This window comes from Mesorhizobium ciceri biovar biserrulae (assembly GCF_001618845.1).
Taxonomy (GTDB): domain Bacteria; phylum Pseudomonadota; class Alphaproteobacteria; order Rhizobiales; family Rhizobiaceae; genus Mesorhizobium; species Mesorhizobium ciceri.
On record NZ_CP015064.1, the window covers coordinates 1,430,062 to 2,334,018 of the forward strand.

851 protein-coding genes, 5 tRNA genes, 8 pseudogenes and 3 riboswitches (2 of these 867 cut by a window edge) are annotated in these 903,957 nt (G+C 62.7%); of the genes and pseudogenes, 467 read left to right on the forward strand and 397 right to left on the reverse strand.

Going from position 1 to position 903,957, the window contains the following annotated elements; genetic code table 11:
- The 9 genes from A4R29_RS06325 to A4R29_RS06365 form a co-directional block, all read right to left on the reverse strand.
- Positions 1–748: the 5' portion of a LysR family transcriptional regulator gene (locus tag A4R29_RS06325; protein WP_013533142.1), read on the reverse strand. Its footprint begins 149 nt before the window's first position; the window shows 748 of its 897 coding nt (coding positions 1–748); it begins with the start codon at positions 746–748; the stop codon falls past the left edge of the window.
- A gap of 124 nt (positions 749–872) precedes the next feature.
- Positions 873–2,372, reverse strand: coding sequence for a sugar ABC transporter ATP-binding protein (locus A4R29_RS06330; protein ID WP_063171498.1), 1,500 nt, complete (start codon positions 2,370–2,372; stop codon positions 873–875).
- A 3-nt stretch (positions 2,373–2,375) separates the two neighbouring features.
- On the reverse strand, positions 2,376–3,470 hold the full coding sequence (locus A4R29_RS06335) for an NHL repeat-containing protein (RefSeq protein ID WP_063171499.1): 1,095 nt from the start codon (positions 3,468–3,470) through the stop codon (positions 2,376–2,378).
- On the reverse strand, positions 3,467–5,584 hold the full coding sequence (locus A4R29_RS06340; RefSeq protein ID WP_063171500.1) for an ABC transporter permease: 2,118 nt from the start codon (positions 5,582–5,584) through the stop codon (positions 3,467–3,469). Before A4R29_RS06340 ends, A4R29_RS06335 begins: the two co-directional genes overlap by 4 nt.
- A 12-nt stretch (positions 5,585–5,596) precedes the next feature.
- Positions 5,597–6,613 carry a sugar ABC transporter substrate-binding protein gene (locus tag A4R29_RS06345; RefSeq protein WP_063171501.1) on the reverse strand — a complete coding sequence of 339 codons (1,017 nt, stop codon included), beginning with the start codon at positions 6,611–6,613 and terminating at the stop codon, positions 5,597–5,599.
- 34 nt (positions 6,614–6,647) lie between these two features.
- A complete protein-coding gene (locus A4R29_RS06350; RefSeq protein WP_244506919.1) occupies positions 6,648–7,601 on the reverse strand; it encodes an ABC transporter permease in 954 nt (317 codons plus the stop codon).
- Positions 7,602–7,995: 394 nt separating this feature from the next.
- Entirely contained in the window at positions 7,996–8,820 is an 825-nt protein-coding gene (locus A4R29_RS06355; RefSeq protein ID WP_063173599.1) for an alpha/beta hydrolase, read from the reverse strand.
- Between the two features lie 10 nt (positions 8,821–8,830).
- Positions 8,831–10,312 carry an NAD-dependent succinate-semialdehyde dehydrogenase gene (locus A4R29_RS06360; RefSeq protein WP_063171503.1) on the reverse strand — a complete coding sequence of 494 codons (1,482 nt, stop codon included), beginning with the start codon at positions 10,310–10,312 and terminating at the stop codon, positions 8,831–8,833.
- A gap of 16 nt (positions 10,313–10,328) precedes the next feature.
- On the reverse strand, positions 10,329–11,555 hold the full coding sequence (locus A4R29_RS06365) for an iron-containing alcohol dehydrogenase (RefSeq protein WP_013533134.1): 1,227 nt from the start codon (positions 11,553–11,555) through the stop codon (positions 10,329–10,331).
- Between the two features lie 176 nt (positions 11,556–11,731).
- Here A4R29_RS06365 and A4R29_RS06370 point away from each other — a divergent pair, with 176 nt between their 5' ends.
- The 10 genes from A4R29_RS06370 (at position 11,732) to A4R29_RS06425 (ending at position 25,585) form a co-directional block, all read left to right on the forward strand.
- Entirely contained in the window at positions 11,732–12,433 is a 702-nt protein-coding gene (locus A4R29_RS06370) for a GntR family transcriptional regulator (protein ID WP_013533133.1), read from the forward strand.
- An 11-nt stretch (positions 12,434–12,444) separates the two neighbouring features.
- Positions 12,445–14,037 (forward strand): sugar ABC transporter ATP-binding protein, encoded by a 1,593-nt coding sequence (locus A4R29_RS06375; RefSeq protein ID WP_013533132.1) that lies wholly within the window; start codon positions 12,445–12,447, stop codon positions 14,035–14,037.
- The gene (locus A4R29_RS06380; RefSeq protein WP_013533131.1) at positions 14,025–15,023 is read left to right on the forward strand and encodes an ABC transporter permease; all 999 of its coding nucleotides are present in this window, start codon (positions 14,025–14,027) and stop codon (positions 15,021–15,023) included. The genes A4R29_RS06375 and A4R29_RS06380 overlap by 13 nt, the downstream gene beginning before the upstream one ends.
- A gap of 54 nt (positions 15,024–15,077) precedes the next feature.
- Positions 15,078–16,028 carry a substrate-binding domain-containing protein gene (locus tag A4R29_RS06385; protein ID WP_013533130.1) on the forward strand — a complete coding sequence of 317 codons (951 nt, stop codon included), beginning with the start codon at positions 15,078–15,080 and terminating at the stop codon, positions 16,026–16,028.
- Between the two features lie 72 nt (positions 16,029–16,100).
- Positions 16,101–16,694 carry a DJ-1/PfpI family protein gene (locus A4R29_RS06390; RefSeq protein ID WP_013533129.1) on the forward strand — a complete coding sequence of 198 codons (594 nt, stop codon included), beginning with the start codon at positions 16,101–16,103 and terminating at the stop codon, positions 16,692–16,694.
- A gap of 1,435 nt (positions 16,695–18,129) precedes the next feature.
- Positions 18,130–20,724: a non-ribosomal peptide synthetase gene (locus tag A4R29_RS06405; protein WP_013533126.1), complete on the forward strand. Its 2,595-nt coding sequence runs from the start codon at positions 18,130–18,132 to the stop codon at positions 20,722–20,724.
- The gene (gene nadE / locus A4R29_RS06410; RefSeq protein WP_063171505.1) at positions 20,721–21,704 is read left to right on the forward strand and encodes an NAD(+) synthase; all 984 of its coding nucleotides are present in this window, start codon (positions 20,721–20,723) and stop codon (positions 21,702–21,704) included. The genes A4R29_RS06405 and nadE overlap by 4 nt, the downstream gene beginning before the upstream one ends.
- Before the next feature lie 3 nt (positions 21,705–21,707).
- Positions 21,708–23,729, forward strand: coding sequence for an asparagine synthase (glutamine-hydrolyzing) (gene asnB / locus A4R29_RS06415; RefSeq protein ID WP_063171506.1), 2,022 nt, complete (start codon positions 21,708–21,710; stop codon positions 23,727–23,729).
- The gene (locus tag A4R29_RS06420) at positions 23,726–25,279 is read left to right on the forward strand and encodes a class I adenylate-forming enzyme family protein (RefSeq protein WP_063171507.1); all 1,554 of its coding nucleotides are present in this window, start codon (positions 23,726–23,728) and stop codon (positions 25,277–25,279) included. Before asnB (A4R29_RS06415) ends, A4R29_RS06420 begins: the two co-directional genes overlap by 4 nt.
- A 39-nt stretch (positions 25,280–25,318) precedes the next feature.
- Positions 25,319–25,585: an acyl carrier protein gene (locus A4R29_RS06425; protein ID WP_063171508.1), complete on the forward strand. Its 267-nt coding sequence runs from the start codon at positions 25,319–25,321 to the stop codon at positions 25,583–25,585.
- A 64-nt stretch (positions 25,586–25,649) separates the two neighbouring features.
- Here A4R29_RS06425 and A4R29_RS06430 read toward each other — a convergent pair whose 3' ends face one another.
- From A4R29_RS06430 to A4R29_RS06460, 7 genes are all read right to left on the reverse strand, one after another.
- A complete protein-coding gene (locus A4R29_RS06430) occupies positions 25,650–26,342 on the reverse strand; it encodes a N5-glutamine methyltransferase family protein (protein WP_164745784.1) in 693 nt (230 codons plus the stop codon).
- A gap of 110 nt (positions 26,343–26,452) precedes the next feature.
- Positions 26,453–27,634, reverse strand: a complete 1,182-nt coding sequence (locus tag A4R29_RS06435) for a polysaccharide biosynthesis/export family protein (protein ID WP_244506920.1) — start codon at positions 27,632–27,634, stop codon at positions 26,453–26,455.
- 97 nt (positions 27,635–27,731) lie between these two features.
- On the reverse strand, positions 27,732–28,961 hold the full coding sequence (locus tag A4R29_RS06440) for a hypothetical protein (protein WP_027163967.1): 1,230 nt from the start codon (positions 28,959–28,961) through the stop codon (positions 27,732–27,734).
- Positions 28,958–29,962: an SDR family NAD(P)-dependent oxidoreductase gene (locus A4R29_RS06445; RefSeq protein WP_024502427.1), complete on the reverse strand. Its 1,005-nt coding sequence runs from the start codon at positions 29,960–29,962 to the stop codon at positions 28,958–28,960. Before A4R29_RS06445 ends, A4R29_RS06440 begins: the two co-directional genes overlap by 4 nt.
- Positions 29,963–30,049: 87 nt before the next feature.
- Positions 30,050–30,724, reverse strand: a complete 675-nt coding sequence (locus A4R29_RS06450) for a sugar transferase (protein ID WP_013533117.1) — start codon at positions 30,722–30,724, stop codon at positions 30,050–30,052.
- Entirely contained in the window at positions 30,721–31,857 is a 1,137-nt protein-coding gene (locus tag A4R29_RS06455) for a DegT/DnrJ/EryC1/StrS family aminotransferase (RefSeq protein WP_013533116.1), read from the reverse strand. Before A4R29_RS06455 ends, A4R29_RS06450 begins: the two co-directional genes overlap by 4 nt.
- A gap of 39 nt (positions 31,858–31,896) precedes the next feature.
- Positions 31,897–32,619 (reverse strand): nucleotidyltransferase family protein, encoded by a 723-nt coding sequence (locus A4R29_RS06460; RefSeq protein WP_013533115.1) that lies wholly within the window; start codon positions 32,617–32,619, stop codon positions 31,897–31,899.
- A gap of 480 nt (positions 32,620–33,099) precedes the next feature.
- On the opposite strand from A4R29_RS06460, the gene A4R29_RS06465 reads away from it, so the two are divergent.
- The gene (locus tag A4R29_RS06465; protein ID WP_013533114.1) at positions 33,100–33,774 is read left to right on the forward strand and encodes a LuxR C-terminal-related transcriptional regulator; all 675 of its coding nucleotides are present in this window, start codon (positions 33,100–33,102) and stop codon (positions 33,772–33,774) included.
- Here A4R29_RS06465 and A4R29_RS06470 read toward each other — a convergent pair.
- The gene (locus tag A4R29_RS06470) at positions 33,767–35,509 is read right to left on the reverse strand and encodes a PAS domain-containing protein (protein WP_063171510.1); all 1,743 of its coding nucleotides are present in this window, start codon (positions 35,507–35,509) and stop codon (positions 33,767–33,769) included. The two genes, A4R29_RS06465 and A4R29_RS06470, sit on opposite strands and share 8 nt — an antisense overlap.
- Positions 35,510–35,722: 213 nt before the next feature.
- Here A4R29_RS06470 and A4R29_RS06475 point away from each other — a divergent pair, with 213 nt between their 5' ends.
- Positions 35,723–36,430 carry a helix-turn-helix transcriptional regulator gene (locus A4R29_RS06475; protein ID WP_024502429.1) on the forward strand — a complete coding sequence of 236 codons (708 nt, stop codon included), beginning with the start codon at positions 35,723–35,725 and terminating at the stop codon, positions 36,428–36,430.
- An 81-nt stretch (positions 36,431–36,511) separates the two neighbouring features.
- Here A4R29_RS06475 and A4R29_RS06480 read toward each other — a convergent pair whose 3' ends face one another.
- The 8 genes from A4R29_RS06480 to A4R29_RS06515 all read right to left on the reverse strand — a co-directional run bounded on the left by A4R29_RS06480 (position 36,512) and on the right by A4R29_RS06515 (position 49,291).
- Positions 36,512–37,552 carry a glycosyltransferase family 2 protein gene (locus A4R29_RS06480; RefSeq protein ID WP_063171511.1) on the reverse strand — a complete coding sequence of 347 codons (1,041 nt, stop codon included), beginning with the start codon at positions 37,550–37,552 and terminating at the stop codon, positions 36,512–36,514.
- Positions 37,549–38,916 (reverse strand): oligosaccharide flippase family protein, encoded by a 1,368-nt coding sequence (locus tag A4R29_RS06485; protein WP_013533110.1) that lies wholly within the window; start codon positions 38,914–38,916, stop codon positions 37,549–37,551. The genes A4R29_RS06480 and A4R29_RS06485 overlap by 4 nt, the downstream gene beginning before the upstream one ends.
- Before the next feature lie 184 nt (positions 38,917–39,100).
- Positions 39,101–41,332: a GumC family protein gene (locus A4R29_RS06490; protein ID WP_063171512.1), complete on the reverse strand. Its 2,232-nt coding sequence runs from the start codon at positions 41,330–41,332 to the stop codon at positions 39,101–39,103.
- Position 41,333: 1 nt separating this feature from the next.
- The gene (asnB, locus tag A4R29_RS06495; protein ID WP_063171513.1) at positions 41,334–43,331 is read right to left on the reverse strand and encodes an asparagine synthase (glutamine-hydrolyzing); all 1,998 of its coding nucleotides are present in this window, start codon (positions 43,329–43,331) and stop codon (positions 41,334–41,336) included.
- Positions 43,332–44,591, reverse strand: coding sequence for an O-antigen ligase family protein (locus A4R29_RS06500; RefSeq protein ID WP_013533107.1), 1,260 nt, complete (start codon positions 44,589–44,591; stop codon positions 43,332–43,334).
- Positions 44,588–45,796 carry a glycosyltransferase family 4 protein gene (locus tag A4R29_RS06505; protein WP_063173600.1) on the reverse strand — a complete coding sequence of 403 codons (1,209 nt, stop codon included), beginning with the start codon at positions 45,794–45,796 and terminating at the stop codon, positions 44,588–44,590. The genes A4R29_RS06500 and A4R29_RS06505 overlap by 4 nt, the downstream gene beginning before the upstream one ends.
- Positions 45,797–46,211: 415 nt before the next feature.
- Complete coding sequence (locus tag A4R29_RS06510; RefSeq protein ID WP_063171514.1) at positions 46,212–47,981, reverse strand: calcium-binding protein; 1,770 nt, start codon at positions 47,979–47,981, stop codon at positions 46,212–46,214.
- Positions 47,982–48,307: 326 nt separating this feature from the next.
- Entirely contained in the window at positions 48,308–49,291 is a 984-nt protein-coding gene (locus A4R29_RS06515) for an ATP-grasp fold amidoligase family protein (protein WP_167355170.1), read from the reverse strand.
- Positions 49,292–50,004: 713 nt separating this feature from the next.
- Between A4R29_RS06515 and A4R29_RS06520 the strand changes: the two genes are divergently transcribed.
- Together A4R29_RS06520 and A4R29_RS06525 are read left to right on the forward strand one after the other, a co-directional pair.
- A complete protein-coding gene (locus A4R29_RS06520) occupies positions 50,005–51,756 on the forward strand; it encodes a type I secretion system permease/ATPase (protein ID WP_063167497.1) in 1,752 nt (583 codons plus the stop codon).
- Positions 51,749–53,125 carry an HlyD family type I secretion periplasmic adaptor subunit gene (locus A4R29_RS06525; RefSeq protein WP_013533102.1) on the forward strand — a complete coding sequence of 459 codons (1,377 nt, stop codon included), beginning with the start codon at positions 51,749–51,751 and terminating at the stop codon, positions 53,123–53,125. Before A4R29_RS06520 ends, A4R29_RS06525 begins: the two co-directional genes overlap by 8 nt.
- A gap of 175 nt (positions 53,126–53,300) precedes the next feature.
- On the opposite strand, the gene A4R29_RS06530 is transcribed toward A4R29_RS06525, so the two are convergent.
- Positions 53,301–54,251 carry a LysR family transcriptional regulator gene (locus A4R29_RS06530; RefSeq protein ID WP_013533101.1) on the reverse strand — a complete coding sequence of 317 codons (951 nt, stop codon included), beginning with the start codon at positions 54,249–54,251 and terminating at the stop codon, positions 53,301–53,303.
- Positions 54,252–54,344: 93 nt separating this feature from the next.
- Between A4R29_RS06530 and A4R29_RS06535 the strand changes: the two genes are divergently transcribed.
- The 34 genes from A4R29_RS06535 (at position 54,345) to derI (ending at position 90,223) form a co-directional block, all read left to right on the forward strand.
- The gene (locus tag A4R29_RS06535; protein ID WP_063167498.1) at positions 54,345–55,250 is read left to right on the forward strand and encodes a dioxygenase family protein; all 906 of its coding nucleotides are present in this window, start codon (positions 54,345–54,347) and stop codon (positions 55,248–55,250) included.
- A gap of 3 nt (positions 55,251–55,253) precedes the next feature.
- Positions 55,254–56,213, forward strand: a complete 960-nt coding sequence (locus tag A4R29_RS06540; RefSeq protein ID WP_013533099.1) for a VOC family protein — start codon at positions 55,254–55,256, stop codon at positions 56,211–56,213.
- A complete protein-coding gene (locus tag A4R29_RS06545) occupies positions 56,210–56,869 on the forward strand; it encodes an alpha/beta hydrolase (RefSeq protein WP_013533098.1) in 660 nt (219 codons plus the stop codon). Before A4R29_RS06540 ends, A4R29_RS06545 begins: the two co-directional genes overlap by 4 nt.
- Complete coding sequence (locus A4R29_RS06550; RefSeq protein ID WP_082827339.1) at positions 56,866–57,930, forward strand: maleylacetate reductase; 1,065 nt, start codon at positions 56,866–56,868, stop codon at positions 57,928–57,930. The genes A4R29_RS06545 and A4R29_RS06550 overlap by 4 nt, the downstream gene beginning before the upstream one ends.
- 27 nt (positions 57,931–57,957) lie before the next feature.
- On the forward strand, positions 57,958–59,232 hold the full coding sequence (locus A4R29_RS06555) for an ABC transporter substrate-binding protein (RefSeq protein ID WP_063171517.1): 1,275 nt from the start codon (positions 57,958–57,960) through the stop codon (positions 59,230–59,232).
- A gap of 58 nt (positions 59,233–59,290) precedes the next feature.
- Positions 59,291–60,007, forward strand: coding sequence for an ABC transporter ATP-binding protein (locus A4R29_RS06560; protein ID WP_063171518.1), 717 nt, complete (start codon positions 59,291–59,293; stop codon positions 60,005–60,007).
- The gene (locus A4R29_RS06565; protein ID WP_063171519.1) at positions 60,007–60,708 is read left to right on the forward strand and encodes an ABC transporter ATP-binding protein; all 702 of its coding nucleotides are present in this window, start codon (positions 60,007–60,009) and stop codon (positions 60,706–60,708) included. Before A4R29_RS06560 ends, A4R29_RS06565 begins: the two co-directional genes overlap by 1 nt.
- Positions 60,709–60,775: 67 nt before the next feature.
- Positions 60,776–61,639, forward strand: coding sequence for a branched-chain amino acid ABC transporter permease (locus tag A4R29_RS06570; RefSeq protein ID WP_013533093.1), 864 nt, complete (start codon positions 60,776–60,778; stop codon positions 61,637–61,639).
- 10 nt (positions 61,640–61,649) lie between these two features.
- Positions 61,650–62,699, forward strand: a complete 1,050-nt coding sequence (locus A4R29_RS06575) for a branched-chain amino acid ABC transporter permease (protein ID WP_063171520.1) — start codon at positions 61,650–61,652, stop codon at positions 62,697–62,699.
- Entirely contained in the window at positions 62,699–64,453 is a 1,755-nt protein-coding gene (locus tag A4R29_RS06580; RefSeq protein ID WP_063171521.1) for an FAD-dependent oxidoreductase, read from the forward strand. The genes A4R29_RS06575 and A4R29_RS06580 overlap by 1 nt, the downstream gene beginning before the upstream one ends.
- A 10-nt stretch (positions 64,454–64,463) precedes the next feature.
- Positions 64,464–65,354: an intradiol ring-cleavage dioxygenase gene (locus A4R29_RS06585; RefSeq protein WP_013533090.1), complete on the forward strand. Its 891-nt coding sequence runs from the start codon at positions 64,464–64,466 to the stop codon at positions 65,352–65,354.
- On the forward strand, positions 65,354–66,172 hold the full coding sequence (locus A4R29_RS06590) for an SDR family NAD(P)-dependent oxidoreductase (protein ID WP_013533089.1): 819 nt from the start codon (positions 65,354–65,356) through the stop codon (positions 66,170–66,172). Before A4R29_RS06585 ends, A4R29_RS06590 begins: the two co-directional genes overlap by 1 nt.
- Before the next feature lie 63 nt (positions 66,173–66,235).
- The gene (locus A4R29_RS06595) at positions 66,236–67,543 is read left to right on the forward strand and encodes an ABC transporter substrate-binding protein (protein WP_063171522.1); all 1,308 of its coding nucleotides are present in this window, start codon (positions 66,236–66,238) and stop codon (positions 67,541–67,543) included.
- Between the two features lie 25 nt (positions 67,544–67,568).
- Positions 67,569–68,297, forward strand: coding sequence for an ABC transporter ATP-binding protein (locus A4R29_RS06600; RefSeq protein ID WP_063171523.1), 729 nt, complete (start codon positions 67,569–67,571; stop codon positions 68,295–68,297).
- Positions 68,294–69,022, forward strand: coding sequence for an ABC transporter ATP-binding protein (locus A4R29_RS06605; RefSeq protein WP_063171524.1), 729 nt, complete (start codon positions 68,294–68,296; stop codon positions 69,020–69,022). Before A4R29_RS06600 ends, A4R29_RS06605 begins: the two co-directional genes overlap by 4 nt.
- Positions 69,009–69,872, forward strand: coding sequence for a branched-chain amino acid ABC transporter permease (locus tag A4R29_RS06610; RefSeq protein WP_063173601.1), 864 nt, complete (start codon positions 69,009–69,011; stop codon positions 69,870–69,872). The genes A4R29_RS06605 and A4R29_RS06610 overlap by 14 nt, the downstream gene beginning before the upstream one ends.
- Positions 69,869–70,915, forward strand: coding sequence for a branched-chain amino acid ABC transporter permease (locus A4R29_RS06615; RefSeq protein ID WP_063167506.1), 1,047 nt, complete (start codon positions 69,869–69,871; stop codon positions 70,913–70,915). Before A4R29_RS06610 ends, A4R29_RS06615 begins: the two co-directional genes overlap by 4 nt.
- The gene (locus A4R29_RS06620; RefSeq protein WP_013533083.1) at positions 70,912–71,928 is read left to right on the forward strand and encodes a zinc-dependent alcohol dehydrogenase; all 1,017 of its coding nucleotides are present in this window, start codon (positions 70,912–70,914) and stop codon (positions 71,926–71,928) included. Before A4R29_RS06615 ends, A4R29_RS06620 begins: the two co-directional genes overlap by 4 nt.
- A gap of 12 nt (positions 71,929–71,940) precedes the next feature.
- Entirely contained in the window at positions 71,941–72,729 is a 789-nt protein-coding gene (locus A4R29_RS06625) for an alpha/beta fold hydrolase (RefSeq protein ID WP_063167508.1), read from the forward strand.
- Between the two features lie 29 nt (positions 72,730–72,758).
- Positions 72,759–73,979, forward strand: a complete 1,221-nt coding sequence (locus tag A4R29_RS06630; RefSeq protein WP_063171525.1) for an acyl-CoA dehydrogenase family protein — start codon at positions 72,759–72,761, stop codon at positions 73,977–73,979.
- 61 nt (positions 73,980–74,040) lie between these two features.
- On the forward strand, positions 74,041–74,589 hold the full coding sequence (locus A4R29_RS06635) for a flavin reductase family protein (RefSeq protein ID WP_013533080.1): 549 nt from the start codon (positions 74,041–74,043) through the stop codon (positions 74,587–74,589).
- A gap of 354 nt (positions 74,590–74,943) precedes the next feature.
- Complete coding sequence (locus tag A4R29_RS06640) at positions 74,944–76,479, forward strand: FGGY-family carbohydrate kinase (RefSeq protein ID WP_063173602.1); 1,536 nt, start codon at positions 74,944–74,946, stop codon at positions 76,477–76,479.
- Positions 76,476–77,252, forward strand: coding sequence for a DeoR/GlpR family DNA-binding transcription regulator (locus A4R29_RS06645; protein WP_063171526.1), 777 nt, complete (start codon positions 76,476–76,478; stop codon positions 77,250–77,252). Before A4R29_RS06640 ends, A4R29_RS06645 begins: the two co-directional genes overlap by 4 nt.
- Positions 77,249–78,961, forward strand: a complete 1,713-nt coding sequence (locus tag A4R29_RS06650; protein ID WP_063171527.1) for a glycerol-3-phosphate dehydrogenase/oxidase — start codon at positions 77,249–77,251, stop codon at positions 78,959–78,961. The genes A4R29_RS06645 and A4R29_RS06650 overlap by 4 nt, the downstream gene beginning before the upstream one ends.
- Positions 78,962–79,382: 421 nt before the next feature.
- Positions 79,383–80,393: a sugar-binding transcriptional regulator gene (locus A4R29_RS06655; protein WP_027163951.1), complete on the forward strand. Its 1,011-nt coding sequence runs from the start codon at positions 79,383–79,385 to the stop codon at positions 80,391–80,393.
- A 33-nt stretch (positions 80,394–80,426) separates the two neighbouring features.
- The gene (locus A4R29_RS06660) at positions 80,427–81,083 is read left to right on the forward strand and encodes a DUF2291 family protein (RefSeq protein ID WP_024502445.1); all 657 of its coding nucleotides are present in this window, start codon (positions 80,427–80,429) and stop codon (positions 81,081–81,083) included.
- The gene (locus A4R29_RS06665; protein WP_063171528.1) at positions 81,080–82,621 is read left to right on the forward strand and encodes a sugar ABC transporter ATP-binding protein; all 1,542 of its coding nucleotides are present in this window, start codon (positions 81,080–81,082) and stop codon (positions 82,619–82,621) included. Before A4R29_RS06660 ends, A4R29_RS06665 begins: the two co-directional genes overlap by 4 nt.
- Positions 82,622–82,647: 26 nt before the next feature.
- Positions 82,648–83,778 (forward strand): ABC transporter permease, encoded by a 1,131-nt coding sequence (locus A4R29_RS06670; RefSeq protein WP_063171529.1) that lies wholly within the window; start codon positions 82,648–82,650, stop codon positions 83,776–83,778.
- Between the two features lie 37 nt (positions 83,779–83,815).
- The gene (locus A4R29_RS06675; protein ID WP_013533072.1) at positions 83,816–84,757 is read left to right on the forward strand and encodes a D-ribose ABC transporter substrate-binding protein; all 942 of its coding nucleotides are present in this window, start codon (positions 83,816–83,818) and stop codon (positions 84,755–84,757) included.
- 96 nt (positions 84,758–84,853) lie between these two features.
- Positions 84,854–86,413 carry an FGGY-family carbohydrate kinase gene (locus A4R29_RS06680; RefSeq protein ID WP_063171530.1) on the forward strand — a complete coding sequence of 520 codons (1,560 nt, stop codon included), beginning with the start codon at positions 84,854–84,856 and terminating at the stop codon, positions 86,411–86,413.
- Positions 86,410–87,927 carry a glycerol-3-phosphate dehydrogenase gene (locus A4R29_RS06685; RefSeq protein WP_024502448.1) on the forward strand — a complete coding sequence of 506 codons (1,518 nt, stop codon included), beginning with the start codon at positions 86,410–86,412 and terminating at the stop codon, positions 87,925–87,927. The genes A4R29_RS06680 and A4R29_RS06685 overlap by 4 nt, the downstream gene beginning before the upstream one ends.
- Positions 87,927–88,865 (forward strand): sugar phosphate isomerase/epimerase family protein, encoded by a 939-nt coding sequence (locus A4R29_RS06690; RefSeq protein WP_013533069.1) that lies wholly within the window; start codon positions 87,927–87,929, stop codon positions 88,863–88,865. The genes A4R29_RS06685 and A4R29_RS06690 overlap by 1 nt, the downstream gene beginning before the upstream one ends.
- 57 nt (positions 88,866–88,922) lie before the next feature.
- Positions 88,923–89,690, forward strand: coding sequence for a triose-phosphate isomerase (locus A4R29_RS06695; RefSeq protein WP_013533068.1), 768 nt, complete (start codon positions 88,923–88,925; stop codon positions 89,688–89,690).
- Between the two features lie 95 nt (positions 89,691–89,785).
- The gene (gene derI, locus A4R29_RS06700) at positions 89,786–90,223 is read left to right on the forward strand and encodes a D-erythrulose-4-phosphate isomerase (RefSeq protein ID WP_063173603.1); all 438 of its coding nucleotides are present in this window, start codon (positions 89,786–89,788) and stop codon (positions 90,221–90,223) included.
- Between the two features lie 24 nt (positions 90,224–90,247).
- Here the strand turns inward: derI and dhaL are convergent, their stop codons facing one another.
- The 4 genes from dhaL to oiaX form a co-directional block, all read right to left on the reverse strand.
- Entirely contained in the window at positions 90,248–90,889 is a 642-nt protein-coding gene (gene dhaL, locus A4R29_RS06705) for a dihydroxyacetone kinase subunit DhaL (protein ID WP_063171531.1), read from the reverse strand.
- A gap of 26 nt (positions 90,890–90,915) precedes the next feature.
- The gene (locus A4R29_RS06710; RefSeq protein WP_027163947.1) at positions 90,916–91,923 is read right to left on the reverse strand and encodes a dihydroxyacetone kinase subunit DhaK; all 1,008 of its coding nucleotides are present in this window, start codon (positions 91,921–91,923) and stop codon (positions 90,916–90,918) included.
- Positions 91,924–92,052: 129 nt separating this feature from the next.
- Entirely contained in the window at positions 92,053–93,387 is a 1,335-nt protein-coding gene (locus A4R29_RS06715) for a four-carbon acid sugar kinase family protein (protein WP_063171532.1), read from the reverse strand.
- Positions 93,388–93,391: 4 nt separating this feature from the next.
- Complete coding sequence (oiaX, locus tag A4R29_RS06720) at positions 93,392–94,642, reverse strand: 3-oxo-isoapionate-4-phosphate decarboxylase OiaX (protein ID WP_063171533.1); 1,251 nt, start codon at positions 94,640–94,642, stop codon at positions 93,392–93,394.
- A 174-nt stretch (positions 94,643–94,816) separates the two neighbouring features.
- Between oiaX and A4R29_RS06725 the strand changes: the two genes are divergently transcribed.
- Positions 94,817–95,530, forward strand: coding sequence for a transcriptional regulator NanR (locus A4R29_RS06725; RefSeq protein ID WP_063167520.1), 714 nt, complete (start codon positions 94,817–94,819; stop codon positions 95,528–95,530).
- Between the two features lie 2 nt (positions 95,531–95,532).
- Here the strand turns inward: A4R29_RS06725 and apnL are convergent, their stop codons facing one another.
- The 8 genes from apnL to A4R29_RS06765 all read right to left on the reverse strand — a co-directional run bounded on the left by apnL (position 95,533) and on the right by A4R29_RS06765 (position 104,810).
- Positions 95,533–97,371: a D-apionate lactonase gene (apnL, locus tag A4R29_RS06730; protein WP_063171534.1), complete on the reverse strand. Its 1,839-nt coding sequence runs from the start codon at positions 97,369–97,371 to the stop codon at positions 95,533–95,535.
- Positions 97,368–98,402 (reverse strand): Gfo/Idh/MocA family protein, encoded by a 1,035-nt coding sequence (locus A4R29_RS06735; RefSeq protein WP_063171535.1) that lies wholly within the window; start codon positions 98,400–98,402, stop codon positions 97,368–97,370. The genes apnL and A4R29_RS06735 overlap by 4 nt, the downstream gene beginning before the upstream one ends.
- 2 nt (positions 98,403–98,404) lie before the next feature.
- Complete coding sequence (locus A4R29_RS06740; RefSeq protein ID WP_063171536.1) at positions 98,405–99,469, reverse strand: ABC transporter permease; 1,065 nt, start codon at positions 99,467–99,469, stop codon at positions 98,405–98,407.
- Positions 99,462–101,018: a sugar ABC transporter ATP-binding protein gene (locus tag A4R29_RS06745; RefSeq protein ID WP_063171537.1), complete on the reverse strand. Its 1,557-nt coding sequence runs from the start codon at positions 101,016–101,018 to the stop codon at positions 99,462–99,464. The genes A4R29_RS06740 and A4R29_RS06745 overlap by 8 nt, the downstream gene beginning before the upstream one ends.
- Positions 101,015–101,659, reverse strand: a complete 645-nt coding sequence (locus A4R29_RS06750) for a DUF2291 family protein (protein ID WP_027163941.1) — start codon at positions 101,657–101,659, stop codon at positions 101,015–101,017. The genes A4R29_RS06745 and A4R29_RS06750 overlap by 4 nt, the downstream gene beginning before the upstream one ends.
- Positions 101,660–101,752: 93 nt before the next feature.
- Positions 101,753–102,694 (reverse strand): D-ribose ABC transporter substrate-binding protein, encoded by a 942-nt coding sequence (locus tag A4R29_RS06755; RefSeq protein WP_024502459.1) that lies wholly within the window; start codon positions 102,692–102,694, stop codon positions 101,753–101,755.
- 321 nt (positions 102,695–103,015) lie between these two features.
- Positions 103,016–103,843, reverse strand: a complete 828-nt coding sequence (locus tag A4R29_RS06760) for a phosphogluconate dehydrogenase C-terminal domain-containing protein (protein ID WP_063171538.1) — start codon at positions 103,841–103,843, stop codon at positions 103,016–103,018.
- Positions 103,844–104,135: 292 nt separating this feature from the next.
- Complete coding sequence (locus A4R29_RS06765; protein WP_063171539.1) at positions 104,136–104,810, reverse strand: GntR family transcriptional regulator; 675 nt, start codon at positions 104,808–104,810, stop codon at positions 104,136–104,138.
- 226 nt (positions 104,811–105,036) lie between these two features.
- Between A4R29_RS06765 and A4R29_RS06770 the strand changes: the two genes are divergently transcribed.
- From A4R29_RS06770 to A4R29_RS06815, 10 genes are all read left to right on the forward strand, one after another.
- Positions 105,037–106,164, forward strand: coding sequence for a sugar ABC transporter substrate-binding protein (locus A4R29_RS06770; RefSeq protein ID WP_013533052.1), 1,128 nt, complete (start codon positions 105,037–105,039; stop codon positions 106,162–106,164).
- 79 nt (positions 106,165–106,243) lie between these two features.
- A complete protein-coding gene (locus A4R29_RS06775) occupies positions 106,244–107,776 on the forward strand; it encodes a sugar ABC transporter ATP-binding protein (RefSeq protein ID WP_063171540.1) in 1,533 nt (510 codons plus the stop codon).
- Positions 107,773–109,857, forward strand: coding sequence for an ABC transporter permease subunit (locus A4R29_RS06780; RefSeq protein WP_063171541.1), 2,085 nt, complete (start codon positions 107,773–107,775; stop codon positions 109,855–109,857). The genes A4R29_RS06775 and A4R29_RS06780 overlap by 4 nt, the downstream gene beginning before the upstream one ends.
- A gap of 13 nt (positions 109,858–109,870) precedes the next feature.
- On the forward strand, positions 109,871–110,677 hold the full coding sequence (locus tag A4R29_RS06785) for an SDR family oxidoreductase (protein ID WP_024502463.1): 807 nt from the start codon (positions 109,871–109,873) through the stop codon (positions 110,675–110,677).
- Between the two features lie 10 nt (positions 110,678–110,687).
- Positions 110,688–111,635, forward strand: a complete 948-nt coding sequence (locus A4R29_RS06790) for a 3-hydroxyacyl-CoA dehydrogenase (RefSeq protein ID WP_063171542.1) — start codon at positions 110,688–110,690, stop codon at positions 111,633–111,635.
- Positions 111,632–112,594, forward strand: coding sequence for a 3,5-dioxohexanoate:acetyl-CoA acetone transferase (gene kce / locus A4R29_RS06795; protein ID WP_063171543.1), 963 nt, complete (start codon positions 111,632–111,634; stop codon positions 112,592–112,594). Before A4R29_RS06790 ends, kce begins: the two co-directional genes overlap by 4 nt.
- Positions 112,595–112,640: 46 nt before the next feature.
- Positions 112,641–113,519, forward strand: a complete 879-nt coding sequence (locus A4R29_RS06800; protein ID WP_013533046.1) for an SMP-30/gluconolactonase/LRE family protein — start codon at positions 112,641–112,643, stop codon at positions 113,517–113,519.
- Positions 113,520–113,708: 189 nt separating this feature from the next.
- Positions 113,709–114,365 (forward strand): GntR family transcriptional regulator, encoded by a 657-nt coding sequence (locus tag A4R29_RS06805; RefSeq protein ID WP_063171544.1) that lies wholly within the window; start codon positions 113,709–113,711, stop codon positions 114,363–114,365.
- Between the two features lie 75 nt (positions 114,366–114,440).
- Positions 114,441–115,235 carry a DeoR/GlpR family DNA-binding transcription regulator gene (locus A4R29_RS06810; RefSeq protein WP_063171545.1) on the forward strand — a complete coding sequence of 265 codons (795 nt, stop codon included), beginning with the start codon at positions 114,441–114,443 and terminating at the stop codon, positions 115,233–115,235.
- A 77-nt stretch (positions 115,236–115,312) separates the two neighbouring features.
- Complete coding sequence (locus tag A4R29_RS06815) at positions 115,313–117,790, forward strand: GcvT family protein (RefSeq protein ID WP_063171546.1); 2,478 nt, start codon at positions 115,313–115,315, stop codon at positions 117,788–117,790.
- Here the strand turns inward: A4R29_RS06815 and A4R29_RS06820 are convergent.
- Positions 117,787–118,656: a LysR substrate-binding domain-containing protein gene (locus A4R29_RS06820; protein ID WP_013533042.1), complete on the reverse strand. Its 870-nt coding sequence runs from the start codon at positions 118,654–118,656 to the stop codon at positions 117,787–117,789. The two genes, A4R29_RS06815 and A4R29_RS06820, sit on opposite strands and share 4 nt — an antisense overlap.
- 155 nt (positions 118,657–118,811) lie before the next feature.
- Between A4R29_RS06820 and A4R29_RS06825 the strand changes: the two genes are divergently transcribed.
- The 10 genes from A4R29_RS06825 to A4R29_RS06870 all read left to right on the forward strand — a co-directional run bounded on the left by A4R29_RS06825 (position 118,812) and on the right by A4R29_RS06870 (position 131,356).
- A complete protein-coding gene (locus A4R29_RS06825; RefSeq protein WP_027163933.1) occupies positions 118,812–120,512 on the forward strand; it encodes a Na/Pi cotransporter family protein in 1,701 nt (566 codons plus the stop codon).
- A gap of 125 nt (positions 120,513–120,637) precedes the next feature.
- On the forward strand, positions 120,638–121,837 hold the full coding sequence (locus tag A4R29_RS06830; RefSeq protein ID WP_027163932.1) for a 2-aminoethylphosphonate--pyruvate transaminase: 1,200 nt from the start codon (positions 120,638–120,640) through the stop codon (positions 121,835–121,837).
- A gap of 24 nt (positions 121,838–121,861) precedes the next feature.
- On the forward strand, positions 121,862–123,121 hold the full coding sequence (gene phnA, locus A4R29_RS06835) for a phosphonoacetate hydrolase (RefSeq protein WP_027163931.1): 1,260 nt from the start codon (positions 121,862–121,864) through the stop codon (positions 123,119–123,121).
- Positions 123,122–123,341: 220 nt separating this feature from the next.
- The gene (gene phnY / locus A4R29_RS06840) at positions 123,342–124,799 is read left to right on the forward strand and encodes a phosphonoacetaldehyde dehydrogenase (RefSeq protein ID WP_027163930.1); all 1,458 of its coding nucleotides are present in this window, start codon (positions 123,342–123,344) and stop codon (positions 124,797–124,799) included.
- A gap of 72 nt (positions 124,800–124,871) precedes the next feature.
- Complete coding sequence (gene pbfA, locus A4R29_RS06845) at positions 124,872–126,230, forward strand: (R)-1-hydroxy-2-aminoethylphosphonate ammonia-lyase (protein ID WP_027163929.1); 1,359 nt, start codon at positions 124,872–124,874, stop codon at positions 126,228–126,230.
- Positions 126,231–126,232: 2 nt separating this feature from the next.
- The gene (locus tag A4R29_RS06850) at positions 126,233–127,243 is read left to right on the forward strand and encodes a C-terminal binding protein (RefSeq protein WP_013533036.1); all 1,011 of its coding nucleotides are present in this window, start codon (positions 126,233–126,235) and stop codon (positions 127,241–127,243) included.
- Positions 127,244–127,498: 255 nt separating this feature from the next.
- Positions 127,499–128,530 carry a 2-aminoethylphosphonate ABC transporter substrate-binding protein gene (locus A4R29_RS06855; protein ID WP_013533035.1) on the forward strand — a complete coding sequence of 344 codons (1,032 nt, stop codon included), beginning with the start codon at positions 127,499–127,501 and terminating at the stop codon, positions 128,528–128,530.
- Positions 128,531–128,559: 29 nt separating this feature from the next.
- The gene (locus tag A4R29_RS06860) at positions 128,560–129,705 is read left to right on the forward strand and encodes an ABC transporter ATP-binding protein (protein ID WP_013533034.1); all 1,146 of its coding nucleotides are present in this window, start codon (positions 128,560–128,562) and stop codon (positions 129,703–129,705) included.
- Positions 129,698–130,555: a 2-aminoethylphosphonate ABC transporter permease subunit gene (locus tag A4R29_RS06865; protein ID WP_063167537.1), complete on the forward strand. Its 858-nt coding sequence runs from the start codon at positions 129,698–129,700 to the stop codon at positions 130,553–130,555. Before A4R29_RS06860 ends, A4R29_RS06865 begins: the two co-directional genes overlap by 8 nt.
- 3 nt (positions 130,556–130,558) lie before the next feature.
- Positions 130,559–131,356 carry an ABC transporter permease subunit gene (locus A4R29_RS06870; protein WP_013533032.1) on the forward strand — a complete coding sequence of 266 codons (798 nt, stop codon included), beginning with the start codon at positions 130,559–130,561 and terminating at the stop codon, positions 131,354–131,356.
- 14 nt (positions 131,357–131,370) lie between these two features.
- Here the strand turns inward: A4R29_RS06870 and A4R29_RS06875 are convergent, their stop codons facing one another.
- The 8 genes from A4R29_RS06875 to A4R29_RS06910 all read right to left on the reverse strand — a co-directional run bounded on the left by A4R29_RS06875 (position 131,371) and on the right by A4R29_RS06910 (position 138,671).
- Positions 131,371–131,826: a MaoC/PaaZ C-terminal domain-containing protein gene (locus A4R29_RS06875; RefSeq protein ID WP_027163926.1), complete on the reverse strand. Its 456-nt coding sequence runs from the start codon at positions 131,824–131,826 to the stop codon at positions 131,371–131,373.
- Positions 131,823–132,899 carry a Gfo/Idh/MocA family protein gene (locus tag A4R29_RS06880; protein WP_063171548.1) on the reverse strand — a complete coding sequence of 359 codons (1,077 nt, stop codon included), beginning with the start codon at positions 132,897–132,899 and terminating at the stop codon, positions 131,823–131,825. Before A4R29_RS06880 ends, A4R29_RS06875 begins: the two co-directional genes overlap by 4 nt.
- Positions 132,892–133,221 carry an L-rhamnose mutarotase gene (locus tag A4R29_RS06885; protein WP_063171549.1) on the reverse strand — a complete coding sequence of 110 codons (330 nt, stop codon included), beginning with the start codon at positions 133,219–133,221 and terminating at the stop codon, positions 132,892–132,894. Before A4R29_RS06885 ends, A4R29_RS06880 begins: the two co-directional genes overlap by 8 nt.
- Positions 133,222–133,230: 9 nt before the next feature.
- Positions 133,231–134,343, reverse strand: coding sequence for a mandelate racemase/muconate lactonizing enzyme family protein (locus tag A4R29_RS06890; protein WP_063167541.1), 1,113 nt, complete (start codon positions 134,341–134,343; stop codon positions 133,231–133,233).
- Between the two features lie 5 nt (positions 134,344–134,348).
- On the reverse strand, positions 134,349–135,446 hold the full coding sequence (locus tag A4R29_RS06895; protein ID WP_063171550.1) for an ABC transporter ATP-binding protein: 1,098 nt from the start codon (positions 135,444–135,446) through the stop codon (positions 134,349–134,351).
- Between the two features lie 4 nt (positions 135,447–135,450).
- Complete coding sequence (locus A4R29_RS06900) at positions 135,451–136,317, reverse strand: carbohydrate ABC transporter permease (protein ID WP_063171551.1); 867 nt, start codon at positions 136,315–136,317, stop codon at positions 135,451–135,453.
- Between the two features lie 2 nt (positions 136,318–136,319).
- On the reverse strand, positions 136,320–137,216 hold the full coding sequence (locus A4R29_RS06905) for a carbohydrate ABC transporter permease (RefSeq protein ID WP_013533025.1): 897 nt from the start codon (positions 137,214–137,216) through the stop codon (positions 136,320–136,322).
- Positions 137,217–137,351: 135 nt separating this feature from the next.
- On the reverse strand, positions 137,352–138,671 hold the full coding sequence (locus A4R29_RS06910) for an ABC transporter substrate-binding protein (protein WP_063171552.1): 1,320 nt from the start codon (positions 138,669–138,671) through the stop codon (positions 137,352–137,354).
- Between the two features lie 169 nt (positions 138,672–138,840).
- On the opposite strand from A4R29_RS06910, the gene A4R29_RS06915 reads away from it, so the two are divergent.
- On the forward strand, positions 138,841–139,626 hold the full coding sequence (locus A4R29_RS06915; protein WP_013533023.1) for an IclR family transcriptional regulator: 786 nt from the start codon (positions 138,841–138,843) through the stop codon (positions 139,624–139,626).
- A gap of 65 nt (positions 139,627–139,691) precedes the next feature.
- Positions 139,692–140,531 carry an amidohydrolase family protein gene (locus A4R29_RS06920; RefSeq protein ID WP_063171553.1) on the forward strand — a complete coding sequence of 280 codons (840 nt, stop codon included), beginning with the start codon at positions 139,692–139,694 and terminating at the stop codon, positions 140,529–140,531.
- Positions 140,532–140,540: 9 nt separating this feature from the next.
- Here the strand turns inward: A4R29_RS06920 and A4R29_RS06925 are convergent, their stop codons facing one another.
- The 8 genes from A4R29_RS06925 to A4R29_RS06960 form a co-directional block, all read right to left on the reverse strand.
- Complete coding sequence (locus A4R29_RS06925) at positions 140,541–141,512, reverse strand: ABC transporter permease (RefSeq protein WP_013533021.1); 972 nt, start codon at positions 141,510–141,512, stop codon at positions 140,541–140,543.
- A gap of 1 nt (position 141,513) precedes the next feature.
- A complete protein-coding gene (locus tag A4R29_RS06930; RefSeq protein WP_063171554.1) occupies positions 141,514–142,464 on the reverse strand; it encodes an ABC transporter permease in 951 nt (316 codons plus the stop codon).
- Positions 142,461–143,219, reverse strand: coding sequence for an ATP-binding cassette domain-containing protein (locus A4R29_RS06935; RefSeq protein WP_063171555.1), 759 nt, complete (start codon positions 143,217–143,219; stop codon positions 142,461–142,463). The genes A4R29_RS06930 and A4R29_RS06935 overlap by 4 nt, the downstream gene beginning before the upstream one ends.
- Positions 143,212–143,949: an ATP-binding cassette domain-containing protein gene (locus tag A4R29_RS06940; RefSeq protein WP_063171556.1), complete on the reverse strand. Its 738-nt coding sequence runs from the start codon at positions 143,947–143,949 to the stop codon at positions 143,212–143,214. Before A4R29_RS06940 ends, A4R29_RS06935 begins: the two co-directional genes overlap by 8 nt.
- A 66-nt stretch (positions 143,950–144,015) precedes the next feature.
- A complete protein-coding gene (locus A4R29_RS06945) occupies positions 144,016–145,194 on the reverse strand; it encodes an ABC transporter substrate-binding protein (RefSeq protein WP_063173604.1) in 1,179 nt (392 codons plus the stop codon).
- 25 nt (positions 145,195–145,219) lie between these two features.
- Positions 145,220–146,389, reverse strand: coding sequence for an extracellular solute-binding protein (locus A4R29_RS06950; protein ID WP_063171557.1), 1,170 nt, complete (start codon positions 146,387–146,389; stop codon positions 145,220–145,222).
- Positions 146,386–147,546 carry a CaiB/BaiF CoA transferase family protein gene (locus A4R29_RS06955; protein ID WP_063171558.1) on the reverse strand — a complete coding sequence of 387 codons (1,161 nt, stop codon included), beginning with the start codon at positions 147,544–147,546 and terminating at the stop codon, positions 146,386–146,388. Before A4R29_RS06955 ends, A4R29_RS06950 begins: the two co-directional genes overlap by 4 nt.
- A gap of 1 nt (position 147,547) precedes the next feature.
- Positions 147,548–148,099, reverse strand: a complete 552-nt coding sequence (locus tag A4R29_RS06960) for a MaoC family dehydratase (protein ID WP_063173605.1) — start codon at positions 148,097–148,099, stop codon at positions 147,548–147,550.
- 199 nt (positions 148,100–148,298) lie between these two features.
- Here A4R29_RS06960 and A4R29_RS06965 point away from each other — a divergent pair, with 199 nt between their 5' ends.
- Positions 148,299–149,396 (forward strand): lactonase family protein, encoded by a 1,098-nt coding sequence (locus A4R29_RS06965; RefSeq protein WP_063167548.1) that lies wholly within the window; start codon positions 148,299–148,301, stop codon positions 149,394–149,396.
- A 41-nt stretch (positions 149,397–149,437) separates the two neighbouring features.
- On the opposite strand, the gene A4R29_RS06970 is transcribed toward A4R29_RS06965, so the two are convergent.
- The 3 genes from A4R29_RS06970 to A4R29_RS06980 all read right to left on the reverse strand — a co-directional run bounded on the left by A4R29_RS06970 (position 149,438) and on the right by A4R29_RS06980 (position 152,078).
- Positions 149,438–150,424, reverse strand: coding sequence for a Tim44 domain-containing protein (locus A4R29_RS06970; RefSeq protein WP_063171559.1), 987 nt, complete (start codon positions 150,422–150,424; stop codon positions 149,438–149,440).
- A 73-nt stretch (positions 150,425–150,497) separates the two neighbouring features.
- On the reverse strand, positions 150,498–150,800 hold the full coding sequence (locus A4R29_RS06975; protein ID WP_024502504.1) for a TFIIB-type zinc ribbon-containing protein: 303 nt from the start codon (positions 150,798–150,800) through the stop codon (positions 150,498–150,500).
- 288 nt (positions 150,801–151,088) lie between these two features.
- Positions 151,089–152,078 carry a zinc-dependent alcohol dehydrogenase family protein gene (locus A4R29_RS06980; RefSeq protein ID WP_063171560.1) on the reverse strand — a complete coding sequence of 330 codons (990 nt, stop codon included), beginning with the start codon at positions 152,076–152,078 and terminating at the stop codon, positions 151,089–151,091.
- Positions 152,079–152,180: 102 nt separating this feature from the next.
- Here A4R29_RS06980 and A4R29_RS06985 point away from each other — a divergent pair, with 102 nt between their 5' ends.
- Complete coding sequence (locus A4R29_RS06985; RefSeq protein WP_063171561.1) at positions 152,181–153,083, forward strand: LysR family transcriptional regulator; 903 nt, start codon at positions 152,181–152,183, stop codon at positions 153,081–153,083.
- Positions 153,084–153,100: 17 nt separating this feature from the next.
- Here A4R29_RS06985 and A4R29_RS06990 read toward each other — a convergent pair whose 3' ends face one another.
- The 7 genes from A4R29_RS06990 to A4R29_RS07025 form a co-directional block, all read right to left on the reverse strand.
- Entirely contained in the window at positions 153,101–155,128 is a 2,028-nt protein-coding gene (locus A4R29_RS06990) for a CocE/NonD family hydrolase (protein WP_063171562.1), read from the reverse strand.
- Positions 155,129–155,176: 48 nt separating this feature from the next.
- On the reverse strand, positions 155,177–156,151 hold the full coding sequence (locus A4R29_RS06995; protein WP_013533007.1) for an ABC transporter ATP-binding protein: 975 nt from the start codon (positions 156,149–156,151) through the stop codon (positions 155,177–155,179).
- Positions 156,148–157,131, reverse strand: coding sequence for an ABC transporter ATP-binding protein (locus tag A4R29_RS07000; protein ID WP_032809696.1), 984 nt, complete (start codon positions 157,129–157,131; stop codon positions 156,148–156,150). The genes A4R29_RS06995 and A4R29_RS07000 overlap by 4 nt, the downstream gene beginning before the upstream one ends.
- Positions 157,128–157,973, reverse strand: coding sequence for an ABC transporter permease (locus A4R29_RS07005; RefSeq protein WP_082826413.1), 846 nt, complete (start codon positions 157,971–157,973; stop codon positions 157,128–157,130). Before A4R29_RS07005 ends, A4R29_RS07000 begins: the two co-directional genes overlap by 4 nt.
- A gap of 22 nt (positions 157,974–157,995) precedes the next feature.
- Complete coding sequence (locus A4R29_RS07010) at positions 157,996–158,943, reverse strand: ABC transporter permease (RefSeq protein ID WP_063171563.1); 948 nt, start codon at positions 158,941–158,943, stop codon at positions 157,996–157,998.
- 52 nt (positions 158,944–158,995) lie between these two features.
- Entirely contained in the window at positions 158,996–160,555 is a 1,560-nt protein-coding gene (locus tag A4R29_RS07015; protein ID WP_063171564.1) for an ABC transporter substrate-binding protein, read from the reverse strand.
- A 312-nt stretch (positions 160,556–160,867) separates the two neighbouring features.
- Positions 160,868–161,860, reverse strand: a complete 993-nt coding sequence (locus A4R29_RS07025) for a dipeptidase (protein ID WP_082827341.1) — start codon at positions 161,858–161,860, stop codon at positions 160,868–160,870.
- 195 nt (positions 161,861–162,055) lie between these two features.
- Here A4R29_RS07025 and A4R29_RS07030 point away from each other — a divergent pair, with 195 nt between their 5' ends.
- Positions 162,056–163,327 (forward strand): NAD(P)/FAD-dependent oxidoreductase, encoded by a 1,272-nt coding sequence (locus A4R29_RS07030; RefSeq protein WP_063171566.1) that lies wholly within the window; start codon positions 162,056–162,058, stop codon positions 163,325–163,327.
- Between the two features lie 3 nt (positions 163,328–163,330).
- Here A4R29_RS07030 and A4R29_RS07035 read toward each other — a convergent pair whose 3' ends face one another.
- On the reverse strand, positions 163,331–164,248 hold the full coding sequence (locus A4R29_RS07035; protein ID WP_024502515.1) for a LysR family transcriptional regulator: 918 nt from the start codon (positions 164,246–164,248) through the stop codon (positions 163,331–163,333).
- A gap of 128 nt (positions 164,249–164,376) precedes the next feature.
- Between A4R29_RS07035 and A4R29_RS07040 the strand changes: the two genes are divergently transcribed.
- Both A4R29_RS07040 and A4R29_RS07045 read left to right on the forward strand, forming a co-directional pair.
- The gene (locus tag A4R29_RS07040) at positions 164,377–165,714 is read left to right on the forward strand and encodes an aromatic ring-hydroxylating oxygenase subunit alpha (protein WP_167355171.1); all 1,338 of its coding nucleotides are present in this window, start codon (positions 164,377–164,379) and stop codon (positions 165,712–165,714) included.
- Between the two features lie 84 nt (positions 165,715–165,798).
- Complete coding sequence (locus tag A4R29_RS07045) at positions 165,799–167,445, forward strand: acetolactate synthase large subunit (protein WP_063171568.1); 1,647 nt, start codon at positions 165,799–165,801, stop codon at positions 167,443–167,445.
- Positions 167,446–167,493: 48 nt separating this feature from the next.
- Here the strand turns inward: A4R29_RS07045 and A4R29_RS07050 are convergent, their stop codons facing one another.
- The 8 genes from A4R29_RS07050 to A4R29_RS07085 form a co-directional block, all read right to left on the reverse strand.
- Complete coding sequence (locus A4R29_RS07050) at positions 167,494–168,642, reverse strand: substrate-binding protein (RefSeq protein WP_244506922.1); 1,149 nt, start codon at positions 168,640–168,642, stop codon at positions 167,494–167,496.
- Positions 168,643–168,745: 103 nt separating this feature from the next.
- Positions 168,746–169,447, reverse strand: a complete 702-nt coding sequence (locus tag A4R29_RS07055; RefSeq protein WP_063171570.1) for an ABC transporter ATP-binding protein — start codon at positions 169,445–169,447, stop codon at positions 168,746–168,748.
- 2 nt (positions 169,448–169,449) lie between these two features.
- On the reverse strand, positions 169,450–170,154 hold the full coding sequence (locus tag A4R29_RS07060; RefSeq protein ID WP_013532995.1) for an ATP-binding cassette domain-containing protein: 705 nt from the start codon (positions 170,152–170,154) through the stop codon (positions 169,450–169,452).
- Positions 170,151–171,137: a branched-chain amino acid ABC transporter permease gene (locus A4R29_RS07065; protein ID WP_024502520.1), complete on the reverse strand. Its 987-nt coding sequence runs from the start codon at positions 171,135–171,137 to the stop codon at positions 170,151–170,153. The genes A4R29_RS07060 and A4R29_RS07065 overlap by 4 nt, the downstream gene beginning before the upstream one ends.
- Positions 171,134–171,991 (reverse strand): urea ABC transporter permease subunit UrtB, encoded by an 858-nt coding sequence (gene urtB / locus A4R29_RS07070; RefSeq protein WP_013532993.1) that lies wholly within the window; start codon positions 171,989–171,991, stop codon positions 171,134–171,136. Before urtB ends, A4R29_RS07065 begins: the two co-directional genes overlap by 4 nt.
- A 4-nt stretch (positions 171,992–171,995) precedes the next feature.
- Positions 171,996–173,117, reverse strand: a complete 1,122-nt coding sequence (locus A4R29_RS07075; protein ID WP_013532992.1) for a class II histone deacetylase — start codon at positions 173,115–173,117, stop codon at positions 171,996–171,998.
- Positions 173,118–173,200: 83 nt separating this feature from the next.
- Entirely contained in the window at positions 173,201–175,927 is a 2,727-nt protein-coding gene (locus tag A4R29_RS07080; RefSeq protein ID WP_063171571.1) for a winged helix-turn-helix domain-containing protein, read from the reverse strand.
- Entirely contained in the window at positions 175,924–176,589 is a 666-nt protein-coding gene (locus A4R29_RS07085; protein WP_244506923.1) for a GNAT family N-acetyltransferase, read from the reverse strand. Before A4R29_RS07085 ends, A4R29_RS07080 begins: the two co-directional genes overlap by 4 nt.
- A 203-nt stretch (positions 176,590–176,792) precedes the next feature.
- Between A4R29_RS07085 and A4R29_RS07090 the strand changes: the two genes are divergently transcribed.
- From A4R29_RS07090 to A4R29_RS07105, 4 genes are read left to right on the forward strand one after another with little or no spacing between them, the layout of a single operon-like run.
- Complete coding sequence (locus A4R29_RS07090; protein ID WP_063173608.1) at positions 176,793–178,088, forward strand: ArgE/DapE family deacylase; 1,296 nt, start codon at positions 176,793–176,795, stop codon at positions 178,086–178,088.
- On the forward strand, positions 178,085–179,143 hold the full coding sequence (locus A4R29_RS07095; protein WP_063171572.1) for a phosphotransferase: 1,059 nt from the start codon (positions 178,085–178,087) through the stop codon (positions 179,141–179,143). Before A4R29_RS07090 ends, A4R29_RS07095 begins: the two co-directional genes overlap by 4 nt.
- Positions 179,144–179,149: 6 nt before the next feature.
- Entirely contained in the window at positions 179,150–180,454 is a 1,305-nt protein-coding gene (locus tag A4R29_RS07100; protein WP_063171573.1) for an aspartate aminotransferase family protein, read from the forward strand.
- Positions 180,455–180,470: 16 nt separating this feature from the next.
- The gene (locus A4R29_RS07105; RefSeq protein WP_024502527.1) at positions 180,471–181,139 is read left to right on the forward strand and encodes a GntR family transcriptional regulator; all 669 of its coding nucleotides are present in this window, start codon (positions 180,471–180,473) and stop codon (positions 181,137–181,139) included.
- Here the strand turns inward: A4R29_RS07105 and A4R29_RS07110 are convergent.
- From A4R29_RS07110 to A4R29_RS07130, 5 genes are read right to left on the reverse strand one after another with little or no spacing between them, the layout of a single operon-like run.
- Entirely contained in the window at positions 181,136–182,440 is a 1,305-nt protein-coding gene (locus A4R29_RS07110) for an NAD(P)/FAD-dependent oxidoreductase (RefSeq protein WP_063171574.1), read from the reverse strand. The genes A4R29_RS07105 and A4R29_RS07110 overlap by 4 nt on opposite strands.
- Entirely contained in the window at positions 182,437–183,420 is a 984-nt protein-coding gene (locus tag A4R29_RS07115) for a branched-chain amino acid ABC transporter permease (RefSeq protein WP_063173609.1), read from the reverse strand. Before A4R29_RS07115 ends, A4R29_RS07110 begins: the two co-directional genes overlap by 4 nt.
- A complete protein-coding gene (locus A4R29_RS07120; protein WP_013532983.1) occupies positions 183,417–184,325 on the reverse strand; it encodes a branched-chain amino acid ABC transporter permease in 909 nt (302 codons plus the stop codon). Before A4R29_RS07120 ends, A4R29_RS07115 begins: the two co-directional genes overlap by 4 nt.
- The gene (locus A4R29_RS07125; RefSeq protein ID WP_063171575.1) at positions 184,322–185,071 is read right to left on the reverse strand and encodes a branched-chain amino acid ABC transporter ATP-binding protein; all 750 of its coding nucleotides are present in this window, start codon (positions 185,069–185,071) and stop codon (positions 184,322–184,324) included. Before A4R29_RS07125 ends, A4R29_RS07120 begins: the two co-directional genes overlap by 4 nt.
- Positions 185,068–185,865 carry an ABC transporter ATP-binding protein gene (locus A4R29_RS07130; RefSeq protein WP_013532981.1) on the reverse strand — a complete coding sequence of 266 codons (798 nt, stop codon included), beginning with the start codon at positions 185,863–185,865 and terminating at the stop codon, positions 185,068–185,070. Before A4R29_RS07130 ends, A4R29_RS07125 begins: the two co-directional genes overlap by 4 nt.
- Before the next feature lie 126 nt (positions 185,866–185,991).
- Here A4R29_RS07130 and A4R29_RS07135 point away from each other — a divergent pair, with 126 nt between their 5' ends.
- From A4R29_RS07135 to A4R29_RS07160, 6 genes are read left to right on the forward strand one after another with little or no spacing between them, the layout of a single operon-like run.
- Complete coding sequence (locus A4R29_RS07135; protein ID WP_024502532.1) at positions 185,992–186,726, forward strand: GntR family transcriptional regulator; 735 nt, start codon at positions 185,992–185,994, stop codon at positions 186,724–186,726.
- The gene (locus A4R29_RS07140) at positions 186,723–187,205 is read left to right on the forward strand and encodes a DUF3830 family protein (protein WP_063171576.1); all 483 of its coding nucleotides are present in this window, start codon (positions 186,723–186,725) and stop codon (positions 187,203–187,205) included. Before A4R29_RS07135 ends, A4R29_RS07140 begins: the two co-directional genes overlap by 4 nt.
- A 1-nt stretch (position 187,206) precedes the next feature.
- Complete coding sequence (locus tag A4R29_RS07145; protein WP_063171577.1) at positions 187,207–187,560, forward strand: TIGR04076 family protein; 354 nt, start codon at positions 187,207–187,209, stop codon at positions 187,558–187,560.
- Complete coding sequence (locus A4R29_RS07150; protein ID WP_063171578.1) at positions 187,557–188,612, forward strand: aldo/keto reductase; 1,056 nt, start codon at positions 187,557–187,559, stop codon at positions 188,610–188,612. The genes A4R29_RS07145 and A4R29_RS07150 overlap by 4 nt, the downstream gene beginning before the upstream one ends.
- A complete protein-coding gene (locus A4R29_RS07155; protein WP_063171579.1) occupies positions 188,609–189,037 on the forward strand; it encodes a DUF4440 domain-containing protein in 429 nt (142 codons plus the stop codon). Before A4R29_RS07150 ends, A4R29_RS07155 begins: the two co-directional genes overlap by 4 nt.
- A 48-nt stretch (positions 189,038–189,085) precedes the next feature.
- Positions 189,086–190,345, forward strand: a complete 1,260-nt coding sequence (locus tag A4R29_RS07160) for an ABC transporter substrate-binding protein (protein ID WP_013532975.1) — start codon at positions 189,086–189,088, stop codon at positions 190,343–190,345.
- 91 nt (positions 190,346–190,436) lie between these two features.
- Here A4R29_RS07160 and A4R29_RS07165 read toward each other — a convergent pair whose 3' ends face one another.
- The 8 genes from A4R29_RS07165 to A4R29_RS07200 all read right to left on the reverse strand — a co-directional run bounded on the left by A4R29_RS07165 (position 190,437) and on the right by A4R29_RS07200 (position 198,647).
- Positions 190,437–191,237, reverse strand: a complete 801-nt coding sequence (locus tag A4R29_RS07165) for an ABC transporter permease (protein ID WP_063171580.1) — start codon at positions 191,235–191,237, stop codon at positions 190,437–190,439.
- Positions 191,234–192,106 carry an ABC transporter permease gene (locus A4R29_RS07170; RefSeq protein ID WP_063171581.1) on the reverse strand — a complete coding sequence of 291 codons (873 nt, stop codon included), beginning with the start codon at positions 192,104–192,106 and terminating at the stop codon, positions 191,234–191,236. Before A4R29_RS07170 ends, A4R29_RS07165 begins: the two co-directional genes overlap by 4 nt.
- Positions 192,103–193,206 carry an ABC transporter ATP-binding protein gene (locus A4R29_RS07175; protein WP_027163891.1) on the reverse strand — a complete coding sequence of 368 codons (1,104 nt, stop codon included), beginning with the start codon at positions 193,204–193,206 and terminating at the stop codon, positions 192,103–192,105. The genes A4R29_RS07170 and A4R29_RS07175 overlap by 4 nt, the downstream gene beginning before the upstream one ends.
- A 76-nt stretch (positions 193,207–193,282) precedes the next feature.
- On the reverse strand, positions 193,283–194,308 hold the full coding sequence (locus A4R29_RS07180; RefSeq protein WP_063171582.1) for an ABC transporter substrate-binding protein: 1,026 nt from the start codon (positions 194,306–194,308) through the stop codon (positions 193,283–193,285).
- Positions 194,309–194,360: 52 nt separating this feature from the next.
- Positions 194,361–195,359, reverse strand: coding sequence for an AraD1 family protein (gene araD1 / locus A4R29_RS07185; protein WP_063171583.1), 999 nt, complete (start codon positions 195,357–195,359; stop codon positions 194,361–194,363).
- A 32-nt stretch (positions 195,360–195,391) separates the two neighbouring features.
- Positions 195,392–196,168, reverse strand: coding sequence for an SDR family NAD(P)-dependent oxidoreductase (locus A4R29_RS07190; RefSeq protein ID WP_063171584.1), 777 nt, complete (start codon positions 196,166–196,168; stop codon positions 195,392–195,394).
- An 11-nt stretch (positions 196,169–196,179) separates the two neighbouring features.
- The gene (locus tag A4R29_RS07195) at positions 196,180–197,907 is read right to left on the reverse strand and encodes an IlvD/Edd family dehydratase (protein ID WP_063171585.1); all 1,728 of its coding nucleotides are present in this window, start codon (positions 197,905–197,907) and stop codon (positions 196,180–196,182) included.
- Complete coding sequence (locus A4R29_RS07200; protein ID WP_013532967.1) at positions 197,904–198,647, reverse strand: FadR/GntR family transcriptional regulator; 744 nt, start codon at positions 198,645–198,647, stop codon at positions 197,904–197,906. Before A4R29_RS07200 ends, A4R29_RS07195 begins: the two co-directional genes overlap by 4 nt.
- Positions 198,648–198,756: 109 nt before the next feature.
- On the opposite strand from A4R29_RS07200, the gene A4R29_RS07205 reads away from it, so the two are divergent.
- Positions 198,757–199,686: an aldose 1-epimerase gene (locus A4R29_RS07205; protein ID WP_063171587.1), complete on the forward strand. Its 930-nt coding sequence runs from the start codon at positions 198,757–198,759 to the stop codon at positions 199,684–199,686.
- Between the two features lie 18 nt (positions 199,687–199,704).
- Here the strand turns inward: A4R29_RS07205 and pcaQ are convergent, their stop codons facing one another.
- A complete protein-coding gene (gene pcaQ, locus A4R29_RS07210) occupies positions 199,705–200,622 on the reverse strand; it encodes a pca operon transcription factor PcaQ (protein WP_063171588.1) in 918 nt (305 codons plus the stop codon).
- 93 nt (positions 200,623–200,715) lie between these two features.
- Between pcaQ and pcaD the strand changes: the two genes are divergently transcribed.
- The 6 genes from pcaD to pobA are packed head-to-tail and all read left to right on the forward strand — an operon-like array spanning position 200,716 to position 205,528.
- The gene (pcaD, locus tag A4R29_RS07215; RefSeq protein WP_063171589.1) at positions 200,716–201,525 is read left to right on the forward strand and encodes a 3-oxoadipate enol-lactonase; all 810 of its coding nucleotides are present in this window, start codon (positions 200,716–200,718) and stop codon (positions 201,523–201,525) included.
- The gene (pcaC, locus tag A4R29_RS07220; protein ID WP_063171590.1) at positions 201,518–201,925 is read left to right on the forward strand and encodes a 4-carboxymuconolactone decarboxylase; all 408 of its coding nucleotides are present in this window, start codon (positions 201,518–201,520) and stop codon (positions 201,923–201,925) included. The genes pcaD and pcaC overlap by 8 nt, the downstream gene beginning before the upstream one ends.
- Positions 201,915–202,670, forward strand: a complete 756-nt coding sequence (gene pcaH, locus A4R29_RS07225) for a protocatechuate 3,4-dioxygenase subunit beta (protein WP_063171591.1) — start codon at positions 201,915–201,917, stop codon at positions 202,668–202,670. Before pcaC ends, pcaH begins: the two co-directional genes overlap by 11 nt.
- Positions 202,670–203,284, forward strand: a complete 615-nt coding sequence (gene pcaG, locus A4R29_RS07230; protein WP_013532961.1) for a protocatechuate 3,4-dioxygenase subunit alpha — start codon at positions 202,670–202,672, stop codon at positions 203,282–203,284. The genes pcaH and pcaG overlap by 1 nt, the downstream gene beginning before the upstream one ends.
- A 19-nt stretch (positions 203,285–203,303) precedes the next feature.
- A complete protein-coding gene (locus A4R29_RS07235; RefSeq protein ID WP_063171592.1) occupies positions 203,304–204,356 on the forward strand; it encodes a 3-carboxy-cis,cis-muconate cycloisomerase in 1,053 nt (350 codons plus the stop codon).
- Positions 204,356–205,528, forward strand: coding sequence for a 4-hydroxybenzoate 3-monooxygenase (gene pobA / locus A4R29_RS07240; RefSeq protein ID WP_063171593.1), 1,173 nt, complete (start codon positions 204,356–204,358; stop codon positions 205,526–205,528). The genes A4R29_RS07235 and pobA overlap by 1 nt, the downstream gene beginning before the upstream one ends.
- 9 nt (positions 205,529–205,537) lie before the next feature.
- On the opposite strand, the gene A4R29_RS07245 is transcribed toward pobA, so the two are convergent.
- Positions 205,538–206,008 (reverse strand): NUDIX hydrolase, encoded by a 471-nt coding sequence (locus A4R29_RS07245; RefSeq protein WP_063171594.1) that lies wholly within the window; start codon positions 206,006–206,008, stop codon positions 205,538–205,540.
- 173 nt (positions 206,009–206,181) lie between these two features.
- Here A4R29_RS07245 and A4R29_RS07250 point away from each other — a divergent pair, with 173 nt between their 5' ends.
- Positions 206,182–206,715 carry a sterol desaturase family protein gene (locus tag A4R29_RS07250; RefSeq protein ID WP_063171595.1) on the forward strand — a complete coding sequence of 178 codons (534 nt, stop codon included), beginning with the start codon at positions 206,182–206,184 and terminating at the stop codon, positions 206,713–206,715.
- A 19-nt stretch (positions 206,716–206,734) separates the two neighbouring features.
- On the opposite strand, the gene rsgA is transcribed toward A4R29_RS07250, so the two are convergent.
- A complete protein-coding gene (gene rsgA, locus A4R29_RS07255) occupies positions 206,735–207,775 on the reverse strand; it encodes a ribosome small subunit-dependent GTPase A (RefSeq protein ID WP_024502554.1) in 1,041 nt (346 codons plus the stop codon).
- Positions 207,776–208,101: 326 nt separating this feature from the next.
- Here rsgA and A4R29_RS07260 point away from each other — a divergent pair, with 326 nt between their 5' ends.
- A complete protein-coding gene (locus A4R29_RS07260) occupies positions 208,102–209,136 on the forward strand; it encodes a LacI family DNA-binding transcriptional regulator (protein WP_063173610.1) in 1,035 nt (344 codons plus the stop codon).
- Here A4R29_RS07260 and A4R29_RS07265 read toward each other — a convergent pair.
- From A4R29_RS07265 to A4R29_RS07275, 3 genes are all read right to left on the reverse strand, one after another.
- The gene (locus A4R29_RS07265; RefSeq protein WP_082827543.1) at positions 209,133–210,086 is read right to left on the reverse strand and encodes an alpha/beta hydrolase; all 954 of its coding nucleotides are present in this window, start codon (positions 210,084–210,086) and stop codon (positions 209,133–209,135) included. The genes A4R29_RS07260 and A4R29_RS07265 overlap by 4 nt on opposite strands.
- A 10-nt stretch (positions 210,087–210,096) precedes the next feature.
- A complete protein-coding gene (locus A4R29_RS07270; protein ID WP_063173611.1) occupies positions 210,097–211,245 on the reverse strand; it encodes a Gfo/Idh/MocA family protein in 1,149 nt (382 codons plus the stop codon).
- A 268-nt stretch (positions 211,246–211,513) separates the two neighbouring features.
- The gene (locus A4R29_RS07275; protein WP_013532952.1) at positions 211,514–212,275 is read right to left on the reverse strand and encodes a DeoR/GlpR family DNA-binding transcription regulator; all 762 of its coding nucleotides are present in this window, start codon (positions 212,273–212,275) and stop codon (positions 211,514–211,516) included.
- Between the two features lie 162 nt (positions 212,276–212,437).
- Here A4R29_RS07275 and A4R29_RS07280 point away from each other — a divergent pair, with 162 nt between their 5' ends.
- The 12 genes from A4R29_RS07280 (at position 212,438) to A4R29_RS07335 (ending at position 224,032) form a co-directional block, all read left to right on the forward strand.
- Positions 212,438–213,238, forward strand: a complete 801-nt coding sequence (locus A4R29_RS07280) for a beta/alpha barrel domain-containing protein (protein WP_063171597.1) — start codon at positions 212,438–212,440, stop codon at positions 213,236–213,238.
- A 3-nt stretch (positions 213,239–213,241) separates the two neighbouring features.
- On the forward strand, positions 213,242–214,192 hold the full coding sequence (locus A4R29_RS07285; RefSeq protein ID WP_063171598.1) for a PfkB family carbohydrate kinase: 951 nt from the start codon (positions 213,242–213,244) through the stop codon (positions 214,190–214,192).
- Positions 214,193–214,280: 88 nt separating this feature from the next.
- Positions 214,281–215,426 (forward strand): ABC transporter ATP-binding protein, encoded by a 1,146-nt coding sequence (locus tag A4R29_RS07290; RefSeq protein WP_063171599.1) that lies wholly within the window; start codon positions 214,281–214,283, stop codon positions 215,424–215,426.
- A 110-nt stretch (positions 215,427–215,536) separates the two neighbouring features.
- Positions 215,537–216,784 (forward strand): ABC transporter substrate-binding protein, encoded by a 1,248-nt coding sequence (locus A4R29_RS07295; protein ID WP_024502559.1) that lies wholly within the window; start codon positions 215,537–215,539, stop codon positions 216,782–216,784.
- Between the two features lie 135 nt (positions 216,785–216,919).
- Positions 216,920–217,816 carry a carbohydrate ABC transporter permease gene (locus A4R29_RS07300; RefSeq protein WP_023764771.1) on the forward strand — a complete coding sequence of 299 codons (897 nt, stop codon included), beginning with the start codon at positions 216,920–216,922 and terminating at the stop codon, positions 217,814–217,816.
- Between the two features lie 5 nt (positions 217,817–217,821).
- Positions 217,822–218,664: a carbohydrate ABC transporter permease gene (locus A4R29_RS07305; RefSeq protein WP_013532946.1), complete on the forward strand. Its 843-nt coding sequence runs from the start codon at positions 217,822–217,824 to the stop codon at positions 218,662–218,664.
- A gap of 63 nt (positions 218,665–218,727) precedes the next feature.
- Positions 218,728–219,549 carry a sugar phosphate isomerase/epimerase family protein gene (locus A4R29_RS07310; protein ID WP_063171600.1) on the forward strand — a complete coding sequence of 274 codons (822 nt, stop codon included), beginning with the start codon at positions 218,728–218,730 and terminating at the stop codon, positions 219,547–219,549.
- 11 nt (positions 219,550–219,560) lie between these two features.
- Positions 219,561–220,637: a Gfo/Idh/MocA family protein gene (locus A4R29_RS07315; protein ID WP_063171601.1), complete on the forward strand. Its 1,077-nt coding sequence runs from the start codon at positions 219,561–219,563 to the stop codon at positions 220,635–220,637.
- A complete protein-coding gene (locus A4R29_RS07320; protein ID WP_024502562.1) occupies positions 220,637–221,455 on the forward strand; it encodes a sugar phosphate isomerase/epimerase family protein in 819 nt (272 codons plus the stop codon). Before A4R29_RS07315 ends, A4R29_RS07320 begins: the two co-directional genes overlap by 1 nt.
- A complete protein-coding gene (locus A4R29_RS07325) occupies positions 221,455–222,288 on the forward strand; it encodes an alpha/beta fold hydrolase (RefSeq protein WP_063167593.1) in 834 nt (277 codons plus the stop codon). The genes A4R29_RS07320 and A4R29_RS07325 overlap by 1 nt, the downstream gene beginning before the upstream one ends.
- On the forward strand, positions 222,285–223,007 hold the full coding sequence (locus A4R29_RS07330; protein ID WP_013532941.1) for a ribulose-phosphate 3-epimerase: 723 nt from the start codon (positions 222,285–222,287) through the stop codon (positions 223,005–223,007). The genes A4R29_RS07325 and A4R29_RS07330 overlap by 4 nt, the downstream gene beginning before the upstream one ends.
- On the forward strand, positions 223,004–224,032 hold the full coding sequence (locus A4R29_RS07335) for an ROK family protein (protein ID WP_024502565.1): 1,029 nt from the start codon (positions 223,004–223,006) through the stop codon (positions 224,030–224,032). The genes A4R29_RS07330 and A4R29_RS07335 overlap by 4 nt, the downstream gene beginning before the upstream one ends.
- A gap of 67 nt (positions 224,033–224,099) precedes the next feature.
- Here the strand turns inward: A4R29_RS07335 and A4R29_RS07340 are convergent, their stop codons facing one another.
- Positions 224,100–225,428, reverse strand: a complete 1,329-nt coding sequence (locus A4R29_RS07340; RefSeq protein ID WP_063171602.1) for a dicarboxylate/amino acid:cation symporter — start codon at positions 225,426–225,428, stop codon at positions 224,100–224,102.
- Positions 225,429–225,597: 169 nt separating this feature from the next.
- On the opposite strand from A4R29_RS07340, the gene A4R29_RS07345 reads away from it, so the two are divergent.
- Genes A4R29_RS07345 through A4R29_RS07355 form a run of 3 tightly spaced genes read left to right on the forward strand, consistent with a single transcriptional unit; the run spans position 225,598 to position 229,363 of the window.
- Positions 225,598–227,556, forward strand: a complete 1,959-nt coding sequence (locus A4R29_RS07345) for a sensor histidine kinase (RefSeq protein ID WP_063171603.1) — start codon at positions 225,598–225,600, stop codon at positions 227,554–227,556.
- Complete coding sequence (locus tag A4R29_RS07350) at positions 227,553–228,944, forward strand: sigma-54-dependent transcriptional regulator (protein WP_063171604.1); 1,392 nt, start codon at positions 227,553–227,555, stop codon at positions 228,942–228,944. Before A4R29_RS07345 ends, A4R29_RS07350 begins: the two co-directional genes overlap by 4 nt.
- On the forward strand, positions 228,941–229,363 hold the full coding sequence (locus A4R29_RS07355) for a GNAT family N-acetyltransferase (protein WP_024502569.1): 423 nt from the start codon (positions 228,941–228,943) through the stop codon (positions 229,361–229,363). Before A4R29_RS07350 ends, A4R29_RS07355 begins: the two co-directional genes overlap by 4 nt.
- Here the strand turns inward: A4R29_RS07355 and A4R29_RS07360 are convergent.
- On the reverse strand, positions 229,360–230,475 hold the full coding sequence (locus A4R29_RS07360) for an anhydro-N-acetylmuramic acid kinase (RefSeq protein WP_063173612.1): 1,116 nt from the start codon (positions 230,473–230,475) through the stop codon (positions 229,360–229,362). The genes A4R29_RS07355 and A4R29_RS07360 overlap by 4 nt on opposite strands.
- Before the next feature lie 355 nt (positions 230,476–230,830).
- Here A4R29_RS07360 and A4R29_RS07365 point away from each other — a divergent pair, with 355 nt between their 5' ends.
- The 4 genes from A4R29_RS07365 to cuyB all read left to right on the forward strand — a co-directional run bounded on the left by A4R29_RS07365 (position 230,831) and on the right by cuyB (position 234,720).
- Positions 230,831–231,520: an SDR family NAD(P)-dependent oxidoreductase gene (locus tag A4R29_RS07365; protein ID WP_013532934.1), complete on the forward strand. Its 690-nt coding sequence runs from the start codon at positions 230,831–230,833 to the stop codon at positions 231,518–231,520.
- Positions 231,521–231,725: 205 nt separating this feature from the next.
- Positions 231,726–232,565, forward strand: a complete 840-nt coding sequence (locus A4R29_RS07370) for a substrate-binding periplasmic protein (RefSeq protein WP_063171605.1) — start codon at positions 231,726–231,728, stop codon at positions 232,563–232,565.
- A gap of 2 nt (positions 232,566–232,567) precedes the next feature.
- A complete protein-coding gene (locus A4R29_RS07375) occupies positions 232,568–233,929 on the forward strand; it encodes a dicarboxylate/amino acid:cation symporter (RefSeq protein ID WP_063171606.1) in 1,362 nt (453 codons plus the stop codon).
- Positions 233,926–234,720, forward strand: a complete 795-nt coding sequence (gene cuyB, locus A4R29_RS07380; protein ID WP_063171607.1) for a cysteate racemase — start codon at positions 233,926–233,928, stop codon at positions 234,718–234,720. The genes A4R29_RS07375 and cuyB overlap by 4 nt, the downstream gene beginning before the upstream one ends.
- A gap of 6 nt (positions 234,721–234,726) precedes the next feature.
- On the opposite strand, the gene A4R29_RS07385 is transcribed toward cuyB, so the two are convergent.
- Positions 234,727–236,082 carry a glutamine synthetase family protein gene (locus tag A4R29_RS07385; protein WP_063171608.1) on the reverse strand — a complete coding sequence of 452 codons (1,356 nt, stop codon included), beginning with the start codon at positions 236,080–236,082 and terminating at the stop codon, positions 234,727–234,729.
- A gap of 483 nt (positions 236,083–236,565) precedes the next feature.
- Here A4R29_RS07385 and ftsZ point away from each other — a divergent pair, with 483 nt between their 5' ends.
- Complete coding sequence (gene ftsZ, locus A4R29_RS07390; protein WP_013532929.1) at positions 236,566–237,600, forward strand: cell division protein FtsZ; 1,035 nt, start codon at positions 236,566–236,568, stop codon at positions 237,598–237,600.
- Between the two features lie 57 nt (positions 237,601–237,657).
- Here ftsZ and fba read toward each other — a convergent pair whose 3' ends face one another.
- The 3 genes from fba to A4R29_RS07405 form a co-directional block, all read right to left on the reverse strand.
- Positions 237,658–238,722 carry a class II fructose-bisphosphate aldolase gene (gene fba, locus A4R29_RS07395; protein ID WP_013532928.1) on the reverse strand — a complete coding sequence of 355 codons (1,065 nt, stop codon included), beginning with the start codon at positions 238,720–238,722 and terminating at the stop codon, positions 237,658–237,660.
- Positions 238,723–238,886: 164 nt separating this feature from the next.
- The gene (locus A4R29_RS07400; RefSeq protein WP_063167604.1) at positions 238,887–239,360 is read right to left on the reverse strand and encodes a 6,7-dimethyl-8-ribityllumazine synthase; all 474 of its coding nucleotides are present in this window, start codon (positions 239,358–239,360) and stop codon (positions 238,887–238,889) included.
- A 77-nt stretch (positions 239,361–239,437) separates the two neighbouring features.
- Positions 239,438–239,652: riboswitch (FMN riboswitch) on the reverse strand.
- Positions 239,653–239,718: 66 nt separating this feature from the next.
- Positions 239,719–240,888, reverse strand: a complete 1,170-nt coding sequence (locus A4R29_RS07405) for an MFS transporter (RefSeq protein ID WP_063171609.1) — start codon at positions 240,886–240,888, stop codon at positions 239,719–239,721.
- A 49-nt stretch (positions 240,889–240,937) separates the two neighbouring features.
- Here A4R29_RS07405 and A4R29_RS07410 point away from each other — a divergent pair, with 49 nt between their 5' ends.
- Complete coding sequence (locus A4R29_RS07410; protein WP_013532925.1) at positions 240,938–241,477, forward strand: Lrp/AsnC family transcriptional regulator; 540 nt, start codon at positions 240,938–240,940, stop codon at positions 241,475–241,477.
- A 10-nt stretch (positions 241,478–241,487) separates the two neighbouring features.
- On the opposite strand, the gene mtnA is transcribed toward A4R29_RS07410, so the two are convergent.
- Complete coding sequence (gene mtnA / locus A4R29_RS07415; protein WP_063171610.1) at positions 241,488–242,582, reverse strand: S-methyl-5-thioribose-1-phosphate isomerase; 1,095 nt, start codon at positions 242,580–242,582, stop codon at positions 241,488–241,490.
- Complete coding sequence (gene mtnK, locus A4R29_RS07420) at positions 242,579–243,853, reverse strand: S-methyl-5-thioribose kinase (RefSeq protein WP_063171611.1); 1,275 nt, start codon at positions 243,851–243,853, stop codon at positions 242,579–242,581. The genes mtnA and mtnK overlap by 4 nt, the downstream gene beginning before the upstream one ends.
- A 135-nt stretch (positions 243,854–243,988) precedes the next feature.
- Between mtnK and A4R29_RS07425 the strand changes: the two genes are divergently transcribed.
- The 4 genes and pseudogenes from A4R29_RS07425 to A4R29_RS07440 all read left to right on the forward strand — a co-directional run bounded on the left by A4R29_RS07425 (position 243,989) and on the right by A4R29_RS07440 (position 248,626).
- Positions 243,989–245,500 (forward strand): sugar ABC transporter ATP-binding protein, encoded by a 1,512-nt coding sequence (locus tag A4R29_RS07425; protein ID WP_063171612.1) that lies wholly within the window; start codon positions 243,989–243,991, stop codon positions 245,498–245,500.
- Between the two features lie 79 nt (positions 245,501–245,579).
- Entirely contained in the window at positions 245,580–246,575 is a 996-nt protein-coding gene (locus A4R29_RS07430) for an ABC transporter permease (protein WP_013532921.1), read from the forward strand.
- 51 nt (positions 246,576–246,626) lie between these two features.
- Positions 246,627–247,679, forward strand: a complete 1,053-nt coding sequence (locus A4R29_RS07435; RefSeq protein ID WP_063173613.1) for a substrate-binding domain-containing protein — start codon at positions 246,627–246,629, stop codon at positions 247,677–247,679.
- 101 nt (positions 247,680–247,780) lie between these two features.
- Positions 247,781–248,626 (forward strand): annotated as a pseudogene (locus A4R29_RS07440) (acyl-CoA thioester hydrolase/BAAT C-terminal domain-containing protein).
- Between the two features lie 53 nt (positions 248,627–248,679).
- On the opposite strand, the gene A4R29_RS07445 reads toward A4R29_RS07440, so the two are convergent.
- Both A4R29_RS07445 and A4R29_RS07450 read right to left on the reverse strand, forming a co-directional pair.
- Entirely contained in the window at positions 248,680–250,734 is a 2,055-nt protein-coding gene (locus tag A4R29_RS07445; RefSeq protein ID WP_024502581.1) for a bifunctional aldolase/short-chain dehydrogenase, read from the reverse strand.
- 91 nt (positions 250,735–250,825) lie between these two features.
- On the reverse strand, positions 250,826–251,791 hold the full coding sequence (locus A4R29_RS07450; protein WP_063171613.1) for a sugar-binding transcriptional regulator: 966 nt from the start codon (positions 251,789–251,791) through the stop codon (positions 250,826–250,828).
- Positions 251,792–251,981: 190 nt separating this feature from the next.
- On the opposite strand from A4R29_RS07450, the gene A4R29_RS07455 reads away from it, so the two are divergent.
- From A4R29_RS07455 to A4R29_RS07470, 4 genes are all read left to right on the forward strand, one after another.
- The gene (locus A4R29_RS07455; protein ID WP_063171614.1) at positions 251,982–253,622 is read left to right on the forward strand and encodes an acyl-CoA synthetase; all 1,641 of its coding nucleotides are present in this window, start codon (positions 251,982–251,984) and stop codon (positions 253,620–253,622) included.
- Positions 253,623–254,074: 452 nt separating this feature from the next.
- A complete protein-coding gene (locus A4R29_RS07460; protein WP_013532915.1) occupies positions 254,075–254,680 on the forward strand; it encodes a TetR/AcrR family transcriptional regulator in 606 nt (201 codons plus the stop codon).
- Between the two features lie 56 nt (positions 254,681–254,736).
- The gene (locus A4R29_RS07465; protein WP_013532914.1) at positions 254,737–255,888 is read left to right on the forward strand and encodes an efflux RND transporter periplasmic adaptor subunit; all 1,152 of its coding nucleotides are present in this window, start codon (positions 254,737–254,739) and stop codon (positions 255,886–255,888) included.
- A gap of 199 nt (positions 255,889–256,087) precedes the next feature.
- Complete coding sequence (locus A4R29_RS07470) at positions 256,088–259,234, forward strand: efflux RND transporter permease subunit (protein ID WP_063171615.1); 3,147 nt, start codon at positions 256,088–256,090, stop codon at positions 259,232–259,234.
- A 68-nt stretch (positions 259,235–259,302) separates the two neighbouring features.
- Here A4R29_RS07470 and A4R29_RS07475 read toward each other — a convergent pair whose 3' ends face one another.
- The 16 genes from A4R29_RS07475 to A4R29_RS07545 all read right to left on the reverse strand — a co-directional run bounded on the left by A4R29_RS07475 (position 259,303) and on the right by A4R29_RS07545 (position 276,880).
- Complete coding sequence (locus tag A4R29_RS07475; protein WP_024502584.1) at positions 259,303–261,012, reverse strand: trimethylamine N-oxide permease; 1,710 nt, start codon at positions 261,010–261,012, stop codon at positions 259,303–259,305.
- 390 nt (positions 261,013–261,402) lie between these two features.
- Positions 261,403–263,772 (reverse strand): trimethylamine N-oxide demethylase, encoded by a 2,370-nt coding sequence (locus A4R29_RS07480; protein ID WP_063171616.1) that lies wholly within the window; start codon positions 263,770–263,772, stop codon positions 261,403–261,405.
- A 146-nt stretch (positions 263,773–263,918) separates the two neighbouring features.
- Positions 263,919–264,542, reverse strand: a complete 624-nt coding sequence (locus tag A4R29_RS07485; protein WP_063173614.1) for a sarcosine oxidase subunit gamma — start codon at positions 264,540–264,542, stop codon at positions 263,919–263,921.
- Entirely contained in the window at positions 264,535–267,516 is a 2,982-nt protein-coding gene (locus A4R29_RS07490; protein ID WP_063171617.1) for a sarcosine oxidase subunit alpha, read from the reverse strand. Before A4R29_RS07490 ends, A4R29_RS07485 begins: the two co-directional genes overlap by 8 nt.
- The gene (locus A4R29_RS07495) at positions 267,516–267,791 is read right to left on the reverse strand and encodes a sarcosine oxidase subunit delta (protein WP_024502588.1); all 276 of its coding nucleotides are present in this window, start codon (positions 267,789–267,791) and stop codon (positions 267,516–267,518) included. Before A4R29_RS07495 ends, A4R29_RS07490 begins: the two co-directional genes overlap by 1 nt.
- Before the next feature lie 16 nt (positions 267,792–267,807).
- Positions 267,808–269,061: a sarcosine oxidase subunit beta family protein gene (locus A4R29_RS07500; protein ID WP_013532907.1), complete on the reverse strand. Its 1,254-nt coding sequence runs from the start codon at positions 269,059–269,061 to the stop codon at positions 267,808–267,810.
- A gap of 36 nt (positions 269,062–269,097) precedes the next feature.
- Entirely contained in the window at positions 269,098–270,405 is a 1,308-nt protein-coding gene (glnT, locus tag A4R29_RS07505; RefSeq protein ID WP_024502590.1) for a type III glutamate--ammonia ligase, read from the reverse strand.
- Between the two features lie 60 nt (positions 270,406–270,465).
- A complete protein-coding gene (locus A4R29_RS07510; protein ID WP_010914750.1) occupies positions 270,466–271,794 on the reverse strand; it encodes an FMN-binding glutamate synthase family protein in 1,329 nt (442 codons plus the stop codon).
- 6 nt (positions 271,795–271,800) lie between these two features.
- Positions 271,801–272,526, reverse strand: coding sequence for a GltB/FmdC/FwdC-like GXGXG domain-containing protein (locus A4R29_RS07515; RefSeq protein WP_013532905.1), 726 nt, complete (start codon positions 272,524–272,526; stop codon positions 271,801–271,803).
- Between the two features lie 4 nt (positions 272,527–272,530).
- Positions 272,531–273,427, reverse strand: a complete 897-nt coding sequence (locus A4R29_RS07520) for a class II glutamine amidotransferase (RefSeq protein WP_063171619.1) — start codon at positions 273,425–273,427, stop codon at positions 272,531–272,533.
- Positions 273,428–273,531: 104 nt separating this feature from the next.
- Positions 273,532–273,855: a hypothetical protein gene (locus A4R29_RS07525; RefSeq protein WP_013532903.1), complete on the reverse strand. Its 324-nt coding sequence runs from the start codon at positions 273,853–273,855 to the stop codon at positions 273,532–273,534.
- Positions 273,852–274,541 carry a hypothetical protein gene (locus tag A4R29_RS07530; RefSeq protein WP_063171620.1) on the reverse strand — a complete coding sequence of 230 codons (690 nt, stop codon included), beginning with the start codon at positions 274,539–274,541 and terminating at the stop codon, positions 273,852–273,854. Before A4R29_RS07530 ends, A4R29_RS07525 begins: the two co-directional genes overlap by 4 nt.
- Positions 274,542–274,586: 45 nt before the next feature.
- Complete coding sequence (locus A4R29_RS07535; RefSeq protein WP_024502594.1) at positions 274,587–275,990, reverse strand: APC family permease; 1,404 nt, start codon at positions 275,988–275,990, stop codon at positions 274,587–274,589.
- 14 nt (positions 275,991–276,004) lie between these two features.
- A complete protein-coding gene (locus tag A4R29_RS32870; RefSeq protein WP_013532900.1) occupies positions 276,005–276,166 on the reverse strand; it encodes a hypothetical protein in 162 nt (53 codons plus the stop codon).
- A 15-nt stretch (positions 276,167–276,181) separates the two neighbouring features.
- Positions 276,182–276,580, reverse strand: coding sequence for a hypothetical protein (locus tag A4R29_RS07540; RefSeq protein ID WP_063171621.1), 399 nt, complete (start codon positions 276,578–276,580; stop codon positions 276,182–276,184).
- Between the two features lie 12 nt (positions 276,581–276,592).
- Positions 276,593–276,880, reverse strand: a complete 288-nt coding sequence (locus tag A4R29_RS07545; RefSeq protein WP_013532898.1) for a hypothetical protein — start codon at positions 276,878–276,880, stop codon at positions 276,593–276,595.
- Between the two features lie 286 nt (positions 276,881–277,166).
- Here A4R29_RS07545 and A4R29_RS07550 point away from each other — a divergent pair, with 286 nt between their 5' ends.
- From A4R29_RS07550 to A4R29_RS07565, 4 genes are all read left to right on the forward strand, one after another.
- Positions 277,167–278,300, forward strand: coding sequence for an aminomethyl transferase family protein (locus A4R29_RS07550; protein WP_063171622.1), 1,134 nt, complete (start codon positions 277,167–277,169; stop codon positions 278,298–278,300).
- A 142-nt stretch (positions 278,301–278,442) separates the two neighbouring features.
- Positions 278,443–279,039 (forward strand): dimethylamine monooxygenase subunit DmmA family protein, encoded by a 597-nt coding sequence (locus A4R29_RS07555; protein WP_063171623.1) that lies wholly within the window; start codon positions 278,443–278,445, stop codon positions 279,037–279,039.
- A complete protein-coding gene (locus tag A4R29_RS07560) occupies positions 279,036–280,001 on the forward strand; it encodes a PDR/VanB family oxidoreductase (RefSeq protein ID WP_027163837.1) in 966 nt (321 codons plus the stop codon). Before A4R29_RS07555 ends, A4R29_RS07560 begins: the two co-directional genes overlap by 4 nt.
- Positions 280,002–280,010: 9 nt before the next feature.
- On the forward strand, positions 280,011–281,051 hold the full coding sequence (locus tag A4R29_RS07565) for a heme-dependent oxidative N-demethylase family protein (RefSeq protein WP_024502597.1): 1,041 nt from the start codon (positions 280,011–280,013) through the stop codon (positions 281,049–281,051).
- Between the two features lie 54 nt (positions 281,052–281,105).
- On the opposite strand, the gene A4R29_RS07570 is transcribed toward A4R29_RS07565, so the two are convergent.
- Positions 281,106–281,822 (reverse strand): helix-turn-helix domain-containing protein, encoded by a 717-nt coding sequence (locus tag A4R29_RS07570; RefSeq protein WP_013532893.1) that lies wholly within the window; start codon positions 281,820–281,822, stop codon positions 281,106–281,108.
- Between the two features lie 317 nt (positions 281,823–282,139).
- Between A4R29_RS07570 and A4R29_RS07575 the strand changes: the two genes are divergently transcribed.
- Complete coding sequence (locus A4R29_RS07575; protein WP_013532892.1) at positions 282,140–283,498, forward strand: NAD(P)-binding domain-containing protein; 1,359 nt, start codon at positions 282,140–282,142, stop codon at positions 283,496–283,498.
- A gap of 13 nt (positions 283,499–283,511) precedes the next feature.
- Here the strand turns inward: A4R29_RS07575 and A4R29_RS07580 are convergent, their stop codons facing one another.
- From A4R29_RS07580 to A4R29_RS07610, 7 genes are all read right to left on the reverse strand, one after another.
- Complete coding sequence (locus A4R29_RS07580; protein ID WP_013532891.1) at positions 283,512–283,889, reverse strand: GFA family protein; 378 nt, start codon at positions 283,887–283,889, stop codon at positions 283,512–283,514.
- A gap of 29 nt (positions 283,890–283,918) precedes the next feature.
- Positions 283,919–285,901, reverse strand: a complete 1,983-nt coding sequence (locus tag A4R29_RS07585) for an ABC transporter permease (protein WP_027163834.1) — start codon at positions 285,899–285,901, stop codon at positions 283,919–283,921.
- A complete protein-coding gene (locus A4R29_RS07590; protein ID WP_013532889.1) occupies positions 285,898–286,983 on the reverse strand; it encodes a quaternary amine ABC transporter ATP-binding protein in 1,086 nt (361 codons plus the stop codon). Before A4R29_RS07590 ends, A4R29_RS07585 begins: the two co-directional genes overlap by 4 nt.
- Before the next feature lie 77 nt (positions 286,984–287,060).
- The gene (locus A4R29_RS07595; protein WP_027163833.1) at positions 287,061–288,035 is read right to left on the reverse strand and encodes an ABC transporter substrate-binding protein; all 975 of its coding nucleotides are present in this window, start codon (positions 288,033–288,035) and stop codon (positions 287,061–287,063) included.
- Between the two features lie 419 nt (positions 288,036–288,454).
- Positions 288,455–289,219 carry an SDR family oxidoreductase gene (locus A4R29_RS07600; RefSeq protein WP_013532887.1) on the reverse strand — a complete coding sequence of 255 codons (765 nt, stop codon included), beginning with the start codon at positions 289,217–289,219 and terminating at the stop codon, positions 288,455–288,457.
- Between the two features lie 80 nt (positions 289,220–289,299).
- Positions 289,300–290,169: a DUF427 domain-containing protein gene (locus A4R29_RS07605; RefSeq protein WP_063167625.1), complete on the reverse strand. Its 870-nt coding sequence runs from the start codon at positions 290,167–290,169 to the stop codon at positions 289,300–289,302.
- A gap of 17 nt (positions 290,170–290,186) precedes the next feature.
- Entirely contained in the window at positions 290,187–291,842 is a 1,656-nt protein-coding gene (locus A4R29_RS07610; protein WP_027163831.1) for an ABC transporter substrate-binding protein, read from the reverse strand.
- Positions 291,843–291,954: 112 nt separating this feature from the next.
- Here A4R29_RS07610 and A4R29_RS07615 point away from each other — a divergent pair, with 112 nt between their 5' ends.
- Positions 291,955–292,857: a LysR family transcriptional regulator gene (locus A4R29_RS07615; protein WP_063173615.1), complete on the forward strand. Its 903-nt coding sequence runs from the start codon at positions 291,955–291,957 to the stop codon at positions 292,855–292,857.
- 25 nt (positions 292,858–292,882) lie between these two features.
- On the opposite strand, the gene A4R29_RS07620 is transcribed toward A4R29_RS07615, so the two are convergent.
- The 7 genes from A4R29_RS07620 to A4R29_RS07650 form a co-directional block, all read right to left on the reverse strand.
- Positions 292,883–294,913: a dipeptide ABC transporter ATP-binding protein gene (locus A4R29_RS07620; RefSeq protein ID WP_063171624.1), complete on the reverse strand. Its 2,031-nt coding sequence runs from the start codon at positions 294,911–294,913 to the stop codon at positions 292,883–292,885.
- Positions 294,906–295,784, reverse strand: a complete 879-nt coding sequence (locus A4R29_RS07625) for an ABC transporter permease (RefSeq protein ID WP_082827345.1) — start codon at positions 295,782–295,784, stop codon at positions 294,906–294,908. The genes A4R29_RS07620 and A4R29_RS07625 overlap by 8 nt, the downstream gene beginning before the upstream one ends.
- Positions 295,781–296,764, reverse strand: a complete 984-nt coding sequence (locus tag A4R29_RS07630; protein ID WP_174564964.1) for an ABC transporter permease — start codon at positions 296,762–296,764, stop codon at positions 295,781–295,783. Before A4R29_RS07630 ends, A4R29_RS07625 begins: the two co-directional genes overlap by 4 nt.
- Before the next feature lie 100 nt (positions 296,765–296,864).
- Positions 296,865–298,529 (reverse strand): ABC transporter substrate-binding protein, encoded by a 1,665-nt coding sequence (locus A4R29_RS07635; protein WP_013532880.1) that lies wholly within the window; start codon positions 298,527–298,529, stop codon positions 296,865–296,867.
- 247 nt (positions 298,530–298,776) lie between these two features.
- Complete coding sequence (locus A4R29_RS07640; RefSeq protein ID WP_063171625.1) at positions 298,777–299,961, reverse strand: mandelate racemase/muconate lactonizing enzyme family protein; 1,185 nt, start codon at positions 299,959–299,961, stop codon at positions 298,777–298,779.
- Between the two features lies 1 nt (position 299,962).
- A complete protein-coding gene (locus A4R29_RS07645) occupies positions 299,963–301,069 on the reverse strand; it encodes a mandelate racemase/muconate lactonizing enzyme family protein (RefSeq protein ID WP_024502610.1) in 1,107 nt (368 codons plus the stop codon).
- A 35-nt stretch (positions 301,070–301,104) separates the two neighbouring features.
- On the reverse strand, positions 301,105–301,797 hold the full coding sequence (locus A4R29_RS07650) for a GntR family transcriptional regulator (RefSeq protein ID WP_013532877.1): 693 nt from the start codon (positions 301,795–301,797) through the stop codon (positions 301,105–301,107).
- 132 nt (positions 301,798–301,929) lie between these two features.
- Between A4R29_RS07650 and A4R29_RS35355 the strand changes: the two genes are divergently transcribed.
- Complete coding sequence (locus A4R29_RS35355; RefSeq protein ID WP_063171626.1) at positions 301,930–302,355, forward strand: LysR family transcriptional regulator; 426 nt, start codon at positions 301,930–301,932, stop codon at positions 302,353–302,355.
- Positions 302,356–302,377: 22 nt separating this feature from the next.
- Here A4R29_RS35355 and A4R29_RS07660 read toward each other — a convergent pair whose 3' ends face one another.
- The 3 genes from A4R29_RS07660 to A4R29_RS07670 are packed head-to-tail and all read right to left on the reverse strand — an operon-like array spanning position 302,378 to position 306,969.
- Positions 302,378–303,529: an efflux RND transporter periplasmic adaptor subunit gene (locus A4R29_RS07660; RefSeq protein WP_013532876.1), complete on the reverse strand. Its 1,152-nt coding sequence runs from the start codon at positions 303,527–303,529 to the stop codon at positions 302,378–302,380.
- A gap of 15 nt (positions 303,530–303,544) precedes the next feature.
- Entirely contained in the window at positions 303,545–306,721 is a 3,177-nt protein-coding gene (locus tag A4R29_RS07665; RefSeq protein WP_063173617.1) for an efflux RND transporter permease subunit, read from the reverse strand.
- On the reverse strand, positions 306,715–306,969 hold the full coding sequence (locus A4R29_RS07670; RefSeq protein ID WP_024502614.1) for a hypothetical protein: 255 nt from the start codon (positions 306,967–306,969) through the stop codon (positions 306,715–306,717). The genes A4R29_RS07665 and A4R29_RS07670 overlap by 7 nt, the downstream gene beginning before the upstream one ends.
- A 241-nt stretch (positions 306,970–307,210) precedes the next feature.
- Between A4R29_RS07670 and A4R29_RS07675 the strand changes: the two genes are divergently transcribed.
- Positions 307,211–307,801 (forward strand): TetR/AcrR family transcriptional regulator, encoded by a 591-nt coding sequence (locus A4R29_RS07675; RefSeq protein ID WP_013532873.1) that lies wholly within the window; start codon positions 307,211–307,213, stop codon positions 307,799–307,801.
- A 330-nt stretch (positions 307,802–308,131) separates the two neighbouring features.
- Here A4R29_RS07675 and A4R29_RS07680 read toward each other — a convergent pair whose 3' ends face one another.
- The 5 genes from A4R29_RS07680 to A4R29_RS07700 all read right to left on the reverse strand — a co-directional run bounded on the left by A4R29_RS07680 (position 308,132) and on the right by A4R29_RS07700 (position 313,622).
- Entirely contained in the window at positions 308,132–309,154 is a 1,023-nt protein-coding gene (locus tag A4R29_RS07680; protein ID WP_063171627.1) for a LacI family DNA-binding transcriptional regulator, read from the reverse strand.
- A gap of 135 nt (positions 309,155–309,289) precedes the next feature.
- Positions 309,290–310,081, reverse strand: coding sequence for an ATP-binding cassette domain-containing protein (locus tag A4R29_RS07685; protein ID WP_013532870.1), 792 nt, complete (start codon positions 310,079–310,081; stop codon positions 309,290–309,292).
- 3 nt (positions 310,082–310,084) lie between these two features.
- Positions 310,085–311,071 carry an ABC transporter permease gene (locus A4R29_RS07690; RefSeq protein WP_013532869.1) on the reverse strand — a complete coding sequence of 329 codons (987 nt, stop codon included), beginning with the start codon at positions 311,069–311,071 and terminating at the stop codon, positions 310,085–310,087.
- 114 nt (positions 311,072–311,185) lie between these two features.
- Entirely contained in the window at positions 311,186–312,121 is a 936-nt protein-coding gene (locus A4R29_RS07695; RefSeq protein WP_013532868.1) for a substrate-binding domain-containing protein, read from the reverse strand.
- A 343-nt stretch (positions 312,122–312,464) separates the two neighbouring features.
- Positions 312,465–313,622 carry a fumarylacetoacetate hydrolase family protein gene (locus A4R29_RS07700; protein WP_063171628.1) on the reverse strand — a complete coding sequence of 386 codons (1,158 nt, stop codon included), beginning with the start codon at positions 313,620–313,622 and terminating at the stop codon, positions 312,465–312,467.
- Between the two features lie 237 nt (positions 313,623–313,859).
- On the opposite strand from A4R29_RS07700, the gene A4R29_RS07705 reads away from it, so the two are divergent.
- The 9 genes from A4R29_RS07705 (at position 313,860) to A4R29_RS07745 (ending at position 321,702) form a co-directional block, all read left to right on the forward strand.
- The gene (locus A4R29_RS07705; RefSeq protein ID WP_063171629.1) at positions 313,860–315,140 is read left to right on the forward strand and encodes an NAD(P)/FAD-dependent oxidoreductase; all 1,281 of its coding nucleotides are present in this window, start codon (positions 313,860–313,862) and stop codon (positions 315,138–315,140) included.
- A 104-nt stretch (positions 315,141–315,244) separates the two neighbouring features.
- Complete coding sequence (locus A4R29_RS07710; protein ID WP_027163815.1) at positions 315,245–316,129, forward strand: ABC transporter permease; 885 nt, start codon at positions 315,245–315,247, stop codon at positions 316,127–316,129.
- Positions 316,126–316,995, forward strand: coding sequence for an ABC transporter permease (locus A4R29_RS07715; protein ID WP_027163814.1), 870 nt, complete (start codon positions 316,126–316,128; stop codon positions 316,993–316,995). Before A4R29_RS07710 ends, A4R29_RS07715 begins: the two co-directional genes overlap by 4 nt.
- The gene (locus A4R29_RS07720) at positions 316,980–318,050 is read left to right on the forward strand and encodes an ABC transporter substrate-binding protein (RefSeq protein WP_027163813.1); all 1,071 of its coding nucleotides are present in this window, start codon (positions 316,980–316,982) and stop codon (positions 318,048–318,050) included. The genes A4R29_RS07715 and A4R29_RS07720 overlap by 16 nt, the downstream gene beginning before the upstream one ends.
- Before the next feature lie 173 nt (positions 318,051–318,223).
- Positions 318,224–318,832, forward strand: coding sequence for a cupin domain-containing protein (locus A4R29_RS07725; protein ID WP_063171630.1), 609 nt, complete (start codon positions 318,224–318,226; stop codon positions 318,830–318,832).
- Entirely contained in the window at positions 318,822–319,907 is a 1,086-nt protein-coding gene (locus A4R29_RS07730; protein WP_027164193.1) for an ABC transporter ATP-binding protein, read from the forward strand. Before A4R29_RS07725 ends, A4R29_RS07730 begins: the two co-directional genes overlap by 11 nt.
- Before the next feature lie 566 nt (positions 319,908–320,473).
- Entirely contained in the window at positions 320,474–320,689 is a 216-nt protein-coding gene (locus A4R29_RS34990) for a 2'-5' RNA ligase family protein (protein ID WP_244506924.1), read from the forward strand.
- Positions 320,690–320,825: 136 nt separating this feature from the next.
- A complete protein-coding gene (locus tag A4R29_RS07740; protein ID WP_013532858.1) occupies positions 320,826–321,179 on the forward strand; it encodes a nuclear transport factor 2 family protein in 354 nt (117 codons plus the stop codon).
- A 172-nt stretch (positions 321,180–321,351) separates the two neighbouring features.
- Positions 321,352–321,702, forward strand: a complete 351-nt coding sequence (locus A4R29_RS07745) for an ArsC family reductase (RefSeq protein WP_013532857.1) — start codon at positions 321,352–321,354, stop codon at positions 321,700–321,702.
- 113 nt (positions 321,703–321,815) lie between these two features.
- Here the strand turns inward: A4R29_RS07745 and A4R29_RS07750 are convergent, their stop codons facing one another.
- From A4R29_RS07750 to A4R29_RS07760, 3 genes are read right to left on the reverse strand one after another with little or no spacing between them, the layout of a single operon-like run.
- A complete protein-coding gene (locus tag A4R29_RS07750) occupies positions 321,816–322,169 on the reverse strand; it encodes a DUF488 domain-containing protein (RefSeq protein ID WP_063171631.1) in 354 nt (117 codons plus the stop codon).
- Positions 322,170–322,190: 21 nt separating this feature from the next.
- On the reverse strand, positions 322,191–323,447 hold the full coding sequence (locus tag A4R29_RS07755; protein WP_027164189.1) for an aminopeptidase: 1,257 nt from the start codon (positions 323,445–323,447) through the stop codon (positions 322,191–322,193).
- The gene (locus A4R29_RS07760) at positions 323,444–324,436 is read right to left on the reverse strand and encodes a LysR substrate-binding domain-containing protein (protein ID WP_027164188.1); all 993 of its coding nucleotides are present in this window, start codon (positions 324,434–324,436) and stop codon (positions 323,444–323,446) included. Before A4R29_RS07760 ends, A4R29_RS07755 begins: the two co-directional genes overlap by 4 nt.
- Positions 324,437–324,530: 94 nt before the next feature.
- Here A4R29_RS07760 and A4R29_RS07765 point away from each other — a divergent pair, with 94 nt between their 5' ends.
- From A4R29_RS07765 to sbmA, 3 genes are all read left to right on the forward strand, one after another.
- A complete protein-coding gene (locus A4R29_RS07765; protein WP_013532853.1) occupies positions 324,531–324,752 on the forward strand; it encodes a hypothetical protein in 222 nt (73 codons plus the stop codon).
- Positions 324,753–324,868: 116 nt separating this feature from the next.
- Complete coding sequence (locus A4R29_RS07770; RefSeq protein ID WP_032809871.1) at positions 324,869–326,029, forward strand: YbfB/YjiJ family MFS transporter; 1,161 nt, start codon at positions 324,869–324,871, stop codon at positions 326,027–326,029.
- Between the two features lie 113 nt (positions 326,030–326,142).
- The gene (gene sbmA, locus A4R29_RS07775) at positions 326,143–327,402 is read left to right on the forward strand and encodes a peptide antibiotic transporter SbmA (RefSeq protein ID WP_013532851.1); all 1,260 of its coding nucleotides are present in this window, start codon (positions 326,143–326,145) and stop codon (positions 327,400–327,402) included.
- Positions 327,403–327,434: 32 nt separating this feature from the next.
- Here sbmA and A4R29_RS07780 read toward each other — a convergent pair whose 3' ends face one another.
- Complete coding sequence (locus tag A4R29_RS07780; RefSeq protein ID WP_082827347.1) at positions 327,435–328,442, reverse strand: polysaccharide deacetylase family protein; 1,008 nt, start codon at positions 328,440–328,442, stop codon at positions 327,435–327,437.
- A gap of 212 nt (positions 328,443–328,654) precedes the next feature.
- Between A4R29_RS07780 and A4R29_RS07785 the strand changes: the two genes are divergently transcribed.
- Together A4R29_RS07785 and der are read left to right on the forward strand one after the other, a co-directional pair.
- Complete coding sequence (locus A4R29_RS07785; RefSeq protein WP_013532849.1) at positions 328,655–329,320, forward strand: tetratricopeptide repeat protein; 666 nt, start codon at positions 328,655–328,657, stop codon at positions 329,318–329,320.
- Complete coding sequence (gene der, locus A4R29_RS07790) at positions 329,317–330,750, forward strand: ribosome biogenesis GTPase Der (RefSeq protein ID WP_063171633.1); 1,434 nt, start codon at positions 329,317–329,319, stop codon at positions 330,748–330,750. Before A4R29_RS07785 ends, der begins: the two co-directional genes overlap by 4 nt.
- A 32-nt stretch (positions 330,751–330,782) precedes the next feature.
- Here der and A4R29_RS07795 read toward each other — a convergent pair whose 3' ends face one another.
- Positions 330,783–331,691 carry a LysR substrate-binding domain-containing protein gene (locus A4R29_RS07795; protein ID WP_013532847.1) on the reverse strand — a complete coding sequence of 303 codons (909 nt, stop codon included), beginning with the start codon at positions 331,689–331,691 and terminating at the stop codon, positions 330,783–330,785.
- Between the two features lie 119 nt (positions 331,692–331,810).
- Between A4R29_RS07795 and A4R29_RS07800 the strand changes: the two genes are divergently transcribed.
- From A4R29_RS07800 to A4R29_RS07830, 7 genes are all read left to right on the forward strand, one after another.
- Complete coding sequence (locus A4R29_RS07800; protein WP_063171634.1) at positions 331,811–333,100, forward strand: MFS transporter; 1,290 nt, start codon at positions 331,811–331,813, stop codon at positions 333,098–333,100.
- 144 nt (positions 333,101–333,244) lie between these two features.
- Positions 333,245–334,429: a cell wall hydrolase gene (locus tag A4R29_RS07805; RefSeq protein ID WP_063171635.1), complete on the forward strand. Its 1,185-nt coding sequence runs from the start codon at positions 333,245–333,247 to the stop codon at positions 334,427–334,429.
- Between the two features lie 253 nt (positions 334,430–334,682).
- Positions 334,683–335,090 (forward strand): AtpZ/AtpI family protein, encoded by a 408-nt coding sequence (locus tag A4R29_RS07810; RefSeq protein WP_013532844.1) that lies wholly within the window; start codon positions 334,683–334,685, stop codon positions 335,088–335,090.
- A 59-nt stretch (positions 335,091–335,149) separates the two neighbouring features.
- Positions 335,150–335,908, forward strand: a complete 759-nt coding sequence (locus A4R29_RS07815; protein WP_013532843.1) for a F0F1 ATP synthase subunit A — start codon at positions 335,150–335,152, stop codon at positions 335,906–335,908.
- Positions 335,909–335,993: 85 nt separating this feature from the next.
- Entirely contained in the window at positions 335,994–336,218 is a 225-nt protein-coding gene (locus tag A4R29_RS07820) for a F0F1 ATP synthase subunit C (protein WP_006206606.1), read from the forward strand.
- A gap of 63 nt (positions 336,219–336,281) precedes the next feature.
- Entirely contained in the window at positions 336,282–336,881 is a 600-nt protein-coding gene (locus A4R29_RS07825; RefSeq protein ID WP_013532842.1) for a F0F1 ATP synthase subunit B, read from the forward strand.
- Between the two features lie 10 nt (positions 336,882–336,891).
- Positions 336,892–337,383 carry a F0F1 ATP synthase subunit B gene (locus tag A4R29_RS07830; protein WP_013532841.1) on the forward strand — a complete coding sequence of 164 codons (492 nt, stop codon included), beginning with the start codon at positions 336,892–336,894 and terminating at the stop codon, positions 337,381–337,383.
- Positions 337,384–337,657: 274 nt separating this feature from the next.
- On the opposite strand, the gene A4R29_RS07835 is transcribed toward A4R29_RS07830, so the two are convergent.
- A complete protein-coding gene (locus A4R29_RS07835; protein ID WP_027164182.1) occupies positions 337,658–338,359 on the reverse strand; it encodes a ribonuclease HII in 702 nt (233 codons plus the stop codon).
- 152 nt (positions 338,360–338,511) lie between these two features.
- The gene (locus A4R29_RS07840) at positions 338,512–339,666 is read right to left on the reverse strand and encodes a PA0069 family radical SAM protein (RefSeq protein ID WP_023808673.1); all 1,155 of its coding nucleotides are present in this window, start codon (positions 339,664–339,666) and stop codon (positions 338,512–338,514) included.
- Between the two features lie 149 nt (positions 339,667–339,815).
- Between A4R29_RS07840 and A4R29_RS07845 the strand changes: the two genes are divergently transcribed.
- Both A4R29_RS07845 and A4R29_RS07850 read left to right on the forward strand, forming a co-directional pair.
- On the forward strand, positions 339,816–340,340 hold the full coding sequence (locus tag A4R29_RS07845) for a glycosyltransferase (protein WP_013532838.1): 525 nt from the start codon (positions 339,816–339,818) through the stop codon (positions 340,338–340,340).
- Between the two features lie 143 nt (positions 340,341–340,483).
- Positions 340,484–341,458: a hypothetical protein gene (locus A4R29_RS07850; RefSeq protein ID WP_013532837.1), complete on the forward strand. Its 975-nt coding sequence runs from the start codon at positions 340,484–340,486 to the stop codon at positions 341,456–341,458.
- Positions 341,459–341,478: 20 nt separating this feature from the next.
- Here A4R29_RS07850 and moaB read toward each other — a convergent pair whose 3' ends face one another.
- The 6 genes from moaB to A4R29_RS07880 form a co-directional block, all read right to left on the reverse strand.
- On the reverse strand, positions 341,479–342,033 hold the full coding sequence (gene moaB, locus A4R29_RS07855; RefSeq protein ID WP_024502637.1) for a molybdenum cofactor biosynthesis protein B: 555 nt from the start codon (positions 342,031–342,033) through the stop codon (positions 341,479–341,481).
- On the reverse strand, positions 342,020–342,919 hold the full coding sequence (locus A4R29_RS07860) for a 4-(cytidine 5'-diphospho)-2-C-methyl-D-erythritol kinase (protein WP_063171636.1): 900 nt from the start codon (positions 342,917–342,919) through the stop codon (positions 342,020–342,022). Before A4R29_RS07860 ends, moaB begins: the two co-directional genes overlap by 14 nt.
- A gap of 20 nt (positions 342,920–342,939) precedes the next feature.
- Positions 342,940–343,125, reverse strand: a complete 186-nt coding sequence (locus tag A4R29_RS07865) for a membrane protein (protein ID WP_013532834.1) — start codon at positions 343,123–343,125, stop codon at positions 342,940–342,942.
- 83 nt (positions 343,126–343,208) lie between these two features.
- Complete coding sequence (locus A4R29_RS07870; RefSeq protein ID WP_063171637.1) at positions 343,209–344,072, reverse strand: S49 family peptidase; 864 nt, start codon at positions 344,070–344,072, stop codon at positions 343,209–343,211.
- Positions 344,073–344,151: 79 nt separating this feature from the next.
- Positions 344,152–344,952, reverse strand: a complete 801-nt coding sequence (locus A4R29_RS07875; RefSeq protein WP_024502640.1) for a tRNA1(Val) (adenine(37)-N6)-methyltransferase — start codon at positions 344,950–344,952, stop codon at positions 344,152–344,154.
- Positions 344,952–345,176, reverse strand: coding sequence for a putative signal transducing protein (locus A4R29_RS07880; protein WP_063167652.1), 225 nt, complete (start codon positions 345,174–345,176; stop codon positions 344,952–344,954). Before A4R29_RS07880 ends, A4R29_RS07875 begins: the two co-directional genes overlap by 1 nt.
- Positions 345,177–345,376: 200 nt before the next feature.
- Here A4R29_RS07880 and A4R29_RS07885 point away from each other — a divergent pair, with 200 nt between their 5' ends.
- The 5 genes from A4R29_RS07885 (at position 345,377) to A4R29_RS07905 (ending at position 350,340) form a co-directional block, all read left to right on the forward strand.
- Entirely contained in the window at positions 345,377–346,393 is a 1,017-nt protein-coding gene (locus tag A4R29_RS07885; protein WP_063171638.1) for a polyprenyl synthetase family protein, read from the forward strand.
- A gap of 104 nt (positions 346,394–346,497) precedes the next feature.
- Positions 346,498–347,166 (forward strand): GntR family transcriptional regulator, encoded by a 669-nt coding sequence (locus A4R29_RS07890; protein WP_027164176.1) that lies wholly within the window; start codon positions 346,498–346,500, stop codon positions 347,164–347,166.
- Positions 347,167–347,273: 107 nt separating this feature from the next.
- Positions 347,274–347,867, forward strand: coding sequence for a biotin transporter BioY (locus A4R29_RS07895; protein WP_063171639.1), 594 nt, complete (start codon positions 347,274–347,276; stop codon positions 347,865–347,867).
- A complete protein-coding gene (locus A4R29_RS07900) occupies positions 347,864–348,307 on the forward strand; it encodes a DUF1284 domain-containing protein (protein ID WP_063171640.1) in 444 nt (147 codons plus the stop codon). The genes A4R29_RS07895 and A4R29_RS07900 overlap by 4 nt, the downstream gene beginning before the upstream one ends.
- A 257-nt stretch (positions 348,308–348,564) precedes the next feature.
- Positions 348,565–350,340 carry a tetratricopeptide repeat protein gene (locus A4R29_RS07905; protein WP_013532826.1) on the forward strand — a complete coding sequence of 592 codons (1,776 nt, stop codon included), beginning with the start codon at positions 348,565–348,567 and terminating at the stop codon, positions 350,338–350,340.
- 81 nt (positions 350,341–350,421) lie between these two features.
- Here the strand turns inward: A4R29_RS07905 and A4R29_RS07910 are convergent, their stop codons facing one another.
- Positions 350,422–350,883: a GNAT family N-acetyltransferase gene (locus tag A4R29_RS07910; protein ID WP_013532825.1), complete on the reverse strand. Its 462-nt coding sequence runs from the start codon at positions 350,881–350,883 to the stop codon at positions 350,422–350,424.
- A gap of 218 nt (positions 350,884–351,101) precedes the next feature.
- On the opposite strand from A4R29_RS07910, the gene A4R29_RS07915 reads away from it, so the two are divergent.
- Positions 351,102–352,022 carry a glycine--tRNA ligase subunit alpha gene (locus A4R29_RS07915; protein ID WP_174299093.1) on the forward strand — a complete coding sequence of 307 codons (921 nt, stop codon included), beginning with the start codon at positions 351,102–351,104 and terminating at the stop codon, positions 352,020–352,022.
- 3 nt (positions 352,023–352,025) lie between these two features.
- On the opposite strand, the gene A4R29_RS34070 is transcribed toward A4R29_RS07915, so the two are convergent.
- Positions 352,026–352,340, reverse strand: a complete 315-nt coding sequence (locus A4R29_RS34070; protein ID WP_145923741.1) for a hypothetical protein — start codon at positions 352,338–352,340, stop codon at positions 352,026–352,028.
- Between the two features lie 88 nt (positions 352,341–352,428).
- Here A4R29_RS34070 and glyS point away from each other — a divergent pair, with 88 nt between their 5' ends.
- Entirely contained in the window at positions 352,429–354,549 is a 2,121-nt protein-coding gene (glyS, locus tag A4R29_RS07920; RefSeq protein ID WP_063171641.1) for a glycine--tRNA ligase subunit beta, read from the forward strand.
- A 109-nt stretch (positions 354,550–354,658) separates the two neighbouring features.
- Positions 354,659–354,952 carry a hypothetical protein gene (locus tag A4R29_RS07925; protein ID WP_063171642.1) on the forward strand — a complete coding sequence of 98 codons (294 nt, stop codon included), beginning with the start codon at positions 354,659–354,661 and terminating at the stop codon, positions 354,950–354,952.
- A gap of 105 nt (positions 354,953–355,057) precedes the next feature.
- Here A4R29_RS07925 and A4R29_RS07930 read toward each other — a convergent pair whose 3' ends face one another.
- Both A4R29_RS07930 and A4R29_RS07935 read right to left on the reverse strand, forming a co-directional pair.
- Positions 355,058–355,447, reverse strand: a complete 390-nt coding sequence (locus A4R29_RS07930) for a hypothetical protein (RefSeq protein ID WP_024502648.1) — start codon at positions 355,445–355,447, stop codon at positions 355,058–355,060.
- A gap of 135 nt (positions 355,448–355,582) precedes the next feature.
- Positions 355,583–356,065, reverse strand: coding sequence for a hypothetical protein (locus A4R29_RS07935; RefSeq protein ID WP_063173618.1), 483 nt, complete (start codon positions 356,063–356,065; stop codon positions 355,583–355,585).
- Positions 356,066–356,255: 190 nt separating this feature from the next.
- Between A4R29_RS07935 and A4R29_RS07940 the strand changes: the two genes are divergently transcribed.
- The 3 genes from A4R29_RS07940 to A4R29_RS07950 all read left to right on the forward strand — a co-directional run bounded on the left by A4R29_RS07940 (position 356,256) and on the right by A4R29_RS07950 (position 359,422).
- Positions 356,256–357,230 (forward strand): L-threonylcarbamoyladenylate synthase, encoded by a 975-nt coding sequence (locus A4R29_RS07940; RefSeq protein ID WP_063171643.1) that lies wholly within the window; start codon positions 356,256–356,258, stop codon positions 357,228–357,230.
- Between the two features lie 8 nt (positions 357,231–357,238).
- Positions 357,239–358,669 (forward strand): FAD-binding oxidoreductase, encoded by a 1,431-nt coding sequence (locus tag A4R29_RS07945; protein ID WP_063171644.1) that lies wholly within the window; start codon positions 357,239–357,241, stop codon positions 358,667–358,669.
- 186 nt (positions 358,670–358,855) lie between these two features.
- On the forward strand, positions 358,856–359,422 hold the full coding sequence (locus A4R29_RS07950; RefSeq protein WP_024502652.1) for a DUF6101 family protein: 567 nt from the start codon (positions 358,856–358,858) through the stop codon (positions 359,420–359,422).
- A gap of 167 nt (positions 359,423–359,589) precedes the next feature.
- Here the strand turns inward: A4R29_RS07950 and ubiA are convergent, their stop codons facing one another.
- On the reverse strand, positions 359,590–360,573 hold the full coding sequence (gene ubiA / locus A4R29_RS07955; RefSeq protein WP_063173619.1) for a 4-hydroxybenzoate octaprenyltransferase: 984 nt from the start codon (positions 360,571–360,573) through the stop codon (positions 359,590–359,592).
- 68 nt (positions 360,574–360,641) lie between these two features.
- The gene (locus tag A4R29_RS07960; RefSeq protein WP_063171645.1) at positions 360,642–361,553 is read right to left on the reverse strand and encodes a LysR family transcriptional regulator; all 912 of its coding nucleotides are present in this window, start codon (positions 361,551–361,553) and stop codon (positions 360,642–360,644) included.
- 89 nt (positions 361,554–361,642) lie between these two features.
- Between A4R29_RS07960 and A4R29_RS07965 the strand changes: the two genes are divergently transcribed.
- A complete protein-coding gene (locus A4R29_RS07965) occupies positions 361,643–362,458 on the forward strand; it encodes a phytanoyl-CoA dioxygenase family protein (protein ID WP_013532814.1) in 816 nt (271 codons plus the stop codon).
- A gap of 278 nt (positions 362,459–362,736) precedes the next feature.
- The gene (gene purD / locus A4R29_RS07970) at positions 362,737–364,014 is read left to right on the forward strand and encodes a phosphoribosylamine--glycine ligase (protein WP_063171646.1); all 1,278 of its coding nucleotides are present in this window, start codon (positions 362,737–362,739) and stop codon (positions 364,012–364,014) included.
- A gap of 13 nt (positions 364,015–364,027) precedes the next feature.
- Here purD and A4R29_RS07975 read toward each other — a convergent pair whose 3' ends face one another.
- Positions 364,028–365,137 carry a glycoside hydrolase family 25 protein gene (locus A4R29_RS07975; protein ID WP_063173620.1) on the reverse strand — a complete coding sequence of 370 codons (1,110 nt, stop codon included), beginning with the start codon at positions 365,135–365,137 and terminating at the stop codon, positions 364,028–364,030.
- Between the two features lie 243 nt (positions 365,138–365,380).
- Positions 365,381–365,599, reverse strand: a complete 219-nt coding sequence (locus A4R29_RS32880) for a hypothetical protein (RefSeq protein ID WP_082827546.1) — start codon at positions 365,597–365,599, stop codon at positions 365,381–365,383.
- 214 nt (positions 365,600–365,813) lie between these two features.
- Here A4R29_RS32880 and A4R29_RS07980 point away from each other — a divergent pair, with 214 nt between their 5' ends.
- Together A4R29_RS07980 and A4R29_RS07985 are read left to right on the forward strand one after the other, a co-directional pair.
- On the forward strand, positions 365,814–367,583 hold the full coding sequence (locus tag A4R29_RS07980) for an acyl-CoA dehydrogenase family protein (protein ID WP_063171647.1): 1,770 nt from the start codon (positions 365,814–365,816) through the stop codon (positions 367,581–367,583).
- 19 nt (positions 367,584–367,602) lie between these two features.
- Positions 367,603–368,355: a crotonase/enoyl-CoA hydratase family protein gene (locus A4R29_RS07985; protein ID WP_024503596.1), complete on the forward strand. Its 753-nt coding sequence runs from the start codon at positions 367,603–367,605 to the stop codon at positions 368,353–368,355.
- Between the two features lie 9 nt (positions 368,356–368,364).
- On the opposite strand, the gene pdxH is transcribed toward A4R29_RS07985, so the two are convergent.
- Positions 368,365–368,982 (reverse strand): pyridoxamine 5'-phosphate oxidase, encoded by a 618-nt coding sequence (pdxH, locus tag A4R29_RS07990; RefSeq protein ID WP_063171648.1) that lies wholly within the window; start codon positions 368,980–368,982, stop codon positions 368,365–368,367.
- A 72-nt stretch (positions 368,983–369,054) separates the two neighbouring features.
- On the opposite strand from pdxH, the gene A4R29_RS07995 reads away from it, so the two are divergent.
- From A4R29_RS07995 to A4R29_RS08010, 4 genes are all read left to right on the forward strand, one after another.
- Positions 369,055–369,516, forward strand: a complete 462-nt coding sequence (locus A4R29_RS07995) for an RT0821/Lpp0805 family surface protein (RefSeq protein ID WP_013532805.1) — start codon at positions 369,055–369,057, stop codon at positions 369,514–369,516.
- A gap of 99 nt (positions 369,517–369,615) precedes the next feature.
- Positions 369,616–370,545 carry a DnaJ C-terminal domain-containing protein gene (locus A4R29_RS08000; RefSeq protein WP_063171649.1) on the forward strand — a complete coding sequence of 310 codons (930 nt, stop codon included), beginning with the start codon at positions 369,616–369,618 and terminating at the stop codon, positions 370,543–370,545.
- A 106-nt stretch (positions 370,546–370,651) separates the two neighbouring features.
- Positions 370,652–371,470: an enoyl-ACP reductase FabI gene (gene fabI / locus A4R29_RS08005; RefSeq protein ID WP_013532803.1), complete on the forward strand. Its 819-nt coding sequence runs from the start codon at positions 370,652–370,654 to the stop codon at positions 371,468–371,470.
- Positions 371,471–371,514: 44 nt separating this feature from the next.
- Complete coding sequence (locus tag A4R29_RS08010; RefSeq protein ID WP_027164160.1) at positions 371,515–372,102, forward strand: histidine phosphatase family protein; 588 nt, start codon at positions 371,515–371,517, stop codon at positions 372,100–372,102.
- Positions 372,103–372,271: 169 nt separating this feature from the next.
- Here the strand turns inward: A4R29_RS08010 and A4R29_RS08015 are convergent, their stop codons facing one another.
- A complete protein-coding gene (locus A4R29_RS08015; RefSeq protein ID WP_013532801.1) occupies positions 372,272–372,532 on the reverse strand; it encodes a DUF1344 domain-containing protein in 261 nt (86 codons plus the stop codon).
- Positions 372,533–372,710: 178 nt separating this feature from the next.
- Here A4R29_RS08015 and aroC point away from each other — a divergent pair, with 178 nt between their 5' ends.
- The 3 genes from aroC (at position 372,711) to A4R29_RS08030 (ending at position 375,608) form a co-directional block, all read left to right on the forward strand.
- Positions 372,711–373,820, forward strand: a complete 1,110-nt coding sequence (aroC, locus tag A4R29_RS08020; protein ID WP_013532800.1) for a chorismate synthase — start codon at positions 372,711–372,713, stop codon at positions 373,818–373,820.
- 111 nt (positions 373,821–373,931) lie between these two features.
- Positions 373,932–375,032, forward strand: coding sequence for a 3,4-dihydroxy-2-butanone-4-phosphate synthase (gene ribB / locus A4R29_RS08025; protein WP_027164159.1), 1,101 nt, complete (start codon positions 373,932–373,934; stop codon positions 375,030–375,032).
- 33 nt (positions 375,033–375,065) lie between these two features.
- Positions 375,066–375,608: a GNAT family N-acetyltransferase gene (locus A4R29_RS08030; protein WP_027164158.1), complete on the forward strand. Its 543-nt coding sequence runs from the start codon at positions 375,066–375,068 to the stop codon at positions 375,606–375,608.
- 37 nt (positions 375,609–375,645) lie between these two features.
- Here the strand turns inward: A4R29_RS08030 and A4R29_RS08035 are convergent, their stop codons facing one another.
- Positions 375,646–376,869 (reverse strand): MFS transporter, encoded by a 1,224-nt coding sequence (locus A4R29_RS08035; RefSeq protein WP_027164157.1) that lies wholly within the window; start codon positions 376,867–376,869, stop codon positions 375,646–375,648.
- 120 nt (positions 376,870–376,989) lie between these two features.
- On the opposite strand from A4R29_RS08035, the gene A4R29_RS08040 reads away from it, so the two are divergent.
- Positions 376,990–377,598 (forward strand): TetR/AcrR family transcriptional regulator, encoded by a 609-nt coding sequence (locus A4R29_RS08040; RefSeq protein WP_013532796.1) that lies wholly within the window; start codon positions 376,990–376,992, stop codon positions 377,596–377,598.
- Between the two features lie 288 nt (positions 377,599–377,886).
- Positions 377,887–378,870, forward strand: a complete 984-nt coding sequence (locus A4R29_RS08045; RefSeq protein WP_063171650.1) for a hypothetical protein — start codon at positions 377,887–377,889, stop codon at positions 378,868–378,870.
- Between the two features lie 122 nt (positions 378,871–378,992).
- Here the strand turns inward: A4R29_RS08045 and bluB are convergent.
- Positions 378,993–379,718, reverse strand: a pseudogene (bluB, locus tag A4R29_RS34995) (5,6-dimethylbenzimidazole synthase); the annotation flags it as partial.
- Between the two features lie 3 nt (positions 379,719–379,721).
- A riboswitch (cobalamin riboswitch) is annotated at positions 379,722–379,901 on the reverse strand.
- A 121-nt stretch (positions 379,902–380,022) separates the two neighbouring features.
- On the opposite strand from bluB, the gene A4R29_RS08055 reads away from it, so the two are divergent.
- The 6 genes from A4R29_RS08055 (at position 380,023) to A4R29_RS08080 (ending at position 385,039) form a co-directional block, all read left to right on the forward strand.
- Complete coding sequence (locus A4R29_RS08055) at positions 380,023–380,949, forward strand: histone deacetylase family protein (protein ID WP_063167671.1); 927 nt, start codon at positions 380,023–380,025, stop codon at positions 380,947–380,949.
- Positions 380,950–380,952: 3 nt separating this feature from the next.
- A complete protein-coding gene (locus A4R29_RS08060) occupies positions 380,953–381,204 on the forward strand; it encodes an exodeoxyribonuclease VII small subunit (RefSeq protein WP_013532792.1) in 252 nt (83 codons plus the stop codon).
- 110 nt (positions 381,205–381,314) lie between these two features.
- The gene (locus A4R29_RS08065; protein ID WP_013532791.1) at positions 381,315–381,581 is read left to right on the forward strand and encodes a DUF2277 domain-containing protein; all 267 of its coding nucleotides are present in this window, start codon (positions 381,315–381,317) and stop codon (positions 381,579–381,581) included.
- A 39-nt stretch (positions 381,582–381,620) separates the two neighbouring features.
- A complete protein-coding gene (locus tag A4R29_RS08070; RefSeq protein WP_063171652.1) occupies positions 381,621–382,541 on the forward strand; it encodes a pirin family protein in 921 nt (306 codons plus the stop codon).
- 142 nt (positions 382,542–382,683) lie between these two features.
- Positions 382,684–384,597 (forward strand): 1-deoxy-D-xylulose-5-phosphate synthase, encoded by a 1,914-nt coding sequence (gene dxs / locus A4R29_RS08075; RefSeq protein ID WP_013532789.1) that lies wholly within the window; start codon positions 382,684–382,686, stop codon positions 384,595–384,597.
- 148 nt (positions 384,598–384,745) lie between these two features.
- A complete protein-coding gene (locus A4R29_RS08080) occupies positions 384,746–385,039 on the forward strand; it encodes a hypothetical protein (protein ID WP_063171653.1) in 294 nt (97 codons plus the stop codon).
- Between the two features lie 88 nt (positions 385,040–385,127).
- Here A4R29_RS08080 and A4R29_RS08085 read toward each other — a convergent pair whose 3' ends face one another.
- Both A4R29_RS08085 and A4R29_RS08090 read right to left on the reverse strand, forming a co-directional pair.
- Positions 385,128–386,279, reverse strand: coding sequence for a GNAT family N-acetyltransferase (locus A4R29_RS08085; RefSeq protein ID WP_013532787.1), 1,152 nt, complete (start codon positions 386,277–386,279; stop codon positions 385,128–385,130).
- Entirely contained in the window at positions 386,276–387,271 is a 996-nt protein-coding gene (locus A4R29_RS08090) for a sterol desaturase family protein (RefSeq protein WP_063171654.1), read from the reverse strand. Before A4R29_RS08090 ends, A4R29_RS08085 begins: the two co-directional genes overlap by 4 nt.
- 326 nt (positions 387,272–387,597) lie before the next feature.
- On the opposite strand from A4R29_RS08090, the gene A4R29_RS08095 reads away from it, so the two are divergent.
- Complete coding sequence (locus A4R29_RS08095) at positions 387,598–388,362, forward strand: TlyA family RNA methyltransferase (RefSeq protein WP_013532785.1); 765 nt, start codon at positions 387,598–387,600, stop codon at positions 388,360–388,362.
- Entirely contained in the window at positions 388,359–389,600 is a 1,242-nt protein-coding gene (locus A4R29_RS08100) for a class I SAM-dependent RNA methyltransferase (RefSeq protein WP_063171655.1), read from the forward strand. Before A4R29_RS08095 ends, A4R29_RS08100 begins: the two co-directional genes overlap by 4 nt.
- Positions 389,601–389,616: 16 nt before the next feature.
- On the opposite strand, the gene A4R29_RS08105 is transcribed toward A4R29_RS08100, so the two are convergent.
- Positions 389,617–390,291, reverse strand: coding sequence for a transglutaminase-like cysteine peptidase (locus A4R29_RS08105; protein WP_063171656.1), 675 nt, complete (start codon positions 390,289–390,291; stop codon positions 389,617–389,619).
- A 450-nt stretch (positions 390,292–390,741) separates the two neighbouring features.
- Here A4R29_RS08105 and A4R29_RS08110 point away from each other — a divergent pair, with 450 nt between their 5' ends.
- Positions 390,742–390,981, forward strand: a complete 240-nt coding sequence (locus A4R29_RS08110; RefSeq protein WP_063173621.1) for a hypothetical protein — start codon at positions 390,742–390,744, stop codon at positions 390,979–390,981.
- A gap of 24 nt (positions 390,982–391,005) precedes the next feature.
- Here the strand turns inward: A4R29_RS08110 and tldD are convergent, their stop codons facing one another.
- Both tldD and A4R29_RS08120 read right to left on the reverse strand, forming a co-directional pair.
- Positions 391,006–392,418, reverse strand: a complete 1,413-nt coding sequence (gene tldD, locus A4R29_RS08115) for a metalloprotease TldD (protein WP_063171657.1) — start codon at positions 392,416–392,418, stop codon at positions 391,006–391,008.
- Positions 392,419–392,575: 157 nt separating this feature from the next.
- Positions 392,576–393,130 carry an invasion associated locus B family protein gene (locus A4R29_RS08120; protein WP_013532781.1) on the reverse strand — a complete coding sequence of 185 codons (555 nt, stop codon included), beginning with the start codon at positions 393,128–393,130 and terminating at the stop codon, positions 392,576–392,578.
- Positions 393,131–393,506: 376 nt separating this feature from the next.
- Here A4R29_RS08120 and coxB point away from each other — a divergent pair, with 376 nt between their 5' ends.
- From coxB to rnhA, 12 genes are all read left to right on the forward strand, one after another.
- Positions 393,507–394,406, forward strand: a complete 900-nt coding sequence (coxB, locus tag A4R29_RS08125; protein ID WP_013532780.1) for a cytochrome c oxidase subunit II — start codon at positions 393,507–393,509, stop codon at positions 394,404–394,406.
- A gap of 38 nt (positions 394,407–394,444) precedes the next feature.
- Positions 394,445–396,097 (forward strand): cytochrome c oxidase subunit I, encoded by a 1,653-nt coding sequence (gene ctaD, locus A4R29_RS08130; protein ID WP_013532779.1) that lies wholly within the window; start codon positions 394,445–394,447, stop codon positions 396,095–396,097.
- Positions 396,098–396,172: 75 nt separating this feature from the next.
- Positions 396,173–397,117: a heme o synthase gene (locus tag A4R29_RS08135; RefSeq protein ID WP_024503612.1), complete on the forward strand. Its 945-nt coding sequence runs from the start codon at positions 396,173–396,175 to the stop codon at positions 397,115–397,117.
- Between the two features lie 2 nt (positions 397,118–397,119).
- Positions 397,120–397,278 (forward strand): hypothetical protein, encoded by a 159-nt coding sequence (locus A4R29_RS32895; RefSeq protein ID WP_013532777.1) that lies wholly within the window; start codon positions 397,120–397,122, stop codon positions 397,276–397,278.
- Positions 397,278–397,910, forward strand: a complete 633-nt coding sequence (locus tag A4R29_RS08140; protein ID WP_063171658.1) for a cytochrome c oxidase assembly protein — start codon at positions 397,278–397,280, stop codon at positions 397,908–397,910. The genes A4R29_RS32895 and A4R29_RS08140 overlap by 1 nt, the downstream gene beginning before the upstream one ends.
- Before the next feature lies 1 nt (position 397,911).
- Entirely contained in the window at positions 397,912–398,793 is an 882-nt protein-coding gene (locus A4R29_RS08145; RefSeq protein WP_013532775.1) for a cytochrome c oxidase subunit 3, read from the forward strand.
- 91 nt (positions 398,794–398,884) lie between these two features.
- Complete coding sequence (locus A4R29_RS08150; protein ID WP_063171659.1) at positions 398,885–399,376, forward strand: L,D-transpeptidase family protein; 492 nt, start codon at positions 398,885–398,887, stop codon at positions 399,374–399,376.
- A gap of 21 nt (positions 399,377–399,397) precedes the next feature.
- Positions 399,398–399,784, forward strand: coding sequence for a DUF983 domain-containing protein (locus tag A4R29_RS08155; RefSeq protein WP_024503617.1), 387 nt, complete (start codon positions 399,398–399,400; stop codon positions 399,782–399,784).
- The gene (locus A4R29_RS08160) at positions 399,781–400,536 is read left to right on the forward strand and encodes an SURF1 family protein (protein WP_063171660.1); all 756 of its coding nucleotides are present in this window, start codon (positions 399,781–399,783) and stop codon (positions 400,534–400,536) included. Before A4R29_RS08155 ends, A4R29_RS08160 begins: the two co-directional genes overlap by 4 nt.
- An 88-nt stretch (positions 400,537–400,624) precedes the next feature.
- Complete coding sequence (ispH, locus tag A4R29_RS08165) at positions 400,625–401,635, forward strand: 4-hydroxy-3-methylbut-2-enyl diphosphate reductase (protein ID WP_013532771.1); 1,011 nt, start codon at positions 400,625–400,627, stop codon at positions 401,633–401,635.
- Positions 401,636–401,640: 5 nt separating this feature from the next.
- Positions 401,641–402,603: a homoserine kinase gene (locus A4R29_RS08170; protein WP_027164144.1), complete on the forward strand. Its 963-nt coding sequence runs from the start codon at positions 401,641–401,643 to the stop codon at positions 402,601–402,603.
- 4 nt (positions 402,604–402,607) lie between these two features.
- Positions 402,608–403,126 (forward strand): ribonuclease HI, encoded by a 519-nt coding sequence (rnhA, locus tag A4R29_RS08175; protein WP_063173622.1) that lies wholly within the window; start codon positions 402,608–402,610, stop codon positions 403,124–403,126.
- Positions 403,127–403,259: 133 nt separating this feature from the next.
- Here rnhA and A4R29_RS08180 read toward each other — a convergent pair whose 3' ends face one another.
- The 3 genes from A4R29_RS08180 to A4R29_RS08190 form a co-directional block, all read right to left on the reverse strand.
- On the reverse strand, positions 403,260–403,736 hold the full coding sequence (locus A4R29_RS08180; RefSeq protein ID WP_063171661.1) for a DUF2938 domain-containing protein: 477 nt from the start codon (positions 403,734–403,736) through the stop codon (positions 403,260–403,262).
- Positions 403,737–403,808: 72 nt separating this feature from the next.
- Positions 403,809–404,291 (reverse strand): peroxiredoxin, encoded by a 483-nt coding sequence (locus A4R29_RS08185; protein WP_063171662.1) that lies wholly within the window; start codon positions 404,289–404,291, stop codon positions 403,809–403,811.
- 84 nt (positions 404,292–404,375) lie between these two features.
- Complete coding sequence (locus A4R29_RS08190; protein ID WP_063171663.1) at positions 404,376–405,182, reverse strand: protein-disulfide reductase DsbD domain-containing protein; 807 nt, start codon at positions 405,180–405,182, stop codon at positions 404,376–404,378.
- Positions 405,183–405,352: 170 nt separating this feature from the next.
- On the opposite strand from A4R29_RS08190, the gene A4R29_RS08195 reads away from it, so the two are divergent.
- Positions 405,353–405,961, forward strand: coding sequence for a YqgE/AlgH family protein (locus A4R29_RS08195; RefSeq protein ID WP_013532765.1), 609 nt, complete (start codon positions 405,353–405,355; stop codon positions 405,959–405,961).
- 5 nt (positions 405,962–405,966) lie between these two features.
- Here the strand turns inward: A4R29_RS08195 and A4R29_RS08200 are convergent, their stop codons facing one another.
- Genes A4R29_RS08200 through A4R29_RS35360 form a run of 5 tightly spaced genes read right to left on the reverse strand, consistent with a single transcriptional unit; the run spans position 405,967 to position 412,305 of the window.
- Positions 405,967–408,855 (reverse strand): EAL domain-containing protein, encoded by a 2,889-nt coding sequence (locus tag A4R29_RS08200; RefSeq protein WP_013532764.1) that lies wholly within the window; start codon positions 408,853–408,855, stop codon positions 405,967–405,969.
- 3 nt (positions 408,856–408,858) lie between these two features.
- Positions 408,859–409,455 carry a GNAT family N-acetyltransferase gene (locus A4R29_RS08205; protein ID WP_013532763.1) on the reverse strand — a complete coding sequence of 199 codons (597 nt, stop codon included), beginning with the start codon at positions 409,453–409,455 and terminating at the stop codon, positions 408,859–408,861.
- A gap of 15 nt (positions 409,456–409,470) precedes the next feature.
- Positions 409,471–410,763 carry a M16 family metallopeptidase gene (locus tag A4R29_RS08210; RefSeq protein WP_013532762.1) on the reverse strand — a complete coding sequence of 431 codons (1,293 nt, stop codon included), beginning with the start codon at positions 410,761–410,763 and terminating at the stop codon, positions 409,471–409,473.
- Positions 410,764–410,777: 14 nt separating this feature from the next.
- Entirely contained in the window at positions 410,778–412,175 is a 1,398-nt protein-coding gene (gene thrC, locus A4R29_RS08215; protein WP_063171664.1) for a threonine synthase, read from the reverse strand.
- A 1-nt stretch (position 412,176) separates the two neighbouring features.
- The gene (locus A4R29_RS35360) at positions 412,177–412,305 is read right to left on the reverse strand and encodes a hypothetical protein (protein WP_255337193.1); all 129 of its coding nucleotides are present in this window, start codon (positions 412,303–412,305) and stop codon (positions 412,177–412,179) included.
- Here A4R29_RS35360 and A4R29_RS08220 point away from each other — a divergent pair.
- Complete coding sequence (locus tag A4R29_RS08220; RefSeq protein WP_063171665.1) at positions 412,304–413,035, forward strand: hypothetical protein; 732 nt, start codon at positions 412,304–412,306, stop codon at positions 413,033–413,035. The two genes, A4R29_RS35360 and A4R29_RS08220, sit on opposite strands and share 2 nt — an antisense overlap.
- Positions 413,036–413,077: 42 nt before the next feature.
- On the opposite strand, the gene A4R29_RS08225 is transcribed toward A4R29_RS08220, so the two are convergent.
- Entirely contained in the window at positions 413,078–413,764 is a 687-nt protein-coding gene (locus tag A4R29_RS08225; RefSeq protein WP_063171666.1) for an HAD family hydrolase, read from the reverse strand.
- A gap of 174 nt (positions 413,765–413,938) precedes the next feature.
- Here A4R29_RS08225 and A4R29_RS08230 point away from each other — a divergent pair, with 174 nt between their 5' ends.
- Positions 413,939–415,072, forward strand: coding sequence for a site-specific DNA-methyltransferase (locus tag A4R29_RS08230; RefSeq protein WP_027035923.1), 1,134 nt, complete (start codon positions 413,939–413,941; stop codon positions 415,070–415,072).
- Between the two features lie 66 nt (positions 415,073–415,138).
- Here the strand turns inward: A4R29_RS08230 and A4R29_RS08235 are convergent, their stop codons facing one another.
- Positions 415,139–415,750 (reverse strand): HAD family hydrolase, encoded by a 612-nt coding sequence (locus A4R29_RS08235; protein ID WP_013532757.1) that lies wholly within the window; start codon positions 415,748–415,750, stop codon positions 415,139–415,141.
- Positions 415,743–416,948, reverse strand: coding sequence for an A/G-specific adenine glycosylase (gene mutY / locus A4R29_RS08240; protein ID WP_063171667.1), 1,206 nt, complete (start codon positions 416,946–416,948; stop codon positions 415,743–415,745). Before mutY ends, A4R29_RS08235 begins: the two co-directional genes overlap by 8 nt.
- Positions 416,949–417,002: 54 nt before the next feature.
- On the opposite strand from mutY, the gene A4R29_RS08245 reads away from it, so the two are divergent.
- From A4R29_RS08245 to smc, 3 genes are all read left to right on the forward strand, one after another.
- Positions 417,003–417,503, forward strand: coding sequence for a DUF721 domain-containing protein (locus A4R29_RS08245; RefSeq protein WP_013532755.1), 501 nt, complete (start codon positions 417,003–417,005; stop codon positions 417,501–417,503).
- Between the two features lie 163 nt (positions 417,504–417,666).
- A complete protein-coding gene (locus tag A4R29_RS08250) occupies positions 417,667–418,410 on the forward strand; it encodes a DsbA family protein (RefSeq protein ID WP_063171668.1) in 744 nt (247 codons plus the stop codon).
- 105 nt (positions 418,411–418,515) lie between these two features.
- Positions 418,516–421,977, forward strand: coding sequence for a chromosome segregation protein SMC (smc, locus tag A4R29_RS08255; RefSeq protein WP_063171669.1), 3,462 nt, complete (start codon positions 418,516–418,518; stop codon positions 421,975–421,977).
- Positions 421,978–422,239: 262 nt separating this feature from the next.
- On the opposite strand, the gene A4R29_RS32905 is transcribed toward smc, so the two are convergent.
- From A4R29_RS32905 to A4R29_RS08275, 5 genes are all read right to left on the reverse strand, one after another.
- The gene (locus tag A4R29_RS32905; RefSeq protein ID WP_082827353.1) at positions 422,240–422,455 is read right to left on the reverse strand and encodes a hypothetical protein; all 216 of its coding nucleotides are present in this window, start codon (positions 422,453–422,455) and stop codon (positions 422,240–422,242) included.
- Positions 422,456–422,635: 180 nt separating this feature from the next.
- The gene (locus A4R29_RS08260; RefSeq protein WP_063171670.1) at positions 422,636–423,004 is read right to left on the reverse strand and encodes a VanZ family protein; all 369 of its coding nucleotides are present in this window, start codon (positions 423,002–423,004) and stop codon (positions 422,636–422,638) included.
- Positions 423,005–423,096: 92 nt separating this feature from the next.
- Complete coding sequence (locus tag A4R29_RS08265) at positions 423,097–423,978, reverse strand: hypothetical protein (RefSeq protein ID WP_063171671.1); 882 nt, start codon at positions 423,976–423,978, stop codon at positions 423,097–423,099.
- Positions 423,979–424,053: 75 nt separating this feature from the next.
- On the reverse strand, positions 424,054–425,256 hold the full coding sequence (locus A4R29_RS08270; protein WP_244506925.1) for an alpha-2,8-polysialyltransferase family protein: 1,203 nt from the start codon (positions 425,254–425,256) through the stop codon (positions 424,054–424,056).
- Positions 425,257–426,016: 760 nt separating this feature from the next.
- Positions 426,017–427,654: an ABC transporter substrate-binding protein gene (locus A4R29_RS08275; protein WP_063171673.1), complete on the reverse strand. Its 1,638-nt coding sequence runs from the start codon at positions 427,652–427,654 to the stop codon at positions 426,017–426,019.
- Positions 427,655–427,782: 128 nt separating this feature from the next.
- Here A4R29_RS08275 and A4R29_RS08280 point away from each other — a divergent pair, with 128 nt between their 5' ends.
- Positions 427,783–428,682 carry a LysR family transcriptional regulator gene (locus A4R29_RS08280; RefSeq protein WP_013532748.1) on the forward strand — a complete coding sequence of 300 codons (900 nt, stop codon included), beginning with the start codon at positions 427,783–427,785 and terminating at the stop codon, positions 428,680–428,682.
- Between the two features lie 86 nt (positions 428,683–428,768).
- Here A4R29_RS08280 and A4R29_RS08285 read toward each other — a convergent pair whose 3' ends face one another.
- The 3 genes from A4R29_RS08285 to A4R29_RS08295 all read right to left on the reverse strand — a co-directional run bounded on the left by A4R29_RS08285 (position 428,769) and on the right by A4R29_RS08295 (position 432,798).
- Positions 428,769–429,641: a phytanoyl-CoA dioxygenase family protein gene (locus A4R29_RS08285; protein WP_024503632.1), complete on the reverse strand. Its 873-nt coding sequence runs from the start codon at positions 429,639–429,641 to the stop codon at positions 428,769–428,771.
- A 168-nt stretch (positions 429,642–429,809) separates the two neighbouring features.
- Positions 429,810–431,900: an O-antigen ligase family protein gene (locus A4R29_RS08290; RefSeq protein ID WP_063171674.1), complete on the reverse strand. Its 2,091-nt coding sequence runs from the start codon at positions 431,898–431,900 to the stop codon at positions 429,810–429,812.
- A gap of 202 nt (positions 431,901–432,102) precedes the next feature.
- The gene (locus tag A4R29_RS08295; protein WP_063171675.1) at positions 432,103–432,798 is read right to left on the reverse strand and encodes an NADPH-dependent F420 reductase; all 696 of its coding nucleotides are present in this window, start codon (positions 432,796–432,798) and stop codon (positions 432,103–432,105) included.
- A 112-nt stretch (positions 432,799–432,910) separates the two neighbouring features.
- On the opposite strand from A4R29_RS08295, the gene A4R29_RS08300 reads away from it, so the two are divergent.
- A complete protein-coding gene (locus A4R29_RS08300; protein ID WP_063173623.1) occupies positions 432,911–433,819 on the forward strand; it encodes a LysR family transcriptional regulator in 909 nt (302 codons plus the stop codon).
- 53 nt (positions 433,820–433,872) lie between these two features.
- On the opposite strand, the gene A4R29_RS08305 is transcribed toward A4R29_RS08300, so the two are convergent.
- From A4R29_RS08305 to A4R29_RS08315, 3 genes are read right to left on the reverse strand one after another with little or no spacing between them, the layout of a single operon-like run.
- Entirely contained in the window at positions 433,873–434,502 is a 630-nt protein-coding gene (locus A4R29_RS08305) for an SDR family oxidoreductase (protein ID WP_063171676.1), read from the reverse strand.
- A gap of 1 nt (position 434,503) precedes the next feature.
- Positions 434,504–435,508 carry an alpha/beta hydrolase gene (locus tag A4R29_RS08310; protein WP_244506926.1) on the reverse strand — a complete coding sequence of 335 codons (1,005 nt, stop codon included), beginning with the start codon at positions 435,506–435,508 and terminating at the stop codon, positions 434,504–434,506.
- Positions 435,493–436,371 carry an NmrA/HSCARG family protein gene (locus A4R29_RS08315; protein WP_063171678.1) on the reverse strand — a complete coding sequence of 293 codons (879 nt, stop codon included), beginning with the start codon at positions 436,369–436,371 and terminating at the stop codon, positions 435,493–435,495. Before A4R29_RS08315 ends, A4R29_RS08310 begins: the two co-directional genes overlap by 16 nt.
- Before the next feature lie 113 nt (positions 436,372–436,484).
- Here A4R29_RS08315 and A4R29_RS08320 point away from each other — a divergent pair, with 113 nt between their 5' ends.
- Positions 436,485–437,381 (forward strand): LysR family transcriptional regulator, encoded by an 897-nt coding sequence (locus A4R29_RS08320; protein WP_063171679.1) that lies wholly within the window; start codon positions 436,485–436,487, stop codon positions 437,379–437,381.
- A gap of 302 nt (positions 437,382–437,683) precedes the next feature.
- On the opposite strand, the gene A4R29_RS08325 is transcribed toward A4R29_RS08320, so the two are convergent.
- A tRNA-Gln gene (locus A4R29_RS08325) sits at positions 437,684–437,758 on the reverse strand.
- 127 nt (positions 437,759–437,885) lie between these two features.
- Positions 437,886–438,230 carry a VOC family protein gene (locus A4R29_RS08330; protein ID WP_013532745.1) on the reverse strand — a complete coding sequence of 115 codons (345 nt, stop codon included), beginning with the start codon at positions 438,228–438,230 and terminating at the stop codon, positions 437,886–437,888.
- A gap of 222 nt (positions 438,231–438,452) precedes the next feature.
- Between A4R29_RS08330 and ppdK the strand changes: the two genes are divergently transcribed.
- From ppdK to A4R29_RS08345, 3 genes are all read left to right on the forward strand, one after another.
- A complete protein-coding gene (gene ppdK, locus A4R29_RS08335) occupies positions 438,453–441,131 on the forward strand; it encodes a pyruvate, phosphate dikinase (RefSeq protein WP_063171680.1) in 2,679 nt (892 codons plus the stop codon).
- A gap of 118 nt (positions 441,132–441,249) precedes the next feature.
- Positions 441,250–442,353 (forward strand): glycosyltransferase family 9 protein, encoded by a 1,104-nt coding sequence (locus A4R29_RS08340; protein WP_063171681.1) that lies wholly within the window; start codon positions 441,250–441,252, stop codon positions 442,351–442,353.
- Between the two features lie 167 nt (positions 442,354–442,520).
- Positions 442,521–443,261, forward strand: a complete 741-nt coding sequence (locus A4R29_RS08345; protein WP_013532742.1) for a polysaccharide deacetylase family protein — start codon at positions 442,521–442,523, stop codon at positions 443,259–443,261.
- A 35-nt stretch (positions 443,262–443,296) separates the two neighbouring features.
- Here A4R29_RS08345 and A4R29_RS08350 read toward each other — a convergent pair whose 3' ends face one another.
- Together A4R29_RS08350 and A4R29_RS08355 are read right to left on the reverse strand one after the other, a co-directional pair.
- Positions 443,297–443,686, reverse strand: coding sequence for a DUF427 domain-containing protein (locus A4R29_RS08350; protein ID WP_013532741.1), 390 nt, complete (start codon positions 443,684–443,686; stop codon positions 443,297–443,299).
- A 147-nt stretch (positions 443,687–443,833) separates the two neighbouring features.
- Positions 443,834–444,190: a hypothetical protein gene (locus tag A4R29_RS08355; RefSeq protein ID WP_013532740.1), complete on the reverse strand. Its 357-nt coding sequence runs from the start codon at positions 444,188–444,190 to the stop codon at positions 443,834–443,836.
- A 182-nt stretch (positions 444,191–444,372) separates the two neighbouring features.
- Between A4R29_RS08355 and A4R29_RS08360 the strand changes: the two genes are divergently transcribed.
- Positions 444,373–446,001 carry a fatty-acid--CoA ligase gene (locus tag A4R29_RS08360; protein ID WP_063171682.1) on the forward strand — a complete coding sequence of 543 codons (1,629 nt, stop codon included), beginning with the start codon at positions 444,373–444,375 and terminating at the stop codon, positions 445,999–446,001.
- A gap of 80 nt (positions 446,002–446,081) precedes the next feature.
- Positions 446,082–446,867: a DUF1499 domain-containing protein gene (locus A4R29_RS08365; protein WP_024503644.1), complete on the forward strand. Its 786-nt coding sequence runs from the start codon at positions 446,082–446,084 to the stop codon at positions 446,865–446,867.
- A gap of 31 nt (positions 446,868–446,898) precedes the next feature.
- Here A4R29_RS08365 and A4R29_RS08370 read toward each other — a convergent pair whose 3' ends face one another.
- Positions 446,899–447,807 carry an MBL fold metallo-hydrolase gene (locus tag A4R29_RS08370; RefSeq protein ID WP_063171683.1) on the reverse strand — a complete coding sequence of 303 codons (909 nt, stop codon included), beginning with the start codon at positions 447,805–447,807 and terminating at the stop codon, positions 446,899–446,901.
- A gap of 117 nt (positions 447,808–447,924) precedes the next feature.
- Here A4R29_RS08370 and A4R29_RS08375 point away from each other — a divergent pair, with 117 nt between their 5' ends.
- Positions 447,925–448,515 (forward strand): biotin transporter BioY, encoded by a 591-nt coding sequence (locus tag A4R29_RS08375; RefSeq protein ID WP_027164125.1) that lies wholly within the window; start codon positions 447,925–447,927, stop codon positions 448,513–448,515.
- Between the two features lie 152 nt (positions 448,516–448,667).
- Here A4R29_RS08375 and A4R29_RS35000 read toward each other — a convergent pair whose 3' ends face one another.
- Entirely contained in the window at positions 448,668–449,015 is a 348-nt protein-coding gene (locus A4R29_RS35000) for a sunset domain-containing protein (RefSeq protein ID WP_063171684.1), read from the reverse strand.
- Positions 449,016–449,197: 182 nt separating this feature from the next.
- Between A4R29_RS35000 and A4R29_RS08385 the strand changes: the two genes are divergently transcribed.
- Entirely contained in the window at positions 449,198–450,928 is a 1,731-nt protein-coding gene (locus tag A4R29_RS08385) for a DNA methyltransferase (protein WP_244506927.1), read from the forward strand.
- A 133-nt stretch (positions 450,929–451,061) separates the two neighbouring features.
- A complete protein-coding gene (locus A4R29_RS08390; protein WP_063171685.1) occupies positions 451,062–452,087 on the forward strand; it encodes an NAD-dependent epimerase in 1,026 nt (341 codons plus the stop codon).
- Between the two features lie 207 nt (positions 452,088–452,294).
- Here the strand turns inward: A4R29_RS08390 and A4R29_RS34080 are convergent, their stop codons facing one another.
- The 6 genes from A4R29_RS34080 to A4R29_RS08415 form a co-directional block, all read right to left on the reverse strand.
- Positions 452,295–452,942, reverse strand: a complete 648-nt coding sequence (locus A4R29_RS34080) for a hypothetical protein (protein ID WP_145923742.1) — start codon at positions 452,940–452,942, stop codon at positions 452,295–452,297.
- Positions 452,943–452,965: 23 nt separating this feature from the next.
- Positions 452,966–453,724 carry a DNA-processing protein DprA gene (locus A4R29_RS08395; protein ID WP_244506928.1) on the reverse strand — a complete coding sequence of 253 codons (759 nt, stop codon included), beginning with the start codon at positions 453,722–453,724 and terminating at the stop codon, positions 452,966–452,968.
- Between the two features lie 79 nt (positions 453,725–453,803).
- Positions 453,804–454,097, reverse strand: coding sequence for a hypothetical protein (locus tag A4R29_RS08400; protein WP_063171686.1), 294 nt, complete (start codon positions 454,095–454,097; stop codon positions 453,804–453,806).
- Positions 454,098–454,253: 156 nt separating this feature from the next.
- The gene (locus A4R29_RS08405) at positions 454,254–454,439 is read right to left on the reverse strand and encodes a hypothetical protein (RefSeq protein ID WP_063171687.1); all 186 of its coding nucleotides are present in this window, start codon (positions 454,437–454,439) and stop codon (positions 454,254–454,256) included.
- 18 nt (positions 454,440–454,457) lie between these two features.
- Complete coding sequence (locus A4R29_RS08410; protein ID WP_063171688.1) at positions 454,458–455,162, reverse strand: SOS response-associated peptidase; 705 nt, start codon at positions 455,160–455,162, stop codon at positions 454,458–454,460.
- 9 nt (positions 455,163–455,171) lie between these two features.
- Entirely contained in the window at positions 455,172–455,552 is a 381-nt protein-coding gene (locus A4R29_RS08415) for a hypothetical protein (RefSeq protein WP_145923743.1), read from the reverse strand.
- A gap of 189 nt (positions 455,553–455,741) precedes the next feature.
- Between A4R29_RS08415 and A4R29_RS32910 the strand changes: the two genes are divergently transcribed.
- The 14 genes from A4R29_RS32910 (at position 455,742) to A4R29_RS08480 (ending at position 471,840) form a co-directional block, all read left to right on the forward strand.
- Complete coding sequence (locus tag A4R29_RS32910; RefSeq protein WP_082827355.1) at positions 455,742–456,011, forward strand: hypothetical protein; 270 nt, start codon at positions 455,742–455,744, stop codon at positions 456,009–456,011.
- A 120-nt stretch (positions 456,012–456,131) separates the two neighbouring features.
- On the forward strand, positions 456,132–456,620 hold the full coding sequence (locus A4R29_RS32915) for a P-loop NTPase family protein (RefSeq protein ID WP_244506929.1): 489 nt from the start codon (positions 456,132–456,134) through the stop codon (positions 456,618–456,620).
- Complete coding sequence (locus tag A4R29_RS08425; RefSeq protein ID WP_063171691.1) at positions 456,508–457,767, forward strand: tetratricopeptide repeat protein; 1,260 nt, start codon at positions 456,508–456,510, stop codon at positions 457,765–457,767. Before A4R29_RS32915 ends, A4R29_RS08425 begins: the two co-directional genes overlap by 113 nt.
- The gene (locus A4R29_RS08430) at positions 457,764–459,095 is read left to right on the forward strand and encodes an O-antigen ligase family protein (protein WP_063171692.1); all 1,332 of its coding nucleotides are present in this window, start codon (positions 457,764–457,766) and stop codon (positions 459,093–459,095) included. Before A4R29_RS08425 ends, A4R29_RS08430 begins: the two co-directional genes overlap by 4 nt.
- 143 nt (positions 459,096–459,238) lie before the next feature.
- Complete coding sequence (gene rfbA / locus A4R29_RS08435) at positions 459,239–460,120, forward strand: glucose-1-phosphate thymidylyltransferase RfbA (RefSeq protein WP_063171693.1); 882 nt, start codon at positions 459,239–459,241, stop codon at positions 460,118–460,120.
- Positions 460,121–460,675 (forward strand): dTDP-4-dehydrorhamnose 3,5-epimerase, encoded by a 555-nt coding sequence (gene rfbC, locus A4R29_RS08440; RefSeq protein WP_013532726.1) that lies wholly within the window; start codon positions 460,121–460,123, stop codon positions 460,673–460,675.
- Positions 460,676–460,697: 22 nt separating this feature from the next.
- Positions 460,698–461,768: a dTDP-glucose 4,6-dehydratase gene (gene rfbB / locus A4R29_RS08445; RefSeq protein ID WP_024503667.1), complete on the forward strand. Its 1,071-nt coding sequence runs from the start codon at positions 460,698–460,700 to the stop codon at positions 461,766–461,768.
- A complete protein-coding gene (gene rfbD, locus A4R29_RS08450; RefSeq protein ID WP_063171694.1) occupies positions 461,765–462,640 on the forward strand; it encodes a dTDP-4-dehydrorhamnose reductase in 876 nt (291 codons plus the stop codon). Before rfbB ends, rfbD begins: the two co-directional genes overlap by 4 nt.
- Before the next feature lie 223 nt (positions 462,641–462,863).
- On the forward strand, positions 462,864–464,273 hold the full coding sequence (locus A4R29_RS08455; RefSeq protein WP_063171695.1) for an MBOAT family O-acyltransferase: 1,410 nt from the start codon (positions 462,864–462,866) through the stop codon (positions 464,271–464,273).
- Between the two features lie 199 nt (positions 464,274–464,472).
- Positions 464,473–466,029, forward strand: a complete 1,557-nt coding sequence (locus tag A4R29_RS08460) for an alginate O-acetyltransferase AlgX-related protein (protein ID WP_063171696.1) — start codon at positions 464,473–464,475, stop codon at positions 466,027–466,029.
- Positions 466,030–466,160: 131 nt separating this feature from the next.
- Complete coding sequence (locus tag A4R29_RS08465) at positions 466,161–467,177, forward strand: hypothetical protein (RefSeq protein ID WP_063171697.1); 1,017 nt, start codon at positions 466,161–466,163, stop codon at positions 467,175–467,177.
- A 150-nt stretch (positions 467,178–467,327) separates the two neighbouring features.
- Entirely contained in the window at positions 467,328–468,383 is a 1,056-nt protein-coding gene (locus A4R29_RS08470; RefSeq protein ID WP_063171698.1) for an NAD-dependent epimerase/dehydratase family protein, read from the forward strand.
- 384 nt (positions 468,384–468,767) lie between these two features.
- The gene (locus tag A4R29_RS08475; RefSeq protein WP_082827356.1) at positions 468,768–469,865 is read left to right on the forward strand and encodes a hypothetical protein; all 1,098 of its coding nucleotides are present in this window, start codon (positions 468,768–468,770) and stop codon (positions 469,863–469,865) included.
- Positions 469,866–469,899: 34 nt separating this feature from the next.
- On the forward strand, positions 469,900–471,840 hold the full coding sequence (locus A4R29_RS08480) for a rhamnan synthesis F family protein (RefSeq protein WP_082827357.1): 1,941 nt from the start codon (positions 469,900–469,902) through the stop codon (positions 471,838–471,840).
- A 31-nt stretch (positions 471,841–471,871) separates the two neighbouring features.
- On the opposite strand, the gene A4R29_RS08485 is transcribed toward A4R29_RS08480, so the two are convergent.
- Both A4R29_RS08485 and A4R29_RS08490 read right to left on the reverse strand, forming a co-directional pair.
- Complete coding sequence (locus A4R29_RS08485) at positions 471,872–472,444, reverse strand: ABC transporter ATP-binding protein (protein WP_244506930.1); 573 nt, start codon at positions 472,442–472,444, stop codon at positions 471,872–471,874.
- A 134-nt stretch (positions 472,445–472,578) separates the two neighbouring features.
- Positions 472,579–473,370, reverse strand: coding sequence for an ABC transporter permease (locus A4R29_RS08490; protein WP_063171702.1), 792 nt, complete (start codon positions 473,368–473,370; stop codon positions 472,579–472,581).
- 412 nt (positions 473,371–473,782) lie between these two features.
- Here A4R29_RS08490 and A4R29_RS08495 point away from each other — a divergent pair, with 412 nt between their 5' ends.
- The 3 genes from A4R29_RS08495 to A4R29_RS08505 all read left to right on the forward strand — a co-directional run bounded on the left by A4R29_RS08495 (position 473,783) and on the right by A4R29_RS08505 (position 477,453).
- Positions 473,783–475,771: a nucleoside-diphosphate sugar epimerase/dehydratase gene (locus A4R29_RS08495; RefSeq protein ID WP_063171703.1), complete on the forward strand. Its 1,989-nt coding sequence runs from the start codon at positions 473,783–473,785 to the stop codon at positions 475,769–475,771.
- An 87-nt stretch (positions 475,772–475,858) separates the two neighbouring features.
- Positions 475,859–476,794 carry a glycosyltransferase family 2 protein gene (locus A4R29_RS08500; protein ID WP_063171704.1) on the forward strand — a complete coding sequence of 312 codons (936 nt, stop codon included), beginning with the start codon at positions 475,859–475,861 and terminating at the stop codon, positions 476,792–476,794.
- 122 nt (positions 476,795–476,916) lie between these two features.
- Positions 476,917–477,453 carry a sugar transferase gene (locus tag A4R29_RS08505; RefSeq protein ID WP_013532714.1) on the forward strand — a complete coding sequence of 179 codons (537 nt, stop codon included), beginning with the start codon at positions 476,917–476,919 and terminating at the stop codon, positions 477,451–477,453.
- A 35-nt stretch (positions 477,454–477,488) separates the two neighbouring features.
- Here the strand turns inward: A4R29_RS08505 and A4R29_RS08510 are convergent, their stop codons facing one another.
- The 3 genes from A4R29_RS08510 to A4R29_RS34085 are packed head-to-tail and all read right to left on the reverse strand — an operon-like array spanning position 477,489 to position 480,210.
- Positions 477,489–478,424: an NAD-dependent epimerase/dehydratase family protein gene (locus A4R29_RS08510; protein ID WP_063171705.1), complete on the reverse strand. Its 936-nt coding sequence runs from the start codon at positions 478,422–478,424 to the stop codon at positions 477,489–477,491.
- Positions 478,421–479,719, reverse strand: a complete 1,299-nt coding sequence (locus tag A4R29_RS08515) for an O-antigen ligase family protein (protein ID WP_063171706.1) — start codon at positions 479,717–479,719, stop codon at positions 478,421–478,423. Before A4R29_RS08515 ends, A4R29_RS08510 begins: the two co-directional genes overlap by 4 nt.
- On the reverse strand, positions 479,716–480,210 hold the full coding sequence (locus A4R29_RS34085; protein WP_145923744.1) for a hypothetical protein: 495 nt from the start codon (positions 480,208–480,210) through the stop codon (positions 479,716–479,718). Before A4R29_RS34085 ends, A4R29_RS08515 begins: the two co-directional genes overlap by 4 nt.
- Here A4R29_RS34085 and cysD point away from each other — a divergent pair.
- Genes cysD through cysQ form a run of 3 tightly spaced genes read left to right on the forward strand, consistent with a single transcriptional unit; the run spans position 480,204 to position 483,851 of the window.
- The gene (gene cysD / locus A4R29_RS08525; RefSeq protein WP_024503687.1) at positions 480,204–481,109 is read left to right on the forward strand and encodes a sulfate adenylyltransferase subunit CysD; all 906 of its coding nucleotides are present in this window, start codon (positions 480,204–480,206) and stop codon (positions 481,107–481,109) included. The genes A4R29_RS34085 and cysD overlap by 7 nt on opposite strands.
- Positions 481,110–481,111: 2 nt before the next feature.
- Entirely contained in the window at positions 481,112–483,049 is a 1,938-nt protein-coding gene (cysN, locus tag A4R29_RS08530) for a sulfate adenylyltransferase subunit CysN (protein ID WP_024503688.1), read from the forward strand.
- Positions 483,050–483,059: 10 nt separating this feature from the next.
- Positions 483,060–483,851: a 3'(2'),5'-bisphosphate nucleotidase CysQ gene (gene cysQ, locus A4R29_RS08535; protein ID WP_024503689.1), complete on the forward strand. Its 792-nt coding sequence runs from the start codon at positions 483,060–483,062 to the stop codon at positions 483,849–483,851.
- Between the two features lie 14 nt (positions 483,852–483,865).
- On the opposite strand, the gene A4R29_RS08540 is transcribed toward cysQ, so the two are convergent.
- From A4R29_RS08540 to A4R29_RS08555, 4 genes are all read right to left on the reverse strand, one after another.
- Entirely contained in the window at positions 483,866–485,008 is a 1,143-nt protein-coding gene (locus A4R29_RS08540) for a DegT/DnrJ/EryC1/StrS family aminotransferase (protein WP_063171708.1), read from the reverse strand.
- Between the two features lie 247 nt (positions 485,009–485,255).
- The gene (locus tag A4R29_RS08545) at positions 485,256–486,179 is read right to left on the reverse strand and encodes a carbohydrate kinase family protein (protein WP_063171709.1); all 924 of its coding nucleotides are present in this window, start codon (positions 486,177–486,179) and stop codon (positions 485,256–485,258) included.
- Positions 486,176–486,622: an RbsD/FucU family protein gene (locus tag A4R29_RS08550; protein ID WP_063171710.1), complete on the reverse strand. Its 447-nt coding sequence runs from the start codon at positions 486,620–486,622 to the stop codon at positions 486,176–486,178. The genes A4R29_RS08545 and A4R29_RS08550 overlap by 4 nt, the downstream gene beginning before the upstream one ends.
- Positions 486,622–487,848: an ROK family transcriptional regulator gene (locus A4R29_RS08555; RefSeq protein WP_024503692.1), complete on the reverse strand. Its 1,227-nt coding sequence runs from the start codon at positions 487,846–487,848 to the stop codon at positions 486,622–486,624. Before A4R29_RS08555 ends, A4R29_RS08550 begins: the two co-directional genes overlap by 1 nt.
- Positions 487,849–488,117: 269 nt before the next feature.
- On the opposite strand from A4R29_RS08555, the gene A4R29_RS08560 reads away from it, so the two are divergent.
- From A4R29_RS08560 to bglA, 10 genes are all read left to right on the forward strand, one after another.
- Positions 488,118–489,095, forward strand: a complete 978-nt coding sequence (locus A4R29_RS08560; RefSeq protein ID WP_395316708.1) for a sugar ABC transporter substrate-binding protein — start codon at positions 488,118–488,120, stop codon at positions 489,093–489,095.
- Between the two features lie 159 nt (positions 489,096–489,254).
- Complete coding sequence (locus tag A4R29_RS08565; protein ID WP_013532703.1) at positions 489,255–490,316, forward strand: ABC transporter permease; 1,062 nt, start codon at positions 489,255–489,257, stop codon at positions 490,314–490,316.
- Positions 490,292–491,101, forward strand: a complete 810-nt coding sequence (locus tag A4R29_RS08570) for an ATP-binding cassette domain-containing protein (protein WP_224621066.1) — start codon at positions 490,292–490,294, stop codon at positions 491,099–491,101. Before A4R29_RS08565 ends, A4R29_RS08570 begins: the two co-directional genes overlap by 25 nt.
- A gap of 232 nt (positions 491,102–491,333) precedes the next feature.
- Positions 491,334–493,802, forward strand: coding sequence for a glycogen/starch/alpha-glucan phosphorylase (locus A4R29_RS08575; RefSeq protein WP_063171711.1), 2,469 nt, complete (start codon positions 491,334–491,336; stop codon positions 493,800–493,802).
- A 107-nt stretch (positions 493,803–493,909) separates the two neighbouring features.
- Positions 493,910–496,123, forward strand: coding sequence for a 1,4-alpha-glucan branching protein GlgB (glgB, locus tag A4R29_RS08580; protein WP_063171712.1), 2,214 nt, complete (start codon positions 493,910–493,912; stop codon positions 496,121–496,123).
- 52 nt (positions 496,124–496,175) lie between these two features.
- The gene (gene glgC / locus A4R29_RS08585; protein ID WP_013532699.1) at positions 496,176–497,441 is read left to right on the forward strand and encodes a glucose-1-phosphate adenylyltransferase; all 1,266 of its coding nucleotides are present in this window, start codon (positions 496,176–496,178) and stop codon (positions 497,439–497,441) included.
- 3 nt (positions 497,442–497,444) lie between these two features.
- Positions 497,445–498,890 (forward strand): glycogen synthase GlgA, encoded by a 1,446-nt coding sequence (glgA, locus tag A4R29_RS08590; RefSeq protein WP_063171713.1) that lies wholly within the window; start codon positions 497,445–497,447, stop codon positions 498,888–498,890.
- A 3-nt stretch (positions 498,891–498,893) separates the two neighbouring features.
- Positions 498,894–500,522, forward strand: coding sequence for an alpha-D-glucose phosphate-specific phosphoglucomutase (locus A4R29_RS08595; protein ID WP_063171714.1), 1,629 nt, complete (start codon positions 498,894–498,896; stop codon positions 500,520–500,522).
- Positions 500,523–500,721: 199 nt separating this feature from the next.
- A complete protein-coding gene (gene glgX / locus A4R29_RS08600) occupies positions 500,722–502,737 on the forward strand; it encodes a glycogen debranching protein GlgX (protein ID WP_027164089.1) in 2,016 nt (671 codons plus the stop codon).
- Positions 502,724–504,346, forward strand: coding sequence for a beta-galactosidase BglA (gene bglA, locus A4R29_RS08605; protein ID WP_063171715.1), 1,623 nt, complete (start codon positions 502,724–502,726; stop codon positions 504,344–504,346). The genes glgX and bglA overlap by 14 nt, the downstream gene beginning before the upstream one ends.
- 10 nt (positions 504,347–504,356) lie before the next feature.
- Here bglA and A4R29_RS08610 read toward each other — a convergent pair whose 3' ends face one another.
- Positions 504,357–506,138 carry a TadG family pilus assembly protein gene (locus A4R29_RS08610; RefSeq protein WP_013532694.1) on the reverse strand — a complete coding sequence of 594 codons (1,782 nt, stop codon included), beginning with the start codon at positions 506,136–506,138 and terminating at the stop codon, positions 504,357–504,359.
- Positions 506,139–506,552 (reverse strand): TadE family protein, encoded by a 414-nt coding sequence (locus tag A4R29_RS08615; protein ID WP_174564973.1) that lies wholly within the window; start codon positions 506,550–506,552, stop codon positions 506,139–506,141.
- 412 nt (positions 506,553–506,964) lie between these two features.
- Between A4R29_RS08615 and A4R29_RS08620 the strand changes: the two genes are divergently transcribed.
- The 4 genes from A4R29_RS08620 to A4R29_RS08635 all read left to right on the forward strand — a co-directional run bounded on the left by A4R29_RS08620 (position 506,965) and on the right by A4R29_RS08635 (position 512,429).
- The gene (locus A4R29_RS08620; protein ID WP_013532692.1) at positions 506,965–508,557 is read left to right on the forward strand and encodes a peptide ABC transporter substrate-binding protein; all 1,593 of its coding nucleotides are present in this window, start codon (positions 506,965–506,967) and stop codon (positions 508,555–508,557) included.
- 164 nt (positions 508,558–508,721) lie between these two features.
- The gene (locus tag A4R29_RS08625) at positions 508,722–509,645 is read left to right on the forward strand and encodes an ABC transporter permease subunit (RefSeq protein WP_063171716.1); all 924 of its coding nucleotides are present in this window, start codon (positions 508,722–508,724) and stop codon (positions 509,643–509,645) included.
- Entirely contained in the window at positions 509,638–510,762 is a 1,125-nt protein-coding gene (locus A4R29_RS08630; protein WP_013532690.1) for an ABC transporter permease, read from the forward strand. The genes A4R29_RS08625 and A4R29_RS08630 overlap by 8 nt, the downstream gene beginning before the upstream one ends.
- A 47-nt stretch (positions 510,763–510,809) precedes the next feature.
- Complete coding sequence (locus A4R29_RS08635; protein ID WP_013532689.1) at positions 510,810–512,429, forward strand: ABC transporter ATP-binding protein; 1,620 nt, start codon at positions 510,810–510,812, stop codon at positions 512,427–512,429.
- Positions 512,430–512,462: 33 nt separating this feature from the next.
- On the opposite strand, the gene A4R29_RS08640 is transcribed toward A4R29_RS08635, so the two are convergent.
- The 5 genes from A4R29_RS08640 to A4R29_RS08660 form a co-directional block, all read right to left on the reverse strand.
- A complete protein-coding gene (locus tag A4R29_RS08640) occupies positions 512,463–512,807 on the reverse strand; it encodes a hypothetical protein (RefSeq protein ID WP_063171717.1) in 345 nt (114 codons plus the stop codon).
- Between the two features lie 222 nt (positions 512,808–513,029).
- Positions 513,030–513,470 (reverse strand): hypothetical protein, encoded by a 441-nt coding sequence (locus A4R29_RS35005; protein WP_244506931.1) that lies wholly within the window; start codon positions 513,468–513,470, stop codon positions 513,030–513,032.
- 6 nt (positions 513,471–513,476) lie between these two features.
- Positions 513,477–513,692 (reverse strand): hypothetical protein, encoded by a 216-nt coding sequence (locus tag A4R29_RS08650; RefSeq protein WP_024503705.1) that lies wholly within the window; start codon positions 513,690–513,692, stop codon positions 513,477–513,479.
- Positions 513,693–513,899: 207 nt separating this feature from the next.
- Positions 513,900–514,190: a hypothetical protein gene (locus tag A4R29_RS32920; protein WP_024503706.1), complete on the reverse strand. Its 291-nt coding sequence runs from the start codon at positions 514,188–514,190 to the stop codon at positions 513,900–513,902.
- Positions 514,191–514,729: 539 nt separating this feature from the next.
- Positions 514,730–514,806: transfer RNA gene (locus A4R29_RS08660), tRNA-Pro, on the reverse strand.
- A 201-nt stretch (positions 514,807–515,007) separates the two neighbouring features.
- Here A4R29_RS08660 and A4R29_RS08665 point away from each other — a divergent pair.
- The gene (locus tag A4R29_RS08665; protein ID WP_063171720.1) at positions 515,008–516,528 is read left to right on the forward strand and encodes a phosphomannomutase/phosphoglucomutase; all 1,521 of its coding nucleotides are present in this window, start codon (positions 515,008–515,010) and stop codon (positions 516,526–516,528) included.
- An 11-nt stretch (positions 516,529–516,539) separates the two neighbouring features.
- A complete protein-coding gene (locus tag A4R29_RS08670; RefSeq protein WP_063171721.1) occupies positions 516,540–518,780 on the forward strand; it encodes a mannose-1-phosphate guanylyltransferase/mannose-6-phosphate isomerase in 2,241 nt (746 codons plus the stop codon).
- A 9-nt stretch (positions 518,781–518,789) separates the two neighbouring features.
- Here the strand turns inward: A4R29_RS08670 and betB are convergent, their stop codons facing one another.
- Genes betB through betI (A4R29_RS08695) form a run of 5 tightly spaced genes read right to left on the reverse strand, consistent with a single transcriptional unit; the run spans position 518,790 to position 525,073 of the window.
- Positions 518,790–520,253 (reverse strand): betaine-aldehyde dehydrogenase, encoded by a 1,464-nt coding sequence (gene betB, locus A4R29_RS08675; protein WP_063171722.1) that lies wholly within the window; start codon positions 520,251–520,253, stop codon positions 518,790–518,792.
- A gap of 57 nt (positions 520,254–520,310) precedes the next feature.
- The gene (gene betA / locus A4R29_RS08680; RefSeq protein WP_063171723.1) at positions 520,311–521,963 is read right to left on the reverse strand and encodes a choline dehydrogenase; all 1,653 of its coding nucleotides are present in this window, start codon (positions 521,961–521,963) and stop codon (positions 520,311–520,313) included.
- The gene (locus A4R29_RS08685) at positions 521,956–522,957 is read right to left on the reverse strand and encodes a threonine/serine dehydratase family protein (protein WP_027162996.1); all 1,002 of its coding nucleotides are present in this window, start codon (positions 522,955–522,957) and stop codon (positions 521,956–521,958) included. The genes betA and A4R29_RS08685 overlap by 8 nt, the downstream gene beginning before the upstream one ends.
- Positions 522,957–524,480 (reverse strand): choline-sulfatase, encoded by a 1,524-nt coding sequence (gene betC / locus A4R29_RS08690; protein WP_082827359.1) that lies wholly within the window; start codon positions 524,478–524,480, stop codon positions 522,957–522,959. Before betC ends, A4R29_RS08685 begins: the two co-directional genes overlap by 1 nt.
- A gap of 2 nt (positions 524,481–524,482) precedes the next feature.
- Entirely contained in the window at positions 524,483–525,073 is a 591-nt protein-coding gene (gene betI / locus A4R29_RS08695) for a choline-binding transcriptional repressor BetI (RefSeq protein ID WP_013532678.1), read from the reverse strand.
- A gap of 203 nt (positions 525,074–525,276) precedes the next feature.
- Between betI (A4R29_RS08695) and A4R29_RS08700 the strand changes: the two genes are divergently transcribed.
- Both A4R29_RS08700 and A4R29_RS08705 read left to right on the forward strand, forming a co-directional pair.
- Positions 525,277–526,443, forward strand: coding sequence for an acetyl-CoA acetyltransferase (locus tag A4R29_RS08700; RefSeq protein WP_027162994.1), 1,167 nt, complete (start codon positions 525,277–525,279; stop codon positions 526,441–526,443).
- A 25-nt stretch (positions 526,444–526,468) separates the two neighbouring features.
- Complete coding sequence (locus A4R29_RS08705) at positions 526,469–527,473, forward strand: asparaginase (RefSeq protein WP_063171725.1); 1,005 nt, start codon at positions 526,469–526,471, stop codon at positions 527,471–527,473.
- Here the strand turns inward: A4R29_RS08705 and A4R29_RS08710 are convergent.
- Positions 527,466–528,842 carry a TIGR03808 family TAT-translocated repetitive protein gene (locus A4R29_RS08710; RefSeq protein WP_013532675.1) on the reverse strand — a complete coding sequence of 459 codons (1,377 nt, stop codon included), beginning with the start codon at positions 528,840–528,842 and terminating at the stop codon, positions 527,466–527,468. The two genes, A4R29_RS08705 and A4R29_RS08710, sit on opposite strands and share 8 nt — an antisense overlap.
- A 121-nt stretch (positions 528,843–528,963) precedes the next feature.
- Here A4R29_RS08710 and greA point away from each other — a divergent pair, with 121 nt between their 5' ends.
- Positions 528,964–529,437, forward strand: coding sequence for a transcription elongation factor GreA (gene greA / locus A4R29_RS08715; RefSeq protein WP_013532674.1), 474 nt, complete (start codon positions 528,964–528,966; stop codon positions 529,435–529,437).
- Here the strand turns inward: greA and A4R29_RS08720 are convergent.
- The 4 genes from A4R29_RS08720 to A4R29_RS08735 are packed head-to-tail and all read right to left on the reverse strand — an operon-like array spanning position 529,434 to position 533,675.
- Complete coding sequence (locus A4R29_RS08720; RefSeq protein ID WP_063171726.1) at positions 529,434–529,820, reverse strand: type II toxin-antitoxin system death-on-curing family toxin; 387 nt, start codon at positions 529,818–529,820, stop codon at positions 529,434–529,436. The two genes, greA and A4R29_RS08720, sit on opposite strands and share 4 nt — an antisense overlap.
- Positions 529,817–530,047 carry an AbrB/MazE/SpoVT family DNA-binding domain-containing protein gene (locus A4R29_RS08725; protein ID WP_023760503.1) on the reverse strand — a complete coding sequence of 77 codons (231 nt, stop codon included), beginning with the start codon at positions 530,045–530,047 and terminating at the stop codon, positions 529,817–529,819. The genes A4R29_RS08720 and A4R29_RS08725 overlap by 4 nt, the downstream gene beginning before the upstream one ends.
- A gap of 59 nt (positions 530,048–530,106) precedes the next feature.
- Complete coding sequence (scpA, locus tag A4R29_RS08730; RefSeq protein ID WP_063171727.1) at positions 530,107–532,236, reverse strand: methylmalonyl-CoA mutase; 2,130 nt, start codon at positions 532,234–532,236, stop codon at positions 530,107–530,109.
- Positions 532,233–533,675, reverse strand: coding sequence for a methylmalonyl-CoA mutase subunit beta (locus tag A4R29_RS08735; RefSeq protein WP_013532672.1), 1,443 nt, complete (start codon positions 533,673–533,675; stop codon positions 532,233–532,235). Before A4R29_RS08735 ends, scpA begins: the two co-directional genes overlap by 4 nt.
- A 348-nt stretch (positions 533,676–534,023) precedes the next feature.
- On the opposite strand from A4R29_RS08735, the gene A4R29_RS08740 reads away from it, so the two are divergent.
- Entirely contained in the window at positions 534,024–535,571 is a 1,548-nt protein-coding gene (locus A4R29_RS08740; RefSeq protein ID WP_013532671.1) for a helicase HerA-like C-terminal domain-containing protein, read from the forward strand.
- Positions 535,572–535,603: 32 nt separating this feature from the next.
- On the opposite strand, the gene A4R29_RS08745 is transcribed toward A4R29_RS08740, so the two are convergent.
- Complete coding sequence (locus A4R29_RS08745; protein ID WP_013532670.1) at positions 535,604–536,428, reverse strand: L,D-transpeptidase; 825 nt, start codon at positions 536,426–536,428, stop codon at positions 535,604–535,606.
- A gap of 170 nt (positions 536,429–536,598) precedes the next feature.
- Positions 536,599–537,261 carry a haloacid dehalogenase type II gene (locus A4R29_RS08750; RefSeq protein WP_024505547.1) on the reverse strand — a complete coding sequence of 221 codons (663 nt, stop codon included), beginning with the start codon at positions 537,259–537,261 and terminating at the stop codon, positions 536,599–536,601.
- A gap of 157 nt (positions 537,262–537,418) precedes the next feature.
- Between A4R29_RS08750 and A4R29_RS08755 the strand changes: the two genes are divergently transcribed.
- From A4R29_RS08755 to A4R29_RS08770, 4 genes are all read left to right on the forward strand, one after another.
- Positions 537,419–538,297 (forward strand): branched-chain amino acid aminotransferase, encoded by an 879-nt coding sequence (locus A4R29_RS08755; RefSeq protein ID WP_024505546.1) that lies wholly within the window; start codon positions 537,419–537,421, stop codon positions 538,295–538,297.
- A 106-nt stretch (positions 538,298–538,403) separates the two neighbouring features.
- A complete protein-coding gene (locus tag A4R29_RS08760) occupies positions 538,404–539,003 on the forward strand; it encodes a superoxide dismutase (protein ID WP_013532667.1) in 600 nt (199 codons plus the stop codon).
- 156 nt (positions 539,004–539,159) lie between these two features.
- The gene (locus tag A4R29_RS08765; protein WP_013532666.1) at positions 539,160–539,600 is read left to right on the forward strand and encodes a c-type cytochrome; all 441 of its coding nucleotides are present in this window, start codon (positions 539,160–539,162) and stop codon (positions 539,598–539,600) included.
- A 9-nt stretch (positions 539,601–539,609) separates the two neighbouring features.
- Positions 539,610–540,557, forward strand: coding sequence for a cytochrome c (locus tag A4R29_RS08770; protein WP_063171728.1), 948 nt, complete (start codon positions 539,610–539,612; stop codon positions 540,555–540,557).
- Between the two features lies 1 nt (position 540,558).
- On the opposite strand, the gene A4R29_RS08775 is transcribed toward A4R29_RS08770, so the two are convergent.
- From A4R29_RS08775 to A4R29_RS08785, 3 genes are all read right to left on the reverse strand, one after another.
- A complete protein-coding gene (locus tag A4R29_RS08775; RefSeq protein ID WP_013532664.1) occupies positions 540,559–540,966 on the reverse strand; it encodes an SET domain-containing protein in 408 nt (135 codons plus the stop codon).
- Positions 540,967–541,122: 156 nt separating this feature from the next.
- Positions 541,123–541,749: a LysE family translocator gene (locus A4R29_RS08780; protein ID WP_063171729.1), complete on the reverse strand. Its 627-nt coding sequence runs from the start codon at positions 541,747–541,749 to the stop codon at positions 541,123–541,125.
- Positions 541,746–543,869 carry a S9 family peptidase gene (locus A4R29_RS08785; RefSeq protein WP_063171730.1) on the reverse strand — a complete coding sequence of 708 codons (2,124 nt, stop codon included), beginning with the start codon at positions 543,867–543,869 and terminating at the stop codon, positions 541,746–541,748. The genes A4R29_RS08780 and A4R29_RS08785 overlap by 4 nt, the downstream gene beginning before the upstream one ends.
- A 197-nt stretch (positions 543,870–544,066) precedes the next feature.
- Here A4R29_RS08785 and A4R29_RS08790 point away from each other — a divergent pair, with 197 nt between their 5' ends.
- Together A4R29_RS08790 and A4R29_RS08795 are read left to right on the forward strand one after the other, a co-directional pair.
- Positions 544,067–544,435 (forward strand): SH3 domain-containing protein, encoded by a 369-nt coding sequence (locus tag A4R29_RS08790; protein WP_013532661.1) that lies wholly within the window; start codon positions 544,067–544,069, stop codon positions 544,433–544,435.
- A 444-nt stretch (positions 544,436–544,879) separates the two neighbouring features.
- Positions 544,880–545,305, forward strand: a complete 426-nt coding sequence (locus A4R29_RS08795) for a Ros/MucR family transcriptional regulator (protein WP_013532660.1) — start codon at positions 544,880–544,882, stop codon at positions 545,303–545,305.
- A gap of 92 nt (positions 545,306–545,397) precedes the next feature.
- On the opposite strand, the gene A4R29_RS08800 is transcribed toward A4R29_RS08795, so the two are convergent.
- Together A4R29_RS08800 and A4R29_RS08805 are read right to left on the reverse strand one after the other, a co-directional pair.
- Positions 545,398–545,826 carry a SufE family protein gene (locus A4R29_RS08800; RefSeq protein WP_013532659.1) on the reverse strand — a complete coding sequence of 143 codons (429 nt, stop codon included), beginning with the start codon at positions 545,824–545,826 and terminating at the stop codon, positions 545,398–545,400.
- A gap of 100 nt (positions 545,827–545,926) precedes the next feature.
- Positions 545,927–546,280 carry a DUF5330 domain-containing protein gene (locus A4R29_RS08805; RefSeq protein WP_013532658.1) on the reverse strand — a complete coding sequence of 118 codons (354 nt, stop codon included), beginning with the start codon at positions 546,278–546,280 and terminating at the stop codon, positions 545,927–545,929.
- A gap of 535 nt (positions 546,281–546,815) precedes the next feature.
- On the opposite strand from A4R29_RS08805, the gene A4R29_RS08810 reads away from it, so the two are divergent.
- The 3 genes from A4R29_RS08810 to A4R29_RS08820 all read left to right on the forward strand — a co-directional run bounded on the left by A4R29_RS08810 (position 546,816) and on the right by A4R29_RS08820 (position 549,738).
- Positions 546,816–548,549 carry a sensor histidine kinase gene (locus A4R29_RS08810; RefSeq protein ID WP_063171731.1) on the forward strand — a complete coding sequence of 578 codons (1,734 nt, stop codon included), beginning with the start codon at positions 546,816–546,818 and terminating at the stop codon, positions 548,547–548,549.
- A complete protein-coding gene (locus A4R29_RS08815) occupies positions 548,524–549,321 on the forward strand; it encodes a peptidoglycan-binding domain-containing protein (protein WP_013532656.1) in 798 nt (265 codons plus the stop codon). Before A4R29_RS08810 ends, A4R29_RS08815 begins: the two co-directional genes overlap by 26 nt.
- 69 nt (positions 549,322–549,390) lie before the next feature.
- Positions 549,391–549,738 (forward strand): DUF1491 family protein, encoded by a 348-nt coding sequence (locus tag A4R29_RS08820; protein WP_013532655.1) that lies wholly within the window; start codon positions 549,391–549,393, stop codon positions 549,736–549,738.
- Here the strand turns inward: A4R29_RS08820 and A4R29_RS08825 are convergent.
- Positions 549,716–550,750, reverse strand: coding sequence for a hypothetical protein (locus A4R29_RS08825; RefSeq protein WP_063171732.1), 1,035 nt, complete (start codon positions 550,748–550,750; stop codon positions 549,716–549,718). The genes A4R29_RS08820 and A4R29_RS08825 overlap by 23 nt on opposite strands.
- 188 nt (positions 550,751–550,938) lie before the next feature.
- Between A4R29_RS08825 and A4R29_RS08830 the strand changes: the two genes are divergently transcribed.
- Positions 550,939–551,127 carry a hypothetical protein gene (locus A4R29_RS08830; protein ID WP_013532653.1) on the forward strand — a complete coding sequence of 63 codons (189 nt, stop codon included), beginning with the start codon at positions 550,939–550,941 and terminating at the stop codon, positions 551,125–551,127.
- Between the two features lie 136 nt (positions 551,128–551,263).
- Here the strand turns inward: A4R29_RS08830 and A4R29_RS08835 are convergent, their stop codons facing one another.
- From A4R29_RS08835 to A4R29_RS08855, 5 genes are all read right to left on the reverse strand, one after another.
- Complete coding sequence (locus A4R29_RS08835; protein ID WP_013532652.1) at positions 551,264–551,833, reverse strand: DUF1254 domain-containing protein; 570 nt, start codon at positions 551,831–551,833, stop codon at positions 551,264–551,266.
- Positions 551,826–552,410: a DUF1214 domain-containing protein gene (locus tag A4R29_RS08840; RefSeq protein WP_063171733.1), complete on the reverse strand. Its 585-nt coding sequence runs from the start codon at positions 552,408–552,410 to the stop codon at positions 551,826–551,828. The genes A4R29_RS08835 and A4R29_RS08840 overlap by 8 nt, the downstream gene beginning before the upstream one ends.
- Before the next feature lie 253 nt (positions 552,411–552,663).
- The gene (locus A4R29_RS08845; RefSeq protein WP_063171734.1) at positions 552,664–554,817 is read right to left on the reverse strand and encodes a transglycosylase domain-containing protein; all 2,154 of its coding nucleotides are present in this window, start codon (positions 554,815–554,817) and stop codon (positions 552,664–552,666) included.
- A 150-nt stretch (positions 554,818–554,967) separates the two neighbouring features.
- The gene (locus A4R29_RS08850) at positions 554,968–555,900 is read right to left on the reverse strand and encodes a dimethylarginine dimethylaminohydrolase family protein (RefSeq protein ID WP_013532649.1); all 933 of its coding nucleotides are present in this window, start codon (positions 555,898–555,900) and stop codon (positions 554,968–554,970) included.
- Positions 555,897–557,516, reverse strand: a complete 1,620-nt coding sequence (locus A4R29_RS08855) for a zinc-binding metallopeptidase family protein (protein WP_063171735.1) — start codon at positions 557,514–557,516, stop codon at positions 555,897–555,899. Before A4R29_RS08855 ends, A4R29_RS08850 begins: the two co-directional genes overlap by 4 nt.
- An 84-nt stretch (positions 557,517–557,600) precedes the next feature.
- Here A4R29_RS08855 and A4R29_RS08860 point away from each other — a divergent pair, with 84 nt between their 5' ends.
- The 5 genes from A4R29_RS08860 (at position 557,601) to A4R29_RS08880 (ending at position 562,558) form a co-directional block, all read left to right on the forward strand.
- On the forward strand, positions 557,601–558,497 hold the full coding sequence (locus A4R29_RS08860) for a LysR substrate-binding domain-containing protein (RefSeq protein ID WP_013532647.1): 897 nt from the start codon (positions 557,601–557,603) through the stop codon (positions 558,495–558,497).
- 120 nt (positions 558,498–558,617) lie between these two features.
- Positions 558,618–559,712, forward strand: a complete 1,095-nt coding sequence (locus tag A4R29_RS08865; RefSeq protein ID WP_024505297.1) for an ABC transporter ATP-binding protein — start codon at positions 558,618–558,620, stop codon at positions 559,710–559,712.
- A 67-nt stretch (positions 559,713–559,779) separates the two neighbouring features.
- Entirely contained in the window at positions 559,780–560,895 is a 1,116-nt protein-coding gene (locus A4R29_RS08870) for an ABC transporter substrate-binding protein (RefSeq protein WP_027162977.1), read from the forward strand.
- A gap of 23 nt (positions 560,896–560,918) precedes the next feature.
- Positions 560,919–561,752, forward strand: a complete 834-nt coding sequence (locus A4R29_RS08875) for an ABC transporter permease (protein ID WP_013532644.1) — start codon at positions 560,919–560,921, stop codon at positions 561,750–561,752.
- Positions 561,752–562,558 (forward strand): ABC transporter permease, encoded by an 807-nt coding sequence (locus A4R29_RS08880; protein WP_024505295.1) that lies wholly within the window; start codon positions 561,752–561,754, stop codon positions 562,556–562,558. Before A4R29_RS08875 ends, A4R29_RS08880 begins: the two co-directional genes overlap by 1 nt.
- A 97-nt stretch (positions 562,559–562,655) precedes the next feature.
- Here A4R29_RS08880 and A4R29_RS34090 read toward each other — a convergent pair.
- The 6 genes and pseudogenes from A4R29_RS34090 to A4R29_RS08910 form a co-directional block, all read right to left on the reverse strand.
- Positions 562,656–562,805 (reverse strand): annotated as a pseudogene (locus A4R29_RS34090) (glycosyltransferase family 2 protein); the annotation flags it as partial.
- A gap of 97 nt (positions 562,806–562,902) precedes the next feature.
- A pseudogene (locus tag A4R29_RS08890) lies at positions 562,903–564,359 on the reverse strand (aldehyde dehydrogenase family protein).
- A gap of 5 nt (positions 564,360–564,364) precedes the next feature.
- Positions 564,365–565,354, reverse strand: a complete 990-nt coding sequence (locus tag A4R29_RS08895; protein WP_024505293.1) for an ABC transporter permease — start codon at positions 565,352–565,354, stop codon at positions 564,365–564,367.
- A complete protein-coding gene (locus A4R29_RS08900; RefSeq protein ID WP_063171737.1) occupies positions 565,351–566,883 on the reverse strand; it encodes a sugar ABC transporter ATP-binding protein in 1,533 nt (510 codons plus the stop codon). Before A4R29_RS08900 ends, A4R29_RS08895 begins: the two co-directional genes overlap by 4 nt.
- A 58-nt stretch (positions 566,884–566,941) precedes the next feature.
- Positions 566,942–568,084 carry a substrate-binding domain-containing protein gene (locus A4R29_RS08905; RefSeq protein WP_145923745.1) on the reverse strand — a complete coding sequence of 381 codons (1,143 nt, stop codon included), beginning with the start codon at positions 568,082–568,084 and terminating at the stop codon, positions 566,942–566,944.
- A 49-nt stretch (positions 568,085–568,133) separates the two neighbouring features.
- Complete coding sequence (locus A4R29_RS08910) at positions 568,134–568,835, reverse strand: GntR family transcriptional regulator (RefSeq protein ID WP_024505290.1); 702 nt, start codon at positions 568,833–568,835, stop codon at positions 568,134–568,136.
- 326 nt (positions 568,836–569,161) lie between these two features.
- Between A4R29_RS08910 and A4R29_RS08915 the strand changes: the two genes are divergently transcribed.
- The 10 genes from A4R29_RS08915 to A4R29_RS08960 all read left to right on the forward strand — a co-directional run bounded on the left by A4R29_RS08915 (position 569,162) and on the right by A4R29_RS08960 (position 578,406).
- A complete protein-coding gene (locus A4R29_RS08915; RefSeq protein ID WP_244506933.1) occupies positions 569,162–570,328 on the forward strand; it encodes an amidase in 1,167 nt (388 codons plus the stop codon).
- Between the two features lie 198 nt (positions 570,329–570,526).
- Positions 570,527–570,934, forward strand: coding sequence for a DUF3168 domain-containing protein (locus A4R29_RS08920; protein ID WP_024505288.1), 408 nt, complete (start codon positions 570,527–570,529; stop codon positions 570,932–570,934).
- A 175-nt stretch (positions 570,935–571,109) separates the two neighbouring features.
- Positions 571,110–571,412 (forward strand): hypothetical protein, encoded by a 303-nt coding sequence (locus tag A4R29_RS08925; protein WP_013532640.1) that lies wholly within the window; start codon positions 571,110–571,112, stop codon positions 571,410–571,412.
- Positions 571,413–571,531: 119 nt separating this feature from the next.
- Complete coding sequence (locus tag A4R29_RS08930; protein ID WP_013532639.1) at positions 571,532–572,197, forward strand: response regulator transcription factor; 666 nt, start codon at positions 571,532–571,534, stop codon at positions 572,195–572,197.
- Entirely contained in the window at positions 572,181–573,614 is a 1,434-nt protein-coding gene (locus A4R29_RS08935) for an ATP-binding protein (protein ID WP_024505287.1), read from the forward strand. Before A4R29_RS08930 ends, A4R29_RS08935 begins: the two co-directional genes overlap by 17 nt.
- A 184-nt stretch (positions 573,615–573,798) precedes the next feature.
- Entirely contained in the window at positions 573,799–574,236 is a 438-nt protein-coding gene (locus A4R29_RS08940; RefSeq protein ID WP_013532637.1) for a hypothetical protein, read from the forward strand.
- A gap of 93 nt (positions 574,237–574,329) precedes the next feature.
- Positions 574,330–575,469, forward strand: coding sequence for a c-type cytochrome biogenesis protein CcmI (ccmI, locus tag A4R29_RS08945; RefSeq protein WP_063171739.1), 1,140 nt, complete (start codon positions 574,330–574,332; stop codon positions 575,467–575,469).
- Positions 575,470–575,477: 8 nt separating this feature from the next.
- On the forward strand, positions 575,478–575,921 hold the full coding sequence (gene ccmE, locus A4R29_RS08950) for a cytochrome c maturation protein CcmE (protein WP_013532635.1): 444 nt from the start codon (positions 575,478–575,480) through the stop codon (positions 575,919–575,921).
- 32 nt (positions 575,922–575,953) lie between these two features.
- A complete protein-coding gene (locus tag A4R29_RS08955; protein ID WP_024505285.1) occupies positions 575,954–577,945 on the forward strand; it encodes a heme lyase CcmF/NrfE family subunit in 1,992 nt (663 codons plus the stop codon).
- Positions 577,942–578,406 (forward strand): cytochrome c-type biogenesis protein, encoded by a 465-nt coding sequence (locus A4R29_RS08960; protein WP_013532633.1) that lies wholly within the window; start codon positions 577,942–577,944, stop codon positions 578,404–578,406. The genes A4R29_RS08955 and A4R29_RS08960 overlap by 4 nt, the downstream gene beginning before the upstream one ends.
- On the opposite strand, the pseudogene A4R29_RS35460 reads toward A4R29_RS08960, so the two are convergent.
- Positions 578,403–578,626: pseudogene (locus A4R29_RS35460) on the reverse strand (type II toxin-antitoxin system RelE/ParE family toxin); the annotation flags it as partial. The gene A4R29_RS08960 and the pseudogene A4R29_RS35460 sit on opposite strands and share 4 nt — an antisense overlap.
- Before the next feature lie 206 nt (positions 578,627–578,832).
- On the opposite strand from A4R29_RS35460, the gene A4R29_RS08965 reads away from it, so the two are divergent.
- The 4 genes from A4R29_RS08965 to A4R29_RS08980 all read left to right on the forward strand — a co-directional run bounded on the left by A4R29_RS08965 (position 578,833) and on the right by A4R29_RS08980 (position 585,845).
- Positions 578,833–580,386: a Do family serine endopeptidase gene (locus tag A4R29_RS08965; protein ID WP_063171740.1), complete on the forward strand. Its 1,554-nt coding sequence runs from the start codon at positions 578,833–578,835 to the stop codon at positions 580,384–580,386.
- 350 nt (positions 580,387–580,736) lie between these two features.
- Entirely contained in the window at positions 580,737–581,411 is a 675-nt protein-coding gene (locus A4R29_RS08970; RefSeq protein WP_023812818.1) for a response regulator transcription factor, read from the forward strand.
- Positions 581,412–581,418: 7 nt separating this feature from the next.
- Complete coding sequence (locus A4R29_RS08975; RefSeq protein WP_013532630.1) at positions 581,419–582,897, forward strand: sensor histidine kinase; 1,479 nt, start codon at positions 581,419–581,421, stop codon at positions 582,895–582,897.
- Positions 582,897–585,845 carry a bifunctional [glutamine synthetase] adenylyltransferase/[glutamine synthetase]-adenylyl-L-tyrosine phosphorylase gene (locus A4R29_RS08980; protein WP_063171741.1) on the forward strand — a complete coding sequence of 983 codons (2,949 nt, stop codon included), beginning with the start codon at positions 582,897–582,899 and terminating at the stop codon, positions 585,843–585,845. Before A4R29_RS08975 ends, A4R29_RS08980 begins: the two co-directional genes overlap by 1 nt.
- Positions 585,846–585,904: 59 nt before the next feature.
- On the opposite strand, the gene A4R29_RS08985 is transcribed toward A4R29_RS08980, so the two are convergent.
- The 4 genes from A4R29_RS08985 to pepN all read right to left on the reverse strand — a co-directional run bounded on the left by A4R29_RS08985 (position 585,905) and on the right by pepN (position 591,934).
- Complete coding sequence (locus A4R29_RS08985) at positions 585,905–586,270, reverse strand: hypothetical protein (RefSeq protein ID WP_244506934.1); 366 nt, start codon at positions 586,268–586,270, stop codon at positions 585,905–585,907.
- Positions 586,271–586,339: 69 nt separating this feature from the next.
- Positions 586,340–586,600, reverse strand: a complete 261-nt coding sequence (locus A4R29_RS08990; protein WP_013532628.1) for a type II toxin-antitoxin system prevent-host-death family antitoxin — start codon at positions 586,598–586,600, stop codon at positions 586,340–586,342.
- A 107-nt stretch (positions 586,601–586,707) separates the two neighbouring features.
- Entirely contained in the window at positions 586,708–589,029 is a 2,322-nt protein-coding gene (locus tag A4R29_RS08995; RefSeq protein WP_063171742.1) for a PAS domain-containing sensor histidine kinase, read from the reverse strand.
- A gap of 259 nt (positions 589,030–589,288) precedes the next feature.
- Complete coding sequence (pepN, locus tag A4R29_RS09000) at positions 589,289–591,934, reverse strand: aminopeptidase N (RefSeq protein WP_063171743.1); 2,646 nt, start codon at positions 591,932–591,934, stop codon at positions 589,289–589,291.
- Between the two features lie 156 nt (positions 591,935–592,090).
- On the opposite strand from pepN, the gene A4R29_RS09005 reads away from it, so the two are divergent.
- Positions 592,091–594,397 (forward strand): xanthine dehydrogenase family protein molybdopterin-binding subunit, encoded by a 2,307-nt coding sequence (locus tag A4R29_RS09005; protein WP_063171744.1) that lies wholly within the window; start codon positions 592,091–592,093, stop codon positions 594,395–594,397.
- A 71-nt stretch (positions 594,398–594,468) separates the two neighbouring features.
- Positions 594,469–595,371 (forward strand): DMT family transporter, encoded by a 903-nt coding sequence (locus A4R29_RS09010; RefSeq protein WP_244506971.1) that lies wholly within the window; start codon positions 594,469–594,471, stop codon positions 595,369–595,371.
- Here the strand turns inward: A4R29_RS09010 and A4R29_RS09015 are convergent, their stop codons facing one another.
- From A4R29_RS09015 to A4R29_RS09025, 3 genes are all read right to left on the reverse strand, one after another.
- A complete protein-coding gene (locus tag A4R29_RS09015) occupies positions 595,372–596,184 on the reverse strand; it encodes a helix-turn-helix domain-containing protein (protein ID WP_063171745.1) in 813 nt (270 codons plus the stop codon).
- 54 nt (positions 596,185–596,238) lie between these two features.
- A complete protein-coding gene (locus A4R29_RS09020) occupies positions 596,239–597,120 on the reverse strand; it encodes a uracil-DNA glycosylase (protein WP_063171746.1) in 882 nt (293 codons plus the stop codon).
- Positions 597,121–597,318: 198 nt separating this feature from the next.
- Entirely contained in the window at positions 597,319–597,963 is a 645-nt protein-coding gene (locus A4R29_RS09025; protein WP_063171747.1) for a hypothetical protein, read from the reverse strand.
- A gap of 10 nt (positions 597,964–597,973) precedes the next feature.
- On the opposite strand from A4R29_RS09025, the gene A4R29_RS34480 reads away from it, so the two are divergent.
- From A4R29_RS34480 to A4R29_RS09035, 3 genes are all read left to right on the forward strand, one after another.
- The gene (locus tag A4R29_RS34480) at positions 597,974–598,120 is read left to right on the forward strand and encodes a hypothetical protein (protein ID WP_155924989.1); all 147 of its coding nucleotides are present in this window, start codon (positions 597,974–597,976) and stop codon (positions 598,118–598,120) included.
- Positions 598,121–598,183: 63 nt separating this feature from the next.
- The gene (locus A4R29_RS09030) at positions 598,184–599,863 is read left to right on the forward strand and encodes an electron transfer flavoprotein-ubiquinone oxidoreductase (RefSeq protein ID WP_013532620.1); all 1,680 of its coding nucleotides are present in this window, start codon (positions 598,184–598,186) and stop codon (positions 599,861–599,863) included.
- A 129-nt stretch (positions 599,864–599,992) separates the two neighbouring features.
- Positions 599,993–600,592: a DUF922 domain-containing Zn-dependent protease gene (locus tag A4R29_RS09035; RefSeq protein ID WP_063171748.1), complete on the forward strand. Its 600-nt coding sequence runs from the start codon at positions 599,993–599,995 to the stop codon at positions 600,590–600,592.
- Between the two features lie 4 nt (positions 600,593–600,596).
- On the opposite strand, the gene A4R29_RS09040 is transcribed toward A4R29_RS09035, so the two are convergent.
- The 5 genes from A4R29_RS09040 to A4R29_RS09055 form a co-directional block, all read right to left on the reverse strand.
- Positions 600,597–601,643 carry an endonuclease/exonuclease/phosphatase family protein gene (locus A4R29_RS09040; RefSeq protein ID WP_063171749.1) on the reverse strand — a complete coding sequence of 349 codons (1,047 nt, stop codon included), beginning with the start codon at positions 601,641–601,643 and terminating at the stop codon, positions 600,597–600,599.
- Between the two features lie 71 nt (positions 601,644–601,714).
- On the reverse strand, positions 601,715–603,178 hold the full coding sequence (locus A4R29_RS09045; protein WP_224674137.1) for an AMP nucleosidase: 1,464 nt from the start codon (positions 603,176–603,178) through the stop codon (positions 601,715–601,717).
- Between the two features lie 116 nt (positions 603,179–603,294).
- Positions 603,295–603,489, reverse strand: coding sequence for a hypothetical protein (locus A4R29_RS09050; RefSeq protein WP_024505272.1), 195 nt, complete (start codon positions 603,487–603,489; stop codon positions 603,295–603,297).
- Between the two features lie 39 nt (positions 603,490–603,528).
- Positions 603,529–603,687, reverse strand: a complete 159-nt coding sequence (locus tag A4R29_RS34600) for a hypothetical protein (RefSeq protein ID WP_023812838.1) — start codon at positions 603,685–603,687, stop codon at positions 603,529–603,531.
- 224 nt (positions 603,688–603,911) lie between these two features.
- Positions 603,912–604,253: a DUF2147 domain-containing protein gene (locus tag A4R29_RS09055; RefSeq protein ID WP_013532615.1), complete on the reverse strand. Its 342-nt coding sequence runs from the start codon at positions 604,251–604,253 to the stop codon at positions 603,912–603,914.
- A gap of 446 nt (positions 604,254–604,699) precedes the next feature.
- Here A4R29_RS09055 and A4R29_RS09060 point away from each other — a divergent pair, with 446 nt between their 5' ends.
- Together A4R29_RS09060 and A4R29_RS09070 are read left to right on the forward strand one after the other, a co-directional pair.
- Entirely contained in the window at positions 604,700–604,966 is a 267-nt protein-coding gene (locus tag A4R29_RS09060; protein WP_013532614.1) for an SEL1-like repeat protein, read from the forward strand.
- 393 nt (positions 604,967–605,359) lie between these two features.
- The gene (locus A4R29_RS09070; RefSeq protein WP_013532613.1) at positions 605,360–606,481 is read left to right on the forward strand and encodes an ABC transporter substrate-binding protein; all 1,122 of its coding nucleotides are present in this window, start codon (positions 605,360–605,362) and stop codon (positions 606,479–606,481) included.
- A 90-nt stretch (positions 606,482–606,571) separates the two neighbouring features.
- Here the strand turns inward: A4R29_RS09070 and A4R29_RS09075 are convergent, their stop codons facing one another.
- The 8 genes from A4R29_RS09075 to A4R29_RS09110 all read right to left on the reverse strand — a co-directional run bounded on the left by A4R29_RS09075 (position 606,572) and on the right by A4R29_RS09110 (position 613,951).
- Positions 606,572–608,554 (reverse strand): acetyl/propionyl/methylcrotonyl-CoA carboxylase subunit alpha, encoded by a 1,983-nt coding sequence (locus A4R29_RS09075; RefSeq protein ID WP_063171750.1) that lies wholly within the window; start codon positions 608,552–608,554, stop codon positions 606,572–606,574.
- A gap of 163 nt (positions 608,555–608,717) precedes the next feature.
- Entirely contained in the window at positions 608,718–609,092 is a 375-nt protein-coding gene (locus tag A4R29_RS09080; protein ID WP_063171751.1) for a hypothetical protein, read from the reverse strand.
- Positions 609,093–609,131: 39 nt separating this feature from the next.
- Complete coding sequence (locus tag A4R29_RS09085; RefSeq protein ID WP_013532610.1) at positions 609,132–609,503, reverse strand: hypothetical protein; 372 nt, start codon at positions 609,501–609,503, stop codon at positions 609,132–609,134.
- Positions 609,504–609,542: 39 nt separating this feature from the next.
- Entirely contained in the window at positions 609,543–610,013 is a 471-nt protein-coding gene (locus A4R29_RS09090; protein WP_338039873.1) for a hypothetical protein, read from the reverse strand.
- Between the two features lie 93 nt (positions 610,014–610,106).
- Positions 610,107–611,714 (reverse strand): carboxyl transferase domain-containing protein, encoded by a 1,608-nt coding sequence (locus A4R29_RS09095; RefSeq protein WP_063171752.1) that lies wholly within the window; start codon positions 611,712–611,714, stop codon positions 610,107–610,109.
- 2 nt (positions 611,715–611,716) lie between these two features.
- Entirely contained in the window at positions 611,717–612,880 is a 1,164-nt protein-coding gene (locus A4R29_RS09100; protein ID WP_063171753.1) for an isovaleryl-CoA dehydrogenase, read from the reverse strand.
- Positions 612,881–612,944: 64 nt separating this feature from the next.
- A complete protein-coding gene (locus A4R29_RS09105) occupies positions 612,945–613,595 on the reverse strand; it encodes a TetR/AcrR family transcriptional regulator (protein WP_063171754.1) in 651 nt (216 codons plus the stop codon).
- Positions 613,596–613,666: 71 nt separating this feature from the next.
- Positions 613,667–613,951 (reverse strand): acylphosphatase, encoded by a 285-nt coding sequence (locus A4R29_RS09110; protein WP_063173625.1) that lies wholly within the window; start codon positions 613,949–613,951, stop codon positions 613,667–613,669.
- A 175-nt stretch (positions 613,952–614,126) separates the two neighbouring features.
- On the opposite strand from A4R29_RS09110, the gene A4R29_RS09115 reads away from it, so the two are divergent.
- Positions 614,127–615,119, forward strand: a complete 993-nt coding sequence (locus tag A4R29_RS09115; RefSeq protein WP_063171755.1) for a bifunctional helix-turn-helix transcriptional regulator/GNAT family N-acetyltransferase — start codon at positions 614,127–614,129, stop codon at positions 615,117–615,119.
- Positions 615,120–615,154: 35 nt separating this feature from the next.
- Here the strand turns inward: A4R29_RS09115 and A4R29_RS09120 are convergent, their stop codons facing one another.
- The gene (locus A4R29_RS09120; RefSeq protein WP_063171756.1) at positions 615,155–616,267 is read right to left on the reverse strand and encodes a pyridoxal phosphate-dependent aminotransferase; all 1,113 of its coding nucleotides are present in this window, start codon (positions 616,265–616,267) and stop codon (positions 615,155–615,157) included.
- Between the two features lie 117 nt (positions 616,268–616,384).
- Here A4R29_RS09120 and A4R29_RS09125 point away from each other — a divergent pair, with 117 nt between their 5' ends.
- A complete protein-coding gene (locus A4R29_RS09125) occupies positions 616,385–618,052 on the forward strand; it encodes a tetratricopeptide repeat-containing sulfotransferase family protein (RefSeq protein WP_063171757.1) in 1,668 nt (555 codons plus the stop codon).
- Positions 618,053–618,429: 377 nt separating this feature from the next.
- Here the strand turns inward: A4R29_RS09125 and A4R29_RS09130 are convergent, their stop codons facing one another.
- The 3 genes from A4R29_RS09130 to A4R29_RS09140 form a co-directional block, all read right to left on the reverse strand.
- Positions 618,430–619,575 (reverse strand): porin, encoded by a 1,146-nt coding sequence (locus A4R29_RS09130; RefSeq protein WP_063171758.1) that lies wholly within the window; start codon positions 619,573–619,575, stop codon positions 618,430–618,432.
- A 97-nt stretch (positions 619,576–619,672) separates the two neighbouring features.
- Positions 619,673–619,924, reverse strand: a complete 252-nt coding sequence (locus A4R29_RS09135) for a GIY-YIG nuclease family protein (protein WP_013532600.1) — start codon at positions 619,922–619,924, stop codon at positions 619,673–619,675.
- 91 nt (positions 619,925–620,015) lie between these two features.
- Positions 620,016–620,106: transfer RNA gene (locus tag A4R29_RS09140), tRNA-Ser, on the reverse strand.
- Between the two features lie 449 nt (positions 620,107–620,555).
- Here A4R29_RS09140 and A4R29_RS09145 point away from each other — a divergent pair.
- Positions 620,556–621,692: a porin gene (locus A4R29_RS09145; protein WP_013532599.1), complete on the forward strand. Its 1,137-nt coding sequence runs from the start codon at positions 620,556–620,558 to the stop codon at positions 621,690–621,692.
- A 238-nt stretch (positions 621,693–621,930) separates the two neighbouring features.
- Complete coding sequence (locus A4R29_RS09150; RefSeq protein ID WP_063171759.1) at positions 621,931–623,025, forward strand: tyrosine-type recombinase/integrase; 1,095 nt, start codon at positions 621,931–621,933, stop codon at positions 623,023–623,025.
- A gap of 59 nt (positions 623,026–623,084) precedes the next feature.
- On the opposite strand, the gene A4R29_RS09155 is transcribed toward A4R29_RS09150, so the two are convergent.
- Positions 623,085–623,984: an alpha/beta fold hydrolase gene (locus A4R29_RS09155; protein WP_063171760.1), complete on the reverse strand. Its 900-nt coding sequence runs from the start codon at positions 623,982–623,984 to the stop codon at positions 623,085–623,087.
- A 109-nt stretch (positions 623,985–624,093) separates the two neighbouring features.
- Positions 624,094–626,145: a lytic transglycosylase domain-containing protein gene (locus A4R29_RS09160; RefSeq protein ID WP_063171761.1), complete on the reverse strand. Its 2,052-nt coding sequence runs from the start codon at positions 626,143–626,145 to the stop codon at positions 624,094–624,096.
- Between the two features lie 247 nt (positions 626,146–626,392).
- Here A4R29_RS09160 and dapA point away from each other — a divergent pair, with 247 nt between their 5' ends.
- Genes dapA through A4R29_RS09175 form a run of 3 tightly spaced genes read left to right on the forward strand, consistent with a single transcriptional unit; the run spans position 626,393 to position 628,505 of the window.
- Positions 626,393–627,274 (forward strand): 4-hydroxy-tetrahydrodipicolinate synthase, encoded by an 882-nt coding sequence (gene dapA, locus A4R29_RS09165; RefSeq protein WP_013532595.1) that lies wholly within the window; start codon positions 626,393–626,395, stop codon positions 627,272–627,274.
- A 25-nt stretch (positions 627,275–627,299) separates the two neighbouring features.
- Complete coding sequence (gene smpB / locus A4R29_RS09170) at positions 627,300–627,779, forward strand: SsrA-binding protein SmpB (protein WP_013532594.1); 480 nt, start codon at positions 627,300–627,302, stop codon at positions 627,777–627,779.
- A gap of 15 nt (positions 627,780–627,794) precedes the next feature.
- Positions 627,795–628,505, forward strand: coding sequence for a glycoside hydrolase family 25 protein (locus A4R29_RS09175; RefSeq protein WP_024503073.1), 711 nt, complete (start codon positions 627,795–627,797; stop codon positions 628,503–628,505).
- 17 nt (positions 628,506–628,522) lie between these two features.
- Here A4R29_RS09175 and A4R29_RS09180 read toward each other — a convergent pair whose 3' ends face one another.
- The gene (locus tag A4R29_RS09180) at positions 628,523–629,179 is read right to left on the reverse strand and encodes a uracil-DNA glycosylase (protein WP_063173626.1); all 657 of its coding nucleotides are present in this window, start codon (positions 629,177–629,179) and stop codon (positions 628,523–628,525) included.
- Between the two features lie 11 nt (positions 629,180–629,190).
- Positions 629,191–629,772, reverse strand: a complete 582-nt coding sequence (locus tag A4R29_RS09185) for a LabA-like NYN domain-containing protein (RefSeq protein ID WP_063171762.1) — start codon at positions 629,770–629,772, stop codon at positions 629,191–629,193.
- Between the two features lie 454 nt (positions 629,773–630,226).
- Here A4R29_RS09185 and A4R29_RS09190 point away from each other — a divergent pair, with 454 nt between their 5' ends.
- From A4R29_RS09190 to A4R29_RS09290, 21 genes are all read left to right on the forward strand, one after another.
- Positions 630,227–630,496 (forward strand): hypothetical protein, encoded by a 270-nt coding sequence (locus tag A4R29_RS09190; protein ID WP_063171763.1) that lies wholly within the window; start codon positions 630,227–630,229, stop codon positions 630,494–630,496.
- 440 nt (positions 630,497–630,936) lie between these two features.
- Positions 630,937–632,016 carry a hypothetical protein gene (locus A4R29_RS09195; protein ID WP_145923746.1) on the forward strand — a complete coding sequence of 360 codons (1,080 nt, stop codon included), beginning with the start codon at positions 630,937–630,939 and terminating at the stop codon, positions 632,014–632,016.
- Between the two features lie 281 nt (positions 632,017–632,297).
- Positions 632,298–632,699, forward strand: a complete 402-nt coding sequence (rpoZ, locus tag A4R29_RS09200; RefSeq protein WP_013532591.1) for a DNA-directed RNA polymerase subunit omega — start codon at positions 632,298–632,300, stop codon at positions 632,697–632,699.
- Between the two features lie 128 nt (positions 632,700–632,827).
- Positions 632,828–635,056, forward strand: a complete 2,229-nt coding sequence (locus A4R29_RS09205) for a RelA/SpoT family protein (RefSeq protein WP_013532590.1) — start codon at positions 632,828–632,830, stop codon at positions 635,054–635,056.
- Between the two features lie 50 nt (positions 635,057–635,106).
- On the forward strand, positions 635,107–635,685 hold the full coding sequence (pyrE, locus tag A4R29_RS09210) for an orotate phosphoribosyltransferase (RefSeq protein ID WP_013532589.1): 579 nt from the start codon (positions 635,107–635,109) through the stop codon (positions 635,683–635,685).
- Positions 635,686–635,720: 35 nt separating this feature from the next.
- Positions 635,721–636,101 (forward strand): VOC family protein, encoded by a 381-nt coding sequence (locus tag A4R29_RS09215; RefSeq protein ID WP_024503070.1) that lies wholly within the window; start codon positions 635,721–635,723, stop codon positions 636,099–636,101.
- Positions 636,102–636,353: 252 nt separating this feature from the next.
- Positions 636,354–636,953: a DUF2062 domain-containing protein gene (locus A4R29_RS09220; RefSeq protein WP_013532587.1), complete on the forward strand. Its 600-nt coding sequence runs from the start codon at positions 636,354–636,356 to the stop codon at positions 636,951–636,953.
- Complete coding sequence (gene acpS / locus A4R29_RS09225) at positions 636,950–637,363, forward strand: holo-ACP synthase (RefSeq protein WP_024503069.1); 414 nt, start codon at positions 636,950–636,952, stop codon at positions 637,361–637,363. Before A4R29_RS09220 ends, acpS begins: the two co-directional genes overlap by 4 nt.
- 78 nt (positions 637,364–637,441) lie before the next feature.
- Positions 637,442–638,191, forward strand: a complete 750-nt coding sequence (gene lepB / locus A4R29_RS09230) for a signal peptidase I (RefSeq protein ID WP_063173627.1) — start codon at positions 637,442–637,444, stop codon at positions 638,189–638,191.
- Positions 638,191–638,946 carry a ribonuclease III gene (gene rnc, locus A4R29_RS09235; RefSeq protein WP_013532584.1) on the forward strand — a complete coding sequence of 252 codons (756 nt, stop codon included), beginning with the start codon at positions 638,191–638,193 and terminating at the stop codon, positions 638,944–638,946. The genes lepB and rnc overlap by 1 nt, the downstream gene beginning before the upstream one ends.
- Positions 638,943–639,869, forward strand: a complete 927-nt coding sequence (gene era, locus A4R29_RS09240; RefSeq protein ID WP_024503067.1) for a GTPase Era — start codon at positions 638,943–638,945, stop codon at positions 639,867–639,869. The genes rnc and era overlap by 4 nt, the downstream gene beginning before the upstream one ends.
- A 5-nt stretch (positions 639,870–639,874) precedes the next feature.
- Positions 639,875–640,792 carry an aminoglycoside phosphotransferase family protein gene (locus A4R29_RS09245; RefSeq protein ID WP_063171765.1) on the forward strand — a complete coding sequence of 306 codons (918 nt, stop codon included), beginning with the start codon at positions 639,875–639,877 and terminating at the stop codon, positions 640,790–640,792.
- A gap of 695 nt (positions 640,793–641,487) precedes the next feature.
- On the forward strand, positions 641,488–642,624 hold the full coding sequence (locus A4R29_RS09250) for a porin (protein ID WP_024503065.1): 1,137 nt from the start codon (positions 641,488–641,490) through the stop codon (positions 642,622–642,624).
- Between the two features lie 132 nt (positions 642,625–642,756).
- Positions 642,757–643,533, forward strand: coding sequence for a DNA repair protein RecO (recO, locus tag A4R29_RS09255; RefSeq protein ID WP_063171766.1), 777 nt, complete (start codon positions 642,757–642,759; stop codon positions 643,531–643,533).
- Positions 643,530–644,048 (forward strand): PaaI family thioesterase, encoded by a 519-nt coding sequence (locus A4R29_RS09260; protein WP_063171767.1) that lies wholly within the window; start codon positions 643,530–643,532, stop codon positions 644,046–644,048. Before recO ends, A4R29_RS09260 begins: the two co-directional genes overlap by 4 nt.
- An 82-nt stretch (positions 644,049–644,130) precedes the next feature.
- Complete coding sequence (locus A4R29_RS09265) at positions 644,131–646,881, forward strand: DUF2339 domain-containing protein (protein ID WP_063171768.1); 2,751 nt, start codon at positions 644,131–644,133, stop codon at positions 646,879–646,881.
- Positions 646,882–647,055: 174 nt separating this feature from the next.
- Positions 647,056–647,574 carry an RNA polymerase sigma factor gene (locus A4R29_RS09270; protein ID WP_013532577.1) on the forward strand — a complete coding sequence of 173 codons (519 nt, stop codon included), beginning with the start codon at positions 647,056–647,058 and terminating at the stop codon, positions 647,572–647,574.
- Entirely contained in the window at positions 647,571–648,359 is a 789-nt protein-coding gene (locus A4R29_RS09275) for an anti-sigma factor family protein (RefSeq protein ID WP_063171769.1), read from the forward strand. Before A4R29_RS09270 ends, A4R29_RS09275 begins: the two co-directional genes overlap by 4 nt.
- Positions 648,360–648,669: 310 nt before the next feature.
- Positions 648,670–649,776, forward strand: coding sequence for a peptidase C39 family protein (locus tag A4R29_RS09280; protein WP_063171770.1), 1,107 nt, complete (start codon positions 648,670–648,672; stop codon positions 649,774–649,776).
- On the forward strand, positions 649,773–651,236 hold the full coding sequence (locus tag A4R29_RS09285) for a RimK family alpha-L-glutamate ligase (protein WP_013532574.1): 1,464 nt from the start codon (positions 649,773–649,775) through the stop codon (positions 651,234–651,236). Before A4R29_RS09280 ends, A4R29_RS09285 begins: the two co-directional genes overlap by 4 nt.
- 30 nt (positions 651,237–651,266) lie before the next feature.
- Positions 651,267–651,527, forward strand: coding sequence for a DUF3303 domain-containing protein (locus tag A4R29_RS09290; protein WP_244506935.1), 261 nt, complete (start codon positions 651,267–651,269; stop codon positions 651,525–651,527).
- Positions 651,528–651,545: 18 nt separating this feature from the next.
- Here A4R29_RS09290 and A4R29_RS09295 read toward each other — a convergent pair whose 3' ends face one another.
- Positions 651,546–652,457 carry a LysR substrate-binding domain-containing protein gene (locus A4R29_RS09295; protein ID WP_013532572.1) on the reverse strand — a complete coding sequence of 304 codons (912 nt, stop codon included), beginning with the start codon at positions 652,455–652,457 and terminating at the stop codon, positions 651,546–651,548.
- A gap of 112 nt (positions 652,458–652,569) precedes the next feature.
- Here A4R29_RS09295 and A4R29_RS09300 point away from each other — a divergent pair, with 112 nt between their 5' ends.
- Positions 652,570–653,460, forward strand: coding sequence for a fatty acid desaturase family protein (locus tag A4R29_RS09300; protein ID WP_013532571.1), 891 nt, complete (start codon positions 652,570–652,572; stop codon positions 653,458–653,460).
- 11 nt (positions 653,461–653,471) lie between these two features.
- Here the strand turns inward: A4R29_RS09300 and A4R29_RS09305 are convergent, their stop codons facing one another.
- The 3 genes from A4R29_RS09305 to ygfZ all read right to left on the reverse strand — a co-directional run bounded on the left by A4R29_RS09305 (position 653,472) and on the right by ygfZ (position 657,274).
- The gene (locus A4R29_RS09305; RefSeq protein ID WP_063171772.1) at positions 653,472–655,613 is read right to left on the reverse strand and encodes a putative bifunctional diguanylate cyclase/phosphodiesterase; all 2,142 of its coding nucleotides are present in this window, start codon (positions 655,611–655,613) and stop codon (positions 653,472–653,474) included.
- Between the two features lie 165 nt (positions 655,614–655,778).
- Complete coding sequence (locus tag A4R29_RS09310) at positions 655,779–656,414, reverse strand: HD domain-containing protein (protein WP_013532569.1); 636 nt, start codon at positions 656,412–656,414, stop codon at positions 655,779–655,781.
- Positions 656,414–657,274, reverse strand: a complete 861-nt coding sequence (gene ygfZ / locus A4R29_RS09315) for a CAF17-like 4Fe-4S cluster assembly/insertion protein YgfZ (protein WP_063171773.1) — start codon at positions 657,272–657,274, stop codon at positions 656,414–656,416. Before ygfZ ends, A4R29_RS09310 begins: the two co-directional genes overlap by 1 nt.
- A gap of 75 nt (positions 657,275–657,349) precedes the next feature.
- Between ygfZ and A4R29_RS09320 the strand changes: the two genes are divergently transcribed.
- Positions 657,350–658,681 (forward strand): dihydroorotase, encoded by a 1,332-nt coding sequence (locus tag A4R29_RS09320; protein ID WP_063171774.1) that lies wholly within the window; start codon positions 657,350–657,352, stop codon positions 658,679–658,681.
- A gap of 33 nt (positions 658,682–658,714) precedes the next feature.
- On the opposite strand, the gene A4R29_RS09325 is transcribed toward A4R29_RS09320, so the two are convergent.
- The 4 genes from A4R29_RS09325 to A4R29_RS09340 all read right to left on the reverse strand — a co-directional run bounded on the left by A4R29_RS09325 (position 658,715) and on the right by A4R29_RS09340 (position 661,178).
- On the reverse strand, positions 658,715–659,488 hold the full coding sequence (locus A4R29_RS09325; RefSeq protein ID WP_082827361.1) for a hypothetical protein: 774 nt from the start codon (positions 659,486–659,488) through the stop codon (positions 658,715–658,717).
- 82 nt (positions 659,489–659,570) lie between these two features.
- Positions 659,571–659,828, reverse strand: a complete 258-nt coding sequence (locus tag A4R29_RS09330; RefSeq protein WP_008874920.1) for a hypothetical protein — start codon at positions 659,826–659,828, stop codon at positions 659,571–659,573.
- A gap of 456 nt (positions 659,829–660,284) precedes the next feature.
- Entirely contained in the window at positions 660,285–660,662 is a 378-nt protein-coding gene (locus tag A4R29_RS09335) for a TIGR02301 family protein (RefSeq protein WP_063171776.1), read from the reverse strand.
- An 81-nt stretch (positions 660,663–660,743) separates the two neighbouring features.
- Positions 660,744–661,178 carry an NUDIX hydrolase gene (locus tag A4R29_RS09340; protein ID WP_013532564.1) on the reverse strand — a complete coding sequence of 145 codons (435 nt, stop codon included), beginning with the start codon at positions 661,176–661,178 and terminating at the stop codon, positions 660,744–660,746.
- Positions 661,179–661,306: 128 nt separating this feature from the next.
- Between A4R29_RS09340 and A4R29_RS09345 the strand changes: the two genes are divergently transcribed.
- Positions 661,307–662,068, forward strand: a complete 762-nt coding sequence (locus tag A4R29_RS09345; RefSeq protein WP_063171777.1) for an SOS response-associated peptidase — start codon at positions 661,307–661,309, stop codon at positions 662,066–662,068.
- Between the two features lie 61 nt (positions 662,069–662,129).
- Here A4R29_RS09345 and A4R29_RS32935 read toward each other — a convergent pair whose 3' ends face one another.
- Positions 662,130–662,285, reverse strand: coding sequence for a hypothetical protein (locus A4R29_RS32935; RefSeq protein ID WP_013532562.1), 156 nt, complete (start codon positions 662,283–662,285; stop codon positions 662,130–662,132).
- 390 nt (positions 662,286–662,675) lie between these two features.
- Between A4R29_RS32935 and cysS the strand changes: the two genes are divergently transcribed.
- The 8 genes from cysS (at position 662,676) to A4R29_RS09385 (ending at position 669,744) form a co-directional block, all read left to right on the forward strand.
- Positions 662,676–664,112, forward strand: coding sequence for a cysteine--tRNA ligase (cysS, locus tag A4R29_RS09350; protein WP_063171778.1), 1,437 nt, complete (start codon positions 662,676–662,678; stop codon positions 664,110–664,112).
- Entirely contained in the window at positions 664,109–664,495 is a 387-nt protein-coding gene (locus A4R29_RS09355) for a VOC family protein (protein WP_013532560.1), read from the forward strand. Before cysS ends, A4R29_RS09355 begins: the two co-directional genes overlap by 4 nt.
- A gap of 6 nt (positions 664,496–664,501) precedes the next feature.
- Complete coding sequence (locus tag A4R29_RS09360) at positions 664,502–664,993, forward strand: GFA family protein (protein ID WP_013532559.1); 492 nt, start codon at positions 664,502–664,504, stop codon at positions 664,991–664,993.
- The gene (locus A4R29_RS09365; protein WP_013532558.1) at positions 664,990–665,466 is read left to right on the forward strand and encodes a GFA family protein; all 477 of its coding nucleotides are present in this window, start codon (positions 664,990–664,992) and stop codon (positions 665,464–665,466) included. Before A4R29_RS09360 ends, A4R29_RS09365 begins: the two co-directional genes overlap by 4 nt.
- Complete coding sequence (gene pip, locus A4R29_RS09370) at positions 665,463–666,419, forward strand: prolyl aminopeptidase (protein WP_063171779.1); 957 nt, start codon at positions 665,463–665,465, stop codon at positions 666,417–666,419. The genes A4R29_RS09365 and pip overlap by 4 nt, the downstream gene beginning before the upstream one ends.
- Positions 666,416–668,038 carry a citramalate synthase gene (cimA, locus tag A4R29_RS09375; RefSeq protein ID WP_174564965.1) on the forward strand — a complete coding sequence of 541 codons (1,623 nt, stop codon included), beginning with the start codon at positions 666,416–666,418 and terminating at the stop codon, positions 668,036–668,038. The genes pip and cimA overlap by 4 nt, the downstream gene beginning before the upstream one ends.
- 83 nt (positions 668,039–668,121) lie before the next feature.
- Entirely contained in the window at positions 668,122–669,048 is a 927-nt protein-coding gene (rarD, locus tag A4R29_RS09380) for an EamA family transporter RarD (RefSeq protein WP_013532555.1), read from the forward strand.
- Positions 669,049–669,057: 9 nt separating this feature from the next.
- Positions 669,058–669,744 carry a glutathione S-transferase family protein gene (locus tag A4R29_RS09385; RefSeq protein WP_063171780.1) on the forward strand — a complete coding sequence of 229 codons (687 nt, stop codon included), beginning with the start codon at positions 669,058–669,060 and terminating at the stop codon, positions 669,742–669,744.
- 16 nt (positions 669,745–669,760) lie between these two features.
- Here the strand turns inward: A4R29_RS09385 and A4R29_RS09390 are convergent, their stop codons facing one another.
- Positions 669,761–670,759, reverse strand: a complete 999-nt coding sequence (locus tag A4R29_RS09390) for a transporter (protein WP_063173629.1) — start codon at positions 670,757–670,759, stop codon at positions 669,761–669,763.
- A 174-nt stretch (positions 670,760–670,933) separates the two neighbouring features.
- Positions 670,934–671,224, reverse strand: a complete 291-nt coding sequence (locus A4R29_RS09395; RefSeq protein ID WP_013532552.1) for a muconolactone Delta-isomerase family protein — start codon at positions 671,222–671,224, stop codon at positions 670,934–670,936.
- Positions 671,225–671,334: 110 nt separating this feature from the next.
- Between A4R29_RS09395 and A4R29_RS09400 the strand changes: the two genes are divergently transcribed.
- Positions 671,335–672,243: a LysR substrate-binding domain-containing protein gene (locus A4R29_RS09400; RefSeq protein ID WP_063171781.1), complete on the forward strand. Its 909-nt coding sequence runs from the start codon at positions 671,335–671,337 to the stop codon at positions 672,241–672,243.
- A gap of 130 nt (positions 672,244–672,373) precedes the next feature.
- On the opposite strand, the gene A4R29_RS09405 is transcribed toward A4R29_RS09400, so the two are convergent.
- Positions 672,374–672,985: an LOG family protein gene (locus A4R29_RS09405; RefSeq protein ID WP_013532550.1), complete on the reverse strand. Its 612-nt coding sequence runs from the start codon at positions 672,983–672,985 to the stop codon at positions 672,374–672,376.
- 125 nt (positions 672,986–673,110) lie between these two features.
- Between A4R29_RS09405 and A4R29_RS09410 the strand changes: the two genes are divergently transcribed.
- The 4 genes from A4R29_RS09410 to A4R29_RS09425 all read left to right on the forward strand — a co-directional run bounded on the left by A4R29_RS09410 (position 673,111) and on the right by A4R29_RS09425 (position 677,529).
- A complete protein-coding gene (locus tag A4R29_RS09410) occupies positions 673,111–674,568 on the forward strand; it encodes a LysM peptidoglycan-binding domain-containing protein (RefSeq protein ID WP_024504337.1) in 1,458 nt (485 codons plus the stop codon).
- 271 nt (positions 674,569–674,839) lie between these two features.
- Positions 674,840–675,172: an ArsR/SmtB family transcription factor gene (locus tag A4R29_RS09415; protein WP_013532548.1), complete on the forward strand. Its 333-nt coding sequence runs from the start codon at positions 674,840–674,842 to the stop codon at positions 675,170–675,172.
- Positions 675,173–675,193: 21 nt separating this feature from the next.
- Positions 675,194–677,074 carry an ABCB family ABC transporter ATP-binding protein/permease gene (locus A4R29_RS09420; protein WP_013532547.1) on the forward strand — a complete coding sequence of 627 codons (1,881 nt, stop codon included), beginning with the start codon at positions 675,194–675,196 and terminating at the stop codon, positions 677,072–677,074.
- A 107-nt stretch (positions 677,075–677,181) separates the two neighbouring features.
- The gene (locus A4R29_RS09425; RefSeq protein ID WP_013532546.1) at positions 677,182–677,529 is read left to right on the forward strand and encodes an antibiotic biosynthesis monooxygenase; all 348 of its coding nucleotides are present in this window, start codon (positions 677,182–677,184) and stop codon (positions 677,527–677,529) included.
- 8 nt (positions 677,530–677,537) lie between these two features.
- Here A4R29_RS09425 and A4R29_RS09430 read toward each other — a convergent pair whose 3' ends face one another.
- On the reverse strand, positions 677,538–678,401 hold the full coding sequence (locus A4R29_RS09430) for an SMP-30/gluconolactonase/LRE family protein (RefSeq protein ID WP_024504336.1): 864 nt from the start codon (positions 678,399–678,401) through the stop codon (positions 677,538–677,540).
- 325 nt (positions 678,402–678,726) lie between these two features.
- On the opposite strand from A4R29_RS09430, the gene A4R29_RS09435 reads away from it, so the two are divergent.
- The 3 genes from A4R29_RS09435 (at position 678,727) to A4R29_RS09445 (ending at position 681,738) form a co-directional block, all read left to right on the forward strand.
- On the forward strand, positions 678,727–680,019 hold the full coding sequence (locus A4R29_RS09435; protein WP_063171782.1) for a DMP19 family protein: 1,293 nt from the start codon (positions 678,727–678,729) through the stop codon (positions 680,017–680,019).
- 198 nt (positions 680,020–680,217) lie between these two features.
- The gene (locus tag A4R29_RS09440) at positions 680,218–680,916 is read left to right on the forward strand and encodes a phosphatidylserine decarboxylase (protein ID WP_013532543.1); all 699 of its coding nucleotides are present in this window, start codon (positions 680,218–680,220) and stop codon (positions 680,914–680,916) included.
- Between the two features lie 3 nt (positions 680,917–680,919).
- Positions 680,920–681,738 carry a CDP-alcohol phosphatidyltransferase family protein gene (locus A4R29_RS09445; RefSeq protein ID WP_013532542.1) on the forward strand — a complete coding sequence of 273 codons (819 nt, stop codon included), beginning with the start codon at positions 680,920–680,922 and terminating at the stop codon, positions 681,736–681,738.
- 27 nt (positions 681,739–681,765) lie between these two features.
- Here the strand turns inward: A4R29_RS09445 and A4R29_RS09450 are convergent, their stop codons facing one another.
- Complete coding sequence (locus A4R29_RS09450) at positions 681,766–683,988, reverse strand: AMP-binding protein (RefSeq protein WP_063171783.1); 2,223 nt, start codon at positions 683,986–683,988, stop codon at positions 681,766–681,768.
- A 123-nt stretch (positions 683,989–684,111) separates the two neighbouring features.
- A complete protein-coding gene (locus A4R29_RS09455) occupies positions 684,112–684,519 on the reverse strand; it encodes a tautomerase family protein (protein ID WP_013532540.1) in 408 nt (135 codons plus the stop codon).
- 113 nt (positions 684,520–684,632) lie between these two features.
- Here A4R29_RS09455 and A4R29_RS09460 point away from each other — a divergent pair, with 113 nt between their 5' ends.
- The gene (locus tag A4R29_RS09460; RefSeq protein WP_013532539.1) at positions 684,633–685,487 is read left to right on the forward strand and encodes a LysR substrate-binding domain-containing protein; all 855 of its coding nucleotides are present in this window, start codon (positions 684,633–684,635) and stop codon (positions 685,485–685,487) included.
- 197 nt (positions 685,488–685,684) lie between these two features.
- Here the strand turns inward: A4R29_RS09460 and A4R29_RS09465 are convergent, their stop codons facing one another.
- From A4R29_RS09465 to A4R29_RS09475, 3 genes are all read right to left on the reverse strand, one after another.
- The gene (locus A4R29_RS09465; protein ID WP_063171784.1) at positions 685,685–686,593 is read right to left on the reverse strand and encodes a DMT family transporter; all 909 of its coding nucleotides are present in this window, start codon (positions 686,591–686,593) and stop codon (positions 685,685–685,687) included.
- 60 nt (positions 686,594–686,653) lie between these two features.
- The gene (locus A4R29_RS09470; RefSeq protein WP_063171785.1) at positions 686,654–687,541 is read right to left on the reverse strand and encodes a DMT family transporter; all 888 of its coding nucleotides are present in this window, start codon (positions 687,539–687,541) and stop codon (positions 686,654–686,656) included.
- 178 nt (positions 687,542–687,719) lie between these two features.
- Positions 687,720–689,237: a S10 family peptidase gene (locus tag A4R29_RS09475; protein ID WP_013532536.1), complete on the reverse strand. Its 1,518-nt coding sequence runs from the start codon at positions 689,235–689,237 to the stop codon at positions 687,720–687,722.
- 217 nt (positions 689,238–689,454) lie between these two features.
- On the opposite strand from A4R29_RS09475, the gene A4R29_RS09480 reads away from it, so the two are divergent.
- A complete protein-coding gene (locus tag A4R29_RS09480; protein ID WP_063171786.1) occupies positions 689,455–690,204 on the forward strand; it encodes a helix-turn-helix transcriptional regulator in 750 nt (249 codons plus the stop codon).
- 109 nt (positions 690,205–690,313) lie between these two features.
- Here A4R29_RS09480 and A4R29_RS09485 read toward each other — a convergent pair whose 3' ends face one another.
- Together A4R29_RS09485 and aguA are read right to left on the reverse strand one after the other, a co-directional pair.
- Positions 690,314–691,408 (reverse strand): polyamine ABC transporter substrate-binding protein, encoded by a 1,095-nt coding sequence (locus A4R29_RS09485; RefSeq protein ID WP_013532534.1) that lies wholly within the window; start codon positions 691,406–691,408, stop codon positions 690,314–690,316.
- Positions 691,409–691,453: 45 nt separating this feature from the next.
- Positions 691,454–692,560 (reverse strand): agmatine deiminase, encoded by a 1,107-nt coding sequence (gene aguA / locus A4R29_RS09490; protein WP_063171787.1) that lies wholly within the window; start codon positions 692,558–692,560, stop codon positions 691,454–691,456.
- A gap of 200 nt (positions 692,561–692,760) precedes the next feature.
- Between aguA and A4R29_RS09495 the strand changes: the two genes are divergently transcribed.
- Positions 692,761–693,267 carry an OsmC family protein gene (locus A4R29_RS09495; RefSeq protein ID WP_027162698.1) on the forward strand — a complete coding sequence of 169 codons (507 nt, stop codon included), beginning with the start codon at positions 692,761–692,763 and terminating at the stop codon, positions 693,265–693,267.
- A gap of 3 nt (positions 693,268–693,270) precedes the next feature.
- Here A4R29_RS09495 and A4R29_RS09500 read toward each other — a convergent pair whose 3' ends face one another.
- From A4R29_RS09500 to rpsF, 13 genes are all read right to left on the reverse strand, one after another.
- Positions 693,271–693,492 (reverse strand): hypothetical protein, encoded by a 222-nt coding sequence (locus tag A4R29_RS09500; RefSeq protein WP_013532531.1) that lies wholly within the window; start codon positions 693,490–693,492, stop codon positions 693,271–693,273.
- 168 nt (positions 693,493–693,660) lie between these two features.
- Entirely contained in the window at positions 693,661–694,290 is a 630-nt protein-coding gene (locus A4R29_RS09505) for a hypothetical protein (RefSeq protein WP_013532530.1), read from the reverse strand.
- Positions 694,291–694,423: 133 nt separating this feature from the next.
- The gene (locus tag A4R29_RS09510; RefSeq protein WP_063171788.1) at positions 694,424–695,164 is read right to left on the reverse strand and encodes an SDR family NAD(P)-dependent oxidoreductase; all 741 of its coding nucleotides are present in this window, start codon (positions 695,162–695,164) and stop codon (positions 694,424–694,426) included.
- 43 nt (positions 695,165–695,207) lie between these two features.
- Complete coding sequence (gene purF, locus A4R29_RS09515) at positions 695,208–696,677, reverse strand: amidophosphoribosyltransferase (RefSeq protein ID WP_013532528.1); 1,470 nt, start codon at positions 696,675–696,677, stop codon at positions 695,208–695,210.
- A gap of 105 nt (positions 696,678–696,782) precedes the next feature.
- On the reverse strand, positions 696,783–697,451 hold the full coding sequence (locus A4R29_RS09520) for a CvpA family protein (RefSeq protein ID WP_063171789.1): 669 nt from the start codon (positions 697,449–697,451) through the stop codon (positions 696,783–696,785).
- A gap of 63 nt (positions 697,452–697,514) precedes the next feature.
- The gene (radA, locus tag A4R29_RS09525; protein ID WP_013532526.1) at positions 697,515–698,918 is read right to left on the reverse strand and encodes a DNA repair protein RadA; all 1,404 of its coding nucleotides are present in this window, start codon (positions 698,916–698,918) and stop codon (positions 697,515–697,517) included.
- Positions 698,919–699,140: 222 nt separating this feature from the next.
- On the reverse strand, positions 699,141–700,631 hold the full coding sequence (locus A4R29_RS09530; protein WP_013532525.1) for a replicative DNA helicase: 1,491 nt from the start codon (positions 700,629–700,631) through the stop codon (positions 699,141–699,143).
- Between the two features lie 220 nt (positions 700,632–700,851).
- Positions 700,852–701,829: a small ribosomal subunit Rsm22 family protein gene (locus tag A4R29_RS09535; RefSeq protein ID WP_063171790.1), complete on the reverse strand. Its 978-nt coding sequence runs from the start codon at positions 701,827–701,829 to the stop codon at positions 700,852–700,854.
- A gap of 1 nt (position 701,830) precedes the next feature.
- A complete protein-coding gene (locus A4R29_RS09540; RefSeq protein WP_013532523.1) occupies positions 701,831–702,154 on the reverse strand; it encodes a YnfA family protein in 324 nt (107 codons plus the stop codon).
- Between the two features lie 67 nt (positions 702,155–702,221).
- A complete protein-coding gene (locus A4R29_RS09545; protein ID WP_024504321.1) occupies positions 702,222–703,526 on the reverse strand; it encodes an SAM-dependent methyltransferase in 1,305 nt (434 codons plus the stop codon).
- A gap of 300 nt (positions 703,527–703,826) precedes the next feature.
- Complete coding sequence (gene rplI, locus A4R29_RS09550) at positions 703,827–704,411, reverse strand: 50S ribosomal protein L9 (RefSeq protein WP_013532521.1); 585 nt, start codon at positions 704,409–704,411, stop codon at positions 703,827–703,829.
- Positions 704,412–704,629: 218 nt separating this feature from the next.
- Positions 704,630–704,878: a 30S ribosomal protein S18 gene (rpsR, locus tag A4R29_RS09555; RefSeq protein WP_006203718.1), complete on the reverse strand. Its 249-nt coding sequence runs from the start codon at positions 704,876–704,878 to the stop codon at positions 704,630–704,632.
- Positions 704,878–705,378 carry a 30S ribosomal protein S6 gene (rpsF, locus tag A4R29_RS09560; protein WP_013532520.1) on the reverse strand — a complete coding sequence of 167 codons (501 nt, stop codon included), beginning with the start codon at positions 705,376–705,378 and terminating at the stop codon, positions 704,878–704,880. Before rpsF ends, rpsR begins: the two co-directional genes overlap by 1 nt.
- Before the next feature lie 452 nt (positions 705,379–705,830).
- On the opposite strand from rpsF, the gene A4R29_RS09565 reads away from it, so the two are divergent.
- Positions 705,831–707,492, forward strand: coding sequence for a pilus assembly protein (locus A4R29_RS09565; protein ID WP_063171791.1), 1,662 nt, complete (start codon positions 705,831–705,833; stop codon positions 707,490–707,492).
- 47 nt (positions 707,493–707,539) lie between these two features.
- On the opposite strand, the gene A4R29_RS09570 is transcribed toward A4R29_RS09565, so the two are convergent.
- Positions 707,540–709,495, reverse strand: a complete 1,956-nt coding sequence (locus tag A4R29_RS09570; RefSeq protein ID WP_013532518.1) for an LTA synthase family protein — start codon at positions 709,493–709,495, stop codon at positions 707,540–707,542.
- Between the two features lie 253 nt (positions 709,496–709,748).
- Here A4R29_RS09570 and fabD point away from each other — a divergent pair, with 253 nt between their 5' ends.
- The 4 genes from fabD to fabF all read left to right on the forward strand — a co-directional run bounded on the left by fabD (position 709,749) and on the right by fabF (position 713,233).
- A complete protein-coding gene (gene fabD / locus A4R29_RS09575; RefSeq protein ID WP_013532517.1) occupies positions 709,749–710,690 on the forward strand; it encodes an ACP S-malonyltransferase in 942 nt (313 codons plus the stop codon).
- Between the two features lie 60 nt (positions 710,691–710,750).
- The gene (fabG, locus tag A4R29_RS09580) at positions 710,751–711,488 is read left to right on the forward strand and encodes a 3-oxoacyl-[acyl-carrier-protein] reductase (RefSeq protein WP_063171792.1); all 738 of its coding nucleotides are present in this window, start codon (positions 710,751–710,753) and stop codon (positions 711,486–711,488) included.
- A 211-nt stretch (positions 711,489–711,699) separates the two neighbouring features.
- Positions 711,700–711,936: an acyl carrier protein gene (locus A4R29_RS09585; RefSeq protein ID WP_006203723.1), complete on the forward strand. Its 237-nt coding sequence runs from the start codon at positions 711,700–711,702 to the stop codon at positions 711,934–711,936.
- Positions 711,937–711,970: 34 nt separating this feature from the next.
- Positions 711,971–713,233 (forward strand): beta-ketoacyl-ACP synthase II, encoded by a 1,263-nt coding sequence (gene fabF, locus A4R29_RS09590; RefSeq protein ID WP_013532515.1) that lies wholly within the window; start codon positions 711,971–711,973, stop codon positions 713,231–713,233.
- Here the strand turns inward: fabF and A4R29_RS35015 are convergent.
- Positions 713,221–713,493: a hypothetical protein gene (locus A4R29_RS35015; protein ID WP_224673079.1), complete on the reverse strand. Its 273-nt coding sequence runs from the start codon at positions 713,491–713,493 to the stop codon at positions 713,221–713,223. The two genes, fabF and A4R29_RS35015, sit on opposite strands and share 13 nt — an antisense overlap.
- On the opposite strand from A4R29_RS35015, the gene mltG reads away from it, so the two are divergent.
- From mltG to gmk, 3 genes are all read left to right on the forward strand, one after another.
- On the forward strand, positions 713,492–714,601 hold the full coding sequence (gene mltG, locus A4R29_RS09595; protein ID WP_244506936.1) for an endolytic transglycosylase MltG: 1,110 nt from the start codon (positions 713,492–713,494) through the stop codon (positions 714,599–714,601). The two genes, A4R29_RS35015 and mltG, sit on opposite strands and share 2 nt — an antisense overlap.
- 156 nt (positions 714,602–714,757) lie before the next feature.
- Positions 714,758–715,648: a YicC/YloC family endoribonuclease gene (locus A4R29_RS09600; RefSeq protein ID WP_013532513.1), complete on the forward strand. Its 891-nt coding sequence runs from the start codon at positions 714,758–714,760 to the stop codon at positions 715,646–715,648.
- A 3-nt stretch (positions 715,649–715,651) separates the two neighbouring features.
- Complete coding sequence (gmk, locus tag A4R29_RS09605) at positions 715,652–716,308, forward strand: guanylate kinase (protein ID WP_013532512.1); 657 nt, start codon at positions 715,652–715,654, stop codon at positions 716,306–716,308.
- Positions 716,309–716,356: 48 nt separating this feature from the next.
- On the opposite strand, the gene rsmA is transcribed toward gmk, so the two are convergent.
- The 7 genes from rsmA to A4R29_RS34095 form a co-directional block, all read right to left on the reverse strand.
- Positions 716,357–717,196, reverse strand: a complete 840-nt coding sequence (gene rsmA, locus A4R29_RS09610) for a 16S rRNA (adenine(1518)-N(6)/adenine(1519)-N(6))-dimethyltransferase RsmA (RefSeq protein WP_063173630.1) — start codon at positions 717,194–717,196, stop codon at positions 716,357–716,359.
- A gap of 10 nt (positions 717,197–717,206) precedes the next feature.
- Complete coding sequence (gene pdxA / locus A4R29_RS09615) at positions 717,207–718,235, reverse strand: 4-hydroxythreonine-4-phosphate dehydrogenase PdxA (RefSeq protein ID WP_063171794.1); 1,029 nt, start codon at positions 718,233–718,235, stop codon at positions 717,207–717,209.
- A gap of 1 nt (position 718,236) precedes the next feature.
- Positions 718,237–719,175, reverse strand: coding sequence for a peptidylprolyl isomerase (locus tag A4R29_RS09620; RefSeq protein ID WP_024504313.1), 939 nt, complete (start codon positions 719,173–719,175; stop codon positions 718,237–718,239).
- A gap of 90 nt (positions 719,176–719,265) precedes the next feature.
- Complete coding sequence (locus A4R29_RS09625) at positions 719,266–721,686, reverse strand: LPS-assembly protein LptD (RefSeq protein WP_063171795.1); 2,421 nt, start codon at positions 721,684–721,686, stop codon at positions 719,266–719,268.
- Positions 721,686–722,771, reverse strand: a complete 1,086-nt coding sequence (gene lptG, locus A4R29_RS09630; RefSeq protein WP_174299091.1) for an LPS export ABC transporter permease LptG — start codon at positions 722,769–722,771, stop codon at positions 721,686–721,688. The genes A4R29_RS09625 and lptG overlap by 1 nt, the downstream gene beginning before the upstream one ends.
- A complete protein-coding gene (lptF, locus tag A4R29_RS09635) occupies positions 722,768–723,970 on the reverse strand; it encodes an LPS export ABC transporter permease LptF (RefSeq protein WP_013532506.1) in 1,203 nt (400 codons plus the stop codon). The genes lptG and lptF overlap by 4 nt, the downstream gene beginning before the upstream one ends.
- Positions 723,971–724,081: 111 nt before the next feature.
- Positions 724,082–724,291 (reverse strand): hypothetical protein, encoded by a 210-nt coding sequence (locus tag A4R29_RS34095; protein WP_145923749.1) that lies wholly within the window; start codon positions 724,289–724,291, stop codon positions 724,082–724,084.
- Positions 724,292–724,321: 30 nt separating this feature from the next.
- On the opposite strand from A4R29_RS34095, the gene A4R29_RS09640 reads away from it, so the two are divergent.
- Both A4R29_RS09640 and A4R29_RS09645 read left to right on the forward strand, forming a co-directional pair.
- Positions 724,322–725,833, forward strand: coding sequence for a leucyl aminopeptidase (locus A4R29_RS09640; protein WP_027162710.1), 1,512 nt, complete (start codon positions 724,322–724,324; stop codon positions 725,831–725,833).
- Between the two features lie 28 nt (positions 725,834–725,861).
- Positions 725,862–726,311: a DNA polymerase III subunit chi gene (locus tag A4R29_RS09645; protein ID WP_013532504.1), complete on the forward strand. Its 450-nt coding sequence runs from the start codon at positions 725,862–725,864 to the stop codon at positions 726,309–726,311.
- A gap of 29 nt (positions 726,312–726,340) precedes the next feature.
- Here the strand turns inward: A4R29_RS09645 and A4R29_RS09650 are convergent, their stop codons facing one another.
- Positions 726,341–726,826 carry a DUF995 domain-containing protein gene (locus tag A4R29_RS09650; protein WP_013532503.1) on the reverse strand — a complete coding sequence of 162 codons (486 nt, stop codon included), beginning with the start codon at positions 726,824–726,826 and terminating at the stop codon, positions 726,341–726,343.
- Positions 726,827–726,959: 133 nt separating this feature from the next.
- Positions 726,960–727,883 (reverse strand): glycoside hydrolase family 26 protein, encoded by a 924-nt coding sequence (locus tag A4R29_RS09655; protein ID WP_013532502.1) that lies wholly within the window; start codon positions 727,881–727,883, stop codon positions 726,960–726,962.
- 601 nt (positions 727,884–728,484) lie between these two features.
- Here A4R29_RS09655 and A4R29_RS09660 point away from each other — a divergent pair.
- Entirely contained in the window at positions 728,485–730,365 is a 1,881-nt protein-coding gene (locus A4R29_RS09660; protein WP_082827363.1) for a glycosyltransferase family 2 protein, read from the forward strand.
- Between the two features lie 292 nt (positions 730,366–730,657).
- On the forward strand, positions 730,658–731,065 hold the full coding sequence (locus tag A4R29_RS09665) for a hypothetical protein (RefSeq protein ID WP_013532500.1): 408 nt from the start codon (positions 730,658–730,660) through the stop codon (positions 731,063–731,065).
- Positions 731,066–731,223: 158 nt separating this feature from the next.
- Here the strand turns inward: A4R29_RS09665 and A4R29_RS09670 are convergent, their stop codons facing one another.
- The 3 genes from A4R29_RS09670 to A4R29_RS09680 form a co-directional block, all read right to left on the reverse strand.
- A complete protein-coding gene (locus A4R29_RS09670; RefSeq protein ID WP_198327664.1) occupies positions 731,224–732,225 on the reverse strand; it encodes a glycosyltransferase family 2 protein in 1,002 nt (333 codons plus the stop codon).
- Positions 732,226–732,269: 44 nt separating this feature from the next.
- Positions 732,270–733,196: a lysylphosphatidylglycerol synthase transmembrane domain-containing protein gene (locus A4R29_RS09675; RefSeq protein ID WP_063171798.1), complete on the reverse strand. Its 927-nt coding sequence runs from the start codon at positions 733,194–733,196 to the stop codon at positions 732,270–732,272.
- Between the two features lie 184 nt (positions 733,197–733,380).
- Positions 733,381–735,009 (reverse strand): ArnT family glycosyltransferase, encoded by a 1,629-nt coding sequence (locus A4R29_RS09680; RefSeq protein WP_063171799.1) that lies wholly within the window; start codon positions 735,007–735,009, stop codon positions 733,381–733,383.
- A gap of 211 nt (positions 735,010–735,220) precedes the next feature.
- On the opposite strand from A4R29_RS09680, the gene A4R29_RS09685 reads away from it, so the two are divergent.
- Complete coding sequence (locus tag A4R29_RS09685) at positions 735,221–735,838, forward strand: DUF995 domain-containing protein (RefSeq protein ID WP_244506937.1); 618 nt, start codon at positions 735,221–735,223, stop codon at positions 735,836–735,838.
- Between the two features lie 678 nt (positions 735,839–736,516).
- Here A4R29_RS09685 and galE read toward each other — a convergent pair.
- Together galE and A4R29_RS09695 are read right to left on the reverse strand one after the other, a co-directional pair.
- Entirely contained in the window at positions 736,517–737,596 is a 1,080-nt protein-coding gene (gene galE / locus A4R29_RS09690; protein WP_063171800.1) for a UDP-glucose 4-epimerase GalE, read from the reverse strand.
- Positions 737,593–738,630, reverse strand: coding sequence for a UDP-glucuronic acid decarboxylase family protein (locus tag A4R29_RS09695; RefSeq protein WP_024504301.1), 1,038 nt, complete (start codon positions 738,628–738,630; stop codon positions 737,593–737,595). The genes galE and A4R29_RS09695 overlap by 4 nt, the downstream gene beginning before the upstream one ends.
- 705 nt (positions 738,631–739,335) lie before the next feature.
- On the opposite strand from A4R29_RS09695, the gene A4R29_RS09700 reads away from it, so the two are divergent.
- From A4R29_RS09700 to A4R29_RS09725, 6 genes are all read left to right on the forward strand, one after another.
- A complete protein-coding gene (locus tag A4R29_RS09700) occupies positions 739,336–739,941 on the forward strand; it encodes a hypothetical protein (protein ID WP_063171801.1) in 606 nt (201 codons plus the stop codon).
- Positions 739,942–740,003: 62 nt separating this feature from the next.
- Positions 740,004–740,858 carry a 23S rRNA (adenine(2030)-N(6))-methyltransferase RlmJ gene (locus A4R29_RS09705; RefSeq protein WP_063171802.1) on the forward strand — a complete coding sequence of 285 codons (855 nt, stop codon included), beginning with the start codon at positions 740,004–740,006 and terminating at the stop codon, positions 740,856–740,858.
- Positions 740,859–741,052: 194 nt separating this feature from the next.
- Entirely contained in the window at positions 741,053–741,505 is a 453-nt protein-coding gene (locus tag A4R29_RS09710) for a hypothetical protein (protein ID WP_063171803.1), read from the forward strand.
- Between the two features lie 134 nt (positions 741,506–741,639).
- Positions 741,640–742,221: a TetR/AcrR family transcriptional regulator gene (locus A4R29_RS09715; RefSeq protein WP_024504299.1), complete on the forward strand. Its 582-nt coding sequence runs from the start codon at positions 741,640–741,642 to the stop codon at positions 742,219–742,221.
- On the forward strand, positions 742,218–743,054 hold the full coding sequence (locus tag A4R29_RS09720; RefSeq protein WP_063171804.1) for a DMT family transporter: 837 nt from the start codon (positions 742,218–742,220) through the stop codon (positions 743,052–743,054). Before A4R29_RS09715 ends, A4R29_RS09720 begins: the two co-directional genes overlap by 4 nt.
- Before the next feature lie 101 nt (positions 743,055–743,155).
- Complete coding sequence (locus tag A4R29_RS09725) at positions 743,156–743,770, forward strand: LysE family translocator (protein ID WP_063171805.1); 615 nt, start codon at positions 743,156–743,158, stop codon at positions 743,768–743,770.
- Positions 743,771–743,791: 21 nt separating this feature from the next.
- Here A4R29_RS09725 and A4R29_RS09730 read toward each other — a convergent pair whose 3' ends face one another.
- Entirely contained in the window at positions 743,792–744,103 is a 312-nt protein-coding gene (locus A4R29_RS09730; protein WP_013532486.1) for a transcriptional regulator, read from the reverse strand.
- Positions 744,104–744,677: 574 nt separating this feature from the next.
- Between A4R29_RS09730 and A4R29_RS09735 the strand changes: the two genes are divergently transcribed.
- Together A4R29_RS09735 and A4R29_RS09740 are read left to right on the forward strand one after the other, a co-directional pair.
- On the forward strand, positions 744,678–745,145 hold the full coding sequence (locus A4R29_RS09735) for a hypothetical protein (RefSeq protein ID WP_063167706.1): 468 nt from the start codon (positions 744,678–744,680) through the stop codon (positions 745,143–745,145).
- A gap of 405 nt (positions 745,146–745,550) precedes the next feature.
- Complete coding sequence (locus A4R29_RS09740) at positions 745,551–746,147, forward strand: glutathione S-transferase family protein (protein WP_013532484.1); 597 nt, start codon at positions 745,551–745,553, stop codon at positions 746,145–746,147.
- Positions 746,148–746,242: 95 nt separating this feature from the next.
- Here the strand turns inward: A4R29_RS09740 and A4R29_RS09745 are convergent, their stop codons facing one another.
- On the reverse strand, positions 746,243–746,905 hold the full coding sequence (locus A4R29_RS09745; protein ID WP_013532483.1) for an outer membrane protein: 663 nt from the start codon (positions 746,903–746,905) through the stop codon (positions 746,243–746,245).
- Between the two features lie 413 nt (positions 746,906–747,318).
- Between A4R29_RS09745 and A4R29_RS09750 the strand changes: the two genes are divergently transcribed.
- The 6 genes from A4R29_RS09750 to A4R29_RS09775 all read left to right on the forward strand — a co-directional run bounded on the left by A4R29_RS09750 (position 747,319) and on the right by A4R29_RS09775 (position 752,432).
- Positions 747,319–748,083: an SDR family oxidoreductase gene (locus A4R29_RS09750; RefSeq protein WP_063171806.1), complete on the forward strand. Its 765-nt coding sequence runs from the start codon at positions 747,319–747,321 to the stop codon at positions 748,081–748,083.
- Entirely contained in the window at positions 748,080–750,143 is a 2,064-nt protein-coding gene (gene uvrC, locus A4R29_RS09755) for an excinuclease ABC subunit UvrC (protein WP_063171807.1), read from the forward strand. The genes A4R29_RS09750 and uvrC overlap by 4 nt, the downstream gene beginning before the upstream one ends.
- 97 nt (positions 750,144–750,240) lie before the next feature.
- Positions 750,241–750,837, forward strand: a complete 597-nt coding sequence (pgsA, locus tag A4R29_RS09760) for a CDP-diacylglycerol--glycerol-3-phosphate 3-phosphatidyltransferase (RefSeq protein ID WP_013532480.1) — start codon at positions 750,241–750,243, stop codon at positions 750,835–750,837.
- 1 nt (position 750,838) lies between these two features.
- Positions 750,839–751,096 (forward strand): molybdopterin converting factor subunit 1, encoded by a 258-nt coding sequence (moaD, locus tag A4R29_RS09765; protein ID WP_013532479.1) that lies wholly within the window; start codon positions 750,839–750,841, stop codon positions 751,094–751,096.
- Position 751,097: 1 nt separating this feature from the next.
- A complete protein-coding gene (locus A4R29_RS09770) occupies positions 751,098–751,574 on the forward strand; it encodes a molybdenum cofactor biosynthesis protein MoaE (RefSeq protein WP_063171808.1) in 477 nt (158 codons plus the stop codon).
- A gap of 93 nt (positions 751,575–751,667) precedes the next feature.
- Positions 751,668–752,432 carry a YbaY family lipoprotein gene (locus tag A4R29_RS09775; protein WP_013532477.1) on the forward strand — a complete coding sequence of 255 codons (765 nt, stop codon included), beginning with the start codon at positions 751,668–751,670 and terminating at the stop codon, positions 752,430–752,432.
- A 68-nt stretch (positions 752,433–752,500) separates the two neighbouring features.
- On the opposite strand, the gene ndk is transcribed toward A4R29_RS09775, so the two are convergent.
- Entirely contained in the window at positions 752,501–752,923 is a 423-nt protein-coding gene (gene ndk, locus A4R29_RS09780) for a nucleoside-diphosphate kinase (protein ID WP_013532476.1), read from the reverse strand.
- Between the two features lie 159 nt (positions 752,924–753,082).
- On the opposite strand from ndk, the gene A4R29_RS09785 reads away from it, so the two are divergent.
- Positions 753,083–753,340 (forward strand): DUF2934 domain-containing protein, encoded by a 258-nt coding sequence (locus tag A4R29_RS09785; protein ID WP_013532475.1) that lies wholly within the window; start codon positions 753,083–753,085, stop codon positions 753,338–753,340.
- 17 nt (positions 753,341–753,357) lie between these two features.
- Here the strand turns inward: A4R29_RS09785 and A4R29_RS09790 are convergent.
- Positions 753,358–754,052, reverse strand: a pseudogene (locus tag A4R29_RS09790) (glutathione S-transferase family protein).
- Positions 754,053–754,111: 59 nt separating this feature from the next.
- Here A4R29_RS09790 and A4R29_RS09795 point away from each other — a divergent pair.
- Positions 754,112–754,624 carry a DinB family protein gene (locus A4R29_RS09795; protein ID WP_063171809.1) on the forward strand — a complete coding sequence of 171 codons (513 nt, stop codon included), beginning with the start codon at positions 754,112–754,114 and terminating at the stop codon, positions 754,622–754,624.
- Positions 754,625–754,720: 96 nt separating this feature from the next.
- Here A4R29_RS09795 and A4R29_RS09800 read toward each other — a convergent pair whose 3' ends face one another.
- Positions 754,721–755,680, reverse strand: coding sequence for a LysR substrate-binding domain-containing protein (locus tag A4R29_RS09800; protein ID WP_024504291.1), 960 nt, complete (start codon positions 755,678–755,680; stop codon positions 754,721–754,723).
- A gap of 110 nt (positions 755,681–755,790) precedes the next feature.
- Here A4R29_RS09800 and A4R29_RS34605 point away from each other — a divergent pair, with 110 nt between their 5' ends.
- The 6 genes from A4R29_RS34605 (at position 755,791) to A4R29_RS09830 (ending at position 762,597) form a co-directional block, all read left to right on the forward strand.
- Positions 755,791–756,624 carry a hypothetical protein gene (locus A4R29_RS34605; RefSeq protein WP_024504290.1) on the forward strand — a complete coding sequence of 278 codons (834 nt, stop codon included), beginning with the start codon at positions 755,791–755,793 and terminating at the stop codon, positions 756,622–756,624.
- A gap of 45 nt (positions 756,625–756,669) precedes the next feature.
- Complete coding sequence (locus A4R29_RS09810) at positions 756,670–757,596, forward strand: DMT family transporter (RefSeq protein WP_063173631.1); 927 nt, start codon at positions 756,670–756,672, stop codon at positions 757,594–757,596.
- Positions 757,589–757,792: a hypothetical protein gene (locus tag A4R29_RS09815; protein WP_024504288.1), complete on the forward strand. Its 204-nt coding sequence runs from the start codon at positions 757,589–757,591 to the stop codon at positions 757,790–757,792. Before A4R29_RS09810 ends, A4R29_RS09815 begins: the two co-directional genes overlap by 8 nt.
- Before the next feature lie 162 nt (positions 757,793–757,954).
- Positions 757,955–758,404, forward strand: coding sequence for a Ros/MucR family transcriptional regulator (locus A4R29_RS09820; RefSeq protein WP_013532467.1), 450 nt, complete (start codon positions 757,955–757,957; stop codon positions 758,402–758,404).
- Positions 758,405–758,528: 124 nt separating this feature from the next.
- On the forward strand, positions 758,529–760,406 hold the full coding sequence (locus A4R29_RS09825) for an ABC-F family ATP-binding cassette domain-containing protein (protein WP_024504287.1): 1,878 nt from the start codon (positions 758,529–758,531) through the stop codon (positions 760,404–760,406).
- Positions 760,407–760,488: 82 nt separating this feature from the next.
- Positions 760,489–762,597 carry a molybdopterin-containing oxidoreductase family protein gene (locus A4R29_RS09830; protein ID WP_063171810.1) on the forward strand — a complete coding sequence of 703 codons (2,109 nt, stop codon included), beginning with the start codon at positions 760,489–760,491 and terminating at the stop codon, positions 762,595–762,597.
- 26 nt (positions 762,598–762,623) lie between these two features.
- Here the strand turns inward: A4R29_RS09830 and A4R29_RS09835 are convergent, their stop codons facing one another.
- The gene (locus A4R29_RS09835) at positions 762,624–763,766 is read right to left on the reverse strand and encodes a flavin-containing monooxygenase (RefSeq protein ID WP_063171811.1); all 1,143 of its coding nucleotides are present in this window, start codon (positions 763,764–763,766) and stop codon (positions 762,624–762,626) included.
- 81 nt (positions 763,767–763,847) lie between these two features.
- Positions 763,848–764,327 carry an Lrp/AsnC family transcriptional regulator gene (locus A4R29_RS09840; protein WP_082827364.1) on the reverse strand — a complete coding sequence of 160 codons (480 nt, stop codon included), beginning with the start codon at positions 764,325–764,327 and terminating at the stop codon, positions 763,848–763,850.
- 102 nt (positions 764,328–764,429) lie between these two features.
- Here A4R29_RS09840 and A4R29_RS09845 point away from each other — a divergent pair, with 102 nt between their 5' ends.
- The 9 genes from A4R29_RS09845 to A4R29_RS09880 all read left to right on the forward strand — a co-directional run bounded on the left by A4R29_RS09845 (position 764,430) and on the right by A4R29_RS09880 (position 774,687).
- Positions 764,430–765,638, forward strand: coding sequence for a diaminopropionate ammonia-lyase (locus tag A4R29_RS09845; protein WP_063171813.1), 1,209 nt, complete (start codon positions 764,430–764,432; stop codon positions 765,636–765,638).
- Positions 765,635–766,861: a Zn-dependent hydrolase gene (locus A4R29_RS09850; protein WP_063171814.1), complete on the forward strand. Its 1,227-nt coding sequence runs from the start codon at positions 765,635–765,637 to the stop codon at positions 766,859–766,861. Before A4R29_RS09845 ends, A4R29_RS09850 begins: the two co-directional genes overlap by 4 nt.
- Positions 766,862–766,894: 33 nt before the next feature.
- Entirely contained in the window at positions 766,895–768,061 is a 1,167-nt protein-coding gene (locus A4R29_RS09855) for a M20 aminoacylase family protein (RefSeq protein ID WP_063171815.1), read from the forward strand.
- Between the two features lie 394 nt (positions 768,062–768,455).
- Positions 768,456–768,629 carry a hypothetical protein gene (locus A4R29_RS32960; RefSeq protein WP_013532459.1) on the forward strand — a complete coding sequence of 58 codons (174 nt, stop codon included), beginning with the start codon at positions 768,456–768,458 and terminating at the stop codon, positions 768,627–768,629.
- 97 nt (positions 768,630–768,726) lie between these two features.
- Positions 768,727–770,820: an ATP-dependent helicase gene (locus tag A4R29_RS09860; protein ID WP_063171816.1), complete on the forward strand. Its 2,094-nt coding sequence runs from the start codon at positions 768,727–768,729 to the stop codon at positions 770,818–770,820.
- An 8-nt stretch (positions 770,821–770,828) separates the two neighbouring features.
- Entirely contained in the window at positions 770,829–771,608 is a 780-nt protein-coding gene (gene dapB, locus A4R29_RS09865) for a 4-hydroxy-tetrahydrodipicolinate reductase (RefSeq protein ID WP_063173632.1), read from the forward strand.
- 176 nt (positions 771,609–771,784) lie between these two features.
- Positions 771,785–772,798, forward strand: a complete 1,014-nt coding sequence (locus tag A4R29_RS09870) for an ABC transporter substrate-binding protein (protein ID WP_027163344.1) — start codon at positions 771,785–771,787, stop codon at positions 772,796–772,798.
- A gap of 142 nt (positions 772,799–772,940) precedes the next feature.
- Positions 772,941–773,795 carry an ABC transporter ATP-binding protein gene (locus A4R29_RS09875; RefSeq protein WP_013532455.1) on the forward strand — a complete coding sequence of 285 codons (855 nt, stop codon included), beginning with the start codon at positions 772,941–772,943 and terminating at the stop codon, positions 773,793–773,795.
- A gap of 13 nt (positions 773,796–773,808) precedes the next feature.
- Positions 773,809–774,687 (forward strand): ABC transporter permease, encoded by an 879-nt coding sequence (locus A4R29_RS09880; RefSeq protein ID WP_063171817.1) that lies wholly within the window; start codon positions 773,809–773,811, stop codon positions 774,685–774,687.
- Between the two features lie 28 nt (positions 774,688–774,715).
- On the opposite strand, the gene A4R29_RS09885 is transcribed toward A4R29_RS09880, so the two are convergent.
- Entirely contained in the window at positions 774,716–776,068 is a 1,353-nt protein-coding gene (locus A4R29_RS09885) for a sensor histidine kinase (protein WP_063171818.1), read from the reverse strand.
- 13 nt (positions 776,069–776,081) lie between these two features.
- On the reverse strand, positions 776,082–776,759 hold the full coding sequence (locus A4R29_RS09890) for a response regulator (RefSeq protein WP_024504276.1): 678 nt from the start codon (positions 776,757–776,759) through the stop codon (positions 776,082–776,084).
- 465 nt (positions 776,760–777,224) lie between these two features.
- On the opposite strand from A4R29_RS09890, the gene A4R29_RS09895 reads away from it, so the two are divergent.
- The 4 genes from A4R29_RS09895 to A4R29_RS09910 all read left to right on the forward strand — a co-directional run bounded on the left by A4R29_RS09895 (position 777,225) and on the right by A4R29_RS09910 (position 778,601).
- Positions 777,225–777,428 (forward strand): DUF680 domain-containing protein, encoded by a 204-nt coding sequence (locus tag A4R29_RS09895; RefSeq protein ID WP_013532451.1) that lies wholly within the window; start codon positions 777,225–777,227, stop codon positions 777,426–777,428.
- Positions 777,429–777,474: 46 nt separating this feature from the next.
- The gene (locus A4R29_RS09900) at positions 777,475–777,678 is read left to right on the forward strand and encodes a DUF680 domain-containing protein (RefSeq protein WP_013532450.1); all 204 of its coding nucleotides are present in this window, start codon (positions 777,475–777,477) and stop codon (positions 777,676–777,678) included.
- Positions 777,679–777,725: 47 nt separating this feature from the next.
- The gene (locus tag A4R29_RS09905; RefSeq protein ID WP_013532449.1) at positions 777,726–777,953 is read left to right on the forward strand and encodes a DUF680 domain-containing protein; all 228 of its coding nucleotides are present in this window, start codon (positions 777,726–777,728) and stop codon (positions 777,951–777,953) included.
- Between the two features lie 414 nt (positions 777,954–778,367).
- Positions 778,368–778,601: a DUF680 domain-containing protein gene (locus tag A4R29_RS09910; RefSeq protein WP_024504275.1), complete on the forward strand. Its 234-nt coding sequence runs from the start codon at positions 778,368–778,370 to the stop codon at positions 778,599–778,601.
- 51 nt (positions 778,602–778,652) lie between these two features.
- On the opposite strand, the gene A4R29_RS09915 is transcribed toward A4R29_RS09910, so the two are convergent.
- Genes A4R29_RS09915 through purM form a run of 3 tightly spaced genes read right to left on the reverse strand, consistent with a single transcriptional unit; the run spans position 778,653 to position 780,968 of the window.
- The gene (locus A4R29_RS09915; RefSeq protein ID WP_063171819.1) at positions 778,653–779,165 is read right to left on the reverse strand and encodes a SixA phosphatase family protein; all 513 of its coding nucleotides are present in this window, start codon (positions 779,163–779,165) and stop codon (positions 778,653–778,655) included.
- Positions 779,166–779,178: 13 nt separating this feature from the next.
- A complete protein-coding gene (gene purN, locus A4R29_RS09920; RefSeq protein ID WP_024505064.1) occupies positions 779,179–779,892 on the reverse strand; it encodes a phosphoribosylglycinamide formyltransferase in 714 nt (237 codons plus the stop codon).
- Positions 779,889–780,968 carry a phosphoribosylformylglycinamidine cyclo-ligase gene (gene purM, locus A4R29_RS09925; protein WP_013532445.1) on the reverse strand — a complete coding sequence of 360 codons (1,080 nt, stop codon included), beginning with the start codon at positions 780,966–780,968 and terminating at the stop codon, positions 779,889–779,891. Before purM ends, purN begins: the two co-directional genes overlap by 4 nt.
- Positions 780,969–781,206: 238 nt before the next feature.
- Between purM and A4R29_RS09930 the strand changes: the two genes are divergently transcribed.
- From A4R29_RS09930 to hdaA, 3 genes are read left to right on the forward strand one after another with little or no spacing between them, the layout of a single operon-like run.
- Positions 781,207–781,734, forward strand: a complete 528-nt coding sequence (locus tag A4R29_RS09930; protein ID WP_013532444.1) for a CDP-alcohol phosphatidyltransferase family protein — start codon at positions 781,207–781,209, stop codon at positions 781,732–781,734.
- Position 781,735: 1 nt separating this feature from the next.
- Positions 781,736–782,938 carry an AI-2E family transporter gene (locus A4R29_RS09935; protein ID WP_013532443.1) on the forward strand — a complete coding sequence of 401 codons (1,203 nt, stop codon included), beginning with the start codon at positions 781,736–781,738 and terminating at the stop codon, positions 782,936–782,938.
- A gap of 1 nt (position 782,939) precedes the next feature.
- Positions 782,940–783,644 (forward strand): DnaA regulatory inactivator HdaA, encoded by a 705-nt coding sequence (gene hdaA / locus A4R29_RS09940; RefSeq protein ID WP_013532442.1) that lies wholly within the window; start codon positions 782,940–782,942, stop codon positions 783,642–783,644.
- A gap of 15 nt (positions 783,645–783,659) precedes the next feature.
- Here hdaA and A4R29_RS09945 read toward each other — a convergent pair whose 3' ends face one another.
- Positions 783,660–783,941: a hypothetical protein gene (locus tag A4R29_RS09945; RefSeq protein ID WP_013532441.1), complete on the reverse strand. Its 282-nt coding sequence runs from the start codon at positions 783,939–783,941 to the stop codon at positions 783,660–783,662.
- A 96-nt stretch (positions 783,942–784,037) separates the two neighbouring features.
- Positions 784,038–784,114: transfer RNA gene (locus A4R29_RS09950), tRNA-Pro, on the reverse strand.
- A gap of 140 nt (positions 784,115–784,254) precedes the next feature.
- Here A4R29_RS09950 and A4R29_RS09955 point away from each other — a divergent pair.
- Together A4R29_RS09955 and A4R29_RS09960 are read left to right on the forward strand one after the other, a co-directional pair.
- Positions 784,255–784,560, forward strand: a complete 306-nt coding sequence (locus tag A4R29_RS09955; RefSeq protein ID WP_013532440.1) for an ETC complex I subunit — start codon at positions 784,255–784,257, stop codon at positions 784,558–784,560.
- Between the two features lie 47 nt (positions 784,561–784,607).
- Positions 784,608–784,684 (forward strand) — tRNA-Arg (locus A4R29_RS09960).
- Between the two features lie 86 nt (positions 784,685–784,770).
- Here A4R29_RS09960 and A4R29_RS09965 read toward each other — a convergent pair.
- From A4R29_RS09965 to A4R29_RS09970, 3 genes are read right to left on the reverse strand one after another with little or no spacing between them, the layout of a single operon-like run.
- Positions 784,771–785,055, reverse strand: a complete 285-nt coding sequence (locus tag A4R29_RS09965) for a hypothetical protein (RefSeq protein WP_063171820.1) — start codon at positions 785,053–785,055, stop codon at positions 784,771–784,773.
- A 39-nt stretch (positions 785,056–785,094) separates the two neighbouring features.
- Positions 785,095–785,376 (reverse strand): helix-turn-helix domain-containing protein, encoded by a 282-nt coding sequence (locus A4R29_RS32965; RefSeq protein ID WP_081714406.1) that lies wholly within the window; start codon positions 785,374–785,376, stop codon positions 785,095–785,097.
- Positions 785,373–785,621 (reverse strand): hypothetical protein, encoded by a 249-nt coding sequence (locus A4R29_RS09970; RefSeq protein WP_063173633.1) that lies wholly within the window; start codon positions 785,619–785,621, stop codon positions 785,373–785,375. Before A4R29_RS09970 ends, A4R29_RS32965 begins: the two co-directional genes overlap by 4 nt.
- A gap of 245 nt (positions 785,622–785,866) precedes the next feature.
- Here A4R29_RS09970 and A4R29_RS09975 point away from each other — a divergent pair, with 245 nt between their 5' ends.
- The 4 genes from A4R29_RS09975 to A4R29_RS09990 all read left to right on the forward strand — a co-directional run bounded on the left by A4R29_RS09975 (position 785,867) and on the right by A4R29_RS09990 (position 789,763).
- Positions 785,867–786,088 (forward strand): hypothetical protein, encoded by a 222-nt coding sequence (locus tag A4R29_RS09975; protein ID WP_024505020.1) that lies wholly within the window; start codon positions 785,867–785,869, stop codon positions 786,086–786,088.
- A gap of 257 nt (positions 786,089–786,345) precedes the next feature.
- Positions 786,346–787,134 carry a GGDEF domain-containing protein gene (locus A4R29_RS09980; RefSeq protein WP_013532435.1) on the forward strand — a complete coding sequence of 263 codons (789 nt, stop codon included), beginning with the start codon at positions 786,346–786,348 and terminating at the stop codon, positions 787,132–787,134.
- A 287-nt stretch (positions 787,135–787,421) separates the two neighbouring features.
- Positions 787,422–788,384, forward strand: coding sequence for a glycosyltransferase family 4 protein (locus A4R29_RS09985; protein ID WP_027163336.1), 963 nt, complete (start codon positions 787,422–787,424; stop codon positions 788,382–788,384).
- A gap of 152 nt (positions 788,385–788,536) precedes the next feature.
- Positions 788,537–789,763, forward strand: coding sequence for an anion transporter (locus A4R29_RS09990; RefSeq protein WP_027163335.1), 1,227 nt, complete (start codon positions 788,537–788,539; stop codon positions 789,761–789,763).
- Positions 789,764–789,843: 80 nt separating this feature from the next.
- Here the strand turns inward: A4R29_RS09990 and A4R29_RS09995 are convergent, their stop codons facing one another.
- A complete protein-coding gene (locus A4R29_RS09995; RefSeq protein ID WP_024505017.1) occupies positions 789,844–790,431 on the reverse strand; it encodes a TetR/AcrR family transcriptional regulator in 588 nt (195 codons plus the stop codon).
- An 88-nt stretch (positions 790,432–790,519) separates the two neighbouring features.
- Here A4R29_RS09995 and A4R29_RS10000 point away from each other — a divergent pair, with 88 nt between their 5' ends.
- The gene (locus A4R29_RS10000) at positions 790,520–791,350 is read left to right on the forward strand and encodes a crotonase/enoyl-CoA hydratase family protein (protein ID WP_032809389.1); all 831 of its coding nucleotides are present in this window, start codon (positions 790,520–790,522) and stop codon (positions 791,348–791,350) included.
- Positions 791,351–791,461: 111 nt separating this feature from the next.
- Here A4R29_RS10000 and A4R29_RS10005 read toward each other — a convergent pair whose 3' ends face one another.
- From A4R29_RS10005 to A4R29_RS10025, 5 genes are all read right to left on the reverse strand, one after another.
- Entirely contained in the window at positions 791,462–791,770 is a 309-nt protein-coding gene (locus tag A4R29_RS10005) for a cupredoxin domain-containing protein (RefSeq protein WP_027163334.1), read from the reverse strand.
- A gap of 11 nt (positions 791,771–791,781) precedes the next feature.
- Positions 791,782–792,306: a DUF4142 domain-containing protein gene (locus tag A4R29_RS10010; RefSeq protein ID WP_063171821.1), complete on the reverse strand. Its 525-nt coding sequence runs from the start codon at positions 792,304–792,306 to the stop codon at positions 791,782–791,784.
- Positions 792,307–792,423: 117 nt separating this feature from the next.
- Positions 792,424–793,098: an RNA polymerase sigma factor gene (locus tag A4R29_RS10015; protein WP_013532428.1), complete on the reverse strand. Its 675-nt coding sequence runs from the start codon at positions 793,096–793,098 to the stop codon at positions 792,424–792,426.
- Positions 793,099–793,230: 132 nt separating this feature from the next.
- Entirely contained in the window at positions 793,231–794,292 is a 1,062-nt protein-coding gene (locus A4R29_RS10020) for an HPP family protein (protein ID WP_013532427.1), read from the reverse strand.
- 130 nt (positions 794,293–794,422) lie between these two features.
- Entirely contained in the window at positions 794,423–795,604 is a 1,182-nt protein-coding gene (locus A4R29_RS10025) for a cystathionine beta-lyase (RefSeq protein WP_063171822.1), read from the reverse strand.
- Positions 795,605–796,059: 455 nt separating this feature from the next.
- On the opposite strand from A4R29_RS10025, the gene A4R29_RS10030 reads away from it, so the two are divergent.
- The 7 genes from A4R29_RS10030 to A4R29_RS10060 all read left to right on the forward strand — a co-directional run bounded on the left by A4R29_RS10030 (position 796,060) and on the right by A4R29_RS10060 (position 803,138).
- Positions 796,060–796,695, forward strand: a complete 636-nt coding sequence (locus A4R29_RS10030) for a DUF1326 domain-containing protein (RefSeq protein ID WP_013532425.1) — start codon at positions 796,060–796,062, stop codon at positions 796,693–796,695.
- A 9-nt stretch (positions 796,696–796,704) separates the two neighbouring features.
- Positions 796,705–797,580 carry a DUF2182 domain-containing protein gene (locus tag A4R29_RS10035; RefSeq protein ID WP_013532424.1) on the forward strand — a complete coding sequence of 292 codons (876 nt, stop codon included), beginning with the start codon at positions 796,705–796,707 and terminating at the stop codon, positions 797,578–797,580.
- A 443-nt stretch (positions 797,581–798,023) separates the two neighbouring features.
- Positions 798,024–799,052: an amino acid ABC transporter substrate-binding protein gene (locus tag A4R29_RS10040; RefSeq protein ID WP_024505009.1), complete on the forward strand. Its 1,029-nt coding sequence runs from the start codon at positions 798,024–798,026 to the stop codon at positions 799,050–799,052.
- A 63-nt stretch (positions 799,053–799,115) separates the two neighbouring features.
- Entirely contained in the window at positions 799,116–800,303 is a 1,188-nt protein-coding gene (locus A4R29_RS10045) for an amino acid ABC transporter permease (protein WP_063171823.1), read from the forward strand.
- Positions 800,304–800,312: 9 nt separating this feature from the next.
- The gene (locus A4R29_RS10050) at positions 800,313–801,470 is read left to right on the forward strand and encodes an amino acid ABC transporter permease (RefSeq protein WP_013532421.1); all 1,158 of its coding nucleotides are present in this window, start codon (positions 800,313–800,315) and stop codon (positions 801,468–801,470) included.
- Between the two features lie 138 nt (positions 801,471–801,608).
- Positions 801,609–802,358, forward strand: a complete 750-nt coding sequence (locus tag A4R29_RS10055; protein WP_031213892.1) for an amino acid ABC transporter ATP-binding protein — start codon at positions 801,609–801,611, stop codon at positions 802,356–802,358.
- 111 nt (positions 802,359–802,469) lie between these two features.
- A complete protein-coding gene (locus A4R29_RS10060) occupies positions 802,470–803,138 on the forward strand; it encodes a TIGR02117 family protein (protein WP_027163330.1) in 669 nt (222 codons plus the stop codon).
- A gap of 74 nt (positions 803,139–803,212) precedes the next feature.
- On the opposite strand, the gene A4R29_RS10065 is transcribed toward A4R29_RS10060, so the two are convergent.
- Positions 803,213–804,454: an FAD-dependent monooxygenase gene (locus tag A4R29_RS10065; protein ID WP_063171824.1), complete on the reverse strand. Its 1,242-nt coding sequence runs from the start codon at positions 804,452–804,454 to the stop codon at positions 803,213–803,215.
- A 19-nt stretch (positions 804,455–804,473) separates the two neighbouring features.
- The gene (locus A4R29_RS10070; RefSeq protein ID WP_013532417.1) at positions 804,474–804,719 is read right to left on the reverse strand and encodes a zinc-finger domain-containing protein; all 246 of its coding nucleotides are present in this window, start codon (positions 804,717–804,719) and stop codon (positions 804,474–804,476) included.
- A gap of 211 nt (positions 804,720–804,930) precedes the next feature.
- Between A4R29_RS10070 and A4R29_RS10075 the strand changes: the two genes are divergently transcribed.
- Both A4R29_RS10075 and ppx read left to right on the forward strand, forming a co-directional pair.
- Positions 804,931–807,132 (forward strand): RNA degradosome polyphosphate kinase, encoded by a 2,202-nt coding sequence (locus tag A4R29_RS10075; protein WP_024505006.1) that lies wholly within the window; start codon positions 804,931–804,933, stop codon positions 807,130–807,132.
- Positions 807,132–808,667 (forward strand): exopolyphosphatase, encoded by a 1,536-nt coding sequence (ppx, locus tag A4R29_RS10080; RefSeq protein WP_024505005.1) that lies wholly within the window; start codon positions 807,132–807,134, stop codon positions 808,665–808,667. Before A4R29_RS10075 ends, ppx begins: the two co-directional genes overlap by 1 nt.
- Positions 808,668–808,952: 285 nt before the next feature.
- Here ppx and A4R29_RS10085 read toward each other — a convergent pair whose 3' ends face one another.
- The 4 genes from A4R29_RS10085 to A4R29_RS10100 form a co-directional block, all read right to left on the reverse strand.
- Positions 808,953–809,357 (reverse strand): DoxX family protein, encoded by a 405-nt coding sequence (locus tag A4R29_RS10085; protein ID WP_063173634.1) that lies wholly within the window; start codon positions 809,355–809,357, stop codon positions 808,953–808,955.
- Positions 809,358–809,514: 157 nt separating this feature from the next.
- On the reverse strand, positions 809,515–809,934 hold the full coding sequence (locus A4R29_RS10090; protein ID WP_013532413.1) for a DoxX family protein: 420 nt from the start codon (positions 809,932–809,934) through the stop codon (positions 809,515–809,517).
- A 235-nt stretch (positions 809,935–810,169) separates the two neighbouring features.
- The gene (fumC, locus tag A4R29_RS10095) at positions 810,170–811,567 is read right to left on the reverse strand and encodes a class II fumarate hydratase (RefSeq protein ID WP_024505710.1); all 1,398 of its coding nucleotides are present in this window, start codon (positions 811,565–811,567) and stop codon (positions 810,170–810,172) included.
- 210 nt (positions 811,568–811,777) lie between these two features.
- A complete protein-coding gene (locus A4R29_RS10100) occupies positions 811,778–812,257 on the reverse strand; it encodes a cupin domain-containing protein (protein ID WP_063171825.1) in 480 nt (159 codons plus the stop codon).
- 88 nt (positions 812,258–812,345) lie between these two features.
- Here A4R29_RS10100 and A4R29_RS10105 point away from each other — a divergent pair, with 88 nt between their 5' ends.
- Positions 812,346–813,362: a LysR family transcriptional regulator gene (locus A4R29_RS10105; protein WP_224673043.1), complete on the forward strand. Its 1,017-nt coding sequence runs from the start codon at positions 812,346–812,348 to the stop codon at positions 813,360–813,362.
- Here A4R29_RS10105 and A4R29_RS10110 read toward each other — a convergent pair.
- Together A4R29_RS10110 and betI (A4R29_RS10115) are read right to left on the reverse strand one after the other, a co-directional pair.
- Entirely contained in the window at positions 813,347–814,105 is a 759-nt protein-coding gene (locus A4R29_RS10110) for an SDR family NAD(P)-dependent oxidoreductase (RefSeq protein WP_027163324.1), read from the reverse strand. The genes A4R29_RS10105 and A4R29_RS10110 overlap by 16 nt on opposite strands.
- 123 nt (positions 814,106–814,228) lie before the next feature.
- Positions 814,229–814,867, reverse strand: a complete 639-nt coding sequence (gene betI / locus A4R29_RS10115; RefSeq protein WP_024505714.1) for a choline-binding transcriptional repressor BetI — start codon at positions 814,865–814,867, stop codon at positions 814,229–814,231.
- Positions 814,868–814,948: 81 nt separating this feature from the next.
- Between betI (A4R29_RS10115) and choX the strand changes: the two genes are divergently transcribed.
- Entirely contained in the window at positions 814,949–815,887 is a 939-nt protein-coding gene (gene choX, locus A4R29_RS10120; RefSeq protein WP_063171826.1) for a choline ABC transporter substrate-binding protein, read from the forward strand.
- Between the two features lie 8 nt (positions 815,888–815,895).
- Positions 815,896–816,708, forward strand: coding sequence for an alpha/beta fold hydrolase (locus A4R29_RS10125; RefSeq protein ID WP_063173635.1), 813 nt, complete (start codon positions 815,896–815,898; stop codon positions 816,706–816,708).
- A gap of 83 nt (positions 816,709–816,791) precedes the next feature.
- On the opposite strand, the gene A4R29_RS10130 is transcribed toward A4R29_RS10125, so the two are convergent.
- Positions 816,792–817,577, reverse strand: coding sequence for an NIPSNAP family protein (locus tag A4R29_RS10130; protein WP_063171827.1), 786 nt, complete (start codon positions 817,575–817,577; stop codon positions 816,792–816,794).
- A gap of 149 nt (positions 817,578–817,726) precedes the next feature.
- Between A4R29_RS10130 and A4R29_RS10135 the strand changes: the two genes are divergently transcribed.
- The gene (locus A4R29_RS10135) at positions 817,727–818,353 is read left to right on the forward strand and encodes a TetR/AcrR family transcriptional regulator (RefSeq protein ID WP_244506939.1); all 627 of its coding nucleotides are present in this window, start codon (positions 817,727–817,729) and stop codon (positions 818,351–818,353) included.
- Between the two features lie 20 nt (positions 818,354–818,373).
- On the opposite strand, the gene A4R29_RS10140 is transcribed toward A4R29_RS10135, so the two are convergent.
- Positions 818,374–818,967: a hypothetical protein gene (locus tag A4R29_RS10140; protein WP_013532403.1), complete on the reverse strand. Its 594-nt coding sequence runs from the start codon at positions 818,965–818,967 to the stop codon at positions 818,374–818,376.
- 110 nt (positions 818,968–819,077) lie between these two features.
- On the opposite strand from A4R29_RS10140, the gene A4R29_RS10145 reads away from it, so the two are divergent.
- Positions 819,078–820,208 carry a metallophosphoesterase gene (locus A4R29_RS10145; RefSeq protein WP_063173636.1) on the forward strand — a complete coding sequence of 377 codons (1,131 nt, stop codon included), beginning with the start codon at positions 819,078–819,080 and terminating at the stop codon, positions 820,206–820,208.
- A gap of 57 nt (positions 820,209–820,265) precedes the next feature.
- Here A4R29_RS10145 and A4R29_RS10150 read toward each other — a convergent pair whose 3' ends face one another.
- The gene (locus tag A4R29_RS10150; RefSeq protein ID WP_063171829.1) at positions 820,266–820,445 is read right to left on the reverse strand and encodes a CsbD family protein; all 180 of its coding nucleotides are present in this window, start codon (positions 820,443–820,445) and stop codon (positions 820,266–820,268) included.
- A 197-nt stretch (positions 820,446–820,642) separates the two neighbouring features.
- Here A4R29_RS10150 and A4R29_RS10155 point away from each other — a divergent pair, with 197 nt between their 5' ends.
- The 7 genes from A4R29_RS10155 to A4R29_RS10180 all read left to right on the forward strand — a co-directional run bounded on the left by A4R29_RS10155 (position 820,643) and on the right by A4R29_RS10180 (position 824,165).
- The gene (locus A4R29_RS10155) at positions 820,643–821,296 is read left to right on the forward strand and encodes a glutathione S-transferase family protein (RefSeq protein ID WP_063171830.1); all 654 of its coding nucleotides are present in this window, start codon (positions 820,643–820,645) and stop codon (positions 821,294–821,296) included.
- A 427-nt stretch (positions 821,297–821,723) separates the two neighbouring features.
- On the forward strand, positions 821,724–821,933 hold the full coding sequence (locus tag A4R29_RS10160) for a cold-shock protein (RefSeq protein ID WP_010915421.1): 210 nt from the start codon (positions 821,724–821,726) through the stop codon (positions 821,931–821,933).
- A 359-nt stretch (positions 821,934–822,292) separates the two neighbouring features.
- Positions 822,293–822,520, forward strand: a complete 228-nt coding sequence (locus A4R29_RS10165; RefSeq protein ID WP_013532399.1) for a hypothetical protein — start codon at positions 822,293–822,295, stop codon at positions 822,518–822,520.
- Complete coding sequence (locus A4R29_RS10170; protein WP_063171831.1) at positions 822,520–822,927, forward strand: hypothetical protein; 408 nt, start codon at positions 822,520–822,522, stop codon at positions 822,925–822,927. The genes A4R29_RS10165 and A4R29_RS10170 overlap by 1 nt, the downstream gene beginning before the upstream one ends.
- Before the next feature lies 1 nt (position 822,928).
- Complete coding sequence (locus A4R29_RS32975) at positions 822,929–823,096, forward strand: hypothetical protein (protein WP_013532397.1); 168 nt, start codon at positions 822,929–822,931, stop codon at positions 823,094–823,096.
- Between the two features lie 55 nt (positions 823,097–823,151).
- A complete protein-coding gene (locus tag A4R29_RS10175) occupies positions 823,152–823,472 on the forward strand; it encodes a YkgJ family cysteine cluster protein (RefSeq protein ID WP_032809400.1) in 321 nt (106 codons plus the stop codon).
- 81 nt (positions 823,473–823,553) lie between these two features.
- Complete coding sequence (locus A4R29_RS10180) at positions 823,554–824,165, forward strand: LysE family translocator (protein ID WP_013532395.1); 612 nt, start codon at positions 823,554–823,556, stop codon at positions 824,163–824,165.
- 95 nt (positions 824,166–824,260) lie between these two features.
- Here the strand turns inward: A4R29_RS10180 and A4R29_RS10185 are convergent, their stop codons facing one another.
- From A4R29_RS10185 to A4R29_RS10195, 3 genes are read right to left on the reverse strand one after another with little or no spacing between them, the layout of a single operon-like run.
- Positions 824,261–824,647: a nuclear transport factor 2 family protein gene (locus A4R29_RS10185; RefSeq protein ID WP_063171832.1), complete on the reverse strand. Its 387-nt coding sequence runs from the start codon at positions 824,645–824,647 to the stop codon at positions 824,261–824,263.
- Positions 824,648–824,663: 16 nt separating this feature from the next.
- A complete protein-coding gene (locus tag A4R29_RS10190; protein ID WP_063171833.1) occupies positions 824,664–825,110 on the reverse strand; it encodes an OsmC family protein in 447 nt (148 codons plus the stop codon).
- 34 nt (positions 825,111–825,144) lie between these two features.
- Entirely contained in the window at positions 825,145–826,152 is a 1,008-nt protein-coding gene (locus A4R29_RS10195; RefSeq protein WP_063171834.1) for a zinc-dependent alcohol dehydrogenase family protein, read from the reverse strand.
- 102 nt (positions 826,153–826,254) lie between these two features.
- Between A4R29_RS10195 and A4R29_RS10200 the strand changes: the two genes are divergently transcribed.
- On the forward strand, positions 826,255–826,890 hold the full coding sequence (locus A4R29_RS10200; protein WP_063171835.1) for a TetR/AcrR family transcriptional regulator: 636 nt from the start codon (positions 826,255–826,257) through the stop codon (positions 826,888–826,890).
- An 87-nt stretch (positions 826,891–826,977) separates the two neighbouring features.
- On the opposite strand, the pseudogene A4R29_RS10205 reads toward A4R29_RS10200, so the two are convergent.
- The 4 genes and pseudogenes from A4R29_RS10205 to A4R29_RS10220 form a co-directional block, all read right to left on the reverse strand.
- Positions 826,978–827,349: pseudogene (locus tag A4R29_RS10205) on the reverse strand (type II toxin-antitoxin system HicB family antitoxin); the annotation flags it as partial.
- Between the two features lie 224 nt (positions 827,350–827,573).
- Complete coding sequence (gene groL / locus A4R29_RS10210) at positions 827,574–829,229, reverse strand: chaperonin GroEL (RefSeq protein WP_013532389.1); 1,656 nt, start codon at positions 829,227–829,229, stop codon at positions 827,574–827,576.
- A 62-nt stretch (positions 829,230–829,291) separates the two neighbouring features.
- Positions 829,292–829,588 (reverse strand): co-chaperone GroES, encoded by a 297-nt coding sequence (groES, locus tag A4R29_RS10215; protein WP_006203049.1) that lies wholly within the window; start codon positions 829,586–829,588, stop codon positions 829,292–829,294.
- Positions 829,589–829,752: 164 nt separating this feature from the next.
- Complete coding sequence (locus A4R29_RS10220; RefSeq protein ID WP_013532388.1) at positions 829,753–830,550, reverse strand: class I SAM-dependent methyltransferase; 798 nt, start codon at positions 830,548–830,550, stop codon at positions 829,753–829,755.
- Here A4R29_RS10220 and A4R29_RS10225 point away from each other — a divergent pair.
- Positions 830,549–831,517: an ATP-grasp domain-containing protein gene (locus A4R29_RS10225; protein WP_244506941.1), complete on the forward strand. Its 969-nt coding sequence runs from the start codon at positions 830,549–830,551 to the stop codon at positions 831,515–831,517. The two genes, A4R29_RS10220 and A4R29_RS10225, sit on opposite strands and share 2 nt — an antisense overlap.
- Before the next feature lie 8 nt (positions 831,518–831,525).
- Here the strand turns inward: A4R29_RS10225 and A4R29_RS10230 are convergent, their stop codons facing one another.
- Positions 831,526–832,152 (reverse strand): TetR/AcrR family transcriptional regulator, encoded by a 627-nt coding sequence (locus tag A4R29_RS10230; protein ID WP_063171837.1) that lies wholly within the window; start codon positions 832,150–832,152, stop codon positions 831,526–831,528.
- 124 nt (positions 832,153–832,276) lie between these two features.
- Here A4R29_RS10230 and A4R29_RS10235 point away from each other — a divergent pair, with 124 nt between their 5' ends.
- The 3 genes from A4R29_RS10235 to A4R29_RS10245 are packed head-to-tail and all read left to right on the forward strand — an operon-like array spanning position 832,277 to position 835,893.
- Positions 832,277–833,464 carry an MFS transporter gene (locus A4R29_RS10235; protein WP_063173637.1) on the forward strand — a complete coding sequence of 396 codons (1,188 nt, stop codon included), beginning with the start codon at positions 832,277–832,279 and terminating at the stop codon, positions 833,462–833,464.
- Positions 833,465–833,476: 12 nt separating this feature from the next.
- Positions 833,477–834,754, forward strand: a complete 1,278-nt coding sequence (locus A4R29_RS10240; RefSeq protein ID WP_024504859.1) for a D-arabinono-1,4-lactone oxidase — start codon at positions 833,477–833,479, stop codon at positions 834,752–834,754.
- Positions 834,754–835,893, forward strand: a complete 1,140-nt coding sequence (locus A4R29_RS10245; RefSeq protein WP_063171838.1) for an alanine racemase — start codon at positions 834,754–834,756, stop codon at positions 835,891–835,893. The genes A4R29_RS10240 and A4R29_RS10245 overlap by 1 nt, the downstream gene beginning before the upstream one ends.
- Positions 835,894–835,898: 5 nt before the next feature.
- On the opposite strand, the gene A4R29_RS10250 is transcribed toward A4R29_RS10245, so the two are convergent.
- Positions 835,899–836,732 (reverse strand): AraC family transcriptional regulator, encoded by an 834-nt coding sequence (locus A4R29_RS10250; RefSeq protein ID WP_063173638.1) that lies wholly within the window; start codon positions 836,730–836,732, stop codon positions 835,899–835,901.
- Positions 836,733–836,967: 235 nt separating this feature from the next.
- Positions 836,968–837,174: riboswitch (cobalamin riboswitch) on the forward strand.
- Between the two features lie 165 nt (positions 837,175–837,339).
- On the opposite strand from A4R29_RS10250, the pseudogene A4R29_RS10255 reads away from it, so the two are divergent.
- The 3 genes and pseudogenes from A4R29_RS10255 to A4R29_RS10265 all read left to right on the forward strand — a co-directional run bounded on the left by A4R29_RS10255 (position 837,340) and on the right by A4R29_RS10265 (position 840,139).
- A pseudogene (locus A4R29_RS10255) lies at positions 837,340–838,126 on the forward strand (ABC transporter ATP-binding protein).
- Between the two features lie 49 nt (positions 838,127–838,175).
- Positions 838,176–839,123 (forward strand): ABC transporter substrate-binding protein, encoded by a 948-nt coding sequence (locus tag A4R29_RS10260; RefSeq protein ID WP_063171839.1) that lies wholly within the window; start codon positions 838,176–838,178, stop codon positions 839,121–839,123.
- Between the two features lie 29 nt (positions 839,124–839,152).
- Positions 839,153–840,139: a FecCD family ABC transporter permease gene (locus tag A4R29_RS10265; RefSeq protein WP_081714386.1), complete on the forward strand. Its 987-nt coding sequence runs from the start codon at positions 839,153–839,155 to the stop codon at positions 840,137–840,139.
- Positions 840,140–840,164: 25 nt separating this feature from the next.
- Here the strand turns inward: A4R29_RS10265 and A4R29_RS10270 are convergent, their stop codons facing one another.
- Genes A4R29_RS10270 through A4R29_RS10295 form a run of 6 tightly spaced genes read right to left on the reverse strand, consistent with a single transcriptional unit; the run spans position 840,165 to position 845,974 of the window.
- Positions 840,165–841,100, reverse strand: a complete 936-nt coding sequence (locus tag A4R29_RS10270; protein ID WP_063171840.1) for a phosphatidate cytidylyltransferase — start codon at positions 841,098–841,100, stop codon at positions 840,165–840,167.
- On the reverse strand, positions 841,100–841,762 hold the full coding sequence (locus tag A4R29_RS10275) for a lysophospholipid acyltransferase family protein (RefSeq protein WP_013532377.1): 663 nt from the start codon (positions 841,760–841,762) through the stop codon (positions 841,100–841,102). Before A4R29_RS10275 ends, A4R29_RS10270 begins: the two co-directional genes overlap by 1 nt.
- On the reverse strand, positions 841,759–842,202 hold the full coding sequence (locus A4R29_RS10280; protein WP_013532376.1) for a hypothetical protein: 444 nt from the start codon (positions 842,200–842,202) through the stop codon (positions 841,759–841,761). The genes A4R29_RS10275 and A4R29_RS10280 overlap by 4 nt, the downstream gene beginning before the upstream one ends.
- A complete protein-coding gene (locus A4R29_RS10285) occupies positions 842,199–843,524 on the reverse strand; it encodes a phosphatase PAP2/dual specificity phosphatase family protein (RefSeq protein WP_063173640.1) in 1,326 nt (441 codons plus the stop codon). Before A4R29_RS10285 ends, A4R29_RS10280 begins: the two co-directional genes overlap by 4 nt.
- 5 nt (positions 843,525–843,529) lie before the next feature.
- Complete coding sequence (locus A4R29_RS10290) at positions 843,530–845,314, reverse strand: bifunctional alpha/beta hydrolase/class I SAM-dependent methyltransferase (protein WP_063173639.1); 1,785 nt, start codon at positions 845,312–845,314, stop codon at positions 843,530–843,532.
- Positions 845,315–845,365: 51 nt separating this feature from the next.
- Entirely contained in the window at positions 845,366–845,974 is a 609-nt protein-coding gene (locus A4R29_RS10295; RefSeq protein WP_063171841.1) for a CDP-alcohol phosphatidyltransferase family protein, read from the reverse strand.
- Positions 845,975–846,169: 195 nt separating this feature from the next.
- Here A4R29_RS10295 and A4R29_RS10300 point away from each other — a divergent pair, with 195 nt between their 5' ends.
- The 3 genes from A4R29_RS10300 to A4R29_RS10310 all read left to right on the forward strand — a co-directional run bounded on the left by A4R29_RS10300 (position 846,170) and on the right by A4R29_RS10310 (position 849,665).
- Positions 846,170–846,649 carry a MarR family winged helix-turn-helix transcriptional regulator gene (locus A4R29_RS10300; RefSeq protein WP_013532372.1) on the forward strand — a complete coding sequence of 160 codons (480 nt, stop codon included), beginning with the start codon at positions 846,170–846,172 and terminating at the stop codon, positions 846,647–846,649.
- Positions 846,646–847,827 (forward strand): HlyD family secretion protein, encoded by a 1,182-nt coding sequence (locus tag A4R29_RS10305; RefSeq protein ID WP_013532371.1) that lies wholly within the window; start codon positions 846,646–846,648, stop codon positions 847,825–847,827. The genes A4R29_RS10300 and A4R29_RS10305 overlap by 4 nt, the downstream gene beginning before the upstream one ends.
- Positions 847,828–848,132: 305 nt before the next feature.
- Entirely contained in the window at positions 848,133–849,665 is a 1,533-nt protein-coding gene (locus A4R29_RS10310) for a DHA2 family efflux MFS transporter permease subunit (protein WP_013532370.1), read from the forward strand.
- Between the two features lie 49 nt (positions 849,666–849,714).
- On the opposite strand, the gene A4R29_RS10315 is transcribed toward A4R29_RS10310, so the two are convergent.
- A complete protein-coding gene (locus tag A4R29_RS10315) occupies positions 849,715–850,224 on the reverse strand; it encodes a CAP domain-containing protein (protein WP_032899511.1) in 510 nt (169 codons plus the stop codon).
- A gap of 251 nt (positions 850,225–850,475) precedes the next feature.
- The gene (locus A4R29_RS10320; protein ID WP_027163217.1) at positions 850,476–851,699 is read right to left on the reverse strand and encodes a TadE/TadG family type IV pilus assembly protein; all 1,224 of its coding nucleotides are present in this window, start codon (positions 851,697–851,699) and stop codon (positions 850,476–850,478) included.
- 300 nt (positions 851,700–851,999) lie between these two features.
- On the opposite strand from A4R29_RS10320, the gene A4R29_RS10325 reads away from it, so the two are divergent.
- On the forward strand, positions 852,000–852,824 hold the full coding sequence (locus tag A4R29_RS10325) for a DUF2189 domain-containing protein (protein WP_063173641.1): 825 nt from the start codon (positions 852,000–852,002) through the stop codon (positions 852,822–852,824).
- A 14-nt stretch (positions 852,825–852,838) separates the two neighbouring features.
- Complete coding sequence (locus A4R29_RS10330; protein WP_063171842.1) at positions 852,839–853,690, forward strand: dienelactone hydrolase family protein; 852 nt, start codon at positions 852,839–852,841, stop codon at positions 853,688–853,690.
- Between the two features lie 25 nt (positions 853,691–853,715).
- Here A4R29_RS10330 and A4R29_RS10335 read toward each other — a convergent pair whose 3' ends face one another.
- Together A4R29_RS10335 and A4R29_RS10340 are read right to left on the reverse strand one after the other, a co-directional pair.
- Complete coding sequence (locus tag A4R29_RS10335; protein WP_063171843.1) at positions 853,716–854,348, reverse strand: LysE family translocator; 633 nt, start codon at positions 854,346–854,348, stop codon at positions 853,716–853,718.
- 131 nt (positions 854,349–854,479) lie between these two features.
- Positions 854,480–856,465 carry a TadE/TadG family type IV pilus assembly protein gene (locus A4R29_RS10340; RefSeq protein WP_174564967.1) on the reverse strand — a complete coding sequence of 662 codons (1,986 nt, stop codon included), beginning with the start codon at positions 856,463–856,465 and terminating at the stop codon, positions 854,480–854,482.
- 230 nt (positions 856,466–856,695) lie between these two features.
- Between A4R29_RS10340 and A4R29_RS10345 the strand changes: the two genes are divergently transcribed.
- On the forward strand, positions 856,696–857,556 hold the full coding sequence (locus A4R29_RS10345; RefSeq protein ID WP_063170199.1) for a TIGR01459 family HAD-type hydrolase: 861 nt from the start codon (positions 856,696–856,698) through the stop codon (positions 857,554–857,556).
- A 6-nt stretch (positions 857,557–857,562) separates the two neighbouring features.
- The gene (locus A4R29_RS10350) at positions 857,563–858,543 is read left to right on the forward strand and encodes a bifunctional riboflavin kinase/FAD synthetase (RefSeq protein ID WP_063171845.1); all 981 of its coding nucleotides are present in this window, start codon (positions 857,563–857,565) and stop codon (positions 858,541–858,543) included.
- Position 858,544: 1 nt separating this feature from the next.
- Here the strand turns inward: A4R29_RS10350 and A4R29_RS10355 are convergent, their stop codons facing one another.
- Positions 858,545–859,099 (reverse strand): HdeD family acid-resistance protein, encoded by a 555-nt coding sequence (locus tag A4R29_RS10355; RefSeq protein WP_013532362.1) that lies wholly within the window; start codon positions 859,097–859,099, stop codon positions 858,545–858,547.
- A gap of 194 nt (positions 859,100–859,293) precedes the next feature.
- Between A4R29_RS10355 and A4R29_RS10360 the strand changes: the two genes are divergently transcribed.
- The 3 genes from A4R29_RS10360 (at position 859,294) to A4R29_RS10370 (ending at position 864,177) form a co-directional block, all read left to right on the forward strand.
- Positions 859,294–860,100, forward strand: coding sequence for a MipA/OmpV family protein (locus tag A4R29_RS10360; RefSeq protein ID WP_063171846.1), 807 nt, complete (start codon positions 859,294–859,296; stop codon positions 860,098–860,100).
- Positions 860,101–860,334: 234 nt separating this feature from the next.
- On the forward strand, positions 860,335–863,298 hold the full coding sequence (gene ileS / locus A4R29_RS10365; RefSeq protein WP_063171847.1) for an isoleucine--tRNA ligase: 2,964 nt from the start codon (positions 860,335–860,337) through the stop codon (positions 863,296–863,298).
- 207 nt (positions 863,299–863,505) lie between these two features.
- A complete protein-coding gene (locus tag A4R29_RS10370; RefSeq protein WP_082827370.1) occupies positions 863,506–864,177 on the forward strand; it encodes a hypothetical protein in 672 nt (223 codons plus the stop codon).
- 36 nt (positions 864,178–864,213) lie between these two features.
- On the opposite strand, the gene A4R29_RS10375 is transcribed toward A4R29_RS10370, so the two are convergent.
- The gene (locus tag A4R29_RS10375; protein ID WP_063171849.1) at positions 864,214–864,663 is read right to left on the reverse strand and encodes a nucleoside deaminase; all 450 of its coding nucleotides are present in this window, start codon (positions 864,661–864,663) and stop codon (positions 864,214–864,216) included.
- A 182-nt stretch (positions 864,664–864,845) separates the two neighbouring features.
- Between A4R29_RS10375 and A4R29_RS10385 the strand changes: the two genes are divergently transcribed.
- From A4R29_RS10385 to A4R29_RS10405, 5 genes are all read left to right on the forward strand, one after another.
- The gene (locus A4R29_RS10385; protein ID WP_063171851.1) at positions 864,846–866,882 is read left to right on the forward strand and encodes a pseudouridine synthase; all 2,037 of its coding nucleotides are present in this window, start codon (positions 864,846–864,848) and stop codon (positions 866,880–866,882) included.
- Positions 866,879–867,433 carry a 16S rRNA (guanine(966)-N(2))-methyltransferase RsmD gene (gene rsmD, locus A4R29_RS10390; RefSeq protein ID WP_013532356.1) on the forward strand — a complete coding sequence of 185 codons (555 nt, stop codon included), beginning with the start codon at positions 866,879–866,881 and terminating at the stop codon, positions 867,431–867,433. Before A4R29_RS10385 ends, rsmD begins: the two co-directional genes overlap by 4 nt.
- Before the next feature lie 122 nt (positions 867,434–867,555).
- Positions 867,556–868,944 carry a M16 family metallopeptidase gene (locus tag A4R29_RS10395; protein WP_063171852.1) on the forward strand — a complete coding sequence of 463 codons (1,389 nt, stop codon included), beginning with the start codon at positions 867,556–867,558 and terminating at the stop codon, positions 868,942–868,944.
- Positions 868,944–870,461: a M16 family metallopeptidase gene (locus A4R29_RS10400; protein ID WP_244506942.1), complete on the forward strand. Its 1,518-nt coding sequence runs from the start codon at positions 868,944–868,946 to the stop codon at positions 870,459–870,461. Before A4R29_RS10395 ends, A4R29_RS10400 begins: the two co-directional genes overlap by 1 nt.
- Positions 870,458–871,327, forward strand: coding sequence for a patatin-like phospholipase family protein (locus A4R29_RS10405; RefSeq protein WP_063171854.1), 870 nt, complete (start codon positions 870,458–870,460; stop codon positions 871,325–871,327). The genes A4R29_RS10400 and A4R29_RS10405 overlap by 4 nt, the downstream gene beginning before the upstream one ends.
- Before the next feature lie 41 nt (positions 871,328–871,368).
- On the opposite strand, the gene A4R29_RS10410 is transcribed toward A4R29_RS10405, so the two are convergent.
- Entirely contained in the window at positions 871,369–871,911 is a 543-nt protein-coding gene (locus A4R29_RS10410; RefSeq protein ID WP_063171855.1) for a dihydrofolate reductase family protein, read from the reverse strand.
- A 179-nt stretch (positions 871,912–872,090) separates the two neighbouring features.
- Complete coding sequence (gene efp / locus A4R29_RS10415; protein ID WP_013532351.1) at positions 872,091–872,660, reverse strand: elongation factor P; 570 nt, start codon at positions 872,658–872,660, stop codon at positions 872,091–872,093.
- A gap of 117 nt (positions 872,661–872,777) precedes the next feature.
- Between efp and epmA the strand changes: the two genes are divergently transcribed.
- Together epmA and A4R29_RS10425 are read left to right on the forward strand one after the other, a co-directional pair.
- Positions 872,778–873,818 carry an EF-P lysine aminoacylase EpmA gene (gene epmA, locus A4R29_RS10420; RefSeq protein WP_063171856.1) on the forward strand — a complete coding sequence of 347 codons (1,041 nt, stop codon included), beginning with the start codon at positions 872,778–872,780 and terminating at the stop codon, positions 873,816–873,818.
- A gap of 113 nt (positions 873,819–873,931) precedes the next feature.
- Complete coding sequence (locus A4R29_RS10425) at positions 873,932–875,182, forward strand: NAD(P)/FAD-dependent oxidoreductase (protein WP_082827371.1); 1,251 nt, start codon at positions 873,932–873,934, stop codon at positions 875,180–875,182.
- A 23-nt stretch (positions 875,183–875,205) separates the two neighbouring features.
- Here the strand turns inward: A4R29_RS10425 and A4R29_RS10430 are convergent, their stop codons facing one another.
- Positions 875,206–875,622: a VOC family protein gene (locus tag A4R29_RS10430; protein ID WP_013532348.1), complete on the reverse strand. Its 417-nt coding sequence runs from the start codon at positions 875,620–875,622 to the stop codon at positions 875,206–875,208.
- Between the two features lie 166 nt (positions 875,623–875,788).
- On the opposite strand from A4R29_RS10430, the gene A4R29_RS10435 reads away from it, so the two are divergent.
- From A4R29_RS10435 to lpxK, 6 genes are all read left to right on the forward strand, one after another.
- Positions 875,789–877,132, forward strand: a complete 1,344-nt coding sequence (locus tag A4R29_RS10435; protein ID WP_063171858.1) for a TldD/PmbA family protein — start codon at positions 875,789–875,791, stop codon at positions 877,130–877,132.
- Positions 877,119–877,922 (forward strand): 3'(2'),5'-bisphosphate nucleotidase CysQ, encoded by an 804-nt coding sequence (locus A4R29_RS10440; RefSeq protein WP_013532346.1) that lies wholly within the window; start codon positions 877,119–877,121, stop codon positions 877,920–877,922. The genes A4R29_RS10435 and A4R29_RS10440 overlap by 14 nt, the downstream gene beginning before the upstream one ends.
- A 103-nt stretch (positions 877,923–878,025) precedes the next feature.
- Entirely contained in the window at positions 878,026–878,271 is a 246-nt protein-coding gene (locus A4R29_RS10445) for a DUF4170 domain-containing protein (protein WP_013532345.1), read from the forward strand.
- 5 nt (positions 878,272–878,276) lie between these two features.
- A complete protein-coding gene (locus A4R29_RS10450) occupies positions 878,277–879,068 on the forward strand; it encodes a lysophospholipid acyltransferase family protein (RefSeq protein WP_013532344.1) in 792 nt (263 codons plus the stop codon).
- Positions 879,065–880,381, forward strand: coding sequence for a lipid IV(A) 3-deoxy-D-manno-octulosonic acid transferase (gene waaA / locus A4R29_RS10455; RefSeq protein WP_063171859.1), 1,317 nt, complete (start codon positions 879,065–879,067; stop codon positions 880,379–880,381). Before A4R29_RS10450 ends, waaA begins: the two co-directional genes overlap by 4 nt.
- Before the next feature lies 1 nt (position 880,382).
- Positions 880,383–881,408, forward strand: a complete 1,026-nt coding sequence (lpxK, locus tag A4R29_RS10460; protein ID WP_013532342.1) for a tetraacyldisaccharide 4'-kinase — start codon at positions 880,383–880,385, stop codon at positions 881,406–881,408.
- Here the strand turns inward: lpxK and A4R29_RS10465 are convergent.
- Entirely contained in the window at positions 881,405–881,638 is a 234-nt protein-coding gene (locus A4R29_RS10465) for a DUF2093 domain-containing protein (protein WP_013532341.1), read from the reverse strand. The genes lpxK and A4R29_RS10465 overlap by 4 nt on opposite strands.
- A 125-nt stretch (positions 881,639–881,763) precedes the next feature.
- Between A4R29_RS10465 and A4R29_RS10470 the strand changes: the two genes are divergently transcribed.
- The gene (locus A4R29_RS10470) at positions 881,764–882,351 is read left to right on the forward strand and encodes a hypothetical protein (RefSeq protein ID WP_063171860.1); all 588 of its coding nucleotides are present in this window, start codon (positions 881,764–881,766) and stop codon (positions 882,349–882,351) included.
- Between the two features lie 39 nt (positions 882,352–882,390).
- Here A4R29_RS10470 and A4R29_RS10475 read toward each other — a convergent pair whose 3' ends face one another.
- On the reverse strand, positions 882,391–883,317 hold the full coding sequence (locus A4R29_RS10475) for a LysR family transcriptional regulator (protein WP_013532339.1): 927 nt from the start codon (positions 883,315–883,317) through the stop codon (positions 882,391–882,393).
- A 92-nt stretch (positions 883,318–883,409) separates the two neighbouring features.
- Here A4R29_RS10475 and A4R29_RS10480 point away from each other — a divergent pair, with 92 nt between their 5' ends.
- From A4R29_RS10480 to A4R29_RS10495, 4 genes are all read left to right on the forward strand, one after another.
- Positions 883,410–884,303, forward strand: coding sequence for a DMT family transporter (locus tag A4R29_RS10480; protein ID WP_063171861.1), 894 nt, complete (start codon positions 883,410–883,412; stop codon positions 884,301–884,303).
- 84 nt (positions 884,304–884,387) lie between these two features.
- The gene (locus A4R29_RS10485; protein WP_063171862.1) at positions 884,388–885,263 is read left to right on the forward strand and encodes an alpha/beta fold hydrolase; all 876 of its coding nucleotides are present in this window, start codon (positions 884,388–884,390) and stop codon (positions 885,261–885,263) included.
- 57 nt (positions 885,264–885,320) lie between these two features.
- Complete coding sequence (locus tag A4R29_RS10490) at positions 885,321–885,647, forward strand: antibiotic biosynthesis monooxygenase family protein (protein WP_027163236.1); 327 nt, start codon at positions 885,321–885,323, stop codon at positions 885,645–885,647.
- A 10-nt stretch (positions 885,648–885,657) separates the two neighbouring features.
- On the forward strand, positions 885,658–885,909 hold the full coding sequence (locus A4R29_RS10495) for a hypothetical protein (protein ID WP_082827555.1): 252 nt from the start codon (positions 885,658–885,660) through the stop codon (positions 885,907–885,909).
- A 73-nt stretch (positions 885,910–885,982) separates the two neighbouring features.
- Here A4R29_RS10495 and mutL read toward each other — a convergent pair whose 3' ends face one another.
- Together mutL and A4R29_RS10505 are read right to left on the reverse strand one after the other, a co-directional pair.
- Positions 885,983–887,857, reverse strand: a complete 1,875-nt coding sequence (gene mutL / locus A4R29_RS10500; RefSeq protein WP_063171864.1) for a DNA mismatch repair endonuclease MutL — start codon at positions 887,855–887,857, stop codon at positions 885,983–885,985.
- Positions 887,858–887,931: 74 nt separating this feature from the next.
- Positions 887,932–888,834, reverse strand: a complete 903-nt coding sequence (locus A4R29_RS10505; protein ID WP_013532333.1) for a LysR substrate-binding domain-containing protein — start codon at positions 888,832–888,834, stop codon at positions 887,932–887,934.
- A 90-nt stretch (positions 888,835–888,924) separates the two neighbouring features.
- On the opposite strand from A4R29_RS10505, the gene A4R29_RS10510 reads away from it, so the two are divergent.
- The 4 genes from A4R29_RS10510 to A4R29_RS10525 all read left to right on the forward strand — a co-directional run bounded on the left by A4R29_RS10510 (position 888,925) and on the right by A4R29_RS10525 (position 893,359).
- A complete protein-coding gene (locus A4R29_RS10510; protein WP_013532332.1) occupies positions 888,925–890,475 on the forward strand; it encodes a trimethylamine methyltransferase family protein in 1,551 nt (516 codons plus the stop codon).
- Between the two features lie 42 nt (positions 890,476–890,517).
- On the forward strand, positions 890,518–892,167 hold the full coding sequence (locus tag A4R29_RS10515; RefSeq protein WP_027163239.1) for an ABC transporter substrate-binding protein: 1,650 nt from the start codon (positions 890,518–890,520) through the stop codon (positions 892,165–892,167).
- Between the two features lie 96 nt (positions 892,168–892,263).
- Positions 892,264–892,743 carry a DUF3828 domain-containing protein gene (locus A4R29_RS10520; protein WP_027163240.1) on the forward strand — a complete coding sequence of 160 codons (480 nt, stop codon included), beginning with the start codon at positions 892,264–892,266 and terminating at the stop codon, positions 892,741–892,743.
- A 4-nt stretch (positions 892,744–892,747) separates the two neighbouring features.
- Positions 892,748–893,359 carry a YqhG/Tai3 family protein gene (locus A4R29_RS10525; RefSeq protein ID WP_013532329.1) on the forward strand — a complete coding sequence of 204 codons (612 nt, stop codon included), beginning with the start codon at positions 892,748–892,750 and terminating at the stop codon, positions 893,357–893,359.
- A 9-nt stretch (positions 893,360–893,368) separates the two neighbouring features.
- Here the strand turns inward: A4R29_RS10525 and queF are convergent, their stop codons facing one another.
- A complete protein-coding gene (gene queF, locus A4R29_RS10530; protein WP_063171865.1) occupies positions 893,369–893,830 on the reverse strand; it encodes a preQ(1) synthase in 462 nt (153 codons plus the stop codon).
- Positions 893,831–893,931: 101 nt separating this feature from the next.
- Here queF and A4R29_RS10535 point away from each other — a divergent pair, with 101 nt between their 5' ends.
- Positions 893,932–895,977, forward strand: a complete 2,046-nt coding sequence (locus A4R29_RS10535) for an NADH:flavin oxidoreductase (RefSeq protein WP_063171866.1) — start codon at positions 893,932–893,934, stop codon at positions 895,975–895,977.
- Positions 895,978–896,120: 143 nt separating this feature from the next.
- Here the strand turns inward: A4R29_RS10535 and A4R29_RS10540 are convergent, their stop codons facing one another.
- Positions 896,121–896,528, reverse strand: a complete 408-nt coding sequence (locus tag A4R29_RS10540) for a hypothetical protein (RefSeq protein WP_063171867.1) — start codon at positions 896,526–896,528, stop codon at positions 896,121–896,123.
- Positions 896,529–896,643: 115 nt separating this feature from the next.
- Here A4R29_RS10540 and A4R29_RS10545 point away from each other — a divergent pair, with 115 nt between their 5' ends.
- Both A4R29_RS10545 and A4R29_RS10550 read left to right on the forward strand, forming a co-directional pair.
- Positions 896,644–897,072, forward strand: coding sequence for a MarR family winged helix-turn-helix transcriptional regulator (locus tag A4R29_RS10545; RefSeq protein ID WP_063171868.1), 429 nt, complete (start codon positions 896,644–896,646; stop codon positions 897,070–897,072).
- 190 nt (positions 897,073–897,262) lie between these two features.
- Positions 897,263–898,000, forward strand: a complete 738-nt coding sequence (locus A4R29_RS10550) for an HD domain-containing protein (RefSeq protein ID WP_063171869.1) — start codon at positions 897,263–897,265, stop codon at positions 897,998–898,000.
- Between the two features lie 71 nt (positions 898,001–898,071).
- On the opposite strand, the gene A4R29_RS10555 is transcribed toward A4R29_RS10550, so the two are convergent.
- Entirely contained in the window at positions 898,072–898,812 is a 741-nt protein-coding gene (locus tag A4R29_RS10555) for a polysaccharide deacetylase family protein (RefSeq protein ID WP_081714379.1), read from the reverse strand.
- Positions 898,813–898,888: 76 nt separating this feature from the next.
- Positions 898,889–900,955 (reverse strand): putative bifunctional diguanylate cyclase/phosphodiesterase, encoded by a 2,067-nt coding sequence (locus A4R29_RS10560; protein WP_063171870.1) that lies wholly within the window; start codon positions 900,953–900,955, stop codon positions 898,889–898,891.
- Positions 900,956–901,300: 345 nt separating this feature from the next.
- Between A4R29_RS10560 and A4R29_RS10565 the strand changes: the two genes are divergently transcribed.
- Together A4R29_RS10565 and tdh are read left to right on the forward strand one after the other, a co-directional pair.
- The gene (locus A4R29_RS10565; protein WP_024504815.1) at positions 901,301–902,488 is read left to right on the forward strand and encodes a glycine C-acetyltransferase; all 1,188 of its coding nucleotides are present in this window, start codon (positions 901,301–901,303) and stop codon (positions 902,486–902,488) included.
- Between the two features lie 52 nt (positions 902,489–902,540).
- A complete protein-coding gene (tdh, locus tag A4R29_RS10570; protein ID WP_013532321.1) occupies positions 902,541–903,575 on the forward strand; it encodes an L-threonine 3-dehydrogenase in 1,035 nt (344 codons plus the stop codon).
- A gap of 8 nt (positions 903,576–903,583) precedes the next feature.
- Here the strand turns inward: tdh and A4R29_RS35620 are convergent, their stop codons facing one another.
- Positions 903,584–903,892 (reverse strand): DUF2380 domain-containing protein, encoded by a 309-nt coding sequence (locus A4R29_RS35620; protein ID WP_167355172.1) that lies wholly within the window; start codon positions 903,890–903,892, stop codon positions 903,584–903,586.
- On the reverse strand, positions 903,862–903,957 hold the 3' end of the coding sequence (locus A4R29_RS34615; RefSeq protein WP_063171871.1) for a hypothetical protein. It continues 132 nt past the right edge of the window; only the last 96 of its 228 coding nucleotides appear in the window; the start codon falls outside the window, past its right edge; the stop codon is at positions 903,862–903,864. Before A4R29_RS34615 ends, A4R29_RS35620 begins: the two co-directional genes overlap by 31 nt.

Genomic DNA, 903,957 nt, shown 5'->3' on the forward strand with positions numbered 1-903,957 from the left:
TGCGCGAAATGGCGATGCCGGGCACCACGCAGACGCCAAGTCCCGAACACACCAGCGCCACCGCCGTCTGTGCGCTTTCGACCTCGTATTGCGGCTTGAACTCGATGCCTTCCGCCGCCGTCAGCCGATCGACAAGGCCGCGCACGGCGGTCTTGCGGCTGAGCAGGATGAGCGGATAGCGCAGCAGGTCCGAGAGCAGCAGCTTCTTTTCGCCACCGTATATTTCCGTGGGGATGCAGGCCATCAGCGGATCGTCGAGGATGGACTCGAACTGGAAGTCCGTCAGGTTTGGCAGTTCGGGGCCGATGTAGAACTCGACCTCCTGCTGTTGCAAAAGGCCAAGCGCGGCCTGCGGCGGGCTCTCGATGACCTCGACGATGCTGCGTGGATAGCGCAACTTGAATGTCGCCAGGATATCGCCCAGCCGGCTTGCCGCGAGCGTCGGGGCGCAGGCGATCTGCACTTTGCCCTTGCGCCGAGCGGCGACCTCCGTCAGGCGGTCGAGGCTGGTCTGCACCTGTGACATCACGTTGGCGATCTCCTCGAACAGGATCTGGCCTTCCGGCGTCAGGCTGGCACGCTGTGCGGTGCGGATGAACAGCGAGATGCCGATCTGCTCCTCAAGGTCGCGAATCTGCATCGAGACCGCCGATGGCGAACGGTTGCTCTCCTCGGCAGCACGTCGGAAGCTGCCGTTTTCGGCGGCAAGCAGGAACGTCTGCAGAAGTTTGAGGTTGACGCTGGGCATATCCGCTCGGGCAGGGTGATCTGACCCCTGACCTATTCAGACGCGGAACCGATTGCAAGGCAATAGGGCAGGCCAGACATTGGTCCTGGCTTGGCCGGCAAAAGTGTCTCTCTTGTCGAGCCGCTCAATGAACCGCGGCGAACATGACGCGTTCCTCGGTGGCCTCCGAAAGCATCATCTCCTCGACCACGCGGCCGCGCTTGACCACCAGAATGCGATCCGAAACGGCGAGAATTTCAGGCAGGTAGGACGAGATGACAACGACGGCCATGCCTTGCTCGGCGAGATCGCTGATGAGCTGGTGGATCTCGACGATGGCGCCGACGTCGACCCCGCGTGTCGGCTCGTCGAAGATCACCAGCCTCGGCTTCTGAATCAGCGATTTGGCGATCACGACCTTTTGCTGGTTACCGCCGGAGAGCTCGATCATCCGGGCTCGGTCGCTGGTCTGCCGCAGGCTCAGACGTTCGCCCCATTCGCGGGCAAGTTGCCTGGCTCGCGCCAGCGACACCATGGAGACGGGATTGGCGCCCTCGGTCAGTTCACCCATTTGCAGGTTCTCGCCCGCGGTCATGGTTTCGAAGAAACCGTCGACCTTGCGATCCTCGGTGACATAGACGATGCCGTCGCGCACCGCAGGCCTGGGCACCCGATAGCGCACCGACTTGCCGAGCAGGCGGATCTCGCCGCCGTGGAAGATGTTGCGCTTCAACAGTCCGGCGACGACCTTGGCCATTTCGGTGCGGCCGGCGCCGACAAGGCCGAACATGCCGGTGACCTGGCCTGAAAACACCGAGAAGGAAGAGTTGCGCACCAGGCCGGCGCAGGACAGATTCTCGACCGAAAGCACCTTGTCGCCGTAGGGGCGCGCCGTGCGCTTGACCTCGCCATGCAGCGTTTCGGTGAGCGTGCGGCCGACCATGGCCTGCACGATCGAGGCGCGGGTGAAGCCCTTGGCCTCGCCGGACGCGACGATCTCGCCATCGCGCATGACCGTGATGCGGTTGGCGACGGCAAGCGCCTCTTCCAGCGCATGGGTGATGAAGATGACGGCGATGCCCTCCTTCACCAGCCGCTGCAAAAGTTTGAAGAAGTGGCTCTTCTCTTCAGGCGTCAGCGTCGCGGTCGGCTCGTCGAAGATGATGACGCGAGCCTTGTGGTGGACGGCGCGCGCGATCTCCACCATCTGCTTGTGCGCCGCGCCCAGCGTGCTGACCTGCGCGGACGGGTCGACCTGGAAGCCCATGCCGGCGAGGAACTGCCGCGCCCGAATGTAGAGGCCGCGCAACCGGTTGAACATCTTCTCTTCGCCGAGATAGAGATTCTGCGCTACCGTCATGGCCGGCACCAGGTTGGTTTCCTGGAACACCATGGCGATGCCGGCGCGCAGCGCTTCGGCGGGCGTGGCGAAGGACACATCCTTGCCGTCGAAGGTCATCTTGCCCTCGGTCAGCTTGAAGACACCGGCCATGACCTTGGTCAGCGTCGACTTGCCGGCGCCGTTTTCCCCGAGCAGCGCGTGGATTTCGCCTTTGCGCAGGTCGAAATTGACATTCTTGAAGGCCGGAATGCGCGCGAATGCCTTGGCGGCATCCCTGAGTTCAATGATGTTGGCGTCCGACATCGCTTAGCCTCGCTTGCCGCTGGCGGCGCTCGCCACGCGTACGATCCTCGATCCGCCGCGCGAGGCGACCAGCAGATCATCGCCCAGCTCGCAGGCGCTCAGCGTCCCGTGCACCTTGCCGTCTGCGCGCGAATGGAAACTCGACAGCGGCTTCATGTTCTGGTCGCAAAGAACCACCAGCCCGTAGGACCTTGTCACCGCGTATGGCTTCAGCACGTTCATCTGCTTCAACTGGCTGCCTTGCATGGGCTCGCGATAGTCGCGCCATGAGCCGAGCGACGGCGCCATCCAGTAGGCCTCCGGGACTTCCGCCAGCATGCGGGTGCGGTAGGTCTCCTCGCGCAGGATGAACTCCACCAGTTGGTTGCGCACGGAATAGAAGGTCAGCCAATAGCCGGCGTTGAAGGCCGGGGCGATGCGGGCGGGGTAGGCCGGCAGATGCTCCAGCACGGGCAGCGTCGCCTTGGTGGCAAGGTCGATCGCCAGCACGCGGTGGCGCCAGGCCTCCGAAACGTAGATGCGGTTGGAGCCGGTGGTGGCGATGCCGGCCGGCCAGGCCAAGCCGTCCCTGACAAGCTCCAGCCGGCCGTTTTTTAGATCGAGCCGCCAGACCGAACCGGACACGCTCTTCTGCATCAGGTCGCGACGCCAACCGCTCGCCGGCACTGAGGCCGAACCGTTGGCCACCAGCAAGGTGTTGCTGTCGAGGAAGGTGAGAGCGGTGATGCAGGAGAGGCGCCGAGCCTCCTCACCCGTCGCCTCGCGCCCGTCATGCAGGCCGCCGTGGACGACGACGCCCTTGCCGTCGATGGCCATCGCGGTCATGCCGCGGGCATGGGCGAGTGCGGTGATCTCGCCCGGAAATTCCTGCAAGGTTTCGGCATGGCCGTCGGCGCTAAAGCGCATCAGCCGGTTGGCGCTGCTTGCCAGAATGCCCTTTTCGGTGCGTACGAGATTGTCGGCCTCGGCGAGGCCGGCGAACGGCTCGGCTTCCTCCAGTCCTTGGTTGGGCAGCAACGGCCCGTCGAGCGTCGGCACGGTCACTGCCCACTCGCCACGGCCGAGAAAGCGGTCAAGAAGCTGGCTCAAACCGCTCATGGCTTTTTGCCCCAGTAGGAATCCGAGCTGAACCAGTCGGGATCGACGCCTTTCAAGGGCAAGGTGCCCATGCGGTTGTTGAAGATGCCGCAGAGATAGAGGATGCCCTTGTGCTCGCGCATCGAGGTGATCATCGGATGCTTCTCGCCGGTCTGGTCCCACAGGCTTTCGAGGATCTGGCCGTTCTCGTCGAAGCGCAGCACGCAGCCGGTGTTGAGATTGGGCATCAGCCACGCGTCTTCCGATACGCGCCGCGCCATGCGACGGCGGAAGCTCGGCATTTCAAGCGAGAGATCCAAGGCCGGCGTGCGCATGCCCATCAGGGCCAGCCAGTAGGTACCGTCGGAGGCGCGGTTGATGTTGTCGGGATAGCCGGGCAAGCCCTCGATGACGCGCTCGACTTGGCCCTTCTTCGGGCCATCGAAATAATAGCGGCTGATGCGGCAGGCCCAGCTTTCGGCGAACAGCACCGACTGGCCGTCGAAGGCCGTGCAAATGCCGTTGGGGAAGACGAGGTTCGACAGCAGTGTGCGTGTCGAACCGGATTTGGGATCATGGACGATGATGCGTCCGTTGCCGCGGCTTTCCAGCGCGTCGGCATACCAGTCATGCATTTCGAAGCGCACGGTGGCTTCCGAAAAGACGATGCGGCCGTCCGGAAGAATGTCGCAGTCGTCGGCGAGCTTCATGGTCGAGTCGTCGACCACCGAGGTCAGTGAGCGGTTGGTTTCGGCGGTCAGCAGCTTTACGTCGCCGGCCGGCGAGACCTGATAGAGGCCCATGCCGGCGACGCAGATGACGAGATTGTCGTCGCGGTCGAAAGCCATGCCGAGCGGCGAGCCGCCAATATGTGCGAACACTTCGCTATCGGTGTAATGGGGCGGCTGGAAGCGCAGGATCTCGCCCTGGCGGCTGCCGGTGTAGAGACGGTCCTGCCGGTCGAAGATCACATCCTCCGCGCCGTCGAGAACGCCGAGGCCGATGACGCCGACGTCCTTCAACCGGTCATTCACCGCCATTGGCGCGCCGGGCGCGGTCGAGATCGCCTGCGGCATCTTGGCGAAGGTTGGCGAGATGTAGACGCTGCGCAGGATCTTGTGGCGGTTCTTCACCCAGCGAACGTCGAGAAGCACCGACAAAAGCAGCACGATGCCGAGGATCAGGAAATTGACCGGGCCGGGCACGGCCAGCGCAAGCAGGCTGTTCGACAGGACAAGCACGAAGACGGTGCCCATCAGCGCCTTGGCGACCGAGCCGCGCCCGCCGCCTAGCGAGATGCCGCCGAGCACGGTCGCGGTCAACACCTGCAGTTCGAGACCGGTGCCGATGTCGGAAGCGGCACTGCCGATGCGGGCCGAGAAGAAGAAGCCGGAGAGCGCCACCAGTACCGAGCACAAGACATAGGCGCTGAACAAGATGAAGCGCACATTGATGCCGGCATTGTAGGCAGAGCGGCGCGCGCCGCCGACCGCGAACAGCCGCCAGCCATAGCGGGCGCGCGACAGCACGAGATGGATGATCAGCGCGATGACGACGAAGACCACAAAGGATGTCGGCACGCCCCAGATCGTACCGAAACCAAGAAAATCATAGGCTGGCGAGTCCGGACCGCTGGTGACGATCCGGGTCGAGACCTGGGGAAAGACGATGTCGAAGGTCGAGCGGTAGATGATGAGCGTCACCAGCGTGGTGAGAAACGCCCGCATGCGCAGGAAGCCAACCAGGAAGCCGTTGATGGCGCCGCAGACGACGCCGAGGCCCAGGCACGCCAACAGGCCGGTACCAAAGCTCCACTGCTCGACATTCATCCCATAGAGCGTGACCAGCACGGCGAGCGCGAAGGTCGACCCGACAGACAGATCGATGCCGCCTGACACCATGACGATGGTCATGCCGAGCACCACAAGGCCAAGCTCGGCGGTCTGGCCGCTGAGATTGGTCAGCGTCGCCAGATCGAAGAAGCCCGGCACGATCGAGCCGAAGATCGCGCACAAAATGACCAGCGCCATGAAGGGAATGACGCTGTCGATCCACTTCTTGGTCAGGATCTCCCCGACCACGTGGTCGGGGAGCAGGCGGTAGCGCCAGCGCACAAGGCTTTCAGCCATGCTCATCAAGGAAGTCCGTTACTTGAGCTCGTCCAGCTTCCAGCAATTCCTGCCGGTCGCATTGGCCTTGTCGACGCGGGTGATCGGACCGAAGAAGATGGTCTTCTCGCTGCCCGCCTGCCGGCCGGACTGCTGCAGCAGCTCGGAAATCTGTTGTGCTGCGATCTCGGCCTGGATCGGGGCATTAAAGTTGAAGATCACGTCGAGCAGCCCGTTCTTGATGCTCTCGCAGCCCGTGGCGCTGCCCGCGCCATTGGTGACGATCGTCACCTGGTCCTGCTTGCCGGCGGCCACGACGGCGGCACCGGCGCCGACCTCGGCATTATCCCAGATGCCCATGATGCCGCACAGGTCCGGATGCTGCTGGAGGACCGTCTCGGTGATCTGGCGGGCCTTTTCGCTCATGTAATCGGCCGGCTGGTCGGAGACGAGCTGCAGCTCGGGATTGGCCTTCAGCACCTCGTCGATGCCGGTGCGCATGTAGATGTTGGCGGCACCCGTCTGGACGCCGGCGAGCCAGACCACCTTGTGCGAGACGGCATTGGGCCCGGTGCAGTGCTTGACCAGTTCGCCCATTTCGAGACGGCCCATTTCGATCCAGTCGTTGCCGACATAACTGTCCGTCTGGGTGGCCGACTGCATGTTGACTTGCAGCACCTTGATGCCGGCCGCCTGCGCCTGTTTCAACAGGCGTGCGTAGGTCTGGACGTCGGGGTTCTGCACGATGATCAGGTCCGGCTTCTCGGCGATGGCGCCCTGCATGGCGCGAATGCCGGCATTGGTGTCGCCGGAGGGATCGCGCACTTCGAGGCTGAAGCCGTAGCGAGCGGCGTGACGCTGCCACACCACCACCCAGGCCTGGTTGAGGTCCATGCCCTGCGAGATTGGCACGAAGATGACCTTCTTGCCCTTGAGCGCCTCGAGATAGGTGGAGCGGCCGACCTGATCGGTTTCCTGCGCCGTGGCGATTTTCGCCGCGCCCAGCAGCGCCAGCGCTGTCATGCCCGCGAGCAGGCAGTTCTTGAACAACTTCATGGTATCCTCCCAGATTTATGTCTCGGTTCTTGTTTCAGATGTCGCCGCTTTGCGAGGTCTGCTCGTCGCGCGGATTGATGATGGCGTCGATCGCCAGCGCGCCCAGCAGGATCACGCTCTTGATCAGGTTCTGGCTGGTGTAGCTGAAGTTCAGGATCGTCATGCCGTTGGTCAGGATGCCGACCAGGATGGTGCCGACGATGACGTTGCGTACGCCGCCCTGGCCACCGGAGAGGCCGATGCCGCCCAGTACGACGACCAGCAGCACGTCATAGATCAGGCTGGAATTGTACAGGCGCGTGTCGATGCCGGTGACCAGCCCCAGCATGATGATGCCTGCGATATAGGCAATGAGGGCGCTGATGACATATTGCGTCACGATGATCGGGCGCGTCGGCAGCCCGGTCGTGCGGGCCGCGTTCGGGTTGTCGCCAGTAGCATAGACCAGCCGGCCGAAGCGGGTCTTCCTCAGGAAAAAGCCCATGAGCGCGGCCACCGCCGCGAAGATGATCACCGACATCGGGATGCCGAGGATGGTTCCGTTGCCGACGAATTTCAGCCAGCCGATATCGGAGGGGGCATAGAGCACGTCGGACGCAAAGACGATGCGGCCAGAGCCGTAGACCGAGGACGCGATGGCAAGGGTGGCGAAGATCGGCGGAATTTCGGCCACCGCCACCATGACGCCGGTGAACAGGCCGATGGCCGTGACCAGGATGGCGCCGAAGACGACGGCCAGCGTGAAGTCGACGCCCCAGGTGGAGATCCAAATGCTGAAGGCGACGCCGACGACCATCACCGCCACCATGGTCAGGTCGATGCCGCGCCCAACGACGATGAACCCCATGCCGACGGCCAGCGTGCCGAGGATCGAGACATTCTTGAGAATGGCAAGGATGTTGCCCTGGCTCAGGAAATTGTTGAGCGTCGCCGAGAACACCAGGAAGAGGACGGCCGAGATCGCGCCGACGACGAGTTCCTGGGACATTTTGATGCCCAAGCGCGCGGTGTCGGATTTGCCCGAACCAGCCAAGTCTGTTCCTCCCTCGCTGCCGGTTTGAACCGGCGGCGTGCCAAAGCGGCCTTGCCCCAGGGGCTTTGCCGCGACGACGTTCCTCCACAGCCCTAAGCCGGCTGCTTGCGTAAAGACCATCGCGGCTCAGGGCGGCAGGGGCAATTTCGATTTTCTGATGCGCTGTGCAGTTCGTCAGTGTGGAAAAAGAGGATGAGGAATCGTCGGTTGTGTGCTCTGCCGGATTTCACCTGTCGCAAAGCTCAGCCCGATGCCGGCAGCGTGCCGCGATCCCCGTGACGGTACTTTCCTGAGTGACGGGAGTGTCAAGTAAGGCACAAGCGGGCCCTGCTCTCCCTGGGTTTCCGTCCTACAGGCCGTTTCCATCGATCATCGCCATCAGGCAATCGCCAGCTTGTGTGCCGCTGATGCCCAGATCACGCACGCTGTTCATGTGGTTTCGGTCATTCAGGCGGAGGTCGCTGACAGGGTGCCCCTGCGCGCGCAAGCGCTTTCCGAAGTCGGCGGCCTGCTGGTGAAAAGGTGACGTTTCCTGATCTCCGACGAGAATGGTCGCTGCCGTCTCCGGGTCATGCCACCGCGTCATTGGGGTGAAGGCAGCTGCCTCCTCATCGGTGATGCCGATTAACGGCTGGAGGAAGGAGGTCTGAAGGGGCTTGAGGTCGTAAAGGCCGCCTAGCAGCAGCGCCGCACGTATGCGCGACGGCATTGGCGCCTTTTCGAACAGGAATGTGGCCAGGTGCGCACCCGCCGAATGACCACTTACGCTTAGCCGGGCAGGGTCGCCGCCATGGGCGGCTATATTGTCCAGCACCCATTGTTTGGCACGCCGGATCTGGTCGACGATTGCCGCCATCCTGAATTCGGGCATCAGCGCATAGTCGACGATGACCGCGATCGCCCCAGCTTTGGTGACTGTGTTCGCTACATAAGAATAGTCGCTCCTGGAGAACATGCGCCAGTAGCCACCATGGATGAAGATGTGCACGGGAAGATCCCTGCGCACACCGGGCGGAAAGAACAGGTCCAGCCTTTCGGCCTCGCCCTCGCCATAGGCGATACCAGCCGACATTGGCAGGGTCGCCCGGGTTTCGGCGCTGCGAGTCACTATGTCGGTCACGATATCGTCAAAATCGGCCACATGGTCGCGCGTGCGGAAAGGGTCCTTTGATATGACCGCCGGTTCAGAAGGTGACGGCAATATACTTAGCCTCCATGAACTCGGCGATGCCGTGGTGCTGGCCACCTTCGCGGCCAAGGCCGCTCTGCTTGACGCCTCCGAATGGTGCGGCCGGATCCGACATCAGTCCCCGGTTGAGGCCGATCATGCCGGCCTCGATCCCCGACGCCACCCGCATGCCGCGCCCAACATCGCGCGTATATATGTAAGCGGCCAGGCCATATTCCGTGTTGTTGGCATGGGCGATGGCCTCGGCCTCGGTGTCGAAGCGTGTGATAGGTGCCACCGGGCCGAAAATCTCCTCGTGCGCCATCTCCGCATCCGGCGGCACCTCGGACAGCACTGTTGGCGGATAGAAGAATCCTTCTTCCTCCGAAATCGCCCCGCCGCAAAGCACCTTGGCTCCCCGGCCCACCGCGTCCTTGACCAGGCGATCGATTTTGTCGACAGCCTTTCTGGTGATCATCGGCCCGCACTCGGTGTCGGCATTCGGGCCCGCCCCCACCTTAAGTGCCGCCATGCGCTTGCGGAGCCCGTCGGCAAAAGCATCATAGATTCCCGATTGCACATAGAGGCGATTGGCGGCGGTGCATGCTTCGCCGGCGTTGCGCATCTTGGCGATCATCGCGCCATCGAGGGCGGCGTCGAGATCGGCATCGTCGAAGACGACAAACGGGGCATTGCCGCCGAGTTCCATAGAACACGAAATGACATGCTTTGAAGCCTCGCCGAGCAAGGTTCGGCCGACACCCGTCGACCCCGTGAAGGACAGCTTCCTGACCCGCGGATCGGCAAGCATGGCCGAAGTCAGCGGCCCGGGACTGGTCGTGGTCAGCACGTTGACGACGCCGGCAGGCACGCCGGCTTCGCTGTAGAGTGCCGCCAGCGCATAGGCCGTCAGTGGTGTTTCGCTGGCCGGCTTCAGGACGACAGTGCAGCCTGCCGCCAGCGCCGGCGCGATCTTGCGGGTCGCCATCGCGGCCGGAAAATTCCACGGTGTGATCAGCACGCAAATTCCGATCGGCTCATAATCGACCACGATCCGGTTGGTGCCGGATGGCGCGGTGCCGAATTCACCGGTGATCCGGACCGCCTCTTCGGCATTCCAGCGGAAGAACTCGGCGGCATAAGCCACTTCGCCGCGCGCGTCGCGCAGCGCCTTGCCGTTCTCCAGCGAGATCAGCATGGCGAGCGTTTCGGAGCGTTCGACCATCAGTTCGAAACAGCGCCGAAGGATTTCCGAGCGTTTGCGCGGCGCAGTTTCCCGCCATCTCCTAGCTGCTTTGGCCGCCGCCTCGACGGCGGCGGTGGCGTCCTCGACCGTCGCATCGGGAACTGCCGCGATCACCGCCCCGGAGGAGGGATCGACGACATCGATGAGCCGACCGTCGGAGGACGACCGCCAAGTGCCGTCGATGTAGAGTCCGTGCGAAAAACCGCGCACGTCATAGCCATCCTGGTCGAGTTGCTGAGCGTTCAAATTCATCGCTTTGTTCCGTTTCTCACATAACGCAGGCGGCGAGGTCGCCGTCATGGGCAGCCTGGACGAGGCGTCGCATCGTGCCGAGATCGAACGCACGCGGATTGTTCTTGATCAGGCGGTCGATGCCGAGCGCTTGCTCAGCGGTCCAGTCAAGCTTATCGGCAGGGAGGCCTAGATCAGCCAGTGTCGGCGTAATACCGATCGCCGCGAACAATCGCCTGATCTCCTCGATCGTGGCGGCTGCCATCTCGTCGGCGGTTCGCGCCTTGGCCTCCAAGCCAAGTGCCGCGCCGATCTCTGCCATCTCGTGAGCGGCGACGCGGCTGTTATAGGTCATCACGTAAGGCATCATTGTGGCCACGCCCAAACCATGGGCGGTGTGGGTGAGGGCGCCTGCCGGGTATTGCACGGCATGCGCCGCCGCCGTGCCGGCGGTGCCGAACGCGCAGCCCGCCGCCAGAGCGCCCATCATGACATCGGCACGCGCGTCGGCATCCGTGCCGTCGCTGCAGGCTTTCTCCAGACTCCGGCCAAGCAGCTTTATCGCGAGCAACGCGAAATGGTCTGTCAGCGCAGTCTTGCCGATGAAGACATGCTGTTGCGGCAGATTGGGGTCTTCACCGCGCCGCATGGCGGTGAAGGCCTCAATCGCATGGGTCAAAGCGTCGGCGCCGGCGATCGCGGTCAGGCCAGGCGGACAGGTCATTGTCAGCTCGGGATCGCACAGAGCGACCGCGGCGATAAGGTGAGGGCTCGATATGCCGACCTTGAGCGTCCGGTCCGGGTCGGAAATCACCGCGACCGGCGTCACCTCGGAGCCGGTGCCGGCCGTGGTGGGTACGGCGATCAGCGGCAGTGTCTGACCCGGCACCTTGAACTCCCCGTAATAGTCCTGGAGCTTGCCGCCATGGCTGAGCAGCAGGGTGGCGCATTTGGCGAAATCGAGACAGCTGCCGCCGCCGATGCCGATCACCATATCCGGCCCGAACCCCTTCGCTTCCTCGACGCAGACGCCGACCGTATCGCGTGGCACGTCGGGCAGAACACGATCATGCACCAGGACCTCGATCGAGGCTGACTGAAGGGACTTGATGATGTCGGCGAATACCGTTGTGCCCGCGAAACGCTCGTCGGTGCAGACCAGCGCGCGTCGGCCGAACCGGGCGGCGACCGTCGGCAGCACATGGCGTTGCCCCTTCCCGAACAGGATTTCACGCGGCAACCGCAGGGCGGCGAAGAGGGTCATGATTGGTCCTTTGGCGGCTGCTGACTGGAAACGGAGGCATTGAACTCGGTCTGGATCGGACGGTTTAAGAGTGTGTCTCTCGCACTTAAAAGATATCCGCTTTAAAATCGTATAGGATATAGGATTGCATCCGCGGAACCATCGTGTTAGCAGTCCTCACTGTCAAGAGGCAAAATATGCAGACCGCAAACTTACCCGACCCAAGCGACGCCAGCATTGGAGCTGGTCGCATCCAGCGCGCCAACAGTCTCGTCGAAGATGTCTATGAAGCCATCTTCGCGCAGTTGATGGCGCTGAAGATCCCCCCCGGCTCGCGCATCACAGTCGACAGCTTGGTCAAGGAATTCAACGTCTCGCACACGCCGATCCGGGAAGCCCTCGGACGGCTCGAAGGCGAAGGCCTGGTGCTCAAGACGCATCTGATTGGTTATCGTGCCGCGCCCCAGATCACCCGGCGCCGTTTCGACGAATTATACGAGATGCGTCTGCTGCTCGAGCCGCATGGCGCCGCAAAGGCCGCCGCAACGATGGACGACGCCAAGCTCGATCTGTTGCTCGAAGCTGCCGGCGTGATGTCACGCCGCGAAGGCAAGGATGATCGCGTGCGCTATTCGAATTTCGCCAGGCAGGATGCGATCTTCCACGACAAGATCATGGAGTTTTCTCAAAACGAACTCATCCGCGAGACGTTGAGCCACCAGCACACGCACTTCCACATCTTCCGCCTGATGTTCCATGCACGCGTGACCGAGGAGGCGCTTGACGAACACGAGGCGATCCTTGCCGCGTTCGGCTCGGCCGATCCCGATGCCGCCGAAAAGGCGATGCGCATCCATATAGAGCACTCGCGCGATCGCCTGCTCCCGGCATTCGATTGAGGTCGGAACGGATGTCCATTGCCGCGAATATCGCCGGGGAGGGCGGGAGCACGTTGTCCAGCGAAGCGCCTGGTTCGCTTGAACCGGTGCTGCGCGCCCAGGAATTGTCCAAGCAATACGGCCCAGTGACGGTGCTGTCGGACGTCACCCTGGACGTCCTGCCGGGAGAGATCCACGCCATCATTGGCGAGAACGGTGCCGGCAAGTCGACGTTGATGCGGCTGCTGTCCGGCTATGTCGAGCCAAGCCACGGCACGTTGTCGATGAACGGACACGCGGTGAAATTTGCCAAGCCTGCCCAAGCACAGGATGCCGGTATCGCTTTGGTTCATCAGGAGATCCTGCTCGCTGAGGGGCTCACGGTCACCGACAATCTGTTTCTCGGGCGAGAGCTTTCGCGTGGCCATGTCGTGGATGACCGCACCATGCGCCGGCTGGCAACCGAGAAACTGGCGCAGATCGGCTGCGCGGTCTCGCCAAGGGCACTGGTGCGCGACGTTTCGCTGGCAGACCGGCAGATGGTGCAGATCGCTCGCGCCCTGCTTGACGACCACAAGGTGGTTATCTTCGACGAGCCGACCGCCGTTCTGACCGGTGGCGAGGTCGAGCGCCTGCTGGAGATCGTCCTGCAACTGAAGGCTCACGGCACCGCCGTGCTCTATATCAGCCACCGGTTGGATGAGGTGCAGCGGGTCGCAGACAAAGTGACCGTTCTGCGCGACGGCAAGATGGTCGGCACCTATCCCGGCAAGACGCTGAGCCAGATGGACATGGCGCGGCTGATGGTCGGGCGCGAACTGGCAGCGCTCTATCCTGAGAGAACCGCAGCGCCTTCGGATGTACCGATGCTGAGCGTGAGGAACGCCTCCGTTCCCGGCTATGTGGAGGACGTGTCGTTCACGGTCCACAAGGGCGAGATCCTGGGGTTCGCCGGTATGGTCGGCGCAGGCCGAACCGAACTCTTCGAGGGCATTATCGGCTTGCGCCCGGCAGTTGCCAAGATCGAACTTGAGGGCAAGTCGGTCCATTTCCAATCGCCGCGCGCGGCGATCGACGCCGGCGTCGGTTACCTGACCGAGGATCGCAAGGGCAAGGGACTGCTGCTGCAAGAGCACCTGGCGCCTAACCTGACGCTGTCGGCGCTCGATGTGTTTCATCCCGGCCTCTCGATGGGTCGGCGCCGCGAAGCGCAAGCCCTGGAACAGGCCGTGGAGACATATGACATCAGGCTGAAGAGCCTCGGCGCCAAAGCGGCCCAGCTTTCCGGGGGCAATCAGCAGAAGCTGCTGCTGGCGAAGGTGCTGCTGACCGATCCTTCGGTGGTCATTATCGACGAGCCCACGCGTGGCATCGACATCGCCAACAAGGCGCAGATCTATGCCTTCATCCAGGAGCTTGTGGCCAAGGGCAAGGCCTGCATCGTCATCTCTTCGGAGATGCAGGAATTGATCGGCATCTGCGACCGCATCCTGGTGATGCGCGAAGGCCGCATCACCGGCGAGGTCAGTGGCGCCGAAATGACCGAAAGCAATGTGGCGGTACTGGCGACCAGTGGCCCCAAGCAAGGGCCAAAAGCCAAGGGAGGCACAAAATGGCTGTCATGAGCGAATCCGCATCCAGGCGTCGCCCCCTCGATCTCAACATCAGTTGGACCGATATCGGGCCTTTTCTTGCGCTGGCAGCTCTGCTGGTGGTCGGTTACCTCATCAACCCCGATTTCCTGTCCGCCACCAACCTCGCCAACGTCATCACCCGCAGCGCCTTCATTGCTATTATCGCGGTCGGCGCGACATTTGTGATCTCGTCGGGGGGGCTCGATCTTTCCGTCGGCTCGATGGCCGCCTTCATCACCGGCATCACCATCATGTTCATGAACGCGGTGGCGCCGCATGCCGGCATCTGGGCTATTCCCGCCGGTATGGCGGTTGCGATCCTGGTCGGCCTGGTGTGCGGGCTTGCCAACGGGCTCATCGTCACGGTCGGCAGGATCGAACCGTTTATCGCCACGCTGGGCACGATGGGGATTTTCCGGGCGCTGATAACCTATCTGACCGATGGCGGCACGATACCGATCGACAGGTCGTTGCGCGAGGCCTACCGGCCTGTCTATTTCGGCACGGTCGGCGGGATCCCGGTTCCAATCCTCATATCCATCGCAGTCGCCGCGGTCGCATCCTTCATCCTTTACAAGATGAAATATGGGCGCAAATGTGCGGCGGTCGGCGCCAATGAGGATGTCGCCCGTTATTCCGGCATCTCGGTGATCAGGACACGGACCGTGGCCTATATCGTCCAGGGTGTCTGTGTGGCGATTGCCGCGATCTGCTACGTGCCGCGCCTGGGCGCCGCAACGCCGACAACCGGACAGCTTTGGGAACTGCAGGTCATCACCGCCGTGGTGATTGGCGGCACCGCATTGCGCGGCGGCAAGGGCCATGTGTGGGGGACAGTCGCCGGCGCCGTCATCCTGGAACTCATCGCCAATCTCATGGTGCTCTCGGACTTCGTCTCCGAATACCTCGTTGCCGCTGTTCAGGGCGTCATCATCATCATCGCCATGCTCATCCAGCGGTTTTCGAATTCGAAATAGCGCCGCGTCCGGACCACGCGGATTAACGTTCTTGTAGGTCCAAGGGAGAAGACAATGTTCAGTAGAAAATGGATTGCGGCAGCGACACTTGGCGCGCTGCTGCTGGCCGGCCAGGCCATGGCGCAAGACAAGAAGGTCATCGCGGTGTCGATACCGGCCGCTGACCACGGTTGGACAGCGGGCATCGTCTACCACGCACAAGCGGCGGCCAAGGAAATCAACGCCGCGTTCCCGAACGTCGAAGTGGTCGTGAAGACGTCGCCGTCCGCGGCGGAGCAGGTCAGCGCGCTTGAGGACCTGTCGGCCAGCCGCAAGCTGGATGCTCTGGTGATCCTGCCTTACAGCTCGGAAGAGCTGACCCAGCCGGTCAAGGCTATCAAGGACATGGGCACGTTCATCACCGTCGTCGATCGCGGTCTGACTGACGCCTCCGTCCAGGATCTCTACCTCGCCGGCGACAATATCGCGGTTGGCACCAACACCGCCAAGTTCATGATCGACAAGCTTGGCGGCAAGGGCGACGTCGTTGTGTTGCGCGGCATTCCGACCGTCATCGACGACGAGCGCATCAAGGGCTTCCAGGACACGATCAAAGGCACTGATCTGAAAGTCCTCGACATCCAGTACGCGCATTGGAACAGCGACGAAGCCTTCAAGCTGATGCAGGACTATCTGGCCAAGTACCCGCATATCGATGCGGTGTGGGCCAATGACGACGACATGCTGCTTGGCGTGCTCGAGGCGGTCAAGCAGTCGGGGCGGACCGACATCAAGCTTGCGCTCGGTGGCAACGGCATGAAGGACATCGTCAAGAAAGTGATCGACGGCGACGCCATGACGCCGGTCGAGACGCCATACCCGCCGTCGATGATCAAGACCGCGATCTACATGACAGTCGCCAACCTGATCGGCCAGGCACCCGTCCGTGGCACCGTCAAGCTCGACGCGCCGTTGATCACCCAGGCCAACGCCAAGGAATATTACTTTCCGGATTCGCCATTCTGACCCTATCCGATTTCACAGAAAGGCAGGCGCAGTCTGCGCCTTGCCTAGCTCAAAACACTGAGAGGAAGAGCCATGCCAGGCAAAAAGATACTGATGCTGACCGGTGAGTTCACCGAAGAATACGAAATCTTTGTCTATCAGCAAGCGATGGAAGCCGTCGGTCACACCATCCACGTGGTATGCCCGGACAAGAACGCCGGAGATCTGATCAAGACCTCGCTACACGACTTCGAGGGCGACCAGACCTACACCGAAAAGCTCGGCCATTATGCGCTGATCAACAAGACTTTCTCGGAAGCCGAGAGGCAACTCGATCAGTATCATGCCGTCTACTGCGCGGGCGGCCGCGGCCCGGAATACATCCGCACCGACAAGCGCGTGCAGGCGATCGTGCGCCATTTCCACGAGGCCAAGAAGCCAATCTTCACCATCTGCCACGGCGTGCAGATCCTGATCGCTGTCGACGGCGTGGTGCGCGGCAAGAAGGTCGCGGCACTCGGCGCCTGCGAGCCGGAGGTGACACTGGCGGGTGGCACCTATATCGACCTGTCGCCGACCGAGGCCTATGTGGACGGGACAATGGTTTCGGCCAAAGGTTGGACGGCGCTTGCTGCGTTCATCCGCGAATGTCTGAAGGTGCTGGGAACGGAAATCCGCCACGCATAAACTTCTGGAACCGACGCATTCGCCAAGGGATGCGTCGGTTCCCTTCAACAGCGCTTCCATATCCATCAATTCGGTCGGGATCGCGGCTCCCGAGCTACGATATAGGCGAGAGACTTAAGTATTGCCGCCTGTTGCGCCGCTTTTCGTCCTGCCTGTTCCACTGGTGCTGTTCGACAGGGTTGGCGCGCGGCGTTGTTTCAGCATCCGGATAGGCCGTGTCGTCGACCGTGCGGCCCCGTCGTCCCCCCGAGGCCACCTCGCTCCGGGCTTGCTCATTCGGATTGCAAGCTGCTGACATCAGTCAACGCCTGCAACGGCGCTACGCCAACGGAAATCGGGGTGCGCTTGAGTTCAGGCCCGCGTCAGTAAATCTGGCATCGCGGACAATCCAATAATCTCCCGGCGTCCGGGCTGGTCGTCGGCCTGACGAAAAGAACGGCGTCCAGGAACGATTTCGGCCGGCTGTCGTTGCCTAACATTAGGTATCCCTTATGGACTTTGCGAAATGCCGCTGTGTCAGAATCTATGCCCTCTTGAAATGACGTTCAAATGTCCGCGCTGCGGATTGGCTTTGCTCAAACCCGGGCGCTGGTTCCAGGTTGCGTCCAAATATCGCTGCGAGGGCTGTCACAGCGAAATCCGGATTACGTATCCCGACAAGATTGCACTTTTCCAGAAGTATGCGGATTCGCAGGGCGAGGTCCATCTCCCCCAAAGCATAGCTCAGTCCTGACCAGTCGTTCAGCGGCTAGGCCACGGTCCTGCCAGGAGGGCAGGCGATCTGAAGGCTGACTTCCGGCGGTAGGGTTGCCTGTAGCATGGAACGAAATCCGTTCCCTGCGGTTGGAGTTGTCCAGCTACACGCGATTGAACCGGCCTTGCCCCACAGTCAGGAGCAGTGATGCAAACATACCTGGTGGAACAAATGGAGGGGGATGACGTGGTCGCGGCGAGTAACGTCAATGCGTCCAGCCCGTTCACGGCGGCGACTATGTCAACGGGACGCCAGGTTACCCTGCGGACTTGGGAAAACAATTGGGTTCGTGTAACGGATGAGCTTGGAGGGGAAGTGTTCGCATACTGCTTCGTTTCAAGCACTGGCAAAGCGGATAGCAGCGCGCAGCCCGACACCTCTGTAAGGTAAGGTAGTCCCGCAGCCCGGGCGGGCGCAGGCTGGCCTCTTCATCTTCGAATAATTCAAGCGATTAAGACCGTCTCACGCATCATCCGAATGATTGATGAAAAGATCATGCCGCGGAGCGATAAGCGGCAACAATCCTAGCGTGGGGCCCTTATGTCTCTGGCGCATTTAGAATCTTCGAGGGCGATTCAAACGGTGCAGGCTGACTACCAAGCGGTGGTCCCTTGCCGATGGCTAAAAGCTCCCGATCATGCTCTTGACCATGGCGGGCCTGTTCTACGTCTGCATCAACGGATGGGAACTGGCTTCGCCGACGTTCCTGTCTTTGATCACCTGAGGGAGATCGCCGGGCGTTATTCCGAAAAATTAGCCGCCAGCGACGGCACCAATCGACTGACCTATTTCGAGCTTTTTCGGGCGGTCGAGGCATTGGCCGGCTGGATTGAAGCCGTCGTTCCCGACGGAAATGCGGTTGGAATACTTCAGGCCAACTCGGTCTGGTACACCGTTGCGATGCTGGCCAGCATGGCATCCGGTCGGCCGTCAGTGCCGCTTAACGTGCGAGATCCGGACTCGCGCATCAACGAAATCGTCGCCGACGCGAGGCTCTCCGCCATAATTGGCGACAAAGGCCTCCACGGCCTTGATCTGCCCCAGCACGTTGCCTGGATCGATATGGCGCAATCATTGCAGGCAACGCCCCATCCAGCCGCACACCGTGTGGTTTCTGTCGATGCACCGGCAATCGTGCTTTATACCTCCGGCAGCACGGGCCGCCCCAAGGGGATTGTCAACAGCCAGCGGAACTTGCTGTGCCGAGTGCAGCAATATGTCGATGCGTGCCACATCAATGCACAGGATGTATTCCTGCCTCTGACCGGCCCGGCAACCATCGCCGGCTGTCGGGAAATTCTTGCCGCTCTTCTCACGGGTGCCACGTTGCAGCTTGTGGAGGTTGAAGCCGTCGGCCTGCGCGCGGTTCGCGGCCGCATGCAATCCGAAGGCGTGACGATCACCTATCTGGTGCCGGCATTGCTTCGCGCTCTCTTGGCGGATGAACCCGCGGACGCCTTTGGTTCGCTCAGAGTTGCCCGAATTGGAGGCGAGAAGGTATCTTCGGCCGACATCCGCCTCGTGCGCAAGGCTGTCCCGCCAAATTGCCTGGTGCAGATCGGGTATTCATCGACGGAAACGACGGGATCGCAGTGGTTCTTGCCGCACGATTGGCCGGAATTCGATTCTTCGGCTCCCGTCGGCTGGCTGCTTCCGGGAATCAGCTTCGCAGTGGTCGATGAAGAGGGTTACCCGGTTCAGCCCGGCAAGATCGGAGAACTGTTGATCAGAAGCCCGTATGTCGCGCTTGGACATTGGGAAAACGGGGCCGTTGTTCCGTTTGAAGTAGACCCCGACGACCAGAAGCTTCGCATCTTTGCGACGGGCGATCTTGTGCAAATCGGGAGTGACGGCCTGCTGCGGGTCATAGGCCGCAAAGGGCGCCAGATAAAGGTCAATGGGCGGCGCGTTGAGCCGGCCGAACTCGAACGGGTTCTGCGTGGCGCGCCGTCGGTGAAGGATGCCGTGGTTATCGTCACCCCGGCGAATGAACTGGTTGCATTCGCCGTACCGCACAGCGGAGCAGGAGCCAGTTTTTGCGACGAGCTGCGCCAACTTGCCAGGACAAAATTGCCGCCGGCGCTTTGCCCGTTGCGACTCCATGCAAGCGCCGAGATACCGCGACTGCCCGGCGGAAAGATCGATATGACAACGCTGGCTGCAATTGACCTTTCGGTTCGGGAAACCACGCCCCCACCGCAAATACCCCATGCGGGACATGAAGTTCCTGCTCATCAGATCGTACGGCGTGCCTGGACCAAGGTCCTCAAGACGCGGGTCGCCCTGGGCTGTTGGGATGAAGCGGGGGGAGATTCGCTGAAGCTGCTGCACTGCGTCATGGAAATCGAAAGCGCGATCGGGCAGGAGCTCGGATTGGAAGCCTTCACGGTTGGAATGAGCTTCGATGAGATGGTTGCAGCGGTCATTTCTGCTCAAGGAGGCGGCGAGCACGCGCCCGCTTGGAAACACGAGCCTCCGCTGCTTTTCCTTTTCCCCGGGTCGGTCGGCTATGGTCCGAGCCTTGCTTCGTTCGCATCGGCGATAAGCAAGGTCGCCAGGGTGTCTCCCATCAGATATCCGGCCCTGGGCATGATCCTGCGAGGTCAGAACACCGTCGCCGCAATGGTCGAAGCTGCAATCGATCATATCAACCGCGTACAGCCGACCGGCTGTGTTCGCCTGCTTGGTCACTCGCTCGGAGGAGCGGTCGCTTTTGAGGTTGCCGCGCGTCTGCTTGATCAAGGGCGAGCTGTAGCGTTCACGGGCATTCTGGATACCAGCCTGGTTGGCGAACGCAGCAAGCGTTGGGAGACGATTACCCGGACATTTCACCGGATCCGAACCAATCGTATATCGGCTAGTCGAGTCGCATGCCGCGCGCTTGCCAAGGTCGCGGTCAAAATGCACTGCGAATCCCGGCTTGCCAGCTTCCTCGACCGCTATGCCGAGGGTCAGTTCAACCCGACGAGCTTCAGAACCAAACTGGAACTGCAGGAAGTTCTGCGCGCGCGCGCCTTCTTCCAGTGGCTCACAGAACCCAGGCCGATACTGCCGATCACCGGCACCTTGTTCCGTTGCGCGCGGCCCGGAATGCCGCTTGCACTTGGGTGGGATCGGGCATTCGTCCATCTGGACGTCATTCCGATCGCCGGCACTCACATCGACATGGTCGTGGAGCCCCATCTGACCATCAATCGCCCGCTCATCGAAAACGCTGTGACTGAGACCTACTCTTCAATCGAGTCACAGAAACGGGAGGCAGTGTCATCGACCTGATCGGGGAATTCAGCAGCGATGTGCTGGCGCTCGATGCCCGGCTGGAGATCGATCGCATCGTCGAGACCTTGCGCGAACAGGTTCTCGGCACACAACGGCGCCGCGGAGTGGTTGTCGGGCTCTCCGGAGGCATCGACAGTTCGGTCGTCGCAACGGTCTGCGCACGCGCGTTCGGCAGGGACAAGGTACTGGGCCTGTTCATGCCGGAGCGCGATTCATCCGGCGACTCGTTGAGGCTTGGCCGCAGCGTCGCCGGGCAGCTTGGCATCGACACAATCCTTGAGGATATCCAGCCGGCGCTCGAGGGCATCGGTGCCTACGCCCGACAGACGGAGGCCATCCGAACTGCCGTCCCTGGATATGGCGAAGGCTGGAAATGCAAGCTGGTCATGGCATCGGTGCTGGAGAGCAGCGGCCTTAATATCACGCGCCTCACCGTCGAGGATCCGGACGGAAAGATCGACACCGTGCGTCTTTCGCCGGCGGCTTACCTGCAGATCGTCGCTGCAACCAACTACAAGCAGCGGGTTCGCAAGATGACTGAATACTATCATGCGGACCGCCTCAACTATGCAGTGGCAGGCACGCCAAACCGGCTCGAATATGACCAAGGCTTCTTCGTCAAGCAGGGCGACGGCGTCGCCGACGTGATGCCGATCGTCCATCTCTACAAGACCCAGGTTTATCAGCTGGCGGAATATCTCGGGATTGACGAGGAGGTCCGAACGAGGCCGCCGACCACGGACACGTTTTCCATGGCGCAAACCCAGGAGGAGTTCTACTTCGCCTTGCCCTATCAGCTGATGGATTTGTGCCTCTACGGCATGAATCACGGAATTTCGGCCGGCGTGGTTGCCGCCGCCGCCGGCCTGACGGCCGAGCAGGTCGAGAAGGTCTATAAGGATATCGTCAGCAAACGCCGCGCCGCCCGCTACCTTCACGCACGGCCGCAGCTGTCCGCTGCGATGGACAGGGATTGACCCATGTGCGGCATCGCCGGAATTGTGGCGCTGAACGCGGCTGCGGAGCCTCCTTCACGAGCCGCGCTTCTACGAATGGCAGCCGCGCTCTCCCATCGAGGCCCGGATGAGAGCGGCGTTTACCGCGACAGGCGGGCGGGGCTGGCGCATACCCGTCTGTCGGTCATCGATCTCTCGACCGGACAGCAGCCCCTCGCGGACACCGGCGATACCACCTGGATCGTGTTCAACGGCGAGATCTTCAACTACGTCGAGCTGCGTGAACAACTCATGGCGCTGGGGCATCGTTTCCGCACCCGCAGCGATACCGAGGTCATCGTGCACGCCTACCGCGCCTGGGGCGTGGCCGCATTCGAGAGGCTAAACGGGCAGTGGGCACTCGCCATCTGGGATTCGCTGACAGGCCGTCTCGTCCTGTCGCGCGACCGGTTCGGCATCTGCCCGCTGCATTTGTGCGAACATGCTGGCCGCCTTCACTTCGCCAGCGAAGTGAAGGCCATTTTCGCAGCCGACCCGGCGATACTGCGGGCCTTTGATCCGGCGGGGATAGACCAGACTTTCACGCTGTGGACGGTCGTACCGCCGCAAGGCGTATTTCAGGGAGTGAAGGAACTTACCCCCGGCCATGTACGCATCTACGACAATGGCAGCGTTCGTGAGCACGCTTTCTGGAAACCTTGCTATCCCGAGATCGCGGACCAGGCCCATGGCACCTTCACCGGCTCACTGGACGATGCGGTGGACGAAGTGCGTAGCGCCTTGCAGGCCGCGACGGCGCTTAGAATGGTCAAGGCGGATGTGCCGGTTGGCTGCTACCTTTCCGGCGGGCTCGACAGCTCACTTGTCGCCATGCTCGGTAGGCGCTTCGCCGGCGCGCCATTCCAGACCTTCTCGTTGCGTTTTGCTGACGCCGAATATGATGAAACCCGTTACCAGCGGCTGGTTGCAAGTGCGAGCGGCGGCGAGCACCACGAGGTGATGGTTTCGCGCGGTGATATTGCCGAGGTTTTCCCAGATGTGATCCGTCACGCCGAGCGTCCGATTCTCAGGACCGCGCCGGCGCCGTTGTTCCTTCTCTCGAGGCTGGTGCGCGAACATGGCATCAAGGTCGTCCTGACCGGCGAGGGCGCCGACGAGATGTTTGCCGGCTACGACCTGTTCCGTGAAGGCAAGGTCCGCCGTTTCTGGGGGCGGCAGCCCGCATCCGCCCGACGCGCGCGACTGCTGGAACGGCTCTACCCCTATCTGAGCCGGTCGCCGGTCAAGCAGCAGGCGATGGCACGCCAGTTCTTTGGACACGGTATCCATGCATTTGGCGCGCCCGGCTTCGCGCATGACACCCGCTGGCGCACCACCAGCGCCATCAAACGGCTGTTCTCGGCCGACATGCATGCCGAAGCGGCGTGTCACGACGTGGTGGCAGACCTGCTTGGCCGCCTGCCCGAAGAGTTTCCACGATGGGGTCCTCTCGCGCAGGACCAGTATCTTGAGATCAGGACGCTGATGTCGGGCTACCTGCTCTCCTCGCAGGGTGACAGGATGCTGATGGCCCATTCTGTCGAGGGGCGCTTCCCGTTCCTGGACGACAGGCTCGTGGCCTTGGCGAATTCGCTTCCGCCCGACTACAAGCTGCGCATTCTGGATGAGAAACACGTGCTGAAGCGTGTGGCGAAATCGATCGTGCCCGCGGAAGTCGTGGCCCGCAAGAAGCAACCCTACCGGGCGCCCAACGCACTTTGCTTCACGGGCGATGGCGCACCCGCCTATGTCCGCGAAGCACTCTCCGAGACTGCCCTGCGCGCGGCGAATGTCTTTGATCCGAACTCGGTCGCGCGCCTGCTGGACAAATGCGCTGCCAAGACCGGCGATGGGGATCTGTCCAACTCGGACAACATGGCGTTGGTCGGCGTGCTGTCGACGCAGCTCCTCCATCAGCAGTTTGTCGCAAGCCGCCCATCGAGCGCGCATGCGGTCGACCTCAGGATAGATGTCGATCACCTGCACAGGGAAGAGGTGCTGGTATGATGCATGGCGCCGTACCTCTGCTGGACGATTACCTCAGTCATTCGGCCGAGCGGCTCGGTGGCAAGATAGCGCTGGTGTGCGGCGAGCACCGGCTCACCTATGACGAGCTTGAGACACGCTCCAGCGCGGTCGCCCGTCATCTCGTCACGTCCGGGGTCGCTCCCGGTGACCGCGTTATGATCTTCGCCGACAACACCGTCGAGACCGTGGTCAGCTTCTGGGCGGTTCTCAAGGCGAGCGCCGTTGTGTGCGTCGTCAATCCGCTCACCAAGAGCGACAAGCTGGGGTATTTGCTCAACGATTGCCTTCCGGCAGCATTGATCACCGACAAACATTTGCAGCCGGTCTTTGCTGAGCCGGCGCGTAACTGTCCGTCGCTGCGGCGGCTCATCGTCTCCGGTCAGGTGGACGACGCCGAGCTCCGGGGATTGCCACATGCCGTGCGCTGGGATGAGGCGGCTGCCGGCCACGGCAAAGCGCCGGCCCGCCGCCGCATCGATATCGATCTCGCAGCCATCATCTACACGTCGGGCTCGACCGGCGAACCCAAAGGCGTGATGCTGACACACAGGAACATGATGACAGCCTGCACGTCTATCGCCTCGTACCTTGAGCTTGGCGAAGACGACGTGATCCTCAATGTCTTGCCCCTGGCCTTCGACTACGGCCTCTATCAGATGATAATGGCATTCCGTACCGGGGCGCGGTTGGTCCTCGAGCGCTCGTTTGCCTTCCCCGCACAGATACTTGCGATCATCGAAAGGGAGAGAGTTACAGGCTTTCCCGGCGTGCCGACCATCTTTGCCGCGCTGTCGGATCTCAGGACGCTGAAGGCAAATGATTTTGCAAGCATAAGGTATGTCACGAACACGGCGGCAGCCCTGCCGCTTAAGCACATTCGCCTGCTCCAGGAACTGTTTGCCGCCGCCCGCATCTATTCGATGTACGGCCTGACCGAATGCAAACGCTGCACCTATCTTCCGCCGGACGATCTTGCCCGAAAACCGTTGAGCGTGGGGATCGCCATCCCGAACACCGAAATGTGGATTGTCGATGAGGATGACCGAAGGGTTGGTCCCAATGTCGTCGGCCAGTTGGTCATCCGCGGGGCAACGGTCATGAAGGGCTACTGGGGTAAGCCGGAGGCTACCGCGAAGAAGCTCAAGCCAGGTCCTTTGCCCGGCGAGCAGGTTCTGTACACCGGCGACTACTGCCGAATGGACGAGGAAGGCTACCTCTATTTTGTCGGCCGCAGCGATGAGATCATAAAATCGCGGGGAGAAAAGGTGGCGCCTAGGGAAGTCGAAAACGTGCTGATGGAAATCCCGGGAGTACGGGAAGCCGCGGTTGTCGGAGTACCTGACGACCTGCTGGGGCAAGCAGTGAAAGCGTTTGTCGTCATGGAGCAAGGAACGATCATGGGCGAAAAGCAGCTGCGGATGGAATGTCAGAAGCGATTGGAAAACTTCATGATTCCGAAGTCCATCCAAATTGTGTCCAGTCTGCCGATGACGGACACGGGCAAGCTCAAGAAAATGGCGCTGTCATAAAGCAATTTACGGAAATTATTTGGATCGGAGGCCAATTCAATGCTGAGCACGAACAACAGAATTGACACCTACAGCGATCAAATCCGCGCCTTTCTGGCGTCAAACTTCTACGTAGCCGACCCGCGTGCGCTGGAAGTTGAAACGTCGTTGCTCGACCAGGGCATCATAGACTCGACTGGAGTGCTTGAAGTTATCGGCTTCGTCGAGGAGACATTCGGCATCACTGTCGAGGACAGTGAACTTCTGCCTGAGAATTTCGATTCCATCCAGGGAATTGCACGTTACGTGGTCAGCAAGAAAAACTGATCGCCGGGCCACGGCTTGAGGGCGTCGTCCCAACCGAGCGCGCAAACCAAACCCATGGCGCGGCTCACGCTGGCGCTTTGGCCCGTGCACAAACCACCCTGGCTTCACCGGCTTTGTTCGCAACAGTGCGAATGCTCTCATAGGCTTTGGAACGCTCAACCAAACTCATGACCTGCCGGTCCTGGCCAAGCCCGACCTCGAAAAGTAGCATGCCACCTTGCCGCAGATAGTGCTGCGCCTCCTTGATCACCCGCATATGAATGCTCAGGCCGTAAGGCCCGGCAGCGAACGCCTCACGGGGTTCAAGTTCCATCAGATGCGCGCGGTCGTTTTCGAGCCGCTTCTCCGAGATGTAAGGCGGGTTGCAGACGACCAGATCGATCGTACCTTCGAGCTCCAGACCCGAGAAGGAATTGAAGAGGTCGCCCTGTAGCACCGAAATACGTCCGGCCAGGCCAAGATGGGCAACGTTCCGGCAGGTGGTTTCGACGCAGCTGTCAGTAAGATCGCTCGCCCAGACGCGCGCGGTGGGGACCTTGTATCCAATGGCGCAGGCGAGATTGCCCGCCCCGCAGCACATGTCCACGACACGCGGTACCGGCCTGTTAAGTTCACGAAGCACATTGAGGGCGGTGCTGCCGAGCAGTTCCGTCTCCGGGCGAGGGACGAGCACGCCGGGCGCGACAACCAACTTCAGCCCCATGAAGTCGGTACGGCCGGTGCTGTAGGCGCTGGCGACATCTATTTCACCAATCACGGCAAACCCGCTTTCTTGATTTCCCCATGTTGATTTCTCAGGCGCCCGGTCTTCATGCCGTGGGCGAGCCATCAGCAACGTCGTTCCCGGCTCGGTTCACGTCCGCGCAACTACTGGATCGCCGCGCTCTGCAGTTCGCTGCTGAACCTCACCTCGATGGTGTCTCCAGGCGCAACCTCGGTGTCCTGGTCGACCGGTCGACCTCTTGACGCGTCGCCGGCCCCGCCGGTTATTGTGATCCGCGCCTGAAAGGTTTCGCCGGCGACGGGCAGTGGAAGCGCGGACGCCCCTGATGGCTGAAGCTTCTGGCTGGCTGCGTGGAGCCTTGCAGTGGTCTCGGCGAGGCGAAGGTCGGTGTCCCTCAATTCGTTCAGAAGGCCGATCCTTCTTTGATTTTCATTGCGTCCCTGCTGCCTGACAGAGTCTTCCTGCTGGCGCCGCGTTCTCATCAGTTCGACCGAGGTCTCGAGCGCCCGGCTCGACGACATCAGCACGGCACGCCTGACGTCGGCGAGCCTGCTGTTGGTCAGGTTGCCTGATTCGAACGATTTGGTGACCCGCGCAAGATCGTCCTCATCCTGTTTCACCGCGGCCGCTTCCGTCTGCTCGCGCTTGAGCAGAACCTCGACCTGAGCCTCGGCATCCTTGGCGGTCTTGTCGAGATAGCTTTGCTCCTGCTGAAAATTGTTCAGCGAAATCTTGAGGCCCTCCGCTTCCGCCTGCGCGACCGCCGATATCAATGCATTCGACAGGGGCGAGCCTTGCGGCGGTTGCATGTCAAATTCTGCCTGGTTCTGAAGTTCGGCGCGGATGCGCGCGCCATGAAAGTAGTCTCTGATGTAGTCCCCCCAGATCGACTCGTAGTCGCGTCGCAGATCAACGGGATCAGGTCCGCTTTGGCTTGCCCGAGACCGCAGGAGACTAAAACCGCCGGCGACGGCAATTGCCTGTCGGACAGTCATGAGTGGCCGGTAAGTCTGCTGCCCTGGTGTCAGCACATCGCCAGTCACATAGATCGGACGGTACTCCGCGATCACGGCCGTGACGTCGCTCGGCTTGATGACGATCATTTGCTCCCGTCCATCAGGCAGGCGCTGATGGACTATCTTGGTTGGCAGCACCGCCTCCATGCGCGTCTGCAATTCGGCCGGCGTCAGCCCGCCAACCGGGATCATCCCGAACTCGGGCAGCGCGATCGAGCCATCCATTTGCACGATCGCGCGTTGCGTTCGCTCCGCTATGGAGGCTATTCCTATCTCCACCGTATCGCCGGGCGACAGCTTATAGGCCACCGGCGCTTCAGCCGCGGCTGCGATATCCAGGGCCAGGCAGCCGGCAAGGGCTGCAAAGAGAATTCGGCTAACGAAGGCCATCGATGGCAATCTCCCTTTAATTCAGGCCCGGCTGCTGCGGCCAATCGAGATGGGCGACGAATTCGTAGACCGGTCCACCAGGCACCCCCCAATTGCTCGACCAGATCACTTGCGACCCATCAGGGGAGGGTGAGGCATGTGTCTCGCTCCAATAGTCGAACGGAGCGTTTCGCGTCTGCACGATGCGTCGGACCTCCTGACGACCGTCGACACGCAGCGCGATCACTTCGCGCGTGTATGGCGCCCAGTCCGGGTGGCTCCGAACCTCATCGGGATTGCCCCCGTAACTTATAAATGCCCATTCGGGCCTGTCCAAAGCACGCAGCGACGTATGCTCGGCCTCACCGTACTTCGTGAGCGACGTGACCTTTCCATCGGACAGCCGACGCTTGATCACCTGATATTTGTCCGGAGCGGATTTGCTGGTTCCGACGTAAATTTCGCTGCCATCCGCATCGAGAGTCAAATCGCCATGGCCGGGCCGATGATGATCCTTCCACGTTTGGCGCAGGGTGCCGTCGACTGCGAAAATGGCTCGCTGTTCGGTGCCGTCGACCAGATTTTGGAAACACAGGATGTTCTCTCCGAGCGGAGAAATGGTGCAGGAACTGGTCGTTCCGGCAACCTGGGCGAGATCGATGTCCGGGTATTTCAGACGCCGGTCGATGTCGTATGCGAAGACGACAGCAGCTCCATCATTGCGGGTCGCGCGTACGGCAATGCGGTTGCCGTCACGACTAGGATTTCCCTTGGACGGGCCGAATTCGAGATCCCGATATTTCGTTGCGGCATACACTATGTCCTCACGATTGGTGCGGGGCGCCCAGGTCGATATCTTTTGACCATCGACACAGATCATCATCTCCGCGTTTCGAGGGCGCCATTCGCACTCACCCGACTTGTTGCGATGAAACAAAGGGAGGTAGGTTTTCCCGTCGAGGAAACACATGCCGTTGCAGCCGTTCATGAGGACGAGGAGGCTCTGATCCGCATTCCAGGCTTGCGCGCTCGAGTAGCGATGACTGCAATATATTTTGCCGCAGACAATTCCGCTGCCAAGCGCTCCGGGCTGAGTGATCCGAGTAAAGCGGATCCCTGTCGCCGGATCAGTTGCAGGTTTCAGATAAGCGGGCAGATCCATTGCCGGCTCCGTGCCTGCCGCACCGCTCGGCCGGTTTCCGGCTGTGTGCAGCGCCAGCAGCGCGGCCATCAACAGCAAAGCTGGTATGAGCCGCGGAAAGGTCATGTCATGTAGCTCATTTCGCGTCGGACGCGGCCTTCGCTGAGGCGCGAGCGCCACCACTCGATGGTCTTTTCCAGACCATCACGCAAGCTCGTATGTGCCCGCCATCCGACTTTACTTTCAAGGTTCGAGGAATCGGCGAGCAACGCGCGAACCTCGGAGTTTTGCGGCCGCATCCGGCTTTCATCTCGACGAACTGGTTTCCTGGTGCCACTCAACTCGAGCACCAACTCCAAAACGTCCGAGACACTGACGGCGCGCTGGCTGCCTGCATTGTAGGCATGGCCAAATTCAAGCTCGGCCGCCCCTGCCGCCACAAATGCCGCAGCAGTGTCCTCCACAAAGGTAAGGTCGCGGATAGGGCTGGTGTCGCCGACCATGATCGCCGGACAGTTCTCGTCCAGAGCCTGCCTTATGATGGTCGGCACGATGGCCCGCTCGCTCTGGCGCGGCCCGTATGTATTGAACGGTCGCAGGATGACCACCGGCACATCGAAGGACCTGGCATAGGACGCCGCCATCATGTCTGCGCCGATCTTGGACGCAGAGTAGGGGGACTGTCCCTGCAGTGGGTGGGATTCGTCGATCGGCATGGTCAGAGCGGTGCCATAAACCTCGCTCGTGGACGTATGCACAATGCGTTCGGTTTCCCAGTGGCGTGCCGCTTCGAGGACATTCACGGTGCCCAGCACATTGGTTTCCACATAGGATTGGGCAGCCGCGTAGGAGTAGGGAATCGCAATCAGCGCAGCCAGGTGAAACACCGCCGCCTGGCCGCGCACGATCCGGTTGATGAACGCGCTGTCACGAACATCCCCGCGAATGCATTGCAGCTGGCCTCGAACGTGGTCGGGTAAATCGTCCAGCCAGCCATGGCTGTCGAACGAGTTGTAGAGGGCCAGTGCCGTTACATCGGCGCCTTCGTGCACCAGCGCTTCCGTGAGGTGGGATCCGATAAATCCATCCGCACCCGTGACCAGGACCTTCCTGCCGTGATAGCTCACGACTGCGCACTCCTTTGATCGTGTGAGCTGTCAAACTGGCGAACGAACAACAATCCATTCATGCCAAACTCTCCTCACTTTCCAACTCTACCCACTTGCCGCGGGAGGCAGGGACACGCCGAAAACCGCCCTGAAGCCTCGCATTATCCAGACGAGGTCCGATGCAATCGTGCGCCGCGGATAGTAGGCGAGGTCGATCGTTGCCTTGGCCGGGAACAGGACCTCTCGATAAAACAGGAGCGGATCAAGGGAGGGCGGGTAAAAACAGGCTTCGTGACGGAATAGAACCTGGGTCGGGCCGAGCAGGCCGGGCTTCCACTGCAGGACGGCTTCATTGCCGCCGCGGAAACAATCGGCGAAGGCAAGGCTTTCCGGCCGCGGGCCGACAATTGCCATGTCTCCCGTAAAAACGTTCCACAGTTGCGGCAACTCATCAAGTTTCGTTGCCGCGAGAAAACGGCCTATCCGCGTCATCCGGCTGTCATCGTTCATGGTCAGCGCAAGGCCGAAAGGATCGGCTGTTGTCTTGAATTTGCGGAACTTGTACATGCGAAACGGTTTTGCGCCGGCACCCAGGCGCGTCTGTGCGAAAAGCACGGGCCAACCACCCTCGACAAAGAGTGCGACAGCAATCAGTAGCATCAGCGGAGCGAGTGCCATTCCCGCTGCTGCGGCGAGGATGATATCCATCGCGCGCCTGGCAATTCCGTGGCTGGTGCCAGCTACGGCGGGCCGATGCATAGTCACGTCGAGTGCGTTCATGCCGCGGCTCCCGCGCGCCCGCTGCTTTCAATCGCGGTGGCCAACGCAACAACCACCGACTCGATCGCACTTGCCGTAATTTGCGGATGTAGTGGAATCGTCAACTCCCGCTGCGCGAAATCCTCGGTCTTCGGCAGATGGATTTCAGTGAACATTTGGCGATAGAGCGTCATCTGGTGCACGGGCGTATAGTGGATTGTGGTCTGTATTCCCTTCGTTCGCAGATGGTCGATCACCGTTTGCCGGTCGACGTCATGTGGCAGGAGGACAGGCATGATGTGATAGGCCGAGGTCCGCGGTTTGCAGAACGGAACTGTCACAGCCGAGCAATAGTCTGCGATCAGACGTCGATAGAGGACGACCAATATGCGCCGGATTTCATTCCATTCCTGCAGGTTCTGAAGCTGGACCAAGCCAATAGCGGCGCGCAATTCATCCATGCGATAATTGAAACCGAGCATCGTCACATCGTATTGCGGCGTGCGGCTGTTCAGCCGCTGATGTGTGCCGCTGGTCATCCCATGTCCGCGAGCCTGGCGGATCGCTTCACGGAGCTGTGCATCCCGGGCGATTACGGCCCCACCTTCCGCGGTGGTCATGTTCTTGTTGCCGTAGAAGCTAAAGGCCGCGGCCGCACCGTAAGTCCCCACCTCCTTAAGGCCGGGAGCATGCGCGGCATCCTCGACGATATGCAGTCCTCGCACACGGGCAAATCTCTGCCATTCTTCCCGGTCGGCGAGGTAGCCGGCAAAGTGGACGAGAATGACGGCCTTGGTGCGTCCGGTGCACTTGGCTTCCGCGTCGCTTAGGGACATCAGTGGCACTTCGGCCGACTCTATGTCGACGAATACCGGTGTTGCTCCTACGTAGAGCACTGCATTCGCGGTCGCCACGAAGGTCAGCGAGGGAACCAGAACTTCGTCTCCGGGACCGATCCCAAGTGCATGGAGAATGAGATGCAGGGCGGCGGTGCAAGAGCTGACGGCAACGCAATCGACCGCATCATGCACGGCCGCGAAGGCCTCTTCAAAGGCTCGTACCTGGTCCCCCATCGTCAGCCACCCACTGTCGACAACTTTGGCCAAGGCCGCCTTTTCCGGAAAGCCAAGAATAGGAGCGCTGACCAAGAGCATTACGACCTCCTCATGTTGGCGTGGTCGAGCGTTCAGCCCTCAAGCGGCCGCTGCCGAGACCTCGATCGATGCGGACTGCTCTTCCCAGGCAATGGTTTGTGCGTTTTGAAAATCTTCAACGCGTCCGATATCCAGCCAAAGCCCGTCATGTTTGTAGACGTGCACATTCGTGCCGTTTTGCATCATCTGCAGCATGAGATCGTCGAATCCGAAGGCGATGCCGTCAGGTATAAAACGAAAAACGTCTGGATTCATGCAATATATTCCCATGCTTACCAGATGGGATAGCGTCGGTTTTTCACGAAATACTTGAACGGTATTGTCGACCTCGTCGATGACGCCGAAGTCCATCTTGATGACGCGGGATGCGGTGGCTATGGTGACTGGATCCGTGTGTGTGCGGTGTGATGCCACAAACCGGCTGAGACTGAGATCGGTAAGTACGTCCCCATTGAGAACAATGAACGGCTCGTCCAGTTCCTCCCTGATCAGGGAGAGTGGGCCAATGGTGCCGAGAGGTTCCAGTTCCTGGGTGTAGCGTATCCTTAGATTCCACTGGGATCCGTCCCCGCATACGGTGCGGATCAAGTGCCCCAGATAGCCGGTCGTGACGTAGACTTCCTGAATGCCGTTCCGCCGCAGCCACTTCAAAAGCAATTCAAGAACCGGTCGAGCACCGATCGGCATGAGAGGCTTGGGCAATATGGATGTGAAAGGCCGAAGGCGTGTTCCCATTCCACCGCACTGAATGACCGCTTTCATCTCGTCCTCCTATTGATACGACTGTCGCGGTGTGATGGGTCCAACCCACCCGGCCGGAAGGCACGCCAGTGTTGGTTTTGCCTCTCCGGAGTGCAGCGATGGTAAGTGGCGCTTGAGAAGGCGTCGTCGTGCATTTGAATGGCACTTTCCCGGCCTTTTGATTCAATATTCCAGTTGGCAGCGCATGGGCGCGGCAGGGCGATCAGAGCTGGGAACTGTTCACATGTCCGGCGCCGGCAACGACCTTCTCGGAAGGGCATCGCTACCGTTCGTACGAAAAAAACACTTCAACATCTGGCCCTGAAATGTGTGCGATTGTAAGCTATATTAGAAGGTTGAAATGTGCCGATGGGCGGCGGCGAGCGTCGACATACGGGGGATCAGCGGGCGGCTGATCTGTGTTGGGTCACCGCACAGTCCATCCAAAGGGAGGTTTCGGCAGCTAGGGACACATGCGGGCTGCCAAAAGGTGGGTGGTTCATGTATCGTATTATCATCGCCGATGATCACGGCTTGTATCGTCGTGGGCTGCGACTGGCTTTGATGGCCGGCATTCCAGACTTGGAAATATTCGAAGCGGCGTGTTTTGATACCGTCATAAGCCTGCTTGAAGATCAGGCGCCTGTTGATCTCGCCATCATCGACCTGAACATGCCGGGACTGTCCGGTCAGGACGACCTTCGCGACGTCTTACCGGCTCATCCCGACACACGGTTTGCAATTGTCTCAGGGACCGATTCACGCGCCGAGATTCTAACTGCCCTCTCGATTGGACTTCATGGCTATATCGTAAAGTCCCAAACGGACGAGGAGGTGGTCCTGGCGGTGAACGAAATCCTGGCTGGCCGCATTTACGTTCCGGCACTTCTTTCACAAAGGTCCAAGGAGTCGGTGCGCCTTCCATCCGAGGCTCCCACGCAAATGCCCCACAGGACCATCAGCGTCAACAATCTGGGCAGGCTTACGTCCAGACAGAAGGAAGTCCTCAGGTTGATGGCTGAAGGTTACTCGAACAAAGAGATTGCCCGCTCTCTTGAAATTGCAGAAGCGACGACGAAGATTCATGCGGCTGCCGTCCTGCGCGAACTTGGGGCACGAAACCGGACGGAAGCCGCGGTTTTGCTGAAGACATGGGCCGCCAGGGACATCAACTAGCGCCGATTGCTTTTGGCGGCAGCCGGACCGAATATTTCAGTCCGTGATCCAGCATCTCAAGCTTGGAAGAGTGGCCCACGATAGGCTCACCGTCGGCTCCGATAATCAACGACCCAAAGCCACGCCGAGCCGAGGTGGAGACCCGGCGCTCTCCCGATTCCGACCATTCAAACACTATGTCGGCGCCGGGCTCCTGGGCCACGAATTGCCACACCACCTCGATCCGTCCTGCCGGAGTGCCGAGAGCCCCATGCTTCACGGAATTGGTCGTAAGCTCGTGAACGATCATTGCGAAGCTCTCAGCCGAACCCTCAGCCATTTTTATTTCGGGTCCACTGATCGAAATGTCATGCGTCCCCATATAGGGCTGCAACTCCTGAACGATGAGGTCACGCAGGGAAGCCGACAGGCTGCCATCGCGTGAAAGAAGCAGATGCGTCGCCTGGAGTGCGCCGATCTTTTCGATCAGTGTCTGCTTATAGCTAGCGATATCATTGTCGGGGGCACCAACCATATTCACAAGCGCCGTGATCACCGGAAACAGATTGTTGAGCCTATGGCGCTGTTCAAGCATAGCCCGCTCTCGCTTCTTCGCCGCAGCCCGCAGCAGAATGGTTATGCGCCGATCGGTGAGATCCGCGGCGACTCCTATTCGCTGTGCACGACCGTCGCGCAATTCGTCCCGTCCCCGAAGAGCAATCCAGCGGATATGCCCGCCAGTTCGCCTGATGCGGATCTCAGCGTCATAGTCGGCGCCTGATGCAAGCTCTCCCGGGGCCATCAGATTAGGCAAGTCGGCCGGGTGAACGACCGCAGTCAATTCCTGCAATGGACGGCTCGGCGCGGGTGCCAGCCCCATCATTTCCCAGAACGCGGCTGAGCCCTTCACGGACCCGCTCTCGAAATCTATGCGCCATGTTCCCAACCGGCTTGACGATAGCGCCAGGTCCAACCATTCCTTCTGAGCCCGGAGTGCCTCGCGGGCGGTTCGCTCTCCCGATATGTCGTCCACCACTACAAAAATGCTTTGAGGGAGAGCATCGGCTGGCACGGCCAAAGACAGGGCCAATCTTGTCCACAAAATCGTGCCGTCTCTTCTCAGGAGACGGATCTCCGAGCCGAACGAAGTCGTGTCTTTCAGGCGAGTCAACGCTTCCGCCAAGGTGTGGTTGTCGTCGGGGTGGACGAGTGCGCTGAGCGGCAGACTTGAAAGCTCCTCCTCGACATACCCTGTCATCTCACAAAGACGCTTGTTGGACCGTTGCAACTCTCCGTTCTCATTCATGTTGGCAAAGCCAATGGCGGCACGTTCGAATGCCCAGCGATACCTGTTTTCGGTTGCTTCCAAGGCCGCGAGTCTAGCCTCCGCAACCTGCAAAAGGGCGCGGTAGTCCTGCCTCTGCCGGTGGAAAGTCAGGGCGATCATCCCCCCTGCAACCAGCAGCAGAATGGCTTGAACCCAAAGGCCGACATCGATTGGATGGTGCAGGACATCCCGCGTCAACAAGCCGACGGCAACCATCACAAATGTTGCCGCAAGAGCGATCATGCGATCTTCGAGATATGAGATGGCAATAATGGCGGGAACAAACTCAAAAAAGCCGATGTCGTATGCCACAGAGGTCGGCAGCGCTGTCTCGACTGCAAGTGTCGCTATCAGGAGCGACATCGAGGCAAGGCGGGTCAGCAACTTGCCTGAGCTGTTCGGATGCAAACTGAGCGAATGCAAACGCATGTGCCAGACTATAACCTTCTGACTAGTCCGTCGAGATTAGACCGAAAAGCGTACAGACTAGTCCGACCGCAGGATTGTTCCCCGGGATTGTAGCGCGCATTTTGTCCGATGTCGGGGGCGGATCGGACCGCTACTCTCCAAGCGACCTGACTGACATGTTTAAGGCACCTCCTTTTGACTGGGAGGCGTTGCCGTTTTGCGGGAGGTAAGAAAATGGCACTGGTTGGTAGGCAAGATGATGGAATCCTTGGTCGCCAATATGGAAGTTTCGGGGGAAAGCCTGTCTCCGCCTTGAGAACGCAAGGTGACCATGCTTCCGCTTGGCATCAAGCACCACAACGGTTCGACAGCGTTGCTGTCGAGCCACGGCAGAGCAGCCTTGCATCTGTTGTGAGAATGCTTGATCGCATCGGTTGTGGCTACCTGATCCTGAACAGCGACAGGAAGGTCATGGAGTGGAATTCAGCCGCTCAAAACACCTTGGAGCGCGAAGGCGAGGCAGCCGATACGGCCAGCAAGGTATTTGCTGCGCTGAGACGGCTGATCGCAAACGTGCCGGGCAATTTTTCTCCTGGCACGCTTTCATGGGTGGTGATCCGAGGCATGGGCGACAGGCCCCTGATATTGAACGAGAAGGGCATAGCAACGCCTGACGCGACAAGCATCGTGGCGCTGCTGGATCGTGAAAACAGGTCCGGGCCAAATCCCCAGACGCTGCAAAGAATGTTTGGTCTGACGAGTGCCGAAACGCAGCTCGCACTGCGCTTGGCGCAGGGCGATGCCCCTTTGGAAATAGCCCGCAAGCGGCGCTTGAGCCGGACCACGATAAGGTCGCAGCTGGCGTCGCTGTTCGCCAAGACCGAAACACGGCGACAGGCGGAACTGGTAGCTCTTCTTGGGCGCATATGCGTTTTGCCGTGAGGCAAACGCCTTTACCATGCGCGCGCACAACAGGCTTGTGCGCGCAATCTGTCGCTGATGTGCTTGTCGGCCAGCCTCACCTTACCGCCGTCGCGTGCGCACCCGGCCCAATCTTGGGCGGATTGCAAACACGTGATTAAGCACGTGCCAGCCCGCCACCTTCATGACCGAAGGCCGGAAGATCTGAATCCCATCCAGGAACGTAGTCAACCAGGACTGCTGGTGGAACCGCATGGGAATACGAGCAACCCGCAGCGCCCGCAGCAATGTCTCGGGAGGCGGGAGATGGTTGCGGTCTTTGATGAGATTCCAGTTAAGCTGCTTGACGGCGAGGGTCACTTCGTCGACCTCGCGGAAACTCTTTGACGTGGTAATGCTTGGATGGCTCGTTGCATCATAAAAGGTAAGCGGATCGCTTATCGCCACCATGTCCCCATGGCTGGCTAGATCGACGAAGAACAGTTGATCCACTCCGGCCGGAATCTCTTTGTGCGTGCGCATCAAGCAGCCGGCACGAATGACGTCGCTGTTGATCAGCAATGTGGATGGAATGATCCCCAGGCAGCGTGTCGCGCGCACCAGATAGAGGTCCATCAGGCACTGCTGGCTGGAATAAAGGGAGATCGCTTCCTGCTCCTTGGGGACTTGGCGAAATCTCACTCGCTTGTCCTCGATTATGTTTGCGGCAGACGTCATGAAGGCGACCGACGGGTGCTGTTTGGCAACTTCGGCGAATGTCCTGAGTGCACCTGGCGCAAGCCAGTCATCGTCGTGCAGCAACTTGATCCACCGTCCAGAGCAAGCCAGCATAGCGTTGTTGGTGTTCTCCACCTGACCGCGACCTCGGCTGTTCTCGATGATGCGGATGCGAGGTTCGCTTCGTGCATAGTCGGTCACGATAGCCCAGGTCTCGCCCTGCGCTCCCTCGTCGTCGCTCACGACCAACTCCCAGTCGGAGTAATCCTGGCCCAGGACGCTGTCGATCGCTCTGCGGATCGTATCGGGCCGGCGAAAGGTTGGTATCCCGACAGAGATAAAAGGGCGTGACCATGAGACATCGGCACGGTCATGCTGGGTGACCGCAACTGCCGCTTGAAGATTGTCAACCGACGACGAATTCATGGTGTTTTTTCCTCGAGACATTCATGTTGGATGCACGTTGCAGCGCCTGCTGGTTGAGGGTCGTGGGTCAACAAATACAGCGATGCTGCCATTTTCAGAGCGAAACCCGACGCGCCGCCGGCGGCCATGAAATAGATGACGGTGACTGGCTGCCAGCCCGCCTGGGCGCCGGCGAGCAGCGGGCCAAACACGAGAACCGCTCGTGCGAGGTCGATGACCAGTCTTGTTCCTTGCCGACGTAGCAGAGCGGGAACGTCGCTAAGCGGAGTAGACAACGCTTGTGCCGCGCCCATCAGCGCCAGTGCGGTCATGATTTCCGCGGTGGGCATCCAAGGCTCGCCCAGGAGCGGAACGACCACATAGGGCGCGGCGAGTCCAAGCAGCAATATCGGCACCGCGGTAAAGCCGGCGGCCAGCAGGAGAAGCCCGCGTGCCACGCCAAGCAGGTGTCCACGATTGTTGTTCTGGTTTGCTTCGGCGACAAAAACATTGCTGAGCGGTGAAGCGATCAGCGTCACTGGACCGGTAACCAGGCGCGTTGCCACGCCCAAATATCCCGCAAATGCGGTGCCGAACAGCCCACCGACAAGAACTGCCGGAAGATTGTTGATCGCTATGCTCGCGAGTGTTGCGGGGATATCGAACAGAGGAAATTTGTATTCCCGCCGGGCCTTTTCGAACACCGCACGCCAAGGTGCCCGGGCGATGCCGCGCAAATCCTCCCAGCTCGTCACCCGATAACCGATATACCCGATAAAGACGAACTGGCTCAAAATATGGGCATGGATCATCGCTTCGCCGCCGAGGTTGGCGATGCCGAAAACCAATTGCAGTGCAGCCATGCTCGCCGGCAGGATCAGCCGCCCAAGGGCAAAGTCGCGCAAAAGCCCAGCACGCAGGCTCCAGCAGTTCATGGCTTCGACCAGACCTGCGCCTCCCATTCCGATCGGAATGAGCCAGGCAAGCGAGCCGAGGCGGTTGGGAGCAAGGTTCGACAGCATCTGTCCGGCCGAAAAGGCCAGGACGGTGGTCACGAACACAGCCAAAAGGATAAGCTTGACCGTCACATAGGCCTGGGCGCTCCCCTTAACCCCATAGAGTGACGCCTCGAAGCGCAATGCTGCGACCCCGGCGAGTATGTTCACAATCGACAGATAAATCGTAAAGATGCCGAAATCCGCAGGCGAATAGAGCCGCGCCAAGACCGGAATCGCAGCAAGAAGGGTGAGTTGGCCGACAATTGCCATCGCCGACACTTCACCAGCTGCACGAATGATCGAACCGATCGTGCTCGGCCGAACAGCAATGATGGCTGTGTCGGCCGCGGGAACCATCTTGGGTCTCAGAAGGTCGCTCAGTGCCATCGGTTCGCGCTTCCGAGGGAGGCAAATATCGGGGATTGCCGCAGCCTACGATGCACACCGAACCTTGCCATCATTCACCTGAATGACGCGCTCTGCGGACAGGCTGCACCCTGAATCGTCCGGGCCGCTCCCTGGATGAACCGCCCCCGGATCGTCCGCGGCCCAAGGACGAGCCTGTGCTTGGTCATGCTATCTGCTCGCGCAAGAGGTCGGCGCTATCCTCGAGCCGATATCCGGCATGTTTTTTCAAGTTCACTTGCGTGAGGACGCTGCCGACGGGTACCCCAAGAGAACCGTTGCCCTGAAGGAGTTCCAGCACCCCGCGAGCGAGGGTACGTGGCGTTTTCCTCCATCGGACGGCAAAAAGCACCGCATCAGCCCATCCAGCCAGAAATTTGGCTTCCGGCCGCCCGAGCGCCGACGGCAGGTTTATGATGACGATGCGATAGGTCAAGTGCAGATCCGCCATCACTTTGCCCCCATCCTCGCAGGACAACACCGCCAGCAGATCGTCCGACGGAGCAGCGGTCATCACGTCGATGCCGATTTCATGCAGACTGGCCACGGCGTTTTCCAGGTTGCTGCGATTGCAGACATAGTCAGCGAAGGAATGGCGGCTCTTGCGCTCGCTGAACTGATGCAGGAACTCGAGCGTGAGTTGAACGCCCTTGCGTTCAAGATCGATCAAGAGAACACGACCGCCCATCCGCGTGCCGGCCAGCGCCAGACTCCATGCGAGCTCGGTCCCCCCATCCTCCGGGACGCTGGAGGTGACAAGCGCCGTGTACGACGAACGAGCCCTCAGCGCATTGGGCGCCGCAGCAATCAGCAACGACGTCACGGCGCGGCTATAGGCGGAGCTGCGCTCGCCCAGGACAAGGGTTCGCAGTCGTTTGGCATGCACCCTGCCTGCTTCGGGAATCTGCCCCATACATGGAACCTTGAGCACCGCTTCCGCCTCGGTCTCACCGCGGAAAGTCCGATCGAAGTGATTGCGCATCGTGACGAAAATCGCGCCCAGTATAGCGAACACAATCATCCCGGGCGGAACAAGGAAGATGGCGGGCAAGGTCTGCGGGATGGTCGGCGGCCATGCCGCCGATAGGATGGAAATTCCAGCCGAGGGAACTCCGATACGCCGCGTCAAATCCTGTTGCCGGCCAAGAAGTTCGTTGTATCGCTGGGTCAGCAAACTGACCTGCGGCTCGAGAACCCGCAACCCGGAAAGCCGGCTGGCGGTGTCGGCCATGACCGCATCCAAAATGGCCTTCCGGCTCTCAAGAGTGGCGATCTGGGCACGGAAAATGTTTGCGTCCGCAGCAATCTTGTCGATGCCTTGTTCGACCTTGCTTTCGGTCAGGTTTCTGAGTTCTTGGTCCGCAGGCGCGCGAGCCTGTCGAGCCGCGAGATCGGCAAGTTCAGGCCCGCCAATGGCTTCGGCCACGGAGACGAAAGAAGCCCCCTGCGCTCGAAGCTCCTGAACATGTCGCAGCCGAGTTTCCACAGCGGCGAGATCTGCGTTTGACATCGACAATTGCTGGCTGAGGTCGGCCCGTTCCCTGGCTGCATTGTCCGCCGAGCCTTGGTCGATGGCTCCGTGGCTCAACCGATATTTCTCAAGGCGGTCGGCCGCTGCCTGCAGATCGTTTTGCAGCCTGGGCAGGCTGGTGGTGATCGCATCGAGTTCTTGCTGGTCGGATGCCTGCCTTCTCCTTATCAGATTGTCGACATAGACCTGAGCGAATGTGTTGGCCACGAGCGCCGCCCGCGCGGGACTGTCATCGGCGAAAGCGACGGAGACTACTCTCGATCGCAGCTCCTGCCCGACCCGCATTCCTTGCCGCAAGGCTCTCAATTCGGAGGCATCCTCGGCCTGTGAATCGCTGATTGTTTTGTCCGCTCCTGGCCACAGTCGGTCCAGTAGACCACCGGCAAGCGAGCGTGTCCTCGGGGGAGGGATGGCAGACGGCTCAAGCCGGGAATTCCCGCTAGCGGAATTGTCCTGTCCGGTTTCAGCCGCACCTGTCTTGCGCAGTGCCGCCATGACGCGGCGCAGATGGTCTTGCGACGATAGCATCGTGATGTGGTCATCTATGCTTGAATCGACGAGGTCCTGCGAAGACGGGGCGCCGACGGGCAGTGAACCGCGCGATGGGGCGTCGATGATAAGCTGAGTAGTTGCTTCGTAGAGAACCGGGCGAAGACTTCCAAGCAACCCCGCCAGCAGCCCGCCCAACACAGCGAAGGCAACAATAGACCATTTTCGCCTTGCCAGAATCACGAAGAGTTGGTGCGACGCGGTGGCCGGCTCGACATATTCGCGCAATGACCGCACGTGCACTCTGCCTTCGAGAACCGGTGCTGGTGGTTGATTGATCCGTGGCAGCTGGATCGGGCTGATTGCGGAACCTACCATTTTATACTCCTGCCAGATCGGGTTCATGAATTGGGCCGGTTTGCTGTGCTTGCCGGTTGGCTCGGCTCCGCCAGGCCTGGAACATCAATGCGGACCACAATTCGCGCGAGCGGTTCTGGCCATCAATGTGATCGCGCCAGCAGGCGTCGATCTTCGCAGCGTCCAATACGTCACTGCTTTCTGCTCGCATGTCGGCGAGAAGATCGCTGGCCCAGTTGCGCAGCGGACCCCGCAGCCATGCTGCGATAGGGACATCGAAGCCCTGTTTCGGACGCTCGATCAGGTGCTGCGGGAGATAGCGGCGTAGCAATTGACGAAGAATCCATTTGCCGGCGCCATCACGAACTTTCATGTTGGATGGCAGCCGCCAGGAGAATTCGACAACGCGGTGGTCAAGCAGAGGACACCGGCCCTCAAGGCTGTTGGCCATAGTGGCACGGTCCAGCTTCACCAAGATATCGCCAGGCAAGTACCCCGCCATGTCATCGCACAGAAGACGGGAGAGCAGGTCGTCAAGCGGCGGACCGCCGTGGCCGTAGATTGGTTCGGTGGGCCGCTGACGTCCCAGGTTTTCAGCCTGTGGCCGCGCCAGCCGCTGAAACAATTCGTCTTCATTCGATGCCGCGAGCAGCCGGGCGAGACGTTCCATCCGGTCGCTCCGGATAAAATGCCTCGCGCTCGCAGAGAGTGGCAGTTTGCCGATGACATCGTCGCGTCCGGCGCGTGCGAAAAAACCTGCCCCTGCCGCCAAGGTTCGGCGCAGTTGTCGGGGCAGGCGCAGGTGTCGTTTCAACCGCTCCGCCATGAAGTGGCGGCCGTATCCTGCGAAGCATTCGTCACCGCCGTCGCCCGACAGCGCTACGGTGACGTGCTGACGAGCGAGCCTGGCAACGAGCAAGGTCGGTATCTGCGATTCATCGGCGAAGGGTTCATCCCAGACCTGCGGCAACTCGGGAATGACGTCACGTGCGGCGCTGGGCGAGAGGTGAAGTTCGGAGTGGTCGGTGCCCAGATGACGGGCAACGGCCGCTGCGTATGGAGCTTCATCAAAGCCGCCCTCTGCGAACGAGATCGTGAAGCTGCGAACCGGCTTGCAGGATTGAGCCTGCATCAGGGCGATCACGGCTGAGCTGTCGATCCCGCCCGACAGGAAGCCGCCCAGAGGGACGTCGGCGATCATGCGTTCCCGCACGGCCAGCCGAAGCCGGTTGTCCAGTTCGTCAACCAGATCTTCGTCGGTGCCGGTAGCGGGGTTCCGTCGCCCATCGGCTGCAACGTCAGCCAGTGACCACCAGCGGTGAATGCGTTGGGAAAGACGGTCCGCGCTGCGGTCTTCGGCAAAATTCGCCGCGGTGACGGAAAGGACGGAACCAGGCGGCAGTTTGAACACGCCTCGCCAGATACAGAGATGGTCCGGCACCCATCCCGTTGAAAGCATTGCCGCCGCGGCATCAAGATCAAGGTCGGGAGAAAAGCCCGGAAAGGTGTTGATCGCCTTCAGCTCAGAGGCGAAGACCAATGCGTCTCGGGTCGAAGCAACATAGAGGGGCTTTTTGCCCATCCTGTCACGGGCCAGATAAAGGCTTCTTGTCTTCAGATCCCACAATGCGAACACGAACATTCCGGCAAAGCGTTTGAGGGCGGTTTCAAGCCCCCAATGCTCGATTGCGCTGAGCATCACTTCGGTGTCGCTGGCGCCTTGAAAGGTTTGGCCCGCACCCTCGAGTTCGCGACGCAAATCGCGAAAATTGTATATCTCACCGTTGAAGGTGATCACGTACCGGCCGCTGGCAGAATGCATCGGCTGGTGCCCGGCGGCTGACAGGTCGACAATTGCCAATCGCCTGTGGCCCAATGCGATTCCAGCCTCGCGATCGGCCCAGAGCCCTTCGCCATCCGGGCCCCGGTGACGCAGCGATGCGGTCATCCGCCCGATCGCTTGGAGCGGCTTTATGTCTGTGGCATCGGAAGCCAATAGAATTCCGGCGATCCCACACATTTAGGGCACCCTGGGCTCGGCAAGTTGCCGCCGAAGTGCGGTCGGATTTCCGGCAACGAGGCAGAAAGCCAGCGAAAACCACACGATCGGATGGCGGATGATCAGGTGAGGCATGCTGAAGATTATCGTCGACGCACCGAGCACCAGCAGCGCGTCGAATCCCGCTCGCCAGGCAAGCGACATTGCGGCTCCCACGATCCAGACCAATGCCATCACCGCAAGCAATCCGCCCTGCAGGTAAAGGTCAAGAACGGTATTATGGGCCTCGAAAGGTCGCTGCAGAAATTGACGGTCGGCGACGGGCGGGCGCTCGAGGTGAGGCCCAGGGCCCAATCCCAGCGACCCGGATTTCAACCCCGTTTCCACCGCGTCCTGCCACAGATAGAGCCGGAGTTCGAACGTTTCGAGTGTCGCTTCCCCACCCTGGTCCTTGGTAAGGCTCTTGGCAAAATGGGCGACGCTGGCCTCTTCGGTGAGCGCGTAGGGCGTCATCGCCAGCGCTAAAGGCAAGGAACCCGCCAACAGCACAATTGCTGACAAGCGGGGCAGGCTGGCGCGACCGCTTGTTGCGATCCATGCACGAAGCCGCAATCCGAGAAAGACGAGGCAGCTCAGGATACTGGTGTAGAGATAGGTGTCGCTCTTCGTCAGCCGGCCGACATAAAAGGTCAGGATCAGGCTGGAGAATGCGAGCAAACGGCGCCATGGGTTGCGGGTGGTCGTGGCAAGGTGCAAAGCCAGGGGGCCAAAAAGCGCGCAATAGAGCGCAAGTTGGTTCGGGTTCTCGGACCAGCCACGGAATCTGTCCCAGAACCAGGGGTCGACGCCGGGCTGGTGGGCTACCCCAAATGCCAATCCCAGCTGAATTACGAAGCTTCCATTGGCGATGGCGATCACCCACCAGGCACTGCGGCGAAGGTGACGATCGGCGTCGGGCTCCGCGGCCGCCAGGCATGTGAAGCCGGCCAGCAGCATGTAGGCCATCAGGTCATGTACCAGCCCGGTCAAGTAAAGGACGGTGGTCAGGTAGCCGACGATCGTGCCGATTCCCAAAGCCAGCGACAAGATCAGCCAGAAGCTCGCCAGTTGGACAAAAGCGGGTGTGACCTGGAGACGACCCCCGGCGAATATTCGTCCAATCGCCAGAACGATCCAGATCGCGATGAACAATTCGCCATAGCCGAGCGGCAATCCCGGAACGGCCAGTTGCGTCGCGTAGGACATCGCAACTCCCAGGGCGAGCAAGGCGTCCCGGATCATTGACGTGCTCCGCCCCGGTGATCTGCGAGGCTGCCCTCAAGTGCGACAGCAGGGAGCGGTCGCGGAAGCCCCGCGCGGAGTGTGTTTTCGTACAGGTCGCAGTACTGATCGACCACCAACGGCAGGGCAAATCGCTCCCGCACAAGTTCAGCGGAACGGACGCCCATTGCCTTTGCCCCAGCGCGGTCGGACAGCAAGTCTATTGTTCGCGAGGCAAGGGCATCGGCGTCATGCGGTGCAACCAGGTAGCCATTCCACCCGTCTTCGACGACGTCTCTGCAGCCTGGCATCCTGGAAGCCACGATTGGCAGTCCCGAAAGCCCCGCTTCCAGCAACACACGCGGTACTCCTTCGCGATACTGGGTGGGAAAGGCGAATACATCGGCCATGCCGAGGAGATCAGCGACATCGCGTCGTGGACCCAAGGCCAGCACATGAGATGCGTGCCGGTCGATCTCGGACTTGTCGATTGCGAATGAGCCTTCGGATTCTCGCGGGCCGACAAGCACAAATCGTGCTGCTGGTCTTTCGGCCACGACGCGAGGAACCGCCTCGAGGAGGGTTCCCACACCCTTCTGACGGGTCAAGCGGCCGACAAAGATCACCACTTCGGCGGACTGGAGGCCGAGTTCCTTACGCATCTTCGTTGCCGAGGACCCGAGATGGCGCACCGTTGCGAACGCATCGACATCGATTCCGGAACTGCGTATCAGTCGCGAGCTTCCGCGACCGGTCAGCCGAAAGCGCTCGAAGAACAGTTGGTCATCACGATTTTGGAAAACGGTCGCCGCCGTCCACGAAGACGCGAGCCATTGCAGCGCGCAATAGACCGGACGCAGGGCCAAAGCGCGAGGCGCCAGAGATGAGAACGTCCAGCCCAGCCCGTTGATGGTGCGAATAACCGGAACTGTTCCCCGCATGGAAAGGGGCGTCAACAGATTTGGCTTGGTGTCGAAACTCTGGATGATGTCGGGCCGAAGCTCCCGCATCAATCGGCGCATCGTTCCGAGAGCACGCCATTCTCCGCCGCCAGATGCAAACCGGTCGAAGGAAAACCTGTGATGCGAAATGTCATGCCTTAAAAACGGTACGGGAGAACCGCTCGAGACCGCCGTAACGCGAAAGCCTTTCTCTCGCAGCGCGATGAGGAAGGGAACTCTCAAGGCGTGATCCTCGCCTCCCACGCAGACCAGATGTGGGTTCATCTGCCTCTCCCCAGCGCACACGGCGGGCAATCGAGTAACTGACGCTCTCGATGCTGCCACGGCCCGGTTTCATCACCTATGAGCGCATCCCGCCCGAGTGCACGCTATGGGGAGGCCGGGTTCCTGTCCTCGTCCGTTTGAATGACACCATGATGTTTGGAAAGGGGTAGGACCAGTGAGGCGAGATTCCCTCGCAGTGGGGAGCGCTAATGTCCCTCCTGTCTTGCCGACGCAGTCTCACCGGGACGCCCCCACGGCATTGCCTGAAGTGGGTACGATGAGTGGCTGGAGTAAGGCGTGGCGGACCTGAACTCCGCGGCTCGCTGATGGGCGCGAAGTTCGGACGCTCGGCCCAAACGACTGTCGGCGAGGCACCAAGACCTCGCCGACCTTTAAGGCATTCGTCGCTGGAGCGTCAGGTGACCAGGAAAGACGATGCGGTAATCGACAGATGCGGAGAGAGGCTCGCGAAATGGATCTGGTTTGCGCCTCCGACGCCGTCGCTGTCGAAAGAAAGAGCTCCGGTCGAACTGTTGTAGATAATGTGATCGGAACTGTCATGCGCCGCTTTGCCGGCAAAGAAAGCGTCCGACGAGAGGCCCCCCTGATCGAGACCGGCAAAGATGGAATGGTCGAGGTGGATCTTGTCCTGGGCTTTGTTGAAATCAGTGATCCTGTCGACGTTTCCAGAACCAAGGGCGGTACTGAACACGAAGGCATCTCTGCCCCCGTGCCCGGTCAACGTATCGGCCCCGCCGCCACCGTCGATCTTGTTGTTACCGGCATTGCCGTGAATGGTCTGTCCGAATTCGTTGCCGGTCAGATTGATGGCGGCCTTGCCGGACGTCTTGGTGGTTGCGAGTTGCTCGATGTGCGAGCCAGCCGAAAGAGCGAAGCTCACCGAGGCAAGAACCTTGTCGAGGCCGCTTCCTCTCTGCTCCACCACCTTGTCGTGGGCATTGTCGACGTAATAGGTGTCATTGCCGCCATAGCCGGTCATCTTGTCGGCGCCACCGCCGCCATTGATCTTGTTGGCACCGCCATTTCCATAGATGGCTTGACCGAATTCGTTGCCGGTCAGGTTGATGGACGCCCTGCCACCGGAATTGGCGGTGGAGAGCTGCTCGACATGTGATCCCGCCGTAAGAGCGTAACTCACCGAGGCCGCGACCTTGTCGAAGCCCCCGTTTGGCGCTTCCATGACCTTGTCATGAGCATTGTTGACGAGATATTTGTCATTGCCCCCGGTTGCGTGGAAAACGTCTGCGCCGCGCGTGCCATGGAAGACATGATCGCTGCCCGACGGGGCCGGCGCGGTGGGAGCAGGGGTGCCGACGTGAGTAGGAGGTGTGGTCGGTGTGCCGACCGGATCACTGACCGGGGGCGTGGCAGGATCACTAACCGGGGGCGAGACCGGGGCATGGGTGCCCTCGAGATTGTGCTGGAGGAAAAAGGCTTTCAGTTCCGAGGCGCTTTCAAGCGCGGTGTCGCCATTCTGCGTTCCCCATTTATAGGTATAGTCAAAGGCCGGCGACGGAACCAGTGCGGCCCAACGATCAATCATGGCCTGCTCCTGGGCAGCGGTGGGCATGACAAACTTGCCGCCAGCGCTGGTTTCCCAGTTGCCACCACCGAACGCCTGGTAAAGCGGGACGATCTTGTCAATCGGGATGCCTGCTTCACCGGCAGCCGCAACCATCTTGTCGATATGGGTGTAGTCGGGAGCCGAAGTGTTGTTGATGGGGTAATAGCCGATACCGTAGAAATCGATGCCCGTATTCGCCGGATTGTAAGCGGCGTGGGCCGGGTCGTTCGGGTTCATGTAGCTCGGGGAGCCATCCGTGCCCAAGTTCATCATCGTGATGAAGGTCTTGGCGCCGGGAACATGAGAATGAATCCAGTCGGATTCCGCCTTTAGGTTTGCAGCGGTTGCGTAGCTGCCCCACTTGCCTGTCGGATCAGGCTCGTCGCTAAGGTAAAACCCGAACACATTTGGATTACCTATGAAGGGAGTGACTTTATCAATGAAAGACGAAGTTACTCCGTCGTGCTCACCGAGATAAACCAAGCCTTTCATGCCATCCGGCAAGGCATTGACTTGCGAAACGTACTGAACATCAGCCAGATTGAATCCGGCGGTTGCGATCTCGGCGGCTGATCCACCGGACGCGTAGTGGAGTGTCATCCAAAAATCCTTTGGTTGATTCGGTTATGCCCCACGTCTGCTTAGTTGACGGCGCATATTAGGCCCAAATCAAATACGACACCCGCTGGATAGAATCTTTGATCGCCGACAGGATTGCTGCACAGCAGGAGATGTTCCGCTTCGGTCAACCGAAGTCTTTTAAAACAGTGCCGCAACAACAACATAAGCCCCTCTCATCCGGCTCATTGTTGAGCCGCGTGATTGGGAAATATCCGCCTTTCCCGACCGGGTTATCCCCAACTAGGGGAAAGCCATTGAGGATGCCTCGGCACATGAACCGAGGCTTGCGCTGACGCCCTCGCGGCTCACCCGCCAACTTGACGGTCGAAAGATCGTGCCGCTTGCGGCGTGAAGCGGCCACCTATCGCTGCTTTAGGAGCACTTTCTGCCTTGATCCTATTTAAAAAATCGATGGCCCAACTCTCATTTGAAATATGATCCGATCCAGCGCATGGAGAAAAAGTCATCTCTCCAAAATATATGTCACCATTAATGCTGTACAAATCGACCCTGACAAACTCAACATCCCTAGATATCGTTTCCGCGATCTCGATCATTTTTTCGAGATTTTCCGGCCTTTCTACGTTTTCTGGTAGGTCATAACCATACATGACATCAATCTGCTTAAAATCCGGAAGAGAAAATACAGCCCTTTTATGATCAACAAATCTACCGACGTCGACCTGAAGATAAATTGCCTTGCCGCGAACGCAAAAGAATTTGTAGTCACTTAATTCACCACCAGTAGAAATGTTGTCTTCGACAATTAATTTCTTTTCCATTTTATAATATTGTGTCTCTCGTCCGATATTAAAGTACGACCTCTTAGAGAAATTTAAGAATTCCTCTAGAGTTTTCCTATTGAGCGGTTTGTCGAGGAATATAATTTTTCCAGAGGAATGGGTCGGCTTCATCACGAAATGACGTCCGAGGAAAGGCTGGATCCAAAGTAAAATGTCATCTGCCGTCGTATTTCTATCTATCTTGAATACAGAGATCGTCTTTGGGGTTTTAAGGCCTGCGATTCCACTAGCTATGTACTTAGCATAATGCTTATCAACGCAAATCTTCTCCAGGTATCCCCATCTATTTCGTATCATTCTGTCAAATATAAAATCATTTATCGTAGCCGATTGACTGGAAACCCGTCTTGGGAACCTGTTGTTCCCGTTAAAGAATCCCGCTGCTGCTATGGGGTAGTTCAGAACGTAGAAATTCGGGGTTATCAAGCTGACCCTATATATCGTTTCCCAGACAGCTCTTCTTAATTTCCGATACTTCTTTTCCACGCAACACCCCACTACGCGGATAACGCACGGCTAACGCGGCGTCCGCTCTGATAACGACGATGGCGAAGGCGCGATCCGCCTCCTTGGGCAGGTTGGCAGCCGTCACAGATGGGGCCGGTCGAACCCGTCGGCCAGCGCCCCGAGGTGAACGAGCCCTCCAGTCGCCATCCCTGCGCATGCGTTAAACCACAATACGTCAGGCTCGATCACCGTCCTCCTCCGTTTGAATGACGATCCGGCGTGCCGGCCTGACGGTCGTCAATTTGCCGCCTCTGGAAGTCTGGGAGACTGATGGTCTGCTCGGGTGATTGGTGTATCGGGGCGAGATCAAATACAGAATACAGAACGACAAAAGGTTTGATTGATCTAAGTTGTTGCTCCGCATCAGGTATTTTGTGTCAACGACCGTGGCGTCTTTGAAAGTGTGTGGAAGCAAGGACATAAGCCCCTTTTGCGTGTTCCATTCTGGACTGCGTTACTAGCGTGAATTGCCGTTTTTTGGGGGAGTTATCCCCAGCCTGTGCACGCTGCGGGTCGCGTTTCGTTGGTCCTGCGCCACGAATCCGCTGCATTTTCCTCAAAGTCGACGTATGTAAGCAGAGCGTAATAAGGGGGGCGACGGATAGCGGCTGCTATGCGCACCAAGAAAGGTTTGAGCCATCACAATTTACGGAAGTAACGGCGCGGCAGTGTCGCGCGAACGACCGCTGGTCATGAAAACATCGGGGGCCGGTTCTCCCGAGCTGCGTTCCGCCATTCTCGCCTGCATGCCTGGGCTGCTTGGCGTGGCGCTGTTTTCGGCAGTGATAAACATTCTCGCCCTGACCGGTTCGGTTTATATGTTGCAGATCTACGATCGCGTTCTGCCGTCGCAGAGCGTTCCCACCCTGGTGGGGTTCACGATCGGCATGCTGGGCTTGTATGCGGTCTACGGGCTCCTGGATTTCGTGCGGCTTCGCGTGCTGGTCCGCATCGGCAGTCTTCTCTATAGAAATTTGCAGCAAAAGGTGTTCTCCATCTCCCTGTCCTTGCCGCTCAAGGCAGGACGTGATGCGGGCCGTCTGCAGCCTTTGCACGATCTTGACCGACTGCGCGGCTTTCTTTCCGGAACGGGACCGACGGTCATCTTCGACGCTCCGTGGATCCCTTTTTATCTGGTGATCATTTATTTGCTCCATCCTTTGCTCGGCTTGTTGGCAACCGTCGGCGCGATCGCCGTGGTCCTCCTGACGGCGGTTGCGGAAGTCTTTAGCCGTGGTCCGGCCGCGCGCGCCTCCGAAGACTTGTCGTCGCAACGGGCGCTTGCCGACTCCGCCCGGCGCAACGCCGAGGTTGTTCATGCTATGGGGCTTTCTGGTCGACTGGCTCGACGCTGGAGCGACGTCAGCCGCGCATATCTTGGTCAGCAGGAGCGCCTCTCGGATGTCGTCGGTGGCGCCAGTTCCTTCTCGAAGGCGCTTCGCATGGGTCTGCAATCCGGCGTTCTGGGGCTCGGTGCCTACCTGGTCATCGGCGGTGAAGCTTCTCCTGGGGTGATTATCGCATCTTCCATATTGCTCGGCCGGGCCTTGGCCCCAGTTGACGCGGCGATTGCAAACTGGAGAGGTTTTCTATCGACCCGGCGCAGCTATAGCGAGCTGGCAGCTGTCATGGCTGCATTTGGCAGTCAGGACGATCCGATGGAATTGCCTCGTCCACAGGCACGATTTGCCGTCGAGCAACTGACAGTCGCGCCGCCCGGCCTGACAAGACCGACCGTTGTAAATGTAAGTTTCCACCTGTCGAGGGGGGCTGGAATGGCCGTCGTCGGCCCGAGCGGCTCCGGCAAGACGACGCTGGCCCGTTCGTTGGTCGGGGTGTGGAAGCCGCTCCATGGCTCGGTGAGATTGGACGGCGCCTCTCTCGATCAATGGAACTCGGAACATCTCGGCGCCCATATCGGCTACATGCCGCAGGATGTGGAGTTGTTTGACGGCACGGTAGCAGACAACATTTCGAGGTTCCGAGGCAAGACGGATCCAAAAGGCGTCCTTGCGGCGGCAAGAGCCGCCGGCGTCGAGAAAATGATCATGCAACTCCCTCAGGGATTTCAGACCCGCATCGGGGAGGGGGGAGCAGCCCTGTCGGCAGGGCAGAGGCAACTCGTGGGTCTCGCCCGAGCACTTTATGGCGAGCCGTTCCTTGTCGTGCTCGACGAACCGAACTCGAACCTCGACGTGGATGGGGACGCTGCCCTGGCCGGCGCCATACGGGCAGTGCGTCAGCGCGGGGGCATCGTCATTGTCGTTGCGCATCGTCCCTCGGCACTCGCCAACATCGATCAGGTGCTGGTTATGTCGAACGGGACGGTTCATGCCTTTGGCTCGCGCGAGGAGGTCTTGGCGAACGTGCTCCGACCTTCACCGCCTGTTTCACCTCGGCCATCTTCTTTGGCGCCGATACCGGGGGTTGCCGGGCATGCATGAGGCTCTGCTCGAAACATTCGTCACCTTCTCGTCCTATGCCCGGACCCTTCGTGGCAGCAAAGGGCCTGCCGTGAGCTCGCCAGATCTGCCGGACGGTATTCGGGCCAACCTGATATTCGGCTTGGTGATTACAGGTCTGCTGGTCCTCGGCGGCGGCCTGTGGCTGGGATTGACCAAGATCGCCGGCGCCGTGGTTGCACCGGCCACCGTGGTGGTAGAAAGCAACGTCAAGAAGGTCCAGCATCAAACCGGAGGAACAGTGGGCGGGATCTTCGCGCAGGACGGAGATCATGTGCGAGCCGGCGACGTGCTGGTCAGGCTGGATGACACGCTGACACGCGCGAACCTGCAAATCATCAGCGAGGATCTCGATCGCGCGACCGTTCGCCTCGCCCGGCTGGAGGCCGAGCGCACGGGCTTGGCGGAAATGCAGCTGCCGGTCGGCCTGAAAGCGCGAATGAACCAACCGGAGCTGGCTGCGCTCGTCAACGGCGAACGCGCTCTCTTTGAAACGCGCTCTTCGGCTTTGGCTGGACAGAAGGCACAGCTGAGAAGCCAATCCCAGCAACTTGAACGTCAGATCGACGGTCTTAAAGCGCAACAGAGCGCGGTGGATGAATCGGTTGCCCTGCTGAGCAAGGATTTCGCCGACGTTGATTCCCTCTACGCCAAAAAACTCGTCTCCAAGGAGAGGGTAAGCAACATCAAGTTGGATGCCACCCGGGCCAGGGGAGAATCGGGTCGCCTCGCTGCAGCAGTAGCTGAAGCCCAGGCGCGCATCAGCGAAACGGGGTTGCAGATGCTGCAGCTGGATGACCAAAGGCGCACTGACGTGACGACCGAACTCCGCGAGACGGAAGCCAAGCAGACCGAACTCAACGAACGGAGGATTGTGGCGCAGGATGAACTGACCAAGACAACGATCCGCGCGCCACAGTCCGGAACGATACAGGAATCGGCTGTCCATACCGTCGGCGGCGTTATCGCGCCTGGCGAGATGCTTATGACCATCGTACCTGATACCGACGATCTTGTGGTGGACGCGCTGATCCCTCCGTCGCGGGTCGACGATGTCCGGCCTGGGCAGCCGGTGTCGATCCGTTTTCCGGCGTTCGACGTGGGAACCACTCCGGTCTGCCAAGGGTCAGTGAAACACATCTCGGCAGATCTGATTAAAGACCCGCAACGTCAGCTTTCCTATTTTTCGGCGCGTATCAAGGTTGAAAGCAAATCAAGCTGCCTGACCGAAGCGAAGGTGCTGAGGCCAGGTATGCCCGCCGAGGTTCATATCCGCACCGACGAACGCAATGTCTGGTCTTATCTGTTGAAACCCTTTGCGGATCAGATGTCCAAAGCGTTTACGCAGTGATGGCGAGGTGGAGGAGGGCGTGACCAATAGGATATCGGGATTTCTGGCGGCCCGACGGCTTTTGGGGGCGGGCGGCCGTCGAGCCTAACCGGCGACGCGGGGATGAAGCGCCTCCGGCTGGAGGAAACATGCGCGTTGTGTGACGCTACCGCATCATTCGAATAGCGAGGCTGGTTTACCGTCCCCAGACAACGGCATTCTCATGCCGTTTAATGATGTGCTTCAGGTTTTCGAAGGCGGTCGTGACGTGGCCCGCGAAGCGCTCTGCCGCCGGTGAGCGTGGTCCGCTGACCCGGCGAAGGATACCGAGTGAGCGGCTGGGCTGCGGGATTTCATAGGGCAGCACCGTAACCCGGCTCTCCTTGCGCTGCGCGAAGACTACGGAGAATGGCAGCACGGCCAACGCATCGGTTTCGGCAAGGAAGTTGATCACGCTCATCAGCGAGCCTCCCGAATAGCGGATGTTCAGGTCCGACATGCCGATGCTCATCAGGATCATCTGCAGGTCCGACATCAGCGGAGAGCCGGGCAGGGGAGCCACCCAGGGAAAGCTGGTCAGGTCATGCGCCCTGAGGCGGCGATTTCGCAGCAGGGGATGATCGGGCCGGCAAGCCACGACATTGCGTCCGGGCAGGATTTCGGTGAATTCGAAGCCGGGACCAAGGTCGAGAACGCCGATCGGCACGATGCCGAGGTCGATCTGGTTGCTGTCCAGCGCCGCGACCATCTCGGGCAGGTTCATATAGCTCTGCTGAACGGTGACCTCGGGTTCGAGCTTCTGGAATTCTCCGATCATCCGGCTGATCATCGCGTCCATGAAGAAAGGCACGCCGCCGACACGCACGACGCCCTTCGTTCCTTTCATGAAACCCTGCACCGCATCCGACGCCTTGCGGGACGCGGTGATGATCGTGCGGCCCTGCGCCGCCAGCTGGAAGCCGAGCGGCGTCGCCTGCAGCGGCCGGCGGCCCTTGAGGAACAGCGGCTCACCCACCCGCGCCTCCAGCATGGCCAGGGATCGGCTGACCGCCGGCTGGGTCAAGCCCAGCATGGCGGCTCCTTCCGACACGCCGCCGGCATCCAGCACCGCGGCGAGCTGCATGAGGTGGCGCTCGTTCAGCTTCATAGCAAAACGCTATACAAGGGACGTCACATCTCATCAAGCATCGCGTCGGGCCGTGCTATCCCGCTTGGCAAGGGGAAGGGAGGCCCCGGCGGAATGCACGGCCAGCACGACCCGAAGCGGGATGAGTCCCCCAAGGCGATATCGACGCAGGCCGAGGAATTCTCGCGGCGCCTGACGGCAATGGGCCAGTCCCGCTTGGCGGCGGCGGCGCAGGCAGCCGTGGATGGTTTGCACGCGCTGATCGTGGAGTTGCGGCCCTCCGGCGAGGAATTCCGCCAGGCGATCGATTTTCTGACCGAGGTTGGCCACTACGCCGATGCGCGGCGCCAGGAATGGGTGCTGTTCGCCGACGTCCTGGGCGTGTCTTCGCTGATCGAGGATCAGAACAGCCCGCGCCCCGCCGGAGCGACACCAAACACCCTGGCCGGGCCCTTCTACCGGGCCGACGTGCCGGAGATGCCACCCGGCGCGAACATCTCGCGCGATCACAAGGGCGAGCCGCTGGAGGTCGCGGGCCGCATCGTCGCGCTCGACGGCGCGGGGGTCGGCGATGCGACGGTCGAGATCTGGCAGGCCAATGCCGAGGGTCTCTACGAGAACCAGGAACCCGACCGCCAGCCGGAATTCAATCTGCGCGGACGCTTCCGTACCGATCCGCAGGGACGGTTCCGCTTCACGACGGTGAAGCCGAAGGGCTACACGCTGCCGTCGGACGGACCGGTCGGTCAATTGATGTCAGCGCTGGGCCTTGGCCTCGAGCGGCCGGCCCATATCCATTTTCGCGTCTCGGCGGAGGGCTTCGAGACGCTGACGACCCACATCTTCGACCGGTCGGACCCTGCGATCGGCCGGGATGCCATCTTCGGGGTCAAACCCGAACTCATGGCCGAGTTCCGCGCGCTGCCGCCCAATGGAGGAAAACGCAAGCACGCGCTCGACCTCAACCTCGTGCTCTGCCCGCAGCGGCGGAGCGATACCGAAACCTCTGGGAGGAGATGACCGATGGCACGTATCAGCGGCTACCACCATTTGACGCTCTCGACCGACAGCGCTCAGGAAGATTTTGATTTCTATACCAAGGCGCTCGGCCTGCATTCGGTGAAGCGCACCGTCTTGTTCGACGGCGTCATCCCGGTCTACCACCTCTATTACGGCTCGCCCAATGGCGATGCGTCGACGATCATCACCACCTTCCCGTTCCGCAAGCCGGGCGTCTATGGCCGCCGCGGGTCCAACCAATCGCGCACCATCATGCAGTCGATCCCCAGGGGCGCCGCGGATTTCTGGGTCGACCGGTTGAATGCGCGCGGCATCGAGGCCATCAAGATCACCCGTTTTGGCGCCGACCGTGCGGCTTTCGCACATCCCTGCGGCATCCCGCATGAGCTGGTGGAAAGCGACAGGGATCCCCGCGCGCCCATCACCAACGAGGCGCAGGGCATCGGCAAGGCCCACGGCATCAAGGGAATCTACGGCGCCGTGGTGGCGGTGATGGACCGCACCGCCATGGACGACTTCCTGACCATCGCATTGCCGATGGAGAAAGAGGCCGACGACCACGAGGGGCTCGTGTTCCGCGTGCCGGATGCGGCCGGCGTCGCACAGCGCGTGGAGGTCATTGTCGACCGCGACAGCCCGCAGGGCACCTGGACTCTGGCGGGAGGCACGATCCACCACCTCGCCCTCAACACCGGCGACGAAGAGAACCAGTTGAAGCTGCGCGCTCATATCGAGGGCCTCGGCTTCACGGACATATCGGAGCAGAAGGACCGCAACTACTTCAAGTCCTGTTATGTCCGCTCGCCCGGCGGCGCGCTGTTCGAAATTGCCTGGACCACGCCGGAAGGCTGGGCCAAGGACGAGCCTCCGGGCCAGATCGGCAAGACGCTGGTCTTCCCGCCTTGGTTCAAGGACCGCGAGAGCGAATTGCAGGCCGGCCTGGAACAGGCGGATTTCGCGTGAGTTCAGGCAGCGGTCCGCTCCGGCTTGGGCCAAGAGGCCCCGAGGCTAAGGCGATTTGCGTCTTCGTCCACGGCCGCGGCCAATCGCCCGAAGAGATGCAGTCCCATGTGCTGTCGCGGCTTTCCGCGTCGGCCGTGGCCTTCATCCTGCCGCGCGCGCCGCACGGCATGTGGTGGGAGGCGCGTGCCGTCGACCCGTTGACGTCGGTCGCCCGCGCGCAGCTCTCTGACGCGCTCGACCACCTTGCGGCCGCAATGGTTGCGGCGCGTGCCGAACTGCCCGGACTGCCGCTGCTTCTCGCGGGCTTCTCGCAAGGGGCGTGTCTCTCGATCGAATATCTCTGTGCGGGGCTGCCGCCGCCGGACGCTTTGGCGGCCTTCACGGGCTGCCGTGTCGGCGTTCCGGCGGACGAAAGATCCGAGGCGGCGCCGGCCGGAATGCCGATCTATCTTTCCGGTGGTGATGCCGATCCGTGGATACCGGTCTCGGCGTTTGCCGATGCCGCGCAATCGCTGGGCCGGATTGGCGCGAGCCTGCGGGCCGATCTGTTCCCGGGCCGCGGCCATGAGGTCTCGGACGCCGAGATTGCCATGCTGGGCACTATCCTCGACGACCTCGCGGCCGGGCGTGGCCCGCGCATGGAGGCGGCGCGATGATGGACAGCTTCACCTTTCCGGGCCTGACGACACGGGTGGTCTTCGGTGCCGGCACCATGGCTCGCGTCGAGGAGGAAGTCCGGCGGCTCGGCCATGAAAAGGTGATGGTGCTTTCGACGCCGCATCAGAAGGGCGATGCGGAAAGGCTGGCCGCAAGCCTTGGTGGCCTCGCCGCCGGGATCTTTGCCGGCGCGGTCATGCATACCCCTGTCGAGGTCACGGAAAAGGCCATCGATACCTTCCGAGGCAGTGGCGCTTCGGCGGTCGTCAGCCTCGGCGGCGGCTCGACCACTGGGCTCGGCAAGGCCATTGCCGTGCGGACGGGCGCCGACCAGGTGGTCATTCCCACCACCTATGCCGGCTCGGAAATGACCGACATACTCGGCGAGACGGCAGCCGGCGAGAAGACCACCCGCCGCTCGCCGGACATTCGCCCAGAGACGGTGATCTACGACGTCGATCTGACACTGAGCCTGCCGGTAAACCTCACCGTAACCTCGGCGATGAACGCGATCGCTCATGCGATGGAAGCCTTGTATGCCCCCGATCGCAATCCGGTCATCGTGCTGATGTGCAGGGATGCCATGGTTGCCTTCCGGGAAGGCATTCCAAGATTGATCGGCAATCCGCAGGATCGCGCGGCGCGGACGCAGGCGCTCTATGCGGCGTGGTGCTGCTCGACCGCGTTAGGCTATGTCTCGATGGCGCTGCATCACAAGCTGGCGCATGTCTTCGGCGGCTCGTTCGACACGCCGCACGCCGAAACCCACGCCATCCTGCTGCCCTACACGACCGCCTTCAACGATGCGGCGGTGCCCGATCTGCTGCGCCCGATCGCTGAGGCATTCGGTGGTGGTTCGGCGGGCGGCGGGCTCTGGGATTTCGCACAGTCGGTCGGCTCTCCGCTGAGCCTGAAGGCGATCGGCATCGAGGAGGCCGATCTCGACCGCGCGGCGGCAATCGCGGTGAAGAATGCCTATGCGAATCCAAGGCCGATTGATCCGGGATCGATAAGGGAACTCCTTCAGGCGGCGTGGGAGGGACGCCGTCCGGGGGACTGAGAACAAAACAAGAGGGAGGAACCAAACATGATCACAAGACGCAGCCTACTGAAAGCCTCGGCGGCGACAGGCCTGGCGCTCGCCGGTTCGCGCCTGGCGACGCCGGCCATCGCGCAAGGCGCCAAGATCCGCCTGGGCTATGTTTCGCCGCAGACGGGGCCGCTCGCCGGCTTCGCGGAAAGCGACGCCTACAACATCAAGGCCTTCCTCGCTTCCGAGGCGGGCAAGAACTTCGAGGTCATCGTCAAGGACAGCCAGTCGAACCCCAACCGCGCGGCCGAGGTAGCCAAGAGCCTGATCGTCGATGACGAGATCAACCTGATGCTCGTCGGCTCGACGCCCGAGAACACCAATCCGGTGGCCACCACCTGCGAGGCGGAGGGCGTGCCGGTGATCTCGACGATGGCGCCGTGGCAGCCCTGGTTCATCGGCCAGCAGGGCAATCCGGCCGATCCGTCCTCGTGGAAGCCTTTCAACTTTGCCTATCATTATTTCTGGGGTCTCGAAGACATCATCGCCGTCTACACCGGTATGTGGAAGCAGCTTTCCACCAACGGCAAGGTGGGCGGGCTGTTCCCGAACGATGCCGACGGCAATGCCTGGGGTGATCCGAAGAACGGCTTGAAGCCGGGCCTCGATGCCGCCGGTTTCAGCCTTGCCGATCCCGGCCGCTATCAGAACCTGTCGGACGATTTCACTGCGCAGGTCAACGCCTTCAAGGCAGCCAATGCCGAGATCGTCACCGGTGTGGTCATTCCGCCGGACTTCACCACCTTCTGGAACCAGGCCCGCCAGCAGGGCTTCAAGCCCAAGGCGATAACGGTGGCCAAAGCGATCCTCTTTCCGCAATCGGTCGAGACGCTGGGCGATGCTGGCCACAACCTCTCATCCGAGGTCTGGTGGTCGGCCTCGCATCCGTTCAAATCGTCCGTGACGGGCGAGAGCTCGGCGGAAATCGCGGCGGATTTCACCGCCAAGACCGGGCGCCCCTGGACGCAGCCAATCGGTTTTGTCCATTCGCTGTTCGAGGTGGCGGCCAATGTCATGGGGCGCGTTTCGGATCCGACCAATGCCGAGGCGATCGCGGCGGCCATAGCCGCCACCGACATGACGACGGTGGTGGGGAAAGTGGCATGGAGCGGTGCGGGACTGCCGCCTTTCGCCGCGAAGAACGTCTGCAAGACGCCGCTCGTTGGCGGCCAGTGGCGGAAGAAGGCCGGTGGCGGCTTCGATCTGGTGATCGTCGAGAACGCCGGCGCTACCGAGATTCCCACCGCTGGCAAGATGGAAGCCCTGGCCTGACGCTGCCGGGGGCGCTGATACCGCCGCCCTCGTTCGGCGCGACCCAAGGATGACTGTGATGATACTCAGGCTGGAAAACGTTTCGAAGTCCTTCGGCGCCCTGAAGGTTGCGGATTCCGTGACCGTCAGCGTGCCGCGCGGCGAAGCGCTGGGCATTATAGGCCCGAACGGCGCGGGAAAATCGACGCTCTTCAACCTGATCACCGGAAACTTGTTTGCAAATGAGGGCCGCATCGAATTCCTCGGCCGCGACGTGACCCGCGCTCCGGCCATGGAGCGGGTGCGCATGGGCGTCGGCCGCAGCTTCCAGATTCCGCAGCCTTTCGAGGGGCTGACCGTGTTCGAGAATCTCTTGACCGCCGCCGCCTTCGGCCGCGGCGGACGCGAGGCCGAGATGGTCGAGGATTGCGCTGGTATCCTCGAGGCGACGGAGCTTCTCAGGAAAGCCAATTTCGTGGCCGGCTCGTTGAGCCTTCTCGACCGCAAGCGCCTGGAACTCGCCCGCGCCCTGGCGACAGGCCCCGAACTTCTGCTTCTGGACGAGATCGCGGGCGGTCTGACGGAGGGCGAATGCAAGGCCCTGGTCGCGACGATCAGAGCCATCCACGCGGGGGGGACCACCATCATCTGGATCGAGCATGTGCTGCATGCCCTGAATTCGGTGGTCGAGCGGCTCCTTGTGCTGGATTTCGGGCGCGTGATCGGGATCGGCGCGCCTGATGAGATCATGGCCTCGAAGGCGGTTCGCGAAATCTATCTGGGGCTCGAGGTCTGATGTTGGAAACGCGCGGCCTCACCGCGAATTACGGCCAGTTCCGGGCGCTGTTCGGTGTGGATATCACCGTGGCCGCGGGCGAATGCGTGGCGATCATCGGCGCCAACGGCGCCGGCAAATCCACGCTGATGCGCTCGATCACCGGCGTGATCGGCAACGCGCCCGGCATGGTGCTGCACAGGGGCGAGCCGATCGGCGCGCTGTCTTCGGCCGAGATCATGAAGCGCGGCATCGCCATGGTGCCGGAGGGGCGCCGGCTGTTCCCTTCGCTGACCGTCGAGGAAAACCTGCTGGTCGGCGGGCAGGCGCGTAAGGTGCAGGGGCCGTGGAGCCTCGACGCGGTCTATGACCTTTTCCCGATCTTGGGCGAGCGGCGCAAGAGCCCCGGTACCGCGCTCTCGGGTGGCCAGCAGCAGATGGTGGCGATCGGCCGGGCGCTGATGTCGAACCCCGAATTGCTGCTTTGCGACGAGATCAGCCTTGGCCTCGCGCCCGTCGTCATCCGCGATATCTACGCAGCACTTCCCAGGATCCGCCAAGGCGGCGCCGCGATCGTGCTGGTGGAGCAAGATATCGGCAAGGCGCTGGCAGTGGCCGACCGCGTCTACTGCATGATGGAGGGTCGCGTCACGCTGGCCGCCAGGGCGGCCGAGGTCACGCGCGAAGATATCCACTCTGCCTATTTCGGAGTGGCGGCATGACGCGGGAACCAAGGCTCGGTCGTCTGCTCGCACAGCACCCTTGTGGCCTGATCGAGGTGGCGCGGCGATGATCTGGCTGGACACCCTCGTGCAAGGGATTCTGCTGGGCGGGCTCTATGCCCTGTTTGCAGCAGGGTTGAGCCTCGTCTTCGGCATCATGCGGCTGGTGAACCTAGCCCATGGCGACCTCATCATTCTTGCCGCCTATCTGGTGTTGATGGGCGTTACGCTGCTCGGCTTGTCGCCCTGGATCGCTGCCCTGATTGCCATGCCGGTGATGTTCGGGCTCGGCTGGCTGCTGCAGGCCGCCGTCCTGAACCGCGTGCTAGGCAAGGACATCCTGCCGCCGCTTCTGGTCACGTTCGGCCTGTCGGTCGCCTTGCAGAACGGCCTGCTCGAGGCCTTCTCCGCCGACAGCCGCCGCATTCCGGTGGGCGCGTTGGAAGGGGCATCGCTCGATCTAGGGCTGGTCACGGTTGGGATCATGCCGTTGATGACCTTTGCCTCGGCGATCGTGACGATCATTGCGCTCAACGCGCTCTTTTACCACACCGCCCTCGGCCGTGCCTTCCGCGCCACCTCGGACGACGCCGTGACGGCGGGGCTGATGGGGATAGAGCCGAAGCGGATTTTCGCGATCGCCACCGGGATCGCCATGGTCGTGGTGACGCTGGCGGCGCTCTATCTCGGCATGCGCGCGAACTTCGATCCTTCGATCGGACCGGCGCGGCTGATCTATGCCTTCGAGGCGGTGATCATAGGCGGCCTCGGCAGCCTGTGGGGGACGCTTGCCGGCGGGATCATCATCGGGGTGGCGCAAACGTTCGGCGCCGCGCTCAATCCGGAATGGCAGATCCTGGCCGGCCACATCGCCTTCCTGGCCGTGATGCTGCTCAGGCCGCGCGGACTTTTTCCGCGCGCAGTGGATTGAGGGGGGCGGCATGTATCGACTGACAACCCGCACCCGCGCCGGAACCGTGACCGCGATCATCGTGCCGCTCTTCCTCGTCGCCGCGCTCGCGCTGCCTGCCGTGGCCTCGCGTGGTGTCATACAGGATCTGTTCTTTATCCTCACCATGCTGACGCTGGCGCAGATCTGGAACCTGCTGGCGGGCTATGGCGGCCTGGTCTCGGTGGGCCAGCAGGCTTTCGTCGGCATCGGCGCCTACGCGATGTTCGCCGGCGTGATCCTGCTCGGCTGGAATCCGGTCCCAGCGATCCCGCTGGGCGCCCTTGCGGCGCTGGTGCTGGCAGTTCCGACGGCCTTTTTCGCGTTCCGCTTGCAGGGCGCGTATTTCGCCATCGGCACCTGGGTGATCGCCGAAGTGACGCGCCTGCTGGTTGCGCAGTGGAAGGCACTTGGCGGCGGCACCGGCACGTCGCTGCCGCGCGAGGCGACGAGCAGCATCCTGGGCACCGATGCGGTCCGGGCGCTGTTCGGCGTCCGCGAGGCCGCGGCACGCGATATCATGGCCTACTGGCTGGCTTTGGTGCTGGTCGTGGCCGTGACGGGCGGGATCTACTGGCTGCTGCGCAGCCGCCTCGGGCTGGCGCTGGCGGCCGTGCGCGACAATGTCGACGCGGCGCAATCGGTGGGCGTCGATACCGCCCGGCTCAGATGGGCGGTCTTTCTGATCGCCGCGGCCGCCACCGGGCTGACCGGCGCGCTGATTTTCCTGCAGACGGCCCGCATCTCGCCGAGCGCGGCCTTTGCCGTCACCGACTGGACCGCCAACGTCATCTTCATTGTCGTCATCGGCGGCATCGGCACCATCGAGGGGCCGATCCTCGGTGTGCTGGTCTTCTTTGCGCTGCGCTCGGCGCTGGCCGACTACGGCAGTTGGTACTTGATGACGCTCGGCCTCATCGCCGTTGTCGTGATGCTTTTTGCGCCAAAGGGGCTGTGGGGCCTGATCGCGTCCCGCAAGGGCCTGCACCTGTTTCCGGTCCGCCGCAGGCTGACCGGTCCGAAGATCGAGGGAGGAATTTGATGGCGGATATCGAAACCGACGTGCTGATCGTCGGCACTGGCCCGGCCGGCTCGGCCACCGCCGCGCTGCTGTCGAGCTACGGCGTGGCCAACATGATCGTCAATCGCTATCGCTGGTTGTCGAACACGCCGCGTGCCCACATCACCAACCAGCGCACCATGGAAGTGCTGCGCGACCTCGGTCCGGATGTCGAGGCAGAGGCCATGATGCACGCCTCGCCGCAGGAACTGATGGGCGAGAACGTGTTCTGCGAAAGCCTGGCCGGCGAGGAGATCGGCCGCATGAAGAGCTGGGGTACAGCGCCGCTCTCCAAGGCCGAACATCTGCTGTCGTCTCCCTGTTTCATGAACGATCTGCCCCAGACCTTCATGGAGCCGATCCTGTTCAAGTCGGCCTGCGCCCGCGGGACGCAGGCACGCATGAGCACGGAATATGTCGGCCATGTCCAGGATGAGGACGGCGTGACCACGACCTGCCGCGATCGGCTGTCGGGTAAGGATTTCACCGTGCGGTCGAAGTTCCTCGTCGGCGCCGACGGCGGCAACTCGCTGGTGGCCGAGCATCTGGGCCTGCCGCTCGACGGTAAGATGGGCGTCGGCGGCTCGATGAACATCTTGTTCAGGGCCGATCTGTCGAAATACGTCGCGCACCGGCCGAGCGTCCTCTACTGGGTCATGCAGCCCGGCGCCGACGTCGGCGGCATCGGCATGGGTCTGGTTCGCATGGTGCGGCCGTGGGATGAGTGGCTGATCGTCTGGGGCTACGACATCAACCAGCCGCCGCCGGAGGTAACGCCGGAACTGGCCACCGAGGTCGCGCGTCAATTGGTCGGAGATTCCGCGCTCGAGATCGAGCTCCTGGGCGCCAACACCTGGACGGTGAACAACTGCTTCGCCACGCACATGCAGAAGGGGCGGGTGTTCATCATGGGCGACGCCGCGCACCGGCATCCGCCCTCGAACGGGCTCGGCTCGAACACATCGATCCAGGATGGGTTCAATCTCGCCTGGAAGCTTGCCAAGGTCGTCAAGGGGCAGGCGGGCATCGGGCTTCTGGATAGCTACTCTGCCGAGCGCGCGCCGATCGCGCGCCAGATCGTGACGCGGGCGAACCAGTCCATCGCCGAATTCGGACCGATCTTCGAGGCGCTCGGCATGGATGGCGGCGTCGATCACGACAAGATCCAGAGGAACATGGAGGCCCGCGCCGACGCGACGCCCGCCGCCGAAGCGCAGCGCGAGGCGCTCCGCAAGGCTATCGCCTTCAAGAAGTACGAGTTCGACGCCCATGGCGTCGAGATGAACCAGCGCTATGCGTCCGGCGCGGTGGTGACCGACGGCCAGCGCGAGCCGGCATTCGAGAAGGATCGCGAGCTGCACTATGCGCCAACGACGTGGCCGGGCGCGCGCTTGCCGCATGTCTGGGTGTTCGAGCGCTCGGGCAGGAAGGTCTCGACGCTCGATCTTTGCGGGCATGGCGAGTTCACGCTTTTGACCGGTATTGGCGGCGAGGCGTGGGTCGCCGCGGCGGAGACGGTGGGCGCGGAGCTCGGTCTGCCGATCCGCAGCCATGTGATCGGCCCGCGCCGCACGATCGAGGATCATACCGGCGACTGGGCCGGCGCGCGGGAGATCCGCGACACCGGCTGCCTGGTCGTCCGTCCCGACCACCACGTCGCCTGGCGTTCCGAAACGCTCGCGGCCGATCCGGCGGCCGAACTGCGCCGGGTCTTCAAATCCGTTCTGGCGCGCTGAGGAGTATCCCATGATCGACGAACACGAATCCGGCTATTTCACCGAGGCGAACTCGGCCGAGGTCGTCGTGGCGCGCAACAGGAACGCCAAAGACGAGCGGCTCAAAGAGGTGATGGAGGTCATCACCCGCAAGCTGCACGAGGCGGTGAAGGAGATCGAGCCGACGCAGGAGGAATGGTTCGGCGCGATCATGTTCCTGACGCAGACGGGCCAGATCTGCAACGAGTGGCGGCAGGAGTACATCCTGCTGTCGGATGTTCTCGGCGTCTCGATGCTGGTCGATGCGATCAACAACCGCAAGCCGTCGGGTGCCTCGGAATCCACGGTGCTCGGGCCTTTCCACGTCGCCGACGCGCCCGAATTGCCAATGGGATCGAACATCTGCCTCGACCAGAAGGGCGAGCCGATGTTCGTGCATGGCCGCATCCTCAATACCGAGGGTAACCCGATCGCAGGCGCCAAGATCGACGTCTGGCAGGCCAATGACGAGGGTTTCTACGACGTGCAGCAGAAGGGCATCCAGCCCGACTTCAATCTGCGCGGGGTGTTCCGCACCGGTGCGGACGGACGTTACTGGTTCCGCGGCGTGAAGCCCAAATACTACCCGATCCCGGACGACGGTCCGGTCGGCAAGCTGCTGGGCGCGCTAGGCCGCCACCCCAATCGTCCGGCGCATCTCCACTACATTGTCGAGGCCGAGGGCTTCGACGCGCTGACCACGCACATCTTCGATCCGGACGATCCGTACATCGATTCAGATGCCGTCTTCGGCGTGAAGAAAAGCCTGCTCGCCGAATTCCGCAAGGTCGAGGACGCCGAAGCCGCGGCCAGGGTCGAGGTCGCGGCGCCGTTCTATGACGTAGAGTTCGATTTCGTGCTGTCGCGCAAGGGAGGAAACTGATGGCCGCACTTGAGAAGATGTTCGATGTCAGAGGCAAGTCGGTGATCGTCACCGGCGGCGCCAGCGGCATCGGGCAGGCCTATTCCGAGATCATGGCCGAGCACGGGGCGAAGGTCTGCATCTTCGACCTGAACCCTGCCGGGCTGGAGAAGACCGTGGCGGCGATCAGGGCGGCGGGTGGCGATGTCTGGGGCCAGGTCGTCGATGTCGGCGACCGTGCGGCCATGGCGGCCGCCTTCGACAAGGTGGCCGAGAAGGCCGGCTCGATCGACGTCGTGTTCGCCAATGCCGGGATCGACGCCGGGCCGGGCTTCAACACCCCGACGGGCGAAAGGAACCCCGAGGGCGCCATCGAGAACCTGCCCGACGAGCACTGGGACAAGGTGATCGAGATAAACCTGACCTCGGTCTACACCACGATCAAGCATGCCGTGCGGCACATGAAGCCGAATGGCGGCGGCCAGATCATCGTCACCTCGTCCATCGCCTCGCTGATCAACGAGAGCATCGTGGGTACACCCTACATGCCCGCCAAGGCCGCGGTGAACCATCTCGTTCGCCACATGGCGATGGAGCTCGGCGCCTACAACATCCGCATCAACGCAATCCTGCCCGGGCCGTTCATCACCAACATCGCCGGCGGCCGGCTGCGCAATCCGGCGGACCGCAAGGCCTTCGAGGCCCAGTCGCTCATCGGCCGGATCGGTGACCCTGAAGAGATCAAGGGCCTGGCGCTCTATCTGGCGTCGCCGGCCGCGTCCTACGTGACGGGCTCGCTGATCGTCATCGATGGCGGCTCGCTGCTGAGGATGACCTGAACAAGCTTTGAACTGAGACCGGTCCCGTGGGCCGGAGAAACTTAACCCAGGGAGGAACCGACAATGACCTACTACAACAAACTGGTGAAATCGGGCTTGCGGCCCAGCCGCCGAAGCGTCCTGAAGGGGATTGGAGCCGGCGTTGCCGCCAGCACGCTGGGCATGCCGACCTATCTGCGCGCCGCGACGGCGGGGAAGATCAAGCTCGGCTATCTCAGCCCCACGACCGGGCCGCTCGCCCTGTTTGGTGAAACGGATGGCTACACCTTGCAGAAAATCCGCGCCCTGCTCGGCGGCCAGCTGCAATGTGCCGACGGCAATACTTACGAGATCGAGATCCTCGATCGCGACAGCCAGTCCAATCCGAACAAGGCATCGGAAATCGCCGGCAACCTCATCCTGAACGACGAGGTGCATCTGCTCGTACCGGCCTCGACCACCGACACGATCCTGCCCGCGGCCGAGCAGGCCGAGCTTTATGAGACCCCCTGCATTTCCTCCGGCGCTCCCTGGCAAGCGGTGATCATGCCGCGCGGCGGCGGCAAGCAGACCTTCGACTGGACCTATCATTTCTTCTGGGGCCTCGACGAGGCGCTGAACACCTTCGTCGGACTCTGGAGCCATCTGGAGACCAACAAGAAGGTCGGCATGCTGTTTCCGCAGAACATCGACGGCGAGACCTGGGGCAACGACGAATATGGCTTGCCAGCGCCGACCCGCAAGGCCGGCTACGAGGTCGTGGTGCCCGGCTATTTCCAGCCCCGCACCAATGATTTTTCCGCACAGATCGCCGAGTTCAAGAAGCAGGGCTGCGAGATCATCGGCGGCATTACCTATCCGGACGATCTGAAGACCTTCGTCACCCAGTGCAACCAGCAGGGCTTCAAGCCGAAGGCGGTCACGGTGGCGGCGGCACTCCTGTTCCCGGGGGGTGTCGAGGCCATGGGTCCTCTAGGCAACGGCATGTCCTCGGAGGTCTGGTGGACACCGGCCTTCCCGTTCAAGTCGTCGCTGACCGGGCAGGTCAGCAGCGACATCGCCAGCCAATGGGAAGTCGATTCGAAGCGGCAGTGGACGCAGCCGCTGGGCTATTCGCATGCCTTGCTCGAGGTCGCGCTCGACATCCTGAAGCGCTCTTCCAATCCGCTCGATCGTACAGCCAACCGAGACGCCCTGGTCGCTACCGATCTGCAGACGCTGGTCGGTCATATCAAGTTCGACGGCTCGCCCCACAAGAACATCTGCAAGACGCCGATCTTCGGCGGCCAGTGGGTGAAGGGCGAGAAATGGCCTTATGACCTGAAGATCGTCGACAACACGGTCAATCAGCTCTTCGCGCCGCAGCAGGCTATTCAGCCGATCGCCTGGTGACATGAGCGGGGACGCGGGCAGAGTCATGGGTAGGGAAATCCTGCTGAAAGCGCACGGGGTGTCGAAGTCCTTCGGCGCTGTCCGCGTCCTGCATGACGTGACTTTCGACGTGCATCGGGGCGAGGTGCTGGGCATCCTCGGCCCGAATGGGGCGGGCAAAACGACGCTGTTCAACGTGATCAGCGGCGACTTGAAGACGTCCGGCGGCGAGATACAGCTCGGCGACACGGCACTCCGCGGCGAGCCGCCCTTCCGCCGCTGCCAGATGGGGATCGGGCGGACCTATCAGATCCCGCGTCCCTATTCCGGCATGACCACCTTCGAAAACCTGCTGGTCGCCGCCGCTTTCGGCGGCGGCCGGTCCGAGAAGCAGAGCTATGCTTTCTGCGCCCAGGTCCTGCGCGAGTGCGAACTCTCCGACAAGGCCAATGTCTCGGCCGGCGCTCTCACTCTGCTCGACCGCAAGCGGCTGGAGCTGGCGCGCGCGCTGGCGTCGGATCCGAAGCTGCTGCTGCTGGACGAGATCGCGGGCGGGCTGACCGACGATGAATCGAAGGCGCTGGTGGCGCTGGTGCGCCGCATCCGCGACCGCGGCATCACCATCGTGTGGATCGAGCATGTGCTGAACGCGCTGCTGGCGGTGGCCGACCGGCTGTTGGTGCTGAATTTCGGCGAGAAGATCGCCGAAGGCGTGCCCGCCGACGTGATCGCGCTGCCCGAGGTCCAGCGCGTCTACATGGGGATCGAGGGATGACGGCCGTTCTTTCCACCCACGGGCTGTTGGCCCGCTATGGCGACTTCCAGGCGCTCTACGGCGTCGACATCGAGCTGCACCAGGGTGAGGCCGTGGCCTTGATCGGCGCCAACGGGGCCGGAAAATCCACCCTCCTGCGTTCGATCATGGGCCTGCTTCCGGTCGGGCGCGAGATGGTGCTGCTGCACGGTGAGCCGGTCGGCGGCACCGCCACCGACCGCATGGTGCAGAAGGGCGTCGCCATCGTGCCGGAGGGCCGCCGCCTCTTCACCGGCATGTCGGTCGAGGACAATCTGCGCGTCGCCATCGACCAGGCCGCGCGCATGGGCGCCAAGGGCGGATGGACGCTGCCGCGTCTGCACCAGCTGTTCCCGATCCTCAAGGAGACGGCTCGCACCCAGGTGCAAAGCCTCTCGGGCGGGCAGCAGCAGATGGTGGCGATCGGCCGCGCGCTGCTCTGCCAGCCGCGCGTGCTGCTCTGCGATGAGATCAGCCTTGGTCTCGCGCCCAAGGTGATCCGCGAAATCTATGCCGCCTTGCCCGAAATCCGCGCCACCGGAACGGCGATGATCGTGGTCGAGCAGGATGTCGGCCTCGCCCGGACCGCCACGGACCGCCTCTACTGCATGCTGGAGGGCCGCGTGACCCTGACCGGCAGGTCCGCCGAAATCACGCGCGAGCAGATCGGCAAAGCCTATTTTGGAGCGGGCCATGGAGTGGTTTGACGCCTTGGTGCAGGGGGTCCTGCTGGGCGGCATGTATGCCCAGTATGCACTCGGCATGGCGCTGATGTTCGGCGTCATGCGGATCGTCAACATCAGCCATGGCGATCTGGTGATCCTTTTGTCGCTGATCGGCATCTCGATCGCCACGGCTTGGGGTCTGGGACCGCTGCCGGTGCTGATCGTGCTGGTGCCGCTCGCGGTGCTGATGGGCTGGGTGCTGCAGAAGGCCGTGCTGAACCGCGTGGTGGGCAGCGATCCGCTGCCCTCGCTGATCGCGACCTTCGGACTGTCGATCGCGCTGCAGAACCTGATGCTCCAGATATGGTCCGCGAACAGCCGATCGCTGCCCGGCCATGGGATCGAGAGCCAGTCCATCGAGATCGGCGGCATCTATGTCGGTCTCCTGCCGCTGATCGTGCTGGCCGTTGCCACGGGCCTGACAGGAGGCCTCGACCTGACGCTGAAGCGCACGCGCTTTGGTCGCGCGCTCCGCGCCGCGTCGGCCGATGTCGAGGCGGCGGCGATGACCGGCATCAACCCGCGCGCCGTCTATGCGATAGCGACAGCGGCGGCGGTCGGCATTCTCGGTTTTGCAGCCGTCTTCCAGGCGCTGCGGTCGACTGTTGCTCCGGCCGATGGGCCTGCCCAGCTGATCTACGCGTTCGAAGCGGTGATCATCGGCGGCATGGGGACGGTATGGGGCGCCTTCGTCGGCTCGATGGTGCTCGGCATCTCGCAGGCCATCGGCTTCCGCATCGATCCGGGCTTCGGCGTGCTTGCCGGACATATCGTCTTCCTGGTCGTGCTGGCGACCCGCCCACAGGGCCTGTTCGGAAAGGCATTGTCATGAGTGCGATTCCCTATGTGGCAACAACCGAGGTGCCCGAAGTCGTGGTCCAGCGCCAGACCCGGTCCGGTCGCATTGCGATGACGCTGGCGGTGCTGGCCATGATCGCTGTCGCTGTCATGCCGTGGTGGGCTTCGACCGGCACGATCCGGTCGGTTCTGGTGCTGTGCTGCTATATCGCCGTCGCGCAGATGTGGAACCTGCTCGCCGGCTATGCCGGCCTCGTCTCCGTGGGCCAGCACGCCTTCATGGGCGCCGCCGGCTATGCGCTTTTCGTGCTGGCGCAGACCTACGGCATCAATCCGTTTGTGGCGGTCTTCCTGTCGCTCCTGGTGCCGGCCGCGCTGGCCGTGCCGATCTACCTGCTGCTGCATCGCCTGGATGGCCCCTATTTTTCGATCGGCACATGGGTGGTGGCCGAGGTCTTCCGGCTGACCGCCTCGAACCTGCCGCTCGTCAATTCCGGCGCGGGCATGTCGCTTCGCGTGATGAAGGACTATTCGGCCTTCGAGCGGAATGTCGCTATGTCGCTGCTCTGCGCGGGGATGCTGCTCGTCACGCTGGGCGGCAGCTATTGGCTGCTTCGCTCGCGCTTCGGCCTTGCGCTGATCGCCATACGCGACAATCCGGTTGCAGCTGCCAGCCAGGGCGTGAATGTCGTGAAGCTACGCTTCCTGATCTATGTCGCGTCAGCGGTCGGCTGCGGTCTCGCGGGCGCGATCTATTTCATGGCGCAGCTGCGCATCACCCCCGGTTCGGCCTTTGACCCGATGTGGGCGAACGTCGCGATCTTCATCGTCATGGTCGGCGGGATCGGGTCCATCGAGGGCGTTCTGATCGGATCGCTGATCTTCTTCATCGCGGACCGCTGGTTCGGCGAATACGGCGCGACCTATTTCGTCGTCCTCGGCCTGATGACGCTTCTGGTGGCGCTCTACGCCCGGACGGGCATCTGGGGCCTGATCTCGAAGCGGTGGGATGCACCATGGTTCCCGATCCGACGCAAGCTCGTCGACCCCGAACCGCTGACGAGGAGGATTTCATGAAAGCCGCCATCTTCGATAAGGTCGGCGTCCCACTGCGGATCGGCACGGTGCCGGACCCGACGCCAGCACCGGACGAGGTCGTCTTGCGTGTCGCCGCTTGCGGCATCTGCGGCAGCGATCTGCACATCACCGAGGATCCGGTGCCTTTCGGCATCGAGGCAGGCTTTGTGCTCGGCCATGAATTCTCCGGTGACATCGTCGCGGTCGGATCGGAGGCAACGGGCCTTCGGATCGGTGACCGGGTCGCTGTCGTGCCGATGCGCGGTTGCGGACACTGCGAGGCCTGCGAGCGCGGCGATCCGGCGCGCTGTCACGAGATGGAGCTGATCGGCGGCGGCTATGCGCAATACGCAACCGTGGCCGCACGCCAATGTCATATCCTGTCCGACGATGTAGCACTCGAGGATGGTGCGTTGGCCGAGCCACTGTCGGTCGCCCTGCATTGCATCGTCCGTTCGGGCATGAAGCCGGGGGATCGGGTCGCCATACTGGGTGCCGGGCCGATCGGACTGCTCGTCGCCTTCTGGGCGCGGCGCATGGGGGCATCGCGTGTCGTGGTGGCCGACATCCACGGCCATCAGCGCGAGCGTGCGCTTGCTCTCGGCGCGACCGGCTTCGCGCTTTCCGGCGAAAAGCTGAGCGAGAACCTCACCGATCTCTGCGGCGGAGCGCCCGACATCGTCTTCGAATGCGTTGGCAAGCGTGGCCTCATCGGCGCGGCGGTCGAGGCGGTCCGGCTGCAGGGCACGGTGGTCGGGGTCGGCCTCTGCATTGGTGGAGACCAGTGGGACCCGTTCGTTGCGCTGACGAAGGAAGTGAACCTGCTGTTTTCGGTCTTCTTCCATCAGCGCAACGAATTCGGCGTCGCCCTCGATGCGCTTCGAGGCGGACCTTTCGCACCGCAAGCTCTGGTCACCGACCGGATCGACCTCTCGCCGGTTCCGCAGATATTCGAGAGCCTTCGCCGCCGCACCACGCAATGCAAAGTGCTGATCCAGCCGGACCTTGTTTGAGGAGAGTGAAAAATGGCCGTTCAATTCGAAACGCTCGAATACGATATCGATGGCACGAAAACGGTGGTGATGGCCATCGGTAGAGGCAAGCCCGTGCTGTTCCTGCACGGCGCCTCGACGCTTGAAGGCTTCGACTTTGCCGAGGGCCTCGCGGACCGTTTCCGCGTGCTCTGCCCGAGCCATCCGGGCTTCGGCTTTTCTGGCCCGGCGCCGCATGTCGCTACGATGTCCGACATGGTTTTACACTATCTGAATCTGCTCGATGTTCTCCGTCTGCCGGAGAAGCCTCATCTCATCGGCTTTTCCATGGGCGGCTGGATGGCGACCGAACTCGCTGGCCTTGCGCGCGAGCGTTTCGACAAGGTGGTGCTGATCGCGCCGGCAGGGCTCAACGACCCCGCATATCCGGCCACTGATCTCGGCGCGGTCGCGCCGCAGGAGTTGCCGGCCTATCTGGCGCAAGACGTCTCGGTGGCGCTGCGCTACTTCCCGGATGGTTCCGACGCCGCCTTTGCCGAGGCCTTCGGCGCCGATCGCGCCCGCGAAGGCGAGACGCTCGGCCGGCTGCTGGCGCCGTTCGGCATGGGGCATCCGAACCTGCGGCGCTTTCTGGCGCGCATCGCCAATCCGACACTGGTCGTCTGGGGCACCAGGGACCGTATGCTGCCGGCGGGACAGGCTCCGCTCTTCGTCGAGGCGCTGCCCGACGCACGCCTGATCCTCGTCGAGGACGCCGGCCATTTCGTCATGCAGGAGAAACCCGAAACGCTCAGGAAGATCGGCGATTTCTTCGCCGGCTGATCGCATTTGAAAAGGAGGAGGAGAACACGATGAACAAACCCATCAAGCACAGCTCGTGGGGGACGACCACCGACTATCGCGACTTGCTCAGGAAGATCGCGGAGATCGGACCGGCCCTGGAAGCCAACGCCACCGCCGATGAGGAGAATGGCGAACTGACTGCGGCCACGTTCGAGCTGCTGAAGCCGCTGCGCATGTCGCATATCTTTGCCGCGGAGAGCCTCGGCGGTGCGCAGTTGCGACCCACCGAGGGTCTCGAACTGCTGGCGGCGATCACCTGGCACTCCGGGGCGGCCGGCTGGGTTTCCATGGTGCATTGCTGCATCGGCGCGATGTCGGCTGCCTTTCTGCCGGACAGCGCGGTCGAGCGGCTGTTCGCGCCGGGCTCCGACAACCGTTTCTCGGGACAGGGGGCGCCGCTCGGCATGCTGAAGAAGGTCGACGGTGGCTACCGGCTGAACGGCAAGTGGAGCTATGGCAGCGGCTTCAGCCACGCCACCTATAGCCACAGTGCCGCCTTTGTCGACGACGGCACCGGCAAGCCCGCCAAGGACGATAGGGGCAATGTGATCATCATGTGCGCCCATGCGCCGATCTCCCAGCACAAGCAGCTCGGCAATTGGGACGTTCTGGGCCTCGGTGGAACCGGCAGCATCGACTATGCGGCCGAGGATGTCTTCATCGCCGACGATCTCGTCTTCCCGATCCTGACCGCGCCGCCACTGCGCCAGAAGGAGTTCTTCAGTCTCGGTGTCGTCGGCCTCGCCGCCATCGGTCATACCGGCTGGGCACTCGGCACCGGGCGGCGGATGCTGGACGAGATCGCCAAGTTCGCCCGCAGCAAGTCAGGCCGCGCCGGGTTGATCGGCGAGAGCGAGAAATTCTGGCACGACTATGGCCGCGCCGAAGCCCGCTATCGCGCTGCCCGCGCCTTTGTCTTCGAAGTCTGGCGCGACATCGAGGCGACGGTCGAAGCCGGCAACAGCATGTCGACGCGGCAGATCAGCCTTGTCCATCTGGCCAAATCCGAGATTCATGAGGTTGGCGTCGATATCTGCAACTTCGCCTATCGCGCGGGCGGCGGCGCGTCGCTGCGCGCCGGTGTGATCCAGCGCACCTTCCGCGAGATGATGGTGGCGGCCAACCATTTCACGATCGCGCCATCGATCGTCACCTCGGCCGGCCGCGACATCGGCGGGCTGTGGAGCGATCGCACCTGGCAGTTCTACGATCTGATCGAGAAGAAGTAGTCGCAAGGGCCGGACGGCGGACCCATCCGGCCCCATTTCATGCTGCAGAAGAGAGACGTCGATGAGCTTCCCGCATCCGATGACCAACGCCTTCCGCGAAGCCTTTCGCCACCACCCGGCCGGTGTTGCCGTGATCACGGCCGATCCCGGCGACAGACCGGTGGCAATGACCGTGTCCTCGCTGATCTCTGTAAGTGCTGCGCCACCGGTCGTCGCCTTCTCGCTGTCGATGAAATCGACCTCGTCCGAACCCTTGCTACGGGCGCAGACCATGGTGATCCACCTGCTGCGCTACACCGATATCGACCTGGCGCAGCTCTGCGCGTCGAGCGGCGCGGAACGCTTCCCGCCGGGAGGCGCCTGGGCTCGGCTGCCCACGGGCGAACCGCGCTATACCGGCGTCTCGACCTGGTTCCGCGCCCGCCGGCTCGGCGTCCTGCCGATCGAGGGCGCGACACTGGTGGCGGCCGAACTCCTTGACGGCGAGGTGCAGCCGGACGAGATCCCCCCTGAGGCGCATTCGCTGGTCTACCTCGACCGTCGCTGGCATCGCCTGCACAAGGAACTGGACGGCGTGGCTGAACTTCTTGAGTCGTCGCGTTTTCTTTGAACGGTGCCGGCGGTCCGGCCGCTGCGCACGGAATTCGCTAAGCCAGTCAAACGCGTTTCGAGCGTCAGTCGCACCGTCCCCCCACTGGCCCGCCGTGCAGGGTCCAGCCAGTTGGGCACTGGTCGGAGCTTCGTCCCGCATCGGATGCATGTCTCAGCTTACGTTAGACATTTCCACAAAATATATCACATGTTGACGTTAATTTAACAGGCTACTATGGTCTGTTTGCCGCGTCGGATGCGGCGCTTTGGTATCACCGTTGCTCGTTGATTGTCGTCATGTCCGTTATCCCTATCCCAACCTGCAGGATTGCCTTGCAGCGCCCTTCACCAGTTGCTGAAAACGGCGGCGCCCATGCCCAGTTTGCTCGGAATCGATAACGGTCTCACGGTCACCAAGGCGGTGATCTTCGATGCCGATGGCACGCAGTTGTCGGTGGCGCGTCGGCGGGTTCCGCAATCGATGCCCCATGCGCGCTGGGTGGAGCGCGACATGGCCGGCCTCTGGCAAGCGACCGCCGACGCAATCAAGGAGGCGATCGCGCTATGTGGCCGCCCGGCGGACGACATCAGGGCGGTGGCGGCAACCGCGCATGGCGACGGTCTCTATTTGCTCGACAAGGATCGTCGGCCGCTGGGGCCTGGAATCCTGTCGCTCGATAGCCGCGCCGGCAAGATTGTCGAGCGATGGTCGGCGGACCGGGTCTTCGAAGAGGCGCTAGCGCGAACAGGCCAGGCGCCCCACGTCTCGGCGCCGTCGGCGCTGCTCGCCTGGATCAGGGAGCACGAACCGGCCCGCTATGGGCGTATCGGGCATATACTGGCCTGCAAGGACTGGCTGCGCTTTTGCCTGACCGGCACGATCGGCACCGACCGTACCGAGGCCAGCACCTCATTCACGGATTTCCGCACGCAAGCCTTCGCGCCGGAAGCGATGCGAATCTTCGGATTGGACGATGTTTTCGACGCGCTGCCGCCGATGGCGCACTCCGCCGCGATCGTCGGCCATGTCACCGCCGAGGCAGCCGAAATGACCGGCCTTGCCAAGGGAACACCGGTCGCGTGCGGACTGCATGACGTGACTGCCTCCGCACTTGGCATGGGCGGCCATGAGGAGGGCGTGCTCGCCATCGTCGCCGGAACCTATTCCATCAACGAAGTCGTCTCTTCGCAACCACGCGTCGACCCGCGTTGGCTCTGTCGCAACGCCATCGACGCAGGCCGCTGGAACAACATGGCGATCTCGCCGGCGTCGACCGCGAACTACGACTGGTTTCTCGACACGTTCTGCCGCTCGGAGCAGGAAAAGGCATCGGTCGATGGTGGCTCGATCCACGAGCTTCTGGCAGCAGAGATCGACACGGCGCTGAAGAAGCCGTCGACCATCCTGTTTCACCCCTATCTATTCGGCTCCCCTTTTGGCGATGTCGCCAGCGGCAGCTTTGTCGGCCTGCACGGCTGGCATAATCGCGGCGATATACTCAAGGCGGTTCTGGAGGGCATTGCCTTCAATCATCGCACCCATGTGGAAGCCTTGCGCGACGGCTTTGCCGTCAGCGAGATCCGCCTGACCGGCGGCGGTTCGCGCAATCCGGCCTTCGTTCAGATGTTTGCCGACGTGCTGAACGCCCCGGTCATCGTCACCTCGACCGACGAGGCCGCGGCCTTTGGCGCTGCCCTTTGCGCGGGGGCGGCGGTTGGCATCTTCGCGACGCCGCAACAGGGCGCCAGGCAGGTCGGGATGACGGCGCGCCAATACGAGCCTGACCAAGCCTCGAGTGCTGTGTTCAACGAGCGCTTTTCCCTCTATGGCCGCATAGCCGGTGCGCTCGAACCGCATTGGCCCGACATCGAGAAGCTGGGCCGGCCAGACACTGGGGGAACCGCATGATCAAGGCCGACGAACGACGCGAAGAGATCGCCGACTATGTGATCAAGCTCGGCCAGGTGCGCATCGACGATCTGGTCGAGCATTTCGGCGTGTCGCGCATGACCGTCCACCGGCATATCGACCGGCTGGCGCAGCAGGGCGTGCTGCGCAAGCTGCACGGTGCGGTGACGGTTCAGCCTTCCGGCCTCTACGAAAGCGCCTTCCGCTACCGTGTGACGGTCAACCGGGCCGAGAAGGATGCGCTGGCGCGGGCAGCACTCGATTATGTCGAAGCCGGCCAGGTGGTGATGCTGGACGATTCCTCGACGGCAAACGCCGTCGCGGCACTGCTGCTCGACGTCAAGCCGCTGACCGTCATCACCAACTCCGTAGCGACGGCATCACTGCTGATCAATGTCGACGAACTCGACTTCATCTGTCTCGGCGGCCAGTACCACGGCACCTACAACGCCTATATCGGTATCGTCTGCGAGAACGCCGTGGCGCAGCTGCGCGCCAATGTGCTGATCTGTTCGGCTTCGGCCATCACCGGAACCACGGCCTTCATCCAGGATCCCAATGTCGTGCGGGTCAAGCAGGCGATGATGGCCGCATCGGTCAAGCGTATCCTTCTGATCGACCATGCCAAGTTCGACAGGATCGCGCTGCATGTCTTCGACGATCTGACCAACTTCGATGTCGTGCTGGCGACCGAAGGCCTGGGCGATGCGCGGGCGCAAGCCCTCGAACGGGCCGGCGTGAAGCTGCACATCGTCAAGACGAAAGCGTCATGAGCTCAAGCGAAGCAACATTTACGGAAAATCCCGCCGGGCGTTTGGCCGCCATGGCCGGAACCGGCGAGGTCGACGTCGTCATCCTTGGCGCCGGCATCAACGGGGCAGGGCTGTTTCGCGACCTGTGCGCGCAAGGCGTCAGCTGCCTGATCGTCGACAAGGCGGATTTCGGCTCGGGCACCAGTGCCGCGCCATCGCGGCTCATTCACGGTGGCCTGAAATATCTCGAAACCGGCGAGTTCGGTCTGGTGGCGCAGTCGACGCTGGAACGCAATCTGCTTTTGAAGAACGCGCCGCACTATGTCAGCCCGCTGCCGACCGTCATCCCGATCTTTTCCTGGAGCAAGGGCATGCTGGCGGCATTGCGGACGCTGTTCGGCTCGACCAGCGCACCGCGCAGCCGCGGCGCCATCCTGATCAAGATCGGCCTGATGATCTATGATTTCTACGGCTCGCGAAACCAGGTCATGCCGCGCCACCGCATGATCGGGCGGCGCCAGGCGCTCAGCGGGATGCCGGCGCTCAATCCTTCGATCGTCGCCACCGGCACCTATTACGACGCCAAGATAAGCCACCCCGAAAGGCTCGTGCTTGAACTGATCCTCGATGGGCGGCAGGCAAACGCGGCCTCGGCCAGCGCGAACTATACGGCGCTGGTCAAGTCCGCCGATGGGGTACTGACCTTCCAGCCGGAAAACGGCGCGGCGTTTTCGGTGCGGCCGAAGCTGGTGGTCAACGCCGCCGGTCCGTGGATCGACGATGTCAACGAATTGCTTGGCGCGCCGTCGAAGATGATCGGCGGCACCAAGGGCTCGCACGTCCTGCTCAAGCATGACGAACTGGTCAAAAGCCTGGCCGGGCGCATGCTCTATTTCGAAGCCGATGACGGCCGCATCTGCCTCGTCTACGATTATCTCGGCCTGGCGCTGGTCGGCTCCACCGACATCAAGGCCGACAATCCCGACGCGGTGCGCTGCGAGCCCGACGAAGTCGAGTACCTGCTCGACAGCGTGCGGACTCTGCTGCCGGGAATGGCGTTCGAGCGCGACCAGATCGTCTATGCCTATAGCGGCATCAGGCCGCTGCCGGCCTCCGATGCATCGCTGCCCGGGCTGATCAGCCGTGACCACTCCGCGCCGGTCGCCGACCCGGATCGGAACAGACCTTTCGCGGTCATCTCGCTGGTCGGCGGCAAGTGGACGACCTTTCGCGGCTTCGCCGAGGAAGTCGCCGACACCGTGCTCGGCCGCCTGCAGCGCAGCCGCAAGGTGACGACGCAAGCCATGCCGATCGGCGGCGGCAGGGATTTCCCGACCAATGCCGCAGCGCGAGCAGGTTGGCTGGCTCTGGCTCACTCGAACACGGGCGCTGAGGAACGGCGTCTCGATGCGCTGCTGTCGCGATACGGCACCAGAGCCACGCAGATCGCCACGCATGGGTCGGGCGATGAGGGTCGGCTGCCGGATTCAGAAAGCTACAGCAAATCGGAAATCGACTACATCGTCCGCAACGAGTTCGTCGAACATCTGGCCGATATCGTCATGCGCCGCAGCACCTTGGCGATATCAGGCTCCCTGACGGGCCGCGACCTGCAGGCGATTGCGGCGATTGCCGGACAGGCGCTGGGCTGGAGCGCCGGGCGCCTTGCAAGGGAAGTCGAGGCCGCAATTGTGGAACTCGAGGACCGGAACCTGATGCGGCTGGGCTGATCAGTCAGTCACCGATGCTCTTCACAAGGCAATCCGGTCGGTTTGCCCATGGATGCGCCGCATCCGCAAAACGCCCAACTCACAGGCAGGTTGGGATTTTGCCGATATTAGATATTATCATTGAAAAACAGCTAGTTAGAAAAAAATGGATAGCTGATGGCCGTGCAATTCTGCTGGCTTAAGCCAGAGATAACACAGATTGACGTTAAATTAACACAACTGTATGATCGAGTAACATGCTCACCTCCTAATAGGTCGATGTTGCCCGCCGAATGCCGGCAGACCGGCGTTTCGGGAAGGGCGAGACCTGTGAATTCCCCGTATGTGCATGCGCCCAACCCGGCGGGGGATTGACAGCAATGCAGGGATGTGAAAATTTTTGCATACAAAGATAATAATATCATCTCAGGGAGGAGATGGCTTGAAATCCGGCGGAACCGCTAACCGCGATCATGAGTCCAGCCTCGCCACCCGCGCGGCCTGGCTTCACTATGCCGGGGGTCTGACGCAGGCCCAGGTGGCCAAGCGGCTCGGCCTGACCAGCCTCAAGGCGCATCGGCTCATCACGCGGGCCACCCAGGATGGCCTGGTCAGGGTGATCATCGACGGCGACGTCGGCGAATGCATCGACCTCGAGCAGCAGCTGATCAATGCTTACGGGCTCGATTACTGCGAGGTCGTTCCGGATCTCGATCAGGACGAGCTGCCGCTGAAGGCGCTTGGCATCGCCGGCGCTCAGTTTCTGAAGCGGGAGATCGATCGCGGCGAGGACATGCTGATCGGCGTCGGCCACGGCCGTACCCTTGCCGCAAGCGTCGAGTATCTGACGCGCACCGCCGCCGCCCATATCCGTTTCGTCTCGCTGCTTGGCGGTGTGACGCGCAAGTTCGCGGCCAACCCGCACGACGTCATGCATCGGCTGGCCGAGCGGACCGGCGCGCAGGCCTATGTGATGCCGGTGCCTTTTGTCGCCAACACCGCGGAGGACCGTGAGGTGCTGCTTGGGCAGCGCGGCATCAGCGATGTCTTCGACCTCGCAAGCCGGTCCGACCTGATGTTCGTCGGCATAGGGACCGCCGAGCGGGAAGCTTCGCTGGTCGCCACCGGCATGATCGAACATTCCGAAATCGATGAGGTCAAACGCGATGGCGGCGTCGGCGAGCTGCTCGCCCACTTCTTCGACGACCAGGGACGCCCAGTGGAAACGGCGCTGTCGGAAAGAATCCTGGCACTCCCGCGGGACCAGTTGAAGGGCCGCCGGATCGTCGCCGTCGCCGGCGGCAAAGTGAAAATACGCGCTATCAAAGCGGTGCTCGAAAGCCGCTATCTGAGCGGCCTGATCACCGACGAATCCACCGCTCGTGCCCTTGTCGAACAGAACAAACCAAATGGTGCGAAGCGCCATATGAACGGAGGATCGCCAAATGCGTGACAAGCGCGGATCAGCCTTGCTGGCGGTTGCGTCATGAGCGCGAAAGCCGCCACCGCATCGACCAGGCCTGCCTCGCCCGCCCTGCGTCGGGCACTTGCCGGCGCCGCGGTTGTCGTCCTGCTCGGCGCCATGGCGCTCGATACCAAGGTGGTCAGGATAGGGTCGGCAGGCGACGTTCGCAGCGCCGTGTTTTCCGCCGCTGACTACGGCAAGTCGGAATTTCCCAAGGTGCAGGCCGATGTGGAGGCCCGCGCCGCCGACGCGGTGACGGTGGCGACGGCGATTGCCAAGGACAGGGCAACGGCGGAAAAGGAATACGGTGTGCCTGCGGGCGTCGGACCGGTCATTTCAGTCAAGTTCACCGGCGTCGTCGGCGAAGGAAAATCTGGCATCTACAAAGTCGCCGTCGACGGCGTACCCGATACGTTGATGATCCGCGTGCAGACGGGACCGGCGATCAACGGGACGGAACTGCGTGACGCCACGGGCAAGATCACATTCGGCCAGTTCACCAACCAGATTGAGTACCAGGACGCCGGTTCGGCGCTGAACAATGAGATGAAGAAGGAAGTCCTGGCCAAGGTCGATACGAGCACCTTGACCGGCAAGACCATATCGGTGGTCGGCGCATTCAAGCTGGTCAACCCGAAGAGCTGGCTCGTCACCCCCGTGAGGCTGGACGTCAAATGAAACCGGCTGCCGACACCGGACCCGCGACTGGCGACGCCGTGCTTTCGGCGCGCAACATCGTCATGTCGTATGGCGGCGTCCATGCGCTCAAGGGCGTCAATTTCGACATCCATCGCGGCAAGGTCACCACGCTGTTCGGAGAGAATGGCGCCGGCAAGTCGACGCTGATGAAGATCCTCTCCGGCGTGGTCACGCCGACATCCGGCGACATCGTGCTCGACGGCAATCTCGTCAGCTTTTCTTCGTCCTCGGACGCGCGCGATCGCGGCATCTCGATCATCCACCAGGAACTCAGCCTGGCGCCCAACCTCAGCGTTCGCGACAACATCTTCATGGGCCGCGAACTGCGCACCAGGACCGGCCTCGACTTCGCCGAGGAGCAACGCCAGGCGCGCGCTCTGATGGCTGATCTCGAAGAGGACATCGATCCGATGACCCTGGTCGAGGATCTGCGCCTCGGCCAACAGCAGATCGTCGAGATCGCCCGGGCCCTGTCGGTCGATTCGCGCATCCTCATCATGGACGAGCCGACCTCCGCGCTCAGCGCAACCGAGGTGGAAGTTCTGTTCAAGGTGATCCGCGATCTGACCAGCCGCGGCGTCTCCATCGTCTACATATCGCATCACCTCGAAGAGGCGCTGCAGATCACCGACTATGCCGTTGTCCTGCGCGATGGCGCGATTACCGCGACGGCCGAAGCCCGGGATATCGATCTCGAATGGATCGTGCGCAACATGGTCGGTGAGAATTTCGATCTCGGCTCGCCGCCGACCGGCCATGAATTCGGCGAAGTCGCCCTGTCGATCGAGGATGTCAGCGTCGTCGACACTTCGGGCTCAGGCTATTCCGTCGTCGATCACCTGTCGCTGGACGTGCGAGCAGGCGAGATCGTCTGCATCTACGGGCTGATGGGTGCCGGACGCACGGAATTGCTGGAGGCCGTCGCCGGACGAGTGCCGATGGCGGGCGGGCGGGCGCTGCTGGAAGGCGAGGACGTCTCGGGGCTGAGCATTGCCCAGCGTATCTCCAGAGGGCTTGTGCTGGTCCCCGAGGACCGGCAGCGCGACGGGCTGGTGCAAACGATGACCGTCGGTCGTAATCTTTCGCTCGCCAGCATCGAAGCGTTCGCCAGGGGCCTGTTTCTGTCTCGTTCCAGAGAGCGAGAGCTGGTCGAAGACTCGATCCGCAAGGTGACCGTCAAGACCGCTGGCGGCAATGCCATGATCGGATCGCTGTCGGGCGGCAATCAGCAGAAGGTCGTCATTGGCAAGATGCTGACGACCAATCCCAAGGTTATCCTTCTCGACGAGCCGAGCCGCGGCATCGATGTCGGCGCCAAGGCCGAAGTCTTCCGCTTGCTGAGCGAACGCGCTGCGCAGGGCCTTGCCGTCGTCTTCTCGACCTCTGAGGTCAACGAATGCCTCAGCATTGCCCACCGCATCGTCGTCATGCGCCGCGGCAGGATTTCAGCCGAATTCGGCGCCAATGCCACCAAAGAGCAGATCATGGCCGCCTCGGGCGAAGCCGTGGTCGGCTGATCACCAGGAATTTCGGAGCCCACACCATGACCGATGTCAGCCAGGCCAGAAAACAGTCCAGTCCAAGCGCGAGCGAAGGCTTCGATCTCGCCAAGCTGCTGCTCGAGGGCCGCGCTTTCTTTGCCCTGATCGTCATCATCGTCGTCTTTTCGATCCTGTCGCCCTACTACCTCTCGGTGGCGAACTTCCTGACCATGGCCTCGCATGTCGCCATCTTCGGAATCCTCGCGATCGGCATGCTGCTTGTCATCCTCAATGGCGGCATCGATCTGTCGGTGGGGTCGACGCTGGGCTTGGCCGGCGTCGTTGCCGGCTTCCTGATGCAAGGGGTGACGCTGACCTGGCTGGGCATCGTCCTCTATCCGCCGGTGTGGGTGGTCGCGGTGCTGGCCTGCATGCTCGGCGCCGTCGTCGGACTGATCAACGGCGTGCTCATCGCGCGCTTCAAGGTTCCAGCTTTCGTCGCCACCCTCGGCGTCATGTACATGGCGCGCGGCCTGGCGTTGCTGATGACCAGCGGCCTGACCTACAACAATCTCGGCGGCAAGCCGGAGCTCGGAAACACCGGCTTCGATGCGCTTGGCTTCAACCGCTTGTTCGGCGTGCCGACGGGCGTCGTGGTTCTCGTGGTCATCGCGCTCATTGGCAGCATCGTCCTGAACCGAACCGCTTTCGGGCGCTGGCTCTACGCCTCGGGCGGTAATGAACGCGCGGCCGAACTCTCCGGCGTTCCGGTCAAGACAGTGCAGATTTCCGTCTATGTGCTGTCGGGCATCTGCGCCGCCATTGCCGGCCTGATCCTGTCCTCGCAGCTTACATCGGCGGGACCGACCGCCGGCACCACCTACGAACTGACGGCCATTGCGGCCGTCGTCATCGGCGGCGCGGCACTGACCGGCGGCCGCGGCAACATCCGCGGAACCCTGCTCGGGGCCTTCGTCATCGGCTTCCTGTCCGACGGTCTGGTGATCATCGGCATCTCATCCTACTGGCAGACAGTGTTCACCGGCGCGGTCATCGTGCTCGCCGTGCTCCTCAATGCCGTTCAGTATCGCCGCCGCAGCAAGCTCCCAAGCGCGACAGGTGGCCAACCGACTTCTCAGAAACGGGGGAAGGCCGAACCGGCCAATCCTGCCCAAGGGAAGACTGCCAGGTGAACTGGCAGCAACACGCATAATCATTGGAGGAATGTACATGAAAACCATGCTGAAAAGTCTGCTCGCGGCCGCGATGGTCGTTGGGTTCACGGCCGCCGCGTCAGCCGCGGGCCTGATCTCGATCATCGTCAACGATCCGGCCAATCCCTACTGGCTGACCGAGGGCAACGTCGCCAAGGCCGAGGCCGAGAAGCTTGGCTATACGGCCAATGTCGGCGCCCACAAGGGCGATACCAATACGGAAAGCAATTTGATCGACACCGCCATCACCAACAAGTCGGTGGCGATCATTCTCGATCCGGCCAACGCCGACGGCTCTGTCGGTGCGGTGAAGAAGGCGATTGCAGCCAACATCCCGGTGTTCCTCGTCAATGCCGAGATCAACCAGGAAGGCCTCGCCAAGGGGCAGCTCGTTTCCAACAACGCGCAGGGCGCTGCTCTCGGTGCCCAGCAGTGGGTGCAGGCCGTCGGTGAAAAGGGCAAATATGTCGAACTGCTCGGCGCCCCGTCGGACAACAATGCCGCCACGCGCTCGAACGGTTACGCGACTGTGCTGAGCCAGTACCCGGATCTCGAAAAGGCTGCTTCGCAGGTCGCCAACTGGGATCGTACCCAGGGCCACGACAAGATGCAGAGCATGCTGCAAGCCAATCCCGACATCATCGCCGTGATCAGCGGCAATGACGAAATGGCTCTCGGCGCGGTTGCGGCGCTGAAGGAAGCTGGCAAGCTCGCCGGCATCAAGGTCGGTGGCTTCGACGGCTCCCCGGACGCGGTTGCGGCGATCAAGTCCGGTGAACTGCAGTACACCGTGCTTCAGCCGGTCGCCATCTTCTCGGCCAAGGCCGTGCAGCAGGCGGACTCGTTTATCAAGACGGGTGCCACCGGTGCGGCGACCGAGAAGCAGCTGTTCGATTGCCTTCTCATCACCAAGGACAATGTCGACAAGTACACCGCACCCTTCGTGCTGTCTGAGTAATACCTGTACAGGGGGTGTCCTTGCGGGCACTCCCTGCCTCTTCTACGAAATGACTGCCCTCGTGAACTGCCTTCGCAACCAATCGGAATTTGCGGCATGAAAGACCTGCTGATCGGCATCGACGCGGGAACGTCGGTGATCAAATCGATCGCTTTCGATCTGTCCGGGCGGCAGCTCGCCATGACGTCGGTGCCCAATAGCTTCGTCACGCTGGAAGGCGGCGGCGCCGAGCAGGACCTCGACCAGACCTGGCGCGACATGGCACGGACCGTTCGCGATCTCGCGGCCAAGATTCCCGACCTCGCGCAACGAACCGCGGCGGTGGCCATCACCGGGCAAGGCGACGGAACCTGGCTGATCGATAGCGACGGCTTGCCTGTCTCGCGCGCCTGGCTGTGGCTCGATGCCCGCGCCGGACATTTGGTGGACGAGATGCGCGCCGATCCCCGGGATCGCAGGCGGTTCGAACTGACCGGCACGGGGCTGAATTCCTGCCAGCAAGGCGCCCAGCTTGCCTTCATGAAAAAGAATCATCCCGACATGCTGGAGCGGGCGGCCACCGCACTGCATTGCAAGGATTGGCTCTACTTCAAGATGACGGGCGAGCGCGCCAGCGATCCCTCCGAGGGAACCTTCACCTTCGGCGATTTTCGGTCGCGCACCTATTCCGACGAAGCCCTCGACATCCTGGATCTGACGACGCATCGCCGCCTGTTGCCTCCCATGCTCGAAGGCACCACCGACCATCATCCGCTATCGCGATCGGCGGCGGCGGAGACCGGCCTGCTCGAAGGCACGCCGGTGGTGCTGGGCTACGTCGACATGGTCATGACGGCGCTCGGAGCCGGCCTCTATGATCCCTCGGGCAATGTCGGCTGCACGGTCATCGGCTCGACCGGCATACACACGCGCTTCGCAGCCACTCCCGACGATGTCGTGCTGAACGCAGATGGCTCCGGCTACACGATCGCCATGCCTATTCCGGGCGCCTTTGCACAATTGCAATCCAACATGGCGGCGACGCTCAACATAGACTGGGTGCTTGGCCTTGCGCGCGACGTGCTCGCCACGGCTGGCGGCAAACCTTCTCATGACGAGTTGCTGAAGGCGCTCGACGCTTGGATGGAAGCATCGGAGCCGGGATCGCTGATCTACCAGCCTTACATATCGCTAGCCGGCGAAAGAGGGCCGTTCGTCGACCCTGACGCACGCGCCGGCTTCATCGGCCTTTCGGTCAAGCATGGCTTTGGCGATCTGGCACGCGGCGTGCTCGAGGGATTGGCCTTCGCCGCTCGCGATTGCTACCAGGCGATGGGCGCCGTGCCGAGTGAGATCCGCCTGTCGGGCGGCGCAGCGCGCAGTCCGTCTCTACGTCGCATCATCGCGGCGGCGACAAGGGCGCAGGTGCGCACCAGCAGCCGCCAGGAAGCCGGCGCGGCGGGTGCCGCGATGATGGCCGCGGTCGGGCTCGGCGTCTACGGCTCCATGGAAGACTGCGCCGCCGAATGGGTGACGCCGCTTCTCGGCGACTGCGATGCCTATGACGAGGCGCTTTCGCAAACATACGATGCGCTCTTCCCTTCCTTCGTTGCGGCGCGCCAGGCGCTTCGGCCGGTGTGGAAGGGCATGGCGCACCGCACAGGAGCAAGATCTTGAGCAATACAACAGATGTCGTCGATCTCTTCGTGATCGGCGGCGGCGTCAATGGAGCCGGCATAGCGCGTGATGCTGCAGGTCGTGGCCTGTCCGTCATCCTGTGCGAAAAAGACGATCTCGCGCAAGGCACCAGTTCGCGTTCCGGCAAGCTGGTGCATGGCGGCCTGCGCTACCTCGAATATTATGAATTCAGGCTGGTTCGCGAAGCGCTGATCGAACGCGAGGTGCTGCTCGAGGCGGCGCCGCATATCATCTGGCCGATGCGCTTCGTTCTACCGCACAGCCCGCAGGATAGGCCGGCATGGCTGGTCCGGCTCGGGCTGTTTCTCTACGACCACCTTGGCGGCCGCAAACGGCTGCCTGGGACAAGAACGCTGAACCTGAGGACCTCGCCTGAAGGCGCGCCGATCAAGGACGAATTCAAGCGCGGTTTCGAATATTCCGACTGCTGGGTCGACGATGCGCGCCTGGTGCTGCTCAATGCGCTCGATGCAAGGCAGCGAGGCGCCAGAGTGCTCACGCGCACCGCCTGTGTCGCGGCGCGCCGTGAAGGCGGACTGTGGTCGATCGACATGCAGGATGGTCGCACGGGCGCCGTCACGAAAGTCCGCGCGCGCGCTCTGATCAACGCAGCAGGTCCCTGGGTCAACGACATTGTCAGCCGCGTCGCCGGGCAGAATTCGACGCGCAATGTCCGGCTTGTAAAAGGCAGCCATATCGTCGTGCCCAAATTCTGGGAGGGGCGGCAGGCCTATCTCATCCAGAACAACGACAAGCGGGTGATCTTCGTCAACCCGTACGAGAACGATCTGGCGCTGATCGGCACGACCGACATTCCCTACGAAGGCAGGCCCGAGGAAGTGGTCGCCGAGGCCAGCGAAGTCGACTACCTGATCAAGGTGGTCAATCGCTATTTCAAGCGGCAGCTGACGCCACAGGACGTGGTCTACAGCTTCTCCGGTGTGCGTCCGCTCTATGACGACAATGCCGACAATCCAAGCGCGGTGACGCGCGACTATATTTTCGAACTCGACGCCTCCAACGGCAACGCACCGCTGCTTTCGGTGTTCGGCGGCAAGATCACCACCTTCCGCAAGCTGTCGGAACACGCGCTGGAAAAGATCCAGCCATTCTTTCCGACGATGAAGAAAGCCTGGACGGCCAAAATTCCCTTGCCGGGGGGCGACCTGCCCAATGCGGACTTCGAGCAGTTTCTGAGCGATCTGCATGTCGAATTTCCATGGCTCAGCCCGTCGTTGGTGAAGCACTACGCTCGAAGCTACGGCACCCGCGCCAGGCAATTGCTCGCCGGCGCGCAAAGCGAGGCTGATCTCGGCCGACGCTTCGGTCCCGATCTGTATGAACGGGAGGCAAAGTTCCTGGTCGAGACCGAATGGGCTGGCACATCAGCCGATATACTGGAACGCCGCACAAAGCATGGCCTGCATATCAATGCGGCCGAGCGGAAAGCATTCGAAGATTGGTTCGGTAACATCATGGCGACGGCGGACTGATGGCCTTCACGCTTTCCCTCAACACCAATCCTCTGGTCAATCGCTTCGCCGATCCAGACGATTTGATCGACGCGATTGCTTATGGCATCGGCATTCGCGACGTGCAGTTGACGCATGAATTCGTCAATCCGGGCTGGCCGGCGGCCACGATTGCCAAATTCCTGCGCCTGTTCAACAGCGCGCTTTCGCGGACCGGTGTCAGGATCACCTCCGGCATGACCGGACCTTATGGCCGGCTCAACCATTTCGGCCACCCGGACGCCGACGTCCGGCGCTACTATGTCGACTGGTTCAAGACCTTCGCCGACATTTCCGCCGAACTCGGCGCGCCAGGCATGGGCACGCAGTTCGCCATCTTCACCTACAAGGACTTTGACGATCCGCAACGGCGGGCAGCACTTCTCGATATCGCGCTCGAATGCTGGCGCGAGGTTGCCGAACACGCCAGGGCGGCGGGGCTGACATACCTGTTCTGGGAGCCGATGTCGGTCGGCCGCGAGTTCGGCCACACGATCGAAAGCTGCGTCACGCTGCAAGGCGCCATCGACGCAGCGAAGCTGCCCATACCGATGAAGATGATGGTCGATATCGACCATGGCGACGTGACCTCACCCAACCCTGCCGACACCGATCCCTACGCCTGGGCGAAAGCGTTTCCATTGCAATCTCCGATCATCCACATCAAGCAGTCTTCCATGAACAAGGGCGGCCATTGGCCGTTCACGGCCGCCTACAACAAGGATGGCCGCATAGTGCCGCAGAAGTTGCTGGACGCGGTTCGGCAGGGTGGTGGAACCGACAATGAAATTTGCCTTGAACTTTCCTTCAGGGAGAGGGAACCAGTCGACCATCAGGTTATCGAGATGATCCGCGAGTCGGTGGATTTCTGGGCGCCTTACGTCGACAGTGGCCGGGACAGTCTCAAGCCTCGGACTTGAGCGAATACGTCGCCCGGAAGCCGGCTTCGGCCGCAAAAGTATCGAAGGAGAAAAACAATGGCCCCATATTGGGTCGGCACGAGCTGGAAGATGAACAAGACGCTTGCCGAGGCGTTGCTGTTCGCCGATGCGTTGGCCGCCTTCGTGCCTGGTTTCGATCAGGCGATACAGCCTTTCGTCATTCCGCCGTTCACCGCCGCGCGCCAGGTCAAGGCGGCACTGGCCAACACCCGCGTGAAGGTAGGTGCCCAGAACATGCATTGGGCCGATGCCGGTGCCTGGACGGGAGAGATTTCGCCAGTGATGTTGAAAGACTGCGGGCTGGATGTAATCGAACTTGGCCATAGCGAGCGCCGCGAGCATTTCGGCGAGACGGATGCGACTGTCGGACTGAAAACGGCGGCTGCTGTCAGGCACGGTTTTGTGCCACTGATCTGCGTCGGCGAGACGCTGGACGAGCGTGAATCAGGCCGCGCCGAGGCGGTGCTGACGGCACAGGTTCTCGGTGCGCTGCAGGAGCTGAGCGGCGATCAACCGAAGGCCGAAATCCTCTTTGCCTACGAGCCTGTCTGGGCGATCGGGGAGAAGGGCATTCCCGCAAGCGCCGACTATGCCGACAAGCAGCAAGCGCTGATCAAGCAGGTAGCCGCTGACCGGCTGCCGGCTGCCCCGCCTGTGCTTTACGGCGGCAGCGTCAACCCCGGCAACGCGGCCGAACTTATCGGCCAGCCGCATATTGATGGCCTGTTCATCGGCCGCTCGGCGTGGCAAGCGGAAGGCTATATCGACATTCTGAAAAAGGCGTCGGCCGCCATCGCGCGCTAACCGCGCGAGCAATTCCGGGAAAGTGTGAAGCGGTTTTCCGTCCGGAATTGCGTCAAATCAAAGAGACAGAGACAAAAGCAAAGGAGTTCATCATCATGAAGATCGCACTCGGAGCCGACAGCGCCGGCAAGCCGCTGCTCGATGTCATCGCCAAGCATCTCGCCACCAAGCCGGAGTTGCAGGTCGTCGACCTGAGCCAGGCCGGCTTCTACGCCGATATCGCCGCCTCGGTCGGCCACGAAATTCTCGACGGCAACTACGACCGGGCCATCCTGTTTTGTGGCACCGGCATCGGCGTCAGCATCTCTGCCAACAAGGTGCCGGGCATTCGCGCCGCGTTGACCCACGATACCTATTCCGCGGAGCGCGCCGCCAAGTCCAACAACGCCCAGATCATCACCATGGGCGCCCGCGTCATCGGTCCCGAACTGGCGAAATCGATCGCCGACGCATGGCTTGCCTCCGAGTTTGATCCGAATGGCCCATCTGCCGCGAACGTGCAGGCCGTCGACAAGCTCGACGCCAACCGCTGAAAGACGCGGCAAGTCCGCTGATGATCAGTCGGTCAAGGCGGTCCGCATCGCCTCGATCACGGTGACGGCGGACGCAGCGCCCGGATCCATATGGCCAAGCGAACGTTCGCCGAGGCGTGATGCCCGGCCCTTGGTGGCCACCATCGCTTTGGTCGCTTCCGCGCCTGTCTCTGCCGCCTGGGCGGCGGCCTTGAGACTGGCGGCCAGATCCTTGCCTGAGGCCAGCGCTTCGCCCGCCGCTTGCCCCGCCGGCGCCCATGCATCGATCATCGTCTTTTCGCCAGGTTCTGCCTTGCCGCGATCCTGAATGCCCTTGGCCATGGCCTGGAACAGGGCGACCACATCCGCGTCGTCGAGCGCCGTCTTGCCCTTGACGGCTGCCGCGGCGCGCATGAGCGCGGTCGCATAGAGCGGACCGGAGGAGGCGCCGACCGCATTCAGGAACGACTTTGCCGCCGTGTTCAGCAAGGTGGTCGGATCGGTCGCCGCGGTGTCCAGTCCGGCCACCGCATCGCGCGCAGCGGAAAATCCAAGCTCCATCGCGATGCCGTGGTCGGCGTCACCGATAACCCCGTCAAGCGCGCACAGCCTGTCCCTGTCTGCTGACATGGAGTTTGCGATCGCCGCGAACATCGTGACAAGGCGGGCAGTATCGATTGTCGTCATGTCTTAGTCCTTGCCACAGAGTGGGTTTAGCCGGCGCGAAACATGGCGCAGTCGCAGGGGTGGTCCAGCATCGTCTGCAACTCGCCGTCCAGCCGATGCAGCGTGATCGAGGCCCCGGCCATTTCGAGCGAGGTGCAGTAATTGCCGACCCAGCTTGCGTGGATGGACACACCGATCTCATCAAGCCTCTGCTTCACGCGCCGGTTCATGATGTAGAGTTCCATCAGCGGCGTTGAGCCCAGCGAATTGACGAGCACCGCGACCTTGTCGCCGCGCGCCGGCGCCATCTCGTCGAGGATCCTGTCCAGCATCTCGTCGGTGATCTCATCGGCTGTTTTCAACTTTTCGCGTGCGATGCCGGGCTCGCCGTGGATGCCCATGCCGATCTCCATCTCGTCCGGCCCGATCTCGAAATTTGGCCGGCGGGTCTGCGGCAGCGAACAGGGCGACAGCGCCACGCCCATGGTGAAGGTGTGGTCGTTGGCCTTGCCGGCGATGCGCTCGCATTCGTCGAACGACAACATCCGGTCGCAGGCGGCGCCGGCCGCCTTGAAGATGAAGAAATTGCCGGCGACGCCGCGCCTCTTGTGCCGCTGGTCGCGCGGTGCCGAGGCGACGTCGTCGGTGCTCAGCACCGTGCGCACCTCGATGTCGTCCATCGCCGCCATCTCGGCCGCCATGTCGAAATTCATCACGTCGCCGGCATAATTGCCGTACATGAACAGCACGCCGGCGCCGCCGCTGACCGCCTTGGCACATTCGAGGATCGGGTCCGGCGGCGGCGAGGCAAAGACATTGCCGATGGCCGCAGCGTCAGCCAAGCCCTTGCCGACAAAGCCGAGAAAGCTCGGCTCGTGGCCCGAGCCGCCGCCGATGACCAGGCCCACCTTGCCCTGGCGCGGCCCGTCGCGGGCGACGATGGAGCGTGGACTGCCGTCCACGCTTTTGAGATGGCGGGGATGCGCTGCCAGGATGCCTTCCAGCATCTCGTCGACGGCGCGGTTGCCATCGTTGATGATCTTCTTGGTCTGCACCCGGCATCCTCCCGACTTCGGCATTTTCGCAGATAATACCGGGTGTTACCGGGATTTCCACCCGGCAAGGCGTATTTCGCGCGCTGAGATGTTCCCACGGCCAACACCTGGACGCAGGCGCTGGCTGTTTCAACCGCCGAGGCCGTCGCGGATGGCTGAGAAATAGCGATCGGTCCCGACCTGGCCGCCCTTGAGCGCGACCTCCAGTCCGTCGATCGCCTTGACGCGCGAGTGGGCAACGCAAAGCGGGGAACCCGGCGAAGCGGGCAGCGGCATGCGAATTGTCAGGGCATCGACGCCCGTCTCGCCGAGTGCGTGGCTCGACGTGTCGCCGCCTGCAATGACCACGCGACGCAGGCTCTGTTCCACCGTCAGGTTGCGAAGGATTTCTCCGAGGCCGCGGCCAAGCCTGTGGCGGGCGCCTTCCTCCCGGTCGATTTCGGCGCCCCTGTCGGCAGTGGGGCCAAGCGCGGTGTAGAGGATGACGCTGCGCCCGGCTTGCAGACTGGCACGGCCGCTTGCCGTTGCGCGCGTGATCGCCTGCTGCGAGGCCTCCGAAACCAGTTCGACCGGATCGACCTCGATGCCGTCGAAACCGTCGGTCAGGGCATGCCGGATCTGTCGTTCGGTGGTCGGCGAGCAACTGCCCGACACGACGGCTATCCGCTCGGCAGCGCCCGGCGGTGTGAAGCCTGGCCCAGCGCTGACGACGCCATTCGACGTCCATTCGGCCAGCAGCGCATATTCGACACCGGACGAGCCGACGACAAAAGAACCGCCGGGCTTGCGAACTTGCCACAGTTCCTTGCCGGCCAAAACCTGCGTCTCCAGACTGTCGACATCGACAAGCACGATGGCGGTGCCGTTTCCGGTCAGGCGATCGAACGCCGCCGACCGCGATGCCGACTGCAGCGTCGCAAGATCGACCAGCCCGGAGCTCAGCGCCGTCTGCCGCGACAGATGGATCAGCAGATCGGACTCATCCATTGGCGTCGTCGGGTGACGGCTCATCACCGGGTGGCGATCAATGCGGAAATATTGGTCGCGATAGGCCGCGAACAGATGGCCGAAAGCGGTATAGCGCTTGAGCTGCGGCGCGCCGACCAGCAGCGGCACACTATCCTGCGCGAACACCGAGCGGCCGACCTCGATGGCTCGGCCGATGCTGCCGATCGTCGGGCTGGAATCGAAGGTCGAGCAGACCTTGTAGTGGCAAATCTCGGCGTTAAGCGTCTTCAGCCAGCCGAAGGCATCGCGCAGATGCGTGTCCATCCATTGCGGCGTCTCACTGCGGCTGGTGCCGGCCAGCCCTATCGCCCGGCAACGGCCAAACCGGGACAGCAGGGCCGCGTCCGGCTGGCGCATGAACAGCACGGTCGGCACGCCACCGAGCTCGAGCGCCTCCATGACATCGGTCGAGCCGGTCAGGTCGTCGCCATAATAGCTGAGAAGCAGGTCCTGCATCGTCTCAGGCTGCCTTGCCGTCGCCGAATTTTTCGATCGACCGCGCCAGTTCGGGATGGTTCAAGGCGAAGTCGGCCAGCGGAATGCCGTCGACCGCCGCTTGCCAGGCTTGCTGCACGGCACGTACGCCGGCGCCCGGTCCGTCCGGATGGCTGACGATGCCGCCGCCGCAGAGATAGAGAAGATCCACGGTCCGGCCGGTCCGTGCATATGTCTCGGGCGCCTGACCGCCCCACTGGCCGGAACCTGCCACCGGTAATGCGCAGTCCCCAGGCGAAAAGATCGGCGTCGTCACCGCCTTGAAGGATTCGACGAAAGAGTCATCCGGCTCCCAGTATTTCGAGGCGATGCCGTTGATCTGGAACTGGTCGACGCCGAGCAGTCGCCAGACTTGCTGCCAGACCTTGAAGTCCATGCCGAGGCCGGGGTGACGGGTGAGGATGTCCCAGCCGTTGCGATGAGCATGCAGCACCAGGCCGGAGCGTTTTCTCAGGAATGCCATGCCGCCAAAGCCGATCGAATTGATGTTGATAACAGCACAATTGCCGCCGGCCTTCGCCACCAGATCGTGGTTGCGCATCATCTCGTCCGGATCGGCGTGCGAAATGCCGAAGGCATACATGACCTTCTTGCCGGTCTTCTGCTCGTGATCGAGGATCAGCGGCATGATTGCCTTCACCCGTTCCGACAGGGGCGAATAGGCCGGGCTCATCAGCTTCTCGTCATCCTTGATGAAGTCGACGCCGGCGGCGATCAGTTCCGCCACCATTGCCGCCGTCTCGTGCGGCCGCAATCCTAGCGCCGGCTTGACGATCGTGCCGATGATCGGGCGGTCAGTCACATTGGTCAGCCGGCGGCTGCCGGCGACACCGAACTGTGGGCCGGGATGTGCCCCGCGATACTCCTCCGGCAATTTCATGTCGACGACGCGAATCCCGGTAAGGCCCTTGATCGAATAGGTGCCGCCGATGGCAATCGTCATCAGCGCCGAAAGGTCGGTGCCGATGGCATCGAACGGAAAGGCGATGTCGACATTGGCGCGCCTGAACGGCCCCTTACCGTCATTGGGAAGCGACGGCCGCTCGGCATCGGGCAGAGGCCGAATCGCCAGCACACGTGCCGCCACCCGGGCCTTCAGTTCCTCGGTCTCGCCGGGCAGCGCTACGAAGGTGCCGGTCGACTGATCGCTGGCGATCTTGGCCGCCAGCGCTTCGATGCTTCCAGGCGTTTCGATGCGGTAGGTGAGGGTGATCATGGTCCGCTGTCTCAAGCCGAGGCGTTCGAAAAAGGTTCACTGGTGTTTCAAATCTGGTATAATGAGTACATAAGTATTGCAAGTCATATCCGGCAGCGGGATCGACAGACGGCAATTCCGGGAATTGTGGCGGTAGTGTTAGATAGGGCCGGGTCAAGGGAGTGATTCGCGGCGATGAACCGTTCGGAACCGATTGTCCGGCGCAAGCTTTCCGATGAGGTCTTCTTGCGGCTGAAGCGCCTGATCACCAGCGGCGAGCTGATGCCAGGCGACGACATGCCCTCGGAGCGCGAGCTGATGGAGCGCTTCGAGGTCGGCCGCCCCGCGATCCGCGAGGCGATGCAGGCGCTGAGCAATATGGGGCTGGTTGCGATCTCGCATGGCGAACGCGCCAAGGTGCTGCAACTCACCGCCAAGTCGATCATCAAGCAGGTCGACGGCGCCGCCAAGATCATCCTGTCGTCATCGAAAGACACGCTGGAGCACCTGAAGACCGCGCGCATCTTCTTCGAGCGTGGCATGGTCAGGGAAGCCGCCGAAAAGGCCACCGCCGAGGATGTGCTGCGGCTGCGGGCCACCGTTGCCGAACAGCGCGGCTTTCGCGGCGATTCCGAAGCCTTCATCTCCGCCGACATGAAGTTCCATACACAGATCGCCGCGATCTCCGGCAACCCGATCTATGTCGCCGTCAGCGAGGCGATGCTCGGCTGGCTGAAGGAATACCACACCGAAATGCTGATCTGGACCGGCAAGGAAAAGTTCACGCTCACCGAGCACGAAGAGATCATCGGCCGCATCGAGAAGAAGGATGCCGATGGCGCCGAGAAGGCGATGATCAAGCATCTCGAACGCTCGCGCGCGCTCTATGTGATGAACTCCGAAAAATAACGTCAGTCGATCCGGACGATCTCGTAAGGCGTCATCACGAGATGGCCTCGGCCAAAAGCTGAAATGTCGACTTGCACGTCGTCCGCCGTCAGGTTCGCCAGCCACACGACAGTGTCGCCCGAGGCCGAGCGTCCAGCCAGCGCCAGCACCTTGGTCTCATCGCTCGTCCCTGCGGCCACATGCGCAAGGCCGGCCAGTTCGCAAAGCCCCTTGATGGCTCTGAAGAGCGGCCGGGGCGATCCTTCCGCGACGGGTTCTCCGGATGACGCCAGCACGCCGAACGGTCCGGTGAAGCTGGAGAGCGTGAGCTGTTCCAGCCCAGCGGCTGCGACGCGCGCGGCATAGCCGACCGTCCAAGCCGCCGCGAACTGGCCGGCATGGCGCGGATCGCTGTCGGCCATGGCAATGCGCTGTCCCCCGGGATTGGGTTTGGTCGCTCCGCCATAAGGGTTCTGGCGCATGGCAATCGTCGATGGTCCGATCCGGTAGGGTTTTGCCCCGAAGATCGCCCGTGCCGATTGGGTGATGAAAGGCAGCGCCTCCAGCGACTGCATGATGCTGAGATCGTCGGCGGCATGCACGATCGGGCAAGTGCAGTGGGTGACGAAATCGAGCTGGTCTGCCGGCACGCGCTTGCGGTTGAGTTCGGTGAAATAGCTGAACATGCCGCCGCCGAGGCGGATACCGGGGAATGCCCGCCGCGCTGCCGCATAAACGTCGTCGAGCGGCGGGCATTCCGGCCACGCGCTGCCCGGCGGCGTCGACTGCCGATCGACCGACGGCGACACGGCAATGGCCGAGAGTTTTAGCCCGGCCCGGCGAACCAGGTCGGCGACGCCGGACAGCTCGGCGTCAAGATCGCCAGCGCAGGCAACGACGCATTCGAGGGTTGTTTCGGCTGCGTAGGCAGTTGCGAGCCGGGCGAAAGCGCGCAAGGCATCGAGCCCGTGGCCGCGCGTCGGATCGTAGTGAAACAGCAGCTGTTGTGGGCCGAGTTCCGCCAGCGTGGAGAGGTTCGCCAGCGCCGTCTCGACATCCTCGGGATAGATGATCACGCCGATATCGGGCAGCCTTGCTCCCGCCTCGGCGAGTTTGACTCTGACCGGTTCGCTGGCCACTGCGGCAGCCGGCGCTTTGCCGTCACCTGCGATGCGCAGGCTGATCGTCTGGCGCAGGGGCTGGCCGGCAGGCAGCACATACGGCCACGGCAGCACCAGCGGCCGCACATAGGTCTTGTAGGAGGCGTCCGACCAGTTGCGCTGGTCCTCCATTTCGAAAGTATCGCCTTCCATCCGGCACTCAGCGGTGACACCAGGCCGAACCTGATGGGAGATGGCGCGGATATCCTTGAAAGGCTGCCAGGGGTCGATCAGTTCGGGAAGCTTTGTCGCCACCACGTTGCCGTCCGTATGCTCGACCGTGACCGGGCTGCCGGCGAGGCGGGCGATCGGGTGCAGGATGCAGAAACCGCAGCGGTTGGTTTCGAAATCGCTTTCGGGAAGGGCGCTGACGTCGAAGACCAGACGGCCGTCGGCAGAGCCTTTGATGGTGGCGCGGAAGCCGAGCCGGTTTCCATCGGGGGCCAGGCAGCTTGCCGAATAGCTGACCGAAAAAGCGTCGGCAGCCTGGTCGATGATCAGGTCCGTCAAATTTGGCTCATAGGTGCCCCAGTCGCGGTCACGCACGATATAGGCGATGGCGCGCAGCACTTCGGTGCCGCCATGGCGGATGGTGCGTAGATTGCCGTTGACGAAGTCGGCGCTGAGCGAGCCTGCGCTGAGCCTGACCGGCTCGGCCTCGACCACGCGCGTGCCGTAGAGCAGGAAAGTGTCGGCGGTCATTTCGGCAAGGCGTCGAGTTGCACCGATTGCCGGCTCGCGGCCCCAGCATAGGCGGCCTCGACCAGCGCGAACGTTTTGAGATTGTCCGCGCCCGAGGTCGCCGGCTCGGTCCCCTTTGCCAGGCAGTCGACCCAGTGCTGCTGGATGGCTACGACGCTTTCCTGGATGTTGTGCCAGGGCCGCGACGCCCAGGCCAGCAGCGGCGGCGAGACGTCGGTGACGGCCGTGCCGCTCTTGCCGGTGACGGTCAGCCGGTATCCCTGCGCCAGCCGGATCGTGCCGTCGCTGCCATCGATCTCGATCAGCGTTTCGGGAAACGGCTCGGTGGCGAGCTTGGTCGCGTAGCTGCAGTCGACCACGGAGGTTGCGCCGCTCTTGTGGTCCATCAGCATGGTCGCCACATCCTCGCCCGCAATGGCGGGATTGATGCGGGCGATTCGTGTCGTGATGGTCGAGACGTCGCCGAGCAGGAAACGGGCGATATCGAGGATATGGATACCGAGGTCCTCGATGATGAAGCGCTTTCCCGTCGCCAGATAGGGCTGACCGGAAAACACGTCATAGGCCGAGCGGAAGGAGATACGCCCGAAGAAGGGCGTGCCGATCTCGCCGCTATCGAGCACGGTCCGCACCGCCTGGATAGGTGACTGCCAGCGAAAATTCTCATGCACCATCAGCGGAACGCCGGCTTCCGCGCATGCCTTGACCATCGCCTTTGCGTCGGCAAGCGTCGGCGCGAACGGCTTTTGGCAGATCACCGGAACGCGATGGGCGGCCGCCATTTCGACCAGCGGACGATGGCTGGGCGCGGTGGTGGCGATATCGACGAAGTCCAGGCTTTCGCCGGCAAATAGTTCCGCCGCATCGGTATAGCGCTTCGCAATGCCGAACTGGTCACCGACGATCCGCAACCGTTCCGGGTCACGGTCGCAGATGGCGATGATCGAGGCGCCCGCTATGTCGCGCCAGGCATGCATCTGGTTGACGGCAAAGAAGCCGCAGCCGATCAGCGCTCCCCGCAGTTCCGCCATGCTCAGCCTGCCTTTGCCATCTGCATCAAGGTGACACGTTGCTGAAGCCGGCGCTGTGCCTGGTCGACGACGACGGCGACGATGATGACGAGGCCCTTGATCACCATCTGCCAGAACGAACTCACGCCCATCATCACCAACCCGTCCGAAAGAATGCCGATGACGAAGGCGCCGACGATGGTGCCGCCGATCGTGCCGCGGCCGCCCGACATCGAGGTGCCGCCGAGCACTGCCGCCGCAATGGCGTTGAGCTCGAAGCTTTCGCCCGTCGCCGGATGCGAGGCCATCAGCTCGGACGAGATGATCAGGCCGACGATCGCCGCGCAGAAACCGGAGAACATATAGACGAACATCTTGACCATGTTGACCCGGACGCCCGAAATCCGCGACGCCCGTTCATTGCCGCCGACGGCGAAGATATGGCGACCGAGTGGCGTGTACTTGGCGAGATAGGCGGCTCCCAGTGCAACGACGATGAGGATCCAGATCGCCACCGGCAGGCCAAGCAGCCGGCCCGCCCCGAGGAAGCCGAAGCCGGTGGTGCCAAGCTCCGGCTTGCCGACGAGGTTGGGAAAGGTGCGGCCATCCGACGACAGCAGCGCCAGGCCGCGCGCGACATAGAGCACGCCGAGCGTGGCGATGAACGGCGCGACGTTTAGCCTGGTGATCAGCAAGCCGTTGACGGCGCCGATCAATATGCCGACGGCAAGCGTGATCAGCGCGATCTCAAAGACGTTGAAATAGATGGTGTAGCCGATCTGCAGGTCGACGCCGTTGAGCACGAGATACCCGGCCACCATACCGCACAGGCCGACGATCGAACCGACCGAAAGGTCGATGCCACCGGTGATAATGACGAAGGTCATGCCCATCGCCAGGAACGCATTCAGCGCCACGTGCTTCGACATCAGGATCAGATTGGCGGTCGACAGGAAATTAGGCGCCGCGATCGAAAAGAAGATCAAGACGGCGATGAGCGCGATGAAGGTTCTCGCCTTCATCAGCGTCAGCAGCAGCGAGCCGCTCGAGACGGAGGGGACAGCCGCCTTGGCCGGGATGTCAGTCATGGGCGGTTTTCTCCGTGCGCGGGGTCGGCCCGTGGCCAAGTGCCGAGGCGGAGACAAGGGCTGCCTCCGTCGCCTCGGAGCGATCGAACATGCCCGTCAGTTTTCCGTTGCTCATCACCGCAATGCGGTCTGACAGCGCCATCACCTCATCGAGATCCGAGGTGGCGAAGAGAATGCCCAATCCATCGCGCGACAGTTTGCGCATGGTGCGGAAGACGTCGGCCTTGGCGCCGACATCGATGCCTCGGCTGGGCTCGTCCATCAGCAGCACCTTGGGCCCGGTGAGCAGCGCCTTGCCGATCACCACCTTCTGCTGGTTGCCGCCCGACAGCGACGACACCTCTTGCGCCGGGTCGGCGACCCTGATCGCCAACTCCCGCACCACCTGCGTCACCGCCTGCCTTTCGTCGGCGCCACGGATGTGGAACAGGCGGGCAAAGCGCGACAGGCTGGCCAGCGTCAAATTGCTGTCGACCGAAAGGATCGAGACAAGCCCTTCGCGCTGGCGATCCTCGGGGATCAGCGCCAGCCCGCGCCGGATGCGCCGCGTCGTATCGCGCTCCTTGACCTTTCTACCGCCAATGAAGATGTCGCCGGTCGAATGGCCGTGGCGGCCCATGATGCAGTCGAACAGTTCGCTGCGCCCGGCGCCCATCAAGCCGTATATGCCGAGGATCTCGCCGGCACGCAGCGACAACGAGACATGGTCGACGGCAAGTCCGCCGGTGGCACAAGGCAGGCAGATCTCCTCGGCACGAAAAATCTCTTCGCCCGGAAGATGGCCGTCGGCCTTGGCGAAGTCCTTGGCGTCGGAGCCGATCATCTGGCGAACGATCCACTGCGTGTCGACGTTCTTCATCTCTTCCTGGCCGGTGATGCGGCCGTCACGCAGCACGGTGATGTAGTCGCCGATGCGGATCAGCTCTTCGAGCCGGTGCGAGATGTAGACGATCGCCACGCCGCGCGCCTTGAGGTCGGCGATCACCTTAAACAGGATCTCGACTTCCGCAGCACTCAGCGCCGAGGTCGGTTCGTCCATAATCAGGATGCGCGCGTCGAGCGAAACCGCCTTGGCGATCTCGACCAGTTGCTGCTGGCCGATACGCAGATCCTCGACCAGCATGTCGGGCCGGATGCCGGCCTGCAGGCGTTCCAGAAATTCCGCAGCGCGGTTTTCCTGTTGCGCGTGGTCGATTTTGCCGAAGCGGTTGGTGATTTCCCGGGTGGCGAAAATATTCTCGGCGACGCTCATATTGCCGAACAGGTTCAGCTCCTGGAACACCATGCCGATGCCACGGTTCACCGCATCACCGGATGACGAGAAGGAAACCTCTTCGCCTTCCAGCAGGATGCGGCCGGCGGTCGGCCGTTCGACGCCGGCGATGATCTTCATCAGCGTCGACTTGCCGGCGCCGTTTTCGCCGACCAGCACGTTGACCGCGCCCTTGCGCACCTCGAAATTGGCGCGCTTGACCGCAACGGTGCCGGAATAGACCTTGGAGACGTCCTCCAGCTTCAGGATGATTTCGCGCTCCGCGATCGCGCTCATGGCTTCGGCCCGATCTCTGCTTCCGCCGGCGTCACCAGCGGCAGGTCCTGGCCGCTGCCCAGCGTGTAGGCGCCGAGCACCTTGGCGCTGCGGCCTTCCAGCGCCTCGCGCGGCAGCTTCGACAGCACCGTCTTGTCGGCATAAGCGTTGAAAGCCTTGCCGAACTGGGCGAAGTCGATCTGGTTGGTGAAGTCGTTGAACTGGATGAAGTCCAGGCTGTCGCGCAGCGCGGTACCGCGCACCGCCGGTCCGATCTGCACCCGTGCATCGGCTTTGCCGTCGCCGTCGACATCGACGTCGACCGTTGCCGCACGCGACTGTGTGTTGGCCGCGATAATCTTGCCTTCCAGCCGAACCGCGAAAGTCCAAGGCGAATTCGCCTGCTTGTTCGGATTGCCGTATTTGGCGCCGGCAGCCGCTGGGTCGGTTGTCGCCAGGGTGTGAACCTGCGCAAACGGTCCGGCTTTCTGCTGGAGATAGGGCACGACCTTTGCCGCCCATATCTCTTCGACCATCTTGTCTGGATTGAAGGTGGCAGCGTTGTTGCCGTCGTCCGATTTCGTCGGCAGGATCTTGCAGGCGGTCAGGCTGATGCCGACCATCACGGTAAGGATCGGCCAGTTCGGCTTGGTGTTCAGCATGGCGGCCTGTCGTTCAGCATCGTGGGCGGCCCACGGAAAATGGCGGCGAGGGGCGATCCTGGGTTCGCCCCTCGCTATTCAAATCACGCTGGCTCAGTTCGTCAGCGCGAAGGTCTCCAGCTTGGCGGCATTGTCGCCATTGACCAGAACGCAGTCCATCAATTGCTTTTCCTTGGCCGGCGACTTCTTGTTCTTGATGAAGTCGTTGGCCTGCTCGACCGCCATCTGCGCCTGCGCGAAGGCGGGCTGCAGCACCGTTGCCTTGATGCCGCCCGAGGTGATGGAGTCGCGAACATCGTTCGATCCGTCGAAGCCGACGACGATGACATCCTTGCGGTTCGCCGCGGCAAGTGCCGCATAGGCGCCCATCGCCATCGTATCGTTGCCGGAGATCACGCCCTTGATGTCGGGGTTGGCCTGCAGGATCGATTCCATCTTGGAATAGGCTTCCGTCTGGCTCCAGTTGGCCGACTGCTGGGCGACCATCTTCAGGTCCGGATAGTCGTCGATGACGTCGTGATAGCCCTTGGAACGAATGCCGGCATTGGTGTCGGATTCCTTGCCGACCAGCTCGACGAAATTGCCCTTCTCGCCCATCAGCTTGACGAATTCCTGCGCGCCGAGCTGGGCGCCCTGGTAGTTGTTGGAGACGATCTGCGCGACGGCGACGCCGGTGGCGTTGATCTCGCGGTCGATCAGGAAGGACGGAATGCCTGCGTCCTTGGCTTTCTGTACCGCGGCGACGGTGGCGTCGGCGCCGGCATTGTCGAGGATGATCGCCTTGGCGCCGCGGCCGATCGCGGTGTCGATCAGCTCGGACTGCTTGTTGGCGTCGTCGTCATGGACCAGCACCAGCGCCTCGTAGCCGAGTTCCTTGGCCTTGGCTTCGGCGCCGACGGCTTCCGCCTTGAAGAACGGATTGTCGTGCGAGGGCGTGATGATGGCGATGAGATCCGCCGCGTAGGCGGGCACGGCCGTGCCAAGCGCCAGCATGCCGGCGAAAGCCGCAAGCGTCATTCTGCGTGTAAGTTTCATGAAGTCCTCCCGTTTGAAAAATTGCCTTGGTTACCCAAAGCATCTGTCGGCATCCGAATTCGTCAGGCGGCGCGGGCGGCGGATCGCTTCCGGGCTAAAGAGCCGTTTGCCGGCTTCCCCTCCACGGATCGTTGCTCCCCAGCCATCCTCCACTCGCCCAGGCATCGTACTCCTGCGAAAACCCTGTCGATCCGAGCCATGAACAGCTAAGCCAACTGGTATGATGAGTCAACCACGAATTCAGGTGATATGTACCTGATGAGCTACGATGCCGAGCGTCGCAACGGTACGGCGACGTCGCGGCGGCAGCGCTTCTCCTCTTCAGGTGATACGCTGAATGCTGGCGGCGATCTCTTCCGGCTCGAACACGCGCTTCCAATCGTCCCGCATCAGCACCGGCTTGCCGAACTCGATCGCCTTGTTGCAGGCATCCGAGAAAACGCCCTTGGTCTCGCCGAAAATGACGGCGCCCAGCACGTTCATATGGCCGAGCAGGAAGTCGAGCGCCGCCTGCTGGTCGACGCCGCGTGCCACGACCTCGTCGACGGCTTCCTTCATGACCACCAGCAGCGAGGCGCACACCGTCTCCGAAAGCCCGGGTTCCAGCAGCGCCATCTGTTCGACGCTGACGCGGTGCGAACGCATGACCGGCGCCCAGATGATCTTCGCGATCGCCTCGCCCTTGGCGTAATCCTCTTCCGGCCCCTGCATCAAGGCGCTGACCATATGCTGCTTGGCCTTGACGCCGCCGAAATAGTCCTTCTTTGCCGCCATATCTGTTTCGTCGTTGAAGATCGGCGGATGGCAGGGGTGGGTGACGAAATAGGTGAGGTCCGGTCGATTCGGCAGGTGGCCGGCGAAGGGTGCCGCCGCGTCGAGCACCACCACCATGGTGCCCGGTGCCAGCTTGCTCTCGATGCTGGTCGCCACCTTGCCGATATGCGTGTCGGGAACGGCCAGGATCACCACATCGGCGCCCTTGAGCGCTTCGTCGGCGCTGACAGTATCGAAACCCAGCCCGGTCTTCAGCAGTTCGCGGCCGGCATCGCTGACCTCGACATGGCGTATTGTGTAGGGCGACCCGCGAAAATTGGTCGACAGGCGGTAGCCCATTTTCCCACCGGCACCGAACAGCGCAATCGTTGTCATTTGGTCACTACTCCTGATCTCAGCGGACGGTATCGCCCGTCGTCAACTGATCAACTGGTATAATCACGCTACCAGATTTTGGCAATCCGATAATGACCATGCGATGCGTTCGCCGCGTCATCGGCTGCCGCCCTCGCAAGCTCAAGCACGAGAACCATGGATGACGCGCTCGGGATATGATCTCTAGATCACCAGAAGAAGCCCGCGCTTGCCCGCCGAGTGCGCATGAGCGCTGCTCTGCCATCCCCAGAAATAGGAGGCATGTGATAGGGGTCGGAGGTCGGGCCGGGCGCTACTTCAAAAGATCGACCAGCATGTCGAAAGCCGCATCGATATCGCCGCGAACCGCCGCCTGAACTGCCTGCTCGTCCCGGTCGCGCAGGGCCGCAAACATCTGTTGATGGTATGTGTTCGCGGTCGAGTAGGATCCATGCAGCATATTGAAATAGGGGCTGATCTGCAGCCACAGATCCTTGATGATCTTGAGCAGGGTTTCGGATCCCGCTGCTCGGTAGATTGCGAAGTGGAAGGTATAATTCGCCCTGAGATAGGCCTTTACGTCGTCCGCGCCATTCGCGCGTTCCAGTGAGTCCAGATCGCGCGCGAAAATCGCAAGGTCCGCCTCGCTGCGGTTCTGTGAGGCCCAGCCGGCGGCGATGGCCTCTATCTCAAAACGTACATTGCGCAAATCGGTGAGCCGCTCGCGGCTGAGCGCCGGAATACCAATGGAGCGCCCGGATACTACCGTCAGCGCGTTGGCTGCCGTCAGGCGCCGCAGCGCTTCCCTGACCGGCATCGGACTGACGCCAAAGGCGTCGGCGAGGCTCTGAACCGTGACCATCTCGCCCGGCACGATGCTGCCGTCGAGGATCAACTCGGTGACCTGATTGTAGACCCGGTCCTGCAGAGTTTCCTTGGACAGTGGAATGATCTCGACACCAGGCTTCCTGAACGCCGATCCAGCCATCTCCTGTCAACCTTCCCGCCTGAGGGCGACACCTGCTTGTGTGCTCGTGTCGGAATGCAAGGTTCGTGGTGCCACGTCAAGCGGCTGACATGGCCGGTTTTGATATAAACGATTTCATCATTGATATTTGATCAAATCATGATACGGTCGCTGGCATCGAATGACAAGGGTTTACGTTTTGTGCCCTTGGGAGGCATTCGGTCGTTCTGTTTGGGAGGAGTTCCACATGGGTATCGGATCGAAAGTCCGGCGGCTCGCGCTGCTGGCCGGCATGGCTGCGTGCGCCTTCGGCCTGTCCGCCGCGCAGGCCGCCGAGAAGCACAAGATCTTTCTCAGCATGAGCTACATCGGCAATGATTGGCAGGCGGAGGCGGCCAACATGGTCAAGGCCATGGCCGCTCATAAGAGCCTGGCCGACAAGGTCGACCTGCAGGTCCAGGTCGCTGGCCCCAACGCGCAACGCCAGATTCAGCAGATCAACGCAATGGTGCAAAGCGGCGCCGAAGCCATCGTCGTGTATCCGATCTCGCCGACCGCGCTCAACCAGGTCGTCAAGAATGCCTGCGACAAGGGTGTGAAGGTCTTTGCGTACGACGCCGAGATCACCGAGCCTTGCGCCTACAACGTCCACATAGACCAGCTGGAAGCGGGCAGGGTGACCGCCGAATGGCTGGTCAAGAAGCTCAACGGCAAGGGCAACATCATCGCCATCACGGGCGTCCCGGGAACATCCGTTGACGATCAGCGGACAAAGGCCGCCAAGGAAGTCTTCGCCAAGTATCCTGATATCAAGATCGTCGGCGAGGCTGTCGGCATGTGGAGCCAGGCGGTCGCCCGCACCGAACTTTCGAAAATCCTGGCCACCCGCAATTGGGACGACATCAACGGACTGTGGATGCAGGTCGGCTGCTTCACCGCCAACTCGATGCAGCTCGAGGCTGGCAAGAAGACCAGCGAACTCCTGCCTTGCGCCGGCGAAGGTTCCAATGGCGGCCGCATCCAGATGCTGCCGGAGGGCACCGAAGTCGAAGGTGCCGCTCCTCCTTATGCACCGGCGGGCGCACAACGCATTTCCTATGCCTCGCCGCCTTATTCGGGTGCGCTGGCGCTGAAGCTTGCCGTCGAGGCGATCGAAGGCAAGGACGTGCCGAAGACCACCATCCTGCCGCTGCCGGTCGTTACCAATGAGACGATCAAGCTGTGCGACGAAGGCACATGGGCGGAGATGAAGGCCGGCTGCAACGCCTTCAAGCCGTCGCTGGTCTCCAATCCGGGCTGGTTTGCCTCGATCTTCTCGGACCAGACACCCGAGGTCGGCCTTAATGCTGCCCTCGTCGGACAACCGGAGAACTAAGCCTCCCAAGGCCCGTGTGACGATGCACGGACAACTGTCCGTGCGTCGTCAATCCATGCCAAGCCGGCGATCGAGGACAATGACAGAACACTCCGAGCTCCCCGCCATCGAGATCGATGGCATCGGCAAGGCGTTCGGCCCGACCGTCGCGCTGGACGGCGTGTCGTTTGCGATCGCGCCCGGCAGCGTCCATGCCCTGCTCGGTGAAAACGGAGCCGGCAAGTCGACACTGGTGAAGCTGCTGTCCGGGCTGGTCCGGCCGAGCCAAGGCCATGTCCGTGTCTTCGGCAAGGAGATCGCTTACGGCGCACCGCGCGCAGCACATGCGCTCGGCATGCAGACAGCATTCCAGGAGATGACCCTGGTGCGCGATCTCTCCGTGCTCGACAACATGCTGCTGCCTTACGCCCCCGTCGGCATCTCCGGCCTGATCCGCCGCGGTGCTGCCCGCAAGGCCGTCCGCCGCCATATCGAAGATCTCGGTTTTTCCGTCGATCTCGATGCCGAGGTGAGCGAGCTCGAGCTTTCGGTGCGCCAGAAGATCGAGATCGCGCGCGCCGTTTACCGCAAGCCGCGCATCCTTTTGCTCGACGAACCGACCTCGACGCTCGCCGGACGCGACGTCGACTGGCTGGGCGACATCATCGCCAGGCTGAAGACCGCGGGTACCACCATCGTCTTCATCACCCACCGCATGCGCGAGGTCCGCGCTTTTTGCGACACGCTGACGATCCTGAGAAACGGCCGCCACATCGTCACCGCGCCGGTCGCCGATGTCTCGGATGCCGACGTCATCGAAAAGATCATCGGCCGCAGCATCGAGCAGACCTTTCCGCCCAAGCCGGACAGCGCCCAGGCCTTCGGTCCGCCGGTTCTGGGCGTGCGCGACCTCAAGGTCGGACGCAAGCTCGACGGCGCCGGCTTCGATCTGCGCAAGGGCGAAATCCTCGGCGTCGCCGGGTTGCAAGGCATGGGCCAGCAGGACCTGTTCCTGGCCTGCTTTGGCATGGCCGAGATCGAGCGCGGCCACATCCTCGTCGACGGCCGCAAGGTCTGGCTCGGTTCGCCGGCCGATGCCTTGCGCCCCAACATGGCCATCGGCCTGGTGCCGGAAGACCGCAAATCCGAAGGCCTGTTCCTGAAATTGTCGGGCAGCCAGAACGCCACGCTGCCGGTGATATCGCGCTTCACACGGCTAGGCCTTGTCGACGCGCAAGCCGAGACCCGCTCCGTCGAGGCGGCATTCGCCACTGTCGAGGTCGACCGCCGAGCGCTGTGGACGCGGGCCGGTGCGTTTTCCGGCGGCAACCAGCAGAAGATAGCCATCGCCAAGTGGCTGGTGGCGCAGAGCCGCATCCTGCTGTTGTTCGATCCCACCCGAGGCATCGACGTCGGCACCAAGCACGAGCTTTATGTGATGATGCGAAACTACGTGGCTTCGGGCGGTTCGATCCTGCTGCACTCGACGGAGATCCCCGAACTCGTTCACCAATGCGACAGGGTGCTGGTCCTCTATGACGGGCGCATCGCCGCCGAACTCGAAGGCGACGCCATCACCGAACCGGCCATCATGCGCCCGGCGCTCGGCCATGCCGGGGAAGCCGCCGCATGAGCAGCGCAGCAGCCTCATCCCCTGTTCCCGGCGGCTTCGGACTGCGCCGTGCGCTGGTGCGCAATCGCGGCGCGCTGATCGCCGCGGCCGTCCTGGCGATCCTGCTCTTCGTCGTCGACTGGATCAGCGCCGGGCCGCTGACCTATTTCGATGTGTCGTTCCTGTCGAGCGGCGGCGCCACCTCGGCGCTCGCGGCGATCGGCCAGACGATCGTGATCCTGTCGGGCGGCTTCGACCTGTCCGCCGGCGCGGTGATATCGCTGGTCAATGCCGTGCTGGCATCGAGCATGGATCCGATGGCGCCAGGCGCAAGCATCCTCCTGTGGACCACCGTCGGCATCGGCGTCGGCATGGCGGTGGGCGCCTTCAACGGCTTCTTCATCGCGGTGCTGCGCATGCAGCCGATCGTGGTGACGCTGTCGACCATGTTCATCCTGCAAGGCGTCACGCTGCTGGTGATGGACAAGCCCGGCGGCTTCGTGTCGCCCGATCTCGGCACCTTCTATCTCGGCGACGCGATCGCCGGCTGGCTGCCGATGCCGCTGGTGGTGATCGGTGTCGTCCTGCTCGCCTGGTTCTGGCTGAAGGGAACCCGCTTCGGCACAGCACTCTACGCGCTTGGCAGCGATCCGGAGTCGGCCGCTTCCGTCGGCATCAATGTCGTTCTGGTGCGCTTTGCCGTCTATGTCATCGCCGGCGGCTGCTATGGCCTTGCCGGCGTGTTCATCAGCGCCCAGACCGGCAGCGGCGATCCGCTGGTCGGCAATCCGCTGCTCTTGTCGATGTTCGCGGCGGTCGTCGTCGGCGGCACGCGCCTCGGTGGCGGGCAGGGCGGCCCGGTGGGCTCTGTCTTCGGCGCCTACATCCTGATGATCGTGGTAAACATCCTGCTGGTGCTCAACGTATCGGCCTATTATTCGACCATTGCCGAAGGCACCATTCTGGTGCTGGCGGCACTTGCCGGCTCGATCTCGCATGCATCGGTGCTTGCCGTGCAATTGCGCGCCGCGCGTGCCCGGTTTGCCGCCTGGCGCGCCGGCATATTGCCCTCGCAACTCGAGCGCGTGGACCGGCGTCTCAAGATCGCCGAGCCAGCCCATGCCCAGCGCAGTCCGGCATCGCCGCGCCCTGCCTTCCATCTGCGCAATGCGGAAACGCTGCGCTATGCGCTGCCGGCCTATGTCTGCCTGCTGCTCATCGTGCTTGTCACCCAGATCTGGCTCGGCCGCGCGATCCTCAATCCGGGGTACTGGAATTCGCTGCTGGTGCTATCGTCCTTCCTAGCCGTCCTGGCGCTCGGGCAGGGAACCGTCATCCTGACCGGAGGCCTCGATCTCTCCGTGCCGTGGACGATCGGCATCTCCGGCATCATCCTGGCGGGCATGGTCAACGGCTCCGACGCCGCCCTTGTCTACGCCTTGCCGGTCGTCTTGGTGATGGCCTGCGCCATCGGCTTCGCCAATGGTTTCGGCATCGTCTATCTCGGCATCTCGCCGATCGTCATGACGCTCGCCACCAACGGCATTCTGCAAGGCTGTGCGCTGCTCTATTCGCAGGGAACGCCGGCCGGGTTTTCCTCGCCGATGCTGCGCTGGGTCATGACGGCCAAGCTCGCCGGCCTGCTGACTCCAATCGTGCTGCTGATGGTCGTCTTTGTCGTCGCAGCGGTACTCCTGCTTGGCCGCACCCCGTTCGGAAGGCGCGTCTACGGCATCGGCAACGGGCTGCGCGCGGCGCGCTTGTCGGGCATCGGCGTCGAGCGCACGCTGATCCTGGTCTACATGCTTTCGGCCGTCTGCGCGGCTGTTGTCGGCGTCATGCTGACCGGCTTTTCGGGTCAGGCGAGCCTCGGCATGGGCGACGACTATCTATTGCCGTCGATCGCCGTGGTGGTGGTCGGCGGCGCGCTGATCACCGGCGGGCGCGGCCACTATCTCGGCATGCTCGGCGGCGTGTTGTTGCTGACGGCACTGCAGATGCTGCTCGCCGGCACCACGCTTCCCTATGCCACGAGGGCAATTCTTTACGGACTGGTCGTTCTGGGCGCCGTCATGGCGCTGCGCGAACGGCGGCTGCAATGAGAAGGACATGACCATGAGCACAAGGGCGCCGGCATCGGCGGACGAATTTTTGACCGGGCTGAAAGGCCAGCGCGTGCTGGTGACGGCGGGCGCAGGCGGCATCGGGTTTGCCATAGCCGACACGCTGTCACGCCTCGGCGCCCGCATCGTCGTCTGCGACGTTTCCGATGAGGCGCTGGCCGCTGCTCCCAGCAAGATCGACCTGGTCGCGGCGGTCAAGGCCGACGTCTCGCGCGACGAGGACGTCGACCGTCTGTTCGAGGCGGTCGAGAAAAAACTCGGCGGGCTCGATGCGCTGATCAACAATGCCGGCATTGCCGGGCCGACCGGCGGTGTCGACGAGATCGATCCGGCGGACTGGCGGCGCTGCATCGACATCTGCCTGACCGGCCAGTTCCTGTGCGCCCGGCGCGCGGTGCCGCTGATCAAGGCGGCGGGCGGCGGTTCGATCGTCTCGATGTCGTCGGCCGCCGGCCGCCATGGCTACGCCTTCCGCACACCCTATTCGGCGGCCAAGTTCGGTGTCATCGGTTTCACGCAAAGCTTGGCCAAAGAGCTCGGGCCGCACGCCATCAGGGTCAACGCCATCCTGCCCGGCATCATCGAGGGCCCCCGCATCGAAGGGGTTATCTCGGCGCGCGCCAAGCAGGTCGGTATCAGCCACGAGGAGATGACCGGACGCTATCTCCAGAACATCTCGCTGCGTCGCATGACCAGCCCCTATGATGTCGCGTCGATGGTCGCCTTCCTGCTCTCCGATGCGGGGATCAACATTTCCGGCCAGTCGCTCGGCGTCGACGGCAACGTCGAAACACTTTGAGGAACAAACCATGGCCAATGTCGCGATCGTCGGAAGCGGGTTCATCGGACGGGCCTGGGCGATCAGCTTCGCCCGCGCCGGCCATGACGTGCGGATGTGGGACCAGTCGCCCACTGCCACAGGTGGAGCCCGCGACTACATTGCCGGCGTGCTCGGCGATCTCGCCCAGAACGATCTTCTGCGGGGACAGCAAGCCGGTGAGGTTCTTGACCGTATCTCCGTTGTCGCCGAGCTTGAAGAGGCGTTGGCAGGTGCCGTGCATATCCAGGAGAACACGCCCGAGAATCTCGAGGTGAAGCGCAAGGTGTTCTCCTTGATCGACACGCTTGCCGATCCCCAAACAGTCATCGCCAGTTCCACCTCGGCGCTGTTGCCGTCGAAATTCACCGACCATCTGCAAGGGCGGCAGCGCTGCCTGGTCGTGCATCCGATCAACCCGCCCTATCTCATTCCGGCGGCCGAAATCGTGCCGGCGCCGTGGACCTCGGCCGAGACGGTCGAGAGAACCCGCGCCTTCCTCGTCGACGCCGGCCACGCGCCACTGGTCATGCAGCACGAGCTTGACGGCTTCATCATGAATCGCCTGCAAGGCGCATTGCTTGAGGAAGCTTTCCGGCTTGTCGCCGATGGCTACGCCAGTGTCGAGGATGTCGACGTCGGCATCCGCGACGGGCTGGCGCTGCGCTGGTCGTTCATGGGGCCGTTCGAGACCATCGATCTCAATGCACCCGGCGGCGTGCGCGACTATGTCGAGCGCTATCAGGGCATCTATTCCAACATCTTTCCCCAGACGCAGCGGCGCGTCGACTGGGCCGGCAAGGTCATCGACACGGTCGAGGCTGATCGCCGCAAGCGACTGCCACAGCAAAGCCTAGGCGACCGGCAGGTGTGGCGTGACCGCCGGCTCATGGCGCTCGCCGCCCACAAGAGAAAATCGGATCAGGAGTTTGGAGAATGACGCAAACCAGTCGCAAGCCGGGACCTGCACAGACCAGGGGCAAGGTCATCATCACCTGCGCGGTGACGGGCGCCATCCACACGCCGACCATGTCGCCCTATCTGCCGATCACGCCCGACCAGATCGCTTCGGAGGCGATCGCGGCGGCGGAAGCCGGTGCCGCGATCCTGCATCTGCATGCCCGCGATCCGGAAACCGGCAAGCCCGACCAGACGCCGGAGGCCTTCGCCCGCTTCCTGCCGCGCGTCAAGCAAGGCACCAACGCCGCCATCAACATCACCACCGGTGGCAGCCCCTACATGAAGGTCGAGGAGCGCGTGCGCCCGGCCGCCCAGTTCAAGCCGGAAGTCGCCTCGCTCAACATGGGCTCGATCAATTTCGGGCTCTATCACCTGGCCGACAAATACGAGACCTTCAAGTTCGATTGGGAAAAGCCGCATCTGGAAGCGACGCGCGACCTCGTCTTCCGCAACTCATTCAAGGACATCGAGTACATTCTGGCGACCTGCTACGACAACGGCACGCGCTTCGAGTTCGAGTGCTACGACATCGCCCATCTGTACAACCTTTCCCACTTCGCCGACCGTGGGCTGGTGAAGCCGCCTTTCTTCGTGCAGTCGGTGTTCGGGCTGCTCGGCGGCATCGGCACGCATCCAGAAGACGTCGCCCATATGAAGCGCACTGCCGACCGGCTGTTTGGCGACCAGTTCCGGTGGTCGGTGCTGGGCGCCGGCGCCAGCCAACTGCGCATCGCCGCGCAATCGGCGGCCCTTGGCGGCAACATCCGCGTCGGGCTGGAGGACAGTCTGTGGGCGGGCAAGGGAAAGCTTGCCAAATCGAACGCCGAGCAGGTCTTGCTGGCCCGCAAGATCATCGAAGGGCTCGGCATGGAGGTGGCGACGCCCGACGAGGCACGCGAAATCCTGTCATTGAAAGGCGGGGACAAGGTCGATTTCTGAGGCGGCCCGAGCAATCGCCGCGAGACGCAAAACGGAGGAGGACGGCATGAAGATCGAAGTCGTGGTGGACGTGAAGACCACACTGGGCGAAGGACCGCTGTGGGACGTCGAACAGGAACGACTCTACTGGATCGACAGCTTCGACGGGCGCGTGTTTCGGGCGACCGCCGACGGGCGCGAGATCCGGTCATGGGACGTGCCGATGAAGATCGGCTCAATGGCGCTGCGCAAGGACGGCGGCGGCGCTGTCGTCTCGCTGCAGCGCGGCTTCCATCTGCTCGATTTCGCCACCGGCGAGGTGACACTGATCCACGATCCCGAGCCGGACAAGCCGATGAACCGGCTCAACGACGGCAAGGTCGACCGGCGCGGCCGTTTCTTCGCCGGCTCCATGGATACGATGGAAGAGGGGCCGTCCGGCGGTCTCTACAGGCTCGATCCGGATTTCTCCGTCACCCGGATCGATTCCGGCATCATCTGCTCCAACGGTCCATGCTGGAGCCCCGACGACCGCACCTTCTATTTCGCCGATACCTGGACCGGCGAGATATGGGCCTACGACTACGATATCGCCACCGGTGCCGCCACCAACAGGCGTACCTTCGTGCGCGTCGACACCAGCCGAGGCGGTGCGGCGGACGGCTCGACCGTCGATGCCGAGGGCTATCTCTGGAATGCGCTGGTCTATGACGGAAGGCTGGTGCGCTACGCGCCCGATGGCAGCATCGATCGCATCATCGACATGCCGGTCAAGAAGATCACCAGCGTCATGTTCGGCGGACCGAAGCTCGACACCCTCTACGTCACCTCGATGGCCAAGCCGCCGCTGCCGCGTTTTCCCGGCGACGGCGTTTTGCGCGGCAGCCTGTTCGCCATATCAGGCCTTGGCGTTAGGGGCGTCGCGGAACCGCGCTTCGGCGGCTGACGCCAGGCAAGCGAAGCGCCGGTAAAATACGCAGATCAGGCCTTGGCGCAGGAATTCGCGCAAGTCTGGCAATTGATGCCGAACGTGTGCATATACAGGCATACATATATCCATGCAGAGGGGTTTCCGTTAGGCTGAGCGCCCCGCATCAAACGGGAGCATCGATTGCCAGGATTTGCGGAAAGCGTGATGCAGGGGCCGCGAACCGTGGCCGAACAGGTCGCCAATGTCCTGCGCGAAGCGATTGCCAGTGGGACCATCAAGGCGGGCACTCCGCTGCGCCAGGACGAATTGGCCGAGCAGTTTGGCTTCAGCCGCATGCCAATTCGTGACGCCCTTCGCCAATTGGAAGCCGAAGGTATTGTTTCCATTCATCCGACAAAAGGCGCGCAGGTCGCCCGGATGGACAGCGCCGAGATCAGTGAAATCTATGCACTGCGCGAATTGCTCGAATGCGAGGCGTTGCGGCTTTCGCTTCCCAATCTCGCCGGTGACAGGCTCGACGAGGCGGAACAGGTTCTCGATCAGATCGACGCGGAGCGCAATGTCGGCCGATGGGGCGCGCTGAACCGTGCCTTTCATCTGGCTCTCTACGATGCCTGCGGCAACAATCGATTGCTGGCCTTAATCGAGGCGCACCACAATGCCGCCGATCGCTACGTCCGCATCCTGCGGTCGAACCTGGACTATCGCAGCCGCTCGCAGACGGAGCACCGCGATCTGCTGGCCGCCTGCCGGTGGCGCGACGGCGACAGGGCCATAGGCATTCTGAGGCAGCATCTTCGCGAGGGAAGCGAGACGCTGGTCAGCGCGATCAGGGAAGATGGCCTGTCGCGAAAATCCTGACGACATGGCTTGATTTGCCTCTGCGCACGATCACTGCCACATATTGCAACATCGCTACTCGATCCGAGGATCATCATGTCCCCCGACAGCAGCCTGCCGGCGCGCGCCCTTGCTCCACGTCGCCACGAAGAGATCCTGCGGCGGCTGGGCGCCCAGGGGTCTGTCAGTGTCGCCGAACTGGCCGGGTTCTTCGATGTCTCGCGCGAAACCATCCGCCGTGATTTGAAGCTGCTGTCGGATAAGGGACGGCTCGGCATCGTCCATGGCGGCGCCGCCCGCTTCGAGCCGAGCGAACCGGCAATGAGCTTGCGCAGCCACGAAAATGCCGGAGGCAAGGCCGCGATCGGCAGGCTGGCTGCCGGTCTTGTAAAGGACGGCATGGTGGTGTTCCTCGATTCCGGCACCACCACATTGGCCGTCGCACAAGCCATGGCCGACCTGCGCGATCTCACCATCTGCACGGCGAGCCTGAAGATCGCGCTTCTGCTGTGCCACGTCTCAGGCATGCGCGTGCATGTGCTGGGTGGCGAAGTCGATCCAGGCGAGGAAGCGGCCTCCGGAATCGACATGCTCGAAGCTATGTCGCGCTTTCGCGTCGACATCGCCTTCCTCGGTGGTGGCGCGCTGTCGCCCGACGGCGAGGTGACCGATTTCACCCGCGCCGGCGCCGAACAGCGCAGCCGCATGATCGCGCTTGCCGCCAAAACCTACTTCGTTCTCGACAGCAGCAAGTTCGCAAAGCTGACGCCGCTCAGGATTCCGAATTTTCAACGCGCCGCCGGCGTGATCGTCGACGCGAAACCGCAGGCTGACATCGCTGAAGCGCTTGCGCGCAAAGGGCCTGAGCTGATGGTTGCCTCTTTGATGTGATATTTTGTGGTATTTTGTGTTGATATTTGGAATTCGGCTGCTATGATCCAACCGGTGTCAAAACGGCAGGATGTCCCATGGCAAACGAATTCCCTACGCAAGCGCGCGTCGTCATCGTCGGCGGCGGTATCATTGGCTGCTCGGTCGCGTATCATCTGACGAAGCTCGGTTGGACCGATGTCGTGCTGCTCGAACAGGGGCAACTCAGCGGTGGCACCACCTGGCACGCCGCAGGGCTTGTCGGCCAGTTGCGCAGTCATTCCAACATGACCAGCCTGATCAAATACTCCACGCAGCTCTATGGCGAGCTGGAGGCCGAGACCGGGCTCGCCACCGGTTGGAAGAATTGCGGCTCGCTATCGGTGGCGCGGACCGCCGACCGCATGACGGTGCTGAAGCGCACGGCCGCATCGGCTCGCGCCCAAGGCGTCGAGATCGACGTGATTTCGCCGAAGGAGGCGGCCGATCTATGGCCGGTCATGGCGACCGACGATCTGGTCGGAGCCGTCTGGCTGCCGGGCGACGGCAAGGCCAATCCGACCGATCTCACGCAATCGCTGGCCAAGGGTGCGCGCAATCGCGGCGCGAAAATTTTCGAGCAGGTCAAGGTCACCGGCATCAGCGTGAAGAACGGCGTCGCCTGCGGTGTCGAGACGGACCGCGGCAACATTGCCGCCGAGATCGTCGTCAATTGCGCCGGCCAGTGGGCGCGCAAGGTCGGGCTGATGTGCGGCGTCTCGGTGCCGCTGCATTCGGCCGAGCACATGTACATCGTTACCGGCAGGATCGAGGGCGTGCATCCGGACCTGCCGGTCATGCGCGACCCCGACGGGTTCATCTATTTCAAGGAAGAGGTCGGCGGCCTGGTCATGGGTGGCTTTGAGCCGCACGCCAAGCCGTGGGGCATGAATGGCATTCCCGAAAATTTCGAGTTCGCGCTGTTGCCGGACGATTGGGATCAGTTCGAGATTTTGATGGAAAACGCGCTGGTCCGCGTGCCGCAATTGGCCGAGGCCGAGGTCAAGAAATTCTACAACGGTCCCGAAAGCTTCACGCCGGACAACAATTTTCTCCTCGGCGAGGCGCCGGAACTGAAGAATTTCTATGTCGGCGCCGGCTTCAACTCCATGGGCATCGCCAGCGCCGGCGGCGCGGGCAGGGCGCTGGCGGAATGGATCGTCAACAGCGCGCCGACCATGGATTTGTGGCCGGTCGACATCAGGCGTTTCGCCTCCTTCAACAACAATCCGCGCTGGCTGCATGACCGTGTCAAGGAAACGCTCGGCTTGCATTACGCCATGCCGTGGCCGAACCGTGAACTGGACACGGCGCGGCCGTTCCGCCGCTCGCCGCTCTACGACCGGCTCGCCGCCAAGGGCGCCTGCTTCGGTTCCAAGATGGGCTGGGAGCGGGCCAACTGGTTCGCGGCACCGGGAGAGAAGACCGAGAACGACTATGCCTTCGGCCGCCAGAACTGGCACGAGGCGGTCAAGCGCGAAATGAAGGCGACACGCGAAGCCGTCGCCATCTTCGACCAGACCTCTTTCGCCAAGCTCCTCGTGCAGGGCCGCGATGCCTGCGCCGTGCTCAACTGGATCTGCGCCGGAAATACAGACGTACCGGACGGTACGTCTGTTTACACGGGCGTGCTCAATGCACGCGGTGGCTATGAGACCGATCTCACCGTTATGCGGCTCGGCGCGGAGAAATTCCTCATCGTCACCGGGTCCGCACAAGCTGTCCACGATGCCGACTGGATCGTCAAAAACATTCCGTCCGACGCGCATGCAATCGTGACCGACGTCACCTCGTCCTACGCGGTGCTGGCGTTGATGGGACCGCGATCACGCGATCTGCTGGGCAAACTCTCCTCGGCCGATCTTTCCAACGCCGGCTTTCCCTTCGCCACCATCCGCGAGATCGATATCGGCTATGCCACCGCCTATGCCAACCGTATGACCTATGTCGGCGAACTGGGCTGGGAACTGATCGTGCCGACAGAATTCGCCGTCGGCGTCTATGAGGCGTTGCATGAGGCGGGCCGTGAATTCGGTCTGCTGGACGCCGGTTACTACGCGCTCGATGCCTTGCGCATCGAAAAGGGTTTTCGCGCCTGGGGCAGGGAGTTGACGCCTGATATCGACCCCTGGCAGGCCGGGCTTGGCTTCGCCGTGGCGATGGACAAGCCAGGTGACTTTATCGGCCGCGACGCGCTGGTTGAGACGAAGCCATCGGCAGCACCGGCAAGACGCATCGTGCTGTTCACGCTCGATGATGCCGAGCCGATGCTGTGGGGCGGCGAACTGATCCTGCGCGACGGCAAGCCGGTCGGCGAAGTCCGCTCGGCCGCCTACGGCCACACGCTTGGCCGCTCGGTGGCGCTCGGCCTGATCGAGAACGAGGCGGGCGTCGACGCTGCATTTCTCACCGGTGGTCGTTTCGAGATCGACCTTGCCGGCGTTCGCCATGCCGCGACAGCACATCTGCGCAGCCCCTACGATCCGAAGTCGGAGCGGGTGAAGGCTGATGCGGTGGAGATCAGGGCCGCCGCTTAATCCGCCGACATCGAGCGCGCCATATCCAGGAAAGCCCGCACCAGTTTGCCGCCGCTGCGTTCACGCAGGCAGATCAACGCCTCGTCCATCAGGGTCTCGGGAGCATCGATGGTGATCGGCACCAGCCGCGAATCCTGGCCGAATTCGGCCGCCGAGACAAAGCCGATGCCGGCGCCCGAGGCGACGATCTCGCGGACGGCTTCGCGGCCCTCGGCTTCGATCGCCGGCCTCAATTCGATTTTCGAGGCGGCTGCGAGATCTTCGAGTTTCTGACGCGTCTTCGATCCACGCTCGCGCATGACCAGTGATTCCTGCGCGAGCTGCTTGAGGGTGAGCGACTTTTTCGCGGCCAGCGGGTGGTCGACGGATGCAAACGCGATGATCGGCGTCGAGTTGAGTTTCAGCACCTCGAAATCGCGCCCCGTCGGCACCTCGCCCAGCACGCCGATATCGGCATCGTAGCTGTAGAGGCTGCTGATCACCGTCTCGGTGTTGCCGGCGCGCACCGAAACCTGCACGCCGGGATAGCGGGCCCGGAAGCTGCCGAGAATGTGAAGCAGATGATGTGCGGCATCGGCGACGATGCGCAGCGTGCCGGAACGCAGGGCGCGGGACTCCGTCAGGAGTTCGAGCGCCTGTTGCTCGGTATCGAACATGCGGTGGGTTATTTCGAGCAATTTCTGGCCCGAATGGGTCAGCGTGACCTGCTTCTTGTTCCGGTTGAACAGCAGCACATCATACTCTTCCTCGAGCTTGCGCACCTGGTCCGAGATCGCCGGCTGGGTCAGGAAGAGCGCCTCGGCGGCGCGAGAAAAGCCACCGCAGATGGCCACCTGGTGAAAGGCTCGCAACTGGACGTAGCGCATCTCCCGTGCCTCCGACACTTCTGAAATCACCGACATCTTATCATAAGGGTTGCTTAGGAAAAGATCGAAAGGAACGATTTGACTTATGTTTTGCCGACCCTCAGCCTGAGCATGGGTCGACATCCCTGCCGGCCGTTGGCACCGGAGGCGTCGCCATGCAATTTTCCATCATCCTGCTGCATCTGGCGGGTGCGGTCATGCTGCTGCTCTGGGCCGTGCATATGGTGCGCACGGGTGTCGAGCGGGCCTGCGGGCCCGCTTTGCGTGATGCCCTGAGGCAAGCCCGGGGTGAGCGGATCAAATCGGCCGGCGTCGGCACCGTGCTTGCCGTGCTGCTGCAGAGCTCGACCGCCGTCGCTATCCTGGCGGCCGGGTTTGCCGCCAGCGGCATGGTTTCGGTGTCGGCCGGGCTGGCGATCCTGCTGGGCGCCGATCTCGGTTCCGCCCTGGTCGTGCAGGTGCTGTCGTTCGACCTCAGCTGGCTTGTGCCGGCGCTGATCCTGGTCGGCGGCGCGATGGCCCTGAAGTTCGAAGTGGCTGGCATCAGGCATAGCGGGCGAATCCTGATGGGGGTCGCCTTCGTCCTGTTGTCGCTGCATATGATCGGCGAGGCGACCGCACCGATGCGGCAGAGCACCTTGCTGCCACTGGTGATCTCCTATCTGCGCGCGGACTATTTCACCGCCTTTGCCGCCGCTGCCCTGTTCACATGGCTGATCCACTCCAGCGTCGCGGCGATCCTGCTGTTCGTCACGCTTGCCGCGCAAGGCGTCTTGCCGGTCGAGGTCGGTCTGTTCTTCATCCTCGGCGCCAATTGCGGCGGCGCGCTGATCGCGGTTTGGCTGACGCGCGGCGAAGCCGTCGAGGCGCGCCGTATCCCGCTCGGCAATCTGATCTTTCGCGGCACGGCGGCGCTGGCGGCTTTGTTCGCGCTTCAGGCCGTGACCTTCCCGGCGCATCTGTTCGGCGCAACCGAAGGCCGCCAGCTGGTCAACCTGCACCTTGCCTTCAATCTGGTGCTGGTCATCTGCTGCTTGCCGTTCACCGGCATGATGGAGCGGCTGGTCGCCTTGTTGATCGCAGACAGGCCGGTGGCAAAGGCCGGAGAGGGTGGAGACCTGATGTCGCGCCGAACCAGCGCGCTCGACCGCACCGTCATGCGCACACCCGGTCTTGCGCTAGCCAGTGCGACCCGCGAGCTGCTGCGCATGGGCGAAGTCGTCGAGGTGATGCTGCGCCCAGTGATGGATTTCTTCGACGCCGGCACCGGCGACCAGATACGCCAGGCCCAAAAACTCGATGAGGAGGTCAACCGCGCCCATACCGAAATCAAGCTCTACATTGCCGAAGTCAATCGCGGCAGCATGAGCGTGGCCGAAGCGCAGCGCGGCATCGAGCTCACCGACTTCGCCATCAATCTCGAACGCGCCGGCGACATCGTCGCCAAGAACCTGCTCGTGCTCACCCAGGAGCTGCGTGACAAGAACCTGCGCTTCTCACGCGACGGCTGGAGCGAACTGGCCGGGCTTCACAACCGTGTCATGGCCAACATGCAGCTTGCACTCAATGTGCTGGTGTCGAGCGATCTCGATTCGGCGCGGCAACTCGTCGTCGAGAAGGAGCGGATGCGCAGACTGGAACGCACGAGCCACGACCGTCACCTCAAGCGCCTGCAATCGGGAATGCCGCAGAGCATCGACACCAGCGACATCCACCTGGAGGCCGTGCGGGCGCTGAAGGAGATCAACTCGCTGATGGCCTCGGTCGCTTATCCCTTGCTGACGCAGAGCGGTGATCTGCTGGAAAGCCGGCTGGCGAGAGGGGCTGCGGAAGTGAGGGCTCCTGCACTGGCCTGAGGACGGATTCCCGCCCGGCAGGTCATTACTAAAATCGATACATCGATACAAAATAACGATTTTACAAATAGATCATTCAGGCCAAGAATAAGGCCACATCGAACGCAGATCGAGCGGAGGACAACATGCTCGCCGAGACGAAATTTGCCGCGGAGCCGCTGGCCAGCCCGGCGCTGGGCGAGCCGTATCTTCTGACCCCGGGGCCGCTCACCACGGCCTATTCGGTCAAGCAGGCGATGTTGCGCGACTGGGGATCGTGGGACGGCGACTTCCGCGCCATGACATCGGATATGCGTCGCCGGCTGCTGGCGCTGACCGGGGACAGGAACGATGAGTTCGACTGCGTGCCGATGCAAGGCAGCGGTTCTTTCTGCGTCGAAGCGATGCTGGGGTCGTTCGTGCCCAGGGACGGCAAGGTTCTTGTGCTGGCCAACGGCGCCTACGGCCTGCGCGCCGCGCAGACCATGCAGTATCTCGGCCGCGCCTATACGCTGATCGACAAGGGCGACTATCTGCCCCCGCGCGGCGACGAGGTGGCAGCGGCCCTCGCGGCCGACCCTGATATCACCCATGTCATCGCCATCCATTGCGAGACCAGTTCCGGCATCCTCAACCCGGTCGCTGAAATTGCCGAAGCCGTCCATGCCAAGGGTCGCAAGCTGCTGGTCGATTCCATGAGTGCGTTCGGCGCCGTGGCGCTCGACGTCAACGAAATCCGCTATGAGGCGATGGTCTCGTCCGCCAACAAGTGCATCGAGGGCGTTCCGGGTTTTGGCTTCATCATCGCCCGCAAGAGCGAACTGGACGCCGCCAAAGGCAGGAGCCATTCGCTGTCGCTCGATGTCCACGCTCAGTGGGCGCACCTGAACAAGACCGGCCAGTGGCGCTACACGCCGCCGACGCATGTCGTGGCCGCCTTCCTCGAAGCACTGCGCCAGCATGAGGCCGAAGGCGGCGTCGCCGGCCGTGGCGCCCGCTATACGAGGAACCGCGACGTCATGGTGGCCGGCATGCGCGACCTCGGTTTCGAGACACTGCTCCGGGATCGCTGGCTGTCGCCGATCATCGTCACCTTCTTCAACCCGGCTCATGCCAGTTTCGCGTTCGACCGTTTCTACGACCTGATGAAGGACAAGGGCTTCATCATCTATCCGGGCAAGCTGACCGCCGTGGATTCGTTCCGCGTCGGCTGCATCGGCCAGATGGACGAACATGTCATGCGCCGCGTCGTCGAGGCGGCAGCGTTCTCGCTTCATGAAATGGGCGTCGACACCGCCGCCCCACCCGCCGCGGCACTTGCCGAACGCGCCAAACTCGCCGCCTGAAGCGGCCGACTTCGAGGATATCAGATGAACCAGATGTCTCCTGTCACCGTGTCGGTCAACGGCCGCACCTATGCCTGGCCGCGCGTGCCGGCGATCGCCATCTGCCTTGACGGCTGCGAGCCGGCCTATCTCGACGAAGCGATAAAGGCCGGGCTGATGCCGGCTCTGGTCAGGATCAAGCAGAAGGGCACGGTGCGCTTTGCGCACTCTGTCATTCCGAGCTTCACCAACCCCAACAATCTGTCGATCGCCACCGGCCGGCCGCCGTCGGTGCATGGCATCTGCGGCAACTATCTCTATGAGCGCGAGACCGGCAAGGAAGTGATGATGAACGACCCGCGCTTCCTGCGCGCGTCGACCATCTTCCAGGCCTTCTACGATGCCGGCGCCAAGGTCGCCGTGGTCACCGCCAAGGACAAGCTGCGTGCCTTGCTTGGCAAGGGCCTTGCCTTCGATGAAGGCCGCGCGCTGTGCTTCTCGGCTGAAAAATCCGACACCACCAGCAAGGCCGAGCACGGCATCGACAATGCCTCGAAGCATTTCGGGCTGCCGGTGCCGGAGGTCTATTCGGCAGAGCTGTCGGAATTCGTCTTCGCCGCCGGCGTCCAGCTGCTGAAGGAATTCCGCCCCGACATCATGTATCTGACGACCACCGACTATGTGCAGCACAAATATGCGCCCGGCGTGCCGCAGGCCAATGCCTTCTACGAAATGTTCGACAAGTACCTGACCGACCTCGATGCGCTGGGTGCTGCCATCGTCGTCACCGCCGACCATGGCATGAAACCGAAGCACAAGGCCGACGGCTCGCCCGACGTGGTCTATGTCCAGGATATTCTCGACGACTGGCTGGGCAAGGACGCCGCCCGCGTCATCCTGCCGATCACCGACCCCTATGTCGTGCATCATGGCGCGCTGGGTTCCTTCGCCACCGCCTATCTGCCTGATGGCGCCGACCAGGCCGATATCATGGCCAGGCTGGCCAAGATCGACGGCATCATGCTGGTCGTCGACAGCCCGACCGCCTGCGAGCGCTTCGAACTGCCGGCCGATCGCATCGGCGACATCGTGCTGATCTCGACCGAGAACAAGACGATCGGCACTTCGGAACATCGCCATGACCTGGCGGCTCTGAACGAACCGCTACGGTCGCATGGCGGGCTGACCGAGCAGGAGGTGCCGTTCATCGTCAACCGCGTGCTGCCGGAATTGCCGAACGAGCCGACGCTGCGCAATTTCGATGCCTTCTATTACGCGACGATGGCGGCGGCGCTGGCGGGCTGAGCCAATGTCGACCCCCACTCCGCCTCGCTACGCTCGGCACCTCTCCCCCGATCGACGGGGGAGAGGAAAGGCGCCAGGGTTAGCCGCGGCTTAGCCTGGAAACGTTGAGGCACTGACCTCGCCTGATTTCCTCTCCCCCGTCGATCGGGGGAGAGGTGGCCCGAAGGGCCGGAGTGGGGGTCGATCCTCCGCGCAACAAGAATCTGCTGGAGCAGAACCCATGACCAAGCTCGACCCCGCCATCAAAGTTCGCCACGAGCCGATGCGCATCGCCGGCAGACGAGTCGATGCCGACGGCGTCGTCGAGGTGCGCTACCCCTGGAACGACACCGTCATCGGCACCGTTCCGGCCGGCCGCGCCGATCACGCCCGCCAGGCGTTCGAGATCGCCGCCGGCTACAAATCGAAGCTGACCCGCTACGAGCGCCAGCAGATCCTGTTTCGCACGGCGCAAGCGCTGGCCTCGCGCCGCGAAGAAATCTCCGATCTCATCACGCTCGAGCTCGGCATCTCCAAGACGGACTCGCTCTATGAGGTCGGCCGCGCCTATGACGTGTTCACGCTGTCGGCACAGATGTGCATCCAGGATGACGGCCAGATCTTCTCCTGCGACCTCACCCCGCACGGCAAGGCGCGCAAGATCTTCACCACCCGCGAGCCGTTGAAGGCGATCTCGGCGATCACGCCGTTCAATCATCCGCTCAACATGGTCTCGCACAAGGTGGCGCCGGCGATCGCCACCAACAATTGCGTGGTGGTCAAGCCGACCGAACTGACGCCGATGACGGCGCTTCTCTTGGCCGACATTCTCTATGAAGCCGGTTTGCCGCCTGAAATGCTGTCGGTGGTGACCGGCTGGCCGGCCGATATCGGCAACGAGATGATCACCAACGACAACATCGACCTGATCACCTTCACCGGCGGCGTGCCGGTCGGCAAGATGATCGCCCGCACCGCCGGCTACAAGCGCCAGGTGCTGGAGCTCGGCGGCAACGACCCGCTGATCATTCTCAACGATCTATCGGACGAGGATCTGGCAAAGGCGGCGGACTTGGCAGTGGCCGGAGCGACAAAAAACTCCGGCCAGCGCTGCACCGCGGTCAAGCGCATCCTCGTCCAGGAAAGTGTCGCCGACCGCTTCGTGCCGCTGGTGCTGGAGCGGGCGAAGAAGATCCGCTTCGGCGATCCGATGGACCGCGCGACCGACCTTGGCACCGTCGTGCACGAGAAGGCGGCGGCGCTGTTCGAAGCCCGCGTCCACATGGCTGCCGAGCAAGGCGCCGACATCCTCTACAATCCGGGTCGTCAGGGCGCGTTGCTGCCGCCAATCGTCGTCGATCGCGTGCCGCATACATCCGAGCTGGTCATGGAAGAAACCTTCGGGCCGATCATCCCGATCGTGCGTGCGCCGGACGATGACGAGGCGTTGATTGCGCTCTCCAACTCGACCGCCTTCGGCCTGTCGTCGGGCGTCTGCACCAACTCTTTTCCGCGCATGCAGAAATACATCGCCGGCCTTCAGGTCGGCACCGTCAACATCTGGGAAGTGCCGGGCTATCGCATCGAGATGTCGCCCTTCGGCGGCATCAAGGATTCGGGCAATGGCTACAAGGAAGGCGTCATCGAAGCGATGAAGAGCTACACCAATGTGAAGACATTTTCGCTGCCCTGGTCCTGACCGGACGGCATAGACGGATAGAACAATCGAGGGAGCGTTCGCCGCTCCCTCATTCGCATTTCGGAGACCATGATGGCCGCGATATCTGAACTTGTGCACACCGAAGGCGATTCCAACACCACAGCGGCTCGCGGTCGCTGGGATGCCGGGCAGGGCGATCCGCGGATCCGCGGCCTGCTCGATCGCGACGCGGCCGCCTTCATGCACCAGAGCCTGTCCAGCCCCTGTTTGTCGACGATCGCCAAGGCGCAAGGCATCTGGATCGAGGACACCGCCGGTCGCCGCTTCATGGATTTCCACGGCAACAGCGTCCATCACCTCGGCTATGGCCACCCGAGGCTTGTGGCCGCCATCAAGAAGCAGCTCGATGAGCTCTGCTTTGCGCCGCGCCGCTTCACCTGTGAGCCCGCCGTCGAACTGGCCGAGAAGCTGGCGGCATTGGCGCCCGGCAATCTCGGCAAAGTGCTGTTCACCACCGGCGGCTCGGACGCCATCGAGGTCGCGCTGAAGATCGCCCGCGCCGCGACCGGCCGCTTCAAGACGGTGTCGTTCTGGGATGCGTTCCATGGCGCCGGCTTCGGCGCAGCAAGCGTTGGTGGCGAGGCGACCTTCCGCTCGCACATATCAGGCCCGATGATGACCGGCACCGAGCACGTCGCGCCTTGGGACGGCTATCGCTGCCCCTATGGCCACGATTCCCTGGAAGCATCGGGCCTCGCCTGCGCCAACATGATTGCCTACGTCCTTGGCCGCGAGCAGGACGTGGCGGCGGTCGTCGCCGAACCGATGCGGGCGACGCCAAACCCGCCGCCGCCGGGCTTCTGGAAGCGGGTGCGCGAGGCCTGCGACCGGCACGGCACGCTCTTGATCTTCGACGAGATCCCGACCGGCCTTGGCAAGACCGGCAAATTCTTCGCGCACGAGCATGATGATGTGACGCCTGACATCGTCGTCCTCGGCAAGTCGCTCGGCGGCGGCGTCCTGCCGATCGCCGCCATCATCGCGCGCCGCGATCTCGACGTCACCGGTGGCTTCGCGATCGGCCACTACACCCACGAGAAGAACCCGGTGACGACCCGCGCCGCATTGACGACGATCGACATCATCCTGGAGGAAGGGCTGGTCGAGCGCGCGGCCGAACTCGGTCGGCACATGCTAGGGCGCATGCAGCACCTGATGGCGCGCTCGCCCCATGTCGGCGACGTCAGGGGCAGGGGACTGATGGTCGGCGTCGAGCTCGTCGAGGATCGCGATACGCGCCAGCCGGCACGCGATCTCGCCGAGCGCGTCTTCTATGCTTGCCTTGAACAGGGGCTGAGCTTCAAGATCAGCCAAGGCAACGTGTTGACGCTGTCGCCGCCGCTGGTCATTTCGAAAACCGACCTCGACGGCGCGCTCGACATCGTCGAGCGCACGGTGCTGGCGGCCTGACCGTGAAGGCCGTGCGCACCGACCGCGAACTCGAATGTCCCGGCATCGACGCCGGCTTGCGGGCGAGGGGGGTCGAACTGGTGACGCTGCCGGACGGCATCCCCGAAGCTGATCTCATGCAGGCCGTTGCGGACGCCGATCTTTTGCTGATGTGCTACACGCCGATCACCGCACGGGTGATCGAGGCGGCTCCCAGATTGAACGGCATTGTCAAATATGGCGTCGGCGTCGATGCCATCGACATCCCCGCCGCGATGCGGCGTGGCATTCCCGTTGTCAACGTGCCGGATTATGCTGAGGAAACCGTCGCCGAAGGCGCCTTCGCGCTGATGATCGCGCTGGCCAAGCGGCTGCCCTCCATCACCGCGGCGGTGTCACGTGATGGTTGGATCTGGCCCGAGCAACGCTGGCTGGGGCGCGACATGTCCGGCGCCACGCTTGGGCTCGTCGGCTGCGGCAAGATCGGCCGCAGCATGGCGCGCATGGCAGGCCAAGGATTTCACGCGCGCGTTCTCGGCTTCGATCCCGGTGTCGATGTCGCAACCATGCGCACCGCCGGCATCGAGAAGGTAGAAGACCTCCACGTCATGCTGCGCGCCTGCGATTTCGTTTCCCTCCACTGCGTGCTGAACGACAGGACGCGCGGCTTGATTGGTGAAGCCGAGCTCGCTTGCCTGAAGCCTTCCGCTATCATCGTCAACGTCTCGCGCGGCGCGCTGATCGACGAGGCCGCCCTTGTCGAGGCGATCATCTCGGGGCGCATCGGCGGCGCCGGGCTCGACGTCTATTCGGTCGAGCCGCTGGCCAAATCGGGCCATCCGATGAGCGCGCTGTTCGGCCGCGACAACGTCATCCTGTTTCCGCATCTCACCTTCTTCACGCAGGGGGCCATGCGCCGGCTCGAAGACGACACGCTCGCGCGCTGCTTCGAAATTCTCGAAGGCCGGCCGGTTACCGTTCGTTCGTTCGACCCGCGGCTGCGGGCGCAGACATCTGGGGTTTCATTCGGCTGACCATCACCATCTCTGCAGCCAATCGCGGGCCTTCCGCGAGGCCGGAATCGAAGCCGGGCGAGCGTTGCGACAGTTCCATGACAACTATCAGGTAAAATTTGCCTCTCATAAAATAAATAGATTTTACTTATCGATCGTCCGTCCCCAAAGTCGGCACAACGACGAGATCGAACGGTGCCGCATAAGGCTCCGGCCTACAGGCGAGATCGTCACAGTGCATCGCAGAATGTGCCATCAATCACAGGGGAACTGAGCATGAAATCGCAAAAGGCAACCATAGCTATGGCCTTCGCCGCGTCGCTGTTGGCGTCGTCGGCTCTTGTCGGACCGGCACTCGCCGACGGCGTCGTCACCATCTATTCCGCCGACGGCCTGCATGACGGCAATGGCAGCTGGTTCGAGACCGAATTCGCCGCCTTCACCAAGGCCACCGGCATCACCGTGCAGTATATCGAGGCAGGTTCCGGCGGCGTCGTCGAGCGTGTCGCCAAGGAAAAGTCGAATCCGCAGGCCGACGTGCTGGTGACCTTGCCGCCCTTCGTGCAGCGGGCCGCGGCTGACGGCCTGCTGCAGGACTACAAGCCGGAAGCCGCCGACCAGATCGATGGCGGCACAGACAAGTACCGGCCGCTGGTCAACAACTATATGAACTTCATCTACAACAGTGCCGTCCTGCCGGAAGCGCCAAAGGCCTACAACGACCTGCTCGATCCGAAGTTCAAGGGCAAGATCCAGTATTCTACCCCCGGCCAGGCCGGTGACGGCACCGCCGTCATGCTGCAGATCATCCACGCCTTCGGCAGCGAGGATGCCGGCTTCGAGTTCATGAAGAAGCTGCAGGACAACAATGTCGGCCCCTCCGCTTCGACCGGCAAGCTGACCGCGCTGGTCAACAAGGGTGAGCTGCATGTCGCCAATGGCGATCTGCAGATGAACATGTCGCAGATGGCCGACAATCCCAATATCAAGGTGTTCTGGCCGGCTGGACCTGACGGTGTGCGCTCCACCTTCGCGCTGCCCTATGAAATCGGCCTGGTCACCGGCGCACCCAACGCAGACAACGGCAAGAAACTGATCGACTTCCTGCTCTCCAAGGAAGCCCAGTCGAGCATCAGTTCCGTTGCGCTCGGCATGCCGGCTCGCAAGGACGTCAAGCCGGATGACGCCAACTTCGCCAAGGCGCAGGAGGCGATGAAAGGCGTGACCATCTGGTCGCCGAACTGGGACGACGCGCTGAGCAAGCTGCCCGATTATGTCAAGCGCTGGAACGAAGCGACCGGAAGTTGATCCGCAAGGGAAACCCGGAGGACCACGCCATGTCGGCCGCAGCGTTTACTGGTACCAGTGTCATGGACATCGACGCCGCGAAGGTTCGCGGCGCCGGCTCCAATGTCCATTTCGACAAGGTCAGCGTTGCCTATGGCGCGCATGTCGTCCTGCATCCGCTGACCCTGGATATCGCACCTGGCGAGATCCTGGCGATGATCGGCCCATCCGGATCCGGCAAGACGACGGCCTTGCGCGCCGTGGCGGGCTTCGTGCGACCCGCCAGCGGGCGGATCCGCATCGGCGCCACCGATGTGACCGATCTGCCGCCCTACGAGCGCGGCCTTGGCATGGTGGTGCAGAACTACGCGCTGTTTCCGCATATGCGGGTCGAGGACAACGTTGCCTTCGGCCTCAGAGCACAGGGCGCCGACAAGGCGCTGATCGGTGAGCGGATCAAGGATGCGCTGGGCACTGTCGGCATGTCGGCCTATGCCCGGCGCTATCCGCGCGAGCTTTCGGGCGGCCAGCAGCAGCGCGTGGCGATTGCGCGTGCCTTGGCCGTGCGGCCGCGCGTGCTCCTGCTCGACGAGCCGCTCTCGGCGCTCGACGCCCAGATCCGCCGCAACATGGTCGAGGAGATTGCGCGGCTGCACCGCAGCCTGCCCGGCCTGACGATCCTCTATGTCACCCACGACCAGACCGAGGCGCTGACGCTTGCCGACAAAATCGCCATCATGCGCGACGGCAGGGTCTGTTCGCATGGACCGACGACCGAACTCTACCGCCGCCCGCCAAACCGTTTTACGGCCGAGTTCCTCGGCCGCGCCAATCTTCTTCCGGTAACGGTTGCCGAGGCCGTCGGGCCGAAGGGATTTGCCACGGCAAGGCATGGTGACGCGCTGCTGACCGGCGCCGGCCGCAACGAGAAGGCCGGCGACAAGAGCCTGCTCTGTATCAGGCCGCAGCATCTCAGCCTGACCGCCGACAGCGACCATACCAACCGCATCGTGGGCACGCTCCAGGAAGTGCACTGGCAGGGCGAACTGACCCATCTCGTGCTCGACGTCGACGGCACGCCGGTGCGTGTCTCGGCGACCAGGCTGCCGATCGCCTTGCCCGAACCCGGCGCCAAGGTGCCGCTGTTCTTCGCGCCCGCCGACACCTCGCTTCTCCCGGAAGACGCCGGTGTCTGAGGCGGTCGCCATCCCTGCGCCGGCGATGAAGCTCTCGTCGGGTAAATTGTGGATAGTGCCACCGGCGGCCCTGCTGGCGCTGCTGTTCTTCTATCCGTTGGCACTGATTGCCCGCCAGGCCTTCCTCGACGACAGTGGCGTCGCCAATGTCGCCGAAGTCATCCGCGTGCTGCATTCGCGCTTCTTCCTCAACGCGCTGATCAACACGGTGTCGATCTCGGTCGCGGCGACAGCCGGATGCCTGGTCGTCGGCCTCGTGCTGGCGCTGATTCTGGCCTTCGTGCCGTTCCCCGGCAGCGGCTTCATCGCCCGGCTGATCGATACCTTCATCGCGCTGCCGACATTCCTGGTGACGCTTGCCTTCACCTTCCTCTACGGCTCCGCCGGCATGCTCAATGCCGGGCTGATGGAGACCTTTTCGCTGCCGCTGCCGCCCGTCGATTTCCTCTATTCCGCGTGGGGTGTGATCCTGGCCGAGGTCACTGTCTACACACCCTTCATCCTGCGGCCGCTGCTCGCCGCCTTTTCGCTGGTCGACCGTGGCCAGATCGAAGCGGCGAGCGTGCTCGGCGCGCGGCCGTTTCGCATCGTTCGCCAGGTCATCCTGCCGGCGGCAATCCCGGCACTCATCGCCGGCGGCAGCCTCTGCCTGTTGTTGACCGTCAACGAATTCGGCATCGTGCTGTTCATCGGCGCCAAGGGCGTCATCACCCTGCCGCTGCTGATCTACGGCAAGGCGATCCAGGAATCGGCCTATCAGGTCGCCTGTATCATCGCCGTCGTCAACATCGCGCTGTCGCTCGGCCTGTTTGGCCTCTACCGTTTCGCCGCCGGCCGGTTGGGAGCCTAGCCTATGCTGGTCTGGTCACGCTCCGGTCGTCTTGTCCTGTGGGTGCTCTTCGCACTGATCTTCGGCGTGCTGTTCCTGGCGCCGCTCGCGGTCATCCTCCTGTCCAGCCTCGCCGACCAGTGGAACGGCGTGCTGCCCAACGGCCTGACGACGGAGCACTACACTGATGTCATTTCCGGTGCCGCCGGCAGAGCGGTCAAGGCCAGCCTGGTCACCGGCTTCCTGGCCAGCGCGCTGGCGCTGGTCAGCGGCACCTGGGCGGCCCTGTCGCTGCGCCTCCAGGGCCATGCCTTGCGGCGGCTGCTCGGCCTTTTGTTCTTCATCCCAAGCGCGGTCCCTTCGGTGTCTGTCGGCCTTGGCCTGCTGGTTGCCTTCAGCCATCCGCCGCTGCTGCTCAACGGCACGATCGCGATCGTCATGATCGCGCATTTCGTGCTGATCTCGGCTTTCACCTTCGGCAATGTCTCGGCTGGACTGGCGCGGCTGTCGCCCGACTTCGAGCAGGTGGCATCGAGCCTCGGCGCTCGCCCGGCCTACCGGCTTTGGCACGTCACACTGCCCTTGCTCGCACCCTATCTGGTCGCCGCCTTCGGTCTCAGTTTCGCGCTGTCGATGGGGGAACTCGGCGCCACCGTCATGGTCTACCCGCCGGGTTGGGTGACGCTGCCGGTCTCGATCTTCAGCCTTACCGATCGCGGCGACATCTTTGCCGGCGCGGCACTGACAATGATCCTGGTCGTGGCGACGCTGGTTCTCTTGCTCGGGCTGGAGCGCATTACCAAGCGCGCTACCGGCTCGTAGGACTTTCCCGAGTCTCAGCCCTGCGCCGGCCTGCGTTCGACGATGTAGATGTGGTCTGCCGCCAGCACCACGTCGCCGCGCTGGTTGATCACTTCGCACCGCTCGATCACCCGTCCTGAACCCGGCCGCTTGGGATCGTCTTCCTTGACCGCGATGGTGGTGCGCGTGCGGATTGTGTCGCCGATGAACACCGGCTTGATGAAGCGCAGCCGGTCGTAGCCGTAGGAAAAGGCGACAGGGTTAACGACGCTCGCGGTCAGCCCGATGCCGACCGAGAACACCAGCGTGCCATGCGCGATGCGCTGGCCGAATGGCGTCGTCTTCATGTACTCGGCGTCCATGTGGTGCGGAAAGAAATCGCCGGTGTGGCCGGCATGGACGATGAAGTCGGTCTCGGTGATGGTGCGGCCGCTTGTTAGGCGCGACGCGCCAATCTCGTAATCCTCGAAATACTGGATCTGTTCCATCAGGGTCTTTCCGCAATCGGCGTCGCCGGTGCCGCGCTCGACTGATACGCCGCCTCGACCAGCGCCATCGTGCTCCAGGCATCTTCGACGGGGCTTATCAGCGTATCATCTTCTCCGGTCGCAAAGCGCTGGACATTGGCCATGCGGCCGACGAAGGCATCGGGAAACCACTCGCCGGCCAAGGGCACGGCGATCCAGCCCGTTCCGCCCTTCGGATAGATCTCCAATACATCCGGTTCGCCTGTGGGATAATCGAGGTTGAGACCCAGCTTGAGATAGGCGGCACCCTCTGTGCCGCAGATGCGGAACTCGCAGGCCTGATGCCGGCGACCGAATTTGTGGTCGTGGTTGATCGACAGCGCGCAACGCACGGTGTCGCCATAGTCGAGAATGGCGCTGGTGCGCGTCTGCGCCACCTTATGGTTGGGATGGCCGAGCGTCTTGGCGTGCACGCCTCTGGGGTCGCCGAGCAACTGCCGGATCAGGTCGAGATAGTGGATCGAATGCATGGCGATCTCGACGCGCGGCGCCTTGAGCAGGAATTCCCAAAGCTCCCATGGTGTCGCCAGCGCCAGCCAGGCGTCGAAGTCGACGATCTCGCCGAGCCAGCCCTTGCCGATGGCATCCTTCAGCGCCAGCATCATTGGCGCGAAGCGCAATTGGAAGTTCACCGCCGCGTGCAGCCTCCTGGCGCGGCAGATTTCGAGGATCGCGGTCGCCTCGGCAAGATTGCTGCCCATCGGCTTCTGGATCAGCGCCACCGCGCCGTCAGGCAAGGACTTCAGCACATCGGCATGATGCGACGGCGGGGTGGCAAGATCGAAGATCGCGCCCTCGACAGCAGTCGCTTCTTCGACCGAGCCAAAGGCCGTCACGCCCCATTGGCTGGCCAGCTTTTCAGCCCTGACATGATCAGGATCATAAAGCCCGGCAACCGGAAAGCCGGCCTTCCGGTAGGCTGGGAAATGCGCGTCGCCGACGATCGATCCCGCGCCGAAGGTGACGATCGGCCGGGGTCTTGAGGGTTTTGGCCAGGATTGAACGAGCAAGGCAGGGTCGAAGCCGCCTTCAGTCATGATGGAAGACCTCATCCATCTCGGCCCACCACTCGCCCTCCTGGCGGGTCGCCAGCGGCTCCTGGCAGGGCATGCAGACGGCCCACCATTCCTGCGTCTTCGGGTCGGCCGCCATCTTGGCCATGTCGGCGGCATAGTCGGTGCCGTGGTATTCAAAATAGGAAAACAGCAGGTTCTCCGGCCGCTTCAGGTAGATCGAATAATTCTTGATGTTGCAGGCCGAGATCATGGTCAGCACGCCGGGCCAGACGGCGGCATGGAGGCGGACATACTCCTCGACCTTTTCCGGCTTCAGTCCGAGAATCATCCCCATCCGCTGCATATCAGTCTCCTATTTCGTGATCGCCGTGGTGAATTCGGCGATGCTCATGGCCTTGACCGCGTCCCAGTCCCAATCGATGCCGATTCCCGGTTCGTCGGGCGCCAGCGCCTGGCCATCTTCGATGCGCATGCGCTTGCCGGTCAACTGGTCGAGCTGCGGAATGTACTCGACATATCGGCCGTTCTGAACAGCGCAGGTCAGGCTGACATGCAGTTCCATCAGGAAATGCGGGCAGACCGGAATGTCGAAGGCCTCTGCCGCGTGCGCAATCTTGAGCCAGGGCGTGATGCCGCCGATACGGCCGACATCGACCTGCACGATCGAGCAGGCGCCTTTCTGCATGTACTCGCGAAAATGGCGGAGGGAGTAGAGCGACTCGCCGATGGCGATCGGCGTCGGCGTCGAGTTCGACAATCGCACATGCCCGTCGATGTCGTCTGCCGGCAGCGGTTCCTCGATCCAGGCGAGGTCGAGCTCACGCAGCCTCGCAGCGCGCCGGATCGCTTCGTCGACCGAAAACCCCTGATTGGCGTCGGTCATGATCTCGTAGCCGTCGCCGACCGCCTTGCGCACCGCCGACAGGCGGGCAAGATCCTCCGACCCGTGCGGCCTGCCGATCTTGACTTTCGAGCCGCGAAATCCCTTCGCCTTGGCGGCCAGCGCATCGTCGACCAGCGCCTGCGTCTCGATGTGCAGCCAACCGCCTTCGGTGGTGTAAAGCGGACAACGATCCTTGGCGCCGCCGGCCAGTTTCCACAAAGGCAGGTTTTGCTTCTTGGCCCGCAGATCCCAGAGTGCTGTATCGATGGCGGCGATCGCGATGGCGGTGATGGCACCGATGGTCGTGGCATGGGTGGCGAATTCGAGATCGTGCCAGATCGCCTCGATCATGTCGGGATCGCGGCCGATCAGGCGCGGCACCAGATGGTCCGAGAGCAGCCGCATCACCGACGAACCGCCGGTGCCGATCGTGTAGCTGTAACCGGTGCCGACCGCACCGTCGGAATCGGTGATCGTGACGATCGGCGTTTCCTGGCTGACGAAGCTCTGGATCGCGTCGGTGCGCTTGACCTTGGGCACAAGGTCCACCATGCAAAGGTCGACTTTCTCGATTCTGGCCATGCCGATCAGCTCCGCAATGTCTTTCCGGTCTCAGTGGCAAACAGATGCGCCTGCGACATGTCGAGGCTCATGGCGACCCGCTCGCCCGGCCGCAGTGGCCTCGGGTTCAGCATGCGCGACACCCAGTCCGTGCCGTTGAATTCGACGAACACCAGCGTCTCGTTGCCGAGCGGCTCGGTGACCGTGATCGGCAGTTCGATCTGGTGGACGTCGGCCGCGCCACCGGAACTGATGCCATGGCCGGTCGGATAGATGTCGTCCGGCCGCAGCCCGAACACGATCTTGTCGCCGGTGGTGACATTGGCCTTGAACTGAGTGGGCAGCGGCAGTCTTTCGCCACTGGCGAAAACCATCTGGCCGTCATCGATCGTCGCCTCGTGCAGATTCATCGGCGGTGAGCCGATGAAGCCGGCGACGAAGCGCGTCGCCGGCCGCCGGAACACCTCGTCGGGCGTGCCGACCTGTTCGATATGACCGTCGCGCATGATGACGATGCGATCGGCAAGCGTCATCGCCTCGACCTGGTCGTGGGTGACGTAGATCACTGTCGACTGCACCTTGGCATGCAGCTTCTTGATCTCGGTGCGCATCTGCGTGCGCAATTTGGCGTCGAGATTGGAAAGCGGTTCGTCGAACAGAAACACATCGGGGTCGCGCACGATGGCGCGGCCCATCGCGACGCGCTGGCGCTGACCGCCGGACAGTTGCGACGGGCGGCGGTCGAGCAACGTGTCGAGGCCGAGGATGGCCGAGGCCTCGGCGACGCGGCGGTCCATGTCTTCTTTGGCGGCGCCGGCGATCTTCAGGGAGAAGCCGAGATTCTCGCGCACCGTCATGTGCGGATAGAGCGCATAGGATTGGAACACCATCGAGATGTTGCGCGAGCGTGGCGGCAAATCGTTGACGATGCGTCCGCCGACCTCGATCGAGCCGGCGCTGATTTCCTCCAGCCCGGCGATCATGCGCAGCGTCGTCGACTTGCCGCAGCCGGACGGGCCGACCAGCGCAATGAACTCGCGGTCGGCAATGTCGAGATCGATGCCGTGCACGATCCCAATAGTGCCGTAGCGCTTGGTCAGCTTGGTGAGGGTAACGGTTGCCATGGGATCAGCCTTTCACCGCGCCGGAGGTCAGGCCGCCGACAAGGTGTTTCTGGACTATGTAGGTGAGGGTGAGCGCCGGGATGATCATCACCACGGCCAGCGCGCACATGCCGCGCCAATCGATGGTGAACTCGGCCGTGTAGTCGAGCAGGCCGACCGGCAGCGTCTTGGCGCTCACCGAGCGGGTCAGCTGCGAGGCCAGCGCGAACTCGTTCCAGCAGGTCAGGAAGGCGAAGATCGCGGCCGACGCAATGCCCGGTCCGGCGAGCGGAAACTCGACCTGCCAGAACGCCTGCCAGCGCGTGCAGCCATCGATCTGCGCTGCTTCCGCGAGGTCCTTGGGCACCTGGCGGAAGAAGCCGTCGATCAGCCAGATGGTGAACGGCACGTTGAGCGCGACATAGGCGAGGATCAGCCCGAAATGGGTGTCGATGATGCCGAGCCGCACATAGAGGAAGAACAGCGGCAGCGAGAGCGCGATGCCCGGCACGGTGCGCGTCAGCATCAGGCCGAGGAAGACGCTCGATTTACCGCGAAAACGATAGCGGGCGAACGCATAGCCGCCTGCCATGCCGATGGCCACCGCAATCACCGTCGAGGTCACCGAGATGATCAGCGAGTTGCGGAAATATTCAATCACCGGGATGCCGCCCTTGCCGATGCCTGAGAACATCGCGACATAGGCGTCGAACGAAATCTCCTGTGGGATCCACACCGGTGGCTTTGCCATGATCTCGACCGTCGGCCGCAGCGACGACAGCACGATCCACAGGCCCGGCAGGCAGATGGTCAGCATCGCCAGGAACAGGCCGATGCGATAGACGATGCCCAGCAGCCGGCGCTTCAGGCGGGCGGAAGAATTCTCGTCCATCTTCACCACTCCGCACCGATCTGCGTGCGCGCCGCGGCGAGCTTGTTGAAGAAGTAGACGGTGAAGGCGATCGACAGCAGGATCGAAAAATAGGCCATGGCGTTGGCCATGCCCATGCGCCCGTCGCTGTAGGCGGTGCGGGCCACCAAGGTCCATAGCAGTTCGGTGCGGCCCGCCGGTCCGCCATCGGTCATGATCTTGACGATGTCATAGGCGCGCGCCACGTCGAGCGAACGGATGGTCATGGCGATGTAGGCGAAGGGCATGACGAATGGCCACGTCACATAGCGGAATGTCTGCCACGGCGTGCAGCCGTCGACCCGCGCCGCCTCGATCGGCTCCTTGGGCATGGCGAGCAGGCCGGCGAGGATCAGGATGGCGAAGATCGCCGTCGACGACCAGATCTCGGCGATCGAGATGGCGATGAAGGCGAGATGGCCCTCGATCAGCCACGGTATGGCGTCTCGCGTGATGCCGAGCGACTGCAGTGCATTGTTCACCAGGCCGATATTGTCGTTGAACATGAACTTGAATTGGAAGCCGACCAGGATCGGCGAGAACATCATCGGAAACATCATCAGCGTGCGCAGGATGCGCTGGCCGCGCGTCGCCTTCTCGACGAGCATGGCGAGGCCGAGCCCGAGCAGCATTTCGAGATTGAGCGCGATGGTCAGCAGCAGAACCGTGCGACCGAAGGCCCACCAGAAGTCGGTGTTGGACAGGATCGAAAGATAGTTCCGGATGCCGATGAAGACGTAGAACGTTTCGGGCCGCGTCAGGCGGAACGGGGTGAAGCTCGAATAGAGCGACAGAAGCAGCGGCACCACCACCACCGCCGCCAGCACGATCATGGCCGGAAGCAGCAGCAGGAATGGCGCGGATGGCTTGAAGCCCTTCATCAGAATCCTTGAGTGTTTGTATTTGGACGGCGGTGCGTTGGCTGGGCGCGAAGGGTTAGCGTAAACCGCTGGCATCCCGCGCAACGCGATCGCCTCCCCCATTGCTGATGGGGGAGGCAGCCCTGGGAGCCGTTGCTAGAGCTTGCCGGCGTCCTGGAGGATTTGTGTCGCCTTGGCGGCGGCTTCATCCAGTGCCTGTTTCGAGGTCTTGTCGCCGAGGATCGCCGCCTGCAGCTCGGGATAGACGGCGTTCGAGATCTCGATCCATTCAGGCGTCTGCGGCACGGCGAAGGCGTGCTTGGCCTCTTCCTGGAAAGCGGTAAGAACCTCCTTCTTGTAAGGATCGTTTTCGGCCTGCTTCAGGTCCCAGTCCCAGACCGCGGTGCGGGTCGGCAGCGGACCGGCGGCGGCCTCGAGCTTCTGGCTGTCCTCGTTGGTCAGCCACCAAACCAGGGAAGCCGCGGCCTCCTTGTTGGGGCAGTTCTCGGTCACCGAGAAGCCATGGAAGCCGGACCAGCCGGTGCGCTTGCCGGACGAACCCTTCGGCGCGACTTTGACGCCGACATTGCCGGCGACCTTCGACGACTTCGGATCGTTGAAGAAGCCGGCCCAGCCCGGCCAATCCAGGTTGATGGCGACAGTGCCGGACGCAAAGCCCTGGCCGAGATCGTCCCAGAGATAGTTGGTGGTGCCGGCCGGCACGGCCTTGGCCTTGTAGAGGTTGACGAACCAGTCGAGCGCCCGGATGCCGGCCTCGGAGTTGAAGACCGGCTTGCCGTCCTTGTCGAGATATTCGCCGCCCTCGGCGACGACCATCTCGTAGAAGCGGCCGTTGATCGCCTCTTCCTTGCCGGCGAACTGGGTGCCGTAGAAATTGGGCGGGTTGGCGAAGAACTCGGCCTGGTCGGTGACTTCCTTCCAGGTGTCCGGCGGCACCAGATCATAGCCGTATTTCGCCTTGAACTTGGTCTTGTTGTCGGCGTTCTCGTACAGGCTCTTCTGGTAGTAGAGCGCCGAAACGTCGAACTGCGCGCGCGGCAGCATCTCCAGCTTGCCGTCGATGGTAGCCGACTTGATGGTCGACGGCACGAAGGCGTCGATCTCTTCCTTGGGCAGCAATTTGCTGAGGTCGGTGTAGAGGCCCGTATATTGCGGCGCGAACGACGAGTGGTTCCAGCCGACGCACCAGTTGGTGCTGCCCGAGGCGATGTCCGACTTGAGCTCCTTGTCGATGTCGAAGCCGTTCTTCTTGGTCAGGATGTTGACCTTGGCGCCAGTCGCTTTCTCCCATTCGGGAATGCGTTCGTAGAGCTTTTCATATTGCTGGCCGCCGATCAGCTTCACGTCGACGGTCACGCCTTCGAACTTGCCGGGCAGGTCGCCGGCAAGAGCAGCGCCTGCACCTGACGCGAGCAACAATGCGCCGGCGCACACGCCGGAAAGCAGTCTGTTCATTGGTATCCTCCCTTGGTGCCGCCTTCGCGGCGACCGCAACTCGTCTGATGACAAGAAGTGCTACATTCATATACAAACAAAACATTCATAGACACGTCAAGGCGAAATTTGTTTCCGCCGCGCACGTTCCTGCGTATATGAAGGGCGAAATTCACTGGAGGATGAGCCCATGGACGACAGCGAAGACGAGCGCTATCGCGCGCCGGCGCTCGACAAGGGGCTCGATATCCTTGAACTGCTGGCGGGCGTCGACGGTGGCCTGACCCAGGCCGAAATCGCCAAGAAACTCGACCGCAGTCCCAACGAATTCTATCGCATGCTGGACCGGCTGGTGCGGCGTGGCTACGTCACGCGCCTCGACGGCGACCGCTATTCGCTGACGCTCAAGCTGTTCGGCCTGGCACAGCTGCACGCGCCGGTACGGCGGCTGGTCTCCTATGCGACGCCGCTGATGCGTGAGCTTGCCGAGACATCGCAGCAGGCCAACCAACTCGTTGTTTTTGATCGTGGTTCTGCCGTCGTCATCGGTCAGCAGGAAGCACCGAACTACTGGGGCATATCGATCCGGGTCGGCTCCCATATCAGTCTATTCGATACCGGCTCGGGACATGTGCTGCTCGCCTTCCGCTCACCGGAAGAGCGCCAGATGATGATTTCCGAACACGTCCGCAGCACCGACAAGACGGCGCAATCGAGCGAGTTCTTCACCCGTCTCGACCAGATCCGCGACCGTGGCTACGAGATGATGGCTTCGATGCAGACAGCCGGCGTCTTCAACCTGTCGGCCCCGGTGCGCAGTTCCGACGGCAAGGCGATCGCCGCGCTGTCGATTCCCTACATCACGGTGGTCAACGCGCCTTCCGCACCCGATATCACCAGGACAATCGAACTGTTGCTGGCAACGTGTGAAAAGCTGTCGCACCTTGCTGGATCAGCAGTCGGCTCATCGGTGTGAATTCTTATTTGAATGAAGAATTCTCTCGTGAGATGATTTGAAAAGCCAGAGGGAGGAGCCTCGCCATGATCATCGACACCCATCTTCACCTCATCGATCGCTCGGCCCTGCGCTATCCCTGGCTCGCCGGCGTGCCGGCGCTCAACCGCGATTTCTCTTATGAAGACTACACGACGGAGGCGCAGCGTGTCGGCGTCGAGCGCGTGCTGCATATGGAGGTCGATGTCGATCCGGCCGACATCGAAGCCGAGACGGCTCGTGTGGAAGGACTGTCACGGCAGCCCGGCAGCATGCTGGCCGGGGTGATCGCGTCCTGCCGTCCTGAGGAAGGAGACTTCGCGGCCTATCTCGAACGGCAGCGGGCAAACCCGTTCGTAAAGGGCTTTCGCCGCGTCCTTCATGTCGCGCCCGACGAGCTCTCGGAAGGTGCGGTGTTCCGCGACAGCATCAAGCGGCTTGGCGGCACCGGCCTGACCTTCGATCTCGTCGTGCTGCCGCACCAGATTCCCAAGGCTATCGTGCTTGCCGACCTGGCACCCGATGTGACGTTCGTCCTCGACCATTGCGGCGTGCCCGACATCAATGGCAACAGGGAACATCAATGGCGCGAGCATATGAGCGAGATCGCCCGGCGCCCGAATGTCATGGCCAAGATTTCCGGTGTCGTCGCCTATGCCGATGCCGGCAGCTGGACGGTCGAGACGTTGCGGCCGTACGTCGAGCACACCATCAATTCATTCGGCTGGGACCGCGTCGTCTGGGGCAGCGACTGGCCGGTCTGCACGCTAGGCGGCGGCCTGTCGACCTGGGTGGCGGCGACCCATGCATTGCTCTCGGGCTGCAGCATTGCCGAGCGCGACAGGCTGTTGTCCGACAATGCCCGCAAGCTGTGGCGGCTCGACTGACAGGTCCTTTCAGATGGTTGCCGAGACGTGCCGTTCGCGGCCATAGAGCGAAACCAGCAGCACGATGACGAAGCCGAGCGCGGCCTGCACTGCCGCGGGCTGGAAGCCGAGGCCGATGAGCAGCGTGTTGATCTCGGTCAGCACCAGCACGCCGGCGATCGTGCCGAGATAGCTGCCCCGGCCGCCGACCAGTGCTGCGCCGCCGACGACGACCGCTGCGATGGTCTGGAACAGATAGGGCTGGCCGACATCGCCATAGGCCGAGCCGGTGAAGCCGAGCAGCAGCACGCCCGCGACAGCGGCGAAGAAGGCGCTTGCTGCATAGGTGATGACCCACATGCGAACCGGATCGATCAGCGCCAGCGGCGCCGCTCCCGGATTGCTGCCCAACGCATAGAGCCGGCGGCCATAGGGCGTCCGCTCCAGCACCAGCACGACCAGCGCCGCCAGCACGACCAGGCTTGGCACCAGCCACGGCACCGGCAGCGGGCCGGCCGATCCGCCGATCGAGACGAAGCTGGAAACCGCTTGTGGCGCGGAGCCTGACGGGAAGCCGGCTGTCCACAGCAGCACCAGCCCTTGCACGACCATGCCGATTCCGAGCGTGACGATGAGCGGCTGGATGTCGAGGCTGCGCGAGATCAGCCCGTTCAGCCCGCCGATGACGAGCGCCAGCGCGCCGACCAGGCCGCAGACGAGAAAAAAGTTCCAGCCATCGCCATAAAGCTGCGCCGCCACAACATTGGCAAAGCCGATGACGAAGGGGATCGAAAGGTCAATGCCGCCCATGATGACGACCAGCGTCTGGCCAATCGAGGCCACGGCGAGCAGCGAGGCGAGCACCAGCATGGCCCGTATCGCAAACGGCGCCGAGTAGCCGGGAATGAGAATTGTGCCGGCAAGGTGCAGAAGGGCGGCGACGCAGAAGGCGCCGACGACGCGGGCGTTGGTTGTCGCGAAGAGGTTTTGGCGCAAAACCATGTCAGCGTCTCCCCATGGCAAGACGTTCCTGCAGCGCTGTCAGCATCACCGCCAGCACCAGGATCGCGCCGTAGGCGATCTGCAGCACGAAGGTCGAGACGTTGAACGTCGTCAGCACGCTCTGCAGCAGGAAGATGTCGATGGCGCCGATGGCGGCACCCGCCACGCCACCACGGCCGCCGGCCAGGCTGACGCCGCCAAGTGCTACGGCGGCGATGGCGATCAGTGTGTAGGTCGGCCCGATATTGGGATCAGCCGAGCCGATCAGCGCGGTCAGCATCAGCCCGGCGCATCCGCCGAGGATGCCGGTCATGACATAGGCGATGAAGCGCACGCGCGTGACATCGACACCGGCGGTGTAGGCGGTGCGGTCGTCGCTGCCGACCGCCATAAGCTGGTCGTAGTATGGTGTGCGCCGCACCAGCCACCAGGCGACGAGCATCGCCGCCAGCGGCAGCATCGACAGCGAACCGGACAGCGCCTTGAGCCAGGCCGGCGCTGGGCCGATCGGCGCCGGCAGGATTGTCAGCGTCACGCCGGTCAGGATCAGATAGGTGCCGAGCGTGGCGACGATCGGCTGAATGCGCACGATTGTCGCCAGGAAGCCGTTCGCCGCGCCCACCAGCGCGCCGACGAGCAACGCCGCCGGAACGAGCACCAAGGGCGACGAGATGCCGGTGCCGAGGAACAGCACCTGGATCGTCAAAGCGTTGACAAAGCCCATCAATGGCCCGACCGAGATGTCGATTCCGCCACGCCCGGCGAGGATGACAGGCGTGGAGGCGATGGCAGCACCGATCAAGGGCGCCGCCAATCCGACCAGCGCCCCCCAGGAACCCGGCTGGAACCGTCCCGGGCTGAGGATGAGATTGACCGCAAGCAGCACGACCAGCAGCACGACGGCGAAGCCGAAATTTCGTCCAAGGGACAGGAGGCGCGCAACAGGGCTCATGCCGCACGTCCGAACATGGCTGATATCACGCCGTCGGTGGTGAGCGCGTTGCCGGCGATCTCGGCCGCGACTTCATTCTCACGGAACACCAGCACGCGCTGGCACAGGAGAAGAATCTCCTCGATTTCGCTGGACAGGATGACGAGCCCCATGCCGTCGGCCGCCAGCCCGCGAAACACGTCGTAGAGAACATGCCGCGTCGCCACGTCGACGCCACGCGTCGGATCGTTGAGGAGCAGGATCGCGGGCTCCAGCGCCAAGGCCCGCGCCAGCAGCACCTTCTGCTGGTTGCCGCCCGACAAAGTGGTGATCGGCGCATCGGGCCGGGGTGCGGCGATTGACAGTTTTTCGCGGTAGATGTCGTAGCGCGCCTTGCGCGCCGCCGGGCTGATCAGGCCGAGTCGTGTGTCGCGCGACAGAGTCGAAACGGCGAAGTTGTCGAGCACCGACTGCGTCGGGAAAATGCCGTTGGCGCGTCGGTCGCGCGGCAAATAGGCGATGCCGCTGGCGACAGCCTTGCGAAACCCGGTGATCTTACGGGACGCATCCGATGCACCGAGTTCGATCGAGCCGCCATGCGGCGGTTCCAGGCCAGCAAGCATCTTGAGAAACAGCTCCTGGCCATGACCATCGAGGCCGGCAAGCCCGACGATCTCACCCGGAGCGATTGCCTGCGTGATCGGGCTGGCGCCGGGCGCGATGACGAGTTCGCGAACGGCAAGACCACCAAAATCGAGAGCGGTGCGATCAGCCATGCGCAAGCTCCGCGGCGGTACGTGGCGCCATTGTCTTGAGAAGCTCAGCCGGCGTCGAAGCGCCGCGCTCTTCGGTGCGCACCACGCTGCCGCCCCGCAGGATCGAGATGCGATCCGAAAGCGACATCACCTCGTCCATGCGGTGGGTGATGAACAGGATCAGGCAGCCCTCGCCGGCAAGCGTACGCATCAACGAAAAAACGGATTCGCGATCGGCGAAGTCGAGCGCGGCGGTGACCTCGTCGAGGATCAGGATCTTTGGGTTGCGCACGATCGCGCGAGCAAGGACGACCAATTGCTGCGCGGCGAGCGGCAGCAGGCCGGCTGGCATGTCGAGAGGGACGTCGGTGACCGCGAAGCGCTTAAGCGCAGCTTTCGCCCGGTCACGGCGCTCGTTGCGGGGCACAGCGCGCCGGACCAGCCGGTCGAGGCCGAGCAGGATGTTGTCGGTCACGCTGCGATCCGGCGCGATCAGCACCTCCTGGAACACCGTGGCGAAGCCTTGCGCCTGGAAGGCCGAGGGGTTGGCGCCCGAGAACGGCTTGCCGTGCAGGAGGATCGCGCCGCTGTCCGGCTGGACGATGCCGGACAACAGCTTGACCATCGTGCTCTTGCCCGAACCGTTCTCGCCCAGGATGGTGTGGATGGTTCCCGCCCGAAACGCGATCGATGCGTCCGCGAGCGCGATCGTCTCGCCATAGCGTTTGGATATGGTTTTGACTTCAAGCATGTCGCATTTCGATGCTGGCAGGCCGGCTCCCCGAAAGGAGCCGGCCTGTTGAGAGATTAGCAGGCGTCACTTTGCACAGGCATCGGGCACCTTCGAATAGTCCCAGCCCTTGGTTGGCGCCGGGTTCGAGAAATAGGCGTCGAGCCATTCCTCCGGCATCGGATCTTTCGGCGGGATCGGGAAGATAGACACGGCGTCCGTCGTCATGCAGTCCTTGTACCAGGCACCGAGATCGGCGGTGTGGACAGGCGGGATCGGGATCAGCAGCGTGTTCAGCTTCGGCTTCTGCCCGTCGAGCATGCGCTCGCCGACGCGGAACAGCGTCTGCGCGGTCCAATGCGGCAGCACCGCATGGCCTTCGAAGCGGTACTTGTCGGGGTTGGCCTTCCAGTAGCCCAGCGCATCGCCGGTGATCGAGCCGGTGATCAATGGTGCGGGCCGGCCGGCTTCTGCGAAGGCTTCGGCGACGACGCGGCTTTCGCTGCCTGTCGTCCACACTGCATCGATCGGCGCCGGGTTGGTGGCGATCGCCTGCAGCACCACGGTCTTGGTGACGTTGGCTGTCCAGTTGCCATTGACATTGCGCGAGATCTTCAGCTTCGGATTTTCAGTCAGCGCCTTGTCCGCGCCCTGGCGCTCCTGCACCACGATCGGGTGTCCGGCGATGCCTTCGACCAGAAGGATGCTGGCGCCGTCCGGCTGCGCCTTGCCGATCGCCGCCATCATGTCGTAGCCCCAGCGCGCATAGTTGGAATCGACATTGATGGCGTTCGGGCTGGTCACCGAACCGGCAGCGGTGATGAACGGAATGCCGGCTTTGGCGGCAGCGTCGATCGCATCATCGAGTGCCGTCGCCGAGCCCGGGATCGAGGTGATGATCGAGCACTTCTTGTCGATGAAGGCGCGGATCTGGTTGATCTGCTGGCTGGCGTCGTTGTTGGAATCAGACACCTCGAAGCTGGACACCGTTCCGTCGGCGATCAGCCCGTCGACGAGACGCTTCAATTCCTTGGTCACCGTGACCCGCCACGGGTTGCCCTGGTAGGATTCCGAGTGGCACCATTTCCACGGTTTCGGCGGCGCTGTGAAATTGTCCCAGGCCGAAGGCAGCACCTTCTGCGGCGCGCCGTCATATTGCGCCTTGAGTTCGGTCGGCAGCCCGCCGATGACGCCTTGCACATCCTGCGCAAAGGCGGTCGTTGCAAGCGCGGTTGCGGCCAGCAGGCCGCGGATCATTCCTGTCATCTCGTTCTCCTCCGTTCGGTTTGGTTCAGGCTCCTCCACCGGCAGCGCCGGACACCTGCACCGGGGAACTCTCCCGAAACAGGCGATTGAGATCGGCAACAACCTGTCGGGCTTGATGCCGGGAGGTCATGCCGGAAAGGATGCGTTCGGATGCTGCTTGCTGGAAAGTCATGTAGCCGTCGTGGCGCGGCCGCACCCATGCACCCTCCAGCGTCGCGCGCGTATCCCGATAGAAGTCGCCGGTCGCTTCATTGACAGCCTGGTCCTCCCAGGCCGCTGCATGGCCGGGCTGGCCGCCGGCGGCGGCATAGGCGTCACGCTGGACATCGCCGCTCGCGACCCAATAGGCGAAGTCGATCGCGGCATCCCTGGCTTTGGAAAAGGCTGATACGGCTATGCCGGTGCCGCCAAGCGCCGAACCGACCGGGCCGCCGGAACCGATGACCGGAACATCGGCAAAGGCCAGCCGGTTCGCCCGAAAGCCAGCCGTCGCATAGGAAACGTAACCATAGATCAGTGGCGCGCAGACGAACCTGGAACCGGCCTCCGCCATACGTTCGGAGACGGCAATCGGGTCCATCTCGAAACACGCGGGATCGACCAGCGCTGCGATCTCGCGCATTGCCTCGAAGACTTGGCTACCGATCTCCACATCGATCAGATCGTGGGACGGATCGGTCGTGCAGGCACGCCCGAGATTGCCGGCAAGCGTGTAGAACACCATCAACACGTGAGGCGGCCGCAGCGGCAGCAGCACGCGGCCTTGCCGGGCGAGATCGAGCACCTCGCTCCAGCGCGCCGGCGGCGCCGCGATCGCGTCCGGCCGCCATGCCTGGACTTGGGCCGCCGCATCGATCGGGAAGGCCCATTGCCGCCCATGCCAGTTGTAGCTCGGATAGGACTGGCCAACGCTGCCCGAGGCAAGGGCTGCACGATCTGCCTCGCGTCCGGCGACATCCAGCGGCTCCAGGCAGCCTTCGGCCGTGATCTGGCCGACATGCGGATGGTCGATGACGATGAGGTCATAGGCGCGCGCCAGTTCTTCGACCGGGAAGGATTCGAAGTCCTGCAGCGAGCGCTTGTCCCATTCGATGGCAATACCGGTCTTCTGCTGCCACAGCGCCGAGCAGGCGACCATCGGATCATAGCCACGCGGATGGCTCCAGGTCATGCCTTTGAGCTTGGGCGAACTCACAGGCCGAACTCCGCGCGGATGGCGGCACTGTGCTCGCCGATGCGGGGCGCCGCCCGATCGGCCTTGGCTCTTATGCCATCGACCCGGAGCGGCGAACTCGTGGTGAGGATCGACACATCGTCCTCGCGCGTCACCGTCTGCAGCATATCGAGCGACTGGAACCCCTCGCTTGCCAGCATCTCGGGCCAGGTCAGCACTTTGGCGCACCAGATGTCGGCCGGCTCGAGGATATCAAGCCACTCGTCGATCGTCTTGGTGGCGATCCGCTGTGCGATGATCGCCTTGATGTCGTCGCGCGCGGTGAACCACGACGCAGGCTTGTCGCGATAGGGTGCGAGTTCGCTGAGCGACAGGAGATCGGCCAGCTTGGGGATCGGCGTCATGGCGATGGCGAGGTATCCGTCCTTGGCCGGGTAAACACCGTAAGGCGCGGACAGATAGGCATGCGCGCTGCGGAAGCTGGAGCGCCTGGGCAGCCGGCGGCCGTCATTGAGATGCGTCGTCAGCACCTCGAACTGGAAATCGACCAGCGCTTCCAGGAGACTGGTTTCGATATGGCTGCCCTGGCCGGTGATGCCGCGCCGCACGAGTGCGGCCAGAATGCCCTGCGCGCAGGCGGCACCGGCCAGCATGTCGCCGATGGCAAGACCGAACGGCACCGGCCCTTGGTCCTCATCGCCGTTCAGCCACATCACACCGGAGCGCGCCTGCGCCAGCAGGTCTTGGCCGGGTCTCTTGACCCATGGTCCGTCTTCGCCATAGCCGCTGATCGAGGCATAGACCAGCCGCGGGTTGATCTTGCGGACCGCCTCATAGTCCAAGCCGAGCCGCTCGATGACGCCCGGCCGGAAATTCTGGATCAGCACATCAGCCTTGGCCAGAAGGCCGCGCAACGCCTCGAGATCGGCCTCGTTCTTGAGGTCGATGGCAAGACTTTCCTTGGCCCGGTTGATGGCGTGGAAGATGGTGGAATCGCCGCCGATCTCGGTGTCGCTGAGATAGAGCCGGCGCGACAGGTCGCCGCCATCCGGACGCTCGATCTTGATGACGCGGGCGCCGAGATCGAGCAGCCTGAGCGAGCAATAGGGCCCGGACAGGAACTGGCTCATGTCGACGACGACGAGACCGGCGAGCGGCAATTCGGCTGCTGCCGGCATGCTATTTCTCCGTCTTGCCGACGAAGTCGGCCGGGTTGCGGTACTTCACCGTCTGCAGATGCTCGCAATACAAAACGAGCTCGCCTTCACCCTTGAACACCTCGTAGCTGGCGCGGATCAGCCCCATTTCCTTGTATCGCGGCTTCTTGTCGAGGTTGGAGCGGATCGAATAGATCGTGTCGCCAATGAAGACGGGTTTTATGAAGCGGAGCTTGTCGTAGCCATAGGAAAAGGCGTTGACGCAGTTGGTGGCGACCAGTCCCAGGCCAGCCGAAAAGACGAAGGCGCCGGCGATCAGCCGCTTGCCGAAAATGCCTTCGCTCTCGGCAAACATCTGGTCCTGCACATAGGGGTGAATGTCGAGCACCAGCGTGTTGAACAAATGGCTGTCGCCTTCGGCCATTGTGCGCCGCAACGAGCGGATCTTCTGCCCGACCGGCCAATCCTCATAGAACCAATTTTCGGCGTTCCACACCGGCAGCGCGGCGTGATCCGCCGGCATGTTCTTGGGATGCGTCGAGGCGACACCGACGGTAGGTGCGAAATCGCTCATGGTCGGCACCGCCAGACCTGCACGGGGCACGTCACAGCTATCGGAAAACGCATCAAGGCGTCGAAATGCAAGACGTCTCCTCCCATCAATCTTCTTTTGTAAATAGTATTTTCACATATGGGGTTGCGTTGCAAGCGTGAACAGGCGAAATTTTGGCTGCTCCCGCGCGCCAAAGCGCAGGCGGGTAGGGGAGGAAATCATGCGCGAGAATTGTCTGGTCTTTGTCGGCAGCCTGAACCGCGAGGCGCCGTATTTTCAGGGCGCTCGGGGCGTCGGCCTCAGCGTCTACAGCTTTGACGAGACGACGCTGGAAACACGAAAACTGGCCGAGACCAACGACGTCGACAATCCGACCTTCCTCTCGGTGACACCGGACGGCTCGCGGATCTACGCCAACTCGGAAGTGTTCACCTGGCGCGAGGGCACCGTCTCAGCTTACAGCTTCGATCGAGCTTCGGGGACGCTCATTTATCTGAACAAGCAACCGTCGCTCGGCAGCATAGCCGCCCACAACACCATCACCCGCGACGGGACAAAACTGCTGGTCGCCAATTACGGCATGGGCGAGGGCGGCCCGGATCGCGCGGTGGCTGTCTATGGCTTCGAAGAGAACGGCGCCTTGTCGGCGCCGCTTGCCAGCGTTTCGCATGAGGGCAGCGGCCCGAATGTGGCGCGGCAGGAACGCTCGCATGCGCACAGCGTCACCGAAACCATCGGCGGGGGAACAGCCATCGTCGCCGACCTCGGCATCGACCGGCTGGTGTCTTACCGGATCGAGCGCGAGGGCAATCTGGCCAAGCTAACCGAATCCGCTTTGCCATCCGGCGCCGGTCCACGCCACCTCGCACTGCATCCGAACGGACGCTTCGTCTTCGTCATGAACGAACTGGATTCGACCATCGTGTCGATGGCGCTGGACGAAGCCACCGGCAAGCTCTCGATCATCGACGCAAAGCCGGCGGTGCCGGCCGAGGCACGCGACAGCAACCACTGCGCCGATATCCAGATCTCACCGGATGGCCGTTTTGTCTACGGCTCCAACCGCGGCCATGACAGCGTCGTCATCATGGCGGTCGACCAGCAGACAGGGTCGCTCAGCCTCGTCAGCTATATCCCTTGCGGCGGCGCGACCCCGCGTAACCTGGCGCTGACGCCGTCAGGCGGCCATCTGTTTTCCGCCAACCAGAATGGCGACCGCATTTCGATCTTCGCCCGCGACGCCGACAGCGGCATACTGACCGACACCGGGCGCGCCATCGAGATCGGCACGCCGATGTGCGTCAAGATCGTGCGCTGAACGCCCACAACTGCGAAGCCTCGGAAAAAATCGCCCGAGGCTCAAGCCTGTTGTATTGCCGAGAGCTTCCAGTTCGATCCATTCTCACGCACGAAAGTCCACAGCTCGGTCGTCTCTGTCGGATGATCATCGTCGCCCGCGACGATTTTGCCGCTGGCCCGTTCGCGCGTCACGTCACGAGATTCGTAGCGCAAGGCGGCCGTGGCGTAGTCGCGCTCATCCTCGCGCCAGCTTTCCGCGATGTCGGCCTGCAGCAAGGTGATATCAGTCACCTCGTTCCTGAGACCTTTCTGGGCATTGTCGGCCAACTCTTCCGACAGATAGGATACCATTTCGGGTGTAACCGCCCGGCGCAGAGCGGCATGGTCTTCGCGCCCGAATGCTTCCTGGACATCGGTCAGCAGCTGCTGGAATGCGTCGAGATCCGTCTGGGCCAGCGTGATCTCCTCGGAGGCGGCGGCCGGAGAGCCTCCACCTGAACCGCCGCCGAAACCGGGAATTGTGAAGGAGCCTGCAGTCTGCTGCCCTGCCGTTGAGCGGTTCTCAAATCGCGAAGCCTGGGCATTGCCGGCACCTGCGAGCGCCGGCGCGGGGCCGCGCGCGGATTGCGAGCGGAAGAACCTGATGGCCAGCATGATCGCGCCACCGATCAGCAAGGCCTGAAGCAGGAAACCGAACATGCCGGCCAGGCCGCCGAAGCCCTGACCCAAAAGCAGGCCGAACAGGCCGCCGAGCAACAGGCCGCGCATCATCGTTCCACCGAAACCGCTCATGAAGCCGGGCCTCTGCAGGCCGGCCTGCGGCTGCCGGGCCGCGTTGTTCACACCGGTGTTGGGCGTCATCGACCGCTCGACCGGAGCGGCCGGTGCTGGGGCCGTCCTGGTCGGCGGTGCCGATTGGAACGTACGCATGCCACGACTGCCGAAACTGCCGCCACGACGGGCCTCGGCATGGTCCATCGCAACCATGGAGAATGCAAGGAACAGTCCTGCAAAGAGGGCTGCAAATCGGCTGGTGCGGGAAATCATCGGAGATGAACCTTTGTCGATGTGGTTTCGGAAGTTTCAGCAAGCGCCGGCCTGGATGTCGGGCGTCATGCGGTCAGTCGAACAACTCTTCGAAGAATGATTTCTTCCGCTTCGGATAGCGGTGACCGTGCGAGCGGGAATAATCGTCATCGCGGCTCTGGCCATGTTGTGGCTGGGAGAATGCTGCCGGCTGTGGCTGCGGCGCGGGCGCCGCTTCCCTGCCGGAACGCTCGATGATCTTGTCGAGTTCTCCTCGATCAAGCCAGACGCCGCGGCACTGCGGACAGTAGTCGATTTCGATACCCTGGCGTTCGCTCATCACGAGCGCGACGCGGCAGGAGGGGCAAACCATACCGAGGAGGGAAGTAGATGTCATACGGGGCTCCAAACCGAAAGGAATGAGCCCGCTTGACCGAAAGAATGGAAACGGGCCCGTTAAAGCGGTCCGACATCACAATCGCCAAAAGCGACAGTCAGAGGGGCCCGGCCCGCACCGAACAGTTAGGGATGCAAAGCCGCGGCTTCAAGGCCGATATTGCCCTGCAAGAATGATTTGTTCGCCACCGTTGCTCAGGCAGTCACCACGATTCAAATCGTCACCACGATCTCAGATCGTCACCACGATCTCAGATCGTCACTACGATCTCAGATCGTCACTACGATCTCAGATCGTCACTACGATCTTGCCGAACTGCTCGTTCGATTCCAGATAGCGATGCGCCTCGACGATTTGGTCGAACGCGAAGGTCCTGTCGATGATCGGCCTCAGCGTCCCGTCCTCCAGACCTTCGACGATAAACGCCTTGGCGGCCTCGAGTTTCACAGGGTTGCCGGTGATCTCGTGGACGAGGTAGCCGCGCAGTGTCAGCGTTTTGCTCAGCACCGCTGGCAGCGGGAATGGCGTCGGCTCGCGGCTGAGACCGCCATATTCGATGAGGATGCCGCCACGCGACATGGCCGCTGTGAGTGGCTCGAAGATCGGGCCGCCGACCGCATCGAACACGACGCGCACGCCTTCAGGCCCTGCGATCTCATTCAGCCGTGCCGCCAAATCCTCCTCGGCCAAGGTGACGACTTCAGCCGCGCCGGCGTCGAGCAGGGCCTGCCTCTTCGCCGATGTCCGCGTCACCGCAATCGCTGTTGCACCGACCCTGTTGGCGATCTGGATTGCCGCAAGCCCGACGCTGCTCGAGGCTGCGGTGATCACCACGTGGTCTCCGCTGTGCAGCCCGGCGATATCGATCAGCGCGCCATAGGCGGTGAGATACTGCATCCAGACGGCCGCTGCCGTCTGCCAGTCGAGCGACGGCGGATGCTTGACGACAAGTCCGGCGGGGTAGGTGGCAAACTCGCCATAGGCCGGCCAGCGGATCATCGATTGCGGCGGGATAACACTGACGCTGTCGCCCGGCGCGAAATCCCTCACACCGTCGCCAATAGCCTCGATGACGCCCGCTGCCTCGAGGCCAAGCCCCGAGGGGAGCGTCGGCGTCTCGATATAGGAAGCCGCGCGCAGCAGCGCTTCGGCGCGATTGAGGCCGAGTGCCTTGACCCGGATTTGAACTTCGCCCGAACCCGGTGGGGAAAGCGCGACATCCTCGATGCGCAGAACCTCGGGGCCACCATGCTGGTGAAAGCGAACTACGCGTGTCATTCGGGATACTCCAAATCATCAGAACCGAATGAGCTATGCAGCCGGTCTTGCCAGGGATAAATGGCTGTAAGAGAAGAACAGTAGAAACCAGGAGTTCCGAATATGGATCGGCTTGAGAGCATGGCCGTGTTCGTCAAGGCGGTCGATCTCGGCTCGTTCGCGGCCGCGGCGGTCGCGCTCGACCTCTCCGGACCGATGGTCGGCAAGCATGTCCGGTTTATCGAGGAGCGGCTGGGCGTGCGGCTGCTCAACCGGACCACGCGACGGCAGAGCCTGACCGACTTCGGCCGCGCTTACTATGAACGCTGTCGGGTGGTGCTCGCCGAGGCCGAAGCCGCCGATGCGCTCGCCGCCGAACAGTTTTCGGAGCCACGTGGAAAACTGCGGGTCACCATGCCGGCGCATTTCGGGCGCCATTGCGTGACCCCCGTGTTGCTGAAGCTGGCCCATCAATATCCGATGCTGGAACTCGACCTGTCGCTCACCGACCGCTTCGCGGATCTTGCCGAGGACGGCTACGATCTCGCAATCCGCACCGGCACTCTTGACGACAAGGTGGGGGTGATTGCGCGTCGCGTCGCGCGTCAGGGCATGGTCGTCTGCGCGGCACCCTCTTATCTCAGAATTCATGGCGAGCCGCAGCGGATCGAGGATCTCGCCGACCATCAGGCGATTGTCTACCGCCGGCTCGGCCAGGTCGTTCAGCCGTGGTTGTTTGTGCGCGAGGGGCAACCCACGCTCGAGATCACGCCAACCGGACGGCTGCGGCTCGACGATCTCGATGCCATCGCTGACGCGGCCGCCGACGGCATGGGGCTGGCCTGGCTGCCCTGGTGGCTGGTACGCGACCGCATTCAGGCCGGCGCGCTGATGGCGCTGTTGCCGGACCAGCCGCGATATCTCTACGACTGCCACGCGCTTTGGCTGCAGACACCGCATCTGCCGTTGAAGGTGCGGCTGGCCGTCGATGCGCTGGCCGTCGCCTTGCCGAAATCGATGGCCTGATTGCCAATCGCCGCCGCTCAGTTGAGATCGCGCCGATACTCCTTGACCTCGCTGCGGTCGACGATCCGCTCGTCTCCGTCATGGGCAGTGATGTGGGTCTCGATCCGCCAGGCGTCGCGCAGCGCGCGCACCGTCGCCGTCACTGAAAGGCGCGCCTGCCAGTCGCCGCGGCCATAGGATTTTTCCCAGGTGCAGGTGCCGACCGCCGAGGTCGGGTCGTCGGGGTGAATGGAGAACCGGTCGACATGCTTCGCTGAAAGGACGATTCCCGTATGCGGATGCCGCACCGTGCCGCCATCATTGACGACTTGGTAGACGGTCTCGCCAGTGACCTGGTCTGTCGAAACCGAGCGCTGAAAGCCGTCCCCTTTGGTCAGAACCTCCTGCTCCATCGGCGCGGCGCTTTCCGGAGCCAGGAAGGCCCCCAGCGTGTCGTCCAGCTTCTGCGGCGCGCGCACCGGCAGGATCAGCCGGCTATCGCCGCAATGGATCGACAGCGTCGCCTGCTCGGCGGTCGGAAAGACGATCGGCCAATGCGATGTCGCCAGTGCCAGCCGGATACGCTCGCCAACCTCGAAACGCTGCCCGCAGCAGCGCAGCTTGATGCGGACGGTCTCCGCCCGGCCCGGCACCATGGGTGCGATGTCCAGATCATCGTTGCGATGGCTCAGATTGAGGATGCCGTAGCTGACGCGCGAGGCAGCACCTTCCGGGAACACTTGCGACAGCGTGGCGGACAGAAGCGCAACCGGCTTGTCGGAGGAGAGCTTGACCTCGAATTCCGGGAAACCAAGGATCTCGACCGCTTCGGTCAACGGCGCCGTCTCGAAGATCAGGGCATTGCCTTCTTCCGTGCGTTGGTCGACCGGCAAGGTCGGCATGACGCCATAACCGCACCAGGCGCCGGAAGACAGGCCGGCCGTCTGCGGCGATGAAATCTCCAGGATCGTGTCTTCGCCCCTGGCCTCGCTCAGCACATGCGGCGCAAGGTTCAGCACCTTTTCGCCGACCCCCGGCCCCGGCCAAGCCGGCTCGGCGACCCAGCGGCCGGGCCGCTCGTCATAGATCGCCGCCGGCCGTGCGGGATCTTGAATCCAGGCGCGCAGCATCGGCTCGTCGGCAATGCCGGTGTTTATGCCCTTGAGATATTGGTCCCACCAGCGCAGGCACTCCTGCAGGAAGCCGATGCGCGGTCCTGGCATGGCGAAGTGCGGATATTTATGGCCCCAGGGTCCAATCAGCCCTTTGCGGGGACCGCTTAGCTTTTCCAGCATCCGGAAGATCGGATTGGGGTAACCGTCGGCCCAGCCGCCGACGGCGTAGACCGGGATTTCGACATTGGAATAATCCTCGCAGATCGAACCGTGCTTGTAGAAATCGTCGCGGCGCTGGTGTTCAAACCAGTCCTGCATCCAGATGCCATTGCCATTCAGCCGTTGTTTCCAAAGATCGCGCCAGCGGTCGCCGACAATGAGCGGGTCGGGCGGGGTCATGGCGATGGCCCAGGCGGTGGTTCCCCACATCAGATTGTCGCACATCATCGCGCCGCCGAGATAATGCACGTCGTCGTTATAGCGGTCGTCGGTCGAGCACAGCGAAACGACGGCTTTCAGCGCCGGCGGCCGGCGGGCCGCGACCTGCAGCCCGTTGAAGCCGCCCCAGCTGATGCCGATCATGCCGACGCTTCCCGAGCACCAGGATTGCCTCGCCAGCCATTCGATGACCACCAGGCAGTCATCCTGCTCCTGCTTCAGATACTCACCCTTGCACAGTCCTTCGCTGTCGCCCGAGCCGCGCATGTCGACCCGCACGCCGGCATAGCCGTGACCGGCGAAATAGGGATGCGTCAGCGCATCGCGCTCCACCGTTCCGTCACGCTTGCGATAGGGCAAATATTCGAGGATCGCCGGCACGGGATCGCTCTCCGCGTCTTCCGGCAGCCAGACACGCGCCGCCAGCTTGACGCCATCCGGCATCGGAATCCACAAATTCTCGATCTCGCGGCTTTTGCGCGGGAAATCGGTGACGACGCGGATATCTTGCATGGCGGCTCCTCTCAACGCCCCGGCCGACACTTGCGCCGGTGGCGATCCTTATGTGTTCAGCGGGAAATGGCAGGTCAGACGGCTGTCGCCGACCGAGGCCGGGACGGGGACATCCAGCGCGCAACGGCCCTCGGCCTGCGGGCAGCGTGTGTGAAACTCGCAGCCTGAGGGGCGCGCCAGCAAGGACGGAACGTCAGCCGGCAGCGTGATGCGCTGATGCACCCTGTCGGGATCAGGCTCGGGATTGGCGGAGAGAAGGGCCGCCGTATAGGGATGATGCGGGGCGCGGAAGATCGCTTCGGTTTCGCCCTGCTCGACGAAGCGCCCGAGATACATCACCGCCATGCGGTCGGCGATCTGGCGCACGACATGCAGGTTGTGGGTGATGATCAGCATCGACAGGCCCATGCGGTCGCGCAGGTCGTTGAGCAGGTTCAGCACCTCTCCCTGCACGGAGACGTCGAGGCCGGCGGTCGGCTCGTCGGCGACGACCAGCACCGGGTCCAGCGCAATCGCCCGCGCTACGCCGACGCGGCGCGCCTGGCCGCCGGATAGCTGGTGCGGGTAGCGGTCGGCGAAATCGCGCGGCAGCCCGACCAGCGCAAGAAGCCGTGTGACTTCAGCGTTGAGATCGCGATCCGACAAACCGTGGATGACGAAAGGCTCCGACAGCAGCGAGCGCACGCTGAGCCGCGGCGACAGCGATCCGACCGGATCCTGGAACATCATCGGCATGCGCCGCCGCACCGGTTTCATCGCGGCGTTGGACAGGCCTTGCAGTTCCTGTCCTTCGAACACGATCGTGCCTGCTTTCACCGGCTGAAGACCGTTGAGGGTGCGCGCCAGCGTCGTCTTGCCCGAGCCGGATTCGCCGACCAGCGCGAAGGTGCTGCCTCGTTGAAGCGTGAAGCTGACGCCGGAGACCGCTTCGATTTCGGTGGCCCGCCCCGCGAGCCTGGCGGACAGGCCGCCAACCCGGAACGAGACGCGCAGGTCGCTGACACGGAGCAGGTCTTCGTTCATGCGCTCATGGCCCCCAGTGGAACGTCCGAGTGCCAGCAATGGGCGATATGAGATCCGCCGACAGGGGCGCTGGGAGGCGTCGTCAGGCATTGGGCGTCGGCGCGATCGCAGCGCGGCTGGAAGACGCAGCCGCTTGGTCGGCGGCGCAGGTCCGGCAAGGTCCCGGCAATCGTCGGCAGCCGGGACACACGCTGCGACAGCCGGGCGGGATCGCAGGCCAGCAGCTTCTGCGTGTAGGGATGGCGGGCGTCGTGGAAGATCTCGCGGGTCGTGCCGCTTTCCACCACCTCGCCGGCATACATCACGATCATCTCGTCGCAGAGTTCGGCGATCACGCCCAGATGATGCGAGATGAACAGCACCGAGCAGCCGATGTCGCGCTGCAGATCCTTGAGCAGTTCGATGGTGGCCACCTCCAGCGTCGCATCGAGCGCCGTGGTCGGCTCGTCGGCGATCAGCAGCGCTGGCTCCATCATCAGCGCCATGGCGATGGCGATGCGCTGCTTCATGCCGCCGGAGAATTCGTGCGGAAACTGCGTCAGCCGGCTTTCCGGATCGGGAATGCGAACCTTGCGCAGCATGGCGACCGAGCGCGCATCCTTGTCCCGCTTCGACAGACCCGAGCGATACTGGATGTCGCGCATCTGCCGCCCCACCGACAGCACCGGGTTGAGCGCACCCATCGGGTCCTGGAAAACGGTGGCGATCCTTTGCCCGCGCAGGCCGCGCATCGCGGTGGGGTCGAGCCGGGCAAGGTTCTTGTCGCCCTCGAAGATGATCTCGCCCGATAATATCTCGCCATTGTCGGCGAGCAGGCCGAGAATGGCGTTGATGAGCGTCGACTTCCCGCAGCCGGATTCGCCGACCACGCCAACGCTGCGGTTGGCCGGCACGGAAAAACTCACCTGCTTCAGCGCCTCCAGTCGCCCACTCTCGGTGTGGAAGGCGACGCTCAGATCCTTGATCGCGAGAACCGTCATGACCGCCCCTTCAGCCGGGGATCGAAGAGGTCGCGCAGCGTCTCGCCGAAGAAGGTGAAGCCGAGTGTGGTCAGCACGATGGGCAGGCCGCCGGCAATCACGATCCAGTAGGAATCGCGGATGTTGGCAAAGCCGTCATTGAGGATCGCGCCCCAGCTCGGCGTTGGCGGCCGCACGCCGAGCCCGAGGAAGCTCATGCCGGCCTCGATCGCCACCACCACGGGAATGTCCATCGATATCAGGATCAGGATCGGGCCGATGATGTTCGGCAGGATATGAACGCGCAGGATACGGCCGGCACTGGCGCCCATCGAGCGCGCCGCCATGACATGTTCGGCCGACTTCAGCACCAGCGTCTGCGTCCTGATGATGCGGGCATAGCCCGGCACATTGACCAGCATCACCACCAGCACCACCGCATAGAGCGAGGGGCCGAACAGGGTGACCAGCGTCAGCGCCAGCATGACGGTGGGAAAGCTCTTCACGGCGTCGAAGATCAGCAGCAGCACATTGTCGAGCCAGCGCGGCCCATAGCCGGCGATCAGCCCGAGCACCACGCCGACGACCAGCGACACCGCTGTCGCGCCCAGCGCGATCAAGAGCGCGACGCGCCCGCCATAGAGCACCCGGGTCAGAAGATCACGGCCGAGGTGGTCGGTGCCGAGCAGATGCAGCAGGCTCGGCGAAGCGAAGCGTTCGGCCGGCGATATCTTGCTCGGCGCATAGCTGGTCAGCGCGCTGGCAAACACCGCCGACAGCACCACCAGCGTCACCAGCGTCAGGCCGACGGCGCCGAGCGGCTCGCGCATGATGCCGCGCACGGTGCGCCACAATCCGGACAACCGGCTGCCGCCGGAAGACAGCTCAGTTGAAACTTGATCTGACACGGGGATCCAATACACCGACCAGAATGTCGGCCGCTACGTTGACGAGGACGAAGAAGACCGTGGTGACCAGCACGGCTCCGGAGACGATGGGGTAGTTGCGCACCGAGATCGCCTCATAGACCAGCTTGCCGATGCCGGGGCGGGCGAAGACGATTTCGGCGAAAACGGAAGACGACAGCATGTGGCCGATGCCGACGCCGAGCAGGGTGATCGTTGGCAGCACGGCAATGCGCAGCGCGTAGGTGTAGACGATCCGGTGCTCTGTCAGGCCGAAGGCGCGCGCCGTGCGGATATGGCTGGCCTCCAGCGTCTCCAGCATCGAGGCGCGCACCATGCGCGAGATGTAGCCGATCCAGCCAAGCCCGACCGCCAGCGACGGCAGGATGAGGTGCTGGAGCCGGCTGGCGAGGTCGCCCGGTTCGCCGGCGCCGATCGCCGGCAGCCATTGCAGTGCGACCGCGAACACCAGCAGCGAATAGATGGCGACGACGAAGGACGGCACCGCGATCATCGCCACCGAAAGAACCCCGATCACCTGATCGACAAAGCCGCCTCGGCGCACCGCGGCGATACAGCCAAGCGGGATGCCAAGCGCCACCGACCAGGTGATGCCGCCGACCACCAGCGCCAGCGTGAACGGAAGCTGCTCGATCACCACGTCCAGCACCGGCCGGTTCGACAGAACCTCGGTGCCCAGGTCACCGCGCAGGACCGATCCGTAGAAGTGCAGGAACTGCCGCCACACCGGCTGGTCGAGGCCCATGCGTACGCGCAGCGCCTCCATCATCTCCGGCGTCGCGCGTGGCCCCAGCGCGACGGAGGCCGGGTCGCCGGGAATGAGGTAGACCATGGCGAACATCATCATCATAGCGACGCTGATGATGATGGCGCCAAGCCACAGACGCTTGAGGGCGTAGCGGATCATTTTCGGTACCTGTCGGACGGTCTTTGGTGGGGGCGAGCCCCGCCCGCCGACATCATGCCGGTTTGAAGTCGGTGAACACGGGTTCGCCGTTCGGCTTCAGGCCGGCCACAAGCGTGTCTCGATTCATGATGCCGGTGACCTCATGCGTCAGGAAAACGTAGTTGCCGTTCTCCTCCATCAGGTCCTGCAGCTTCTTGTAGATGACATCGCGTTTCGCCGGGTCGAGCTCGACCATGCCTTCGGCATTGAGCTTGTCGAATTCCTCGCTGGAAAACCGCTCCCAGTTCCAGACGCCGATCTGGTCGCGGGTGAACCAGGCAGTCGCCCAGCTCGGATCCGGCTGCATGGAGAAGCGGCTGATGATCATCTGCAGCTTCTTCCAGTAGTCGCCTTCCTTGGCGCCAAGCGTCCAGAAGGTGCCGCTGTCGTTCTGCTTGATCTCCACATTGAGGCCGACATCCTGCAGGTTCGACTGCACGACCTGCGCCGCGGTCAGCCGCTCGGTCTTGTTGAGGATGTCGAGCGTGATCGTCGTGCCGGCCAATCCTTCCTTGGTGATCATGTCGCGGGCGCGGTCTGGGTCGAAATCGAAAAGGTTCTTCTCGCGATGGCCGGGCAAGCCGGGCGCGATGATGCCGGTGGCGGTTGCGGCGGCGCCGAAATAGGCAGCATCGACCACCGCCTTGCGGTCCACGGCGTACTGAACCGCGCGGCGCATGTTGGGATTGCTGAAGGGAGCGACATCCTGGTTCATGCCGAGCCAGACAAAGGCCAGCGAAGGCTTCTCCACCACGGTCGTCTTCGGCGGCGGCGTCTGCTTCAGGCGCGAGATCGAGGAGACCGCGGTCCAGGTGTAGTCGAGGTCGCCGGCCTCATAGCCGAGTTCGGCGGTCTTCTCGTCCTCGATCGGATGAATGTGGATTTCCGCGAAGGCACCTTGCTCGTACTTCCAGTCGGGATTGCGGACCAGCACCGTGCGCTGCTTGGGCAGCCATTCCTTCAGGATGTAGGGGCCTGACTGAGCCACTGGCTTGACGCCCATCTTGCCACCGAGCTCGGTGATGGCGCGCTTTGACAGGATGGTGCCGGACGGCGTCGGCAAGGTCGACGTCCACAGCGGCGCGAAGGCTTGTTTCAGGTGGATCAGCCCCGAAAGCTTGTCCTTGACCTCGACTTCCTTGAGCGTTGCCCAGTCGCCGGAATAGGGGCTCTTGTTGGCTGGGTCGGCGATGCGTTCGATCGAAAACTTGACGTCTTCGGCCGTCATCTGGCCGTAGCCATCGGTGAAGCCGATATTGTCGCGCAGCTGGAAGGCGACGGTCAGCGGATCGAGCTGCTTGATCGTTTCCGCCGCCATCGGCCGCCAGCCCCAGCTGTCGCCAGGCGTGGTGACGACGAGGCCGGCGAAGATGACGCTGGTGATGTCGCCTTCAGGCGCCGCCAGCCGGAAGCAAGGGTCGAGCGTCTGGATGTCGGCGTAGGATCGCACCTTGAGGATCGGCCCGTCGCTCGACCAGGAAACTTTTGGATTGACCATTGAGGCAAGGCCGAAAGCGCCGGCTCCGGCGAGCAGGCTGCGGCGCGAAACCCTGGTGTCGGCTAGAATGGACATGCTCTACCCCTCAGCTGTTTTCGTTGTCTTGTTTTCAGGCCGCAGGCCATTCTCCAAGCCGGGCCGAATGTGTCGGTCCGCTAAAACTGCTAATAATAGACATCTATGTCTAGCGAAAATTTTGCCGGCACGTCCGAATCTTGGATACCGACGATCTTGCGGAAAATCTCGACATCTGTTCCGACCGCCGCCGGCGCGTCGACTTGGGCAAGTCGCGGGCGGAATGTGATCGCGCAGACGATATGGCCTGGCCCGCCATTCGGTGGGGCCTGGATCAAGAGCTGTAGCGGAGATAGGTCTCTCCGCCGCCGCTCACTTCCAGATTTCAGCCGCCAGGCGCATGAAATTGCCGCCCAAGACATCGCGCACGGTCTGCTCGGACTGGCCGCGGCGCAGAAGAACCTCGGTCAGTTCGCGCATCTGACCTGGAGCCGCGTAGGTCGTCGCCCCCTCCGGATATTCGCTCTTGGGCCAGAATTGCGGATTGTCGGAAATGATGCGGTCGATGCCTTTGACATCAACCGGAAAGGCGTAGTCCAGTCCGATGCCGACATGATTTGGGCCAGCCAGGTCGACGAGATATTCGATGTGGTCAGCCAACCTGTCCGAGTCCGTGCGTCCCTCTCCCAGGAAACGATTGAGCCCGACGATCGCGACGATGCCGCCGGTGCGCGCGCAGGCCTTGATCTGCTCGTCGGTGATATTGCGGCCATGGCCGCACAAGGCCTTGGCGTTGGAGTGCGAGAAGATGACCGGCCGGTTGGAGTATTCCATCACCTCCATCGAGGTGCGATAGCCGGTGTGGGTGACGTCGACGAACATGCCGAGACGGTTCATCTCGTCGATGACCTCGAGGCCGAACGCCGTCAGGCTGGTCTCGACATCGTGGCAACCGCCGCCGGCCAGATTGTTCCTGTTGTACGCAAACAGGATCTGGCGGACGCCCAGATGGTGATAGAACTCCACCATCTCGATACGGCCGTCGAGCGCGTTCATGCCCTCGATGTCGAAGGTGATCGCCAGTTTGCCTTCAAGCTTGGCCTTGCGGATTTCCTCGACGGAGGAGACCAGCGTGTAGTGCTCGGGATTGGCAAGGATCCAGTGGCGGAAATTTGCGAGCGTCCGCACGGTCTGCTCCCAGGGCAACAGGTCGAAGCCGACATCGATCGACAGATAGTCGATGCCGGCGTCGCGCCAGATCTGCAGATTGTTCAGGTCCGCCGCCGGGTCCGGCATGAAGCCGGAATGCGCGTCCCATATGATTTCACTGTCGAAAATGGCCTGGGCGGCTGTCGAAACGCTCACTTTTTCCTCGCTCTCTCGGCGACACAACACAACGGAAAGCCGGATCAAGCGGCGTTCCGGACGTGTGATCCAGATGCAGTGCGCATCAAGTATCAGGCCACAGACACATGTGTCTAGACAGTCCGGGACGAGCCTGTATGGTCGCCGTCGCTGTATGTCGCTCCGACCGGAACATCGGCAAAAGGGAGAACAAAGATGAGTTCAAACGGAAGCCATGGCGGCAGCGATAGCAGGCATATCGCGGTGATTGGCGGCGGCATCATCGGCTGCAGCGCGGCTTTCCATCTGCTGCGGTCCGGCGTGCGCCGGGTGACGGTCATCGATGCCGGCCAGCCGGGTGCCGCAACCACAAGCGCCGGTGCTGGCTTCGTCTCCCATTGGTCCGCCGGCATGATCCCGCTCGGTGAAGAGGGCTTTCAGTTGCAGCAATATGGCCTCGATTTCTATCGCAGGCTGCACGAGGTCGGCGCCGAGATTGGTTATCGGCCGAACGGCACCTTGATCATGGCGCTGACCGAGGACGGGCGCGAACGCTTCGTCCGCCCGGTGCTGGATTCTCCCTATGCGCCGCCGGAAATGCAGGACCTGGATGCCGTGCAGATCGGGCAGAAGATGCAGGGCCTCATCGATCCGGCCCGGGTCCATTCGGCGGCCTACAATCCGCACGGCATCCAGCTCGACACCAAGCTGGCGATGGGGGTGCTGACCGGCCAGATCAGCGAGCTCGGCGGCGTCTTCCGCAGCAACACACGCGTGACTGCCGTCCATGATGCCGGCGACCGGGTGACGATCGAGACCGACCAGGGCGGCCTTGAGGCTGATGGCGTGATTGTTGCCGCCGGCGCCTGGAACAACCAGGTCCTGTCAGGCCTTGGCTGGCAGTTGCCGCTGCTGCGCGTCGTTGCAACGCGCATAGTCACCGACGACCGTGGGCTGCCATCGACCATTCCCACCGTCCAATGCCGCGAATTGCGGCTGTGGCTGCGCGAGACATTCGGCGCCGTCATGTGGGGAACCGGCCGGCACTACAAACCTCTCTACAAGACGAACGACAGCGAAATCGAACCCGGCCAGCCGCACAATATCGGGCTGATGCAGGAAACCTCCGAGCAGGAGCTTGCCGAGTTGCAGACGGTGTTCCCGCCGCTGCGCGGTTCGACGATCGCGAGCTGGGCGCAAGGCGTGCCGTGCTACACGCCCGACAACAACCTTATCGTCGGCAAAGTCCCCGGCAGCGACAATATCGTGGTCGTCGGTGGCGACAATGAGAGCGGCGTCACCCATGGACCGGGTCTTGGCCGGCTCTCTTGCGAACTGGTTCTCGGGCAGACCCCGTTCGTTTCCGTCGAGCGGTTCCGTGTCGATCGCTACGCCTCCAACGCCTTCAAGTCGGAAGCCGAGATCGAGGCCGCCATGCCGGCCTGGGGCGCGCGTCACGAGGCGTCGCGGTTTGGTCGCGAGGCCTGATCGTCAGCTGCCCCCGGCGCTTGCCTGCAAGCTGTCGCCGACGCTGCCGAGCAGCGCCTGCGCCACCGCCCTGACAACCGGGCCGGCGTTCTTCCTCATGACGATGTGGAAGGAGCCGGCGTGGCGCCGCGAGGTCTTGGTCAGCCGGACGAGCTGGCCGCGGCGCAGATGCTCGTCCGCAAATCCCGCCCAGGCGAGCGCCGCGCCGCGCCCGGCGATGGTTTCGTGTATCATCGACATGTAGCCGGTGAACCGAGGTCCGTCGAGTTTCCGGTCGGTTCCGACCCACGATTGCCAACTGTCGATCGCGCCCGGCGGCGTCACCTGATGCAGCAGCGGCACTGCCAGGAAAGCCTCAGGCTCTTCCGAGGCGAGCGCCGGATAACGCGCCAGGAACGCCGGCGCGCAAACCGGGAACCACTCACCCTCGAGCAGTTTTTCGGTCACGAATTCGGGCCATTGCCCGGCTTCGCCGAAACGGATCGACAATGCCACTTCAGGCTGGTCGAAATCCCTGTAGTCGGTGGATGTCTGCAGCAGCACCCGGCCATCGGCAACCTGCGATGTGATGAGGCCGAAGCGCGGCATCAGCCATGCCTGCGCGAAGTCGTGGCTGCAGCCGACCACGAATGTATCGCTGTCGTGCGCGGTCAAATCCTCGACCGCTTGCCTGATGGTGCCGAGACCCTCGCGGATCGCTTCGGCCAGCGTGTTGCCGGCCCCGGTGACGGCGACGCGGTTGCCTCTGCGCGTGAACAGCTCGACCGACAGCTGGCGCTCGAGATTGGCGACATGCCTGCTGACCGCCGATTGTGCGATGTTGAGCTCCTGTGCGGCCAGCGTCAGCCCGCCATGCCTGACGGCAGCCTCGAAGACGACCATGGCGTTCAGCAGGGGAAGCGATGTCTTGAGGGTTTTCACGATCCAAACCTGCTTTCATGCCTTTTCGATATGAAGGTCTATCATTTCTGTATTTGCTGCAAGCCTTTCCGCATCGCACACTCTATCGAAACGTCATTCGAACGCCAGCGAGCAGAAAGGTGTTTGCCGTGCAGGCCTACACATCGAACAGCCAGCCTATCGACAGAAGCGAGACCGTCAGGCTGATCGACCGGCAACGTCCGGACTGGTCGCTGGAACAGGCCTTCTACGCGGCCCCTGCCATCTTCGCGCTGGAACGGGACTTGTGGTTTCCGCGTCAATGGATGCTTGTCGCCCATGCCAGCGAGGTCCCAGAAAAGGGCCGCTACATCGTGCGCCAGCTTTTCGACGAGGAGATCATCGTCGTGCGCTTCGACGACGGCGAGGAGGACATCGCGGCCTACTACAATGTCTGCACCCATCGCGGCTCGCGGCTCTGCGCCAAGGATGGTCGCGGCAAGCTTCTGGTCTGCCCCTACCATGCCTGGTCGTTCAGGCTGACCGGCGAGTTGCAGTCACGGCAGGATCTACCGGAAAGCGTCGATCCGGAAGCGCTGGGACTGCACCGCGTGCCCTGCAAGCATTTCGGCGGCCTCGTGTTCTGCGGCCTCGATGCCAATTCGCTGCCCGACATCCAGCCTGTCGCGGACGGGCTGACCGGCGGCTTGCGCGAAAACGGCCTTGACCGCGCACGCATCGTCGCGCGCAAGAACTATCTCACCAAGGCGAACTGGAAGCTGGTGCTCGAGAACTTCCTCGAATGCTATCACTGCCGGCCGGCCCACCCCGAATATTACCGCGTCAACGGCCATGTCAAAGTGACCGCGACCCGCGACGCCGACAAGGCGGTCGAGTGGCAGAATGAAATCGAGGCCTGGCACAGCGTCATCGGCGATGCCGAGTTCCACAAGGGCGCGTGGCAGGCTGGCGACCTCGACACGATGCCGTTTGCCATGCACCGCAAGCCGATCGGATCCGGCCGCAACACGCTGTCCAATACAGGTGAGGGGGTCTCATGCCTGATGGGCGGCCGTCACGCCTATGATGGTGGCGAAAGCGGCTTCCGCCTCGGACGCCTGTCGTTTGCAAGTGCTGCCAACGATTATGTCACGCTGTTCCAGATGATACCGCGCAGCGCCACGGAAACCGACGTCATTCTGACCTGGCTCGTCGACAAGGACGCCGATGGCGACATCGACGCCGATGCGATCAGCTGGATGTGGGACGTCACCACGGTGCAGGACAAGAAGATCACCGAGGACAATGCCGACGGCATCATGTCGCGCGCCTACCGGCCGGGTCCCTATACGCCGCTGGAAAGCCAGACCTCGTTCTTCGTGCAGACCTATCTGTCAGAACTGCGTTCGCTGATCACCGGCACGCGCGGCGCACCGCTCAGCCAATGGTCTGCGCCGAAGGAACTTTTCGCCTCGCCGAAAGCGGCGAGCTGCAACACGCGCCTCTGACCCGCAGCCGAAGATGCCTCTTTGAGGCGTCGCGTTCCGATGCCATATGAAGGTGGCCGACGGAATGTTGCGGGAGAGGTGGTCATGACCAAAGGTTCGGATCTGTTCGTCGCGGCCCTCGAGAACGAAGGGGTCGAGCGGATTTTCGGCATTCCGGGCGAAGAAAATCTCGATATCGTCGAATCCATCCGCCGCTCCTCGATCCAGCTGATCCTGACCCGCCACGAGCAGGCAGCCGCTTTCATGGCCGCCACCTATGGTAGGCTTACCGGCAAGCCGGGTGTGTGCATCACCACGCTTGGCCCGGGCGCGCTCAACCTTTCGACCGGTTCGGCCTATGCGCTGCTCGGCGCGATGCCGATGATCATGATCACCGGCCAGAAAGGTATCCTGTCATCCCGGCAGGCGCGCTTCCAGATCGTCGACATCGTCGCGGCGATGAAGCCGCTGACCAGGCTGTCGCGTCAGATCGTCTCGCCGAAGATGATCCCCTCGTTGGTTCGCGAAGCTTTCCGTGTCGCCCAGGAAGAGCGTCCCGGCCCCGTACATCTTGAATTGCCGGAAGACATTGCGGCGGCCGAGTGTGAACCGGTAGCACTCGTGCCAACGCATCCGGTCGAACTGCCGCTGGCCAGCCCGGGCGCGCTTGATCGCGCCGCCCGTATGATCACGGAAGCCAGGCGTCCGCTGCTGATGTTTGGTGCGGCGGCGTCGCGACCGCGCGTGACTCCCGATGTCGCCCAGTTCGTGCTGCGGACGCAAATTCCCTATTTCACCACGCAGATGGGCAAGGGCACCGTGCCTGGCGGCACGGAGCTCTATATGGGAACGGCAGCCCTTTCGGAGCGCGACTATGTGCACGAGGCCATCGAACAGGCCGATCTGATCATCACCGTCGGTCACGACACGGTAGAGAAGCCGCCCTTCATCATGGGGGCGAAGGGGCCGAAGGTCATTCATGTCGGCTATCATTCAGCCGATGTCGAGCAGGTCTATTTCCCGCAAGCCGAAATCGTCGGCGACCTCGGTCCTTCGCTGGCGCTGCTGGCCGACCGCATCGAGGGCAAGGTCCCCAATGCACAGGCCTTGCTGCCGCTGCGGGAAGGCATTCTGAGCCGCATCGCCGCGCGCGCCACCGAAGATCGCTTCACGCCGCAGCGCATCGTGCATGACGTGCGCGCCGTGATGCCGCCGGACGGGATCCTCGCCCTCGACAATGGCATGTACAAGATCTGGTTCGCGCGCAACTACCGCACCCGCATGGCAAACACGATCCTGCTCGACAATGCGCTGGCCACCATGGGCGCGGGCTTGCCGTCGGCGATGATGGCGGCACTGCTCTATCCGCGGCGCCGTGTCATGGCCATCTGTGGCGATGGCGGCTTCATGATGAACAGCCAGGAACTGGAGACCGCCGTCAGGCTCAAGCTCAACCTCGTCGTTCTGCTGCTCGAAGACCATGCCTATGGCATGATCCGCTGGAAGCAGGCGGTCGACGAATTCCCGGATTTCGGCATGACCTTCGGCAATCCCGACTTCGTCAGATATGCCGAGGCCTATGGCGCCAGGGGGACTAGGGTTACGGAGATCGCCGACTTGCGGCCGGCGCTGGAACAGGCCTTCACCGGCGGCGGCGTGCACCTCGTCGTCGTGCCCATCGACTATTCCGAAAACACCAGGGTGCTCGTCGACGAACTGCGCGAGCGGCTGCCGGCGCCGCAGACGCCCTGACGGCGGCAAAGCCGCCGTCAGGATTGCCTGGAGCCGTTGCCGGAGCTCCTACAGCTTGCAGTAAGGGGTGACCGGCGCGATCGTCCCGAAATCCTTGGCGATCTCATAGCTGATGCCGTCTGCGGCCGCCTTGCCGACATAGGAATGGCAGAGCGTGTGGTTGTTGCTGGCATCGACCCGGATCTTGCCTTGCGGCGCGTCGAACTCGATCGTCGGCAGCGCCTTGAGCACATCATCGTCCTTCAGCGATCCGGCCTTCTCGGCGGCCAGGGCGTAGAGATGCAGGCCGTTGTAGCCGGCTTCGCCGATGCCGTTGACCATCTTCTCCTTGCCGAACTTCTCGCGGAAGCTCGCGATGAACTGCTTGTTGACCGGATTGTCGAGCGCCATCCAGTAAGGCTGCGGTGCGTAGGTGCCGGCCGCAACGCCGGGCGGCAGCGCGTCCTTGTTGAAGACCTCGTCGAGCGGTGCGATCAGCGGCTGCTTGATATCGAAGCTGCGATACTGCTTGAGCTGGGTGACGGCGTCGTTGCCGACCACCATCGACCACACGACGTCGGGCTTCAGCGACTTGATCTTCTGGAATGCAGGGCCGAAATCCGTTGTGCCGAACGGATAATAGTCGGCGCCGATGATCTTGCCGCCGGCCTTCTCATAGGCTGCCGTGATCGCCTCGGTCATCTTCTGCGGCCAGGCATAGTCGGAGGCCATGACGTAGATGGTCTTGCCGAGGTTCTCGGCCACCCACGGCATCATCGGGTCGACCTGCTGCATCGGGATCGGGCCGGTGGCGACGAAGTAGCGGTTGCATTCGCCGCCCTCGAAATTGGTTGGGTAGAAGAACAGCTTCTTGGCCTTCGAGGTCACCGACAGCGTAGCACTTCGCTCCGGCGAAATGATCGTGCCCATGACCACGTCGACCTTGTCTTCGTTGATGAGCTTGCGCGCCTTGTCGATGGAACCCTTGGTCGTGGTCTGGTTGTCCTCGATGAACAACTCGACCTGGCGCCCGCCAATGCCATTGGCGGCGTTCAGTTCGGCGGCGGCGAGCTTGTAGCAATTGAGCAGCGTCTCGCCGAGGATCGCCTGCAGCCCGGTGATCGGGATCGACAGGCCGACCTTGACGGTGTCGGCGGCGCGCAGGACCGACGGCGCACCGACCATGGCGAAAGCGGCCGCGGCGCCGCCGGATTTCAAGACAGTTCTTCTGCTTATCATTGTTGTGTTCCCTTCCAGTCCCAGGCGCGCCCCATGCACGCCTTACAAGTCAACAAGCTCCCAGGCGCGCTTCAGGCGCGCCTTATAGGGCCAACAGATCCTTCAGCAGGGTCTCGTCGGCGAACGCCTCCGGCGCGCCTTCATGGACGATCCTGCCCTTCTCCATCACCAGGCAGCGGTCCGATGCCTTGAGAACGAGATCGAGATTCTGCTCGACCAGCACGATCGCGATGCTGCGTTCGCGCGCGATGCGCGGCACCAGCTCGGCGATCGACTGCACGATGTTCGGCTGTATGCCTTCCGAAGGCTCGTCGAGCAGCAGCACCGACGGCAAGCCGCACAGCGCGCGGCCGATCGCCAGCATCTGCTGCTGGCCGCCTGAAAGCGTGCCTGCGATCTGTGCTTCGCGTTCGCGCAGGATTGGAAAATAGCCGAAGATGTCGGCCGGAATGCCGCCGTCGCCACGGTCCTTGGCAGCGCGGGTGCCGACCTCCAGGTTTTGCCGCACCGTCAGCTGGTTGAAGATCCCGCGCCCCTGCGGCACATGCGCAATGCCTGCCCGCGCGCGGCGGAAGGCCGGCGCGTTCGTGAGGTCCTTGTCACCGAGAACCACCGCGCCACCGCTCGCTCGCAAGCCGCCGGCGATGACGCGCAGCAGCGTCGTCTTGCCGGCGCCGTTACGGCCGAGCAGGCCGACGACTTCGCCCGGCGCGACACTGAGGTCGATGCCGTTCAGCACCGGGAGCGGGCCGTAGCCGGCCGACACCGCCATTGTCCGCAGCATGATCAGCGCCTCCCCAGATAGACATCGCGGACCATTTCGTCGGTCTCGATGTCATGGAAAGGACCGCTGCGGAGGCGGCGTCCCTGATGCAGCACCAGCGTCTCGCAGTTCAGCGCCCGTACGAAGCGGATATCGTGTTCGACGGCGACGATCGAGAACTCGCCCTTTAGGCGCAGCAGCATATCGGCCGTCGCCAGCGTCTCCTGCGGCGTCATGCCGGCGGTGGGTTCGTCGAGCAAAAGCAACCGCGGCTCGATTGCCAGCGCCATGCCGATCTCCAGCCATTGCTTCTGGCCATGCGCGAGTTCGCCGGCCGGTGTGGCAGCGCGATTGCTCAGCGCGACCAATTCCAGCAATTCGCCAACCGGGCGCACAGGCGAGGGCGCCCCCCAGCGGGCGACCTTCACATTGTCTTCCACCGAGAGGCTCGGGAAGACGGACGGGATCTGGAACTTGCGCGCGATGCCGAGCCGGGCGATGCGATGCAGCGGCAGGCCGGCTATGTCGTGGCCGAGGAAGCGCACGCTGCCGCTGGTCGGGCGCAGCGTACCGGTCAACACATTGAGGAAGGTGCTTTTGCCGGCGCCGTTCGGGCCGATGATGCAGCAGAGTTCCTTGTCGCGTACAGTGAGGTTCAGGGCCTCCAGCGCCTGCAGCCCGCCAAAGCGGATGCCGACATTTTCGGCCTGGAGCAGGATGTCGCTCATTGTGCGCGCCTCCCGCCTTTGAACAGGGCTTTCAGTCGCGCGTAGATCGACAGGATGCCGTCCGGCAGGACGAAGACGATGATGACGAAGACACAGCCGAGCAATAGCGGCCACAGGCTCGGGTTGAAACTGCTGATCGTCTGCTGCGCACGCTGGATGAAGATGGCGCCGAGCACCGGCCCCAGCAGCGTGCCGCGCCCGCCGACCGCCACCCAGACGATGACTTCCGTCGACAGAAGCAGTCCGGACAGATCCGGTGCCACCAACCCCGCCATGCAGACATAGAGCGCGCCGGCAAGGCCGGCGATCGCCGCCGACAGGACGAAGGTGACGAGCAGCCGCAACGGCGCATTGTGGCCGAGCGCTGCTGCCCGGACTTCATTGTCCTGTATGGCGGTCAGCACCGTACCCCAGCGGCCACGGCTGATCGACCACAGCGCCAGCACGGTCACCGCGACGATGGCCGAGACGAAGATGTAGCTGGGCAGGTCCTGGCTGAGATCGACGTGCAGCCCGCCGACATCGAAGGCAATCGGCGGAATGCCGATCAGCCCGCTGTCGCCGCCGGTGACCGAGCTCCAGGAGACCGCCGCCTGCTGGCAGATGACGCCCATGGCCAGCGTGACGATGGTGAAATAGCTGCCACGGATGCCGCCGAAAAACAGGAAGTAGCCGATGATGGCGGAGACCAAGGCCGCACCGGCCACCGCACCGATGATGCCAAGCAGGCTGGCGAAGGAGATCGCATCGTTGAGCGTGATCAGCGCCATGATGTAGCCGCCGATGCCGAAAAACGCAGCGTGGCCGAAACACAGGATTCCAGTGCGGCCCCAGAAGAAGTCGAGGCTCGCGGCGAACAGGCCGAAGATCAGCGCGTCGCGGATCACGGTCAGCTGATACCCGCCGACAAAGAACGGATAAATGATCGCGAGCGCCACGCAGGCGGCGAAGATCAGCAGCCAGTTGCGGTCGCGGGCGATCATCGCGACGCTCCGTTGAACAGGCCGTTGGGCCGAAGCCGGACAGCGACGATGGCCGCCAGCAGCACGACCGCCTGCGCCAGCGACGGCGAGATCTGATAATTGAGGATGCTGGTCAGCCCGCCGACGAAGACGCTGCCAGCGACGAGGCCGCCGATCGAGCCGACGCCGCCGACAATGACGACGAAGAAGGCGTTGGCGAGATAGTTCACCCCCATCTGCGGCAGCACGATCGCCAGCGGCGCGACCAGTCCGCCGGCGAGCCCGGCGATGGCCGCGCCGAAGGTGAAGGCGATGGCGTAGGTGCGCCGCGTGTTGATGCCGACGCCCTCGGCCATTTCGCGGTTCTGGATGACGGTGCGGATGTCGAGACCGAAGGACGTGCGGCTGATCAGCAGGATGACGCCGAGCAAGGTCAGCATGGCGATGCCGATCAGGATCAGCCGATAGGCCGGGTAGACGGTGAAGAAGAGGTCGAGCGTGCCCTCGATAGGCGGCGTCACCGGCTTGGCGCCGAGACCGAAGATCAGTTCCAGCCCTTGCTGCAGGATCAGGCTGACGCCCCAGGTGGCAAGCACAGTTGAGACCGGCCTGGAATAGAGATGGCGGATGATGGCGAATTCGAGGATGCAGCCGATCACCGCGCCGGCGATGGGGGCAGCCGCCAGCCCTAGCCAGAACGAGCCACCCATGCTCTGGACGAAATAGACCGCGAAGGCGCCGACGGTGACGAACTCGCCATGTGCCAAATTGGTCACGTTCATCAGGCCGAAGCTAATCGCCAGCCCGAGCCCGACCAGCATCAGGATACTGATCAGCGTCAGCGCATTGAGCAGCGTGGTGATGACAAAATCCATCGCGTCAGGCCGCACTGGCGAGACGTTGGCGCAGGCCGGCGAGCAGGCCTTCGGCGGCATCGATCACCGCGGCCTGATGAAGCTGCAGGTCTTGCCCGGCCCATTCGTCGATATGGTCCGACAAAGGGTCGACCACTTCGGTACGGTGATTGGCTAGCGTCTCGATGACGGCATGGCCGCAGAACGGCACATAGCCCTCGGAGTAGCCGCCTTCATGGGTCATCATCAGGCGCCCTTGCGAGGTCTCGGCGGCCAGCGCAACCATGCGCGCGGCAAGACGCCTGAAGCATTCGCTGTTGAGCATCATGCGGCCGAGTGGATCGAAGCCGGACGCATCGAAGCCGGAGGCGACGATGACGAGGTCCGGTCTGTAGGCGCGCAGTGCCGGCGCGACAACGCGGTCGAAAGTCGCTTCATAAGCACCGGTTCCGCTGCCGGCCGGCAGCGGGATGTTGATGTTAAAGCCCTCGCCGGCATCTTTCCCGTTGTCGGCCAGCGCACCGCGCCCGGTCGGATAGAGATTGTCCTGGTGCACGGAAATGGTCAGAACCGACGGGTCGGAATAGAACACCGTCTCGGTGCCGTTGCCGTGATGCACATCCCAGTCGACTATCGCCGCGCGCCCGAGCAAGCCTTCATGCTGCAGCCGGCGGACAGCGACGCCAATGTTGGAGAACAGGCAGTTGCCCATCGCCTGGTCGGGCTCGGCATGGTGTCCCGGCGGCCGCGCCAGCGCATAGGCATTGTCGACCCGGCCCGTCAGCACGGCGCGCATCGCGGCATAGGTGGTGCCGGCCGACAGCAGCGCGATGTCAAAACTGTTGAGGCCGATCGGCGCCTGCGGCCCGGCGAAACCGGAGCCGCGTTCGCTGAGCATGCGAATATCGTCGACATGGCGTTGCGTGTGCACGCGCAACAGGTCGTCGACCGAGACCGGCTCGGGGATGATCGGCACCAGATGCCGCGACAGGCCGCTGACCTGGATGAGGTTGTTCAGCCGGCGCTTGGAGCCAGGGGATTCTAGATGCCGGCCGGGTTCCACGAAACGGCCGGGCGGCATCATGTCGGCGCTGGAGCCGGTGTCATGCCACATCAGCTGTTCGTGAAAAACGTAGCCTGTCGCCATCCGCAGCGTCCTCTGAAAACCAGGTGACGCTAGCAGGCTAACGATCAGATGGCCCGACCCGAAAGTGGGGTCGTGCCTCTTATCTATGCCCCTCCTTTCGGAGGGGTATGGGCGCCTGCAGATCCTTGCGCAGCGCGCACCGCCTGCACCCGGTTGGTCACCGCGAGCTTGCCGAAAATGTTCTTCAGATGCCATTTCACCGTGGTCTCGCTCACCGACAACGCCAAGGCGATATCGCGGTTGGACATGCCCTCGGTGAGATAGCGCAGCAGTTCGGCCTCGCGCTGGGTGAGCTGTTCCTTCTCGGCGGCTGGTGCGGCCAGCTTGCGCGTCGCGACAGGCATCGCCTGCGCGGCATCGATGATGCGCGACGCATAGGCTGACAGTGCGGGATCGGTCTTCGCCTGGGCCGCGCGCAGCCGCATCAACCCTTCGACAACAGGCCTTCCCTCGTCGACGAAAGAGCGGATGAAGCCGGAGGGTTGGGCGAGACGCAACGCATTGAGGAGATTGCGGTCTGCCTCGCGTTGGTCGTGGGCAGCGCTGGCCGCTTTGGCGCGCAGGATCAGCGCCAATATATGGCGGCGCATGCGCCCGCTGTCTTTCGTGCGCTCGAGCAGCGCGTCGAAAACCCCCGCGGCAGCGGCATAGGATTTCTCGGCCGTCAGCAGGCGGCCCTCGGCAAAGAATTCGAACTCGTTGGCGGTGGTGATGACCACCGAAGCCTCGGTCCCTTCGCCCCGATGCTCGGCCAGCAGCGCACGCGCCTCGGCAATACGGTTCTGGTCGAGCAGCACACGTATGCGGTCATGCACGATCATCGATGCCAGGCGGCGATACACCGAGCCATGTACGCGTTGATAGACGCGCTCAAGCATATCCAGTGCCGCTTCGGTGCGACCGGTCAGCTGCAGCACGCGGGCATAGGTCGGCACGCTGGCCAGAGGATAGACAATGACTGCCGCGCCTTCGATCTGCGGTCCGAGATTCTCGACCAGGGTCAGCGCTTCGCCCGACGCATTGGTCTCATAGGCAAGTTCCGCAAGCAGCGTGCCGGCCAGGGCCTCGGCATAGGAGTTTGCACCGATCCGCGCCCGAGCCTCGATGATCGCGTTGCGCAGCAGCCGCTCGGCGGCGGGCAAGCGGCCCGCCGAACGCTCGATCACGGCCATGTAGCAATTGGCAATGGTGACGCCGAGCAGGCTGCCGCTTCGCTCATGCGCCCGGCGTGCCGCATCGATGGCGGCGCGTGCGCCGTCGAGGTCACCCAGCGCATAGAGGTTGTAGCCGATGACATTGGCGGTAGCGCCCTCCATGAACCAGGCATCGGGCGCGATGACGCGCAGGGCCGCAAGGGCTGTGTCGCGCGCCTGATCGAACTGCTCCAGCGTGCTGTGAACGGCGGCGGCGAGAACCACGAGCTCGGCCTCGATCGTTGTGCCGGTCATCGTGCCTGGGTCGTTGCTGTCGGTCGGTCCGGCTTCGACCAGCTTGCGCGCATTGCTCAGCGTCTGTTGGGCAATCTCCGGCTGGCTGCTGTGCACCGCCAACCACAGCACGACCAGCTGCAGCCGAATGCGCTGGTCGATCAGCTTCCTCGGCAGCAGTGCCAGCAGCTGGCGCACGTAGAGAAGCTGGCACTGGGCGATGAGGTCGAGCGCATTGTTCTCCACGAACACCGCCGCGCGGGCCTGGTCGCCGGCGGCCAGCGCGTGCCCGATCGCCTCTGTCAGCATCTTGCGCTCGCCGAACCATTCGGCGGCCGCCAGATGCAGCGGCGCGATCATCTCCGGTTCGCGCCGTTCCATTTCGCGGCTGAGGAAATCGCGGAACAGGTGATGGTAGCGGAACCAGCGCCGCTCTTCGTCGAGCGGCACCAGGAACAGGTTGCGCGTCTCGATCTCGGTGATCGCCGCTTCGGCGTCGGCCGCGCGCATCACCGCCCGGCAGGCCTCGGCGCTGAAGCGTTCGAAGATCGAGCTGTAGAGCAGGAATTTTGCGATCGCCGGCGGCAGTTCCAGGAACACTTCGCCCATCAGGAAGTCGGCGACGTTTCGGTTGGCGCCGGTAAAATTGCCGATGACGGTTTCCGGTGCATGCGCGGCACTCAGTGACAAAGAGGCCAGTTGCAGGCCGGCGGCCCATCCTTCGGTGCGCGAGCACAAGGTCTCCACCGTGCCGCTGCTGACGCTCAGGCCCAACTTGTCGTTGAAGAAAGCTTCGGCCTCGGACGAGGCGAAACGCAGATCGTCGGGGCCGATTTCGAAAACGTCGCCAAGCACCCGGAGCTTGCCGAGCTGCAGGTCGGGCAGGCTGCGTGAGCCGATGACGAAAGCAACATTTTCCGGCGCCTGCCGGGTCAGGCGCTCCATGAACCGCTTCACCGCCGGCGCCTCGACGGCGTGGTAATCGTCGAAGAACAGGGTGATGTCGGCCTCGCGCGCCGCCAGACCCGCCACAAGTGCCGCGAGCACGACATCGAGCTGCGGGATGGGGCTCGACTGGAAGGCAAGGTCGAGTTCCGCCGGGCTCTGGACCAGATGGCGCAGCGCGCCCACCAGATGCGATAGGAAGGCGCCCTCATCATTGTCCGTCGCCTCGCAGGACAGCCATGCCGTCAGCCTGCCGTGGCGTGCGATTTCCGCAGCCCATTGCGCCATCGTCGTCGATTTGCCGAAGCCGGCGGGCGCGGCGAACAGCACGATGCGGGTGTCGATATGACGCTCCAGCGTCGACAGAATGGTCTCGCGGCGCACCCATCGGCGATGGTGCGGCGACGCTTGGCTGACGGATTGCGGAGCTGTTCTCATCTAGGTCCGCACAGCCTGTAGCTTCTCTGGGGGGGAGAGTCGCCGCAGCCGCTCCACTCCGCTTCGATCAGCGGAATTTGCGGTGCGGCATCGCGCGGCAAGGTTCCCTTGATACGGGGATCGTCGACGATCTCAAATCCGGTAGCGAAGGGCACGAACCCGCAGGCGCTGTAGAATCCGATGACGCTGTGATGATCGAAGCTGCTTGTATGCAGCCAGATGCGGCTCGGGTTGAGACGCCATGCGAGCTCCAGTGCCCCGGCCATCAGCCGTTTGCCGAAACCGCGGCCGGTCAGGGACGGGAACAGGCCGAAATAGGTGATCTCGATCTGGTTACTGTCGGCGACGAAAAACTCGACCATGCCGAGATGCGCGCCGGTTTCGTCATGGCCGTAGTAGAGATGCTGGCGCGGGTCGGAGAAATGCTCGGTGATTTCGGCATCGGACATTTCGGAAACGCGGTCCCACAGCCAGGGTGCGCCGATCTCGAGAAAGATCGCCCGGTAGGAAACGCAGTCGGGCGTCGTGATCCGTGTCATGGCCAAGGGGTGCGCGAGATCCGGCTGCGGCGTACGCGCTTCCATCCAGGTCACCGCATTGGCAAGCTTGCCTGCCGGCAGGCGATGGTAGCCAATGGCGAGATCGGTGATTTCGGCGGGCATCGTGTCTTCTGTGATCAACGCATTCCTCGTCATGTCTTCCAGAGATAGCAGTATCGGCTTGCTGCATCCGATGCCAACTCCCCCAAGACCATGGCAGCATCGAACGGCAAGTCCTGGACTGAAAGTTTGGCGCGCATGCCTCTTGCATTTCACAGGAATGGCATATGAGATATGATACACCATCCAGATGAAAGTGAAATATGATGCCTGAGCGGATTGCGGATGAGGCCATTCTGAGCGCAGTCGATGATGGCTTCGCCCGACAGGTCGCGTTTCTGCAAGACCTCGTGCGCTTTCCCTCCCAACGTAGCGAGGAACACCCCGCGCAGTCGTTTATGGCCGCCGCCTACGAGGCGGATGGCTACGCGGTCGACATGTGGCGCGTCGATGTCGATGAGATTCGCGACCTGCCGGGTTTTTCACCCGTGGCGGTCTCTTACGACGATGCCTTCAACGTCGTTGCTACCCACACGCCGCGAAACGCGACCGGCCGCTCGCTGATCCTCAACGGCCATATCGATGTCGTTCCGACCGGACCGCTCGACCGCTGGGTGCGCGATCCCTACGACCCGGTGATCGAGGACGGCTGGATGCATGGCCGCGGCGCCGGCGACATGAAGGCCGGCCTGTCCGCCTGCCTCTATGCACTGAGCGCCTTGCGTAGCCTTGGCTATCAGCCGGCCGCGAACGTGTATCTCCAGTCGGTGGTCGAGGAGGAATGCACCGGCAATGGCGCGCTTGCATGCCTGCAGCGCGGCTATCGCGCCGACGCCGCCTTCATTCCCGAACCGCTGGAGCCGCGGCTGATGCGGGCGCAGGTCGGGCCGATCTGGTTCAGGGTCGAGGTCGACGGCGATCCGCAGCATGCGTCGGGTGCATTTTCGGCCGGCGCCAATGCCATCGAAAAGGCCTTCGTCATCATTCAGGCGCTGAAGCAGCTCGAAATCGTCTGGAACGCGCGCAAGGTCGATGACAGGCATTTCCATGATCACCCGCATCCGATCCGCTTCAACCTCGGCAAGATCGAAGGCGGCGAGTGGACATCGAGCGTTCCGGCGCGCTGTGTCTTCGAGATGCGCGTCGCCACCTATCCCGGCCAGAGGCTCGAAGACGCCAGGGCCGAGCTCGAGGCCTGCATTGCCGATGCGGCGCGCGCCGATCCGTTCCTGGCCAACCGACCACCCAAGATGACCTACAATGGCTTCATGGCCGAGGGCTATGTGCTGGAGGGCGCCGACGAGATGGAAGCGGTGCTACGCCGCAGCCATACCGCCGTCTGGGGCGAGCCGCTGACGGAACACGTCACCTCGGCGACCACCGATGCACGTTTCTTCGGCCTCTATGCCGACACGCCGGCGATCGTCTACGGCCCGATCTGCCGCATGCCGCATGGCTATGACGAGGCCGTCGATCTCGACTCGGTGCGCAAGGTCACCCAGACGATCGCGCTGTTCATCGCCGACTGGTGTGGCCTCGAACCTATCGAGGCTAAGCCATGAATGCGGCGGTGCCCGATGCGTTCGGCGAAACACTCGCCGAGGACGCACCGGATGTCTCCACGGCCGGCGCCCTCGCCATCCTGCGCCGGCACTACGGGCTGAACGGCACCGCGCGTCCGCTGCCTGGCGAACGCGACCACAATTTCCATGTTCAGACCGACGGCGAGGGCGAGTTCGTCCTGAAGATCTCCCATCCGGCGGAAGAAGCTGGCTTCACCGATTTCCAGAACAAGGCGCTCGACCACATCCTTGCGGTCGACCCCACCTTGCCGGTTCCCTCGGTGCGCAAAAGCCTCGAGGATGAAGCGCAGTTCGCGGTCAGCGTCGCTGGATCGGCGCCGCGCATCATCCGGCTGGTGACCTATCTGTCCGGTCAGTTGCTGTCGCGCTCGCCGACTTCCGAGGCGCAGGATCGCAATCTGGGCATCTTCCTCGCCCGCCTCAGCCGGGCGCTGCGCGGCTTCTTCCATCCGGCCGCCGGCAACGACCTGCTCTGGGACATCCGCAAGGTCGCCAAGACACGGCCGATGATGGCGCACATCACTGATCCGAGTCGGCGGGCGATGGTCGAGCGCGCGATCGACTCCTTCGAGGAGCATGCTGCGCCGGTCATCCCGAGCCTGCGCGCGCAGATCGTCCACAACGACATGAATTCCTACAATGTGGTGATGGATGCTTCGCGGCCGGAGGTCGTGAGCGGCATTCTCGATTTCGGCGACATGATCCATTCGCCGCTGATCTGCGACCTCGCCATCGGCGCCGTCTACCGCTGGCCGGCGGAAGGCCATCCGCTGGCACCGGCGGCGCGCTTTGTCGCAGGTTATCAGTCGCTCCAACCACTGGAGGAGGAAGAGATTGGCATTCTCTTCGATCTGATCCGTGCCCGACTTGCGCTCATCGTCAACATCGCCAGCTGGCAGGCCGAGCGTTTCCCGGCCAAACGCGACTACGTGCTGCGCCTCGCCACCGAAGTCTGGGCTTCACTCGAACGGTTGAACGGCCTGTCGTCCACCGATGCCCGCCGCTATTTTCTCGACCATTCCAATCCGGAGTAGATTCCCGTGTCCCAGTCCTCGCCATACCCCGCAAATGCCGACGCGGCTGCATCGGAGCGCGCGCTGCTCGAACGCCGCGCCAGGCTGCTTGGGCCGACCTACCGCGCCTTCTACCGCAACCCGATCCATCTGGTGCGCGGCAGCGGTGTGTGGCTCTACGACGCCCAGGGCCGCAAGTTCCTCGACGCCTACAACAACGTCGCCTCGGTCGGGCATTGCCATCCGCGCGTCGTCGAGGCGCTTTCGAGGCAGGCCGCAACGCTCAACACCCACACACGCTATCTCAGCGAGATCATCCTCGATTACGCGGAAAAGCTTCTCGGCACCGTTCCGGTCCATCTCGGCCACGCGATGTTCACCTGCACCGGCAGCGAGGCGAACGACCTTGCCATCCGCATTGCCCAGCATTCCAGCGGCGGCACCGGGGTGATCATCACCGATTTCGCCTATCACGGCGCCACCATAGCGACGGCGCAACTGTCGCCGGCGGCGGTCGGGGCAAAGGGGGTGCCAGCGCACCACCGCACGGTGGCAGCGCCGGACACGTTCCGCGACCATGGCCGGGCCGCGCATGATTTCGCCGGAAATGTCGCCGCTGCCATAGAGGACATGCGAGCAAAAGGCATCAAGCCGGCGGCGCTGCTTCTCGACTCGGCCTTTTCCAGCGACGGCATTTTCTTTCCCGATGCGAAGGTGATGCGCGAGGCAGCCGATCACGTCAAAAAGGCCGGCGGCATCGTCATCGCCGATGAGGTCCAGTCCGGCTTCGGCCGGCTTGGCCAGGGCATGTGGGGCTTCGCAAACTATGGCATCGAGCCTGACATCGTCACGATGGGCAAGCCGATCGGCGATGGGCACCCGATGGGCGCCGTGCTCGTGCGGCCGCAGCTTGTCGCCTCCTTCGGTTCGAACACCGGCTACTTCAACACCTTCGGCGGCAATCCGGTCGCGGCCGCTGTCGGCCTCGCCGTTCTCGATGTCATCGAAGGCGAGGGGCTGATCGAGAATGCGCGCAATGTCGGCGCCTATACGAGTGAACTGCTGCGCGCCCTGCAGGGCCGGCACGGCGCGGTCGCTGATGTCAGGCACAACGGCCTCTATTTCGGCGTCGAGCTGACGGCGGACGGCGACGAGGCTGTGGCCGCCACCAAGACATCGGCGGTCGTCGAAGCCATGCGCGAGGACGGCGTGCTGATCTCGTCCTGCGGTCCGCGCGGCAATGTGCTGAAGATCAGGCCGCCACTGCCCTTTGCCAGGGACAATGCCGAGCAACTGGCCGAGACGCTCGATCGCGCTCTGTCGAACTGGTGATCGGAGCGGCCCGCGTATGCTGAAGCTTGAACATCAGACCCTGAATGACCGCGCCTATGGCGCGCTCAAGCAGGAGTTGATTTCCGGCGGCTTCAGCCCGGGCCAGGCGCTGGTCATCCGCAAGCTCGCCGAGACGTTCGGCATCTCGACGACACCGATCCGCGAGGCGCTGCAGAGGCTTGTCGCCGAGCGGCTGCTCGAGATGCAGAACAACCGCTCGGTCATCGTGCCGTTGCTGTCCGCGCCTGCCTTCGAGGAGCTGACGCGCATCCGCATCGCCGTCGAGGGACTGGCGGGCGAGATGGCGGCGACCAGGATGAGCGAAAGCGGGCTGGCTGACATCCAGGCGACGCTCGCCGGCATGCAGCGTGCCATTGAGGCCGGCGACGCCAGGGCCTATCTCTCATTGAACGAGGCGTTCCACTTCGCCATCTACCAGCATGCCGGCGCGCCGATCCTTTTGAACATGATCCGCGACCTCTGGGGGCGGGTCGGGCCTTATCTCAAGCTGCTGATGCAGGCCGATCGCTACATCCCGCAGTCCAACGACGCGCATCGCAAGATCGTCGCCGCACTGGAGCAGCGCAGCGGTCCCACTGTGCGGATTTTCATAGAAGAGGACATCGCCGTGGCGGCCGCTGTGCTGTCTGCAAACCTTGACGCTGCCAGGGAGCCGTCGGCCTAGCTCGTCCCGTCCAGCCGGTCGCGCAGCATGCTCCAGCCGAGCAGCATGTTGGGCGCGTGCCGCAGCACGGCGTGGAACGGTATTGGCGCCGGCGGCGCGAAGGGCAGCGGCAGGTCGCGGGCGTCGGTGCCGGCGGCCCAGTCGGCCAGAACCTTGCCCATCGCCGTCGTCATGGCGATGCCGCGCCCGTTGCAGGCGCGACCGGCGATCAGTCCCGGACCGAGGTCGATCAGGTGCGGCAGGAAATCCGGTTCGACCGCTGCCATTCCCGACCAGCTGTAGGCAAGCGGCGGCAGGTCGGGCAGACCGAGATGCCGGCCGAGCCTTCGCCAGATCGTCTGCGGTACGCGCGTATCCGCACCGGCGCCAAGGATATGCATGCCGCCGCTGATCAGCCGGTTTTCGGCGTCGAAGCGGAAGGTGAACAGATTGCGTCTGGTGTCACCGACACCTTGCCCGCCGGGAAGCAATCGGTTGCGCACTTCACGAGGCAGCGGCGCTGTCGCGATCTGGAAGACTTTCAGCGGGAAGTAGGTTCGCTGCAACGACGGATTGAGGGACCAGCCATAGGCGTTGGTGGCGATCAGCACCTTGCCCGCGCGTACCGAGCCAGAGGGCATTTTCAGCATCCAGCCATCGGCTATGCGATCAACCGAGGTGACGCGCGTCTGCTCGAAGATCTTTGCGCCGGCCTTCTCCGCCGCATCGGCCAATCCGCGCGCATAGGCGACCGGATTGAGCACGCCGCCGGAACGGTCCATCCAGCCGCCGACATAGCCTGGCACGCCTGTCAGGGCTTCGACTTCCTGCCGATCCAATGTGACTGCCGGCCGGCCACGCTGTGCCCACTGCCCGGCACGTGACTTGACCTTTTCAAAGGCGGCAGGCGAATGCGCCGGCTGGATCCATCCGTTCTGCACGGCGTCGCAGTCGATGCCGTGCTGCCGGATCAGGCGGAAAACCAGGTCGGCGCTGCCGGCGGCGAAATCGATCAGCCTTTCGCCACGCGATGGTCCGAGATGGGCCAGTATGTCGGCCGGGTCCATCTTGGCGAAGTTCGGCACGACGAAGCCAGCATTCCTGCCGGTTGCGCCCCAGGCGATGAATTCGGCTTCGAGAACGGCGACGGAAAGGCCTTTGCCGGCGGCGTGCAGCGCGGTTGAAAGGCCCGAAAAGCCGCCGCCGACAATGGCCAGGTCGACATCGAGCTTACCCTGCAGCGCCGGCCGTTCGCGGCGGTCGCGGCTGACGGCAAGCCAGAGTGAAGCGCCATGCGCTTCCTGCCGAACCGCGGCATTCATGACGGGGAAACGCTTTTGGCCGTAGTCACCTTCGTCCGCTTGCCGAGCCAAGGCCGCCGTGGCCTGTCGCCGAACAGCCCGTTCGGCCGGACCAGCAGGATAACGCAGAGCATGACGCCGATGGCGGCGATCTGCAGCGCGGCGGCACGAGCCTGCTGTTCCGGCGGGAACAGGATGCTGGTCAGCGTGCCCGACCCAGCCCATATCGCCCAGACCAGGATGCTGCCGATGACGGCGCCGAGATTGCTGCCCGAGCCGCCCACGATCAGCATCACCCAGACCTGGAAGGTCAGGATCGGCAAATAATTGTCCGGCGCGATGAAGCCGGTGAAATGCGCCTGCAGTGCACCGGCCAGCGCCATGATGGCGCCGCCCACGGCAAAGGCCTGGACTCGGTAGAAACGCGCGCTCTTGCCAAGCGAGATCGCCGCCCGCTCATCCTCGCGTAGCGCCTTCAGCACGCGGCCCCACGGGCTGCGCGACAGATGTTCCAAAGCGAAATAGGCGACCAGAGTCACCGCCGCGACCACGGCAAGGTTCGACAGGTTGAACAGCAGCGGCGTCTCGGCAAGGCTGCCGAAGGGGCGCGGGATGAAGCCGATGCCGAACGGGCCGCCGGTCAGTTTCTGCGCGTTGAGCGCGACCAGTTGCACGATGACGGCGACGCCGAAGGTGGTGATCGCCAGATAGTCGGACCTGAGCCGCAGCGTCGCCATGCCAGTTAACGCCGCGGCAATGCCGCCGACGACCATGGCGCCCGCCCAGCCGACAACGATCGGCAGGCCAAGGCCACCCAGCCGCGCGGCGTCGTCGGGAGTGGTCAGCAATGCCGAGGTGTAGGCGCCGATGGCGACGAAGCCGGCAAGGCCGACATTGAACAGGCCGGTCAGGCCCCACTGCAAATTGAGCCCCAGCGTGACCAGCGAAAAGATCAGCGCGGTGGTCAGGAAGAAGGCGCCGTAGCCGATCAGATCCATCAGCGTTCCCTCACACCAAACAGGCCGATCGGCCGCACGAACAGCACCGCCATCAGGATGATGAAGGAGACGGCGGCGCGCCATTCGGCGCCGATCAGCTGCACGGCACCGGCCTCGGCGAGCCCGATGATCAGGCCGCCGAGCACGGCGCCGGGGATGCTGCCGATGCCGCCGAGAATGGCGGCGGCAAACATCGGCAATAGCATGTCGAAGCCCATGAACGGGCGGATCTGCACCAGGATGCCGATCATCACGCCGGCCACGCAGGCCAGCGCCCCGCCGATGACCCAGGTGACGCGCACCACGCTGGCGACGTCGATGCCGACGATGCGGGCCAGTGCCGCGTTCTGGCTCAGGGCCTGCATCGAGCGGCCGGTCTGCGTGCGCGTCATCAACAGATGCACGGCGAGCACCAGCACCGCGGTCAGCAGCAAAAGCGCGATCTGGTCTGACGTGATGCGGATGCCGAAGCCGACCGGCATGGCGATCTGGATCGCCCGGCTGAAATAGGTCGGCCGCGAGGTGAAGGTGAATTCGAGCAGGCTTCTCAGCGCCATCGAGGCACCGAAGCTCGCCATCACCACGATGATCGCCTGGCCTTGCGAGCGCAGCCGCGAAAACAGCACCTTGTCGAGCAGCAGCGCCAGCAAAGCGGTGAACGCCATGCCGACGACCAGCGCGACAATCAGCGGCCAGCCGAAGGACAGCGGTGCGATCGGTGCCACCTTGCCGACTGTCGCGCCGATGGCGCTGACGACGGCCAGCGTCGCGTAGGTGCCCCAGGCCATGAAGTCGCCATGGGCAAAATTCGAGAAGCGCAGGATCGAATAGGTAAGCGTCACGCCGATGGCGCCCAGGCCGATCATCGAACCCGTCAGCAATCCGTCGACGACAAATTGCAGGCTCATGCCCCACCTCCTGTGCCGGACTTGCGGGGGCGCTGGCCGAGATAGAGTTCGGCGACTACCGGATCGTTCCACAGCTCGGAAGCAATGCCCTCGTGCCGGTCTTTGCCTTCGACCAGCACATAGGCGCGGTCGCCGATGGCGAGCGCTGCCTTGGCATTCTGTTCGACCAGCAGGATGGTGACGCCGGACTTGCGGATGTTTGCCAGCATCTCGAACACCATCGAGACGAATTTCGGCGACAGGCCGGCCGACGGCTCGTCTAGCACCAGCACCTTGGGGTGGACGATCAGCGCCCGCGCAACGGCGAGCATCTGCCGTTGTCCGCCCGAGAGGTTGCCGGCGGCGGTGCGGCGCTGGCGGACGAGATCGGGGAAGGCGGCATACATCTCCTCGATGCGCGCAGGAATTTCGCGCCGCTCAAGGATGCCGCAAGCAACTCTGAGATTGTCCTCGACCGACATCAGTGGGAAGATGTTTTCGGTCTGCGGCACGAAGGCCAGCCCGAGCCGCACCATGGTGTGGGCCGGCGCGGCAGTGATGTCCTTGCCGTCCAGAAACACTGTGCCGCCGGTGATCGGGACGAGGCCGGCGATGGCCTTGATGAAGCTAGACTTGCCGGCGCCGTTGGGGCCGAGCACCACGACGATCTCGCCCTTGGCGACGGTGATCGAGGCGCCGCGCACGATCGGCACGCCGGGCTCGTAGCCGGCTTCGAGGTCGCGGACATCGAGAACGATCTCGCTCATGCCGCGCCTCCGAGATAGGCCTCGATGACGCGCGGGTCGCGAGCGACCTCTTCGGCCGTGCCTTCACTGAGCAACTGGCCGCTCGCCATGACGAGGACGCGATGGCAGAGCCGCGTTACCATGTCGATATTATGCTCGATCAGCAGGAAGGTGATACCGCGCGCATTGATGTCGCGGATGCGGTCGATGATGACTTCGAGCAGCGTCGCGTTGACGCCGGCCGCCGGTTCGTCGAGCAAGATGATCGCCGGATCGGCCATCATCACGCGGGCGAGTTCGAGCAGCTTGCGCTGGCCGCCGGAAAGCACGCGCGCCGGCTCATGCGCGAGATGGGCGAGGGCGACCAGTTCCAGCAGTTCAAGCGCCTTTGTCCTGGCGGCCCTTTCCTGCGCGGCGACGCGCCATGGCGTGACGAAATTGGCAAGCAGCTTTTCGCCGGCCTGACCCTGTGCCGCCAGCATGATGTTTTCGATCAGCGTCAGGTTGGGCAGCGGGCGCGGTATCTGAAACGTGCGGCCGAGACCGCGTCCGATGCGCAGATGTGCTGCTTCGCCCGAGACGCGCGCGCCGTTGAGAAGGATTTCGCCGCTGGTCGGCAATATGCTGCCGGCAAGCAGGTCGAACATCGTCGTCTTGCCGGCGCCGTTGGGGCCGATGAGGCCGAGGATTTCGCCCGCTTTGACGTTAAACGAGACGTCGTTGACCGCGACAAGGCCGCCGAACCGCCTGACGACATTCCTTGCCGTCAGAACCGGCGCGCGGGTTTCCCCTTGCCGTTTGGTTGCCTCGCTCATCAAACCCTCTGGCCGAAGACGATCGCTGCCGCCTCCTGATTATGATTTGTGATCACACTTGCGTTGATCACGCTATTCGGCTTTAATTTCCTCCGCAAGCCGAAAACCGGCCACGAACGGAATTCCATGCAAAAGGCTGCCATCGAAAAGAACAACGAGGTGATCGCGGCCCAGCTTGCGCCGGTCGGCCGCGAGACCGTGCAGGACCGCGTGTATTCCGAGCTGCGCCGCGCCCTGATTGGCGGCCTGTTCGAACCGAGCCAGGTGCTGACCATCCGCGGCCTGGCTGACGCCTTGGTCACCTCGACCATGCCGGTGCGCGAGGCGCTCGGCCGGCTGATCACGGAAAAGGCGCTGGAGGCGCTGCCCAACCGTTCGGTGCGCGTGCCGCCGATCACGCTGGAACGCCTCGACGATCTCCTGCGGGCTCGCATCCTGATCGAGGGCGAGGCGATCGCGCTGGCCGCCGCCCGCATGGGTCCGCGCCAGATCGCCACCATCGAAACCATCCTCGCCGAATGGGACGAGATGCGGGCTTTGAAACACAAGAAGGACGTCGACCGCGAAGTGACGCTCAACCAGAGCTTTCATTTCGAGATCTACCGCTCCTGCGGTTCGGCCGTGCTGATCCCGATGATCGAGAGCCTATGGCTGCAATCGGGTCCCTGCATTCGTGTCGCCATCTACGCCTTCTCGGAAGCCGGCGAGGTCGACACCGCCCAATATCACCGCCGCATCGTCACGGCGCTGTCCACGCAGGATGCGCAGGCGGCGCGCGAGTCGCTGGTCGCCGACATCAGCCGACCCTTCACCTTCCTGCGCAGCAAGCTGCAGGCCGCCGCCGCGAAAGACCAGACATGACCGCCATCAGGATCACCGAGCCGCGCTCGCAGCTTTCCGTAACGGCATTGCTGCTGCCCGAGAAGGCGCCGGAAAACGCTGCCTTCCTCTTGGCCTATCTCGGCACGCCACGCGTTGTTCCGGGCATCCATGCGATGTGGACGGGGCCTGAGATTTCCTGTCCGGTTCCTTCAGCCGACCTCGAGGGCCAGGCCTATGCAAAACCGTTGCCGGCCGAGAACGCGACGCTGAACCCGCAGCCGGGCGATATCGTACTGTCCTACGTGCCGTCACGCATGTGGGGCGGCAATCCCAATGCGATCTTCGACATTGGCCTCTACTACGGGCAGGGCGCGCGGCTCTTGTTCCCGATAGGCTGGCTGGCCGGCAGTGTGGTGGCGCAGGTGCGCGTCGAAGAGCGTGACCGGTTCGCCGCCGCGTGCGGTGTCATCCGCCGCAACGGCGCCTGCGATATCACCTTCAGCCTGATGGAGGCCTGACATGGCCGACGACAGTTTCGAGCTGTTCGACCTTCGCGTCGAGGCGATCATCCCCAAGGACAAACCTATCTATTGCGGCGCCAAGGAAGGCGATTATTTCGAGCTCAAGGGCGAGATGCTGTCGATGCCGGCAGGGCAGGGTTTTTCGATCTATTCGATCGCCGCCGTGTTGCCGCTGCTGGCAGCCAAGCAGCGCCCAACCCACCCGAACGACTGGATGACCTCGGACGCCGAGATCGCTTGTCCCGATCCCAATTGCGGCAGCCGGCTGCGGATCGTCAGGGCCGCCAAGCGGCGCTTCAGCCACGCCGAGACGACGGCGGTGCCGCTGCCGAAAGAGGATGACCTTAGATGACCGCCAAGACCTTCGAACTCGGCCCCGGCTACACCATCTCGCGCGTCATTCGCGGCGGCTGGCAGCTGGCTGGCGGCCACGGCGCCATTGACCGCAGCCAGGCGGTGGCCGATCTGATCGCCACTTTCGATGCCGGCATCTGGACCTATGATTGCGCCGACATCTACACCGGCGTCGAGGAGCTGATCGGTGCCGCGCGCCTGCAGCTGGCCAGCGAGCGCGGCCTCGACGTCGCGGCCCGGATGAAGGTGCACACCAAGCTGGTGCCCGACCTCGAACGGCTGGCCAGTATCAGCCGCGACTACATCAGGGGCATCGTCGACCAGTCATTGCGGCGGCTGAAGACCGAGCGGCTCGATCTCGTGCAGTTCCATTGGTGGGACTATGAACAGCCGCGCTATGTCGATGCCATGGGCTGGCTCAACGAGCTTCGGTTGGAGGACAAGGTGCGCAATCTCGGCACCACCAATTTCGACACGCCAAGGCTCGCCGAGATACTCGCTGCCGGCATCCCACTGGTCAGCCAGCAACTGCAATATTCCGTGCTCGACCAGCGCCCGGGCAACAGCCTGGCCGCGCTCGCAAAACAGAACGGCGTCAGCTTCCTCTGCTATGGCTCAGTTGCCGGCGGCTTCCTCAGCAACAAATGGCTCGGTGCGGCCGAGCCCGCCACGCCGCTCGAAAACCGCTCGCTGGTCAAGTACAAGCTGATCATCGATGATTTTGGCGGCTGGGAGCTGTTCCAGCACCTGCTGCAGGCGCTGAAGGCCGTTGGCGACCGCCACGGCGTTGACGTCGCCACCATCGCCAGCGCCTGGGTGCTGGAGCAGCCGCAAGTGGCGGCGGTCATCGTCGGCGCCCGCAACCAGGCCCACGCCATTGCCAATGCGAAAATCATGGACGTTGCGCTCGACGCCGAGGACCGGGAGCGGATTGCGGCCGTCATCGCGCAAGGCACCGGCCTCGAAGGTGACGTCTACACGCTGGAACGCGACCGCCGCGGCCGCCACGGTTCGATCATGCATTACAACCTCAATGCGGGGAAGAAATGAGCGGCGAACCCTCCCTGTTTTCACGCGCCAGCGCCGAAATCATCGACCTGCACCGCTTCTTCGTCGACTGGTTCGTCGCCGCGCGAGCCAACACGGTGGACTTCGGCCGCTTCGAACGCGCCATGGGCAAGGACCTCAGCATGGTGGCGCCGGACGGGCAGATCCTCGATCGCGAAGCGGTCGTCGACCATGTCCGCGCAAGCCGTGCTTCCTGCGACGATGGTTTCGCCATTTCGATCGAGGACATCCGGCCCAGCTGGCAGGACGCGGATACCATCGTCGTCCTCTATGTCGAAGCGCAGCTGCGCGCAGGCAAGCACAGCCGCCGTCAATCGAGCGCCGTCTTCACGACCAGTTCATCGGCGCCCAACGGCGTCGAATGGCGACATCTGCATGAAACCTGGCTGCAGGTGCCGGAACGCTGAACAAGCTCCAGAGTTCAAATACAGTCGAGTAACGAAAGGGGAACAACAATGACAAAGACGATACTCCAACTCACCACAGCGCTCGCTCTCGTCACGATGGCGGGTGCTGCGCAAGCCGCCGATTGCAAGATCACCGTCGGCCTCGTCATGGAGCTGACCGGCCCGGCCGGCGAATACGGCCAGGCCGGCGCCAAGTCGGTCGAGATGGCCTTCCGCGACATCAACGGAGCCGGCGGGGTGCGCGGCTGCGATCTCGTCACCGACACGCGCGACAGCCAGAGCCAGGGCAACATCGCGGTCGACGCCGCCACTCAGCTTGTGCAGGTCAAGAAAGTGCCGGTCATCATCGGCGGCATCATCTCGTCGGTGTCGATCCCGATCCTGACCTCGGTGACCGCGCCAGCCAAGATCGTCCAGGTCTCGCCAGCGTCGTCCTCGCCGACGCTGACGGCGCTCGGCCGCGACGGCAAGACCAACGGCATCTTTTTCCGCACCATCACCTCGGATGCGCTGCAGGGTGTCGCCGCCGCCAAATATGCCATCGACAAGGGTTTCAAGAAGCTGTCGATCATCCACGTCAACAACGATTTCGGCGTCAACATGGTGGCCGAATTCTCGCGTGCCTACAAAGCGCTCGGCGGCACCATCGTCTCCGACACGCCTTACAATGAAAAGCAGTCGAGCTATGCCTCCGAAGTCACCGCGGCAATGGCCGGTGAACCGGACGGTCTCTACCTCGTCAGCACACCGGTCGACGGCGCCACGGTCGCCCGCACCTGGATCTCGCAGGGCGGCGTGCAGAAATTCCTGCTCAATGACGGCATGAACAGCCCGGACTTCATCGAATCCGTCGGCGCCGATTATCTGAAGGAAGCCTACGGCACGTCGTCCGGCACCAGCCCGACGGCCTCGACGGAGTATTTCACCAAGAACTATAAGGAATTCTCCGGCATCGAACCGACCAATCCGGCAGCCGACCGTTCCTATGACGCCGGCGCGATTGTTGGCCTCGCCATCGCCATTGCCGGCTCCGAGGACCCGGCCAAGATCAAGGACGCGATGTACAAGGCGGTCGATCCGGCCGGCACGCCGATCTTTGCTGGCAAGGAAGAGTTCGCCAAGGCGCTCGGCCTGATCAAGGACGGCAAGCCGATCCGCTACGAAGGCGTCATCGGCCCGGTCGCCTTCGATAAATATGGCGACATCACAGGCCCGTTCCGGCTGTGGAAGATCGTCGACGGCAAGGTAGCGACGGACGGTGAAATGACCACCGACGATGTCAACGCCTTGCAGGCCAAGCTTCAGTAAGCATCATTCCGTTTGGTCCGGCATCGATTATGTCAGCATCGATGCCGGACCAAGAATATGGCTGCCTCATTGCGGCGCTCTTGCCCGGCACTCACGTCCGTTCCGTCGCAACTTGCCTGGGGATGAGAAAGCGGGCGGCGAGCACGCAGAGCAGCACGGTGAACATCAGGATCAGCGCCACCAGCGCATTGATATCGGGTGAGAAGCCAAGCCGCATCATCGCCCACAGCCTGACCGGCAGCGTGCTTTGCGTGCCAGTGACCAGGATGGTGATCATGGTCTCGTCGAATGACAGGGCGAAGGCCAGGATGGCGCCGCCGACCATGGCGCTCGACAGGTTCGGCAGGATGATGCGCCAGAAGGTCTGCCAGCCCGTGGCACCGAGATCGTAGGACGCTTCAACCAGCGTGCGGCTCATCGACTGCAGCCGCATCAGTACCGTGCGGTAGACTATCGCCAACACGAAAACCGTATGGCCGATAACGACCGTCAGCAGCGAGCGTTCGAGGCCGATCTCGCGGAAGAAGATCAGCAGCGCCAGGCCGCTGATGATCGGCGGCATCAGGAACGGCAGGAAGATGATGAACTGCAGCAGCGAGCGTCCGGAACGGCGCCCATGATAATAGAGCGCCAGCAGCGTTCCGCTGACCACCGACAGGATGACGGTGCAGACGCCGACGATCAGCGTCGTGCGCAGAGCGGCCAATATGTCGTGGTTTTCAGCCAGCGCCACATAGGTCGCAAGCGTCGGCGACGACCAGTCGACGGAGCCATGCGAAATGGTGAAGAACGACGAAACGATCGGCACGAACAGCGGGCTGTAGAGCAGGACCGCAACCAGCGTCGTGATCGCGGCCAGAAAGATCGTGGACAGTCGGGGCAGGGCGCTCATACCGAAGTCCCCGGGTTGCGGCCAAAGCGTTCGCCGATGAGGATTGCGGCGATCACCACGACGGCCAGCGCCACCGACAGCGCCGCGCCGAACGGCCAGTTATAGGCCGTGCCGAACTGGCTGTAGAGGATGCGGCCGAAGGTGAAGCCGCTGATGCCGCCGACCATTTGCGGCGTCAGGAAATCGCCGATCGCCAGCACGAAGACGAAGCTCGCCGCCGAAGCGACGCCGGGCAGGCTGAGCGGCAAGGTGATGCGCAGGAAGGTCTGCAAGCCGCTCGCGCCGAGATCGTCGGATGCGCGCAGCAGCACCTGCGGAATCCGCTCCAGCGACAGGAAGATCGGCAGGATGGCGAAGGGGATCAAGAGCAGGGTCAGCGTCAAAAGGATGGCGTTCATATTGAACACGAAAAGCGTCGACGGTTCCTGCAGGATACCAAGCGCCACCAGCGCCTTGTTGAGGAAGCCGTTGAGGCCGAGGATGCTGCGGATCGCATAGATCTTGATGACGTAGCTCATCAGCAGTGGCACCAGCAGCAGCATCAGCAAGGCGTAGCGCCAGCGGCCTTTCAGCGTCGTCAGGAAATAGGCGGCGGGATAGGCAAGCAGGATGCAGATGATGGCCACCGACACGCACAGCACGATGGTGTTCCAGAACACCGGCAGAAAGACCGGATCGGTGAAGAACCTGACATAGTTGCCCAGCGACAAGCCGTAGACGATCGTGCCCTGGTCGACGCTGAAGAAGCTGTAGCCGAGGAAGATCGCCAGCGGCACCAGGACGAAGACCACCGGCAAGGCAAACGCCAGCACCGTCACCAGCAGTGACAGCCGTCTTTCCGCAGGCAGTGTCGATCCGGCTTCGCTCATGCCAGCACCAGATGGCCTTCATGCGGCGCAAAGGAAAGCGATACGGCCTCGCCGGATCTGAGCGCGCTGCCGTCGACGCGGCTCGGCACGCGCAGCCGCAAGCGTTGCGCGGCATTGTCGGCGCCGGCCGCGATGGTGGCGACGGTCGACGAGCCGGCAAAGGCCAGATCGGAGATCGTGCCGGAAAAACGGTTGTCGGTGTCCTTTGCATCCGCAAGGTGCAAGGCTTCTGGACGGAACGCGGCGTAAGCGCTGGCGCCTTCCGCTGCGGCTTTCAAATGCGGCTGGTCGCTGATCGAACAGATGAGGCGCCCGAGCGCCGTCTCGATCGATCGCAGCTCGCCCTGGACCGGTCCGAGTTTCCCGGCCACCAGATTGTTCTCGCCGAAGAAACGCGCGACGAATTCGCAATTCGGTCTGTAGTAAAGGTCGTGCGGCGTGCCGAGCTGGCGGATATGGCCGGCCTCCATGACGCAGATCCGGTCGGCCATGCCGATGGCTTCTTCCTGGTCATGGGTGACGAACAGGAAGGTGGTCCTGATTTCGCGCTGGATGGACTTTAGGAACACCTGCATCTGCCGGCGCAGTTCGAGGTCGAGTGCGGCGAGCGGCTCATCGAGCAGGATCAGGCGCGGCTGGCAGATCAGCGCACGGGCGAGTGCGACGCGCTGGCGCTGGCCGCCGGAGAGCTGCGCCGGAAAGCGGTCGGCGAAACGCCCGAGCTGGACCAGTTCCAGCGCCTCCGCGACTCGGCGCGCGATTTCCTTGCGCTGGACATGGCGAACCGAAAGCCCGTAACCGACATTGCCGGAAACGGTCAGGTGCGGGAACAGCGCATAGTCCTGAAACACGGTGTTGAACGGCCGCCGGTTGATCGGCATGCGGCTGATGTCTTGCCCATCCAGGCGTATCTCGCCCGACGTCAGGGGTTCCAGCCCGCCGATCAGCCGCAGCACCGTGGTCTTGCCGGAGCCGGATGGTCCAAGAACGGTGAGGAACTCACCGTCCTTGATCGACAGGTCGATGTCGTGCAGCACGGGGACCGTGCCGTAGGATTTCGAGACGGACCGCAGCGTCAAGAGGTCGGTGTTCTGGTTCATGAAATACTCTCGCATACGCTTCGGCGGTCCGGAACCTCCGGACCGCCGGGTCCTTCGAAGGCAGAGGGCACAAAGATCAGGGCGTTGCCTTGACCTCGTTCCACATGTCCGAACGCTTGAGCGGGTCCTCGACATTGTTGAGCCAGACCAGCTTGTCGTTGCCGCCGGCGCTGCCGGTTTCCGTCACCGTGTTGCCGAAGCCGGTGCGCTCGGAAAGCTCGCCGCCGACCCTCTTGCTCAGCATGAAATCGATCCATTTCTCGGCTGCCGCATTATCACGGACACCCTTGGAGATGACCCAGTTGTCGAGCCAGGCAAGCGCGCCCTCGCTCGGATTGACATAGGCGACATGGGCGCCGATCTTCTGCAGCGCCTTGACCTGCTGCTGGCCGTAATTGGCCCAGATCAGGGCCACATCATTGTTTTGGTAGATCTGCTGCGCCTCGTCGGCGGTGGTGTAGAAGCTGAGCACGTTGCGCTTGAGTTCGACCAGCTTGGCCTTGACTGCAGCCATCTGCTCTTCATTGAGGTTGAACGGATCCTTGTAGCCGAGCGTCAGTGCGGTGAACGAGAAATTGTGCTCGCCATTATCATACGCCAGCACCTTGCCCTTGTAGGCCGGGTCCCACAGAACCGACATCGAGGTCGGCGCCGGCTTGACCTTGTCGGTGTCGTAGATCAGGCCGATGGAGTCGAAGCAGAACGGAATGCCGTAGACCTTGCCGTCCTTGGTCACGCCGCTGACCGCCGTCAGGTCGCGGAAGCGCGGCAGCACGTCTTTCTGGTTGGCGAGCTTGGTGACGTCGATCGGCGACACCAGGTCAGCCTTGATGTAGCGCTGCAACTGGGCGGTGTTGACAGCAAAGACGTCGAAGTCCTGGCCCTCGCTGCCCTTGATCTTGGCCCAGATCTCGTCGTCGCTGCCGATGAAGACGACATCGACGCCGATGCCGGTCGCGGCGGTGAAGTCCTTGACCCAGTCGGCATCGGCGTAGCCGTCCCAGGCCAGTACCCGAAGGTTCGCGGCGAGCGCCGCCGATGTCATCAGGCCGATGCCGAGCCCGATTGTCGCTAGTCTTAGAAACGCTTTCTTCAGTCCCATTTTTAATCTCCCATTATCGTTCTGGTGGACCGTAATTTTCGGGCCTGCGCCGTCACAGCTGGGTAACAGCGACCAGTCCCTCGTCCGGCACCGACACCATCCGGTTGCGCAGTGGCTTGCCGAACGTCTGTGCCTGGATTTCATACTCGTCGCCGGAAGCCGTCTTGACGCCGGAGGCGTAGCTCATCACCGCCGCGCCGAAGAAATAGGCGTGCAGGTCGCCCGCCCTGCGGTGCATCGGGTAGCGGAAATGGAAATGTTCGAGATTGGCGATCGAGTGCGACATGTGCGCTTCACCCGACAGGAATTCCTGCTCCCAGATAACAGTGCCGTCGCGCAGGATGCGCGAATGGCCGCGCACTTCTTCGGGCAGGTCACCGATCAGCAGTTCCGGGCCGATCGAGCAGGAGCGCAGCTTGGAATGGGCGAGATAAAGGTAGTTCTCGCCCTCCGTCACGTGGTCGGAATATTCGTTTCCGAGCGCATAGCCGATGCGATAGGGATGGCCATCGGGTCCATTGACATAAAGCCCGACGATCTCGGCTTCCTCTGCACCGGCTTTCGCGAATGCCGGCATCGGCAGCGGCGCGCCGGGCGGGACAACGCAGGTGCCGACGCCCTTGAAGAACCACTCTGGCTGAATCCCGATCTTGCCGGCGCCAGGCTTGCCGCCCTCCAGCCCCATGCGGAAGATTTTCAAGGAATCGGATTCGTCGGCACCTTCGCCATGGGTCAGAACATGCATCTGGTTGCGCGCGGCGGCACTTCCGGTGTGGGTGAGGCCGGTGCCGGTGACCAGGAAGCGCGCCGGTTCGGGATGGTCGACCGGAGCGAGCACCTGGCCGTCGCGCAACAGCTGGTCGTAGTCGATCGTCGCGCTGCCGGTCCGCTTCTCGACCAGCGCTGCGATCGACGTGCCCTGGGCAATTGCCGCTTCGGCCAGCTCCAGCACGCTGCTGGTCTTCTCGAGAGGGTGCAGATGATTGCCGTCATCGCAGACACGGCCAACCCCTCTGCTGCCGTCGGCCATTCTGAATTGAACAAGACGCATGAACTAACCTTCTTCCTTTGAAACCGTACGGATCACACCCAGCCCGCATCGACGATGAACTGCTGGCTCGTGCACATGCGGCTGTCGTCGGCGGCGAGGAACAGCGCCATGCGCGCGATATCGGAGGGTTGCAGCCGGTCGGGCAGGCACTGCCTTTCCGCGATCTGGCGTTCGCCGGCCGGGTTCAACCACAGGCGAATCTGGCGCTCGGTCATCACCCAGCCCGGCACCATGCAGTTGACGCGGATGCGCTCAGGGCCAAGCTCGCGGGCCAGCGCCCGCGTCATGCCGTAAACAGCCGCTTTCGCGGTGACATAGGCTGGGCAATCTGGATCGCCGACCATCCAGGTGATGGAGCCGAAGTTGATGATCGAGCCGCCGCCCTGCGCGCTCATCTGCGGACGCACTGCCTGCGCCGCGAAAAACTGGTGGCGCAGATTGACCGCCATGCGGTCGTCCCAATAGGCAACCGTCACATCCTTGGTCTGGTGGCGGTCGTCATTGCCGGCATTGTTGCACAGCGCCTGGATGGGGCCATTGTGCTGCATTGCCTGCACGGTTGCCGCCTGCAACTCTTCGACGTTGCGCAGGTCGCAGGGAATGAACAGCGGCGCGGCATGTCCCTCGGCCGCAATCGCGTCGACCAGACGTTGGGATGGTTCTTCGGCCATGTCGACGAAGGCGACGCGGCTGCCCTGGGCGCAGAAATGGCGCACCAGGCTTTCGCCGATGCCGCTGCCGCCGCCGGTTATGAAGACGCTGCGGCCCTTGAGGCTTGGATAGATCGCGTAGCCGATTTCATCCGTCATCGCGCGCCTCTCTAGTGCGAATGCCGAGGAATGCCGGCATCGCGCCGGCCGACGAGAAAGTCGAAATCGCAGCCCTTGTCGGCCTGCAGCACGCGCTCGACATAAAGGCTCTGGTAGCCGCCCTCCGGCGACGCCGGCGGCTTCCAGTCACGCCGGCGGATGGCGAGCTCCTCTTCCGACACCAAAAGTTCCAACCGGCGGCCGGCGACGTCGAGCTCGATGAGGTCGCCGTCGCGCACCAGCGCCAGCGCGCCGCCTGCGGCTGCTTCCGGTGCCACATGCAGAACCACGGTGCCGTAGGCGGTGCCGCTCATGCGCGCGTCCGAAATGCGCACCATGTCGGAGATGCCTAGCTTGAGCAGTTTGGCCGGCAGCGGCATGTTGCCGACCTCGGCCATTCCGGGATAACCGCGCGGCCCGCAGTTCTTCAGCACCATCACCGAGGTGGCGTCGATGTCCAACTCCGGATCGTCGATGCGGGCGTAGTAATGCTCGATGTTTTCGAACACCACCGCCTTGCCGCGATGCTGCATCAGCTCGGGCGTTGCCGCGGACGGCTTGATGACCGCGCCGTCAGGCGCCAGATTGCCGCGCAGGATGGAGATGCCCCCTTCCTTGGTCAGCGGCTCGCTCATTGGGCGGATCACTTCGCTGTTGTAGTTGGGCGCGCCGTCGATCAATTCACCGATGGTCTTGGCGCTGACGGTCATGGCGTCGCGATGAAGAAGCCCCACTTCATCAAGCGACGCCATGACCGCAGCTAGCCCCCCGGCGTAGTAGAAATCTTCCATCAGGAACCGGCCCGACGGCATCAAATCGACAATAGTTGGAACGTCACGACCTAGGCGGTCCCAGTCTTCGAGGCTGAGATCGACACCGATCCGGTTGGCGATGGCGATCAGATGCAGCACCGCATTGGTCGAGCCACCGATCGCGCCGTTGACGCGAATGGCGTTGTCGAACGCTTGCCTGGTGAGGATCTGCGCGATCGTCACGTCCCTGCGCACCAGATCGACGATCTGGCGTCCGGCCATCTGGGCGAGCACGCCACGGCGCGAATCCACCGCCGGGATCGCGGCATTGTCCGGCATGCCGATGCCGAGCGCTTCGACCATGCTGGCCATGGTCGAGGCGGTGCCCATCGTCATGCAGCTGCCCGCCGATCGGCTCTGGCCCTGCTCGGCGGCGAGGAAGTCGGCAACCGGCATGCGGCCGGCTTTAACCTCCTCGGCGAATTTCCAGACATGCGTGCCCGAGCCGATATCCTGTCCGCGGAACTTGCCGTTGAGCATCGGCCCGCCGGAAACGGCGATGGTCGGCAGGTTGCACGATGCGGCACCCATCAGCAGCGCCGGTGTGGTCTTGTCGCAACCGACCAGCAGGATGACGCCATCGATCGGATTGCCGCGGATGGACTCTTCAACATCCATGCTGACCAGATTGCGAAACAGCATGGCGGTGGGGCGCATGTTGCTCTCGCCCAGCGACATCACCGGAAATTCGAGCGGCAGGCCGCCGGCTTCATAGACGCCGCGCTTGACGTGATCGGCCAGCGCCCGCAGGTGGGCATTGCACGGGGTCAATTCCGACCAGGTGTTGCAGATGCCGATCACCGGGCGGCCGTCGAAAGCGTCGGCGGGGATGCCCTGGTTCTTCATCCAGCTGCGGTGCATGAACGCGTTCTTGCCTTCGCCGCCGAACCAGGCCTCGGACCGTAGCTTGCGTTTGTTCTCGCTCACGATGCCAGCTCCCGATTCTGGCGGCGCTTGTTGCGGTTCTCGACACTGCGGCGCACGTCCTCCTCGGCATTGTCGATGAGGACCAGCAGCGCCTTTTGTGCGCCGGTCGCGTCGCCGGCGGCGATCTTTTCGGCGACTTCCCGGTGCAGCGGCAATGAGGGGCGCTGCCCTTCCGGATTGTCGTTGGAAAGACGAAAGCTCGTCACCAATGCGGTTTCGACCAGTGCCGCCAGCGAGCCGATCAGCTCATTGCCGGTCATGCGCAGTATGGTCTGGTGGAACAAAAGGTCAGGCTTGGCGAAGCGGTCGCCGTCGTCGACCACCGCCTCCATTTCGACCAGAGCTGCATTGATCTCGGCGATCTGCGCTGGCGTGGCGCGCTGGGCCGCAAGCGCTGCCGACATCGGTTCGATGGCCCTGCGCAATTCGAACAGCGCCCGGACATCGTCGGCGCTGACACCGCTGGCATAGCGCCATGACAGGACGTCCGGGTCGAGGAAATTCCAGTCGGCACGAGGACGCACCCTTGTGCCGGTCTTCGGCCGCGATTCGACCAGCCCCTTGCCCGCCAACACCTTGATCGCCTCGCGCAGCACCGTGCGGCTGACCCCCAGCATCTCGCTTGAATCGTCGGCATTGGGCAGTGCCTCGCCGGGCAGGAAATCGCCTTGAACGATGCGCAATCCGATTTGCTCGACGACGGTCGCATGCAGAGCGGTGGAGCCGCTGGAAACCGCCACCGCGACTCTCGACGTACGCGCCATACTGAAAGATTTGTTATTCTTCATACTATTCATATGATATGTCTTATAGGCATGGCGATTGGAGTCAAGGGATGGGGGTGTGCCGATGACAAAGAATTCCGCTGCCGTTACCGAGCAGCACCAAGAGCTGATCTCGATCAGCGATGGCATTGCGACCGTGGAAATCGTCCCTGCTGCCGGCGGTGCCCTGGCGTCGTATCGCTGGCGGCAAAACGGATCCGTCGTGGATTGGCTGCGCCCTGCTGACCCGGCGGCGATCGGCCGCCGCGATGCCGGCGCCATGGCCTGCTTCCCGCTGGTTCCCTATTCCAATCGCATAAGGGGCGGCCGCTTCGCATTCGCCGGCCGCACCGTCGAACTGCCGACCAACTCGGACGATCCGCACTATGAGCACGGCCATGGCTGGCGTCGATCATGGACAGTCGTGCGGCACGAAGCCAGCAGCACGGTCCTATCCTATCGCCATGCCGCCGGTTCCTGGCCGTGGAGCTATGAGGCAAGGCAGGCCATCTCGCTGATCGATGGCAGGCTGGCGATTGCCCTCTCGCTGCGCAACCTTTCGGACACGCCGATGCCGGCAGGCTTTGGCCTACATCCCTATTTTCCGTCGACGCCGTGGACACATGTCCAGGCGCGGGTGTCCGGCATGTGGGAAACCGATGCGGAAATCCTGCCCACCATCCACGTCCCGCCGCCGCCGGGCGCCAACCCGACCACGGGCTTCGACGTGTCGGAGACGGACTTCGACACGGTCTTCACCGGATGGTCGCGCCGCGCCCGGATCTCCTGGCCGGAGCATGGACGGCAACTGGACATCGAGGCCGAGGCGCCACTCGATTTCCTTGTCCTCTACACGCCGCCCGGCGAGCCGTTCTTTTGCGCCGAACCGGTCAGCAACATCACCGATGCCTTCAACCGCAGGGCTGACACGGGCATCGAGGCCGGCTGCATCGTACTGGCGCCCGGGCACATGAGGTCCGCAAGCGTTCGCTTCACGCCTTCGCGGGAGATCTGATCGCCAGTCTGAGCCGCATCAACTGCTTTGCCTCGCCGCTTCGCGGATGGTCTGCAGCAGGATGGAGAAGGCCGGCGAGGGCGCCGTGTCGGTCCGCATCGTCAGGCCGACCGGTCCTTTGGTTTCCTCGGTGTCGACCGGCAGGGCGACGAAGGCGCCACTGCCGAGTTCATTGGCGACGACGCCGGCCGAAATGATCCAAACCGCATCGCTCTGCCGCAGGAAGGCGCGGCCGAAGGAGTCCGAGACGGTTTCGATCTCGGTTGCCGGCGCCGTCATGCCGCTGGTGATGAACAGGCGGTCGACGAAAGGGCGGATGACCGATTCCCGTGTCGGCATCAGCGCCGGGAACTCGTCGAGCCGCGCGAACACGTCCTGTCCGGGCTCAAGCAGCGGATGTCGCGCCCGCACCACGAACAGCACCTGTTCGGAGTAGAGATGCTCGAAGAAGAAGCCGGTCATGTTCTCCGGCGCCGCCAACCGTCCGACGACGAGATCGAGCGCGCCGGTGCGCAACTGTTCGAGCAGCACCGCGTTCTCGCCGGTGACGATCTTGATCGCCGCACCGGTGCTCTCTTTGAGGAACAGGCTCATGGCAAGCGGCATCACCCGCGCCGACACCGTCGGCAGCGCGCCGATGCGGATCGGGTGCCGGTTGACCGATCCGTCCTGGCGGACGGAATCGACGCCTTGCTTGAGCGCCGTGATCGCCGTGGCGGCGTGGCGAAGGAAGATCTCGCCGATGCGCGTCAGTCGGATGCCGCGGCCGTCGCGCTCCACCACCGCAACCCCCAGCGCCTCTTCCAGTTCGCGCAATGTCTTGGTCACGGCCGGCGGGCTGACATGCAGCAAGTCAGCCGCTCGCGCCACGCTCCCCTGCCGCGCAACTTCCAGGAATGCCTGCAGGTGACGGAACCGAATGCGGCTCTCGGACATGGATTCGATAACCCCTGAGTTAATGAAACGCCAAAAAATATCATTTTACCGAACCAAACGCCTTGTGCAATGTGAGGGCGGAGGATCGAAACCGTGCCATTCGTCACCATCTGCGGCATCACGCTGCACCATCGCCACATCAAGGCGACCGGCAATGCGCGCCCAATCATATTCATCAATTCGCTCGGCACCGACTTCCGGATCTGGGACGAAATTGTCTCGACGTTCGATGGTGAAATGCCGCTGCTGGTGTATGACAAGCGCGGCCACGGACTGTCCGACATCGGCGACATCAGGTCGATCGACGATCACGTCGATGACCTCTCGGCGCTCATCGATCATTTCGGCTTGAGCAAGGTCGTGCTGTGCGGCCTGTCGGTCGGCGGCATGATCGCGCAGGGGCTCTATGCCAGGCGGCCTGAAATCGTCGAAGGCCTGATCCTTTGCGATACGGCACACAAGATCGGCACGACAGACAGCTGGAACACACGCATCGCGACCGTCGAAAGCAAGGGCATCCAGGCGATTGCCGATGGCGTGCTCAAACTATGGTTCACCCCCGCCTTCCACGCGGCGCGTCAGGCCGAGCTCGACGGTTACTGGAACATGATGACGAGGCAAGCGCTTGCAGGTTACGTCGGGACTTGCGCGGCCGTTCGCGATGCCGATTTCACCGATGCTGCACGCCGCATTGCGGTGCCGACGCTCTGCGTCGCCGGCGACCAGGATGGCTCGACACCTCCCGATCTCGTCCGCTCGCTGGCCGCGCTGATCCCCGGCGCGCGCTTCGAAATCATCCGCGACGCTGGACACATTCCTTGCGTCGAACAGCCTGAAGCGCTCACCGCCCTGATCCGCGGTTTTATCGCGTCGCTTGCCCCTGGAGCAGAAACCCATGGATGAAGTCCCCGGCGATGCAGCCAGATATCGCACCGGCCTCGCGGTGCGGCGCTCGGTGCTTGGCGACCGCCATGTCGAGCGCGCCGAGGTCGCCGCCACCGATTTCGACCAGCCTTTCCAGGAGCTGATCACCGAGGCCGCCTGGGGAACCGTGTGGGCGCGGCCGGGCTTGACCAGGCGTGAGCGTTCGATCGTCACGCTGGCGCTGCTGGCCGCACTCGGCCATGATGAGGAGGTTGCTATGCATGTGCGCGCCACCGTCAACACCGGCGCCTCGCGCGACGATATCTGCGAGGCGTTCCTGCATGTCGCCATCTATGCCGGCGTGCCGGCCGCCAACCGTGCCTTCAAAATTGCCAAGGACGTGTTTTCGGAAATGGACGGAAGCCAGAATGACCGCTGAGTCCGGCTCGAACCGGAGGCCCGAGACCGGCGCCTTCTTCCAGCGCGACCGGACCTGGCATCCGCCTGTTCTGACACCGAATTACAAGACCTCCGTGCTGCGCTCGCCGCAGAAGGCGCCGCTGCCGTTCGACAACACGCTGTCGGAGATTGCAGGCCCGGTCTTCGGTCACGCCATGCTCGGCAAACTCGACGCCGACCTGATCCACAATTTCGCCAGGCCCGGCGAGAGCGCGCTCGGCGAGCGCATCATCGTCCATGGCCGGGTGCTCGATGAACGCGGCGTTGGCGTACCCGGCGCGCTGCTCGAATTCTGGCAGGCCAATGCCGGCGGCCGCTACCGCCACAAGAAGGACGGCTATCTGGCGCCGCTCGACCCGAACTTTGGCGGCTGCGGGCGCGCCATAACAGGCGAGGATGGCGGCTACGCCTTTCGCACCGTCAAGCCCGGCCCCTATCCCTGGCCGAACGGGCCGAACGACTGGCGGCCCTCGCACATCCATTTCTCGGTCTTCGGCCACGGCTTTGCGCAGCGGCTGATCACGCAGATGTATTTCGAGGGTGATCCGCTGATCTGGCACTGCCCGATCGTGCGCGGCATCCCCGACAAGGCCGCCGTCGAAACGCTGATCGCCACGCTCGACATGCAGGCGACGATCCCCTTCGACGTGCGCGCCTACAAGTTCGACATCGTGCTGCGCGGGCGCCGCGCGTCGCTGTTCGAAAACAGGCTGGAGGGCAATTGATGGCCCAGTCGCTCGACCGGCTCAGGGAAAGCCCCTCGCAGACCGCCGGACCTTATGTCCATATCGGGCTGACGCCCAATTTCTGCGGCATCGGCGGCGTCTATGCGACCGACCTTGGTGCGACCATGGTCAACGACAAGACCAAGGGGGAGCGCATCGGCCTGCGCATCCGGGTGCTCGACGGTACCGGCACGCCGCTCAAGGATGCGCTGATCGAGATCTGGCAGGCAGATGCGGATGGGCTCTACAATTCGCCGGCTGAACTGCGCGGCGCGGCCGATCCGAACTTTTTCGGCTGGGGCCGTTGCCCGACCGACATGGACACCGGTCTGTGCACGTTCGAGACGATCAAGCCGGGCCGCGTGCCGTTCAGGGACGGAAGCCTGATGGCCCCGCACATCACCCTCTGGATCGTCGCGCGCGGTATCAATCTCGGCCTGCACACACGGCTGTATTTTTCCGATGAGGAAAAGGCCAATGCCGGGGATGCGATCCTGGCGCGCATCGAGCACCGCGTCCGCGTGCCGACGCTGATCGCCGAGCGCAACGGCGATATTTATGTTTTCGACATCCATCTCCAGGGGGAGAAGGAAACGGTCTTCTTCGACAGCTGATGGTCAGGAGGAGCAGGATATGACCGTATCGCCCTTCGACCATCCACTGCTCTCCGCTCTTCTCGGCGACGAGGAGGCGAACCGGCATTTTTCCGTCGAGGCGGAAATCGAGGCGATGCTTGCCTTCGAGCGGGCGCTGGCGCAAGCGGAAGCTGAAAACGGGATTATCACCAAGGATGATGCCGCCGCGATCGTGGCCGCACTTGCCACATTCCGGCCCGACACCGCCTTGCTGCGGGCTGCCGTCGCCAAAGACGGCGTCATTGTGCCGGAACTGGTACGCCAGATCAGGGCGGCGGTCGGCGAACCGCATGGCGATAAAGTGCATCTCGGCGCAACCAGCCAGGATGTCATCGATACCGGCCTGGTGTTTCGGCTGAAGTCCATCGTCGAGCATCTCGGCCTGCTCCTGACCGAGACCATTATACGGCTCGTCTCGCTCGAAGAGCGGTTTGGCGGCAGGGCGCTGACGGGAATGACGCGCATGCAGCCAGCCATTCCGATCAAAGCGGCCGACCGCGTCAGGACGTGGCGGGCGCCACTGCAACGGCATCAGGAAAGATTGTCGGAACAGTCGAGGCGTCTGCTGGTGGTGCAGTTCGGCGGTGCCGCCGGCACGCTGGAAAAGCTAGGCGACAAAGGTCCGGCGGTGCGCGCAGCACTGGCCGCAAAGCTCGGCCTTGGCGACGCACCGCATTGGCAGAACCAGCGTGACGCACTCGCCGATTTCGCCGGCCTGATGTCGCTGCTATCAGGCAGCCTCGGCAAATTCGGCCAGGACATCGCGCTGATGGCGCAAGGTGGAACCGAGATCGAGCTTTCCGGCGGCGGCGGCTCTTCGGCCATGCCGCACAAGCAGAACCCGGTGAAGGCCGAAGCGCTGGTGGCGCTTGCCCGCTTCAACGCCACGCAGCTTGCGGGCATGCATCACGCGCTCGTGCATGAGCAGGAGCGCTCGGGCGCTGCCTGGACGCTGGAATGGCTATTGCTGCCGCAAATGGTCATCGCGACGGCCGCGTCGCTCCGCCTTGCCGCTGAGCTGGCCGCACAGGTCGAAAGTCTCGGCCACTGATGCGCACGCAAATCGTCATCGTCGGGTCCGGACCGTCCGGCCTGCTGCTTGGGCAGCTTCTGGCCGGCATCGGCGTCGAGACGGTCATTCTGGAACGCGCGAGCCGCGAGCACGTGCTTGGCCGAGTGCGGGCAGGGGTGCTCGAACAGGGCACCGTCGAATTGCTGGAACAGGCCGGCGCGGCGGCAAGGCTGCACGCGGAAGGACTGCCGCATTCCGGCATCTCGCTCGCCTTCGACGGACGCCTGCACCGCATCGACCTCGAGGCACTGACCGGCGGCAGGCATGTCACCGTCTATGGCCAGACCGAGGTGACGCACGATTTGATGGACAAGCGCGATGCGGAGGGACTGACCACGATCTACGAGGCGGCAAATGTCGCGTTGCACGATTTCGACGGCGCCGCACCTTTCGCGACCTATGACAAGGACGGGGTCACGCATCGCATCGATTGCGACTTCATTGCCGGCTGTGACGGCTATCACGGCGTCAGCCGCAAATCGGTGCCCGAGCGTGCGCTGAAAATCTTCGAGCGGCAGTATCCGTTCGGCTGGCTCGGCGTGCTGGCCGAAGTGCCGCCGGCCGATCACGAACTGGTCTACGCCAATCATGAAAGGGGGTTTGCCCTGTGCTCGATGCGCTCGACGCACCGCAGCCGTTACTATGTGCAGTGCCCCGAGGGCGACCGTGTCGAGGCATGGTCGGATGAGCGCTTCTGGGACGAGCTGCGCCGCCGCTTGCCCGAGCAGACGGCGGCAAGCGTCGTCACCGGCCCATCCTTCGAGAAATCGATCGCGCCACTGCGCTCCTTCGTTGCCGAGCCGATGCGCTTCGGCCGGCTGTTCCTGGTCGGCGACGCCGCCCACATCGTGCCGCCGACCGGCGCCAAGGGTCTGAACCTCGCTGCCAGCGACGTGCGCTATCTCTTCTCGGGTTTGTGCGACTTCTATCGCGACAAATCCGCGGCTGGCATCGACTGCTATTCGCAAAAGGCGCTGGCGCGGGTCTGGAAGGCGGTTCGCTTTTCCTGGTGGATGACGACGATGCTGCATTGTTTTCCCGACACCGGCGAGTTCGGCCAGCGCATCCAGGAGGCCGAGCTCGACTATCTCGTGCAGTCGCGTGCCGCATCGACCGCGCTCGCGGAAAACTATGTCGGCCTGCCCTATTGAGGCTGCGGATCATCCGGCGCCTTGCTGCCTGGCAAAATCCAAAAGCATCGGGCGCTGCCCCTTGAGGATTTTCACCTCGGCCTCGGGCAAGGTGAACCAGCCCGCTCTGTCGACCTCCGGGAACTCCTTCAGGGATCCTGACCTTGGCGGCCATTCCATGGTGAAAATGTTGCTCTTGATGGCAGCCACATCGATGTCGATGCGCGCCTCGACGGACCAGGCCGTGACAACCTTGCCACCGGGTTGTTTGTAGTCGCCAAGCCGCGCGAAGGTGCCGTCGACCCTGACGCCGAGCTCTTCCTCGGTCTCGCGTTGCGCTGCCGTCAACTCATCCTCGTCCTCGCCGACGAGACCCTTCGGTATCGACCAGGCGCCATCGTCCTTCTTCGCCCAGAACGGCCCGCCCGGGTGAACCAGCAACACCCTGAGATCGCCATCGCTGCGGCGATAGATCAGCAATCCCGCACTGCGTTTTGCCATTTTTGTACGTCCATTTGCGAAGCCGGCAGCCTGCTGATGGTCCTTGAATCGTTGATGCGAACCTTGCACTAGGGGATTGCGACGCTATGTCAGGCGCGTCTGCATTGCACCTCGGTCGCGAGTCCGGCAATCTGATACCATCGCTTATTTGGCGGCTCGAAGGCTAGGTGACGATGCAACTCGGTCTTATTGGCTACTATAGCGACTTCGTGGTGTATCCGCTGGTGATCGCCGTGCTGGCAGTGGCCGGGCTGCTCGAGGCTGGCGAAGAGAGTGCGCCAGGCTGGATCGGCACTGTCCTCGCCTGTCTCGGCCTCTGGACGCTGATCGAGTATGTGCTGCACAGGTTCGCTCTTCACCATATTCCTTACGTCAAGGACCTGCACGACCGTCACCATGTCGAGGAACGCAGTTCTGTGGGCACGCCAACCTGGCTCAGTCTCGGCGTGCATGCGCTGGTCGCGTTTGTGCCCGTTTGGGGGGTCTCAGATTTCGCCACGGCGAGCGCGGTGAGCTGCGGGTTGATGCTGGGATATCTGTGGTACATCAGCATCCACCACATGATCCATCACTGGCACCCGGCGCATCCGAGCTATCTCTACACGCTCAAGCGCCGTCATGCGGTGCATCACCACATCGACGAAACGGCCAATTTCGGTGTGACTTCGGCATTCTGGGATCGCGTTTTCGGCACGGCGCAGCTCTGAAGTCCTCAGTCCTCGCCGTTCAGCGCCTCTTTCCGCGACCCCCGGAAGTCTTGGCTCCGCGAGGCCCGCTCTGGACCGGCGTGTTGTTCTGGTTCTCGTCGGACAGTTTTCGCCAGCGGGCAAGGCGCTCCGGGTCGAGCGTCCCCGCCTTCAAGGCAGCCTGAACCGCGCAACCCGGCTCGTGCACATGCGTGCAGTCGCGGAACTTGCAGAGCGGTGCAAGCTCGGTGATTTCGGCAAACAGCGTGTCGATGCCGTAGCCGACATCGCTGACCTGCAGCGTCCGCATGCCCGGCGTGTCGATCACCCAGCCACCGCCGGCGATGGAATGCAGCGATCGCGACGTGGTGGTGTGGCGTCCCTTGGAATCGTGCTCGCGGATGCCCCCGGTCTGTTGCGGCGATTGCTGCGCCGATCCGGCCAGCGTGTTGACCAGCGTCGATTTGCCGACGCCGGAGGAGCCGATCAGCGCCACCGTCTGGCCGACACCGCACCAGGCAGCCAGGACGGTTGCCGCATCCGATGTGCGGGGGTTCAGCATCACCACCGGCAATCCACGCTGCAACGCCGCAGCTTGCTTCTGGTAGGTCTCGGCGTCTTCAGCGGTATCGGCCTTGGTCAGCAGGATCACCGGCGTCGTTCCGGCCTCGTTGGCCAGCGCCAGATAGCGCTCGAGCCGGGCGGGATTGAAGTCGGCATTGCACGAGGTGACGATGAACAGCGTATCGACATTGGCCGCGGCAAGCTGCGGCACCCTGCCGCCGCCCTGGGTGCGGCGTTCCAGCACCGTCTTGCGGGTCAGGCGGCGCTTCACAAGGTGTTCATGCCCATCGACCAGCACCCAGTCGCCGACGGCATAGTCACCGGTGTTCGCCTGCGCCGCCAGCGTCAGATCGACCGGCCCTGCCTGGGACAGGCCGGTCAGGCGATCGCGGTGGACGGTGGCGATCCGCGTCGGGACAAGATTGGCTTCGCCGGGCTCGAGCTGGTCGCCGAAAAATTCGGTCCAGCCCAGGCTGGCGAGCGATGGCGTGGAGTGATCCGTCACGGCTTTGACCACGGCGTCACGGACATTGGACGGTATCCCTGGCAGGGGGGCGAACGGGGTGGGGTGATTTCCAAGCCGTGTATGGGCGGCATGGCGACATTTGGCAAGCAGGCCCGTAGCCGAGGGCTGAGCGGCAAGCTTCTGCAGCCTATCCTCGTCGAACTGACGCCATCAGGTTTAAAGCGTTAACAAATAATTTGACGTACGCAATCTTTTTGCATTCTAATGGGAACTGTGAAAATTGACTGAATAAGTTCCGTCGAGCATTGTCGCATCCGGTCAACGGCCGCATGACTGTGGGCGGGGCCGATCGTTGGCAGGGGATCAGGAATATATCGATGGCGGAGAAGACGCACCGCACGATGGACGACTTCGCCCAGGCATGCGGCGTGTCGCGCCCGACGCTGTCCAAATATTTCGACGATCCGGCGAGCGTGAAGCCGGCGACGCGGGCGCGCATCGAAGCCGCCCTGCGTTCCTCGGACTATCAGCCGAACCTTTTCGCCCGCAATCTCAACCGCAAGCGCACCCGCAACATCGGCATCGTCGTGCCGACGATCACCGATCCTTTCTACGCCGAGATGGTCAGCCGCATCGAATTTCGTTGCCGCGACGAAGGCTACTGGCCGATCGTCATTTCCTCGCATGGCTCGCCGAAGCTGGAGGCGGAGTCGGTCAGGACGCTGCTGTCGCTGAAGGTGGCCGGCGCGATCATCGCCCCGCTCGGCCTTGCCTCCGACCGCAGCGTCTTCGACAAGCTCGGGCAGGACATTCCGATCGTCTATTTCGACACCTATATCGAGGGCGATACGCCGTTCGTCGGCAACGACAACCGGCAGAGCGTGTCGACCATCGTCGACTATCTCTGTCGCTCGGGCGAACCGCCGGTCTATCTCGACATTCCGCATGTCAACCACAACTCCGGCGAACGCCAGGAGAGCTACATCGTCGCGATGGAGACCGCCGGCTTCAAGCCGGCCGTCATCGAGGCCGCGCGCGATTACACCTGGGACTTCGAACGCATCGGCTACGAGCAGACGGAAAAAATGCTGGAGGCCGGGACCTTGCCCGGCCGCACCATCCTGTGCGCCAACGATCGTCTCGCCTTTGGCGTAATGGCGGCCGCGTACTCGCGCGGCCTGAAGGTCGGCCGCAGGCCCGATTGCGATCTGCGCGTTGCCGCCCACGACGACCATCCGCTGAGCCGCTACACCTGTCCGGCGCTGACCACCATGGCGCAGGATTTCACCGCCATGGCCGGCCGCAGCGTCGAGATCCTGCTGGCCCTGCTGGACGAGGCCGATCCGCCGAAGCAGGGCATGGCGCGCACCGTCAAGCTCGGTGCCACCCTGGTGATGCGTCAGTCGGCCTAACCGGTCGACGTCGATCCCTCGAAGTGGCGCCAGGCCGTCACCCCCTCGACCACCGCTTGCCGGGCGGCGGGAATATGGCGTCCCATCGAGACGAAGCCATGGATCTGGCCCGGCCATTGCCGCAGGATCACAGGCACGCCCGCGGCCTGCAGGCGCGCCGCATAGGCTGCCCCTTCGTCGGCCAGGATGTCACAGCCGGCAAGCGCCACGAATGCTGGCGCGACGCCGGCAAGATCAGGCGCCAGCAAGGGCGAGACGCGCCAGTCCATGATATCGTCGGGCGTTCGCACATAATGGTCGCGGAACCATGCCATGGTCGTCGCGGTAAGGCCGAAGCCGTCGCCGAAACGCCGGTAGCTGTCCGATGTCTGCCGCGCGTCGGTGTTGGGATAGATCAGGATCTGGGTCGCAAGTGGTGGAGCGAGCCCATCGCGTGCGAGCAGCGCCAGCACTGCGGCAAGATTGCCGCCGGCGCTGTCGCCGGCAACACCAATGCGCACCTTGTCGATGCCCAGGTCGACGGCATTCTCAGCCATGAAGCGAAGTGTCGCCAGGCAATCCTCGAGCCCGGCGGGAAATTTGTGCTCCGGGGCCAGGCGATAGTCGGGGCAGACAATGACGGCGTTGCCGAGATTGGCCATCAGGCGGCAGATCTCGTCATGTGAATCGAGATTGCCGATGACCCAGCCGCCGCCATGCAGATAGAGCAGCGCCGGCGCCCCGCTCGGCAGTGCGTCGATGCCGCGATGGATGCGGACAGTGATGGGGCCGTTCGGCCCGTCGATCTGCTGTTCAAAGGTCGTCGCGACCGGCTCATGCTCACCTTGCAGCGTCGGGAACGAGGCGTTGTAGGCAGCTCGCGCCGCCGCCACGCTGCCGGTCTCGAATGGCTTGCCGCCGGCTGCACGAGCCATGTCGAGGACGCGCAGCGCATCCGGATCGAGCGTCATGATCATACCCTCAGGCCAGCAGATCGCTCGCCTCTTCCTCGGTCAGCAGGGCCGGCTGGACGACATCGCCCGCGATGGCGACCGAGCCCTGTGTTTCACCGGAGCGCAGGATAGCCTCCATGATCTCCAGTACATGCAGCGCCAGATTGCCGGAGGCGCGTGGCGTGTTGCCGGTCTGAAGCGAGCGCACCAGATCGGCGACGCCCAGCATGCGGTAATTGGCGCGGTCGGGCGCGGCGTAGGGCCAATTGCGGGCGCCGTAGAGCTCGCCTTCGCTGGCGAAATCCTTCCACTCGGCGCCGCGTTCGGACAATGAGACGGTGCCGCCGAACGTGTCGGGATCGGGCAGGCGCAGCGAGCCTTCCGTGCCGTGCAATTCGATCGGGTGGTTGGAGTGCTTGAAGACGTCCCACGAGGCACCGAAGGTGACGGTGGCGCCCGAGCGGAATTCGAGCAGCGACAGCACGTTGGTCGGCGTGCCGACCTTGAATTTGGTGTTCTTGTACGGTCCTTCGGCAGTGATCAGCCGCTCCTCCTGGCCGCGCGTCGCCATCGCCATGACGCGTTCGACCGGGCCGAGCAGATTGACCAGCATGGTCAGATAGTAGGGGCCCATGTCGAACACCGGGCCACCGCCTGGCTGGTAGTAGAACTGCGGGTTGGGGTGCCAGTGCTCCATGCCGCGCCCCATCATGAAGGCGGTGCCGGTGACCGGGCGACCGATGGCGCCTTCGTCCATCAGCCGGCGTGCCCGGCGTCCGGCAGCGCCTAGGAACGTATCCGGCGCCGAGCCGAGCAGCAGGCCGCGTTTGGCCGCCTCCGCCACCAGCCGGCGGCCGTCGCTGGCGGACGTCGCCAACGGCTTTTCGGTGAAGACGTGTTTGCCGGCCGAAAGTGCTGAAAACGAAATGTCGAAATGTGCGGCGGGAATTGTCAGGTTGAGGACGAGATCGATCTCGGGATCGGCCAGCAGGGCATCCACACCGAGTGCCCGGATGCCATACTCCTTGGCCCGCAACGCAGCCATGTCGGCCGAAATATCGGCGCAGGCACGCAGCTCGATGCCGCCGAAGAGGGCGGCATTGCGCAAATAGGTCATCGAGATGTTGCCGCATCCGATGACACCGATTCCGAGCTTTTCCTTCGATTTTGCCGGCATGTTCGATCGGTCCTCCCTGTAGGTCATGCTCTGCCGGATCCGCTGCGCCGGCAACGGGTCCCGTCCGGGAAAGCGCTATACAACATTTTAAATATTGACGCGCGTAAAATTTTTATACAACATGCGAAAATGCTGGCGCGATATCGGGAGGCTGCCAGTCCTGGGAGGAGAAAATGACCGACATGAAAAAACGGCCGACCGCCGATGCGGATGCCGTGGGTCATGCGCGCATCGGATATTTCCGCCGCGGCCAGGGACCTCGACGGGGTCAGGCATAGATCACCTTGGCCCCTGTCCTATCAAGCTGGCTGCGTATTGGGCCGGACAGGCCATCGTCGGTGATCACGACATCGACGCTCGACAGCGAAAAGGCCTTGGAGGTTCCGCTGACGCCCCATTTGCTCGAATCCGCAAGGAGGACAACGCGCCGGGCCATGCGCACGAGGTTTCGCTTGGTTCGCGCCATGTCTTCGTTCACGTCGACCACATCCAGTGACGAGTCAATCGCATGCGCTCCAACAAAGACCTGATGCGCTACCAAGCCGCCGAGAGCCGTGTCGGCATCGGTGATCAGCGTGCTTACCGTGTCCGGGTAGACCCGGCCGCCGATCATGTGAACGTCGAGCCCGGGCCGATGCATCAGATGCTGCACGATATTCATCGCCGTGGCCGCGACCACGACATTGCTGAGCGGCGGTAACAGCATGGCAACCTGCATCAATGTCGAGCCGCCATCGAAGATGACCGATTGGTTGTCCTCGAACAGGTCTATCGCTGCCCGGGCGATGCGTTTCTTTGCATCGAGGTTTGTTTGCATCCGCCGGGCGAACGCGGCCGTGGTCGAATCCGTGGTCCGGGTCACCGCGCCTCCGCGGGTCTTGGTCAGCAGTCCCTTGCGATCCAGTATCTCGAGGTCGGAGCGCACCGTGACTTCCGACACGCCAAAATCGTCTGACAGGTCCTTGATGCGAACCTGCCCGCTGCGTTGCACTTCACCCAGGATCGATTGGCGTCTCTGCTCTGACAACATTGGCCTGTCCTTGCCCCCATGCGCCAAGCGATCGCCCTGGCCTCGGTTCACTCTACCAAAAATAGGCGAATTCGAAAGATTTCGAAAGATTGCATTTGTTATTTCTTTCGCAAACACTGGATCCAGGATTTTGAAATCAATCAATTGGAGAGTTTTGGACTCATGAGCCTCGGAACCAAGGTGCGCCTGGCGCGCCTCTTCTCGCATCCATCGGGGAATCTTTTTGGCGGCGCGGTCGACCACTTTGTCGGCTATGGCGATGTGCGCAAAGGAGGTCTTGCCGACCTGCCGGGTGCGCTTGCACGCGTCATGGTAGGCAAACCCGACTACGTCAGCATCCAGCCTGGCACCGCGCGCCATCTGTGGCCGCAATATGCGGGCAAGGCTTCCCTGGTGATCCAGGCCGGCTGCTTCACCCCAGACGATCGCATCAGTGAACTGATTGCAACGCCCGAGGATGCGGTGCGCGCCGGCGCCGATGCGTTGGCCGTGGCCATTCCGGTGCGCGGCGCGACCGAGGGAAAATACATACGCTGGCTGACCGATTCGGTGAACGCGGCGGCTCGTTACGGCATGCCGGTGGTAGCGCATATCTACCCTCGCGATTTCACCGACGGGGCAAAAATCGTCTTCACCCCCGACGAGATCGCCTATGCGGCACGCATCGGCTACGAGTCCGGCGTCGATGTGATCAAGATCGGTTACACGGGCGATTTCGAGTCGTTCCGAGAGACCGTTCGGACCTGCCCGGTGCCGGTTGTGATCGCTGGTGGTCCGAAGACCGACACGCTGCTCGGCGCCCTTCAGCAGACGGCGGACGCCATCCGTGCAGGCGCGCGCGGTGCCGTGGTGGGCCGCAATCTATGGGGGCACGGCGATCCGGAAAAGGCAGCGATCGCCTTTCGGGGCGTCATCCATGACGGCCTTTCGGCGCAAGACGCCTTGACGAAGGCGGGTGCCTGAACGATGCCCGCCGTCCCTTCAATCCTCGGCTTCGGAGCTATTGCGATCGACGACATCGTCTATGTCGATCAGCCGTTGTCGGCGGGCAAGGGGAAGGTTTTGCAAAGTGCCCGGGCTTTCGGGGGAAACGTCGCGACGGCACTTGCCGCCGTCGCGCGGCTCGGCGGAAGCGCCGGGTTCGTCGGATGGCTGGGCAGTGCCGCCGACGACGCCGTGTTGCGCGATCTCGTTGCGAGCGGCATTGAAACCGCGTTCGCGCCGCGCCACCCGCACGCGCGCCCGGTGCGCTCGCGGATCACCGTCGGTTCGGACGGGGAGCGGTTCATCGCGTATGACGACGAAGCGATGCTGGGCACCGCGCCGGACTTTCCGGACGAGGTTCTCAGCCGCGCGACTGTCCTGATCGTCGACAGTTACGGGATCGGGTCGCTGGATGTCGTGGCTCGGGCTCGCGATCTCGGCCTTGCGATCCTCGGCGATGTCGAATGGAGCCACGGCCCGGCCACCGAGAGACTGATCGGGCTCTGCGACCATCTCATTCTTCCGCTCGGCTTTGCGCGGACCGCCACCGGCCGCCACTCGCCGGCCGAGATACTCGATGCATTGTGGTTGCCGTCGCGGTCCGCCGTGGTTCTGACGGATGGCGGCAGAGGCGTCTTCTATCGCGGACGCGACGAGACAGGGCTCTGGCACCTGCCTCCGCAACGGGTTGCCGTCGTCGACTCGACCGGCGCCGGTGACTGCTTTCATGGCGCCTATGCCCTTGCATTGACGCGCGGGGCCGACACCGCAGGCCGGGTCGCATTCGCGGCCGCGGCGGCGGCCCTTTCGATAACGGGGCGGGGCGGGCGCGAGGCGCTTCCGACCGACGACCAGGTCAAGGAACTCCTGGCATCGACGAACGCGCCGTCGGCAGTCGAACTGAAATATGCGCGGCTTGATACCGGAACATAGCCTGAACTATCCGAGGAAAATTTCGCAGGTGAACGTAAGCCGAGGACAATCATAAAAATCAACGGCTTAGGCTTGTGGAGGGAGGAATATGGCAGAAGTCGTTCTTGAGAATATCTGCAAGACATACGGGAACAATTTTCACGCAATCGACCAATTGAACCTGTCGGTCAAGGACGGCGAGTTCTTGATTCTCGTCGGGCCGTCCGGCTGTGGCAAATCCACCGCGTTGCGGATGATCGCGGGATTGGAGGACGTCACCAGCGGCAGCCTCCGGATCGGCGGGGTCGACGTCGTCGACATGCCGCCCAAGGATCGCGACATCGCGATGGTCTTCCAGAGCTACGCCCTCTATCCGCATATGACCGTGTTCGAGAACATCGGCTTTTCGATGCGGCTGGCAGGCAAGCCGAAGGCCGAGCGCAAAAAGCGCGTGGACGAGATCGCCAAAACCCTTCAACTGACGTCTCTGCTGGACAGCAAACCCGCGAACCTTTCAGGTGGACAGCGTCAAAGGGTTGCCATGGGCCGCGCCATGGTGCGCGAGCCGGCAGCCTTTCTCATGGACGAACCCCTTTCCAATCTGGACGCGAAACTGCGTGTTCAAATGCGCGCCGAAATCACCAGGCTGCAAAAGCAGCTCGGCGTAACGACCATATATGTGACCCACGACCAAACCGAAGCCATGACGATGGGCGACAGGGTCGCGGTGTTGAAAGGCGGCGTGCTGCAGCAGGTCGACGCACCCAAGAGGCTCTATGAATCGCCGGTGAACGCTTTCGTTGCTGGCTTCATCGGGTCTCCTTCGATGAATCTTTTCGAGGCAACCCTGACGGGCGACGAACTGATGTCCGGCGCCTTGGCCATCCGGCTGCAGGATGCAGCCTTCGTGCGCAGGCCGGGCTTGAGGTCGTATGCGGGGCGCAAGGTCGTGTTCGGGATACGACCGGAGGATCTCTATGACAGCAGTCTCGAATCCGGCCGCAAGTATCAGACGATACCGGCAAAGGTGACCTCGATCGAAGAACTCGGATCCGAACAAATCGTTCATCTCAACATCGACGCGGTCCGGGTGGACTCCGGCGACCCTGACGCGGTGCAGGATTTCGGCCTGGCGTCGAATGCGGTGGCGAAATTCGAACCGGTCAGCACAGTCCGCTCCGGCTCGGAAATCAGCTTGGCCCTGGATGATGCCAAGCTCCATTTCTTCGACCCCGAGACGCATCTGGCAATCTGAATATCAGCGATAAGACCCGCGGGCGAGGGTGAGGCGCCTGCGTAAGAAGACTTCTGAATAATCAGACGATCGGCCGCATTGTGCGGGCGAATATAAAGAAGGAGGAGAAAATGACGTTTCGTATTAAATCCGCGATGCTGAAAATAGCCGCGGCCGCATGGTTGCTTGGCGCAACCGGCGCCATGGCGGATACGACGCTGGAATTCACCCAATGGTGGGAGCCCGAATTGCCGGCTGGCTCGCTCAGGTCAATTATGGACGAGTTCGAGGCGGCAAACCCCGGAATCAAGGTGACGCTGGTCAGCGGCCCCTACGCCACCACGCGAGACCAGATCTCGGTTGGTGCTGCAACCGGAACGCTCAGCGACGTCGTCGGTCTCGACGGCGCCTGGGTGAACAATCTGAATGCGCAGGGCGCACTCGCCGACATGAATCCGATGATGGATGCGAGCGGTTTCGACAAGAGCCAGGTCGCGGATATCATCAAGGTGGACGGCAAGGCCGTGATGTTTCCCGTGGCTTCGTTCGTCTATCCGGTCTTCGTGAATTTGGACCTCGCCGCCAAGGCGGGCGTGACCAAGCTGCCGTCGACCCGTGCGGAGTTTCTCGAAGCCGCCAAGAAGATGACGCACGCCGACCAGAACCAGTATGGCTGGGTGCTGCCCCTGTCGCTGCAAACGCCATCCGGCGTCCAGAACGACATGATGTCGTGGGTTTGGGCTTCGGGCCAGTCGATGATGGCGAGCGGCAAGCCGGACCTTGAGGGCAAACCGGTGGTGGATATGCTCACTTTCGTCAAATCACTCAATGACGCCGGCACCATCTCGCCCGGCATCGCCACCAAGACCGAGCAGGAAAAGGTCGAGGAGTTCGTCAACAACCGCGTCGGGATGATGATCGACTCGCTCGCGCATGTGAACCTCATCCGCAAGCGCAATCCCAAGCTGAACTTCGACCTCATCCCGGTCCCTGTCGTGGAAAACTATACCGGCAAGCGCGGCCTTCCCTATGCCTCCTGGGGCATCGGCATCTCTGCGGCTTCGAAACATCAGGAAGAGGCCTGGAAACTCGTCCAATATCTGATGAGTGAAAAGGTCAACGCCAAGCTCGTGTCGCTTGCAAACGCCTTCCCGGGCAACGTCAACGCCAAGCCCGATTTCGTGACCTCGGACAAGGCTTTCGGCAAGGCTTTTGAAATCTTCAAGACCGGTCATCTCGCCAATGAGTTCACGGGCCTGCCGGTGGCTGAAGACCTGATGACCCAGTTCGACGTGCAAGCCCAGAAGATGCTCGCCGGCGAGCAGTCTCCGGAACAAGCAGCCGCCGCCGCTCAGAAGGGCTGGATGGCGAAATTCTGATCGGCCTGTTCCCGTTTGCTGTCTTCGACCGGGTGACCTGACTTCGGGCAGGCCACCCGGCAACGGATCGGCATTCTGAGTGGACTTGTTTTTGAAAGCTTACCTTCCCTTGAAGGCGTATCCCAAGGTTGGCACATGACCCGGCAAAAGCGCTCCCACCACAAGCTTAAACGAGCGGTCGCACCCTACCTCTATCTGTCGCCCTCGCTGCTGATAATCGGGCTCCTGATGCTGCTGCCGATGGTGACGGTGATTGCCTACTCGTTCCAGAACAGCGCGGTGCTGCGTCGTGACCCATCCTTTGCCGGACTGAAGCACTACCAGGCGATCTTCGACGACCCTGTGTTCTGGGCTTCGCTGTGGCACACGCTCTACTTCACATGCATGAGTGTCATTTTCCACATGACCATCGGCATGGTCTTCGCGCTCATGCTGAACAGCGACCGCATCAATCCGACGCTGCGCAATATTCTGCGTGTGCTCTACATACTGCCCTGGCTGTTCACCGCGGTGATCATCGCCGTGATCTGGCGCCTCCTGCTTGAGCCGAACGGTGTCGTGAACAGTATTCTCATGCAAATCGGCATCATCGGTTCCAAGGTCGAATGGTTTTCCTCGCCTGAGACCGCGCTGCATGCAGTCACTTTTGCCAATATCTGGGCGGGCTACCCGCTCTTCATGGTCAGTTTGCTCGCGGGTTTGCAGGGCATTCCCAAGGATTTCTACGAGGCCGCCGATATCGACGGGGCGAAAGCCTACCAGAAGCTGATCTTCATCACCATTCCGCAGCTGATGCCGATCATCATCAGCATCTCGCTGCTCGACTTCATCTGGACCATGCAGGTCTTCCCGCTAATCTGGATAACGACGGGCGGTGGCCCGATCTACTCGACCGAGGTCCTCAGCACCTACACGTACAAGCTGGCATTTTCGAGCTACAACCTGTCGCAGGCTTCGGCCAGCGCCGTGGTCATCCTGCTGATCTCTCTCGGCCTGACGCTGTTCTATATTCGCTATCAAAAGGCTCGGTAATCACCATGAGGAAAAGGCACACGCCGAAAGACAGGCTGATCACCGTGGCGCTCCATGTAGCGCTTGCAGCAGGGCTCTTTTTCGCGGCATTCCCGATCTACTGGATGCTGAGCAGCTCGTTCAAATCGAATACCGAAATCTTTGCCCTGCCACCAACCATCCTGCCAAAGGCGTTCACGCTGGAAGCGTATGCAGCCATCCTTGGCGACCCGGTAAAGCTGCGCTTCTTCTTCAACAGCTATTTCGTGGCGGGAGCGGTGACCGTGCTGACGGTGCTGATCGCCTTGCTGGCGGCCTACGGGTTCAGCCGCTTCAATTTCCGCGGCAAGGGCAGCCTGAACACAATCATCATCAGCACGCAGACGATTCCGCCGATCACACTTTTGATCCCCTTCTTCGGGCTTGTCGTCTCATACGGTATCTTCGATACCTACGTCGCGCTGATCCTGACCTACCTGGTGTTTACGCTGCCCTACGCGATCCTGCTGATGACGGGATATCTGAACACCTTGCCCCGCGATCTCGATGAAGCCGTGGCTGTCGACGGCGGCAGCAGCTGGACCGCGCTTTGGCGGGTGATTGTCCCGATTTCACTGCCTGGTATCGTGGCGACGTCGGTCTACACCTTCCTGTTGTGCTGGAACGAATTTCTCTTTGCGCTGACGCTGACGAAATCGACGTCCATGCGAACCGTCCCGATCGGCATCCAGCTGTTGATGGGGCAGCACGCCTTCGAATGGAACCAGATGATGGCGATGAGCGTGCTCGGCTCGCTACCGCTCTTGCTCATCTACCTCGTTGCCCAGAGATACTTCCTCGCCGGTATGACCGCAGGCTCGGTCAAGTAGGATGTTCATCCCACGGCGACGCAGGATGGCATCAATCAATAAGCGGTATCAAGGATTGAAAGGATGAACGTGAAAGACCTCAAAGTCGGCTGCCAGACCTTCACCTGGGAAATGCTGGGAGACCGGTTCACCGGCGGCCCCGACGATCTGCTGAGGGCGATCTCTGACGGTGGCTATGCCGGCATCGAGATCACCAACACTATGATCGGACATTATGGCAACAAGCCGAAGGAGTTCGCCGCCGCGCTGAAGGCGTGGGGGCTGACGCTGGTTTCCTTCGCCTTTGGCTCGAACAGTGGCTTTACGTCGAAGGAGGAGATCGGCGCCGACCTCGAAACCGCCAAACGCTGGATCGATTTCGCTGCCGCCTTCCCGAATGCGCTGGTCTCGATGGGCTCGGCGACGGTGGTGTCCGACGGGCCGCGTGAGGATAAGTTCGCCATCGCGGCCGATGTCTACAACAACGCCGGCGAGATCGGACGCAAGGCCGGTGTTCAGGTCGCGGTGCATCCCAGCTCGCACCACAACACGCTGCTGTTCGACCGCGCCGATTACGACGCGATCTTTGCCTTGCTCGACCCCGACCTGGTCGGCTGGGTACCGGATACCGGCCATATACTGCGCGGCCACAAGGACATGTCCGATACGCTGCGCACCTACCGCGACCGCATCCGCTACATCCACCTCAAGGACGTCGATGCCAACGGCAGCTGGGCCATGCTCGGCAAGGGCGTCTGCGACACGCCGGCGGTGATCGAGATCGCCAACACCGCACCGCGCTTCAACGGCTGGCTGGTGCTGGAGGAGGAATCCGAAACGGCCGCCGCCGATCCCGCCGGCGCGGTAAAAACCAACCGCCAGACAATGCGCAGCTTGGGCGCCTGAAGAACGAGACGATGATCAAGAAACAGGACAGACGCCTCAGGGTCGGTGTGCTCGGCTGCGGCCCCATCGCGCAGTTCGCGCATCTGCAATCCTGCGTGAAGGCTGGGAATGCCGACCTCTACGCCATCTGCGACGCGGCACCCGATCTGCTCGCCCGCATGGGCGCCACCTACGAGCCGCAAAAGATGTATGCCGACTACGACGCCATGCTCGCCGATCCCGAACTGGAAGCGGTGATCGTCGCCACGTCGGACGCCTATCACGTGCCGATGTCGATCAAGGCGCTCGATGCGGGAAAGCATGTCCTGTGCGAAAAGCCGATCGGCACCTCGGTGGAGGAAGGCGAGGCGCTGGCCCAGGCGGTCAGGCGCTCGGGCAAGGTCCTGCAGGTCGGTCACATGAAGCGCTTCGACCCGGCACTGGAGGCGGCGCGCGACTTCGTCCGCGATGAAATGGGCGAGGTGCTGGCGCTTAAGGCCTGGTACTGCGATTCCACCCATCGCTACACCAACACCGATGCCATTCAGCCGCTGCCGGTCACCAGCAAGCTGGCGAAGAAGCCGACCGGCAATCCCAAGGCTGATCTCAGGCAATATTTCATGCTGGCGCACGGCTCGCATCTCGTCGATACGGCGCGTTTCCTGTGCGGCGAAATCGTTGCCGTGCGCGCCCGCCTCAACGAACGCTTCGGCGCCTATTGCTGGTTCGTCGAGACCGAATTCGCCAGCGGCGCGCTCGGCCATCTCGACCTGACGGTTGCCGTCCGCATGGACTGGCACGAAGGTTTTCAGCTCTATGGCGAGAACGGCTCCGTCATCGCGAAAACCTTCAACCCCTGGTACTTCCGCGCCAGCGAGGTCGAGATCTTTTACGAGAAGACCGCCACCGCCCACAAGCCGCTCGGCGCCGACGGCCACTTCTTCCGCCGCCAACTGGAAGGCCTAGCGGATACAGTCCTGAACGGCACGCCGATGCGCGGCGCCAATGTCGAGGACGGCATCGCCTCGATCCGCGCCATGGTCGCCATCGCGCGTTCGGTCGAGACAGGTGAACGGGTCGAACTCGCCTCGGCTTCGGGAGCGGTCTGATGCGTCTCGGCATTTTCGCCAAGACATTTGCCGGCACAGAGCCGGCTGCCGTGCTGACGGCGGTTAAGCAGGCTGGCTATGAGACGACGCAGTTCAATCTAGCCTGCGCCGGCCTGCCATCGATGCCGGATGTCGTGCCGGCGGAAGCAGTCACTTCCACCCGCGCCGCAGCACAATCGACCGGGGTTGCACTCGCCGCACTGTCGGGCACCTACAACATGGCGCATCCCGACAAGGCTGTGCGCGACGACGGTCTTCGCCGTCTTGCCGTCGTCATCGAGACGGCGGCGGCCCTCGGTATTCCGCTGGTCACGCTCTGCACCGGCTCGCGCAACGCCGCCGATCAGTGGGCGTATCATCCCGACAATAGCACGCCGGCGGCCTGGTCCGACATGGCCGCCGAGATGGAGAAAGCGCTGGCGGTTGCCGAAGACGCCGGCGTCGATCTCGGCATCGAGCCCGAGCAGGCCAACATCGTTACCTCGGCCAGGGACGCGACCAGGCTGATCGCCGAAATGGGATCGAAGCATCTGAAGATCGTGCTCGATCCGGCGAACCTGTTCGAGCACGCGACGCCACACGAAGCGCGCGCCATCGTCGCCGCCGCGATCGACGAGGCTGCCGGCCATATCGCCATGGCGCACGCCAAGGATCGCTCTGGTGACGGCCGCTTTGCCACCGCCGGACAAGGCATCGTCGATTTTCCGCATTTTGTTTCACGGCTGAAGGCAGCGGGCTTCGACGGATCGCTCGTCACCCACGGGCTGTCCGCCGATGAAGCCCCCGGCGTCGCAGCCTTTCTGCGGGGACTCCTCTGATGGGCGCCGCGCCGGCGATCCTGCTTCGCGACGATGCATCGCTTCGTGTCTTCGACACGGGGCAGGGCAGGCCTCCCGTCGTCTTCCAGCATGGCCTCGGCGGTGATGCGGCACAAGTGGCGCAGAACTTTCCCGATGGTCCTTCATACCGCCGACTGACCGTCGAATGTCGCGCTCAGGGCGGCTCCGGCGCCGGCAGCAAGCGTCCTTTTTCGATCGAGATGTTCGCCGACGACGTGTTGGCTGCCGCCGATGCCGCCGGCCTCGACCGTTTCGTCGCCGGCGGCATCTCGATGGGCGCGGCAATCGCCTTGCGGCTTGCGGCCCGGCACCCGGATAGGGTCACAGGTCTCGTGCTTGTTCGCCCTGCCTGGGCTTTCGACGCGGCATCGCAAAACATGCGCCCTTACGTGGAAGTGGCGGAGCTCATCCGCGGCCGTCCGCTGGATGACGCGCGCGATGCGTTTGCGGCCTCCGCCACGGCGGCTCGCTTTCGCATCGAGGCGCCGGACAATCTTGCTTCCCTGCTCGGCTTTTTCGCGCGCGCCAATGCGAATGTTTTCGCCGAGGTGATGCGAGCGATCGCAAACGATGGGCCCGGCGTGACGCGGGCAGCGGCCGCCGGCCTCGCGCTCCCGACACTCGTCATCGGCAGCGGCATCGATCTCGTCCATCCGCTGGCCACCGCGCGCAGCCTTGCAGACACCATCCCCAATGCCGCCTTTGTCGAGGTGACGCCGAAGGCCACCGACAAGGAGCGCCATTTCGCCGAAATCCGCGCCGCCATCGGCAGCTTTCTCAACACAAATTTTGACAAGCAGGACCAATCATGATCTCGAAATCTCTCTCCGGCCCGGCCGCCATCGCCGAACTGCCACGCGATCGCATGATCGCCGAATTCTCGCTCTGGTCTGCCAATCTTGCCAATTTCGAGAACGACTTGAAGCGCATCGAACCCTATGTCGATCTTCATCATATCGATGTGGCGGACGGTCATTTCGCCCCGTCCTTCCTGTTCTTCCCCGACCTCGTTGCCCGCATCGCCGGGCTGACGGCGAAACCCATCCACGTCCACCTGATGGTCGATGAAGCAATCGTCGAGGCGCAGACGCGCCAGTTCATCGAAGCCGGCGCCGACATGATCAGCGTCCATGCCGAGAATGGCGAAGCGGGATTGCGCGCCGTGCGGCTGGCGCGGGAGCTCGGCGCCGAGGCGGGCGTCGTGCTCAGGCTGGAGACGCCTGTGGAAGCGGTGACGGCCTTCGTCCCGGAAGTCGCCTTCGTAACGCTTCTTGGAACCGCAATCGGCGTCAAGGGACAGAGCCTGTCGGACAAGGCCTGCGACAGGCTGGGCGCTACCCGCGCTATCCTGAGAAAGGCCGGCCGTGAGGCGCAAGTGGTTCTGGCCGCCGACGGCGGCATCCGCCACGAGACCGTGCCGCTGCTGCGTGCCGCCGGGGCCGAAACCGTGGTTCTCGGTTCGCTCGCCTTCGGTGACAAGGACCTCGCCGGCCGCATCGGCTGGCTGCACGGCTTGAAGGTCGCGGCATGACAACGGAAGCCGCCCTTGCGATCGATCTTGGCGGGACGGAGCTTCGCGCCGCCTTGGTCGACCGCGAAGGCAAGATTCTGGCATTCGCGGCGGTGCCGACGCAGGCGCAGGCCGGTCCAGACGTGGTGATCGGCCAGATCGAGGCGCTGGCGGCGACCGTCCATGCCGAAGCCCCGGCACTGTCGGTCGTCGGCGTCGGTGTCGGTGCGCCGGGACCGCTTGATCCGCTGGCCGGCATCGCCGTCGGCCCGCCGACACTCACCGGCTGGCTGGATGTGCCGCTTGCCGACATCCTCGAGCGGCGGCTCGGCCTGCCGGTCCGTCTGGAGAACGACGCCAATGCCGCGGCGCTCGGCGAATGGCGCTTCGGCGCCGGCCATGGCGCTCGCTCGCTGGTCTTTGTCACGGTGTCGACCGGCATCGGCGGCGGTGTCGTCGTCGATGGGCGCATCCTGCATGGCCGCCGTGGCCTTGCCGCCGAGATCGGTCACATGACCATCACCAATGAGGGCGAGCGTTGCGTGTGCGGCGTCATCGGCTGCTTCGAGGCCATCGCTTCGGGAACCGCGCTCGGCCGCCGCGCCACCGCCGCCACGGCGGCCGGCGACGGCTCTGCCTTGCGGCGCCTGTCAGCGGATGCGGAGGTGACCGGCCGCCACGTCGTCGAGGCGGCACGGCTGCGCGACGATCTTGCCTCGGCCTTGCTGGACGAGGAAGCCCGCTGGCTGGGCGTCGGCTTCACCAACCTGTTACATCTCTATTCGCCCGATGTGCTGGTCGTCGGCGGCGGCATCGCCAATGGGCTCGACCTGATGGCGCCGACCATCGAGGCAACCATCAGGCAGCGGGCCATGCGCGCCTATCGCGACGTACCGGTCGTTCCAGCACAGCTCGGCCGCCATGCCGGGCTCGTCGGCGCCGCCAGCCTTGTGCTGTTCGACGACGAGGGCACTTTGGCAGCCCGCATGCCTGTCGGCCCAAGCACATATCCGGACACACCACTGAGCAAGATCGGCACCGTCTGACGTGCGACTGCATGACAAAGGCCGGAGGCAGCATGCCTCCGGCCTTTTACGCATAAGCCACGCGTGGTTACTCGGCGGGGACGACATCCGCCGGCAGGCTGTCGTTAGCCGTGCCCGCCAGCGCCCTCGCCAGCTTGGCCTCGTCGAGTTCGCCTTCCCAGCGCGCCACCACCAGCGTGGCGACGGCATTGCCAACGAAGTTGGTCAGCGCCCGGCATTCCGACATGAAGCGGTCGACGCCGAGGATCAGCGCCATACCGGCGACCGGCACCGCCGGAACCACCGACAGCGTGGCGGCAAGGGTGATGAAGCCCGCTCCGGTGATGCCGGCGGCACCCTTGGACGAGAGCATGGCCACCAGCAGCAGCAGGATCTGGTCACCCATCGACAGGTGGATGTTGGTCGCCTGTGCGATGAACAGCGCCGCCAAGGTCATGTAGATGTTGGTGCCGTCGAGGTTGAAGGAATAGCCGGTCGGGATGACCAGGCCGACCACCGAGCGCTTGGCGCCGGCCTTCTCCATCTTTTCCATCAGCGAGGGCAGGGCGGCCTCCGACGAGGAGGTGCCCAGCACCAAAAGCAGCTCTTCCTTGATGTAGCGGATCAGCGACAGGATGGAGAAGCCGTTGTAGCGGCAGACCGCACCCAGCACGATGAACACGAACAGGAACGACGTCACGTAGAAGGTGCCGACCAGCATGGCGAGATTGATGACCGCGCCGATGCCGTATTTGCCGATGGTGAATGCCATGGCGCCGAAGGCACCGATGGGGGCGGCCTTCATCAGCACGCTGACCAGCTTGAAGATCGGCGTCGTCAGCGCCTGCAGGAAATTGAGGACGGGCTCGCCCTTGTCGCCGACCAGCGCCAGCGCGATGCCGAACAGCACCGAGAAGAACAGCACCTGCAGGATGTCGCCGTCGGCGAAGGCGCCGACGATGGTCGACGGGATGATGTTCATCAGGAACCCGGTGACCGACTGATCGTGCGCCTTGGCGGCGTAGGTGTTGACGGTCGAGGCGTCGAGCGTCGCCGGGTCGATGTTGAAGCCGGCGCCCGGCTGCACGACATTGGCGACGACAAGGCCGATCATCAGCGCCAACGTCGAAAAGGTGAGGAAATAGAGCATCGCCTTGCCGGCAACACGCCCGACCTTCTGCAGGTCGCTCATGCCGGCAATGCCCGTTGTCACGGTCAGGAAGATGACCGGGGCGATGATCATCTTGACCAGCTTGATGAAGGCGTCGCCGAGCGGCTTCATGCTCTCGCCGACCGACGGATAGAAATGGCCGAGCAGGATGCCGACGGTGATCGCGACGAGCACCTGCACGTAGAGTTGGGCATAGAAAGGTTTGCGCTGCGCGGCAAGCGCGCCTGATTGGTCTGCGATGTGCATCGAACTCTCCCTGGCCGGATGGGCGAAAACGGATCGCCTGCGTGACTTCTCCCATCGCGGCGCTCCGGTCGCACGCCGCTGAAAACAGTTTTGCAAGCGTCGTGCCAGATCGGGGAAAGGCCGGAATCGCGGATTTCCGCCTTTGTCAGAGGTCGCGCGGACAATACTTGTGCGGATTTCCGCACAAGTGGCGTTTGCCTGGGCGGATTTTCGCATTACACTGACCGGAAAGCCGCGAAGAAAAGGGAGAGGGCAGACGCCGCAGGCAGGCACCGATAGCGAATCCCAAGGGTTTGCCGGCCGTGAGTTGCTGCGCGAGGCGGTGGCCCGGCTGCGCGATGGCCGCTGGCTTGCCGTGGTCGCAGCCCTTGCCGTCCTGGCTGGCGCGATCGCCATCGCCGGGCGCATCGCCTCCGGCCAGGCGGCCGACAATCTGCGCGACACAGCACTTGCCGCTCTGCCGCTGGCGGCGGGAACGCTGACCGGCGAAATCGAAAAGCAGCGCCTGGTTCCCTTGGTGCTGGCCCGCGACGATGCTGTGCGGGGCGCGCTGCGCCGGGCCGGGAAGATGCAAGAAGCGGCCCTCAACGACAAGCTCAAGGCGATTGCCGGCGATGCCTCGGCCTCCGCCATCTATGTCATCGATACGGCAGGCATCGCCATATCAGCCAGCAATGCCGGCGAACCGACCAGCTTTGTCGGCATCGACTATAATTTCCGGCACTATTTTCAGGAGGCGATGGCGAAAGGTGCTGCCAGCCAATATGGCCTCGGCACGATCAGCGGACGGCCGGGACTCTACCTTTCGAGCCGCGTCGACGATAACGGCAAGCCGCTTGGCGTTGCGGTGTTGAAGGTCGAGCTCGACGGCGTCGAGGCAAATTGGCGTTCCAGCGGTTTCCTTGTCTTTGTCACCGATGAACGAGGCGTCGTGCTGGCCACCAGCCAGCCCGACTGGCGGTTTCGTGCGCTGGCACCACTGTCGGCCGAGGACGTGGCCGCCGCCCATGAGCAACTGCAATTGGCCGATGCTGCCTTCGAGCCGCTGCCGTTCAGACGCGGCGCCGGCGATGGCCTGGCGACGATCGACAACGCCGGAAAACCACGCCAGTTCGTCGAGGTGGTGCAGGATTTGCCCGGTGCAGTCCCAGGCTGGCGTCTGTGGCTGCTGACGCCCGCCGACGCTGCTCTCTCCTCGGCCGCCAATACGGCGCGCCTGACCACGCTCCTGGGCTTGCTGCTTCTAGGCCTGCTTGCCTACGTGCTGACCCGGCGCCGGCGAACGCGCAGGCTAAGGCAGGAAGCGCTGGCGCGCATGAATGTCGAACTGGAAAGCCGGGTCAGCACGCGAACGGCCGAGCTGACGCGCTCCAACACCGCACTTGCCGGCGAAATCGCCGAGCGCGAGAATGCCGAAGCCAAGGTCCGCCGATTGCGCGACGATCTCGCCCAGGCCAACCGGCTTTCCATCCTCGGCCAGATCGCCGCCGGCGTGGCGCATGAGATCAACCAGCCGGTCGCCGCCATCCGCACCTATGCCGAGAATGCAGGTCGTTTTCTGGACAGCGGCAAGACCGGATCGGCCAGCGGCAATCTGACATCGATCGTTTCGATGACCGAACGCATCGGCGCGATCACCGGCACCTTGCGCACTTTCGCCCGCCGGCCGGGCGTCGCCGCTTCGCCGCTGCCGGTGCGCGAGGCGATCGACGGCGCGCTGTCGCTGCTGTCAGGCCGCATACGCGATTCCGGCGTCACCATCGTCAGGCCGCGCGGCAATGCCTCGCCGGTGGTCATGGCGAGCCGCATCCGGCTGGAGCAGATCCTGGTCAATCTTTTGCAAAATGCATTGGACGCGATGAAGGACCAGCCCGATCCCCGCATCGAGATCGAACTTGCCGAGCGCGACGACAGGGTGCTGATTTCGGTGCGCGACAATGGACCCGGCCTTGGTCCGGAGGCGGCTGGCAATCTGTTCATGCCGTTCCAGACCACCAAGGAGAAGGGGCTTGGCCTGGGGCTGGTGATCTCGCAGGAGATCGCCCAGGAATTGGGCGGCACGCTGCGGCTCGATCCCGGCAATGGCAGCGGCGCATCCTTCACCATCGATTTGAGGCGAATTGAATGACAGACGGATCAGGGCTGGTCGCGCTCGTCGACGACGATGCGGACCTCCTTCACGCCACCACGCAATTGCTCGAGCTTGCCGGCTTCACGGTGGTCGCACTCGACGCCGCCGAGGCAGCACTTGCCGTCGTCGACAGGAATTTCGAGGGCGTCGTCGTCAGCGATATCCGCATGCCGGGCATGAATGGTCTGCAGCTGTTCGATCGCATCAAGGCGATCGATCCGGATATACCGGTGATCCTGGTTACCGGCCATGGCGACGTCGATCTTGCGGTGGCGGCGCTCAAGGACGGCGTCTACGATTTCATCCCGAAACCCTATGCCGGCGATCGCCTTCTCGAGGCGCTGAAACGGGCGAGTGAGAAGCGGCGGCTGGTGATGGAGAACCGGCGGCTGCGCGAAGCCGCGGCACTGGCCGCCGACGGCCTGCCGCTGATCGGCGAGGCACCTTCCATCAAACGGCTGCGCGAGACCTTGCGCCAGATCGCCGACATGGATGTCGACGTGCTGGTCGAGGGAGAGACCGGAACCGGCAAGGAAGTGGTGGCGGACCTCCTGCACCGATGGGGGCGGCGGCGCGCAAAACCCTTCGTCGCGCTGAATTGCGGCGCCCTGCCGGAGACGGTCATCGAAAGCGAGTTGTTCGGCCACGAGGCTGGCGCGTTCACCGGCGCGCAGCGGCGGCGGATTGGCAGCATCGAGCATTCCAGCGGCGGCACGCTGTTTCTCGACGAGATCGAATCCATGCCGCCTGCGCTCCAGGTCAAGCTGCTGCGGGTGCTCGAAACGCGCAGCCTCACGCCGCTTGGCTCGAACGAGATCCGGCGCATCGATCTCAGGGTCGTCGCGGCGACCAAGGTCGATCTCGGGCGGCCGGACCAGCGCGGCGATTTTCGCGAGGATCTGTATTTTCGCCTCAACGTGGTGACGCTGCGCATTCCGCCGCTGCGTGAACGCCACGGCGATATCCCGATGCTGTTCGGGCATTTCCTCGGCAAGGCGGCCGAACGGTTTGGCCGGCCTGTCGCCAAGGTGAATGCAGCCGTCAGCGATCATCTCCAGTCGCATGACTGGCCGGGCAATGTGCGCGAGCTCGCCCATTTCGCCGATCGCGTCGCGCTCGGTCTCGGCCCCGACGAGGAGACGAAAACGGTTCGCGCGCATTCGCCGGAGCCTGCGGCAGCATTGCCCGAACGGGTCGGCCACTATGAGGCGCAACTGATCCGCGATGCGCTACGCGACCATGGCGGCGACGTGCGCGCCGCCATCGACGCGCTCGGCGTGCCGCGCAAGACTTTTTACGACAAGCTCAAGCGCTACGGCATTGCCGCGTCCGAATTTCGCAATGGCGGCGATGCCGATACGCAACCCATCTCGGAAAAGCGATGAACACGACACTGGAAACGACGGCAAATCCCTCGCCGCAAGACCTCACTTTTCTCAGCGAAAGGCTGACGGCGTTTAACGACGGCGATGTCGGCGCGTCCGAAAGGCATGCGCTTGCGGTGTTCGTGCGCGACGACGCCGGCGCGGTCGTCGCCGGCATTTCCGGCTACACCGCCTGGGGATGGCTTTATGTGCAATGGCTCTGGGTGGATGAGCGGCTGCGTGGCCAGCACATGGCCGGCAAGATGCTGGACGCGGCCGAACATGAAGCGGTGGCGCGCGGCTGTCAAAACGCCTGGATCGACACCTTCAATCCGAATGCCGCCAAGGTCTATCAGCGCCAGGGTTATCAGCCCTTTGGAACACTTGCCGACTTCCCCGTCGGCCGCAGCCGCATCTTCCTGCAGAAGAAACTGGCTTAACCGGCGAGTTTTCCGCCCTGCATCGGCCGCGGTGCGCCGGTCGTGCTCGGAAAACTGATCGGCAGCCCGCGCAGCACGCGAACCGCGAGGAAGGCAAAGCATTCCGCCTCCACCGCGTCGCCGCTCCAGCCCAGGCTCTCGGCCTGCACCACCTCGACGCCGGCGCGGCTGGCCAGCATCGCCATCATGGTCGGATTATGGCGACCTCCGCCGCTGACCACGAGTTTCTTCGGCCGGTGCGGCAAGAGGTCGAGCGCCTTTCCGACGGCCGCAGCGGTGAAGGCGGTGAGCAGCGCCGCGCCATCCTCGGCGCTTAGGCCGTCCGCCATCGCCGCGCCGAAGTCGAAACGGTCCAGTGATTTTGGGTAGGCTTTGCTGAGATAAGGGTGCTGCAGCAGCTTTGCCAAGCGCTCCTCGTCCACCTTGCCCGCCCCGCCAAGCGCGCCGTCGCGGTCCATTTCGCCGAGCCCTTTCGACTTGATGAAATCGTTCAGCGGTGCGTTGGCGGGGCCGGTATCGAAGGCAACGACATTGTCGGCACCGTCCCACCAGGTGATGTTGGCGACGCCGCCGAGATTGAGCACCGCCACCTCGCCGCTGGCGCCGGCGCTGCGCATCAGCGCGGTGTGGTAGGCCGCGGCCAAGGGCGCGCCTTGTCCGCCGGCGCGCATGTCGGCCGAACGGAAATCGTAAGCGACCTTGGTGCCCAATAACGCGTGCATCAGTTCACCGTCGCCGAGCTGCCTTGTCTGGCCAAGCCGTCCGACCTGCGGCGCACGATGCAGCACGGTCTGGCCGTGAAAACCGACGACGCCGATGTCGGCCATCGTCATGCCATAGCTCTCGACCAATTCCTTGACCGCCGCCGACTGCGCTCGCGTCAGGGCTTCTTCCGCGGTGCGAAAAATCGCCGGCTCCGGCCCGACAAAGTTCCACGCCTGTGCCTGCGTCAGCGTCTCTTCCAGCAGGGAGCGGATCGACGCGGGATAGGGCATCAGCCGGTAGGTGCCGAAATCCTCGATGCGTTCGCCATCGGTCTTGATCAGCGCGACGTCGATGTTGCCGTCCAGCACCGTGCCGGTCATCAGGCCGACGGCCCAGATTGGTTCCATAGTCGTTTCCTCGTTGAGCATGATCTTTTCCGAAAACCGTTTCCCACTTTTCGGGACCATGCTCCAGTCCCCATCGATGAGATCGCCGATAGCTTTGCGAAGCCTGACGATTCTACCGTCAAAATATCGGTCGGATGAAGGTCCAAGCCTTGCCACTGTCGAAGTGGCGGTCTCGGTGCTGAAGGCCGAACGGCCTTCGTAGCGCCACAGGCGATGCTGGACCGCGCAACGTCGGTTCTGCAGCCGTCTGGCTCAACAACCGCCGAGATGCCACCTCTTGCCTGTCAGCCCCGAAGGCGCGACCTTGCCTGATCTGGCGAACGCTTCCGCCGAAATCCGCAAGGAGTGAAAAATCATGGCATCCGATGTGGCCGTCATTGCAGGCGCCGGCGCTGGTCTGAGCGCCTCGCTTGCGCGCCTTCTCACCCGGGAAGGCTTTCGCGTGGTTCTGGCCGCCCGCAATGTCGAGAAGCTCAGCGCTCTGACCGACGAAACCGGTGCGCTGGCCGTCGAGACGGATGTTGCCGACGTCGCGTCCGTCGCCAGCCTGTTCGACACCGCAGACAAGGCCGGCCCGCTGGCGCTTGCAGTGTTCAACGCCAGCGCGCGCACCCGCGGACCGATCGCCGAGCTCGATGCCGAAGCGGTCAAACAGGCATTGCTGGTCGGCGCCTATGGCGGCTTCCTGGTCGGCCAGCAGGCGGCGCGCCGGCTGCTTGCGCGGGGTTCCGGATCGATCCTGTTCACCGGGGCCACCGCCAGCGTGAAGGGATTTCCCGGCTCAGCCGGCTTCGCTATGCCGAAATTCGGCCTGCGCGGCCTGGCGCAGTCCATGGCCCGCGAGCTCGCTCCGCAGAACATCCACGTCGCCCACTTCATCATCGACGGCCAGATCGAGCCGGCCGGACAGGTGGCCGATCCCGGCCGGCCGGACCGCCGTCTATCGCCGGACGCCATCGCCGAGGCCTATCTTACAACCCATCGCCAGCATCGCAGCGCCTGGAGCTCGGAGCTTGAGCTGCGGCCCTGGGCAGAGACGTTTTGACAGTGCAGCTGATCGCCTAGTGGCAACTGATCGCCTGGCGGGAAGTAACGCGATCCTTCCGCCATTCCTTTTACATTAGGTGATACTAATATTTTGTGGCGCTGAGCTGCTTATCCGATACATAAAAAAGCGCAGTGTAATATATACGTTTGTTTAACGTCGGTTGTGCATCTTGCTGGCTTTCCCGGTCTAATTGAGAACGCGTATGCCGGTTACACGTCGTACACTGCTTGCGGCCGGGAGCGGCGGGTTGCTGATCTCGCAAGCCCAGGCGGCCAACACTCCAGGACAGCAGCCGGAGAACGCCCCAACGCCGATCGCGAGCGGCGATGCCTTGCGCATCGCAATGCCGGTCTTCGCTTCCAATCCGTTCTTCCCGGCCGACGGATCCGGGGACAATGGCATAGACATGGAACTGGCCCACGGCATCGCCGCGGCGCTTGGGGTCGAGCCGGTGTTCGACCGATCCGCCGCAACGTTCGACGATATCGTCAGACAGGTCAGTTCCGGACAGGCCGACATGGCGATTGGCAAGCTCAGCAGGACGCTTCAGCGCGGCCGGTCGATCATCTATTCCCGCCCCTACGCCATGCTGCGGCAAGGGCTGATCGCCAACCGCCTCAACCTGGCGCGTATCGCGCAAGGCAAGCCGCCAGAACAGATTGTCCGTGATTTCTCAGGCGATCTCGGCGTGATCGAGGGCTCTTCCTTCGCCACTTATGCGGCCACGACTTTCCCACATGCGCAAATCCATCGCTTGGCAAGCTGGGATCTGATCATCGATGCGATCCGAAACGGGACGATCGACATGGCCTATCGCGATGATTTCGAGATCAAGAAGCTGATGGTCGACGATCCGTCGATGACAGTCGTAGCGCGCTCCATCACGCTGACCGACAAGGTCGATACGATCGCAGTCGGCGTGCGGCCGGACAATCCGCATCTCGCGGCCTTTGTCGATCTGTATCTCGACCTCGCGCGGGGTCAGCAGATTCTCAACACGGACGAGATCATCGCCCGCTATCGTCTGGGGAGCAAAGCCTGACAATGGCCATCTCCGACGCAGCCGGACCCCTGCCTTTCGATTGGCGCCTCGCGGCAAGGCGTATCTTGCGATCGCCGGTGACGACGATTGCGATGATTGCTGCAGGAATCCTGTGCGGCCTCTACTATCCAGACTTTGCCCATGCGATCAGCCCTGTCGCACAACTCTACCTGAATTTCCTAAAGATGGTCGTCCTGCCCTATTTGGTCTCGTCGGTCATCTTCTCCATCACGGCGATGGTCCAGGACCCGAAATCGGTCCGCTACCTTGGTAAGGTGGGTATGGCCGTGCTGGTCGTGTCGTTCCTGGCCGTGCTGGTGAGCGGCACCTTGTCGCTGATCCTGCAGCCGGGCCAGATCGAGAATCCCCAGTCGCGCATCGAGCTTGGCGAGTTCATCAATTCGCAAGGCAGCGTGTCCACCGATCTCGCCTTCCCGTTCCAGCCGCCGCCCTCCAATGGGGATCCCAGCGGCGGGCATTCGATCCTGCTCGACCTGGTGCCGAACAACGTCTTCAATGCGCTGGCCTCGGGACAGACCATCCAGGTTCTGCTGTTCTGCCTGCTTTTCGGGCTCGCGATGGGGAAGATTCCCCAGCCCTCGTCCATGAGCCTGACGCAGGCGCTCAACGCGGTCTACAGGGCCTGTACGGTGCTGACCAACTGGTTCATCTGGGGGTTGCCCTTTGCAACCTTCATCCTGATCGCGGACCAGACCGCGTCGACCGGAACCAAGCCGCTCACGCTGATGGGCGGTTACCTGCTGGTGATGGGTCTTTCCTGCCTCATATTCGTTGCCGGCGCCTTTGCCATTATCGCCATCCGGTCGCGACGAAGCTACTGGACGACGATCAAGACCTGCCAGCCCCTTCTCATGGTGGCCATCACCACACGCTCTACGGTCGCCTCGCTGCCGTGGGTCATCAACCTTTTGAGCGAGCGCCTGCGGTTCAGCCTGGTGGTCGTGGAACTGCTGGTGCCGCTGCAGGCGGCTTTGCTGCGTACAGGCCCGGCGCTGCTCTACACTTCGGGTGCGCTGTTCATCGCCCAGCTCTACGGCCATCCGCTTGCAGTCCCCGACCTCGTGCTCGTCGGCATCATCTCGGCGCTTCTCGCCCTCACCACCGGCGGCATGGGCAGCCTGCTCATCCTGTCGCAGATGTCCATCGTCTGCGGCTACCTGAAGCTTCCCTTCGAGGCGGCGTTCGCTTTGTTCGTCGCGGTGGATGCGGCCGTGGACACGTTCATGACGCTGGCCAGCGTCTGCACCGTCGCAGCGAGCACGGCAATGATCGCTCCCAGCCACAGGGAGACGACACAGCCTGAAACCGTCTCGGAACAGCTCGAAGCCGAGCCTGCCGGATGATCGACGACACCATCCGTCCCCAGCTCGGCATTATCGGCGGCCTCGGGCCGCTTGCATCGGCTGACTTCTACTTCAAATTGACCCGGATGACCCAGGCGTTCAGAGACAACGAACATGTGCCTGCCGTGATCCTCAGCATACCGCAGCTGCCCGACAGGACCGAAGCCATCCTTGCCGGCCATGACGGCCCGCTGGCGCCTTTGAAAGCGGCGGTCGCGACGCTCAATGCGCTCGGCGTCGCCTGCGTCGCGATGCCGTGCAACACCGCCCATCATTGGTACGACCAACTGGCGGCGAATTCGCGCGCGGAAATCATCCATATCGGCGACGCCGTGGTGGCGGAGACGCGTCGTAGCCTGGAGCGGGGCCGGGTTGCTGTTCTCGCCACCCAGGGCACGCTGGTCTCCGGCTTCTATCAGGACAGGATGTCGGCGGCGGGATTTGAGCTCTGCCTTCCCTCGAACGAATTTCAGGCGTGCGTCGACAGCGCGATCAGCCTCGTCAAGGCGGGTTCGATCGTGGATGCGGCGGTTGAAACCGAGCGCGCGCTCGACATCGCGCAAGCGACCGGCGCCGATGCCGCCCTGCTCGGCTGCACCGAACTGTCGGTGGTGGCCGCCAGCCTCAACGACGTGAATGGATTGGTCGTCATCGACAGCAATGCGGCCCTGGCGCGAGCCTGCCTGACGCGATTAGGGTTCGGTACGCAGGAAGCCCGAGGCCTGCCGACCGTATCGCGGCCGCCAGGACATGATTGGCCGATGCGCGCCAGCTTGGCCGTACTGGCGTAACCCGATCTAGACGCTCTCGAGGTATGTCTCGATCTCGAAATCGCTGACATTGAGCGCGAACGTGTTCAGCTCCTGGCGTTTGCAGGCCACAAAGGAGTCGCGCAGGATGGTTGGAAAAATCTCCGCCACATGCGTCCCGCTCTCGAAGGCGGCGATCGCGGATGCCCAGTCCGGCGGCAGCTTTGCCGGCGGAAGTCCCTGGCCGTCTGTGCCGATCGGATCACCTGGAGACAACTGTCTTTCGATGCCGGTCAGCGCGGCGCCCAATATGGCCGCAAGCACCAGATAGGGATTGGCGTCGGCTCCCGATACGCGGTGCTCGATACGGCGAGCAGCGGTCGGCCCGCCCGGAATGCGGATCGCGACCATGCGGTTCTCATAGCCCCAGGCGACCGCAGTCGGCGCATAGGATCTTGGGCGCAGCCTGCGGTACGAATTGAAGTGCGGCGCGAATACCAGCGTGCTCTCGGCCATTGCCGCAAGCAGGCCACCGACTGCATGGCGCATGGTCTCCGAGCCCTGGTCGGTGCCGTCGTCGAAGACGTTGCGCCCTTCACCGTCGACCAGGCTGAAATGAACGTGAAAGCCGTTGCCCGCCCGGTCGCCATAGGGCTTGGCCATGAAGCAGGCGGCAAAGCCGTGCTTGCGGGCAATGCCCTTCACCGTGCGCTTGAACAACACCGCATCGTCAGCCGCCCGCAACGCGTCCGCGACATGGTTCAGATTGATCTCGAACTGACCGACGCCGTTTTCGGCGATGGCCGTGTCGACGGGAATGCCTTGCGTCCGGCAAGCCTCGTAGACGTCATGGATGAAGGATTCGAAATCGTCGATTTCGTCGATCGACAGCGCCGCGTCGGAATCGAGCCGGCGTCCGGTCACCGGCGAGACAGGGCCGACCGGCCGCTGCGATTGCGGATCGACGAGATAGAATTCGAGTTCCGTTGCCGCGACCGGGGTCAGGCCCAGGGCCTTGTAGCGATCGAGGATGCGGGCCAGCGCCCGTCGCGGGTCGCCGAGATAGGGCGCGCCGCTTTCGTCGGCAAGCCACAGCGGGACAAGTGCCGTCGGATGCGCCGTCCAGGCCACCGGCAGAATGCCGCGCCCGGTCCACTGGCACAGTCCATCGGCATCGCCGGTCGAGAAAACCAGGCTGTTGCCTTCGATGTCTTCGCCCCAGACGTCCAGTCCGATCAGCGAAAAAGGCATGCGCAGCTTGCCTTCCAGCGCCTTTCTTGCCTGCTCGACGGGAATGCGCTTGCCGCGCATGATACCGTTGAGGTCGCACACCGCCGCCCTCAGGCTCTGGATGTCGGTTCTGCTTTCAAGCCAGTTCAAAACGTCCGCAATTGCATCGCTCAATTTAAAACCTCTGGTTTTCGAAGGTGCCGCAGCCTGACCGGCCGCACGTCCCTGGTAAAAATAGCTGGTGAGTTTTAGGAAAACAGACGTGGCTGTCGCCAAGCGCTTTTCCTTATTTTTTCAAGTCACTAGCTGGTATGTCGGGAGGCATTTCAAAACCAATTGCGCGATCTGCGATCGCAACATAGAGGTTGGAGGGCGGAATGCCAAGCACGAGCCGGTAAACCAGCGCGCAGCCGCTATCGGCGGGAGCGGCGAGCTCGCTGCGGTAAGATCCGGCGCACGCAGCGCCCGAGCCACGCTGTGCAAAACGGTCATCACAAATCTTGACCTCGCATGCACTTGCACCTCTGGCCGCTGTCTGGCTTTTTGGGGTACCCATCGCAACGGACTGATTCGCGTCATGCCGCTCGATTGCAATATGCCCAAGGCAGTCTGCGGGTGGGTCGTGAAGCGCGCGCAATTGACGAAGGAGAAACAGGCATGGCCGAGTTCAAGAAGCCCGAAATCTCCGAGATGAGACCCAAGATCACCGTTATCGGCGTCGGCGGCGGCGGCGGCAATGCCGTCAACAACATGATCGCCGAGCAGCTTCAGGGTACCGAATTCATCGCCGCCAACACCGACGCGCAGGCGCTGACCATGTCCAAGGCGACGCGGCTGATCCAGCTTGGCGCTCATGTCACCGAAGGGCTGGGCGCCGGATCGCTTCCCGAGATCGGCCGCGCCGCGGCCGAGGAATCGCTCGACGAGATCATGGACCATCTGGCCGGCACGCATATGTGTTTCGTCACCGCCGGAATGGGCGGCGGCACGGGAACCGGTGCGGCTCCAATCATCGCCCAGGCGGCGCGCAAAGCCGGCATCCTGACGGTTGGCGTCGTCACGAAGCCGTTCACCTTTGAAGGCCGGCGCCGCATGCAGATGGCCGAAGAAGGCATCGAGCGGCTGCGCGAGAGCGCCGACACGGTGATCGTCATCCCGAACCAGAACCTGTTCAGGATCGCCGATGCCAAGACCACCTTCGCCGATGCGTTCGTCATTGCCGACCGGGTGCTCTATGCCGGCGTCAGCTGCATCACCGATCTCATCGTCAAGGAAGGCCTGATCAATCTCGACTTCGCCGATGTCAAATCCGTGATGCGCGACATGGGCCGCGCCATGATGGGCACCGGTGAGGCTTCCGGTGAAGGCCGCGCGATGAAGGCGGCCGAAGCCGCGATCGCCAACCCGCTGCTCGACGAAGTGTCGATGAAAGGCGCCAAGGGCGTGCTGGTCTCGATATCGGGTGGCAGGGACATGACCCTGTTTGAAGTCGACGAGGCCGCCACCCGCATCCGCGAAGAGGTCTACGAGGATGCCGACATCATCGTTGGCGCCATCTTCGACAAGGGCATGGAAGGCCGCTTCAGGGTCTCGGTCGTGGCGACGGGCCTCGACCGTGCTTTTGGCGCCGAGGATGCCGACGCCGGCATCGCGCGCGACCACGCCGGTCAGCCGGCGCGGACGCTTCAATAGTGTTCGGTAAACGGGCAGGGCGCTGCGGCGCTCCTGCCCTCGATACCAGCGTTCAGCTCAGCCGAACTTCGGGTCCAGACTGCCCGACTTGTAGCGCTTGGCCATTTCGGCGACCGGCAGCGGCTTGATCTTCTGCGCGTTGCCGGCGGTGCCGAACTGTTCGAAGCGCTCCTTGCAGAGCTTGCGCATGGCGGCCATGGCCGGTGTCAGATACTTGCGCGGGTCGAACTCGCTCGGGTTCTCGGTCAGCACCTTGCGGATCGCGCCGGTCAGCGCCATGCGGTTGTCGGTGTCGATGTTGATCTTGCGCACGCCGTGCTTGATGCCGCGCTGGATCTCCTCGACCGGCACGCCCCAGGTTGGCTTCATCTGGCCGCCATATTTGTTGATGATCTCCTGCAGGTCCTCGGGCACCGAGGACGAGCCGTGCATGACCAGGTGCATGTTCGGCAGCCGGCGATGGATCTCCTCGATGACGTTCATGGCCAGCACCGCGCCGTCCGGCTTGCGCGAGAATTTGTAGGCGCCATGGCTGGTGCCCATGGCAACCGCCAGCGCATCGACATGGGTGTCCTTGACGAACTCGACCGCCTGTTCGGGATCGGTCAAAAGCTGGTCGTGGCTGATCGCCCCTTCGACGCCGTGGCCGTCTTCCTGCTCGCCGCCGCCGCTTTCCAGCGAGCCGAGCACGCCGATCTCGCCTTCGACGGACACGCCGCCCCAATGCGCCATGTCGACGACGCGCTTGGTGATGCCGGAATTGTAGGCGTAGTCGGCCGGCGTCTTGCCGTCTTCCTTCAGCGATCCGTCCATCATGACGGAGGTGAAGCCGTACTGGATCGCGGTGACGCAGGTGGCTTCGTTGTTGCCATGGTCGAGATGCATGCAGACCGGAATGTCGGGATGGATTTCGACCAGCGCGTCGATCAGCTTGGCCAGCACCACGTCATTGGCATAGGCGCGCGCGCCGCGGCTAGCCTGCAGGATGACCGGCGACTTGGTCTCCTCGGCGGCCTCCATGATGGCGAGGCCCTGTTCCATGTTGTTCATGTTGAAAGCGGGCACGCCATAGCCGTATTCGGCGGCGTGGTCGAGCAATTGTCTCAGTGTTATGCGAGCCACCCAATAGTCTCCCGTATCTGGTTTCAAGCGCAACGTCGCGGGCCGGCCGGTTTGCCGGTCGGCCCTTGATGCTTCTGGCGGGATTTCAAGGGAACCGCAACCTTCGGAGCGCTTCTCGATCGCAATTCTTGTTGCAGGGTTGAAATCCGGCCAGTTTGACGACCTCAGGCCGCGATCAGGTCCCGCGCCGCCAGGAGTTGCACGCAGGCGTTCGCCGCTTCCTTGCCCTTGACGGTGAAGTGCTCGAAGAAGAAGCGGTGGTGCTCGGCGCTGTCGTGGTAGTTGTGCGGGGTGAGCACCGCCGACAGCACCGGCACGCCGGTCGACAGCTGCACGTTCATCATGCCGTCGATGACGGCACTTGCGACGAACTCATGCCGGTAGATGCCGCCATTGACGACAAAGGCTGTGCCGAGGATCGCGGCATAACGGCCGGTCCCGGCCAGGGTCTTGGCATGCAGGGGAATTTCATAGGCGCCGGGCACGTCGAAGATGTCGACGGTGAAGCGCTCGTCTCCCAGAGAGGCCAGTTCAGCTTCGAAGGCCTGTACGCACTGGTCGACGATGTCGGCATGCCAGCGCGCGCGGATAACGGCGATGCGGGTCGTTTCATAGTCTTTATGGGAATGCTGATTCATGGGTCCATCCTTCCGTTTCGAACCAGAATCAGGACGCACGATACGGATTAAGCCCGCAAAAAGCGGGCCGGCTTCCGTTTCGTCCTCTTCCATCCGGACTGTAACCGTCGGCTCCGGAATCACACCGGATCTGCTGACCTTTCCACTAGAGCGCCACGCGTCTCTTGGACGCGTAAAGGACGCTCTAGCACTTAAGAATCCACGCATTGATGCGTGGACCGGAAAGCGCTCGCGGGCTTGGGTAGAAACCCTTACCGCCGGTGGGGACTTTCACCCCGCCCTGAGAACATTAACGGCTTTGTATGAAAGGGCAGGACGCTGCTGTCAACCGTGAGAAGGTTGGGCCAAGCACGTTCGACTACCGCGTGCGCCACGCCGCCGCCGATGCGGCGATCAGCATGAGCAGTGCTGCAACCATCACGCAGACAGCAAAGCCGAAGTTGGAATAAAGCGGCCCGAAGCTGGTGGTGCCGACAAAGACCGCGAGGTAAGTCACCGCACTGTTCAGCCCCATGATCGTGCCGCGCCGCGACGGATCGAGCGCAGACAGGCGCATCACCAGGACGTTCAGGCCGAAATGATTGGCCAGTCCCCAGATTGCCACCATGGTCAGGGTCAGCCCGAAACTGTCGCTCGTCGCCGCCATCGCGACGTAGACCACGGCGACAAGAAGATAGGCAAACGGCATGACGCGCCGCGCACCCAGTCTGTCGATGATGCCGTCGAGCAGAGCAGCCGTCCCGAAGCCTATGCCGTAGGCAAGCGCCGCCAGGCCGTTGGCGCTCACCGGCTGTCCAAGCCCGACATGAAGATGGTCGCCGAGATAGCCATAGACGCCGTAGAACGAAGTCATGAAGGCCGCGCACGCGACCAGCAGCGGCAGGATTCCGGGAATGCCGAGCGCTTCCAGCGGGGCGGGCGCCGGTCCGGCCTTCCTGATGTCGCTGAGCGACGTCGCTGTCAGCCCCATCCATGCAAGGGCCGCAAGCACCGCGACCGCTGCGAAAACGGCGCGCCAATGCACCAGATCGGCAAGCACGGCCGAAAGCGAAACGCCGGCAACCATGCTGAGTGTCCATCCGGTCAGCACGACGCCGATCGTGCCGCTCTCCCTGCCCGGAGGAGCAATGGCCGCCGCGCTGGCATAGATCGCCGGCATGGCGACGCCGGCGGCGATGCCGGCCAGCAGCTGTGCGGCGACCAGCATGATCACCGTGGGTGCCGCGGCGCTGGCGACCAGCGCCAGTGCCAACAGCAGCAGTGCGCCCTGCAGCATTCTGCGAGCACCGAGCCGGTCGATGTAGCGCGCCAGGAACACCGCGCTGGCAGAGGTGCCGAGGCCGAACGCGGCCGCCGCAATCATCACGGCCGGCACGCCGGTCCCGAACGACGAGGCGACAGCCGGTGCAATCGGACCCAGCACCAGCGAGTTCGAGCCGATGACCGCGATGCAGCCCGTCAACAGATAGGCAAGCGCCGGGATCGGGGCTCGGGCAGTCAATGGTGCAAGTTGATCAATGTTCGACATATCGGCATAATGGCCGTATTCTATTCAGCGGAGAACCAGGAATTTCGCCATGGATGAAGAAACAGATGGCATTCTGCAGAACAGGCCAGCGGCCCGCGATCTCGACGCGATAGACCGAAGAATATTAGGTGTCCTGGTCGATGATGCCACGATCAGCTACGCCGAACTCGGCGATCGCGTCGGCTTGTCGCCACCCGCAGCGCATGAGCGGGTCAAACGGCTCCGGCGCAGCGGCGCCATCCGCAACACGGTCACCATCATCGATCCCCGGGCGGTGAAAAAGCCTTTGCTCGCCTTTGTCCATATCGACACCAGGGGCTGGGGAAAGACGCCGGAACTGATGGCGGTCTCGCAATATCCCGAAGTGGAGGAAATCCATACCGTCGCCGGCGACACCTGCATGCTGCTGAAGGTCCGCACCGAAGACACCAGGGCCCTCGAAGGCCTTTTGGCGCGCCTCTACGAAACGCCGGGCGTCACCTCGACGCGCAGCTATGTGGTGCTCTCGACCTATCTGGAGCGGCCGGTGCAGCCGGGTATCACCGAGACTTGGCCGACACCCAAGCACATGGCCGAGCCTCTGTACTAGAAGCGAGCGGCTACGCCCGCTCGGGAAACATCTGCTTCAGGCCCTCGCGCGAGGCCTTGGCGACACCGCGCTCGGTGATCAGGCCGGTCACCAGCCGCGCCGGCGTCACGTCGAAGGCCGGGTTGGCCGCCGGCGTCGTCTCAGGCGAAATGCGCACCTGGGCAATCTCGCCGGCGGCGGTCTTGCCCCAGACCAGCGAGACCTCGTCGGCCGAGCGTTGCTCGATCGGGATCTCGGCCAGACCGTCATGCACCGTCCAGTCGATGGTCGGCGACGGCAATGCGACATAGAACGGCACGTCATTGTCGGCGGCGGCGAGCGCCTTGAGATAGGTGCCAATCTTGTTGCAGACGTCGCCGTCGGCGGTGGTGCGGTCGGTACCGACGATGACCATGTCGATTGCGCCGCGCTGCATCAGATGGCCGCCGGCATTGTCGACGATCAGCGTGTGCGGCACGCCGTGCCCGGCCATCTCCCAGGCGGTCAGCTGGGCGCCCTGGTTGCGCGGCCGCGTCTCGTCGACATAGACATGGACCGGAATGCCGGCTTCTGTGGCCAGGTAGATCGGCGCGGTCGCCGTGCCGTAATCGACCGTCGCCAGCCAGCCGGCATTGCAATGGGTCAGGATGTTGACCGGCTCGCCCTTCTGCTTGCGTGCCGCGATCGCCTTGATGATGGCGAGACCGTTCTCGCCGATGGCGCGATTGAGGCCGACATCCTCGTCGGCGATCTCACTGGCCCGCCGATAGGCGGCTGCGGCGCGCTGTTCCGTTGGCAGCGGCCGCAGGAAGCGCCGCATCTCATCGAGCGCCCAGCGCAGATTGATCGCGGTCGGCCGCGTCTCGTGCAGGGTCTCCCACACGGCGTCGAGCGCTGCATCCGACGCATCGTCGGCCATCTGCATGGCGACGCCATAGGCAGCGGTGACGCCAATGAGAGGCGCGCCACGCACCCACATGTCGCGGATGGCGGTGGCGATGCCGGCAACCGTGCCGATCCTCTCGATGCGGAAATCATGCGGCAGCCAGCGCTGGTCGATGATATCGACCGAACGCCCGTCGTCGCTCAGCCAGATGGTGCGATAGTGGCGGTCGCCGACGTTCAAATGCTGCTCTCCTGTTCGATCAGCGCGGCCAGTTGGTTGACCTCGTCGATGCTGTGGATCTGGCGCCGGTTGACGGCGAGGTGGCGGCCAAATTTCAGCGCCTTTGCTTCACAACTGGCGCGCAGATCCTCGTCGGCAATGGTCTCGAAATCGGCATTGTGAGCGAGACCGAGGATGCGCCGGTGCACTTCGACGCCGGCAAAGCCTAGCAGATCGGTCCAGATCTGGTGCAGCACATGGTCGCGCGCCTGCTCTGAGGCAAGGATGTCGCCCTGGTCCTCGAACAGGCTCTTTTGGTAGAGCATGCCGGTGCGCTCGCTGCGCCATAGATGCGAAAACTCGGCGCGGAACACCGACCAGGTCTCGACCGTCACACCGAGCAGATAGGCGCGCATGGCGTCGCGCTTGCCCTTCTGTTCGTGACCGCGTTGCGAGAAGAAGGACATCCAGAAATTGGCAAGCAGCATGCCGACGTCGAAAGCCATCGGGCCGTAGAAGGCGAACTCCGGATCGATCATCCGGGTCTCCGTGTCGGTGACCATGATCGAACCGGAATGCAGGTCGCCATGCAGCAGCGTTTCGGCATTGGCGGCGAAGATGTGCTTCAGCCGCTGCGCCTCGACCTTGAGGTCGCGGTCGGCGCGCAGTTCGGCGACCAGGCCGTCGAGCTGCGGCGAGGTGTGCCGGTTCATCTTGGCATCGAAATAGGGATCGGAGAACACCAGGTTTTCGGTGATGTCGCAAAGCTCGACATTGTCGGCGAACAGCGCCAGATCGGCCTTGCGGTCCTTGGCGGCCATATGCAGGTCGGAGCCGCGAAACAGCGTGCGGGCCATGAACAGGCCGATATCCCGGGCGATGTTCGGCAGTTGGCGGCCGTCGATCAGGGCACGGCGCAGGATGATATGCGGCGGCGCAAGATATTCCATGATGATCAGCGCCTGGCCTTCATCGAAATAATGGATCGCCGGCACCGAGCCCGGCGCGCGCGCCTCTTGCCTGGTCAGCGCGTGATATTCGAAGAAGGAGCGCTTCAACGGCAGCGGCCAGCTGTCGCCGACCAGGCGGACATAGGGCAGGGCCTGCTTGACCACGGCCGCACCGCTGGCGCCCTCGACGATGAACACCAGGTTGAGATTGCCGTCGCCGACCTCGCGGACCTTCCAGGCGCCGGTGTCCTTGCCGATCTTCGCGCACAGCGCCTCGTTGCCGCCAAGGCGTGCAGCCAGGGTTTCGACCGACAGGGCTTCGAACGGCAATTCTTCAGTCATCGTTATCCTCCCGCATATGCGCTTCCAACATAACGGAGGCGTGGCGGCCGGGCCAAGCTAGGAAGCGATCTGGCAATTGTCAATCGTGTTGACAATTGCCGATACAGCTCATAGCGTCATGTCAGGGAGGAACGCATGGTCGGCAATGCCGTGTTCCGCGTAGAGGGACTGAGGAAATCCTTTGGCCATAACGAGGTGCTTGGCGGCGTCTCGCTGGAACTGTATGCCGGTGAAGTGACCGTGCTGATGGGCGCCAACGGCGCCGGCAAATCCACCCTCGTCAAGATCATCTCTGGTGTCTACGAACGCGGCGGCGGGACGATGGCGCTCGCCGACCAGGATTTCGCGCCGAAAACCCCGGCCGAGGCGATCCGCGCCGGCGTCGTCACCGTGCATCAGAACATCAATGACGGTGTCGTCGCCGATCTCGACGTCGCCACCAACCTGACGCTGGACCGGCTGAGCGGCAGCGGTGCGCCGACCCTGTTCAATCCAATGCGCGTGCGGCGAGAGGCCAAGGCGGTTGCCGACCGCATGGGGCTGGCCATCGATTTGAAGGCGCGGGTGAGTGATCTTTCGCTGGCCGATCGCCAGATGGTGGCGATTGCCCGCGCGCTGGCGCACAAGCCGAAAGTGCTGATCCTCGACGAGCCGACCTCATCGCTCTCCAGCGCCGAGGCTGATCGGCTGTTTGCCCTGATCGACAGGCTGCGCGAGCAAGGCGTGGCCATCCTCTACATCTCGCACCGTATGTCGGACATAAGGCGGCTGGCCGACCGCATCGTCTCCATGCGGGACGGGATCATCTCAGGCATTTTCGACAAGAAACCGCTCGACTATGAAGGCGCGGTCAACGCCATGCTCGGCCGCAAGATCCATCTCGACCGGATTGTTGTCAGGGATTCGGCCAATGCCGTCTTCAAGATAGACGGTCTGCGCATCGCACAAGGCGCACGGCCGATCTCGCTGACGCTCGGCGACGGTGAGGTCGTTGCCATCACCGGCCTCGTCGGCGTCGGCAAGACGGCGCTTGCCGAGACGCTGTTTGGCGTGCGCCAGCCGCTCGCCGGCACAATGACGCTGAACGGCAGGCCTTATGCGCCTGAAACAGCCGGCGAGGCGATCGCCGCCGGCGTGTTCCTCGTCGCCAAGGACCGCGGCGAGAACGGCATCGTCGGCGGCTTCAACATCCAGGAAAATATCAGCCTGCCGTTTCACAAGCGCATGTCACGTTTCGCTGTTCTCAAGCGCCGTCTGGAACGCGCCACGGCGCGTCGGCAGATCGAGGAGCTGGGCATCGTCTGCCGCTCCGAGAAGGATGAGATGTCGGAGCTCTCCGGCGGCAACCAGCAGAAGGTGATGGTCGCCCGCTGGATGGCGCAGGATGCAAGGCTGTTCATTCTGGACGAGCCGTTTCAGGGCGTCGATATTTCCGCCCGGCGCGACATCGCCGCCAAGCTCAGGGCCAGTGCAAACGGACGCGCCACGCTGCTGTTCGTCACCGAACTCGACGAGGCGCTGGAGACCGCCGATCGCATCCTGGTCATGTCGGAACAGACCATCGTCGGCGAGCACCGCAATGCCGATGTCGATCTCGACCGCCTGTTGGCCGAGGTCGCCGGCGGGCCGCTGCACAGTGCCGCCTGAGCGCGGGCGTTAGGAATGGGAATGGAGAGAGCATGGGTTCGGGTTGGGTAAAAACGGCAGCAGCGCGCGGGAACGCCGAATGACATTACGCGACCACGCCATCCGCTACGGATTCATCGTGCTCTTGTTCGGGCTCGTCGCCTATTTCTCGATCGCCGCCGACGGTTTCGTTTCGCCGCAAAGTGCGGTTTTCATCTTCCAGTCGGTCGCCATCACCGGCGTGCTGGCGCTCGGCGTCACCGCCACGCTGGTCGTCGGAGGTTTTGATCTGTCGATCGGCTCGGTCGCCACCTCAGCCATGATGGCGGCCGCCTATGTCATGGTGGTGCTGGAGCAGAACGCCCTTGTCGCGGTCGTCGTCTGCCTGCTCATCGGCGCCATCGTCGGCCTGATCAATGGCTGGCTGATCGTCTACATGCGTGTGCCCGATCTGCTGGCGACGCTCGGCATGATGTTCCTGCTCGTCGGCCTGCAGCGCATTCCAACCGAAGGCCGCTCGATCGCCACCGGCATGACCATGCCTGATGGTTCGGTCGCCAACGGCAAATTCTCCGACGCCTTCCTGGCGCTTGGCCGCCACCGCTTCGACTTCTTCATCCCGAACCTCATTCCAGTGTCGGTGGTGGTGCTGCTCGTGCTCGCCGTGCTGATCTGGTTCTTCCTCGAATACACCCGTTTCGGCCGCATGATGTATGCCGTCGGCAGCAATGAGCGCGCCGCCGAACTCGCCGGCGCGCCTGTCAAGGCATACAAGATCTGGGCTTACGTCATTTCAGGTGTTTTTGCCTCGATCGGGGGCATTTTGCTCGCTGCCCGGCTTGGACGCGGCGACATCGCCTCGGGTAATAATCTGCTGCTCGATGCGGTTGCCGCAGCGCTGATCGGCTACGCGGTGCTGGGTGCCGCCAAGCCGAACGCCTTCGGCACCGCCATCGGCGCGCTGTTCGTCGGCATCTTGCTGCAGGGCCTGACGATGATGAACGCGCCTTACTACACGCAGGATTTCATCAAGGGCGTGGTTCTGGTCGTCGCCCTTGTCTTCACCTTTGCGCTTTCGGGCAGGGGCAGGAGATAGCTTTCGACCGGAACAGGATTTTCGAGTTCAACAAGAGTGGAGGAAAACAAAGTGAGCATTACAAGAAGACTTCTGGGGAAGGTGGCGCTCGGATTGGCCGGCGCAACCATGCTGATGCAGTTTCCGGCTTTTGCCGCGGACAAGCCGACGCCCTTCGACAAGCCCGGCGTCAAGATCGCGCTGGTGCGCTATCTCTCGACCGGCGACTTCTTCCAGGCGTATCTCTCGGGCGTCGAGGCGCAGTCGAAGGCGCTCGGCATCGACCTGCGCGTCCTCGACAGCCGCCAGGATGCGGCTCTTCAGTCCGACATGGTCGATCAGGCCATCGCGCTCGGCGTGCAGGGTATCATCATCCAGCACGGCCTGACGGAATCGATGAAGGACGCCGCGCAGCGTGCGGTCGACGCCGGCATCAAGGTTGTAGCCTTCGACGTCAACGTCGAAAACCCCAAGATCCCGCAGATCGAACAGTCCGACCGCGACCTGGCCCGCCTCGCGCTCGAGCAGGCGGTCAAGGACAATGGCGAGAGCTGGAATGCCGGCTATGTCTATGTTGCCGGCATCGCGCCGCTCGACCGCCGCAACGAGACCTGGGTTGACGTCAAGAAGAAATATGCCGGCATCAAGGAAGTCGCGATGTTCGGCACGCTCGACAATCCGATCGCCAACTCCGTCGCCAACCAGGCGCGTTCGGTGCTGACGGCGCATCCCGACATCAAGGTGATGTTCGCTCCCTATGACGAATTCGCCAAGGGCGTGAAGATCGCTGTCGACGAAGCGGGCTTGAACAAGGGCATCAAGATCTATTCGGCCGACATTTCGACCTCGGACATCGCTGCGATGCGCGAGCCCGACAGCGCCTGGGCCGCGACCGCCGCGACCAACCCGGCCGTCGTCGGCCAGGTCTCGGTGCGTGCGCTGGCGCAGCTGCTGGCCGGTGAAGATCCGGGCCACAACGTCGTCGTGCCGCCGACACTGATCACCCAGAAGGACCTCATCGACAAGGACATCAAGAACATGGAGGACCTGTCGGCCAAGCTGCCGCAGTTCGCCCACGCCGATGTCGCGATGCCGGCCTGGATGCCGAACCCGAACGCCAAGTAACTTTCGCAATCGAAGGCCGCCTGCAGCCGCTTGCTGCAGGCGGCCTTTTTGCTGAATATCTGCAGCCGGCGCCAGGCTCCGGCCCAAGGTTCGGTGCGTATATGGAAGCTCAGGCGGCAATCGAGGAAAACCTGTCCGGCGCCGTCGCCGGAACCTTGTTTCGATGCCCGCAGGCCACCACGGGTGTCGTGGTGCTGGGTGGGTCGAGTGGCCGCGTCGATGTCGGGCGCGCACGGCTCTTTGCAAACGAGGGCTCGTCGGCTTTGGCCCTGCAATGGTTCGGCGGTGAGGGCCAGCCTCCCGGAATATGCGAAATTCCCCTCGAAACCTTCTTCGCGGCAACCGATTGTCTCCTTGAAACAGGATGCCACCGCATCGTCTATGTCGGCACATCCAAGGGTGCCGAGGCCTCACTGCTTGCGGCGGTCCATGACCCGCGCATCGACGCTGTGGTCGCCATCAGCCCGTCATCGGTGATTTGAGGAAATATTGGTGCTGGCCGGGATGGCGTCAGCTGGCCTGAACGATCCTCATGGTCGCTCGACGGAATCCCCCTGCCGTTTGTGCCGACGGATCCAAACTGGACACCAGAATACGTGGATGGCTTGGTATCCTACAGGGGACTCTTCGAACATTGCTTGAAAACCTCCAGGCAGGAAGCGGCTGCGGCGACCATCCCCGTTGAGACCGCATCGGCCGAGATCCTGCTGGTCGCAGGCGGCGACGATGCGCTGTGGCCCTCCCTATGGTTCGCGACAGAGATTGTTCGGCGGCGCAGCGAAGCAGGCAAGATCACACATCTCGTGTCATCGCCGGATGCGGGGCATCGCATTCTCTTGCCTGGCGAGAACACACCACGCTCGACATTGCATGCACATGGCGGCAATGACGAGGCCGAATCACGGTTGGGCAGAATGGCGTGGGAAGGCATCCGAGAACTGCTGTAGCTGCAGATCCCGAATACCTTCGCCTGTTTTGCGTCAGTCTCGGCCGGTTTTCCCTACCGCAGCGCTGCCGCGATATTGCCGCCGTCGACGGTCGTCACGTCGGCGGTGGTGCGGTCGGCCAGCGCATGATGCAGGAAGGCCTGCGCCACGTCCTGCGCCGTCACTTCCTGGCCGAGCAGATTGCCGGACATGTAGTCCTTCTCCGACACGCCGCGCGCGCCTGAGCGGCTGGCAATCATGGCGTCGGTCAAAAGGCCCGAGCGGATGCGGTCGGCGTTGACGGCGTTCGAGCGGATGCCATGCGCGCCATAGTCGAGCGCGTACTGCCTGGACAGGAACAGCGTCGCCGCCTTCGGCACGCCATAGGCGCCGAACTTCGGGCCGGGGTTGACGGCCTGCTTGGAGGTGTTGAACAGAAGCACGCCGCCGGTGCCCTGCTCGAGCATGATGCGCACGGCATTCTGCGCCACCGATTGGTGGGCGAAGAAATTGAGCTCGAAACTCTTGCGCAAAAGTGCATCGTCGAGCTCGCCGATGCGGCCTTCCCAGGCGGCGCCGGCATTGGAAACCAGGATGTCGACACCGCCGAACACGGCGACCGCTTTGTCGAAGGCGGCACGCACCTGTGCCGGGTCGGTGATGTCTGCGGCGACGCCGATCGAATTGTTGCCGGCTTTCTTCGCTGCATCGGCGGCTTTTTCGGCGTCGAGATCGACGACGACGGCATGGGCGCCATTGTCGGCGAACAGCTTTGCCGTCGCTGCACCGATCGCGCCGGCACCGCCGGTGATCAGCACCACCTGGCCGGTCAGCGGCTTCGGCTTGTTGGAGGCGAGCTTGGCCTGTTCCAGCGACCAGTATTCGAGCGGGAACAGGTCGGCCTTGGAAAGCGGATGGAACCGGCCGACGGCCTCGGCGCCACGCACTGCCTCGATCCACATCTCACCGACATCCGACGCGATCTTCGCGTCCTTCAGGGTGCGGCCGTGGCCGAACATGCCGAGGCCGGGCACCAGCGTCAGCCGCGGCATCTGGTCAAGCATGGTGCGCTTGACGTCGTCGAGCGCATCATTGGTTTCGAAATAGGCGCGATAATCCTTGGCGAACGCGTCGACATGGCTCTTGATCACCGCCTTGTAGTCGCCGGCCTTGTCCGCGTCGGGCGCCGGCAGCGCCATCGGCCCGGTCTTGATGCGGATCGACAGATCGGGCGTCGAGACGCCGCGCCCGGCATAATCGGCGATCTCGGCTGAATTGATGAAATCGACAATTGCCGGCGAAGTGCGGAAATCGCTGACCATTCGGTCGAAGCGGCCTTCGCCGCGCGCTACCGCCACCGCGCCGCGCAGCATCGGCGCGATCGACGCCGGCGTCGCGAGCTTTGCCGGCAAGGCTGCCTTTGCCGCCTTCGGCTTGCCGCTTGCGGCAATATAGTCCTCGGCGACGTTCACATAATGGATCATCCGGTCGTAGGCCTGCTTCGCATCGTCGCCGAAGGTGAAGATGCCATGCTTGTCGAGGATCAGGCCCTCGACGTCAGGATCGGCGTCGAAGATGTCGGCAGCCGCCTTGGCGAGATCGAAGCCGGGCATGATGTAAGGCACGTAACCCATCTTGCTGCCGAAAACCGTCTTCACCAGCGGCTTGGAGTCCTCCTGGTCGACGATGGCGAGAATGGCGGTCGAGTGCGTGTGGTCGACGAATTTGTGCGGCAGGAAGGCATGCAGCAGCGTCTCGACCGACGGGTTGGGCGAGGACGGATCGATGAGGTTGACGCGTTGCAGGGCAACCATGTCCTCGTCGGCCAGCCTGTTCAGCGCGCGCGCCTTGAGCAGCGGCTTGAGCTTGACCGCCGGCAGGCCCTGCGGCTCGATGACGCCCATGTCCCAGCCGCTGCCCTTGACGCACAGCACGTCCCACTGGTCGCCGACGAGGTCGGTTGCCGTCGTCTTGCAAGAGGTGTTGCCGCCGCCATGCAGGACCAGCCGTGGTTCGCCGCCGAGCAGCCGGGTCGTGTAGACGCGCAGCGCCAGGTCGCGGCCGACACCCTTTTTCGCGTAGTCTGCGACGAGTTTTTCGGCGGCTTCGTCATTCCACAAATTCTTCATGTTCGCTTCGTCCGGTTGTTTGTCTTTGATGGTGAAACAGGAATGCCGCGACGCTTTGATGACAATGCGCCGGCGGCGGAGATGGGATTTCCTAGGAGGCCTTTTCTGTCGTGGCAGCCGCATGATCCAGAAGCCGCTGCGCCATGTGCGCGCCGACCACCAGATGCGTGCAAAGGCCGCCGGCGATCGCCGCGAGCAGCGGTTCGAACTTGCTGTCCTCCTGCACCACCACCAACCGCCTGGCGATGGCGCGCAGCGATGCAAGCTCGGCGGAGATCACCCGCCTGTTATAACTGCAGTCGAGCACCTTGCCCTCGGCGTCTATGATCTGCCCGGCAATCACGCCGGCAGCGCCTTGGCTGCGCAGATCCGCCATTTCGCTTGGCGTCAGCGCGCCGCATTTGACCAGATGGCTGTCGGCGTCGACCGCGCCGACCGAGTATAACGCCAGGTCGCATTCGCCGACACCCGACAATTGTTCCCGGATCACCGGCTCGGCACGCAGCGCACGCGCAAGTTCTTCCGTAGACAGCACCAGCGGCGCGTAGAAATTGAGCCCTTTGGCGTTGAGCCGCCGCGCGATTTCCATAGTGCATTGGTCGGGGCGATAGGAATAGGGCGCGCCGAGATTGCCGCAGAGCTGCACCACCGTGACATCCTGCAGATCGGCATAGGACATGACGTCGGCAATCATATAGACGGTGCGGCCCCAGGCGACGCCGATGCGGGCGCCCTTCTTGACCAGTTCGAGAAAGACGCTCGCCGCCAGCACGGCGATTTCCGTCGACGGGTCGGCAATATGATCATTCTCCGGCGCGATCCAGACGGCGTCGAGGCTCAGCGTATCCTCGAGCTTGCGCGCCAGCACGTCGTCGGTGAAAAGCTGGGTCGAAGTCGAGATGTTGACGATGCCGGTCTCGCGCGCCTTGCGCAGGTACATGGCGACCGAGGCACGGGAAATGTTAAGCTGGCTCGCCACCTGGTCCTGCCGCAGGCCATGGGCATAGTAGAGCCAGGCGGCCTTGTGGATGAGTTGTTCTGCCGGTCGGATCGCCATGCCGTCTCCTCAGCTGACATTATTCACGGCTCTCGACAAAAGTCAAACTGGGCAGAGGTATGCGATGCTCCCGCTTGCGCCGAATCTGGTTCATCATTGTGCCGAATGCGCTCTGTCGTGGCATCGTTTGTGGTGACGCGGCCCAAGCCTGTGATTAGAACGTCTGAAAGAAAATCGCGGGGAGCATGGGATGGGCAATCCTTACGACCAGGATCTCGACAAGAACGCCGCCAACCATCAGCCGCTGACGCCGCTCACCTATCTGGAGCGCGCGGCCAAGACCTATCCCGACCATATCGCCATCATCCATGGCCGCCAGCGCATCGACTATCGCACTTTCTGGCAGCGGTCGCTGAAGCTTGCCTCGGCCCTTCAGAAGCGCGGCATCGGCAAGGGCGACACCGTCACCGTCATGCTGTCAAACACGCCGCCGATGCTGGAGGCGCATTTCGGCGTGCCGATGACCAAGGCGGTGCTGCATTCGCTCAACACCCGCCTCGATGCGGCGGTCATCGCCTTCCAACTCGATCATGCCGAGACCAAGGTGCTGATCGTCGACCGCGAATTCTCCGGCGTCGTCAAGCAGGCCCTGGAACTGGCCAGGGTCAAGCCGCTGGTCATCGACTATGACGATCCCGAATACGCCGCCGACGCGCCGTACCCAAAGGGCGAGCGGGTAGGCTCACTGGACTATGAGGCATTTGTCGCAGGCGGCGACGCGGACTTCGCCTGGTCGATGCCCGACGACGAGTGGGATGCGATTTCGCTCAACTACACGTCCGGAACGACGGGCAATCCGAAGGGCGTCGTCTACCACCATCGCGGTGCGGCCCTGATGGCCTACACCAACACCATCCATGCCGGCATGGCCAAGCACGCGGTCTATTTGTGGACGCTGCCGATGTTCCACTGCAATGGCTGGTGCTTTCCCTGGACGCTCGCCGTCCAGGCCGGCACCCATGTCTGTCTGCGCTGGGTGCGGCCGAAGCCGATCTACGATGCGATCGCCGATCAGGGCGTCACCCATCTGTGCGGCGCGCCGGTCGTCATGTCGGTGCTGATCAATGCCAGGGACGAGGACAAGCGCGCATTTCCGCAGACGGTCACTTTCAACACGGCTGCAGCACCCCCGCCGGAAGCCGTGCTGTCGGGGATGGCGGATGCCGGCTTTGCCGTCACCCATCTCTACGGCCTGACCGAGACCTATGGCCCGGCGGTCGTCAACGAATGGCACGGCGCCTGGGATGATCTCGAAAAGGGCGAGCGCAGCGCCAGGAAGGCGCGGCAGGGCGTGCGCTATGCAGCGCTCGAAGGCCTGACGGTCATGGACCCCGAGACGATGCGGACGACACCGGCCGACGGCGAGACAATCGGCGAGGTCATGTTCCGCGGCAACATCGTCATGAAGGGCTACCTGAAAAACCGCAAGGCGAGCGACGAAGCCTTCGCCGGCGGCTGGTTCCATTCCGGCGATCTCGGCGTCATGCACCCCGATGGCTACATCCAGCTCAAGGACCGCTCCAAGGACATCATCATCTCCGGTGGCGAGAACATTTCCTCTATCGAGGTCGAGGACGCGCTCTACAAGCACCCGTCGGTTGCCTCTTGCGGCGTCGTCGCCAGGCCCGACGACAAATGGGGCGAAGTGCCTGTTGCCTATGTCGAGCTGAAACCCGGCAAGGTCGCGACCGAAGCCGAGATCATCGATCACTGCCGCGCGCTGCTTGCCCGGTTCAAAGTGCCGAAGGCGGTCATCTTCGCCGAAATCCCGAAAACCTCGACCGGCAAGATCCAGAAATTCCGGCTACGCGAGATGGCCAAGGGGGCTTAGCTGCATCGCCACCCATGCTTCGCCTCGACAATTTGTCGCGGGCTTCGTCATCCTAGGGTGTAGCAGTCGCGAGCGACGTCGCGGAAACCCGGGAGCTGCTCCGCAGCCCAAGGGATCCATGCCGTCACCTTGCGGCCGAGCTCCGACAGTCGAGAATGGCGGCTGCAGGCTACAGCTCGCTGACCGGTGTAACCTGTTGATCCGTCGCACTCTTTGACCAACGCCGCGGCATGGATCCTAGGGTCTGCGCCGCGTCGCTTCGCTCCTTGCTTCGCCCTAGGATGACGAATTCATCAGGGCCAGCCGCTAACAGCGATCGTCGATTCCACCTTCTCACTGTCACCATCTGTCATCATTCGTACGTGTATACCGAATCCGCATTGACAGGTCCTTCTTTTCGATTTACGAGTGATGAAAATCAAAATTCGTCACTCGTAAATCGATAGAGGATCATGTCCGAAGCCGCCACCATAGTCGCCGAAGCCGCCCGACAGGAAAATGTAACGCGCATTCTCGATTGCGCCGAGCGCCTGTTCCGGCACTATGGCTACGGCAAGACCAATGTCGCCGACATTGCGCGTGAGCTCGGCATGTCGCCGGCCAACATCTACCGTTTCTTCGCCTCCAAGGTCGAAATCCACCAGGCCGTCTGCGGCCGGATGCTCGGCGCCAGCTACAAGATGGCCTACGAGATTTCGCGCCTGCCGATCAGCGCCGAGGAGCGGCTCCGGCGCTACGTGCATGCGCAATACAAGATGACGATGGAGGTCATGCTCGACGACCAGAAGGTCCACGAGATGGTCATCGTCGCCCTCGAACGGGATTGGGGTGTGATCGACAAGCATGTCGACAGCATTCACGACCTGTTCGCGGAAATCATTCGTGACGGGATCGAGGCCGGTGAGTTCAGAAAACAGGATCCGGTTATCGCGTCTCGCTGTTTCGGCGCCGCGACCGTCATCCTGTGTCACCCGCAGATGGTGGCGCAATGCCTTGCCAAGACCAACCGGGCAATGCCTGACGACCTCGTCGACTATGCAATCAAGGCCTTGAAGTAGCCTCCGCCCGTCGGGCGCCGGTTTCAACGATTCATCTCCATTTCGGGAGTACGCGCGTGTCTTCGTTCAGTTCAATCATCGGCAGGTTGCCCGCTGTAGGCCCGGTGCTGCTTGTCACCGCCACCCTCGGGCTTGCCGGCTGCAGCCAGGAAAAAGCCGAAGTCAAGGATATCATCCGCCCGGTCAAGGTTGTCGAGATCGCGAAGGTACATGACACCCGCACGCTCTCCTATTCCGGGTCGGTGAGGGCCCGCACCGAGAGCGCTCTGGCATTCCGCGTCAATGGCAAGATCACCGAGCGCCTCGTCGATATCGGCCAGCATGTGGCCTCGGGCGATGTGCTCGCCCGCATCGATCCCATTGACTACGACCTTTCGGTCAAGAGCGCGCAGGCAGCGCTCGATGCCGCCGAGCGGCAGGTCGAGACCGTGGAACTCGCCCGCAAGCGTGCCGAGCAGCTTTTTGCCAAGAATTTTGCCCCGAAATCACAGCTCGAACAGGCGACCTTGACCTATGACCAAGCGGTCGCCACCCGTGATTCCGCCCTTTCGACACTGGCTCAGGCGAAGAACCAGGTCGGTTATACCGACCTCAAGGCCGACAGGGATGGCATCGTCACCACGGTCAGCGCCGACGTTGGCCAGGTGGTCGGTTCCGGCACGCCGGTTGTCACTGTCGCTGTCGACGGCGAAAAGGAAGTGCTGATCGCCGTCCCCGAAATGGAAATCGCCGAATTCAAGCCGGGCAAGGCGGTCAAGGCGGGCTTCTGGTCGGACGATGCGCTGGCGCTCGACGGCAAGGTCCGCGAAGTCGCCGGCAGCGCCGATCCGCAATCACGCACCTTTGCCGTCCGCGTCAGCCTGCCCAACGATCCGCGTGTGCTGCTCGGCATGACCGCCAGCATCGAAGCCACGGCGGCCAATGAGCGGCAGCTGGTCTCGATCCCCCTGAGCGCACTGGCCGAGCAAGGCACCCAATCGATCGTCTGGACCGTCGATCGTGGCGCCGACACCGTTCATGCTCGTCCGATCAAGGTTGCCGAGTTCGCCGCCGATGGCGTGCGTGTCGCGGAGGGTTTGAAACCCGGCGATGTCGTGGTCGCCGCCGGCACGCAATTCATGACCGAGAACCTCAAGGTGAAGCTCGCCGGTGATACGGCGCTGCAATCGGCATCCGCGGCGGACGGCGACGCCAAGCAGGTGCGCTGACGACAGACAACCGGCTGCGCGTTCCCGCAGCCGCTGGTTTCCGGGCGGCAGGCGCCCGACCGAGACGCTCGATTGATGTAACCCCCACATCGATTTCGCGTCCCACCGCGATGAGTGCTTCTCCGCTGGGAGAGCCTTGCCGCCCGGAAGCCACTACGAACCCTCGATTTTGTTGCGCTAGATAGATGGACCAGCGTCGATGACCAATTCCACGGAAGAGAAGCGGCCCTTCAACCTGTCGCGCTGGGCAATCGGCCATCCCGCCATTGCGCGGTTCCTGTTCGGCCTGATCATCATTTCCGGCGCGCTCGGCCTGATGCGCATGGGCCAGAAGGAAGATCCCGATTTCACCTTCCGGGTCATGGTCGTCCAGGCGATCTGGCCGGGCTCCTCGATCCAGGAGATGGAAGATCAGGTCGTCAACAAGATCGAACGCAAGCTGCAGGAAACGCCGCATCTCGATTTCGTGCGTTCGTTTACCCGCGCCGGCAGCGCCATCATCACCGTGCAGATCAAGGGCGACACCAACACCGCCGAGGTGACCGACGCCTTCTACCAGGTGCGCAAGAAGGTCAGTGACATTGCCGGTGACTTGCCGCAAGGTCTGCTCGGCCCCTATTTCAACGACGAATTCGGCGACACCTTCATCACCCTGCATTCGATCAGCGGCGATGGCTTCAGCTATCCCGAGCTGAAGAAGTTCGCCATCCAGGCGCGCGACATGCTTTTGACGACGCCCGGCGTCGAAAAAGCCGTTATCATCGGCGACCAGCCTGAAAAGCTCTATATCGACGTCTCGTCCAAGGCCCTGGCCGAACGGGGCCTGACGCTGACCGATCTGCAGAATGCGATCAAGGGACAGAACAATGTCGACCCGGCCGGCTCCGTCGATACAGGCACCAACTCGGTGCGCATTTCCGTCGAGGGCGATGTCGGCAAGGTCGAGGATATCAGGAACCTGCGCCTGCGCGCCGGCGGTCAGGTCACGAGGCTGGGCGACATCGCCACGGTGAGTTCGGGGTTGCAGGATCCGTTCCAGCGAAAGTACCGCTTCAACGGTCACGACAGCGTGCAGTTGGGCGTCGTCATGGCCAAGGGCTTCAAGGTTACCGATGTCGGCAAGGATGTCGAGGCCACCTACAAGCGCTTCGAAGAGGCGCTGCCCTACGGCGTTGCGGTCGACCAGATCTCCGACCAGCCGGGCGTCGTCACCGATGCGGTGGCGGAGTTCATGCATGCGCTTGGCGAAGCGTTGCTGATCGTGCTCGTGGTCTCGTTCCTGTCGATCGGTTGGCGTTCCGGCCTGGTCATCGCCATCGCCATCCCGCTGGTGCTGGCCGCGACCTTCGCCATCATGTACGAGCTCGGCATCGACCTGCAGCGCATCTCGCTCGGCGCGCTGATCATCGCGCTCGGTCTTCTGGTCGACGACGCGATGATCGTCGTCGAGATGATGGAGCGCAAGCTGGAGGAGGGAATGGTCAAGGTCGAGGCGGCGAGCTTCGCCTATTCCTCGACCGCCTTCCCGATGCTGACCGGCACGCTGATCACCACGGCCGGCTTTATTCCGGTCGGCTTCGCGGCCTCGACCGCCGGCGAATATGTCCGCACGCTGTTCTATGTCGTCGGCATCGCGCTGATCGTCTCCTGGTTCGTCGCGGTCTATTTCACGCCATGGCTCGGCAACATGATCCTCAAGCAGCGCAAGCATGCCGGCAGCCATCACGATGTCTTCGACACGCGTTTCTACCGCCGGCTTCGTGCCACCGTCAGCTGGGCCGTGCGCCATCGCATCATCGTCCTGGTGATGACGCTGGTCACCTTCGGCACCAGCCTGTGGGCTTTCCAGTTCATTCCGCAGAACTTCTTCCCGCAATCGTCGCGGCCGGAAATCCTCGTCGACCTTTGGCTGCCGGAAGGCACCAGCATCAAGGAAGTCGAGGCGCAGGCCAAGGCGCTCGAGACCAAGATGATGGACGACAAGGACAAGCGTTTCATCGCCACCTATATCGGCGAGGGCGCGCCGCGCTTCTTCCTGCCGCTCGACCAGCAGCTGAGCAACCCCAACTTTGCCCAGTTGCTCGTCATGGCCAATGACGAACCGGCTCGCGAGCGTCTGATCGTCAAGTTGCGCACCGTTCTGGCGCAAGACTTCCCGTCCATCCGTGCCAAGGTCGATCGTCTGTTCCTCGGTCCGCCGACCGGCTGGCCGGTGCAGATGCGCGTCATGGGGCCGGATCGCCAGGAGGTGCGCCGCATCGCCGACCAGGTGAAGGCGAAGTTCCGTGAAGATCCGCTGCTTGGCGCCGTGCATGATGACTGGCTGGAGCCGGTTCCGGCGATGAAGCTGGTCATCGACCAGGATCGTGCCCGCGCACTCGGCGTTACCTCGCAGCGCATCCGCCAGATGCTGCAGGCGACGATGTCCGGCGCGCCGCTCGACGACTTCCGCGACGGCGAGGAGACGGTGTCCATCGTCGCCCGCGAGCCGAATGCCAGCCGCAGCCTGCTGTCCTCGGTCGACTCGGTCTATATCCCGACCGACTTCGGCGGTTTCGTGCCGCTGTCGCAGGTGGCCAAGGTGGTGCCGGTGCTGGAGCAAGGCATCGAATGGCGCCGCGACCGCCTGCCGACCATCAGCGTGCGCGCCACCTTGCCCGACGGCGTGCAGTCCAACGACGTCGTCACCAAGATGTACAACGACATGAAGGACCTGCGTGCGGGTCTGGCGCCCGGTTACAAGATCGAAATCCAGGGCGGTGCGGAGGATTCGGCGGAAAGCCAGGCTTCGATCGCCGCCAAGGCACCGATCATGCTGGCCGTCATTGTCGTGCTTTTGATGATCCAGCTGCAGAACTTCGGCAAGGCGATGCTGGTGCTGGCGACCGGTCCGCTTGGCATTATCGGTGCTGCCGCGGCACTCCTGATCAGCGGTGCGCCGTTCGGCTTCGTCGCCATTCTCGGCGTCATCGCGCTGCTCGGCATCATCATGCGCAACTCGATCATCCTGGTCGACCAGATCGACCAGGACATCGCCGCGGGCATGGACCGCTACGAGGCCATCATCGGTTCGGCCGTTCGCCGTTTCCGGCCGATCACGCTGACGGCGCTGACGGCGGTGCTGGCGCTGATCCCGATCTCGCGCGGCGTCTTCTGGGGTCCGCTCGCCTACGCCATGATGGGCGGCATCCTGGTTGCCACGGTGCTGACCATCCTGGTCCTGCCGGCCGGTTACGCCCTGTTCTTCGGCCGGGAGCCGAAAAAGCGCGGGGCGGAGGGACGGACGGACGATCTGGAACTGAGCCAGGAAGCCGAAAAGCCGCAACTGGCGCTGGCCGCCGAATAGATCGATCACGCCAGTCGAAAAGGATCGGGCGCGCCGAAGCGCGCCCGATCCTTTTCCTTTTTATGAGGTCAGATGACGAAGAACCAGTTGGCGAGCAGCATCACCACCACGCCGGCGACCAGCGTCAGATAGGGCAGCATGCCCGCCTTTTTGACCGAGAGGTCGGCCCCCGTCATGCCGAGATCGGCCAGCATGTGGTCGGGGAACTTGCCCTTGTCCTGAATGTAGTGTCGGAAGCAGAACACCGGGATGATCAGCGCTGCCGTGATCAGGCCGGCCCACAGCGCCATCGGGTTCCATACCTTGGCACCGGCGCCCATGAAGATCGCGTTGACATAGGCGAAGATCGCCCCGATCCCGAGCAGCCAGCTCGGCGCCTTCCAGGGCCGTGCGATATGGCCGTTGTCGATGCGGTGGATCCAGCCGGCGTTGAGGTTGAGGAAGTTGAAGATGATGTAACCGCAATTCGACACGGCGAGGATGAAGAAGAAGCTCGTCGCGTCGGCCGAGGCGATGGCCAGCACGATCAGGTTGAAGACGAGATCGGTCCACATTGCCCGTGTCGGCGCACCATGTTCGTTGACATGGCTGAGATAGCGCGGCAGCCAGCCGTCGACCGAGCCCTGGTAGAGCGTACGCGAAGAGCCGGCCATGGCCGTCATGATGCACAGCACCAGCGCCAGGATCATCAGCATCACCAACAGGCTGTGGACTAGCGCGCCGCCGCCGACCATGCCGGCCAGCGCGTCGGCGACCCCGGAGCCGTCGACGATCGGCGTCGCCAGCATACCGTTGAGGCCAAGCACGCCCTGGAAGGTGAACGGCACCAGGATGAACAGCAGCATGCACAGAAGGCCGGAATAGAAAATCGCCTTGAACGTGTCGGTGCCGGGGTTCTTGAACTCGGATGTGTAGCAGACGGCGGTCTCGAAGCCGTAGGTCGACCAGGCGGCGATGAACATACCACCAAGCACCAGCGTCCAGCCGGCGATGTTCCAGGCACCGGGCTCGGGCGCGTAGGCTGCGGCCAGCGGCACCAGCGGCGAAAAATTCGCCCAGTTGATCTGGCCGGTGACGATCGGCACCACGCCGACGATCAGCATCGGGACGATGACCAAGAGGCCGATATATTTCTGCACATTGGCGGTGCCGAGAATGCCGCGATGCTGGATCGCAAAGATGATCAGCATCAGCACTGCGCCGATGAAGAAGGTCGCGTTGAAGGTGAACGAGACCGGTCCCAGCGTGTGGCTGTAAAGCGTCCAGTTGCGGATTGCCGGCGTCGCCGCCGCGGTCACCGCTGTGATGGCGTCGGCGGCACTCGTCCCGGCATGCGCGGCGATATAGGCGACGACATCGGGTGAGGTTTCGGTGAACAGCGGCACTGGCGCCAGCGCGTTGAGGATGTAGGCGGCGGCGATCGAGCAGCCGAGCGACAGCACCGGCGACCAGGCGAACCAGTTGCACCAGACAGACAGCGGCGCGATGAACTTGGAATAGCGCAGCCAGGCGGTGGCGCCGTAGATCGACGCGCCGCCCGACTTGTTCGGAAACAGGCCGGCGATTTCGGCATAGGTGAAGGATTGCAGGAAGCCCATGATCATGGAGAAGATCCAGATCGCGAAGGCCAGCGTGCCGGTCGTGCCGGCAATGCCGCCGATCGAGAACAGGACCAGGGCCGGCACGCCGCTCGCCACCCAGAAGGCGCCGCGCCAGTCGATATTTCGGTGCAACTTGCCTTCGGCAAGCGGCTCCAGGACAGTCGTTATCGTGCTCATATGTCTTTGTTCCCCATTTTGATGTTCCCCGTTCGTGACGGCCGCGACTTCGCGAGGCTTCATCATCGACGCATGCTTTGGGCGGCTGTCGGTGTTTCCACTCAGTCGCATTTTTTTCTTAACAGTGAAGATTGATCCGGCGCGCTTTCAGGTCAAGCGATTTGTCGCGCCGTGCACATCACGCTTGCGAAACATGTCGGCTTCACACTGCCGCGGTGGGATTGTTCGGAAAAGGACCAAGGGTCAGGAAGCGAAAAACCCGCCGGAGGCGGGTCGCGGCGCAAATCAGCACCATGGACGAATATGTAGCATAGCTGCCCTCAGCAGGTCAAGAAAAAATTCCTATCACGAACTGCAGCACGGCCTCACTGTCTTGGGAGGGAAGGGCCGTCAGGAACGCGGTTTGGTCTTTTGCGGATCGTAGTGGGCGAAGGCGACGACTCGCGCCGGCAGCCGCTTGGCATGGCCGTCGAGCTTGCCGATCTCGACCTCGGTACCGACAGCCGAATGGGTGACATCGAGCCTGGCCAGCGCGATGGTCTTGTTCAGCACCGGCGAGCGCATGCCTGACGTGACCACGCCGATCTGGGCACGGCCGACATGCACGCAATCGCCATGGCCGACGTCGACATTGGCGTCGATGTCGAGACCGACCAGCTTCGTCTGCGGGTGCTCCTTGCGGCGGATCAGCGCCTCGCGGCCGACGAAATCGTCGGTCTTGCTCTTCAGCGGCACAGTGAAGCCGATGCCGGCCTCGAACGGATCGGTCTGGTCGGAAAATTCGTATCCGGCGAAGATCAACCCGGCCTCGATGCGCACCATGTCCAGCGCCTGCAGTCCCATCGGCTTCAGCCCGTGCGGCTGGCCGGCTTCCCAGATGGCGTCGAAGACCTTTTCGGCGTCGCGCGGATGGCACCAGATCTCGTAGCCGAGCTCGCCGGTATAGCCGGTGCGCGAGACGACGACCGGAATGCCGTTGCCGCCACCAATGCGGGCGACGGCGAAGCGGAACCAATCGAGTTCGTCGATCGACGGCTGCAGCGGCGAGGTCCAGATCACCTCCCTGAGGATGTCGCGGCTCTTCGGTCCCTGCACGGCGACATTGTGCATCTGGTCGGTGGAGGAACGCACAAGGACATTGAGGCCGAGTTTTGTCGCCGTCTCGCGCAGCCACTCGCCAGACAGATCGTCGCCGCCGACCCAGCGGAAATTGTCCTTGCCCAGCCGCAGCAGGGTGCCGTCATCAATCATGCCGCCATGCTCGTAGCACATGGCCGAATAGACCACCTGGCCAACGCCGAGCTTCTTGACGTCGCGGGTCAGCGTGTATTGCAGCAGCGCTTCGGAATCCGGGCCGGTGACCTCGAACTTGCGCAGCGGCGACAGGTCCATGATCACCGCGTCTTGGCGGCAGGCCCAGTATTCGGCGATCGGCCCGTCCTTGGCGAAGGAATTGGCGAGCCAATAGCCCTTGTACTCCTGAAAGTTGCGGGTGTGCTTGGCAAAGCTCGAATGAAAAGCGGTCTCGCGGGTCATTTTCGGTTCCGAATCGGGCGTCATGCGTCTGGCGATCGCTCGCGAGAATTTGTGCTGGCCGGAATAGGTCCGCACATGGATGTCGGTCGGGTTCCAGCCATTGGCCGGCGTCGTGTCGTCGGGGCAGGCGGAGGAAACGCAAACGATGTCGGTGAGCGCCCTGAGCAGCACATAGTCGCCCGCCCGCGACCACGGCTCGTCGGACACCATGACGCCATGCGCGTCGATCGCCGTGTTGAAGAAGAAGTTGATCGCCATCCAGCCCGCGCGGGGATTGACGCCCTTGCCGGCCAGAGCGCCGTTGAAATTCTCCGAACAGTTGGTGTGTCCGGGATAGCCGATGTCGTCGTAATATTTGGCGGCGCAGGCGAGCGCGAAGGCGTCGTGCCGGCCGCATGTGTCCTGCACCACCTCGACCAGCGGCTCCATGTCCTGGTCATAGTATTTGGAATGCAGGCCGGGCATCGGGTAGCTCGCACCCATGAGCGTGCGCGTCGTCGTCACGTCGAGCGGATGATCCAGTCCCCTGTCCAGCTTGCGCGCCGAAAAGCACTGGAAATCGGTGCATTGGCGCCCGTCGACATCGATGATCTGCAGATAGTCGCCAGCCCTAACGAAATAGGCCTCCGCGGTCGCCGAATGGACGCGCAAATCGAGCACCGGGTCGGCAAGCGGATCAGCCAATACCGATTTCGCCGCCGGGCGGATCGTGGCGCGGCGAACGAAGACGGTCAGCGGTGTCGCCGTGTCATGACCATCGACCAGCATCGGCCCGCCGGGGGCGGCAATCAGCACCGCACCATCGCGTGCGACGGTGAAAGCCTGCTCGGTGCCGGCCGGTGTCGTGACGCCGAACACCCGCACGGCCTTGGCGTGGTCAAGCTGCACCTGCCGGCGGGCGAGTCCGCTCCGCAGGGATGCGAGACTGTCGTCGCCCTCTATGAGCAGCGCTTTGATGCCGGCAGCGTTGCTGTTCGATGCTTCACCAAAAATGCCGGGATCGGTCGCGCCGGTCCTGTCCCAGGCCAGAAGTTCGCAGGCCTGGCCGCCTTCGACATTGCGCACGGTGATCGCGTCGCCGGCCTCGATGTCGATCAGCACCGCGCCGTTGCCCTGGATCGTATAACGCTCCATGCCCGGCGGCAGCGCGATCTGGCCGGGCCTCAGGATGAGGCTAGGCTTGGGCGGTCCGGCAGCAATTGCGGGGTAGGGCGACTGGCTCATCTCAGCCTTGCGGTTCGAGAAACAAGTTTGCCTGTGCGTGAAATTATTTTAGCAGCGAGAATAGCAGTGCGGTTGGGTTTGGCAAGGCGGAGGTGGCGCGCTTTGCCTTCTCCCCTTGTTGTGGGAGAAGGGAAGACTAGCCAAGGCTAAGCCGGTCTCTCTGTATGGTTGATGTCGACGCCGTACTCCGCGCCCGAATCCAGCATCGTATGCCAAAGGCTCTCGGCAAACGTCGCAAACATCAGAACGTTGAACACCGCCTGCCCATCCGTCCGATCACTGTCGCGCCAGAGCGTGACGCTGGTGTGATCCATCGACGTCGCGGCGGCGGCGCCAACCGGAAACGAATCGGGATGCAAATCGATCGACGACAGTTTCGCCAGCATTGTCCGCGCCTTGGCGCCGGAGATGCTGACCAGAACCCGCGCATGCGACTGGTCCGACAGCGAGCCGGACAATGCGGGCTCCAGCGTCTGCATCGTGTGCTTGCCGCCCTTCGACAGCACGAAGAACTGGTCCGGTCCCGACCAGATCAGCGTTGCGTCCGAAGTCCGCACCGCCTTCGGCGCATCAGGGACAGCAACACCAAACCGAGCCTTGGCGGCTTGTCCCAGCTCGGCCGCCTGGCCGCGCCGCGCCATCACCTGGATCAGATCAAAATTGCGGATCTCGGTCAGCGAAATGCCGGCCTCGATACCGCGTGCGCCATCTGTACCGGTGACAAGCGCATGCTCGAGTGGGCTGCGAGAAACCCAGGAAAACTCAACCACGCTGGCGCCCTCCATCCGGGTCGTAGAAGACGGGATTGCAGAGTTCGACGTCATAGTCTTCGCCGCGCAATGGATCATGCGCGTGCACGATCTCGCCGATGCGTTCGCGGCCGCGTTCGACAAGCGCGAGCCCGATCCACTGATTCAACGTCGGCGAGAAGCAGACCGAGGTGACATAGCCCTGGTCGTTGCCGGGGCCGGGCGTCTGCCCCTTCGGGATGATGTGTGCGCCGGAGCGCAGCCGGCGTGTCTCGTCCGTCGGCTTGATGCCGACGACGACCTGGCGATCCGGGGCTACCAGCGCCTCGCGTCCGGCCATGACGCGGCCGATATAGTCTTTCTTGGTCGACATCATCTTGCCCAGACCAAGATCGGCCGCTGTCGTCGTGCCGCTCAGTTCCGGTCCGGCGATGTGGCCCTTTTCGACGCGCATGACGCCGAGCGCCTCGGTGCCGTAAGGCGTCACGCCGAATGGCGCGCCGGCCAGCATCAGATTGCGCGCCATCGCATCGCCGAAGCGTGCCGGTACCGAGATCTCGAAGGCCATTTCGCCGGAGAACGAGATGCGGAACAGCCGCGCCTTGAGGCCGCCGCGCAATGTCACTTCGCGCACGCCCATGAACGGAAAGCCTTCGTTGGAAAGGTCCTCGGACTCATCAACGATCTGTTTCAGCAACTCCCGCGCGCTCGGTCCGGCGATCGAGAACTGCGCCCACTGGTCGGAGACGGAAGTGAGCTGCACGTCGAGCTCCGGGAACAGCACCTGGCGGCAGAATTCGAGATGCTGCATCACCAGACCGGCCTTGGCCGTGGTGGTGGTGAGAAAATAGTGGTCTTCGGCCAGCCGCGACGTGGTGCCGTCGTCATAGACGATGCCGTCCTCGCGCAGCATCAGACCGTAGCGCGCCTTGCCCACTGCAAGACTGGAGAAGGTGTTGATGTAGACGCGGTCGAGGAAGGCGCCGGCATCCGGACCGTGCACGTCGATCTTGCCGAGCGTCGAGACATCGCAGAATCCGACGCCTGAGCGCACCGCCTTGACCTCGCGCGTCACCGATTCCAGCCAGTCCTTCTCGCCCGCGCGGGGGTACCACTGCGCCCGCTTCCACAGGCCGGTGTCGACGAAGACAGCACCTTGTTCCACGGCCCAGTGATGCGACGGCGTCAGCCGCGTCGCATGGAAAGTCTCGTCGCGGTGATGGCCGGCGAAGGCGCCGATGGCGACGGGCACGTAAGGCGGCCGGTAGATCGTTGTCCCGGTCTCGGGGATCGAACGGCCGCTGACCGCAGCCATGATGGCGAGGCCGGCGACATTCGAGGTCTTGCCCTGGTCGGTCGCCATGCCGAGCGTCGTGTAGCGCTTCAGGTGCTCGACCGATTCAAAACCTTCGCGCTGCGCCAGTTCGATGTCGGAAGCGGTGACATCGTGCTGGTAATCGACAAAGGCTTTTCCCTTGCCCGCGACATGCCAGAGCGGCGTCAGCGAAAAAGCCTCGTCATCGGCGGCAGGCGCGGCGCCCGCCGTACCATTGTGCCCCGTGTCACGCGCCGCTGCCGCGCCAGCGGCAAATCCCTGGCTCAGGCAGGCGCCGAGGCCAAAGTCGCCATTGGCGGCGCCCGCTGCGACCATACCGGGCGGCGCGCCGTCCGGTACGAAAGCAGCAATATCGTCGCGCCATTTCGGCCGTCCGCGATGGTAGGAGGTCAGCCCGACCGCCGGATTCCAGCCGCCGGAGACGGCAAGCCCGTCGGCTTCGACTTCCGCGCGCGCGCCGCCAGTCAGCGCTACCGCGACTTTCCTGACGCCGTCCTTACCGCCATCGACGCTGCTGACGGCTCCGTGCAGCACGGGGAAGCCGCCCTTCGAGGCCAGCGAACGATGCGCCGGCGATATTTCGGGCCGTGCATCGATGACCGCCGCGATCTGCAGGCCGGCACCGAGGGCCGCTTCGACTGTGCGCCAGCCATCCTCATTGTTGGTGAATAGCGCGATCCGTTTTGCCGGTGTGGCGGCGTAGCGCGCGACATAGGTGCGCATGGCGGAGGCCATCATCACGCCGGGCGTGTCGTTGCCGGCAAAGACGATCGGCCGTTCGATGGCGCCGGCTGCCACGACGCAGCGCTTCGCCACGATCCGCCACAGGCGCTGGCGCACCTGGTGCTCGGGCGGCGAGGGCAAATGGTCGTTGACCCGCTCAATGGCGCCATAGGTGCCGCCATCGTAGACGCCGAACAGCGTCGTGCGGGTCATGACGCGGACGTCGGGCATACCAGCCAGTTCAGCCAGCGTCCGCGAAATCCACTCGGCCGCGGGTTCGCCGTCGATCATTCCGCCATCCGACAGCAGACGGCCGCCGAGGACAAAATCCTCTTCGCACAGGATGACGCGGGCGCCAGAGCGGCCGGCTGCCAATGCCGCGGCCAGGCCAGCCGGGCCGGAGCCGGCGATCAGCACGTCGCAATGCGCCCATGCCTTGTCGTAATGGTCGGGATCGGCGATGCCGGCGGCACGGCCAAGGCCTGCGGCGCGGCGGATCGCCGGCTCATAGATAGCTTCCCAGAACTTCGCCGGCCACATGAATGTCTTGTAGTAGAAGCCGGCAACGAAGATCGGCGCGAACAGTTGGTTGACCGACATCACGTCGTGGCGCAGCGACGGCCAACGGTTCTGACTGGCGGCCTCGAGCCCGTCATAGAGTTCGGCCGTCGTCGCCTTGGTGTTCGGCTCGCGCCGTGCGCCGGTGCGCAGCTCGACCAGCGCATTGGGTTCTTCCGAGCCCGCAGTCAGGATGCCGCGCGGGCGATGGTATTTGAATGAGCGGCCGACCAGCTTGACGCCGTTGGCGATCAGCGCCGAGGCGAGCGTGTCGCCCTGGAAGCCGGAGAAAGCCTTGCCGTCGAAACGGAAGTTCAGCGGTGCCGAGCGGTCGACAAGCCCGCCATTGCCGAGCCGGTGTGTCTGCGCGCCGGCCATCACGCACCAACCTTCGCAGCGCCGGCACCAGCCGCCGGTTCGATGGAGGAAATCTCGTGCGTCAGCGTGTTGCGGGTGACCTTCAGCCAAGCCCGGCAACCACCGCCATGGTACCAATATTCGCTGGTCGCGCCGGCGACATTGTCGCGCAGATAGACATAGTCGAAGACCTCGTCTTCCGAGGCGCCGGCCTCGGGCCGCACCGGCTTGGCGTCGCCGAGATAGGTGAACTCGCCGAGTTCGCGTTCACCGCAGAAAGGACAGGCAATGCGCATTTCTTCTAAACCGCCTTCAATGCAGGTTCGGTTGGGCGCCCTGGCCCTTTTCGTCGATCATGGCGCCAGTTCGGAACCGGTCTAGGCGGAACCGTGCCGCTTCTTCATGCGACTCGTCGCGAGCCAGGAGGTGCGCAAAGACAAAACCGGACCCTGGCGTCGCCTTGAAGCCGCCATAGCACCAGCCCGCGTTGAGATAGAGCCCGTCGACGGGCGTCTTGTCGATGATCGGTGAACCATCCATCGACATGTCCATGATGCCGCCCCACTGGCGCAGCAGGCGCACGCGGCCGATCATCGGCATCAGCGCCATGCCGCCCTCGCAGACGTCTTCCATCACAGGCATGTTGCCGCGCTGGGCGTAGGAATTGTAGCCGTCTATATCGCCGCCGAAGACGAGGCCGCCCTTGTCGGACTGGCTGACGTAGAAATGGCCGGCGCCGAAGGTCATGACGCCCGGGATGAGCGGCTTGATCGCCTCGGAGACGAAGGCCTGCAGCACGTGGCTCTCGATCGGCAGGCGCAGACCGGCCATTGCTGCGACGCGCGACGAGGAGCCGGCGACCGCCATGCCAACCTTTCCGGCGCCGATCTTGCCGCGCGACGTCTCGACGCCGGTCACCTTGCCATTGGCGTCCCTGACAAAACCGGTGACTTCGCAATTCTGGATGATGTCGACGCCGAGTTCGCTCGCCGCATGCGCATAGCCCCAGACCACCGCATCGTGCCGCGCCGTGCCGCCGCGCCGCTGCAACAGCCCGCCTTGCACGGGAAAGCGCGCATTGTCGAAGTTCAGGAACGGGATCATCTTCCTGACGGCAGCGAGGTCGAGCAGTTCGGCGTCGATGCCGTTGATGCGCATAGTGTTGCCGCGCCGCGCATAGGCGTCGCGCTGCGCATCGGAATGGTAGAGGTTGATGACGCCGCGCTGGCTGACCATCGCATTGTAGTTGAGGTCCTGCTCCATCCGCTCCCACAGCTTCATCGACAATTCGTAGAAGCCGGTGTTGCCGGGCAGACCGTAATTGGAGCGGATGATGGTGGTGTTGCGGCCGGCATTGCCGGAGCCGATCCAGCCTTTTTCGAGCACGGCGACATTCTTGATGCCGTACTCGCTGGCGAGGAACCAGGCGGTGGCCAGCCCGTGCCCGCCGCCGCCGATGATCACCACGTCGTAGCGATCCTTCGGCGTGGCGTCGCGCCAGGTGCGCTGCCAGTTCTTGTGGCCGGACAGGGCGGCACGAGCGAGCGAGAAGATCGAATATTTCATCAGTTCATTCCGAGGTCGCTCGCGTCGCGCTGGTGGTCAAATATCCAGCGTGTGGTCGCGCTCCCATTGCGTGAAGTGCGAAGCATAGGAATTCCATTCCTGGTGCTTCAGCTTTAGGTAGGCCGACGAGAATTCCTCACCCAGCGCCGCCTTGAGCGATTTGTCCTTGTCGAACTCGCGCAAGGCGTCAAGCAGGTTGAGCGGCAGTTTTGGCGCGCCCTTTACCGTATGGCCATGCTGGTACATGTCGATGTCGTAGCGCTTGCCAGGATCGGCCTTCGAGCGAATGCCGTCGAGGCCGGCGGCGATGATGACCGCTTGCAGGAGATAGGGATTGGCGGCGCCATCCGGCAGCCGCAGCTCGAAGCGGCCGGGGCCGGGCACCCGCACCATGTGGGTGCGGTTGTTGCCGGTCCAGGTCACCGTGTTCGGTGCCCAGGTCGCGCCCGAAATGGTGCGCGGCGCGTTGATGCGCTTGTAGGAATTCACCGTCGGGTTGGTGATCGCGGCCAGTGCGGAGGCATGTTTCATGATGCCGCCGAGGAAATTCCTGCCCTTGGCCGACAGGCCGAGCTCCATCGAATTGTCGGCGAAGACGTTGGTCTTGCCGGCCTTGTCCCAGACCGAGATATGCGCATGGCAGCCATTGCCGGTCAGGCCCTGGAAGGGCTTCGGCATGAAGGTCGCGCGCAGGCCATGCTTTTCCGCGATCGACTTGACCATGAATTTGAAGAACGAGTGCTTGTCGGCGGTGGCCAGCGCGTCGTCGAAGGCCCAGTTCATCTCGAACTGGCCGTTGGCGTCCTCATGGTCGTTCTGATAGGCGCCCCAGCCGAGCGCCAGCATGTGGTCGCAGATCTCGGCGATGACGTCGTAGCGCCGCATCACCGCTTGCTGGTCGTAGCAGGGTTTTGAGGCCGTGTCGTATTCGTCGGAGATCGTCTTGCCGTCAGGCGAGATCAGGAAGAACTCGGCCTCGACGCCGGTCTTGACATGCATGCCGTCGCTGGCGGCTTCCGCGATCAGCCGCTTCAGTGTGTTGCGCGGCGCCTGGTCGACCTCCTTGTCGTCCATGATGCAGTTGGCCGCGACCCAGGCGACCTCAGGCTTCCACGGCAGCTGGATCACCGAATCCGGATCCGGCACCGCAAGCATGTCGGGATGCGCCGGCGTCAGGTCCAGCCATGTGGCGAAACCGGCAAAGCCGGCGCCGTCCTTCTGCATGTCTGATATCGCCTGCGCCGGCACCAGCTTGGCACGCTGGCCACTGAACAGGTCAGTGTAGGAAATCATGAAATATTTGACGTTTTTCGCCCTTGCGAATTCAGCAAGATCAGTTGCCACGGTAGTTCCCCATTTTATCGATTGTTGTTCCCGAGTATGCGGGAATCGGCCCTTCGTTGATCAGAAGCCGTTCTTCCCCGGTATCCAGTTGGTGCCGGCCAGCGGCACGCCGGCCATGGCGGCTGCCTCGATCGTCAGCGCGACCAGGTCCTCGGGTTCGAGATTGTGCAGGCTGTTCTTGCCGCACGCGCGGGCGATCGTTTGAGCCTCAAGGGTCATCACCTTGAGGTAGTTCGCCAGCCGGCGCCCGGCAGCCACCGGATCGACCCGCTTCATCAGTTCCGGATCCTGCGTGGTGATGCCGGCGGGGTCGCGCCCCTCGTGCCAATCGTCATAGGCGCCGGCCGTGGTGCCAAGCTCGTTGTACTCCGCCTCCCAGCGCGGATCGTTGTCGCCGAGCGCGACAAGGGCCGCCGTGCCGATCGAGACCGCGTCGACGCCGAGCGCCAGCGCCTTGGCGACATCGGCGCCGTTGCGAATGCCGCCGGAGACGATCAACTGCACCTTGCGGTGCATGCCGAGGTCCTGCAGCGCCTGCACGGCCGGCCTGATGCAGGCAAGCGTCGGCTGGCCGACATTTTCGATGAACACTTCCTGGGTGGCGGCGGTGCCGCCCTGCATGCCGTCGACGACAACGACATCGGCGCCGGCCTTCACGGCAAGCGCCGTGTCATAATAGGGGCGCGCGCCGCCGACCTTGACGTAGATCGGTTTTTCCCAGTCGGTGATTTCGCGCAATTCGAGGATCTTGATCTCGAGATCGTCGGGTCCGGTCCAGTCGGGATGGCGTGAGGCCGAGCGCTGGTCGATGCCTTTCGGCAGCGTGCGCATTTCGGCGACACGATCCGAAATCTTCTGGCCAAGCAGCATGCCGCCGCCGCCCGGCTTGGCACCCTGCCCGACGACGACCTCGATCGCATCGGCGCGGCGCAGATCGCGCAGGTTCATGCCGTAGCGCGACGGCAGATATTGATAGACCAGTTGCTTGGAATGGCCGCGCTCCTCCTCGGTCATGCCGCCGTCGCCCGTCGTGGTCGAGGTGCCCGACAGGGTAGCGCCGCGTCCGAGCGCTTCCTTGGCCGGACCCGACAGCGAGCCGAAGCTCATGCCGGCAATGGTGATCGGAATCTTCAACTCGATCGGCTTCTTGGCATGGCGAGAGCCGAGCACGACCGATGTGTCGCAGCGCTCGCGATAGCCTTCGAGCGGGTAACGCGAGATCGAGGCGCCGAGGAACAGTAGGTCGTCGAAATGCGGCAGCTTGCGCTTGGCGCCGGCGCCACGGATGTCATAGATGCCGGTCGCCGCGGCACGGCGGATCTCGGAAAGCGTGTAGTCGTCGAAGGTCGCGGATTTGCGCGGCGTCGTCGGCGGGTTCCTGTAGGTCATGCTGCCTCAATACGCGTCGGCGTTGTCGATATTGAAATTATAGAGGGTACGCGCCGAGCCGTAGCGCTTGAACTCCGACGGCTTGACGCCGGTGACGCCGGCGCGGTCGAGCAGGCCCTGCAGCAATTCCAGATGCTCGGTCCGCATTTCCTTGGCGATGCAGTCGGCGCCGAGGCTGTCGACCTTGCCGCGCACGAAGAGCCGCGCCTCGTAGATGGAATCGCCGAGCGCATCTCCGGCATCGCCCAACACCACCAGATTGCCTGACTGCGCCATGAAGGCCGACATATGGCCGATATTTCCATGCACGACGATATCGATGCCCTTCATCGAAATGCCGCAGCGCGATGAGGCGTTGCCTTCGATGACCAGCAGGCCGCCCTTGCCGGTGGCGCCGGCATACTGGCTGGCGTCGCCTTTGATGGTGATCGAGCCCGACATCATGTTCTCGCCGACTCCAGGCCCTGCCGAGCCATGCACGGTAATGGTGCTGCCGGAATTCATGCCGCCGCAGTAATAGCCGACGCTGCCGCGCACATCGATGGCAACAGGCTGGTCGACGCCAACGGCCACCGAATGGCTGCCTTTCGGGTTCAGCACTTCCCATGCCGTTTCGTTCGAGCCGGGAGCCAGATTGTGCAGCGCCTGGTTGAGTTCGCGCAGCGACAACTGGTCGAGATCGAAGACCCGAGGGTCGTGTGCCGCGGTTTTTGAAAGCGTGGTTGCCGGCATGAACTCAATGCTCCCAGAAATAGACGGTTGCGGGCTCGGGTTCCCAGACCCTCGCATTGTCTATGCCGGGCAGTTTGGTCAGCGCGCGATATTCCGAGCCGAAGGCGACATATTGGTCGGTTTCGGCCATCACGGCTGGCTTGCAGGCAATCGGATCGCGCACCACGCCAAAGCCGTTCTTGGTGCCGACGACGAAGGTGAAGAAGCCGTCGAGGTCGGAGAGCGTGCCTTCCAGCGCCTCGCCGAGATTCTTGCCATGCGCCATCTGTGACGAGAGATAGGCGGCAGCGACTTCGGTGTCGTTCTCGGTTTCGAAGGTCATGCCTTCGCGGATCAGTTCGCGGCGGACATTGTTGTGGTTCGACAGCGAGCCATTGTGCACCAGGCACTGGTCGGCGCCGGTCGAGAACGGATGCGCGCCCATCGTCGTCACCGCCGACTCCGTCGCCATGCGGGTGTGGCCGATGCCATGTGTGCCGGTCATCTTGCGGACATCGAAGCGATCGACGACAGCCTCGGGCAGGCCGACTTCCTTGTAGATCTCGACCACGTCGCCGGCGCCCATGATGCGGATGTCGGGGCGCAGCGCCTGGATGGTTTCGCGCGCTTCATCGATCTTGGCAGGCGTGGTCCTGACGACTGCATGGGTGGATTTCACCGAGATCGTCACCGGCGTGCCGATGGCCTTGGCGAGCTCCGCCTCGAGGCCGCGGAAATCGCGGTCGGGCTTGGCCGACTGGATGGTGATCTTGGCCTCATTCTTGGACGGCGCGCCATAGATGGCGATGCCGGCGCTATCGGGACCGCGATCGCTGAGCGAAATCAGCATCTGCGACAGCATCGCGCCAAGCTGGGGTTCCAGCGACTTGTCCTTCAAGAACAGTCCGACAATTCCACACATGTCAGCCTCCCGACGTTTTGTAGCTAAGAGATCGTTTGCAACTCTGAAATGATGTATCGAATGAGGTTCGCAAATTCAATCGTATGAAAAAAATATTCCTCTAGTTACCTATGCGTCTCAATGCCGCTCTGCCCACTATCGTTGCCTTGCCGGGCGTTGTGAACCCATTTGGCGGTGCGGATGCGGGCGAGCTTGTAGGCGTCCAGGATCGACAAAGCATAGATCAGGAAGCCGCCGGCGTGACGGCCGACGAAGCTGGCATCGGGCGGCGCGATCTTGGCCGTCACCCATGCCAGGATCACCATGAAGAAAAGGAATTGAAGGCCGCGCACCGGCACGCCCAGAATGACGTGCCCGCTTCCCGGCAGCACGATTGCGGCGCCGAGAACCAGATAGGGATTGGTGGGTGCAGTGGCGGAACTGGTCATGCGGCCTGCCGTTCGCTTTTGTTGATCGCGTTGCGAAGCGCCGACACCGACATCAGCAGCCTTTCGATCAGCGCGGGATCGAGTGCGGCGTCGCCGAATTCGGCCTGCCGGAAAACGCCATAGCGCGCCCGCTCGGCTTCGGCCAGAAGCCAGACGATGCGTATACCCTTGGGCGTGATCAGCAGTTCCTTGGCGCGCCCTTCGGAAAAGATCTCGATATGGCTGGCGATAAGGCCTTGCGGAAAGCGCGCCGCCCTGCGGTCGGTGCGCAGCACCGACTCGGCGGGGAATCCCGGAGCCTTGGGCAGCGTATGCTCGAGATGATCGAAATTGGAAAAGGTCGTCGGCGAGCCCGGCCGCATCATCATGTCGAAGGTGGCTGGTACCGCGACCTCTTCGGTGATCGAAACACTGAGCCAGCGCGCCGGCAGTTTGCGCGTCGCCAGCGTATCGACGATGGTGCGCACCTGGACACGTTTGCTGTTCCAGGATCCTTCCCAGGTGATGACGCCGGCGGTGCCATCCGAAACATTGGCAGCATCGGCGATGATTGTGCGGATGCGGTCCTGCTCGACGGCGAGCGCCATCGATGCCCTGCTGCGGCTGGCACGCGCTTGCCAGGCAAGGTGGAGAACGACAACCAGGACAATGGCCCCGGCCAGCAGTGCTGATGTCAGCTCGGACATTTTCTCATGCCAGGCCCGCCTGGGATCCGGACGGGCCTACTCCCATCAATAACCCTGCGGCTTTGGCCACGGCATGGTGAACTGGTCGCCGCGCCGCACGAATTTGTAACGGTAGAAGTGGAACCACAGCGAGATCAGGAAGTAGAAGGCGACCATGGCGATCAGCTGCGAGCCGAAGCCGAGGAAGATTGCGAAGAAGGTCACCACGCACAGGCAGAACAGCACCATGGCCGGGATCGGATGGAAGGGGTGGGTGTAGCCTCGGCGGATCGAGCCCAACGGCCACTTCTTGCGGAACATGATGATGTTGATGCTCATGAACGTGTATTGCAGCACCCCCGACAGGATCGAAAAGGTGATCGCCTGGTTGAGGTCGGCGATGAAGGCGAAGGCCAGCGCGATCGGCAGCAGGAACAGGATCGACCGATAGGGCGTGCGATATTTCGGATGCACGGCCGAGAACCATGTCGGCAGATAGCGGTCACGGCCGAGCGAGAACCAAGCGCGCGCCGCATCGTTGATGCAGCCATTGGCCGACGCCAGCGCCGCCAGCAGCGTGGCGACGAACAACAGGTTCTCGAGCAGCGGGCTGCCGGTCAGCTTGCCGGCGTCCCACAGTGGATAGTAGGTGATGCCGAGATATTCCCAGGGCATCAGCGAGGCGCAGACATACCAGGTCATGGCGGCTGCGATCAAAAGCGTGATCATGCCGGCCATGGTGCCGTAAGGCAGCGAGCGGGCCGGGGAGCGCACTTCCTCGGCGGCCTGTGTGGTGCCTTCGATGCCGAGATAGTACCATATGCCGAACTGGAAGGCGGCGATGACGCCGATCCAGCCATAGGGAAGCGCATTGCCTGGGGTGACCAGTTCGTTCAGCTTCAGCACCGCGCCTTGCGTCCACGGGCTGACCGAAAAGAACAGGATGACGATCGAGATATAGGCGATCGCGGTGATGACGAAGTTGACGTTGAGCGTCATCAGCACGCCGCGATAGTTCAGCCACGCCAGCACGACGATGGTCGCGGCGATGAAGGAATTGTGGGTGAGCCCTTCGACGCCGGCCTTGGCGACGATGGTGTCGCCGAGCAGGATGGCGTCGGACACTTCGAGCATCGTGTAGGCAAAGACCAGGAACAGCGCGACGTTGAACGCCATCAGCGGTCCGACGATGTGCTTTGCCTGCGCATACTGGCCGCCAGCGGCGGCCACGGTCGATGTCACCTCGGAATCGATCATCGCGACCGAGGTGTAGAGCAATCCGACGACCCAGCAGACGATCAGCGCGGCCAGCGCGCCACCCTTGTCCGCCGAGAAATTCCAGCCGGTGAATTCGCCGACCAGGACGATGCCGACGCCGAGCGCCCAGACATGGGCCGGTCCGAGCACGCGCAGGAGTGAAACTCTGTCCCCTTGGACAGCCGGGGCAGCCGGTTCAAGTGCGATCGTCATTGTTCAATCCTCACTCAGATCCGGTGTTTTTCGGAAGTGGCTTCCAGTTCGCCTTCGCGCGACGAGGTCAGCACCTCTTCGGAGAAGGTCGTGTCGACCTTGAACCAGTCGTAAAGCATCCACAAAGCGAGCACGATCGAGATGCCCCAGCATGCGTAAGAGAGTGCCACCCACATGATCGTGTCCCCGAATTAAATCGTCCTCAGAACTCTTACTTGATCGTCGAATTTTTCGTTGATGACGTCGCGATATTCGCGGTCGGATGCGCGAAACAGGAAGACGAAATAGCCTATCAGCACCGCAGCCATTATGATCAGCGTCGGCCAGTCGATGACATAATGGAAGCGGTTCTGGATGATGTCGTGCGCGGTCTCGGGCGTGTAGCCGAGCTTTTCCCAGATCGAGGCCATGGTCGGGTTCTGGCCGAGCGCTTCCCACGTCTTGGCGTCGAGCGCGTCGATGGATTTCGCCGCACCGGCGAGGCCCAGTTTCAGCGGCAGCCACAGCGCCACGAAAATGGCGACGACGACGACAGCGATGTCGAAAACCTGCCCGGCCTTGCTCTGCTCCGGCGGCGTGTAGCGGGACATTTCTTCTACCCCTCAGGACTTGCGGTTGCGGAATGCGTCGGCGTTCTTGATGTCGAGCCCGTAGATGAATTCCTTGTCTTCCTTGTAGTGCTTGACCATCGCCAGGATGGCGGCCGTGTTGAAGATCAGCACGGCGGCGGCGGCGATCGCGACCACGGCCTTGATGCCGCTGTGCGGGATGTAGGGCCATGTCATGAGCAGGACAAAGAGGATCGTCGCCCAAAGGCAGACGATCAGGAGCGCGGATCCGCGCACGTCGGAGCGGTACAGCGCTTCGATGCGCTGCTGCATGTCTGACATCGGTTTTCCCCTTTTTCCAACGCTCGACCCCGAATTGGCCGGCCGCTGCCCTCTTTCAAGAGAGTGAAATTTTTTTCATAAATTCAGTCCGAATCCCGCAATTGTCAAGCGCGATTTACGTGAGGTTAACTGTTTGCTTTGCGCGGCGGATTTTGCCTGACAATGAAATTAATTGCTTATGGGTATTGCGGCGTCCTGGCGTTTGCGATCAATATTCGGTCAAAGCTCCCGCCACTGCGCAGGGGGCAGGGAACAGCAGAGCTTTATCGAAACGGAGGACGAGCGGATGACGGCATCCTGGAGATTTTCGACCCTGGCGGATCGCCACCGAGCGCTCGGTTCGAAGCTCGAAGACTGGAGCGGCATGGGAACCGCCTGGACCTACGACAAGGATGCCGACGAGGAGTACATCGCCATCCGCACCAAGGCTGGCCTGATGGATGTCTCCGGCCTCAAGAAGGTGCACATCACCGGGCCGCATGCTTCACACCTGATCGACCTGGCGACGACGCGCGACGTCGAAAAGATCTACCCCGGCAAGTCGGCCTATGCCTGCATGCTGAACGAGGCGGGAAAATTCACCGACGATTGCATCCTCTACCGCACCGGCCCCAATGCCTGGATGGTCGTGCATGGTTCGGGCACCGGCCATGAAGAATTGCAGCGGGCGGCTATGGGCCGCGACGTGTCGCTGCGCTTCGACGACAATCTGCACGATCTTTCGCTGCAGGGTCCGACATCAGTCGATTATCTGGCCAAGCGCGTGCCGGGTATTCGCGACCTCAACTATTTCCATCATATGCAGACGCAACTGTTCGGTTTGCCCGTCATGATCTCGCGCACCGGCTACACCGGCGAGCGCGGCTACGAGATCTTCTGCCGCGGCCAGGATGCCGGCACGATCTGGGACAGGATCCTCGACGAGGGCAAGAGCGCCGGCATCATTCCGTGCCGCTTCACCACCCTCGACATGCTGCGGGTGGAAAGCTACTTGCTGTTCTACCCCTACGACAATTCGCAGAAATACCCGTTCGACAATGAAGGACCCGGCGACACGCTGTGGGAACTCGGCCTCGACTTCACCGTCAGCCCCGGAAAGACCGGCTTTCGCGGCGCCGAAGAGCATTATCGCCTCAAGGGTAAGGAGCGCTTCAAGATCTACGGCGTTCTGCTCGACGGCAAGGAGCCGGCCGATGAGGGTGCGCCGGTCTATCGCGACGGCAAGAAGGTGGGCGTGGTGACCTGCGCCATGTATTCGCCGCTGGTCGAGAAATCGATGGGCATCGCCCGCCTCGACGTCGACTGCGCGGTCAAGGACACCAAGCTCGAAATCCGCAACAGGAGCGGCGCCATCAAGGCCACCGCCCAGCCATTGCCATTCGACGATCCCAAGAAGACCAAGCGCACGGCGAAAGGTTGAGGCATAGTCGACGGCGAGGGGTTCGAGCAATTCCAGGAAAAGTGTGAAACGGTTTTCCGTCCGGAATTGCGTCAAAGCAAAGAGATAGAGCGGTCCGCCGTTTCTATGAAACGGTGAAGCGCTCGAAGGCACGAAGACTTAAATGGCAGCCAAAAGCATCATCAGCCGGCCTGTTTACGGAACCTTGTCTCCGCAGCCCGGCAAGCATCATCTTTTTATCGCGGATGCGGAAGGGGCGCTGGCGATAGCGGAGATGGCCGGGAGGGCGCCGCCCGGGTTTTTCGACGACGCCGAAATCGTCTTCATTCCCGGGCCTGACGGCAAACACACCGCAGCCCTCGAAGCGCTGAGACCGGCGCAGTTTCATCTGTCGCCATCCTTCGCCAGCCTGCTGCCACGGCTTAGGCAGACACTGACAAATGCGCATATGGGCCTGCGCCTCTATCTCGCCGGCACTGAGGGCCTGATCGGCCAGGCCATGCAGGTGGCGCTTGAAGCCGGCATCGACCACACTTCGATCCAGACCGAGCACCGCGGTTCGCTGGCGCGGCGCATGCAATGCGTCCACTGCAAGGGCATCACCGAGAATGTGACGACGCAGCCGGCGACCTGCGCGCATTGCGGCCTGCTGCTTCTGGTGCGCGATCATTATTCCAGGCGCATCGCGGCGTTCCAGGGCGTCTGCATCAACGCCGAGGATCGCAGCGAGATTCCTCCGATGGAGGAGGTTTTCCGATGAGCACCGGAACCACAAAACTCGATGTCGTGGTCAGCGACGTCGTCCCGGTCAACGACCTCGTCACCCGCTTCCATTTCCGCCGGCGCGACGGCGAGTTGCTGCCGACCTTTTCCGGCGGCGCCCATATCGTGGTCGAGATGCGCGACGGTGAACGCACCAGGCTCAACCCCTATTCGCTGATGGGCTCGCCGCTCGACACGCGCGAATACACGATCTCGGTGCGCCGCGACGATGTCGGCCGCGGCGGCTCGCTGTTCATGCACCGGAACGTCAAGCCCGGCATGGAGATGGTGGTCAGCTATCCCGTCAATCTGTTCTCGCTCGACCTGCGCGCCAAAAAGCATCTGATGCTGGCCGGCGGCATCGGCATCACGCCGTTCATGGCGCAGACCGCTCAGCTTGCGGCGGAAGGCGGCAATTTCGAACTGCACTACACCTGCCGCACCGCATCGCTCGGCACCTACGCCGATGTGCTGCGCGAGCGCTACGACCGACGGGTCAGGCTCTATCATGACGACCTTGACGAGCGCATCGAACTCGACCGGCTGCTGTCGACGCAGCCGCTCGGCACGCATCTCTATGTCTGCGGCCCGGCCGGCATGATCAACTGGGTGCGTGATCGCGCGGCAAGCCTCGGTTGGCCATCGGAAACCGTGCATTTCGAGCATTTCGCGGCCCCCCAGCCTGGCCTGCCTTTCGACGTGACGCTTGCCGTCAGCGGCAAGACGATCCGCGTCGATGAGCAGCAGAGCCTCTTGGAAGCGATCGAGGCGGCCGGCGTCGATCCGCCCTATCTCTGCCGCGGCGGCGTCTGCGGCCAGTGCGAAACCAATGTCATCTCTTGCGACGGCAAGTTCATCCACAACGACCACTGGCTGAGCGAGGAAGAGCACCGTTCGGGCAAGAAGATCATGCCGTGCGTGTCGCGCTTCGAGGGCCGGTCGCTGGTCCTGGAGCGCTAGGAGGAAATCATGGGCATCACCTTTCGCAAGGAAACGTTCCGCGACGACTTCACCTTCAGGAACAGCCCTGAGCACATCAGGCGCTTCCCGTTCCCTTTCCACGAAGACGCCTACATGTATGCGGTCAACATCGAGCCGCATGTCGTCGGGCCGAAAGGCAGCGTGCTGGAAAACCTGATCGACGTCGACGAGCACTATGTCGCCGAGATGCAGGACCGGGCGCTGGTGCTGGCCGAGGACCCGCTGCGCTGCCAGTCGCTGCCGCACATGACGCTGGCCGGCTGGGACCTGCTGGAACTGCTGATGGAGCAGCAGGCGCTGGGCTATCCCGAACATTTCACACTGACCCGCGACGGCGACCGCTGGCGCTGGATCAACCGGCCGCTCGGCATCGACGACACCTTCACCTTCGGCGACACCTCGACGCTGCCTTACGGCCCGATGGAGTACATCACCCGCCAGAGCCAGGGCGACTTCTGCATCCTCGACCAGCGCGACGGCAATCTGTGGATGGATGCCGGCATGGTCACCACCCAAGCCGACTGGTCGCTCGATTTCGACATCGGCATGAACTTTTTCGAATGGCACGCGCCGGTGCCGCTGGCGCATGAGAAGGGGATTTTTGTCAGGGCGCTGAAATTCCTCACCAACATCCAGCAAGGCAAGCCGGCCAGGCGCCTGAACTGGACGATGACCATCAATCCGCGCCTCGACACCAGCCCCGAAAACTATCACAAATGGGGTCCGGACCGGGCTACGGTGACGCCGGAGAATGTCGGCGACAAAGTGCATCTGCGCGTCGAGCTGCAGAGTTTTTGGCGCCTGCCGCGCTCGAATGGCATCGTCTTTCCGATCCGCTGCTATCTGATCAAGATGGATGAGCTGGTGACGCAACCAAAATGGGCCCGGCGCCTGCACCGTGTCATCCGCGACCTTCCCGACGAACTCGCCAACTACAAGGGCCTGACCCGATATAGGTCAACGTTGGTCGAGTGGCTGTCGAAGCTCGACGACGGCAGCCCGACGAGCCCTGGGTTCGGGCCGGATTGAGCGACGCCCGCGAAGCTGCCGATCTCCCCCTCGTGGGGGGAGATCGAGTCCCGCTCAACCCGCGCTCTGCGGATAGCAGATAATCGACAAATACCGCATCGGCAGTTTCGTCAGCTGTTCCGGCCCGTGCGGCGCGTCGGCGTCGAAGAACAGGCTGTCGCCGGGCTTCATCGGGTAGAGATTGCTGCCGTGCCGGTAAACGACCTCGCCCTCGAGCATATAGAGGAATTCCATGCCCTCATGCTGGAAGGTCGGAAACACGTCGGAATCCTCGGTCAGCGTGATCAAATAGGGCTCGACGACGACGCCGCTGGTGTTGGAGCCGATATGGCCGAGCAGATTGTACTGGTGACCGGCGCGCGTGCCGCGGCGCTCGACATCGAGGCCTTGGCCGGCCTTGACGAAAACGGCGCTGCGCTCTTCCTCGAAGCGGCGGAAGAAGGCTGTCACCGGGACGCCGAGCGCCCGCGACAGCGCCTGCAAGGTGGTCAGTGACGGCGAGGTGATGCCATTCTCGATCTTCGACAGCATGCCCAGCGAAATGTCGGTGGCGACCGCCAGATCGGCGACGGTGATGCCGAGCTTCTTGCGGAAGGCGCGCACCTCGCGGCCGATCGCCACCTCCAGCACCTTTTCGCGCGTGTCGCGAATGGCATGCGGGTTCTGCGTCAGCGGCGCGCGGATGGTTTTCCCGTCGGCCGAGACCTTTGGCTGCGGCTTGGCCTTTGCACCGGCTGGACCAGCCTTGGAATCGGAAACCTTCTTCGCCATGTCGCCCCCGGCACTCCTGCGGATTTATTTCACTCTAGGTGAACATGTCAGGTGCCGATACAGCAGCGCAACTGCGACGGCAAGTCGCCTGAAAGCGCATGCGCACGATCCGGCGTTTGGCCGCGTCCGGTTTTTTGCGGGAAATCCACATCGGCGGAACGTTGTTTCCGCACCGGGCTGTTGACAGCACGAAAGGGCCAATTACTGTCCCTGTGAGTGAAATTTGTTTCGTAAGAGCAATTCCGGGAAAGCGCATAGCGCTTTCCCCTTGGGAGTTGCGTCAAGGCAAAAGTCGAAACCAGATCGGGAGGCCTGCCATGAAAAGTCGCGTTGCCGTCATCGGAGCCGGCCCATCCGGCCTGGCACAGCTCAGGGCCTTCAAATCGGCGGCCGACAAGGGCGCCGACATTCCCGAGATCGTCTGCTTCGAAAAGCAGTCGGACTGGGGCGGCCTGTGGAACTACACCTGGCGCACCGGTCTCGACGAGCATGGCGATCCGGTGCACGGTTCCATGTATCGCTATCTCTGGTCGAACGGACCAAAGGAATGCCTGGAATTCGCCGACTATACTTTCGAGGAGCACTTCGGCCGGCCGATCGGCTCCTATCCGCCGCGCGCCGTGCTGTGGGACTACATCAAGGGGCGCGTCGAGAAATCAGGCCTGCGCAAATGGGTGCGCTTCAACAGCCCGGTGCGCATGGTGACGTTTTCGGACGAGACGAAGAAATTCACCGTCACCGCGCATGACCGAACCAACGACGTCACTTATTCCGAAGAGTTCGACAATGTCGTCGTCGCCTCCGGGCATTTCTCGGTACCCAACGTGCCCTATTTCGAGGGTTTCTCCACCTTCAATGGCCGCATCCTGCACAGCCATGATTTCCGCGACGCGATGGAATTCAAGGGCAAGGATATCCTGATCATCGGCCGCTCCTATTCGGCCGAGGACATCGGCTCGCAATGCTACAAATACGGCGCCAAATCCATCACCTCCAGCTACCGCTCGAAGCCGATGGGTTTCAAATGGCCGGAGAATTGGAAAGAGGTGCCGCTGCTGCAGAAGGTCGTCGGCAAAACCGCGCATTTCAAGGATGGCACGACCAAGGATGTCGACGCCATCATCCTGTGCACCGGGTACCTGCATTCCTTCCCCTTCCTGACCGACGATCTGAAGCTCAAGACAGCCAACCGCATGTGGCCGCTCGATCTCTATGAAGGCGTCGTCTGGGAGAAGAACCCACAGCTTTCCTATATCGGCATGCAGGATCAGTTCTACACCTTCAATATGTTCGACGCGCAGGCCTGGTTTGCCCGCGACGTCATCATGGGCCGCATCAAGCTGCCCTCGGCCGAGGCGATGGCCGCTCACGGCGCGAAGTGGCGCGCGCGTGAGGAAACGCTGGAAGACGCCGAGCAGATGATCTGGTTCCAGGGCGACTACACCAAGGAATTGATGGACCAGACCGATTATCCCGGTTTCGACGTCGAGGCGGTCAACCAGACCTTCATGGAATGGGAACACCACAAGGGCGAAGACATTATGAGCTTCCGCGACCACGCCTACCGCTCGCTGATGACCGGCACCATGGCGCCGCTGCATCATACGCCGTGGCTGCAGGCGCTCGATGATTCGATGGAGAGCTATCTTGAGGTGAAGGGCGTTGCGGCGGAATAACGAGTGGGCGCCGTCAGGCCGGCGCCTCGACCCAACCGTGGCGACTCTCGCCATAGACAGACTGCGTCGGCGCCGGAAATGCCGGGTCTCCGAAGCAGCCGACTGCGACGGCTACCGCCGCCGGTTTTCGTGACGGATACCAGAAGACCGTTGAGCCGCACGTTCCGCAGAAATGGAAGGTGACGGGAAAGCCGCTGTCGGAATCGCGTTGGAATGTCTGGAATGAGCCGCTGATCTCGGTCTCGGCGGCATCGAAGAAAGCGGCGATCCCGAACGGACTGCCGGTCCGCCGCTGACAGTCCAGGCAATGGCAAAGCGAGACCTTGGCCGGCTCTTGCGGGCAGCGGATCTGCAATTGGCCGCAGGTGCAGTGAGCGATCCGGCCAGTCATCATTCTCTCCTGTGTCGGGGCGGCTAATCCTAACCCAGCCTTGCGCGCGCCTTCGCCGTCCAGGCGCTGAACAGCCGGTCGGCGACGATGCCGATGAAGGCGATGGCGAGACCGGCGACGATGCCGCGGCCGGAATCGGCTTTGGACAGTGCGATGAACACTTCCTGGCCGAGATCGCGGGTGCCGACCATGGCGCAGATGATGATCATTGCCAGCGCCATCAGGATCGTCTGGTTGACGCCCAGCATGATCTCCGGCAGCGCCAGCGGCAGTTGCACGCGAAAGAAGGTCTGGCGCGGCGTGCAGCCCGAAACCTTGGCCGCCTCGATCAGCGCCGGCGGCACCTGCCTGATGCCGTGATTGGTGTAGCGGATCGCCGGCACCACGGCGAAGGCGATCGTCGCGATCATGGCGGTGACGTCGCCGACCCGAAACAGCATCACCACCGGGATGATGAAGCAGAAGGATGGCAGCACCTGCAGCGTATCGATGACCGGCGTGACGATTTTCTCGAACCGGTCGCTGCGCGAAGCCATCAGCCCGATCGGGATGCCGATCAGGCAGGCGATGAAGGCCGAAATACCGCAGAGATAGACCGTCGCCATGGTCTTTTCCCACAGGCCGGTGATGGCGCAGAAGGCGGTCAGCGCGGCGACGAGGACGGCGAGACGCAGGCCGGAGAGTTGATAGCCGGCAAGGCCGAGCAGGAAGACGGCGCCGAGCCACGGAAAGCCCTCGCAAAAGGCGCGCAGCGGGTTCAGCAGATTGAGGATGAGCGCCACGCGAAACGCTTCGATCGTGTCGAAGAAATTGATGGTCACCCAGTTCACCGCCGCCTTCCACAGCGGCGCCGTGGTGAAAGTGATCGCTTTCGGCACCACTGCCAAGGCCGGCACGAACAGGCCGGACAGTGTTGTCACGACAAGGATGGCGATGGCCAGCGTCAGGTTGGGGTAGCGCCGCCAGAGGCTCGGGCTTACCTCCTGATGGACATGGCCCTTTGCTTGGCTGTGCGCGATGGCCTGGCTCAGCCGGTCGAGTGCGATGGCGAGTGCCACAATGGCAAGGCCGGCTTCCATCGCCTCGCCGACCTTCAGCGCGCGTAGCGCCAGGAGCACGTCGTAGCCGAGGCCGCCGGCACCGATCATCGAAGCGATGATCACCATGTTCAGCGCCAGCATGATGACCTGGTTGACGCCGACCATCAATGTCGGCCGCGCCGACGGCAGCAGCACCCGCCACAGTTTCTGCTGCGCCGTGCAGCCGGCCATTTCGCTGAAATCGTCGATCTCCGACGGCACCCGCGACAGGCCGAGCATCGTTGCTCGCACCATCGGCGGGGTGGCGAAGATGGCGGTTGCGATCATCGCCGAGACCGGGCTGTTGCCGAACAGCAGCAGCATTGGGATGAGATAGGCGAAGGTCGGGATCGTCTGCATCAGGTCAAGGGCAGGGGAGACGATGAGCCTTTCGGCCCACGGCTTGCGCCACGCCCAAATGCCGGCGAACAGCCCGGTGACGATGCAGAACGGCACGGCGATGGAGATCAGCCCAAGCGTCAGCATGGCGCTGGTCCATTGGCCGAACAGCGCGATATAGAGAAAGCAGCCGCCGACCAGCAGGCCGAGCTTTCTGCCGCCGGCTGCATGCCCGGCGATGAAGGCGGCAGCACAGACGCCGACCCAGGACAGCCGCGGCAGGACATAGGCGTCCGCGCCGTGACCGATCTTGAAATTCTTGGCCAGCAGATTGAGCGCGAAATCGAGCGGAACGCCGAGCACAGCGGTGATCGAGCGGGTGAGCCACGACAGGTTCGACTTGATCCAGCGCATCAGCGCGCTGATCCAATCGGCGACCGGCACGACGGCGCTGGCCGGATAATTGACCGCCCAGGGCAGGTGGTCTTGCAACAGGAACACGACAAGCGCGGCCGCGAGTGCCACCGCCCAGACGAGCAGCCAGACCTGAACCGGGCGCGACCGTGTTTCGCCGGCGCTTGCCGTCACCGTCATGTGCCGGCTCCGGAACGCTCAATGCCGGCCAGCAGATCGATCACCGCTTGCGGCGTCACCTCGCCGATCGGCTTGCCGCTGCCGTTGACGACCGCGAACGGCTTGTTGGCGGCAACGATGCTGGCGGAAAAGCTGGATATCTTGGCCTCCGGCGCCACCGTTCCGCCGTGCTCCGAGCCGTCGCAGGCGCGCATGAGGCTGCGTGCCGAGATCACCTTGGCGCGGTCGACGTCGCGGGTGAACTCGGCGACGTAGTCGGTCGCCGGATTGACCACCAGTTCCTCCGGCGTGCCGATCTGGATGACCTCGCCATCCTTCATGATGGCGATGCGGTCGGCCAGCCGGATGGCCTCGTCGAAATCATGGGTGATGAAGACGATGGTCTTGTGCAGCATCATCTGCAACCGCATCAGCTCGTCCTGCATCTCGCGGCGGATCAGCGGATCGAGCGCCGAGAACGGCTCGTCGAGGAACCAGATTTCCGGTTTTGTCGCCAGGCTGCGGGCGATGCCGACACGCTGCTGCTGGCCGCCGGACAGTTCGCGCGGATAGAAATGCTCGCGACCCCTTAAGCCGACAAGCTCGATGACCTCGCGCGCCCTTGCTTCGCGTGTCGCCCGGTCCTGCCCCTGGATGCTGAGTGGGAAGGCGATGTTCTCCAGCACGTTGAGATGCGGCAACAGCGCAAAATTTTGGAACACCATGCCCATGCGGTGTCGTCGCAATTCGATGAGTGCTGCATCGGAGATTTTCAGCAGGTCATTGCCCTCGAATTCGACCTTGCCGTGGGTCGGCTCGACCAGCCTCGACATGCAGCGCACCAGCGTCGACTTGCCGGAGCCCGACAGGCCCATGATGATGAAAATCTCGCCCTGGCGGATTTCAAGGTCGACGGCGCGCACCGCGCCGACCAGCCCGGCAGCCGTGACGTCGGCCATGCTGGCCTTGCCGTCACGTTCACGGATGAAATTGGCCGCGTTCGATCCGAACAATTTCCAGACATTGCGGCAGGCAAGCTTTACCGGACGGGCGTCTTTTGGCGCGCCCGCCGTGTTTGGCTCCTGTTCAGTCCTGTCCGTCATTCGAACGTCCCTCTGGAATATCAACAAGTGAGGCCCGGCTGGTCAGCAGCCGGGTCTCATTTTTCCAGTCGGAACGATCACTGCGCCCAGGCTTTCCAGTCGGCCTCGTGGGCGGCGATCCAGGCAGCTGCGACGTCTTCCGGTGTCTTGCCGCCGAGATCGATCTCGCCGCTCATCTTGTTGAGCTCATCGGTGTCAATCGTGTAGGCCTTGGCCACCTTGTAGGCGACCGGCCATTTGTCCTTCATGCCGGACCAGGAGTATTTCCAGATCTCGCCATGCGGCTTGCCGCAGTCATATTTGGCGTCGGGGTTCACGCCCCATTTCGGGTCGTTGTAGCACTCGGGCGTGTATTCCGGGAATTCAACCCACTCGCCCTTGTACTTGGCCGGCGCCCAATGCGGCGAATAGATCCACAGCATGATCGGCGCCTTGCGCTGATAGGCGGAATCGAGCTCGGCGAACATCGCCGCGTCGGTGCCGGCATGGATGACGGTGAAGGGCAGTTTCAGCGCCTCGACGCGCTCGTCGTCAAAGCCTTCCCAGGTCACCGGGCCGCCGAGATAGCGTCCCTTCGGTGCGGTCTCCGCCGTCGAGAAGGCTTCGGCGCATTTCGGGTCCTTTAGCGCTTCCCAATTGGGCAGGCCCGGGCATTTCTCCTTCATGTATTCCGGAAACCACCACTCTTCCTTGGCCTTGGGTCCGAGCTTGCCCAGCCGTTCGGTCTGGCCGGTCGCATCGGAAGCCTTCATGGCTTCGCCGGCGGTCGTGTCCCAGAACTCCAGGCCGACATCGAGATCGCCATTGGTGAGGCCCGTGGTCAGGCTGGAGAGGTAGTCGGCCGTGGGATACTCGACGGTATAGCCGAGCTTTTCCAGGATACCGCCAAGGATCTTGGCGTTCAGATTGACGCTGGTCCAGTCGAACAGCGCGATCTTGATCGGATCGTTGGATTCTGGTGCGGCGGCTTGGGCGGAAGGTGTCAGTGCACTCGCCGCGGCGAGTGCGAAGGTTCCCATTGTTAAGTTCGAAATCACACTGCGAAGTGACATGCTTGTTCTCCTTCAAGCTGTGAAAATTATCGTTCGTTCCCTTCTTGCGGCTTTTCTTGATTGTGTTGGAAAGGCTGGTCTTTGCGCAAGGCCGTCGGCGCCAGATTGTTGCCCCGGCTTTGGCCGGCGCAGGCAAGATGGTGCTCAATTCTAGTGATGATGGAACAGGACTGCAGTGTCGGCGTCATGGTTGCCGACGGATCGCTGCGGGGGCGGTCATCTGCGGATCGATTGCCAGTCTTGCGGCGCCTTGCAAGGTGCGAGCCATCAAGGTCTCATGTTCTCGGCTGTCGACCCGGCAAGCGCCATCTCGCCAAGCCAGTTTCATGGGATGAAATTATATATATCAAGGTTCATGTCGCGCAACGACTAACACCGCGCGAGGCGTATAAATTCAGACTGCAGGCGAAGTTGAACCTCTACCAGCAGACGTAGCCGCCATCGACAATCAGGTCGAGGCCGGTGACGAAGCTCGCTGCGCGGCTGGCCAGGAACACCGTCGGTCCGACCATTTCCTCCGGCGCCGCCATCCGCCCCATCGGCGTGTCGCGCTTGAAGATCTTCACCTCTTCGGCCACCTCAGGCCGCTTGTTCATCGGCGTCAGTGTGTAGCCCGGGCTGACGACATTGACGCGCAGGCCGCGATCGGCCCACTCCATGGCGAGACTCCTGGACATGTGGATGACGGCGGCCTTCGAAGAGTTGTAGTGCGCCTGCGTCAGGCCCCGGTTGACGATGGTGCCCGACATCGAGGCGATGTTGATGATCGAGCCCTTGCCTCGCACCAGCATCTTGCGCGCTTCGGCCTGACAGGACAGGAACACGCCGGCGACATTGACCTCGTGCACCTTCTGCCACGTCTCCAGCGGCATCGTCTCGGCGGGTTCGGAGCCGGCAATGCCGGCATTGTTGACCGCAACGGTCAGCGCACCGAGTTCGCTCTCGACTCGATCGATCGCCGCCGCCAGATCGCTCTGCGATGTCACTGTACCGTTCAGCACCAGCGCCTTGCGGCCGAGTGCCGTGATCCGGTGCGCCGTTTCATCCAGCCCACCTTTCGACGCATGACCAAAACAGGCGATGTCGGCGCCTGCCTCGGCCAGCCCGATCGCGATGGCCTGGCCGATGCCGCTGCCGGCGCCGGTGACCAGCGCGACATCGCCATCCAGCTTGAAAAGATCCATCGAGTGTCCTCCCTGTCCCAGGGAGGGTATGCGCTGACCCGTGCTTCGATCAAGCGCCCGCGCGCAAGCGGCGTCGATGCCTAGAAATAACCGCTCGACGCGGCCGTGGCTTCCTTCGGGATTTCGACGCCATCGACCAGGATCTTGTCGACCAGCTCGTGGTGGAAACAGACCAGCCCCTTGATGCGCTCCGCCTCGTGCACCGGCTCAGGATAATACCAGACCAGGTTCTCGTGGCGCTTGGCCTTGGTCGTCACGTGATAGTAGTTGGAGATGCCCTTGTAAGGACAGCGCGAGATGTAGCGGCTGGGCGCGAACATATCGAGCCGCGTGTCGGCGATCGGCAGATAGTGGCGCACCGGATGGCCGGTCTCGAACAGGAACACGCCGCGGCGTGAATCGGCGACCTGCTCACCATCGAGGATGACCTGCACGCGCCGCGACGACGGCAGGCAGTCGACGCGGCGGAACGGATCGCGGGCGTGGACGAAGATTTCCTCGTCCTCCTCGAACCAGTGTCCCATCTTGCTCCAGGTGAAAGACATGTAGTCCGATATCGGCGGACAGCCCTTGACCGGATCGAGATAGCGCCAGGCCGCGTCCTCGACCAGCGTGATGCCGGTGTTGAGCGAATAGTGGGTGGCTGTGCCCTTGAATGGGTCCTCTGTCGTGGTCTTGCTCGGCAGCAGGAACTCCTCGCGAACGTCGCCGATCGGAAAATAGTAGACCGGCAGATGATCGGATTCGTAGAACACCAAGGCGTTGGTCGTATCGGCCACGGTCATTGACCCCACCTGCACGCGCAGGCGCTTCTGCGTCGGCATGGTGAAGGCTATGTAGCCCGGCTCGAAGTCGTACTGCACGATGCTGTCGAGCAGCGGAAAATGCGGCCCGCGGCCGCGCAGATGAGGCTTGCGAATGGTAGTCTCCCGTTTTGTTTCTTTTGTCATCGGGCGTTGAGGCACGATCAGCTCAGGGACACGCGATCGAGCAGCAGGCCGGCGGCGATCGGCGGCAAGCCGCTGACATTCTTGCGCACCGGCACCAGCAGATCGGGGAAATAGCTGAAGATGACAGGCGTCTCGTCGAGCAGCAGTTTCTGGATGTCGGAGGCGGCAGCGCGTTGCGCGCCGACATCGAGCGCCTTGAGATAGCTGGTGACCATGCCGTCATAGGCCGGGCTCTTGAAATGCGCCGCATTCCACGGACCGTCGCTGACCAGCGGGCTCTTCAGGAAGACGTTCGGCACGCTGCGATGGGCGTAGTCGGTGATGCCAAGTGGGCTGTCCAGCCAGTCCGACTGGCCGAACACCGCCTTGCCGTAATATTTGTCCTGGTCTTCGATGTTGAGCGAGATGCGGGCACCGATTTCCTTGGCGAAATTCTGGAACAATTGCGCGTAGCCGGGAATGTCGGAATAGCGCAGCGTCGTTAGCGTGATGTCGAAACCACTGGCAAGGCCCGCCGCCTCCAGCAACTGCTTGGCCTTGGCGATATCCTGGACGCGCTGCGGCACCGTCTTGTCGGTTGCGGGGAAAGCGGGTGCGAAGGGGCTGTCATTGCCGGTCGCCGCCATGCCGCGGCACAGCCCGTCGACCAGCTTGGAGCGGTCGATGCACAGCGCCAGCGCCTGGCGCACGCGCTTGTCGGTGAAGGGGCCGGTGTCGCAGCGCATGTGAAGCTGCCGGTGCGCGGTCGAAGCGACACGCAGCACCGTGATATCAGGACTGTTCAGCACCACCTGGCTTACATCGAGCGGAACGGCGTCGAGGATGTCGACCTCGCCGGCCTGCAGCGCCAGGATGCGCGGTTGCACGTCGCCGTAGAATTTGAATTCGAGCCGGTCAGGCAGCGCCTTCTCGCCCCAATAGTCGGTATTGCGGATGAAGGTCGCGCCGACCTTTGGCGTGTAGGTCTCCAGCCGGAATGGCCCGGTTCCTTCGAACGTCTTTTCGTAGTCGCCCTTGTAGCTCGCCGGCAGGATGACGGCGTTGTAATTGTCGATCGACACCGAATAGGGAAAGCTGCCATTCGGCGCATCGAGATGGAAGGCGACGGTGTGGTCGTCGACCTTCCGGGTGCCGCCTTTCGACAGCAGCCCCTTGAACACGGAAAGTGCATTAGAAGCGCCGTTGGGGTCGGCCAGCCGGTCGAAGGTCGCGACGACGTCGTCGGCCTTGAAATCCTCGCCATTGTGGAATTTCACGCCCTTGCGCAGCTTGAACGTCCAGACGCTGCCGTCCTCGTTCGGCGCCCAGCTCTCCGCCAGCACCGGCTTCAAGGTGAGGTCCGGCTGCGTGATGCAGAGAAATTCGGCGGTCTGGAAAACCAGCTGGTAGCTGCCGCTGTCATAATAGGTGACGGGATCGATGGCGCCGCCCGGCGTCGCCACGCCGGCGCGCACCGTGCCGCCCGGCTTGCCCTCCGCGCGTGCTTGCTGCGTGCCGAGGCCGGCGGCCGCGACAAGGCTGCCCAGGAACGGCAGTGAGAGACCAAGCACGCTGCCATGGCGCAGGAAGTCGCGGCGGTCCATCCTGCCGGCCAGCAATTCGTCGACAGCGGAATTTTCGATTGCAGTGAGCGTTCTGCGAGCGTTGTCGATCATCCGGAAATGCTTGGGCATGGCTGGATTCCTCGCTTGTCTTGGGGTTCGGCCATCTAGTTCATTGTTGACTGCCGCCGGAAAGCGATATTTTTTGATAGGGGTCATCGAAATTTTCGATGCAGAGGTGGGCATGGACACTGAAAATCTGCGCAGCTTTCTCGAAGTCGCCACCCATGGCAGCTTCACCGTTGCGGCCAGCCGGCTCAACCTCGCGCAGTCCACCGTCAGCGCACGGATCAGGGGGCTGGAGGAGCAGTTGGGCCGCCGGCTTTTCGTGCGCGACCGCGATGGCGTCACGCTGACGCCGGCCGGGCGGCAGTTCCTGCCACATGCCTCTTCCATCACCCGCACCTGGGAGCAATCGCGGCAGGACATCGCCGTTCCCGATGGCTACGAGACCTTGCTGCGGCTGACCGCGCCTGCCTATCTGTGGGACCGCATCACCTCGCCATGGGTCGAGTGGATGCGCGCCAGGCGGCCGAACGTGGCGCTGCGGCTGGAGGGCAGCTTCCCGGACTCGGCGATCGACCAGCTGGCGGAAGGCCTGCTCGACATCTGCATCCTCTACCTGCCGCGGCCGCATCCCGGCATCGTCTACGAAACGCTGGCGGTCGATCAGGTCGTGCTTGTCCAGCATGCCGCGCAGACCAGGCCGTGGACCGAAAACTACATTCTGATGGATTGGGGGCTGGAGTTCCGCATCGAGCACGACCGCGCCTTTGCCGGCATGGTCAAGCCCGCCATATCGGCCGGACTGGTCTTCATCGGGCTGCAGCACGTGCTGTCACAGCAGGCCGCCGCCTATCTGCCGCTCAGCGCCGTCAGCGGTCATATCGAGCGCGGCGAGATGCGGCGCATCGACAATACGCCGGTGTTCCAGCGGCCGATCTACCTCGCCTATCCCTCGAACCCCGCCTCGTCGGATGTTCTGGATGTCGCGCTCACAGGCCTGCGCACGCTGGCCAGGAACTGGGCTGAAGGGCAGGGCTTTTCGGAAGGTGACCGTGCTCTCAGCATGGCCGGCCAGGTCTGACTGGCCAAGCCACGGAAGCGCGGCGCTATGCCGGCTCGGTCACGGCCGCTCTCTGCAGCCTGGCCAGTTCGGCATATGGAATGTGGCAGCGGATCGAATGGCCGGGCTGGGCCTCGCTCAGCGGCGGCTCCTGCTGTTCGCAGATCGGACCGATCTTGCGCGGGCAGCGCGTGTGGAACACGCAGCCCGACGGCGGATTGGTGGCGCTCGGGATTTCGCCGTCGAGACGAATGCGCGCCGTCTCGGTCTGGTCGAGTTTGGGCACGGCCGACAGCAGCGCTTCGGTGTAGGGATGATGCGGCCCGGAAAAGACCTCTTCCGACGGTCCGAGCTCCATGATGCGGCCGAGATAGAGCACGGCGATCTTGTCGGAGAGGTAACGCACCACGGCCAGATCATGCGAGATGAAGATGTAGCTGACGTCTTCCTTCGACTGCAGGTCGGCGAGCAGATTGAGGATGGCAGCCTGCACCGAGACGTCGAGCGCCGAGGTCGGCTCGTCGCAGACGACGATGCGCGGGTCTCCGGCGAAGGCGCGGGCAATGGCGACGCGTTGCTTTAGGCCGCCGGAGAGCTGGCGTGGCTTGACGGCAAGATGGCGGTCGGTGAGCCGCACCGAGCGGACGAGGTCGTTGAGACGAGCCTCCAGCGCCTTGCCGGAGAGGCCCGCCAGCCGCTTCAGCGCGCGTCCGATCAGATGCCGGATCGAATGCGATCGGTTGAGTGCGGAGTCCGGGTTCTGGAAGACGATCTGCATCGCCTTGATCTGGTCGTCGCTGCGGTTCTCCAGCCTGGGCGCCAGCGCCTTGCCTTCCAGCTCGATCGTGCCGCCTGCGTCCGGCGGCACAAGGCCGAGCAGCAGCCTGGCGAAGGTCGTTTTGCCGCTGCCGGATTCGCCGACCAGCCCGAGCGTTTCGCCAGGCCGCAGGTCGAGCGACACGTCCTTCACGGCGCGCAGTGCATGGCCATGGCTGGCATAGGTCTTGTTCAGCCCGGTGACGCGCAGCACCGGCGCTGCCGCCGCCCTTGGTACAGGCGCCACATCGCTCGGCGTCGCGCGCGGCAGCGCCTGCGCCTTGTCGTGATGAAAGCAGCGCGACAGCCGGCCGCCCAGATCAAAGAGCGGTGGCAATTCGCTGCGGCAGCGGTCGTCGGCGAGCGCGCAGCGATCGGCGAAGGCGCAGCCCTTGATGTCGACCCCGATGCCGGGCAGGAAGCCGGGAATGGTGTCGAGGCGGCCCTGGTCCTTGCGTTGGCCCCCGCGCGGCAGGCAGCGCAGCAAGGCTACGGTGTAGGGATGGCGCGGGTCGTTGAAGACGACCTCCGTCGGTCCTTCCTCGACCAGCATGCCGGCATAGAGCACGCCGACGCGGTCGCACATGTTGGAGACGACGGCGAGGTTGTGGCTGATAAACAGGATCGAGGCCGAGAGTTCTTGCCGCAGCTGCGCGATCAGGTCGAGCACTTCGGCCTCTACCGTCGCATCGAGGCCGGTGGTCGGCTCGTCGAGGATCAGCATCGAGGGATCGTTGGCCAGCGCCATGGCAATCGCCACGCGTTGCTGCATGCCGCCGGAAAGCTGGTGCGGGTAGCGCTGCATGACGCTGACGGGGTCGGAGATGCGCACGCGGTTCAGCATGGCAATCGCCCGGTCGGTGGCCGCTTGTCCCGAAATGCCGCCGAGTTCAAAAATCTCGGTCAACTGACGGCCGACGCGGATCGACGGGTTCAGCGCCTTGCCCGGGTCCTGATAGACCATGGAGACGCTTTCGGCCCGCGCCCGCCTGAGCGCCTCGGCGTCGAGTTTCATCACGTTCTGGCCGTCGAGCGATATCGTGCCGCCGGTGATAGAACCGTTTCTCGGCAGATAGCGCACCACCGTAAGCGCCACGGTGGATTTGCCGCAGCCGGATTCGCCGACCAGCCCATAGGCTTCGCCCTGGCCGATGGTGAGGCTGAGGTTACGCAGCACGGCGCGGTTGCGGCCGGCGACGCGGTAGGCAACCGAAAGATCGGTGACTTCGAGTGCGTTTTCGGCCTTGGCGGAGTTAGTCATTGAGCGCTCCGTGAACGCCGTCGGCGGCCAGATTGACGCCGATGACCAGCGAGGCGATGGCGAGCGCATCGAACAGCACCGTCCACCAGAAGCCGCCGCCGATCATGCCGTAATTGTTGGAGATCGACAGCCCCCAGTCGGGAGAGGGCGGCTGGATGCCGAAACCCATGAAGGAGAGCGTGGCGACGGCGAAGATGGCATAGCCGAGCCGCACAGTGGTTTCGACCAGGATCGGCGGAATGACGTTGGGCAGGATCTCGACGAACATCGTATGCAGGGCACTTTCATGCCTTAGCTGCGCGGCAGCGACATAGTCGAGTTCACGCTCGGCCAGCACCGCCGAGCGCACGGTGCGCGCGATGATCGGCGCGAAGCTTAAGCCGATGACGACGATGACCGTCGTCTTCGAGGTGCCGAGCGCAACGATCGCCAGCAACGCAACGATGACCACCGGGATCGCCATGAAGGCTTCCAGGATTCGGCTGACGACATCGTCGACGAGGCCGCGAAAATAGCCGGTGACGAGGCCGAGCGCCGTGCCGGCCACTGTCGCCAGCAAGGTCGCCAGCGGGGCGACGGTCAGGATGTCGCGCGAGCCGACGATGACGCGCGAGAAGACGTCGCGGCCGATCTGGTCGGTGCCGAACCAGTGTTCGGAAGAAGGCGGCGCCAGCGCGTTGATGATGTCGTCGGCGAGCGGGTCGTAGGGTGCGAAGTGCTCGCCGAACAGCGCGCAGGCAACCCAGAACAGCACGATGGCGAAACCGACAAGGAATGTTCGCGAGCGCAGCAGCGAGAAGAAGACCTCGGCCAGCGGGCCGCGCGGGCGCGTGTCGTCGGGTGTCGGGGAGGTGGTCTGGATGGTGCTCATTGGTCTGACCCCAGCCGGATGCGCGGATTGAGCACGGAATAGAGGAAGTCGGCGACAAGAGTGGCCACGGCATAGACGATGCCGATGGTGAGGATGCCGGATTCCAGCATCGGGAAATCCTTGCCGCGCGCGGCAGTGAAGATCAGCGAGCCGATGCCCTGGTAGCGAAACAGCGTTTCGATGACGACAAGGCCGCCGATGAGGTAGCCGGTCTGCGTGGCGATAACGGTGATGGTCGGCAGCAGCGCATTGCGCAGCACATGGCGCCAGATCACCGTGCGCCAGGGCAGGCCCTTCAGCACGGCCGTTCGCGTGTAGTCGGAATCGAGCGCTTCGATCATGCCGGAGCGCGCCATGCGGGCGATGTAGCCGAATAGCACCAGGAACAGCGGCAGCGACGGCAGGATCAGGTAGTAGAGCTGCGTGAAGAAGCCGGCGTCGCGCGGCCATGCGGCCGATATCGGCAGCCAGCGCAGCCAGACACCAAAGATCAGGATCAGGATGATGCCGGTGACGAATTCCGGCAGCACCGTCACCGACAGACCGCCGAGGCTGATGATGCGGTCGAGCGGGCGGTTGAGGTTGAGCGCGGCGACGACGCCGCCGAGGATGCCGATCGGTACCACCAGCACGAAGGCGACCGCCGCCAGCTTCATCGAATTGCCGAGCGCATCGACGACGAAAGGCGCGACCGGCGAGCGGAAGATGTAGGACGTGCCCATGTCGCCCTGGACGAAATTGGAGATCCAGCCCCAGTACTGTGCCAGCAGCGGGCGATCGACGCCGAGCGTGTGATTGAGCGCGTCGACCGCGCGCTGGTCGGCGAACGGACCCAATATGGCGCGCCCGACGTTGCCGGGCAGCACCTGGCCGCCCAGGAACACCATGATGCTGAGCAGGAACAGCGTCACCAGCGACAGCGAGACACGCCGGGCAAGGAAGGAGAGAATGGCTAAGACTCCTTGTGGAGCCAGCCCCATGCGGGAGCTGGCTGTTAGAGGATTGGCTTTCCCTTTGAGCATGATCCCGAAAAGTGGGGACCGGTTTTCGGAAAAGGTCATGCTCCAACAAAGAGTTAGTTCAGGCTTTCGATGCCTTGTCGAGGAACAGCTGCGACATGGCGGTCGGCTGTACGCCGGCCACGCCCTTCGCCGTCGCCGTCAGATAGTCGTAGAAATAGCCGAAAATAACAGGCGTTTCCTCGAGCAACAGCTTCTGGATCTTGCCGGCGTCGGCCTTCTGCGCCTCGAGGTCGAGTGCTGCGATGTAGCTGGTCGCCAGCGCGTCATAGTCCTTGTTCTTGAAATGCGCCGCATTCCAGGTGCCTTCGCTCTTCAGCGGTGCCGCAAGATAGACGTTCGGCACGCCGCGGTGGCCGTAGTCGGTGATGCCCATCACCGAATCCAGCCAGTTCGACTTGCCGAACACCGCGTCTCCGTAATAGCCGCTCTGGTCGAGGATGTTGAGGTCGAGCTCGACGCCGATCTCCTTGACCCAGTTCTGGATGAGCTGGGCGTATTCGGGGATTTCCAGGTAGCGTTCGGTGGTCAGGGTTATCTTGAAGCCCTGGCCAAGGCCGGCTGCTTCCATGAGCTGCTTGGCCTGGGCGATATCCTGCTTGCGTTGCGGCACGCTCGTATCGGTCGAAGGATAGACGGCGGCGAACGGGCTGTCATTGCCCAGGGCGGAGCGTCCCTTCATCAGGCCGGCGGCCAGCTTGTCGCGATCGAGGCAGAGCGCAATGGCTCGGCGCACGCGCGCATCCTTCAACGGACCCTCGTCGCAGCGCATGTGCAGCTGCTGATGGGCCGACGACTTCAGGCTGATGATGTCGATGTTCGGATCGTTGAGCAGAGCGACGCCGGCCAACACCGGCATCTGGTTGATGATGTCGACCTGTCCGCCCTGCAGCGCCAGGATCTGCGGCTGCATGTCGGTGAAGAAGGTGAATTCGGTGCGCTCGGGCAAGGCCTTGGGACCCCAATAGTCCTCGTTGCGGACGAAGGACGCGCCGACCTTTGCCGTGTATTTCTCAATTCTGAACGGCCCGGTGCCGTCGAAGCTCTTTTCGTAGTCGCCCTTGTAGCTCGCCGGGATGATGACGGCGTTGTAGTTGTCGGACGACAGCATGTAGGGGAAGTTGCCGTTCGGCGCATCGAGGTGGAATTCCACCGTGTAGTCGTCGACCTTCTTTGAAGCGCCTTTCTGCAGGATGCCGGTGAACACCGACAGCGCATTGGACGAGTTGGCCGGGTCGGCAAGGCGGTCGATGCTGGCCACGACGTCGTCGGCCTTCATCTCGCCGCCGCTGTGGAATTTTACGCCCTTGCGCAGCTTGAAGGTCCACACCGTGCCGTTGTCGTTCGGTTTCCAGCTTTCGGCCAAGGCCGGCTGCAGCACCAGATCGGGGCCGTCGACGCAAAGGAATTCGGCAACCTGCTGCATGATCAGCAGGCCGCCGGCGTCTGCAATGCTGACCGGGTCGATCGTCGCCGCCGGCACACTGCTGGCGACGCGGATGGTGGCGCCCGGCGCGCCCTGGGCGCGCGCCAGCGACGGCATGCCGCCAAGGCCGGCGGCCATGCCTATGCGGCCCAGCAGCGGCAGCGACAGGCCGAGCAGGCTGCCGTGACGGACGAAGTCGCGGCGGCTGACACGGCCGTCGACGAGGCCATCGATCAGGTGATTTTCAAGCGGCGTGCGATTGCGCCGGATCAGGTCGAGAATGCTGTGGTTCTTGCTCATGGGTTTTTACCCTTTCCCCTATTTCTTATGGTTGACGAAATTTTCGTGGATTGCTCCATTTTCCCGGCATCGGAGGCCTGTCTACCGGAACTTTAGCATGCGGTTTTGTCCGGTCCATCCAGTCGTGGCGTGGACGCTCGGGATTGTTGGCTGCACGGCTTCCACCGTCTTTGTCCAACCTTCCCGACCGAAGTCGCGGCGGTTGGTTTCTCGTGTCTGGCCGTCGGTCTTGGCCGCTAGCCGTCATCTAGTTCAGCGGCAAACGGCGATAGGTTCCGGGCTTTGCCGGGTCATGATACTTGTTGCACGGTCCTTTCTCGGTAAAGTCTCTGTGACAGGCAGCGAGGTTTTCGCGCGACAAGGTGACGCCGAGACCGGGACCTTCCGGAACGCGCACGACATTGTTTTTCGGCGAAAACGGTCCTTCCTCGGTGACATCCATCGGCAGCATGCGAAACAGCGACTGGTTCGGCTCCCTGATCCAGCCGAGTGCCGCGCACAGATGCAGATAGGCGGCGCTGCCGATGCCGCTGTCGCCGCTGTAGCACCAGAAATCGATCCCGGCATGCTCGCAGGCGCCGACGAAGCGCAACAGCCGGCCGATGCCGCCATGCGTCGTCGGGTTGCCGACGAAGGCGTCCGGCACTTTGGTTTCCATGGCGCGCGCAATGTCGATGTTGTGGGTCGAGAACGGGATCGAGCAATGGCGCCGCAACTCGCGCATCTCCTCGATGGTCGCCACCGGATCCTCCCAGTTGCGCACGCCCAATTCTTCCAGCGGGCGCGCCAGCCGCCGCGCGGTGCTGAGCGAATAGGCCTGGTTGGAATCGATACGGATCATCGCATCGTCGCCGAGTTTCCTGCGGATCAGCTCGACCATCCTGAGCGAGATTTTCGGATCTTCGGTCGAGAACTTGCCTTCGAAGAAAGTCGTTCCATGCGTCTCGTGCAATTCGACGCAATAGTCGGCGACTTCCTGGGGCGTCGTCTCGCCCTTCACATTTGGCCCATCACCGCGCAGCGAAAAATAGTCGGTGAACGGGATATCCTTGCGTACGGCGCCGCCAAGCAACTGGTAGAGCGGCTGGTTCCATGCCTTGCCGCGCAGGTCCCACGAAGCCATCTCGATGGCGCCGAAAGCCATGATGCGTGTGCGGTCGTTGATCGACTGCACGCCGGTCCAAAAGGGCAGGCAGACATGCTCGGCGCCGGCGATGTCGAAGGCATCGCGCCCGACCAGCCGCGGCGCCAGGACATCATTGATGATCGCGGCCGCCGCTGGCGTCGGCGCTTCGCCGAGGCCGACCAGGCCATCCTCGGTCTCGACTTCGACGACGGTCGGTGAAAATCCGTCGAGTTCGCCGAACACCCAGGCATAGGGCGCTTCGAGGCGCAAATTGATCGGCGTGGCTTTGATGCTGCGGATTTTCATCTCAGCGCCCGACCTCGAAGAACGGCGCGCCGAGCAGATCGGGAACGACGTCTATGCCGAGACCCGGCCCGTCTGGAATGCCCATGCGGCTGCCGGTGACCGGTGGCATGTTCGATGCCGTGCGCACCGTCACCCATTCATGGAAGGCGATGGCGTGCAGCCGGCGCTCTTCCGGCGTCGACAGCGACAGATGCGCCATCGCCGCGGTGTCGATCTCGGCGCCGCCCGTGTCCTCGACCGTGATCATGAAGCCGAGGTCGACGGCAATGTCGCGGATCTGGCGCGTCTTCGTCACGCCGCCAAGGCGCGAGATCTTCAGCGTCAGCCCGTCGGCCGCGCCCAGGCGATGAATTTCCAGCATCGCCTCGAGCGAGGTGACGGATTCGTCGAGCACCATCGGCTTGTCGAGCATGCGGCGCACCGACATGTTTTCATCGATCGTGGTGCAGGGCTGCTCGAACGTGTAGTCGATGGCGCGCGTGGCATCGGCGAATTGGCGCGCCTGATAGGGAGTCCAGCCGGCATTGGCGTCGCAGAAGATGACCGTGCCTTTCGGCACCGAGGAGGCAACCGCGATGACGCGTTCGATGTCGTCATGGACATTGCCGCCGACCTTGACCTGCAGCCGGTGGAAGCCGTCCTTGACGATGCGCTTGGCCAGCGCGGCCATGGCGTCGACGCTCCCGTGCGTGACGACCTTGTAGAGTTCCGCGGTGTCGCTTTCCTTGCCGCCGAGCAGCGTGACCAGCGGCACGTCGGCTGCGCGCGCCGCCAGATCCCAGCAGGCCATGTCGAGCGCCGACTTGATGTAGGGATGGCCCTTGAACACCGTGTCCATCAGCCGCCCGATGCTGGCCAGCCCGCGCGGATCGCGGCCGATCAGATGCGGCGCGATCTCGACCACGCCGGCGCGAACGCCGGCGGGGAAGGCGGCCGAGTAAAAATTGCCGAGCGGCGCCATCTCGCCCCAGCCGGTGATGCCGCTGTCTGATGTCATGGACACGATCACGGCGTCGAAGGCGTCGGCCTCGCGCCCCTTCGACATGCGGTATGGCCCGTCAACGAAGGGCTGCATGACGTGGTAGGCCTTGATGGTCTCGATCTGCACGTGTCTTGTCCGCTGTCTGTGGTGTTGGGAACGGGTCAGGCGCCCCTCGACGGGCGTTGTTCGAGGCCGCGGGCGTAGGCAAGCAACTCCTCGAAGTCGAGATCGATATGCTCCCTGGCATGGCACTGGGCCGCACGCATGTCCTTGCCCTTCAGCAACCGCACATAGGTTTCGTGAACGTCTTCGGCCGGCACCGGCTCGTTGCGGGCATGCTGGTGGAGCGCGAAATACATCTGCAGCCGGCTGGTCAGCCGCTGCCAGGTTTCCAGCAGCACCGAATTGTCGGCCCATTCGTAGATCAGGCCATGCAGTTGCAGCGCGGTTTCGATCTGGCGTGTCGTGTCCAATGCGCGGGTCGCCTGCTTCACGGCTTCGTGGCGCCGATCGAGCTCGTCGAAGAAGCGCTGGTCACGCAGCGGCCACGCCCGCTCGATGGCCAGCTCGTCCATCACCTTGTTGAACGAATAGGCATCGTCGATGTCCTTGGCTGTGACCTCGATGACGAAGGTGCCGGCATAGGGGATGCTGGTCAGGATGCCTTCCTGGACCAGCTCGCGCATCGCCTCGCGCAGCGGCGCGCGGCTGACCCGCATCTGTTCGGAAATCCGCAGTTCGTTGAGCTTCTGGCCGGGTGCGAGCTGCCCGGTCAGGATCGCGCGCCGCAACAGCGCAACGATCTCGGCGCGTCGCGTCGTGTCCGCGATCGGACTGAAATCCGCTTTCGCCATTCGGCCACTCCCAGGAAACCGAAAGCAAGGCAAGCAGATTGTCGACAATCTAACAAGAGGCTATCTCAATTGATTGGCCAACGCTGCTGAGACCGTTTCGAAATTCCCCCTGGCGAGTCATATGGAGCCGCTGTGGAACGGTTGCCGCCGCTGAATGCGATCAAGACTTTTGAAGTTGCCGCCCGTGCCGGCAGCTTCACTCTGGCCGCCTCTGAACTCGGCATGTCCTCTGCAGCGGTCAGCCAGCAGATACGCAATCTCGAAACCTGGTTCGGCAAGCAGCTGTTCGTGCGCAGCGGCAACCGCATCGCGCTCACCGACGCCGATCGCCTCGGCAAGGCTCGGCCTGGGCATCGCGCTTGGCCAGCGGGTCATAGCGCACGCCGATCTGGAGGCCGGTCGGCTGATTGCGCTCTCCTCGTCTCGGTGCACCTCGGGCACCCCTATTGTGCATTCATGCCGCCGGCCAAGGCCGACCGGGCCGATGTTGCCGGTCTGGTGGAACTGCTCAGTCGAGCGGCGCCCGCGACCTGTGGGAAGGCCGGGGCGCCGCGCTGAAGCCGGATCCTGACGGGGGTGTTCAGGTGGCCGGCTTTTCCGGTATCGGCGATACGGGCGCTCCGGGGCCGATCTTCTGCAGATTGCCCGTAATCACCTGGTCGCCCTCGGCGACGCCGCTGAGGATGGCGACCTGATCGCCGCTCGTCGGTCCGAGCGAAACCAGCCGCTGGTCGACCGTATTGCCCTTGCCGACGACATAGAGATATTTGCCGAGCTGGCTTGAGCCCAGCGCCGTCTGTGGCACCATCAGCGCATCGGCCTGCTCTCTCACATGCAGCCGGACACGGACATATTGGCCCGGCAGCAGCGTGAACTTGCCATTGCCGATCGTCGCGCGCGCCGTGATCGTGCCGGTCGAGCGGTCGACCGAATTGTCGATGAAGGTAAGCTCGCCCTTCTGGCTTGCCTCGGTCTGGCCGGGGAGCAGGACATCCACTTCGATCGGGCCGTTCGCACGGGCTTGCTCGATCTCGGTCAGATCCGTCTCGCTCGGGTTGAAGGTGACGTAGATCGGGTCGAGCTGCACCAGCGTGTTGAGCACGGTGCCGGCGACGCTGACCAGCGTTCCGACCGAGGCCTGGTTGCGGCCAAGGCGCCCGGCAAACGGCGCCCGGATTTCAGCGTAGCTCAGATTGAGCTCTGCCGTGCGGACCGCCGCCTGGTTCAGCGCCAGCGATGCCTGCGCTTCGCGCAAGGTGCTGGTGCGCTGGTCGAAGCCGTCCTTGGCGAGGTAGCCGCTCTTGGCGAGCTCGGTGCCGCGACCAAGATTCGAGCGGGCATAGTCGAGCGTCGCCGTGTCGCGCTGCACTTGGGCCTTGGCCTGGTCGAGCGCCGCCTGGAAGTCGTCAGGCGAGATCTTGTAGAGAAGATCGCCTTGCCGGACGTCGACGCCGTCGGCTGCGGTCTGCTCCTGCAGATAGCCGGGAATCCTGGCCTGTAAGGTGATGCTGCGGATCGGCTCTGTCCGCGCGGCATAGTCGAGGTAGATCGGGATCGTCTTCTTGACGACGCTGACCACCGGCACCGGCATGACGAACGCCGCCGGGGCGGGCGCCGCACCTGCCGTGCCGGCATTGAGGCTGAGATTGCCCATATCGAGCAGGTGGACGCTGGCCACCGAGATCGCACCCAGCGCGACAGCCGTTCCCAACGCGATTTTCCATTTACGCATGATCAGTCTCCAATCTTATTCGGCCGCTTCCGCCAGGGGCGGTAAAGCGTGCTCAGCAGTTGGTTCATTGTCTTGAGAGGCGGGCTCGTCTTTGCCGCGGCGTTCGCGCAGCTGTTCGATGACCGCGTAGAACACCGGCACGAACACCAGCGACAGGATGGTCGCCGCGACCATGCCGCCGAACACGGTGGTGCCGATCGACTGCCGGCTTGCCGCACCGGCGCCGGTCGCAAACATCAGCGGCAGCACGCCGAGGATGAAGGCGAAGGCCGTCATCAGGATCGGCCGCAGCCTGAGCCGTGCCGCCTCCATCGCCGCGTCGACGATGCTGAGGCCTTCCTCGCGCCGTCGCCTTGCGAATTCGACGATCAGGATCGCGTTCTTGGCCGCCAGGCCGATCAGCATGACGAAGCCGATCTGCGAGTAGACGTCGATCTGCATGCCACGCAGCAACAACGCTGCGAAGGCGCCGAACAGGGCCAGTGGCACCGCCAACAGCACCATGAACGGCATCGCCCAGCTCTCATACTGCATCGCCAGGATCAGGAAGACGAAGACAATGGCGAGGCCGAAGACGACGGACGCGATCGATCCTGCCTTGAGCTCCTGGAAGGTGATGCCGGTCCATTCGAAACCGAAATCCCTTGGCAGCGCGGTTGCAGCGGCCCGTTCCATGGCGGCAACCGCCTGGCCGGAGGAAAAGCCCGGTGCGGCGCCGCCATTGATCGAGGCCGAGGCATTGTTGTTGTAGTGCGGCACGGTCTCCGGGCCGACGAAGGGCACGAGTTTGCCCAGCGTCGAGAGCGGCACCATGCCGCCGGAGGCATTGCGCACATAGAGCCGCGAAATGTCGGCGGCACCCGCACGTGCATCCTTGTCGGCCTGGATGGTCACCCGGAAGGTGCGGCCAAACAGGTTGAAGTCGTTGACGTAGAGCGAGCCGAGATAGATCTGCAGCGTGTTGAAGACATCGGGCAGGTTGAGGCCGAGCAGTTTGGCCTTGCTGCGGTCGAGGTCGTAGTTGAACTGCGGCGTCGAGGTCGAGAACGGCGAGAACAGCTGCTGCGGGTTGATTTCCGGCTGCTTGCGCGCCTCGGCGATCACGGCTTGCGTCGCATCGTTGAGGGCTGAACTGCCGCGGCCGGTCAGATCCTCGACGACGAACTCGAAGCCGCCCGTCGTGCCGATACCGGGGATCGACGGCGGATCGAAGCTCAGCGCAAAGGCCTCCGGGATCTGCATCAGCTTGCCGCGCACATCGGCGACGAGCTTCGACGCGCTCTGGTCGGGGCCCCGCTCCTCCCATGGCTTCAGGATGGCGAATTCGACCGCCGAATTCGATTGCGCGGCACTGGTCAGGAAGTTCAGGCCGCTGATCGAGCCGACGATGTCGACGCCGGGCGTCGCCTGCAGGATGTCACGCGCCTTCTGCGCCACCGCGTCGGTGCGTTCCAGCGACGCGCCGTCGGGCAACTGGATGACGACGAAGAAATAGCCCTGGTCCTCGACCGGAAGGAAGGTCGAGGGCAGCCGCTGCCAGACGAAGTAGGTGGCGACCAGCCCAGCCGCGAACAGGCCGAGCATGATCCAGCGCAAGCGGATGAGGATGCGCACACCATTGGCATAGGCGCGCGACAGCCTGTCGAAGCCGGTGTTGAACCAGCGGAACGGGGCGAACTGCGTTTCGCCGCGATGCCGCAGGAAGGCGGCACTGAGCGCGGGGCTCAGCGTCAGCGAGTTGAAGGCGGAGATGCCGACGGAGATCGCCACCGTCAGTGCGAACTGGTTGTAGAGCTTGCCGGAGACGCCGGGAATGAAGGCGACCGGCACGAACACCGCCATCAGCACCGCGGTGGTGGCGATGATCGGGCCGGTGACCTCGGACATTGCGGCCTTGGTCGCCGCAAGCGGTTTGAGCCCGGCCTCCAGCTGTCGTTCGACATTCTCGACCACGACGATGGCGTCGTCGACGACGAGGCCGATCGCCAGCACCATGCCGAGCAGGGACAGCATGTTGAGCGAGAAGCCGAACATCTCCATGACGACCAGCGTCGCCACCAGCGACACCGGAATGGCGATGGTCGGGATGATCGTCGTGCGCCAGCTTTGCAGGAAGAGGAACACCACGGCGACGACCAGTACCAGCGCTTCGCCGAGCGTGATCAGCACGTCATGCATCGACGCCGAGACGAAGCGGGTGGTGTCGTAGTGCATCGCATAGGACACGCCCTTCGGGAAACGGCCCGACAGCTCCTGCATCTTGTCCTTGACGCGCTGCTGCAGATCGAGCGCGTTGGAGCCGGGCATCTGGTAAACGGCAAGCACCACGGTCGGGTCTTTACCGAAGAAGGCAGACGACGAATATTGCAGCGCGCCGAGTTCGATGCGGGCGACGTCGCGCAGCCTGACCAGCGAGCCGGTATCGGTGTTGGCGCGCACGACGATGTCGCCGAATTCCTTGGGATCGCTCAAGCGGCCGACGGCGTTGACCTGCATTTCGAAGGCGGTGCCCGCGGGTGCCGGCGACTGGCCGATCTTGCCGGCCGCCACCTGGACGTTCTGCTCGGCGATGGCGTTTTGCACATCGACGGCGGTGATGCCGAGATTGGCGAGCTTGTCGGGATCGAGCCAGACGCGCATCGAATAGCGCCGCTCGCCGAAGATCTGCACGTCGCCGACGCCGGGCAGCCGCTTCAGCGGGTCGACCACCTGCAGATAGGCAAGGTTGCTCAGCGCCACCGGATCGACCGAACTGTCGGGCGAAGTCAGGTTGACGATGAGGACGAAGTTCGGATTCTGCTTCTTGATCGTCACGCCGCCCTGGTTGACGATCGCCGGCAGCGACGAGGCGGCCTGCGAGACGCGGTTCTGCACGTCGACGGCGGCGGTGCTCAGCGAATAGCCGACATCGAAGGTGATGGTGATGGTCGAGGAGCCGTCATTGGAACTCGTCGACGACATGTAGGTCATGCCCTGCACGCCGTTGATCTGCTGCTCCAGCGGCGTCGTCACCGTGTCGGCCACCACTTGTGCGCTGGCGCCCGGATAATGGGCGCTGACCACGACCTGCGGCGGCGTGATGTCGGGAAACTGCGAGACGGGCAGCAGGAAATAACAAATCGACCCGGCGAGCACCATGATGATGGCGATCGCCGAGGCGAAGATCGGACGGTGAATGAAAAAGTTTACCACGACACGCACGCCTCTCCGGCTGCTGTTGCCCGCCCGAAGGCGCTGGCAACCCTGGACAGCCTTTGGCCGCGCTTGTCACCGAGGCCGTCCCGCGAACGCAGCAACGGCACCTCGCCACGCTGCGTATCGGCGAGCGAGCGCAACATCGTCTCGAAGGCGCGCGGGTCGACGCCATCGGCTTTCATGACCAGCCGGATCATCGGATCCCGGACGGCTTCATCTATGGTAAGATCGCGGCGCTGTGGCATGGCCGGCTCCTTGTCTGTCGATTCGCAGCCCGTGCTCGCGAACCGTTTTCATCTCTTCACCGGCCGAGGCCGCATGATTGGCAGTTTCTCGCCCCTCTCGTCTGGCAGGGCCGTTCACGGCCTTGTTATTGACGGTGGACGATATAGGTGTTACCAGTAAGTAACATTCTGGAAGTTACAGACCGGTAACACCCTAGTCAAGAGGTGGCCGAGGGTTTTTTGGAAACGAAAGGAGATCATGATGGCAGACGGCATCGTGGAGCGCTCTCGTCCCCGGGATCGGATCCTGGAGACGGCACGCGACATGTTCCACAAGCATGGCATCAAGGGCGTCGGCGTCGACGCCATCACCGAAGCTGCCGGCACGAACAAGATGACGCTCTATCGTCACTTCGAATCCAAGGACGAACTGATCGTCGAATGCCTGCGCGCCAATGCGGCCAAGGCCGGCGCTATGTGGGAAGCATTCGAGGCCGAATTCCCTGGTGACAAGCTTGCCCAGCTGCATGCCTGGGTTCGCAAGGCGGCTGCCATGCTCAATGCGGACGGCCGCGGCTGCGACATGGCCAACGCCGCCGCTGAGCTGACCGAGCCGGACCATCCGGCCAGGCTGGTGATCAAGGAGCTCAAGGAAGCCCAGCGCGCGCGCCTTGTGACGCTATGTCGGGATGCCGGCATTGGTCAGGCCGAACTGCTCGCCGATACGCTGTCGCTGCTGTTCGAGGGCGCGCGTGTCAGCGTGCAGACCGTGGGTACCGAAGGTCCGAGCACCCAGTTCGTGCGCATGGCCGAAGGGCTGATCGTTTCGTTCCGGGGCGCTGCCGCCGGTTGAGCTTCGCCACGATTGTTGGCGGGTTACGGCTCTATGACGGAGGGCCGCGTACGCCTTTGACCCAGGCGGTATGGAAACTCCGGCGGCCAAACGAAAAAAGCCCGCTGCCGGGAGGAGGTGGCAGCGGGCTCGATTTTCGAATGTGGCGCGGGAGGAGGTGCACCCCATTCAGCGTCGGCATCGCATCTGGGAGGAGTAGATGGCCGACAACCAGAACCTACGAGTTGCCCAACGATTCGGCAACAAAGAAACTTGCATAGCTGCTGTGCAGATTTGCCGTGCCAATTATCATACAAATCCGGCAACAGGCATTTTTGCAGGCCGCCTGCTTCACTGCACCGGCACGTTTTCCCTGAAGATCAAGTGCGGTTCGATGAACTTGCGCGTCAGATAGGGTGCGGAGGAGGCAATCGAGCCGAGCAGGCGAATGACCGACTGCTCGGCGATCAGCCGCGCATTCTGGTCGATGACGACATCGGCGAGATCGTCGACGAGATGACCGCGCGTGTCCTTGGTCAGGTCGTGGCAGATGAACACCGGCTTGCGGTTCGGCCTGGCCTCGCGGATCGCCTTTGCAACGCCCGAATGTCCAGCTCCGACGCAATAGATGCCGAGCAACTCCGGCTCGTCGTGCAGTGCCTTCATGGTCTCGGTGTAGCTGGCATCGGGCTCGTCGTTGATCTCGACGGCGCTGCTGACGGTCAGATTGGGAAACTCCTCATTGAGCACCGAGCGGAAACCCATCTCGCGTTCCTCGTGGCCGCGATAGGAACGTGAGCCGACGACCATCGCCAGATGGCCGGTGCGGCCGCCAAGGAAGCGTCCCATCAGCAGCGCCGCCGTTCGTCCCGCCACCCGGTTGTCGATGCCGACATAGGCCGCGCGCGGTGCCGTCGGAACATCGGACACCAGCGTCACCAGACGCATGCCGGCTTCGACGATGTCGCGGAGGATGTTGCGCGTACGCGGATGATCGACAGCGATCACGCCGACGCCATTGGCCCTGAGCGACAGGTTTTCGACAGCGCTCTGCAGCGCGTTCGGCGAGATACCGGCGAGATTGTGGATCCGGCACGAGGCGACAAGCGGCAGACGCGCGGCGTAGTCCTCGATATGCCCGGCGAGATCGCGCATGAAGGCATTGCTGCCGATCGGCAGCAGGAATTCGAGGTGGGCGGGCCGCGAGGGCAGCGTCACCTGATCGGCGACCGGCAGGTAGCCGAGTTGCTTGGCCGCCTCCATGACGCGCTGGCGGTTGGCCGCACTCGCACCCGGCCGGTTGTTCAGCACCCTGTCGACCGTTGCGGTCGATAGCCCGCAATTGCGGGCGATATCCGAGACGGTGGCTTTCATGCCGCTACCCACAGCCCGCAATTGCGGCGATATCCGAAACGGTGGCTTTCATGCCGCTACCTATGCGCCCTGCGATGCCGCGCCAGACAAGCGATGCGATCTGAGGCAGCGGTGATTGCCGCCATCACCCGACAGTCAGTGCGACGGCTTGCCATCGGTGATGGCATCGCGGATTTCCTTGTCCGACATGCCGGTGATGATCCGCTCTACCTCCGCCACGCTGGTCGTCTTCGGGTCGATGTCGTCGGCGACCACCTTGCCCCGGCGCATGACGACGATGCGGTCGACCACCTGGAAGACATGGTGGATGTTGTGGGCGATGAAAATGCAGGAGTGACCGGAATCGCGGGCGCTGCGCACGAAACTCAGCACGCCCTGTGTTTCGGCGACGCCCAGATTGTTGGTGGGCTCGTCGAGGATGATCAGGTCGCTGTCGAAATGCATGGCGCGCGCGATCGCCACCGCCTGACGCTCGCCGCCGGAGAGCGAACCGATCGGCGTCGTCGGCGGGATGTTCTTCGAGATGCCGACCTGCTTGAGCAAATCGCGGGCAACCGTGTTCATCGCCTCCTGGTCCATCCGGTTGAGGAAGCGCGGCGGCTTGATCGGCTCGCGCCCGAGGAACAGATTGCGGGCGATCGACAGTTGCGTGACCAGTGCGGAGTCCTGGTAGATCGTCTCGATGCCGTGGGCGATGGCGTCGCTGGTGCTGCGCAGGCTCACCTTCTTGCCACGGATGAAGATATCGCCGCTGGTCAGCGGAACGGCACCCGAAAGCACCTTGATCAGCGTCGACTTGCCGGCGCCATTGTCGCCGAGCAAGCCGACGATCTCCCGTTCATTGACATGGAAATTGGCATCCTCCAGCGCCTGCACGCGGCCGTAGGACTTGCGGATGTTCGTCATGCGGATCAGTGGCTCGGCCATGGTTCAAGTCCCCGCCTGATGCCGGCGTTCCAGCCATGAATGCAGTGCCATCATGCCGAGGATGATGGCACCGATGAAGATGTTATAGGCAAGACCAGGCACGCCGATCAGCACGATGCCGTTGCGCATCACGCGCAGGATCAGGATGCCGAGCACGGTGCCGATGATCGTGCCGCGCCCGCCGGTAAGTGCGGTACCGCCGATCACCACCATGGCGATGACTTCCAACTCATAGCCGGTACCGCTGTTGGGGTTGGCGGCGGACGTGCGCAACGAAGAGATGACGCCGGCAAGCGAGGCCATGACCGACGACAGCACGAACAGGCCGATCTTGACCCCGCTGACATTGACGCCGCGCGCCCGCGCCGCGCTCGGGTTGCCGCCGGCCGCCTGGATCCAGTTGCCGGTGCGGCTTTGCGTCAGCACATAGCCGAGCGCGATCGCCGCGGCGATGAACCAGAACAGTGACATGTAGATGCGGAACGGGCCGATGAAGAAGTCGCCGACCAGCGCTTCCGCCAGCCAGCTGCCCTCCGCACTCCAGGTGCGCTGGGGAAAACCGTCGGTGACGAAAAGGGCGGTGCCGCGCACCACCAGCAGCATGCCGAGCGTCACCAGGAAGGATGGGATCTTGAGCTGCGTCACGAACCAGCCATTGACCAGCCCGATGAAGGCGGCGACCAGCAGCGCGGCGACAAAGCCGGCTTCGAGCGAGGTCAGGCCGCTGTTGAACAGGGTCCACATCAAGACCGGCGAGAAGCCGAACAGGGAGCCGACCGAGAGGTCGAACTCGCCGGACGTCATCAACAGCGTCATCGCCAGCGCGATCAGGCCGAGCTCGACCGTGAAAGCCAGCGTGTTGGAGATGTTCTGCGGCGACAGGAAGTCGTGGTTGAAACTCCAGAAAACGGCGATCTCGACGACGAGCAGCACGAAAGGGCCGAATTCCGGCCGTGCGATCAGGCGTGGGACGAGCGAATGATTTTCCACAGGCAATCCGCGACATGAGTGGAAGGCTGAGCGTTGCACATCGCGTGCGAAGGGCTCGGCGAAATGGAGAGCCAGTCGCGACCGTTGGGCGGCCGCGACTGTTGAGATTGGATGTTACTTGCCGGACAGGATGTCGTCGTAGATCTGCGCGGTGTCTTTTTCATAGAGCGCGCCGGTGATGACGTTGAAGCCCGGAGGAATGCCGCCGGCGGCCATATTGGCCAGCGAAAGCGCGACATAGCTGGTCGCCTGCGGGTCCTGCCACTGGCCGGCATTGACATAGCCGTTCAGCACTTCCTGGGTGGTGTCGAGCGAATTGCCCCAGCCGACGACCGGGATTTCGCCCGGCTTGATGCCGACCTGGTCGAACACCCGCTTGATCGAGCCGGTGACAAGGTCGCCTAGGCCGATGATCGCCTTGACCTTGGCCTTGTTCGCCGTGAGGTAGTCGACCATGCGGTTGATCACTTCAGCCTGATCAAGCGTCGCTTCCGTGATTTCATAGGTGATGCCGAGCGGCTCGAAGACGCTCTTGATGCCTTCCTCTTCCTGCACGCCATAGGTGGCGCCGGGGATTTCGACCGGCATCCAGACGAAGTCGCCCTTCTTCACCAGGCCTTTGTCGACCAGATACTGTGCCCAATGCTTGCCGAAGGTGACATTGTCGCCGCCGACATAGGCGTTGAAATCGGCTTTCGGATCAGGCGTGTTGAAATTGATGATCGGCACTTTCGCCGCACGCGCTTCCTTGACGATCTCGATCAGGCTGCCCGGATCGGGGCTCGTGGTGACGATGCCATCGGCCTTGGCGGAGAGGGCGGCGCGAACCGCTTCCTGCTGCGAGGCGACATCGCCGTTGTGGAACGAGGTGTTGACCGTGTTGCCGGTGTCCTTGGCCCACTGCTTGGCGCCGGCCAGGAAGTAGGTCCAGACCGGATCGGCCGGACCGCCATGCGAAATCCAGTAGAACGTCTTGGCCTGTGCCGCTGCTGGTACCACCATCAGCGCCACCAACAGGCCGTATAGAACGAGTCTTAGCCGTGTCAGCATTTGATTTCCTCCCGTTTGTAGATCGTCAGTTCAAAATCCGTCCCTTGTTCTGCGTCTTTTGCCAGTGCCGATTGAATGCGTCAGAGCATCCCCTTTTTCGACGGATGGCAAGCCTCCATCTGCCAGGCCTCCATTTGCAGGTGTAGTGGGCGCCTGACGGGGCGTCATCAGCCGTCCCATCAGATTGCATCAGTTGAGGTGATTTTCCGACTGTCGGATAATTGGCGTGATTGTTTCGGGTCGCGCAAACGCGGCCCGCGCCGACAAGGGCACGCCGACGACCATCCCAGGCCCACGGGACCAGGTCCGCAGCGCCCTGGCAGGGCGCCGACGATACCGGTTGCTAGATCAGATCGGCTCTGGCCAGCTCCCGCATCAGATGGCTGGCGCCGTAGGTCCAGTGCGGGCAGTCTGGCGACAGCTGCACGCGGTTGACCAGCGCTCCGAATTTTTCCGACGAGATGGTGACGATGTCGCCGACCTTGTGGGTAAAACCCTTGCCCTTCTCGCCGCGATCCTTGGACGGAACGAACATGGTGCCGAGATAGAGCGCCAGCCCGTCCGGATACTGGTGGTGCAGCCCCATGGCCGCGGCGACCAGTTCCTCCGGCGAGCGGCTGATCTCGGCCATCGAGCTTGCGCCCTCCAGCGAGAACCCGTCCTCGCCCTCGACTTTCAGGCGCACGACGGCGCGCTTGACGTCATCGATGGAGAATTTGTCGTCGAACAGGCGGATGAAGGGGCCGAGTGAGGCCGAGGCATTGTTATCCTTGGCCTTGCCGAGCAGCAGCGCCGAACGCCCTTCGACGTCGCGCAGATTGACGTCGTTGCCGATGGTGGCGCCGACGATCCTGCCGCTGGAGGCGGCGATCATGGCGATCTCGGGTTCCGGATTGTTCCAGGTCGACACCGGGTGCAGCCCGACATCGGCGCCGAAGCCCACCGAGGCCATCGGCTGGCACTTGGTGAAGATCTCGGCATCGGGGCCGATGCCCACTTCCAGATATTGCGACCAGGCGCCGCGCGAAATCAGCTTGGCCTTGATCTCCATCGCTTCGGGCGAACCGGGCTTCAGCTTCGACAGGTCGTGGCCGATCAGTCCGGCAATGTCGGCGCGGATGGCGTCGGCTTTTTCAGCCGAACCACGCGCCTGTTCCTCGATCACCCGTTCCAGCAGGCTGACGACGAAGGTGACGCCCGATGCCTTGACCGCCTGCAGGTCGACCGGGGAGAGCAGGTAGGGTTTTGCTGGATCGCGCCCGGTTTCAAAACTGTTGGCGGCGATGTCATCGAGCGAACCGATCGGTCTGCCTTCGGCCGAGCGGACATGCCCAGCCGGGTCGGCCATCTCGCAAAGGTCGCGCATGGTCGGTGCCGTACGCGAGGTGATGTCGAAGACCGTGCCATCGCGAACCGTGACGACCAGCGGGTATGCAGCACCGCTGCTTCTGGCGCGTCCGACAAAAAGGCCCTCGCTGGGCAGGTGGGTCGGGTTCGTCATGGCGCTCTGTCCTCTTAGTGATCGGCAATGTGGTGAAGTGATCGACAATGTGGGCTAGCCGGATCGGCGTGGCACTTTCACCGGATTCCCGTCAAAGGTCTATCCCGTCGCAGGCGATCGGAACTCTGGGTCTCCGGTCGTCTCGGCGGCAGTCCACAGGCGAAAGCCATGGTGCTCTTTCAAAATTGTGAAATTCTGACTAGGATTTTCACCAATCGCAGCGCATTCAGGTGACCCTTGGCGACAGCATTCTCCGATCCCATCTGGCGCAGGCCGCAGGCAGCTTCCACGTTTCAATCGCTTCCGAATGGCGAACGGGTCGATCTCGCCATCGTTGGCGGTGGCATCATGGGCTTGTCGACTGCCTTGCATGCCGCCCGGCTTGGCCTGTCGGTGCAGGTGCTGGACGCCGGCGAGATCGGCCAGGGCGCATCAGGCTTGAATGGCGGCCAGGTCATTCCCGGCCTGAAATACGATCCGGAATGGTTGCTGGAGCATTTTGGCCCGGAGCGCGGCGAGGCGCTTGTCAATTTCGCGGCGTCGACCGCCGACGCGGTGTTCGAGCTGATCCGCGACGAGAATCTGGCGGTGCCGTTCGTTCGAAGTGGCTGGATCCAGGCGGCGCACACCGAGGCCGCGCTGAAGGCGGCGACGAACCGCGACCGGCAATGGCACGCGCGCGGTGCCGACGTCCGGTTGCTGAACGCAGAGGAGACCGCAGCCAGGACCGGCGCACAGGGTTATCTCGGCGGCTGGCTCGACCGCCGCGCCGGTGTGATCGATCCGCTCGCCTACACGTCTGAACTTGCCCGGGTCGGGACCGCGACTGGCGTGAGGATAGCAGAGCGCCAAAGGGTCGTGCGGCTCGCCAATGCCGCCGGTGTTTGGCGTGTTTCGACCGAAAATGGCCTGGAATTGCAGGCAAAGGCGGTCGTGCTGGCGACAAACGCCTATACGGACGGTCTGATCCCCGGTCTCGCCCAGACGATCGTGCCGCTGCATTCTTTCCAGATCGCCACAGCGCCGCTGCCGTCCAACCTGGCGGCCACGATCCTGCCGGAAGGGCAGGCGGTGTCGGACTCCAGGCGCATCCTCGTCTACTACCGCAAGAGCGCCGACGGCCGGCTGGTGCTTGGCGGACGGGGCCGCATGGCGCTGCCGACGAGCGCCGGCGACTGGGCGCATCTCGAGCACGCGCTGGTACGGCTCTATCCCTCGCTGTCCGGCGTTCCCATCGAGAAGCGCTGGTTCGGCCGGGTTGCGATGACGCCGGACCACCTGCCGCACATCCACGAGCCGGAGAAAGGCCTGCTCGCCGTGGTCGGCTGCCAGGGTCGTGGTGTCGGCCTGATGACTGCGCTTGGCGAGCGCATCGCCGGCTACCTCCAAAGTGGCGACGCCAGGCAATTGCCTTTCCCGGTCTCGCCGATCCGGCCGATCCCGTTTCACGCCTTCCGCCAGGTCGGCGTCGCCGCGACCATCGCCTGGTATCGCCTGCTCGATGCGTTGGAGCGCTGACCAGGGCGCTTTATCTCCTTGGAGTTCCGTTAGGGGATTCTGCTTGACAGTTTCATGGATATGAAAAACTCTAGGCCAATTTCAAATTTCCAATAGGCAGGTCGATGTCGACCCTAGTTGCAACATCAGCGCCAGAGGCCCGGTCTTCCCAGGGCTTCCGGGTCGCCATGCTGCTGCCGGGCGCGCTGGTCACCTTGCTGCTGATCCTGTTTGCGCTTGGCCTCGTGCTTTTCCTCGCCTTCCGCGGCAATGACGGTTCGCTGCTCGGCGCCGGTTTCACCGTCGCGAACTTCGCCACCGTGGTGTCCGATCCGCTGTACTGGACGGTGACGCTGCGCTCGCTGATCATTGCCGCTCTGGTCACGCTGGCGACGGTCGTCACTGCCTATCCCGTCGCCTACTACCTTGCCTTCCATACCGGCCGGCGGCGCGGCCTGCTGCTGTTCCTGGTGACGCTGCCGTTCTGGACCAGCTATCTCCTGCGCGTCTTCGCCTGGAAGATCGTGCTCGCCTACAATGGCGTTTTGAACTCGGCGCTGATCGAAAGCGGCATCTGGTCCGAGCCGACATTGGCCTTTCTCAACACGCCGGCCGCCGTCGTCGTCACGCTGGCGCACGCCTATGCGCCTTTCGCCATCCTGCCGATCTACGTGGCGCTGGACACCATCCCGAAATCGCTGATCGAGGCCGCTTCCGATCTCGGCGCGCGGCCATTCACCTCTTTCCGCCGGATCGTGCTGCCCAATTCGATGCCGGGCGTGCTGGCGGCAGCCCTCGTCGTCTTCGTGCCGACGGTCGGCGACTATGTCACGCCGGCGCTCGTCGGCGGCCCGGCCAGCACCATGATCGGCACGCTGATCCAGGCGCAATTCGGCAAGGCCAATGACTGGCCGTTTGGCGCAGCACTCTCCGTCGCCGTCATGCTGGTCATCCTGTGCGTGGTGCTGGTCGCCCGCTTCGCCGACCGCAGATTTGGCAGCCGCACATGAGCACTGCACGCACGCAGGGAGGTGGCCGCTGGCTCGGCATGTATGTCGCCGCCTATCTGGTCTTTCTCTATCTGCCGGTGCTGCTGATCCCGCTGTTTTCCTTCAACAACTCGATCCAGGCAGCGTTTCCGCTGCAAGGTTTTACCTTGCAATGGTACGCGACGCTGTTCGGCAATTCGGCGCTGACCGGTGCACTCTTGAACAGCCTCGCCATCGGCGCCATCGCCGCCACGGGTGCGACGCTGTGCGGCATCACCGTATCCTACATGGACCTCTACGGCCGCTCGCCGCTGGCCGCCACCATCAGCGCCATCGCAAGGCTGCCGATCCTGATCCCGGGCGTCATCGTCGGCATATCGCTGCTGATCCTCATCAACCTCGTTGGTCTGGGGCCATCGCGCGTCGCCATCGTTCTCGGCCATATATTGGTGGCGCTGCCGACGACCGTGGTGATCATGCGCAGCCGCTTCGCCGCCATCCCGAAAACCATTCGCGAGGCGGCACTCGATCTCGGCGCCTCCGACTGGACGACCTTCCGGCGGGTCATGCTGCCGCTCAGCCTGCCGGCCATCGTCTCGGCATTCATGCTGGCCTTCCTGATCTCCTTCGATGAATTCATCGTCGTGTTCTTCCTGGCCGGCACCGAGCCGACGCTGCCGCTCTACATCTGGAGCCAACTGCGTTTTCCCCGGTCGCTGCCGACGGTCATGGCGCTCGGCACTTCGATCCTGGCGGTGTCCTTCGTCATCGCTGCAGCAGCTGAAATCCTGCGCCATCGCGGCTTGTCCGCCACGGCGCCAAAGCCCGCGGATCCATCACAACCAAAACAAACCAAGAGAGGAGAACTGCAATGGCATTCGACCTGAAATCGATCTCTGCAAAGACTGTTTGCGCTGGATTGACGGCGTTCGCGCTGGCGCTGTCGTCGACCGTCGCTTTCGCCGGCGACAAGCTGCAATATTTCACCTGGTCGGGCTATGAACTGCCCGACTTCAACAAGAGCTTCCTTGCCGCGCATCCCGATGGCGTCGAGGCCTCGATCTTCGGTGACGACGATGACGCCTTCACCAAGGTCAAGGCCGGCTTCCGCCCAGACATTGCGCATCCCTGCTATGACAAGGTGGCGCGCTGGAACAAGGAAGGCCTGCTGCAGCCGATCGACACCAAGCGCATCAAGAACTGGGACTCGATCTTCCCGGTGTTCAAGAACCTGCCAGACCTGCAGGCTGGCGACGGCAAGGTCTGGATGGTGCCGTGGGACTGGGGCAACACCTCGATCCTCTACCGCACCGATCTGGTGAAGAACCCGGAAGCGAGCTGGAACCTTCTGTGGGACAAGCAGTATGCCGGTCGCATGGCGACGATCGACGCGGTGCATGACACGCCTGTCGTGGCGGCGCTGCTCGCCGGCGTCAATCCGTTCGACATGACGCCGGAGCAAATGGACAAGGTGGCCGAGAAGCTGCGCGAGCAGCGCCCGCTGCTCTCCAACTACACCACCGACATGACCTCCGTCGAACAGGCGCTGGCCAGCGGCCAATTGGTCGCCGCCATGACCTGGAACGCGTCGGCCACCTCGCTCAAGAAGCAGGGCGTGTCGGTCGAGTTCATGAAGCCCAAGGAGGGCATGCTGACTTGGGCCTGCGGCTTCGTGATGCTCAAGGACGCCAAGAATGTCGACCTCGCCTATGATTTCATCAACAGCCGGCTGGAGACGGATTCCGGCAAATACCTGATCGAGGCCTACGGCTATGGCAGCTCGACCAGTTCGGCCTTCGCGGCGGTGCCGAAGGAGGAACTGGAGAAATTGCAGCTGCCGTCCGACCCGGAGGTGATGCTGAAGACCACCATCTTCACCGGACCGATGAAACAGAATGACGACCTCGCCAAGATGTTCGAGAAGGTGAAGGCGGGGGGATAAAGCTCCCCCTTCTCCCCTTGTGGGAGAAGGGGGAGCCGAAGGCGACGGATGAGGGGTGCTCCAGGGAACACCAGCGTCTCACTCCGCTGGAACACCCCTCAACCGTCTCGGCGCTGCGCGCCGATCCACCTTCTCCCACAAGGGGAGAAGGGAAAGCAAACGAGGACGAATGCATGGACATGCTGGATGAAGCGGCTGGGAAGCCGAAGGACGATGCCGACGTTCGCGTCGGCCGGCGCGTGCGGGCGCTGCGGCTGGAGCGCAATCTGTCGCTGGCCGATCTTGCGGCAAAGGCCGGCGTGTCGATCGGTGCATTGAGCCAGATCGAGCGCGGCATGTCCTCGCTGCGCGTCAAGGTGATCTGGCCGCTCGCCGCCGCCCTCGACATCGAGCCGTCGGCGCTGATCGCCGACGGCAGCGACACGGCGAACGACCTCTATTGCGTGCGTGCCGACAAGCGGCGGCAAATCCCGGTGAAATCGGAAGGCATTGCCAAGGCGCTGCTGTCACCGCCGGGCGCGACGCTGACCGGCATGCTGGTGACGGTGGAAGCCGGCGGTGGCACGGCCGAGGCCTATGCGCATGCCGGCCATGAATTCGGCTTCGTGCTGGCCGGTGAGGTCGAACTGGTGGTGGATTCGACGAAATACGGGCTGAAGGCGGGCGACAGCTTTGCCTTCAAGAGCACGCTTTTGCATGCCTTCCGCAATCCGGGCGCCGAGCGTTGCCAGATCCTCTGGGTCAACACCACGAAGCCGTCCGAGGTTCGCGATGGCGCCTGATCCACTCGTCCGGCTGCAGGCGGTCTCGAAGATTTTTCCCGGCGGCATCGTCGGGCTCGACGCCGTCGATCTCGACATTATCAGCGGCGAGTTCATCACGCTGCTCGGGCCGTCGGGTTGCGGCAAGACCACCAGTCTGCGCGTCATCGCCGGTTTCGAAAGCCCGTCGAGCGGCAAGGTGCTGCTAGACGGCCGCGATATCACGGCACTTCGCCCGTTCGACCGGCCGGTCAATACCGTGTTCCAGGACTACGCGCTGTTCCCGCACATGAATGTTGCAGAAAATGTCGGCTTCGGTCTGTCGCTGCGCAAACTGTCTGGAGCCGAACAGGCTAAGCGCACCGGCGAAGCGCTCGACATGGTCGGTCTCGCCGACAAGCTTGGCGCCCGTGTCTCCGAACTGTCTGGCGGCCAGCGCCAACGCGTCGCGCTCGCGCGTGCCATCGTCTGCGAGCCGCGCGTGCTGCTGCTCGACGAGCCGTTGTCGGCGCTCGATGCGCATCTGCGCGAACAGATGCAGGTTGAGCTGAAGCGGCTGCAGTCGCGGCTTGGCACCACCTTCGTCATGGTCACCCACGACCAGACCGAAGCGCTGTCGATTTCCGACCGCATCGTCGTCATGAACAAGGGCCGCATCGAGCAGATCGCACCGCCGGCCACACTTTATGACCGGCCTGCCACGAAGTTTGTGGCGAGCTTCATCGGCACCATGAATCTCCTGCAATCACGGTTTGTCGGCCGCGATGGCGATCGCTTGCGTTTCACCGCCGGCACCCTGCCGCTGGAGGCTATTTCTGAAACCGGCGAGGCACCTGCCGAGGGCGCTACCCGCACCATCGGCGTGCGCCCGGAGGATTTGCTGGCGATGACCGAGGCCGCGCCCGGCACCGCACCGGCGCGCGTCAACAGCGTCGTCTTTCACGGCCGCACGCTGCGCCTGCATGCCGAACTCGGGCAGGGCGCGCCTGTCGTCATCGACGCGCCGCGCCAGGCCGAGGGTTTTCGCTTCCAGGTCGGCGACGTGGCGCATATCAGCCTGCGCCGTGGCGCCAACTGCCCGGTGCTGCCAGGTTAGTTCATCGAACTCTAAAAACCGGAGCCAACTGGGCGATCCACGATTTCCTCGAGGTCGAGGGTATCATCGGCTGCTGGGCGTGAGCTCGAATAGATTCCAGGCTTGACTCAAGGAGAGTGTTCCTGTTTTGTTCCTAAATGGAGCAAAACAGGAGCGTTCTTTGCCGGGCGTGTGCGTATGTATCTGCAAGGCGAATTCGACTATGGACTTCCAGAGCCGCCATGGCGGCCTAAACGGCCCGAGCGCGTGTTCTTCGGTTTGTTTTTGCAGTCTAAGGACCATTCGCGCTTTGCCGATTGTCAAAATCGGCTATGCGGCCAATGCGGGGTAACCGGCGACCAACTGCTACCGGAGCGTTTTCACGTCAGCCTGCAGCATGTCGGTGATTACAAAAGGCTACGGTCCAAAATTCTTTTTGCGGCCGCCCGATCGGGACGGCGCATTGCGATGGCCCCGTTCGAGGTTACCTTCGCTATGCCAGTAGCTTTCCCGGCCGACCGGCGACTAGGGGCAAGCCAGCCAAACACCCTTTCGTGCTTCTCGCCGATGACGGACCGGTTTGTGAGTTGAGCAGGAAGCTCGGCGTCGAAATGCTGCGCGAAGGCCTCAAGGCGTCAGATGGTTTCGTTCCGCATCTGACGCTTGCATATGACCGAAAACTTGTCCCCAAACAGCCTATGGGCCCAATCAGCTTTGTTGCACGAGAGTTCGTCCTTGTGCACAGCTTGCGCGGACTGAAGAAGTACGTTTTCCCGGAATATTGGCCGCTGAGCGCGATGTGATGTGCTCACATCGTCGTCACATACTCCGAGCGATATCCATCATCCTGACATGGCTTGTCAGCTACCCCGTGGTCCGACGATGGCAGGCCAGCGAGTCGTTGCCTATTTGCAGTGCGTCTGAACAGGAGGAACGCAAATGACCATCGCGGAAATTGCCAAGGATTTTACCGAGCTGCTCAAGCAGGGCGAGAACGAAGCTGCCGCCGAGAAGTACAATTCCGACGATATCGTGAGCTACGAAGCCATGGAGGGGCCGATGGCCATCTCCCGTGGCAAGGAGGCTCTCAGGCAGAAGGGCCAGTGGTGGCAGGAGAACAATGAAGTCCATGGCGGCTCTGTCGAAGGCCCCTATGTCAATGGCGACCAGTTCGCGGTGCGCTTCAAGTTCGACATAACGCCCAAGGCTACCGGCGAGCGTGTCACCATGGATGAAGTTGGCCTCTACACGGTCAAAAACGGCAAGATCACCGAAGAGCGCTTCTATTATTGAGGCCGGCCCCCGGCTTCCGGCTCACATCGCTGCTGCATGATCTGGAGGTTAGACGGCCAGGACATTGTTCTGGCCGTCATGTGGAACGGAGATATGGCAACGGCTCTGGCAAAGCGGAAAGGGTGGTTTAGTCTGTGGAACGGATTCGACAGTCAGCCAAGGAAGCACGCTTTTGACGATCACCATGTATGGCATCACCACTTGCGACACTGTCAGGAAGGCGCGCGTCTGGCTGGAAGGCCATGACGTAGCCTACCGGTTTCACGATTTCAGGGCCGAGGGACTGGACGCGAAGCGGCTGGATGGTTGGGCGGGCAAGGTCGGCTGGGAAAAGCTGCTCAACAAGGCGAGCACGACGTTCCGCGAGCTGCCGGACAAGGAAAAGCAGGGTCTCGACGAGAAGAGCGCCAAGGCGCTGATGCTGGCCAAGCCGACCATGATCAAGCGGCCGGTGCTGGAAGTAGGCGACCGGGTTATGGTCGGGTTCAAGGCTGATGTCTATGAGGCGGCGGTGGGGAAGTAGAGCTGCCTCTCGTTCCACGGTGTTCCGTGGCGCCCCCCTCTGTCCTGCCGGACATTTCCGGCAGGACAGAGGGGGGGCGCTGGCCCGCCGGCTTTCGAAGGTTCCGAGTGCCCTCAACCCGCGCGCAGATAGCCCGCCAGCGCCACCGCATTGTTATGCGCCTCGTCATGCGCGCCGTAGAGCAGCGTCACCTTGCCGTTACCCAGCAGGCCTCGCAACTGCGTCACCGCCGCGCCATTCCCATCCAGCTCAGCGCCATACCGCTCCTGAAATTCCGCCCAGCGCGCCGCCTCGTGTCCGAACCACTTTCGCAGCTCGTCGCTCGGCGCGATGTCCTTCAACCACAGCGTCAGCGCGGCGTCTTGCTTGCTGACGCCGCGCGGCCAGATGCGGTCGACCAGAACCCGCTGCCCGTCCTCGGCAGCGGGCGGCTCGTAGATACGCTTGACCGCGATGTTGAAGGCCATCACACCTCTCGGCTGGAACCCTCACGCCCACTCGCCCTTGCGCATGACAGGCACGCGGGCGCCGTCCTTGTGGACGCCATCGATGTCGATCTTGTCCGAGCCGATCATCCAGTCGATGTGGATGAAGCTCTTGTTGCCGCCGCGCGCGGCGATCTCGTCCTGGCTGAGCGAGGCGCCGTCGACGAAGCACTTCGAATAGCATTGGCCGAGCGCGATGTGGCAGGCGGCGTTCTCGTCGAACAGCGTGTTGAAGAACAACAGGCCGCTGGCTGAGATCGGCGAGGAATGCGGCACCAGCGCCACTTCGCCGAGGCGGCGCGCGCCCTCGTCGGTATCGAGCACCTTTTTCAGCACATCCTCGCCCTTCGAAGCCTTGGCCTCGACGATCCTGCCTTCTTCGAAACGCACCGAAATGTCGTCGATCAGCGTGCCCTGGTAGGACAGCGGCTTGGTCGAGGAGACATGGCCTTCGACCCGCCTCGCATGCGGCGTGGTGAAGACCTCCTCGGTCGGGATGTTGGGGTTGCAGGTGATGCCGTTCTTGGCGGTCGAGGCGCCGCCCATCCATTCATGGCCGTCCGCCAGTCCAACCGTCAGGTCGGTGCCCGGTCCGGTGAAGTGCAGCGCATGGAAATTATGGCCGTTGAGCCATTCTGTGCGGCTGCGAAGCGCCGCGTTGTGCGCCTTCCAGTTGCCGATCGGGTCCTCCACATCGACCCGCGACGCGGCGAAGATGGCATCGGCGAGTTTCACGACCGCAACATCGTCGGCATCGCCGGGGAAGACCTGTTTGGCCCAGGCGAGGTCCGGATAGGCAACGATGTTCCAATTGATGTCGAAGCCGGTGATCTTTTCCAACGCCGGCTGATAAGCCATCGAATTGGCCTTGTTGGCGCGCGCCACTTTCGCCGGATCCTGTGCGGAGAGCAGCGACGGATCCTCGCCGCGCACCGCAAGCCTGGCCGCATTGTTGGAGAAGGCCTTCGCCATGCCTTCATAGAGCCAGCCGGCGGCGCGGTCGAAACCGGCATCGGCGCCGAAGCGGTAGCGCGCCAGCGTCATCTCGTCATCGTTGAAGATCGGCGTCACCAGGCCGGCGCCGGCCTTGTAGGCATGCTCGACGATCCGCCTGGTTAGCGGCAGTGCCGCGATCGATGACGTCAGCACCAGATCCTGCCCTGGCTGCAATTGCAGCCCGACCTTGATGGCGACTTCCGCCAGCCTGTCGAGCTTCACCGGGTCGATCGATGCGGAAACGCCGCGCGAATGTGTGGTCATGATCCTGCCTGTCGTAGTTTGATGTCCGACCTATCATAGAGCGGCGGCGCGGCGCTTTCCACCGCGATCGCGCCGGCGGGTTTTGGGTTTGCGGACCCGAACCGCGCCATGGTTGCTTCGATCTCTTCCCTGATCCAGATCTTGAAATCCCGGACCTTGCGGCTTTCCGCCTTGACGGACGAGGTCACCAGCCAATAGCCGAGCCCGCTCTGGGCGCGGATGCCGAAAGGCGCCACCAGCCGCCCGTCGGCCAGCGCATCCGCGGCGAGCAATTGCCAGCCCAGCATCACGCCATGGCCGGCAATCGCCGATTCCAGGCACAGCATCGGGTCGGTGAAACGCGCACCCTTGAGGAAGCTGACAGGTGGGACGCCGGCCGTCTCGAACCAGCTTTCCCAGTTGATCATTGCCCGCTCGTCGGTGATCGCGCAGGTCTGGGCAAGGTCCTCGATCGACTTCAGTTTTTGGGCAATCGCCGGCGCGCAGACCGGGAAGACTTCCTGCGCCAAGAGCAGTTCCGTGCGCCCGCCCGGCCATTTGCCGTCGCCAAGCCGGATGGCGATGTCGATGTCTGAGTGATCGAGATTGGCCAGCCGCACCGAAGCGTCGATGCGCAGCAGCACGTTGGGATGCCGGTCGAAGTGGCGAGATAGTCTGGGCAACAGCCACTTCGAGGCAAAGGCCGGCGCCACCGAAACCACCAATGTGCATTGCGTAGCCTCGTCGGCCAGCGCCACGGCCTGGGAAAGCTCACGAAATCCAGCACCAAGGCGGGCCGCGAAGACGGCGCCGAATTCGGTCAGCACCAGACCGCTCGCCGTTCGCTCGAACAGCGCCTGGCCGAGCTGTTTTTCGGTACGGCTTATCTGCTGGCTGACGGCGCTGACGGAAACGTTGAGCTCACCGGCGGCCGCCGCCAGCGATCCGAGACGGGCAACGGTTTCGACGGCGCGCAGGCCGTTGAGGTGGACGCGATTGAGCATGGCCATTGAGTTTTTCTAAACTGATCCGGCTGAAATCTCAATTGAAAGGCATGTCGAAACGGCGGATTTTATCGGAAGAGACAGACCTGTGGAGCCGGAAATGCTGAGGATCTTGTCGTCGTCGCTGAAGGTCTTTTTCGCTGCGAGTACGCCGTATGAGCCGCACCCGGACAGCGAAACGCAGAGATGGCTGACCGATCCGCTTTCGCATCCGATGCTGAACACCATGTCGGAGCGCGAACTGGGCGATGTGCCGTTCAGGCTGACGGCACGGCGGACAGTGCACGAGACGGCCCCGTTGCACGCCGGCGGCCGCTGCTGAGCAGGCGCCAAGCGTTCCGGCTTGAGGAAAGTCGAGGCGAGCACCACGTCCCGCGCACGCGCTGGCCCAACAGATGGCGATTGTTTCAGCGACCCCTGCACTTATTGTGCAGTGCAATGACATCAGCCACCTCGACAGCGCTGCGTTTCGCCTTCGCCGGCATGATTGCCATGGCGGTTGCCATGGGCATCGGCCGTTTCGTCTACACGCCGATCCTGCCCGGCATGATGCAGGAATTGCATCTGTCGCCTGCCGATGCCGGTTGGATCGCGTCGGCCAATTATCTCGGTTATCTCGTCGGCGCGTTGGCAGCGGCGGGCGGCTGGGCGCATGGGCGCGAGCGCCTGCTGATGCTGGCGGGGCTTGGCGCCAGTACGGTCCTTGCCGCGCTGATGGGGCTGACCGAAGCGATGGCGGCCTTTCTCGCTATCCGCTTTCTGGCCGGTCTGGCCAGCGCCTTCGTCATGGTGTTCATGGCCAGCATCGTTTTCAGCCACATCGCGGCTGCCGGTCGCAACGACCTGCAGGCCTGGCATTTCGGCGGCGTCGGGCTCGGCATAGCGGCATCGGCGGCGATGATGGCGGTGCTGGTCGCCGAGCATTCGGGCTGGGCTGCAGGCTGGCTGTGGTCGGCGGCGATTTCGGCCTGTGGTTTCGTCCTCGTTGCGCTGTTGGCCAATGAGGGTCCGCTCGGCAACGGCGAAGTCACCCGCGAGCCGGCACTGCGGATGGACCGGTCGTTGGTCAAGGTCATCGTCGCCTACGGCCTGTTCGGCTTTGGCTATGTGGTGACGGCGACATTCCTGGTCGCCATCGTCCGGCAAGGCGGCGGCAGCCGCGTCTTCGAGGCCATGGTGTGGATGGTCGCCGGTCTTGCGGGCTTTCCCTCAGTCTGGCTCTGGCAGAAGGTCGCGGCCCGCACCGGCCTCTATGCCGCCTATGCGCTGGCGTGCTTCATCGAAGTTGCCGGCGTCACCGCCAGCGTCGCCATCGGCGGCGCCACCGGGCCGCTGCTTTCCGGCGTGCTGCTCGGTGGCACCTTCATTGCCATCACCGCATTTGGCCTGCAGGCCGCCCGGCAGCAGGCGCCAAGCGCGCCGCGGCGGATATTCGCCCTGATGACGGCTGCGTTCGGCCTTGGCCAGATCATCGGGCCGGTCGCCGCCGGGTTTCTGGCGCAGATGTCCGGCGATTTCTTCCTCGCCTCGATCACAGCCGCGATCGTGCTGGTCGTCTCCGGCGCCATCACATGGTCGGCTGCGCCAAAATCGCCATGATTGTGGGCTTGCTGTGCCGGGCATCGGGCACGGGCATTTTCTTTCCCACTAATGTGTGACTTTATGCCCGCTGTCGTCAGCTGATTTGCGCCTAGATCGAGGAATTCGCCACAGTGTTCGTATCCTTTTTCCCGCAGCCGAAGCTGTTCTTCACTTCGGCCGCCGTCTGGAGCCTTGCGGCGATCCTGTTCTGGTTCTTCGGTGGTGAACAATTAGGTACGGTTTTCGGATTGCCGCCCGCCGCGGCCGGCGCGCCGCCCATCATCGGCATCGCCATCCTCGTATCGAAGCCGTTCCTCTGGTTCTATCTCTATTTCGCGTTCTGCGTGCTCGTCTTCTACGCATTCTGGAGCTGGTATTCGCCGCATCCGTGGCAACGCTGGTCGATCCTGATGACCGCGGTCATTCTGTTCTTCATCTATTTCAATGTGCAGGTCAGTGTCGCCGTCAACGCCTGGTATGGGCCTTTCTTCGACTATGTGCAGGGCCTGATGTCGGGGACTGGAAAGTCGACCAACAGCGAATTTTATATCGGATTGGCTGATTTTTCGTGGCTCGCCCTGGTCGGCATGAATGTGCAGGTGGTCAACGCCTTCATCGTCAGTCACTGGATCTTCCGTTGGCGCACGGCGATGAACAACTACTTCGTCGAGAATTGGGGCAGGCTACGCCACATCGAGGGTGCCTCGCAGCGCATCCAGGAAGACACGATGCGGTTCTCGCAGATCATGGAAGATCTCGGCTCCAGCTTCGTCCAGTCGATTATGACGTTGATCGCATTCCTGCCGGTCATGATCCAGTTGCAGGCCCATATCACCGAGTTGCCGATTATCGGCGCGATTCCACAGCCATTGGTTGTCGCAGCCCTTGCCTGGTGTCTGTTCGGGACGATCTCGGTCATGGTTGCAGGTCTGAAACTTCCAGGGCTGCAGTTCCGCAACCAGCGCGTTGAGGCAGCCTACCGCAAGGAACTCGTCTACGGCGAGGATCACGCGGACCGGGCCCAGCCGGCCACCACGGCCGAGCTGTTCGAGAATGTTCGCCACAATTATTTCAGGCTCTATTTCCACTACATCTATTTCAACGTCGTCCGTTACACCTACCTGCAGGCCGACAACATTTTCTCGCTGCTGATCCTCGGTCCCTCGCTGGTGGCGCACAAGATCACGTTCGGCGCGCTGAACCAGATTTCGAACGCATTCGGCAAGGTGACCGGTTCACTGCAGTTTCTGCTCACCTCCTGGTCGACCATCGTCGAGCTGCAATCGGTCCACAAGCGCCTGCGCGCCTTCGAGGCGACGCTGCAAGGCGAGCCGCTGCCCGATATCGACCAGCGCTATCTGGCAAGGCAGGGCGCTGAGGATCCGGCCTAAAGATCGAGGTTGGAAACGAACCGGTTGGCGGCTCAGCCGCCGACTGAGACCTGCCTCTGGCCGGCATCCTGCCGCGAAACATAGTCGCGAAAACTGATGCATTCGACATCGGCCTTGACACAGACATCGCCGGCAAAACGCTCCAGCGCGTTCCAGTAGGCGCCGTCATTCATCAGCGCGAAGTGGAAGCCGAGCTCCAGCGGAATGCGCTTGCCGGCATACTGCTTGTCGAAGGCGGCGCGGAAGGCATCATAGGTCCGGTTGGCGAACTCGCCCGCTTGGCTTGGCCGTTCGAAGCCGCCGGAATGTCTGACATAGAGATTGTAGTCCATGGCGATCACCGGCCGTGACTTCGGTCCTTCTGGAATCTGCGGCAGCGAAAAGTGCATGACGCCGTTGCTGGCCGTCGGTCGGGCGGGGCCCTGCGAGACGCCGCTGGCGTCGAATTGATAGCCGGCGGCCGGCAGCGCTTCATAGAGCGCCTTGCCCGTCGACAGATACGGCGCGCGAAAACCGACAACCGCATGCCGTGCGAAATCGCGCCAGCCCTCAGGCTCGGGCGCAATGCCGTTGATGGCATAGGCGTTCTCGAGAATGTGCTCGAACGAACCGAACTCTTTCAGCCAGTCGGCCTTGCTCCAGTCCTTGCCGTCGAAATGGCCGCAGCCATGGCTGGCGATGTCGTGGCCCTCATGCGCGGCAAGCCCGATCTGCTCGAGCCGGTCGGTGACTTCCTGTTTCGAGGCGGCAAAGCCGATATTGGATTTCCCGGCGCTTCTGCCGGGTGCGGTGTATTCCTTGCGTGTTTCCGTCGACAGCAGGAAGACGCAGGACAGAAAATAGGTGAAATGTGCCCCGGTGCGCTCAGCCAGTGCTCGACTGCGCTTCCACTGCGAAATGTCGCGGGCGCTGTCGAACGAGATGATGACGACCTGCTTGGGCTTTGCCGGCATCGGTGGCGCGGGCGGGTCGGCCAGAGCCACGCCGGCAGTGACGAGCGCGGCAAGCGAAAACGCAACAACGCGGAACGGACGAAGCATAGGAATCTGATCTTAACTCGGGGAACGTCTGCAAGCCGGCTATCGCCTAAATGTGGCGCGGGTGCGATGGGCCTCTTCGGCTGCTCGTCCGGGGCAAACATCCGTTTGCCCCGGACAATAGCGATTTTCCGGTTGAACCCCTTCCATGCCGGCAAAATTTCGCTAAAACGCGGGCTGACAAAGGCCCGACCGGGCAGGAATGGTTTGATTTGATGTCCGACGACAGTTTTATCCGTGAAGTCAACGACGAGATCCGTCGCGAACAGGCGCAGGCGCTGTGGGACCGTTTTGGCCCAGCCCTGATTGTCGTTGCGATCCTCGTGGTGCTCGGCACCGCAGCCTTCGTCGGCTATCGCTATTGGGACGAGACGCGCGCCAACCGCTCGGGCGATGCGTTCTCGCAGGCGCTGAAGCTTGCCAATGACGGCAAGAACGATGAGGCGCTGACCGCGCTCGATCAGTTGGAGAAGGATGGCTACGGCGCCTATCCGCTGCTCGCACGCATGCGCGGCGCGACCGTCAAGGCGAACAAGGGCGACGTTCCCGCCGCCGTCAAGGATTTCGACGAAGTCGCCGCCGACACGGCCATTCCCCAGAGCATTCGCGACATGGCGCGGCTGCGGGCAGCGCTGCTGCTCGTCGACCATGGCTCGTTCGCCGACGTGTCCAGCCGTGTCGAAGCGCTGACATCCGACACCAACACGCTGCGCCACACGGCGCGCGAGGCGCTCGGCCTTTCCGCCTGGAAGGAAGGCAAGACGCAGGACGCGCTGAAACTGTTCGACCAGATCGCCGCCGATGACGGCGCCCCGCGCAACACCCGCGAGCGCGCAACGTTGATGTCCGAGCTGATCCGCGGGTCGGGCAGTGCGTCGTGACCTTCAAAGTCGCCATCATCGGCAGACCTAACGTCGGCAAATCGACTCTCTTCAATCGGCTGGTGGGAAGAAAGCTGGCGCTTGTCGACGACACGCCGGGCGTCACCCGCGACCGTCGCGTCCACGCCGCCAAGCTCTACGACCTGCATTTCGATGTCATCGACACCGCCGGCTTCGAGGACGCTGGTGCCTCGACCTTGCCCGGCCGCATGCGTGCGCAGACCGAGATCGCTATCCGCGAGGCCGACCTGATCTTCTTCACCATCGATGCCAAGTCCGGCCTTTTGCCTGACGACAGGACCTTCGCCGAGATCGTGCGCAAGTCCGGCAAGCCGGTCGTGCTGGTCGCCAACAAGGCCGAGGCGAAGGGCGCCCAGGGCGGTATGCTGGAAGCCTGGGAGCTCGGCCTTGGCGAGCCGATCCCGGTTTCGGCCGAGCATGGCCAGGGCATGCCCGATTTGCGCGACGCCGTGATCGGCGCGCTCGGCGAAGCGCGCGCCTTCGGCGAAGACGAAGATGGCGAAGACGAAGAGATCGCTGCCGGCGAGGTGCTGATCGGCGAGGATATCGCCGATCCGGATGCCGAGCACACCTATGACGACACCAAACCGATGCGCATCGCCGTCGTCGGCCGTCCCAATGCCGGCAAGTCGACGCTGATCAACGCGCTGATCGGCGAAGAGCGGCTGCTCACCGGACCGGAAGCCGGCATCACCCGTGATTCGATCTCGGTCGATTGGGATTGGCATGGCCGCCGCCTGAAGCTGTTCGATACGGCCGGCATGCGCCGCAAGGCCAGGATTCACGAAAAGCTCGAAGTGATGTCGGTGCAGGACGGCCTGCGCGCCATCCGCTTCGCCGAGATCGTCATCATCGTGCTCGACGCCACCATTCCCTTCGAGAAGCAGGATCTGCAGATCGCCGACCTGATCATCAGGGAGGGCCGGGCGCCGGTGATCGCCTTCAACAAATGGGACCTGATCGACCATCCCCAGGAGCTTCTGGCCGAACTGCGCGAGAAGACGGAACGGCTTCTTCCCCAGGCGCGCGGCCTGCAGGCCGTACCTGTCTCCGGCGAGACGGGGCGCGGCCTCGACAAGCTGATGGATGCCGTCATCAGGACCCACAAGGTATGGAACAGCCGCGTCTCGACTGGCAAGCTCAACCGCTGGCTGGAAGGCATCCTGGCACACCATCCGCCGCCTGCCGTGGCAGGGCGCCGGCTGAAGGTCAAATACGTCACCCAGGCCAAGACCCGGCCGCCGGGTTTCATTGTCCAGTGCTCGCGGCCCGATGCGATGCCGCAATCCTATGTCCGCTATCTCTCCAACAGCCTGCGCGAAGCCTTCGACATGCCCGGCGTGCCGATCCGCATCGCGCTGCGTACGTCGGACAATCCATTCGCCGGCAGGTCGAACAAGCGTAAATAAGCGGTCGGGCGCTGGATACCTGTTCCGGCTGTCTAAGCGACCTCCTTCAACCGCTCGTCCCGTGGCAGCGCCTGCAAAGCCGCCTGCAGCAATATGTCGGCCAGCCGCGCTGCCACCGGATCCAGTTCAGCATCCTTCTGGTGCAGCACCAACGCCATTTTGGGCAATGCCGGCAGCCCGGCGATCTCCGGCGTCATCGCGCTGACGCTGGCCGGCAGGCCGATGTCGGTGCGGATTGTCAGCCCCAGCCCCGCCGCCACGGCTGCCCAGATGCCGCCAAGGCTCGGGCTGGAAAAGGCCATCCGCCACGACAGGCCGGCGCGGTCGAGCGTTTCGGTTGCCACCGTGCGCAGAAGGCATGGCGCTTCGAGCGCCACCAGCGGCAGCGGCTCACTGTTGCGCAGGCTGGTCTCGATACGCTTTGCCGGCCCGATCCAGCGCATCGGCACATCGGCGACATGCTGGCTGTAGGGCAGCGTTTCGCCGCAGTGCCAGGCGAGCGCGATATCGAGGCTGCCTGACAGGACCCTTTCGGCAAGGTCGTGGCTGCGTGCGATCCTGGCTTCGATCTTCACCTTGGGGTGCGCCCGGGCAAATCGGCCGAGCACGTCCGGCAGCACCGCCTCGCCGAAATCTTCCTGCAAGCCGAGCCGTACCCAGCCTTCCAGCTCGACACCGTGGATGGCGGATGCTGCCTCGTCGTTCAACTCGATCAGCCTGCGCGCATAGCCGAGCATGGTCTCGCCGGCCTCGGTCAAAGCGAGGCCCCGTCCTGATTTGCGGAAGATCGGCGTCGCCGCCTGTTCTTCCAGTTTCTTTAATTGCGCGCTGACCGCCGACGTCGACCGGCCAAGCCGGTCAGCGGCCTTGGCAAAGCTACCCAGCTCCATGCCGGTGACGAAACTGCGCAGGACGTCGAGGTCGAATGTCACGCGTCGCATGTTGGAAGTCCCGATTTTCAGGATTGTAAGTTCAAAACTTCCTGATTTTCAGGATGAAATTATAGCGGTAGGGACAGATCGTCAAGGCCGGACCGCTGGCCAGCACGGGAAATGAAGTCATGTCCGCCATTGTCAATTGCACCGACCGGCAGCCGTCGGAACTTCTGGAAGATACCGGTTCCACCGGAAGGGTGTTCACGCCGGGCCATCGCTGGAAAGTCCTGGGCATCGGCGTTGCCGCCAATGCCGCCTTCTCGGCTACGTTCTCCGGCATCCCGGCGACGGCGGTCGTTCTTCGCCAGGGCTATCACCTAGGCAATGCCGAGCTCGGCCTGGCGCTCGGCCTTCTCGGGCTTGGGGTCGCGCTCAGCGAACTGCCCTGGGGTCTGCTCACCGATCGCTGGGGCGACCGCCGCGTGCTGTTGATCGGGCTCGGCGCGACGGCGGCGTGGCTCCTGGTCATGGCGATGCTGGTCGTGCCGACAAAGGCCGGCACTCCCGATGTCACGCTGCTCTCCGCGAGCCTATTCATCACCGGATTGCTCGGCGGCAGCGTCAACGGTTCGAGCGGCCGCGCCATTGTGGGCTGGTTCCGGGAAAACGAGCGCGGCTTCGCCATGAGCATCAGGCAGACGGCGGTGCCGCTTGGCGGCGGCCTTGGCGCGCTCGTGCTGCCCTCGCTTGCGCTGGCTTTCGGCTTTGCCGCGGTGTTCGGGGTCCTGGCGGGTGCATCCGCTCTGTCTGCCCTGTTCGCCTGGCGCTGGCTGCACGAGCCGCCGACGGCAGGCGAGGGCCATCCCGCTTCGGCTGTGGCCGGACCGGCGCCGCTGCGCAATCGCGACGTCTGGCGTATCGCGACCGCCATCGGCCTGCTCTGTTTTCCGCAGGTGGCCGTGCTCACCTTCGCCTCCGTGTTCCTGCATGATTTCGTTGGGTTGGGAACGGCGGCAATCAGTGCCAGCCTCGCCGCGGTGCAGATCGGCGCCATGGTCATGCGCATCTGGAGCGGCCGCTTCACCGACCGTCACGGCAACCGCCGCCAATTTCTTCGCTTGTGCAGCGCGTTCAGCGCCCTTGCCTTCGCCATGCTTTGGCTGCTCGTCCTGTTCGGCCCAACCATTCCGGGCGGCCAGCTCATCTGGTCGGCGGTTCTTCCGGTCGTGCTTATTGTCGCAGGCATCTCTGTCTCCGCCTGGCACGGCGTCGCCTACACCGAGCTTGCCACCCTTGCCGGCGCCGGCCATGTCGGAACCGCGCTCAGCCTTGCCAACACCTTTGTTTTCGTCGGCTTCTTCCTGGTGCCGGTGGCCATTCCGGGGCTCTTGCACCTCTGGTCCTGGTCCGGCGTCTGGCTGGCGGCCGCCATCTGCGCGCTGATCGCCCGGCCGATCTTCCTGCGCCCGGCCTGAATGGTCGGCCGCAAAATCGCCCGACTTCGCAACCACGACCTCGGGCCGACCGGGAAAACCCGATCGAATCCGTTAACGTCCCATCAAGGTTAATGCATCATTTTGCTCTCCAGTGGGGTCTGTAGCGTTCCTGGAGAGAGTTCCGTGCATCGACGTGTGTTGAAGCGGCTGGTTGCCGCCGCCGGTGAGAGAAAACGTGGCTTTCTGGGTCCGCTCGTCATCGGTTTCGGCATCTGGATCGGCTTTCCGACCGTCGCCGCCTATCAGGACATGACGAGCCTCGTTTCCGGCCTCGAAGCATCGAGCACGCGCTGGAATTCCTATGTCGAGAAATCCGTCGCCGGATCGACCCACGCGGCCGAGATGCCCTTTGTCGATTCCGATGTCACCGGCTCCATTTCCGGATCGGGCGTCCACCTGGCCGGTGTCGGCAACGTGTCGTTTCGCGGCAAGGGCGGCAAGGTCAGCGCCACGCCCGATGAGGACCGCGTCGTGCGCGCCGAGAAGAAAGGGCGCATCGTCCAGATGTCTCCCGTCGCACCGCCAAAGAACTTCAACGCCGGCTCGATCTTCGAGCGCACGTCCTCCTTGCTGCGACCCAGCATGGACAGCGGCCTGAAAATGGCTTTCGCCAAGCCGCAGATCAAAGGCAAGGAAATCCAGATCGCCGCCGCATTCCATGCGCGCGAGGACAAGAAGCCGGATCCCGGCATGCCGGCCATGCTGGCGGCGCTGGTCAACAACGACCATCCGGATGTGCTGGCCACCGCCTATGCGCAATCCGAGCCGGACTATGCCAAGGCATCGCCCTTCGAGGCCCTGCTTCAGGACGAGCAGCCCAATGAGGGCCGCTTCATTCCGCCGATGGCAAAGGGCGATCATTCGTGGATCCAGAACCCGCTGCCGGCGAGTGTCTTCTCCAAGAAGGAGCAGGCATGCCTTGCCAACGGAATCTATTTCGAGGCGAGGAGCGAATCCGTGCGCGGCCAAGCCGCTGTCGCCCAGGTCATCCTCAACCGCGTCCGCAATCCGACCTATCCGAATTCGATCTGCGGCGTCGTCTACCAGAACGACAGCTGGTTCAACCGTTGCCAGTTCTCCTTCGCCTGCGACGGCAGGAAGAAGCGCATCGATAGCCCAGCCGCCTACAAGACCGCCCAGGAGATCGCCATGGCCGTCACCGCCGGCAAGATCTTCATTCCGGAAGTCGGATCGTCGACCCACTACTATGCCCAATATGTCCATCCCGGCTGGGCGCGCACGATGCAGAAGATGACCAAGATCGGCCTGCATATCTTCTATCGGACCTATGGCGGCGGCTGGAGCTGAGTGCGGAGCAGCCGCTGATCTTGATGTGGCGCGCAGCCGATCAAAGAGCCATTGCGCGGGGGATTCGCCCCATGCATCCTCGTCATCCTGGCGGGCACGATGTCGCACCTTCGTAATTCATTGATTTCATTGCCTAAAATACATGGCAATGAACTTCCGCCCGTGGCTTGACGGGCGCAAACCCTCTAACTATGTTGCCGGCGACTTTAGAAGCGGACGGACGGTGACGGTCTGACCGGGCAGGGGGGTTGCGATGGCCGACAAGAATGGGCCAGACGGAACCGGAGAAACCGGCCGCGGCAATCAGCATGAACCCGACATCCGCGACGACGATCTTGAGCGCCGCCGCCGTGACCTTGAAGCTTCGCTTGCGACAAGGCGGCCGGGCCGGCTCGAGGGGAAAGACGACGCGAAAGCGGGCAGTGTGGCCGGTTATGGTCAGGCGCTCAAACTCTCCAGCGAGTTTATCGCCGGGGTGGTGGTGGGTGCCGGCATCGGCTGGGTCATCGACCGTTTGGCGGGGACATCGCCATGGGGTCTGATCGTGTTTCTGCTGCTTGGTTTTGGCGCCGGAGTGCTCAATGTGATGCGTTCCGCCGGCGTCGTGGCAGAATTTGGACAGGGCGATAAATCGCGCCGTGGCCAAGACGACAAGAAATGACCGCGCACCATGTGCGGTAATGGTAACGAGGCCGTACGCGGCATTGACGGGGTTTGAACGTGGCAGCTGACAAGGTCGATCCGATCCACCAGTTCCATATCAACAAGCTGATTCCGATCGACATCGGCGGCTATGACCTGTCTTTCACCAATTCGGCGCTGTTCATGGTCGCAACCGTGATCGTCGCGGCTGGATTCCTGTTTCTCACGACGTCGAGCCGCAGCCTGGTTCCCGGGCGACTTCAGTCGGTCTCCGAGATGGCGTACGAGTTTGTCGGCAACATGTTGCGCGACGCCGCCGGCACGCAGGGCATGAAGTTCTTCCCTCTCGTGTTCTCGCTGTTCATGTTCGTGCTCGTCGCCAATCTGCTTGGCCTGTTCCCCTATTTCTTCACCGTCACCAGCCACATCATCGTCACCTTCGGCCTTGCCGTGCTGGTGATCGCAACCGTGGTCGTCTACGGCTTCATGAAGCATGGTCTTGGCTTCCTGAAACTGTTCGTGCCGCACGGCGTGCCGGTCTTCCTGCTGCCTCTCGTGGTGCTGATCGAAGTGATCTCCTTCGTGTCGCGCCCGGTCAGCCTCTCGGTTCGTCTGTTCGCCAACATGCTCGCCGGCCACATCACGCTGAAAGTGTTCTCCGGCTTCGTCGTCAGCCTGAGCGCGCTCGGCGCGGTTGGCGTCGCCGGCTCGATCCTGCCTCTGGCGATGGCGGTGGCGCTGACGGCACTGGAACTGCTGGTCGCCTTCCTGCAGGCCTACGTCTTTGCCGTGTTGACCTGCATGTATCTCAACGACGCCCTGCATCCAGGGCACTAGGTCCAAAAGTTTCCGGCCCAAAGATTTCCAACATTGGCGCCGGATGGAATCGCAACGGAATTTTAGATCCAAAGGAGTTGAACAAATGGACGCAGAAGCAGCAAAGTACATCGGCGCCGGCATCGCTTGCCTGGGCATGGGTGGCGCGGGCATTGGCCTCGGCAACATCTTCGGCAGCTACCTGGCGGGCGCACTGCGCAACCCGTCGGCCGCCGATGGCCAGTTCGGCCGTCTGATCTTCGGCTTTGCCGTGACCGAAGCTCTGGGCATCTTCTCGCTTCTCATCGCGCTTCTGGCCCTGTTCGGCTGAGCACTCGGGAAGATTGGACAGGCCGGCCGCGCAAGCGGCGGGCCTGAATTTCGGGGATAGTCCATGTTCGTGACATCTGCCTTTGCGCAAGAGTCCGCGCCATCAGCCGATACCAGCCACGCTGCGACGGAAGGCGACACGCATTCCGGCACCAGCGTGCCTGCTGAAGCGCATGGCACGTTTCCGCCATTCGATCCGGCGACGTTCCCGTCGCAGCTTCTGTGGCTGGCGATCACCTTCGGGCTGTTCTATCTCTTCCTGAAGCGGGTGGTGATGCCGCGCGTCGGCGGCATCATCGATGTCCGCAACGATCGCATCACGCAGGACCTCGACCAGGCGGCCAGGTTGAAGGGCGAGGCCGACGCCGCCGTTGCTGCCTACGAGCAGGAACTGGCGGAAGCCAAGACCAAGGCCAACGCGATCGGCCAGCAGGCCAACGACGCTGCCAAGGCCGAGGCCGACACCGCTCGCAAGAAGGTCGAGGCCGCGCTCGACGCGAAGCTTGGCGAAGCCGAAGCCCGCATTTCTTCCATCAAGGCCAATGCCATGAAGGAAGTCGGCAGCATCGCCGAGGACACCGCTTCAGCGATCGTCGAGGCTCTGGTTGGCGGCAAGGCCAGCAAGGCCGAGATCGCGGCCGCGGTCAAATCCGTGGCCCGGTGAGGAGCGCATCATGGATTACACATCTCTCGCGACGCTCTGGGCCACGATAGCCCTGATCATCTTCCTCGGCGTTGCCGTCTACATCAAGGTGCCTGGCATGATCGCCAAGGCGCTCGACGCCCGTGCCGCCAGGATCAGCAATGAACTGGACGAAGCGCGCCGGCTGCGCGAGGAGGCCCAGCAGCTGCTCGGCCAGTACCAGCGCAAGCGCAAGGAAGCCGAGCAGGAGGCCGCCGACATCGTCGCTGCCGCCAAGCGCGAAGCCGACATGCTTGCCGCCGACGCGCATAAGAAGACCGAGGACTATGTCGTCAGGCGCACCGCGCTTGCCGAACAGAAGATCGGTCAGGCCGAGCGTGATGCCATCAGCGAAGTGCGCGCCAGCGCCGTCGACATCGCCGTCGAGGCAGCACGCGCGCTGCTTGCCGGCAAGATCGACGCCAAGGCCGGTGCAGATCTGTTCAAGGCTTCGCTCGCGGACGTGAAGTCGAAGCTGAATTAGGCGGTTCGTCTAGCCAGTCATCGAAAGCCGCCCGGGCAACCCGGCGGCTTTTTTGTTGCGGCGCTGAAGCTGCCAATCTCCCCCCTCGTGGGGGAGATGCCCGGCAGGGCAGAGGGGGGCGTGAAGGAACGCTAACCTTTGTTGTCCTAAGGTCTATCGGGACAAGCCTGAGGGCATAACTGCAATCGATTGAGAGGCCGGCGGGACAGCGCCCCCCTCTCTCCTACCGGACATCTCCCCCACAAGGGGGAGATTGGCTTGTCGTCGTCGTCGCTCAATCCAGCCCGGCGAAGCTCTCTTCTTCCACCACGTCCACCTCGGCCCCACCCAGCCGGAATGGCGCAAACGACACGCGGTGCAGCCGCGCCACCGGGCCATGCGCTTCGATCGCGGTGCGATGGCGAACCGTGGCGTAGCCCATATGGACTTCGAACCCGTAGCGGTCGTGATGGTTGCCGCAGCCGCACATCATGCGGTCGCGCATCACCTTGGCGACGATCGAGGCGGCGGCGATCGACTGCGAACGCTGGTCGCCCTTGATCAGCGCGCGCCCTTCACAAGGCAGTCCCGGCGGCACGTCGCGTCCATCGGCAAGCGCAAGCTTCGGCCGGACCGACAGCCCTACCAGCGCGCGCCGCATGGCTTCCAGGCTTGCCTTGAGGATGTTGCTGCCGTCGATGCCCTCGGCGCTGATGGAGGCCATCGAGACCGCCTGTGCGGAGCCGAGAATGCGCAGGAACAGGGCCTCACGCTGCAAATGGCTGAGGCGTTTGGAATCGTCGAGGCCGTCGGGAATGTTGGCGGGATCGAGCACCACCGCTGCGGCGACCACCGGCCCGGCCAGGGGGCCGCGGCCTGCCTCGTCCATCCCGGCGACCGGCCACAGGCCCTCCGCCATCGCCTTCGTCTCGAAGGAGAAGTCGGGCTTCTCGATGATCTCAAAGAGAGGCGGAGAATCAGAACGCGCGCGAGCCATGTTGCGGCGAGGTTCGCATCGGCTCCGATTCTCCGCAAGTCCCTCCGGGTCGGGTGGGGCGCCGGACCGGGAGGGCACCGTCTGCAGGCCGGGGCAGGCCGGACGGGATTCTTGGTGCGCGACGGATCAAACCATCGCGACGAATTGTCTCTTCAAAGCAGCGTCAGTTGCACCTGGTCTTTCCCGGCGGCAACGAACTGATCGGTCCGCAGCGTGCGCCGTTCGGCATTGAGACCAAGCCGCTTGGCTGTGATCTCGAAGCGCCGGCCGATCTGCCAGGCATAGGGACCGGCGCCCTTCATGCGCTTGCCCCATTCCGAATCGTAGTCCTTGCCGTCACGCATGGAGCGGACAAGCGACATCACATGGCGGTAACGGTCGGGATAATGGCGCAGCAGCCAGTCCTTGAAGATCGGGCTGACCTCCAGCGGCAGCCGCAGGATCACATAACCCGCCTCGCGCGCGCCGGCCGCACGTGCCGAATCGAGGATGCGTTCCATCTCCGGATCGGTCAGGCCCGGAATGATCGGAGCCACCATGACCGACGCCGGAATGCCGGCATCCGAAAGCTGCCGGATCGCTTCCAGCCGCTTGGTCGGCGTCGACGCGCGCGGCTCCATGGTGCGCGCCAGCATGCGGTCGAGCGTCGTCACCGACAGCGCCACCTTGGCGAGCCCTCGTTCGGCCATGCGCGACAGGATATCGATATCGCGCGTCACCAGGGCGGACTTTGTCACGATGCCGACCGGATGGCCGCGCGCTTCCAGCACTTCGAGGATTTCGCGCATGATCCGGTATTGCTTCTCGATCGGCTGGTAGGGGTCGGTGTTGGTGCCGATGGCGATGGTGCGCGGCTGATAGCTGTCCTTCGAAAGCTCCTTGTCGAGCAAGCGCGCCGCATCAGGTTTGGCGAACAGCTTCGATTCGAAATCCAGACCCGGCGACAGGCCCATGAACGCGTGCGTCGGGCGGGCAAAGCAATAGACGCAGCCATGCTCGCAGCCGCGATAAGGGTTGATGGAACGGTCGAAGGAAATGTCGGGCGATTCGTTGCGGGTGATGATGGTGCGCGGCTTCTCGACCTGCACTTCGGTCTTGAAGGGGGGCAGTTCTTCCAGCGAATTCCAGCCATCGTCGAACACGTGCCGGCTGACTGGCTCGAATCGGCCGGACGGGTTGATGCCGGCCGACCTGCCGCGGTTGCGGTCCGGGCGGACACGCATGCCGCTCTGCTCGACCATCGCATTGGCCATCTCGGCTCTTCCTGCTCCGAAAGCTGCAATGTCGGCGCGCACGATCTGTTCCATTTTCGCCCGCTCCCAGGGACTGTCCGTGTTGTGTCGAATCGCTCTGTTCATGAAATTATTCCTATTTCATCGATGAGAACAAAGCAAGAACTTTCTATGGTGCGATGCAAAACTGGCGCTGTCCGGCGCTTTCCGCTATTCGGCTAAGGATGCTCAGTGTTCTCATCGAAACCCGCAATGACGAGGAGGGCCTCGCCCGCACGCTCGCCTCGCTGATTGGCGGCGCGGTCGAAGGCGTGGTGCGTGAAGTCATCGTCTGCGACACAGGCTCCACCGACCAGACGCATCGTGTGGCCGAGCATGCCGGCTGTCAGTACGTGACCGGCGGTGTCGCTGCCGGCATCCGCCAGGCCAAGGGGGATTGGTTGCTGCTCCTGGAACCGGGCGCGCGGTTGGTGGAGGGCTGGATCGATGAGGTTGTCGCGCATACGGCCAGGCAGACCATGGCCGCACGATTTTCGCGCACGCGGGCCAGCCGCACGCCATTCCTGGCACGGGTCTTTTCGGGAAACCGCGCCCTGGCCGACGGATTGCTGATCAGCAAGCGTCAGGCGGCGGCCGCGGCCAAGAGTGCCGGCAGTGCTGAGGCCATCGCCCGCGGCCTCGCAACGAAGCGGCTCGACGCCGAGATCTGGATGGCGCCCGCCAAGCAGGAACGCCGCTCCTCGACATGATTTTTTGCAACTGCTCAGGCCATTGTGCATTGCACAAAATCTGACGCGGGGTTAGCTTCCGTTCAAGCGGGAATTGGGTTTGGGACATGCCGAGTGGCGAGCACCGATGCGGCATCGGTGGTGCTCTCATAGCCGAGGACCCAATGAAGCTTTCAACCCCCGACACATCCGGCGCGGCCAGTCTCGAGGCTATTGCGCGCGACGGCAGTCTGTTGCGACGCATCGCGGTGCGCATTCCGACCTATCTCAAGGACCTGCGCGAAAACCCCGCCTGGCTGCCGATGTTCGTGCTGGCGCGCACAATGCCTGGACGCCGCATGCATTGGCTGGGCGCAAAACGCGCCCGCCCGGTCGCCAATGCCGGGGATACGATGTTTGCCGGTGTCGAACGGGGAGCGGTCGTCGATGCGTTGCGCTCCGACGGGCTGTTCTCAGGCCTGGTCCTGCCGCCTGATATCCATGAAGAGATCGCCGACTTCGCCGGGCGCACGCCTTGCTTCGGCAATTTCGACCGCCGTCTCGAATTCATGCCGGGGGAACATGCCGAGGCCGAGAAACGCCTTGGCCGCTCGCTGCTCAGCGGGCATTTTTTCGAGCGCATCCTCGACTGCCCGGCGGCGCTTGCCATCCAGCGCGATCCGCTGCTTCTGGATATTGCCGCGCACTATCTCGGCGGCCAGGCAAAACTGATCACGACGCGCGTCTGGTGGAGTTTTCCAACCGGTGCCGCTTCGGATGCCGACAAGAACCTCGCCTCGCTCGGCAAGTATCATTTCGACCTCGATGATTGGCGCATGCTGAAATTCTTCTTCTACCTCAAGCCGGTCGACGCCGACACCGGTCCGCATGTCTATGTCAGGGGCAGCCACAAGCGCCGCAGCCTCAAGCACCAGCTCACGCTTCTGGTTGGACACCCCGCGCAACAGGTCCTGGATGTCTATGGCGAGCAGAGCCCGGTGACGCTGACCGGCGAGGCCGGTCTCGGTTTCGTCGAGGACCCTTTTGGCTTCCATATGGGCACCGTGCCGGCACGCACGCCGCGACTGATGATGGAAGTCGGCTTCGGCGTGTCGCCGCCGTCGCGCCGGCGGTTTCATGGCGAACCGGTCATCCGCTGAGAGCGACGCTTGCCTCGGCTTTACGGAGCTGATTTGCCGCGCCGCAAATGCTCGTCCAGGCGCGGCATGATCTCGACGAAGTTGCACGGCATATGCCGGTAGTCGAGCTGTGCCTTCAGGATGCCGTCCCACGCGTCCTTGCAGGCGCCTGGCGAACCCGGCAGCACGAAGACGAAGGTGGCGTTGACGACGCCGCCGGTCGCCCGGCTCTGGATCGTCGAGGTGCCGATCTTGTCGTAGGAGATCCGGTGGAACACTTCCGAAAAGCCATCCATGCGCTTTTCGAAGATCGGCTCCAGCGCGTCCGGCGTCACGTCACGCCCGGTGAAGCCGGTGCCGCCGGTGGTGATGACGACATCGATATTCTTGTCCCGCGACCACGCCAGAACCGTGTCGCGGATTTTTTCCCGATCGTCGGTGACGATATCGCGGGCCGCCAGCATATGGCCGGCCTCGGTGATGCGGTCGGCCAGGGTCTGGCCGGATTTGTCGTCGGCGAGGCTGCGCGTATCTGAAACGGTCAGCACCGCGATGCGCACGGGAATGAAGGAGCGGCTCTCGTCAATTCTGGCCATCAGATACCTCCGATGCGATGCTGCGCGTCGCCGCGACGAACCAGTCGGGCTGGCGGCCGCGGATTTCGGCGGCGGCGCGCTTGGCGACATTGCCGGTCTCGAACAGGCCGAAGCAGGTGGCGCCGGACCCGGACATCCGTGAAAAACCCGATCCGGCCTTGTTCAGCCAGGAAAGCGCCCTGCCGATAGCCGGCTGCATCGCCAGCGCGGCGGGCTCGAGATCGTTGCGGGTGATCTCCAGCCAGTTGCGCAGGCTATGAAAATCGATGCTGCGCGGCAGCGGCGGCAAGGCCTCGTTGTCGCGCCGGGAAAGCGCCGCAAAGACGTCCGCCGTCGAGACCGGGGTGCCCGGATTGACCAGCACCAGGCCAAGCGCCGAAAAATCCGGCACCATCGACAGTTCATCTCCGATGCCGCGCGCGACCAGCGGCTTTGCCGCCAGGCACATCGGCACATCGGCGCCGAGCGAAATGCCGATCCGCGCCAGCTCTGCGCCGTCGATATCCAGGCCCCATGTCTCCACCAGCCCGCGCAGCACGGTCGCCGCGTCGCTCGAACCGCCGCCGACGCCGGAGGCGACCGGCAGGTTCTTTTCCAGCCGGATAGCGACCGGCGGTGTTCTCTCGTGCCCGACCGCCTGTCGCAGGGCATCGCGCGCCCTAGGCACCAGATTGCTGGCGTCGAGAGGAACGGCCGGGGCGTAGCGGCCGGACACGGTAAATTCATCGATGTCGGCGGGCGCGATTTCGATCCTGTCGCCAAACCGCGTGAACACCGCCAGGCTTTCGATCAGATGATAGCCGTCAGGTCGCCTGCCGGTGACATGCAGCGCAAGATTGATCTTGGCGTGCGCGTGCCAGCTACGCGACCCGATGTCGGTGTCCACAATGGTCTGCGAAATGGTGCTCAGTCCTTGGCCAGCCGGTACTCGCCGGTCTTCGGATCCTTGACCAAAGTGCCCATCGCGCCGTTGGCCGTCTGCTTTTCGGTACGCCGCACCTTGGCGGTCACGCGTTCGGCTTCCCTAATGAAGGTGCGGTAGCCGAAATAGGCGGCGACGCCAACGACGGCGAAGAAAATGATCTGCGGCATACCAAAACTCCTCCCACGCTGGGCCGGCGAAGGTGGCCGGTCGGGTCGGTTAAGCTCTCATGCTAGACGCTTTTGCCGTGTTTTTAAAGCTCGAAGCGAGACCACAATGCGCGCTCTTCCGCCGCATCGATCAGGCCGCTGGCGGCAGCGCCTGCGATATCGGGCGCTGAAAAGCCCTTGCTTGAGCCAAACAGGCCGAAGCGGCTGAGGAAACCGCGCGGTGTCGTGATCAGCCTGAGCTGGGTTTTCGCGCCGAAACGAGTCTTGAGCACCGTGCGCATGTCGCCGAGCGCATCGACCAGGCCGAGTTCAAGGCCCTTGATGCCGGTCCAGAACAGGCCGGTGAACAGGTCCGGGTCGTCTTTCAGTTTCGCGCCGCGCCGCTCCTTGACGAGGTCGATGAACGTGCCGTGCACCTCGAGCTGCAGCGCCTTCAGCCGCTCGACATCTTCCTTTTTCTCGGGCTTGAACGGGTCGAGCACCGCCTTGTTCTGGCCGGCGGTGTGGACGCGTCGCTCGATGCCGATCTTCTTCATCAGTTCCGGGAAGCCGAACGAAGCCGAGACCACGCCGATCGACCCGACGATGGAGGATGGGTCGGCGAAGATCTCATCACCGGCAACCGCGATCATGTAGCCACCCGACGCCGCCACGTCTTCGACGAAGACCAGCACCTTTCTGTTCTTTTCCGTGGCCAGGTCACGGATGCGCTTGAAGATCAGCCGCGACTGCACCGGCGAGCCGCCGGGCGAATTGATCGAGATGGCGACTGCCGGGGCGTCGTAGGAAAACGCCTTCTCGATGAGGCCAGCGGTGGAGGCCAGCGACAGGCTCGGCCGGAACTGGCCACCGCCTGCCATGATGGTGCCGTGCAGCCGGATGACCGGAATGGTGACGACGGTGGAGCGCCAGGATTTCGGCAGCAGGCGGTTGATAAGGCGTTTCACGAGGGCGTGGTCTCCGGTCGATAGGTTGCAGGCATGTAGGGATTTCCCGGCCAACGGCAATGTGGCCAGGCAGAATAGCTCAATCTCCGAACAGCGAGGCGAGGCCGTTGGTGATCATTTCGCTGCGCTCGTCGGGGCCGTTGCCTGATTGCGCGTGCAGCATCAGGGGCGGGCGGATGGCAAGCTTTCCCCGTGTCCCGAGCGCTGCCCGCACAACGATGCGGATTGCCGCGGCGTCTGGGCGAGGGTGGACGGCGAGCATTTCGGCATCGCCGAAGCGCCCTGCGATCGCATCGAGAATGGCGCCGAGCTGTTCGGGGCGGGCGATGACGGCAAGCCCGCCGCGCGGCCTGACAACCGCCGCCGCACTGCGGATCCAGCTCTCGAACACCCCGTCCTCCATGACATGGGCCTCTTTTCTGAGGCGATCGGGGGAGGCGCGGTCCCGGGGAGCGTTGAAGGGCGGGTTCATGATGACGAAGTCGAAATCATTGTCGGCGAGGCCGGCGGCCGCCCGCGCCCGGCCCGATACGGTGACATCGGCGACCAGCACGGAGGCGCGATCGCTCAGATGGGCATTGCCGGGATGGGCAAGGGTGGCTGCCGCGAAGGCCGCCATTTCCGGCGCGCGTTCGACAAGCACCGCCTCGGCGGCCGGGCAGCGCGACAGCACCGCCAGGCCGGCGGCCCCGGCACCGGCACCGAAATCGGCGAGACGACCGGCAAGGGAGGACGGCACGGAGGCCGCCAGCATCATCGCATCCATGCCGGCGCGATGGCCGCCTTGCTTGGGCTGCACCAGCCAGAATCGGCCGCGATGGAAAGCGTCGACCGTATGGGCCGGCGTGTCCGGGACAAGGGCGGCGGGCGCGGCGGACATTATTTTCCGCGGATTTCGTTGGCGATGCCGGCATCCCTGAGGATGCGCCGTGCCGCGTCGGCCTGGTCGGCGTCGACCATGACGCGCTTCTGCAAAAGACCGATCGACCCTTCGAGAATGCTCATATTCTGGTCGGCGACAAAGCAGGCAATGCCGGCGTCGCGCATCAGCGATTCGACAAAGGAAATGATCACGGCATCGTTGGTGCGGACTAGTTCTATCATCGTATGAAACTCGCAGTTTGCGCTATTGATGTAAACGGGCAGGGCATTCCGGGGCAGAGCCGTTCCCTTGGGGTCGTTGACATTCTGTCGCCGCCGCCGCGCCAATTCGCCACTTGCCGTGCCCATGTCCGCCGCCCTAGAGTCCATACAGGGACTAAGGGTGCCGTCGCACGCTCTATACCAAGACGGGAGTGATTGTCGTGGGTGTCGTTCTCAACATCGAAAACGGGAAGCGGGAGCCCGCCTCCATCAAGGATCTGATCGATCTGACTGTCGCCGATATGGGGCGCGTCAATGAATTGATCCTGTCCAAGGCCGGCTCCGACGTCGAGATGATCCCGGAGGTCGCCAACCATCTGATCTCGTCCGGCGGCAAACGGCTGCGGCCGATGCTGACGCTGGCCGCAGCCCAGATGTTCGGCTATGCCGGCGAGGGCCACGTCAAGCTCGCCACCTCGGTCGAATTCATGCACACCGCGACGCTTCTGCACGACGATGTCGTCGACGAGAGCGGCATGCGCCGCGGCAAGAAGACCGCCCGCATGATCTGGGGCAACCAGGCAAGCGTGCTGGTCGGCGACTTCCTGCTCGGCCAGGCCTTCCGCATGATGGTCGATGTCGGCTCGCTCGAAGCGCTCGATATCCTGTCGAGTGCGGCCTCGATCATCGCCGAGGGCGAGGTGATGCAGCTTGCCGCCGCCAAGAACCTCGAAACCACCGAGGACGAGCATTTCGCCGTCATCAAGGCCAAGACCGCCGCACTTTTTTCGGCGGCTGCCGAGGTCGGCCCGGTTATTGCCCAGGCGACGCGCAACGATCGTGCGGCGCTGCGCTCCTATGGCATGAATCTCGGCCTGGCCTTCCAGCTGATCGACGACGCGCTGGACTATGGCGGCACCAGCAAGGATCTCGGCAAGAACGTCGGCGACGATTTCCGCGAGGGCAAGGTGACGCTTCCGGTCATTCTCGCCTATCGGCGCGGCACCAAGGCCGAGCGCACCTTCTGGAAACGCGCCATCGAGGACAATGTCGCCGATGACGCCGGCCTGGAAAAGGCGACCGGCCTGATGACCCGCCACGGCGCCATTGCCGACACAATCGGACGCGCCCGCCATTTCGGCGAGATTGCCCGCGACGCGCTGGCGCCGCTCGAAGCGACGCCGCAGAAATCGGCGCTGATCGACGTCATCGATTTCTGCATCAGCCGGGTGAACTGAGGCTGGACTTTCGCGACGCTATCTCTGGCCTGGGCTAAGAGGAAGTTTAGGAATTCGGTCCCGCCGTCTCGACAAGCCGCCCTGCCGCAAATTATCTATAAAACATGGCAAAGGGCACAGACGACACCATCGCGGTGCGCATCAGCAAGGTTCTGGCGGACCGCATCATCTCCGGTGCGATCGAGCCGGGGGCCAGGCTTCGGCAGGATCACATCGCCGAAGAATTCCAAACCAGCCATGTTCCGGTGCGCGAGGCCTTCCGCCGCCTCGAGGCGCAAGGGCTGGCCATCGGCGAGCCGCGCCGCGGCGTGCGTGTCGCATCTTTCGATCTGGGCGAGGTCAAGGAAGTCGCCGAAATGCGCGCCGCCCTTGAAGTGCTGGCGCTGCGCCACGCCGCGCCGCATCTGACATCGGCCATTCTCGATCTCGCCGAGGAGGCGACCAAGGCCGGCGACAAGTCCCGCGATGTCAGGTCGTGGGAGGAAGCCAACCGCGCCTTCCACCGCTTGATCCTCGCGCCATGCGGCATGCCGCGCCTGCTCGCCACCATCGACGATCTGCACGCGGCAAGCGCCCGTTTCCTGTTCGCGGCATGGCGCTCGGAGTGGGAGACACGCACCGATCAGGACCATCGCGCGATCCTCGCCGCCTTGCGGCAGGGAAACACCGAATCGGCGGCCGTCACACTGGGGCGGCACGTCCAATGGATTGGCCGCAAGCCGGTCAGGACGGCTTCCGGAACGACGCGCGAAGCCTTCGCCATCGTAGGTTAGACGGCCTCCGCCAAAGCCAGGGCTTGCAATCTCCAGGGAAGTGTGGATTCGATAATAGATCGAAAACAGAAATTATCTATAATTTGAAATCGATCGAAGGAATCCCAATGACAGACGTCGCATTCTCGTCCAACAAGCCGTCGTTCAGCCCGCTCCGGCTCCAGGATCGTTCTCTTGCCTGGCAGATTGGAGCCGTTGTGCTCGGCACCCTGTTCCTGACGCTGTCATCCTACGTCGAAGTGCCGATGGTGCCGGTCCCGGTGACGATGCAGACCTTCGCCGTGACATTGGTCGGCGCGCTCTATGGCTGGCGGCTTGGCGCGCTCACCATTGCCGCCTGGTTGGTCGAGGGCGCTGTCGGCTTTCCCGTTCTGTCCGGAGGGGCAGCGGGTGCGGCGCATTTCGTCGGGCCGACGGCTGGCTATCTCTTCGCCTTCCCGCTTGTCGGCGCAATGGTCGGCTGGCTGGCCGAACGCGGCTGGAACGGCAAAAGGGTGATGCTTGCCTTCGTCGCCATGCTGCTTGGCAACCTTGCCTGCCTTGTGCTGGGCACAGCATGGCTTGCCGTCATGATTGGAGCCGAACAGGCCGTTACCTTCGGCTTCCTGCCGTTCATCGTCGGCGGCTTGCTCAAGTCGGCGCTGGGTGCCGCGACCCTCATGGCCCTTCCCGGCGGTAAGGCCAAGCCGGTCAATCCGTGACGATCAGGCTGCGCGCCCATCACCTCCTTTGCCTGCTCACCTATGTGGGCAAAGGATACAGCCCCGCCTTCACCGCCAATTATGATCGCGTCGCGGTGCGCCTGAGCCGGGGCGAGGACATCCTCCTCGTTTCCGGCCCGGACGATGTCTGCGCCCCGTTGCTTGATGAGCCGGAACCGCACTGCCTCAACGAGAGTGTCGTCGAGCGGGACCGGCTTGCCACGCAGGATGTGGGCGAGTTGCTGGCGCGGCCAATCCGCGTCGGCGCCCGTCTTGATCTCGATCCTGCGATGCTGGGCCGGATGCGGCAGGCGTTTTCGGCTGGCCTTGTACGCAAGGCCTGCGGCGGCTGCGAATGGAACGAACTGTGCAGCACGATAGCGGCCGGCGGCTACAGCGACACGCTGGTGCAACGGTCTGCCTCGCCAGGCGAGGGCTGATATTGGCCCGAGCCTTAGCGGTCGAAGCGGAGCCTCAGCGTCGAATCTGTGATATATTCGGCGCCGCGTAGGGCCATGGCCGAAATCCCAAGAGCGGAAAATTGGTGCCTGTCGCCATGATTTGTTAATCGGGTGCCCGGATTGTGAATTCGAGGCGGATTGAAGCGCGACCCCAAAAAGGCCATGCTTTGCCTGGAAAGATCGAGTCTACGCCGATCCCGCTGACGCGGAGATGGCGCCTGGCTGAAAGGGATACGATGCGGCAAGGACGTGCGCGCTGGCTGACAAGGCTGGCAATTGTGACAGGCATGGCGATCTCGGCTTTGCCGGCCTATGCCAAGCAAACCACCGAACCGGTCAAGATCACGTCGTTTTCGGGCGCCTATCTGGCAGCCCGGATCGCCGAAGGCGACAACGACCTCGACAGCGCCATCGCCTACTACAAGCAAGCATTGGCCTTCGATCCGAGCGACACCGGCCTGCAGCAGAGCCTGATGCTGTCGCTGATCGCGCAAGGGCGCTTCGACGAATCCCTGGTCTATGCCGACAAGCTCAAGGAAGTGCCTGACGTCGAGCGTTTCTCGCGACTGGCACTCGCCGTCGATTCCTTCCACAAGAAGGATTTCACCAAGGCGCAGTACTGGCTCAAGCTGTCGCTGGAATCCGATCTCGACCGGCTGATCTCCGGGGTGATGTCCGGCTGGGCGCAGCAAGGCGCCGGCGAGCCTGCCGATGCGATGGCGTCAATCGACAAGCTGCAGGGGCCGGATTGGTTCGGCCTGTTCAAGTCGTTCCACCGCGCCCTGATCGCTGATGCATCCGGCATGCCCGAAAAGGCCGAGGCGATCTACGCCGCGACCATGCAGGATACCGCCGCCGGTGGTGCCGCTCCCGAAACCTGGATGCGCAACGCCCAGGCCTACGCCTCGTTCCTGGCCCGCAAGGGCGACAAGACCAAGGCGCTGTCGGTGCTCGACCAGGCCGAGGCGTTTTCGCCTGGCAAGCTGGAAATCGTCGCCTTGCGCGACCGAATTGCAAAAGGCGACAAGATTGCGCCCCTGGTGGCCGGCCCATCCGATGGCGCCTCCGAAATCCTGCTCGACCTCGCCACCGCGCTCAATCGTGGCGGCGGCGAGCCGTTCGTGCGCCTCTATCTGCAATATGCGCTTGCTTTGAAGCCTGATAGCGACGCTGCCCTTGTGCAACTCGCTGCCGTGTCCGAGCAATTGAAGGACGGCGAAGGCGCCATCGCGCTCTATCGCCGGATCCCCGCCGGTTCGCCGCTGAAGGAGCTTTCGGACCTGCAGCTCGGCCTCAACCTTGCCGATCTCGACCGTCACGAAGAAGCGATCACTCATCTGAAGGCTTTCGTCGACGCCCATCCCAATGACATGCGCGCCTATCTGGCGCTCGGTGGCGTCTATTCCTCGAAGGAGGATTTCCGTTCGGCCGCCACACTCTACGACAAGGCTGTCGAGGCGCTGAAGACGCCGACCGCAGCCAACTGGAACATCTTCTACCAGCGCGGCATCGCCTATGAGCGCCTGAAGGAATGGCCCAAGGCCGAGCCGAACTTCCGCAAGGCGCTGGAACTGTTCCCCGACCAGCCGCAGGTGCTGAATTATCTCGGCTATTCCTGGGTCGACATGAACATGAATCTCAAGGAAGGGCTGGCGATGATTCAAAAGGCCGTCGACCTCAGGCCGAGCGACGGTTACATCGTCGATTCGCTGGGTTGGGCCTATTTCCGCCTCGGCAGGTTCGATGACGCGGTGCGCGAAATGGAACGCGCCGTGTCGCTGAAGCCGGAAGATCCGGTTCTCAACGACCACCTGGGCGATGCCTACTGGCGCGTCGGCCGCAAGCTGGAAGCCACCTTCCAGTGGAATCAGGCTCGCGACCTGAAGCCGGATCCCGATGTGCTGGCCAACTTGCAGCAGAAGCTGATGAAGGGCCTGCCGCCGATCGAATCCAACACGGCGCAGGAGACCCCGAAGGTCAAGCCGGAGCCGGTGCCCGCCCCGAAGGGATGAAGTCAGCCATTTGAATTCAACGCAAACGGGGCTCTTTTCAGGGTCCCGTTTTCGTTTGAACCGCGTATCCGGCTGGCTGCCTCAGAAGAGCTTGCGATAGACGACAAAGCCGGAGTGTTCGGCGACCTTGTCGTAAAGCTTCATTGCCGTGTGATTGGTCTCATGCGTCAGCCAGTATACCCGGCCTGAACCGGCTGCCCGGGCGCGCTCGTAGACGCCCTCGATCAGCGCCCGTCCGATGCCTTTGCCACGCGATGCCTGCGTGGTGAAAAGGTCCTGCAGATAACAATTCGGCGCGATCGCCGTTGTGCTGCGATGGAAGAGATAATGCACGAGGCCGAAAAGCCGTCCCTCGCTTTCGGCCACCAGCGCGTGGACCGGCTCATAGGCATCGAAGAAACGCGACCATGTCATCTGGGTAATCTCACCCGGCAGGGCCGTTTCGCCCGAGCGGCCATAAAATGCATTGTAGCCGTCCCACAGCGGCAGCCATTGCTCGAAATCCTGTCGCGCAACGGGGCGGATGACGATCGGGCTGGGCATGGCTGGAACCTGTTGTCGTTGCTGCACAGGCGAACAGAGCGCAGGCCCGAGAGATGGGCAATGGGCCAGCCCCTGCAAAGCTCTCAACATTGTCCATAATGTCGGCGCGACCGCATCGGCGTGCTTTGCTTGACGCTTCGCCGCCGTGTCTCTAGGACGTGCCGGCAAGCTAGCCTGTGCTGTCGAGGCCACCCGTGACAATTGAAATCCCCGCCCATATGCATCCCAGCCGCTCGTTCCAGGGGCTGATCCTGACCTTGCACAACTATTGGGCGGCCTATGGCTGCGTCATCCTGCAACCCTACGACATGGAAGTCGGCGCCGGCACTTTTCATCCGGCAACGACGCTGCGCGCGCTCGGCCCAAAGCGCTGGAACGCTGCCTATGTCCAGCCCTCGCGCCGCCCCAAGGACGGGCGTTATGGCGAGAACCCGAACCGGCTGCAGCATTATTACCAGTACCAGGTGATCCTGAAGCCGAACCCGCCCAACTTGCAGGAACTCTATCTCGGCTCGCTGGCGGCGATCGGCGTCGATCCGCTGCTGCACGACATCCGCTTCGTCGAGGATGATTGGGAAAGCCCGACGCTGGGCGCCTGGGGTCTCGGCTGGGAATGCTGGTGCGACGGCATGGAAGTCTCGCAGTTCACCTATTTCCAGCAGGTCTGCGGTATCGAATGCGCGCCGGTGGCCGGCGAACTCACCTACGGGCTGGAGCGGCTGGCCATGTATGTGCAGGGCGTCGACAATGTCTACGACCTCAACTTCAACGGCCGGGAAGGCGCCGACAAAGTCACCTATGGCGATGTCTTCCTGCAGGCCGAGCAGGAATATTCGCGCCACAATTTCGAACACGCCAACACGGCGATGCTTCTGCGCCACTTCGAGGACGCCGAGACCGAATGCAAGGCGCTGCTCGATGCCGGCGCGCCGGCATCGAACGACAATCTGCCGATGCACCGCATGGTTTTCCCGGCCTATGATCAGTGCATCAAGGCCAGCCATGTCTTCAACCTGCTTGACGCGCGCGGCGTGATTTCGGTCACGGAACGACAGAGCTACATCCTGCGGGTGCGCAATCTGGCGAAGGCCTGCGGTGAGGCGTTTTTGAAGACGCAGGCGGGTGGCCTGGCGGCCTGAGTCTCAGGCCCGCTTCGTCATCTCGAAGGAAACTTTGATCGGCAATATGTTCTGGCTGCTGGCACCGTCGATTGTGCGCAATGCCTGTCGAACGCCCGGCATCGAGAAGGCACCGTGAGCCTGCGCGGTGAAGCAGGCGCCGAGTGCGAGGATCTGCAGAAGTCTGGATGCCGTTTTCATGGTCGTTGAGCCAAATGTTCCCTGCCTGAGCGTGGGTCGCTTCAGCGCTGCGTTCGGTTCATGGAAATCTTTGATCCAAGGACGGGTGGCGCGGTCTCGTCCCGACAGGATGGCCAAAATTTCTGGAAACGGGCGCAAATCGGCGATCCCCGTGCGGAAAGGGTGACAGCGGCCAGCCGAGTTGCTATGCCCCCGCCCGGACCATTTTGCCGCGTGAGCCCCATCCATGCCCGACCTGCTTCTAGAACTCCGCTCGGAAGAGATTCCCGCCCGCATGCAGCGCAAGGCGGCTGGCGATCTCAGGAAGATGCTGACCGACAGCCTGGTCGAGGCGGGGCTGACCTATGAGGCGGCGCGCGAGTACTGGACGCCGCGGCGGCTGACCCTCGACATCAGGGGTCTCACCGCGCGCTCGAAGGATATAAACGAAGAGATCAAGGGGCCTTCGACATCGGCGCCCGAACAGGCGGTCCAGGGCTTCCTGCGCAAGGCCGGACTTTCCTCGATCGCCGAGGCGCATGTCCATTCCGATCCGAAGAAGGGCGATTTTTATGTCGCCCACATTTCGAAGCCGGGCAGGGCGGCCGAACAGATCATCGCGGACCTGGTGCCTGATATCATCCGCAATTTCCCGTGGCCGAAATCGATGCGCTGGGGGCCGGCCTCGGCCAAGCCCGGTTCATTGCGCTGGGTGCGCCCGCTGCAATCGATCCTGTGCACCTTCGGCCCGGAGACCGAGGAGCCTGTCGTGGTCGATTTCGAGATCGACGGCATCCGCTCCGGCAACATCACCTATGGCCACCGTTTTCATGCGCCTGATGCGATCACGGTGCGCCGCTTCGACGACTATGTTTCCAAACTGGAAGCGGCCAAGGTCGTGCTCGATGCCGACCGCCGCAAGGAGATCATCCTTGCCGACGCCCGCAATCTCGCCTTCGCCAACGGGCTCGACCTGGTCGAGGACGAAGGGCTGCTGGAGGAGGTGTCCGGGCTGGTCGAATGGCCTGTCGTGCTGATGGGCGAGTTCGAGGAGGCATTCCTCGCCATTCCAGCCGAAGTGATCCGACTGACCATCCGCGCCAACCAGAAGTGCTTTGTGACACGGCCGCAGGGTGTCGACGACGCGCTTTCCAACCGCTTCATCCTCACCGCCAACATCGAAGCCAGGGATGGCGGCAAGGAGATCGCCCACGGCAACGGCAAGGTGGTGCGCGCCCGTCTGTCCGACGCGCTTTATTTCTGGACGACCGACCAGGGCGATTTGCCCGACCTGCGCGAGCTCGAGGCATCGGCGGAAAAATTCGGGCTTGATCTCAAGAAGCCGCTCGACCAGCGCATGGCCCGCCTCGACCATCTCGGCGTCACTTTCCACGCCAAGCTCGGCACGCAGGGCGAACGGGTGGAGCGGATCAAGCGATTGGCGGAAGAAGTGGCTCCGATCGTCGGCGCCGATCCCGCGTTGGTGGGCCGCGCCGCTGTCCTGGCCAAGGCCGACCTCACCACCGAAGTCGTCGGCGAGTTCCCGGAACTGCAAGGCGCCATGGGCCGCAAATATGCGCTGCTTCAGGGCGAGCATGCATCGGTCGCCGCTGCAGCGGAGGAACACTACAAGCCGCAAGGCCCGTCCGATCGCGTATCGAGCGATCCGGTTTCGATCACAGTGGCGCTTGCCGATAAGCTCGATACGCTGGTCGGTTTCTGGGCAATCGACGAAAAGCCGACTGGGTCGAAGGATCCCTATGCGCTGCGTAGAGCGGCGCTGGGTGTGGTTAGAATATTGGTCGAGAATGATATTCGACTGGCGCTGGCAGCCATCGTCGGGAAAGCGTCTGACCTTCTGTCCTTCTTCCACGACCGCCTGAAAGTCTACCTCCGCGATCAGGGCGCCCGGCACGATCTCATCGATGCCGTCATCACGCCGCAGTCCGACGACCTCTTGCAGATCGTGCGCCGCGTCGAGGCGCTCGGCTCCTTCCTCGACACCGAGGACGGCAAGAACCTGCTCGCCGGCACCAAGCGCGCGGCCAACATTCTGGCTGCCGAGGAGAAAAAGAAAACGGCGGTCGCCGAAACCGTTGAGCCGGCGCTGTTTCGCGCGGATACCGAGAAATCGCTGTTTGCGGCGGTGAACCAGGCTGAGAAGCAAGCCGGCGAAGCGATTCAAAACGATGATTTTTCCGGCGCCTTGCTGGCGCTTAGCGTGTTGCGCGAGCCGGTTGATTCATTCTTTGAGCATGTTCTTGTAAACGATGAGGATCAGGCGGTGCGTGCCAACCGCCTGGCGCTGCTCGCCCGCATCCGCACGGCCACCGGTCAGGTCGCGGATTTCTCCAGGATCGCAGGTTAAGGCGAAGAAAATATTCTCTGCTACCGGCCGTTCGAGCCGGCTTACAGTCATATGGCGATGATCTCTCCGTGGCAAAAGGGACATGTTCCCCAACCCCACGGAGGCTTCCATGAATTCCGATCACGAAATCGAAGTGACAGAAGAAACTCCCGCCGAGGCGCTTGAATCCGCTTCCGAAACCATTCTCGATCATGCCGCCGCCGCAGCGATCGAAGCCGCTGACCTGTCTGATGACGACGAAGACGGCGACGATGAAGAAGGCGAAGAGTCCACCGAAGCTGCCACGCTCTCGGATGACGACGAAGATGAAGACGAGGACGAAGACGACGCCGAGGACAGCGTGAAGGCTGAAGGCGACGAGTCCGAAGAAGAAGACGACGACGACAAGGAAGAAGCGGCCTGATCTTTTCAGCCGCCGAGTCTATCGATGGCAAGGCGGCGCCGAGGCGCCGCCTTTTCCTATCAGCCGTCCCCGAAGCCGACTGTCAGCCGCCCCGGCGACGGCCCGTCAGTTCTCGAGAATGCTGACGCGCACGCTGTTTTCGTAGACATCGACCTGGATCAGCGGTTCGCCATTGACGATGGCGCGCTTGGTCGAGGAACTCATCGCGCCGCCGCGTTCCAGCATGCGCTGCAGGTCGGCGCGCTGGTCGTTGGTCCTGAACCAGCCATCAGCCTCGTCGTCGCTGTCACGGCGGTGGAATTTGTGCCAGTTGGCGCGGTCCTGCCGCACCATCTGCGCGGCATTGTCCAGCGCGTAGCCGTCACTCGCCTGATGATCCCGATCGGAAATGCGCGCGACATAGGATCCCAGCATGTCGTCGGCATGAGCCGCGACGACGCCAAGCAGTGACGCCAGCAATAGGCCTGCTCCGGTTACGATTCCAGATTTTCTCATGGACCCCCCTCTACCCCTAGTGATGAAATCCCGTCTGCCAGAAATGCCTGGAACGGGGACTGCCTGGCAATGGTGCGCCGGGCGCCAGATCGCCGTCAAGTCACGCCATCGATGTCGGCTGTCTTTGAGCCGAGGCTACTTGGTGTAGCCGTTGGGAGGCATGCGCTGCCCTGCTGCCGGGGCCGGAGCGCTCGGCGGGGCGGGTTTGTTCTCGGCGTTCCCTGAGGGGGCAGCGGAAGCGGTGGCCGTTGCCGGCGCGGTGCCAGCGGCCGGCGCGGCACCGGTCGCTGGTGCAGCGGTTGGCGCGGGTGCCGGGAAATCGGGACCCGTAACGCCGCCACGGATGACCATCGGGCCTGGCTGGAAGCCGTGTCCGGTCGCGGGCTTGTCCGGGATCGCCGCTACCTTTTCATCGGTGACGTCGGGCGCTTCCCCTATTGCCATCACCGATCGCGCATCGCTGGTGTTGACCGCATCGACGGTTCCAGGCTGGTTGGGAGCGCCGATCCTGACGATCGATGGTGTGGAGGATGGCGTGCCTGGAAAAACCAGGGATGACGCCTGGGCTTCGCCGGCCGCAACAGCAAGAATGATACCCAGCAGGATACGCGCAGACACCGATATCGCCCCTTTGCCCAGAAGCTGTTCGATAGCAGGCCGGAATTGATGCCGGCTTTCGCGGAAACATAGCATTTTAGGGATTGATAAATCGCCAATGCTCCTGCTCGCCAACAAACGGTTACCCAACAGCCGACTTGCCCAATGGCCGCCATCGTACTACGCACCCCGCATCTGTGAGGTGACGAGAGTGGCTGAAATACTTGGCTCGGGCGAGGCGCTGGAGCGGGCGCTGGCGCTGCTCAGGGAGGGCGATGTCGTCGCCATCCCGACGGAAACCGTCTACGGGCTGGCCGGCGACGCGACCAACGGCATCGGCGTCGCGCGCATCTTCGAAGCCAAGGGGCGGCCGCGCTTCAACCCGCTGATCGCCCATGTCGCCGACATGGCGATGGCCGAGCGCCTCGCGCTGTTCGATCCGCTGTCCAGGAAACTGGCGCTGGCGTTCTGGCCCGGTCCGCTGACGCTGGTGCTGCCGCAACGGCCCGGCAACGGCATCCATCCGCTGGTCACCGCCGGGCTCGATACAATCGCCTTGCGCATGCCGAGGGGCTTTGGTAGCGATCTGATCGCCAGGCTCGGCCGCCCGCTTGCCGCGCCCAGCGCCAATTCATCCGGCAGGATCAGCGCAACGACCGCGCAAGCGGTGGCAGCCGATCTCGGTGCGCGGATAAAGCTGGTGGTCGATGGCGGCGCGACCCCGGTCGGGCTGGAATCGACGATTCTCAAGGCCGAGGGGGAAAGAATGCGGCTGCTGAGGCCCGGCGGCATCGCCGCCGAGGAGATCGAGGCCGCCATCGGCATGGAATTGTTGCGCGGCGGCACCGCCAGTATCGAGGCGCCGGGTATGCTTGCCTCGCACTATGCGCCAGGTGCTGCGATGCGGCTCAATGCCGGCACGGTCGGCGAGGGCGAGGCTTTGCTCGGCTTCGGCAGCCAACGGGCGGACGGCTGGCGCCGCGCCGAAGCCTTCCTCAATTTGTCCGAAACCGGGGACCTGCGCGAAGCGGCGAGCAATCTGTTCGCCTATATGCAGGCACTCGACCGCAGCGGCGCGCGCACCATCGCCGTCGAGCCTATTCCCTGCGACGGGCTCGGCGAAGCAATCAACGATCGGCTGTCGCGTGCAGCCGCCCCTCGTGACATCACGCAACCCGCAACATAGTTTCCCCCATGATCGAAATCACAAAGACACTCGATCCCGCCCTCATCGATCGCTTCGCTGCGATCGTCGGCGACAGATATGCGCTGCGTGATCAGCAGGACATCGCGCCCTACCTCATTGAGCGACGTGGGCTCTGGCACGGCGCGACGTCGCTGGTGCTGCGGCCGGGCAGCGTCGACGAGGTCAGCCGGATCATGCGGCTGGCGACCGAGACGGGAACGCCGATCGTGCCGCAAAGCGGCAACACCGGGCTGGTCGGCGCGCAGGTGCCGGACAGGTCCGGGCACGAAATCGTCCTGTCGCTGTCGCGGCTGAACCGCATCCGCGAGATCGATGTGCAGTCCAACACCGTAACAGTAGAAGCCGGTGTCATCCTGCAGACGCTGCAGGAGGCAGCCGACGCCGCCGACCGGCTGTTCCCGCTGTCGCTGGCCGCGCAAGGCTCCTGCCAGATCGGGGGCAATCTTTCCTCCAATGCCGGCGGCACCGGCGTGCTTGCCTACGGCAATGCGCGTGAACTTTGCCTCGGTGTCGAGGTGGTGCTGCCGACCGGCGAGGTGTTCGACGACCTGCGCAAGCTGAAGAAGGACAACACCGGCTACGATCTGAAAAACCTGTTCGTCGGGGCCGAAGGCACGCTCGGCGTCATCACCGCCGCCGTGCTGAAGCTGTTCCCGAAACCGAAGGGGCGCGAAGTCGCCTTCGTCGGCCTGTCGTCGCCCGAGGCGGCACTTTCGCTGTTCGGCCTGGCCATGGACCGTGCCGGGGCAGCACTCACCGCTTTCGAACTGATCGGCAGGCGGCCATATGATTTCACCCTGGCGCATGCCCAGGGTGTGGTGCGGCCGCTGATCGAGGACTGGCCGTGGTACGTGCTGATGCAGATTTCATCAGGCCGTTCGTCGGAAGATTCGAGAGCGTTGATCGAGGATGTGCTGTCGGCTGGCCTCGAACAGGAATTCGTCGGCGACGCCGTCATTGCCGCGAGTCTCGCGCAGGGCGATGCCTTCTGGAATTACCGTGAGTTGCTGCCCGAGGCGCAGAAACCGGAGGGCGCCTCGATCAAGCACGACATTTCGGTGCCTATCGCATCGATCCCGCGTTTCATCGAAGAAGCCGCCGGCGCGGTGGCGTCGGTGAGCGCCGGCGCGCGCGTGGTCTGCTTCGGCCATATGGGCGACGGCAATCTCCACTACAACATTTCGCGGCCCGTCGACGGCGACGATGAGGCGTTCCTCGCTCTCTATCACCCCATGAACAAGGCGGTGCACGATGTGGTGCGCAGCCTGCACGGTTCGATCTCGGCCGAGCATGGCATCGGCCAGTTGAAGCGCGACGAACTGATCGCCACCGCGCCGCCGATGGCGATCGATCTGATGCGAAGGGTGAAGGCCGCTTTCGACCCGGCCGGCATCATGAATCCGGGTAAGGTTATCTGATCCTTTCGACATCTTGTGGTTGGTGGGATTCCGATAACCATCCCTGAGATCAGCAAAATTTAACCGACTTTCTTAAGCGGGGCGGTAAGGAGCCCGCGCTACTGTCTCCATACAAACGAGGCTGGAAAAACCGGCCCGGAGAGAACCGGACACCGGCTCTCAGGAGACAGACAGGAAGGCCACTCTATGAACACCGGACTGAAGCCAGTCTGGGCGGGACGCAACATGCGTCTCGACCCATTTCGCCTGCCGCAAGTGGTGAGCTACGCGACTCGCGACGACTACGGCGATGTAACCTTCACCATCGACCAGCGCGGCGCCGTGATCCGCCGCTTGCTCGAGATGAGCGGCCTGCCCGCGATCATCGTTCTGCCCTCCAATGCGTTCCGCGGCGTTGCCGCCCGCGCCATGGAGGATCCGGACGGCAATGTCACGGTGACCTTGGAACTCCTGCACAACGACCCGATGCTGTCGGTGCCGCTGCTGGTGGCCGACGATCTCGACGATGTCGCCGCCGACTGGCGCGCCTGGGCCGACGCTTACCGCCTGCCGATGCTGCTCATCGAATCGGACGGCGTTGCCCGCACCCTGGAAGAATCGCTCGGCGCCGCCATCAAGACGCTGCCGCCGCAGGATCGGCGCAAGGGGCGGATTTCGAACACGCGCCGCCCGCGTTTCCTCGCTCGCCGCAGAGCTGGCGACCTCGGTCTCAGGCTGGTCATCGACGGCCAGGAGATTATTTCGAGGGATTAGGATGGATCTTCCTTCTCCCCCTGTGGGAGAAGGTGGCCGAGCGAAGCTCGGTCGGATGAGGGGTGTTCCAGCTTGGCAACGCCGGCACTCCGTCCAGCACCCCTCAACCGTCTTGGCGCTGCGCGCCAATCCACCTTCTCCCACAAGGGGAGAAGGGAAAAAGCCCGCTAAACCAGCGGCTTCAGAGCCACCCACACAGCGCCGCCGATCAGGCCGAGGAAGATCAGCCAGCCGACCTGGTTGTTCGACCTGAACAGGCGCAGGCATTGGTCCGGATTGTCGATGTCCAACACGGCGATCTGCCGCGCCATATGGGTGCCGGCGGCGATCAGCCCGGCCAGCGCCACCACCGGCGCCTGCGCCGACGCGAAGGCGATGGCGAAGCAGATCAGCGCGCCGCCATAAAGTCCGGCCAGCCAGGCCTTGGTGTTGTCGCCGAACAGGCGTGCCGTCGAGCGCACGCCGACAATGGCGTCATCTTCCTTGTCCTGGTGCGCGTAGATCGTGTCGTATCCGATCACCCACAGGATCGAGCCGATATAGAGCATGACAGCAGGCCCATCGAGATCGCCGAACTCGACCGCCCATCCCATCAGCGCGCCCCAGGAAAAAGCAAGGCCGAGCACCAGTTGCGGCCAGTTGGTTATCCGCTTCATGAACGGATATATGGCGATGACCGCCAGTGAGCAGATGCCGAGCAGGACGGCAAAGCTGTTGAACTGGATGAGCACGACGAGGCCGACCAGGGCCTGCAGGACGAGAAACAGCCATGCCCGCCGGCGCGTCGCCTTGCCTGACGGCAGCGGTCGCGAGCGCGTGCGCTCCACCTGGTTGTCGATGTCCTCGTCGACGAGGTCGTTGTAGGTGCAGCCGGCGCCGCGCATGGCGATGGCCCCGATCAGGAAAAGCACGAGATACAAAGGCGCCGGCAGCAGCGAGAGCAGCGGGTCGCCCGGACGCGGATAGGCGCTCGCCGCCAAGGCCGCCGACCACCAGCACGGCCACAGCAGCAGTTGCCAGCCTATCGGCCTGTCCCATCGGGCAAGCTGCGCATAGGGCCATATCGAGCGCGGCAGCACGCGGTAGACCCAATGGCCGTTCGGCGCATCGGCGACACGGCCCTGGGCCGCTTTCGACTGGATGGTTTCCATGCCCATGGAGTGGCAGCAGCGGCGGAAACCGTCAAGCGGCAAGCGGAGACGCGGCGCCCGTCAGCCTTTCACGAGGCAAAGATGTCGCGGGTGGCGAACCAGTCCTTGGCCACCTCGACGAAGGCCAGCGCTGCATTCGACACACGCTGATGCGTGTCATAGGTAAGCAGGATCCGCTGCATGGGCAGCGGATCCGACAGCGGCTTGCAGATGAGCGGCAGCCCGTCATAGCTGCGGTCGCCATGCGGGCGGGTGTAGCTGACCGCAACGCCGAAGCCGTTGGCGACCATGCTCCGTTGCAGTTCGAACGAGCTTGTCGTCGTATCGGCCACAGGCGAAAGGCCGCGGCTGCGGAACAGGTCTAGCATATGCTGCCAGCTGTGCGGCTGGTCGGTGGTGATCAGCGGATAGGCAGCCAGATCGGCAAGGCTGACCGACGGGCGATCCGCCAGGGCATGGCCTGCCGGCAACAGCGCGTGCGGGCGAAGTTCGCGCAGCAGGATGCGGGCGAAATGCGTCGGCAGGCTGAGATCATAGGTCAGGCCAAGATCGATGGCCGCATCACCCAGCCGTCGTCCCAGCGTCTCGAACGTCTCGTCGCGAACGACGATTTTGACGGCTGGATAGTTTTCGGAGAAGGCGCGGATCAAAGCCGGCGCGAAGAAAGGCGCCAGATCCTCAAAGCATCCCAGCACCAACTCACCGCTGACAGCCGATTTGCTTGAACCCAGGCCGATGAGTTCCTCCGTTTCGGTGAGAACCTGCCTTGCCTTGGCCACGACGGCGCGGCCGAACGATGTCGGCGACACGCCGCTTCCCCGCTGGCGGACGAACAGTTTCTGGCCGAAATTCTTTTCAACCGCGTCGATCGCCACCGAAATCGAAGGCTGAGAGACGTTCAGCATCTTTGCCGCGCCGGTGACGCTGCCGTGACGCGCCACGGCAACCAGATAGCGCAGCTGCGTGAGAGTCACACTCATAGGGGCACTCTATATGTCAGATCGAAAGTTATTATTTTACCGAATGACTGACTGTTGCGATAGTGGCTTTATTCCAAGAGGAGAACGCCATGGCTTCCCGGACTGCCACCCTCGACGCCACCAGGATCGGCGCGTCCACGATTGCCGATTATCAGCGTGACGGCGCTGTTTGCATTCGCGGCGCCTTCAAGGGCTGGGTCGACACGATTGCCGCCGGCATCGAACGCAATATGCAGAACCGCAGCGCCACCGCATCCGACATAGCCAACGGTCGCGGTAGTTTCTTCGATGACTACTGCAACTGGGAGCGCATCCCCGAATTCGTCAGCCTGGTACGGGACTCACCCGCCGCCGAACTGGCGGCGGCGGTGATGCAGTCGCGCACCGCGCAGTTCTTCCATGATCATGTGCTGGTGAAGGAACCCGGCACGCAGAAGCCGACGCCCTGGCATCAGGACATCCCCTACTATTTCGTCGATGGCCAGCAGACGGTGAGCTTCTGGATACCCATCGACCCGGTGAAAGAGGCGACGCTGCGGCTGATCGCCGGCTCGCACAAATGGGACAAGATGATCCTGCCGGTGCGCTGGCTCGACGATAGCAATTTCTATGCCGGCGAGGGCGACTATCTGCCGGTGCCCGATCCCGACAAGGATCCGTCGATGAAGGTGCTCGAATGGGAAATGGAGCCGGGCGACGCCATCCTGTTCGACTTCAGGACCGCGCATGGCGCGCGTGGCAATATGACCGCGGCGCGGCGCCGGGCGCTGTCGCTACGCTGGGTCGGTGACGATGCGCGCTATGTCGAGCGGCCGGGCCGTACCTCGCCGCCCTATCACGGCCATGGCATGCAGCCGGGCGAGAGGCTGCGCGAGGACTGGTTTCCGGTGGTTTTCTCCGCCTAGCGAATCGCCAGAAAATTGGCGGCGGGGATAACGTTCCCGTGCGCAATTGCGATCTAAACACCCTGATGCCTTGACCCGTCGCCCGGAGAGCAATAGCGGGTCTCCAAGAGACTGTTTCGAAATTCGCTCTGGCGAGTCATATGGTGGTGGTTTCGAGAACCGCAGCGGAGCGGACATTTGGTCCGTGAGCTCAGTTCTACTGCACGCAGTAGAACGGGAAGCGCAGAAAACGCCATCAGATGGCCGCCAGAGCAGAATTTCGGCATCAAGAGGTGGCCATGAACGTTCTTCTTCTGGGCTCCGGCGGCCGCGAACATGCGCTCGCCTGGAAGATCGCCGCGTCGCCGCTGCTGACGAAGCTTTATGCCGCCCCCGGCAATCCGGGCATTGGCGGCGAGGCCGAACTGGTCAAGCTCGACATCGCCGATCACGCCGCGGTCACCGCATTCTGCCGGGAGAAAAAAATCGACCTCGTCGTGGTCGGTCCGGAAGGCCCGCTGGTCGCCGGCATTGCCGACGATCTGCGCGCCGAAAATATCCGCGTCTTCGGTCCCTCCAAGGCAGCGGCACAGCTGGAAGGCTCGAAAGGTTTCACCAAGGACCTCTGCGCCCGCTACAACATCCCGACCGCCGCCTATGGCCGTTTCAGTGACCTGGCCTCGGCCAAAGCCTATGTCGAAAAGACCGGGGCGCCGATCGTCATCAAGGCCGACGGGCTCGCTGCCGGCAAGGGCGTCACCGTCGCCATGACGCTCAGTGAAGCACAGGCAGCACTCGATGCCTGCTTCGATGGTTCCTTCGGCGCCGCCGGCGCGGAAGTTGTGGTCGAGGAATTCATGACCGGCGAGGAGGCGAGCTTCTTCTGCCTCTGCGACGGTACCACCGCACTGCCCTTCGGCACCGCGCAGGATCACAAGCGCGTCGGCGACGGCGACACCGGTCCGAACACTGGCGGCATGGGGGCCTATTCGCCGGCACCGGTGATGACTTCGGAATTGGTCGAGCGCACCATGCGTGAGATCATCGAGCCGACCATGCGCGGCATGGCCGAACTGGGCGCGCCTTTTTCCGGCGTGCTGTTTGCCGGGCTGATGATCACCGACAAGGGGCCAAGACTGATCGAATACAACACCCGCTTCGGCGATCCGGAATGCCAGGTGCTGATGATGCGGCTGAAGGACGATCTGCTGGTTCTGCTCAATGCGGCAGTTGATGGCCAACTTGCCCACACCTCGGTGCGCTGGCGCGACGAGGCGGCACTGACCGTCGTGATGGCGGCGAGAGGCTATCCTGGCACGCCGGAAAAGGGCTCGGTCATCCGCGGTGTCGAAGATGCGGCGGGCTACGGCGTCCAGATATTCCATGCCGGCACCGCCATCAATGGCGGCGCGCTGGTGGCCAATGGCGGCCGCGTCCTCAACGTGACGGCATCAGGCGCCACGGTCGGCGAGGCGCAGAAACGAGCCTATGCCGCGCTCGACCGCATCGACTGGCCGGACGGTTTCTGCCGCCGCGATATCGGCTGGCAGGCGGTGGCGCGCGAACAGGGAAACTGAAGTCCGCGTTGGCTTACCGCTGGCCGCGATCGAGTTCGGTGGAAGCGGTGCTGAGCGGATCGGCAGCGGCAAAGGCAGCGTCGAGTTGTGCGGGCGAACGCCGCTCGGTCCGCTTCCAGGCGACATATTGTACAATGCCGAAACTCGGTCTCCGGGGCACCGTCTTCACGACCGGCATGCGGAAGCTGTCGCGGAAACGGGACCAGCGTGTGCCCAACGCTGCGACCATGTCCTCGAAAGTCGGCGGCGCGGCCACAGACGCATAGGTGATGGTGACATTGCCGGCGAGGCCGGCCTCGCGTGAAACCGGTAGCGGTATGGAGGCGAGATAGTCCGGCGGCACGTCGATAAGCCCGCCGAACGGCCATTGCGCGCGCAGCGTGGCGGCGTCGGTCGGCGCGACATTCACGTCTATGTCGTTAGGCGTGCCGGCAACCCTGTAAGGGCAGCGGAAACGGCCGCAATTGGCTTGCGCCGAAAACTGCCACAGTGCGTAGCCTTGCCAGTTGCCCATCGGAAAATGCACGTCGATGTCGGACTTATAGCGGGCATACCAGAGCGGCAGCCGCGACAGGAGCCGGTATCGGTAGCTGTTGTCGGCAATGTACTGGGCGGTCTTGCCGTTGGTGTACAGCACCGGGAAACGGCCGATGCGCCGATGCACCTGGCGCACGAACTCCTCGGCATCGTCGAGCGACATCCATTGCGAGGGATCATTGCCCTCAATGTCGAGAGCCATGAGATCGTCTGGTGCGGGCTCGGCGAAATCGAGGAAATTGTTGGCCTGCTCGACCGGATTGCCGGGGCGGGCAAGGTGATAGGCGCCCCATTTCAGGCCGAGTGCCTTGGCCACCACCCGGCGCGTCTGGAACAGTTCGCGCGTCACCGCATGGCGTTTCCACAGCGCCTTGCAAAGCTTCACCTCAATGTCGTTGCCCAGGCAGAAATAGGGCGGCGGCATGCCGTCGGAGGCCTTGTTGATGAAGCCGACGACCCGCTTGTCGGTGGCGAGCTGCGCCCAATCGATGGAATTGTATTCGTAGGCATCGACCACCAAAGCGCGGTCGGCGTTCTTCCAGGGTTCGGAAAAATCCGAAGCCTTTGCCGCCGTGGACAGCGCCATCGTCGCCGCCAAGGCGAGAAGCGCCAGCGCATGTCCAAAAGTGTGCAGCGGTTTTGGGGCAACGACATGCGGAGGAAACAATGGCTTGAAGGGCGTCGGCACGACACTCTTCAAGCGGCGAAGGAGGCGCGCCGTCCTTTTCAAAACAGGGAATCCCCGTTGATCAAAGACAAATCCTGAACGGCTATGGTTAAGGAAGTACTTTCGGGGCTGACTTCAGAAAAGCTGGCGACGCATCAGCTGCTAGAATTCAAACGGGTCCGGAGCCGGCTCTTGCCGCAGCGTGCCCTCGGCGGCGCGTTTGCGGTGGTGGGCGAGTGAGCATTGCGGCGAGCATAATGTGCCGCGATCCGACCAGTAGGCGGCCCCGTGGTCCAGTCTGCCGCCATGGTAGCAGAACCCCTCCGCTCGATAGGGCAGGCCGCATTCGATGCAGCGATAGGCGTCGGGTCTGGCAAGCATGGGCGGTTCCGGTTGGCTGGTTCTGATCCGTCGCCGGTCGACTTGATCCGGCATGGATTGAACTTAATACGCGCCGCCGCGATTGCAAAATCCGCGTGACAAAATTTGACGTTTACGTAAAAAGAAGATGGGAGAGCGCTGATACGGCGGGTGGTTTTGCAGCGGCACCGGCTCTAGGGTTGGGCGGGCCGATGCATCGGGAGGAGTGAGCGGCATGTATAGAGCACCGGTCGAGGATATTGCTTTCACCCTCAAGCACGTCGCCGGCATGAAATCGGCGCTCGATGCCGGCAGGTTCGGCGATCTCGGCGATGACCTGGTCGATGCCGTTCTTGGCGAGGCCGGCCGCTTCGCCACTGAAGAGGTCGCACCGCTCTACACGATCGGCGATCGGCAAGGTGCCGTGCTGAAGGACGCTGCCGTCACCACACCACCCGGCTGGAAGGAACTCTATCGCCGCTGGATCGATGGCGGCTGGAACGCGCTCTCCGGGCCTGAGGAATATGGCGGCCAGGCGCTGCCGACCATGCTTGGCGTTGCCGCGCTCGAAATGTGGAACTCCGCCGCCATGGCCTTCGGCATCGGCCCGACGCTGACCATGGGCGCTGTCGAAGCGCTCGACAAACACGCCTCCACAGACCTCAAGGCAAAGTATCTCGAAAAGCTCGTCTCCGGCGAGTGGATGGGCACGATGAACCTGACCGAGCCGCAAGCCGGTTCGGACCTTGCCGCCTTGCGTGCCCGCGCGGAGCCGGTGGGTGACGGCAGCTACCGCATCTTCGGCCAGAAAATCTTCATCACCTATGGCGAGCACGATTTCACCGACAACATCATCCATCTGGTGCTGGCGCGGCTGCCCGATGCGCCCTCCGGCACGCGCGGCATATCGCTGTTCCTGGTGCCGAAATTCCTGGTCGGCGACGATGGCGCGCTCGGCGCCCGCAACGATGTCTTTTGTTCCGGACTTGAGCACAAGCTCGGCATCCATGCCTCGCCGACCTGCACCATGATCTATGGCGACGGTTTCCAGGGCGCCAAGCCCGGCGCTATCGGCTGGCTGATCGGCGAGGAGAACAAGGGCCTCGCCTGCATGTTCACGATGATGAACAATGCGCGGCTTTGTGTCGGCATGCAGGGGGTAGCGGTCGCGGAAGCCGCAACGCAGAAGGCGATCGCCTATGCCAATGAGCGCCGGCAGGGCAAGGCAGCGAGCTACACTGGCACGGGTATGGCGCCGATCGTCCATCACCCCGATGTCCAGCGTAACCTGCTGACCATGAAGGCGCTGACCCAGACCGCGCGCGCCATCAGCTATTCCTGTGCCCACGCCATCGACATGGCCCGTGTCTCCGCCGGTGACGAGGCGGCACACTGGCGCGACCGCGCCAATCTGCTGACGCCGCTGGCAAAGGCCTTCTCGACCGATATCGGCGTCGAGGTTGCCTCACTCGGCCTCCAGGTTCATGGCGGCATGGGCTTCATCGAGGAGACGGGAGCGGCCGCCTTCTATCGTGATGCGCGCATCGCACCGATCTACGAGGGCACCAACGGCATCCAGGCGATCGATCTGGTGATGCGCAAGCTGCCGCTCGGCGGCGGCAACCATGTGCATGGTTACATCGCCGAACTGGCTGATATGGCCGCAGCGGTGCGGACCTCGAACCTGCAGGGTTTCGGCCGCACCGCCGACGCTCTCGACGCGGCACTTGGCGATCTCGGCGAAGCGACCCGCTTCCTGCAGAAACTGGCGGCCGAAGGCCGGGCGGACGAGGCGCTGGCGGGCGCGACGCCCTATCTCAGGCTGATCTCGCTTGCCGCCGGCGGCGCCTATCTGGCGCGCGGCGCTCTTGCCGATCAAGGCCGTATTCCCCTTTGCCGCTTCTTCGCCGAAAACCTGCTCGGCGAGGTCAGCGCTTTGCGGGCGCGCGTCATCAATGGCGCCGAAAGCCTCGCCGCTGCCGGAAAAACGCTGATTTCCGCCTGACGTTCACAAGGAAAGAACCGTGACAGACCATATCCTCGTCGAGCGCCAGGGCGCCATCCAGATCATCCGCATGAACCGGCCGGACAAGAAGAACGCGCTGACGCGCGCCATGTATGCGAAAATGTCAAAAAGTCTGGCTGAAGGCGACGCCGACCCGGAGATCCGCGTCCATGTCTTTCTCGGCGTGCCCGGCGCCTTCTCCTCAGGCAACGACCTTGCCGACTTCATGGTCATCGCCACCGGCGGTGACGGCGGCACCGAAGTCTGGGACTTCCTGATGGCGCTGGCCAAGGTCGAGAAACCCATGGTCTCCGGCGTCGACGGCATCGCGGTCGGCATCGGCACGACGCTCAACCTGCATTGCGACCTGACCTTCGCCACGCCACGCACCGTGTTCAGGACACCTTTCGTCGACCTTGGCCTGGTGCCTGAGGCGGGATCGAGCCTTTTGGCGCCGCGCATACTGGGCCAGCAAGGCGCTTTTGCGCTGCTCGGCCTCGGCGAGGGCTTTTCGGCTGAACGGGCGAAGGCCGCCGGCCTGATCTACGAGGTGGTCGAGGAAGCAGCACTGGAGGCCTCGGTGCTGGCGGCCGCCGGCCAGATCGCGGCCAAGCCGCCGCAGGCGTTGAAGATCGCGCGCGACCTGATGCGCGGCTCGCGCGACGACCTCGTCGCCCGCATCGGCGAGGAAAGCGAGCATTTTCGCGAGCGCCTGAAGTCCGATGAGGCGCGCGCCGCGCTCACCGCGTTCATGACGAGAAAGAAGGCCTGAGCCTCTTCTTCAGGGATAAAGCCTCGTCTTGTCCCAGTCGCCTTTCGCGTTGCGGCTGAAGACGAGCCGGTCGTGCAGGCGGAACGGCCTGTCGTGCCAGAACTCGATTGTCGTGGGCACGATTCGGAAGCCGGACCAGTGCTTTGGCCGCGGGATCTCGCCGATCGGGTAGCGTGCCGTGTATTCGGCCACTGCCTTCTCCAGCGCAAAGCGGCTTTCCAGCGGCCGCGATTGTTTCGAGGCCCATGCGCCGATGCGGCTGCCGCGCGGCCGTGTCGCATAGTAGGCGTCGGCTTCGGCGTCGCTGACGATCTCCACCGGTCCGCGAATGCGTACCTGGCGGCGCAGTGATTTCCAATGGAAACACATCGCCGCCTTCATGCTGCCAAGAATCTCCTGGCCCTTGGCGCTCTCGAAATTCGTGTAGAAGACAAACCCGCTTTCATCGAACCCCTTGAGCAAAACCATGCGCACATCCGGCATGCCGTCGGTATCGACGGTCGCCAGGGCCACGCCGTTGGGGTCGTTCGGCTCGCTTTTCGTGGCGTCGTCCAGCCATGCGGCAAACAGGCGAAACGGCTCGGCAGCCTCGGTAAAGTCACCGCTTGTTAACTCAGTGTCACTCATAGTTTTTCTCAAATTGTCACGAAGATTCTTACAAAGCCAAGATTCTTAACGAAGCAAGGGGGAGGCTGCCGATTGTCGCTTATCGCGCAAGCTTTTGACAGCAGGCAATGGAGCGTTATCGCTTCGGCCAGCGCGAAAGCCGCGATCGTGGCGGTCGCCTTGCCGCTTGCCGCTTGTGGCGCCGGCGGCTTCAGCCTGGAAAAAGCCGAAGTCGACCGCTCGATCCTGACCAGCAGCACATCGGCCTCGGCCGCGCCGGCCAGTCTGGATCGCGACTCCGACCAGACGACGATCGGCAATGCAGTCTCCTCGGCCGACATCGAGCAACTCGGCGGGCAGGCCGTCCCATGGGCCAATGCCGGTACCGGCTCGCGCGGTTCCATCACCGATCTGGCGGAATTGAAGGACAACGGCCAGACCTGCCGCCGCTTCAAGGCCTCGCGCGAAAGCTTTGACGGCGTTGCCATGTTCGAAGGCGAACTGTGCCTGGCCAGCGCCGGCGGCTGGCGCATGCAGGACTTCAAGGCGCTCTGATTTCCGCGTCTGATATGCGGCTCCAGCACTGGAATTTCTTCCTATGGGAGCGCATATAAGAGGCAACCAGAGACTCAACTCTTCTCCAGGGCAGTAAGCATGCGCGACCCCTATGAGGTGCTGGGCGTTGCCAGGAACGCATCGGCCAAAGACATAAAGTCGGCGTACCGGAAACTCGCCAAAAAGCATCATCCGGACCAGAATCCGAATGATCCAAAGGCGAAGGACCGTTTCGCCGCGGCCAACCAGGCCTACGAGATCGTCGGCGACGAAAAGAATCGCGCCGCTTTCGATCGCGGCGAGATCGACGCTGACGGCAAGCCGCGATTCCAGGGCTTTGAGGGCGCTGCCGGTGGCGGCGATCCGTTTGGCGGCTTTCGCCGGCAGCAAGGTCCGGGCGGCTCGCGGTTCGAATTCCGCTCCGGTCGACCCGGTGGCGATCCGTTCGACGGCAACAGCGACATCTTCAGCCAGATTTTTGGCGACACTTTTTCCGGCGCGCGCGGTCCCGGCATGGGCGATCGCCGCCAGCAGGCGACCGCTGCCGATCTGAACGTGACGCTCGACGTCACCATCGAGGAAGCGGCGACCGCTGAAAAGGTGACGGCGATGTTCCCCGACGGCCGCAAGGTGGCGGTCAAGCTGCCGGCCTATGTCGAGGATGGCCAGACCATCCGCCTCAAGGGCCAAGGCGAGCAGGGGCCGGGCCAGCCAGGCGACGCGCTGGTCAAGATCCATCTGCGCCGGCATCCACGCTACCGCATCGAAGGCCGCGACCTGCACGCCGATCTGCCGGTGACGCTGGCGGATGCCGTGCTCGGCGCCAAGGTGCCTGTCGAGACGCCGACCGGCAGGCTCGCGGTCAACATTCCGGCCTGGTCGAGCTCCGACAAGGTCCTGCGGCTGAAGGGCAGGGGCCTGCCGGAAAAGGCCGGCGGTCACGGCGATCTCTACGCTCATGTGCGTATCATGCTGCCGGAAGGCGGTGACAGCGCGCTCGAAGCGCTGTTGCGCAGCCAAAAAGGCTGATCGGCGGCTTTTGTCCCCTGAACTGTCCGTTTTGAGCGCTTGAAGGGGCTCTGTGCCTGTGCGATAGGGCAACCCACAAAGCTGAAATCTTGCGGAGAGCGCTCACATGGCGGGTGGACAGGGCCTAATGGCCGGCAAGCGCGGCCTCATTCTTGGCGTCGCCAACAATAGGTCGATCGCTTATGGCATCGCCAAGGCCTGCGTCGATCATGGCGCCGAGATAGCGCTGACCTATCAGGGCGAGGCGTTCAAGAAGCGTGTCGAGCCGCTGGCGGCGGAACTGGGCGCCTTTGTCGCCGGCCATTGCGACGTCACCGATCCGGCGAGCCTGGATGAGGTTTTCGCCAATGTCGCCAAACATTGGGGCAAGCTTGATTTCCTCGTCCACGCCATTGCCTTCTCCGACAAGGATGAGCTGACCGGCCGCTATGTCGAGACGTCACGCGACAATTTCCTGCGCACAATGGACATTTCGGTCTATTCCTTCACCACCATCGCCAAGCGCGCCGAGGCGCTGATGACCGATGGCGGCTCACTGCTGACGCTGACCTACTACGGCGCCGAAAAGGTGATGCCGCACTACAACGTCATGGGTGTCGCCAAGGCGGCGCTCGAGGCCAGCGTGCGCTACCTGGCGGTCGATCTCGGCGCCAAGAAGATCCGCGTCAACGCCATTTCGGCTGGCCCGATCAAGACCCTTGCCGCTTCCGGCATCGGCGATTTCCGCTACATCCTGAAGTGGAACGAGTACAATTCGCCGCTGAAGCAGACGGTGACGCAGGAGGAAGTCGGCGATTCCGGCGTCTATTTCCTGTCCGATCTGTCGCGCGGCGTCACCGGTGAAGTGCACCACGTCGATTCGGGCTACCACGTCGTCGGCATGAAGGCGGTCGACGCGCCTGATATTTCGACGGTCAAGGACTAGCACCCCCCAACCGTCGTCCGTCCCGATCCGCACCGGAAGACCTGATGTACCCGCTGGTTTATATCGCGCGCCACGGCCAGACCGCGTGGAACGCCGAAATGCGGCTTCAGGGGCAGGCTGACACCGATCTCAATGCTCTTGGCCGCGAACAGGCGACCGGCAACGGGCTTCGGCTAGCTGCGTTGGTTCCAGATCCCTGGGAATTCGACTTCGTCGCCAGTCCGATGAAACGGACGCGCGAAACGATGCAGCGTATTCGCGCCGCGATGAAGCTGGATCCGGATGCCTATCGAACCGATCCGCGCCTCGTCGAGGTCAATTTCGGCGATTGGCAGGGATTTACCTTTCCCGAGCTGGAGACGCGGTATCCCGGAGCAAGCGGGACGCGTGCTCTGGACAAGTGGAACTTCCAGCCGCCCGGCGAAGGCGCCGAGAGCTATCAGATGCTGCTCGAACGGGTGAGGCCATGCTTCGACGCGATCGAACGCCAGACGATATGCGTGACCCATGGCGGCGTCATGCGCACCTTGTTTCGTTTCGTTCTGGGATGGGCCGAGGACGAGGCAGCGAACCTGGAAATACCGCAGGATCGCCTGCTCAAGCTCGAAGGCAAGAGTCTGGAGTGGCTTTGATGCATGTCGCCCAAAAGTGGCCCCGGTTTTGGGAGAACGACATACATAAAACAAAGACCTAAAGCGGGTCGCCTGAAATCCGTTCAGACGCAACACGCTCTAGGCCATTTCGCAGGCGGCTCGGCGAAAGCTGAACCGCAAACGCTGCATTCAATTGAGGTTGGAAGCTCTAGTTGGCTGAGCTGTCCGGCAGTTCCATGTCGGTGATGACGTTTTCGCCATTGGTCACATCGTAGGCGATGACGATGTCCATGCCCGGCTTCAGCGCGTCGAGATCGGTCTCTGCGTTCAGCTTGTAGGACTTGCCGTCATCCAGCGTCAGCGTCGCCGTGTCCTTGTCGATCTTCTTGATCAGGCCTTCGGTCTGGCCGGCGAAAGCGGCGGTGGAAAGCAGCAGCGTGGCGGCAACGGCGCTAATCAGGGTACGCATAATCGTTCCTCTTTATCATTGCACCGGCATGGCGGCGGGCTGTTCAACAGCGGATGGAGCAGAGCAGAAACCAACCGAATGTGTCAAAACTAAATCCGCCAGATCACAGTTTGACCCCTGTGAAAAACGCCAATAGAACGCAATCTTCAGCCGGCTCCGATGCCGGGCAGGGTATTTCATGTCTCACAACACGTTCGGCCACCTTTTCCGCGTCACCACCTGGGGCGAAAGCCATGGCCCGTCGCTCGGCTGCGTGGTCGACGGCTGTCCGCCCGGCATCCGCTTTACGCGCGACGAGATCCAGGCCGAACTCGACAAGCGCCGTCCGGGACAGTCACGTTTCGTGACGCAGCGTCGCGAACCAGATGAAGTGAAGGTGCTGTCAGGTTTCATCCTCGACGAGGACGGCGAGACGATGATCACCACCGGCACGCCGGTGTCGATGCTGATCGAGAATGTCGACCAGCGTTCAAAGGATTATGGCGAGATCGCCCGCCAGTACCGGCCCGGCCATGCCGACTACACCTATGACGTCAAATACGGGGTGCGCGATTATCGTGGCGGCGGCCGCTCCTCGGCCCGCGAGACGGCAGCCAGAGTGGCGGCCGGTGCCTTGGCGCGCAAGGTGGTGCCCGGCGTGGTGGTGCGCGGTGCGCTGGTGTCGATGGGCGAGAAATCCATCGATCGCGCCAACTGGAACTGGAATTTCATCGGCGATGCGGAAAATCCGTTCTTCACCCCCGATCCGGCTTCCGTTCCTGTCTTCACGCAGTATCTCGACGGCATCCGCAAGGCGGGCTCCTCGGTCGGTGCGGTGATCGAGATCGTCGCCGACGGCGTTCCACCGGGCCTCGGCGCGCCGATCTATGCCAAGCTCGACCAGGACATCGCCTCCGGCCTGATGTCGATCAACGCGGTCAAGGGCGTCGAGATCGGCAACGGCTTCGAGGCCGCCCGCATCACCGGCGAGCAGAATGCCGACGAGATGCGCATCGGCAATGACGGCAAGCCGGTGTTCCTGTCCAACAATGCCGGCGGCATCCTCGGCGGCATCTCGACCGGCCAGGCAATCGTCGCCCGTTTCGCCGTCAAGCCGACCTCGTCGATCCTGACCCCGCGAAAGTCGATCGATAAGGACGGCAAGGACGTCGAGATCATGACCAAGGGCCGCCACGATCCATGCGTCGGCATCCGCGCCGTGCCGATCGGCGAGGCAATGGTTGCCTGTGCGATCGCCGATCATTATCTGCGGCATCGGGGACAGACGGGGAGGGGAATAGGGGAATAGGGGAATAGGGGAATATGTTGCGCTCTTAGCCCGGCCGGCCAAATCTTTTTGCTTTTCCCTACTCCCTTACTGCCCTACTCCCTTATTCCCCTGCGAGCAAAGCGAGCACTTATGCCTTACGACCAGAAGAAAATCGTCGAAGCCCTGCGTGCTTTCGAACGCGGCGAGATCGTCGTCGTCATGGATGATGACGGACGCGAGAACGAGGGCGACCTGATCGTCGCCGCTGTCCACTGCACGCCCGAAAAGATGGCGTTCATCGTTCGCCACACCTCCGGCATCGTCTGTACGCCGATGCCGCGCGAAGAAGCCAGGCGGCTGAACCTTGCCCCCATGGTCGCCGACAACGATTCCGCCCACACCACCGCTTTCACCGTCAGCGTCGATTTCAAGCATGGCACCACGACCGGCATCTCGGCCGAAGATCGCACTTTGACCGTTCGCAATCTTGCCAACGGCAATGTCGGTGGCTCGGATTTCGTCCGGCCCGGCCACATCTTTCCGCTGATTGCGCGCGAAGGCGGCGTGCTGATGCGCTCAGGCCATACCGAAGCAGCGGTCGATCTGTGCAAGCTCGCCGGCCTGCCGCCGGTTGGCGTCATTTCCGAGCTGGTCAATGATGACGGCACCGTCAAGCGCGGTCCGCAGGTGCAGGCTTTCGCCGAGGAGCATGGCCTCAAGCAGGTTTCGGTCGCCGACCTCATCGCCTACCGGCAGCGCAAGGAAACGCTGGTCGAACGCGTCGCCTGCTCGGAAATCGACACGCTCGGCGGCAAGGCACAGGTCTTCACCTACACGCTGCCGTGGGACTCCATGCATCACGTCGCCATCGTCTTCGGCGACATTCGTGACGGCGAGGACGTGCCGGTGCGTCTGCATTCCGAGGATGTGGTGACCGATGTCTTCGGCACCAGCCACCGGCTCGACGCCATCATGAAGACAATGGGCGAGCGCAGGCGCGGTGTCATCGTCTATCTCAGAGAAGGCTCCGTCGGCGTTGCGCATCAGGAGCGCAAGCGGCCGGCAAGCGGCGACCGCGAGGATCACGAAGAGGCGCGCCGCCGCGAAAACGAGTGGCGCGAGATCGGGCTAGGCGCCCAGATCCTCAAGGATCTCGGCATCTCCTCGATCAACCTGATCGCCTCGCGCGAACGCCACTATGTCGGCCTCGAAGGTTTTGGCATCCACATCGCCAAGACGGAGATCCTCTGAGCCTCCCGCCGATCCGGTTGCCGGAGAAGACGGATGAATGCGTCTCTGCCTTCCAGCCAGCGCAGCGAGCGGCTTTTGCTGCGCCGCCCAGAAGAGGCTGATCTGGATTTCCTGATCGACCTCTTTTCGCGCCGGGAGCTTGTTGCTCATCGTCCGGACCCTGTCCCGGATACAGCCCAGCAGAGCGCCGCGCGGCTGACGCGCGACATCGGTCATTGGGACAAGCACGGCTTTGGCCGCTGGGCGGTCGAGGCGGACGAAAAGCTGGTCGGCTTCGGCGGCGTCACGGTATCGGCGGATTTCGACGGTCTGAACCTGTCCTATCATCTTCATCCGGCGAGCTGGGGACATGGCTATGCCACGGAATTGGTGACGGAAGCACTGCGCACCGCGTTCGGCCCCTTGCGTGCCGATCGGGTTGTCGGCCTCGTCCGCCCCGCCAATCCGGCTTCGCGACGGGTGCTGGAGAAATGTGGCTTCGTCTTCGAAAAAGAGGTGATGTTGCATGGGGCGCCAACGATAGTTTTGGCATTGGCGCACCCAAGAAGAGTCAATATTTCAGGCCCGGCCGCCTAGAGCGGCGCGCCCGGCCTAAGGCCCGGGCGCGCCGGAACTATTCCGCAGCAATCGCGGCTGCTTCGCATCCGTCCATCTCGCACTCAGCCGTGGCAAGGCTGCGCTGGCCAAGCAGCACCGTGGCCAGCGCGATCGTGCCTGAAGCCACAGAGACCCAGAACCCGTTCTGGGCACCGAACGCATCGACCACCGCGCCGGCCGCGAACGAGCCGAGCGCCATGCCGATGCCGATGCCGGTCATGACCCAGGTAATGCCTTCGGTCAGCATCGCCTCCGGCACATGCCGCTCGATCAGGCCGAAGGCGGTGATGAAGGTCGGCGAGATCGCCACGCCGCTGATGAACACAGTCAGCGCCAGCAGTGGCACGGTGTCGGCGGTGAGCGGCAACAGCGTGCCGAGCGCGACGAGGGCGACTGCGATGGCCAACTGGCGTTGCAGCGGCGCCTTCAGGCTGAGCGCGCCGACGATGATGCCGAGCACGAACGATCCCAGCGCGTAAACGCCGATGACAAGGCTGGCGGCGCCGGGCTGGCCAAGCTCCTTGGTGATCGCCACGGTGCTGACTTCCGTCGTCGCGAAGGTCGCGCCGATGAAGATCAGGGCGAAGGTGATGATCTGAACCGGCCGCAGGCGGATCGCCGAGCCGCTTGAGCCATGGTCCACCGGCCGCACTTGCGGCTCCGTCGAGCGTTGCAGGATGAAGGCCGCTGATCCGAATGCGAGAAATAATGTGCTCACCAGAACGCCGGCTTCCGGGAACAGGGCAGCACTGAGACCGACCGATAGCGATGCCCCGGCGATATAGACCAGTTCATCGGCCGCGGACTCGAAGGCGAATGCGGTGTTCATCTGCGGCCGTCCGCGGAAAATCTCTGTCCAGCGCGCCCGCACCATCGCCGGCATGCTTGGCATGGCCGCGGCCAGTAGGGCCGACACGAACAGCGTCCACACCGGCCAGTCCTGGTTGGCCGCCGCTATCAGGACGGCGAAAGCCAGCACCGCGATGATGGTGGTGGGCACGACGATCCGTGTCTGGCCCAGGCGGTCCACCAGTCTCGATATCTGCGGCGCAACGAAAGCGTTGGCCAGAGCGTATGTTGCCGAGACGGCTCCGGCCAGCCAGTATTCGCCACGCGTCTGCGACAGCATCGCCACGATGCCGATGGGCGCCATGGCGATCGGCAGGCGCGCCATGAATCCGGCGGCCGCAAAGCCCTTGGCTCCGGGGGCACGAAAGATTTCCGAATAGGGATTTTGCATGGGTGGTTCCTCGACAAAGGACGATTCGGCAATTACATACGAAGCGTATGATTGTTAAATAGAGCATACGCCGCGTATGTCAATTGGCATACGTTACGTATGTGAATAGGGCCAGAAGCCATGCACAGACCCCGCAAGGAGATGATCGCCGAGACGCGCGCAAAGCTGATCGCGGCGGCCCGCCATGCCTTCGGCACAACAGGCTATGCGGAAGCCTCGATGGATGATTTCACCGCTTCGGCCGGGCTGACGCGCGGCGCGCTCTATCATCATTTTGGCGACAAGAAGGGGCTGCTGCAGGCGGTCATAGCCCAGATCGACGGCGAGATGGCGGCGCGCATCAATGAGGTCGCGTCGAGAGCGCCGACCCGCTGGCAGCATTTCGTCGACGAGTGCTCGACCTATATCGAGATGGCGCTGGAGCCGGAAATCCAGCGCATCATGTTCCGGGATGGCCCGGCCGTGCTGGGGGATCCAGCGCAATGGCCGAATGCCAGTGCGTGCATCGTGTCAATGACCGACCATCTGACCGCGCTGCAGGAGGAGGGGGTCGTTGTCTCGAGCCTCGACCCCGAGACGGCCTCGCGACTGATCAACGGAGCGAGCAGCCAGGCAGCGCAACGGATCGCCAATTCGGACGACCCCGAAGCGACGTCCAAGAAGGTGGTGACGGCGTTCAAGCAACTGCTCGAAGGCCTGCTCAAGAAGCCGGATCCGCAGTCGAATTGAGTTCCCACCGGAGCTTTCGTGCCGGCATCTGTTCCCGATAGGAATTTTTTCTTGACACCTGCCCTCAGCTAAGGTACATATTCGTCCATGGTGCTGATTTGCGCCGGTGACCCGCCGCACAGGCGGGTTTTTCGTTTGATGCTCCGTCAGACAACGCGCCGGCGAAAGGCTGCGAAAGAAAACCGTTGCCCCGAATTCGTCGCGCTTCGGCGTCAGGGGCCGGCAATTGACAATCGCCGGGTTGAGTTCATCCTCTTCCACCATCTCTGAGGCGGAGATTCGGGGCACATGTGGGATTTCGAGATCGGCCGGTCGGTGTCCATCATGATGCGGACCTGGCCGTTCATCGTCTTTCGTATGATCGTCTATTTCGGCATCACGCTGGCCTACATCATGGCGACCGGCACCGGTGCCTCGGTCGGCTATGGTGTCGGCCATATCTCCACCGATCCCGACGGGCCCATGTCCTTTGCCCTGTGGGGCGGCGTGGTCGGGTTTGGCATCGTCTCGATCGCGGTCTACTGGATCCGCGAATACATCCTCTATATCGTCAAGGCCGGCCACATCGCCGTCATGGTTCATCTGATCGACGGCCGCGACATTCCCGGCGGTCAGGACCAGATCGCCTACGCCAGGGATGTCGTGGCCCAGCGTTTTGCCGAGGCCAATATCCTTTTCGTCGTCGACCAACTCGTCAAGGGTGCCATCCGCGCCATCACCGGCCTGCTCGGCGGTATCGCCGCCTTCCTGCCGATACCGGGCCTGAGCGGCCTGGTCTCCTTCATCAACACGGTGATCCGCCTGTCGCTGACCTATGTCGACGAGATCATCCTCGGCTACAACATCCGCATCAATTCAGCCTCACCCTTCGAGACGGCGCGCCAAGGCGTCGTGCTCTATGCCCAGAACGGCAAGGTCATGGTCAAGAACGCCGTCTGGCTGGCGGTCATCATGTGGGGCGTGTCGTTCGTCATCTTTCTGATGATGCTGGCGCCTGCCGGCGCCATTCTGTTCCTGATGCCCGGCCAGCTCGCCGGCTGGGCCTTCGTGCTCGCCATCGTCTTCGCCTGGGCGTTCAAGGCGGCCTTCATCGAGCCTTTCGCCATCGCTTGCCTGATGCAGGTCTATTTCAAGACCATCGCGGGCCAGGTGCCGGATCCGGCCTGGGACGCCCGGTTGGCCGAGGCGTCGTCGAAGTTCAGGGAGCTCAAGGACAAGGCGCTCGCCTCCTTCGGCGGTTCGCGCTGGGGTACGGCCGGCGCCACACCCTGATCGGCCGGGCAGGTGGTGTCTGGTGAGGCAGAAACGGTGTTGAGGCGCGCCACGGTGGACTTCAGCTGTGTCTCGCCTTGCCCGGAAAACGTCTCGCTCATGATCAGTTCCGGCAGCGGCAGCCGCCGTCCCCAACCATGCGTTTCAAGGTCCGGTTTGGAAGCGAACTCGGAAACACGGCCGACGCAGAGATAGGCGATTGGCGTTACGTGATCCGGAATGGCCAACAGCCGCTTCAGCGCCTCAGCCTCGATGATGCTCACCCAGCCGACGCCAACGCCCTCGGCACGCGCGGCCAGCCAGAAATTCTGCACCGCGCAGACGGTGCTGTAGAGATCCATCTCCGGATTGTGCCAGCGTCCCAGAGGCGAACCTTTCGAGCGCTGCCGGTCGCAAGTGATGCAGATGTTGAGCGCGCTCTCGCAGATGCCTTCCAGCTTGAGCTTGCGGTACAGCGCCTGTTTTTCCGCCTCGATCGCCGGCAGTTCCTGCTCGCGCGCGGCCAGGAACAGGTCGCGCACCCTTTCGCGTCGCTCGATGTCACGAATGACAATGAAATTCCATGGCTGCATGAAGCCGACCGATGGCGCATGATGGGCGGCAAGCAGCAGCCGCGCCAGCACGTCGTCATCGATCGCGGTGGGCAGGAAATGGCTGCGCACGTCGCGCCGCGTGAACATGGCGCGATAGACCGCATCGCGCGCATTCTGGTCGAATCCATCGTCAATGGCAGCGGTCATATGTTCCGGCATCGCTTGTCCCCTTGCGATTGCAGATTCAAAACGGTCAGAGCGTACTTTGTGCGTCCAAATGGACGCACGTCGCTGTGATGTCATCCGCCTGACCATGCGGATGACGATGCCTGCCAGGCCGGTCTTCTGGCTTGGGATCAACCCGCGTCCGGTGCCTTCCCGTCATCGACAGTGGCATTTACCGGCGCGGTCCCCCTCACAGCGTTGGGCACGCCACGGAATTCAACCGTGTTCCCGATTCTCCCGCTTGCGGCGGGCACCAGGCAGTACCAAGAACCTTACGCCGAAGCGCCGGCGAGGCCAATGCCCGCGGCGACGCGAATGGACGCAGGCGCGATTTTCCCCAGTCATCGGCCGCCCGTGCATGGCCTTTGTCGATCCGGGTCACTAGATTAGGACGATGACCACCCGTCTCTACACGCATCCGATCTTCCTCGAGCATCTCACGCCGCCCGGACATCCCGAGCGGCCCGACCGCCTGCGTGCCATCGAGCGCGTGCTCGATGAGGAAGCCTTTGCCGGGCTCGATCGTATCCAGGCGCCGGAAGGCGACGAGGCCACCATCCTCTACGCGCATCCTGCCGATTTCGTCGCCCGCGTGCGCGCCGCCATTCCCGACGAGGGGATTGCCCGCATCGATGCCGACACCACTGCCAGTCCTAAGAGCTGGCAAGCGGCGATCACCGCGATCGGCGCCGCCAACGCCGCCGTCGATGATGTCTTTTCGGGCCGCGCCGACAACGTCTTCGTCGCCGCCCGGCCGCCCGGCCATCATGCCGAAAAGACCACGGCCATGGGCTTCTGCCTGTTCAACACGGCGGCGATCGCGGCGCGTTATGCGCAGAAGAAACACGGTGTCGAGCGCGTTGCCATCGTCGACTGGGACGTGCATCACGGCAATGGCACGCAGGATATTTTCTGGGACGATCCCTCGGTGCTCTATTGCTCGACACACCAGATGCCGCTTTATCCCGGCACCGGAGCGAAGACCGAAACGGGCGCCGGCAACATCGTCAACGCACCGCTGGCGCCGCAGACCGGCAGCGAAGTGTTTCGCGATGCCTTCCTGTCGCGCGTCCTGCCCGCGCTCGACAATTTCGCGCCCGACCTGATCATCATTTCGGCCGGGTTCGACGCGCACCACCGCGATCCGCTGGCCGAGATCAATCTGACCGAGGATGATTTCGATTGGGCGACCGGCCAGCTGATGCAGCGCGCGGCACGCCACAGCGGCAACCGGCTCGTCAGCCTGCTCGAGGGCGGCTACGATCTGCAGGGATTGGCATTTTCGGTCGCCGCCCATGTCGGTCGACTGATGAAAGGATGAACGATGGCTGGTGAGACCAACGAAGACGTCAAGGCGATGAGCTTCGAGCAGGCACTCGATGCGCTGGAGAAGATCGTCGATGATCTGGAGCGTGGCGACGTGCCGCTCGACCAGTCGATCAGGATCTATGAACGTGGCGAGGCGCTGAAGGCGCATTGCGACCGGCTGCTGAAGGCCGCCGAGGACAAGGTCGAGAAGATCAGGCTGTCGCGCGACGGCAAGCCGGTTGGAACGGAGCCGCTCGACGCGGATTGAGGCCGGTCCGAACGATGGCCTCGCCTCACCGGTTTTTGGACATGATCATGATCGAGGATATAACTCGTTGCGATTGAAACAGCTCAAGGACAAGAGGAGATACGGAAGCGATGTGCAGAAACATCAAGACCCTGTTCAATTTTGATCCGCCGGCAACCAATGACGAGGTGCGCGACGCGGCCCTTCAGTTCGTCCGCAAGCTGAGCGGAACGACGCGACCCTCGAAGCAGAACCAGCACGCCTTCGATCATGCCGTCGACGCCATCGCGGCCTCGGCGCGCGAACTGCTCGATTCCCTGGAAACCCATCAGCATCCGCGCAATCGCGAAGAGGTGGCGGCCAAGCTGCGGGCAAAGGCGGCCATCCGCTTTGCCTGATGCGGCCAGGCGGCCTTCGACCACCGACAAGGAGAGTCCATGAGCTTCTTCCCCGGGAAAGACCCTGAGGTGGGCGATGCGTTCGCCAGCGATCAGATCGAATTGATGGTCGTTCCGAACGCCAAGGACATCGGTGGTTTTCAGGTGCACCGTGCCCTGCCAACGGCAAAAAGGCGGTTGGTCGGTCCGTTCATCTTCTTCGACCGCATGGGTCCCGCGATCCTGCGGGCCGGCCAGGCGCTGGACGTCCGTCCGCATCCGCATATCGGACTGTCGACGGTCACCTATCTGTTCGACGGCAAGATCCGGCACCGCGACTCCCTCGGCACCGAAATGGTCATTCAGCCCGGCGACGTGAATTTGATGACCGCCGGCCGCGGCATCGTCCATTCGGAGCGTACGCCGGAGGAACTGCGTGGCGCGCCGATGTCGGTATCCGGCCTGCAGACATGGCTGGCGCTGCCGGACGACAAGGAAGAGGTGGCTCCTGTGTTCGAGAACACAGGAGCGCTCAGGCTTCCCCAGATTGATGCCGAAGGCGTCAACGGGCGCCTCATCATCGGCGATTTCCAAGGATTACGGTCCCCGGTCAGGGCCGATTCGGAGACGCTCTACGCCGACCTGCGCCTGGCGCCCGGCGCCAGCGTGAAAATCCCTGCCGATGCGGAAGAGCGCGCCATTTACACGCTGGAAGGCGAGGTCTCGATTTCGGGCGATGTGTTCCCAGCCGAACGGCTGCTGGTGTTCCGTCCCGGTGACGAGATCGTCGTGTCGTCGCAGACCGGGGCGCATTTCATGCTGTTCGGCGGCGCCTCTCTTGGTTCGAAGCGTTACATCTGGTGGAATTTCGTCTCGTCGTCGAAAGAGCGTATCGAACAGGCGAAAGAGGAATGGAAGACAGGCCGCTTCGACATCGTTCCAGGAGACGAGGAAGAGTTCATTCCGCTGCCGGAAAGCTGATGCCTGTCGCCCAAAGTGGCCCGGTTTTGGGGAAACGACCTGCATAGAAGCAAAAGACCACAGTCTGATCCGCGTCACTGACACGCATTTACTTTCGCCGGCCGGCGGCCTATTTCGCCCATCAACCGAAAGCCTGAGCACCGTGAACGCAACGCCGCATACGCCGCTTCTCGACAAGGCCCGCATCCCGGCCGACCTGCGCATGCTTGCCGAGAGTGAACTGCCGCAACTGGCGTCCGAGCTTCGCGCCGAGCTGGTCGACGCGGTATCCCGCACGGGTGGTCATCTGGGCGCCGGCCTTGGCGTGGTCGAGCTGACGGTGGCGCTGCACTATGTCTTCAACACCCCCGATGATCGGCTGATCTGGGATGTCGGCCACCAGGCCTATCCGCACAAGATCCTGACCGGCCGCCGCGACCGTATCCGCACGCTGCGCCAGGAAGGCGGCCTGTCCGGCTTCACCCGCCGCGCCGAGAGCGAGTACGATCCCTTCGGCGCTGCCCACTCCTCGACATCGATATCGGCCGGCCTCGGCATGGCCGCGGCCCGCGATCTCTCCGGCGGCCGCAACAATGTCATCGCCGTCATCGGCGACGGCGCCATGTCTGCCGGCATGGCCTACGAGGCGATGAACAATGCCGGCGCGCTCGATGCACGGCTGATCGTCATTCTCAACGACAACGACATGTCGATCGCGCCGCCAACCGGCGCCATGAGCGCCTATCTGGCGCGGCTGGCCTCCGGCAAGGCCTATATCGGCCTGCGCGATTTCGGCAAAAAACTGACGTCTTATCTCGGCAAGCGTGCGGATCGTGCGATCACAAGGGCGGTCGAGCATGCACGCGGCTACGTCACCGGCGGCACGCTGTTCGAGGAACTCGGCTTCTATCACATCGGCCCGATCGACGGCCACAATCTGGAGCATCTGATCCCGGTCCTGAAAAATGTCCGAGACAATGGCGAAGGCCCGGTGCTCATCCATGTCGTCACCCAGAAGGGCAAGGGCTATGCGCCGGCGGAAGCCGCCGCCGACAAATATCACGGCGTCAACAAGTTCGACGTCATCACCGGCGCGCAGGCCAAGGCGCCGGCCAACGCACCGGCCTACACCAAGGTGTTCGCCGAAAGCCTGGTCCAGGAGGGCCGCGAGGACGACCGCATCGTCGCCGTCACCGCAGCCATGCCGAGCGGTACCGGCCTCGACCTGTTCGGCGAAGCGTTCCCGTCGAGGACCTTCGATGTCGGCATCGCCGAACAGCACGCGGTGACCTTCGCCGCCGGCCTCGCCACCGAAGGCTACAAGCCGTTCGCGGCCATCTATTCCACCTTCCTGCAGCGCGCCTACGACCAGGTCGTCCACGACGTCGCCATCCAGAAATTACCGGTGCGCTTTCCCATCGACCGCGCCGGCTTCGTCGGCGCCGATGGCGCCACCCATTGCGGCGCCTTCGACACCACCTTCCTGGCGACACTGCCGGGCTTCGTGGTGATGGCGGCGGCCGACGAGGCGGAGCTGCGCCACATGGTACGCACCGCGGCAAGCTATGATGACGGCCCGATCGCCTTTCGCTATCCGCGCGGCAATGGCGTTGGCGTCGACATGCCGGAGCGTGGCTCCGTGCTCGAAATCGGCAAGGGCCGCATCGTCAGGGAGGGCACCAAGGTAGCATTGCTGTCCTTCGGCACACGGCTGCAGGATTGCCTGATCGCCGCCGAGGAGCTAGGGGCTGCCGGGCTCTCCACCACGGTCGCCGACGCCCGTTTCGCCAAGCCGCTCGACGAGGATCTGATCCGGCGGCTGGCCCGCTCGCATGAGGTTCTGGTGACGGTGGAGGAGGGCGCCGTCGGCGGCTTCGCCAGCCATGTGCTGCAGTTCCTCGCCCATGAAGGCCTGCTGGAAAGCGGCCTGAAGGTGCGCCCGCTGGTGCTGCCCGACGCGTTCACCGACCACGCCAAGCCGGAAAAGATGTATGCCGATGCCGGGCTCGATGCTGCCGGCATCGTGCGCACCGTGTTCGTCGCGCTCGGGCATACGGTTCGCGCCCAGCGCGCCTGAATCAAAGTCTCAGTGACTTGAATCAGTTTGCCGGCCAACGTTCTTAACGCGTTGTTTACGCTGCGGTTTGGCGCTTTGCTTACCGTGTCTCTTGGCCGTTTTTCAACGGCGCCCTGCTAGATCGTGATCAGGCAGGGAGACAGCAACAATGAAAACGCTTCTGTGGGGCGCAGCGCTTTGCGCCGTCATCGTCGCGCCGGCCACAGCCGAAACGCGCTATGATCGCAGCCTCGAAAAGGCGGCCATGGGCATCGTCGCCGGCAAGATGGGCGACATCCGCGGCGGCTTTTCCTTCAAGCAGGTGCCGCAACTGGTGGTTCTGCCGGCCCCCGTTCCCGCACCTGCGGTTGCCATCGAGCCTTCACGCGAGCAAGCGTCGGGAGGGCGTGCGGATGGGTTGTCTCCGGCCGTCGAGCGCCCGGTTTCGCGAAGCGTATTCTGAGCTAGAGACCAGCAAGCCCTGATCGGGATTGCCCGATCGTTTCATCGTGCTTTGCCGCTGTGCGGGTGATCTAAAGGCGTCGGCACTGCTACTCCGCCGCCACCAGCTCCGCTTGTTGCGCCGGTTTCTCGGGGCGCCAGGATTGCGCCGCGTGGCGGGCGCGGTCTGCCAGGGCGGCAAGGCGTCCGCGCAGGTTTCGTCCACCCACCACTGACGACAAGATCACCGAATGCGTCGCAAAGCGGCGCTTGAAATCCTCGCCGCCGCAGAGAAAATCGATCGTGGTCAAGCCCCTGTCGAACGACCACTGGATGTAATCCATCATCAAGACCATGCCCGGCGAGGCCCGTTCGAAGGCCGGATCATAGGTGGTGACGAAAGCCATCATCGTTCCATGCTGCTCGAAATTGATCGATATGGCGATGATCTCGTCTTCGCGTTCGAGCACGAAAATGCGCAGCAACCCAAGCCCGGCCAGAACCGAGATCAGTGCCGGCAGCGCGGGGGAACCTTCGTCGAACAGGTCCGAGACGCGGCCGTGTTTTGCGAGCCATAGCCGTTTCAGCGCGGCGACGCGTTCCAGCACCGGCTCGCGGGCTTCGTGCGCATCCATCAGGCGGAAACGCAGCGCGCCGCCTTCCTCCATGAATTTGTAACCACGGCGATAGTTTTGCCGGGTTTTCTTCGACTGGCTTTCAAACCATTGTGCGCCGCGTTGTCCGGCGCTGGAAACTCGGTAGCTGACCTCGCTGCGGTGGCTCGGCTGCAAAATGCTGCCCTGGCCTGGGGCGGCGGGACCAAGCAGGGTCCGGAATCGAGCATCGGGCAACAGCCGATTGAGATACGCAAGATCGAAGCCGCCATCGTCGAGGATATGTTGCCAGAGTTGCGGCAGGATCTGTGGCTCTGCATCGGGAGCAAGCAGGACATCGCCATAGTCGCAGTGATCCTTCGCCGCCCATTCCAGCATACGGATGCCCGAGCGCCAGAAGGTCGCGAGCGCAATGACCGCCTCGAGGCGCTCGCCGCTCCAGACCAGGCCGATCCTGAGGCCGCGGCGGTCCTGATGCGGTGTGGTGTGCCACCAGGCCGAGATCCAGTCGGGATGCTGGAAAACGAGGCCGCCGGCGCGTTGCCAGAGCGCTGCCCAGGCGGGCGCGATTTCTGCCAGTCGCTCTGGCGAGGTTGCAATTTCGATCCGGTGCGCTTGCTGCATCCGGAACACGGCCGGTCCGTTCATGGCTTGCCCCCCTGCGGCGATTGCTGTGGCTCGGGCTTGTCGGCGCGGAAATGTCTGGCGATCTGCCGCCACATCCGCTGCAGCGGCATGACATAGAGGCCTGCGAGCGACTGGTAGTCGCGCACGTTGCGTTCGATCAAACCGAACTTGAAGTCCTCGTCGGGTTTCGGAACGCACAGAGTTCCGAAGAGCCGATCCCAGAACGAGAAGAGCAGCCCGAAGTTCTTGTCGTAATGGCGCGGGTCGGTGCTGTGGTGCAACTGATGCCAGTGTGGGCACAGGATCAGATTGTTCAACGGCCCAAACGAGATCTTGAAATGCGTGTGCCTGACGAAATCCATCATCAGGATGTTGCGTATGATGTAGACGTTGACGCCGAAGACCGTCAGTTCAACCAGGTTCAGCGACACCAGCGACCAGATGCCGAAGCAGATGCCGGGAATGACGCCGTCCCAGGCCCGGTTCATCAATTCGTCGAGCGGGTGGACGCGATCCTTGGTGATGCCGACCATCACCTCGGCCGAATGGTGCACCTTGTGCAGTTCCCAGAGCACCGGGTAGCGGTGCTGGGCGACATGATAGAGATAGTACGAAATGTCGTAGGCAAGCAGCATGGTGAGGGTGAAGATCGTCACCGTCACAGGCCCCGCCGGCCCCTCGATCAGAGGCGGCTGGATTGCCAGCAGCGTGGAGAGCAACCAGTTCGTCGCATAGCCGACGGCGCTGACGAAGACGACGCCGGCGGGCAGCATGAGGAATGGCATCAGCGCCTTCCGCGTCACCCAGAACAAAAGGTCGGCTTTCGCCGAAGGATGCGTGATGACCTCATGCGGGACCGCGAACTCGAAGAATTCTTTCCAGCTCTTTTTCTCGACCGTGCGCCAGTAGGCGACCAGGGCACTGACCAAAGCAGTCAGCAACAGAAGTCCGGTCGCCAGCAGGCCGGCGCCGGAAATCCGGTCAAGAACCTTGTAGACGATGTCGCTGGCCATTTCCAAAGTTGCCGCCTCTCCATCCGGGTTTTCCCGTCGTCGCGGTCATAACATTGAAGTCCTCAAGCAAATGCGATGAAAATTGGTTAAGAAATCATGAGGCTTTCTAGATTGTTGGTATTTACCCGCAGGCGGTGAGACCTCATGCTTCGGCGGTCATCCGTCTCAACGGGCGTAACGCATGGGTATTCATAAGGATGGTCGGCGGGACGGAACGCCTCACCATCGTCGCCGTGCAAGATGCTGAGCGTGATGATGGGAACGGGAGACGAAATGCTTCCATGTGGCGCTCTTGCCATCGTCGTCGGCTTTCGCCATGAAGGCCGATGAATTCGCCTCTGCCAGCCAGCGCACGCCAGCGGCTCGACGACCTGCTCGTCCAGCGCGGGCTGTTTGCCAGCCGCTCACGTGCCCGCGATGCGGTCGAGCGCGGCACTGTGACCGTCGACGGCGTCATTGCGCGCAAGCCCGGCCAGAGCGTTTTGCCGCAATGTCACGTTGCCATCGATGATCCGGCGCAAGGCTATGTGTCGCGCGCGGCACTCAAGCTGATCGGCGGGCTCGATCATTTCGGCCTCGATCCTGCCGGCCGTGAAGCGCTCGACATCGGCGCCTCGACCGGCGGCTTCACCCAGGTGTTGCTCGAGCGCGGCGTGGCCCATGTCACCGCCGTCGATGTCGGTCATGGCCAGATGCATCCTGATATCGGCGGCGACCCGCGTGTGACGGTGATCGAAGGGCTGAACGCCCGCGACCTCGCCGTCACCGATCTCGGCGGGCGTATTCCGGATTTCATCGTCTCCGACGTCAGCTTCATCTCGCTGAAACTGGCGCTGCCGCCGGCCCTTGGCCTGGCCAAGGCTGGCGCAAAGGCCATGTTTCTGGTCAAGCCGCAATTCGAGGCCGGCAGGGAAGCGATCGGCAAGGGTGGTCTGTTGAAGGATCCCTTCGACGCCGCCCGTGTCGCCGGCCTGCTGCAGGATTGGCTGGACTCCGTTCCCGGCTGGCGCTCGCTGGGGCTGCATCTGTCGCCGATCGATGGCGGCGACGGCAATCGCGAATTCCTGCTCGGTGGGATCAAGGACCGATGAGCGCGCGCTTCAGCATCAGGAAACTTGGCGCCCAGGGCGACGGTGTCGCCGAGACCGAGACAGGCGATCTGTTCATTCCCTTCACACTGCCCGGTGAAACGGTCACCGCCGCGCGCGAAAGGGATCGCGCCATGCTGATGGCGGTGCTGGAAGCATCGCCGCTGCGCATCGATCCCGCCTGCCGCCACTTCACCGAATGCGGCGGTTGCGCGCTCCAGCATTTCGAAGCCGAAGCCTATCGCCGGTGGAAGCGCGAAAAAGTGGCGCACACCCTGAAGGGCAAGGGCATCGATTGCGAGATCGGTGACTTGGTCGCCTGCGCACCGCAGACGCGCCGCCGTGTCGTGCTTGCCGCCCGGCGCACCGAGACAGGCATGCTGCTCGGCTTCCATCGCCATCTGTCGCCGGAGATCGTCGCCATATCGGAATGCCCGATCTCGCTGCCGGAGATCGTTGCCGCCCTCGATCGCTTGAAGGCGCTCGCCGAATTGGTCTGCGCAACCACCAAATCGTTCCGGCTGGCGGTCACCGTGACCGGTTCGGGGCTTGATGTCGCGGTTCACGAATCCGGCAAGCTCGGGGAGCACCAGCGCCGGATCGCGGCTAACTTCGTCATGGCGCAGGGCTTTGCCAGGCTGTCCATCGATGACGAAATCATCATCGAGCCGAAAAAGCCGGTGGTCATGTTCGGCAGCGTCGCTGTCGCCTTGCCCCCGGGCGCGTTCCTGCAGGCAACCGAGGCCGCCGAACAGGCGATGGCCGACATCGTCGGCGGACATCTGAAGCGTGCCAAGAAGGTGGCGGATCTTTTCGCCGGTTGCGGTAGCTTTGCTCTGCGCCTGGCCGCGAAGTCGGAAGTCCATGCGGTGGAAGGCGATGCGGCAGCGCTTTCAGCGCTCGACCGTGGATCGCGCTTCGCCACCGGCTTGAAGCGGGTGACGGGCGAACGCCGCGACCTGTTCCGCCGGCCGCTGACGTTCAAGGAGTTGAATGCGTTCGACGGTGTGGTGTTCGACCCGCCGCGCGCCGGCGCCGAGGACCAGTCGAAGCAGATCGCCCGCTCGGATGTTCCCTACGTTGCTGCGGTATCCTGCAATCCGGTGACGCTGGCTCGCGACCTGCGCATCCTCATCGACGGCGGCTACGCCTTGAAGAGCGTGACGCCGATCGACCAGTTCCTGTGGTCGCCGCATGTCGAAGCGGTGGCACTGCTGGAGAAGCCGAAGAAGCGGCGATAGCCTGGAGGCTTCGGCCCTACGAACTTGGCGACAGTCGTTTCGACGTGCCGCCGCGTTGGTTGATCGACACCCAGGTGTTTGGGTTCTGCTGCGACTGGCGTTTCACGAAGTAATAGCCCGTCGCGTTCCAGGGCCTGATCTCATTGACCAGATTGTCCAGGACAAGATCGCCCTTGTCGGTTTTCACCGTCAGAATGGTGTGGCCTTCATTGTCCAGGTCGCGCACCACGGTCATCAGCAACGCCTGCCGGGGGAAACCCGCTGCCAGAAGAAGCTTGCGCTTGTAGAGCGCGTAGATCTTGCAGTCGCCCTTGCCGTCCACCGGATAGTCCCAGTGATCCGCCATCGTACCCCAGTGATCGAAATTGCTGACGGGTTTGATGGCGCTGTTCGCCTTGTGATTTATCCGCTTGAGGATGCGTAGGTTCTGCGCGGTCAGCTTGACATTCGCCGCCGGCAGAGCGGGCACCTTGCACTCCTTTGGCCGGCGATGGCAGAAATCGACCCAACCGTAGGGGACGCTGGTGCTTCCACCAACTGCGGCAGATTGCGTCGATCGCGACTTGAACAATGTCGACTTGAACAATGTCGACTGTGCCGCCGCCGGACTGGCTTGCAACCATGTCGCGCCAATCAACGAAACGAAGCCAAGCAGGAAAGAGGAGGTCAGGACGCCGGGGAAATGCCGCATTGCCAACACCACCGCAACCAGAGGGCCGGCACTGCGTTCGTGCGGAAACGGCAGCCCAGGCAGTTAAACACCTAACAATTTCCTAATGCCGATTGTGTTCACTTCAAGGTGCAGCCGGGAATTCAAACTGGAAAACGCAAGCATCAGCCGGCGCATTCGGTCTGACTCGACCATCAGGGCGCCAGCGACGGACCTTTGTCATGCGTCCTGCAAGCTGTCATATCCCGCCGTCTTTGCAGCCTTGAGGAAATTACGATCAAAGGTTGCAAAGCCAGCGCAATGAGCTGATTTCCCCAGATGCAGAGCATCTGCGAAATCCATTCCCTTCTTTGCGAGGTCGAGTGCGGACGACACCACCGCGCTGTCCGCGACCTCTACTGTTGGGAGCCCGCCAAATGTCCGCAGCGCGATGTCAGGCGCCGCATAACCGTAAGCGCCGGCGCAGCTCTCATGATGGCGCTCTCGGGTGCGCTCGTCGCCTGGATTTTGCGAAAGATCGCTCGAACCGGGCTATTGCCGTCCTATGCACTTGGCATCGCGGCCATGACGTTTGTCGCAGCTGCGCTGTATGTCTCCGGCCATGACGGGACCGTCGACTACCTGAGTGCTTGGGTCAAATATGCGATCGGTGGCGTCATCGCCTTCCTGATTCTCTACACGACTTCGCGCCGGTCTATCGGCAAGGCATAACGGCCCGGCCAGTTGGCCGTTCGCTCAGACCCGCGTGCCGCCCACCGTCATCTGGTTCATGCGCAGATGCGGCTGGCCGACGCCGACCGGCACGCCCTGTCCGGCCTTGCCGCACATGCCGATGCCGGTGTCGAGCTTCATGTCGTTGCCGATCATCGAGACGCGATGCATGGCGTCCGGACCGTTGCCTATCAGCATCGCGCCCTTGATCGGCTGCGTCACCTTGCCGTTCTCGATCATGTAGGCCTCGGTGCAGCCGAACACGAATTTGCCCGAGGTGATGTCGACCTGGCCGCCACCGAAGGAGACGGCATAGATGCCGTTCTTGACCGAGGCGATGATTTCGTCCGGCTCCATGTCGCCCGCCGTCATATAGGTGTTGGTCATGCGCGGCATCGGCTGGTGTGCGTAGCCTTCGCGGCGGCCGTTGCCGGTTGCCTTCATGCCCATCAGCCGGGCGTTCTGGCGATCCTGCATGTAGCCGACCAGCTTGCCGTCCTCGATCAGCACATTGCGGGCTGAAGGCGTGCCTTCGTCATCGACTGTCAGCGAGCCGCGCCGCTCGGGCATCGTGCCGTCGTCGACGACGGTCACCCCCTTGGCGGCGACCTGCTGGCCGAGCAGTCCGGCGAAGGCCGAGGTCTTCTTGCGGTTGAAATCGCCTTCCAGCCCATGGCCGACGGCCTCGTGCAGCATGACGCCCGGCCAGCCGCTGGACAAGACGATGTCGAAGGTGCCGGCCGGCGCCGGTATCGCCTCAAGATTGACCAGAGCTTGCCTGAGCGCCTCCTTGGCGGCGTGCTTCCAGCTGTCCTCGACCAGGAATTCGCCAAACGCCTTGCGGCCGCCCATGCCGTAGGAGCCGCTCTCCTGGCGGTCGCCATTGCCGACAACGACGGAGACGTTGACGCGGACCAGCGGGCGGATGTCGCGCACCACCTGGCCGTCGGCGCGCACGATCTCGACATGCTGCCAGGATGCGGCGAGCGATGCCGAAACCTGCCGCACGCGCGGATCCTCGGCGCGCAGCCAGGCGTCGATTTCCTGCAGGAGCTTTGCCTTGGCCTCGAAGGAGGGCGAGGGGATCGGGTTCTCTTCGCCATAGAGATGGCGGTTGGTGCGGGCGGGTGCGGCGGCAAGCGTGCCGGAATAGCCGCCCTTGACGGTCGAAACGGCATCGGCCGCGCGCAGCAGCGAAGCTTCGGAGAGTTCGCTGGAATGGGCATAGCCGCTGGCTTCGCCGGCAACCGCGCGCAGGCCAAACCCTTGGTCGGTGTTGAAGTTGGCGGTCTTCAGCCGGCCATTGTCGAACATCAGCGCTTCGCTCTCGCTGTATTCGAGGAACAGCTCGCCGTCATCGGCGCCGTTGATGGTTTCGGCGACGATCTGCTTGATGCGATCGTCTGAAATGTCGAATTGGCCGATCAGGCTGTTCATGGCGCGTCCGTTCACAGGAGGAATGGGTCTTTGCCACGATGTAGGCGCGAAGGTGCGCCGAGACAATCGCTCAGCCGCATTGTGAAGACAAAAGCGGTTTGCCAGCAGACCGTCGACGTCACTTCTGGTTGATGAAGCCGGTGATGTCGCCGGGCTTTCAGGGGAGGGCGGCGAAGCCGTCGGCAAAACCCTTGAGGTCGACCGGGATGCCGATGCCTTCTTCCGGGGTCTGGAAGACGATGAAGGTGGCCGACGTGCCGGTCTTCAGCGTGTCGAGAAGCGGCTTTTCGAGGATAACCTCGGCATAGCAGCCGTCCTGGAAACAGCGCACGAAATAGGCGCGACCGATGTCTTTGCCGTCGACATTGAGGCCAAGCCCGTTGGGCAAAAGCACGCCGAGCGGCGCCAGCACGCGCAGGATCTCCGCCTTGTTGTCGGCGGTGCGCAGCACGACGACCGACAGTCCCATCTCCGGACGGTCCTCGGCGACGACGTTCTGCATCATCACGCATTGTTCCGAGGTGGCACCGGCCGGCGTGTCGCAGATGATCGACCATGCGCCATGCGTCGAGCGAACGGTACCGCTCGGTTGCGCGGCGTTCGCCGTGCCGGACACGATCGCGGACAAGCCGATGCCAGACAGGGCGGCGAAAAAGATGACCTTCGCCCAGTTTCTCGAAAACCGAGAGTTTCTCGAAAGCCAGTAATTCATGACGGCTCCATTGCGAATCACGGCACTTTAAGCCGCGCCAAAGCCAAGTAAAGGACGAGACCGCACCAGGTCTGCCCCGAAAAAGCCAATACGGCGCTTTTCCCTGCCAATTTCGCCCGAATTGCGACGTTCGGCACGTGCGCGCCGCGGGAATGCCGCTGTGGGTTCAATGTAGGCGATTCGGGGCTGCCGCGGCTGCCTCCAAAGGCACATCCGGGCTTGCGCGCAAAAATGCCGCACGGTTTCGTCCGCTCCTTTCTTGCGGAGGGAAAAAGAGTATGGTTTGAACCAGCTTGAAACTGTCGGGATTCCCGTCCCGGCATTGTTCGTTATTCTCGTGGGTACCACAGCGAGGAACTGGGAGACGATGAGGGCGATGAGAAATTTCCTGGCAAACGCCAAGGTTCCAGCAAGTGCCAAGTTTCTAAGTGCTTGTGCCGCTATCACGTTTTTCGCCGGCGCATCCGCCCATGCCGACCAGCCCAAGAACTGGGAGACAACCTTCCAGGCGCCGGCGACCGACATGATGCGGCAGATCGAGTGGTTCGGGAACTACACAATGTGGTTCATCGTCCCGATCACAATCCTGGTGCTGATTCTTCTCGCCTATTGCATCATCAGATTCCGCGCGAGCGCCAACCCGGTTCCGTCCAAGACCAGCCACAACACGTGGATCGAGTTGATCTGGACGATCGGACCTGTCGTCATCCTGCTCCTCATCGCTATCCCCTCGTTCCAGCTGCTGACCGCGCAATACACGCCGCCGGAAGAAGCAAAGCTGACCGTCAAGGCGACCGGCAACCAGTGGAACTGGGACTACGAGTACCAGACCGACAACACGCTCTCTTTCAACTCCGCGATCCTCCAGGACGCCGAACGCGCCGCTGCCGGCAAGGAGGACCGCAAGGTCTACCCACGCCTGCTGGCCGTCGACAACGAGCTGGTCGTGCCGGTCAACACCATGACCCGCGTGCTCGTCACCGCGACCGACGTGATCCACTCCTTCGCCATGCCGTCGTTCGGCATCAAGATCGACGCCGTTCCGGGTCGCACCAACGAGACCTGGTTCAAGGCGGAGAAGGAAGGTATTTTTTACGGCCAGTGCTCGCAGCTCTGCGGCAAGGACCATGCCTTCATGCCGATCGCCATCCGCGTCGTCTCCGATGCGCAGTTCAAGACCTGGCTGGCGGCAGCCAAGACCGACCTGCCCGGCGCCAACAAGACGCTGATGGCCGAGGTCGACGGCCAGAACAAGGTAGCGGCCGCCGGCAACTGATGCCGCGGGTTAGCAAGATTTAGGGAACGGAGCGGAACATGGCAGACGCTGCAGCTCACGACGGGCACGACCACAAGCCTTATCACGGCTGGGTGCGCTGGGTTTATTCGACCAACCACAAGGACATCGGCACGCTCTACCTGATCTTCGCGATCATGGCCGGCATCATCGGCGGCGCCTTGTCGGTCGCCATCCGCATGGAACTGCAGGAGCCTGGCATCCAGATCTTCAGCGGTCTGGCGCAGATGGTCTACGGCATGAACGGTGACGCCGCGATCGACGGCGGCAAGAGCATGTACAATGCCTTCGCCACCGCGCACGCCCTGATCATGATCTTCTTCATGGTCATGCCGGCGCTGATCGGCGGTTTCGCCAACTGGATGGTCCCGATCATGATCGGCGCGCCCGACATGGCGTTCCCGCGCATGAACAACATCTCCTTCTGGCTGCTGCCGCCGGCCTTCATCCTGCTGCTCACCTCGATGTTCATGCCGAGCGCACCGGGTGCCTATGGCGTCGGTGGCGGCTGGACGCTTTATCCGCCATTGTCGACTTCGGGCCAGCCCGGGCCGGCCATGGATCTGGCGATCCTGTCGATCCACATTGCCGGTGCCTCGTCGATCCTCGGCGCCATCAACTTCATCACCACGATCTTCAACATGCGCGCGCCTGGCATGACGCTGCACAAGATGCCGCTGTTTGCCTGGTCGGTGCTGATCACCGCCTTCCTGCTCCTGCTGTCGCTGCCGGTTCTGGCCGGCGGCATCACCATGCTGCTCACCGACCGCAATTTCGGCACCACCTTCTTTGCGCCCGATGGCGGCGGCGACCCGATCCTGTTCCAGCACCTGTTCTGGTTCTTCGGTCACCCTGAAGTGTACATCCTGATCCTGCCGGGCTTCGGCATCATCAGCCACGTCATCTCGACCTTCTCGAGGAAGCCGGTGTTCGGTTACCTCGGCATGGCCTACGCCATGGTGGCGATCGGCGCCGTCGGCTTCATCGTCTGGGCGCACCACATGTACACGACCGGCCTGTCGCTCGATACGCAGCGCTATTTCGTCTTCGCCACCATGGTCATCGCGGTGCCGACAGGCGTGAAGATCTTCTCCTGGATCGCGACGATGTGGGGCGGGTCGATCTCGTTCAAGACGCCGATGCTGTGGGCGCTGGGCTTCATCTTCCTGTTCACCATCGGCGGCGTCACCGGCGTCCAGCTGGCCAATGCCGGCCTCGACCGCTCGCTGCATGACACCTATTTCGTCATCGCCCACTTCCACTACGTGCTGTCGCTGGGCGCGGTGTTCGCCATCTTCGCCGGCTGGTACTACTGGTTCCCGAAGATGACCGGCTACATGTATTCGCCCGTCATCGCCAACACCCACTTCTGGGTCACCTTCGTCGGCGTGAACCTGATCTTCTTCCCGCAGCACTTCCTCGGTCTCGCCGGCATGCCGCGCCGCACCATCGACTACCCCGATGCGTTTGCCGGCTGGAACTATGTGTCGTCCATCGGCTCCTACATCTCGGCCGTCGGCGTCCTGATCTTCCTCTATGGCGTGTTCGAGGCCTTCCAGAAGAAGCGGATCGCCGGCGCCAACCCATGGGGCGAGGGCGCAACGACGCTCGAATGGCAGCTGCCTTCGCCGCCGCCCTTCCACCAGTGGGAACAGCTGCCGAAGATCAAGTAAGGCGGCTGCCCGCTCGAATACGAAACCGCCGGTCCGCCGGCGGTTTTGGCCAACGGATGATGGACTTAAGTACGCATGGCCCTTGTCGACGACCCATTGATTGACGAAGCGGGCTTTCGCATGTCGGAAGCGACGGCGGGCGATTTCTTCGCGCTGCTGAAGCCGCGCGTCATGTCGCTGGTGGTGTTCACCGCCTTTGTCGGCCTGGTCGCCGCACCCGTGACCATCAACCCTCTGCTGGCGGTGATCGCCATCCTGGCTATTGCGATAGGTGCTGGCGCCTCCGGCGCACTCAACATGTGGTACGATGCCGACATCGATGCCGTGATGACCAGGACCGCCAGCCGCCCGGTCCCGGCCGGTCGCATCCAGCCGCACGAAGCGCTGACCTTCGGGCTGGTGCTGTCGGTGCTGTCGGTGATGACGCTCGGCGTGCTGGTCAACTGGCTGGCGGCGACGCTGCTGGCCTTTACCATCTTTTTCTACGCCGTCGTCTACACGATGTGGCTGAAGCGCTGGACGCCGCAGAACATCGTCATCGGCGGGGCCGCCGGTGCCATTCCGCCCGTGATCGGCTGGGCCGCGGTGACCGGGACGGTCAGCCTCGAAAGCGTTGTCTTGTTCCTGATCATCTTCCTTTGGACGCCGCCGCATTTCTGGGCGCTGGCGCTTTTCAAATCCGAGGACTACGCCAAGGCCGGCATTCCGATGATGCCCAACGTCGCCGGCCACGCTTCGACGCGCCGCCAGATCTTCGCCTATGCGCTGGTGCTTGCCCCGGTCGGCGTGCTGCCGTGGATGCTCGGCTACACCACGCCCTTCTATGGCGTGGCCGCCCTGTTGCTCGGGGTCGGTTTTGCTTGGTACGCGTGGAAAGTGCTTGGCATGGCCGACGATGACCGCGTCATGAAACCGGCCAAGGCCCTGTTCGCCTATTCGCTGCTTTATCTCTTCGCCATCTTCGCTGCCTATCTGGCCGACAGCGTTGTCGAACGCGCGCTTGCCATGGGTGGAGCATGACCATGATCGAGGAAAAGCTCGAGACCGTCACGTTGACCGAGCGTCAGAAGAAGGCGCAGCGCAGCCGTTCCATCGCCATCGGCGTGGCGCTGGCGCTGCTGGTGGTCATTTTCTACATCGCGACGATCGTGAAGTTCGGCCACAATCTGGGCACGATGTGATGAGCGTCGAGACGTCCAGGAAAGCGGCGGGCAAGAACAGCAACGTCATCGTCGCGGCTGTCTGCCTCGCCTTCTTCACCGGCATGATCGGCATGGCCTATGCCGCGGTGCCGCTCTACAAGATGTTTTGCCAGGCGACCGGCTATGGCGGCACGACGCAACGTGCCGAGAAGCAGTATGCCGGCCGCGTGCTCGACCGCGAGATCACCGTCCGCTTCGATGCCAACATCGCTGGCGTGCCGTGGGAGTTCCAGCCGGTCCAGCGCTCGATGACGATGAAGATCGGCGAGACCGTGCAGGCGCACTATCAGGCGACCAACAAGTTCGATCGTCCCGTGACCGGCCGCGCCACCTTCAACGTGCAGCCTGAGCTGGCGGGACCATATTTCAACAAGGTCGAGTGCTTCTGCTTCACCGACACGACGCTGAAGCCCGGCGAGACGCTGGACATGCCGGTCCTGTTCTACGTGGACCCCGACATCGTCAATGTGCCGGAGCTCAAGGACGTGAAGACGATCACGCTGTCCTACACGATGTTCCCGGTCGAGAAGACCAAGCCGGTCGCCTCCTCGGCGCCGGCCGATGGCAACAGCAAGACAATTTCGAATACCGAAGCAAATCTCGGGGGTTGATATGGCAGACGCGCACGCAAAACCACAGCATGACTATCATCTCGTCGACCCGAGCCCATGGCCTTTCCTAGGCTCGGTAGGGGCGCTCGTCATGGCCTTTGGCGGTGTCGCCCTGATGGAATATCTGAAGGGCGGGTCGTTCCCGGTCTTCGGCTTCAACATCGCCAATCCGTGGCTGTTCTTCATCGGCCTCGTGATCGTCCTCTACACCATGTTCGCCTGGTGGTCGGACACGATCAAGGAAGCGCATGAGGGTCATCATACGCGGGTCGTGTCGCTGCACCTGCGCTATGGCATGATCATGTTCATCGCCTCGGAGGTGATGTTCTTCGTTGCCTGGTTCTGGGCCTATTTCGATGCCAGCCTTTTTGCCGGTGAGGCACAGAACTACGCGCGCGCCACATTTACTGGTGGCGTCTGGCCGCCGAAGGGCATGGAGGTTCTCGATCCCTTCCATTTGCCGCTCTACAACACCGTCATCCTGCTGCTGTCGGGCACCACGGTGACCTGGGCGCACCATTCGCTTCTTCACGGCGACCGCAAGGGGCTGATCAACGGCCTGGTGCTGACCGTTGGCCTCGGCATGCTGTTCACCATGGTGCAGGCCTACGAGTACATGCACGCTCCGTTCGCTTTCAAGGATTCCATCTATGGCGCCACCTTCTTCATGGCGACCGGCTTCCACGGGTTCCACGTCATCATCGGCACCATCTTCCTGTTGGTCTGCCTGATCCGGGCGATGAAGGGTGATTTCACCCCCAAGCAGCATTTCGGCTTCGAGGCGGCCGCCTGGTACTGGCACTTCGTCGACGTGGTCTGGCTGTTCCTGTTCGCCTCGATCTACGTCTGGGGATCGGTCGGCGCGGTGATCGAGGGTCACTGATCCAGGCCTGAGGGATTTTCATTTCTGGAGGCGGCCGCGGCAACGTGGCCGCCTTCTTCTTTTTGGCGCAATGATCGCTGATCGATTGCCAATGCGACTGACAATCTTCCGGGCTATTTGCGCATTGATGATCGGGGCACTCCCGGCCTTTGCCGGCGAGAAGGTGGACCTGGTGCGTGTTCACAAGGCCGAACGCCGGCTGGAACTGATCGGCGACGGCAAGGTCCTGCGAAACTACGGCATCGCGCTCGGCGGCGATCCCGTCGGGCACAAGCACCAGGAGGGCGATCAGCGCACGCCCGAGGGGAACTATGTCCTCGACTGGCGCAACCCGAACAGCATCGCGCACAGATCGATCCATATTTCGTACCCCAATGCCGACGATGAGGCCGCCGCCAAGGCGCGCAATGTCGGCGCGGGCGGCATGATCATGATCCACGGCCAGCCGAATGGTTATGGCTGGTGGGGCTGGCTGCTTCAATTGGTCGACTGGACCGACGGCTGCATTGCGGTTACGGACTCCGACATGGACGAAATCTGGGCGCTGGTGGCCGATGGCACACCGATCGAAATCGAGCGGTAAGCAATGAGCGACGACGCTCCCATGAGTGAAGACAGAGCGATCTGGCCGCCGATCGATCCGATCTCGGCCGGCCTACATGGCCGCTGCCCGCGCTGCGGCGAGGGGCGGTTGTTCTCCGGCTTCCTCACTGTCGGCAAGCGCTGCGTCAATTGCGGCCTTGATTATTCCTACGCCGATGCCGGCGACGGGCCGGCGGTGTTCGTCATCCTGATCATAGGCTTCCTTATCGTCGGCCTGGCGCTCTGGGTTGAAGTCACGCTTAGCCCGCCGCTCTGGCTGCATCTGCTGGTCTGGATTCCGCTGGCTGTCGTGCTGTGCCTGGCGGCGCTGCGGCTGATCAAAGGCGTGCTGCTGACGCTGCAATACCGCAACAAGGCGGCCGAAGGCCGGTTGGATCGCGGCGAATGAGCGAGGCAACCGTTAAAGCCGATGGCCGATCGCGGCCTAGGACGGCACTGCTGCTCGGCCTTGGCCTTGTGCTGTTCCTGATCCTGCTGGTGCTCGGCACCTGGCAGGTGCAGCGCCTTTATTGGAAGGAAGGCCTTCTGCAGACCATCGACCAGCGCACTCATTCAGCGCCGCGGCCGCTGGCCGAGGTCGAGAAAGAATTCGCAGCCACCGGGGACGTCGATTATACGCCCGTCGCCGTCACCGGGACGTTCCTGCATCAAGGCGAACGGCATTTTTACGCGACCTGGGAAGGCGATGCCGGCTTCAATGTCTACACGCCGCTGGCGCTCGACGACGGCCGCTTCGTCCTGATCAATCGCGGCTTCGTGCCTTACGATCTGAAGGATGCCGCCAAGCGCGCCAAGGGACAGGTGACTGGCAGAGTGACGGTCACCGGGCTCGCCCGCAACCCGCTGCCGGCGAAGCCGTCGATGATGCTTCCTGACAACGATGTGGCGAAGAACATCTTCTACTGGAAGGACCGCGACGTCATGGCGGCGAGCGCGGGCCTGCCGGCTGGGTTCACGCTGGTGCCGATCTTCATCGACGCAGACAAGACGCCAAATCCAGGCGGATTGCCGGTTGGCGGCGTCACTATCATCGACCTGCCGAACAGCCATCTGCAATATGCCGTCACCTGGTACGGGCTTGCCGCAGCGCTCGCCGCCGTGCTCATCCTGCGGCTTCGTCGCCCCGCGAAAAAGGAATGAACGCGAGCGACGCCCCCTTTCTACCGATGCCCTTGACAGGGCAGGGGTGCGCACCTCATTTCGGCTTTGATCAACCGGCCCGGATTTAATGCTTCAGACAACCACCAAACCACCTCTGACGATCCGGCTCTGCCAGCCGCGCGGTTTTTGCGCCGGTGTCGACCGTGCCATCCAGATCGTCGTGCTGGCGCTGAAGAAATATGGCGCGCCGGTCTATGTCCGCCATGAGATCGTGCACAACCGCTATGTCGTCGAGGGGCTGCAAAGCCTTGGCGCCGTCTTCATCGAGGAACTCTCCGAGATCCCGGCCGAACATCGGCAGTCGCCCGTCGTGTTCTCGGCGCATGGCGTGCCGAAATCGGTGCCGGCGGATGCGAAGGCGCGCAATCTCTTCTATCTCGATGCCACCTGCCCGCTGGTGTCGAAGGTCCACAAGCAGGCGATGCGCCATCAGCGGCTCGGCCGTCATGTGCTGTTGATTGGTCACGCCGGACATCCCGAGGTGATCGGCACCATGGGCCAGCTCCCGGACGGAGCGGTGACCCTGATCGAGACCGAAGCCGATGCCGCAAAGCTCTCGCCCGTCGATCCGCAGGCGCTAGGCTTCGTTACCCAGACCACATTGTCGGTCGAGGACACCGCCGGCATCATCCGCGCCTTGCAGGATCGCTTTCCGGCGCTGCAGGCGCCAGCGGCGGAATCGATCTGCTATGCCACCACCAACCGCCAGGAAGCCGTCAAGGACACCGCGCCGGGCGCCGATCTCTATCTGATCGTCGGCGCGCCGAATTCATCCAATTCGCGACGACTTGTCGAAGTGGCGGAGCGTGCAGGCGCCACCATGTCGCTTCTCGTGCAGCGCGCCGCCGAGATTCCGTGGAATGACATCGGCAACATTTCGACGCTCGGCCTGTCGGCCGGCGCGTCGGCGCCCGAAATCATCGTCGACGAGATCATCGACGCGTTCCGGCAGCGCTTCGATGTCACGATCGATCTGGCCATCACGGCCACGGAAACGGAGGATTTTCCGGTCATGCGGGTACTGCGCGATGTCGAACTGACGCGGGCCGACATGGCCTTCGTCAATGGAGCCGCGTAAGGCACATGGCGGTCTACACTGACGTCGCGGAAGGCGAACTCGGCGCATTCCTGAAGCGCTATCCGGTCGGCGATCTCCTGTCCTACAAGGGCATCGCCGAAGGCACCGAGAACTCGAACTTCCTGCTGCACACCTCGAGCGGCTCCTACATCCTGACGCTCTATGAGAAACGCGTCGAGAAGGCGGATCTGCCGTTTTTCCTCGGGCTGATGGGCCATCTCGCCTACAAGGGCGTGTCCTGCCCGCTGCCGGTGACCGCGCATGACGGCAGCGTCATCGGCACGCTCGCCGGCCGGCCGGCGGTCATCATCACCTTCCTGGAAGGGCTTTCGTTGCGGCGGCCCACAGCCACGCATTGTGCCGAGGTCGGCAAGGCGTTGGCGCAATTGCATCTGGCCGGCGCCGATTTTTCGATGACGCGTCCGAATGCCCTGGCCATCGACGGCTGGCGCAAGCTCTGGGACGCAGCGCGCGACCGCGCCGACGAGGTCGAGCCGGGCCTGGCGGCCGAGGTTGATGCCGACTTTGCCGATTTTGAGCGCAACTGGCCCAAAGACCTGCCGCAAGGCATCATTCATGCCGATCTTTTCCCGGACAACGTTTTCTTCCTCGGCGAAAAGCTCTCCGGCCTGATCGACTTCTATTTCGCCTGCGACGACCTCTATGCCTACGATGTCGCCACCTGCCTCAACGCCTGGTGCTTCGAGAAGGATTTTTCCTTCAACCTGACCAAGGGCAAGGCGCTGCTCGCCGGCTACCAGAGCGTCCGGCCCCTGAGCGATCAGGAAAAGGCTGCGCTGCCGATGCTGGCGCGCGGTTCGGCGTTGCGCTTCATGCTGACCCGGCTATACGACTGGCTGACCGTCCCCGATGGCGGGCTGGTGATGAAACGCGATCCGACCGAATACATCAGAAGGATGCGGTTCCACCGGGCGATCAAATCTCCTTCGGAATATGGATTGGCCTGATATCATGAGTAAACAGGTTGAGATCTTCACCGACGGCGCTTGTTCGGGCAATCCCGGCCCTGGCGGCTGGGGCGCGATCCTGCGCTTCAACGGCACCACCAAGGAGCTTTCCGGCGGTGAGGCCGAGACGACCAACAACCGGATGGAACTGTTGGCCGCTATTTCGGCGCTGAACGCGCTGAAGGAACCGTGCACGGTCGAGCTTCACACTGACAGCAAATACGTCATGGACGGCATTTCCAAGTGGATCCACGGCTGGAAGAAGAACGGCTGGAAGACCGCCGACAAGAAGCCTGTCAAGAACGGTGAACTCTGGCAGGCGCTCGACGAGGCCAACAAGCGCCACCAGGTCACCTGGAACTGGGTCAAGGGCCATGACGGCCATGTCGAGAACGAGCGCGCCGACGAACTCGCGCGCGAAGGCATGGCGCCGTTCAAGAAAGGCCCGTTCAAGCCTGCAGCAGCGCCAAAGCCTGCTGCGCCGGCAATCGCGAAGGTGCGGCGCTCGACCCAGAGCTATTGAATTTCAGGAGCGGCGCGGCTCGGGTACGAAGAAGCGGATCAGCCAGCGGGCGGCGGCAACTACTACGATATCGGCGCGCATTCCGTTGTCTACGGCTGGCAGCCGATCGACAGGCCGACACAGCCGTAAGCGCTTATCGTATCAGCAGCGCCGTGCCCCAAAGCCCAAGTGCGAACACCGTGTGCGACACCAGGTTCAGCGCCCGGATCCGCATCGGGTTGGGCCGCTTCGAGGCGGCCCAGCCGGCGCCCATGCCGGGTGCCAGCAGGAACCAGCCGGCGCCGACGGTGACGATGCCGAGGATGAGGGCCGGCAGAAATGTCGGCGCGGCAAGCCAGCCCGCTCCGGCCAGCACCACCAGGATGATGCCGTAGGCGATGCCGACAAAATAATGAAAGGCCCAACCCAGCGCCTTTTCATGCGCGTAAGGTGCTGCATCGCCGATATCGTCGTGGAAGACCTTGTCACGGAGATGCCAGACCCAGCGGCCGACCGGCCCCCAGTTCGGCCATGGCTGGCCGAACGCCTTGTGCAGGAAGATGGCCCAGAGATCCATCAGCACGGTGGCGCCGACGCCGATCGCGATAGCGCGCCAGAAGATGTCAAACATCGCTAGGATCCCCCCAAAGCAACCCATGAACCACAAGCGCCATCGCCGTTGCGGCCGAAGGCGCACTGAAGTTCAGAGCTGTCCCAGAATATGGGCCGCGCCGGACTCGTCGACACCGGGCTTGGTCTCGACATTGAGCGCGGTGACCTTGCCGTCGTCGACGATCATCGAAAATCGCTTCGAACGCAGCCCCATGCCGCTGGTGGAAAGGTCATTGTCGAGGCCCACTGCCTTGGCGAAATCGCCACTGCCGTCGGCCAGGAACAGGATCTTGCCCTCGCCGCCGGTGAAGCGCGCCCAGGCGCCCATGACATGGACGTCATTGACCGAAACGACGGCGATGGTGTCGACGCCGCGCGCCAGGATGGCGTTATGGTTCTCGAGATAGCCGGGCAAGTGGTTGTTGCTGCAGGTCGGCGTGAAGGCGCCGGGAACTCCAAACAGAACGACCTTTTTGCCCGGGAAGATCTCGGCCCCGGTGATCGGCTTGGCGCCGTCGTCGGTCATCGTCTTGAAGGTCACGTCAGGCAGCTTGTCGCCAACGGAAATGGTCATGGATTCCTCGCTTGGGAAATGGGGAAGGACGTGTCTTTGCGTAGCGAACCCAACGGCTTCCTGCAACCGTTGCGATGGGCTGGATCAAGGGAAAGGCAGAACCCCTTCGACAGCGCCCGCCGCACTCGTCAGCGTATAGTGAAGCCCGCCATCGGTCGGCGTCGTCGAGGGGCGGTCGAGGATCGGCACGGTGAAAATCAGCTTGCCGTCCTTTTCGCTGCGGGCCGGGGTGCCGAACATGTAGTCCCGCTCGCCGGCAACGAAGAAATCCGCCGCCGCCGGATCGCCGGGAAAGCTCGCCTCGACAATCAGCGTCTCATGGTCGCCCGGCAGCACATTGATGCCGAAATCGGACCTCGCGGGCGCAGGCAGTGCCGTAAAACTCGCCTTCACCAGCGCCGCGTCCTCGGCATTGTCCGGATCGGAGGCGGGGTCGACGGTCAGCCGCGTCTGCACCGGAATGCAGATCGTTTCGCAGATGCCGAGAAAGATGTCGGCATCGATCACCGCCGGCTGGTTCGGCGTCGCCAGCGTGAATGTCACCGGCAGAGAGACCGGATAGTTGTAGCCCGCCCATTTGCCGTAGCCGTCGTCATGGCGCTGCGGCGCCGGAAACGACAGAGCGGCGTCGGCGATGTTGGTGCTGGCCGAAATGTCGAGTTGCGGCGGCACGCCCGCGTCTCCCGGATCGCGCCAATATGTCTTCCAGCCGGGCTTGAGCGCTATGTCGAGAACGCCCCGTATGCGGCCGGCATCGTCGGCTTTGCCTGATGTAACCAGCCGGACCTTGCCGCCTTCGCTGTTGTACCACGCCGACGAAGAGGCGGCGGCGGGAAGAGCGGTGGCCGATCCGATGGCGGCGCCGAGCAGCAGGATTTTCAAGCTTCGCATGGCGGTGATTTGATCGTCCGTTCGTGGCCGCGCAATGATTTCATGGCCTTGCCGGTATCATATTTGCGTGACTTCGAGGGAGAAGAATGTTCGAGCCGCCGCCACAGGCTTTGGTCGAATCCAGCACGGCGCATCTTTTCGACGCTTTGGAAACGCGTTACGCTCCCTTCATGGACTTGTTGCGCCACAAGAAGACGGTCGCCAGTCGCGGCTTTCTTGACGATCAGTTCCTGATTGCCATGCCCGGCATGAAGGACGACCGTTTCACGCGCTCGGTCATCTATGTCTGCGCCCATTCCGATGAAGGCGCCATGGGCCTCATCATCAACCAGACGCAGCAGATGCTGTTTCCGGACTTGCTCGTGCAACTGGGCATCATGAACGAGCAGGAGGCAATCCGCTTGCCGGCTCAGGCCCGCGATTTCGTCGTGCGCAATGGCGGCCCCGTGGATCGCAGCCGGGGCTTCGTCCTGCATTCGGGCGACTATCGGGTGGAATCGTCGCTGACCGTTTCCGACGACATCTGCCTGACGGCGACCGTCGACATATTGCGCGCCATATCGTCCGGCCGCGGACCCCGTCATGCGCTGATGGCGCTCGGCTATTCCGGCTGGGGTGCCGGCCAATTGGAGACCGAGATCGCAGAAAATGGCTGGCTTACCTGTCCGGCCAGTGCCGAGCTTCTGTTCGACACCGATATCGAGCGCAAATACGACCGGATTCTCGCCTCGATCGGTATCGACCTTGCGCATCTCAGCCTCGCTGCCGGACACGCCTGATCCGTTTACGCTTGCGTCAGCGGATACTGCTCTTTCAGCGTCTTCAGCACCTGGTCGCCCGGCATTGGCGCGCCGAACATGAAGCTCTGGACATACTCGCAGCCCATCTGGCGCAGTTCCAGCGCGTCGCTCTCGTCCGAAATGCCCTCAGCGACGACGGACAGGCCGAGTTCATGCGCCATGTTGACCATCGATTTCAGCAGCACCGCGCGCTTGGGTGTGTTGTCGTCGACGAAGCTCTTGTCGATCTTGATGGTGTCGAAGGGGAAACGCGTCAGATAGGCCAATGAGGAATAGCCGGTGCCGAAATCGTCCAGCGACAGGCCGATGCCGAGCTGCTTCAGCTTGGTCAGCACATGGGCGGTCTGCTCGGGATTGTCCATGACGAGCGATTCTGTGAGTTCGAGCCGGAAGCAGCGCGGCTTCAGGTTGGCCCGCGCGATGACCGAGCGGACGTCGCTGACCAGGTCGCGGCGGATCAACTGCCGGCTGGACAAATTCACCGAGACCGACAGCGGCGCGTCGCCGATCTGCTTTTGCCAGCTGGCGAGGTCTTCCGCCGCCTGCTGCATGGCAAACAGGCCGAGCTGCACGATCAGTCCGCAGCTTTCGGCGACCGGGATGAAATCCGCCGGCGGGATCATGCCGCGGCGCGGGTGGTCCCAGCGCAGCAGCGCCTCGAAGCCGGCGACACTGCCGTCCTCGAGCCGCACGATCGGCTGGTAGGCAAGCGTGAATTCGCGTCGCTCGATGGCGCGGCGCAGGTCGGATTCGAACTGCAGCCTGTCGGTGCCGACAGTGCGGAAAGCCGGACGGAACGGCTCGATCCTGTCGCCGCCGAAGCGCTTGGCCTGATGCATGGCAAGCTCGGCATCCTTGACCATGTCCTCGGCCGACATCTGTGGCGAATTCCAGGTGATCAATCCGATCGAGGCGGTCAGCACGATCTCGCGCTTGGCAAAGGTGATCGGATTGTTGATGGCATGCTTGATGGCATCCGCCACGGCGGCGATGCGGGCCGGGTCCTGTTCGGACAACAGCATCAGCGCAAACTGGTCGCCGGCAAAGCGCGACAGCGAGTCCTTCGGCTTGAGCAGCCGGTGCAGGCGACGCGCGATGGTCAAGAGGATGGTGTCGCCGGCCGAGATGCCGAGCCCGTCATTGACCTGCTTGAAACGGTCGATGTCGATGACGAAGACGGTCGGGCGCACCTTCTCTTCGGTGCGCGCGATCGAGATGATCGCTTCCAGCCGGTTCATCAAAAGTTCGCGGTTCGGCAGGCCGGTCAGGTTGTCGTGCACGGCATCGTGCAGCAGCCTTTCCTCGGACTTTTTCTGCTCCGTCACGTCGACCATGGTGCCGACGCAGCGGATGACTTCGCCGTCGGATCCGATGACCGGGCGCGCACGCAGCGAGAACCAGTGATAGTGGCCGTCAGCGCCGCGCAGTCGGAAGTTCTGCGACACCCGGCCGCGCCGGTGCTCGAGCACGACGTCGAGCGTCGTGCGGAACGTGTCTCGGTCGTCGGCATGCAGCACCGGCAGCCAGTTACGCGCCGCACCGCCGAGGCTGTTCGGCGCCAGCCCGAGTTGGATGCTGACATCGGGCTTGGTGACGACGCGGTCGCGCAGCACGTCCCAGTCCCACACCGTGTCGCCCGATCCGGCGACAGCAAGCGCCTGCCGCTCCAGATCGGAGAACAGGCCCTGATGCAGCGCGCCGCCGGCAAAGGCATGCTGCATGACAGTGAAGCCGATCAGCAGGATGATCAGGATCAGCCCGCCGCCCAGGGCCGGCTGGGCGATGTCGTTGTCGAGCATGCCGGTGATCGCCATCCACGATCCGCATAGCCACAACAGCACCATGACCCAACTGGGCACCAGCATGATCGCACGATCATAACCACGAATCCCGAGGAAGATGATCAGGCCAAGCCCCGTCAGTGCGGTGGCGGCGAAGGACAGTCTGGCGATGCCGGCGGCGACCGCCGGATCGACGATCGCAACGCCGGCGATCAGCACCAGCCCGAGGATCCAGACCAGTGCGCCATAACTGAAATGGCCGTGCCATCGGTTGAGGTTGAGATAGGCGAACAGGAACACCACGAAGGTTCCCGCCAGCGCCACCTCCGTTCCCGCCCGCCACATCTGCTCATTGCCGGGCGAGATCTCGATGACCTTGTTGAGGAAGCCGAAATCGACGCAGATATAGGCCAGTACCGCCCAGGCAAGCGCGGCGGTCGCGGGGAACATCGAGGTCCCCTTGACCACGAAAAGGATGGTCAGGAACAGCGCCAGCAGGCCCGCAATGCCGATGACGATGCCGCGAAACAGCGTGTAGGAATTGACCGAGTCCTTGTAGGATTCGGGATCCCAGAGGTAGACCTGCGGCAGCTTCGGCGAGGCCAGTTCGGCGATGAAGGTGATCACCGTGCCGGGGTTCAGCGTCACCCGGAAAACGTCGGCGTCGGGACTGGTCTGGCGGTCGAGCGCGAAGCCTTCGCTGGGCGTGATGGCAGCGATGCGGGTCGAGCCCAGATCCGGCCAGAAGATGCCGGAATTCACCAGGCGGAAATGCGGTGCGACGATCAGCCGGTCGAGCTGCTGGTCGGTGGTGTTGGCGAGCGCGAAGACAGCCCAGTCGCCGGTCGAACGGGCATCATTGGCCTCGACCTCGATGCGCCGCACGATGCCGTCCGGACCCGGCGCGGTCGACACCTGGAAATTCTCGCCCTGGTTGCGGTAGATCTCGACGGCGCCGGAAAGGTCGAGCGCGACGTCGTCGCGGGCGATCTTGATCGGCTCGACGGCGAAGGCCGACGATGCCGCCCACAGCGTCAGGAGTGTCGCGAGGACAATGGCGAACAGCGGCCCGTTGCGCAGGAATTTCGTCAAAAATCAGTCCTTCGTTCCAACGCCCGGCGGATCGTCCGCGATCCGGGCGTAGAGGTAGTGGTCCTGCCAGATGCCGTTGATCCTGAGATAGGATCGCAGCAGTCCTTCGCGCCGAAATCCGGCTTTTTCAAGCACGCGGATCGACCTGATATTGTCGGGAATACAGGCCGCTTCGATCCGGTGCAACCTCAGCGTATCGAAGGCGAAGCGGGTCACCACCTTGACCGCGTCGGTCATCAGGCCGCGGCCGCCGAAGCGCTCGCCGATCCAGTAGCCGACATGGCCGCTTTGCGAGACGCCATGGCGTATGTTGCCGAGCGTGATGCCGCCGGCAAGCTTGCCGCTGCTCCTCTCGAAGATAAAGAAGGCGATAGCGGTTCCCTGAGCATAATCCTCGCGGTAGCGGCTGATGCGCAGCCGCCATGCGTTGCGGTCGAGTTCATCGGGAGTCCAGCGTGGCTCCCATGGTTCGAGGAAGGCGCGGCTTTCCCCGCGCACCGCCGCCCACTCGCGATAGTCGTTGGTGAACGGCACGCGCAGCGTGACACGGTCGCCCTTCAGTGCCGGCAGGTCACGGCGAAAGAAAGGGAGCGCGAACATGGCGCTTTGAGGGGCTTAGACGGCGAGCTTGCGGGCCGCGGTCTGCGTGCCCGCGAGCGATTCGAGAATCGCCTCGTAGGGCGCCAGTGTGCCCACAGGCCCGACAGCGGTAAGCGTCGGCTTGGTCGAGAACAAACGCGACGATAGATCGGTCAGCCGCTCGATCGTCAGCGCCGACAGCCGTTCCATCAGTTCCTCCTTGGCGATCGGCCGGCCGAACAGAAGCAGTTGCCGTGCGATCTGCGAAGCGCGGCTGGCCGGGCTTTCGGCTGACATGATCAGTCCGGCGCGATATTGGGCGCGCGCCCGGTCGAGTTCTTCCTGCAGGATCTTCTCGCCGGCCTTCTGCAGTTCGTCGATGATGACAGGCACCAGTTCGGCGATGTCGCTCTGGCCGGTCGCTGCATGGACGCCGAAGACGCCGGTGTCGGAAAAGCCCCAATGGAAGGCATAGACCGAGTAACACAGGCCGCGCTTCTCGCGGACCTCCTGGAACAGGCGCGACGACATGCCGCCGCCGAGGATCATCGACAGCACCTGCGAGGCGTAGAAGTCGCGCACATGATAGGCCCGGCCTTCGAACCCCAGCACGATCTGCGCGTCCATCAGGTCGCGGTCCTCGCGAAAATCGCCGCCGACATATTGCGCATATTGCGGGATGGTGCTGTCGGCCTTGCTGCGGAAGCCGCCGAGCTGCTTTTCGACCTCGCGCACGAAATTGTCATGCTTGATGTCGCCGGCGGCGACAATCACCATGCGCTCGGCGCCATATTGCCGCTCTATGAAGTCGTGAAGTTGTTTCGAGGTGAAGGATTTGACCGTTTCGGGCGTGCCGAGAATGGAGCGCCCAATCGTCTGATGGCGATAGGCGGTTTCCGTGAAACGGTCGAAGACGATGTCGTCGGGCGTGTCGTGCGCGGCGCCGATCTCCTGCAGGATCACATGCTGTTCGCGTTCGAGTTCCTGCGGGTCGAATTCGGACTCCTGCAGGATGTCGGCAAGAATGTCGACGGCCAGCGGCACGTCGTCGGAGAGCACCCTGGCATAGTAGGAGGTGGTCTCGACGCTGGTGGCGGCGTTGATTTCGCCGCCGACGTCCTCGATCTCCGAGGCGATTTCGAAGGCGCTCCGCCTTTTCGTGCCCTTGAACGCCATGTGCTCGAGCAGATGGGCCATGCCATGCTCGTCGTCACGTTCATTGCGGGCACCCGACTTGACCCAGGCACCAAGGGCAACCGATTCGATGCTTTGAAGGGTTTCGGTGGCGACTGTCAGGCCGTTCGACAGACGGCTTACCTCAACACCCATATGGCTACTACTCCCTAACGCGCCGCCCGCGCGCGGCGGCCGACGTAATCTTCCACCATTTTCAGGTCGGATGGAAGTACCGTGTATTTTTCCTCCGATGTCATCAACCCACCTAGCCACGCGGGCAGTGCGGGCGACACGCCGCTGGCGGCTTCGACGGCGGCCGGGAATTTTGCCGGGTGTGCTGTACCCAGCACCACCATCGGCACGGCGCCTGACGCCTTGCCTGCGGCGACATGCACGGCTGCCGCAGTGTGCGGATCGAGCAGATAGTTGCTGGTCGCGAGCGTCGAGCGGATGGTGGCGGCGACCTCGTCCATATCAGCGCGGCCGGCGTCGAATTCGGACCGCATCCCGGCGATTTGGTGGGGTTCGATGGTGAAAGCACCGGACTGCTTCAGGCCGTCCATGTAGCGCCGCACGGTCGCGGCGTCACGGCCGGAGGCCTCGAACAGCAAGCGTTCGAAATTCGACGACACCTGGATATCCATCGACGGCGACGTGGTCGCAAAGACGCCCTTGGTGCGGTATTCGCCGGTCGAAAAAGTGCGCGCCAGGATGTCGTTGTCATTGGTGGCAATGACCAGCCGATCGATCGGCAAGCCCATCTTCTTGGCGGCATAGCCGGCAAAGATATCGCCGAAATTGCCGGTCGGCACGGTGAAGGAAACCTGCCTGTCCGGCGCGCCGAGCGACAGCGCCGAGGAGAAATAATAGACGATCTGGGCCATGATGCGGGCCCAATTGATCGAATTGACGCCCGAAAGCGCCACCCGGTCGCGAAAGCCGTGATCGTTGAACATGCCCTTGAGCAGGCCCTGGCAATCGTCGAAATTGCCTTCGATCGCCAGCGCATGGACATTTGCAGCCGTCGACGTCGTCATTTGCCGCTGCTGCACCGGCGAGACGCGGCCATGCGGGAAAAGGATGAAGATGTCGGTCCGGCTGCGACCGGCAAAGGCATCGATGGCCGCCCCGCCGGTATCGCCCGAGGTGGCGCCGACGATGGTGGCGTGCTGGTCGCGTTCGGCAAGCACATGGTCCATCAGCCGGGCCAGAAGCTGCATCGCCACGTCCTTGAAGGCGAGCGTCGGCCCGTGGAAGAGTTCCAGGACGAAGGTGTTGGGGCCGGTCTGCACCAGCGGGCAGACGGCCTCGTGGCGGAAGGTGGCATAGGCTTCGCGGACCAGCCGCTCGAAGACGGGCGCCGGGATTTCGCCGCCAAGGAACGGCGACAGCACGCGGATGGCAAGGTCGGGATAGGCAAGGTCGCGCATGGCGCGGATCTCGGCGGCGGAAAACTGTGGCCACTCGCGCGGCACGTAGAGCCCGCCGTCGCGCGCCAGCCCAGCCAGCACGGCGTCGGAAAATCCAAGAACGGGGGCTTCCCCGCGGGTACTCACATAGTGCATGTCACAATTCCGTTACTGCCTGGCTTTTTCCGTCCACCGCAAGGTGGTTAATTCTGCGCTGGCTCAGTCGCATTTTTGCCGCGCGGTTGATATACGTCACCAGCTTTGCGAGAGGGAAGTGCAGTTTCATGGCGTTTCGTACATTCAGTGGTCGCTTTTTGGCGGGTCTTGCGCTCACCGGCTTTATGCTTGCCGCCGCCGGCTGCCAATCGGGCGACAATGGCATCCTGAACCTCGGCATCGGCAAGAAGGAGGACCCGACGGCGCCACCGCCGCCGCAGGATCCGAAGATCCTGGCCAGCCAGTTGCAGGCCTATTGTCCCAGGGTGACGGTGCGGGACGGCACGGCCTTCTTCAACACCTATTCCAGGGAAGCTCAGAAGCCCAAGCCCAGGATCAAGAAGACCGGCGATGCCGCGCAGGATGCCGCGGCCCAGGCCGAGGCTGACGCCGCTGCTGCAACGCCGCCCGACGAATCGGCCAACATCATCTACCAGGCGTCGGTCAGCGACGTGACACGCGACTGCAGCCGTGCCAACGGCCAGTTGACGATGAAGATTGCGGTCGCCGGCAAGATTGTCCCCGGACCGAAGTTTTCTCCAGGCACGATCACCATGCCGATCCGAACGGCGGTGATGCACGGCACCGAGGTCCTCTATTCGCAGCTCCACCAGTATCAGGTCCAGGTCACCGATCCTTCGGTTGCCACGCAGTTCGTCTTCACCGATTCCAATGTCGTCGTGCCCGAGCCGACGGCCCAGGATTATCAGGCCTTTGCCGGCTATGACGAAACCGCGCATCAGGCAACGGCCGACAAGTCGAAGAAGACCCGCCGCAAGAGGGCTGCCGCGACGAACTAGGTCTCGGCAGTTGCATGAGGCGTGCGTCGCGGCGCACGCTTCTCAGGCGTCCGACCACTCCGACAGCGCGGCGATCACGCTTTTCAGCTCTGCCCAGCGGCGGATCACCGTTTCGGCGCCGGCCTCGGTGAGCGCGTCGGCATGGCCGGGATAACTGTGTCCCGCGCCGGTGAAGCCGATCACCCGCATGCCCGCCGCCCTTGCGCCGTGGACGCCGTGCACGGAATCCTCGATAACGAAAGTGTTCGCCGGGTTGGCGCTGAGTTTCTCCGCCGCGAACAGGAACACGTCCGGCGCCGGTTTCGTTTTCCCGGTCGGTGTTTCCATCGCCGAAAAAATCCGGTCGGCGAAAAACGGCAGAAGATGCACCTTCTCCAGCATGAATTCGATCCTCTCGGAGCGTGAATTCGAGCAGACACAGCGCGGCACGGTTACCGCGGCAACGGCCTCGCGCGCGCCATCGATGGCGCGGACGTCGCTGCGCAGTTTGCGGTCGACCAATTGTTCCTCCCTGTCGATCAGAGAGGCCTGGAAGGGGATGCGGGACTTTTCCTCGACCCGCAGCATGATGTCCTTGAAGGTCAGGCCGGCATAGCTCTCCGAAATCTCCTCAGCCGATATCTCGTATCCTGCCAAGGTCAAAAGCTCGGCGTCGACGCGGGCGGCGATGATCTCGGAATCGACGAGCACGCCGTCGCAATCGAAGATGACAAGGTCTGGCTGGGGCATGGTGATCCGGACAATGGGAGGGCGAAGTGCCTCGGAAGGCTCAGGCGGCGCGGCATACACCAACAGGGCCGCCTTCGCAAATCCGCCACACCCGTCCTCGGCCTTCACGGAATATTTACGCTGATCGGTAACCATAACCAGGAGTAAACAGTAACGCGTGCCTTGGGTGTCAGAATGTCTGCCGTGCGTCTTCTCGACGAGCTTTCCCACGCTCCCCAGCAATCCGAATGGCTGGACACGATCCTCAAGGGCGACTGCGTTGCCGCGCTAGACCGGCTGCCCGAAAAATCGATCGACGTCATCTTCGCCGATCCGCCCTACAATCTGCAGCTCGACGGCGACCTGCACCGCCCTGATCAGTCGAAGGTCGACGCCGTTGACGACGATTGGGACCAGTTCGAGAGTTTCGAAGCCTATGATGCTTTCACGCGTGCCTGGCTGCTGGCGGCGCGCCGGGTGCTGAAGCCCAACGGCACCATCTGGGTCATCGGCTCCTATCACAACATCTTCCGTGTCGGCGCCAAGATGCAGGATCTCGGCTTCTGGATCCTCAACGACGTCGTCTGGCGCAAGACCAACCCGATGCCGAATTTCCGCGGCCGCCGTTTCCAGAACGCGCATGAGACGATGATCTGGGCCACGCGCGACCAGAAGGGCAAGGGCTATACCTTCAACTACGAAGCCATGAAGGCGTCCAACGACGATATCCAGATGCGCTCCGACTGGCTGTTTCCGATCTGCACCGGCGGCGAGCGGCTGAAGAACGACAATGGCGACAAGCTGCACCCGACGCAGAAGCCGGAAGCGCTGCTTGCCCGCATCATGATGGCCTCGACCAAACCGGGCGACATCGTGCTCGATCCGTTCTTCGGCTCCGGCACCACGGGCGCGGTGGCCAAGCGCCTCGGCCGCCATTTCGTCGGCATCGAGCGCGAGCAGGCCTACATCGACGCCGCCAACGAGCGCATCGATGCGGTGCGACCGCTGGATGGCGCCGATCTCACCGTGCTCACCGGCAAGCGTGCCGAGCCGCGCGTTGCCTTCGTCAGCCTGATCGACAACGGGCTGATGATGCCGGGTGCGACGCTCTACGACGCCAAGAAGCGCTGGTCGGCCAAGGTGCGCGCCGACGGTACGGTGGCGATCGGCGACAGCGCCGGTTCGATCCACAAGATCGGCGCCGAGGTGCAGGGGCTGGACGCCTGCAACGGCTGGACCTTCTGGCATTATGAGCGCAGCGGTGGCCTGACCCCGATCGACGAGCTTCGCCGCATCGCGCGGCTCGGCATGGAGCGGGCAGGGGCCTGAGGCCCTGCCAATTGCTTCGAATGCCGTTGATTCAAAGGCTCAACGGATCGCGCGAAGCGATTCAAATCAGGCCTTGATTCCGAGACGTTCAAGGTCTGCTTGAAGCGTCCTTGCGTCGGTGAACAGCACCGATTGCCAGCCTGCCGCCTTGGCGCCGTCGACATTCTTCTGGCTGTCATCGATGAACAGCGTCGCGGCCGGTTCGAGGCCGAATGCGGCGACGTGGTGATCGTAGATGGCTCGGTCGGGCTTGATCTGGCGAATATCGGCCGACACCGTCACGCCGCGCGGACGATTGAGGAAATCGAAGCGCTCGCGGGCCTCGGCCAGCGTGTCGCTGGCGAAATTGGTCAGCATGGTCACGTCGTGGCCGCTCTCGATCAGACCGACCATGATGGCGACGCTGTCCTCATAGGCATGCGGCACCATCTCGTGCCAGTGGCGGCGGAAACCGCGGATGTTTTCCGCGTGATCGGGATGGTCCGCGATCAGCAGCGCCTCGGCCTCTTCCCAGGTCCGGCCGCGATCCTGCTCGATGTTCCAATCATGCGTGCAGACATTGTCGAAAAACCACTTTCTCTCTTCGGCATCCGGAATGAGGCGGCTGAACGGAATGTTGGGATCGTAGTGGATCAGCACGCGGCCGATGTCGAAAACGATGTGGCGTATTTCAGTCATGGGGCCTCTTTGCACTGTGTGGCGACGGCTTTTTCGTCGCGCCGGGTATCGCAGCCTCGATTGCCTTTTTCATGACAGTCGGCAGCGCCTCGCCGGAAATCTCGTGAGCGAGCGACCAGAAATGCCCGTCTGGCGCATCACCTTTGATGTGAGCGTGAAAGACTTCGAGTTCGAGAGCGAAATGCGTGAAGACATGCGCAATGCGGCCCGCATGCCGCCAGTCGGCGGGAAACGGCGCGGCCGCTTGCGTGGTTGCCCCATCGATCCGCGCGGTCCAGCCTGTCGTCGGCACCTCGGTCATGCCGCCGAGCAAGCCCTTCTCGGCCCGTTTGCGCAGAAGGATGGCGCCGTCGGCCCGTACGGCGACAAAGGCCGCGCCGTGCCGCTGCGGCTTGTCGGCCTTGGGCAGGCGCACCGGGAAGTGCTCGGGATCGCCTGAAACGACCGCGTCGCAGTCTTCGCGCAGCGGGCACAGCATGCAGCGTGGCCGGCGTGGCGTGCAGATGGTGGCGCCGAGATCCATCATCGCCTGGGCGAAGTCGCCAGGCCTTATCCCGGACACCATGCGCTCGACATGGGCGCGGATCTCGGGCTTGGCTTCGCTCAACGGCGTTGTGATCGAAAACAGCCGGGAGATGACACGTTCGACATTGCCGTCGACAACCGCGGCGGGGCGATCGAAGGCAATCGCCGTGATGGCCGCCGACGTATAGGCGCCGATGCCGGGCAGCTCTCTCAAACCCGTCTCCGTGTCGGGAAACCGGCCGCCACGCTCGGCCACAAGATCGGCACAAGCCTTGAGATTGCGGGCGCGGGAGTAGTAACCGAGCCCCGCCCACGCCTTCATCACGTCCTCGGTCGGCGCCGCGGCCAGCGCCTCGACATCGGGCCATTTCTCGACGAATACCCGGAAATAGGCCTTCACTGCTTCGACGGTGGTCTGCTGCAGCATGACCTCGGAGAGCCAGATGCGGTAGGGATCAGGCCGCACGCCGCGTGCATGCTCACGGGGCGTGATGCGCCACGGCAATTCACGGTGATGCACATCATACCAGCCGAGCAGGCGGGATGCGATATCGTCGCTGACACCGGATGCAGCTGTGCTGCTATCTCCAGATGCAGCTATGCTGCTATCTCCGGATGTGGCTTTGCCACTATCCCAGGATGCGGTCTTGCGGGTCTGGTCTGCTGGTGCCATTGATCTTGTATTGGCCTGGCCGGTATCTGCTGGGGTCGTGGCTGGAGGACGTACATGGCAGGGAGAACGCCCTACGGCAATCCCGTCCCGGTCAGCGATCTCGCGACCAGGATCCTCGATCCGGTGCTGCGCAAGCGGGCCGGCATTTCGATCGGCCTCGTCCAGTCATGGGACGAGATCGCTGGCCCGCGGCTGGCCAGCCATTCGCGTCCCGAAAAAATCCAGTGGCCGCGCCGTATGCATGAGGACGATCCGTTCGAGCCGGCCGTGCTGGTCATTGCCTGCGAAGGCATGGCGGCACTTCATCTGCAGCACGAGACGGGCGAGATCATCAACCGGGTCAACGCCTTCCTCGGTTTCACCGCCATCAACCGCATCCGGATCCTGCAGAAGCCGGTGACAGCCGACAAAGGAAAGCGCAGACCGGCCCTGAGACCGCTGACCGCGGCTGAGAAGACGAAATTGTCGGGGACTGTCGGCCTGGTCGATAATGAAGGACTGCGCGCCTCGCTGGAGAAACTTGGCGCGACCATTATTGGGGAGAGAAAATCATAGGCGTCTTGAAGAAAGTCATGGATTCGTCGTCTATATCTCGCATTCGTGATCGCCCTTGTCAGGTTTCGCGATTGGATTGGGGATCGAGATGCCTTAATTCGCGCCAACTCTCGCCTTTTCGTGTCTTTGCATTGCAAAATCCAACCCTTGTCAGGTGATTCGTATGAACCGTCCCCCGTTTGGCCAAAGCTTGTCTCGCAGAAACGTCCTGTCTTCGCTGGCCGCCATTCCGGCGGTGGCCCTGCTCGCGGCCTGCAGCGACTCTGGCGAGGAGGCGAAGGCTGCGAATGTGAAGCCCGCTGAGCCGGCCGCTCCCGCAAAGCCGGCCACGCCGGCCGCCGCCACCGCGCCGGAAGCCCAGGGCACCGTGGACATGACGGAACTGATGAAGCCGGGCGCGCTGCCCGACAAGCAGCTTGGCAAGGACGACGCCAAGGTCACCATCGTCGAATACGCCTCGATGACCTGCCCGCATTGCGCGCATTTCGCCGAGACCACCTTTCCGGACCTGAAGACCAAGTACATCGACACCGGCAAGGTTCGCTACATCCTGCGCGAATTCCCGTTCGACCCGAGCGCCGAAGCCGGTTTTATGCTGGCGCGCTGCGCCAAGGATAACTATTACCCCATGGTCGACGTCCTGTTCCGGCAGCAGGCGAACTGGGTTGGCGTCCAGAATACCAAGGATGCGCTGCTGCAAATCTCGAAGCTCGCCGGTTTTACACAGGAGTCCTTCGAGACCTGCTTGACGGACCAGAAACTTCTGGACGATGTGAGATCGGTCCAGAAGCGCGGCGCCAATGAATTCAAGGTCGACTCGACACCGACCTTCTTCATCAACGGTAAGACCTACAAGGGGGCGATGTCGATTGAGGAAATGTCGGCCATCATCGACCCTCTGCTCTGACGTCCAGTCAGCCCTGAGGCGGCGGCGCTTCGGCGTGCGCGGCTTCTCGTCGTGCCGCGACTTCCTTTCGCAAAACCACCGAAATCCGCTTAGCGGGCGGCGCGAATGAAGTTTTCGCGCCTTCGCCTCCTCGGTTTCAAGTCCTTCGTCGAGCCCGGCGAGTTCGTCATCGAACGCGGCCTGACCGGCATTGTCGGACCGAATGGCTGCGGCAAGTCGAACCTTGTCGAGGCGCTGCGCTGGGTGATGGGCGAAAGCTCCTACAAGAACATGCGCGCGTCCGGCATGGACGACGTCATCTTTTCCGGCTCGGGCACTCGGCCCGCCCGCAACACCGCCGAAGTCACGCTTTTCCTCGACAACAGCGACCGCTCGGCGCCTGCTGCCTTCAACGATGCCGACGAACTGCAGGTGTCGCGCCGCATCGAGCGCGAGGCCGGCTCGCTTTACCGTATCAACGGCAAGGAGGCCCGCGCCAAGGACGTGCAGCTTCTGTTCGCCGACCAGTCGACCGGTGCGCGTTCGCCGTCGATGGTCGGCCAGGGCCGCATCGGCGAACTGATCCAGGCCAAGCCCCAGGCACGCCGCGCCCTGCTCGAAGAGGCGGCAGGCATTTCCGGCCTGCACACCCGCCGCCACGAGGCAGAACTGCGGCTGAAGGCGGCCGAGCAGAACCTGGAACGGCTGGACGACGTCGTCGGCGAGCTGGAAAGCCAGATCGAAAGCCTGAAGCGCCAGGCGCGCCAGGCCTCCCGCTTCAAGAACCTGTCGGCCGATATCCGCAAGGCCGAAGCAACGCTGTTGCATCTGCGCTGGACGCTGGCCAAGACCCAGGAAGGCGAGGCGCGATCGGCGCTGGCGGTTGCCACGGCACTGGTCGGCGACCGCGCCGCGGCCCAGATGGCCGCCGCCAGGGAGCAAGGCATAGGCGCCCATCGGCTGCCGGACCTGCGCGACGCGGAAGCCGCCGCCGCCGCTGCCTTCCAGCGCCTCTCGATCGCCAAGTCGCAGATCGAAGAGGAAGCCGGCCGCATCCGCGCCCGTCAGAGCGAACTCGAGCGCCGGCTGCAGCAGCTCGACGGCGATATCGCGCGTGAGGAGCGCATGGTCCGCGACAATGCGGACATTCTCGAGCGCCTGCGCGCCGAAGAGGCGGCACTCAATTCGGAAAATGCTGGTGCCGCCGAGCGCGAGGCCACCACCCGCGCGGCTTTCGAACAAGCGGCATCTACGCTTTCACAAAGCGAAGCCAAACTCGCCGCGCTGACTGCCGAGCGGGCCGAGGCTGCCGCCTCGCGCAACCAGATCGAACGGACGCTGCGCGATACCGCCGAGCGCCGCGACCGCTTCGCGCGTCAGCTTGCCGATGTCGACCGGGAATTGTCGGAGATACTCTCCAAGGTCGCTGGCCTGCCCGATCCGGCCGAGAAGCGGGTGCTGGTCGAACAGGCCATGGCGCTGCTGGAGGAGGCCGAGGCTGCCGTGTCCGAGGCCGAGCAGTCGGTCATCGATGCCCGCGCTGCCGAAAGCGCTGCCCGGCCACCGCTTCAGGATGCCAGGGCCGAGCTGGCAAGGATCGAAACCGAAGCGCGCACGCTGGCAAAAATCCTCAATGCCGCCAGCGGCGATCTCTTCCCGGCCGTGCTGGAGCAGATCAGCGTCGATCGCGGTTTCGAAACGGCGCTGGGTGCAGCCCTTGGCGAAGACCTCGACGTGCCGCTCGACCGCAGCGCGCCGGTGCATTGGGGCGAAGGCGCGATCCAACCCGGCGACGCGGCTCTGCCGGAAGGCGTGAAGAGCCTGGCCAGCGTGGTCCACGCGCCGGCACAGCTCGCCCGCCGCCTGGCGCAGATCGGTATCGTCGATGCCGCCAGCGACGGCCGCCGGTTGCAGCCGCTGCTTGCTCCCGGCCAGCGGCTGGTCAGCCGCGAGGGCGCGCTATGGCGCTGGGACGGCTTTACCGCCAGCGCCGATGCGCCGACCGCCGCGGCGCAACGGCTGGCGCAGAAGAACCGGCTGGCTGAGCTCGATGCCGAGGCGATACAGGCGATGCTCGTCCTGCGCCAGGCCGAGGAGGCACTGGGAGAGGCCGAACAGGCGCTCCGCCTGGCAAGCGAGGCCGAGCGCAACACGCGCCAGGCCGGGCGTGACGCACAGCATCGGCTGGACGCCGCCCGCAATGCGCTGGCCGAGGCCGAGAGGGCCGGCGGCGAATTGCAGAGCCGGCGCGCAGCACTCGATGAAGCGCGCGCCCGCATCGTCGACAGCCATGAGGAGATTTCGGCCGCCTTCGCCGAGGCGGAAATGCTGCTGCAGGACGCGCCCGATCTTGGCGATCTGCAATTGCAGCTCGAACAGTCCTCGGCCAATGTCGCGCGCGACCGCGCCGCGCTTGCCGATGCGCGTGCGGTGCATGAGGGGCTGCGCCGCGAAGCCGAGGCGCGCGCGCGCCGGCTCGATGCCATTGGCGCCGAGCGCAGCAATTGGCTGGAGCGGGCCGAAAACGCCTCGACGCAGATCGCCTCGCTTGGCGAACGCAAGGCCGAGGCCGAGGCCGAACGCGAGCGGCTGGCGGATGCGCCCGATGAAATCGACGCCAAGCGGCGCGCGCTGCTGTCGCAACTCACCGAGGCCGAAACCTTGCGCAAGGCGGCGGCCGACCGTCTGCAGGAAGCGGAGAACCGGCAATCTGAACTGGACAAGGCCGCCACCGGCGCCATCCAGTTCCTGGCCGAGGCGCGCGAGACCCGCGTTCGAGCCGAAGAGCGGCTGACCGCGGCCGACGAACGCCGGCTGGAGGTCGAGGCGCGCATCCAGGAAACGCTGAACACACCGCCGCATCTGGTTATTCGCCATACCGGTCTGGAGGCTGACAGCCCGATGCCTGAGATGCCCGAGATCGAGCGTCAGCTGGACCGGCTGAAGATCGAGCGCGAACGGCTGGGCGCCGTCAATCTGCGCGCAGAGGAAGAGCAGAAGGAGCTTTCCGACCGGCTGGAGGCGATCGTGTCGGAGCGCGAGGACATCATCGAGGCGATCCGCAAGCTCAGGCAGGCGATCCAGAGCCTCAACCGCGAAGGCCGCGAGCGGCTGCTTGCCGCCTTCGATGTCGTCAACGGCCATTTCCAGCGGCTGTTCTCGCATCTGTTCGGCGGCGGCACGGCGGAATTGCAGCTGATCGAATCCGACGATCCGCTCGAGGCCGGCCTCGAAATCCTCGCCCGCCCGCCCGGCAAGAAGCCGCAGACCATGACGCTGCTGTCGGGCGGCGAGCAGGCGTTGACGGCGATGTCGCTGATCTTCGCGGTGTTCCTGACCAATCCGGCGCCGATCTGCGTGCTCGACGAGGTCGACGCCCCGCTCGACGATCACAATGTCGAGCGCTTCTGCAACCTGATGGACGAAATGGCCGCCACCACCGAGACGCGCTTCGTCATCATCACCCACAATCCCATCACCATGGCGCGCATGAACCGGCTGTTCGGCGTCACCATGGCCGAACAGGGCGTCAGCCAATTGGTGTCGGTCGACCTGCAGGCGGCCGAGGCCATGCGCGAGGCAAGCTGACCCAGGTCGCGCTGGCTGGAATGGGCCGCACCGGAGCAATTTCAGGAAAAGGGTGCAAGCGGTTCTCGCCCGGCAAAAAATGTCAGGGCCGCGGACTGTGCCTGTGCGAATGATGTTTGGCCGGGGACCAGACGAAATAGAGCGATCCCAGTTTCAGCACAGGCACCCTGCGATCCCGCTCGCGATCACGCAGTTCGCGGTAGGTCTTCACCTTCAGTGTGCCCCCCGGCAATCTGATTCGCAAAGCCATGATGCATAGAGCTTACGTGCTTTCTCCAGACGATGGAAGATTCATTTCAAGTTCCTCATCAGTATTCGAGCTCTTGGATGGTCGATCAGGAATTGTACTGGGCCACCAGATGACGAAATATTTGCCAAACTGCCAGACCGGGACTTCGCCCTTGTGCTCCCGCCGCCGCAACTCATGACGTTGCTTGACCTTCAACACACCGCCCGGAAGCCTGATCTTGATCGTCATCGTCCCTCAATACTGATGGCGAACTTCCTGGGTGCCGCGCCCAAAATATCTGTCCGGCCAAGTTAGAAAAATTGCTCACTCTCGGATCGGATCGTTGCAATCCGATTTCGCTGAGTCAATGGAGCCGAGGGCGAACTCCTGTGGCTATCGGCGCCGTGCAGATAAGGCTTGAGAGCGGGCTCAACCTCTGCGCCGCAAGATCCAGTTCAAACAGATCACGGCCACGAGGCCACATGCGATGCCGGCGCAATCGGCAAACCAGTCGAACACATCCAGATCGCGCCGTATCAGCGCCGTGCCCTGCAGGACCTCGATCGCCGCTCCAATCATGGCCAGGAAGACGATTAGTCTTGCTTTTCGATCGGGCCAGCCGAGCCCTCCAAGGAAAGTCATGACGGCAAAGGCGCTGGCGTGGTTCAGCTTGTCGGAACGGAAACCGATATCGATCCCGTACTCTTCGAGTCGGGGTATAGGCAGCAGTGCAAGGGCAAGAACAGCGGCAAGCGTGGCGAAAAAGGCGATCCGTTCGACGGCTGGATAAAATCTCATTCTGTTCCAATCTTTGCCTGGCCGCCGGGAAAGTCGAATCCGGCTCGGTATTGGCAGTTCAGGCTGAAACTCGGATCGACGGCGTTGTTCTTCTAAAGCCGCAATTTTTGCTTGAGCTTTTTCAGCCAGGTCTGTTCCGCCTCATCCTGATTTTGATGCGCCGGGACGTAGCGCGGCCGTATCTTTTTTCCTTTGATGTAAAATGGCTTTTCGACTTCTCCAACCAGATTGACGAAAAGCCGGGATTTGTTGGTGGGTTGGCGGACTGTGACGCCGTGGACCGATTCAATCGAATTGATGAACAATACAAGAATGTTCTTGTCGTATTGAACTGTTTCGACGCATTCCAAATGGGTGTCGTCGACATAGGCATCATTGAAGAGTGTCGCTTTGGCTTTCAGTGTGGCGTATTTGGACTGGAAACGACTAATTGTCAGGTCCCCGCCAACGGCATCATAATCTTCCGGCCTCATATAAAACAGGCCAGAAAATAGCTTGTCGCCATTGTCGATGTGGCTTGTCCGCACCGATCCGGCATTGGTCACCGGCGTGTTCCCGCTGAGCATCGCATCCATCAGTATGTCGCGCGTTGCATAGGTGTCACTAAACCTGATGCCCGCTTTCATATTCTTGAGGCGTTCATAATTGGGGTAATAATCAGGGTAAAGCTTGCGAATATCTTCGTAGAACAGGTCGGCGACCTCGCCGAAAAATGCTTGCGATACATGGTAGGCGATAAAATCGCGCCATATTTGCGGCACGGCTTCGTTCGACCGAACGCGGTGGGCCTCATAATCCCACCTGGTGTTGTTGCGGCGTGTATCGATTTCGAGCGTTTCCGGAGCGGGAAACGTGCCGGCCAATTCCTGGTAGAGATCGAGGGGAAGGGCGTCACGCAGGATGACGTGTGGAAACGGCTCCGATCGAACGTCGGCCTTGGTGGCTCGTTGAAGGACCGAAAGCGGCTTTGACATCGATGGTGTCCCAGATCGAGTTTGTCCGAATTTGGACAGCGAGGATCGTGTTCAAGCTGTTCGGGTTACCGCCTTTCAACGGATCCCTTTCTGCGTCTCGTTCAAAGATTGGAGCGTTGAAAAGGGCTCCGCATGGGCTTTTACCATTTCGCTCATTAGAATATCCGCGCCAGTCATGAGGGGGACCAGGGATTCCGCAAATGTGTATGTTTTGATGCCGTAAAGCCACTTCAGGTAAAGAAGGGCAGCTGACGTGCCGGAGACGCAGCCAACGATGTTCATCCGGGATACGACAAGCTCTATCGGATATATGTGTGGCAGGTTAGCTTCCATGATCCTGGTGTTGGCGTCGGCCGTCACATTGCCAACTGTATCCAGCAATTCGGGGAAGAAGGGCTTGCTTATTCTGGGATGTTCCTTCCAGACGACGTCGTATCCCCTCTCGACGATCTGCTCCGCAATTCGTCTATAGATCGCCGCCTCTTGCGCGTACGACATTATGCGGTTTCGCGACAATGCCTGGCCGAGCAGCAGGATCCGTGGGTTGGCTGACGCACGGCAATGTTCATCGCCGCCGGAAAGCGCATCCCTGCAGGCTTCATCTATTACGTCGCGCATCAGCGAAGCGCCGACCTGAAATCTTGGTACGTTCTCCAGTGCATCGTGAATGGGGATTTCGTGAAGCAAAGAATAAAACTTCGTCACCCGTCTCAGATGGTGTCTTTCTATCCTGTCGGCCGCTTTCCTCAATCGGAACGCCGGTGAAATTGTAGAGAGTCCTGCAATCAAGACCGCGGTGATGCGTCGTCGAAACCTTGTGCCCGGCGGCCGTGACATGGTTGCCATCTCGAATGGAAGGTATGACGTCAAGCCATCCTCATACAAAACGATCTTGGCTTCAGGGTATGAATCCAGCAGTATTTTTTCCGACGGCCGGTTAACGAAGCAGGCCCAGATTTCAGCTACGGAACTCGCGTCGAGACCAATTGTGTCTCGGATCAGACGATGGATCCGGAAAATTTGCAGTTGCCCATATTTACGCTCGGACGTCAGAAGGTCGTACGCCCATATGATCCGTCTCCAGGTCCATACTTTAGACGCAAGTTCAGCAAGACCGGTCTTGAAATGCTCGGAAACGCCGGCCGTTTCATAAAGCAGGAGATAGTCCTCATGCTCCTGATCCGCCGGGGAGCTTCCATCCATTGTTGATTGGCGAAGTGAGGCAACCAGGCTGAGCAATTGCCAGCTGCCAAAGACGCAGCATATTCGAGCTGGCAATTTAAGATCTCCAGATCGGATGGAAATAACGCTGCATGTTCCGCGATCTCAACCGCAAAATTGCTTCATATCCGACAGGCCGTGTGGCTCGGGGCGTCCCACCCGCTTCGTAATACTGCCTATCGCGTCGGTAGGAAATATCTTTCAGACGGCGGGTCTAACGTCCAAGACAGGCTGGAGTTCCGCACAATAGGCAGGCGAATTCACTTCAACTGAGCGGCAGAGACCTGTCGAGATCCGGCAATAGCACCCGGTGCGGCAGACCGCTCATGCGGTCGTCTTGCTGCTTCGGGTCCCTCTCGGCACCAAGAGCACGAATTCTCCCGGTTTTCGGGAAGGTCGTTGCCCGGGAAAGCGGGTTTCGCTTCCCCCAGTCAAAAGTAAGCTCCAGCCATGAACCGGAGCTAGATGATGACAGAGGCAGAAACCAGAATGTTTCACACGCTTGATGTGCCAGCCGGTCCGGTGCGGCGGCCTGCAATCCCGGCCGACCTGACAAGGCAGGGCATGTGTGGGCGCATCTGCGCATCATGCCCGATACAAAGCCCGCACTGCTCCTCGAACGCCCTTGAGGCCGACGCTTCGGCGCAACGTCCCCGGTGAGCAGGCTAGAGCAATTCTAGGAAAAGTGTGAAGCGGTTTTCCGGCCAAAATTGCCTCAAAACAAGAGTTAGAGCAGCTCGCCGTTTCCGTGAAACGGTGAACTGCTCTAAGGGCGGCGCCAGAAAATGCGCCGCCCTGTCGGAGGGGTCGTCCGCGATCAGGCGGCGAGCCAGGCCCGTGTGAAATCCTGCTCATAGGCCTGGTGCATCTGGTAGCCCATCAAGGAAGGTTTCATATGGCAGAACAGCTTTCGCCAGTAAGGCTGAACGATGATGCCGGAATCCTGCAGCATGACCTGGAGTTCCTTCATTACCACACGGCGCTGCTCCGGATCGGCGATGGAATTGGCCTTGTGGACCTTGGCATCGAAGTCTGGATCGGCGAACCCCGTCTCGTTCCATGCCGAACCGGTCTGATAGGCAAGCGCATAGGTCTGGATGCCGAGCGGTCGGGCGTTCCAATTGGTCGTCGCGAAGGGATACTTCGTCCAGTCGTTCCAGAACGCCGATTCCGGGATGACGGTGCGTTTCACCTTGAAGCCGGCGTCGCGCATCTGCTGGGCGACGGCATCGGAGCTTTCCTTGCGGTAGTCGGCTTCGACCGAGATCAGATCGAACTCGAAATCGAGCTGGCCGGCTTCCTCGAGCAATGCCCTGGCCCGGGCCGGATCACGTTTGATCGGCGGCAGGTCGGCGTGTTCGGGATGCATCGGTCCGACATGATCGTTCTGCGCGACGATGCCCATGCCGTCGGCGCCCAGTTGCAGCACCGCTTCGTTATCGACCGCAAGCTGTATGGCGTTGCGCACGCGCTTGTCGTCATAGGGTTTGGCGTTGACGTTGCAGCGCGAGACCAGGGTGGCGGCAGTGACGATCTCGCTTTTCTTCAGGCCCAGCCTGTCGAGCATGGCGACGTCATAGGACTGCGTCTGTCCGTTCAGGTCAATCTCACCGGATTCGAAGGCGGAGACGGTGGCGGCCGAGTCGGTGCCGTAGTCGGTCCAGTCGATGCCGTCGAGGAACACCTCGCCGCCCCACCACGACCCGTCCGGCCGCTTGCGCACCGAGGCAGCAACGCCGACATCGAGTTTTTTAAGCTCGAATGGACCCGTGGAAACGGGGTTGGCCGACAGTGGCGCTGCCTTCGGATTGAACGTGCGGTGGACGATCAATGCCGGGTAGTCGGTCATCGCAGGAATGATGGTGATGTCGGGCTGCGACAGTTTCAGGACCACGGTGTGGTCGTCGCGAACTTCGATGGCACCAGTGCGCGCCGCCTTGGTGTCGGGATCGATCAGGGCGGTCATGCGCCCCGCCATCGAGTTGCCGGCGGCATCCTTCTCACACCAGCGCGTGATGTTGAAGGCGACATCCGTGGCGGTGAAATCGTCGCCGTTCGACCACTTCACCCCTGGGCGCACCTTGAGCACATATTCCGTGGCGTCCGCATTGATCTCCCAGCTCTGCAGCAGCACCGGCTCGAAGGTGAAATCCGGCTTCCAGCGCACCAGCGGTTCGAGAAACTGCATGGCGATGTTGCCCATCTGCGAAACCTTGAACTTGCGCGGGTCTTCCAGCTCCATCACCTGCATGGCAACACGCAGCACGCCGCCCTTTCTGGGTTGGGCGGCTTCCTCGGCCCGCGCCGGGACCGGTTGACCGATGAGCCCATAGGCAATCGCCGTGCTGGCGCCGAAGGCGCTGGCCAACGCCAGGAACTCGCGGCGGCCAAGCGCGCCGCTCTTCGCGCCTTTCGCAAATGTGCCGATCGCCGGATGAAGAGGTCTGGATGTCATATCGGTTCTCCCATTGTTGATTTTACGCCCAAATTCGGTGGAATGCCCTTGCCGCGTCGTTGCTGGGCGCTGTTTTCTACAAGACCCAGCCGATGGCGGCGGGGCCGCGACGGCGAGGGGAAGGCAAGATGAATCTTCTGACGGCGATGCGGGTGTTCGATCGGGTCTGCCTGCTGGGCAGCCTGTCGGCGGCGGCGCGCGATCTCAACATGTCGACGACGGCCGTCAGCCGCACCATCAAGGAACTGGAAGACGACCTCGGCGTCCGGCTCATCAATCGCACCACAAGGCGCCTCAGCCTCACAGAGGCGGGCCGCGACTATGCTCCGCGTGCCCGCATCCTGCTCGACGACATTTCCGAACTGCAGGATTCGACGCGCGGCCTGCACAAGGAGACGCGCGGCCTGATCCGGGTTTCCTGCTCCAATGTTCTGGGCCACACGCGCATAACCAAGCTGGTGCCGAAATTCCTCGAAGAGAACCCGCTCACCACGATCGAGTTCGACCTCACCGCGCGTTATGTCGTCGGCATTGTCGAGGAAGGTTACGATGTCGCCATCCGCTTCGGCGGTCAGGCCGATTCCGCCTTGATTGCCCGCCGGCTTGGGGAAGTTCGCAACTATGTCTGCGCCACGCCCGATTATTGGGACACAAACGGCCGCCCGGTCCACCCGGATGAGCTGGCAAGCCATTCCTGCGTGCTGAGCAATTTCGCCAAGCGGCTTGGCACATGGCCTTTCATCGGACCAGACGGCCCTTTCGATGCGGCTGTCGGCGGGCGCATCTCGACCAACAGCGTCGAGGCCGCCTACCAGATGACCACCGCCGGTTTCGGCATCGGCAATCTGCCCAGCCTGCTGGTCGATGCTGCGATCAGCGACGGCCGGCTGGAAGTGCAGCTGGATGAGTTTCGCCCCGGCTCCAGCCCGATCTACGCACTCTATCCGCACCGCACCTATATTGCGGCCAAGGTGCGCGCGTTCGTCGATTTCCTGATCCGCGAACTGTCGGCCGACTTCACCGCCTGAAATGCTGCCCGATTGCCGGCCAACGCCGTCAGGGGCCTGGCGCGAACGCCAGGCCCCTGCTGCCCCCGTCGCCCGACGCGGCAGCGTCATTTCCACCAGGCGGTGGTGTCGTACATCGGTCCCGGCTCCTCGAAGAGCTTTTCGTATTTGCACAATGCCGGCGTCTTGCCGAGCGGTACCGAAACACCGTCCCTGAACGCCCATTCGCCACGTTGCGTCGTATCCGCCCGCACATAGCTGGACAGTGCAAAGGCGCGGTCGTGCTGTGACCTATTGGGCGAGGAGCCGTGCACGGTGAGCAGCCCCCATAAAGCAAGGTCGCCCGGCTCCAGCACCAGCGGAACGATGGTCGCCGGGTCGATGCCGACCTTGCGCAACTCTTCTTCGGCGGTCAGACCCTTCATCAGCTCGCCGGTTCCCTCGTCCGACAGGCCGAGATAGCCGAGCTTGTGGCTGCCGGGCACGACCTGAAGGCAGCCATTGTCCAGCGTCGCCCGATCGACCGCGAGGCCTGTTGTCACGGTGGCGTCGGCGACATTGTCGAAGGCGGCCTGGTTACGGAAGCGCAGATCCTGGTGGAAGCGATAACCCGTGACATTGGCGCCGGGCGGCTTCCAGTGCAGCTGTTGGGCGATCTGTTTTATGTCGCGGCCGATCAGACCCTCGAGCAGCTTCAGATAGTCGGGATTGCGGCGGAATTGCTCGAAATAGGAATTGATCCAGGAAAACCAGTAAGCCTGCAGCACATAGCGTTGGCCAAAGTCCGATTCAGGCAGGATCTGGAAATTCAGGTTGCCGTGCCGGAAAGTGGCGTGATGCTTGAGGCCTTCGGCATAGACCGCATCGGTTTCCTTCTTCAGCCGGATCATCTCGTCGCCGTCGACGAATTGTCGAACGACCGCATATCCTTCCTCGCGGTACTGCTCCACCGCTTCGCGTGCCTGCCTGTCCGTCAGCATATCCGTGACAACCCCCGTCTGTGATCTGTGTCGATCGTAACAAACGGGTTGCCGGCGATAAGCCGTGGATTTTGGCATCGACTTTCCCGATTATCGGGAAATTGAGCGGGGCCTCAAAGGTGCATTGGCCGCAACCGGCTGATCAGATACGTGCTGCGCCGGCAGGCCCTAAAAATAGGTTCGCGGCGCGACAAGGTTCTTCTGCTGGCGAACATAAAAACAATAGAAGCCGAACGCCGCGGCAAACCACATGAAGGCCTCACCCATGGCCAGCCGGTTGTTGGAATTGGTAAGGATGCTGAGGGCGAAGAAAACCAGTGTGGAGATGTAGCAGGACCATGCGGCCGGAGCGACAAGCTTGGCTCGCATGGCCAGCAGAACCTGCCTGGCCGACCAGGTGTAGAGAAAGGCAAAGAACGCCAGTCCGACCAGACCATAGCGCACGGCAATTTCCAGATAACCATTGTGGAAGACGTTTAAGATCATGGGATGATAGGTTCTGTTCTCCCACTCGGTCAGCCAGCTGGAACTGGCTCCGAAGATCGGGTGGCGTTTCCAGATATCGATCGCATCCGCCCACAGCATCAGCCTTTCCTTGGCTGCAAGCGGAACCGCATCGCTCGCGATGGCGCGGTCGAATGCGGGAAGGACGCCATGCCTGAACACATCCGGAACCAGGGTTTTGACGAAGGTCATGGTGTCGCCGGCGGTGGACGAGAAGATGTTGTGTGTTGCGACAATGCCGGCCGCCACGATCGCCAGCACGCCACCCGAAACCAACAGTTCGCGGCGATGGCCTCTCGCCAGGGTCATGACCGTCAACAGGAGCAGCGCAAGCGCAAGCGCAAGCCACACGCCCTTTGACCGCATCTCGATGATATTGACGACGGCAAGCAGCAGGACGGCTGTCGACAGCGCCCAATAAAGGTTCTTGGTTGCTTTCCCGAGGTCCGTTCTCTGGGCCGTGTAAGCCATGAATTGCAGCGTGCAGAGGAAGATGAAACCGGCCGCCACCGACGCGTGGATGGGATTGTTGAAAAGCCACGGGGCCGGTTGGATATCCTGAAACATGTTCGAACAGGCGGTGTCCGCCGCCAGGAAGACAAGACTGAGGATCATGAACCAGAGGACCAGCCGTGCGGGCTGCCTGACAAACAGCAGAAAGGCGAATCCGGTCGTCGCATAGAACAGCGGAAACATGTAAATGCCTTCGGCGCCACCCAACTGGTGGGTGCCGAAATAGACGATCGCCAGTCGGATGAAGACATAGAGCGACCAGCCCAGACACAGGAAGCCGACCCAACCGATCAGTGGTTTGCTGTAGGTCCACAAATCCACCCTGAACCAGCGGATGACCGCGACCAGGGCCAGCGCCAGGCCCGCATAGCGGTAGGTGTCTGCCTCGCGCCACACCGCGGAAACCATGGCGAGAATGGCGAGTGCCGCAAGCAACAGAAGCAAGGTGTGGCGCGGCGCGTTGTCCTTGGCATAGTCCAGGGTATCTCGCGGCAAAGGGGGCCGCAGCAGGACGTGATGCAGGCGGCGCAGCTCGTCACCGGCCCGCAACACCCCGGCACGTAGCCGGCTCGGCCCGCCCAACCTTGCGGATTTGTAGCTTCCCGAGGGACCGGCTATGCCGGAGATCTCGCTGCTGGCGGCGAAGCCAAGCACGTTTTGGCGGGCGGAATAGACCTTCAGGCCGGTATCCCAAAAGCGTTCGAGCGCGACGTCCCATGGCATTTTCATGACGGCGAGCGCCGACAACAGACCCTGCGCGCCCTCCCGCGTCACCAGATAGGCGGCGGCCGAGCCTTGCGGGCCATGCAGCGCACGACCGATCTCGTCGCCTTCCGCCGTCTCGACGGCGCGCATGAAGAAGCTGATGCGATGGTTGATCAGTTTGATGACGTCGAAATCCGGCACCGCCGCGATGATGGCCTCGATGCGCCGCATGGTGTTTTCGCTGAAGAGGACGTCGTCCTCGACGATCAGGCCATGGGCGCTGCCACCGGCCACGAACGTTTCCAGCGCCTGGATATGGCTGCGGTAACAGGCATATTCGCCGGAAAGGATGTCGCGCCCGCTCAGCTTGCGTGCGGCTGGCAGATCGATCTCCGTCCAGGCCTCTTTGGCAAGCGCACGGCCGTCGACGGCGGCAATGCGCTGCAAGGTCAGGCCTGCCGCTTCGGCGCTGGCGAGCAATTCGCTCCAGCGCTGGGTCTCGCGATCGAGGTTGATGGCGAAGATAGGAAGGTTCATTGAAGTTCCATGTTGAGCCGCCACCCACCCGGTCGACCTATGTATGGAAAGAGGGAGATGTTCAAGGCGACACTGTTCAGATCAAGCAAGTGGTGACTTGAATTCGCCGCGACGGCGCAGGCCGCCGATCAGGTCAGCTAGAGCGCATCGGCTAATCCTCGATCCTCTGTGGGTGGGGCGGATGGTGGCGGACCAAGGGCGTCTACGCCGGCGACTCGTACGTGCCGGGGCTGTTGGGCGTTGCGCGCCACTCGGGCTGACGTTCGGCGCTCGCCTCGGCGAGCGCGCGCCGGACACCTTTGACGTTATAGTCCTTGAGATAACCGGGTGAGCCCGGCTGCTGACGCCATGACTCCGCGATAGTGCCCGCGTCCACGGCGTCGAAGCCGATCCCGTCGATCAGCGCCATCGCCTTGGCCTTGGTCCTGGCATCATCGCCCGCCACCGCCAGAGCGATACGGTCCGCGGAACCCGCCGACTTGGCGCCCGGTTGAAGATGGGTCGCTTCTATAGTGTTGAAGGCTTTGATCACCGGACGCCCAAGGTGCTGCTCGACCCATTCGCTTTCGGTGCTCCCGTCCTCAATTCCGTCCAGATGACCATCGCGCTGTTGTGGGTAGTAGTTGGTCGTGTCGATTACGGCGACGTCGGCGGACGTGGCCGCGAACAGTTCGCGGGGCAGACTAGGGATTTTGTTTGTAGGAACGGCGACGACCACGACCTCCTGGCCGCGGACAGCATCTTCCATCGTAGCCGCCCGCGCGCCGGTTTCCGCCGACAGGTCCGCCAAAGACTCTGGTCCGCGCGAATTGGCGATCGTGACCTCGTGCCCTCCGGCCCGGAAGAGACGGGTGAGTGCGCTGCCGATATTGCCAGCGCCAACAATGCCGATTTTCATGTTTGTGCCTTTCGAAGATGTGGGGGGTGAGAATGCTGACAAGCTGTATGGACCCTTGCATTCTATCGATAAATGGCGTCATGAAACCGGCTCTCCCAACCAGGAGTGTGGAATGGATCGTCTCGCCAGCATGGCCGCATTCGTGAAGGCGGCAGAAAGCGGCTCCTTTGCAACGGCGGCATCGGCGCTCGGCATCTCACCGCAAATGGTAGCCAAGCACGTCACCTATCTGGAGGCCCGCTTGGGGGCACGCCTGCTCAATCGCACAACCCGAAAGCAAAGTCTGACGGTGATCGGCAAGTCCTACTACGATCGGTGCAAAGTGGCGCTGGCCGAGGTCGACTGGGCGGATGCAATTGCTGATGAGGCCAGGGGCAAACCGCGAGGGCTGTTGCGCGTCAACGCGCCGGTTTCATTCGGAGCTCACTGCGTGACACCTGTGGTCGCACGATATTTGAGCAGCCATCCCAGTGTCGATGTCGACCTGGTTCTCAACGACCGCTTTGTCGACCTTATCGACGACGGGTTTGAGGCGGTGTTCCGGATCGGTCCTCTCGGAGAATCTAACCTCGGAGCGATCGAGCTCGCACCCTTTCAGACTATCGCCTGCGGGTCGCCTGCATACCTAAAAGAGCGAGGGATGCCATCGACTGTATCGGATTTGGCCAATCATGAATGCCTGCTCTTCGGCAACTGGCCCGAACCAACGTTCAGCGACTGGCTCTTTGTACGGGACGGTCTCACCTCAAAGGCCCTGGTCCATGGCCGTCTCAAGGTCAACAGTCCCGCTTCGTTGCTGGAGGCGGCGCTCGCAGGTTTCGGCTTGGCGCTCATCGGGGAAGAGTCGGTGCGCACGCACCTCGCGACCGGGCGGCTCGTCCGAGTATTGCCGAACTATGAAACGCCTCCGCGTCCAATTCATCTGCTGTTCCACCCTGATCGGCGACAAACGCCGAAGCTGAAGAGCTTCATCGAGATGGTGGTGGAACAGCTGGGATGTGGCGAGGCAGCTGGCCACTGACAACCTGTTGAGGCTCCGCAGCTAGGGCGCGGGTTTTACTAGTCTAGTGACTTTCACCAACTGATCAGGGGCGATTTGCGCAGCCACGTATCCGCGGTGAGTTGCTGAACGACGAAATCCGCGACATCGGCTCGGGCGATCGTCCCGCCATGTACACCTGAAAGGTCGGTCAACGCCTTGATGCGACCGCGCGCCGGCTTGTCGTTGAGGACCATTGGTCGAACGATGGTCCAGTCGAGCGTGCTGCCCCGAATGGCATCTTCCTGGCGATCCTTGTCTTCGTAGACCTTCCGCAGCATCAGGGGCAGGAGCAGCCGGTCGAAGAAGAAGCCGCCATGGCCGCGACTGTCACCGGCGCCCAGGCCAGTGATGCTCACCAGACGACGGATGTTTTGCCGCTCCATGACGCCGACCAGCGCGCGCGTCGCCGTCGAAAGCATCGTCACCTCACGGAATGGGCTCATGGCGGTGCCCAATGAACTGACAACGGCATCGCAGCCTGCGATGGCACGGGCCAGTGCGGCCGGATCGCGGGCGTCGCCTTCGACGAGCTCGGCGCCGGTGAGGTTCTCGGCCTTTGCCTTGGAGCGAACGAGGGCTACGACGTCGTGTCCTTCGGCGAGAGCCTTGCCAACAATCAGCCGGCCGGTTGCGCCTGTGGCGCCTAATACCAGAATTTTCATGTCAAACCTCCGAAGGCGTGCTGATGGACGGGGAAAAATCGATGAGACGCCGGCGGAGGAAGTCGCTGATGGCGTTCACGGACTGCTCGGCCGCGAGGAACTGGCCGAGGGAGGATTGGAACACGTGCGGCATGCCCTCCCAGACCGACAATGTGATCTCCACGCCGGCCGCCCGCGCCCGGTCGGCATAGCGGATGGAATCGGCGAGCAGCAATTCGTCGTCGCCGACATCGATGCGGATCGGCGGCACGCCGCCTAGCTGCGCATAGAGCGGCGACGCCTTAGGGTTCGTGGTATCCTGGCCCTGAAGATACATTTCCGCAAAGGCCTGGAGCACGCCGCGCGTGAAGATCGGATCCGCCGCTGCCCTCGTCTCGAAGCTGTCGCCGGTGAGCGCCAGGTCGGTCCAGGGCGACATCGCCGCGGCCCCGACCGGTTGCATCATGCCATTCGCCTTGTCGGCAGCTAGGATCGACAGCAGTGCCAACGTCAAGCCGCCACCGGCAGAGTCGCCTACAACCGCAATCCGTTCGGCACCCTCCGCAACGAGACCACGATAGGCAGCGACCGCATCGTCGACCGCTGCCGGGAACGGATGCTCGGGGGCGAGCCGGTAGTCCGGGACGAAGGTATCGGCGCCAACGCGTGCGGCGATCTGGCCCGCGAAGTTGGTGAGCGCCTGGGCTGAGCCGAGCACATAGCCACCACCATGAATATAGAGCACGCGTGCGCCCGGCCGCGGGTGCGGCAGTCGCAGCCAGAAGCCCGCAATGCCTCCGACCGTCGCAGGCTCAACCCGCACATTCGCAGCGGCGGGTGTAGCGGCAAACATGGCGTCGAACATCGGGCGCGCGTCAGGGCCCATCGGCTCGCCCTTGTGGGCCGAAGCGGCCTGTCGCATCGCGGCCATGGCCGGAGCGTCTTCAGGCAAGAGGGGTTGGATCGTCGTCATCGTCTTGTCTCCTTGGTTGTGGGGGTAGGGATGTAGGCTCAGTTCTTCGCCCACTGCGTCGCGGCATCCTTGGCAAAAGCGGAATAGGAGCGCGGGGCGTGACCGAGCAGCTTGGTCAGATGGGCAATGTCGTTGGTGGTCGCCACTGCGCCATCGCTCTGATACCGACCGAACATCAGGCGCAGATCGAGCGCGTGCCAGACGGGCAGCATGGTCTTCGTGCGCTGCTCCATAACGACAAGATCATCACCGCCGTACCGGATCGCGCGGCCGAGGGCTTCGCTCCAGATGGTGGCGATACCTTCGCCAGTCAGGCTGTCCGGACCGACCAACGCGTAGGTCTCGCGACCGAGCGGCGTCGCAGCCTGCTCACGGCGAACCAGCTCGATCGCGGCGGCCTCGCCGATGTCTCTGACATCAACCATCGAGATACCCTTCGCGCCGATCGGCGCGCCATAGACGCCGGCCTTCAAAAGCACGTCTTTCTGACGAAGATCGTTCTGGATGAAGTAGGCGGGCCGCAGGATCGTCGCGGGCAAGTCGAGCGCCTCGATCATCCGCTCGACCGTGTACTTGCCCGCGAAATGCGGAACGTCGGCATAGGGCTCGCCGCCGAACACCGAGAGATAGACGATGCCCTTGACGCCGGCCTCGCGAGCCACCGTCAGCGCAAGCATGGCCTGGGTCAATTCGTCCGCGACATTCGGGGCGAGCAGGAACAATGTGCTGACGCCTTCCAGCGCGGATCGTAGCGAATCCGGGTCGGCGAGATCACCGCGGACCGCCTTTACACCTGATGGCAGTTGCGCGGCCTCAGGGGAACGAGTCAAGGCGCGGACCTCCACGTTGCGCCCCTGCAGGTGGGCCAGGACTTGGGATCCGATCGTCCCGGTGCTGCCGGTTACCAAAATAGCCATTGTGAAAACTCCTTATGATGTTTGTGCGTGTCGAGAGAAAGATACGCGTTCCAATCATGAGCGGGAGATGCCATGTTAGAAACAACCTGTCTCGATATTGGAACACCCATCCTATGGATCTCGAAGCTCTCTCGGACTTCAACCTCGTTGTCACCCATGGCGGTTTCGGCCGAGCTGGTCGCCTCTCCGGGCGATCCAAGGCGACGTTGTCGCGCCATGTGAGCGAACTCGAACACAGCCTTGGCGTGAGGCTGATCGAGCGTGGATCCCAAAGTTTGCGACTGACAGACGAAGGTCGCGCGCTTCACGAGCGCACCGACGGACTGCTGTCGGAAATCGCCGAAGCCGGGGAGGCGATCGTCTTGGGTGCGTCCACCCCGAGAGGCAGGCTGCGGGTGAGCGCTCCCGTGGTTTTCGCGCATGTGGTGCTTCCCAGGATCTGCACCCGGTTCGCTCTCGCCTACCCGGAGGTCAAGCTTGAGATTGTTGCCGAGGATCGCAAGGTCGATCCGGTCGAGGATGGCTACGACCTTGTTATCCGGATCGATCCTTCACCAGATGAACGGCTCATCGGTCGCCGTTTTCTCAATGACGAGCGCCTGATCGTTGCCTCACCGGACATGCCGCGCCCTCAGCCGGCGCCTGGCGGTGGACCGAGCGCCGTAAAGGCGGTCTTGCTGAGCGCAACTCCGCTAAATGTTGTTTGGCGCATGAAATCCGATTTTGAGGACGAAGTCCTTTTCAAGCCCGATCCGATCCTGCGCTTCTCTTCCCTGCTGATGGTGCGCGATGCCGTTCTCGCAGGTGCGGGTGCGGCGTTGCTTCCGAAGCTTCTCGTCGCAGGCGATATCGAGGCGGGCCGACTGGTTTGCTGGGGAACTGATGCCGGTCCGTCTGTCGAAATCTGGGCGCTCCAAAGTTCGCGGCGTCTTGTCGGTGCGAAGGTGCGCGCTTTCCTGGATGTGATGGAAAGGGCCTTTCCTGCCAAAGTTTTCGATCCTGCGTCCTGAACAAGAACCTGTGCTGCCGCCCATCAGCGTTGGAGAAAGAGGTGGCACCGGACATACAGTCGCACCGTTGGTGCGTCAGCGGCGTAGCGACCTTTGGCTCTGGTCTTGCTCACACGGCTTTATTCCCCGCACGGGCGCGTTATTTTTTGTTAACTAATTACCCTAGTGCTGTCGAACTGCGCATGGGATCGCGGCGAGGTTCGCGCCAACTTCAGGCAACTTTTGACCTACTTGCAGAATCAGCGGCTGCAGCGGCGTCGAGCTACGCCATCAAGGGGAAGTTATCCACAGGGCATCCAGTTTGGCTGGGGCGCCAGGATTCGAACCTGGGAATGTCGGTACCAAAAACCGATGCCTTACCACTTGGCGACGCCCCAATTGCCGTCAGAGTCGCTTGTGCGGCGCGTTATTAGCAGAGCAGCCAAAAAGCACAATGCCCCATGAATGGTGGTGAGAACGCCTGTTTGGGCAGCAAAAGCAACGCCGCCAGACGGCACGAGCTGGCTATTCGGACCACACCGCCATCTCGTTGCCGGCCGGATCGGCAAAGTGGAAACGGCGGCCGCCAGGGAACGCGAAGATCGGTTTGACGACCGTGCCGCCGGCGTTTTCGACAGCCTCGAGGGTCGCCTCCAGATCCCTGCTGTAGAGCACCGGCAGCGGCTTTGATGGCGCTTCGGCGGCGTCGGCCTGAAAACCCCCGTCCAGGCCTTCGGCAAAGGCCGAATAGGTCGGCCCATAGTCAGTGAACGACCAGGCAAAGGCGGAACTGTAGAAGGCCTTCAGCCGGTCCAGCGTCCCGCCCGTCGCCGGCATTTCCAGATAGTCGAGTTTTCCGGACAGTTTCATAGCCACCTCTTTGTTCACTGTATGTTCTACTCCAGAATCCCCGGCATAGCAAGTCTTTTTGCCGCATCCTGAGGCACGGCTTTGCTTAATCGATTGTAGTGGCCGGACGGCTTTGCCGACGCCTTGCCTTTCGCACTGCAGCATCATATCGCTCCAAGGACGGACCGGCGGAACTTTCCGTTTCGCCAATCTTTCCAATCTCCTGCAACCGGAGAGCGATGCATGACCAAATGGGTTTTCACCTTTGGCGATGGTGCGGCGGAGGGCCGTGCCAGCGACAAGAATCTCCTGGGCGGCAAAGGCGCCAACTTGGCCGAGATGTGCAGCCTGGGGCTGCCGGTGCCGCCGGGCTTCACCATCACCACGGAGGTCTGCAACGCCTACTACGCCAACGGCCGTATTTATCCGGCCGGGTTGGAAGCCGATGTCGCGGTCGCGCTCGATCACATCGGCCGGCTGACCGGTCGTCGGTTCGGCGACCCGTCGAAACTGCTGCTGGTGTCGGTGCGTTCCGGCGCTCGCGCCTCGATGCCCGGCATGATGGACACCGTCCTCAATCTCGGCCTGAACGACGAGACGGTCGAGGCGCTGGCCGCCGATTCCGGCGATGCGCGCTTTGCCTATGACAGCTACCGCCGCTTCATCCAGATGTATTCCGATGTCGTCATGGGTCTCGACCACGAAGTGTTCGAGGAAATCCTGGAGGACCAGAAGGGCGGGCTCGGGCACGAACTCGACACCGAACTGACGGCGCTCGAATGGCAGGGCGTCATCGCGCTCTACAAGGCCAAAGTCGAGGAAGAGCTTGGCAGGCCGTTTCCGCAGGATCCGCATGAGCAGCTCTGGGGCGCGATATCAGCCGTGTTCTCGAGCTGGATGAACAACCGCGCCATCACCTATCGCCGCCTGCACGATATTCCCGAAAGCTGGGGCACGGCGGTCAACGTCCAGGCCATGGTGTTCGGCAATATGGGCGAAACCTCGGCCACCGGCGTTGCCTTCACGCGCAACCCGTCGACCGGCGAAAAGATGCTCTATGGCGAGTTCCTGGTGAACGCGCAGGGCGAGGACGTCGTTGCCGGCATCCGCACGCCGCAGAACATCACCGAAGCGGCGCGTATCGCAGCAGGCTCGGACAAGCCGTCGCTGCAGAAGCTGATGCCTGACGCGTTCCAGTCCTTCGTCACCATCTCCGATAGTCTGGAGAAGCACTACCGCGACATGCAGGATCTCGAATTCACCATCGAGCGCGGCAAATTGTGGATGCTGCAGACCCGCTCCGGCAAGCGCACCGCAAAGGCGGCGCTGAAAATTGCCGTCGAGATGGCGCGCGACAGGCTGATCACGAAAGAGGAAGCCGTTGCCCGTATCGACCCGGCCTCGCTCGACCAGTTGCTGCATCCCACCATCGACCCCAAGGCCGCGCGCGACGTCATCGGCATCGGACTGCCGGCCTCGCCCGGTGCCGCTACCGGCGAGATCGTCTTTTCCTCAGCTGACGCCGAGGACTTGAAGACACAAGGGCGCAAGGCGATCCTGGTGCGCATCGAAACCAGTCCCGAAGACATCCACGGCATGCATGCGGCGGAAGGCATCCTGACCACGCGCGGCGGCATGACCAGCCACGCCGCGGTGGTGGCGCGCGGCATGGGCAAGCCTTGCGTCTCGGGTGCCGGCTCGCTGCGCGTCGACTACAGGGCCGGCACGCTGCTCTCGATGGGGCAGACCTTCCGCAAAGGCGACATCATCACCATCGATGGCGGCAACGGCCAGGTGCTGAAGGGCGCGGTTGCCATGCTGCAGCCTGAACTGTCAGGCGATTTTGCCGCCATCATGGAATGGGCGGACGCGGTGCGGCGCATGAAGGTGCGCACCAATGCCGAAACACCGCTCGATGCGCGCATGGCGCGCTCCTTCGGCGCCGAAGGCATCGGGCTTTGCCGCACGGAGCACATGTTCTTCGACGGCGACCGCATCGTCGCCATGCGCGAGATGATCCTGGCCGACACCGAAAAGGACCGGCGCGCCGCACTCGCCAAGCTTCTGCCCATGCAGCGCTCGGATTTCCTCGAACTGTTCGAGATCATGGCCGGCCTGCCGGTGACGATCCGATTGCTCGATCCGCCGCTGCACGAATTCCTGCCCAAGACCGAGGCTGAAATCGCCGAGGTCGCCGCCGCCATGAACGTGTCGCCCGACAAGCTCAGGCAGCGCACCGAGGCGCTGCACGAGTTCAACCCGATGCTCGGCCATCGTGGCTGCCGCCTGGCCGTCTCCTACCCCGAGATCGCCGAGATGCAGGCACGGGCCATTTTCGAGGCGGCCGTGGAGGCCGGCAGGAAGGCCGGCGCCCTGGTGGTCCCCGAGATCATGGTGCCGCTCGTCGGCCTGGTGAAGGAGCTCGATTACGTCAAGGCGCGCATCGATACGGTTGCCAAGAGCGTCATGGAGGAAACCGGCGTCAAGATCGACTATCTCACTGGCACGATGATCGAGCTTCCCCGCGCCGCCATCCGCGCGCATGTCATTGCAGAATCAGCCGAATTCTTCTCCTTCGGCACCAACGACCTGACTCAGACGACCTTCGGCATTTCGCGCGACGATGCGGCCTCGTTCCTGGAAACCTACCGCCAGAAGGGCATTATCGATCAGGACCCGTTCGTCTCGCTCGACATCGAGGGCGTCGGCGAACTGGTGCGCATGGCCGCGCAAAAGGGCAAGGCGACGCGGCCCGACATCAAGCTCGGCATCTGCGGCGAACATGGCGGCGATCCGGCCTCGATCCGCTTTTGCGAAGAGGTCGGCCTCGACTACGTGTCCTGTTCGCCCTATCGCGTGCCGATCGCCAGGCTGGCGGCAGCGCAGGCAGCGGTGCTGGTTGCGAAGGCAGGCCGAGGATAGGATCCATCCAGCTTACCGTTTTGTAAGACAATTCACGCGAACGTGCTGGCGGCGTCGCGTAATCTCGACATTGTTCCTGCCCAATTTGCGGCCATCCGCAAATTGCTCCCGGAAACAGATGCTGCAGATTTCTCCCGCGCCGCTCCGCTCGATCCTGGTCATTCAAACCAAGTTCATAGGAGATCTCGTCCTCGCCTCGGCGCTCGCCAAGAACCTGCGGCTCGAATTCCCCGGCGCCAGCATCGTCTTTCTGTGCGAGGCCCGCTTCGAGAGCTTCGTGATCGCCCATGGTATCGCTTCCGAGGTGGTCGCATTCAGGCGCGACCGCATGCGCGGCACCCCCTTGGAGCGAGGGAAGGAGCTCTATGCCATGGTGCGGGCGTTGCGCCGCTTCCGCTTCGACCTGACCATCGACCTGACCGATTCGAAGACGTCGCGCATCCTCACCGGGCTCGTCCACGCAAAGACCCGTGTCGGATACAATCCTTCCGAAAGACCCTTGCGTATGCTGGAGCGGCAGCCCGCCAACGTCCTTGCCAAGCCCTACGGCTTTGATGGCCAGCATTTCCTGTACCGCTACCTCTCGCCGCTCGAAGCGCTCGGCATTGAACTTCGCACGGTGATTCCGAACCTTCAGCCGCTGCCATTGGAGACGGCGAAAGCATTGGCGCTGCTGGATAAGCACCATCTGCGGCCAAATGCCTTCATCGCCGTGCATGCGGGTGCAAGCTTCGAGGGGCGACGTTGGCAGCCGGAGCGGTTTGCAGCAGCGATCGTCGAGATTGCCGGCGAGACCGGCCTGGACGTCGTGCTGGTGGGCGGCCCGGACGAGCGCGAGATCGCCGAACGCATCGTCGCCAGGACCGCGCCGCCGGTCGTCAATCTCGTCGGTGACCTGTCGCTTGGAAGCCTGCTGGCGGTGCTGAAACAGGCCCGGCTGTTTCTCGGCAATGAGAGCGGCCCGATGCACATGGCGGCAGCCACTGGGACCCCGGTTGTCGGGCTGTTCGGTCTGACGGAGCCGTCGCGCTGGGGTCCCGTCGGCGTGCCCAGCATCTCGCTCCAGCCGCCGATGCCTTGCGCCTGCATGGCCGAGGACCTTTGCCGCGCGCCGGATCCCAGCAAGGCATGCTGCGTCTGGGGCCTGGAAGTCAAGCCTGTGGTCGACGCGGTGCGCGAGGTTCTTTCGCGCACCGAAATGCAGCTGGAACGCGTCATCTGAGATCATGGGTCGCATGCACGACTCTCGACGCGGTAGAAGACACGTTCGCCGCAGGAACGGTCACATTGTCGCGTGGAGCGCTTTTCTGCTATGCATCATCCTGATTTCCGCCTTCATGCGGGTCTTTGGGATGTCTGCTTGAAATGACGGGTCAGGAAATCGGTTTGATGCGCCTGCTGCAAAAAAATCTCTGGATGATCGCCATGTCGTTGGCGATGGCATCCGCCGGCCATGCCGCGCCGCTCGTCGAGCCGACGCTGCACATCAGGCCGCAGGCGAGCGGCGCCGGCCGTGTGGCACTCACGCTCGATGCCTGCGGCGGACAGACCGACAGCCGGATCCTTTCGGCGCTGGTGGACAACAAGATCCCGGCCACCATTTTCGTGACCGGCATCTGGCTGAAGCGGAACGCCGCCGCCGTCGAGATCATGCGGGCGCATCCCGATCTGTTCGAACTGGAAAATCACGGCGGTCACCACATCCCGGCGGTCGACACGCCGCGGAAAATCTACGGCATCCGCAGCGCCGGCAGCCCGGATGCGGTGCTGGCCGAGGTCGAATCGGGGGCCGCCGCTCTTGCCGGGACCGGCGAGCCGGCGCCGAAATGGTTTCGTGGCGCAACCGCCGAATACAGCCCGTCGGCAATCGCCATGATCCGCAAGCTTGGCTTCAAGGTCGCGGGATTCTCGATAAACGGCGACGGCGGCTCCTTGCTCGGCGCCAAGGAAACCGCGCGGCGCATCGCGGCGGCCAAGGACGGCGACGTCATTATCTCGCATATCAACCAGCCGACCCATGCGGCCGGCGAAGGCGTGGTGCAGGGGCTGCTGGCGCTCAAGGCCAAGGGCTTGACCTTTGTGCGGCTCGACGATGCCGAGGGCATCGGCAATAACGGCACCACGGAGTGAGTGGCCAGCCGAGCGTATCCCGCTTCGGCGTTGGCTCAGTCCGGTTTGGCTTCGATCGTGACCTTGCTGGCGTAGAATGCGCCGTGGTTGCCGATTTCAGCCATCTCGTCGAAAGGCCGTTCATAGGCCCACATGGCGTTCTGGCCGGTCTCGCCGGCAGGCAGCACGCTCCAATAGCTTGCATCGCCCTTGTAGGGGCAATGGGTCGAGTGGTCGGTGCGGCCAAGCTTGCCGAAATCGATGTCGGCGAACGGAATGTAGAAGGCCGCCGGATAGGGAGCTTCGGTCAGCACCTTGGCCTTCGCTGTTGAAGCGATGACCACGTCTCCGGCGCGCACGGTAACGGTGCCGGCATAGGGCTCGATGGTGATGATTTTGTCCGGGTTGCGTTGGAAACCGGGTGCGGGGTTGGCGATCTGATCCATGCGGCGGCTCTCCTTGCGTCGACTTTGAGATGTGTCGCGCAAACGCATTGTTCAAGGCCTGCCGTCGCCATGCAACACGCAAACACCTGCCCAGGCCGGCACTGCCGGATCGCGCCTCCGAATATCCTCGATACTTGTCGTCAGCTGTCAGGCAGCGGCCTTGAACACGTCCATGAGACCGGCATAGGCGGCAGCAATACCGGCGACCGGGTTGCTGCTTCTCGATACGGTCTCGACCTTCAGGGAACCACCGCCGGTCGGCAAGGTGAGCAGCAGGAACTGGCGGTTTCCGCCATCGCCGACTGACGCGGCTGCGACGTGCTGGTCCTCGCCCTGGTTCTGGACGCACATCTTGAACAGCAACGTGCCGCCGACCGCTTCCAACGCGCCGCCGACAACTTCAACAAATTCATCTTCGGAAACAGTCTTTGTGTCCGGCACCAGATCGGCCAGACTTTCGGCAAGCGTACTCTCGAGAGCCTTGTCGTCGAGCTGCGCGTCCATGCGAACCTCTTTCAGTCGCCAATCGCACCCCTTTGCCCGTTAACGAAGCTTAACGCCGACGATGGCCGGATTGTGGCGGTTGTTCCCAATGCAGTGCTCGGCCGTATTGGCGGCTGGACAATCCGTCGGTTCGCTCCACAATGGGACAAAAAGCACAACGCAAAAGCGTGAGGGAGGACCGAATGCTGGGACTGATGCAGGAATGGCCGCTGCTTTGCCATAAGCTCATCGACAATGCCGAGCGGCAGCATGGCATGCGCGAGATCGTGTCACGCTCGATCGAAGGGCCGATCGTGCGCACCACCTACGCCGACATCCATCGTCGCGCTCTGAAGGTCGCCCAGCGGCTGGAACGCGACGGCTATGGGTTGGGCGACCGCATCGCGACGCTGGCCTGGAACACCGCCCGCCACATCGAGGCCTGGTACGGCATCATGGGCATCGGCGCCATCTACCACACGCTCAATCCGCGGCTGTTTCCCGAGCAGATCGTCTGGATCATGAACCATGCCGAGGACAAGGCAGTCTTCGTCGACCTAACTTTCGTGCCGCTGCTCGAGAAGATCGCCGGCGCCGTCAAGTCGCTGAAACAGGTGATCGTGCTGACCGACAAGGCACACATGCCGCAGACGACGTTGCCCAATGTGGTCGCCTATGAAGAGTGGCTTGAGGAGGCGGATGGCGACTTCGCCTGGAAGACCTTCGACGAAAGCACCGCCGCAGGCATGTGTTACACCTCCGGGACCACGGGCGATCCCAAGGGCGTCGTCTACAGCCACCGTTCGAACGTGCTGCACGCCATGATCGCCGCCATGCCCGACGCCATGGGGTTGTCGTCGCGCGACACGATCCTGCCTGTCGTGCCGATGTTTCACGCCAATGCCTGGGGCCTTGGCCAGAGCGGGCCGATGATCGGCGCCAAGCTGGTCATGCCCGGTTGCAAGATGGACGGCGCCTCGATCTATGAACTGCTCGACACCGAGAAGGTGACCTTCAGTGCGGCCGTGCCGACCGTCTGGATGATGCTGCTGCAGCACCTGGAGGAGACCGGCAAGAAGCTTCCCTATCTCAATAAGGTCGTCATCGGCGGCTCGTCCTGCCCGCGCGCGATCATGACGAAGTTTCAGCAGAACTACGATGTCCAGGTCATCCATGCCTGGGGCATGACCGAAATGTCGCCGCTCGGCACGCTGTGCACCCTGAAGCCGGACTATGCTGGTCTTGAGGGCGAAGCCCGGCTCGATGTCCAGCAGAAACAGGGCTATCCGCCGTTCGGGGTCGAAATGAAGGTGACCGACGACAACAACAATGCGCAACCCTGGGACGGCAAGACATTTGGCCGCCTGAAAGTGCGTGGGCCGGCCGTTGCCCGTGCCTATTATGGCGGCGCCGGCGTGGAGCAGTTCGACGGGGATGGCTGGTTCGATACCGGCGACGTCGCCCACATCGACGCGGGCGGCTATATGCAGATCACCGATCGCGCCAAGGACGTCATCAAGTCCGGCGGCGAATGGATTTCGACCATCGACCTCGAGAACCTGGCTGTCGGCCATCCCGATGTCGCCGAGGCGGCAGCCATCGGCGTCCACCATTCGAAATGGGGCGAACGGCCGCTGCTGGTCGTCGTCCGCAAACCGGGCAAGGAACCGAGCAAGGCTGATATTCTCGACTTCATGGACGGCAAGGTGGCCAAATGGTGGATGCCGGACGATGTCGCCTTCGTCGGTGAAATTCCGCACACCGCCACCGGCAAGATCCAGAAGATCACCTTGCGCCAGCAGTTCAAGGATTATCGCCTGCCGACGGATTGACGCGATGTCGCATGTTTCGGCTTCATGGCATCGCAAAAAGGTTCTAAGTCTCCGTTCGGGTTGGGGTGGTACGGCAATCGATGGCAAGTATTCCTGAACGGCAAACGTCGAGGGCGGCCGGATGGTCGCGGCGCACGGCCGCTTTTTCGTTGGTCCTGCTGCTGACGGTCTTTGTCGGCCATCGCTTCGATCTCGTCGAAACACCTGTCTTTCTGTGGGTGCTCGGCATTGTCGCGCTGCTGGCGGCGATGGCGCTGTTGTTTGCCGGATTTGCCTTTTCGCGGCTCTGGAATTTCGGCGACCGCGGCGGTCGCGACCTGACGGTCGGCGCGCTGCTGGCGCTGCTGGTGCTCGCACCCTACGGCGTCGCCGCCTACTGGGCGACGATCTATCCGCCGCTCAGGGATATCTCGACAGATTTCGACGAACCGCCGGCGCTGGACGTGAGCGACCGCACGAAGGATATGAACGTGCTTGCGCCGTCGACGCCTGGGGAACAGCGGCTGCAGACCGATAGCTATCCGCTGGTCAGCGCACGCAGCTACGACCTGCCGTTCGAGACTGTCGTCAATGCCGTCGAAACTGTACTCGATCGGCGCGACTGGGATCTATCGGAACCTTATCCTGATCTCGCCGGGCAAAGCGAGGTGACCATCACCGCCGTCGCCAAGGGCTTCGTGATCGGCCTTCCCGCCGATGTGGCGATCCGCGTGACGGACGATGGCGATACGGTCATCGTCGACATGCGGTCGGCGTCCCGCTACGGTCGCTACGACCTTGGCGACAATGCCGCGCGTATTGTCGATTTCCTTGCCGAGCTCGACCAGGAAGTCGCCGGTCAGGTTGGCGCCGCGCCGGCCGAGTGAGGCACGGGCACTTGGCAGTGGGCTGCGTTGCCTATCCGGCCGGCGTGAAAATGCCGTCGATGGCCGGTGCGGCATCGGTCACAACCAGACCGCGCGCCGTCAGATCCTCGAGATGGGCAAGCACCGACAATCCGGCGGCGCCATGCAGCCGCGGATCGGTATCCCTGTAGATCGCCTTGACCATGTCCACGATCGTCCGGTCGCCGGCCCGGACCCGCTCCAGGATGGCGCGCTCGCGCATCTTGCGGTGCGTCTTCAGCCCGCGCATGAAAGCACGCGGTGCGGTCACCGGCCCGCCATGTCCGGGCAGCAGCAAGCGGTCCTCGCGTTCGATCAGCCGGTCCAGCGAGGCCATGTAATCGGCCATCGCTCCATCCGGCGGGGCGACGATGGAGGTTGCCCAGGCCATGACATGATCGGCCGAAAACAGGATGCCGGTTCCTTCCAGCGCGAATGCCGCATGATTGGCGGTGTGGCCCGGGGTCAGAACCGTCCTGATCGACCAGCCGTCGCCATCGACCGCCTCGCCGTCGGAAAGGGCGATGTCGGGAACGAAAGCCATGTCTGCATTGGCGTCGAGCGCATTGGTCTCGCCGATATGCAGGGCTCTTGCCGGCCGGTGCGGCCCCTCGGCCAGCACGATGGCGCCGGTGCGCTCTTTCAGCCGGGCCGCCAGCGGGGAGTGGTCGCGATGCGTATGGCTGACGAAGATATGGCTGACTGGCCGGCCTGCGATCACTTCGAGCAGGGTCCGCTGATGCGCCTCGTCATGCGGCCCCGGATCGATCACCGCCAGCGTATCGCGGCCAATTATGTAGCTGTTGGTGCCGTGAAAGGTGAAAGGGCTTGGATTGCGGGCCGTGATGCGCTGGACATCGGGCGCGACGCTCACCCCCTGGCCATAGAGGGGGTCGAAGCCGGTATCGAACTTCAGTGCCATGCATCGGTGCCTTGTTTGGGGAAACGGCAAAACCGATTGCCGCATAACACGCAAGCCAATATAGGAGGATGTGAGGCCGCGAACATCTGGTAGCGGCAATCGGATTGGGGAAATACCATGGCAATTGCAACTACGATGCGTCCGCTTGTTTCTCTGGCTCTGCCGCAAAGCGGCGCGGCTCGGCTGGCAACGCAGCTTTTCCTGGCCATCGCCGGAACGCTTGTGCTGACCTTGTCGGCCAAGACCAAGGTGATGCTCGGGCCGGTCGACATTTCGATGCAGACGCTGGCCGTCCTCCTGATCGCCGCCGCCTTCGGCATGCGTCTCGGCGTCGCCACCCTGCTGCTCTACATGGCCGAGGGAGCCATGGGCTTCCCCGTCTTCCAGAGCACGCCTGAAAAGGGTCTCGGCATTGCCTACATGCTCGGCTCGACCGGCGGCTATCTCGCCGGCTTCGTGGTCATGGCGGCCATTGTCGGCTGGGCGGCGGATCGCGGCTGGGACCGCCATCCGATCAAGCTTTTCAACGCCATGCTGGTTGGCGAAGTCGTCATGATGGCGATGGGCTTTGCCTGGCTGGCGCTGCTCATCGGTCCGGAAAAGTCGTGGCAGTTCGGCGTCGTGCCGTTCATCGTCGGCGACCTGATCAAGGTGGCTCTCGCGGCAAGCCTTGTGCCGGCCGTCTGGACGCTGCTCAAGCGCGGCTGAAGCACGAGCCGCGGCTAAAGGCTGAACAGTGGCATGGCGTCATTGGCGGATTTCGGCGTGGCGTCCGCCAAGCAGCCCGCCTTTCTATCAGGCGGGCCGTTCTACTTTTCAATTCGCCGTCGTCATCCGGCTCGAATTGCCGTTTCGGTGGCTTACACTTTAGACTTTCGCCAGCCAGCTAACCATGCCTCCCATTGGGAACAAAACCAGCGCTCCCCCTTCGCCGGGTTCACAACTGTTTGGTCGTAGTACTTCTGGCCTGGCGTATGAAAGATGCGCTCGCCCGTATTGATGCTGATGTTACCCTTTATGTAACACCCGTTTGGAGCAGACACTCCACTCCGATGCACAACCGGAAGGGGATGCTGGTCAGCCTGCGGTATGAAGTAACTCGCGGCGGCAACGCCGAACAGCAATAACGGGACTAGTGCGCGCTGCTCCAACAGCAGGCGCTTGCGCCGCCTTCTAGGCTGCGAATCCTTTTTCCCATGCAAGCCCATAACCCACTCCGCAAGTGCAGAATGCGACTCTCGTCGTTTGGAGTCCAGATACGAGTGGAAGGGGTGAGGTGATCTTTTTATTAGTTGTTGACTTCAAATTTACAGTAAATAAATGGTTAATTCGCTGAAAAATTCTTTCTTAACTTAATTCATTCATCATAAATCGCGGTCAGGGGGCAGTGGTGGTGAATAAGCTATTTTTCGGCGACAATCTCGACATGCTTCGTGAGAATATCGATGATCAATCCGTCGATCTAGTCTACCTTGATCCGCCATTTAATTCCCGTGTAAACTACAACCAATTATTCAAGGAGCCGACCGGCGCCCCGTCCGAAGCACAAGTACAAATTTTTCAAGATACGTGGGGATGGGGGCAGAGTGCGGAGAGTGCTTTTGACGACGTGATGAGACAGGGCGGCGATGTCAGCGTTTTGCTCAGAGCCATGCGAAGCGCGCTTGGGCAAAATTCAATGATGGCATATCTTGCGATGATGGCTGTCAGACTGATCGAATTGCATCGCGTTTTGAAACCAACCGGATCGCTTTATCTTCATTGTGATCCAACTGCGAGCCATTATCTAAAACTATTGCTCGACAATGTTTTCGGCGGTGAGAATTTTCTTAACGAAATCGTTTGGAAGCGGACAAGCGCCCATTCAGCCGCGCGCCGGTGGGCTGATCTGCACGATACGATTCTCTACTATTCAAAAGGCCCTGAATACACTTGGAATAGGATCGTGACACCCTACGACGCGAGCTATGTCGCTCGCTTTAAAAACGTAGATAGTAATGGACGCCGATGGTCGGATGACAATCTCACTGCACCCGGCACGAGGAGGGGGTTTTCCGGAAGTGAATGGCACGGCTTCAATCCGACCGAGAAAGGCAACCACTGGAAAATCAGCAACAGTGCAATTGAAGCGATTGCAGGGGAAGAAGCAGTCGCTACCCTCAACACGCTTGAAAAGCTGGATTTGTTGCATTCGAACGGGATGATTTATTGGCCGCTCGGTGGTGGGTTTCCTCGATTCAAGAGGGTGCTTGGCGACGGTCTTCCGCTTCAAGATCTGATTCTCGATATTCCGCCATTGAATTCGCAGGCGAGCGAACGACTGGGATATCCAACCCAAAAGCCGAGTGCGTTGCTAAGCAGGCTGGTCAGGGCGTCTTCCAATCAGGGCCAAGTGGTGCTTGACCCTTTTTGTGGCTGCGGGACAACTATCGAAGCGGCAGAGACGCTTGGCCGGCAATGGATTGGAATTGATGTGGCCCACTACGCTGTTTCTTTGATCGAAGCTCGCCTCAATGCCAACCATCCCAGGGCGACCTATTCGATTGACGGGCGTCCCACGACTATCGATGGCGCGCACGAACTTGCCAGACGCGACAAGCATCAGTTCCAAATGTGGGCGGCGTGGCGTCTTGGAGCGCAAAGCTATCGCGAGACGAAGAAGGGACCGGATCGAGGTATTGACGGAAGAATTCAGTACAAAAATGGCATCTACGGGTGGGGCCAGATCATCATTTCCGTCAAAGGCGGTGACCACGTGGGTGTTAGCGCCGTGCGAGATCTACGAGGGGTCATCGAACGCGAAAAGGCCGAAATGGGGGTGATGGTAACTCTGGCTGAGCCAACTCGACAGATGGTGAACGAGGCAGTTTCAGCGGGCTTTGTCAGTCAATCTGCGCACGGGCGAAAGCCGCGCTTGCAGATTGTAACGGCTGAAGAAATCATCAATGGGCAAATGCCCGACTTTCCTCCGTTGCCAGAACCGATGCCGATTCGGCAACGCGCCAAGAAACACAAGAAGAGTGACCAGATTGAAATGCTGCTGCCAATAGGCGAGGGCATCCCTGTCAAATTGCGGAAGAACGAGGTTCTTGATCCTCGCTATCTCGATTTGGTTGGCTAGGCTGAGGGGCGTCCGCAATAAAAGAGTCGACTTGGCCCTACCGTTCAACTCCCATTCCGCTTTGCAAGACCCCAAGCGTCATTTACGACATTGAGAGCCTGTTCCCCAGGCATGTTACGGATGGGCGTTTCTGATGAAGGTTCTGGTCACCGGCGCGGCCGGCTTCATAGGGTATCACGTAGCCAAGCGGCTGCTGGAGCGCGGTGACGAGGTCGTCGGCATCGACAATGTCAACGACTACTACGATCCGCAGATCAAGGAGGCGAGGCTGCGGCTCCTGGACGAGGCGAGCCGCAAGACCAATGCCGGCTATCATTTCATCCGCGGCAATCTCGCCGACAAGAGCGTGGTCGACGCCTGCTTTGCCGACCACGCATTCGACCGGGTGATCCATCTCGCCGCCCAGGCCGGGGTTCGCTACAGCCTGGAAAACCCGCATGCCTATGTCGAAAGCAACATCATCGCCTACACCAACATGCTGGAGGCCTGCCGCAACAGCGCCGTCGCGCACCTGACCTATGCCAGCACCTCGAGCGTCTACGGCGCCAACACCGACATGCCGTTTTCCGAGCACCGGCCGGCCGACCACCCGCTGCAGTTCTACGCCGCGACCAAGCGCGCCAACGAGTTGATGGCGCACAGCTACAGCCATCTGTTCGGGCTGCCGACGACCGGGCTTCGCTTCTTCACCGTCTATGGCCCCTGGGGGCGCCCGGACATGGCGCTGTTCCTGTTCACCAAAAACATCCTTGCTGGCGAGCCGATCAAACTGTTCAACAACGGCAACCACACGCGCGACTTCACCTATGTCGACGACATCGCCGAAGGCGTGATCCGCGCCAGCGACAGCCCGGCCACGGGCAATGCCGCCTGGGACTCCAGCCGTCCCGATCCGGCCACAAGCAGCGCCCCCTGGCGCATCTTCAACATCGGCAACAACAGCCCGGTGAAGCTGACCGCCTATGTCGAGGCGCTGGAAAATGCGCTGGGCCGCAAAGCCATCATCGAACTCTTGCCGCTGCAGCCCGGCGACGTGCCCGATACCTTTGCCGACACCTCGGCGCTGGAGCAGGCGGTTGGCTACCGCCCGACGACGACGGTGACCGAGGGCGTCGGGCGATTTGTGGAGTGGTACCAGGGGTATTTTGTACAGAGATAGCGGAGCACCCACCCCTGTCGGCATCTTCGACATGGAAGTCGCGGCGCTCGCTCCGCTATGCTTCGGAAACAGCATGGCGCGAAAACAATTGCCGCAACATAAATAAATGGCGAACGGTTCCAGCGTGTCGCGCCAATGCGATAGAGCGGAAGTCCTCAGTCGACTTCACACCTTATTGGCAGCGTCGAAAGGCTGCTAAGGACGCCCTTATGGTCGGGGGGGAATTGTCAGCTCTTCGTCATCGACCGAAAATGGGTCATCAATTTGCACATGCAGCGTCCGACCACAGCAAACCGCCCGCCTAGCTGTGCGCTTCAAATCTTGTAGCCGCCAGGCGCTGGCGACGGTGTGGCCTCCCGATGTGAAAACGTCATCAATCAGTATAATGACACCGAAGGGGACGGGTCCCGTCAACACAAGGTCCGGGAGCAGCAATTCCGGTTTTCGAGAGGCGCTATCAGTACTTTTGGGAAGGTCTTTCCGCCATCGGAGTACGTCCGCGACGACCACTCCCCCTCCGCATGCCGCCTTCGTGGCGTTAGCAATTGCCGCAGTTCTCGGCGTGTCTTTTTTGCCAACAACGGCAGAACGATTTGGGATTGGGACTAGGACCTTAGGGCCAATTCCCACAGTTTTAACTAGAGGAGCCGCCCATTCAGCGAACCATTCCAGGGCTTTATCTTTGTTCTTGTCGGTAACATTAACCCATTTTCCGCCAATACTGACGGTGGCGTATTGGCTAGCAGGTATCGGCTTTCCTTTGACCGCGCTCACCAAAAGGGTTGAATCATAGTCAACGCCGCGCATATGCCCGACGCCGCTCGTAAGGTATTGAGCGCGAAAATGGACCTTCATTTGCCATCCGGTGGAAGCTAATGCTACGAAAGCAGCCGGCTTGTAATGTCAGAAATATCGCGCAATGGCACGCAGGTATCGTATTCCAAAAACTTCTTCGGCCAACTGAGACGGGTATCCTCGACAACCGAATTTGCGATGAATAGCCAACGCCCCAGCTTTGTACATTCAGCAGCTTGGTGAAGAGTGCCGGACGTGTCGGACGCCTCAACGATCACACTGGCGTCCGTCAGCGCGGCCATCAGGCGGTTTCGTTTTGGAAAATCAGAAGGGAATGTCCGCTGACCGGGCCTGAATTGTGAAATAAGCAGATGGTCACTGTAGATTTTCATCTGCGTTTCGGCATGATCGATTGGGTAAGCCTTGTTGAGTGGCGTGCCAATAACCGCGATAGTGCTGCCACCGGCGTCAATCGCTCCCAGATGAGCGGAGATATCGACTCCCTTCGCCAGCCCGCTGGTCACGACGATACCCGCCTGGACAAGCTCTCTCGCAATGCGCCGTGCCCTAGCTGCGCCTTCCACACTAACGTCTCTTGCGCCAATGACCGAAACGCATTTGCTCTTCAAGAGCGATAGGTCGCCTGCGTAATAGATGTCGAGGTCGGCATCGTCTTGATCGCGAAAAAGGTTTGTTTGTGTAGCTGGGAAAGGTCTGCCTGTGTAGTCAAGCAAACGCTGAAGCGCGATAGTAGTCGCTGCCGACGGTGGAGCGTAACGCGACCTATGACTGTCGCTCCGTTCAAACGAGGTTTTCTCTTTTTTGGCCATACGCTGCAGCAAGACTACCCCCGGTGTTTGCCGTCATATCCGCCGGAATTAAACCTATCCCGATTCGTCAACAGTAAATAGGCGCAGTCGTTCAGTTCCTGTGGAGGGTCATAGGGCATGTGCGCTTTATCAGCAATTTGTGTTGGATGCGGGAGCATCCTTGGCGTTCAGACCTTAGTCCACCGGCCTCGACGCGAGCGAGGACGCCTTCAAATGTCGCGATCATCCTGAGATTGTCAGCAATGATTTCTTCAGCGAGGTCCGTCCGCCCATCTTTATCGGTGCCCCAAAGTTCGCGAGGATGCAACCGCACGAACTCGATATCCTTATACAGCCGGACAATCGTGCCCTTGTACCTTTCGATCAGGTCTTCGCGCCTATTCATTGTGCATTCTCCGCTATGGGCCAAAGCGGTATCTAGTTCCTTTTCTGCCGTTGTTAAGGTCCATCGGCGCGGCTCCTTATGCACGGTCACGTCCCTGTTGTTGCAGAGCGAAGCGCTGGCGAGCCCATATACCAATTTAATATCTGCCTTTGTCTCTCATCCGCGTCGCTTGCCAAGAGGAGGAGCCTTAAGCGCGTCGAGCTGATCCTGAAGACGACCGTTCAACACGATCATTTCCTTTAGCGCCTTCATTGTATCGCCTTTGTGCAAGGTGACGAATTTGTTGGCTACGGCCTGCAATGCGGCCTCTTGACGGCTGTCCAGCGTGACAATGTGATCCATAGCGGTAACTCCCAATGCTTAGAACAATGAACCCTGCGTCGGGGTTTGTCGCGGCATCTTGATCTGGGTCGCCGGCTTCTCGACAATTGCGAGAGCATCGTCCGGTGCGGAGCGTTGTAGGCGCTTTGCTTCCAACCAAGGCGCGCTAAGCCATGTCTCGGTCTCCTCTCGCGTCGTCAAAATGACCGGCATAGCTTTCTCATGGATGGGAGCGACTAGGGTATTGGGCTTCGTCGTCATGAAGCCGTAGACCTCGTGATCGCCGGGGCCTTCCTTGACCTTGCGCACGCCATGCCAGAGCGTCCAAAAGCCGGCGAAGAAGAAAAGCGGACGGGTCTCGTCAAGAGCGAACCAATAGTTGCGCTTCATGCCGGTCTCCGGATCAACCTCGCTAGGATTGGGGCTCGGCTCCGCGAAGCTCGTCACCGGAACAACGCAGCGATGTTCGATGCCGACATATTGCTGCCAATGGGCGTATTGTGGGTTGCGCACGTTCGTGGTGCCCGGGTCAGAATTGCCCCTAACGCGTTCTATTGGTGTAGGCATTCCCCAGCGGAGGTTGGCCAACTCTCGTTGGCCGTCCGACGCATTACGAACTACCGGTCCGAATTGGTTAGGGTAGATATCGATGGACGGCTCCATGTTGCCCAGGATGTCACGAAGGGCGCCTGTAAACTGGCGAATGGCCTCTTGCGACGTGGTGATGTTGTAGAGATTGCACATGTCTTGCCCCTAGTTGCGCAGAATCTCGGGAACGCTGAGCGGGCCGAGATCAAGGATGCGCTTGTACTCACCGATGCGGCGCCAGACGCCCCGCACATTCCCTTTTTCCCGATCGCGCTTCGGATCGTACATGACGCCGTCGAAGTGATCTCGGAACGCCGCCGCAGCGGGAGCTTCGGCGAAACAATAGAGCCGATAGTCTTCATACTCCCCATTCGGCCATATCGCTTGCACCTGCCTGATCTGGTGCGAGAAGGCCATTTCCTGACAAAACTTTGTGATCATGGTGAAGTTCCGGTCCGTGCAGATATCATCTGGCAGCGCGACTTGGTGCGGCCACTTGTGGTCAATGACCGATCGGGCCGGAGTGGCTCGGCTGCGCTTTGGCATCTAGTGCGACCTGGCGGTTTTGGCTCCTGCCTCACGTGCGTAGCTTGGTTCCTGTAGCTGTTCCGGCAATTGTGAACAAAAAGAGAACAAAAGTCAATACCCTATCTTGACGACAGAGGAATATGTTCCTCATCTCCTAGAATGCCGGAGCAATCAGAAAAGTGGCCGAAGGGCGTCCCTTGGACATTGATGCATGCCCATAACGCCGGGCAGGTGGCGCGCATCCGATGCGGGCTTTGCAATATCAAGCGCTTCTACAAGCCGAAAGAACTTCGAGAGGTTATCGGCAACGTCTCGATTGATCAGTTGCGGACCAAGGTTCGCTGCGAGAGGTGTGGGCGCAAGGATTCCATCGACGCCGAGCTATTTCATCCGGTCGGACAGGAGCTTGAGACCATGCGGTTCCGGCGCCTAGTTGAGATCAGGTGGGAAAAGCGCGTGGTTTGGAAAGACGAATAGGAACGCTTCTGCAAACGCCGGTGGCCGGCTAGCGCGACGTCGACATCCACATTATCCACGAACTCCGTCGATGCGCTACGGCCGGGCATTTTCAGACCGACGAAATATCCCAATGTCACCGTGCTGACGTCCGGAACGATTCCGCCGAATCCGGCCGACCTGCTCTCGTCGCCGAAGATGGCGTTGATCTTGACCAATCTAGGCAAACGCTTCGATCTGGTCATCATCGACGCACCGCCGGTCGTCGGTCTTTCCGACGCACCAATCCTCAGCCGGCTTGCCGAAGGCACATTGATGGTCGTTTCGACCAACCAGGTCACACGCAAGTCAGCCAAAACGGCACTCAAGCGTCTGCGCTCAGCCGGTGCGAATGTGATCGGAGCGGCGATGTCGAAATTTACGGTCAACAAGTTCGATTACAATTACGCCTATAAATACATGAACTATCAGTACTACGACTATGGCGCGAGTACCCCGAAAATTGAGGGCAAAGTCGATGACGGAGCAGGCCAGCCCGCTCACGCGAAATCTCCGGCGTTCAGGCGTTTGGTTCGTCGCCTCCGTTCTGGTGTTGGCGGTTTCGTCAGTAGGGCTAAGTCGGCTTCTTGAGTCGGAAACGCCGGCCGTCTCGCTTGCGCTCGATCCGTTCAACGTAGATGCCTTGATAGGCGAAATTGCCGGTCGGTTGAGCGAAACAGGCGACGGTGCTGATCTCGATGTCTTGGCAACAAAGGCGAAGGGCGCGCTTCGTTTCAATGTCGCGGATGCCCGGCTCTACAGCCTGATAGGCGAGATTGAGTATCGACAAGGCGAGAAAGATGAGGCTTTCGAACTCTTCGACCAGGCTCGAAAGCTGTCCAAGACTGAAATCCATTCGCTTCAGAGATCGATCGATCGCTCGATCGAGGTGGGCGATCTGTCAAAGGCCGTTGCCGAGATCGACACGTTGCTGCGCCGGTGGCCCGACAGATTTCCAGTCATTGCGGCGGGCTTGCCGGCTATTCTTTCAAACCCGGACGGATATCAGGCTGTCCTGGCAGCCTTGAGGATCGAGGCACCGTGGAGATCCAGTCTTTTCACCGCGCTTGGCAAGGATCCGCGGGGCCTGCGCGTCGCAAATCAACTGTTGCTGGACCTTGCCGGATCGAGCTCACAACCGACGTCGAAGGAATTGTCTGCCGTAATCAACGGGTACATCAGGCAGAAGGAATACGAGGCGGCCTACCGGCTGTTCCTGTTCAGTCTGTCCGATCAGGAGCGGACACTGGCCGGATACATTTTCAACGGCGGCTTTGAACAGATACTCAGCGGCAAACCATTCGACTGGCAGGTTCGCGACCGCTCCGGTCTGGAAATTACCTTTGCCGGGGCGCGCGATGTTGGCGAAGGCGATAGCGGAGCGACTGTCCGATTCCTGAATACGCCGGTGAAGAACGCCGCGCTCCAGCAATATGTCGAACTGCCTCCCGGCTCCTACAGGATTTCCCTGATCGCCTCCGCGAGAAACCTGAAACTGCCCAAGCAGTTGTTCTGGTCCATCAGATGCGCGGATCCGGCGGGCGAAATAGCTCGGTTCGACATTCCGGAAGGCACGTTCGATCGGCGGGAGTTGAGCCTGGATTTCGCGATCGGACCAAGCGCGTGTCCCATGCAATTGTTGCGGCTGGAAACAGCTGCCATCGCTGAGAGTTGGCGATTTCGGTACGTTGGCACGTTGGTCATGCACAAATTGAGCATCGAAAGAGTTTCATCTTGAGAGAGCGGTCAACCCGGCCCACGGAATGGGAAAAATATCTGCTTGGGTCGGTTCTTTTCCTGTCGGTGCTGATTGGCGGCGGCACCGCAAGCGGTCTCTACACCGAAGCGCTGATCGAGGTGGCCGCGATCGTCTCGGCCGCGGCCGTCTTTTCAAGGCCGTCGGAACACGGCATCCCTCGCTCGGCCCTGTGGTTGCTTGCTCTGGGCCTTGCCGTGTTCTGTTTTCAAATCGTGCCGCTGCCCGCCGCTCTGTTGAGCGGATTGCGGCCTGAGGTTCTACTTGCAAATCCGTGGCTGAGCGGTGAAACCGGGCTGCGTTTCGTCAGTGTCGGCGTGGGACGTACGATCGAGTGTCTGTTGTATTTCGTGGCGATGGCTGCATTCTTTCTGAGCGTCACCCGCTTGCGCCCAGATCAGGTCTACGGCCTTCTGCCCTTCTTTTTCATGGGTGTCATCTGTAACGGACTGGCTGCGGCGATCCAGTATTCGCTCTCCGATAGGGTTGCCATACAGGGTTTGTTGCCGTTCACGATCAATGCGGGACTGTTTGCCAACCAGAACCATTTTTCAGCTTTGCTCTTCGTCTCCATCCCCTTCGTTGTCTACTACGGCCTGTTTCGCGGGCACCTTCTGTCCGGGTCGCTCGGCTTGATAACGCTGCTGCTGTTGCTTCTGGCCGCCGGTTCGCGCGCCGGTATTCTGATAGGGCTGGCGATCACCATGGTATCAGTCGTCTTTCTGTCCGCGCGCTCGAGGCTGGGCGGGTATGGAATACCCGCTGTCTTCATCGGGCTTTCACTCTACACGATCGGGGCGTGGACGAAGATCGATGCGGAAGTGGTTGACCCGGCCTTTGGACGGGCCGAATTTGCCCGATCGACGATCGCGGGAATTGAAGAGAACTGGGCGACGGGCGTCGGCTTTGGCAGTTTTCCGAAGGTCTATCAGATTTACGAAAAGGGAGAGATGATCTTCAAGCCCTACGTCAATCACGCCCACAATGATTATCTGGAATTGGCACTTGAAGGTGGCGCTCCTGTTGTCTTTCTGGTCGCAGCTTACGCGATATTGCTTTTCGCGTTTTCCGTTACGGCACGGCGAGATCCGCTGCAGAAAATGGCGTTTCTCTCAGTATCGTTTCTGCTCGTTCATTCCTTGGTCGATTATCCCTTGCGAACGGCGGCACTGGCGATGACCTTCGCCTATATGAATGGCGTTATCTTTCACAAGGGACTTGCTGAGCGGCTGAGCCAGAGAGGCGAGTCGACCGCCGCCCATGATGACAATCTGCTTGTTCCCGTCAGGCCGGCTTTGGCAAGACGATAGCAATGCGTCGCCTGAATTGGCCATGGATTGGCGCCGGATCGTGACCCAGTCATTTGACGAACGCCGAGATTGACAAGCCAGTGCATGGAACCTAAGCACGGGCGGCTAGGGCCGGGGGGTTCAGGCATGTCAAGGAGAGCTTCTTGAAAGGAATTATCCTTGCTGGAGGCAGTGGAACGCGTCTTTATCCACTAACATTAGCAGTCTCTAAGCAAATTCTGCCGATATACGACAAGCCGATGATCTATTATCCGCTGAGCGTTCTGATGCTCGCGGGTATCCGAGAGATTCTGATCATTTCGACGCCGCGTGACCTGCCGGTTTTTCGCGATCTGCTTGGCAATGGATCGGAGTTCGGGCTCGACCTGTCCTATGCCGAGCAGCCGCAACCCAACGGGCTGGCGGAAGCCTTCATCATCGGCCGCAATTTTATCGGCAAGGACAACGTGTCGATGATTCTCGGCGACAACATCTATTTCGGCGATGGGCTGTCGCAGCTTTGCCGCGACGCTGCCTCGCGCGAAAAGGGCGCCTCGGTGTTCGCCTATCATGTCGAGGATCCCCAGCGTTATGGCGTGGTTTCCTTCGACAAGGCCACGGGAACGGCGCTGACGATCGAGGAAAAGCCGCAGGTGCCGAAATCCAACTGGGCGGTCACCGGTCTCTACTTCTATGACAACGATGTCGTCGACATCGCCCCTGCCATCCGTCCCTCGGCGCGCGGTGAGCTCGAGATCACGGCGGTCAACAACGTCTACCTTGAGCGCGGCCAGTTGCATGTGCATCGGTTGGGGCGCGGCTATGCCTGGCTCGACACCGGCACCCATGACAGCCTGCATGAGGCCTCGTCCTTCGTGCGCACCATCGAGCACCGCCAGGGCATCAAGGTCGCCTGTCCCGAAGAGATCGCCTTTGAACAGGGTTGGCTGACTGTGGACCAGGTTCTGCGTCGCGCCGATCACCTGGGCAAGAACGAATATGCCGCCTATCTGCGCCGGCGTGTCGTCGACCTGTCGGAGGCCTAGGTGCTGGAAGTCAGGCCCCTTGGCATCGATGGCGTTCTGGAAATCGTTCCGAAGCGACATGGCGACGCGCGCGGCTTCTTCGTCGAAACCTACAATGCCGAGCGCTTTTCGCAGGCCGGCATAGACTTGGCTTTCGTGCAGGACAATCATTCCTATTCCGCCGCGGCGGGCGTCTTGCGAGGGCTTCACTATCAGCTTGCGCCGCGCGCCCAGGACAAGCTGCTGCGCGTCATCCGGGGCAGCATTCTCGACGTTGCGGTCGACATTCGCCGCAGTTCCAAAACTTTCGGAAAATGGGTCGCTCTCGAAGTGTCGGCCGAAAAGGGCAACCAGATTCTGGTGCCGAAAGGCTTCGCGCACGGCTTCGTGACGCTCGTGCCCGACACCGAGGTCCTGTATAAGGTGACCGATACCTATTCGCAGGCGCATGACCGGTCGATCCGTTTCGACGATCCCGCCATCGGCATCGAATGGCCGTCATTGACTGGCGGGTTCCAGCTCTCGGACAAGGACCTCAAGGCGCCGCTGCTGGCTGCCGCCGAGGTGTTCGCCTGATGGGTTATTTGAGGACAGCGGCATGAATTTTCTGGTGACGGGCGGTGCTGGCTTTATCGGTTCGGCGGTGTGCCGGCATCTATGCGCCAACCCGGCCTATCGGGTGACCAATCTCGACAAGCTGACCTATGCGGGAAACCTCGCCTCGCTGCGGCCGATCGAGAACGCACACAATTATCGCTTCGCGCAGGCCGATATCTGCGACGAAAGGGCCGTGCTCGACATCCTCCGGCGCGACGATATCGACATCGTCATGAACCTTGCCGCCGAGAGCCATGTCGACCGCTCGATCGATGGGCCGGGCACTTTTATCGAGACCAACATCGTCGGCACCTACAAGATGCTCAATGCCGCGCTGGAGTACTGGCGCGGCCTGCCCGAGGACAGGAAGAGCCATTTCCGCTTCCATCATGTCTCGACCGATGAGGTGTTCGGCGATCTTCCCTTCGATGGCGGCATGTTCGTCGAGGAAACGCCCTACGCGCCATCCTCGCCCTATTCCGCCTCGAAAGCGGCCTCGGACCATCTGGTGCGGGCCTGGCACGAAACCTATGGCCTGCCGGTCGTGCTTTCCAATTGCTCGAACAACTACGGACCCTATCACTTTCCCGAAAAGCTGATCCCGCTGGTCATCCTCAATGCGCTCGACGAAAAGCCGCTGCCGGTCTATGGCGCCGGCGCCAATGTGCGCGACTGGCTGTTCGTCGAGGATCACGCGCGCGCGCTGGAACTTGTCGCGACCAGGGGACTACCGGGCGAAAGCTACAATGTCGGCGGCAATTCCGAGCGGACGAACCTTGGCGTCGTCGAGACGATCTGCGATCTGCTCGACAGCAGGCGGCCGCGGGCAGGGGGCAAGAGCTATCGCGACCTGATTTCCTTCGTCACCGACCGCCCCGGTCACGATCGCCGCTATGCCATTGACGCCTCGAAGATAGGCCGGGACCTGGGCTGGACGCCCAATGAGAATTTCGACAGCGGCCTCGCCAAGACCGTCGACTGGTTTCTCGACAACAAATGGTGGTGGGGACCGATCCGCGAGCAGCGCTATGCCGGTGAACGGCTGGGCGAAGCACGCAAGGGGGCGGCGTGAGGCTGGTTGTCACCGGGCGCGACGGACAGGTCGCGGCAAGCCTTCTGGAGGCCGGCCAGGCGGCCGCCGGCGTTGAGGTCATCGCCATTGGCCGTCCGCAACTCGACCTTGCAAGACCCGACACGGTGATCGAAGCCATCGCGGCCGCGAAGCCGGATATCGTCGTGTCGGCTGCCGCCTACACGGCGGTGGATCAGGCCGAGGACGAGCCCGATCTGGCATTCGCGGTGAACGCCGTCGGCGCCGGCAAGGTGGCGCAAGCCGCGGCGGAGCTTGGCGTTCCCATCATCCATCTATCGACCGACTATGTCTTCGACGGCACCGCCCCTGGCGCCTATGTCGAGACCGACGCCACTGCACCGCGCAGCGTCTATGGCGCCTCCAAGCTTGCCGGCGAACAGGCGGTTGCATCGGCCAATCCGCGCCATCTGATCCTGCGCACGGCATGGGTCTACAGCCCGTTCGGCAAGAATTTCGTGAAAACCATGCTGCGGCTGGCCGCCGACCGCGACGAGATCGCGGTGGTGGCCGATCAGTGGGGAAATCCAACATCGGCACTTGATATCGCCGACGCGATCCTGCATGCGGCGGCACGGCTGCACGAGGGCGCCGCCACATCCGGCATCTATCATCTGGCCGGAACCGGCGAGGCCAACTGGAGCGGCTTTGCCCGCCATATCCTCGACACAAGCCGCGTGTTGGGTGGTCCCTGGGCGCGGGTACGGGACATTGCTACGATGGACTACCCAACCAAGGCGCGCCGCCCCGCCAATTCCCGGCTATCGAGCGCGAAATTCGCCGACGTGTTCGGCTGGAATGCACCGGACTGGCGTCAATCGACGGAGGCAGTGGTGCGCCGTGTCCTGGTCTGAGAGACGGAATGGACCTTGAAGTATGAACAAGGATCCATCGTCGAAAAACATGCACGATGCAAAGGGCGGTCCGCAGGTGGTCCACCCACGGGTGGCCGGCGAAGCGTCACTGTGCGCTCGGACCAAGGCGCACGCAGCGCCGCGTAGAGAACATGCCAGCTCACTCCGCGGCCTGTACGACACCCATGTGTCGAACAAACGCGCAGCAATGCGGGACAGATGAATGGTATTCTCCGAACCGGTTTTCCTTTTCGCCTTTCTGCCCATCGCCATGGCCCTTGTCATGGTCGGAGGAAAACGATTCACGGCACCCATGGTGCTCTTGACCAGCTTGGTCTTCTATGCGTGGGGATCCGGCGCTATCGTTGCTGTACTTATCTTCTCAATCGTTTTCAACTGGGCTTACGGCAGAGTAATCGAGAGAAACAGGACGAACGCGGTTTTGATGATCGGCATTGGGGTAAACGTTCTGCTTCTTTTATACTATAAGTATTCCTACTTCATTGGCTTGAACGTGGATGAGGCAATCGGCACTCATGTGTCCGATTCTTTCAAGAGCGTCGTGCTGCCTATCGGAATCTCCTTCTTCGTCTTTCAGGCGATATCGTACCTGATCGACATAAAACGTGGAGATGTTCCCGCGGAGCGCAACCTCATAATCTTCGGAGCGTACAAGTCCTTTTTCCCGCAGTTGATTGCCGGCCCCATCGTGCGATTCCGCGATGTCGGCGAGGATTTCCACAATCCGCAAATATCGATGGAAAATATCTCGGCGGGCGTCGCCCGGTTCGTCCACGGCCTGCTCAAGAAAGTGATTATTGCCGATGCCGCGGGCGCTATATCTGATGGATGCTTCGCAGTTCACGGCGCCGATGTAACCATCACGGTAGCTTGGCTGGGCGCGCTCGCTTACGCAATCCAGATCTATTTCGACTTCTCGGCATATTCGGACATGGCCATCGGGCTAGGCCGAATTTTCGGCATCCGTTTCAACGAAAATTTCATGCGGCCCTATTCGGCTTCGACAGTGACCGAATTCTGGCGGCGTTGGCATATCTCGCTTTCCACGTGGTTTCGCGACTATGTGTACATACCGCTAGGCGGCAGCCGCAAAGGCACAATCCGCACCTATCGCAACCTCGCTATAGTGTTCCTAGTCACCGGCCTGTGGCACGGCGCCGCCTGGACCTTCGTGATCTGGGGCCTCTATCACGGCGCCTTTCTCATCTGCGAAAAGCTGGTATTCGGAAACGCGGCCGCGGAGAAAAAGAGCCACGTGCTTCGGATCTTCTATCTGCTTCCGGTAATCATCATCGGCTGGATCATTTTTAGGGCCGATTCGCTCGCCCAAGCGTGGACTTTCATGACGAACCTCTTCGCGTTGGGCGAACTCGGCGCGCCGCTGCCGGAACCCGTGGCCGCCGCGCTCAATCCGCGAACAGTTCTGTTTTTCGCAATCGGGCTTCTCATCTTCGTGGCGCCGCGCGGACCTGCGATTGGGGTCTGGCTCGCGCAGGATCCCACACGCTTTCGCGTTCTCAGTCGTGTTCCCTATACCGCGGTCGGGCTCATCCTTGCCGGAGTATTCGTGCTGTCGAGTTCGTTCAGTCCATTTCTGTATTTCCGTTTCTAAGACTGCTCACGATCGTAAAGAACATGGAGGCCAAGTTGAGAGGCGCGAGCGAAACGGATGGGAGACGACGCAATCTCCATGCCTTGGCAGAGTCGCCGTTGCAGCTTGGACAGTTTGATCTGAAGCTCTTTCCTTCGTACCGCTCGCATCACCCAGCGACTGTGCTGAGGCAGCAGAACCTTCGTGGAGGCGATGGGGAATGAAACAGGACGTTCAGGACTTGCGGGGAGTTCCACTGACCGCATTGTTTCGCGGGGAATCCGTCCTCAAGAAGATTCAGATCGCGCTGTTCGCATTGTTCTTGACGGGCCCGTTGGTGACACTTTCAGTCTTCGGCCTTCCTGATCTCTATGAACGGCGCGACTTCACGTCTTTTCCGACGCTTGGTCACTTACTCTCAAATGATAATGTCGGGCGCAAACAACTTTCGGACGCCCTGATCGAACGATTCTACCCTCGAAAATGGGCCGTGAGCGCCCGCAATTGGATTGATTGGCGCTTCTTTGGCTTTCTCGACACCGACACCGTTGTCTCCGGCGGGAACGGATATCTCTTCTACAAACCAGGCATCGTCAGCCGGGACTGCTCGAAGAAGGACGATATCACCGCCAGTCTCGAAGCCTACCGCCTTCACATGGCACTAGCCGCAGCGGCGGGCATGGATTTGATGATCACGATGTCGCCGAACAAGGAAACGGTCGAGAGGGACTCGGTGACTGGCCGAGCCGCGATCTATGCCAAGTGCTACGACGAAATCCGCCAGATCGAGACCGATGCGTACCAACGCTATGGCCGTGGCATGTTTCACAGCCACGAGGATTCGATTCGTCGAATTGGCGCGCGCGTCGGCCAGCGCTATGCCCGCTACGACACCCACTGGGTGCCCGCGATGCACATCGCGGCAATCGAAGACATACGCGAATGGCTTGGCTATCCCGCCCGCCTTGCGACCATAAACACCACCACGCAGACTAGAAACATGGAACTGACGGGGATGGTCGCGCAGAACGACCCAGAGACTATTCCTGACGCCGTCGATGACGATCTAGCAAAATGGGCTGCCCAGTTGCAGAAGATCCCCGGCCGGACAGTGATTCTTCACGATTCATTTTACATGGCGCTCGCCAGACGGCTCAGCCCGCATTTCCAGGACGTCAAGTTCATCCATCTCGAGGACGCTGCCGCTGCGTTCCGTAACCGGCCCGATGCTCAATACGACGAAATCGTCGCGAGCCTAAAGCAGGCGGACCGGATCATCGTGAATTCGGTGGAGCGTTTTATGGCCATGCGCCATGTCAATTCGGCATTGTCGTGGGACAGCGTTCTTGGTCAGGAAATCCTTCGCCGCAATAGTATCGCGGCAGAGGTGCGCTGCGGTTTCGATTCCGCAGCGGACGCACCTGAATCGTCTTTGAGCCTCAAGAATCTAGAACGTGTTTCACCGACCCGTTTCCATGTCACCTCGGAGGATCCCTACATTCTGATTGAGCCGGGCGTCGCCCCGGCCGGAACCAAAACCTTCTGCTTCTCGCTCGCCATCAAGGCCCCTGGATCGGAGATTGTTGGCTTGGCGATACCTGGCCGCGGTGCGGGATTTTCCAAATATTCCGTTGTAACTGTGCCGCTGGACCACCAAGGACGAGGCGAGATCAATTTGCTGCTGCCGGCCGACTACATGGGCAGCGTCTTCCGCATTACGCCGACATTCAGCAGTCAGGACTTCGAAATTGACCGTCTTAAGACTCGTTGGCAGTAGCGGACGTGCCCGGCTCATTGAGCTTTTCGGGCAATGCTGCGCGATTGAGACGCCACAGTGGGCGTTGAACGAACCTCCTCTAATGTCACGCCTCGATCACGTGACGTTCGATATGCTAGAAAGGAGATTACATGCGTTGGGTATTCCATGTGGGATTTCCAAAGACCGCCACGACATCCATTCAGGCGGTTTTGCCCAAGCTTTCCGGAGTATTTTTTGCCGGGAAGGAACAGGGGTTTGTACATGGCCAGCATGGCGAACTGATACTTCGGCGCTGGTTGCCAAACCTGACCCGATGGAACACGCCAGTTCATCTGCTCGCGGAATGGCGGCGCGAAATTGAAAACTTGGCGACGGCGGCCGGCGCAGCGACCGTTGCGGTTTCAGAAGAAGACCTCACGAATTTTCCAGCGGCCATGCCGCCCCTCGAAATCTGCCTCAATATCGCGAGCCTCTTCGGCCCCGATGTGAGTTTCGTCTTTGTCGTGCGAAATCACTGGGATCTGCTCAGATCCACCTACAAGGAGCGCGTGAAGAATGGTATGCCTTACGACTTCAGGCATTTCTGTGTCGATCTGATCTCAACGCGCCACTATGGCATGCTGCACAAGTGGAATTACGCTCGCCTCTTTTCGTCGATGGCACAGTCCGGGCTCGATTTGAACGTCTTTCTGTTCGAACGATTTATCTCTGACCAATCGTATCGGGACCGGTTTTTTTCCGTAATGGGTGCGGTCGAGCCGCCGCAGGAGATACCGCACGAAAACCCCACGGCGGACGATCAGGCTCTCGAGTGGCTGCGGACTCAGAACCTGGCAATGCTTGGCGGGACGTTTGCGCTGGCGCCCGTGCCTTCCGAGTTCTTAAAGATGCATGAGCGTGATCGTGCCCAACTCGAGTGGCTTGCCCATTACTTAGACGTTTCAGACGGTACGTTTTCGGCTTGGAGCGTGGAGATGCGCGAAAAAATCAAGCTGCATTGGGTTCTCAATCAAGATCCCAAAAGCGCGGCAACAGGGATCGATTGGTCACTTCCGCCGAAACTTACCGAAGAATTGATGCAAATATTCGATGCCTCGTGCTTCGGACTCGACGTGTTCGTGGGTGAACCATCCGCGCCGTATGGATACGCGCAGCCTCCCACCTGACTGAAGCAGACAGCTGCATTCCAACTTGCAGCTCTTCGATCAATATGTGTCCGCCAGAGTTGGGGTTGTGCCTTGATTCACGGACATCGCCGTGGGACAAGCTGCGCCGACCCGATGCAAGAGTTGTAGCATACCACGATCGGAGCGAGGATGCGGATTTTCATTACAGGCGGAGCGGGGTTCATTGGCAGGCGCCTGTGTGCACTGCTCAAGGTCGACCACGAGGTCACCGTCTACGATAATTTTCTCCCTCAGGTGCATGGAGCAGACGCGGCGCCGTCGCCGATGCTGGAAGGCGTCCACGTCATTAGGGGAGATGTGCGAGACGCGGCGGCACTTGCCGCGGCGTTCCGCGAGGCGCGACCGGAGCGCGTCTATCACCTCGCTTCGGAAACCGGAACGGGCCAGTCCTACGACGAGCCGACCCGCTACAACATGGTCAACATCATAGGCACGTCCCACCTGATCGACGCGGTCCGGGCGCAGGTCGGCGTAGGCAGGGTGCTCGTCGCGGGTTCGCGCTCCGTCTATGGCGAGGGTGCGTGTGTGGATGCACGCGGCAAACATGTCCTAGCGAGGGCCCGCACGGCTGAGGACATGGCGAAGGGAATATTCACGCCGCGCAGCGCGACGGACGAACTGCTGACCCCCGTCGCTACGCGCGCCGCCATTTGTCCGGCGAGCCCCGCATCGATCTACGCCTCGACCAAGCTCTTGCAGGAATATCTACTAGCGCAGGCGTTCTGGGGCACTGATGTCGAGGTCGGGATTCTGCGCCTGCAAAACGTCTACGGACCGGGACAATCGCTTTCCAATCCCTACACGGGGGTAATCTCGATCTTTCGCAAGCAGATTGAGGAAGAGTCTACCCTCAACATCTACGAGGACGGTGCCATCGTCCGCGACTTCGTCTACGTAGATGACGTGGCGCGGGCCTTTGCGTTGATCGGGCTTGCCGAGAAGTGTCCGAGCGAAGTGCTCGACATCGGCTCGGGCGAACCCACGCAAATCATTGACATGGCGCGGATGCTGCTGGTCATGATGGGACAGCCGAAGGACAAGCTTCGGGTGACCGGGCAATTTCGCGCCGGCGACGTGCGCTACGCAGTGGCCGATATTTCCGACACGATCCGACACCTCGACTGGCGACCGCAGGTGACCCTTGAGGCCGGCATGTCGAAGTTTTTGGAGTGGGGCGGGGAGTGAAATCTCCGTCCGGTCCGCGCCGAAGCGAAAATCTCGCTGAGCTGGCAGCCGATTTTCGATGGGCGCGGAGATCGCATTTCTCATCGCACTGAGAAAGTGGTTACGGATATGGTCGACTGTCTGATCAGCTAGCCACAGATGAGTATATTATGATGGGGACACTTCCTACGTGGAGTGTGTGCGAGGCTGGATAAACCGATACGCAAATCAGCGATGGTGCCATGTTCATGATGCGGCAGCGCATGTTAAATGGACATGAATTTCCAAAGTCAGACTGGAAGAGGAAGATTGTTGACCTCTGCATTCCATGATCAGCCCGATTCGGGGGGCGAATTTAGGCAACGAATTCCGGCTAGAAGAACGGGCACAGAGGCAGAAAACTGAATGACTTTATACCTGCACATCGGCCCGCCCAAGACCGGCACCACTTACATTCAAGAGATGTTCGTCGCGAACCTGGAAGTCTTTCGTGGTCCGGAATTTTGCTATCCGGTACTCGGGCGCGATATGACTGTTCACGGCCGATACCCAGGCCATCACGGGTTTTCGCTAGCGGCCGAGAAGTATATTGGCGATGAGGCTGATCCAGATCTTCATTCGAAATGGATCAATATTTTGAGAAATAACAAAAACGTGATTCTGTCGGCTGAAGGCATGTCTGGATGGAGTTCATTATATATAAGGAAAATGCAAAGTATCGCGAATGATTGCAATCACGGTTTGGTTGTAGTATATTTTGTAAGAGAGCCAAACGATCTTCTGTATTCTCAATGGAAAGAGGAGGTTAAGCTTGGTTTCGGTGAAGAGTTAAGTGAATTTCTGATAAAGCACTTGATAGATCCGAAATATTCGTGGAGGTATAATCCTATAGGGGACCTTCTTAAATTTAAATTTGAATCACCCGATTTTGATTATCACATATATCTATACGATGTTCTCGTGCGGCAAGGGGAGGATATATTTTTGGCTATGGCCAGAAATTCTTTCGGAATAAGTGATCTTTCCGCAAGCGGCGGTGGCGCCAACGAATCCCATACCATCGAAGTAATTGACTCGATGTTGAGGTTCAAAGAACATCTTGGCGAAGAACATGGTGCTTTGGGAGGGCAAGTCAGAGAAGCGATGTACGCGTTACAACTCAAGGAAATGCCGGATATTTATGAAATAATCGAAAGAATATACAAGGAAAATATGCCAAAAAGGAATATTTTACTTTCAAGGGACACTTACCACCATGAGATGCTGGAGCAGGAAATCGCAAGCTACGACCGACTTGGAAAATATCTAAGGACGCAGGTTCCGGAAAATGGAATTTTCCCTAGAGATCCCCTTACGCTGCATTACTATGATCGTAGGGACGTTTGGGCCAACGCCACCGTCAGCAACCAGTTGAGGCGCCTCGCCGATCGCCTCAAGCCCTATTTGCAAAGTGCCGCCGTAGCACCCGAGGGTTGGTTGGCGCCGCTGAAGGAATCTTCCTGACATTGCGGATCGCGGCGATCCGCCCGAAACCGGCTTGACGGACGATGACAAAATGTTGCATCGCCCCCGTCTTTCCAAAAGAATGGGCGAAGGTGATCTTATGCGATGCTATGCGATTTATGTCCTCCATGATGATGTCAGCGAGACTTCGGCGGCACTTGCAGGGGAGGCCTTGCGCCGCATCAAGGGCGCCGCGGACTATCTATTGGTGGTGGCGCTGGCTCCTTTCAACAGTACAGTCGGCGTCCTTCTGGCCGATCTCGCTGACGCGGTCGTGGGCCCGCACGCTCGCCTGACGTTCAAGGAAGGGATTCGCCTGGGCCTGAAACACATCTATGAAACCGCGCCTGACCTGGCGGACTGCGTTTTGGTCACCGGATCGCATATGGCCGGGCCGATCGGGGTCTTCGAGCCATATCTAGAGCGGGCGCTCGCTTCGGACGCCGATCTTGTGGCGCCCTATTTCCACGCCCCGAAAATCGATCCGAGGCTCGCGGCGCGGGATCTTCCGGCAAGAATTCCCTATTTCGACTTCACTTTTTTCAAGCGCAGCCTGCTTGCACAGGAGAGTTTCCGTCGATTTTGGGACCGTGCCGAGCCTAGTTCGGACTACTGGTCGGATTTCCTTGGGATAGTGATCGCGTTCGGCCAGTTGGTCGAAAGCTCCGGCTTCAAGGTCGAGTATTTACTGGACCCGGAACAGCTAGAATCGTTCGATCCCCGCATGTTCGAGGTCCACAAGCTCGTCGAACTCGGCGGCCCGGTCGTTCCGAAGGATGTGTTCCTGCTCGATCCGCTAATCCACGACTTACAAGCGATCTATGCCCGCCGGGCGCTCGATGCACTTGCACTGCGCGACCCGGAACTGTGCAATCTGCTGTGGAACGTGCTTTTGACAGAGGCGGAATTGCGTACGCTTCACACCAACCTCGAGGAGCACGCCGTTCTCGATGACCGCTACGTCGGGGAACCTAAAGACGAATGGAACTTCGGCACGGTGGCGGTGTTCATTCACGCTTTCTATATTGATGTGCTGAAAGACATCTGGCCTAGCCTAAAGCAACTCCCGGGCAAGGCAGACCTTTATATTTCAACTGCGTCCGAAGAGAACAAGGGGCATATCGAAGCCTTCATCGCGGATCAAGGTTGGCCGAGAGGGATGATCGAGGTCCGGGTGGTCGCCGCGAATCGCGGCCGCGACATGTCCGCGCTATTCATAACCTTTCAAGATGTCGTCCTTGCCGGAAATTACGAAGTGGCGCTGCGCCTCCATTCGAAACGGACGCCCCAGGTGGGCCGGCAGATCGGAAACTCATTCCGCGACCACCTACTCGACAATTTGATTTTCAATAGTGATTACGTGCGCAATCTTTACGATGTCCTAGATCAGAATCCCAAGATCGGCCTTGTCATACCGCCTACGGTGCATATCGGTTTCGGCACGCTCGGTCATGCTTGGTACACGAACAAGGCTCCCATGCTGAAGCTGGCGGCTCAGATTGGGATCAAAGTTCCCGTCGATCGCGACACGCCAGTGGCCGCTTACGGCACGATGTTCTGGTTTCGCACCGAGGCGCTGCGGCCCCTGTTCGAGCATCCCTGGAAATGGACGGACTTCAACCCCGAACCACACCATGTCGACGGCGGCCTAGCCCACCTTCTGGAAAGACTGATGGGCTATTGCGCCCAAAGCCGCCATTTCCGCACGCTCACGATCTGCAATCGTTACGCGGCTGCGCGCAATTATGTGAAGCTTGAATACAAACTGCAGCTTCTCGCAGCGCAACTTCCCAGCCACAACATCTCGATGCAGTATGAATATCTGTTGCAGAAGCGGTCAGAGGCGCCGATTCGTAGATGGATCCACAAGAAACTCGAACGCCTATATGCGGATCATGTTGTGCGCCGGCCGAGGCTTCTCAACCTGGTCCGGCCACTCGCCCATTTCGTGAGAAATTTGATCGCTCTTCGCTGAGGCCTCGGGCTCCCGGCGTTTGAGAGGCGCTTTAAGTCAGCGATTCCACCCGGCCGGCTCGAAGCGTCATTTTCTTTGTGCAAACGCGCTCGATGAGCGCTTCGTCGTGGCTGGCCAATACGATGATGCCGGCCTTTTCCGCCAGTTCGTTCATCCGTTGTTTGGCTTTTTCCTGAAACGATGCGTCGCCGGCGCCAATCCATTCATCCATCAGCAGAATTTCGGGCTCGAGCGCGGTCGCCGCCGCAAATGCCAGGCGTGCCGCCATGCCCTGGCTATACGCCTTGAACGGCAGGTCTATGAAGTCACCCAGTTCGCTGAAATCGATTATCTCTTCCATCTTCTCTTCGATCTCGGCCGCCGTCCAACCGCTGATCAATCCCCTCAGCACGATGTTCCTGCGCCCGGTGGCCTCGGGGCGAAACCCTATGTTGATGTTGAACAGGGCATCGACCTTGCCCGCGATCGATATCGTGCCACCCGACGGCTGATAGATTCCATATAGAACCTTGAGCAGCGTCGTCTTGCCGGCGCCATTCGGGCCGACAAGGCCCAGTCGGTCGCCTGCCTTGAGTTCGAAGCTAACATCGTCGAGCGCCTGCACGACCTGCTTGCTGCCCGACTTGGCTATGTTGCCGCCAAGAGCGCTGCGTCGCCTGCCAGGCGCCGAAAGTGTCAACTTTTCGAACAGGCGATAAACAAGGCTTACATTGTTCAGTTGGATGGAGGTCATGGAACTCAGATCAGGAAAACGACGCGCTTGCGATAACGACCCAGCAACAGCAGGGCGATCGTCCAGACGCCGAGACAGATGTAACCTGTTATCACCAACGCATGCGTCGGAAATATGCCGGCCGTGATCGGCTCACGCACGCCCTCCAGGAAATAGGTGAACGGATTCCAGTGATAGGCATACTTTTGGACACCTTCCTGACCGCTATAGACCCAGAAGACCGGCGTGACGAACATGCCGACCCGCATCAGATTGCCGACGATGAACTCACTATCGGGAAAGAAGGCGCCCAAAAACGCAAAAACCGTTACGAATGCAGGCGTTGCCAGGATGATGAGCAGCAGACCCAGCAGCGATAACAGCCAATTCGCGTTGATCCCGTAACCGCCCAGCAGCAGAACAAGAACACAACCCGCCAACGAATAAGCAGCCCTGATGATGCATTGCATCGTCAATCGCATCACATAGACGAACAACGGCAGCGTTGTGCCTTGAATGAAGCTCGCTTCTCGCTGGAAGAGCGACACGCTCATGGTGATGGTTTCGGTGAGATAGAACCAGACCAGCATGCCGATGGCTACATAGGCTATATAGCTTGGGTTGCTGGCGTCGGTGGTCACGAAAACAAAGACAAAAGTGCCGACGAAAGCGAAATAATTGACCAGCATCCAAAGCGGGCCGAGCGTCGTGCGTCTGTGCTGGTCGCCGATGTCCTCGTGAGCAAGCGCGATCCAGACCCGGTGTAATCTCATGGCCTTTGAGATGTCGTCAAAAGCGCCGTTTAGTGCCGCAATCATAGCTGGGAGTATCGCAATCCGTTATTCTGGCGCATTATTCTTCGCTGGCCATAGCGAACCACCAAGCCCGTCTCTAATAGCCATTTCGATGGGCATATGGCAACGCATTGCGTCGTAACGCGGTGGGGAGCAGAGTCAACTGCGGCAAAACTGAACGCATGTTGATGCTGTGTGACTTATCTATTAGCTCCTGATAATGTTTCCTTTGCGGCAATCGCCCCAGCATGATCCATGTTCTCCACTGGACGCCTCCACTCCGAAAAAACCTCTGGCTATGCCGTCGCCCCCGCAGTATGCGATACACCACGGCGGGGGCCGGGGATGGCACTTAAGGTGGATTGGTCGCGAAGTATCTTCGTGTTCGCACTTCGCTGGTGTCGATGCCCTTGAGCCTGGAGTCTAGTGCCGTCCAATGAATTCCCACCTTGAAGCTGTGTTCGGGCTCAGGCCACAGATGCGGCGCGCCTTCATCATGGTCCAGGACGTGGTCATGGTCCTGGTCGCCGTGGCACTCAGCCTTGTCCTTTCGCGGTCGAATCTTTCGTTCGAAGCGCTCTCCGAGGAGGGTCTGGCGACATGGGCGGGCATCGTCGTCATCAGCCATTTGTTGTTCCGCTACAGTGGCCTTTACACCACCGTGTGGCGCTTCGCCTCGACGCCGGACTTTTTCAACATCCTGAAGAGCTGCGCGATTTTGACGTTCACTCTTTACATGGCGTCGCTGCTGCTGCGTTTTTACCGGCCGGTGGCGGGGCTCAACGAGCGTCAGTTCATCGTCTTCTTCCTCGTCTCCTTCACCATCATATCGGCACCCCGGCTTTTCTACCGCTTCCTGCGTGACGGCGCGAGCTGGGGGATTCTGAGCCGCAAGACCGACGCCAGGCAGGCCAAGCGCGCTCTGTTTGTCGGCCGGCTCGGCGAGGCCGACCTGATCATTCGCTTCACCCGCACGGCGCAACCGGCGGACTATTCCATCGCAGGCATCATGGCGACCGAGCGCGGCGCGCCGTTGGGCACGCGGATCCAAGGTGTTCCCGTGGTGGCGACCATGCCGCGCCTGATCGATGTCCTGGAAGACTATGCGACCGGCACCAAAAGCCTGGACCTGCTGATTTTCGGCAGCGGCGCCGAGCACGAAATCGAAGACTATTCGGAACTTGTGCGCATTGCCCGGCACGGCGACATAAATGTGGTGCAGTTCTCAGGCCTTTCTGAGTTGGAGCAGCACGGAAAGCTGGTTCTCGACACCGTCGAGATGGAAACGATCCTGCGCCGTCCGACGGTCGCGGCCGACATCCAGCGCATCGGCGCTTTTGTGGGGGGCAAACGCGTTCTTGTGACCGGCGGTGCCGGTTCGATCGGCCAGACGCTCGTCAAGCGGTCGCTGGAACTGGGAGCCGAGGCGGTGCTGGTCGCCGACAACTCCGAGTTCGGCATTTTCCAGCTGAGCCAGTATGTTGACGAGAAGGACCATGACCGCCTCAAGGTCCGCATCGTCGATGTCGCGGACCGGCGCCAGATAACGCGTGTCGTCACGGAATTCCGGCCGGACATCATCTTTCATGCCGCGGCCCTCAAGCATGTTCCGCTGCTCGAGGAAAACTGGGATTCGGCCATCCAGACCAATATCTTCGGAACGCTCGTCTGTGCCGAGGTCGCCGCCAAGTGCGGGGTTGCGCAATTTGTCCTGATATCGAGCGACAAGGCGGTGGATCCCTCGTCAGTGCTCGGCATGACGAAGCGGGCCGCCGAACAGATCATCAGCGCCTTGCATGGCACGCCGGCAGGCGAGACAAGCGGGCGTCGCCCGGCCACCAAGTTCATTGCAGTGCGGTTCGGCAACGTCTTCGGCAGCAATGGTTCGGTGGCGACCATATTCCAGGCGCAGATCGAGGCCGGAGGGCCCGTCACCATCACCGACCGGCGCATGACGCGCTATTTCATGACCGTGGCCGAAGCCGTCGATCTCGTCATCATGTCGGCGGCCGATGCCGCGTCGCGGCAGAGCGGAGACGATTATGCCGTCTATATGCTTGACATGGGCAAGCCGGTGCCGATCCTTGAAGTGGCCGAAACGATGATCCGCTTGTCCGGAAAGAGCCCATACAAGGACATCGCGATCCGGTTCACCGGCATAAGGCCGGGTGAAAAACTCCACGAAACGCTGCATGGCGAAGACGAGGAACTCGTCGAACTCGGCATCTCGAAGATTTTCGGCCTCAGCACGGACGTCGTGGAATGGTCGGATGTCCAGGTCGCGCTCACGGCGCTGCAGCAATCGGCGAAAAACCAGGACAAGGCTGCCGCGCTCGCCGCATTGGCAGGTCTCGACCGCGCCAAGAAGGCCAGGGCAAGTGCACGTCAAGACGCGATTCCGAAGACGGCCGGGCAGGCGACCTAGAACAATTCCAGGAAAAGCGCACGACGCTTGGGAATTGCGCCAAATCAAAGAGATAGATCCAATCAGAATCAGAAAGCGATCTTGCTCGTGAGCAAAGATGATCTGCGCATCGCGGTCCTGATGGGCACGAAAGACGGCGCCGCCTTCATCGAGGAGCAGCTGCAGTCCCTGCTCGAGCAGTCGCACCCTCTGGTCGACCTGTGGATTTCAGACGATGGCTCCACCGATGGCACGACCGCCATCATCGAGGCATGGAAATCCCGCTGGCGGCCCAAGGGTCGAATGACGCTCGTCGAGGGGCCGCGGCAAGGCTTCGCCGCCAATTTCCGCTCCATGATCGTCGATCGACGCATCGAGGCGGACTGCTATGCCTTCTGCGACCAGGACGATATCTGGGAGCCCGACAGGCTGGAGAGCGCTATCGACTGGATGCGGACCCAGGATGCGAAAATCCCGCTGATGTTTTGTTCGCGAACCGCGACCATGACGGAAACAGGAAGCCTTGTCGGCCATTCGCCTTTGTTTGCCCGGCCGCCAACCTTTCGCAACGCGCTTGTGCAAAGCATCGCCGGCGGCAACACCATCCTGCTCAACGCAGCGGCACGCGACCTGCTGGCCAGGGCCTGTATGCGGACCGGGTTCGTCAGCCACGACTGGTGGGCCTATCTCATCGTGACCGCTGCCGGCGGCATCGTCCGCTACGATCCGCGGCCGCTGGTGCGCTACCGGCAGCATGCGGCAAACCTGGTCGGCGCCAACGTGTCCTGGAAAGCAAGGGTGTCCCGGCTTGGCCGCCTGTTCAAGGGGGAATTCGCCGGCTGGACGGACCTCAACCTTGACGGTCTCGCCGTCAATCGCGACCTCCTGACCGAGGACGCGATGGCGTGCCTCGACCTTTTCACCCGCGGGCGCAACGGCGGCCTTTTCCGCCGCTTGGCAGGTTTGCGCCAAAGCGGCGTCTATCGGCAGACCGTTTCCGGAAACCTGGGGCTCTATCTCGCCTTCATCCTGGGGCGCATCTGAACATTGCGACGGCTGCGTGGCGCGCTTGGTCAAGAGATCGGCTCATGCTACGTCGACCGGATTGACGGCATTGGCCTGCGGCATTGCCTCGGGACTTCGGCAGGGAGCACTATCGGCCGTTCATGAAGGCAGCCAAGCAAATCTTCGATCTTGCCGGTGCGGCTCTGCTGCTGGTGGCGACATCTCCTGTCTTGGCGCTCACCGTCCTTGCCGTTCGGGCATCGTCGCCGGGCCCGGCTATTTTTTCACAGGTGCGGGTCGGCCGTGACGGTCGGCTTTTCCGCTGCCACAAGTTGCGCACGATGTATGTCGGGACGCCGTCGCTACCCTCGCATGAGGCGCCGGCGGATTCCGTGACATCGGTTGGAAAGGTCTTGCGGAAGTTCAAGCTGGATGAGCTGCCGCAATTCTGGAACGTCTTGAAGGGCGAAATGAGCCTGGTCGGGCCGCGGCCCTGCCTGCCGACCCAGACGGAATTGATCGAGTGTCGCAGGCGGCTGGGGGTTTTGGCGGCGCTGCCGGGCATAACCGGCCTGGCCCAGATCAGGGGCATCGACATGTCTAACCCGGAACTCTTGGCGCAAACGGATGCTGCCTACCTCCGCACCGCGTCGTTCTGGCTCGATCTTCGGATCCTGTTTGGAACGCTCTACCGCTGAGCAGACCATGAAAAGATCATGGTCAAGCAAGAAAGTCAGGATCTGCTGAGCCGCGCCAGCTCGGCCAGCCGCTCAAGCGTGCCGGCTTCGGGCGTCCACCCCTGCGATACCAGCAGGGCGGGGTCGCATATCTGTGTGGCGGTCAGGCTGTCCCAGAACGCCCGCCTGCCGAGTGCGGCCACCACCGGCCGTATCAGCCCGGCCGGCACCGCCATCAGGCGCACAGGCCGCCCCAAACCTCTGCGAAAGGCGGTGATGACGGCGTCGACGGCGACCGGCGGCACATCGGCGCCGACATAGATCGGGCGAAGCGGCCCGGAATGGCTGAGCAGGTGCGACACTGCTCGCACCGCGGCCTCGGAAGACATCAGCGAGCGGATTCCGGTCAAGGCACCCGTCGGCAGCGGCAGCGGCGTATCGGCAAGGCGCATCAGCGTTGCCAGATTTCCCCTCATGCCGCTTCCATAGACCGGAGGCAGGCGCAACACGGCGGCGTCGGAGCGGCCATGCGACGCATAGGCGTCCAAAACCGTGATCTCGCTTTCGCGCTTCGAGCGTCCATAGGCGCATTGTGGGGCAGGAAGCGTGTCCTCGTCGATCGTTGCGCTGACGTGCGCGCCGATCACCGCCCGGATCGAGGAGAGATGAATGAAACGTCCGCTTATCTGGGCCGCCGCTGCATGCGCCAGCCTTGCGCTCAGTTCCACATTGGCCGCCTGGTAATCGGCTTCGGTTGCATTTCCCCGATCATTGTTGAGGCCAGCGCAATGGACGACGTCAGTCATATGCCGGGTCAGTTCCAGAAAGGCGGCGGCCGGCGCATCGAAGCCGGGCATCGGCACAGCCTCGTTCTCCGAACCAAGCCTCTCGGGATGGCGGGAGGCGAGGCGAAGCTCGGCACCGGCTTCGCGTAAGTGGCGCACGACAAGACGCCCGATGAAACCTGTCGCGCCCGTGACCAGAACCTTCATGGCCTTGCCCGAGACAGGTCTTGCGTGACTGGTGCAAGTGCCGGCTCGTCCAGCAAAGGAACATGGCGTCCGGAGGCGAGATATGTTCCGCTCACCAGGAAGACCATCAGCACCGAGTCCAGAATGTCATGGCCGACCAGGATGCCTGTCATTCCGGCCGTCAGATAGGTGATCACCACGACGACAATCATGGTGGCGCCGAACCGCTCGTTCGGATCGCTGCTGTTTCGCAAGACCCGGGCGGCATTTCCAGCGGCAACGATAAAGATCGCTGCCAGCGTCACGGCGCCCAGAATTCCTGCTTGCACCAAGGCGGTCAGGAAGCCGTTGTGGAAATGGTTGAAGCCTGTGTCCATCGCGAACTGCTCATGAAAGCCCTGTTTGATCAGAAGCTGGGTTGCACCCACCCCGTGCCCGAACAGTGGCATGTCATGGAATGCTTTGAGGCCGATCTCCCAAAGCGCAACACGTATTCCCAACGAGGTGTCGTAGTTGCCGCTAGCTCCAAGCGCACCCCAATCGGAGCGCAAAAAGTCGACCCGCCCGGATATCGCCTGGAAGCTGGAAGCGGCGATCACGACGCCGACTGCCGCCAGCAGCAGCAGCAGGCGAACGGCATTCCTGCCCCTGAGCCTGTGCCGGTTGATCAACATGACGGCTATGCCGGCAATCAGCAGTGCCAGCCAGATGGTACGCGAGCCGGAATAGATGACGGCGATCGTCCCGGCCAGTGTCGCGTAGAAGAGGGGTGTCCGGGCTTGCTCAATACTGGACAAGGCGCCAGCCACACACGTCACCACGGCAAGGCAGACGACGGTTGCGAAGACGATCGGATTTCCGGCTCCCCCCTCCGCCCTGACGCCAATCCAATATTGCTGGATGACGGCCATGAGCAGCGCGACAAAACAGGCGGCCATGCTGGAAAGCACGACGATGCGGGCAAGCGTGGTTTTCTGCGTGTTGCTCCAGGTCGAATAGGACACGGGAAAAAACAGGAAGGTGACGAGCGGGATAAGATGCGGCGCATCCCGGACAAACGAGTTGTTGACGATGGACGCCAGGAGATTGGCGGCGCAGTAGGCATAGATCGCGACCGTCATCCAGATCATGGGCCGGTCGGCGTTGAAGCGCCTTTTCCCTAAAGCAATCAGCAGGGCGGACGAAAGGCCTCCGCAATTGAACACAAAGCTGACCACCGACCCCAGAACCGGTGGAAAAAAGAAGCAAAGGATGGAGAAGTAGTTGTTGATCCGCGAAGGCGAGAATTGCTGTGTGAGGGATGAAAGCCGGTTCAATTTTCGGGCTCGCTGTTTTCGGCAAGTGTCATGCGGCGGATCTTGTTTAGCGAAGTTGAATGCGCTCGCCTCGAAATTGCCCAGGCCTCATAAAGCGCTTGCCCGCTGCCGAAGCTGGTATAGCGGCCGCCCCCCGTTTTCGATAGTGTATCTGGTGGATTGCCACCGAAAATCGGCGGCAGGCGACGGTCGGCCAAGGGAAGTCGCTTGAAAGCCGTAGCCGGCCATTCAAGCAATATTTTCCCCGTGTTTTCTCGGTTGTTGAGCTTGCGGGCAGGAATTTCCGGGTTTGATGGTATCTGTGGAAAATTCATTCTCGAACCATGTGCGGCCGGGCCAGTCTTGCATTGTTCTTGACAACGGCGATCTGCTAGAACGCCGGCACGAGGAAGATTGTCCAGAAACAAGGCTCGAACCGGGCGCAAAAGCTCGATGATTTGAGGCAAGGTCTTCTGTTGGAAATACGAAAGAACGCCCACGGTCCATGACAACAGCGCTTACGCATCTTCAGCGGCTTGAGGCCGAGTCCATCCATATATTCCGCGAGGTTGCGGCCGCCTTTGCCAAGCCGGTCATGCTCTATTCGGTCGGCAAGGATTCATCCGTGTTGATGCATCTGGCGATGAAGGCGTTTTATCCCGCCAAGCCGCCATTTCCCTTTCTTCACGTCGACACGACGTGGAAGTTCCGCGAGATGATCGCCTTTCGCGATCAGATGGCGCAGAAACTCGGCTTTGATCTCCTGGTTCATGTCAACGAAGACGGCGTGCGCGACAACATCAATCCGTTCGACCATGGTTCGAACACCCACACCCATGTCATGAAGACCGTGGCGCTGCGCCAGGCGCTCGACAAATACGGCTTCGACGCGGCCTTTGGCGGCGCACGCCGCGACGAGGAGAAATCGCGCGCCAAGGAGCGCATCTTTTCCTTCCGCAATGCCCAGCATGTGTGGGATCCGAAGAACCAGCGCCCCGAAATGTGGAAGATATTCAACACCCGCATCGCATCGGGTGAATCGATCCGCGTCTTTCCGCTGTCGAACTGGACCGAGCTGGATATCTGGCAGTACATCCTGCAGGAAAGTATCCCGATCGTGCCGCTCTATTTCGCCAAGGAACGGCCGGTGGTGGAACGCGACGGCATGCTGATCCTGCGGGACGACGAGCGCATGAAACTCCGCCCCGGCGAGACAGTGGAGAACCGGCTCGTGCGGTTCCGCACGCTTGGCTGCTATCCGCTGACTGGCGCCATCGAATCGGAGGCCGACACGCTGGAAGCCATCGTCGGCGAAATGCTGACGGCACGGACATCCGAACGGCAGGGTCGCCTGATCGACCGCGATGAAGCCGGCTCGATGGAAAAGAAGAAGCGCGAGGGGTACTTTTGACCATGCGCCACATCATGGCAAAGAGCCTCGCCCCCACCGACGGCGTTCGCGACTATCTGGCGGCGCAGGAGAAGAAGTCGCTGCTGCGCTTCCTGACCTGCGGCTCGGTCGATGACGGCAAGTCGACGCTGATCGGGCGCCTGCTGTCCGACACCAAGCAGATTTTCGAGGACCAGCTCGCCGCGCTCGAACGCGATTCGCGCAAGCATGGCACGACGGGTGACGACATCGATTTCGCACTGCTGGTCGACGGCCTCGAGGCCGAGCGTGAGCAAGGCATCACCATCGACGTCGCCTACCGTTTCTTTGCCACGCCGAAGCGCAAATTCATCGTCGCCGACACACCTGGCCACGAGCAATACACCCGCAACATGGCCACCGGCGCCTCGACCGCCGACCTGGCGATCGTGCTGATCGATGCCCGGCAGGGTGTGCTTCGCCAGACAAGGCGACATTCGATCATCGCCTCGCTGCTCGGCATCCGCCACGTCGTGCTGGCCGTCAACAAGATCGATCTTGTCGATTTCGATCAGACGGTTTTCGACCGGATCGTCGAAGACTACGGGCAATTCTCGCGCGATCTCGGCTTCCAGACGATTGTGCCGATCCCGATGTCGGCCCGTTATGGCGATAATGTCAGCCGTCGGTCGGAAAGCATGGAATGGTATTCCGGCCCAACGCTGATCGAGCATCTCGAAACCGTGTCGGTCGACCAAGCGATGGTCGAACTGCCGTTCCGTTTCCCGGTCCAGTATGTCAATCGTCCCAATCTCGACTTTCGCGGCTTTGCCGGCACGGTCGCTTCCGGCTCGGTTGCGCCCGGCGACGAGGTCGTTGTCGCCAAGTCGGGCAAATCCTCGCGCGTCAAGCGGATCGTCTCGTATGGCGGCGATCTCGCCCAGGCGGCTGCCGGACAGGCCGTCACACTCGTCCTCGACGACGAAGTCGAAATCTCGCGCGGCAACATGCTGGTTTCGCCTGCCGCACGGCCGCAGGTCGCCGACCAGTTCGCCGCCAACATCGTCTGGTTCGACGAGCATGCGCTGCTGCCGGGCCGCTCCTACATCCTGCGCACCGAGACCGACCAGACCAGCGCCACCGTCACCGATCTGAAATACCGGATCAACGTCAACGACTTTGCCCATGAAGCGGCCAAGTCGCTCGAAATGAACGAAGTCGGCATCTGCAACATCTCGACGCGGACGCCGATCGCCTTTGATCCCTTCGCCGAAAACCGCACAACCGGCGCCTTCATCCTGATCGACCGCATCTCCAACGCCACGGTCGGCGCCGGCATGATCCTGCACTCGCTGCGCCGCGCCGAAAACATCCATTGGCAGTCGCTCGATGTCGGCAAGCGCGTGCGCGCCGACATGAAGAACCAGCGGCCCGCCGTGTTCTGGTTCACCGGGCTGTCGGGATCCGGCAAGTCGACCATCGCCAACCTGTTCGAAAAGAAGCTGTTCGCCACCGGCCGTCATACTTATATCCTCGACGGCGACAACGTCCGTCACGGTCTCAATCGCGATCTTGGCTTTACCGATGCCGATCGCGTCGAGAACATCCGCCGCGTCGCCGAGGTGGCGCGTTTGATGGCCGATGCCGGGTTGATCGTCATTGTTTCGTTCATTTCGCCGTTCAGCGCCGAACGGCGCATGGCACGTGAATTGATGGCCGACGGAGAATTCGTCGAGGTGTTCGTCGATACGCCCTTCGAGGAATGCGCCAGGCGTGATCCGAAGGGCCTCTATGCGCGCGCGCTGAATGGCGAGATCAAGAATTTCACCGGCGTCGATTCCCCTTATGAAGCGCCGGAAACCCCGGAGATCCATCTGCAGACACTCGGCAAATCGGCCGAAGAGATGGTCGACGCCCTGGAACACTGGCTGAACGAGCGCGACATTGCCGAAGACCAATACGATAGCGGCGGCGGCATCTGACGACAGGCTGATGCTTGAAATCTTCGAGCGCCTGGCCTTGTCGGCCGGGCGCGAGGTGATGCGCGTGTTCCACGCCGGCTGTGCGGTTGACCGCAAGTCCGACGCTTCGCCGGTGACCGAGGCGGACCGCGAGAGCGAAAAGATCATTCTCGCCGGACTGCGTGCCGCATTTCCCGATATCCCCTGCGTGGCCGAGGAAGAAGCTTCCGCCGGTATCGTGCCGCCCGACCTAAATGGGGCTTTCTTCCTGATCGATCCGCTCGACGGCACCAAGGAATTCGTCAACCGCCGCACCGATTTCACCGTCAACATAGCGCTGGTTCGCGATGGTGTGCCGGAGGTCGGCGTCGTCTTTGCGCCCTGCACGGGCCGCTTCTTTTCCGGCCTGCCGGGAAGGGCGGAATCTCTCGAGATCGATGGCGGCTACCAGATCGTCGGCCGCCGGCCGATCTCGGTGAGAACGGCCGTGGCGCCGCTGGCCGTCGTCGCCAGCCGTTCCCACAACACGCCGGAAACCGAGGCCTATATTCGCGACCTTGGTGCCGCCGAAATCGTCTCGGTCGGTTCGTCCTTGAAATTCTGCCTTCTCGCCAGTGCCGAGGCTGATGTCTATCCGCGCTTCGGCCGCACCATGGAATGGGACACGGCGGCAGGCGACGCCATCCTGCGCGCCGCCGGTGGCATGACGCGCACGCTCGATGGCCAGCCTCTGGTCTATGGGAAGCGCCGGCAAAGCGACGACGAGGATTTCGCCAATCCGCATTTCATTGCCAGCGGCGGGGCAGGGGTCAGCCCCGCCTGAGAAGGCCCGGTAGCTTACTCGGCCGCTGCCTGCGCCGAATTCGAGCCTATATAGTTGCGGATCGTCTCGATGATGCGGTCCTGGTCGGCTTCGCTGAGATAAGGGTGCATCGGCAGGCACAGGATCCGCTTCGGCAGGTCTTCCGAAACGGCAAGGCCGGTCGGCGTACGCGGATAGTCGCGATAAGCGACCTGGGCATGCAGCGGCTTCACATAGTAGATGACAGACGGAATGCCCTTTTCGCCGAGATGCGCCCTCAGCCCGTCGCGCTTCGGCGTCTCGATAGCGTATTGCGCCCAGGCCGAACGGCTGCCGTCCAGATTGCGGGCGGCGGTAACGACGTCGCCAAGCCCATCGGCATAGCGCTTTGCCACGACCTGCCGGGCGACCATCTCGTCTTCGAGAATGGCCAGCTTCTCGATGAGGATCGCCGCCTGTATCGTGTCGAGCCGCGAATTGATGCCGACGCGGACATTGTCGTACTGCGTCTCGCCCTTGCCATGAAAGGCGAACGAGCGAAGCTGTTCGGCCAGCGCATCGTCATTGGTGAACATCGCGCCGCCGTCGCCGTAGCAGCCAAGCGGTTTTGCCGGATAGAAGCTGGTCGAGCCGACCGCACCGAAGGAGCCGCACATCTTGCCGTCGAGCGAACCGCCCATCGACTGGGCGGCATCCTCGATCACCATCAGGCCTTCGCGGTTGGCGATCGCCATGATCGCCTCGTAATCGGCGGCAAGGCCAAACAGATCGACGGGAATGATTGCCTTCGGCTTCAGCCTTCCTTCCTTCTTGATCGTGGCAATGGCCGCTTCGAGGCTGGCAATGTCGATGTTGTAGCTGTGCGGGTCGACATCGACGAACACCGGCTCGGCCTTGGCCAGCGCCACCACTTCGGCGGTGGCGGCGAACGTGAAGCTCGGCACGAACACAGCGTCACCCGGGCCGACGCCGGCCGCAAACAGCGGCAACAGCAGCGCGTCGGTGCCGTTGGCGCAGGCCACGACATGCCTGGTGCCGATATAGGAGGCAAGCTTGTTCTCGAATTCGGTGACTTGCGGGCCAAGAATATAGCGGCCCTCGTCAACGACACGGTCGATCGCGGCCTTCAGCCGGTCGCGGATTCGTTCGCGCTGCGCGCCAAGATCGATGAACTGCATGTCGGCCTCAAAATGGGTTAGCCAGATAATCGGCCGCTGGTACCAGAGTTGCGCTTGCCGAGAAAGCCGGGCAGGCGGAGCCCTAAATTGCGGAAGTGTCGCAGTCCGTTACCAGTTTTCCCGGCGAATGTCAGTCAGATGCCGGAAATCCGGGCTTCGTCGGGCGCCATCCCGCCCTTATAGCCTTGGAAAGAGCCCCTGCGAAACATAAAGTGATCGATTGGGCTCAACTTATGTTGAGCGTTGCTCAGGCGATTTCATGTCGCCAGGGTGGATTGGCGCCGGCCCGCGACACGGTCACTGCCGCCGCCTTCGCGCCGAGCGCCAGCGCCTTACGGATGGCGTCTTCCGACAGTCCGGAAATCGCCGCCTTCGTCAGCAGGCCTTGCTCATGCAGCGAGGCGAGGATGCCGGCGTTGAACGTGTCGCCGGCGCCGACCGTGTCGACCACCTCGACCCTTTCGGGCATCACCGTGACGGCGTGCTCCTTGCTGTAGCCGATCGCGCCTTCGCCGCCATGGGTGACGACGATCAGCTTCGGGCCGCGGTCCAGCCAGTTGCGGATGACATCCTCATGCGAGCCGGCTTCGCCGAACCAGTTCAGGTCTTCGTCCGACAGTTTCACGATGTCGGCCATCGCCATCATGGTGCGAATGCGCTTGAGGTGCTTGGCCTTGTCCGGGATGAAGTTCGGCCGGATGTTGGGGTCGAGCATCATGACGCGGCTTTCATGCTCGCGCCGCATGAACTCTTCATAGGCACTGCCGGCGGGCTCGGAAATCAGGCTGATGGCGCCGAACAGCATGGCTTCGATCTCGTTGCCGAGCTGCGGCAAATCGTCGATCGTCAGCATGCGTCCGGCGGTGTTCTCGTCATAGAAAGTGTACGTCGCCTGGCCGTTGGTGAGCTTGACGAAGGCCAGCGTGGTTGGCCGTGGCGAGGTGTGTGCATAGGTGGAACTGACCTTGCTCGCCCCAAGCGCATCCCGGAATTGGCCGCCGAACAGATCCGACGACAGGCCGGAAAAGAAGCCGGCCGGCGCGCCGAGCCGGCCAAGTGCGATTGCCGTGTTGAACACGGCGCCGCCGACATAAGGCGCAAAGGCCGGCTCGCCCGCTGTCGTCGTGCGCGGCAGCATGTCGATCAGGGCTTCGCCGCAGCAGAGGATCATGGCTTCTTGGTCTCCGGCGGATAGATCACGCCCTTGCGTATGATGATGTTGGCGTAGAGCCGCGGCTCGCTTGTCGCGACGATGGCATGCGCCGATTTGACCCGTGCATAGAAGTCGGCGCCGGCCAGCGCAACCACCTTGCGGCCTGGCGCCCGTTTGGCGCAGATCGCTTCGATCTCATGATGGACAGGATCGGCAAGCGAGGGATCGCCTCGGACCGAGGCGCGAAACAGCGCCTCCGGCACGGCGTCATCGACAGGCAGGACACTCAATATCGCGTCGAGTACCGGGATAAGAGGGTGGCCATCGGCGCGTATCAGTCGGGTTGCCTGCTGTTCCGCCGGATAGTTTCCGTCGACAAGGGCGATTTCGTCGCCATGGCCCATGCCGCGCAGGATCGCCAGAAGTTCCGGACCGAGCAGCGCCGGGATTCCGATCAGCATCAGGCGCTCCTGGAAATCGTCGTCGAGCCGATCAGGAAGCGTTCGGAAAGTGGCAGGCTGGCGCCGCCGAGCGCCCGGGCATGGATACCGACGGTTCCCTCGCGAATGGCGGGCAGCTTCAAGCCTTCGCCGTCGATCGTGGCGATTGCCGCAATGATGGCGTCGACCAGCTGGCGGCGCACCGCCTTCGGCATCCAGCCGTCGATCACCGCCGCTTCGAAATCGATGATCGAGGATGCGGCGACGATGGCGTAAGCGAGCGCCCTTGAGGCGCTGGCGATCCAGCCGTCGAGTTCGGGTCCGATCTCGCCCCAGTCTTCCGGCGAGGTCCACAGATGCGAGGCCTCGATGCCGCGCGCATTGAGCGCCTTTTCGAGCATGGCGATGGAAGCGACATCGATCAGTTGGGTCGGCTTGCCGTCCGGCCCGGGCACGGGCATGGAGCCGAGCGCTCCGGCATTGCCGGTCGGGCCGCCAAAAAGCCGGCCGTTCAGCACGATGCCGCCACCGGCAAAGGCGCCGATATAGAAATAGACGAAGTCACGCGCAGCGCCCGCCTGCCCGAAGACGAGTTCGGCGCCACAGGCCGACGTGGCGTCGTTCTGCAAATAGACCGGAAAATCGCATTGCGCCTGGATGTCGGCCCTGATGTCGCGGTGACGCCATTCGTCCATCACGTCGCGCGGGGCGCCGGCGGTATCGGCCCAGTTCCACAATTCGAACGGCATGGCGATGCCCAGCCCGGCGATGCGCTTGTCTTGCGCGGGCGTGAGCTCGCCGCGCATCTGCCGCATGCCGTTGCTGACGAAGTCCACCGTCTCGCGCGGCGCCGGGTAGCGATAGGAATGCTGCAGCATCGAACGGACATTGCCAAGGAAATCGATCAACACCAGTTCAGCGCTGCGGCGGCCGATCTTCAGGCCGATGAAGAAAGCGCCTTCGGGATTGAGCGCCATCGGGATGGAAGGCTGGCCGATCTTGCCGCGCAACGGCGCCTGACGCAGCAGGAGGCTTTCTTCCTCCAGCTCGCGCATGATGACCGAAACCGTCTGCGCCGAAAGTCCGGTCATGCGGGCGATGTCGGATTTTGCCAGGCTGCCGTGTTGACGCACCAGCGACAGCACCAACCGCTCATTGTGGTCGCGCATGCCGCTCTGGTTGGTGCCGCGGTGAATGAGACTGTCATTCACCTCGGGCGAACCGTGCCTCGCAATGGCCGTTTCCACCCTGTTCCTCTCCCGTCGTTTCCCCTCAATGCTTTTGGGCCAGAATGGGTGAACGAAGCAATGCTGTCAATAATAAATAAGAGTGATTTAATTATTGACAGGGGCTTCGGCCTGGTGTCTGTTAAGGCAGCGTCCACGCTGGGAGAATTTCGTTGGATGCGCTGCAGGTGCCGGTTGGCCGGCATCGGAATGGTTCCACTGGGAGGAAAATCGTGACCAATACAAAATTGTTGAAATCGACCGTGTTTGCCGCCGCGGCTCTGGGGCTGATGGCGTTTGCCTCGTCCGCATCCGCGGCCGGTGTCGGCGCCTGCCTGATCACCAAGACCGACACCAATCCCTTCTTCGTCAAGATGAAGGAAGGCGCGACCGCGAAGGCCAAGGAACTCGGCGTCGACCTCAAGACCTATGCCGGCAAGATCGACGGCGACAGCGAGAGCCAGGTCGCGGCGATCGAAAGCTGCATCGCCGACGGCGCCAAGGGTATCCTGATCACCGCATCCGACACCAAGGGCATCGTGCCGACCGTGAAGAAGGCGCGTGATGCCGGCCTGCTGGTGATCGCGCTCGACACGCCGCTCGATCCGATCGACGCCGCCGATGCGACCTTCGCGACGGACAATCTCGAGGCAGGCAAGCTGATCGGGGCCTGGGCCGCCGCCACGCTGGGCGACAAGGCCAAGGACGCCAAGATCGGTTTCCTTGACCTGACGCCTTCGCAGCCGACTGTCGACGTGCTGCGCGACCAGGGCTTCATGATGGGCTACGGCATCGATGTAAAAGATCCCAACAAGATCGGCGACGAGACCGATCCGCGCATCGTCGGCCATGACGTCACCAACGGCAACGAAGAGGGCGGCCGCAAGGCGATGGAGAACCTCCTGCAGAAGGACAACACCATCAACGTCATCCACACCATCAACGAGCCCGCCGCTGTCGGCGCCTACCAGGCGCTCAAGGCTGTCGGCCTCGAAAGCCAGGTGCTGATCGTTTCCGTCGACGGCGGCTGCCCCGGCGTGAAGTCGGTGGCCGAAGGTGTCATCGGCGCCACTTCGCAGCAATACCCGCTGCAGATGGCTGCACTCGGCATCGAGGCGATCGCCGCTTTTGCCAAGGACGGAACCAAGCCGAAGCCGACCGAAGGCAAGAACTTCTTCGACACCGGCGTCAACCTGGTGACCGACAAGCCGGCCACCGGCGTCAAGTCCATCGACACCAAGGAAGGCCTCGCCAAGTGCTGGGGCTGATGCCGTTCTGACCGGCATCCAAGGAACCTGAGCGGTCGGGGCTTGATCCCCGGCTGCTTCGGGTGGACGATGGCTCGCGTGACCGCGAACAATCCCGGCAGCAGACCGGAAAGGCGTGGACTGGCGTCGGCGTTTGGCTGAAGCCTACGGGGAGAAAACATGGCTCAAGCTCAGGAATTCGAGAAGGTTCTCTCGAGCAGCGACACCAGCGTTGCTGCTTTTGACGAGCACAAATCGGCCGTCAAGCGTATCCAGCATTTCTTGCATTCGACGCCGGCCGCGGTGCCGCTGATCGTCCTGGTTCTGGCGATCATCGTCTTCGGCATCACCATCGGTGGGCGTTTCTTTTCGTCCTACACGCTGACGCTTATCCTGCAGCAGATCGCCATCATCGGCATTCTGGGGGCTGCGCAGACATTGGTCATCCTGACCGCGGGCATCGACCTGTCGATCGGTGTGATCATGGTGATTTCAGCGGTGATCATGGGCAATTGCGCGGTCTCCTACGGCATGCCGAGCGCGCTCGCAGTGGCGATCGGGCTTGCCGCCGGCGCCGCCTGCGGGCTGCTCAACGGGGTGCTTGTCGCCTACATGAAGCTACCACCCTTCATCGTGACGCTTGGCACCTGGAACATCGTCATGGCCACGAACTTCATCTATTCGGCCAACGAGACGATCCGCGACACCGACGTCGATACCCAGGCGCCGCTGCTGCATCTCTTTGCCATCAGTTTCAAGGTCGGCACTGCGGTGCTGACGCTCGGCGTCATTGCCACGGTCCTGCTCGTGATGATCCTCTGGTACGTGCTCAATCACACGGCGTGGGGCCGCCATGTCTACGCCGTTGGCGATGACCAGGAGGCGGCGAAGCTGTCGGGCATCCAGACCAAGAAGGTGTTGATGACGGTCTACACCTTGGCCGGCCTGATCGCCGCTTTCGCGGCCTGGGTCTCCATCGGCCGCAACGGCTCGATCTCGCCGTCGGCTGCCGTCACCGACTACAATCTGCAGGCCATCACCGCGACGGTGATCGGCGGTATTTCCCTCTTCGGCGGACGCGGCTCCATCCTGGGCACGCTGTTCGGCGCGATGATCGTCGGCGTCGTTTCCATGGGCCTCAACATGCTGGGCGCCGATCCGCAATGGAAGGTGCTGCTCACCGGTGTGCTGATCATCGGCGCCGTGGCAGTCGACCAATGGATCAGAAAGGTGTCGGCATGACCATGACCCAGGAACCCATCCTCACCGCGCGTGGCCTGATCAAGCGCTATGGCCGTGTCACCGCCCTCGACAATGCCGACTTCGACCTTTATCCCGGCGAAATCCTCGCCGTCATCGGCGACAACGGCGCCGGCAAGTCGTCGCTCATCAAGGCGATTTCCGGCGCGGCCGTGCCCGACGAAGGCGAGATCCGGCTTGAAGGCAAACCCGTCGCCTTTAAATCGCCGATGGAGGCACGCGAAGCCGGCATCGAGACCGTCTACCAGAATCTGGCACTGTCGCCGGCGCTCTCGATCGCCGATAACATGTTCCTTGGCCGCGAGATCCGCAAACCGGGTTTTCTGGGCGATTGGCTGCGTATGCTCGACCGTCCGGCGATGGAAAAGCGCGCCCGCGACAAGCTTACCGAGCTTGGCCTGATGACCATCCAGAACATCAGCCAGGCTGTGGAAACGCTCTCGGGGGGCCAGAGGCAGGGCGTTGCGGTGGCGCGCGCGGCCGCCTTCGGCAGTCGTGTGGTGATCATGGACGAGCCGACGGCCGCCCTTGGCGTCAAGGAAAGCCGCCGCGTGCTCGAGTTGATCCTCGACGTCAAGAAGCGCGGCCTGCCGATCGTGCTGATCTCGCACAACATGCCGCATGTCTTCGAAGTGGCCGACCGCATTCACATCCACCGGCTCGGCCGTCGCCTCTGCGTCATCGATCCCAAGCAATATACGATGTCCGATGCCGTGGCCTTCATGACCGGAGCAAAGGTTCCGCCCGAGGCAGCGCTGGCGGCCTGATACATGTCGTCCAAGTGCTGGAGGGTTGGCGGCACGGCAAGCACGGAACAGGAATTTGAAGCGCGTCGCGCGACCGTCTTGGCGCGTTACACTTGCGAATTGCCAAATTGCCGCAGGGGGCGTGCCGGTTCGGGCTTGTTTAAATCGATTGAATATATAGCGGTATCAGCTAGCATGGGCTGGGAGGAGCGATGAAAGCCGGTATGATCATGGCAACCGCACGAGAGGCATCATGACGAGCGCGATGACATCCGACCCCCTTCCTCCACTGCTCGAAAATCCTGATCCCAAGACACTCGCACGTGAAGTCTTGGTGGCCCTCAAATACCGGGTCGGCAAGGATACCACCGTTGCGACCCAGTACGACTGGCTGACCGCCTCGATCAAGGTCGTGCGCGACCGGATCGTCGATCGCTGGATGCAGGCGACGAAGGAGGCGTACGATCAGAAGGAAAAACGCGTCTACTATCTGTCTCTGGAGTTCCTCATCGGCCGCCTGATGCGCGATGCCTTCTCCAATCTCGGCCTGATGGACAACATGCGCGAGGCCCTGTCGTCCCTGGGCGTCGATCTGGATCTCATCGCCGCACTCGAGCCGGATGCCGCACTTGGCAATGGCGGCCTCGGGCGGCTTGCGGCCTGCTTCATGGAAAGCATGGCGACCGTCGACATTCCCGCGCATGGCTACGGCATCCGCTATGCCAACGGCATGTTCCGCCAGGAGATTCACGACGGCTGGCAGGTCGAATTGCCTGAAACCTGGCTCGATCACGGAAACCCGTGGGAATTCGAACGCCGTGAGCGCTCGTTCGAGGTCGGTTTCGGCGGTTCGGTGGAATCGATCACCTCCAAGGACGGCCGCCTCGAACGCCATGTCTGGAAGCCGACCGAGCATGTGCTGGCCGTCGCCTATGATACGCCCGTCGTCGGCTGGCGGGCCAACCGCGTCAACACGCTGCGGCTCTGGTCGGGCATGCCGGTCGATCCGATCCTGCTCGACAAGTTCAATGCCGGCGACCACATCGGCGCGCTCGCCGAAAGCAACAAGGCCGATGCCTTGTCGCGCGTGCTCTATCCCGCCGATTCCCACAAGGCCGGGCAGGAACTGCGGCTTCGGCAGGAATATTTCTTCTCCACCGCATCGCTGCAGGACATCGTCCAGCGCCATCTCAGCCAATATGGCGACCTGAAGTCCTTGCCCGACAAGGCTGCGATCCACCTGAACGACACCCATCCGGCCATCGCTGTGCCGGAGTTGATGCGCCTGTTGATGGACGTCCACGGCATGGACTTCGATCAGGCCTGGGACATCACCCAGCGCACCTTCGGCTACACCAACCACACGCTGCTGCCCGAGGCGCTGGAAAGCTGGCCGGTGCCGCTGTTCGAGCGGCTTTTGCCGCGCCACATGCAGATCGTCTATGCCATCAACGCTGAAGTGCTTCTGGAGGCGCGTGCGTCCAACCAGTTCTCGGACGAGCAGATCGGCCGCATCTCGCTGATCCAGGAAAATGGCGACCGCCGGGTGCGCATGGGCAATCTGGCCTTTGTCGGTTCGCACTCGATCAACGGCGTTTCGGCGCTTCACACCGACCTGATGAAGGAGACGGTGTTCGCCGATCTGCACAAGCTCTATCCCGATCGCATCAACAACAAGACCAACGGCATCACGCCGCGGCGCTGGCTGATCCAGTGTAATCCCGGGCTGACGTCGCTTGCCCGCGAGGCGATCGGCGACCGCTTTCTCGATGACATCGACGCCATCAAGGATCTCGACGGTTTCGCCGGCGATGCCGCCTTTCGCGACAAGTTCGCCGCCGTCAAGCGAGCCAACAAGGCGCGGCTGGCCAACCTCGTCGCCGACCGGCTCGGCATCAAGGTCGATCCCTCGGCGCTTTTCGACATCCAGATCAAGCGTATCCATGAATACAAGCGCCAGCTTCTGAATATCCTCGAGGCGATCGCCCTCTACGACCAGATCCGCTCGCATCCCGAGCGCGACTGGATGCCGCGCGTGAAATTCTTCGGCGGCAAGGCGGCGCCCAGCTACCACAATGCCAAGCTGATCATCAAACTCGCCAACGATGTCGCCAAGGTCATCAACCGCGATCCGGCCGTGCGCGGTCTCCTGAAGGTGGTGTTCGTGCCGAACTACAATGTCAGCCTTGCCGAGATCATGATGCCGGCCGCCGATCTGTCCGAACAGATCTCGACCGCCGGCATGGAAGCGTCGGGCACCGGCAACATGAAGTTCGCGCTGAACGGTGCGCTGACCATCGGCACGCTCGACGGCGCCAATGTCGAGATCAAGGAATGCGTCGGCGACGACAACATCTTCATCTTCGGCCTGACCACCGCCGAGGTCGCCGAGCGGCGCAACAACGGCTACGATCCGCGCGCCGTCATCGAAGGCTCGCCTGAGCTGGCGCAAGCGGTTGCGGCTGTTTCGTCAGGCGTCTTCTCGCCGGACGATCCGGAGCGTTACCGCGATCTCATCAACGGTCTCTACAACAGCGACTGGTTCATGGTTGCCGCCGATTTCGATGCCTATGCCGCCGCCCAGCGCGAGGTCGATGCGGTCTGGCGCAACAGTCCCGACTGGTACGCCCGGGCAATCCGCAACGTTGCGCGTGTCGGCTGGTTCTCCTCCGATCGCACGATCCGCCAATATGCGAAAGAAATCTGGAACGTGCCTGTCTGATGTGATTGCATGAGGCCGCAAACAATGTGGTCCCGGTGATGTGAATTGAATGTCGGATTCACATCACTAGAAACAAACACTTGGTGCCCGGGGAGGGACACTGCCTGATGAAGAAGCCGCGCGCGACCGCTGCGACAAGCGGGCCGGATGGACTGGCGCCAGCCGGCGATGTCGCGGCGATTGTTGCCGGCACGCACGGAGATCCCTTCGCCGTCCTTGGTGTCCATGAGGTCGGCAAGAGCCTGTATGCCCGGTGCTTTGTTCCGAATGCCGAATTCGTCACCGCCTACACGCTGACCGGCACCATCGCGGGTGAACTGTCCAGGCGCGACGATGGCGGCTTTTTCGAAGGCAAGCTCTCGATCAAGAAGCGGCAACCCCTGCGCTATCATGCCAGGAACGCCGGCGGCGACTGGTGGCTGACCGATCCCTATTCGTTCGGTCCGGTGCTGGGCCCGATGGACGATTACTACATCGCCCAAGGCTCGCATCTCAGGCTGTTCGACAAGCTCGGCGCCCATGTCATTGATCACGAAGGCGCCACCGGAGTGCATTTCGCCGTCTGGGCTCCCAATGCGCGGCGCGTCTCTGTGGTCGGCGACTTCAACGAGTGGGACGGCCGCCGGCACACCATGCGAGACCGGCGCGACACCGGTATCTGGGAACTGTTCGTACCCGACATCGGTGCCGGACGACCCTACAAATACGAGATCATCGGCCCCGATGGTGTGAGGCTGCCGCTGAAGGCCGACCCGTTCGCCTTCAAATCCGAACTGCGTCCGGCTACTGCTTCGGTCGTGGCGGTGCCGCCGGCGCACGAGTGGGGCGACGAGGCGCATCGCAATTTCTGGCGCAATGCCGATCACCGGCGAGAAGCCATCTCGATCTACGAGGTCCATGCCGGCTCCTGGCAGCTTCGCGACGACGGAACGTTCCTGTCATGGGACGAGTTGGCCGACCGGCTGATCCCCTATGTGGTCGAGACCGGTTTCACCCACATCGAATTCATGCCGATCTCTGAACATCCCTACGACCCGTCCTGGGGCTACCAGACGACCGGCCTTTACGCGCCATCGGCCCGCTTTGGCGACCCGGACGGCTTTGCGCGTTTCGTCGATGGCGCCCACCGCGCCGGCGTCGGCGTCATCCTCGACTGGGTGCCGGCACATTTCCCGGTCGACGCGCATGGCCTGGCCAATTTCGATGGCACCGCGCTCTATGAACATGCCGATCCGCGCAAGGGTTTTCATCCCGACTGGAACACCGCGATCTACAATTTCGGCCGCCGCGAGGTGGTGTCGTTCCTGGTCAACAATGCGCTGTTCTGGGCCGAGAAATACCATGTCGACGGTTTGCGCGTCGACGCGGTCGCCTCGATGCTCTACCTCGACTATTCGCGCAAAGCCGGCGAATGGATCCCCAACGAGAAGGGCGGCCGCGAGAATCTCGAGGCGGTCAGCTTCCTGCAGAAGATGAACAAGGAGGTCTACGGCCATCATCCGGGCGTCATGACCATCGCCGAGGAATCGACCTCATGGCCGAAGGTCTCGGCACCGGTGCATGAAGGCGGCCTCGGCTTCGGCTTCAAGTGGAATATGGGCTTCATGCACGACACGCTGGAGTATTTCTCCAAGGAGCCGATCTTCCGAAAACACCACCACAACGACCTCACCTTCGGCCTGACCTACGCCTTCTCGGAGAATTTCGTGCTGCCGCTCTCGCATGACGAGGTCGTGCACGGCAAAGGCACGTTGCTCGGTAAGATGGCCGGCGACGACTGGCAGAAGTTTGCGACGCTGCGTGCCTACTACGCTTTCATGTGGGGCTATCCCGGCAAGAAGCTGCTGTTCATGGGACAGGAGTTCGCGCAGCGCCGAGAATGGAGCGAGGCGCGCGCGCTGGACTGGAATCTGCTGGAGTTCAGGCCGCATCGCGGCGTCTGGCAGACGGTGCGCGATCTCAACTATCTCTACCGTTCGCGCCCGGCGCTGCATGGCCGCGACTGCGAACCGGAAGGGTTTTCCTGGCTGATCGTCGACGACAGCCAGAATTCGGTTTTTGCCTGGCTGCGCAGCGCGCCGGGCGGCAGCCCGGTGGCCGTCATTTCCAATTTCACGCCGGTGCCGCGCGATAATTATCGCGTGCCGTTGCCGACATCAGGCAAATGGCGCGAGATCATCAACACCGACGCTTCTGAATATGGCGGTTCCGGCAAGGGCAATGGCGGCATGGTCGAGGCACGGGCGGAGGAAGGAAGCATCGCCGCGACGATGCTCTTGCCGCCGCTGTCCACGATCATGCTCGAGCTCGTCGCCGACTGAACCCATCGACACTGAGTAACATGTCGAGATCGAGTAACTTGGGAGGGTAGAAATGGCAGACTTGAAACGGACCCAGCCGCTGGCGCGCGATGCCATGGCCTATGTATTGGCCGGCGGCCGTGGCAGCCGCCTCAAGGAACTGACCGACCGGCGCGCCAAGCCGGCCGTCTATTTCGGCGGCAAGACGCGCATCATCGACTTCGCGCTCTCCAACGCGCTTAACTCCGGCATTCGACGCCTCGGCGTTGCCACCCAGTACAAGGCGCATTCGCTGATCCGTCATCTGCAGCGCGGCTGGAACTTCCTGCGCCCCGAGCGAAACGAAAGCTTCGACATCCTGCCGGCCAGCCAGCGCGTCTCGGAAACGCAGTGGTATGAGGGCACGGCTGACGCCGTCTATCAGAACATCGACATCATCGAGGCCTACGGACCCGAATACATGGTCATCCTGGCTGGCGACCACATCTACAAGATGGACTACGAGATGATGCTTCGCCAGCACGTCGACGCCAATGCCGACGTCACCGTTGGCTGCCTCGAAGTGCCGCGCATGGAAGCCACCGGCTTCGGCGTCATGCATGTCGATGGCAAGGACAACATCATCGCCTTCGTCGAAAAGCCCGCCGATCCGCCCGGCATTCCCGATAAGCCGGAGTTTGCCTTGGCCTCGATGGGCATTTACGTCTTCAAGACCAAGTTTCTGATGGAGCAGTTGCGCCGCGATGCGGCCGAGCCGGGCTCGAGCCGCGACTTCGGCAAGGACATCATCCCCTATATCGTCCAGCACGGTAAGGCGATCGCGCACCGCTTCGCCAAGTCCTGCGTCCGTTCGACCGCCGAGAACGAGGCCTACTGGCGCGACGTCGGAACGGTCGACGCCTATTGGGAAGCCAATATCGACCTGACCGATATCACGCCGGAACTCGACCTCTACGACCGCGACTGGCCGATCTGGACCTATGCCGAATTGAAGCCGCCGGCAAAGTTCGTGCATGACGAGGATGGCCGCCGCGGTTCGGCTGTGTCTTCGCTGGTTTCGGGCGATTGCATCGTCTCGGGGGCTTCGCTGAAAAAAAGCCTGATCTTCACCGGCGCGCGCATCAATTCCTATTCGACGCTCGAAGAAGTCGTCATGCTGCCCGACGTTCATGTCGGCCGGAACGCAAAGTTGAAGCGCGTGGTCATCGACCATGGTGTTAGGATACCGGAAGGGCTGGTGGTCGGCGAAGATCCTATTCTCGACGCCAAGCGCTTCCGCGTTTCCGAAAAGGGCATCTGCCTGGTCACCCAGGACATGATCGACAAGCTGGGGCTCTGACGCATGCAGGTTCTGTCGGTCACGCCGGAAATTTTCCCGCTCATCAAGACCGGTGGGCTTGCCGACGTGACCGGCGCGCTGCCCATTGCCTTGGCGGCCAAGGGCGTGACCGTGCGCACGCTCATGCCCGGCTTTCCGACCGTCATGGCTGCCTTCAAGAAAAAGCGGGCGGTTCTGCAATACCCCTTGCTGCAGGGCGGCAAGGCCTCTGTCCATTCCGTCCAACTCGCCGGGCTCGAACTGTTCGTGCTCGATGCGCCGCATCTGTTCGACCGTCCCGGCGGCCCCTATGGCAATGCGACTGGCGTCGACTGGCCAGACAATTGGCGGCGTTTCGCGGCGTTGAGCCAGGTCGGCGGCGACATCGCCGGCGGCGCCATCTCGGGCTACCAGCCCGACATCGTGCACGCCCATGACTGGCAGTCGGCGATGACGCTGGCCTATATGCGCTATGGCAAGGCGGTGGGCGTGCCTTCGATGATGACCGTCCACAACCTCGCCTTCCAGGGCCAGTTCGGCGCCGGCATTTTCGGCGAGCTTGGCTTGCCGGCGGCGGCGATGGCGCTCGACGGCGTCGAATATTATGGTGGTGTCGGCTTCCTCAAGGCGGGCCTGCAGGCCGCCTGGGCGATCACCACGGTCAGTCCGACCTACGCGCAGGAAATCCGCTCGCCCGAATTCGGCATGGGCCTCGACGGCCTCATCAACATGCGCTCCAGCGATCTCTATGGCATCGTCAACGGCATTGACACCGGCATCTGGGATCCGGAAACCGACAAGCATCTGGTGTCCAACTACACGGGCAGCACGCTGAAGGCGCGCGCACCCAACAGGGCTGCCGTGGAAGATCGCTTCAGCCTTGAGCGCGATGACAGCCCGATCGTCTGCGTGGTCAGCCGCCTGACCTGGCAAAAGGGCATGGACATATTGGCGCTGGTGGTCGACGGCATTGTCGCGACGGGTGCGCGGCTCGCCATCCTGGGATCGGGCGATGCCGGTCTCGAAGGCGCGCTGCTTGCCGCTGCCGCCCGGCATCGCGGCCGCATCGGCGTCGTCGTCGGCTACGACGAGGGGCTGTCGCACATCATGCAGGGCGGCTGTGACGCCATCGTCATCCCCTCGCGCTTCGAACCGTGCGGGCTGACGCAGCTTTACGGCCTGCGCTATGGCTGCGTGCCCGTGGTTGCCCGCACCGGCGGCCTCGCCGACACGGTCATCGACGCCAATGAGGCTGCCGTCTCTGCCGGCGTCGCCACCGGCTTCCAGTTCGCGCCCAACAATGGCGGCGCCTTGCTGCACGCTATCCGCCGCCTCGTCGACGCCCATGCCAGTCCGACGGTCTGGGAATCACTGCAGCGCCAGGGCATGAAAGCCGATGTGTCGTGGGACAAGAGCGCGGAAAAATACGTCGAACTCTATCGTTCGCTGCTTTCGAAAAGGGTTGCCTGAAGCATGATACGGACCGTTCCCACCAAGCCTTATTCCGACCAGAAGCCCGGCACGTCGGGCCTGCGCAAGAAGGTGCCTGTCTTTCAGCAGGAGCACTATGCCGAGAATTTCATCCAGTCGATCTTCGACGCGCTCGACGGTTTCAAGGGCAAGACCCTGGTGATCGGTGGCGACGGCCGCTTCTACAACCGCGAGGTCATCCAGAAGGCCATCGCCATCGCAGCCGCCAACGGCTTCGGCAAGGTGATGGTCGGGCAGGGCGGCATCCTGTCGACGCCAGCCGCTTCGCATGTCATCCGCAAATACAAGACCTTTGGCGGCATCATCCTGTCGGCCAGCCACAATCCGGGCGGCCCGCATGAGGATTTCGGCATCAAGTACAATGCCGGCAATGGCGGCCCGGCGCCGGAAAAGCTTACCGACGCGATCTTCGAAAAGACCAAGGCGATTTCGAGCTTCAAGATCGCCGATATCGATCCGATCGACATCGACACAAGAGGAACGGTCAAGGCCGCCGGCATGACGGTCGAGATCATCGATCCGGTCGCCGACTATGCCGCGCTGATGGAAAGCCTGTTCGATTTCGACGCCCTGCGCAAACTCTTCAAGTCCGGCTTCCGCATGCGCTTCGACGCCATGCACGCGGTGACCGGTCCCTACGCCAAGGAGATCCTGGAAAACCGGCTCGGCGCGCCCAATGGCACCTGCCGCAATTTCAAGCCGCTGCCGGATTTCGGCGGCCACCATCCGGACCCGAATCTTGTCCACGCCAAACACCTCTATGACGAGATGATGGGACCGGACGCGCCGGATTTCGGTGCCGCCTCGGATGGGGATGGCGACCGCAATCTGATCATCGGCAAGGGCATTTTCGTCACCCCGTCGGATTCGGTCGCCATGCTCGCCGCCAATGCGCGTCTGGCGCCCGGCTACAAGGCCGGTTTGAAAGGCATTGCCCGCTCGATGCCGACCAGTGGCGCGGCCGATCGCGTTGCTGAAAAACTCGGCGTCGGCATCTATGAGACGCCGACCGGCTGGAAATTCTTCGGCAATCTGCTCGATGCCGACATGGCGACGATCTGCGGTGAAGAGAGTGCCGGCACCGGCTCCAACCATGTCCGCGAAAAGGACGGCCTGTGGGCGGTGCTTTTGTGGCTCAACATCCTTGCCGCGCGTGGCGAAAGCTGCAAGCAGATCGTCACCGAGCACTGGGCGACCTACGGTCGCAACTACTATTCGCGGCACGATTATGAAGAGGTCGAGAGCGACCGCGCCAACGCGCTGGTCGACGAACTGCGTGCCAAGCTCGGCTCGCTGCCTGGCACCAGCGTGCGCGGCCTGAAAATCGCCAGCGCCGACGATTTTGCCTATCACGATCCGGTCGACGGTTCGATCAGCGAGCATCAGGGCATCAGGGTTCTGTTCGAAGGTGGTTCGCGGGTCGTCTTTCGGCTGTCCGGCACCGGCACGTCGGGCGCGACCTTGCGCGTCTACATCGAGCGCTACGAGCCGGACAAGTCTCGGCACGATCTCGACACCCAGGCCGCCCTTGCCGATCTGATTGCCGCGGCTGACGATATTGCCGGGATTCACAGCCATACCGGCCGCCCCAAGCCGAGCGTGATCACTTGAGAGTGGCTGCGCGCGTTTCACCTTCTCCCCTTGTGGGAGAAGGTGGCCGAGCGAAGCTCGGTCGGACGAGGGGTGCTCCAGCTTGGCGCAAACCGATGTCCAGATCACTAACGCCGCGTTCCTTCCAACACCCCTCATCCGTCTCGGCGCTGCGCGCCGATCCACCTTCTCCCGCAAGGGGAGAAGGTGAGGCGCGGGCATGACCCAGCTCGGCGCCACAGTCACCCGCGAAGGCATCCGCTTTGCCGCCTGGTCGCAGGCCGCCCGTCGGCTTTGGGTCTCGATCTTCGACGAGCAGGGCATGCGGGAAATCGAACGGCTCGAACTGCAGCGGGAAGGCGAGGGCGTCCACGCGCTGTTCGTTGCAGGTCTTGGCTCCGGAACCCGCTACGGTTTCCGCGCCGACGGGGACTATGCGCCGGAGCATGGACTGTGGTTCGACCCCGACAAATTGCTGACCGATCCCTACGCCGTCGAGATTGACAGGCCTTATGCCTATGACTGGCGGCTGGCCAATCGCCGGGGCGAGGGGGGCGATACCGCGTCGCTGATGCCGAAGGCGATCGCGGCTGCGCTACCGAAGCCTGTGCAGGCTGCGCCGCCGCTCTTCCGCGCCGGCGGCCTGGTCTACGAAATTCCGGTGCGCGCCTTCACCATGCTGCATTCGGACGTTCCCGAAAAATTGCGCGGAACAGTCGCCGCACTTGCTCAACCGGCGATCGTCGAGCACCTGAAAAAACTCGGCGTTGGCGCGGTCGAACTGATGCCGGTGACCGCGTCGATCGACGAACGGCATCTGCCGCCGCTCGGGCTGCGCAACGCCTGGGGCTACAATCCCGTGACGTTCATGGCCCTCGATCCGCGCCTTGCGCCGGGCGGCATCATGGAACTGCGAAACACGGTCGCTGTGCTGCGCCAGGCTGGTATCGGCGTCATCCTCGACCTCGTCTTCAACCACACCGGCGAGAGCGACAGGCTTGGTCCCACGCTGTCGCTGCGCGGCTTCGACAACCAGGCCTACTACCGGCACACACCTGATGGCAGGCTGGCCAACGACACCGGTACCGGCAACACAGTCGCTTGCGACCATCCTGTGGTCCAGGAGATGGTCCTCGACACGCTTCGCCATTTCGTCAGGGATGCCGGTGTCGATGGCTTCCGCTTCGACCTCGCTCCCATTCTGGGGCGGGTCGAGGGCACATTCGATGCCGAGGCGCCGCTGCTGAGAGCGATGCGCGATGACGCACTGCTGGCCGATCGCGTGTTGATCGCCGAGCCGTGGGACATCGGCCCCGACGGCTATCAGCTCGGCAATTTTCCAGCGCCCTTCCTCGAATGGAACGACAAGTATCGCGACGATGTCAGACGGTTCTGGCGCGGCGACGCCGGCATGGTCGGCGCCCTGGCGACCCGGCTCGCCGGTTCGTCAGATGTGTTTGCCGCGAACGGGCAAGGCGCCAGCCGCAGTGTCAATTTCATCGCCGCCCATGACGGCATGACGCTCGCCGACATCGTGCGCTACGAGCGCAAGCACAACGAAGCCAATGGCGAGCAGAACCGCGACGGCCACAATGAAAACCTGTCCTGGAACAACGGCGTGGAAGGTGATGCGGACAACCCGGCCGTGGCAGCGGCTCGCCAGAACGATCAGCGCGCGCTGCTCGCCACGTTGTTTGCCTCGCGCGGCATCATCATGCTGACCGCGGGCGACGAATTCGGCCGCACCCAGCAAGGCAACAACAACGCCTATGCCCAAGACAACGAGATCACCTGGCTCGACTGGGCCGGCCGCGACCAGGCGCTGGAGCGCTACACAGCGGCACTCTCGAGGCTGCGCCGATCGATGCCGGCGCTTTCCGACACAAGCTTCCTCACTGGCCAGCCGCCGGCAGGTTCGGAGATACCGGACGTCGCATGGCTTGCTGAGACGGGCGCGCCGCTCGATGAACAGAGCTGGCAGGATCCGCAGCGGCACCGTCTTGTCATGGTCCTGAGTGGCGCCAGCGATGACGGCCGCCGTCTTGCGGTGCTTATCAACGGCGATCGCCGGGCCTGCATGTTCACCTTGCCTGAACGAGACGGATTCTTCTGGGCCCCAGATATCGAAGCGCCGGATGCGGCGGATATCTCGCGGCCAATATCCGGGCGGACGATGATCTTCATGATCGAACGAGCGCAGGCCGGCACAAGGGAGAAGCGCAATGGCGGCGAGTGACAAGAAGGGATGGTGGCGCGGTTGCGTCATCTACCAGATCTATCCGCGCTCCTTCCAGGACACGACCGGCGATGGCAGCGGCGATCTCGCCGGTATCACATCGAGGCTCGCCCATGTCGCCTCGCTCGGTGTCGACGCCATCTGGCTGTCGCCTTTCTTCAAGTCGCCGATGGCCGATATGGGCTACGACGTGTCGGACTACTGCGATGTCGATCCGATGTTCGGCACGCTCGAGGATTTCGATGCGCTGGTCGCCGAGGCGCATCGTCTCGGCCTGAAGATCATCATCGACCAGGTGCTGTCGCATTCATCCGACAAGCACGACTGGTTTGTCGAAAGCCGCGCCAGCCGCGATAACCCCAAGGCCGACTGGTATGTCTGGGCCGATACCAAGCCAGATGGCAGCGCGCCAAACAACTGGCTCTCCGTCTTCGGTGGCCCGGCCTGGGAATGGGATTCTACCCGCCGGCAGTATTACATGCACAATTTCCTCCCCTCGCAGCCCGATCTGAATTTCCACAATCCGGAGGTTCAGGACGCGCTTCTGGAAACTGTGCGCTTCTGGCTGGAGCGCGGCGTCGACGGTTTTCGGCTCGATACGGTCAATTACTATGTCCACGACCGCTGGCTGCGCAGCAATCCACCCTTGGCATCAAGCGTCGCCGGCACCAACAGCGAGACCAACACCTACCTTTACCAGGAGCACCTGTTCGACAAGACGCAGCCGGAAAACCTGGCGTTCCTGCGCCGCTTCAGGGCGCTGCTCGACGAATATGACGACCGTGCTGCCGTCGGCGAGATCGGCGATGAAGGCCGCTCGCTGCAGACGCTCGCCGCCTATACCTCAGGCGGCGACAAGCTGCATATGTGTTACACCTTCGACCTGCTCGGTCCGCAGTTCTCGGCCGCGCATGTGCGTGGCTGCGTCGAAGCCTTCGAGGCGGCCGTCTCCGACGGCTGGGTCTGCTGGGCCTTCTCCAACCATGACGTGGCGCGCCATGTCAGCCGCTGGACAAGGCCGGACAGCGAGCCCGACGCGGTCGCAAGATTCTCGATCATGCTGCTCGCCTGCCTGCGCGGCTCGATCTGCCTCTATGAGGGCGAGGAACTCGGGCTGGAGGAGGCGGAGCTGGCCTATGAAGATCTGCGCGATCCCGTCGGCATCCGCTTCTGGCCAGGCGTCAAGGGCAGGGATGGGTGCCGCACGCCGATGGTGTGGGAGGCCGGCGCCGACAATGCAGGCTTCTCCACGGCCAGGCCCTGGCTGCCGATACCGGCCAGCCATCGCGCTCGCGCCGTCGACGTCCAGAATGCCGACACGGTCTCTGTGCTCGCGTCCTACCGGGCTGCGCTGGCCTTGCGCGGGGAGCATGAGGCGCTGATATCCGGCTCGATCCGCTTTCTCGACGCCGAGGGTGACCTGCTCGCTTTCATCCGCGACGGCGGCGGTGAAAGACTGCTCTGTGTCTTCAATTTCGCCGGAGGACCGGCCAATTGGCCGTTGCCGGGGGACATCGGAGCGGTTGCGCAGCTGGATGGCAATGCCGCGGTCGTCGAGACTGAGCTTTTGCTGCCAGCGCTCGGAGCCTTTTTGGGCAGGCTCGACTGATATCCCGACGTTACTGCACCAGCACGGCACGTCCGCATGTCGCGCCGGTGACCCGGACATCGGCCACGCCGAGATGCACGCCGAGCGTATCGAGTAGATTGTAAAGCAATGTGTCGACTGGTGCGGTCACGGTTTTCAGAAGCGTCGTCACAGCTGGCTTCACGGTGCCGAGCAACGCCGTTACGTCAAGCCCGAGGATACCAAGCGCATTGACGGAAAGCGACAACTTGTCGACCAGTGACGTTGTCAGCGTCTGGGTAATGTCCCGTGTCGGCGTCGTCTTGATGGTTTTGGCGGCGATCTCGGTTTTGTTGAAGACCAGGTTGGTCGGGCTGACGTTGGTGATGTCGGCACCCGCCGAACCCTTCACCAATATTAGCGGGATTTTTAACAGCAGCAGATTGAGGCTGACATCCGCGATGTTGGCGTCGGAGAACGACTGCGGGTTGCTGAAATCCGCGAAGGCGGTGGGGCTGTTATCGGCATCGCTGGCGGCAAGGTTCACCGCCGCGATGCCGGGCTTCGCGGCAATGGTAACCTTCAGGCTGTCGGGGCCGGTCGGGCAGTTGATGTCGGTCAGCTTGGCCTCGGCGTAGGCTACTTCGACATTCAGCGGCAGCTTGACCGACAGCAGGCTGATACCGCCGCCCAGGTTTGGGTTGCCGACGCCGACCGTGACAAGCAGCTTGATGCGCGTTTGCGCGGTGCGAACCACGGTGCCGGCTTCTCCAACCGCCAGCCATGGCGAGGATTGCGGTGGTTCGCCGATGGCGATGGCGAGCGTGGTCGACAGCACCCCGGGAATGGTGGCTCCGAGGGCGACGTCGACCTGTTTTGAACCGTTTGCCAGTCCGGCGGCGGCCGTCAGCATTCCCAAGGCGCTGGCGTCGACGCCGAGGCCGGCGGGCCTTTGGCCGAGGCCCAACTTGCCGACGGAGCCGAGATCGACCAGATGACTGAGCGGGATCTGGACCGTGCTGGTCGACTTGGACGCGATCGTCTGCAGGGCGACCTTGGCCGTGTTGCCAAGCCCAGGCACATTGGCCATGGCCGTGGCGATCTGGCCGACGGTCGCCTTCGATGCCAACACATCCGAATACGAGACGCCAGTTAGGTTCAGCTGTGTGGCAAGGCCGTCCACGAAGGAGAGCACGCTCACATCCGCGGAGATCAGCGCGTTGTAGTCCATGACACTGAGCGAGATGTTGCTGCCGAGCAGTCCGCCGAGAAGCGCGTTGAGGATACCGCCATCGAGGCTGGCGAGCCTCGATCCGACCGAGAACGTCGCCTGTGGCGTCATGCTGGCGGTGGCTTGGGTGCCGATGACGGGAGTGGGGATCAGCGAACTCGCGAAATAGCGGGCGGGGATCTTCTTCAGGGTGACACGGACGGCATTGTAGGGGGTTATGCTGGCCTGGAAACGCTGGCCCACATTGGCCCCGGATGCCACATATCGCCCGGGCGTGACCGTCACGACGGTTTTGCCGACCGCCGGCTCGATCGTCTGTCCCGAGCTTTGAACGACAACCCCTGGCATGCCGTTGTCGGTCAGCGTGGTAACGACCGCTGTATTGACATTGGTCATGTTCGAGGCGGCGGTGATCGCCGCCAGATCCACCATTGCCTGCGCTTCGCGGCGCTCGGTGTAGATCGAGGCTTCGTCGATGGCCACTGCGGCCAGCGCCAGCGCCACCGGCGCGCTCAATGCCGCCATGACGGTGAAGTTTGCTTTCCTGTCACTCAGCATCAACCGGGCAAGCCGACCGATCCCATTGCACGCATGCAGCAGCATTCAAATGCCCCCGACCCTGATCGTTGACTGGCGCCTGATCGTGGTCCCGGGCATGGCTATGCCCGGGAAAAGGTTCCAGATCGGCAGGTTGCGGGCGTCGTATTGTATGGACACCACGAACTGGCTTCCATCGGCCGAGCTGTCGTTGGCCTGGTAGGTCAACTTGCTGACATCCACGAAGGGATATCCGCCGGCATTGTTGGTGACGAAGCTGGCTACGAGCGTTTGACGTTCGGTTTGGTTCAACCCGGCAATTGCCGTGCGGGCGGCATCCGCTGCGATCTGCTGGATCGAGTTGGCGGCGCCGAAGTATATACCGTATGCAACCATTCCGAGTAGAAGAAGAATGAAAATCGGTGAAAGTAAGGCAAACTCAACCGCAGAGGTACCGCGCTCTTCTTGAAATTTCCGCATTAGTTGACGGATTTTGGGCAATTTACTTGCTCCGTTACTCATAGCCGCCGCGCGTCTGAAGCTCGAACTGTATAGAAGGTACTCGTAATGTAACCTCAGGTTGCTTAAGAACGTATTAAGACATTCCGGCAAACTGGCATGGCTCCCGATTCGCGGTGAAAAATAGCGTCGAGGTGAAGAAACCAAGTCAAGCTTTTGGTTTCGGCTGGTGTTTCAGCGGCCACACCATAGCTTTCGTCCGCCTTACTTTGGGTGACCCAGAGAGTCTGTTGAAATAAAAATTCTCCGCGTTAGTGTCTGGGCACGAGCCGCAGGACGGGAACCAGCGGCGCGCTCAAAGGGGTCAGATATCGGCTCCAGGGCGTCAACACTTAATAGGCGCGCCAACGGCGGCGCCGACAGGGAGAACTTCATGCTGAAAAACATGCTGAAGGCGACTGTGTTCGCCACGACGATGACGCTGGCCGCCGGGACGTTCTACACGCAGGCCTTTGCCGAGACCGTCTATAACAGGGGCACCGCCGCTGAATCGGAGTCGGTCGATCCGCACAAGACCTCGACGGTTTACGAAGCCAATGTCCTGCGCGACCTGTTCCAGGGCTTGGTCATGCAGGACCAGAAGGCCAATCTCATTCCTGGTGCCGCCGAGAGCTGGACGGTTTCGGACGACGGAACCGTCTATACGTTCAAGCTGCGCAAGGACGGCATGTGGTCGGATGGCAGCCCGGTTACGGCGGACGATTTCGTCTATGCCTTCCACCGGCTGGAGGATCCGGCGACCGGCGCCGAATATGCCTCGATGCTGTATCCGGTAAAGGGTGCGGAGGACGTCAACACCAAGAAGGGCAAGCCTGAGGACATGGGCGTCAAGGCGATTGACGCAAATACGCTGGAGGTCACGCTGAAGGCGCCGACGCCCTACTTCCTGGAGATGCTGACCCACCAGGCGACCTATCCGGTGAGCAAGGCCTCCATCGAAAAGCTCGGCGCCGATTGGATCAAGCCCGGCAATCTCGTTTCGAACGGCGCCTATACGCTGGCCGAATGGGTTCCCAACGATCATATGAAGCTGGTCAAGAACCCGAAATTCTGGGATGCGGCGACCGTCAAGTTCGACGTCGTCAACTACATCCCGACCGAGGACCGCTCTTCGGCGATGAAGCGCTTCGAGGCAGGCGAACTGGACAGCTACGACGACCTTCCGACTGAACAGCTCGCCGATCTCAAGACCAAGTTTGGCGACCAGATCCACGTCGGACCGTATCTCGGCACCTATTATTATGCGATCAAGACCGACAAGGCGCCGTGGGATAATGTAGAGCTGCGCAATGCCATCTCGATGGCGATCGACCGCGACTTCCTCGCCGAAAAAGTCTGGCAGAACTCGATGCTGCCCGGCTATTCGATGGTGCCTCCCGGCATCGAAGGCTACACGCCGGCAATGGCCAAATATGCGGACATGCCGCAGATCGACCGCGAGGATGCGGCCAAGAAGATCCTCGAGAAACTCGGCTATACGCCCGAAAAGCCGCTGAAGATGGAAATCCGCTATAACACGTCGGAAAACCACAAGAACACTGCGGTGGCGATCCAGGAACAGCTGAAGCCGCTTGGCGTCGATGTCACGCTGCTCAACACCGACACCAAGACCCACTACTCCTTCCTCGAGCAGAAGGGTAACTATGATCTGGCACGTGCCGCCTGGATCGCCGACTACAAGGATCCGGAAACCTTCCTCGGCATCTCGCGCAAGGCCAGCGGCAACAATTATTCGGACTACAACAGCCCGGCCTATGAGGCGGCCATGGACAAGGCGGCCGCCGCCGGCGGCAACCCCGAACAGCGCATGAAGGAACTGGCCGACGCCGAACGCATCCTGGTCGACGATGTCGGCCAGATACCGCTCCTCTATTACAGCTACCACGATATCGTCTCCTCGAAGCTGCATGGCTTCGTCGACAACGTGATGGACGTGCATCCGTCGCGCTTCGTCAGCAAGGACTAACCCTGGCCAAGCCACCGCGCCCTCCAGGCGCGGTGGCGATGGTTTGCCATCGCATCGGCCCGGGTACCGGAATTCGATTTCGGCAAATGTCGGTGCGAAGATTTGAAAGCTGGAGCGCGGCCGTCTAACTGGACGCGCGCGGCTCTGGATCAAGCGGGGCACCGATGCTGCGATACGTATTACGGCGGCTTCTGACCGCCATTCCAACGCTGTTCGTCATCGTGACAATGGCGTTTTTCCTGATGCGCGTCGCGCCGGGCGGTCCATTCAACCAGGAGCGGGGGCTCAGTCCCGAGATCAGGGCCAATCTCGAAGCCCAGTTCGGCCTCAACGACCCGCTCTGGCTACAATTCGTCCACTATCTCGGCAATTTGTTGCGCGGCAATTTCGGCCCGAGCTACAACATGCCGGATTTCACCGTCACCGAACTGTTCGCCAAGGGGCTGCCGATTTCGGTTCAGCTCGGCGCCTCGGCGCTCGTCCTGGCGCTGCTGCTCGGTTCCGTGCTCGGCACCATTGCGGCGCTCAATCAGAACAAGCTTGGCGACTATACGGTGATCGCGCTGGCGACGGCCGGCAGCACCATCCCAACCTTCGTCATCGCGCCGGTGATCCAACTCCTGTTCGGGCTGACCTGGAGGCTGCTGCCGATCGGTGGGTGGGGCGATGGCGCTTTCATCAACAAGGTCGGTCCGGTGCTGACGCTCGCCCTGCCGCAGATCGCCATCGTCGCCCGGCTGATGCGTGGCTCGATGATCGAATCCTTGCGGTCCCACCACATCCGCACGGCGCGCGCGCTGGGCCTGTCCGACTGGTCGGTGGTGGTCAAGCATGCGTTGCGCGGCGCCATCCTGCCGATCGTCTCCTTCACCGGTCCGGCGTCGGCGGCACTGCTGACCGGCTCGGTCATCGTCGAGACGATCTTCTCCATCCCAGGCGTCGGCCGCTATTTCGTCGATGCCGCGCTCAATCGTGACTACACGCTGGTGATGGGAACGGTGGTGGTGATCGCCATCTTTACCATTGTCTTCAACCTGATCGTCGACGTTATGTACGCGGTCGTCGATCCGAGGGTGCGCTATGACTGACATCGCGGCCACAGTCGCCCCCACCGTCATCGGCCGTTCGCTCTGGGGGGATGCCTGGGCGCGGCTCAAGGCCAATCGCGCCGCCATGTTCAGCCTGTATTACCTTGCCCTGATCGGGGTCGTCAGCGTGTTCGGGCCGTGGTTCGTGCCGCATCAATACACCACCATCTATGCCGACTATGTGCGCATGCCGCCAAGCCTGTCAGCCTATCCGAAGGCCGACATGATCGAGACGGCGCTCACCGAAGCGATCAAGCGCATGCGGGTCGACATCAAGGAATGGCGGCAGGAAGGCAACCAGGTCTTCGTCACCGTCAAGTCGACCAGGCCGATCGACGATCGCAACATCCGCTATCTTGACCGATCCGATGCCTTTGACGACACCAAGATCGAGAGCAAGTCGCCGGACGGTCTCGAAGTGACGATGAGCGCCTCGATCAAGCAGCAATATTTCCTGTTCGGCACCGACAACACCGGACGGGACCTGTTGTCGCGCACGCTGATGGCCGGGCGTATATCGCTGGCCATCGGCCTGCTCGCGGGCGTCGTGGCGGTGGTCATCGGCGTGGTCTACGGGGCCGCTGCCGGTTTTGCCGGAGGCAAGGTCGACGAGGTGATGATGCGCATCGTCGACGTGCTCTATTCCTTGCCCTTCATCTTCTTCGTCATCATGCTGGTGGTGTTCTTCGGCCGCAACTTCGTGCTGATGTTCCTGGCCGTCGGCGCCGTGCTGTGGCTCGACATGGCGCGCATCGTGCGTGGCCAGGCACTGTCGATCCGCCGCCAGGAATATGTCCAGGCGGCGGAAGCCATGGGCGTCGGCCAGCGCGGCATCCTGCTGCGCCACGTCATCCCCAACCTGCTCGGCCCGGTGGTCATCTACATGACGCTGCTGGTGCCGCAGGTGATCATCCTGGAAAGCTTCCTATCGTTTCTCGGCCTCGGCGTGCAGGAGCCGATGACCAGCTGGGGCGTTCTGATCTCGGTCGGCGCCAAGAACATCGGCACCGCCAACTGGCTGCTCCTGTTCCCCGCCTTCTTCCTCGTCTCGACGCTGTTTGCGCTGAACTTCGTCGGCGACGGCCTGCGCGACGCACTCGACCCGAGGGATCGCTAAGATGGGGATCGCTAAGATGCGGATCGATAAAGAGGGAAACCGCTGAGATGGCTGCTTCCGAAACGATCCTCAGCGTCAAGGATTTGCGTGTCCGCTTCCGCACGCTCGACGGCGCCGTCGAGGCGGTCAAGGGCATAAACATCCATGTCAAATCGGGCGAGACCGTTGCCGTGGTCGGCGAATCCGGCTCCGGCAAAAGCCAGACGATGATGGCGGCGATGAGCCTGCTGGCGTCGAATGGCGAAGCGACAGGCAGCGTCGACTATCGTGGCCGCAATCTTCTAACGCTCAGCAAATCCGAGCTCAACAAGGTCCGTGGCCGCAAGATCAGCATGATCTTCCAGGAGCCGATGACTTCGCTCGATCCGCTCTATTCGATCGGCAACCAGTTGATCGAACCGATCCGCCGGCATCGGGGCCTGAATGTCGCCGAGGCGCGTGAAGAAGCGCTCAAACTGCTGCGGCTGGTGCATATTCCCGATCCCGAGCGGCGGATGAAATCCTATCCGCACGAAATGTCGGGTGGCCAGCGCCAGCGTGTGATGATCGCGATGGCTCTCGCCAACGACCCTGACATATTGATCGCCGACGAGCCGACGACGGCGCTCGATGTGACCATACAGGCGCAGATCCTGATGCTTCTGGCCGAATTGCAGCGCAAGCTCGGCATGGCGATCGTCTTCATCACCCACGATCTTGGCATCGTCCGCCGCTTTGCCGATCGGGTCTATGTCATGCGCCAGGGCGAGGTTGTCGAGGAGGGGGAGGCGGAGGCCATCTTCGTCAACCCACAGCATGCCTACACGAAAATGCTGCTGGCGGCCGAGCCGACCGGCAGCAAGGCGCCGCCGCCCGCCAACGCCCCAGTGCTGCTCGAAGGCAGGAATGTCGAAGTGACGTTCAGGATCGGCGGCGGGTTTCTTGCTGGCGAACCGCTGATGCTGCGTGCAGTCGATCACATCTCGATCCGGCTGCAGCGCAACCAGACCATCGGCATCGTTGGTGAATCCGGCTCGGGCAAATCGACTCTTGGCCGCGCCTTGCTGCGGCTGTTGCCGAGTGACGGGCTCATCCGTTTCGGCGATCGCGACATTTCCCAAGCCGACCGGCAGGCGATGCGGCCGCTGCGGCGCCAGATGCAGCTCGTCTTCCAGGACCCGTTCGGCTCGTTGTCGCCGCGCATGACTGTCGGCCAGGTCATCACCGAAGGACTTCTGGTGCATGAGCCTGACCTTTCGGGCAAGCAGCGTGATCAACGCGCGGTCGAGGCATTGCGCGAGGTCGGCCTCGACCCCAACGCCCGCAACCGCTACCCGCACGAATTCTCCGGCGGTCAGCGGCAGCGCATCGCCATTGCCCGCGCCATGATCCTGAAGCCTAGGCTGGTGGTATTGGATGAGCCGACTTCGGCGCTCGATCGCTCTGTACAGAAACAGATCGTCGAACTGCTGCGCAAGCTGCAGGCGGACCACGAATTGTCCTATCTCTTCATCAGCCACGATCTGTCGGTCGTGCGCGCCATGGCCGACTACATCATCGTCATGAAACAGGGCAAGATCGTCGAGGAAGGGCCGACCGAGGCGATCTTCAGCAATCCGCAGCACGCCTACACACAGACGCTGATGGCCGCCGCGATCGACGTGACGCGATTTCGCCTGAGCGCCTGAACCGGGCTCTGCACCGAGGCGTTGGCTGTCCGCTCAATTCGCGGACCTCTGGCACTTGCGAGCTCGCACGGCGGCAATGGCATCCTGTTGCTGCTTAAGCCGGTCGATCCTGGCTGTTTCACGGTTGGCTACCGCGGTCTTCACGCGTGAGCCGCCGAGCAGCCAGCGTGGAACATTGGTGTTGGTGACCTTGCCGCGCGTGATTGCCGTTTGCGAGATTTCACGGGCGACGTCTCCCATCGCGCTGTTGAGGTCGGTGCACGTCATTGAATCGTATTTCGCTGGATCGACGGTTCTGCCGAGCGATGAACAGCCAGCGACGAGAACCAGCGTCATCACAAGAATCAAGGGCGGGGCTGTGGTTAAATTCAAATTCATGTCGCACTCGGCCCGCCGTTTCGCTCATTCCATCAGGTCCATCGACCCTAGAGCCGACGGGCCTTTTCGTCAAAATATGCGGCCGCGAAGGAACCTGCCACAGGGTTCGGCCATGCGGCCGACGGCAGGGACATCCCCAGTCTGAATTGCTATTTGCCGGGTGTGGAGTTCAATCGCTGGCGAACGGAGAGTGCCGGTTCCGGCGACGTCGAGGCGGCTTTCCTAAGCTGCTTCGGCCACCCACGTCGACGGGGGACCGCCGAGCACTGTCTGAGCGATCTCGGCGTCATTTTCATCGACATGCGCCGTCACCAGGACGACGCCCTCGGCCACGTCCTGATCATCCGCCTTCATGGCGCGCAGGGCGAATGTTCCAAACAGACCGCCGGCAACGCCGCCACAGACCGCGCCAGCCACCGCTGTTGGCAATACGCTCGCAGCAACAGGATTGATGCCAACTGCCGCAACGGCGCTCAGACATGCCAACCCGCCGGCGGCAGCGCCCAGTACCGATCCCAAAGCGGAAACCCAAACAGATCCTGTCTCGTCATTGTAAGGCCCGATGATCGCGATCTGTACGCGAGGAATTCCGGCCGCCACCAGGTTGCTAGCGACCCGCGTCGCATCGGCGTGGGAATCAAAAAGTCTGCTAATCGTCGGCATGGTCGCTTAACGCTTCGGGCTGTTCAGCAGCGTGTCGGTGAGGAATGACGCGGCAATCAGGTCGTCAACCTCGATTCGGCCCTCGCCGCCCTCCATGATGGCCGCGACCTTCTGGAAGGTCTTCATCTCGTCTTCGGTAATCTGGGCTTGCTGCATCCTGGCCTTGATCTCTGTTACTCGCGTGCTCAGGGCATCGGATCGTTTGGTCTCACGGTTCGACATGCTGCTGCTCTTGGTTTCATCGATCATTTTTGCCCGCCACCCCGAATTTGGGGCAAGCGCATGCGTTTCCAACCTGGACTTCGGTCGGGCAGGGGTCAGACCTAAGTCTGGCTAGGGGCAATTGTCTTGCCGACGGTGCTGCCAAAAGCATGATCAAAGGGCCTCTCGTGGCCCGATTCCTTAAAGAATCGGGCCGGAGATCTGTGGTCAGTACCCGTCGTTCTCGATCACCACGGGATGGTGCCGATGGTGGTGGCGATGGGTGGAGACGGAACCTGTCACGACAACGGTATCGCGGTGATGATGCCGGCGCCCATGGTCGTAGAACGCCACAGTACCATGGCGGCGGTGGTGCAAGCGCTGACCGTCTTCGTTGATGATCTTGACGCTGCCGTGATGTCGATGATGGGTTCTAACAACCACATCGGCTTCGGCTGCCGAAGCCACGACGGGCAGTCCAATGGAAAGCGCCAACGCGCACATGATCATTGTTTTCATTGCAATTTCTCCGTTTTCTTAATTAGCCCTTCATTGGATTAACTGCCCCTGATCGCTTTGGTTCCGGTGGTCCGGCATCGGCCCGAACGTTCACTGTCACCGCCGGATCTCGTCAACGACGGAACATTAGACGTGCCTGATGGTTTTATTTCTCGCAGCCGGGATCACGATTTGGTGTCTGCTGCGGATCAGTCGGCAAAGACTGGTCGGCCCGCGTTCTCCGCAAGAGGCGCGGGCTTCCCCCAGGCAACAGGAGAGAGATCATGAACAATATCATTTGGCTCGTTGGAGCTGTGGTCATCGTGATAGCGATCTTGAGCTTTTTTGGCCTCCGCTAGCCGGACGCGCGTACCAGTTGAGATGTTTTCCGGAATCTGTCCGCGAGCGCACGCACGAAGGCATCAGGCGGCCGGTTGAGACCGTCTGGTTGCTGTCCAGTGCAACAGGCATCGCTGTCGGCCGGCGGGGAGACGCGAGTAATCTCGCTTGAGGGGCAGGTGGAGCGCCGAAGTCGGGATGCGCTAACTCTTTGTTTTTTCTGGTCGGAGTGGCAGGATTTGAACCTGCGACCCCCTCGTCCCGAACGAGGTGCGCTACCAGGCTGCGCTACACTCCGTGACCAGACCGCGGGCTTATAGCCGCCACACTTCGTTCCTGCAAGCGGCATGGCAGCACTTCTGTCGCATTTCATCGGCTTTCGTCGAGCATAGCCCGAAAGGCTCGGATTCCCTCCTGGGATAAACGTGGCTTAAAGCCTTCTGTGCTAAGCCGCAGTCCTCGACAACTCGTAATTTCCGCCACTCGGAGTTTTCCAGTCTTGTCCTTCAGCATCGTTGGCGACGCCCGGCCCAACAGTTTCGAGTTCGAAACCGAAGCGCTGATCAAGCCATCCGGCTTTCGAGAATATGATGCGCGCTGGTGGTTTGGCCATCCCGGCTCCGCGCAACTGCCGGAGCTCAATCTGATTGGCGTCCAGGCGCTCGGAATGGGGCTTGGCACGCTGATCCGCCGTGTCGGTGCCGGTCCCGATATCGTCACCGGGCACGATTTCCGCTCCTATTCGCTTGGCATCAAGCTGGCGCTGGTGTCCGGTTTGATGGCTGCAGGCGCTCGGGTGAGGGACATCGGACTGGCGTTGTCGCCGATGGCCTATTTCGCCCAGTTCGCACTGGACGTGCCTTCGGTCGCTATGGTCACCGCCTCGCATAACGAGAATGGCTGGACCGGCGTCAAGATGGGTGCGGCGCGGCCGCTGACTTTCGGGCCGGAAGAGATGAGCGCGCTGAAGCAGATTGTACTGGCCGGCGATTTCGATCTCGTCGGCGGCGGCTCCTACGATTTCGTTCGCGATTTTCGCGCTACTTATCTCGACGATCTGACCGAGGACAAGCGCATCACCCGAAAGCTGAAAGTGGTCGCCGCCTGCGGCAACGGCACCGCCGGCGCCTTCGCGCCGCAGGCGCTGCAGCGCATCGGCTGCGAGGTCATCCCGCTCGATGTCGAACTCGACCACACCTTTCCGCGCTACAATCCCAATCCCGAGGATATGCAGATGCTGCATGCCATCAGGGACAAGGTGCTTGAGACTGGAGCCGATGTCGGCCTTGGCTTCGACGGTGACGGCGACCGCTGCGGCGTCGTCGACAATGAGGGCAATGAGATTTTTGCCGACAAGGTCGGTGTGATGCTGGCGCGCGATATCTCCAGCCAGCATCCGGGCTCGACCTTCGTCGTCGACGTCAAGTCGACCGGCCTGTTCAACACGGACAGCGTGCTGCGCGCCAACAGCGCCGTCACTGACTACTGGAAGACCGGCCACTCCTACATCAAGCGCCGCGTCGCCGAGCTTGGCGCCGTCGCCGGTTTCGAAAAGTCGGGCCATTTCTTCTTCAACCCGCCAGTCGGGCGGGGTTATGACGATGGGCTGGTCACCGCCATCGCCATCTGCCAGATGCTGGACCGCAGCCCCGGCAGTTCGATGGCCGATCTCTACCGCGCGCTGCCGCTGACCTTCGGCACGCCGACCATGTCGTCGCACTGCGCGGACGATGTGAAGTATGGCGTTGTCGAGCGGGTGGTTGCCGACTTTCAGGCCATGAAGCGGGATGGAACGGTTTTTGCGGGCCAGAAGATCGCCGACCTCATCACCGTCAACGGTGCGCGCGTTGTCGCCGAAGACGGCACCTGGGGACTGGTGCGCGCCTCGTCGAACAAGCCGGAACTGGTCGTGGTCGTCGAAAGCCCGGTGTCGTCGCAGCGTCGACGGGAGATGTTCGAGGCTGTCGACACCGTGCTGCGCCGCAGCCCCGAGGTGGGCGCCTACAACCAGACCTTTTGAATGGTGGTTGAATGACCGAGCGGATTGTCAGTTTTGTCATGAGCGGCGGCGTCGGCTCGCGGTTGTGGCCGCTGTCGCGCGAGGACAATCCCAAGCAGTTCCACGATTTGTCCGGCGACGGCTCGATGCTGGCCAAGACCTTGCGCCGGCTGACGGCCCGGCCGGAAGGCGAAACGCCGATCTTCCTGATTGCCGCGGAGCGCCATGCCGACCGCGTTCACGCCGATCTTGCCGGCCTCGACCTCGCCGGCGGCGGGCCGCTGTTCGAGCCGACCGGGCGCAACACAGCCGCCGCCGTCGCACTGGCGACGCTGCGCACACTGTCCGAGTTCAGCGACAGCCTGGTGCTGGTGGTGCCGTCGGACCATGAGATATCGACCCCGCGCCAGTTCTGGCAGAGCGTCGAAGCCGGCACCGAAGCAGCGCGTAGCGGCCGGCTGGTGGTGTTCGGCATCAGGCCGATACAGCCCGAGACCGGCTACGGCTATATCGAGGTTGCGGCCGAAAGCGGCGGCATCTTCGACGTGTCGCGCTTCGTCGAAAAGCCGGATCTTGCGACTGCGCAAAGCTATCTCAAGGCCGGAAATTTCTACTGGAACACCGGTATCTTCCTTTTTCGCGCCAGCGCCATGCGTGATGCCTTCATAGCGTTCCAGCCGGATATCTGGCAGGCCACCGAAGCAGCCTACAAGGCAGCGACATCGGATTTGTCCGGCCTTTACATGCCGCTAGAACTCTACGCCGCCATTCCGTCGAACTCGATCGACTACGCCATCATGGAGCGGGCAAAAGACATCGCGATGGTGCCGGCCGGCTTCCGCTGGAACGATCTCGGCTCATGGCAGTCGCTGCTCGATGTCGGCCCCGCCGACGACCGGGGCAATGTCATCATCGGCGATGTCGTCGCCATCGATTGCGAGAATTCCTACATTCGCAGTGACGGCCGCCTGCTGTCGGCGATCGGCATGAAGGACATCGCCATCGTTTCGACATCGGATGCCACCTTCGTCGCTCCGGTCAGCCACAGCCAACACGTCAAGAAGATCGTCGAGCAGCTCGAAAAATCGGGTCGCCTGGAAACCAGGTTCACGCCGGCGCATGACCGCGTCATCGAAAGCGGCGCCTGGCGGCGGCGCGTGCATCACTGGCTGTTTCAGGAGACCTTGCCGCTGTGGTCGACATCGGGCGTCGACGAACGCCATGGCGGCTTTCACGAAGCGCTTGGCCTGGACGCTTCGCCGTTGATGAAGCCCAAGCGCATGCGCACCATGGCAAGGCAGGTCTATGCCTTCGCCGTTGCCCGGGCGCGCGGCTGGGACGGTCCGGCCGACCGGCTGATCAGCCATGGCATCGCCTTCATGGCCGGCAAGGGCCGCACCGACAAGGGCGGCTGGGTTCGGACGCTGAATGTCGACGGTTCGGTCGCCGACGCCACCGAGGATGCCTACGATCATTCCTGCGTGCTCCTGGCACTGGCGCATGCGCATATGTCTGGCAATCCCGACGCTTTGCGCCTCGGCGAGGAAACCTTCGCCTTTCTCGATGCGCATCTCGAAGACAGCCGCATGACCGGCTTCCTTGAGACATCGGATGGCAAAGGCGAGCGCCGCTCCAACCCGCATATGCACCTGCTCGAGGCCTTCCTCGCCTGGCACCAGGCGACCGGCGAGCGCGCCCATCTGCGCCGCGCAGCGCGCATCATCGACCTCTTCCGCAGTCATTTCTTCGATCCGGAAAGCTGGACGCTTGGCGAGTATTTCGATGCCGAATGGAAGTCATCCGCCGGCGAGAAAGGCTCGTGGACCGAGCCTGGCCACCATTTCGAATGGGCCTCTTTGTTGGTCGATTTCGCTGGGCGCAGCGGCCAGGCCGAGTTGAGCGGCTTTGCCAGGAAACTCTACGCCTCGGCCATCGCCAATGGCCTCAACCGCGCCACCGGCCTTGCCTATGGCGCCGTCTCGCGGCAGGGCCTGCCGCTCGACCTGATATCGCGCAGCTGGCCGCAGGCCGAAGCGGTGAAGGCGGCGATCGCGCTGGATGGTTCGGGCGGGCCCGATCTCAAGCCCGAGATCGAAGCGCGCGTCGGCCGGTTGTTCCGCTGGCACATCGACCCGGCGCCGCTCGGACTGTGGATCGACCGCATCGACGAACGCGGCCGCTCGCTGGCGACCGATGTGCCAGCCAGCATCTTCTATCATCTGGTCTGTGCGCTGACGCAATATCTGGACAGCACGGCCGACCTGAAGGCGTAGAGGGCTGGATCAGTACGGGCTCGCCACGTCACCCGTCTCGACATAGATCGACTTCAGCTGCGAATAGAGCGCCAGTGCGGCCAGTGAATTCTCACGCCCGATGCCTGACTGTTTGAAGCCGCCGAACGGGATTTCCACCGGCGTCAGATTATACGCGTTGATCCAGCAGGTGCCGGCCTGCAGTTCGGCGATGACGCGGTGGGCGCGCGGCAGGTCGCGCGTGAAGACGCCGGCAGCGAGGCCGAATTCGGTGTCGTTGGCGCGGTCGATCACCTCGTCCTCGCCGTCGAATTTCAACACGCCCATCACTGGTCCGAAAATTTCTTCACGGGCGATGCGCATGCCATCGGTCACGCCGGTGAACACCGTCGGCTCGACGAAGAAGCCGCCCTGAAAGCCCTGCAGCGAAGGCACATTGCCGCCGCAAGCAAGCGTCGCTCCATCCTGCTTGCCGATCTCGATATAGCCGACCACCTTGTCGTGCTGCGCCTTGGAGACCAGCGGTCCCATCTGGGTTTCGGGATCGAGCGGGTCGCCGATGCGGATTTTCTTGGTCCGCTCTATCAGACGGTCGACAAAGCGGTCGTGGATGCCGCTCTGCACGAAGACGCGCGTGCCGTTGGAGCAGATCTGTCCGGTCGAATAGAAATTGCCGAGCATGGCGCCGCCAATGGCGTTCTCGATGTCGGCATCGTCGAACACGATCAGCGGCGACTTGCCCCCGAGTTCCATCGTCGCGTGCTTCATCTTCGAGCCGGCAAGCGACAGCACCTTGCGGCCGGTCGGCACCGAACCGGTCACCGAGACCTTGGCGACGACATCGTGGCCGACAAGCCCGGCGCCGACATCGCCATAGCCCTGCACAACGTTGAACAAGCCGTCGGGTAGCCCAGCTTCGCTGTAGATCTCGGCCAGTGCCAGCGCCGACAGCGGCGTGTTTTCCGACGGCTTGAACACCATGGCATTGCCCATGGCGAGCGCCGGTGCCGATTTCCAGCCGGCGATCTGGATCGGGTAGTTCCATGCGCCGATGCCGACACAGACGCCGAGCGCTTCGCGCCTTGTGTAGGCGAAGGGTCCGCCGAGATCGACCGACTCGCCATTGTAGGCGGCAACGGCACCGCCGAAATATTCAAGGCAGTCCGCAGCCGAGGGCGCATCCGCCACCAACGTTTCCTGGATCGCCTTGCCGGTATCCAGCGTCTCGATGCGAGCGAGGTCGGCGTTGCGGGCGCGCAATATGTCGGCGGCGCGGCGCAGGATGCGCCCGCGCTCAACCGGCTTCAGCCGCGCCCAGGCGGGCTGCGCCGCTCGTGCTGCCTCGACGGCGAGTTCCAGCACGTTCGGCGTTGCCGAACGCAGCATGGCGATGGTCTCGCCGGTTGCCGGATAGATGACCGGCAGCGGGGCGCCGCCTTCGTCCTCGATGTAGCGTCCGTTGACATAGTGCGATGCCGTGGGCTGAGCGCGCATGGAAGTCTCCAGATTGTCTTTCGCGGCATGCGGATCGTGCAGTCACACGATCATGCTCTATCTGTCCGACGCCTGCCAGCGCGGATTGATCCATGGTTCCTGGTTGGACGGCGCCAGCGGCGTGCGGCCAAGGATGTGATCGGATGCCTTCTCGCCGGTCATGATCGACGGCGCATTGAGATTGCCGTTGGTGACGCGCGGGAAGATCGAGGAATCGGCGACCCGCAATCCTTCGACGCCGATGACCCGGCATTCCGGATCGACGACGCTCATCACGTCGTCGGCGCGGCCCATCTTGCAGGTGCCGCAAGGATGGTAGGCGCTCTCCGCGTGATCCCGGATGAAGATGTCGAGATCGTCGTCCGACTGCACGTGGCTGCCCGGCGATATCTCCTTGCCTCGATAGGGATCGAACGCCGACTGGCCGAAGATCTCGCGGGTCAGCCGGATGCAGTGGCGGAACTCCGCCCAGTCGTCTGGATGCGACATGTAGTTGAAGTGGATCATCGGTTTCGATTTCGGGTCCGGCGAGCGCAGCGTCACCGACCCCCGCGACTTCGAGCGCATCGGTCCGACATGCGCCTGGAAGCCGTGCGACTTGGCCGCCGCCTTGCCGTCATAGCGGACTGCCGCGGGGATGAAATGGTACTGGATGTCGGGGTAGTCGACGCCGGCACGCGATCGCACGAAGGCCGCCGCTTCGAAATGGTTGGTCGCGCCTAGCCCGGTCTTGAGGAACAGCCACTGCGCCCCGATGAGCGCTTTCGAGAACGGATTCAGCACCGAATTGAGCGTGATCGGCAGCAATGATTCCTGCTGGATGTAGAGCTCCATATGGTCCTGCAGGTTGCGGCCGACGCCGGGCCTGTCGGCCACCACCGGAATGCCGTTTTCGCGCAGATGCTCGGCCGGACCGATGCCGGACAGCATCAGGATCTTGGGCGAATTGATCGACGATGCGGCGACGATTACCTCACGTCGCGCCTTAACGACCTGAATCTGTTTGTGAGCTTCGATCTCGACGCCGATGGCGCGCTGATTCTCGATGATCACCCGCCGCGCAAAGCCCTTGACCAGACTGACGTTTTTGCGCTTCAGCGCCGGCTTCAGATAGGCTGATGCCGCCGACCATCGGCGGCCGCCGCTGATGGTCTGCTCCATCGGCCCAAAACCTTCCTGCTTGGAACCGTTATAGTCCTCCGTCAGTTCGAACCCGGCCTGGCGGCCAGCCTCGACGAAGGCGCCATAGAGCGGATTTTTACGCGAGCCGCGCTGCACATGCAGCGGCCCGCCGTGCCCGCGCCAGCCATCCTCGCCGCCATCCGAATCCTCCATGCGCTTGAAATAGGGGAGCACGTCGGCGAAGCCCCAGCCGGCCGCACCCTCTTCGGCCCAATGGTCGAAGTCGCGGGCGTGGCCGCGCACATAGACCATGCCGTTGATCGAGGACGAGCCGCCGATAACCTTGCCGCGCGGTGTCGCCAGCACACGGCCGCCGAGATGCGGCTCCGGCTCGCTGGCAAAGCCCCAGTCGTACAGGCTCATGTTGAGCGGGATCGACAGCGCCGACGGCATCTGGATCAGCGGCCCGATATCGCTGCCGCCGAATTCGATGACGATGACCGAATGCTTGCCGTCTTCCGACAGGCGATAGGCCATGGCCGAGCCGGCCGAGCCGGAGCCGATGATGACGAAATCCGCTTCAAGCATGGTTCATATGCGCCATGAAATCGGCGAGCGAGACATTGCCGCCGGTAGCCACAACAAGGACGGTCTTGTCCTTCACATCCACCTTGCCGCCGAGCAATGCCGCGATCGACGCCGCCCCCGACGGTTCGAGCACCAGCTTCATGCGCTCGAAGGCGATCCGCATGGCGCGCCGCACCGATTGGTCGTCGACGGTGATGCCGTGAACACCCGCCGTCTTGACCGCGGCAAACGGAGCATCGCCCGGCCGTCGTGACATCAACCCGTCGCAGATCGATTTCGGCCCGATCGGCATCGTCTCGATAGCGCCATGCGCCAGCGACGAGCCCATGCCATTGAAACCTTCCGGCTCGACGCCGATGATCTCTGTCGCTGGCGACAGATAATGGAAGGCAAGCGAAACGCCGCCGATCAACCCGCCGCCACCGACCGAGCAGAACAAGAGGTCGGCGCTGGCACCTTTGGCTTCGAGTTGGTCAAGCGCTTCGAGGCCGGCGCCCGCCTGGCCGGCGACGATCTCCGGATCGTCGAATGGATGCAGCAGCGCCAGGCCCTCTGTCTCGGCGATCTCGCGCGCCTTGGCGGCGGCGACTTCCTCCCGCGCGCGCTCGCCATGGTCGGTCAGCACGACGCGGGCGCCATAGCCCGCCGTGGCATCACGCTTGGCGGCCGGTGCGTCGATCGGCATGACGATGGTGACGGGAATGCCAAGCGCCTGGCCGGCAGCCGCCAGCCCTTGCGCGAAATTGCCGGAGGAGTAGGCGACGACGCCCTTCTTCGCTTCGTCAACTGAAAGCTGCTTCAGGCGCCAATAGGCGCCGCGCACCTTGAATGAGCCGGCCCATTGCAGCGATTCCGGCTTGATGAAGACGCGGGCGGCGCCGGTCTCGCGGGCTAGTGCCGTCGATTCCAGCAGCGGCGTGATCTGCGTCGCCCTGGAGGTGACGGCATAGGCCTGCTTGAGATGGTCAAGGGAGGGGACGAGAAGGTCTGACATCATTCGCCTCGCGGATACCGTTTGCTCTCTTCGAGATTGTCGAGGTTCATGTGATTGCGCATGTAGCGCTCGGACGCCTTTTGCAGGGGCTGGAAATCCCAGGGGTAATAGGCGCCGTTGCGCAGCGCCGGATAGACGACCCAGCGGCGCGCCTGGCTTTCGCGGACAGCGGCGTCGAAGCCGGCCATGTCCCAGCGTGTCTGGACCTTGTCCATGAATGCCGCCACCAAGCCGGCATTGGCGGGGTCGTCGGCCAGATTGTTTCGCTCGAGCGGATCGGCTTCGAGATCGAACAGTTGCGGCGGATCGAGCTCGCAGTGGACGAATTTGTATCTGCCGTCGCGGATCGCCACCAACGGCGCATTGGACCCTTCGGCCGCATACTCCATCAACACCGGTGCGGTGCGCTCGATGCCCTCGGTGAGCGGCAGCAGCGACTGGCCATCGGTCCACGGCGCGATCGCAGCGATGTCGATGTCGGCGAGATCGCAAAGCGTCGGCGCCAAGTCGAGATTGGAGACCGGCGTCTCGATCAGCCCGGCGCGAACGCCCTTGCCGGCAATCATCAGCGGCACCCGCGCCGAACCCTCGAAGAAGCTCATCTTGAACCACAGGCCCCGCTCGCCGAGCATGTCGCCGTGATCCGAGCAGAACAGGATGATTGTGTCGTCGGCCATGCGGGTGCGCTCGAGAACGTCGAGGATCTCGCCAAGCTTGTCGTCGACATAGGAGATGTTGGCGAAATAGCCCTGCCGCGAACGACGCACCTGCTCTGGCGTGATCTCGAAAGAGGGGTAGTCACTGGCGTGGTACAGCCGCCGGGAATGCGTATCCTGCTGGTCATACGCGATGAACCCGGTTTCCGGGTCCAGCGCCTGGCAATGCTCATAGAGATCCCAATATTGCTTGCGCGCGACATAGGGATCGTGCGGATGCGACAGCGAGACAGTGAGGCACCAAGGCCGATGGTTCGCATCGTCCTGTTCGCGCGAAAGCTGATAGAGCTTCTGCGTGGCCAGGAACACGACCTCGTCGTCATACTCCATCTGGTTGGTGATCTCGGCGACGCCTGCACCGGTCACCGAGCCCAGATTGTGATACCACCAGTCGATACGCTCGCCGGGCTTGCGGTAATCCGGCGTCCAGCCGAAATCGGCTGGATAAATGTCGGTCGTCAGCCGCTCCTCGAAACCATGCAACTGGTCCGGCCCAACGAAATGCATCTTGCCCGACAGGCAGGTGTAGTAGCCGGCGGCGCGCAAATGATGGGCAAAGGTCGGGATCGATGAGGCGAATTCGGCGGCATTGTCATAGACGCCGGTGCGCGACGGCAATTGCCCGCTCATGAACGAGGCACGGCCCGGCGCGCAGAGCGGCGAGGCCGTGTAGTTGTTGGCAAAGCGCGCCGAACGCGCGGCCAACGCTTTCAGATGCGGTGTATGCAGAAACTCCGCCGGTCCGTCCGGAAACAGGGTTCCGTTGAGCTGGTCGACCATGACGATCAGGAAATTGGTTGGCTTCATTGTCACTGTTTGCGCCGCTCGCCAAGTTTGGTTTCGAGATAGTCCTCGACCAGCGCGATCGCGGTCGCGGCATCGGGCACGCCGTCTTTCAGCGCCCGCCTGATGTAGAGCCCGTCGATCATCGCCGCGGTCGCTTCGGCGGCGCGGTCGGCTTCGGCTCTGGGCAAGATCCCGGTCAGCCCGCTCATCAGGTTCGAGTGCAGCCGCCGCGCGTAGACCTTGAGCAGCCGGCGCAAGGCCGATGATTTCTGCGCCTCGACATAGAAGGCGAGCCAGGCGGCGATGGTTTCCGGCTGGAACTGGATGTCGGAGAAATTGACAGCGACCACCGCCGAGACCCTTTCGCGCGCGCTATTGGCCGAGCCAAGGGCGCGCAACGTATCGGCTGTAAGCTCCGCCAGTATGTGCCGCATCGTCGCCAAGAGCAGCTCGTCCTTGGCGCCAAAATAATGATGGGCAAGGGCTGACGACACGCCGGCGCGTCCGGCGATCTCGGACATGGTCACGTCGAGCGAACCGCGCTCGCCGATCGCCGAGATCGTCGCGTCGATCAGCGCTTTGCGGCGCAGCGGTTCCATTCCGATTTTCGGCATCTCGCCATGATCCTTTGAGAAAACAGGATTATTTTTTATTGACGCGTCAATCAACAAAAAAATCGGCCGCGATCTCGGCTGTACCAAGCGATTGTACGCCTCCAGCCCTTCACGAAACCGGCACGATTGTTTATCTTTGAACAATAGATGCGAAATGCGCCGTGAGCCGACATGCCAGGCCGGCGCCAAGGATGGAGACCGCCATGACCGCATGCATCGTCGGATGGGCGCATTCGCGCTTCGGCAAGCTTGAGGGCGAAACGCTCGAAAACCTCATCGTCAAGGTGGCAACGGACGCGCTCGACCATGCCGGCATCGGTCCCGACGAGGTTGACGAGATCGTGCTCGGCCACTTCAACGCCGGTTTTTCGGCGCAGGATTTCACCGCCAGTCTGGTGCTTCAGGCCGACGATCGGCTGCGCTTCAAGCCGGCGACGCGTGTCGAGAACGCTTGCGCCACCGGATCGGCGGCGGTCCGCCAGGGCATCCGCGCCATCGACGCGAATGCCGCTCGCATCGTGCTGGTGGTCGGCGCGGAGCAGATGACGACGACGCCGGGGCCGGAGATCGGCAAAAACCTGCTCAAGGCGTCCTATCTGCCCGAGGACGGCGAGACACCCGCGGGTTTCGCCGGCGTCTTCGGCAAGATCGCGCAGGCCTATTTCCAGCGTTATGGCGATCAGTCGGATGCGCTGGCCATGATTGCCGCCAAGAACCACAAGAACGGCGTCGACAATCCCTATGCGCAGATGCGCAAGGATTTCGGCTATGAGTTCTGCCGCCAGGAGAGCGAGAAGAACCCCTTCGTTGCCGGTCCTCTGAAGCGCACCGACTGCTCGCTGGTCTCCGACGGCGCCGCCGCCCTTATCCTTGCCGACACCGCCACGGCGCTGAAGATGCGCCGTGCCGTTGCCTTCCGCGCCAACGAACATGTGCAGGATTTCCTGCCGATGTCGAAGCGCGACATTCTGACCTTCGAAGGCTGCGAGCAGGCCTGGAACCGGGCGCTGAAATCGGCCGGCGTGACGCTCGACGATCTGTCCTTCGTCGAGACGCATGACTGCTTCACCATTGCCGAACTGATCGAGTACGAGGCGATGGGCCTTGCCAAGCCGGGAGAGGGGGCGAAGCTGGCGTTGGACGGCACAACGGCCAAGGATGGTCGCCTGCCGGTCAATCCATCCGGCGGGCTGAAGGCCAAAGGCCATCCGATCGGCGCCACTGGCGTGTCCATGCATGTCTTGACCGCCATGCAGCTTGTCGGTGAGGCCGGCGGCATCCAGGTGCCGGGCGCAAAACTGGGCGGCATCTTCAATATGGGCGGTGCGGCGGTCGCCAACTACGTTTCCATTCTCGACCGGATCAGATAAACCGCCCGCATTTGCGGGAGGTGACATGACAAATCCGGTTTTGATCGAAGTCTTGCGCGGCGCGATCGTCGAGAGCGCGCATCGCGGCTCAGTCGCGGTCTTCGATGGCGACGGCAAGCCCGTGTGGGAGATCGGCGATACGGCCAAGCCGGTGTTTCCGCGCTCGGCGGTCAAGGCGATCCAGGCCTTGCCGTTGGTCGAAAGCGGGGCGGCGGATGCCTATGGTTTCGGCAACCGCGAACTGGCGCTCGCCTGCGCCTCCCACTCGGGCGAGCCGGCACATGTCGACCTTGCGCGATCCATGCTGGCCAAGGCTGGGCTGGACGGATCGGCGCTCGAATGCGGCACGCATTGGCCGTCCAATCATGACGCCGAGATTGCGCTCGCCCGCGCCGGCGGCTCGCCGAACGCCTTGCACAACAATTGTTCCGGCAAACATTCCGGCTTCCTCTGCACCTGCGTCCACGCCGGTATTGCGCATCGCGGCTATGTCAAGCCGGGACACGGCCTGCAGGACATGGTGCGCGATACCATGCAGTCGGTGACGGGCGCTGTCCATGGTGAGGACCAGCGGGCCATCGACGGCTGTTCGATCCCGACCTACGCGGTGCCGCTCAGGAGCTTCGCGCTCGGCTTTGCCCGCATGGCCACGACATCAGGTTTTGGCCCAGAGCGAGCCAAGGCTGCAAAGCGGCTGCTTTCCGCCTGCATGGCCGAGCCCTTCTTCGTTTCCGGCAGCGGCCGCGAAGACGTCGCGTTGATGGAGGCCGCACCAGGGCGGATTTTCACGAAGGGCGGCGCCGAAGGCGTCCATTGTGCCGCAATTCCGGAACTTGGCCTCGGCATCGCACTCAAATGCGATGATGGCGCCGGCCGCGCCGGCGAAGCCATGGTTGCCGCGGTCCTTGCCAAACTGTTGCGTGCCGACGAGGCCTTGGCGGCGAAGCTGCTCGAATTGGCAAACACGCCCATCGAAAATCGCAACGGTGCCAAAGTCGGAGCGCTGAGGCCGACGGCAACTCTCAAGTGACGTGATTGCGCTCGACGGTCAGATGCGCGTAGCCGCTACCGTTTGACGAGGCGAGATCGCCTGTCGCGGGCTCCGCCCAGCGCTGGCCGACAACCGCACCGTTCAGCGCGCCGTCGATGACATTGTCTGAAATGACGGCCGTACCGGCGCCCTCGACCACGGATACGACGATCCCGGTTCCTGCCTTGCGGATGATGTTGCCGGTGGCGACGACATTGCGCAGGTACGGGCCCCAGCCGATCTGCATGCCATAGAGTGGCGCGTTCTCGATGACATTGTTGGAAACGGTGGTGTCGGCCTCAACGCCGATGCCGACGCCAAATCCCGGCGAGTCGGCGGGGTAGGGGCCGCTGGTCGACAGATTGCGCACGATGTTGCCGGAACAGACGCCCATGCGGCCGCCTTCGTTGAAATTGACGATCGAGATGCCGTTGGCGGCGCCGTCGACGATGTTGTTGCTGATGATGGCGCCTTCGAACGAGAACTCGGAATAGATCGCCGTTTCGCCAGAGCGCGAGCAGGTGTTGCCCGATATCTGCAGGTTGCTGGCGCTGTTGGCGCGGATGGCCGAGAAGGCGCAGTCCGAGACGATGTTGCCCGAGATGACGACATTGCCGGCGCGAAAGGCATTGATGCCGTTGCCGTTCTGCCCGGTTCCGCCGCTGCGTGCCTGGATCCCTTGGACGCGGTTGCCGGTGACCATGGTGCCGTCTTCGGCCACCTGCCAGCGGTGTACGAGGATGCCGCCATTGGCGCAGTCGGAAACGGTGTTGCCCGTGATGGCCAGCCCGCCGGCTTCGACCGAATAGATGCCGGCATCGGCGGCGCCCGATATCTCACAGCGCTCGATCCGGCCGATCGCGTGTTCCAGCGCCAGCCCGTTCTTGCCGCTGCCGGTGATCTGGCAATTGTCGATGGCGAGGTGCGCGACACGGCGCAGATCGAGCAGCCCTTGCGTGTAATCGCCCATCGCGCGGTTCGCACCATCGAAGACCAGTCCGCTAAGTTCGATATGGTCGGCCTGTTCGGCCATGAACAGGTGGCCGTCACCGCCGTAAACGATGCGCGTCGCGCCCGGCACGCCGGAAAGACGTACGCGGCCGGGCAGCGAAAGATTGGAGACGACATAGGTGCCGGGCGGCAGGAACACCGGCATGTCGCGGCTGTTTGCGTCACGCAGCAGTTTGGCGAAGGCCTTGCTCTGATCGTCTGATGTGCCGGGCTGCACGCCGAGTTCGGTGGCATTGATCGAGCCGCGCATCGAGGCTTTCTCGATGCCGCTCAAGCTTGCGGCTACCGCCTTGCCGAGCGCAAGGCCCATGACGGCAAAGCCGGCGGTTCCAGTCAGCAGCGTTCGTCTGTTCAACATCGGCACAGAATCCCAGCGTTCAACCTTGGCGTCGCAGGAATCGTGCCAGACGGTTTGCCTCTCCTCTGGACGGAAACGACAATGGCTTGTCGAGCAGCCTCTGCGGGCCTAAGTTCAGGAAATGAGCAGAGCTTTCACCCGCGAGGAAGACAGCGAAAATGCCATCGCCGGTGTCGGTGAGCGGCCGGTCAGCCAGCATCGCAATCTGGTGACGGAACGCGGCCTGGCGCAGATCGAGGAAAATCTGGCCGATCTGCGCGACATACTGGCGAAGGCCGAACGCAAAGCCGACCGCGAGCGCATAGCGGTCGTGTCGCGCGATCTGCGTTACTGGACCGCCCGGCGCGAAAGCGCCGAACTCTCGGTGCCGGAGCCGGGCAGTGACGTTGTGCGCTTCGGCATGGGCGTCACGATCGAGAGCGATGACGGCAAGAAGGTGCATTGGAAGATCGTCGGCGAGGACGAGGCTGATCCCACCAAGGGCAGCATTTCGCATGTTTCGCCAATGGCTGTCGCCCTGTTCGGCAAGAAGATCGGCGACTTGGCCAGCGTCAACGGCAAGGAATGGGAAATCGTCAAGTTGTCCGAGAGCTAATCCACGAGCTTGACGACATGGTCGCGGAAGAAAGCCGCGGCTCCAGTTTCATCGATCTCGCCAGCAGCGACCATCAAGACCAGTTGAATGACGTCCTGCTGGTCGGCCTCGACGCTCAATCCGTTGAAATAAAGAAACAGATCGGCCGCTGCAAAGGCAGTACGCTTGTTGCCGTCAACGAACGGATGGTTTTTGACGATGCCGAACAGGTATGCCGCCGCCAGTTCGCAAAGATCCGGATCGCCATAAATCTCTCGCTGCTGTGGACGGGATAGCGCCGACTCCAGCATGCCTTCATCACGTATGCCTGCCGCCCCGCCGTGCAGGCGCAACTGCTCAGCGTGAAGCGACTCCACGAACTCCCTAGAATGATGCTCGGTCATTTCGCGAGCGCGCGGTAGGCAACCTCGTACTTTTTCATCCGCTCGCGTGCGATCTTCATCTTACGCTCGAATTCCTCGGCGCTGTCTTCGGTGCGACGCAAACGAAGCTCTTCACCTTCCTGAACGATGACGATGCTGTCGCCTGCCTTCATGTTCAAACGATCGAGCAACTCCTTGGGCAGGATCACACCCTCGGAATTGCCGATCTTGCGAATGGTCGTGTTCATGACAGATATCCTGTTGCAACGCAGATTATAACTCGACCGGCGAGAAGTTGCAACGGATATTATAACAAGTCTAGGCCCAGCAGCCGGTCCAGCAGGCGATCCGCTGCCTCTGGAATGACTGTGCCCGGCGGGAAGATCTCGGCAGCGCCGGCTTGCCGCACCGCGTCATAGTCCTGCGGTGGGATGACGCCGCCGGCCACGATCAGCATGTCGCCGCGACCGAGCTTCTTCAGCGCGTCGCGCAGTTCGGGGATCAGCGTCAGATGTCCCGCCGCCAGCGACGAGGCGCCGACGATGTGGACGTCCTGTGCGACCGCCAGCCTGGCGATCTCATCCGGTGTCTGGAACATCGCGCCGACGGTGACGTCGAAGCCGAGATCGGCGAAGGCCGTAGCGATGACCTTCTGGCCACGGTCGTGGCCGTCCTGGCCCATCTTGGCGACGAGAATGCGCGGCTTGCCGCCGGTCTTCTTCTCGAAGGCGTCAAGCTTGTCCTGCAGCCCGTCGACCACGGGATGATCGCCAAGCGCCTTGCGATAGATGCCGGAAATGGTCTGCACCGTAGCGACGTGGCGCCCAAACGCCCTTTCCAACGCGAATGAAATCTCGCCGACCGTTGCATTGGCGCGCGCGGCTCGGATGGCGAATTCCAGCAGGTTTTCATTGCCTTGCGCGGCACGGGTCAGCGCATCGAGTGCGCTTTCGACGGCGGCGACGTCGCGCGTGCCCTTCAGCCGTTGCAGCTTCGACAATTGCCGGGCCCTGACCTCGGCATTGTCGATCTTCAGCACGTCGACCTCGATGTCGGTCTCGGGCCGATGGGCGTTGACGCCGACCAGCATCTGCTCGCCGGAATCGATCCGCGCCTGCGTGCGCGCGGCAGCTTCCTCGATGCGCAGCTTGGGAATGCCCTGTTCGGTCGCCGCCGCCATGCCGCCGAGCGCCTCGACCTCCTCGATATGGGCAAGCGCGCGCGCCGCCAGATCATGCGTCAGCCGTTCAAGATAGGCCGAACCGCCCCACGGGTCGATGATGCGCGTGGTGCCGGATTCCTTTTGCAGGATGAGCTGGGTGTTGCGGGCGATCCGCGCCGAATGGTCGGTCGGCAGCGCCATCGCCTCGTCGAAGGAATTGGTGTGCAGCGATTGGGTGTGGCCCTGCGTTGCAGCCATTGCCTCGATCATGGTGCGGACAATGTTGTTGTAGGGATCCTGCGCCGTCAGCGACCAGCCAGAAGTCTGGCAATGGGTGCGCAGCGACAACGAGCGCTCGTCCTTGGGCGAAAAATTCTTCTGCATCAGGGTCGCCCACAACAGGCGCGCGGCCCGCAGCTTGGCGACTTCCATGAAGAAATTCATGCCGATGGCCCAGAAGAAGGACAGGCGCGGCGCGAAGCGGTCGATGTCGAGGCCGGCCGCGACGCCGGCGCGAGCATACTCGATGCCATCGGCGATCGTATAGGCGAGTTCAAGGTCGGCCGTCGCGCCGGCCTCCTGCATGTGATAGCCGGAGATCGATATCGAATTGAACTTCGGCATGTTCTTCGATGTGTACGAGAAGATGTCCGACACGATCCGCATCGAGGGTTTTGGTGGATAGATGTAGGTGTTGCGGACCATGAACTCCTTCAGAATGTCGTTCTGAATGGTGCCGGCGAGATCTTTCTGCGCAACGCCCTGTTCTTCCGCCGCGACAATGTAGAGCGCCATGATCGGCAGCACCGCGCCGTTCATCGTCATCGATACCGTCATCTCGCCGAGCGGAATGCCGTCGAAGAGCTGCCGCATGTCGAGAATGGAATCGATGGCGACGCCAGCCATGCCGACATCGCCGGCAACGCGCGGATGATCGCTGTCATAGCCGCGATGCGTGGCGAGATCGAAGGCGACCGACAGGCCCTTCTGGCCGGCGGCAAGGTTGCGTCGGTAAAATGCATTGGATTCTTCGGCCGTCGAGAAGCCGGCATATTGCCGGATGGTCCAGGGCTGCTGGACATACATGGTCGGGTAGGGGCCGCGCACGAAGGGCGGCAGGCCGGGATAGGTGTCGAGATGCGGCAACCCCTTGAGGTCGCTTTGATTGTACAGATGCTTGGCGACGAGCCCTTCCGGCGTGGTCCGCTGGCCTTTGACCTCGACGGGAGCGCGGCGTGGCGGGACCCAGCCGATCTGGCCGAAGTCCGGGATCAAGAGCCGGCTCCGATCGATTGGTCGATGCGGACTGGAAACAGCGCCTCGCAGACGGCAACGCCTTCGGTGAAGGCCGGCCGCCGTTCCGCCGCCAGCGTCTCGACCGGACGTTCGTCTTTCGATGGATAGAGCGTGGTGCCGATGATGGCCCGTTGGCCTGTGCGGTAGGCTGCATTGCGCTGCTCCGCAGCTGCGTGGACGCGCTTCTGGATGCGTCCGTCCTGAAGGCTGGACAGGACACCGCCCTCGGCTTCGATCGTCTGCAATTCCGTCCACGCCAACTCGCACAACTCCGCGGTCAACGCCTCGACGGCGCCGGAACCATAGGCGGGATCGGTGACATGATCGATATGGCTTTCATTGGCCATGATCAGCTGCGTGTTGCGGGCAACACGACGGGCAAAACCCGCCGGCAGACCATGCGCGATCGTGTGCGGCAGGATGGAGATCGAATCGGCGCCGCCGCACGCCGCGGCAAAGCATGCAATGGTGGTGCGCAGGATGTTGGTCTCCGGATCCATCGCCGTCATCATGCGAAACGACGTCTCGGCATGGATATTGGCGGTGGATGTCGGGATCGAACAAGCCTCCTGCACCCGCGCCCATAGCCTGCGCAGTGCTCGCATCTTGGCCGTCGACAGCAACTGGTCCTGGTCGACGCTGAGCGCAAAACCGATATGGGGTGCGGCATAGACAAGCGGCTGCCGCGCCGTCTCGAACATTCTGAGATAGGAGACAGCCGAAGCCAGCATGATGCCAAGTTCCTGCGCTTCCGTGGCGCCGGCATTGTGGAACACGCGCCCGTCAGCTTCCAGCAGCACGCCCGGAACGCCCATCGCGAAGAAGTGCGCCAGCGACTGTGGCATAGAGGCCTGCAGCGCCTCGATCGACATGCGCAGCCGACCGGTTCCCGCGAAGATCGCCGCTGGATCGATGCCGAAGGAGAGGTTGAGCTTTGCCGGGTCCGATCGCCGCTTGCTCAGGAACGCGACCAGCCAGTCGGCCACGGCGCGGCTCCAGGGATGGGCGTCGATGCGAACCTGGATGCGGTTGAGCGGTATGCCGTCCAGCACCGCCTCCAGCGCCTCCGCCGTTCTCGGCAAGCCGTAGCCGAACGCGTTGGGCGCCCCTTCGAAGACCAGCGACAATCCCGTGGCACCCTGTGCAACATCCTCCAGCGCTTGGCTTCTGGCACGGTCGATGTCCGGATCGTCGATGCGCTGGCTGACGATCCATGGCGATTTCGGGTTTGTACGCACGATCGGTTCCGCCGCGGTGCTGCGGTCGTAGAGCGGTTCGATACGGATGTTGTCATCGCTGTGCGAGACCAGCTTTTCCTCGAAGGAAGCGCCTGCCAATGCCTTTTCCGCCAAGGCGAGCCATCGCTGACGCTCGGCGTTCTCGGGTTCCACGTCCTGGATCAAGGCTCCGGCGCCCATCCGTCCTCCTCGTTTCATGCGGCCGCACCAGCCGGGAGCGGTTCAGTCTACGGTCCCCGGTCCGATATCGCAATGCAATGCGCTTTCAGAGACCGGATTCGATCCATCAGATATAGGTCAGTCCGCGTGGACGACGATTGCCAAACAGCGGCAAAATCCGCAAGCTCCAAAAACCCGATCTGAACGAATGGGGCCGATTTGGGCGAATGGCCCGGATTTGGACGAATGGCCCCGATTTGGACGAATGGCCCCGATTTGGACGAATGGCATTGTCGCTGTGCAATGGCCTCACTATACCTGCGGCAAGGCCACTGGCTTTAGACACATCAGTTTGCGGAGACCGGACATATGGCTGACGAGACCAGTATTTTCATCGGCGCCAGCCGAAAGCCCGACGACAGCTATCAGCGTGCCGAGCAGTTGTTGCTGCGATATGGGAATCGTCACGGCCTGGTGACCGGCGCCACCGGCACCGGCAAGACCGTCACCTTGCAGATCCTGGCCGAAGGATTTTCCAACGCCGGCGTGCCGGTGTTCTGCGCGGACATCAAGGGTGATCTGTCGGGCATCGCGATGATGGGCACGGCACAGGATTTCCTCGTCAAGCGGGCCGAACAGGTCAAGCTCGATCCGTATGACTTCCAGGAATTTCCCGTTATCTTCTGGGACTTGTTCGGCGAGCAGGGTCATCCGATCCGCGCCACGGTCTCGGAAATGGGGCCGTTGTTGCTGTCGCGCCTGATGAACCTGACCGAGGCGCAGGAAGGCATCATGAACATCGCCTTCCGCCTGGCGGATGAGGAAGGTCTGCTGCTGCTCGACATGAAGGACCTGCAGGCGCTGCTCGCCAACATCGCCGAGCGCGCCGACGAGATCGGCTCGCGCTATGGCAACGTGACGAAGCCATCGGTCGGGGCTATCCAGCGCACGCTGCTGGTCCTCGAACAGCAGGGGGCCGCAAACTTCTTCGGCGAACCGGCACTGCGTATCGCCGATATCATGCGCACCACCCGCGACGGACGCGGCGCCATCAGCGTGCTTGCCGCCGACAAGCTGATGATGAATCCGCGGCTCTACGCGACCTTCCTGCTATGGCTGATGTCGGAGCTGTTCGAGGTGCTGCCGGAAGTCGGCGACCCCGACAAGCCGAAGCTGGTGTTCTTCTTCGACGAGGCGCATCTTCTGTTCGACGAAGCACCCAAGGTGCTCATCGATCGCGTCGAGCAGGTCGTCCGACTGATCCGCTCGAAAGGCGTCGGCGTCTATTTCGTCACCCAGAACCCTTTGGATATCCCTGAAAAAGTCCTGGCCCAGCTCGGCAATCGCGTCCAGCACGCGCTGCGCGCCTATACACCGCGCGAGCAGCAGGCAGTCCGGACGGCGGCCGAAACGTTCCGGCCAAATCCCGATTTCGACTGCATGACCGCCATTACACAGCTTGCCACTGGCGAGGCGCTGGTCTCGACGTTGGAAGCCAAGGGTGTTCCGTCCATGGTGCAGCGGACACTGATCCGCCCGCCATCCTCGCGGCTTGGGCCCATAACGGCCGCTGAGCGGCAAAAGCTGATCCAGGAAAGCCCGGTCGCCGGCCAGTACGATCAGGCCGTCGATCGCGAATCGGCTTTCGAAATGCTGCAGAAAAAGGCCAAGGACGCGCAGGATGCCGAAGAGCAGGCCCAGCAGGCCGGCAGCGGCGGCTCGCGCTGGACCATTCCGGGCTTCGGCAATGACGATCCCGCGCCGCAATCCGGTGGCAGGCGCACATCTGCACCGCGCCCGTCCAACCGCCAGACGGTCGCAGAGGCGGCGATCAAGTCGGTGGTGCGCTCGGTCGGCTCCTCGGTCGGTCGGGCAATCGTGCGCGGCATTCTGGGGAGCTTGTCGCGCGGGCGGTGACTGGAGGCAGTGGGCGCCGCTGCCTAGTCAGCTCAGAAAATCGAATTCGTGATCGCCTTGACCGGTCCAAGCAGCACCGAACCGTCCGGCACGCCGGCATCGATCGGGATCGCCTGTCGGTTTGCCGTCGCCACCATGGGTTGGCTGGCGTCGCTGGTCACGATGACCGGCGTCTTCGAAGGCACGCGATCATAGAGGTCGATAATGTCCTGGTTCATCAGACGCACGCAGCCTGACGACACCGACTTGCCGATCGAGCGCCACTCCGGCGAGCCGTGCAGACGGTAGAGCGTGTCGACATTGCCCTGGAACAGATAGAGCGCGCGTGCACCGAGCGGGTTCTTCAGGCCGCCGGGCATGCCGCCATTGTCGGCACTGTAGGGTTTCAGTTCCGGCTGGCGGGCTATCATTTCGTCCGGCGGCGTCCACTTTGGCCATTTCTGCTTCCACTGAACGACGGCGTCGCCAGACCATTCGAAGCCGGCGCGGCCAAGGCCGACACCGTAGCGTATCGCCTGACCGCCTGGACGAACCAGATAAAGGAAGTGGCCGGTCGTATCGACGACTATGGTTCCCGGTTTCTGTCCCGTCGGGTCGGGAACGATCTGACGCAGGAATTGCGGATCGATCTTGTCGACTGGGATGGCCGGCAAATCGAAGCCGCCGTCGCTGACTGCTGCATACATCGTCACATAGTCCGCCAGAGGCGGCTCGACATAGGTTGGTGGCGGCGGCTCGACCGGACCCGGCCCGGTGGTGGCGCATGCGGAAACCGCGATCGAAGCGGCGCCCAGGGCTGCGGCATTGAGAAAGCCGCGACGGCTCAGGCGAAAAGATTCGATTTCGGTTATGGACATGGTTGCCTTCTTTAAGTCTCAAATCGCAACAAAGCGTGAATTCGCCGACAGTTACGCGGGTGCCTGACAACACCTGGGGCGATAGGCGGTTCCGATTCTGGCCCGAACGTGGGCAAACAAAGGCGAAGCTGTGACCAGGCTGCTACTGTGGCGCCAGAGACACAGGTCTCTTAGCTGCCGGGCACAAGGGCTTCGAGCGACGGCAGGATCAGGGCCGGTGGGAAGTCCCGGTATTCTTCGGGCTGGTTGGAGCGGTTGATCCACACCGTGCGAAAGCCGAATTTGGTGGCGCCTGCAATGTCCCAGCGATTGGACGACTGGAAGGAAACCGCGCCGGGGTAGAGGCGCCAGCCGGTGGCGACCATGTCGTAGACCGCGGGATCGGTCTTGAAGCGCCGCACCGTATCGACGGAATAGATATCGTCCAGAACCTGGTCGAGCGCGGCGGATTTGACCGCCGCCTGCAGCATTTCGGGCGAGCCGTTGGACAGGATCGCCAGCCTCGCTCCCGAAGCCTTGAGCGCCTTGAGCACGGCCGGCACTTCCGGATAGCAATCGAGCCGCCAATAGGCATCCAGCAATATCGCCTTGAGACCGGGGTCGGCCGAGGGAACCTTGCGCAAGGCGAAATCGAGCGCCTGTTCGGTCAGTTGCCAGAAATCGGCATAGGCGCCCATCAGCGTGCGCACCCAGGAATATTCGAGCTGTTTGGCGCGCCAGATCTCGGACAACAATTGGCCGTCCGGCCCGATCCGGTCGGCATGACGGCGTACGGCGGCATGCACGTCGAACAGCGTGCCATAGGCGTCGAAGACATAGGCGGCGTATTGCATGACAGCAGTTTTGAGGGCAGGCGCGACAAGGTGCAAGCTTTGATTGCATTGCGCCCCGGCACTGGCCTCAACAAAACTCCATGATGCCGGTTGACGGCGCCCGCCAAAGCATCTTCCAATGGCTGTCACACGAGACCGATTGAGACGGGACGAGATGATGACACTGGCGGCTGCGGCGCAATCCACGACATGGACTTTCGTCGACGGTGATTGGCACGAAGGCAACGTCGCCATTCTGGGGCCGCGCAGCCACGCCATGTGGCTCGGCACCAGCGTCTTTGACGGCGGCCGCTGGTTCGAAGGCGTGGCGCCGGATCTCGACTTCCACGCAGCCAGGGTGAATTCCTCGGCGATTGCGCTCGGCCTGAAGCCGAACATGAGCGCCGACAAGATCGTCGGGCTGACATGGGATGGGTTGAAGAAGTTCGACGGCAAGACGGCGGTCTATATCAGGCCGATGTACTGGGCCGAGCATGGCGGCTATATGGGCGTGCCGGCCGATCCCGCCTCGACGCGCTTTTGCCTTTGCCTCTATGAATCACCGATGATTCCGGCGACTGGCTTTTCGGTGACCGTGTCGCCGTTCCGGCGTCCGACCATTGAAACCATGCCGACCAACGCCAAGGCCGGCTGCCTTTACCCCAACAACGGTAGGGCCATTCTCGAAGCCAAGATGCGCGGATTCGACAACGCAATGGTGCTCGATATGCTGGGCAACGTCGCCGAGACCGGAACCTCGAACATCTTCCTGGTCAAGGACGGCCACGTCTTTACGCCTGCGCCGAACGGCACCTTCCTGTCCGGCATCACCCGCTCGCGCACGATAGCGCTGCTCGGCGAATATGGCTTCAGGACCACGGAAAAGACGCTGTCGGTGCGCGATTTCCTCGAAGCAGACGAAATTTTTTCGACCGGGAACCATTCCAAGGTGGTGCCGATCACGCGCATCGAGGATCGCAATCTGCAACCCGGGCCGGTGGCCAAAAAAGCGCGCGAACTCTATTGGGATTGGGCGCATTCGACTTCTGCTGTTTGAGCGGATAAAAAGGCGATCGACGCTTCATCCGGAGTTGTCCCAACCCATTCCAGACCTATCTTACTCCGGTATCGACACCGGATTTTTCCACGAGGGAGTACTATCCATGGCCTTTGAATTGCCCGCTCTGCCTTACGACTATGAGGCCTTGCAGCCTTACATGTCGAAAGAGACGCTGGAATATCACCACGACAAGCACCACAAGGCGTATGTCGATAACGGCAACAAACTCGCCGCCGAGGCCGGCTTGGGCGATCTGTCGGTCGAAGAGGTGGTCAAGCAGTCGTTCGGCAAGAATGCCGGCCTCTTCAACAATGCCGCCCAGCATTACAACCACATCCATTTCTGGAAGTGGATGAAGAAAGGCGGCGGCGGCAACAAGCTGCCGGGCGCCTTGCAGAAGGCAGTCGATAGCGATCTCGGCGGCTACGACAAGTTCAAGGCCGACTTCATTGCCGCTGGCACGACACAGTTCGGCTCCGGCTGGGCCTGGGTCTCGGTCAAGGATGGCAAGCTGGCGATCTCCAAGACACCGAACGGCGAAAACCCGCTCGTCCATGGCGCGTCGCCGATCCTCGGCGTCGATGTCTGGGAGCACTCCTACTACATCGACTACCGCAACGCCCGGCCGAAATATCTCGAGGCGTTCGTCGACAGCCTGATCAACTGGGACCATGTCCTGGAATTGTACGAAAAGGCGAAGTGATCGATTTCCAGAAGCCCCGGTATCACCCGGGGCTTTTCTTTTCTGCGTCCCGCAAGAGCAAAGGTCCGGCAAAAATCATCAGGGGGAAGGGAATTTTCCCTCTGTAGCATCCGTTGACGTCCTGTCCCGAAATGCCTTCATCATGGAGCCAATTGAATGAGAAAGCTTGTTATCGCCATCTCTATGCTCGCACTCGCGGCTTCGGCGGCCTTTGCCGACCCGATCCTCGACCGGCAGGCACTGATGAAGGAACGTGGAAAGATCGTCGGCGGCCTGTCGAAAGTGGTCAAGGGCGAGGAGCCGTTTGATGCCGCCGCGGTGCTGACGGCGCTGCAGGCGCTGCATGCGAATGCCGAGAAAGTCGACGTAGACGCGCTGTTTCCGGCGGGCAGCGACACGGGCGGCGATACCACTGCGTCGCCGAAGATCTGGGAAGACATGGCCGGCTTCAAGGCCACCAACGCCAAATATGTCGCCGACGTCAAGGCAGCGGCCGCTGCCGCTCCTGCCGACGTCGATGCGTTGAAGGCGCAATTCGGCGCCATCGGCTCCGATTGCGGCACCTGCCACCAGACCTACCGGGTGAAAAAAGGCTGATAGCGGGCGATGCCCTGGCTAAAGAAACTCGTCGGCGCCATCGTCATCCTCGGCGGCGTCGCCGCGGTTGCCGGGTGGGTCGGGTCGGCGCCGGTGAGGCTCGACAGGGAGACCCTGGCCAAGCTCGGTCCTGGCGACGCAGCCAGGGGCAAGCGCATTTTTTATGCCGGCGGTTGTACATCCTGCCATGCAAAGCCGGGCTCACAGGGCGATGCGCGGCTTCAACTCGTGGGCGGTCTCGAGCTCAAGACGCCGTTCGGAACCTTCGTGCCGCCCAACATTTCGCAAGACGCCAAGGACGGCATCGGCGCATGGTCGGTCGAGGACCTCGCCAATGCCATGCTGAAGGGCGTGTCGCCTTCGGGCCGACACTTCTATCCGGCGTTTCCCTATGCGTCCTACGCGCGCATGAATCCGGCCGACATTGGCGATCTCTATGCCTTCCTCAAGACGCTGCCGGCCGTCGCCGGCAAGGCGCCTGCAAATTCGCTCGGTTTTCCCTTCAACATTCGTCGCGGCATTGGCCTGTGGAAATTGCTCTATCTTAGCGACCAGCCGGTCGTTCCATTTCCCGCTGGCACGCCCGATCCGGTCATGGCCGGCCGCTATCTGGTCGAGGGGCCGGGCCATTGCGGCGAATGCCACACGCCGCGCGACCTCGCAGGTGGTACGAAAAAGAACGTGTGGCTGGCCGGTGCGGTGGCTGCCGAAGGCAGCGGCGTCGTGCCGAACATCACATCGGGCGAGGGCGGTATAGGCGATTGGTCGGAAGCCGACATCGCCAACTACCTCGAAACCGGCTTCACGCCCGATTTTGATTCCGTCGGCGGCGCCATGGTCGACGTGCAGCGAAACATGGCCGAGCTGGCGCCGCAGGACCGTGCTGCCATCGCCGCCTATCTCAAGGCGATACCCGCGCATCCAAACGGCTATCCGGCCCGCAAGAGGGCGAACTAGTCTAGATCGAGTCTGCGGATGACAGGTGGCGGTCACCGAGAAAATCGAAGCCCGTTTCGAAGAAATGGTTGTAGTTGCAGGTCAACTCTTCGCCAGGCGCGATGTCGCGCAGCGCAAAACTCTCCTCGGGTGAGGAGACGTCGCAATTAGGCTCGTCGGCATGGTTCATGTAGCGCGCGTCGTCGGCTTCGAAGACGATGTAGTTCGGATCGCGGCGGTCAGGATAGGAGTAGCGGTCGAGATAGCTCTTCACCGGGCCGGCCGCCCGCTCATAAGTCTCGACCTCGATGAGCCGATCGAACCTTGGGTCTAACTTCCAGATCAGAGTACCGCGAGGAATGTGGTTCTTGGCAAAGACGCCGATTCCCTGGATGGGTGATTTGTCGAGATAGACGTCGACGAGCAGCATAATGAACCTTTACGCGATTGGAGGCTGTCAGGCCGGAAAAGCCGCGCACTGGGTAGCGCGCGGTCGTCGCAATTGCGAGTGAAAATGAGCGACGGGAGCTTCAAAAAGTCCTGACACCCAGCCCTCTGGCAAGGGTGCATCGATCATCGTCCAGAGTCAGCGTTGCTGCAGCGCCAGACGGACGCCCAAAGCGCAGTAGATGCCGCCGACAACTTTGCCCTGCAATCGTAACACCGACGGATTTCGGCGCAGGAACGTGCCGAGCCGGCCAGCGCTCACGGCAAAGACGACCGTGCTGAAAAGGCCCAGTATGACGAAGATGACACCCAACGCGGCCATCTGAAGCATCACCGATCCGTTTTCAGGCCGCACGAACTGAGGCAGAAAAGCGAGGAAGAACAGCGCGGTCTTGGGGTTGAGCACTTCGGTCAGGACAGCCTGTCGAAACGCCGTGCCGGCGGAGATCGCGAGTGCACCGGCCGCCGGGTTGGCCGGTGTTTTCTCGATGATCGCGCGAATGCCGAGATAAACCAGGTAGGCCGCGCCGATGTACTTGATGACGCTGAACAGCGTCGCCGACGCGGCGATGATCGCCGAGATGCCGATCATGGCCATGACGGTATGAAAGACGTCGCCGGCAGCGATTCCGGCGCCCGTCGCGATCCCGACCTTAGTTCCGGAACTCGTTGCCCGGGCGATCGTCAGCAGGGTGGCGGGGCCTGGAATGAAGACGAAGCCGAGCACGACCGCGATGTAGGCGATCAGGGTGGTCAGGTCGATCATTGGTTGGTTGCTCCCGTAAGCTGCGCCTTGCCCATCACTTTCAGCGCGAAGGAATAGGTGTAGGCGATCTCTTCCAGCCGCGAAAACCGGCCGGAAGCGCCTGCATGACCGGAATCCATGTTGATCTTGAACAGAACCGGATTGTCTCCGCTCTTGCGGTCGCGCAGCCGGGCCACCCATTTGGCCGGTTCCCAATAGGTGACGCGCGGATCGGTGAGACCGGCCAGCGCCAGGATCGGCGGATAGTCGTGATCAGAGACATTGTCGTAGGGCGAATAGGCAGCGATCGTCCGATAGTCGTCGGCGGACGCGATCGGGTTGCCCCATTCGGGCCATTCCGGCGGCGTCAGTGGCAGGGTCGCATCGAGCATGGTGGTGAGCACATCGACGAAGGGAACCTCGGCGACGATGCCGCCAAAACAATCCGGCGCCATGTTGGCGACGGCACCCATCAGCATGCCGCCGGCCGAACCGCCTTGCGCGACGATACGGTCATGCGCCGTGTAACGCTCCGTGACCAGATGGCGCGCGACGGCGATGAAATCGGTGAACGTGTTCATCTTGTTCTCCCGCTTGCCGTCATCGTACCAGCCATAGCCCTTGTCCTTGCCGCCGCGAACGTGAGCAATGGCGAAGACAAAGCCGCGGTCGACCAGCGAGAACCAGTTGGTGTTGAAGGCGGCCGGCACGGTGATGCCATAGGAGCCGTAGCCGTAAAGCAGGCAAGGTGCGGATCCGTCCAGCGGCGTGTCGCGATGATGCAAAAGCGAGATCGGCACCAGTTCGCCATCGCTGGCCGGCGCCATCAGCCGCCGCGTGACATAATGGTCCGCATCATGGCCGGACGGCACTTCCTGGGTCTTCAGCAGCACCCGCTCGCGGGTGCGCATGTTATAGTCGAACACCTGCGCGGGCGTCGTCATCGACGAGTAGGAAAAGCGCATGATCTCGGTGTCGTACTCATAGGAACCCGACAGGCCGAGCGAGAAGGCCTCCTCGTCGAGGGACAGAAGATGCTCCTCGCCGCTGATACGGTCGCGCACCACAATGCGCGGCAGGCCTTCCTTGCGTTCGAGCCGGACCATGTGGTCCCTGAAGCCGATCACCGACAGGATCAGCCGGCCGGGCTCGTGCGGCACCAGTTCCTGCCAGTTGGCGCGCACGGGATCGCTCGCCGGCGCCGTCATGATCTTGAAGTCCTTGGCGCCGTCGGCATTGGTCAGGATGAAGAAGATATCGCCGCCTTCTTCCAGCTCGTATTGAAGGCCAACCTCGCGCGGCGACACCAGTTTCGGTTCGGCAGACGGATCGTCGGCGCGCATCAGGCGGTATTCCGAAGTCTCGTGATCGTTGATGCCGATCATGATCCATTCGTTGTTGCGGGTGCCGTCGACATTCATGAAGAAGCCGGGATCGGTTTCCTCATAGATCAGCCGGTCGCTGTCCGGGCTGTCGCCCAGCGCATGGAACAGTACCTTGGACGGGCGATGGTTGGGATCGAGACGCGTGTAGAAGAAGCCGTCATTGCCTGCGTTCCAGACGCCTGAACCGCCGGTGTCGGGGATCTGGTCGGCAAGCTCCTTGCCATCGGCAAGGTCGCGCACGCGAAGCGTGTAGAATTCGGAGCCCTTGTCGTCGAATGCCCATAGCAGCTTGGCGTGGTCGGCCGAATGGTCGACACCGCCAAGACGGAAATAGGCCTTGCCCGCGGCCTCCGCGTCGCCATCGAGCAGGATATGCTCGGCGCCGCCGTCGCGCGACATGCGGAAATAGCGCGGCTGCTCGCCACCAAGTTTAAAGGACGAGCCGTAGGCATAGGGCCCATCCTTCATCGGCACGGAAGAATCGTCTTCCTTGATACGGCCCTTCATCTCCTTGAAAAGCTGCTTTTGCAGTTCGACCGTGTCGGCCATCAGCTTCGAATGGTAGGCATTCTCCGCCTCGAGTTCTGCGCGGATCCCCGCATCGAGCAATGACGGGTCGCGGAACATCTCCTGCCAGTTGTCGGCTCGCAGCCAGGCATAGTCGTCGGTTCGCGTGATGCCGTGATGCGTGTCGGAAACCGGCCGCTTCTCGGGCGTTGGCGGGCTGACGATCGGAAATATGGATGTCTTGGTCATTGCGTCTCGCTTTGCCAGTATCTTCAATGGGCCAGTATCTTCAATGGGCCAGTATCTTCAATGGGCCAGTATCTTGAAGGGCCATCTCGAATGGAGAAATATCTTGAATGGCAAATGAACACGCCGATCAGGGCAGGTTCAAGAGCCGGAGCGTATGGGTTGTGTCGGCTCCAGGAGATGAGCCGGGAGGAGAGATGATGACTATTTGGTCTCGGACTGCTGCGGCTTTCGCCGTTGCTTCGCTAACTCTGGGCTTTGCCGGCCAGTCTCATGCGACCGTATTCGCGGCTTGGCAAGTGGCCAATGTCCCGTTCGGCGACACGCTCAATGTACGCAAATACCCTTCGGGCACATCCCAAAAGCAGGCGGGATATCCGAACGGCACCGTTCTGCAGATGACCGGGCGATGCACCGGCGGAATAAACCTGCTCGACATCGCCAACCAGCCGGCATGGAAGCAGGCACAAAAGATCCGCTATCGCTGGTGCGAAGTCTGGCATGATCCGGTCCAGAACGGCAATTTCGTCACCGGCTGGGCCTATGGCAAATACATCATCCCGCATTGATTGAGGCGGCAGCAATCAGCCGATCGGTCGGATGACTGGCATGTCGCCTGATTGCTTGTGTATGACCACGGCAACCTGTGGTTTTGTGGACAAATGCGAACAACCAATATTTCTCGAGCGATAGCCAAGCAAGATCAAACATTAAAACCCGTTTCGTGAGTTGCCACGAATGTAACGGCGATCTGACGTTACGTCAGCTGCCGCCGACGGGAACGCGAAATATCGATAAATTACACAATGCACGAAAGATTGAAGCTGATCGCGGAACATTTGATCAATATCGTTCAATATAGCGCGAGGGGCGAATTGACTTACTTGGTCTGCACGCTCATTGATGTGCCCGCGACACGAATCGTAGAAACTCTACCTGCACAAAATTCGTGCGATGCCCTGCTTGTAAAAAAGGGCGCAGATCGATGTAACTCTTGTTGGGGACCGAAGACCATGGATATTGTCGAAACACCTTCCAGAAACAGCGATGCGCTGATCGAATTGACCGCCGATGTGGTGGCCGCCTATGTCAGCAACAATCCCGTGCCGGTCGGCGAATTGCCGAACCTGATATCCGATGTCCATGCCGCGCTCGGGCGTGTGGGCGGAACCGCCGAACAGCCGCCTGCCGACAAGCAGAAGCCGGCGGTCAACCCGAAGCGGTCGGTTCATGACGACTACATCGTCTGCCTTGAAGACGGCAAGAAGTTCAAGTCGCTGAAGCGCCACCTGATGACCCACTATGACCTGACGCCGGACCAGTATCGCGAAAAGTGGAACCTCGACCCGACCTATCCGATGGTTGCACCCAACTATGCAGCTGCCCGGTCCCAACTCGCCAAGAAGATGGGTCTCGGTCGCAAGCGCAAAGCGCGGTAATTGCTGCCAGCCAGATCGGATCGACATCAACGGCGCCTTCGGGCGCCGTTTGATTTTTGCGAGCCGCGACGCGCGGATCGGGTCGGGAAGCGTCAGGCGGTCTGCTTGAGCGCTGCCTCGGCGTCGCGCTTGATGCGCTTGACCATTGAGCGAAGGCCGTTGGCGCGCTGCGGCGACAGATGTTCGTCGAGGCCGAGTTCTTTCAATGTCGCTTCCGCATCGGTCTTCTGGATTTCGCTGGCGGTCCTGCCGGAAAACAGCGCCAGCATGATCGCGACCAGCCCACGCACGATATGAGCGTCCGAATCGCCGGAGAAGGTGATGACAGGATCGGCTCCAGCTCCGCGTTCAGTGGTCAGCCAGACTTGGCTGACGCATCCCGGCACCTTGTTGGCGGGGCTGCGCTGCTCGTCCGGAAACGGCGGCAGCGCCTCGCCGAGTTCGATGACATAACGATAGCGGTCTTCCCATTCCTCGAGGAACGAGAAGTCGTCGCGGATCGTCTGGATCGTCGTGGTCATGTCTGGGATATAGTCACGCGGCGGCTCCGCGTCACGGAAAAAACAAGGACACCGCGGGCGTCGAGAGGGCAGACAGCCCGCGGTGCGCCGTCGAAACGGCTTAATTCTGAGGCGGCAGGTTGACGGTCTCGGGCAAGACGATTCCTTCGGGCACGCTGCCGGTCATCGTCGACGTGTCGGGGCCGGCGGCGGACTTGTCGTCCATCATCGCTGCCGCGATCTTGGCGGTCTCCTTGGCGCGGGCGGTAATGGTGTGCATCGCCGACTTGCCGGTCTCGCAGACATCGGGTTTGCGTTCGCAAATGCCGGCGATATCGCCAACCGCTTCGCGTGCCGCAAACAAGGCCTGGATCGGTCCGACGCTTTCATGCCCCGCTTCATCGGGGCCGACACTCAATGGCAGCGCCAGCAGCACCAGCGAAAACCAGAAAGCCATTCTTATGAGGAAGACCATGCCCTTGCCCTCTCGTCGTGACCGGATCATGCATCCATATGGCATGACCTCTTTTGTAGGCAGGATTTTGGCACACAGGCGCAAAGGACGGCTTGCGGGCAAAGAGAGAATTTTCCTCAAATTTTAGGCAAATTCGAAACGAACCGTTCTGCAATCGATTTGTCTCAAATCCGAGCAATTTTCCTTAACAACAAATAACCATATATCCCCATGATTTTCCTGCGTTTTTCTTGAAATAGGGAAATCCAGGTGCCGAGTGCGCCCGGCCGATGGGTGCCGTCGGCGGATAACTCTCCGTTTACTATGGCTGCATTTGTCCGTGCTTTCGGCCGCCGGCATCCCGATATTTGCCGCAGGCCGGGCCCTGGTCGGCCCTGCCTTATCCATTCCTTAAACGCTGGATGCGAGTTTCAAAGCCAACCAGAACCATCTGCAAAGCAGAGCTGTCCACGACAAGTGCGAGTGCGTTGAGTTGAGTTCAATCAAGGCCAGATACGTTGAATTGCCTGGCGCGATTTCGGCCGGTTGCGAACGTATGGTCCATCCGTCCATCCTTGGGCGGAGCGACCGCGAGCGCCAGCGCCGCTTTATCGGCGTCATGCTCGCCGCTCCTTTCTTTGTCGCCGGTGCCGCGGTCACGCTGGTTACTTCAGGCATGGGCGTCGCCGTCACCATGGCCGCCATTTTCGCCGCCTTTGGCCTGTGCTGGTTCGTCGCCTTGCTGGTGGCGGCGACCGGCAAGATGGCGATAGCGAGTTGGGTCGCCCTGGTGCTGGCCGGCATTTCTCTCGGCAGTCTCATTGCCGCCGCGGGCGGGCTGAGTTCGCCTGTCGCCATGCTTGTCGTGGCGCTGCCTTTTGAAGCCTGGTGGATCGGCGCTTCGCGGCGCGCGGCACTGTGGGGAGCCGTGTCGGCCGCTGTCGCCATCTTGGCTCAGCCTTTGGCTGGAACCGTATTCCCGTTCGCAGGAGCGCAGATCGCGGCGTGGCACTGGTTGGTGCCGTTGGCCTGGACGCTCACACTGATCCCGCGCGCATCGGCATTTCAAAACACGGCCGATGCGGCTGATGTGCTCGACACTGCCGACCGGCTCGAAGACATCATCGATGCGGTGGTCTTGCGCGTCGCCCGTCATGGCGAGGTCCTGGACGCGTCGCCAAAAGCGCGCACGCTTTTGAAACTGCCGCCCGAACTGCTGTCCGGAAACGGCCTCTTCGATCGCGTCCATCTGTCGGATCGCGTTTCCTATCTCAGCGCAATGGCCGACATGCGCGACGGCGCACTGTCGCGCCGGCTCGAATTGCGCATCCGGCTGCCTCAGAATGGCAATGGCCTGACGGCCGACAATTACCGGCCGTTCTCGCTTGATCTCGTGCGTGGTGAGGAACAGGGTGATGTCTTTACGTTCGTCCTGAGGCAGAATGACGAGATCGCCCGGTTGCGCGAGGACCTGGCGGCTGCCAATGAGGCGGCCGCGTCCGCCGAGGTGGCGAAGGGACGCTTCCTGGCGGTGGTCAGCCACGAACTGCGCACGCCGTTAAATGCCATTATCGGCTTCTCGGATATGCTGCTGCATGAGATGTTCGGCGCCTTCAAGGATCCGCGCCAGAAAGAATATGTCGGCCTGGTACGGGATTCGGGCCAGCATCTGCTCGCCGTCGTAACCTCGATACTCGACGTGTCCAGGATTGAATCGGGCGTCTATGCGACCGAACCCGAGCCTTTCCGGTTCGCGGAAGCGGTCGGCATGTGCCAGTCGATGATGCAACTGCAGGCGCAGGCCAAGAACATCGATCTGCAGGCGCAGATCGCGCCGGACGCCGGCGACATCAATGCCGATCAGCGCGCCGTGCAGCAGATGCTCATCAACCTGGTCTCCAACGCGATCAAGTTCACTCCCGACGGCGGCGACGTCGTCGTCGGCGCCAAGCGGATCGGTTCGCGCCTGCATTTCTGGGTCAGGGACACCGGCATCGGCATCGCCGAGGAGGATTTCGCCAATCTCGGCAAGCCCTTCATGCAGATCCAGAACGACTATACGCGCCGTTTCGAGGGGACTGGTCTTGGCCTTTCACTGGTCAAGGGCCTGGTGGCGCTGCACGAGGGCACGATGTCCATCGAAAGCATGCCAGGCGAGGGCACCACGGTGACCATCAGCCTGCCGGTGAACGGACCGAAGGGACATCAGGCGGAGAAAGCCGGCGTGCTGACCATGCCTGTGGCGATGGCGAAAGGGGACAGAGATGGCTCGCTCCGCAAAACCGGCTAAGGCGGTCAAGCGCCGCAGCAATGCCTTTCAGGACGGCGCTGTCGCCGTCGGCGGCATGATCTCGCGCAATCCCGTCCTGGTGGGCGGCTCGACGGCATTCCTGGTGACGCTGTTCTACGTCTCGGCCAATGCCTTGTGGTATCAACCCTTCCCGCATGCCGGCGCATTTTTTGCGACCCGCAGCATTGCGGGCTTTCCGCACGCGACGCCCGACGAACCGGAGACGACATTCAACATCGTGCGGCCATCCGGCGCGCCGGCACCGATCAAGGGCGATCCGGTTGTCGAGCAGGTGCAAGGCATATTGAAGGATCTCGATTTCTATTCCGGGACGGTCGACGGCATTTCCGGACCCAACACCCGCAAGGCCATCCAGGACTATCAGCAGAAGGTCGGGCTCAACACGTCCGGCGAGATCGACGCGCTTCTGCTCGATCAACTGGGCGCGACGCCGAAGACAGCTTCCGTCGTGCCCAGACCGCAGCCGCGCCCGGATATGCCGGCCGCCGTTCCGGTGTCTTTGCAGACAGGTTCGGGACAGACAAATTCCGGGCAGGCGGATGCCGCGACGCAAGCGCCCGATGCCCGCATCGTCAAGATCCAGGCCGGGCTCAAGGCGTTCGGCAATGACGACATGCAGCTGGATGGTGTCGTCGGCGCGCGCACAAAGGCGGCGATCAAGGAATTCCAGTCGCTGTTCGGGCTGCCGCAGACCGGCGAGCCCGATGAGATCGTCTATGTCAAGATGCGCGAGATCGGCCTGACCAACTGACGGCCGAAACGACGGCTCGCCGAGCGGCGGAAATATCGATAGAGAACCGGCAGTTTCGGGAGCTCTCTCATGCGCGTCACATCGGATCTGTGGGTTTCGGCCCTGTTGCGCCGGATTTTCGGCGCCGGTGGATTTGCCGCCGTGGTCAAGCGTGGCGCGACCGAGGCCGGCGCTGTGTTCGTGCTGGCGCGGGGCAGGCTGGGTGAGGTTGCCCTGTTCGGGCCGGCGCCGCAGACAAGCTATGATTCGGCCAAGCCCGACGACCGGTTTTTCACTCTGCTCGGAGCTGGTGACGATCCCGCGGTGCTCGAAGCCAGGCTGGAACGGGAGAAAAAATTCGATCCCGACATCTGGGTGGTCGAAATCGAGGCCGGTGCCGTGCCCGTCGAGGAGCTTATTTCCGTGAAGACGCCCTGAGGCTGGACGAAGCCGCCGCATCGTCGCTGTTCGAAGCGGTGCGTGTATCGCTGTTGGCAGGTGCTGCGCCGCGAACCACCCTTGAAAGGATTTCCGCTCTCCACGACCGCATCTTGTCCTGGGCCGCCTCGCGATGCAGCAGCCGGTAGCGGTCGAGGAAAGTCCGGATAGCCTGCGGGTGCGGGAACTGGCTGGGATAGACGGCAACCGTGACCAGGAAGGCCCTGTCTTCGCTGAGGTCGAGCGAGCGCAAGGCGACAAGCAGCGAGGCATAATTCTGTTTGGCGGTGAGCGATCGCGCGATCTCGAAATCGATGTCGAGTGCATCGGCGAGCGCGGTCTGGAAGAACGCGGCGTTTCCCGTCAGCGCTGTCTCGCGCAATTTCATATAGGTGTCGGCGCCCTTGAAAGGCTCGGCGGTCGCTGTCTTCTCGTCGCCGGTGCGCATCATCGAGCGCAGCCTGCGCCGTGCATTCTCGGCCGCGATGCCGAGTGTCTGTTCCCGGGCTGGCTCGCCGGAGGCGGTATCCGCGCTCGCTGGCGCGATCTTGTCTGCCCCAGCGGCGTTCGCATCCGGGTCCGGCGCGCGCACCAGGGTTGGCCTCTCGAGGGCCCTGATCAGGTCAGCAATGGTCGGGTTCAAGCCCTTGCGGCGCGCGATGGCACGCGCATGCGGCAGGCCATGCCGCCCGATCAGGGCGATGAGATCGATGTCGCTGACGGCGCGTGAGCGGATGAGCAGCGGCGCGGCAATGTCGACCGGTTCCTCGCAAAGACGGCGCACCAGGGCAGCGGGCGCGTATTCGCATTCGGAAAGGGCGGCTGCCACGTAACGGCGGGATTCGACGGACACGTCATTGAACAGCGGCAGCGTCAGGTCTTCGAGCTGGCCGATCTCGCGGCGTGAAGGGCGGGTGAGCGAGCAGAACGCCGACACCGCGGCGCGGAACAGCCTTTCGGCCTTTCCCGAGTCTTTTCGTACCGCGATTTGCCTGAAGTCCGAAGATGACACGAAGGATACGCCCGTACTCGACACAAGCTTGGCCGCGCTCCACCGGGACTATGTCGGTTTCGCGAACGCCAAGAACAAAGATCAAGTTAGCGACGATCCGTTAGCGTTCCGTTAACCCTCTGCCGGCCTTAATGACATTTGGAGGCGTTGCGTTGTGCTCCGGGGAAACCGAGAGGAATGCGCGAACCATGGGCATGGTACTGTCTTTCGTGCCGCGTACGGCACCAAACACCAGAGCAAAGCAAACCGCCGAAATGCCGGCGGCGGTGATCATCTTTCCCGGCATCCGCTATGAGCGGTCGCATGCCGGCGAAGTGCGGCCGGTCGATCCCGACAAGACGGGGTCGCCAGGGACGAAGCCGGTCCCGCACCACTGAGTTTCGGCGGCCACGGACCTTGGTCCGGGATCATGTCTAGTGCATGTCGCCCGAAAGTGACCCCGGTTTTGGGAGAACGACATGCATAAAAAAGACCTGAAGCGGGTCGTCTGAATCCGTTCAGACGCGACACGCTCTAGAAGTCCTGCAACTCGCAGGAGCTCTGTTCGAAGAAGCGCGACACGATCGGCTTCCAGCTGCTGTCGGGCACGAAGGCACGGATGACGAAGATGCCTTCCTCGATCGGCGCTTCGACGAAGATCGCCCCCTGAAGATCCTCTGGAAGGTCCTTGCGCACGTCGATCATCTGCGCCGGCGTCAGCACCACGGCATCCAGAACGCCGCCGGTCGCTGTGTGGTCGTTGAAGGAATAGATGTTGTGGCCGCTGCGATCATAGACCGACACCGACCAGAACGGGACATGTCCAGGTGCCTTGACGCGGACCAAACCTTCGCCCAGGTCGAACCGGCACGCCGTTGCATAAAACAGCGGGTCGACGGATTTCACCACGGGCGCCCCACCGGCCTCGGCATCGAGCCGCGTCATCTTGTAGAGATCCGAAGCCATGGACAGCCGCGACCAGGCGTCGCGCTCGGAAAACTCAGGCACCAGCAGCAGCACGGCGATGTGCACGATGCCGGCACCGAGCAGGCCGAGCAGGACGGCATGCAGAAGTCTGCGCATCGCCGCATAAAAACTACGCATTGCAGCCGACCTTGACGATCCGCGGCAGCGAGACGTCCGACAGGCCCGTGCTGCTGGCGATTGGCGTGTCGTAGAAGGTCAGCACGAAATACATCCTGCCGAAGCCGTCTGTCAGCAGCCAATTGCCGGGCATCGGGTGATGGCCGGCGGAAATGATCACCGAATTGTCGGGCTGGCGCACCACCCCGTAGGATTGCAGCGCCGCCAGCCGGGATTTGCCGGTCTCGACCACGCTGAGCGACTGGTCGGCGGCGTAGAGCGTCCAGAACCGCGCCGTCGGAAATCCGCCCTCGATGGTGTAGGTGCATTCGCGCTTGAGCTCGGCGCCGCCCGTGTCTCGCTCGGCGACGAAGGACAGCCCCTCGGCACGGCCGAGTGCAAGCACGCCCTCGCGCGCCACGCGAGCCTTGGAATAAGGATCGGCGGACGGCGTGCCGATATCGGGAAAGGCTGTCCATTGACCGATCCGGATGGCGCCGACGCCATCCTGGACTTTCAGCGCATACCAGACGCTGCCGCCACCGCCGATGATGGCTATGGCAAGCGAAAGCAACGTCAGGAAGGCAGTTTTGAGCATGAAGGGCCGGGGACACCGAAGAGTTGCCGCTCGGGGATATCGCGGCGCAGGGCCTTGTGGCAAGCGGGCCGATGTAGAATTGCAGCCGCCTCTTCCTTCTCCCCCTGCGGGAGACGGTGGCCGAGCGAAGCTCGGTCGGATGAGGGGTGTTCCAGCTTCGCAAGGACGGTGATCCGGCCAGCACCCCTCAACCGTCTCGGCGCTGCGCGCCGATCCACCTTCTCCCACAGGTGGAGAAGGAAGAGGCGCGCCATCACAGCGCCGACAGCGTCTCCGGCGGTTGAGGCGTATTGAGGACGGGCGCCGACTGGAAAAGGCTGGTCATGTCCCGCAGCGTCTGCGTCGTGCGGCTGGACAGCACCGGCGGCCGTTCGGCGGCTGCATCGGCCACCGCCTGCGCGTCGCTCTTCTTCTGTGCTTCCTCGGCCTTGGCAGCGATCTCCTCGTCGATGAAGGGCTTGTCGATGCCCGGGATCGGCTTGAGGTCGATGTTCTGGTGCGCATAGACCATCAGGCGCTGCCATACCATCGCAGGCAGCGAGCCGCCGGTCATGTTCTTGGTCGGCGTGAAATCGTCATTGCCCATCCATACTGCCGCCGTGTAGTTGCCGGTGAAGCCGACGAACCAGGCGTCGCGGTAGGATTGCGTCGTGCCCGTCTTGCCGGCGACGACGATGTTGGGAAGTTGGGCCCGCCGCGCCGTGCCCATCACCGGTACTGCCGCCAGCATGGTGTTCATCGATTTCAGCGCCTGCTCCGACAACACCCGGTGTGGCGGCGGCGCATCCTTGGCGAAATCATAAACCACCTCGCCGGTGCGGGTGACGAGTTGGCTGATGCCGTGCCGGAAGCCGACGAAACCGTTGTCGGCGAACACGCTGTAGCCCGTCGCCTGGTCCATCACCGTCATGCCCGAGGTGCCCAGCACCATCGTCTTGTGCGCTTCGAGCGGCGATTCCACGCCCATCGCCTCGGCCATGGCCTTGATCGGGCCGATGCCAAGGTGATCCTTGGCCAGCCGAACCGGCACGGTGTTGATCGATTTGGCCATAGCCATGATCAGAGTTACATTGCCCGCCGATCCGCCGCTGTAATTGTGCGGCGACCAGGACCCCCAGCTGATCGGGCCGCCGGAGATGATGGAGTTGGGCGTGAAGCCGTGTTCCATCGCCGTTGCATAGACATAGGGTTTGAATGACGAGCCGGTCTGGCGCAGCGCCTTGGTGGCGCGGTTGAACTGGCTGGCGCCATAATCGCGGCCGCCGACGATGGCGCGCACGGCGCCGTTGGTCTCGATGACGACGACGGCACCTTCGGTGACGTTGTACTCCTTGCCGAACTGGCGCAGGTGGAACTCCACCGATTCTTCCGCTGCCTTCTGGATGTTCGCGTCGAAGGTGGTGTGGGCAACAAGCGAGTGCTGGCCCGGTTTGGCGATCTTCTTGACCTCGTCGAATGCCCAGTCGAGGTAATAGTCTGGACTTTTCTGCTCGCCGCGGTCGACGACATCGGCCGGATGCAGCCTTGCCTGCAGAACCTGGCCCTCGGTCATGAAGCCGGAATCGACAAGGTTGGACAGCACCACATTGGCGCGTGCGCGCGCTGCCGGCAGGTTGATGTGCGGAGCATATTTGGTCGGCGCCTTGAACAGCCCGGCCAGCATCGCCGCCTCGGCGAGGTTCAGATCCTTGACGCTCTTGCCGAAATAGAAATCGGCGGCCGCCTCGATGCCGAACGTGCCGCCCCCCATATAGGCGCGGTCGAGATAGAGCTGCAGGATTTCCTTCTTCGACAGATTGGCCTCGAGCCACAGCGACAGGAAGGCTTCCTTGATCTTGCGCTCCAGCGTGCGCTCATTGGTGAGGAACAGGTTCTTGGCCAGCTGCTGGGTTATGCTCGAGCCGCCCTGAACGACGGAATTGGCCCGCACATTCTCGAAGATGGCGCGGGAAAGGCCGAGCACATCGATGCCGTAGTGATCGAAGAAGCGGCGATCCTCGGTAGCAAGCACCGCCTTGATGACGTGATCGGGCATCTCGTCGACCGGCACGGAATCGCGCTGGATGATGCCGCGCTGGCCGATCTCGTTGCCATAGCGGTCGAGGAAGGTGACGGCGAAGTCGCCCTGGGCGCGCCAGTCGCCGGCCGTATCCTGGAAAGCCGGAATGGCCAGCGCCAGCATCACCACGATGCCGCCGGCGCCGAGCGTAAAACCTTCGCTCAACACTTCGATGATGCCACGGCGCCAGCCGTTGACGCGGAAGCGCCGCGAGAAGATCGTCGCCGATTCCCAGAACTGGCGCGCCTTGAAGCCGATCTCGTAGAGCGACGAATCGATCCACGCGTCGAGCGCCAGCAGCCGGGCGGCGATCGGACCTCTTCTCTTGCGCGGTTCGGGACTGGCCATTCGGAATCCGGCTAGCAATTGCACGACCTGAGTACCGCAAACCGGCAATTTCAGGGCGATGCATTCCGCAAGACTATTCCTCCATTTTTCCAGCACTCACAAGGGCAGCGAAGACACAGTATCGGGTTTGTTGCTGAGGGGCGAGCCGGCTCAGGCCGGTTCGCGCTTCAGCGCCTGCGCCATGCAGTGGATGCCGCCGCCGGTCTTCGAAATCTCGCTCATGTCGACGGCCGCGACCTCGAAACCGCGGGCCTTGAGCTGGCCGATCAGCGACTGGCTGGAGGTCGGCGCGATCACGCGGTCCTTGCCCAGCGACATGAAGTTGCAGCCGAGCGCCATCGTGTCCTGGAACGGCACGTCGATGATCTCGTGGCCTTTGCCCTTCAGCCAGTCGACAATGCCGGGCTCGGTGCAGGCAAGGCAGACGGCGGTCAGTTTTTCGGCGATCGGCACCACCATCAGGTCGATATGGACGTAATATTCGTCGATGAAAGCGATGCGGGTTTCCCAGCCTTCCTTGTCGAACCAGGCCTGCACCTGGCGCGCACCTTCCTCCTGCGTGCGGGCGCCGCCGCAGCCGATCAGCACGACGCCGTCCTCGATGACGTTGAAGTCGCCGCCCTCGAACGTACCAGCCGTGACCATGTCGTAGATCGGGATGCCGAGCTTTTCGTAGGTGCGGATCGCGGCATAGTTCTCGCCGCGCCGCCACCAGTTGGCCATGGCGGTGATGAAGGCGCCGTAGGGCGTCATGACGCTGGAATCGCGGGAATAGACCTGCATCGGCAGCTCGGGCGTCGGCTCGTGCCAGTGGATGTTGACGCCGAAATGCTCGTAGGCGGCGACCAGGTCCTTGTGCTGTGCTTGTGCGATCTGGACGTTGCAGGGCGCCTCGCGCAGGTGCTTGCGCGACAGCGAGCTGGTCGACAGATGACGCAGGAAATTGGGCGAGCCGAGCAGGACGTCGGTCAGCACGTCGGTCTCGTTGGCAAAACCCCAGGCGGTCAGCGGCTTGGTGCCGCCGGCGGGGTTGCGGCGCTGCAGCGAAAACGGCTCGGCGACAATGCGGTCATGAACGGTCATGGGATGCTCCTCGTGAGGTGACTTGGGGGTGTCTGATTGCTCGGTATCCACCAGTCGCGTCCACGCGGGGTGGTGACATATTCTGGCCAGCGAAACCCGATCGGCGGCTCGTAGTCGCAAAGCGGTGCGATCCAGTTCGAACCGCCGATGCCGCCGCCGGTGCGGGTAACGAACTCGTCCATCGCCGCTTCGCGGGCAGTCTGGTCTTCCAGCAGGCGAAGGGCGGCGAGCGCGATCGTGCGGGAGGCGCAGGCCACCATCGGGTCGATCGTGGCCGAAATACCGCCCAGCGCATTCATCACCCAGGCTGGATAGGGATAGCCGGTCTCCGAACGCAGTGCCGGGCGGGCGACATAGAAGCGCGCCGTCGGCGTGTGCCAGCTCATGTCGGTGTAATCGTCGGAGGTCGAATTGACCTGCGAGGGCGGCAGGTCGCGGCGCAGGATCGCTTCCGCCGCCTGCGGCTCGATCAGGCGCTCCAGCTCTTCGATGAACGGCTCGTCGCTCGCCATGCGCCCGGCATTGACCTGCATTTCGCGCGCGACTGCCTTGGCGTCTTCGTCCCAGCGCGGCGGCCCGACCGTCGACAGCGCTTCATAGGCGATCTCGGCCATGGCATGATTGGCAAGTCCCGGTCGTGACTTCGACACCCAATGCCGCTCGGTGCGGCAACCACTCATCGCTGCCGCCGCCTCGGCATTGCGGTCGAGCACCGCGGTGACCTGCTCGGCCATGGCAAGCGTCGGCACGCGGATCATGTACTGAATCTCGGCCAGCCCCGCCGGCAAATTGTCGGCGGTCGCTTGCCCCGCCGTCAGGATCGCCTCGCTGATCGACCAGCCGCCCTGGTGAGGCAGCATGGAATCGCGCAGAGCCTTGGAGGCCATGTACATCATCATCAATGCGTCGTTGGCGCCGGGCGCGCGCGCCGCCGAATGTGCTTGCGGAATGGGTGCAGCGCCCGCAGCCAGCGCCCAGCGCTCCGGTTGGTCGCAGATGAAGCGATAGATCATCGCGTAGGCCGCGCCGCAATGCGTGTCCCAGCGCGCCGTGTTGCAGAGCGGCAGCATGTAGAACGGATGAAAGGAGATCATGCCGGCAAGGCCGTCATAATAGCCCTTGGCGGCATGGATCGGCTTTGACCCACGCACCTTTTCCGCCGGCTCGCCGGTGAAGCGCAGCGTGCCTGATATGCCGTGGCGCTGCATCGCGGCCTTGGTCGCCAGCAGCCCGCCGAGGCTCGAAATACCCAGCCCGGAATGCGGGTCGGTGTGGCCGCCGGCCTGGTTGCCAAGTCCCCGGCGCGGACGCTCGACCGTAGCGGCATCCTGGCAATTGCCCGGCACCGCGTCGTATTCGGCGTACATGCCGATGGTCGGGCCGGGGCCGTTGGTCCAATGAGCGCAGAAGGCGGTTGGCATGCCGCCGGAGCCTTCTTCGACAGAAAAGCCTTCGAGTTTCAGTCGCTCGACATACCAGGCGGCGGATTGATATTCCCGCCACGCGGTCTCGCCGTAATCGAAGATGATGCGTGTCCACGCGGACAACAACGGCTGGATGCCGTCGAGACAGGCAAGGGCGGTTGCTTGCGCCGAGGTGGCCACCGGTTTCTCCATGGCATGAGAAGAAAGCAGTGAAGCGGTTCGCTAAAAAGTGATATGTTTTCCCGGTTCGTGCAAATTCGGTTCACCTGAGGCTCCTTGCGTATACCATCCACACAAGCGCTGCGTGCGCTCGACAGCTTCGCCCGCCATGGCAGCGTCTGGCGCGCCGCCGACGAGTTGCACCTGACCCGCAGCGCCGTGAGCCATCAGCTTCGTCTGCTGGAGCGCGATCTCGGCTTCGACCTGCTCGAACGCATCGGCAAGGGCGTGGCGCTGACGCCGCGCGGCCAGCGCTACGCCAGCGACGTGCGCAAGGCGCTCACCGTTTTGGGCGATGCGGTGACGCGGGACGCCGGCACCGGCGTCGGCGGCTCGTTCGCCGTCAGTTGCACGCCCGGCTTCGCCTCGCTGTTCTTGTGCACCCATATCGGCGAGTTCCGGCAGATGTATCCTGACGTGGCGCTGCGCATCCTGACGCCGCGCCGGCTCGACGATGTCAGCAACGCAGATGCCGATGCCTTCATTGCGTTTGGTGTCGGCAATTGGCCGAACCGGGCGGTCGAGCCGCTCTGCGAAATCTCGTTCACGCCGCTCTGCAGCCCGACGCTGCTCAACAAGGTCGGCGGGTTTTCCCGGCCGTCGGACGTGCTGCGCGCCAACCTGCTGCATCTCGACGACACCGAGGATTGGGCGCGCTGGCTGGCGCTGTCCAAGGTGGAAAACCCCGACATCGAGGGCGGCATCTTCTTTTCCGACATGAACCTGGTCTTTTCGGCGGCGATTGCCGGGCAAGGCATCGCCATGGGCGACGAACTGACCAGCCGGCGGGCGCTGAGCGAGGGCCGGCTGGTCAGGCCGTTCGACATCGCGATCAAGTCGCCGCGCTCCTATTTCCTGGTCTCCGAACACGCCAAGGCCTCGCATCCGGTGCTGGAAGCGTTCGCGGGATGGCTGCGGTCGAAACTCCAGGAGAACCGCATTCTGCCGTATTGAGGGCAAGGCGGCGCCATCTCGCCATAGATGAATGGAATTTGCCGATCACGCGAAAACTATTCGGTTGCGGTGAGCCGGCACCCTGCCTACGATTTCGACAAGCGTTAGGGAAAGGGCAGTATGCAGCAACCCGGCCGTGCCGCAGAGATCAAGGCAATCGGGATCGGCAAGAGCTTCGGCTCGTTCCGTGCGCTGGACAATCTGTCGCTCAATATCGGCCGTGGCGAGTTCCTGACCCTGCTCGGGCCGTCGGGTTCGGGCAAGACCACCTTCCTGATGATCCTTGCGGGCTTCGTGCAGCCGACCGAGGGCAAGCTGTTCAGCGACGGCGTCGACATCACCGACCGACCGGCAGAGCAACGGGCCGCCGGCATGGTGTTCCAGGGCTACGCGCTGTTCCCGCATATGAGCGTCGAAGCCAACATCGCCTTCCCACTCAAGGTGCGCAAGAAATCGGCCGCCGACATCAAGCGCCGTGTCGGCGAGATGATCGAGCGCGTCGGTCTCAAGGGCCACGAGAAGAAACTGCCGGCGCAACTATCGGGCGGCCAGCAGCAGCGCGTGGCGCTGGCCCGTGCGCTGGTGTTCGAACCTGGCGTGCTGTTGCTCGATGAGCCGTTCTCGGCGCTCGACAAGAGCCTGCGCGGCCAGATGCAGGCCGAGATGAAGCGGCTGCACCAGGAAACCGGAACCACTTTCGTCTTCGTCACCCACGACCAGAGCGAGGCGCTGGCGCTGTCGTCGCGCGTTGCCATCTTCAACCACGGCAAACTGCTGCAGGTCGGAGCGCCCGACGAAGTCTACGACCGGCCGGACAACCGCTTCGTCGCCGAGTTCCTCGGCGAAATCAACATGCTGCCGCTGAAGGGCGTCAAGCCTGCCGGCAATGGCTCGACCGGCCTGTGCGAAGACCGTGCGGTCAGCATGGGCTGCAAGGCCGAACTCGTGCGCGGCGATGCCATCCTGGCGATCCGGCCCGAATACATGTCGATATCGGGCGAGGCGGCGGATGGCGAGAATGGCATCGCCGCTACCGCCACCAACTCCACCTATCTGGGCGCTGCAACGCGGCTCGACCTGACGACACGGCAAGGCGCCAAGGTTACCGTGTCGGTGCCGAACGAGGTGGCGGCCGCAGCGCTCAGCAAGGGAAATTCCGTCTGGCTCACCTGGCCGGCGGAAAAGGGTTTCCTCCTTCCTCATGGAGGGCAATGACGACGGTGTGGCGAGATGTCGCTCCACCGCTTTCCGGCACTATCAACAACAAAAAAGGGGAACTGACATGACACATGACACCAAAAAACAAGCCGTCGAGAGCCTGTCCGCCAGGGCAGGTCGCGGCGAGATCTCGCGCCGGCAGTTCACACAGCTGGCGGCACTCGTGCTGGCCGGCACGCCGATGCTGCTGCGCTCGACAGGTGCCTTTGCGCAGGCCAAGGAACTGGTGCTGGTCAACTGGGGTGGCGATGCCATCACCGCCTATGATGCCGCCTATGGCCAGGCCTTCACCAAGGACACCGGCATCGCCGTCAAGATGGACGGTTCGGGTCCGACCGAAGGCGCCATCGCCGCGCAGTTCAAGAGCGGCGCGCCGACCTGGGATCTCGTCGACGTAGACCCCTTCTCGGCCATCACGCTCGGCGCCCAAGGGGCTCTCGAGCCGATCGATTACAACATCGTCGACAAGAAGAAGATGCGGCCCGGCTTTGGTTGGGAATACGCCGCCTCGACCTATTTCTTCTCCTATGTCATCGCCTATGATTCCGAGAAGTACGGCAAGGACGCGCCGACCGGCATGGCCGATTTCTTCGACGTGAAGAAATTCCCCGGCAAGCGCTCGCTCTACAAATGGGGCGTATCGAGCTGGGAAGCAGCACTTCTGGCCGACGGCATCGCACCGGCGTCGCTCTACCCGCTCGACCTCAAGCGCGCCCATGACAAGATCGCCGCGTTCAAGGAAAACGTCGTTGCCTATTGGGGTGGCGGCGCCGAAAGCCAGAGCGTGCTGCTCAATGGCGAGGCCTCGATGGCGATCGTCTGGTCGACGCGCGCTTCGCTGATCGAGCAGGATTCGGGCGGCAAGATCAAGTTCATCTGGGACCAGGGACTGATCTCGCCCGGTGCGCTGGCCGTGCTCAAGAACAACCCCGGCGGCAAGGACGCTGCGATGAAGTTCATCGCCAGTGCCCAGGACCCTGAAAAGCAGTTGGTCATGTTCGACAAGCTCGGCCAAGGTCCTGCAAACCCGGCGGCAGACGCGCTGATCACGGCCGACAAGAAGCGCATCAACCCGGTCGATCCCGAGAACATGAAGAAGCAGATCGCGCTCGACATGGACTGGTACGCCAAGAACTACGGGCCGGCGCTCGACGAATACACCAAGATCATCTCGGCCTGATCAGGGCCGGGGTAATCGGGTCAATGAGATCCTATCTCTCCGACAGGATGGGCGCGGCGCTGTTGATGGCGCCGCTGCTCCTGTTTCTTGTCCTGGCCTATGCCTGGCCGTTCCTTGGCGTCGTCAAATGGAGTTTTACGCTGCCGACGCCCGGCCTCGGCCAATATGAGGCGCTGCTCACCGACGATCTGGTGCAGTCGGTGTTCATCCGCACGCTGCGCATCGCGGCGGTCGTCACCGTGGTCTCGGTGGCCGCTGCCTACGCCATCACCGTCGTCTGGGTGCGTGGAACCCCGGCACAGCGCCTGATCGCCGAGTTCTGCATTCTCGTTCCCTTCTGGATTTCCGTGTTGACCCGTGCCTTCGGCTGGGTGGCGCTGCTCTCCAATCGCGGCCTGATCAACACGTGGCTGCAGGCGATCGGCTTCATTTCCGAACCGCTGGCGTTGGTGCGCAACGAATTCGGCGTCATCGTCGGCATGACGCACTTCCTCATTCCTTTCGCCGTTTTTCCGCTGGCATCGGCCATGCGCAGCCTCGACGACCGCGTGCTCCTGGCGGCGCGCGGGCTCGGCTCCAGCCGCATGCGCACCTTCTGGACGGTGTTCGTGCCGATGACGCGCTCCGGCATCATAGGCGCGGCGATGATCGTTTTCGTCTTCTCGCTCGGCTTCTTCGTCACGCCAGCGATCCTTGGCGGCGGCCGGAGCGTCATGATTGCCGAGCTGATCTATCTCAGGATATTCCAGAGCCCGGACTGGGGGCTGGGTGCAGCGATCAGCGTCGTGCTGGTGCTGTTCGTCGGCGCGCTGATGGCGCTCTTGTTCCGATATGTCAGACCGAAGCAGTTGATCTGATGCCGACCTACCGCCCCGGTCCCGTCTCGCTGATCATCGCCGCCTTCGTGGCGCTGTTCCTGCTGATGCCGCTGCTCGCCGTCATCCCGGTGTCGCTGACGCCGAGCCGCATGCTGGCCATGCCGTCGGGCGAACTGTCGCTGCGCCATTACCGGGCGCTGATCGAGGACCCGCGCTGGCTCCAATCGATCCTGCTCTCGATCCGCATCGGTGTCGTCAGCAGTGCCTTTTCAACTGTGCTGGCGCTGTGCTTCAGCCTTGGCGTCTGGATGTTCCAGCCGCGCTTCACCGCGGCCCTGGTCGGCTTCGTGCTGCTGCCGATGGTGGTGCCGCCGGTGGTCTCGGCGATCACGCTCTACTTCTTGCTCACCTCGATCTCGGGTTTCAGCGCGTTCTTCGGCTACGACACCTGGCTGGGCGTCGCCATGGCCCATTCGGTGATGACCGTGCCCTTCGCCACGGTGCTGATGCTGGTCTCGCTCAGCCAGCTCGACCGCCGCATCGACCTTGCCGCCCGGGGCTTAGGGGCCACTGTGTGGGAGCGCGCCACCCGCATCATCATGCCCAACATCAAGTTCGGCATCGTCACCGCCGCACTTCTCTCCTTCGTGCTGTCCTGGGAAGAAATCGGCGTCACTTTGTTCATCACCTCTGTCAACGCCATCACGCTGCCGCGGCTCATGTGGATGGGCTTGCGCGACAACATCGACCCGGCGATCGCGGCATTGTCGGTGATCCTGATCATCATCACCGTGCTGGTGCTGGCGGTGCGCAGTTTCGTGGCCAGGCAGCGCGGGGCGCAGTGAGAAGGCAAAGCATAACGCAGGCCCGCTGAAGGCCTCCGGGGACAGCGCTCCCTCCCGTCCTGCCGGACATTTCTTCCCGGCCCGCGAGGGCGTCGGGCTACCCCATCGCGCGGCGGATTGTCCTGGACAGGTTGGCAAGGAATGTCGGTCGGGACGATGCGTCAAGCTTCCACGACAGCACCGCCATGGCCATTTGCCGCGGCAGCATACCGACCGACAGGAACCAGGCGGCAAGCACGGCGAAACGCCCCGCAACCCGCTGCTTCGTGGATCGGAAGCCGGCAAGGAACGGAGCAAGGTTAGGTGACCGGGAACCGGGTGTCCACATTCACGCTCCGCGGCAATCAAGCCGCAACGTAGGCGGTTTTCTTACGCAGATAGGCATCGAAGCCGTATTTGCCGTCCTCGCCGCCCAGCCCCGAACTCTTCCAGCCGGAATGAAAGCCCTGGACCATCTCACCGCAGGTGCGGTTGATGTAGAGCTCGCCGAAGGCGCTTTCGCTGTTAAAGCGCATGACGCGGTTGAGACTGCCGGTGAACAGATAGGCGGAGAGGCCGAATTCGGACTCGTTGGCCAGCCGCAGCGCTTCGTCGAAATCGGCGACGCGCATGACTGGCACGACCGGCCCAAAAATCTCCTGCTGCATGATTGGCGCCGCATTCGAGGGTGCCATCAGCACGGTGGGCTCGAACCAATGCCCCTTGGCGAAGGCATCCCCCTCCGGCCGATGGCCACCGGTCAGCAGCTCCGCGCCGCCTCGCACGGCCTCGCCCACCATGGCTTCGACCTTTTCGAGTTCGGGCCGGCTGATCTTGGGGCCCAGATCGACCGCGTCCAGCGGGTTGCCGATCCGCAGTGCCGCGGCCCGCGCGACGAAACTGTCGAGGAACCGGTCGGCGATGGTCTCGTGCAGATACATACGCTCGTTGCAGGTGCAGATCTGGCCGCAATTGGTGAAGCGGGCAATGATTGCGGCATCCACCGCGGCATCGATGTCGGCATCGTCCATGACAATGAACGGCGCCTTGCCACCCAGTTCCAGGCGAATGACCTTGAGGCTTTTGGCGGCAGCGGCATAGATCTCGCGCCCGGCGCGTACGCTGCCGGTCATGGTGACGAGGTCTGAGTGCGGACTGCGCACCAGCGCCTCGCCAATTTCGCGCCCGCTGCCGCTGACGATGTTGACGACACCGGTGGGAATGCCGGCCTCCTCGCAGAGCCGGCCGATCTCGAGCAGGGAAAGCGGCGTCAGTTCGTGTGACTTGAGCACGATGGTGTTGCCGGTCGCCAGCGCCGGGCCGAGCTTCCTGCCGGCCAGCGCCACCGGATAGTTCCAGGCGGTCAGGCCGACCACCACGCCGTAGGGCACGCGCCGGATCCAGATCTCCTCGCCCGCCGCATCGGACGGGATGATGTCGCCTTCGATGCGCCTGGCATTGTCGGCGGCAAATTCGATGAAGCCGATGGCGCCGCCGACTTCGCCACGCGCCTGGGCGATCGGCTTGCCCTGCTCCAGGGTGATCAGCGGGCAATGATTTCGCGATCGCGCTCCAGCAAGGCGCAGAGCCGGCGCAGCATTCGGGCGCGTTCGATCGGCGGCAGTGCCGCCCAGGCTGGCTGGGCATGGCGTGCCGCTCTCAGCGCGTCTTCGGCATCGCCGGCGACGCCTTCCGGGACGCTGCCGACCAGCTCCTCTGTCGCCGGGCTGTAGACGGCAATAGCGCGCGTCGACCGGCCAGACGTCCAGCGGCCGCCAATATACATCTTGCCGTCGATAGGCAGCCCGGTTTGCGCGGTCATGGCTGTTATCTCCGGTTCAACGAAACAGCGAGGATGATAATGACGCCCTTGACGATCTCCTGGATGGTCGTCGAGAGGCCGATGACCACCAGGCCGAAGGCAAGGATGCCGATGAAGATGGCGCCGATCACCGAGCCGATCACCGAGCCGCGGCCGCCGAACAGGCTGGTGCCGCCGATGATAACCGCGGCAATGACGTTGAGCTCGAGTCCGACGCCGACACTAGGGTTGCCGGCCGAAGCGCGTGCCGCCAGCATGTAGCCGGCGAAGGAGGCGCAGGCGCCGCAGATGGCAAAGGCCACCACCTTGGCGCGGTCGACGTCGATACCGGAAAACCGTGCCGCTGCTTCGTTGCCGCCGGTCGCCGCCATCTGCCGGCCGATCACCGACAGATGCAGCACATAGATGCCGGCCAGCGCGAACACCACCGTCCACCACACCGCAGCCGGCAGGCCGATCAGCGTGCCGTTGGCCATGATCTTGCCAAGCGTGCGGTCGCCGATCGGCACCGGAAGCGAATCCGTAAGCGTGAGTGCCGTACCGGACAGGATGCTGAGCATGCCCAGCGTCACCAGGAAGGAGGGGATGCGCAACCGGGTGACGATCAGGCCGTTGATCAGCCCGACCAGCGCCCCGAAGGCCGTCATCACCGGGATCGACAGCCACGGCGTGATGCCGGTCTGCATCAGTATGGCGCCGACCATGGCCGAAAGGCTGGCCAGCGCGCCGACCGACAGGTCGATCTCGCGGCACATGATCACCATGGTCATGCCGACCGCCATGATCGACACCACCGCGGTGATGCGGCCGATGGCGTTCGCCGTCGCCAGCGAGGCGAAGTTGGGCGCGTGCAGGATGAAGAACAGCGTGATCAGTCCGAAGACGATGAAGGTGATGTGGTCGCGAGCCAGGCGTTTCGCTCTCTGCCAGGCGAATGCACGTCTGGCGGCGGCCATGTCGGAGCTAAGGCCTGGGGTGAGGATCGAGTTGGTCATGCGGCCTCGTGTATGGTGGCGAGCTGTTGCAGCACGGTGCGGATTTCTTCCTCGCCGCGCGGTGTGGCCTCGCCCGGCACCAGCCGGCCGTCGACCATATAGATCAGCCGGTCGGCGAGACCGGCCAGTTCATCGAGTTCAGAGGTGATCAGCAGCACCGCCATGCCCTTTTCGGCAGCCCGCAGCACCAGCGTCCGCATTTCCGCCTTGGCGTTGACGTCGACGCCTGCCGTCGGCTCGTCGAGGATCAGCAGTTTTGGATTGCTGGCAAACCACTTTGCGAACACCACCTTCTGCTGGTTGCCGCCCGATAGTTCCGAAGCCGGTTGACCGGGCTCGCGGCAGGCGATGTGCAGCGCATCGCGAAAGCTGAGGAACATCTCGGTCTCGCGCCGCCACGACAAGACGCCCGGCCAGCGCGACGTCAGTTCGGCCAGATTGGGCAGAGCCACATTGGCGGCCAGGCTGTGTTGAGCGACCAGCCCTTCGGCCCTTCGGTCCTCCGGCACCAGCGCCATGCCTGCGCGGATGCGCGGCGGCGTCGCCAACGCGCCGATCTCGCGGCCGCTGAGCTGTACGTCGCCGCGCGCATCCGGGATCAGCCCGAACAGTGCCTTGGCAAGCGTCGAGCGGCCGCTGCCGACAAGGCCGGCGATGCCGACAATTTCGCCGGCGCGCACGGCAAGGCCGACATCGCGCAGCTTTCGCGCCGTACCGAGGTCAACCACCTCGAGGACGATTTCGCCCGGTTCGCGTCGTGCCTTCGGCTTCATCACCACGATGGAGGCCGACCGCGCCATCAACCGCGACACCTCGGGTATGGTGATCTGCTCGGTGGCAAACGGTCCCTGGATATGGCCGTCCTTGATGATGCTCAACCGATCGGCGACGCGAAAAATCTCCGACATGCGGTGGCTGATATAGACGACGCCGATGCCTGTGGCGCGCAGTTGGGCGATGGTGGCATGCAGCACCTCTTCTTCGCGCACGGTAAGCGACGAGGTCGGTTCATCCATGACGATCACCGAAGCGCCGCGCGACAGCGCCTTGAGGATTTCGACCTGCTGGCGCGCCGCGAACGGCAGATCTTCGACGAGCGCGTCCGGATCGAGCGCAAAGCCTTGCCCGGCGATCAGTTCGACTGCCTCGCGCCGGATGCGGCGGCGGTCGATGCGCCCGCCAAACAGCAGCGGCTCGCGGCCAAGAAACAGATTGTCGGCGACCCTCATCGCTGGCACCAGGCTCAATTCCTGGAAGATCATCGCCACGCCGGCTTCGAGGCGCGCGCGCGTCGAAATGGAGGCCAACGGTTCGCCGCGCACCAGGATCGTGCCTTCATCGGGCGCGTGAATGCCAAGCAGCACTTTCATCAATGTGGACTTGCCGGCGCCGTTCTCGCCGAGCAAGGCGTGGACTTCGCCGCCCCGGACCTCGAAATCGACGTTGCGCAGCACGGTGTTGGCGCCGAACCGCTTGACGATGCCACGCATGGAAACCAGCGTGGGCAGGGGATTGTCGGCAGCGGACATGGCGATTCCCAAAAGAGGCGATATGGGCGGCGGGTCGGCCCGCCGCCCGGGATCGAGATCAGTAGCAGGCGCCGGCACAGGCCTTGACGACATCTTCCGGCACGTCCTGTTTGGTCACCTGCTTGAGGGCCGACAGAAGATTGGCCTTCTTCACCCGCAGCGAGGGCAACGAGATGTAAGGCGGCACCTGCTTGCCGAGCAGGGCGGCAGCACCTGCCTGGGCTTCGGCTATGCCGAGATCGTAAGGCAGTTGCGCACCGATGGCGATGATCTGGTCGCGGGCTATGTAGAGTGCGCTGTCCGGGCCGAGATCGTTGGTGGTGACGACGAGATCGTTGCGGCCGAGCGACTCGGCGCCGGCAAGCGTCTGCATGGCCGGGTCGCCCCACACCGCGAAGATGCCCTTGATATCAGGATGCGCGGTCAGCATGGCGACCGCCTTGTCATAGGCCTCGCGCGGCTGGGTGAATTTTTCGCGTGCCGCCACGGTGACGCCGGGATGGGCGGCGACCGACTTCTCGAAACCGGCAACGCGTGCCGCGATCGAATAGTAGGATTCCTGGATGTAGGTCATCAGGCCGACTTCGCCCTTGCCGCCGATCGCCTTGATCATCTCGTCGGTGGCAAACACCGCGTTCTGCTCGTTGTCGGATGCGACCACGGTGACGTAGTCCTTGCCGGGCGCCATGCCGTAGGCGACATTGTCCATGAACACGATCTTCACGCCGCTTTCGGAGACCCGCTTGTAGGCATCGGCCTGGCCCTTGGGGTCGATCGGCACCGAGAAGATCAGATTGACCTTCTGGGCGATCATGCCTTCGAGTTGGTCGGCCTGGGCGGTCGGCGCCTGCTTGGCGTCGGTGACCGCCACGACCTTGATGCCGTACTCGTCGAGTGTCTTCTTCAGCGCCTCGACCTGCAAAGTGTTCCAGGGCGAGTCCATCGCCTGCATCGCAATGCCGGCGGTGAAACTGCCGGCCTTGAGCTTCGCCAGCTCGTCTGCCGTGAAGGTCAATGAGGCGGCGGGGCTGGCCGGTACGCCATCGGGGAAGCCGACCACCGGCTGGCCGGTCGGCGACAACGGCAGCGGCACCATCAGTTCGGCGGCTTCCGGCGGCATGTCGGCGGCGACGACCGCCATGGGCGCGGCCGACAGCAACAAAGCGAGTGCGAGTGGACGAAGGCGAGACGGTCTGGTCACGAGTGTTCTCCGTATAGTTCCCCTGAGCGGTTGATTCCGCTTCAGTTTTTCAAAGAAAATATTGCGGCAGGTCCTTCTGAAGCCGTCGCAGTTCGCCTTCGTTGTAGCGAATGTGATGGGCGATGGTGTTTGCCGCCTTGCGAGGCCGTCCGGCCTCGATTTCGTCGACCACCATCGAGTGCTCGGCGTAGGAGATGGCGAGACGACCGGGGCGGGGCAGGCCGAGCCGGCGCACGCGCACCAGGTGCAGTCGTGCCGCCGCGATCTGGTCCCAGAGACCCGGCAAGCCGGCGAGTTCCACCAGCATGCGGTGGAAGGCGTCATCCGCGTCGTGGAAACCGTCCACGTCGCCGGCGGCCACAAGCTGGACCTGTTCCAGCAATTGGTTGCGCAGTGCCGTCACGACAGCGCTTTTCGGATGGGATGCGAGTTCATGCACGATCTGCGCCTCGACGGCGCTGCGCAGGAACGAACTCTCGATCACGTCGGCCGGTGAGATGCGCGAAACGTAGGAATTGACCTGCGGGATCACCGTGACGAGCCCCAGCCCAGCCAGGCGGTTGATCGCATCGGTCACCGGCTGTCGCGACACGCCGAGCTCCCTGGCGATGTCGTCCTTGAGCAGCAGATCGCCCGGCCGACGGTCGACCCGCACGATCGCCTTCAGCAGCGCTTCGAACACGAATTCGGCGCGGCTCCGGCGAACGGAAGCATCCACCACGACGTCTTCATCATCTTCATTTGCTGCCATTTCGACGCCCTTTGCCTGCGGTCGGTGGCCATAGGCTAAACACCAACAACCGCAGCGATCAAGCCAATTTTTGCCATTTTTGGAAATTAGGCATGCGGTATGCATATCAATTAATTGTTTTTATTAGATAATATTTTTACAGATGAACATACTAAAATTTCAGTTTGCGACTGGATGTGTTTCCAAATATGGATGTCTGGTAGCGAAAGTCGGCAAGATTCCCGGAGTTGTGGGCTTTTTACCGATTAGGCGCTTGGACGAAGCACAAACAAAAATTTTAGATGCGAGGCGTGATGCTGTTGCGGAATGATCCTGTCGGGGCCTTCGTGGATTACCCGCCAATCCCGATCGCTTCGGCGGCAAGCGGACCGCTCGCCGGCCTGACCCTGGCGGTGAAGGATCTCTATGACGTCGCGGGCTATCCCACCGGCGGCGGCCATCCGCTGCGGCGCGAATGGAGCGGCGGCAAGCCCGACACGGCGCCAGTGGTCCAGACATTGCTGGATGCCGGCGCCCGATTTATCGGCAAGACCCACACCGACGAGTTCGCCTATTCGATGAATGGCGAGAACCCGCATTACGGCACGCCGGTGAACCCGCGCGCACCGGGCCGCATTCCGGGCGGGTCGTCGTCGGGTTCGGTCGCCGCGGTGGCGGCCGGCCTCGCCGATATAGCGCTCGGCACCGATACCGGAGGGTCGATCAGGCTGCCAGCCTCCTATTGCGGGCTGATCGGCCTGCGGCCGACGCATGGCCGCATCGACACGGTTGGGCTGCAGCCGCTGGCGCGCAGCTTCGACACCGTCGGCTGGTTCGCGCGCGACGTCGGTGTCTACGAGGCCGTGGCCCGGCTGCTGCTGCCGGAGGACACCATTCCGCCGCCAATCACCCGCCTCGTCGTCGCCACGGACATCGCCAGCTACGTGCTGGGTCACTTGGAGCGCCGCGTCTTCGAAGACGTGCTCGAGCGGCTGTTTCGGATCATCGACATCGCCGGTGAGGTCCGGGTCGCACCGGATGGCTTCGATGCCTGGCGGCCAATCTTTCGCGCTATCCAGGCCTACGAAGCCTGGGCCGACCACGGCGCCTGGATCACCGAGCACCGACCGGTCCTCGGCGAGGGAGTGCGGCAGCGCTTCGACTGGGCCGAGCGGGTGCCGATCTCCGACTACGAAACCGCTCTTGCCGGGAAAGCCGTCGTACGGGAACACTTATCGTCATTGGCTGGCTCAGGAACCGCACTGGTTTTCCCGACCGCCCCTTCGGTCGCCTTGCCGCTGGGCATGGCGGGAGAGGCTCTGGAGGCCTATCGCAGCCGGTCGATTTCGATGCTTTGTACGGCTGGGCTGAGTGGTCTGCCGCAGATTTCGATGCCGATCGCGGAGGTGGAGGGACTGCCGTTCGGAATTTCGATCCTTGGTCCGAGGAATTCCGAAATGGCCCTGCTGGCTCTTTGCCGGCGAGCGCTCCAGCAATATCCGGATCGGGGGTGATCAGATCGGTCTACAAGGGTGGCGGGCTTGCCAATCTGTTCATAGCAGGGTGGTATTCTAGAAATCGCTGGCGTTCATGATCCGGACGAGACGACCCATGTGATCTGGCGCAGGATTGTCGGTGCGGCTACGTTGCGCGCGAATTGCCGGTAGCGCAAAAGGCCGGCTCGAGGCCTGGCAGACGAGGGGAAACGACAAATGACCGCGTCCGGCGATTTGCAGCAGGCATTGTTCCAGAGATTGAGAAGCGACGCATCGCTGTCGGCGCTGCTGGGTGGCGCCGGATTGCTTGAACAGCCAGCCGACAATGCCGCCTTTCCCCACGTGACTTGCGGCCAGACCAGTGCCTTCGACTGGGACACGGGCGTCCAGAACACCGACGATCAGTTGATTACGCTGCATGTCTGGTCGAAAGCCCATGGGGATGCCGAAACGCTAGCCATCATGGCCGCCATCCAGGCGCGCCTTGCCGACGCAGCATTGGTGATCGGCCCTCGCGGCCAGACACGACTGTCGCTGGAATTTGCCGAAGCCCGCCATGACGAGGATCTGCTCGTGCATCACGGGCTGCTGCGTTTTCGCGCGATGACGCAGGAAAATGCCTGATGCGCTTTCAATATGGTCAAAACGGAGTCTAGACTGGACTTTCGCGGGATTTCGCCTGTTCGAGGCGGTGAAATTCCAGGTTGACTGTCTCGCGTTGCAGGGGTGTGACGAGGATGTTTTCAGCGGCGTTCACCGTTCATTTCACGTTCAGCACCGATGCGTTACAACGCCGGTCATGAAAACGCTTCGCTCCCACTTCCGAACCGCGACACTGGCGCTTTGTGCTGCCGGGCTGTTTGCGTCGCAGGCGATGGCGATGCCGGTCATCGCGCCGCCCGACCTTGCCAGTCCGATCGTACTGGCGGCCTCCGATTGCTACGCCATCGGCCAACAGGTGGCTGAGCAGAATGGCGGAACGCTGGCCAAGGCCTCGCAATCGACGCGCGGCGGTCAGCCTGTCTGTGTCATCGTCGTGCTCGTTCCGGGCAAGGACGGACAACGTCCGCGCCGTTCCGAGATCGTCGTTCCGCTGAACTGATCCAATCAACCTTAGGCCACGTTTCCCAGGCCGCCGGAATCGGCCTATATCTGCCCCAGTTTTCCATCCGACAAAGCTCTTCCATCCGACAAAGCTCTTCAACAGGTATCGAACTCCGCATGCGTGTACTGGTCGTCGAAGATGACAAGGATCTCAATCGGCAGATATCGGATGCGCTGGTCGATGCCGGCTATGTCGTCGACCGCGCCTTCGACGGCGAGGAAGGCCATTTCCTCGGCGACACCGAGCCCTATGACGCGGTCGTGCTCGATATCGGCCTGCCGCAGATGGACGGCATCAGCGTGGTCGAGCGCTGGCGACGCGGCGGCCGCAAGATGCCGGTGCTGATCCTGACGGCGCGCGACCGCTGGAGCGACAAGGTTTCCGGCATCGATGCCGGCGCCGACGACTACGTCACCAAGCCGTTCCACATCGAGGAGGTGCTGGCGAGGCTGCGGGCTCTGATCCGGCGCGCTGCCGGCCATGCCTCGTCCGAGCTGACCTGCGGACCGCTGCGCCTCGACACCAAGGCCTCCAAGGCCGATGTCGGCGGCGTGCCGCTGAAGCTGACGTCGCACGAATTCCGCCTGCTTGCCTATCTGATGCACCATATGGGCGAGGTCGTCTCGCGGACCGAACTGGTCGAGCATCTCTACGATCAGGATTTCGACCGCGATTCCAACACCATCGAGGTGTTTGTCGGGCGGCTGCGCAAGAAGATGGGCATCGACATGATCGAAACCGTGCGCGGCATGGGCTACCGCATGCGTGAGCCGGAGGCGTAACTCGGAACCGCTCAAACCAACCGCAAGGACGCCGCTTTCGCTGCGTTTGTGGCCGCGTTCGCTGACGTTCCGCGTCATCGCCTTTTCCACGGTCTGGGCGATCGTGACGCTCGTTGTCATCTTCACCTTGATCACCACCCTATACCGCCAGGCCAGCGAGCGCGGCTTCGACAGCCTGCTTTCGGCGCATCTGTTCAACCTGATCGGTTCGATCGGCATCTCCGACAGCGGTGCGCTGACCGGCGCGCCAGATCTCGGCGACCTCCGGTTCTCGGAGCCGAATTCGGGCTGGTACTGGTCGGTTGAGCCCGCTTCGGAAGGCGTGCATGGCGATCTCCATTCGTCGTCGATGACCACGACGATCCCGTCACCGAGCGTTGCCGAGGTGCCGTTCAACGCGAGCTTCCAGCGCAGCTACGCAGCCGAAGGCATCGACGGCGAGCAACTCGAAGTGTTCGAGAGCGAATTCGTCCTCGACGCCAAGAACCGCGCCGCGCGTTTCCGCGTCATGGGCAACCAGAGCGAACTCGAACAGGAAATCGCCACCTTTCAGCGCCGCCTGCTGACCTATCTCAGCCTGTTCGGCGTCGGCATGATCGCCATCAACGCGATCGCAATCCTGCTCGGCCTGCAGCCGCTGCGCCGGGTCAGAAACGCGCTCGCCATGGTGCGCGAAGGCACCGCCCAGAGGCTCGACGGCCGCTTCCCGGCCGAGATCGAACCGCTTGCCAACGAAACCAATGCGCTGATCGAAAACAACAGGCGCATCGTCGAGCGGTCGCGAACACAGGTCGGCAATCTCGCCCATTCGCTGAAGACGCCGCTGGCGGTACTGCTCAACGAGGGCCGCGCGCTCGGCGGCGCCAAGGGGCAGTTGATCGCCGAACAGGCCGCTTCCATGCAGAAGCAGGTCGAACACTATCTCCAGCGCGCCCGCGTCGCGGCACAACGCGACAGCGTGGTCTACCGCACGCCGGTGACGCCGCTGGTGCAGCGCATGGTGCGGGTTCTGCGGAAGCTCAATCCGCAGACAAATCTGTCGCTGTCGCTGCCGGCGGCCGAGATCGTCTTCGCCGGCGAGCGTGAGGACCTTGAGGAACTGCTGGGCAATCTCCTTGAAAACGCGATGAAATGGGCAAAGAGCGCGGTGCAGGTCTCGATCGTGCCCTTGACCGGCAAGGACGACCCGGCCGGCCTGTTCGAGATCGGCATAGAGGATGACGGTCCGGGCATTCCCGAGGACAAGGCGCGCGAGGCGCTGAAGCGCGGACGGCGTCTGGACGAGACAAAGCCCGGAACAGGTCTGGGCCTGGCCATTGTCGCAGACCTCGTCAACGAGTATGGAGGCGTTCTGGCGCTCGAACGGTCCGGTATGGGCGGATTGAAGGCGGTGGTGCGATTGCGGAGCCTTCAGTGATGTTCACCAGAGCCGATCGACATAGAGGGGCGGGAGATGTTGTTGGCGGCATGTCCATTGGTCCCGCAGCGGCCAGCGGCCAAATTTCCGACAAATATCAATACTATGGCCACGCCGACTTCTCGATGACGCGGCCCCCGGCGCATCCATGGCAGGCTCCAACTCAAGAAAACCGGTTGTTGGCATGAAGATTCGCGTCGCGCTTGTTTCCGCATTGCTGGCTGTTTCCGGCTGCACCACCTTGAGCGGCAAGGGTCCAACCGTGGCAGCGACACCGGCCTCGACACCTCCTTCCAGCGGCAAGGTGACCACGACGATCATTTCGGCGATGGGCGGCGGCCTCATCAGCGGGGCGATCGGCAACGGCCTCAGCGAGACCGAGAAGCGCAGCGCGCTCGAGGCTGAGTACAAAGCGCTGGAATACACGACCAGCGGCCAGAAGGTGACGTGGAAAGGCGCCCAGGCTTCGCGCTACGGCGAGGTGGTTCCGGCCCAGCCCTACCGCGTCGGTTCGCAGGACTGCCGCCAGTACACGCAGACGGTGTTTTCCGGCGGCGCCGGAGTCACGGCGCGCGGAACCGCTTGCCGCAACGCCGATGGCAGCTGGACACCGCTGACCTGACGACCGTCTGCCGACGATTGGCGGCTGGCGTCGTCAAAGCGTCGCAGCATGCATCTGTTGGCACGGCAGAGCTCTGCCGTTATTGGAAGAACCATGCTGTTCTGGGTCATAGCCGCCATTCTCACGCTGGGTGCAAGCCTGGCGGTGCTGTTGCCGCTGGCCGCCAGCGCGAAGGGCGCGTCGTCGAGCGGCGAACATGATCTCGAAGTCTATCGCGACCAACTGTCCGAGCTTGACCGCGACGCCGCGCGTGGCTTGATCCAGCCGGCCGAAGCGGCCGAGGCCCGCGCCGAGATCGCTCGCCGCATCCTTCGCCTTGACAATGCGGGTACCGCCGGCGGCGCAAACGCGGGCCGAGCGCCGGCCACCGCAAGGCTGGTGGCAACCGTAGCCGTGCTGGCGGTGCCGCTGGTCAGTTGGGGGCTCTATGTCAAGCTTGGCTCTCCCGACCTGCCGTCACAACCGCTCAGCGAGCGGTTGGCCAAGAATCCCGCCGACAGTTCGGTCGACGAACTGGTGGCGCGGGCCGAAGCCCATCTGGCCGCCAATCCCACCGATGGCAGGGGCTGGGACGTGCTTGCACCGGTCTATCTGCGCATGCAGCGCTTTTCCGACGCGGCGGATGCCTATCGCAACGCCATTCGGCTTGATGGCGACAGCGCCGTTCGCCAGGCAGGTCTCGGAGAGGCGATCGCCGGCGCGGCAGGCGGCATTGTCTCGGCCGATGCCCAAGATGCTTTCGAGGCAGCCCTGAAGCTCGATCCGGCCAATGCGAAGGCCAGTTTCTACCTGGCCATGGCGTTGGCGCAGGAGGGTCGCGCCAAGGAAGCGACCACGGCATGGCAGGCGATGCTGGGCAGATTGCCGCCGGACTCGCCATGGCGCGGTGCCGTCGAGCAGGCGCTGGCCAAGTCCCGCAACCCCGAAGTGGCTTCCGGCGGCGCCGCCAACGGCCCCGATGCCGGCGATATCGACGCCGCATCCTCGATGTCGCCGAAGGATCGGGAAGCCATGATCAACACCATGGTTGCCGGCCTTGACGACAAACTGCGGCAAAATCCGCACGACCCGGAAGGATGGATGCGGCTCGTTCGTTCCTATGTCGTGCTTGGCAAGGCCGATCAGGCGCGTCAGGCGCTCGGTCGCGCCATTGCCGTCTTTGGGGCCGACAGTGACCAGGCGAAGAAATTCACCGCCTTTGCCGCTTCGCTTGGGCTTGCGGCGACGGAGTAGAACAAGACATGACGCGCAAGCAGAAACGATTGTCGGTGATCGCGGGCGGCCTGGTCTTCCTGGGTGCCGCGACCGGGCTGACTTTCTACGCGCTTGGCCAGAAGGCCTCCTATTTCTACATGCCGGCCGATCTCACCACGGCAAGCGTCCAGCCTGGCCAGCGCATCCGGTTGGGTGGATTGGTCGAAAAAGGCACGATCCAGCGCGGGCAGGGGGCCACGGTCGGCTTTTCGGTCACCGACACGCACAAATCGGTCAAGGTCACCTATACCGGCATCCTGCCCGACCTTTTCCGCGAAGAGCAGGGCGTCATCACCGAGGGTAGTTTCGGCCCGGACGGGGTTTTTGTTGCCGATAGCGTGCTGGCCAAGCATGATGAGCGCTATATGCCCAAGGAGGTTGCAGACGGCCTCAAGGCCAAGGGCGTGTGGCAGGAGAGCAAGAGTGAATAGCTCCGGCAGGAGAGCGACAGTGGATCACGGGCATGGTTGAAACCGGACATTTCGCCCTCGTCCTGGCGTTTGCGCTTTCGCTGGTGCAGACGCTCGTGCCGCTGTTTGGCGCACGCCTGAACAACCAGCGCCTGATGGCCGTCGGCGGCCCGGTCGCGGTGACCGGCTTCGCCTTGACGGCGCTGTCTTTCGCAGCGCTGGCGAGTGCCTATGCGAGCTCCGATTTCTCGGTGGCAAGCGTGTGGGAAAACTCGCATTCCTTGCAGCCGTTGATCTACAAGATCACCGGAACCTGGGGCAATCATGAAGGCTCGATGCTGCTTTGGGTGTTGATCCTGACCTTCTTCGGCGCACTCGTCGCCGCTTTCGGCTCCAACCTGCCGGCGACGCTGCGCGCCAATGTGCTTGCGGTGCAAGGCGCCATCGGCGCCGCCTTCTTCCTGTTCATCCTGGCGACGTCCAATCCGTTCATCCGGCTCAACCCGGCGCCGATCGAAGGCCGCGATCTCAACCCGATCCTGCAGGATCTCGGCCTCGCCATCCACCCGCCGTTCCTCTATCTCGGCTATGTCGGCTTCTCGATCTGTTTTTCCTTCTCGGTCGCCGCTCTCATCGAAGGGCGCATCGACGCGTCGTGGGCGCGCTGGGTGCGGCCGTGGACGCTGGTCGCCTGGATGTTCCTGACCGGCGGCATCGCCATGGGATCATACTGGGCCTACTATGAACTTGGCTGGGGCGGTTTCTGGTTCTGGGATCCAGTCGAGAACGCGTCTTTCATGCCGTGGCTGGCGGGCACCGCGCTGCTCCATTCGGCCATTGTCATGGAAAAGCGCTCGGCGCTGAAGATCTGGACGCTGCTGCTCGCCATCCTGACCTTTTCGCTGTCGCTGCTCGGCACCTTCCTCGTGCGTTCGGGCGTGCTGACCTCGGTGCACGCCTTTGCCACCGATCCGACCCGGGGCGTGTTTATCCTGTGCATCCTGACGCTGTTTATCGGCGGCTCGCTGGCGCTGTTTGCGCTGCGCGCTTCCCGGTTGACGACCGGCGGCCTGTTCCACCCGATTTCCCGAGAAGGGGCACTCGTCCTCAACAATCTGTTCCTGACCACGGCGACGGCGACCGTGCTTGTCGGCACACTCTATCCGCTCGCTGTCGAAGCCTTTTCAGCCGACAAGATCTCGGTCGGCGCGCCGTTCTTCAATCTCACCTTCGGGCCGCTGATGGTGCCGCTGCTGCTCGTGGTTCCGTTCGGGCCGTTGCTGGCCTGGAAGCGCGGCGATGTTTTCGCCGTCGCGCAGCGCCTGATGGTGGCCTTTGCAGCGGCGCTGCTGGCGACGCTGGTCACCGCTCTGTTCATCGACGGCGCCTCGGTGTTCGCAGCCCTGGGCGTAGGCCTTGCCGTCTGGCTGATCCTTGGCGCGCTCACCGATCTCGCCGTCAAATCGGGCTTTCGGACCGTCGCAACGGGGATCATGGTCCGGCGCTTGCTCGGCTTGCCGCGTTCGGTCTTCGGCACAGCCTTCGCTCACCTCGGCCTCGGCCTGACCACGCTCGGCATCGTCGGCACACTTTGCTTCGGCACCGAGAAGATCCTGTCGATGCATGCCGGCGAGACCGTCGAACTGTCCGGCCATACGCTGCGTTTCGTCGGGCTTTATCCGGCCCAGGGACCGAATTACAGCGAGGATCGCGGCCGCTTCGAGCTGATCGGCGTCAGCGGCAGCCCTGTTGGCGAAATCAGCTCCGCCAAGCGGTTTTATCCGGTGCGGCAGATGACGACGACGGAATCCGGCATCAGGACGATCGGTTTCTCGCAGCTCTACATCTCGCTCGGCGACGAGGGCAAAGATGGTTCGGTCGTCGTGCGTTTGTGGTGGAAGCCGCTGGTGACGTTGATCTGGGGCGGTGGCCTGATGATGATGGCGGGCGCGGCGATGTCGCTGATGGACCGGCGCCTGCGCGTCGGCGCGCCGTCGCGACGGCGCAAGCAGGCGAGCGTGGTGCCATCCGCGACCCTGCCATGAACGCACGGCTTTCGCTGACCTCCATTATCCTGCTGCTGGCGCTGTTTTTTGCCGGCACGGCCTTGGCGGTGAAGCCTGACGAGATGCTGCCTGATCCTGCACTTGAGGCGCGGGCTCGGGCGCTTTCGGAAGGCTTGCGCTGCATGGTCTGCCAGAACCAGTCGATCGACGAATCCGATGCCGACCTTGCCCGCGACCTGCGTGTCCTCGTGCGTCAGCGCCTCGTCGCCGGCGACACTGACCAGCAGGTCATGGACTACGTGGTTTCGCGCTATGGCGAGTTCGTGCTGCTCAAGCCGCGTTTCGACCTGCGCAATGCATTGCTGTGGGGCACGCCTGTCCTGCTGTTGCTGGTGGGAGGCGTTTTCATCGTGCTGACCGCGCGGTCGCGTCGCTCGACGGCAACCAATGCGCTGACCACTGAGGAACAGGCGGCGCTGGACAAGATACTAGGCAATTAGCTCGGCCATTCTTCCGAGGGCCAGTCCCGCGACGTGTGAATGACGCGCAGGATAACGACGCTCTGACGGCCAGCGATCGGGCGCAACTCATAGGCAATGATGTGGTGTGGGGCAGGCGGCCGATGAACGTCTCATATGTGCCTGTTACTCGGCCTGGCCGGCCCGTCGCCATATCACCAAGGCCTCGGCCCATTTCACGAATACGATCCGCCAGGCGTGCTTGCTGTCATTTATGAAAGCCTTGTGCTGAGTTGTGTACAAGATAGCGCATAGGGCATCGCGGCCAACGGGTTTGTGCGTCTCCCGACCCCAAAACATTACCAAAGTTTCATGTGTCGGAAATGGCGCTGTAATGTGCGCCACTCTAATTCTCTTGCTTGAGGATGCCCATCAGCAGCGTCCATTTGGAAAGAGGATACGAGATCCATGAATATTGCCCCCCGTTCATATTCCGTCACCAGCAAGCGTCTCATGGCTGCCGTCGCGTCTGTCGCCGTGGCCGGTGCGATCGGCGTCGGTGCGCTGACCAGCGGAACCAGCCCTGTTCTGGCCGATGCCGTGCGCGTCGAGGCGCCGCAGGTACCGGGCTTCGCCGATGTCGTCGAGCGGGTTTCTCCCGCTGTTGTCAGCGTCAAGGTCAAGGCCAAGATCAGCCCGGCCGCCGATGACGGCTCCGACCCGTCCGACGATCAGGATGGCATGAACAACCTGCCCAACAATCCGCAACTGCGCCGCTTCTTCAAGGAATTCCGCGGCTTTGGTGATCAGGACGGCCAGGGTGGCGGCAACAGGCGCTTCAGCCATCGCGACCGCAACAACGACCAGCCGCGGCCGGTTGCACAAGGGTCCGGCTTCTTCATCTCGGATGACGGCTATCTCGTCACCAACAACCACGTCGTGTCGGAAGGCTCGGCCTTCACCGTGGTGATGAATGACGGCAAGGAACTCGACGCCAAGCTGATCGGCACCGACCCGCGCACCGATCTCGCCGTGCTCAAGGTCGATGGCGTCGGCAAGTTTACCTATGTCGACTTCGCCGATGACTCCAAGGTTCGCGTCGGCGACTGGGTGGTGGCCGTCGGCAATCCGTTCGGCCTTGGTGGCACCGTCACCGCCGGCATCGTCTCCGCCCGCGGCCGCGACATCGGCGCTGGCCCTTATGACGACTTCATCCAGATCGACGCATCGGTCAACCGCGGCAATTCTGGCGGCCCGACCTTCAACCTCAACGGCCAGGTCGTCGGCATCAACACCGCGATCTTCTCGCCGTCCGGCGGCAGCGTCGGCATCGCCTTCGACATTCCCGCTTCGACCGCCAAGCAGGTCGTTCAGGACCTGATGAAGAGCGGTTCCGTTCAGCGCGGCTGGCTCGGTGTCGAAATCCAGCCGGTCACCTCCGACATCGCTGAGTCGCTTGGTCTGAAGTCCAACAACGGCGCACTGGTTTCCAGTGCCCAGGACGATGGTCCCGGCAAGAAGGCGGGCATCACGGCCGGTGACGTGATCACCCAGGTCAACGGCAAGGACGTCGCTTCGCCGAAGGAACTGGCACGGCTGATCGGCGCCTACTCGCCTGGCAAGTCGGTTGACGTCACCGTGTGGCGCGACGGCAAGAGCCAGACGGTCAAGGTCGATCTCGGCAAACTGCCCTCGAGCGACAAGCAGGCCTCTGTTGACCAGTCGCAGCCTGCCGCTCCGGCAAAGCCCGACACGCTGGCCGATCTCGGCCTGACCGTCACCAAGTCCGAAAACGGCAAGGGGCTGGTGGTGACCGACGTCGATCCTGACAGCGATGCCGCCGATCGCGGCATCCAGCCGGGCGACGTCATCACATCGGTCAATTCGACCGAAGTGAACGGCACCGACGACGTCACCAAGGCGATGACCGAAGCGGTCAAATCCGGCCGCAAGGCGGTGCTGATGCAGATCACCCGCGACGACACCAATCGTTTCGTCGCGCTGCCCGTCGCCAAGGGCTGAGGTCGGCTCCGGAGCGTTCTCTCGGCCTTCCGAGGCGGGTGAGGGCGTTCCGGCGGCAAGTTGGACTTTTCCAGTGCGCCGGTTCAACACCCCCGAGCCGCCGTACGGGAAAGCATGGAGGAGCGCGCGTTAGTCAGTCATCGCGCCTTCCCCCGGCGGCAGCGGGCTTTCCATCGCCCGCTGCCGCACAATTTCAAAAGCGCTTCAACGATCCGATGCCACCGACATCGGCAGCGAGCAGCTTTATCGCGCACTGCTTCGAGCGATCTCGGTCGCGATGCGCTTTGGCAAAGGCCACAATGCAGATGTCTGCCACTCAACCTTCCGGCGAAATCGCGTATAACAGCCCTATGAAGATTCTCGTCATAGAAGACGATCGCGAGGCTGCGGATTACTTGCAGAAAGCCTTTGCCGAGGCCGGTCACACCGCGCATGTCGCCGGTGACGGCGAAACCGGCTTTGCGCTCGCCGACGCCGGCGACTACGACGTGATGGTGATCGACCGGATGATGCCGCGTCGCGACGGCCTGTCGGTCATTGCCGGTCTCAGGTCCAGGGGCAACACGACGCCGGTGCTGATCCTGTCGGCGCTCGGCGAGGTCGATGACCGGGTCACGGGTTTGCGCGCCGGCGGCGACGATTACCTGACAAAGCCCTATGCCTTCTCCGAGCTTCTCGCCCGCGTCGAGGTGCTGAACCGGCGCGCCAGTGCCAAGGAAGCGGAAACCGTCTACCGCGTCGGCGATCTCGAACTCGACAGGCTGTCGCATTCGGTCCGCCGTGCGTCACGCGAGATAACGCTGCAGCCGCGTGAGTTCCGCTTGCTCGAATATCTGATGCGGCATGCCGGCCAGGTGGTGACGCGCACCATGCTGCTGGAAAATGTCTGGGACTACCATTTCGATCCGCAGACCAATGTCATCGACGTCCATGTCTCCCGGCTGCGTGGCAAGATCGAGAAGGGCTTCGACAAGCCCATCCTGCATACGGTTCGCGGCGCCGGCTATATGCTGAAGAGTGGTTAGCTGCGGCATGGCTCTTTCCGTGCCAGCCATCATGAAGACGACGGCAGCGCGGCTTTCGGCGCTCTATTTCCTGCTCTTCGCGCTCTGCGCGGTGGCGCTCGTCTTCTACATGACCTCGCTGTCGGCGCGAATGCTGACCGCGCAGACGCAGGAGACCATCAATGACGAAGTGCTCGGCCTTGCCCGCGCCTATCAGCGCGGCGGCCTGCCGGTACTGGTCCGCGTGGTCGAAGCGCGCTCGCGCCAGCCCGGCGCAAACCTTTACCTGATCGCCGACGCCAACGGCCAGATCCTGACCGGCAATGTGCAGAGCCTCGAACCTGGCGTTCTCGAAACCGAAGGCTGGACCAGCAGTCCGTTCTCTTATCAGCGCTTTGGCGAGGGAGAGCTCGAGCGCCTGCGCAACCTTCCCGCCGAGCAGGGTACCACCACCCAATCCGAGCAGAACGATGCGCAGGCGCAGGGCGAAAAAGGCCACAACGCCATTGCGCTGGTGCTGCGGCTGCCGAACCAGATGATCATGCTGGTCGGCCGCGACCTTGGCGAGCCGGAACGGTTTCGTGCCGTCATCCGCCGTGCGCTGATGCTGGCGCTCGGCATGATGGGGCTGGGCGGATTGCTGATCTGGTTTTTTGTCGGCCGCGCTGCGCTGAAGCGCATCGACAGCGTGTCGGAAGCCAGCCGTCGCATCATGGGCGGCGATCTGTCGGGCAGGCTGCCGGTGACGGGGGTTGGCGACGAGTTCGACCGGCTCTCCGAAAATCTCAATGCCATGCTGGCCCGGATCGCCACGCTCAACGAAGGCTTGAAGCAGGTTTCCGACAACATCGCGCATGATCTGAAGACGCCGCTGACCCGGCTGCGCAACCGGGCCGAAGCGACGCTTTCGGGCAAGCAAAAGCCCACCGACTACCGGCAGGCGCTGGAAGGCACCATTGCCGAGTCGGACCAGTTGATAAAAACCTTCAACGCCATCCTGATGATTTCCAGGCTGGAGGCTGGCTACTCGTCTGAAAATACGAACCGCGTCGATCTTGCGGAAGCCGTACGCGATGTCGTCGAGCTCTATGAGCCGGTGGCGGAAGAGGCAGGCGTGTCGCTGGAAGCAGACGCGCACGAGGCGGTGTCCGTCAACGGCAACCGCGAACTGATCGGTCAGGCGCTGTCGAACATCGTCGACAACGCCATCAAATATTCCACCGGCGCCAATGCCCAGCCGGCGGTGCGCGTCACGCTCGAGCGAACCGGTGCGGACGTTCGCCTGTCGGTTGCCGACAATGGCCACGGCATTCCCGACGATGGCGACCGCGCGCGTGCCACGGAACGTTTCGTGCGGCTGGAGAAGAGCCGTTCGCAACCGGGTTCCGGTCTTGGCCTCAGCCTCGCCAAGGCCGTCATGACATTCCACAATGGCCGGCTTGAACTCTTGCCTGGCAATCCTGGATTATCCGTGGTCATGAGTTTCCCGGTTCGGGAGGATCACTGATGAGCACGGCTGCGAGAGCGAAAGATTGGCTGCTGAAGCCGGCGGCCAGGCTTGTTCCGCTGGACAAGGACCGTGCGCGGTTGGAACTGGCCGAGATCGGTTCCGCCGCGCGCGAAGAAGGGCTGACGCGGCTGGCCAAGTTTCTGGCCGGCAAGGGGGAGGGCCAGGATTTCCTCGCCGCCGTCTTCGATCTGTCGCCGTTCCTGCGCGATACGGCACGTCGCCGGCCGCAAATCCTGGACGGGCTGTTCGAGCAGACAATCGAGGCTCGGCTGAAAGCGATCGGCGCCGCCATAGACCAGGCGCATTTGGCGGAAACCCTTTCGGAATCCGGCTTGATGATGGAGCTGCGCCAGTGGAAGGCGGAGGCGCATTTCCTCATTGCGCTGGCCGATCTTGCCGGCGAGGCCGAAACGGCGCTGACGGTCCGGCGGTTGAGCGACCTCGCTGACGCCTGTACCCGTGCCGCCGTCGACTTCCTGCTGCGCGACGCGCACGGCCAGGGCAAACTCAAACTGCCGGATGTCGACAACCCGTCGAAACAGTCGGGTTGGATCCTGCTCGGTATGGGCAAGCTCGGGGCACATGAGCTGAATTTTTCCTCGGACATCGATCTGGTGGTTTTCTTCGATCCGGAAGCACCGGCGGTCGTCGACCCGCTCGACGCCACCGAATTGTTTTCGCGGCTGACGCGCCGCCTGGTTCGCATCCTGCAGGACCGCACCGAGCACGGATATGTCTTCCGCACCGATCTGAGGCTGCGCCCCGACCCCGGCTCGACACCGCTGGCGATCCCGGTCGAGGCGGCACTGCGCTACTATGAGGCGCGCGGCCAGAACTGGGAGCGCGCCGCCATGATCAAGGCACGTCCGGTGGCCGGCGATCTGGCAGCGGGCGCTGCCTTCCTCAAGGAGCTTCAGCCCTATATCTGGCGCAAATACATGGACTACGCGGCGATTGCCGACGTCCATTCGATCAAGCGCCAGATCCACGCCCACAAGGGCCATGGTGAGATCGCGGTCAAGGGCCACAACGTCAAGCTCGGGCGCGGCGGCATTCGCGAGATCGAATTCTTCGTCCAGACCCAGCAGCTTATCGCCGGCGGACGCTTCCCTGAACTGCGTGGCCGCGAGACCGTGCCGATGCTCGGCGAGCTTGCGACACGCGGCTGGATCACCATCGAGGCGCGCGATGCGCTCGCCCGCCAGTACTGGTTCCTGCGCCGCGTCGAACATGCCGTGCAGATGGTTGCCGACGAGCAGACCCACACGCTGCCGGAAGATGATGAAGGCTTGGAGCGCATCGCCCGCATGCTCGCCTTTGCCGATGCTCCTGCCTTTTCCCAGGCGTTTCGCGCCTCGCTGCAGCAGGTCGAACGCCACTACGCGGCACTGTTCGAAACAGCACCGGAACTTTCGACAGGCATCGGCAATCTCGTCTTCACCGGCGATGTCGACGATCCCGATACGCTGCAGACCTTGCACGGCCTCGGCTTCCAGCGGCCAAGCGACATCTGCCGCGTCATCCGAGGCTGGCATTTCGGTCGCTATCGCGTCACTCAGTCGGCGGAGGCGCGCGAGCGGCTGACGGAATTGACGCCGGCTCTGCTGCGCTCCTTCGGCCAGACGCGCCGGGCCGACGAAGCGCTGATGCGCTTCGACGAATTTCTCGCCGGCCTGCCGGCCGGCATCCAGCTGTTTTCCCTGCTGCAGTCCAATCCGGCCCTGCTCAAGCTCCTGGCAACGATCATGGGTGCGGCGCCCCGGCTGGCGGCGATCATCACCCGCCGGCCGCATGTCTTCGATGGTCTGCTCGACCCGGCCTTGCTGACGGAGCTACCGGACCGCGCCTATCTGTCGGCACGGCTTTCCGCCTTTGTCGAGGGCGACCGGCTTTATGAGGACGTGCTCGACCGGCTGCGCATTTTTGCTTCCGAGCAGAAATTCCTGATCGGCGTCCGGCTGCTCGCCGGCTCGATCGATCCGGCGCGCGCCGGCCGCGCCTTCTCCGATCTGGCGGATCTCACCATCGAGGCTGCGTTGCAGGCGGTGACGGCCGAATTCGCGGCGCGCCACGGCACCATTGCCGGCGGCGTGGTTTCGCTGCTCGGCATGGGCAAGCTCGGCAGCCGCGAGCTGACCGCCGGATCGGATGTCGACCTGATCCTGCTTTATGACCACGCGCCGGACGCCGAGGAGTCCGATGGCGGCAAGCCGCTGGCGCCTTCGCATTACTACACCCGCATGACGCAGCGGCTGATCGCGGCTGTGTCGGCGCCGACGGCGGAGGGCGTGCTCTACGAACTCGACCTGCGCCTGCGGCCATCCGGCAACAAGGGTCCTGTGGCCACCCATATCGATGCCTTCAAGAAATATCAGCGCCAGGAGGCCTGGACCTGGGAACACATGGCGCTGGCCCGGGCCCGCGCCATAGCCGGCGACGCCAGCCTGTGCAGTGAGGTTGAAGCGGAAGTGGCGGCGGTGCTTGGTCAGCCGCGCGACGCCGCAAAGGTGATGGCCGAGGCCTCGGAGATGCGCGCCATGATCGAAAAGGAAAAGCCGCCGCGCGACCTGTGGGACATCAAGCTGATCCCCGGCGGCCTCATCGATCTCGAATTCATCGCCCAAGTGGCCGTCATCACCGGGCAGGTAGGCGCCGGGCCGCGCGTTACCGGTACCGCCGAAATCCTTTCGCGCCTGTCACCGGGCTTCGCCAATGCCGGGGCGAGGCAGGAGCTTTTCGACGCCTATGCGCTCTATCTGGCGCTGACCCAGATGACGCGGCTGTGCCTTACCGGAGCCTTCGAGCGCGACGACGTTCCGCCGGGGCTTTCGGATCTGCTTCTGGCGGTGACCGACCTGCCGGATTTCGGTGTGCTGGAAGCACACCTCAAGGAGACGTCGCAGAAGGTCAGGAAAGACTTCCACCTTTTGCTTCGTACGGGATGACCGGGAAGCGATCGTCCCTTGGAATCGGGGACGTTTCGTGGTCCTCCAGTCTCATGCAGCTACTCTGTTCGCCGAATCTGCTGCAGCGCCCGGCTTGCGTGAGACTGCAAAATCCGGTCGCGCAGATAGGCATAGAAACGCGGCGGCAGCATGCCATAGTCGAATCGGGACGGTTTGCTCCCCGCGATAGGCCTGAGATCGGGACCCGGCCAGAGGAAATGATTGGTTTCGGTGACGACGATCCATGATGGCGTGTCATCGAGGCCGAGATAGGCTTTGAGGGGCGCAGGTATTTCTACTGCATCGGCAGGATCAGCTGGTGGCGAGTGTGTGACCGGAACGACCGTTATGACTTCACGGCCCTCCACGACCCGGCGCGCGGCGACAATGGCGCATGGTCGGTTTTTTGCGACCTTCTTCGGCACCCTTTTCGTGTTCTCTCACCCAGAGGTAAGAATAGGAAATCACCAGACCCGGGATAGGTTTGGGCAGGCTCACGGTGTCCAGTCTTTGAGCATTGCATCAAGCCCGGCATATTCGCTCGATACCGCGCTTTCGGCGATGGCGTTAAGCGTCTCGTCGTCCAGCTCTTCCACAGGACGGGCGACCCGTCCCTTGACCAAGACCTCGAACATCGCCGCCGACAGGAGTACCGTGTGGGTCCGGCCATTCTTTGTGATTGCGACCGGCGCACGCTGGGCAGCATCCTGAAAACGCCCGACATTCTGCTGGAATTCCGTTGAAGTCACTCGCATGACAAGGCCTTTCTTTTTTATCCAAAATAGATAAAATAGATAACTTTGTCAAAGCGTTTCACCTCGCGTCCACGAGGTGGATCAGGCCTGGGATGGTGATAAAAACTTCACGCTGCAACCTTGACGGCCAGCACGCTCTTCTTCACCGGAATGCGCACCGACACGATAGTGCCGACACCTTCGCTCGACCGGATCTTCAGCGCGCCGCCCTGAAGCTCGGCCAGCGAACGTGAGATGGCAAGGCCAAGGCCGGACCCGGCATGGCTCTTGGAGAACTGGTTCTGCACCTGTTCGAACGGCCGTCCGAGCTTTCCGAGCGCCTCCTTGGGGATGCCGCAGCCATTGTCCTCGATCGTCAGCACCAGCGCGCCGGATGTGTTGCGGGCCCTGACCGATATGTGGCCGCCCTGGCCGGTGAACTTCACCGCATTGGACAAAAGGTTGATGACGATCTGCTTGATCGCACGGCGATCGGCGACCAGCGTCAGCGCATCGGCAATGCGCGTTTCCACGGTGATGGCCTTTTGCGCCGCCTGCAGCGAAACGACGCGTACGGTTTCGCTGATCAGCGGGCCGAGGTCGATCTCTTCCCGGTCCAGAGAGAACTGGCCGGCCTCGATCTTGGACATGTCGAGAATATCGTTGATGACGCCCAGCAGGTACTTGCCGCTGCTGTTGATGTCGGTGGCATATTCCTCGTAGCGCTCCGATCCGAGCGGGCCGAACAGCCCTTGTTCCATCAGTTCGGAGAAGCCGATGATGGCGTTCAGCGGCGTGCGCAACTCATGCGACATGTTGGCCAGGAATTCGGATTTGGCCCGGTTCGCCGCTTCGGCCCGTTCGGTTTCCTTCATGTATTTGCGGTTGAGGTCGACCAGTTCGCGCGAACGCTCCTCTTCGGCCCGTCGCGCGAGGCTGAGATCATGGATCGTTGCCATCAGCCGTCGCTCACTGTCGACCAGCTTCTCCTGGTGCAGCTTGATCTGGGTGATGTCGGAACCGACCGAGACGATGCCGCCGTCCCGGGTCTTCAGTTCGTTGACCTGCAGCCAGCGGCCATCGGCCAACTGCCGCTCGAAAGTGGCGCCGCCCTGCAGGCCGCTGGTGTGGGCAAGCCGCCTTTCGGAAGCAAAGGCCAGCATGCGTTCTTCCAGCGCCGCGCGCGCGGTGCCCGGCATCACGTCGCGGTCCGAAAGCCCGTTGTCCTGCTGGTATTTGGAATTGCACATGATCAGGCGCTGCGTCGAATCCCACAGCACGAAGGATTCGTTGATGTTCTCGATCGCCGTTCTGAGGCGAAGGTCGGCAGCCTCGGAACGCAGCGCCAGATGACGCTGTTCGGTGACGTCGACGGCGATGCCGATCAGCTGGATCTCCGGCGCTTCCGGATCGATGACCTGTGCCCGTGCGCGCATCCAGACCCATTGGCCATCGGCATGGCGCATGCGGAACACCTGATCGATGTGATCGATCTCGCGTGCGACGATTCTGTTGGCGAGCTCGAACAGGTCGCCGTCCTCGGGATGGATGATCTGATCGACCTCGCCGAAGGACAGCATCGTTTCGCAAGGCTTGTAGCCGAGCATGTCGTACATCGAGCGCGACCAGTACATCTTGCCGCGCACCATGTCCCAGTCCCACAGGCCGCAGCGGCCGCGAACCAGCGCCATGTCGATGCGCTGATGCGCTTCGAGGTAGATGCGGTCGGCCGCCTGCGCACGTGCCGCCTGGCCGAAATAGGCATAGAGGATGACGATCAGCACACCGGCCGTCAGCACGAACAGGGTGACGTTCAGCGAAACGGTCTTGCGCCAGGCATCGAAAACCGCGTCCTGTGGCACCAGGGCCGCCGATGCACCCTTTCCGCCATTCGCGAGGCTGACCGCGGCGTACCAATCCCGTCCGTCGATGTTGACGTCCATGACGCCGGCACGATCGCCGAACATGAACAAGGGCTGGCCGCCCTCGACGAGGCCGTCCAGAGAATGGCCCTGCCATGGCATCGAGCGTGGCGTCACCGCGACGATCTTGAAAGCGCTGTCGGTGATGACAAGCACATGGCTGCGGCCCATCGCGCCCTGACGGCTGGTGGTCTCCAGTAGATCCTGTATGGCGCCAGGCACCGTTTCCGAGGTGGTGGCGAGCGAACTGGCCAGCTGGCCCGCCGCCAGCGTCAGGATCGCCTTGGCATTGCGCTCGACATCGTCGCGCTCGTTCATCAGCGACAGCACGCGCAACGCCGCGATGACGATCAGGAAGGTGATGATGAGGACGGGTATTGATCGGCGCAGCAGCGGCTCGGCGGCCAGAAGCCGCCGGTAGGCCGGTTCGGCGATGAGTCGCGTATTCCCGGCAAGACCGTCGCCGCGCGTCTCACGATGCGCAAAAACCGTCCCTCCGGGCGCGCCCCACGCGTCCGCCTTCGCCATAAATGGCACTCCCCGAATTTGCCTATGCTGCTTGGTGATCCGGCAAACGCCGCACTTCCGAATCGTCAGTAAAGAATCAAAGGTGATTCGCCTTGTCCAGTGGTCCGGCGAAAAAAGATTAAAAATCGACTAAAATAATGGGCTTTCGCTGGCGCAGCGCCTAACGGAAGCCGCTGCTGGCAGGTCCTGGTTGAAATTCACCAGCTTGGCGGCGTGCACGGATCTCCCTTCTGCCACAAGGGGAGAAGGAAGAGAGCGGCTAAGCCAGCGTGCGCTCGACAATATCCCGCAGATCCGCCGACAGGTTTTCGGCGCCGGCGATCGAGAGCAGCGCTTCCCTGGCCTTCGCCTGCCGCAAGGGTTCGAGCGAACGCCAGGATCTGAGCGCCGTCGCCAGTCTTGCCGCCACTTGCGGGTTGCGCTTTTCAACCTCGAGGACGGTTTGAGCAAAGAACCAGTAGCCTTCGCCGTCGGCCCGGTGGAAGCCGGTCTGATTGGCGCTGGAAAAGGTGCCGATCAGCGAGCGCACCCGGTTCGGATTGCCCATCGAGAAGGCCGGGTGGTTGGTCAAGGCCTTCACGGTGTCGACGGTTTGCGGCCCCGGTACGCTGGCCTGGATCTGGAACCATTTGTCCATGATCAGCGGGTCGGACCCGTAGGTGGTCTCGAAAGCCGCCAGCGCCTCGACCGCCTCGGGCGAACCGTGGTGACGATGCGCGAGCACGGCAAGTGCTGCCGCGCGGTCGGTCATGTTGGTCGCGGACTGGAAATGCCCGGCAGCGAGTTCCGCTCCGCCCGGCTGCAGCGACAGATAATCCAGCAGGGTGTTGCGCAAGGCGCGTCGTCCGGCGCTTGCCGCGTCGGGGCTGAACGCTTCTCTGTCGGCAAGGCTGAGGTAGAGGCCCGAAAAAACGTCCCGGTTCGCAGTGCCGATCGCCAGCGCCAGTGCCTCGCGAGCCGCATAGATGGCATCGGGGTCGATGTTCCTGCCGATGTCGCGGGCAATGTCGGCTTCGCCGGGCAGGGCCAGCGCCAATGCCCGATAGGCCGGCTCCAGCGTCTCGTCGCCGGCAATGCTGCCGGCGAGCTCGGTCAGCCGCGGCGCAAAGGCCGGCTGCTTGCCGCCGAGGATCTCGCGGAACGCTGATATCAGCGCATCGGTCAGCAATGTGTTGAAAGCCTGCCAGCGCGAGAAGGCGTCGCTGTCATGGCGGGCAAGGAAGAACTGGTCGTCGGCTTTCTGCTCGACGGACAATGTCACCGGCGCCGAAAAGCCGCGGTTGAGCGACACGGCCGGGCGCTCGGTGACGCCTGAAAACCGCACCATGTGGCGACGCTTGCGGATATGGATGACGCCGTCCTCGACGCTGGCGCCCTCGACGCTACTATACGGCACAGGCTTGCCGCCGGCGCCGATCAGCCCGAAAGCGAGCGGGATGTGCATCAGCCGCTTGCGGCTTTCGGAGGGTGTCGGCGGCACCGACTGCTCGATTTCGAGCGTGAACTCCTGCGCGGCTGGATTGTGCGTCGAACTGATCGTCAGGTTCGGCGTTCCCGCCTGATGATACCAGAGCGCGAACTGCGACAGGTCGCGGCCGGACGCATCCTCGAACACCTTGATGAAATCCTCGATCGTCGCCGCGTCACCGTCGTGCCGCTCGAAATAGAGGTCCATGCCGGCGCGAAACACGTCGGCACCGAGAATTGTGCGGATCATGCGCACCACTTCGGAGCCCTTCTCGTAGACCGTCGCGGTGTAGAAATTGTTGATCTCGCGGTAGCGGCGCGGCCGCACCGGATGCGCCAGTGGGCCCTGGTCCTCTGGAAACTGGTGGGCGCGCAAGGTGCGCACTTCGGCGATGCGCTTGACCGCGCGCGAGCGCTGGTCGGCGGAGAATTCGTGGTCGCGGAAAACGGTCAGGCCTTCCTTCAGGCAGAGCTGGAACCAGTCGCGGCAAGTGATTCTGTTGCCTGTCCAATTGTGGAAATACTCATGCGCTATGATCGCCTCGATATTGGCGAAATCGGCGTCCGTCGCGGTCTCCCGGTCGGCCAGCACATATTTGTCGTTGAAGATGTTGAGGCCCTTGTTCTCCATCGCGCCCATGTTGAAGTCCGACACGGCGACGATGTTGAAGACGTCGAGATCGTATTCGCGGCCGAACGCCTCCTCGTCCCATTTCATCGACCGCTTCAGGGCGTCCATCGCATAGCCGGCCAGCGTCTCCTTGCCGGGCTCGACATAGATGCCGAGCTCGACCGTGCGGCCGGACAGGGTGACGAAACTGTCCGCGAGCCGGCCGAGATTGCCGGCCACCAATGCGAACAGATAGGACGGCTTGGGGAAAGGGTCGTGCCACACGGCATAATGCCAGCCGTCGCCGAGGTCGCCCTTTTCGAGCGGGTTGCCGTTGGACAGGAGCAGCGGCGCCTCGTCGCGCATTGCCTCCATGCGCACCGTGTAGACGGACAGGATATCGGGCCGGTCGAGGAAATAGGTGATGCGGCGAAAGCCCTCGGCTTCGCATTGCGTGCAGTAGACGTGGCTCGAGCGGTAGAGGCCCATCAGGGCTTCGTTGCCCGCCGGCGCCACCTCGGTCTCGATGAGCAACTGGAAGCGCCGCGCCACCGGTGGCTTGAGGATGGTCAACTGGTCGGGCGTCGCCAGCAGATCCGCCGGTTTTACCTTCTTGCCGTCGATCTCGATGTGCTTGAGCGTAAGCCCGTCGCCGTCGAGCACCAACGGAGCCGATCCGGAGACGCCGTCACGGCGCTCTATCGTGAGCACGGCGGTGACACGCGTTGCGTCTGGCGAAAGGCGGAAGGTGAGGTCGGTTTGCGGAATGAGGTAGTCGTTGGGGCGATAGTCTTCGAGCTTGAAGACCTGGCCGGTGTCCGTGCGCATTCCGTGGGTTTTCCTGTCGATTGCGTTGGCGGCGGATTGTGTCCGCTGGTCCAAGAAATTTGAAGTCCGCGCTCTTTACACGAAACGGCCCCTCGACAAAACTGAGGCAATGCCTATTTCAGGCGTTCGTTCTCCTGTCATCATCACGAGGCATCCATGACCGTCGTCACACCGAAATTCGGCATGGGCGCATCCGTGCTGCGGCGCGAGGATGCCGCCTTCATCCAGGGGCAGGGCCGTTATACCGACGATATCCAGCCGGCTGGCGTCCTGCATGGCTATGTCCTGCGTTCGCCGGTCGCCAAGGCCAGCTTCACCATCGGTTCGACCGAGGCGGCGAAGGCCGCACCTGGCGTCCATCTGGTACTGACCGGCAAGGACCTTGCCCATCTCGGCGATCTGAAATCCGGCGTCATGCAGGAACAGCCGGACGGCACCAAGGCGCCGACGCGCGACATCCCGATCCTGTGCCGCGACCGCGTCAACTATGTCGGCGATGCCGTTGCCTTCGTCGTCGCCGACAGCCGTGCCTTGGCGCAGGATGCCGCTGAACTGATCGATGTCGACTATGACGGCGAAGACGCAGCCTCCGGGACCGCAAATGCACTTGCCGAAGGCACGCCGCTGGTCTGGCCGGAGCTCGGTTCCAACCGCGCCTTCAGCTACCACATGGGCGACAGGAAAAAGACAGAAGCGGCTTTCGCCAAGGCCGCACACGTCACCCGCATCGAGTTCGTCAACAACCGGCTGGTCTGCAACTACATGGAGCCGCGCTCCGCGATCGGCGAATGGAACGCCGAGGAGAAGCGCTTCGTGCTGACCACCGGGTCGCAAGGCGTGCACTCCATGCAGTATATCCTGGCCAGCGTGTTCAAGATCAAGAAGGGCCAGTTGCGCGTCATCACGCCAGATGTCGGCGGTGGTTTCGGGCCGAAGAGCTTCGTCTACCGCGAATATCCGCTGGTGCTGGAAGCGGCGAAGCGGCTTGGCCGCCCGGTGAAATGGGCCGGCGACCGCACGGAACACTTTCTGACCGACGCGCAAGGCCGCGACAATTTCGTCACGGCCGAGATGGCGCTGGACAAGGACGGCCGCTTTCTCGGCATGAAGGTGGACCTGCTCGCCAACATCGGCGCCTATATCTCGCAATATGGTCCGTTCATCCCCTATATCGGCGTCACCATGTCGACCGGTGTCTACGATATCCAGGCGCTCGACGTCTCGGTGACCGGCCTCTACACCAACACCTGCCCGGTCGATGCCTATCGCGGTGCCGGCCGGCCGGAAGCAGCCTTCCTGCTGGAAAAACTGGTCGATGCCTGCGCCCACGATCTCGGCCTGCCCGTCGAGGAGATCCGCCGCCGCAATTTCATCCGGCCGGAGCAATTTCCCTACCGGACGCAAACCGGCCGCCTCTACGACACCGGTGAATTCGAAGGCCATATGGAGCGCGCCATTGAGCAATCCGAATGGAAAGCGTTTCCGGAGCGGCTGGCGCAGTCGAAGGCCGGTGGAAAAATCCGCGGTCTCGGCATGGCGACCTATATCGAGGCCTGTGCCTTTCCGGGCTCGGAGCCGGCCTTCGTCGAACTCAATGGCGACGGCACGGTGACGCTGAAGATCGGCACCCAGACCAACGGACAGGGACACGCCACCGCCTATGCGCAGTTCCTGTCGGAAAAGCTCAATCTCGACATCGACAAAATCCATGTCCGCCAGGGCGATACCGATGAATTGAAGGCCGGCGGCGGCACCGGCGGCTCGCGCTCCATTCCGCTGGGGGGTGTGTCGGCTTCCCGCGCGGGCGAGGATCTGGCCAACAAGATCAAGCGCATCGCCGCCGACGAGCTCGAGGCTTCTGCCGGCGACATCGAGTTGTCCGATGGTGTTGCCCGCATCGTCGGCACCGATCGCTCGCTCGATTTTTCCAGCATCGCCAAGGCCGCCAAGACGCCTGACGATCTCAAGGGCTTTGGCGAGTTCGTCCAGGACGAATGCACCTATCCCAACGGCACCCACATCTGCGAGGTCGAGATCGATCCCGACACCGGCGCGACCGAGATTGTCCGCTACACCATCGTCGACGATTTCGGCGTCACCGTGAACCCGATCCTGCTCGCCGGCCAGGTGCATGGCGGCGTCGTGCAAGGCATCGGCCAGGCACTGACCGAGGACACTATCTACGGCGAGGACGGACAGCTTTTGACGGCGAGCTTCATGGATTACGCCATGCCGCGCGCCGACAATTTCCCGTTCTTCCATTTCGAGACCCGCAACGTGCCGTCGACGACCAATGCACTCGGCATCAAGGGCGCGGGCGAGGCCGGCACCATCGGCTCGACCCCGGCGGCACTCAATGCGGTGACCGACGCGCTCTGGCGCGCTTATGGTGTCAAGCACATCGACATGCCGGCAACGCCGGCGCGTATCTGGGCGACGATCCGAGAAGCGTCGGGAGCGTGACAGCGGGCCCCGGCAGCCCCTCGGCCACAGCCAGCGATGATGCCGGCGGGCACGACACGCTTACCGGCATCATGCTCAAGATCGTGTCGGTGGCGGTCTTCGTCGGCATGCAGACCTGCATCAAAGCCGCAGGCACGGTTCCGGCCGGCCAGATTGTCTTCTTCCGCTCTTTCTTCGCCATCTTCCCGATCATCGCCTTCCTGGCCTTCAGGAAAGAGCTCGGCACTGCCTTCACCACCAAGCGTCCGTTCAACCACATCGCCCGCGGCCTGGTCGGCGTCTGCGCCATGGGGCTCGGCTTTTTCGCGTTGACCCGGCTGCCGCTGCCGGAAGCGATCACGCTGAACTACGCGCAGCCGCTGCTGGTGGTGGTGTTCAGCTCCATCTTCCTCGGCGAGGCTATCCGCGTGTATCGCTGGAGTGCGGTCGCGGTCGGCCTGGTCGGCGTGCTGATCATCTCCTGGCCGGAACTGACGCTGCTGAGTTCCGACCAGGCGCTCGACGACCAGGAAGTGCTTGGCGTCATGGCCGCTCTTGTCGCGGCAGCGATCTCGGCCGTCGCCATGCTCTTGGTGCGCAATCTCGTGCAAAGCGAGCGTACGGCGACCATCGTGCTGTGGTTTTCGGTGACGGCGAGCGTCATGTCGCTGCTGTCGCTGCCATTCGGCTGGCAGGCGCTGACGCCGCTCCAGGCGGCCCTTCTTGTTGCCGCCGGCTTCTGCGGCGGCCTTGGCCAGATCCTGATGACGGCGGCCTATCGCCATGCCGAAGCCTCGGTCGTGGCGCCGTTCGAATACACCTCGATGATCCTAGGCCTCGTCGTCGGCTATCTCGTCTTCGGCGACGTCGCCACGCTCCATATGCTTGTCGGCGGCCTGATCGTCGTCGCCGCCGGCATCTTCATCATCTGGCGCGAACGCCAGCTCGGCCTGGAGCGCACCCGCACGCGCAAGGCATCTTTGCCTGAAGGGTGATTACGACAGCTCGGCTCGCTCCTTCGCCAACCGAACCAGCACCGTCCTCGTCTGTTCGTCGGCGGGGAAAAACGATTCGATCGCCAGTTCCGAAAGCGTCACGTCGAGCGGCGTGCCGAACACGGTGATGGTGCTGATGAACGACAGCACCTGATCGCCATGCGCCAGCCTGAGCGGATGCACGATGGCGTTCGGCTCGACCGGCGACGGCCGGTTGCTCCTCAGGCCGGACGGATAAGTCCTCAGTTCACGCTCGAGTTCGATCAGCACCGCGTCGCCGCTCGCGTCATTCTGGTGTTTCAGGCGCTCGAGCAGATGCGTGCGCCATTCCTGAAGATTGACGATGCGTGGCGCGATGCCGCCGGGATGCAGGCTGAGGCGAAGCACGTTGACCGGCGGCGTCAGCAGCGAAGCCTCGCTGACATCGGCAAGGAAGGGAGCGATGGCGGCGTTGGCCGAAACCAGGTTCCAGTGGCGGTCGACAGCGAGTGCCGGGAACGGCTCGTGGCCTTTGAGCACGATTTCGACCGCCGCCATCGCCGGTGCCATTGTCGTGTCGGTCAGCGAGCGTTCGCCGAAACTGGGGGCAAAGCCGGCGGCGAGCAGCAACTGGTTGCGTTGCCTTAGCGGGATCGACAATTGCTCGGCCAGATGCAGCACCATGTCGCGCGAGGGCGCGGCGCGGCCGCTTTCGACGAAGCTCAGATGCCGCTGCGAGATTTCGGCCTCCATGGCGAGGTCGAGCTGCGACATGCGCCGGCGCGTGCGCCATTCGCGAATGAGGCTGCCGGCGGAGGTTTGGGCTGTTGTCATGAGTGGATGGTTAGGCTGGTGAGGACGGCATTTCAATTACCTGCAAGGTTATCGCTAGGTGAGCGCTCGCAGCTTTGCCTTCACTTCGAGGAAATCCCGCCACGCCAGCTTCTTATGCGACGGGGTTCGCAGGAGATAGGCCGGATGCAGCGTCGGCATGGCCGGGATGGCGATGCCGGATGCCGTCGTGTGAACGCGCCAATTGCCGCGCAGCCGCAATATGCCTTCCGAGGTGTTGAGCAAGGTCTTGGCCGACGGGCCGCCAAGGTTGATCAGCACCTTGGGATTGACCAGCTCGATCTGCCGTTCGATGAACGGCCGGCAGATCTCGGTTTCGTGCGGCGTCGGCGTGCGATTGCCCGGCGGCCGCCAGGGAATGACATTGGCGATATAGGCTGAAGTGCGGTCGAGCCCGATCGCGGCCAGCATGCGGTCGAGCAGCCGGCCCGAGCGGCCGACGAAGGGCAGGCCCTCGATGTCCTCGTCGCGGCCGGGCGCCTCGCCGACCAGCATGACGGCGGCTTCCGGGTTGCCGTCGGCAAACACCAGGTTCTTGGCGGTGGCCTTGAGATTGCAGCCCTCGAACGCCGCCATATGCTGGCGAAGCTCGTCCAGCGTCGTTGCTGTGGTCGCCAATTGGCGGGCAAGTGCCGCCTGCGCTTCGTCGGGAACCGCAGTCGTCGCAGACGGCGACCGCGCAACGGGTGGTGCATTTGCTCTGTCCCCGGCTTCGCCGCGGGACACGGTCGTCGAGCGCAGCGGTGCGGCGGTGCTACCCGAAGGCGCTGCGATCGGCGCGCGCTCCATCGGCTTTGGCGCAACCTCGGCGAACCGGTTCACCGGCTGCTCTTCGAGCGCCTCGTCGACGCCCACGCTGGCGTAAAACGCCAGCAGGTCGGCGATATCAGGTCTGTTGGTTGGGGAAGCGGCAGTCATCGATTCACATTCGTCCGCGTGGCGGCAATTTGCAAGGCTGGCAGCTTGGGTTCCTTCGGAGCCTCTCGCCGGCGCGTTGGCTGACGGAGCATCAAACGAAAAACCCGCCTGTGCGGCGGGTCACTGGCGCAACTCAGCACCATAGGCAAAAATGTACCATAGCTGATCTCACCGAGTCAAGAAAAAATTCCTATCGTGTCAGCCCGTTGGTATGCGCGGATCCTGCACCAGGTAGAAGGTCCATCTGGGCGTGTAGTCGGTCATCAGGAATTCGAAGCTGGCGGTTTTCAGCGGGTCGACCTTGCCATTCCTGAACAGCAGCCGGTCATAGGGTTCGAAATCGCGATCGAAATCGGCGAAATTGCTCGACCGGATATTGTCCGGCGTCTTGTTGCGCTGGTCGAAGGAAAGCCCGTCGCCGAACACGCTCGGCTGGTTCAGGATCTCCTGCAATTCGAACTGGAATTCGACCCAGGCCTGGCCGCTGTTGTTGAGCACCTCGATGCGCATATACATCATGCCGTTGGCGAATTCGCCGGCCTTGCCGAAGGCCTGGATCGGCTTTGTCGTGCGGATCGTCAGCGTCACCGGCGTTGACGAAGTCAGCTCTTCGGTGATGACGAACGGATCGTCCTTTGTGCCGATGCCCGAGGCTCCGGTGATGTGGAAGCCGCCCAGCTCGTCGGAGAAGGAGTAGGCGCCCGCCGCCCAGACCTTCACTTCGTCGGCGGCAGCGTGATGCGGCGCCAGCATCAGAAGGGCCCAAAGGAGCGCCCGGCGGATCCGGCCGGGCGGGAAAAGAAAGCGCGTCGATGAAAAGCCGGCTGGCCCAGGAAAGCGCATGGCGTGAAGTATGGCCGATAAGCAAGCCGTCGAACAATTAAAAACGCGCGCCCCGCAGGCAATGCCAGGAGAAAAGCAGTCTTCCAGCCTCGCAATGCGCGACTTTTTGGCCAAAACGGCATTGTCACGTATGCGCCGGTTTCCTGTCGTCAATTGATGCGCTATGCAGCGCGGGAGCCAGCAAGATACCCGAATGGGATAAGCCAGTGCGGAGGGGTTGATGAGCGACATCGAACGCGAAAGCATGGAATTCGACGTGGTTATCGTCGGTGCCGGGCCGGCGGGCCTCGCCGCCGCCATCCGCCTCAAGCAGGTCAATCCCGAGCTTTCGGTCGTCGTCCTGGAGAAGGGCGGTGAGGTCGGCGCCCATATTCTCTCCGGCGCCGTCGTCGATCCGATCGGCATCGACCGGCTCTTGCCGGGCTGGCGCGACGAGGACGGCCATCCCTTCAAGACGCCGGTCACCGCGGATCATTTCCTGGTCCTTGGTCCTGCCGGCTCGTTCCGTCTGCCCAACATTTTCATGCCGCCGCTGATGAACAATCACGGCAACTACATCGTTTCGCTGGGCAATGTCTGCCGCTGGCTGGCGACCAAGGCCGAAGCGCTCGGCGTCGAGATCTATCCGGGCTTTGCCGCTGCCGGCCTGCTCTACAATGAGCAAGGCGCCGTCACCGGCGTCGTCACCGGCGACATGGGCGTCGAGAAGGACGGAACGCACGGCCCGGGTTTCGCACCCGGCATGGCGCTGATGGGCAAATATGTGCTGATCGGGGAGGGCGCTCGCGGCTCGCTCGCCAAGCAACTGATCGCCAGATACAAGCTTTCCGATGGCCGCGAACCGGGCAAATACGGCATCGGCCTGAAGGAACTCTGGCAGGTCAAGCCGGAGAACCACCGGCCGGGGCTGGTCCAGCATTCCTTCGGCTGGCCGCTTGACTTGAAGACCGGCGGCGGCTCGTTCCTCTACCATCTCGAGGACAATCAGGTGGCGGTCGGCTTCGTCCTCCATCTCAATTACAAGAATCCCTGGCTGTCGCCGTTCGAGGAATTCCAGCGCTTCAAGACCCATCCGGCGATCGCGGCTACGTTCGAAGGCGGCAAGCGGCTGGGCTATGGCGCGCGCGCCATCACAGAGGGCGGCTGGCAGTCGGTGCCGAAATTGTCCTTCCCCGGCGGTGCGCTGATGGGCTGTGCCGCGGGCTTCGTCAACGTGCCGCGCATCAAGGGTTCGCACAATGCGGTGCTGTCTGGCATGCTGGCGGCCGAGCATGTCGCCGAGGCGATCGGCGCCGGGCGCGCCAACGACGAACTCGCTTCTTACGAGGAAGCCTGGCGCGCGACCGACATCGGCAAGGATCTGAAGAAGGTGCGCAACGTCAAGCCGCTGTGGTCGCGCTTCGGCACCATCGTCGGTGTCGGCCTTGGCGGTCTCGATATGTGGCTGAACACGCTGTTCGGTGTCTCGCCCTTCGGCACGCTGAAGCATGGCAAGGCCGACTATGCAACGCTCGAGCCTGCCGCCCGGCACAAGAAGATCGCCTATCCGAAGCCCGATGGCGTGCTGACCTTCGACAGGCTGTCCTCGGTGTTCCTGTCCAACACCAATCACGAGGAAAACGAGCCGGTCCACCTGCTTGTCGGCGACATGGAGCTGCAGAAGCGTTCCGAGCACGATGTCTTTGCGGGCCCCTCGACGCGCTATTGTCCGGCCGGGGTTTACGAGTGGGTCGACAAAGACGGCAACGCCGCCGCCGATCCCACGGCCAAGGATGTGCGCTTCGTCATCAACGCGCAGAACTGCGTCCACTGCAAGACATGCGACATCAAGGACCCGAACCAGAACATCAACTGGGTGCCGCCGCAAGGCGGAGAAGGCCCGGTCTATCAGGGCATGTAGGCCCGCGCCGGCCGCGGCGTGCAAAGGTCCCGACGATGGCTCGGGGTCTCCCGTGGCATGTGAAACATTAGAACTGTTGAAACTGCCGCGCGCTTATGGTTCCATTCCTTGACGATAAGGAGATGGCCAATGCGCCTGGCGGTTCTGGCATGCCTTGTGGCGATCGGTGCGCTGTTCGGCTTGGCTTCGGCGGCCTCGGCCGGCACCAGGGTGGTGGTCAAGACGCGGACCTACGACATCACCGGGAACACGGGGCTGGCGCTAGTCCAAGCTATGGACCGCAAGGGGCCGAAGCACGGCTTCATGACGCATGCCATCGCGCTGACCGGCTACGCTGTGGATTGGGACCTTGACACCAGCCAGGACAATGGCGTCTGCCGCTTGCGGCGTGCCAACGGCACGCTCAATCTCTTCTACACATTTCCGCGTGTCGCCTCGGCCACCACCCCGACGCTCCGGAAGCGCTGGACGCGGTTCTTCGCCGGCGTCCGCGCCCATGAGGAAACCCATGGCCGCATCGCCAGGGAGATGATGCGGGCCACGGAAAGATCCATCTCCGGCCTCAGGATTGCCGACGACCGGTCCTGCTACAAGACACGTCGCGAGGCACAGCGACGCATCAAGGCCACCAATGCCGCATATGAGGCCAAGCAGCTCGCTTTCGATGCGCGCGAGCATCGCGACGGCGGCCATGTCCAGCATCTCGTCATCGCTTTGGTCAGGCCCTGATCCTTCAGCCTGGCGTCTTGCCGGTCTGGACAATGGCCGCGGTCGCGGTTTCATGTTCATCGAGCGGCTTTTGCTGATTCAGCCTGAGCGAGAACTCCACCATGACCGGAAGGTGATCCGAGCCGGTGTCTTCCAGCCGTGTCGCCGAATGGATCGTCACGCCGCCCTTGCTGAAAACCTGGTCGATCGGCAGGCCGGCGAAGCGCCGCAGGAAATCCGGCAGCCTGATGTGGATCCAGGTCGGGCCGGCGGAAGGCATGACGGTCAGCCCGCCAAGCGCCGCGACCCGCCGCACGGCGGCACTCCATGGGGCGGCATTGCAGTCGCCCGCCATGATGGCCGTCTCGCCGAGCGCGGAAAGCGGCTCCGTCAACTCGCCGATCTGCCAGTACTGCTCGCGTGGCCAGGGCCAGCTGAGATGGATCGCGGCGACATCGACGTCGATGCCGCCGAAGTCGACGGTCGCTGTCGCCATGGCACCACGCCTTTCGCAACGCGCCTCGGTGCCGGCGGCAAAGGGCCGCCGCGAGAGCAGCGCGACGCCGAATATCTTGTTAGGGTAAGGACAGAGGATCCGGTATGGATATGCGCTGCTGATATAGCCAAGCTCGGTCGCCCACATCGCCGACACCTCGTCGAGGGTGATCACGTCGGGATTGGTCCGGCCGATCAGCGACAGCACCTTCTTCGGCGTTGGATTGTCGTAGCGCAGGTTCATCTGCAGCAGCTTGTAGATCGCGCGGTCTTCGTTCTTGGCTTCATAGGCGGCCTGAACCGGCCACAGGCGGGAGAAGGACAGCGAGCCGGAAGTGGTGGCGAAGGCCGCCACGGCAAAAAGCAGTGCCACGGCCGCTTGCAGTCGAAATGTCGTGGCCAGCAGCGGCAACGCGCAAAGCGCCATCAGCACGGCAAGGTGGACGCGGAAATGCGAGAAGGAATCGAAGGCGGGATGCAGCGTTCCGAAAAACCCGGCCACCAGCGCGATCGAACAGGCCAGCATTGCCAGGAATGCAACCGAAATCAGCAATGTCCCGAAGCCCGCTTTCTCCATGCCGCCTGCTTATCGGCAGAAATGCGGCTCAATCAAGATGGCGAAACGCCCATGCGATGCGTGGAACCGGCCTACTGGAACGCCGTTTCCGAAAAACTTCTGAGCTTGCGCGAATGCAGCCGCTCCATCGGCATTTCCGCGAGCTTCTCCATAGCCCTGATGCCGATGGTCAGGTGCTGCGCCACCTGGCGCTTGTAGAATTCGGTCGCCATGCCGGGCAGCTTCAACTCGCCATGCAGCGGTTTGTCCGAAACGCACAGCAGCGTGCCGTAGGGAACACGGAAGCGGAAGCCATTGGCGGCGATGGTCGCCGATTCCATGTCGAGTGCGATGGCGCGAGATTGCGACAGACGCTGTACCGGCCCACGCTGGTCGCGCAGTTCCCAGTTGCGATTGTCGATGGTGGCAACGGTGCCGGTGCGCATGATGCGCTTCAGGTCGTAGCCCGAAAGGCCGGTGACTTCGGCGACGGCTTCCTGCAACGCCACCTGGATCTCGGCCAGCGGCGGGATTGGCACCCAGACCGGAAGATCGTCGTCCAGCACGTGGTCCTCGCGCACATAGGCATGCGCCAGCACATAGTCGCCAAGCGCCTGCGTGTTGCGCAGGCCGGCGCAGTGACCGAGCATCACCCAGGCATGCGGCCTCAGCACCGCAATATGGTCGGTGATGGTCTTGGCGTTGGAAGGCCCGACGCCGATATTGACCATGGTGATGCCGCCATGTCCCGATTTCTTCAGGTGATAGGCCGGCATCTGCGGCAAGCGCGGCGGTGCAACGCCTTCGCTGGGCGCGCTCTGCCCGCCCTTGGTGATGACATTTCCCGGCTCGACGAACTCCGTGTATCCGCCGCCGCCATTGGCCATCAGGTCGCGGGCGCGGGCGACGAATTCGTCGATGTAGAACTGATAGTTGGTGAACAGCACGAAGTTCTGGAAATGCTGTGGCGTGGTTGCCGTATAGTGCGACAGCCGGTGCAGCGAATAGTCGATGCGCTGCGCCGTGAAAGGCGCCAGAGGCCTCGGCTCGCCGAAGGCGACTTCGAAGGTGCCGTTGGCGATCTGGTCGTCGGTGCCATCGAGATCGGGCACGTCGAACAGGTCGCGGATCGGCCGCTTGATACGCTCTGCCGCCGCGCCGTCGACATGGGTGCCTTCAAGGAAGGCGAAATGCAGCGGGATGGGTGTGGTCGATTCCGACACCGTGACCGCAACCCCATGATTGCGCATGATCAGGCGCAACTGCTCGACGAGGTAGCTTTCGAACAGGCCCGGCTGGGTGATGGTGGTGGAAAAATGCCCAGGTGTCGGCATATGCCCATAGGCCTGGCGCGAGTCGATCTGGGTGAATGAGTTGGTGGTGACGCCGATCTCCGGATAGAAGGCCCGGTAGCGCTTGCCATTATCACCGCCTGCTGCCGCCAATTCTGCGAAGGAATCGCGCAGGAACCTGGTGTTGCGATCGTAAAGCGCCTGCAGTGCCTTGACGGCCTTTTCGGCGCTATCAAAGCTTTGCCGGCCAAAAGGCTCCGGCATGACGACAGATTCGATGGCTTGTGGGTAGATTCGCTTTTCCATGGCTCAATATAGAGACTTGGATCGGCACTTGGGAGGGGTGTCGCGACCGAAGGCGGTCAAAGCGCCGTTTTTCTTCAACCGCGCTGCAGGCTGACCAGAAGCACAAAGCCGACGCCGGACTTCTTCAGGGCCGGTGCGTCGATCGTCGAGCCGGCGTCAGCGCGCATCATCGGCACGGCCAGGACCGGAGCGGCCAGAACCGTCAGGATAAGCGCCGCCCGCGGCAGAAGCCGAAGGGTCTTGAGAGCGTTGGCGGCGATGCGGTTCATGGCGTTCAGCTTTTCTTTTCGAGGTCTTGGTTTCTTTGTTCAGTTGCGAAGATGGGTGGGGCAGGCGAGGCGGCAGGTTCTGGAACTGGCTTCGTCCCAGGCGCGGGCCGGACGGCCCGCTTCAGCGACGAGGATGGCGAAGAACATTCCAAACAGGCTCACCAGCAGGCAGACGATGGTGAAGCGGCGAGCAAGCATTGGGTCGGTCTCCTTCAACACGCCGGAGAATGCCCTGATGCAACTGAACCGGCTCTGATGGCGGCGTTCATCTGCGGTTCAAGATGATTGACGGGGTTTCGACGGCGCCGGCGTCGGTTGGATAGCCGCCGGCCTCCATCGAGCATCACCGGCGCAGGATGTGTCGACAAAACGAAAACGGGGCCCGTCGGGGCCCCGTCATCAGGTCGGAAAGATGCGCTCGATCAGAGCTTGTGCCAGGTCTGGCTCTTGCAGATCAGCCCGCCGAGCACGCAGCCGCTCATCTTGAGAGAGGTGCCCGACAATGTCGCCTTGCCCGAATAGGTCTTGTCGTTTGCCGGATCGGTGATGTTGCCGGCATATTTGTTGTCGCCCGTCGCCTTGAGCGAGCCGATGGTCTTGCCGGCATATTTGCCGGACTTGAGCGTGATGGAAAACGAGCCGCCGCCAGCGATGGCTGCGGTGTCGCCGGCCTGCGTCTTCCAATTGCCCTCGATCGGATCGGCCCAGGCCGCACCGGCCATGATCAATGTGGCCGCAAGGGCCAGGCTCACTCTTCGAAACATGTCTTCCTCCCTTTAGATGTCCGGCCGGATGCTCCGCCTCGGTCTGCCGCTTACGCAAACGTAAGCTAATCCAGCTCCCGGCAAAACAAAAGCGGTGCCGCAACGGAAGACTTTCGGATTTTGAAGGGCCCCGAATGCGCCTCCTGGCCAAGGAAATGAAACGATCGGCGCATCGCCTTTGTCTCCTGTGGTTAGCGAAGTCTTGAATTGGCATCGGGAAATTTTCGTCAAATTTGACGCAAGCAGGCTGAATTGCTGGCTTTGTATCCTTAACGAATTTCCGCGTTTACCTCTTGTTTTAGCTTTGTTTTCCTCAAATTAAGCACGCCATTTAACGACGGATTCAAGCCTGCACGGCATTCTCGAAAGCATCGGAAGAGCAGCCGCCAAGGACGAAAGAAGGCAGCTCTCGGGAGCCTGACAGGGGCCGGAAACAGGGGATTGAAATGGCACGTTTTGAAATGCTTGAAGCAGGTTTCGGCGCCATGGGGGCAACTGCCCAGGCCGACATCCTTTTCGAACTGGGCATGATGTATGCGACCGGCCGCGATTGCGAGACCGATGTCGTTGCCGCCCACAAATGGTTCAACATCGCCGCCATCAAGGGCTCGGCCCGCGCCGCGGAACTGCGCTCGGAACTGTCGGCGGCCATGTCGAAGGTCGAGATCGCCACGGCGCTTCGCGAAGCCCGCGAATGGATGACCATGCACTGAAATCTGCCAATCGCAGACAGGCCTATCGAAGACAGGGAAGCTCCGGGATCAAGGCCGCACAGACGGCCGGACTCGGCGAAATTGAAGGCCGCGCAAGACGGTCATGAGGGCAAGAGAAAGAACGCGGCAGGCCGCAAGGCCCAGTCGTGCGCGACACAGGGAAGCTGAGCGGGATTTTTAGGGGCGGGGGCGCCTGGAGATTGCTCGACGGGCAAAAAAGCCACGACCAGCCGGAACAAGGCTGGCGTGGCTTTTTGCGTGGATGACGTCTTGCAGGCCCAATCGAGCGGCGCCAATGCGCCTAGACAGGCCGAATGAAGGATGAAATTGTCCCGCCTCTCTGGAAGAAGCGTGGCCGGGGCGGCCGCGCGTGAGTGGAGGAGTTCTACCATCATGAAAAAATTGAGTATTTTGAACGCGGCCATATTCGGCCTGATGATGAGCACGCCGGTCGCATTTGCCGACGATATCACCTTTGCGGTGATTGGCCCGATGACCGGACAGCTCGCCACCATCGGCGATCAGTTCAAGCAGGGCGCACAGGCCGCTGCCGATGCGATCAATGCCGCTGGCGGCGTCAACGGCTCGATGATCAAGCTTGATATCGAAGACGACCAGTGCGATCCCAAGCAGGCGGTGTCGGTTGCCAACCGCGTCGTCGCCGATGGCGTCAAGTTCATCGACGGCCATGCCTGCTCGGGTTCGAGCATTCCGGCCTCGGCCGTCTATGCCGAAGCCGGCGCGCTGATGATGAGCCCGGCTTCTTCCAACCCGGTGCTGACCGACGCGGCCGCCAAGGCCGGCTGGCCGACGATCATGCGCCTTTATACGCGTGACGATGCGCAGGGCGCCTTCATCGGCCCATGGATCGCCAAGAAGTTCGCCGGCAAGAATGTCGTCGTCCTGCACGACAAGAGCGCCTACGGACAGGGCGTGGCTGACGCCGTCAGGGCAACGATGAATGCCGGCGGCCTCAAGGAGGTCTATTATGACGGCATCAACGCTGGCGAGAAGGACTATTCGGCTCTCGTCACCAAGCTCAAGGACTTGAAAGCCGACGTCGTCTATTTCGGCGGCTACCATCCTGAAGCTGGCCTGATCCTGCGTCAGTCGGCGGAACAGAACCTGAAGTTCCAGCTGATCATGCCGGACTCCATCGCCTCGCCGGAATTCTGGCAGGTCGCTGGCCCGGCCGGCGAGGGCACCATGTTCGTCTTCCCGTCGGATCCGCAGGCAAAGCCGGAAGCCAAGGCAGCCGTCGAGAAGATCAAGGCCGGCGGTTTCGTGCCGGAGGGCTTCACGCTGTTCTCATACGCCACCATCCAGGCATTCGCCGAAGGCATCAAGCGTGCCGGCAGCGACGATCCGGCCAAGGTTGCCGAGGCGCTGAAGAACGGCACGCCGATCAGCACCGTTGTCGGTAATGTCACCTTCGACGAGAAGGGCGATCTCAAGAATGCCAGCTACGACATCAACCAGTGGCATGACGGAAAATATGCGCCGATCGCGCAGTAATCGCCGGCCCGGCGACTGAATAGCATAGGGAAATGGCCGGGGTCGTCCCGGCCATTTTCTTGTTTGCCCTGTAGTCTGCCTTTCGAACCGTCAGCTGGCTACAGCGGCCGAAGCGGCTTGTTCCTCGACGAACCGTACCAGTACCGTCCCGTCGGTCACCTGCACGCCCTCGGTGGCGATCTCGGCGATCACGCCGTCATGTGGCGCGGCGATGGTGTGTTCCATCTTCATCGCCTCCAGGATCAGCAGCGGTTCACCCTTGATCACGGCATCGCCCTTTCCCACGCGCACCAGCTTGACCAGTCCCGGCATCGGCGCGCGCAGGCTGCCTGAACCCGCCGCTGCCTCGTCGGCTCGTGCGAGCGGGTCCGGCACCGTAAAGGTGTAGCCGACGGCGCCTTCGAACACGGTGATGTGGCCTGGCCAGCGGGCGAGGCGTGGTGTTGAGCGAAAATCATGCGAATTGGTGTCGTCATAGGGCTTGTCCAGCGTCACCTGGAACCGCCCGTCATACCGCACCGAAACTTTCGCCACGATTTCGTCTTCGCCAAACTTCAATCGTGTGCGTCGCGCCACGCTGTGGAAATGCGCATAACCGGCAAGCGACGACCACGGATCGTTGGGTGACGGCGATGCTCCGGCGCCGGAGGCCGCAACGGCCGCGGCAGCGATGGTTTCGCCGGTCGGCGGCGCGACCTCGGTCAGCGCCGTCTGGTGCCTGGCGATCAGGCTGGTGTCGACGTCGCCTGCGGCGAAATCCGGATCGGCGGCGAGAGCGGCAAGAAAGGCGGTGTTGACGGTCGAGCCGGCGATCTCGGTCCGGGATAGCGCCGCGCCAAGCGCCTCCAGAGCCGCCTGCCTGTCCGTTGCGTGGACGACCAGCTTGGCAATCATCGGGTCGTAATAGGGCGAGATGGCGTCACCCGCTCGCACGCCAGTCTCGATGCGAATCGTGGCGCCTTGCGGGGCCGCATCCGGAAATTTCAGATGATGCAGCGTACCGGTCGCCGGCAGGAACCCTTTTGCCGCGTCCTCGGCATAGATGCGCGCCTCGAAGGCATGGCCGACGAGCGCGATCTCGCTTTGCGTCTTGGGCAGCTTTTCGCCTGACGCGACCCGCAACTGCCACTCGACCAGGTCGGTGCCGGTGACCATTTCGGTGACCGGGTGCTCGACCTGCAGACGGGTGTTCATCTCCATGAACCAGAAGCGGTCAGCCTTCAGGCCCTGCGAGGCATCGACGATGAACTCGATGGTACCGGCGCCTGAATAATTGATCGCCTTGGCGGCCTTCACTGCCGCCTCCGTCATCGCCTTGCGCAAAGCGGGCGTCATGCCGGGCGCCGGCGATTCCTCGATCACCTTCTGGTGGCGGCGCTGCGCTGAGCAGTCGCGCTCGTAGAGATGCACGACATTGCCCAAATTGTCGCCGAAGACCTGCACTTCGATATGGCGCGGCTTGTCGACATATTTTTCGACCAGCACACGGTCGTCGCCGAACGCGGCTTTCGCCTCGCGCCGTGCGCTGGACAGCGCCTCGGAAAACTCATCGGGATGCTCGACCCGGCGCATGCCCTTGCCGCCGCCGCCGGCGCGCGCCTTGATCAGCACTGGATAGCCGATCTCGCGCGCCTTGGAGGCAAGCAGCACGATCTCCTGCGCCTCGCCATGATAGCCCGGCACGACCGGCACGCCGGCCTTTTCCATCAGCCGCTTGGCGGCGTCCTTCAGCCCCATGGCACGGATAGAGGCCGCGGATGGGCCGACGAAAATAAGCCCCGCCGCTGTCACCTGGTCGACGAAATCGGGATTTTCCGACAGGAAGCCGTAGCCGGGATGAATGGCTTGCGCACCCGTTGCCAGGGCCGCCGCGATGATCTTGTCGCCGCGCAGATAGCTTTCGCCGACGGGCGAGGCGCCGATATGCACCGCCTCGTCGGCCATCTCGACATGCAGGGATTTTGCGTCGGCATCCGAATAGATGGCGACGGTACGCACGCCCAGCTTCCGAGCCGTACGGATGACACGGCAAGCGATCTCGCCGCGGTTGGCGATCAGGATCTTGGCGAACATGGAGCCTCCGCATGTAAGGTTCGAAGTCCATGGGAAGCATGGCGCTTGAACACCCCCCTCTGACCGGCAGGACAGAGGGGGGTGCTGTCCCGCGAGCCTTTTAAGCCCTCGGAGTAAACCTCTCCCTTACCAGGGGAGTGCTCTACCTTGCGGTCGGCTGTACCTACTTCGAGGCCGCGATCTCGCAACCGCCGCCGGTCGTGACTTTGTAGTGGCCGCGGGTGGACTGACAGGATTTCATCGCCAACTCTTCGGCCGTCTTTTGAGATGGTGCGTTGAGGTGGCCGCCGCAAACTATGTACGACGACATTATCCGTGCGTAGGGAGTGGTTGCGTACGCTGAATGGCCACCGGCCGCGACATAGGCCTTGTAGGCCTTGGTGCAGGGATCCTTGGGATTTCGCGGCAGGTACGGCGGGAAACGCTTGTCTCCCTCGCTTCCCGCCAGTGAGCCGGCCATGCCCGCGCCGCACGCGGCGATCGTCAGCAATCCGGCAAATATCGCCATGGCTGTTCGCTTGGAATTCGTGGATTTCATTTTGTCTTCCCCAAGGAGAAAAACCGGGCGCTTTCCGGTCTATTTGGACGCGGCGATGCTGCAGGCGCCGGCGACGGTAACCTTGTATTTGCTTTTGCTGGCCTGACAGGATTTCAGTGCCAGTTCCGCCGCCGCCTTTTGTGACGATGCATTCAGCTTCACGCCGCAAACGAAGTACTCGGTCGCCGGAACGATTGGCGTCGCCGCGAAAGCCGAATGGCCTGCGGCTGCGAGATACGCTGCATAGGCCTTCCCGCAGCCCCCGGTGGTTCCTATAGGAATGGTCACCGGGTAGCGCACGTCGCCCTTGCTGCCTGCCAGCGATCCGGCCATGGCGGCGGTGGAGGCCGCCACCATCAGCAAGCCTGCCACTATGGGGGTGGCTGCTCGTTTGCAGGTCCCGGATTTCATTCTGCTTCCCCCATTCGCAAAAAAGTCTCGGCCGGTTGCTTATTTCGATGACGAGATTGCGCAGCCGCCACTCGCGGTCTTGAGCTTCCACCGTGTCAACCCGGCCTGGCAATTGCGCAGCGCCGTCTCTTCCGCCGCCTTCTGGGACGGCGCGTTGAGCTTCGTCCCGCAGATGATGTAGAGGTCGACAACGCGCGAATAAAAGGTTGTGGCGTAGGCCGAATGGCCGCTCGCCGCGACGTAACCCTTGTAGGCAACGTTGCATTCGCCCGAACCCAAGGTCGGCGGAAAACGCACGTCTCCCTTGCGTCCTGCGAGCGATTCCGCCGAGCTGATGCCGGTCGCCGTTAATATTAGAAATGCGGAAAGTATCGAAGCAGCCGTTCCCTGGCAATATTTCAGTTTCATTTCCAGTCCGTCCCCATTGCCCCATGCTCGATAAACAGTAGCGAATATTTTGTCCCCCCGCCAGTTCACTGTTTGAGATTCGAAGCCGCCTATACTGACCAATCGCTTGGTCCATACAGTTCAGCCTTTTCACACGGCAGCAACGGCCTGCCGGTATAGTTCCGCCGTTTGGCTGTCGAAGTTGACCGTCCATTCTCACATCCGAAACACGCCGAAGCGCGTGTCCTCGATTTCGGCGTTGAGCGCGGCCGACAGGCTGAGCGCCAGCACGTCGCGCGTCTTCGCAGGATCGATGATACCGTCGTCCCAGAGGCGTGCGGACGAATAGAGCGGATGGCCCTCATGCTCGTATTTCATCAGGATAGGCTTCTTGAATTTCGCCTCTTCCTCGGCGCTCCATTCTCCGCCCTTGCGCTCGATGCCTTCGCGTTTGACCATGGCAAGCACCGTTGCCGCCTGTTCGCCGCCCATCACCGAGATGCGGGCGTTCGGCCACATCCACAGGAAGCGCGGTGAATAGGCGCGGCCGCACATGCCGTAATTGCCGGCGCCGAACGAACCGCCGATGATGACAGTCACCTTCGGCACCCTGGCGGTGGCAACCGCCATCACCAGCTTGGCGCCATCCTTGGCGATGCCGCCTGCTTCATATTTTCGACCGACCATGAAGCCGGTGATGTTCTGCAGGAAGACCAATGGAATTTTGCGCTGGCAGCACAGTTCGATGAAGTGCGCGCCCTTCAGCGCGCTTTCGGAAAACAGCACGCCGTTGTTGGCGATGATGCCGACCGGCATGCCATGGAGATGGGCAAAGCCGGTGATCAGCGTGGTGCCGTAATTCTGCTTGAACTCGTCGAATTCGGAACCGTCGACGACGCGCGCGATGACCTCGCGCGCGTCATAGGGCTGGCGCAGGTCGGTCGGCACGATGCCATAAAGTTCATCCGCCGGATGAAGCGGCGGAATCGCTCTCCTAGAGTTCAGGCTTACAGTCTTGTTCCGATTCAGGTTCTTGACGATGCGCCGGCAGATGGCGAGGGCATGGTCGTCGTCCAGCGCATAGTGGTCGGCAACACCGGAAAGCCTGGTGTGCACATCCGCACCGCCGAGATCCTCGGCACTGACATCCTCGCCCGTCGCCGCCTTCACCAGCGGCGGGCCGCCGAGGAAGATGGTTGCCTGATTGCCCACCATGATCGTCTCGTCGGACATCGCCGGCACATAGGCGCCGCCCGCCGTGCACGAACCCATGACGCAGGCGATCTGCGGAATGCCTGATGCCGACATGTTGGCCTGGTTGTAGAAGATGCGGCCGAAATGCTCGCGGTCGGGAAACACCTCGTCCTGGTTGGGCAGATTGGCGCCGCCGCTGTCGACGAGATAGATGCAGGGAAGATTGTTCTGCAGTGCGATCTCCTGCGCCCGCAAATGCTTCTTCACGGTCAGCGGATAATAGGTGCCGCCCTTCACGGTGGCGTCGTTGACGACGACCATCACCTCGGTGCCTTCGACGCGGCCGATGCCGGCGATCATGCCGGCCGAAGAGATCTCCTCGCCATACATCGACCATGCCGCGAACTGGCCGATCTCGAGGAAGGGTGAGCCGACATCCAGCAATTGCGCAAGGCGCTCGCGCGGCAGAAGCTTGCCGCGCGAGACATGGCGCTCACGCGCTTCCTCCGAACCGCCGAGCTCGACGGTGGCAGCCTTCTCCGCAATGTCGGCGACCAGCGCCCGCATGCGCTCGGCATTGGCACGGAAGGTTTCGGAGGAGGGGGAGATCTGGGTTTGCAACGTGGCCATACCTACACCCCCTCCGCCATGATCTCGCGGCCGATCAGCCAGCGGCGGATTTCGCTGGTGCCGGCGCCGATCTCGTAGAGCTTGGCGTCGCGCAACAGGCGGCCGGTTGGATAGTCGTTGATGTAGCCGTTGCCGCCAAGCAGCTGAATGGCGTCGAGCGCCATCAGCGTCGCCTTCTCGGCGGCAAACAGCACGCAGCCGGCGGCATCTTTTCGCGTCGTCTGGCCACGATCGCAGGCGGCGGCGACGGCATAGACATAGGCGCGCGCGGCATTCAGCGTCGTGTACATGTCGGCCAGCTTGCCCTGCACCAGTTGGAACTCGCCGATCGCCTGTCCGAACTGCTTGCGCTCATGCACATAGGGGATTGCCACGTCGAGGCACGCCGCCATCAGGCCGATCGGGCCGCCGGCAAGCACCGTGCGCTCATAGTCTAGGCCAGACATCAGCACTTCGACGCCGCGCCCTTCCTCATGCAGCACGTTGTCGAAGGGCACCTCGACATCCCTAAACACCAGCTCGCCGGTGTTGGAGCCGCGCATGCCGAGCTTGTCGAGCTTTTGCGCCACGGAAAATCCGGCAAAAGCCTTCTCGACGATGAAGGCGGTGATGCCGCGCGATTTCAGGTCCGGATCCGTCTTGGCATAGACCACCAGCGTCTCGGCGTCCGGCCCGTTGGTGATCCACATCTTGGTGCCGTTGAGCACGTAGCGGTCATTGCGCTTTTCGGCGCGCAGCTTCAGCGAGACGACGTCCGAGCCGGCGCCGGATTCCGACATCGCCAGCGCGCCGACTCGCTCGCCCGAGCACAGTGGCGGCAGGTATTTTTCCTTCTGCGCCGGCGTCGCCCAGCGGTTGATCTGGTTGACGCAGAGGTTGGAATGGGCACCGTAGGAGAGGCCGACCGAGGCCGAAGCGCGCGAAATCTCCTCGACGGCGATCACATGGGCGAGATAGCCCATGCCGCTGCCGCCGAAATCGGGGTCGGCGGTGATGCCGAGCAGGCCGAGCGCACCGAGTTCGCCCCACAGATGCACCGGGAATTCATTCGAGCGATCGATGTCGGCGGCGATCGGCGCGATCCGGTCCCGGGCAAAGCGCCGCACCATGTCGCGCAGCGCCTCGATCTCTTCGTCATGCCCGAAGCTGAGCGTGTTGGTGTACATTTTTCTCCTCCCTGCGCATGACCCCGAAAATCGACTTTGATTTCGGAAAGGGATCATGCGCGAATCAAAATGCTGCAGCGTCCTTTGCGCGTCCGAAGGGACGCGCGGCGCTGTAGGCGTCGATCTTCGCGCCGACGAGCCGCATTGTCATTGAAAGATATGTTGTGGTCACTTCAGCGATCGACAGCCGTTCGCCCGGCCGAAACCAGACGATGACGCCGGTCATCATCTGGATCAGCGCCATGGCGGTCAGCCCGGTGTCGTCGATGCTGAAGGTGCCCGTCTCGGCGCCGTCGCGCAGGATGGTGCGCAGCTCCTTCTCGTAGGCAGTGCGCATGCGCAGGATCTGCGTCAGCCTTTCCGGCGACAGGCTGCGCAATTCCATGTTCGACACATGCGTGGCGTGCCGTCGCTCGATGTGGAAAGTGATGTGGTTTTCGACATAGGCCGAAAGCCGCTGCACGGGATCCGCATTAACCGGGCGATCTGTTTCCCACGCTTCGGTCAAACCTTCCATGTGCTCGCGCATCAGCGTGAACAGAAGCTCTTCCTTGGTCGGAAAGTAGCGGTAGAGTGCGGCCGCCTGTACGCCGACCTCGGCGGCGAGCTGTCGCATCGACATCGCCTCGTAGCCAAAACGCGCGATCAGATTGACCGCCGCCTCACGAATGGTCGCTTCGGTCTTTTCGCCATCAGACCCGGCGGTGCGTGCCATGTCAGCTCCTCTGCGGAGCAATAATAAAACGAACGTTTAATTAATTCAAGGCGCTCAATCCAAATCCGCCTTCATGCCACGATTCTGAACCCAACAGAGGCGTTGTCTGCCTCCAACTCCTCGACGTCGACCTTGGAAACCAAAGCCCCGGCCGGCCCTTTCCAGAGGCGCTCGATCATTGTCGAGACCGCCTCATCGAGGCCTGCGATCTCGGCCGTTACGGACCCGTCCGCTTCATTGCAAACCCAGCCCGCAAGACCAAGGCCCGTGGCCTCATCCCGGGCCCAGGCTCTGAAGCCGACGCCTTGCACGTTACCGTAGACGCGTGCGTGCACTTTCCTGCGATGACCAGCCATGAATCTCTCCAAGCCTGTCTCGTTTTGAATCTGGCGCACGGCCTGAGGAATGCAACCTGCGCGCGGACGCAATAGCTGGGCCTTCCGGCTTTAGCTGGCCTTCTGGCCTTGAATTTAATTGACTCAGTCCACTAATTTAGGAAAATGGAACTGCTTTATTAGGAGCTGGCCGCAAATGTTGGACGAACGCAACGCATTGGTGGCCGATGTCCGGCGCTTCAATCGCTTCTACACGCGTACTGTCGGCCTTCTCGACGAGACGCTGACACAAAGTGCATTCACTTTGACCGAGGCGCGCGTGCTGTTCGAACTGGGTCACCGCAGCAACCCGGCTTCCGCCGAAATCGCCGGCGAGCGAGGTTTCCTGGCTGGGGCTTTTCGGCTGGAGAATGGCCCGGCGGCCTCCGAAATATCGAGACAGTTGCGTGTCGATGCCGCCTATCTGACGCGGATCCTGCGCAAGTTCGCGGGCCAGGGGCTGACCGAGGCCAGAACGGACCCGGCTGACCGGCGCCGAAGGGTCCTCTCGCTGACCGCAAGGGGCGAGGCAGCGCTTGCCAGGCTGCAGGTGGCGGCCGATCGGGATACGGCGCGGCTGATCGAAAGCGTACCCGACGACAGGTTGCATGAACTGCGCAGCGCCTTGCGCAAGGCGGGGGAATTGCTGGGTGATCCCACCCGTGAAAGCGGCGAGGTGACGTTGCGGCCGCACCGCGTCGGCGATGTCGGCTGGGTCGTGCAGCGCCAGGCCCAACTTTATGCCGAGGAATATGGCTGGACGATCGAGTTCGAGGCCATGCTCGCCGAGATCGGCGCCGATTTCATTCGCAATTTCGTGCCCGGCCGCGATTTCTGCTGGATCGCCGAGCGCGGTGGTCAGCCGGTCGGCGCGGTGTTCCTGGTTCATCAGGATGACAAGGTGGCCAAGCTGAGAATGCTGCATGTCGAGGCGTCGGCGCGCGGCTTCGGCATCGGCAAACGACTGGTGGCGGAATGCGTGAACCAGGCCCGGGCTTGCGGCTACGCCAAGCTGGTTCTGTGGACCAACGACATCCTCGTTGCGGCGCGCGCGATCTACGAACGTGCCGGCTTCAGGCTGGTCTCGCAGGAGCACCACCGCAGCTTCGGCAAGGATCTGACCGGCCAGACCTGGGAAATGGATTTGTAGGCGGCTTTTGCTGCCGGTTGCGCGCCAGCGGTATCCTAATTGCCCCGCGCTGCCGCCAAAGCACCGGGAAGTTCCTCGGCAAAAATGTCGAGCTCGTGATCGAGGCCGACGCTGACGCGGATGCAGCGGTCGAGCCGTGGCACCATCGGCTTGCGGATGAAGACGTCGCGTGACAGCAGGGCTTGCAGAACTTTCAGCGCAAAGGCGCCATCGCCGCAGCAATCGATGGTGACGAAATTGGTCGCCGACGCCAGTGGCTTCAGCCCGTTCGCCTCGGCAATACCGGCGATGCGTCGGCGGCCGGCCGCGACCCGCGCCACCACGCTTTGCAGACAGTGCTGATCGGCGAGCGCCTCGACGCCGGCGATCTGCGCCATGCGGCTGACGCCGTAATGATTGCGGATCTTCTCGAAGTCGCGGATCACCTGGGCCTCGGCGATCGCATAGCCGCAGCGTATGCCCGCCAGCCCGTACGCCTTCGAGAAGGTGCGCATGCGGATGACGTTTGGCCTGGAGATATCGATCGGCGGCAGCGCCGAGGCCGGCCCGAGTTCGCCGTAGGCCTCGTCGAGCACCAGCATGGTGGCTTGCGGCAGCGCCTCGATGAAACGGATGATCTCGCTCGCCTCCCACCAACTGCCCATCGGATTGTCGGGGTTGGAGAGATAGACCAGCGGGGCCTTGTCCCTGCGCACCGCCGCCAGCAGGCCATCCAGGCTTTCCCGGTCGTTCTCGTAAGGGACCGTCACCAGTCGTCCGCCGACACCGGCGATGTGGAAGTTGAAGGTCGGATAAGCGCCGAGCGATGTGACCACAGCATCGCCGGGCGCCACATACATGCGTGCCACCAGAGCGAGCAGGCCATCTATGCCTTCGCCGACAACGACGTTCTCTGCTTTTACGCCGTGATGCGCGGCCGCCGCCACCTTCAGATCGTGATTGTCGGGATCGCAATACATCCACATGTCGCCGGCGATCTCGGCCATGCGGGCGATGACGCGCGGCGAGGGACCAAAGCTGCTCTCATTGGCGCCGATGCGGGCGCGAAAAGCGCGGCCACGCTCGCGCTCCTGCGCTTCGGGGCCGACAAACGGCACCGTCGAGGGAAGCGCTGCGATGAGCGGCATGAGGGGAGGGCGCTGATGCATGGTGGAAGCTCGCTTGAAAGGGCCTTCTTGCTAGCGCGCCGGATGGGTCGGTGCAAGTTGCCGCTGGGCAGATCCGTAACGCTGGATTCTTTCGGCCGCTTTTGCTAGCGAGACGTGATGAACAACCGTCTGCCGCCTGCCTGGTCCAAACACCTCAAGGTCCAAACCGGGCCGAAACCCAAATTCCCGCAGCCAAATCTGCGCAACGCAAATTCGCTTTCGCCTGCGCAGGCAGACGATGCGTTGCTGGAGCAGGCGTATCAGTTTCAGCAGGCCAAGCGGCTTAACGAGGCTCAGGACCTATGCCTTCGGGTGCTGGCGCGCACGCCTAACCATCCGCTCGCCCTGTATATTTTGGGGACCGTGTGCCTGGGCTACGACGATGAGGCGGCCTTGCGATATTTCGCACGAGCGGTCGGCGAGGAACCAAAAAACCCCTACTACCACCTTGGTTTGGCTTCGGCCTATGTGAAGGTCAGTGAATATTCACCGGCAATCGAGCATATGCAGTATGCCTTGGAGTTGCAGCCAGGTCTCATCGAAGCGCTTTGTGCATTGGGGGACGCTTATATCCAGTTTGATAAACCCGACATGGCTTTGCCGCTCTATGAGAAGGCGCTGAAGATCAACCGCGATCATCCCAAAGTGCGGATAGGACTGGCCAGCGCGCTCAGCAGCCTGGGGCGCATGGACGAGGCCGCCGCCTTTCTTAAAGAAGCAATCGAACGTCGCATCGCAATGCCGACTGCCTACAACGACCTTGTACAGACGCAAAAGTTCACCGAAGAGCCAAAGGAACTACAATCCATCGTTGGTGAACTCGGCAATCCCAAGCTTGATCTGGACGGCGTAGAGAAGCTCCATCTGGCGGCCGGCAAGGTGCTGAACGACCTCAAGCGCTATAAGGATGCATTCGGCCATTTCAACAAGGCCAAACAGGCCTCGGGCCGCTACTTCGATATCGACCAATACCGTCGGTGGGTAGATTCACTGATTGAGACCTTCACGCCTGAGATGCTGGCTGCCAGGTCGGGTTACGGAAATCCTTCGGAAGTTCCTGTGTTCGTGGTCGGCATGCCGCGCTCGGGAACGACACTCACGGAACAAATTTGCGCAAGTCATCCCGATGTCCATGGCGCAGGGGAACTAAGCAAACTCAGAAGAGTCGCGAATGCGATCGACCTCAGAAAGTCATCGGCCGGGAGGCTAAACCATGCGATGGCGTCGATCACAGAACACCTGTCCGGAACACTGGCCGAAGAGCACCTGACCTATCTGAGGGAGCGAGCGCCTGCCGCGCTTCGGATCGTGGATAAGATGCCTCATAATTTTGAGCTGATCGGTCTTATCGCCGTTCTCTTTCCCAACGCGCGAATCATTCATTGCCGTCGTGACGCCATCGACAATTGCGTCTCTTGTTTTGTCCAGAAATTCGGCGAGGGGCACAGCTACAACACCGACCTGAAGACACTCGGCCTGTACTATCGAGAATATGACCGCCTGATGCAGCATTGGAACGAGGTTTTCCCGAACCTGATCTTCGAAAATCAGTACGAGACGCTGGTCGACGATCAGGAAGCGCAGTCACGCCGCCTCATCGATTACCTTGGGCTGCCCTGGGATGACGCCTGCCTGCGCTTTTTCGACAGGGATGGTTCGGTCAACACACCCAGTCGCTGGCAGGTTCGCCAACCGATCTACAAATCGTCGGTCAAGCGCTGGAAGAATTATGAAGGCGAGATCCAGCCACTCATCGATGCTTTGGGCGACTTGGCGGACACGTAACTCAGACCAGTCCTGCGTTCCGCTCATGCGCGCACGTCTCCTCGATTTGGTTGGCACTGCTGAGAAATAGAGCTGAAGAAGCTTACGGATGCGCGTGATTCCGCACCCGATGATCCCAACACAATCGCTCGGTTGGTCAATTGATTCTGCTGGTCGACACGCTCGAAGTGCTTGGCGCGAAAACTCACGCACTGCCGGACTGCCGGAGCTGCCGGGGCTCGGCTTCGTCGGCTGGCTATTGTCGCTCGCAAACCTTCAAGAAGTGCAGGGGCTCGGTCTCGGGGCGGCTCAACTGCATTTGACGAGTCTCTCGGAACCCGGCGTAAAAAACCCGGCGGTTGCCCGCCGGGTTTTCGATTTCGACAAGTCGAAATATATTAGAACGAGCGCTGGAAGCGGAGGAGGCCGCCGATGCTGTTCTTCTTGTCGGCCGGTGTGAACGATGGGTTAACATAGTTGACATCGCCAAATCGGCCTGCATGGAGGTAGTCGACTTCGGCCGTGACCGTGAAGCCCGGCACAACGTCGTAAGCGATGTTCGCGGCAACGCCGACGTTCTTCCAATCGTCAGCAGACACCTGAGCGTTGAACGAGGTTTTTTCGTTGAACTTGTAGGTGCCACCGCCCCACACTGCCCAATTGCCACCCCACATCTTGTAGAAGCCGCGACCGTTGGCGTCGACATGATTGCTGAGGTTATCGTTGAGATTGTCGTCCGAACCGTAGCCGCCCATGATGAACAGCGAGAGTTCGTTGGAGACGTTCACATCCAGGCGAACCTTGCCGGCCACTTCTTCGTAATTGCTGTCATAGGCGACGACACCGGTGATGGCGCCCCAGCCCTGCGTGTACTTCACGCCGCCGACGACATGCGGAACATAGCTGTCGATCGTGTCATTGGCGTTACCTTCTTCCAGCGAGACCACTGCCGAGAAGCCGTTGCCGGCGTCGAAGTAGTACTGGACGACGTTGGTGTCGAAATCGCCGTAGGGAACGAGCGTGTCGTTGATGACGTTGCCGGCGTAGCCGACGAACGTATCGAAGGCCGATTCGTCCTTACCGACGCGCAGGCCGCCGAGCTGGATCCAGGCGAAGTTCAGCGAGACGTCCCGGTTGTGGGCGGCGTTGACGTCCTCGAAGGCGTTGTCGTCGCCGAAGTTGAAGCGGGTCTCGGTGTAGGTCTTCAAGGAGCCGAGTTCGGTTTCCTGACCGGTCCAGGTCTTCAGCGTGAAGCGGGTATTCTTCAGCCAGGTATTGTGGTCATCACCATCCTGGTGATCCGCGGCTTTTGCACCATCGAACGAACCGAGGTCGCCACCGCCGATGTCATAACGGACATAGCCGCCGACGCGCAGGCAGGTCTCGGTGCCGGGGATGTAGAAGTAGCCAGCGCCGTAGACGTCGCAAATCTTGACGTATTCAGCGGGTTCCGGCTCGGCGACGACGACGGCGTCGGCGGCGCGCGCACCGGAAACTGCGATCAGGGCCGCAGCGGAGCCGAGGAGAAGGCTCTTAATGTTCATTTTCTGACCTCCAGTCAGAATCGAGAACGGAGGTCGGTAAAACCCAGCTCTCATGTATTTTTTTCTTTATATTTCAGATGGATAGATAAAAAGGCCTTCAGCGGGGCTCTGTCCGCCAAAGCCGTTTACTGGCGAAAGCCTTGCCCGATCCGGTCTTGAAATATCGCTCGAACTGCCGTGCGTTGGTCTCGGTTTCGACCGCGATATAGGTCTTCAGGGCTACAGGCAGATAGGCTCTGGTCGAAGTCACATAGCCTGATTGATGCGATTCGAACCGGCGTCGAAGGTCGTTTGTCGACCCGACATAGACATCGCCATTATGAAGCTGCAGGAAATACACGTACCACATGGTCCCCCTACGCTACTTCGTAGCTTCGGGCGACACTCCCACGCCGATGCGGTTCCGGGTGGCCTGCCACCGAAGCCCGCAGGGCGTAGGGTGGCGGAGAGGATGGGATTCGAACCCACGAGAAGCTTTTGACCTCTACTCCCTTAGCAGGGGAGCGCCTTCGACCACTCGGCCACCTCTCCGTTGCGCCGCTGGATAAAGAAAAGCGCCGGCACAATCAACAAGCCCGCATCATTATATGCAAAATAAGAAGGCGCCGAACCGCAATCTTCCATGGATGTGGCGGTTCTGCGGTTGTTTCCTGGCTAGCGACTCGGGAATTCGCCATGATTCCGTCGGCCCATCGCCGGATTCGCCGGCAAACAAGGGAGTGCGGCGGCCTGATGGTTAACGAGAGCTTTCTGAGTGAGGCCAAATCGTGTCATTTGTGCAACAACGCCGGGGGATAGCAGCCAGGCAGCCCTTTCACCGGTACGATCGTGGTTGAACCTCGCCGCCTCATGGGTAATGTCGATTTCGAAGGAGCGGCGCGGTGCGCATCTTTTTCGGTAGTGGGGATGGGGCAGGGAACGCTGTCCTTCAGCAAAGAATACCCAGACCCGTTTTTTAACTTTTGACTGGAGGTCAGAAAATGAACATTAAGAGCCTTCTCCTCGGCTCCGCTGCGGCCCTGATCGCAGTTTCCGGTGCGCGCGCCGCCGACGCCGTCGTCGTCGCCGAGCCGGAACCCGCTGAATACGTCAAGATTTGCGACGTCTACGGCGCTGGCTACTTCTACATCCCCGGCACCGAGACCTGCCTGCGCATCGGCGGCTATATCCGTTATGACATCGGTGGCGGCGACGTCGGCTCGTTCGATGGTGCAAGAAGCGCAGATCATCAGGACATCGGTGAGAGCAACGACACCTGGCGCAAGAGAGCCCGCTTCACGCTGAAGACCTGGACCGGTCAGGAAACCGAACTCGGCACCTTGAAGACCTACACCGAGACCCGCTTCAATTTCAGCAACACCCAACGCGATACGAGCCCGTTCATCAATGCTGCTGGCAACGAGCCTGTTTCGCTGAACTTCGCCTGGATCCAGCTCGGTGGCCTGCGCGTCGGTAAGGACGAATCGGCCTTCGATACGTTCGTCGGCTACGCCGGCAACGTCATCCAGGATACGCTGGTTCCCTATGGCGGCTTCGACACCAACGTCATCCAGTACTACTTCGATGCTGGCAACGGCTTCTCGGCTGTGGTTTCACTCGAAGAAGGCTATGGCGCCTACACGATCGACAGCTATGTTCCGCATGTCGTCGGCGGTGTGAAGTGGACGCAGGGCTGGGGTGCAATCACCGGCGTTGTTTCGTATGACAGCAACTACGAAGAAGTCGCCACCAAGGTTCGCTTGGACGTGAACGCGACGAACGAGCTGACGCTGTTCATCATGGGCGGTTACGGCACCGACGACAACTACACCGACGCAAGCTTGAATTTCCCTGCTGGTGGTCGCGGCATGTACAAGCAGTGGAGCGGCAATTGGGCACTGTGGGGCGGTGGCACCTACAAGTTCAACGAGAAGACCTCGTTCAACGCTCAGGTGTCATATGACGAGGGCAAGAACCTCGGCATCGCGGCGAACATCGCCTACGACGTCGTTCCTGGCTTCACGGTTACGGCCGAAGTCGATTACCTTAATGTCGGCAACGACACCGTGTCCAACTGGACCCATGCCGACAAGAAGAGCAACATCGGCGGTATCCTCCGCTTCCAGCGCTCGTTCTAAGGGCTGGTTCCTTACAGGTGAAATCCAGCCCGGGCGCGCAAACGCCCGGGCTGTTTTTGTTTCGTGACTGGATCAAGGCAAACGGAAGGATGGGGGTAACGGTAGCTGAATAAATCCGTGGGGTGGTTTCGTGGGATCCGCTGATGGGCGGATGAAATCACAACTGCGTGATTAAAATCTCTTGAAAGGACGCTTCCAAGCGGGTAGGGCTGACCTATCCCACTCGGGGGTGTGGCAAATGATGACGAACGAAGCGATTCAAGAGGGCGAGTCCTCTGATCATTTTTCGATGTTTTCTTCTCAAAGTCCGAAGATTCGATACACCTACAACAAGATTAGAGAAGTAAAATCGCATCGGGTCGGAGATCTTTTTTCAGCATATCGGGACATATTATGGGATGATGGGCGGCATAAGTATAATGTCAGCTCGTTCATCGGCGAAATAGACGAGATTCTCCTTGGTGAGCGTTTCAGCGCCTTTGACCAAAGTACCCTGGACAACCTTATCGGCACCCTGCGCCAGCGCGGCAACAGCAACGCAACCATCAATCGAAAGATGGCTGCCCTCAGCAAACTGCTGCGCAAGGCTCACAAGATGGGAGATATCCACAGCCTGCCCGAGTTCCGCCGCCAGAAGGAGCGGGCGGGTCGGATTCGCTTCCTCGAAAGGGACGAAGAGGCGCGCCTGTTCGCCGCCATCAAGAGCCGCAGCGAGGATGCCTACAGGCTTTCCGTTTTCCTGGTCGACACCGGATGCCGTCTCGGCGAGGCGCTTGGGCTGATCTGGAACGATATCCAGGAGCATCGCGTCTCCTTCTGGATCACCAAATCCGGCCGCAGCCGCACCATTCCGATGACCGAGCGGGTCAAGGAGGTCATCAAGCTGCCTCCCACCGAGGGTCGTCGGCCCAAAGGACCGTTCACCAAGCTCAGCCAGGCACAGTTCCGTGCCATCTGGAACGACGCGAAGGCCGAAGTCGGCCTCGGCGCCGACGATCAGGTGGTGCCGCACATATTGCGCCATACCTGCGCCTCGCGTCTGGTCCAGGGCGGCATCGACATCAGGCGCGTGCAGATGTGGCTCGGCCACCAAACGCTGTCGATGACGATGCGCTACGCGCATCTGGCCACCAACGATCTCGATGGCTGTGTCATCGTGCTGGAAACGCCTCGATCGACTCAGCCGGGCGGCAATTGCGCTGAAGGCCCCATGTTTTCTTCGCCCGTGACGACGCCTTCGTCGCCGACGGCAGAGCGGAAAACGAGGGACGAGGCAGCCGCCGCCGCTAAGGAGTCGCCGAAAGCGACTCGGAAAAGTTCAAAAGCCAAGTAGGCTGAAGAATCGTGCCTATACTATCATAGCTATCCCGTGACCTTGTTTGGTCATGGGGTTTACTTCAGGATATTCTTCCGCTCGGCCTGATCGAGAAAAGTGCCTATGTCGCCCGGTAGGCTGCCGGTCTCGAGGAACGGCGCATGGCCCTGGCCCTCGACGGTGATCGTCTCCATCATGAAATGGCGCTCTTTCATCTGCTTGAGCGTGTCTATCGACAGCAATCTCGAATTGGCACCACGTATGGCGAGCAACGGGATGGCGGCCAACGCCTCGAATTGAGGCCATAGATCAGGCAGCTTCTGCGTCAGATCGAGACTGGCAACGGTATCCACCAGCTTCGGATCGAAATCCGGCACCAGCCCACCATCCGTTTCGCGGTAGAGAGCCCATACCATCCGATCCCAATCGGCGCCGGCAAGAGCGGAGAAGTCTTCGCCATGCACGCTGCGCTGGGCGGCCGCCGCCTGTGTGCGGGTTTTCGGTGCCGGGTCGCGCTCGAGATAAGACTGGATATGGGCAAGTCCGGCCGTCTCGATCATCGGTCCGATGTCGTTGAAAACAATGGCTTTCAGGACGGATGGCCGCATCGTCCCGAGCACATGGATGATCAATCCCCCGCGCGAGGTGCCGATGAAGGCCGCTTCTCCGATGTTCAGCGCCGCCAGCCCGGCGAGAATGTCGCCGGCCTCCACGCCGACATTGTAATTTTTGACGTCGGGATCATAAGCTGACTGCCCGCGCCCGCGGTAGTCGAAGGCGATGACCTTTCGTGGAGTTGCCGCATGCGTCGACAGATAGAGCGCCAGCTCGTGAAAATCCCTGGCATTGCGGGTCAGGCCAGGCAGGCAGACAACCGGCCAGGGTCCGGAATTGGCCTCGCCATAGACGCGCGCATGGAGTTTTAACCCGTCCGGTGCGCTGTAGAAGAAGTCGGAAAAAAGCTGCTCGCTTGCCATCGGAATGTGCGACCTCGCTGTATCAATCTGGACAGCTACAGGCGAGGGCAGGGATGGTCAATAAAAGGCGCTCTTGCCTTCTCCCACAAGTGGAGAAGGACAGAAAGGCTCAACTCCGCCCGTTCACCAGATCCCCGACAATGTCGTATTTGCCGGAAATACGCATCTTGTAGACCTCGTAATTCTCCATCACTCGCTGAACGTAACTTCTTGTTTCCGTGTAGGGAATCCGCTCGATCCAGTCGACGACCGCGTCGATGTCCTTGCCGCGCGGGTCGCCATATCTGCCCACCCACTGCCTGGCCCGGTTGGGGCCGGCATTGTAGCCGGCGAAGGTCAGCACGTAGGAGCCGTTGAAGCGGTCGAGCTGTTCGCCGAGGAAGGCCGAACCAAGCGTCGCGTTGTAGCCGGCATCGGTGGTCAGCCGTGTTTGCGAAAACTGCAGCCCGGCCTTCTTCGCCAATTGCCTTGCGGTTCCCGGCATCAGCTGCAGCAGCCCGCGCGCGCCGGCGCTCGACACGGCGCCGATGTTGAATTCGCTTTCCTGGCGGGCGATCGCATAGGCCAGCGCCTTGCCTGAGCCGGAAATGTCGGCCGAATCGGGAATGACGCCGAGCGGATGCGACAGTGCGCCGACATCGATGCCGCGCGCCCCGGCGATCTTGCCGATTTTCAGCGCCATAAAATGGTTCCCTTGCTTTTCGGCAAGGACAGCGAGCAGCGCCAGTTCGCCTGGACTGGTCAACTGGCCGGCAAGGTCGCGATAGAGCGTCTCGGCATAGCGATCGTAGCCCGCCTCCTGCAGCCGCTTGATGGCGCTGACGGCCTCGCGGCCGGCAAAGTTCTGCCGGTCGGCGGCGCTTGGCGAGGGATAGACGATGTTGAGCGCCTGCCGACCGACACGTTCGGCGGCAAGCTGGCCGTAGAATGTCGTGCCGTAGGCAGCGGCGCGCGCAAAATAATCCCTGGCGTTGCCCGGGCCGCCGACTTCGGCGGCACGGCCGAGCCAGTAATACGCGCGCGACAGCGTCATCGGCCCTTGGGCAAGGTCGGCGATGCGAGCGAAATGCGTTGCGGCAAGCTTGGGGTCGTTCAGGCCGCGCAACGCGTACCAGCCGGCATGGAATTCGGCGTCGGCCGCATTGGTGGCACTTTCGGCAGCGTGTGTGGCGACGATCTTGTACGCGGCCTTCATGTCGCCCTGGTCGACCAGTTCACGCGACAGCACCCGGCGCTCGACCCACCAGGCATCCGGATCGACCAGAGCTTCGCGATCGGTCGGTGCCTGCATCACAATGGCTGCAGCGCCGGCAAAATCCTCCTGCTTGCGCAAATATTCGGCCTGCGCGAAGAAGTAGCCGGCCGAACGTTGCATTGCCGGCACGGCCTTCAGCAGCTTGGGCGCGTTCTTGTCGCCTTTGTCGGCCGCCGCCCATGCATCGGCGAGCTGCTGGGCGCCGGCGAGGCCGGCGACGCGCAGCGCGGAATTCGCGCGGTCGGCATAGAACATGCGCTCCATGCGAAAGCGGTGGTCTGCGGCCGGGATCAGGCTGCCGAATTCCTTGATCAGCGCCGCCTCGTCCCTGGCCTCCAGGATCGCGGTGCGCCAGAAGGGCGACAGCACGGAACGCGCCGCCTTGGTATTGCTGGACGCCACATAGGCGCGGGCGAGAACCATCACGCCTTCGAATGTCTGCGGCTGGCTGCCATCGAACGCCCTGATGACGATGTCGGGGGCAGGGTTCTCTCGATAGAGCGCGCGCTCGCTGTTCTTGCGAAGGGCTACGGTCCCCGGCCAGTTGGGCAGCATCTTGGCCGCAGCAGTGATATCGTCGCTCGGAACCTTATCGCCGCCATAAAGCGCGATCGCCCAGGCAAGGATATGCTGGTCGAGCGACTGCGCCGGAAGGGCATCGCGCACGCCACGAGCGCGGGGACTATCACCCTGCGCCAACGCATCCAGTCCGCTTTTCAGAGGGGCGACGTCGGGCAAGGGCGCCTGTCGCGTTCTGTCCTGCAGGTCTGGCAGCGCAATTGCCGCGCCTGGAACCGGAATGGCTGAGGTGACCCGTGCGTCCACGCTGCCGCTGATCGCCATGCCCGGCATCAGCGCGAGCGCGGCGCCAAGCAGCGCGAGAAGGTGAGGCCGACCGCCCGGCATGATCCCTAAATCTTTCCTTGTCCTGGCATTCCACAAGCTGGCGAAGATGCCTCGAAGCCTAAACTTAGGTCGTGAAGAGCCCGTAAACAAAGAGTTAGCGAGGCCGTTCGAATTGCGCTTGCTGGCACCATGGCAATGCTTGCCGCGCAACCATGTCGAGACTATGGTGCGCCGCTTCGCTTTCAGTTAGAAGGCGCGACCACAAACACCGACACAAAACACCAGAAGTGCCAAGGAGTTGGACGATATGCTGAGAGGCTCGCTTACTGCGCTCGTGACACCGTTCGAAAAGAGCGGGCGTTTCGACGAGAAAGCCTTTCGCGCATTCGTCGAATGGCAACTCGCGGAGGGCACGACGGGCCTGGTGCCGGTCGGCACCACCGGCGAGTCGCCGACACTGTCGCATGACGAGCACCGCCAGGTCGTCAAGGTATGCATCGAGGTGGCCAAGGGACGAGTTCCGGTCGTCGCCGGCGCTGGTTCCAACAACACCGAGGAAGCCGTCGGGCTCGTGCAGTATGCCGAGAAGGCCGGCGCCGATGCCGCCCTGGTCGTCACGCCTTATTATAACAGGCCGACGCAGCGCGGCCTGTATGAGCACTTCGCGGCGGTCGCCAGGGCGACCAAGCTGCCGATCATCATCTACAACATCCCGCCGCGCTCGGTCATCGACATGATGCCGGACACGATGGGCCGGCTCGTGCACGACTTCAAGAATATCGTCGGTGTCAAGGATGCCACCGGCAAGGTCGAACGGGTTTCCGAGCAGCGTGCCACGTGCGGCAAGGATTTCATCCAGCTTTCGGGCGAAGATGCTTCGGCGCTTGGATTCAACGCGCATGGCGGCGTCGGCTGTATTTCGGTGACGTCGAACGTCGCGCCGCGGCTGTGCGCCGAATTCCAGGAGGCAACGCTTGCCGGCGACAGCGCCAAGGCGCTGGATCTGCAGGATCGCCTGCTGCCGCTGCACAAGGCGATCTTCATCGAGCCTGGCGTTTCCGGCGCCAAATACGCGCTGTCGAAGCTAGGCAAGGTCGAAAACGTGCTGCGCTCGCCGCTGGTGACGATCGAACAGTCGACTGCCGACAAGATCGATGCGGCTATGAAGCACGCCGGCTTGATTAATTAGGGATGAGGCGCCACCTCTCCGCATCATGAATCAAGTCAGAAAAGCCGATCCCAACAACAAGACCGTTTCGGAAAACCGCAAGGCGCGGTTTTCCTATGAGGTGCTCGACACGGTCGAGGCCGGTCTGGTGCTGACCGGCACCGAGGTCAAGTCGCTGCGCCAGGGCCAGGCCAACATCCAGGACAGCTACGCCTCGGTCGAAGGCGGCGAGATCTGGCTGATCAACTCCTATCTGCCGGAATATCTGCAGGCCAACCGCTTCAACCACGAGCCGCGCCGCCGCCGCAAGCTGCTGCTCAACAAGCGCGAAATGGCGAAACTGTCGCAAAGCGTCGACCGCGAAGGCATGACGCTGGTACCGCTGAAAATCTATTTCAACGACCAGGGCCGCGCCAAGCTGCTGCTCGCCGTCGGTCGCGGCAAGAAACTGCACGACAAACGCGAGAGCGAGAAGCAGCGCGACTGGTCGCGCGAGAAGGGCCGGCTGTTAAAAGAGCGTGGGTAGGCTGGGGCCATTCGCTTGAAGAACCGGATTGTCCTCTTTGGTCTGGCCAGTCTGGTCTTGGTATGTTTCGTCGCAGCAGGCGGCTACATCTATTTCAGGGCATTCTCGCCGGACCGCGACAAATATCCGCTCAGGGGCATCGACGTTTCCCATCATCAGGGCCGGATTGACTGGCCGCGTGTCGCCGCCGACGATGTCGCCTTCGCAGTCATCAAGGCGACCGAAGGCGGCGATCATGTCGACGATGCCTTCGCGAGGAATCTGGAAGAGGCCCGCGCCGCCGGTCTCGCCGTCGGCGCCTATCACTTTTTCACCTTTTGCCGACCTGGCGCCGACCAGGCGAAGAATTTCATCTCGGTTGTGCCGCACGACCAGCCGCTGCTGCCGCCGGTCGTCGACATCGAATTCGGCGGCAACTGCCCGCAGCGGCCGACGCCCGAACAATTGAACGCCGAACTGGCCGCGTTCCTCGCTCCAGTCGAGGCGACGTTCGGCAAGCCTGCGATCGTCTATCTGACCGATGAGGCAGCGCAGACCTATGCAGGGCGCATTGCTGCCCGTCCGCTCTGGCTCCGCTCGTTGCTCCTGGAGCCGGACCGCGACGACTGGGTCTACTGGCAGTACCACAACAGGGGTCGCGTCGACGGCATCAATGGCGATGTCGATATGAACGTGCTGAAGGGTGGGCCAGCGGTGCTGGCTGCACTGTTTGCGCCATCAAGCTGATCCGCTGGCGCCCGACTCTATTTCTGCAGGAACGCCGCTATCTGGCTGAAAACGCTAACGAACATCGCTTCGGTCAGCACACCGGTGTTGGTGTTGTAGCGCGAGCAATGGTAGCTCGAAAACAGCGTGATGCTGCCGGCCGGCAGCTGCCCGCCATGCTTGAACGGATAGGCGGCGACACGCCCGCCCAATGCCCGCACCGTCGACTGGTGCGCGATCGATCCCAGTGCCAGCACGGCGCGCAGGTTCGGGAACCTGGCGATCGTCGGCACCAGGAATGTCCGGCAGGTGGCAATCTCAGCGCCCACCGGCTTGTTCTCCGGCGGCACGCAGCGCACCGCGTTGGTGATCGCGGTGCCGACCAGCTCCAATTCGTCATCTGGCCGCGCCTTGAACTCTCCGCGCGCAAAACCGTGCGAAATCATCGTCGAGTAGAGCAGGTCGCCGGCATAGTCGCCGGTGAACGGGCGGCCCGTTCGATTGGCACCGCGCAGGCCAGGCGCCAGCCCGACGATCAGCAACTGAACCGCCGCGTCACCCTCGGGTGGTAAAAAAGTCGGCACCGGCGCATTGAACCAGGACGGCTCGCGCTGCCGCCACTCGGCGATGAAGTCATGCAGCCTTGGGCAGAGCGGGCAATCGCGGCCGGGTTCGGAGGCGGAAAGCACGGTCAAGGCGACCGGCCTCAATAATCGTCCTCGTCGACTTCGGCCGGCTCGGGCCTGCGCACCGGGCGTTCGGACGGGTCACGGCCAACCTCGTTCTTCAGCGTCGTCAGGTCGATGAAATGGTCGGCCTGGCGGCGCAGATCGTCGGAGATCATCGGCGGCTGCGAGGCCATGGTCGAGACGATCGACACCTTGCGGCCACGCCGCTGCAATGCCTCGACCAATGTGCGGAAATCGCCGTCGCCTGAAAAGATGACGTAGTGGTCGACGATATCGGCGAGTTCCAGCGCATCGACGGTGAGCTCGATGTCCATATTGCCCTTGATCTTGCGGCGGCCGGTCGAGTCGGTGAATTCCTTGGCCGGCTTGGTGACCACCTTGAAGCCATTATAGTCGAGCCAGTCGATCAGCGGACGGATCGAGGAGTATTCCTGATCCTCGACCAGCGCCGTGTAATAATAGGCGCGCAGCAGATAGCCGCGCTTCTGGAAGCTCGACAGAAGCTTGCGGTAGTCGATGTCGAAGCCGAGCGCGCGCGACGTCGCGTAGAGATTGGCGCCGTCGATGAATAGGGCGATTTTTTCACGAGGGTCGAACATGGAAAATATTCCTTCTCGAAATAAACACCCGTCTAAACCAAATGCGATAGCGTTCGGTCAGGCTCATAATAAACCGGCTGACCTCTATGCCATCCGAGATAGCGCCAGTTTCGCGGCAATCCAAGGGCGTGTGCGGCACCGCAAGCAATTGTGATCGCGACTATGTGAGCTGTGTCGCGACGATGAGCCGGGCAAAGGCCGGCAAAGCCGACGCTGCCGCTAAAGCTTGTGTTTAAGCATCGGCGCAACATGCGGCAGCCCAACCTCCGCCTCGTGCACTGAAGTCCAACCCTCCGCCACAGGACGATCCGCAGGGATCGCTGTTCCGAAGTGGGGGCGGCAAATATAGCGAGTCGCCCTCTAGCACCGTCCTATCGTATCCGTCTCCGCTCACCTTGCGTACGAGATTGTGCTAGAAGATCTGGTATCAGTGGACGGAAGTGGGGATTGACTGATGGGCGACGACAAAACCAAACCGCTCCGATCATTCTTTCCCATTCGCATACACATTGGTAACAGGCGTCCGAAGAAGGCCAAGGAAAAAGAGCCGTTCTATCCACCCGGATGGAGCATTCCGTTGACTCCTGGCGAAGAGTCTCAATGGAGGCTGGCCGGTTACATCGCTTGGTTTCTGGTCATCGGCGCATACGTCGCCGCCACATTGGCCGCGGCGTACGGTGCAGCCGCACTAATTGTATATATCGCCCCTTTCTTCCTGCAATAGCGTTGTCCAATTAGCCGCATGATGCGGTGAGAGCGCCATTCAGAGCGGCGTTTACCTTGTGCTTGCGTATGCGGCTGCACGACGAGCAGCGCAGCCGTTGTCAGCGCTGTCTCATGATCTGCGGTCTGGTGTCGACGTGAAGCATTAGGTTTAGTTTCTTGCCACCGCACTTGGAGCAGGCGAACGGCGGCACAAGGTCGTTGTGCATGGTGCCGTGGTCCGGTCCAGCCTCTCTCGCAAGGCGGCTAGGTCCGGCATCGCGCTATGCCAGCAGAGATAGGTGTGGCAGTGGAGTAAAAGCCGCGCGCTGTTATTGATATGCGGTTGGATTGTCGATGCCATAAGAATCGAATAGGAACGTCGTCCTATTTGCCTCAACCGCTGTCCGGATGGATCGCCGATACTCTAACGCCGCGAGCGCTGTGTAGGGGGCTGTGCAAGTGCCTAAAGAACTATTCGATGTTATCGACGGGCATGCTTTCGATGGGGACCACTGCTTCCTTTGTGGCACTCGTCTTCATCTAGGCAATCGCACCGTAGAGCATGTCTTTCCTAGGTGGCTTCAAGACGCCTATAGCCTCCGCGATCACACGATCACCCTGTTAAATGGGACACGGATTCCTTATCGCAGCCTTGTGATCCCCTGCTGCAACACCTGCAACGGTACGCACCTGTCACAACTGGAAAATCGCATAAAAACAGTGGTCTTGGATGAAACCAAAACGCTTGATGAGATCAACGATCAAGACCTGAACGCTTGGGTTTCAAAAATATACATCGGCATTCTGTGGAAGGAATTGGAGCTACAGTTTGATAGGCGAAATCCCGAGAAGGGTCCGATATTTCCAAAAGAGGCAATGGAAAATTTTCGGATGGTGCACTTCTTTATGCAGTCATGCCGAAAGAATATGATCTTTCATGCTCTCGGGGACGGCTTTCCAAACTCACTTCTAAGGGTCTCCTGTAAGGTTCCACGCGATATTCAAGACCAATTTGATTACTTAGATAATCTTGCAGGTCACACAGTAGCTGTTCGAATGGGAAACAAGGGGGTGCTTGCCATGTTCGACGGCGGGCTACACAATATGATTTTCCCATATTTTTCTGATCGATTATTTGAGAATAAGCCACTCCACGGTGAGCAATTTAAGGAGATATTTGCTAAAATTACCTACAAGAATTTGTTGTCACTGAGGGTGCCTTATTATGTATTCATCCAAAACCAGGAAGCCGACATTTATACAGTTAGCGTTCTAGCCTTCGATGATCTCAACAAAGGGGCGAGCTGCTTGACGGTTGCTGCAGAAGGCGGCCCGATCGTGATGGTACCAATCCTCCCTGACGCTGCTTTGGAGGGGCCTGCCTACGGCGACTGGTCGCAAGAGGAGTTTGCCCGCGTGTTGTCCACGTACACAGGCATCCCTTTCGAGCGCCTGTTTGTTCCACCTGATCTCGTTCGAACGTCTCTCCGCGACGATAACGGAAATTTCCTTGACATACCGGTGGAGGTCCCTGTCTGACGTTTTGGGCCGCGACTATGGAAGTCACCCCCGCATCATTCTAGCAGCACGCCAAGGGAAGACGTCTGCAGCTTTCATCTCAACCGCCATCCATCGTGAACATGACACGAACAAAGCCAGCCAATCGGCTGCTGATGCTAATTGATCCCAACTGCGGCATGGCTAACTAGTCGCGAGACCTTGAAACTCAAGACTTCCATACAAAGCTTGTATTTTGGCGGCGTTCGGGTTATGGACCGCGCCTGTTTTCCATCAAATCCATCGCATGAAAGGGGCAATCCATGGCCCGCGTAACCGTTGAAGATTGCATCGACAAGGTCGACAACCGCTTCGAACTGGTGCTCCTTGCCGGCCATCGTGCCCGGCAGATCAGCCAGGGCGCGCCGATCACAGTGCCGCGTGACAACGACAAGAATCCGGTTGTGGCGCTGCGCGAGATCGCCGATGAGACGCTGTCGCCCGACGACCTCAAGGAAGATCTGATCCATTCGCTGCAGAAGCACGTCGAAGTCGACGAGCCCGAGGCCGATGGCGAGGCGATTGCCGATCAGACCGGCACTGCCGTTGCCGCCACCGACGCCGACGACGCCGAGGAGAACATCACCTTCGACCGGATGACCGAGGAAGACCTCCTGGCCGGCATCGAGGGCCTTGTGCCGCCGGAAAAGAGCGACGACTACTAAGCCAGCGTTCTGGACCTGCCTGGAATACGTTTCCGGCACTTCCGTCCAGTCAGTTTCGTGGCTATCTATGGGATGCGCCGTACGCTAGTGCGGCGCATCAATCATTTCAGCACCGCGAGATTCCGCCCATGATGCGTCAGTATGAGCTTGTCGAGCGCGTCCAGCGCTACAAGCCTGACGTCAACGAGGCGTTGCTCAACAAGGCCTATGTCTATGCCATGCAGAAGCATGGCCACCAGAAGCGCGCTTCCGGCGATCCGTATTTCTCGCATCCGCTCGAAGTCGCCGCCATCCTCACCGAAATGCATATGGACGAGGCGACGATCGCGGTCGCCCTGCTGCACGACACCATCGAGGACACGACCGCCACGCGGGCCGAGATCGACGATCTGTTCGGTCCCGAAATGGGCAAGCTGGTCGAGGGCCTGACCAAGTTGAAGAAGCTCGATCTGGTCTCGAAGAAGGCCGAGCAGGCGGAAAACCTGAGAAAGCTTCTGCTGGCGATTTCGGAAGATGTCCGCGTGCTGCTGGTCAAGCTCGCCGATCGTTTGCACAATATGCGCACCCTCGACCACATGCCGGAGGCCAAGCGCCTGCGCATCGCCGAGGAGACGATGGATATCTACGCACCGCTGGCCGGGCGCATGGGCATGCAAGGCATGCGTGAAGAGCTGGAGGAGATCGCCTTCCGCTTCATTAATCCTGAAGCCTATCGCGCCGTCACCGCACGGCTTGCCGAAATCTTCGAACGCAACAAGGGCGTGCTGACGGACATCGAAAAGGCACTGTCCACGCTGTTCGAGAAGCATGCGATCAACGCCAGCGTAAAGAGCCGGCAGAAGAAGCCGTGGTCGGTGTTCCGCAAGATGGAGGCCAAGGCGCTGTCCTTCGAGCAGCTCTCTGACATCTTCGGCTTTCGCGTCGTCGTCGACACGGTCGAGGACTGTTACCGGGCGCTTGGCGCCATCCACACCGCGTGGTCTATGGTGCCGGGCCGCTTCAAGGACTACATCTCGACGCCGAAACAGAACGACTACCGCTCGATCCACACCACCATTGTCGGCCCGTCGCGCCAGCGTGTCGAGCTGCAGATCCGCACCCGAGAGATGAACAAGATCGCCGAATACGGCGTCGCCGCCCATTCGATCTACAAGGATACCGGCGGCAAGACGAATGGCGCCGCCCACGCGATTTCAAAGGAAACCAACGCCTACGCCTGGCTGCGCCGCACCATCGAGCAGCTTGCCGAAGGCGACAACCCTGAGGATTTCCTCGAAAATACCAAGCTGGAACTGTTCCAGGACCAGGTGTTCTGCTTCACCCCGAAAGGCATGTTGATTGCGCTGCCGCGCGGCGCGACACCGATCGACTTCGCCTATGCGGTGCACACCGATGTCGGCGACACCTGCGTCGGTGCCAAGGTCAACGGCCGCATCATGCCGCTGATGACGGAACTGAAGAACGGCGACGAGGTCGAGATCATCCGCTCCAAGGCGCAGGTGCCGCCGGCGGCGTGGGAATCGGTCGTCGTCACCGGCAAGGCGCGCTCGGCCATCCGCCGTGCCACCAAGAACGCCATCCGCAAGCAATATTCGGGTCTTGGCATCCGCATCCTGGAACGCGCCTTCGAGCGTGCCGGCAAGACCTTCACCAAGGAGAGCCTGAAGCAGGTGCTGCACAGGCTGGCGCGCAAGGACATCGAGGATGTGCTGGCCTCTGTCGGGCGTGGCGAGCTCGCCTCCACTGATGTCATGAAGGCGGTATTCCCTGACTACAAGGATGAGCGCGTCACCACGGCCGTCCCCAAGCCGCGAGAGGAGGGCTGGTCGAAGATCCGCAATGCCGCCGGCATGCTGTTCCAGATTCCGGGTCGTGCCGCGCGCAAGGACAAGGACCAGCCGCGCGATGGAGCCGTGCCGATCCGCGGCGTGCGCGGCGATCTGCCGGTGCGCTTCGCGCCGGAAGGGGCAGTCCCTGGCGATCGCATCGTCGGCATCGTCCAGCCGGGCACCGGCATCACTATCTATCCGATCCAGTCGCCAGCGCTGCAGGCGTTCGATGACCAGCCCGAGCGCTGGATCGACGTGCGCTGGGACATCGATGAGCGCACCAAGGAACGCTTTCCGGCGCGCGTATCGGTCACCGCCATCAACGCGCCGGGGTCACTCGCCGATATAGCGCAGGTGGTTGCCTCGAACGACGCCAACATCCATACGCTGTCGATGGTGCGCACTGCGCCCGACTTCACCGAAATGCTGATCGATCTCGAAGTCTGGGATCTCAAGCACCTCAACCGGCTGCTATCGCAGCTCAAGGACAATTCGAGCGTCAGCGACGCAAGACGCGTCAATGGCTAGACCATGCTCCGGTTTCGGACAACATCATGGTCAATCAAAAAGAGGCAGACATGAACACCGATGAAGTGCTGGGCATTTTCCGCGAGGCGGGTGCTGTTCTGGAAGGGCATTTCATTTTGACCTCGGGCCTGCGCAGTCCGGTCTTCCTGCAGAAGGCGCGCGTGTTCATGCATGCCGACAAGACCGAGCTTCTGTGCAAGGCGCTGGCGGAGAAGATCCGCGCAGGCGTGCCCGGCAAGATCGACTATGTCGTCGGCCCGGCGATCGGCGGGCTGATCCCGGCCTATGAGACCTCACGTCATCTCGGCGTGCCGGCGATCTGGGTCGAGCGGGAAGGGGGCGAGTTCCGCTTGCGCCGCTTCGAGATCGCCAGGGGTTCGCGTGTCGTCATCGTCGAGGACATCGTCACCACCGGCCTGTCGATCCGAGAGACCATCGAGTGCCTGCGCGAGCTTGGCGCCGAGGTGGTTGCCGCGGCCTGCATCATCGACCGTTCGGCCGGCAAGACTGATGTCGGCGTGCCGCTCATCGCGCTTGCCGAGTATGAGGTCCCGGCCTATCCGGCCGACCGGCTGCCGCCGGAGCTTGCCGCCATCCCGGCGATCAAGCCCGGCAGCCGCAACATCTGACGGGGCATGCCGACATGCGTGAAGACGAATTGGAAATGATCGCCGGCATCGATCATTTCGTGCTGACGGTCGCATCGCTGGAAGTGACCTGTGAGTTTTACCAGCGCGTGCTGGGTTTTGAGCGCATCGACGCGGCCGATCGACCGACGGCGCTGGCTTTCGGTAGCCATAAGATCAATGTGCATGAGGTCGGCCGGACTTTCGAGCCAAAGGCGAAGTCGCCGACATCAGGATCAGGTGATTTCTGCCTGATCACCGAGCGGCCACTGGATGAGGTCCGTGCGCGGCTCGCGGCCAATGGTGTGGTGGTGGAACTCGGCCCGGTTGAACGTGTCGGGGCCCGAGGTCCAATGATGTCGGTCTATTTCCGCGACCCGGACGGCAATCTGGTCGAGGTCAGCGAATACCTGCCGTAGCCGCTGGCGGCGCTGTGCCTTTCGGCGATGCGACTGCCGTTCCTTAAATTTGCCGCGATTGTCCAATGTTCGAAGCAAGACCTGCCGCCCCGAAGGGCGGCGACAAGCGCGGCACAAAAGGTGTTTGGTTGTTCTTGCGCCAGCGCGTTGTTATATAAGCTGGCGATTGCCATAGGGTGATCGTCAAGCGCAAGATGTGGCTGCCACGCCCGGCTGAAGGTGCCGTTGCGGGCGCTGTGGAACGGGAACAGAGTGCTATTTCGACGCCGCAAGCCTGATGGCCTTTATGAGCGGGTGCGTACCTATCTTTGGCCGCGCCGCTCGTTTTCGCGCTCGCTTCAGTATTTTTCCAAGCGCATCCTGCGGCTGAAGGCCACACCGCATGCGGTGGCGGCCGGCGTTGCGGCTGGGGTCTTCGCTTCATTCTTCCCCGTCGGTTTCCATTTCATCATCGCTGCCATCCTGTGCTGGGTGATCGCCGGCAATCTGGTGGCGGCGGCGCTTGGCGCGGTTTTTTTCGGCAACCCGCTGACCTTCCCGTTGCTATGGGGCGCGTCGTGGGAAACGGGCAAGCTCATCCTGCATGACCGTTTGCCGACGCATGGGCCGCCGGCGCATCTGGGCGAGATGTTGCACAACCTCTCCTTCGCGCAATTGTGGAAACCGGTCCTTGAACCGATGCTGATCGGTGCGGTTCCGCTCGGCTTGATCTTCGGGCTGCTGTTCTACGCCATCACGCGCTGGGGCATGAACGCTTTCCGCGAACAGCGGCGCAAACGCCTGGCCGAGCGCGCAAGCCGGCATGCGCAATCGTCCCATCCCGGCGCAAGCATCGGTTCCACTGCGCGATGATCATCGGCATCGGCAGCGACCTGATCGACATCAGACGCATCGAGAAATCGCTGGAGCGTCACGGCCAGCGCTTCGTCCAGAGAATCTACACCGACATCGAACAGGCGCGTTCGGACAATCGACGCGCCCGCGCGGCCTCCTATGCCAAGCGTTTCGCCGCCAAGGAGGCCTGCGCCAAGGCGCTGGGCACCGGACTGGCGCAGGGCGTGTTCTGGCGCGACATGGGTGTCGTCAACCTGCCCAGTGGCGCGCCGACCATGGCGTTGACGGGAGGAGCGCAGGCCAGGCTGGACAAAATCCTGCCAAAGGGCCATCGGGCGGCAATCCACCTCACCATCACGGATGATTTCCCGCTCGCTCAAGCCTTTGTGATCATCGAGGCGCTGCCCGTCGAAGAAGCGCCACATTGATTGCCTCTGACGACCGGCATTGACGTTGCCCAGCGCGCGCCGAGACTCTATACCATCCAACGCACAATCGAGGACGACATGAGCGTGGCTGAAAAATCCGAGAAGAAATCCGGCGGGCTTGGCGAGACCGTCAGCGTCATCGTGCAGGCGCTTTTGCTCGCCCTGGTCATCCGCACGCTGCTGTTCCAGCCTTTTTCGATCCCGTCGGGATCAATGCGGCCGACGCTTTTGGAAGGCGACTATCTGTTCGTCACCAAATGGTCCTATGGCTATTCGCGCTATTCGCTGCCTTTCGGACCCGATATTTTTTCGGGCCGCATCTGGGGCTCCGAGCCGAAGCGCGGCGACGTGGCGGTTTTCAAGTTCCCGCCTGATCCGTCCGTCGACTACATCAAGCGCGTGGTCGGCCTGCCGGGTGACAAGATCCAGGTCAAGGACGGCCAGCTGTTCATCAACGGCGTCGGCGTGCCGCGCGTGAAAACAGGCCAGATCGACAATCCCGACATCACCGAGGAATCGCGCCCGATCGATGTCTATCGCGAAACCCTGCCCAACGGCGTCAGCTACGACACGCTTGACCTGAATTCGAACTCGATCGGCGACAACACCCGCGAATTCGACGTGCCGCCCGGCCACTATTTCATGATGGGCGACAACCGGGACAATTCCGCCGACAGCCGTTTCACTGTCGGCTACGTTCCCGCGGAAAATCTGGTTGGCCGCGCCAATCTTGTCTTCTTCTCGATCGCCGGCAAGGCGAGCCCTCTCGAAATCTGGAAATGGCCGTCGCTGATGCGCGCTTCGCGCCTGTTTCACCTCGTCAATTGATGGCTTTGAAGCGCCCGACAGGCGAAACACTGGCCGGTTTGGTGAAGGCCAAGACCGGTTACGTCTTCAAGGACATCCGTTTGCTCGAGACCGCCTTGACGCATTCCAGTGCGGTCAAGGCGGCCACCAATAACCAGCGCCTTGAATTTCTTGGCGACCGCGTGCTCGGGCTTGTCGTCGCCGATATGCTTTTCGAAAAATTTCCCGATGCGCCGGAAGGTGAAATCGCGCCGCGCTTCAATGCGCTGGTCGATGCGCGGACCTGCTCCGAAATCGGCATCGAAATGCAGCTGGAGGATCTGGTCCGCGCCGATTCTGCCTTGAAGATGCGGTCGCGGGGCTCGGGCGGAAACTATCTGGCGGATGCGGTCGAAGCGCTGATTGCGGCGGTTTACGTCGACGGTGGCATCGAGGCCGCGCGGCGGTTCGTCCTGCGCTACTGGGAACCGCGCTCGCATACGGTGATCGCAAAGCCGCTCAATCCGAAATCCGATCTGCAGGAATGGATTGCCAAGACCAGCGATATCAGACCCGAATATGTGATCGACAAGCGCGAGGGACCCGACCATCAGCCGGTCTTCACTGTATCCTTGCAGGTCCGCGGCTTTGCGCCGATAAGCGGCACCGGCGGCTCGCGCAGGGCGGCCGAAGAAGCGGCGGCTTCGGCATTTCTTGTGCGCGAAGGCGTTTGGGCCGCCGCATCGGCCCAAAAATCGGGGGGCTCGCGGCCCTCCAGTGAAGGGAGCGCGGCATGACCGCTACCGAAGAGCCGGCGACCACAGCCGCCGCCACGCATTCCGGCTTTGTCGCGCTGATCGGCGCGCCCAATGCGGGCAAGTCGACCTTGGTCAACCAATTGGTCGGCGCCAAGGTGTCGATCGTCACCCACAAGGTGCAGACGACCCGCGCCATCGTGCGCGGCATCGCCACGCATGACAATGCGCAAATCGTTTTCGTCGACACGCCCGGCATCTTCAAGCCGAAGCGGAGGCTCGACACGGCGATGGTGACCACCGCCTGGGGCGGCGCCAAGGACGCCGATATCGTACTGCTTCTGATCGACGCCGAGCGCGGCATCAGGGGCGACGCCGACGCCATCCTCGAACGGCTGAAGGATGTGCGCCAGCCGATGGTGCTGATCCTCAACAAGGTCGACCGCGTCAAGCACGAAGCGCTGCTGGCTCTATCGGCGGCAGCGAACGAAAGGGTGCCGTTCAAGCGCACCTTCATGGTGTCGGCGCTGACCGGTTCCGGCTGCAAGGACGTGCTCGATTATCTGGCCGAGTCTCTGCCGGTCGGTCCCTGGTACTATCCGGAAGACCAGATCTCGGACCTGCCGATGCGCCAGCTCGCGGCCGAGATCACGCGCGAGAAGCTTTATCTCAGGCTGCATCAGGAATTGCCCTATTCCTCGCATATCGAGACCGAGAAATGGGAAGAGAAGCCGGACGGCTCGGTGCGCATCGACCAGACCATCTATGTCGAGCGCGACAGCCAGAAGAAGATCGTTCTCGGCCACAAGGGCGAGACCATCCGCGCCATCGGCCAGGCGGCGCGCATGGAGATAGCAGGCATCCTCGAACAGAAGGTGCACCTGTTCCTGTTCGTCAAGGTGCGCGAGAACTGGGGCGACGACCCCGAGCGCTACCGCGAAATGGGGCTCGAGTTTCCGCGCTAGGCTCGATGGTCAGCGAGCCGAACATCGACATAACGCTTGTCAGCCGATTGATCGCCACGCAATTTCCCAAGTGGAAGGATCTTCCGGTCAGGCCGGTTGCACCAGGCGGATGGGACAACAGGACCTTTCATCTGGGCGGCGAGATGACCGTGCGACTGCCAAGCGCCGCGGCCTATTCCCTGCAGGTGGAAAAGGAGCATCGCTGGCTGCCGAGGCTCGCACCTCTGCTGCCGCTGCCGATCCCGGTGCCGCTGGCGATGGGAGTTCCGGCCGAAAGCTATCCCTGGCACTGGTCCGTCTACCGCTGGATCGAAGGCGAGACGGCAGAGCGCGAGCGGATTGCCAGCCTGCCGCAATTTGCGACCGACCTGGCCGCGTTCCTGGTCGCCCTTCAGCGTATCGATGCCACCGGTGGACCGGCGCCGGGACAGCACAATTTCTTTCGCGGCGGAGCACTCAGCGTCTACGATGGCGAGGCCCGGCAAGCGATTGCCGCCCTCGACGGCAAGATCGATACGGCCGCAGCCAGTGCGGTGTGGGAGGCAGCACTTGCCGCACAATGGCACGGTGCGCCGGTCTGGTTCCACGGTGACGTCAGCTGGGGAAACCTGTTGGTCAGGCAAGGCCGATTGAGCGCGGTGATCGACTTCGGAACCTCCGGCGTCGGCGATCCCGCCTGCGATCTGGCGATTGCGTGGACGCTGTTTGAAGGCAAAAGCCGGGAGGCGTTTCGTGCCGGGCTTCCGGCCGACGAGGCGATGTGGGCGCGCGGTCGTGGCTGGACGCTTTGGAAGGCGCTGATCACGGTCGCTGGACAGATCGACGCCAACCCTGTTGAGGTTGAGAAATCCTGTCACGTAATCGATGAAGTCCTTGCCGACCGCGCGCGCGAGCGTGAAGCGCCGAACGATAAGCCGCTCTAGCCAACCAAAACCCAGTCCCGTCGCCAAACATCCGCCGTCGCATGGCGCGACCAGGGACATTCCGACCGACGCATGCTTCCCGGGAGTGCCAATCCGCCTGATCGAGGCGGACGACCACGTCGCCCGTGTCGCCAAGGTCGACTGAGAGGCGTCACGGAGGAATCGTTTTTGAACGGTTGGCTGCTGTCACAATCGGGGACGCCACAGCGCTCCAGGGTTTCGATCGTCTTGGAAGAAGCAGACAGGCTTGGAAGCGTCATCCCGCTTTTCGCCTCGGCATCAGAGTGAGATTGGCGAATGGGCGTCATCTGGCGATAGAGGGGTCGGCAAGATTCAGGTCGATGTCGGCGAAAACCAGGTAGATATTCCACATTGTGCGGTATTTTTAGAAATATAAAACGTTGAATTATATTTAGCCGCGAAAGTATCCCGTATATATATTCAATATGTGACGTTGTGCCACTTGTGCCATTCGCCGTCACGCAAAGTGTTATTTGTGCAACACAGCATTAATCTGTTCACGGAATTGGCATTATTTCGGAAATCGTCATTGAAGGCAGATGATCGATGGGTATGTTCGCCGCTGAAAAGGGCGAGCGGTGTGAGCCTTTTTCGTTGTGGGGGTGAGGCGGGAAAACATTGCCGCCAGCCACAAATCCGAAGCCATTTATAACTATGACTGGAGAGGTCAGAAAATGAACATCAAGAGCCTCCTTCTCGGCTCAGCCGCGGCCCTGATCGCGGTCAGCGGCGCGCGCGCCGCCGACGCTGTCGTCGTCGCCGAACCGGAACCGGCCGAATACGTCAAGATTTGCGACGTCTACGGCGCCGGCTACTTCTATATTCCGGGCACCGAGACCTGCCTGCGCATCGGCGGTTATCTCCGCTACGACATGGGCGTCGGCGATTCCGGCTCGCTCGATGGCGCCAACAACGTTGCCGATCACATGGACGGCGATAGGCACGACACCTATTACAAGAACATGCGCTTCACGCTGAGGACTTATACCGGCCAGGAAACCGAACTCGGCACGTTGAAGACCTTTACCGAAACTCGCTTCCAGTTCGGCAACTCCTCCGGCGACTATACAGGCGACGGCACCGGCTGGCAGGCCGGCAACAAGACCACCACCCTCAATTTCGCCTGGATCCAGCTCGGTGGTCTGCGCGTCGGTAAGGATGAAACGGTATACGACCAGTTCATCGGTTATGCCGGCAATGTCATCCAGGACACGCTCATCCCGTATGGTGTCAAGGATACCAATCTCATCAGCTATTACTTCGACGCTGGCAGCGGCTTCACGGGCGTGGTCTCGCTTGAGGAAGGCACCGCCGTCAACACCATCGACAGCTATGTTCCGCATGTCGTCGGCGGCTTGAAGTACAAGGGCGACTGGGGTGCGATCACTGGCGTCGTGGCCTATGACAGCAACTATGAGGAAGTGGCCGGCAAGGTCCGTTTGGACGTCAACGTCAGCAAGGAACTGACGCTGTTCGTCATGGGCGGCTACGGCACCAACGACAACATCAACGACTTCGGCACAGGCCGTACCCAATACAAGCCGTGGGGCGGTAACTGGGCAGTCTGGGGTGGCGGCACCTACAAGTTCAACGAGAAGACCTCGTTCAACGCCCAGATTTCCTATGACGACTGGAAGAACCTCGGCGTCGCTGCCAACGTTGCCTATACCATTGTGCCCGGCTTTACGGTCACGACTGAAGTCGATTACCTCAATGCAGGAAAATTCGACGACTTCGACTTCAACAACTGGACCAAGGCCGACAAGAAGAGCAGCGTCGGCGGCATCGTCCGCTTCCAGCGCAATTTCTAGCAGATCGACTGACCTCACCAGCCCGCCCGCAGCACATCGCTGCGGGCGGTTTTTTATGCATTGGTGTGAGAGTTACCCAGGAGCCAAGCCCATACCTTGATTTCGCCACCCGATCGGTGAAAAGCTCCTGAAATGGAATGGCGCGACGAGGGAATCATTCTCGGCACCCGCAAGCATGGCGAAACCAGCGCCATTCTCGAGGTGCTGACGCGAGCGCATGGCCGTCATCTCGGCCTTGTTCGCGGCGGCCGTTCGCGCAAACAGCAGCCCGTCCTCCAGCCCGGCAATCGCGTCGACCTGTTGTGGCGTGCGCGCCTTGATGAACATCTCGGCACGTTCCAGGCCGAAGCGATCGAGATGAATGCTGCCCGGTTGATGGACAGCGCCGTCGCCGTCTACGGCTTGCAGACCATGGCCGCGCATCTGCGCCTGCTGCCCGAGCGCGACGCGCATGAAGGTCTCTACGAAACGCTTGCCGTGATGATCGTCCATCTCGACGACGCCGACGTTGCCGGCGAACTGGTGGCGCGCTTCGAGCTTCTGGTGCTGGACGAACTCGGCTTCGGCCTCGATCTCAGTCGATGTGCCGCCACCGGCACGCGACAGGACCTGGCCTATGTCTCGCCGAAGTCGGGACGCGCGGTATCGCGCGAAGCCGGTTTGCCATGGCGCGACAAGATGCTGGCTCTGCCGGCCTTCCTGCAGCGCGGCTCTGGGCTGCGCGCCGATGCGGCTGATGTCGAGGACGCCTTCCGGCTCACCGGCTTCTTTTTCACCCGGCACGTCTATGAGCCGCGCGGCATCGAGCCGCCGGACGCTCGTACCGGCTTCCTCGCCGCCTTGCGCAAACATCACGCACGCGGCAAGGCCATAGCTGGCGAGGACGCAGCCAGAGAAATCCTCACATGAGCGAAGTCGAATTTTATCCTGGCCGGGTCTCACCGCTCGGCCTCGGCACCATTCCGCACGCCGACATCCTGAAATACACCGGTTTGGAATTGCTGCAGCGCATCGTCGACGGCAAGTATCCGGCGCCGCCGATTTCCTTCCAGCTGAATTTCACTCTCACCGAAGTCTCGGAAGGGCGCGCTGTCTTTCGTGGCATGCCGAGCGAGCGCCATCTCAACCCGCTGGGCAGCGTGCATGGCGGCTGGGCGGCGACGCTGCTCGATTCGGCACTGGCCTGTGCCGTGCAGACGCTGCTCGAAAAGGGCGAGGCCTATACGACGGCGGAGTTCAAGGTGAATTTGACGCGTCCCATCACGCCGAAGACCGGCGAGGTGGTCTGCGAGGGCAGGGTTGTTCACAAGGGCCGCACGTTGGCGGTGTCGGAAGCGACGCTGAAGGATGGCGGCGGCAAGCTGCTGGCTTTCGGCACCGAAACATGCTCGATCTTTCCGGCCGCCAATCTGGCGGCGCGCTGAGTTTTCTGGCCGCTTGGCCGCCGCATTTGAATGTCAGTACGACGAATGTCAGTGAAAACTGGCCTGGTTTGGGGGAACCGCCATGTTTGAAAGCCTGATTGGCCTAGTCGCCATCATCGCCTTGTTCGTCATCATTTCGCGCCAGCAGAGCCGCATCGGCCTTGTCGAGCGCGAGCTTGGCGCGCTGCGCAGCCTTGTGCTCTCGGGAGCCGTGCCGCCTGCGGCCAAGCCGTCCGAACAGGCGGTGGCCGACGACGTGCCCGCCGATGTGATTCCAGCCGTTGCGGCAGCGGCCGACATTCTCTCTCCAGCGACAAGCGAGCCGGTCGCCGCACCGGCGCCAGCCACGGAAACGGAAGACTCGACCGGCGAGATCGTGTCCGGGCCGTGGACCGCTCCAGAACCGGCGCCGAAGGCGGTGGAACCCGCGGAGCTTCCCGGAGCGACGAAAGCCGCCCGCCAATCCGATGTCGAAACCGCGCTCGGCACCCGCTGGGCGGTCTGGGTCGGCGGCATCGCCCTGGCGCTGGGCGGTCTGTTCCTGATCCGCTACACCATCGAAGCCGGCATTTTCGGCCCCGGCGTACGGCTGACCATGGCCGGCGCGCTCGGCCTTGTGCTGGTCGCCGGCGGCGAGTTCATCCGCCGCACCGGCTTCAAGATGCCCGTACAAGGCGCCGCGGGCGCCTATATTCCGGCGATCCTGACAGCGGCCGGTGCCTTCATCCTGTTCGGCACCGTCTATGCCGCGCATGGCATCTACGGCTTCATCGGCCCGGCACTCGCCTTCACGCTGCTCGGCGTCATCGGCGTGGCGACGATCGCGGCAGCCCTTGTCCATGGCCAGGCGCTGGCCGGCATCGGCCTTGTCGGTGCCATGGTGACGCCGGTGCTCGTCGCCTCGCAGGCACCCAATCCCTGGGCGCTGTTCGGTTATCTTGCGATCGTGCTCGCAGCGACCGGCGTCATCGCCCGCATGCGCGACTGGAAATTACTGATGGCGGCCGCCTTTTTCGGCACCGGTGCCTGGACCATCCTCTATATGACCGATGCGCCGGGGGCGAACCTCTCTGCGATCCTGCTCATCGACGCCGTCACGCTGGCCGTGCTCGCCCTTGTCTGGCTCGCTCGCCGTGGCGACGAAACCACGCCAGACAGGGCTTTCGACTGGCCGTCCATCGTGCCTGGCCTGTTCGTCGCATTCTCGGCACTGGGCCTGTCGGTAGACCCGGCCTTTGCTGCCGCCGGCTATGCCTTGCCGGGCGCGGTGGTGATCGCCGCGATGGTGGCGGTCACGCTTTATCGTCCGCTGGCGCTGCCGCTCCTCTATGCCGCGGGACTGGTCACGGTGCTGATCTATCTCGGCATTATCCCGCCAACCTCGATCGCTTCCGATTTTTCGGGCGGCGCCCTGGGCGTCGACGGACTGCCGGTGGCCACGTCCAACGCGCTGACCTTGCGCATCGGCATCGCACTCGGCCTGGTCTTCATCGGCGCCGGCTTCTGGGCCGCGCGCCGGTTCGCCGCTGGGACACAGATACGTGCGGCCTCATGGGCGGCGTGGGGCGTCATCGTCCCGCTGGTCGTCCTGCTGGCGCTCTGGTTCACTTTCGGCAATCTCGACCGTGACCCTGTCTACGCCGCCGCAGCGGCACTGTTGGTCGTCATTTTCGCCGCCGGCGGCGAGTGGATCGCGCGGGCCGAGGAGCCGCCGCTCAAGGGCGGTGTCGCGGTCTCGTTTGCCCTGGGCGGCGCGGCCATCGCCGGGCTCCTGCTCATGCATATGGCTTTCGATTCCGGCTGGACCACCATCCTGCTCGGTGCGGCGGCCATCGTGCCGGCGCTGGCCACGCGCTGGCGCTCCTATCCGGTGCTCGGCTGGATTTCGGTCGGCGCGGTGATCGCGGTGCTTGGCCGTGTCGCCTTCGACCCGACCATTGTCGGCGCCGGGTTCCTGTCGACGACGCCGGTGTTCAACTGGCTGCTGCCGGGCTACGGCGTGCCCGCACTGGCCTTCGGCTTTGCCGCCTGGCAGCTTGCGCGCACAACGAATGGCCGGCCGCGCCTTGCCATGGAAGCGGCGGCGGCGCTGTTTGCGCTGCTCACGCTCGCCATGCTGGTGCGCCACGCCATGCATGGCGGCGTCATCGACACGGGTGCCATGACGCTCGCCGAACAGTCGATCTACACCCTGATCGCCATCGGCGCCGGCGCCATCCTGGTCGCCATCGACATGCGCTCGCCAAGCTCGGTGCTGCGCTATGGTTCGATGGCCGCCGGTGTGGCCTCGGTCGCTTTCATCGTTGTCAGGCATTTCGTGGTGCTGAATCCTTTGCTTACCGACGAATCGACCGGCCGTATCCCGGTGTTCAACCTGTTGTTCCTCGCCTATCTCCTGCCGGCGGTCGCCGCCGGGGGACTGGCGCTCTACGCCAGGGACAAGCGGCCAAAATGGTATGCGCAGATGCTGGCCGTGGTGGCTGCCGCGCTTGCCTTCGCCTATGCCACGCTGTCGGTGAGGCGCCTGTTCAAGGGCGAATTCATCGGCCTGTGGAGCGGCCTCGGCCAGTTGGAAACCTACACCTATTCGGCGCTCTGGCTGGTGATTGGCGTTGCGCTGCTCTCAGCTGGCGTCTGGCTGAAATCGCAGGTGCTGCGCATCGCTTCGGCCGCGCTGATCGCGATCGCCGTGCTGAAGGTCTTCATATTCGACATGTCGGAGTTGGAAGGCGTACTCCGGGCGCTATCCTTCATCGGCCTCGGCGCGGTTCTGATCGGTATCGGCCTGTTCTATCAGCGGCTTTTGACACGGGCGGCGAGGGAAAACGGATAAAGGCAAGCAAGAACAATAAGATTTCACCCCGACCGGGAATAAATCGGCCAATGGGCTCGTTATCTCATTGCTTGGGTGACCGGGGCGGGAGACCGCTTCGCGCTGGCCGCTTGCGCCGCGCCCGGAAGGCGCGTTCAATCCAGATCAACAAGGGCGACCTCGAAACCAGCGGTCATGGACGAAAAGAAGGCAGCAATCCTTGGCGAAATACCGCGCCTGCGCCGTTACGCACGCTCGCTTTTGCGCGACCGCGACGCTGCCGACGACCTTGTCCAGGATTGCCTCGAGCGGGCGCTTGTGCGGCTCGACAACTGGCAGACAGGAGAAAGCCCCCGGAGGTGGCTGTTTACGATCATGCATCATTTGTTCATCGACCAGATGCGCAAGGTGAACCGCCGCGGCGAGGCGGCGATGTTGCCGCTGGAGGCGGGCGAGGCCGTTGCCCAGCCGGCAGAGCAGGTGGAGAGTATCGCCTCGCGCGAGATCATCGACGCGTTGCAGGCGATCAGCCCCGATCGACGCGCAGCTCTTGTCATGGTTGCCATCGAAGGTTTTTCCTATGCCGAAGCCGCCAACATTCTGGGCGTCCCCGCTGGCACGCTGATGTCGCGCATTGCGCGCGGGCGTGAGGAATTGCGTGGGTTGCTGGACGATACGGCGCGTCGCCGCGCAATAAGGATCGTCGAGAAATGATCCGCCGCGACTTTTCCGAACGGGACATCCACATGGCGCTCGATGGCGAGCTGCCTGCAGACGAGCGCGCCGCTTACGACGCCTGGCTCGACGCCAATCCCGAGATGAAGGCCAGGAGCGCCCGCTTCACCGCCGACCGGACGGCGCTGCAGGCCGCCTTCGCCGGGGTGCTGGACGAAGCCGTGCCCGCGCGCCTGCGCAAGGTCGTGCTCGGCGAGGCACCGGTGAGGGCTGCCGCGCCACGCTCACGCTGGTGGCTTGCCGCTGCCGTGTTGCTGGTCGCCGCCGGCGGGCTTGGTGGCTACCTTGCCGGCGTCGACGGCATCGGCCAGGAGGACCCGGCGGAAGATCGGCTGGCCGAGCAGGCAATCGCGGCCCATGTCATCTATGCCGCCGAAAAGCGGCATGCCGTCGAGGTTCCGGCCAGCGACAAGGACCATCTGCAGACCTGGCTGTCCAACCGGGTAGGGTTGAAGCTGGTGGCACCCGACTTGACCGCGAACGGTTTCCAGTTGGTCGGCGGCCGGTTGCTTCCGGCAGGCGAGAGCAAGGCCGCCATGCTGCTTTACGAGGACGGCAATGGGCAGCGTATATCGCTGTTCGTCACCACGGCATCGACGGAGAATGCCAAGGGCACCTACGCCGCCACGCAAGACGGACCCGAGGCCGTCTACTGGCTGGACAAGGGCTATGGCTGCGCCGTCGTCGGCTCCTTGCCGCGCGAGCGGCTGAACGAGGTCGCCAGGAACGCCTACACGCAACTTGTAAACGGGCTGGCAAGCTGAACGGCACCGCTTTTGCCGGTGCCGTCGATCCGCGAATGCCGATCCGGCCGAAGGACCTTTTGCGCCCGTCGGATCGGCGTCGGATTTGTCACAATTCGGCCCTAATCGAGGTGCGATAGCGCTTGATGAATGCCGTCGCATCGCCCCGAAAATCGGAAACGGTTTTTGGAAAAACGAGGCGAAGATTCAAGGTGGTGGAGCGGACTTCGTGCGCCCAGGTGGACGCCGGTTTTCCCAACGCCCTGGTTGGCGTCAAGGACGTGTTCGAGTAGGGCCATTTCCACCACCAATCGAGGTTTTCTGAAGCCGCATGCCTGCCGAGATCCGCACGGCCCGCGCGTCTGACGTCGATGATCTCGCCGCCATCGAGAAAGCTGTTTTCTCAAGCGACCGTATTTCCCGCCGCTCCTTCCGACTGTTCATCGAGCGTGAAACCGCCGAGACGCTGGTCGCCGAAGTCGACGGCCGCGTGGCCGGTTATGCGATCGTGCTGTTTCGCAAAGGCAGCGGCGTGGCGCGCCTCTACTCGATTGCGACCAGTCCGTTTTTCGGCGGGCTGGGTGTCGGCCGCATGCTGCTCGGATCCGCCGAAGATGCCGCCTTCGAGCACGACCGCATGATGCTGCGTCTCGAAGTTCGCGAAGACAACAGCCGCGCGATCCGCATCTACGAACGGGCCGGTTATCGCAAGATCGGGCGTGAGCCCGGCTACTATGAGGATGGCGAAACGGCACTTCGCTACGAAAAAACCTTGCGTGGCGACATTCCGATCGCCACCAAGGTGCCGTTCTACCCGCAGACCTGTGAATTCACCTGCGGTCCGTGCTGCCTGATGATGGCGATGGCCAATTTCGATCGCGGCTTCGTGCCGGATCCGGTCATGGAAATCCGCCTGTGGCGTGAAGCGACGACCGTCTTCATGATGTCGGGTCCCGGGGGTTGCGAGCCGTTCGGCCTCGCTGTCTCGGGCTATGAGAGCGGGCTCGCGGTGGAGATCTACGTCTCCTTCTATGGCGCGCTGTTCCTGCAATCGGTGCGCAGCGAGGACAAGCGCAGGGTAATGGAACTGGCCCAGGTCGACTTTCGCCGACGCGCGGAACTTTACGGCATCCCGGTGAATTACCGTGCATTCACAATCGACGATATCCGCGCTGCGATCGCTGGGGGAAAGCTGGTGCTGGTGCTGATCAGCGGCTTCCTGATGTTCGGCAAGAAGGTGCCGCACTGGGTGCTGGCGATCGGCGATGACGGCGACCATATCCTGATCCACGACCCTTGGGTCGAGGATGAAAGGCAGGAGACCATCCTTGATGCAGCCAACATTCCCGTGCCTTACGGCATCTTCATGAACATGGCGCAGTTCGGTCGCGATGGACTGCGGGCCGCCATCACTCTGGGAAAGCGTGACAGACAATGACCTGGGTCATCCTTACCGGCAGGCAGAGCGATCTCGACCAGGTGGCGACACCGCACAAGATCATCACCAATCGCGACTATCTCGCGCATCCGTCATTGTTTCGCGGCCAGCGGCCGAAGGTCATCAACCTGTCGAACAATTACGCCTACCAGAGCCGCGGCTACTATGCCTCGCTGCTGGCAAGCTCGCGCGGCCACAAGGTGATCCCGACCGTCGAGACGATGATCGACCTGTCGGAACGCAAGCTCTATGAGCACGCGCTGCCGGAACTGGAACTGGCGCTCAACAAATGCCGCAAGGATCTTGGTGGCGCCTTTCCGCAAAAGGTCTGCATCTTCTTCGGCATCGGGCCGTCAAAAATCTGGGACCGTTTCGCCAAGCTGTTGTTCGATTGGTTCCGCGCACCGGCGCTCGAAGTCCACATCAAGGACAGCGCCGAATGGGCCTCGATCCGCAAGATCGGCTTCCATCCGCTGGCGCGGATGACCGAGGACGAGGAAAAAAGCTTCATACAGTGCCTGGAAACCTACACCAACCGGGAGTGGCGCGACACCAAGGGCCGCACGCCGGCGCGCTATACCTTCGCCACGCTGGTCGACCCGCATGAGGAATTGCCGCCCTCGGAGATCTCGTCGCTGCGCTATTGGGCCAAGATCGCCGAGAAGATGGGCGTCGAAATCGAGCCGATCACCAAGCGGGACCTGGCCAAGCTCGCCAATTACGACGCGCTGTTCATCCGCGAGACCACCTCGATCTCCAACCACACCTATCGTTTCGCCCGCCGCGCCCAGCAGGAAGGCATGCCGGTGATCGACGATCCACTGTCGATGATCCGCTGCACCAACAAGGTCTATCTCAACGAGCTGATGGCCTACAACAAGGTGCCGGTGCCGCCGACGGTGATGATCGCCGGCACCTCGGATCTCGAACTGGCGGCGCAGACGCTGGGCTTTCCGCTGGTGCTGAAGATCCCGGATTCGTCGTTCTCGCGCGGCGTCAAGAAATGCGCCAATTTCGAGGAACTGAAGACGCTCGCCACCGAATGGCTGGAGGATTCCGACCTTCTGATCGCGCAGAAATTCATTCCGACCGAATATGATTGGCGTGTCGGCGTGCTCGGCGGCCAGCCGCTGTTTGCCGTGCACTATCTGATGGCCAAGAAGCACTGGCAGATCGTCAACCACAAGGCCAACGGCAAGCCCGACCAGGGCGGCATCAAGACCTTCACGCTGAAGGAAACGCCGGCGCATGTCGTCGAGACGGCAGTGAAGGCCGCGCGCTGCATCGGCGACGGGCTCTATGGCGTCGACCTCAAGGAGACCAAGGACGGCGTCTTCGTCATCGAGGTGAATGACAATCCCAACCTCGATCATGGCTGGGAGGATTCCGGTGAGAAGGACGAGGTCTGGGTGCGGCTGACGCAATGGTTCCTGGAGCGGTTGGACCGGCCGGGGCGGTAATTTGATCGGGGGTAGAACATGCAGTTTATCGTGATCGAGGATTTCACCGGCTGTGATCGCAAGGAGATCTATCGCCGCTTTCGCGACCGCGGCCGCCTGAAACCGGACAAGCTGCTCGTGCACCACAGCTGGATCGCGGCGGACATGAGCCGCTGCTTCCTGCTGGTGGAGGCCGATGACGTCACGCTGCTGCAGCGTTGGGTCATCGAATGGGCGGATCTGGTGGAATTCGAGATCATCCCCGTGGCGACAAACAAGGACATGGCTGAGGCATTGAGCGGGCACCTCTGACGATTGCCGCGTGTCGCGTCAACGCAGTGCCGGCGAGCCGACTGCGCGCCGGCACTCGTCGATCAGCCACTGGCGAAATGCGTCCACGACATCGCGTCTGGCGCTGCGCGCCGGGATCGTCAGGCAATAGGGCTGGCGCAGCTCGACCATTTGGGCGAGGGGCCTGACAAGTCGGCCGTCCTCCAGCGCCTCGGCACAGTAGATCCCTTGCGCCAGCGCCACGCCCAATCCCGAAATGGCAAGGTCGAGTGCTGCGCGCGATGAGTTGGCCGAGAGGCCGCGCTGCGCTGCCCGGCCGGGTTCGATGCCGGCCGCCTCGAACCAGTTGTGCCAGGACGGAAAGGACGCACCGGTCGGTCCCCAGCCGGTATGGATAAGCGGCAGGCTGGCGAGGCCTTCGGGTTTGATCGTGTCCGCCAGCCCGGGTGCACACACGGGATAGACTGCGTCCTGGACGATGTCCTCGGTCGGGTGCTCGCGATAGTGCGGGCCATAAGTGAGCCTGATGTCGATCAACTCACGGTCGAACGGCACCGGGTCATCCTCGCCTCTGAGCGATATGTCGACGGCGCCATGGCTGGAGACAAAACCAGTGAGGCGCTGCGAAAGCCAACCCATGGCCATGGATGGCGGCACCGACACCACGAGGCGCGGGCGGAACGCATCGCCGCCCAGTTGGCGCGCGACGCTGCCGATCTCCTGGAAGGCCATGGTCAGCCTGGGCAGCATCTCGACGCCGGCCTCGGTGAGGACGGCGCGCCGGTTGACGCGATGGAACAGCTTGCGGTCCATCTGCTCCTCGACGGTGCGGATGAGCTGGCTGACGGCGGCGGCCGATACAGAAAGCTCTTCCGCCGCCCCCGCAAAGCTGCCTGTACGGGCGGCAGCCTCGAAAGCCTGAAGTCCTTTGAGAGAGGGAAGTACGGCCATGATCACCGGATAGATAAGTTCAGCTTATCTAAATCGCAGAAATCGTCATTTTTGGAAAGATTTTTCATGCGCTACAGTGGATTCTATCAAATCCCAGCCTGGATCGAAGCCCGTGGATCATCGCGACGTAATTTCATCGTTGACGCAGGAGGAGCGCAACCGGCTGACCGCCAAGTCTGATGCCGCGGGCCTCGTTCAGCTTGCCGCTCATTGGGGTGCGATCGTGATCCTCGGATCGCTGATCGCCGCCAAAGTGCCGTTCTGGCCGCTGCTGATGCTGCCGCAAGGTCTCCTCATCGTGTTCCTATTCACGCTGCTGCACGAGACGGTTCATCGCACGGCCTTTGAGGCGCAGCGGCTGAACGATCTCGTGGCGCGGGTGTGCAGCCTGGCGATCGCACTGCCGGCGGACTGGTTCCGCTACTTCCACTTTGCCCACCATCGATACACGCAAGATCCCGACAATGACCCGGAACTGGCGTTCCCCAAGCCGGAGACATGGCGGCAATACCTCGTCCACATATCCGGCATCCCGTTATGGTGGGGCCACATCAAGACGCTTTATGCCAACGCCGCGGATCGTGGTCGCGAAAGCTACGTTCCGCCAAAGGGCTATGACAAGGTGCGCATCGAGGCACGCGCCATGATTGCCTTTTATGCCGTGCTCCTTCTGCTTGCCGTCTATTTCCGGCTCTCGGTGCTTGTCTATGTCTGGATTTTGCCCGCTCTGTTGGGGCAGCCGTTTCTGCGCCTCTATCTCTTGGCCGAGCACGGTCGTTGTCCGTTCGTCGCCAACATGCTGGAGAACACCAGGACCACATTGACCAACTGGCTGGTCCGCAAGCTGGCGTGGAACATGCCGTTCCATGCCGAGCATCATGCCTATCCCGGCGTGCCGTTTCATCAACTGCCGCGGTTTCATGCGCTGATCGAGCGGCATCTCAAGGTGGTCGAGCCCGGCTATGTCAGCTTCCACGAAAAGTACATCGAGACGCTGCATTGACGATGGCCGGCCTAGCCAGTCTGGCTGTGCGGCGCCCGGGATCTCAACAGGCGCTGGATCTCGGCCGCCTTTGACGGCGCGCCGATCAGAAAGCCCTGCGCCTCGGTGCAGCCATTGCTGCGCAGGATGTCGAGTTGCACCTCGGTCTCGACCCCCTCGGCGGTGACAGTGATGCCAAGCTCGGCACCCAGCCCGATGACGGTGCGAACGATCGCCGCGGTGTCGCGATTGCCGAGGTCGTGGATGAACGAACGGTCGATCTTGATCTTGTCGACAGGAAAACGCCTGAGGTAGCCGAGCGACGAATAGCCGGTGCCGAAATCGTCCAGCGCGATGCGGATGCCGAGTTCGCGCAACTGCCGCAGCGTCCTTAGCACCACCTCGCTTTCGTCCATCAGCACGGTTTCGGTGATCTCCAGTTCCAACCGACCGGCTGGCACGCCGGAGAAAGCCAGCGCCGAGATGACGCTGCGGGCGAAGCTGCCGCTTTTAAGTTGCACGGCCGAGACATTGACCGCGACGCGCAGGCCGGCGGGCCACCGTGCCGCCGCCGTGCAGGCTTTCCTCAGCGCCCATTCTCCAAGCGGCACGATCAATCCGGTTTCTTCGGCGACCGGAATGAAGCTGTCCGGCGCCACCATGCCACGTTCTGGGGAATGCCAGCGCATCAAGGCTTCCGCGCCGACGATCTCGCCGGAGGCGATGTTCATGATGGGTTGGAAATCGAGGTCGAATTCCTGGCGCGACAGTGCGGTCCCGAGGTCGACCTCCAACGCACGCCGTGCCTGTACCATTGCGTCCATTCCGGGTTCGAAGAACCGATACAGATTGCGGCCTTCGCTCTTCGCCCGGTAAAGCGCTGTATCCGCGTTCCTCAGCAGCGTGTCGGCGTCTCCGCCGTCGTTGGGGAAAACCGCGATGCCCAGGCTGATGCCGATATGCATCTCGCGGCTCTTGTCGCGGAACGGTTTTCCGATTGTCTCGACGATGCGCTTCGCGAGTTTTTCAGCATTGGCAATGCCCTTGAAATTGAACTGGATGATGACGAATTCGTCGCCGCCGAAGCGGGCAACGACGTCGTTTTCATTATGCAGGCAGCGCTGCAGCCGCTCGGCCACGCTCTTCAGCAGCCAGTCGCCGGCCGGATGTCCCCAGGTGTCGTTGACTGCCTTGAAGCGATCGAGATCGAGCGAGAAGATCGCCAGCGGCGTGGCCGCCGTGTCCTCCAGCGCAAGGTCGAGCCGTTCGCGAAACATCGAGCGGTTGGGCAATCCCGTCAGCGTGTCGTGATGCGCAAGATGGGTCATGCGCTCTTCGGTGCGGCGACGTTCGGTGACGTCGTCGAAGGTCACCACCCAGCCGCCGCCATCCATCGGCCGACGTGTGACCAAAACCGTCCTGCCGTCGGTAAGATGCCGATAGGCCGAATGCATTGTTGCCGCCGCCAGACAGGCTTCGGTCTTGGCGACTTCGCTGTCGACATCGATCTTCGTATAGATGCCGAGTTCCAGCAACCGTTCGAGCGCGTCGCGGTGCGTCGTTCCAAGCGGAAAGTCCACCGGGGTGACCTTGTAGAGCTCCAGAAAACGCCGGTTGCGCACGATCATCTTGCCGTCGGCGTCATACATCAGCAAGCCTTGCGACATGTTGGCGAGCGCTGCGTCGAAGCGGCGGTGCTGCTCCTTGAGATCCTCTTGCGCGCGGCGCTGCTCGGTGATGTCTTCATAGATCGAAACCCAGCCGCCCAGAGCCAGAGGGCGGTGCGAGATGCTGACGATGCGGCCGTCCGACAGTGTTTCTTCGTAGGTCGAGGGCTTCGCCTGATCGATATAGGGCTTGCGGATGGCGTAGAGTTCGTCGGCGGTTTGCGAGGCGACGCCGATATCGACGCTGTGGCGCAGAATGTCGAGGAACCGGATGCCGGGCCTTATCACCCTGGCGTCGAGGCAAAAGATGTGTAGGTAGTTGCCGTTGCAGATGATCATCCGCTCGTCGGCGTCGAACATGCACAGGCCGTGCGACATGTTCTCGACCGCAGCCGAAAAGCGTTGGTTTTGCTCCCGCAGTTCGTCTTCCATGTGGCGGGAGCGGTCCATGCCTTCGGCCTCCCGTTTCGGGACGGCCGAACCATCCTTGGCATCAGCGACGGGCATGAGCGCGCCTGCGGACCGTGATCGAACAAGCTACTGTGGTCGCCGCTGGTTAATTTAGCGTTTTAATGCATGTCGCCCAAAAGTGACCTCGGTTTTGGGGGAATGACATGCATAAAGACAAAGACCTAAAGCGCGTCGCGTGAATCCGTTTCAGCGCGACGCGCTTTAGCCGATTGCGGTCGCCGAAACCTGATGCCGCGACGTCTCGATCGCCGAAAACCGTTTCAGAAACGCGTTCTGCGCCCAGGTCACCGAACGTGGCGTGAAATCGAAGCGGTCGGCATTGAAGCCGCGCGGACGGCCGAAGAACTCGGTCGCCTCGGCGGTCGAAAAGCCGGCGAGCAGCGTTGCCTCGAAATAGGCGGCGATCTGGTCGGCGCGCTTGATCTCCTTGCGCAGCGCAGCACTTGGTTCCGGAGGCAGCGAGAAGCGCAGATGGATGGCGCGCTGCAGCCGTAACTCACAATCCTTGTAGCTGCCGCCCATCACCGATTTGAACGGCGAGATCATGTCGCCGATGACATATTCGGGGGCGTCGTGCAGCAGGGCCGCCAGCCGGGCGTCGGCCGAAGCCTCGGGCACCAGGTCGCAGAACAGCGCTTCGACCAGCAGCGAGTGCTGGGCGACCGAAAACGCATGCTCGCCGCTGGTCTGGCCGTTCCAGCGGGCAACGCGGGCGAGCCCGTGCGCAATGTCCGAAATCTCGATGTCGAGCGGCGAGGGGTCGAGCAAATCGAGCCGGCGGCCCGACAGCATGCGCTGCCAGGCGCGTGCCGGCGCGCCGACGCGGTCGGCCGCCATCAGGCCTCCTCCGCGCTGACGGCTTCCTGCGGGAAGGCGAATTTTGCCCAACCGGGAATGGCCAGCGTTAACGGAACGTCCCCGGCCATGATCGGCTGGCCGGCATCGAGCGCCGCCTTGACCCGGTCGATGCGCGCAATGGCCAGACCGGTCGTGTCTACGGTCGAGCCGAGCGTGCCAACCGGCCTGCCTGCGACGGTCAGTTCGGTGCCGGGCGCGGGCAGGGGCCTGTCGGCCGATGCAATCAGCACGCGCCGCCTGGCCGTGCCGCGATGCTGCATGCGCGAGACGACCTCCTGGCCGACATAGCAGCCCTTCTTGAAGCCGATGCCGCCGGTTTCGTCCAGCAGCACATCGTGGGGGAAGGCGTCTCCGAGTTGGTAGTCGCTGCCGCTTTCGGCAATGCCGCCGACAATGCGGAAGGCTTGCCACGCGGCAAGATCGCCGCGCTCATCCGTTTCGCCATAGGAACGCGTGACGGCACCCTTCGGAAAGCGTGTGTCGGCGGCCGCCGTTGAATCAGATTGTGAGGGTGTTGATTCATGTCCCCACGCGACGGTGACAAACGCCTGATCGGATTTGGCAATCTCGACCTTGGCGCGCAGTTTGTAGAGCGTCAGCCGGCGTACGAAATCGTCCGATATGTCGGCACGGCATTCGAGCCGGAATGCATTCTCGCCGGTGCGGGAGATCAGGAAATCGAACAGGATCTTGCCTTGCGGCGTCAGCAGCGCACCGGATTTGGCTTCGCCGGGAGCCAGGATGTCGAGATCGGTGGTCAGGATGTTCTGCAAAAAATGCTCGGCATCCGGACCTGATACGGAAATGAGGGCGCGGTCTTTGAGCTGGGCACAGGGCATGGGCGGAAAAGCAACCTGATCTTGCAAAATGGTCGGCCTTTACGTAAGCCGCTGGCACTCCCCCCGCAAGAGAGCATGGCCATGATCTACGACCTCATCCTGACAGGCGGCACAGTGGTCAACCATGACGGCGAAGGGGCTCGCGACATCGGCGTGAAGGACGGGCGCATCGCTGCCATCGGCGATCTCCGCCAGGCCTCGGCCGGCGAGACGATCGACTGCCGCGGCCTGCATATCCTGCCGGGTGTCGTCGACAGCCAGGTGCATTTTCGCGAGCCGGGACTGGAGCACAAGGAAGATTTGGAAACGGGTTCGCGCGCTGCCGTGCTTGGCGGCGTCACCGCCGTGTTCGAGATGCCCAACACCAATCCGCTGACCACCAGCGAGGCAACGCTTGCCGACAAGGTCCGGCGCGGCACGGGGCGCATGCATTGCGATTTCGCCTTCTGGGTCGGCGGCACCCGCGAGAATGCCGGGGATGTCGGCGAGCTTGAGCGGCTGCCGGGTGCGGCCGGGATCAAGGTTTTCATGGGTTCGTCCACTGGCGACCTGCTGGTCGAGGATGACGAGGGCGTGGCGTCGATCCTGAGAAACACGCGCCGGCGCGCCGCCTTTCATTCGGAAGACGAATTCCGGCTGCGCGAGCGCCTTGGCGAACGCATCGAAGGCGACCCGGCATCGCACCCTGTCTGGCGCGACGAGATCGCCGCCTTGCGCTGTACCGAACGGCTGGTACGCATTGCGCGAAACGCCCGTGCCCGCATCCATGTTCTACACATCTCGACCGCCGAGGAGATTGTGTTCCTCGAACAACACAAGGATGTCGCGACCTGCGAGGCGACGCCACATCATTTGACGCTGAGCGCCGACGACTATGCCCGGCTCGGGACGCTGATCCAGATGAACCCGCCGGTGCGTGCCGCGCGCCATCGCGATGGCGTCTGGCATGGCATTGCGCAAGGCATCGTCGATGTGCTCGGCTCCGACCACGCGCCGCACACGCTGGCCGAGAAGGCAAAGTCCTATCCGGCCTCACCGTCGGGGATGACCGGCGTGCAGACGCTGGTGCCGATCATGCTCGACCACGTCAATGCCGGCCGGCTGACCTTGCAGCGCTTTGTCGACCTGTCTAGCCACGGCCCGCAGCGGATCTTCGGCATGGCGAGAAAGGGCCGCATCGCTGCCGGCTACGACGCCGACTTCACCATCGTCGATATGAAGCGGCGCCAGACCATCACCAATGCGCAGGCCGGCTCGAAAGCCGGCTGGACGCCTTATGACGGGAGAGAAGTGGTCGGCTGGCCGGTCGGCACCGTCATTCGCGGCCGCCGCGTGATGTGGGAAGGCGAGATCGCCACGCCAAGCCAGGGTAGGGCGGTGGAGTTTTCTGAGGCATTGCCCCGCTAGGCTCCCCACCCCCGTGGGTGGGAAGAGCCGCTCTCAATCCCCGGCGACGAAGAACGACCATTGTCCGCTAGGGGTGATACCGACGCGATAGAAAATATAGGCGCCGAACTGCTTCATGTCGTCGAAATCGCCAGCGGTGACGATCTTGAACAGTTCGACCCGCTGCTTGGCGTCCAGCTTGTCCAGCGGTAGGGCGAAGAAATACGGCCACACGTAGAGCTCTTGTGGCGTGCCGGCATCGAGGTGGACGTAGCCGGCATCAAGCACCTCCTCCAGGATGGCCAGGATTTCCTGGCCGTCCGGGTCGCCCGAGAGGCCCTTGAGGAAGGCGACGGCATCGCCATCAATGTCGGTTAGGGACAATTGCGTTGTGTTGTCGCCCGTGCCGATCAACGGCCGCAACTTTTCGATATCGCCGCCCTTGCAGGCTTCGACGATCAAATCATGCATGCGCCGCACTGGTTCCGGCAGCTTGCCGAGATCGTAGATGACCTCGGGCACCGGCGTGTCCGGATCGACGCGTGGCCTGGTCACGCCGCCATCCGCCGGACTGTCCGGCTCGGCTTCGGCAGGAGCAGTCGGCTGGCTAGACGGCGGCGGCGTCCCGACCGGGTTGGGCATTGGCACGGTGCTTCCGGGGGGCGACATGTCGTCGGCCGGCGGCGTGACCGTCGGGGGGAGCTCTTCGCGCTTGATTTCGCTCAGCGCATAGGCGGGGCTGCTCGCGAGACACACAACCAGGGGAATCGCGGCACAGCAAGCGGCGAAACAGATGCGAAGGACCAAGCCACGCGGCTTGCCTGACATCGAAAAACTCACTGCCCGTTTCTCCCTGCTTACGGGCATGACGCCCGAGCGGCATATTGCCGTCAAAGAACCGGACGTCGGTTCAGTGCCGCAGCCGTTCAGGTTCGAAGGCGCCAGCAATCACCTTTTCACGCATCCGGTCGAGCAGGGCAAGGGCCGAGGTCTCGCCATTGGCACGCAACATCTCGCCGAAGGCTGTTTCGAGCGCTGCTTCGGCAATGATCTCGGGCTCTATCCCGGCGGAGAGACCTTCCGCCCAGGCCTCGCTGTGGCTTTCCACGGCGGTCAAGCGTTTTTCTTCCCTGACCAGCGCGTCGATGTCGTTGACACCATGTTCCATAAGCGAATGTCCACCCTTTCAAGCTGCGATCCATTGATGTGGATCAGGCCTGATCTGTTCATTTCACACGCAGGGACAATTAAGTATTTGTAAATACGACATTTTTTTGATCGTCTTTTACAAAGCCCGATTGCCTTGTGCGAAGCTGCGTTCAGTTCGAGTCAAACTTAGCCGATTGGGGCGGCCTGCGGGGCGAAAACCTTCAGTTTGAGTTAATTCCGCTTTCGCGCGGTAAGGTTTCGTTAATACTGTTGCAGAAGCGCAACATGAGGATTGCACCAAGATATCGCCTGGCACAAGCCGATATATCGGCTGTACCCAGCAATGGTTCGGATAGTTGTCGATGAGCGAGTGCCTAAAGCGCGCCGCGTTTGAACGGATTCAGGCGAGGCGCTTTAGGTTTTCGTTTTTATGTGTCGTTCTCCCAAAACCGCAGCCACTTTTGGGCGACATGCATTAGTTGCCGTAACGCGAGGCGATATCGCGAGACAGCGTCTCGCCTTCCTTCATGTAGCGGCTGATGGCTTCGGTCGCCGAGGGCGTGCACCTCGTATAGGTGCCGCCGAAGGAGCGGTAGCCGCGATTGAAGCTGGCAATGAAGCGGGCGCGCCGCTCGGCGTCCGGATTTTCCGAATCGAGCAGTTTTGTCATCTCGACACGCCACTGGTCGCCCTTCTCGCCGCACAGATTGCGCAGGAAATGCAGCGAGCCCAGAACCTCCGCCAGCCGCATCAACCCGGGCTCGAACGGCGACTCGGCGCTGAGCGCGGGCCGTATCGAAACGGTCGCGCCGACCGCAAGACACAGGGCGACGAGCATGGATGGACGATTCATAAGCCTTCTCTACCAGCTGCGTGGCTCTGCTAAACAGCATAAGTCTTTGTGGCGAAACAATTTGTCGCCCGCAAGTTGATTTCAGGACAGCAGTCCGGCGTTTCCGCCGGGGGCCAACAAGTCTTCGGCGACCGCGAATACCGAGCCTGCCAGCGGCAGCGCCGCCATCTCGCTGAGCGTATAGAAGGCCGCCGTCTCCGCATCGTCGCTGGCCACGGCCTCGCCGCCGGCATAGGCGGCGCCGAAGACTGTGAGGAGATAATCGACCGGGTGGCTGTCATCCCGGCCGTCGATGCGGATTTCCCGCAGCGGGCGATAATTTGTGGCACGCAAACCGGTTTCTTCCTGAAGTTCGCGCTCTGCCGCTGCCTCCAGCGTCTCACCAGGTTCGACCTTGCCGCCCGGAAAGGCATAGAGCCCTTGCGACGGTTGCCGGGCTCGCTTGACCAGAAGCACGGTGTCTGCCCGCACGACGGCGACCGAGACTGCCGGAAGTATTTTGCGCGCTTCGTTCATGGATTCCCAATCAGGCTGAAGGCCGGTCAGTTGTGGACCGGCCAGCGTGGACAAGTTTTAGCGGTTGCGCAACGCCGGTTCCATCGCCACTTTCAGAAACCGAAGCTTTCGAAGGGCATCAATCGACCATGTGCGGACGTTTCGCCTTGACCGCGACGCCGGATCAGACCGCTGCCTTTCTGGACGTGGCGGGGCTTGAGGATTTCCCGGCGCGCTACAACATCGCCCCGACGCAGCCGATCCTGATGGCGGTCGCCGGCCCTCCGCAGGCGCCGGGCTCCAATCTGCCGGACCGGCAGCCAATGCTGGTGCGCTGGGGGCTGATCCCGACCTGGGTGAAGGATACACGCGAGTTTCCGCTGCTGTTCAACGCGAGCTCCGAAGGGGCTGCCGAAAAGGCGTCGTTCAAGGCCGCCATGCGCCATCGCCGCGCTTTGGTGCCGGCGTCCGGCTTTTATGAATGGCGGCAAACCGGTGGCAAGAAGGGACAGCCTTACTGGATACGCCCCAGGCATGGCGGGTTGGTTGCCTTCGCCGGGCTGATCGAGACCTATGCCGAGCCGGGCGGTTCGGAAATGGACACCGGCGCCATCCTGACCATCAACGCCAATGCCGACATAGCGCATATCCACGACCGCATGCCGGTGGTGATCGACCCCAGGGATTTCGCCCGCTGGCTGGATTGCCGCACGCTCGAACCGCGCGATGTCGCCGATCTGTTGCGACCGGCACAGCTCGATTTCTTCGAGGCAATTCCGGTCTCCGACCTCGTCAACAAGGTCACCAACACCGGACCGGAGATTCAGGAGCGGGGCGAGATCGGGCCGGAGCCCGAGAAGGTCAAGCGCCAGAAGTCCGGCGCGGACGACAGTCAGATGACGTTGTTCTAGCAGAGGGCGCGCGCGTCGGCGCCTTCATTTCTGGCGCCATTGGCGCCGGCCGCCCATCCCTTCAGGCAGCGCGGGGCGAAACGATCTTCTGCGCCGGCTTTTTCTTCTTGGCGGTATGGAGAAGGGCGGCGACGATCGCGGCCGGGCCGATTGCGCGATAGTGGTTGGCCAGCGCCGGCTGCTTGGCGCGGTTGGCTTCCTGCTTGGTTCGGGGCATGTCTCTCTTCCCTGGTAACATTTTCGTGTCTGCGTTTGATGGCCGATTCTGACCAAATCGTGACGCCTGCTGATCTAGCCGGCGAATGTTTCATGACTGTGCCGACATGTTTAATAAAATGTTTCAGTGCATCATTACCTGTGACCCAGCGACGGTTTTGCCGAAACTTGCGACTTGACGGCAACACAAGCCAAGGCGATAAAGCCGCCCATGAAAACGTCTTTCGCCATTTGTGGCATTTGCATTATTGGCTAGCCTCGCGCTGGTCCGGACGTTTTCGCCTCATCTCTCCCCAGATTGGACAAACGCCCCGGCCAGCAGGCTGGAGCCTGATTTGCGTTCGCGCAGGGCTGGCTTCGTCGAATTGAGTTCTGAACCGGGAAGGCACGAATGTCCGACGCATCGCAGGGCCTGCGCCTCTACAACACGCTGACGCGGACGAAAGAGGATTTCGTCCCGATCGATCCGCTGAACGTGCGCATGTATGTCTGCGGCCCGACCATCTACGACTTTGCTCATATCGGCAATGCCAGGCCGGTGATCGTCTTCGACGTGCTGTTCCGCTTGCTGCGCCATCTCTATGGGCAGACGCACGTCACCTATGTGCGCAACATCACCGACGTAGACGACAAGATCAATGCGCGCGCTTTGCGCGATTTCGGCGGCGAGATCGCTTCCGGCACGCTGTCGTTGAATGAGGCGATCAGGCGGGTCACCGAAAAGACCGCCGGCCAGTTCCACAGCGACGTGGCGGTTCTCGGCTGCCTGGCGCCGACGGTCGAGCCGCGCGCCACCGAATTCGTCGAGCCCCGTGCCGACGGCAAGGTCGACATGATCACCTTGATTCAAAGCCTGATCGAACGCGGCCATGCCTATGTTGCTGCGGGCGAAGTCCTGTTCGACACGGCGTCGATGCCCGACTACGGCCAGCTGTCGAAGCGCAATCTCGACGAGCAGCAGGCCGGTGCTCGCGTCGCCGTCGACGCGCATAAGAAAAATCCCGGCGATTTTGTCCTCTGGAAGTTGTCGTCACCGGAGGAGCCGGGCTGGAATTCGCCATGGGGCAGGGGTCGGCCGGGCTGGCACATCGAGTGCTCGGCGATGTCGGCCGCCTATCTCGGCGAGGTCTTCGATATTCATGGCGGCGGCCTCGACCTGATCTTCCCGCACCATGAAAACGAGATCGCCCAGTCGCGTTGCGCCCATGGCACCGAAATGATGGCCAACATCTGGATGCACAACGGCTTCCTGCAGGTCGAAGGGCAGAAAATGTCGAAGAGCCTCGGCAACTTCTACTCGATCAACGAACTCCTGGAGACCGAGACCTTCGGCGGCCGCAAATGGCCGGGCGAGGTGCTGCGGCTGGCGATGCTGATGACGCATTATCGCGAGCCGATCGACTTTTCCGTGCGCAAGCTGGAAGAGGCCGAGAACACCCTGCGAAAATGGAAGCGGGGAGCCGACCTCGCGCCGACGGCGGCGGGACAGGTGCCCGTGGAGATCATCGACGCCTTGTCGGACGATCTCGCCACCTATGCCGCCTTCCAGGTCCTGACCCAGTTGGCCGGCGAGGCAGTGGACGGCAACGATGCCGCTGCATCGCTGAAGGCGTCGCTGCTGTTCCTCGGCTTCGACGTCGCGTCGGCGAAGGTTGATGAAGGCCACGTCGGCAAGGCCATCGCCAAGCGTCTCGCGTTCATCGCCGCCAAGAACTGGGCCGAAGCCGACCGCATCCGCGACGACCTGCTGGCCCAAGGGATACAGTTGAAGGACGGCAAGGATCCGGTCACAGGCGAACGCATCACCACCTGGGAGGTAAAAAGATGATCGATCATCTCGGCATCAACGTTGCCGATTTCGACGCTTCGAAGGCTTTCTATGACAAGGCGATGGCGCCGCTTGGTGCCGCGCTGTTGTATATGGTGCCGCTGGAGTACACCGGCGGTAAAAAGGTCGGTGGCTACGGTCGCGATCGGCCGGTATTCTGGCTGCAGGAAGGCAAGGATGGTCAGAAGGCCCATCAGCACGTCGCCTTCACCGCGCGCAGCCGCGCCGAGGTCGAAGCCTTCTATGCTGCGGCGCTTGCCGCCGGCGGCAAGGACAATGGCGGGCCGGGCCTGCGCCCGCACTATCACCCGGACTACTATGGCGCCTTCGTCCTCGATCCCGACGGCAACAACGTCGAGGCCGTCTGCCATGCGCCGGAGTGATCAGCGATGAGCCTCGACAACCGACCGATCTACACCGGCGGCTGCCAGTGCGGCGCGGTGCGCTTTCGCGTTGAAGGCGCTTTGGGCGACGCTTCGGTCTGCCATTGCCGCATGTGCCAGAAGGCGTTCGGCGCGTTCTACGCGCCGCTGGTTTCGGTGCGTGGCGCCAGGCTCGACTGGACGCGCGGCGAGCCGAAATACTTCCGTTCGTCCAACCATGTCGATCGCGGTTTTTGCGCCGATTGCGGCACGCCGCTGACCTTCACCGCGCCGGACGGGGTTGGCCTCGCCATCGGTGCGTTCGACAATCCAGCGGAGATCGTGCCGCTGATTCAATGGGGGATCGAGGCAAAGCTGCCCTATGTCGACTCGATCCCGCAACTGCCGGGCGAGGACACCATGGCCGACATGTCGTCGGCCTCCTATCTGGCCGATCTCGTTTCCTACCAGCACCCCGACCACGACACCGAACAATGGCCGCCAAAGGAAAGATCATGACCGATCAGGTAAGAACCGGCGGCTGCCAGTGTGGCGCCGTGCGCTTCCGCGTTCATGGAGCGCTCGGCCGTCCGTCCATCTGCCATTGCCGCATGTGCCAGAAGCAGTTCGGCTCGTTCTTCGGCGCGCTGGTCACGGTGCCCAGAGATGGCGTCGAATGGACCCATGAAGAGCCGAGTTACTTCCAGTCGTCGGTCAACATCGATCGTGGTTTCTGCGCCCGCTGCGGCACGCCGCTGACATATCGGCAGCCCGGCGGGCTGGAAATCGCGATCGGTGCCTTCGACGACCGTTCGGACCTGGCACCGCAGATCCAGGTCAACTATGCCGCGCGGTTGCCCTGGGTGGAGACGATCTTCGATCAGCCCGTCCACCAGGATCCTGATTATTACAACAGGCAGGAATCCATCATCTCCTTCCAGCACCCAGACCATGAAACGCCGGACTGGCCGACCAAAGGTTTACAACTATGAGCAGTCAATTGCGTACGCTTTATCCCGAGATCGAGGCGTTCGATTCCGGCATGCTCGATGTCGGCGACGGCCACCAGGTCTACTGGGAGCGTTCCGGCACCAAAGGCGCCAAGCCGGCGGTGTTCCTGCATGGCGGGCCGGGCGGCACCATTTCGCCAAAACACCGGCGGCTGTTCGACCCGAAGCTCTACGATGTCATCCTGTTCGACCAGCGTGGCTGCGGAAAATCGACGCCCAACGCCTCGCTCGAAGCCAACACGACATGGCACCTGGTCGCCGACATCGAACGGCTGCGCGAAATGGCCGGCTTCGACAAATGGCTGGTGTTCGGCGGCTCCTGGGGGTCGACGCTTGCGCTCGCCTACGCCGAGACCCATCCAGAACGCGTCAGCGAACTGGTGGTGCGCGGCATCTACACGCTGACGCGTGCGGAACTGGAATGGTACTATCAGTTCGGCGTCTCGGAAATGTTCCCGGACAAATGGGAGCGCTTCCTGGCGCCGATCCCGGAGGCCGAGCGCGGCGACATGATGGCCGCCTATCGCAAGCGGCTGGTCGGCACGGATCGCAAGGCGCAGATCGAGGCGGCCCGCGCCTGGAGCCTGTGGGAAGGCGAAACGATCACGCTGTTGCCCGAGCCGGAGACAAGCGGTCCGTTTGGGCAGGACGACTATGCCGTCGCGTTCGCCCGCATCGAGAACCACTATTTCGTCCATGCCGGCTGGCTGGAAGAGGGACAATTGCTGCGCGACGCGCACAGGCTGAGTGACATCCCCGGCACCATCGTCCATGGCCGCTACGACATGCCATGCCCGGCGCGCTATGCCTGGGCGCTGCACAAGGCCTGGCCAAAGGCGGATTTCCATCTGATCGAGGGCGCCGGTCATGCTTATTCGGAGCCGGGTATCCTCGACCGGCTGATCCGCGCGACGGACAAGTTTGCAGGCAAATGACCATGACCCGCGGGCGCCTCTATCTCTTCGACACCACGTTGCGCGATGGCCAGCAGACGCCGGGCATCGACTTTTCCGTCGAGGACAAGATCGCCATCGCAAAACTGCTTGACGCTTTTGGCCTCGACTATGTCGAAGGCGGCTATCCCGGCGCCAACCCGACCGACACCGCCTTCTTCCAGGAGAAGCGCACGGAGCGCGCCAAATTCGTCGCCTTCGGCATGACCAAGCGGGCAGGGGTGTCGGCGTCCAACGATCCCGGCCTAGCGTCTCTTGTGCAATCGAAATCGGATGCCATCTGCTTCGTCGCCAAGAGCTGGGACTACCACGTCCGTGTCGCGCTCGGCTGCACCAATGAGGAGAACCTCGACGCCATCAAGGCCTCCGTCGAGGCGGCGATCGCCGCCGGCAAGGAGGCATTGGTCGACTGCGAGCATTTCTTCGATGGCTTCAAGGCCAATCCCGACTATGCGCTGGCCTGCGCCAGGACCGCCTATGATGCCGGGGCGCGCTGGGTGGTGCTGTGCGACACCAATGGCGGCACGCAGCCATCGGAAGTCCGCGCCATCGTCGAGAAGGTTATTTCGTCGGGTATTTCAGGCGATCATCTCGGTATCCATGCCCATGACGACACCGGCCAGGCCGTGGCGAATTCCCTCGCCGCTGTCGAGGCTGGCGTGCGCCAGATCCAGGGCACGCTCAACGGCATCGGGGAGCGCTGCGGCAACGCCAATTTGATCTCGATCGTGCCGACGCTGGCGCTAAAGCCGGCCTTCGCCGATCGTTTCGAAACTGGCATTTCGGCTGAGGCGTTGACAGGCATTTCCAGGTTGTCGCGCGCATTTGACGAACTCCTGAACCGAGCGCCAGAGGCGCAAGCGCCCTATGTCGGCGCTTCCGCCTTCGCCACCAAGGCGGGTATCCACGCATCCGCACTGGCCAAGGAGCCGGCGACCTATGAGCACGTCCCCCCCGAAACCGTCGGCAACCGCCGCCGTGTCATGGTCTCGGACCAGGGCGGCAAGGCCAATTTCCTCGCCGAGCTGAGGCGACGCGGCATCGAGGTGCCGAAGGACGATCACCGGCTCGACGCGCTGATATCCGTGGTCAAGGAGCGCGAGGCCGAGGGCTATGCCTATGAAGGCGCCGATGCCAGCTTCGAACTCCTCGCCCGCAAGATGCTGCACGGCCTGCCGGAATTCTTCAACGTCACCTCGTTCCGCTGCATGGTCGAGCGCCGCTTCGACGCCAACGGCCAGTTGAAGACGGTCTCCGAAGCGATCGTCAAGGTGGTGGTCGATGGCGAGGAGAAGATGTCGGTGGCCGAAGGGCATGGCCCGGTCAACGCGCTCGACATCGCGCTGCGCAAGGACCTCGGCAAATTCCAGGGCGAGATCGCCGACATGGAGCTGGCCGACTTCAAGGTGCGTATCCTCAATGGCGGTACCGAGGCGATCACCCGCGTTCTGATCGAATCGCATGACGGCACCGGCGCACGCTGGTGGACGGTGGGCGTTTCCGAGAACATCATCGACGCCTCGTTCCAGGCGCTGATGGATTCCATCGTCTACAAGCTGATGAAGAACCGCGAGATGGCCGGACTGGTGGCCGCCGAATAGGGTTGAACCATCAGCGAAAGTCCATTGATCCATCAGAACTTTGCGATGGTCTTGCCAAGGTGACTGGGCCATAGCGTTGGCCCATGGCCACTGAAGCAATTACCCTGGATGCAGAGTCCAAGGCCCGGCGCGGCTTTCTGCTGGCGCTCGGCGCCTATCTGCTATGGGGATTGCTGCCCTTCTACATGAAGGCGGTCGCTCATCTGCCGCTCGCGGAAGTCATTGCCCATCGCATCGTCTGGTCGGTGCCGATCGCCGCCGCCGTTCTGATCTGGGCCGGCCGCACGGCGGATTTCAAGGCGGCGCTGCGTTCGCCACGCACCATCGCCATGGCCGCGCTGACGGCGGCGCTGATCTCGGTCAACTGGGGCATCTATGTCTGGGCGATCGCGGTCGACCGCACCGTCGAAACCGCGCTCGGCTACTACATCAATCCCCTGGTCAGCGTCGTTGTCGGCGCGCTGCTGCTCGGCGAGCGGCTCGACCGGCTGCAGATCGCGGCGGTGGTGCTGGCGGCCGTCGCCGTCGCCGTGCTGACCATCGAAGGCGGCAAGCTGCCCTGGGTGTCGTTGGCACTGGCGTTTTCCTTCGCCGCCTACGGCTTCTTCCGCAAGACGCTGCCGATCGGCCCGAGCCAGGGATTTTTGCTCGAAGTCCTTCTGCTGTCGGTGCCGGCACTTGGCTACATCGTCTATCTCATCGCGACCGGACAGGACCACATCGTATCCAGCAGTGGCACGGATACGGCGTTGCTGATCGGCTGCGGTCCAGTCACATCGGTGCCGTTGTTGCTGTTCGCCTTCGGCGCCAAGCTGCTGCGGCTGTCAACCATCGGCATCATGCAATATATCGCGCCGACCATGGTGTTCCTGATCGCCGTTCTGATCTTCGACGAGCCTTTCGGCACCATCCAGGCCATCGCCTTTGCGCTGATCTGGGCGGCTTTGGCAGTCTATTCCTGGTCGATGTTGACGACAGCGCGCCGCGCCGCGCCGCAGCCCGCACGGTAAGGGGGTTCGATGTACCTGCTGCATATCGCCAACAAAAATTATTCCTCATGGTCGCTGCGGCCCTGGGTGCTGATGCGCGCGCTGGATATCCCATTCGAGGAACGGCTGACGCCATTCCCGACCGGATCGAGCTGGGATCTGTACCGTTCCTTCTCACCGAGCGGCCGCGTGCCGTGCCTGGTCGACGACGGCTGGGCGGTTTGGGATTCGCTGGCCATCGTCGAATATCTGGCCGAACGCCACCATGGCGTGTGGCCCGTCGAAGCCAAGGCGCGCGCCTGGGCGCGCTCGGCCGCCGCCGAGATGCATTCGAGCTTCACCGCATTGCGCAGCGCCTGTCCGATGAGTTGCGGCGTGCGGGTAGAGCCGTTTCCGATGTCCGATGCGCTGAAGCAGGACCTCTTTCGCCTCGACGACCTCTGGAATGATGGTCTTGCTCGTTTCGGCGGGCCATTTCTGGCGGGCGCTCATTTCACCGCAGTAGATGCTTTCTTTGCCCCGGTGGCGTTCCGCGCACAGTCTTATGGGCTCTCCTTCGAGGGTGCGGCTGCAGCGTATCCGGCGCAGTTGCTTGCTCTGCCGGCGATGCGCGAATGGCATGCGGCTGGGCTTGCCGAGACCTGGCGCGAGCCCGATCACGAAGCGGAAGTGGCCGCCGCCGGCACCATCATCGAGGATCTTCGCGCCACTGCGTGAAAGCTGCCGGCGGGTGCTACATCTGTCCGAGCCGCCTGACAAAGAGATAGGTCGCGCCCGCGATCACCATCGACACAGCAGTCACCACCCAAAAGCCCATTGGCGTGTCGACCAGCGGCAGGCCCCCAACGTTCATGCCGAACAGGCCTGAGATGATGGTCATCGGCAACAGCACCGCCGTCATCACCGACAGGACGTACAGCAGCCGGTTCGACTGCGTCGTCAGCTTTGCCATAAGCTCGTCCTGCAATAGCCGGGCGCGCGCCTGCAATTGCTCGCCGTCATAGTGCAGCGTCTGCGCCCGGTGTGAAAGGCGCGCGGCCATGTCGTTGATGCTGTCTGGCAGGTCGTTGCGGTGCGAATGATCAAGGTGACGGAACAGATTGGTCAGCGTCGCCATCTGCCTGTGGATCACCACCAGATGCCGGCGCGCGTCGACCAGGGATTGCCGTTCATTGTGCCATGCGTCGCAGACGATACGGTCTTCGATGCCGTCGAGACTGTCGCCGAGTGCCGCAAGTTCCGCCACCATGCCATCGAACGACTGGCCGACGACAGCCTCGATCAACTCGGCTGGCGAGCGGAACTTGCGCGATCCATTCTCGATCGCCTTGCGGATGTTGTCGACCGACTGCAGCGGTTGCTTGCGGGCGCCGACCAGCATCGTGTCATTGAGCGCGAAGCGGAAATGGCCAAGCCCGCCCGCTTCCGCCGAATAGTCATGGCGCAGGTCCGGCAGATCGCCATAGAGCCAGTCGTCCTCGAGGTCGATGTGGCAGCCATGGCTGGCGGACAGGAAAGCTTCACGCGCCGGTGCCGGCAAAGCCCGATCGGCGCCGATTTCGTGACGGGCCCGCATGTCGGAAAGCTGGTAGCTGCGCCATGTCCAGTGCGCGGCGGCGGCGTCCCTGGTTCGCACGCCCTCAGCGGTGAAGTGATAGATGAAGAACAGTCCGTGCTCGTCGGGCAGGTAGGGCGACAGATCGGTGCCTTCCGGGGCGAGAGAGATGTCCATGGGCGGTGCCAGATGCATGTTCCGAAGATGGCGCCGCACGGCGGCTGCCTGATACTGATTCCTAGCACGCGCGAAGCCGGTTTCGTGTGACGGTTTCTTGACAGCCGATCACAGGCTGTCGATCCCCCGTGTCAATCCGGTGGTGACGCCTTCGTCACCCCCGGATGTGCCCTGTCAGTGCTTCGGGCCGAAGCCGGGGTAGGGCTTGAGGGGCACGATTGCGGCAATGTCCATCATGCCGGCCTTGACCAACGGCAAGGTGGCGAGGTGGCCGCGAACCTCAGCATCATCAGCAGCCTCGAGCATCATGCCGCTGCCCGGGATGTCGCCTCGGTTCCACACCTGACGTACCGCCCCTTCGGCGTAGAGCGTGCGCCGCTGTTCGGCTTCGCCGGGCAGAAGCGGAGCGAAATCGGCATCGGTAAATTTTTCGGTGTTGCGAGCGAGAAGGGCAAAGAACTGCATGGCGGTCTCCTTTGGTTGGGATGGCCGAGTATCGCTTTTGGCTGGCCAGACAGTCCAAGACTGATTAGGCTAAAGTTGAGACCCAAAGGGACTTGAGCCTTGGAGGAGAAATGTTCGACCTGCGCCAGCTCCGCTATTTCGTCACGGTCGCCGAAACCGGAAATGTCGGGCGCGCAGCCGAAATGCTGCATATTTCCCAATCGCCACTCAGCCGGCAGATCATCCAGCTCGAGGAGCAGTTGGGTGTTTCCCTCTTTGAGAGGTCGAAGCAGCGGGTCCATCTCAACGCCGAGGGCCGCGCCTTCCTCACCGAGGCCCGCGCGCTGCTGTCCAATGCGCGACGTGTGGAGGAGTTCGGCCGCAACCTGGCCAGCGGCGCCGTCGGCCGGCTCGCCATCGGTTATGTCGAAGGGGCCGTTCATGCCGGGCTTGTCGCCGGGATGCTGCGCCAGTTCCGTCGCGACCGGCCGGATTTCCACCTGCAGCTGAGAAGCCTGCGTTCGGCGGCGCAGTTGGAAGGGCTACGGCAGCGGTCGCTGGATCTGGGCTTTGTCTACTCGTCGCCACCCGATGATGATCCGGATGTCGCCGCCATGGCGCTGCGGCATGAGCCGCTGGTGCTGGCGATCCCCGAAGATGACCCACTCGTTGAAGTGGCAGAGATCGGGCCTCACCATCTTGACGGTCGCACCTGGATCACCGTCGTGCGCCAGCCGGACGACACCAATCGCGGCCAGTTCCTTGCCGCCTGCGCCAAAGCCGGCTTCTTGCCCGACATCGCCTATGAGACGGCGGACCCGCTGACCTCGCTCGGCCTTGTCAGCGCGGGTCTCGGCTTGGCGACGGTGCAAGCCAGCCTGCGTGCCGCCGCGCCGCCGCGGATCGTGTTTCGCGACCTGCCGTGGTTCGACCGCACGGTTTCACTCCATCTCGCTTGGCGGCGTCATGACCGGCGCGCGGTGATTGCCGATTTGCGGCAGGCTGCGGCGGAAGAGGGGAGTAGGGGAGTAGGGGAGTAGGGCAGTAGGGCAGTAGGGCAGTAGGGCAGTAGGGCAGTAGGGCAGTAGGGCAGTAGGGCAGTAGGGCAGAGACCTCCAGGCAATTCACTTGTTGTCACATATTGCCCTACTGCCCTACTGCCTTATTCCCCTACATCTTATCGATCACCGACTGCACGCCCTCGGTCGGGGCGTCGACGGACGATCCGGCTACCATGATGGCGGCGACGATCGCTTCGGGGTCGTCGACGACCAGCGGCTTGACCCGCTGCGCGGTGTGGATGAAGCCTTCGGCGGCCATGTGATCGAGCAGCGCCAGCATCGGATCCCAAAATCCTTTGACATTGGCGAAGACGATCGGCTTGCGATGATGGCCAAGTTGTCCCCAGGTCATGATCTCGACGATCTCCTCGACCGTGCCGATGCCGCCCGGCAGTGCCACAAAGGCGTCGGATTTCTCGAACATCTTGTGCTTGCGCTCGTGCATGTTGTCGGTGATCAAGAGTTCATCGAGCCGGTCAAGCGCTGTTTCGCTCGCCTCCTTGTTGATCAGGAAGCGCGGAATGATGCCCGTCACCTTGCCGCCGGCCTTGAGCGCGCCTTCGGCGACAGCGCCCATGATGCCTTTGGTGCCGCCGCCATAGACCAGCCGCAATCCCGCTTTGGCAATTGAGCGCCCGAGCAGGTGTCCGGCCTTGATATAGATTTCATCGCGGCCCGGAGACGAGCCGCAATAGACGCAGACGGATCGAATCGTGTTCATGTCGATGATTGGTGATTGGGTCTGAAAGCGCGGTCAAGCCCCAAGGGTTAACAGCCTGGGCTTTTTCTTGTCGGTATTGCTAAAACAGGCTAGACCGGCGTTAGGTGGCTAAGGGGTAGGGAAATATGGCAATTAATCCACTGAAGGCGTTCCTGTTCGCGGCGGGTGGGACCGTTGCGGCCGCGGGAACCGCCTATGTAGCGGGCGCACTCGACCCGTATCTCAATCCCACGCCGCCGGCGCAAGTGGCGGCGCAGACGCCGCCCGCAGCGGCAAAATCGGCCGATCCCGGCACCGAAGCGCGGCTGCCCGCCGCTGAAGTCCCGGCGGCTCCCGCCGCAGTGCCCCAGGCAACGGCACCCGCCGCACCGGCCGCGGACGCGGCGGCGCCTGCTGCGACCGGTCCGGTCGCACCGTCCTTCGATGTCGTGCGCGTCGAAAGCAATGGCTCGATTGTCGTCGCCGGCAATGCGGCACCCAACGCCAAGGTCGAAATCCTCAATGGCTCGACGGTGCTTGGCTCGACGGTCGCTGGTCCCGATGGCGCCTTCGTTATCATTCTCGATGATCCGCTGAAGCCCGGCGATTATACGATCGCGCTGCGCGCGACCACCGGTGACGTCGTAACGCCCTCGGTGCAGACCGCCGTCGTTTCGGTTCCCAAGGATGCGGCCGGCCAGGTGCTGGCCATGGTCGAGGAGCCGGGCAAGCCGGCCGAATTGCTGACCGTTCCCGCACCCGAGACAAAGCCGGCTGCTCCGGCCGCCGCGCCGGCTGCTCCCACAGCCGAAGCCCCCGCAACCGCTCCGGCGCCAGCCGCCCCAGCGCCAGCCGTGGTCGACGCGACACCGGCTCCTGCAGCGCCGGCGACGCCGCCCGTTGCAGGCGTGACCGAGCCCAAGATCGTCGTCGAGGCGGTCGAGATCGACGGCAGCAAGATCTTTGTCGCCGGCCTCGCCGATGCCGGCCGCAAGGTGCGCGCGTATGCCAACGACATCCTGCTCGGTGACGCGCAAACTTCGACGGACGGTCATTTCCTGGTCGAGGCGACGCGCGACATTCCGGTCGGCAGCTACACAATCCATGTCGACGGCCTCGATGCCGACGGTGTGACAGTTGTGGCCCGCGCGGCCGTACCGTTCGAGCGTGAGCCCGGCGAAGCGATCGCCGCCGTGGCACCCTCGGCGCCGAAGCCCGTTCAGCCCAAGCCGGCCGCACCTACCACCGCCGAGGCACCGGCCGCGGCCACGACGCCTGCTCCCGCCACCGAGGCTCCGGCCGTCATGGCGGAGGCGACGCCGCCAAGCGATGTGCCCGAGACGGTGGCGCCCAAGCTTGAACATGCCGACGGCGCCGTCATCATCCGCCGCAACGACACGCTGTGGCGGATCTCGCGGCGCGTCTATGGCCACGGCGTACGCTTCTCGACCATCTACCTCGCCAACCAGGACCAGATCAGTGATCCCGACCGCATCTGGCCGGGCCAGGTGTTCAAGGTCCCGGAAAAGTCGAAGGAAGGCGAAGCCGCCGACCTCAAGGCCATGGGCGAGCAGGCAACGACAGCGCCCGCCAAGACGGAGTAGGGTTTGAGCGCCGACGGTTGAGCGCAATCTCCCCTTGTGGGAGATGCCCGGCAGGGCAGAGGAGGGCGCTGTCTCGCCAGCCTGTCGGCCAAATCCGGTCGAGCTACCTTACGGCTGCTCGTAATGCTTTGATCGTGGAAAGTCGCGATCCTTCGCGCCCCTCTCTGTCCTGCCGGACATCTCTCCCACGAGGGGGAGATTGGCGGTTCCGGCGCTCTGCCCATAGGGTTAGCTTGCCCCGTGCCCGTCCATCGTCTATCGCCGATGAACGATGGCAGAATCCCTGATGGAAACAAACGCATCATGCGGCGGTCCGGACAGCCGTGCGGTCGCCGCCCGACTTGCAGCGCTTTCCCATCCGGCGCGGATCGAAATCCTGAAACACCTATCGACGAGCAGTTCCTGCTGCTGCCGCGAGGTCGTCGACCGCTTAGATCTGGCGCAGTCCACCGTGTCACAACATCTGAAAATACTGGTCGAAGCCGGGCTGGTTCGCTTCGAGCCCGATCGCCAGCGCTCGCGCTATGCGATCGACCATGCCGCGCTCGCCGATGTCTCCGCATCGGTGGCCGCTCTCGTCAATTCCTGCTGCTCCGGCCGCTGAAATAAGAAGAAGGCACAAGAAATGGCCGAAAAAACCGTCTCCGACTCCTCGACTTTCAAGACGCTGCTCAATTTGTGGCCTTACATGTGGCCAGCGGATCGCGCCGATCTGAGAGCCCGGGTCACATGGGCGACGCTGTTGCTGGTCGTCGCCAAGCTGACGCTGGTCGCCGGTCCCTATTTCTTCAAATGGGCGACCGACGCGCTGGCCGGCGACGCCAAATCGGCGCCGCCGCTGCCGAGCTTCCTGCTGGCGCCCGTCATGCTGGTCGTCGCCTACAATGTCGTGCGCCTGGTGCAGCTTGGCTTCAATCAGTTGCGCGACGCGCTGTTTGCCCGCGTCGGCCAATATGCCGTGCGCCAGCTCGCCTTCCGTACTTTCGTTCACATGCACCAACTGTCGCTGCGCTTCCATCTCGAGCGCCGCACCGGCGGCCTGTCGCGCATCATCGAGCGCGGCACCAAGGGCATCGAGACGATCGTGCGCTTCATCATGCTCAACACGGCGCCGACCATCCTCGAATTCGCGCTGACCACGGGCATCTTCGCCTACACCTATGGCTGGAAATATGTGGTCGTCGTCGCGGTCACCGTCTGGGTCTATGTCTGGTTCACGGTCCGCGCCAGCGACTGGCGCATCTCGATCCGCCGCGACATGAACGACAGCGATACCGACGCCAACACCAAGGCAATCGATTCGCTGCTCAACTACGAGACGGTGAAATATTTCAACAATGAGGGCATGGAAGCCGAGCGCTTCGACCGCTCCATGGCACGCTACGAGGTCGCCGCGACGCGCATCTGGACCTCGCTTGGCTGGTTGAATTTCGGGCAGGGCATCATCTTCGGCCTGGGCACCGTCATCGTCATGTGCATGTCGGCGCTCGAAGTGCAGGCCGGCACGCAGACGGTCGGTGACTTCGTCTTCATCAACGCCATGCTGATGCAGCTGTCGGTGCCGCTCAATTTCATCGGCTTCATCTACCGCGAAATCCGCCAGGGGCTCACCGATATCGAGCAGATGTTCGATCTGCTGGATGTGCCGCAGGAGATCGTCGACAAGCCGGATGCCAGGCCAATCGCGGTCAGCGCCGGCAAGGTCGAGTTCCGCGACGTGCACTTCTCCTATGACCCGAACCGGAAGATCCTGAAGGGCATCAGCTTCGAGGTGCCGGCCGGCAAGACCGTCGCCATTGTCGGGCCTTCGGGTGCCGGCAAGTCGACCATCTCGCGGCTTCTGTTCCGCTTCTACGACGTGCAGGGCGGCCAGGTGCTGATCGATGGCCAGGATATCAGGGACGTGACGCAGGAGAGCCTGCGCGGGGCGATCGGCATGGTGCCGCAGGACACCGTGCTGTTCAACGACACCATCGCCTACAACATCCGCTATGGCCGCATCGGTGCCAGCGAGGAGGATATGCGCAAGGCGGCCGAACTCGCTCAGATCGGCCCGTTCATCGAGCGATTGCCTGACGGCTACAAGTCGATGGTCGGCGAACGCGGGCTAAAACTTTCGGGCGGCGAGAAGCAGCGCGTGGCAATCGCCCGCACCATTTTGAAGGCGCCGCCGATCCTGATGCTCGACGAAGCGACCTCGGCGCTCGACAGCCACACCGAACAGGAGATCCAGGCCGCGCTCGATCTGGTCAGCCGTGGCCGCACCACCATCGTCATCGCTCACCGCCTGTCGACGGTGATCACGGCCGATGAGATCATCGTGCTGCAGGACGGCCAGATCGCCGAGCGCGGCACCCATGCCGAGCTGATGCGCAAGCATGGCCTCTACGCCTCGATGTGGGACCGCCAGCGCGAGGCGACCGAGGCCGAAGAGCGGCTGCGCTTGGCTCGCGAAGGCGACGAACTTGGTGTCATTGTCCGCCGGCGCACGTCGGAGGTGAATTGAAGGTTCGGCGTGTGATCTGATTTTTGCACTTGATCTCAACTTAAGTTGAGATTGTAGGCCGTTCCTGAGCCCAAAAAACACCATGATCCAGGAACGGAGCAATCGAAATGAGCAAGATAAATCAGACTGTTAACGGCGGCAGCGTGTTCAGGGTGGACAAATTCGTCGTCCCGGCCGGCGCCCGCGAGGAGATACTCGCCAAGGTCAGGACAACGCATGAGTTGCTGCGCCTGCAGCATGGCTTCGTGCAGGATTTCCTGCTCGAGCAATTCTCCGGGCCGGGCGAATTCAACCTCGTCACCATCGTCGAATGGGAAAGCCAGGCGGCCGTCGACAATGTCGTGCCGATCGTCAAGGCCGCGCACGAGCGCATCGCCTTCAACCCGCAGGAGACGATCGCCCGGCTCGGCGTTCGCGCCGACATCGCCAACTATCAGAGGGTTCCCGGGCTGTAGCAAGGCTGTTACGGCCAGCCGATGCCAGGTGCCGGCGCTTCGACGCTGAACACCTGGCCGGTGCGGGCGTCGCTGAGCATATGCTCGAAGCCGCGCCATTCGGCGGCGAGAATGAACAGCGTTTTCCTGTCGGTGCCGCCCAGCATGCAGGCAAAGCAGCCGCGATCGACGGTCACTGTCTGCAGCACCTCGCCGCCTTCACGCACCCGCACGCAACGCTTGTTGGGAACATCCGCATACCAGGCCGCCCCTTCGGCATCGAGGCAGATGCCGTCGGGATAGCCGTCGAGGTCGGCCCAGACCCTTCGGTTGGCAAGGCTGCCGTCGGCGGCAATGTCGAAGGCGGTCAGCCGATTGGCATGGGATTCCGCGACAATCAGCGTCTTGTTGTCCGGGCTCACTGCCATGCCGTTGGCAAAGGCGATATTTTCCGCCACCTGCCGGACCGCGCCGTCCGGCGTGATCAACACGATGGTGCCGGGGCTGAAATGCTCGCCAGAAGCCGGCGCCGGTCCGCCGCCATTGACATAGGTGTTGCCGCGCCCGTCGACGACGATCTCGTTCCAAGGGCTTTTCGACAGGTCACGCAAATCGGCGCGAGTGACGAGGCTCCCGTCGGCCTCCTGTCGTAGCAGCAGCCCTTCGCGGCCGGAGATGACGAGCAGGCGGCCATCCGGCAGCCAGTCAATGGAGTAGGGCAGGACAGCCGGTACGGTGAGCATGACCTCGCGGTTGCCGTCGGCATCGACGGCGATAATCTCGCCGGTGCCCCAGTTGCAAAGCCACAGCCGTCCGTCATGCCAGCGCGGCGACTCGCCGAAAGCGAGACCGGCAGTGACGAGATGCGCTTGGGGGGCAGGTGGTTTCTGCATGTAGGGGACTCCTTGTTGAGTGCGTCAGCATCGCCAAATGGTCCATGATGGCGCTGTCTCACCAAGGACGGGCGAGGCAGCGGTCTGCCGACAGGCACAGAACCGATAATTTTGGTTTGGCTGCTCTTTGCTGAGTTCGCGACGAAGCCTCGAGGTCAGTTTTTGGAGTGTTCTTCAAACTATCGGTTGAAGTGTTCTTCAAAATATTGGTAAGACGCAGTGAAAATGAATTTCAAGCGCCTTTTTATCCACTTTTCCAAGTGATATTCTGCTGACAGACTCTGATCTACCGGTATTGCTTTCCTCCGGGTAAGAAGGCTTTGGAATGTTCGGAATTTTTTCGCGAAAGAAAAGGCTGCAGCAGTCGACAACGATTTCGGCGTACCAGCCGGAGCAACCGACGGCCAGTCCGCGCGTGACTTCAATTGTTGTCCCGTTTTCAGCAGTCGAGCGCGCCGCTAAGGAAAACTACGTTGCTGACCTCGTGACTGCAGTCATGGATTTCGTGACCGCAATGTTTGATCAGGGCCTCTACAAAGATCACGAAATACCGCCGTCAGCGAGGCAGTTTTTTCACGCTTACCTATACGGGATGGAAGTGGCTAATGGCGGCCATAGCCAATTTATTCACAATTACCGTGATCACCTCGATAAAGTCACCTCGGATGTGCATTTGGCTTTGGCTGGAATGCGAGCAGAAAACCATTTAGCTATTTTGAAACAGATGGTTGCTTGGGTCCGGGAACATCCCAAGGAAGCGGAGGAACAGACTGGATTCGAAGGTGGCCGCGCTGATTTCCTTGATGGACTCGACGATCTTTTTTACAAGGAGGAAGACAGCGTCCCGATGCTTGCCCGCGCAGTGGGTTGGATAGCCTCCTGGCCTGAACTGGAGATTGTCGACGATGCCGAATGCCAGGAGGCCACTCTTGACATTGTGATGGCCAACTCCAGGCGCGAACCTCGATTGCGCCATCGTTCGATGTTCCATCTGAAAGCAGTGATGACGAGCCGACTTGAAGTGGGCATCGGGCTCGCCTGTGCAGCTTTGCCGCAGCCCGAGGTTAAGCTCGGGCTCGGCAAAGGACGGATGTTGGACATAGATGGCGAGAAGCAGATGACATTTCCGGTCGTAACCAACGCCGGCAGGGTGCGTTTGTGCGTAGTCACGCCAACGCATGCGGCTGCATACCAGTACCTGGCTGCTGATGGTACAGAACTGCAACTCGACCTCGGACCGGTCGATAGCGTTGATGAGTTACTTGGCGAAGGTGCTCCACGTGTCGGTCTGAAGCTGTCGCATGTCGGCGCTGATTCAATAGCGACAGTCATCGAACTGGCTGATGAATACGGGGCACCAGCAGCCCTCGACCTTCTTTTGCGCAGGGCTGGAATTGATACGGCAGGAGCAGTTGCTTTGCCATCGATGCTGATTCCGAGCGAGGGAGGATCGGTCGTCAGTTGGACAGTTGCTGCTGACGGTAGACTGCTGTTTTTGGTGTCCTCTCCCAACGGGAGCGCGCTCTTGAGGTCGGGCGCCGAAGATCCGCTGGCGGATGCCCATAGGCTTGAGATCGAAGAACATTTTGTGCGCGCCGAAGCCGATGGTGCCAACTGATCTGGGCTGATTGTCTCGAAATTCTGACGCCAGTGGCACAGGCATGCGAGCCGGTCGCGACCTCACGAACGCGGAGCGTTCGGCTATCCTGAGGCGACAGGCCCTTGCCCGTTCGCCCGCGCCGCCGATTGTTGCGTTGCGGCGAGGGGGGCTTTCGGCTATTGAGGCCGGACTTGAAACGGAGCCTGTTTTTAGCTGATGAGCCTTGTCGATACGGTCAAGAACGCGTTCGTACCGATCCATCGCGAAGGCTATCCCTTCATCGCGGCCTTTGGCGCGGCGACGCTTTTCCTCGGCTATTTCTCCTCGGTCCTGTTCTGGATCGGTCTGATCCTGACGGCCTGGTGCGTTTATTTCTTCCGCGATCCCGAGCGCGTCACGCCGGTCGACGACCGCTTGGTGGTCAGCCCCGCCGACGGCATCATCTCGGCGGTCGGGCCGGCCGTGCCGCCGCGCGAACTCGGCCTCGGCAATGTCGAGATGACCCGCATCTCGGTGTTCATGAATGTCTTTTCCTGTCACGTGAACCGCGCCCCGGTACGCGGTCGTATCGTCAGGATCGAACACCGGCCCGGAAAATTCCTCAACGCCGAACTCGACAAGGCCAGCACCGAGAACGAGCGCAACGGCCTGGTCATCGAAAGCCCCAACGGCACGATCGCCGCCGTCCAGATCGCCGGCCTGGTGGCGCGGCGGATCGTCTGTTGGGCCGAGGCGGGCGGCTCGATCGGCACCGGCGAGCGTTTCGGCTTGATCCGCTTCGGCTCGCGCGTCGATGTCTTCCTGCCCTTGACCGCCACGCCGCGCGTTGCCGTCGGCCAGACAGCGGTCGGCGGCGAAACCGTGCTGGCCGAATTCGGCGGTGTCGCCGGCACACCCCTCGTGCGGATTTCCTGAGCCGTGGGCACGCAGTATAAGAAGTTCGAGGCCCATGCCAGCGGCGGTCCGCGCATCCGCGAGATCCCGATGCGCATGGTGCTGCCCAACCTCGTCACCGTGCTTGCCATCTGCGCCGGTCTGTCGGGCATCCGCTTCGGCTTCGAAGGCCGCTTCGAGCCGGCCGTGGTGATGGTGCTGCTGGCCGCTTTCCTCGACGGCATTGATGGCCGCTTGGCGCGGATGCTGAAGGCAACCTCCAAATTCGGCGCCCAGATGGATTCGCTGGCCGACATCGTCAATTTCGGCGTCGCCCCGGCTTTGGTGCTTTATGCCTTCCTGCTCGACCGTGCCGGCTCGCCGGGCTGGATTGCGGCCTTGCTGTTCGCCATCGCCTGCGGGCTAAGGCTCGCCCGCTTCAACGTGCTCGACGACGAGAAGGCCGACCGCCCGATATGGCAGTCCGAATATTTCGTCGGCGTGCCGGCGCCGGCTGGTGCTGTGCTGGTGATGCTGCCGCTCTATCTCTATTTCCTGCGCACAGGGCTGGAGCCCAGTCGTCCAGCGGCCTTCGTCGCCACCGGCTTTACCATACTGGTCGCCTTCCTGCTGGTCAGCCGGCTGCCGGTCTATTCCGGCAAGAGCCTGAAAATCCCGGGCGACAGGGTGTTGCCGATCATCCTGGGTGTCGTGCTCTACGTACTGCTGCTGATGACCTACCCCTGGTACACGCTGACCGCTTCGGTTGCCGGCTACCTGATCTTCCTGCCGTTCAGTGTGCGCGCCTATTCGAAACGCGCCAAGCTGGAGGGCGAGAAGGTGCCGCCTTCGGATATAGGTTAGAAGGTCGGCGGAAGTGCTTGATCCGACTCAGGCCGCGACGCCGAGCCCCAGCCTGTCGATCGCCAGCTTTCGGGTCGAGACATAGTCGGTCTTGCCCGAACCCAGCACCGGGATTTCCTCGACCTTGACGATGTCGTTGGGCACCATCAGTTCGGCGGCGCCCGCTTGTTTGCCGAATCTGCGCAACTCGTCGGGATTGGCGTCGTCGGCGGTGGTGACCAGCACAATGCGCTCGCCGCGCCTCTTGTCCGGCACCGCTACCGCCGCATGGCGTTCTTCCGGCCACAACGACTGCACCAGCATCTCGACAGCACCCAGCGACACCATCTCGCCGGCGATCTTGGCGAAGCGCTTGGCGCGGCCGCGAATGGTGATGAAGCCTTCGCGGTCGACAGCGACGATGTCGCCGGTGTCGTGCCAGCCCGTCAGCGGCTGCAATTCACCGGGGCGGTCCGATGTCATATAGCCCATCATCAGGTTCGGTCCGTCGAGCCACAATTGGCCGGCATCGGAAATGCCTTCGATCGGCTCAAGCTTCATGCGCATGGCCGGCAGCAGCCGCCCGACGGTACCGTCGCGGCCATGGATTGCCGTGTTGACGGCAACCACCGGTGCCGCCTCTGTCAGCCCGAACCCTTCGATGATCTCGGCCTGGAAGCGTTCGCGATAGACACGGCGGGTTTCCGGCTTCACCGCCTCGGCGCCGGCAACGACGAAGCGCAGGCTGGAAAAATCGCCGTCCTTGGCGGTACGCGCATAGTTGGCGAGGAACGTGTCGGTGCCGAACATAATGGTCGGTTTCACCTTGCGCGCAACCTCGGGGATGATCTTGTAGTGCAGCGGCGAGGGGTAGAGGAACAGTTTTACCCCGGTGACCAGCGGCAGGATGGTGCCGCCCGTCAGGCCGAACGAATGGAACACCGGCAGCACGTTGAGCAGGATGTCGGCGGGCGAGATGGTGATGCGCGCCTCAGCCTGCATGGCGTTGGCGTAAAGGTTCTTGTGCGACAGCACGACTGCCTTCGGCGTGCCTTCCGAGCCCGAGGTGAACAGGATCACCGCCGGCTTGGCCGCGTCCTGTCGCTGCAGCGGCCAGCGCCACAGCAAGGCGGCGGCAAGCTTGTCCAGCGCGGTGACGCTCTCCCGCACATCCTCGAGCCAGAGAAGCCTGGCGCCGCCCTTTTCGACCGCCGCGACGATATCGGCAAGATCGGCCTTCTCGACGAATGCGCGGGACGAAATCACGGTCCTTATCACCGCCGTGCGCACGGCCGCGGTGACGCTCGCCGGCCCGGCCGTGTAGTTGATCATCGCCGCCACCCGGCCGGCCGACAGAAGGCCGGTGAGCGACAGCACGACGCCATTGGCATTGGGCAGCATCACGCCGACTGCCTCGCCCGGAGCCGTTACCGCCTCGAAGCGCCTGCCCAGGACGCGGGCGCCGATGAACAGCTTGCGGTAGCTCAGCGCGCCGGAGATCACGTCCTCGATGATGATATGCGAAGCGCCGACGCGGTCGGCGGCATCGCGCATGGCCAGGAACAGGCCACGATCGAGGTTGGTGCCGAAGAGCCGCGCCTCGGCGACACGGTCGAACAGCGCGTTGGTGTTCGAGGCCTGCTCGGGGTTGCGCGCCACCAACTCAGTGATGGTCATCGGCTCCAGCACGCTGATCGACAGTTGCGGAAACCAGTGTCGTGGCGCCTTGTCCCCAGGCGTCAGCGACACCGGCAGGCTGCGCGCGCCGCCGACGAAGATCGGCACGATTTTGGCATCGGCCTGCATGGCGATGCGGGTGACGGCACGAAACAACCGAAACGTCTTGACGTCGGGCTCGACTGCATCCAGCAGATAGACAGCGAGCCGGCCCTTGCCCTTCAGCACCCGCACCAGCCGGCGGCTGACGAAGACATGTTCGGCGTTGAAGGCGATGGTACGGCCAAGCTCGCGCCAAGGTTCGAGCCACGGCGAGCGCGCCGAGACCTCATCGAGAATATGCAGCGTGTCTTCCGGCAGCAGCGACAGCATCAGCGCCGGCTCGAAGCGCGATTGATGCGAGATGACGTAGATGACTGGGGCCTGCGCCTTGCGGGCGATCCTGATGCGGCTGTCTCCGATCCGGTAGGCAAGCTTGAACGGGACATAGAGCAGCGCCTGGGTGAAGCGTAGGCCGAGGCGGAATTTTTCCGCCACGCCAATCAGGAGCCAGGCCAGAACAAGACCCGCAAGCAGCGCCAGTGTCAGGATCATGCCGCGTCTCTCCCAACGTTTTTAGCATCTCGGCTCTTTGCGGCCGTGTCGGCCAGAACCTAGACGATGTGGGAGCAAGGTCAATGCGGAGCTTTTGCTTCCCTTGGTGCGGGAAGCTGCTTCTCACGCCGCCTGCAGCCGTCCACTGATGAAACGAAATTCCTGCGTCTTGCCGCCATAGCCGTAAGCGGCTGCCGGCACTTCATGCACGAAGGCGTAGCTCTCCTCGTGCACGCCGCCCAGCAGACGGCCGAAGGCTGCGAAGATCGCCTTCAGATAGGCCTCCAGCTCAAGCTTGGTGTTGGTGCCGTCGACCACCTTGATATCAAGCCAGAACGTGTTGGTGCCGTGCTCGGCCAGCGACTTGCCGCCGGCGAACCAGTGCTGCGGATCGACATAGGACACGGCAACTGCCGTGATCGTCGGGTCCTTGCGCAGCTGCGTCGCGGTGATTTCTGTGGCCTCCTTTGCGATGCGAGCGGAAAGCGCCGCGTCAGGTTTGCCGGTGACGCTGATGTTGATGATAGGCATTCTTCTTCTCCTTGGCTTGAGCGGCGTCCGATCGCCGTTGAAACAACCATGCCACCACCTTTTAGTCAAAAAAATCGAATTGTTTTTAAATGATAATTCGATAGTATCGAAGTATGGAAACGCTCGATCCCGATCTGCTCCGAACCTTCCTTGCTTTCGTCGACAGCGGCTCGCTGGCCCAGGCGGCTGCAAGCATCGGCCGTTCGCCCTCGGCGGTGACCGCCCAGATGCAGCGGCTGGAGGAAGTCGTCGGTGAGCCGCTGCTGGCGCCGCAGGGGCGGGGACGTGGTTTGACGCCGGCGGGTGAGGATCTCGTCGGCCACGCCAAGCGCATTCTTGCCGTCCATCGCGAGGCTTGGCTGGCGCTGAAGGGCGCCCGCGCTGCCGGGCGCGTTGCCATCGGCACGACGCAGGATTTTGCCGACAGCGGCCTGCCGGATCTGCTGCGTGCTTTCGCCGGCAGCCATCCGCGCGTCAGGATCGAACTGCGGGTCGGCCGTTCCGCCGAGTTGGCGCAGGCGCTGCAGTCTGGCGGCCTCGATCTGGCGATCGTCATGCGCCAGACGGCAGCGGCGGACGAAGTCGGCGTGCTGCGCGAGCCGATGATATGGCTATGCTCACAAAAGGGGCTGGCCACGCGGCAGGAGGAACTGCCGCTGGCGCTGCTCGATCCATATTGCGGTTTTCGCGAAGCGGCACTTGCCGCACTCGATGCCGCCGGCCGCCGCTACCGCATTGCTGCCGGCAGCGCCAGTCTGGCCGGCCTGCGCACAGCCGTGAACGCCGGTGTCGCACTGACGCTGCGAACGGCTCGCTTTGCCCATTCCGGGATTGTCGAGGCGCCGCGCCAGCTTGGCCTGCCGCAGGTGCCTTTGGCTGAGTTCGCCATCCGGCTGCGCGCCGGTGCCGATGGATCGGCAGCCGATCTGGCGACCCTGCTCAGCGCCAACCTTGCCTTGTCGGGCTGAATGCCCAACGAACCCGACCTTGCGGTCCCAAGTGGCAAAGAAAAAGCCGACCTTGCGGTCGGCAAGCGGCAAAGAAAAAGCCGACCTTACGGTCGGCTTGGAGTAGGACGGGCCGAGGGGTTTGGGGGGACTTGGGGATGGCCCGTCGCAGCAATAATGCCTGACCCGGATGATGGTTCCATGACTGTGTCGCTTTTTTAAGAAATATTTGACGCCATGCGTTGCGAGCGCGCCATCAGCCAATCCCGCCCCGCATGGGCGAACACTGCGGTGAGCACGACGGCGCCGCCGATCATGCTGGCGGCTGGTGCAATCTCGCCCAGGAACAGGAAGGCAAACAGGATCGCGAACGGCACTTCGGCCGAACCGAGAAGCCCGGATTCGGCCGGCGGGATGAGTCGTGCGCCCTCCGTCCACAGGATCGAGGACAGCGCGAAGGACGCGCCGAAAGTGGTGAGCAGAACGGCATCTCTCGGCGAAACCGCCAGCGGATCGGTGACGAACCAACCGAGCACGAACAACAGGAATGCCGACACCGCACCGGCCCACACCACGGGCGTGTCGCGGAAGGCGCGAACCATGATCATGTAAAGGCCGCTGCCGATGGTCATCAGCAGTGCCAGTCCGTCGCCGAACAGATTGCCGGTGCCGAAGCCGGACCAGACCATGATCGCCACGCCGCACAGCGACACTGCGGCGGCGACCATCGTCTGCAACCGGAAGGGTTCGCGCGTCAGAACCCAGGCCAGCAGCGCCGTGACGAAAGGTACTGTGGCATAGATGACAGCGACATTGGCGACGAAGGTGAACTTGAACGCCGAGATGAAAGCGATGCTGGCCAGCGCGCCTTCCACCGCCAGCAGCCAGCCGCGCCAGCCAAGCCGCAGGGTCTCACGCCCACCGGAACGGTGACGCCGCCACAGCACATAGAAGCTGATCAGGATCGCGCCGACAAAGCCGCGCCAGCAGATGATGGTCAACGGGTCGGCGTGGATTGATTTCGTCAGCACGCCCGTCAGGCCGAAGACGGCGGCTGAGGACGACACCAGGATGATGCCGAGTGTCCGCTCCGCGGCGGTGTCGGTGGCGGCTGCAATCTTAGTCATGCCGCCAGCCTACGCCGCTTGGTCCTGACATCGTAGCGTCAGCAATCATGGCCATGCACATCATAGCCGTTTGCGGAAATGCTCGGTGCCGACGATCAGCAGGCCGGCGGCGACGATCAGCGCAGCGCCCAGGAAAACTTCGCGGCGCGGCACGTCGCCCCAGATCGCAAAGCCGAGTGCGAATGCCCACAATAGCGAGGTGTATTCCAGCGGCCCGAGAACCGAGGCCGGCGTGCGCTTCATGCCTTCGAAGAGAAGATACTGCGCCAGGCCGCCGAGTGCGCCGACGCTGGCAAGCAGCAGCAGCTGGGTCCAGTCGGGTGTCCGCCACCAAAGCAACGCCGGCACCGCCGAAAACAGCAGGAAATAGAAATTGTTGAGCAGGAGCTGGATCATCGAGCGCTCGGCAAGGGCGGTCCTGCGCAAGAGCACGATGGCGATGCCCCACAAGAAGGCGGCCGCCAGCACCAGCAGCACCGGCACGGACAGGCCGAGATGGGTCGGATCGCAAGCGATGAACACGCCGGCAAAGCCGATCAGCACCGCCAGCCAGCGCAGCATCGGCACTTTTTCGCCGAGCAGGAACACCGAAAGCACGGTGACGATGATCGGGGCCGCGTAATAAACGGTGGTCAGTTCGGCGAGCTGCAGGCTGCGCGCGGCGTTGTAGTAGCAGAGCCACGCAGCAAGCGTGAAGGCACTGCGCACCAGCATCGGCCGCACGATCGGCGAGCGCATCGTGTCGGCAAACAGCTGTCGTCCGCCGATCGCCGCGCACGCGCCCAGAATGGTGATGCTGCGGAAGAACATGATCTGCCAGACGCTCATGCCGACGACCAGCAGCTTGATCGAAGCATCCTGTGTCGAAAACAGCAGATAGGCCGCACCGGTCAGCAGGATGCCTGCAAGAACCCGCTCGCGTGTTTCGAGAATGGCGATATCGGCCATAAGGCGCGTGGGACCAAATTTGCCGGAGCGGCAGAAATGCTGTGAGGAGCGACACAAGGGAGCCGTGAATTCAACTCCCTTGGTACCAAGCTATACGGGCGAAAACCCCTGCGGCGCTACGCCAGTCCGGTGCTTATATTGGGGCACGGGTCCATGGCGAGCTGCACTGTCGCCAAGCCTACTGCGTCGCCTGATAAAGCTCCGAAGCGGCTTCTTTCAGCGCGCGCCGGCCGTCGGACCTGAAATACATCATGTGCCCGCCCTCGACGACATCGAGACGGATGGGCTTGGCATTGGCGAGCGACGGGATCTGGCTCACCAGGTAGCGCGAGGCGAGGTAAGGTGTCACCAGATCGGTGTAGCCGTTAACGATCACGACGCCGAGCGAAGGGTTCAGCGAGCGTGCGCGCTGCAGATCGTCCATCACCCCGGCATAGCCTTGCCGCGAGGCGCCGGTCCCGTAATCCCAATTGTGGCTGATTTCGCCATTGAGCAGCCGATAGCTGACATCGGTGCGAAAATGCAGTTCGTCGCTGATATAGCCGACGAATGCCGACGTCAGCGCCGGCACGCTGCGGTCGAGCACCGGATCCGGGCCGGCGATGCGGGCGCTCTCGGGCGCGATGTCGGCCGTGCCGATCGTGGCGTCATAGGGGCTGAGCACCTTGCCGCTGGCGCGGGCGAACTCCCTTGCGAACAGGCCGGTGGGGATGCGGGCGGAGTTCCGCTGCACCAGGTCGAGCGGCAGGCCGGTGATGTCAGCCACGCGTTGGCTGGCCAGCCGCCTGCCTTGCTCCAGTCCGCTGGTGATTGCCGTGAGGTAATCGCCCATCGCATAATGTTCGACGTCTGCCAGCTTCTCCCGCAACGCGTCGCCGCTGACGCCTTCGGCGCGCAGGCGCACCGCCGCCAGTGAAGGCAGTTCGAGTGCCCAATGCAGCGGCTCGAATTCGTCGGGCTGCACCAGCGTGAACTCCAGCGCCGGGGAGATCAGCACGATGCCGTTCGGACTGATGCCGATATCTTCCTGCAACGTCCTGGCGAGCAGCGCTGCGCGGAACCCGCCATAGCTTTCGCCGGCGAGGAACAGTGGCGACCCGGTGCGGCCGTTCTGCGCGAGATAGAGCCGGATGAAGGCGCCTATCGAGCTGGCATCCTGGTTTACGCCCCAGAAATCGCGCGTGTCCTGACCCGGTGCCTCGCGGCTATAGCCTGTTCCCACCGGATCGACGAAGACGAGATCGGTCATGTCGAGCCAGCTGTCCGGATTGTCGATCAGTCTTTGCGGTGACGGCAGGAATTCGCCGTCGGCTCCCGTCGCGATTATCCGTGGACCGAGTGCGCCGATATGCAGATAGGCGGACGCTGCTCCAGGGCCGCCGTTGAACACGAAGGTGATCGGCCGCTGCTGGTCTTTGGCCCCGCTTGCCGGCGGCTCCAGTGTGTAGGCGACGTAGAAGATCTCCGCCGTGACGTCGCCCTTGCCCGATAGCAGCGACAGGGTCGCCGCCTTTGCCTGGTAATCCAGCTTGCGCCCGGCTAGCGTGATCGAATGGTTGGTGGTCTGCGGCGGCGGCAGCAGGGATAGCACGCCGCCCGAGGGCGCTGGCCGCTCCGCCGTTTCAGCCAGGACGGGCTGCGCCAGGACGGCGAGCATCGGCAGGATAAGGCAGATCAGTTTCAATTTGACCGGCATGATGGCTCCGCGACAACGACTCCCGCATAGGTATGGCCGAGAGGGTCGAAGTCAAAGGAAATGGCTGATTTGAACTTGCAACGGCTTGCGCTAGAGCCGGATGATTTCAGGTCGATCGACCTGAAATCTGAATCCGGCTCTAAATCAAACAGAGGGAGCATGATGCCGTCCGAAAACCGCTTCACACTTTTCGGCATCATGCCTAGTATGAATTGGAATGCAGTCGAACCTTTCCCTCGATCAGTTTGGGCGCTGGAGCGGCGGTGTCGCCGCTGCGGCCGTTGCCGTGACACCCGAAGAATTGTCGGCTCGCTTCACGGCAGCGGCGAGCGAGTTGCTTGGCTCCGACCGCGCCTATGTCGGCTTTTACAGTCGCGACATCACATCCCTGACCATCGACGATGCCGGTCCCGATCGCTGGAACCGCGACTACGATGCACGACTGTATCGCCAGGATCCCTTCTTCCAGAGGTTCGCCAGCACAAGGCAGGATTTCCTGTTGCCGCTGTCGGCACTCCGCAATGGCGACTTCCAGCGCACTCCCTACTATCGCGAATTCTTCGGCCCTTCCGACAGTTTCGACGAGATCACCGGCGTGTTCAATCTCGACCGGCTGACCGCTGGCTATGTCACTTTTCTCAGGCGAAACGGGGCAGAACCGTTTGGCGAGCAGGATCTGGCGACGGCTTGCGCGGCAAGCAGCGCGACAAGGCTCATTTTGGAAAGATTGCTCCATCTGTGCCGCTTCCGGCACAAGGGCGCCGCAATCGGTGACGCTCGCTCGCGGCTGAGCAGGCGCGAGACCGAGATTGCACGACATCTGGTCGATGGTGGCAACGCCAAGACGATTTCGCGATGCCTCGCCATCTCGCCCGGGACCGTCCGCAACCACATCAAGCAGATCTATCGCAAGCTCGGCGTGCACTCCCAGGTCGAGTTGCTGGCGGCCATCCGCGAAGCCGCTTGAGCCTGACGGCTTCCGCCCGGCTCTGTCTTTTTGCTTTGACGCAATTCCCAAGGGAAAGCGCTACGCGCTTTTCCCGGGAAAACCGCTGCGCACTTTTCCTGGAATTGCTCTATTGTCCCGTCACGATGCGCGTCCACATGCGGTTTTGTGATCGCAGCAGCTTTGGGTCGTTGTTGTCCACCACGAACAGCTTGGCCTTCACGGCATCAGGCGGAAAGACGCCGGGATCGCTGGCTATGGCCTTGTCCATCAGCGGCAGGGACTCCGGTATCGCATTGGCGTAGGAGACATAGCTGGAATTGGCCGCGGCGATATCGGGCCGCAGATTGAAGTTGATCCAGGCCTGGGCGTTGTCGGGATGCGGCGCATCTTTCGGTACCGCCATCGTATCGAAGTTGATGAGCGTGCCTTCTTTGGGGATGGAATAGGCGATCTCCAGCTTCTTCACGGATTCCGCCGCACGGGTCCTTGCCTGGAGTATGTCGCCCGACCAGCCCAACACCACACAGATGTCACCGTTGGCGAGGTCGTTGATGTATTTCGACGAATGGAAATAGCGGATGTAGGGCCGCACCTTGACCAGCAGGTCCTCGACCTTGGCGAGGTCGTCGGGACTGGTCGATTTGGGGTTGATGTGAAGGTAGTTCATCGCCATCGGGATGACTTCAGCCGGCGCATCGATGATAGCTACACCGCAATCGGACAGCTTCTTGACCACATCGACGTCGAAGACCATGGCGAAGGAATCTGTCGGCCCGTCCGGCAGCCGCTGCTTCACCGCAGCGACGTTGTAGCCAATGCCGTCGGTGACCGCCATATAGGGCACTGCATGCAGGTTCTGCGGGTCGGCGCCGGCGATCAGCGCGAGGGCTTGCGGATCGATCTTCGAGTGGTTGGCAAGCTTCGATTTGTCGAGTTCCAGGAAAGCCCCTGCTTTGACCTGGTTCTTGAGGAACGGATAGGCTGAAGGGTAGACCACGTCATATCCGGAGCCGCCGGTGAGCAGCTTGGTCTCAAGCACCTCGTTGCCGTCATAGACGTCGTAACGAACCTTGATTCCCGTTTCCTTCTCGAATTTCTCGGCCGTGTCCGGCGCGATGTAGTCGGACCAGTTGTAGACGTTGACGATCTTTTCCTCGTCCGCCGAAGCCGCATTTGCGCAGACGCCGCAGGCAAGCAGGGTTGAGAAGATCAGAGCGCGCATGAATGTCCTCCGTTTTCGCTATGTGTTCTCGGCATGCTCCGTCCCTCAACGTCGTTGCGGGGCATAGACCGGCAAGGTGATGCAGGCGACATTGCCGCCGCCCAGCAGGATCTCTCGCGAGTTTTCGATGCCGACTATCCGGTGGTCGGGAAACAGCTTGGCCAGCGTCCGCTTGGCCTTCACATCGAGATCGCAGCCGAACTGCGGTACCACCACGACGCTGTTGCCCGGATAGTAGTTGATGTAGCTCGCCGCGATCCGGTTTCCGGCCGGTCGCGCCCAGGTCGAATCCAGCCGGTCCACGCTGTCGCTTTCTTCCGGCGTCATCTCGATCGGCATGGGGTGGGGCAGCCGGTGAACTTCCAGCGCGCGGCCCTTCGCATCACGAGCCGAACGCAGCACCTCTTCGGCTTCGCGCACGATATCGTATTGCGGGTCTTCCCGATTGTCGGTCCAGCTCAGCACGACCACACCGGGGCGCACGAAGCAGCAAACGTCGTCGACATGGCCGTCGGTCTCGTCGAAGGCAAAGCCGCGTGGCAGCCAGATGACGGTGTCGACACCGAGATAGTCGCCAAGCTGGCGCTCCACCTCGGCCTTGCCGAGATGAGCGTTGCGATTTCGGTTGAGCAGGCATTGCTCCGTCGTGATGAGCGTGCCCTGACCGTCGCACTGCAACCCGCCACCCTCGGCGATCAGAGGTGCGCGGTAGCGATCCATGTTCTCGATTTCGAGCACTTTTTGCGCCGCAAGGTCATCCAGGTCCCATGGCGAATAGAGGCCGCCGTCAAAACCGCCATAGGCGTTGAAGATCCAATCGACGCCACGCACGTCGCCTTGATCGTTGACGACGAAATTGGGACCGCTGTCGCGCAGCCAGGAATCGTTGGTGGACATTTCCACGACGCGCACATGACCGGGCAATCGCGCTCGGGCATTCTGCCACTGGCGAGCAGAAGCCGCCACCGTCACCGGCTCGCTTTGCGCGATCGCCGCGGCGACATCGGCGAACAGTTTTTGCGCGGGCTTGGCGCCGAGGCGCCAGGTGTCCGGCCGCTCCGGCCAGATCATCCAGCAGCCTGACTTGGGTTCGAATTCGCCGGGCGCGCGAAACCCATCCTGTTTCGGCCTTGTCGAGAGGGTTCGAGGCATCGGGGACCGCCGGGAAATGGAGTGATGACTTGCCCGGATCAGACGTTTTTGGGACCTTGTCCGTCAATGTCCCATTTGGGATATCGGTGTAGGCGGCTGGCACCTGTTGCGGAATGGCATTGCCTTCCCAAGGTGATCGGCGCAAATCTTGACCGGACGGCGCATGCCGGTGACGCAAGCAGTCGACGAAAGGGGAAAGCGTGGATGCGACCGAACTGAAGGCCATGCAGGCGCCGCTGAAGCAGGCGTATCGTGACGACGCTTCGCAGGCCATGATCACGCTTCGCGCCAAGGGCTCGATCGACGACCAGTCGGTTGCCTGCAAGGTGGAGACGGGCAGGGCGCTCGCCATCGCCGGCCTGCATCCGGCAACAGGCGGCTCAGGCCTTGAGCTCTGCTCGGGCGACATGCTGCTGGAGGCGTTGGTCGCCTGCGCTGGGGTGACGCTGAAGGCGGTGGCGACGGCGCTCGAGTTCAAACTCGGCGCCGCCACGGTGGAGGCTGAAGGCGATCTCGATTTTCGCGGCACGCTCGGTGTCGCCAAGGATGCGCCGGTCGGCTTTCGCGCCATCCGGCTCAATTTCAACCTCGACACCGATGAGCCGCAGGAGCGGATAGACTCGCTGCTGAAGCTGACCGAGCGTTATTGCGTGGTATTCCAGACCATCAGCCAGAAGCCGGAACTGACGGTCAGCGCCCGCCGCTGACGCCTACTGTGCTGACGGTTCTTCGGCGTCACCCTCGTCGGTGAAGGGCGAGGCGCTCGGCACGCATTGCACCGACCAGCCGGCCGGTGTCGGCTGCTTCTGATATTCGGTGATGGCGGCGGTGCATTGTTCGCGCTTGTCGAAGGTGCTGGGCAGCACGACCATGCCGCCTTGCGGACCGGCGATTACCAGATACCAGACCAACGCTGCTGCGGTCGTAGCCATGGGGATTTCCTTGTTCTGCCAGTTGGGCGCTTGTTGTGGGAGTCGCGGTGACCCTACCAACTCCAAGGAAATGACGAAAGCATGACCGCGGCACAGCTTCCCGCCGCCAAATCACAGCCGCGTGATGTGACGGCGGGTTTCCCAGCCCGATTTCGAAGCGCAATCGGCTCAGTTGGTGGCAAAACAATAGAACAAGCCATCGCCCCCGGTGCCCTTCAGCGCCTCTTGGCTGCAGCCGCCGCGCGAGGCGTGCGAGGAATTCCAGGATTTGGCGGCTGCCGAATCGTCGAGGCCGGTACGGTCGTGATGGCCCATCATCGCGGCGCCTTCCGCCCCGCTCATCGTCCAGTCGCCGCAGGTCTGGTCGGCGATCTTGGTGCCGTCGGGCTTGGAGCCGGTCAGCACGTCGTGGCGGTTCGGCGTGTCACCGCGGCCGTTGACCACTTCGCCTTTCTCGTTGAGCGCCGTCTGCTTGGTGATGCCGTTGGCATCGCTGTGTAACGAGGCGACGTCGTCAGCGATCTTGACGCCCTTGGCGTTCACCCACGGCCCCTTGCCGATACGGTCGCGGGCGTCGGTGTCGCTGGTCGACAGATAGGCGGCCCAACTCTTGCCGGTGACGCCGGCGGCTTCCGCCAGCGATGCGCAATGCGCGTCAGCACCCTTGAGGCCGCCGAGGTCGGCACCCTTGCCGGAACCGACACTGGTGACGAAGAAGCTCATCTTGGCATCTTGCGAGTAAGCGGCGCCCGCGGCTGCGATCAGGATGGCCGCGGTGGCGAGAAGCAGTTTGCGCATGGTGGTTCCTCCGGTTTGGGCTTCGACTACGTCGAAGAAACGTTTCCGGAGGCCTGTTTAATCCCTACGCATGTCGCTTAAAAGTGCGCAGCGGTTTTTGGGAAACCGACATGCGTCAAAAAAAGGCTCAAGTTTATTCCGGCTGCCTATAGGCGACGAAGCGATTGTGCTTGGCCTGGAAGATCAATCCGGTCTCTTTCAGGTCCGGGCTGGCCAGCGGCACGATCCGCTTGGCGATCTCGGAGGGATGCGGCAACGTCTCGGGATCTTCGCCCGGCACTGCCTGGGCACGCATGGCGGTGCGGGTGGCGCCGGGGTCAGCGGCGTTCACCCTGAGCGGCAGGCTCTGCGCCTCATGCGCCCAGGAGCGCATCATCGTCTCCACCGCGGCCTTGGATGCCGCGTAGGGTGCCCAGAAGGCGCGCGCCGAGTGCGCGGCGTTGGAAGACAGGATGATCGCGCGGCCAGCATCGGAGAGCCGCAGCAGAGGGTCGACCGAGCGGATCAGCCGCCAGGTCGAGGTGACGTTGATGGTCATCACCTTCTCGAAGGTTTTTGCTTCGACATGACCGATCGGCGAAATGACGCCGAGAACGCCGGCATTGGCGACGAGAATGTCGAGCTTGCCCCAGCGTTCGTGGATGGCGCCGCCCAGGCGGTCGATGCCGGCCATGTCGGCGAGGTCGAGCGGCACCAGTGTCGCCTGGCCGCCGGCCGCCTTGATCTGGTCGTCGAGCTCTTCCAGCCCGCCGACAGTACGAGCCACCGCAATGACATGCGCGCCGGCGGCAGCCAATTCCTTGGCAATGAAATAGCCGATGCCGCGCGAGGCGCCGGTGACAACCGCAACGCGGCCGGAAAGGTCGAGGGTCATGCGATGGATTCCGGGAATTGACTAACGCTGATGGCGGTCCGGCCTACGTCCCGCTTGTCGCCAGCAGCGACAGCGTGCGCACATTGTCGTGGCCTTCGAAGTCGAGCAGGCGGGTCGGGTACTGGCCGGTGAAGCAGGCATCGCAGAATTGCGGCTGGTCGTTGTCGCGGCTGGCCTCGCCGACCGCGCGGTAGAGCCCGTCAATGGTGAGGAAGCCAAGCGAATCGACGCGAATGAACTCGGCCATCTCCTCGATCGACATGCGCGATGCCAGGAGCTTCGATTTCTCCGGCGTGTCGACACCGTAGAAGCAGGAGGCGCGTGTCGGCGGTGAGGCGATGCGCATATGCACCTCCTTGGCGCCGGCGTCGCGCACCATCTGCACGATCTTTTGGCTGGTGGTGCCGCGCACGATGCTGTCGTCGACCAGCACCACGCGCTTGCCTTCGATCATGCGTCGGTTGGCATTGTGCTTCAGCTTGACGCCCATGTGGCGGATCGAATCGCCCGGCTGGATGAAGGTGCGGCCGACATAATGATTGCGGATGATGCCGAGCTCGAAGGGAATGCCGGCCGCCTGGCTGAAGCCGATCGCCGCCGGCGTGCCCGAGTCCGGCACCGGCACGACGATGTCGGCCTCGACCGGGCTTTCGACCGCCAGCTCGGCGCCGATACGCTTGCGCACCTCATAGACGTTGCGGCCTTCGACCGAGGAATCCGGCCGCGCGAAATAGACATATTCGAAGATGCAGAAGCGGGTCTTCTGCGGCTCGAAGGGGAACAGGCTCTCGATGCCCTTGGACGTGACGACGACCATCTCGCCGGGCTTCAGGTCGCGCACGAAACGCGCACCGATGATGTCGAGCGCGCAGGTTTCGGAGGCCAGGATCCAGGCGCCGTCGAGATCGCCCAGCACCAGCGGCCGGATGCCGAGCGGATCGCGGCAGCCGATCATCTTCTTGGCCGTCATCGCCACCAGGGAGAAAGCGCCCTCGACCTGCCGCACCGCATCGATGAAACGCGAGTTCAAATCGCGCTCCTTGCTGGTGGCGACGAGGTGCAAAAGCGTCTCGGTATCGGAGGTGGAGGAGAAGATCGCGCCTTGCTTCTGCAGCGCGCGCTGCACGGTCATGGCGTTGGTCAGATTGCCGTTGTGGGCGACGGCGAAACCGCCATCGGCCAATTCGGCGAAAAAGGGCTGGATGTTGCGCATGCCGGCGCCGCCCGTGGTGGCGTAGCGCGTATGGCCAATGGCGCGGTTGCCTTGCAGGCTGTCGATGACGCGCTGCTTGGTGAAGGTGTCGCCGATCAGGCCGACATGGCGTTCGACATGGAACTGGCTGCCGTCATAGGAAACGATGCCGGCCGCTTCTTGGCCGCGATGCTGCAGCGCATGCAGGCCCAATGTAACGATGGCCGCAGCGTCCTGCCGACCGAAAATGCCGAACACACCGCATTCGTCGTGGAAATGGTCGTCGGCCTCGGCGGAAAGCACGTCGTCTGCGTCTGCCATCTTAAGCTCCGCTAAAATCGCCATATAATGCGGGTTCGCGCCGAAAGCAACGCGGGCCGTGCAGTCGTTCACACCATCGTCAGATCCTGACGCCGTTTTTCGGCGTCAGTTTGCCGGTGCCGCCGGTGCCGGAGCGGCCGGGGCGTTGTTCGCCGGTGGTGTTGCGTCATTGTCGTCAGGCGCCGGCGCGTTGGTATCGTCGCCGCCCGCCGGAGCATCCGCCGCCGGTGCGTCCGGAGCAGCTGGCGTCTCGGCGGCCGGCTGATTCGGATTGAGCTTCTTGAGGATCGCGTTTTCCGGATCCTCGGGCAGCAGGCTTTCGAGCTTGGCGCCGATTTGTTCGAGCAGCGGCCGCGATTTGGCTTCCGTGACCCAGGCTGGCGCCTTGGCGCCGGCCAGCCAGTTGAAGAACAGCAGGGCGACGGCAACGACCAGGATGCCGCGCGCGGCGCCGTAAAGGAAACCTAGCGTCCGGTCGAGTGCGCCGATCCGGGAATCGATGATCCAGTCGGCGAGCTTCATCGTGATGACCGAGACGACGATCAGCGCGATGATGAAAACCACGCCGGCGGCGGCCGCCATGGCCACCTTTTCATTCTCGATGTAGGGAGCGAGGTAAGGCACGACCGGCTTGTAGAAGAAGAACGCCGCCGCTGCCGCCGCTGCCCAGGAGACGACGGACAGGACTTCGCGCGAGAAGCCGCGAACCATGGCGAGCATCGCCGAAACCAGAGTGAAGCCGACGAGAATTCCGTCAAGCAGCGTAATCGGCATGTCTTTCGCCCCACTCCATGAGCCGCATTATAGCGCCGAACATCGGGCTCTGGGTCCGATGCTCTAGTCTTCTTCGTCCACGCGGCTTCGGCGTGAGCCGGCTATGCGTGCCACGAGGTCGGCAAGCTCGGTCGGCTGGAAAGAACCGGCCCCGATCCCCCCGGCCAGTTCCCCGCTGCCCGAGGGCAGAACCGCGCTTCCAAAACCCAGCTTTTCGGCTTCCTTGAGGCGCTGTTGCGCATGCGCAACCGGCCTCACGGCGCCCGAAAGGCTGATTTCGCCGAAATAGACGCAATCGGCGGGAAGGGCAAGACCGGTGAGCGAGGAAACCAGGGCGGCCGCCACTGCGAGATCTGCCGCGGGCTCCGAAATCCGGTAGCCGCCGGCGACATTGAGATAGACATCATGGCTGCCGAATCGCACCCCGCAATGGGCTTCGAGAACCGCCAGGATCATCGACAGCCGTGCGCCGTCCCAGCCTACGACGGCGCGGCGCGGCGTGCCGAGCGAGGAGGGTGCGACCAGTGCCTGGATCTCGACCAGCACCGGCCTTGTCCCCTCCATGCCGGCGAAAACCGCCGCCCCCGGCGATTTGGCATGGCGTTCGCCAAGAAAAAGCTCGGACGGATTGGCGACCTCGCGCAGGCCCTTGTCCGACATTTCGAAGACGCCGATCTCGTCGGTCGGTCCAAAACGGTTCTTCACCGTGCGCAGGATGCGGTAGTGGTGGCCGCCTTCGCCTTCGAAGTAGAGCACGGCGTCGACCATGTGCTCGACGACGCGCGGCCCGGCAATCTGGCCTTCCTTGGTGACATGGCCGACCAGTACGATCGCCGCACCCGTGGATTTCGCATAGCGGATCATCGCCTGGGCGGCGGCGCGCACCTGGGTGACGGTTCCGGGCGCCGAATCGGCAAGGTCGGTCCACAGCGTCTGGATCGAATCCAGGATGACGAGGTCAGGCCGCTTGCCGTCGGCGATCGTCGCCAGGATGTCCTCGACATTGGTCTCGGCGGCAAGTTCCACCGGAGAGGAGGCGACGCCAAGCCGCTGCGCCCGCAGCCTGATCTGCGCGACCGCCTCTTCGCCCGAGACATAGACGATGCGGTGGCCTTTTGATGCCAGCGCCGCGGCCGCCTGGGTGAGCAGCGTCGACTTGCCGATGCCGGGATCGCCGCCGACCAGCAGCGCCGAGCCGCGCACGAAACCGCCGCCGGTGGCGCGATCGAGTTCGCCAATGCCCGAGATGATGCGTGGCGCGTCCTCGATATCGCCGGACAGCGTGGTCAGCACCACGGCGCGTCCCTTGCGGGCGTTGCGCGTGTTGGCTGGTCCTGAGCCGATGCCGCCGGACGTGCCTTCCTCGACCAGCGTGTTCCACTCGCCACAGGCATCGCATTTGCCGGCCCAGCGCTGATGCACCGATCCGCAGCTTTGGCAGATGAATTGGACGCGCGATTTGGCCATTAGATGGAAGCCACGCCGTGACAGGCTGGCGGGGCAGCGCCCCCCTTTGGCCTGCCGGCCATCTCCCCCTCCAGGGGGGAGATTTGCAGCTTCAGCGCTTGCGCCTTCTTTTCAACGCCAAAAATTGGCGAAAGGATCGATGACATCCGATCTCCCCCCTTGAGGGGGAGATGTCCGGCAGGACAGAGGGGGGCGCCAAGGAATGGGACCTGTCTCAATAGGTCACTCGAACCTTTCCGGCAGATGATGCTCCTCGGCGAGGTCGGAGAAGCGGGTGAACTCGCCCTGGAAGGCAAGGCTGACGGTGCCGGTCGGTCCATGGCGCTGCTTGGCTATGATCACTTCGGCCTTGCCCTGGACCTCGATCATCTTCGTCTCCCAGGCGAGATGCTCGGGCGTGCCTTTCTCCGGCTCCTTGTTCTTGATGTAATATTCCTCGCGGTACACGAACAGCACGACGTCGGCGTCCTGCTCGATCGAGCCCGATTCGCGCAGGTCGGACAGCTGCGGATGTTTGTCGTCGCGGCTTTCGACCTGACGCGAGAGCTGTGAGAGCGCGATGATCGGCACGCCCAACTCCTTGCCGAGCGCCTTCAGTCCGGTGGTGATCTCGGTGATTTCCTGGACGCGGTTCTGCGACGCCTTGGCAGATGAACCCTGCATCAGCTGGATATAGTCGATGACCATCAGGTCCAGCCCGCGCTGGCGCTTGAGGCGGCGGGCGCGCGCCGCGAGCTGGGCGATCGAGATACCACCCGTCTGGTCGATGTAGAGCGGGCGCTTGTGGTTCTCCTGCGTGTAGGCGACAAGCTTGCCGAAATCGGCTTCCGTCAAATCGCCGCGCCGGATTTTCGATGATGGAATCTCGGTCTGCTCGGAGATGATGCGGGTGGCCAGCTGCTCCGACGACATTTCAAGCGAGAAGAAGCCGACGACGCCGCCATTGGCCGCCTTGACGGAGCCGTCGGCCTGTTGGGCAGGCTCATAGGCGGCAGCGATGTTGTAGGCGATGTTGGTGGCCAGCGACGTCTTGCCCATGCCTGGGCGGCCGGCGATGATGATCAAATCCGAAGGCTGCAGGCCACCCATGCGATGGTCGAGATCGCGCAGGCCGGTGGCAATGCCGGACAGGTGGCCATCGCGCATATAGGCCGCGCTGGCCATGTCGACGGCATTCTTCAGCGCATCGGAAAAGCTTTCGAAACCGCCATCGTAGCGGCCGTTTTCGGCCAGTTCGAACAGCCGCCGCTCGGCATCCTCGATCTGTTCGCCGGGTGCCATGTCGACCGGCGCGTCATAGGCGATGTTGACCATGTCTTCGCCGACGGTGATCAGCGCGCGGCGCGTCGCAAGGTCATAGATGGCGCGGCCATAGTCGGTGGCGTTGACGACGGTCACAGCCTCGACCGCCAGCCGCACGACATATTGCGCCATCGTCATGTCGCCGACCTTCTCGTCGGCCGGCAGGAAGGTTTTCAGCGTGATCGGCGTCGCCACCTTGCCCATACGGATGAACTCGGACGCCACCTCATAGATCTTGCGGTGCAGCGGCTCGTAGAAATGGCTGGCCTTGAGGAAGTCAGAGACGCGGTAGAAGGCGTCGTTGTTGACGAGGATAGCGCCGAGCAACGCCTGCTCGGCCTCGATGTTGTTTGGCGCTTCACGATAAAGCGGTGTTTCCGCGACGCCGAATTTTCGCGCTGCCTCTGCCATGATATCCCCGATTTCAATCCCGGCCTTTCGATATCAGAACGTGATGAGTCGGTGCTGACCTTTCTGCATCACTACCCAACCAAAGAACCTTGATGCCCGTTGTTCACAGGAACAACCAATCGTCCACAGGAGAGTATTCGCGTGCCCCGATTCCGGTTGACTCGACAGGGCGTGGATCTCTATCTGACTCGTCGGAACAAAGCAAGAACAATGGCACTGTTCATTTTGCGATGTTGTCCAGCCTGTCGCCCCAGTCCAATCGCCGGGCCAACTTGAAGTCGGCGCCGTCGCGCTTGGTGAACAAGCGCTCGGTGGCGGTGCCGTCGTCCTGGCAAAGCTTGAGCAGAACCTTGCCGGAGCCGGATTTCGGTGGCGCAAGAACTCGTGCCTGGTGTGATGTGGGGCCGTCGCGAGAAGCCGCGACGTAGATGAATTTCTCGTCTTCCCACGGCACGTCGGCATCCTTGGCCAGCCGATGCAGGCGCGAGCGGGCGACGCGGCGGGAAAAATGGCACCAGTCGGGCTGGACCAGCGGGCAGGGCGCCTGATGCGCGCAAGGCGCAAGCACATGCGCGCCCGCCTCGATCAGCTGCCGGCGCACGGCAAGGATGCGCTGCCAGCCGGCGGGGGTGCCCGGCTCGACGATCAGGAGCGTGTCGCCAGTGAGTTGCCAGAGCCGGTCAATGAGTTTCGGCAGCGATGCCGGCGCGATTTCATCGAGCACATAAGCGCACGTGACCAGATCGGCCGGCTCGATGTCAGCAAGGTCGATGGTGGCATCACCGGCCAGCCATCTGGTCTGGGCGGCAATAGTGTTGCCGGCAAGCGTCTCGCCGACCTTACGCACGGCGGCACTGGCTTCGAACAACACCGCCTGTTCGAGATCGGGCCACAGATCGGTCGCGGCCCAAAGCACCGTGCCAGGGCCGGCGCCGACATCGAGCAAGGTCCTGGGCTGAAAGGCAGGCTTGGCGTCGCTCAGCGCGTCGAGGCTGGCACGGATCGCGGCATAGGTTGCCGGCAGCCGCGTCGCCAGATAGGCCTTCACCGCCAGATCCTCGGCCATGTGCAGACGGCCGTCGCGCAACTCGGCGCGGTAGCGGTCGGACAGCGTCTTTGCCGCTTGCTTGAGTACCGCCAGCGGAACGTTTTCGAGCAGACGCTCGACACCTTGGCGAAGGGAGGCAGGCAACTCCATCTCAAGCGCCCCGCGGGACGAGAAGGATCACCGAAGCACCGGCAATGCAGAGCGCGGCACCGGCAAGATCCCAGCGGTCGGGGCGAACGCCTTCAACCAGCCACAGCCAGCCAAGCGACGCCACGATGTAGATGCCGCCATAGGCGGCGTAGGCGCGACCGGCGGCTGACGTGTCGACCAGCGCCAGCAGGAAGCCGAACAGGGCAAGCGAGGCGAGGCCGGGAAGCAGCCAAAGCGGCGACTTCTCCAGCCGCCACCAGGCCCAGAATGAAAAGCAGCCGGCGATCTCGGCCAGAGCGGCGGCGGCATAGAGGACAAAGGTCATGAAAAAGGTCCCGCGACGGTCACGGGACCTTTTTCAGTGCAGGCGCCGGCAATGGCAAGCGGCAATGCTATTCCTGGTCGGCAACCTTGCGGCGGCGAGCCGGCTTGGCGGCCGGGCTCTTTTTGACGGGAGCCGTTTCACGATGCCCCATATCGCGCATCTCAAGCGCTTTTTCGCATTTGGCCATGTAGTCGCGTGTCATCGGCAGCGTATCGTTCTTCTTGGCGATCTGGATCTGGAAGATCACCAGATCCTGCCAGCGGAAGGCGGCTTCCGAGGCCGCCAGATAGAATTCCCACATGCGGCAGAAGCGCTCGTCATAGATCGCCTTGGCCTTGTCGCGATTGGCGGCGAAGCGCTCGCCCCAGTGCTTCAGCGTGTCGGCATAGTGGAGCCGCAGGATCTCGACGTCGGTGACGACCAGGCCCGACTTCTCGATCGCAGGCATCACTTCCGACAGCGACGGGATGTAGCCGCCCGGGAAGATGTATTTGCGGATGAAGGCGCTGGTCGCCCACGGCACGCCGGAACGGCCGATCGTGTGCAACAGCATGACGCCATCTGGCTTGAGCAGCGTCGCGCTCTTGTCGAAGAAGGTGCGATAGTGGTTGACGCCGACATGCTCGAACATACCGACCGAGACGATGCGATCGAAACGCTCATTGAGTTCGCGGTAGTCCTTCAGCTCGAAATGCACGCGGCTTTCCAGCCCTTGCGCATGCGCCCGGTCGGTGGCGACGCCATGCTGCTCGGTCGACAGCGTGACGCCTTGCACGTCGACGTCGAACGCCTTGGCGAGATAGAGGCCAAGCCCGCCCCAGCCGGAGCCGATGTCGAGCACCGTCTGGCCGGCCTTCAGCCGGAGCTTGGCGGCGATGTGGCGTTTCTTGGCGGCCTGCGCCTCGTCGAGCGTCATATCCGGCTGCTCGAAATAGGCGCAGGAATATTGCATGTCCTCGTCGAGGAAGAGCCGGTAGAGATCGCCCGACAGATCGTAGTGGCGCTGCACGTTGCGCCGCGAGCGCGAGGCGGTGTTGATCTGCTGCAGTCGGCGGAAGGCGTGGCGCAGGCCTTCGATGGCCTTCGACCAGGTGGCGTCGATGCCGCCGCTGCCCATGTTCTGGAAGGCGATGCGCATCACGCCCAGCACGCCGCCCTCGAGAATGTCGAGTTCGCCGTCCATATAGGCTTCAGGCACCGCCAGCATCGGATCGAAGGTGATGGCGCGCTCGGCATGCGCGGTTTTGATGTGCATGTGCACCGGTTCGCCGCTGCCGTCGCCGAAAACCACCGCCGTGCCCTTGGGGCCGGTTACCCTAAGATTGCCGGTGCGCACCAAGCGGTCGAGAACGCGCTTCAACAGAATATTCATGACCAAATGTCCCCTCTCGGCCAGACAGGCTGCCTTGGCGCGTGACCGCGAAAATCGGGATCGATTTCGCCGGAGATCTTGCGCCGAACCAAAGTTGCACAGCGTGCTTTGCGCGGCCAAAGGACGCGCGACGCCATAGTCTGCAACAATATATAGGGGTTCGAAAAGTTCCATTTGGCACAAAAATGCCCGGGCGCGAGGCCCGGGCATTGGTCCAGCATGGCTGGATGACGGCAAAGTGATCGGAGCTTGGCGTCAAGTCGTGATCAGCCCATGGCTCCAATCGCTTGCGACGTGTGATCAGGCGTTGTCTTCGTCGCCTTCGAACTCGGTGTTCGGATCGAAGAAGTTCTCCGGCCGGGCGTTGTCGTTGATGTCGTCGCCATAGATGGCTTCGGCGGTGGTCAGCGTCTCGCCCTTGGCCTGGCGCTCGGCTTCGTCGGCCGTGCGGGCGATGTTGAGCGTGACGGTGACCTCGACTTCCGGATGCAGCGCGATCGCCACATTGGTGACACCGATGGTCTTGATCGGCTGGTTGAGCAGGATCTGGTTGCGGTTGATCGAAAAACCTTCCGCCGTCAGCAGATCGGCGATGTCGCGGGTCGAAACGGAACCGTAAAGCTGACCGGTTTCGCCGGCGGAGCGAACGGCGATGAAGCTCTTGCCGTCGAGCTTTTCAGCGACCTGGGCCGCTTCCGACTTGCGCTCGAGGTTGCGGGCTTCAAGCTGGGCGCGCTGGCCTTCGAACTTCTTCTTGTTGGCTTCGTTGGCGCGCAGCGCCTTGCCCTGCGGCAGCAGGAAGTTACGGGCGAAGCCGTCCTTGACCTTGACGGTATCGCCCATCTGGCCGAGGCGGGAAACGCGTTCGAGAAGAATGACGTCCATGGATTTGTTCCTTTGGTTGGACGCCAATCGATCGATGAGATCGGCGCCGAAAGTCTTGGGAACAGGTCAGGAAGCTTGAGCGCCTTTGGCGCTGGTGTCGCTGTCCTGCCTGTGCGGCAGTTAGAGGTTTTGACCTCAACCCGGGATTTGATGTTCAACCCTGCGGCGCCCGTCGCCGTGGGAGAAGAGCGGGCGGCGAACCGCCCGCATTTGAGATATTAGCGAACCACGTAGGGCAGCAGGCCGAGGAAGCGGGCGCGCTTGATCGCCTTGGCGAGTTCGCGCTGCTTCTTCTGGCTGACGGCGGTGATGCGCGACGGCACGATCTTGCCACGCTCGGAAATGTAGCGCTGCAGCAGACGCACGTCCTTGTAGTCGATCTTGGGCGCGTTGGCGCCGGAGAACGGGCAGGTCTTGCGGCGGCGATGGAACGGGCGCCGGGTCGGGATCTGATTGATGTCGACCATTATTCTGCACCCCCTTCAAAGCCTTCGCGCGGACGGCGCGGACCACGATCGGCACCGGCGTCGCCGAACGAGCGCGGCGGACGATCGCCACGGTCGCCGCGATCACGATCGCCGAACGAACGCGGACCACGATCGCCACGGTCACGGTCGCCGAAGCCGCCGCGTTCCGAGCGCTCTTCGCGCTTCTGCATCATGGCCGACGGGCCTTCCTCATGCGCCTCGACCTTGATGGTCAGGAAACGCAGCACGTCTTCGGACAGGCCCATCTGGCGCTCCATCTCGTTGAGCGCGGCCGCCGGGCAATTCAGGTCCATCAGCGTGTAGTAAGCCTTCCGGTTCTTGTTGACCCGGTAGGTGAGGGACTTCAGTCCCCAGTTCTCGACCCGGCCGACGGACCCGCCATTTGCGGAGATGACACCCTTGTACTGTTCGACAAGCGCATCGACCTGCTGCTGCGAGAGGTCCTGCCGGGCAAGAAACACATGTTCGTAAAGAGCCATTATGTCTTATGCCTTTCTTCGTTTCTCTCCCGGTTCCCGGCGGCAAAAGCCTCTGCAACTTCTCTGACCCGCAAACCCTCGAGGGGCAGGGGGGAAGAAAGGAGCATGACGAGACGGTCGAGAGCGGAGACACGGGAGGCGGAAGCACTTCCGGCTTCACACGAAGGTTCTGAAAAACCTCCGGCCCTCCGTTCAGCCCCCAGCAAGGACCGGCAGATTGCGGGCGTCTATACAGCAATCCGGCCGCAAAGCAAGGGCAAGCGGCATTCCCGTGTGTCGCAGGCGACGATCGGGAGCAGCAACGGCCGGAGTCGTGGTTTCCGGCAACCACGTCTTAACCACACCAGCAGGTTGTGTGGAGTTGAAGCCTGGCCGTCAACGGTCGATTCATCATGGAAGGCGCAAAAGCCCGGACAACCGCGCAAAAGCGGCAAGCATTTCCGGGGGTAAGGATGCTTCTCAACAAATTCTGGCGCTCGAAGAGCGGCAATTTCACGCTTGTGCTGGGACTGGGTTTGCCGGTCATCCTGACGGCAGTCGCTTTCGCAACCGATGTCTCGACCCTTATGCGGGCCAAGAGCAATTTGCAGAACGCTCTCGATTCGGCAAACCTTGCTTCTTCGCACCTTGGCGATCTCGACATCACCCGCAATGACGCTTTCAACCGCTATTTCCAGGCCAACATCGTCGGTCATGGCGAGCTCGACAATGCGCAGGCGACGTTGACTGTCGACAAGGGCGTCAACTTCGTCAAGACCAAGGCGGTTGCCTCGGCGGACGTCCATCTCAACTTCGCCTTCCTGTTCGGCGACAGCAAGCACATCGTGGTCGATGCCTCGGCGGTCGAATCGAACAACCAGCTCGAAGTCGTGCTGGTGCTGGACAACACCGGCTCGATGGCCGGCGCGCGGATGACGGCGCTGAGGACGGCGACAAAATCGTTGCTCGACACGCTCGAAGCGGCGAAATCGCCAACGCGCAAGATCCGCGCCTCGCTGGTTCCTTTCGTGACAGCCGTCAACGTCAATGGCGACGGCTTCGACCCGTCCTGGATCGACATGGACGGCAAGTCGTCAACCAACGGCGTCAATTTTCCCGTCATCGACGGCAAGCGGCCGAACCACATGGCGCTTTTCAAACAGCTCAAGAAGACCGGATGGGCCGATGCCGGATGGAATGGCACCGGATGGAAAGGTTGCGTCGAGGCGCGGCCAGGCGCTTACAATATCTCCGACACGCCACCCGACCCGGCCAAGCCCGACACGCTGTTCGTGCCCTACTTTGCGCCGGATGATCCCGAAGACGCCCAGAAGCCGTCTGGCTCCTATGGCAATTCGGATAAATACTACAACAACTCCTATCTCAACGATGTCAGCGACAAAACCAGGCTTGCCCAGTCGGGCATCAACATTCTGGGCATCGATCTCAGCAACCTGCTCGGCAATCTCATCGAACTTCTGTCGCCCGATGACAGGGATGCCAGGGAAAAGATCGCCAAATATGTTGCGCCCGCCAAGGAACTCATCACCGAGATCGGCTCTCCCGTCACTGTCGGCCCGAACCGTGCGTGTCCGACCCCGGTGGTCCCCCTGACCGACGACTTTGACAAGCTCCGCAAGGCGGCCAGTCAGATGACCGAGTGGAATGGCTCGGGTACCAATGTCTCCGAGGGCCTGTCGTGGGGTATGCGCGTGCTGTCGCCCGCCGCGCCCTACACCGACGGAGCGCCGTGGAAGACGCCTGGGATCAGCAAGATCGTGCTGTTGCTCACCGACGGCGAGAACGTCGTCTATGGCGCCAGCGAACAAGAATCGACAAAGTCGGATTACACATCCTATGGCTATCTGGCTGGCGGCCGCTTCGGATCGGACAACCAGACGACCGCTGCGCGCAATGTCGACGGCTGGACCAAAAACGTTTGCACGCAATTGAAGAACGAGGGCGTGCAGATCTACACCATGGTGCTGCAATCCGACACCGCAGCCAACCGTGCACTTTACAGCGCCTGCGCCTCGGATCCGAGCAACTATTATGCCGTCAACGATCCGACCAAACTGCCGAACGTGTTCCTTCAGATCGCCAACAACTTCACGAAGCTGCAATTGACGAACTGAACACGCGACCCGAGACGGACCAGCAGGCTCTGAGGAAATCGCTGGCCTCAACTCGTATGGGCGGCGACAATCTTGTCGACCGTTTCGGGGAAGAAGTCGGGTGCCGCGTGGCGTTTGCCGAACATCATATCGTACTGCAGCAGGCGGAAATCGCGGATCGCCGGATCGATCTCCTTCTGCCGCGCCCAATCGGGCGTGGCCTCGCCAGCCGGCGTCAGCAGCAAATTGCGGTCGACGACACGGTAGTGTTCGCTCATCTCGCCCAGGAAGCCGGTGTAGTAGGGATGGCTGATGCCGGCCGTCTTCAGGATATGATAGGGCAGGAAGGCCGGGCTGACGGCGCCCATGTGCTCAGCTGGCCCGGTGCGGTTCGACCAGATGACCAGCGGCGTCTCATGATGCTCGAGGGCAGCCTCGGGCGACGCTTCCTTGCGCGGCGCGACATTGTCCTTCAGGAAGCCGGTTTCGACATAGACCGGCCCGAGCGGCGGCAGATGGTCGCCGAAGAAGGCGATCACGGTTGGGCGGGAGCGTGTCTTTGCCCATTCGACGAGGCGTTCGAGACCGCGATCGGCATCGGCTGAGCCTTCGGCGTAGCTGAGCAGCGATTCGCGCGCCCACTGGCTGATCGGCGCCTGCACCCTGTGCGTGGGACTGTAATAGCGGTTCGGTTCGTAGGGACCGTGGTTTTGCAGGCTGACCGCAAAGAAGAACACCGGCTCTTCGCTGGCGTCGGCCTCGCTGATGATCTCGTCGGTCATCGCGGCATCCGATGCCAGTGGCCCGCGCTTTTGCATTGGCGGCAGCGTCTCTTCCGACTTGAAATCGTTGAAGCCGAAATCGGCGTAGACCGCGCCACGGTTCCAGAACCAGTTGGTGCCCGGATGGATGGCGCGCGCCCGATAACCCTGGCTCTTGAGGAAGGTTGCCAGCGACGGCGTCGGCGTGCGCACATATTGCTGGTAGGGGATGCTGCCGGCCGGCAGGAACGCGTTGGAGAAGCCGGTCAGCGCCTCGAACTCGATATTGGCGGTCATGCCGCCGAACTCCGGCGAGAACATCGAGCCGGAGCGCAGCGCCCGCACATTGGGGATCGGATCGGGCGTGATGGTGACGCCGGGCAGCTTGGTCGGGTCCCAGAAGGACTCGCTCATGACGATGATGATGTCAGGCTTCTCGGCCGGCACCGAGGCGGTCACATCGGGCCTGGCGATCGCCGCGATCGCCTTGTCGGAATAGCCCGGCGGCGCAGAGACATGCGCCATCGGCACATTGAGCGCAAAGGCCAGCGCAAAACCGTTGGAGGCATAGTTTTCCTTCTGGTCCCACATGATCGGGATGATCTGCAACCGGTCCCTGGTCCAGGAGAAGGTGGCATAGTCCATGATCGAAACGAAGAAGGCGAGCAGCGGCACTGCCAGCGTCAGCCGCGCAAGGCGTCCCTTGCGGCTGAGTGCGGGAACCTTGCGGCGCCACATCCGCCAGCCATAGACGAGCAGCGACAGGCCGGCGACGATGCCGACGACCATGGCGAGCGCGGTCATCGGCCGGTCGCGCACCAAAAGCGGCAACAGCGCAAAGATCTGGCGGGCATAGAGGAAATCGGTCGGATAGAGCGGATCGCCGAGATAATGCGACTTCTGGTGGCCGACGAAGGCAAGCGATAGCGTCAGCGGCGCGACGATCATCAGGCTCTGATGGCTGCGGCCCAGCACCGCATCGAGGCCGATCAGGATCAGCGCGAACACGACGATGGTGGTCCAGCCCGGCTTGAGCGGCTGCAGGAAGAAGGAGACCGTGCCGGCAAAGTCGCCGCGCACGATCAGTTCGATGGCAAACACCAGGACGGCGGCGATCGCCAGGCTGATCAGCCCATAGCGCACGACCGGCCATCTCCTGCCCGGCAGATAGCCGGTGGAGGGGTCGTCTTCCAGGAACTGTGGCGCGGCCTTGCCGGCGCGTTTGTAACTCTTTGCCACTTTAACTTCCCCACCCAGCGACAAGCACGTCACTCGATTGTCATGGAATTGTCACGCAAAGCTAGCGCCTGTGGCCAAAATAAGAAGAGCCAGCAAACGAATCGTGAGCGGTTTTCATCAGGAGTGATCGCCAAAAAGCCTTTCGGAACAGGCACTCGGCGGATGAAGCTGCCGTCGAGCAGGGTCGAACCGGGCTTGACTTGGCGGCCTGCCTTGCGTCACAGGCAAGAAAAACTCGTCTATCAGGCAAGCAAAACCAGCCCTTGGGAGCCCGCGCATGGCCGTTGCATTCACCTTTCCTGGACAAGGCAGCCAGGCAGTCGGCATGGGCAAGGATCTCGCCGAGGCCTTTCCCGAGGCGCGCAGAATTTTCCAGGAAGTCGACGACGCGCTCGGCGAAAACCTGTCGAAGCTGATCTGGGAAGGGCCGGAAGAGACGTTGATGCTGACCGCCAACGCGCAGCCGGCGCTGATGGCGGTGTCGCTGGCCGCGATCCGGGCGCTGGAATCGCGCGGCTTCTCGCTGAAAGGCAAGGTCGCCTATGTCGCCGGTCATTCGCTGGGCGAATATTCGGCGCTCGCGGCCGCTGGCTTCGTTTCGGTTGCCGATGCCGCCAGGCTGCTGCGCATCCGCGGCAATGCCATGCAGGCGGCGGTGCCGGCCGGCGAGGGCGCCATGGCGGCGATCATCGGATTGGAACAGGCCGATGTCGAAGCCGCTTGCGCGGAAGCCGCCAAAGGCTCCGTCTGCCAGATCGCCAACGACAATGGCGGCGGCCAACTGGTCATTTCCGGCGCCAGGGCCGCGGTCGAACTGGCGGCGAAACTGTGCACTGAGAAAGGCGCCAAGCGCGCACTGATGCTGCAGGTGTCCGCGCCCTTCCATTCGGCGCTGATGGCGCCGGCCGCGAACGTCATGCGCGACGCACTCGCCGGTGTGACAAAGAATGCGCCGGTCGTTCCCGTCCTCTCCAATGTCACGGTCAGCCCGACCAGCGATCCGGACGAGATCGCCCGCCGCCTGGTCGAGCAGATAACCGGCCGCGTACGTTGGCGCGAGACCGTGGAGTGGTTCGGCGCAAATGGCGTCACCACGCTTTACGAGATTGGCGCCGGCAAGGTGCTTTCGGGATTGGCGCGGCGCATCAACCGCGACATCGCCACTGCGTCGGTCGGCTCGGCGGCTGAGGTCGAGGCAACGCTAGCAGCGCTTGCATAAAGCCCCATTTGATCCCATTCCCTGCAAAAGGGGTGTTCTCTTCTCAATCAGGAGACAAAAATGTTCGAATTGACTGGCCGCAAGGCGCTCGTCACCGGCGCATCGGGAGGCATCGGCGAGGCGATCGCCCGGATGCTGCATGCGCAAGGCGCGATCGTCGGCCTGCATGGCACCCGCATCGAGAAATTGGACGCGCTGGCTAGCGAGCTTGGCGACCGGGTCAAGCTGTTCCCGGCCAATTTGTCCAACCGTGACGAGGTCAAGGCGCTCGGCCAGAAAGCCGAGGCCGATCTCGAAGGCGTCGACATCCTGGTCAACAACGCCGGCATCACCAAGGACGGGCTGTTCGTGCGCATGTCGGATGCCGATTGGGACAGCGTGATCGAGGTCAATCTGACCGCCGTTTTCCGGCTCACCCGCGAACTCACCCATCCGATGATGCGCCGCCGCCATGGCCGCATCATCAACATCACCTCGGTGGTCGGCGTGACCGGCAACCCCGGCCAGACCAATTACTGCGCCTCCAAGGCCGGCATGATCGGCTTCTCCAAGTCGCTGGCGCAGGAGATCGCCACCCGCAACATCACCGTTAACTGCGTTGCACCAGGCTTCATCGAATCGGCAATGACCGACAAGCTCAACGACAAGCAGAAAGAGGCGATCATGGCGGCGATCCCGACGCGGCGCATGGGCACCAGCGTCGAAGTCGCGTCCGCCGTCGCTTATCTCGCCTCCAACGAAGCCGCCTACGTCACCGGCCAGACCATCCACGTAAATGGCGGCATGGCTATGATTTGAACGAGGTTCTGCAGCAACGCCGGCGGGTTGTGTAAAGAGACCATTTCGGCTTGGACCTCAGCTATTTTTCGTGTAATGCGGCCCGCAACCCGGCGGTTCGGGCAAAAATCGGTCCGTAGTCGTTGCGTTTCCGGCAGGACCATCTTTCAGCTTGATTAGCGGCATTCTGCCCGCTAACGAAGACAGACAAACAAAAGACGAGGATGCCCAAATGAGTGACACCGCAGAGCGCGTCAAGAAGATCGTCATCGAGCACCTTGGCGTCGATGCCGACAAAGTGACGGAGCAGGCGAGCTTCATCGATGATCTGGGCGCCGACAGCCTCGACACGGTCGAACTCGTCATGGCGTTCGAAGAAGAATTCGGCGTCGAGATCCCCGACGACGCGGCCGAGACCATCCTGACCGTCGGCGATGCCGTGAAGTACATCGACAAGGCTTCGGCCTGACGCTTTCTGCAGTCATCACCGGGGAGGACCTGCGATGAGGCGTGTCGTCGTCACGGGCCTTGGCTTGCTGTCGCCGTTCGGCATGGGCTTCGAGCACAGCTGGAAGGAGCTTCTGACCGGCCGCAGCGCTGCCAAGCGCATCACCGAGTTCGAGGTGGAGGACCTTGCTTGCAAGATCGCCCACGTCATTCCGCGTGGTGACGGCAGCAATGCCACCTTCAATCCCGAGGCCGTGCTCGAGCCGAAGGAATTGCGCAAGATCGGCGACTTCATCCTGTACGGGATTGCCGCCGCCGACGAGGCGCTGAAGGATTCCGGCTGGGAACCCAAGACGCATGAAGAGCAATGCGCCACCGGCGTCCTGATCGGCTCCGGCATCGGCGGCATCGAGGGCATCGCCGAGAACGCGATGATCCTCAAGGAACGCGGCCCGCGCCGCATCAGCCCCTTCTTCATCCCGGGCCAGATCATCAATCTCGTCTCCGGGCAGGTTTCGATCCGGCACGGGCTGAAAGGCCCGAACCATGCCGTCGTCACGGCCTGTTCGACCGGCGCGCACGCCATTGGCGATGCTGCCCGGCTGATCATGTGGGGCGATGCCGACGTGATGGTCGCCGGTGGCGCCGAAGCGCCGGTGACGCGGCTGTCGATCGCCGGGTTCGCCGCATGCCGGGCACTGTCGACGGAACGCAATGATTCGCCGCAAACGGCGTCGCGCCCCTATGATCGCGACCGCGACGGCTTCGTCATGGGCGAGGGCGCCGGCGTTGTCGTGCTCGAGGAGCTCGAACATGCCAAAGCGCGCGGCGCCAAGATCTATGCCGAGGTGACGGGTTATGGTCTCACCGGCGACGCGCATCACATCACGGCGCCCGCCGAGGATGGCGATGGTGCCTTCCGTTGCATGACGGCGGCACTCAACCGGGCCAAGCTTACGCCTGCCGACGTCGACTACATCAACGCGCACGGCACCTCGACCATGGCCGACACGATCGAGCTCGGCGCTGTCGAGCGGCTTGTCGGCAATGCCGCATCGAAGATTTCGATGTCGTCGACCAAGTCGTCGATCGGCCATCTGCTTGGGGCGGCCGGTGCCGCCGAAGCGATCTTCTCGATCCTTGCCATCAGGGACAATGTCGCGCCGCCGACCATCAACCTCGACAACCCCGAACGCGAAACCGCGATCGACCTGGTGCCGAACAAGCCGCGTGCCCGCCAGATCGACGTGGCGCTGTCCAATTCGTTCGGCTTTGGCGGGACCAATGCGTCGCTGGTCTTCCAGCGCTACAATGGCTGATCGTCCGGCTGCCGGGCGACGCTTTGGCGTGCCGTCAATTTTGCCATATTCGCCTCTACTCTGCCGCTGGGGATTCGTTGGGCGATCAAACGGTAGGGCGAAATGAACACAAATCCGGCAGGCAACGGAGAATTCGGGCAACGGTCGGCAACATCCGGACCGATCGTGCCGAAAACGGCCAGCGAGGCGTTGCGGCCAGAGGCCGGCACGCCGCCGCCGAAGCGCTCGCGTGCGTCACGCAGCCAGGTCGTCGTGTTCATGAACTTCGTCATCTCCTCGGTGATGCTGGTGGTTCTGGCGGCCGGCGTCGCGGTCTATTTCGGCAAGCAGGAATTCACCGAGCCCGGACCCTCCGCTAATGGCGATACCTTCCTGGTCAAGCCGAACACCGGCGTCCAGGATATCGCCGACCAGCTCGAACGCCGCGGGCTGATCAGCGATGCCCGGGTATTCCGCCTTGGCGTGCGCGCCTTCGGCAATGATTCGGCGCTGAAAGCCGGCGAGTACGAGATCAAGCCCAGGGCTTCCATGCGCGATATCATGGAGCTTCTGAAGAGCGGCAAGTCGGTGATGTATTCGCTGACCATCCCTGAAGGACTGACTGTCGACCAGGCACTGCAGCGCATCGCCGAGGAGACTGCCTTGAGCGGCGACATGCCGGCAACCACGCCGCCGGAGGGCAGCCTCGCCACCGACACGCTGCGCTTCACGCGCGGCGCGACACGCCAGCAGATGGTCGACAAGCTGCTTGCGGATCAGAAGAAACTGGTTGACGATGTCTGGCAGCGGCGCGCGCCGGACCTGCCGCTGGCCAACGTCGAAGAGTTCGTCACGCTGGCTTCGATTGTCGAGAAAGAGACGGGCAAGGGTGACGAGCGTTCACGGGTTGCCGCCGTCTTCCTGAACCGGCTTGCCAAGGGCATGCGCCTGCAATCCGATCCGACCATCATCTACGGGTTGTTCGGCGGCAAGGGAAAGCCGGCGGACCGGCCGATCTACCAGTCGGATATCCAGAAACAGACCCCCTACAACACCTATGTGATCAACGGCTTGCCGCCGACGCCGATCGCCAATCCGGGTCGTGCAGCGCTGGAGGCGGTGGCCAACCCATCGAAGACCGACGACCTCTATTTCGTCGCCGACGGCACCGGTGGGCACGTCTTTGCCGCGACGCTGGACGAGCACAACGAGAATGTCGCCCGCTATCGCGCTCTGCAGAAGAAGCAGGCGGATGACGTCGCCAAAGCCGCCAAGACGACCGGCGGCGGCGACAGCAATGCCGTCAAGCCGGCGGACGGTGGGCCGGCCGACAGTGGGCCGGCTGACGGTGCCGACGACAGCGGCGGTGACGCGGGCGCTGCCCAGTAGAATGAAGAAAGGCGTTGCCCGACAGGCGACGCCCTGACATTTGCAAGAGCGCCGCGCGTCCGATTTCGACGCGCCTGCGGCGCAGTCATTTTCAAGCCGCACTAGCTCTGTCCGGAAAGCCGGTTCGGGGCAATGTGCCAGGGACGTGTGGGCGATATGAATTTGCAGAGCATGACCGGTTTTGCACGTGCCGTCGCCGAGCACGAAGGCACTTCGATCGCCTGGGAGGTCAAGTCCGTCAACGGCAAGAGCGTCGAAGTACGGCTGCGGCTGCCGCAAGGCTTCGAGCGGTTGGAACCGGCTGTCCGGCAGATACTTCAGAAACGTTTTGCACGCGGCAATTTTCAGGCGACGCTGACCATCGGCCGTGCCGTCGGCGCGCAGGCGCAGCCGGTCGTCAACGAAGCCTTCCTGAAGGACCTGGCCGGGCTCGCCAAGCGGCTGCAGGAGCAGTTCGGCGTTGCTGCGGCGACCTCGGATGGACTGCTGTCGCTGCGCGGCGTGCTCGACATTCCCGAAACTGTCGAAACCGAGGAGGCGAGGGCCGCGCTCGATGCCGCGATCATGGCCGCGCTCGAAGTGGCCTTGAACGGGCTTGAACAGGCACGGCAGGGCGAAGGGGCCGCGCTGGCTTTGCTGCTGTCGGGTCATATCGACACAATCGAGGCGCTGACGCTGCGGGCAGAAGTGGATCCATCCCGCGAGACCGCGGTGATCCGGGAACGCATCGCCGAGCAGGTCAGGCTGCTGATGGACGCTTCCGCCAATTTGGATGCCACCCGACTGCACATGGAGGCCGCGTTCCTGGCCACCAAGGCCGATATTCGCGAAGAGATCGACCGGCTGAAAACGCATGTCGCATCCGGCCGGGCACTGCTGGTGGGCGGCGGCGCGGTCGGTCGCAAGCTCGATTTTCTGGCACAGGAATTTAACCGCGAATCGAATACGCTGTGTTCGAAGTCGAATGCCGCCGCCATCACCGCGATCGGGCTGGACCTGAAGGCGGTAGTCGACCAGTTTCGTGAACAGATCCAGAATCTGGAGTAGCCGATGGTTGCCAAGGATTTGGGGTCCCGCATTCGCCGCCGGGGCCTGATGCTCGTCCTGTCGTCGCCATCCGGCGCCGGCAAGTCGACGATCGCGCGCAATCTTCTGGAAAGCGATTCCAGCCTCGAACTGTCGGTTTCGGTCACCACCAGGCCGCGTCGCGGCAGCGAGATCGAAGGCGTCCACTATCATTTTCGGACGATGCGCGAATTCGAGCGGCTTCGTGATTCCGACGCGCTGCTGGAGTGGGCCGAGGTGCATGGCAATTGCTATGCGACACCGCGCGAGCCTGCCGAACTGGCGCTGTCTGAAGGGCGCGACATGCTGTTCGACATCGACTGGCAGGGCGCCCAGCAGCTCAAGGAGAAGATGCGCGCGGACATCGTCTCGATCTTCATCCTGCCGCCATCGATGAAGGAGTTGAAGGCACGGCTGAAGCGCCGCGCCGAAGACCAGGAAGCGGTGATCGAAACGCGGTTGAAAAACGCCCGCAACGAGATCGAGCACTGGAAGGAATATGATTTCGTCATCGTCAATGACGACCTCGATCGCGCCTTCGCCGAAGTGCGCGGCATCGTCGTCGCCGAGCGGCTGAGACGCGACCGCCGGCCAGGCCTGTTCGATTTCGTCTCGGGACTGTTGGACGAGAAGACGGGTTGAGGCGGTGAAGCGCCAATCTCCCCCTTGTGGGGGGAGATTGGCAGCCTCTTACACCGCGTTTGTCAACCTTACAAACTCCTCGACGCTGAGCGTTTCGGCGCGGCGTGTCGGATCGATGCCGGCGCGTTCGAGCAGGGCCTCGCCGCCGAGGCTCTTCACGCTCTGCCGCAGCATCTTGCGACGTTGGCCGAAGGCGGCTTCTGTGACGCGGCCGAGTTTCTTCACCTCGGTGGGCAGGGGCATCGGGCGCGGCACAAGATGCACCACCGAGGAGGTGACCTTTGGCGGCGGCGTGAATGCCTGTGGCGGTACGTCGAAGGCGATCCTCGCCTCCGTCCGCCAGCCGGCAAGAACCCCCAGCCGGCCATAGCTGTCGCTGCCGGCGGGAGCGACGATGCGCTCGGCCACCTCGCGCTGGAACATCAAAGTCATCGAGGTGTAGAAAGGCGGCCAGTCGCTGACGGTCAACCAGCGCACCAGCAGCTCCGTGCCGATGTTGTAGGGCAGGTTGGCCACGATCTTGACCGGGCCGCCATTGCCGGTCGCTCGACTGGCAAGGCCCGTGAAATCCGTCTTCAGCGCATCGCCCGAAACAACCTCCAGCCGGCCGGGATAGTGGTCGGACACTTCGGCAAGAGCAGCCAGGCAACGTTCGTCGCGCTCTATGGCGATCACCTGGCGCGCTCCGTTGGCAAGCAAGGCGCGGGTCAGCCCGCCGGGACCGGGGCCGACCTCGATGACGGTTGCATCGGACAAGTCGCCGGCGGTGCGGGCGATCTTGCCGGTGAGGTTGAGGTCGAGCAGGAAATTCTGGCCGAGCGCCTTCTTCGCCTGCAGCCCATGACGCTCGATCACCTCGCGCAACGGCGGCAGCCCGTCGATGCTCATGTCCGAGATCTCATGCGGCAACCGCCTTGGTGTTCGTGTCGGCCAGCCGCCGGGCAAGCTTCAGCGCCGCTATCAGGCTGTCGGGCCGCGCCACACCCTTGCCGGCGATGTCGAAGGCCGTGCCGTGGTCGGGCGAGGTGCGGATGAAGGGCAGGCCGAGCGTGACATTGACCGCCTCGTCGAAAGCCAGCGCCTTGGCCGGGATAAGCGCCTGGTCGTGATACATGCAAAGGGCCGCGTCGTAACCAGCCCGCGCCCGGGCATGGAACAATGTGTCGGCCGGCAAAGGGCCGAAAGCGTCGATGCCTTCGGCGCGCAGGATGTCGACCGCCGGGCGCACGATCCGCTCGTCCTCGAGGCCCATGGCGCCGCCTTCGCCGGCATGTGGATTGAGCCCGGCAATCGCCAGCCGTGGCCTGGCGATGCCGAAGCGGCCGGCAAGGTCGGCAGCGGTGATACGCGCGGTGGCGACGATCAGTTCGGTGGTCAGTGCCTTCGGCACCTCGGCCAGCGCTATGTGGATGGTGACGGGAACGGTGCGCAGGTCGGGTCCTGCCAGCATCATCACCGGCATCGCCTCGACGCCGCTGTGCCGAGCCGCCAGATGCGCCAGATATTCGGTGTGGCCGGGAAAGCGAAAGCCGGCATCGTAGAGCGGCTTCTTGGCGATGGGGCAGGTGACCACGGCCGAGGCTTCGCCGGCAAGGCAATCGGCGACGGCGCGGTCGATGGCCTCGATCGTGGCGGCCGCATTGGCCGGATCCGGCTGGCCGGGGCTGTCGATGCAGCCTGCAGCCAGCGGAACGATCGGCAAGGCGCGGGCAAAGACCTGCGCCGCTTGTGCCGGGGTGGCTTCGGCGATCGGCAGCGAGAGGCCAAGCAGGCGCGCCCGGGAGGCGATCAGCGCCGGATCGGCGAGCAGGTAGAAGGGGGGCAGGGCGGCAGCCTCGCGCGCCATAAAGGCGGCGATGGCGATCTCCGGCCCAATGCCGGACGGATCGCCGGCGCTCAACGCGAGCGCAGTCACTGCGTTGCCCACGTCAGCGCTTGACGATGCGGGCTTTTGCCTTCAGCTCGTCGACATATTTCTTGCTGAGCGCGTCGGCATCCTTGTCGCCGCCGGAGCCTTCGGCCTGGAACGCCATCTGGGCAACCTTGTCGTCGGACACTTCGCGCGACGAGCAGATGCCGATGAATTCGACGCCGCGTTCGGTTTCGCGCGTGACGGTGGCACCGCCGACTTTGGTAGCTTTGATCTGCTCGGCCCAGTCCGGCGGCAGTTGCGGCGCCAGCACCCGGCCCAGATCGCGAACGGTGACGTCGATCAGGCCCTTGGCGAATTCGCGCGTCGTGTTGCAGCCATTGAAGCGGGCGCGCATGGCGTCGGCCTCTCGCTTGCGTTTGCCCAGCGTCGCGCTGCGTTCAGCCGCCGGCACCACGAAGATGACCTGCTGCAGCATGTATTCGGTGGCGCTCGGTTTGGCGCCGCCTTTTTCGAGCATCTTCCTGACGAGATCCTGTTCGCTGACGGCGCCGGTGCCGTCGCCGGAACGGTAGCGCGCGCTCAAGGCCTGGTTCCAGGCCATCTGGGCGCGGATGAATTCCTTGAAGTGGCTCTTGGTGACGCCCGACTTCTCCATGACGCCGTCGAGCTGGCTGAGCTGCATCTTGTTGCTCGAGGCAAAGCGCTGGTACGCGGCATCGACCTGGGCGTCGCTGATGCGGATACCAAGCCGCTTGGCCTCGGCCATACGCAGCGTCTGGTCGATCATTTCCTGGCCGGCATCGCCCTTCTTGCGCTGCAGCTTCAGGAAAGCGGCGCGATGGGCGATGTCGCCGGTGGTGACAGGAATGTCGTTGACGACGTATTTGATCTCGCTGGCGAAAGCCGGCGGCGCCATTACGGTGATCGACACGGACGTCGCCGCCACGAGCAACGCGAAACCTGCTGAAAAGAGGTATTTCCTCATCGTTGGCATCCCAATTCTATCCCGGTCCCGCCCAATTTGATCTTTCCAGGTGCGCGAAATCCGTGCCAGCCCTATGCGGCGAAACGATGTCGCCGATTGTTACTGGATCGTGTCGACGGCACTGGTCGACGAGCCGAAATCGCCGAGGGTGCGGAACGACAGATTGAAGCCGATGGTCTGCGACACCTCCCTGGTGTTCAGATCGCGCGACTGCGAGTAGGTCATCAAATAAGTGAAGCAGGAATCGTTGTAGGCGAAGCCGACACCATCCTTGACCAGCAGGCTTTGCTGCAGGTCGTAGGTTCCTGTGCCGAACACGCGCCAGTTTTCGGCCAGATGCGTGGATGCACCAAGCGTGACTTCGTGGCGGTCGGTGGTGAAGCCGTACAGCGGCTGGGCCTGGATGAAGGCGTATTTGGCGCTCAGCGACACAGGCAGGCCGGAATAGGCGGCCTTCACCTCGGCGCGGCGGATCTCGAAGCTCTGTTCGTCGAAACGGCCGCTGACCGAGGCCGCGAAGCCGTTGGGGCTGTTGATGCCGAACAGGCCGACATAGTCGGACTTGGTCGTGTCGAGGCCGGAGTTTGCGCCGACATTCACCAAATCCGGCGCGGCGAACGAGTTCTCGCCGCCAATCTGATAGGATTGGCCGAAAATGGCATTGGTGCCCCAGCCATTGTTGTAGGAGCCGGAATAGCGGAAGCCGACATTGGCGCGCGAACCGCCTTCGACGCGGTCGTAGCCGGAGAACTTGTCGCGTTCGAACAAGGTGGTCGCATCGAAGACCATGCTTTGGGCGTCTTCGTTAGGCACTGAGAGGCCGCCGACATATTGCTCGTTCGGACGCATGAAAACCTGTGCCATCGGTTCGATGACATGGCTGGACCCGCTGGCCATGGAAAACAGCACCGGCCAACGCATCTCGAGGCCTGCGGTTGCCATGTAACGGGCAAATGACGAGCGCATATCGGCCTGCTCGTTCAAATTTGCTGCCATATTGTTAATGGCAGTGAGCGAAGCCGATGACGCATTGAGGTAGTCGACGTCGCCCTGCAGTGCGAGCAATGGCGTCAGCACCAGCCCGCCATCAGTGACGAAGCTCCGCTTCCACTCGGCCTCGGCGGTGAGACGGCCCGATTCGCCTTCGATACCAGGGACACGCTGTATGGGGATGGAGAAAGTGTCATCGAGTTCGTCGCGGCGGATGACACGCGCGTTGACATTGAGCGATAGCTGGCCGCCGGCCACCGACGCATCAGGAATATAGGCGTAGTCGAGCGACGGCAGCACCCAGGGCTGTTGTCCGCTTCGTGCAGAGGCGTTGTCGTCAGGTGTATCTTCCTGCACATCGAAATGCATGGCGCGCACGTCGAAATAGTTGCGGCCGTTGAGACCCGTCAAGTAGACCGACGACTGGTGGACGCTGCTATTGTACTTTTCGATGCCGTAGGTGTTCGAGAAATTCTTGTCGGTCTGCAGCAGCACGTCCCAGCCGAAGTTCCAGCGTGAGTTGATGGCGAACTGCCCCTGGGTACCCATCATGCCGCGGAATTTGTTGGGATCGCCGGCGCTGCCCGAATTGACGTTGTGGCCAGAGCTGGAGGGGAAGGCAGTGGTGTCGAGGAAAGCGTCGGGATTCTGCTGGTGTATCCCGGCGATCTTCAAGCTGTACTCGCCATTGTTGAAGCGCTGACGCCACTCGGCCTCACCGAGGAAACCCTGCTTGGTATAGCCGGTGCCGGTGACGGTCAGGTCGTAGGTCGGCGCCAATGCGAGATAATAGGGGACTTTCACGCCGACGCCGAGATCGCTCTTGTAGATGATGCTCGGGATCAGGAAGCCGCTCTTGCGCTTCACCGTCGGGTCGGCAATTTCGAATGCAGGCAGATAGGCAAGCGGAAAACCGAAGAACTCGAAATTCGCATTCTCGAAGCGAACCGTCTTCTTCTCGCCGTTCCAGATGATCTTCTTGGCCTTGACGCGCCAGGTCGGCGCTTTGTCCGGCTTATCCTCGCACGGCTCGCAGGCGGTGTAGACGCCATTGTGGAAGGTGGTCAGCACGCCGCCCATGCGTTCGGCGCTTTCGGCGGCGAAATAGGCCTTGTCGATGGTTTCGACCCGCAACGCGTTGACGAAGCCGTCGGCAAAGTCATCGGTGATGTCGATATGCTGCGAATTGATCTTGGTACCGTCGCTGTTGATGACTTCGACGTTACCGCTTGCGACCATTCGCTTGGTGTTGCGGTTGTACTCGACCCGCTGGGCGACAAGGCGATTGCCACCATAGTCGATCTGCACGCCGCCAACGGCGGTCACGGTCTGGTTGTCGTTGTTATAGACCAGCGTATCGGCGGCCAGCAGCATTTGCGAGCCGGATGGAACCGATGTCGCCATGTCGCCGACGTCCTGCGCAAGCGCCGGTGCCGGAACGGCGTAGGCAAGCACGCACGCCAAGGCGGTCGCCGCATAGAGGCGCGCCAAACCGGCCTGCCTGTTGCTGGGCAAAAACGCCTCCCTCACTAGCCGTCTTCCTTGTATAGCAGGAAAGTCACCCCGAAGAACATAGCCACCATGACCGGTACCCAGGCGGCTACGACAGTCGGCACGAATCCCGCCACGCCGAATGCCTTCACCAGAACCGAAACGACATAAAGCAGAAAGCCAGCGATGATGCCACCCAGAATCATCGTCGCCGACTGCCCCATCCTAGCAAATCGCATTGAAACCGTTGCCGCGATCAGCGTCATGGCGACGAGAAGGAACGGCAACGCCACGAGCGAATCAAACTGCATGGCAAAGGCATTTGCCTTGAGGCCGAAGGAGCGGGCAACCTCGATCTTTCCGGGCAGGTCGTAGAAGGGGATGGTTTCCGGGCGCGCCAGCCGCTCTTGCACGAATTCGGGCTTCAGATTGGTCGGTACGCGATCGGTTGCCGATGCCTGGATCGTGCCGTTCTGGAACGTCTTGACGTCCTGCAATTCCCAATAGCCGTCGCGCAGGAAGGCACGGGCAGCATCCTTGCGCTCGACGATGTTGCCTTGCGGGTCGAGAATGAAGAATACGACATCGGCCATTTCCAGGCCCTGGTTCAGGATGGCCCGCGCACCGATGATGGTGTCCCCCGAACTGGTTTTCTGCCGGATCCAGGGCGCGGCATCGGCCGAGACCGTATTCGATTTGCCGGAACGCAGCTGGGTTTCGATCTGCTCGGACCAGGAGAATGCGTGCGCGGCGAGCGGATTGATGACGCCAACCGACAGGACGCCGAACAGCAAGGCTCCGATACAGCAGGGCAAGAGGAACTGCCAGGCGGAAACACCGGCGGAACGCGCGATGACCAGCTCGTAGCGCCGGTTCAGCGACACCAGCGTCGCCATCGCCGAGAAGAGACCGACGAACGGCACCGTCTGCAGCATGATCATCGGCATACGGAGGCCTGAAATGGCTACCGCCGTGCCGTAGGTGAAGCCGGGCAGGCCGGTGGTGCGGCCGGACAGCTCGGTGAAATCGATCAGGAACACCAGCGCCAGGAGGCCGATGAAGAACCAGATGGTGATCGTCACGTAGCGGAAGAAGAAATAGCGGCCCAGTGTCCAGCCCATCAGCCGACCCCTTGCCCTGATGTGCCGCGCCTGGACAAACGCAATTTGAAAGCATTCCAGCTGTCAGCGATGCGCGAGGCGAAGTTTGTCATCCAGTCCGCCCAGGTCACGGGCAGTTCCAGTGTCCGGTTCGAGACGATGAACCAGATCGCCACCGCGGAAGCCACGATCGGCACACCATAGACCATATAGGCATATTGCGGGATCTCATCCGCCTTGCTGGCGGCGAAAAAGCCCAGCCAACGCACGAACAGCGATATCGTGATCGCCGTGATCAGCGGATTGACGCGCGCCTCGCGGTGCGAGCGCGCATCCCCGGCGACCGCAAGCGCGATCAGCGCGAAAACCATGGAATAGGTCCATTCCGAGAACCGCTGGTTGACTTCGGCCCGGTATTCGTAGGGGCTCTGCTGATAATACTTGTCGTTGGCGCTCGGGTTGAGCAGGTACTGCGTCGTCTGGTCCTTGGGCAGGAGCGTCACCGCTGAAGCCGCCGCCATGAAGGCCGACATGTCGAAGGCATAGGAGGTGAAGCGGATGACGGAGAGATCGCCGGTCAGCGTTTTGCGATGGATGACGCCGTCATTCATCATCAGCACCTTTTCACCGCCGCGTTCGATGATGCTGCCGGTCTTGGCGTAGTAGACGAGGTTGACGCCTTCTTCGCGCGAATCGGCGACGAAAATGCCGCCCAGCCGATTGTTGGGAAGGCGCTCGCCGACCTGCAGGAACAACCCGTCGTCGATCTTGCGGAAGGTGCCTTCCTGGATGATCAGCGACAACAGATCCGCGCGTGACGACGCCACCAAGGCCCGGTTCTTCTGCCTTGCGTAAGGGTCGATGCCGTTGTCGACGGCAAAGGAAAAAACAGCTGCGGCGAGCGCCAGCAACATGATCGGCCGCACGATCGTCCAGCGCGAGGCCCCCGCGGCGTTGACGACGGCAAGTTCGGAATCCGAATTCATGACGCTGAGTGTCTGTGCGACCGCCACCACCAGCGCAAAAGGCACTACGATCGGGATGATGGACGGAAGGATGAGGGCGGCGACTTCGAAGAAGGTCAGCGCCGACTGGCCGCTGTCGGTGACCAGATCGATCTTTGCCAGCACCTGCGTCGTCCATACGATCGCCAGCGTCCACACAAGAGCGGCCATGAAGACCACGAAAGCGCGGCGCATGATGTAGCGTTCAACGACCTTCATGAAGGCTTTTCTCGATTTTTTCGAACGGCATCATGCCGCCGAACAAGGTAGCTGTCCGGCAGCGCCTGCACAACTGGCTCATCAGATGGTCTATCCGGGTTCTGTCCCACATCACGCCCCCCGGCTGGGCGGAGTGTCGGCGGGAATGGATAAGAAAGGGCGAACATCGATGGTTAACAACAAGTTGCGGCAAAAAGCGGGGCCGTGCCGCGACGAATCGTCATCGATTCCATAGGTCATATGGGATGCCAATTCGGCAAAGTCTTGCCAAATGCCGGAAAACGACCAAATGTCGCGCATCGTTTCGAACAGCTTCCCCAAAAGTCGCGCATTCCCTGAAAGCAGGACATGATGAATCAAAGACCGTCGATCGCCTTCGCCAAATTTTCCGGGTCCCAGAGCGCGGTGAACAAGAAGGGCACGGTCTTCGTGCTCGCGGCGGATGAGGGCGGCCTCAGCGACGTCGCCAAGGCCGGTGATCCCGGCAAGACACTGGAGCGGGCTTTTCCCGTGGCTGAGTTCACGGGCAAGTTCGCCAGCACGGTGGAAGTTCTGGCCCCGCAGGGAGCGTCGCTCGACAGACTGGTGGCGATAGGCACCGGCAAGGTGTCGGGACTGGACGAATATGCGTGGTTGAAGCTTGGCGGCACCGTTTCCGCGTCGCTGCGCAAGGCGACCGAGGTAGCGGTGATCCTCGATGTGGTCGGCGCCTCGCCGAGCGCGAAGGACGCGGCAAGCCTTGCCGCGGGCATTCTCCTGCGCAGCTATTCCTTCGACAAGTACAAGACCAGGAAGGATAAGGACGACGGCAAGGCAGAGCCGAAGAAGCCGGTCAAGGTGACCATCCATACCGCCGATCCGGCCGCTGCGAAGAAGGCCTTCGCCGATGCCGAGGCGGTGATCGACGGCGTCCTTCTGGCGCGCGACCTCGTCAACGAACCGGCAAACGTGCTTGGGCCGGTCGAGTTCGCTGCCCGCGCCAAGGAACTCGAGGCACTCGGCGTCAAGGTCGAGATATTGGCTGAGAAGGAAATGAAGAAGCTCGGCATGGGCTCGCTGCTCGGTGTCGCGCAAGGCTCGCCACGCGGCGCCCGCATGGCGATCATGCAGTGGAACGGCGGCAAGCCGAAGGACAGCCCGATCGCCTTCGTCGGCAAGGGCGTCACTTTCGACACCGGCGGCAATTCCATAAAACCGGCCTCGGGCATGGAGGATATGAAGGGCGACATGGGCGGCGCCGCCGCCGTTACCGGCCTGATGCATGCGCTGGCGGCCCGCAAGGCGAAAGCCAATGTCGTCGGTATCATCGGACTGGTCGAAAATGCCGTCGACGGTCATGCCCAGCGTCCCGGTGATATCGTCACTTCGATGTCGGGCCAGACCATCGAGGTGCTCAATACCGACGCCGAGGGCCGCCTCGTGCTGGCCGATGCGTTGTGGTACTGCAACGACCGCTTCCAGCCGAAATTCATGGTCAATCTGGCGACGCTGACCGGCGCCATCATGGTGGCGCTCGGCCAACATTATGCCGGCCTGTTTTCCAACAATGACGAACTGGCCGAAAAATTGTCGGTGGCGGGGCAGGCGACTCAGGAACGGCTGTGGCGCATGCCGCTCGGCGCCGAATACGACAAGCTGATCGATTCCAAGAACGCCGACATGAAGAACATCGGCGGCCGTTTTGGCGGCGCCACCATCGCGGCGCAGTTTCTGCAGCGCTTCGTCAAGGACACGCCATGGGCTCATCTCGACATAGCCGGCACGGCGATGGGGGCGCCGTCGAACGAGATCAACCAGTCGTGGGGTTCCGGTTTCGGCGTCAGGCTGCTCGACCGGCTGGTGCGCGATAACTATGAGCAGTGAACGGGTTCGATCACTATAGGCTGAAGCGATGGCCGACGTTCTGTTCTACCACCTGACCGAATCGACGCTGGAGGATGCGCTGCCAGGCCTCCTGGAGCGCAGCGTCGACCGTGGCTGGCGCGCCGTGGTGCAGACAGGCACCGAGGAACGCCGCGATGCGCTCGACCAGCATCTTTGGACCTTCCGCGACGATTCGTTCCTGGCGCACGCAACCGATCGTGAGGCTCATCCCGGCGAACAGCCGATTCTGTTGACCACCGGCGACGGCAATCCCAACGACGCCAAGATAAGGTTCCTGGTCGACGGCGCGGTGCCGCCTGACCTTGGCGGCTACGAGCGCGCGGTGTTCCTGTTCGATGGCCACGATGCCGCCCAGCTCGAGGCGGCGCGAGGACACTGGAAGGTGATGAAGAGCGCTGGCCACGACGTCACCTACTGGCAACAGACGCCAGATCGCCGCTGGGAGCGCAAGGCGTAGACCAGCCGCTTGTGGCGGATGACACGATCCTACAGTCTTGCCTTGATCCGGTTCTGTTTCCGGGTGACGTAGTCGCCGTGTTTCAATCTCTTGAAAACATACCAGTCGCCATCCGGAGCCTTGCGCTGGTAGATTACTTTGCCAGCCTGGCGGTGCTCGAAGCAGGTCATCGAGCCCTTCACGCCCCAGGAACCGTGCCATTGCGCACGCCAGCACAGCTTGCCGCCGCCGGGAATGAACCACATGCCGTCGCCATAGCCCGACTTGCCTTTGTCGTGGGTCCAGGACTCGAACTGTCTCTGCTTGACGGCAAAGAAGCCGGCGCCCTTCTTGCCCCACAGCCACGAATGGTTCTGATAGATCTGGTAGACGCCTTCGTCAGGAACCGCTGTGGCCTCTTGAGCCTGCTCGGCGATTTTCATCGCCGTCTTGGCTGTCGCAGGAGCCTGGAAGGCAAGAACAAGAACGGAGCAGGCGAATGCCGCTCCAAGATAATTTCCCACTACCCGCTTCACGAAACTTCTCCACAGACTGATTTACGCCACGCCTCAATCCTCATCCCGAACCGCTGGTTCGGGATGGATCACGATCAAACAAGGAGATTGGAAGTCGATCCCGATCGCGTCGGGGTCGATCAGCACGATGCGTCTACGGCAGGACGTGCTGGGTCACCCTCCAGTCGGGCAGACCATAGCCACCCAGCCACGGCCACACTTCCTTCTGGTTGAAGTAGACAACCGAAGTCAGCGCCGGGAACTCCGCGTAGGATTTGCGGGAATCTTCCTGCCATTTCGAGACATAGTCCTGCTTCCCGACATAGCCGAGTTCCGCAACGATGATCGGCTTGTTGAACACTGCAACGCGGTCATAGCCGGGCTTCAGCAGCTCAGCGAAGGTGCGGTCGCGGCCGGTCTCGTCATCATCTTTTTTCTGCAGACCGAACACCGACAGGCCGATGACGTCGACATAGTCGTCGCCGGGGTAGTATTTTTCCAAACCCTCTTCGCCTTTGGGCGACCACATGTACTTGGCTGCGGGGGCAGCTTTGCGGCAGATGTCGACTTCGCGCTTGTAAGCGGAGATCCAGTCCTTGGGAGCCCAGTTGGCCCAGGTGAAGCGGCCGTTCTTGTCTTCCATTTCCTGCGCCCAGCGAATGGTCACCGGGCTCTTCATCTGTCCCACCAGGTCGCAGATCGCCTGCATGTTGGCGTCATATTTGCCGCTCAAAATGCCGTCGCGCAATTCGGGCGGGGTGATGCGCCAGTCCTTGGACCAGGTCCACGGCTCAACCGTGATCAGCAGCGAACGGCCGCGCTGCAGCGCATAGGCGTCGGCGAGTGGCAGCGTCGACAGATCGACGTCTTCCCAGGGCAGGAACAGCTCTTCGATGCTGGCGCTCTTGTCGGCGCTGAAGTCGCCGTAGGGATCGTAGGATCCGAACGCCGAGGCGGCGCTGCTCGTCTGGACGGGGTCCGTCGCGGCTACTGAGCCAGCGCCTCCTGCCGTGGGGAACGCGGCGCTTCCGCCCAATGCCAGCGCGATTGCAAGTGCTTTTACTGTGGAGTGTTTCATGTCGATCTCCCATGGCCCCAACCTCTTGCGGAAGTTAAGGCTTCGCCCGTGCGCATCGATGCTTGATCGACACGATTACCCAAAACCGATCGGCTCTATTTGGCAGAATCTGCGGGATTTCGGAGCGACCCGTTGGCGGATGTGCGAAACCTGACACAGAGCCACCCAAAAAATTATCTCTCAAGGCCCTATACAGGGGGCGCTCGAGAGAAAGTTCGCCGCGATACTCACAAATTCGCGTCAATATCCCGATATATCATCCCTGGCTAATTTAAGAGCCGGTCGCGACCAAGAGTCAAGTGCAATTAACGGTTGCTTAACCATGTGCGCGCGACATGGTTAACGCTGCTCTCAAAGTTCGATCCTTGCCGGACAGCTTTGGCCCATCGGCGAATTCTCCAGCGCTGAAAAATTTGCGGCTCATCGTTCACGTGCTGGTCGGTGGAAACTGTTCCACCGGACTATCCTTAACCAGTTCTGAAGAACCGTAGTTAAGAAATAACTAATTTAGTTGACTCTAAGGATGCCTGAGCGGATTCTGCTGCTGGGTTAGGCTCATCGGCCGTCGTTTGGCTGATGCTCGGGTGGCGGCGTTAAGTGTATGAGTGTTTCCGCGGACGTGGGGATCATCGGCAGTAAGACCATGCCGAAACGGGGGCGTGGGGCAGCTCCGGGGAAGGCGGCGGAGAAGCCTCCTTTTCTGGTGCCCGTGCTGTCGGCCGCCCAGAAGCGGATCTGGAAGCTGGGACTTGCCTGCTGGTCGGTAACGTTCGGATTTTTCTGGTTCTGGTGGCTGCAGCCCGGGCACATCGAACACGTCATCCCATACATGCTGGCGACATTGACGCTCGTATGGCTGACATTCATGCCGATGTATTTTCTCTTGAACGTGCATGCGATGAAAAAGCCGTCCAGGCTTCACACGATCCCGAAGCATTCGCGTGTCGCGATGGTGGTGACCAAGGCTCCGTCAGAGCCGTTTTCCGTGGTTGCGCGAACCCTCGAGGCAATGCTGGCGCAGGACTGTCCGCATGATACCTGGCTGGCCGACGAGGACCCGTCCGAGGAAACGATTGCCTGGTGCGATGCCCATAACGTCATGATTTCGACGCGGCGCGGGCGGGAAGATTATCACCGCAAGGTGTGGCCCCGCCGGACGCGCTGCAAAGAGGGAAACCTGGCCTTCTTCTACGACCACTATGGTTATGAACGCTATCACTTCGTCGCTCAGATGGACGCGGACCACGTCCCGACACCAACCTATCTCAGGGAAATCCTGGTCGCCTTTGCCGATCCGGCGGTTGGCTATGTATCGGCGCCGAGCATATGCGACAACAATGCCGCTGAAAGCTGGTCGGCACGCGGCCGGCTGTTCCCGGAAGGGATGTTCCACGGACCTTTGCAGTCCGGCCACACGGGCGACGGAACGCCGCTCTGCATCGGCTCGCACTATGCCGTGAGAACCGCAGCGCTCAAGCAGGTCGGCGGCCTTGGCCCGGAACTGGCCGAAGATCACTCGACGTCCATGCTGTTCATTGCGGCTGGTTGGCGCGGTGTGCATGCCATAGACGCCATTGCCCATGGCGACGGCCCGCAAACCTTTGCCGATCTTGTCACGCAAGAGTTCCAGTGGTCGCGGAGCCTGATGACGATCATGCTCGAATACTCGCCCATATACCTTTCCAAGGTATCGCCACGGCTGAAATTCCAGTTCCTGTTTCGCCAGCTCTGGTATCCGCTTTTCGCCGTATTTTCGCTTCTCATGTACATCATGCCGATATACGCACTTCTTACGGGTCAGAATTTCGCCAATGTGACGTATATTGACTTCCTTCTACACTATGCGCCGAACTCGATTTCGCTGATTGTGCTGGTGATGCTGTTGAAGTCCTTCGGGCTGTCGCGCCCACTGACCGCCAAGACGATCAGTTGGGAGGGAATGTTGTTCTCATTCTTCGCTCGTTGGCCGTGGGTGCTGGCGGGCACGCTGTCGTCGATCCGCGATTATCTGACCAAGTCGTTCGTCGATTTTCGCGTTACCCCCAAGGGCAGTGGCCCGAAAAACCTGCTGCCTGCCCGCGTTATTGTTCCCTATGTGGTGCTTGCAATGGGAGCTTCGCTGCCGGTCCTTCTTGTAGACCGCGCCTCGGACGCCACCGGCTTCTACTGGTTCGCTGCCTTCAATGCGTTCGTCTACGGATTGCTTGTGGTCGTGATCATCACCAGGCACCTCGTGGAGAACAAAATTTCGTTGCGTTGCAATGCCGCGAAACTCACCTTGCAGGCCTCGCTCGCTGGCGTTGCGCTCTTCGTCCCGGGCGCCGCGTTCTGTGACCGCGGCCTGGAAGGCATATATGGGCTCCAGCAGGGGGCAGGCGGTATGCGCATCGTCAGCGTGGCCTACCCGGTTTCCGGAGCCGGGCGCGGCGGGAGCGGAACCCGCACATTCCATCTTGACCCCGCCTGGAATCCGCCACGCTGACGCCGACAGGCGTCCGTGCGCAAACAACTCCCCTGAACCGCATTTGCCTTGATAGCCGGCCGGCAAGCTGTAGCAGGGCCAGGCACGAGCCCAAAAGGTCAAATTTTAATAATATCCGGTCGAGTGCCGAAAGACCGCGCTCATCATATCGTTTGCATGATATTTAATAAGTCTCCCCTAATATACAGCCCATGATGTGAGTGGCGATGGGTCACTCGCGTGGTGCGGAAAGCAAATAAGAGCAATATATCTCCGCGCTCCAGCGACTTGTATTTCATGGCAGGGGATAGCGATGAACAAAATAATGGAAAGAGGGGCAAGGCTCGGCAAGAAACATGCCTGTGCATTTGCCGCGGTTGCATTGATCTCGATGATGTCCGGTTGCCAAAGCATGGATGCCACCAAGACGAGCTCGATCGGCACCAAGCCCGTGGTTCATTCGCTCGGCCAGAGGGTGCACTACGCCAAGGACAAGCGGCTGCATCTGATCAACCGCAAACCGCTCACCAAGATGACCAACGTGACGCGTACGAGGGAGGAGGCCTATGCGGCCTTCGTGCGGCCGCAGCGGGTCGGCAGGCCGGCGACGGTGAAGGTCTCCTACAGTCTGGGCAATGGCGGCCCGCTGCTGGGTCATTCGCCTTGGATATGTGGTCCAAGCGGTTTCGGCCAGCGCGCCAGCTGCCGTTCGCGTTACTGAACCATCAGACCTGAAGCGCGGCGATTTGACTGCTGCCGGGTCTTTGCCGGGGGGCGCGAGTGGAGGGCGAGGGGTTTGCGCAGACGTTGCGCTTTGCCTCTTGCCCTCCGACCGCCATGCGTTCGTTAGGCGCGGACCTCCGTGGCATTCCGATCAGGTCACGATGGTCGGCCCGGGGCGTGCCAGCCGTCATTGTCGCCGGCCGGCGGCCGTAGCCGCGCGACATAGGCCGATGCTCCGTTCGCCTCGTGATAGACGCGTGCCAGCATTTCCGCCAGCACGCCCGACGTCACCATCTGCACCCCGGCGATGAGCAGGAAGAAGCCGGTGAACAGCATCGGGCGTGTTCCGATGTCTTCGGCGAAAAACAGCTTCAGGCAAAGCAGGTAGGCAAGGATCAGCGAACCCAGCGCGCCAAGCACGATGCCGATGCCGCCGAAGAAATGTCCCGGCCGTGTGCGATAGCGCATGAAGAAGTACATGAACACCAGATCGAGCACGACCCTGAAGGTGCGCGAAATGCCGTATTTGGACTGGCCGTGGATGCGGGCGTGGTGCGTCACCACCTCCTGCGCGATGCGTCTGGGGGTCGTCACCGTGGCCAGCCATGCCGGGATGAAGCGGTGCATCTCGCCATAGAGCTTGACGCTGCGGATGACGTTGCCGCGATAGACCTTGAGGCTGCAGCCATAATCCTTGAGGCGCACGCCGGTGACGCGCGCGATCAGCGCGTTGGCGATGCGCGAGGGCAGCCTGCGCATGAAAAACCCTTCCTGGCGGTCCTTGCGCCAGCCGACCACCAGGTCGAGATCCTCGCTCAGCAGGCGATAGACCATGCGTGGGATGTCGTAGGGATCATTTTGCAGGTCGCCGTCGATCGTGGCGATGACGTCGCCGCGCGCCGCGTCGATGCCGGCCTGCATCGCGGCGGTCTGCTTGTAGTTGCGCACGAGCTCGACCGCATGCACATGCGAGCCGTAATGCGCTGCAAGGCGCCTGATCTCGCTCACCGTCGCGTCGGTGCTGCCGTCATCGACCAGCACGACCTCCCAGGGCTGGTCGTAGCCTTCCATCGCCTGGTGGATCCGTGCCAGCAGCGGCTCGACGTTTTCGGCCTCGTTGTACATGGGGACGACGATGGACAGCGTATGGTTCGGCATTACCGCGCCGTCAGGCAGTCCCGAAGCAGGGATGGGCAATACGTTCATTGGGATGGCTTCCTTGCAGGTCCGACAGCCGGATTTCCCGGCAGCGTCGATTTCGAGGGAAACAGCCAGGCGATCGCACCCGTGGCGATTGCCGAGCAGAAGATGAACAGGTGCAGCGCCAGCGCCGCCTGCAAGCCATTCTTCATCGTGATTCCGGAGGTGAGCAGCGCCGCCGCTGCTCCCGCTTCATAGGTGCCGAAGCCGGCGACGCCTTGCACCGGCAGTATGGCGGCTCCTTCGGCCCCAACGACGCCTGGAAAGGCGGTCGAAAAGGATGTCCCCAGCAGCATTGCCAACAACCATCCCTGCACAGTGAGCTTCAGGGACCAGTTCGCGATCGTCCACCACCAGCCATAGCGCGAGCGCCCGGTTGCTTCGGTGAACACATCTCGGAGCTTGCCGAGCTTCGCCACGATCTTGCCGCGGCCGGCCCAGTCATGCGGCGCACGCGCCCAGCGCGGCAGGTACCAGGCGGCGGTGATCAAGACGGCCCCGCCCGCAATCCTAATCGCCGGATGCAGGCCCGGCCACACCGCCAGGGCCAGCACGCAGACGACGAAGGCGTCCTGCAGCCTGAACCACAGCAGTGAGGCGCTGGCGCGCATGATCGGTATGCCGAAGACCTGGCGCAGGAGCAGGGGAAAGGCCGTCTCGCCGCCGCGAAAGGGCACGACGTTGATCATCGCATTGTGGATCAGAATGACGCGCAGGCAGGCGCCGAAGCGGCCATGCACCTCGTCGCGGAACTCGTCGCAGACGCGCAGCGCACGCAAGACATAGGTGGCGAAGAACGCGATCGTCGCCACGGCGAAGGTGCCGGGCGTGATGCGGGCAAAGGCGTCGCCGACCATGCGCCAGCGCGAGTCGCTGGCGAGCCAGGCCAGCAGGGCCAGCGTCACAATGATCGAAATCGCTCGTTTCAACAATTCCTCCGGTCGCAACCGTCGAATTCCGCCAGCCGTAGAGATATTTGACGTTGCTGGCCGGCTTGTCTCGCTTAGCTTGCTGCGTTGGGCAGGCGAGGGCGGGTCGGCAAGGTCGCTGACCGTCGCCGGATTTCCAACGTTTGCCTGATCCCCAGCCCATAAGCCCAACGGCCTGACCAGATCAAGGCCGGCTGATTTCATAAATCAGGAGGTTGTCCGAATCCAGCCGCTTGGTCCCGATCTTGTTGAGATAGTCGATCACCCCGTCATGATGCTCGATGAACGGCCGTTTCTGACTGTCTTCGGCATCCTTTGCCACGCCGAACCAATCCGCGCCTTGCGTGCGAAGTTCCTCAAGCTGTGCTATCGCGATGGCATCGTCCTCGACGAACCTGGACCACTCCACGTCGCCGCCACCAGGCGGAAACACCCACCCGCGCGCCCTGCTGTAATAGACTGCGACGGGATCTCCCACCTCCGGAGCGATGGCCACGACAAGATCGCCAGGTTGGGCCCTGCGCGCCAGCTCGTCGCCAAGCAACTTTCCATTCATGGCGAAGGGCGCCTTCATCGTCCGGACGAGGGGAAAAGTCGACCAGACAAGCATAGCGGCCACGATGCAAATCGACCGCAGAATTATCCCAGGAGACGGAACGGTTTTGGCTCCAAGCGTCGCCAGGACGACCGCGCCACGGCCGCAAAACATCGCAAATGGCACATGGAATATATGATAGTTCCATGGATTGGTCGTGATCTCACGTGCCGCAGCGAGATAAACAACAGAGGCCGCTGCAAGCCATATGAAAGGTATGGCCGAAAGAGCGCGTTCTTTCGATTCCGCGACTGGCTGGGGCGGCATCCAGAATCCGACCGCCATCAAAATCATGAACGGATAGCCATAAAACCACCAGACCGACGTGTTCCAAACAGATTTGAAATAGAAATCGTTGGTGAAAAACGTCCAGAATCCAGAATCCCAGATGTATCCGCTGCCCGCGACATGAAAGGGCGGATAGGTTCGCCCGAGATAAATGGCCCAGCTGTAGTAGGCGCCGATGACGAACAGGCTGACCAGTCCGCTTATGAATACTTTGGCCGCATGCTTTCGCCGATTTTGCAAAAGCCAGCAAACCATCAGATAGAATATGACGCCTCCAGCAGCCAAACCCGGTGGTTTTGCAAGCACACCGAGGGAAAAGCTGGCTGTGGCGAAAGGGAGCAGCCACGCGCTGCCTCCCGTCCAGTATTTCGTGAAAAGCCAGACGCCCAAGGTTACCAGAGCCAGCATCGAGGGGTCGGGAAGAAACGAGCTGTCGATCATGATCGCCGCCGGCATCAGCGCATAGGCAAGTGCCGCGGCGTGGGCGTGCGTCTCGCCCCAGCATAACGCCGTTAGTCTGTGCAGTGAAAACACCGTCACCAAGCCGAAAAGGGCCGCAATCATGCGGCCGAACCAGTCGTGCCAGCCAAAGAGTTGGTAGAGTATGGCGGTCAGATAGCTGACGATCTGGAACTCGCGGCCCTGATAGCTTGGCCCGGGCCCGGTCCAGCTGACCTCGGGGAAGAAGATGTTCCAGCTGCGCTGCTGGAAATTGTCGGCCATCATCGCGGTACTTGTTTCGCGCCAGCTGAAGGCATCGACCAGCGGCAAGGTTATGTTGTGGAACCTGAACAGGATCGCAATGAACAGTATCCCCAGCAAGATCGCCATGTTGAGGCTCACGGTATTGCGAGCAGTCGTTTCCCGGACGGTCGACTGCTGCCGGTATTGCTGACCTTCGGCCTGGTTCAATTCCGGGTCGCCCGCCATTTGAAACCGCGTCCTCCCTCACGTCTGCGGATGTTGCTTTTGAGTGCGATTGTCAGAGTTGGCAGAGCATATGACACATTTCTTAATTTTGACGACAGCGGGATGCGCACATCTGGAACGGTTGTTGTCCGTCCGCTCGCAAAGGTTGACATCACCGTTCTCGCGACTGTTAAATAGTTCATACGGCTGTCAGAGCGATGATAGTGCTATCTTGGGCAAAACGGGCATGCGAACGCCAATTGTACTGACAGCTCTGAACGGATTGCCACCGCATGGTGTCGACCGTCGACGCAAACATTGTCGGTTCGCAAGTTGTATGCAACTCATGTTTCTCCTGGCCCTCTGCGGCCAGACGGCGCTTTCGGGAACGGCGCATGCGGCTGCCGCCAAAGACGGCAGACCAGCGGGAACGGTCATCGCACCGGCTCCAACTGCCTACGAGCTGCAGCTTCTTTATGCCGACCGCACATGGATATGGAAAAACGGCGCGGCCTTTTTCGCGCAGGGCAATCGACGTCTCCAGGCCTGGACGTCCGGGCAGGACACCGCGTCTGTCGCGGAGGGCAGATGGCTGGTGACCAAGGACGGCAAGATGTGCATGGAGCTCGCCTGGCGATCGAAGGGCTACACCGGCGAGCAGCACCGCACCTGCTACAGCCACCGCATTCAGGGCCGGAATATCGAGCAACGCAAGGATCCGGACGGGGAATGGTACGGTTTCAAGCGATCTCCCGAGGATCCTTCCGACGAATACAAGAAATTCGAAGCAGGCGACACCAAGGGCGCGCAGTTCGAAGTGACCCGCAAGCTGGTCGATGCCAAAAAGTAGGCCGCTTCCGGCCGCGCTGAGATGGCCTGGCTGTTCTCCCCGTGCGCCTGTTGTGGAACCCGCGAATCGCTTATGGTTGAGTGGCTCGGCAGGCGCGATCGGCGCGCCGATCGCATTTAATCGCATTCAATTGCATCACCCGGACGACAAGACGATGGCCTGCCATACGGTTTTGATGAAATTTAATAATTAGTGATATCTAATATAACGTGTGATGTGCGAGTGGTCACTCATGCGGCGTGGAAGCGGCCCAAGTATAGTATGTCGCAATGCGCCCCTGGCTTATACTTGATAGCAAGGGACAGAGGATGAGAAATTCCGCGAGCGTATTTCGCTCAAGCAAGAATGTCGTGTCTATTGCCGCGGCTGTGGCGCTGAGCTCTATGGTTGCAGGTTGTCAAGGTATGGACGCAACTGAAACCGGTTCGGTCCTTATCAGGCCCATCGTCCACCCGGTCCGCAGTCAGCCCGCGGTCCAGCCCGTGCAGGCCAGATTTCTCGTGCGCTCGCTCCGGGCCGACCTTCCGATCCAGATGACAAGCACAATAGGGACCGAAAGTGCCTACGCCTTTGCACCGCCGCAACGGATCAAAGCCAGCACGCCGGCGCCGGTGAACATCTCGTTCAATCCGGGCGATGGCAGCACGTTCTCGGGCGGCTCGCCTTATATCTGCAGCCCTAGCGGATTTGGCCAGCGCGCGAGCTGTCACCCCCGCTATCTCTGACCCGTCGGGCGACGACCGGCGCTGCCGCCCTCACTGGCGGCAGTTTCATGGGCCTGGTCTTCAGTCCGAAAAAGGGAGCGGCCGTCCTGACAATCGTATCGATGTCTGAAAGCTCCGGCACAAAGCCAAGATGTTCGCGTGCGCTTCCCGGGTCGGCGTAGAGCTCCGCCGGATCTCCGGGGCGTCGGCTCCTGAACACTGCCGGAACCGGCCTCGACGTCATTCGGCCGACCGCCTTGACAATCTCCTTGATGGAGACGCCTCGCCCTGTGCCGAGATTGACCGCAAGGCTTCGCCCGCCACCCTCGAGATGCATGAGCGCTTTCAGGTGGGCGCGGGCCAGATCGGTGACGTGGATATAATCCCTTACGCAAGTGCCGTCCGACGTGTCGTAGTCGGTGCCGAAAACCTCGATCGCGTCGATGATGCCCGATGCGGCCATGAGCACTCTGGGAACCAGATGGGTTTCCGGCGAATGCCACTCACCGAGCTCGCCATCGGGATCGGCGCCACAAGCATTGAAATAGCGCAGGATCGCAAATTTCATTCCGTACGCGGACGCATAGTCGCCGATGATCTGTTCGCCGATCAGCTTGGTGCGCCCATAGGGGCTGATCGGATTTTGCGAGGAGGTCTCGCGAACCGGCAACGCCTCCGGCACGCCGTAGGTCGCACAGCTGCTGGAGAAGATGATGTTTTCGATCGAACTCGCGCGTGCGGCATCGAGCACCGCGATGGTGCCTGTCACATTGGTCGAATAATATTCGGCCGGCTCGCGAACGGACTCTCCGACATAGGCCAGCGCAGCAAAATGGATCACGGCCGTCGGCCGGTGCGTTTCCATCGCCCGCCGCAGTGCATCCCGATCCCGGATATCGCCGACGACAAGCGGCCCCCAGGCGACGGATCTCTCATTGCCGCGGCTCAGATTGTCGAAAACCACCGGCATGTAGCCGGCGGCGGCCAACTGCTTGCAGGTGTGGCTGCCGATGAAGCCGGCTCCACCCGTCACCAGGACCGCCGGCCGGCTCATGAAGCAGCAGCTCCTCTGGCGGTGTGACTTCCGTAGAGCAGGGTATCAAAATACTCGACGGTACGCGCGAGCCCCTGGCTCAAGCTGATTTTCGGCTCCCAGCCGAGATTGGCCCTGGCAAAGGAGATGTCCGGCTTGCGTTGCCTGGGATCGTCGACGGGCAGCGGCCGATGCACGATCTTCGATCGGGCGTTGGTGTAATCGACGACCAGCGTCGCCAGTTCCATGATGGTGAATTCGGCAGGGTTGCCGAGATTGACCGGGTGGGCGGGCGCGTTCGGCGCATTCATCAGCCGGATAAAGCCCTCGATCAGGTCGTCGGCATAGCAGAAGGAGCGCGTCTGCTGGCCGCTGCCATAGACGGTCAGGTCCTCGCCGCGCAGCGCCTGGACGATGAAGTTCGAAACCACACGTCCATCGTCGGGCTGCATGCGGCGACCGTAGGTGTTGAAAATGCGGGCGACACGAATATCGAGACCATAGGTTCTCGAATAATCGAAGAACAGGGTTTCGGCCGAGCGCTTGCCTTCATCGTAGCAGGAGCGCGGCCCGTGCGTGTTGACGTTGCCGAAGTAGCTCTCGGGCTGTGGATGCACGAAGGGATCGCCATAGACTTCGGACGTCGAGGCCTGGAATATCTTGGCCTTGTTCTGTCGCGCGAGTTCCAGAAGGTTCAGCGAGCCAAGCACGCTTGTCTTGAAGGTGTGGATCGGATCTGCCTGGTAGTGCGGCGGAGAGGCTGGGCAGGCGAGATTGTAGATCTCGTCGCACTGAAGGTCCGAAGGCAGTGCATCGACGATGTCGTGCTCGATGCAGCTGAAGCTCGGATTGCGCTGAAGGGCATTGAGATTGTATCTTTTGCCGGTGTGGAAATTGTCCAGCGCGACAACGTCGTATCCGTCCCGCAAAAGACGTTCGCACAGATGCGAACCTAAAAATCCCGCTCCTCCGGCGACAAGGGCGCGTCGTCGGCTTTGGCTGGCGTCCTTTTGGCTGCCGGATTCCAGTTTCAGAACCTTGACAAGCTTAGTCATGCTTTCCTCATACGCACCGAACACGCTACCGCCGGGCCGGGACAAAGCATCGCCCGGCCACGTTCCTGAGAACGTGGCAAACCTCCTGCGGAACCGCCATCACTGATGTGCGTCAATTGTTCTTGGCTTTCGCGAAGCTGGTGCGACTACACAACCTCCGTGCTGCCGCTCAGCATTCTCCGCGCCCCGAAATCGCGATCACACGCCCGGTGTCACCATCGATTGCTCGCCCAAATTGCACATCCCAACGCATCGAAAATATACCTGTGGAAATTATAGTCAACTAAATTAGCAATTCCTTAACCAAATGCGCTCGCGAATGGTTAATCATGAAAGCGGCTACGGCCTCTCGGACCGAAGCATGGCGCACAAGGCAAATCCTGTTTACGAATCAGCATATTGGCTCGATCGACGTCAATATGTTGCCGGACGCGGCAAGCTGTCCCTTGAGGTAGAATCAAAACCTGACAGCAAGAACGGCCAAGAATGAGCCGACAGCAATATTCAGCGCGGCGCGCGAAATACACGGCTTAATTTTTGAGCGCATAGGTAGAACGTTATCGGCATTGTTGCGCAGCCACGCCGCCAAGCTGGTTGCGCTCGCACCCCGCACGGTCCACCTCCAGGGTGGCTGCCGCAACTGGCCATCGCCTTTTGGCCGTCGGGGCGCTATTGGCAAGGTTACGATACGCCATGGTGATGTGAATGCGCTTTCTGTTTGTCCTGATCCTGCTTGTCGGCGCCGGCGTCGGTGTCATCTATCCCTGGGCGATGAGCAATTTCTCCGGGCACGAGATCGGCACCTGGCGGGTCTATGAGCAAGGCCGTTTCAAGCCGCTGACGGTGCCGCTCTCCGGCCGCGATGCGCCGGTGCGGGTGCTGGTCGACCTGACCGCAAGAGCCGAGCGCATCGTCTCGCAGCAGCGCACCGTGCTGACGCTGACCGCCGCCAGCAATGGCCGCACGGTGCTCGCCTCGACGCTGCAGTTCAACCATTCCGACAATCCTCGCCAGGCCAGCCCGCAACTGCCCGACAAGATCTTTCGCGACGAGGCCGGCGTCATCGCGACCGTCAGCCCGGGTCCCTACATCTTCACCGTCGGACCGGGTGATGCCGACGACATACCGATGCGGGCTGTCGATCTCATCCTGCGCTCCGGCGCAGGCGAGATCGACAGCCGTGCACGGCCGGTCGGCTTCGCGCTGATGGCGATCGGCCTGATCGGATTTTTGCTGACCTTGCGCACTCGAGGCGGTCGGCCGGAAAATCCGAACTCTCAGCCGCCACCGCCGCGCTGGGGCAGGGGCTGATGCATGTCGCCCAAAAGTGTGCAGCGGTTTTGGGACAACGACATGCATAACGGCACAAGACGATGAACTACCGCCACGCTTACCATGCCGGGAATTTCGCCGACGTCGTCAAGCATGTCGTGCTGACGCGCTTGCTCGAGTATCTGAAGCAGAAGGACAAGGCGTTTCGGGTCGTCGACACCCATGCCGGCATTGGCCGCTACGATCTGTCGTCGGCCGAAGCGCAGAAGACGGGTGAGTGGCAAGGCGGCATCGGCAGGCTGATCGATGCCCCGTTTGCCGCGCCGGTGGCAGCACTGCTCGCGCCTTATCTGGAGACAATACGGTCGCTCAACCCTGAGGGTGGCATCCAGAAATACCCGGGCTCGCCGTTGATTGCGCGCCATCTCATGCGCAAGCAGGACAGGCTGACCGCGATCGAGCTGCACCCCAAGGATGCCGCGAGGCTGAGGACGTTCTTTGCCGGCGATTTCCAGGCCCGGATCATCGAACTCGATGGCTGGCTGGCGCTCGGCGCCCATCTGCCGCCGAAGGAGAAGCGCGGCCTTGTTCTCATCGATCCGCCATTCGAGGAAGCGGGTGAGTTCGATCGCCTCGTCGACGGGCTCATAAGGGCGCACAAGCGCTGGCCAGGCGGCATCTACGCGCTCTGGTATCCGATCAAGGACCGCAAGGCGATCATCGCTTTCCGCAAGGCGCTGAAGCAATCGGGCATCCCGAAGCTGCTCGACATCGAATTCGAGATCAGGCCGGCCTCTTCGGAACCCAGCCTCGACGGCAGCGGTCTGCTGGTGGTCAATCCGCCGTTCACGCTGGAGGGCGAGCTGCGGACGCTGCTGCCGGCCCTGCACAGGCTGCTTGCGGTGGGGCAGCCGGCGCACTGGTCGTTGGAATGGCTGGCCGGCGAGCAGGCTTGAGGCGGGCTCATTGACGACCCGGGACCCGCGCTCTTTTGGATCCGGACATGAACGTGCCAGAGCCATTCCGGTGCCGTGTAAATTCGGCTTTGGTCGAAAAGCAGTTTCAAACTGGGAAACCATTGTCAACGCAACCGCTTGACCGCCGCCGAGCGAATCCGCACAGTGCGCACAATCGACCTTGAGAGGCTGCCATGACTCGCTTCGCCAAATCCGCTCTTGCCGCCCTGATTTCGCTCTGCACCCAGCTTGCCGCGCCTCTCGGTATCACCCAGACCGTGCAGGCCGCCGATCTTACGGTCTATTCCGATGAAGACAGCGGGGTCTGCGGTCAGCCTTGGGTACTGAACAAGATCACCAGCCGCTTTTCCTATCAGGTGCATCACGTGCCGCATCTGCCTGATGTGCAGATCACCGATTTCCGGCGCATTCACCAGCATCGCTATCTGGCGGCCGACGATACCTGGCCGATCGGTCGCCGTTATTGCGGGGCCACCGTCAGCCTGTCCGACGGCCGCGATCGCACCATCTGGTACCTGATCGAGGAAGGCCAGGGCTTTGCCTCGATCGGCGACAATGTCGAATTCTGCGTCTCGGGCTTCGACCGCTGGATGGTCTACAACGGCCGCTGCCGCATTCTGCGCTAAACCCGGTTTCCCCTTCCAATCTCTTTCGCGCCTGTGGCTTGATCGGCTGCAGGCGTTTTTCGTGCCGCGTTGACAGCTGGCGCGATCCGTCGCATATGTATGAGACAGACCTGTCTCACCACTCGGTATGCGCCATGACACCATCGCCCGTTTCCGATAAGCGCCAGCACGTCGTTGAAACGGCCTACGTGCTGTTCAAGCGCGCCGGCTTCCATGCGACGGGTATCGACCGGATCATCGCCGAAGCCGATGTGGCCAAGATGACGATGTATCGCCACTTCCCCAGCAAGGACGAATTGATCGTCGAGGTGCTCGACTATCGCGCTATGCGTTTCGACCGCCAGCTCGACCGGCTCGCCCAGGAGGGCATTCCGCCGGAACAGAAAATCGGAAGGATCTTTGACTGGCATGCACGCTGGTTCCGCAGCGCCGATTTCCATGGCTGTCTGTTCGCTCATGCATTGGCCGAGTTCGGCGATCCCGGGCATCCGGTTTTCAAGGCCGTTGTCAGGCAGAAGAACGGCCTCAAGCGGCGCATGCGGTCTATCCTCGAAGAGATGATGCCGCGCGGCCGCGCCGAAAGCGTGGCGGCGACACTGCTTATGCTGATCGAAGGTGCGACCTTGCTGGCGCAGATGGGGCCGGCCGACGCCGCCATTCGCGACGCCCGCAAGGCGGCCATGGGCATCGTCGCTGCTTCGCGTAAGTCCCAATGAGCCCGCTGGTCATCGGGCTCGCATTGTTTGCGGCGATCCTGCACGCAACCTGGAACGCGTTCCTGCGCACGGGGGCCGACAGGTTGTGGACCGTCACCGTCATGAGCTTTTCCAGTACGGCGCTCGCCATCCCCTTAGCCTTCTTCCACGCCGTTCCGGCCGCGCCGGCCTGGTCCTACATTGTGCTCTCGGCCTGCCTGCAGGTTGGCTACAGTTTGTTTCTGGTGGCCGCCTACAGATATGGCGAGCTGGGACAGGTCTATCCGATCGTTCGCGGCAGCGTGCCGCTGCTCGTCACGCTCGGCGGGTTCTTCCTGGCCAACCAGCAGCTCACTCTGCCGCAGACCATCGGTGTCGCGCTGGTCGCGGGCGGCATCATGGGCCTTTCTCTCGGAAGGGGCAGGGCCGCCACGACATCGATACTCTATGCGCTGGCAACGGGAGCGATCATCGCCGCTTATGCGACGGTCGATGCGCTCGGCGTTCGGGCGGCGGGAAACGCCGGCGCCTATACCGCATGGGTGCTGCTGATCTACGGCGCGTTGCTGCCGGCGGCCTTCGTCGCCTGCCGTGGCCGGCTCACAGTCGACCTGGGTGCGCCGGAAACCTGGAAGGCGCTGGGCGGCGGCCTGTTTGCACTTCTGGCCTACGGTGTCGTGGTCGCGGCCTTCGCGCTCGGACCGGCCGGTCCGATCACCGCGATCCGCGAAACCAGCGTCGTCTTCGCGGCCTTCATCGGACGCCTGTTCCTCGGCGAGGTGCTGACGCCGCGGCGGGTCGGCGCCTGCGCCATCGTCGCGCTCGGCGCCATCTGCCTCGGCTATCAGCCGTGACGGGAATGCGCATCGCGCAGTTTCTCGATTTTCCTGATGGCGCCGACAGGTAAACCGGCTAGTCTGGACTTCCGAGAGCGGCATTACCCTCGGGAGTTTTCATGGATCTCGCGACCTCGCTTGCCTTTGCGGCCGCCTTCTTCGTGTTCGCTGCCAGCCCGGGTCCGGACAACATGACGATCATCGCGCGCACAATCTCCAATGGCGCCGCGTCGGGCATCGCCTACGGTGCCGGCACCGTGGTCGGCATCCTCATCTTCCTGATCCTCGCCGCCTTCGGCCTGTCGATCGTCGCCGCCAAGACGGCGATCGTCATGACGGTGCTTCGCTATGGTGGAGCGGCCTATCTGGTCTGGACGGGCATCAGGCTGTGGATGGCGGCGCCCGTCATTCCCGAACTGCAGCCCATCTCAGGACAGCGAGGGCTGTTGATGATTTTTGCCACCGGCATCGCGCTCAATCTTGGCAATCCGAAAATGCCGTTGTTCTACATTGCGCTGTTGCCTAGCGTCGTCGGCGCATCGCTCGACGCAGGTCATCTCGGTGTGCTGATGATGGTGATCGTGGCCGTCGAGGTCGTGGTGATCGGCGGTCATGTCGTCCTCGCCGGTCGCGCCCGCAGCCTGTTGCGCACACCAAGGATCGTACGCCGGGTGAACCGCGCGGCGGGCGGTGTGATGATCGGCGCCGGCGTTGCCGTTGTTGCCGCGCGCTGAGCGGATTGCCCAGTCATCACGCTATTTCCTGCGCGCCGCCGCCTCGGCCTGATCGAGGATCTTGCGCAGGAATGCGGCATGGCCGCGGAACGCGCGCCGTCCGCTCGTCGTCGCCCTGACGCGCGTCTGCGGCCGGCGGCCGACGAACAGCTTTTCGATGTCGACATAACCAGCCCTGGCCAGCGTATCGAGATGCGCACCGAGATTGCCGTCGGTGACGTCCACGATGGCTTTCAGCCCGGTGAAATCCAGCGTTTGCCGCCTTTCCAGCATGCTCAGCGCCGCCATGATCCTGAGCCGAGTGCTCTGGTGGATGATTTCGTCGGCACTCATCGATTGGCTCCGGCGCAGCCAAGCCGGAGGCCGCCGACAACCATGCTGCCGCCGTGGCGGACCGTCTTGGCAATCTCGAACGGCGACAGCGCCGCTTGCTCCTGTGCGATCGACATTGAAATGCTCCAGCATGCTGTACAGAATACTCTGCCATGTAGAGTTATCTGTCAATTCACGAGCAGGCCGATCTGCGTTCGTGCTTGACAAGACGATGCACCGATCGGCTGTCGCATTGCAGTATAGATCGTCCGCCTGCACGAGATGATCGCACCGATGAGGCAGCGGTCATGATATCGGCGGCCGACGATCGACACGCAAAGCTGCTCGCTGATCTTCGGAGCTTCACGAGAGGAGCGCTTCCGCGGAGTGTGGAGAATGTCGGCGACACATTCTAGCCAATGGTCGAAGATCAGAAGTGAATTTCTGCGACGATCAGCACGACCATGTGCCGATCGTAACCGAAATTTAAGCTGCGAAAATCAGTCTATTGCTTCGCTGGCTAGCAAGCCGCGAGTCAGATATGCATGAGCGCGCCGGGTCATTACGGCCGTCGGCACAAAGGAAGGGGCATCGCATGGCTAAGCAGTCATCCAAAGCGCCGGCGTCCAAGGCACCGGCAAAGAAAGCACCCGCAAAAGCAGCAACGGCAAAGGTCGCAGCTGCAGTGAAGAAAGCAGCACCCGCTGCCAAGCCGAAGGCCGCGGCGGCCAAGGCAAAAGCAGCACCGGCCAAGAAGCCGGCAGCGAAAGCTGCGGCGAAACCGGCAGTGAAGAAGGCGGCACCCGCCAAGGCAGCGGCAAAGCCGGCTGCCAAGGCGGCACCGGCCAAGAAGCCTGCAGCGAAAGCTGCGGCGAAACCCGCAGCGAAGAAGGCAGCAGCACCTGCCAAGAAACCGGCTGCCAAGGCTGCACCAGCCAAGAAGCCGGCTGCCAAGGCTGCTCCGGCAAAGAAGGCTGCGGCAGCGAAATCTTCAGCGCCGGTGAAGAAAGCGGCACCTGCGGCCAAGCCGAAGGCAGCGCCGGCGAAGGCCGGCAAGAAGTAGTCGCGCTTCCCTCGCCGGGGGCGGTGCCGAAACAGTCAAGGGCGGGTGCCTCACAGGGCGCCCCGCTCGTTGTTTAGGCAGTCGGAAGGCGAGAACAGAGGCGGACGGAGGATATCTTTTCGCAGCTCCCAGGACTTCGCCATAGGGCGGAGTCCGGTGGGGCTTTTTTCGTGTCATTCATGCGGGTGATGAAACATCGGCGCGAGGCTCGTCGGTCTTGCCAGTCGGCTGGCGGCTTCGCGCGATCCCGGCAACCATGGTGATGAAGCACCGTCTTCATGGAGCGCTCGCTAAACGGCCCTGGCCGCTGCGTCGCTCGCTGGCGGCTGGGTTTTCCGCTTCTGGCCATTGCCCGATCGCGCCCGATCGGTCAACACTGCCGGCCTGCAAAACAGGAAACGGATCATGCCCAGACTGCTCTATGCGTCGTCTTCTCCCTACAGTTCCAAGGTACGAATGGCGGCAGCCTATGCCGGCATCGCTGTCGATCTGGTGCCGATCAAGACCGAGGAGAAGCCGGCCGACTTGATGATCGCCAACCCGCTCGGCAAGATTCCGGTTCTGGTGCTCGACGACGGTCGCTCCATCCATGACAGTCGCGCCATCACCCAGCATCTCAACCGTTTGTCGAAGAGCGCGCTTTTTCCACGCAATCCCGACAAGCGGCTCGAGGCGGAAGTGCTGGAGGCATTGGCCGACGGCATTTGCGACTGTGCGCTGTCGATGGTCTATGAACGGCGCACGCGGCCTGAGGAGATGGTCTATCAGCCCTGGCTCGATCGCCAGTGGGCGAAGATCACGGCGGCACTCGACCTGCTCAACGCAAACCCGCCGAAGCTGCCGAAAAAGATCACCGCCGGCCAGATGGCGCTGCGCGCCTGCCTTGGCTATCTCGCGCTGCGCTTTGCCGGGAAATGGGAGAAGGGTCGCGCCCGGCTGACGCGGTGGGCGGCACGCTTCGACGAGAAGTTTCCAGAACTGAAGCCCTGCATTCCCGGTTGACCGCCCATTACCCGAATAGATTTACCCGGAAATCACGCGAGCATAAAAAAAGCCGGGCGCGAGGCCCGGCTTTTTCGTGTCGTGGCTTGAACGACTTAGAACTTCATACCGACGCCGAAGGTGACGCGGTTGTCGGTGGCCTTGACCTTGCCGATGCCATCGAAGCTCTTGCTGCCGAAGTCGGTGTAACGATACTCGACGCGACCGAAGACATTGTCGGTCAGCTTGATGTCGGTGCCGAGACCAGCGGTCCAGCCGAGCAACGTGGCGCGGTCCGAACCGTATACGTCGTCTTCGACCTTCAGGCTTCTTCCGGCGAGACCGCCGGTGCCATAGAGCAGGATTTCGGGGGTCACGGCATAGCCGAGACGGGCTCGCAACGAACCCTCGAAGCCGGCCTTGGAATTGACGCCAGAATCGTCGCCCTTGACGCCGTTGTAGCCGAGTTCGGCTTCAGCGCCGTAGACGAAGTTCTCTTGCTGCCACTGATAGCCGCCGAAGACGCTGCCGACGAAGCCCTTGGTGCCGACGTCAACATTGTCAACACCCAGATCCTTTTCCTTGGTATGGCCGCTGAAGCCATAGCCGACGTTGAGACCGGCGTAGGGTCCGGCCCACGAAGCGACGGGAAGTTCAGCGATCGGCGCAGGTGCCGGCGGCTCTTCCGAAACCACGTCAGCAGCATAGGCAGTTCCGCTGAGGGCGAAGAGCCCGAGCGCAACGGCCAGCGGCCGTGCGAATTTGAGATTGGCTTGCATTGTTCTTTACTCCTTAAGCCACAGGACACAGGCTTGTTTCTCACGATCGCCATCGACCCGTCCGGGGGGTGAAACGGATCTGGCGTTCGTCGGTTCCAAATGTCGTGTCAAAATGCGGCTGAAGCGAACCTGAACTTGGGTCATTCCCCGGCGCAAATGAGGCAGAACCTTGACGTTGCATCTTCGCAACAGCGAAATGGCAGGAACCATCCCGTGCTGCGCTGCACACCGCTTGGTGCAAGGACTCCAGCACCCTATATTGCGGTCGGGCACGCCTGAGTCCAGGGCGGGCCAAGATGCCCAAACGGCCGTTTCGCCACAATGCTGCCCAAGGTGCGAACACCATTTAACGCATGCCGGGCCATATTTCGCCGGCACTGCTTTTTCGGGCCGAAATTGAGGATTGACACGATATGAGCAAAGCCACTGTCACGGCGCTGGTGACGGGCGGGGCCAGGCGGATCGGCAGGGCGATCGTCGAGGATCTCGCCGCGCACGGTTTTGCCGTCGCCATCCATTGCAGCCGCTCGCGCAGCGAGGCCGATGCGTTGGCTGCCGAAATCATCGCCGGAGGTGGCCGCGCCGCAGTGGTCGCCGCCGACCTGACCGATATGGACGCCATCGATGACCTTATCGGCGAGGCGCAAGCAGCGCTCGGGCCGCTCTCGCTGCTGGTCAACAACGCGTCGCTGTTCGAGGACGATTCGGTTCTGGATTTCGACTGGCGGGCCTGGGACCGGCACTTTGCCGTCCATGTGAAAGCGCCCGCGCTCCTGGCGCAGAATTTCGCCCGGGCACTACCGGCAGGGCAGGAGGGCCTGATCGTCAACATGATAGACCAGCGCGTCTGGCGGCCGACGCCGCGCTACTTCTCCTATGCACTGTCCAAATCGACGCTGTGGACAGCCACCCAGATGATGGCGCAAGCGCTCGGTCCCCGCGTCCGCGTCAATGCCATCGGCCCGGGGCCGACATTGAAGAACGCGCGTCAGGACGACAGCGATTTTGCAGCCCAAGTCGATGGCCTGATCCTCAAGCGCGGCCCGGAATTGCCGGAATTCGGCGCCACAATCCGCTATCTCTGGGAAGCGCGCTCGGTCACCGGCCAGATGATCGCGCTTGATGGCGGCCAGCATCTTGCGTGGCAGACGCCCGATGTGACAGGCATGACGGAATGAGTCCTATAGACCACAAAAGCAAGCCGCGCGGCGGCACCGACGATCTGCCCCCCGATATCGACCTCGAGGACGAGGCGGTCGAGGAGATCGTTGAAACCGTCGGTCCCGATGTCGCCTTCACCGCCATCGACTGGACGCCGCATGCCGGCGACGCGGAAGGCATGATCGGCGCCGAGGTGATCCAGACGCTGGTCAAGCGGCTGCCCAACGCGCCCGGCGTCTACCGCATGATGAACGCTGCCGGCGATGTGCTCTATGTCGGCAAGGCACGCAGCCTGAAGAAGCGCGTCACCAACTACGCGCAAGGCCGCTTCCACACCACCCGCATCGGCCGCATGGTGCGCGAAACGTCGACGATGGAGTTCGTCGTCACCCGCACCGAGATCGAAGCGCTGCTGCTCGAAGCCAATCTTATCAAGCGCTTGCGGCCGCGATTCAACGTCCTGATGCGCGACGACAAGTCGTTTCCCTATATCCTCTTGACCGGCGACCATGTCTCGCCCGGCATCTACAAGCATCGCGGCGCGCGCTCGCGCAAAGGCGATTATTTCGGTCCCTTTGCTTCGGCCGGTGCCGTTGGCCGCACCATCAACTCGCTGCAGCGCGCCTTTCTGCTGCGCAGTTGCACCAACTCGTTCTACGAGAACCGCACGCGGCCATGCCTGCTTTATCAGATCAAGCGCTGCGCCGGCCCCTGCACCGGCGAGGTCTCGCACCAGGACTATGCCGAGCTGGTCAATGAGGCGAAGGACTTCTTGTCCGGCCGCAGCCAGAAGGTGAAGACGGAAATCTCGGCCGCCATGCAGCAGGCGTCGGAAGCTCTCGATTTCGAGCGCGCCGCGATCTATCGCGACCGGTTGGCGGCCCTGTCGCATGTGCAGAGCCACCAGGGCATCAATCCGGCGACCGTCGACGAAGCCGATGTCTTCGCCATCCATCAGGAAGGCGGCCAGGTCTGCATCCAGGTGTTCTTCTTCCGCACCGGCCAGAACTGGGGCAACCGCGCCTATTTCCCCAAGGCCGATCCGGCGTTGGAAGCAGCCGAGGTGCTGGGCTCGTTCCTGGCGCAGTTCTATGACGACAAGCCGACGCCGCGGAACATTCTTCTGTCGCATGGCGTCGAGGATCAGGAACTGCTGGCCGAGGCGCTCTCCACCCGCGCCGGCCGCAAGGTCGCGATCTCCGTGCCGCAGCGCGGCGAGAAGAAGGACCTGACCGACAACGCTTTGCAGAATGCCCGCGAAGCGCTCGGACGCCGGCTGGCTGAAACCTCCACCCAGGGACGCCTGCTTGCCGGTTTCGCCGAGACATTCGGCCTGCCGAAGCCGCCAGTGCGCATCGAGGTCTACGACAATTCGCACATCATGGGCACCAATGCCGTCGGCGCCATGGTCGTTGCCGGACCGGAGGGGTTCGTGAAGAACCAGTACCGGAAATTCAACATCCGCTCGACCGAGATCACGCCTGGCGACGATTTCGGCATGATGCGCGAGGTGATGGAACGGCGGTTTTCGCGGTTGCTCAAGGAGCATGGCGATGTCCCGGCTGGGGATGCAGCCGACGGTTCGGCAGACGATATGGAGGACGATATCTCCGGCAGCTTCCCGGCCTGGCCCGATGTCATCCTGATCGACGGTGGCCAGGGCCAGATGACCGCGGTGCGCAAGATCCTCGCCGATCTCGGCATCGAGGACCGCGTGGTTGCCATCGGCATCGCCAAGGGCCAGGACCGCGATGCCGGCCGCGAGCGGTTCTTCGTCAAAGGCAGGGACTCGTTTTCCCTACCGGTCCGCGACCCCGTGCTCTATTTCGTCCAGCGGCTGCGCGATGAGGTTCACCGTTTCGCGATCGGCTCGCATCGGGCTCGCCGCAAGAAGGAAATGGTCAAGAGCCCACTTGATGAGATCAGTGGCATCGGTCCCGGCCGCAAGCGGGCATTGCTGCTGGCATTCGGCACCGCCAAGGCGGTCAGCCGCGCGGCCATCGAGGATCTGCGGAAAGTCGACGGGATTTCCGAGCAGGTGGCGAAACTGGTCTACAATCACTTCCACGAGAGTTGAAAAATCTGGCACTTTCATCTGGCCTGTCGAATCTGGCCTGTTGACCCCCCACATTCGCTTCTGATTTGAGTAGGCAGGCAGAAAGAGTTTCCCGGATATGGCCAAGCGCGCGTTCAACCTGCCCAACATGCTCACCTACGCCCGCATCGTCGCGGTGCCGATGGTGGTGCTGTGCTTTTTTCTCGAAGGACATCTGAAGTCGAGCGACTTTGCCCGGTGGTCGGCGCTGATCATCTTCCTGCTCGCCTCGATCACCGATTATCTGGATGGCTATCTGGCGCGCGCCTGGCAACAGACCTCCAACATCGGCAAGATGCTCGACCCGATCGCTGACAAGCTGCTGGTCGCCACCTGCCTGCTGCTGCTGGCTGCGGACACCGATCGCCATGCGGGCATTGCCGGCTGGTCGTTGTGGGCGGCGATCATCATCCTGTGCCGCGAAATCCTCGTCTCGGGCCTGCGCGAATATCTGGCGGCGCTGAAAGTCTCGGTGCCGGTGACGCAGCTGGCAAAATGGAAGACCGCCATCCAGATGGTCGCCATAGCGTTCCTCTTGGCCGGACCAGCCGGCGACAAGATCTTTCCGCTGACCACCCAGACCGGGCTGGTGCTGCTGTGGATCGCGGCGTTGGTCACGCTCTACACCGGCTACGACTATTTCCGCGCCGGCCTCAAGCACATCATGGACGAGTGAGATGACGACCCGGCTCATCTATTTTGCCTGGGTGCGCGAGCGCATCGGCATGCCCGAGGAAGACGTCGACTTGCCGGCTGGCATCGAGACGGTCGCCGATCTCCTGCGCTGGCTGAAATCGCGCGGCGAGGGCTACGAGCACGCGCTGCAATATCCCGACGTGATCCGCGTCGCCATCAACCAGGAGCATGTCGAGCACCGCGAGAAGATCGCGGGCGCCCGCGAAATCGCGCTGTTCCCGCCGATGACCGGGGGCTGACATGACCGGCGCGGTCTTACCTGTCGTGCGCATTCAGCGCCAAGATTTTGACGTCGCGGCCGAGATCGCCAGACTGACGCTAGGCCGCGCCGATATTGGCGCCGTGGTGAGCTTCTCAGGCCTTTGCCGCGACGAGCAGGGCGCGCTCTCAGCGCTCGAGCTCGAACACTATCCCGGTATGGCCGAAGCAGAAATCGCCCGCATCGCTGCTGAAGCGGTCGAGCGTTGGCCGTTGCAGGGGCTCACCGCCATCCACCGCCACGGGAAGATCGCGCCCGGCGAGAACATCGTGCTGGTGGTGGCAGCCTCCGCGCACCGCCATGCGGCGTTCGAGGCGGCGAATTTTCTCATGGACTATCTCAAATCGCGCGCGCCCTTCTGGAAGAAGGAGCATCGGGCTGACGGTTCGGAGGGTGGCTGGGTCGAGGCCAAGGAAGCCGATGCAACGGCCGCGCAACGCTGGAAAGCGTCCGAATAAGATCGCCGCAGCCATGCATTGACCGCAATCCTTTGGCCAATTGGCGGAATTGGTCAGCCTGGGCATGGCAGCCCGGGGTTGAGGGAGATGGTCATGCTGGACAGGATCGCGGAGTTCTTCATCTTCGGTTTCGTGCCTCTGGTCGTCGGCATATTGGCCGTTCCTGAGCAGTCTGTTGCCGCCGAAAAGGCAGTGAGAGGCGAAGTGATCTATCGCGAGCGCATTGCCTTGCCGCCCAGTGCCGTGCTCTCCGTGCAACTTGCCGATGTGTCGCTGGCCGATGCGCCGGCCACCATTATCGGCGAGCAGAAAGTGAAGCCGACCGGCCAGGTGCCGATCAGCTTCGAGATCAAATTCGACCCTTCCGTCATCCGGTCGCAGATGACTTACGCGTTGCAAGCCCGCATCACCGTCGACGACAAGCTCCTGTTCATCTCCGATATGCGCCATCAGGTCGATCCGCTGACCGACGTGCCGCAGACCATCATGCTGAAGATGGTCGCCCCGAACGCCGAGCCGACGGTTTCGGTCTTCGACCAGCTCTGGCTGGTCGACTATGTCGACGGCATCGGCGTCATCGCTGCCCCGCAAGCGACATTCAGGGTCAGCGAGGCCGGCAAGGCGGGCGGCAGCGGCCCCTGCAACACCTATTTCGCCACCGCCAAGGTCAATGGGCAAACGATCGTGATCGGAGACATCGGTTCGACCTACAAGGCCTGTGCGCCAGAGGTGATGGCCGAGGAAAAGGCGCTGTTCGATGCGCTGGCCAAGGCGGCGTCATACCGTGTCGAGGCCGGCAAGCTCATCATATCAGGCAAGGATGGCCGCGAGATCCTGCGCTTTAGCGCGGCGAGCTGACCCCCAACGAAAAAGGCCGGCGAAACGCCGGCCTTCTTTTTACGGAATCCAAGGTCTGGATCGTCGGCTCAGCCGACGATCTCGGTGTCCGAGAACCAGTACTTGATCTCTTCTGCCGCGGTCTCCGGTGCGTCGGAGCCGTGCACGGAGTTTTCGCCGATCGACAGCGCATGAACCTTGCGGATGGTGCCTTCGGCGGCGTTGGCCGGGTTCGTGGCGCCCATCACTTCGCGGTTCCTGGCAATGGCGTTCTCGCCTTCCAGCACCTGGACGACGGTCGGTGCCGACGACATGAATTCAACCAATTCGCCGAAGAAAGGACGGTCCTTGTGGACGGCATAGAAGCCTTCCGCTTCGCGGCGGCTCATCCAGACCCGGCGCGAGGCGATGACGCGCAGGCCTGCCTCTTCCAGCATCCTGGTGATGGCGCCGGTGAGATTGCGCCGGGTTGCGTCCGGCTTGATCATGGAAAATGTGCGTTCGAGCGCCATGGGTCGTCCTTGTCTGAGAATGGAATTGAGAGTGGCGGGCTCTATACAAGCCGCCCGGCCCATTGCCAAGGGCCCCCGATCAGACGGCTGCACAGCAACGCTTTGCTTGCTATAGTCGCGTGCCGGCGCCGCGCTGAGGTCGGGCCGTATGGAGACAACATGACCATGACAGACGATCGTCAGGAACGCATTCGCAACCGTGCGCACCAGATCTGGCTGCAAGAGGGCCAGCCGGCTGGACATCATGAGCGCCATTGGCATCAGGCGGCGGCGGATGTCGACCAGGAGGACGCCACGGACAAGTCGGCAGCCAAAAAGCCAACCAAGAAGGCAGCTGGCGCCGCCAAGCCAAAAGCCGCCCCCAAGGAGGCAAAGGCTGCCACGAAGGCCGGCAAGCCAAAGAAGGCGGCCAAGTAAGTTACTGCTTTACGGCGTCAAGCCGCGGCGGCCACCTTTCGCCCCAGCCCGCCATGCAGGTCGAGGCAGCGGGCGAACCACTGCGCCACCACGTCGCCGTCGTCGAGCAATTGGTAGGGCGAGGCTATGCGCGCCCATTGCAAGGCGCCGAAGACGATATAGTCGCCAAACAGCGGCGCTCCGCGCCGCCGATGAACGGCTGATAGAAGAGCATCGAGCGCAATGGCTCCAGCGAGGCTCTGAAAGTGCCGAGCCCGGCCTCCCTGGCGGCCGTCACCTCCTCCAGCCTCTTGCCAAGACGCTGCTCCCGGCTCTGGCGGAAATAGACGGCGTTTTCCGCGTCCTGCATGGCATGAAGGTCCATGATGGCCGCGGTGGTCACGTAGGGATGAATGGTCACTTGCGACCAGCGTTCGATGAAGCGCGCCATCGCCTCGCCGCCTTCACCGCCAAACAGCGTCGGCCGGTCCGGATAGGCTTCATCGAGATAGAGCGCGATGGCGAAGGAATCCGCGAGGACTGTCTCGCCGTCGCGGATCACCGGAACGGTTTTCGAAACGCCGCCCTCGACAGCGGGCACCTCGAGAAAGCGCGTCGGTACGGTTGATATGTCGAGCCCCTTGTGGGCAAGCGCCATCGCCACCTTCCAGCAATGCGGGCTGAACGGACGTGTGCTGTCGCGTCCGACGAGATCATAAAGCAGAATGGTCATTGGCGGCGGCTCCCGTGCGGGTTAGGTAGGCCCCGCATCGACGCGAGCCGAGGGAAGCCATGAGACAGCATTTCATGATGTTTGCGGCCTATAATCAATGGGCCAACGGTCGCATCTATGATGCCGCCGCCGAACTCGATGATGAGGAATTCAACCGCGATGTCGGCGCCTTCTTCGGCTCGATGATGGGCACGCTCAACCACCTTTTGACTGCCGACCGCATCTGGATGAAGCGCTTCACTGGGGAGGGCGACGCGCCGACGACACTGGACGCTATCCTGCATCGGGGGTTGACCGGCCTGCGGGCGGCGCGTGAAGCCGAGGACAGGCGGATCATCGATTGGCTCGGCGGCCTCAATGACAAGGCGTTGACGGGCCGGTTCACCTACATGACCGTCTCGGACATGCGCACCGTCTCGCAAAGGCTGGCGCCGGCGCTGGACCATGTCTTCAACCACCAGACCCACCATCGCGGCCAGGCGCATACGATCTTGACCATCCTGGGACGGCCAAGCCTGGGGTTGGACCTGATGCTTTTCCAGCGGACCGAGGAGGGCAGGGCTTTCGCCTGATCGGTGGCGTTGGCGTAGCCAGTCCGAAGGTTGTGCCGGCCGTCGCTGCATTTTGTGCTGCAGCATCGTCTTTGCATCAGTAGGCACCGGATGGATTCAGGCAGCCGTCGAAGCCTCGCCCCTGATTTCGTTGTCCAACTGGGACTGGGTCAGGGCCGCTTCCGCCATGACCCACTGCTTGAACAACTGGACCTTGCGTGCGGCAAGGCCTTTCAGCGGAGAGACAAAATACCAGCCAGCCGTGTTCGGATGATGGACGGCGAAGGGAGCCACCAGCCTTTCGGCGCGAATGTCGCTGGCCATATAGGCACGGTTGGCCACCGCAAAGCCCATCCCGGAATTGGCTGCCTCGTAGGACATCATGCACGAGTCGAAATAGATGCTCTTGGTCTCGCTGAGCACGAAGCTGGCGCCGGCGAAACCAAGCCAGGACTGCCAATTCTGGGTGCAGGTGTCGGAATGCAGCAGGGTGAAGTGCTTGAGGTCGTCCGGTGTCACCTTCGACAGCCGCTTGTCGCCGAGGACTTCGTGGAACAGCTTGCGGCTGCACACCGGTGTCAGGTCTTCGCGAAACAGCAGATCGGATTGCAGCCCGTGAAAGTGACCGTCGCCATAACGGATTTCGAGATCGAATTCCGAGGCCGTGAGCTCATGCGTCGCGTAGGAGGTTGAGACCCGCATCACGATATCGGGATATTGCTGCTGGAACAGCGGCAGGCGCGGAAACAGCCAGCGTGCCGCAAAGGTCGGCAGCACCGATATTTTTAGCACATGCTCCTGCGATTGCCCGGTCGCTTCCATGCTGGCGGCGACGATTCGCTCCAGCGCCTCGCGAACGCGCGAGACATAGGTCTCGCCCTCCGGCGTCAACGACACCGCATTGCCGCCGCGCTGGAAAATCTTGAAACGAAGCTGATCCTCCAGGCTTTTCACGCGCTGGCTGACCGCTGAAGCGGTAATAAACTGTTCTTCACCGGCGCGCGTGAAATTACCGTGCCTTGCAGCACTTTCCACGATTTTCAGCGAATTGAGGTTGACCTGACTGAGCAGACGCACGGTTTCGACCTTAAGCTTGGCTTACACTAGCACCAGCATTCCTAATTTTACAGGGGTGGGTGAATTAATCGACTGTTTACCAAGTGTTGCCCCCATCCTGGAGAAGTACAATGAACGCCCATACCATTCCCGAACTGCGTTATGCGATGAGCCGCGAAGCCATTATCGGCCATGAAACCGCCTGGAAAGTGTCGAGTTTCGGTGTCGCGCAATATCTGCACGGCTATGACCCGGCACTGCTTGCCGCGATCGAGGAGGCTGCCCTGAAGCTCAAGGCCAGCCATGCCGTGCACAAGCACCTCGATCTGACCTTCATCACCGGGGCCGACCGTTTCATCCCCGAGATCAGGGAATTGCTGCATGACAAGCTGCGCCTGGAGCGGCTGTCCGACATGATGGGCACCAAGCTGGAGCCCTATCCGCTGTCGATCGTCGGCTCGACGGTCACCTTCATGAATCCCAGGGACGGCGCCGTGGAGTGGCATTGCGATGGCGTTCCGGTCACCGAGCTCATTCCGCTGTCGATCAGCAATCCGCTGGTCGGCGGCCACCTCGAAATCTATTGCGACGACTCCGAAACCGGCCGCGCCATTCTCGAATCCGGCCGCGAGATCCCGCGCAACAGTGTCATGCGCATCGATCACAAGATGAACTACGCGACGCTCGGCCAGTTCCTGGGCGTCCTGCATCGCACCGCGCCGATCCGGTTCGGCGAGCGCGTCACGCTGGTGCTCAACCAGCGCTCGGTGGCCAAACCCTATGTCGACGACAACAGAATGTTCTATCTCGCCGCCGACAATGACCACGACCGTGAGTGGGTCAGCGAACTGGCCGAAGATGTCTGGACCAACCAGCTCCCGGCCTACCGTCGGTTCGAGGCGGAGCATCCCGTGCCCGCCGCCGTCGATGCTCCGGTTCCGGGCGGAGCCAGGGAATCATGGTAGTGAACCATGATCCCGAAAAGTCGGAACCAGTTTTCGGACAGGATCATGGTCGAACAGCAAAATAGAATCCCATGCCGATTGTTTCGGCAGGGATCCGGCTCGATATCCGCGTTGGTCTTCGCTGCCGGTGCGGTGGCGTTGTGGTCCACCAATGCCCTGGTCGGCAAATCCCTGCTGGCCGGCCACCCGGTGTCGCAGGTCCAGTTCCTGCAATTTGCAGGCGCTGCACTCGTCTTCGCCGCCATCCGATTGATGAGCCGGAAAAGAGTAGCACCGGTCACGGCCGGGGCGGCGTTCATCTCTCTCGCGGTCGGCTTCATCGGTCTGGTCGGCACCATGGTGCTGCAATACATCGCCTTCGCTTCGATGCCGGTGATCGAGGCCAATCTGGTCGCCTACACCTGGCCGTTGATGGTCGCGGCGGCAGTCATTGCCTTGGAAAATCCGCGGCGTCCGGCACTGTTGGGTCTCGCCGCGGTGGTAGGCTTCATCGGCGTCGCACTGGTGATTTCGGGAGGGCGCAACCAATCCTGGTTCGAGGGCGATCTGGTCGGATATCTCGCCGCATTCGGGTCGGCGCTGTGCATGGCCTTATATTCGATCATGGTGGGACGGGTCGCCACCCCAGCCGATCGCCTGTTGCTGCCGTCATCGTTGATCGGCGTCGCTTTGACGTTTCTGTGGTGCGCTCGCGACGGTTTCACCTGGCCCATCGGCGCGGACCTGGCTCTCGGCCTTTATCTCGGCGCCGGTCCGATGGGCTTGGGCTACTATTTCTGGTCGCGCGCCTTGAAGCTTGAAGGCAGCGGCAGGGTCGCGGTGGTCGCCTATCTCACGCCGATCGCCTCGACCCTGCTTTTGACCTTGTCCGGCGAACGGCTGACGCTGACGGCCATTGTCGGAGCCATCCTCGTCATCGGCAGTTGTGTCGCGGTCGGTGTGGAACGTTCGGAGGCCGAAAGCCATGTTTGACGAGAATGAGCGTCTGGCCATTCAGGAAGCGCATTGGCTGATCGACGAATTCGGCGCCGAGGCGCCGCTTTACGCCGCGATGAGGGCCGAAAAGGCGATAGAACAAAAGGATTTCGCGCGCTGCGCCCGCTGGAAGCGTATTCTGGAGATATTGGACGAAAGTCCTGCCGCTAAGTCTGCTGGTTCCAAGTATTAGATTTTCTAATTTGCACGGCGTCGATTTCGCATGAATGCTATTTTGGCCGATTCTTCATTCTTTTATGAGACTTGGCGGTCCGTTGGGGGACGCGGTTAAAGAGATACATCGACACAAGTCTTCGCTGGGGTGGAGGATTTTGTCGCAAATAAGGTGAAAGAATTGTCAAATATCGATGATAAGACCGTTATCGAGCTGACGGCCGATATTGTCTCGGCCTATGTAGGCAACAATCCCCTTCCGGCTTCCGGCCTGCCTGAGTTGATTGCCAGCGTCAGTGCTTCGGTTCGCAAGCTCGCTGGTGCAGTTGTCGCGGAAACTCCAAACCTGGTTCCGGCAGTCAATCCGAAGAAGTCGGTGTTTCCCGACTACATCATCTGCCTTGAGGACGGAAAGAAGTTCAAGTCGCTCAAGCGGCACCTGCGGACCGACTACGGCCTAAGCCCGGACGACTATCGGGCCAAATGGGGCTTGCCGCCGGACTATCCGATGGTTGCGCCGAACTACTCGGCGACGCGATCGGCGCTGGCAAAGTCGACGGGACTTGGCCGCAAGCCGGCAGCAGCGCCGGCCGCTGTCGCCAAGGCAACGAAGCGCAAGGCGACTGCCTGAGAGCAGGCAAGCCACCGTTCGGCTGCTTTGACGGCGCCCTCGCGGGCGTCGTTTCGAGGCCTTGTGCGGCCAACTGGCCCGCAAGGCCTTGCGAAGCGTTGATGTCCGGTGCAAAAGCGCGGCCATGCTGATCATCAACGACCTATCGCTCCGCATGGCCGGACGCCTGCTTCTCGACCATGCCTCGCTGACCTTGCCGGCCGGCACCAAAGCCGGCCTTGTCGGCCGCAACGGTACCGGCAAGACGACGCTGTTCAAGGCCATTACCGGCGATTTCCCGTCCGAGACAGGCTCGATCAGCCTGCCGAAGAGCACCCGCATCGGCCAGGTGGCGCAGGAAGCGCCAGGCACCGAGGATGCGCTGATCGAGATCGTGCTCAAGGCCGATCTCGAACGCACGGCGTTGCTCGAAGAGGAAAAGACGGCGACCGATCCGCACCGCATCGCCGACATCCATATGCGGCTGGCCGATATTGACGCGCACTCAGCCGAATCCCGCGCCGCCACCATTCTCGCCGGCCTCGGCTTCGATGACGCTGCGCAACGGCGTCCGGCCTCCTCCTTTTCCGGCGGCTGGCGCATGCGCGTGGCGCTCGCCGCGGTGCTGTTTGCCGAGCCCGATCTGCTGCTGCTCGACGAGCCGACCAACTATCTCGATCTTGAAGGCACGCTGTGGTTGGAAAACTACGTGTCGAAATATCCGCACACCGTGCTTTTGATCTCGCACGACCGCGACCTGCTCAACCGCGCCGTCAACTCGATCGTTCACCTCGACCAGAAGAAGCTGACCTTCTGGCGCGGCGGCTACGACCAGTTCGAGCGTCAATACACCGAACAGAAGGAATTGCAGGAGAAGGGCCGCGTCAAGCAGGAAGCCGCGCGCAAGCACATGGAATCCTTCGTCGAACGGTTCCGCGCCAAGGCCTCCAAGGCGAGACAGGCACAGTCGCGCATCAAGGCACTGGAAAAGATGAAGCCGATCGCGGCCCTCGTGAACGACTCGGTGCGGCCGTTCTCCTTCCCCGAGCCGGTGAAGACGGTGGCCTCGCCGATCGTGGCGCTGAACAACGTCAATGTCGGCTACACCGAGGGGCAGCCGATCCTTAAGAAGATGACGCTGCGCATCGACGCCGACGACCGCATCGCGCTGCTCGGCGCCAACGGCAACGGCAAGTCGACCTTCGCCAAACTGCTGTCCGGCCGGTTGAAGCAGGAGAGCGGCACCATGACGGTGGCGCCCGGGCTGAAGGTGGCGATCTTCGCCCAGCATCAGCTCGACGATCTGCGGCCGGACGAAAACGCCTACGAGCATGTCCGCCGGTTGATGCCGGAGGCGCCGGAATCGAAGGTGCGCGGCCGCGTCGCCCAGTTCGGCCTCACCACCGAGAAAATGAACACCGCCGCCAAGGATCTTTCGGGCGGCGAGAAGGCGCGGCTGCTGATGGGCCTGTCGGCCTTCGAGGGGCCGAACCTGTTCATCCTCGACGAACCGACCAACCATCTCGACATCGACAGCCGCGAATCGCTGATCCATGCGTTGAACGAATTCCCTGGCGCCGTCATCCTGATCTCGCATGATCGCCATCTGCTCGAGGCAACCGCCGACCGGCTGTGGCTGGTCAAGGACGGCGCGGTCAACCCCTATGACGGCGATCTGGAAGACTACAAGACGCTGGTCACCGGCGTGTCCGGCGACCGCCGCGGCAAGCGCGAGGCGGAAAAGGCGTCAAAGGCCGATCGCCGCCGCGATGCGGCCGCGCGCCGCGCCGCCTTCGAGCCGCTGGCCAAGGAAATCCGCGCCACCGAAGCGCTGATGGACCGCATCCGCAAGCGCATCGACGGCATCGAGGACGAACTGTCCAATCCGGCGGTGTACGAAAAGGATCCCTCGACGGCGACCCGGCTGGCCAAGGAGCGCTCGCAACTGGCCCAGACGCTGGCCGGCCACGAGGAAAAGTGGCTGTCCATGTCGGCAGAGTATGAGGAAGGCACGGCGGAGTGATTACGCAATCTCCCCACAAGTGGGGAGATTGGCTAATCATCTGGCCCTACACGCGCCCTTTGAAACCCGCTAGTCTTGCCGCATGAACCAGCACGCCAAGCTCAGAATCGGCCATTCCGCCTGTCCGCATGATTGCCCGTCGACCTGTGCGCTCGAGGTCGAACTGCTCGACGGCAATCGGATCGGCCGCGTCCATGGCGCCAAGTCCAACAGCTACACCGCCGGCGTCGTCTGCGCCAAGGTTGCGCGTTATGCCGACCGCGTCCACCATCCCGACCGTTTGCTGAAGCCGCTGATCCGCGCCGGCGCTAAGGGCGACGGCGCCTGGAAGGAAGCGAGTTGGGAGGCCGCGCTCGACCTCGTCGCCGAAAAGTTCATTGCGGCCGAGGAGAGGTACGGCTCGGAGACGATCTGGCCCTACTACTATGCCGGCACGATGGGGCTGGTGCAGCGCGACGGCATCGACCGGCTGCGCCACGCGAAAAAGTATTCCGGCTTCTTCGGGTCAATCTGCACCAATCTCGCCTGGACGGGCTGGATGATGGGGGCCGGCGCCTTGCGCGGGCCGGACCCGCGCGAGATGGCGAAATCCGATTGCGTGGTGATCTGGGGCACCAATGCGGTGGTGACCCAAGTCAACGTCATGACCCACGCCATCAAGGCGCGCAAGGAGCGCGGCGCCAAGATCGTCGTCATCGACGTCTACGAAAACGCGACGATGAAGCAGGCCGATCTCGGCCTGGTGCTGAAGCCGGGCACCGACGGCGCGCTGGCCTGCGCGGTCATGCATGTGCTGTTCAAGGAGGGCATGGCCGACCGCGCCTATCTCTCGAAATACACCGACGACCCGAGAGGGCTGGAAGCGCATCTCGAGACGCGCACGCCGGCGTGGGCGGCCGGGATCACGGGCCTGACGGTTGCCGAGATCGAGGCCTTCGCCCGCCTCGTCGGCACGACCAAGAAGACCTATTTCCGCCTCGGCTATGGTTTTGCACGCCAGCGCAATGGCGCCGTCAACATGCATGCCGCCTCGTGCATCGCGGCTGTCACCGGCAGCTGGCAATATGAGGGCGGCGGCGCCTTCCATTCCAATTCCGGCATCTTCAAGCTCAACCAGGATGTGCTCGAAGGCACCAAGATGCGCGATCCCTCGATCCGCTATCTCGACCATTCGCGCATCGGCCCGGTGCTGACCGGTGCCAGCGATGCGCTCTATGGTGGCCCGCCGGTGACGGCGATGCTGATCCAGAACACCAATCCGGTGAATGTCGCGCCGGAGCAGCGGCTGGTGACGCAAGGCTTCCTGCGCGACGACCTGTTTACCTGCGTGCACGAGCAGTTCATGACCGACACGGCCAAGCTTGCCGACGTCGTATTGCCGGCCACGATGTTCCTCGAGCACGACGATGTCTACAAGGGCGGCGGCAACCAGCACATCACGCTTGGCCCCAAGCTGATCGAGCCGCCGGAGGGACCGCGCACCAACCATTTCGTCATCGAGCAATTGGCTGATCGCCTCGGTGTCGCCGACCGTCCGGGTTTCGGCCTGACCGAGCAGCAGCATATCGACATCATCCTGGGCAAGCGCGGGCTGGGCAGTTTCGAAAGCTTGAAGCAAGACAAATGGGTCGACCTGCAGCCGGATTTCGAGGCAGCACACTTCATCAACGGATTTGGCCACGCGGATGGAAAATTCCGCTTCCGCGCCGACTGGACCGGGCAGGCGGCGCCCAACCGGCCGCCCAAAAGCATGGGCCTGTTCGGCCCGGTGGCGCGGCTGCCGGAATTCCCCGACCATGTCGACCTGATCGAGGTCGCCGACGAAGCCCACCCGTTCCGGCTGACGACGTCGCCGGCGCGCAACTTCCTCAATTCGACATTCTCGGAAACACCGGTGTCGAAAGCCAGGGAGGGCCGCCCGGAACTGCTTCTACATCGCGACGATGCCGCGGCACTTGGGCTGGCCGATGGCGACCGTGTCGAGGTCGGCAACCAGCGCGGCGAAGTCGTGCTGCATGCAAAACTGTTCGACGGCATCAAGCGTGGCGTGGTGATCGCCGAAGGCATCTGGCCAAACAGCGCCCATGAGCGCGGCGAGGGCATCAACGTTTTGACCGGCGCCGACGCGCCTGCACCCTATGGGGGTGCTGCCTTCCACGACAACAAGGTCTGGCTGCGCGCGGCAAGGTGAGAGAACTCAGTTGCTCTCGCGTCAAATTATACCGGCAGGGCTTCGGCCACCTTCTTTCGGTTTCGCCTAAGACTGATGTCGTCGGCGATCTGCTCGGCCTCGATCGAGATTTCGCGCAGCAATCCGGTGACCGGATTGTGAAAGCCGATGAGATAGAGGCCAAGCTCTGAAGCCCTCGCATTGACGCCGCTGCGCTCTGGCTGAACGCCGGGCTCCAGCAATTTGGCGTAGCCGGGCCGGAAGCCGGTGGCGAAGATGATCGCATCGAACTCGCCATGCTTGCCATCGGCAAAACGGGCGCCCTGTTCGGTGATCTCGGCAATGTCGGGTGCGACCTTGATCGCGCCTTCGCGTATTTTGCGCACCGTGCCAATATCGATCGTCGGAATGCGCGACGAGAGCGCGATCTGCTGCAACATTCCTTGCTGCGGCCGCCTGAGCCCATATTTCCCGAGCCTGCCCAACGCCAGATCGAGGATGATGGGAAACAAGGCATCGTTGATGCGCTGCGGCATCAGGCGCGCCGCCATGCCGATCATCTGGATGGGCACGCCAAGCAGTTCGCGCGGTACGATATGAACGCCGCCGCGCACCGAAATCGTCGGCCGCGCACCGCCTTCCACCAGATCGAGCGCGATCTCGGCGCCGGTATTGCCCATGCCGACGATCAGCACCGGCCGGCCGGCGAAAGGCACTGCGTTGCGATAGTCGGCGCTATGCAGCTTTTGGCCCTTGAAGGCATCGGCGCCGGCAAATCTGGGCATCAGCGGCTCTGCGTTGTTGCCAGATGCAATCACAACGTTTGAAGCATGCAAGGGACCGGTCGTCGTATCCACGAGCCAGCTTCTGCCCCGCCGGGTGATCGCCCGCACTGTTTCTCCAAATCGCGGCCGCAGATCGAAACGTTGCGCATAGGCATCTAGATAGTCGACGAAGAGATCGCGCGGCACATAACGCGGATAGTCCCTGGGAAAGGGCGCGAAGGGCAGCGAGGAAAAGCGCTTGGCCGTGTGCAAATGGACGCGCTCATAGTGGCGTCGCCAGGCGGGTGCGGCCTGCTGCTCCTTTTCCAGCAGGACGAAATCCTGCCCGCTCTGCCGCAGGCACGCGGCAATGGCCAGGCCCGCCGGCCCGGCACCGATGATCGCAACTGGGGTGGTGTCGTCCAAGCGCGCCTCCGCGGCAGAATTCACAGCCCGAGAATGTCAAAAACATGGTGGGAAAGTAAAGGCCTGCCGCGCGACAAATATTTAGACAGGCAAAGGCACCGTCAACCCTACCTTGACCCGGTCCATGGCAACGAACGTGCGGAATTTGCGGACATTGTTGCTGTCGAAGAACAGTTTTCGCGTCAGCGCCTCATAGGCGCCCATGTCGGCCACTGTGATGACCAGGATGAAGTCGGCCTCGCCGGTGACGTAATAGCATTGCTGGACCTCGGGGGTCGCCGAGAACTGCCGCTTGGCCGCGTCGATCAGTTCGGCGCGTTCGCTCTCGAGTTCCACCTCGACGAAGATGGTGATGGGTTGGCCGACCGCTGCCGGCTCGACGACAGCGACATTGCCGGCAATGACGCCGGTCTGCTCCATGCGCTTGATGCGGCGCTGCACCGCCGGCGCCGACAGGTTCACCGCCTCGCCGATCAACCGCTGCGGCGCCGTGTTGTCGCGCTGCAGGATGGCAAGGATGGCGAGATCGAAACTATCGAGCGAGGACGGCAATGCAGGCAATGGAATATCCCGGACGAAACAAACTTGCATTTAAGAGACCATATTACAGCGCTCTTTGCGTCGCTCCTGCAATATGTTCTCGCTGACCAACGGGACCGGCCAATGTTCCTGCTCAACCGCAACGCATCGCACCGCCGGCCGTTCGATCCGATCGATGCCGAAACCTTTGGCGTGGCCGGAGCCGACACGGTCGAGCGTTTTCTCAGCCACCGCGACAATCACCGGATGACGCCGCTGCATGCGCTGCCGGCGCTCGCCAGCGAATTCGGACTGGGCGCCATCCATATCAAGGATGAGGGCTTTCGCCTCGGCCTCGGCAGCTTCAAGGCGCTTGGCGGCGCCTATGCCGTCTTCCGCCTGGTGCTGGAGGAGGCCGGCAGTCGCCTTGGCCGGCTCCTCGATGTGGCCGATCTCGATCGGCCTGATGTGCGGGCGGTCGCCGCGGCGATGACATTTGCCTGTGCGACCGACGGCAACCATGGCCGCTCCGTCGCGCAAGGCGCGCAACTCGTCGGCGCGCGGGCGGCGATCTTCGTCCATGCCGGGGTCAGCGAGGAGCGCATCGCGGCGATCGCCCGCTATGGCGCCGAGATGATCCGCGTCCACGGCAATTATGACGATTCGGTCAGGCAAGCTGCCCAGGTTTCGGCCGACAAGGACTGGACCGTGGTCTCCGACACCTCGTGGCCGGGCTATGAGCGCATTCCCGGCCTGGTCATGCAGGGCTATACCGCGATCGTACGCGAAGCCTTGCGCCAACTCCCTCGGACGCCGACCCACGTCTTCGTGCAGGCCGGTGTCGGCGGCATTGCCGCCGCGCTGGCCGGTCATCTGGCCACCGTGCTCGGTGACGCCAGGCCGACCTTCATCGTGGTCGAGCCGGCGCGTGCCGCTTGTGTTTTCGCAGCCGCCCAGGTCGGGCGCCCGGTCAAGGTCGCGCACGGCCAGCCGACGGTGATGGCCATGCTTGAATGTTACGAAGCCTCGCCGGTCGCCTGGCGGGTGCTGGCGCGCGCCGCCGACGCCTTCATGACGGTGGATGAGGACGAGGCCATCGCGGTGATGCGGCGGCTGGCCTGGCCGGCCGGCGGTGACCCGGTGATCGTTGCCGGCGAAAGCGGTGGTGTCGGCCTTGCCGGGCTGATCCGGGCGGTGGCCGACAACCGGGCCGATCTTGGACTTGACGGCAAATCGCGGGTGCTGGTGGTCAACACCGAAGGCGCCACCGACCCGCATCGCTACGCCGAACTGGTTGGCATGAACCCGGCCGATGTGCTGGAAGGCAAGATGACAGTCGAGGCAACGGCATGATCGCCATCGATGCGCAGCGCCTGCTCGGCCGCATCCGCGAACTCGGCGCTGTTGGCCGGGATGGCGAGGGCAGGCTGACCCGGCTGGCCGCCTCAGACACCGACAGGCAGGGCCGCGACCTCTTCGTCGGCTGGCTTCGGCAGGCCGGGCTCGATGTCGCCATCGACCGGGTCGGCAACATTTTCGGCATCTGGCAAAACCCGGAAATTACCGGGCAAGCGCCGCTGCTCATCGGCTCGCACCTCGACACCGTCATCGATGCCGGCATTTATGACGGCTGCTACGGGGTGCTTGCCGGGCTGGAAGTGATCGAGACGCTCAAGGCGACGGGCTTTTCGCCGTCGCGCCCGGTCGCGGTCGCCGCTTTCACCAATGAGGAGGGCGTACGCTACACACCCGACATGATGGGCTCGCTGGTCCACGCCGGCGGCATCGATGCCGAAACGGTGCTGGCGGCCGTTGGCACCGACGGCAGCGTGCTCGGGCAGGAGCTTGCCCGCATCGGCTATGCCGGCGACCGGGAGCCCGGCTTCCTCACGCCGCACGCCTATCTCGAACTGCATATTGAGCAAGGGCCGGTGCTGGAGCGCGAAGGCTTGCCGGTCGGCGCGGTGGAGAATCTGCAAGGCATCTCCTGGCAGCGCATCACCATCGACGGCGTCGCCAACCATGCCGGCACCACGCCGATGTCGATGCGCAACGATGCCGGCCACGCCGCCGCCCGGGTCATCACCTTCCTGCTCGACCGGACCAAAGCCTCGAACGCGCCGACCGTCGCCACCGTCGGCACGATCCGCTTCGAGCCGAATGCCATCAATGTCATCCCTTCGCGCGCGGTCTTCACCGTCGATCTGCGCGATCCCGACGAACAGCGCCTGCAGGCGGCGGAAGCGGCGCTTGCCGCCTATCTCGAGCAGCTTGCCGCCGCTGAGAACGTGACGGTTTCGGTCGAGCAACTGGCCCGCTTCGAACCGGTGATCTTCGACCTGCGCATCGTCGAACAAATCGAGGCCGCCGCGAAACGCCGTGGCCTCGGGGTCAGGCGCATGACATCAGGCGCCGGCCACGACGCGCAGATGCTGGCGTGTATCGCGCCTGCGGCGATGATCTTCGTGCCGAGCGTTGGCGGCATCAGTCACAGTCCTCGCGAACACACCGATGACGCCGAGCTTGTTGCCGGCGCCAACATCCTGCTTGATGTGGCCGCGCAACTGGCAAAGTAGGTCAGAAGGGGCAGAAGCAGAAGGGGCAGAAGAATGTCTGAACTCGATCGCGACGCGCTGAAGCAGGAGATGATTTTCTGGCGGCGCGATCTGCATGCACACCCGGAATTCGGCTTCGAGGAGACGCGCACCGCCGCCTTCGTCGCCGCCAAACTGCGCGAATTTGGGTTGGACGATGTCACCGAAGGCGTCGGCGGCACCGGTGTCGTCGGCACGCTGAAGCGCGGCAGCGGCAACCGGGCGATTGCGCTGAGGGCCGACATGGATGCGCTGCGCATATCAGAACAATCGGACGCATCTTACCGGTCCGGCAATCCCGGCATCATGCATGCCTGCGGCCATGACGGCCACACCACCATGCTGCTCGGCGCGGCAAAGCTGCTGGCCGGTGAGGGCGGTTTCGACGGCACCGTGCGCTTCGTCTTCCAGCCGGCCGAGGAATGGGGCAGGGGCGCACTCGCCATGCTCGACGATGGGCTGATGCAGCGCTTTCCCTTCGACGAGATATTTGGCCTGCACAACATGCCCGGCCTGCCGATCGGGCATTTCGAGACCTGTGCCGGACCCATAATGTCGGCCGAGGACAACTTCGAGATCGTGCTCAAGGGGCTCGGCGGCCATGCCGCGCGGCCGCATGCGGGCAACGAGACGCTGGTCGCGGCCTGCGCGCTGGTCACCAATCTGCAGACCATCGTCTCGCGCCGACTGAGTCCGGCCGACATATCCGTGGTTTCGGTGACCGAGCTGATCACCGACGGCACCCGCAACGCTCTGCCCGGTCTTGCCCGCATCCTCGGCGATGCGCGCAGCTTCCGTCCCGAGGTCAGCGCCGAGATCGAGCGGCAGATGCGCATTCTCGCCGAGGGCATCGCTGCCGCCTACAATGTCACCGCCGAGGTCAAGTACAGCAGGGAGTTCGTGCCGCTGCGCAACGATGCCGAACTGGTCGATGCCGCATTCGCCGCCGCCAGAGGCGTCTTCGAACCCGGCAACATCGCCGTCGCCCGCGAGCCGATGACCGCCTCCGAGGATTTTGCCCGCTTCCTCGACCATGTGCCGGGCTGCTTCGTCTTCCTCGGCAATGGCGAGGGTTCGGCGCCGCTGCACAATTCCAGCTACGACTTCGACGATGACGGGCTGTTGTTCGGCACGAATTTCCATGTCGCGCTGGTCAGGCAAAGGCTCGCGGCCGGGAGATGATCGCGGCGTCACGATTGTCAAACATGCGTATCGCGAGCCGGATATGGGTAGAGTCGCGGGCAGATACGCTGTTAACAAAAACAATGTTCCGATGACGCAGGGGAAAGACTCAGCTAGCCTTACCTGTGCGGCGGACCTAATTATCCGCTTGGCCGGCGCTTCACTCCTCCCAAGCGGCGCCGGCCTTCTTCTCCAAAAGTTCGTCCGGGACGCCACAGCGGGTTGCGGCAGCACGCGAACCTCGCAAAGGCCAAGTTCCGCCTCCGGTTGCCTCGAGAATGCATCGGGAGCGCTGGCGAAACCGCCCTCCATCTTCGACTGCGCGCGTGGACGATTGGCAAGGGAACCAAAGGCGGTTTCCCCGGTTGGTTCTGCTCCAAAGGAGTGTTGCACCATGTTCCGTCTGCTCGTCGCCGGCGCCTTCGCCTATGTCACTTATCGCATCGCCAGGAAGATGGTCGAAAACGTGCCCGATACGGTCGACCCGCTGCTGTTGCCGCCGTCGCAACCTGATCGCGAGACCTTGCGACGGCAGTCGGCCGACATGGGTGTCGATCCGCAACGCTAGCCGCGATCCCTTCTCTTCAGACCGGCCCCAGTCCTGCATGGGTTAGGTGTGCCCGCATCGATGTTGCGAACAAAGCAGAAACGATGCTTGATGGGCGATGAACCTCGCCACCGCTGATTCGACCTTTCGGGAACCGACCGTCCAGCCTGCCTATCTCGCGCGGCTGAACGATGCCCAGCGCCAGGCCGTCGAGCACGGCGCCGGTCAGATTGCCGGCCCGTTGCTGGTCATTGCCGGCGCCGGATCTGGCAAGACCAACACGCTGGCGCATCGCGTCGCTCATCTGATCGTCAAGGGCGCCGACCCGCGCCGCATCCTGCTGATGACGTTTTCGCGCCGCGCCGCATCCGAAATGGCCAGGCGCGTCGAGCGTATTGCCGGCGAGGTGCTCGGCCGCGATGCAGCCGTCATCACCGATGCGCTGACCTGGGCCGGCACCTTTCACGGCATCGGCGCGCGGCTGTTGCGCGACTATGCGCTGGAGATCGGCCTCGACCCGGCCTTCACCATCCATGATCGCGAGGATTCCGCCGACCTGATGAACCTGGTCCGCCACGAGCTCGGCTTCTCGAAGACGGAAGCGCGCTTCCCCACCAAGGGCACTTGCCTTGCCATCTATTCGCGCGCCGTCAACGCGCAGGCGCCGCTCAACGAGGTGTTGGGTTCCGCCTTTCCCTGGTGCGCCGGCTGGGCGGAGCAGCTGAAAGAATTGTTCGCCGGTTATGTCGAGGCCAAGCAGGCGCAAAACGTGCTCGATTACGACGATTTGCTGCTCTACTGGGCGCAGATGGCGGCGGAGCCCGAGATAGCAGCGCATCTGGGCGGGCGTTTCGACCATGTGCTGGTCGACGAATACCAGGACACAAATCGCCTGCAGGCTTCGATCCTCATGGCGCTGAAACCCGACGGCGCCGGGCTGACGGTGGTGGGCGACGATGCGCAATCGATCTATTCGTTCCGCGCCGCCGAGGTTCGCAACATCCTCGACTTCCCCAATCAGTTCGCGCAAGCCGCCGACGTGGTGATGCTGGAGCGCAATTACCGCTCGACCGAGACCATCCTTGCTGCCGCCAACGCGGTGATCGGCGAAGCCTCGGAGCGCTTCACCAAAAACCTGTGGTCGGAGCGCAAATCCAGCGACAGGCCAAAACTGGTGACCGTGCGCGACGAAGTCGAGCAGGCCAATTTCGTCTGCGACACCATCCTGGCCGAGCGCGAGGCGGGCACAGCGCTGAAATCCCAGGCGGTGCTGTTTCGCGCCTCGCATCACAGCGGGCCGCTGGAGATCGAACTGACGCGGCGCAACATTCCCTTCGTCAAATTCGGAGGCCTGAAGTTTCTCGATGCCGCCCATGTCAAGGATGTGCTGGCGGTGCTGCGCTTTGCCGAAAATCCGCGCGACCGTGTCGCCGGTTTTCGCGTATTGCAACTCTTGCCTGGCATCGGCCCTTCGGCCGCCGCGCAGATCGTCGAGACCATGACGACGGCGCTGGACGAGGCCATGGGGCTGGCCGGCTGGCGTCCGCCGCAACGCGCTGCCGATGACTGGCCTGGCTTCGTCTCGCTCTATTCCGGCCTGCGCGCCGGCGCCAGATGGCCGGCCGACCTCGAACAGATCAGGCTGTGGTACGAGCCGCATCTGGAACGCATCCACGAGGACGCGACGACGCGCCGGGCCGACCTGTTGCAACTTGAGCAGATCGGCTCGGGCTATGCCTCGCGCGAGCGCTTCCTGACCGAACTGACGCTCGATCCGCCGGACGCCACCAGCGACCAGGCTGGGCCGCCGCATCGCGACGAGGATTATCTGATCCTGTCGACCATCCACTCGGCCAAGGGCCAGGAGTGGAAAAATGTCTTCGTGCTCAACACCGTCGATGGCTGCATCCCGGCCGATCTCGGCGTCGGCACCAAGGAGGACATCGAGGAGGAGCGCCGGCTGCTCTACGTGGCAATGACGCGGGCCAAGGACAATCTCAACCTGGTCATGCCGCAGCGTTTCTTTCCACATGGCCAGGCGGCGCGCGGCGACCGCCATCTCTATGCCTCGCGCACCCGTTTCATCCCGGCTTCGATCCTTGCCGCATTCCAGCAGGTGTCGTGGCCGAGCGCACAGGCAGCACAGGGCAGGGCGGCCCGGCCGGAGGTGCGCGTCGACATCGGCGCACGCATGCGCGGCATGTGGAAATAGCCGAGGCCATGCCGCAGCCGCCGATCAGGATCGCCATCGCCGGCGCGCTCGGCCGCATGGGCCGCCAGATGACGGACGCCGTGCGGGTCGATCCACGGCTGGCGCTCGCTGCGCGGTTCCATCGGCCCGGCGCTGTCGGCGATGGGCTGGTCAGCCGCGAGGAGGCGCTTGCCACGGCCGATGTGGTCATCGACTTCACGACGCCGGCGGCCTCGGCTGACCTGGCAAGGTTTTGCGCCGCCCGCGGCGGGCCGGCCCTGGTCATCGGATCGACCGGTTTCGATGCGACTGAATTCGCCGACATCGCCGAGGCCGCGAAGACCATCGCCATCGTGCGCTCCGGCAGCTTTTCGCTGGGGCTGAACATGCTGGTCGGATTGGTCGAACAGGCGGCGACAGCGCTCGATCCCGAAGACTGGGACGCCGAGGTCTTCGAGGCGCATCACCGACACAAGATCGACGCGCCGTCAGGTACCGCTTTGATGCTTGGCCAGGCCGTGGCCGGCGGCCGCAAGGTCGAGCTCGACGCGGTGGCGCGGCATGTTCGCGATGGCGTTGCCGGCGCGCGGCTTGCCGGCGAGATCGGCTTCGCGGTGGTGCGTGGCGGCAGCATCATCGGCGAACACAGCGTGAGCTTCTGTGCCGACGGCGAGCTTGTGACCTTGTCGCATGCGGCCGGCGACCGCGTCATGTTCGCCCGCGGCGCCATTGCCGCCGCGCTCTGGCTCGAGGGACGCCCGCCCGGCGAATACGACATGCGCGACGTTCTCGGTTTCGGCGCTCCGTGACCGGCAGCCACAACGGATTCCATTTCAACGGCCGTTAAAACGACTGAAAGCCAGCTGAAAGCTTGGGCGTGCCATGAAGTCATTGCGGCGTTCGCCGTGTGACCGGTGCGGGAGCGGCCGGTAAGGAGGAATGCGGCGCAGCCGGGATGGCGCGCCGCCCAAGTGGAGGAAGTTTCGTGACCGGTTTCATCTCGAAGTGCGCCCTGCGCACAGCGGCGCTAACCCTTGCTATTGCAGCCACAAGCGCCACGGTGGCTTCGGCTGCCGACAAAATCACCATCATCGTCGGCGGCATGGAAAAGCAGATCTATCTGCCTGCCGTGCTCACCCAGCAGCTCGGCTACTTCAAGGACCAGGGGCTCGATGTCGAACTGCTCAACTCGCGCGCCGGGGTCGAGGCCGAAAATGAACTGCTGGCCGGTGCCGTCCAAGGCGTTGTCGGCTTCTACGATCACACCGTCGACCTGCAGTCGAAGGGCAAATACATCCAGTCGATCGTCCAGTTCAGCCAAGCGCCTGGTGAGGTCGAGCTGGTCTCCGCCAAGCACCCGGAGATCAAGTCGCCCGCCGATTTCAAGGGCGCCACGCTCGGCGTCACCGGTCTCGGCTCCTCGACCGATTTCCTGACCCAGTATCTTGCCGTGCGCAGCGGCCTGAAGCCCGGCGACTACACGCTGCTGCCGGTCGGCGCCGGCAACACCTTCATCGCCGCCGTCAAGCAGGACCAGATCCAGGCCGGCATGACCACCGAGCCGACCATCGCCAAACTGCTCAAGACCGGCGAGGCAAGCATCCTGGTCGACATGCGCACGCCCGAAAAGACCAAGGAAGCGCTGGGCGGCGACTATCCGGCGGCGTCCTTCTATGTCCAGTCCTCTTGGCTGGAAGGCCACAAGGATGAGGCACAGAAGCTCGCCAATGCCTTCGTCAAGACGATGAAATTCATCGCCACGCATTCGGCCGAAGAGATCGCCGACAAGATGCCGAAGGATTATTATGCCGGCAACCGGGACCTTTACGTGCAGGGGCTGGCCGGCGGCAAGGCGATGTTCACGCCGGATGGCCGCATGCCGGCCGATGGTCCGCCGACCGTGCTCAAGGTTCTCTCGACATTCTCGAAGAGCCTGCAAGGCAAGCAGATCGACCTGTCGAAGACCTACACGACCGAATTCGTCGACGCCGCCAAATAGCGGCGCCAGCCTACCACTCGTTGAATAACAAGGACTTGCGCCGGCTGCTTGAATCAAGAAGGCAGCGGCGCGGCCTCCCGAACACCTGGAGATCCGTGGCACTGCCGCGGGCTCCCTTGCCCCATTGCGACAGGAGTGCGCCATGCAAGTGCAACCCATGGCGGCCGAGAAGCTGTCTCAGGCCGCGCCACAAGCCGACGCCGCGATCGCCATCGATGATGTGACCTTGCGTTTCGTCACGCCCGACGGGCACATGATGACGGCGATCCGCGATTTCACGATGACCGTGGCGCGCGGCGAGTTCGCCTGCGTCGTCGGGCCGACCGGCTGCGGCAAGTCGACGACGCTCAACCTGGTCACCGGCCTGTTGCGGCCGACGACCGGCAATGTCCGCGTCATGGGCACGCCGGTCACCGATATCAGCCGGGACATCGGCTTTGTCTTCCAGGCGGATGCGCTGTTTCCCTGGCGCAGTGTCATCGACAATGTCGCCGCCGGTCCACTTTATCGCGGCACGCCAAAGGCGCAGGCCTACGACCGCGCCCGCGACTGGATCGCCCGCGTCGGCCTCGGCCGCTTCGAGAAGCACTATCCGCACCAGCTTTCGGGCGGCATGCGCAAGCGCGTCGCGCTGGCGCAGACCTTCATCAACCAGCCCAAGATCCTTTTGATGGACGAGCCGTTCAGCGCGCTCGACATGCAGACGCGCACCGCCATGCAGGACGAATTGCTGGATCTGTGGTCGGAGCAGAAATCCTCGGTTGTCTTCGTCACCCACGACCTAGAGGAGGCGGTGGCGCTGGCCGACAAGGTCTATGTGCTCACCGCTGGGCCGGGCACGGTCAAGAGCGTCTACCGCATCGACCTGCCGCGCCCGCGCGTCATGGCCGACATCCGCTACGACCCGAACTTCGTCGAGATCGCCAAGGTGATCTGGAACGATCTGCGCGAGGAAGTGCAGCTCGGCCAGAGCCGGACCTTGCAGACCGGACATTGAAAGGAGAAACAGCATGACCGCAATCTCTCCGACCGCCAACCAGGCCGCCGTCCGCGATGCTTCCATCGCCGTTGCCGAAGCCCGGGCGAGGGCAAAGCTGCGCCGCCGCCACGCGCTTGTCATCTCCTTGCGCCTGGCGATCCTGGTCGTCTTCCTTGGCCTGTGGGAACTCGGCGCCGACTACAACATCATCGACCCGTTCTTCTTCGCCAGCCCTTCTGGCATCTGGCAGCAGGTCTGGTCGTGGATCACCGAAGGCACCTCGCAAGGCCCACTCTGGCTGCAGATCTACGTGACGCTGGAGGAAACCTTCCTCGGCTTTGTCATCGGTGCCCTTGGCGGCATCGCCGCCGGCATCATCCTCGGCCGCAATCGGCTGTTGGCGGATGTCTTTTCGATCTACATCAAGATCGCCAATTCGGTGCCGCGCGTCGTGCTCGGCTCGGTGTTCATCATCGCGCTCGGCCTCGGCATGGCGTCCAAAGTGGCGCTTGCCGTGGTGATGGTGTTCTTCGTTGTTTTCGCCAACGCCTTCCAGGGTGTGCGCGAGGCCGACAGGGCAATGATCGCCAATGCCCAGATCCTTGGCGCCTCGCCGTTCCAGATCACCCGCACCGTCATCATTCCTTCGGCGATGAGCTGGATCCTCGCCAGCCTGCATGTCAGCTTCGGCTTCGCGCTGGTCGGCGCGGTGGTCGGCGAGTTCCTCGGCGCCAAGCAAGGCATGGGCCTGCTGATCTCGACCGCGCAGGGCGCCTTCAACGCCAATGGCGTGTTCGCCGCGATGATCATCCTGGCTGTCATGGCGCTGGTGGTGGAGTTCATCATCACCCGCTTCGAGAACTATGTCGTGAAGTGGCGGCCGGCGCCGTTCAACGAGCAGGGAACGTGATCGGTCAGACCAGGGGCAGCCTGACCGGTCAGGCCAGCGGCAGCCTGACCTCAACCAACAGACCGCCGGCCGCGCCATCCCCAAGGGTGACGCGGCCGCCGGCATTTTCGACGACCTCGCGTACAATGGCGAGCCCCAGCCCGCTGCCTTCCTCGGTCGAACCGGCAATACGGTAGAAGCGCTCGAAGACATGGTCTCGCTCGTCCGCCGGAATGCCAGGCCCGTCGTCGGCGACCGTCAGCACGGCTTCGCCGTCGATGGCCGCCAGCTTCACCGTGACACTGCCCTCAGCCCGGGAGTAGCGCAGCGCGTTGTCGACGAGGTTGACGATCATCTCGCGCAGCATGGTGCCGTCGCCGATGACCGGAACGGGGCCAGCCTCCTCGAGGCCGAGATCTATTTTGCGATCGATGGCCGTTGGCGCCAGGGTTTCCAGCACGTGCCGGGCGGCTTCCGCCAGGTCAATGCGGTCGGCGCGCGGCCGCCGGCTGCCTGGCTCGGCGCGTGACAGGGTCAAGAGCTGTTCGGCCAGCCGCGCCAGTTTGCCGGAACTCGCCTGCAGCGCCACCAGCGCCTCCTGGCGGGCATCGGCGGCACTTTCGCGAAGCGCATAGCTTGCCTGTGTCGACAGCAGCGCCAGGGGCGTGCGCAGCTGGTGCGCCGCATTGGCGATGAAGCGGCGTTGCGCCGCCATCTGCGCCCGCACGCGCTCCATGTAGGCGTTGAGGGCGTCGATCAGCGGGCGGATCTCGCTTTGCGCACCGGGCACTTCGACGGGGTCAAGGTCGCTGCGGTTTGGCGAGCGTACCGCATCGCGCAGCCGGATCAACGGCGCCAGGCCGCGACGCAAGCCGAGCAGCACGAACACGCCGGCAATCGCCACCAGCGCCAGTTGCTGGGCAAAGGCGCTGAACCAAAGCTGTTTGACCATGGCGTCATGGCCGGCAAGGGTGACGCCCACGGTGACTGATATTGGCGAGTCGTTGCCGGCGCCGATCACCGCATGGCCAAGGGTCAGGAGCCGCAGCTGGTGATCGCGGTAGGGGGCCTCGACACTGGCATGCTGCGGCGCTTCGGGCAGGTCGGGATATCCGGTCAGCAGCCGCCCGCCGGCTGTCTCGACGCGATAGTAGACGCTGTCGCGGTCGCCGGTGTCGAACATCTCGATCGCCGCCGGGGGTACCGTGGCATCGAGCACGCCGTCGACCATGGCGACCTGCTCGGCAATCGCCCGCGCCGATCCGACGAGCATCCGGTCGGTGACCAGGTCCGCGGTCGCCAGTGCGTTGCGCTGGCTGGTCCACAGGTTGATGGTCGCGAGCCCGGCAAGCGGCAGCACCACCCATGCCAGCAATTGCAGGCGGAGGCTGTTGATCCTCATGGCGCCAGGATCGTCACGGCGCCAAATCGTCTTGGCGCAAGAGGTAGCCGAGGCCACGCAGTGTGGCGATCTGGACCCGTGACCCTTCGAGCTTCTTGCGCACGCGGTGCACGTAGATCTCGATGGCGCTGGGATCGGCGTCGGTCTCGAAATCGTAGATCGCGGCCGACAATGCCGCCTTGCTCACCGTGCGTCCGGCCTTGACCATCAATTGCTCAAGCACGGCATGCTCGCGCGGTGTCAGCGCCAGCGCCTCGCCGGCAAGCGAAAACAGCCGCGTGTTGGTGTCGAAGACGAGATCACCGCAGGCAACGACCGGCGCGGTGCGGTCATTGGCACGGCGCAATTGGGCGCGGATTCGTGCTTCGAGCTCTTCGATCTGGAAGGGCTTCGCCAGATAGTCGTCGGCGCCTTCATTGAGCCCTTTGACCCGACCGTCGAGACTGGCATTGGCGGTCAGCACGATCACCGGCACCCGGTTGCCGCGCGTCCGCAACATTCGCAGCACCTCCAGCCCGCTCATGCGCGGCAGCGCAAGGTCGAGGATGACAAGCGCGTGGTCACCGGCGGCGAGCGCGTGTTCGACATCCTCGCCATCATGGACGATGTCGACGACATAGTTCGCCTGACGCAGGGTCTTGCCCAGCCAATCCGCCAGCTCGCGATTGTCTTCTACAAGCAGCAACCGCATTTCTATCGCTGTCCTGGGGTGCAGGTCACCCGGATTTCCGCCCACTTCTTCAACTGGCGCCGCCAAGTCGCGCCCGATTGATGATCGTGCACAAGCGATAATCTCGATCCAACCGCAAGGCAAATGTAGGAGATCCAGAAGTTCAGATGGTGCGCAATCGTTTCAAACCGAACCGTTCAGTTCGATTTCTGTTGACGCACTGTGTAGCAGATGGTGAACGCCGGCCTGGCGAGCGGTCGCGCCTGGTGATGGGCGTTATCGATTAACTGTCTGATTTCAAACAGTTAAATTATGACCGCCGAGACCCTGTGTCAAATTTCAAGGCCTGGATTCGAGCCGCGGGGGAACATCTTCGTGATTGGAATCCGCGGCAGGGCGAGCCCATCTCGGGGTGGTCCGAGCGACGCGAAATTCCTCCCAAGGGCACGCCACTAGACGGACATGACAAATACTGGAGTAATTAAAATGACCAAGATCGCTCTTACCGCCGCCGCCATCCTCGTTGCCACGGGCACTGCTTTTGCCGGCAGCGACAATTATGGCTCGGCCAACGCCAATCAGCCTGCCGTCGCTGTCGACCATTCGATCACCGCTTCGGTCTCCAAGTCGACGCAGACCGTCCAGGCCCCCGCTTCGCAGGGCGCTGACCGCAACCTCTTCGGCCGCTAATCGCGACTGCCGATATCGACCCAACCTTGAACTCAGGAGTAATTAAATGACCAAGATCGCTCTTACCGCTGCCGCCATCCTCGTTGCCACGGGCACTGCTTTTGCCGGCAGCGACAATTATGGCTCGGCCAACGCCAATCAGCCTGCCGTCACCGTCGACCAGTCGGCCACTGCTTCGATCTCCAAGTCAACGCAAACCGTCCAGGCCCCCGCTTCGCAGGGCGCTGACCGCAACCTCTTCGGCCGCTAATCGCGACTGCCGATATCGACCCAACCTTGAACTCAGGAGTAATTAAAATGACCAAGATCGCTCTTACCGCTGCCGCCATCCTCGTTGCCACGGGCACCGCTTTTGCCGGCAGCGACAACTACGGCTCTTACAATGCCAACCAGCCTGTTGCGAACCAGTCCGTGTCCGACATCGACACCACGCACACCGGCTCGATCCCGAAGTCCGTAAAGACGCAGGGTGATGCCAATGCCAACGTGCCGGCTCAGTCGGGCCAGGGCATCTGGGGTCGTTGATTTCTGAAGTCTGCGACCACAAAGAGCGGTGGGCCTTGCCCGCCGCTCTTGTTTTTTTATGCATGAGCAGGATTTCGGCCGACGGCATCGGTGTCGGAGCGCCGATCGTAAATCGAACCAGCTGGTTCAATTTATGTTGACGAATCGTGAACGCATGGCGAGCGCTGGCTCGATGAACCGCCGCACCATGCGTCAGGCACCCTCCTTATAAGCATCTGAGATCAATTGATAAACAGGGTGAGCTCAATCCCTTGGCCGACGTTCGAGGTCCCGATTCCGCGCGTCAGGGAACGTCTTCGTGATTGGAAGTCGGCGCACGAAAAACCCAGATCGAGGCTGTCCGAGCGACGCGAAATTTCCTCCCCAGGGGCACGCCACTAGACGGACAGAATCAGGAATACCGGAGTAAATAGAATGAACAGGATCGCTCTTGCCACCGCCGCCATCCTCGTTGCCACTGGTGCCGCTTTTGCCGGCAGCGACAACTATGGTTCGGACAATGTCAATCAGCCGGCCGTCACCTCGCACGCGGTCAATGTCGACCACAGCTACACGGCTTCGACCCACAGGCAGGTCAAGCATCGCGACCTCACGCTGATGCCCGATTCGGTCCAGCCGGAATCCGGCCAGGGCAACTGGGGAAACTGACGGCTCAGGCGGGTGTGCGGCGGGCTTGGCCTGCCGCACCTGCCATGGACACTAGCCGCCCAGGTCCTTCGGCCGCAAGCAATGTGTCAGCCGGGCGGGGGATACGCCGAACCAATCGCCTTCGAAGACCACCCGGGCCAAGGCTGCCGTCGGGAATTTTTCCTCAAGTCTCGCGATCGCCTTGGCGTCCGACCCCGGCCCGGCAAGCTGTCTGGCCAACTGCTCCAGGCCCGGATTGTGGCCAATTACCAGCAAGCTGCCGCTTGAAGCGTCGGTTTGACCAATCTGGCTCAGAATGTCCGCCGCTGAAGCATCGTACAGCGCCTTGAGGAATGCGACCTGGGGCGGGACGGGCAATTCCGCCGCCACCAGCCGCCAGGTGTCGCGGGTGCGCAGCGCCGCCGACACCAGCGCCAGGTCCGGCAGCCAGCCGCGCGCCGCAAGCTCGCGCCCCATCAACCGGGCTGCCTTCACTCCGCGTTCGGCCAAGGGCCGGTCGAAATCATCGAGATCAGGGTCGTCCCAGCTGGATTTGGCGTGACGAAGCAGGAGAAGCTGTTTCATCGCCGCTCTAAGCTCAAGGCGTGATGCGCGCCAGATGCTCGAGGTCGGCTTCCTCGCGCAGCGGATCCGGGGCCATCACCACCGAGGTGCCGTTGTCGGCATCGTCGGCAAAGTGGGCAAGCACGGTGCGGCCGGCCTCCATGCGCGCCTTGCCTTCGGCGACCAGCCCCAGCGCCAGCGGATAGAGCCGGTGTTCGGTCTTCAGCACGCGGGCTGCCAATGTATCGGCGGTGTCGCCGACCATCACCGGCACGGCTGCCTGTGCGATGATCGGGCCGTCATCCATCTCGGAGGTGACGAAGTGCACGGTGCAGCCATGGATGCGGATGCCGGCGGCCAGCGCGCGCGCATGGGTGTCGAGCCCCTTGAAGGCCGGCAGCAGGGCAGGGTGGATATTGATCATGCGGCCCTGCCATTTCTGGACGAAGCCGGGGCTAAGGATGCGCATATAGCCGGCCAGCGCCACGATCTCGGCGTTGAAGGCGGTAAGGGCCGCGTCGATGGCGGCGTCATGCGCCTGCTTGCTGCCGTGGTCGGCACGCGAGACGACCTGCGTGGCGATACCGCGCGCCCTGGCGATGCCGAGCCCGGCGGCATCCGCCTTATCGGAAATGACACCGACGATCTCGGCCGGGAACGACGGGTCGCTGGCCGCGGCAATCAGCGCGGTCATGTTGGAGCCGCGTCCCGAGATCAGGACAACGGTGCGTTTCCTCTGCGCGCTCATAGGCCGATCGAACCCCGATAGATGACGCCTGCGTCGCGGCGCGGCACGATGCGGCCGATCGGCGTCACCGTCTCGCCGGCTTCCTGTAGCACGGCCGCGACCTGCGCTGCCTGGCCGGACGCGACCGCCAGGATCATGCCGATGCCGCAATTGAAGGTGCGCATCATTTCTTCCGGCGCCACGCCGCCGGTCTTGGCCAGCCACGAAAACACGGGAGGAACGTCGATCGCCTCGAGGTCGAGCTCGGCCGAAAAATCCTTGGGCAGCACGCGTGGAATGTTTTCCGGGAAGCCGCCGCCGGTGATGTGGGCGAGCGCCTTGATACCATGCGTGTTGCGGATCGCCTTGAGAATCGACTTGACGTAGATGCGGGTCGGCTCGAGCAGTGCTTCGGCCAGAGTGGCCTCGTCGTTGAACGGTGCCGGATCGCTCCACGACAGACCGCTGACGGCGACGATGCGGCGCACCAGCGAATAGCCGTTCGAGTGCAGGCCGGAGGAAGCCAGGCCCAGCAGCACGTCGCCTTCGACAATGTCATCGGTGGGCAGCAATTGGCCGCGTTCGGCGGCACCCACCGCAAAGCCGGCGAGGTCGTAGTCGTTGCCGTGATACATGCCGGGCATCTCGGCGGTCTCGCCGCCGATCAGCGCGCAGCCGGCCTGGCGGCAGCCCTCGGCAATGCCGCCGACGATCGCGGCACCCTGGTCGGGATCGAGCTTGCCGGTGGCGAAATAATCGAGGAAGAACAGCGGTTCAGCACCTTGCACGACGATGTCGTTGACGCACATGGCGACGAGGTCGATGCCGATCGTGTCGTGCTTGCCGGCATCGATGGCGATCTTGAGCTTGGTGCCGACGCCGTCATTGGCCGCCACCAGCACCGGATCGGTAAACCCGGCCGCCTTGAGGTCGAACAGGCCGCCGAAACCGCCGATCTCGCCATCGGCGCCCGGCCGGCGCGTCGCGCGCACCAGCGGCTTGATCTTCTCGACCATGAGATTGCCGGCATCGATATCGACACCGGCCTCGGCATAGGTGAGCCCGTTCTTGCGCTTGTTCACGTCGCGCTTGCTCATTTCTGGTGCCCGTTCAGCAATTTTCCTTGTCGCGGGCTCTTCGCATGAACGGTTTCTGTCCGCAAGGATAACGGCCATCTCGGCCTACAAAACCGTGGACAGCGCGCACGTACAGGCGCTCGTGATTGGCGAAAGCCAAGCTGAAGGCCGCTCCCGTGCGGGGAGATCGGCAGCTCCTCCCTTGTTGCCACCCGCCATCTTCATCATCTATCTCCGACCAAGAGGAGGTGCCAGGCATTTGACCATCCCCAACCTGATCACCATCCTGCGCCTTGTCCTGGTGCCGGCGGTGGTGCTGGCGATGCTGCAGGCGCGCTGGGACTGGGCTTTTGCCGGGTTCCTCGTCGCCGGCATTTCGGACGGCGTCGATGGCTTCATCGCCCGCCGTTTCAATCAGCAGTCCACGCTCGGCGCCTATCTCGATCCGATCGCCGACAAGCTGCTGCTGGTTTCGGTGTTCGTGGTCATGGGCCTCATCGGGCAATTGCCGCTGTGGCTGGTCGTCACCATGGTGTCGCGCGACGCGTTGATCGTCTGCGCGGTCCTGCTGTCCGCCGTCATGGCCCATCCGGTCGAGATGAAACCGCTTTTCGTGTCGAAGGCCAACACCGCCATCCAGATCGTGCTGGCGGCGGTTGTGCTGGGTGAGCTTGCCCTGTCGGTTCATCTCGACCCGCTGAGGCCGGTTCTCATATTGCTGTCCGGGGTCTTGACCGTGGCTTCGGCCGCAGCCTATCTCGTGACTTGGCTGAGGCACATGAGCTGACATGACGAAGGCTCCACTCCGGACATCCGAGACAGAAGCGGCGGCGATCGAGGCCGCGGCCGCCGACATCGCCGCGTCCGCGACCTTTCGCCGCCAGATCTTCTTCTGGCTGGCCGGCGCCGCGCTGCTGGCGCTTTTCCTCTATGTCTTCAGCGCCATCCTGCTGCCCTTCGTCGCCGGCATGGTGCTTGCCTATTTCCTCGATCCCGTTGCCGACCGGCTGCAGCGGCTCGGCCTGTCGCGTTTCATGGCGACGGTGGTCATCCTCATCACCTTCCTCATCGTGCTGGTCCTGGCCTTTGTCATCCTCATTCCGGTTCTGGCCACGCAGATGGCCGATTTCGCCGGCAAATTGCCGGAATATCTGACCCGGCTGCAAAGCCTGATCACCTCGTTCGATCCGAAATGGCTGGAGCAGAAGTTCGGCGTCAACGCCAATAGCTTGCGCGACGGGCTGAATTCGCTGCTGACCTCCGGCTTCGGTTTTGTCACCACCGTCTTCACCTCGCTGTGGAGTTCCGGCATGGCGCTGGTTTCTGTGGTCAGCCTGTTCGTGGTGACACCGGTGGTCGCCTTCTACATGCTGCTCGACTGGGACCGCATGGTGGCGGTCATCGACGGCTGGGTGCCACGCGACAACGTCCAGACCGTGCGCGCCATCGCACGGGACATCAACACCGCCACGGCAGGCTTCGTGCGTGGCCAGGGCACGCTGTGCCTGGTGCTGGGCGCCATGTATGCCACCGGGCTGACGCTGACCGGACTGAACTTCGGCATCCTCATCGGCCTGTTCGCCGGGCTGATTTCCTTCATCCCCTATGTCGGCTCGCTGACCGGGCTGGTGCTGGCCGTGGGCGTCGCCTTCGTCCAGTTCTGGCCGGACTGGACGATGATCGTCGCGGTCGCGGTCGTCTTCTTCATCGGCCAGTTCATCGAGGGCAACATCCTGCAGCCGCGGCTGGTCGGCAAGAGCGTCGGCCTGCACCCGGTATGGCTGATGTTTTCGCTGTTTGCCTTCGGCGCGCTGTTCGGCTTCGTCGGCTTGTTGATCGCGGTGCCGGCTTCGGCCGCCGTCGCCGTGCTGGTGCGGTTCGCAATAGCCCGCTATCTCGAATCGCCGCTCTACAAGGGCCGCGGCGCGGCACCTGTGCCGCAGCTTCCGGCCGATCGCGGCGGCGGCCACCGCACGCAACCGCGTCGCTGAAGTGACTGCCCAGCCAACCGACCCGCCGCGCCAGTTGCCGCTCGACCTCGGCCATGGCACCGGCTATTCGCGTGACGAACTCGTCGTCTCCGGCACCAACAACCAGGCGGTTGCGCTGGTCGACCGCTGGCCGGACTGGCCATCGCCGGTGGTGGTGCTGGCCGGTCCCGCGGGTTCTGGCAAGACGCATCTGGCCTCGATCTGGCGCGCGCGTGCCAATGCGGCGGCGGTCGACGCCAGGCGCATCGGCGACAGCATCGCCAATCTCGGCGCGCGGCCGGCGCTGATCGACGATGTCGATACCGGGACGGTTGACGAACAAGGCCTGTTCCATCTGATCAATGCGGTGCGTGGTGCCGGCTCGCAACTGCTTCTGACGGCGCGCCGCTTTCCCTCGGCCTGGGGTGTTGGCCTGCCTGATCTTGCCTCGCGGCTGAAGGCGGCTGCGACAGTCGAAATTCATGAGCCCGACGATCTCCTGCTGGCAGGCGTCATCACAAAACTTTTCGCCGACCGTCAGATCGAGGTCGAACCGCATGTCGTGCAATATCTGGTCCGCCGGATCGAGCGCTCGCTGGCGACAGCGATGCGCGTGGTGGAGCGGCTCGACCGGACCGCGCTCGAACGCAAGACGCCGATCACCAGGGCGCTGGCAGCCGAAACCGTCAGCGCCATGGATGAAGGGCAGGGCGAGTTCGAGATCTAGCCTGAGAGGCCGGTCTCAGAGCCACATTCTGGCGAAATGACGGACTGCGAGATAGACGGCAGAGTGAGCGGCGATATAGCCGGCGGCGACCAGCACAAACATCCCGATACTGACACGCCAGGAGCGGGAGACCACGGCGCCCGGGGCCTGCCTCGCCTGTCTGCGGCTTTCACGGTTGTTCCACATCGCCAGTGCGGCGCAGGCAATTGCCCACGTCACCATGACCGGAACCGTTATGCCGGCGTAGGCAAAGTAGGCCGGTCCGAAAAGCGACACCCAGGCATCGATTCCAAGCATCTGACCCCCTGTTTGCCGAACCGCGGCGCCGGACACACGGCCGGAGCCGCAGCAAGTGAACCGTATGGCTGCGCCGGGCATTGGGCTGTGAGGGGATGGTCGGAGTGGAGAGATTCGAACTCCCGACCCTCTGGTCCCAAACCAGATGCGCTACCAGGCTGCGCTACACTCCGAACGGTCTGTTGCCTATTCATTTCGGTGGTGCATGGCAAGTGCAAAAACCTGCGAGAGCAAAAACCTTGCCGCCGTGCGCATTGCGCAGTAATGACGGGCGAAGGGTAGCGATGCTGCCTTGCACAACAACGAGGTGGCCATGTCCGCGCGCATTTTCAGCCCAGCCAAAACCGCGATGCAGTCCGGCAAGGCCAAGACCGGTTACTGGGTGCTGGAATTCGATCCCGAGTCGCGCAAGAAGATCGACCCGCTGATGGGCTATACGACGTCGGCAGACATGAGAAGCCAGATCAGGCTTAGCTTCGACACGCGCGAAGAGGCGGTCGCCTACGCCGAAAAGCAAGGGCTCGCTTTCCGCGTCGAAGAGCCGAAAGAGACCAAGCGCCGCCAGATTTCCTATGCGGAGAATTTCCGCTATGACCGCAGGACGCCCTGGACGCATTGAACGGCGCCCGGCGCCAGAATATCCAGCCGGCCCAAGGGCCGGCCAGCGGTCCCGTAGCTCAGCTGGATAGAGCACCGGCCTTCTAAGCCGATGGTCACAGGTTCGAATCCTGTCGGGATCGCCAAAGCCTTTCGGTCCGTTCCGGACACATAGGTTACGGTTTATACCGGAGACACGGGCTTTCAGAGAGCGGTATCAGGTCTCGTGCGCTCAGACCGCTGCCGCTAGAAGCAGCGTTACCCCCAGGACCGTCGACGCATAGATCGTCGCTAGGAGCACGATCGGCCGAGGATACTCGGTGGGTGTTGCGAGGCTGGTAATGTCGGGACCCCGAAACGTTTCGGTGCCGGGCGACGGGACGTCGGCGGCGGTGGCAGCGTTGTCATTGCAAGCGCGCAGCACAGAAAGGCGCTGGGTTATATCCGCGGCGATCAGAGGATCGTCCGCCACCAATCTCGACCAGTCCGAAACAATGCCGATTTCATGTTGTGACATCGCGCGCCTCCCTTTTGCGGTCTAACAGCGATATCTAAATTATGTTCCACTAATAGTTTCGCGAGGCGGACCGCTCTTTGTCACTGCGGTCTTCTGATCGATGAAAACCACGCCCGCTGCCTCCAAGCCTCGACGGATGGCAGCCAGCTTGGCGGGACTGGGAATCCTTCGCCCGCTCTCAAAACTGCCAATCGTTCCTTCGCTGAGGCCGCACTTCGCGGCGAGTCGCACCTGCGACCACTTCAGGATCGCTCGTGCAGCTCTGCACTGCTGGGGTGTAAGGGGTTGTATCCCTGAGACGGTGGCGCTTCGCTTGTTCACATCCTGACGGTCCTTCGCTTCGGCGGGACACGGCTTTGCACCACGCGCACCTTGTCCAGATCCACCGTGACTATTGGCCCGAGCGACACCGTGACCTTGTCGCCGTCGATCCGCGAAACGTCCCCGGGCAATTCCATCTGCTGGCCCCTGGTCAGCCTGGTTGCCGGATCAATGACCGAATGCGGAAGACCGGGGATCGACACGCTGACGCGGTCCTTCGTGACGCGCTTCAGCACCGTCGCCATGACCGCCACCTCGTCGCCGACTTTATTGCCATGCTCTGATTCTGGGGCGGCATCCGCCGGCGTCAAGGATTAGCTGCGTCTGATATAGAAAAGTCCGCGGGCGTGGCTCGGCGCCAGCGTATTATTTCGTTACTCGGCCTTTTCGGAACCTTCCCGCGCACGGCGCGTTCGGCCCGCTGTATTCGCGGACCCTCATATAAAAGTGGACAGGCGGGAGGCAAACAAGGGTGGGGAGGAGTGTTGCCATGTCGAAGCGAGAAATAGGGATATCTTCGGCCCTCGATCGGCGCATTGCCGATCTCAGGGCCAGGATGCAGGACGCCCGGATCACGGAATACGAAATGAAGACCTTTCAAAAAGTGGCTTCAGCCATGGGAGGCGACGGAGGCTCCCTGCGTCTCGATGCCGACGACCTGATCGCGGCATCCTTTGTCGTCGATGCGCTGGGTGAATCGACGCTCAACTGACGACGAGCGATCTGGCTTCGCGCGCCGTTTTGCCCTTGCCCGGCCGGCAATTGGCCCACGCCTTCAAGCTCTGAACAGGATGGTTGCTTTCCAGCGGCCGTCCTGTGGCGTCTGCGCAAGCGTCTGTCGCAAGTCATAGGCAGGGGCTGGTTGGCCGGTGGATTTGATTCCGCCGCCGACATCGAATTGGAGGGAAAGTCTTATCAATTTGTTTGTGTTGGTGCGTCATAGTAGCGACGGCTAACGGAGTGGACGCGATGAAGCTCGATCTGTCGCCGACGAGCTGGGGCAGGGTGATCGCTGTCACGGCAGTCGGTACGGCATTCTTCATTGCCGTGGCGTTCTTCGTCGATTCCTTCAATTTTCCCTATCTTTCGCCCGAGGCCGTGTGGCGGGCGCAGATGACCGACCTGATGCTGCCTTTGGTGCTGGGCGGCTCGTTTCTGTTTTTCCTGATGTGGAAGATTCGCCAGCTGGCCATCGCGCAGCGCGATCTCAGCGTCATCGCCGCGACCGACAGTCTGACGGCGGTGCTGAACCGTGGCGCCTTCTCGATGCTGGTCGAAGCCTATCTCGAGCAGACCCGCAAGCAGGAGCAGACCCGTTCGGGGGCGCTGCTGATCATCGACGCCGACCACTTCAAGTCGATCAATGACCGCCTGGGCCATGATTGCGGCGATCAGGCCCTCAAACTGATAGCGCAGGCGATCAAGGGGCAACTGCGTGGCAGCGATATCGTCGGCCGCATCGGCGGCGAAGAATTCGGCGTGTTTCTGCCCGGCGTGGATCCCTCGCAATCCTGGGTGGTTGCCGAAAGCATCCGCCGGCGTATCAGGGAGATGGAATTCTCACCCGGCGGCAGGCCTTGTCCGCTTTCCGTCAGCATCGGCGGCACAAGCTTTACCGGCCCGATCACCTATGAGGAAATCTTCTCCGCTGCCGACAGAAGGCTTTACACGGCCAAGTCGAACGGACGCGATCAAGTCAGCTTCGATCCGGCCGGAACGTCTCCGGCGCCTGCGCCCGGCGTCGCCACCGTGCATTGATGACAGAACTTGCAGAAGGCTGATCGGGAAGCTCTCGAAACAGACGCTCCCTCTATGCGTTCAAACACTTACGACCATCCGCAAGGAATCAGATCCTTACGGATAGCATGCCGGCTCGATGGGGCATGGACTGCAACCGCTTGCCGGTATACTCCCCCGCGTTAGCGATGTTTCGTTGTCGGCAGAAACGGTTTTGACTCCTGAGTTTCCAAGCGTTCCGGTCGACATGCGATCATGATTTTGATGCTGGCGAACAATGCGGAAACGATTGGGTAAACACAGTTATTATGATCCATTTGTTCAACGGCTTTCAGGATCCTTTCGGCGGCAGTGACCTCAAGACGTTGGAACTTTATCGGCTGTTGAGCGCCGATTCGGAGGTGCGCCTTTGGGCTGCGTCATCGAGGGCTTCAGATGAATTAATGCGGCAATTCCCGATACGCCGTATTTCCCCGCTTACGCGAAAAGTTCCGGATGGCGGCACTTACGTCTTTCTCGGGGCGCATTGGCGCAACAAGGTGTGGCCTTACCTGATCCCACGGCCGCGCCGGCTGATTTACGACTTCAACACCCTTCATCCGAAGGTTCTCAACCTCACCACGCGCATGCCTCGGAGCTTGGGATGGCCCGCCGCCGAGATAGTGGTTGTTTCCGACTTCCAGAAGCGATTGCTCCAAATCGACGGCACCGTGCACCCGTCTCCGATCGAGATCGAACGTTTTTCATCACGACGTCTGGGTTCGGATCGTCCCTTCACCGTCGGACGCTTGAGCCGCGATGGGCCGGGCAAACACCATCCCGCTGACATACCCCTCTACGAGACATTGCTGGCCGAAGGCACAGCCTTGCGGATTCAGGGGGGGATAGGGCTCAAGGACAGCCTCATGCCGCATCCGCAGCTCGAACTGTTGCCACCCGGCCAATTCTCCGCCGAAGAGTTTCTGCAGACGCTCGACGTGTTTTATTATCGCACCGGTTGGCATGTGGAAACCTTCGGTCGCGTCGTGTTCGAGGCGATGGCCTGCGGGTTGCCCGTGGTCTGCCATTCCCATGGCGGCTATTCCGACCACATCAGGCATGGCGAAAACGGTTTCTTGTTCGAAACGACGCAGCAGGCGGCGCGCATCCTGGCCGATCTCAAAGCCGACCCGGCGCTGCGGGCGGCAGTGGGCCTCAAGGCACGGCAGACCGTCGAGCAGATCTATTCTTCCCAAGCTGTGCGACAGAGGCTGGATTTCTATCTGCGTTAGCTGCACGTCATCCCTTGGGCCATGGGACATCCTTGGCGCAACAACATGCCCGCTGTCATCGATCTCGACATCGCGCTAAAGCAGGCACGCAAAGCGGACGAATGGGGCCGACAGCCAGCGGCGTGCCACAGACTGGGCAGGACTTCTTATCGATGACATTGATGGGCGCGGCGGCACTGCTGATCCTGATCCTGACTTACGCCGGTGTCGCCATTGGCCGCATCCCCGGCCTGCGCCTCGACCGGGCAGGGATCGCGCTTCTCGGCGGGGCCGCGATGATCGCCATCGGCGCGCTCAGCATGGAGGATGCGTACCGGGCGATCAATTTCGACACCATCACGCTTCTGCTCGGCATGATGATCGTGGTGGCGCATTTAAAAGTGTCGGGCGCCTTTCGTGGCCTTGGCGCCGTCGCCATCGAGCACGCGCATGCGCCCTTCATGCTCTTGGTGATGGTGACGCTGCTGACCGGCGTGTTGTCCGCCTTCCTGGTCAACGACGCCATCTGTCTCGTCATGGCGCCGATCGTCGTCCACGTCACCCGCGTGATCAAGCGCAACCCGATCCCCTATCTGATCGCCACCGCCACCGCGTCGAATTGCGGCAGCGTCGCAACCATCACCGGCAATCCGCAAAACATGGTCATCGGTGCACTGTCGGGCATTTCCTATCCGGCCTTTTCGGCAGCGCTGGCTCCGGTCGCCCTGTTCGGCCTCGTCGCGGTCGTTGTCATCATCCGTATTGTCTTCCGGGCCGAATTCGCCCGCACCGTCCAACTGACGCCCGAGGTCTCGCGTGGCCGCATGCACAAGGGGCAGGTGCTGAAGGCGGTGGTGGTCTGCATCGGGCTGGCAATTGCCTTCTTCGCCGGCGTGCCCGTCGCCAAGGCAGCACTCATCGGCGGCGCCATCCTCTTGCTCACCCGGGCCATCAAGCCGGAGCGCATCTACCGCGAGATCGACGGTCCGCTGCTGTTCATGTTCGCCGGTCTGTTCGTGGTCGTCGCCGGCGCCGAAAAGACGCTTCTTTCGCCAGACATGATCGCTTCGGCCAGGAATCTCGGGCTGGACGACGTCTGGCGGCTGTCCGGCTTCACCGCGGTGCTTTCCAACATCATGAGCAATGTTCCGGCCGTGCTGGCGCTGCGGCCCTTCATACCCGGCCTCGAAAGCCCCGAGCGCGCCTGGCTGGTCGTCGCCATGAGCTCGACGCTGGCCGGCAATTTCACGCTGCTGGGTTCGGTCGCCAACCTGATCGTCGCCGAACAGGCACGCGCCGCCGGCACGACGCTGTCGTTCGGCGCTTTTTTCAAGGTCGGCTTGCCTTTGACGCTGATAACGCTGGCCGCCGGCACCGCATGGCTGGCTTTCGGTTTCTAATGCATGTCGTTGCCCCAAAAGTGGCCCCGGTTTTAGGGCAACGACATGCATAAAACCAAAGGCTTAAAGCGCGTCGCGCTTTAGACCTGGCTGCCTGAAAGTCGCGCCCGCACCAGCGTCGCCGCGGCGCGTCCGGCCGCTTCGATGTAATCGGGGTTGCGGTGGATCAGCATGATCGAAAAGCAGCCGTCGATCAAAAGCACGATCTCGCGCCCCAGGGTTTGCGGCTCCGCGACGCCATGGTCCGACAGGGCGCCGGCCAGCCATGTTTCGAAATTCAGCTTGTGCCGCGCGCCGACCTTGACCGCCGGATGTCCGGGCATCGAGGCGAGTTCGGCGGCCGTGCGCAGGAAGCCGCATCCCTTCCATTTCGGATGGCGAGCGGACCTCGCCAGATTGGTGAAGATCGCCTCGACCTTGCGATCCGCGCCGCCTTCGGCAGCCTCGAACCAGCCGGCCATCCGCTTCAGATTGGGTTGGTCGCGGCCGTCCAGATAGGCCGCGATCAGGTCGTCCTTGCTCTTGAAATGGTAGTAGAGCGTGCGCTTGGTGAGACCCGCTTCCTCGGCAACGGCATCGACGCTGACACGACCGATTCCTTCTGCATAGAAGAGTCTGGTCGCGGCATCGACAATGCGTTTGCGGGTAGGGCTCTGCGTGTCGGGCATAAGCCTATGTATACCGACTAGTGAATATACACAAGCGACAAAGGGCATAGTCTTCCTTCCATCAGCATGATGGAGAAGGAAGAGCCAAATGACAGATCTTGTCCTTAGCGAAACCCGGGATGGGATTGCCATCCTCACCCTCAACCGGCCGGAGAAACTCAACGCGCTGAACTATGCCCTGATCGACCGCCTGCTTGCGGTCCTTGACGACATGGAAGTCGATGACGGCGTCCGAGCGGTCATTCTGACCGGAGCAGGGGAGCGGGCGTTTTCGGCGGGGGGCGACATTCACGAGTTCTCGGCCAGCGTGGCGCTTGGCGTCGGTGTCGCGATGCGGGATTTCGTCATGCGCGGGCAGCGGCTGACGGCGAGGCTGGAAGCCTACCGCAAACCCATCATCGCCGCCGTCAACGGCATTGCCTTTGGTGGCGGCTGCGAAATCACCGAGGCCGTACCGCTCGCTATCGCCAGTGACCGCGCTTTGTTCGCCAAGCCGGAAATCAACCTCGCAATGCCGCCGACCTTTGGTGGAACCCAGCGCTTGCCGAGGCTCGCGGGGCGCAAGCGGGCGCTCGAACTGCTGTTGACCGGCGACTGGTTTGCGCCGCCGCGGGCGCTTGAACTGGGTCTCGTCAACGAGGTTGTGCCGCATGCCGAGTTGATGCCGGCGGCATTTGATCTGGCCAGGCGTATCCTGCGGCACTCCGATCTGGCGATTGCCGGCATCCTCACGGCAGTGGCGCGCGGCCTCAACCAGAGCATCGCCGAAGGTTTGCTGGTCGAGGCCGAGCAGTTTGCGCGGATGGCCCCGACCGCTGATCTGCGCGAAGGGCTGAATGCCTGGATTGCACGCCGCGAGCCGGGCTATGACGGCTCGTGGACACATATCGCGCGTCCCGACGAGGCCAGGCGAGCCTGAAGCGGGTCGCTTGAATTCCTCAGGCGACCCGCTTCAGGTCTTTGTTTTCATGCGTGTCGTTCTCCCAAAACCGAGGTCACTTTTGGGCGACATGCACTCGTCGGAGCTGGATCAGGGCGCCACCACCAAACGGCCCTTCATGTTGGGGTGAAAGCGGCAGAAGTAGTCGACCGGTCCCGCCGTCTTCAAAGTCAGGCTTGCGGATTTCTTCGGCGGGATCATCACTTCCCAGCCGCCTTTCACGGTGGCCGTGTGGGCGAACACATCCTTGTTCACCCACTCGATCGTGTCGCCGACCTTTGCCTCGACGGTGGCCGGAGAGAACACCAGCCTGTCGATGGTGACCTGGATGGTTTCGGCTTGCGCCGGCACGATCCCGACGGCGAGCGTCAACGCAATCCACAGATGGCGGTTCTGCATGCTCCCGGTCCTTACTTGAGCATGCCGGCGACGTGTTCGGCGTGCTGCTCATGGCCCTGGAATATCTTCAGGCCGGTTTCCAGCAGGCTTTTCAGCTCGGCATTCTGCGCCGACGGGATCAAAAGGGTTTCGAGCGCGCCGTTGACCTGCTTGTGATAGGCGACCTCATTGTCGACATAGGCCTTGTCGAAGGCAGCGCCGTGGAGTTTGTCGAGCTTGGCCCGCTCCTCCGTCGCAGCTTTGGTCAGCGCCTTGCTGGTGGGGTTGTCTTCCGGGGTGACCTTGAGCTTCTTGACCAGGTCGAGCGCCTGAATATTTACAGCCTCGTGATCGCGGACCATGTCCTTGGCGAAATCGACAACCTCCTTGTTCTTCGATTTGTCGATGGCCAGCTTGGCCGCTTCGATGTCGATGACCCCGGCCGTGTAGGCGATATGGGCGATCTGCGGATCGGTCGGCTTGTCGGCGGCTTGTGCGAACGGGGCGGTGCCGAGCAGCAGCAGGGCGGCGAGGGCAGCAGTGTGTCGGATAGACATGGCATCTCCTTCGCCGGGACGCTGAAATCGTCCCGGACAGTGTTTTTCGGTTGACGGTCATTGGATGCTGGTCAGCGGCAAACGTTCCCGCTGAAATGAACTGAAATCCGCTGAGGCTCAGCTTTCCAGCCCGAGCCGTCGCATCACGGCGCTGGTCAGTCGTTCGCAACGCCGGCCGGCGAAGGGGAAGGCGTCGAGCAGCACCGGCCCGATCTGGTCGTCCAGCGCCTTGCGGACAAGGGCGCGGGCGCGGTGCAGCCTTGTCTTGACGGTTTGCGGCCGCACGCCGAGGAGGTCGGCGGTCTCTTCGATGCTCAGCCCCTCGATCACCCGCGCCACGAACACCGTCCGGTAGACGTCGGGAAGGCTGTCGGTGGCCTGTTCGACCAGTTGGAGGATCTGCCGTTGCGCCATTGTCCGTTCCGGATCGTCGCTGGGATTGAGGGGAAACCGGATGATCTCGGCTTGCGGATTTTCCGGCAGCGCCACCGTTTTGCGCCTTTTGCGCAGCCGGCCGAGCGCCTCGTTGATGACGATGCGCGATAGCCATGTGGCGAGCGAGGAGTCGCCGCGAAACGCATCGAGATGGGCGAAAGCCTTGACGTAGGCCTCCTGCACGATGTCCTCGGCCTCGCTGTCATTGCGCACGACGCCGCGCGCGATCCGGTAAAGCCGCTGATTGTGTGTCTTGATGATGGTGCGGAAGGCGTCGCCGTCGCGCGCCAGCGCGCGGTGCACAAGCTGCATCTCCCCTGGCACAGCGGAAGGCACGGCCGTCAACACAGCAGGCATGGCAAGTTTCCTCAACCCAATCTCCGAACCAGGATCTCGATTGGGAGATTGGACGCTGTCGCCGGCAAAAGGTTCCCGAAGATTTTCTGCCGGGTCCGGCGGCCGCTACACTACAGTGCGAGCGAAGGCTTGTCAGGCAGCCTGCAGGCGCGCCGTGGCCGCCAACAGATCGGTCTGGGTGATCAGCCCGAGAATCCGCTTGTCGTCGTCGACGATGATGACCGCATGGCTGCGGCCGTCGGTGAGGACGGGCAGCAGACCCATGGCGGCGACGCCGGCGGCGGCTGTTGCCGCGGGCGTTAAGACGGATCCAACCGTCCCCGAGGCCTGGGTGAGTTCGCGCAACCCCACCGTGCCTGCCAGCCTGGCTTCCGCATTGACGACCGGCAAGGTGCGGATGTTGTGGTCAAGCAGCAATTGGCGCGCCGCCTCGGTGGAGGTGTGAGCATCGACCGAGATCACATCGCGCGACATGATGTCCTCGCACAGAAGGGTCTTGTGCGCGCGCACCATCGCCTGCAATTCGACCTGCCGCAGCAGCCGGTCGAGATCGTTGCGATCGATATCGAACGTCTCGTCGAGTGCGCCAAGCGCGGCATCGATGTCTTCCGACCGAAAGCCCACGCGCAGCTGCGCCGGCAGATCGCCGGTGCCGTGGCTGTTTGCCGGCGCCGCAACCGGCACATGCGGATAATTGCGCCGGGCCAGCCTGTGGAAGCCGTAGCCGAGCGCCACCAGCAGGATCGAGTTCAGCGCCACCGGCACGAATGGAAACAGGAAGCCGGCGCTGATCACGGCAGGCCCTCCCAGCACCGCGGTCAGCGCGGCCGCTCCGCCCGGCGGATGCAGGCAGCGCGTGAACGACATGGCGGCGATGGCCAGTGCCACCGCGATGCCGCTGGCAAGGGCGGTTTCGTGGATGAAATGCGCCACGATCACGCCGACCAGTGCCGATATCGTGTTGCCGCCGATGATCGACCATGGCTGTGCCAGCGGACTGGCGGGCACGGCGAACAGCAGCACCGCCGACGCCCCCATCGGCGCCACCAGCAGCGGCACGTGCGGGCCGTTGCCGAGCACAAGGCTGGCGATCACACCGGTGAGTGCAATGCCGATCGTCGCGCCGATACAGGCGACGAGACGCTCGCGCAGCGTCGCGCCGGCAAGAATGGGAACAAAAAGGCGGAAAGCCATGGGGTCGAAAACTCTGCCGATATTCCAGGGGAAGTCGAAAATGTGCTGATCGCACCGCAATGACGCGGCATCGTTGAATTTGAAAGCCAAACTGATCCGGGAAACTGCAATTTGAGGGAATAGAATTCCGCTACGCAGCCGCCGCCGCGGTCAGGCCGCGCGAAATGTCGGCCTTCAGGTCGTCGACGTCCTCGAGGCCGATCTGCAGGCGGATCAATGGACCCTCATAGGGGGCCTTCGCGACAACGCGGTCGCCGAGCCAGACCGGCACGGCAAGGCTCTCATAGCCGCCCCAGGAATAGCCGAGGCCGAAGATTTGCAGCGCGTCGAGAAAGGCGTGCTGCTGCTTTTGTCCGCCGCCGGCAAGCACGATGGAAAAGATGCCGCTCGATCCGGAGAAGTCCCGCTTCCACAGTTCGTGGTCCGGGTGGCTGGGCAGGGCCGGGTGGAGCACGCGCGCCACGCCCTTCTGGCCTTCGAGCCAGGAGGCGATGGCAAGCGTGCTGCGCTGATGGTGTTCGAGGCGCACGCCCATGCTGCGCAGGCCGCGCAGCACCTGGTAGACGTCGTCGGGCCCGGCGCAGCAGCCAAGCGTGCAGAAGCTTTCATAAAGATGCGTCCAGCAGCTCTCATTGGCCGACACCGTGCCAAGCAGCACGTCGGAATGGCCGGCCGGGTATTTGGTCGCCGCATGGATCGAGATGTCGACACCGTGGTCGAGGGGGCGGAAATACAGTGGCGTCGCCCAGGTATTGTCCATCATGATGATGGCGCCCGCGGCGTGCGCCGCCTTGGCGATGGCTGGGATGTCCTGCACCTCGAAGGTGTTGGAGGCCGGTGATTCCGTGAACACCACCTTGGTGTTGGGCTTGATCAACGCCGCGATGCCGGCGCCGACATGGGGGGCGTAGTACTCGACCTCGACGCCCAGCCGCTTCAGCATCGTGTCGGCGAAGTTGCGGGTCGGATGATAGACGGTATCGACGATCAGCAGATGGTCGCCGGCCGACACGAAGGCGAGCAGCGGTACCGTCACCGCCGCAAGGCCCGACGGCACCAGGATCGTGCCTGCCGAACCTTCCAGCGCGTCTATGGCGTGGGCGAGCGCATCGGTCGTCGGCGTGCCGCGCGTGCCGTAAGTGTATTTCTGGGTGCGAGCCGCCATTGACGCCGCGTCGCGAAAAAGCACGGTCGAGGCATGCACCACCGGCGGATTGACGAAGCCGAAATAGTCGTGCGGATTGTTGCCCGAATGGGCAAGCCGCGTGTTGATGCCCATCCCGCCGCTAAAGTGCTCGCCGTCTTTCGCCATTCTGCGTCGCCTTGTTTGACAAGCCGCTAGCCATAGTGCGGCGGCATGGACCGTGCAACAGCCACCGTCCGCCAGGAGATGGACTTCGAATATGCCAATTCGTCGCGGCAAAAACAGCGATGCGGGGACAGGATATCAAAACGAAAAACCCGCCTGTGCGGCGGGTCATCGGCGCAAATCAGCACCATGGACGAAAATGTATCATAGCTGAGGGCAGGCTGTCAAGAAAAAATTCCTATCGCGAAAAGGCGGTCTTTGATTGACCTGCGTTCGGAGCCCTCATCTCCGCCGATCGGCTATTGTGGGCGGCTGCGGAAGGTATATGATTGTCGGCTAATATTAATCGCCGGATTGCTTCGATCAGATGCTGCCGGATGGTTGCTGCCGGTTGACCTCTGGTCCTCCACGATCCGGATCGCGCTCACCAAGCGTGAGCGCGGCAAGGGAGGAATGCCATGCCGGACGTCAAATGGGCCATGAAGGCGCGCGAATTCATCAACTGCAACTGCGCCTATGGCTGCCCGTGCCAGTTCAACGCCATGCCGACATACGGGTTCTGCCAGGCGGTCGCCGGCATGGAAATCGAAAGCGGCCATCACGGCGACACCAAGCTCGACGGATTGCGGTTCGTCGGGATTTTCAGCTGGCCCGGCGCCATACACCAGGGCGGAGGCGAAGCCGCGGTGATCATCGACGAGAGGGCGACGGAAGCCCAACGTGGCGCGCTGCTTCGCATATTGGGCGGTCTGGATACCGAACCGGGTGCAACGATATTCCAGGTCTTTTCGACCACGCTGGAGAAGTTCCACGACCCGATCTTTGCGCCGATCGAATTCAACATCGACGTCGACGCGCGAACCAGTCAGCTGCATGTCGAGGGTATAACCGACGGTCGTGGCGAGCCGATCCGGAATCCGGTCACCGGCGCTGCCCACCAGGCGCGCATCGACCTGCCGCACGGCTTCGAATACGCGATCGCCGAGGTCGGGCGCGGCTGGACAAAGGCGACGGGCCCGATCAAGTTCGAGCTGGCCGATACGCACAGCCATTTCGCCAATCTGCATCTCACGCAGAGCGGCATCGTGCATTGACCTGATCCAATGGGCGACACGGCCCTCGAGGCGGTGCTGCGGCGCGATCGCGCGGTCGTGATGGCCGCGCTCGTGGTGATTGCCGTGCTCGCCTGGGCCTATGTGCTGTGGCTCGCCACCGACATGGTCATGCCCGGCTCCGCCTTGCCGGACAGCGGAGGCGGTGACATGGCCGGAATGGACATGTCGAATATGGACGGGTCGAACATGGGTATGGGCGGCATGGATATGGGCGCCGCCGTGGCGCCAGGCATCCGGGCCTGGGCATTGGCCGATTTCGCTTTCACCTTCACGATGTGGGCGGTGATGATGGTCGGCATGATGACGCCTTCGGTCGCACCGATGTTGCTGCTCTATGCCGGTGTCGGCCGCAAGGCGCGGGCGGATGGCAGGCCCATCGCTTCGACGGGATGGTTTTTTGCCGGCTACCTCGCCGTCTGGGCCGTCTTCAGCCTCGTGGCGACCGGTGCGCAATGGCTGCTCGCCCGTCTTGCCTTGCTCGACCCCTCGATGGCGACCGGCAGCGCGGTCCTCGGCGGCCTCGTCCTGATCGCCGCCGGTCTCTATCAATGGACGCCGATGAAGGGCGTCTGCCTGCGCCAATGTCAGGCCCCGATCGCGTTCCTGGCCGGCCATGGCGGATTCCGCTCCGCTCCGCTCGGCGCGCTCCGGCTGGGCATCGATCACGGCGCCTACTGTCTGGGGTGCTGCTGGGCGCTGATGGCCCTGCTGTTCGTCGGTGGCGTCATGAACGTGCTGTGGATCGCCGGCATCGCCATCCTCGTCCTGCTGGAGAAGACGGTGCCGACCGGGCAGCTGATTCCGCGCGTTTCAGGCGCGTTGATGGCTGGCATCGGGACCTGGATCGTCTTTCAAGCCTCTTGAGAACAGTCTTCGTCTGCGACCTGTATTGGACTGCAGCCGCCAGTAAATCGTCAGAAGACAATCTTGGGACATGGTAGTTCGCCCCACGCGGAGGTCAACAACCACGAGGTATTTGCCCGGGATGGATTTCGCTGCCGCGGCCGGTATCGGCCCCGCGTTGGCGTTGCATCAGCTTTGCCGCCTTTATTGGCCCCTGCTGACTAATTCGCGGGCGTGTTTGTCTGTAAATCAGGCATTTACGGCAATCGGTTTTCAAACTCTTCGGGTTTGGGTCATTTCCCTTGACCTCACAGGAATTATCGCCTTCGATGACATTTGTGAATGGGAGGCGGCGCGTCGGTTACGATGCGGGGTTTCGGGATGGGCCGGGATGAAGCCGCGTTCACACGGGAGAAAAAAATCAGGATTTACTCCTGAAAAACAGAGAAAAGGGTCTGTGGGTCATGAAACACATTGCTATCGGCATTCTAGGCGCCGCCACGCTTGGATTGATGGCGTCCGCCGCGTCGGCGGCCACGCTCGACACCGTCAAGGCGAAGGGCTTCATCCAGTGCGGCGTCTCCACCGGCCTGGCCGGCTTTTCGGCGCCGGACGACAAGGGTGACTGGCAAGGCATCGATGCGGATTTCTGCCGCGCTGTCGCGGCCGCCGTCTTCGGTGACGGCTCCAAGGTCAAGTTCACGCCGCTCAGCGCCAAGGAGCGGTTCACCGCGCTGCAGTCGGGCGAGATCGACATCCTGTCGCGCAACACCACCTGGACCATCAACCGCGATACGGCACTCGGCCTGAATTTCATCGGCGTCACCTATTATGACGGCCAGGGTTTCATGATCAACGCCAAGAAGCTGCCGGGCGTCAATTCGGCATTGCAGCTCTCGGGCGCAGCCGTCTGCGTGCAGAGCGGCACCACCACCGAGCTGAACCTCGCCGACTATTTCAAGGCCAACAAGATGGAGTACAATCCGGTCGTCTTCGAAAAGCTGGAAGAGGTCAACGCCGCCTATGATGCCGGCCGCTGCGACGTCTATACCACCGATCAGTCGGGCCTCTATGGCATCCGCCTGACGCTGGGATCGCCGGCCGACCATGTCGTGCTGCCCGAGATCATCTCCAAGGAGCCGCTCGGACCTGCCGTTCGCCAGGGCGACGACCAGTGGTACCACATCGTCAAATGGACCTATTTCGCGCTGCTGCAGGCTGAAGAGCTCGGCATCACCAAGGCCAATGTCGATGAGATGAAGAACTCGGCCAGCCCCGAGATCAAGCGCGTTCTCGGCCAGGAAGCCGACACCAAGATCGGTACCGATCTCGGCGTCTCCAATGACTGGGTGGTCAACATCGTCAAGGCCGTCGGCAATTATGGCGAAATGTTCGAGCGCAATGTCGGCTCGGGCAGCCCGCTGAAGATCGCGCGCGGCATCAACGCGCTGTGGACCAAGGGCGGCCTGCAATACGCGCCGCCGATCCGCTGATCGAAATGTGATCCGGGAGGCAGATCATCTGCCTCCCGGTTTCTCTTTCCAGGGGACGGTCGAATGGCATCGCAGGACGTACTTCGCGAGGAGCCCAGCCGCGGTTCCTTCATCAACGATCCGAAAATCCGGGGCATATTCTTCCAGCTGCTGGTCGTCGTGCTGCTGGTGGCGGGCGTCTGGTGGATTGCCCACAACGTCATCGACAACCTGACGCGGTTGCGCATCGCTTCAGGCTTCGGCTTCCTCAAGGGCCGCGCCGGCTTCGATATCAGCGAGAGCGCGATCGCCTATTCGTCGGATTCGACCTATGGCCGCGCCATTCTGGTCGGCCTCCTCAACACGGTCATCGTCGCCATCGTCGGCATCATCACCGCGACAATCATCGGCTTCGTCATCGGCATCGGCCGGCTCTCGAAGAACTGGCTGATCAGGAAGATCTGCACCGTCTATGTCGAGGTCTTCCGCAACATCCCGCCGCTGCTGGTCATCTTCTTCTGGTATTCCGGCGTGCTGGCCGTGCTGCCGGCGCCACGCGACAGCATCAATTTGCCGTTCGGCTCCTTTCTCAACCAGCGCGGTTTCTATTTTCCACGCGCCGTATGGGGCGACGGTTCATGGCTGATCTTCGTCGCCCTGCTCGTCGGCATCGCCATGGCGTGGTTCGTCGCGCGCAAGGCGCGGCAACGGCAGATGGCGACCGGCCAGCAATTTCCGGTGTTTTGGACATCCGCGGCGCTGATCGTCGGGCTGCCGCTGCTCGCCTATGCGCTGAGCGGCTTTCCCCTGAGCTTCGACTACCCCAAGCAGTCGACTTTCAACCTGACCGGCGGCTTTCAGGTCCGGCCGGAGTTCCTGTCGCTTTATCTGGCGCTGTCCTGCTATACCGCCGCCTTCATCGCCGAGATCGTGCGTGCCGGCATCAGGGGTGTCAGCGCCGGCCAGACGGAAGCCGCCGGTGCGTTGGGATTGCGGTCCGGATCGATCCTGCGGCTGGTCGTCGTGCCGCAGGCCATGCGCATCGTCATTCCGCCGCTGACCAGCCAGTATCTCAACCTGACCAAGAACTCGTCGCTGGCCATCGCCATCGGCTATCCGGACCTGACGGCGACCGCCGGGACAGTGCTGAACCAGACCGGCCAGGCCGTCGAGGGCGTGGTGATCATGATGGTGATCTATCTCGCCATCAGCCTTCTGACCTCGCTTGTGATGAACTGGTTCAACGCCAAGATGGCGCTGGTGGAGAGGTGAGGTAAGGACATGCAAGAACATGATATGTCCTGGGTGCGCACCGAAATGGTGCTGGCGCAGCCGGCGCCCGCCAGCGTCACCGGCCTCGGCGCATGGGTGCGCAAGAACCTGATCGCGTCTACCGGCGACACCATTTTGACAATCGTCGGCATCGCCCTGGTGGCGATGATCCTGCCGCAAATCATCAATTGGGCGTTCATCAACGCCGTGTGGACGGGGCCGGACCGGACCGTATGCGCCACGGTGGCGCAAGGCGGCATCCAGCCGGATGGCTGGACCGGCGCCTGCTGGGCTTTCGTCAATGCCAAGTTCGGCCAGTTCATGCTCGGCCGCTATCCCATCGAGGAGCGCTGGCGGCCGATCCTGGTCGCCATCCTGTTCGTGGCGCTGCTGGTGCCGATGCTGATGCCGAAGGTGCCACGCAAAGGGCTGAATGCGGTTCTGCTGTTCTTCGTGCTGCCGATCGTCGCCTTCGTCCTGCTGGTCGGCGGCATGTTCGGCCTGCCGCATGTCGAGACCTCGCTTTGGGGCGGGCTCTTGGTAACGCTCAGCCTGTCCTTCGTCGGCATTGCCGTGTCGCTGCCGCTCGGCATCGTGCTGGCGCTCGGCCGCCGTTCCAAGATGCCGATCATCAAGACGCTGTGCGTCGTCTTCATCGAGACGGTGCGCGGCATCCCGCTGATCACCGTGCTGTTCTTCGCCAGCGTCATGCTGCCGCTGTTCCTGCCGGAGGGCGTTTCGTTCGACAAGTTCCTGCGCGCTTTGATCGGCGTGTCGCTGTTTGCCGCCGCCTATATGGCCGAAGTGGTGCGCGGCGGCCTGCAGGCGATCCCCAAGGGCCAGTATGAAGGCGCCGATTCGCTCGGTCTCGGCTATTGGCAGAAGATGTATTTCATCGTCATGCCGCAGGCGCTGAAACTGGTCATCCCGGGCATCGTCAACACCTTCATCGGCATGTTCAAGGATACCAGCCTGGTCATCATCATTTCGATGTTCGACCTGCTCGGCATCGTCAAACAGAATTTTTCCGATGCAAACTGGGCAACCGCGCAGACGGCGAGGTCTGGCCTGATCTTCGCGGCCTTCGTCTTCTGGCTGTTCTGCTTCGGCATGTCGCGCTATTCAATGTACACCGAACGCCGGCTCGACACCGGCCACAAACGCTGAATGCATGTCGCCCAAAAGTGTATAGCGGTTTTGGGGTACGACAGGCATCATTACCAACAACAAAAGAACAAGGGGATCCCTCTCATGGCCACCGAAAATGCCGTCAGCGCCGAAGAGATCAAGGTCAACGCCGCCAAGATGCAGATTTCGACCACCGATGTCGCCATCGACATCATCGCCATGCACAAATGGTATGGCGAGTTCCATGTGCTGAAGGACATCAACCTGAAAGTGATGCGCGGCGAGCGCATCGTCATCTGCGGCCCCTCCGGCTCCGGCAAATCGACCATGATCCGCTGCATCAACCGCCTGGAGGAACACCAGAAGGGCAAGATCATCGTCGACGGTAAAGAATTGACCAACGATCTCAAGAAGATCGACGAGGTGCGCCGCGAGGTCGGCATGGTGTTCCAGCACTTCAACCTGTTCCCGCATCTGACCATCCTGGAGAACTGCACGCTGGCGCCGATCTGGGTGCGCAAGACGCCGAAGAAGCAGGCCGAGGAAATCGCCATGCATTTCCTCAAGCGCGTCAAGATCCCGGAACAGGCCAACAAATATCCCGGCCAGCTTTCCGGCGGCCAGCAGCAGCGTGTGGCGATTGCCCGCTCGCTGTGCATGAACCCGCGCATCATGCTGTTCGACGAGCCGACCTCGGCGCTCGATCCGGAGATGATCAAGGAAGTGCTGGAGACCATGGTTGGCCTTGCCGAAGAAGGCATGACCATGCTGTGCGTCACCCACGAGATGGGTTTTGCCCGCAAGGTCGCCAACCGGGTGATCTTCATGGACCAGGGCCAGATCGTCGAGCAGAACACGCCGGCCGAGTTCTTCGACCACCCGCGCCATGAGCGCACGAAGCTGTTCCTGTCGCAGATCCTGCACTAGGCTTTCGATGTTTGCGAGGAGCCCGGCTGAAACACTGCCGGGCTCTTTTGCGTATGGGATAACAGGCGACCGTTCCTGTCGCGCTGGAGCGCTTTTGCAGAGCCGCCTTTCATGAAGAGACTGGGACGTTTTCTAGGCCTTCTGTTGATTGTCGTCGCTCTCGCCGTGACGACGGGCACCCTCGTGCCGCGGCCGCTGTGGCCGGCGGCCGCCGCCATGCCCGCCGCGACGCGCCACATCCTGGTGCTGAACAATCCGATCCACACCGATATCGCCATCCCGGTCGACGATGCCGTGCGCCGGCGTTTCCACTTCCTGGTCGACGCCGGCATACCGGCCGACAGGCCGGAGGTCCGCTACATCGTCTTCGGCTGGGGCGGTCGCGCCTTCTACCTGGAGACGCCGACATGGTCCGAGCTGAAGGCGGTACCGGTGATGAAGGCACTGACCCTCGACGCGTCGGTCATGCATGTCGATGTCGCCGGTGACATCCTCGAACCGCGTCCTGACATCGCGGGGTTCGACATCACAGAGGACCGGTTCGCGGCGTTGCTCGATTTCATCGATGCGAGTTTCCAGCGCGGACCGGAAGGCCCGATCCTCGTTCCGGACGCGGCCTATTCCAGGTTCGACGGCTTCTACGAAGCCAACGGCCATTTCAACGCACTGATCGGCTGCAACACCTGGACGGCGGCCGCCTTGCGCACCGCAGGCCTGCGCACCGGCTGGTGGAACCCGCTGCCTGTATCGCTCGGGCTATCGATGCGGCTGTATAATTAGCGTGGGCATTCCGCGAATTGGCGAGTGTCGCGTTCCTTCACACCCCCCTCTGTCCCGCCAACCTTTCGCAGGTTTCAGCTTTCGTCAGCCTCCGGTGCCCGCCAGCCATAGAGCCAGTCCAAATCCGCCGCGAGTTTTTCCGACGAGCGCATTTTCAGGAACACGTTGCGCGCAATCGCCACCGGCCCTGCGGCATGCCAGGCCAGCCGGTTGACAGCGCCGCGTCGGGCGACCTGCGCGACACGCGGCCGCCGCGACTGCTCCCAAACCGCAAGCGCGGCCAGCGGGTCCGTAGGGGAGGCGTAGACGGCGTCGGCAAGCGTCGCCGCATCCTCGATCGCCATGGCCGCACCTTGCGCCGCGAATGGGGTCATCGCATGCGCGGCGTCGCCGATCAGCGCCATGCCGTTCGGTGTTGTCCAGGGCTGTTGCGGGTCGACAGTGTGGATCGGCCACGCGGTCCACGGGCCGGCCTGCTCGACCAGACGGGCAAGTTCTGCCGCAGTGCCGGCAAGAGCTCGGGTCAGGATCCCGGCGTCGGCGTTGCCGGACCAGCCCTCGGCAATGCGGTCGCCCCTGGTGAAGGCAGCGAGATTGAAGGCCGCACCCTTGCTGACGGGATAGGCCACCATATGGAAGCCGGGATGCAGGAAGGTGGTGACGCAGTCCCTGGCTCCGATGGCGGCAAAGCTCTGCCCCGCGGCGCTATCGGCTGCGATGGTCGCGCGCCAGGCCAGTTCGCCGGAGAAATGGTTTCTTGGCGAAGCCGACCCCTTGGCCGAGTCGACAAGTGCGCGCACCGACGACCAGACGCCATCGGCCCCGACCAGCAGGAAGCCCTCCGCCTCGATGGTCTTGCCGTCGATCTCGGCCGTCGCCGTGATGCCATGCGGGCCGGAGGCAACGTCGCCGATGCGCGCGCCGGTGGTGAGATGGATATCCGGCACCTCGGCAACGCGCGCGGTCAATGCGCTCTGCAGATCGGCCCTGTGCGCGACGAGATAGGGTGCTTGCCAGCGGGTTTCGGCGGCTTGCCCCAGCGGCACGCGCGCCAGTTCACGCAAGGTCGCGGCCTTCTTCAACACCACGGCTTGCGGCCGCACAGCTGCCGGCAGCAGCCGGTCGAGCACGCCGAGCTGGCGAAGGATGCGCGTCGCGTTTGGAGAGAGCTGGATGCCGGCGCCGGCAGCTTCCAGGCGCTGCGCCTGTTCGAACACCCGAACCGCGTAGCCGCGCGAGGCGAATGCAAGGGCTGCGGTCAATCCGGCGACACCGGCCCCGGCGACGACAATTTGCCGGGAACGCGTGTCGTTCATCGGGCTGGTCGCGAAAGTCTCAGGCGGCCTGTTCGATGTAGATGCATCCGGCCGGCAGCGTTTCCGTCGCCTTCAGCTTCGGCGAATAGCGGTAGAGCGTCGAGCAATAGGGACAGACTTTTTCATTGTCGTCGCCCATGTCCAGAAACACATGCGGGTGGTCGAAAGGCGGATTGGCGCCCGTGCACATGAATTCCTTCACGCCGATGTCGATTGCCGGATAGCCCGCATCGTTCTGAAAATGGGGAATGGAACCGCCTGCCATCGTCGTCTCCTTAACGCAGTCTCGTCTGCATCTGGATCATATCAGGCCTCTTTGCAAGTTCGATGAAATCAAACTGTCGCAAAAGCCTGTCAGAGGATAAGTTAAGCCGGTTAACCCATGGCCCGAAAACCGATTTCGGTTTTCGGGAGGGACCATGGGTCGCTAGAGTGACTGGCTAGCCGGCTTGAGCGGGTGTGGAAGAGCGGGAATCATGAACGAACTGAAGCCGGTGCAGAACGAATTCGTGGATGTCGAGGTGGCTCGCCCGGAAGGCGGCAACCCTGACCGGTTTGTCAACCGCGAGTTTTCCTGGCTGCAGTTCAACCGGCGCGTTCTCGAGGAATCGCTGAACCTCAATCACCCGCTGCTGGAGCGCGTCCGCTTCCTGTCGATCTCGGCCGCCAATCTCGACGAGTTCTTCATGGTCCGTGTCGCCGGTCTTGCCGGCCAGGTGCGCGAGGGCATCACGCTGAAGAGCCCCGACGGCCGCACCCCCGAACAGCAGCTCGAACAGCTGCTGCGTGAGGTCGAGCGGCTGCAGGAAGACCAGCAGAAGAGCCTTTCGGCGCTCACCGTGCTGCTCAACAAGGAAGGCATCGAGAGCATCACCCGCGATGCGCTGACCAAGGACGAGAAAATCTGGCTGGAAGACCATTTCCAGGAGCAGGTTTTCCCGGTGCTGACCCCGCTGTCGATCGACCCGGCGCATCCGTTCCCGTTCATCCCCAATCTCGGCTTCTCGATGGCGCTGCAATTGCGCCATCGCAAGAATGGCGAGGAGATGAGCGCGCTGCTGCGCCTGCCGGTGGCGCTGAAGCGCTTCATCCGTCTGCCGGACCGCAAGCATCATGTCCGCTTCATCCCGCTGGAAGAGGCTGTCGGCCTCTATATCGGCAAGCTCTTCCCCGGCTATGAGGTCAAGGGCTCCGGCACGTTCCGCATCATCCGTGACAGCGATATCGAGGTCGAGGAGGAATCCGAGGACCTCGTGCGCCTGTTCGAAACGGCGCTGAAGCGGCGTCGGCGCGGATCGGTGATCCGCATCGAGTTCGACAGGCTGATGCCTGGCGAATTGCGCGATTTCGTCGCCGGCGAGCTTGGCGTGTCGTCCAGCCGCATCAGCGTCTTGACCGGTCCATTGGCGCTCAGCCAGATTTCCGAGATCGTCGCCGTTCCCCGCGACGACCTGAAATTCACGCCCTACAATCCGCGTTTTCCCGAGCGCATCCGCGAGCATGGCGGCGATTGTTTCGCCGCCATCCGCGAGAAGGACATCGTCGTCCATCACCCTTACGAATCCTTCGATGTGGTGGTGCAGTTCCTGCGCCAGGCAATGGCCGATCCGGAGGTGGTGGCGATCAAGCAGACGCTTTACCGCACCTCCAACGACAGCCCGATCGTGCGCGCGCTGGTCGACGCGGCCGAGGCCGGCAAGTCGGTCACCGCGCTGGTCGAACTCAAGGCGCGTTTCGACGAGGAAGCCAACATCCGCTGGGCGCGCGACCTGGAGCGGGCCGGCGTGCAGGTGGTGTTCGGCTTTCTCGAACTGAAGACACATGCGAAAATGTCGCTGGTGGTGCGGCGCGAGGACGGCAAGCTGCGCAACTACGTGCATCTTGGCACCGGCAACTACCACCCGGTCACCGCGCGCATCTACACCGACCTGTCCTTCTTCACCACAGATCCGACGATTGCCCGCGATGTCGCCCAGCTGTTCAATTTCATCACCGGCTATGCCGAGCCGACGGACGAAATGCGGCTGGCGATCTCGCCGTTCACGCTGAGAAGCCGCATCCTGAAGCACATTGCCGACGAGATTGCCTACGCGGTGCAAGGCAAACCGGCGCGCATCTGGATGAAGATGAACGCGCTCGTCGATCCGATCATCATCGACGCGCTCTACGATGCCAGCCGCGCCGGCGTCGAGATCGACCTTGTCGTGCGCGGCATCTGCTGCCTGCGGCCGCAGGTTCCGGGCCTGTCGGAAAACATCCGCGTAAAATCGATCGTCGGCCGTTTTCTCGAGCACAGCCGCATCTATTGTTTCGGCAATGGTTACGGCCTGCCGTCGGACGAGGCGATCGTCTACATCTCCTCGGCCGACCTGATGCCGCGTAATCTCGACCGCCGCGTCGAAACCATGGTGCCGATCACCAATCCAACTGTGCATGAACAGATCCTTGGTCAGATCATGCTGGGCAACATTATGGACAATCAGCAAAGTTTCGACGTATTGGCTGATGGAACCTCCCGGCGCGTCGTGCTGGAGGAGGGCGAGGAACCGTTCAACGCGCAGGAATATTTCATGACCAATCCGAGCCTGTCGGGACGGGGTGACGCGCTGAAGTCGCATGCGCCCAAGCGCATCGCGCAGTTCAAGCGCCGCAAGAAGAACGCCGCAGCGTCCGGCTGATGCTGTCTGATTCTCAGGGCCGGCTGCAGGACCGCCGACCGCTGTCCATCATCGACATCGGATCGAACTCGATCCGTCTCGTCGTCTATGAGGGGCTGGCGCGCTCGCCGACCATGCTGTTCAACGAAAAGATGCTGGCCGGTCTCGGCCGCGGCATCGTTTCGACCGGCAAGCTCGACCCCGAGGCGGTAACGCGCTCGATGGAAGAGTTCCGCCGCTTTCGTGCGCTTTCCGACCAGGCCGGCGCCGAGCAAATGTATGTGCTGGCGACCGCGGCGGCCCGCGAGGCGGTCAACGGCCCCGATTTCATCCACCGCGCCGAGGATGTGCTGAAGACCGAGATCCGAGTGATCAGCGGTCGTCAGGAAGCGTACTATTCCGCGCTCGGCGTCATTTCCGGTTTCCATCCGGCCGATGGCATCGCCGGCGATCTGGGCGGCGGCAGCCTCGAACTGGTCGATGTCAGCGGCGAGGCGATCGGCGACGGCATCACGCTGCCGCTGGGCGGCCTGCGCCTGCAGGACATGGCGAAGAACTCGCTGGCCCAGGCGGCCAGGATCGCGCGTGACGAACTGGCGAAGGCCAAGCTGTTGAAAGGCGGGCAGGGCAGGCCCTTCTACGCCGTGGGCGGCACCTGGCGAAATCTTGCCCGGCTGCACATGGAAATGACCAACTATCCGCTTGGCGTCATGCACCATTACGAGATATCGGCCGAAAGCGCGGCGAACTTCCTCAAGCAGGTGGCCAAGGCCGAGATCGAGAAGGTCAAGGGCATCGAAGGCGTTTCGAAGAACCGCCGTTCGCTGCTGCCCTATGGCGCCATCGTGCTGCAGGAGATCATGGCGGCGATGCAGCCGTCGAAGATCATCGTCTCGGCGCTCGGCGTGCGCGAAGGCTTTCTCTATTCGCTGCTCGACGAGGCGGAGCAGAAGGCCGATCCGCTGATTTCGGCCTCGGAGGAACTCGCCCGCCTGCGCTCGCGCTCCGTCACCCATGCGCACGAACTTGTCGACTGGACCGCCAAGACCTTTGCCGCCTTCGGCATCGACGAGACCGAGGACGAGGCGCGCTACCGCCACGCGGCCGCATTGCTGGCCGACATCGGCTGGCGCGCGCATCCCGAATACCGCGGCAAGCAATCGCTCAACATCATTGCGCACGCGTCCTTCTTCGGCGTCGACCATCCTGGCCGTGCTTTCCTGGCGATGGCCAACGCCTATCGTCACGACGGCATCTTCAACGAAGCCATCGCCCCCGAGATCAAGGCTCTGGCATCACCGCGTTATCTGGAGCGCGCCCGCGTGCTCGCCGCGATGATGCGCGTCGTCTACCTGCTGACGGCGTCGATGCCCGGCATCATGCCCAGGCTGAAATGGGAACAGCGCGCCAACGGCGTGCTGGCGCTGGTCTTGCCGGCATCGCTGGCCGATCTCTATGGCGAGCGGCCGGCCGGGCGCCTGGCGCAGCTGGCCAGGATCACCAACCGCCGGCTGGTGCTGGCCGTCGAGGGTGGCCCCAGCATGTCGGTGAAATAAGGCGCTAGCTGCTAGCAGACCCGTGTCTTATCTGACTTAAGCATAGACCTGCCGGTCGTACTTCGCCGGCGGCTTCGCGTTTGATGACCGGCTTCCCCCAATCCGTCGCTGCTTTGCAGCGCCACCTTTCCCCCCTCCGGAGGGAAAGGAAGGGAGCCTTGTTGGAAGAGCGTTGGCGGCAACAGGCTCGCGGCCTTCCTCTACCCCGTCGATCAGGGGAGAGGTGACTCGACGAAGCCGAGACGGAGTGGGGTCGATCAGCTCGGGCCCATCTACGCAAAAATATCAAACCGCGCCGCGCCCGTCGATCGACCATGCGCCGGCGCCGGCCATCGCCAGCGCTACAAACCCACCTGATATCGCAATGTCCTTCATCAGCATCTGCTGGTGCAGGAAGGCGAGCATCGCGTCGCCGCCGCCCTGGCCATAATGGCCGATGAAGCCGGCGACGATACTGAAGGCAGCGAGCAGAAGCGCTATGATCCGGGTCTGGAAACCGACCAGGATGAGCAGCCCGGCGATCAGTTCGAACAGTCCCGTGCCCCAGGCAGCAAGTGTCGGCAGCGGCAGGCCGAGGCCGGCGAAATAGCCTGTGGTGCCGGCGATGTCGCTCAATGCATGGAAACCGGAAGGCACGAACAGGGCGGCGAGCAGCAGCCGGGAGAGCAGGAGCAGCGCGTTGCGGGGCATGTTCACCTCCGTTGTCGGCCGCCGGCCGGCCTCGTCCCGATAGCCCCGATCCTATCAGAAACTCCGGCCGACAGATCGGCGGTCATGCACCAACAACGAAAAAGCGGCGCGGAAAATTCCGCGCCGCTTTCTTGTTCGGCTATTGCCGGGTCTTGGCTCAGCCGCGCTTGGCGTCGATCGAATAGGCACCGGCGCCCGAGGAAGCCAGCACGAGGAAGCCGCCCGCAATGGCGAGGTTCTTGAGAAACTGGATCATCTGCATCTGGTCGGCCCAACCGGTATGGGCGACCAAACCGGTAGCGACCGTGAAGACCGCCAGCACCCAGGCGACAATCCGGGTCTTGAAGCCGACGAGGATGGCGAGGCCGCCGAGAAGCTCGATCAGGCCGACGACGGTGGCCGTTACGGTCGGCAAGGGCAGGCCGAGGCTGCCGAAATAGCCCGCTGTTCCGCTAATGGCGGTGAGCTTGCCGAAACCTGAAAGCAGGAAGATGACCGCGAGCAGGACGCGGCCGAGGAGGATGGTGGTCGAGGCATTGGATGCGCCGGAACCGGCGACTGAAATGTTGGTGGACATGGTGGCTCTCCGGGATGGGTTGATGCCGGGGAGATAGAGCAAACCGACTGTTCACCAAAGCCACCAGACCGGCGACACATTGTTCACAGTACTTACGTTTCCGTGATCGGGCGGCCTGCGCAAAATTCGCTTCGGGTGAGGTCGTGACGGGAGTAAATTCTCCCCTCACGAAATACCGGGCTTTTGGTTGACGCAATTCCGGACCGAAAACCGCAGACACTTTTCCTGGAATTGCCTACCCCGGATGCGTCATATCCTCCGGCCGCACCAGCCGGTCGTAATCGGCTTCGCTGACCAGCCCGGTGGCGAGCGCTTCCTCGCGCAAAGTGGTGCCCTTCTTGTGCGCGGTCTTGGCGATCTTGGCGGCATTGTCGTAGCCGATGGTCGGCGCCAGCGCCGTCACCAGCATCAGCGAGCGGTCGAGTGCCGCCTTGATGTTGTCTTCGCGGGCCTCGATGCCGACGACGCAATTGTCGGTGAAGGAGACCGAGGCGTCGCAGAGCAACTGCACCGACTGCAGGAAGTTGTAGGCCATCAGCGGATTGTAGACATTGAGCTCGAAATGACCCTGGCTGCCGGCGAAGGTGAGCGCCGCATTGTTGCCGAACACCTGTACGCAGACCTGCGTCAGCGCCTCGCACTGGGTCGGGTTGACCTTGCCCGGCATGATCGACGAGCCCGGTTCGTTTTCCGGCAGCGACAGTTCGCCGAGGCCCGAGCGCGGGCCTGAGCCGAGGAAGCGGATGTCGTTGGCGATCTTGAATAGCGCGGCGGCCGCCGCGTTGATGGCGCCGTGCGAAAACACCATGGAATCATGGGCCGCCAGCGCCTCGAACTTGTTCGGCGCGGTGACGAAGGCGATGCCGGTGATGGAGGCGATGCGATCCGCGACCCTTTCGGCGAAGCCGACCGGCGCGTTGAGGCCGGTGCCGACGGCGGTGCCGCCCTGCGCCAGTTCCTGCAAGCCGGGCAACGTCAGCTCGATGCGCTTGATCGACGAAGCGACCTGCGCGGCATAGCCCGAAAATTCCTGGCCAAGCGTAAGGGGGGTGGCATCCTGCGTGTGCGTGCGGCCGATCTTGATGATGTGATTGAACTCTCTGCTCTTGGCGGCGAGCGCCTTGTGCAGGTGCTTCAGTGCCGGCAACAGATCGTGCACGATACGTTCGGCGCAGGCGATGTGCATAGCTGTCGGATAGGTGTCGTTCGACGATTGGCTCATATTGACGTGATCGTTGGGATGCACCGGCTTCTTGGAGCCCATGACACCGCCCAGCATCTCAATCGCCCGGTTGGAGATCACCTCATTGGCGTTCATGTTGGACTGGGTGCCCGAACCGGTCTGCCAGACCACCAGCGGGAAATGCTCATCGAGCTTGCCGTCGATGACCTCTTGCGCCGCCTCGACAATCGTCTTGCCGATCGCAGGATCGAGCCGCTTGAGCTCCATGTTGGCTTCGGCCGCCGCCCGCTTGACGATGCCCAATGCGCGCACGATCGACGCCGGCTGCTTCTCCCAACCGATCTTGAAATTGCCGAGCGAACGCTGCGCCTGCGCGCCCCAATACCGGTCGGCGGCGACTTCGATGGGACCGAACGTGTCGGTTTCGGTTCTGGTCTTTGCAGCGGTCACGGGTCTCTCCTTGTCGAAGTCGGCAACGGCGTATCGCGTTGCACAAACGGCTTCAAGCGGAGAATGCGGGCGGCGAGGATGCAAATCGGTTGAAGGCGCGGCGCTTCTCTCCTTCTCCCACAAAGGGAGGATGCAAATCGGTTGAAGGCGCGGCGCTTCTCTCCTTCTCCCACAAAGGAAAGAAGGGAAGGGCTGCGCAGTTTCGGCCTCTCACCACAGCGGCGGACCGACAATGTCGATGCCGTTTTTTGCGCAAAGCTGCACCAGTGCCGCGATGATTTCCGGTGTTGGTTCCATCAGCGGCGGCAGTTCGGGCTGTTCGGCGGGACGGCTCGCCTGACGCAGCATCGTCTCAAAATCCGAACCGCGCGTGATGGTGAGGGCGCGCGCACCTTCCGGGGATTCGACCCGGTAGGTGTGCGGCAGGCCTTTCGGTGCGATGACGGTTTCGCCGGCGTCCGCAATGCGTTCGTGGCCGTCGATCTGAAAGCGCAATCTCCCCTCCAGGATGTGAAACACTTCGTCTTCCCTGCGATGCACATGCAGCGGCGGCGAGTCGCCATAGGGCATGTGATGCTCGACGACGCAGGTGCCGTCCTCTCCTGCCATCGACGAGACGTGGATCGCGACGAGCGTGTTGTTGAACCAGAAGAGTTCCTTGCCTGTGATCGTGCCGGGGGTCATTGTCATGGCGTGTCTGATCCTTCTGTTGCCTGTGCCTGCTGGGCCGATGACGATCTAGCCAGGGATACGCCGACAACGGAAATCGAATGATCGTATGGGGCGAATTGATGCGATGAATTTGAACGCGCTCGACCTCAATCTCATCAAGGTGTTCGACGCCCTTCTGCGGGAGAGAAGCGTTACGCGTGCCGGCGAGCAGATCGGCCTCAGCCAACCTGCCGTCAGCGCTGCGCTCAATCGCTTGCGACATCTTCTCAACGACCAGCTGTTCGTGCGACGGGGCAATGACATGATGCCGACACCGCGCGCCGAGAGCATGGCCGAGCCGTTGCGCGTGGCGCTTCGCGAGATCGAACGCGTCTTCCATTCGGCCAAGGCGTTCGATCCGGCGGAACTGGAGCGAACCTTCACGTTCATGGGGGCGGATTTCTTTTCGATGATGCTGATGCCAGCGCTGGCGGCACGCATCGCTGGCGCCGCGCCGCGCGCGTCGCTAAGGTTTCTCGATAGCGCGCGCGGCGATGTCTCGCGGCTGCTCCAGGACGATGAAATCGACGTAGCGCTCGAGCGTCCGCTGGAGGTCTCCGACTGGGTCTCAAGCACGCCTCTGTTCCATTCACCATTCGCCATCATCGCCGCGCAGGACAACGCTGCGATCAGGCAGGCGGGAATCATGGAAGGCAAGACTCTGCCGATCGACCTCTTCTGCGAACTGCCCCATATTCTTCGTTCTATCGACGGCTCGATGTCGGGCTCCACCGACGAGGCGCTCCGCAAGATCGGGCGGACGCGCCGTGTAAGCCTGACCCTGCCGCACTTTCAGGCTGTCGCATTAGCCGTGGCAAATGGAAACCACCTGTCGGCGGTGCCCAGGCAGTTCGCGGTTTGGGCGGCCGAGACCCTGCCGCTCGTCATCTTTGAACCGCCGCTTCCCATTGCTGTTCCGGAAATCAGGATGTACTGGCACGCGCGCCACGACGACGAGCCACCCCATCGCTGGGTTCGCGATCAGGTCCTGGAGGCGGTAGGCGTACTTGGATTTGTAGAAAGTGGCGTCGCTGAAAATGTCGGCGCTTGGCGTGGCGCCCGGACGGATCAGCCCGCGGTATAACCACCGTCGACGGAGAAGACCCCGCCGCTGGTCCAGGCCGCCTCGTCGCTAGCGAGGTACACTGCGATGCCCGCCAGATCGTCGGGGCGGCCGATTCTGCCAAGCGGATAGCTGCGCTCGACATAGGCTTTCAGCTCGGCCTTTGCCTCGGCCGGCAAATTGTCGACGGTCTTGCGTCGCATGGCGGTGTCGACAGTGCCGGGCGCGATGGCGTTGACGCGGATGCTGCGCGGGCCGAGTTCGAAGGCCAGCGATTTGGTCAGCGAGTTCAACGCGCCCTTTGACAGGGAATAGAGGCTCGAGGGCCGCTTCGGGATCATCTTGTTGGCGAAATAGGACGAGATGTTGATCACCGACGCGCCGGCCGCCAGATGCGGCAGCAGACCCTGCGTGAGGAAGAACACCGCCGTCACATTGAGCGCGAAGGATTGTTGGAACTGCGCCTCGCTGACGGTCTCGAACGGCACCAGGAAAGCCACCCCGGCATTGTTGACGAGAATATCGAGCGGCCTGCCGGATTTTTTGACGTGCTCGACGACGGCCGCAATGCCGGCCGATGTGGCAAGATCGGCCGACAGCGTCTCGATAGTGCCGCCGAGGTGCTTATGGGCGGCGTCGAGCTTCTTGGTGTCACGGCCGACGATCAGGACGTCCGCGCCCTCGCGCGAAAAGGCCTCGGCGATCGCCAGGCCGATACCGTCCGACCCGCCGGTGACCAGCGCGCGCTTGTTGTGAAGTCTCATCGGATGCTCCGAGATTTCTGCGTCGTCGAGAGCACCGTATAGTGGCGGCCAAGGTCAAGCCGTCAGCCTATCCCACAGTATGAACTTCGACCGCTGCCACCCGGCAGGCCGGCCGAGGCTGGTTTAAGCGCCGGCGGTCGCAAGCTCCCCCAAAGCCAGCCGTCCCGCGACATAATTCTTGACCTGGCGGACAGCCTGTTCGCGCGACACACTGCCCGGCTGCAGGCCGAGCCGCAACCAAAGCCCGTCGATCAGCGCGGTGACGCCAAGCGCGATGTCGTCGGCATCTCCGGGCGAGGCGAGGCCGCGCAGGCCCGACAACAGGTTCGAGCGCATGCGCGCATGGATCACCCTCTGGATACGAGCCATCTTCTCGTCGCGCGGCACCTCGGCGCAGAGCGACAGCCAGGCATGGCAGAGAGGCGGCTGGAACAGATGCTCCTCGAAATTGCCCTCGATCACCGCATCCATGCGCTCCATCGGTGTCTGCGCCCGGCGAAGCCGCGCGATCACCGCCTGGCACAGGACGGCGTTTGCCTCACGCATCGCGTGCTCGAACAATTCCTGCTTGTTGCGGAAATAGTGCAGCACGATGCCCTTGGAGGCACCGGCCTGCGCCGCCACCTTTTCCAGTGTCGCGCCGGCAATGCCCTCGCGCTCCAGCACCGCGAAGGCCGCCTGCCGCAATTCCTTGCGGCGGATCTCACTGAGACGCTTGAGTTTCACGGCATCGGTCCATGCATGTCGAATCCACGTTGACATCTTCGTCCGTTCAGATCAAGAATTGACCCATGGGACAATAAAAAGACCGATTGGTCAATTTTGTGGACGAGGAGAACCGAAATGTTGCGCATCCTTGCAAATGGCGTCTGCCTTGCCGGCCTCATGTTGGCCACTCATGCGGCCCAGGCGGCCGAGGCCGAAGAGTGCAAGACGGTCCGCATGGCCGAACCCGGCTGGAACGACCTTGCCTTCACCACAGGAGTCGCAAATGTCCTGTTGGAGGCGCTTGGCTATCAGCCGCAAAGCCAGGTGCTCGGCATCAACGTCATCTACGAGGGCATGAAAAACAGGGACCTCGACCTGTTCCTGGGCTACTGGGACCCGGCCATGGTCACCTATTACGAGCCCTACAAGAAGGACGGCTCGGTCGAGAATGTGCGCGTCAATCTCGTAGGCGCCAAATACACATTCGCCGTGCCGACCTATGTCTGGGAAGCCGGCGTCAAGGACATTTCCGACCTGCACAAATTCGCCGACAAATTCGGCAAGAAAATGTACGGCATCGAGCCCGGTTCAAACCAGTTGATGATGGACGCTATCGCCGATCCCGCCTTTGGCCTGGAAGGCTGGCAGGTGGTCGAATCGAGCGAAGCCGGCATGCTTTCCGAGGTCGGCTACGAGATCAAGGAGAAGCAGTTCATCGTCTTCCAGGGCTGGGCGCCGCACCCGATGAACACGATGTACGACTTCAAATATCTGACCGGCGGCGACAAATTCTTCGGCCCGAATTTCGGCGCCGCGACGGTGACGACGCAGGTGCGCAAGGGCTATCTGCAGCAATGCCCGAACGTCGCACAGTTCTTGAAAAACCTCGCCTTCGACATCGATTTCGAGAATGTCGGCATGGGTTATCTGATCAATGACGGCATGAAGCCGGAGGACGGCGCGCTGAAAGCAATCACGGCCAACAAGAGCCGTCTCGATGCCTGGCTCGCCGGCGTCACCACCTTCGACGGCCAACCCGGGCTTGCCGTGGTCAAGGAAAAGCTCGGCCTGTGAGGGCGGCGGTGCTGAATGCCTGCGCGGACCAGGACGGCTGGGCCGGCCGCAAGCAGTTCGTCACTGTCGGCGATCTCGACATCGCCTATGTCGAGGTAACAGGCGCCGAGCCGGCACTGCTGTTGGTGCACGGCTTCACCGACACCAGCCGCAGCTTTTCGCTTCTTGCGCCATATCTGGCCGGCCGCCGTCTGATCATGCCGGATCTGCGCGGCCACGGCGCCTCGCAGGCCGGCAAAGGCTGCGGCATCGCCGATTTCGCCGACGATATTGCTGGGCTGGTCCTGCGTTTGCGGCTCGACCGGCCGGTCGTCGTCGGCCATTCGCTGGGCGCCATGGTGGCCATCGCATTGGCTGGGCGACACAGGGAGCTGATTGGCGGGCTGGTGGTGCTGGCCGGCACGCTGAAGTCCGATTTCGCGCCGGATCATCCGCTGGTCGCGGGCGTCGAGGCGCTGCGCGACCCGATATCGCCGGCCGATCCGTTCTACGCCTGGTGGCATGCCTGCAGTCCCGACGTGCCTCCAGCCTTTCTCGCTGGCCTGGCGCAAGAGGCCTCGGCGATGCCGACGCTGCGCTGGCGCGCGATTCTCGAGGAAATCCGCCGCGCCGATCTGACCGATGCGGCGCGGGCCGTGCAAGTCCGGACGCTGATCATTGCCGGCGCGTGCGACCCGCTGTTCGGCGAGGCGCACCAGCAGGCGTTGCAATCCGCTCTTGCCGGAGCCGTCTTCGTTCGGGCTGAGAGCTGTGGCCACAACCCGCATTGGGAAGATCCGGCCCTCGTCGCCAAGACCATCATCGAGGCATTTGAAGTCTGATGCATGTCGCCCAAAAGTGGCCCCGGTTTTGGGAGAATGACATGCACAAAAAAGGATCTATTCCTAAAGCGCGTCGACGCGCTTTAGGAATAGATCCCGACCAGCGATTGCGATGTCGGCGACAGCCGCAAGGTTTCCGTGGGTTTGGTCCGGCCGGGTTGCGCGGCCCGCCAAAAATCCTGCCATGCCGGCGAGGCGGCAAGCGCGGCCTTGTGGCGGGCATGCGCTTCTGTGCTGGCAAAACCCATGACGCTGATGAAGACGTTTTCGTCAGCCCGTACCGGCAGGCGCGGAAAATTGTTTTCGGCAGGCTCGGTCACGAACGCGGCGAGCAGGCGTGCGTCGGCCGTCATCAGGCACGCCGTCTCAATCTCGAAGCGGGTGGTGAAATCTGCCTCCGTGCCGGGCTGCAAATGATGAATCTCGATGACCACGATGCCGGCCAGCGGCCTGTTTCGAATGGGCTTTTCGTCGCCGGCCAGGCTTGGCCGCTGCGCCCCCGCAAGGTCGAAGCCGGCGCCCGGCCACGCCGGCTTGAGCAGCAGCACATCGTCGGAATCGATCATCGTCGCGTTGGCCGCATCGCGGTGCGCCGCCCAGACCGGCCCGCCATAGAAAGCGGCAAGAGCATTTTTCCGCGCAGCCATGCTGTCGAAGCCGCGCATCCAGACGAACATGTCAGGCCGATCGAGATCCCGGAACTGGCCGATGATGGTCATTCCGGTGTCCTCCTGGCCCTCGATCAATCTGCCGTCGAAGATGTCGATGAGCGTGTCGCGCCGGCCGGGTTTCAGCGTGTATTGCCGCAGCTCGACGACAGGCGAGGCGAGCGCTGAGGGTTTCGTCGCGACGTTCTGGGGCAGGTTCATCCGGCATTCTCCAAAACAGGGTGATTGTCCTGTTTGTAAAACAGACCGGTTGTCCTGTTTTGTCAATATGCTAATGTCCGGCAATGTCAGCAGAGATGATCGCTCAACCAAAACCGCGCCCGGGAAAACGCATCAACGACCCTGAGGGCATGCGCAAGAAAGTGCTCGATGTCGCCGAGGATGCGTTCCAGGCGCGCGGCTATCACGCCTCCAGCATCGGCGACCTGATGGCGGCGGCTGATGTCAGCGGCGGCGCGCTGCATCACCATTTCCCGACCAAGAAGGCGCTCGCGCTGGCGGTGATCGACGAGCGTGTGGCGGCAGCGGTCGAAGAGACATGGATCGCGCCGGTGCTGGCGGCGGCGTCGGCCCGCGAAGGCGTGCGCGCGGTGTTCGAGGCCGTGGCGGCGCAACTGGAGCAGCAGGGTTTCGTGCGCGGCTGTCCGCTCAACAATCTGGCGCACGAATTGTCGCTTGCCGACCCGGATTTCCGCATTGCCCTTGCCGGGATCTTTGCCGGGTGGCGGCGCGCGATTGCCGACAAGCTGCATGCCGACCAGCAGGTGGGCAAGGACGAGCACACGGACCCCGAACGCTTCGCCGCGCTGGCGGTCGCCGCCTATTCCGGAGCGATGTCGATGGCCAAGGCCACGCAGGATGCCGGTGTGCTGCGGGATTGCCTGGCGGGGCTGGAGCGCAGCGCGCCGTCGCCATCGCAGGGCGCATTGGCAGCCAGGCGACGCAACAGGATACTGCCACGGCCGGGAACCCCTTGACTCGCCGTGCTCTGGTTCAGCTACTCGGCCAGCGGCTTGATCGTCTCGTAGCCGTTGACGGATTCCGAACTGGTGCCTTCATCGTAGCGCCGCGCGAGCGCGGCTTGCAGATCTGGCGCATAGAGGGCGGTAAATGAATCCAGCGTCTCGCCGGCACCGTTCTTGAAGGTCTCCTTGACCGCCAGGACATTGTATTTGCACTCGCCCAGGCTGAATGTCTCCTTGCCCTTGACGACCAGGCTCAGCGTCTTGGTGCCCTTCGGCGGCTTGTTCGGCGACAGCTCGACGAACTCTATCGCGGCCTTTGTCCCCGCCTTCAGCGGAAACAGCTTTCGCAGATCGGAAAGCGGGATCATCGCCAGGCGACCGGTGTCGCTGTCGCGAAACACCTCGATCAGGCCGGCAAACAGATACTGGGTTTGCGGCGATTGCGATTCGTAGGTGTTGGCAACCGACATCATCCCGCCGGCCACGGGCCGAAATTCGCTCTGGATGCCGGGCCTCGCCAGAACGAAACCCTTTCTGGCGGACTTGACGTCGACGCAACCGGCCGCATGCGCTGTGCTCGCGCACAACATCGCGGCCAGGATCATGCAGATAGGTGCGGCTTTCATTTTTCGTCCTCCTCCGCTTGCGCAAGCGAGACATGCCAGACCCGTGGCGTCATGTCGATGATGGCGCAGAGGCGCTGGACGACCGGCCGCTGTCCATGCTGAATCAGCGTATGATGAATCGCCGTTCGACTGCATCGCTTTCCCGACGCAACTTCCTGGCGCAGGCTGCGGGATTTGCCGCGGCCGGCGCCTTGTCGCGCCCGGCCTTCGGCCAGACCGGGCAACGTGTCCAGTCGATCGACGCCACTTTCCTGTTCATCGCCGATGTCCATGCCTGCCGCATGGCGAGCGGCTTGAGCCCCAACTGCCTGCAGGAAGGCAAGACCGACGCCGCGCTGCTGCGCAGCGTGGCGGTGCTGAATGCACTTGGCGACAAGGACTGGCCAACTGAGATCAATGGCGTCGCCACCGGCCTGCGTTCGGCCGGCAGGATAGGCACGCCGCGCGGCCTTGTCGTCGGCGGCGACATCACCGACGATGGCGGCGGCCAGATCACGCAGCCGAGCGAGGGCACCCAACTGCTCCAGTTCAGCCAACGCTACAGCCAGGGCGTCGGTCCCGATCGCGTGCACATGCCGGTTTATATCGGGCTCGGCAACCATGATCTCGACCAGAACGGCCCGCCGCACCATGTCGACTGGTATCGGCGCGAACTGCGCGACTATGTCGAGGTCAACCATCGCGCCGGCGTGTTCTTCAAGCCGCCGGTGCCGGCCACCGACTATGATGTCGACACCGACTGTTACTCTTGGGACTGGGGCGGCCTGCATCTGATCCAGACGCATCGTTTCGCCGGCGATACCGGCCACGGCGCCGAGAGCAGCCTGCCATGGCTGAAGCAGGATCTGGCGACCTATGCGGCGGACGGCCGTCCGGTCATCCTGTTCCAGCACTATGGCTGGGACACTTTCTCGGTGGAACGTTGGGATGCCGCCAAGCGGCATTTCGATGATGACGGCAGTGGTGCGCCGCATTGGTGGAGCGAGGCCGACCGGCAGGCGTTGCTGGCGGCGCTGAAGGGCTACAATGTCGTCGGCATTTTCCATGGCCACCAGCACGAAACGCCGCTGATCTATCGCAGGGACGGGATCGACCTGTTCAAGCCGAAGGCTGCCTATATGGGCGGTTTCGCGCTGGCCAGGGTGACCAGCGACGGCATGGACGTGGTGCTGGGCGAGGCGGCCGGCGATCACGGCGAGGTCGCCTTCACCAATGCTTTCAGCAAGGGCTGGAGCACCTGAAAAAGGCGGCCTTCGCGACCGCCTTTCCCTCGATAAAGCGCGTTTGCCGATGTCAGATCAGAGCGCCTTCTCGACCTTGTTCTTGATGTCGCCATAGGCCTTCTGCACCTTACCGGCGGTCCGGTCGCCCGTGCCTTCGGCCTGGGTCTGCCTGTTGCCGGTTGCCTTGCCTGCGGCTTCCTTGACCGAGCCCTTGACCTGCTTGGCCACGCCCGCAACCTGATCCTTATTCACCATTTTTTGCGCATCTCCTGGGCTCTGAATTCGGAGGAATTCATTTGCGGTAGCTAACGAGCCGGCGTCGGTTAGGTTCCAGGCGTCGCCCGGACGGCAGATCAGGTCGCGCGGCCGCCGCCCTGGGGCAAGGCTGGTGGGCTAGGCTGCGAACACGTGTCGACCATGGAATTTGGATGGCCGTGCATGCGGGGAGAAAAATGGCTGAATTCACGCTCTATATCGGCAACAAGTGTTTCTCCTCATGGTCGTTGCGGCCATGGCTGGCGATGAGGCATCTGGAGATCCCGTTCGAGGAAGGTTTCGTGCGGCTGCGCACGCCTGAAACCTTTGCCAATCTGGCGAAAGTGTCGCCGACCGGTCAGGTGCCGGTGCTGAATCACAATGGCAAGATCGTCTGGGAAACCCTTGCCATCCTTGAATATCTCGCCGACCTGTTTCCCGAGAGAAATCTCTGGCCGGCCGATATCGACGCCCGCGCGCTGGCGCGTTCGGCCGCGAGCGAGATGCATTCCGGCTTTCGCGAAGTCCGCTATGGCTGGCCGATGAATTTGCGCCGGCCGAAGGGCCACAAGCCGCTCGACGCCGAGGGCGAGGCGCAACGCGCCCGCATCGAGGCGCTGTGGCGCGAGTGCCGGGAAAAATACGGCAGGGGCGGCCCGTTCCTGTTTGGCCATTTCACCGCGGCCGACGCCATGTATGCGCCTGTCGTCACCCGTTTCGACACCTATGGCGGCACGCTGGCGCCGGATACGCGCGCCTATCTCGACGCCGTGCTGGCAACGCCGGCGATGCGGCACTGGTATGCCGAGGCGGCCAAGGAGAGGTGGCCGGAACCCGGCCCGGACGAATAGCCGGATCCAACGAAAACGCCCCTCGCACCTTTTATCGTGCGGGGGGCGTCTTTGCCATCAACCGTTCTTTCGATTGCTCTCACGAACTGCTGACGACAAGGCATAAATGCGCCTTTGCGCGGATGGTTCCTGGATGCCAGAAAATTTTTTCAACTTGGCGCAAGCGCGCTGTTTGGCGCCCGGTTTGCCGTCATGCCAGCTGGTTTGGCCTGGTGTTTTGGGAGAAATCCGCATCTGTGGCTTTATGCAAATTTGACAGCGCGCCAAAAGAAGCCTACAAGCAAATCGTCGATATTTGTTTGACTGACTTTTGTTATCCGCGCTTTCGAGCGCGCCTTTGACGAACTTCCCACATCAAAAATCGGGACAAACGACGTTGTGCATCCGCATGGCGTCGAACGAATATTTGCCATGGAAAGGGTTCGTCATGAGCACCGGCACAGTTAAATGGTTCAACGCCACCAAAGGTTTTGGTTTTATTCAGCCTGACGACGGCTCGGCCGACGTTTTTGTCCACATCTCGGCCGTAGAGCGCGCCGGCATGCGTGACATCGTCGAGGGCCAGAAGCTCGGCTACGAGATGGTCCGCGACAACAAGTCGGGCAAGATGTCCGCCGACCAGTTGAAGGCGGCCTGAAAAACGAATTCTGCTCTCCCGGTGACCACGGATGTACTGGCACCGGTGAGTGGCGAATTCGGGCGCATGGCCGCGGAGACCTGAGTTTCCACGGCATATCATGTGCATAAGCAGGGCGTTCCCGTGCGGTGCATCCTTTTGGATGTCATCTGGTTGCGCGACGCTCTCATGGAAGGTCAGGCGGTGCCTGGCCTTTTTCATTTTCCGCGCCTTGCCGCCGAAAGTGCGCTGCGCGCCGGCCTGGACGTGCTAAGGGACGCTCCAGCAATTTGAATTTGCCGCGCGTATTGCTTTGTGCGTGATCCTGACCGAAGACCCGGTCTCGCTCCATCGGCACAGGCTCCTGACAGGAGAAAGATTTGACCACCAGTTCAAAGACAACCGTCGATCAGGCCGTGTCCCTGTTCAGCAAGACGCAAACCCAGTCGATGTCGCTCAACCGCATCAATTCCGAGCGCGACGCCGTCAGCGAGGCACGCGAAGCCAAGACCGCGCGTCTGCGCGAATTGCGCCTGGAGAAGGAGGCCGACGAGATGGCCGCCGCCGCCGCGCTAGCCGCTTTGCCGAAGCGGGCCGGACGACGCTGATGGCCACCAAACGCGTACCGCCAACACCGATCGCCGCCGACGCAACCATTGCCGATATGGTCGAAGGCCTCGACAAACCGGTCGAATTCGTCCGGCGTGTGCTGGAAAAGCTCGAACGCTGCAAGCGTGCCCACGGTGATGCCCAGGTTCGCGTCGGCGTGCGCGGCCGCGCCGAATGCCCGAACTACCTGATCGAGTATGTCCGCGAAGACGCCAGGACCCATGAGCGGGTGACGTATCAGGACGCCGCCTACAGCGGCAGCACGCATCGCGAGCTGGCAGCCCATCACATCGAGGCGGTGAAAAACTGGTCGCCCGAGGAAATGAACATCACGGCCGTTTCGGCGCTGATCGGCCGCCTGCGCAATCCGCGCGCCCCATCATCGCGCTTCGCCGACGAGGACTGACATGGCCATAAAATTCTCCTCCAAGGATCAGCCGGCAGCCTCGGGTGCTGCGGCAAAACCGGCCAAGCCGGTTGCCGCGCCGAAAGCCGGCGACGCCACCGAGGCCGCGACCGACCTGTTCAAGTCGCCGGCGGATTCGCCGAAGGGCAAGACGGCCAAGAAGAAATAGCGCGTTGCCGCAAGACGCCGATCACAATCCCGCCGCGCCAGGGCTGTCCGCCCTGGTGGCCGCCGCAAGCGTTTTGTCGTCGCAACAGGGCACCTTCGATTGCCAAAGCTGCGGTGCCTGCTGTTCCTATTCGGCCGAGTGGCCGCGCTTTTCCACCGAGGATGACGCACAGCTCGACCGTATCCCGGAAAAATATGTCGCATCCGACCTGTCAGGCATGCGTTGCGAGGGCGTGCGCTGCTCGGCGCTCTCCGGCGAGATCGGCAAGTCGACCGCTTGCGGCATCTACGACGTGCGGCCGGACGTCTGTCGCGCCTGCATGCCCGGCGACGAGGAGTGTCTGATGGCACGCCAGGCGCTCGGATTACCGGTGTAGCCAATCTCCCGTCGCCTCCGCTTGTGCGCCGACCCGCAGCCCGGTACCTTCCTGGCCGGGTAGGGTGCCGGAGGAACCATCGTGAGCATCGAATTTCTGTTGACGTCCCTGATTGTCGTGGCTTCGCCCGGCACCGGCGTTCTCTACACGCTGAGCGCCGGCCTCTCGCGCGGTGCGCGGGCCAGCGTCATCGCCGCCTTCGGCTGCACGCTCGGCATCATCCCGCACATGGCCGCCGCCATCACTGGCCTGGCGGCGCTGCTGCACACCAGTGCGCTCGCCTTCGAGACGCTGAAATATCTCGGCGTCGCCTACTTGCTCTACATGGCCTGGAACACGCTGAAGGAAAAGGGCGGCCTCAGCGTCGAGCAGGATGTGACGCCGCGCTCGGCCGGCAAGGTGATTGCCACCGGTATCCTCGTCAACGTGCTCAATCCGAAACTGTCGATCTTCTTCTTCGCCTTCCTGCCGCAGTTCGTCAGCACCACCGAGCCCAATGCGCTGTCGAAAATGCTGGAACTGAGTTCCGTCTTCATGCTTTTGACCTTCGTGGTTTTCGTCGGCTACGGCATCTTCGCAGCCTCGATCCGCAGCCATGTCGTCTCGCGGCCAATGGTGTTGACCTGGATGCGCCGGACCTTCGCCGGCGCCTTCGTCATGCTCGGCGCAAAGCTGGCGCTGGCCGATCGGTAGCGGGGAGCGGTTCAGTCTCGCTGATCCGCTCTCCTTTGTTGCGCTATTCCGGGCGAAAAGCGGTTATGCGCTTTCGGGGCATTGCTCGGCGCGCGCTACCCCTTCACATAGCCCATCGCTTCGACGATCCGCCCATCGGCCACACGCATGAGGTTGACGCCGCGCAGCGAATTGCCGTCGGTCATGAAATAGCGCCAGCGGATCGTTGCCCGGTCACCGGCAACGAAGGTTTCCTCGATATCGAAGCGCGTGCCGGCCTGGGTCGCGATCGCCGTCCAAAGCCCGACGCACGCTTCCTTGCCGGCATGGCGGGCGCCGTCCGGCGCCGGCACGGTGTTCTCGATCACGCAATCGTCGGCCACCAGCTCGGCGAGTGCCGAAGGATCATGGCGCTGGAATACGTCGTTGTAGCGCCGCATGATCTCGGCCGTCTGCTGGGACAGACCGTACGCGTTTGCGTCCATGACAAGCTCCTGTGTCATCTTCTTTCTCCTGGCTTCATTGACCTTTGGTGGCTTCGACGAGCGTTGCCTTGAGGGTGATCTGAGACACGCCGCCAAGGGCCCGCGAGACGAGGCAGCCCGCCTTGGCGGACTGTGCAAGGCGCTCGAATTCATCTTCGGCAAGTCCCGCGACCTCTGCCTCGGTTTCGAGTTCGATGCGGGTGATCGTCGGACCGGCAGCGGTTGCGCCAAGATGCACCTTGGCGACGGTGCTGATGCTTGTCGGGACATGATTGGCGTTGCCCAGCATGGCGCTCAGCGCCATCGAGAAGCAGCCTGCATGCGCCGCGGCGATCAGTTCTTCCGGGTTGGTGCCCAGACCGTTCTCGAAACGCGACGGGAAGGAATAGGCGCCTTCGAAGACGCCGCTGCCGAGCCGCAACCGGCCCGAACCTTCCTTCAGCGTCCCTTGCCACTTGGCCGAGGCTTCACGAATTGTCATGGTCGTTCTCCCTTGGGTTTGAGGACTCGATGGGTCAGGCGCCGTCGATGATCACCTTCCCGAAGACGTCGCCCTGCTGGAAAAAGCGGTAGGCATCGCCGGCCTCGGTGAAGGCGAAGACCTTGTCGATGACGGGCCGCAGGCGGTGCTGCGAGACGGCGCGCAGCATGGCTTCGAGATTGGTCCGGCTGCCGACGAACAGGCGGCTGATGGTGGCGAGGCTGCGCTGGTAGAGTGCCGCCGGCAGCTGGATCGATCCGCCTTTCGCATCCTGCAGCGTCAAGAGCACGATGTGCCCGTAAAGCGTGCTGGCGATCAGCGACTGCGCGAAGGTCGCCGGGCCACCGGTCTCGACGACGAGATCGATGCCGCCGGTCTGGTCGCGGACGGCCGCACCCCATTGCGGCATATCCGGTGTCGAAATCACCAGGTCGGCGCCCAGCGCCCGCAGCCTGTCGGCTTTCTCGCCGCGCGAGGTGACGACGGCGACATGGCAGCCGAGCAGCTTGGCGAACTGCAATGCAAAGAGCGAGACGCCGCCCGAGCCGATGACCAGAACCCATTGGCCGGGCTTCGGAATTCCGGCGCCCGTCACCGCATTCCAGGCGGTCAGGCCGGCGCAGGTCAGCGTTGCGGCCTCTTGCCAGTCGAGATGATCGGGCAGCCGCACCGCCCATTGTTCGTCGAGAACCGCATATTCCGCCAGCATGCCGTCCAGCGTGCAGCCGAGCTGGTCGACGAGCCCGGCATGGATGCGGCCATCGATCCAGCGCGCGAAATAGCTGCCGGTGACACGGTCGCCGACGGCAAAGCGGGTGACGGCAGCGCCGACGGCGACAACCTCACCAGCCCCGTCGCTCAGCGGAACGACGCCTTGGCGTGGCGGCAGCGGATAGGTGCCGTTGAGGATCATCGTGTCGCGTCGGTTGAGCGATGTGGCGCGAACGCGCACCACGATCTCATGCGGTTTCGGCTCTGGCTGCGCCGCCTCGCGCATCACCAGGGATTCGGTCCCGGATCCTTCGAGGCGGTAGTTGCGCATTTCGTTCTCCTCAAGGAATATATAGACTGATCTACATATTATGTAGACCGATTGTCATATTCTGCGCAAGGCCTATAATGATTCCTACTGACAGAGGTTGACATGGCCAACGACACCCGCACCCGCATACTCGAGACGACTGGGCTGCTGCTCAGGCAGCGCGGCTATCACGGCACCTCGCTCAACGACATATTGAGCGCCAGCGGCGCACCGCGGGGCTCGCTGTATTTTCATTTTCCCGGCGGCAAGGACCAATTGGTCATCGAGGTGACGCGCGCCAGCGTTGCCGACGTGACGGAGAGGCTGGGCGAAGCGCTGGCCGCCGAAAAGGATCCGGCGGTAGCCGTCCATCATATCTACCAGTCGGTGGGGCGCATGCTGGAAGACAACCAGTTTTCACTCGGCTGTCCGATCGCGCCTGTCGTGCTGGACTCGCCCACCGACGTGCCGGAACTGGCGGAGTTGTGCCGCTCGGCCTTCGAACAGTGGATAGGTCTGCTGCGGGACGCCTTCGTCAGGGCAGGGGTGCCCGCGCGCCGCGCGCATGCATTGGCACTACTGGTCGAATCGTCACTGGAAGGGCTGATGGTGATCGCCCGCGCCACAAGCGACCGCGCCCCGGTACAGGCCGTGGCCGATGAGGTGGCGGCGTTGATCGAAGCCGCGGTGCTTGATGGAGTAGGCCGCAATCGCGACGCGGCGATTTCCGCGGTCGGGATATCCTCACCGGGGACCTAACGTTGCGACCGCGCCTGATGTGGTCAACGCGGCAAAGACCCAGCGTATTCCAGCCATGCAGCCGAAGGCAGTGGGCTTTTTGCGCAGCTAATCCACAATGTCTTTGCGAGCAGCTGAAGCAAGGAAGGCCGAGCGTGTCTGTCCACGTTCACGCGCCGTCGCATCGATAGCTTCGAGCAGGCCCAGATCGAAAGATACGTTGATCCGCGTCGTTGATCCGCGATCACGGATCAACGGAATGACAGTCGTCATGGCGCCGTCGCGATCCTCCGCCAGTTCTGGATCGCTCATGATGGCATCGAAGTCGCGCGGCGGCGGAACGGGATCGCCGTCCATTTCCAGCATGCGGACATGGCCCGACAGCGCCTCGACGGCGTTGCGCACAGCTTCGTCGATCGTAACTCCGGCCGAGATGCAGCCAGGCATGTCGGGGAAGCTCACACCGTAGATGCTATCCGGGTCTTTGTGAAAGCAATGTAACGCAAGCTTCTCACTTTTGGTTCAGGAGGCCCGCCTGCTTCAACAAAGCGCGAACGGTTCCTGTCGGTATATCCCTTACGCGGATGTGGAATTGTAACGCGACCTGTAGACGACAGCCAACACCCGTTCTGACGCGTCCTAAAAGAACGAAAAAGGGCGGCATCGCTGCCGCCCTTTCCGTAAGCTTAGCCAGGTTGGCTGGATTAGAAATCCATGCCGCCCATGCCGCCCATGCCGCCGCCGCCCATGCCGCCAGGCATGCCGCCGCCAGCCGACTCCTTCTTCGGAGCCTCCGCGATCATGGCTTCGGTGGTGACGAGCAGGCCGGCGACCGAGGCCGCGTCCTGGAGAGCGGTGCGGACAACCTTGACCGGATCGACGATACCCATGGCGATCATGTCGCCATAGTCGCCGGTCTGGGCGTTGTAGCCGAAGGTCGCGCCCTTGTTCTCAAGGATCTTGCCGGCAACGATCGATGCTTCCGCACCGGCGTTGGCCGCGATCTGGCGGGCCGGAGCCTGCAGCGCACGACGAACGATGTTGATGCCAGCGGCCTGGTCGGCATTGACGCCGGTGGCCTTGATGTTGGCCGAAGCGCGCAGCAGCGCGACGCCGCCACCAGCAACGATGCCTTCTTCGACGGCCGCGCGGGTCGCGTTGAGGGCGTCATCGACGCGGTCCTTCTTTTCCTTGACTTCGACTTCCGTCGCACCGCCGACGCGGATCACCGCAACGCCGCCCGCGAGCTTCGCCAGACGTTCCTGCAGCTTCTCCTTGTCGTAGTCCGAAGTGGTCTCTTCGATCTGCTGCTTGATCTGGGCAACGCGGCCCTGGATCTCCGCCTTCTTGCCGGCGCCGTCGACGATGGTGGTGTTCTCCTTGGAGATCGACACCTTCTTGGCGCGGCCGAGCATGTTGAGGCCGACGTTCTCGAGCTTGATGCCGAGGTCTTCCGAGATGACCTGGCCACCGGTGAGGATGGCGATGTCTTCCAGCATGGCCTTGCGGCGATCGCCGAAGCCCGGCGCCTTGACGGCGGCGATCTTCAGGCCGCCACGCAGCTTATTGACGACCAGCGTGGCCAGAGCCTCGCCTTCGACGTCTTCCGAGATGATGAGCAGCGGCTTCGAGGTCTGCACGACGGCTTCGAGAACCGGCAGCATGGCCTGGAGGTTGGACAGCTTCTTCTCGTGCAGGAGGATGTAGACGTCCTCGAGCTCGGCAACCATCTTGTCGGCGTTGGTGACGAAGTAGGGCGAGAGATAGCCGCGGTCGAACTGCATGCCTTCGACGACTTCGAGTTCGGTCTCGGCGGTCTTGGCTTCCTCAACCGTGATGACGCCTTCGTTGCCGACCTTCTGCATCGCTTCCGCGATCATCTTGCCGACCGACTCGTCGCCATTGGCCGAGATCGTGCCGACCTGGGCAACTTCCTCGGAGGTTTTGATCTTCTTGGCAGCCTTGCCGAGCGCCGAGACGACTTCGGTCACGGCCAGATCGATGCCGCGCTTCAGGTCCATCGGGTTCATGCCGGCGGCAACGGCCTTGTGGCCTTCCTGGACGATCGACTGCGCCAGAACGGTCGCGGTCGTGGTGCCGTCGCCGGCGATGTCGTTGGTCTTCGAAGCAACTTCGCGGACCATCTGAGCGCCCATGTTCTCGAACTTGTCCTCAAGCTCGATTTCCTTGGCGACGGTGACGCCGTCCTTAGTGATGCGCGGGGCGCCGAACGACTTGTCGATGACGACGTTGCGGCCCTTGGGGCCGAGCGTGACCTTCACCGCGTCGGCGAGGATGTTGACGCCGCGCAGCATGCGCTCGCGGGCATCACGGGAGAATTTTACGTCTTTGGCAGCCATTTTTAGCTCCTGGCAGGGGCTTTGATCGAGCCCGGGAATTCAGTTGACGGAAAGGCCTGATATCAGCCGATGATGCCCATGATGTCGGATTCCTTCATGATCAGAAGGTCTTCGCCATTGAGCTTGACTTCGGTGCCCGACCACTTGCCGAACAGGATGCGGTCGCCGGCCTTGACGTCCAGCGGGACCAGCTTGCCAGCTTCGTCACGAGCGCCGGAGCCGACAGCGATGATCTCGCCTTCCTGCGGCTTTTCCTTTGCCGTGTCGGGGATGATGATCCCGCCAGCGGTCTTGGATTCGGATTCGACCCGGCGAACGACCACGCGGTCATGAAGCGGGCGGAACTTCGACTTTGCCATTTTTTCTTCCTCGATGAGAACGGTGAGAAACAGTTCCTCCATCCGGCGGCGCCGGACATGTGGTTAGCACTCACCAAAGGCGAGTGCTAACGTGGCGCTGAAATAGGCTGGCGGCGCGCCGGAGTCAAGGCGCTCGGAGCGCCTCTTGGCGCATGATGATGAACTTACCGGTGCCTGGCCGAACCGAGCACCAGAAGCGGGCACCGTTCCGCCAGCGGATAGCTTCCGCTCGGCACGACGCGCACGTCGCCGAACCAGTTGGCTGCCTCGTTGGTCAGCGTGGCCAGCGTCGCGAAGCTGTAGCTTATGTCCGAGCCTGCATAGACGTCGATCGTGTTGATCGAGCTCATGCTCCATCCTGTTCGCGCGGCAAGAGCTTCGCGGTCCGGAAACAGTCTGCCGAATGCATCGCGGATCGTTGCCACCTTGATGGTAAAATCGCGGTCGTCGGTCGTACACGCCATCGCAATCCGCCATTTGAGCGCGTGGAAATTCTCGATCCCGCCGGCCAGAACCAGAGCTTCGATGCCGCACAGATCGTCCGCCGTTTCCGGTCGTGCGAAGACACGGATCGCTGCGCGCCTGCCAGGCTTCAGCACCCTGGCGACCTCGCCAAACAACGAACTGCGCGCCGCCTGGGAAGCGACCGCCGACAGGCATCCGTCGCCGATGACGGCGTCGATGCTTGCGCGGTCCACGGGCAGGTTAAGCCAGTTGCCGGCGATTGCCCGTCGCGAGCCGTCGTCGCCAGCCCATACGCCGGAAATCATGGCCGCCGACTGGTCGACCGCCAACATCGACTTGCCCAGAACTGCCAATTCCGGGGTAACCCCCAAGAGAAGGACATCGGCATTTCCGAGATCAAGTTCGCGATCGAATATAGCGACGGTTTCCGCTGTCGGCCGGAGCGGCGCTTCCAGAAGTTTCCAATGGCGGTGGTAATCGTCCCAATGATTTGTCATGCAATTCCATTGGCCCCCTGCACGCCTGGATTTTGGATATCACCGGGGCTTAATAGAGGTCGTTGGACAAGCCAAGACATTTCAAGGCATCTACAGACAGTCCAGGAGGTGGATAGTGGCGCGTATCGCCGTGATAACGCATGAGCATGACAGGTTCCTAGGCAGGCGCGATATTCTGCTGCGCAGGAGCAGCCCATACATGCTGTTCGACATTCTTGCGGAATTGAAAAGGCGCGGCCATTCGGTTCGGGTTCAGCAAGGCCTGTCGAAGCCGGTCAGCGCCGATATGGCGGTATTGCATGTCGATGCCACGGTGACGCCCACGGACTATGTCGACTATGCCCGGAGTTTTGCATTCTGCCTCAACATCGGCGCCGCCGACATATCCAAACGGCGGATCAGCGGTGCATTGATCGACAAAACCGACAGCTGGCAAGGTCAGGTGATCGTCAAAAGCAATCTCAACAATCGGGGAATCCCGGAGACGCTCCTCAACCGGCGATCCGAGCGCGCGGGCAAACAGCCGCCGTTTCCGCATTTGCCAATCTTGCACCCCTATGAGATCCACAGATCTCTCGGCGACGTTCCAGACGGCGTCTTTGATTGCGACGATCTCGTCGTGGAAAAGTTCATTCCGGAGAGAGAACCCGACGGTTTTGCTGTTCGTTTCTGGGTGTTTTGCGGAGAGCGAGAGCGCTGCACCCGCTACGTCTCCCCGAACGGCCTGGTCAAGGCATCGGAGACGATCCGGCGCGAGCCCGTCCCGGTGCCCGACGAACTGCGTGAGCGTCGGCGTGAACTCGGCTTCGACTATGGAAAATTCGATTTCGTCATGCATGAGGGCAGGGCCATCCTCCTCGATGCGAACAAGACTCCCGGCCGTCCGCAAAATCTCGTCAAGATGTTCGCGGCCGGCGCTTCGGATCTGACACACGGCTTCGAAGGCCTCGTCCATCGGGCGAAATAGGCGCGGCTCTAGAGGAACAGCCGCAGCTGCGTGTGAATGATAGACCGGTAATCCTCGATGGTCCGGCGGCTTTCCGCTTCGCCCTCGGCAAGCGCCAGGCGCACCACGCCGCCGGCGAGCTGGAAGATCAGCAGAACCATGCGTTCGAACTGCTCGCGCCTCTCGGGCTCGAGCAAGGCGATGACGTGGTCGCAGAACATTTTGGCTTGGTGCCGCGTTTCGGCGAGGTCGAGGTTCTTGAGCGCCTTGTCGGCCTGGATGGCGTTCTGCAGATCCTGGATGGCCGGATCGCCGGCGACACGGCTGAGATAATCATCGAGCAGCCGGTCAGCGGCCACGATGACATCTTTCGCCTCGTGGATTTCGGCGATGATCGTCGTCAGCTGTGCCCGGCTGACCTCTGAAAACCGCTCATAGAGCATCGCCAGGATCGCCGATTTGTTGGGAAAATAGTGGTAGACGGTGGCGATCGGCCCGCCCGCCAGCATGCCGACTTCCTTCATGGTGACGGCGTCGATGCCCTTCTCGCCGATCAGCCGCATGGTCGTCGACAGGATCGCATCGATGCGCTCGCGGCTGCGTTCCTGCTTGGGCCGGCGCCTCGGCTCGGTCGCCATTCTCTTCAATTCCGTCATGCACCGATCTTTCGCACGGTTTTCAAATTCCGGTTGACAAGAAATATGATCAAGTATCAGTTTCTGAAATGCTGACAGGTTGTCAGCTTTTTTGCCGCGCGGCAAGGACGTTGGGGAGGCGCCTTTGGCTTCGACAGATACCGGCCACGCAGGCAGTGGCGACTGGCTGGTTGGCAATCCGACCGGCTGGCAGCTTGCCTCGGCTCTGTGGATCGGTTCGGTCGGCCTGCTCATTCTTGGCCTGCAGCCGGTGCTGCTCGGCGCCCTCTATACCGAGGGCCATGTCAGCGGTGATGAACTGGCGCTGGTCGCCACCGCCGAGATGATCGCCATTGCCATCGGCTCGGCTGTCGTGGCGATGTTGCTCTCGGCGCACAATATGCGCTGGAAAAGTGCCGTCCTTCTGTTGCTGCTGGCGCTGGCCAATGTCTGGACGGCCCATGCCGCGAGCGCCAACATGCTGATTGCGGCCCGCGCCCTGGCAGGGCTCGCTGAAGGCGGTCTGGTCGCGGTCGCCACCGAATTGATCGCCCGTTCGCGGCGCGCCGAGCGCATCGGCGGCTATTTCGTCACCATGCAGACGCTGGCGCAATGCGCGCTCGCCCTGTTGCTGGCGCTCTATGTCATTCCGGCCGCAGGGTCGGAGGGTGGCTTCATCGTTCTTGCCGTCGTCTGCGTCGTGTCGCTGGCGGTCGCTTTCACTGTCCCAGGTGACTATGCCGACCTGCCCAAGGAAGAGAATCTGGCCAATGTGCTGACGGTTCCCTCGATGACCGCGCTGCTGTCGGTCTTCTGCTACTTCATGTTCTTCGGCGCGGTCTGGGCTTTTCTGGAGCCGCTAGGCGCGCAATACGGCATCGATGGCCGCACCGTCGGCCTGATCGTCTCGGCCAGCCTCGCGGTGCAGGTGTTGGGGGCGATGACGGCGACCGCGTTCGAGGCGCGCATCGATTATCGCCTTGCCATCGCGGCGATCGGCGTCGTGGCGCTTGTCAGTTCCCTGGTTCTTGCCAGCAGCCCCGGCCTGACGACGTTCTGGGTCGCTGCCCTGGCCATGGGCTTTATCCTGCTGTTCATCGTGCCCTACCAGATCCGTCTGGCGATCACCGCCGACGAGACGCGCACCGCTGTGCTGCTGGTGCCGGCAGCCCAGCTGTTCGGCCTGGCGATCGGGCCGATTGCGGCGTCGCTGCTCATCGACGGCAAGGATTTCCGGCCGGTGCCGGAATTCGCCGCCGCCAGCGCGGTGGCAAGCGTGGCGCTGCTCGGTCTCTTCGTTCTTGTGTCACGTCGCCGTCGTGCGGTTGCCTGAGCGGGGAGCGCCATGTCGAACACTTGGAGCAACTGGTCGGGCTTCGTAAGTGCCGAGCCCAAGCTGATCGCCAGCCCCGGCGATGCCGGTGAACTCGGTGATCTCGTCCGGACCGCGCCCGGCCCGGTGCGCGTTGCCGGCGCCGGTCATTCCTTCACACCGCTGGTGAAATCGCAGGGCACGATCCTGTCCCTGGAGAGACTGGAAGGGCTGGTCTCGCACGACGCGCAAAAACATCAGGCGCGGGTGCGGGCAGGGACCCGGCTCGGCCCGCTCATGCACATCCTGCAAGGCATTGGCCAGGGCCTGCCCAACATGGGCGATATCGACCGCCAGGCGATCGGCGGCGCGCTGGGTACAGCCACGCACGGCTCTGGGCCGACGCTCGGCGCCTATCACACGCAGCTGGAGACGGTGCAGATCGTCGACGGCCTTGGCAAGGTCCGCGACTTCAAGCGGGCAGGGGATCGGGACATGATCCACGCCATCGGTGTTGCGCTCGGCGCTTTCGGCGTGCTCACCGAAGTGACGCTGAACAACATCGCGACCTACCGGTTGCGCCGCCGCAAATATGTGCTGCCGATCACCGAGATGCTGCGTGATTTCGAGGCGATGATGGCCGCGCATCGCTCGGCCGAATTCTACTACATTCCGTTTTCCGGCTATGCGCAGTTCATCGCCAGCGATTTCAGCGATGCCGCACCCACCACGCGGCCGCCGGAAGAGGACGAGGCGGGTTTGAGGACACTGCGCAGGCTGCGCACTTCACTTGCCTGGCTGCCATCGCTGCGTGGCCGCCTGATCCGATCGGCGGCCGCCAAATTTCCCGCCGAGGACTACGTGCAGGACTGGCTCAACGTCTATGCCAGCGACCGGCAGACCAAGTTCAACGAGATGGAATATCATTTGCCGTTCGAGGAAGGGCCGAAGGCGCTGGCCGAGATCATCGAGCTGACCGAGAAGCGCTTTCCCGAGGTCTATTTCCCGATGGAGGTGCGCTCGGTCGCGCCGGACCAGTTCTGGCTTTCGCCATTCTACAACAGGCTGACCTGCTCCATCGCTATCCACCATGACGCCGCGAACGATCCTTTGCCGTTCATGCGGGCGGCAGAGCCGATCTTCCGCAGATATGGCGGCCGGCCGCATTGGGGCAAGATGCACAGCCTGAAAGCGGCGGAGCTGAAAAAGCTCTACCCGCGCTGGGACGATGCCATGGCGGCGCGCCGCGACATCGATCCGGAAAACCGCTTCGTGTCGCCCTACATGGCCGGCCTGTTCGGCATCGAATGATGAGCACCTATTTTTCCACCCTCTCGGATGCGCTGAAGACCGCCGGCATCTTCCGACCCTGCCTGCTGCTCGACCGCGATCGGCTGGACGGAAACATTGCCCTGGTAAAAGGGAGGCTGGATCCCGGCCTGGCCGTGCGGCTGGTCGACAAATCGCTCGCCTGCCTGCCGCTGCTTGCGCATATAGGCAAGGCGCTTCGCCATGAGCGCTTCATGACCTTCCACCCGCCGATCAGCGAGGCGGTGCTGAAGGCGTTTCCGGATGCCGATCTGCTCTACGGCAAGCCGATGCCGATCGGTGCGGCAAGGGCTGCGCTGGTGAAGGGTGATGCCGACTGGTCGCGTGTCTGCTGGCTGATCGACAGCGAGGAGAGACTGGCGGAATACGGTGCTCTCGCTGACGAACTCGGCATCGGCCTGCGCATCGCTTTCGAGATCGATGTCGGGCTGCATCGCGGCGGCTTTGCTGATCCCGCGGCCTTGTCGAAGGCGTTGAGCGCGTTGCCGGCCCGGCTGCATTGCGAAGGCGTCATGGCCTACGAGGCGCATGCGCCTCTCATTCCCGGCCTTTTCGGCGGACCGGCAAAGGCATTGGCGGAGGCGTCGGCGCAGGCTGCGGCGTTCGTCGCCTGTCTCGGCGCCGACCACCGCCGCATCCTGAACATCGGCGGCAGCAAGACCGCGCTGCTTCATCGTGGCGGCGCGGCCAATGAAGTGTCGATGGGCTCGGCCTTCGTGCTGCCCAGCGACTTCGATACGCCAGGCCTCGACGGCTTCCAGCCGGCGGCTTTCATCGCTACGCCGATCCTGAAAGTGGTCGAGCCGATGCTGCCTGGTCCGCCGGCCGTTACTCGCCTGCTGCAGGCGCTCGGCCGCTTCCCGCGCAAGGGCTGCTATCTCTATGGCGGCAAGTGGATGGCCGAGCCGGTCTTCCCCCAAGGCATGAAGACGAACGGCCTGCTCGGCCTGTCCTCCAACCAGCAATTCATGGGCTTGCCCGCCGATGCGACCGCAAGGCCAGGCGACTACGCGTTTCTAAGGCCGACGCAGAGCGAGGCCGTGCTGCAGCAATTCGGGTCGATCGCCGTGTTTTCCGGCGGAAAGGTCATCGATCGCTGGCCGGCGCTGCCGATGGCGTGATCGAGCTACGCCTTCACCGGTACCCAGATCTCCAGCCCGCCATTGCCGCTGTGGGCATCGAACTCCGGTCCATAGCGCTCGAATTCCGGTGCATCCGCGATTTCGTGACCGGAGGCGGGCAGCCAGCTGTTCCAGATCGTGTTGATCGTCCGGCGGATGGATGAGATGTGCTCGCGGTGCGAGAACACCGCATATTTCTGCGCCGGCACCCGCACCCGATAGAAGTCCTTCGGCAGATCCGCAAAGCCGGACACTTCGACGCCGACGACATAGTCGAAATTGCCCGCGTCGTCGCCGTTAAGGCAGACGCCGTAGAAAACGCCTGAGATCTCGCCGGGGATGTTGCCGATATAGGGTGCAAAACGCTGCCACTGCATCGGAATCCCGGCGCTGGTTTCACAGCTGTAGCGTTCGCCGAGGCCGGCGATCAGGAACGGCCGGCTGGTCTCGAAGCGCGGTGGTTCGAGATTGGTGAGGAAGGACTGGCCCATCAGGATCGGCTCCACGAGGTCGAGGTTGTTGGTCGAGCCTTGCGCGCGCACCAGTTCCGGCGTGGTGCCGAACTGATCGCGGAAGGCACGGGTGAACGCCTCATGCGAGTTGTAGCCGGCGTCGAGCGCGACGACGAGGATGTCGGGCGCTCCGCCGGCCAGCTTGCGCGCCGCCTCGGTCAGCCGGCGTGAGCGCATGTAACCCATCACCGAGCGGCCGGTTGCGGCGCCGAAGGCGCGCGTCACATGAAAACGCGACACGCCGCTGCTTTGCGCGACATCGTCAAGCGAGATCGCCTGCGGCAGATGGCTCTCGACGAACCACAGCGCTTTCTCGGTCGGGTTCATGGGGCTCCTTTTCGCATTGGCCGGATCATCTTGGCGTTTCCTGGCGCGGCCAGTTTGATCGAAATTGCGCATCCCGTGCAATCTGCGCCGATCCCATGGGCTTTCGCTTGACAGCGGGCCGCGTCATCTCCTAAGAATGTTATGTTATTACATAAAGTGAGCGTGCAATGCCTGTTTCCCTTAGCTGGCCCACCACTTCGTCCGAGAAATCCATTGCGAAGAGTTTGGTGGAAATCTACGCTGAAGTGGTGATGGTCCCCGAGCCGAAAGGCGAGGGGTGAAAAGGGAACACGGTGAGGCCTGTTCAGGTCGAGGCCGTGGCTGCCCCCGCAACTGTAAGCGGCGAGCAAAATCCGTGAATGCCACTGGCCGGCAAGGCTGGGAAGGCAGGATGGCGCAACGACCCGCGAGCCAGGAGACCTGCCATCACTGAGTTGACCGGACGGGGTGTGCCGGGAGGAAACGCGAGTCCCGGTCTTGTTGGCCGGTTCGCCAGCTTCCTTCCGTCGCCAGTTTTGGAAAGTGACGGAAAGTTGGACGGCTCCATCGATCATCGCATCACCATGCGCACGCTTTGCCGTCCCCGCAATCCGGCGGGCTGCAGCCGATGAGCGCAGCGCTTCTCGAAGCCCATGACCTCTGTGCCATGGCGAATGGGCGGAATCTGGTCCAGGCGGTCAGCTTCTCGGTGGCCGCTGGCGATCGCCTTGCCATCATCGGTCCCAACGGCGCCGGCAAGACGACGTTGCTGCGCATGCTGTCGGGCATGATGCGGCCAAGTTCCGGCGAGGTGAAGCTTGGCGGGCGACGGCTCGATGGGATTTCTGTCGCCGAGCGGGCACTGCATATCGCCGTGGTCGGCCAGACCGACCAGCCCGATCCGCGGCTGGCGGTGATCGATTATGTCGAGCTTGGCCGGGTCCCGCATGCCGGGCTGCGGCGCAGGCGCGAGGAACGCGATATCGTCGTCGACGCGCTGCGCCGGACCGGCCTGCTGCCGCTGCTTGGCCGCACCATCGGCTCGCTGTCGGGCGGCGAGCGCCAGCGCGCCCAACTGGCGCGCCATCGCCCAGCAGCCCAAAATCCTGTTCCTCGACGAACCGACCAACCATCTGGACCCGCGCGCCCGCGGCGAACTGCTCGACCTCGTGGCAGGCTTTGAGATGACGGTGATCGCGGTGCTGCACGATCTGGCGCTGGTAGCACCCTTCGCCACCAGGGTGGCGGTAATGAACCATGCCCGCCTGCAAGCGCTCGCCGCACCGCGCGAAGCGCTGGCCCAACAGCTGATCCGCGAGATTTTCGGCATCGATGTGCTGCGCCTGCGCCATCCGACCGAGGATCGAGAGTTGACGGTGTTCGAGGTTCCGAACCGTGCCGCGCCGCCGTCGTGATTGAAGCCGTTCCATAGTCGACCCGATCCCACCCACAAGGAGCATACCCGTGAAACGCCTCGCTTTTTCGCTTGCCGTCTCGCTGCTGACCTCGACCGCCTTCGCCTTCCCGGTAACCGTCGACAGCTGCGGCAAGCCGCTGACCTTCGACGCGCCGCCGAAGCGCGCTGTCATCCACGATCTGAACATGGCCGAGATGGCTTTCGCGCTGAAATTGCAGCCGTCAATCGTCGGCCTGACGGGCATCACCGGATGGTACAAGGTCGGTTCCGAATTCAAGGCAGAGCAGGGTTCGATCCCGGAGCTGGCGCCGAAATATCCGACGCTCGAAAACCTCGTGGCCGTGGAGCCGGATTTCTTCTTCGCCGGCTGGTACTACGGCATGAAGCCGGGTGGCGAGGTGACGCCCGACACGCTTGCCCCGCACGGAATCAAGACGCTGGTTCTGGCGGAAAGCTGCGTCCATCTCGACAAGAGCCGCCCCGCCGCCTCGATGAACCTGCTCTATGGCGACGTCGAAAAGCTGGGCAAGATCTTCGGCAAGGAGACAGAGGCTGAAAAGCTTGTCTCTGGCTGGAAGGCGCAGCTCGCCGACATCACCGCCAAGGTCGGCAGCGCCAAGGGCACGCGGGTGTTCCTCTACGATTCCGGCGAGGACAAGCCGTTCACCGCAGGCAAGTTCGCCATCCCCAGCGCCATGATCACTGCCGCCGGCGGCGACAACATCATGGCTGACATGGACACCAGCTGGGGCAACACGGATTGGGAAACGGTGGCGTCGCGCAATCCGCAATTCCTCATCCTGCTCGATTACCAGGACGGTGGCGGCTACAGGAAGCTGCTCGATTTCCTGAAAGCGCATCCGGCCATGAAGGAGACAGACGCGGTCAAGAACGAGCGCTTCGTCGCCCTCCGCTACGCCGAGCTGACGCCCGGACCCGCCAACATCGAAGCGATCGACAAGATCGCCAAGGCCATGCACCCGGAAGCATTTTGAGCTTGCGCCATCCGGCATTTGCGTTGGCCATGCTGGCGGGAGCGGCGGCGATCGCCGCTCTCGCTCTGCTGTCGATCGCCTATGGCTCGACGCTGATCCCGCTGGCCGACGTTGTAGCAGCGCTTGGCCGCGCAATCGGCTTAGGCGGGCACGACGTGTCCGGGCCGGTCGGCAAGATCGTCGTCGATCTGCGGCTGCCGCGCACGATCCTGGCCATCTGCGTCGGCGCGGGCCTCGGCGTCGTCGGCGCGCTGCTGCAGACAGTGACCCGCAACGATCTCGCCGATCCGTTCCTGTTCGGCCTGTCGTCGGGCGCCGCCGCCGGTGCTGTTTCCGTCATCACCGTCTTCGGCGACAGCTTTGGCATCTGGACGTTGCCGGTCGCGGCCTTCACCGGCGGCATATTGGCCGCCGGCGTCGTCCTGCTGCTGGTCGCGCGGGTGAGGGGCCAAGGGCCGGAGCGGCTGATCCTCGCCGGCCTTGCCGTGTCCTTCATGTTCACCGCCTTGACCAACTACCTGGTCTTTGCCGGCGACCAGCGCGCCGCCCACTCCGTGTTGTTCTGGACGATGGGCGGCCTTGGCCTGGCGCGCTGGGACAATATCTGGTTGGGCGCGCTGGGTGCGGGCACCATTCTGGCTTACGCGCTGTGGAACCACCGCCGGCTCGATGCCTTCCTGGCCGGCGAAAACGCCGCCGAAAGCCTTGGCGTGCCAGTGGCGCGCATGCGCCGAATGACGTTTCTCGTCGCCGCCTTCTCGACGGCGATCCTGGTCTCTGTCGCCGGGGTCATCGGCTTCGTCGGGCTGATGATCCCGCATCTGTCGCGGCCGCTGGCAGGCCCCTTGCATCTGCGCCTGGTTGCCAGCTGCGCCGTCTTCGGCGCGGTGCTTTTGCTGGCCAGCGATCTTCTGGCCCGAACGCTGCTGCCGCCGCAGGAACTGCCGATCGGCATCATCACCAGCTCGGTCGGTGCGTTCTTCGTCGTCACCATGCTGATCCGCAACCGGCTTTGAGCGCGTTTGGCAACCGGTCGCCGGATCACACGGTCCAGAAATAGCGCACGATGTGGAAGAACACCGGGGCGGCGAAGACCAGGCTGTCAGTTCGGTCCATCATGCCGCCATGGCCTTCGATGAGATGGCCCCAGTCCTTGACGCCCTGGTCGCGCTTGATGGCCGAGGCGACCAGCCCGCCTAGGAATCCCATCGAGCAGGCGACGAAGGCCACGGCTGCCGCCTGCAGCGCCGAAAAGGGCGTCACGAACGACAACAGCGCGCCGAGCAGGCTCGCCGACACCAATCCGCCGATCAGCCCTTCCCAGGTTTTCGACGGCGAGACGTTCGGCGAAAACCGGTGTTTACCAAACAGCTTGCCGAAGATGTACTGCAGCACGTCGCTGCCTTGCACGACGATGATCAGGAAGGCGATCAGCAGCAGGGTGCGGCCCTCGAAGCCTGGCACGTCGAGTGTCAGCAGGGCGGGGACGTGGCTGACGCAATAGACCGAGATCATCACCGCCCATTGCTGCGCGGCGATCCGCTCGAGGAAGCGTTCGGTGTCGCCATGCAGCGCCGTGATGGCCGGCATCAAGAGGAAGCAGTAGACCGGAATGAAGATGACGAAGAGCCCGTACCAGGCGGTCCACACCAGCCAGTACTGAAACGGGATGATGATGCCGAACATGCCGAGCAGCACCCAATGGTCGCTGCGGCGCGTATGCGTCAGCGTCACGAATTCGCGCAGCGCGGCGAAGGAAATCAGCGCAAACAGGATGGTCATCCCGTAACGGCCGAAGAAGAAGGCGACCGTCATCAGCGCCACCATCACCCACCAGGCGTTGATGCGCTGCGTGAGATTGACAAGCGTCGAGCTCAGCGGCTTCGGCGCTCGCGCCGAAAGGATGGTGGCGACGATGCTGGCGGTGGTCAAAACCGCCAGCAGGCCGATGATCAGGATGGAGATCTCGTGGCGCATCAATCGTCTCGCTCGGGACGCGGGTTGAGCGCCAGAAGCGCGGCGTGGGCGCGCTCGAGAAAGGCGCGGCGTTCTTCGCCCGGGCCAACCGCGACAGGCGCGCCGAAAACGACGCGGCACAGCAGCGGCACCGGCAGGAACTGGCCCTTGGGCAGCACGCGCGACATGTTCTCGATCCAGCACGGGATCAGCTCGACCTCAGGCCGCGCCGTCGACAGATTGTAGAGCCCGGAGCGGAACGCCAGCAGCGGCTCGTCTGTCATGTTGCGTGTGCCCTCGGGAAACAGGATAAGCGAGTGCCCTTGGTCGAGAACCGACAGCATGATCTCGATGGGGTTTTCCTCAGGTCTCGTCCATTGCCGGTTGATGAGCACGGACGACAACATGTCCTGCGCGATGAAGCGGCGCAGCCGCGACTTCCCCCAATATTCGCCTGCGGCAACAGCATGGGTGATCGCGCGCTCCCTTTCGCTGAGACAGGCCGACAAAAGGATGAAGTCGCCATGGCTGGTGTGATTGGCGAAATAGATGCGCTGCCGCTCGGAGGGCAGGCTGCCGTTCCAGATCGGCCGCACCCCGGTCACCATCCGGGCCAGAGCCGACAGGCCGACGGAGGTTACCGTCTGCAGCAAGGTGAAGGTCTTGAGCGAAAGCTTGTTCATCGCGGCGCCCAAAACCCTGCCGCCAGAAGCGCTGCGGCAAACAGAGCCAGGGCAGCGCGCTGCTTGAACAGCAAGCGGCTTGTGCCGGCCATGCGGTCATCGAGCAAGCGTGTCGCGAACGGAGCCGGTTTCAGGCGCATGCGCGCCAACATGTCATCCACCGCGGCACCGCCGGAAGCTTCGTCGTCATGGCTCGCCATCAGTCGGAACAGCAGCGCGTCGAATGCCAGCAATGCCGACAGCGCCAGCACCGCAACCGCGCTCGCGGCGGCGATCGACAAAGCGATGGCCGCGGGCAAGGTCTCGAAGGCACCGCGCGCCGACGCGGCTAGAGGCGCAAGGACATTTGCGGCCAGCACGATTGCGGCCGGCCACGCGGCCTGTCGCATCAGCATGCCGGCGAAGCGGTCGGTGCGGTCCTGATAGGTATTGCCTGTCATGACGCCGCCCGCCCCGTAGCCTCTGCAAGATGAATCGGCCGGCCGGCGGCCGCGAGCATCTCGCGGGCGAGCGCTGGCGTCCCGGCCCTGCCGGTCGCCACCAGCCATTCGGCGACGACGCCGGCGCTGCGCTGGAAGCCGAGCGCGCAGCACACCAGGACGGTGCCGTCGCGGCGTGCATTCTCCAGCGCGCCGGCTGCCTGTTGCCGTATCGCCAGTGGCGGCGGCAACAGGTCGATCATCGGAAAGCTGATCCAGCGGCAATCGGTTGCCGCCGGCTTTTCGAGTTCGGCGGCGAGGTCGATGACCGTGCCGAAGCTGTTGGCCTCGCTTGCCGTGGGAAAGCGCCCGAGAAAGACACCTTCGGCAATCGCCACCTGGGGGGCAAGATTGCGCGTCCAGGCCCATATGTTTGCCCTGGCGCCGAGACGGAAAGGCAGGAGCAGGACACGGCTTGCAAGCGTGATGCTGCCATCGGCGGATTTCTGGAACACCTTTTCGCCTGCCCCAGCATAGGCGAAGGCGACGATGGCCAGCGCCAGCGCCGGCCAAAGCAGGAAGAGCGCGACAGCGCAAAGGAAGGCACCGAGCGCGGCACCGGCCAGCGCGAGGACGGCGCCCAGCGCGTAGAACCGCGCCAGCCGCCGCGCTTTCGCATCGTTGGTCAGCCGGAAGCCTGCAAACGGCAATGCGCCGCTACGCGGAAACAGCCACAGCGCAAAGAACCCGAGCAGCGCGCCGGTCGGGATGTCGATGAAGTGATGCTGCCAGGTCGTCAGCACCGAGGCGCCGATCAGAAAGCTCCAGCCATGCCAGAGCGGCAGGAGCAACCCGCCGAGCCGGTGGCGCCAATGATCCCAGATGATCGCCAAAAGGGCGATATGCAGCGAGGGCGCCTGGTTGAACGGCTTGTCGAAACCGCCGAGCACGGCAAACAGGAAGCCCGGCAGGCCGGTCGTCGCCGGTCGCACGAATGTAGCGGTCAGCGGGAACAGGATGAAGCAGATAACGGCGACGATTTGCGCGGTGAGATAGCGTCCGGCCAGACGGTCGACCCCTTGCCTGTCGTTGTTGAGCAGCAGCGACAGGCCGTAGAACAGGTTGATCGACCAATAGGGCACGATGGTCCAGGCGACGAACGGGATGCCGTGCTCCCACGAGAACACGATACTGCCGACATCGTCGCGCCGCGACGCCAGCCAGTTGGCGAAGCCGTAGCTGAGATAGAAGAACGGCGCCAGGAAGGCCAGCCACAGGGCTGCCCTGACGACCACCCGGCTATAGGGTTCGGCACGCGCCACGGATGCAGGCGATGACACCATGCTGCTCAGCGGCGCCGCGCGAGCGAGACGGTGAAGATGCCCCATTGGTCGATGCGCTGGTCGAGCTTTTCGAAACCGGCGGCTTCGACGAGCTGGTCCATTTCGCCTTGCGTGCGCCGGCGCATCACCCAGGCCTCGCCGCCGCGATGCGAGGTCAGGCTGCGGGCGATCATCTCGAGCTGCGGGTGCCAAGGCTGGTTGGTGTAGAGCAACAGGCTGCCCGGCTGCATGGCGCTGGCCAATCCACCGAGCGAGCGGGCGATCATCGCATTGTCCGAGAATAGCTCGTAGAGGCCGGAAACGATGGCGAGGTCCGGCGCCGGATCGGCGTTGGCGAGCATGTCGGCATCGAAAGCGTCGGCGCGCTGGAACGTGACGTCAGCCGGCAATTGCCGCTCCGTGATCAGCTTGCGGCCAAGCTGCACGTTGAGGTCGGAATAATCCTGCAGACGCACGCTCGCCGGCTGGTCGGGGCTCTTCACGATGGCATCGAGAACATAGCGGCCGTGGCCGGCGGCGATGTCGAGAATATGCACTGGCCGGCCAGTGGCCTTGAGCGTTGCCAGGCAAGAGCCGATCAGTTCTTCGAGATGCAGCTTGCGCTGGCGGATGCCGCGCCAGCCGATGGCTTCCAGGAAGACACGGTCGACGACGCGGCCAAGGGGCGTAAGTCCGCGCGCGTCGTTTTCGTAGACATAATCCAGCGTCGAGCCGGAATCGAAGCCGGTGGCAATGCCGGTCTTCATGCCTTGGGAGACCCAGGCGCCCATGCGGATGGAGGCGCGGCTGAATGCCCAATAGAGGCCCTTTGGCGACATCAACGCGAGCGGTGAAGCAAGCCGGTCGGCCTCGTCGCGTGTGTAGCCGGCAATGTCCGCCTGCTTCAGGTCGACCGGCGCATCCGGTGCCGCGAATTGCCTGGCCAGAAACGGCCGGATCAGGTCGAGGGCCTGCGCCCGGTCGCGTTCGCCCAGCGTGTCGTGGAAGAAGCCCGGCAGCACATGACGTTCCTTGATGCGGCTGCCGAGATTGACGAAGAACTCGTGCTGCGGGCCGTGGCGCACGACCCAGTCGCTGCCCGAAAGGAGAAGCTGCGTCGGCGCGGTGATGGCGCGGGCGTCCGCAACGATGCGGGCGGCATGCTGATAGAGTTCGATCAGGATGTTGGAACTGATCGGCCGCGTGATCAGTGGATCGCTCTCGAAAGAGGCGATTCGCACGGGATCATGGGTCAGGAATTTCGCCTTGACGTAGGAATTGACGAAGAAGCGGCCATTGATCTTCTGCCAGAGCGCTATGCCCTCCTTGGCGAAGGGCACGTAGAGTTTTACCGAGAAGGCCGGTGAGGCCAGCACCATGGCGCGCAGCTTCGGCGCATAGTCATGCACCCAGGCGGCGGCCAGAACGGCGCCGAAGGACTGCGCGATCAGCGCGATATCGCGCGTGGCGAAGCCATCCCTTTCAGCGATCTCGCGCATGAAGCAGTCGATGTCGCGCACCAGCGCCGAGAAGGACGGGGCATAGCCGCGCTCGCCGGACGAACGGCCATTGCCGCGGGCATCCCAGGCATAGAAGGCGTGGTCCGGCATCCGCAATTCATCGACGAGATGGGCCATGCGGCCGCCATGCTCGTGGCCGCGATGGAAGAGCACCACCGCGCCTTTGGCATCGGCCGAAGCCGCCGGCCAGAAGCGGTAGAAGATCTCCGTCCCGTCATGGCTGCGGAAGACCCGCTCCTGCGCTTGCCGCGCAAGGCTTTCCGTGACCGCGGCCGCGATGGGTTCGTGCATCATGGTCTTTCCCTCTGGCGGCCCCACTGGCGGCATTGCGAGCCTCGATGCTCAGCTGGCGCTGCCAATAAGCCCGGCGCGTATCCGGTTTATGGCGGTCAGCAGCGAAAGCGTTGCCATGGCCGGAAACACAAATGGCGCGATCGATACCGGCCACAGCCCTGCGGCGCACAGCACGGCGACGACGCCAAGCGCCAGCGCCCTGTCGCTCTTGCCGAACGGCCCGGCATAGTTGCGGCCGATCTTGGCGGCGATGCCGAGCACGCCGGCAAACTCGGTCAGCGCCGCCGATATTGCGAAGGCGACGACGCCCCATGCGCCAAATTCCGGAAAGACGGCAAAAGGCAGAATCAGCGCGAGGTCCGAAACGACATCGCACAACTCGTTCAGATACATGCCGAGCGTCGAGGCTTGGCCATGCTCGCGCGCCAGCATGCCGTCCACGGCATTCAGCGCCATGCGCACGAACATCACCACGGGGATAAGCAACAGCAGCCAGCGCCATTCATGCCGGATCGCAATGGCCGCGCCGGCGGCTATCGACATCGCGGCCGCCAGGATGGTTATGCTGTTTGCGGTGACCCCGATAGCCGCCAGCCGATTGACCAGCGGCCGCAGTCGACCCTGGAAGGCCGGCTTGAGAGCGTAAAGCGTCGGCATTGCGTTGATCCCCCGATCCTGTTCAGCGGCTGTACATCAATATGCCAGACGCGACCAGCGGAGAGGCGGCGCGGCCATCATGCGTTCGCAAATCGATAACCATGATTTGCCCGGCAAAGCTGTCATGCACATTTGTCGGCTTTGTGTGCACTGCGGCATCTTGAATAGTGAGCACGCTTATTATATATCTCGCTCATGGTTTCCGATGGCATCGACAGATTGGGCTTCTTGATCCACGACGTGCAGCGCCTGATGCGCAAGCGCTTCGAGGCGAGGGCCAGTGGCTTGGGGCTTTCTTCGGCGCAATGGCGGCTTCTGGTCCGCGTTGCCAAGGAAGACGGTGTCGCGCAGGCGCGGCTGGCCGAACTTCTCGAAATCGAGCCGATCAGCGTTTCGCGCCTGGTCGACCGCATGGAGGAGGGAGGCTGGATCGAGCGTCGTTCCGACGCTGCCGATCGCCGCGTCCGCATGATCTTCCTGACGCCCAAGGCAAGCGATGCCTACGCCGTGATCAAGAGCATTGCCGGAGAAGTCTATGAGGAATCGCTGGTCGGCGTGAAACCGGAAGCCCGTCGCGTCCTCGTCGAGGGACTTGAGGCGATGGTCCGCAACCTGACCGACGACGAGACGCCGTCCATTGAAAAAGTGAAGAACACAGAGGGCGCAGCAGCATGAACGCGGTAGCCAAGATAGACGAGAAAGTGACCGAACTGGAAATGGAAGCGCCGGCGCAGCCGGCCGCGGCCCCGGCAACCGTTGCTCCCCCGGTGCAGCCGGCTCCGGCGCCGGTGAAGAAAAAGCGCCGGCTGGGCCGCTTCCTGCTCATGGTCGCGCTGCCTGCGGCATTGGCTGTTGGCGGCGGCTATGTCTGGGTTACCGGCGGCCGTTATCAGGAGACCGAGAACGCCAATCTGCAGCAGGCCAAGGTGTCGATCGCTTCCGACACGGCCGGCCGCATCGTCAAGGTCGACATCTTCGATAACCAGCTGGTCAAGCAGGGTGACGAGCTGTTTGCCATCGACCCCGAGCCCTACCGGATCGCGTTGGCGCAGGCCGACGCGGCGGTGGCGGGCGCGCGTCTCAATGTCGAGCAGTTGCGCGCCGCCTATGGCCAGTCGATGGCTCAGCAGAAGTCCGATGCCAGCCAGGTCGCCTTCGCCCAGTCGCAGTTCGACCGCGCCGCCGATCTTGCCCAGAAGGGCATCAACGCCAAATCGTCGCTGGACGAAGCCAAGAACGATCTCGACAAGGCCAAGCAGCAGCTCGCCGTTGCCGAGCAAGGCATCATCAGCGCCAAGGCAGCCCTTGGCGGCAATCCCGACATCGAAACCGACAAGCATCCGACCGTGATGGCCGCGCTCGCCGCGCGCGACAAGGCCGCCTACGACCTGGCGCAGACCACGGTCAAGGCGCCGGCTGACGGCATCGTCAGCCAGGCCTCGTCGTTCAAGGTTGGCCAATATGTCGGTTCCGGCACGCCGCTGTTTTCGCTGGTCGAGACCGGCGACACCTGGATCGATGCCAATTTCAAGGAAACGCAGCTCACCCATATGAAGCCCGGCCAGAAGGCCGAGATCGTGGTCGACACCTATCCGGGGCGCACCTTCGAGGCGACGGTCAAGGCGATCGGCGCCGGCACGGGAGCCGAGTTCTCGCTGCTGCCGGCCCAGAATGCCACCGGCAACTGGGTCAAGGTCACACAGCGCATCCCGGTTCGTCTCGAACTGACCGATGCGGACGCCAAGATGGCGTTGCGCACCGGCATGAGCGCCACCGTTACCGTCGACACCGGCGTGGCGCGTGGCCTGCCTTCGATCTTCGGTCACGCCACGGCCGGCGAGGCCGCGCAGTAACGTCAACAGAATGCCGCAGGACCAGCTGCAGAGGTGAATAGCAGGATTGGTCTGATGGGAGGAGCTGGAAGGATCAGCGTTTGGGCACGCCGCATAGCGGCCTGGCCGAAGTCTGAAATCTCCGACGCGGACCCGTCGGTCCTCATGTTTCCGGGCGGCAGGCATCCGCTCATCAGAGACTTTCAGTCGATGTAACCCCCACATCGACAATCGCGTCCCACCGCGACGAGGGTCTCTCAACGGAAGGCGTCGCCGCCCGGAAACCCCTTGTACACGTTTTTGTTACCTGCTGGAAGTTCCACGCCATGAGCACGCCCGAACCCTTCAAAGAAGTGCCGCATCGCGGCCTGATCACGGTCGCGCTCATGTTGGCGACGATCATGCAGGCGCTCGACACGACGATCGCCAACGTCGCGCTGCCGACCATGACCGGCGATCTCGGCGCCTCGCCTGACAACATCAACTGGGTGCTGACCTCCTACATCGTTGCCGCCGCCATCATGACGCCGGTCACCGGCTGGCTGGCCGATCGCTTCGGCCGCAAGGAACTGTTCCTGACGGCGGTGGTCGGCTTCACCGTGTTTTCGATGCTGTGCGGCATCGCCTGGAGCCTGGAGACCATGGTGTTCTTCCGGCTGATGCAAGGCGTGTTCGGCGCCGCGATCGTGCCTCTGTCGCAGACCTTCCTGCTCGACATCAATCCCAGGGAACGCCATGGCCAGGCGATGGCCATCTGGGGCGCCGGCATCATGCTGGGTCCGATTCTGGGCCCGACACTCGGTGGCTGGCTGACCGAGAATTTCAACTGGCGTTGGGTGTTCTTCATCAATCTGCCGGTCGGCATCGTCGCCTTTCTCGGTATGGCCGCTTATTTGCCGGCTATCGCGCGGCGCGTGCGCGGCTTCGATTTCTTCGGCTTCGCCATGATATCGCTCGGCGTCGGCGCGCTTCAGCTGCTGCTCGACCGCGGCGGCGAGGTCGACTGGTTTTCCTCGGTCGAGATCTGGATCGAACTTGGTCTTTCGCTCACCGGCTTCTGGGTGTTCATCATTCACACCATGACGGCCGAGCACCCCTTCATCGATCCCAAGATCTTCCTCGACCGCAATTTCGTGACCGGGCTGGCATTCATCTTCGTCATGGGTGTGCTCATCCTGGCGAGCATGTCGCTGCTGCCGCCGATGCTGTCGACCATCTTCGGCTATCCGACCGTCACCATCGGCATCGTCATGGGGCCACGCGGCGTCGGCACCATGATCTCGATGCTCGTCGTCGGGCGGCTCATGAGCAGGATTGACGCCAGGATCCTCGTCGTCATCGGCTTCCTGCTGACCGCGCAGTCGCTCTACACTATGTCCAGCTTCACCCCGCAGATGGACAATTGGCTGATCATCAGCTCCGGCGTCATCCAGGGCCTGGGCATGGGGATGGTGTTCGTGCCGCTGTCGACCGTCGCCTTCGCCACGCTTGACGTGCGCTTCCGCACCGATGCCACGGCTCTGTTCAGCCTGGTGCGCAATCTTGGCTCGTCGATCGGCGTGTCGGTCGTGACGGTGTTGATGGTGCGCAACACGCAGATCAACCATGCCGAGCTTTCGGCCTTCATCAATCCGTTCAACCCCAATCTGTGGGCTGTCTCGCCGGCGGCCGCAGGCGGCGACCCAACGGCGCTCTCGCAGGTCGATCGCATGGTCAATCTCCAGGCCATGATGATCTCCTACGTCAACGACTTCAAAATACTCATGGTGATGACGCTGCTTGCCATCCCGTTTGTTTTCCTGCTGCGCAAGCCGAAGCAGGCGCCAGCCGGCGGCGCGCCGGCGGCGCATATGGACTAGCTTTCCATCAAATCGTCTTGGGGGTGGCGCACCGAACCGGCACGTTTTCCTATTTTCCGAGCACGAGGCTCCAGTAACGGAGCTTGCTGTCGCTGCCGTCGCGCACATAGGCAAGGCCGAAGCGTGTGAAGCGCGGGTCGAGCATGTTGCGGCGATGGCCTGGTGAATGCACCCAGATGTCGAACAGCTTCTCGAGGTCGAAACGACCCTCGGCGATGTTCTCCGCCGCGGCACCGGAAATTCGATTGTCCCTGACGCGCGAGGCGAAATCCTTGCCCCAGCCGGTGGTGTGGCTCATGCGGCGGCGCTGCGCCATGTAGCCTGCCTGCTGCAGGGCGGCCTGTTCGAGCTGCCGGTCGGGGACCAGCGGCGCGAGCCCGGCCGAGGCGCGGATGCTGGCCAGCGTGCTGGTGGCGGAGGAGGAGACCCCGGCGCCTTCACCGGTTGGCAGTGAAACGGTGCTGCAGGCGGCGAGCCCCGCCAGGGCTGCGAGGCCGGTCAGCACCATGCGCCTGTTCAGCTTCGGGATCGGGTGGGTTTCGATTTTCGCTATGGTCATGCCCCTGAGATAATGGCGATCATGGCTTTTGCCGGGCAGGGCGGCGAAAATCGAAGAGGGGGCGACAGACTGACGCTGGCCGGTATAACGCTGATCGGCGTGGCATGCTGGGCGGAATTTCACCAGGCGATCGACGGCGCTGCCTATCCCAGGCTGGCCGGATTGCGCCTCGCATCGAAACCGATCCGGCCGTGCGTTACCGCCATTTTTCTCAACGCTACCGCTGGCGCCGCCGCACGTCAGGTTGTCTCTCATTTCACCAGAGTGATCATCCGATCGGCATACATTGTGCGATTTCCAAGCGCCGCCGCGCAGTCCGACTTGACGGAAGAGTTCCCGGTCATCTGTATCGTATTGCCGACAAGCCTGAGACAGTCGCCCTGGGCGCTCATATCAGAGTTGCCGGCGTAGGAAATGGGCGCGTCCGGCGCGTAGATGAAACCGCTGAGCACGGAATTTGCGCCACCATTCAATGTCAGGGCAGACGTGTTGCCGTGATCCTGGAAAATGGTGATGCCAGCATAAGGGCCGCTGGTGGGCGGGGAAAGGTTCACCTTCTCATTGGCATTTATGTAGATCTGAGCGCTTTCCATGAGGAAAATGGTCACGCCCTGGCCAGTCAGGCTGCCGTTTCCCCCTGGCTTTATGGTGGTGCCGCGCATGATGTAGACGCCCGGATTAAGCGTGATGTTCCCCGATAATGTCTTGTCGCAATAAGTGCCGGGCGACAGCGTGTAGGTTTTGCCGTTCGGGACAGGCAAACACAATGTGTAAGGGGGAGGAACGACGTCGGCCAATGGATCAAAGGACGCGTACCTATGTTCGTGCGGCGTTCCGCAGGCGAGACTGGCGCTGGGTGGCAACAGCCCGCTGGTGCCACCGACGGTTGAGACACAGCCGGCCGAAACCAGTGCGGAACCACCCCTGTTGACGGAATCCGACGCGTCCGAGTTCGCCGCGATCACGCAATTGTCCATCGAGACGTTGGTCGAGCCCTGCAGGTTCACGGCGGCGGACGCATGCGGATCGAGCGCCAGCACGCAGGCCTGTGCGCCAGGTTTTATCTTGACCGAGGCCGAGCGGTAGGCCTGCCAGGGGGCCGAGGCGCTGATGAAGCTTGGGCGGCTTATGCTGGACGACAGCGAGATAAAGTAGGCGCTTGGACTGCCGCTTGCCGTTGCCGCGAAAGCGGAGACGCTGCCCAAATATTCCTGCTGGTCGGCCGCGCTCATATTGGCGGCGAAGAACTGCAGCCCAAGCTGCTGGACATCGCCAGCCGCCATATCGGGAGAGAACTTCGTGCCGATGGCGAGCCCAGCCGCGTCCAGCGAGTTCTGGAGTTGCGAGGCGTCATGGCTCGTGCCGATCAGATCGACGGCGCCGGCCAAACCAATCATTATTGGCAGCATAGCGAAGGCGGTCGTTATGGCAAAGTTGCCGCGCTCCGAAGACCAGAAGGCTTTCAATGCGAACATAGTCCCTCGCCGAAACTCGTAAAGCTCAGGTGATACGCCAGGGATCCCTACGAGTAATTTAAGTAAATGCTAAAATGCGTAAATGCTAAAATGCAGCACAATGATTGGCCAAAACGAAGGTCTGCCAAGGTACGCCATATGAGAGGCCATACGGAGAGTTGAACACAACGAGGAGTTGCTCCCCAGGCCATTGACCCGGCGACAATCGCCGCCAACTCTGCTATCATGCTTCTCGATCTTGAAGTGGCAGCTCTGGCGGCCATCCAGGCGGTGACCGCCCCGACACACGGGAGGAAGGTTATGGCCGGCTTTCATGTCATGGCGGACGCACGTGGAATGCATGTGCAGCCGGCGGTGCGCCGCATCGCCACGTCGGACCTTTGGGATGCGTTGCGTCTCGGGTTCGAGGATTTCTGGGCAAAACCATCGCACTACGTGTTCCTATGCCTGATCTATCCCATCGTCGGCCTGATCCTGACGCAGTGGACGTCCGGCGCCAATGCCATCCAGCTCATCTATCCCCTGATGTCGGGTTTCGCGCTGGTCGGGCCGTTTGCGGCGCTCGGTCTTTACGAGATCAGCCGCCGGCGCGAGCTCGGCATGAACACCTCCTGGCGGCACGCGTTTGATGTCCGGCGCTCGTCCGCGATCCCGTCGATCGCCGTCATCGGCGTCATGCTGGTGGCGCTGTTCCTGTTGTGGCTCTACACCGCGCAATCGATCTACACTGGCCTGTTCGGAGACCAGCCGCCGGCCTCGATCGGCGGCTTCATCCGCGACGTGCTGACCACCAGTAAGGGCTGGACGCTGATCCTTGCCGGTAATGCCGCGGGCTTTGTCTTTGCCGTAATCGTGCTGGCCACCACTGTGGTTGCCTTCCCGCTGCTGCTCGACCGCGACGTCGGCGCCGTCTCAGCCATCGAGACCTCGGCCCGGGCGGTGATGGCCAACCCGCTGCAAATGGCGCTGTGGGGCTTGCTGGTCGCCGTGCTTCTGGTGATCGGTTCGATCCCGCTGTTTGCCGGGCTCGCCGTCGTCATGCCGGTGCTCGGCCATGCCACCTGGCATCTCTACCGCAAGGTGGTCGAGCCGGAGCGGGCACAGCAGATAAGACGGCCGATGTAACGAAGCAGGCACCCATGGCCTTCACCCTGCCGAGACTGCCCAACAAGGTCGTCTGTCTGACCTGCCTTTGTATCGGTAGCTACCTGCATGCCGCGCCAGCGCGCGCTGACCAGCCGGTGCAGTTTGAAAGCGCGGCTTCGGAGCCAACGCCATTTCAGAAGCGCATTGCGCAAGCGGGCGGCAACGTCCCGAGGGCCGTTCCCGGCACGCCGCTGCAGGGGTATTTAACGCGTCCGCCGGGTGAGGGGCCGTTCCCGGCTGTCGTGGTTCTGCACGGATGTTCAGGTTTGCCCCGAAGTGTAAGGAAAACCTGGTCCGAGCGACTGTCTTCCTGGGGTTACGTCGTCCTCGTCGTCGACAGCTTCAGCACCCGCGGCATTAAGGAGACCTGTGATGGCCTCCACCCTGTTGATCGCGTATATGACGCCTACGGCGCTCTGGAATACCTATCAAAATACAGTTTTGTCGACCCGCGGCGCATTGCGTTGATGGGGTTCTCCGCTGGCGGGAACGCAACGCTCGAGGCCTTGCAGTCTGGTGGAGACGAGCGGCTTATGGAGCGCAAATTCAAGGCTGCGATCGCCTACTATCCGGATTGTTCGGCAACGAATGGCGACATGGCGGTCCCGACCTTGATCCTGATCGGCGAGCTGGACGATCGGACCCCCGCCAAAAATTGCCAGGAGATGATGACGCAGCGCAGCGGCAAGGGAAGCTCTGTGCAGCTTGACGTCTACCCGGGTGCTCGTCACGGATTTGACTCCGCAGGATTGAAGACCGGCATCGAGGCCTATGGTCAGTACAATACTGCCGAGCAATCCATCCTTGCCTCTCATGCATTCCTGAAAGAAGTCTTCGGCGGCTGACAGCGGCGACCGCCGGTTTGCACTCTCAGCGCTGCGCGTCTGTCGCCATCTTTAGCGCAAGAGCCGCCAGCACGGTTCCCATCATCCAGCGCTGGATGACCAGCCACAAGGGCCGTCCGGCGAGAAAGGTGGCGATTGAACCGGCCGTTACCGCGATGACGGCATTGACGCTGAGGCTGATCGAGATCTGTGTCGCGCCGAGCACCAGGAGCTGCGACAGGACGTGACCCTTGCCGGGGCTGATGAACTGCGGCAACAGCGACAGATAGAGCACGGCCACCTTCGGATTGAGCAGATTGGTCATCAGGCCCATGGCGAAAAGCTTGCGCGGCCGGTCCCTCGGCAATTCGCGCACTTCGAATGGCGAGCGTCCGCCCGGCTTCACCGCCTGCCAGGCCAGCCACAGGAGATAGAGCACGCCGGCAAAGCGCAGCGCATCATAGGCGAAGGGCACGGCGAGCAGCAGCGCGGTGATGCCGAATGCCGCCGCCAGCACATAGAAGACAAAGCCAAGCGCCACGCCGCCAAGCGAGATGAGCCCCGCCTTCGGCCCCTGCGACAGGGAACGCGAGATCAAATAGATCATGTTGGGGCCAGGCGTCAGCACCATGCCGAGGCAGACCAGCGCGAAGGCGAGATGATTGGCTGTTTCGGGCATCTGTTCTTCCCCAGCGCGCCGCGAATGGACGCGCGATCCGGCAGGCGGCCAAGATGTGCCTGTCCCGGGAGGCGCGCGCAAGTGCATGGCGGCGTCAGCCGTTGTTCCAGCCAGCCCCCGATGCCTGAGGATCAGCCGACGATGCGCAGGTTCGACAATTCGTTGCCGATTTCCTTGAAATCGTTCGACAAGCTGGCGCCGGTGGCATTCCAGAACAGTTTTGCCGGCTTGCTCGCGTCCGTTGGATCCTTGCGGAAGCGCGAGTTCGACGAGCAGGATTTCAGCGCCTCGATCGCCTGCTGATCGGCGGTTTTGGTCGTCGACAGGTCGAGCGCCACCGTCATCACCATGATATTGGCTGCCTTGGCGTTGTTGCAAAGCGTCGCCATCTGCTCGTTGAGCGCATTGGTGTAGTTGCCGTTCGAATAGTCGAACTGGCCAATGGCGCTCGATGTGCCCATGAACAGGCGGCCCACCGAAGTGCCGTTGTAGCCTGGGTTGAGATAGCCAAAGGACGCATAGGTCGATTTCGAATCGGCGGGGTCGGAATGGCTGAGCGAGGACGGCGTGTAGTAGGTATTGGCGCCGTCGGTCAGCACGATGACGACCTTGTCGTTGCCTCTCTCGGTTTCCGGGCGGCCTTGCGTGAACGGCTCGCCGCTCGAAACCACCCGCCAACCCCAGGCCATGCCTTCGGGAACATTGGTGCCGCCATCGGGCTTCATCAGGTCGATCGCGGCCTTGATCGCGGTAAGCCCAGTGGTAACGCTGACATCGGTCAGCGGCGTGATCGGGTTGGTGGAGCAGCTGTAGTTCGGCCCGTTGCCGGCGGCCAGCGCCGGCGCATTGATCGGCCTCGGTTGGAAATATTTGGACATGTTGCGCAGCCGGGATTGGCCGGTGCTGCTCGTCGGGTCGTCATTCCACCAGCTGTTGATGGCGCCATAGGTCGTCGGCGCGGCCTCGTCGGGATCCTGGGTGAGCCTCCAATGGTTGCCGGGTTCGTCCGGGGCGAACATCGGCACAAACATCGTCGCCGGATCGCCGACCCCTATGCCGGTGTTCGCCGAGCCGCCGGAAGGCGCCGCGTCGTTGACATTGTAGGGATAAGGCCTGGCCTCGACGCAGCCCTGCCAACTGGCGAACGGGCCATAGGTGTCGATGTAGTCGTATTCGTCGTGGTCGCGTTTGCAGGTGTTGTTCGGGTTGTATTCGTCGCACACCACGCGCTTGCTGTTGACGACACGCTCATGGTTGGTGACGACCTTCATGTCGCGATAGAGCGAAAACCGGGTCAGCATCTGGCCTTCGTCGGTTCCCCATCCGGTGCCGCGCTTGTACCAGATGCCGTTGGTCTGCTGGGCGTATTTGTCGGCTGCGTTCAGCGTCGACCAGTCGAAATTCTCGTTCGATACCGGCGACAGGCCTTCGGTATCCACCCAGGGCGCATTGCCGTTGCCGGGCCCGACATTGACCGAGGCGGCAAACGGCACGAGGCCGAACTGCACCGGCCTGTCGACCTGCTTGATCATCGCCGCCTGCTGGGCCAGCGTGTCGACCAGCTGTTTTGCCGCGGTCTTGAGAAGGTCGATGCGCGTTTGCCCCGAGCCCGTTCCGGTCTTAGTCATCGACCCGGAATTGTCGAGTACCAGGGCGACTTCAAGAGTGTTCTTCAGCCGCACTTCCGAGGTGATGTTGAAGCTGATCCTCTGGTTGGCGTCGGTTTCGGATTTGCCGACGAGCTGGCCGAAGACCGGATAGAAATAGGGCTTGTAGTCCAGCCGCGCGGTCATCTTGAGCAAGCCGCCGCCGGTGGTGTTGCTTGGCAAGGTAACGGTGAGCGTCGTATTGGCGGGATTGATCTTGTTGAGGTTGGCATTGAAGAAGTCGAGCGCATAGGCCCGCAACTGGTCGTCGGTGGCACCCTCCGTCAGCCGGCGCGCCGTGGCGAAGTTTGCGGCATCGAGCGCGTTCGAAACCGCCTGTTTTTCGCGGCTCATCTCGGTGAAGTCGACGGCCATTGCCAGGGCGCCCATCAGCGGAACCATCGCGACGACCGTCATAAGAGCATAGTTGCCGCGTTGGTCGCGGCAGAACTGACGCCAAAGTCCATGCATGTCTTGGAGCGGCCCCCGCCGGCGGATTCTCGATCGACGCCAGCTTTCCACAAAACGCTGAAGGCCGGGTTTGGCAAATCGCTCTATTGCCGGGTCAGCACTTCACCAACCGCTAACCAATCGTGCCTGGCGAAAGCTGGTGACAGGCCGGAATGGTTCGGCTAATCCGAACCGGCTGCGGCGAACCGTCTGTCGTGGCGGTCGCAACGATCATGACTGAAGGAAACGGCATGGCGGATTCGCCTGAAATCATCGGCTCGCTCGAAGACGTGTCGAAGGCCTATTCGGCAATCCTGTGCGACGTCTGGGGGGTGGTCCATAATGGCGAAACGCATTTCCCTGTGGCAGCCTCCGCATTGGCAAGGGCTCGAGAGGCGAAAATCCCCGTCGTCCTGATCACCAATTCGCCGCGCAGAAGTGCCGATGTCGTAGCGCAGATGAACGCGATCGGTGTTCCACCGTCAGCCTACGACCGGGTGGTTACCTCAGGCGACGTGACCCGGGATCTGATCGCCGAAGGGCCGCGCAAGATTTTCCATATCGGCGCCGACCGCGACTTCACCCTCTATGAAGGTCTCGACGTCGAGCTTGTCGAGGAGTTCGAGGCGTCCGGCGTCGTCTGCACCGGCCTGTTCGACGACGAGGTCGAGAAGCCCGAGGATTACGCGGAGCTCCTGCGGCGGCTGCGCGCCAGGAACCTGCCTTTCATCTGCGCAAATCCCGACATCGTGGTCGAACGTGGCGAACGCATCATCTGGTGTGCCGGCGCGCTGGCGCGTGACTATGCCCAGCTCGGCGGCCGCACATTGATCGCTGGAAAACCTTACGCGCCGATCTACAATCTCGCGATGAAGGAGGTTGCCGAGATTCTTGGCCAGCCGGTCGAGCGCGGCCAGGTGCTGGCCATCGGCGACGGCATGATGACCGATGTGAAGGGCGCCGCCGACAATGGCTTCGATGTTCTTTATGTCTCCGGCGGTATCCATGCCCGCGACTATGGCGATGCCCTGCAACCGGATCCGGCAAGATTGGCGGCCTTCCTGGAAAAGCATGGCTATGGTCCGGTGGCCGTCATTCCCAGACTTCGGTAGGTGACGATGGCAGCCTTCCAGCGCATCCTGGCAACCGCGCCGCTTCCCGCCGACCTGCGCGGCGGCGTCGTGGCGATCGGCAATTTCGATGGCGTCCATCGCGGCCATCAGGCGGTGCTCGAGCGAGCCTCGGCCGAGGCAGGACGACGCGGCGTGCCGGCCCTGGTGCTGACATTCGAACCGCATCCGCGCAAGATCTTCAGGCCTGATATCCCGTTGTTCGTGCTGACGCCGCCGCCGATGAAGGCGCGGCTGCTGTCGCTGCTGGGCTTTGCCGCACTGGTCGAACAACCGTTCACGCGCGACTTCGCCTCGCTGTCGGCGGAAGCGTTCGTGACGGATGTGCTGGAGACGAACCTCGGCATTACTCACGCCGTGACCGGGTTCGACTTCCATTTCGGCAAGGATCGTCAGGGCGGCCCGGCCTACCTGATGGCGGCCGGCGAGCGTCACGGCTTCGGCGTCACGCTCGTCGACGCGTTCCGGGACGAGGGCGCCGAGGTGGTGTCGTCCAGCCGCATCCGCGGATTGCTGGGCGAGGGTGAGGTGGCTGAAGCCGCCGGTCTGCTCGGCTACCGGTTCACCGTCGAAAGCGAGGTGGTCGGCGGACAGCAGCTCGGCCGCACCCTTGGCTTTCCGACTGCCAACATGAGGCTTTCGCCCGAAGCGACTCTGAAAGAAGGGATTTATGCCGTCCGCTTCCGCCGCGCCGACGGCACGCTTCACGACGGCGTCGCCAGCTTTGGCCGCCGCCCGACAGTCGACGACAATGGCGCGCCGCTGCTGGAAACCTTTGTCTTCGATTTCTCCGGCGACCTCTATGGCGAGGTTTGTCAGGTTTCCTTCTTCGGTTTCCTGCGTCCGGAGGTGAAGTTCGAGGGGCTCGACGCGCTGGTCGCGCAGATGAAGCGCGATGAAGCCGAGGCACGCGCGCTGCTTGCCGGCGTCAGGCCGCTCTCCGACCTCGACGCTGCGATGGCATTTTAAGCTACTTCTTCAGTGCCAGGCCAACGGCGATGAAGGTCCAGCCCTGGAAGATCAGATCGATCGCCAGGAACAGACCGAGCACCCACAGGCTGTTGACCGGCCAGCCCATGGCGATGATCAGGCCTGCAAGCGCGGTGATGACACCGGCGGCGACGATCCAGCCCCAGCCGCGTTCCGGCCGATGGCTGTAGCCGACCCAAGCCCTGAGCACCCCTGACGCGACGAGCGCAATCGCCAGCAGGAACGTCAGCACCGCCGAGGCAAGCAGCGGATTGCCGAAAGCGAAGAAGCCGGCAACGGCGTACAGCAGTCCGCTGAGCAGCCAGTAGAAGAAGCGGCTCCAGGTCTTGACGCCGAACGCGTGCACGATCTCGATGATGCCCGCCATCAGCATCAGCCATCCCACGACGTAGACGGAAGCCACCGTGGCGACGAACAGGTTGGCGAAGGCAATGCCGCCGAAGATGAGCAGCAGCACACCGAGCGCGACAAACCATCCCCATTTTGTTCGTGTCTGTTCGATCGCGATTTTCAGGGCGTCGCCATGCAGGGTCATTGTCGCGGTCTCCATCGAGGGCTGCGGAATACTGCGGATGGAAGGTAATCCGGGCGCGGGCCAACGTCCAGTCGATGACCGGCAGGGGGATCGCGGCAAAGCGCGAGCGTATGTCTCGGGTTTAAATCAAATTTTACCAAACGGCCGTCAAAGCTGTCATCGGTAATCGTGTGTGTCGTGTTAGTGGAGTGGCCATGAGTCCGGTCGGAAGAATCTCTCTTGTGTTGGCCGCTGCGGTGCTGGGTGGAGTGGGCGCTGCCAATGCGGGCGAGGGCAGCTGGCTGTCCGGCGACTGGTATCTGACCGTTGGCGCCACCGGCCTGGTCGCGCCCAATTTCGAGGGCGGCAGGAAATACATGCTGAGCGCCCAACCCATCATCTCATTGGGCAAGGCCGGACCGGCGGCACGCTTTGTCTCGCGCAACGACAACATCTCGTTGGCGCTGGTCGACGATGGCGGTGTCCGCGCCGGCCTGACCGGCAAGTTCCTGTTTTCCCGCGACGACGACAACGCCGATGAACTGAAGGGCCTCGATCCGGTGCGCTGGGGCGGCGAAGTCGGCGGCTTCTTCGAATTCTATCCGACGGACTGGCTGCGCGCCCGCGCCGAGCTGCGCCACGGCATTCGCGCCCACAACGGCTTTGTCGCCGACATCGCCGCCGATGCCTTTTACGACGTGACGCCGACCGTCAGGATTTCGGGAGGACCGCGTGTTTCCTTCGCCTCTGGCAACTATTTCGACGCCTATTATGGCGTCAACGCGCAGGAAGCGGTGGCCTCCGGCCTGAGCGAATACCATCCCGGTGGCGGGCTGAAATCGACCGGTCTTGGCGGCGCCATAACCTGGAAGGTGACCGAGCCGATGACCGCCAGCCTGTTTGGCGAATATTCACGCCTGATGGGACCGGCGGCCGATTCCAGCCTGGTCAAGGAGCGTGGCGACCGCAACCAGTTCACGGTCGGCGTGTCGACCACCTACCGCTTCGATTTCACGATGTAGGTGAATCGAACGAGAGACGCTTTATTCCTGCCGTGGCTTCGGCTAAAAGCCCAGCCATGACCAGCTTTTCGCGCCTTTTCGCGATCGCGATACGAATTACAGGCCCGGTGTTCCGGGTGGCCTGAGCGCCGCCGGAGCCGCCGGGAGTTTCTGCGCGCCCCTCGCGCTTTTTTCATAACATGATAGTTCACGCCCGAGCTTGTACGCCCGCCGGGCAATGCACATGGCAGACCAATGACCGACACAACTGAAACGATCGACTATTCCAAGACGCTTTATTTGCCGCAGACGGACTTCCCGATGCGCGCCGGCTTGCCGGAGAAGGAGCCGCTGCTGGTCAAGCGCTGGCAGGACATGGATCTCTACCGCAAGCTGCGCGAGAGCGCTGCCGGCCGCACGAAATACGTGCTGCATGACGGCCCGCCCTACGCCAATGGCAACATCCATATCGGCCATGCACTGAACAAGATCCTCAAGGACGTTATCACCCGCTCGTTCCAGATGCGCGGTTACGACTCGAACTATGTGCCCGGCTGGGACTGTCACGGCCTGCCGATCGAATGGAAGATCGAGGAGCAGTACCGCGCCAAGGGCAAGAACAAGGACGAGGTGCCGGTCAACGAATTCCGCAAGGAATGCCGCGAATTCGCCGCGGGTTGGATCACGGTGCAGGGGGCCGAGTTCCAGCGCCTCGGCGTCATCGGCGACTTCAAGAACCCCTATACGACGATGGCTTTCCATGCCGAGTCGCGCATCGCCGGCGAGCTGTTGAAGTTCGCCATGTCGGGCCAGCTCTATCGCGGCTCCAAGCCGGTGATGTGGAGCGTGGTCGAGCGCACGGCGCTGGCCGAGGCTGAGATCGAATACCACGACTATGAGAGCGACACGATCTGGGTGAAGTTTCCGGTCGCCAGCCTTGTCCGCCCCATTGACGATGGCCAGACCAAGCTGACGGAGGGCGCCCTCGATCTGCTGCAGGCCCACGTCGTCATCTGGACGACGACGCCGTGGACGATCCCAGGCAACCGCGCCGTCAACTATTCGCCGCGTATAAATTATGGCCTCTACGAGGTCACGGCAGCCGAGAACGCGTTCGGCCCGCAGCCGGGCGAAAAGCTGATCTTTGCCGACGCACTGGCCGAAGACTCCTCGGCCAAGGCCAAGGTCACCTTGAATCGTCTCCGCAGCGTCTCGGCGCAAGAGCTTGGAAGCCTTACGCTTTCACATCCGCTCAAGGGCTTGGGCGGCGGCTACGAATTTGCCGTTCCGATGCTCGCCGGCGACCATGTCACCGACGATGCCGGCACCGGCTTCGTCCACACCGCGCCCGGACACGGCCGCGAGGACTTTGACGCCTGGATGGACGCGGCGGTGGATCTGCGTGCACGCGGCATCGATCCCGCCATCCCGTTCACCGTCGACGATGGCGGCTTCTTCACCAAGGACGCGCCGGGTTTCGGACCGGACCGCGAGGGTGGGCCGGCGCGCGTCATCGACGACAACGGCAAGAAGGGCAACGCCAACCAGGCCGTCATCGACGAGCTGATCAGACGCAACGCGCTGTTCGCGCGTGGCCGGCTGAAGCACAGCTATCCGCATTCATGGCGGTCCAAAAAACCGATCATCTTCCGCAACACGCCGCAATGGTTCGTCTATATGGACAAGGACCTCGGCGACGGCTCGACGTTGCGCAGCCGGGCGCTCAAGGCCATCGACGAAACCCGTTTCGTGCCCGCCGCCGGCCAGAACCGCATCCGCGCCATGATCGAGGAGCGCCCGGACTGGGTGCTGTCGCGCCAGCGCGCCTGGGGCGTGCCGATCGCCGTCTTCGCCGATGTCGACGGCAATGTGCTGAAGGACGAAGCGGTCAACCAGCGCATCATGGACGCCTTCGAGAAGGAGGGCGCCGACGCCTGGTTCGCCGCTGGCGCCAAGGAGCGTTTCCTTGGCAATCACGATGCCTCCAAATGGAAGCAGGTGATGGACATCCTCGACGTCTGGTTCGATTCGGGCTCGACGCATGTCTTCACGCTGGAGGATCGCCCTGACCTGAAATGGCCGGCCGACGTCTATCTCGAAGGCTCCGACCAGCATCGCGGCTGGTTCCATTCCTCGCTGCTGGAAAGCTGCGGCACCAGGGGCAGGGCGCCTTACGATACTGTCGTCACCCATGGTTTCACCATGGACGAGGATGGCCGCAAGATGTCGAAGTCGCTCGGCAACACCGTGGTGCCGCAGGACGTCATCAAGCAGTCGGGCGCCGATATCCTGCGTCTGTGGGTGGTGACGACCGACTACTGGGAGGACCAGCGGCTCGGCAAGAACGTGCTGCAGACCAACATCGATGCCTACCGCAAGCTGCGCAACACCATCCGCTGGATGCTCGGCACGCTCGCCCATGACGATGGCGAAGAGGTGCCGCTGGAGAAGATGCCGGAGCTGGAGCGGCTGATGCTGCACCGGCTGGCCGAGCTCGATGAGGTCGTGCGCTCGGGCTACGACGCTTTCGAGTTCAAGCGCATCACCCGCATGCTGCTCGATTTCATGGTGGTCGAGCTGTCCGCGTTCTATTTCGACATCCGTAAGGACGCGCTCTACTGCGACGCGCCCTCGAGCCTGAAGCGCAAGGCTTCCGTGCAGGTGGTGCGCCATCTCTTCAATTGCCTGGTGAAATGGCTGGCGCCGATGCTGCCCTTCACCATGGAGGAGGCCTGGCTCGATCGTCATCCCGACTCGGTCTCGGTGCATCTCGACCAGTTCCCGCAAATCCCGGCGGACTGGCAGAACGAGGCGTTGGCGGAAAAGTGGCGCCAGGTGCGGCAGGTGCGGCGCGTCGTCACCGGCGCGCTGGAGATCGCGCGCGCCCAGAAGGTGATCGGATCGTCGCTGGAAGCGGTGCCGGTCGTCACCATCAGCGATGCAGCGCTCGAAGCGGCGATTTCAGATGTCGACATGGCCGAGATGGCGATCACCAGCGATCTGGTCATCGCGCATGGCGAGGCACCGGCTGGTGCCTTCGCGATCGACGACGTCAGGGGTGTCGCCGTGGTGGTCGAGAAGGCCGAGGATCGCGGCCTGTTAAAATGCGCACGCTCATGGCGCTACACCGCCGATATCGGCCAGGATCCGGAATTCCCGGATGTTTCGGCCAGGGATGCGGCGGTGCTGCATGAATTGAAGGCGCTTGGCCGGCTTTGACAGGCCGGCCAGCTTGATCGGTGCACAAATGCCACGCCGGGCGGGTGAAAACCGCCCGCGCGTTGCCCTTAACGAGTGGTTGAGGTAAACACGCGAAACTCCGGAAGACAAATTGTCGCCGGATTTCCGTCGCAAGTGCTTGGACGATGGGGACCGGCCACGAGGCTGGTGGCAATCGAGAGGCTGTCTAGAGTGGGACTTTTTGGCATGACCGAGAGATATAATGCGCGCCTGGCGCTGCTGGCGCCGCTTGTCGCGTCGGGCCTCGCTTTGTCCGGCTGCATGGGCTCTCCGACCTACGGCACCGACAAGACCGCCGGCGAACAGCTGGCCGGCGATATTTCAGGCGCCTTTTCATTTGCGCCGAAGCGCAAGGAACAGATCGACTACAAGCCGCGTCCGACGCTTGTAAAGCCGGCGCCCGGCCAGAAGGAAGCGCTGCCGACCCCGCAGGACAGCATCGAGACGGCGAGCGCCGAATGGCCCGAATCGCCCGAGCAGCGCCGCGCCCGCTTGCGGGCCGATGCCACCGCCCATCAGAACGACCCGGCCTATCAGTCGGAGATCGTCGACGACGTGCAAACCGATCCGGCCTCGGTGAAAAGGGCGATGGCGGAGTCAGGCTCGAGCCACCCGCCGGCATGGACACCGGCCGATTCCGACAAGGGCCGTGCCGCCGAGATCCAGCGTCGCCTCGCCGACAGCAAGCAGGGCGATCCGAACACCCGCAAATATCTGAGCGAGCCTCCAGTGCAGTATCGTGTCGCGGCCGGCACCGCGCCGCAGAACGAGCTTGGCGAGGACGAGTACAAGAAGGAACGCCGTCTCAAGAAAGAGGCGGAAGGCAAGAAGGGCAGCGGCTGGTTCGATTGGCTGTAAGAACACCGAATTGTGTCGCCGGGCGTAGCGCCCGCTTCAGCCGCGCCGCTCCCGAAAAAATCCTTTAAGCAGCAGGCCTGCTTCGGTCTCGCCCATGCCCGGATAGATGTCGGGCGCGTGGTGGCAGGTCGGCGAGGCGAAGAAGCGCACGCCGTTGACCACCGCACCGCCCTTGTCGTCGGCGGCGCCGAAATAGAGCCGGCGCAGCCGGGCGAAGGAAATGGCGCCGGCGCACATGGCGCAAGGCTCCAGCGTCACATAGAGATCGTGCCCGGTCAGTCGCTCGGCCGACAGTTTGCGGCAGGCTTCGCGGATGACCAGCATCTCGGCATGCGCGGTCGGGTCGGCAAGTTCGCGTGTGCGGTTGCCGGCGCTGGCGACAACACCAGCGCTATTGGCGATGACGGCGCCGACCGGCACTTCGCCTCGCAAGGCGGCAGCTTCGGCCTCCTTCAGCGCCAGCGCCATGAAATCGGGCCGCTTCACGCGATTTCCACTCCGATTATCTCCTCGCCACCTGACGGTGATCCTGTTATGGAGCGCATGACCTCGAAAATCGGGACTCGGTTTTCGAAAATGATCATGCGCCACATCAAAAGTGCTACAGCGTTCGTTGCGCGCCCGAAAGGATGCGCCACGCTGTAGCAGCGCAAACGGATAAAGGCCACATGGACGACAACGACAAGAAATTCCGACCCAGGAAGGGTCCGGCCAAGAGTGGGCCGAAAGCCGCGGGACCGCGCAGCCGCGATGGCGCCGCGGGCAAGGGCGGCAAACCGTCCTTTGGCGCCAAGAAACCTTACGCACCGCGTGGCGACCGGCCGATGGCTGCCGATGGCGAGCGGCCGAAGCGCGATTTCAAGGGCGGCGACAAGCCTTTCAGCAAAGGCCCGCGTCCGGAAGGCAAGCCTTTTGAGAAACGCGAGGGGCCGCGCAAGCCCTATGCACCGCGCGGCGATCGCCCAATGGCCGCCGAAGGCGAGCGCAAGCCCTATGAAAAGCGCGAAGGACCGCGCAAGCCCTACGCACCGCGCGGCGACCGCCCAATGGCCGCTGAAGGCGAGCGCAAGCCCTACGAGAAGCGCGAAGGGCCACGCAAACCCTATGCACCGCGGGGCGACCGGCCGGCTGGGGCGGCAGCGGGCGGCGAAAAGCGCTTCGACCGTCCCAAGCGCGATTTCAGTGACCGCGCCCCGCGTGACGCCGGCGATCGCCCAAAGCGTGACTTCGCCGACCGCCCCAAGCGTGACTTCAGCGATCGCCCGAAGCGGGATTTCAACGATCGGCCGCAAGGGGCGTCAGGCGGCAGCTTCAAGCCACGCCCGCGTCCCGCCGAGGCTGCGGAAGAGGCAGGCGAGCGCATCGCCAAGCGGCTGGCCCGCGCCGGCCTCGCCTCGCGCCGCGATGCCGAGGAGCTGATTGCCGCCGGCCGCGTCAAGGTCAATGGCCGCGCCCTGACTTCACCGGCCTTCAACGTGATGCCTGATGACATCATCCATCTCGACGGTATGGAAATCCCGCCGATCGAGCGCACAAGGCTGTTCCTGTTCCACAAGCCGGCCGGCGTCGTCACCACCAACCGCGATCCCGAGGGCCGCAAGACCGTCTTCGACGTGCTGCCGGCTGAATTGCCGCGGCTGATGACCATCGGCCGGCTCGACATCAACACCGAAGGCCTGCTGCTGCTCACCAATGATGGCGGCCTGTCGCGCGTGCTCGAACTGCCGGCCACCGGCTGGCTGCGCCGCTACCGCGTGCGCGTCCACGGCAAGGTCGAGGAAAGCGCGCTTGCCGGCCTGCGTGAAGGCATTGCCGTCGACGGCGTGTTTTACGGCGCCATCGAAGCGACGCTCGACCGTGAGCAAGGCACCAATGCCTGGCTGACGATTGGCCTGCGCGAGGGCAAGAACCGCGAAGTCAGGAACATCCTGGGTTCGCTCGGCCTCGACGTGACGCGGCTGATCCGTATCTCCTACGGGCCGTTCCAACTCGATGACCTCGCCGAGGGCCATGTGCTGGAGATCAAGGGCAGGGTGTTGCGCGACCAGCTTGGCGAGCGCCTGGTCGAGGAATCCGGCGCCAATTTCGACGCCGATGTCACCAAGCCGTTTTCCAACAAGCCGGTGCGGCGCACCGAAGTTCGCGAGCCGGAGCCGGAACGGCCGAAATTCACCCGCGATGGCGAGCGCCGCCCGATCGGCGAGGGCGGGTTGATCAAGAATCGCAAGCGCCGCGAAGGCAGCCGCGATGAGGCTCTGGGCAAACTGTCGACAAGCCCCGACAGAAACGCTGAGAAGAGTTTTGGCGAACGCGCCCCGCGTCCCGAACGCAGCTTTGGCGACAAGCCGCGGGGCAATTTCGGCGACAAACCGCGCGTTGGCTTCGGCGACAAGCCGCGTGGTGCTTTTGGTGGCAAGCCGGGCGGTGGCAAAAAGTCCGAGCGCGAGCAGCGGCCGATCGAGCCGCCCGGCCAGCGCAAGGCCAATGTCTGGATGGCGCCAGGCGCGCGACCGATCGGCAAGGGCAGGGCCGAAGCTGACGCCGCCAAGGCGGCTGACGCCAAGGCGCGCAAGGCCTCGTTCAAACCGACCTATGGCAAACCGGCCGGTGCAAAGCCGTTCGGCAAGCCGCGCGGCGAACGTCCGGGCGGGGCTGGCGGCGGTGAGCGTCCGCGCAACGGTCCCCGAGGCCCCAAAGCGAGATGAGAATCGTCGGCGGTGAGTTTCGCGGGCGTCCGTTGGCGACGCCGCGCTCGAGCGCCATCCGTCCGACGACCGATCGTACCCGCGAGGCGGTCTTCAACGTGCTGGCGCATCGCTTTGCCGAGCAATTGGACGGGGCACGCGTGCTCGACCTGTTCGCCGGCACCGGCGCGCTGGGACTCGAAGCGCTGTCGCGCGGTGCCTCCTACGGTGTCTTCATCGAGGAATCGGCGGAAGGCCGTGGCCTGATCCGCGACAATGTCGAGGCCTTCGGGCTGACCGGCCGCACCAAGATCTTCCGCCGCGATGCCACCGGCCTCGGCGAGGCCGGCACGCTGGCGCCGTTCGGCCTTGTCTTCGCCGACCCGCCCTATGGCAAGGGCCTTGGCGAGCGCGCCTTGCAGTCGGCCAAAGCCGGCGGCTGGCTTCGCCCCGGCGCGCTGTGCGTGGTCGAAGAGGCCGCGGTGGCGTCCTTCGAGCCAGGCCCCGGCTTTTCGGTGCTGGACGAACGCAACTATGGCGAGACCGTCATCCGCTTCATCGAGGCGTCCTGATACGCCTCGTATCCTTGGCCGGCATCCATGGGCCGGCCTCTTTGCCGGCAACATGATCAACAAATCACTTTGCTTGTCGCCAGCACCTTGCCTATCGTCTGTCGACAGAACCGGAGCCGTTGATGACATCCAGGATTGAATGGCTGCGGGGAACGCTGTTGGCGACCTCCTTGGCTTTTGTCACGACCAGCCCAGTGCTGGCCGAGAGCCCCGTCTTGCCCAACACGGTTCCGGCCGAGTTCAAGGTCACGGATTTCCTGCTCGACAACGGCATGGAGGTGGTCGTCATTCCCGACCACCGTGCGCCGATCGTCACCCACATGGTCTGGTACAAGATCGGCAGCGCCGACGAGCCGCCCGGCAAATCCGGCATCGCGCATTTCTTCGAACATCTGATGTTCAAGGCAACGACCAACCATGCGGCCGGCGAGTTCGACCGCGCCGTCTCCGATATCGGCGGATCCAACAACGCCTTCACCTCCTATGACTACACCGCTTTCCACGAGACGGTGGCGCCGTCGGCACTCGGGCTGATGATGAGCTTCGAGGCTGACCGCATGCGCAACCTCATCCTCACCGACGATGTCATCAAGACCGAGCGCGACGTCATCCTCGAGGAGCGCCGCTCGCGTATCGACAACAGCCCCGAGGCTGTGCTGGACGAGGAGGTCGATGCGACGCTGTGGCAGAACCAGCCCTATCGCATTCCGGTCATCGGCTGGATGCAGGAGATGCAGCAGCTGAACCGCGTCGACGCCACCGCCTTCTACGACAAATACTACCGGCCCAACAACGCCGTGCTGATCGTCGCCGGCGATGTCGAACCGGACACGGTGCGGGCGCTGGCCGAAAAGACCTATGGCAAGGTGGCGCGCGGCCCCGATCTGCCGCCCCGCATCCGCCCGGTCGAGCCGGAGCAGAACACCAAGCGCACGGTCACGCTCTCCGACGCGCGCGTCAGCGTGCCGAGCTTTTCCACGCAATGGGTGGTGCCGTCCTATCATTCGGGAAAGCCGGGCGAGGCGGAAGCGCTCGACCTCTTGGCGGAGATCCTCGGCGGCGGCAATCGCAGCCGGCTGTACCAGGCGCTCGTCGTCCAGCAAGGTATCGCATCCAGCGCCGGCGCCTTTTTCCAGGGCACCATGCTCGACGACACCAACTTCACCGTCTACGGCGCGCCGCGCGGCGATGCCAGGATTTCCGACGTCGAAACGGCGGTCGATGCGGAGGTGGTGCGCATCGTCCGGGATGGCGTGACGCCATCGGAACTGGAAAAGGCCAAGGACCGCTATGTCAGGTCGATGATCTTTGCCCGCGACAAGCAGGATTCCATGGCCAACATCTACGGTTCGACGCTGGCCACCGGCGGCAATGTGCAGGACGTCCAGCAATGGACGGACCGCATCCGCAAGGTCACCGCAGACGAGGTCAAGGCGGTCGCCGCGCGCTATCTGGTGCTCGCCCGGTCGACCACCGGCTATCTCTTGCCGCAGCAACAGGCGGGGAATTGATGATGAATTCGATCCCCATGAGCGAGGCAGCCCCCTCATCCGGCCGCTTCGCGGCCACCTCCCCACTGGGGAGAAGAGGCTGGCGCCAGCGCTGGCAAGCTCCTCTCCCCGTCGGGGAGAGGTCAGCCGAGCAAAGCGGAGGCTGGGTGAGGGGGAGCGCCGGCTTCCGCGATCGGTCGCTGCCGACGATTGCCGCATGGCGTGCACTCACCACCCTCTTTCTCTCCATCCTCTTCCTCATCCTGCCGGCGCTCACCGCGCGGGCCATGGAGATCCAGTCCGTCACCTCGCCAAAGGGCATCACCGCCTGGTTGGTCGAGGATTATTCCGTGCCGGTCGTCGCCATCCGCTTCGTTTTTGGCGGCGGCTCGACGCAGGATCCTGTCGGCAAGGAAGGGCTGGCCAATCTGATGACCGGCCTGTTCGACGAAGGCGCCGGCCCGCTCGATAGTGAAGACTTCCAGATCAAGCTCGACGATGCCGGCGCCGAGATGAGCTTCGACGAGAGCCGCGACGGCATCTACGGCTCGATGCGCATGCTGGCCGAGCAGCGCGACCAGGCCTTCGACCTGCTGCGGCTGGCGGTCAACGAGCCGCGCTTCGACCAGTTGCCGATCGACCGCATCCGTTCCCAGATCCTGTCCGGCATCATCGCCGGCGAAAACGACCCGGACACGGTGGCGCAGAACAAATGGGCGCGCGCCCTCTATGGCGACCATCCCTATTCCCGCTCCGATCAGGGCACCAAGGAAAGCATCGCCGCCATCACGTCCGATGATCTGAAAGCCCTGCACAAAGCGGTGTTCGCGCGCGGCGGCCTGCATGTCGCCGTGGTCGGCGCCATCGACGCGGAGACGCTGAAGAAGAAGCTCGACATGGTGTTCGGCGACCTGCCGCAGAACCAGGCGCTGAGGCCTGTGGCCGATATCGACCCGAAGCTGGCGCAGCATATCGAGGTCGACTACGACCTGCCGCAGACCTCCCTGCAGCTCGCCTTTCCCGGCGTGAAGCGCAAGGCGGCGGATTTCTTCCCCGCCGTGCTGATGAACGAGATCCTCGGCGGCGGCACCTTCACCTCGCGCCTGTTCCAGGAAGTGCGCGAAAAGCGCGGACTGGCCTACAGTGTCAACTCCTCGCTCATCAACCAGGACCACGCTAACGCGCTGATCGTCAGCACCGGCACCCGGTCCGACCGTGCGGCCGAGACGCTTGGCATCGTCCGCGATGTGGTCAAGCAATTGGCCGAACAAGGCCCGACCGAAGCGGAACTGGCGGCGACCAAGAAATACATGATCGGCGCCTACGCCATCAACAATCTGGACTCGTCCAGCGCCATCGCCTCGACATTGGTCGAGTTGCAGCTCGACGATCTCGGCATCGACTACATGCAGCGCCGCGCCGGCTACATCAACGCGGTGACGCTCGAACAGGTCAAGGCGGCGGCGAAAAAGCTGCTGACCACCGAGCCGACCATCATGATCATCGGCCCGAAACTGGCCGGAGCCGGCAAGGGATGAGCCCCACCTTCGGCATCGCCTTCGGCGGCGGCGGCGCGCGCGGGCTGGCGCATATCCATGTCATCGAGGCGCTGGACGAGCTCGGCATCAGGCCGGTGGCGATTGCCGGCTCGTCGATCGGCGCCATCATGGGCGCCGGCATGGCATCGGGCATGACCGGCAGGGACATCCACGACTATGCCCGCTCTATCCTCGGCCGCCGCGCCGAGGTGGCCAGCCGCATGTGGCGGGCGCGGCCGGGCACGATAGCCGAAGCCATGCAGAACGGCATCCGCGTCAGCCAGTTCAATGTCGAACGCATCCTGAAAGCCTTTCTGCCCGAGGCCATCCCCGAAACCTTTGCCGAGCTGAAGATCCCGCTGAAGGTGACGGCGACCGACTATTTCGGTCACAAGCTGGCCGTCTTCGAAGACGGCGACCTGCACTCCGCGCTGGCGGCGTCAGCGGCCATCCCTGCCGTGTTCCGTCCGGTGATGCGAGACGGCAGGCTGCTGATCGACGGCGGCATCTACAACCCCGTGCCGTTCGACCTGATCGAGAACGACGCCGACATCATCATCGGCGTCGACGTCGTCGGCGCACCGGAAGAGGCCGACCGCAAACAGCCGACCTCCGTCGACCTGATGTTCGGCGCCACGCAATTGATGATGCAGTCGATCATCGCCAACAAGCTGAAGCAATGCCGCCCCGACATCCTGGTCCGCCCGGCAGTGTCGAGATACCGCGTCCTCGATTTCCTGAAGATCGACGCGCTGATGAACGAGACGGTGGATATCAAGGACGAACTGAAGCGGCAGGTGGAGAAGGCGGTGGAGGCGAGGAATAGCGCCGCCATCAAGGGGAGACGGGGCAAGCAGGTCGGGTGAGGATGCATCTTCCCCATTCGATCTGAAAGGCTCCAACCGATTTACGACTTCGCCGCCACCGGCGCATACTCCAGCGCCACAACGCCGTTGCTGAACGGCGTGGCCGAAATCAGTTCGAGCGACGCCGGTTCGCCGCCTGGGAACAGCGGCTTGCCCTGGCCGACGGTGCCGGGATAACTGAGCAGCCTGACGCGGTCGACCAGGCCATGGCGCAGCAATTCCTGCGCGACGCTGAGGCTGCCATGCACATAGATGTTGCCGCCGCTGCCTTGCTTCAGCGTCCTGACCGCTTCCGGCAGCGGTCCCTTCAGCAATTCGGCAGGCTTCCAGTCGAGCGCCTTCAGGCTGTTCGACGCGACATATTTCGGCAGCGCGTTGAACCGTTCGGCAAAATCTCCGGTTTCCGTCGGCCAGGAGCCGGCAAAGATCTCATAGGTCGTGCGCCCCAAAAGCATGGCGCCGCTATCGGCAAGCTCGTCCTCCTTGAACCTGTTCATCTCGTCGTTCCAGGTCACGCTTGGCAGCTTCTCGACCTCGGCAATGCCATCGACGCTGATGAATTCGGTGACGATAAGTTTTCGCATGGCGTTCTCCTTCTTCGCTCAAAGGACGGACCGCGCAGGGTGTTTGCGACATGCTTCGTGAAAAATATCACTGTGCGGGCGGAGGCGCCGCGTTCAAGGGGAGACAGCGGAAGAGGACAAGGGTGAGCCCTGGTGAAACGCAGGGCTGGCCGGTAAACCCGTAACCCCACCGCTCGTCTTCAGTCCTTCGCCCGCTCCACATAAGCCCCATCGGCCGTCATCACCACCACGCGGGTGCCCGGCGCGATGTGGGGGGGCACCAGGGTGCGCACGCCGTTGGACAGCACGGCCGGCTTGTAGGACGACGAGGCCGTCTGTCCCTTGGTCGTCGGCTCGGTTTCCACCACTTCGAAGGTGGCGCGCTGCGGCAGCACCAGGGAAATGGCAATGCCGTTGAACTGCGACACCTGCACGGCCATGCCTTCCAGCAGGTAAGGCGCCATGTCGCCGACCACGGCTTCCGACACCGCCACCTGGTCGTAGGTTTCCGGGTTCATGAAGTGAAAGCCTTCGCCGTCGCGGTAGAGGAAGGTGTGCTCGCGCTCTTCGACATAGGCGCGCTCGACCTGCTCGGTGGTGCGGTAGCGTTCCGAAACCTTCACCCCGTCGCCGATGCGGCGCATGTCGAGCTGCGTTACCGGCGTGCCCTTGCCTGGGTGGATGTTTTCGGCAAAGAGGATCACATAAAGCTTGCCGTCCTTGTCGACGACATTGCCTTTGCGGAGCGAACTGGCGATGACTTTCACCACGGTTTTAAATCCTGCAAGAAGAGTTGACTGGCGTTTGCCGGCTAGTGCGGCGCTGGATGGGGGCCTACCGCATCTTGGCCGCCGCCGCCAGCCCCTTTCCACCATGTTCCGAGCCGCATGACCGAAGCTTCGCCCTGGTGGACGCCTGACGTTCACGCCGACCGCCGCCCGCGGCTGATGCTGCGCAATGGCATCGCCGCCGGCCTGCGCGACTGGTTCGCCGCCCATGATTTCGTCGAGGTGCAAACGGCGGCGCTGCAGGTCTCGCCCGGCAATGAGGCGCATCTGGCGGCTTTCGCCACGGAAGCGGTCGGGCCGGACGGTGCAAGGGCGCCACTCTATCTCCACACCTCGCCGGAATTCGCCTGCAAGAAGTTGATCGCCGCCGGTGAAACCAGGATTTTCAGCTTCGGTCCGGTCTATCGCAACCGCGAGCGCGGCCCCTTGCATCATCCCGAATTCACCATGCTCGAATGGTACAGGGTGGGCGAGGCCTATGAGAGCCTGATGCTGGATTGTGCGGCCTTTCTGGCGCTGGCCGCGACAAGGACAGGGGCGACTCTTTTCTCTTTCCGGGGCCGCGACTGCGATCCGTTTGCCGAGCCGGAACGACTGACGGTGGCGGACGCTTTCACCCGCTATTCCGGCATCGACCTGCTGGCCACGGTCGCCGCCGACGGCGGCACCGACCGCAACGCGCTGCACGCTGCCTTGACCCATGTCGGCCTGCGCACCGCGCCCGACGACAGCTGGGCCGATCTGTTCAGCCGGGTGATGGTGGAAAAAATCGAGCCATTCCTCGGGCAGGGGCGCGCGACCATCCTGTGCGAATATCCCGTCGCCGAGGCGGCACTGGCGCGGCCGAGCCAGCGCGACCCGCGCGTCGCCGAGCGTTTCGAGCTCTATTGCTGCGGCGTCGAACTCGCCAACGGCTTTGGCGAACTGACCGACGCCGACGAGCAGCGCCGGCGCTTTGTTATCGAGATGGACGAGAAGCAGCGCATCTATGGCGAGCGCTATCCGCTGGACGAGGATTTTCTCTCAGCCCTTGCCATCATGCCGCCGGCCAGCGGCATCGCACTCGGCTTCGACCGGCTGGCGATGCTGGCGACCGGCGCGCAAAAAATCGAGGACGTGATCTGGACGCCTGTCGCCTGAGGCGCGGAAAGATCTGGCCTATTCGATTCCAGCAATCAAGACTGGACCGTGACCCCGAACCAAGAGACCACATGATCGGTACTGGATTTCAAGGTCAATCGGGAAGATCTACAGTGGCTGCTTCTGAAACGGTCGAAATCGCCATTGTCGGCGCCGGAGTTGTCGGGCTGGCGACGGCACTTCGCCTTGTCGCGGACGGCCGCGAAGTCCTGCTCATCGATCCGAACGAGCCGGGCTCCGGCGCGTCGTTCGGCAATGCCGGAACGATCGCCGAATACGCCTGCATGCCGGTCGGCACTCCTGCGGTGCTGCGGGCGTTGCCAAAGCTGCTGCTTGATCCCGACAGCCCGTTTTCGCTGCGCTGGCCGGCGCTGCTGCAGCTGGCGCCATGGCTCGTTCGGTTCATGCGGCAATCGCTGCCGGCGGCCACCCGGGCCAATGCGCGGGCGCTCGCCGGACTGCTGGCCGACGCCCTTCCGGCCTGGGAAGACATGGTCGGGGAGGCCGGGCTGGAGGACCAGCTGCGCCGCAATGGCTGTCTTTACCTCTATCGCCACTTGAGCGATTTTGCCGCTGGCGCCGGCGGCCGGGCAATGCGCGCTGGGTTTGGCATCCACCAAGAGGTGCTGACTCCCGAAAAGGTGGCGGCGCTTGAGCCGGGCCTGCCGGCGACAGCAGCGCATGGCGTGTATTTTCCCGACTCGATCAATGTCACCGATCCGGCAATGGTGATGCGGCGGTTGCTGGGCGCGGTGAGTGCCCGTGGTGCATCGGTGAAGCAGGCAGAGATCACCGGGCTGCAGGTCGAGGCTGACGGTGTCCAGCTCAGCGGACCCGGCGTTCGCATCAAGGCTGGCACGGCGGTGATCGCCGCCGGTGCACGGTCGCGCGCACTGGCCGCGCAGGCCGGCGACAGGATTCCGCTCGAGACCGAGCGCGGCTATCATCTGGAATTCCAGACCGACGCGCCGCTGCTCAACCGACCTGTCTGTCCCGTCGATCTTGGTTTCTACCTGACGCCGATGGCTGGCCGCTTGCGGGTCGCCGGCACCGTCGAACTCGGCGGCCTGGTCGCGCCGCCAAATCCGCGCCGGCTGGCGCTGCTTGACCGTGGCGCCAGGCAAATTTTTCCCAGGCTCGGCTCGCCTGCCTCGCAATGGCTCGGCTTCCGGCCGTCCCTGCCGGATTCCAGGCCGGTCATCGGCGCTTCGCGCGGCAGCTCCCGCGTAATTCATGCTTTCGGGCACGGTCATCTCGGCTTGACGCTGGCTCCGATCACCGCGCGGCTGGTCGCCGACTTGATCGGCGGACGCGGCGATCCGGCTCGGCTCGCACCTTTCGCGGCGGGCCGTTTCGGCCATTGATCGATGGATGCCCTCGATCTGAGCTAGTGCGCGAAAACCTGCTCCAGCGAGCGAAAGCCCTTGAATTCCAAGGCATTGCCCGAGGGGTCGCGGATGAACAGCGTTGCCTGTTCGCCGGGCTCGCCCTTGAAGCGGACCATCGGCCGTTCCAGCCAGTCGATGTCGTCGCGCGCCTCCAGCCGTGTCGCCAGGCGCTGCCAGTCGTCCATCAAGAGCACCGCGCCGAAATGCGGGATCGGCACGACAATGCCGTCGACCTTGCCGTCGCTGGGGGCCTGTGCGGCCTGCGGCCGCAGATGCGCCGACATCTGGTGACCGTAGAGGTCGAAGTCGACCCAGGTCGCTGACGAGCGGCCGATCGCGCAGCCCAGCACCTCGCCATAGAAAACGCGGGTTTCATCGAGATCACGGACCGGGAAGGCGAGATGGAAAGGCGTCATCGAAATGCTCCGTGCAGGCTGCGAACCGATTTTGCGTCACAGGGTTCGCGGTTTGAACCGTCCGCCCTGCATTTTGATTGAAGCCTATGCCATTGCACAAGCCGGACCGGAACAATAGATGGGTGGGCAACGGCCGCACACCGGCCGCACCAGCAGGATTTCAGGCATGACCGACATATCAGACGCAGCAAAATTGACCGACCGCGTCGCGGCCCTGGTCGAGGCTGCCAAAAAGGCCGGCGCCGATGCCGCCGACGCGGTGGCCGTGCGCGGCCGCTCGACCGGTGTGTCGGTGCGTCTCGGCAAGGTCGAGGCTACCGAAGCTTCCGAAAGCGAGGATGTGGCGCTGCGCGTTTTCGTCGGCGGCCGCGTGGCGAGTGTCTCGGCGACAGCGGCGTCCGACCCGAAAACGCTGGCCGAGCGCGCCGTGGCGATGGCGAAAGTGTCGCCGCAGGATCCCTATCAAGGGCTGGCCGATCCGGCATTGCTCGCCAAACAGACGCGCGATCTCGACCTGTTCGACGCCACCGAAGTGTCGGCAGACCAGTTGAAGGAAGCCGCATTGGCGGCGGAAGCGGCAGCGCTTGCCGTCAAGGGCGTGACCAATTCGGCCGGCGCCAGCGCCGGTGCCGGGCTGGGCGGCCTGGTGCTGGCCACCTCGCACGGCTTCCTCGGCCACTATGTCGGCTCGCGTTTTTCGCGCTCGGCCAGCGTTATCGCCGGCGAGGGCACCGGCATGGAGCGCGACTATGAATTCTCCTCGCGCCAGCATTTTGCAGATCTCGATGCGCCCGAGGACATCGGCCGCAAGGCCGGCGAGCGCGCCGTGCGCCGCATCGGCGCGCGCAAGGCGGCGACCGGGCCGGTCAACGTGGTGTTCGACCCACGCGTCGCGCGCGGCATCGCCGGCCATCTCGCCGGCGCCATCAACGGCGCCTCGGTCGCGCGCAAGACCTCGTTCCTGCGCGACATGATGGGCAAGCAGGTGGCCGCCTCCGCGATCACCGTCACCGACGAGCCGCTCCGGCGACGTGGCCAGGCCTCGCGTCCGTTCGACGGCGAAGGCGTCGAGGGCGAAAAGCTGTTGATGGTCGAGAAGGGCGTGCTCAACCACTGGTTCCTGTCGACCTCGGCTGCAAGGGAGCTGGGCCTCGTCACCAACGGCCGCGGCGCACGCAGCGGCTCCTCCGTGACGCCATCCTCCACCAATCTCGCCATCGAACCCGGCGAGCGGTCGCCGGAAGAGCTGATCAAATCGCTCAAGACCGGCTTCTACGTCACCGAGGTGTTCGGCCAGGGCGTCGACATGGTCACCGGCGAATACAGCCGCGGCGCTTCCGGTTTCTGGATCGAGAATGGCGAACTGGCCTATCCCGTCGCCGAGGTCACCATCGCCTCGAACCTGAAGACGATGTTCCTCAACATGGTGCCGGCCGATGACCTCGACCGCAATTTCGGCACCGCGGCGCCGACGCTCCTGATCGAAGGCATGACCCTTGCCGGAGCATGACCTGACCACTGCCGGAGCCACCGAAGACTTGCCGCTGCTGCGCGATGCCGCCCGCGAGGCGGGGGTGATCGCCATGCGCTACTTCGGCAACAGCCCGCAAGTCTGGATGAAGGGCGGCACATCACCGGTCAGCGAGGCCGACCACGCGGCCGACGCCTATCTGCGCGAAACATTGCTGGCGGCGCGGCCGGATTATGGCTGGCTGTCGGAAGAGACAGTTGACGATCCGGTCCGGCTTTCGGCACGCCGCACCTTCGTCGTCGACCCGATCGACGGCACGCGCGGTTTCCTGGAAGGCCAGCGCACCTGGTGCGTCAGCGTCGCCGTCGTCGAGCATGGCCGCACGCTGGCCGGCGTGCTGGAATGCCCGGCGATGGAGGAGACCTATTGGGCGCTGCCCGGCCAGGGTGCTTTCCGCAACGGCAAGCGCATTGCGGTTCGCAAGCTGGCGGAAACGGCCGAGATTTCCGGGCTGAAGCAGTTGACCGACCTGATGCCTGCCGAATGGCAGGCGCGGCTGAAGCGGGCGCCTTACAGCCCTTCGCTCGCCTATCGGCTGGCCATGATCGCCAATGGCGCGCTGGACGCCACTTTCGTCAAGCCGAACGCGCATGACTGGGACATTGCAGCGGCCGACCTCATCCTGCGCGAGGCCGGCGGCCAGCTGCTCGACCAGCATGGCCGCGCTCCACTTTATGCCGGCGAGGTGACTCGTCACGGCGCCCTTGCTGCCGGCAGCGGTGAATTGCTGGCCGTGCTCGCCGGCGTCATCGCCGGTCTGGACACGTGAAAGCGTTTTCCCCGGCGAGATGAATTCATCTCGCCCTAAAGGTTCCAAAGTCGGCGGCTTTGGTCTAGACCTGTGACAAACTCACGATATGTGAAGGACCGACATGGCCGCGGAAGACGGAAAGAAACAGCTTTTGCATCTGGTGTTCGGTGGCGAACTGAAGAAGCTTGGCGGCACCGAATTCCGCGATCTCGACGGGCTCGACATCGTCGGCATCTATCCCGACTATCAATCCGCGCACACGGCGTGGAAAGCCAAGGCGCAAGCCAGCGTGGACAACGCTCACATGCGTTACTTCGTCGTTCATCTGCACCGGCTGCTGGACCCCGACAACAAGGCTGCCGGTTGACTTCGATGGAGCATGACCTGGCGAAAGGGCCAGCAAGCGATGCCGCGCCCACGGGCAGGGGACGCAGCCGCACGACCAAGGCCTTCTGGCGCAAGATTCGCCAACCGCTTGCGCAGTCGCGATTCGTCAAGAACGCCATCGCCAGCCTGTTCGCCCAGTTCGTCCGCTTCGTGCGCCTCACCAATCGCGTCGTCGAGGGATCGGCACGGTTTTCGGGCGGTGCCTATACCGAGTTCGAGCCTGGCATCATCGCCTTGTGGCACGGCCAGCATCTGCTGACGCCTGCCTATTATCCCAAGCGTAAGCCGCTGGTCGCCATGGTTTCGCGCAGCGCCGATGCCGAGCTCAACGCCTTGATGCTGGAAAAATTCGGCATCGAGGCGGTGCGCGGCTCGGGCGGGCGGGAAAATGCCAGGCACCTCGACAAGGGTGGGGCAAAAGCGCTTATCGCCCTGAAAAAGTCGCTCGCCGTCGGCAAGAACGTCGCCATGATCGCAGATATTCCGCACGGCACGCCGCGAGACGCAGGACTTGGTATCGTTCTCCTGGCTCGCCTCTCGGGCCGGCCGCTTGTGCCCGTCGCCATCACCACCAGCCGCCGCAAGGTGCTGGAGAAGAGCTGGGACAAGACCACCATCAACCTGCCGTTCGGCCGTTCGTCGATCGTCATCGGCCAGCCGATCTTCGTGGCGGCCGGCGCCGATGACGCCGAAATGGAGCGCAAGCGCCAGGAAGTGACGACAGCGCTCAATGCCGCGACCGCCGAGGCTTACCGTCTCGTGGATGCTCCGCGATGAGCGGCCGCTGGGCACGGGCCATGCTGTCGGCTTACCGATTCGCGGGTGCGGCAGCCTATCCGCTGGTCGGGCCCTACGTTGCCTGGCGCACCTCGCGCGGCAAGGAAGACCGCTACCGCCGCCGCGAGCGCTATGGCGTCGCCGGCCGCGCGCGCCCCGACGGGCCGGTGATCTGGATCCATGCCGCGAGCGTCGGCGAGACCATAGCCGTCGTGCCGCTGGTCGAAAGCATCCTCGACTACGGCGTCAACATCGTGCTGACGACCGGCACGGTCACCTCGGCGCAGGTCGCCGAAGAGCGGCTCGGTGACCGCATCATCCATCAATATGTACCGCTCGACCTCAAGCCGGCGGTCAGCCGGTTCCTCGATCACTGGCAGCCGGATCTGGCAATCATCGCCGAATCCGAGATCTGGCCGATGACCATCCTCGAGCTTGGCGCGCGACGCGTGCCGCAGGTGCTGGTCAATGGCAGGCTGTCCGACCGCTCGTTCAAATCGTGGAAGAAACGCGCCAACATCGCCGAGGCGCTGTTCGAGAACCTGGCTCACGTCGTGGCGCAGTCGGATGTCGATGGCGAGCGGTTTCTCGCGCTCGGCGCGCGGCCGGTGACGGTGTCGGGCAACCTCAAGGTGGACACGTCGCCGCCTCCGGTCGACGAACGGGCGCTGGCGACACTGCGGCGGCAGATAGGCACGCGCCCGACCTGGGCGGCGATCTCGACCCATGACGGCGAGGAAGTGGTCGCGGCTGAAGTCCACGCGACGCTGCACAAGCGCCACCATGGTCTTCTGACCATCGTCGTTCCGCGTCATCCCGATCGCGCCGAGGCGCTTGCGGCGCAGATTTCCGGCATGGGCCTGAAGGTCGCGCGGCGCAGCAAGGGCGACAGGATCACGGCCGACACCGACATATTGCTTGGCGACACGATCGGCGAGATGGGGCTCTATCTCCGGCTGACGGAAATAGCCTTCGTCGGCCGCTCGCTTACCTCCGAGGGTGGCCAGAACCCGCTGGAGCCGGCCATGCTCGACACGGCGGTTCTCGCCGGGCTCAATGTGCAGAATTTTCGCGAGGCCTACCAGCGTCTCCTCGACAGCGGCGGCGCCAAGCTGGTGCGCGATCGCGACATGCTGGCCGGCGCCGTCAATTTCCTCCTGACCAACGAAGTGGCGCGCCACGAGATGATGGCGGCAGGCATTGCGACCGTCGACGAGATGCGCGGTGCGCTGGCGCGTACGCTGAAATCGCTTGAGCCCTACATCCAGCCGCTGGTCGTCAAGTCGCGCCTGAAGGGCGCGAACGGGCGCTAGCGTGGCCTCGGAAGCACCACCATTCTGGTGGGAGGAGCCGGACTGGCGGGTCCTGGCACTGTCGCCGCTGTCGGCCATCTATGCGGCTGCCGCCGGCCGCGGCATGCGGCGGGCCAAGCGTGAGAAGATCGAAGCGCCTGTTCTGTGCATCGGCAATTTCACGGTTGGCGGCACCGGCAAGACACCGGTGGCCATCGCGCTCGCCAAGCAGGCCAAGCGCATGCATCTGAAACCAGGCTTCCTGTCGCGCGGCCATGGCGGCTCCTTCGCCGAGCCGCACGTGGTCGATATCGACCACGACAGCGCCCGGCATGTCGGCGACGAACCGCTGCTGCTCGCCGAACACGCGCCGGTGGCGGTGACGCCGAACCGCGCCGCCGGCGCCCGGCTGCTGCTGGAACGGAATGGCTGCGATTTCCTGATCATGGACGATGGCTTCCAGAGCGCCCGCATCCACATCGACTATGCGCTGGTCGTGGTCGATGCGCGCTACGGGATCGGCAACGGCCGCGTCATTCCGGGGGGGCCGCTCAGGGCCAAAATCGTCGACCAGCTGGTTTTCACCAGCGGGCTGTTGAAAATGGGCGAGGGCACTGCCGCCGACAGCGTGGTCCGCCAGGCGGCACGCGCCGGCCGGGCGATCTTCGAGGCCCATACAGAGCCAAGCGGCAAGGCAGGGCTTGCCGGCAAGCGGTTCCTCGCCTTCGCCGGTATCGGCCATCCCGAGAAATTCTTCGACACGGTGCGCGAGGCCGGCGGCGAACTGGCATTGACGCGGCCGTTTCCGGACCATCATTTCTATGCGGAGGACGAACTTGCCGAGCTGGCGGCGACCGCACGCACTGAGGGGCTGGTGCTCATCACCACCGCCAAGGACGCCGCCCGGCTGCGCCACGGCGCCTCACAGGACTTTCTCGACCGGCTCGAGGTGCTGGAGATCGACACGGTCTTCGAACTCGATCACGTTCCCGAGCGCATCATCGACGAGACGCTCGATGCCTGGCGCCAGCGCAAGCTGAAGGGTTAACTGCGCTTACGCAGCTCCGGATGCATCTCGATTTCACGGCGCAGCGAGGCGGTGGCGCTGATATAGGGCTCTTGCCTTGCGACGCTCCAGTACTTCAACTCGTCGAGCGGAATGCTTTCGCCTGTCACCGCGCAGCGCACGAACGCGCCGGGGCTGGTAACCTGGAAGTCGCCATCCAGGTAGCGGATGCGGGCTTCCTTGCCGCCGGGGCCTTCGAAACGGTTCATCATGCGGGGACGCCAGGGTTCATGAGGATTTCATCGCCATAAATTCCCGGCGAGGTCAAGCATGAGACAAGCCTGAGACAATGCTGAACGCTTATTGTGAAGCGGAAAAATGTCGTTGGTGGGCCGCAATGGACGTTTCCTCCACTCGTCTTCCCGCCCTGCTTAGGGAAGTGATGACGCCGCAAGCCGTGCCCTCGGGGCAGGCTGATCCAGTGATGACGGCACTGGTCAAGGCGCTGGTCCAACCGCCGGCGCCGTCTCTGCTCGCGCAGCAGACAGCGCCGGCGCTGTTGATTTTGCCGGCGGCGCCGATGGCCGTCAAATCGCAGCAGATCGCATCCGCTGGCATCGTCGATGCCTATCTTGCCCAGCTTGAGACGGGCGAAGAGGCGGCGTTGGCAACAGTCGTGGCGAGAAAGGCAAAACCCGAAGCCGAAACGCTGCGAGCCTTCTTGCCGCCTTCGACAACCGCCAATGACAATGCCTCCGCCAAGGTTGCGGGGCTGTCATTGCTGTCGCTTATCCCGCCGCAGGCTCCAATCCCGCGCAACGCTGCCGCCCTGGGTACGCCGGCGGGCAGGTACAGGCCGGCCAATCAATCCCATGGTGCGGTGCCGAACCCTGAGCAGTTGCTGGTGAAAATTGGCTTTGTTTCGATAGTGGCCGGTTTGCTGGGAGCGGTGATCCTTGGGTTCGTTTTGTTGTTGCTTCGTTGAGCTTCGAATCGGCCGGTTTTCCATATAGGTCCGGAAGGCCTATCGCTCGGCTTCGATAAACGCCTCGATCTTGTCCTGGGCCAGCCCGGCCTCTGCTGCGATGCGGCGGGCGAGGTCGGCGGCGGCGGCACGCGGCCGCCCCATCGGCCGGTCGAGCCAGTAGGATACCGGGTTGAGGGCTGTGCGCTCATCGACGGGAGTGATGCGGCCCGATTGTAATTGATGTCCGGTCAGCGGCGGGCGGGCCAGCGCGATGCCCAGCCCATAGGCGGCGGCGTCGAGCACCAGATTGTAGTCCTCGAAGCGGCGGTCCTGCGGGCGCGGGCGGTAATCCATGCCTTGCGCGGCAAACCAGGCGCGCCAGGCCGACGCGTCGGAATCATTGATCAGCGGATATTTGAGCAGCCGGGCAGGGTCGCCGCGGCCGATCTCGCGGGCAAGCTCAGGTGACGCGACGGGAAAGACATGTTCCTCGAAAAGTTGCACCGAGATGCGGCCCGGAATGCCGCCGCGTCCACAACGGATCGAGAGGTCGATGCCTTCATCGGCAAGGTCGGCCTGGCGGATGTCGACATCGAGCACGATGCGCAGCTTGGAGGGATTGTTCTCCAGAGCCGCCATGCGCGGCATCAGCCACAGCCCGCTGACGGAGGGGATCGAGGTCAGCCGCACCACCGCCGTGCCACGCGGCTCGACCCAGCGGTCGGAATGGGTCGATATCAGCGCAAAGGCTTCCGCCGTGCGCAGATGCAGCCTGTTGCCTTCGATCGTCAGCGAGACGCCGCGCGCACCACGGTCGAAGACTTTCAATCCCAGCCAGTCCTCGAGCTTGGCGATCTGCCGGCTGACGGCGCCATGGGTGATATTGAGCTTTTCGGCGGCCGCTGAAAAGCTGCCTGTCCGCGCCGCCGCATCGAAGGCGCGCAGCGTTTCGAGCGGCACCATTGTGTCCGAGCTGTGATCCATAGTCACAGGTGATCCTCGATTTCGTCGTTTGTCAACCGGGGTGAAAAGGCGTTTTCTGCCTTTCAGGACCGAAGAAATACGAGGGCGGTGAGATGAGCGAGATAACGGGCACGTTGAATTCGACACAGCGAATGGACACCACGGCAGCCATCGCGGTGGCGCTGACGGTGGTTGGTTGGGCCTCCGCCTTTCCCGCTATCCGAGCCGGTCTCGCCGCCTTCGGCCCACTGGAACTGGGTGCGTTGCGATTTGCCATCGCCGCTGTGCCGGCGGCGATCTTCCTGGCCGTCAAGCGCCCGGCGCTGCCAAGGCTCGACGAAGTGTGGCGCCTGGTCTTTGGCGGCGCCATCTTCGTCGCGCTCTACACCGTCATGCTCAATTTCGGCGAACTGACCGTCTCGGCCGGTGCCGCCGGCTTCATCATCAATGTCAGCCCGATCTTCACCGCCATCATGGCGATGGCATTGCTGGGCGAGCGCTTCTCAGGCGTGGCCTGGATCGGTACGGTGATTTCCTTCGCCGGCATAGGCATCATCGCCATGGCCGATGGGCATGGCCTGTCGTTCAACACCGGTGCTCTGTTGGTGCTTGGTTCGGCCTTGTGCTCGGCCGTCAACACCATCGTCCAGAAGCCGCTGTTTGCCCGCCATCATCCATTGACCATTTCGGCTTCGAACATGGTGCTCGGCGCACTATGCCTGGCGCCCTTCCTGCCGTCGGCCTTTTCGCAGGCGGCGGTCGCCGGCACAGCAGGCCTCGGCGCCGTCATCTTTCTCGGCATCGTGCCCAGCCTCATCGCCTATGCCGCCTGGGCGACCGCGCTGTCGCGTCTGCCGGCGGCACGTGCCTCCAACTTCCTCTATCTGGTCTCGCCGATGTCCGCGCTGATCGGCTTCTTCTGGCTGGGCGAAGTTCCCACGCTGCTCGGCATAATCGGCGGCGCGCTGGCGCTGGGCGGTGTCATCGTGGTGAATTTGAAGAGATGAATATTGCCGACCGTCCGCTTCCGCCATTCGGAACGATCCCTCGATCAAACGCGTTTAGCCGAGGTTTGTTCGACGGAGGTCCGAATGCCGGGTGCAACGGCGCACCGACGCATGCAACTGGATGATCTATCCATTTTTTATCGCGAGGCAGGGCCGTTAGAAGCACCTGTCTTGCTCTTGCCGCACGGCTATCCCTGCTCTTCGTTCCAATTCCGCCGACTGATGCCGGCGCTCGCCGACCGCTGGCGGACGATTGCATTCGACTGGCCTGGCTTCGGATACAGCGGCACACCCGATCCGGTCACCTTCGGCTATGATTTCGACGCCTATTGCGACGTGCTTTCCAAGCTTGCCGATGAATTCGGTCTCCAACGCTACGCCTTGTGGCTGCACGATTATGGCTCGCAGATTGGACTCCGGCATGCGATCTCGCACCCGGAGCGGATCAGCGCCCTGATCATCCAGAACGGCGACATCTACGAGGACGTGCTTGGACCCAAATACGCCACGATCAAGGCCTGGTGGACCGACAAGACGCCCGGCAAGCACCGTCCGCTCGAGGCCGCGGTAAGTGAGGACGGGTTCCGGGCCGAGTTCATCGGGGAAGTGGCTGACGACGTCGCCATGCGCGTGCCGCCCGATCTCTGGAGCCTTCACTGGCCACTGATGAACACGCCGGTTCGTCGGCAGATCGCCGTCGGTCTGATGGAGAAGCTGGAAGCCAATCTCACCTGGTTTCCGCGCTACCAGGCTTATTTGCGTGAACACCATCCGCCCACACTGATCGTTTGGGGGCCAGAGGATGGCTATATGCCCGCGGCGTCGGCACGGGCCTATCATCGCGATCTGCCCGATGCGGAACTGCATCTGATCGAAGGGGCGGGTCATTGGCTGCTCGAGACACATTTCGACGACGCGCTGCCGCTGGTCCGCGATTTCCTGGCTGGTGTTCACGGCTGATCACAACTGGCGTCCGCTATGCCCAGTTTGCTGTCCGCCTGACTGAAGGAGAACCTCATGCCGACCAAACCGACCATCGCGCGCATCTGGCGCGGTCGCACCCGCCGCGACATCGCCGACGCCTATGAGCCATACCTGCGTGCCGAGGGTATTCCGCCCCTCGAGAAGACGGCGCTTGGCGTCCAATTGCTGCGCGAGGACCGTGATGCCGAGACGTGGTTCACAACCATCTCGTATTGGGCCGACATGCAAGCGATGACCGCCTTTACCAAAGGCGAACCGACCAAAGTCCATCATCTGGACCGAGATGCCGAGTTCCTGATCGAGCTGCCGGAGCGGATCGAAATCCATCGGATACTTGTCGATCGTCGGGGACTGCGCTGAGCGCCGATCGGTGGTTCGCAACCTCTTCTTCTTCGCGGTGATATCGCTGATCTGGGGGCTGACCTGGGCCGCGATCAAGCTCGGTCTCAATGACGCGCCTCCGCTCCTGCTGGCGGCTGCACGCTATTTGCTGACCGCTTTGGCGGCAGGAGCCTGGCTCTTCGGCGAGGCGGTCGGCTGGGCTGAAATCACCGGTGCGATCCTCCTGCTGACGGCGGCTGCGATCGCGCTACTCGGACCGCTGGGCGAAAATCGCGGGTGACCACATTGTCGGCCGGCCTCCTTGACCTGCCGACCTCGAGCGGCGAAGCGATAGGCCCGCAATCCGTCCGCAGCTATCGCCGTCCGAAAAGCCGTTCGATATCCGCCAGCTTGAGTTCGATATAAGTGGGGCGGCCGTGGTTGCAGGTGCCGGAGCCGGGCGTCGCCTCCATCTGCCGCAGCAGCGCGTTCATCTCCTCGGCCTTGAGCAGGCGGCCGGAGCGCACAGAGCCGTGGCACGCCATGGTCGCGGCTATCTTGTCCAGCCGCTCCTTCAGCGTGTCGACCGTGTCGTTGTCGGCGATCTCGTCGGCGAGGTCGCGCACCAATTGCTGGACATTGGCCTCGCCCAGCATCGACGGCGTCTCGCGCACCGCGACAGCGCCGGGGCCAAAGCGCTCGATGCCGAGACCGAAGCGGGCCAGCGTTTCCGAATGCAGCGCAAGCCGCTCCGCATCCTCCTCCGGCAGGTCGATGATCTCGGGCAGAAGCAGCATCTGCGAGGGCACCGGGCGCGAGTGCAGCGCATTCTTCAGCGCCTCGTAGACCAGCCGTTCATGCGCCGCATGCTGGTCGACGATGATGAGCGAATCCCTGGTTTGGGCGACGATGTAGTTCTCATGCACCTGCGCACGCGCCGCGCCCAGCACCGCGCCAAGCAGCGTCTCCGTCGCCTCATCCTGTCCGGCGCGCGCATCGGCGCTGGCAAGCGGGCCGGCATCGAACGCCGCCTGATCGTTTTCACGCAAACCGCGATGTTCGAAGCCCGAGCCTTCGAAGCCCATGTCGAGCGGCCGCTGCGGCGATCGGGCCGCGTCGAAGTCGGACGGGCCCGACGCGCGGTAGGCCGCGTCGTAGCTGCGGTGGCCGTTTGCCGGTCCGCCGTGGCCGTAGGATGCGGCCCCTGGCCGGAACGCCGCCATCATGCCGGCGGCACCCGTGGTGGCGGCGCGGACGCCGGCATCGGCCAGTGCTTGCCTGATTGCGCCGACGATCAGCCCGCGCACAAGGCCGGGATCGCGGAAGCGCACATCGGCCTTGGCTGGATGGACATTGACGTCGACGATGGCCGGATCGAGCGTCAGGAACAGTACCGTCACCGCGTGGCGGTCGCGCGGCAGGACGTCGGCATAGGCGCCGCGTATGGCGCCGGCGATCAGCTTGTCGCGCACTGGGCGGCCGTTCACATAGGCATATTGCTGCAGCGCGTTGGCGCGGGTGAAGGACGGGATCGACACGTGGCCGGTCAGATGCACGCCATCGCGCATCGCGTCGAGGGCAATGGAATTGTCGGGAAAGTCGGCGCCCATCACCTGGGCGACACGACGCAGGCTGCCTTCCGCGCTGTCGTCCGCCGCCGGCAATTCCAGCGTCGAGCGGTCCGAGCCGGCCAGCGTGAAGCGCACGGCGGGGAAGGCGATGGCGATGCGCTTGACCACATCGCTGGTGGCCGAGCTTTCGGCGCGTTCGCCCTTCATGAACTTCAATCGGGCCGGCGTTGCGAAGAACAGGTCGCGCACCTCGACCGTGGTGCCGCGATTGGCCGCCGCCGGCCTGACAGGCAGGACGCGGCCACCCTCGATGCCAATCTCGGCGGCGCTGTCGCTTGCTGCCGTGCGCGAGCGGATCGAAAGTCGCGACACCGAGCCGATCGACGGCAGCGCTTCGCCGCGGAAGCCCAGCGAGCGAATGTCGTTGATATCCTCGGTGAGCTTGGAGGTGCAGTGACGTGCGATCGCCAGCGCCAGCTCCCGTTCGGGAATGCCGGAGCCGTCATCGGTGACGCGGATCAGGTTCAGCCCGCCGCCCGATGTGACGATCTCGACGCGCGAAGCACCGGCATCGAGCGCATTCTCGACCAGTTCCTTGACCACGCTCGCCGGACGCTCGATGACTTCGCCGGCGGCGATCTGGTTGATCATCGTTTCGGAAAGCTGGCGGATGGGCATGGCGGCACTATAGGCGGATTCGCGTCGAGCGGGAGGGGCAGAATTGCGCCAGCGGTGGATCAGTGGAAAACGACTTATGCCTGCGCCGCCAGCCAGTCGCGCACCTTGCGGGCGTTGTCGCTGAGCTCCCGGTTCTTCGGCCAGACGACATAGAAGGCCTTGCCGGTCTTCAGCACATGATCCGTCACCGGCACCAGCAGGCCCGACGCCAGCAGCCGCTCGGCGAGATGCCGCCAGCCGAGCGCGATGCCTTGGCCTTCCATGACACCCTGGATCACCAGGCCGTAGTCGTTGATGCGCAGGCCGCGCGCGGTATCGCTGAGATTGGCGCCCGCAGACTGGAACCATTCGTCCCAACTGGCCGCCTCGCGATACGGCTCCTCCAGATGGATGAGGCGGTGCGTGGCCAGTTCGGCAGCGGATCTGGGCAGGCCGAACTTTGCCGCATAGCTGGTGCCGGCGACGGGAAATATCTCCTCGTCAGCCAGCGGCAACGAATGATAGTCCGGCCAGTCACGCGGCGCGCCACCGCGCACGCCGAGGGGAATGCCTTCCGCGATGATGTCGAGGTCGCGGTCGGCGGTCTGGATACGCAGGTCGATGCCCGGCAGCTCGTCACGGAACTGCTGCAGGCGCGGCATCATCCAGAACGAGCCGAACGCGGTCGAGGCGGCCAGCGTGACATGACCGCCGGTCGCCTGCAGGCGCAGATCCTCCGCCGATTTGCGGATGTGCGAAAGGCCGAGCGAGACGTCGGCATGGAAGCGCTCGCCGGCCTCGGTCAGGAGCACCTGGCGGTGGCGGCGCTGGAACAGCTTGGCGCCGAGCTGTTCTTCCAGTCCGCGCACGGCATAGGAGACGGCGGCCTGCGTCATGCCCAGCTCGCGCCCGGCGGCGGTGAAGCTCGACAGCCGCCCGGCCGCCTCGAAGACGATCAGGCTGCCGGCCGAAGGCAGAAGGTGGCGCAAGCTTCGCATAAGCTGAGCTTATACAAGAGATCAGGATTTTCCAGCGTCACATCACCATTTTGTCGCGCTAGGCTCCTTCATGAGTGGAATGGAGTTGCCATGAACGCACCGGCCCCCGAAGTGACCGAACATGCCAACCGCCGCAGTGGCGGCCGCCTGGGGCGCAAGGCCCTGCGCGGAGCTCCCGTAACGTCGTTCCCGACGCTGGTCCGCCAGATCCCCGTCTACCAGATGGTCCCGGATGAGGCGGTCGAACTGATCCACGAGGAGTCGCTCTTGATCCTCGAAGAGGTGGGATGCGAGTTCCGCGACGACGAGGCGATCGCACTGTGGAAGGCGGCGGGCGCGGATGTCTCGGAAACCCGTGTGCGGATCGACCGGGCCCTGCTGATGGAACTGGTGTCGAAGGTCCCGTCGGAGTTCACGCTCAATGCGAGGAATCCGCAGCGCACGGTGCGGGTGGGCGGCAACAACACCATCTTCGTGCCGATGTATGGCGCGCCCTATGTTCGCGATCTCGATAACAACAGGCGTTACGGCACGCTCGCCGACCTCAACAATTTCCACAAGCTCGCCTACATGGCGCCGGCGCTGCATTCATCGAGTTCGGTCATTTGCGAGCCGATGGAAATCGCGGTACCGAAGCGTCACCTCCACATCATCCATTCCGCGCTTAAGCATTCCGACAAGCCGTTCATGGGCATCGTCACGTCCAAGGAGCGGGCGGAAGACACGATGGCGATGGCAGGCATCGTGTTCGGAGAGGATTACGTCCGCGACAATCCGGTCCTGGTGTCGATCACCAACTGCAATTCGCCGCTGGTGTGGGACGCCACCATGCTGGACGCGATGAAGGTCTATGCGCGAAGCAACCAGCCGCTGATCCTCGCACCCTTTGCACTGTGCGGCGCCTCGACTTCGGCGTCCGCCGTGGGCGCTGTGGCACAGGTCAATGCGGAAGCGCTGGCGGGCGTCGCCTTCACGCAACTGCTGCGCCCAGGCTCGCCGCAGATCTACGGACAGTTCATGGTCACGGTGGACATGAAGACCGGTGCTCCGATGGGCGGCACGCCCGAGGCGGCGCAGATGATGTATCTGATGGGAGCGCTGGCGCGGAAATACCGGCTGCCGTGGCGCACCTCCGGCTTCCATGTCGGGTCGAAGCTCAACGACGCCCAGGCTGGTTACGAGGCGAACATGCTGATGCATGCCGCCATCCTCGCCGGCGCCAACTACATCTGGCACTCCGCCGGATGGCTCGAGGCCGGCCTGACCTGCGGCTATTCGAAATTCGCCACCGACTGCGAACAGCTCATCGGCTGGTACAAATATGCCGGCGGCCTGCCGTTCGACGATTTCAAGGAAGCCATGGCGGCAATCCGCGAGGTGGGACCGCAGGGCCATTTCCTCGGTACCCAGCACACGCTGGAACATTTCGAATCCGCCTTCTTCATGCCCTCGATCATGGACTTCAATTCGTTCGAACAGTGGAAGGCAGAAGGGGCGAAGGACCACGACACGCGCGGCCGCGAGAAGGCGCGCAACATGCTGGCGGATTACGAGGAGCCGAAGCTCGACGAAGGCATCGCCGATGGCCTGATGGATTTCATCGCGCGGCGCGAGGAGAGGCTGCCGGACAGCGTCAGTTGAGGCGAAGAACCAAGATCAAAGGGAACCAGACGGGAGGAAAAAATGGCATTCTTCAGAAGCAGTGGCGATCGCGTGCCGAGCGCTATCGAGGCAATGGCGGTCGAAGCACGCGCGGGTCGTGTCGACCGGCGCGAGTTCCTGGCGCTGGCAAGCGCCTTCGGCGCATCGACGGCTCTTGCCTATGGCATGATCGGCCTTGCCGTGCCGGATCGGGCCTTGGCCGAAGAGCCGAAGAAAGGCGGAACGCTGCGCGTCTCGATGTCGGTGAAGGGACAGAAGGATCCGCGCACTTACGACTGGGTGGAACTGGCGAACATTTCGCGCTGCTGGCTGGAGCCGCTTGTCCGCTATACCAGGCAATTCACCTTCGAGCCGGTCCTGCTCGAAAGCTGGGATATCAACGACGACGCCACCGAATACGTGCTGCATGTGCGCAAGGGCATCACGTGGAATAATGGCGATGCCTTCAACGCCGATGACGTCGCTCACAATCTGACCCGCTGGTGCGAGAAGAATGTCGCCGGCAATTCCATGGCCGCCCGGGTCGGCGCGCTGATCGACGCAAAGACCGGCAAGGCCAGGGATGGCGCGATCACCAAGGTCGACGACAATACGGTCAAGCTGAAGTTAAGCGAACCAGACATTTCGCTGATCCCGAATTTCACCGACTATCCGGCGCTCGTCGTCCATCGCAGCTTCGATGCCGACGGTGCCGATCCGATCAAGAAGCCGATCGGCACCGGACCGTTCGAACTGGTCTCCTACGATGTCGGCCAGAAGGCGGTCGTCAAGCGTCGTGAGAATGGCAAATGGTGGGGTGGTGAAGCGCCGCTCGACAGCGTCGAGTTTGTCGACTACGGCACCGATTTCAACGCCACCGTGAACGCGTTCGAATCGGGTGAGATCGACCTCAATTTCGAGTCGCCCGCCGACTTCATCGACATTCTCGACAAGATGGATCTGGTGAAATCGGAGGTGGCGACGGCGACGACGCTGGTTGCCCGCACCAACATCACCCACAAGCCCTATGACGACAAGCGGGTGCGCAACGCCCTGCAAATGGCCGTCGACAACAATGCGGTCCTCGAACTCGGTTATGCCGGGCGAGGCACCCCTGGTGAAAACCACCACGTCGCCCCGATCCATCCGGAATACTATGCGCTGCCCAAGAAGACACGCGACGCCGCCGGCGCCAAGAAGCTGATGGCGGAAGCCGGACAGGCCGACTTCGAGCATGAGCTGATCACCATCGAGGACGATTGGCAAAAGAATACCGGCGACGCCATTGCCGGCCAGTTGCGCGATGCCGGGATCAAGGTGAAGCGCACGGTGCTGCCGGGTTCGACCTTCTGGAACGACTGGACGAAATATCCCTATTCGATGACGATCTGGTACATGCGCCCGCTTGGCGTGCAGGTGCTGGCGCTCGGCTATCGCACCGGCGAGGCCTGGAATGAATCGGCATATTCCAACCCCGATTTTGATGCCAAGCTCAAGCAGGCGCTTTCGCTCATCGACGTGGAGAAACGACGCGAGGTCATGAAGGATGTCGAGCAGATCCTGCAGGATTCGGGCGTCATTATTCAGCCCTTCTGGCAGAAGCTCTACAGCCACATGAGCAAGAAGGTGAAGAACTATGGTGTCCACCAGACATTCGAGATGGACCTTCAGAACGTCTGGCTGGACGGCTGAAACAAGGTGCTGCAGGACTTCATGAGCCGCAAAAAAGCCGATATGCAGGATACGTGGTGTTGATAGGCTCAAGCCGTCAAAAGCCGGAGATTCTGCATGCGACTGACAGTGATCGTTGCCGCCCTTTCGATAGCCCTGCCGGCCGGAGCCGTCGCCGGACCGGCGTCCGACGCGGTGAAGTTCTTCTATGCCCCGGCGGTCAAGTTCGAGGCCGACGAACAATATCGGGACCGGTTCACCGAACCGGTGACGAAACTGTTCGACCTGAACGACCAGGCAACGAAAAAGAACCCGGACCAGGTCGCCTGCATCGATTTCGATCCTGGTCTCGACGCTCAGGATTTCGATCAGAAAACCGTCTCGAAAACGCTGAAACTGTCTGAGAAGCAGGATGGCGACAACGCACAGGTCACGGCATCCTTCAGCCTGTTTCCGGAAGGCGATGATTCCAAACGTGAAATGCTCTGGTCGCTCAAGAAGATCGACGGCAAGTGGAAGATATCGGACATCGCTTCCAAAACCAGCGACTGGACGCTCAGCGCGCTGGAATGCATGGCCGGCCAGACGCCGGAGTGAAGCGATGGCCCACCGCCGGTTCGTGGCACTGTCGGGTGTGTGCCTGCTGGCGGCTCTGAGCGGCGCCGCCGCGCAAGGCTTGTTGGGTGCGCCGCCGGCAAACGCCCCGGCCGACACCCAGCCGAGCGACAGCGCTGCACCGCCCGCAAATGCGCCGGGCGGAGCGGCAGAACCGGCCACGCCGCCGGTTGGATGGTCGCCGGCCGAAGCCGCGCCCGCCGCACCGATCCAGCCGGGCTCGCCGACCGCGGTTGTGCGGCCGTTTTACGATCAGGTCGGGCTGGAGATCGATCCGGCCGAGCGAAGCCATTTCATCGATCCAGCCAAAACCGTGCTCGACAAGAGCGACGCCTTGCGCAAATCCGGGCAGGGCGAGTGCCTCGACCCCAACATGGCGCTCGACAATGCCGATTACGACAAGGCCGAGATCGACAAGAGCCTGAAGACGCTCGAGGCGATCAACGGTGACCAGGCCAAGGTCATCGTCGCCTTCGTCATATCGGGCAACCCGCACCGGCTGGAATGGAAATTCAAGAAGGTCGATGGCGACTGGAAGATCACGGACCTGTTGTCGGTGACCGGCGAATGGGCACTCAGCCAATATCAGTGCGAATGATGGGCGAGCTCAACCCCGCCCGCGATAGGGCGCCACCCCGGTGTCGGGGAGCCAGGCGCCTTCCGGCGGAGCGCCGGTTTGCCAGAACACATCGATCGGAATGCCGCCGCGTGGATACCAATAGCCGCCTATGCGCAACCACAGCGGCTTGGTTGCCGCCACGATGCGGCGGCCGATCATGACGGTGCAGTCTTCATGGAAGGCGCCATGGTTGCGAAACGAGGTCATGAACAGCTTGAGCGACTTCGATTCCACCAGAGCCGCATCGGGTGCGTAGTCGATGACGATATGGGCGAAGTCCGGCTGGCCGGTGACCGGGCACAGCGAGGTGAATTCCGGGCAGGTGAAGCGCACGATCGCCGGCGGCCCGTCGCCGCGCGAAAACGGTACGGTCTCCAGGACCGCAGCTTCGGGGCTCTGTGGCGTCTCGACGTGGGTGCCGAGCTGGGTGAGTGTTTTGGTGTCGATCATGGGCTCAATCCTTGTCGCATGTGCCCGGAGTGCGTTCGGGACGACATGCTTGAAAACGAATTTTGCCGCTCATTAGCACAATTTGAAACCGCAGGAAGACGATGACCTCCAACGATCCGCTTCTCCAGCCCTACCAGCTCAAACATCTGACGCTGAAGAACCGGGTCATGTCGACCAGCCATGAGCCGGCCTATTCCGAGGACGGCATGCCGAAACAGCGATACCGGCTCTACCATGCCGAGAAGGCTAGGGGAGGCATGGCGCTGACCATGACCGCCGGCTCGGCGATCGTCTCGCGCGACAGCCCGGCCGCTTTCGGCAATCTGCATGTCTATGACGACAGGATCGTGCCGTGGCTGGCCGAGCTCGCCGATGCCTGCCACGAGCACGACTGCAAGGTGATGATCCAGATCACCCATCTCGGGCGCCGCACCGGCTGGAACAAGGCCGACTGGCTGCCGGTGCTCTCGGCCTCGCCGGTGCGTGAGCCGGCGCATCGCGCATTCCCGAAAACGATCGAGGACTGGGACATCGAGCGCATCGTCGCCGACTATGCTTCGGCCGCCCAGCGCTGTCAGGCCGCCGGACTGGACGGCATCGAGTTCGAATCCTACGGCCATCTGATGGACGGCTTCTGGTCGCCGGCCACCAACCATCGCGACGACGAATTCGGCGGCTCGCTCGACAACCGCCTGCGCTTCACCAACATGGTGCTTGATGCCGTGCGTGCGTCGGTCGGCGAGAAATTCGTCGTCGGCATCCGCATGGTCGCTGACGAAGATTTCGAAAAAGGCCTGTCCAAACAGGAGGGCATCGAGATCGCCGGGCGGCTGGCCAATTCCGGCAAGGTCGATTTCCTCAACATCATCCGCGGCTCGATCGAAAGCGATGCGGCGCTGACCAAGGTCATACCGGTGGCCGGCATGCGCTCGTCGCCGCATCTCGATTTCGCCGGAGAGGTGAGGGCGGCGACGAAATTCCCGACCTTCCACGCGGCGCGCATATCCGACGTGGCCACCGCACGCCACGCCATTGCCACCGGCAAGCTCGACATGGTCGGCATGACCCGCGCCCATATCGCCGATCCGCACATCATCAAAAAGGTGATGGAGGGCCGCGAGCATGAGATCCGCCCGTGCGTGGGCGCCACCTATTGTCTCGACCGCATTTATGAGGGCGGCGAAGCGCTTTGCGTCCACAATGCCGCGACTGGCCGCGAGGCCGAAATCCCGCATATCATCGTCAAGACCGAAGGACCGAAGCAGAAAATCGTGGTCATCGGAGCCGGCGCCGGCGGGCTGGAGGTTGCGCGGGTCGCAGCCGAGCGCGGCCACAAGGTGACGGTGCTTGAAGCATCGAGCCAGGCCGGCGGCCAAATTCGACTGGCGACGCAGAATCCGCGCCGCAAGGAGCTGATCGGTATCATCGACTGGCGGCTGGCTGAACTCGCCCGGCTCGGCGTCGAGATCCGCTACGACACCTGGGCGGAGAAGGACGATGTTCTGGCGCTGTCACCCGACGTGGTGGTGGTCGCCACCGGCGGCCTGCCGCAGAACCCGCCGCTGACGGGCGGCGACAATCTTGTCACCTCAAGCTGGGACATCATGGCCGGCAGCGTCAAGCCGGCCGAAAATGTACTGCTCTATGACGACAATGGCGGCCATCAGGGCATGGGCGCCGCCGAACTGATCGCCAATGCCGGCTCGAAACTCGAACTTGTCTCGCCCGAACGTTTCTTTGCCCCGGAAATGGGCGGCATGAACCATGTGCCGTACATGCGCGCCTTTCAGGAAAAGGGCGTCAGCATCACCATCAACACGCGGCTGCGTTCGGTGCGCCGCGAGGGCAACCAACTGGTCGCCGAACTGGCATCGGATTTCGCCGATGGCTGGCGCGGCGAGCGCAGGGTCGACCAGGTGGTGGTCGAGCACGGTACGTTGCCGCTCGATGATCTCTATCTCTCGCTGAAGCCTCTGTCGAAGAACGGCGGTGCGGTCGACTACGAACGGCTGGTGAGCGGTGGCGACATCTTCCCCAAGCGCAATCCAGAAGGCGGCTTTGTACTGTTCCGCATCGGCGACGCGGTCGCCTCGCGCAACATCCATGCCGCCATCTACGACGGCATCAGGTTCGGCTTGCGGATCTGAAATTGGGCGTTGCGAGGATCGATGGCGCGCGGCCGGACCTGCGTACGAGAGCCCATGTACTTCGGTCTGGCCGCGCGCCCGCACGTCATTGGCTCGTCGCCAGACAACGCACGATTCTGTGAGGGTGTGCCGCGTGGCGGCGTTCAAAACATTCTGGCGGTGGCCATGCACAGCACTGTCAGCACCAACAGCCCCCCGGCAATGCGCTCGCCTCTTGTCATCTTCGCGCGCAACTGCCTTTCCGTTGCCGCATCAGCACCGGCAAGCTGCCTGCTGGCTGAGCCTACCAGCGCGCCTTGCACGCCGGCGGCGATCAGGGCCGCCACGATGCCCAGCGCCAGCACCTTCTCCATCGAGCCGAAAACACCCTCGTGAAAGAAATACCAGAGCAGTATGCCGGTCAGGAAAACCAGGCCGGCAGCGCCCATTTGCGGCCGGAAGAACCGTTCCGCCCGGATGTCCGGGTCACGGCCGACCGCGATGGTCGTGCCCGCCCAGAATACGCCTGCCATGACATGAAGACCGATAACGACGATGTAGACATATTGCATGACCGGATTTCCTCTTTAGCCCGCCATCTCTAGATGATTAGATATCGAATGGTTAGATGTCAATATATAAGTCGTGCCAGTTCCATCCGTGCATGACACCGTCTAGGGTCCTGCAATGACACCCTTTGACCGCCCGCCAGTCGGCATGAATCTCGGACGAACCGCCAAGCTGGTTGCCCAGGCCTTCGATGCTGCCCTGGTCGAGGCTGGAGGTACATTGCCGATCTGGCTCACGCTGCTATCGGTCAAGTCGAGCAACCTTGCCAACCAGCGCGAGCTTGCCGGCATGATCGGTATCCAGGGCGCGACGCTGACCCATCATCTCAACGCCATGGAGGCGCAGGGCCTGCTGATGCGCCGCCGCGACCCCGTCAACCGCCGGGTTCACCTGGTCGAATTGACCGAGGCCGGAGAAGCGATGTTCGAGACACTGCGAAAGGCCGCGCTCGTCTTCGACAAGCGGCTGCGAGTGGGATTGACCGACGAGCGTGTGGCGGAGTTCGCGCAGGTGCTGGCTGTGTTGCGGGGCAATGTCGGGGGATAGAACCCGGCGGACCAAGAATTTCCTTGGACTGGACTTCCCTCATCACATTTGTAACGTTCCATTGCCCGGCTGATCCTGGTGGGAAGAGGTCAGGCTCAACTCTTCCGCAAAATCTGTGCAAGAATACCGAAGCCGCTGGCTTCGGCAGCGAGAAGTCGCCGGAAAACCTAACAACGTTCGGGGGGACAAGTTGACCAAAGAAGATCTGTTCGTTCCGCGCCAGACCAACACGGCGCTTTACATCCAGCTATACGAGGCTGGATATCCGCTTGCCGATATCGCCAGGGTGCAGAAGGCGTATCGTGTGTGTTGCGCGATGTTCAACGGCCGTTATCGCAAGACGGGACGGCCTTTCATCTGCCATGCGGTGGGAGCTGCGTCGTCGGTCGCACATTTTGACAAAAGCGTCGATCTTGTCCTCGCTGCTATGTTTCACGCCGCCTATGACGGAGGCCAGTATCCGGACGGCAAATCCAGCAGGCGAACCGATGCTCACCGCAAGTGGCTGGAGCAAAAAATCGGTCCTCGCGTCGAGGGTCTTGTCGCTCGCGTGGTCGGACTGAAATTCGACACGGGAGATCCCGAGCGCATTGTGGACAAAGGTGTGCCTGCCGGCGACGAGGACATTCTGTTCCTGGCGCTTGCCCATGAGGTCGATGACCTGGCGGACGGCGGACTGGCGTTTGCGCCCAAATACGGCCAGTCGATTCGTTCGAGGGTTGCTGCCTGCGCCACTCTGGCCAGAAATCTGGGCCGCGAAAATCTTGCCGCCACCATCGAAGGTTACGGCGCCCGCTACGAGACGATGGCGTGGGCTGCTCCCCTCCAGGAGACGAAGCTGGTGGGCTTTCAGATGACGCCTAATTTGCGCACATACATCAAATTGCGTCGGCACAAGCTGCGCGGGGAGTCGATCGAGGTGCTTTGACGCCTTGCCGGCCATGCGACAGCATCGGGTACCGATGCACATCCGCTGAAGAACTTGCCGTCCTTACCGGTTCAGTCGTCGTAGCCCTGGATTGCCCCAAACGCGTAACGGCGCAGCTTCAGCGCGGCGATCAAATTGGTCAGCTTCGTCTTGCCGTCGAAGCCGTCCTGAAACATCTCGTCATGCATCAGCAGGATCAGCTTGCCGGGCTTGACGAAGCGGCCATAGCCGAACAGATGATCGATCTCGCTGACCAGATGGTCGACGCTCTGCACCGGCTCGCCGTTGTCCTTGTGCACCCATTCATGGTCCCAGCCGTAGAGATAGAAGCCTGAGGCCGCGACAAATTCGTAGTCGGGCTCTTCATGCCCCTCCTGGGCGAGGCCAAGCGAAGTGTCGTTCTTCGACATGGAGGGCAGCCTGAACACGTCGCGCCCCGGCAGCCTTGCATGCACCACGGGCTTCAAGCCGAGCACCGCGTTTGCCCGTACCATGTCGGCGACGACACCCTCGGTGTCGCCGTAGAAATGCCGGTAGTGATTGTAGGCATGGCTGTAGCTGTGGTTGCCGAGCGTCACCAGAGGAAGCTGCTTGGCGCGCTGGACGAGCGCTCTGTTGGCAGCGCTCGCCTGTGCGTGCATGCCGACCATGAATAGGGTTGCAGGAACCTGCTCGGCCTCCAGCACATCGAGGATGTTGCTTGTGCCGTTCAGCGGCCCATCGTCGAAGGTAAGATAGATGGTGCGATCGGCGCCCTGGGCGGGGGCCGCAAAGATCAGCAGTGCCGCAAGGGCAAACCGAAACGGTGTCATCAGCCCCGATATCCCTGTTGCGATCACGATAAGGCGGCCATCTTCACACGCGGTTGTCAAGGCAGCCCGGCCGTACCTATGCCAGGCTTCCTTGCAGCACCGTCAGCTTCGCCTTCTTCGGCATGCGGGCGGTCAGCCACTCCAGCGCCTTGTCGTGCGGCATCGGGAAGGCGATGGAGTAGCCCTGCACCTGGTCGCAGCCGATCGCCATCAGCGAATCGAGCTCGGCCTCGGTTTCGGCACCCTCTGCGACGATCGAGATGCCGAGGCCACGCGCCAGCTCGGTGATGGCGCGCACGATCTTCGAGTTGTCGCCATTCTCATGGATGTTCTGAACGAAGCGGCGATCGATCTTCAGCCGATCGATCTCGTTCGGGTTGACATGGCTGAGCGAAGCATAGCCGGTGCCGAAATCATCGAGTTCGAGATGGACGCCGGCTGCCCTGATGTGGCGCAGCTTGGCGGCGATGCCTGTCTTTTCGTCGTCGAGGATGACGGATTCGACGATTTCCAGCGACAGTTTTTGCGGCGGCAGCCCAGCCTTTTCCAGCGTCTCGAACAAGAACGCATCGAAATCGTGCTCGCGCAGCTCGGTGCCGGAAACATTGACGGCAAGCCGTCCGAAGGCAATGCCGGCGCGATTCCATTTGGCCGCCTCGTTGATCGCCTTGGTGATGACGATGCGGCCGATCTCGGGCATGAAGCCGCATTTCTCGGCGACCGGGATGAATTCGCCGGGCGGGATCATGCCGCGCTCCGCATGGTTCCAGCGCACCAGCGCCTCGATGCCGCTGATCGTGCCGTTGGTCAGCGAGACCTGCGGCTGGAAATAGACCTGGAACGCCCGCTCCGCGATGGCGACCTTGATGTCGTGCTCGAGCTGCTTGCGATAATCGAGTTCGCGGCGCAGTTCCTCGGAGAAGAAGGAGAAGTTGCCACCGCCAAGCTTCTTGGCGGAATAAAGCGCCAGGTCGGCATGGACCAGCAAATCCCCAGCATTGTCGGCGTCGATCGGATAGACCGCGATGCCGGCGCTGGCGCCTGGGAGAATGGTCGTGCCCTGGAAGACGATCGGCTCGTTGATGTGCGCCAGGATGCGCCGCGCCAGCATGTTGATGTCTTCGGTGCCGCCGGCGCCGCCGAGGATCATGACGAACTCGTCGCCGCCCAGGCGCACGCACAGATCCGACGCCCGGCAGGAATCGCGCATGCGCTGTGCCGTGACGACCAGCACATAGTCGCCGGCGGCGTGGCCGAGCGTATCGTTGATCTGCTTGAATCGGTCGAGATCGAGCTGGACGACGGCAAGGCGTTCGCGACGCCGGTGCGTGCCCTTGATCAGCGTGTCGAAATGATCGGTCAGGAACGTGCGGTTGTGCAGGCCGGTGAGGCCGTCATGAACCGCGATGAAGGCCATGGAATTGCGCGCGTCGATCAGTTCATGCGTCTTGCGCAGGATGGCGTTCGACATCGGCCTGAAGATGAAGAGCGCCACCAGTATGATGACGCCGATTGTGGCGTAGAACAGCGTGCGATGGAGAGCGAGCAGCTTCTCGGAGCGGTCGTCGGCGTCGGCAGTGATGCGCTGGCCGAGCGCGGCATAACCCGACAAGGTCGCATTGGCGACTGAGGCGTCGAGATTGACGCGTTCGCCGCCGCCCTTGTAGCCGCCATTGCCGCTGAATTGCGATTCATAGGCCGAGATCAGGCGGTCGCCATTGGCGATCAGCCCGACGGAGAAATAGTCGAGGTGGAAGGGCTTGGCGAAGAGGACGCTTTCGATCGACTTCGGGTCGAGCTTGGCCGGCGATTGCGGATCGGCTCCTGTCTGATCGAGCAGCAGGTCGTAGTTGGTCTCGAACTCCGCCGTTGCCTGCTTGAGCGCGCTGACCAGCGCCGGTTGCTTGTCGCGTGAACCGGCACCCGTTGCACTGGCAAGGAAGACGATGCGCTGCGACAGCGTCTTTTGTGTGCTGACGATGTCGAGCAAGGTGTGATTGTGCTGTTGGGTGGCCATCATCTGCTGCAGCAGGATGAAGGAGGCGATCACCATGGCCGCAATGATCAGCAGGGCTAGCCAATAGCCAGCCTTGATCAGCAGTATGAGCTTGCCTGAAACGGTTTGCACCGGCTGCTGCGACATTTTCGGGGGCGGCCCTCTCGCCTAAGGATTCTTGCCTAGGGATTCTTGCCTAGGGATTCTTGTATGAGCACCATTGAACTGCAAACGTTAACAGGACCGGAAATCGACGGCTGTCCGGCAAGGGGCGGCCGTGGAAAGATCGCGGAATGGTTATCGGCTCGTTTAGCACCGTACCGGCATTTGAGCGGTCATCGGCCAGAACCTTTGTCGTGGCGTCGTTCCTCGGCCGCGTGATGATCGACATCGGGGCCGCGTCGTGCTGCTTGCCACCGATCCGGTCGTTTTTGCGATGGATTTTTCGCGCGGACGAGACGACAGTCGGCCCACATCAAACGAGGCTAGGTCATGACCGCAGCATTCCTCTCCCACATCGACAGCGAGCTCGCGGGGCTCAAATCGGCAGGCCTCTACAAGTCGGAGCGGGTGATCACTTCGACGCAGTCGGCCGAGATCGAGGTCGGCGGCGACAAGGTGTTGAATTTCTGTGCCAACAACTATCTCGGCCTCGCCGATAGCGCCGATTTGCGCAATGCTGCCAAGCAGGCGCTCGACCGCTATGGCTACGGCATGGCATCGGTGCGCTTCATCTGCGGCACGCAGGAAGAGCACAAGCAGCTCGAATCGACGATTTCCTCCTTCCTCGGCATGGAAGACACCATCCTTTACGGCTCCTGCTTCGATGCCAATGGCGGCCTGTTCGAGACGCTGCTGGGCGAGGAAGACGCCATTATTTCGGATGCCTTGAATCATGCCTCGATCATCGATGGTGTGCGGCTGTCGAAGGCCAAACGTTTCCGCTACGCCAACAACGACATGGCCGATCTCGAGGCGCGCCTGAAGGAAGCCCGGGACTGCCGCTTCCGGTTGATCGCCACCGACGGCGTGTTTTCGATGGATGGCATCATCGCCAATCTCAGGGGTGTCTGCGACCTCGCCGAGAAGTATGACGCCATGGTGATGGTCGACGACAGCCATGCCGTCGGCTTCGTCGGCCAGAACGGCCGCGGCTCGGCCGAGCATTGCGGCGTCGAGGGCAGGGTCGACATCATCACCGGGACGCTCGGCAAGGCACTTGGTGGGGCCTCCGGTGGTTACACCTCGGGCAAAAGCCAGGTGGTCGACTGGTTGCGCCAGCGCTCACGGCCGTATCTCTTTTCCAACACGCTGATGCCGGCGATCGCCGGCGCTTCGATCAAGGTGTTCGAACTGATCAAGGACGGCGATGGGCTGCGCGACAAACTCTACGACAACGCTGCGCGGTTCCGGTCGCAAATGGGCAAGCTCGGCTTCACGCTGGCCGGAGCGGATCATCCGATCATCCCGGTGATGCTGGGCGATGCCAGCCTGGCGCAGGAGATGGCCGCGCGCATGCTGAAGCGCGGCATCTATGTCATCGGCTTCTCCTTCCCGGTGGTGCCAAAGGGGCAGGCGCGCATCCGCACGCAGATGTCGGCGGCGCATTCCAGCGCCGATATCGACCGCGCGGTGGAAGCGTTCGCCGCCGTCGGGCGCGAACTCGGCGTCATTTCCTGACAAGCCGGAATCGAAAAGCGATTCCGGAACAAGAGCTTCAAGGGACAAAAGCATGTCGAACATGATGAAAGCGCTGGTGAAGGCCAAGGCCGAACCAGGCATCTGGATGGAAGAGGTGCCGGTGCCGGAAATCGGCCCTAACGACGTGCTGATCAAGATCAAGAAGACGGCGATCTGCGGCACCGACGTGCACATCTACAATTGGGACCAGTGGGCGCAGAAGACGGTGCCGGTGCCGATGGTGACGGGCCATGAATTCGTCGGCACCGTTGCCGATTTCGGCGCAGCGGTCACCGAATACAAGGTCGGCCAGCGCGTGTCGGGCGAGGGCCACATCGTCTGCGGTCATTGCCGCAACTGTCGCGCCGGGCGAGGGCATCTGTGCCGCAACACGCTCGGCGTCGGCGTCAATCGTCCGGGCGCCTTCGGTGAGTATCTGGCTATCCCGCAGCACAACGTCGTGCCGATCCCCGATGATGTGCCGGACGAGATCGCCGCCATCTTCGATCCGTTGGGCAATGCCGTGCACACGGCACTCTCCTTCGATCTGGTCGGCGAGGACGTGCTGGTCACCGGCGCCGGGCCGATCGGCATCATGGGCGCGCTCGTCGCCCAATGCGTCGGCGCGCGAAAAGTCGTCATCACCGACATCAATCCGGTGCGGCTGGCGCTGGCGAAAAAGCTCGGCGTCCAGCATGTCGTCGACGCGTCCAAGGAAAAGCTGCGCGATGTCATGCCGGCACTCGGCATGACCGAGGGTTTTGATGTCGGCCTCGAAATGTCGGGCGCAGCCCCCGCCTTCCGCGACATGATCGACACCATGAACAACGGCGGCAAGATCGCCATTCTGGGCATCGCCCCGACCGGATTCGAGATCGACTGGAACAAGGTCATCTTCAAGATGCTGCATCTCAAGGGCATCTATGGCCGCGAGATGTTCGAGACCTGGTACAAGATGATCGCGCTGGTGCAGGGGCCGCTGGATGTTTCCGGGCTTATCACGCACCGCATCGGCATCGACGATTTCCAAGCCGGCTTCGATGCAATGCGCAGCGGCAGTTCCGGCAAGGTGGTGATGGATTGGTAGATGCCGCCCTAACGCAGAATTCTGTTTTTCATCAGCCATTTCACGGAGCGGGGCCACGCGTAGTTCGCACCCATGCGAAGATCGGTAAACCCCTCCGAAACATGTTTCCCGGTTTCGGCGTCAAGGATGCGAATGAACATAGTATGTTCTGTTCGGTTGACGCGCGTTACGACGCCAAGCAAGGCAAGCGACGCGCCGTGCTCCTTGGCAATCGGGCCTTCACAACCAGCGCAGTTGCGCAATCCGTGCGGCGCCGCAGCCTGTGTATCCCTCGCCGGCACAACAATTACTGTAAAACGCCCAGACTGGGAGAGCATGTCCTTAGCAACTTGTGCTGATTCGACAGATAGCGCCTGTCATATTCATCCGGGGGAATTATTCC

What these genes read in the sequence shown, in the direction of transcription:
- A4R29_RS06330 (WP_063171498.1), bottom strand. Translation starts at nt 2,372, where the DNA reads ATGTCGGACGCCAACATCATTGAACTCAGGGATGCCGCCAAGGCATTC.
- A4R29_RS06335 (WP_063171499.1), bottom strand. Translation starts at nt 3,470, where the DNA reads ATGAGCGGTTTGAGCCAGCTTCTTGACCGCTTTCTCGGCCGTGGCGAG.
- A4R29_RS06340 (WP_063171500.1), bottom strand. Translation starts at nt 5,584, where the DNA reads ATGAGCATGGCTGAAAGCCTTGTGCGCTGGCGCTACCGCCTGCTCCCC.
- A4R29_RS06345 (WP_063171501.1), bottom strand. Translation starts at nt 6,613, where the DNA reads ATGAAGTTGTTCAAGAACTGCCTGCTCGCGGGCATGACAGCGCTGGCG.
- A4R29_RS06350 (WP_244506919.1), bottom strand. Translation starts at nt 7,601, where the DNA reads ATGTCCCAGGAACTCGTCGTCGGCGCGATCTCGGCCGTCCTCTTCCTG.
- A4R29_RS06360 (WP_063171503.1), bottom strand. Translation starts at nt 10,312, where the DNA reads ATGAATTTGAACGCTCAGCAACTCGACCAGGATGGCTATGACGTGCGC.
- A4R29_RS06365 (WP_013533134.1), bottom strand. Translation starts at nt 11,555, where the DNA reads ATGACCCTCTTCGCCGCCCTGCGGTTGCCGCGTGAAATCCTGTTCGGG.
- A4R29_RS06370 (WP_013533133.1), top strand. Translation starts at nt 11,732, where the DNA reads ATGCAGACCGCAAACTTACCCGACCCAAGCGACGCCAGCATTGGAGCT.
- A4R29_RS06375 (WP_013533132.1), top strand. Translation starts at nt 12,445, where the DNA reads ATGTCCATTGCCGCGAATATCGCCGGGGAGGGCGGGAGCACGTTGTCC.
- A4R29_RS06380 (WP_013533131.1), top strand. Translation starts at nt 14,025, where the DNA reads ATGGCTGTCATGAGCGAATCCGCATCCAGGCGTCGCCCCCTCGATCTC.
- A4R29_RS06385 (WP_013533130.1), top strand. Translation starts at nt 15,078, where the DNA reads ATGTTCAGTAGAAAATGGATTGCGGCAGCGACACTTGGCGCGCTGCTG.
- A4R29_RS06390 (WP_013533129.1), top strand. Translation starts at nt 16,101, where the DNA reads ATGCCAGGCAAAAAGATACTGATGCTGACCGGTGAGTTCACCGAAGAA.
- A4R29_RS06405 (WP_013533126.1), top strand. Translation starts at nt 18,130, where the DNA reads ATGGGAACTGGCTTCGCCGACGTTCCTGTCTTTGATCACCTGAGGGAG.
- asnB (WP_063171506.1), top strand. Translation starts at nt 21,708, where the DNA reads ATGTGCGGCATCGCCGGAATTGTGGCGCTGAACGCGGCTGCGGAGCCT.
- A4R29_RS06420 (WP_063171507.1), top strand. Translation starts at nt 23,726, where the DNA reads ATGATGCATGGCGCCGTACCTCTGCTGGACGATTACCTCAGTCATTCG.
- A4R29_RS06425 (WP_063171508.1), top strand. Translation starts at nt 25,319, where the DNA reads ATGCTGAGCACGAACAACAGAATTGACACCTACAGCGATCAAATCCGC.
- A4R29_RS06440 (WP_027163967.1), bottom strand. Translation starts at nt 28,961, where the DNA reads ATGACCTTTCCGCGGCTCATACCAGCTTTGCTGTTGATGGCCGCGCTG.
- A4R29_RS06450 (WP_013533117.1), bottom strand. Translation starts at nt 30,724, where the DNA reads ATGAACGCACTCGACGTGACTATGCATCGGCCCGCCGTAGCTGGCACC.
- A4R29_RS06455 (WP_013533116.1), bottom strand. Translation starts at nt 31,857, where the DNA reads ATGCTCTTGGTCAGCGCTCCTATTCTTGGCTTTCCGGAAAAGGCGGCC.
- A4R29_RS06460 (WP_013533115.1), bottom strand. Translation starts at nt 32,619, where the DNA reads ATGAAAGCGGTCATTCAGTGCGGTGGAATGGGAACACGCCTTCGGCCT.
- A4R29_RS06465 (WP_013533114.1), top strand. Translation starts at nt 33,100, where the DNA reads ATGTATCGTATTATCATCGCCGATGATCACGGCTTGTATCGTCGTGGG.
- A4R29_RS06470 (WP_063171510.1), bottom strand. Translation starts at nt 35,509, where the DNA reads ATGCGTTTGCATTCGCTCAGTTTGCATCCGAACAGCTCAGGCAAGTTG.
- A4R29_RS06475 (WP_024502429.1), top strand. Translation starts at nt 35,723, where the DNA reads ATGGCACTGGTTGGTAGGCAAGATGATGGAATCCTTGGTCGCCAATAT.
- A4R29_RS06480 (WP_063171511.1), bottom strand. Translation starts at nt 37,552, where the DNA reads ATGAATTCGTCGTCGGTTGACAATCTTCAAGCGGCAGTTGCGGTCACC.
- A4R29_RS06485 (WP_013533110.1), bottom strand. Translation starts at nt 38,916, where the DNA reads ATGGCACTGAGCGACCTTCTGAGACCCAAGATGGTTCCCGCGGCCGAC.
- A4R29_RS06490 (WP_063171512.1), bottom strand. Translation starts at nt 41,332, where the DNA reads ATGGTAGGTTCCGCAATCAGCCCGATCCAGCTGCCACGGATCAATCAA.
- asnB (WP_063171513.1), bottom strand. Translation starts at nt 43,331, where the DNA reads ATGTGTGGGATCGCCGGAATTCTATTGGCTTCCGATGCCACAGACATA.
- A4R29_RS06500 (WP_013533107.1), bottom strand. Translation starts at nt 44,591, where the DNA reads ATGATCCGGGACGCCTTGCTCGCCCTGGGAGTTGCGATGTCCTACGCG.
- A4R29_RS06505 (WP_063173600.1), bottom strand. Translation starts at nt 45,796, where the DNA reads ATGAACCCACATCTGGTCTGCGTGGGAGGCGAGGATCACGCCTTGAGA.
- A4R29_RS06510 (WP_063171514.1), bottom strand. Translation starts at nt 47,981, where the DNA reads ATGACACTCCACTACGCGTCCGGTGGATCAGCCGCCGAGATCGCAACC.
- A4R29_RS06520 (WP_063167497.1), top strand. Translation starts at nt 50,005, where the DNA reads ATGAAAACATCGGGGGCCGGTTCTCCCGAGCTGCGTTCCGCCATTCTC.
- A4R29_RS06525 (WP_013533102.1), top strand. Translation starts at nt 51,749, where the DNA reads ATGCATGAGGCTCTGCTCGAAACATTCGTCACCTTCTCGTCCTATGCC.
- A4R29_RS06530 (WP_013533101.1), bottom strand. Translation starts at nt 54,251, where the DNA reads ATGAAGCTGAACGAGCGCCACCTCATGCAGCTCGCCGCGGTGCTGGAT.
- A4R29_RS06535 (WP_063167498.1), top strand. Translation starts at nt 54,345, where the DNA reads ATGCACGGCCAGCACGACCCGAAGCGGGATGAGTCCCCCAAGGCGATA.
- A4R29_RS06540 (WP_013533099.1), top strand. Translation starts at nt 55,254, where the DNA reads ATGGCACGTATCAGCGGCTACCACCATTTGACGCTCTCGACCGACAGC.
- A4R29_RS06550 (WP_082827339.1), top strand. Translation starts at nt 56,866, where the DNA reads ATGATGGACAGCTTCACCTTTCCGGGCCTGACGACACGGGTGGTCTTC.
- A4R29_RS06555 (WP_063171517.1), top strand. Translation starts at nt 57,958, where the DNA reads ATGATCACAAGACGCAGCCTACTGAAAGCCTCGGCGGCGACAGGCCTG.
- A4R29_RS06560 (WP_063171518.1), top strand. Translation starts at nt 59,291, where the DNA reads ATGATACTCAGGCTGGAAAACGTTTCGAAGTCCTTCGGCGCCCTGAAG.
- A4R29_RS06565 (WP_063171519.1), top strand. Translation starts at nt 60,007, where the DNA reads ATGTTGGAAACGCGCGGCCTCACCGCGAATTACGGCCAGTTCCGGGCG.
- A4R29_RS06570 (WP_013533093.1), top strand. Translation starts at nt 60,776, where the DNA reads ATGATCTGGCTGGACACCCTCGTGCAAGGGATTCTGCTGGGCGGGCTC.
- A4R29_RS06575 (WP_063171520.1), top strand. Translation starts at nt 61,650, where the DNA reads ATGTATCGACTGACAACCCGCACCCGCGCCGGAACCGTGACCGCGATC.
- A4R29_RS06580 (WP_063171521.1), top strand. Translation starts at nt 62,699, where the DNA reads ATGGCGGATATCGAAACCGACGTGCTGATCGTCGGCACTGGCCCGGCC.
- A4R29_RS06585 (WP_013533090.1), top strand. Translation starts at nt 64,464, where the DNA reads ATGATCGACGAACACGAATCCGGCTATTTCACCGAGGCGAACTCGGCC.
- A4R29_RS06590 (WP_013533089.1), top strand. Translation starts at nt 65,354, where the DNA reads ATGGCCGCACTTGAGAAGATGTTCGATGTCAGAGGCAAGTCGGTGATC.
- A4R29_RS06595 (WP_063171522.1), top strand. Translation starts at nt 66,236, where the DNA reads ATGACCTACTACAACAAACTGGTGAAATCGGGCTTGCGGCCCAGCCGC.
- A4R29_RS06600 (WP_063171523.1), top strand. Translation starts at nt 67,569, where the DNA reads ATGGGTAGGGAAATCCTGCTGAAAGCGCACGGGGTGTCGAAGTCCTTC.
- A4R29_RS06605 (WP_063171524.1), top strand. Translation starts at nt 68,294, where the DNA reads ATGACGGCCGTTCTTTCCACCCACGGGCTGTTGGCCCGCTATGGCGAC.
- A4R29_RS06610 (WP_063173601.1), top strand. Translation starts at nt 69,009, where the DNA reads ATGGAGTGGTTTGACGCCTTGGTGCAGGGGGTCCTGCTGGGCGGCATG.
- A4R29_RS06615 (WP_063167506.1), top strand. Translation starts at nt 69,869, where the DNA reads ATGAGTGCGATTCCCTATGTGGCAACAACCGAGGTGCCCGAAGTCGTG.
- A4R29_RS06620 (WP_013533083.1), top strand. Translation starts at nt 70,912, where the DNA reads ATGAAAGCCGCCATCTTCGATAAGGTCGGCGTCCCACTGCGGATCGGC.
- A4R29_RS06625 (WP_063167508.1), top strand. Translation starts at nt 71,941, where the DNA reads ATGGCCGTTCAATTCGAAACGCTCGAATACGATATCGATGGCACGAAA.
- A4R29_RS06630 (WP_063171525.1), top strand. Translation starts at nt 72,759, where the DNA reads ATGAACAAACCCATCAAGCACAGCTCGTGGGGGACGACCACCGACTAT.
- A4R29_RS06635 (WP_013533080.1), top strand. Translation starts at nt 74,041, where the DNA reads ATGAGCTTCCCGCATCCGATGACCAACGCCTTCCGCGAAGCCTTTCGC.
- A4R29_RS06640 (WP_063173602.1), top strand. Translation starts at nt 74,944, where the DNA reads ATGCCCAGTTTGCTCGGAATCGATAACGGTCTCACGGTCACCAAGGCG.
- A4R29_RS06645 (WP_063171526.1), top strand. Translation starts at nt 76,476, where the DNA reads ATGATCAAGGCCGACGAACGACGCGAAGAGATCGCCGACTATGTGATC.
- A4R29_RS06650 (WP_063171527.1), top strand. Translation starts at nt 77,249, where the DNA reads ATGAGCTCAAGCGAAGCAACATTTACGGAAAATCCCGCCGGGCGTTTG.
- A4R29_RS06660 (WP_024502445.1), top strand. Translation starts at nt 80,427, where the DNA reads ATGAGCGCGAAAGCCGCCACCGCATCGACCAGGCCTGCCTCGCCCGCC.
- A4R29_RS06665 (WP_063171528.1), top strand. Translation starts at nt 81,080, where the DNA reads ATGAAACCGGCTGCCGACACCGGACCCGCGACTGGCGACGCCGTGCTT.
- A4R29_RS06670 (WP_063171529.1), top strand. Translation starts at nt 82,648, where the DNA reads ATGACCGATGTCAGCCAGGCCAGAAAACAGTCCAGTCCAAGCGCGAGC.
- A4R29_RS06675 (WP_013533072.1), top strand. Translation starts at nt 83,816, where the DNA reads ATGAAAACCATGCTGAAAAGTCTGCTCGCGGCCGCGATGGTCGTTGGG.
- A4R29_RS06680 (WP_063171530.1), top strand. Translation starts at nt 84,854, where the DNA reads ATGAAAGACCTGCTGATCGGCATCGACGCGGGAACGTCGGTGATCAAA.
- A4R29_RS06690 (WP_013533069.1), top strand. Translation starts at nt 87,927, where the DNA reads ATGGCCTTCACGCTTTCCCTCAACACCAATCCTCTGGTCAATCGCTTC.
- A4R29_RS06695 (WP_013533068.1), top strand. Translation starts at nt 88,923, where the DNA reads ATGGCCCCATATTGGGTCGGCACGAGCTGGAAGATGAACAAGACGCTT.
- derI (WP_063173603.1), top strand. Translation starts at nt 89,786, where the DNA reads ATGAAGATCGCACTCGGAGCCGACAGCGCCGGCAAGCCGCTGCTCGAT.
- dhaL (WP_063171531.1), bottom strand. Translation starts at nt 90,889, where the DNA reads ATGACGACAATCGATACTGCCCGCCTTGTCACGATGTTCGCGGCGATC.
- A4R29_RS06715 (WP_063171532.1), bottom strand. Translation starts at nt 93,387, where the DNA reads ATGCAGGACCTGCTTCTCAGCTATTATGGCGACGACCTGACCGGCTCG.
- oiaX (WP_063171533.1), bottom strand. Translation starts at nt 94,642, where the DNA reads ATGATCACCCTCACCTACCGCATCGAAACGCCTGGAAGCATCGAAGCG.
- A4R29_RS06725 (WP_063167520.1), top strand. Translation starts at nt 94,817, where the DNA reads ATGAACCGTTCGGAACCGATTGTCCGGCGCAAGCTTTCCGATGAGGTC.
- apnL (WP_063171534.1), bottom strand. Translation starts at nt 97,371, where the DNA reads ATGACCGCCGACACTTTCCTGCTCTACGGCACGCGCGTGGTCGAGGCC.
- A4R29_RS06735 (WP_063171535.1), bottom strand. Translation starts at nt 98,402, where the DNA reads ATGGCGGAACTGCGGGGAGCGCTGATCGGCTGCGGCTTCTTTGCCGTC.
- A4R29_RS06740 (WP_063171536.1), bottom strand. Translation starts at nt 99,469, where the DNA reads ATGACTGACATCCCGGCCAAGGCGGCTGTCCCCTCCGTCTCGAGCGGC.
- A4R29_RS06745 (WP_063171537.1), bottom strand. Translation starts at nt 101,018, where the DNA reads ATGAGCGCGATCGCGGAGCGCGAAATCATCCTGAAGCTGGAGGACGTC.
- A4R29_RS06750 (WP_027163941.1), bottom strand. Translation starts at nt 101,659, where the DNA reads ATGCTGAACACCAAGCCGAACTGGCCGATCCTTACCGTGATGGTCGGC.
- A4R29_RS06755 (WP_024502459.1), bottom strand. Translation starts at nt 102,694, where the DNA reads ATGAAACTTACACGCAGAATGACGCTTGCGGCTTTCGCCGGCATGCTG.
- A4R29_RS06760 (WP_063171538.1), bottom strand. Translation starts at nt 103,843, where the DNA reads ATGACAACGATTGCGCTGTTCGGTGCCGGTGGGAAAATGGGCTACCGC.
- A4R29_RS06765 (WP_063171539.1), bottom strand. Translation starts at nt 104,810, where the DNA reads ATGGCTGGATCGGCGTTCAGGAAGCCTGGTGTCGAGATCATTCCACTG.
- A4R29_RS06770 (WP_013533052.1), top strand. Translation starts at nt 105,037, where the DNA reads ATGGGTATCGGATCGAAAGTCCGGCGGCTCGCGCTGCTGGCCGGCATG.
- A4R29_RS06775 (WP_063171540.1), top strand. Translation starts at nt 106,244, where the DNA reads ATGACAGAACACTCCGAGCTCCCCGCCATCGAGATCGATGGCATCGGC.
- A4R29_RS06780 (WP_063171541.1), top strand. Translation starts at nt 107,773, where the DNA reads ATGAGCAGCGCAGCAGCCTCATCCCCTGTTCCCGGCGGCTTCGGACTG.
- A4R29_RS06785 (WP_024502463.1), top strand. Translation starts at nt 109,871, where the DNA reads ATGAGCACAAGGGCGCCGGCATCGGCGGACGAATTTTTGACCGGGCTG.
- A4R29_RS06790 (WP_063171542.1), top strand. Translation starts at nt 110,688, where the DNA reads ATGGCCAATGTCGCGATCGTCGGAAGCGGGTTCATCGGACGGGCCTGG.
- kce (WP_063171543.1), top strand. Translation starts at nt 111,632, where the DNA reads ATGACGCAAACCAGTCGCAAGCCGGGACCTGCACAGACCAGGGGCAAG.
- A4R29_RS06800 (WP_013533046.1), top strand. Translation starts at nt 112,641, where the DNA reads ATGAAGATCGAAGTCGTGGTGGACGTGAAGACCACACTGGGCGAAGGA.
- A4R29_RS06805 (WP_063171544.1), top strand. Translation starts at nt 113,709, where the DNA reads ATGCAGGGGCCGCGAACCGTGGCCGAACAGGTCGCCAATGTCCTGCGC.
- A4R29_RS06810 (WP_063171545.1), top strand. Translation starts at nt 114,441, where the DNA reads ATGTCCCCCGACAGCAGCCTGCCGGCGCGCGCCCTTGCTCCACGTCGC.
- A4R29_RS06815 (WP_063171546.1), top strand. Translation starts at nt 115,313, where the DNA reads ATGGCAAACGAATTCCCTACGCAAGCGCGCGTCGTCATCGTCGGCGGC.
- A4R29_RS06820 (WP_013533042.1), bottom strand. Translation starts at nt 118,656, where the DNA reads ATGCGCTACGTCCAGTTGCGAGCCTTTCACCAGGTGGCCATCTGCGGT.
- A4R29_RS06825 (WP_027163933.1), top strand. Translation starts at nt 118,812, where the DNA reads ATGCAATTTTCCATCATCCTGCTGCATCTGGCGGGTGCGGTCATGCTG.
- A4R29_RS06830 (WP_027163932.1), top strand. Translation starts at nt 120,638, where the DNA reads ATGCTCGCCGAGACGAAATTTGCCGCGGAGCCGCTGGCCAGCCCGGCG.
- phnA (WP_027163931.1), top strand. Translation starts at nt 121,862, where the DNA reads ATGAACCAGATGTCTCCTGTCACCGTGTCGGTCAACGGCCGCACCTAT.
- phnY (WP_027163930.1), top strand. Translation starts at nt 123,342, where the DNA reads ATGACCAAGCTCGACCCCGCCATCAAAGTTCGCCACGAGCCGATGCGC.
- pbfA (WP_027163929.1), top strand. Translation starts at nt 124,872, where the DNA reads ATGGCCGCGATATCTGAACTTGTGCACACCGAAGGCGATTCCAACACC.
- A4R29_RS06855 (WP_013533035.1), top strand. Translation starts at nt 127,499, where the DNA reads ATGAAATCGCAAAAGGCAACCATAGCTATGGCCTTCGCCGCGTCGCTG.
- A4R29_RS06860 (WP_013533034.1), top strand. Translation starts at nt 128,560, where the DNA reads ATGTCGGCCGCAGCGTTTACTGGTACCAGTGTCATGGACATCGACGCC.
- A4R29_RS06870 (WP_013533032.1), top strand. Translation starts at nt 130,559, where the DNA reads ATGCTGGTCTGGTCACGCTCCGGTCGTCTTGTCCTGTGGGTGCTCTTC.
- A4R29_RS06880 (WP_063171548.1), bottom strand. Translation starts at nt 132,899, where the DNA reads ATGACTGAAGGCGGCTTCGACCCTGCCTTGCTCGTTCAATCCTGGCCA.
- A4R29_RS06885 (WP_063171549.1), bottom strand. Translation starts at nt 133,221, where the DNA reads ATGCAGCGGATGGGGATGATTCTCGGACTGAAGCCGGAAAAGGTCGAG.
- A4R29_RS06890 (WP_063167541.1), bottom strand. Translation starts at nt 134,343, where the DNA reads ATGGCCAGAATCGAGAAAGTCGACCTTTGCATGGTGGACCTTGTGCCC.
- A4R29_RS06895 (WP_063171550.1), bottom strand. Translation starts at nt 135,446, where the DNA reads ATGGCAACCGTTACCCTCACCAAGCTGACCAAGCGCTACGGCACTATT.
- A4R29_RS06900 (WP_063171551.1), bottom strand. Translation starts at nt 136,317, where the DNA reads ATGGACGAGAATTCTTCCGCCCGCCTGAAGCGCCGGCTGCTGGGCATC.
- A4R29_RS06905 (WP_013533025.1), bottom strand. Translation starts at nt 137,216, where the DNA reads ATGAAGGGCTTCAAGCCATCCGCGCCATTCCTGCTGCTGCTTCCGGCC.
- A4R29_RS06910 (WP_063171552.1), bottom strand. Translation starts at nt 138,671, where the DNA reads ATGAACAGACTGCTTTCCGGCGTGTGCGCCGGCGCATTGTTGCTCGCG.
- A4R29_RS06915 (WP_013533023.1), top strand. Translation starts at nt 138,841, where the DNA reads ATGGACGACAGCGAAGACGAGCGCTATCGCGCGCCGGCGCTCGACAAG.
- A4R29_RS06920 (WP_063171553.1), top strand. Translation starts at nt 139,692, where the DNA reads ATGATCATCGACACCCATCTTCACCTCATCGATCGCTCGGCCCTGCGC.
- A4R29_RS06925 (WP_013533021.1), bottom strand. Translation starts at nt 141,512, where the DNA reads ATGGTTTTGCGCCAAAACCTCTTCGCGACAACCAACGCCCGCGTCGTC.
- A4R29_RS06930 (WP_063171554.1), bottom strand. Translation starts at nt 142,464, where the DNA reads ATGAGCCCTGTTGCGCGCCTCCTGTCCCTTGGACGAAATTTCGGCTTC.
- A4R29_RS06935 (WP_063171555.1), bottom strand. Translation starts at nt 143,219, where the DNA reads ATGGCTGATCGCACCGCTCTCGATTTTGGTGGTCTTGCCGTTCGCGAA.
- A4R29_RS06940 (WP_063171556.1), bottom strand. Translation starts at nt 143,949, where the DNA reads ATGCTTGAAGTCAAAACCATATCCAAACGCTATGGCGAGACGATCGCG.
- A4R29_RS06945 (WP_063173604.1), bottom strand. Translation starts at nt 145,194, where the DNA reads ATGACAGGAATGATCCGCGGCCTGCTGGCCGCAACCGCGCTTGCAACG.
- A4R29_RS06955 (WP_063171558.1), bottom strand. Translation starts at nt 147,546, where the DNA reads ATGCCGGCAGCAGCCGAATTGCCGCTCGCCGGTCTCGTCGTCGTCGAC.
- A4R29_RS06960 (WP_063173605.1), bottom strand. Translation starts at nt 148,099, where the DNA reads ATGAGCGATTTCGCACCTACCGTCGGTGTCGCCTCGACGCATCCCAAG.
- A4R29_RS06965 (WP_063167548.1), top strand. Translation starts at nt 148,299, where the DNA reads ATGCGCGAGAATTGTCTGGTCTTTGTCGGCAGCCTGAACCGCGAGGCG.
- A4R29_RS06970 (WP_063171559.1), bottom strand. Translation starts at nt 150,424, where the DNA reads ATGATTTCCCGCACCAGCCGATTTGCAGCCCTCTTTGCAGGACTGTTC.
- A4R29_RS06975 (WP_024502504.1), bottom strand. Translation starts at nt 150,800, where the DNA reads ATGACATCTACTTCCCTCCTCGGTATGGTTTGCCCCTCCTGCCGCGTC.
- A4R29_RS06980 (WP_063171560.1), bottom strand. Translation starts at nt 152,078, where the DNA reads ATGACACGCGTAGTTCGCTTTCACCAGCATGGTGGCCCCGAGGTTCTG.
- A4R29_RS06985 (WP_063171561.1), top strand. Translation starts at nt 152,181, where the DNA reads ATGGATCGGCTTGAGAGCATGGCCGTGTTCGTCAAGGCGGTCGATCTC.
- A4R29_RS06990 (WP_063171562.1), bottom strand. Translation starts at nt 155,128, where the DNA reads ATGCAAGATATCCGCGTCGTCACCGATTTCCCGCGCAAAAGCCGCGAG.
- A4R29_RS06995 (WP_013533007.1), bottom strand. Translation starts at nt 156,151, where the DNA reads ATGAACGAAGACCTGCTCCGTGTCAGCGACCTGCGCGTCTCGTTCCGG.
- A4R29_RS07000 (WP_032809696.1), bottom strand. Translation starts at nt 157,131, where the DNA reads ATGACGGTTCTCGCGATCAAGGATCTGAGCGTCGCCTTCCACACCGAG.
- A4R29_RS07010 (WP_063171563.1), bottom strand. Translation starts at nt 158,943, where the DNA reads ATGATCCGCTACGCCCTCAAGCGTCTGTGGCTTGGCGCCATCATCATC.
- A4R29_RS07015 (WP_063171564.1), bottom strand. Translation starts at nt 160,555, where the DNA reads ATGTCCATTCTAGCCGACACCAGGGTTTCGCGCCGCAGCCTGCTCGCC.
- A4R29_RS07030 (WP_063171566.1), top strand. Translation starts at nt 162,056, where the DNA reads ATGAGTTCAAACGGAAGCCATGGCGGCAGCGATAGCAGGCATATCGCG.
- A4R29_RS07045 (WP_063171568.1), top strand. Translation starts at nt 165,799, where the DNA reads ATGACCAAAGGTTCGGATCTGTTCGTCGCGGCCCTCGAGAACGAAGGG.
- A4R29_RS07055 (WP_063171570.1), bottom strand. Translation starts at nt 169,447, where the DNA reads ATGCTGCGGACAATGGCGGTGTCGGCCGGCTACGGCCCGCTCCCGGTG.
- A4R29_RS07060 (WP_013532995.1), bottom strand. Translation starts at nt 170,154, where the DNA reads ATGAGCGACATCCTGCTCCAGGCCGAAAATGTCGGCATCCGCTTTGGC.
- A4R29_RS07065 (WP_024502520.1), bottom strand. Translation starts at nt 171,137, where the DNA reads ATGATCGCCCGCGACCGCAACTGGCTGCTGATCTTCGCCGCCTGCGTG.
- urtB (WP_013532993.1), bottom strand. Translation starts at nt 171,991, where the DNA reads ATGGATTTTGTCATCACCACGCTGCTCAATGCGCTGACGCTGATCAGT.
- A4R29_RS07075 (WP_013532992.1), bottom strand. Translation starts at nt 173,117, where the DNA reads ATGGCGACAGGCTACGTTTTTCACGAACAGCTGATGTGGCATGACACC.
- A4R29_RS07080 (WP_063171571.1), bottom strand. Translation starts at nt 175,927, where the DNA reads ATGAGAACAGCTCCGCAATCCGTCAGCCAAGCGTCGCCGCACCATCGC.
- A4R29_RS07085 (WP_244506923.1), bottom strand. Translation starts at nt 176,589, where the DNA reads ATGCCCGCCGAAATCACCGATCTCGCCATTGGCTACCATCGCCTGCCG.
- A4R29_RS07090 (WP_063173608.1), top strand. Translation starts at nt 176,793, where the DNA reads ATGCCTGAGCGGATTGCGGATGAGGCCATTCTGAGCGCAGTCGATGAT.
- A4R29_RS07095 (WP_063171572.1), top strand. Translation starts at nt 178,085, where the DNA reads ATGAATGCGGCGGTGCCCGATGCGTTCGGCGAAACACTCGCCGAGGAC.
- A4R29_RS07105 (WP_024502527.1), top strand. Translation starts at nt 180,471, where the DNA reads ATGCTGAAGCTTGAACATCAGACCCTGAATGACCGCGCCTATGGCGCG.
- A4R29_RS07110 (WP_063171574.1), bottom strand. Translation starts at nt 182,440, where the DNA reads ATGAATGCCGCGGTTCGGCAGGAAGCGCATGGCGCTTCACTCTGGCTT.
- A4R29_RS07120 (WP_013532983.1), bottom strand. Translation starts at nt 184,325, where the DNA reads ATGAGCCTGCAATTTGTCGTCGACGGATTGCTGACGGGTTCGATGATC.
- A4R29_RS07125 (WP_063171575.1), bottom strand. Translation starts at nt 185,071, where the DNA reads ATGAGCGAGATCGTTCTCGATGTCCGCGACCTCGAAGCCGGCTACGAG.
- A4R29_RS07130 (WP_013532981.1), bottom strand. Translation starts at nt 185,865, where the DNA reads ATGAGCGAGGCAACCAAACGGCAAGGGGAAACCCGCGCGCCGGTTCTG.
- A4R29_RS07135 (WP_024502532.1), top strand. Translation starts at nt 185,992, where the DNA reads ATGCAAAAGGCTGCCATCGAAAAGAACAACGAGGTGATCGCGGCCCAG.
- A4R29_RS07140 (WP_063171576.1), top strand. Translation starts at nt 186,723, where the DNA reads ATGACCGCCATCAGGATCACCGAGCCGCGCTCGCAGCTTTCCGTAACG.
- A4R29_RS07145 (WP_063171577.1), top strand. Translation starts at nt 187,207, where the DNA reads ATGGCCGACGACAGTTTCGAGCTGTTCGACCTTCGCGTCGAGGCGATC.
- A4R29_RS07150 (WP_063171578.1), top strand. Translation starts at nt 187,557, where the DNA reads ATGACCGCCAAGACCTTCGAACTCGGCCCCGGCTACACCATCTCGCGC.
- A4R29_RS07155 (WP_063171579.1), top strand. Translation starts at nt 188,609, where the DNA reads ATGAGCGGCGAACCCTCCCTGTTTTCACGCGCCAGCGCCGAAATCATC.
- A4R29_RS07160 (WP_013532975.1), top strand. Translation starts at nt 189,086, where the DNA reads ATGACAAAGACGATACTCCAACTCACCACAGCGCTCGCTCTCGTCACG.
- A4R29_RS07165 (WP_063171580.1), bottom strand. Translation starts at nt 191,237, where the DNA reads ATGAGCGCCCTGCCCCGACTGTCCACGATCTTTCTGGCCGCGATCACG.
- A4R29_RS07170 (WP_063171581.1), bottom strand. Translation starts at nt 192,106, where the DNA reads ATGAGCGAAGCCGGATCGACACTGCCTGCGGAAAGACGGCTGTCACTG.
- A4R29_RS07175 (WP_027163891.1), bottom strand. Translation starts at nt 193,206, where the DNA reads ATGAACCAGAACACCGACCTCTTGACGCTGCGGTCCGTCTCGAAATCC.
- A4R29_RS07180 (WP_063171582.1), bottom strand. Translation starts at nt 194,308, where the DNA reads ATGGGACTGAAGAAAGCGTTTCTAAGACTAGCGACAATCGGGCTCGGC.
- araD1 (WP_063171583.1), bottom strand. Translation starts at nt 195,359, where the DNA reads ATGCGTCTTGTTCAATTCAGAATGGCCGACGGCAGCAGAGGGGTTGGC.
- A4R29_RS07190 (WP_063171584.1), bottom strand. Translation starts at nt 196,168, where the DNA reads ATGACGGATGAAATCGGCTACGCGATCTATCCAAGCCTCAAGGGCCGC.
- A4R29_RS07205 (WP_063171587.1), top strand. Translation starts at nt 198,757, where the DNA reads ATGACAAAGAATTCCGCTGCCGTTACCGAGCAGCACCAAGAGCTGATC.
- pcaQ (WP_063171588.1), bottom strand. Translation starts at nt 200,622, where the DNA reads ATGTCCGAGAGCCGCATTCGGTTCCGTCACCTGCAGGCATTCCTGGAA.
- pcaC (WP_063171590.1), top strand. Translation starts at nt 201,518, where the DNA reads ATGGATGAAGTCCCCGGCGATGCAGCCAGATATCGCACCGGCCTCGCG.
- pcaH (WP_063171591.1), top strand. Translation starts at nt 201,915, where the DNA reads ATGACCGCTGAGTCCGGCTCGAACCGGAGGCCCGAGACCGGCGCCTTC.
- pcaG (WP_013532961.1), top strand. Translation starts at nt 202,670, where the DNA reads ATGGCCCAGTCGCTCGACCGGCTCAGGGAAAGCCCCTCGCAGACCGCC.
- A4R29_RS07235 (WP_063171592.1), top strand. Translation starts at nt 203,304, where the DNA reads ATGACCGTATCGCCCTTCGACCATCCACTGCTCTCCGCTCTTCTCGGC.
- pobA (WP_063171593.1), top strand. Translation starts at nt 204,356, where the DNA reads ATGCGCACGCAAATCGTCATCGTCGGGTCCGGACCGTCCGGCCTGCTG.
- A4R29_RS07245 (WP_063171594.1), bottom strand. Translation starts at nt 206,008, where the DNA reads ATGGCAAAACGCAGTGCGGGATTGCTGATCTATCGCCGCAGCGATGGC.
- A4R29_RS07250 (WP_063171595.1), top strand. Translation starts at nt 206,182, where the DNA reads ATGCAACTCGGTCTTATTGGCTACTATAGCGACTTCGTGGTGTATCCG.
- A4R29_RS07260 (WP_063173610.1), top strand. Translation starts at nt 208,102, where the DNA reads ATGGCGGAGAAGACGCACCGCACGATGGACGACTTCGCCCAGGCATGC.
- A4R29_RS07265 (WP_082827543.1), bottom strand. Translation starts at nt 210,086, where the DNA reads ATGACGCTCGATCCGGATGCGCTGCGCGTCCTCGACATGGCTCGTGCA.
- A4R29_RS07270 (WP_063173611.1), bottom strand. Translation starts at nt 211,245, where the DNA reads ATGCCGGCAAAATCGAAGGAAAAGCTCGGAATCGGTGTCATCGGATGC.
- A4R29_RS07275 (WP_013532952.1), bottom strand. Translation starts at nt 212,275, where the DNA reads ATGTTGTCAGAGCAGAGACGCCAATCGATCCTGGGTGAAGTGCAACGC.
- A4R29_RS07280 (WP_063171597.1), top strand. Translation starts at nt 212,438, where the DNA reads ATGAGCCTCGGAACCAAGGTGCGCCTGGCGCGCCTCTTCTCGCATCCA.
- A4R29_RS07285 (WP_063171598.1), top strand. Translation starts at nt 213,242, where the DNA reads ATGCCCGCCGTCCCTTCAATCCTCGGCTTCGGAGCTATTGCGATCGAC.
- A4R29_RS07290 (WP_063171599.1), top strand. Translation starts at nt 214,281, where the DNA reads ATGGCAGAAGTCGTTCTTGAGAATATCTGCAAGACATACGGGAACAAT.
- A4R29_RS07295 (WP_024502559.1), top strand. Translation starts at nt 215,537, where the DNA reads ATGACGTTTCGTATTAAATCCGCGATGCTGAAAATAGCCGCGGCCGCA.
- A4R29_RS07300 (WP_023764771.1), top strand. Translation starts at nt 216,920, where the DNA reads ATGACCCGGCAAAAGCGCTCCCACCACAAGCTTAAACGAGCGGTCGCA.
- A4R29_RS07305 (WP_013532946.1), top strand. Translation starts at nt 217,822, where the DNA reads ATGAGGAAAAGGCACACGCCGAAAGACAGGCTGATCACCGTGGCGCTC.
- A4R29_RS07310 (WP_063171600.1), top strand. Translation starts at nt 218,728, where the DNA reads ATGAACGTGAAAGACCTCAAAGTCGGCTGCCAGACCTTCACCTGGGAA.
- A4R29_RS07315 (WP_063171601.1), top strand. Translation starts at nt 219,561, where the DNA reads ATGATCAAGAAACAGGACAGACGCCTCAGGGTCGGTGTGCTCGGCTGC.
- A4R29_RS07320 (WP_024502562.1), top strand. Translation starts at nt 220,637, where the DNA reads ATGCGTCTCGGCATTTTCGCCAAGACATTTGCCGGCACAGAGCCGGCT.
- A4R29_RS07325 (WP_063167593.1), top strand. Translation starts at nt 221,455, where the DNA reads ATGGGCGCCGCGCCGGCGATCCTGCTTCGCGACGATGCATCGCTTCGT.
- A4R29_RS07330 (WP_013532941.1), top strand. Translation starts at nt 222,285, where the DNA reads ATGATCTCGAAATCTCTCTCCGGCCCGGCCGCCATCGCCGAACTGCCA.
- A4R29_RS07335 (WP_024502565.1), top strand. Translation starts at nt 223,004, where the DNA reads ATGACAACGGAAGCCGCCCTTGCGATCGATCTTGGCGGGACGGAGCTT.
- A4R29_RS07340 (WP_063171602.1), bottom strand. Translation starts at nt 225,428, where the DNA reads ATGCACATCGCAGACCAATCAGGCGCGCTTGCCGCGCAGCGCAAACCT.
- A4R29_RS07350 (WP_063171604.1), top strand. Translation starts at nt 227,553, where the DNA reads ATGACAGACGGATCAGGGCTGGTCGCGCTCGTCGACGACGATGCGGAC.
- A4R29_RS07355 (WP_024502569.1), top strand. Translation starts at nt 228,941, where the DNA reads ATGAACACGACACTGGAAACGACGGCAAATCCCTCGCCGCAAGACCTC.
- A4R29_RS07360 (WP_063173612.1), bottom strand. Translation starts at nt 230,475, where the DNA reads ATGGAACCAATCTGGGCCGTCGGCCTGATGACCGGCACGGTGCTGGAC.
- A4R29_RS07365 (WP_013532934.1), top strand. Translation starts at nt 230,831, where the DNA reads ATGGCATCCGATGTGGCCGTCATTGCAGGCGCCGGCGCTGGTCTGAGC.
- A4R29_RS07370 (WP_063171605.1), top strand. Translation starts at nt 231,726, where the DNA reads ATGCCGGTTACACGTCGTACACTGCTTGCGGCCGGGAGCGGCGGGTTG.
- A4R29_RS07375 (WP_063171606.1), top strand. Translation starts at nt 232,568, where the DNA reads ATGGCCATCTCCGACGCAGCCGGACCCCTGCCTTTCGATTGGCGCCTC.
- cuyB (WP_063171607.1), top strand. Translation starts at nt 233,926, where the DNA reads ATGATCGACGACACCATCCGTCCCCAGCTCGGCATTATCGGCGGCCTC.
- ftsZ (WP_013532929.1), top strand. Translation starts at nt 236,566, where the DNA reads ATGGCCGAGTTCAAGAAGCCCGAAATCTCCGAGATGAGACCCAAGATC.
- A4R29_RS07400 (WP_063167604.1), bottom strand. Translation starts at nt 239,360, where the DNA reads ATGAATCAGCATTCCCATAAAGACTATGAAACGACCCGCATCGCCGTT.
- A4R29_RS07405 (WP_063171609.1), bottom strand. Translation starts at nt 240,888, where the DNA reads ATGTCGAACATTGATCAACTTGCACCATTGACTGCCCGAGCCCCGATC.
- A4R29_RS07410 (WP_013532925.1), top strand. Translation starts at nt 240,938, where the DNA reads ATGGATGAAGAAACAGATGGCATTCTGCAGAACAGGCCAGCGGCCCGC.
- mtnK (WP_063171611.1), bottom strand. Translation starts at nt 243,853, where the DNA reads ATGACTGAAGAATTGCCGTTCGAAGCCCTGTCGGTCGAAACCCTGGCT.
- A4R29_RS07425 (WP_063171612.1), top strand. Translation starts at nt 243,989, where the DNA reads ATGGTCGGCAATGCCGTGTTCCGCGTAGAGGGACTGAGGAAATCCTTT.
- A4R29_RS07430 (WP_013532921.1), top strand. Translation starts at nt 245,580, where the DNA reads ATGACATTACGCGACCACGCCATCCGCTACGGATTCATCGTGCTCTTG.
- A4R29_RS07445 (WP_024502581.1), bottom strand. Translation starts at nt 250,734, where the DNA reads ATGAAGAATTTGTGGAATGACGAAGCCGCCGAAAAACTCGTCGCAGAC.
- A4R29_RS07450 (WP_063171613.1), bottom strand. Translation starts at nt 251,791, where the DNA reads ATGGCGATCCGACCGGCAGAACAACTCATCCACAAGGCCGCCTGGCTC.
- A4R29_RS07455 (WP_063171614.1), top strand. Translation starts at nt 251,982, where the DNA reads ATGGGCAATCCTTACGACCAGGATCTCGACAAGAACGCCGCCAACCAT.
- A4R29_RS07460 (WP_013532915.1), top strand. Translation starts at nt 254,075, where the DNA reads ATGTCCGAAGCCGCCACCATAGTCGCCGAAGCCGCCCGACAGGAAAAT.
- A4R29_RS07470 (WP_063171615.1), top strand. Translation starts at nt 256,088, where the DNA reads ATGACCAATTCCACGGAAGAGAAGCGGCCCTTCAACCTGTCGCGCTGG.
- A4R29_RS07475 (WP_024502584.1), bottom strand. Translation starts at nt 261,012, where the DNA reads ATGAGCACGATAACGACTGTCCTGGAGCCGCTTGCCGAAGGCAAGTTG.
- A4R29_RS07480 (WP_063171616.1), bottom strand. Translation starts at nt 263,772, where the DNA reads ATGAGCCAGTCGCCCTACCCCGCAATTGCTGCCGGACCGCCCAAGCCT.
- A4R29_RS07490 (WP_063171617.1), bottom strand. Translation starts at nt 267,516, where the DNA reads ATGGCCGGCGCGCAGACACACCGGCTCGGCAATGGCGGGCTTGTCGAC.
- A4R29_RS07495 (WP_024502588.1), bottom strand. Translation starts at nt 267,791, where the DNA reads ATGCGCATTGCCTGTCCTTTCTGCGGTGAACGCGAACTCGGCGAGTTC.
- A4R29_RS07500 (WP_013532907.1), bottom strand. Translation starts at nt 269,061, where the DNA reads ATGAAATATTCGATCTTCTCGCTCGCTCGTGCCGCCCTGTCCGGCCAC.
- A4R29_RS07510 (WP_010914750.1), bottom strand. Translation starts at nt 271,794, where the DNA reads ATGACCTACAGGAACCCGCCGACGACGCCGCGCAAATCCGCGACCTTC.
- A4R29_RS07515 (WP_013532905.1), bottom strand. Translation starts at nt 272,526, where the DNA reads ATGCCGGCAACCACGCTTTCAAAAACCGCGGCACACGACCCTCGGGTC.
- A4R29_RS07520 (WP_063171619.1), bottom strand. Translation starts at nt 273,427, where the DNA reads ATGTGTGGAATTGTCGGACTGTTCTTGAAGGACAAGTCGCTGGAACCC.
- A4R29_RS07525 (WP_013532903.1), bottom strand. Translation starts at nt 273,855, where the DNA reads ATGACCAGTTCCGCCACTGCACCCACCAATCCCTATCTGGTTCTCGGC.
- A4R29_RS07530 (WP_063171620.1), bottom strand. Translation starts at nt 274,541, where the DNA reads ATGTCCGAGCTGACATCAGCACTGCTGGCCGGGGCCATTGTCCTGGTT.
- A4R29_RS07535 (WP_024502594.1), bottom strand. Translation starts at nt 275,990, where the DNA reads ATGACGATCGCACTTGAACCGGCTGCCCCGGCTGTCCAAGGGGACAGA.
- A4R29_RS32870 (WP_013532900.1), bottom strand. Translation starts at nt 276,166, where the DNA reads ATGTGGGTGGCACTCTCTTACGCATGCTGGGGCATCTCGATCGTGCTC.
- A4R29_RS07540 (WP_063171621.1), bottom strand. Translation starts at nt 276,580, where the DNA reads ATGTCCCGCTACACGCCGCCGGAGCAGAGCAAGGCCGGGCAGGTTTTC.
- A4R29_RS07545 (WP_013532898.1), bottom strand. Translation starts at nt 276,880, where the DNA reads ATGTCAGACATGCAGCAGCGCATCGAAGCGCTGTACCGCTCCGACGTG.
- A4R29_RS07550 (WP_063171622.1), top strand. Translation starts at nt 277,167, where the DNA reads ATGACGGCATCCTGGAGATTTTCGACCCTGGCGGATCGCCACCGAGCG.
- A4R29_RS07555 (WP_063171623.1), top strand. Translation starts at nt 278,443, where the DNA reads ATGGCAGCCAAAAGCATCATCAGCCGGCCTGTTTACGGAACCTTGTCT.
- A4R29_RS07560 (WP_027163837.1), top strand. Translation starts at nt 279,036, where the DNA reads ATGAGCACCGGAACCACAAAACTCGATGTCGTGGTCAGCGACGTCGTC.
- A4R29_RS07565 (WP_024502597.1), top strand. Translation starts at nt 280,011, where the DNA reads ATGGGCATCACCTTTCGCAAGGAAACGTTCCGCGACGACTTCACCTTC.
- A4R29_RS07570 (WP_013532893.1), bottom strand. Translation starts at nt 281,822, where the DNA reads ATGGCGAAGAAGGTTTCCGATTCCAAGGCTGGTCCAGCCGGTGCAAAG.
- A4R29_RS07575 (WP_013532892.1), top strand. Translation starts at nt 282,140, where the DNA reads ATGAAAAGTCGCGTTGCCGTCATCGGAGCCGGCCCATCCGGCCTGGCA.
- A4R29_RS07580 (WP_013532891.1), bottom strand. Translation starts at nt 283,889, where the DNA reads ATGACTGGCCGGATCGCTCACTGCACCTGCGGCCAATTGCAGATCCGC.
- A4R29_RS07585 (WP_027163834.1), bottom strand. Translation starts at nt 285,901, where the DNA reads ATGACGGTGACGGCAAGCGCCGGCGAAACACGGTCGCGCCCGGTTCAG.
- A4R29_RS07590 (WP_013532889.1), bottom strand. Translation starts at nt 286,983, where the DNA reads ATGACGGACAGGACTGAACAGGAGCCAAACACGGCGGGCGCGCCAAAA.
- A4R29_RS07595 (WP_027163833.1), bottom strand. Translation starts at nt 288,035, where the DNA reads ATGTCACTTCGCAGTGTGATTTCGAACTTAACAATGGGAACCTTCGCA.
- A4R29_RS07600 (WP_013532887.1), bottom strand. Translation starts at nt 289,219, where the DNA reads ATGGATCTTTTCAAGCTGGATGGCGATGTCGCGCTGGTCACCGGCGCC.
- A4R29_RS07605 (WP_063167625.1), bottom strand. Translation starts at nt 290,169, where the DNA reads ATGACAAAAGAAACAAAACGGGAGACTACCATTCGCAAGCCTCATCTG.
- A4R29_RS07610 (WP_027163831.1), bottom strand. Translation starts at nt 291,842, where the DNA reads ATGCCCAAGCATTTCCGGATGATCGACAACGCTCGCAGAACGCTCACT.
- A4R29_RS07615 (WP_063173615.1), top strand. Translation starts at nt 291,955, where the DNA reads ATGGACACTGAAAATCTGCGCAGCTTTCTCGAAGTCGCCACCCATGGC.
- A4R29_RS07620 (WP_063171624.1), bottom strand. Translation starts at nt 294,913, where the DNA reads ATGACTAACTCCGCCAAGGCCGAAAACGCACTCGAAGTCACCGATCTT.
- A4R29_RS07625 (WP_082827345.1), bottom strand. Translation starts at nt 295,784, where the DNA reads ATGAGCACCATCCAGACCACCTCCCCGACACCCGACGACACGCGCCCG.
- A4R29_RS07630 (WP_174564964.1), bottom strand. Translation starts at nt 296,764, where the DNA reads ATGGGGCTGGCTCCACAAGGAGTCTTAGCCATTCTCTCCTTCCTTGCC.
- A4R29_RS07635 (WP_013532880.1), bottom strand. Translation starts at nt 298,529, where the DNA reads ATGAGCAAGAACCACAGCATTCTCGACCTGATCCGGCGCAATCGCACG.
- A4R29_RS07640 (WP_063171625.1), bottom strand. Translation starts at nt 299,961, where the DNA reads ATGAAAATCCGCAGCATCAAAGCCACGCCGATCAATTTGCGCCTCGAA.
- A4R29_RS07650 (WP_013532877.1), bottom strand. Translation starts at nt 301,797, where the DNA reads ATGGCGAAAGCGGATTTCAGTCCGATCGCGGACACGACGCGACGCGCC.
- A4R29_RS07660 (WP_013532876.1), bottom strand. Translation starts at nt 303,529, where the DNA reads ATGCGTAAATGGAAAATCGCGTTGGGAACGGCTGTCGCGCTGGGTGCG.
- A4R29_RS07670 (WP_024502614.1), bottom strand. Translation starts at nt 306,969, where the DNA reads ATGCCACAGCGCCGCGATCTTACCATAGATGAAGCCGTCCGGGATCCG.
- A4R29_RS07675 (WP_013532873.1), top strand. Translation starts at nt 307,211, where the DNA reads ATGGCAGACGGCATCGTGGAGCGCTCTCGTCCCCGGGATCGGATCCTG.
- A4R29_RS07680 (WP_063171627.1), bottom strand. Translation starts at nt 309,154, where the DNA reads ATGAAAGCCACCGTCTCGGATATCGCCCGCAATTGCGGGCTATCGACC.
- A4R29_RS07685 (WP_013532870.1), bottom strand. Translation starts at nt 310,081, where the DNA reads ATGGCCGAGCCACTGATCCGCATGACGAACATCCGCAAGTCCTACGGC.
- A4R29_RS07695 (WP_013532868.1), bottom strand. Translation starts at nt 312,121, where the DNA reads ATGCTGACACGGCTAAGACTCGTTCTATACGGCCTGTTGGTGGCGCTG.
- A4R29_RS07700 (WP_063171628.1), bottom strand. Translation starts at nt 313,622, where the DNA reads ATGACGAACCCGACCCACCTGCCCAGCGAGGGCCTTTTTGTCGGACGC.
- A4R29_RS07710 (WP_027163815.1), top strand. Translation starts at nt 315,245, where the DNA reads ATGTCGACCCTAGTTGCAACATCAGCGCCAGAGGCCCGGTCTTCCCAG.
- A4R29_RS07715 (WP_027163814.1), top strand. Translation starts at nt 316,126, where the DNA reads ATGAGCACTGCACGCACGCAGGGAGGTGGCCGCTGGCTCGGCATGTAT.
- A4R29_RS07720 (WP_027163813.1), top strand. Translation starts at nt 316,980, where the DNA reads ATGGCATTCGACCTGAAATCGATCTCTGCAAAGACTGTTTGCGCTGGA.
- A4R29_RS07725 (WP_063171630.1), top strand. Translation starts at nt 318,224, where the DNA reads ATGGACATGCTGGATGAAGCGGCTGGGAAGCCGAAGGACGATGCCGAC.
- A4R29_RS07730 (WP_027164193.1), top strand. Translation starts at nt 318,822, where the DNA reads ATGGCGCCTGATCCACTCGTCCGGCTGCAGGCGGTCTCGAAGATTTTT.
- A4R29_RS07740 (WP_013532858.1), top strand. Translation starts at nt 320,826, where the DNA reads ATGACCATCGCGGAAATTGCCAAGGATTTTACCGAGCTGCTCAAGCAG.
- A4R29_RS07750 (WP_063171631.1), bottom strand. Translation starts at nt 322,169, where the DNA reads ATGGCCTTCAACATCGCGGTCAAGCGTATCTACGAGCCGCCCGCTGCC.
- A4R29_RS07755 (WP_027164189.1), bottom strand. Translation starts at nt 323,447, where the DNA reads ATGACCACACATTCGCGCGGCGTTTCCGCATCGATCGACCCGGTGAAG.
- A4R29_RS07760 (WP_027164188.1), bottom strand. Translation starts at nt 324,436, where the DNA reads ATGGCCATGCTCAATCGCGTCCACCTCAACGGCCTGCGCGCCGTCGAA.
- A4R29_RS07765 (WP_013532853.1), top strand. Translation starts at nt 324,531, where the DNA reads ATGCTGAGGATCTTGTCGTCGTCGCTGAAGGTCTTTTTCGCTGCGAGT.
- A4R29_RS07770 (WP_032809871.1), top strand. Translation starts at nt 324,869, where the DNA reads ATGACATCAGCCACCTCGACAGCGCTGCGTTTCGCCTTCGCCGGCATG.
- A4R29_RS07780 (WP_082827347.1), bottom strand. Translation starts at nt 328,442, where the DNA reads ATGCTTCGTCCGTTCCGCGTTGTTGCGTTTTCGCTTGCCGCGCTCGTC.
- A4R29_RS07785 (WP_013532849.1), top strand. Translation starts at nt 328,655, where the DNA reads ATGTCCGACGACAGTTTTATCCGTGAAGTCAACGACGAGATCCGTCGC.
- A4R29_RS07795 (WP_013532847.1), bottom strand. Translation starts at nt 331,691, where the DNA reads ATGCGACGCGTGACATTCGACCTCGACGTCCTGCGCAGTTTCGTCACC.
- A4R29_RS07800 (WP_063171634.1), top strand. Translation starts at nt 331,811, where the DNA reads ATGTCCGCCATTGTCAATTGCACCGACCGGCAGCCGTCGGAACTTCTG.
- A4R29_RS07810 (WP_013532844.1), top strand. Translation starts at nt 334,683, where the DNA reads ATGGCCGACAAGAATGGGCCAGACGGAACCGGAGAAACCGGCCGCGGC.
- A4R29_RS07820 (WP_006206606.1), top strand. Translation starts at nt 335,994, where the DNA reads ATGGACGCAGAAGCAGCAAAGTACATCGGCGCCGGCATCGCTTGCCTG.
- A4R29_RS07825 (WP_013532842.1), top strand. Translation starts at nt 336,282, where the DNA reads ATGTTCGTGACATCTGCCTTTGCGCAAGAGTCCGCGCCATCAGCCGAT.
- A4R29_RS07830 (WP_013532841.1), top strand. Translation starts at nt 336,892, where the DNA reads ATGGATTACACATCTCTCGCGACGCTCTGGGCCACGATAGCCCTGATC.
- A4R29_RS07835 (WP_027164182.1), bottom strand. Translation starts at nt 338,359, where the DNA reads ATGGCTCGCGCGCGTTCTGATTCTCCGCCTCTCTTTGAGATCATCGAG.
- A4R29_RS07840 (WP_023808673.1), bottom strand. Translation starts at nt 339,666, where the DNA reads ATGGAACAGATCGTGCGCGCCGACATTGCAGCTTTCGGAGCAGGAAGA.
- A4R29_RS07845 (WP_013532838.1), top strand. Translation starts at nt 339,816, where the DNA reads ATGCTCAGTGTTCTCATCGAAACCCGCAATGACGAGGAGGGCCTCGCC.
- A4R29_RS07850 (WP_013532837.1), top strand. Translation starts at nt 340,484, where the DNA reads ATGAAGCTTTCAACCCCCGACACATCCGGCGCGGCCAGTCTCGAGGCT.
- moaB (WP_024502637.1), bottom strand. Translation starts at nt 342,033, where the DNA reads ATGGCCAGAATTGACGAGAGCCGCTCCTTCATTCCCGTGCGCATCGCG.
- A4R29_RS07865 (WP_013532834.1), bottom strand. Translation starts at nt 343,125, where the DNA reads ATGCCGCAGATCATTTTCTTCGCCGTCGTTGGCGTCGCCGCCTATTTC.
- A4R29_RS07875 (WP_024502640.1), bottom strand. Translation starts at nt 344,952, where the DNA reads ATGTCCGCCGCGCCCGCCGCCCTTGTCCCGGACACGCCGGCCCATACG.
- A4R29_RS07880 (WP_063167652.1), bottom strand. Translation starts at nt 345,176, where the DNA reads ATGATAGAACTAGTCCGCACCAACGATGCCGTGATCATTTCCTTTGTC.
- A4R29_RS07890 (WP_027164176.1), top strand. Translation starts at nt 346,498, where the DNA reads ATGGCAAAGGGCACAGACGACACCATCGCGGTGCGCATCAGCAAGGTT.
- A4R29_RS07895 (WP_063171639.1), top strand. Translation starts at nt 347,274, where the DNA reads ATGACAGACGTCGCATTCTCGTCCAACAAGCCGTCGTTCAGCCCGCTC.
- A4R29_RS07905 (WP_013532826.1), top strand. Translation starts at nt 348,565, where the DNA reads ATGCGGCAAGGACGTGCGCGCTGGCTGACAAGGCTGGCAATTGTGACA.
- A4R29_RS07910 (WP_013532825.1), bottom strand. Translation starts at nt 350,883, where the DNA reads ATGCCCAGCCCGATCGTCATCCGCCCCGTTGCGCGACAGGATTTCGAG.
- A4R29_RS07915 (WP_174299093.1), top strand. Translation starts at nt 351,102, where the DNA reads ATGCATCCCAGCCGCTCGTTCCAGGGGCTGATCCTGACCTTGCACAAC.
- glyS (WP_063171641.1), top strand. Translation starts at nt 352,429, where the DNA reads ATGCCCGACCTGCTTCTAGAACTCCGCTCGGAAGAGATTCCCGCCCGC.
- A4R29_RS07925 (WP_063171642.1), top strand. Translation starts at nt 354,659, where the DNA reads ATGAATTCCGATCACGAAATCGAAGTGACAGAAGAAACTCCCGCCGAG.
- A4R29_RS07930 (WP_024502648.1), bottom strand. Translation starts at nt 355,447, where the DNA reads ATGAGAAAATCTGGAATCGTAACCGGAGCAGGCCTATTGCTGGCGTCA.
- A4R29_RS07945 (WP_063171644.1), top strand. Translation starts at nt 357,239, where the DNA reads ATGATCGAAATCACAAAGACACTCGATCCCGCCCTCATCGATCGCTTC.
- A4R29_RS07950 (WP_024502652.1), top strand. Translation starts at nt 358,856, where the DNA reads ATGAACACCGGACTGAAGCCAGTCTGGGCGGGACGCAACATGCGTCTC.
- ubiA (WP_063173619.1), bottom strand. Translation starts at nt 360,573, where the DNA reads ATGGAAACCATCCAGTCGAAAGCGGCCCAGGGCCGTGTCGCCGATGCG.
- A4R29_RS07960 (WP_063171645.1), bottom strand. Translation starts at nt 361,553, where the DNA reads ATGAGTGTGACTCTCACGCAGCTGCGCTATCTGGTTGCCGTGGCGCGT.
- A4R29_RS07965 (WP_013532814.1), top strand. Translation starts at nt 361,643, where the DNA reads ATGGCTTCCCGGACTGCCACCCTCGACGCCACCAGGATCGGCGCGTCC.
- purD (WP_063171646.1), top strand. Translation starts at nt 362,737, where the DNA reads ATGAACGTTCTTCTTCTGGGCTCCGGCGGCCGCGAACATGCGCTCGCC.
- A4R29_RS07975 (WP_063173620.1), bottom strand. Translation starts at nt 365,137, where the DNA reads ATGGCGCTGTCCACGGCGGCAAAGGCTTCGGATTTTTCCGAACCCTGG.
- A4R29_RS32880 (WP_082827546.1), bottom strand. Translation starts at nt 365,599, where the DNA reads ATGCTTGCCAGACCCGACGCCTATCGCTGCATCGAATGCGGCCTGCCC.
- A4R29_RS07980 (WP_063171647.1), top strand. Translation starts at nt 365,814, where the DNA reads ATGTATAGAGCACCGGTCGAGGATATTGCTTTCACCCTCAAGCACGTC.
- pdxH (WP_063171648.1), bottom strand. Translation starts at nt 368,982, where the DNA reads ATGAGTGACACTGAGTTAACAAGCGGTGACTTTACCGAGGCTGCCGAG.
- A4R29_RS08000 (WP_063171649.1), top strand. Translation starts at nt 369,616, where the DNA reads ATGCGCGACCCCTATGAGGTGCTGGGCGTTGCCAGGAACGCATCGGCC.
- fabI (WP_013532803.1), top strand. Translation starts at nt 370,652, where the DNA reads ATGGCGGGTGGACAGGGCCTAATGGCCGGCAAGCGCGGCCTCATTCTT.
- A4R29_RS08010 (WP_027164160.1), top strand. Translation starts at nt 371,515, where the DNA reads ATGTACCCGCTGGTTTATATCGCGCGCCACGGCCAGACCGCGTGGAAC.
- A4R29_RS08015 (WP_013532801.1), bottom strand. Translation starts at nt 372,532, where the DNA reads ATGCGTACCCTGATTAGCGCCGTTGCCGCCACGCTGCTGCTTTCCACC.
- aroC (WP_013532800.1), top strand. Translation starts at nt 372,711, where the DNA reads ATGTCTCACAACACGTTCGGCCACCTTTTCCGCGTCACCACCTGGGGC.
- ribB (WP_027164159.1), top strand. Translation starts at nt 373,932, where the DNA reads ATGCCTTACGACCAGAAGAAAATCGTCGAAGCCCTGCGTGCTTTCGAA.
- A4R29_RS08030 (WP_027164158.1), top strand. Translation starts at nt 375,066, where the DNA reads ATGAATGCGTCTCTGCCTTCCAGCCAGCGCAGCGAGCGGCTTTTGCTG.
- A4R29_RS08035 (WP_027164157.1), bottom strand. Translation starts at nt 376,869, where the DNA reads ATGCAAAATCCCTATTCGGAAATCTTTCGTGCCCCCGGAGCCAAGGGC.
- A4R29_RS08040 (WP_013532796.1), top strand. Translation starts at nt 376,990, where the DNA reads ATGCACAGACCCCGCAAGGAGATGATCGCCGAGACGCGCGCAAAGCTG.
- A4R29_RS08045 (WP_063171650.1), top strand. Translation starts at nt 377,887, where the DNA reads ATGTGGGATTTCGAGATCGGCCGGTCGGTGTCCATCATGATGCGGACC.
- A4R29_RS08055 (WP_063167671.1), top strand. Translation starts at nt 380,023, where the DNA reads ATGACCACCCGTCTCTACACGCATCCGATCTTCCTCGAGCATCTCACG.
- A4R29_RS08060 (WP_013532792.1), top strand. Translation starts at nt 380,953, where the DNA reads ATGGCTGGTGAGACCAACGAAGACGTCAAGGCGATGAGCTTCGAGCAG.
- A4R29_RS08065 (WP_013532791.1), top strand. Translation starts at nt 381,315, where the DNA reads ATGTGCAGAAACATCAAGACCCTGTTCAATTTTGATCCGCCGGCAACC.
- A4R29_RS08070 (WP_063171652.1), top strand. Translation starts at nt 381,621, where the DNA reads ATGAGCTTCTTCCCCGGGAAAGACCCTGAGGTGGGCGATGCGTTCGCC.
- A4R29_RS08080 (WP_063171653.1), top strand. Translation starts at nt 384,746, where the DNA reads ATGAAAACGCTTCTGTGGGGCGCAGCGCTTTGCGCCGTCATCGTCGCG.
- A4R29_RS08085 (WP_013532787.1), bottom strand. Translation starts at nt 386,279, where the DNA reads ATGAACGGACCGGCCGTGTTCCGGATGCAGCAAGCGCACCGGATCGAA.
- A4R29_RS08090 (WP_063171654.1), bottom strand. Translation starts at nt 387,271, where the DNA reads ATGGCCAGCGACATCGTCTACAAGGTTCTTGACCGGATTTCCGGCGCC.
- A4R29_RS08095 (WP_013532785.1), top strand. Translation starts at nt 387,598, where the DNA reads ATGAATTCGCCTCTGCCAGCCAGCGCACGCCAGCGGCTCGACGACCTG.
- A4R29_RS08100 (WP_063171655.1), top strand. Translation starts at nt 388,359, where the DNA reads ATGAGCGCGCGCTTCAGCATCAGGAAACTTGGCGCCCAGGGCGACGGT.
- A4R29_RS08105 (WP_063171656.1), bottom strand. Translation starts at nt 390,291, where the DNA reads ATGCGGCATTTCCCCGGCGTCCTGACCTCCTCTTTCCTGCTTGGCTTC.
- A4R29_RS08110 (WP_063173621.1), top strand. Translation starts at nt 390,742, where the DNA reads ATGATGGCGCTCTCGGGTGCGCTCGTCGCCTGGATTTTGCGAAAGATC.
- tldD (WP_063171657.1), bottom strand. Translation starts at nt 392,418, where the DNA reads ATGAACAGCCTGATCGGCCAATTCGACATTTCAGACGATCGCATCAAG.
- A4R29_RS08120 (WP_013532781.1), bottom strand. Translation starts at nt 393,130, where the DNA reads ATGAATTACTGGCTTTCGAGAAACTCTCGGTTTTCGAGAAACTGGGCG.
- coxB (WP_013532780.1), top strand. Translation starts at nt 393,507, where the DNA reads ATGAGAAATTTCCTGGCAAACGCCAAGGTTCCAGCAAGTGCCAAGTTT.
- ctaD (WP_013532779.1), top strand. Translation starts at nt 394,445, where the DNA reads ATGGCAGACGCTGCAGCTCACGACGGGCACGACCACAAGCCTTATCAC.
- A4R29_RS08135 (WP_024503612.1), top strand. Translation starts at nt 396,173, where the DNA reads ATGGCCCTTGTCGACGACCCATTGATTGACGAAGCGGGCTTTCGCATG.
- A4R29_RS32895 (WP_013532777.1), top strand. Translation starts at nt 397,120, where the DNA reads ATGATCGAGGAAAAGCTCGAGACCGTCACGTTGACCGAGCGTCAGAAG.
- A4R29_RS08140 (WP_063171658.1), top strand. Translation starts at nt 397,278, where the DNA reads ATGAGCGTCGAGACGTCCAGGAAAGCGGCGGGCAAGAACAGCAACGTC.
- A4R29_RS08145 (WP_013532775.1), top strand. Translation starts at nt 397,912, where the DNA reads ATGGCAGACGCGCACGCAAAACCACAGCATGACTATCATCTCGTCGAC.
- A4R29_RS08150 (WP_063171659.1), top strand. Translation starts at nt 398,885, where the DNA reads ATGCGACTGACAATCTTCCGGGCTATTTGCGCATTGATGATCGGGGCA.
- A4R29_RS08155 (WP_024503617.1), top strand. Translation starts at nt 399,398, where the DNA reads ATGAGTGAAGACAGAGCGATCTGGCCGCCGATCGATCCGATCTCGGCC.
- A4R29_RS08160 (WP_063171660.1), top strand. Translation starts at nt 399,781, where the DNA reads ATGAGCGAGGCAACCGTTAAAGCCGATGGCCGATCGCGGCCTAGGACG.
- ispH (WP_013532771.1), top strand. Translation starts at nt 400,625, where the DNA reads ATGCTTCAGACAACCACCAAACCACCTCTGACGATCCGGCTCTGCCAG.
- A4R29_RS08170 (WP_027164144.1), top strand. Translation starts at nt 401,641, where the DNA reads ATGGCGGTCTACACTGACGTCGCGGAAGGCGAACTCGGCGCATTCCTG.
- rnhA (WP_063173622.1), top strand. Translation starts at nt 402,608, where the DNA reads ATGAGTAAACAGGTTGAGATCTTCACCGACGGCGCTTGTTCGGGCAAT.
- A4R29_RS08180 (WP_063171661.1), bottom strand. Translation starts at nt 403,736, where the DNA reads ATGTTTGACATCTTCTGGCGCGCTATCGCGATCGGCGTCGGCGCCACC.
- A4R29_RS08185 (WP_063171662.1), bottom strand. Translation starts at nt 404,291, where the DNA reads ATGACCATTTCCGTTGGCGACAAGCTGCCTGACGTGACCTTCAAGACG.
- A4R29_RS08190 (WP_063171663.1), bottom strand. Translation starts at nt 405,182, where the DNA reads ATGCGAAGCTTGAAAATCCTGCTGCTCGGCGCCGCCATCGGATCGGCC.
- A4R29_RS08195 (WP_013532765.1), top strand. Translation starts at nt 405,353, where the DNA reads ATGGACTTGTTGCGCCACAAGAAGACGGTCGCCAGTCGCGGCTTTCTT.
- A4R29_RS08205 (WP_013532763.1), bottom strand. Translation starts at nt 409,455, where the DNA reads ATGTTCGCGCTCCCTTTCTTTCGCCGTGACCTGCCGGCACTGAAGGGC.
- A4R29_RS08210 (WP_013532762.1), bottom strand. Translation starts at nt 410,763, where the DNA reads ATGGGTGTTGAGGTAAGCCGTCTGTCGAACGGCCTGACAGTCGCCACC.
- thrC (WP_063171664.1), bottom strand. Translation starts at nt 412,175, where the DNA reads ATGCACTATGTGAGTACCCGCGGGGAAGCCCCCGTTCTTGGATTTTCC.
- A4R29_RS08220 (WP_063171665.1), top strand. Translation starts at nt 412,304, where the DNA reads ATGGCGTTTCGTACATTCAGTGGTCGCTTTTTGGCGGGTCTTGCGCTC.
- A4R29_RS35360 (WP_255337193.1), bottom strand. Translation starts at nt 412,305, where the DNA reads ATGAAACTGCACTTCCCTCTCGCAAAGCTGGTGACGTATATCAACCGC.
- A4R29_RS08225 (WP_063171666.1), bottom strand. Translation starts at nt 413,764, where the DNA reads ATGCCCCAGCCAGACCTTGTCATCTTCGATTGCGACGGCGTGCTCGTC.
- A4R29_RS08230 (WP_027035923.1), top strand. Translation starts at nt 413,939, where the DNA reads ATGTCTGCCGTGCGTCTTCTCGACGAGCTTTCCCACGCTCCCCAGCAA.
- A4R29_RS08235 (WP_013532757.1), bottom strand. Translation starts at nt 415,750, where the DNA reads ATGACTGAAATACGCCACATCGTTTTCGACATCGGCCGCGTGCTGATC.
- mutY (WP_063171667.1), bottom strand. Translation starts at nt 416,948, where the DNA reads ATGGCACCAGCAGACCAGACCCGCAAGACCGCATCCTGGGATAGTGGC.
- A4R29_RS08245 (WP_013532755.1), top strand. Translation starts at nt 417,003, where the DNA reads ATGGCAGGGAGAACGCCCTACGGCAATCCCGTCCCGGTCAGCGATCTC.
- A4R29_RS08250 (WP_063171668.1), top strand. Translation starts at nt 417,667, where the DNA reads ATGAACCGTCCCCCGTTTGGCCAAAGCTTGTCTCGCAGAAACGTCCTG.
- smc (WP_063171669.1), top strand. Translation starts at nt 418,516, where the DNA reads ATGAAGTTTTCGCGCCTTCGCCTCCTCGGTTTCAAGTCCTTCGTCGAG.
- A4R29_RS32905 (WP_082827353.1), bottom strand. Translation starts at nt 422,455, where the DNA reads ATGACGATCAAGATCAGGCTTCCGGGCGGTGTGTTGAAGGTCAAGCAA.
- A4R29_RS08260 (WP_063171670.1), bottom strand. Translation starts at nt 423,004, where the DNA reads ATGAGATTTTATCCAGCCGTCGAACGGATCGCCTTTTTCGCCACGCTT.
- A4R29_RS08265 (WP_063171671.1), bottom strand. Translation starts at nt 423,978, where the DNA reads ATGTCAAAGCCGCTTTCGGTCCTTCAACGAGCCACCAAGGCCGACGTT.
- A4R29_RS08275 (WP_063171673.1), bottom strand. Translation starts at nt 427,654, where the DNA reads ATGACATCCAGACCTCTTCATCCGGCGATCGGCACATTTGCGAAAGGC.
- A4R29_RS08280 (WP_013532748.1), top strand. Translation starts at nt 427,783, where the DNA reads ATGAATCTTCTGACGGCGATGCGGGTGTTCGATCGGGTCTGCCTGCTG.
- A4R29_RS08285 (WP_024503632.1), bottom strand. Translation starts at nt 429,641, where the DNA reads ATGCTGACGGACAGGCAGGCACGCGAAGCGGTGGAGCAGTACCGCGAG.
- A4R29_RS08290 (WP_063171674.1), bottom strand. Translation starts at nt 431,900, where the DNA reads ATGAACCTTCCTATCTTCGCCATCAACCTCGATCGCGAGACCCAGCGC.
- A4R29_RS08295 (WP_063171675.1), bottom strand. Translation starts at nt 432,798, where the DNA reads ATGAAAATCGGCATTGTTGGCGCTGGCAATATCGGCAGCGCACTCACC.
- A4R29_RS08300 (WP_063173623.1), top strand. Translation starts at nt 432,911, where the DNA reads ATGGATCGTCTCGCCAGCATGGCCGCATTCGTGAAGGCGGCAGAAAGC.
- A4R29_RS08305 (WP_063171676.1), bottom strand. Translation starts at nt 434,502, where the DNA reads ATGAAAATTCTGGTATTAGGCGCCACAGGCGCAACCGGCCGGCTGATT.
- A4R29_RS08315 (WP_063171678.1), bottom strand. Translation starts at nt 436,371, where the DNA reads ATGGCTATTTTGGTAACCGGCAGCACCGGGACGATCGGATCCCAAGTC.
- A4R29_RS08320 (WP_063171679.1), top strand. Translation starts at nt 436,485, where the DNA reads ATGGATCTCGAAGCTCTCTCGGACTTCAACCTCGTTGTCACCCATGGC.
- A4R29_RS08330 (WP_013532745.1), bottom strand. Translation starts at nt 438,230, where the DNA reads ATGAAACTGTCCGGAAAACTCGACTATCTGGAAATGCCGGCGACGGGC.
- ppdK (WP_063171680.1), top strand. Translation starts at nt 438,453, where the DNA reads ATGACCAAATGGGTTTTCACCTTTGGCGATGGTGCGGCGGAGGGCCGT.
- A4R29_RS08340 (WP_063171681.1), top strand. Translation starts at nt 441,250, where the DNA reads ATGCTGCAGATTTCTCCCGCGCCGCTCCGCTCGATCCTGGTCATTCAA.
- A4R29_RS08345 (WP_013532742.1), top strand. Translation starts at nt 442,521, where the DNA reads ATGCGCCTGCTGCAAAAAAATCTCTGGATGATCGCCATGTCGTTGGCG.
- A4R29_RS08350 (WP_013532741.1), bottom strand. Translation starts at nt 443,686, where the DNA reads ATGGATCAGATCGCCAACCCCGCACCCGGTTTCCAACGCAACCCGGAC.
- A4R29_RS08355 (WP_013532740.1), bottom strand. Translation starts at nt 444,190, where the DNA reads ATGGACGCGCAGCTCGACGACAAGGCTCTCGAGAGTACGCTTGCCGAA.
- A4R29_RS08360 (WP_063171682.1), top strand. Translation starts at nt 444,373, where the DNA reads ATGCTGGGACTGATGCAGGAATGGCCGCTGCTTTGCCATAAGCTCATC.
- A4R29_RS08365 (WP_024503644.1), top strand. Translation starts at nt 446,082, where the DNA reads ATGGCAAGTATTCCTGAACGGCAAACGTCGAGGGCGGCCGGATGGTCG.
- A4R29_RS08370 (WP_063171683.1), bottom strand. Translation starts at nt 447,807, where the DNA reads ATGGCACTGAAGTTCGATACCGGCTTCGACCCCCTCTATGGCCAGGGG.
- A4R29_RS08375 (WP_027164125.1), top strand. Translation starts at nt 447,925, where the DNA reads ATGGCAATTGCAACTACGATGCGTCCGCTTGTTTCTCTGGCTCTGCCG.
- A4R29_RS35000 (WP_063171684.1), bottom strand. Translation starts at nt 449,015, where the DNA reads ATGGGCTTGCATGGGAAAAAGGATTCGCAGCCTAGAAGGCGGCGCAAG.
- A4R29_RS08390 (WP_063171685.1), top strand. Translation starts at nt 451,062, where the DNA reads ATGAAGGTTCTGGTCACCGGCGCGGCCGGCTTCATAGGGTATCACGTA.
- A4R29_RS34080 (WP_145923742.1), bottom strand. Translation starts at nt 452,942, where the DNA reads ATGAAGGTCCATTTTCGCGCTCAATACCTTACGAGCGGCGTCGGGCAT.
- A4R29_RS08400 (WP_063171686.1), bottom strand. Translation starts at nt 454,097, where the DNA reads ATGAATAGGCGCGAAGACCTGATCGAAAGGTACAAGGGCACGATTGTC.
- A4R29_RS08405 (WP_063171687.1), bottom strand. Translation starts at nt 454,439, where the DNA reads ATGGATCACATTGTCACGCTGGACAGCCGTCAAGAGGCCGCATTGCAG.
- A4R29_RS08410 (WP_063171688.1), bottom strand. Translation starts at nt 455,162, where the DNA reads ATGTGCAATCTCTACAACATCACCACGTCGCAAGAGGCCATTCGCCAG.
- A4R29_RS08415 (WP_145923743.1), bottom strand. Translation starts at nt 455,552, where the DNA reads ATGCCAAAGCGCAGCCGAGCCACTCCGGCCCGATCGGTCATTGACCAC.
- A4R29_RS32910 (WP_082827355.1), top strand. Translation starts at nt 455,742, where the DNA reads ATGCATGCCCATAACGCCGGGCAGGTGGCGCGCATCCGATGCGGGCTT.
- A4R29_RS08425 (WP_063171691.1), top strand. Translation starts at nt 456,508, where the DNA reads ATGACGGAGCAGGCCAGCCCGCTCACGCGAAATCTCCGGCGTTCAGGC.
- rfbB (WP_024503667.1), top strand. Translation starts at nt 460,698, where the DNA reads ATGAATTTTCTGGTGACGGGCGGTGCTGGCTTTATCGGTTCGGCGGTG.
- A4R29_RS08455 (WP_063171695.1), top strand. Translation starts at nt 462,864, where the DNA reads ATGGTATTCTCCGAACCGGTTTTCCTTTTCGCCTTTCTGCCCATCGCC.
- A4R29_RS08460 (WP_063171696.1), top strand. Translation starts at nt 464,473, where the DNA reads ATGAAACAGGACGTTCAGGACTTGCGGGGAGTTCCACTGACCGCATTG.
- A4R29_RS08465 (WP_063171697.1), top strand. Translation starts at nt 466,161, where the DNA reads ATGCGTTGGGTATTCCATGTGGGATTTCCAAAGACCGCCACGACATCC.
- A4R29_RS08470 (WP_063171698.1), top strand. Translation starts at nt 467,328, where the DNA reads ATGCGGATTTTCATTACAGGCGGAGCGGGGTTCATTGGCAGGCGCCTG.
- A4R29_RS08475 (WP_082827356.1), top strand. Translation starts at nt 468,768, where the DNA reads ATGACTTTATACCTGCACATCGGCCCGCCCAAGACCGGCACCACTTAC.
- A4R29_RS08490 (WP_063171702.1), bottom strand. Translation starts at nt 473,370, where the DNA reads ATGATTGCGGCACTAAACGGCGCTTTTGACGACATCTCAAAGGCCATG.
- A4R29_RS08495 (WP_063171703.1), top strand. Translation starts at nt 473,783, where the DNA reads ATGAATTCCCACCTTGAAGCTGTGTTCGGGCTCAGGCCACAGATGCGG.
- A4R29_RS08505 (WP_013532714.1), top strand. Translation starts at nt 476,917, where the DNA reads ATGAAGGCAGCCAAGCAAATCTTCGATCTTGCCGGTGCGGCTCTGCTG.
- A4R29_RS08510 (WP_063171705.1), bottom strand. Translation starts at nt 478,424, where the DNA reads ATGAAGGTTCTGGTCACGGGCGCGACAGGTTTCATCGGGCGTCTTGTC.
- cysD (WP_024503687.1), top strand. Translation starts at nt 480,204, where the DNA reads ATGACAACAGCGCTTACGCATCTTCAGCGGCTTGAGGCCGAGTCCATC.
- cysN (WP_024503688.1), top strand. Translation starts at nt 481,112, where the DNA reads ATGCGCCACATCATGGCAAAGAGCCTCGCCCCCACCGACGGCGTTCGC.
- cysQ (WP_024503689.1), top strand. Translation starts at nt 483,060, where the DNA reads ATGCTTGAAATCTTCGAGCGCCTGGCCTTGTCGGCCGGGCGCGAGGTG.
- A4R29_RS08540 (WP_063171708.1), bottom strand. Translation starts at nt 485,008, where the DNA reads ATGCAGTTCATCGATCTTGGCGCGCAGCGCGAACGAATCCGCGACCGG.
- A4R29_RS08545 (WP_063171709.1), bottom strand. Translation starts at nt 486,179, where the DNA reads ATGATCCTCTGCTGCGGCGAAGCCCTGATCGACATGCTGCCGCGCACG.
- A4R29_RS08550 (WP_063171710.1), bottom strand. Translation starts at nt 486,622, where the DNA reads ATGCTGATCGGAATCCCGGCGCTGCTCGGTCCGGAACTTCTGGCGATC.
- A4R29_RS08560 (WP_395316708.1), top strand. Translation starts at nt 488,118, where the DNA reads ATGGCGTTTGCCTCGTCCGCATCCGCGGCCGGTGTCGGCGCCTGCCTG.
- A4R29_RS08565 (WP_013532703.1), top strand. Translation starts at nt 489,255, where the DNA reads ATGGCTCAAGCTCAGGAATTCGAGAAGGTTCTCTCGAGCAGCGACACC.
- A4R29_RS08570 (WP_224621066.1), top strand. Translation starts at nt 490,292, where the DNA reads ATGGATCAGAAAGGTGTCGGCATGACCATGACCCAGGAACCCATCCTC.
- A4R29_RS08575 (WP_063171711.1), top strand. Translation starts at nt 491,334, where the DNA reads ATGACGAGCGCGATGACATCCGACCCCCTTCCTCCACTGCTCGAAAAT.
- glgB (WP_063171712.1), top strand. Translation starts at nt 493,910, where the DNA reads ATGAAGAAGCCGCGCGCGACCGCTGCGACAAGCGGGCCGGATGGACTG.
- glgC (WP_013532699.1), top strand. Translation starts at nt 496,176, where the DNA reads ATGGCAGACTTGAAACGGACCCAGCCGCTGGCGCGCGATGCCATGGCC.
- glgA (WP_063171713.1), top strand. Translation starts at nt 497,445, where the DNA reads ATGCAGGTTCTGTCGGTCACGCCGGAAATTTTCCCGCTCATCAAGACC.
- A4R29_RS08595 (WP_063171714.1), top strand. Translation starts at nt 498,894, where the DNA reads ATGATACGGACCGTTCCCACCAAGCCTTATTCCGACCAGAAGCCCGGC.
- glgX (WP_027164089.1), top strand. Translation starts at nt 500,722, where the DNA reads ATGACCCAGCTCGGCGCCACAGTCACCCGCGAAGGCATCCGCTTTGCC.
- bglA (WP_063171715.1), top strand. Translation starts at nt 502,724, where the DNA reads ATGGCGGCGAGTGACAAGAAGGGATGGTGGCGCGGTTGCGTCATCTAC.
- A4R29_RS08610 (WP_013532694.1), bottom strand. Translation starts at nt 506,138, where the DNA reads ATGCTGCTGCATGCGTGCAATGGGATCGGTCGGCTTGCCCGGTTGATG.
- A4R29_RS08615 (WP_174564973.1), bottom strand. Translation starts at nt 506,552, where the DNA reads ATGCGGAAATTTCAAGAAGAGCGCGGTACCTCTGCGGTTGAGTTTGCC.
- A4R29_RS08620 (WP_013532692.1), top strand. Translation starts at nt 506,965, where the DNA reads ATGCTGAAAAACATGCTGAAGGCGACTGTGTTCGCCACGACGATGACG.
- A4R29_RS08625 (WP_063171716.1), top strand. Translation starts at nt 508,722, where the DNA reads ATGCTGCGATACGTATTACGGCGGCTTCTGACCGCCATTCCAACGCTG.
- A4R29_RS08630 (WP_013532690.1), top strand. Translation starts at nt 509,638, where the DNA reads ATGACTGACATCGCGGCCACAGTCGCCCCCACCGTCATCGGCCGTTCG.
- A4R29_RS08635 (WP_013532689.1), top strand. Translation starts at nt 510,810, where the DNA reads ATGGCTGCTTCCGAAACGATCCTCAGCGTCAAGGATTTGCGTGTCCGC.
- A4R29_RS08640 (WP_063171717.1), bottom strand. Translation starts at nt 512,807, where the DNA reads ATGAATTTGAATTTAACCACAGCCCCGCCCTTGATTCTTGTGATGACG.
- A4R29_RS35005 (WP_244506931.1), bottom strand. Translation starts at nt 513,470, where the DNA reads ATGCCGACGATTAGCAGACTTTTTGATTCCCACGCCGATGCGACGCGG.
- A4R29_RS08650 (WP_024503705.1), bottom strand. Translation starts at nt 513,692, where the DNA reads ATGTCGAACCGTGAGACCAAACGATCCGATGCCCTGAGCACGCGAGTA.
- A4R29_RS32920 (WP_024503706.1), bottom strand. Translation starts at nt 514,190, where the DNA reads ATGAAAACAATGATCATGTGCGCGTTGGCGCTTTCCATTGGACTGCCC.
- A4R29_RS08670 (WP_063171721.1), top strand. Translation starts at nt 516,540, where the DNA reads ATGACCGAGCGGATTGTCAGTTTTGTCATGAGCGGCGGCGTCGGCTCG.
- betB (WP_063171722.1), bottom strand. Translation starts at nt 520,253, where the DNA reads ATGCGCGCTCAGCCCACGGCATCGCACTATGTCAACGGACGCTACATC.
- betA (WP_063171723.1), bottom strand. Translation starts at nt 521,963, where the DNA reads ATGCTTGAAGCGGATTTCGTCATCATCGGCTCCGGCTCGGCCGGCTCG.
- A4R29_RS08685 (WP_027162996.1), bottom strand. Translation starts at nt 522,957, where the DNA reads ATGTCAGACCTTCTCGTCCCCTCCCTTGACCATCTCAAGCAGGCCTAT.
- betC (WP_082827359.1), bottom strand. Translation starts at nt 524,480, where the DNA reads ATGAAGCCAACCAATTTCCTGATCGTCATGGTCGACCAGCTCAACGGA.
- betI (WP_013532678.1), bottom strand. Translation starts at nt 525,073, where the DNA reads ATGCCGAAAATCGGAATGGAACCGCTGCGCCGCAAAGCGCTGATCGAC.
- A4R29_RS08700 (WP_027162994.1), top strand. Translation starts at nt 525,277, where the DNA reads ATGACCGCATGCATCGTCGGATGGGCGCATTCGCGCTTCGGCAAGCTT.
- A4R29_RS08705 (WP_063171725.1), top strand. Translation starts at nt 526,469, where the DNA reads ATGACAAATCCGGTTTTGATCGAAGTCTTGCGCGGCGCGATCGTCGAG.
- A4R29_RS08710 (WP_013532675.1), bottom strand. Translation starts at nt 528,842, where the DNA reads ATGTTGAACAGACGAACGCTGCTGACTGGAACCGCCGGCTTTGCCGTC.
- greA (WP_013532674.1), top strand. Translation starts at nt 528,964, where the DNA reads ATGAGCAGAGCTTTCACCCGCGAGGAAGACAGCGAAAATGCCATCGCC.
- A4R29_RS08720 (WP_063171726.1), bottom strand. Translation starts at nt 529,820, where the DNA reads ATGACCGAGCATCATTCTAGGGAGTTCGTGGAGTCGCTTCACGCTGAG.
- A4R29_RS08725 (WP_023760503.1), bottom strand. Translation starts at nt 530,047, where the DNA reads ATGAACACGACCATTCGCAAGATCGGCAATTCCGAGGGTGTGATCCTG.
- A4R29_RS08735 (WP_013532672.1), bottom strand. Translation starts at nt 533,675, where the DNA reads ATGGGCGCCGGAGCCTTGATCCAGGACGTGGAACCCGAGAACGCCGAG.
- A4R29_RS08740 (WP_013532671.1), top strand. Translation starts at nt 534,024, where the DNA reads ATGGCTGACGAGACCAGTATTTTCATCGGCGCCAGCCGAAAGCCCGAC.
- A4R29_RS08745 (WP_013532670.1), bottom strand. Translation starts at nt 536,428, where the DNA reads ATGTCCATAACCGAAATCGAATCTTTTCGCCTGAGCCGTCGCGGCTTT.
- A4R29_RS08750 (WP_024505547.1), bottom strand. Translation starts at nt 537,261, where the DNA reads ATGCAATACGCCGCCTATGTCTTCGACGCCTATGGCACGCTGTTCGAC.
- A4R29_RS08755 (WP_024505546.1), top strand. Translation starts at nt 537,419, where the DNA reads ATGACACTGGCGGCTGCGGCGCAATCCACGACATGGACTTTCGTCGAC.
- A4R29_RS08760 (WP_013532667.1), top strand. Translation starts at nt 538,404, where the DNA reads ATGGCCTTTGAATTGCCCGCTCTGCCTTACGACTATGAGGCCTTGCAG.
- A4R29_RS08765 (WP_013532666.1), top strand. Translation starts at nt 539,160, where the DNA reads ATGAGAAAGCTTGTTATCGCCATCTCTATGCTCGCACTCGCGGCTTCG.
- A4R29_RS08770 (WP_063171728.1), top strand. Translation starts at nt 539,610, where the DNA reads ATGCCCTGGCTAAAGAAACTCGTCGGCGCCATCGTCATCCTCGGCGGC.
- A4R29_RS08775 (WP_013532664.1), bottom strand. Translation starts at nt 540,966, where the DNA reads ATGCTGCTCGTCGACGTCTATCTCGACAAATCACCCATCCAGGGAATC.
- A4R29_RS08780 (WP_063171729.1), bottom strand. Translation starts at nt 541,749, where the DNA reads ATGATCGACCTGACCACCCTGATCGCCTACATCGCGGTCGTGCTCGGC.
- A4R29_RS08785 (WP_063171730.1), bottom strand. Translation starts at nt 543,869, where the DNA reads ATGACCAAGACATCCATATTTCCGATCGTCAGCCCGCCAACGCCCGAG.
- A4R29_RS08790 (WP_013532661.1), top strand. Translation starts at nt 544,067, where the DNA reads ATGACTATTTGGTCTCGGACTGCTGCGGCTTTCGCCGTTGCTTCGCTA.
- A4R29_RS08795 (WP_013532660.1), top strand. Translation starts at nt 544,880, where the DNA reads ATGGATATTGTCGAAACACCTTCCAGAAACAGCGATGCGCTGATCGAA.
- A4R29_RS08800 (WP_013532659.1), bottom strand. Translation starts at nt 545,826, where the DNA reads ATGACCACGACGATCCAGACGATCCGCGACGACTTCTCGTTCCTCGAG.
- A4R29_RS08805 (WP_013532658.1), bottom strand. Translation starts at nt 546,280, where the DNA reads ATGGTCTTCCTCATAAGAATGGCTTTCTGGTTTTCGCTGGTGCTGCTG.
- A4R29_RS08810 (WP_063171731.1), top strand. Translation starts at nt 546,816, where the DNA reads ATGGTCCATCCGTCCATCCTTGGGCGGAGCGACCGCGAGCGCCAGCGC.
- A4R29_RS08815 (WP_013532656.1), top strand. Translation starts at nt 548,524, where the DNA reads ATGGCTCGCTCCGCAAAACCGGCTAAGGCGGTCAAGCGCCGCAGCAAT.
- A4R29_RS08820 (WP_013532655.1), top strand. Translation starts at nt 549,391, where the DNA reads ATGCGCGTCACATCGGATCTGTGGGTTTCGGCCCTGTTGCGCCGGATT.
- A4R29_RS08830 (WP_013532653.1), top strand. Translation starts at nt 550,939, where the DNA reads ATGGGCATGGTACTGTCTTTCGTGCCGCGTACGGCACCAAACACCAGA.
- A4R29_RS08835 (WP_013532652.1), bottom strand. Translation starts at nt 551,833, where the DNA reads ATGCGTAGTTTTTATGCGGCGATGCGCAGACTTCTGCATGCCGTCCTG.
- A4R29_RS08840 (WP_063171733.1), bottom strand. Translation starts at nt 552,410, where the DNA reads ATGCTCAAAACTGCCTTCCTGACGTTGCTTTCGCTTGCCATAGCCATC.
- A4R29_RS08845 (WP_063171734.1), bottom strand. Translation starts at nt 554,817, where the DNA reads ATGGCCAGTCCCGAACCGCGCAAGAGAAGAGGTCCGATCGCCGCCCGG.
- A4R29_RS08850 (WP_013532649.1), bottom strand. Translation starts at nt 555,900, where the DNA reads ATGACCGTTCATGACCGCATTGTCGCCGAGCCGTTTTCGCTGCAGCGC.
- A4R29_RS08855 (WP_063171735.1), bottom strand. Translation starts at nt 557,516, where the DNA reads ATGGAGAAACCGGTGGCCACCTCGGCGCAAGCAACCGCCCTTGCCTGT.
- A4R29_RS08865 (WP_024505297.1), top strand. Translation starts at nt 558,618, where the DNA reads ATGCAGCAACCCGGCCGTGCCGCAGAGATCAAGGCAATCGGGATCGGC.
- A4R29_RS08870 (WP_027162977.1), top strand. Translation starts at nt 559,780, where the DNA reads ATGACACATGACACCAAAAAACAAGCCGTCGAGAGCCTGTCCGCCAGG.
- A4R29_RS08875 (WP_013532644.1), top strand. Translation starts at nt 560,919, where the DNA reads ATGAGATCCTATCTCTCCGACAGGATGGGCGCGGCGCTGTTGATGGCG.
- A4R29_RS08880 (WP_024505295.1), top strand. Translation starts at nt 561,752, where the DNA reads ATGCCGACCTACCGCCCCGGTCCCGTCTCGCTGATCATCGCCGCCTTC.
- A4R29_RS08895 (WP_024505293.1), bottom strand. Translation starts at nt 565,354, where the DNA reads ATGACCAACTCGATCCTCACCCCAGGCCTTAGCTCCGACATGGCCGCC.
- A4R29_RS08900 (WP_063171737.1), bottom strand. Translation starts at nt 566,883, where the DNA reads ATGTCCGCTGCCGACAATCCCCTGCCCACGCTGGTTTCCATGCGTGGC.
- A4R29_RS08910 (WP_024505290.1), bottom strand. Translation starts at nt 568,835, where the DNA reads ATGGCAGCAAATGAAGATGATGAAGACGTCGTGGTGGATGCTTCCGTT.
- A4R29_RS08920 (WP_024505288.1), top strand. Translation starts at nt 570,527, where the DNA reads ATGACCGCGTCCGGCGATTTGCAGCAGGCATTGTTCCAGAGATTGAGA.
- A4R29_RS08925 (WP_013532640.1), top strand. Translation starts at nt 571,110, where the DNA reads ATGAAAACGCTTCGCTCCCACTTCCGAACCGCGACACTGGCGCTTTGT.
- A4R29_RS08930 (WP_013532639.1), top strand. Translation starts at nt 571,532, where the DNA reads ATGCGTGTACTGGTCGTCGAAGATGACAAGGATCTCAATCGGCAGATA.
- A4R29_RS08940 (WP_013532637.1), top strand. Translation starts at nt 573,799, where the DNA reads ATGAAGATTCGCGTCGCGCTTGTTTCCGCATTGCTGGCTGTTTCCGGC.
- ccmI (WP_063171739.1), top strand. Translation starts at nt 574,330, where the DNA reads ATGCTGTTCTGGGTCATAGCCGCCATTCTCACGCTGGGTGCAAGCCTG.
- ccmE (WP_013532635.1), top strand. Translation starts at nt 575,478, where the DNA reads ATGACGCGCAAGCAGAAACGATTGTCGGTGATCGCGGGCGGCCTGGTC.
- A4R29_RS08955 (WP_024505285.1), top strand. Translation starts at nt 575,954, where the DNA reads ATGGTTGAAACCGGACATTTCGCCCTCGTCCTGGCGTTTGCGCTTTCG.
- A4R29_RS08960 (WP_013532633.1), top strand. Translation starts at nt 577,942, where the DNA reads ATGAACGCACGGCTTTCGCTGACCTCCATTATCCTGCTGCTGGCGCTG.
- A4R29_RS08965 (WP_063171740.1), top strand. Translation starts at nt 578,833, where the DNA reads ATGAATATTGCCCCCCGTTCATATTCCGTCACCAGCAAGCGTCTCATG.
- A4R29_RS08970 (WP_023812818.1), top strand. Translation starts at nt 580,737, where the DNA reads ATGAAGATTCTCGTCATAGAAGACGATCGCGAGGCTGCGGATTACTTG.
- A4R29_RS08975 (WP_013532630.1), top strand. Translation starts at nt 581,419, where the DNA reads ATGGCTCTTTCCGTGCCAGCCATCATGAAGACGACGGCAGCGCGGCTT.
- A4R29_RS08980 (WP_063171741.1), top strand. Translation starts at nt 582,897, where the DNA reads ATGAGCACGGCTGCGAGAGCGAAAGATTGGCTGCTGAAGCCGGCGGCC.
- A4R29_RS08990 (WP_013532628.1), bottom strand. Translation starts at nt 586,600, where the DNA reads ATGCGAGTGACTTCAACGGAATTCCAGCAGAATGTCGGGCGTTTTCAG.
- A4R29_RS08995 (WP_063171742.1), bottom strand. Translation starts at nt 589,029, where the DNA reads ATGGCGAAGGCGGACGCGTGGGGCGCGCCCGGAGGGACGGTTTTTGCG.
- pepN (WP_063171743.1), bottom strand. Translation starts at nt 591,934, where the DNA reads ATGCGCACGGACACCGGCCAGGTCTTCAAGCTCGAAGACTATCGCCCC.
- A4R29_RS09005 (WP_063171744.1), top strand. Translation starts at nt 592,091, where the DNA reads ATGACCGTCGTCACACCGAAATTCGGCATGGGCGCATCCGTGCTGCGG.
- A4R29_RS09010 (WP_244506971.1), top strand. Translation starts at nt 594,469, where the DNA reads ATGCTCAAGATCGTGTCGGTGGCGGTCTTCGTCGGCATGCAGACCTGC.
- A4R29_RS09015 (WP_063171745.1), bottom strand. Translation starts at nt 596,184, where the DNA reads ATGACAACAGCCCAAACCTCCGCCGGCAGCCTCATTCGCGAATGGCGC.
- A4R29_RS09020 (WP_063171746.1), bottom strand. Translation starts at nt 597,120, where the DNA reads ATGACTGCCGCTTCCCCAACCAACAGACCTGATATCGCCGACCTGCTG.
- A4R29_RS09025 (WP_063171747.1), bottom strand. Translation starts at nt 597,963, where the DNA reads ATGCGCTTTCCTGGGCCAGCCGGCTTTTCATCGACGCGCTTTCTTTTC.
- A4R29_RS34480 (WP_155924989.1), top strand. Translation starts at nt 597,974, where the DNA reads ATGGCCGATAAGCAAGCCGTCGAACAATTAAAAACGCGCGCCCCGCAG.
- A4R29_RS09030 (WP_013532620.1), top strand. Translation starts at nt 598,184, where the DNA reads ATGAGCGACATCGAACGCGAAAGCATGGAATTCGACGTGGTTATCGTC.
- A4R29_RS09035 (WP_063171748.1), top strand. Translation starts at nt 599,993, where the DNA reads ATGCGCCTGGCGGTTCTGGCATGCCTTGTGGCGATCGGTGCGCTGTTC.
- A4R29_RS09040 (WP_063171749.1), bottom strand. Translation starts at nt 601,643, where the DNA reads ATGGAGAAAGCGGGCTTCGGGACATTGCTGATTTCGGTTGCATTCCTG.
- A4R29_RS09045 (WP_224674137.1), bottom strand. Translation starts at nt 603,178, where the DNA reads ATGCCGGAGCCTTTTGGCCGGCAAAGCTTTGATAGCGCCGAAAAGGCC.
- A4R29_RS09050 (WP_024505272.1), bottom strand. Translation starts at nt 603,489, where the DNA reads ATGAACCGCATCGCCGCCAACGCTCTCAAGACCCTTCGGCTTCTGCCG.
- A4R29_RS34600 (WP_023812838.1), bottom strand. Translation starts at nt 603,687, where the DNA reads ATGCTTGCTCGCCGCTTCACCATCGTCTGCCTGCTGGTGAGCCTGTTT.
- A4R29_RS09055 (WP_013532615.1), bottom strand. Translation starts at nt 604,253, where the DNA reads ATGTTTCGAAGAGTGAGCCTGGCCCTTGCGGCCACATTGATCATGGCC.
- A4R29_RS09060 (WP_013532614.1), top strand. Translation starts at nt 604,700, where the DNA reads ATGGCACGTTTTGAAATGCTTGAAGCAGGTTTCGGCGCCATGGGGGCA.
- A4R29_RS09070 (WP_013532613.1), top strand. Translation starts at nt 605,360, where the DNA reads ATGAAAAAATTGAGTATTTTGAACGCGGCCATATTCGGCCTGATGATG.
- A4R29_RS09075 (WP_063171750.1), bottom strand. Translation starts at nt 608,554, where the DNA reads ATGTTCGCCAAGATCCTGATCGCCAACCGCGGCGAGATCGCTTGCCGT.
- A4R29_RS09080 (WP_063171751.1), bottom strand. Translation starts at nt 609,092, where the DNA reads ATGAAATCCACGAATTCCAAGCGAACAGCCATGGCGATATTTGCCGGA.
- A4R29_RS09085 (WP_013532610.1), bottom strand. Translation starts at nt 609,503, where the DNA reads ATGAAATCCGGGACCTGCAAACGAGCAGCCACCCCCATAGTGGCAGGC.
- A4R29_RS09095 (WP_063171752.1), bottom strand. Translation starts at nt 611,714, where the DNA reads ATGGCCACGTTGCAAACCCAGATCTCCCCCTCCTCCGAAACCTTCCGT.
- A4R29_RS09100 (WP_063171753.1), bottom strand. Translation starts at nt 612,880, where the DNA reads ATGTACACCAACACGCTCAGCTTCGGGCATGACGAAGAGATCGAGGCG.
- A4R29_RS09105 (WP_063171754.1), bottom strand. Translation starts at nt 613,595, where the DNA reads ATGGCACGCACCGCCGGGTCTGATGGCGAAAAGACCGAAGCGACCATT.
- A4R29_RS09110 (WP_063173625.1), bottom strand. Translation starts at nt 613,951, where the DNA reads ATGGCTGGTCATCGCAGGAAAGTGCACGCACGCGTCTACGGTAACGTG.
- A4R29_RS09115 (WP_063171755.1), top strand. Translation starts at nt 614,127, where the DNA reads ATGTTGGACGAACGCAACGCATTGGTGGCCGATGTCCGGCGCTTCAAT.
- A4R29_RS09120 (WP_063171756.1), bottom strand. Translation starts at nt 616,267, where the DNA reads ATGCATCAGCGCCCTCCCCTCATGCCGCTCATCGCAGCGCTTCCCTCG.
- A4R29_RS09125 (WP_063171757.1), top strand. Translation starts at nt 616,385, where the DNA reads ATGAACAACCGTCTGCCGCCTGCCTGGTCCAAACACCTCAAGGTCCAA.
- A4R29_RS09130 (WP_063171758.1), bottom strand. Translation starts at nt 619,575, where the DNA reads ATGAACATTAAGAGCCTTCTCCTCGGCTCCGCTGCGGCCCTGATCGCA.
- A4R29_RS09135 (WP_013532600.1), bottom strand. Translation starts at nt 619,924, where the DNA reads ATGTGGTACGTGTATTTCCTGCAGCTTCATAATGGCGATGTCTATGTC.
- A4R29_RS09145 (WP_013532599.1), top strand. Translation starts at nt 620,556, where the DNA reads ATGAACATTAAGAGCCTTCTCCTCGGCTCCGCTGCGGCCCTGATCGCA.
- A4R29_RS09150 (WP_063171759.1), top strand. Translation starts at nt 621,931, where the DNA reads ATGATGACGAACGAAGCGATTCAAGAGGGCGAGTCCTCTGATCATTTT.
- A4R29_RS09155 (WP_063171760.1), bottom strand. Translation starts at nt 623,984, where the DNA reads ATGGCAAGCGAGCAGCTTTTTTCCGACTTCTTCTACAGCGCACCGGAC.
- A4R29_RS09160 (WP_063171761.1), bottom strand. Translation starts at nt 626,145, where the DNA reads ATGCCGGGCGGTCGGCCTCACCTTCTCGCGCTGCTTGGCGCCGCGCTC.
- dapA (WP_013532595.1), top strand. Translation starts at nt 626,393, where the DNA reads ATGCTGAGAGGCTCGCTTACTGCGCTCGTGACACCGTTCGAAAAGAGC.
- smpB (WP_013532594.1), top strand. Translation starts at nt 627,300, where the DNA reads ATGAATCAAGTCAGAAAAGCCGATCCCAACAACAAGACCGTTTCGGAA.
- A4R29_RS09185 (WP_063171762.1), bottom strand. Translation starts at nt 629,772, where the DNA reads ATGTTCGACCCTCGTGAAAAAATCGCCCTATTCATCGACGGCGCCAAT.
- A4R29_RS09190 (WP_063171763.1), top strand. Translation starts at nt 630,227, where the DNA reads ATGGGCGACGACAAAACCAAACCGCTCCGATCATTCTTTCCCATTCGC.
- rpoZ (WP_013532591.1), top strand. Translation starts at nt 632,298, where the DNA reads ATGGCCCGCGTAACCGTTGAAGATTGCATCGACAAGGTCGACAACCGC.
- A4R29_RS09205 (WP_013532590.1), top strand. Translation starts at nt 632,828, where the DNA reads ATGATGCGTCAGTATGAGCTTGTCGAGCGCGTCCAGCGCTACAAGCCT.
- pyrE (WP_013532589.1), top strand. Translation starts at nt 635,107, where the DNA reads ATGAACACCGATGAAGTGCTGGGCATTTTCCGCGAGGCGGGTGCTGTT.
- A4R29_RS09215 (WP_024503070.1), top strand. Translation starts at nt 635,721, where the DNA reads ATGATCGCCGGCATCGATCATTTCGTGCTGACGGTCGCATCGCTGGAA.
- acpS (WP_024503069.1), top strand. Translation starts at nt 636,950, where the DNA reads ATGATCATCGGCATCGGCAGCGACCTGATCGACATCAGACGCATCGAG.
- lepB (WP_063173627.1), top strand. Translation starts at nt 637,442, where the DNA reads ATGAGCGTGGCTGAAAAATCCGAGAAGAAATCCGGCGGGCTTGGCGAG.
- rnc (WP_013532584.1), top strand. Translation starts at nt 638,191, where the DNA reads ATGGCTTTGAAGCGCCCGACAGGCGAAACACTGGCCGGTTTGGTGAAG.
- era (WP_024503067.1), top strand. Translation starts at nt 638,943, where the DNA reads ATGACCGCTACCGAAGAGCCGGCGACCACAGCCGCCGCCACGCATTCC.
- A4R29_RS09245 (WP_063171765.1), top strand. Translation starts at nt 639,875, where the DNA reads ATGGTCAGCGAGCCGAACATCGACATAACGCTTGTCAGCCGATTGATC.
- A4R29_RS09250 (WP_024503065.1), top strand. Translation starts at nt 641,488, where the DNA reads ATGAACATCAAGAGCCTCCTTCTCGGCTCAGCCGCGGCCCTGATCGCG.
- recO (WP_063171766.1), top strand. Translation starts at nt 642,757, where the DNA reads ATGGAATGGCGCGACGAGGGAATCATTCTCGGCACCCGCAAGCATGGC.
- A4R29_RS09260 (WP_063171767.1), top strand. Translation starts at nt 643,530, where the DNA reads ATGAGCGAAGTCGAATTTTATCCTGGCCGGGTCTCACCGCTCGGCCTC.
- A4R29_RS09265 (WP_063171768.1), top strand. Translation starts at nt 644,131, where the DNA reads ATGTTTGAAAGCCTGATTGGCCTAGTCGCCATCATCGCCTTGTTCGTC.
- A4R29_RS09270 (WP_013532577.1), top strand. Translation starts at nt 647,056, where the DNA reads ATGGACGAAAAGAAGGCAGCAATCCTTGGCGAAATACCGCGCCTGCGC.
- A4R29_RS09275 (WP_063171769.1), top strand. Translation starts at nt 647,571, where the DNA reads ATGATCCGCCGCGACTTTTCCGAACGGGACATCCACATGGCGCTCGAT.
- A4R29_RS09280 (WP_063171770.1), top strand. Translation starts at nt 648,670, where the DNA reads ATGCCTGCCGAGATCCGCACGGCCCGCGCGTCTGACGTCGATGATCTC.
- A4R29_RS09285 (WP_013532574.1), top strand. Translation starts at nt 649,773, where the DNA reads ATGACCTGGGTCATCCTTACCGGCAGGCAGAGCGATCTCGACCAGGTG.
- A4R29_RS09295 (WP_013532572.1), bottom strand. Translation starts at nt 652,457, where the DNA reads ATGGCCGTACTTCCCTCTCTCAAAGGACTTCAGGCTTTCGAGGCTGCC.
- A4R29_RS09305 (WP_063171772.1), bottom strand. Translation starts at nt 655,613, where the DNA reads ATGCCCGTCGCTGATGCCAAGGATGGTTCGGCCGTCCCGAAACGGGAG.
- A4R29_RS09310 (WP_013532569.1), bottom strand. Translation starts at nt 656,414, where the DNA reads ATGGCGGCCGACCGCGTCGGCGCGCCGGCACGCGCCTGGCAGCGCATG.
- ygfZ (WP_063171773.1), bottom strand. Translation starts at nt 657,274, where the DNA reads ATGCCCTGTGCCCAGCTCAAAGACCGCGCCCTCATTTCCGTATCAGGT.
- A4R29_RS09320 (WP_063171774.1), top strand. Translation starts at nt 657,350, where the DNA reads ATGGCCATGATCTACGACCTCATCCTGACAGGCGGCACAGTGGTCAAC.
- A4R29_RS09325 (WP_082827361.1), bottom strand. Translation starts at nt 659,488, where the DNA reads ATGTCAGGCAAGCCGCGTGGCTTGGTCCTTCGCATCTGTTTCGCCGCT.
- A4R29_RS09330 (WP_008874920.1), bottom strand. Translation starts at nt 659,828, where the DNA reads ATGGAACATGGTGTCAACGACATCGACGCGCTGGTCAGGGAAGAAAAA.
- A4R29_RS09335 (WP_063171776.1), bottom strand. Translation starts at nt 660,662, where the DNA reads ATGAATCGTCCATCCATGCTCGTCGCCCTGTGTCTTGCGGTCGGCGCG.
- A4R29_RS09340 (WP_013532564.1), bottom strand. Translation starts at nt 661,178, where the DNA reads ATGAACGAAGCGCGCAAAATACTTCCGGCAGTCTCGGTCGCCGTCGTG.
- A4R29_RS09345 (WP_063171777.1), top strand. Translation starts at nt 661,307, where the DNA reads ATGTGCGGACGTTTCGCCTTGACCGCGACGCCGGATCAGACCGCTGCC.
- A4R29_RS32935 (WP_013532562.1), bottom strand. Translation starts at nt 662,285, where the DNA reads ATGCCCCGAACCAAGCAGGAAGCCAACCGCGCCAAGCAGCCGGCGCTG.
- cysS (WP_063171778.1), top strand. Translation starts at nt 662,676, where the DNA reads ATGTCCGACGCATCGCAGGGCCTGCGCCTCTACAACACGCTGACGCGG.
- A4R29_RS09355 (WP_013532560.1), top strand. Translation starts at nt 664,109, where the DNA reads ATGATCGATCATCTCGGCATCAACGTTGCCGATTTCGACGCTTCGAAG.
- A4R29_RS09360 (WP_013532559.1), top strand. Translation starts at nt 664,502, where the DNA reads ATGAGCCTCGACAACCGACCGATCTACACCGGCGGCTGCCAGTGCGGC.
- A4R29_RS09365 (WP_013532558.1), top strand. Translation starts at nt 664,990, where the DNA reads ATGACCGATCAGGTAAGAACCGGCGGCTGCCAGTGTGGCGCCGTGCGC.
- pip (WP_063171779.1), top strand. Translation starts at nt 665,463, where the DNA reads ATGAGCAGTCAATTGCGTACGCTTTATCCCGAGATCGAGGCGTTCGAT.
- cimA (WP_174564965.1), top strand. Translation starts at nt 666,416, where the DNA reads ATGACCATGACCCGCGGGCGCCTCTATCTCTTCGACACCACGTTGCGC.
- rarD (WP_013532555.1), top strand. Translation starts at nt 668,122, where the DNA reads ATGGCCACTGAAGCAATTACCCTGGATGCAGAGTCCAAGGCCCGGCGC.
- A4R29_RS09385 (WP_063171780.1), top strand. Translation starts at nt 669,058, where the DNA reads ATGTACCTGCTGCATATCGCCAACAAAAATTATTCCTCATGGTCGCTG.
- A4R29_RS09390 (WP_063173629.1), bottom strand. Translation starts at nt 670,759, where the DNA reads ATGGACATCTCTCTCGCCCCGGAAGGCACCGATCTGTCGCCCTACCTG.
- A4R29_RS09395 (WP_013532552.1), bottom strand. Translation starts at nt 671,224, where the DNA reads ATGCAGTTCTTTGCCCTTCTCGCTCGCAACACCGAAAAATTTACCGAT.
- A4R29_RS09400 (WP_063171781.1), top strand. Translation starts at nt 671,335, where the DNA reads ATGTTCGACCTGCGCCAGCTCCGCTATTTCGTCACGGTCGCCGAAACC.
- A4R29_RS09405 (WP_013532550.1), bottom strand. Translation starts at nt 672,985, where the DNA reads ATGAACACGATTCGATCCGTCTGCGTCTATTGCGGCTCGTCTCCGGGC.
- A4R29_RS09410 (WP_024504337.1), top strand. Translation starts at nt 673,111, where the DNA reads ATGGCAATTAATCCACTGAAGGCGTTCCTGTTCGCGGCGGGTGGGACC.
- A4R29_RS09415 (WP_013532548.1), top strand. Translation starts at nt 674,840, where the DNA reads ATGGCAGAATCCCTGATGGAAACAAACGCATCATGCGGCGGTCCGGAC.
- A4R29_RS09420 (WP_013532547.1), top strand. Translation starts at nt 675,194, where the DNA reads ATGGCCGAAAAAACCGTCTCCGACTCCTCGACTTTCAAGACGCTGCTC.
- A4R29_RS09425 (WP_013532546.1), top strand. Translation starts at nt 677,182, where the DNA reads ATGAGCAAGATAAATCAGACTGTTAACGGCGGCAGCGTGTTCAGGGTG.
- A4R29_RS09430 (WP_024504336.1), bottom strand. Translation starts at nt 678,401, where the DNA reads ATGCAGAAACCACCTGCCCCCCAAGCGCATCTCGTCACTGCCGGTCTC.
- A4R29_RS09435 (WP_063171782.1), top strand. Translation starts at nt 678,727, where the DNA reads ATGTTCGGAATTTTTTCGCGAAAGAAAAGGCTGCAGCAGTCGACAACG.
- A4R29_RS09440 (WP_013532543.1), top strand. Translation starts at nt 680,218, where the DNA reads ATGAGCCTTGTCGATACGGTCAAGAACGCGTTCGTACCGATCCATCGC.
- A4R29_RS09450 (WP_063171783.1), bottom strand. Translation starts at nt 683,988, where the DNA reads ATGATCCTGACACTGGCGCTGCTTGCGGGTCTTGTTCTGGCCTGGCTC.
- A4R29_RS09455 (WP_013532540.1), bottom strand. Translation starts at nt 684,519, where the DNA reads ATGCCTATCATCAACATCAGCGTCACCGGCAAACCTGACGCGGCGCTT.
- A4R29_RS09460 (WP_013532539.1), top strand. Translation starts at nt 684,633, where the DNA reads ATGGAAACGCTCGATCCCGATCTGCTCCGAACCTTCCTTGCTTTCGTC.
- A4R29_RS09465 (WP_063171784.1), bottom strand. Translation starts at nt 686,593, where the DNA reads ATGACTAAGATTGCAGCCGCCACCGACACCGCCGCGGAGCGGACACTC.
- A4R29_RS09470 (WP_063171785.1), bottom strand. Translation starts at nt 687,541, where the DNA reads ATGGCCGATATCGCCATTCTCGAAACACGCGAGCGGGTTCTTGCAGGC.
- A4R29_RS09475 (WP_013532536.1), bottom strand. Translation starts at nt 689,237, where the DNA reads ATGCCGGTCAAATTGAAACTGATCTGCCTTATCCTGCCGATGCTCGCC.
- A4R29_RS09480 (WP_063171786.1), top strand. Translation starts at nt 689,455, where the DNA reads ATGCAGTCGAACCTTTCCCTCGATCAGTTTGGGCGCTGGAGCGGCGGT.
- A4R29_RS09485 (WP_013532534.1), bottom strand. Translation starts at nt 691,408, where the DNA reads ATGCGCGCTCTGATCTTCTCAACCCTGCTTGCCTGCGGCGTCTGCGCA.
- aguA (WP_063171787.1), bottom strand. Translation starts at nt 692,560, where the DNA reads ATGCCTCGAACCCTCTCGACAAGGCCGAAACAGGATGGGTTTCGCGCG.
- A4R29_RS09500 (WP_013532531.1), bottom strand. Translation starts at nt 693,492, where the DNA reads ATGGCTACGACCGCAGCAGCGTTGGTCTGGTATCTGGTAATCGCCGGT.
- A4R29_RS09505 (WP_013532530.1), bottom strand. Translation starts at nt 694,290, where the DNA reads ATGCGCAAACTGCTTCTCGCCACCGCGGCCATCCTGATCGCAGCCGCG.
- A4R29_RS09510 (WP_063171788.1), bottom strand. Translation starts at nt 695,164, where the DNA reads ATGACCCTCGACCTTTCCGGCCGCGTTGCGGTTGTCACCGGCGCCTCG.
- purF (WP_013532528.1), bottom strand. Translation starts at nt 696,677, where the DNA reads ATGGCAGACGCAGACGACGTGCTTTCCGCCGAGGCCGACGACCATTTC.
- A4R29_RS09520 (WP_063171789.1), bottom strand. Translation starts at nt 697,451, where the DNA reads ATGCCGATTACGCTGCTTGACGGAATTCTCGTCGGCTTCACTCTGGTT.
- radA (WP_013532526.1), bottom strand. Translation starts at nt 698,918, where the DNA reads ATGGCCAAATCGCGCGTCCAATTCATCTGCCAAAGCTGCGGATCGGTG.
- A4R29_RS09530 (WP_013532525.1), bottom strand. Translation starts at nt 700,631, where the DNA reads ATGGCAGAGGCAGCGCGAAAATTCGGCGTCGCGGAAACACCGCTTTAT.
- A4R29_RS09535 (WP_063171790.1), bottom strand. Translation starts at nt 701,829, where the DNA reads ATGGAGTTGCCTGCCTCCCTTCGCCAAGGTGTCGAGCGTCTGCTCGAA.
- A4R29_RS09540 (WP_013532523.1), bottom strand. Translation starts at nt 702,154, where the DNA reads ATGACCTTTGTCCTCTATGCCGCCGCCGCTCTGGCCGAGATCGCCGGC.
- A4R29_RS09545 (WP_024504321.1), bottom strand. Translation starts at nt 703,526, where the DNA reads ATGAATATTCTGTTGAAGCGCGTTCTCGACCGCTTGGTGCGCACCGGC.
- rplI (WP_013532521.1), bottom strand. Translation starts at nt 704,411, where the DNA reads ATGGACGTCATTCTTCTCGAACGCGTTTCCCGCCTCGGCCAGATGGGC.
- rpsR (WP_006203718.1), bottom strand. Translation starts at nt 704,878, where the DNA reads ATGGTCGACATCAATCAGATCCCGACCCGGCGCCCGTTCCATCGCCGC.
- rpsF (WP_013532520.1), bottom strand. Translation starts at nt 705,378, where the DNA reads ATGGCTCTTTACGAACATGTGTTTCTTGCCCGGCAGGACCTCTCGCAG.
- A4R29_RS09565 (WP_063171791.1), top strand. Translation starts at nt 705,831, where the DNA reads ATGCTTCTCAACAAATTCTGGCGCTCGAAGAGCGGCAATTTCACGCTT.
- fabD (WP_013532517.1), top strand. Translation starts at nt 709,749, where the DNA reads ATGGCCGTTGCATTCACCTTTCCTGGACAAGGCAGCCAGGCAGTCGGC.
- fabG (WP_063171792.1), top strand. Translation starts at nt 710,751, where the DNA reads ATGTTCGAATTGACTGGCCGCAAGGCGCTCGTCACCGGCGCATCGGGA.
- A4R29_RS09585 (WP_006203723.1), top strand. Translation starts at nt 711,700, where the DNA reads ATGAGTGACACCGCAGAGCGCGTCAAGAAGATCGTCATCGAGCACCTT.
- fabF (WP_013532515.1), top strand. Translation starts at nt 711,971, where the DNA reads ATGAGGCGTGTCGTCGTCACGGGCCTTGGCTTGCTGTCGCCGTTCGGC.
- mltG (WP_244506936.1), top strand. Translation starts at nt 713,492, where the DNA reads ATGAACTTCGTCATCTCCTCGGTGATGCTGGTGGTTCTGGCGGCCGGC.
- A4R29_RS35015 (WP_224673079.1), bottom strand. Translation starts at nt 713,493, where the DNA reads ATGAACACGACGACCTGGCTGCGTGACGCACGCGAGCGCTTCGGCGGC.
- A4R29_RS09600 (WP_013532513.1), top strand. Translation starts at nt 714,758, where the DNA reads ATGAATTTGCAGAGCATGACCGGTTTTGCACGTGCCGTCGCCGAGCAC.
- gmk (WP_013532512.1), top strand. Translation starts at nt 715,652, where the DNA reads ATGGTTGCCAAGGATTTGGGGTCCCGCATTCGCCGCCGGGGCCTGATG.
- rsmA (WP_063173630.1), bottom strand. Translation starts at nt 717,196, where the DNA reads ATGAGCATCGACGGGCTGCCGCCGTTGCGCGAGGTGATCGAGCGTCAT.
- A4R29_RS09620 (WP_024504313.1), bottom strand. Translation starts at nt 719,175, where the DNA reads ATGCCAACGATGAGGAAATACCTCTTTTCAGCAGGTTTCGCGTTGCTC.
- lptF (WP_013532506.1), bottom strand. Translation starts at nt 723,970, where the DNA reads ATGAAGGTCGTTGAACGCTACATCATGCGCCGCGCTTTCGTGGTCTTC.
- A4R29_RS09640 (WP_027162710.1), top strand. Translation starts at nt 724,322, where the DNA reads ATGAATCAAAGACCGTCGATCGCCTTCGCCAAATTTTCCGGGTCCCAG.
- A4R29_RS09645 (WP_013532504.1), top strand. Translation starts at nt 725,862, where the DNA reads ATGGCCGACGTTCTGTTCTACCACCTGACCGAATCGACGCTGGAGGAT.
- A4R29_RS09655 (WP_013532502.1), bottom strand. Translation starts at nt 727,883, where the DNA reads ATGAAACACTCCACAGTAAAAGCACTTGCAATCGCGCTGGCATTGGGC.
- A4R29_RS09660 (WP_082827363.1), top strand. Translation starts at nt 728,485, where the DNA reads ATGAGTGTTTCCGCGGACGTGGGGATCATCGGCAGTAAGACCATGCCG.
- A4R29_RS09665 (WP_013532500.1), top strand. Translation starts at nt 730,658, where the DNA reads ATGAACAAAATAATGGAAAGAGGGGCAAGGCTCGGCAAGAAACATGCC.
- A4R29_RS09670 (WP_198327664.1), bottom strand. Translation starts at nt 732,225, where the DNA reads ATGCCGAACCATACGCTGTCCATCGTCGTCCCCATGTACAACGAGGCC.
- A4R29_RS09680 (WP_063171799.1), bottom strand. Translation starts at nt 735,009, where the DNA reads ATGGCGGGCGACCCGGAATTGAACCAGGCCGAAGGTCAGCAATACCGG.
- galE (WP_063171800.1), bottom strand. Translation starts at nt 737,596, where the DNA reads ATGAGCCGGCCGGCGGTCCTGGTGACGGGTGGAGCCGGCTTCATCGGC.
- A4R29_RS09695 (WP_024504301.1), bottom strand. Translation starts at nt 738,630, where the DNA reads ATGACTAAGCTTGTCAAGGTTCTGAAACTGGAATCCGGCAGCCAAAAG.
- A4R29_RS09700 (WP_063171801.1), top strand. Translation starts at nt 739,336, where the DNA reads ATGCGCTTTCTGTTTGTCCTGATCCTGCTTGTCGGCGCCGGCGTCGGT.
- A4R29_RS09705 (WP_063171802.1), top strand. Translation starts at nt 740,004, where the DNA reads ATGAACTACCGCCACGCTTACCATGCCGGGAATTTCGCCGACGTCGTC.
- A4R29_RS09710 (WP_063171803.1), top strand. Translation starts at nt 741,053, where the DNA reads ATGACTCGCTTCGCCAAATCCGCTCTTGCCGCCCTGATTTCGCTCTGC.
- A4R29_RS09715 (WP_024504299.1), top strand. Translation starts at nt 741,640, where the DNA reads ATGACACCATCGCCCGTTTCCGATAAGCGCCAGCACGTCGTTGAAACG.
- A4R29_RS09720 (WP_063171804.1), top strand. Translation starts at nt 742,218, where the DNA reads ATGAGCCCGCTGGTCATCGGGCTCGCATTGTTTGCGGCGATCCTGCAC.
- A4R29_RS09725 (WP_063171805.1), top strand. Translation starts at nt 743,156, where the DNA reads ATGGATCTCGCGACCTCGCTTGCCTTTGCGGCCGCCTTCTTCGTGTTC.
- A4R29_RS09730 (WP_013532486.1), bottom strand. Translation starts at nt 744,103, where the DNA reads ATGAGTGCCGACGAAATCATCCACCAGAGCACTCGGCTCAGGATCATG.
- A4R29_RS09735 (WP_063167706.1), top strand. Translation starts at nt 744,678, where the DNA reads ATGGCTAAGCAGTCATCCAAAGCGCCGGCGTCCAAGGCACCGGCAAAG.
- A4R29_RS09740 (WP_013532484.1), top strand. Translation starts at nt 745,551, where the DNA reads ATGCCCAGACTGCTCTATGCGTCGTCTTCTCCCTACAGTTCCAAGGTA.
- A4R29_RS09745 (WP_013532483.1), bottom strand. Translation starts at nt 746,905, where the DNA reads ATGCAAGCCAATCTCAAATTCGCACGGCCGCTGGCCGTTGCGCTCGGG.
- A4R29_RS09750 (WP_063171806.1), top strand. Translation starts at nt 747,319, where the DNA reads ATGAGCAAAGCCACTGTCACGGCGCTGGTGACGGGCGGGGCCAGGCGG.
- uvrC (WP_063171807.1), top strand. Translation starts at nt 748,080, where the DNA reads ATGAGTCCTATAGACCACAAAAGCAAGCCGCGCGGCGGCACCGACGAT.
- pgsA (WP_013532480.1), top strand. Translation starts at nt 750,241, where the DNA reads ATGGCCAAGCGCGCGTTCAACCTGCCCAACATGCTCACCTACGCCCGC.
- moaD (WP_013532479.1), top strand. Translation starts at nt 750,839, where the DNA reads ATGACGACCCGGCTCATCTATTTTGCCTGGGTGCGCGAGCGCATCGGC.
- A4R29_RS09770 (WP_063171808.1), top strand. Translation starts at nt 751,098, where the DNA reads ATGACCGGCGCGGTCTTACCTGTCGTGCGCATTCAGCGCCAAGATTTT.
- A4R29_RS09775 (WP_013532477.1), top strand. Translation starts at nt 751,668, where the DNA reads ATGCTGGACAGGATCGCGGAGTTCTTCATCTTCGGTTTCGTGCCTCTG.
- ndk (WP_013532476.1), bottom strand. Translation starts at nt 752,923, where the DNA reads ATGGCGCTCGAACGCACATTTTCCATGATCAAGCCGGACGCAACCCGG.
- A4R29_RS09785 (WP_013532475.1), top strand. Translation starts at nt 753,083, where the DNA reads ATGACCATGACAGACGATCGTCAGGAACGCATTCGCAACCGTGCGCAC.
- A4R29_RS09795 (WP_063171809.1), top strand. Translation starts at nt 754,112, where the DNA reads ATGAGACAGCATTTCATGATGTTTGCGGCCTATAATCAATGGGCCAAC.
- A4R29_RS34605 (WP_024504290.1), top strand. Translation starts at nt 755,791, where the DNA reads ATGAACGCCCATACCATTCCCGAACTGCGTTATGCGATGAGCCGCGAA.
- A4R29_RS09810 (WP_063173631.1), top strand. Translation starts at nt 756,670, where the DNA reads ATGGTCGAACAGCAAAATAGAATCCCATGCCGATTGTTTCGGCAGGGA.
- A4R29_RS09815 (WP_024504288.1), top strand. Translation starts at nt 757,589, where the DNA reads ATGTTTGACGAGAATGAGCGTCTGGCCATTCAGGAAGCGCATTGGCTG.
- A4R29_RS09825 (WP_024504287.1), top strand. Translation starts at nt 758,529, where the DNA reads ATGCTGATCATCAACGACCTATCGCTCCGCATGGCCGGACGCCTGCTT.
- A4R29_RS09830 (WP_063171810.1), top strand. Translation starts at nt 760,489, where the DNA reads ATGAACCAGCACGCCAAGCTCAGAATCGGCCATTCCGCCTGTCCGCAT.
- A4R29_RS09845 (WP_063171813.1), top strand. Translation starts at nt 764,430, where the DNA reads ATGTTCCTGCTCAACCGCAACGCATCGCACCGCCGGCCGTTCGATCCG.
- A4R29_RS09850 (WP_063171814.1), top strand. Translation starts at nt 765,635, where the DNA reads ATGATCGCCATCGATGCGCAGCGCCTGCTCGGCCGCATCCGCGAACTC.
- A4R29_RS09855 (WP_063171815.1), top strand. Translation starts at nt 766,895, where the DNA reads ATGTCTGAACTCGATCGCGACGCGCTGAAGCAGGAGATGATTTTCTGG.
- A4R29_RS32960 (WP_013532459.1), top strand. Translation starts at nt 768,456, where the DNA reads ATGTTCCGTCTGCTCGTCGCCGGCGCCTTCGCCTATGTCACTTATCGC.
- A4R29_RS09860 (WP_063171816.1), top strand. Translation starts at nt 768,727, where the DNA reads ATGAACCTCGCCACCGCTGATTCGACCTTTCGGGAACCGACCGTCCAG.
- dapB (WP_063173632.1), top strand. Translation starts at nt 770,829, where the DNA reads ATGCCGCAGCCGCCGATCAGGATCGCCATCGCCGGCGCGCTCGGCCGC.
- A4R29_RS09875 (WP_013532455.1), top strand. Translation starts at nt 772,941, where the DNA reads ATGCAAGTGCAACCCATGGCGGCCGAGAAGCTGTCTCAGGCCGCGCCA.
- A4R29_RS09880 (WP_063171817.1), top strand. Translation starts at nt 773,809, where the DNA reads ATGACCGCAATCTCTCCGACCGCCAACCAGGCCGCCGTCCGCGATGCT.
- A4R29_RS09885 (WP_063171818.1), bottom strand. Translation starts at nt 776,068, where the DNA reads ATGAGGATCAACAGCCTCCGCCTGCAATTGCTGGCATGGGTGGTGCTG.
- A4R29_RS09890 (WP_024504276.1), bottom strand. Translation starts at nt 776,759, where the DNA reads ATGCGGTTGCTGCTTGTAGAAGACAATCGCGAGCTGGCGGATTGGCTG.
- A4R29_RS09895 (WP_013532451.1), top strand. Translation starts at nt 777,225, where the DNA reads ATGACCAAGATCGCTCTTACCGCCGCCGCCATCCTCGTTGCCACGGGC.
- A4R29_RS09900 (WP_013532450.1), top strand. Translation starts at nt 777,475, where the DNA reads ATGACCAAGATCGCTCTTACCGCTGCCGCCATCCTCGTTGCCACGGGC.
- A4R29_RS09905 (WP_013532449.1), top strand. Translation starts at nt 777,726, where the DNA reads ATGACCAAGATCGCTCTTACCGCTGCCGCCATCCTCGTTGCCACGGGC.
- A4R29_RS09910 (WP_024504275.1), top strand. Translation starts at nt 778,368, where the DNA reads ATGAACAGGATCGCTCTTGCCACCGCCGCCATCCTCGTTGCCACTGGT.
- A4R29_RS09915 (WP_063171819.1), bottom strand. Translation starts at nt 779,165, where the DNA reads ATGAAACAGCTTCTCCTGCTTCGTCACGCCAAATCCAGCTGGGACGAC.
- purN (WP_024505064.1), bottom strand. Translation starts at nt 779,892, where the DNA reads ATGAGCGCGCAGAGGAAACGCACCGTTGTCCTGATCTCGGGACGCGGC.
- purM (WP_013532445.1), bottom strand. Translation starts at nt 780,968, where the DNA reads ATGAGCAAGCGCGACGTGAACAAGCGCAAGAACGGGCTCACCTATGCC.
- A4R29_RS09935 (WP_013532443.1), top strand. Translation starts at nt 781,736, where the DNA reads ATGACGAAGGCTCCACTCCGGACATCCGAGACAGAAGCGGCGGCGATC.
- A4R29_RS09945 (WP_013532441.1), bottom strand. Translation starts at nt 783,941, where the DNA reads ATGCTTGGAATCGATGCCTGGGTGTCGCTTTTCGGACCGGCCTACTTT.
- A4R29_RS09955 (WP_013532440.1), top strand. Translation starts at nt 784,255, where the DNA reads ATGTCCGCGCGCATTTTCAGCCCAGCCAAAACCGCGATGCAGTCCGGC.
- A4R29_RS09965 (WP_063171820.1), bottom strand. Translation starts at nt 785,055, where the DNA reads ATGTCACAACATGAAATCGGCATTGTTTCGGACTGGTCGAGATTGGTG.
- A4R29_RS09970 (WP_063173633.1), bottom strand. Translation starts at nt 785,621, where the DNA reads ATGGCGACGGTGCTGAAGCGCGTCACGAAGGACCGCGTCAGCGTGTCG.
- A4R29_RS09975 (WP_024505020.1), top strand. Translation starts at nt 785,867, where the DNA reads ATGTCGAAGCGAGAAATAGGGATATCTTCGGCCCTCGATCGGCGCATT.
- A4R29_RS09980 (WP_013532435.1), top strand. Translation starts at nt 786,346, where the DNA reads ATGAAGCTCGATCTGTCGCCGACGAGCTGGGGCAGGGTGATCGCTGTC.
- A4R29_RS09985 (WP_027163336.1), top strand. Translation starts at nt 787,422, where the DNA reads ATGATCCATTTGTTCAACGGCTTTCAGGATCCTTTCGGCGGCAGTGAC.
- A4R29_RS09990 (WP_027163335.1), top strand. Translation starts at nt 788,537, where the DNA reads ATGACATTGATGGGCGCGGCGGCACTGCTGATCCTGATCCTGACTTAC.
- A4R29_RS09995 (WP_024505017.1), bottom strand. Translation starts at nt 790,431, where the DNA reads ATGCCCGACACGCAGAGCCCTACCCGCAAACGCATTGTCGATGCCGCG.
- A4R29_RS10000 (WP_032809389.1), top strand. Translation starts at nt 790,520, where the DNA reads ATGACAGATCTTGTCCTTAGCGAAACCCGGGATGGGATTGCCATCCTC.
- A4R29_RS10005 (WP_027163334.1), bottom strand. Translation starts at nt 791,770, where the DNA reads ATGCAGAACCGCCATCTGTGGATTGCGTTGACGCTCGCCGTCGGGATC.
- A4R29_RS10010 (WP_063171821.1), bottom strand. Translation starts at nt 792,306, where the DNA reads ATGTCTATCCGACACACTGCTGCCCTCGCCGCCCTGCTGCTGCTCGGC.
- A4R29_RS10015 (WP_013532428.1), bottom strand. Translation starts at nt 793,098, where the DNA reads ATGCCTGCTGTGTTGACGGCCGTGCCTTCCGCTGTGCCAGGGGAGATG.
- A4R29_RS10020 (WP_013532427.1), bottom strand. Translation starts at nt 794,292, where the DNA reads ATGGCTTTCCGCCTTTTTGTTCCCATTCTTGCCGGCGCGACGCTGCGC.
- A4R29_RS10025 (WP_063171822.1), bottom strand. Translation starts at nt 795,604, where the DNA reads ATGGCGAAAGACGGCGAGCACTTTAGCGGCGGGATGGGCATCAACACG.
- A4R29_RS10030 (WP_013532425.1), top strand. Translation starts at nt 796,060, where the DNA reads ATGCCGGACGTCAAATGGGCCATGAAGGCGCGCGAATTCATCAACTGC.
- A4R29_RS10035 (WP_013532424.1), top strand. Translation starts at nt 796,705, where the DNA reads ATGGGCGACACGGCCCTCGAGGCGGTGCTGCGGCGCGATCGCGCGGTC.
- A4R29_RS10040 (WP_024505009.1), top strand. Translation starts at nt 798,024, where the DNA reads ATGAAACACATTGCTATCGGCATTCTAGGCGCCGCCACGCTTGGATTG.
- A4R29_RS10045 (WP_063171823.1), top strand. Translation starts at nt 799,116, where the DNA reads ATGGCATCGCAGGACGTACTTCGCGAGGAGCCCAGCCGCGGTTCCTTC.
- A4R29_RS10050 (WP_013532421.1), top strand. Translation starts at nt 800,313, where the DNA reads ATGCAAGAACATGATATGTCCTGGGTGCGCACCGAAATGGTGCTGGCG.
- A4R29_RS10055 (WP_031213892.1), top strand. Translation starts at nt 801,609, where the DNA reads ATGCAGATTTCGACCACCGATGTCGCCATCGACATCATCGCCATGCAC.
- A4R29_RS10060 (WP_027163330.1), top strand. Translation starts at nt 802,470, where the DNA reads ATGAAGAGACTGGGACGTTTTCTAGGCCTTCTGTTGATTGTCGTCGCT.
- A4R29_RS10065 (WP_063171824.1), bottom strand. Translation starts at nt 804,454, where the DNA reads ATGAACGACACGCGTTCCCGGCAAATTGTCGTCGCCGGGGCCGGTGTC.
- A4R29_RS10070 (WP_013532417.1), bottom strand. Translation starts at nt 804,719, where the DNA reads ATGGCAGGCGGTTCCATTCCCCATTTTCAGAACGATGCGGGCTATCCG.
- A4R29_RS10075 (WP_024505006.1), top strand. Translation starts at nt 804,931, where the DNA reads ATGAACGAACTGAAGCCGGTGCAGAACGAATTCGTGGATGTCGAGGTG.
- ppx (WP_024505005.1), top strand. Translation starts at nt 807,132, where the DNA reads ATGCTGTCTGATTCTCAGGGCCGGCTGCAGGACCGCCGACCGCTGTCC.
- A4R29_RS10085 (WP_063173634.1), bottom strand. Translation starts at nt 809,357, where the DNA reads ATGCCCCGCAACGCGCTGCTCCTGCTCTCCCGGCTGCTGCTCGCCGCC.
- A4R29_RS10090 (WP_013532413.1), bottom strand. Translation starts at nt 809,934, where the DNA reads ATGTCCACCAACATTTCAGTCGCCGGTTCCGGCGCATCCAATGCCTCG.
- A4R29_RS10100 (WP_063171825.1), bottom strand. Translation starts at nt 812,257, where the DNA reads ATGACAATGACCCCCGGCACGATCACAGGCAAGGAACTCTTCTGGTTC.
- A4R29_RS10105 (WP_224673043.1), top strand. Translation starts at nt 812,346, where the DNA reads ATGGGGCGAATTGATGCGATGAATTTGAACGCGCTCGACCTCAATCTC.
- A4R29_RS10110 (WP_027163324.1), bottom strand. Translation starts at nt 814,105, where the DNA reads ATGAGACTTCACAACAAGCGCGCGCTGGTCACCGGCGGGTCGGACGGT.
- betI (WP_024505714.1), bottom strand. Translation starts at nt 814,867, where the DNA reads ATGTCAACGTGGATTCGACATGCATGGACCGATGCCGTGAAACTCAAG.
- choX (WP_063171826.1), top strand. Translation starts at nt 814,949, where the DNA reads ATGTTGCGCATCCTTGCAAATGGCGTCTGCCTTGCCGGCCTCATGTTG.
- A4R29_RS10130 (WP_063171827.1), bottom strand. Translation starts at nt 817,577, where the DNA reads ATGAACCTGCCCCAGAACGTCGCGACGAAACCCTCAGCGCTCGCCTCG.
- A4R29_RS10135 (WP_244506939.1), top strand. Translation starts at nt 817,727, where the DNA reads ATGCGCAAGAAAGTGCTCGATGTCGCCGAGGATGCGTTCCAGGCGCGC.
- A4R29_RS10140 (WP_013532403.1), bottom strand. Translation starts at nt 818,967, where the DNA reads ATGAAAGCCGCACCTATCTGCATGATCCTGGCCGCGATGTTGTGCGCG.
- A4R29_RS10145 (WP_063173636.1), top strand. Translation starts at nt 819,078, where the DNA reads ATGATGAATCGCCGTTCGACTGCATCGCTTTCCCGACGCAACTTCCTG.
- A4R29_RS10150 (WP_063171829.1), bottom strand. Translation starts at nt 820,445, where the DNA reads ATGGTGAATAAGGATCAGGTTGCGGGCGTGGCCAAGCAGGTCAAGGGC.
- A4R29_RS10155 (WP_063171830.1), top strand. Translation starts at nt 820,643, where the DNA reads ATGGCTGAATTCACGCTCTATATCGGCAACAAGTGTTTCTCCTCATGG.
- A4R29_RS10160 (WP_010915421.1), top strand. Translation starts at nt 821,724, where the DNA reads ATGAGCACCGGCACAGTTAAATGGTTCAACGCCACCAAAGGTTTTGGT.
- A4R29_RS10170 (WP_063171831.1), top strand. Translation starts at nt 822,520, where the DNA reads ATGGCCACCAAACGCGTACCGCCAACACCGATCGCCGCCGACGCAACC.
- A4R29_RS32975 (WP_013532397.1), top strand. Translation starts at nt 822,929, where the DNA reads ATGGCCATAAAATTCTCCTCCAAGGATCAGCCGGCAGCCTCGGGTGCT.
- A4R29_RS10185 (WP_063171832.1), bottom strand. Translation starts at nt 824,647, where the DNA reads ATGACACAGGAGCTTGTCATGGACGCAAACGCGTACGGTCTGTCCCAG.
- A4R29_RS10190 (WP_063171833.1), bottom strand. Translation starts at nt 825,110, where the DNA reads ATGACAATTCGTGAAGCCTCGGCCAAGTGGCAAGGGACGCTGAAGGAA.
- A4R29_RS10195 (WP_063171834.1), bottom strand. Translation starts at nt 826,152, where the DNA reads ATGCGCAACTACCGCCTCGAAGGATCCGGGACCGAATCCCTGGTGATG.
- A4R29_RS10200 (WP_063171835.1), top strand. Translation starts at nt 826,255, where the DNA reads ATGGCCAACGACACCCGCACCCGCATACTCGAGACGACTGGGCTGCTG.
- groL (WP_013532389.1), bottom strand. Translation starts at nt 829,229, where the DNA reads ATGGCTGCCAAAGACGTAAAATTCTCCCGTGATGCCCGCGAGCGCATG.
- groES (WP_006203049.1), bottom strand. Translation starts at nt 829,588, where the DNA reads ATGGCAAAGTCGAAGTTCCGCCCGCTTCATGACCGCGTGGTCGTTCGC.
- A4R29_RS10225 (WP_244506941.1), top strand. Translation starts at nt 830,549, where the DNA reads ATGCAATTCCATTGGCCCCCTGCACGCCTGGATTTTGGATATCACCGG.
- A4R29_RS10220 (WP_013532388.1), bottom strand. Translation starts at nt 830,550, where the DNA reads ATGACAAATCATTGGGACGATTACCACCGCCATTGGAAACTTCTGGAA.
- A4R29_RS10230 (WP_063171837.1), bottom strand. Translation starts at nt 832,152, where the DNA reads ATGACGGAATTGAAGAGAATGGCGACCGAGCCGAGGCGCCGGCCCAAG.
- A4R29_RS10240 (WP_024504859.1), top strand. Translation starts at nt 833,477, where the DNA reads ATGTCGAACACTTGGAGCAACTGGTCGGGCTTCGTAAGTGCCGAGCCC.
- A4R29_RS10245 (WP_063171838.1), top strand. Translation starts at nt 834,754, where the DNA reads ATGAGCACCTATTTTTCCACCCTCTCGGATGCGCTGAAGACCGCCGGC.
- A4R29_RS10250 (WP_063173638.1), bottom strand. Translation starts at nt 836,732, where the DNA reads ATGAACCCGACCGAGAAAGCGCTGTGGTTCGTCGAGAGCCATCTGCCG.
- A4R29_RS10265 (WP_081714386.1), top strand. Translation starts at nt 839,153, where the DNA reads ATGCTGGCGGGAGCGGCGGCGATCGCCGCTCTCGCTCTGCTGTCGATC.
- A4R29_RS10270 (WP_063171840.1), bottom strand. Translation starts at nt 841,100, where the DNA reads ATGCGCCACGAGATCTCCATCCTGATCATCGGCCTGCTGGCGGTTTTG.
- A4R29_RS10275 (WP_013532377.1), bottom strand. Translation starts at nt 841,762, where the DNA reads ATGAACAAGCTTTCGCTCAAGACCTTCACCTTGCTGCAGACGGTAACC.
- A4R29_RS10280 (WP_013532376.1), bottom strand. Translation starts at nt 842,202, where the DNA reads ATGACAGGCAATACCTATCAGGACCGCACCGACCGCTTCGCCGGCATG.
- A4R29_RS10285 (WP_063173640.1), bottom strand. Translation starts at nt 843,524, where the DNA reads ATGGTGTCATCGCCTGCATCCGTGGCGCGTGCCGAACCCTATAGCCGG.
- A4R29_RS10290 (WP_063173639.1), bottom strand. Translation starts at nt 845,314, where the DNA reads ATGCACGAACCCATCGCGGCCGCGGTCACGGAAAGCCTTGCGCGGCAA.
- A4R29_RS10295 (WP_063171841.1), bottom strand. Translation starts at nt 845,974, where the DNA reads ATGCCGACGCTTTACGCTCTCAAGCCGGCCTTCCAGGGTCGACTGCGG.
- A4R29_RS10300 (WP_013532372.1), top strand. Translation starts at nt 846,170, where the DNA reads ATGGTTTCCGATGGCATCGACAGATTGGGCTTCTTGATCCACGACGTG.
- A4R29_RS10305 (WP_013532371.1), top strand. Translation starts at nt 846,646, where the DNA reads ATGAACGCGGTAGCCAAGATAGACGAGAAAGTGACCGAACTGGAAATG.
- A4R29_RS10310 (WP_013532370.1), top strand. Translation starts at nt 848,133, where the DNA reads ATGAGCACGCCCGAACCCTTCAAAGAAGTGCCGCATCGCGGCCTGATC.
- A4R29_RS10315 (WP_032899511.1), bottom strand. Translation starts at nt 850,224, where the DNA reads ATGACCATAGCGAAAATCGAAACCCACCCGATCCCGAAGCTGAACAGG.
- A4R29_RS10320 (WP_027163217.1), bottom strand. Translation starts at nt 851,699, where the DNA reads ATGTTCGCATTGAAAGCCTTCTGGTCTTCGGAGCGCGGCAACTTTGCC.
- A4R29_RS10325 (WP_063173641.1), top strand. Translation starts at nt 852,000, where the DNA reads ATGGCCGGCTTTCATGTCATGGCGGACGCACGTGGAATGCATGTGCAG.
- A4R29_RS10330 (WP_063171842.1), top strand. Translation starts at nt 852,839, where the DNA reads ATGGCCTTCACCCTGCCGAGACTGCCCAACAAGGTCGTCTGTCTGACC.
- A4R29_RS10335 (WP_063171843.1), bottom strand. Translation starts at nt 854,348, where the DNA reads ATGCCCGAAACAGCCAATCATCTCGCCTTCGCGCTGGTCTGCCTCGGC.
- A4R29_RS10340 (WP_174564967.1), bottom strand. Translation starts at nt 856,465, where the DNA reads ATGCATGGACTTTGGCGTCAGTTCTGCCGCGACCAACGCGGCAACTAT.
- A4R29_RS10345 (WP_063170199.1), top strand. Translation starts at nt 856,696, where the DNA reads ATGGCGGATTCGCCTGAAATCATCGGCTCGCTCGAAGACGTGTCGAAG.
- A4R29_RS10350 (WP_063171845.1), top strand. Translation starts at nt 857,563, where the DNA reads ATGGCAGCCTTCCAGCGCATCCTGGCAACCGCGCCGCTTCCCGCCGAC.
- A4R29_RS10355 (WP_013532362.1), bottom strand. Translation starts at nt 859,099, where the DNA reads ATGACCCTGCATGGCGACGCCCTGAAAATCGCGATCGAACAGACACGA.
- A4R29_RS10360 (WP_063171846.1), top strand. Translation starts at nt 859,294, where the DNA reads ATGAGTCCGGTCGGAAGAATCTCTCTTGTGTTGGCCGCTGCGGTGCTG.
- ileS (WP_063171847.1), top strand. Translation starts at nt 860,335, where the DNA reads ATGACCGACACAACTGAAACGATCGACTATTCCAAGACGCTTTATTTG.
- A4R29_RS10370 (WP_082827370.1), top strand. Translation starts at nt 863,506, where the DNA reads ATGACCGAGAGATATAATGCGCGCCTGGCGCTGCTGGCGCCGCTTGTC.
- A4R29_RS10385 (WP_063171851.1), top strand. Translation starts at nt 864,846, where the DNA reads ATGGACGACAACGACAAGAAATTCCGACCCAGGAAGGGTCCGGCCAAG.
- rsmD (WP_013532356.1), top strand. Translation starts at nt 866,879, where the DNA reads ATGAGAATCGTCGGCGGTGAGTTTCGCGGGCGTCCGTTGGCGACGCCG.
- A4R29_RS10395 (WP_063171852.1), top strand. Translation starts at nt 867,556, where the DNA reads ATGACATCCAGGATTGAATGGCTGCGGGGAACGCTGTTGGCGACCTCC.
- A4R29_RS10400 (WP_244506942.1), top strand. Translation starts at nt 868,944, where the DNA reads ATGATGAATTCGATCCCCATGAGCGAGGCAGCCCCCTCATCCGGCCGC.
- A4R29_RS10405 (WP_063171854.1), top strand. Translation starts at nt 870,458, where the DNA reads ATGAGCCCCACCTTCGGCATCGCCTTCGGCGGCGGCGGCGCGCGCGGG.
- A4R29_RS10410 (WP_063171855.1), bottom strand. Translation starts at nt 871,911, where the DNA reads ATGCGAAAACTTATCGTCACCGAATTCATCAGCGTCGATGGCATTGCC.
- epmA (WP_063171856.1), top strand. Translation starts at nt 872,778, where the DNA reads ATGACCGAAGCTTCGCCCTGGTGGACGCCTGACGTTCACGCCGACCGC.
- A4R29_RS10430 (WP_013532348.1), bottom strand. Translation starts at nt 875,622, where the DNA reads ATGACGCCTTTCCATCTCGCCTTCCCGGTCCGTGATCTCGATGAAACC.
- A4R29_RS10435 (WP_063171858.1), top strand. Translation starts at nt 875,789, where the DNA reads ATGACCGACATATCAGACGCAGCAAAATTGACCGACCGCGTCGCGGCC.
- A4R29_RS10445 (WP_013532345.1), top strand. Translation starts at nt 878,026, where the DNA reads ATGGCCGCGGAAGACGGAAAGAAACAGCTTTTGCATCTGGTGTTCGGT.
- A4R29_RS10450 (WP_013532344.1), top strand. Translation starts at nt 878,277, where the DNA reads ATGGAGCATGACCTGGCGAAAGGGCCAGCAAGCGATGCCGCGCCCACG.
- waaA (WP_063171859.1), top strand. Translation starts at nt 879,065, where the DNA reads ATGAGCGGCCGCTGGGCACGGGCCATGCTGTCGGCTTACCGATTCGCG.
- A4R29_RS10465 (WP_013532341.1), bottom strand. Translation starts at nt 881,638, where the DNA reads ATGATGAACCGTTTCGAAGGCCCCGGCGGCAAGGAAGCCCGCATCCGC.
- A4R29_RS10470 (WP_063171860.1), top strand. Translation starts at nt 881,764, where the DNA reads ATGGACGTTTCCTCCACTCGTCTTCCCGCCCTGCTTAGGGAAGTGATG.
- A4R29_RS10475 (WP_013532339.1), bottom strand. Translation starts at nt 883,317, where the DNA reads ATGGATCACAGCTCGGACACAATGGTGCCGCTCGAAACGCTGCGCGCC.
- A4R29_RS10480 (WP_063171861.1), top strand. Translation starts at nt 883,410, where the DNA reads ATGAGCGAGATAACGGGCACGTTGAATTCGACACAGCGAATGGACACC.
- A4R29_RS10485 (WP_063171862.1), top strand. Translation starts at nt 884,388, where the DNA reads ATGCCGGGTGCAACGGCGCACCGACGCATGCAACTGGATGATCTATCC.
- A4R29_RS10490 (WP_027163236.1), top strand. Translation starts at nt 885,321, where the DNA reads ATGCCGACCAAACCGACCATCGCGCGCATCTGGCGCGGTCGCACCCGC.
- mutL (WP_063171864.1), bottom strand. Translation starts at nt 887,857, where the DNA reads ATGCCCATCCGCCAGCTTTCCGAAACGATGATCAACCAGATCGCCGCC.
- A4R29_RS10505 (WP_013532333.1), bottom strand. Translation starts at nt 888,834, where the DNA reads ATGCGAAGCTTGCGCCACCTTCTGCCTTCGGCCGGCAGCCTGATCGTC.
- A4R29_RS10510 (WP_013532332.1), top strand. Translation starts at nt 888,925, where the DNA reads ATGAACGCACCGGCCCCCGAAGTGACCGAACATGCCAACCGCCGCAGT.
- A4R29_RS10515 (WP_027163239.1), top strand. Translation starts at nt 890,518, where the DNA reads ATGGCATTCTTCAGAAGCAGTGGCGATCGCGTGCCGAGCGCTATCGAG.
- A4R29_RS10520 (WP_027163240.1), top strand. Translation starts at nt 892,264, where the DNA reads ATGCGACTGACAGTGATCGTTGCCGCCCTTTCGATAGCCCTGCCGGCC.
- A4R29_RS10525 (WP_013532329.1), top strand. Translation starts at nt 892,748, where the DNA reads ATGGCCCACCGCCGGTTCGTGGCACTGTCGGGTGTGTGCCTGCTGGCG.
- queF (WP_063171865.1), bottom strand. Translation starts at nt 893,830, where the DNA reads ATGATCGACACCAAAACACTCACCCAGCTCGGCACCCACGTCGAGACG.
- A4R29_RS10535 (WP_063171866.1), top strand. Translation starts at nt 893,932, where the DNA reads ATGACCTCCAACGATCCGCTTCTCCAGCCCTACCAGCTCAAACATCTG.
- A4R29_RS10540 (WP_063171867.1), bottom strand. Translation starts at nt 896,528, where the DNA reads ATGCAATATGTCTACATCGTCGTTATCGGTCTTCATGTCATGGCAGGC.
- A4R29_RS10545 (WP_063171868.1), top strand. Translation starts at nt 896,644, where the DNA reads ATGACACCCTTTGACCGCCCGCCAGTCGGCATGAATCTCGGACGAACC.
- A4R29_RS10555 (WP_081714379.1), bottom strand. Translation starts at nt 898,812, where the DNA reads ATGACACCGTTTCGGTTTGCCCTTGCGGCACTGCTGATCTTTGCGGCC.
- A4R29_RS10560 (WP_063171870.1), bottom strand. Translation starts at nt 900,955, where the DNA reads ATGTCGCAGCAGCCGGTGCAAACCGTTTCAGGCAAGCTCATACTGCTG.
- A4R29_RS10565 (WP_024504815.1), top strand. Translation starts at nt 901,301, where the DNA reads ATGACCGCAGCATTCCTCTCCCACATCGACAGCGAGCTCGCGGGGCTC.
- tdh (WP_013532321.1), top strand. Translation starts at nt 902,541, where the DNA reads ATGTCGAACATGATGAAAGCGCTGGTGAAGGCCAAGGCCGAACCAGGC.
- A4R29_RS35620 (WP_167355172.1), bottom strand. Translation starts at nt 903,892, where the DNA reads ATGCTCTCCCAGTCTGGGCGTTTTACAGTAATTGTTGTGCCGGCGAGG.